The following is a 922746-nucleotide window of genomic DNA, read 5'->3' as shown; positions in this document are numbered from 1 at the left end:
CGCCGGGCGAAGAGACGCTGCGCCCGACGCAGCAGGGGCTGTTGCTGGCGCAGCAGGCGTTGCTGAACGCGGAAATCGAACAGCAGCGTAAGAGCCTGGAGGGCAATACCGTCCTGCAGGATACGCTGCAGAAACAGCGCGACTACGTCACCGCCCATAGCAACCGGCTGGAACATCAGCTGCAACTGTTGCAGGAAGCGGTGAACAGCAAGCGACTGACGCTCACCGAGAAAACCGCTCAGGAAGCGGTCTCGCCGGAGGAAACCTCGCGGATCCAAAATAACCCGCTGGTCAAGCAGGAGCTTGAAGTTAACCACCAGCTCAGCGAAAAGCTGATTCAGGCGACGGAAAACGGCAACCAGCTGGTGCAGCGTAATATCAGAGTGAAAAACTGGCTCGACCGCGCGCTGCAGTCCGAACGCGATATCAAAGAGCAGATTTCCGTATTGAAAGGCAGCCTGCTGCTGTCGCGTATCCTCTATCAGCAGCAGCAAACGTTGCCATCAGCAGACGAGCTGCAGGATATGACCAACCGCATTGCCGATCTGCGCCTGGAGCAGTTTGAGGTTAACCAGCAGCGCGATGCGTTATTCCAGAGCGATGCCTTTGTGGCAAAGCTGGAAGAAGGCCATAGCAGCGAAGTCACGCCGGAAGTTCACGACGCCCTGTTGGAAGTGGTGGACATGCGCCGTGAATTGCTCGACCAGTTTAACAAACAGCTGGGGAACCAGTTGATGATGGCCATCAACCTGCAGATTAACCAGCAGCAGTTGATGAGCGTCTCCAGCAATCTGAAATCGATCCTGACCCAGCAGATTTTCTGGGTGAACAGCAATAAGCCGATGGATTGGGAGTGGATTAAATCCTTCCCGGAAGCGCTGAAAGGCCAGTTCAAATCGATGAAAATCACCGTCAACTGGGAAAAAGCCTGGCCGGCGGTGTTTATCGCATTCCTTGCCGGGCTGCCGCTGCTACTGATTGCCGGTCTGATCCGCTGGCGCCTGCAGTGGCTGCGCGATTACCAGGCGAAGCTGGCCTCTCAGGTAGGTCAGTTACGCAACGATACCCAGCTCAACACGCCAAAAGCGATCCTGATTGATTTGATCAGAGCGCTGCCGGTGGTGCTGCTCATCCTCGCCGTCGGGCTTATCCTGCTGACCATGCAGCTGAATGTCAGCAACCTGCTGTGGGCTTACAGTAAGAAACTGGCAATGTTCTGGCTGGTGTTCGGCCTGTGCTGGAAGGTACTGGAAAAAGATGGCGTGGCGGTGAAGCATTTCAATATGCCCGCGCAGCTGACCAGCCACTGGCGGCGGCAGATCGTCCGCGTCAGCCTGGCGCTGCTGCCGCTGAATTTCTGGTCGGTCGTCTCTGAGCTCTCTCCGCTTAATTTGATGGACGACGTACTGGGGCAGTTCGTTATTTTCGTCAACCTGCTGCTGATTGCGGTGCTGGTGTGGCCGATGTGCCGCGAAAGCTGGCGTGACAAAGAGTCGCATAGCCTGCGCCTGCTAACGGTGACCGTGCTGTCGATTGTGCCCGTCGCGCTGATGGTCCTCACGGCGACCGGTTACTTCTATACCACGCTGCGTCTGGCTGGCCGCTGGATTGAGACCGTCTATCTGGTGATGATGTGGAACCTGCTGTACCAGACCGTGTTGCGCGGCCTGAGCGTGGCGGCGCGGCGTATTGCCTGGCGTCGGGCGCTGGCGCGTCGCCAGCATCTGGTGAAAGAAGGGGCGGAGGGCGCCGAACCGCAGGAAGAGCCGACGATCGCGCTCGAACAGGTTAACCAGCAAACGCTACGTATCACCATGCTGGTGATGGTGGCGCTGTTCGCGGTGATGTTCTGGGCGATTTGGTCCGATCTGATTACCGTGTTCGCCTATCTCGACAGCATTACGCTCTGGCACTACAACGGCACCGAGGCCGGGGCCAGCGTGGTGAAAAGCGTGACCATGGGCAGCCTGCTGTTTGCGATTGTCGCCTCGATGGTCGCCTGGGCACTGATTCGCAACTTGCCGGGCCTGCTGGAAGTGCTGGTGCTGTCGCGTCTTAATATGCGCCAGGGCGCCTCCTATGCCATAACGACGATCCTTAACTACGCGATTATCGCCATCGGCGCGATGACGGTATTCGGCTCGTTAGGCGTATCGTGGGATAAACTGCAGTGGCTGGCCGCAGCGCTGTCGGTTGGTTTAGGTTTCGGCTTACAGGAGATCTTCGGTAACTTCGTTTCCGGTCTGATCATTCTCTTCGAACGCCCGGTGCGTATCGGCGATACGGTGACTATCGGCACCTTCTCCGGCACCGTCAGTAAGATCCGCATTCGCGCGACGACCATCACCGACTTCGATCGCAAAGAGGTGATCATTCCGAACAAGGCCTTCGTGACCGAACGGCTGATCAACTGGTCGCTCTCCGATACCATCACCCGCGTGGTGATCCGCCTGGGTGTGGCCTACGGATCCGATCTCGATAAAGTGAAAGAGGTGCTGCTGCAGGCGGCGCATGAACATCCGAAAGTGATGCAGGAACCGGCGCCGTCGGTCTTCTTTACCACCTTCGGCGCCAGCACGCTGGATCATGAACTGCGCCTCTACGTGCGCGAACTGCGCGATCGCAGCTACGCGGTGGACGAACTGAACCGTTCGATCGATCGCCTGTGCCGTGAAAACAATATCGATATTGCCTTCAACCAGCTGGAAGTTCATCTGCGTAACGAGAAGGGAGATGAAGTGACGGAAGTGAAGCGCGATAATAAAGGGGATGATACGGCGCCAGACGTCGCATAATCGCTAATCGGGGCGGCATATGCCGCCCCGAATCGTTTTATTCTTCTGACAAAGGCGCGTCAGGTTGGGCGTTTTTCAGTTTGTTTTCATAGTCGCGCTTAATAATATCCAACGCTCCCAGCACCGTTTTTGCGCTGACCCGGTTTTCCTCCAGCAACATGATTAAATCGACGGCCAGTTTGACTTCGTCTGGTGCATTTTCCAGCGACATAATCCTCTCCTGTTAGCGCGTTAAACGCGCCAGTACGTTTTCAATATTTTCCAGCGCATCGCGACAGCGGGCCAGGCGCCCGGCATAGGCCTCGACCTCTTTGGTCAGCCGCTGCTGTTCGGCAAGGGTTGTTGCCGACGCCAGCTGACGTTGACGATCGTTGCGCATCGCCAGCAGGCGGCGCTCATACTCCTGGTGCTGCAGGCGGCGGCGTTGCCAGCGGTTTAGCGTCGGCGAGGCGCTATCCCAGTGGCGTAACGACCAGGTCGCCGTCTCGCGGCTAATGGCGGCAATCTGCGCTACCAGCCGTTCGGCAAGCCAGGCGACCTGGGGCAGATGTTGATGCTCGACGGCATGCTGGAGCTCGGTAAAATTATGCCGCGCTTCGTCAAGGTAAGCCTGCATCTGCGTGTCGCGGGTACGGAACAGCTGGCGGTCGAAACGCGGGCTCAGCGTGGCGTGATTGGCGAACGGCGCCACCTGAAGCGCCAGCTCGGCCAGCTGACTTTCCAGCGTTTGTAAAAGCCGGGTTGTTTTCAAATAACTCCTCCATTCCCTACTCAGCAACTGTGCTACAGTAGCGACATCTGCTTGATAACGATTCGCATTATGCCACGTATTATTTTAATCATCATTGGCTGGCTGGCGGTAGTGCTGGGGACGCTGGGCGTCTTCTTACCGCTGTTACCAACAACGCCATTTATTCTACTTGCAGCGTGGTGTTTTGCCCGCTCGTCGCCGCGCTTTCACCACTGGCTACTTTATCGCTCGTGGTTTGGCGGCTATCTTCGCCACTGGCAGCAGTACCGGGCGATGCCGCCGGGGGCCAAGCCGCGAGCCATTATCATGATTTTACTGACCTTTGCCATTTCTCTGTGGCTGGTTAAGCTTATGTGGGTGCGCATCCTGCTACTGGCGATCCTCGCCTGCCTGCTGATATTTATGTGGCGCATTCCGGTGGTTGACGCAAAGCAACAAAAGCACTGATGCGCAATAATGCCTGTTGCAATTGTTGGCGACAGCCAGTAAATTCTGGCGTTTTCGAGCGCGGGTAAGCCTGGTCAAAGGTTAAACAAATGTTTCTTTGGCCCATTTTGCACGCCCGTGGGTAACACCGTTTCAATCAGGCATAAACTTATGACCGCAACTGCACAGCAGCTTGAATATCTGAAGAACAGCATCCAAAGCGTCCAGGATTATCCGAAACCGGGCATCCTTTTCCGCGATGTCACCAGCTTGCTGGAAGACCCTAAAGCCTACGCGCTTAGCATTGAACTGCTAACCGAGCGTTATAAAGACGCCGGCATCACCAAAGTGGTGGGGACCGAAGCGCGTGGTTTTCTGTTCGGCGCCCCGGTTGCGTTGGCGCTGGGCGTTGGTTTTGTTCCGGTTCGTAAGCCGCGCAAGTTGCCGCGCGAAACCATCGCCGAAAGCTATGAGCTTGAATATGGCACCGATCAGCTGGAAATTCACGTTGATGCCATTAAAGAAGGCGATAAAGTGCTGGTCGTTGACGACCTGCTGGCGACCGGCGGCACCATTGACGCCACCGTGAAGCTGATTCGTCGCCTGGGCGGCGAAGTTCACGATGCCGCTTTTATTATCAATCTTTTCGATCTGGGCGGCGAACAGCGCCTGGAAAAACTGGGCATCAATTGCTTTAGCCTGGTGCCTTTCCCGGGCCACTAAGCAAATCCCGACACATAGCCTCGCCGATCCGGCGGGGCTGTGATAGCATTACCCCCTCGTGAATTCACCTTCCAGCGTTTCAGAGCCAGCCCATGAGTTATCAGGTCTTAGCCCGTAAATGGCGCCCACAAACCTTTGCTGACGTCGTCGGCCAGGAACATGTGCTGACCGCACTGGCGAACGGCTTATCGTTAGGGCGCATCCATCACGCATATCTCTTTTCCGGCACCCGCGGAGTAGGGAAAACCTCCATCGCCCGGCTGTTGGCGAAGGGGTTAAACTGCGAAAGCGGTATTACCGCGACGCCGTGCGGCGTCTGCGACAACTGTCGCGAAATAGAACAAGGCCGCTTTGTCGATCTGATCGAGATCGATGCCGCCTCGCGCACCAAAGTGGAAGACACCCGCGATCTGCTGGATAACGTTCAGTATGCGCCGGCCCGCGGCCGCTTCAAGGTCTACCTGATCGATGAAGTGCACATGCTGTCGCGCCACAGCTTCAACGCGTTATTAAAAACGCTGGAGGAGCCGCCCGCGCACGTCAAATTCCTGCTGGCGACTACCGATCCGCAAAAGCTGCCGGTGACGATTTTATCCCGCTGCCTGCAGTTCCACCTCAAGGCGCTGGATGTCGAACAGATCCGCCATCAGCTTGAACACATTCTTGGCGAAGAGCAGATCGCGTTTGAGCCGCGCGCGCTGCAGCTGCTGTCGCGCGCCGCGGATGGCAGCTTGCGCGATGCGTTAAGCCTGACCGATCAGGCGATCGCCAGCGGCGATGGCCGCTTAAGCGCACAGTCCGTCAGCGAAATGCTCGGCACCCTCGACGACGATCAGGCGCTATCCTTGATAGAAGCGCTGGTAGCCGCCGACGGCGAGCGCGTGATGGCAGGCGTCAGCGACGCCGCTGCGCGCGGCGTTGAGTGGGAAGCGCTGCTGGTGGAAATGCAAAGTCTGCTGCACCGTATCGCGATGGTCCAGCTCTCGCCATCGGCGCTGGGGGCGGATATGGCCGCCGTCGAGCTACGAATGCGCGAACTGGCGCGTACCGTGCCGCCGGCCGACGTTCAGCTTTACTATCAGACGCTGCTGATTGGCCGTAAAGAGCTGCCTTATGCGCCGGACCGGCGTATGGGCGTTGAGATGACGCTGCTGCGCGCGCTGGCGTTTCATCCTCGCCAGCCGCTGCCAGAGCCGGAAGTGAAGCCCGTTCAGGTTCCAACCTCTGCGCCGGTACAACAAGCGGCACCGCCCGTATCGTCGCCATCAGCGCCGCCGCAGAATCTGCCGCAAAGCACCAGCCAGGTGCTGGCGGCGCGCAGTCGGCTGCAGCGAACCCCGGGAGCGACCACCCCAAAAAAGAGTGAACCGGCAGCCGCATCCCGCGCGCGGCCGGTGAATAACGCTGCGCTGGAACGACTGAGTTCGATTACCGAGCGCGTACAGGCTCGTCCGGCGGCGGCCGCGCTTGAGCAGGCCCCGGCGAAGAAAGAAGCCTACCGCTGGAAATCGACGGCGCCGGTTGAAGAAACCTTAGTCGAGGTCGCCACGCCGAAAGCGCTGAAAAAGGCGCTGGAGCATGAAAAAACGCCAGAACTGGCGGCGAAACTGGCGGTTGAAGCGGTCGAGCGCGATAGCTGGGCGGCGGAAGTGAGCCAACTGGCGGTACCGAAATTGGTTGAGCAGGTCGCGCTGAACGCGTGGAAAGAGCAGGACGGCAATCGCATTTGCCTGCATCTGCGCCCCAGTCAGCGGCATCTTAATTCCGCCGGCGCACAGCAGAAACTGGCTGAAGCGCTGGGCGTGTTGTACGGCGCGCCGGTTGAATTGACCATCGTTGAAGACGATAATTTGGCGATGCGCACGCCGCTGGAGTGGCGGCAGGCAATTTATGAAGAGAAGCTCGCGCAGGCGCGCGAGGCGATTATTGCGGATAACAACATCCAGACCCTGCGGAGATTCTTCGATGCCGATCTGGATGAAGAGAGTATCCGACCCATTTGATCGCCAGTCGGACTGGCGATCGGTACCTTAACGATGACTTACTGAGAGAGAAGCCTATGTTTGGTGGAAAAGGCGGCCTGGGTAACCTGATGAAACAGGCCCAGCAGATGCAAGACAAAATGCAGAAAATGCAGGAAGAGATCGCGCAGCTGGAAGTGACCGGTGAGTCCGGCGCGGGTCTGGTAAAAGTGACCATCAACGGCGCGCACAACTGCCGTCGCGTGGAAATCGACCCAAGCCTGCTGGAAGACGACAAAGAGATGCTGGAAGATCTGGTGGCTGCCGCGTTCAATGATGCCGCGCGCCGCATTGAAGAGACCCAGAAAGAAAAAATGGCCTCCGTTTCTGCCGGCATGCAGCTGCCGCCAGGCTTCAAGATGCCGTTCTGATGCAAACCAGCCCGCTGTTAACTCAGCTTATGGAAGCGCTGCGCTGTCTGCCGGGCGTTGGCCCGAAGTCGGCGCAGCGCATGGCGTTTACGCTACTGCAGCGCGATCGCAGCGGCGGTATGCGTCTGGCGCAGGCGCTGACGCGCGCGATGTCGGAAATCGGCCACTGCGCCGATTGCCGCACCTTCACCGAGCAGGAGGTGTGCAATATTTGCAGCAATCCGCGTCGTCAGGAAAACGGTCAGATCTGCGTGGTGGAGAGTCCGGCGGACATTTACGCCATTGAGCAGACCGGGCAGTATTCCGGCCGCTACTTCGTGCTGATGGGCCACCTGTCGCCGCTTGACGGTATCGGGCCGGATGACATCGGGCTCGATCGCCTCGAACAGCGTCTTGAAGCGGAGTCGATAAGCGAGCTGATCCTCGCCACCAACCCAACCGTTGAAGGCGAGGCGACGGCCAACTACATCGCTGAGCTCTGCGCGCAGTATGGCGTTGACGCCAGCCGCATCGCCCACGGCGTACCGGTTGGCGGGGAGCTGGAAATGGTCGACGGCACCACGCTGTCGCACTCTCTCGCAGGCCGCCACAAGATTATTTTCTGAACAAATGGAGGCTGCGTTCGCCGCCTCCGCTTGAAAAATCCCACCTCTATCCCCATCTCCTCCCCAACACGTTATTTCCATTAATAATAAATGGCATTGTTGAGGTCGACTTACATGAAAGGACAAGAAACCCGTGGTTTCCAGTCAGAAGTGAAACAGCTTCTGCACCTGATGATCCATTCTCTTTATTCCAACAAAGAAATCTTCCTGCGCGAGCTCATTTCTAACGCCTCGGATGCGGCGGATAAGCTGCGTTTCCGCGCGCTGTCCCAGCCGGATCTGTATGAAGGTGACGGCGAGCTGCGCGTACGCGTATCGTTTGATAAAGACAACCGCACGCTGACCATCGCCGATAACGGTATTGGTATGAACCGCGATGAGGTTATTGACCATCTCGGCACCATCGCCAAATCCGGCACCAAGGCGTTCCTCGAATCGATGGGCTCCGATCAGGCGAAAGACAGCCAGCTGATCGGCCAGTTCGGCGTCGGCTTCTATTCGGCCTTTATCGTTGCCGACAAAGTCACCGTGCGCACCCGCGCCGCGGGCGACAAGCCGGAGAACGGCGTGTTCTGGGAATCCGCTGGCGAAGGCGAATATACCGTTGCCGATATCACCAAAGCCGATCGTGGAACTGAAATTACGCTGCATCTGCGTGAAGGCGAAGACGACTTCCTCAACGACTGGCGCGTGCGCTCGATCATCAGCAAATATTCTGATCATATCGCGCTGCCGGTTGAGATTGAAAAACGCGAAGAAGTGGACGGCGAAACCGTTATTTCGTGGGAGAAAATCAACAAGGCGCAGGCGCTGTGGACCCGCAGCAAGTCTGAAGTCAGCGATGACGAATACAAAGAATTCTATAAGCATATTGCCCATGATTTCAGCGATCCGCTGACCTGGAGCCACAACCGCGTCGAAGGTAAGCAGGAGTATACCAGCCTGCTGTATATTCCGTCGCAGGCGCCATGGGATATGTGGAACCGCGATCATAAGCACGGCCTGAAGCTGTACGTGCAGCGCGTCTTCATCATGGATGACGCCGAGCAGTTTATGCCGAACTACCTGCGTTTCGTGCGCGGCCTGATAGACTCCAACGACCTGCCGCTGAACGTGTCGCGTGAAATCCTGCAGGATAGCAACGTCACCCGCAACCTGCGTACCGCGCTGACCAAACGCGTGCTGCAGATGCTCGAAAAACTGGCGAAAGACGACGCCGAAAAATATCAGACCTTCTGGAAACAGTTCGGCCTGGTGCTGAAAGAAGGCCCGGCGGAAGATGCCTCCAACCAGCAAGCCATTGCTAAGCTGCTGCGCTTCGCCACTACTCATACCGATTCTTCCGCGCAGACCGTGTCGCTGGAAGAGTACGTCTCGCGCATGAAAGAAGGGCAGGAGAAGATCTACTACATCACTGCCGACAGCTATGCGGCGGCGAAGAGCAGCCCGCATCTCGAGCTGCTGCGTAAGAAAGGTATCGAAGTTCTGCTGCTGTCCGATCGCATTGACGAGTGGATGATGAGCTACCTGACCGAGTTCGACGGTAAAGCGTTCCAGTCGGTCGCTAAAGCCGACGAGTCGCTGGAGAAACTGGCGGACGAAGTTGACGAATCCGCCAAAGAAGCTGAAAAAGCGCTGGAGCCGTTCGTTGAGCGCGTGAAAGGCCTACTGGGCGAGCGCGTGAAAGAGGTGCGTCTGACGCATCGTCTGACCGACACTCCGGCGATTGTCACCACCGATGCCGACGAAATGAGCACCCAGATGGCGAAGCTGTTCGCCGCTGCCGGTCAGGCGGCGCCGGAAGTGAAATACATCTTCGAGCTGAACCCGGCGCATCCACTGGTCAAACGCGCCGCCGATACCCAGGACGACGCGCAGTTTGGCGAGTGGGTTGAGCTGCTGCTGGATCAGGCGCTGCTGGCGGAACGCGGCACGCTGGAGGATCCTAACCAGTTCATCCGTCGTATGAACCAGCTGCTGGCGTCCTAAGCTTTACCCTCACCCTAACCCTCTCCCTAAAGGGAGAGGGGACAGCTCGCAGCTGGGGGGCTTTTCTCCCTCTCCCTGCGGGAGAGGGCCGGGGTGAGGGCCTTAATCTTCCCCAACCGTAAAATATCTCACCATTAACCGTTTCAGCCGCACCGCCTTCCTTGAGCCATGGCCGTTCTGGTGGTATGGTTTAGCGTTTTTTGAAAAATTGAAACGACATTTGAGGGGATTTTCGTAATGCGTATTATTCTGCTTGGCGCTCCGGGCGCGGGTAAAGGAACTCAGGCTCAGTTCATCATGGAGAAATACGGTATTCCGCAAATCTCCACCGGCGACATGCTGCGCGCCGCGGTAAAATCCGGCTCCGAGCTCGGTAAACAAGCGAAAGACATTATGGATGCCGGCAAACTGGTGACCGATGAGCTGGTCATCGCGCTGGTGAAAGAGCGTATCGCCCAGGAAGATTGCCGTAACGGTTTCCTGCTGGACGGCTTCCCGCGCACTATCCCGCAGGCTGACGCTATGAAAGAAGCCGGCATCGCCGTTGACTACGTTCTGGAGTTCGCGGTACCGGACGAACTGATCGTCGATCGTATCGTGGGCCGCCGCGTACACGCCGCTTCCGGCCGCGTCTATCACATCAAATTCAACCCGCCGAAGGTTGAAGGTAAAGACGACGTGACCGGCGAAGAGCTGACCACCCGTAAAGACGATCAGGAAGAAACCGTACGCAAGCGTCTGGTGGAATACCATCAGATGACTGCGCCGCTGATCGGCTACTATCAGAAAGAAGCGCAGGCGGGTAACACCCAGTACGCGAAAGTCGACGGCACTAAAGCGGTGGCTGACGTGCGCGCCGATCTGGAAAAAATCCTCGGCTAATTAAGCCCTTTCTCATCCTGCTGCGGCAGGATGAGAACACCTCTCATTTCTACCTTTTGCTATGATTGGTTCCGTTTAACGCCATTTACGCTACAATTGTCAGCGATTCAAATGGTTAAGAGGCGGTAATGCATCAGACGAAAACAGGTATTTTGCTAGCCAATTTAGGCACTCCCGATGCGCCCACGCCCGATGCGGTGAAGCGCTATCTGCGACAATTTCTTAGCGACAAACGGGTAGTGGATACGCCTCGTCTGCTGTGGTGGCCGCTGCTGCGCGGCATCATACTGCCGATTCGCGCTCCCCGCGTGGCGAAGCTCTATCAGTCCGTATGGATGGCGGAAGGCTCGCCGTTGATGGTGTATAGCCGTCAGCAGCAGCAGGCGCTGGCGGCCAGATTACCGGATGTCCCGGTGGCCCTGGGGATGAGCTACGGCACGCCGTCACTGGCAAGCGCTGTCGATGAGCTACTGGCCCAGGATGTTGACCATATCGTGGTATTGCCGCTGTATCCGCAATATTCGTGTTCTACCGTGGCGGCGGTATGGGATGAGCTGGCGCGGATCCTCGCGAAAAAGCGCGCTATTCCGGGCGTTTCGTTTATCCGCGACTATGCCGATAACGCTGACTATATCCACGCCCTGGCGGCCAGCGTGCGCGCTTCGTTCGCCGTTCACGGCGAACCGGATGTGCTGCTGCTCTCCTATCACGGTATTCCGCAACGCTACGCCCATGAGGGCGATGATTACCCGCAGCGCTGCCGGGTAACCACTCGCGAGCTGGTCTCAGTGCTCGGGCTGCCGCCGGAGCGGGTGATGATGACCTTCCAGTCGCGCTTTGGCCGCGAACCCTGGTTGACGCCATACACCGACGAAACGCTAAAAATGCTTGGCGAAAAGGGCACACAGCACGTTCAGGTTATCTGTCCGGGCTTCTCCGCTGACTGTCTGGAAACGCTGGAAGAAATCGCGGTGCAGAACCGGGAAATTTTCCTTGAGGCTGGCGGTAAGCAATATGAGTATATTCCGGCGCTTAATGCCGATCCGGCGCATATTGAAATGATGGTGAACCTGACCGCGTCGTATCGCTGATCGCGCGCGTAGCGGGGAATATGCTACTATTCCCCGCTTGTTCCCTGTCATTAAATCGCCACTATGAAATTTCCCGGTAAACGCAAATCTAAACACTATTTCCCCGTTAGCGCTCGCGATCCGCTGCTGCAACAAATTCAGCCAGAAAATGAGTCCAACGTCTCCTGGGTGGTTGGCATCGACCAGACGTTGGTGGATATCGAAGCGAAAGTGGATGAGGCGTTTATCGTACGCTACGGCCTGAGCGCCGGTCATTCGCTGGTGATTGAAGATGATGTCGCTGAAGCGCTGTATCAGGAACTGGTGCGCGACGGCCTGATCACCCATCAATTTGCCGGAGGCACCATTGGCAATACCATGCACAATTATTCGGTGCTGGCGGACGACCGCTCGGTGCTGCTCGGCGTGATGTGCAGCAATATTGAGATCGGCGGCTACGCTTATCGCTACCTGTGCAATACCTCCAGCCGTACCGATCTCAACTACCTGCAGGGCGTCGATGGCGCTATTGGCCGCTGTTTTACGCTGATTAGCGATAGCGGCGAACGTACCTTTGCCATCAGCCCTGGCCACATGAACAAGCTGCGTCCGGAAAGCATTCCGGAAGAGGTGATTGCCGGCGCTTCCGCGCTGGTGCTGACCTCCTACCTGGTGCGCTGTAAACCGGGCGAGCCGATGCCGGACGCGACGATGAAAGCCATTGAGTATGCCAAAAAGCATGATGTGCCGGTGGTGCTGACGCTGGGCACGAAATACGTGATTGCCGACAACCCGCAATGGTGGCAGCAGTTCCTCAAGGAACACGTTTCGATTCTGGCGATGAATGAAGAGGAAGCGGAAGCGCTGACCGGTATCGCCGACCCGCTCACCGCGGCGGATAAAGCGCTGGACTGGGTCGACCTGGTGCTGTGCACCGCAGGTCCGGCGGGCCTGTATATGGCGAGCTTCACCGAAGAGGAAGCGAAGCGTAAAACGCAGCATCCGCTCCTGCCGGGGGCGATTGCCGAGTTCAACCAGTATGAATTCAGCCGTGCGATGCGCCACCAGGATTGCGTTAATCCGCTGCGTATCTATTCGCACATCGCGCCTTATATGGGCGGCCCGGAGAAGATCATGAACACCAATGGCGCAGGGGACGGCGCGCTGGCGGCGTTGTTACATGATATCACCGCCAATAACTACCATCGTAATAACGTGCCGAACTCCAGCAAACATAAGTGCAAATGGCTGACCTACTCATCGCTGGCGCAGGTGTGCAAATACGCCAACCGCGTCAGCTATCAGGTGCTGAATCAGCATTCGCCGCGTTTAACCCGCGGCCTGCCGGAGCGGGAAGATAGCCTGGAAGAGGCCTACTGGGACCGTTAATCCCGCGATAAGAGTACGCCCCGCGAGCGGGGCGTCGTATCAACCGGTAACAATCTCGCCAGCCGGCGGCGTTTCCAGCAGACGTAACATCGCCCGCGCGATTTCGCGTTCCCCCATCACCACCTGATTGGCTCCGCGTTCGGTAATATAATCGACCTCATCGTCGTAATGGGCGCGGGCGATAATCTCAATGTTCGGGCATTTTTCCCGCGCTGAGGCGACAATTTCACCGGCTTCATAGCCGTTAGGAATGGTCAGCAGCAGCCAGCGGGCGCAGTCGAGATGCGCCAGATTCATGATTTCTTCGTTGGCGGCATTGCCCAACACGGCGCTGATGCCGCGTTCGCGTAGCTCATCCACGCGGGTGCGGGAGGTTTCAATCACCACCAGCGGGATCCCCTGGGCCATTAGTTTCTCGCCAAGCAGGCTGCCGACGCGGCCAAAGCCGACCAGCAGCGCATGGTTGCAGATATCCACAGGCACCTGTTTTTCGTCTTCCAGCACCTCTTCCAGCGTCTGTTCGTCGAGGGTTTCGGTTTTATCGAGATATTTTTCCAGCAGGGTAAACAGCACCGGGTTGAGCATAATCGAAATTATCGCCCCGGCCAGCACCAGGTTCTGCCCGGCCTGCGGCAGCAGATCCAGCGCCATGCCGAGACCGGCAAGGATAAAGGCGAATTCCCCGATTTGCGCCAGGCTGGCGGCGATGGTCAGGGCGGTACGCGGCGAGTGGCCGAACATACGTACCAGGAAGAAGGCGGCGGCGGATTTACCAAAAATGATAATCGCCAGCGTTGCCAGCACCGCCAGCGGCTGTTCGACCAGAATCATCGGGTCAAACAGCATCCCGACGGAGACGAAGAATAGCACCGCGAAAGCGTCGCGTAGCGGCAGCGTATCGTGAGCGGCGCGGTGGCTGAGTTCGGATTCGTTAAGCACCATCCCGGCGAAGAATGCGCCGAGGGCGAAGGAGACGTCGAACAGCTCAACGGCGCCGAAGGCGATGCCGAGCGCCAGCGCCAGCACCGACAGGGTAAACAGTTCGCGGGAGCCGGTTGCCGCGCTGCGCGACATGATCCACGGCACCAGACGGCGTCCCACCAGCATCATAATGGCGATAAAGGCGACCACTTTACCGATGGTAATGCCCATGTCGAGCGCCAACGACGCCAGCCCGACATCGCCTTTTTCGACCATCCCGGCGATAGCGGGCAGCAGCACCAGCGTCAGTACCATCACTAAATCTTCAACGATCAGCCAGCCGATGGCGATTTGCCCACGCTGGCTATCAATAAGCTGCCGTTCCTCCAGCGCGCGCAGCAGCACCACGGTACTGGCGGTGGAAAGACACAGGCCAAAGACGATGCCGGTCATCAGCGACCAGCCGAGCAGGGAAGAGAGCGCCATCCCGAGCAGCGTCGCCACGGCTATCTGGGCGATGGCGCCGGGAATGGCTATCGACTTTACCGCCATGAGATCTTTCAGCGAAAAGTGCAGCCCGACGCCAAACATCAGCAAGATGACGCCGAGTTCGGCCAGTTCAGGCGCAAGTTTAGTATCAGCAACAAAACCAGGAGTAAATGGACCGGCCAGCACGCCCGCTAATAAATATCCTACCAGTGGTGAAATACGTAGCTTATTGGCAATCATGCCGAGGATAAAGGCGAGCACAAGGCCGCCGACAATGGTGGTGATTAGCGGTGTTGCGTGATGCATTCCGTCTCCTTGCGTGTGGTGAGCCGATCCATTTTCGCTACTTAAAGCAAAAAACCGATTAATAGTTTATGACACTTTTGCTCGTTTTGTTTATGAATAATTATTGAAATTTGCGAAAAATTGGAATTACGGCAGAAAAAAGCACAGACAGGAAAATGGCGGCAGGTCATGGTGAGGTAATGCTGATGAGATAAGGGATTGCGGCGGCCAAACTTTCACTTTGGCCGCCAGATACTCAGGCTTTTTGATGGTTATTAGGCAGGAATATCGTCAGAATGCCGAGAAGCGGCAGGAAAGCACAGATTTTATAGACCAGATCGATGCTGGTATGGTCGGCTAACAACCCCAACACCGCGGCGCCAAGGCCGCCCATGCCAAACGCGAATCCGAAGAACAGGCCGGAAACCATACCGATTCTCCCCGGCAACAGCTCCTGGGCATAGACCAGAATAGCGGAAAAGGCTGATGCGAGGATAAAACCAATTATCACGGTCAGGATCCCGGTCCATTCGAGCGATGCGTACGGTAAAATGAGGGTAAATGGCGCCACGCCGAGGATAGAGCCCCAAATTACATATTTACGACCAATTTTATCGCCAACTGGCCCGCCAATCACCGTTCCTGCGGCCACCGCGAACAGGAAGGCGAACAAGTGAAGCTGGGCGTTTTGCACCGATAATCCGAACTTGTGCATCAGATAAAAGGTGTAATAGCTGCTAATACTCGCCATGTAGAAGTATTTGGAGAAAATCAGCATTAACAGGATGCAGACGGCCAGGATAACCTTGTTACGCGGCAGAGGATTAACGATAACCGGCTTCGGCTTGCCTTTATTCATCCTATGTTGCGCGGCGTACCAGCGGCTGATTTGCGACAGCACGACGATCGCCAGCAGCGCGGCCAGCACGAACCAGGCGACGTTGCCTTTGCCGTAGGGGGCGATAATCACCGCCGCCAGCAGCGGCCCCAGCGAGCTGCCGAAGTTGCCGCCAACCTGGAATAGCGATTGCGCCAGACCGTGACGGCCGCCGGAGGCCATCCGCGCCACGCGCGAGGATTCCGGATGGAAGACCGAAGAGCCGGTGCCGACAAGCGCAGCGGCCAGCAGTACCATGCCGAAGCTACCGGCCAGCGCTAACAGAATTAAGCCGCAGAGGGTGAAACACATCCCTACCGGTAATGACCACGGCATCGAGCGTTTATCGGTGATGTAACCAATCACCGGCTGGAATAGCGATGACGTCAGCTGGAAGGTGAGGGTGATCATGCCGATCTGCACGAAGGTTAACGAGAACTCCGCCTGCAGTAGCGGATAAATCGCCAGGATGAGCGATTGGATCATATCGTTTAGCAGATGGGAGAGGCTGATTGCCCCCAGGATGCCAAATGAGGTGCGCGCTTTTTGCGGCGGCGCGCCGGTACCGGGTAAGGATTGAGCGGATTGGTTGGTTGTCATAGGTTCACTTCAGCGAGTTCTATTTGTTGTAGAGAATGCAGGTTGATACCCTAAATAATTCGAGTTGCAAGAAGGCGGCGACACAGAGAATCCCCAGGAGCTTACTCTAGTAAGTGACTGGGGTGAGCGAGGACAAATTCGTCAGGAACGAATTTGAACGCAGTTCACTGCGCCCGTAAGGGCGAGGCCCAGGGATGGGCCGAGTTATTGCCAACGCACATGCAACTTGAAGTATGACGGGTAGAATTATTATCAGACTAACATACCTGTCCCTAAGGTTTGAAGGAAGTCGCAATTCTGAAAACATATTTGTCAAAGCGGCTGACTCGCTATACTTTCGGCACTTGTTATTAAGTCAGGGAGTGAAACATGCATTATTTAAAACGCGGCGTGGCGCTGGCGTTATTCGCCGCCTTATCGCTGGGCAGCCTGTCAGCGCAGGCCTATGAGCAGGACAAAACCTATAAAATCACCATCCTGCACACCAACGACCACCACGGTCATTTCTGGCGCAACGACTACGGCGAATATGGCCTTGCGGCGCAGAAGACGCTGGTGGACGGTATTCGCAAAGAGGTGGCGGCCGAAGGCGGTAGCGTCCTGCTGCTGTCCGGCGGCGATATCAATACCGGGGTGCCAGAATCCGATTTACAGGATGCTGAACCCGATTTTCGCGGCATGAACCTGATTGGCTACGATGCCATGGCGGTGGGCAACCATGAGTTTGATAACCCGCTCAGCGTGCTGCGCCAGCAGGAGAAGTGGTCGAAGTTCCCGTTCCTGTCGGCCAATATCTATCAGAAAAGCACCGGCGAGCGCCTGTTTAAACCCTGGGCGCTGTTTAAGCGCGGCGGACTGAACATTGCGGTGATTGGCTTAACGACCGACGATACGGCGAAAATCGGCAACCCGGAATATTTCACCGATATCGAATTCCGTAATCCGGCGGCGGAAGCCAAGCTGGTGATTCAGGAACTGCAGCAAAATGAAAAGCCGGACGTGATTCTGGCGACCACCCACATGGGCCACTATGACAACGGTAATCACGGCTCTAACGCGCCGGGAGACGTTGAAATGGCGCGGAGTTTACCAGCGGGATCGCTGGCGATGATCGTCGGCGGCCATTCGCAGGATCCGGTCTGCATGGCGTCGGAGAATAAAAAGCAGGTCGATTATGTCCCCGGTACCCCGTGCGCGCCGGATCGCCAGAATGGCATCTGGATCGTGCAGGCGCACGAGTGGGGGAAATATGTCGGTCGTGCCGATTTTGAATTCCGCAACGGTGAGATGAAGCTGGTGCACTATCAGCTGATCCCGGTCAACCTGAAGAAGAAAGTCACCTGGGATAACGGTCAGAGCGAGCGCGTGTTGTATACGCCGCAGATTGCCGAAAACCCGCAGATGCTCTCGCTGTTAACGCCGTTCCAGAATAAAGGCAAGGCGCAGTTACAGGTGAAAATAGGCAGCGTCAACGGCCATCTTGAAGGCGATCGCAGCAAAGTTCGCTTCGTACAAACCAATATGGGGCGCCTGCTTCTGGCGGCGCAGATGGCGCGCAGCAATGCTGATTTCGCGGTGATGAGCGGCGGCGGTATTCGCGACTCCATCGAAGCGGGTGATATTACCTATAAAGACGTGATGAAAGTGCAGCCGTTCGGCAACGTGCTGACTTACGTCGATATGAGTGGTAAAGAGGTGATTGAGTACCTGACCGCCGTCGCGCAGATGAAGCCGGATTCCGGCGCTTATCCGCAGTTCGCCAACGTCAGTTTCGTTGCCAAAGATGGCAAGCTTAACGATCTGAAAATTAAAGGCGAACCGGTGGATCCGGCGAAAACTTACCGTATGGCGACGCTGAGCTTTAACGCCACCGGCGGTGACGGCTACCCGCACATCGATAATAAACCGGGATACGTAAATACCGGCTTTATCGATGCCGAGGTGCTGAAAGAGTACATCGAGAAGAACTCGCCTCTGGATGCGGCGGCCTACGAGCCAAAAGGCGAGGTCAGCTGGCAGTAAGCCTGGGCTTCAGGTTGGCTATTCATACCGTGGCTACCCGTTGGGTAGCCCGGATAAGGCGCGTGCGCCGCTATCCGGGATAGTGTGCTCAATCGCGGCGGGCGATATCGGCGAACTTCGCGTCCAGAAGCTTCGCCAGATCGCTTGCCGCCAGTTCGATATCGAGCCCGCGTTTACCGCCGGAAATATAGATGGTGGCAAACTCCTGCGCCGGGGCATCAATCACCGTCGGCAGGCGCTTTTTCTGCCCAAGCGGGCTGATGCCGCCGACCAGGTATCCGGTGATCCGCTGCGCGACCATTGGGTCGGCCATATCTACCTTCTTGGCGCCCAGTGCTTTGGCCACTTTCTTCAAATCCAACTGTCCGGCAACCGGGGTGACGGCGACCGCCAGATGTTTCATATCGCCGTTAACGGCCACTAATAGCGTCTTGTAAACCTGATCCGCATTGAGCCCCAGCTTGCGAACCACTTCATCGCCAAAATTGGTCTCTTGAGGATCGTGTTCGTAGCTGTGGATCTGAAAGGTAATTTTGTTTTTTTCGAGTAATTTAACGGCGGGAGTCATAGTAATCCTTCTTACCAACCGACCTAACGTATGACCAGCATACGCGTGAGGGTTGTATAAAAAATAGTACCATCTTGCGCAATAGTATTGGCAGTGATGGTCACTTTGAGCGACAATCAGACGATCCGGGATGTATATCCCGGGATAATAATAATGATGAAATTCCTCTTTGACGGGCCAATAGCAATATTGGCCATTTTTTTACGTCAACATATCCGGCAGGTTCCCTTCGCCATACAGATGCAGCGCGCCGACGGCGACCACGTAACGCCCCGGCGGCAGGGCAAGCAGCGTGTCGCGCCAGGCCACATTGCGCTGATGCATCAACACATCATATAAGGACTGGCTGAAGGTCGTCGGCAGCGTTTCCGCGCCGCGCGACGGCGGTTGCTCCAGCCACCAGCCAATCATGACCTGCAGTAAACGGGCGTTGGTGCGCCAGTGGGTCAGCGTATCTTCCAGCAGCGCCTTACCGCCGTCTGGCAGATTGCGCAGGAGCGCGATTTGGCTATCGGCGCCTTCCAGCTCCATCACCCTTATGTTGCTCTCGCGAGCGACCATCAGCAACTGGTAATCAATACCGTAATCGGGGCGTAACCCTAGCTTTTGCGCCTGAGTAGCTTGTAGCACCATCGCTACCTGCCATAGCGGCTGGCTATCGAAAAGATCGACCGATAAACCCAGCTCGCCGGCGCGTGAGCGTAATTCTGCTAATTGTGTTTCGCTCAGACGTTCAGCCAGCGGTGGATAAGAGGGGAGATTACTGAAAGGCGTTTCATTACCGGTGATGTCCGCTTCGACGATTAAGGCGTCGGCCTGACGTATTTTTTTCAGTAGCTTAGCCGGCGGCGGCGCCATGTCGCGGGTGCCCATATGGATGCTGCCTACGAGGTGTAAATAACGTTCGCCGGGCAGGACGATATCCATTGCAGGCCAGGAATAAGACGAGCCGACGGCGGCTCGCCACAGCATTTTTATTCGGTTTAACAGGCCCATACGCGCTCCGAAGTGTGAGGCATTCATGCTAGCGCATATGGTGGTGGCCGTCATCTTCCCCGCGGTTTTTTATTGTCGCCAGGAAATAAACGGGCGCTGAGTAACCTCAGCGCCCGTTTTCCGGTGACTGCGCTAATCTTTCGGTTTAAAGCGCAGCAGGCGGTTAGCGTTACTGACCACGGTGATTGACGACAGCGCCATTGCCGCGCCGGCGACTACCGGGTTCAGCAGGGTACCGGTCAGCGGCCAGAGGATCCCGGCGGCAATCGGGATGCCCAGTGAGTTGTAAACAAATGCGCCCAGCAGGTTCTGTTTCATGTTGCGTAACGTCGCTTTCGAAATCGCTAAAGCATCGGCCACGCCGTTAAGGCTATGGCGCATCAGGGTGATCGCCGCGGTCTCAATGGCGACATCGCTGCCGCCGCCCATGGCGATACCAACATCCGCCTGCGCCAGCGCCGGGGCGTCATTAATACCGTCGCCGACCATCGCCACTTTGTGTCCCTGACTCTGCAGGCGTTTAATGGCGTCGGCTTTACCGTCCGGCAGCACGCCGGCGATCACTTCATCAATGCCCGCTTCTTTGGCGATGGCATTGGCGGTGGTCGGGTTATCCCCGGTGAGCATTACCAGACGATAGCCCTGCCGATGCAGGCGCGCCAGCGCGTCGACGCTATCTTCACGTAGCGGGTCGCGGATGGCGAACAGCGCCGCGGCCTGACCATCGATCGCAAGCAGTACCGGCGTGGCGCCGCGCGAGGCCTGTGTCGTCATCTCGCTTTCCAGTTCCGCGGTGGCGATATGCTGCTCGTTAAGCAGCGCCTGGTTGCCGAGCAGCAGTCGATGACCTTCCGCTTCACCGCTGACGCCAAGCCCGCGCAGGGTACGGAAGCCGCTTACTTCCGGTAAAGTGCTGTCGGCGGCTTTATCGAGGATCGCCCGCGCCAGCGGATGGCTTGAGCCTTGCTCGAGCGCGGCGGCAAGACGCACCGCGGTTGTTTCATCAAACCCTGCGAAGGTTTTCACGGCCACCACCTGCGGCTTGCCTTCGGTCAGGGTACCGGTTTTATCGAACACCAGGGTGTCGAGTTCACTGGCGCGCTGCAGAGCATCGGCGTCACGCACCAGCACGCCGTATTCCGCCGCCCGGCCGACGCCGGAAATAATCGACATCGGCGTCGCCAGGCCCAATGCGCATGGACAGGCGATAATCAGTACCGTGGTGGCAATGACCAGGGTATAGACGATTTGCGGCGCCGGGCCGAAGAAGTACCAGATACCGGCGCTAATCAGCGCAATGGCTACCACTGCCGGAACAAATACCGCAGAGATTTTATCTGCTAGTTGGCCGATTTCCGGTTTGCTACTTTGCGCCTGGCGCACCATGCGAATAATCCGCGCCAGCGTGGTCTGGCTGCCGACGGCGCTGGCGGTAAACAGCACGCTGCCGTCCTGCACCACGGTACCGGCATGAATGGCGTCGCCATCGCCTTTTTGCTGCGGTACCGGTTCGCCGGTGAGCATGGCTTCATCAAACCAGGCTTCGCCCTGGCTTATCACGCCGTCAACCGGAACGCGATCGCCAGTGGTCAGACGCAGCGTCATCCCCGCCTCAACTTCCGCGAGCGGCAGATCTTTCTCGCCTTCAGCCGTCACGACGCGTGCCGAAGGCGGCGTCAGGTCGAGCAGTTTTTCCAGCGCTTTCGAGGATCGCTGGCGCGCGCGGGCTTCCAGCATATGGCCGAGGTTGATAAGACCAATGATCATCGCGCTGGCTTCGTAATACAGGTGGCGCGCTTCCATCGGGAACCACTGCGGCCACAGGTTGACGCTCATGGAGTACAGCCAGGCCACCCCGGTTCCCAGCGCCACCAGCGTATCCATGGTGGCGGTGCCGTTTTTCAGGCTTTTCCAGGCGCTGCGGTAGAAGTGACCGCCAGCGAAGACCATCACCGCGAGGGTGATGAGGCCGATGACCAGCCACAGCGATCGATTGTCGTCGCTGACCATCATGTTATCGCCAATCATGCCCCAGACCATGACCGGCACGCCGACCAGCAGGGCGACAATCGCCTGCCAGCGAAAACGTTTCATGGTGGCGATGGCGGTTTCCTGCTGCCGTTCGCGGCGTTTCAGATCGTCTTCGATAGCCTCCGCGCCGTAGCCGGCTTTTTCCACCGCCTGCACTAATTCTGCGGCGGACGCGCTGCCCATCACCAGCGCAGTGCGTTCCGCCAGGTTTACCCGCGCCTGTGAGACTCCCGGCACCGCGGCAAGCGCGTTTTGTACCCGGGAAACGCAGCTGGCGCAGCTCATGCCGTTGATCAGCAGCTGTTGACTGTCATCCTCGTCATGGGCTGCCGGAAGCTCGGGAGTGGCCGCTGTCAGTGCTTCCGACGGGATTGATGATTCTGCCAGCGGTTTAGCCTTTGGGTGGCTGAGCTCCGCGCCGTATCCGGCTTGTTTGATGGTCTCAATCAGGGCTTCAGCGCTGGCGCTGCCCGTGACGTGGGCTTCGGTAACAGTGACCTCCGCCTGTTCAACGTCGGGACGCTGTTCGAGGCTCTCTTTCACGCGTTTAACGCAGTGGCCGCAGGAGAGGCCATCAAGCGTCAGGTCGATAGTGTTAGACATAAATAACTCCTGAATAATTTCCGGTTAATGATTGACCGAACACACTCTTTCATCGAGTATTAAGAAGGTTAAACCTTCCAGCAAGGGGAAGGTCAAGGGGGAAAAATGAATATTAGCGATGTGGCGAAAAAAACCGGCTTAACCAGCAAAGCGATTCGTTTTTACGAAGAGAAAGGGCTGGTGACGGCGCCGCTGCGTAGCGATAACGGCTACCGTACCTATAGTCAAAAGCATCTGGATGAACTGACGCTGCTGCGCCAGGCGCGGCAGGTGGGATTTAATCTGGAGGAGTGCCGCGAGCTGGTGGCGTTATTCAACGATCCGTCGCGGCACAGCGCCGATGTGAAAAAAAGAACGCTGGAGAAAGTCGCGGATATTGAGAACCATATCCGCGAGTTGCAAAACATGCGCGCGCATCTGCTGGCGCTGGCGGACGCCTGCCCCGGCGATGAGAGCGCGGATTGCCCGATTATTGATAATCTTTCCGGCTGTTGTCACCGCAAAGCGCAGGCTTAGCGGACGGCGGCTCTTATCCGCAAGGTAATGCCTTCGACGGCGACCACTTCAACCTTGCTGCCCGCCGCAAGGTCTTCATCGGCAATCACCGGCCAGGAGCTATCGCCGACGCGGACGTGGCCGCGACCGTTTTCCAGCGCGTTGTCGAGTGTGAAACGACGGCCAACCAGCTGCTGGCCGCGCTGGTTAAGCTGCGCGTCGGCGGGGCGCTGCTGCCTCATGCGTTTACGCAGCCATTTTGACCACAGCCACGCCGCCAGCAGGGTAAGGACGGCAAACAGCGTCCCTTGCCATTCCCAACTAAATGGAATAACCCAGGTCAGCAGGCCGGTAACCACGCCAGCTACGCCGCTCCACAGCAGGTAGCCATTGCTGCCGAGCATCTCTGCCGCCAGCAACAGCCCGCCAAGGGTCAGCCAGAAAATATGCGGATGGGCGAGGATCAGGGCGATCATGATTTTTTCCGTTCGGCGCTGCTCTCTTTCAGCAGTTCGCCGATCCCGGCGATCGAGCCCATCAGACTGCTGGCATCCAGCGGCATCAGCACCACTTTACTGTTGTTGGCGGCGCCAATCTGCTGCAGCGCGTCGGTATATTTCTGCGCCACGAAGTAGTTAATCGCCTGAATGTCGCCTGACGCAATCGCCGATGAGACCATCTGGGTGGCGCGGGCTTCCGCTTCGGCGGAACGTTCGCGGGCTTCCGCCTGCAGGAAGGCCGACTGCCGTTCGCCTTCGGCTTTGAGGATCTGCGACTGCTTTTCACCTTCGGCTTTGAGGATTTCCGCCTGACGCACCCCTTCCGCCTCGAGGATATAAGCGCGTTTGGTTCGCTCAGCTTTCATCTGGGCGTTCATCGAGGAGATAAGCTCCGCCGGCGGGCGAACGTCGCGGATTTCGACACGGGTGATTTTCACCCCCCACGGATTGGTGGCATCGTCGACGATATGCAGCAGGCGAGTGTTAATGCTATCGCGCTGGGAGAGCATTTCATCCAGCTCCATCGAGCCGAGTACGGTACGAATGTTGGTCATCGTCAGATTGACGATCGCCAGCTCAAGATTACTGACTTCATAGGCGGCTTTTGGCGCATCGATCACCTGGATGAAGCAGACGGCGTCAATGGTGACGTTGGCGTTATCGCGGGAGATGACTTCCTGCGAAGGGATATCCAGTACCTGCTCCATCATGTTCACTTTGCGGCCGATGCGATCCATAAACGGTACCACTAAACTTAAGCCCGGCTGCAGCGTCTGCGTGTAGCGGCCAAAGCGTTCGACGGTCCATTGATAACCCTGCGGCACGATTTTTACTGCCGCCCCCACAATGACCAGTGCGACAAAAATAAGAACGGGGATAAAAATCAGCATCAAAAACCTCCTGTCTTGTTGCCTGATGGGCGCCGCAGCGAAATGGCGCAGATTTAAACAGAGTATAACTTTCTCCTTGTTCCGGTGAAAGAAAACTGGAGTAAACTGTCTGCGTTTTAGGAAATTAATTGGACATATAATGAAGGAAAATAACGCGATTTTGCGCCTCGAGGGTGTTGGTTTTAAAACCGACGACGCGGTCATCCTGAATAATATCGATCTCCGGATTAGGGCTGGAGAGTTTAAGTTAATTACCGGGCCATCCGGATGCGGCAAAAGTACGTTACTGAAAATCATCGCCTCTCTGCTGAGCCCGACCAGCGGAGAGATTTTTTTCAACGATACCGATATCACTACGCTGTCGCCGGAAAACTATCGCCAGCAGGTCTCTTATTGCGCGCAAACTCCGGCGCTATTCGGCGATTCGGTCTACGACAACCTGGTTTTCCCATGGCAGATCCGCAACAAACAGCCGGATCCTAAAGCGCTGATTGCCGATCTCGAACGCTTCGGGCTGGCGGATAATACGCTGGAGAAATCGATTAACGAATTGTCCGGCGGCGAAAAACAGCGGGTCTCGCTCATTCGTAATCTGCAGTTTCTGCCGCAGGTGCTGCTGCTGGATGAAATTACCAGCGCGCTGGATGAGAGCAATAAGCGCAACGTTAACGAGATTATTCATCGCTACGCGACGGAAAAAGGAATGGCCATTCTGTGGGTCACTCACGACCAGAACGAAATTGCCCACGCTGATGAAGTGATTACGCTACAGCCTGCTGGCGGGAAAATGCAGGAGGGGAAAAATGAACGGGCATAATATTACTAACGAATCGCTGGCGCTCTCGATGGTGCTGGTGCTGGTGGCGATCGTTGTGAGCTATCGGGAAAAGCTGGCGCTGGAAAAAGATATTATCTGGAGCATTTGCCGGGCGATAGTGCAACTCATCATCGTCGGCTACGTGCTGAAATATATCTTTAACGTTAACCATGCGGTGTTAACGCTATTGATGGTGCTGTTCATCTGCTTTAACGCGGCGTGGAATGCGAAGAAGCGCAGTAAATATATCGACAAAGCTTTTGTCTCATCGTTTATCGCTATTACCACCGGCGCCGGACTAACCCTGGCGGTGCTGGTCTTCTCGGGGTCGATCGCCTTTGTGCCGATGCAGGTTATTCCGATTGCCGGCATGGTGGCCGGTAACGCTATGGTGGCGGTAGGGCTGTGCTACAACAATATGGGCCAGCGTTTTAACAGTGAGCAGCAGCAGATTCAGGAGAAGCTAAGCCTCGGCGCGACGCCGAAGATGGCCTCCGCGCGGCTGATCCGCGACAGCATTCGCGCCTCGTTGATTCCCACGGTAGATTCAGCGAAAACGGTCGGACTGGTGAGTTTGCCGGGGATGATGTCGGGACTGATTTTCGCCGGGATTGACCCGGTGAAGGCGATTAAGTATCAGATTATGGTCACGTTTATGTTGCTGTCGACCGCCAGCCTGTCGACGATTATTGCCGGCTATCTGACTTACCGGAAGTTCTTCAATACCCGTCATCAACTGGTGGTGACGCAGTTGAAAAAGCGCCCGTAAGCATTCCCGGGTAGCGGCTTACGCCTTACCCGGGCTACCACGGCGTAATCTGTAGCCCGGATAAGCGTAGCGCTATCCGGGTCAGCGCCTCTGATTAGTACAGCAATGAATACAGCTGGCGGCGGTATTTCGCCGCCAGGGCGTCTCCGGTACCGAGCGCCGCGAGGATCTCCTGCAGCATTTTGCGAACCTGGCCATCGCCGGCGCCTAAATCTTTTTGCAGATGCGTGAACAGCAGCGCCAGCGCTTCTTCGTTGCGCCCGACCTGGTGCAACTGCAACGCCAGCTGAGACGCCAGCGCCGCGTCGTCCGGGTTCTGCTCGACCTGCTGCTGTAGTTGCTGGATTTCCGGGGTATCGGCGGCCTGCTTAAGCAGTTCAATCTGCGCCACCAGCCCCTGATAACGGGTGTCCTGATCCTGCAGCGGCACGGTTTTCAGCACGCTTTCAGCCTCATCGGAACGCTGCAGGGCAATTAGCGTTTCCGCCAGCAACAGGCCAATCTGGCTATCCTGGTTAGACAACTGCCAGGCGTCTTTCAGCAGCGGCAGCGCGTCGGCGTATTTTTCTTCCTGCATCAGCGCCAGCGCTTCTTGCGCTTTCAATTCTTCTTCGCGCGGCAGTACTTTATCCAGCAGGGCGCGGATGGCTTCTTCCGGCTGCGGGCCTTCAAAACCATCTACCGGCTGGCCGTTCTGGAACAGATACACCGTCGGAATCGCGCGCAGACCAAACTGCGAAGCCAGCATTTGCTCCGCGTCGCAATCTACCTTCGCCAGCGTAAACTGACCGTGGTATTGGGCGGCCAGGCGCTCAAGCACCGGCGTCAGCTGTTCGCAGTGCTGGCTGCGGGCGGACCAGAAATAAAACAGCACCGGCGCGTTCATGGATTGCTGCAGCGTCTGCTGCAGGTTGGCTTCGGTAATATTGACAATATTCTGTTCGGACATGGGCGTATCTCGTTAGTCGATTTCTGTTTTAGATGGGGGCGACATTCAGCGCTTCAACTCAGCCCTGGATAATTTTGTCCATCGCACGTGCCGGCAGCAGGCGTTTTAACCAGCCTACCGCGTGGGTGACCAGCGTCACCGGATAGCGCAGTTTCGGCTTGTCGCTGACGAAGGCGTGACGCACTTTTTCCACTACCGCCTCCGGGCCGAGCGTAAAGCGCGCGGCAATGCCTGGGTTCTCTACCGTCTTGTCGCCGGTCTGGTTAACGTTGTTGGTAAAGCGGGTACGGATTGGCCCAGGCTCAATCAGGCTGACTTTTATGCCGCTGTGGCGGAGCTCCATGCGCAGGGCATCGGACCACGCCTCCAGCGCGTATTTACTGGCGGCATAGGCGCCGCGGCCGGGGCTGGAAATCAGCCCCATCACCGAAGAGGTCATCACGATGCGGCCCTCGCCGTGCGGCTGCATAGCGGGCAGCAGCAGCATGGTGAGCTGGTGGGCGCCGAAAAAGTTGGCGGAAAACTGCTGTTCCATTTGCTGACGGCTGATGGTGGTGAGCGGACCGTAGACGCCGTAGCCAGCATTATTGAACAGGCCATACAGGCGGTTCCCGGTCAGCGCGATGACCTCGGCGGCGGCATTTTCGACGCTTTGCGGGTCATCGAGATCCAGCAAAATACCGGTCAGACCCAGTTCCTGCATACGGGCGACATCCTCCCCCTTACGGCAGGCGGCCAGTACCCGAAAGCCCTGGCGTTTTAAATCGAGCGCGCTTTCGAGGCCAATTCCGCTGGAACATCCTGTAACTAAAACCGATTTTTGCATAACTTTACCTGTGAATGACTCCCGGCGTTCAGGAGTCATGATTAACTAAGGGAGCCAACCGGGTTGCCATCCAGTCGGCAATAAACGGTTGCGCATCGCGATTAGGATGAATGCCGTCGTCCTGCATCCATTGTGGCTTGAGATAAACCTCTTCCATAAAAAAGGGCAGCAGAGGAATATCGAACTCTTTGGCCAGTTGCGGATATATCGCGCTAAAGGCTTCATTATAACGGCGCCCATAGTTGGCGGGCAGGCGTATTTGCATCAGCAGCGGCTGGGCCTTCGCCGCTTTGATATCCTGAATAACGGTACGCAGCGTCTGCTCCGTTTGCTGCGGCGGGAAACCACGCAGCCCGTCGTTGCCGCCCAGTTCCACCAGCACCCAGCGCGGCTGGTGCTGCTTCAGTAGCGCCGGCAGGCGCGCCAGTCCCTGCTGCGAGGTGTCGCCGCTGATACTGGCGTTGACCACCGTCGTTTTGGCCTGCCACTTCTCATTAAGCAGAGCAGGCCAGGCCGTATTGGCCGCCATTCGATAGCCGGCGCTCAGGCTATCGCCAAGCACTAACAGCGTATCCGCCGCCATTGCGCGGCAGGTAAACAGAACCATAAACAGGAAAGGCAAATGCCAGCGGAAAACATACTTGAAGTTCATCATCTTAAGAAATCCGTCGGTCAGGGAGAGCATCAGTTGTCCATCCTTACCGGAGTTGAGCTGGTTGTCAAACCGGGGCAAACCATCGCCCTGATTGGCGAGTCCGGTTCCGGGAAATCCACGCTGCTGGCCATTCTCGCCGGGCTCGACGACGGCAGCAGCGGCGAAGTGTCTCTTTTGGGGCAGCCGCTGCATCAGATGGATGAAGAGGCGAGGGCGACGTTACGCGCGAAGCACGTAGGCTTTGTCTTTCAATCGTTTATGTTGATTCCGACGCTAAATGCCCTGGAGAACGTCGAGCTGCCGGCCTTGCTGCGCGGCGCCAGCGATAGCCAAAGCCGCGGCGATGCGCGCGCGCTGCTTGAACAGCTAGGGCTTGGCAAACGCCTGCACCATTTACCGGCGCAGCTTTCCGGCGGCGAGCAGCAGCGAGTGGCGCTGGCTCGCGCCTTTAACGGCCGTCCGGCGCTGCTATTTGCCGATGAGCCGACCGGTAATCTCGACCGTCACACCGGCGATAAAATCGCCGATCTGCTGTTCTCACTCAACCGCGAACACGGCACCACCCTAATTCTGGTGACCCACGATCCGCTGCTGGCGGCGCGTTGCGATCGTCGCTTACGCCTGGTGGATGGCAAGTTGCAGGAGGAAGCATGATAGCCCGCTGGTTCTGGCGCGAATGGCGCTCGCCTTCACTGCTCATCGTCTGGCTGGCATTGAGCATGGCGGTGGCCTGCGTGCTGGCGCTGGGCTCAATCAGCGACCGTATGGAAAAAGGGTTGAGCCAGCAAAGCCGCGAATTTATGGCCGGGGATCGCACCTTGCGCAGTTCACGCGAAGTGCCCGCCGAGTGGATCGCCGAGGCGCGCGCGCTCGGGTTAACCGTGGGCGAACAGCTGAGCTTTGCCACCATGACTTTCGCTGTAGATACCCCGCAACTGGCGGATGTCAAAGCGGTTGATGATACTTATCCGCTGTACGGCACGCTGGAGACCTCTCCGGCGGGATTAAAACCGCAGCGCGGCAGCGTCCTGCTGGCGCCGAGGCTGATGGCGCTGCTGAATCTAAAAACCGGCGATAACATTGATGTTGGCGACGCTACCTTGCGCATCGCCGGCGAGGTCATTCAGGAGCCTGACGCCGGCTTCAACCCCTTCCAGATGGCGCCGCGGCTAATGATGAATATCGCCGATGTGGCGAAAACCGGCGCGGTACAGCCCGGCAGCCGCGTCTCCTGGCGCTATAAGTTTGCCGGTAGCGCGCAGCAGCTGGCGGCCTACGAGCGGTGGCTATTGCCGAAGCTTGGCGCGGAACATCGCTGGATTGGCCTGGAGCAGGATGATAGCGCGCTGGGTAAATCGCTGGAGCGCTCGCAGCAATTTTTACTGCTGTCCGCGTTATTAACGTTGCTGCTGGCAGTCGCCGCGGTGGCGGTCGCGATGGGGCATTACTGCCGCAGCCGCTACGATCTGGTCGCTATTCTCAAAACCTTAGGCGCCGGGCGGGCGCAGCTGCGTAAACTTATCGTCGGTCAGTGGCTAATGTTGCTGATGCTGGCGGTTGCGGCGGGGGGCGCGATGGGGCTGCTGCTGGAAAAAGCCCTGCTGCTGATGCTTAAACCGGTGCTGCCCGCCGCGCTGCCGCCCGCCAGCGGCTGGCCGTGGCTGTGGGCTATCGGCGCGATGGTGGTGATTTCGCTGCTGGTCGGCTGGCGGCCCTATCGGCTGCTGCTGGCGACTCTGCCGCTGCGGGTATTGCGGCAAGATGTGGTGGCTAACGTCTGGCCGTTAAAACACTATATTCCCGTGGTCTGCGCGGTGGTTGTCGGCGGACTGGCCTGGCTGATGGGCGGTAGCCCGCTACTGTGGTCGGTGCTGGTCGGGGCCTTGGTGCTGGCGCTGCTATGCGGGCTGGTAGGCTGGGCCTTGCTGTGGTTGCTCAAGCGCGTCACGCTAAAAGCGTTGCCGCTGCGCCTGGCGGTGAACCGTCTGTTGCGCCAGCCGTGGTCAACGCTGAGCCAACTGGCGGCGTTTTCACTGTCGTTTATGCTGCTGGCTCTGCTGTTGGTGTTACGCGGCGATTTGCTCGAACGCTGGCAGCAGCAGCTGCCGCCGGAAAGCCCGAACTACTTTCTGATTAATATCGCTCCCGAACAGGTAGTTCCGGTGAAGACATTCCTCGCCGAACACCAGACCCGGGCGGCGGAGTTTTATCCCATCGTGCGCGCGCGGCTGACGCAGATTAACGGTCAAACCACCGAGGGCAATAAAGACGAAGCGCTAAACCGCGAGCTTAATCTCACCTGGAGCGAGCAGCGCCCGGATCATAATCCGCTGGTGGCCGGCAGTTGGCCGCCGAAGTCTGGCGAGGTGTCGATTGAAGAGGGGCTGGCGCAGCGGTTAGGCGTCAGGATCGGTGATAGCGTCACCTTTACCGGCGATACCCAGCAATTTAGCGCTAAGGTGACCAGCGTGCGCAAAGTTGACTGGGAGAGCCTGCGGCCCAACTTCTTCTTTATTTTCCCGCCGGGGGCGCTGGATGGGCAGCCGCAAAGCTGGCTTACCAGCTTCCGTTGGGATAATGGCAACGCGATGCTGACCCAGCTTAACCGCGAGTTTCCTACCGTCAGCCTGCTGGATATCGGCGCCATCCTGCGCCAGGTCGGCCAGGTGTTGACGCAGGTCAGTCGGGCGCTGGAGGTCATGGTGGTGCTGGTCACCGCCTGTGGCGTGCTATTGCTGCTGGCCCAGGTGCAGGTCGGGATGCGCCAGCGGCATCAGGAGCTGGTCGTCTGGCGGACGCTGGGGGCCGGTAAAGTCTTGCTGCGCACCACGCTGTGGGCGGAGTTTGCCCTGCTTGGCGTGGTGTCGGGGCTGGTGGCGGCCATTGGCGCCGAGGTGGCGCTGGCGATGCTGCAAACCAAAGTGTTTGATTTTCCATGGACGCCGGACTGGCGGCTGTGGGTGATGCTGCCACTCTCAGGCGCTATTTTATTATCGTTGTGCGGCGGTTGGTTGGGATTACGCTTATTAAAAGGTAAAGCGTTATTCCGACAATTTAACCAGTAAATAGATTTCATTTTTATGAAGCGCCGCGCAATTTCGCGGCGCTTTTATTTTAACGGCACAAAATGATAATTCCTTGATTTTTAAGCGCACAAAACATTAAAAACCCAACAACACGTCGTGCTAATTCGCAGTTAATATTCAACTGGCAAATATAAGATTGCTTATTACTCAAGGAAAAAGCATGGCACATAAAATAAAAGCGCTGGCGATCTCGATCGGCGCAGCATTAGCGTTAACTTCTTTTGCATCCCAGGCTGAGATTACGCTGCTGAAACAAGATCCGCAGGCGGGCGATCCGTTAAGTCGCCTTAACTTTACCGTCGGCGGGAGTATTCGTCCGCAGTTCAATATGATGACCGGCGATGGCGATAAAGGTTCCTACAAGCGTAACGGTTTCGATGGCGGCACCCGTTTCCGTTTCGCGGCTGATTACTATCTCTTTGATGATATTAGCTGGATCAGCTACTACGAACTGGGCGTCAATATTCCGGCGCTGTTCGATTGGGACAATCACTACGCGGAAGGGGCGAATAATACCACCCGCCGTATGTTGTTCACCGGTCTGAAGAGCGATACCTGGGGTACCTTAACCTACGGTCAGCAAAACAGTATTTACTATGATGTCGTCGGCGTGAAAACCGATATCTGGGACTACGATATGATCGGTCAGGCTCCGGGTAACGGTATTAACGGCGATTACGATGGTTCTTATCGTTCACGCAATATGTTGAAATATAAGAAAACCGTCGGTGATGTCGATCTGTATGGCTCCTATCTGTTTGAAGATAGCGAATATCTGCCGGGCGATGGTCTGCGCTACAAGCGTAAAGGCGGCGGGTCTATCGGCGTGGATTACCACATCATGAAGGACCTGACCTGGGGTACCGCGTGGAACTACACCCGCGCCGAAATGCGCGACCCGTCAAGCTCCAATAGCAAAACCTACGACCAGAATATTGTCGGTACCGCGTTGAGCTGGACTCCGGATAACTGGACCTTCTCCTTCGGCGGCGGCTGGTATCAGAACTTCCTGACTACCAAGAAAACCGATGTTCATAACTATTTCGCCGGCGATGCCTGGGGTATTGAATACTTTGCCGGCTATAAATTCCCGATCAATCAATACGCTGTTAAATCTATTCAACCGTACTTTATGGGCGACCGCCTGGAGTACGTGAATGGCCGCAACTACCAGCGTATTGATAACGGTTTGGGTATTAGCTTCCAGCTGGATTACGGTTTCCGTGTTGATTACGAGCACGTGTTTACCTCCAGCACCGATGATCTGGGCGATATGAACCTGGTGCGTCTGCGCTACGACTTCTAACGATGAGTCGCCGCAAGCCGGGAATTTCCCCGGCTTGCGCTGCGCTAAGCCGGGCTACCAAATCGCACAGCGCTGTAGCCCCGGTAAGCGGCAGCGCCACCGGGGGTTTTGAGGCCATTGGTACCGGCAGTTTCAGCCAGCACGATGATTAAATTAAAGGCTGGCCGCACGGACCGTAGGTCGGGTAAGGCGCCAGCCGCTACCCGGGAAGCCGTCTGGTTGGGGAACTACTTCGCCAGCCAGGCGGCGACATCCTGCCAGTTACCGCGAAAGATAATCTTCCCGGCTTTTTTCCCCAACTGATAGCGATACATCGGATCGTAGTATTCATTTAACAGCGGAACCAGCCAGGCGAAGTGCGCCTCGGTACTGGCGGTACGCTGCTGCTGCGACAGCGCCGCGTCGAGCAGTTCGCTTAGCTGGGCAAAGCGCTGTAGCCCTAGCCGACGCCGGATGGCAAACAGCCCGTGATGCAGATACTCGCTATATTCCTGCCAGCCTTTCTCTTCGCCATAGGCGGCAATAAAGTCGCGATGCATACGATCGAAGTACTCTTCGCGCAGTCGCTCCAGACGAACGTCAAACGGATCTTCCACCACCGCCAGCGGCGATTGCGCCATGCGGATACGCAGGCACTCCGGCAGGTGGTTCGCGCCGATCATATGGCCTTCATCTTCCAGCACCCAGCGTGTCTGTTGTTCAGCTTTTTTAAGCAGGGTGACCGCCAGATGGTTTTCGAACGTCGCCTGCGGGTGTTGCTGCAGTAGCGTTCGGCCAAATGACGAACCGCGGTGGTGGGCGTGACCTTCAAGATCGATACCGTCCGGGCGCGAGCAAACCAGCTGGGTTTTGCCATTGCCGGTGCAGCCGCCAATCAGCACGATAGGGCGCTGTACCAGCTCCTCGGTAGTCTGTATTGCCGCCTGGCGTAGCGCTTTGTAGCCGCCGACAATCAGCGGATAATCGACGCCAGCTTCCCGCAGCCACTGCTGCACGATATGCGAGCGCTGGCCGCCGCGGGCGCAGCACAGATAGCCCTGCGGATAGCGGGCGCAGGCCTCCAGCCACGCCTTGAGACGGCTGGCTCGCAGGTCGCCATCGACCAGCTTATGGCCGAGGGCTAATGCCGCTTCCGGCCCCTGGCGCTTGTAACAGGTGCCGACGGCGGCGCGTTCGTCATCGTTCATCAGCGGTAGGTTAATCGCCGCGGGCATCGCGCTTTGCTGAAATTCCACCGGTGCGCGGACGTCGATAAGCGGCGTATCCGCGCTGAGGATGGCGCGATAGTGTCTCCCATTTTCCATGGGTCGTCCTTTTGAGTTAAAACCAGATGTGCTTACTGCGAGGTGGGGATTCTACGCGCCGAAGGGCGTGCCGGGGAAGGGGATAGATCAAATCCCCGGCACGAATGGCTTAATTAAGCTGCGATTGCGCCCAGAAAACACCGCTGGCGTATTCGGCTGGCAGGAGCGGTTTCAGCGCTTCCAGCGTGGCGCTCAGGCGATCGGTATCGCTGTCGGTCAGATTCAGGTGGCCGACTTTACGCCCCGGACGAACCTCTTTGTCGTACCAGTGCAGATGCACCAGCGGCAGTTTTAGCCAGTCGTAGTTCAGATCGCTGCCGATCAGATTGATCATCACCGACGGGCTGTTGACCACCGGTGGCGGCAGCGGTAGATCGGTAATGGCGCGCAGGTGCAGTTCAAACTGGCTAATGGAAGCGCCGTTCTGCGTCCAGTGGCCGCTATTATGTACGCGCGGCGCCAGCTCGTTGATCAGCAGTCCCTCGGCGGTGACGAAGCACTCCATGGCCATCACGCCCACGTAGTCGAGCTCGTTCATGATCGCCGTCAGCATGCTTTCCGCCTGCGCCTGCTGGCGGGCATTGGCCTGCGGGAAGGCGACGCTGGCGCGCAGAATGCCGTCCTGGTGCAGGTTGCGGGTCAGCGGATAAAACACCGTGCTGCCGTCGCGGCCGCGGGCGCCGACCAGCGACACCTCGCCGGAGAAGTTAATACCCTGCTCAACGATACACTCGCCGTAGTTATCATCGGGTAGTTGTGTGGTTTCGTTCTCGCGTAAACGCCACTGGCCGCGGCCATCGTAGCCGCCAACGCGGCGCTTGACGATAGCCAGTTCGCCCAGACGGGCAAACACGGCGGGCCACTCGCTTTTATCCGCCAGTAGCTGCCACGGCGCGGTGGCGAGGCCAAGTTTGTCGAACAACTGTTTCTGGGTCAGGCGGTCGGCGATGATCGGAAAAACGTCGCGGTTAACGAACGCCGAATGGCGCGCCAGCTCACGGGTTAAAGCGGTTTCCGGCCAGCGTTCGATTTCGGCGGTGATGACGCTTTGCTGGAACGGCACCGCTTCCGGGTCGGCTTCCAGGCCGACCGGCCAGACGGCGATGCCCAGCGGTTCACCGGCCTGACGCAGCATGCGGCCTAACTGTCCGTTACCGAGGACGCAAACCTGTTTCATGCCGCACCTCGCGGGTCCGGGTTATCCAGCACCTCATCGGTTTGCGCCTGACGCCAGGCGCTCAGGCGCTGATGCAGCTCAGCATCATGCTGGGCGAGAATTTGCGCGGCGAGCAGGGCGGCGTTAGCGGCGCCGGCTTTGCCGATGGCCAGCGTGCCGACCGGGATGCCGCGGGGCATTTGAACGATAGAGTAGAGGCTGTCAACGCCGCTTAACGCTGCGCTCTGAACCGGCACGCCAAGCACCGGCACCAGAGTTTTCGCTGCAATCATGCCCGGCAAATGCGCCGCGCCGCCCGCACCGGCGATGATCACCTGATAACCGTTGCTTTCGGCGCTTTCGGCGAAGCTAAACAGTTTATCGGGCGTACGGTGGGCGGAAACCACTTCAACATGGTGCGGAACGTTCAGGGTATCAAGGATTTCTGCGGCGAACTGCATGGTAGTCCAGTCGCTTTTGGACCCCATCACGATGGCGATACGCGCCGGATTATTGCGGGAAGACATGCGTCTGAAAACTCCTGTGGGTGTGCTTCACACTGCTTTAGAGGCCACAGAGAATAGCACGATATCCCGCCAAGGAAAACGGTTGCGTACGCGTGGTTAGCCGTCTTTTGTCTCGCTTGCCGACGATGAAGTACGTTGTTTATTTGCCTTTATCTCATTCATGATACAGGTGATAAGCAGCACTAACCCCCAAGGAAGCATCAGGGTACCCATGATCAGTAAATAGATTTGTACCAGCCGCCCATCGTGGGGCCGGGTACAGAGCAAATAAATAGCATAAAAATAAATTGCCCATGCCAGCATTGCACACCAGACAAATGCCAGTGTGTTGCCGATAGCGACGCCGATTAAGGCGATATAGCTTACCCCTAACGGATTGAGGATCGCGATGATCATTCCCCAGATTAGGGGCTGGTTCCATTTTTTCATACTCGTTCCTTGAGTGAGATTTAGCCAAAGGCTAGCATGCGGAGAACAGATAGCGTCAGTCATTCCCCCTTCAGAAGAAGGTTTTCGGAATTGTGCCTGGGAGATTAAAACGGGAAATAGATAAGTTCGACGCCGTCGGCGCTGACTTTCACCATTGACCCTTCGCTGTGCCACGCGCCGAGGACCACGCGCCACGCGGGCTGCCCGTTGGCCTGGAGTTCATGGACGGCCGGGCGATGGGTATGGCCGTGAATCAGCCACTGCACCTGATGCCGCTCCATCGCGTCGACGACCGCCTGCGGATTCACATCCATAATTTCCATCGATTTGCTGCTGTTGGCGGCTTGGCTATCGGCGCGCATTTTGGCGGCGATGCGGCGGCGGATAAACAGCGGCAGGGCGAGAAACAGACGTTGGATCCACGGGGTATGGACTTTAGCGCGAAACGCCAGGTAACCGGGGTCATCGGTACATAAGGTGTCGCCATGCATAATCAACACTTCACGGCCATAGAGGTCCAGCCGCTCTTCTTCAGCGAGCAGGATCATGCCGCTCTGGCGGGCGAAGCGCTGGCCGACGAGAAAATCGCGGTTGCCGTGGATGAAGTAGCAGGGAACGCCGGCGTCGACGACGGCTTTGATGGCCGAAGCGATTTGCTGATGCAGCGGGTTCGGATCGTCATCGCCGATCCAGGCCTCGAACAGGTCGCCGAGTATATACAGCGCGTCCGCTTCGCGGGCGCTGCCGGCTAAAAAGCGCAGAAAACCGGCGGTGATCGCCGGTTCTTCTGTTTGCAGATGCAGGTCTGCAATAAAAAGTGTCGCCACGAATTATTCGCTGACGGTGACGCTTTTGATTACAACATCTTCTTTCGGCACATCCTGGTGCATGCCGCTGCGGCCGGTGGCAACCGCTTTGATTTTGTCTACCACGTCCATACCTTCAACCACTTCGGCAAAGACGCAGTAGCCCCAACCCTGCAGGCTTTCGCCAGAGAAGTTCAGGAAGTCGTTGTCTACTACGTTGATGAAGAACTGCGCGGTGGCGGAGTGCGGGGCCTGAGTACGGGCCATCGCCAGCGTACCACGGGTGTTTTTCAGACCGTTGTTGGCTTCGTTCTGAATCGGAGATTTGGTCGCTTTCTGATTCATGCCCGGCTCAAAGCCGCCGCCCTGAATCATGAAGCCATTGATAACACGGTGGAAAATGGTGTTGTCGTAGAAACCTTCGCGGCAGTAGTCCAGGAAGTTTTTAACTGTTTCCGGCGCTTTGTCGTCAAACGTTTTGATTACGATATCGCCATGATTGGTGTGGAAAGTAACCATTTTTGCATCCTGTTCCGATGATTGTAGTGCTGAACCCAGGGTTGGGTATGACATAGGTGGCTGTTATAGCATAACCGCGGGGGTCGATGCACCTTGCAATGTGTGCTGCTTCCGGTTTGAATTAGGGTTAGAATAAGCGACTTATATCCACACACGTCTACACGGAATCTTCGATGTTAAAAATTTTTAATACACTGACGCGCCAAAAAGAAGAATTTAAACCTATTCATGCCGGGGAAGTTGGCATGTACGTGTGTGGAATTACCGTTTACGATCTCTGTCATATCGGCCATGGCCGCACCTTCGTCTCTTTCGACGTTGTCGCTCGTTACCTGCGCTTCCTTGGTTACAAGCTGAAGTACGTGCGCAACATTACCGATATCGACGATAAAATCATTAAGCGCGCTAATGAAAATGGCGAAAGCTTTGTCGCGCTGGTCGATCGCATGATCGCTGAAATGCACAAAGATTTTGACGCCCTGAACATTCTGCGCCCGGACAACGAGCCGCGCGCCACCCATCATATCGCCGAAATTATCGAAATCACCGAGCAGCTGATCGCCCGCGGTCACGCTTATGTGGCGGATAACGGCGACGTGATGTTCGACGTACCGACCGACCCGAACTACGGTCTGTTGTCGCGCCAGGATCTCGACCAGCTGCAGGCGGGCGCCCGCGTCGACGTGGTTGACGTTAAGCGTAACCCAATGGACTTCGTCCTGTGGAAGATGTCGAAAGAGGGCGAGCCGAGCTGGCCGTCGCCGTGGGGAGAAGGGCGTCCGGGCTGGCACATTGAGTGCTCGGCGATGAACTGCAAACAGCTGGGTAATCACTTTGATATTCACGGCGGCGGTTCGGATCTGATGTTCCCGCATCACGAAAACGAGATCGCGCAATCGACCTGCGCCCACGATGGCGAATACGTCAACTACTGGATGCACTCCGGAATGGTGATGGTCGATCGCGAGAAAATGTCGAAATCGCTGGGTAACTTCTTCACCGTCCGCGACGTGCTGAAGTACTACGATGCCGAAACCATCCGCTACTTCCTGATGTCCGGCCACTATCGCAGCCAGCTGAACTACAGCGAAGAGAACCTCAAGCAGGCGCGTTCGGCGCTGGAGCGTCTGTACACCGCGCTGCGCGGAACCGATAAATCCGCGCAGCCTGCCGGCGGCGAAGCCTTCGAAGCGCGCTTTATCGAAGCGATGGATGACGACTTCAATACCCCGGAAGCCTACTCGGTGCTGTTCGATATGGCGCGTGAAGTAAACCGTCTGAAAACGGAAGACGCGGCAGCCGCGAACGCGCTGGCGGCCCATATGCGTAAGCTCTCATCGGTGCTGGGTCTGCTTGAACAGGAACCGGATGCTTTCCTGCAGAGCGGCGCGCAGGCTGATGATGGCGAAGTAGCGGAAATCGAAGGGCTTATCCAACAGCGTCTGGATGCGCGTAAAGCGAAAGACTGGGCGGCGGCGGATGCGGCGCGCGATCGTCTTAACGAGATGGGTATCGTGCTGGAGGATGGTCCGCAGGGCACCACCTGGCGTCGTAAGTAAGCGCCATTGCTAATGAAAAGGCCACGCTTGCGTGGCCTTTTTGCGTTAGGGACTGACTTCCAGTGGTGTAGGCTGAAAAACGCATACGGATTCGGGCAGATTCAGATGCAGGCAGGAGGATATGTTGCGGCTGTAACGGGCAATAAACTGAATAACGCTATCGCCACTGTTTAAACCTACTTTGCCACTTGCCAATAGTTGTTCCGGCTGATCGTCGGTAAAAACATTGCTGGCAACTATTTTTGCCCCAAGGCGTTCGAAAATCGTGACCTTAACTAACGAGGGTTGATAACCCTGCTGTAAGAGCCAATGTCTGGCCTGCTCGCGTGACCAGATGTTGCTATCGCCCGCTCGGGCAAAGACTTCCAGCAGCCAGCCATTAGAGTTTTGATACGGCCCGGAGAAGGGCCAGGCGATCAGGTTATAGCGCGGGCTGTGAAACAGGTTCAGTTTGACAGGGTTGTGCAAAAGCGCTTGTAGCGCAGCGTTAAGTTCGCCGCGCGGACGTAAAATCGCAATCTGCTGGTTAACCAGTTCATCGGCGAGAAACTCATATAATCCCTGGACGTACAGCGCCGATCGCGCGGTGCCGCAGGTATTCAGATTATGATAAACCCGCCAGCTGTTATCGGCCTGCCGTAGGGCGTAGCCGGCATGTGACCAGGTTAACCCACGGCTGGACATATCTTGCCCCTGGCGGACCAAAATAACCACCGCTTCCGGTTCGCTATTTAATTGTTGTTTGAGCAACTGTGCCTGATGCATGGTTGCGGCAATGGTTTCCGCCGATGGCGACCCCGTGCCGCAATCGGTGCTGGCTGCAGTCGCGCTTACTGATGCCACGCTCAGGCACAAGGCGAGCGCCAGGCGCTTCATTTCGCCGACAGCGGTTGGTTAGCGGAGAGCGAGGCGTCCTCTTGATTCACCATATGGGTCAGGACCTTACCTTCTTTTTTCAGCAGTGCGCCGGTGCCTTCCGGGGCTTTCTCCAGCGTCAGCTTGTCCCCGGTTTTGAGATCCGCCTCTTCCACCACCTGCAGCGGCAGCACCATTTTGACGGTGTTCTGTTTAGGGTCTTTGGTGGTCAACAGCGCGGTTTTCTGCTCTTTATTTTTGTCGACAGAAGCGGTAATCAGTGCGGCGGGGAGCAGGACTGGCGAGAGAATGATGCCGCTCACCAGCGCCGAACTGCCGATACTGGTAATGGTCGAAGAGACGGCATAGGCGTTTGTATGATCCTCGGCGTGAATCGGGCACGAAACCGCCAGCAGTGCTGCAGCGGCAAGGATGGTCGTTTTATACATGTTAATCCCTAACGTTGAATAGATTGACGATATAGCCAGAGTAGTAGCGCCAGTGCGCTTCCCGGCAGCCAGACCCACTGCAGCTCGGAGAGGATCACCTGATGGCCATAAGGCGTGGCATAACGCGATAGCGCGAATGGCACCACTTTAATCACCTGCCAGGGCAGGAAGAAGCGTTGATCGGAGCAGGGCCACAGCCAGCCGACGCCTTTACCACCATCGGTGATGGCATCGAGCAGGCTATGGGATAAGAGGCAGATACTAAGAAATGCCCAACGCCACGCCAGCCAGCAGCAGGCGAGGGGGAATGATTTTGCATCCCAGCCCTAACCCCAGACACAGCGGAACGGCGGCATCAGTGATGATGGTTGGCATTGGCTTATATTCTACAAATAAAAGCCTATTATCAGTAGGGTATTTGAGGATTACATCCCCGCATTATTCTGATTTTCCTGCGGGAGAGCGCTGGCGCCGGGACCGGCGCCAGAAAGGATTAGGCGATAACGGTAATGCTTTGACCGTCAAAGGTCACCGTTTGCCCGGCGACGATTTTACAGCGTTTGCGGGTTTCCACCGCGCCGTCGACTTTCACCAGCCCTTCGGCGATGAAGATTTTGGCCTGCGCGCCGCTTTCGCTCCAGCCTTCCAGCTTCAGCAGGTCGCACAGTTCAACATGCGGGTGTTTGCCCAGAGAAAAATTCGCCATCTTAGGCCTCCTGAATGTCGTGATACTCTTCGCACGCCTGCAGCGTATTCTGAATGAGGGTCGCTACGGTCATCGGGCCGACGCCGCCCGGCACGGGCGTAATGTAGGAGGCGCGTTCCGCCGCGTCTTCAAACACCACGTCGCCGACCACTTTGCCGCTTTCCAGACGGTTAATGCCGACGTCCACCACGATGGCGCCTTCTTTAATCCATTCACCCGGAATAAAGCCCGGTTTACCGACCGCGACAATCAGCAGATCGGCATTTTCGACGTGGTGGCGCAGGTTTTTGGTAAAGCGGTGGGTGACGGTAGTAGTGCAGCCCGCCAGCAGCAGCTCCATGCTCATCGGACGGCCGACGATGTTAGAAGCGCCAATCACCACCGCGTTGAGGCCATAAGTATCGATATTGTAGCGCTCAAGCAGGGTAACAATGCCGCGCGGCGTACAAGGACGCAGACGCGGCGCACGTTGACACAGGCGACCAACGTTGTACGGATGGAAGCCGTCGACGTCTTTGTCCGGGGCAATGCGCTCAAGGACTTTAACATTGTCGATGCCGGCAGGCAGCGGCAGCTGCACCAGAATGCCGTCGATAGTGTTATCGGCATTAAGCGTGTCGATAAGTTCCAGCAGCTCAGCTTCGCTGGTGGTTTCCGGGAGATCGTAAGAGCGGGAGACGAAGCCCACCTCTTCACATGCCTTGCGTTTGCTGCCGACATAAATCTGCGATGCAGGGTTGCTGCCGACCAGCACAACGGCGAGCCCGGGGGCGCGTTTTCCGGCCGCTACGCGCGCCTTCACTTTTTCCGCGACCTCAGAGCGCACCTGCTGCGCAATCGTTTTACCGTCAATAATTTTTGCTGCCATCAGAGAGAGGATTCCATCTGTCACTTTACGAAAGGGGGATGTGGATATTTTGTCAGAAGCCAGCCCCGCTGTCAGTTATCGTTTGCGTTTTTATCGGTTTTCCGCCGCGGGGCGGAGGAAAACAGGCTATTTTCCCGCGCTATAGCGACGTAATGGACGAGTCGCCAACGAGTTGGGCGAACAATCCTTAACCAGACATCGCGTTAATAATCGACAAGCTCGCTATGCTACTGTCTTTTCCCGGCAAAATGCATTGACTCACCGGAGGTTGACCGTATAATTTCACGCGATTGCACCTCCCGAAGCTCCCGCTTCTCAGTGCGCCCTTAGCTCAGCTGGATAGAGCAACGGCCTTCTAAGCCGTAGGTCACAGGTTCGAATCCTGTAGGGCGTGCCATTATCGCTTCTCTTACGTTCTATTCCTCCATCCAACACAAGACTTTGGCGTAGATCCGCGCGGCTATTACCCGTTAATTAATAACGAAAAGTTTAATTTTATTTCCCAGCGCGCTGACTATAGTGATGACACATTCACTTGCTTAATAAGGTCATCGCTCATGAAGTTAATTATCGCTTCCGTTATTTCATTGTTGAGCTTCAGCGCGCTTGCGGCGCCGGAAGGGACACTAAGCGTACATATTCTCAATCAGCAGACCGGTCTGCCTTCTCAAGGGGTGCAGATTGAGCTCGATAAGCAGCAGGGCAGCGGCTGGCAGCATATCGCCAGCGGTAAAACGGATGCCGATGGCCGTATCAAGTCGCTCTATCCGCAGGCCGATAATATGGAACCTGGGGTGTATAAAGTGACCTTCAAAACCGGTGACTACTTTAAAAGTCATAATATGAGCACCTTCTTTCCCGTCATTCCGGTTATTTTCAGCGTAACCGAACAGAACCAAAAGCTACATATCCCGCTGTTGTTGAGCCAGTTTGGCTACTCAACCTACCGCGGTAGTTGATCCACGCACTTTTCCTGGCCGGGCAAAGCGAAGACCGTCGTGTCTTGCTTTGCCCGGCGCATGTCACCGAATTCACTAAAACATCTATCTAACATTTCATCCCGCCCTTGATTGCCGCAACGTCGTGGCTACACCTCCCTTTTGTTTTCAATAAACGATCCTTCGTTCGATTTCTTTTTGATATGTGATGACGGTAACTAAAACACTGTTTTGTTTTCGTTGAATCATTATTTCACATGATCAATGATAACGGCATGGTATCAGTGTGGTGCGCACAACCCTGAGACTCCTGACTTTTCTCATCTGTTCGTAATGCAATGAACAGAAAGAATTTTTTCAAACGCTATTGAAAGAATAAGTCACATCCTTGCCGTTCAGGTGGGGTGGAGATGAGGATAAAACATGAAAATCAAAGCAACCATTGAACGTATCCCTGGCGGCATGATGCTGGTCCCATTGCTGCTTGGCGCGGTGCTTAATACCCTGGCGCCGGATACCGGTAATTACTTTGGTTCATTCACTAAAGGCATGATTGGTGGGACGGTGCCAATCCTGGCGGTGTGGTTTTTCTGTATCGGCGCATCAATCGATTTGCGCGCCACCGGTACCGTATTACGTAAGTCCGGCACGTTAGTGATCACCAAAATTGCCGTCGCCTGGATTGTGGCCTTTATCGCCGCGATGGTCATTCCGGAAAATGGCGTCCAGACCGGTTTCTTTGCCGGACTGTCGGTGCTGGCTATTGTCTCGGCAATGGATATGACCAACGGCGGTCTGTATGCCAGCCTGATGAATCAGTACGGCAGTAAAGAAGAGTCCGGCGCGTTTGTGCTGATGTCGCTGGAGTCCGGGCCGTTGATGACCATGGTGATCCTTGGCTCCGCCGGGCTGGCTTCCTTCGAGCCGCACCATTTTATCGGCGCGGTGCTGCCATTCCTGGTGGGCTTTGCCTTAGGCAACCTCGACCACGACTTCCGGGCTTTCTTTAGCAAAGCCACCCCGGTGCTGATTCCGTTCTTTGGTTTTGCGCTGGGCAACACTATCAACCTGAGCGTGATTCTGGATACCGGACTGCTGGGAATCGTGCTTGGCGTGGCGGTCATCATCATTACCGGTATCCCACTGATTATTGCTGACCGGGTTATCGGCGGCGGCAACGGGACGGCTGGCGTCGCGGCCTCTTCCGCAGCGGGCGCGGCGGTCGCGAACCCGGTGATCATCGCGCAGATTAATCCGGCCTTTGAACCGGTGGCAGCTTCGGCGACGGCGCTGGTCGCGGCAAGCGTCATCGTCACCGCGATTTTAGTGCCCATTATTACCGCCCTGTACGCCAGACGTTTTGGCAACGCGCAGGTGGTGAAAACGCCTGGCGCCAGCGTGGCGCCATCGGCGAATCACTAATCTATTCTCGCCCTCCGCAGGAGGGCTCAGACTGCTGACAAAGAAGGAAAAAGCGTGGTTTTTCCTTCTTTGTGGTTATCAGCCGAAAATCAATAAATTGATTTTCCTTGTTATTTGCCTGATGCAATTTGCAAGCTCAATGATTGCATGAGGTTTGTCATTAATCTCTGCCCTCCGCAGGAGGGCTTTATCATTCAAGTATCTGCCTGGAGGCTAACGTGGACGTAAGACAAAGTATCCACAGCGCGCATGCGAAAACTCTGGATACCCAGGGGCTGCGTAATGAATTTTTAGTTGAAAAAGTGTTTGTGGCTGACGAATACACCATGGTGTACAGCCATATTGACCGCATTATTGTTGGCGGCGTCATGCCGGTGCAGCGCGGCGTGTCGGTGGGCGGCGAAGTCGGCAAACAGCTCGGGGTAAGCTATTTCCTCGAACGCCGTGAGTTAGGGGTGATTAATATCGGCGGCCCGGGCTGTATTACCGTTGATGGCCAATGCTATGAAATCGGCCACCGTGAGGCGCTGTACGTCGGTAAGGGGGCGAAAGAGGTGGTATTTACCAGCGTCGACCATGCAAAACCGGCGAAGTTTTACTACAACTGCGCCCCGGCGCATACCACTTATCCGACGAAAAAAGTCACCCCTGCCGATGTAGCGCCGGTGACGTTGGGTGACAACCTGACCAGCAACCGCCGCACCATCAATAAGTATTTCGTGCCGGATGTACTGGAAACCTGTCAGCTCAGCATGGGCCTGACCGAACTGGCGCCGGGCAACCTGTGGAACACCATGCCTTGCCATACCCATGAGCGGCGGATGGAGGTCTATTTCTATTTCAACATGGATGAGGACGCCTGCGTCTTCCACATGATGGGGCAGCCGCAGGAGACCCGTCATATTGTGATGCATAACGAGCAGGCGGTGATTTCGCCAAGCTGGTCGATTCACTCAGGGGTGGGTACCCGCGCTTATACCTTCATCTGGGGGATGGTCGGCGAGAACCAGGTCTTCGACGATATGGATCACGTCGCCGTACGCGATCTTCGTTAAAACTCCCCCTCAAGCCGGATTGCCTTGGGGGGAAATGCAGCGGAGTTCACACTATCAGCGTATAGAGGCGGGGCGGAGGGGGAGACCCATCGCCCCGTCATTGTTGATGTCGCTTAACTCGCAGGCTTTATTAATGTGTCAGACGCATCAATAGATGCGCAAAATGCGCTTATTCCTGGCTACAACTTCCCGCACTCTTACGGTTACCTAAATGTTAATGAGAGTTAACTATTCAGTTAATCAGGGAGAGTGTGATGTCCGCAACTGCCGCTACTTCAGTGTTTCGCGCCAGGGCCAAAGTGATCCTGCAGGTGACCTCAGGGAATTTTCTTGAGCAGTTTGACTTCTTTTTATTTGGTTTTTACGCCACCTATATCGCCCATACTTTTTTTCCTTCCGAAAATGAATTCGCCTCATTAATGATGACCTTCGCCGTTTTCGGCGCCGGGTTCTTGATGCGGCCCGTTGGCGCGGTGGTGTTAGGCGCCTGGATTGACAAGGTTGGCAGACGTAAAGGTTTAATCGGCACGCTGTCGATTATGGCGATGGGGACCATCCTGATCGTGCTGGTGCCAGGTTATCAGACTATCGGTTTGTGGGCGCCGGCGCTGGTGCTGTGCGGCCGACTGTTGCAGGGCTTTTCTGCCGGTGCGGAACTGGGCGGCGTCTCGGTTTACCTCGCTGAAATGGCGACGCCGGGGCGTAAAGGGTTTTATACCAGCTGGCAATCCGCCAGTCAGCAGGTGTCCATTATGGTGGCCGCTTCACTGGGCTATCTGCTCAATATGCTGCTCAGTGAGTCGAGTCTGCATCAGTGGGGATGGCGTATTCCGTTCGCGATTGGCTGCCTGATCGTGCCTTTTATCTTCTTTTTACGCCGCAACCTGAATGAAACCGCGGAGTATACGGAGCGTAAGGAACATCCGACCCTGGGACAATCGCTGACTATTCTGCTGGCAAACTGGCGGGTGGTGATTGCGGGGATGTTAATGGTGGCGATGACCACTACCGCGTTCTATTTGATCACGGTCTACGCGCCAACCTTTGGCAAAAACGTGCTGTTATTAAGCGCCTCGGATAGCCTGCTGGTCACGCTGTTGGTGGCGATCTCTAATTTCATCTGGCTGCCTATCGGCGGCATGCTTTCCGATAGGTTTGGTCGTAAACCGGTATTGGTCAGCATGACGCTGCTGGCCATTTTCACCAGTTGGCCTGCGTTATCGCTGCTGGCCCGCATGCCGGACTTCGCCATGATGTTGTCCGTGCTGCTGTGGCTCTCCTTCATTTACGGCATCTATAACGGCGCGATGATCCCGGCGCTGACGGAAATTATGCCTAAGTCGGTCAGGGTTGCTGGTTTTTCTCTGGCTTACAGCCTGGCTACCGCGCTGTTTGGCGGTTTCACGCCGGCGATGTCCACCGCGTTAATTAAAGTTACCGGGGATAAGGCGGCGCCCGGCTACTGGATGAGTTTTGCGGCAATCTGCGCGCTATTAGCGACGCTGTATCTCTATCAACGCGTTTCCCGGCAGGCATTGAAAACGCAAAATTCTTTGGGTTAAGAGGTGAATATGCAACGTAAATCATGGGTTTTCTCGTTACTGGTATTTACCTGCGGCTATGCGCAAGTTGCCGCCGCGCAGGAGATCACGGTGATGATCTCCGGCGGCTTCTCCGCGGCGTTGGATAAACTGGCGCCCGACTATCAGCAAAAAAGCGGCAATACCTTGCATATCATTCATGGGCCCTCGATGGGGAAATCCGCGGAGGCGATACCGAAGCGCCTGGCGGCAGGGCAAAAGGCGGATGTGGTGATCATGGTGGGATACGCCCTGGATGATTTGCAGAAGCAGGGCAAAGTGATGCCGGGGTCGCGTATTGAACTGGCGGACTCACGAATTGGCGCCGTTGTGCCAAAGGGCGCCCCGGTGCCGGATATCAGTAGCGTCGCCGCGTTGAAACAGACATTGCTGCAGGCGAAATCCATCGCCTATTCGGATAGCGCCAGCGGGCGCTATGTTGAAAAGGAGCTGTTCAGAAAACTGGATATTGCCGCGCAGGCAAGCCCCAAAGCAAAAATGATCGAAAAAATCCCCGTTGCTTCGCTGGTAGCGAAAGGGGACTATGCGATAGGGTTTCAGCAGGTTAGCGAGTTGTTGCCGGTCAGCGGCGTGACGTTCGTTGGTCGTCTGCCGGATGAAGTGCAATACGTTACTCGCTTCGCGGGCGCCGTGGTTGCCGATTCATCCGCGCAGTCCCAGGCGAAGCAACTGCTGTGCTATCTGGCTTCAGTCCCGGCGCAGGCGGAAATTCGTCGCACAGGCATGGATCCTTTACCCTCTAACGCCTGTGAATTACCGGAAGAGGGCTAATCATACGGTGGGATGGTAAAAATCGGTAATGGCTTTTTCGAGCTCGGCGGCCAGAGGGGGTAACGCTCTGCCCGCTTTTTTTATCAGTCCCACCTGCCTTTTCACTTCAGGTTCCACTAGCGGAATACTCACTAACGCGTGGTGCGCATAGGCCGGTAGCGCCATCGCCGGTATTGCCGCGATACCAAGGCCGGCATCCACCATGCCCAGCATCGTTGTGACATGGCGGGTTTCACAAACCGCAGTGCGTCGCGGCCCTACGTTGCTCAGGGCGCCGTCCAGCAGATGACGATTGCCGGAGATCTTATCGAGCCAGATGTAATCCCGATTAAAAAACTCCTGCCAGCTGAGGCTATGACGTTGTGCCAGCGGATCGTCGCGTCGGCAAACCGCCAGGTAGCGTTCATGAACCAGCGGCGTAAACACCACCTCGGACGCGATTTCGGAGAGAAAACTCAGGCCGAAGTCCGCCTGGTGATTCTGCACGGCGTTATAAACATTTCCGGCGCTGGTATCAATGACCTTGATCCGCGCCTTAGGAAAACGTTGACGGAATTGGGTGATAACCTGCGGCATAAAAAAGTTGGCGGCAGAGGGGACACAGGCAACCGTCACCATTCCGTTGCCGAAAGCGGCGCGGTCGCTAATACCGTCCAGAGCATCTTCAAATTCGGAAAGCAGATGCTGAGCCTTTGGGGCAAAGGCTCTCCCGGTTTGCGTGAGCGTCACCCGGCGAGTGGTTCTGTCAAACAATCTCACCCCCAAAGCGGTTTCCAGCTTTTCAATTCGCCTGCTTAACGCCGATTGCGAAATGCAAATCGCCTCGGCGGCGTAGCGAAAGCTGCCGTGCTCGCTGAGGGCTAAAAAGGCGTAGAGATCCTGCAGGTCAAAAAGGGGCAAGTGGCGCTTCTCCTGGATTTAACAAAAAAACAACAATCGATTGTACTTTTTATTTTGTTTTCCAGGAAGAAACAACGCTGACCAGCCGCAGGTTAAATAGATAGCCTGCGGCCCGGCATCAGGCGTGCGCCAGCAGCGGGAACATCAATTTGTTGTCGTGGAAAATGTTCTCTTTGTTGGAATAGATAAATAACATATCGTCGCCGTCTATTTTTTCGTACTCGCCAAGGCGCGCTTCCTTCGGCGTAAAACCAAGCACCGCCTGCTGCGATTGCGGCTGGGCGAGTTCATTGATAATGGTCGCCATGGATTGTCCGGCATCGCAAAAAATATCAAAGCAGATCAGCTCATGGGCGCTTTGCATCGCAATGGCGACGGCCTGGTTTTTCTCCGAGTAGTACACGAAATGCTTCATAAACGCCGAACAGTAAAACATCAGCAGACCGAAGTTATTCTCCACTCGTAGCTGTGAAAAGGGGTTGGATTTCTGGTAGTAGTGCTTAAGCAGGGCAATATCTTGCGCACTATCCATATCCAGTTTACGGAAGTCGCCGGGAGTCGGCGAAACGGGCGCAACATATTGATATTCGTCGGTCCGCGTAAAGCCAAATTTGGGGTAGAAATCGACGGTGGTGGAGTTGGCAAACAGGAAAAAAGCATCCGCTTTGTCACGCCAGTCATCAAGGATATGTTGTATCAACTGTCCGGCAAGCCCTTTATTACGGTAATCAATGTTGGTCATTACCGTACCTATTTGAATATAGCGTCGAGGTTGGCCTTGCCAGACCAGATCAATAATATTCGCGGAGGCGTTGGCGATAACTTTATTCTTATCAACGAAAGCGTAGGGGATATAGGATTCACTCCAGTACCCTTGCTGATACCAGGCGTCAAAGGATAGATCGAACGTTTTGATGGCTAAATCAATAAAGCTTTTTCTTAATGTATTATCATCTTTGAGTTGCTTAACCAATTTGTAGTGCATCGCAGTCATTCCTTTCTTATTCGTTTTGCTATCCGGGATTGCTACAGGCAAATTTTACCCCTTGAAAATCACAGGCTTTGCGCCTGAGTATGGCGGTTTTCTGTGGTTTGTACAGCATTGACAGAAGGGCATCGCTCAGGACGTTGCCTGGCTCACAATTAACGGCGAACATTCTGCGTGGATTAGGTCAGTGAGGAACAACCGCTTCGGTTTAAAAATGAGCACGTGGATCATTTGGTTTATTCTTTTTTCTCGGAGAATAATCTGAAGAAATCTATTTGAGAGAAATTTACAGCAGAGCGTAAGTATAAGATAAAAATATTTTAATTATTTATTTTTGGCATAACGCGCTGATATTTATCTATAAAATAAAAGATATCGAAAAGGCATATTTAATCAATAGGTAATATGAGCTAACTCTCAACGGCACAAGGCGTATTTTAGCTTCTGCGATGATATTAAATTGCTGAGGGATGAGCTAAATGAGCCATCATCTTCTACACTTTGTGGCACCGTTGCCATTGAGGTTTTTCGCAAACAAAGGGAAAACATCATATCAGCGCTGAATGTAACCAATTGAATGTTAATGAGAAGTTGTCATATTTTCAATAGAGGAGTTCGTGATATGGCATTCGTAACAACTAAAGATGGCGTTAATATTTATTTTAAAGACTGGGGGCCGAAAGAGGCTCAGCCTATTGTGTTCCACCATGGCTGGCCGTTAAGCGCTGATGACTGGGATAACCAGATGCTGTTTTTCCTCGCGCAAGGGTTTCGCGTCATCGCTATCGACCGCCGTGGCCATGGGCGTTCCGACCAGGTAAGCGAAGGCCATGATATGGATCACTATGCGGCCGATGCTTCTGCTGTGGTCGAAAGTCTGGATTTGCATAACGCTGTTCACGTTGGTCATTCAACCGGTGGCGGTCAGGTCGCGCGCTATGTGGCTAAATATGGCCAGCCGCAGGGCAGGGTAGCCAAAGCGGTATTAATCAGTTCCGTACCGCCGTTAATGGTGAAAACCGACAATAACCCAGGCGGTACGCCCATCGAAGTGTTTGACGGTTTCCGCAAGGCGCTTGCTGCTAATCGCTCACAGTTCTATCTCGATGTTGCCAGTGGACCGTTCTACGGTTTTAACCGCGATGGCGCAGAGGTTTCGCAAGGCACCATCCAGAACTGGTGGCGTCAGGGGATGACCGGTAGCGCGAAAGCCCATTATGAAGGGATTAAGGCCTTCTCTGAAACCGACCAGACAGAAGATCTGAAAGCGATTACGGTGCCGGTGTTGGTAATGCAGGGTGACGACGACCAGGTCGTTCCTTATAAAAATGCCGCCATTCTGCAGGATAAACTGCTAGCGAATAGCGAGCTTAAAATTTATCCGGGCTTACCGCATGGCATGCACACGTCACATGCGGATGTGATTAACGCCGATCTGCTGGCCTTCATTCGTTCATAACGATATTTAGCCTTCGGGGACGTGTCTTCGGAGGCTATTTATTTATTGTTGAAGATGAATAACGCAAACTTTAGCTTGCGTGCCACTGTACGAAAAAATTAATAATAAATTTGTTACACAGTTGGTTTAATACCAGGGCAGCGTACAGGTTATAGTCTACGCTTGAATGCGTATTACAGCACGAATAGGAAAAAACTAAATGTTGTGGATCGGGTACCTTATCCGCAAATTCGGACTGAGGCCTCCCGCAGGCATGTAAATCAAGGATCCTGAAGAGCAATAGTCAGATGTCGCATTTACCCAAATTCTCTCTTTCATTATTACACCCGCGTTACTGGCCGGCATGGCTGGGCATTGGCTTATTGTGGCTGGTGGTACAACTTCCTTATCCGCTGATCTATCGTCTGGGCCATGGTCTGGGGCGTTTATCTATGCATTTTTTGCGCGGAAGAGTACGTATTGCGCAGCGCAATCTTGAGCTCTGCTTTCCTCACCTCAGCCCGGCGCAGCGTCATGAAATGTTGGTTAAGAATTTTGAATCTTTGGGCATGGGGTTGATGGAAACCGGCATGGCATGGTTCTGGCCAACCCATCGCGTCGAGCGCTGGACCGAGACCAGCGGCGTCAATGAAGTCGTTGAACTGCAGGAACAGAAGCAGGGTATTTTGCTGATTGGCATTCACTTTCTGACCCTGGAACTCGGCGCGCGGATGTTTGGCATGTTCACGCCGGGGATTGGCGTTTACCGGCCAAACGATAATCCGCTGATCGACTGGCTGCAAACCTGGGGACGACTGCGTTCTAACAAGACGATGCTGGATCGTAAAAACTTGAAAGGCATGGTTAAGTCACTGAAAGAGGGCGAGATCATCTGGTACGCTCCGGATCATGATTATGGTCGCGCCAGCAGCGTATTTGTTCCCTTTTTCAATGTTGATAATGCTGCGACCACCACCGGCACCTGGATGCTGGCGAGAATGTCAAAAGCCACTATCGTTCCCTTTGTTCCGCGAAGAAAGCCCAACGGCGCCGGGTATGAGCTGATTGCGCTGCAGCCTGAGGCGACACCGCCGCTGGATTCTCCGGAAACCACCGCCAGATGGATGAACAAAATTATTGAGCAATGTATCCTGATGGCGCCGGAACAGTACATGTGGCTGCACCGTCGTTTTAAGACCCGTCCGGAAGGGGTACCGTCGCGTTACTAAGCGTGGCAGATGGTAAAAAAATAATCTGATAAATAGCGCGCTTATTAATCTTGTGTCTATACTGAAAGAGCCTCAATTAAGGCTCTAATCCAAGGAGAATGTAGGATGAAAAAGGTATTAGTCGCTTTAGCTCTTTCAGCAGTTGCCTTTGGCGCCTCGGCAGCGCAATTAATTACTAAAGAAGAAGCCTCGCATTTCAAACTGACTCACGTGGGCAGTATTTCTGTGGGACCGTCTGGCGGGCAATTCTCTTCACCTTCTGATCTTCACGATCAGCTTTCTAAGCTGGCAGATGAGAAGGGCGGTAAATATTATATTATTACCGCGGCGCGCGAACACGGGCCGAACTTTGAAGCAACGGCGGAAGTGTATAAATAATTAATCACATTGATTAATTATACATAAACGTCGAGAGTCTTATTTTTAACCCGGCACGCCACAGCGCTGCCGGGTTTTTTATTTAAGTTCCAGGAAGCGATTTGCTCCGTTTACTTCGCATCGACGGTGGGATAGTCGAGGTAGCCCTCTTTACCACCGCCGAAAAACTGCTCTCTGATTGGCTGGTTCAGCGGCAGGTTGTGCTGCAGGCGATAGGGCAGATCCGGGTTGGCGATAAACGGACGGCCAAAACCAATCAGGTCGGCCCAGCCTTTGGCCAGCGCCTCTTCGGCTCGTTCTACGGTGTATTTCCCTGAATAAATCATCGTGCCTCGGAACACCTGACGCAGCGCTTCTTTAAAGGCGGCGGGCATCACCGGCGCATCATCCCAGTCGGCTTCGGCGATATGAATATAGGCGATGCCGATATTATTAAGGACGCTGGCCGCCGCCAGATAAGTGGCTTCCGGCGTATCGTCTTTCGACCCCATTAAGGTGGTCAGCGGCGCCAGGCGGATACCCAGTTTCTCTTTACCAATCGCATCGGCAACGGCCTGCGCCACTTCTTTCAGGAAACGCAGGCGATTGGTTAACGAACCGCCATACTCATCGGTGCGCTGGTTTTCTCGAGAATCAATAAACTGATTAATCAGATAGCCATTTGCACCGTGGAGCTCAACGCCATCGAAGCCGGCGGCAATAGCGTTGCGCGCGGCCTGCGCATATTGTTCGATAATCGCCGGGATCTCTGCGCGAGTCAGGGCGCGCGGCATTGAGTGCTGCACCATTTCACCGACGCCATTTTCCGGACCGCGGCCTTCGACATCGACAAAGACCTTCACCCCTTCAGCCTGAATAGCAGATGAGGAAACCGGTGCGGCATTACCCGGCTGCAGGACGGTATGGGAGACACGCCCTACGTGCCAGAGCTGGGCAAAAATTTTGCCTCCCGCCTGGTGTACCGCAGCGGTGACTTTTTTCCAGCCGGCGATCTGCGCTTCATTATAGATGCCCGGCGTCCAGGCATAACCCTGTCCCTGTTGGCTAATCTGTGTGCCTTCGCTGATAATTAAACCGGCGCTGGCGCGTTGGGCGTAATACTCCGCCATCTGTTCGGTAGCGACATCGCCGGCCCCGGCGCGGGAACGCGTCATCGGCGGCATCACGATACGGTTGTTTAACGGCAGGGCCTGCAAGGAATAGTGGTCGAATAACATAATGCGTCTCCTTAACGACTTGATGGACGCAGCATAGACCCTGGCTATTTTGGATTAAATGACAACGATGTTCATAGACTGTTAACTAATTTGTATATAAAGGGAGTAGCTTATGCCAAACGTGTGGGGTATTGACCACCCGCATAATTAGGTAGGCGAAATGTGGTATTATCGCGCCTTTCCCTTTTCGTCCTGGGGTTTTTTTTATGCAACAACCTGTTGTTCGCGTTGGGGAATGGCTCGTTACTCCTTCTGTAAACCAAATTAGCCGGAACGGACGTCAGCTTACTCTCGAACCGCGTTTAATCGATCTTCTGGTCTACTTTGCTCAACATCCTGGCGAGGTACTCAGCCGGGACGAGCTTATCGATAACGTCTGGACGCGCAACGTGGTGACCAGCCATGTCGTCACCCAGAGTATTTCCGAATTGCGTAAATCGCTGAAAGACGGCGATGACGGCAGCATGGAATATATTGCGACGGTGCCAAAACGCGGTTACAAGCTAACGGTCCCGGTAATTTGGTGTACGGAAGAGGGCGAAGAGTTGGCGCCGGTCGTACCGCCAGCGGCCCCTGTCTCCGTTCCTGAAACGTCGCCACCGACTATCTCTTCTCCATCTGTCGCGCCAGCGGCGCCGGCAGTGCCGGAAAAACGTAAACGGATCACCACCTTCTGGGTGTGGACGCTGTTTCTGCTGGCGTTGGGCAGTTGCGTCGCGTTAGTCGCCTTGTCGTCGATAGAATCGCGGCCGCCGGAAACCAAAACTCGCCTGCTGCTAAACCCGCGCGATATCGACATACACCTGGTAAACGGCAGTTCATGCAACAACTGGGCGTCGCAGCATGCTTATGCCGTTGGGCTGGGCAGCCTGATTACTACTTCGCTCAATACCTTCTCGACCTTTATGGTCCATGATAAAACCAACTACAACATCAACGAACCCAGCAGTTCGGGTAAAACGTTGACCATCGAATTCGTTAATCAGCGCCACTATCGCGCCCAGCAGTGCTTTATGTCGGTGAAACTGGTCGATAACGCCGACGGCTCGACGATGCTCGATAAACGCTACTTTATTACCATGGATAACCAGCTCACCATCCAGAATGACCTGCTGGATAGTCTATCAACCGCGCTAATGCAGCCGTGGCCGGATCGCATGAAAGCGATGCTGAAACAGTATCAACCCGCGCAAAGCCCTTCGTTAACCCGTCTTTATCAGGCCCATCAGCTATTAATGAAAGGCGATGTCGATTCACTCGGTAAAGCCAGCGATATACTTGATGACGTCATTAAACAATCGCCGGACTTTATTTATGCTTACGCCGAAAAAGCGCTGGTGGATGTATTACGTCATTCGCAGCAGCCGTTGGATGAAAAACAATTAGCGACGCTGTATGCCGAGGTTGGGAAAGTAGGTGAAATGCCCGGCATTAAAGATATGGCGATCTTCTACCAGATAAAAACGGTAGATATGTTAGGCAAAGGGAAAATAGATGAAGCGTACAGCGCTATCAACACGGGCATTGATTTAGAAATGTCGTGGATGAATTATGTGCTGCTCGGTAAAGTCTATGAGATGAAAGGACAGAACCGCGAAGCTGCCGATGCCTACCTGACGGCGTTTAATTTACGCCCTGGCGAAAACACCTTGTACTGGATTGAAAACGGAGTATTCCAGACCTCCGTCACCCGCGTAGTACCGTATCTCGATAATTTCCTCGCTTCAGAATAAGTAAACCCTCATCATGCTCATGGTTTTGAGTATGATGAGGTTAAATTTATGTATCTCATGAGCACTCTGATTGTTACCTGAAATAAGCGTTATTTTCCTGCCTGGTAACACAATTTCAACACCGAAGTGTCTATCTAACTCTTTGTAAGTAGGGGGTGTTTATCTTTTTTTGATATCAACATGTCATGTTTATATGTTAATGGAAAAAGGTCAAAATATCATTTGTCTGATGTTTGTAGTTATTTCACTTTATCTTTAGGATTTATCTCGTACGAATCAGTAATCTTGTTGGCAGTTGGTCGGGTCAATAAATGGTTCTATATCATGATCTGTACCTCCCAAATAAACTTAGGAGAAAAACAACCATGAGTTCTGCCAAGAAGATCGGGCTATTTGCCTGTACCGGCGTAGTCGCCGGTAATATGATGGGGAGCGGTATTGCACTATTACCTGCGAACCTCGCCAGCATCGGTGGTATTGCCATTTGGGGTTGGGTGATTTCTATTATTGGCGCGATGTCTTTGGCTTATGTTTATGCCCGACTGGCGACCAAGAACCCGCAGCAGGGTGGTCCAATTGCTTATGCAGGGGAAATTTCTCCGGCCTTCGGTTTCCAGACCGGCGTCCTTTATTATCATGCAAACTGGATTGGTAACCTGGCAATCGGTATTACCGCCGTCTCTTATCTCTCTACGTTCTTCCCAATTTTAAATAACCCGGTGCCAGCAGGTATTGCCTGTATTGCCATCGTGTGGATCTTTACTTTCGTTAATATGCTCGGCGGGACCTGGGTAAGCCGTCTGACCACCATTGGTCTGGTACTGGTGCTTATTCCGGTGGTGATGACTGCGGTCGTCGGCTGGCATTGGTTTGACGCGGCAACCTATCAGGCGAACTGGAACACCTCCAGCACTACCGATAGCCACGCGGTCATTAAAAGTATCCTGCTCTGCCTGTGGGCCTTCGTTGGCGTAGAATCCGCCGCAGTGAGTACCGGGATGGTGAAAAACCCGAAACGTACCGTACCGCTGGCAACCATGCTGGGTACTGCGATGGCCGGTATCGTCTATATCGCCGCGACTCAGGTTATCGCCGGTATGTATCCTGCTTCTCAGATGGCCGCGTCCGGCGCGCCGTTCGCAATTAGCGCCTCTACCATTCTCGGCGGCTGGGCTGCTCCGATGGTTTCCGCTTTCACCGCCTTCGCTTGCCTGACTTCTCTGGGCTCGTGGATGATGCTGGTTGGCCAGGCCGGTGTACGTGCCGCCAACGACGGTAACTTCCCGAAAGTGTATGGCGAAGTCGATAGCAACGGTATCCCGAAAAAAGGCCTGCTGCTGGCGGCGGTGAAAATGACCGCGCTGATGGTACTGATTACCCTGATGAACTCCGCCGGTGGTAAAGCATCTGACCTGTTCGGCGAGCTGACCGGTATCGCGGTACTGCTGACCATGCTGCCTTACTTCTACTCCTGTGTTGACCTGATTCGTTTCGAAGGCATCAACATCCGCAACTTTGTTAGCCTGATTTGCTCGGTACTGGGTTGCGTGTTCTGCTTCATCGCGCTGATGGGCGCAAGCTCCTTCGAACTGGCCGGCACCTTCATCGTTAGCCTGATTATCCTGATGTTCTACGGTCGCAAAATGCACCAGCGCCAGCAGAACAACGCAGCGGATAACAACAGCCCCGCTAACGCGCACTAATCAGTAAACCGTTTTCCTGAGGCTCCTTCCATCACCTGTCACATCGTGACGGGAGGGGCTTTCTACATCTGGAGATTTGACTATGAACGTTATTGCAATCATGAATCACATGGGTGTTTACTTCAAAGAAGAACCCATCCGTGAACTGCATCGTGCTCTCGAACGCCTGGACTTCCGTATTGTCTACCCGAACGACCGTGACGACTTATTAAAACTTATCGAAAACAACTCTCGTCTGTGCGGCGTGATCTTCGACTGGGATAAATACAATCTCGAACTGTGCGAAGAAATCAGCAAAATGAACGAGTACATGCCGCTGTACGCTTTCGCTAACACCTACTCCACCCTGGACGTTAGCCTGAACGATCTGCGCATGCAGGTTCGCTTCTTCGAATATGCGCTGGGCGCCGCTGAAGATATCGCGAACAAAATCAAACAGAACACTGACGAATACATCGACACCATTCTGCCGCCGCTGACCAAAGCGCTGTTCAAATATGTACGTGAAGGCAAATACACCTTCTGTACCCCAGGCCACATGGGCGGTACCGCGTTCCAGAAAAGCCCGGTAGGCAGCATTTTCTATGATTTCTTTGGTTCCAACACCATGAAATCCGATATCTCCATTTCGGTTTCTGAACTGGGTTCACTGCTCGACCACAGCGGCCCGCACAAAGAAGCGGAAGAGTATATCGCTCGCGTTTTCAACGCCGAACGCAGCTACATGGTGACCAACGGTACATCTACCGCTAACAAAATCGTCGGTATGTACTCCGCGCCTGCCGGCAGCACCGTACTGATTGACCGTAACTGCCACAAATCGCTGACTCACCTGATGATGATGAGCGACATTACGCCGATCTACTTCCGTCCGACCCGTAACGCCTACGGTATCCTCGGCGGTATCCCGCAGAGCGAGTTCCAGCACGCGACTATCGCTAAGCGTGTGAAAGAGACGCCGAATGCGACCTGGCCGGTACACGCGGTTATCACCAACTCAACCTATGATGGTCTGCTGTATAACACCGACTTCATCAAGAAAACCCTGGATGTGAAATCCATCCACTTTGACTCCGCATGGGTCCCTTACACCAACTTCTCGCCGATCTATGAAGGCAAATGCGGGATGAGCGGCGGTCGCGTTGAAGGGAAAGTGATCTACGAAACCCAGTCCACGCATAAACTGCTGGCGGCATTCTCTCAGGCTTCGATGATCCACGTGAAAGGCGACGTTAACGAAGAAACCTTCAACGAAGCCTACATGATGCACACCACCACTTCTCCGCACTACGGTATCGTGGCTTCCACCGAAACCGCGGCAGCGATGATGCGCGGTAACGCCGGTAAACGCCTGATCGACGGTTCTATCGAACGTTCTATCAAGTTCCGTAAAGAGATCAAACGTCTGAAAGGCGAGTCTGAAGGCTGGTTCTTCGATGTATGGCAGCCGGAACATATCGATGGCGCTGAATGCTGGCCGCTGCGTTCCGATAGCGCATGGCACGGTTTCAAAAACATCGATAACGAGCACATGTACCTCGACCCGATCAAAGTCACGCTGCTGACTCCGGGGATGAAGAAAGACGGCACCATGGATGATTTCGGTATTCCGGCAAGCATCGTGGCGAAATATCTCGACGAACACGGCATCGTGGTTGAGAAAACCGGTCCGTACAACCTGCTGTTCCTGTTCAGCATCGGTATCGATAAGACAAAAGCGCTGAGCCTGCTGCGCGCGCTGACCGACTTCAAACGCGCGTTCGACCTGAACCTGCGGGTGAAAAACATGCTGCCGTCTCTGTACCGTGAAGATCCTGAATTCTATGAAAACATGCGTATTCAGGACCTGGCGCAGAACATTCATAAACTGGTTGAGCATCACAACCTGCCGGACCTGATGTTCCGCGCATTCGAAGTGCTGCCATCCATGGTGATGACCCCGTATGCCGCGTTCCAGAAAGAGCTGCATGGTCAGACTGAAGAGGTTTACCTCGAAGAGATGGTAGGCCGCGTCAACGCCAACATGATCCTGCCGTATCCTCCGGGAGTTCCGCTGGTCATGCCTGGTGAAATGATCACCGAAGAAAGCCGCCCGGTACTGGAGTTCCTGCAGATGCTGTGCGAAATCGGCGCTCACTACCCGGGCTTCGAAACCGATATCCACGGCGCATACCGTCAGGCGGATGGTCGTTACACCGTTAAAGTGCTGAAAGAAGAAAACAACAAGTAATAGACGCACACAAGGGAAGTGGCTTGCCACTTCCCTTTTTTCACGCTGCAAGGAGAACCTATGAAAACACCCTCACAGCCGCGCGCGATTTACTACATCGTAGCGATCCAGATCTGGGAGTACTTCAGCTTTTACGGCATGCGCGCCTTACTCATCCTTTATCTCACCCACCAACTTGGCTTTGACGATAGCCACGCCATCAGTCTGTTCAGCGCCTACGCATCTTTAGTTTACGTAACCCCCATTCTCGGCGGCTGGCTTGCCGACCGCCTGCTCGGCAACCGCACGGCGGTGATTGCCGGGGCGTTGTTAATGACCCTCGGCCACGTGGTGCTGGGCGTCGAATCTGATTCCACCTGGAGCCTCTATCTGGCGCTGGCGATCATTATCTGCGGCTATGGCCTGTTCAAATCCAATATCAGCTGCCTGCTCGGCGAACTGTACGCCGCTGACGACCATCGTCGCGATGGCGGTTTCTCGCTGCTGTATGCCGCCGGTAACGTCGGTTCGATCGCCGCGCCGATTGCCTGCGGGCTGGCGGCGCAGTGGTACGGCTGGCATATCGGCTTTGCGCTGGCGGGGATCGGCATGTTCATCGGCCTGATGATTTTCTTAAGCGGTAGCCGCTATTTCCGCGACACCCGCGGCGTCGATAAACAGGCGCTGTGCGCGGTGAAATTCGCGCTGCCGACCTGGGGCTGGCTGGTGGTGATGCTGTGCCTGGCGCCGGTGTTCTTCACCTTGCTGTTGGAAAACAACTGGTCCGGTTATCTGCTGGCGATTGTCTGCCTGTTCGCCGCGCAAATGGTGGCGCGGATCATGATCAAATCACCGCAGCATCGCCGCGCGCTGTGGCAAATCGTTCTGCTGATGTTGACCGGGACACTGTTCTGGGTGCTGGCGCAGCAGGGCGGAAGCTCAATTAGCCTGTTTATCGACCACTTTGTTGATCGTCGACTGTTCAATATTGAAGTGCCGACCGCGCTGTTCCAGTCGGTTAATGCGGTAGCGGTGATGGCGGCAGGCGTGATCCTGGCGTGGCTGATCCGCCCGGAAGGGCGAACCCGCTCGGTGTTAAAAGTGTGGCTGAAATTCGCATTCGGCCTGCTGCTGATGGGCGGCGGATTTATGCTGCTGGCGCTGAATGCCCGCCACGGCGCGGCTGACGGTCAGGCCTCGATGGGCATGATGGTCGCCGGGCTGGCGATGATGGGCTTTGCCGAGCTGTTTATTGATCCGGTGGCGATGGCGCAGATAACCCGTCTGAACATGCCCGGCGTCACCGGCGTATTGACCGGCATTTATATGCTGGCCACCGGCGCGGTCGCCAACTGGCTGGCCGGGGTGGTGGCGCAGCAAACTACCGAGTCGCAAATCAGCGACACGGCGATTGCCGCCTATCAGCATTTCTTCTCGCAGATGGGCGAATGGACCATCGGCTGCGTGGCGGTGATTGTCGTTATCGCCTTTGCCGCGGCCTGTAGCGTGGGCAAACGCCGTGCGGCTGCGGGTGAAGTTCCCGGCGGCGGCGCCTGATGCTCATCCTGGCTCGTGGCGTAAACGCCTTATCCGGGCCTCGATTCGTAGCCCCGGTAAGCGCAGCGCGACCGGGGGGATTACATCAACAGCGGAGCGCGAAGTCGTTCCTTGCAAAGCCAAGTGAACAGGAGGTGGATATTCTGGCAGGCGCGGAAGCCAACGATAAAAAATACCGTTAGTGAAGCCATAGCTGAGTGAGATCAGCTTGTAGTGAATCCAGAGTCGTTAAGATTGTTCTCTGGTGTGTTACCAGAGACAGGCCGCGCTGAATGGTGACCTGGTTCAATTTATCGAAGCTAGTTTGAAAGCAGGGTTATGAGGAACCAACATGTCTGAACAACAAGCACAAGGTGCCGATGAGGCAATTGACCTTAATAATGAACTGAAAACTCGTCGCGAAAAATTGGCTGCGCTGCGTGAGCAGGGCGTCGCTTTCCCGAACGATTTCCGTCGCGATCATACCTCTGACCAATTGCACGCTGAATTCGATGCGAAGGATAACGATGAACTCGCTTCCCTGAACGTTGAAGTCTCTGTTGCTGGCCGTATGATGACCCGCCGCATCATGGGTAAAGCCTCTTTCGTTACCCTTCAGGACGTCGGCGGCCGCATTCAGCTGTACGTCGCGCGCGATGACCTGCCGGAAGGCGTCTATAACGAACAGTTTAAAAAATGGGATCTCGGCGACATCATCGCCGCCCGCGGCAAGCTGTTCAAAACGCAAACCGGCGAACTCTCCATTCACTGCACCGAGCTGCGTCTGCTGACCAAAGCCCTGCGCCCGCTGCCGGATAAATTCCACGGCCTGCAGGATCAGGAAGTCCGCTATCGCCAGCGTTATCTGGATCTGATCGCCAACGAAGAGTCGCGTCATACGTTCCGTATCCGTTCGCAGATCCTTGCCACCATGCGTCAGTTCATGGTTGCCCGCGGCTTTATGGAAGTCGAAACCCCGATGATGCAGGTGATCCCAGGCGGCGCTTCCGCCCGTCCGTTCATCACCCATCACAACGCGCTGGATCTGGATATGTACCTGCGCATCGCGCCGGAACTGTATCTGAAACGTCTGGTAGTCGGCGGCTTCGAACGCGTGTTCGAAATCAACCGTAACTTCCGTAACGAAGGGATCTCCGTACGCCATAACCCAGAGTTCACCATGATGGAACTCTATATGGCGTATGCGGATTACAAAGACCTGATCGAACTGACCGAGTCGCTGTTCCGCACTCTGGCGCAGACGGTGCTGGGCAAAACCGAAGTGCCGTATGGCGACCAGGTGTTTGACTTCGGCAAGCCGTTTGAAAAACTGACCATGCGCGAAGCGATTAAGAAACACCGCCCGGAAACCAATATGGCGGATCTGGATAACTTCGACGCGGCGAAAGCGCTGGCGGAATCTATCGGCATTCAGGTAGAGAAAAGCTGGGGTCTGGGACGTATCGTCACGGAGATCTTCGATGAAGTGGCGGAAGCGCATCTGATTCAGCCAACCTTCATCACCGAATATCCGGCGGAAGTTTCTCCGCTGGCGCGCCGCAACGACGTGAACCCGGAAATTACCGACCGCTTCGAGTTCTTCATCGGCGGCCGTGAAATAGGTAACGGTTTCAGCGAGCTGAACGATGCGGAAGATCAGGCGCAGCGTTTCCAGGATCAGGTCAACGCCAAAGCGGCGGGCGACGACGAAGCGATGTTCTATGACGAAGACTACGTTACCGCGCTGGAGTACGGCCTGCCGCCGACCGCCGGTCTGGGTATCGGTATCGACCGCATGGTGATGCTGTTCACCAACAGCCACACCATCCGCGACGTTATTCTGTTCCCGGCCATGCGTCCGCAGAAGTAATCGCGTCTGGTAAATGACAAAACCCCGGCTTGCCGGGGTTTTTTACATGACGCTGGCTTCAGGCGCCGACGCTGCCCCAGACCATCTTACCGTTATGGAAGGTGGCGGTGCGCGGCGAAATTCGCGCCACGGCTTCGGCGGAGCAGGAGGCATCGACCAGCACAAAGCTGGCGTCGTCCTGCGCTTTTGGCCATACGCGCTCGCCTTTGTCATTCAGCGGCAGCACGTCGCCGGTGGCGATGGCCAGCGCGCGCGACAGGGTCTGCTCATTGGGGCGGATATACAGCTGCGCGTAGAGATTGGCTTTCTCCAGCATGTCGCCCAGACCGTAAGGCGACCAGTGGTCAATCACGCTATCGGTACCGGTCATCACGAAGACGCCATTTTCGCGCAGTTGCTTGAGCGGCATGTGCAGAGTGCCGATCGGCACGGTGGAGGCGATGGTGATCTGCTGCGCCGCCATGCGGCTCGCGATGGCATCTACCTGCTGTTCATTGAGCGTCGCCAGCGCGAAAGCATGGCTGATGGTCAGCTTGCCTTTCAGCGCCGGCGTCTTCTCCACGGTTTCCACCATATAGTTCACCGCCGCCACGCCCGCCGGGCTGGTTTCATGCAGATGAATATCCACCCCTTTTTCGTAATCCAGCGCAATCTGGAACATGGTATCGAGCGATTTCTCCATCGCGCCATCGACGTTAGTCGGGTCGAGGCCGCCTACGTAGTGGGCGCCGGCCTGCATCGCTTCGCGTACCAGCGATTCCGATTTCGACAGCAGCAGCCCGTGCTGCGGAAAAGCGACGATTTCGCAATCGAAGCCTGGTTTACGCCGCGCCAGCACTTCCTGCAGATTCTCCAGGTTCTTCAGCCCGGACACCGGCTCAATATTGCAGTGGCTTCGGGCGATAGTGGAGCCTTTGGACTGGATCAGGTCGATAAGCTTCTCGGCGTGCGCCTGCGTATAAGGCTGGAGTTCAGGCAGCAGTTTCTGCTCAAGCTTGATCATATCCTGAATGGTGGTGCCCGCCGGACGGTTTAGCGAGCGCCACGGGCCGCCATAAAACGTTTTGTCCAGATGGATATGCATGTCGCGCATGGCAGGCAACATCAGTTTACCGCCCGCATCGTAGCGCGGCAGCGTGGCGTCCGGGTGGCTCAGATTGCTGCGCAGGGCGACGATTTTGCCGTCTTTTATTTCCAGCGTTTGCAGCTCGGTCCGGGTGTGAACCACTACGCCGTTTTCATATTCGAAGCCGCTTTCCAGCAGGACGTTATCAAGGTAGTAGTGCTTATCGGCGACCCTGGCCGCGCCTTTATTATCGCAGGCGGCCGCGGACGGCTGGCCTCCGACGGCATACGCCGCAGGCGCGCCCGCCGCCAGCAGGGCGGCGGCTGTGACCATTTTGCCGCTTTGGGTAAGAAATTCGCGACGGCTGTTGTCTTTATTCATCCTTTTTTCCTTTTGTGTCAGTCATGCACAATATGGGTTCCCGTTTCGCCGCGTAGCGCGGCTGGCAGACATTCCGGCGTAGTGATGATCACCCGCTTGCCGCCGTGTTGCAGGAACGCGAGGCTGGCGACGATTTTTGGCAGCATGCTGCCAGCCGGGAAATGTCCTTCTTGCATATAGCGGCTCATCTCGCTGATGCCGACGCGACCCAATGCCTGCTGATCAGGCTTGCCGAAATTAACGCACACTTTCTCCACCCCGGTGGTGATAACCAGAATATCAGCATCAATTTCGCGGGCCAGCAGGGCGGTTGAGAGATCTTTGTCGATCACCGCATCCACGCTCTGGTAGTCGCCCTGCGGGCTGCGCACCACCGGGATCCCGCCGCCGCCGGCGCCGATCACCACAAAGCCTTGCCGGGTCAGCGCCTTGATGGCTTCTGCTTCGACAATGCGTTTCGGCTCCGGCGAGGCGACTACCCGGCGATAGCCACGGCCCGAATCTTCCACAAAGCGCCACTCAGGATGCGCCTGCTGCAGTTCATCGCGCTGGTTTTCGCTGAAGAACGCGCCTATAGGCTTAGTCGGATGGGTAAAGCCGGGATCGTTTTTATCGACTTCAACCTGCGTGACGACGGTAACCGCCTTTTGCTCGCCGCGCTGGGCGAGGCGGTTATTCAGCGCCTGCTGAATGAGGTAGCCGATGCCGCCCTGGGTATCGGCGACGCAGTTGGCCAGCGGCGTCAGCGGCAGACCTTCACGCTCGTGGGCTATCTCCGAGCGGCGTAAATCCAGCCCAACCTGCGGGCCGTTACCGTGGGTTAGTACCACGTTATAGTCCGATGCCAGCATCTCCAGCACCGTACTGGCCACCGCTTTGACCGCCTCGGCCTGATGCTCGATCGACTGGCTGGCGTTATCTTTGATAATGCTGTTGCCGCCAATGGCAACGACGATGAGTTCTTTCATATCTGACTTCCGCTACAGAAGGTGATGTAGTTATTGTTATTGTGTGGTCGTGGTAGTCGCCCGGCCAGGCGTAGGGCTGCCGGGGATTTCCCGGGGTCGGCGCAAACGCCTCGCCCGGGCTACAACGTTAAACGTCGTAACGATCGCACCAGCTGAGGACCGCTTTTTCGAAACAGGCGAACGGCGGGTGGACAATCCCGGCGCCGATCATGCCGATCCCGGCGTCTTTATGGGCGATAGCGGTGTTGATCACCGGTAAAATACCGCTGCTGCCGACGCGGGTGATGTCGATAGCGGTCGGGATCCCCATAAAGCCGAGCAGCGGAATGGTGACGTTCGGATTTTCGCCAAGGGTGATTTCACGCATCTGGCGCGAGAAATCGACCGCTTCTTCTACCGTTCCGCCGACCAGCGCGACGATAGCCGGCGCCGTCGCCATGGCGAAACCGCCGATGCCATAGGTTTCGGTAATTGCGCTGTCGCCGATATCAAGGCCGGAGTCTTCCGGTTTAAAACCGGCAAACATCGGACCTATCACCTGCTGCGCCGGGCCGGTAAACCACTGTCCCGGCAGGCCGCTGACCCGCAGTCCGAACTCGACGCCGTTGCGCGCCATGGTGGTGACCACGGTGCTGTATTCTATGCCGTGGGCCGCATCCATCGCCGCTTTACACATCGCCATCCACGTCGGGCCGGAGAAGTAATCGCTGCTGGCGACAAATTCGAACAACTCGCGCTGCTGCGCTACCGGATAACCGGCCTGAATAATCCCCGGCGTAAGCGCCTGAATCAGTAGGGTGGTACCGGCGTTGTTGCGGTTATGGCACTCATCGCCCATGTGCAGCGCCTGCGCCAGCATTAAGCGCAGATCGATTTCGCCGATGATCTTCATGGCGTCGCGCAGCATGGGGCCCTGGACGTCGCGCATCCAGTTCAGACGATCGATCACGCTCTTATCGTTAGCCCCCATGCGCAGGATCTTCGCCATCTGCTCGCTCATGTTGGTATAAGCGATATTGCCGTAGGTTTTGTTCTCGACGATATGCATGAACATCGACGCCGACGTCACGCCCGCCATTGAGCCCACGCAGTCGTGTTCGTGACAGGGTGAGAAGGTAATTTCACCGGAGGCGGCAAGCTCGGCCGCTTCATCCAGATCTTTCGCCAGCCCTTCAAAGACCAGCGCGCCGGTGACCGCGCCTTTCATGGCGCCGCACATGTTTTGCCATTCCACCGGCGGGCCGGCATGCAGAATGGTTTTTGGCGTCATGCCCGGCACGACGTTAATGGCCTGATCAAAACCGATCAGCACCGGGTGCGACTGAATAATACGCTCCAGCGCCTGCTGGTTGGCGGCGGCGATTTTATCCGCCAGCGGCGAGCCGGCGATGCGATCCAGCGCCTCAACCAGCTGCAAATTGCCCTGGCCTGGCGGCGTCCAGTCGAGCTGGGTGACGGCGGTATGCTGCTTTTTCAAATCGTCGCTGAACATGGCGATACCGACGTTAATCACGTTCAACGGCTGGTTAAATAGCGACTGGCTCATCAGGCTTGCTCCCCTTTGCAGATAAATTCACGCGCCAGCAAACCGGTATTGGTGCTGCTGCTGGCCAGAATGACGCCAGCGTCAAGCAGCATCTGGCGCTGTTGCTCCAGCGATGGCGTATCGAGATCGGTGCCTAACACGTAAGCGAGGATCGTCAATGGGCGGCCATCGGCGGCGGCAATGGCTTTGGCCTCTTCGATCGCCGCGATCGTCGAACCCACCGGATCTTCATGCGCCCCGAAGCCCAGCACGAAGTCCATGACGATGACCGCCACTTCGGGATCGCGCGCTTCCTGCAGCAGGCGGCTGATACGGTTGGTCGGGTCGATCATCGGGTGCGGCTTACCGTTGGTGAAATCGTCATCGCCGAAATCGAGGAAGGTGTGTTTGATGCTGCGATTGATATCGCTCAGGCGATAAGCCGGATCCGGCTGAATGTTGCTATAAACATCCGCGTGTTTTTCCAGTACCGCGAACATGGTTTCATCGCACAGGGTACCGCCGCAGAACAGGCCGCGAATGTATTTCTGCTGCGGCGTGAGCTGCGTGCGCACTTCGGCGATAAGCGCTTGATTTAGCGGATGCAGATCGAGGTTCTCTTGCTTAATACCGCTCAGCAGAACGGCCTTCAGCGCCGCTTCTTTGGTGCCGCGGGCGAACTGCAGACCTTGCTCATCGGCGGGGGGCTCGGCGCGGCCGAGGAAGCACGCCACCACCGGTTTACGGCAGGCGCGGGCGCGTTCGAGCACTTTTTTCGCCACCGTCGGTGCCGGCGGTTTGGAAACAAGGACGATAATTTCCGTTTGCGGATCCGCTTCCAGCATCTGAATGGCGTCGAGCATCATCAGGCCGCCGATTTTCTCACTCAGATCGCGACCGCCGGTACCGATTAGCTGCGAGATCCCGCCGCCGAAATCGTGGATACGGACGCTCAGCTCCTGGCTACCGGTGCCGGAGGCGCCGATAATGCCGATGTTGCCGCGGCGAACCGCGTTACCGAAGCACAGCGCCGCGCCGTTAATAATGGCGGTGCCGCAGTCTGGCCCCATCATCAACAATCCCTTTTCGTGGGCCAGCTGTTTCAGCGCCAGTTCGTCGTCAATAGAGACGTTATCGGAAAACAACATCACGTTAAGATCGTTTTGCAGCGCCTGACGCGCTTCGCGAGCGGCAAACAGACCGTTGACCGAAATAATCGCGAGGTTACTTTGCGGAAGATGTTTTTTGGCGCTGGCGAGGGTGGCGTAGCGCGCTTTGTGCTGGCCGCTTTCGGCCTTTTTGCTGAACAGCGCTTCTATTTCACTGAGTATCTGTTCGCTATCGGCGCCGTCTTTGCCCTTGATGACGATCATCAGGTCGCCGTTTTTCGCCGCTTCCAGCTCCGGCGTCAGCAGCCCCAGGTTATTCAGCACCCCTTTGTTCATTTCCGTCGCCATCGCCACAAATGCCTGCTCTACGCCATCGAGCTTATTAGCGCGGGTGGAAATCGACATTAATGAGACCGAATCAAAATAGGTATTCTTCTTCACCACTATTTTAACTGACATTATTCCCTCCATACGTTTGGCTCAGCGCGCAGGCATCCGCCATACCCAATAGCATGTCGCTGCCGGAACTTGAGCCAATATTTTTAATATTGGCAATAGCCTCAATAGAAAAGGTTGTCGGTTGATTAACCATCAGGTTAATCATCACGGCGATACTTTCTCGATAATGCTGGTTAATCGCCGCCTCCAGCGTAATCGCGCTGAGCGGCGTAGTATTTTGTCTGGCGCTCTGCAGCGCGGTTATAAAGGCTTCCCGGTAATGGTTAGCCGGGTGTCCCTTTATGAATAAAATAACGCTTAGACCTAGCAAATAATCATCCGCCGATGGCGTCAGGCCAATGCCTAATCCGATCATGTTCGCCACAGCGGCGCCGATATTTTTATTTTCGTGAAGTGCTTTAAATAATATTTCCCGTCGCTGCTGTAATTCACGACTCATTGCGTGATAAAAGGGATTGTCGCCGCGATAGAGAAATAACGTATCATCCTCATGTAACTGCGTAACGATAATGTTGTGCCATCGTCGCCAGGCTATCAGGTTAAATGTTGCCGCGTTTAATACCGCTCGCGGCGTTTGCCAGCGCTTACACCGGTGGATCTCTATCCATTTATTATCGCCAATGTAAATTCCTGAATCGGTAAACCGGACGCTTTCCCCTGGCCGGAACAGGTTGTCAAAGTGGGTGAGTGCTAACCTACAGCTATTGGGCGCATTGTCAGAGGTTTCGCACAGCAGCGTCAGAAGCCCTGGTTTGCCCGGGGTAAGCAGGTTTACCGCATGGGTGAAAACCTGCCCGACCCGTCCACCGCCGCGCTGTGCGAGAAAGCGGGTATCCGCAGTTAGCGCTTGCACACACCACCGCGAGGAGGTGTTAATGGCGATTCTCCTTCCTCAGGCTCCGGCGGCGACCAGCAGGTGGGCGATTTCACTGAATCCCTTATCCCATGCCAGCTCCAGCGGCGATTTACCATACTTATCGGTCATATGCGGGTTGGCGCCGTGATCCAACAGCAGTTTGACGATCTCCTGCTGCGTCGCGCCGCCGTCGTTTAAAACAATCGCTTCCAGCAGCGGCGTCCAGCCAACGAAATTGGTGTGATTGACATTAATATCCGTTTCCGTCAGCAATATTTTCACGATTTCAAGATGGCCTTTTTCACAGGCCGGCGTCAGACCAACGCCGCCGAAACGCGTTAATCGTTCGAGGTCGGGATTTGCCGGCAAAATTAAGCGCAGTAGTTCGACGTCGTTATTCAGACAGCTGATTAAAAACGGGTTAAAACAGGTCTGGTCCTGCTTATTAATATCTACGCCAGCGGCAATAAGAATAGAAACACAAGCATAATGTTTATTCAGGCTGGCGAGGGTAATGGCGGTTCGCCCCTGGCGATTACTGGCATTAATATCGATGCCGCTTGCTAAGCAGGCTTTTAATTTCGCGATATTTCCCTGCTCTGCAGCCAAAAGATAGTCAGCAATAATATTTTCCGTCGCCATCACCTTGCTCCTGTTGTTGCGGCTGAGACTTTCTTGATGGCTTGAGCATAGCAACCAGAAATAGATAAAAGAACCCGCTTAAATTTTATTCGCCATAATCCGGGGGATTATTGAATAAATTTCAATAATTGATGCAGACTGTGCGGCAGAGCAATGTTTACTTCTTTTATGCCTTTGTCCTTTAACGCAATCGGGTTTTCTTTCGATATAGTTGCCGTCAGAAAGCAATATCATCGATCTTTTTTCAGAGGGGAAAGAGATGAACGGACTCACCGCTACGGGGATCACCGTCGGTATTTGCGCAGGCGTTTGGCAGCTAATTTCCTCGCACGTCGGGCTGCAGCACGGTTGGGAATTATTGGGAACCATCGGCTTCGTCGCGTTCTGTAGTTTCTATGCGGCAGGGGGCGGTAAAAGCGGTTTTGTGAAAAGCCTGTGCGTTAACTATTCCGGGGCGGTGTGGGCGTGGCTGGCGGCGCTGGCCGCCGGCGCTCTCGCCTCGGCCAGCGGTATGTCGGGGTTCTGGGCAAGCGTCATTACCACGGTGCCATTTTCGGCAGTCATCGTCTGGCAGGGGCGTTTCACGCTAACCTCGTTTATTCCCGGCGGCTTCCTCGGCATGACGCTCTTTTTCGCCACCGGTCTGAACTGGACGGTGACTCTGTTGGGATTTCTGGCGGGCAACTGCGTCGGCTTTATTTCAGAATATAGCGGGCGCAAACTCAGCGAGGCGACCAGTAAGGAGCGAGCCTGAATTCACTACGGGTGTTAAGCATTGTTCAAAAATGATTGCCCCTCGCCACAGTAACCAATACATTCAGCTTACGTATGGTTTAGCGGAAGCGGGAAGGGCGCATGAACTCGATTTTTACTGAAGAAAATCTGCTGGCATTCACCACCGCGGCGCGTTTTGGCAGCTTCAGCAAGGCGGCCGACGAGCTGGGGTTAACCACCTCAGCCATCAGCTATACCATCAAACGGATGGAAGCCGGGCTGGACGTAGTGCTGTTTACCCGCAACACCCGCAGCATTGAACTGACGGAATCCGGCTACTATCTGTTTCGCAAGGCCACCGATCTGCTTAATGATTTCCACGCGATAAAGCGCAGCATAGATACTATCTCGCAAGGCATCGAAGCGCGGGTGCGGATCTGCATTAACCAACTGCTATACACGCCTCGCCATACCGCCCGCCTGCTGCAGGTGCTGAAAAAACAGTTTCCCACCTGTCAGATAACCGTCACCACCGAGGTGTACAACGGCGTCTGGGATTCGATCATCAATAACCAGGCGAATATTGCCATCGGCGCGCCGGACACGCTGCTCGACGGCGGCGGTATCGATTATACCGAGATCGGCGCGATCCGCTGGGTGTTTGCTATTGCCCCGGATCATCCGCTGGCGTTTATGCCCGAGCCTATCTCGGAAAGCCAGCTGCGCCTTTACCCCAATATCATGGTTGAGGACACCGCCAGCACGATCAATAAAAAGGTTGGTTGGCTGCTGCATGGCCAGGAAGCGATCCTGGTTCCTGACTTCAATACTAAATGCCAGTGTCAGATCCTCGGTGAGGGGATCGGTTTTTTACCGGACTATATGGTGAACGAAGCGATAGCCGAGAAACTGCTGGTGATTCGTCAGATCCACAACCCGCGTCAGGATTCCGGCATGTTGCTGGCCACCCAGCACGCGGCTACCGGCCAGGTGACGCAGTGGATTAAAAAGCAATTTCGCCCTGGCGGGATTTTAACGGCGATATATGCTGATTTATTGCATCGCGGAGAGGCGAAATAGTCTTGCTGCACAGATCGTTACGCCAAAACTCCAGCTGTGGACTTTTCCCCTCGCTTTGCCTTATATATATTTGATGACGTCGGTGATACGGGAAAGTACGGCAATGGATACGGGGAAGTTGAACAGCAGTTTTGGTCGTATTCATGCCTGCTACCAGAAGCTGCAGTTAAATGCGCATCTCCCGGATGTGACCGCCTGTAGCGAAAGCATCGAATTGGCCCCTGGCGAGCGTTTTCAGCCGCAGGCTGGGTTTATTTACTTTCTGCTTTCCGGGAAAATCACTCTCGCCGTAAGCGAGCCTGATAATCTGCTAGGGATCGTGATCGAACATATGCCGGTTGGCCTGCTTGAGCACTATTGCCCGGCGGTAGAACTGCTGTACCAATGCCTCGATCGCTGCCGTTTCGCCAGAATCAGCGTGGAGGATTTCGAGCGTATCTTCTTTTACTCTTCGCCGGAGTATATGAAAGAGCTGACGACCATTCTGGCCTACATGGGCATTTTTGCCCTCGATGCGCACAACGAGCGCGGTAACCTGTCCGGTTTTCAGACCATAAAATCGATGCTATCGCGTTATCTGTACCGTAACGAGATCGATTATGGAAAACGTGAAAGCCTGTCCGCTTTTATTATTAAACGGACCAATCTTTCGCGCAGCTATGTTTATCAGGTCTTAGCCGCGTTAAAAGAAGGCGGCTATATTACGGTGAAAAAAGGTCAACTGATTTCTATCAACCGAAAAATACCGGATAAATTCTGATTAATATGGTCAGTTGTCAGGGCGATCATGCCGGGCTTGCTGACGCCTGTATAAAGTGAATGTGAAATACGTCACACATTCTGGAGTTATTTTATGACCCTGGATTATATTGCTTTAGCCATCCTGATTGCGGTGGTGCTGATTTTATTTTATGGAATTATCGTGATCCACGATATTCCCTATGAAATTGCCAAAAAAAGAAATCATCCGCACCAGGATGCGATTCATTACGCCGGCTGGGTGAGCCTGTTTACACTGCATGTGCTGTGGCCGTTTTTGTGGATCTGGGCCACGCTGTGGCGGGAAGACCGTGGTTGGGGAATGCAACAGTTAAACGCCGAACAACACGATTTACATCAGCGTCTGGATGCGATGCAGGCGGAATTAAATCGTCTGAAAAATAGCGCCGTCAATCAGGAGGGTAAATAATGGAAACGTTATTACTGCTGTGTTATGCCGCCTTGTGTATCGTGATATTTAAAGTATTCCGTATTCCATTAAATAAATGGACGGTTCCCACTGCGGTATTAGGTGGCGTGATACTGATTGGCATGTTAATCCTCGGTATGAATTATAACTTCCCCTATAGCGAAGTCGGGAAGCAGGTTTATCGCACGGTGCCCATTGTTTCGCAAACCCGCGGTCGAGTCACCAGCGTGCCGGTGAAACCAAATCAGATGCTGCATGAAGGCGACATCTTGTTCACCATCGACCCAACCCCGTTCCAGGCGAAGGTGGACGACCTGACCGCACAGGTGAAAGCGGCCAGCCAGGATGCGTTGTCGCTGGATGCGGGGTTAACCAGCGCGCAGGCTGATTTAAGCAAAGCGGTCGCCGAGCGCGACCGGGCCCAGCGTGAATACGCCCGCTTCCAGGCAGGTCATGATAAAGGGGCCTTTTCCGATCAGATGGTCGATACCCGTCGCCAGAACTGGAAAGCCTCGCAGGCGGCGGTTGACGCCGCCCGGGCAAAGGTCGCACAGGCGCGTAACGATCTCAATTCGGTGGTGCACGGCGAGAACACTAGAGTCGCTTCGCTGCTGGCGCAGCTGCGCGAGGCGCAATTTAAGCTCGATAACACGGTGGTACGCGCGCCGTCTGACGGCTATGTCAGTACCGTCGGCCTGCGTCCTGGGACCATGTCCACCGCGTTGGGGCTGAAGCCGGTAATGACGTTTGTGCCAACGGATAATGCGAATTCACGTGAATACGTCGCCGCATTCCGTCAGAACGCGCTGCAGCGTTTGCAAAAAGGTGAACAGGCTGAATTACTGTTCCCCTCTATTCCGGGAACCGTATTTAAAGCGCAGGTCGCGGAAGTGCTGCCGGCGATTGGCGAAAGCCAGTTTCAGGGTCAGGGGACGTTGCTGACGGCCAACGATCTGGCGGCGCGCGGCCGAGCGCTGGTGGTATTAAAAGTGACCGACGATCGTCTGGCAAATTATCAGCTGCCGCAGGGCGCGGATGTCGAAGCCGCCGTCTATTCGGAACATTTTGAGCACCTGTCGCTGATAAGAAAGATCCTCATCCGTATGAAAAGCTGGGAAAGCTATCTCTATCTCGATCACTAAAACGACGGAATAGCGGTCAGGCAGTTTTAAGAACTTTTCCTAATGCCAAGCGCAGAAGCTTATGCCATGCTGAATGTGACTCGTAACATAAAGCACGCGTTAAGAGAGGAAAAATATGAAAAAAGCAATGATTGCACTATCCGCTATTCTGGTCGCTTCTCCGGTATTCGCGGCAACCACTACACATGCAACCGATGATACCGTGGCCGCAGCCCACGAAAATGCCAACACGGCAAAAGAAAAACTGCACCAGGCGCAGAATCAGGGCGAAGAGATGAAGCTCAAGTCCAAACATGCTGCTGAAGGGAAAAGCGATAGCGTCGGCAGCCAGATAAGCGAAGGCACGCAGAAAACCTGGAATAAAACCAAAGAAGGCGCCGAGAAGGGCTGGGATAAGACCAAAGAAGGTACTGAGAAAGGCTGGAACGCCACTAAAGAAGGCGCCAGCAAAGGTTGGGATAAAACCAAAGAAGTCAGCGAGAAAGGCTGGGATAAAACCAAGCAAGGCGCTGAAGAGTTAAAGAATAAAGTCTCTGAGTAATACTGACTCGCTGAGAACAAAAAAGGTCGCGTTAGCGGCCTTTTTTACGTCTGGCGCTCGCTGAAATTATTGTTTGCTGTCCTCCTGAATTAGCCAGGAATAGTCCTGGATAGGTTGCTAATCACTATTTCTCCACATTTGCAGGGTAAAAAAGAGATATATCAGGAGGTGTACTATGAAAAAGATGATTTCTCTGGCGGTTATTTTATCCTGTGTGCTGAGCGCTCAGGCTTTTGCCGATGGTCCAAATGACGGTCATCGTCCGGGGCAACAGCAGGTATGGCAGAATGGCCCGAAGCAGGGTGACCAGAATGGACACCACCAGCCGGGCGGTCCTGGCGATAACCATCAGGGCAACAATGATAGCCGCGGCCCGGACCGAAGAGGTCATGACGATCGTCGCCAGGAACGCCATGAACAGGACCATTTCGCCTGGAGGGGTAACGATTTCCGTAAAGGCCATCCGGCGCCGGAGCATTATCGCGGTGATGAATATCGCGTCAGTAACTGGAACGAACGTGGTCTGCCGCGCCCGCCGGAGGGGCATCACTGGTCTTATATCGATGGCAATTACGTGCTGATAGCCGCAGCGACCGGAATTATTACTTCAATTCTGGTAAGCGGCGCCCTCGGTCATTAAATAATGATACTTGCGGCATGGCATTCGCGCCGGGTCAGGCTAACGTCTGACCCGGCTTATTGATGCTAACTTGTACGGACCGCAGTGGATCACCTTTTATTCAGCTCGTCATCCGGCCAGTATTTATAACCGTTGACCATTGCCTGAGCCGCCAAACCTTTCTCGGTGATTTCATAAACGTTGACTTTTGACGGCAGCGAAGAGGTATCTTTCGCCACGCCGTTGGCTGACGCGCCTATCGGGGCGATGCCGTTGTCGTCATATTTCGCTGCCGCGTTGGCATCCGCGCCGACCATATAGCCTTTAGTAATGAAAGTATTCAAGGCGTCTTTATCGTGGAATACCAGTACGGTGCGCAGCTGTTTCACGCCCATACCCACACCGGCGCCGCCCTGGGCCATTTTCATATAAGTATCTTTGCCCGTGGCGCTATTTTTCACCACGCCGTAACCGCTGCCGAAGCCAAAGACTAATATCTTGCTACTGTTGCTGGCGAAGACCGCGTAGCCCTTTGAATGCTGGATATCGCTACGCGCTTCCGGGTACAGGCTATAGAGTTTACTGAGCGTGTTGGTACGCATCTTTTGGATGCTGGCGCGTTGCTGGCTGGCGGTGTCGCCCTCAGCGCTGCAGCCTGTTAGCGTCAGCGCGCAGGCAAGTAAAAGTAAATGATATTTCATGGCTGTTTATTTTTATTTAAAACTGAATTAAAGCGGGGATAGTAGAGTAAGTGTTGGTGTGTAACCCATAAAATAAACGTTTATATTTAAATTTTGCCAGTTTTAATGGTTATTGTTCTGCGATTTGTCTGTATTAAAAATATGATGGATGGTGTTCCAGCAATTAGAAATGCTACTTGCATAAACTTTGAGCCAGGATAACGTGTTAACTTCTTAATCTATTCCCGGAGAACGGCATGTCTGATTGTGTAATTCCAGAAATTAAAGCCACGGAACAAGAAATGATTTCTATCCGTCATTATTTACATGCCAATCCGGAATTAAGTCTGGAAGAGTTTAATACCAGCGAGCTGGTTGCCGGCAAACTGGCGGAATGGGGCTATCAGGTGACCCGCGGCCTCGGTAAAACCGGCGTCGTCGGCAGCCTGAGCAAAGGCGACTCGCCGCGCACTATTGGCCTGCGCGCCGATATGGACGCATTACCGATTTATGAAACCACCGATTTACCCTGGGCCAGTACGGTACCTGGAAAAATGCACGCCTGCGGCCACGATGGCCACACCACGATTTTACTGGCGGCGGCGAAGTATATCGCTTCGCCGGCCTGCCAGTTTAACGGCACGGTGCATCTGATTTTCCAGCCCGCGGAAGAAGCCATCGGCGGCGCGGATCTGATGATTAAAGATGGCCTGTTTGAGCAGTTCCCCTGCGAACGCATCTTCGGTCTGCACAATATGCCGGGATTACCGGTTGGCAAGCTGGGCTTCTATGCCGGCAATTTTATGGCCTCGGCGGACACGGTCAAAATCACGATTACCGGCTACGGCGGCCACGGCGCCCATCCGGAACGCACCGTCGATCCTATCGTCGCCGGCGCGGCGCTGGTGATGGCGTTGCAGAGCATCGTCGCGCGCAACGTGCCGCCGGGTGAAACGGCGGTCGTCAGCGTGGGGACTTTCCAGGCCGGCATCGCCTCGAACGTGATTCCGGAGAGCGTGGTGATGGAGCTCAGCGTGCGGGCGATGAAGCCGGAAATTCGCGACCTGCTGATCAAGCGTATTCAAGAGCTGACCGAATTTACCGCCAAAAGCTATGGCGCCAGCAGCGACGTCGAGATTTACGACTCCTATCCGGTATTAACCAACAGTAATGAAGAGACCGATTTCGCCCAGGCGCTGGCGCTGGAAGTCTTTGGCCGCGAAGGGGTGCTGGAGTCGGTATCGCCAATGAACGCCAGCGAAGATTTCGCTTTTATGCTGCGCGAGCGTCCGGGCTGCTACTTCCTGCTGGGCAACGGTGAAAAAGGCGAGAAGGGCGGCTGTATGGTGCATAACCCCGGTTATGACTTTAACGATGACATTATCAGCACCGGCGCGACGCTGTTCGCGCGTTTAGTGCAAGCGCACTGCCGTTAATCCCTGGAGAAAATCTCGAATGAAAAAATCACTGTTGTTATGTTTGGCATTAATGGCGTCGACGTCGGCGCTGGCCGCCGGGGCGAAAGAGATCCGTTTTGGCGTTGATCCGACCTTTGCGCCGTTTGAATGGAAAGATCCGCAGGGCAAGCTGGCGGGATTTGATATCGATTTAGGCAACGCGATTTGCCAGCAGCTGCAGGCGAAGTGCGTGTGGGTGGAAAGCAACTTTGACGGCATTATCCCGGCGCTAAAAGCGCGTAAGTTCGATGCGATTCTTTCGGGGATGTATATGACCGAGAAGCGTAAAGAGCAGATTGCCTTTAGCGATAAGCTCTACAACGGGCCGGTATTTCTGGTGGCGCGTAAAAATACCCTCAAAGGCAATACGCCGGAGCAGCTGAAGGGGAAAACCATCGGCGTCGAGCAGGGGTCGGCACAGGAAACTTATGTGAACCAGTACTGGCGACCGCAGGGTATCAACATTGTCGCCTATCAGGGCGCCGATAGCGTGGTGCGCGACCTTGAATCAGGCCGCCTCGATGGCGCGGTGCTCTCCGGCATGATGGCCGATTACAGTTTCCTGCAGCAGCCGCAGGGCAAGGATTTCGCCTTTGTTGGCGGACAGCTGCAGGATAATAAACTGTTCGGCGCCGGGGCGGCGATTGGCCTGCGTCAAGGCGACGATGCGCTGCGCGAAGAGATAAATGGCGCGATTGCGAAAATGCTTGCCGACGGCACCTACAAAAAACTGGCCGGGAAATATTTTAGCTTTGACGTTTATTCCGGGACATAATGTCAGAGTGTACCCTGCGGGCATGGACTGCCCGCCGCAAGATTCCTTTTCTGATTATCCACTCGACATCCTCTTCAGACCCCCTGCGGTTATCTGAGGGAAACAGAATATAAGCTAAGGAGTAATCGGCATGATGACACGTCCATTGGGCAAAAGCGGATTTTCCATCGCCCCATTAGTATTTGGCGGCAACGTCTTTGGCTGGACCATCGATGAGAAAACCAGTTTTGCCATTCTTGATGCTTTTGTTGACCACGGTTTTGATGCTATCGATACGGCGGATGTGTACTCCCGCTGGGCGGAAGGCAATCAGGGCGGTGAATCCGAAACCATTATTGGCCGCTGGCTACAGGCGCGCCCCGGCATACGCGATAAAGTCAAAATCTTTACCAAAGTCGGTTCTGATATGGGGCTACCCGGCCATAAAGGATTGAAAAAAGCCTGGATCCAGCAGGCGATTGACGACTCGTTGCGCCGCCTGAATACGGATTACGTCGACCTCTATTTCGCCCACTGGCCGGATCCTGAAACGCCGATCGATGAAACGTTAGAAGCTTTCCAGGCGCTGCAGCAGGCCGGCAAGGTGCGGGCGATTGGCGCTTCAAACCTCGACGCCGGACAGCTGTCATCGGCGCTGGAAGTGGCGCGTAAAGGCGGCCTTCCGGCCTGGCAGGTGCTGCAGCCGGAATACAACCTCTATCACCGCTCCGCCTTTGAAGGAGCGCTTCGCGATCTCTGCGTAAGCCGCGATATAGGCGTGGTGACCTACTACAGCCTGGCTTCCGGCTTCCTGAGCGGTAAGTATCGCCAGCCGTCCGATTTAGCGCAAAGCCAGCGCGGCAGCGGCATCGCTAAATATCTCAATCCACGCGGAATGCGGATTATTGACACGCTGGTCGCGGTGGCGGAAGAACAGGGCGCGAAGCCTGCCGAAGTGGCGTTGGCGTGGCTGATGAGCCGGGAAGGCGTTACCGCGCCGATTGCCAGCGCCACCAGCCTGGCGCAGGTGGAAAGTTTTGCCCACGCGGCGGCGCTGAGCCTCAGCAGCGAACAATTGGCGCGGCTCGACAGCGCCAGCGCCTGAGTCAGTCCCTCACCCCGGAGGCGGCGCGTTGCGCCTTGTCCGGGCTACCAAATCGCACAGTGCGTAGCCCCGGTAAGCGGTAGCGCCACCGGGGATTTTGCGGCACCCAACCTCGGCAGTTTCAGCCAGCGTGGTGAATAATTAACGGCGGGCCGCACGAACGGTAGGCCGGATAAGGCGCAGCCGCCATCCGGCGCAAAGGTGCTCCATATCCGCGGATGTTGCCCGGCGTAGCGACACATGACCCCCTTTACTCATCAGGCTCACCCGCCGTTTCTGCTCCTGAACATGCATTTCCGTCAGCGCCTGATGCCGAAGCACCCGCGCCCGCAGGGCCCGTTCAACCGGATGGGGCGCTTCCCATATCGCCGGGCGCTTCTCCCGGCCACGCAATATTATTCCTGATGGCGGGTGACGTTGAGGATCTTCGCGCTCGCGCCGACCGGGAAATTACTCAAGGCGCCAAAATCACTGCCCTGATAACCCATGATCTTACCATCGGTGCGCATCTGCTGAAGATCGATCAAGATAGCCCCCAGCGTGGGAATGATTTTCTCCCGCCAGACGAACAAATAGAGATCCTCCGCCACCTGTACGTAATGGCAGCGGTCGACATCCGCCAGCCCCTTTTCCACGCCGTCCAGACACTGCCAGGCGTAAAAATTATAATTGAGATAGATGTGTTCATAACGCTCGGTCGGGCTATAGGTGTACTGATTGCGCATGCCGACCAGCGCGGTGGTAAAGTCCGGCAGCGGCCCCGGCTGGGCATCCAGGCGGGCGAAGACAAATCGCGCCTCGACGGCGGTCAGCGGCAACCCTTGCTCTACCCGGCTGAAGGCGTCCAGCCGCGCGGCGGCTTCGTCCGGTAGCTGGCCGTATACCAGCGTGGCGTTGCGCTGCGTCAGGTTGCATACCGCGCTGATACTGGCGTTATCGCGCTCCGGGTCAAGAAAATCGATAAACAGAATATCGGGGCGCAGGGCGGTTGCCCGCCAGGGCGCGCGTTTGCCGTTCCAGAGCAGAGTCTGGTCATTTTCGATAATCAGCTGCTGCGGCTCGCTCCCGGCGGCATAAAAGGTAAAGCGTTCGCCTGCGGGCAGACTGGCGGTGGCCAGCAGGTTGCCGTGCGGGGCAAAACCATCGGCCAGCGCGCCGACCTGGATAAATACGGCTTCTGAAGTCATGTGAGCTCCTGAGTAGAGTGGGGCGTTAAGTAAACGCCAGCGTTGGAACATCGACGATGCTGGAACCGCCGTCGGCGACCAGCGTCGCACCGCTGATAATGGCGGCCTGCGGCGAGCAGAGAAATTGGCAGGCCTGCGCTATTTCATCGGGGCTGGCGGGGCGGCGTAGCGGAACGTCGCGGCACACCCGTTGATAGGCCTCGGTAAGCGACAACCCTTCCTCCCGCATCAGCGGAATCATCTCTTCATCCGCCATCGGGGTGGTGACCCAGCCGGGGCAGATGGCATTGGCGCGGACGCCCTGTGGGCCGTAATCGCGGGCGACGGAGCGCATCAGGCCGATTAACGCGTGTTTGGCGGTGACGTAGCCACAGGCCTGCGGCCCGGCGGCAAGGGAAGCGATGGAGGCGACGAACAGTACATTGCCGCGGCTGGCGATAAGCGAAGGCAGGCAGGCGCGCACGCTGACGAAAGCGCTGTTCAGGTTCGCTTCCAGCGCCTCGCGCCATTGGCGATCGCTGGTGTCGGCGGCGGCGCTATTGCCCATGCCGCCGGCGCTGCAGATGAGCACATCGATACCGCCGGTTTGGTCGAGAATTGCCGGTAGCAGCCGTTCCCGCCAGACATTGCCGTCGGCGGCATCGCCCACCAGCGCCGTCGCGCCGGTTTCATCGGCGATCTTCTGTAACGTTGCTTCGCGTCTGCCGGTAATAAACACCCGCTCGCCCGCTGCCGTCATCAGCCGCGCGCAGGCGGCGCCAATCCCGCTTCCGCCGCCGGTAATCACCACGACTCTCGCCATCCGCTCTCTCCTGTAATGGGTTCAGGATTACCTTAGAAAGCGAGTCAACTTCCGGCTATCGTCCAGAAGAACGATAGCCGGGTTTGTTTATTGGCCCTCGTTCACAGGAATCGCCTGCGGCGCAGGCACCGGCTTCATGGTTGCCGGATCGACCGCCAGATAACGCCCGGTTTTGTTATCGATACCGACATAATCGATCATCTTGCCCTGCGCTTTGGTAACCATGGTGCGCTTAGCAAATGCCTCGTAGGCGTCGCTCATGGCTTTGACCCGGTCGGCATGTTGGGCCGCGACGTCATGCGTCTCCAGCGGATCGTCATGCAGATTAAACAACTGCCATGGCGCGTCGCCGGCGCTGAGGTCGAGCTTCACTAAGCGCCGCAGCTTCCAGTCGCCATCGACCCAGGCGGCCTGATTATGCAATTCGACGCCGTACTTTGAGCGCGGTGGCGTCTGCGTTTCCCCGGTCAGATAGCGCTTAAAGCTGACGCCAATCATCGGCAATACGGGTTTCTTCGCCAGTGATTTGTTGGGATCGATGCCGGCAAATTCGTATAGCGTCGGCGCCACGTCGTACACCGCCATGGTTGAGGCGTCGATTTTACCGCGCCGGGTAATGCCGGGACCGGAGATCATAAAGTCGGTATTGATGCCGCCCTGGGCGCTGGTGGTTTTGTGATAATTGGCGTAGGGGGCGTTGCTGACGTTGGCCCAGTGGGGGCCGTAGGAGACAAAGGATCCTTTGCGGCCCACGTTGTCATAGCTGTTATCGAACTGCTTCCAGAATTCGGGGGTAGATTCGTAATAAAAACCCTGTGCCGGGTTGGCGCCGTTATCGGTTAAAAATACCAGCAGGGTATTTTTATCGCGCCCGGTTTGTTTCAGCGTCTCCATCAGCGTGCCGATTTGCGCGTCCATATTGGCGATCATCGCCGCATACACCTGCATGACTTTCGCCGTATATTTCTGCTGTTCTGGCGTTAGCGCTTCCCACTCTTTATCCAGCTCCAGATGTGGCAGCGGGGTGTCGTCATGAATGATTCCCAGCGCTTTCAGACGGGCGATGCGCTGGCGATAGACCTCGGCGTAACCCTGCTCATACTGGCCTTTAAAACGTTTGATCCACTCATCCGGCGCCTGCAGGGGGTCATGAGGGGCGGTGAAGGCGAGCCAGGCGAAGACCGGCTGCTCCTTCGGCGTCGCTTTAATCCAGCTATTCATCTGGCGGGCGTAAGCTTCGCTGGAGTAAAAATCATCCGGCAGGGAGATGCGCTCGCCATCGCGGGTATAGTAAGTGTGGAACGCCTCGACGGTTCCGAGCGGTATCGCATCGTTAAAGTGGCTGGTGCCGCCGCCCATAAAGGCGAAGGAGTGGTTAAAACCGCGGTCCTTCGGCGTGGCGCCGGGAACAAAACCGAGATGCCATTTGCCGGCCATCAGCGTGTTATAGCCGGCATCTTTAAAGCGTTCGGCCATGGTGGTGACGCGGTCGGTCAGCCGCAGTTCGTAACCCTCTTTGCCAATGGTGCTGTCGTACCACCACATGCCGCCCATCCCGGCCTGCTGGTTACTGTTGCCGGTCAACAGCATCGAACGCGCCGGGGCCGACATCGGTGAGGTGTAATACTGGCTCATGCGGATACTTTGCTCCGCCATGGCCTGCAGGTTGGGGGTGGGGATCTCACCGCCGAAGGGGCTAATATCGGAATAACCCATATCATCGGCGATAATCACGATGACGTTTGGATGCTCATTCTGTGCGCCGTGCGCGCCGCCGGCGAGGATCATGCTGACCGCCGCGGCCATGGCTTTTTTGTTCACGACTGACTCTCCTGTTCATAGTGGGACAACCATCAGGGCAAAGGGCTACGCGGGATGCGCGGCCCCAACAAACGCGGCCCGCCAGGCTTTCAGGCCGTTAAGGTCGCGGGAAAAGGGACGTAATGGCGCGAGGATTTCGCTAAAGAAACGGTAATAACCGCCGCATAGACGATTGTTGCCAGCGGCGTTGAGATGCGCGGGGCAGCCGCCCTGGCAGACCATTTTTACGGAGCAAGTCTGACATTCGCGGCGCAGGCTTTTTTGCTGGCCGAAAGGGAGCTGAACGGATGCGTCGACCGCGGCGGCGAGCGTCTGCTCGTCAAGGCGGCCCAGACGGTGTTCGGCGTTGATCAGATGATCGCAGGCGTAAAGCTGGCCGTCAGACTCCATCACCAGATTGCTGCCGCAGCGGGCGCTATGCACGCAGCTGCCGCTGGTATGGGTAAAGTACTGCGCCCACGCCTGTTCGATATTGATGACGAACACCCGCCCCATATCGCAGCGCTTTTGCCACTGTCGCCAGATACCGACCATAAAACGCCCCCAGTTATCGGCGCTGAGCTGATAACCCTCGCGCAGCGCCGCGCCTTCGCTCATTAGCGGCTGGAACTGCAGATAGCGCGCGCCAAGCGTGACCACCCGGTCATAAATCGCCGCCGCGTGGGCGGCCATCTCGTTATGCACCACCACCAGCAGATTAAACTCCACCTGATGCTGGTGGAGCAGGGCGATACCGCGTAGCGCCGCCGGCCAGGAAGCCTGCCCGCGTTTATCCGGTCGATGGTGGTTTTGAAGCGCTTCGCTACCTTCGAGGCTGACGCCGATAATAAAGCGATGTTCGCGAAACAGCCGGCACCAGGCGTCGTTGATAAGCGTCCCGTTGGTCTGCAGGCTATTGCTGATGGTTACGCCGTCAGGGGCGTAGCGCTGCTGCAGGGCGAGCGCTTTTTTATAAAAACTTAACCCGGCCAGTAGCGGCTCGCCGCCCTGCCAGACAAAGTTGATTTCCCGCGCGCTGGCGGGCTGGGCGGCAATATAGCGGCGGATAAACTGTTCCAGTCGCGCCTCGTCCATCTTCCTGACCGGCGTTTCATCCTGCGGGTAGTAGCAGTAGCGGCAGGCGAGGTTGCAGGCGGGGCCAATCGGTTTCATCAGAATATGAAACGGCAGCGATGAGCGCGGTTCGACGGCCAGCGGAATTTGCTGCTGGCGTAAGGCGGCGATATTCAGCATCGGCTTATCCTCTATTAATTGCTGGCCTGGGGCGGCATATTTGGGCAATAGCAAGTCAGGCGTAATCCGTTGATTAAGCCGCGGCGTTAAATTATCGACATCCTTTTTAGGGTATAAATGAAAAAATGCAAAAAACTATCGTTCTTAAGGATGAGATCGGACCTGCCAATATAAGGGTTTTTAATCCTCACGAGAAAATAACGCGTGATGTTAATAACTTTTGTTTATGTTTTAACGCCGCTACGTTAACAGATAGCAGGGCGATTTTTAAATGCTTTAAATAACAATGTATTGATGAAAAGTTTGTAATGGATATCACATTGTTAACATGTTAATGATTGTGTTACTTAAATGTGAAATGTATGCTTCATCTTACTCTGGTAATCCGCGTGTTACGCACCACCACCTTGACGGGGGGAAATATCATGTCTGCTTTATTAAAAGCCAGTCGTAATGATGCGATAATAGCCCGTTGTTTACAGACTATTTCACAGTTAATTCCACTGTCTTCAGCGGTTTTTTATCGAGTAAATAATCGTTTAAAACCTGAAAACTATATATTGCATAATATTTCGGATAATACACACCAACAATATCTGGAAAGCTTCCAGCCGTTGGATCCGCACCTGCCGGCGCACTTTAGTCACCAGAGTACGACCATGGCAGCGATGACGCCGCGACTCTGTGACCGCAACCGCCACTACTATCATGAATTTATGTTGCCGAATAACGTACGCGACATGACCGAAATCTTTATTCGCCGCGAACGGCGGATCGTTGCCGGTATCTCGCTGATGCGCGACGTGCCTTTTTCCAGCGAGGAACGCCTCCGGGCCCAGGCGGTACTGCCGCTGGTGGAGCTGGCTATTCGCGATTTCCTGCAGGAAGAGGATCAACTCCCTGCCATCCTGACGGCCAAAGAGCGCGAAATCGTCGGCATGGTGCGTGAAGGCGCCAGCAATAAGCTGATTGCCCGCCAGCTGGATATCTCGCTCTCGACGGTGAAAACCCATCTGCGCAATATTTTCGCCAAGACCGAAGTCGTCAACCGGACTGAACTCGTTTCCCGAACCTGGATGCCTGCCGCTCAGCGTACGCTGCATCTGTAATCTGACTATCGCATCCCGCGCGCGCCGTGGCAGCACGGCGTTTTCCTGATGCCTGAGGGTATCACTCCCTGGATAACCGTCCGGGGGGAGGCTTTTTTGACTGGAGCACGCCCTACGATGTCGAGTACACCTCTTTCTGAAAATAGCCTTTCCCGGCCTGGCGGGCTGGTGGTGTCGCTGCGTTTGCTGGCGGCGATTGTCATTTTCGCCGCCATTGCGCCGGGGATTTTAATGACCGCGCCGGCGGTGGCGGCGCAACTGGCCAGCGAATGGCACCTTAAACCCGGACAGATCGGCTGGCTATTTTCGGCGGAGCTCGGCGCGATGAGCCTGGCGACGCTCCCGGCGTGGTGGTGGATGAACCGCCTGGACTGGCGGCGGGTGGCACTCGTCGCCTGCGCGGTATTTCTGCTCGCTAACCTTGCTTCGGCGGTAGTCACCCAGTATGCGTCGCTGCTGGCGGTACGCTTTATTGCTTCCCTGGCGGGCGGAACGCTAATGATTTTGTGCATCAGCTGCGCGGCGGGAACGCCGAATCCATCGCGGGTGTACGCATTTTGGGTACTGGGGCAGCTGCTGTTAGGCATGCTTGGCCTGCTGGTGTTGCCCGGCCTGTTCGTGACCTTTGGCCTGAAGGTCGTTTATCTGCTCCTCGCCGCCATCATGCTCTGCTGTTTGCCGCTGGTTTCCGCCTTCCCGTCGCGTTTTCAAGCGCAATCGGCTTCCCATCGCCAGCCACCTGCGGCGTCGTGGCGTAAGGCGCTGGCGGTACTGGCGGTTCTCACCTTCTATATCAGCCTCAGCGCGGTATGGACCTTTATCGGCACCATCGGCAGCGGGGCAGGGTTGAGTCCGACAGAGGTCGGTCTGGTGCTAGCGGCGGCGACGGTGTTCGGCATTATCGGCGCCGGCGGCGCGGCTCTACGCGGTACCCAACGTCCGGACCGGCTGGCGGTGTGGCTGGGATACGCGCTGCTGATCGCCAGCGTGCTGTTACTGACGGGCCATCCGCTGCTGGTGCGTTACGCCATCGCGGCGTTGCTGTTTAAGTTCACCTGGACTTTCGTGCTGCCCTTTATCCTCGCTCGCGTGGCCGCGCTTGATAACAGCGGCCGGTTGATGAACAGCATCAATCTGGTGATCGGCGGCGGAATGGCAGCCGGCCCGGCGCTCGCGGGGGCCTTACTGCAACACTTCGCCAGCGCCAATCCGTTGCTGGCGGCGGCAGGCGCCTGCGCGCTGCTGTCTCTGATTTTGATTGCGGCGGCGTCGTCCGCCGGAAAAGGTTTAGCCAACGGGAGGATAGAGTGAAAAGAAAAACCGGTTTCTTCTTTGATGAACGTTGTTTCTGGCACAGTACCGGCCTGCATGCGGTAACGCTGCCGGTCGGTGGCTGGGTACAGCCGCCCGCCGGCGGCGGCCATGCCGAGTCGCCGGAGACCAAACGGCGGATGAAAAACCTGATGGACGTCTCCGGGCTGACGCCGCAGCTGGAACTACGCAGCGCGGCGGCGGCGAGCCTTGAGGACCTGCGGCGGATCCATCCTGATAGCTATCTTGAGCGTTTTAAGGCAATCAGCGATAACGGCGGCGGCATGCTCGGCAAAGAGGCGCCGCTGGGACCGGGGAGTTATGAAATCGCCTGCCTTTCCGCCGGACTGGCCTGTGCCGCCGTGGAAGCGGTGCTTAAAGGGGAACTGGATAACGCCTATTCGCTGTCGCGGCCGCCCGGACACCACTGCCTGCCGGACCAGTCGATGGGGTTTTGTTTCCTCGCCAATATTCCCATTGCCGTTGAACGGGCGAAAGCGTCGCTGGGGCTCGGCAAGGTGGCGATTATTGACTGGGACGTTCACCACGGTAACGGTACGCAGCATATCTATCTGCAGCGCGATGACGTGCTGACTATCTCATTGCATCAGGACGGCTGCTTCCCGCCGGGCTACTCCGGCGAGGACGATCGCGGCGTTGGCGCGGGCGAAGGTTACAACATCAATATTCCGTTGCTGGCCGGGGCGGGCGACGACAGCTGGCGCTATGCGCTGGAAACTATCGTCATTCCCGCGCTGGCGCGTTTTGAGCCGGAACTGATTATTATCGCCTGCGGCTATGATGCCAACGCGATGGATCCATTAGCGCGGATGCAGCTACATAGCGACAGCTTCCGGGCGATGACCGAACAGGTCCAGCAGGCGGCGGATCGCCTGTGCGGCGGGAAACTGGTGATGGTGCACGAAGGCGGCTACGCCGAGTCCTACGTGCCGTTCTGCGGCCTGGCGGTGATGGAAACGCTGAGCGGCGTGCGCACCGAGGTTCAGGATCCGCTGCTGGAATTTATTCAGCAGCAGCAGCCGCGCGCCGCATTCGCGCAGTTCCAGCGCCAGGCCATCGATCGGCTGGCGCAGCAGTTCGGTCTGCTATAAAACGCCTCAGCTTCCCCGCTGTGATGGCGGGGAAGGGCAAGACGCAATGTGACTCAAAAGTCCCGTTTTGGGACTTTTTTCTTTACCTGGTCCCGAATTGGGACTAATATCCGTCCATGAAGATAATCTCAGTGAAAGTACTCAGGGATTTCTGGGCGGAGAATCCCGACGCGGAACAACCGCTAAAGGCTTGGGTGGACGAGGCAATAAAGGCTGACTGGAAAACCCCGGCGGAGATTAAGGACCAATACCGCAGCGCAAGCATATTGAAAAATAAGCGGGTGGTATTCAACATAAAGGGAAATGATTATCGGTTAATTGTAGCTGTTGCTTATCTGCGGGGATGGATGTTCGTTAAGTTTATCGGAACGCATAAGGAATATGACGTGATAAACGCTGAGACGATAGAGAGGAAGTAAATGATGAATGTTAAGCCTATCCGCACTGAACAAGATTACGAAGCCGCGTTAAGCGCGGTTGAACCTTTTTTTGATAATGAACCAGCGCCTGATACGCCAGAGGGCGATTTTTTTGAGGTGATGTGCTTGCTCATTGAAGAGTATGAGAAAAGGCACTATCCCATCGAGCCGCCCACCCCCATTGAAGCCATAAAATTTCGCATGGAGCAGCAGGGGCTTACCGTAAAAGATCTGGAACCAGCGATTGGTAAATCTAATCGCGTTTATGAAATTCTCAATGGCACGCGTAACCTGACGCTCCCGATGATTCGCCGGCTTCATGCACAGTTCGGCATTCCTCTGGAGAGTCTGATCGGCGCGTGATGTCATGGCAATATGGTCTTAATCATTGGTTTTCTCAGCCATCCACTGACTTACCGCCTGGTTAATCATCGCCAGCACGCTGAGCAGCAGCATCCGCTGCTGCGCTTCGAGCTTCAGATAACGGCGCAGCGGCGGCATTTTACAGACCACTTCGCTGGCGGCCCAGGGTTCAATGCAACAGCGCCAGCCGCTATCGTCAAAGGTCAACGAAAAGCGGCGGTAGTCCAGCTCGCTTAAGGTGTGCTGGAGATTAGGAAAACCGTTGAGATAGCCGGCGAGCTCCGCGCTCTCTTTACTACCGATAAAGCGGATGGGCTGACGTTTCAGCCAGCCGGATTGGTGGGCGCGGATCTTGCCGCGAGCGGGCCGGGTAACCGGCCCCTCGACGACAAACTCGCAGCTGTGAATGCTGGCCATAAATAGCCGCTTCTGGCGCACGCTGAAGATGACGGCGGTGGCGTCGTTCAACCGCAACATCGCGCTGCGTTCGCTGAGTTTTTCGCTCGGCCAGCCCGCTAAGTCGCGCTGCACCGCGTTCATTAATGGCGTTTCAAACCAGGGGACGGAGGGCATCAGGCGTCATCTCCCCGCGGGTCTGTTTCTCATAATTGCCGATAGCGCGCTCGACCACCTCTTCCACCTCCAGCGGCTTGAACGGATTAACGCGCTGTACGCATAGCGTCCAGAACAGAGCATAGGCGGCGGTCAGGCCGAGCATAATCCCGAACGGCACCAGCACCTCGCGGCTGTCCATCCCCGGTGGGGTAATATTCACAATCGCGATGATAATCCCGACGCTGGAGATAATCTGCGGTAGCGGGAACCACGGCGAGCGGTAGGCGCGCGGCAGGTCAGGGCGGCGAATGCGCAGCATCACCACCGACAGCGTGACCAGCAGATAGGCCACGCCCCAGGCGCATACCGCGGCGAGGATCAGCGGTACGATACGGTCCAGATCGCCGTTCAGGTACCAGGCGTGCAGGCAGGGGATGGCCACCCCGATGGCAATCGCGATCACCGGTGTTTTGAAGCGCGGATGCAGCCAGGTAAGAAAACGCGGCAGCGCGCCGTCCAGCGCCATACCGTAAATAATACGCGGCACCGCGGCCATCAAAGTATTAATCGTGGCGCAGCCCGCCAGCAGCAGGCCGACCCCGAGCCAGTACTGGCCGGCGTGGCCCATCACCCGCTCGGCGAAGGCCGGGATCGCCATCGGCGTGTCCAGCAAATGGACGTTATTCGCCGCATCGATCACCACGTTTTCCACCTGGCGGTTAATCGCCGCGCCATAGATAAACATGCAGCTGGCGACCCCCAGCAGACCCAGCGCCATCGCCCGCGGAATGGTGCGGTGGGCTTTTTTGATTTCCGGCGCCATCGGCGTCACCAGTTCGCAGCCGACGAACATAAACATCGCCATGCCGATATAGCCGAACAGGCCGGAGATATCGCTAACGTTCAGCGGCGTGCCGAACCAGCCGGAAAGATGAGTCACCGGCGCCATAAAAATGCCGCACAGGCCGAAAATGGTCAGCGTTGTCCACATGCCAAAGGTAAGCACCACTTCGACCTTGCCGAAAATTTCCACGCCAATGGCGTTGAGCAGGCCGAAAATGACCACCATACCGACGCCCACCATCCAGGTGTTTTGATGGGCGGCCATCTGCGCGTTGACCGATTCGAAGTTCACCAGCGCCATAATGCCGGCGAGAATGGTCTCCGCGGTGCCGGCGAAGATATGGACGATAAGATAGGCGCACAGCGCGCCGGTAATGGCGAAGAAGCGGCCCATACCGCAGGATATATAGTCGTACACCGAGCCGGTGGTAGGGATTAACGTTGCGGCTTCGGCGAAGGTAGTGACCTGTGCTTGCATCATAATAAAAGCCAGCAGTACCGCCAGCGCGAAGGTGTCGCCGCCCATGCCGAATCCGCTGGTGACCGTCAGGATCACCGGGCTTGCCATAATCAGCCCAACCGAGCTGGCGAGGGTCGTCGGAAAGCCGACGACGCCGCGTTCAAGATGGCTGGCGAGTCTGTTACTAAACATAGTCAACCTCTGCACAATGTAGGGGAGGGCAGGGAATAGCCAGCGCCACTCCCGGATAGTCATAATTTAGGCGGGCATCCTGCTCAACGAATATCGTCCGGAAGGTGGAGAGCAACGGGTGAATCTGTGACGTAGTCCATGAATGTGGCGGTTGATAAACAAGATGGCCCCGGAAAGCGGGGCCATCTGTCTTGCCACGTTGCGCGTATTTCTACCGGGTGGCGGCTAGCGCCTTACCCGGCCTACGGTCCGTGCGGCTTGCCTTTAATTTGGCCTCAAAACCCCGGTAGCGCCGACGCTTATCGGGGCGACAGCGCTGTGCGATTTGGTAGCCCGGAGAAGGCGTAATGCGCCGCCGGGCATTATCAGCGTGTTAGCGCGTCTCGACGTTCGCCAGATAGTGTTTGACGAAACGTGGGGTGAGGATTTTCCACTCCACTTCGGTGCCCTGTTTGACAAACCAGCTGTCCCCCGGCGCGAAGCGCTGCGGCTCGCCGCCGGCGACGGTCAGTTCAACTTCGCCCTCCAGCACGGTGGCGTGTTCGGTAAACGGGTAGGTCATGGTGAAGCTCCCTTCGGTGGACGAAAACAGTCCGCAGGTAAAGGCGTCCTGCGGCTCGCCGTATATCATCGCGCCCGCTACCTGCGGGTCGCCGGCGGTCGGCGTCGCGCCGAGCAGGCTGACGCTGCCGATCGGCTGTAGTTCAGGTACCGGGTGTTTGAGTTTAAAAGCGTGCATAGCGTTCTCCTGATTAACTCCGGCCTTTCCAGAAACCGGCGGTTTGATGCATCAGTTTTCCGGCGGTGACTAATAGCAAGCGCAGGCTGTCACGGCCGTGGATGGTCGCGTGGGGAATGCTGCTTAGCAGACGATAGCGGTCGGAACCGCCATTGATCCCTTCGGCGAGGATTTTGCACACGATGTGCGAGGGGGTGACGCCGAAGCCGGAGTACCCCTGGACGTAAAAGACGTTGTTATGGTCGCGTAAGGTGCCAATCTGCGGGAACAGGTTGGCGCTACAGGCCATCGGCCCGCCCCAGGCGAAATCGATCTTCACATCTTTCAGGTATGGGAAGACCTCCGCCAGCAGCGTACGGTTCCAGGCGGCGAAATCGTTCGGCGTATACTCCACGAAGCGGGTAGCGCTGCCGAACAGCAGGCGGTTTTCACGAGTGACGCGGTAGTAGTTAATCACCGGGCGAATATCGCTGAAGGCGCCGCGCAGCGGGCTGATGCGCTCGATCAGTTCATCGGAGAGCGGCTCGGTCGACACCTGATAGGAGTAGGTGACCAGCGTTTTGTTGTAGATCTCCGGCTCCATATTGTTGAGGAAGCTGTCGCAGGCCCACAGTAGTTTGGCGGCTTTAACGCTGCCCATCGCGGTGCGCACCCGTACCTGTTTGCCGTAATTCACCTCCACCACCGGCGAGGATTCGAAAATCTTCACCCCCAGCGAATGCGCGGCCTGCGCCGAACCAAGCAGCATATTGAGTGAATGGATCTGCCCGCCGCCCATATGTTTCAGCGCGCCGCAGTAGACCTCGGAACCGACCACCTGCTGCACCTCTTTCCCGGTATACAGTTCGATTTCTTCATCGGGGGTGGCGGCTTTAAACTCCTTCTCCCACTGGCGTAGCGTTTTAAGCTGCCGCTGGTTATAGGCCAGGTAGCCGTAGCCGGGGACGAAATCGGCGTCGATATTATATTTGCGGATGCGTTCGCGAATGATACCCGCGCCGAGGTTGGCGATTTTAAATAGCGTCTCCAGCCCCTCTTTGCCGACGTGTTTTTTCACCGCTTCGATATCGTGGCCGATTCCAGCCATCACCTGACCGCCGTTGCGCCCGGTGCCGCCATAGCCAAGATGGCGCGCTTCCAGCACCACCACGTTGGTGATCCCCTGTTCCGCGAGTTCGAGCGCGGTGTTAATGCCGGAAAAGCCGCCGCCGATAATTACCACATCGGCTTCGATATCTTCCCGCAGCGCCGGAAAATGGAGCTGGTATTTCTTCGTCGCGCCGTAGTAGTTCAGCGCATCGATTTTAATATTCATCGCGTTACCCTGTCGTATTGCCTGGCTCAATGTCCTCATCACAGCACGCCGCGCGGGCGCTGAATATCGTCCGGAAGAATGACGTTCTTTAGAACGATGGGCGGTGCGGCGCAACCGTGCTGTGATGGGCTAACTTTGCTAAAAAACGGGTGCTGACGATGAGCGAGATAACCTTACTGGCGGAAGTGACCGCCTTTTTACGCCAGCCGCACGGGCAGTTTATTGCCGGTCATCGGGAGGCGGGCCACGGCGCGCCGTTCGCGGTGATAAACCCAGCGACCGGACAGGCGATTGCCGAGGTCACGGCGGCGGATGTCGGCCAGGCGGACCGCGCGATGGAGAGCGCCCGCCTGGCGTTTAATCAGTGGCGCGAGATACCGACGCTGGCGCGCGGCGCGCTGCTGCTGAAACTGGCGGACACGCTGGCAGAGCATCGCGAAGAGCTGGCGCAGCTGGAAAGCCTCTGCTCCGGTAAGACCATCACCCTGGCGCGGATGCTGGAACTGGATCAATCGGTAGCGTTTTTGCGCTACTTCGCCGGCTGGGCGGGAAAAATCACCGGGGAAACCCTGGATGTGTCGCTGCCGTCGATGGCCGGGGAGAAATATACCGCCTTTACCCGCCGCCAGCCGTTGGGCGTGGTGGTCGGCATCGTACCGTGGAACTTCTCGATTATGATTGCCATCTGGAAGATGGCGGCGGCGCTGGTCTGCGGCTGCACTATCGTCCTCAAGCCGAGCGAGTATACGCCGCTGACGCTGCTGCGGGTGGCGGAACTGGCGAAAGCGGCGGGTATCCCGGATGGCGTCATTAACGTGGTCAACGGCGCCGGCGGCGAAATCGCCCAACGGCTCATCACGCATCCGGCCTGCGCCAAAGTGAGCTTCACCGGCTCGGTGGCGACCGGGGAAAAAGTCCAGCAGTCGGCCAGCGGGTCAGGTAAACGGGTTACGCTGGAGCTGGGCGGTAAAAACGCCGCGCTGTTCCTCGATGATCTGACGGCGGAGGCCATGGTGAACGGCATCATTGAAGCCGGTTACCTCAACCAGGGGCAGATTTGCGCCGCCGCTGAGCGCTTTTATCTGCCGCAGGGCAAGCTGGATGCGGTACTGGCGCTGCTGAAAGACAAGTTCAGCGCTTTCGCGCCGGGGTCGCCGCTGGATGAACAAACGCTGATGGGGCCGCTGGCCAACCGCCAGCAGTATGACAAAGTCTTGCGGCTCATTCAGACCGCGCGCGATGAGGGCGATACCATCGTTTGCGGCGGCGAAGCGCTGCCCGGCGAGGGCTATTTCCTGCAGCCGACGGCGGTTAAAGTGCGCAGCGAAGAGAGCACCCTGATGCGCGAAGAGACCTTCGGCCCGGTATGCAGCTTTATTGGCTATCGCAGCGAAGAAGAGGCGCTGGCCCGAATTAATGCTTCGCCGTATGGGCTGGCGGCCAGCGTCTGGTCGGATAATATCCGCCAGGCGCTGCGCTACTCGCAGGCCATTGATGCCGGGATCGTGTGGGTCAACATGCATACCTTCCTCGACCCGGCGGTACCGTTCGGCGGCATGAAAGGATCGGGTATTGGCCGTGAGTTTGGTAGCGCGTTTATTGATGATTATACTGAACTTAAATCGGTGATGATGCGTTATTAAACCGCGGTAATACGTTGCTGCCGCTAATCACCCTTCATTAAATATAAGACTTAATAGTTATTATTATCTAATCCTTACCCTGGCCGCTAAATAATAATTTAGTGGCCTTTTTGTTTACCTCGAATATGCGTGCAAGGAAATTGCCTGAAAACTTGTACAATAATATCCCGATTAAAAATTGCCGCCAATTAAATTTGCGATTACCAATATGCATCCCGTAATCATCTAATGGATGACTGGCATTTTATTGTTTGAATTATTGTTAACTAAAAATTATCTGAGAGTTTTTAATTAACATTTAATTAATTATTTTGGAGTTCACCTTGACTACGCCATTAAAAGAGATCGTTATTGTCGGCGGCGGCGCCGGCGGACTGGAGTTGGCTACCCAACTGGGGCGTAAATTAGGACGCCGGCGTAAAGCGAATATCACGCTTGTCGATCGCAGCCAGAGCCATCTGTGGAAACCGCTATTGCATGAAGTGGCTACCGGTTCGCTGGATGAAGGCGTCGATGCGCTGAGCTTTCTCGCGCATGCCAGCAAGCATCATTTTTCCTTTCAGCACGGTTCGGTGATGGATATCGATCGGCAGAATAAAACCATTACTATCGCCGCACTGCTGGATGAGCAGGGTGAAGTGCTGGTGCCGGAGCGTAAGCTGAGCTGGGATACGCTGGTGATGGCGTTGGGCAGTACGTCGAACGATTTCAATACGCCGGGCGTTAAAGAGCACTGTATTTTCCTCGATAGCTCCGAGCAGGCAAAATTATTCCATCAGCAAATGCTTAACCAATTCCTGCGTTATTCAGCCGATCCAGATGCCACCGGTAAAGTTAATATTGCTATCGTCGGCGGCGGCGCGACCGGCGTTGAATTATCTGCCGAATTGCATAATGCGGTGAAAGAACTGCACAGCTATGGCTATAAAGATCTGACTAACGATGCGTTAAATGTCAGCCTGATTGAAGCCGGCGATGGTATTTTACCCGCGCTACCAAAACGAATTTCCAGCGCCGTCCACGATAAGTTGAGCAAGCTTGGCGTTAATGTAATGACCAACACCACGATCACCGGCGTTGAGGAGCGTGGATTGCATACTAAAGATGGCCAGTTTATCGAGGCGAGTTTAATTGTCTGGGCGGCGGGGATCAAAGCGCCGGACTTCATGAAGGATATTGCCGGGCTGGAGACCAACCGTATCAATCAGCTGGTGGTGACCCCGACGCTGCAAACCACGCGCGACGCTGATATTTTTGCTTTCGGCGACTGTGCGGCGTGCCCGCGTCCGGAAGGCGGATTTATCCCGCCGCGCGGCCAGGCGGCCCATCAGATGGCGCTGTTCACCGCCGATAATATTATCGCCCGCATGAAGGGGCATAAGCTGAAAGCGTTCTCCTATCGCGATCGCGGTTCGCTGGTTTCACTGTCCAGCTATACCACCTTCGGTAGCATTATGGGGCATCTGCCGATCGGCCCGCTGATGGTCGAAGGCCGTATTGCGCGCATGGTTTACGATTCGCTGTATCGGATGCATCAGGTGACGCTGCACGGTTATTTCAAAACCGGCCTGATGATGCTGTCCGGCGGGATTAACCGTATTATTCGCCCGCGCCTGAAATTGCATTAAACGTGCTAAGCCGCCCTTCGCCAGAAGCGTGCGGCTTAGCCTCCTGTCGCCCGGATAAGGCGTAATGCGCCGCTATCCGGGTATGTATCGATCCCGCAGTTCTTTTCTCCCCCTATCAATCCGCCATCCCACGTTAAAAAATCAGCAGATAATCTTTTTTGCCCGCCGAGGCTTGTTTGACATTCGATAATGAGTATAGTTCTCATTCTCTTTTTTGTTCGCAGACTAAGCAGGGATCGATCTGCGCCAGTGAGTCGTTCACAAGGAACAGCGAAGGCGTAGGGTGACGCAAAGACAGCAGGCCGGAAACACACAATATCGGCCGCTGCGCGACCACCGGGTCATTGATTTTTTATAGGGTTGTTCCAATGAAATACACTCTTCCGGCGTTGGCGCTGGCCATCAGCGCGACGTTAGGCGGCTGCGCGACCCACCATTCCGCTGCCGTTGCTCAACCGGTTGTTAACTCTCCTGCGGCTAACGTGGCGCAACCTCTGCAGCGCCAGCTAGCGGAAGGGTTGTACGAGATGGCGCTAAGCCCGCAGGGCGATGCGCTGTACGTCGCCAGCGCTGAGGGCTTTAAAGATGTGCAGGGCGGAGCGGTTTACAAGCTGGATCCGCAAACCCTTAATACCATCGGCCTGACGCATACCGATCTGAAAAACTTCGCTTTACAGCTCTCTGCGGATGGTAAAACGCTATACGTCAGCAATTCGCTCGACGGCGGCATCAGCGCTATTGACACCGCCACCGGCAAGGTAAAAAACCGCCTGCTGTTCAGCGAGCGCAATGAAAAAGGGCTCCCCTATGGGGCGCGTCAGTTGCTGCTGTTAAATAATACCCTCTACGTTGGCGCGGTCGCCGACCCGGCGCAAATCTGGGTGGTTGACGCCACTACCCTGAAGCTGAAAACGCGGATTAAAAACACCGGTAAATGGATGACCGGCCTGCACTATTCTGCACAAACCGGGCGCGTATACGCCGCCAACGGCAGCGGTGAAATTCTGGTGATCAACCCGCGCAACCAACGCATTGAACAGCGCTGGAAGCCGCTGGGCGACAAGCCGGCGCTGCTGCTTAATATGGCCGAAGATAGCGAAACCGGTCGTCTGTTCGTGACCGATAACTCGAAAGCGAAAACCACCCTGGTGTTGGATATCCACAGCGGCAAACTGCTTAAACAGCTCGATGTCGGCGATTCGCTGGCGGTGCAGTTCAATGGGAAACGCCACGAGATTTATATTTCACAGCGTGAATCCGGCAAGGTTATCAGCCTTGACGCCAGCCACTACACGCTGAAGAAAAGCTGGGCGCTGCCGGCCAATCCCAACAGCCTGCTGCTTTCCGCCGATGGTCAGACGCTGTTTGTCACCGTCAAACAGCCCTTCAATAAAGACCACTCCACTAAAGGCCCGGACAGCATCGTACGTATCGACCTGAACGCGCAATAAAAATAACTGGCCCGGCGACGGGCCCTTTGATCCATTTATCCTCATCCATGGGGCAAATTATGCACACCACGCACTATTCATCCTTCCCGCTGCGTAAAACGCTGCTGGCCTTAGCCATCAGCGCCGCCAGTCAAACGGCGATGGCCGCGGACGCTGCCGCCGCGAAGCAGCCTGGCGAAGAGACCATCATCGTCGAGGCTAACGAAAACAGCGATTTTAAATCCGGCGGCGACCTGGTAGTTCCGGCATTCCTCGACGGCCAGATCGCCCACGGCGGCCGTCTGGGAATGCTTGGCGAACAAAAAGCGATGGACGTCCCGTTTAACGTCATCGGCTATACCTCGAAGCTGATTCAGGACCAGCAGGCGAAAACTATCGCCGATGTCGTCAGCAACGACGCTGGCGTGCAGGCCGTACAGGGCTACGGCAACTTCGCCGAGACCTATCGAATCCGCGGGTTTAAGCTCGATGGCGATGACATGACCATGGGCGGACTGGCGGGCGTGGTGCCGCGTCAGGTGATGGATACCCAGATGCTGGAGCGCGTTGAAATTTTCAAAGGGGCTAACAGCCTGCTTAACGGCGCGGCCAGCAGCGGCGTCGGCGGGATGATTAACCTCGAGCCGAAGCGGGCGGAAGATCTGCCGACCGCACGCGTTGGCGTCGACTATACCTCTGATTCCCAGGTTGGCGGTACCCTCGACCTGGGGCGCCGTTTCGGCGATAACAACCAGTTCGGCGCCCGGGTCAACCTGGTGCATCGCGAGGGCGAAGGCGCTATCGATAACGATAAACGCCGTACCACGCTGGCTTCGCTGGGGCTTGATTACCGCGGCGATCGTTTCCGCTCCTCGCTCGATTTCGGCTATCAGAAGAAAACGTTCCACGGCGGTACGATGGGCGTCAATATCAGCGGCGTGGATTTCGTCCCGGCGCTGCCGGACAACAGCAAAAATTACAGCCAGAAGTGGGGCTATAGCGATATCGAAAGCGAGTTCGGCATGGCGAAGGCGGAATATGACCTGACCGATAGCTGGACGGTATACAGCGCCCTCGGCGGTCAGCATTCGCATGAAATCGGCACCTACAGCGCGCCGAAGCTGCTCAATAAAAACGGCGATGCGACGGTTGGCCGCCTTGATACTAACCGCATCATCGACGCGATCAGCGGCATGGGCGGGGTACGCGGCGATTTCAATACCGGCGCGATTTCGCATAAGGTGAATCTCGGCTATGCGGCGCAGGTGCATACCGATGCGACCGCCTGGCGGATGTCGGCGAAGAACCCGACCACCAATATCTATGACAACCGCGATGTGGCAATGCCGGATAACGCCTATTTAGGCGGCAACTACCACGATCCGCTGGTCACCTCGCGCAGCCGTACGCAGGGCTGGCTGCTGAGCGATACCCTCGGCTTCTTTAACGATAAGGTGCTGTTTACCGCGGCTGCTCGTCATCAGAAAGTGGTCGTGCGCAACTACAGCAACGCCACCGGGCTGGAAGATACCTCGTCGCGTTATACCCAAAGCCGCTGGATGCCGACGTTTGGCCTGGTGTACAAGCCGTGGGAGCAGCTGTCGCTGTATGCTAACCATACCGAAGCGCTGCAGCCGGGCTCTGTGGCGCCGACTACGGCGGCCAATGCCGGGCAGAGTACCGGGATCGCGCACTCGAAGCAGGACGAAGTGGGCGTCAAGATCGACTACGGTACGATCGGCGGATCGCTGGCGCTGTTTGAAATCAAAAAACCGAACGCCATTTCCGATACCGCTGGCAATTACGGCCTCGACGGCGAGCAGCGTAACCGCGGCGTAGAGATGAACGTCTTCGGCGAGCCGATGCTGGGGCTGCGTCTTAACGCCAGTACGGTGTGGCTGGATGCCAAACAGACTAAAACCGCTAAAGGCGCAACCGACGGTAAAGATGCCATCGGGGTGGCTAACTTCTACGCGGTGCTTGGCGCCGAGTATGATATCAAGCCGGTGGAAGGCCTGACCGCGACAGCGCGTGTCAATCATAGCGGCTCGCAGTATGCCGATGCGGCCAACACCAAGAAGCTGGATAGCTACACCACCCTGGATTTAGGCCTGCGCTATCGTATGCGCCTGAACGCCGACCAGAACGAAATGACCTGGCGCATCGGGGTGACCAACGTGACCAACGAGAAGTACTGGTCCGGCATTGACGATACCGGAACCTATCTGTTCGAAGGCGATCCGCGTACCGTTCGCGTCTCAATGAGCTACGACTTCTAACGCTAAAAAAGCGGGGCGGGCGGCTGATGCTTGCCCCGCGCAACTTGCGACAATCCCCCCTAAGTGATAAAAGGTGCCCCTTCACAAAAACACACAGGGGAACGACGTGAAAGACGCGTCAACGTCGTCGGATGCCGTGGAAGAGAGCGGCCCGACGCTTCATCGCGGTTTACAAAACCGACATATTCAACTTATCGCCCTTGGCGGCGCGATTGGTACCGGCCTGTTTCTCGGCATTGGTCCCGCGATTCAAATGGCTGGCCCGGCGGTATTACTGGGTTACGCCGTGGCCGGTATTGTCGCTTTTTTGATTATGCGCCAGCTTGGCGAGATGGTGGTGGAAGAGCCGGTATCCGGTTCCTTTGCCCACTTTGCCTATAAATACTGGGGCCCGTTCGCCGGCTTTCTCTCCGGCTGGAACTACTGGGTCATGTTCGTGCTGGTAGGGATGGCGGAACTGACCGCCGCCGGGATTTATATGCAGTACTGGCTCCCGGACGTGCCCACCTGGGTTTGGGCGGCGGCCTTCTTCATCATTATTAACGCCGTCAACCTGGTCAACGTACGCCTGTATGGAGAAGCAGAATTCTGGTTCGCGCTGATTAAAGTGCTGGCGATTATCGGCATGATCGCCTTTGGCCTGTGGATGCTGTTTGGCGGCCACGGCGGCAGCAAAGCCGGTTTTGATAACCTGTGGAAGCATGGCGGTTTCCTTGCCACCGGCTGGCATGGCCTGGTGCTGTCGCTGGCGGTGATTATGTTTTCTTTCGGCGGGCTGGAGCTTATCGGCATTACCGCCGCGGAAGCGCAAAATCCGGAAAAGAGCATTCCGAAAGCGGTCAACCAGGTGGTTTACCGTATCCTGCTGTTTTACATCGGCTCGCTGGTGGTGCTGCTGGCGCTCTATCCGTGGGTGGAGATCAAATCCGATAGCAGCCCGTTTGTGATGATTTTCCATAATCTTGACAGCAACGTGGTGGCTTCCGCGCTGAATTTCGTCATTCTGGTGGCATCGCTGTCGGTCTATAACAGCGGCGTCTATTCCAATAGCCGGATGCTGTTCGGCCTGTCGGTACAGGGCAATGCGCCGAAGTTTCTCGCCCGCGTCAGCAAACGCGGCGTGCCGGTGAATTCGCTGCTGCTGTCAGGCGTCATTACCTCGCTGGTGGTGGTGCTGAACTATCTCCTGCCGCATGAAGCGCTGGGGCTGCTGATGGCGCTGGTAGTGGCGACGCTGCTGCTGAACTGGATAATGATCTGTATGGCGCACCTGAAGTTTCGCGCCGCGCAGCGTCGTAAAGGCCGCGAATCGAAGTTCAAAGCGTTACTGGCGCCAGCCAGCAACTACTTCTGCATCGCTTTTCTCGGTTTGATTCTGGTACTGATGTGCACCATTGACGGGATGCGTCTGTCGGCGATATTGCTGCCGGTGTGGATTATCTTCCTGTTTGCCGCCTTCAAACTGCTGCGCCGCCCGGCGTAAGGCTTATCGCCCCGCGGACTGGCGGGGCGACACAACTTATTTTATCCCGTGGAAGCCGTCCAGATAGGCGCCAGCCAGCTCATTACCAAACAGACGAGCATCTTTCGCTTCCATCGTTTCGCTCCACCGATCGCTCGCATTACCGTTGAAGGAGTGTTGTGACTTCACCCCTTCCAGCGCCTGTTGCTTAATGGCGTCGGCAACCCGCTGCGCATCGCTTTCACTCACCCCTTTTTTCCGATCTTCTTGCCCGCGGGCATAAATATCGCGGAAGTTAGGCAGGTTCATCTGATAATTTTGCTGACGGTTAACGGTGAAATTACCGCCGACGAAATCTGAACGGTGAGACACGAAGCTATAAGCATGGCGTTCTGGCGAGGTCTTCGATGAGGTGCAACCGGAAAGGAGTGCTAAAGCGCAGCCAAGCGCGACAAACGTTGTGGTTAATTTCATTATGCAGAGCGTCCTTTGGCGATAATCCATGTTGGTGAAAAGATCATCTGCTTAAACTGTGTCGACGGCTAGCCCTGAGAAATGATAGTGGAGTGAGAGTACGCTGGCGCGCAATGCGCGCCAGCCGGGAATCAGGACGACAGCGCGCCCGACAGTGAACGAATGTCGTTGCCGGTTGGCGTCTGGTGTATACGCAGGCCGAACTCGTCAACCACGGCAAAGATATGGTCGAAGATATCCGCCTGAATGCCTTCATACTCCGCCCACACCACGGTATTGGTAAAGCAGTAGATCTCAATCGGCAGGCCGTTAGCGTCCGGCGCTAACTGGCGCACCATCATGGTCATATCCTTGCGTAGCCGCGGATGGTTACGCAGATACTCCTGCAGATAGGCGCGGAAGGTGCCGATATTGGTCATTTTGCGCAGGTTGAGCACCGATGGCGCATTGGCGTGCTGTTGGTTCCACTCGTTAATTTCCTGATGGCGCGAGTCCATATAGGGCTTCAGCAATTTGGCCTGAATCAGGCGCTGTTGCTCCTGCTCGTCAAGAAAATGGATGCTGGTGGTATCGATGTTCAGGCTGCGCTTAATGCGACGACCGCCGGAGGCCGACATCCCGCTCCAGTTTTTAAACGAATCCGAGACCAGCGACCAGGTGGGGATTGTAGTGATGGTGTTATCCCAGTTGCGCACTTTTACCGTGGTCAGACCGATATCAATAACCGCGCCATCGGCGCCATATTTCGGCATCTCCAGCCAGTCGCCGAGTTTGAGCATGTCGTTGGCGGAAAGCTGGATCCCGGCCACCAGGCCAAGAATCGGGTCTTTAAATACTAACATCAGCACGGCGGCCATCGCGCCAAGGCCGCTAATCAGAATCGCCGGCGACTGGCCAATTAGCAGCGATATGATCAGAATGCCGATAATAATCGCCGTAACCAGCTTAATGCCCTGGAAGATGCCTTTTAACGGCAGCTGCGAGGCGGTGGGGAATTTTTGCGCCAGATTGAAAATCACGTCCAGCAGTGAGAAGAAGGAAAGCATGGCGTAAACCATTACCCACAGCTGCGCGCAGGTGGATAAAATTTCCGCCGCTTCGCTGCCTTTCTGCAGCCAGAGCACGGCCTGAACGTTGACGATAATTCCCTGTAGGGTGAACGCCAGGCGGTGAAAGAGTTTATTTTGCGTGATGATTTGCAGCCATAAATGGCTGCTGGCCTGCGCCCGCTTTTCGAAGGTGCGCAGTACCACTTTGTGCAGAATGAGATGAACGACAATCGCCGTCAGAAAAATAATGCCAAAGGTAATGATGAGCGAGGTGGTAGGGGTGATTTTGATGCCTAATGCGGCGATTTGCGATATTAATTCCTGCATAACGTCTCCTGTACATCCAGCGGTTATGATGACCGCTGGATGACTATTATGCAAATCAGAGGTTACACAGTTGTGAATCAGGACGCCGTCGCCGCCGGCTGCAGGTTCAGGTGATGGCGCAGCCAGAGGGCTATAGCGCCCAGCAGCAGCATCATCGCCACCTCGACCAGCAGGAAGACGATCAGCGCCTGCGCATAGTCGCCACCGCCGCGCTGGGCCAGGGTCAAGAACAGCGAGCCAAGAATGGCCGGCCCCAGGCCCAGCGTCGCCTGCTGCAGGGTACTGAGGATGGCGCTACCGGCTCCGGCGTCGCAGGCGCGAATGTCCCGCATCCCGATACGATAGAAACTGTTGACGATTAACGCCTGACCATAGCCGACTAGCGCGGTGGAGGGCACCAGCGCCAGCGTCGTGGTCCGCAGGCCAAGTTGATAAAAGGTGGCGCTCAGCAGCAGCAGGCCGCTAATCTGTACCGCCAGGCCTATCAGCAAAATGCGCCCCATGCTGTAGCGGGCGATAAGCTTCGGCGCGTACAACGCGGAGATAAAATAGGCCACCCCGAGAGCGATAAAACTGTTGCCGGACTGCCACGGCGCCATCCCAAGCCCGGCCTGCATGGTCAGCGCCATACAGAACATAAAGCCGGACCAGGCGCTGAAGAACAGCAGCGCGATCGCCATCCCAAAGCGGATACTGGTGAGCTTTAACAGCCGCGGCGGTAGCAGCGGTTGCTCGCCGCGCTGCTGTTTACGCAGCGCGCTCAGGCGCATCCAGCCGAGCAGGGGGAGTACGGCCAGCAAAAGCAGCTGTAGCTCCCATGGCCAGTGCAGTTCCGGCCCCAGCGCCATCGGGAACAGCAGGCAGCAGAGGATTAACGCCAGGCTGAAAGTTCCCTGCCAGTCGATGCTGGAATGGCTTTCGCGGCGGGTTTCCGGCACATAGCGGCGGCTAAAGGCCAACACCAGCAGGCAGATAGGCACGTTGATAAAGAAGGCGTTGCGCCAGCCGAGCCCGGCGATATCGGCGGAGACCAGCCAGCCGCCGCCCATCTGGCCGACGATAAACGCGATGCCGCCGATACCGCCGTAGAGGCTGATCGCCCTGGCGTGAGCGGTGCCTTTCAGGGTGACGTGCAGGGTGGCGAGGATCTGCGGCACGATCAGCGCCGCGCCGGCGCCTTGCAACGTTCGTGCGGCGAGTAGGGCGTTAATGGAGTTAGCCATTCCGCATAGCAGCGAGGCGATGCCGAATACCGCCACGCCCCAAAGAAACAGGCGGCGGCGCCCATAGTTATCGCCCAGTTTGCTGCCCATCGCCAGGCAGACGGCAAAGGCCACGCCGTACAGCGCGACGATAAGCTCCAGTTGGGTGGCGCTGGCGTCGAGGGAGTGGGTGATCGAATCCAGCGCCACGTTGGTTATCGAGGTATCAATTAACGGCAGCATCTGGCCGGTCAGTAACAGCAGTAAGCCGGCGCGGCCGGGTGAAACAGCAGACGAATTCATCGGATCTCTCCATTGCGTCATTCAGCGGATGGCCGTAGCATCTCCGATTAATTAAACGGGTACCAGTTCCTGTCTATACTGGTATTGGTACTACCATGTTGGAGGAATAATGACGCTAATACTGCAACGTGAGGCGCTGAATCTCGCGCCCGATGATAGCCGTAAACAGCTGGGGGCATTTCTGCGCGCCCGCCGCGAAAGCCTTGACCCGCAGCGTCTCGGCCTGCCGCGCGTCGGGCGGCGGCGGACGCCGGGGCTGCGCCGGGAGGAAGTGGCGATGCTGGCGGACGTCGGAGTGACCTGGTACACCTGGCTTGAGCAGGGGCGGGAAGTGAATCCGTCGGCGGCGGTATTAAGCGGCGTGGCCAGCGCGCTTCAGTGCAGCCCGCTGGAGACCCGTCATCTGTTCGTTCTGGCAGGCTTAACGCCCCCAGAGAATACGCAGGCCACGGTCTGCGAGGGGATAAGCCCCGGAACCCGACGCATGCTTGATAGCCTGATGCCGCAGCCCGCCAGCATTCAGAAACCGAACTTTGATATCGTCGCCTGGAATGACAGCTTTTGCCGTCTGATGGGCGTTGATTTCGCGACGATTGCCGAAGAAGACCGCAATTGTATCTATCTCTATCTCACCTGCGAAGCCTGGCGTAGCCGCATTGAAAATCGCGACGTGTTGCCGACTTTTGTTTCCTATTTTCGCGCGGCGATGGCTGAGCATCGTGGTTCGCCAGAGTGGGAAGACAAGCTGGCGCGCTTTTTCGCCGCCTCAGCGGAGTTCGAAGCGCTATGGCACCAGCGCTATGAGGTGCGCGGTGTCGAAAATCAGGTGAAAAATTTCAACCATCCGCAGCTCGGACGCTTTAGCCTGCAGCAAATGTACTGGTATTCCGCGCCGCGCAACGGTTCGCGTCTGCTGGTCTATTTACCGCTGGATGAAACCGGAGAACAGGCGCTGGCCTGGCTGGATCAACAGGGCTAAGCCCGCAATGGACAAGAAACGCTTATGAACGTCACCCGCAAACAACAGCGGATTATTCAACGCGCAATCGAGCAATGGCAGCAGGAGGGGGTCCTGAACAGCAGCGACGGCCAACGGCTATCAGCGTCGCTATCTGTCCGTGCTTTCGACTGGCAGCGCCTGAGCCGCTACGCCTTCTGGACCGCGATAGCCTGCGTACTGATTGCGCTGGGGAGTCTGTTCGCCGATGCCGAATTGATTGCGGCGATTATCAATCTGTTCAGCGACTCCGCTATCGCGCGCATTATCCTGCCGACGCTGCTGGCCATCGCATTTTATTATTGGGGGTTCCGCCGTCAGCGTCGCGAAGCGCAGTGGCACTATAGCACCGAGGCGATTTTGTTCCTCGGCGTGATTTGCACCGCCATTGCCCTGTGGCAGCTAGGCGATCGGCTGGACGACGGCAGCGGCCACGTGGCGCCGCTGATACTGCTCGGCTGCGCGATTTACGGCCTGATAGGGTATTTCGCCCGTTCCGGGCTGGTGTGGCTTTTCTTTCTGCTGGCGCTGGGGAACTGGTTTGGCGCGGAAACCGGCTATGTATCAGGTTGGGGTGCCTACTGGCTGGGGATGAGCTTCCCGATTCGTTTCGTGCTTTTCGGCGGCGTGCTGCTGGCGCTGTGCTACTTGATGCAAAATGTATTACGCCAGCGGCAGTTGTTTACCGTCACTAAGGCGATGGGGCTGACCTGGCTGTTTGTCGCGTTGTGGATCCTGTCGATATTCGGCAACTACGATTCCGAGAGCTGGTATGGGGTCAGTCAGGCGCAACTGCTGCCGTGGGGGCTGCTGTTTGCGCTGGCGGCGGTGATCTGTATTTATATCAGCCTGAAAACCGACGATGGCATGCTGCGTGGGTTTGGCCTGACGTTTCTCGCCATCAACCTCTATACCCGCTTTTTCGAATTCTTCTGGTACAGCCTGCACAAGGTGGTGTTTTTCCTGATCCTGGCGGCATCGCTGGCGATGATTGGCCGCTACGCCGAGCGGATCTGGCACGCCGGCGAGGGGGAGAAAAAGTAACGGTTTTTCCCTGCTAAGCGTAAGCGATCGCCGCCGCCCTCCCCGGATGGCGGCGCGTTGCGCCTTATCCGGGCTACGATCCGGCACTCGGTTGGTAGCCCCGGTAAGCGTCAGCGCCACCGGGGAGGGCAGCGCGCGGAGATTAGATCTCGGTGATGGTAGTGGACTGCGGCAGGCGGGATTTCGGCAGCGTGGCGTTGAAGTCCTCCACGCTGTGATGACCGACCGGCACCACAACTACGCTGGTATAACCTTGCGCTTTCAGGCCAAACTCTTCGTCGAGGATGGCGAAATCGACGCCTTCGATCGGCACCGCATCCAGCCCCATTGCCGCCACGCCGAGCAGGAAGTTGCCCACGTTAAGATAAACCTGTTTCGCCATCCACTGATCGTCATCTTTCAGCTCTTTGCGGTGCATATCAGCAAAGAAGGTGCGGCCTTTGTGGTTGCCGGCTTTGGCTTCCGGAGTGGCAAAACGGCCATCAGCGTCTTCCTGATCAACGACTTTTTCCAGCCACGCATCGTCCATCGCGGTTTTCGCACAGAACACGACAACGTGGGAAGCGTCGAGGATTTTACGTTCGTTGAACACGTAGGTGCCGCTGGCCGCTTTCGCGACGCGGGCTTTGCCTTCATCGCTGCTGGCGACGATAAAGTGCCACGGCTGGGAGTTGGTGCTCGACGGGCTATATTGCAGCAGCGTTTTCAGGTTTTCCGCCTGTTCGGCCGTCAGCTTTTTCGCCGGATCAAAGGCCTTAGTGGAGTAACGTTTTAAGGCAACTGAGATAATATCCATGACTCTTCCTCACAATTTTCAGCCCCTTACGGGCACATTTCGTGGGAGGAAGAGTACAGCGATGCGCGGGAAATGATAAGAGTGAAAAATGCGATAACACTTATCGCATTTATTTGAAAATCAGCCGGGACGCAGCCGACGTTGGTCTTTTTTCGCCAGCTTATCCACCACCAGATTCCACGAGTCGTCAATAAGCTCGGCAAGTAAATCCTCGCTGATATCCTCGCCCGGCACCACGGTGATCCAGTGCTTTTTGTTCATGTGATAGCCCGGCTCGATACTGCGGTAAATTTGCTGATTGAGCAGCGATTTTTGCGGATCGGCCTTCAGGTTGACGATTGCCCGCCCGCGAAGGGTCATGGTTAGCATGAAGATACGCCCGCCGACTTTAAACACGTCATACTCCGGGCCAAACGGCCAGCAGTGCTCGGTGAAAGGGTAGGTCAGCGCGATACGCTGCGCGTGATGGTGTAGCGCTTCGTTATCCATTAATGCTCACTCTCATGCAGCGCATTCCACATCGCCTCAAAACCGAGGGCGATAAGCTCACGGGCGCGCTGCGGATCGTGGCTGGCGAACTCGATGGTGGTCTCGGCCAGCGACAGGAACAGGGCATCGCCGAAAGCGCGATAGGCGTCGCTAAGGAAAACCGCTTTCACCGATAGTTGGCACATCTCGTTAAGCTCGGGAAAACTCTCTTTGACCAGGCTGCGGGTTTCATCGGTGATGCGTTCGCTCAATGCCATACGGCGAATGGCGCGATATTCCATAGGGTTACGCATCCCCCAGTCGATATAGCTGTTCCAGATATTGCGCGCGTTTTCCTTTGGGCGTTTTTCGTCAGGGTTGAGCCCGGCGATCATGGTCTGCACCAGGCGCAGCTTAATAGCGAGGTATAACTCGTTGAGCAACTCATCTTTGGTGGCGAAATAGCGAAACAGCGTCCCCTCGGCAACCCCCGCGCTGCGGGCTATCGCCGATGTTGAAGCGGCAATGCCGGACTGGGCGAAAGCGGCCGTGGCGGCTTCCAGTAACGCTTGTTTTTTATCTTCACTCTTAGGACGAGCCACTACATTTTACCTCGCTGAAAGTTAAACCCCGATCTAATCACGGCGGACCGCGCAACTGCAACGGCAGATGTCAAAAATTGAAAATAGGCTTGACGATTTTCTACTCCTTCCTAATAATGAGTGCTTACTCACTCATAATCAAGTTATATCATAAAGTCCCCTGGATGGGGCTTTTGTCTGGTCAGGATATGAACCGTGTCACCTTTAGCGTGGTCGCCATTATGTTATTAGCAGCAACAACGACATTGCCGTTTGTTCTCAATGCCGGTTTTGGCAAAGCGCCAAAGGGTGCGCAGCTTAGTCTTGTCGAACAGTCGCCGAATTACCGTGACGGCCAGTTCCATAATCAACTGCCGACGCCAGGATTCACCGGCCAGAAAAACATGCTGGCCGCGTGGTGGGATTTCCTGGTGACTAAGCGAGAAAACGCACGCCCGCTGCAGCCGTTGCCGCTGGTGAATACCGATCTTGCCAGCCTGCCGTCTGGCGAAGACGTGATGGTCTGGCTTGGCCACTCATCGTGGTATCTGCAGCTGGCGGGGAAACGTATCCTGATCGATCCGGTATTTAGCGATTACGCCGCGCCGTTCTCTTTCATCAATAAGGCCTTCCCCGGCGACTACCCGTGGAACGCGCAGCGGATGCCTGAGATCGATGTGCTGATAATTTCCCACGATCACTATGACCATCTCGACTACGCCACCATCAAAGCGCTGATGCCGAAAGTTAAACGCGTGGTGACGCCGCTCGGCGTCGGCTCGCATCTGCGCTACTGGGGAATGGATGCGGCGATCATTGATGAAATGGACTGGAACCAGGCGGTAAAAATCAGCGATGAACTGACCGTACACGCGCTGCCGGCTCGCCATTTTTCCGGCCGCGGGCTGAAACGCAACCAGACCTTGTGGGCCAGCTTCCTGTTCGTCACCCCGCAGCAAAAGATTTATTACAGCGGCGATAGCGGCTATGGCCCGCATTTTAAGGCGATTGGCGAGCAGTTTGGTCCTATCGACCTGGCGATCATGGAAAACGGTCAATATGACCAGGACTGGAAGTACATCCACATGATGCCGGAAGAAACGGCGCAGGCCGCCGATGATTTACGCGCCCGGTCGGTATTACCGGGGCATGCCGGACGCTTTGTGCTGGCAAAACACAGCTGGGACGATCCGTACCAGCGGCTGGCGGCAGCCAGTGAAGGACGTGAGTGGCGTTTAGTCACGCCAATGCTGGGCGAACCGGTGTGGGTCGCTGATAAGACACAATCATTTAACGCCTGGTGGCGCTAACCGCCAGAGTGGTTCAGGAGGAGAGAAGAGATATGAATATATCCGCTCAGGTGATTGACACTATCGTGGAATGGATTGATGACAATCTGCATCAACCGCTGCGAATTGATGATATTGCGCGCCATGCCGGGTATTCGAAATGGCATCTGCAACGGCTGTTTTTACAGTACAAAGGGGAAAGTCTCGGGCGCTACATTCGCGAGCGTAAACTGCTGCTGGCGGCGCGCGACCTGCGAGATACCGACCAGCGGGTTTATGATATCTGCCTGAAATACGGCTTTGATTCGCAGCAAACCTTCACCCGTATCTTTACCCGTACCTTCAATCAGCCGCCGGGCGCGTATCGCAAAGAGAACCACAGCCGTGCGCACTGAGCGCCGGCCGCATACCAGTCCGCCTTTATCGGCGGGCTTTTTTTTCTCTCTTACTGCTTAATCTGCCAGTGAGAACCAGCGGCGCCATACCCAGCGTAATACCAGGTACTCGACGACTCCCAGCGCTAAGAACCACAGGCAGAAGATCAAGGTATAGAGCTGGTTGAGATCCATCAGGTGGAAGGATGTGACTAGCTTTTGCGCCAGCGTCAGGCCGAGCGAGGGCGCCGGCAATAGCAAGCAAGAAATCAGGGCTAACAGCAAAATGCCGGCGGCGGATAATAGCGTTTCCAGCGGGTGTTTCATTATGATGTTAATCTTCAGTTAAAAAACATATTGTCCGGTAAAAAGTCCGTTAACGCAATATGCTTTATCCGCTGATTAATTTACGTCATTCATATTATTTCTAATACTATTAATTAAAACCCCTCTGTTAATTTATTGAGTAATATTTGTGATTAAGTTAATTGCATCGTGATGTAAATTACCGTCATTTATTACCCCAGCATTTTTACAAAAGTATAAGTACTATATCCCACAATTGTGGCGATAATGATTGCCAGTACGACATACAGCGCCAGACGGCGCCCGCGGTAGATTCCAAACATGTTTTACCTCGTTTAGAAATGGTTTAGAAATACTCTGTAATATTTGTTTTTCAGAACCAACTTACCATGTATTTTTAAATTTGCGAGTAAATAAATGTTGTGGCTGGATAATTTGATCTTGCTCGCAAAACGCATTAATTCATTGGCCAGAAATGATTTCAGGCTTTCCGATTCACGGAATTTAAAAGGAAACTTTATTTTGACCAGCATGATTAATCCCCACAACATCACGCCCTCGGGCGACGTCGCGCCGCAGCAGGCTTATCAGCAAACAGTCGAGGCGGTACTGGCGCAAAAAAAGAGCCATGCCGACGGTCTCAGCACCGCTGAAGCCGCCGGTCGTCTGAAATTATACGGCCCTAACGCGCTGCCGGAAAAGAAAGGCAAACCGGCATGGCTGCGTTTTCTCGCCCACTTCAACGATGTCCTGATTTACGTCCTGCTGGCCGCTGCCGCGCTCACCGCGGTGATGGGCCACTGGGTCGATACTCTGGTTATTCTCGGCGTTACCGTCATTAATGCGTTGATCGGTCATATTCAGGAGAGCAATGCCGAAAAATCGCTGCAGGGGATCCGCAACATACTCTCCAACGATGCCCGCGTGCTGCGCAACGGCAAGCATGAAACCATCCCTACTTGTGACCTGGTGCCGGGCGATATTGTTATTTTGCGCGCCGGCGACCGCGTTCCGGCGGATCTGCGCCTGATTGAAAGCCACAATCTACGGGTTGAAGAGGCGATCCTCACCGGCGAGTCGACGGTGGTGGATAAAACCACCGTGACGCTACAGGGCGAACTGCCGTTGGGCGACCGCACCAATATGGTCTTCTCCGGCACCACTATCAGCGCCGGCAGCGGCGTCGGTGTGGTTACCGCTACTGGTCAAGAGACCGAGCTAGGCCACATCAATCAGATGATGGCGACTATTGAAAAGCACCGTACTCCGCTGCTGGTGCAAATGGATAAGCTGGGGAAAGCGATTTTTGTCATCATCCTCGCGATGATGGTGGCGCTGTTCTTCTTCAGCCTCGCGCTGCGCGATATCCCGCTGGGAGAGCTGCTGCTGTCGCTGATTAGCCTCGCGGTGGCGGCGGTACCGGAAGGACTGCCGGCAATTATCTCGATTATCCTGTCGCTCGGCGTACAGACGATGGCGCGTAAGCGGGCGATTATCCGCAAGCTGCCGACGGTTGAAACGCTTGGCGCGATGACCGTGGTGTGTTCGGATAAGACCGGCACCCTGACCATGAACGAGATGACGGTGAAAGCGATCATCACCGCCGACTGCTGCTACCGCGTTGAAGGCGACAGCTATGAGCCGCAGGGGCGCATTTTCCAGGAGGGCAGCGACGAGCCGGTGGTGGTCCAGCCGGGCAGCGTGCTGGAAACCTACCTGCGCACCATCGATCTGTGCAATGACAGCCAGATCGTTCAGGACGAACGTGGTCTGTGGAGCATCACCGGCGGCCCGACCGAAGGGGCGCTGAAGGTATTAGCGGCGAAAGCCCAGTTAGCGCCGGTCGTCACCCGGCTGGTGGCGAAAATTCCGTTCGACTCGCAGTACAAATACATGGCCACCCATCAGCAGATTGGCGATGAGGAGCGGGTACTGATTACCGGCGCGCCGGATGTCATCTTCGCCCTGTGCGGCCAGCAGATGAGCAAGCAGGGGCCAATGCCGTTTGACCGTCAGTACTGGGAAGACGAAATGGCGCGCTTTGCCCGCCAGGGGTTACGGATGGTTGCCGCCGCCTGCAAACCGGCAGCCGTCGGCAGCGCCGCGTTGACCCACGATGACCTGAGGGAAGGGCTGGTGTTCCTCGGCATCGCCGGAATGATGGATCCGCCGCGTCCGGAGGCGATTGACGCGATCCACGCCTGCCAGGCCGCCGGGATCCGCGTGAAGATGATCACCGGCGACCACCCGCAGACGGCGATGAGCATCGGTCAGATGCTGGGGATCGCCAACAGCCGCCAGGCGATGACCGGCTATCAGCTTGAGCATATGGATGATGCCGAGCTAGCGAAGGCGGCGGTGGAGTTTGATATTTTCGCCCGTACCAGTCCGGAGCATAAGCTGCGTCTGGTAAAGGCGCTGCAGGATAGCGGCGAAGTGGTCGGCATGACCGGTGACGGCGTTAACGACGCCCCGGCGCTGCGCCAGGCCGACGTGGGCATCGCCATGGGCATTAAAGGGACCGAGGTGACCAAAGAGGCCGCCGATATGGTGCTCACCGACGACAACTTCGCCACCATCGCCAGTTCGGTGAAGGAGGGGCGTCGCGTCTACGACAACTTGAAAAAGACCATCCTGTTCATCATGCCGACCAACCTCGCGCAGGGGCTGTTGATCATCATCGCGCTGCTGGCGGGCAATATTATTCCGCTGACGCCGGTGCTGATTTTGTGGATGAACATGGCGACCTCGGCCACGCTCTCCTTCGGCCTGGCCTTTGAAGCCGCCGAGCGCAACGTGATGAACCGTCCGCCGCGTAAGACCGGCCAGCACGTGATGGATGGGTTCGCCGTCTGGCGCGTCGCTTTTGTCGGTTCGATGATTGCCGTCGCTGTTTTTATTCTCGAAGCCTGGCTGGCGCCGCGCGGCCACAGCGCCGAGTTCATCCGCACCGTGCTGCTGCAGATGCTGGTGACCGCGCAGTGGGTCTATATGATTAACTGCCGCAGCAGCGACAGTTTCTCCCTGAACAAAGGGTTGCTGCGCAACAAAGGTATCTGGCTGGTGACCGGCGTCCTGTTGCTGATGCAGCTGGTTATCATCTATGTACCGCTGATGCAGAACATGTTCGGCACCGAAGCACTACCGCTGCGCTACTGGTTCGTGACCCTGGCGATTGGCGTGGCCATGTTCCTGGTGGTCGAAGTCGAGAAGCGGCTAACCCGCCGTTTCCGTAAACCTACCTGATACCGAATGGCGCCCCTTCAGGATTGAGCGGGCGCCATTTTCCTTTAGCCTGGTTTTTTGATTTCCACCGCGATCATGGTGACGAACGGATGGTACTGCCACGGTATGCTGCCGCCCTTTTGATACATTTTTGAGATGGTGCCGTCGAGGTAGAGCATCTGGCGCACGTGGAGTTTGGACTGCGCGTAACAGGCGAAATCGTAGAAATTGGTTTCACGCTCGCTAAGCATAAATACCACCCGTCCCTGCTTATCAATGCCGACGCCGTTGCGCAGTTTGCGCGAGCTGGCGGAGGGCTTCAGCCGCCAGTTGATGGCGCCGTTTTCAATCAGCATTGGCCCGGACTGCACGGCGTAGGTTATCTCAGGCGATGGCTTAAAGTTGTTGATAGGCGTTATTCCCGCCCGCTGGCCCTTCAGCCAGAATACGCCGCCGGGGCGGATGAAAAAGTTGCCGCCGCCGGAGGCGCGGTTGAGCGGCTTTAGCAGCTCGCCGTTTTCGATATACAAGCCCAGCGGTTCGTAGGCCTTATCGTATATCCCGCCGTTCATCGCCATCTGGACGCTGCCGTCTTTATCGATATCGGACAGCAGCGAGCGCAACGATCCCCAGGCTTTACCATTTTGCTTTTGCCAGTACATCACGATGCGCTCCTGCTGCGGATTAACCGTATAGCTTTGCAAGGTCAGCGTCGGGTCGGTGAGCGTACAGGCAGCATGGGTAAAGGCGGTGAAGGGAAGAAGCGCAAGAGGGATCAGGCGGCGTAATAACATGAACATTCCTTTTAAATATCCTGCGCCGAGTATACCCGTTTCGCTTCCTTATGCCGCCCAAATCTCGCAATGCTTTTGTACCAGACCAATCAGCGAACCGCCGTTGGCGATGAATTCGCGCATCTGCTGCGCTTCGCTGATGGGGGACCTGGCCTGGCGCACAACCGACTCCAGCGCCGCGCTGGCATGCACCTTGTGGGCAAAAGGCGCCAATCGGTCGGCCAGCTGCAGAATGTTCGCGCGGATGCTCTGCTGTTCGCCGGACCAGACATCGGTTATCACCCCGTCGAGGCCGTAGCGACAGGCCTGATAGCGGTTGAAAGGGTAGAGGAGGTAATCCTCCGGCTGATGTTTAAACGGCCGTTCGCTTAACAGCCAGCAGGCCAGCGTCTGGATAAATCCGGCGATATTCACCGCCTGGCCTATCGTCAGCGGCGTATCCATTACCCGCACCTCGACGGTACCGAACACCGGGCTCGGGCGGATATCCCAGTGCAGATCCTTCATGCTGTCGATCATGCTGGTGTAGCTCAGGCGGCGGAATAAACGCTGAAAGGCCTGCCAGTTCTCAACCCACGGCATTGGCCCGTTATCGGGATAGGAAGAGAAACGATTCAGACGCGAACAGGCAAAGCGGCTGTCGGTGCTGTCGAACCACGGCGAGGCGGCGTTGAGGGCAATAAAGTGAGGTACAAAGCGTGACAGCCCGTGCAGCAAATAGATGGCGTCATCGCCGTTCTGACAGCCGACGTGAACGTGCTGGCCAAATACCGTCGCCTGCTTTGCCAGATAGCCGAAGTGCTCGACGGTTTTCACATAGCGCGGATTATCGCTGATTTGCTGGCGCTGCCAGGCGTGGAAAGGGTGCGATCCGCCGCCGCAGATCTGCAGATGGTGACGGAGAGCGGCGCGCTGTACCGCCTGATGGATGGCGCCGAGCTGTGCGGTGGCATGGCTAATATCGCGACAGATGCCGGTGGCTATCTCCAGCATGCTTTCGGTGATGTCGTGTTTAGCCTCTCCCGTCGTTAGTTCACTTTGCACATCGGCAATCAGCGTGGAGGCATCCTGGCTGAGGTCGTATCCCGGCGGGTTGACGACCTGTAGCTCCAGCTCAATACCAAGCGTAAAAGGCGCTGAGACGTGAAAATCGGGTAGCGTCATCGTCTTTCTCCTGTCCCCGCTTAAACTGCAAGTATAGGTGAAGCGCAGAGAGTGCGGGCGGGATGAGAAAACCCCGGTGGCGCTGTCGCTTACCGGGGCTACAGCGCTGTGCGATTTGGTAGCCCGGATGAGCGTAGCGCAATCCGGGGAGGGCGAGTGGCGTATCGCTGACACCGGTGCTGGCGGCTTCAAAATCCCCGGTGGCGCAGTCGCTTACCGGGGCTACAGCGCTGTGCGATTTGGTAGCCAGGATGAGCGTAGCGCAATCCGGGAAGGCCGGGTGGCATATCGCTGACACCGGTGCGGGCGGCTTCAAAATCCCCGGTGGCGCTGTCGCTTACCGGGGCTACAGAGTTGTGCGATTTGGTAGCCCGGATGAGCGCAGCGCAATCCGGGGAGGGCGAGTGGCGTATCGCTGACACCGGTGCTGGTGGCTTCAAAATCCCCGGTGGCGCTGTCGCTTACCGGGGCTACAGCGCTGTGCGATTTGGTAGCCCGGATGAGCGTAGCGCAATCCGGGAAGGCCGGGTGGCATATCGCTGACACCGGCGCAGGCGGCTTCAAAATCCCCGGTGGCGCTGTCGCTTACCGGGGCTACAGAGTTGTGCGATTTGGTAGCCCGGATGAGCGTAGCGCAATCCGGGAAGGCCGGGTGGCATATCGCTGACACCGGTGCGGGCGGCTTCAAAAACTCCGGTGGCGCAGTCGCTTACCGGGGCTACAGCGCTGTGCGATTTGGTAGCCCGGATGAGCGTAGCGCAATCCGGGAAGGCCGGGTGGCATATTGCTGACACCGGTGCTGGCGGCTTCAAAATCCCCGGTGGCGCTGTCGCTTACCGGGGCTACAGCGCTGTGCGATTTGGTAGCCCGGATGAGCGTAGCGCAATCCGGGGACCTGCTCGTTTAGCGGCGAACCGGCGCGTCGCCGGCGACATAGTAGGCCGCGGTGCTGCGCGGTAACGGCTGACGCCCGCGAATGGCATCGGCCATCTTCTCGCCAATCATGATCGTGGTGGCGTTCAGGTTGCCGGTAATAATCTGCGGCATAATCGACGCATCGACCACCCGTAACCCTTCCAGACCGTGGACGCGGCCTTCTCCGTCGACCACCGCCATGTCGTCGTACCCCATCTTACAGGTGCCGCACGGGTGGAACGCGGTTTCGGCGTGATTACGCACAAACTCATCTAACTCCGCATCGCTCTGGCACTCAACGCCAGGGCTGATTTCGCGCCCGCGATACTTATCCAGCGCCGGCTGGTTCATGATTTCGCGGGTAATACGGATGGCGTCGCGGAACTCCTGCCAGTCCTGTTCGCTCGACATATAGTTAAACAGGATTGCCGGATGGGCATGCGGGTCGCGCGATTTCAGGCGCACATGGCCGCGGCTTGGTGAACGCATCGAGCCAACGTGGCACTGGAAACCATGCTCTTTAACGGCATTGGAGCCATTGTAATTAATCGCCACCGGCAGGAAGTGGTACTGAATATTCGGCCAGGCGAACTCCTCGCGGCTGCGGATAAATCCGCCTGCTTCGAATTGATTGCTGGCGCCGATCCCGGTGCCGCCGAACAGCCATTCCGCGCCGATTTTCGGCTGGTTCCACCACTGTAGCGCCGGATACAGCGACACTGGCTCTTTGCACTCGTACTGCAGATACATCTCAAGATGATCCTGCAGATTTTCACCCACGCCGGGCAGGGCGTGGACCAGCGGAATATCAAACTGGCGCAGTAGCTCCGGGTCGCCGACGCCGGAACGCTGCAGAATTTGCGGCGAGGCGATGGCGCCGGCGCACAGCAGCACTTCCTTATTGGCTGTCGCTTTTGACGGCGCGCTGCTATCGCCTTCCAGCCACTCGACGCCGACCGCGCGTTTGCCGTCAAAAATAATGTGATCGGTCATGGCGTGGGTGCGGATGGTCAGGTTTGCGCGGCTGCGGGCCTGATCGAGATAGCCGCGGGCGGTGCTGGCGCGACGCCCCTGCGGCGTCACGGTGCGATCCATCGGGCCAAACCCTTCCTGCTGATAACCGTTGAGATCGTCAGTGCGCGGATAGCCTGCCTGCACGCCGGCTTCCACCATCGCATGGAACAGCGGATTATTATTCTGTTTCGGCGTAGCGACGCTCACCGGGCCGTCGCCGCCGTGATAGTCGTTAGGGCCGATATCGCGGGTTTCCGCTTTTCGGTAATAGGGCAGGCAGTCGAGGTAGCTCCAGTGTTCCAGCCCCGGCGCGGCGGCCCAGTTATCAAGGTCCATGGCGTTGCCGCGGATATAACACATGCCGTTAATCAGCGAGGAGCCGCCGAGACCTTTACCGCGTCCGCACTCCATGCGGCGGTGGTTCATATAGGGTTCCGGTTCGGTCTCATAGGCCCAGTTGTAGCGTTTGCCCTGCAGCGGGAAAGCCAGCGCGGCGGGCATCTGGGTGCGGAAATCAAAGCGGTAATCCGGACCGCCCGCTTCCAGCAGCAGGACGGTGGTGTTGGGATCTTCCGTTAAACGCGTCGCGAGGACGTTGCCGGCGGAGCCGGCGCCAATAATGATGTAGTCAAACTGCAAAAATGACCTCCTGGTTAAAATATGGATTGAAACTGACCCATCTCAACCTGGATGGATTTCACTTGGGTATAGCTCTGTAGCGTCATCACGCCGTTTTCTCGGCCAATGCCGGAGTGCTTATAGCCGCCGACCGGCATTTCCGCCGGCGATTCGCCCCAGCTGTTGATCCAGCAAATGCCCGCTTCCAGCTGGTGGATGATGCGGTGAGCGCGGTTCAGATCCGGCGTGACGACGCCAGCGGCAAGGCCGTACTCGGTGGCGTTGGCGCGGCGAATCACTTCCGCTTCGTCGTCATAGCTGAGAATCGACATCACCGGTCCGAAGATCTCTTCGCGCACGATAGTCATGTCGTCGGTACAGTCGGTGAAGACCGTCGGAGCGACCCATGCGCCATTATCGAAGCCTTCGCCTTTGAGCACATCGCCGCCGCACAGCAGGCGAGCGCCTTCGCTTTTGCCGCTCTCGATATAGCGCAGGACATTCTGGCGATGCGGGAAGCTGACCAGCGGGCCGAAGTTGGTATCGTCAGCAAACAGGTCTCCGGCGCGGATACGGCCCACGCGCTCCAGGATCTTGTGCTCAAATTCGGCTTTAAATTTCGCGGGCACAAACACGCGGGTGCCGTTGGTGCAGACCTGACCGGAGCTGTAGAAATTGGCCATCATGGCGATATCGGCGGCGAGGTCGAGGTTGGCATCTTCCGCGATAATCAGCGGTGATTTACCGCCCAGCTCCATGGTCACCTCTTTTAAAGAAGAGGCGGCGGAGTTGGCCATGACTTTTTTGCCGCTGGCGACACCGCCGGTGAAGGAGATTTTGGCGATGTCCGGATGCTCGGTCAGGTACTGGCCGGTTTCGGCGCCGATCCCCGGCAGGACGTTGAAGACCCCATCCGGCAGACCCGCTTCGCGGTAGATTTCCGCCAGCTTCAGCGCGGTGAGCGGAGTGACTTCGCTTGGTTTAAAGATCATCGCGTTACCGGCGGCCAGCGCCGGGGCCGATTTCCACAGCGCTATCTGGATCGGGTAGTTCCAGGCGCCGATACCGGCGACCACGCCAAGCGGTTCACGGCGGGTGTAGACAAAAGAACTGTCGCGCAGCGGGATCTGGCTGCCTTCCAGCGCCGGGATCAATCCGGCGTAGTACTCCAGTACATCGGCGCCGGTCACGATATCGACGGCGGCGGTTTCGCTCAGCGGTTTGCCGGTATCAAGCGTCTCCAGACGCGCCAGCTCATCGTTACGTTCGCGCAGAATATCAACCGCTTTACGCAGGATCCGCGAGCGCGCCATCGCGCTCATCGCCGCCCAGACTTTTTGCCCCTGTTGGGCGCTTTTTACCGCACGGTCGACGTCTTCACGCCCGGCGGCCTGGACGGTTGCCAGCACTTCCCCAGTGGCAGGGTTGATGGTCTCGAAAGTTTTACCGCTGGTGGCGGCGACAAACTTGCCGTGAATATAAAGCTGCTGTTCGGCCATTCGGGACATGGTTTCCTCCATTATTGCGAAGTCGGTGGCAGATACTGCCTGATGAAATGGTCCGCGAGCGCCTCAGCGCGGGCTTTGTCGAGCGGTTTACCGCTTAACGCCGCACGCAGCCACAGGCCATCGATCAGCGCCGCCAGGCCATAGCCCGCTTCCTGCGCCTGCTCGCGCGGCAGCTGGCGCTGAAACTCATAGACGATATTCGATAACAAACGCTTACTGCTGACCTGCTGCAGGCGGTAGAGCATCGGCTGGTGCATACTGCTGGCCCAGAAGGCAAGCCAGGCCTTCATCGCCGCGCCGCTTATCTGGCTGTCGTCGAAATTGCCGGCGACGATGGCCCGCAGACGCCGTTCAGCGCTGGCGCCGGGTAGCGCCCGCAGCCGCTGTAACACCGCATGACGTAGCTGGCCGGTGATGTCGCGCATCGTCGCCTCCAGCAGGCCGTTTTTGTCCTTGAAATAGTGGCTGATGATGCCCGTCGATACGCCCGCCCGGCGGGCGATCTGCGCGATGGTGGCGTCATGCATGCCGACCTCATTAATCGCCGCCAGCGTAGCGTCAATCAGCTGTCGCTGACGTATCGATTGCATCCCCAGTTTTGGCATTTCCCGGACTCCATTCATCAGATTTGTTTATCTATTAAAGCGGTTTTTGATTGGACGTTCAATATAAAATGTGTCTTAATTGTTACCGATTTGCTTTTTAATAGTTGCAATAAATGTAAGGAGAATGGATGACAGACCTTTCGCCGAGCAGAGAAAAGGACAAAATCAATCCGGTGGTTTTTTACACTTCCGCAGGACTGATTTTGTTGTTTTCCCTGATGACTATCTTCTTCAGCGATTTTTCCGCGGCCTGGATTGGCCGTACCCTGAACTGGGTTTCTAAAACCTTCGGCTGGTATTATTTACTCGCCGCCACGCTGTATATCGTGTTCGTCGTCTGTATTGCCTGTTCCCGCTTTGGCTCGGTGAAACTGGGGCCGGAGCACTCGAAGCCGGAGTTTAGCGTGCTGAGCTGGGCGGCGATGCTGTTTGCCGCCGGGATCGGCATCGACCTGATGTTCTTCTCGGTCGCCGAACCGGTCACGCAGTATATGCAGCCGCCGGAAGGGGCGGGGCAGACCATGGAAGCCGCCCGCCAGGCGATGGTGTGGACGCTATTCCACTACGGGCTCACCGGCTGGTCGATGTACGCCCTGATGGGAATGGCGCTGGGATACTTTAGCTATCGTTATAATTTGCCGCTTACCATCCGCTCCGCGCTCTATCCTATCTTCGGGAAAAAGATTAATGGCCCCATCGGCCACAGCGTCGATATCGCCGCGGTGATCGGTACGATTTTCGGTATCGCCACCACCCTCGGTATCGGCGTGGTGCAGCTCAATTATGGCCTGAGCGTGCTGTTCCATATTCCTGATTCATTGGGGGCAAAGGCGGCGCTGATTGTATTGTCGGTGATTATCGCCACCATTTCGGTGACCTCCGGCGTGGATAAGGGCATTCGTATCCTTTCCGAGCTCAACGTGGTACTGGCGCTGGGGCTGATCTTATTCATTCTGTTTATGGGCGATACCGAGTTCCTGCTCAATGCGCTGGTGTTGAACGTCGGGGATTACGTCAATCGCTTTATGGGAATGACGCTGAACAGCTTCGCCTTCGACCGCCCGGTGGAATGGATGAATAACTGGACGTTATTCTTCTGGGCCTGGTGGGTGGCATGGTCGCCGTTTGTCGGCTTGTTCCTGGCGCGTATTTCGCGCGGGCGCACCATTCGCCAGTTTGTGGTAGGTACGCTGATTATTCCGTTCACTTTCACCCTGCTGTGGCTGTCGGTATTCGGCAATAGCGCGCTGTATGAAATTATTCACGGCAATGCAGATTTTGCCGCCGAAGCCATCGCTCACCCGGAGCGCGGTTTCTATAACCTGCTGGCGCAGTATCCGGCGTTTACCTTTAGCGCCTCGGTCGCCACCATTACCGGCCTGCTGTTTTATGTCACCTCAGCGGACTCCGGCGCGCTGGTGCTCGGCAACTTCACTTCGAAGCTGAAGGATATTAATAGCGATGCGCCGAACTGGCTGCGCATCTTCTGGTCGGTGGTGATTGGCCTGTTGACCCTCGGTATGCTGATGACTAACGGCATCTCCGCCCTACAGAACGCGACGGTGATCATGGGGCTACCGTTCAGCTTTGTGATTTTCTTCGTGATGGCGGGGTTATATAAGTCATTGAAGGTGGAGGATTATCGCCGTGAAAGCGCCAATCGTGATACCGCGCCGCGCCCGCTTGGCGTGCAGGATCGTCTGAGCTGGAAAAAGCGCCTGTCACGCCTGATGAACTATCCCGGCACGCGCTATACCCGCCAGATGATGGAGACGGTATGCTTCCCGGCGATGGAAGAGGTGGCGCAGGAGCTGAAGCTGCGCGGCGCTTACGTTGAGCTGAAAAGCCTGCCGCCGGAAGAGGGGGATAACCTTGGTCACCTCGATCTGCTGGTGCATATGGGCGACGAACAGAACTTCGTCTACCAGATTTGGCCGCAGCAGTACTCGATTCCCGGTTTTACCTACCGGGCGCGCAGCGGCAAATCGACCTACTACCGTCTTGAGACTTTCCTGCTGGAAGGAAGCCAGGGTAACGACCTGATGGATTACAGCAAAGAGCAGGTGATCACCGATATTCTCGACCAGTACGAGCGGCACCTGAACTTTATTCATCTACACAGGGAAGCGCCGGGGAATAGCGTCACCTTCCCTGGAATGTAAACCCGCTTTTACCAGGGCGTCATGTAATAAATGACGCCCTTTTCTTGCAATCTAATACATTGTCAATTTACAGCTTTAATTATTAAATAGCTATTTAATGTACTATTTGTGCTTAATTAAAATGTTTTATTTGTGTTATTACTGGTTGTCATATAGTCATGGGGGGATATCTACGCTTAAATATCATTATTTGCAAATAATGGAATGAAATAATGAGTCCTCCAGGATTGCTTCCAGGGGCGACAACGATATTTAACCGTATATCTGTTGAGCTTCCGATTGACGGACTTTCTTTCTGGAAATTGTCTGGAGATGCAGCAATTTCAACGCCATTTTCTTTTGAAGCCGTGTTGCTGGCGACGGATGCGCGTATCGATCGTAGCACCTTGCTGGGAGAGTCGGTTACGGTTGCTGTTCCAGTAAAAAACGCGTTAGAACCGCGATATTTTAATGGCAAAGTCACTGGGATTGGCGTGGGGGCGATAGAGCTGTCAGGGAAACGATATGCGGCTTATTCGCTGACGCTTGAATCAGATTTATGGCCGATGCAGCGCGATCGTAATTCGCGCATCTTTCAGGAAAAAACAGTTCCGCAGATTGTGGTCATGCTATTGGCTGAACACCAGGTAAATGTTGAAGATGCGCTGCTGGAACAATATCGTGTCTGGGATTACTGTGTTCAATATCAGGAAAGTAGTTTTGATTTTATCAGCCGCTTAATGGAGCACGAAGGTATTGCTTATTATTTTCGCCACGATCGTGATAAGCATACGCTGGTTCTGGTTGATGCCGCTGAAAGTTATCATTCGATTACTGGTTATGAAGACATTCCCTACCAGTACACATCATTGCGTGGAAGTACGCCGGCCGAGGGCATCTCACGCTGGGCGATGCAGGATAACGTCACTCCGGGGCTATATAGCCTTGATGATTATGATTTTCGTAAACCGAATGCCTGGTTGCTGCAGGCGCGACAAAATCCGCTCTCCCCACGGCCGGGAAAAATTGATGTTTATGACAGGCCTGGTCGCTTTGTGGAGCATGAACAGGGGGCAAACTACGCCCGTCTTCGTCAACAGCGCTGGCAGGTGGAACAGCATAAAATTAACGCTACCTCGACGGCGCCGGGCATTGTGCCTGGCGCGCGATTTCAATTAAGCAACGCGCCGTTCTTTGGCGACAATGGCGAATATCTTACCATCCAGGCGCATTATGAATTCGAGGAAAATCGTTACGCCAGTGGTGCTGATAATCAGGCCATTCAGCGCATTGATTTTGTCGTGATCCCGTCGTCTACCGTCTTCCGTCCGCCACTGGCGACACCCTGGCCGCGTACCTATGGTCCGCAGACAGCAAGAGTGGTGGGCCCTCGGGCTGAGAGTATCTGGACCGATAAATATGGGCGCGTCAAAATGAAATTCCACTGGGATCGAGAAGGAAATAACGACGATAGCAGTTCCTGTTGGGTACGCGTATCGAGCGTCTGGGCAGGACAGGGGTTTGGCGGGATACAGATCCCGAGGGTCAATGATGAAGTGATCGTTGACTTTATTAACGGCGATCCCGACCGCCCAATAATTATCGGGCGCGTTTATAACGAATCTAGTTTACCGCCGTGGGCGCTACCGAACGAGGCCACGCGGATGGGGTTTATGACCCGTAGCAAAGATGGGCATAAAGATAATGCGAGCTATCTTTTCTTCGAAGATCGGGCGGGCAGCGAATCGGTTGATTTACACGCTGAAAGAGATATGAATATTTCAGTAGAGAACGATAAAACTGCGGCTATTGATGGCCACTATCTCACAAAAATAGGCAAAACGCAGACCCATGAAGTGATGGATGACGCCGTTTTTACTTATCTGTCCAGGCGTACCACCAGGGTTGAAAAAGCAGAAGAATCCATTTTTAACCAGGGTGAAACCAAGACAATCGCGAAGGGGAGAAAACTGGCCATCACCGACGGTGGCGATTTTTCACAGATTAACGGTGATGTGACGACCACCATTAATGGTACTGCCTGCACGACAATAAACATCGGCGATCGGTACCTGACCCTGGAAGATGGCAGCATGTGGCTGAAGGTTTCCGCGGGAGGACGGCACGTTGAAATCCACGACGGCGATGAATTAATAGTCCGTAGCGGCGGGCGTAAAAATACCATCATCGGCGGATTAACAACAACCGTAGCTGGAGGTTGGGCCCAAAAAGTGACTACCGGTGATATCGAGATATCGACCCCTGATACCATGATATTGCGAGGAGAAAAGAAAATTGACCTCCAGTGCCCGGATTATTTTGAATATAAAGCGGCGGCGATGTCGGTCAAACTTAATGATACCGCGCTGGCCCTAACAGAAATTAGCGTCAAAGGATTAAAATACGAAACTAATCCCGTGGTGTTTAAGTTTCGCGGCGGCGGGGCGCATTTTGAGATCAATGGTAATAGGCTGGAGTATAATTTATTGTCTTTGCAGACCGCACTATTAACAATCATTACATGAGAAATATAATGGAAAAATATTCAGGGATCATCATTCGTGGGCCCTTCTATGCCTTGATGGCTGCGGTTGTCTTCTGCTTTGCCCGAGGTTTTTTCTTCTACTGGCTGATTAAAAGGGATCCCGTAGCGACTCGCGCTAGTATCGTCTCTTATTATCCTAAAACACCGAACGATCGTGGCGAGGTGAGTATTGTATTAACGTATAGCTTTAGTGTCGGAGGTAAAATTTATAGCAAGGCCAATCAGTTTATGACTATTAATTCGGTGGATCTCGATAAGGTTTATGTGGGAAAAGAGGTGCCCGTGATCTACTATCGGGCTAATCCGAAGTACAGTAAGTTAGATTATTATCATCAGGAGTTAAGACAGAGATGATAACCTTGTGGGGATAAATAACAGCAACCGGGTAGACCCGGCTACTATTTTAGTATCAGAGAGTAGAAATCGGTGAATACTATTTCGCCGCCAGCTCCCGGCGAATGATTTCCGCCCCGGCGCTTAGCGCATGCAGCTTACCGCTGGCGACCTGACGCGATAACGGCGCCATGCCGCAGTTGGTTGATGGATAGAGCTTGTCGGCGTCGACGAACTGCAGGGCTTTACGCAGCGTGCTGGCCACCTCTTCTGGCGTCTCAATGGCGTTGGTCGCCACATCGATTGCTCCGACCATCACTTTCTTACCGCGGATGAGCTCCAGCAGGTCCATCGGTACGCGGGAGTTGTGGCACTCCAGCGAAATAATATCGATAGAAGAGGTCTGCAGTTTCGGGAACGCCTCTTCATACTGGCGCCATTCGGAGCCGAGCGTTTTTTTCCAGTCGGTATTGGCCTTAATGCCGTAGCCATAGCAGATATGTACGGCGGTTTCGCATTTCAGCCCTTCAACGGCTTTTTCCAGCGCGGCGATCCCCCATTCATTGACTTCATCAAAGAAGACGTTAAAGGCGGGTTCATCAAACTGAATAATATCTACCCCGGCGGCTTCTAATTCCCGGGCTTCCTGGTTGAGAATTTTGGCAAATTCCCATGCCAGCTTTTCACGGCTTTTATAGTGATCGTCATACAGCGTATCGATCATGGTCATTGGCCCCGGCAGGGCCCATTTAATCGGTTTGTTGGTGAGTTGACGCAGATATTTCGCATCTTCGACAAACACCGGCTGCTGGCGCTCGACGGCGCTGACGACGGTCGGCACGCTGGCGTCATAGCGGTTGCGAATTCTCACCGTTTGCCGTTTCTCAAAATCGACGCCGCTGAGATGTTCAATAAAGGTGGTGACAAAGTGCTGACGCGTCTGCTCGCCATCGCTGACGATATCAATGCCTGCGCGCAGCTGATCGTCGAGCGATAAACGCAGCGCATCGCGTTTGCCCAATACTAACTCTTCATTCTGTAATTTCCACGGCGACCACAGCGTTTCGGGCTGCGCCAGCCAGGTCGGTTTCGGTAAACTGCCTGCGGTGGATGTCGGGAGCAATGTTTTCATACAGGTGACCTTTATTTTTTATGATTTAGAGAGCGTAATGAGCTGACCATTGCTCAAGAATATGCTGGTACGGCTTAATAAACTGTTGTTCGGTAAATTTGCCCTGTTCAATCGCCAGGCGGCTGCGCTCTTCGCGGTCATAGACAATCCGGGTAAACGAATGATCCTGATTATTCAGGTTCGGCTGATAGCACTGCCCGGCCGCGGAGTTGGCGTTGTAAATTTCCGGGCGATAAATCTTCTGGAACGTTTCCATGGTGCTAATGGTACTAGCAAGCTCAAGGTTGCTGTAATCGCTAAGCAGATCCCCCGCGCAGAAGAAGGCCAGCGGCGCTACGCTATTGGCCGGCATAAAGTAACGCACCTGCAGGCCCATCTTATTGAAATAGGCTTCGGTGAGGGCCACGCCATCCTGCTGGTATTCGACGCCGAGAATAGGGTGCTGATTACCGGTCCGGCGGTAAGTATGCTTATTGGATACGCTCAGGCAGATGACCGGCGATTTTTTAAAACATTCATGGTATTCGGCAGAGTGCGTGAAGTGCTTGAAGATATTGCCATGCAGAACGCCATAATCTTCCGGCACGCTGAAGGTTGCCTTGTCTTTATTATATTCCGGCAGTAATACGCTAAAATCATAATCGCGCACATAAGAGGAAAAGTTATTTCCTACAATGCCTTCGCTACGCGTATTGGTGGCTTTATCGATAATATTGGTTTGCAGAATCTCAATCACCGGGAATGCCGCATTCTGGCCGTTAGCGGTAATATTCATCTCGACTGAGATAATATCGAGTTCGACGGAATAACGGTCGCCGTGCGGATTATCCCACTGCACCAGGTTATTAAAGCGATTATCAATCATCGTCAGCGTGTTGCGCAGGTTCTGCTGACGGTTTTCGCCCCGCGCCAGGTTGGCAAAATTGGTGGTAATACGCGTATTTTTCGCCGGGTTATAGTGTTCATCAAAACGACTGCGTTTAATCGTAAAGGTAAAGTCTGTCATCGTCTCTTTCCACCCTGGGTTCTGATATAAAAATGCAGGTATTTCACATTCCCAGAATGACCTTGCGATTTATCTGGATTTATTATTCAGTAGCATTCATATTGTCTGCAGTTGCTGAAGACTATTTTTGCCAGAGTCATTGAGTGAGTGAAAGAGAGTTAATTTCAATACGGCATGAGCCATCTTCATGATCCGTCATGTGCTCTGCGTAGACGTGCAAGAGTGGAATGAAATAGCCCCGGCTTAGGCATCGTTAGCCGGGGCAAGACCGGTTTTACCAGCAGATAAACCCGCCATCGACCACCAGATCGACGCCGGTGCAGAATGAGGCGGCGTCGCTGGCGAGGAATAGCGCCGGGCCGGCCATCTCTTCAACCTTCGCCATGCGCTGCATCGGGGTCTGGCTTTCAAACTCGCGGGTCTGATGCACCATCTCCGGGCGGGTATTCATCGGCGTGGCGGTATAGCCGGGGCTGATGGCGTTGACGCGGATCCCTTTATCAACCCACTCCATGGCCAGGCTTTTCGACAGGTGGATAACGCCGGCTTTCGAACAGTTGTAATGCGCCTGATCGAGGCCACGGTTAACGATAATCCCCGACATCGAGGCGATATTAATAATCGACCCGCCGCCAGACTCGAGCATCAATTCCGCTTCTGCTTTGCAGGAGTTCCATACGCCGGTGAGGTTGATGTCGATAACCCGCTGCCACTGCTCGCTTTCCATCTCCAGGGCCGGATTGGCGTTGGCGATACCGGCGGCGTTAACGGCGATATCGAGGCGGCCAAAGCGGCTTTTGGCCAGCGCAACGGCGGCGCGCAGGTCGGCAAGCTGGCGGACATCGCCGGTATAAGAACAGGCCTGGCCGCCGATGGATTCAATATGGCCGACCGTTTCCGCCAGGCCGCCGTCGTCGCGAAGATCAAAACAGACCACCCGCGCGCCGGCGCTGGCGAGCGCGCAGGCGATGGTTTGGCCGATGCCGCTGCCGGCGCCGGTCACGAAAGCGACGCGCTCCTGCAGGTTAAACAGCTGTTGTGCAAAGTCTTTGCCGATCATAGTGATTACTCTCTTCAGTATAGTGTCGAACGTCAGGGTCCCGGTTTCCCGGATGGCGGAGCGTAGCGCCTTATCCGGGCTACCCTTCGGCGGTATTACGTAGCCCCGGTAAGCAAAGCGCCACCGGGGGCCGTCCCGGAGTGGTGGCGCCAATGCGGGATGCCTTATTCGGGCGATAGGGCCCGCTAACCTCGGGGGATTACGACATAATTAAACCGCCATCGATATTAATGGTCTGCCCGGTGAGGTAGCGTGCGTCGTCGGAGGCGAGGAAGGCCACCAGCCCGGCCACGTCTTCCGGCTTACCGGCACGCTTCATCGGGATCCCTTCGACCCATTCCGCCATCAGTTCGCCCTTGCCGTAGCGCTTCTGCTCGGTGCTGAGAATTTCTCCCCACACGCGATCGTTGTAATCCCACATTTCACTCTCAATGATGCCGGGGCAGAAGGCGTTGACGGTGATGTTCCACGGCGCCAGTTCGTGCGCCAGGCTTTGGGTAATACCGATCACGCCCATTTTGCTGGCGGCGTAGTGCGGCGTGTAGATAAAGCCCTGACGCCCCTGGCCGGAAGAGGTATTAATCAGGCTGCCGTGGTTCTGTTTCACCATATATTTAGCGGCCTCGCGGCAGCACAGCCACACGCCGGTGGTGTTAACCGCGAGCACTTTTTCAAAATCGGCCTTTGGCATCCGATCGTAGTAATCGATGGTGATCACCCCGGCGTTCTGAATGGAGACGTCAATGGCGCCGAAGCGCGCGGCGGCCTGCTCATACAGCGACTGTACCTGCGCTTCGTCGGTCACATCGACCTGCAGCGATAAAATATCCGCCTGATAGCGCTGACGCAGGGTTTCGGCGGTCTCGTGAACGCGCTCGGCGTTGGAGACCATCACCAGATTAGCGCCGTCGCGGGCAAAGCGCTCCGCAATACCTGCGCCGATGCCGCGGCAAGCGCCGGTGATAACTACCGTTTTATTATGGAAATCTCGTTGCATATTTTTTCCCTTTCGATAAGCCGGGCGCCGGGCCCGGCGGAATACGTGAATACGGTTGCGATTAGCTGGAGGTGGCGCCGTTCGGCGGGATCGCGGCCAGCTTCTCTTCGTGGCGGCGCATCAGAATGACTTTGTTCTGCAGCTTCTGCTGGAACTGGTCGACGACAACGGCGGTGACGATCACCAGGCCCTTAATGACCATCTGCCAGAAGTCGCTAACTCCCATCATCACCATGCCGTCGGCGAGGAAGACGATCACGAAGGCGCCGATAATCGAGCCGGTCACCCGACCGCGGCCTCCTGCCAGCGCGGTTCCGCCGAGCACGGTGGCGCCGATGGCGTCCATCTCAAACATGTTGCCGGTCATCGGGTGGGCGGTTTGTAGCTGAGAGGCGACGATCAAGCCGACGAAGGCGGCGCACAGGCCGGAGAAGGCGTAGACGAAAATTTTGGCTTTGACGATCGGTACGCCGGCGAGGCGAGCGGCGGATTCGTTGCCGCCGATAGCGTAGATGTAGCGACCAAGCGGCGTTTTGGTCGTCAGCCAGTAGCCCAGTACCAGGAAGCCGATCATCAACCAGATCGGCAGATAAACGCCAAGCAGCGTACCGGAGCCCAGCGTGGCGAAACCGGTATTGCCCAGCGCTTCCATGCCGTTGAGGTTCGGGTAGGTGCTGCCGTTGTTAAACAGCAGGGCCGAGCCGCGGGCGACGTACATCATCCCTAAGGTGCAGATGAACGGCGCGACGCCGAAGCGGGTAATCACCGCGCCGTTAACCAGCCCTACCAGCACGCCGAAGACCGCGACGCAAAGGATGACCTCCGGGACGTTAAAGAAGATGATATCGCCGTTCCATAGCGGTAGCCCGTTGGTCAGCAGCGCGCCCGCGACCATCCCGCAGATACCTGCCACCGCGCCGACGGACAGGTCAATGCCGCCGGTGAGGATCACCAGCGTCATACCGATGGCCAACAGGCCGGTAATCGCCACGTGCTGGGTCATGATCAGCAGGTTAGAGGCGGTCAGGAAGTTCGGTACCATCACGCTGAAGAATGCGATCACCAGCAGCAGGGCGATGAAGGTTCTGGCCTTCAGCAGGTACATATAAATCATATATTTCTGGTTCATGATGGATTCCAGCCTGATTAATCTTGAGGTGTTGAAGCCGCGATTAACTTTTCGCGGGTCACCGCATGGCGCGGTAAATCGGCGGTAATGCGGCCATCGGCCATCACCAGGATGCGGTCGGCCAGCGCCATCACTTCATCCAGCTCCGAAGAGGAGAACATGACCGCCAGCCCCTGCTGGGCCATTTTGCCGATCAGGTGATAGACGTCGGTTTTCGCGCCGACGTCGATGCCGCGCGTCGGTTCATCAAGGAACACCACCTGCGGCTGGGTCATCAGCGCCTTACCCAGCACCACTTTTTGTTGGTTGCCGCCGCTCAGCGAGGTGATGGGTAAATTGGCGTCGCTTACTTTGATCGCCAGTTGCTGAATCATCTCTTTTACGCAGGACTCTTCTTTCTGCGGATTCAGCCACCGCCAGGCGCGGCGGAAACCCTGCAGGCTAAAATCAGAGAGCGTCATGTTGGATTGAATCGACATCATCTGCACCACGCCTTCGCCCTGGCGGTCTTCCGGCACCAGCGCCAGCCCCTTTTTCAGGCGATGTTGAAAGCGAGATTTACCGATGCTTTCGCCGTTAAGATGTACCTCGCCGCTCTGGCAGGGCATCAGGCCGACCAGCCCTTTAAACAGCTCGGTGCGCCCGGCGCCCAGCAGGCCGTAAATACCGATCACTTCGCCCCTGCTGAGGGTGAAGGTGACATCATTGAGTTTGTAGCCGCCGCTCGGATGCAGCGCGGTCAGCCCCTTGACCTCAAGCACCGCGTTGCCTTTTGGCGCGGGCTGATAATCAAAGTGCTTTTTCTTGTCGCCGACCATCTGCTCGATGATCCACGGCACGCTGGCGTCGCTGACGTTACGCTCGCTGATAAAGCGGCCGTCGCGGAAAATGGTGATGTTGTCGCCAATCTCCATCAGCTCTTCGAGGCGATGCGAAATGTAGATAATGGTGACGCCGCGGCGCTTAAGCTGCTCGATAACCTTAAACAGCACTTTGACTTCTGACTGGCTCAGCGCCGAGGTGGGTTCATCCATAATCAGCACGCGGGTGTCTTTCGATAGCGCGCGGGCGATTTCAACCAGCTGTTGATGGCCAATCCCCAGTTCGCCCAGCTGCGTGTAGGGATCGACGTCGAGCTCCAGCCGCTCCAGTAGCGATTTGGCTAACGCATATTGATATTTTTCGTTGATGCGTCCTTTCTGAAAGAATTCATTAGCCATGAATATGTTGTCCATCACATTCATATTGGGGAATAAATTCAGTTCCTGGAAAATAATGCTGATGCCTAATTTCTCTGCCTGGTGGGTAGAGTTTAAAGTCACCGCTTCGCCATCGAGAATAATTTGACCGGAGGAGGGCGTTTCCACGCCGGCAAGCATTTTCATCATGGTGGATTTACCCGCACCATTTTCTCCGATCAGAACGTTAACCTTATTTCGATAGACCCGGTAATTCACGTTATCCAGCGCGGTCACGCCGGGATAAATGCGCGAAAGGCCGCGGGTTTCGATAATCACTTCAGATTCGACTGGTTGGGGAGCGACGATATCTTGCGGCGTCATATTATTGTCCCCCCGGATGAACGATTTTCGCCGGGGTGATTTCCGGAATAGTTTGTGGAATATCCCAGGCTGAGAAGACGCCATACACTTCTACGTTGTCGCCGGTTTTCAGGTTGGCCGCCTGAATCATTTTGACCGCCTGACTATTAATATTTTTGCTGTATTCGCCAAACAGCACCTGGTCGTTAAAGTCCTGGTAGCTGGCGCCGCGGTAACCGTCGCGCAGCAGGGTGCCGCGCAGAGTAGGGCCAATCTGCACCACTACATTACCGATGCTGCCATCGGCAAGGGTCATCTTGCCGCTGCGCGAGGCGCTATCCAGCTTGCTGACGGCGCCCGCCACCTTGACGTAAAAGATGCACGGGTTTTCGTCCTGGGCGCGGTAGCCCAGCGCTTTGCAGGCGCTATCGATATCTTTTTGCGCCTTCAGCGCGCTCATCAACTCCGCCGCCGGGCGGGCGTTGGCGACCACCTGCGGCACGATGCTCTGCTGCCAGGTTTTATCGATGTTCGCCATATGCGGATTGGGCGGGGATTTCAGGTCTGCCAGCTCCTGCTGCGAGACGATGCGGCAGCCGCCAAGCGCCAGAACGGCCAGCGCCAGACAGGTTTTCTTATACATAATGCTCTCCTCTGCGCCCCCGCAGGGGCGCAACCACCCGAACTCAGGACTTGATATTGAAGTCCTGAACTTTATCTGCGTTATCCTGGGTAATCAGAATGCCGCGGAACATCACGCGCTGCTTCGCCGGCTTTTCGCCTTTTTGCAGGTAGTTATCGAGATCGGTAACGCCCTGGGCGGCGATGGCCTGCGCCTGGAGCATCACGGTCGCCTGTAGCGTGCCTGCCTTCACCGCATCGCGTTCGTCGTTGCTACCGTCGATGCCGACGACAATCACATCGTTACGATTGGCCGCTTTCAGCGCCGCGATGGCGCCAAGAGCCACCGGGCCGTTACCGCAGATCACCCCTTTGACATCCGGGTGAGCCTGCAGAATGCTATCCATAATGCGTTTGCCGTCGATCAGGGTGCCTTTGGCATCCTGTTTTGCCACGCTGACCATATCCGGGTACTGGTCAATCACCTGGTGGAAGGATTTAGAACGGGTGACGCAGTTATTATCGGCGAGGTTGCAGGTCAGTTCGGCGTATTTGCCTTTTTCCGCCATTTTCTCAACAAATACGTTGGCGACTTCTGAACCGGCCTGGAAGTTATTGTGGGTAATTTGTTCCAGCGCGACATCATCAACCGGAATTTCACGGTTAATTAAGACCACCGGAATACCCGCTTTTTTGGCTTTTTCAATGGCGGCGACGCTGGCGGTGGAGTCGGCATTATCGAGAATAATTCCCTGCACCTTTTTACCAATGGCGGTATCAATCAGCTCATTTTGCTTTTTGACATCTTCGCCATGCGAAAGCACGGTCGTTTTATAGCCGAGGGCTTGCGCTTTTTCGCTGGCGCCTTTGGCTTCCGAGGCGTAATAAGGGTTATCCAGCGAGTTAACCATTATCATAATGGTGCCTTTTTCGGCGCTATGCGCGGCAAAGGAAAAGGCGGTCAGGGTCGCAGCGGTTAAAAGAGTTAAACGTAATTTCATGACTCTGTTCCTGTATTTTTATATTCGAACAAATGATCCCTGAGCGGGCAGGGTTTACGGTCTGAAATTTCCCCAGAATAAATTCGGGGGTTGCGATACATCGTTATGGGCCGGGGTTCTCCTGTAGTGGGTTAATAAGGTTCGTCGCCCAATCTGACGCCGATGGGCATCAGGCCGGCGAATCCGGTTTCCATAATGTTCTGTTTACCGCATGGCGCCACTCCTGCCAGCGCTGCTGTAGGCGCTGGTGGCGGGCCATGTCGGGTTGAAAAGCGCTGTGTTCGGTTAAGAAGGCTTGCAGGTCGGCGGTTTCACCCGGAGTGAGGGCTTTTCGCGCCAGCAGCGCCGCGCCGATGGCGGACAGTTCCGGGATATCGCTGCGCATCACCGGGCAGCCGAGCAGGTCGGCCTGGTATTGCATCAGCCAGTCGTTGTTGGTTGGACCGCCGTCGACCATTAATGCCGTCAGGGTGAATTCAGCGTGCTGGCGCATCGCCGCCACCACGTCGGCGATTTGATAGGTAATGGATTCCAGCGCCGCGCGGATCAGGTGCGCGCGCTTGACCCCGCGGCTAAGGCCGCAGATTACCCCGCGGGCGCTGTCGTCCCACCAGGGGGCGCCGAGCCCGGTCAGCGCCGGTACGAAGTAGACCCCTAAAGTCGAATCGACGGAGGCGGGCAGGGTATTCAGCTCATGGGCCAGGTCGGCTGCGGAGAGTTCGCTCAGTCCGGTGCTGTCCGCCATCCATGCTACCGCATCGCCGGTATGGGGGATGTTGCCTTCCAGTCCCCACACCAGCTGGTCGCCATCGTGCCAGGCGACGGTGGTCGCCAGGGCGGCAATATCGCACTGGGCCGATTGGACCGGCGCCATCACCGAGGAGCCGGTACCGTAGGTGGCTTTCACACAGCCAGCTTCGCCAAGGGCGTGGCCGAATAGCGCGGCGTGGGAGTCGCCAATCATCGCCATCACCGGGATACCGTCGGGGATCGCCGCCAGCCCTTTGGTGTAGCCGAACAGCCCGCTCGACGGTTTAATCTCCGGCAGCGCCGCGCGCGGAATACCAAACAGCGTCAGCATCTCCTCATCCCACTCGCCGCGGTGCAGATTCAGCAATTGGGTGCGGGCAGCGTTGGAGTAATCGCAGAAGAAAGATTGTCCGCCGGTTAAATTCCACAGCAGCCAGCTGTCGATAGTGCCGAGGCAAATCTCGCCGCGCGCGGCAAGCTGATAACCATCGGGAGTGGCATCCAGCAGCCAGCGCATTTTGGAGGCGGAAAACAGCGGTGCAATCGGCAGGCCGGTGGCGTGCTTAATGCGCTGCTCCTGACGATCGCGACGCAGCGTGTCGCAGAAAGCGGCGCTGCGGGTACATTGCCATGTGATGGCGGCGTTAATCGGTTCGCCGCTGGCGCGATACCAGCCGATAGCGGTTTCTCGTTGATTACTGATAGCCAGCGCCGCGACGTTTTCCGCGCCGACGTGCGCCACCGCTTTGGCGATCACCGCAATCGAGGCCGCCATCAGCGCCTCGCCGGATTGTTCCACCCAACCTTCGCGCGGGGTTTGGATCGCCAGCGGCTGCGAGAACTTGACGCTGACCTTGCCTTTGCCGTCCAGCACCACGGCTTTCGCGTTGGTGGTGCCTTCATCCAGCGCAATGATGAACTCTTTGGCTGTCGCCTGCATATGATGCTCTCCTCGGTCACACATTGTCCTGGAACGGCGGAAACAGAGATGGTCTCCGGCCATTGCATGCGTCTATGCAGGCCATGATGTGACATATCGTTATCGTTTTTTTAATCACTGAATATATATTCGATAGTGATTATTTATTTGATACCTTAAGCCACAAACCCGGTGATGGGCTACCTGAAAAATCATCAATTGTGCTGGCAATCACATTTCGCAGATTGGGAATATGACACGACGGTGGGGAAGTGAGTGGTTTAATTTGTTGAATTATAATGGGTTATTTTGCAATCCCTGTTGCTGAAAAAACAGCCTCAGGGATTGACGAGGCATAAAACTGCGGAGGATTAGTCGCTAACCAGCAGTCTGGCGGTGGGGTAATCGGTGATTAAAACATCGATATAGCCGCCGGTAAGCGCGCCTTTTATTGCCGCGACTTTGTCGGTGCCGCCGGCCAGCGCGACCACGTTCGGACATTTTTTGACTTTCTCCAGCGCCATGCCGATCACCGGATCTTCATCTTCGCGTAACACCGGCTGGCCGTATTTGTCGTAGTAGTGCAGGCAGATATCGCCAACCGCGCCCCGCGCCGCCAGCACCTGCAGCATATCTTCGTGATAATAGTTGCCCGACGTTTTCAGCAACTGGGAAGGTTCGAGAATGCCAATGCCGACAATGGCGATATCGACCTCGTCAAAGCGTGAAACCACGTCGGCGACATCTTTGCTGGCCAGCAGGCGGTTGCGCTCTTCCATGGAACCTTCGATGCTCTGCGACGGCAGCAGCCAGGCATCGCAATTAAGACGCTGGGCCAGCGTCTGGGTGAGGATCGTCGCCTGCACGTTGCCGTTGGGCCCGACGCCGCCAAGCAGTTGGATGACGCCGCTGGCCTTCAGGTTTTGCGCGTGAACCTCATCAACCATCGCGCGGATGGTGGAACTCCATGAAGAAACGCCAATCAGATCTTTTGGCCGCAGGCGGGTTTCCAGGTAGTGCGCGGCGGCTGAGCCAATCGCCCGCTTGATGGTATGGTCGCTGGCCTCTTCTTCGGTATCGACCACCACCGCCTGTTTAAGCCCGTAGCGATCCTCAAGCCCCTTTTCGAGATTGAGGAAGATATTTGATGGCTGTACGACGCTGATTTTGACAACGCCCTCTTTTTGGCAGCGGGTAATCGCGCGAGAGACAAATGACTGAGACAGCGAGAGAAGTTGGGCGATATCAGACTGCTTTCGTCCTTCCAGATAGTAAAGCGTGGCAATCTTCACCAATAGCCGTTGTTCATCCTGCTTAGCCATATTAATCCTCGAAAATCATTTATCGCCTTTCTTCAGGCGTTTAGCTGCAGCCATTATCGTAGTGACTTTTATCATACGCGAAAAAAAATCACACTTAAGTGTGATGATGGTCAAATTTTTACCACTCATCAAAATCGGCTATGGACAAAAACAAAACAGCCAGGCCATAATCGAATAAAGAATCATCATTGAATATATATTCAAGGCGGTTTTGAGTCAACGAGTTTATCCGGGCTTCGCCTGGAGCGGGAGGCAGAATGTTCCTGAGTATGGCGCTGGGGTGGAAGGCTAACCACCGGCATGGGGATATCTGGTTTTTTTAGTCCCTGACGGAATAAATATTCCATATTGAAAATAAATTCAGAGGTATTAAATGAATCCCTACAGATTTGATGTCCAGACGCTTGAGCGCAAAGCGCGCGCCGTGCGCCGCCACATTGTCCGCTTAAACGCCAATAGTCCGGCTGGCGGGCACACCGGGGCCGACCTGTCGCAGGTCGAGCTGTTAACCGCGCTCTACTTCCGTGTGCTCAATGCGGCGCCCGATCGCCTGGACGACCCGCAGCGCGATATCTATATCCAGTCGAAAGGCCATGCGGTGGGCTGCTACTACTGCGTCCTGGCGGAAGCCGGTTTCTTCCCGATCGATTGGCTGGAGACCTACCAGCATGCGAACTCGCATCTTCCCGGCCATCCGGTGCGGCAGAAAACGCCGGGCATTGAGCTCAACACCGGCGCGCTGGGCCACGGTTTGCCCGTTGCGGTGGGGCTGGCGCTGGCCGCGAAGAAAAGCAACAGCTCACGCCGCATCTTTTTAATCACCGGCGACGGCGAACTGGCGGAAGGCAGTAACTGGGAGGCGGCGCTGGCGGCGGCCCATTACGGCCTCGATAACCTGGTCATTATTAATGATAAGAACAATCTTCAGCTGGCCGGGCCAACCCGCGAAATTATGAATACCGATCCGCTGGCCGATAAATGGCGCGCCTTCGGCATGGAGGTCAGCGAATGCGAGGGCAACGATATGGCCTCGGTGGTCGCGACTCTCGAAGGGCTACAGCAGAACGGTAAACCTAACGTCATTATTGCCAACACCACGAAGGGCGCGGGCATCTCCTTTATCCAGGGGCGCCCGGAGTGGCACCACCGGGTGCCGAAAGGCGAGGAAATCGCACTGGCGCTGGAGGAACTGAAAGATGAGTAATGCAGAACACCTGGCGAACGTGATGGTCGAGGCGTTTATCGCCGCGGTGGAAAAGGGCGTCGATCTGGTGCCGGTGGTCGCGGACTCCACCTCAACGGCCAAGATCGCTCCCTTTATTAAGCAGTTCCCCGGACGGCTGGTTAACGTCGGTATCGCCGAGCAGAGCATGGTCGGCACCGCCGCGGGTCTGGCGCTCGGCGGTAAAGTGGCGGTGACCTGTAACGCCGCGCCGTTCCTTGTCTCTCGCGCCAACGAGCAGATTAAAGTTGATGTCTGCTACAACAACACCAACGTCAAGCTCTTTGGCCTCAACGCCGGCGCCAGCTATGGCCCATTGGCCAGTACCCACCATGCCATTGACGATCTGGCGGTAATGCGCGGTTTCGGCAATATCCAGATTTTCGCCCCCTCCACGCCGCGCGAATGTCGGCAGATTATCGACTACGCCCTGGCGTATCAGGGGCCGGTTTATATTCGTCTGGATGGCAAGGCGCTGCCGGAGTTGCATGACGAAGCGTACCGTTTTGTGCCCGGCGCGGTGCTGACCCTGCGCGAAGGCGCAGCGGTGGCGCTGGTGGCGACCGGCTCGACGGTGCACGAAGTGGTGGAGGCGGCGCAGCAGCTTGCCGACCTTGGTATTGAGGCTAAAGTGGTTAGCGTGCCGTCGATTCGACCCTGCGATACCGCGGCGCTGCTGGCGGCGCTGCGGTCATGTCGTTCAGTCATTACCGTCGAAGAGCATAATGTCAACGGCGGGTTGGGGAGCCTGGTCGCCGAAGTGCTGGCGGAAGCGGGGACAGGGATTGCCTTGCAGCGTCTGGGGATCCCGGATGGCGAATATGCGGCGGCCGCCGATCGCGGCTGGCTGCGTCAACATCACGGTTTTGACGCGGCGTCGATTGTCGCGCGAGTACAGAAGTCAGTACGGGGTTGAAGCACAACGCCCTCCATGGGGAGGGCGTCAGACTGCTGACAAACGTGCTTAAAAGTGAATGAGGGTTCTTTTTCTCCCTCTCCCTCCCAGGGAGAGGGCCGGGGTGAGGGGGATAACGAGCTGACTAATCAGCAGATTTACCCTCTTCCTAACCCCCACCCGAAGGGGCGAGGGGAGCGTCCGTGCTCTTTGAGGGGGGCATCAGAAGTGGGTGTTGACGCTCATATACCAGGTACGGCCGGATTCGTTATAGGTTTCAGCGCCAGCGCCGTACATACTCCCTTTGTCGCCGCCGGTGGTTTGGGCGTTCCCCGCGCGCCAGTGGCGCTTGTCGAAGACGTTATCCACGCCGCCGGTCAGGCTGACGTTTTTGGTCACGTCCCAGGTCGCGCTCAGGCCGAGAATGCTATACGGGCTGACCTCGTTCTTCTCGCTGCCGGTGACTGGCTGGCCTTTGTAGTTGTACTTCTTCGGTTCCTGCTTGCCGTACCAGGTGAAGGTCGATTGCACAGAAACGTCCTGATAAACCTGCCAGCTCAGCGTCGAGTTCAGCGTGTATTCCGGAATAATCGACAGGCGATCGCCGGTCTCTTTGTTCTTACTCTGCAGCATGTAGGTGATGTTGTTGGTCCAGTTCACCGTCTCGCTGACCGGCACGTTCAACGTGCCTTCCAGCCCTTCAACTACCGCTTTCGGCACGTTTTCCCATTTGTACAGATCGGTGCCTTTGCCGTTGGTATAGACCGGAGCATAGCCTGCTTCAATCTTGTTGCGGTAGTCGTTACGGAACCAGGTGACGCCCGCCAGCCAGCCGTCGCGTTTGAACTCGAGGCCAATCTCTTTGTTGATGCTGGTCTCGGCTTTTAAGTCGTCATTCCCTTGCAGATAGCAGCCTTCTTTACTGGCGTAGCAGCCCTGACCTTTACTGTAGAGAATATAGTTGGGGTTGGTCTGATACAGGCTCGGCGCTTTATAGGCGCGGGCGATACCCATTTTCAGGGTAAAGTCGTCGCCCAGACCCTGCGACAGGTTCAACGACGGGCTCCAGTTATTACCGACAATACTGTGGTGATCGAAACGCAGCGCCGGCGTCAGCATGGTGGTATCGGTCACTTCCATGTTGTTCTCGGCGAACAGGGAGAAGATTTCCGCTTTCGAATACGGGCTGCGGCCGGTGCTGTCGTAGCCCGGAATTTCGCCGCCAGACAGAGCCTGAGTATTGGAGGCGTTGTCCTTCATGCGCTGCTGGTTCCATTCGGTACCCAGCGTCAGGTTCTGGTTAACCCACAGGTCGAACGGAATATTGACTTCGCTGTGCAGCATCACGTCCGACAGGTCGATATCGGTAAACTGGTTGCTGCTGAAGATCCCCTCGGTGCCGCCCGCCAGACCTTCGCCTTTACGCGAGTTGCGGGTGTGTTCGTACTGCGCCCAGTTGCTGGTGGTCACGCCGTTATCCCAGCCGCCGTTCCAGGTCACGGAGTAAGTATTGCGATAGAGACGGTTGGTCTCTTTACCGTAGTTCTCTTTCACCAGATCGTTGCTGTTGGTGTTTTGCGTATCACCGGCATACAGGTTGCCCTGGCGGCTATAGCCGGCTTCAAACTCCAGCGACTGCATCGGCGCGAAGTCCCAGCGCACCACGCCGTTGATGTTTTTATTTTCGACGCCTTCACGCCCGGCGGGCAGGGTATCGGCGTAAATGCCGGTGCGTTCAGACTGATGGCCCTGGTTGATATCCCAGGCATCAGCCTGGGTTTTATCGAGGTTGCCGTACATGCGGAAGCTGAAATCGCCGCCCAGCGGGCCGCTGAGGCTAAAGTCGGTACGCTTGGTCGCGCCTTCGTCTTTATGCTCCGGCATGTTCATGTAGGCGTTCCACGAACCATGCCACTGGTTGTCGAATTTTTTAGTAATGATGTTGACCACGCCGCCTGCCGCGCCGTTGCCGTAGCGCGCTGCCGCCGGGCCGCGGATAACGTCAATACGTTCGATCATTTCCGGCGGTACCCAGCTGGTATCGCCGCGGGTGTCGCGCTCGCCGCGCCAGCCGAGACGAATGGAGTTACGGCTGGTCACGGGCTTACCGTCAATCAGGATTAAGGTGTTTTCCGGGCCCATACCGCGAATATCAATCTGGCGATTGTTGCCGCGCTGGCCGCTGGTGGAGTTGCCGGTCAGGTTGACGCCCGGCATGGTACGGATGATTTCAGAGACGTCGCGCGCCGGCGGACGTTTGCGAATTTCATCGGCGGTAATGGTCGAAACGCCCGGCGCCTGCAGGTTTTGCACCTCGGCGGTGACGACCATCGTTTCTTCACCGGCGGCTTGTTTACTGTCGGTGGTTTCTTCTGCCGCGCACAGCGGGAATGCCACCCCGTAGATACCCAGATTGACCATTAAGGCCAGGGACTTAATCCTGTTATTCATTGTAAGTCAGTTCCGCTTTTCTTTGCCGCTTTCCCCAGAAGCCCCTTCCCACCGGGAGGGGAGACGGCATAAATGTAGCCAGTAGAAGGTGAACGCTTTCCGTAGCCCACCGAGCCAAACGCTCAGAAAAGACCCTCTCTGACCTTGATTTAATGTAATGAGAAGACGCGCTACCCATAGGCGCGTTAATACGCTATTGCAAATGCAAATAGTTATCAATAATATTATCAATAAATATTACCTTTGTTGATAAAAATCACGGTAAACATAGGGTTACTGACGGAATGCAAATAACGGGAAGTGATGACTGGTGGCGGGGGATCGCCGGCCCGCAGACTGAGGCGCTGGGCGACGCATATCGGGTGACCTTCTGGTGGCGCGATCCGGCAGGCAGCGAAACCACGTCGCCGATTCGGCGGGTGTGGATTTACATTACCGGCGTCACCGATCATCACCACAACGCGGCGCCGCAAACCCTGCAGCGCATCCCCGGTACCGATGCCTGGCGCTGGCAAACCACGCTCCCCGCCAGCTGGCGCGGCAGCTACTGTTTTATTCCCTCCGAACGCGACGACGATTTTTCCCCGCAGCTTTTTAACGGTGAAGCGCCGGACCGCGCGCTGCTGCGCGAAGGCTGGCGCAAACTGCTGCCACGGGCGATTGCCGATCCCCGCAATCCGCAAAGCTGGAAGGGGGGACGCGGCCACGCGGTCTCGGCGCTGGAACTGCCGCAGGCGCCGGAACAGCCGGGTTGGCATTATCGCGCGCCGGTTTCGCCTGCGCCGCGCTGTATTGAATGGCGCAGCCAGCGATTAGGTAACCAGCGACGAGTGTGGATTTACACCACCGGCAGTGGGACGGAACGCCCGCTGGCGGTCCTGCTTGACGGCCAGTTCTGGGCCGAAAGCATGCCGATTTTTGCGCCGTTGGCGGGACTGACGCGGGAAGGCCGCCTACCGCCGGCGGTCTATGTGCTGATCGACGTTATCGACAATCAACACCGCAGCGTCGAGCTGCCCTGCAACCGTGATTTCTGGCTGGCGGTACAGGAAGAACTGCTGCCGCAGGTGCACGCCGTGGCGCCATTCAGCGATCGCGCCGACCGGACGGTGGTGGCGGGGCAGAGCTTTGGCGGTCTGGCGGCGATGTATGCCGCGCTCCACTGGCCGCAGCGTTTTGGCTGCGTCCTGAGCCAGTCGGGGTCGTACTGGTGGCCGCAGCGCGGCAGTAGCCAGCCGGGGGTGATACTTGAACAACTGCAGCGCGGCGAACTTCGGCCGCAGGGGCTGCGTATCTGGCTGGAAGCCGGCGTGCGCGAACCGATTATTTTTCGCGCCAACCAGGCGCTTTTCGCGCAGCTGCGGCAGACCACGCCGTCCATTTTCTGGCGCCAGGTTGACGGCGGGCATGACGCGCTATGCTGGCGCGGCGGGCTGACGTCCGGGCTTATCCAGCTGTGGCAGTCTTTGCGCCGCGGGCAACAACACGCGCTTAACGAGGAGTGAGAGATGCAATTCAGCAACCCCTTCGATAATCCCCAAGGGCAGTTTTACATTCTGCGCAACGCACAGGGGCAATTTAGCCTGTGGCCGCATCACTGCGCGCTGCCGACAGGCTGGACGGTGGAGTGTCCGCCGCAGTCATTAGAGGCCTGTAACGCCTGGCTTGCCGCCAACTGGTCAACCCTTATTCCAGCGCACTACGCCTCCTGAGGAGCTTTCGATGAGTACACGTTTACCGCTGGTTGCGGCGCAGCCGGGGATTTGGATGGCTGAACGCCTCTCTACGCTACCCGGCGCCTGGAGCGTTGCCCACTATGTTGAACTGCGCGGCAATCTCGATCCGGCGCTGTTGAGCAAGGCTATCGTCGCCGGGCTTAAGCAGGCCGATACCCTGAGCATGCGCTTTTGCGAAGATAACGGCGAAGCGTGGCATTGGGTTGATGACGCGCGCGAGTTTGCCGAACCGCAAAACGTCGACCTGCGCCAGCAGGCCGATCCGCACATGGCCGCGCTGGCCCTGATGCAAAGCGATCTCGGGCAGAATCTGCGTGTCGATAGCGGTAATCCGCTGGTCTGCCATCAGCTCATGCGCGTTGGCGACGATTGCTGGTACTGGTATCAGCGCTATCACCATTTGCTGGTTGATGGCTTTAGCTTCCCGGCCATTACCCGCCAGATCGCCACGATTTATCGCGCCTGGCAACGCGGGGAAGAGACGCCGGATTCACCGTTTACCCCGTTCGCCGAGGTGGTGGAAGAGTATCAGCGCTACTACGGCAGCGAGGCGTGGCAGCGCGATAAAGCCTTCTGGCAGGCGCAGCGTCAGGCGTTGCCGTCTCCGGCTTCGCTATCTGACGCGCCGCTGGCCGGGCGGGCGACCAGCAGTGATATCTGGCGCCTGAAACTGGAGGCCGATCCGGCTGTCTTCAGCCAGCTCGCCGCCAGCGCGCCGCAGTGCCAGCGCGCCGATTTGGCGCTGGCGCTGACGACGTTGTGGCTGGGGCGGTTGTGCGGCCGCATGGATTACGCGGCGGGCTTTATCTTTATGCGCCGCATGGGATCGGCGGCGCTGACCGCCACCGGCCCGGTACTCAACGTACTGCCGCTGGCGGTGAATATCGACGCGCAGGAGACGCTGGCGCAGCTGGCGACGCGTCTCTCCGGGCAGCTGAAAAAAATGCGCCGCCATCAGCGCTACGATGCTGAGCAAATTGTCCGCGATAGCGGCAAAGCGGCGGGCGACGAACCGCTGTTCGGTCCGGTGCTGAACATCAAAGTCTTTGATTACCAGTTGGATATCGACGGCGTGCAGGCGCAGACGCATACCCTCGCCACCGGCCCGGTGAATGACCTCGAGCTGGCACTGTTCCCGGACGAACGCGGCGGCCTGTCGCTGGAGATCCTCGCCAACAAAGCACGCTACGATGAGGCGACGCTGAACCGCCACGTATCGCGTCTGACATCGTTACTGGCGCAGTTTGCCGCCAATCCGGCGCTGCGCTGCGGCGAAGCGGAGATGCTGTCGGCGGAAGAAGGCGCGCAGCTGGCATTGATCAACAATACCGCGATGCCGCTGCCGACCACCACCCTCAGCGCGCTGGTGGCGGAACAGGCGCGGAAAACGCCGGATGCCCCGGCGCTGGCGGATGCCAACTGGCGCTTTAGCTACCGCGAAATGCGCCAGCAGGTGGTGGCGCTGGCCAACCTGCTGCGGCAACGCGGCGTGAAGCCGGGGGATAGCGTGGCGGTTGCCTTACCGCGTTCGGTGTTCCTGACGCTGGCGCTGCACGGCATTGTCGAAGCCGGCGCCGCCTGGCTGCCGCTGGACACCGGCTACCCGGATGACCGTCTGCGGATGATGCTGGAAGATGCGCGGCCTTCGCTGCTGATTACCTCTGACGATCAACTGGCCCGTTTTAGCGATATTCCTGGGCTGAGCAGCTTGTGTTATCAGCAGCCGCTGGCCGCTGAAGATGATACGCCGCTGGCGCTGTCAAAACCGGAACATACCGCCTATATCATCTTCACCTCCGGTTCCACCGGGCGGCCGAAAGGGGTGATGGTCGGCCAGACCGCCATCGTGAACCGCCTGCTGTGGATGCAAAATCACTATCCGTTAACCGCCGCCGATGTGGTGGCGCAGAAGACGCCGTGCAGCTTTGATGTCTCGGTATGGGAGTTCTGGTGGCCGTTTATGACCGGCGCGCAGCTGGTGATGGCGGCGCCGGAGGCGCATCGCGATCCGCAGGCGATGCAGCGGTTCTTCGCGCAGTACGGCGTGACCACCACCCACTTTGTTCCGTCGATGCTGGCGGCGTTTGTCGCCTCGCTGGATAGCGATAATGTGTCGTCCTGCCGGACGCTAAAACGCGTTTTCTGCAGCGGCGAAGCGTTGCCGACGGAACTGTGTCGCGAATGGGAACGCTTAACCGGCGCGCCGCTGCATAACCTGTACGGGCCGACGGAAGCGGCGGTGGATGTCAGCTGGTATCCCGCCTGTGGGCCAGAGCTGGCGGCGGTCACCGGCAACAGCGTGCCCATCGGTTGGCCGGTATGGAACACTGGATTACGTATTCTTGATGCCGCCATGCGCCCGGTGCCGCCGGGCGTGGCGGGTGATTTGTACTTAACGGGCATTCAGCTGGCGCAGGGTTATATGGGGCGCCCGGATCTGACCGCCAGCCGCTTTATTGCCGACCCGTTTGCTCCCGGCGAGCGCATGTACCGCACCGGCGATGTGGCGCGCTGGCTGGATAACGGGGCGGTAGAGTATCTTGGCCGCAGCGACGATCAGTTGAAAATTCGCGGCCAGCGCATTGAGCTTGGCGAGATCGACCGGGTGATGGCGGCGCTGCCGGACGTCGCGCAGGCGGTGTGCCACGCCTGCGTCTTCAATCAGGCCGCGGCCACCGGCGGCGATGCCCGTCAGCTCGTCGGTTATCTGGTGAGCGAGTCCGGCCAGCCGTTGGACGTGGCGGCGCTGAAGGCGCGTCTTAGCGAACAGCTGCCGCCGCACATGGTGCCGGTGGTGCTGATCCAACTGGAATCCTTCCCGCTCAGCGCCAACGGTAAGCTGGACCGTAAAGCGCTACCGCTCCCCTCCTTAAGCAGCGAGCGCAGCGGTCGCCCGCCGCAATCGGCTACCGAAATGACCGTTGCCGCGGCGTTCAGCCAACTGCTGGGCTGCGAGGTAAATGATATCGACGCCGATTTCTTCGCCCTCGGCGGCCATTCGCTGCTGGCGATGCGGCTGGCGGCGCAGCTTAGCCGCGAGCTGGCGCGGCAGGTGACGCCGGGGCAGGTGATGGTCGCTTCGACGGTCGGCAAGCTGAGCGCATTGCTGGCTTCCGACCTGAGCGACGAGCAGGCGCAGCGTCTTGGCTTTGATGCGCTGTTGCCGCTGCGCGAGAGCGATGGTCCGACGCTGTTCTGCTTCCATCCGGCTTCCGGTTTTGCCTGGCAGTTCAGCGTGCTGGCGCGTTATCTTAGCCCGCGCTGGTCGATTACCGGAATTCAGTCGCCGCGTCCGACGGGGCCCATGGCCTCCGCCGCCAACCTCGACGAGGTCTGCGAGCATCATCTGCGCACGCTTTTAGCGCAGCAGCCGCATGGGCCTTACTATCTGTTTGGCTATTCGCTCGGCGGAACGCTGGCGCAGGGGATTGCCGCCCGTTTACGCCAGCGCGGCGAAGAGGTGGCGTTCCTTGGCCTGCTCGATACCTGGCCGCCGGAGACGCAAAACTGGGCGGAGAAAGAGGCGAACGGCCTGGATCCCGAGGTGCTGGCGGAAATCGCCCGCGAGCGCGAAGCGTTTCTCGCCGCGCAGCAGGGGCAGGCTTCCGGCGAGCTGTTCAGCGAGATTGAAGGTAACTACGCCGATGCGGTGCGCCTGTTGACGACCGCGCACAGCGCGAAGTTTGACGGTAAGGCAACGCTATTTGTGGCGGAGAAAACGCGCCAGAAAGGGATGGATCCGCAGGTCGCATGGGGGCCGTGGGTTGGCGAGCTGGAGGTGTTCAGCCAGAACTGCGCCCACGTCGAGATTATCTCGCCGCAGGCCTTTGAAGCGATAGGCCCGGTAGTGCGGGAGATTCTGGGGTAACGGTAGAGCTCGGGCTACCCGTTTTTGGTAGCCCGGCTCAGCGCAGCGCAAGCCGGGGATGCGATGGTAAAGAAAAGATTATCGGCGTCCCAGCGGCACCACCAGCGGCGTATGCGCTACCGGATCCTCGATGATCGTGCAGCGCAGGCCATAGATACGCTCAATCAGATCCGCCGTGACGATCTCTTTCGGCGCGCCTTCGGCGACGATCTTACCGTCGCGCAGGGCGATCAGATGGGTGGCGTAACGACAGGCCTGATTGAGATCGTGCAGTACCGCCGCCAGCGTATATCCCTTCTCGCGATTCAGCTCGCTTAACAGCTCCAGCAGGTCGATCTGATGGCTGATATCAAGCCAGGTCGTCGGCTCATCAAGCAGCATAATCGCCGTCTCCTGCGCCAGTACCATTGCAATCCACGCCCGCTGGCGCTGGCCGCCGGAGAGGGTATCCACGCTCTGCAGCGCGAGGTCGACAATACCCGTCGCCCGCATCGCGTTATTTACCGCTGCTTCGTCCTCTTTACGCCAACGGGTAAACATCGGCTGATGCGGATAGCGCCCGCGCGCCACCAGCTCCTGTACGGTGATATCGCCGGGCGTGGTGGCATTCTGCGCCAGCAGGCCGATCCGCTTCGCCACCTCTTTGCTGGCGTAGTGCTGGATCTGCTCGCCATCGAGATAAACGTGTCCGCTGGACGGCGTCATCAGACGGCTAAGGGTACGCAGCAGGGTTGATTTACCACAGCCGTTGGGGCCGATAATCGCCGTAAAATGGCCGTCAGGAATTGTGACGTTCAGCGATTCGGCGATGGTCTTTTTACCGTAGGCCAGGGTCAACTGGTCGCCGCGCAAACGGGAGGTGACAGCGGTCATTTTTTGCGGGACTCCTGAATTAATAACGCGATGAGGTAGATACCGCCAAGGCTGACGGTGACCACCCCGACCGGTAACTGATAAGGCATGAACAGGCGCTGAGCGCAGTAATCGGCCAGCGCCAGCAGCAGCGCGCCGCACAGCGCCGACTGGGTTAATCCCCAGCGCGCGGTGCCGCTTATCCGCCGGGCGATATGCGGCGCGACCAGCGCGACGAAAGAAATAGGCCCGGCCAGCGCGGTGGCGGAAGCGGTCAGCAACACCGCCACCAGCATCAGCAGCAGGCGCGAACGTTCGACTCGAACCCCCAGCGCGCAGGCGGTATCGTCGCCCATCTCCAGCAGCCGCATCCGCCGCGCCAGTAGGGCGCTGCACGCCAACATCAACAGGATAAGCGGCGCCGAAGGCCAGGTTTTGCCCCACGTCAGGCCGTTGAGCGAACCGGCATTCCACAATCCGGCGGAAAGGGCGGTCTCAAGCGACGCGCGCAGCAGCAGCCAGGTATTGAATGCCACCAGCATGGCGCGCACGCCGATGCCGATAATGATCAGGCGGAAGGTTTCTATGCCGTTGCGCCACGCCAGTAGCCACACCACCAGCGAGGTCAGCACGCCGCCGAGCATCGCCGCCAGCGCGATGGCGGTTAGGTTCTGGCCGAACATCACCATTGCTACCAGCACGCCGCTCCAGGCGCCGGTGTTGAAACCCATTACGTCCGGGCTACCCAGCGGATTACGCATCAATGACTGAAAAATGGCGCCGCTGACGCCAAGCCCGGCGCCGATCAGCAGCGCCATCAGCACGCGCGGCAGTCGCCATTCGGTGACCACCATACTGACGCTGCGCGGTGCGTCGCCGAGTAGCGCGGAAACCACCTGTTCAGTGCTGAGCGGCACCAGGCCATTACCCAGACCGAACAGGGACACCAGCAAGCTGGCGGAAATCAGCAGCAGGCAGCAGAAAATCAGGCGGCGGGAGGGAGCTATCACAGCGCACCTCCTCGCGGCTGACGGCGAACCAGCCAGATCAGCACCGGCGCGCCGATAAAGGCGCTGACCACCGAAACGCGCAGTTCACCAGGCACCAACAGGCGGCCAATCACGTCGGCAAACAGCAACAGGGCAGGGGTGGCGAGCAGCGTAACCGGCAATGACCAGCGGTGATCCGCCCCCACCAGCCAGCGCGCCATATGCGGCATCATCAGGCCGATAAAGGCGATAGGGCCGACCAGCGCCGTCGCGCTGCCGCACAGGACGGTGATCGCCAGCAGGCCGATCAATTGGGTACGCGCGACCCGGCTACCGAGCGCGGTGGCGGTGTCGGCGCCGAGGCTCAGGCTGTTCAGCGCCCGGCTAAGAAACAGGGTTACCACGGCGGCAATCAGCACCGGCAGCAGGACGATTTTCAGCGTTTGCAGGGTGCGAATATCCAGCGAGCCGGCCTGCCAGAAGCGCAGCTGGTCATACACGTCCGGGTTGAGCAGGGCGATGCCGTTAGATAAACCTTCCAGTACCGCCGCCAGCGCCACGCCCGCGAGGGTCAGGCGCACCGGGCTAAGCTGGCCGCCGCCCTGGCTGCCGGTAAACGCGACCAGTAGCGACGCGGCGAAGGCGCCGCAGAAGGCCATCAGCAACTGCTCCTGCGGCGATGTTATGCCGAACAGCGCCGCGCCGAGCACGATGGCGAAGCTGGCGCCGGAGTTGACGCCGAGCAGGCCCGGGTCGGCCAACGGGTTACGGGTGAGGGTTTGCATTAGCGCGCCGGCGAGGCCAAGCGCGCAGCCGGCCAGCAATCCGGCCAGCGTACGCGGCAGGCGGGCATCCAGTACGATGGTACAGTCGGCGCTCTGACAACTGCCGGAAAAGGCATCGATAATCACCGAAGGCGGCAACGGTTTGGCGCCGATAAGCAGGCTGAGCGCAATCGCAAGAGCCAAAAGTAACAAGAGACCCGGCACGGCGACGGCGCGCACCGTGGTCGTAGAAAACGACATAGTTCAAATCCCTGATATGATAATGATAGTAATTATCGTTATCGATTTTATTCAGGTATGTTACCATGAGAAACCATAAAAATGGTATGAAAAATAACGACAAGGCCCTTGCATGAATCGACCTTCCCGGCTGCTTGATGTCAGCCTCCTGCGCACCCATCCGGCGTTCCGCGCCGTCTTTATCGCTCGCTTTATCTCGATCCTGTCGCTTGGCCTGCTAGGCGTGGCGATCCCGGTTCAAATCCAGACAATGACCCACTCGACCTGGCAGGTCGGACTGTCGGTAATGCTGACCGGTTGTTCGATGTTCGTTGGGCTGATGGTTGGCGGCGTGCTGGCCGACCGTTATGAGCGTAAACACCTGATCCTGCTGGCGCGTGGCACCTGCGGCGTGGGCTTCGTCGGCCTGTGCCTGAACGCCATGCTGCCGGAACCGTCGCTGGCGGCCATTTACCTGCTGGGGATTTGGGATGGCTTCTTCGCCTCCTTAGGGGTGACCGCGCTGCTGGCGGCGACGCCGGCGTTGGTGGGCCGCGAAAACCTGATGCAAGCCGGGGCGATCACCATGTTGACCGTGCGTCTCGGTTCGGTGATATCGCCGATGATCGGCGGGTTGCTGCTGGCGACCGGCGGCGTGGCCTGGAACTACGGCCTGGCGGCGGCGGGGACGTTCATTACCACCCTGACGCTGCTGCGTCTGCCGCTGCTGCCTCCGCCGCCGCAGCCGCGCGAGCATCCGCTGAAATCTCTGCTGGCGGGGCTTAAATTTCTCTTTAATAGCCCGCTTATTGGCGGTATTGCGCTGCTCGGCGGCCTGTTGACGATGGCCAGCGCGGTGCGGGTGCTTTATCCGGCGCTGGCGGAGGGCTGGCAGATGTCAAATTCGCAGATTGGCCTGTTGTACGCCGCCATTCCGCTTGGCGCGGCGCTGGGGGCGTTAACCAGCGGACAACTGGCGCATACCGCGAAGCCGGGGGCGCTGATGCTGATAACGACGGTAGGGTCGTTTGTGGCGATTGCGCTGTTCAGCGTGATGCCGTTCTGGGCGCTGGGCGCGCTCTGTCTGGCGCTGTTTGGTTGGCTGAGCGCGATAAGCTCGCTGCTACAGTACACGCTTATCCAGACGCAAACGCCGGAGAATATGCTGGGGCGCATTAATGGCCTGTGGACCGCGCAGAACGTGACCGGCGATGCTATTGGCGCGGCGCTGCTGGGGGGGTTAGGGGCGGTAATGACCCCGGTGGCTTCGGCCAGCGCCAGCGGCTGGGCGCTGGTGATTGTGGGAATATTACTGGTTGGCTTATTGCGCGAGCTACGCCGTTTTCAGCGTCCGGAGATGGTCAGCGAAAGTTAAATGCAACAATAGCAAAAAGGCCCCGGATTACTCCGGGGCCTGGCTTCACTTATAACACTTAGTACGCGCCGAGATCTTTCCAGACGTCGAACTGGCCGCAGTTCAGGTCCGGCTGGTTGCCCTGAGACCACCATTTCACCTGGTAGTTATGGCCTTTCCAGCTCACGGTTTCAAAGGTACCCCAGTTGCCGCCATAAACAGTATTGGCATTCCACTGCGGGTAAGGCGCGGCGGCATCGTCAGAAGGAACAACGTCATCATCCTTTGCCGGCACGTCATCGGCATCTTTTTCGTCGTCAGCCGGTTCATCAGCCGGCTCATCGGCTGGCTTGTCATCGCTCTGGCCATTCTGGGAAGCCACGACCACGGAGAGGATAAAGCGCTGCTGGGTTGACGGTTCGCCCCAGGTATCGCGAACGAACAGCGTGAAAGTAAATTCAGTGTCCGCGGTGACTTCCGGTACGTCGAACTCAATGACCGCGGCGGTTTTATCAGCGACATCAATCGCTGCCGGCACGCCCCAGCTGTAGCTCAGCTCGTCGCTATCTTCATCAGATGATTTTTCACCGGACAGGCGAACGCGAGAGCCGCCTACGACCATCATTTCAATCGCCGCTTCCGGCGCATGGTTTACCGTTGGTTCGGTTGGCTCATCTTCTGACTTATCGTCATCCTGTTCATCAGCAGGCACAACGTTGATGCCTTCGAAATAGAACGGGTCCATATCGATAACTTCAGAAGCGATTTCATACCCCAGACCTTCACGGGCGGCGTTAACCAGCACGCCGTTATCATGGTCAATAGTCCAGGTAAACAGACCGCCCAGCCCCAGGCTGGCAGCGTATTCGCCTTTGGCTTTGACGGTGCGCGGGGTATCCAGCGACATGAAGAGTTTGGATTCCGGGTTGTAGAGGAAGTCAGCATCAGCTACCTGGTCGGTGTAGACGTTGAAGCCGTTACGGCCTTTCTGGTTTTCCAGGTCCAGGTAGTTATAAATGACGTCATACCATTCGTTGGTGCCGGATTCAAATGTACCGACAGTGGTACCGTTACCCGGGTTATAGGTGCCTTTCAGCGGCGACAGCGATTCCAGCTCGGCATTGCGGCCGTTACGGGTATAGCCGGCGTAACCGATGTTGATGCGCTCAGCCGGGAAACCTTCCGCCAGCAGGTGTTCAACAATGGTATTAATCGCCCAGTCGCCTTGCTCAATGGCTTTCAGGTTGGTGTGGTGTGTGATGCTTTCCGCCCACGGGGTGCCGAAGAAGTCATAGGTCATGACGTTGATGCCGTACAGACCGGCATTCATCAGCGCTTTGACGTTGGAATAACCAAACGTTTTTACTACCGCGGAGCTGGCAATGGAGATTTTGACATCGCTCAGGCCGGCGGAATCGAGCTGTTTACGCAGTTCGCCAATCAGCAGGGCGTAATTATCGCCATCTTCCGGGCCGTATGGGTTACCGGCGCCTTCGGCGTTCGGGTATTCCCAGTCGATATCCACTTCGCTGAACATCGGGAACTGTTTGAACAGTTTCACCACGCCTTTGGCGAAGGTTTTACGGGCGGAATCCGACGCCGCGGTTTCATGGAAACCGTTGCTCATGGTCCAGCCGCCGATGCTCATTGACAGCACCAGGTTGTGGCCCTGCTGTTTGGCTTTCGCCTGCAGGTCACGCAGACCGCCGAGCAGGCCTTTGGTGTTTGTCTGGGTTACGGTTTTCGGATCAACATCCCAGCCGCTGACGCTGTGGCCAACGTTAACGTAAGACTGGAAATCGCCCCACGGATCAAGGAAGGTCGGTTCATATTTCACTTTGCCGCACTGCTCTGCCCCTTCTGCCACCACATCACGCCACTGACCATCCACTTTATGGAAGCCGGTTACGCCGACGAAGCCAACGATGATTTTATCGTAAGCGGTAGGGGAGACGTTAGTCAGGTCGTAGCCGCGGCCGCGGTTATCTTTCGCATCGCTGCCCTGCAGGCGGCCATCGTACTGAGACCAGTCGGTGTAATAACCGAATACTTTAGGTTTGTTGGTTGCGCTTTTGTATTTGTTATACACCGGTTTGGCGACGCGGTCCGAAGTATAGCTGTAGTTGCTGACTTCCGTTGCCGGGTTAAAACCATCTGCAGCGTTACTGGTTTCGGTCAGGGTATCGCCTTTAATCAATTTGCTTGTCGTCACGGTAATTTCCTTATGAGTTGAATGTCCACCTCAAGTGGTGTGAGGCAGATATTCGAGGAACGCGGCGGCGATGGCTAATCACAAAACAACACCTCAAACGATGATGATTCGCGTGAGGCGCCGATGAGGTATCAAGTGGGGAAGGCAATAAAAAATTCTTTTATAACAAAAGGATGATGTAGTTGATGATGTGAAATGAGATCCCGGCCCCAGGGCCGGGAAGAGAATCAGGCAAAGAGCGCCGATAAACGTTGTAGCACCAGCATGGCGCTGTAGTAGTCAAGACGGAAGGTTTCCGTCCCCAGCGGATAAACGCGCTTTGCAGCAACGGCTGGCAAATGCGCCAGTAGCGGATTGGCGTAAATTGCCCCGGCGTCTTTCTCGTCGCCGGCGAACAGGAACAGGCTTTCGCCGTTAATTCCGGCGGCCAGGTTTTCGCCGCCCAACTGCACGATATCGTGACGCTTACCCTGGCTCTGGCTGGCGTGCAGACCACCCGGCAGCGTCGCCAGCTTAAAGCCTAACTGTTCCAGCATCTGACCCTGCGCTGATTCCGGCGTCCAGATATTGGCGCTATGCGCCGCGGCGGTATAAACCAGCGCGGTGACCGGCTGCGGCGGCAACTTCAGTTTCTCTTTTAACGAAACGAGCTGTTTATTGAACTCGGCAATGCGCGCGTCCGCCTGCTTTTCATGACCGGTAATATGTCCCAATTGGGTTAGAAGCGTCTGCCAGCTTTTATCGTCGTAGTTGATGATAAGGGTCGGCGCGATAGTCGAAAGCTGGTCGTACAGCGCCAGCGCGGAATCGCCGCCGGTGGCGCTAATCAGGATCAGATCCGGCATCTGCGCCGCTACCGCTTCGGCGCTGGGTTCGCCAATATACAGTCGCGCTAGTTTGCGCTTTTTAGCGATATCGCCCCACTGGCGCAGAAAGCCCTGTGCATCGGCCACGCGGTTATTCGGCGTGGTCGCGCCGCTGGCGACCACCGGCGCATCAATAGCCAGCAACGAACCGGTGAGGGTGACGCTGGTTGAGACTATGCGCAGCGGCTGGCTTTCCAGCGTATGGGTACCGCGACTGTCGGTGATCTGACGCGGCCAGTCCGCCGCCAGCGCTGAGGTAATTCCTAAAAGGCACAGCCCGCTGGCGAGTAAAGTACGACGGCAAAAAGTGGCAAAATTCACGAATTCGCATCCTGAGTCAGTTGTAGTAAATACGTCTCATTTTCAACTTTGTGTAACCCGGATGCAAGTTTAAGTCGCATAACCTGCTGTTTGTGCGGTTGACAAGGAGAGCAATACCTTTTAGGTTAGCCAACAAAAATATAAATGATAATTATTCTTAATATCTTTATCGTTTTTGGAGGATGATATGGAAACGTCACTGGCTGAGGATGTACAGGAAAAAACGCAGACCCTGTCGCCGCAAAGCTTCTTCTTTATGTCGCCGTACCGCAGCTTCAGTACCACCGGCTGTTTTAGCCGTTTTTCCCAACCTGCAGTCGGTGGTGATTCGCTGAACGGCGAGTTTCAGCAGAAAATGGCGGCCGCATTTGCCGAAGCCCGCGCGGCGGGGATCCGCAAGCCGGTCATGGTCGGGGCGATCCCGTTCGACACCAATCAGCCTTCCGAACTCTATATCCCCGAACGCTGGGAATCTTTCTCCCGTACCGACAAACAACAGTCCGCGCGTTACGCGGCGCCGCTCAAGGCTATGGATGTTGTCGATCGTCAGGAGATCCCGGAGCAGGACGAGTTTCTGGCGATGGTAGAACGTGCCGCCGCGCTGACGGCGACTCCCGAAGTCGACAAAGTGGTGCTCTCCAGGCTGATTGATATCACTACCCGCGACCGGGTCGATAGCGGCGCGCTGCTGGAACGGCTGATCGCCCAGAACCCGGCGAGCTTTAACTTCCATGTCCCGTTGTCAGACGGCGGGGTACTGCTGGGCGCCAGTCCGGAACTGCTGTTGCGTAAAGAAGGGCTGCACTTCAGTTCTCTGCCGCTGGCCGGCTCCGCCCGCCGCCAGCCTGACGATGTGCTGGATCGGGAAGCGGGCAACAAGCTGCTGGCGTCAGGCAAAGATCGCCATGAGCATGATCTGGTCACGCAGGCGATGAAGAGCGTGCTTGGCCCGCGCAGCAGTCAGCTGTCGCTACCGGAATCGCCGCAGCTGATTACCACCCCGACGCTCTGGCATCTGGCGACGCCGATCGAAGGTACGGCGCTGGCGGAAGAAAACGCCATGTCGCTGGCCTGTCTGCTGCATCCGACTCCGGCGCTGAGCGGCTTCCCGCATCAGGTGGCAAAGCGGCTGATAGCCGAGCTCGAACCGTTCGATCGCCAGCTGTTTGGCGGCATCGTCGGCTGGTGCGATGACGAAGGCAACGGCGAATGGGTGGTGACCATCCGCTGCGCGCGCCTGCATCAACGCTCGCTGCGCCTGTTTGCCGGCGCGGGTATCGTTCCGGCCTCCTCGCCGCTGGGCGAATGGCGCGAAACCGGCGTCAAACTGACCACCATGCTCAACGTATTTGGCTTGAATTAAGAGGCAAGGATGATTGCATTTACCCGTTGGCCGGCAGAGTTTGCGGCCCGCTATCGTCAAAAAGGTTATTGGCAGGATCTGCCGTTAACCAATCTGATTACCCGTCATGCGGAAAATGATGCCGTGGCGATTATCGACGGCGAGCGGCAGATTAGCTACCGCCAGTTTAACCAACTGGTGGATAACCTCGCGTCCTCCCTGCAGCATCAGGGACTCAAGCGCGGAGAAACCGCGCTGGTGCAGCTTGGCAACGTCGCTGAGTTTTACATTACCTTCTTTGCGCTGCTGCGTATCGGCGTCGCTCCGGTTAACGCCTTGTTTAGCCACCAGCGCAGCGAACTCAACGCCTATGCCGCGCAGATTAAACCGGTGTTGCTGATTGCCGATCGCGAGCACGCGCTGTTTGCTGACGATAGTTTCCTTAATGGTTTTATCGCCGAGCATCCTTCGCTGCGCGTCGCGCTGCTGCGTAACGACGGCGGCGAGCGCGATCTGGCAACGGAAATTAACCGTACGGCGGATAACTTTGTCGCCAATCCGACGCCGGCTGACGAAGTCGCCTTTTTTCAGCTCTCCGGCGGCAGTACCGGGACGCCGAAGCTTATCCCGCGTACCCACAACGATTACGACTACAGTATCCGCCGCAGCAACGAGATCTGCGGTATTAACGCCGATACGCGCTATCTCAACGCATTGCCAGCGGCGCACAACTATGCGATGAGCTCGCCGGGCTCACTGGGCGTCTTCCTCGCCGGCGGCCGGGTGATCCTCGCCGCTGACCCGAGCGCCACGCTCTGTTTCCCGCTAATCGAAAAACACCAGATTAACGTCGCGTCGCTGGTGCCGCCGGCGGTCAGCCTGTGGCTGCAGGCTATTCATGAATGGGGCGGTAACGCGCAACTGCAATCGCTGCAGCTGTTGCAGGTTGGCGGAGCGCGCCTGTCCGCGACGCTCGCCGCGCGTATCCCGGCGGAAATCGGCTGCCAGCTGCAGCAGGTGTTCGGCATGGCCGAGGGACTGGTTAACTACACCCGCCTCAACGATAGCCCGCAGCGAATTATCAACACCCAGGGTTGCCCGATGTGCCCGGACGACGAAGTGTGGGTAGCGGATGCCGATGGCAACCCGCTGCCGCGCGGCGAAGTGGGCCGTCTGATGACCCGCGGTCCTTATACCTTCCGCGGCTACTACAACAGCCCGCAACATAACGCGGAAGCCTTTGATGCCGATGGATTTTACTGCTCAGGCGATCTGATTTCGATCGATGAAGATGGCTATATCACCGTCCAGGGGCGGGAAAAAGATCAGATCAACCGCGGCGGCGAGAAGATCGCCGCTGAAGAGATCGAAAACCTGCTGCTGCGCCATGAGGCGGTGATCCACGCCGCGCTGGTCAGCATTGAAGACAATCTGCTCGGCGAGAAGAGCTGCGCTTATCTGGTGGTGACCTCGCCGCTGCGCGCCGTCGCGGTACGTCGCTTTCTGCGCGAGCAGGGCGTGGCCGAATTTAAATTGCCGGATCGCGTGGAGTGCGTTGCCGCGCTGCCGCTGACGCCGGTGGGCAAAGTCGATAAAAAACAATTACGTCAGTGGCTGGCCGAAGGCAAGCTGGGCTGAAGGAGAACAGAAAATGGCAATCCCTAAATTACAGGCTTACGCGCTGCCGGAAGCCAGCGATATCCCGGCGAACAAAGTTAACTGGGCCTTTGAGCCGTCGCGTGCCGCGCTGCTGATCCACGATATGCAGGAGTATTTCCTCAACTTCTGGGGCGAAAACAGCGCGATGATGGAGAAAGTGGTGGCTAATATCGCCGCCCTGCGCGACTTCTGCAAACAAAACGGTATTCCGGTGTACTACACCGCCCAGCCGAAAGAGCAGAGCGATGAAGACCGCGCCCTGCTGAATGATATGTGGGGGCCGGGGTTGACCCGCTCGCCGGAACAGCAGCAGGTGATTGCCGCGCTGGCGCCGGATGAACAGGATACGGTGCTGGTGAAATGGCGCTACAGCGCGTTTCATCGCTCGCCGCTTGAAGAGATGCTGAAAGAGACCGGCCGCGACCAGCTGATCATCACCGGCGTTTACGCCCATATCGGCTGCATGACTACCGCCACAGATGCTTTTATGCGCGATATCAAACCGTTCTTTGTCGCCGACGCGCTGGCGGATTTCAGCCGCGAAGAACACCTGATGGCGCTGAAATACGTCGCCGGCCGTTCCGGACGCGTGGTAATGACCGAAGAGCTGCTGCCGCTGCCGGCCTCCAAAGCGGCGCTGCGCGCGCTGATCCTACCGCTGCTCGACGAATCCGACGAACCGCTGGATGATGAAAACCTGATCGACTACGGCCTGGATTCGGTGCGCATGATGGCGCTGGCCGCCCGCTGGCGCAAAGTGCACGGCGATATCGACTTCGTGATGCTGGCGAAGAATCCGTCCATCGACGCCTGGTGGGCGCTGCTCTCCCGCGAGGTGAAATAATGGCGGCGCTGGATTTTCGCGGTCAGACCGTGTGGGTGACCGGCGCAGGTAAAGGCATTGGCTATGCCACCGCGTTGGCTTTCGTCGAGGCCGGAGCCAACGTCACCGGTTTCGACCTTGCCTTTGCCGGCGAAGGTTACCCGTTTGCCACCGAAACGCTGGACGTCGCCGATGCCGACCAGGTACGCGACGTATGCGCGCGTTTGCTCAACGACATCGAACGACTGGATGTACTGGTGAATGCAGCTGGGATCCTGCGCATGGGCGCGACCGATCAACTGAGCGCGGAGGACTGGCAGCAAACCTTCGCGGTGAACGTTGGCGGCGCGTTTAATCTGTTTCAGCAGACGATGGCGCAGTTCCGTCGTCAGCGTGGCGGGGCGATCGTCACCGTCGCTTCCGATGCCGCGCATACGCCGCGTATCGGCATGAGCGCCTATGGCGCCTCGAAAGCGGCGCTGAAAAGCCTGGCGTTAACCGTCGGGCTTGAGCTGGCAGGGAGCGGCGTACGCTGCAACCTGGTGTCGCCGGGCTCTACCGATACCGACATGCAACGTACCCTGTGGATCAATGACGATGCGGAACAGCAGCGGATCCGCGGATTTGGCGAGCAGTTTAAGCTTGGCATCCCGCTGGGCAAAATCGCCCGCCCGCAGGAGATCGCCAATACCATTTTGTTCCTCGCCTCTTCTCACGCCAGCCATATCACGCTGCAGGATATTGTGGTCGATGGCGGCTCGACGCTGGGGGCGTAAATGGCCTGGAAACGAGAGCTCACGCTTGCGGCATTGAACGCCAGCAGCGAAAACACCATGGTGGCGCATCTTGGCATCGTCTACACCCGGCTGGAAGAGGGGCTGCTGGAGGCGGAGATGCCGGTGGATGCGCGCACGCATCAGCCGTTTGGCCTGCTGCACGGCGGCGCTTCCGCGGCGCTGGCGGAGACGCTGGGCTCGATGGCCGGTTGGCTGATGACCGAGGATGGGCAGTGCGTGGTGGGCACCGAGCTTAACGCTAGCCACCATCGTCCGGTCTCCAGCGGGAAAGTACGAGGCGAATGCCGACCGCTGCATCTTGGCCGCCAGAGTCAGAGCTGGGAAATTGTGGTGTATGACGAAAGGGGGCGGCGCTGCTGCACCTGTCGTCTGGGTACCGCGGTGCTAGGCTAAGAAGCCGCTATTTCCCCGGCTTGCGCTGCGCTGAGCCGGGCTACCAAATCGCACAGCGCTGTAGCCCCGGTAAGCGGTAGCGCCACCGGGGGTTTTGAGGCCGCCACCCGACAAAAAAACGACACCGTTCACGGTAATCCTTTCATTTATTTTCCTGTCTTAAGTGATCCCGCTAGCAATGTGAGATAAATCTCCGCCGCGGTGCATCATCCGCGCTGTTTCGAAGTTGTTAAATTCTGCGTTGTGTTCTAGAAACAAACTGTAACATCCTGATTACCCTACCGGTGGACCACAACAATGAATAATTCAGGGAAATACCTCATCTGGACACTGCTCTCCGTGATCGGAGCCTTTGCCCTCGGCTATATCGCCTTAAACCGGGGTGAGCAGATAAACGCGCTGTGGATTGTCGTCGCGGCGGTCTGCGTTTATCTGATCGCGTATCGTTTCTACGGCCTGTATATCGCCAAAACCGTCCTCGGCGTTGACCCAACGCGAATGACCCCGGCGGTGCGTCATAATGACGGCCTCGATTATGTACCGACCGATAAAAAAGTGCTGTTCGGTCACCATTTTGCCGCGATTGCCGGCGCAGGGCCGCTGGTGGGGCCGGTGCTTGCCGCGCAGATGGGCTACCTGCCGGGGATGATCTGGATCCTCGCCGGCGTGGTGCTGGCCGGCGCCGTGCAGGACTTTATGGTGCTGTTTGTTTCGACCCGTCGCGATGGCCGTTCGCTTGGCGAACTGGTTAAAGAGGAGATGGGGCCGACCGCTGGCGTACTGGCGCTGGTGGCCTGTTTTATGATCATGGTGATCATCCTCGCGGTACTGGCGATGATCGTGGTGAAAGCATTGACCCACAGTCCGTGGGGGACATACACCGTCGCCTTTACCATCCCGCTGGCGATTTTTATGGGTATCTATATTCGCTACCTGCGCCCGGGGCGCATCGGCGAGGTGTCGGTGATAGGCCTGGTGATGCTGGTGTTCGCGATCATTTCCGGCGGCTGGGTGGCTGAAAGCCCGACCTGGGCGCCGTGGTTTGATTACACCGGCGTACAGCTGACGTGGATTCTGGTGGGTTACGGCTTTGTTGCTGCGGTACTGCCGGTCTGGCTGCTGCTGGCGCCGCGCGACTATCTCTCCACGTTCCTGAAAATCGGCACCATCGTTGGTCTGGCGATTGGCATCCTGATTATGCGCCCGACGCTGACCATGCCGGCGCTGACGAAGTTCGTTGACGGCACCGGCCCGGTATGGACCGGCAACCTGTTCCCGTTCCTGTTTATCACCATCGCCTGCGGCGCGGTTTCCGGCTTCCACGCTCTGATCTCCTCAGGCACCACGCCGAAAATGTTGGCCAACGAAGGGCAGGCCTGCTTTATCGGTTATGGCGGCATGTTGATGGAATCCTTCGTCGCGATTATGGCGCTGGTGGCGGCCTGTATTATCGATCCGGGCGTCTACTTCGCGATGAACAGCCCGATGGCGGTGCTGGCGCCGGCGGGGACGACTGACGTCGTGGCCTCGGCGGCGCAGGTAGTGAGCGGCTGGGGCTTTAGCATTACCCCGGATACGCTGAATCAAATAGCCAGTGAGGTCGGCGAACAGTCGATCATTTCACGCGCCGGCGGCGCGCCGACGCTGGCGGTGGGGATGGCTTACATTCTGCACGGCTCGCTGGGCGGGCTGATGGATGTCTCTTTCTGGTACCACTTCGCCATTCTGTTTGAGGCGCTGTTTATCCTGACGGCGGTTGATGCCGGCACCCGCGCGGCGCGATTCATGCTGCAGGATCTGCTGGGCGTGATTAGCCCCGGGTTGAAAAAAACCAGCTCGCTTCCGGCTAACCTGCTGGCGACCGCGCTGTGCGTCCTGGCGTGGGGCTACTTCCTGCATCAGGGGGTGGTTGACCCGCTGGGCGGTATTAATACCCTGTGGCCGCTGTTCGGTATCGCCAACCAGATGCTGGCGGGGATGGCGCTAATGCTGTGCGCGGTGGTACTGTTCAAGATGAAACGCCAGCGCTATGCGTGGGTGGCGCTGCTGCCGACAAGCTGGCTGCTGATTTGTACGCTGACCGCCGGCTGGCAGAAATCGTTTAGTCCGGATACCAAAGTCGGCTTCCTGGCCATCGCCAATAAATTCCAGGCGATGATCGACAGCGGTACCATTCCGCCGCAGTATACGGAATCGCAGCTGGCGCAGCTGGTGTTTAATAACCGTCTCGATGCCGGGCTGACTATCTTCTTTATGATTGTGGTGGTGGTTCTGGCGCTGTTCTCGATCAAAACCGCGCTGGCGGCGCTGAAAGAGGATAAACCGACGGCGAAAGAGACGCCGTATGAAGCGATGCCCGCGGATGCGCAGACCTTAACGGCGCAGGCGAAGCGCGCGCATTAACCTGTTTGCCGGGAGGCGCTAGCGCTGACCCGGCCTACCTTTCTTCTCCTCCCTCTCCCTGTGGGAGAGGGCTGGGGTGAGGGAAATAAGCGAGAAACTCATTATGTTCGACACCCTTTCCAAAGCAGGAAAATATTTAGGCCAGGCGGCGAAGATGATGATCGGCGTGCCGGATTACGATAACTACGTCGAGCATATGCGGCTGACCCATCCGGATCGGACGCCGATGACCTATGAAGAGTTCTTTCGCGAACGCCAGGACGCGCGCTACGGCGGTAAGGGCGGGGCGAAGTGCTGCTAGCCTTCTTTCGGTAAGTAGAGGCTGATTTTCTTTATGCATCACGTCGCATACTTCACCTGACAGCATTACGTCATCATAGCAATCGTGTTCGATTTCAATATCTTCCAGATCGTCGTCGGTTTCGTCGTCGATCTCTGCCATCTATAAACGCAGGTAAGAGGCAAAGCGTAACCCGTCGAGGCTGCGCGGGAAGGCCTCTGCCGGGCGACAGAGGCTTGCAGAAAATAGGCGATCAGGCGTTCAAGCCGCCATCCACGTCGAGCCCCGTACCGGAGATCTGCCCGGCGGCCGGGCTGGCCAGGAAGGTGACCGCCGCGGCAATGTCTTGCGGCTGGCCGTAGTGACCGACCGCAATCATCTGGCGCTGGGCTTCCGCCTGTTCCCCATCCTCCGGGTTCATATCGCTGTTAGTCGGCCCTGGATGGACAAGGTTAACGGTGATCCCGCGAGGGCCTAAATCACGCGCCAGCCCACGGGTCAGGGAGTTGAGGGCGGACTTGGTCATGGCGTAAACCGCGATACCCGGCATGGCTACGCGGTTGGCCAGACAGCTGCCGATGTTGATGATCCGTCCGCCATCGGACATATGCACCAGTGCTTCCTGGATGGCGATAACCACCCCACGAATATTGACGTTGATAAGGGCGTCAATGTCCGCCAGCGTCATGGATTCCAGTGGACCGCCGCGGGCGATGCCAGCGTTGTTGACCAGAATATCCAGTCCGCCGAGGGCCCGGGCCGCATGGGTGACGGCATCCTGAATGGCCTGCGCGCTGGCGCTGTCGGCCTGCACCGCTTCGCCGTACCGACCCAGGGCCTTTATTTCATCGGCAACCGCCTGGGCTTTATCGGCCGATTTTTCATACGTAATAACCACATCGGCGCCGGCGCGCGCCAGCGACAGCGCAATAGCGCGACCCAACCCACGGCTGGCGCCGGTAACCAGCGCCTTCTTACCTGTTAAATCGATCTGCATGATGACCTCGTTGCGAGAGTGGTGAGAATCATCATTAGGTATAGACGGTCGGGGTGATTAACGGCTGAAGTATTCCACCTTCTCGAACGCCGCGCGCAGAACGTCAGGGTTAACGTCATCGGCAGGCTAAAGCGCTACCCCGGTGGGAAGCAGTCCTTATAGGTGTTGGGCTAACCTGATGTTATGTCTGGACATCCAGATGGCTAATATTATTTGGTTTTATCTTATGCTTTTTACGCAGTTGTCAGGCATCGGCGGCTGTGAAAAATTCGTTAAATCAGAATATTAATTGCCCCGGGGAGGGTGATGAGCGTGAATCGCCTTGAGATGCATAACATTAGCCTGGCTTTTTCCGGTTTTCAGGCGCTGAGCAAGGTGGCGTTTACCCTTAAGGGCGGAACGGTGCATGCGTTGACCGGCGCCAACGGCGCTGGCAAATCGACGTTGATGGCGGTGTTGTGCGGGACGCATGCCGATTACGAAGGCGAAGTGGTGATCAATAACCAGCCGGTTAGCATTCGTTCGCCGCGCGATGCAAAGCAACTGGGAATTCATCTGGTACAGCAAGAGGTGGATGTTGCGCTGGTTCCGGGGTTGAGCATTGCCGAAAATATCATGCTGGACAGGCTGGCTGAGCCGGGTGCGGTTTTTCGCTGGTCGCATGTGCGTCAGCAGGCGCGCGATGCGCTGGCGCAGCTTGATATTGCGCTGGATGTTCGACGTTCAATCGATAGCTGTACCCTTGCCGAAAAGCAGCAAATTCTGCTGGCTCGCGCACTGTCGCACCATTGCCGTTTTTTGATTCTTGATGAACCCACCGCGCCCTTGGATCAGCACGAAAGCGAACGCTTATTTACGGTGGTTCGTCGTCTGCAGCAGCAGGGGATCGGCGTGGTCTTTATTTCGCACCGTATTCATGAACTCAAAGCGATTTGCGACACCCTGACGGTGCTGCGCGATGGCCGTTTAATCGAAAGCGGCCCGATGGCCGAGCTCAGCGGCGAGCAGATCGTCGAAAAAATGCTCGGTCACGAGCTGAGCGATATTTTCCCGCCTGCGCGTCCGCCGCACGGCGCAGAGGTGCTGTTGCAGGTTGAGGGTTTGCATGACGAGGCGCTGTTGCAGGATATCTCGCTACGCCTGCATAAGGGGGAAATTCTCGGTATCGCCGGCTTAGCGGGCGCGGGAAAAACTGAACTCTGCAAAGCCTTATTCGGCGCCAGTAAAAGCCGCCTGCGCCACGGCGAACTTAACGGCCGGCCGTGGCGGCCGCGCGACCCGGCTGATTCCGTCCTCCAGGGCCTGGCGCTGGTACCGGAAGAGCGGCGCAAAGAGGGGATATTCATCGATGAGGCGATCGCCATGAATCTGGCGGTCAGCGCCGATAACAGCTTTTCGCGCTGGAGCCTGTTCGGCCATCGGCAGGCGTGGCGGTGGGCGCAGGAAGTTATTGCCCGTATCGGCGTGCGCGCCACCGGGCCGGGGCAGACGCTGCGTCGGCTCTCCGGCGGTAATCAGCAAAAAGTGGCCATCGGCAAATGGCTGCGCGGCAGTGCAAACGTGCTGATTTTCGACGAACCGACGAAAGGGGTGGACGTTAAAGCGAAAACCGATCTGTTTCAGTTGATTGATGGCCTGGCGCGGGAAGGCCGGGGCGTGATTTACGCCTCCGGCGAATTTTCCGAGCTGGTAGGCCTGTGCGATCGCATCTGCGTGCTGTGGGATGGGCGCATTGTGGCGGAAATTCCCGGCGCCGAGGCGCGGGAAGAGACGATTCTTTATTACTCCACCGGAGGAGCGGCAGCGTGAGCAAGGCCCTGGCAGTCAACGCGACGGTATCGGGCCGTCAGCGGTTTTTCGATTTTCTCTATAAATGGGGCATGTTGCTGACAGTGGTGCTGCTGGTTGGCGTCTTTGGTTTAGCCTCGGATAACTTTCTTGACCCGTTTAACATCATCAACATTCTGCGCTCCATCGCTATTGTGACGGTGATTGCCATTGGGGTGTCGATTTCGCTCACCATCGGCGGCTTTGATCTGTCGGTGGGGTCGACGGCGTCGCTGGCGAATGCGTTAGTGATTTCGTTGTTTGTCTGGCACGGCCTGAACACCACTGAAGCCATTCTGATCACCCTCGCGCTCTGTACGCTGGTGGGGTTATTCAACGCGTTTCTGATCGTAGTGCTGCGCATTCCTGACATGCTCGCCACGCTTGCCAGCCTGTTTGTGATTCAGGGCGTGGCGATGACCTACAGCTACGGCGGCTCGATCACCGAAAATATGGTGCTGCCGAGCGGCGAAATGGCCGAAGGCACGATCCCGGCAGCATTTGGCGCGCTGGGGCAGGTGCCGACCATCGTCATTATCATGCTGGTGGTGACGTTAATCGCGCAGCTGGCGCTGTCGTTCACCACCCACGGGCGGCGGATGTACGCCATCGGTGGTAATCCGGAGGCGGCGCGGCTTTCCGGGTTGCGGATCACGCGCTATAAAGTAGCGGCCTACGTGATTGCTTCGCTACTGGCCGGATTGGGCGGCATTTTACTGGCATCAAGGATTGGCTCTTCCCAGGTGAACGCCGGCGGCGGTTACCTGATGGATGCGGTCGCGGCGGCGTGGATCGGCTTTTCGCTGGCGGGCTCCGGCAAACCGAATGCGCTGGGGACGCTGGTGGGAGCGGTGATCCTCGGCGTGCTTTCCAATGGCCTGGTGATGCTCTCGGTGCCGTATTACGCGATGGACATTATTAAAGGGCTGGTGCTGGCTGGCGCGCTGGCACTGACCTATTTTCAGCGCCGTACCTAACATTTTACAGGGTAAACAAAATGAAAAAGATAGCACTTTCTCTCATGGCGCTGGGCCTGCTGCAGTCGATGGCAGCGCTGGCGCAGACCCCGACGCCGGTTCCGGCGGCGATCGCTGAGCATAACGGCCCGATCCGCATCGCGGTGATTCGCAATCTCGGTTCTGACGATAACACCACCCAGTTTGTCGCCGGGGCGATTCAGGAAGGTAAAAAACTCGGTTTTAAAGTTAGCACCTTCCTGAGCAACGGCGATGACGCGAAATTCCAGGATTTCGTCAATCAGGCTATTAGCCAGAAATACGACGGTATTATTCTTTCCCAGGGGCGCGATCCCTACTCGACCGCACTGGTGAAAAAAGCGGTCGATGCCGGGATAAAAGTGGCGGTATTCGATACCGCGGTGCAGGGAACTATCCCCGGCGTGACGGTTAGCCAGCAGGATGACGCCTCGTTGACCGAGCTCTCTTTTGGCCAACTGGTAAAAGACTTCAACGGCAAGGCCAACATTATCAAGCTATGGGTGGCAGGATTCCCGCCAATGGAGCGCCGTCAGGCGGCCTACCAGACGCTGCTTAAACAAAATCCGGGGATTAAAGAGCTGGAGTCGCTCGGTGCCGTGTCATCCGACGTGCAGGGCGACACCGCCAACAAAGTCGGCGCGATTCTGGCCAAGTATCCCAAAGGTAAAATTGACGCCATCTGGGGCACGTGGGATGCCTTTAGCCAGGGAGCCTATAAAGCACTGAAAGAAAACGGCCGTAGTGAAATCAAACTCTACAGCATCGATATTTCCAATCAGGATTTACAGCTGATGCGGGAAGCTGGTAGTCCGTGGAAGGTTAGCGTGGCGGTCGACCCGAAACTCATCGGCGCCACCAACGTCCGCTTGATCGCCAATAAAATTGCCGGGGAAAGCACCCCGGCTACCTACGATTTCAAGGCGGCGGCGATTCCGCAGGCGCTGCTGGCGGCACAGCCGGGGGCGGTCAACGTGGCATCGCTGGGGAAAGTTATCCCTGGCTGGGGGCAAACCGAAGACTTTATCGCCCCGTGGTTTGCCACGCTGGAAGCCCAACATAAATAATCAAGCGATTAACTGTACTGGCGTACGCGGGCGATAAGTTCGTCCACGCTATCGATACGCTCGGCGATGACGATCAGCGCTTTGCCGAGCGTTATCGCGTGGCGCAGACATTCGTGGCGCATGGCCGAGTCCTGAATCGAATCGATATCGGCGACGTGTGAAAGCCCGACGCTGCGGCGTATCAGTTCGGTACCACAGAATCCAATGGCATCGCACCATACTTTTTTCAGGAATACTGAGGCGTAACCGGGGCAGGCCAGCGCCGCATCGCGGGTTTTCTCCGCCGCCAGCGCCTGGAAACGCTCGCTGAAGGTGTGCCATAAGGTCTGAATATCGTTGAGCCGCTGTTCGCGCGCGGCGGCGGCATCGCGAATGCCGAGATGGCCCGGCAGACCACAGTAGTTAAGCAGCAAGTTGCCAATGGCGGTGCCGACGTCAAAACCGATAGGGCCGAAATAGCCAAATTCGGCATCGATGGCTTTAAGGCTATTTTCAGCGACGAAGATGGAGCCGCTATGAATATCGCCGTGCAGCAGGGCTTCGGCCTGTGAGAAAAAGCGGTGCTTCAGCGCCGCCACCGCCAGCTTAAGCTGAGCGTCCTCACGTAGGGCGGCAACCTCTTCTTCCAGCTCCGCCGGGTAGTTATTGCGCTCGTGGATCTGATACGGATCGTTAAAAAACAGATCCTCGGTGATCTCGCACATTTCGGGATTGATAAACTGCGCCACCTGCGCTTTTTTCTCATGCGGATGGAGATAGAAATCGCTGGTGTGGAACAGCGCCTGCGCCAGGTATTCGCCCAACTGGCGCGCCGCCTGCGGATAGTAGACGTTGCCGATAAGCTCGCCGCGCCAGATACGGTGGTCGGACAGGTCTTCCATTACCATGACCGCCAGGACGGGATCGAAATGGAGAATTTGTACCGTATGTTGCGGGCTGTGTTGGTAGTGCGCGACCAGGGTCTGCGCTTCGAGGCGCGCGCGGTCAAGGGTCAGCGGCCAGGATTCGCCGACGCAGCGCACATAGGGCAGCGCCTGCTTAACAATAATTCGGCTCACGCCCTGAGCATCGAAAATTTTGAACACCAGATTGAGGTTGCCGTCGCCTACCTCCTGCGCCGACACCAGCTCAGACGGATCGTCGAGCCCGCCAAATTGTTGTGCGTAAGCCACCGCATCGCTGGCCGTGAAGGTATGGTATTGCGACATTGCCTCGATCCTCAAAAGTGCTGAATTAAGCCGTTCAGACGTCTATACATCTGGATTTCATCCTGACACAATGTGATACAACAACGCAACAGGGATTTAACGATATGCAGACACTACAGACCACCAGCCTGCGGGTAAGCGAAAATCAGCTTTTTATTCTCGATCAACAGGCATTGCCGCAGGAAAAACGCTGGCTGGCGGCGGATAACGTTGCGCTGCTGGTGGACCATATTCATGCCCTGCGGGTGCGCGGCGCGCCGTTGATCGGTCTTTCCGCCAGCCTGCTGTTGGCGCTGTTAGCCCAGCGCGGTCTTTCCCGCGACGAGCTTGCTCAGGCGCTGGAAACATTGCGTGCGGCGCGGCCGACGGCGGTCAATCTGATGAACAATCTCGATCGGATGAAGCAGGCGCTGGCGCAGGAAAACTATCCGCAGGCGTTGGAGAGCGAAGCGCTGCGCCTGATTGCCGAAGATAAACAGCTGTGCGCCAGTATTGCCGAAGCCGGTAATACACTGGTGACGCCGGGTAGTCGCTTGTTGACCCACTGTAATACCGGCGGTCTGGCGACGGCCGGCGTTGGCACTGCGCTGGGGGTTATCGCCCTGGCCCATGAACAGGGCAAAGTGGCTAACGTCTGGGTCGACGAGACGCGGCCGCTGCTGCAGGGCGGGCGACTGACCGCCTGGGAGCTGGGTGAACTGGGCGTGCCGTATCAGCTGATTACCGACTCCATGGCTGCCAGCCTGATGGCGCAGGGGCAGGTTGATGCGGTATGGGTCGGTGCAGATCGTATCGCCGCCAATGGCGACGTGGCGAACAAAATCGGGACCTATTCGCTGGCGGTGCTGGCTCACTATCATCGCATTCCTTTCTACGTGGCGGCGCCGCAAACCACTCTCGATCGCCACTGCCCGAACGGCGCGGCGATCCCGATTGAACAGCGTGCGGCGCAAGAGGTGACTGGCGTAAAAGGCAGCTTTGGCGCGGTGCAGTGGGCGCCAGAAAACGCGCCGGTTTACAATCCGGCCTTTGACGTGACGCCAGCGTCGTTAATCAGCGGTTGGGTGCTGGATAGCGGCGTGGTTACGCCACAGCAGGTAGCAGACGGTATCTTCGCGCCGGTGGCGTAACGGTTAACCTCGATAAGGAACAATTATGTGGCAAGAGCGACTCGCACAACTGGTGACCACCTGTCACTGGATTGGCGCGAAAGGGTGGGCGCCGGCAACCGGCGGCAATATGTCAGTACGCGAGGATGCGCGCTGGTGTTGGTTAAGTGAATCGGGGCGCGATAAGGGCAGCCTGACCTGCGACGATTTTCTTCAGGTAGATATCCTAAACAATAATGCGCCGTCGGGGCGGAAACCGTCGGCGGAGACCGGGTTGCATACGCTGGTCTATCGTCTGTTTCCGGAAGCGAACGTCGTGCTGCACGTGCATACCGTGCACGCTACGGTGCTTTCACGCCTTGAAACCGGCAATGCTCTTCAGCTGCAGGGCTATGAAATGCAAAAAACGCTGAGCGGGCAGCATAGCCATCTCGATAGCGTAGCGGTGGCGATTTTTGATAACGATCAGGATATCGAGGCGCTGGCGGCGCGGATTGAAGCGTATGCCCGTAGTCATCCTTTACGTTATGGATTTTTGATCCGCGGCCACGGTTTAACCTGTTGGGGCAGGGATGTTAGCGAGGCGCGGCGTCAGCTGGAAGGGCTCGAATTCCTTTTCGAATGCGAGCTGCTGCGCCGCCGCTATGCGTAAAGGCGATTAGGGTAAGCGCGGGTAGGCATCGGCGATAGCATCGCCGGTGAACTGCGCTATCCAGCCTTCCGGGTTGTCAAAAATGCGAATGGCGGTGAAATTCGGCTCCGACCCCATATCGAACCAGTGTGGGGTATTCGCCGGAACGGAGATCAGATCGTTCTTTTCGCACAGCACCTGAAAAACTTCATCGCCGAGATGCAGGCAAAATAGCCCGGCGCCTTCGACAAAGAAGCGCACTTCATCTTCGCCATGGGTATGCTCATTGAGGAATTTTGCCCGCAGCGCCTCTTTCTGTGGATTATCCGCTCGCAGGCTAATGACATCCCAACTTTGGTAACCCTTTTCAGCGACCAGTTTATCTATCGCGTGTTGATAGGCCGCAATAACGGTTTCAGCGGTTGGCGCCGGGCCCAGGTAGCGATCGGCCTGCCAGCGCTCGAAGCGCACCCCTTTTGCGCTCAATTGCTGCTGGATTTCATCGGCGTTGCTGCTGTGCCAGCGTGGATGGCTGGCGTCGTTAACGGAAAAAATAGTTAATGCGCTCATGAGGGAAGTTGCTCCGGGTCGATGTCGTCAAAACGCTGAACCTGTGGATGATGGCTGGCCGGGTCGCGGTCGCCGCGTACCAGCTGCAGGGTGCGGAAACCTGCCGCTTCGGCGGCGTCCAGCTCCTGATGAATATCTGAGAGGAACAGAATGCGCGCCGGGTTATGCCCCAGTTGCTCAGCGATAGTGCGATAGGATTGAACTTCGCGTTTGGCGCCGACCAGGGTATCGAAATATCCACTGAATAGATGAGTAATATCACCTTCGTCGCTGTAGCCAAATAACAATTTCTGCGCGGCAACCGAGCCTGAGGAATATACATATAAATCAATGCCCATTGCCTTCCATTTCTCCAGCGCCGGGAGAACATCGGGGTAAAGATGGCCGGTAAAATCACCGTTCAGATAGCCCTCGCGCCAGATAATGCCCTGCAGCGCTTTCAGCGCCGTCGATTTACGATCCTCGTCCATGAAGCGGAATAGCGTATCGATAAGCTGGGCGGTGCTGGCTTCGGGGGAGGCAATTTCCGTACGCAGATTGTCGAGAATGGTACTGACCGGCTCGACGTACTGCTGCGCGTTGACAAACGCGGCCAGCCGCTCGCGGGCGTAGGGGAATAAGACGTTATGGACGAAGCGAATGTCGCTGGTTGTGCCTTCAATATCGGTCACGATAGCGCGGATCATGGTATCTCCAGAGTGGATAGTGCGCCGTGCTGCCGGTGGCGTCGGTTTGCCGCCTGCCTGCGGCAAGCGAAATAACGTTAGCATTTAGACGTCTAAGCGTCTTGATTGCCAAATATTAACATCGTGTTATAGTGGCTTCAACAACAGCATTACAATCGGAACAAAGAGAATGAGCAATAAGCCACTGATTCCTGAGAGTAAACTCCCTGCATTAGGCACCACCATTTTTACCCAGATGAGCGCGCTGGCGCAGCAGCATCAGGCCATCAATCTATCACAAGGTTTCCCGGATTTTGACGGTCCGCGTTACCTACAGGAACGGTTGGCCTGGCACGTCGCCCAGGGGGCTAACCAGTACGCTCCGATGACCGGCGTAACGGCGCTGCGCGAAGCCATTGCCGATAAAACCGCTGAGCTGTATGGCTATCGCCCGGATGCGAATAGCGATGTCACCGTCACCGCGGGGGCGACCGAAGCGCTGTATGCGGCGATTACCGCGCTGGTGAGGGCGGGTGATGAAGCGATCTGCTTTGACCCGAGCTACGACAGCTACGCGCCGGCGGTAGAGCTTTCCGGCGGGGTGCTGAAACGGATTGCTCTGCAGCCGCCGCATTTCCGCGTTGACTGGCAGCAGTTTGCCGCCACGTTAAGCGACCGCACCCGTTTGGTCATTCTTAATACGCCGCATAACCCGTCCGCCACCGTCTGGCAGCGGGAAGACTTCGCCGCGCTGTGGCAGGCTATCGCCGGACGGGAAATTTACGTTATCAGCGACGAAGTATACGAGCATATCTGTTTTGCTGAGCAGGGACATGCCAGCGTACTGGCCCATCCGCAGCTGCGGGAGCGGGCTGTGGCGGTTTCTTCTTTCGGTAAAACCTTCCACATGACCGGCTGGAAAGTGGGGTATTGCGTGGCGCCTGCCGCCATCAGCGCCGAGCTGCGTAAAGTGCATCAGTATTTAACCTTTGCCGTTAACACGCCGGCTCAGCTGGCGCTGGCGGATATGCTGCGCGCGCAGCCGGAGCACTACCGCGAGCTGCCAGCGTTTTATCGGCAGCGTCGGGATCTGTTTATCGATGCGCTACGCGATAGCCGGCTGGAGATTTTGCCTTGTGAAGGGACCTACTTCCTGCTGGCCGACTATAGCGCAATCTCTGATCTTGATGACGTCAGCTTCTGTCGCTGGCTGACCACTGAAGTCGGCGTGGCGGCGATCCCGCTGTCGGTATTCTGCGCCGATCCTTTCCCGCATAAGTTGATTCGTCTGTGCTTCGCCAAGCAGCCGGAGACCCTGCTGGCGGCGGCAGACCGTCTGCGTCGGCTGTAGCTATTTTACCGTCCACGCCTGAGAAAATTGACGGTCGCCGAATATCTCGGCCAGACCGTTAATTTGCTTCAGGCGCAGCACTTCATCGGCGTCCATCCCCAGCTCTTTACTGATTTTGCTATTGCTCCAGCCGAGATTGGCCAGCTCGCGGACAATTTCCGACATCGCGTGGATCTGATGGCGTCCGCGGGCCCGGTTGTGGCGGATAGTGGCGGCCATCAGGGCATCGCGCGGGTGGCTGTTCGCCGTCAGACAGGTTACCGGCAAATACCCCTTGAGCTGCTTTTTCAGCGACACTTTATTACTGGCCAGTTCGTGGCGGTGAAAACCGTCAACGATGGTATAACGCTTTGGCTGCTGATGCTGCACTACAATAGGTTGCGTAAAGCCGTTGGCCTCCAGCGAGGTTAGTAACAGCCGCTTTTCCGGTGGTGCAAGATTGTTAGGGTTGTAATCATTGGGAACCACTTCTCCCTCTTTAACCCATAGCACGCAGTCAACCGGCTGGTTGCGAAAAGGACTATGGCGATGCAAAGCCTGGCGAAAGCGGTTTAGTGCGTCGATTTTCTCCTCTTCCGGCAGAGCGGCCAGATACTCTTCTATCTGGGTTATTAGTCGTTGTTGCATAACAGTCCCCATTGTTGGCGTTTTTTACTTATACGCTCACAGTAGTTTTTATAGCGGGTGGCTTTAGTTGGGCTAAAAGAAAGCTGGCGACACCAGTAATCATTATTCAATAACACCTTGCAGACGCGTCGCCACGAAGGGATATCCCGGGTGCCGATGTCGCCCTCCTGGCAATCGGGAATATCGTCCATTCCCTGTTTTTGATACCAATGCAGGTAGACCGCGATTTTGTTGCGATAGTGCTCGGCAGTTGGTCGCGGCATGCTATCCAGCAGAAACAGGGCATAACTCTTCCAGCTGTGGTGCCCGGGTTTATCGAGTTTACGGTGACCATAAAATTTGTTGTCATATCCGGCATAAATACCGCCGCTGTGCACGCCGTTTACGCGCTGGCAAATGGCTGCCCAACGCTCAGGTTCCAGCACGTGATACAGCCAGAGCCCCTGGCGCTGCTCGGGGCCAAAAGGTTCGCAAATCCGCATATAGCGTGGCGGCACCCCGGCCTGATACATCAGATCGTAGAGGGGGTTATAGGTATGGCCGCTTTTGCTAAACCACGTCCAGATATCGGCGGTTTTCCAGTCATAGATCGGATAGATGTACCAGGTATGACCGCCCGGCGCCGAAGTTGTCCATGGCTTGTCGTCGGCAAAGCGCAGTTTGCGCTGCGATGAGATGGTCATAAAACGATTAAGCGATTCATCTGCTCGGATACCCACCATCATCGCCGCCGGGCGGTTTTGCGAAAACCAGTCGGCGAAATCGCGAACGAACTCTTCAAAGCTCATTCCGCTACGATAAAACGGGAAATAGCCGGGATTGGTAATGGCGTCAGCGGGGGGCTGGCGTACCCAGTTGACGCCAGGTTCCCAGCATTGCCACTCCGGCGAAAACTGAGTCAGTGAATTTTGCGTGGTGAGCGGTAGGGCAACCCAATAAAATTTTTCAATAACATCCCGGTATTCGGCGCGGATATTTTCGCAATGCTGGATGGTACAGGAAAATTGCGCCTCCCAATCGATAAACAGCACGCTGAATTTTTTACCCATTTGCCGGGCGCAAAGCGCCGCCAGGTGCAGCATGGTGGTGGAGTCTTTTCCGCCGGAGAAAGAGATGCAGATGCGTGAAAAATTTTCTAATACCCACTGTATCCGCTGCTGGCTAGCCTGAAGAACGGACTCGGGTAATGGAATTTTTATTAATGACATTACCATTAATCCTTTAATGTGATAGGTACGCTTTTTCAGGTAGTGTAGAACACATTAATGGTAAGGTTAATATGAAATAGTAATGTTTTAAGCGAGGTCAATGTAATTCACACAAACATATTCACTTTGTGAATATGTTTGAAATGACAAATTAATTAGCTGCGGTACTTAGCGTAATAAATTCGGCGAATTTGGGGTTGTTCAATGATGAACGATTATAAATCATATAGGTTGTTATGGTAGGAATAGGGTGGGGAAGTGAAAGCTCACGAAAATTAAATGAAGCGCTAAAATAATCTATCGCATGCTTAGGTACAAATCCTAGCAGATCGCTCTGATTGATCATGGTTAAAATAGCTATCAGAGAGTTACTGCGAAACTCAATTCTTCTTTCAGGCATTCGTTCGTCGTTATTCTGTTGAAAGGCCTTTAATTTAGGATCTGAAGAAGCGTAAAGCGTAAATCCCTCACGTGAAATAGCTTCATATGAGTTAAGGTGGTCCGCACGGGGGTGACCTTCGCGGCAAACGAGCACAATCTGTAATTCCAGAAAAGGCTGGCAAATCGTACTATGATTTGACAGTGGGGTAACGCTATAGATTAAGTCTGCTTTACGGTAGGCCAGAAGATCTTCGACGCTTTCTGGCGACAGAAGAAGATCGCGGTGATCGATTTGCAAGTTAGGATCCATATTTAATCTATTTATTAAATCCATTGTTCCTGGTGATATAAGAAGTTGTGGGCTATAAATAACAAATTTTTTACTTAATTCAGAATGATTGGCAATATTAATCGTTTTTTCTAATTGGTTGAGATTCTGTTCCAAATGATGATGTAAATTCACACCAACGGTCGTCGGAGTTATCCCCTTCCCGGAACGGACAAATAGCGGATCGTTTAATTGATTGCGTAACCTTTGTAGCGACTGACTTACTGCAGAAGGCGTAATAAACAGCGTTTCTGCCGCTTTACTGATGCTAAGATGTTGATAAATACACTCAAAAATAACCAACAGGTTTAGGTCGAATTTTTTTAAGTCATAAAGGTTAGCCATGCTTAACGTCCTGTTTATGTTGCGTCGAGGCGAACGGATTACTATTACTTATCGTAATAAATTTGAAGTGATATCGTGAATTATCATTACTATAGCTAAATATACAATTAACCCCTACTTAATGTATACCAAGCGATCGCTTTCCGCCAGATCCTTTTATGTCCTTAAGCTTCTGGCGGAAATGCGTTATTTTTTACTGCTGCTTTTCACCCATCATCACCTGCAGTTTCTCTTTATCGGGTAATCCCACCACCTGCTGCAGCATGCTGTCTTTATTCATATAGTAAATAGCCGGGGTGGCGTTAGCGCCGAGGTCATCCATCAACTGCTGATTGATATTTAGCGTCCTCATCAAGTCCGCAGGGATATCTGCCGGGACGTTGAGCTTCATTTTGCCGTTGGACTGTTCGTAATCATGCCAGGTTTGCGCCGGGTTTTTGCTTGCCAGAATCGCTGCCGCGGTGGCCGGGCTCTCAGGTTTTATCACGCCGACCAATAAGGTACGCAGTTGCACCTTACCGGATTCAACCCACGGCCGCGCCTGTTGCCAGAACTGTTTACAATAAGGACAGAAAGGGTCGGCAAACACATAAAGGACGATGGGGGCCTCTTTTTTGCCTTCCAGCAGCCAGTTAGCGGACTCGAGTTTTTTCCACATCGCCTGTCCCGCCGGGGTATAGAGCTCTTTCTGGAAAAGCTGTTCGCTCAGATTGTTGCCGTTTTCGTCGTACATGTAGCCGGAAATGGCGTGTTTACCGTCGGGAGTGAGATAAATAGCAACGCCCATATCCTGATACTTCCCGAGCCAGCCTTTGACGCCGCCCGGCGCCTCAAAGGGCTTAATGATAGTAATACCCTGTTTCTCTATTGCTTTTACGGGGGCGGGGAGGTCTTCGGCATAGCTACATAACGGCAGCAGGCTCAGGAAAAGTAGTCGTTTTAACATGAGTATTCCTTTTAAATCAGAAGATAATGCGAAGTAGTGGTCAAACCTATCGCAGTCATAGATAAGACCTGCCGGGCGTTTGGTTGCCCTTTAGTTCGGCGAATGATGTAATCCCTCATGCTGTTACATTAAGGTGTAGAGCGCAACATATTGCCAGCCATTCTGGCGCTGAAGCTACCTGCGGGTATTTCAGGTAACGGGGCCGCCTGAGAGGGCGGCCTTTTTACTTTCAGCGAAATGAGGCGAAAAACGGAGAAAAACCGCGATCGCGAAGGCAGGTTCACAAAGTTGTCTTGTTACGGTTGTTAGATAACGCTTATTGATTTGATAATGCAAACGCATTGGTCGAGTCAGGAAAAATTCGTTAACTTAGACCTCAACAAAAACACGGAGGAAGTATCGATGTCTTTAATTAATACCAAAATCAAACCTTTCAAAAACCAGGCATTCAAAAACGGTGAATTCATCGAAGTTACCGAAAAAGATACTGAAGGCCGCTGGAGCGTCTTCTTCTTCTACCCGGCTGACTTCACTTTCGTTTGCCCGACCGAGCTGGGCGACGTGGCTGACCATTACGAAGAGCTGCAGAAACTGGGCGTAGACGTGTACTCTGTTTCTACCGACACCCACTTCACCCACAAAGCGTGGCACAGCAGCTCTGACACCATCGCTAAAATCAAATACGCGATGATCGGCGACCCGACTGGCGCCCTGACCCGTAACTTCGACAACATGCGTGAAGATGAAGGTCTGGCTGACCGCGCGACCTTCGTCGTTGACCCGCAGGGTATCATCCAGGCAATCGAAGTTACCGCTGAAGGTATCGGCCGTGATGCGTCTGACCTGCTGCGTAAAATCAAGGCTGCTCAGTACGTTGCTTCCCACCCAGGCGAAGTGTGCCCGGCTAAGTGGAAAGAAGGTGAAGCGACCCTGGCTCCTTCTTTAGATCTGGTTGGTAAGATCTAATTCGTTTTATTCCCGCTAATCAACGGGCGTACCCGCGCCCGTTTTATTCCAACACCATGATGCAAGCGCATTCAGGCTGCCTGATAAAGGCCGCTTGCATGATGATGTTTTAAGCCCAGGAGATAAAAATGCTCGACACCAACATGAAAACCCAGCTCAAGGCCTATCTTGAGAAGCTGACCAAACCTGTTGAGCTGATTGCCACGCTGGATGACAGCGCTAAATCGGCAGAGATCAAGGAACTGTTGGCTGAAATCGCTGAACTGTCAGACAAAGTCACCTTTAAAGAAGACAACACGCTGGCGGTACGTAAGCCATCGTTCCTGATTACTAATCCAGGTTCTAACCAGGGGCCGCGTTTCGCAGGTTCTCCTCTGGGACATGAATTCACCTCATTAGTGCTGGCGCTGCTGTGGACCGGCGGTCATCCGTCGAAAGAAGCCCAGTCGCTGCTCGAGCAGATCCGCAATCTTGACGGTGATTTTGAATTTGAGACCTACTACTCGCTCTCTTGCCACAACTGTCCGGACGTGGTGCAGGCGTTGAACCTGATGGCGGTGCTTAACCCACGCATCAAACACACGGCGATTGATGGCGGAACCTTCCAGAATGAAATCACTGAACGCAACGTGATGGGTGTTCCGGCGGTGTTTGTGAATGGTCAGGAATTTGGTCAAGGCCGTATGACGCTGACTGAAATCGTTGCCAAAGTGGATACCGGCGCGGAAAAACGTGCGGCGGAAGAGCTGAACAAACGTGATGCTTATGACGTTTTGATTGTTGGTTCCGGCCCGTCTGGCGCCGCGGCGGCTGTTTACTCCGCGCGTAAAGGCATTCGTACCGGCCTGATGGGCGAACGTTTCGGCGGTCAGGTGCTGGATACCGTAGATATCGAAAACTATATTTCCGTACCGAAAACCGAAGGTCAAAAGTTGGCCGGCGCGCTGAAAGCGCACGTCAGTGAATATGATGTTGATGTGATTGATTCACAAAGCGCGGCAAAACTGATCCCGGCAGCTGTCGAAGGCGGCCTGCATCAGATTGAAACCGCCTCCGGCGCGGTGCTGAAAGCGCGCAGCGTGATCATCGCAACCGGCGCTAAATGGCGTAACATGAACGTCCCGGGTGAAGACCAATACCGGACTAAAGGCGTAACCTACTGCCCGCACTGTGACGGCCCGCTGTTTAAAGGTAAACGCGTGGCGGTGATTGGCGGCGGTAACTCCGGCGTTGAAGCGGCGATCGATCTGGCGGGCGTCGTTGAACACGTAACGCTACTGGAATTCGCACCAGAAATGAAAGCCGACCAGGTGCTGCAGGACAAAGTACGCAGCCTGAAAAATGTCGATATTATTCTCAACGCCCAGACCACCGAAGTGGTTGGCGATGGCAGTAAGGTGACGGGGCTGCAGTACCGCGACCGCGTCAGCGGCGATGAGCATCATGTCGCGTTAGCCGGTATTTTTGTCCAGATCGGTCTGTTGCCGAATACCAACTGGCTGGAAGGTACGGTTGAGCGTAACCGCATGGGTGAAATCATCATTGATGCCAAATGTGAAACCAACGTGAAAGGCGTGTTTGCGGCCGGCGACTGTACTACCGTGCCGTACAAACAAATTATTATCGCCACTGGCGAAGGCGCGAAAGCTTCTTTGAGCTCATTCGATTATCTGATTCGCACCAAAACCGCATAATCATAAAAAGTTGTAAGACATTCCCTGCACACAGCAAAGAGGCGACCTTGTGGTCGCCTCTTTTTTTTGCTTATTTCACCGTTCCGTTATCTCACGACCATTACCGGAATATGCGCATGACGGATGACGCTTGACGCGTTTGAACCCAGCAAATGGGTGCTGATCGACGGATTGCGTGAGCCAATCACCACTACGTCAGCTTTTATTTCATTGGCCAGTTCATTAACCATATCGCGGACGTTGCCGAAACGCACATGGCTCTTAATACGAGAGGGGTCGATGCTAAAATGGCCGACCATGGTCTGTAAGCGGGTCTCCGCTTCATGCTGCAGATGCTCTTCAAAGCGGCGCAGATCGGCAGTAAAACGGCTCATGGTGAAACTCGATGAACCGGGTAACACGTGAAGCAAATGAATAATGCCGTCCTGTTGGGCGAGAAACTCTGCATGGCGGACAGCCTTGTCGCTCAGCTCCATTTCAAAGACATCAACCGGCATAATGATAGTTTTATACATATGCATTTCTCCTTGTTTGTCTGTTTCTATATCAACATATTATACAAGGATAATGTGGCATTCAGGTCGCAAAACTGTATGCCCCGTCACGGGATGAGGTAAAAATTTGTCATAGCGGGAGGGAAACAGAAAGAGGATGGCGAGGCATCCTCTGAATAAAGCGTCAAACGCCTCAGGCAGCGGGAAACTTAGCGATGGAATTCGCCTGCGGCTTCCGGCTGGTACAACAATTCCAGTACTTCCAGGTGTGCCGATGCGCCACCGGGTAACTCCCAGTGAATGGAGGTGCCGACTTTCAGCCCAAGCAGCGCCGCGCCAACCGGCGCCAGAACGGAAAGCTGAGTGGCGCTATCGGTCGCCTGAGCCGGGAAGACCAGGGTCCGCACGCGCTCTTCACCGCTGGTTAAATCGCGGAAGCGGACTTTGCTGTTCATGCTCACGACATCGTGCGGCATCGCTTCCGGCGCCAACATTTGCGCGCGATCCAGTTCGTCGTTCAGGGCATCGGCGACCGGCGAATTCGCGTAAGCCGGTTGCTCAAGCAGTCTATCGATACGTTCAGCATCGAATTCATTAATAATGATTGCGGGTCTGGTCATTGCATACTCCATGTTATCCAGGAACCTTTTCCGTAAAAGAAAACCCTCGCCGAAAGGGGCAAGGGTTAATGTCCCTTCATCATACTGAGACTTGCCTGATGTTTGAAGTGATTAAGCGCACATTCAGCGCATCGTGAGCAAAAGCAGATGAAGTGGACGATAAGATGGCTGGTCCTGCTATCAAGAACCCACTTTATCCAGCACAAACTGCTTCCCACAGTTGCCCGGATGCGGCTGAGGCAGGAACGAATCTGCGCCCAACGGGGCATTGATAGCGCCAGCTTTAATGGAAATTTGCATTTCCGTTAAATAAGCCGGGTTGCCGTCGCAGGTTAATTTAAAGGCTTTGACGTTTTGCGCGCCATACGCTTTGGCGACGGCGGCATCAAAATCGCTACGGCTAACGGTTTGTCCGTAGTGCTTCGCCAGGAAATCACCGATTGCGCTTTGCTTCACTTCGCCATTCAGGCGCACCATCGTGCCGAAGTAGTTATCCGGATCGAAGCCGAAACAGACGCCATGCTTGGCATACTCATAGCGTTCCAGACAAGAGTTCCCGCCGGAACCCGGCATCACGCTGTTCAGCTTATTCGCCATTTCCAGCGACAGCCCGGTTTCCGCCGCCTGGCATTTACGCCCGGCTTTGACTTCCGGCATATTGGGGATAGGGCGCGTCGCGCAGCCATAGCGCATCCAGCGGCGCTCGTCGACGCCGCGCGAGGCGATCGACTTCGGCAGGCCCGGCCACAGGCCATGTACCGTCAGAAAATCGGCTTTATTACGTTCGTCCTGCTGTAGCCGACACTCCTCAGGCTCATTACGGTTACTATCCAGCATGCTTTGACAAAAACCGGTTTGCCAGGACAGTGCCAGCACGTAACGATCGAAATCACCGTATTTCGTCGCGGTAAGCGGTTCTGCGCCAACCTGCGTTGCGCCGAGTAAAAGGGCAATGGCGACGACATCCTTCCTGAACATTTTTATTCCTGATAGTGGGAGATGATTAATTGCTGGGATTTATTAAAGCATAAAAAAGGCGCCTGCTGGCGCCTTTTCAGTGTGGTTTGTGGTTTATTGAATCGCGGCGCCGGGGACCAGAATCTCGGTGGCGATGATCACCACCAACAGACCGACGATAACGGGAACCGAGGTGCGTTTAACGACTTCGAACGGAGAAATCTTCGCCATTCCCGCCACCGCGACCACCACGCCGGAAACCGGTGAAATAGTGCGGCCCAGATTCGACGCCTGCAGCATAGGGATCGACAGGTAGGCCGGGTTGATGCCGGAAGAGTGGGCAAGTTTCGGGATCATCTCAACGAAGGCGTAAAACGGCGCGTTGCCGGAACCGGTGGTCATCGCTGCCAGCATGGTCAGGATCACCAGCACCAGCATCAGAATGATACTGGCGGAACCGAACGAGGTGGCTATGGAGATAAGACCGTCGATAAAACCGATAGTGCTCAGCCCCTGGGCAAATACGCCCGCCGCGACCAATAGCATGACGACGCTGGCGAAGGCGTCAGCCATGCCGCGATAGGCGGCCTCCAGCCCGGCGAAGACCTTTTTTGTATCGAAACTGCGCAGAAATTCCAGTATCGAAGCCAGTACCATACAGAGCACCAGAATAGTGATGATGTGTAGCTCTGGCCCCCATTTGCCGTCAAAAATCAGCACCCCGATAATTGGCGTGAAAGGCAAAATGGCGTACAGCGCCGGGGCGGTGGTGGTTATCTCATTGACGTCGAGCATCTCGTGTGAGGCGTTCTCTTTTTTATCGAGATAGCGCTGCCAGAAGAAGTGAGCGATAGCCATACAGACGATAGCGGCAATCGAGATAGGTAAAGTGGTTTTGAAAGCGAAATCTATCAGCGGCATTTCGGCAGCTTTGGCCGCCAGCACGACGTCACCGGAGGTCGGAGACAGGATCAACGCGGCAGGGGAGGCGCAAATCGCCGCCGCGGCGCCGCGGCTAATGCCGACGTTGACCATTACCGGGAACAGCGTCGCCATCAGCAGCACGCCGAGGCCGGTCGCCGAGGAGACCGCCAGCGACATCAGACAGGCGAGGAAGTAGGCGGCAATCATCAACAGATAAGGCGAGTTAATATATCGCAGCGGTTTAGAGGCCAGTTTAACCACCATATCGTTAGCGCCGATATGGGTCATGTAGGTGGCGAAACCGCAGAGCATCATAATCATCATGCCGAGGTCGCCGCCGCGGCTCATGAGCAGTATTTTAATATACTCAAAGATATCGGTCGCGGTATAACCCGTGCTGGCGGCGCTAGCCGGGAGAACCTTATGCCCCATGATGGCGCTGGCAATAAGCAAGATTAAACCGCCGACAAACAGCACGCCTGTCGCAGAATAGCCTTTTATAATGTAGCGGGCGACGCCCACAATAACCACGACCCCGATAAGGATCTCAACAAGCGTAAGCATACTTTACCCCTAAGCCATTAACCCAAAGAATCTGCTGATATCTAAAGCACTACAAAAATTAAGTGAGGGAATGTGCCCAAAAAACGGGCAGAACTTGCTGACCCAAATCAATAAAATACTGAGAATTGACTAATCGGAACCCGTGGCGCGGCTAACATCACAAAAGTCGTCTACCAGAGTGAAGTTTTTGCCACGGCGCAATTCAGGATTTTACCTTATTCCGTTAACAGTCTATTAAGATTACATTTGTTACTTTACTTCGTTTTTAAAATTGAAATCGGTAATAGAGAAGTGTTGAAACTACGCCAATTTGCATTGTTTATTGTCGCGCTGTCCGGCCTGTTGCTGTCGTCCGGCTATGCTAACGCTTCGTTCTCGTCAACGATCCGTGATGGCTACAATACGCTGACGGACAATGTCGCACAAACCTGGAACGAGCCTGAGCACTACGATCTGTACGTTCCGGCGATCACCTGGCACGCCCGCTTTGCCTATGACAAAGAGAAAACCGACAAGTATAACGAACGTCCGTGGGGCGCGGGTTTTGGCATGTCGCGTTGGGACGATAAAGGTAACTGGCACGGCCTGTATCTGATGGCGTTTAAAGATTCCTTTAATAAGTGGGAGCCGATTGGCGGCTATGGCTGGGAGAAAACCTGGCGTCCGCTAGCCGATGACAACTTCCACCTTGGCCTTGGTTACACCCTTGGCGTAACGGCGCGCGACAACTGGAACTATATCCCGATCCCGGTGGTGCTGCCCCTGGCCTCGATTGGCTACGGTCCGGCGACGTTCCAGATGACCTACATCCCCGGTACTTATAACAACGGCAACGTTTATTTTGCCTGGGCGCGCATACAGTTTTAATCGTTATAACGTAGTGACAAAAGTGATAAGTTCTTTGTCTTGTTGAAAAACAATGACTAACGTAACTGTCGGCTATAAAGATAGAGACTTTTATCACTTTTTAAGAAAGTTACGCTGGACAAAAGGCATCACAATTGATGTACTGGTATCCGACACAGCATTAGTGTCGTTTTTTAATTTAAAGGTAATTTTGATGTCTAAGATTAAAGGTAACGTTAAGTGGTTTAATGAGTCCAAAGGATTCGGTTTCATTACTCCGGAAGATGGCAGCAAAGATGTATTCGTACACTTCTCTGCAATCCAGTCCAACGGTTTCAAAACTCTGGCTGAAGGTCAGCGCGTAGAGTTCGAAATCACTAACGGTGCCAAAGGCCCTTCTGCTGCAAACGTAATGGCTATCTAACCAACACGTCAGTAGAATATAAAAACCCGCTCATAGCGGGTTTTTTTTTGCCTGACGTTAACGGGCGGCTGACTGTGAAAACAGCCAGAATGCCGTCGCGGTCATGGCGAAAGAACCAAGCAGGTTGACGAGAACGTTTAGCAACGCCCAGCTGAAACGTCCCTGCTGGAGCAGAAACACGACCTCCGCGGAAAAGGTGGAGAAGGTCGTCAGGCCACCGCAGAAGCCGGTGGTAATAAGCAGTTTCCACATCGGATCAACATGCGTCAGGCGATTGAACCACGCCAACCCGGCGCCGATTATAAATGCGCCCAGCAGGTTAGCGACTAGCGTGCCAATGGGAATTGCATGATGCATTGGGTTAAATTTCATGCCCAGCCACCAGCGCAACACGCTGCCGGTTCCGCCGCCAACAAAAACGGCTAAAAGGAGTTGTAACACGGTCATTTCCTGCTATTTGGTTAGGTAGAGGGTCGAGTGTAGCGCGACAAAGGCGTTTTTGGCTATGGATTCGCAAGTGGGAGAAAGAGATGCGGGTAGCAGCAGGGCAATTCGCCGTCACGGCGCAGTGGCAAACTAATGCGCAGATCTGCGTTGAGCTGATGCGTCAGGCGGCAGACTGCGGCGCTTCGTTACTGGTCTTGCCTGAGGCGTTACTGGCGCGGGCCGATAACGATCCGGATATGTCGGTAAAATCAGCGCAGGCGCTGGACGGCGGTTTCATGCAGCAACTGCTGGCCGAAAGCCGGCGTAATGACTTAACCACGATATTAACGCTGCACGTGCCCTCTGCTGAAGGGCGCGCGAGCAATACGCTGGTGGCGATATGCCGAGGGGCAATTTGCGCACAATACCAGAAGCTCCATTTGTACGATGCGTTTAATATGCAGGAGTCACGGCTGGTGGATGCCGGTGAGCAAATCCCTCCTTTAATAGAGGTAAATGGGATGCGAATCGGCTTAATGACCTGCTACGATTTACGCTTTCCCGAATTAGCGCTATCGTTAGCGTTACAGGGGGCCGATGTCCTGGTGCTGCCGACCGCCTGGGTTCGCGGGCCTATGAAGGAACATCACTGGGCGACGCTGCTGGCGGCAAGGGCGCTGGATACTACCTGCTATATTATTGCGGCAGGCGAGTGCGGAACGCGTAATATCGGCCAGAGCCGGATTATCGATCCGCTCGGTACCACTATTGCTGGCGCCGCCGCTCAACCGCAGCTGATTTTTGCTGAGATATCCGCAGATTATATTCGTCAGGTGCGTGAGAGTTTGCCGGTGCTGCGTAATCGCAGATTTGCGCCACCGCAATTATTGTGACGTTTTTTTAAACAAGGCTTGATTCACCTTGTTACAGATTGCTATTGTGTCGGCGCGTCAAATAGCCGTTAATTGTATGCGTATATGTGTATGATGGCGTATTCGCAGCTTGAGCTTGTATAGAGAAGAAGGTTAGCTATGGGTGAGATTAGTATTACCAAACTGCTGGTAGTCGCAGCGCTGATTATTTTAGTGTTTGGTACCAAAAAATTACGCACGCTGGGTGGAGACCTGGGTTCGGCTATCAAAGGCTTCAAGAAAGCCATGAATGATGACGATGACAGTGCCAAAAAGACCAGCGCTGAGGAAGAAGCGCCGGCACAGAAACTCTCTCATAAAGAGTAATTAATCACGGGCTCCCGATGAACGGGGGCGCGTCGCGGCCGGGTGTGAAGCTCTGGCGGCAAAGAGGCGGCAGCGTATTCGTTGTCGCCTTTTTTATTGCCGGTACTCTGGCGATGAAAAGATGAAACGAAGTGTGACAACGGGAAGTTGGAAGTTGGAAGTTGGGGGGAACTGGAGAAATCAGGCCGCCGCGAACGACGGCCAGAGAAAGGCAGAGGTTATTTTACTTCCATACCTTTTGCCTGCAGATCGGCATGATAGGAAGAGCGGACGAACGGGCCGCAGGCGGCATGGGTAAAGCCCATCGCCATGGCTTCAGCTTTCATCTCTTCAAACTCTTCCGGGCTGACGTAGCGCTGTACCGGCAGGTGGTGGCGGCTCGGCTGCAGATACTGACCCAGCGTCAACATGGTAACGCCATGACGGCGCAGATCGCGCATCACTTCGATGATCTCTTCATTGGTTTCGCCAAGACCGACCATCAGACCCGATTTGGTCGGGATTTCCGGATGCGCTTCTTTAAAGCGCTCCAGTAGCTTCAGCGACCAGTTATAATCTGCGCCCGGACGTACCTGACGATACAGGCGCGGTACGTTTTCCAGGTTGTGGTTAAACACATCCGGCGGCGTCACTTTCAGGATATCCAGCGCGCGATCCATACGACCACGGAAATCCGGTACCAGCGTTTCAATTTTGATATTCGGGCTCTTCTCGCGGATAGCGCTGATGCAGTCGGCGAAATGCTGCGCGCCGCCGTCACGAAGATCGTCGCGGTCAACGGAAGTCACCACCACATAGCGCAGCCCCATATCGGCGATGGTTTGCGCCAGTTTTTGCGGCTCGTTGGCATCAGGCGTCACCGGACGACCGTGGGCCACATCGCAGAATGGGCAACGGCGAGTACAGATAGCGCCGAGGATCATAAAGGTCGCGGTGCCGTGGTTGAAGCACTCGGCAAGGTTCGGGCAAGAGGCTTCTTCGCACACGGAGTGCAGGCCATTCTTACGCATCGCTGCCTTGATCCCCTGAATACGGGACGAGTCAGCCGGAAGTTTGATTTTCATCCATTCCGGTTTTCTGAGCAGAGCTTCACGCTCAGTTGCCACGTTTTTCACCGGGATAAGGGCCATTTTATCGGCGTCGCGGTACTTAACACCGCGTTCCATCACAATGGGTTTACTCATAGCGTGCGTGTTCCAGTTGCGAGTCACGAAGGAAAGCGAATTAATTCAATCAAATGTTGTATTTATCAACTATTTTTGAACTAAGGACAGGCAGTATATCATTGATACGGGGTTGAAAGCAGCCTGGTTGCCCGGCAAATTGTAAAATAGTTGTTGTTTTATCCTTTTCCCTCGCGTGCGGTTAGCGGGAATAAGTTTGCAGAATAGTGTCGATAATCTCTTTCAGTAACGGCTCCTGGGCGCTTTGCCGGTTGTAATGTAGCGAGAAATCAATGCGCTGGTCTTGTAACGGCGGGAAAGGCATCGCCTGTAGAGGCCAGATCTTCGCCACCAGCGCGAACATACTCTCAGGCGTCAGCCCCAGCAAATCGCTATTATTCATCATCGCCGCCTGAGTCAACAGGTTATAGCTGCTAAAACCGCACCTCCGTTCCCCGATGAATTCATCAAGTTGCCGATGCAGGGCAGGGTAGCGCTGTCCTTCCGGCAGCAGCAGCGCAAACTCAAACTGCTGTAGATTTTCCCGCGTCAGCGGAAGAGGCAAAATTGGGTGATTTTCGCGGCAAAACATAACAACCGGCTCGGAAAACAGCACCTGATGCGCAATGGCCAGCCCGCTATGGTTATAGGTATCGATTAGCAAATCAACCTGCCGCTGGTTGAGCTGGCTGGCGGCATCGGTAATCGCAATATTGTGCAGCAATACTTGAGGAAACCGCGCTTTTAACGCGTTGGCGATGGTTGGCATCACCAATGCGCCGATGGTCGGCGCGGTAGCGATGGTGAGCACGCGCTGCTGCTGCGAGCTGCTGCCCAAATCCAGCGCATTGAGAAAGGCTTCCATCCCCTGGCTGATATATTGATGCAGGTGAGTCGCAAAAGCCGTCGGCGTCACCCCCTGTCCTTTTCGAATAAAGAGAGGGTCGGGGAACAGAGCCCGTAGTTTATTGATCGACTGGCTAATGGCCGAAGGCGTGATATTGAGCACCTTCGCCGCATTGACGATGCCTTTATGCACGTACACGGCTTCGAAGATAGTTAACAGATTAAGATCGATATTACGCAGAATACGAAAGATCTGCCGATCTTCTGGCTGTTCGTTGTTTTCCAATGGGGGATGATTGTCGGCCACTCGCGGATCCGGTCGTTGGGTCATAGGCTTATTATAGCGGGCGATGATGTGGCGTTGCGTGACAATTGATTGCAAATATGAAGTATTAATAAGGAGTTGCGCTCTGAAGGTTCAGAGCGCGGTGCGCATCAAGCGGCGACATATTCATGCGGTGGGTTGTTCAGCAGCGCCAGCAGGTTGGCGACCAGCCGCGGCGCGACGTTTTCTGTAGCGGCCTGCGGCTGCCACTGGCGCATTTGCGTCATCTCCATGCCGGCATAGCCACACGGATTAATACGCAGGAACGGCGTCAAATCCATTGCCACATTCAGCGCCAGCCCGTGGAAAGAACAACCTTTACGAATACGCAGTCCCAGCGAGCAGATTTTCTGTTCACCAACGTAAACTCCCGGCGCATCGGCGCGAGGATGAGATTCAATCTGATACTCCGCCAGCGTATTGACCACGGTCTGCTCCAGCAGCGTCACTAATTCGCGCACGCCGAGTTTACGCCGTTTAAGATTCAGCAAGACATACATCACCTGTTGGCCTGGCCCGTGATAGGTCACCTGGCCGCCGCGGTCGCTCTGAATGACCGGGATATCACCGGGTACCAGTACGTGTTCGGCTTTGCCGGCCTGACCCTGAGTAAACACCGGGTGATGTTCTACCAGCCAGATTTCATCCAGCGTCGTGTCGTCACGACTGTCGGTAAATTCATGCATTGCCTGCGAGATGGGTTCGTAAGGTTGCAGGCCGAGTTGTCGAATAAGAATGGTATTGTGCTGCAAAACAACGTCTCCGCCGAGAGGGATGACTTAAGTGGGGAGAGTATATCACAGCGAAAGAAGGAGAATTACCCGGCGCTTGAGGCCGGGTAAGGCGAGGGATTACAGCACCATCCGCACGATTTCGATATTGCCCAACTCTTCGTACAGGGCTTCGACCTGTTCGATGTGGGTGGCGTTGATGGTGATGGAGACCGAGTGGTAGTTACCTTTGCTGCTCGGTTTTACTGACGGAGAGTAATCACCAGGCGCATGGCGCTGTACCACTTCCACCACCTGATCAACCAGCTCAGGCAACGCCTGCCCCATTACTTTGTAAGTAAATGGCGTAGGGAATTCAAGCAGTTCGTTAAGTTTGGTTTTCATGTCAGCTCCGGTGTGACGACTAAAATAATAACTCCCACGTGATGTGGGAGTTATCAGGTTTCTTTGATGAATAGTATATGGGGATAGAAATCACACTTTCAAGTGTTCAATTTTTAACCAAACCAGTGATGGAACATTAACTTAATGTAATCAATGATTTTGCCGAAGAAATTCCCTTCCGGAATTTCCTGCAGCACCACTAACGGACGCTGATCGATAGTTTTGCCATCCAGCTGGAAGTTAATGGTACCGACCACCTGGTTTTTCTGCAGCGGCGCGTGCAGTTCGGTGTTGTTCAGTACATAGCTGGCTTTCAGGTCTTTCATGCGCCCGCGCGGGATAGTCAGATAGACGTCTTTATCTACGCCCAGAGAAGCGCGATCGCTATCGCCGAACCAGGCCGGTTCAGAGGCGAACTCTTTACCTGCTTTAATGGGGTTCACGGTTTCGAAGAAGCGGAAGCCCCAGGTCAGCAGTTTCTTGCTTTCGGACTCACGACCTTTGTAAGTACGCCCGCCCATCACCGCGGAGATCAGGCGCATCTGGCCTTCGGTAGCAGAGGCAACCAGGTTGTAGCCGGCTTTGTCGGTATGCCCGGTTTTAATGCCATCGACGTTGAGGCTGTTATCCCACAGCAGGCCGTTACGGTTCAGCTGGCGAATACCGTTGAAGGTGAACTCTTTTTCGCGGTAGATGGAATACTCATTCGGTACGTCGCGGATCAGCGCCTGGCCGATCAGCGCCATGTCACGCGCGGAACTGTACTGGCCGTCGGCGTCCAGGCCGTGAACGGTCTGGAAATGGGTATTTTTCAGGCCCAACGCGTTCACGTAGTTGTTCATCAGGCTGACAAATGCGTCCTGGCTGCCGGCGACGTAGTCGGCCATCGCCACGCAGGCATCGTTACCGGATTGCAGGTTGATGCCGCGGATCAGCTGCGAAACCGGCACCTGCATGCCCGGCTTCAGGAACATCAGGGAAGAACCTTTAAACACCGGGTTACCGGTTGCCCACGCGTCGTTACCCACGGTGACCAGATCGGATTCTTTGAATTTGCCCGCCTTCATGGCCTGGCCTATGACATAGCTGGTCATCATTTTGGTCAGGCTCGCCGGATCGCGGCGGGCGTCGGCGTTGTTTTCCGCCAGCACTTTACCTGAGTTGTAATCGATAAGAACCCAGGATTCAGCATCGATCTGCGGAGCGCCTGGGATCATGGTTTTCATATTCAGGTCATCGGCGCGGGCAGCGGTAGACAGTGCCGCAACGGAGAGGGCCGTAACGAGTAAACGAGCGGTGAAAGAGGTCTTCATGGTTAGAACAACGGCATCCGTGATGAAATTAAAAAAAGTGCCTTACTATAACAAATGCGTTTCGCAGCGGCATCCGACATTGCATATGACTTTGTTAACGACTTTTACATATGCTGTGGCGGGAGATACCGCGGCGTCACGTTTAGTTGGCGCGAGTAATAAATGATTGTAGCTGCGCTTCGTTTTGCAGACGCTGTTGTACCGTCGTCGCTTGCGACTTACTGGCAAATGGACCCAGTTGAATCCGCCATACGGCGCCGTTTTGCATCACACGGCCGGGAACGGCGAACTGTTGGCTCAGGCGCTGCTGATATTGCTGGGCGCGAGCCTGGTCGCTAACGGCGCCGACCTGCACGACGAACTCGCCGCTGGTGCCGGCGTTTGGCGCGGCCACAGCGGCGGTTGCTGCTGTTGCGGTCGCGGCAGGCGCGACGCTACCTTGAATCGAGCCAGGCGCGGTAACCGGCGCGCTGGGCGTTGCAGGTGTTGCGGCGACGGCGGCAGGCGCAGCAGTAGCGGGTTCGCTACCTTCCAGTACGCCATTATTAAGCGGCGTCGGCGCGCCGAGGAATCCACTACCGTTAACCGGCGCGCCCACGTTATCTTCAGGCTTAAGCGTTGAGTTGCTAATGGCATGAACGTTTGATTGGTCGGCCGGTGAGATGGCCGCGGAACCATCGCCATCAAGGTTTGGACGCGAAGGCAAGGCATAGGTCTGTTTGGCGACGGTGGTGCACGCCATACCAGGGCCGGATAACGCGCCGTCCTGAGAGACAATAATCGGATCGATACGAACTTTAGTATTGTTAGAAGTGTTCAGGCGGTCGGCTGAGGCGCGGGACAGGGAAATGACCCGGTCATTGCCGTACGGGCCACGATCGTTAATGCGCACTACGATCATCCGGCCATTGGCCAGGTTAGTGATACGCGCATAGCTTGGGATAGGCAACGTAGGATGCGCGGCGGTAAGCTGTGTCGGATCGAACGCTTCGCCAGAGGCGGTCAGGTTGCTGTTCGGTTCGGCATCATAAATTGCCGCCAGACCGGTCTGGGTGAAGTTAGCCGGATCCTGGACGATTTTATAGCTTTTGCCGTCGCGCTCATAATCCTGATTGGCCGTGGCATTCAGCGTTTCGAAATGCGGATCGGCGCCGCTGATTTCTACCGTCGGACCATTACAGACAGCCGGCTGCGGGACGCTAACCGTCTTCTGCTGAACGTCTTCACCTGAACATGCCGCCAGCAGCCCTGCTGCTATGCAGATCCCCAGCCATTGCTTACGCATTGCGAACCCCTTAAACGCTTTTCGACAACATTTTTCTGTGGGTATGGATCGACATAACGATACCAAACCCGGCCATCAATACGATTAGGGCTGAGCCCCCGTAGCTGACCAGCGGCAAAGGTACCCCCACCACCGGCAAAATACCACTTACCATACCAATATTTACGAAGACATAAACGAATAAAATCAACATTAAACCGCCTGCCATGACGCGGCCAAAGGTGGTTTGCGCCTGGGCGGCGATCCATAGTCCGCGCATGATAAGCAAAATGTACAATGCCAGCAGGATCAACACCCCGATGAGCCCCAGCTCTTCCGCCAGTACGGCGAAGATAAAGTCGGTATGGCGCTCCGGCAGGAATTCGAGCTGCGACTGAGTACCATGCAACCAGCCTTTACCGCGTAATCCGCCGGAACCAATAGCGATTTTGGACTGAATAATATGATAGCCCGCGCCCAGCGGATCGGTCTCCGGATCGAGCAGCATCATTACGCGCTGACGCTGGTAGTCGTGCATCAGGAAGAACCATAAAATCGGAATAAAGGCGGCGACAAGTACCACCGCGATGCCGATTAAGCGCCAGCTCAGGCCGGAGAGGAACAGAACAAACAGGCCGGAGAGGGCGATCAAAATAGAAGTGCCGAGGTCTGGCTGCGCCGCAACCAGCAGGGTCGGCAGGAAGATCAGGACCAGCGCGATGGCGGTATTCTTCAGTGAAGGCGGACAGACATCGCGGTTTATGAACCGCGCCACCATCAGCGGCACCGCTATTTTAGCAATCTCCGAGGGCTGAAAACGCACAATACCGAGATCGAGCCAGCGCTGTGCGCCTTTGGAGATAGCGCCGAAGGCGTCTACGGCAACCAGCAAAATAATACAGAAAATATACAGGTAGGGCGCCCAGCCCTCATATACCCGCGGCGGGATCTGCGCCATCACGATCATAATCACCACGCCCATGGCGATTTGGCCGATTTTGCGCTCCATCATGCCTACGTCCTGGCCGCTGGCGCTCCAGATAACCAGCGCGCTGTAGGTGAGCAGCGCCAGCAGAATGAGCAGCATCGTTGGGTCAAGATGGATTTTATCCCATAGCGATTTTTTGTTCGGATTATCGGTCATTATTGATCCTCCCCCGCCGTCACCGCCGGGTTCTCACTCGGCAGATTGGTGTTGTTATCACCCAGCATGATGTGATCGAGGATCTGGCGCATAATGGTACCGACCGCCGGGCCGGCGCCGCCATTCTCCAGGATCATCGCCACCGCGACCTGGGGGTTGTTGTAAGGCGCAAACGCCGTCATGAGCTTGTGGTCACGCAGACGCTCGGAAATTCGGTGCGCGTTATAGGTTTCGTTGGCTTTCAGGCCGAATACCTGCGCGGTACCGGACTTCGCCGCAATCTTATACGGCGCGCTGGCAAAGTATTTGTGCGCGGTACCGTTGCCGCGGTTGGCAACGCCATACATCCCGTCTTTAGCGATTTCCCAATAGCCGGAATGAATATCGCCGACCGGCGGTTCATGCGGCTGAACCCACGGTACCTGTTTACCGTCTTCAAGCGTGCTTTGCAGCAGGTGAGGGACTTTAACCACACCATCATTTATCAGGATCATCAGCGCTTTGTTCATCTGAATCGGCGTAGCGGTCCAGTAGCCCTGGCCGATACCGACCGGGATGGTGTCGCCCTGGTACCAGGGTTTCTTAAAGCGCTTGAGCTTCCATTCGCGAGTGGGCATGTTACCGGAGCGCTCTTCCGCCAGGTCGACGCCGGTGTAGTCGCCGTAGCCGAATTTACTCATCCATTCGGAAAGGCGGTCGATGCCCATATCATAGGCGACCTGATAGAAATAGGTATCCGCGGACTCTTCCAGCGCTTTAGTGACGTTCAGGTGACCGTGGCCCCATTTTTTCCAGTCGCGATAGCGTTTTTCCGATCCAGGCAGCTGCCACCAGCCGGGGTCGAACAGACTGGTATTGCGGGTAATGACGCCGGCGCTCAAGGCCGAGACGGCGACGTAGGGTTTTACCGTCGAGGCGGGTGGATAGACCCCCTGCGTGGCGCGGTTAACCAGCGGGGTATTCGGATCGTTGAGGAGTCCGGAATAATCTTTGCTGGAGATACCATCGACAAACAGGTTGGGATCGTAGCTCGGGGTTGAAACCAGCGCCAGAATCGCGCCGCTGCGCGGGTCGGTGACCACTACCGCCGCGCGGCTGCCCGCCAGCAGCGTTTCGATATACTGCTGCAGCTTCAAATCAAGGGTTAAGTAGATATCGCGTCCGGCCTGCGGAGGCACTTCTTTTAACTGGCGAATAACGCGGCCGCGGTTGTTGACTTCAACCTCTTCATAACCGGTTTGCCCGTGCAGCACGTCTTCATAATAGCGCTCGATTCCCAGCTTACCGATGTCGTGGGTCGACGCGTAGTTAGCCAGCTTGCCCTCTTTATCCAGGCGATCGACGTCTTTATCGTTAATTTTAGAGACGTAGCCGATAACGTGGGTCAGGGCGGAGTTATAGGGATAGTAGCGGCGCTTGTAGCCTTTGACTTCGACGCCGGGGAAGCGGTACTGGTTTACGGCGAAGCGCGCCACCTGGACTTCATTAAGATTGACCTTCACCGGAATCGAGGTGAAGCGGTGAGAGCGCGCGCGCTCTTTTTTAAAGCCGGCGATGTCGTCGTCGGTCAGGTCGACGACGTCGCGCAGCGCATCCAGCGTCTGCTGCACGTTATCGACTTTTTCCGGCATCATCTCTAATTGATAGATGGTGCGGTTCAGCGCCAGCGGTGTGCCGTTGCGATCGTAGATAATGCCGCGGCTGGGCGGAATGGGGACCAGCTTAATACGGTTTTCATTGGAACGCGTTTGATAGTCGTTGAAACGGACAATCTGTACGTTGTAGAGGTTGGCAATCAGCACGCCGGTAAGCAACAAAATGCCCGTAAAAGCGACCAGCGCCCGGCGTACAAACAGCGAGGATTCAGCCGTATAGTCGCGGAAAGAATTCTGTAATTTCATTCGCTGCTTAGTCTACCCAGGTCATCATTACTCACGGTGGTAAGGGTGGTTAGTCGTAATGCTCCACGCACGATACAGGCTCTCAGCCACCAGCACGCGAACTAACGGGTGAGGCAACGTGAGCGTGGAAAGGGACCAACTCTGTTCCGCTGCCGCTTTGCAGGCCGGAGAGAGACCTTCCGGGCCGCCAATGAGTAAACTGACGTCCCGGCCATCCTGCTTCCAGCGTTCCAGTTCTCGCGCCAGCTGCGGCGTATCCCAGGGCTTACCGGGAATATCCAGGGTCACGATACGGTTCTTGCCTGCGGCCGCCAGCATCATTTCGCCCTCTTTTTCGAGGATGCGTTTGATATCGGCATTTTTTCCGCGCTTACCGGCAGGGATCTCTACCAGTTCGAACGGCATATCTTTTGGAAAACGGCGCAGATATTCGCTAAAGCCGGTCTGAACCCAGTCCGGCATTTTGGTGCCAACGGCCACCAATTGTAGCTTCACGCATTAACTCCAGAGTTTTTCCAGCTCGTACAAACGACGGCTCTCTTCCTGCATGACGTGAACCATTACGTCGCCCAGATCGACCACGATCCAGTCGGCGGCGGCTTCACCTTCAACGCCCAGCGGCAGCATTCCGGCGGCGCGGGATTCCTGCACCACATGGTCGGCGATGGACATCACGTGGCGCGTAGACGTGCCGGTGCAAATAATCATGCAATCGGTGATGCTGGATTTGCCATGTACATCAATGGCGACGATGTCCTGACCTTTCAGGTCATCAATTTTGTCGATAACAAAATCCTGGAGTGCTTTACCCTGCAAGTGTTCCCCCTGGGTGCGTGAAGAGTGATAACAATAACGAGCCTGACAGTATACCCGAAGTCATGGCAATGTCGGGAGAAAAGTCAGCTTTCAGCCCTTGAAAGCGGGCTATCATCCCATCCCTTGCCGACGAATGCATCGCCATTTTTGTAAAACAATTTCTGCAAGATGCGTATAGCGGGTGTAGCCTGGCTGCGGAGAATAGCAGCCTGCTCGGGGCTGTCAATGGGCGGTCATGAATTCTTATTCCGCGCGCCACTGCGCCTGGCTATTTAATACCCGCAGGGTTGTAAAATCGTCGCGTCGTTCGATAAGGCTCCAGCAGCCGTGGGCGAGGGGAAAATGCCACATTGCTGAGGCAGGCATCTGCAATAAGAGTGCGATTAACAGGCTTAAAGCGCCCTGGTGGCCGACGATCAGCAGGTTATCCCGCGGCTGATATTGCCCGAGGGTGGCGACAAAAGCCGCGATACGCTGCGCGAAGGCCTGGAAGCTTTCGCCGTTGGTCGGTGCGGCGTGTTGCCAGTCTTTGCACCATGCGGCGTAGTTCTGCGGATCTTCTTTTTGCAGATCGCGATGGTGGCGCATTTCCCAATCGCCAAAAAACATCTCATTCAACGAAGGAATCACTTGCCGTGGGATTAGCCGACCAGCGAGCACCAGGTCGGCGGTATGCTGGGTTCTCTCCAGCTCGCTGCACAATACCAGCTCGAAAGGTACCTCCCGCAGACAGTCACCCAGCGAGCACGCCTGCTGGATACCGCGTTCGGTGAGCGGGGTGGGAGCGTGACCGCTATACAGCCCGTCGACGTTAGCCTGCGTTTCGCCGTGGCGAACCAGCCATAATTTCATGATGCACTCCGTGGAAATCGCGTAGCGTAACGATATCCCCGCAGCGGGTTCTCAGCAATAGAGCTTCTGCTGGTGAATGTAGTCCAGCACGGCCTCGGGCAGCATATCGGCGCAGGAGACCCCCTGCTGCAGACGCTGACGAATCAGCGTGGCGGAAATATCGAACCACGGCGTTTCCGCAAGATAGATAGCTCCGGCGGGGCGGTTATGTAACAGCTCGATATCGTGGGTGAGATGTTTATCAAGCCATTGCTGATCTTCTTCGCGCTTCATCGCCAGTGGATATCCCGGACGACGGCAGACGATCAGATGGGCGTTATCGAGGATCGTGGCGTAGTTATGCCAGGTGGGGAAGGTCAACAGCGAATCCTGACCAATAATAAACGCCAGCGGCCGGTCGGGACCCTGTTCCTGTCGCCACTCCTGCAACGTTTGCGCCGTCCAGGAGAGGGTATCGCGCCGCAGCTCGCGCTCATCGAGGACAAACAGCGGTTTATCCGCTATCGCCAGCTCGAGCATATGTACGCGCTGGGCGCTGGTGGCCTCAGGCTGCGGACGATGCGGCGGGACGTTATTGGGGACGATGATCACCCGGTTAAGACCGATCTGGTTCGCCAGAATTTCTACCGGCTTCAGGTGGCCATAATGCACCGGATCGAAGGTGCCGCCGTACATCGCCTGCAACTGAGTCATATCAACCATCAATGAAAACGTCCGCCAGCGCTTTATGGCAGAGCAGTAACGAAAGACTTTCCAGCTCGGGCCATATTGACTGGCCATAATCTTGTTTGAAGGTGAGCTCGGCGCGGGTTAATAACGTGACGGCCTGGCGCAGTTGCTCGGCGCTGAGGCGCGTGAGCGCGTCACCCACCAGTTGACGGCGGTTCTGCCAGACCCGGTGTTTATCAAACAGCGTACGCAGCGGCGTATGCGCCGACTGGCGCTTCAGGTTCACCAGCAGCAGCAGTTCGCGCTGCAGCGTGCGCAGCAAAATGGCGGGTTCGCAGCCTTCAAGGCGCAGTTGCTGCAGGACGTGCAGTACGCGCTTGCTCTTGCCGGCCAGCAGGGCATCGACCCAGTGATATGGCGTGAAGTGGGCGGCATCATTCACCGCCTGTTCAACGCGAGGCAACGTCAGCTTGCCGTCAGGCCACAGCAGCGAGAGCCGCTCCAGCGCCTGCGCTAACGCCAGCAGATTACCTTCATAGCAGTAGCACAGCAGTTGGCTGGCGGCTTCATCTAATTGCAGCTTGTTCTGCTTAGCGCGGGCGGCCAGCCAGCGCGGTAGCTGCGCGTATTCCGGCGTCTGACAGCTGACCTGTACGGCGCGGCTGGCAAGCGCGGTCACCCATGCTGCGTTTTCCTGGGCTTTGGTAAGCTTATTGCCGCGGACAATCAGCAGCAGATCTTCATGCAGCATACCGACCAGCGTGGCTAGCTGTTCGTTAATCGCCGCATTCGGACCGTTTTCCGGCAGAATAAGCAGAAGCGTCTGGCGGCTGGAAAAGAGGCTCAGCGCCTGACTTAAGGAGAAAAGGGCGGGCCAGTCGGTGCTGGCATCGATGGTCGCGGTGTGATGTTCGGTAAAGCCCTGGGCGGCCGCGGCTTCGCGGATGGCATCCTGGCTTTCCTGTAACAACAGCGGATCGTTACCAAGCAATAAATACGCCGCGCGCAGCCCTTCAGTGAGCTGCGCGCGGAGTTGTTCCGGGTACAACCGAATCATCAGTTACCCAGCGTAGTGGAAACGCGGTTGCCGGAGGTAGAGGCGGCCGGGGTTCCAGACACCGGTTGCTCAGCCTCTTTGGTGGCTTCGACATCCGCAACATGCACGCTCGGCAATTTGCGGATCAGCTGCTCCGCGGCCTTGTCGTACATCTCACGAATAATCATGTCCTGCTCGGCATCTTTCGCCAGCGCCGCCTGCGGGTTATCGAAGAATGAACGATAAACCTTGGTATTGATTGGGTAAATGTCATGACCCGGGATCAATACGGTGGCGTTAACGGTCAGCACCATCTGGTATTCAGCAGTACGACCATCCTGGAAAATGGATGCCGTATCTTTCTGAATGGATGAGTTACCCAGACGCAGGGACGGAACGTCCTTACGCAGCGTATCGGCATCGATCAGCTCAACGCCATTCAAACGCAGCTGATTACGTACCGCACGGCTTAACGGACCGTTCGGATCGCTTGACTGGAAAATCATAGTTTTCATTGTGGTTGGAACCTGCGTATTGCTACGCAGATGCCAGCCGCAACCGGCGGTGATTAACACCGCCAGAGATAACAGCATTGTTGCCAGATATCGCACGCTTCCTCCCGCGCTTAGCCAACGACCAGATTGAGCAGTTTGCCCGGAACGTAAATCACTTTACGTACGGTCACGCCTTCAAGGTATTTTGCGACCAGATGTTCCTGGCCTGCACGTTCACGAACCTGCTCCTCGGTTGCATCTACCGCAACGGTAATTTTACCACGAACTTTACCGTTTACCTGGACGACGACCAGAGTCGTGTTTTCAACCATTGCACTTTCGTCCGCTACCGGCCACGGCGCGTTGTCGATATCGCCTTCGCCGCCCAGTTCTTGCCACAGGGTGAAGCAGGCATGCGGGGTGAACGGGTTGAGCATACGTACGACTGCCAGCAGAGCCTCACGCATCAGCGCGCGATCCTGCTCGCCTTCCTGCGGCGCTTTCGCCAGTTTGTTCATCAGCTCCATCACCGCGGCAATGGCGGTATTGAAGGTCTGACGACGGCCGATATCATCGGTCACTTTGGCAATCGTTTTATGCACGTCGCGACGCAGCGCTTGCTGATCTTCGCTGAGGCTTGCCACATCCAGAGCGACAGCCGGGCCCTGAGAGGTATGCTCGTAAACCAGTTTCCAGACGCGTTTCAGGAAGCGGTTCGCGCCTTCTACGCCGGATTCCTGCCACTCCAGGGTCATTTCCGCCGGAGACGCGAACATCATGAACAGACGTACGGTATCCGCGCCGTAGCGTTCAACCATCACCTGCGGGTCGATACCGTTGTTCTTCGACTTGGACATTTTGCTCATGCCGGTGTACACCAGCTCGCGGCCCTGCGGATCGAAGGCTTTAACGATGCGGCCTTTTTCATCACGCTCAACGGTAGCGTCAATCGGTGATACCCAGTTACGCTCGCCGTTTTCGCCGACGTAGTAGAACGCATCGGCCAGTACCATGCCCTGGCACAGCAGCTGTTTGGCTGGCTCATCGGAGTTCACCATACCGGCATCGCGCATCAGCTTGTGGAAGAAGCGGAAATAGAGCAGGTGCATAATGGCGTGTTCGATACCGCCGATATAGATATCCACCGGCAGCCAGTAGTTCGCGGCATTCGGGTCCAGCATGCCTTTATCGTACTGCGGGCAGGTATAGCGCGCGTAGTACCAGGAAGACTCCATAAAGGTGTCAAAGGTGTCGGTTTCACGCAGCGCCGGCATGCCGTTAACGGTGGTTTTCGCCCACTCCGGGTCGGCTTTGATCGGACTGGTGATGCCGTCCATGACCACGTCTTCCGGCAGAATAACCGGCAGCTGATCTTCCGGCGTCGGCATCACGGTACCGTCTTCCAGGGTCACCATCGGAATTGGCGCGCCCCAGTAACGCTGGCGGGAAACCCCCCAGTCGCGCAGGCGGTAGTTAACTTTGCGCTCGCCAACGCCCATCGCGGCCAATTTATCGGCGATGGCGTTGAAGCCCGCTTCGTAATCCAGGCCGCTAAATTCGCCGGAATTAAACAGCACGCCTTTTTCAGTCAGCGCCTGCTCGGAGAGATCCGGCTCGGAACCGTCGGCGGCGAGGATAACCGGCTTGATGTTCAGGCCGTATTTGCTGGCAAACTCGTAGTCGCGTTGGTCGTGACCCGGGACGGCCATCACCGCGCCGGTACCGTATTCCATCAGCACGAAGTTCGCCGCCCATACCGGAATCGCTTCGCCGGTCAGCGGGTGAATAGCTTTAAAGCCGGTGTCGACGCCTTTTTTCTCCATTGTCGCCATGTCGGCTTCGGCAACTTTGGTGTTACGGCATTCGTCAATAAAGGCGGCCAGCGCCGGATTGTTAGCCGCAGCCTGCTGGGCCAACGGGTGACCGGCAGCGACCGCCAGGTAGGTGCAGCCCATAAAGGTATCCGGGCGGGTGGTGTAGACGGTCAGCTTATCGGCGTAGTCGTTGACGTCAAAGGAGATTTCCACCCCTTCAGAGCGGCCGATCCAGTTGCGCTGCATGGTCTTAACGGTGTCTGGCCAGTGGTCCAGATTGTCCAGATCGTTGAGCAGTTCATCGGCGTAGGCGGTGATTTTAATAAACCACTGCGGGATTTCTTTACGCTCAACCTTGGTGTCGCAGCGCCAGCAGCAGCCGTCGATAACCTGTTCGTTAGCCAGCACGGTCTGGTCATTCGGACACCAGTTGACCGCGGAGGTTTTCTTGTACACCAGGCCTTTTTTATACAGCTCGGTGAAGAATTTTTGCTCCCAGCGGTAGTATTCCGGGGTGCAGGTCGCAATTTCACGGCTCCAGTCATAGCCGAAGCCCAGCTTTTTCAGCTGGTTTTTCATGTATGCGATGTTGTCGTAGGTCCACGGCGCCGGGGCGGTATTGTTTTTCACCGCCGCGCCTTCCGCAGGCAGACCAAACGCATCCCAACCGATCGGCTGCAGGACGTTTTTGCCCAGCATGCGCTGATAGCGCGCGATGACGTCGCCGATGGTGTAGTTACGCACGTGACCCATGTGTAGTCGACCAGAAGGATAAGGAAGCATCGACAGGCAGTAATACTTCTCTTTGCTCTCGTCTTCAGTTACTTCAAATGTACGATTTTCGTCCCAGTGAAGCTGGACTTTCGATTCTATCTCTTCCGGGCGGTATTGCTCTTGCATGGCAGCCAGTGGTCCTGTTTTCAATACAGCTACAAAATGTAGCCAATGGATGTGTTATTTCAGATCGGCATAGCATAGCCCAAACGTCCACGTCAAAACAGCCTTTCGCACATTAACATCGGCAAAAGCGAAGCAGAATTTTTCACGACTCTGTGGCGCGGCTGGCAAAGCAAACCGCAGATAACGTCTATTATTAGAAGCAGTTAATCACACCGGAGGCGAAATGATGAACAAGGTTGCTCAATATTACCGGGAACTGGTCTCCTCGCTCAGTGAACGGCTGCGCAATGGAGAGCGTGACATTGACGCGCTGGTGAAGCAGGCGAGGGAGAAAATCACCCAGGCAGGCGATCTGACGCAGAGCGAGGTCGAGTCGCTGATCGCGGCGGTAAAGCGCGATTTAGAAGAATTTGCCCGCAGCTACGAAGAGAGCCATGAAGACGATAGCGACAGCGTCTTCATGCGGGTCATCAAAGAGAGCCTGTGGCAGGAACTTGCGGATATTACGGATAAAACGCAGCTTGAATGGCGCGAAGTATTCCAGGACTTGAACCACCACGGGGTTTATCACAGTGGAGAGGTGGTGGGGCTGGGTAATCTGGTATGCGAAAAGTGTCATTACCATCTGGCGGTGTACACACCGGATGTGCTGCCGCGCTGCCCAAAATGTGGGCATGACCAGTTCCAGCGTCGACCCTTTGAACCGTAATCGGTAAAGCAGCGATGCGCATTGTGCTGCGCATCGCTGAGTTATTACAGAACGGTATTGATTTCCGCAATCTTAAAGTACTGATAACCGCCCATTTCATTGGTATAGTTATGCGATGAGTTTAGTATCAGCTTGTTAGTACGAATGGTGCCGATATCACAGGTACTCCACTTTAACCAGCCGCAGCCGCGACCGCTATTAACGATTTTTTTCGCGGTCAGGGTCAGGGTGTCATCCGCCTGTAGTAAATAATAGTTGTAGATATTCGCTTTGTTTTGCGTGTCCAGCAGCAAATCACCGGTGCTGTAGATAGTGCCTTCGTTAACAATATCTCCGGTGCTGGTGATCGAAATTGTATTTGCTATTATGGTGCCGGTATTGTTTACCGGGCCGTGGTCGGTTGTAATACTGCCGGCGTTCATCGCGCCATTATTATTCAGCCAATAGCTGTGAGCGGTAATGGCGTTAGTGGCCGTCATTGTTCCATTGGCGCTTTGCGCCAGAGTCCCATTCGTTAGCATATCGATATTTTCACCGGTCATGCTGCCCTGATTATAAATCTCACCGGTGTTGGTGGTGTTGTCCTGATTTAACGACTTGACGGTAACCTTACCTGTCGCGCTGATAGCGCCGGTATTTTTAAAGTTGCTGCCGACAAAGTTCAATACGGTATTTTTACCGCTGATGGTGCCGGCATTGGTGAAATTACCTATTGATGTGGCGGTAATCTGGGCGCCCGAAGTGATTTTAGCCCCGGCGTTGTTGGTTATCGCTCCGTTGCTGGCGGCGATCAGATTGGACGTAGCGCTAATCGTTCCACTATTTTGTAAATTGCCTACGGCACTCAGAACTAATTGTTTAGTGGAGCTGATAGTGCCCTTACTGCCGTTAGTGAGTGCGCCGTAGGTGGTGATTTTCGTCAAGTTTTTAGTTGTCAGCGTACCGTTATTGGTGAAGTTACCGGAGGCGGCGATGCTGGTGAGAAGGCCATTACTGGTGATGGACCCATCGTTGGTCAGTAATCCATTGTTGGTCATGGAAAGTGAAGAGTTGGCGGTGATAGAGCCTTTATTACGTACGCCGAAGCCTAGATTGTTTCCGACCATACTGATGCTGTTGGCTTTAATGCCACCAAGGCTGCTGATATCAATGCTGTATACCGGATTGAGCATTTGCAGCATGGTGGCGGTTTTTCCTGCGGATGTCATAACGCCCGTGCTGTTATCGAAGGTGAAATTACCGCCGCCGACCACGGAACTACCGGCGTTGACCATACCATTGATGGCGACGGCGTCTGCCAGCAATGCGGCATAGCTGGTGGAAGCATCCATACCCTTTTCACCGATAGTGACTTTGCCCTTGGTAATGGTATAGCTGCCGATAGCGCCTTCATCGGTCAGATTGACCTGGCCGGTGGTTAATACCGCCTTGTTGGTGTTAACGAAACTACACCCGGAGCAGGTAATGCCATTGGGGTTGGCAATGACGACGTCGGCTTTTAGACCGGCGACTTCAATAAAACCATTCAGTGAACTGGCTTTATTGGAGGTGACTTCATTGAGGATCACCGACGCCCCGCCGTTGGTCAGATTGTTGTTTTTAGCGATATTGCCAAAAGTCGCGTGATCAATATCACTGCTGCTGTTATTGAGTATTAAACCGTTGCCGTCAACGTTAAATTCACGATACAGGTTGTGCGAAACGCCTGCAGCATTTGGCGCTTCAATATCCACTACCTTTGCGCCTGATAGATGGGTATAAGTCGTCGGGTCGGCATACACTACCGTCGAGCTTAACGCTGCTGCTAAAGCAACATAGGTTAATTTAAACTTAAACATGAATTCATTCCTTTAAATATGATTGGCAATATGTTGGTTTTAATACTTCCATTTCAATGCGAAGCCCATATTGATCGAGTCGCTCTGAAAGTTATCCGGCTTACTTAGCGGCGTACCGATAAAAAGATCATATTGCGTGGAAAGCAGCTTGCCACGTAATCCGCTAACCGCACCTGAAATCACTTTCCCTTGCCGATATTGTTCGCTGCCAATAATACGACCAATATCTAATCCTAAATAAAATTGCTGTTCCGGGCCGGCAATATCCCAGATAAAATCATTACTCCAGTACCAGCCCTGATTGCCTGAGAGAGTATATTCGCCATCAAATCCGCGGACCGTCCAGCGGTTGCCAATATTAAATTGGTTATCCGAAGAGAGAATATCCGGGCTGTATTGCGCATTAAAATGCGGTGCATAACTAAATTTGTCGCCGGTTAAATCGAATTTCATCAAAGCCTGCAAGTCGGCGTGCACGACGCGTGAACGCTTGCTGAACAGGCCTGCTTTTTCTTCTGGCGTGGCGACGGAGCTTAGCCATGGAAGGCGGCGTTGTAGCCCCAGACTGGCGGCGACGACTTTTTTATCGAAATAACGTTGCTGGCGTAGCGTCAGCTCCCATGTCGGGTTTTGTTTGCGCATCACCCCGAGCTCCTCACCGCCAAAGTAGTAGCGTGAAGCGCTTTTTGCGATGCGTAAATCCAGCGATGTCTGTTGCTGACGAGTATGCGACAGGAGTCGCGACAGCGTAGCGCTGTAGTAGCGGTTTTTACTTTTATAGTCCGTTTGCGACCAGGCGCCTTTGAACAGCTGTCTATATTGACTCTGCGAACCGTAAAGACTTAATGACCAGTAGCCGAAGGGGATCGAGTAATAAAGACTGCCATTCTGGTTGCCGTCATTATGCTGATTAAATTCAATATCGCCGCCGCCGGAGACATAGAAAATATCGTTGAGCGTGGTGACATCATACAAATAGAGCGCGCCGCCGGCCTGATAGCGGCCGCTGGCGCGGCTGCCAGCATCATCAACCCAGGCGCCGACCTGCCACTTTTTATCCAGACGACGCGTAAGCATCAGATTGCTTTCCGCCTCCCGCTGTCCCGGCAAGATTTGCATATTCGCTGAACTTCCCGGCAGGCGAAGCAGGTTTTCCATCCCCTGTTCCAGGTCAGAGAGGCGCAGAATATCTCCCTCACTCGCGGGGATATTGTTCCAGATACTGGTGGGTTGCTCACTTGTCGTTGACCAGAGTATTTCACCGATTCTGCCATACGCCAGCTCGAGCTTTAGTGTCCCTTGCGTCAATGACTGTTCCGGGATAGTCACTAATGAAGTGATATAACCGCGGGCGATTAACTCATTTTGTAATGCCATGGCGAGGTACTGAATGCCGTTAATCCCAAGGCAACGATGCAGAGCTTGAGACGTGAGATTATCCAGTAGCTTATGTGTGAGCCCCGGCTCGGCGGAATCGATACGAATGGTGTTGATTAACCGACAGTTTTTTTCCTCGGGAAACGTTAGCGTTTGTCTGTCGGTATTAATTTGCGAAGCTTGAGTGCCCTGGTGCTGTGGCGTTAGCGCCGCCTGACGCGCTTTATCCTGCTCATTTTGATTCGTTGTGGCCGAGGCAATGGTGCTGGCAATAGCCTGCTGTTGACATAAAAATAAAATTAGCAGGGCGTGAATCAGGTTGTGTTTATTAAACATGAAGCAAGATCCATTTGTTTCATTGAATGGGGGTGTCGTGTTTTTAAGCGCGCAGGTGCATCTTTAGAAAAATTATTTTTATTTAAGCGTAATGTTATGTAGAGAAATTTTCCCTGAAGCCGTTTTTAACGGGGGGTATGTTAGCTGTGGCGGTAACGCTTAGCTATGCGAAGGAAACTGAATTTTATATGAATTAAACTAATTTAGAATGTGAATTATTGGGCGCGGCGGCTGATTCATTTACTGACTTAATAGAGATAGTCTTAAAATAAACCACTAATATATGTGTGCAATATTGCAGGGGGAAAGAAGGCGCGCACATGAGGTGCGCGCTGGGATTTTAGTGCAGGATTTTGGCGAGGAAATCTTTCGCGCGTTCTGATTGCGGGTTGGCGAAGAAGGCTTCTTTATCGACATCTTCGACAATTTTACCTTCATCCATAAAGATGACCCGGTTGGCTACTTTACGGGCAAAGCCCATTTCGTGCGTCACTACCATCATGGTCATGCCTTCGTTAGCCAGTTCGACCATGACATCCAGCACTTCGTTGATCATCTCCGGGTCAAGCGCTGAGGTCGGCTCATCGAACAGCATCGCAATCGGATCCATACACAGCGCGCGGGCGATCGCGACACGCTGCTGCTGACCGCCGGAGAGCTGCGCCGGATATTTTTCCGCATGAGCCGCCAGGCCCACGCGCTCCAATAATTTGAGACCCTTTTTACGGGAAGATTCTTTATCGCGATTAAGAACCTTAATTTGCGCCAGCGTCAGATTGTCGATGATCGACAGATGCGGGAACAGTTCAAAGTGCTGGAATACCATGCCGACGCGGGAACGCAATTTAGCAAGATTGGTTTTCTTATCGTTAACCTGGGTGCCATCAACGATAATTTCGCCTTGCTGGACCGGCTCCAGGCCGTTAACGGTTTTAATCAGCGTCGATTTACCGGAGCCAGACGGCCCGCAGACCACGACGACTTCGCCTTTTTTCACTTCGGTGGAGCAATCGGTCAGCACCTGAAAGTGACCATACCATTTTGAAATATTTTTCAGGGTAATCATTACACAGTCCTTTTCTTCAACCAGCTGACCAACAGCGATGCGCTGAGACTAAATACAAAATAAACGGCGCCTGCGAACAGGATCATTTCCACCTGGGTTCCGTCGCGCTCGCCAATAGTAGAGGCGGTACGGAAGAAATCGGCCAGACTCAGGACATACACCAGTGAGGTATCCTGGAACAGCACAATCCCCTGGGTTAATAGCAGCGGGACCATCGCGCGGAAGGCCTGCGGCAGGATCACCAGCTTCATCGATTGCCAGTGGGTCATTCCCAGCGCCAGCGCGGCGCTTGATTGACCGCGGGAAATGCTCTGGATACCGGCGCGAATAATTTCCGAATAGTAGGCCGCTTCAAACATCGAAAATGCCACCATTGCCGAAATCAGGCGAATATCGGTTTTCGGCGACAGCCCCAGCACGTTTTGCAGGAATCCGGGAACGATCAGATAGAACCACAGCAGCACCATCACCAGCGGAATCGAGCGGAAAACGTTAACGTAAGTTTTGGCAAACCACGCCAGCGGCAGGAAGCTTGACAGGCGCATCACCGCCAGAATGGTGCCCCAAACGATACCGAAAATAATCGCCGTGACGGTGATTTTCAGCGTAATGACCAATCCTGCCAGCAGGTAGGGCATGGAAGGAACAATTGAACTCCAGTCAAAATCGTACATTATTTGCCTCCCATATTGCCCGGCAGACGAACTTTACGTTCAACCACGTACATCACCAGCATAATGACGGCGTTGATGAAGACATAGGCGAGGGTGATCGCGGTAAACGATTCCCAGGCGTGGGCAGAGTAATCCAGTAACTTGCCGGCCTGCGCCGCCATATCCGCCAGGCCGATGGTGGAAGCGATGGCCGAGTTTTTTACCAGGTTCATCATTTCCGAGGTCATCGGCGGCACGATAACGCGATAAGCGTTCGGCAGCAGCACGTAGCGATAGGTTTGCGGCAGGGTCAGGCCCATCGCCAGGCCGGCATTTTTCTGCCCGCGAGGAAGGGACTGTATTGCGGCGCGAACCTGCTCGCAGACGCGGGCGGCGGTAAACAGCCCGAGGCACAGCATTGAGGAGACAAAGAACTGAATATTGGGATCCAGCTCGGATTTAAACCACATACCGACGTTTTCCGGCAGAAATTCCGGAATAACAAGGTACCAGGTAAAGAACTGCACGATCAGTGGAACGTTACGAAACAGTTCGACGTAACAGGTACCAATCCCGGCTAACCAGCGGTTAGGGACGGTACGCAGAATGCCGAACAGCGAGCCGACAAGGAAAGCGATAATCCAGGCGCTAATCGACAGTGCGACGGTAACCTGAAAGCCGCTCCATAACCAGCCTAAGTAAGTGGTGTTGCCGAACGGGGCGGGTTGCAGGAATATTCCCCAGTTCCAGTCTATTGACATAAATAAACTCCAGAAAAAAAAGGGTAGCAGCGCTACCCTCGAAGATTGTTGCCCTGCTTGTTTCGGTATTCGCGGCGGCTGGGGAACGACCAGCCGCCGTATAGTCTGTCCGTGCGAAGGCAACAATCGGGAGGGCTACTTTGTCGAGCCCCTGTTTTTTTAATTAGTTAAGAGCTTTATCATTCGGTGATTTGAACAGCGCCTTCATGTCGTCGGACAGTTCGAAGTTCAGGTTCAGATTTTTCGGCGGAATCGGGTTCTTGAACCAGGTGTCGAACCATTTTGCCGCTTCGCCGGAGGTCTGCGCCTGGGCGACGGTGTCATCGACCAGCGTTTTGAACGACGCGTCGTCTTTACGCAGCATGCAGCCATAGGCCTCTTTCGATTGCGGCGTACCGACGATTTCCCAGTTATCCGGTTTCTTCGCTTTTGCGCGCTCGCCGGCCAGCAGGGCATCATCCATCATAAAGGCCACCGCGCGGCCGCTTTCCAGAGTACGGAAGGAGTCACCGTGATCTTTCGCGCTGATGATGCGCATGTTCATTTTCTTCTCGTCGTTGAGCTTATGCAGCAGGACTTCCGAGGTGGTACCGGAGGTGACGACCACCGCTTTGTCTTTCAGATCCGGGAAGTCTTTAATCGGGCCGCCTTTTTTCACCAGCAGACGGGTGCCGACGACGAAGATCGTGTCAGAGAAGGCGGCCTGTTTCTGGCGCTCCAGGTTGTTGGTGGTGGAGCCGCACTCGAAATCATAGGTGCCGTTCTGCAGCAGCGGGATACGGTTCTGCGAGGTGACCGGAATCAGCTTCACCTGCAGATCGGGTTTGTTCAGTTTTTTCTTGATGGCTTCAACGATAGCGTTGGAGTAATCCTGAGAGTAACCCACCACTTTCTGTTGGTTATCGTAGTAGGAGAATGGTACGGACGATTCGCGGTGGCCGACGACGATCACCCCGTTTTTGGCGATTTTATCCAGCGTGCTCTGACCTGCGGCCGGGGCGGCATCTTCAGCGTGCGCCAGACCGGCGGTCACTCCCATGACCAGCATTGCGGCGGCCAGTTTACGTAATTGCATATCCAACTCCTTATCCTTAACGCCAGGGACGCTAGTGATACCCATTGTGATTGTGTGTATGTGTTGTTATTCCAGTTAGCTCTGCCGTAAGGCGGCGCTTTCGGGAATCGTCTGCAATCTTAAAGTGCAGTATTTGTATGAGCTTGTTAGCATTTAGTTTGGCTTAATGTAAAGATTTTGATGCGTTATTGTTTATTTTTGCGAAGCACTCCGCACCATTTATGGGCAAAAATGGTTTGTTGCACCAACATGGCGCGAAGTGCGAACGCTTTCGGTGCAACCCCGGTGCAACCGCGGTCAAAATCGTCTACAGGGGGAAATTAAGCAATGGGCGTGCCAGATTGGCGCAAGGGAGCGTAAAGCAGGGAAGAGTCACCGGCGACAAACGCCGCCGGGAGTTGGCCGGCGGAGAAGGTTAGCGACGACGCTGGCGCAGGCTCATCACCAGCGCGGCAAAGCCGAAGAGGGCGGTTAACGCCCACAGCGGCCAGTTGCCGGTACGGGCATACGGCGTCAGGCCGGTGGTTGGCGTGACCTTAGTGGTCAACACCGCGCGGGTAAACTGCGGGATCATGTCCTGAATTTCACCACGCGGGCCGATAACGGCGGTAATACCGTTGTTGGTGCTGCGCAGCAGCGGGCGCGCCAGCTCCAGCGCGCGCATCCGCGCCATCTGGAAGTGCTGCCACGGGCCGATCGATTTACCAAACCATGCATCGTTGGAGATGGTCAGCAGGTAATCGGTATCCGGGCGGAAATTATCGCGGACCTGTTCGCCGAGAATAATTTCGTAGCAAATTGCCGCCGTGAGTTTCAGGTTATGCGCCACCAGCTGCGGCTGCACGTAAGGACCGCGGCTGAACGAGGACATCGGCAAATCGAAGAACGGCGCCAGCGGGCGTAAAATCGACTCCAGCGGCACAAATTCGCCGAACGGCACCAGATGGTTCTTGTTGTAGCGGTTGGTCGAGTCGTAGCTGTACGGATTATCTTTACCCAGCGTAATGATGGTGTTGTAGGTATCGTAGCGGTTTTGTTTATTGAGCCGCGCATCGACAATACCGGTAATCAGCGAGCTATTTTTGGCCCGCATCAGGTCATCAACCATGCTGAGGAAATGCTGCTGATTGATTTCCAGATCCGGGATCGCAGATTCCGGCCAGATAATCAGCTGCGATTTACCCATATGCGGCTGGGTGAGATCGAGGTAGGTTTTCAGGGTATTAACCAGCTGGTTTTCATCCCATTTCATCGCCTGCGGGATATCGCCCTGCACCAGCGAGACTTCCGTCGCGCGTGCCGGCAGCAACTGGTACCACTGAATGTAACGCAGCGGGAAGGGCAGGGCAAACAGCACCGCGGCGATCAGCAGCGGTTTCCAGCTGCGTTGCACAATAGCCAGCGCCAGCAGACCGCTGACCACCATTAACAGAAAGTTTATCGCCTCAACGCCCATCACCGGCGCCAGACCTTTTAGCGGGCCGTCAATCTGGCTATAGCCGAACTGCAGCCACGGGAAACCGGTCAATACCCAGCCGCGGAGAAATTCGGTAATTTGCCAGACCGCAGGCGCGGCGATGGCCAGACGGATCCAGTTGGTTTTCGGCCACAGTTTCGCGAGGAGCCCGGCGAAAAGGCCGGTATACAGCGATAGATAGGCCGCCAGGAGGGCAACGAGGAAAACGTTAACCGGGCCCGGCATGCCGCCGAACTGCGCGATGCTAACGTAAACCCAGTTAATACCGGTGCCGAATAGCCCAAGCCCCCAGAAGTAGCCAATCCAGGCGCTCTGTAGCGGGCGACGGTTAAGAGTGAGCGCCTGCAGACCAAACAGCGAGACGATGGCCGCCGGCCAGAAGTCGTAAGGTGAAAAAGCCAGCGTTCCGCTGGCTCCGAATAATAGCGCCAGCAGCAGACGTACGCGCTGGCGTTCAAGTAAAGAGGCAAATACCATTTAGGTTAATCGTCCCGTTAAATTAGTCTTCCAGCTTCGGCTGCGGCGCATCATCAGGAAGCTTTACATGGACCTGAATAATACGTCTGCTGTCAGCCATTGCGACCTTGAATTGGTAACCATCAATGTCAATCGACTCGCCGCGGGCCGGCAGATGACCAAAGGCCTGCATCACCAGCCCGCCGATGGTATCGACCTCTTCATCGCTGAAGTGGGTGCCGTAGGCTTTATTGAAGTCTTCAATCGATGCCAGCGCGCGTACCGTCCAGGTATGACGGCTTAGCTGACGGAAATCGATATCTTCCTCTTCGTCATACTCGTCTTCGATTTCGCCGACGATAAGCTCAAGGATGTCTTCAATCGTCACCAGGCCGGAGACGCCGCCGAACTCGTCGATGACGATCGCCATATGATAACGTTGCGAGCGGAACTCTTTCAGCATGCGGTCAACCCGCTTGCTTTCAGGCACGACAACCGCCGGGCGTAACACTTTTTCCATGCTGAAAGCTTCGGCGTCGCTGCGCATAAACGGCAGCAGATCCTTAGCCATCAGAATCCCTTCAATGTGATCTTTATCTTCGCTAATGACCGGGAAACGCGAGTGGGCGGATTCGATGATCACATCGAGGCACTCGTCCAGCGTCTGGTTGCGTTTCAGGGTAATCATTTGCGAGCGCGGGATCATAATATCGCGGACGCGCTGGTCGGCGATATCCATTACCCCTTCGAGCATGTCGCGCGTATCTTCATCGATAAGCTCGTTCTGCCCGGAGTCACGGATCAGCGCCAATAATTCATCACGGTTTTTCGGTTCACCGTGAAAAAGTTGGCTGAGTAAGAGGGAGAAAAATCCCTTTTTGCTGTTTACTGTGTCACTACTGTGTGAATTGTCGTCGCTCATGGCGTCGTATGGGTTCTCGTGTTGATTTAATTGTCGCTCGTCGCGCGTAAACTCAGCGTCGTACGGCATGTTTAGCCTGATGGCGCTACGCCTGTCAGGCCTTCGATACGCATGAATGTAGGCCGGATAAGGCGCTCGCGCCGTCATCCGGCAAGTTACTATTCAGCAATCTTCTCGGCAATGTACGGATCCTCATAGCCCAGAGCAAGCATTATCTCTGTTTCGAGACCTTCCATTTCTTCCGCTTCGTCGTCTTCGATATGATCGTAGCCCAGCAGGTGCAGGCTACCGTGCACGACCATGTGCGCCCAGTGGGCCTCCAGCGGTTTTTCCTGCTCTTTGGCTTCCTGTTCAACCACCTGGCGGCAGATGATCAGATCGCCGAGCAGCGGCATCTCAATGCCCGGCGGGGCTTCGAAAGGGAAGGAGAGGACGTTAGTCGGCTTATCCTTGCCGCGATAGGTCAGGTTCAGCTCGTGGCTTTCGGCGACATCCACCAGGCGAATCGTTAACTCTGACTCTTCCTGGAATTGCGGGATGACGGCATCCACCCAGCGTTGAAAGAGGGCTTCGTCCGGTAGACCGCTGGTGTCTTCGCAGGCCAGCTGTAAATCGAGAATCACCTGACTCATTTTTGCTCCTGTTCCTGGGCTTCGCGTTTGCGCTCGGCGGCCAGTTCTGCTTTACGTTTTTGTTCGGCTTCTTCCCATGCCTCATAGGCATTGACGATGCGGGCGACCACCGGATGGCGAACCACATCTTCGCTGTGGAAGAAGTTGAAGCTGATTTCATCGACTTCCGCCAGCACTTCAACGGCGTGACGCAGGCCTGATTTGGTATTACGCGGCAGGTCAATCTGGGTAACGTCGCCGGTGATAACCGCTTTCGAGTTAAAGCCGATACGGGTCAGGAACATCTTCATCTGTTCGATGGTGGTGTTCTGGCTTTCGTCGAGAATGATAAAGGCGTCATTCAGCGTACGCCCGCGCATATAGGCCAGCGGCGCGACTTCAATCACGTTGCGCTCAATCAGCTTCTCGACTTTCTCAAAGCCGAGCATCTCGAACAGCGCGTCATACAGCGGGCGCAAATAGGGGTCAACCTTCTGGCTTAAGTCGCCCGGCAGGAAGCCAAGCTTCTCGCCCGCTTCGACCGCAGGACGAGTCAGCAGAATACGCCGAATCTCCTGGCGTTCCAGAGCATCGACCGCCGCGGCAACCGCGAGGTAGGTTTTACCGGTACCCGCCGGCCCGACGCCAAAGGTAATGTCGTGGTCGAGGATGTTGGCGATGTACTGCGCCTGGTTTGGCGTACGCGGTTTGATAACCCCGCGTTTGGTTTTGATATTGATGGCCTTACCGTATTCCGGCACGCTCTCGGCGCTCTGTTCGAGCACCCGAGCTTCTTTAATAGCCAGATGGATTTGTTCCGGTTCAATATCCTGAATCTGGCCGCGCATTGGCGCGGTATCGACATACAGGCTTGTCAGAATATCGGCCGCGGCGTGCACGCAGATCGCGCGGCCGGTCAGTTTAAAATGATTGTCGCGGCGGTTGATCTCAATCCCCAACCGGCGCTCCAGCTGTTTGATGTTGTCGTCAAACGGGCCGCACAGCGCTAACAGGCGGGTATTGTCCGCTGGCTCCAGGGTAATTTCACGGGTTTCTATGTTCAAACTGTTCCTCTTATTACGCGTGTTGCCGGAGGGCGTTCGTCATCCGGCCAATAAGGAAATTATTCACGTCACGGGAATATGGCGCAAGCATTGCTGTAGATATAGGGGCGAGGAGGGGAAATGCAAGGCCTGCCGGAACCGACAGGCCTGCGGGGATTACGGCTGATAGATGCCGACGCCCAGATCGTTTTCTTTACGCGTACGCGCAATGACCGACTCCGGCGACTCCACGACGCGTAGCCCCATCTCGTCTTCGGTGCGGACGATTTTGCCGCGTAATGAGTTAGTGTAGACATCGACGATTTCCACGTCGACGAATTTACCGACCATATCCGGCGTGCCTTCGAAGTTCACCACGCGGTTGTTCTCGGTGCGCCCGGAGAGCTCCATCAGGCTCTTACGCGACGTGCCTTCTACCAGAATACGCTGGGTGGTGCCGAGCATGCGGCGGCTCCACGCCATCGCTTGCTGATTAATACGCTCCTGCAGAATGTACAGGCGCTGTTTTTTATCGGCTTCAGAGACATCGTCGACCATATCCGCCGCCGGGGTGCCCGGGCGGGCAGAGAAGATAAAGCTGTAGCTGACGTCAAAGTTAACCTCGGCAATCAGCTTCATGGTTTTTTCGAAGTCTTCCGTCGTTTCGCCAGGGAAGCCGACGATAAAATCGGAGCTAATCTGGATATCCGGGCGCGCTTCGCGCAGCTTGCGGATAATCGCTTTATATTCCAGCACGGTGTGGGTACGGCCCATCAGGTTCAGTACGCGATCGGAACCGGCCTGTACCGGTAAATGCAGGAAGCTCACCAGTTCAGGAGTATCGCGATAGACCTCGATGATATCGTCAGTGAACTCAATCGGGTGGCTGGTGGTGAAGCGAATACGATCGATACCGTCGATGGCGGCGACCAGACGCAGCAGATCGGCAAAGTTGCCGGTCGTGCCGTCGTAGTTTTCACCGCGCCAGGCGTTAACGTTCTGCCCCAGCAGGTTCACTTCACGCACCCCTTGCGCCGCCAGTTGGGCGATTTCAAACAGAATATCGTCGCACGGACGGCTCACTTCTTCACCGCGGGTATAGGGCACCACGCAGTAAGTACAATATTTGTTGCAGCCTTCCATGATGGAAACGAAGGCGGTCGGCCCCTCGGCGCGCGGTTCCGGCAGGCGATCGAATTTTTCGATTTCCGGGAAGCTCACGTCGATAACCGGTTTATGGTTGTTGCGCACCGCGTCGATCATCTCCGGCAGGCGGTGCAGCGTCTGCGGGCCAAAAATAATGTCAACGTAATGGGCGCGCTGGCGAATCAGCTTGCCTTCCTGGGAGGCGACACAGCCGCCGACGCCGATAATGACTCCGGGTTTTTTCTCTTTTAGCAGTTTCCAGCGGCCAAGCTGATGGAACACTTTTTCCTGCGCCTTCTCGCGAATTGAGCAGGTGTTGAGCAGCAGCACGTCCGCTTCTTCGGCCACTTCTGTGAGTTGATACCCATGGGTGGCATCCAGCAGATCGGCCATCTTGGATGAATCGTATTCGTTCATCTGACAGCCCCAGGTTTTAATATGGAGTTTTTTTGTCATCGACTTGCTCATGCTCAATTATAAAGACGGGTATAAGTTAAGAATTAGAATTCGTTTGCAGGGTACGCATTGTAATGCTTTGGTTGCCACCTGACCAGTGCGACCACGATCCCCGCAAGGCGCAAAAAATCCGGTAAACTTAAGGAAATCAGCTTTAAGGATAATTGCCATGACAATTCATGCAACAGATATCGCCATCGTCGGCGGCGGAATGGTCGGCGGCGCGCTGGCGCTGGGGCTGGCGCAACACGGGTTTTCGGTAGCGGTGATAGAAAAACACGCGCCTCCGGCCTTTGATGCCGCTGCGGCGCCGGATGTGCGTATTTCGGCGATCAGCGCGTCGTCGGTCGGCCTGCTCAAAAGCCTCGGCGTCTGGGAGGCGGTGCGCGCTATGCGCGCGCATGCTTATCGGCGTCTTGAAACCTGGGAGTGGGAAAGCGCGCACGTTGACTTTAATGCCGCCGAACTGAAGCTGCCTGAGCTTGGCTATATGGTGGAAAATAACGTGCTACAGCTGGCGCTGTGGCAGGCGCTCGAAGCCCATCCGCAGGTGACCTTGCGGGTTGGCGTGACGTTAAGCGAGCTTAATCGTGAGCCGCAGGGCGTTTCGCTGCGCCTGAGCGATGAGAGCGTTTGCGCGGCGCAACTGGCGATCGGCGCCGACGGCGCGAATTCGCAGGTGCGCGAGCTGGCCGGCATTGGCGTGCAGGCGTGGCAATATCAGCAATCCTGTATGTTAATTAGCGTGCAGTGCGCCGACGATCCCGGCGATAGTACCTGGCAACAGTTTACCCCCAGCGGGCCGCGCGCGTTCCTGCCGCTATTTGATAACTGGGCGTCGCTGGTGTGGTACGACACCCCGGCGCGCATCCGCCAGCTGCAGGCGATGTCGATGGCCCAACTGCAGCAGGAAATTACCGCGCATTTCCCAAAACGTCTGGGCAGCGTGACGCCAATGAGCGCCGGCGCCTTCCCGTTAACCCGCCGTCATGCGTTGCAGTACGTGCAACCGGGACTGGCGTTGGTTGGGGATGCGGCGCATACCATTCATCCGTTGGCGGGGCAGGGGGTCAACCTTGGCTATCGCGACGTGGACGCGCTGCTGGATATTTTGGCGGAAGCCCGCGGGCGCGGTGAGGCCTGGTCCAGTTTGCCGGTGCTGAAGCGCTATCAGGCGCGGCGCCGGGCGGATAACTTTATTATGCAATCCGGCATGGATCTGTTCTATGCGGGCTTCAGCAACGATTTAGCGCCGGTACGCGTGCTGCGTAATATTGGCCTGATGGCAGCCGAACGTGCCGGAGTATTGAAACGCCAGGCATTGAAGTATGCATTAGGATTGTAGTAAGTCTATACCCATGGGACTGCGGGCAGGTTTTGCAGTCCCCGGCGGGGAAATAGCCATCAGCAGAAAGCAAAAAAGCTCACCGAAGTGAGCTTTTTTACTAATAAGTGGCTGGGGTACGAGGATTCGAACCTCGGAATGCCGGAATCAGAATCCGGTGCCTTACCGCTTGGCGATACCCCAATTGTCTGCTGGTGTTTCGTGTGCCGGACTCAGCCCGGTGGCCTTACAGCCTGGCGATACCCCAACAGGTTGCGTTCACAGAGGAACGTCTTTTGAATTTGGCTGGGGTACGAGGATTCGAACCTCGGAATGCCGGAATCAGAATCCGGTGCCTTACCGCTTGGCGATACCCCAACAAATTTTTACGGATTTACCGATGTTAACCGATAGTCCTGAATATGGTGGCTACGACGGGATTCGAACCTGTGACCCCATCATTATGAGTGATGTGCTCTAACCAGCTGAGCTACGTAGCCAAATTGTCATGCTGTTTCTTCGATGGCTGGGGTACCTGGATTCGAACCAGGGAATGCCGGTATCAAAAACCGGTGCCTTACCGCTTGGCGATACCCCAATACCGTCGCGGCTAACCGCAAATATCGAAGAAATATGGCTGGGGTACCTGGATTCGAACCAGGGAATGCCGGTATCAAAAACCGGTGCCTTACCGCTTGGCGATACCCCATCCGTGCAACGCTTTTTAGTGAATGGTGCGGGAGGCGAGACTTGAACTCGCACACCTTGCGGCGCCAGAACCTAAATCTGGTGCGTCTACCAATTTCGCCACTCCCGCAAAAAAAGATGGTGGCTACGACGGGATTCGAACCTGTGACCCCATCATTATGAGTGATGTGCTCTAACCAGCTGAGCTACGTAGCCATCTTTTTTTCGCGTTACCTTATCGGCGTTGCGGGGCGCATTATGCGTATTGGGCCTGCGAGCGTCAACCACTTTTTCAAGGAAAATCGTCGTAATGTGACTGTTTGGTTAGGTTGCGAACAGCATGCTGCAATAATCGGCAAGAATTGATTATTTATCGTTTTTATTTGCCAAATTCGGCATAAAAAAACGGACCCCGTAGGATCCGTTATTCGCCAGAATGGCTTACTTATAAGCCGACTGGTGGACGCCGACCGCGCGTCCTGATGGATCGTTCATGGTTTTGAACGCTTCATCCCACTCGATGGCTTTCGCCGAAGAGCAGGCGACGGACGGGCCGCCGGGGACGCATTCCGCCGCGCTTGGCAGCGGGAACAGCTCTTCGAAGATTTCGCGGTACAGGTAGCCTTCTTTAGAGGTCGGCGTGTTGTACGGGAAGCGGAAGCTTGCCGTCTCCAGCTGCTGGTCGCTAATCTGTTTTGCCGCCACCTCTTTCAGCGTATCAATCCAGCTATAGCCTACGCCGTCGGAGAACTGTTCTTTCTGGCGCCAGGCGACGCTGGCCGGCAGATAGGACTCAAAGCATTCGCGCAAAATATGTTTTTCCATTTTGCCGTTGCCGCACATTTTATCCTGCGGGTTGATGCGCATCGCCACATCGAGGAATTTCTTATCAAGGAACGGTACGCGGGCCTCTACCCCCCAGGCGGACATCGCTTTGTTGGCGCGGGCGCAGTCAAACATGTGCAGCGCCTGCAGTTTACGCACCGTTTCTTCATGCAGTTCTTTGGCATTCGGCGCTTTGTGGAAGTAGAGATACCCGCCGAATACTTCATCGGAGCCTTCGCCGGAGAGCACCATTTTGATGCCCATGGCTTTAATTTTACGCGACATCAGGTACATCGGCGTCGAGGCGCGAATGGTGGTCACGTCATACGTTTCGATGTGATAGATAACATCGCGGATCGCATCCAGCCCTTCCTGCACCGTAAAGTGAATTTCGTGATGCACGGTGCCGAGGTGGTTTGCGACTTCCTGTGCCGCTTTGAGGTCAGGGGAGCCTTCGAGGCCGACCGCGAATGAGTGCAGCTGCGGCCACCAGGCTTCGCTGCGCTCCTGATCTTCAACGCGGCGTGCGGCGTATTTTTTGGTAATGGCCGAAATCACCGAAGAGTCCAGGCCGCCGGAAAGCAGCACGCCGTAAGGAACATCGGACATCAGGTGGCTTTTCACCGACTCTTCCAGCGCCTGACGCAGTTCGTTTTTATCCGTGACGTTGTCTTTTACCGCGTCGTAGTCGAACCAGTCGCGCTGATAGTACTGGCGAATTTCACCATCCTGGCTCCACAGGTAGCTACCTGCAGGGAACTCTTTAATCGTACGGCAAACCGGCACCAGCGCTTTCATTTCGGAGGCGACGTAGAAGTTGCCGTGCTCATCATGGCCCATGTACAGCGGGATAATACCGATATGGTCGCGGCCAATCAGGTAAGCGTCTTTCTCGCTGTCATACAGCGCGAAGGCAAACATTCCCTGCAGTTCATCGAGGAACTCCGGCCCTTTTTCCTGGTACAGCGCGAGGATCACTTCACAGTCGGAACCGGTCTGGAACTGGTAGCGGTCGCCATATTCGGCGCGCAGCGCCTGGTGGTTGTAGATTTCACCGTTGACCGCCAGGGCATGGGTTTTTTGTTGGTTATAGAGCGGCTGGGCCCCGGCGTTGACGTCGACTATCGACAGACGTTCGTGGGCGAGAATCGCTTTATCGCTGGCATAAACGCCGGACCAGTCCGGTCCGCGGTGGCGCATCAGGCGGGAAAGTTCCAGTGCCTTTTTACGCAGTTCGCCTGCGTCAGTTTTAATATCCAGTACGCCAAAAATAGAACACATAGCCTTCTCCGTTACCCTGTCATGTGGTGATGTTGTGCAGACCTCGTCTCTTGCAAGGTCTTAGTGCGTGTTAAAGAAAATGCCGTAAAGGAGAGTGGGGCGCAAGAGATTTACCGGCGGAAAAGTAAAAAGTGCAATACTGATTGTCGAATGTTGAAAAATGCGTATGTTTAGCGCAGCTTTATTGATGAATGTTTAGCAATAAGCCGTTTTCATTAGATGAATCTATTTTTAGCAGCGCTATAAATAAAAAACCACGTCCTGGGACGTGGTTTCGGCTCAAAAAACGTCGATTTCGGCGACCGACGGATAAATCCACGACGGGCGGAACGGCATGCTATCGATATCGTCCAGCATGGAGACTCCGGAGAGCACCAGAATGGTCTCAAGGCCCGCCTGGAAACCGGCGAGGATATCGGTACGCAGGTTATCGCCGACGATCACCGTTTGCTCGGAGTGGGCCTGCATTTTGTTGAGCGCGGAACGGATAATCCACGGGCTTGGCTTACCGACATAAAACGGTTTCCGGCCGGAGATTTTTTCAATCCCCGCACAGAGCGCGCCGCAAGCAGGGTAGTAGCCGCGGCCGTGAGTATCCGGGTTGGTGGCGATAAAGCGCGCGCCGTTGGCGACAAAGAAAGCCGCTTTATGCATCATTTCCCAGTTAAAGGAGCGGGTCTCGCCAACGATGACGAAATCAGGATTAACGTCGGTGATGGTGAAGCCAGCCTTATACAGTTCGTGGATGAGCGCGCCTTCGCCAACTACGTAGGCCTTCTTACCTTCCTGGCGACGCAGGAAATCGGCGGTGGCCATGGCGGAAGTGTAGAACGCGGTATCCGGCACTTCGATACCGGCGGTGGCGAAGCGGTTGGCCAGGTCCTGCCCGGTTTGCGAAGGATAGTTGGTCAGCATCACCAGCGGCATACCTTTATCCAGGATGCGCTTGATAAATTCAGCGGCGCCGGGAACAGCCACGTTATCGTGCATCAGCACGCCGTCGATATCACAAATTACGTTTTGAATGGTCATGAACAGTCCAACATCATTAACGAAAGGCGAAACTATAAAGCTGGATTAACTTTCCAGCAAATGCTGTAACAGGATGCCGTTGAGCATCGCGCGCTTGACCAGCGCAAAGGCGCCGATGGCTGAGCGGTGATCGAGCGTCGAGCGTACCACCGGCAGATTGTGGCGAAACGCTTTCAACGCCTGGCCGTTGATACAGCTTTCAATGGCCGGTAGCAGCACCTTTTCCGCCTCGACGATTTCACCGGCAATCACCACTTTTTGCGGGTTAAACAGGTTGATAGCGATGGCGATGGTTTTGCCCAGATGACGGCCAACGTATTCGACCACTTCGCAGGCCAGCGCATCGCCTTTATTTGCCGCTTTGCAGATAGTTTTGATATTGCAGTCATCAAGCGTGATACGGCTTTGATAGCCCTGCTCAAGCAGATGGCGGACACGGTGCTCAATAGCGGCGTTCGCGGCGACGGTTTCCAGACAGCCGAAGTTGCCGCAGTGACAGCGCTCGCCTAACGGGTCGACCTGGATATGGCCAATTTCGCCAACGTTGCCGTTACGGCCGATAAAAATACGCCCGTTGGAAATAATGCCCGCGCCGGTACCGCGGTGTACGCGCACCAGAATAGAGTCTTCGCAATCCTGGCTTGCGCCAAAATAGTGCTCGGCCAGCGCCAGGCTGCGGATATCGTGGCCGACAAAACAGGTGACGTTAAAGCGTTTTTCCAGCGCTTCGACCAGCCCCCAGTTCTCCACCTGAATATGCGGCATATAGCGGATAACGCCGCTTTCAGGGTCGACCAGCCCCGGCAAAATGACCGAAATGGCGATAAGCTCGCGGATTTTGCGCTGACAATTTTCAATAAAGGTGGCGATGATATTCAGCAGCGCGTGCTCGAGCGTTTCCTGGGTACGCTCCGGTAGCGGGAAGTGCTCTTCTTCCAGCGTTTTACTGCTTAAATCATAAAGGGTCAGGGTGGCGTCATAGCGGCCTAGCCGCACGCCGATAGCGTTGAAATTGCGGGTTTCCGCGATGATAGAGATGGCGCGGCGCCCCCCGGTGGAGGCCTGCTGATCGACTTCTTTGATCAGGCCGCGCTCAATAAGCTGACGCGTAATTTTGGTTACGCTGGCAGGGGCAAGCTGACTTTGTTCCGCTATCTGAATGCGCGAGATGGGACCATGTTGGTCAATCAGCCGATAGACGGCCGCGCTGTTCAGCTGTTTTACCAGATCGACGTTACCAATTTGAGCTTGTCCGCCTGCTGTCATACTTTTACTTACTCAGTGACGACCTCGTTACCATTAACGATGGTCTTGATGATTTTATAATCGCGGCTGAAAGCGGTCAGGTTAGCGACCATACCCGGCGCAATGCTACCGAGCTGCTTGTCCACGCCAATCGCGCGCGCCGGGTAGAGCGTCGCCATACGCAACACTTCATCCAGCGCCACGCCGCAATGTTCAACGAGGTTACGTACCCCTTCAATCATGGTCAGCGAAGAACCGCTGAGAGTGCCGTTTTCATCCACGCACAGACCATTACGGTAGTATATTGTTTTACCAGCAAAAATGAACTGGTCAATATTAGCCCCTGCCGGCGCGGTGGCGTCGGTCACCAGGCATAGTTTATCGCCTTTCAGCCGTTTCGCATTACGCACGTTGGCGTAGTCGACGTGCATGCCGTCAACGATGATACCGCAGTAGACATCCGGCTCGTCGAAAATGGCGCCGGCCAGGCCCGGTTCACGGCCGGTAATATACGGCATGGCATTATAAAGGTGCGTCGCAAAAGTGATACCGGCGCGGAAACCGATTTTCGCTTCTTTCAGCGTAGCGTTAGAGTGGCCTGCCGAAACCACGATGCCGGCGGCGACCAGTTTACGGATCACTTCCGGCTCGACGCGCTCAGGGGCCAGCGTCACTTTGGTGATAACGTCGGCGTTGTCGCACAGGAAATCAACCAGCGCGGCGTCCGGTTTACGCACGTAGTCCGGGTTATGGGTGCCTTTCTTGACGATATTCAGCCACGGTCCTTCCAGATGCAGACCCAGCGCCTGGTTGGGGTGTTTTTGCAGGTATTCGCGCATCACGCGGATGCCTTGCTTCATCAGATCATCGCTGGAAGTAATCAGCGTCGGCAGGAAGTTGGTGCAGCCGGAACGTTCGTTCGCTTTCTGCATAATTTCCAGCGTTTCGACGGTGACCGCATCCGGACTATCGTTGAACTGCACGCCGCCGCAGCCGTTCAGCTGGACGTCGATGAAACCGGGGGCAATAATCGCGCCGTTGACCGAGCGTTGCTCAATTTCAGACGGCAAATCAGCCAGCGGACAGAGACGTTCGATACGGCCATTGGCGATAACAACCGCATGGTCATCGAGAATTTCATGACCGGTGTAAACCCGGCCCTGGGTTAATGCATACATTACGACCCCCGGTATATACGCCCCACCAGCTCAACTCGCATTGTTCTGGCGTTGCATACAAAGAAAAAGATGGTCCCACGCCAGGGCGCGGGACGGACTACATTACAGACCTTTAATATTTTCAGCTTCTAATTCGTTGAAATATTTCAGGGTCTTCACTTTCAGTTCCATCGTGGACGGCTCGTCGCAGACCACAACCGCTTTCGGATGCAGCTGCAGACAGGTGATGGTCCACATGTGGTTGACGTTACCTTCTACCGCCGCCTGCAGCGCCAGCGCTTTCTGATGGCCCAGCACCAGAATCATCACTTCTTCCGCATCCAGCAGGGTACCCACGCCCACGGTCAGCGCATATTTCGGCACCAGATCCACGTCGCCATCGAAGAAACGAGAGTTGGCCACGCGGGTGTCATGGGTCAGGGTTTTAATACGGGTACGGGATGCCAGAGAAGAGGCCGGTTCGTTAAACGCGATATGACCATCGTTACCTACGCCGCCCATGAACAGGTGGATTTTACCGTAGGAGCGAATTTTTTCTTCATAACGACGGCATTCTGCATCGATATCCGGCGCATTACCATTCAGCAGGTTGATATTTTCAGCTGGAATATCAACATGGTCAAAGAAATTGCGGTGCATGAAGCTATGATAGCTTTCCGGATGCTCTTTCGGCAGGCCAACATACTCATCCATGTTGAAGGTAACAACGTGCTTGAAGCTAACCTGGCCTGCTTTATGCATTTCAACCAGCGCTTTGTAAGCGGTAAGAGGCGTACCACCGGTAGGCAGACCCAGTACGAACGGACGGTCCGCGGTCGGTTTGAACGCGTTAATGCGGTTAACGATATGACGGGCAGCCCATTTACCTACTTGTTCAGCTGTTACCAGGGGGATCAGTCTCATTCTTCACCTCTATAGTTAAATTAGAACCTGGCGGATTGGCGCCAGCATACTATGAAGAGTATTGCAGCAACTGCGCCGACCGGGGTCAATCCGTGTTGATTTTTTGAATGATAAAATAAGTTTTCGATGTTAGCCAGTCAAAGGGAGGGGTGAATACGATATTTGGTGATTATAGTCACAAAAAATACCCGTTTAATTTGCGATACGAATTAATTTTTCACACACTTTGCCGGTAAGTGATAAATCCGACCTTGTTACACAATAAAAAAGTGGCTTTGAAATGAGCCTCATCGGGGTCTCATAGGGGGAATAAGATGAATATTTTAGGTTTCTTTCAGCGGCTGGGTAGGGCTTTACAGCTCCCTATCGCAGTGCTGCCGGTCGCGGCATTGCTGCTGCGATTCGGGCAACCAGATCTGCTGAACGTACCCTTCATCGCGCAAGCGGGTGGGGCAATCTTTGACAACTTAGCGTTGATCTTCGCCATCGGCGTGGCATCAAGCTGGTCCAAGGATAACGCGGGTTCTGCGGCGCTGGCCGGCGCGGTAGGTTATTTCGTGATGACCAAAGCGATGGTCACCATTAACCCGGAAATTAACATGGGCGTGCTGGCGGGTATCATTACCGGTCTGGTCGCGGGTGCTGTTTATAACCGCTGGGCCGGCATTAAACTGCCAGACTTCCTGAGCTTCTTCGGCGGCAAACGCTTCGTACCGATCGCTACCGGCTTCTTCTGTCTGGTGCTGGCTGCTATCTTCGGCTATGTCTGGCCGCCGGTACAGCACGCTATTCATGCGGGCGGCGAATGGATCGTCTCTGCGGGCGCGCTGGGCTCCGGTATCTTCGGTTTCATCAACCGTCTGCTGATCCCAACCGGTCTGCATCAGGTGCTGAACACCATTGCCTGGTTCCAGATTGGCGAGTTCACCAACGCCGCGGGCGCGGTCTTCCACGGCGACATCAACCGCTTCTACGCCGGTGACGGCACCGCGGGGATGTTCATGTCCGGCTTCTTCCCGATCATGATGTTCGGTCTGCCGGGCGCGGCGCTGGCGATGTATCTGGCTGCGCCGAAAGAGCGTCGTCCGATGGTCGGCGGTATGCTGCTGTCCGTCGCCATCACCGCGTTCCTGACCGGTGTGACCGAGCCGCTGGAATTCCTGTTCATGTTCCTGGCGCCATTGCTGTACCTCCTGCACGCAATCCTGACCGGTATCAGCCTGTTCATCGCAACGGCGCTGGGTATCCATGCGGGCTTCTCCTTCTCCGCGGGCGCTATCGACTACGTGTTGATGTACAGCCTGCCGGCAGCCAGCAAAAACGTCTGGATGCTGTTGGTGATGGGCGTGGTGTTCTTCTTCGTTTACTTCCTGTTGTTCAGCGCGGTTATCCGCATGTTCAACCTGAAAACGCCGGGTCGTGAAGATAAAACCGACGACGTCGTGACTGAAGAAGCTAACAGCAACACCGAAGAAGGTCTGACTCAGCTGGCGACCAACTACATCGCAGCCGTAGGCGGTACCGATAACCTGAAAGCTATTGATGCCTGTATCACCCGTCTGCGTCTGACCGTCGGCGACTCGGCGAAAGTCAACGATGCCGCCTGTAAACGTCTCGGCGCCTCCGGCGTGGTGAAACTGAACAAACAGACCATCCAGGTCATCGTTGGCGCGAAAGCGGAATCCGTGGGCGACGCGATGAAGAAAGTGGTGGCGCGTGGCCCGGTTGCCGCAGCGGCTGCCTCGACTGACAGCGCGCCAGCCGCCGCGCCTGTGGCCAAACCGCAGGCGGTTGCCAACGCTAAAACCGTCGAAGCGCTGGTTTCCCCGATTACCGGCGAAGTGGTGGCGCTTGAGCAGGTACCGGATGAAGCCTTCGCCAGCAAAGCCGTCGGTGACGGTGTCGCGGTGAAACCGACCGATAACATCGTTGTCGCGCCGGCGGCCGGTACGGTGGTGAAAATCTTCAACACCAACCACGCGTTCTGCCTGGAAACCGATAACGGTGCGGAAATCGTCGTCCATATGGGCATCGATACCGTCGCGCTGGAAGGGAAAGGCTTTAAACGTCTGGTTGAAGAGGGCGCACAGGTGAAAGCCGGCGAGCCGATTCTGGAAATGGATCTGGCGTTCCTCAACGCCAACGCTCGCTCGATGATTAGTCCGGTCGTCTGCAGCAACAGCGATGATTACAGCGCGCTGGTGATTCAGGCAACGGGTAACGTTGTCGCCGGCCAAACGCCGTTGTTCGAGATTAAAGGCAAGTAAGGCTCCTGAGTTGAGTTTTGCCTCAGCGGCGCAGCGAAACCTGCGCCGCTTTTTTTTGCAGCAAATACCCCCATATCCAACAACAGATACGTATTTTGCGTAACTAATAGTTGTCTCTGCGTCCTGCTTGTAAGATCATGTGCCGTTATACGTTGTTTACGCTTTGAGGAACCCGTGATGAGTGAGGCAGAAGCCCGCCCGACTAACTTTATCCGTCAGATCATCGATGAAGATCTGGCTACCGGTAAGCACACCACCGTTCATACCCGCTTCCCGCCGGAACCGAACGGCTATCTGCACATTGGCCATGCAAAATCCATTTGCCTGAACTTCGGCATCGCCCAGGATTATCAAGGTCAATGTAATCTGCGTTTCGATGACACCAACCCGGTTAAAGAAGATATCGAATACGTAGAGTCGATTAAAAACGACGTGCAGTGGTTAGGTTTCCACTGGTCCGGCGATGTCTGCTACTCCTCTGATTACTTCGATCAGCTGCATCAGTATGCGGTTGAACTGATCAACAAAGGTTTGGCTTACGTTGACGAGCTGTCCGCCGACGAGATCCGCGAATACCGCGGTACTCTGAAAGAGCCGGGTAAAAACAGCCCATACCGCGATCGTAGCGTGGAAGAGAACCTCGCGCTGTTCGAAAAAATGCGCACCGGCGGCTTCGAAGAGGGCAAAGCCTGCCTGCGCGCCAAGATCGACATGGCGTCGCCGTTCATCGTGATGCGTGACCCGGTGCTGTATCGCATTAAATTTGCGGAACACCATCAGACCGGCAACAAGTGGTGCATCTACCCGATGTACGACTTCACCCACTGCATTAGCGATGCGCTGGAAGGTATCACCCACTCGCTGTGTACCCTGGAGTTCCAGGACAACCGTCGTCTGTACGACTGGGTGCTCGACAACATCAGTATTCCGGTGCATCCGCGTCAGTATGAATTCTCGCGCCTGAATCTCGAATACACCGTGATGTCCAAGCGTAAGCTGAATCAGCTGGTGACCGAGAAGCACGTTGAAGGCTGGGATGACCCGCGTATGCCGACTATTTCCGGTCTGCGCCGTCGTGGTTATACCGCTGAATCCATCCGCGAGTTCTGCAAACGTATCGGCGTGACCAAGCAGGACAACACCATTGAGATGGCGTCGCTGGAGTCGTGCATTCGTGAAGATCTGAACGAAAACGCCCCGCGCGCGATGGCGGTGATCGATCCGGTTAAACTGGTTATCGAAAACTATCCGCAGGGCGCAAGTGAAATGGTGGCGATGCCGAACCATCCGAACAAGCCGGAAATGGGCAGCCGCGAGGTTCCGTTCAGCGCTGAGATCTGGATCGATCGCGCGGACTTCCGTGAAGAAGCCAACAAACAGTACAAGCGTCTGGTGCTGGGTAAAGAAGTGCGTCTGCGCAACGCCTACGTGATCAAAGCTGAGCGCGTTGAGAAAGATGCAGAAGGTAATATCACTACCATCTTCTGTACTTACGATGCCGATACCCTGAGCAAAGACCCGGCCGATGGCCGCAAGGTTAAAGGCGTTATCCACTGGGTGAGCGCGGCGCACGCGCTGCCGGTTGAAATCCGCCTTTACGATCGTCTGTTCAGCGTACCGAACCCGGGCGCGGCGGATGACTTCCTGGCGGTAATGAACCCGGAATCGCTGGTCATTAAGCAAGGTTTTGCGGAACCGAGCCTGTCGAAAGCGCAGGCGGGTAAAGCATACCAGTTCGAGCGCGAAGGTTACTTCTGCCTCGACAGCCGCTATGCCACCGAAAGCCATCTGGTCTTCAACCGCACCGTTGGCCTGCGTGACACCTGGGCTAAAATCGGCGAGTAATTCTCGCCGTATTCATGAAACGCCGCGCCCTGCGGCGTTTTTTTATTGCAGAATCAGTGGATTAAAAACTGATATTTTTTCGATGCGAATTAATTTTATTAAAACACAGTAATAATTACCCATCTCTTCCTGCCTGCATATTTACATTTAACCGTTTCAGCTTTCATCAATTATCAGTTTTTTTCCGATATAACCATGACTTATCGTTAAAAATACTGAGAAGTAAGTCTGTAACAAAACGACATAAATTATGTGCGCTTTGTCATAATCTTAAGCTTTGCTCTGCGAAAGAGATTGATAATTCGCGTCACGAAAAATAGTCTATCCATAGTGGTTTCGCGGCCTTTTAACCGCACCGCTTTTCAAATTTTTTTATTTTTTTAGCGAGCTGCCTTTGGCAATCGCAATTTTAAAACGTCAAAGAGGATATGCACATGCGTACGTTTAGTGGCAAACGTAGTACGCTGGCGCTGGCTATTGCCGCCGTCACCGCGATGTCGGGTTGGGTTGTGGCCCCACAGGCCAGCGCAGCAGGTTTTATCGATGATTCTACCTTAACCGGCGGTATCTATTACTGGCAGCGTGAGCGCGACCGTAAAAACGTAGAAACCGACAAATACGAAACTAACCTTTCTCATTCTACCTGGAACGCCAACCTGGATTTCCAGTCCGGCTACGCGGCCGACATGTTTGGTCTGGATATTGCTGCCTTCACCGCGATTGAAATGGCGGAAAACGGCGACAGCGGCCACCCGAACGAAATTGCTTTCTCCTCCAGCAACCGTGCCTACAGCGAAGATTATACCGGCGATAAGAGCGGGATAAGCCTGTATAAAGCGGCGGCTAAATTTAAATTCGGCCCGGCGTGGGCGCGCGCGGGCTACATTCAGCCGACCGGACAAACGCTGCTGGCGCCGCACTGGAGCTTTATGCCGGGTACCTATCAGGGGGCTGAAGCCGGGGCGAACTTCGACTACGGCGATAACGGCGCGCTGAGTTTCTCCTATATGTGGACGAACGAATATAAAGCGCCGTGGCATATCGAGATGGATGATTTTTACCAGAACGATAAGAAAACCAAAGTTGACTATCTGCACTCTCTTGGCGCGAAGTACGATTTTAAAAACGATCTGGTGCTGGAAGCCGCATTTGGTCAGGCCCAGGGCTATATCGATCAGTACTTTGCTAAAGCCAGCTACAAATTTGATATCGCGGGTTCGCCGTTGAGCACCAGCTATCAGTTCTACGGTACCCGCGATAAAGTCAGCAACGGCGGCGTCAACGATATCTACGACGGTACCGCGTGGCTGCAGGCGATCACTTTCGGCTATAAAGCGGCCGATGTGCTGGATCTGCGTCTGGAAGGGACCTGGGTGAAAGCCGATGGCCAGCAGGGCTACTTCCTGCAGCGTATGACGCCAACCTATGCCTCCTCTAACGGTCGTCTCGATATCTGGTGGGATAACCGCTCTGACTTTAACGCCAACGGCGAGAAAGCGGTGTTCTTCGGCGCGATGTACGACATGAAGAACTGGGATATGCCGGGCTGGGCGTTTGGCGCGTCCTATGTTTACGCCTGGGATGCGAAGCCTGGCAGAATGGCATCCCCGGATGCTTACTACGATCCTAACTATCGTCTGAAAGAATCCGCCTACAGCCTGGATGCCATCTACACCCTGCAGGAAGGCCGCGCGAAAGGAACGATGTTCAAACTGCACTTCACGCAATACGACAACCACTCCGACATCCCAAGCTGGAGCGGCGGTTACGGCAACATCTTCCAGGATGAGCGTGACGTGAAGTTTATGGTTATCGCGCCGTTCACCATTTTCTGATGCCTGCGCGGCGGGCGTGAGCCTGCCGCCCCTCCGGGAGAATAACTATGAAAAAACTGCTGCTCATCGCCATCATGGCATCGGGTCTGGTCGCCTGCGCGCAGTCGCCAGCGCCGAAAGAAGATTCCAAATTGAAAGATGCCTATAGCGCCTGTATCAACACGGCGGAAGGTAATCCGGACAAGATCGAAGCCTGCCAGAGCGTACTGAACGTATTGAAACAAGAGAAACCGCATCAGCAGTTTGCGACGCAGGAGAGCGTCAGAGTGCTGGATTATCAGGCCTGTATTCAGGCGACGCGCACCGGTAATGACCAGGCGGTCAAAGCGCGCTGCGATAAAATCTGGCAGGAGATTCGCAGTAACAACACCACGAAGTAAAGCAGACGGTTAAGCGAAAACGGGCGGAGCGCACACTCCGCCCGTGGCTATTTTAACGCGGTATTTCCGCCGGCTGATAGCCGCGGCTTAGACGCATGAACAGCATGGCGGTGGCGGCGAATCCGCATAGCGCCGCGCACATCAGCCACCAGCCCGGCGCGCTTTTATCACCGGTGATTTCGACCAGCGCGGTGGAAATAGCCGGCGTCAGCCCGCCAAAGATAGCGGTGGCGAGGCTAAATGCCAGCGAAAAGCCCACGGTGCGGACGTAAACGGGCATCACTTCCGTTAGCGCCGCCACCATCGCGCCGTTATACATACCGAAAAAGAACGAGAACCACAGCAGCACCAGCGTCATGCGGGTGAAATCCGGCGCGGCGGTGAGCCATTGCATCACCGGCCAGGTGGTCAACAGCGCCAGGATGGTAATTCCCATCAGCACCGGGCGGCGGCCTATCTTGTCTGAGAGCGCCCCGCCAATCGGTAACCAGATAAAGTTAGAAATACCGACCAGCATCGTGACCAGCAAGCTGTCGCGCGCGCTCAGATGCAGTACCGCTCTGCCGTAGGTTGGGGTATAGACGGTAATAAAATAAAAGGTGGTGGTGGTCATCGCCACCAGTAAGGTGCCCGCGCTGATGATGCGCCAGTTTTTAACAATAGTGGTCAGTATCTCTTTCGTATCGGGACGATGCTTACGCTGCAGAAACGCTTCGGTCTCCTGCAGCGAACGCCGGAGTACGAAAATCAGCGGGATAATCAGGCAGCCGATAAAGAAGGGGATGCGCCAGCCCCATTCTGCAATCTCGTCGTGACCCAGCGTTTCGTTCAGCGCGTAGCCAATCAGCGCCGCCATGACGATGGCCACCTGTTGGCTGGCGGACTGCCAACTGGTATAGAACCCTTTTTTCCCCGGTTTGGCGATTTCCGACAGGTAGACCGACACACCGCCGAGCTCGACCCCGGCCGAGAATCCTTGCAGCAAACGGCCAATTAAGACCAGCACCGGCGCCAGCACGCCGATGGTTTGGTAGCCCGGCACCAGCGCAATCAGTAACGTGCCACAGCCCATAATCGCCAGGGTGACCATCAGCCCTTTGCGGCGACCGATCCTGTCAATATAAGCCCCTAATACCACCGCGCCGATGGGGCGCATCAGGAAGCCGGAGCCAAACACGGCAAAGGTGAGCATCAACGCCGCGAACTCGCTCTCTGCCGGAAAGAAGGTTCTGGCGATATAGGTGGCGTAGAAACCAAACAGAAAGAAGTCGAATTGCTCGAGAAAATTACCGCTGGTTACGCGGAGAATTGCGCCGAAGGTACCGGCGCGCGAGGTTGGTTGGGTCATAGGGTTTGCTCTCCATTGTCTTTATCTTGTTGTTATAGAGGTAAGAGGGAGCGGGTTAGTCGCCTGCGACTGCCGCCTGTTTTCCGCGCCGCTTCTCAATCGCCCACTTGAGTAACGCCGCACAGCGATAAAATCCGTGGGCAAATTTTCCGTAAGGCAGCGTTAAAAACAGCGCCATCACCACCCCGAGATGGATAGCGAGCAGAATGCCCATCCACGAGGTGTCCCGGCCCGCCAGTAGCGCGAGCCCGGTAAAACTGGTCAGTAGCAACAGCAGGATAAAAGCGCGATCCATCGGTTTTTGCCGCGCGTCGCCGTGCAGCGGCGAGCGGCGCAGATTCAGCCATAGCAAACCCGCAGGGCCTACCAGCAGCCCGATGCCGCCGAGCGTGCCCAGCAGTACCGGTACGCTAAAGAACGGGTAGGGCGCCTCCCAACCGGCGAGATAGTGATAGCCCGTGGCCACAACCGTGGCGGCGAAACAGAGCATGAAACCGTAGAAAGTGAAGTGGTGAAAACGGCGGCGCATCAGGGTGAAGGCGTCATCGGCCTCGTTACAGCCTTTACCGTGTCCGCCGTCGAGATATTTCAACGTCAGCGCATCATGTGAGGCCCTGGCGAGATCGCCAGCCTGCGGTTGGCCCGGCGAGATCTCGCGCCAGAAACGAATCACCCCGCTCATCAGTAAACCGATGGCCGCAATGAAAACCGAACCGAACATCCACGCCAGCAGGTTATGCGGGAAAATCTGGTAGAAATCACCGGCCAGCGGCGGGTGCAACAGAGAGCCTTTGAGCCCCATCGCCAACAGCAGAAACAGGACAAGACCCGCGACCAGCGCCAGCACCGTGGCGATCCCCGCACGGCGATATAAACTGCCGAAAGCGGCGGGCCGGGCGTAATGTTGATAGGTTTCCAGCCGCACTTCCGCCATCGCTTTGGGAACATTAATCGCAAACTCGTGCGGCGGGGCATACTGGCAGGCGTGCAGGCAGGCGCCGCAGTTGTGGCACAGGTTCGCCAGATAGTTAATATCCGCCTTGCCAAATTCCAGACGCTGGGTCATGGCCGGAAATACGGCGCAAAAGCCTTCGCAATAGCGGCAGGCGTTACAGACCTGCATCACCCGTTCGACTTCCGCTTCCGGCTCGGTGATGATTTGCGCCTCGATGATCAGCTTTTCAAGCGACTTCATGATGTTTCTCCTGCTGTGCCGCCATGGCGGCTTGCTGACCGGCAATGCGGCCGAATGTGGTGCCAATCGACATGCCTACGCCGGCGGTATAGCCTTTGCCCAGTACGTTGCCGGCCATCATTTCGCCGGCGACAAACAGGTTGCGGCTCGGCTTACCGGCAAAGTGGACGGCGGCGTGTTGATTGACGTACAGCCCGAGGTAGGTGAAGGTGATCCCTGGACGCAGGGCATAACCATAATAAGGCGGCGTATCGATAGGCCGCGCCCAGTGGGTCTTCGGCGGCGTCAGGCCGGAAGTGGTGCAGTTATCAAGACGGGTATGGTCGAACTGGCCTGGCGTACAGGCGGCATTGTAGCTGGCGATGGTCTGTGACAAACGTTCGCCGTCCAGCCCCAATTGGCGCGCCAGTTCCGCGATGGTATTGGCCTGGGCGCCCGGAAATACCGGCGGCATAAATTGTCCAACGGCTTTGCTGTCGATGATCGAATAGCCGATTTGCCCCGGCTGGTGGGCGACCAGACGGCCCCAGATGGCGTAACGTTTGGGCCAGAAATCTTCCCCTTCATCATAAAAGCGCTCGGCATCGCGGTTCACCACCACCCCCAGCGACACGCAGTCGACGCGGGTACAGATGCCGCCGTCATAGAGCGGCGCCCGGGCGTCAATGGCGACGCAGTGCGACTGTGAAGGATCGCCGATGATATCGGCCCCGGCATCGATCATAAATTTGAGCAGCACTCCCTGATTAAAACGGGTGCCGCGGATGAGAAAGTTGTCTGCAGGCCATTCGCCGCGCTCATTTTGCCCCCAGGCTTCGCGCAGCCACTCGCGGTTAGATTCAAAACCGCCGGCGGCGAGCACGCAGGTTTTAGCGGCGATCCGCTCAGTGCCTGCCAGCGCGGCGACGAATTCGCCATCACGTAATTCAAGCGCCTGTACCGGGGTGTTATAGCGGATCTGTACGCCCATCTGTTCGGCGCTGCGGTAATAGGCATTGACCAGGGCTTTGCCGCCGCCCATAAAAAAGGCGTTAGTGCGGGCGACGTGCAGGGCGCCGGATAACGGCGGTTGAAAGTTAACGCCATGGCGGCGCATCCAGTCCCGACAGTGCGACGAGGTGCGGATCACCAGACGGGCCAGCGCTTCGTTGGTATTGCCGTCGGTAACGCGCAGCAGATCCTGCCAGTATTCTTCTTCCGGATAGCTGTCGACTAAGACATCCTGCGGCGCATTGTGCATACAACGCAGATTACGCGTGTGCTGAGAGTTACCGCCCCGCCATTCCCGCGGCGCGGCTTCCAGCAGCAGTACGGATGCGCCTGCTTCCCGGGCGGTTAAGGCGGCGCATAACGCGGCGTTGCCGCCGCCAATCACCAGTACATCCACCATTATCGGCTCCATTACGCTTTGACTAATTGTTAAATTTGTAATGGAAATGTAAGGTGCAGGGGCGGCAGGCGCTATGGCGTAAAGCTAAAGGGGGGTTTAGTGTGTGTAAAGACTGGCGCCCGGCCAGTTGCCGGATTCAACTAGCTGGCGCATGACTTTTGCCAGCATTACCCGTGCCGCAAGGCCTGCCGGGGTGAGTTCGTCATCGGAAAGACTGACCAGAAAATTCGGTCGGCTAAGTACCGGATTATCGACGCCGATCACTCTTAGCGCCTGGCTGTCGAGATGAGAAATCGCTGCGCCCGGCTGCAGCGTGGCGCCGAGCCCGTCACGAACGGCGCGCATCAGCAGGGCCAGGCCATCGATTTCAGCCACCACGTCAACGTTGATGGCGTGCTCCTGGCAAATAGCGTCCAGCCTGCCGCGCAGGCCATGCCCCTGGCTTGGCATAATCAGCGGGATGGCGGCCAGTTGGTTCGGGGAGATGCTATCGCCGGGCAGCGGCGCCAGCACGTCATGGGCGCCAATCAGGAACAGACGTTCCTCAAGAATGGGTCGGGCGCTCCAGCGCAGGATCTTCTCTTTCTGGAAAACGATGGCTAAATCGAGCTGGCGGGTGTTGATCATCCGTTCCAGATTGCCGGAGAGGCTCTCCACCAGGTGCAGGCGGACGTCGGCGTAGCTTTCGCGCATGGCGTTGATAAAAGGTACGCCCAGTACAGAAGCGGTGCTCGGCGCCATACCGACGCTGACGTGACCGGAAAGGCGCGCCTCGCGCGCGGCGAGAATAGCATCGTCAGCATGGCGCAGCGCCAGTTGCGCCTGCGAGTAAAAGGCAAGGCCGGCGCTGGTGGGCATTACGCCGCGCGAAGTCCGTTGCAGCAGGCGGATAGCGAGTTCATTTTCCAGACGCGCCATTTGCTGGCTGAGCGCAGAAACGCCAATATTCAGATCGAGCGCGGCGCGGCCCATACTGCCGGTTTCCACAATGCGGACAAAATAGCGTAGCTGGCGCAGCTCCATATTGACTCTCCGTACAAGGCGTTATGCACTGACAGAATACGCATGCCGGTGGATTTCGCCCATAAAAAAGCCAACCTTGAGGTTGGCTTTTTACGACAAACGAGACGGGAAATTATTTATTCACCGCATCGTGGGCATGTTCATCTTCGCGGCAGTCGCCTTCCGCACAGTGGCCGTACAGGTACAGGCTGTGGTTGGTTAAGCGGATGCCGTGTTGGGCAGCAATTTCACGTTGGCGGGATTCGATAGAATCATCGCTGAACTCGATCACTTTGCCGCAATCGAGGCAAATCAGGTGATCGTGGTGGTGCTGCTGAGTCAGCTCGAATACGGATTTACCGCCTTCGAAGTTGTGACGAGTCACGATGCCTGCATCGTCGAACTGGTTCAGCACGCGGTAAACGGTAGCCAGACCAATCTCTTCACCCATATCGATCAGGCGTTTATATAAATCTTCCGCACTGACGTGATGGTTATCCGGTTCCTGCAACACTTCCAGAATTTTCAGTCGGGGAAGTGTGACTTTCAGGCCAGCCTTCTTTAATGCGATATTGTTGTCAGTCATGCGGAATCTGTCCTGTTGCTAAAGATCGGCTTCCTTCAAAGGGAAGCAATACAGAGAATCACCCGATGTAATGCGTCTCATTATAGAGCTGCAACTCTGAAATGAAAACTGCAACCATCGCGCCTTGTAAGCTGTCAAAAACGAATTACCAGCTACAAACTGTGTCACGTGACCTCGTGGAATCAGAGGACATTGTACAGATATGTGATGAAAAGTTAAAAACTTGTAGCTATTAGTTTGATTGCTTTTATCTATTAATTCAGCGCAGCTTAATAGCTGCGCTGTTTGATTCTTAGGCGTTTTTGATTTCTTCCAGATGCAGCTCTTCGGAAATCTGCTTCACCCACTTCTCAACGCGCTCGTTGGTCAGTTCCGGCTGACGGTCTTCATCAATCGCCAGACCTACGAAGTGATCGTCGTCTGCCAGGCCTTTAGAAGCTTCAAAGTGGTAGCCCGCGGTCGGCCAGTGGCCAACGATGGTTGCGCCGCGCGGTTCAATGATGTCACGAATGGTGCCCAGCGCATCGCAGAAGTATTCTGCGTAATCTTCCTGGTCGCCGCAGCCAAACACGGCTACCAGCTTACCGTTGAAGTCGATCTCTTCCAGCGTCGGGAAGAAGTCGTCCCAGTCGCACTGCGCTTCGCCGTAGTACCAGGTTGGGATGCCGAGCAGCAGAATATCGTGGCTTTCCAGATCTTCTTTGCTGCTCTTGGCAATGTCGTGAACTTCAGCAACGTCTTTACCGAGCTGCTTTTGGATCATTTTTGCAATATTTTCGGTGTTGCCGGTGTCGCTGCCAAAAAAGATGCCGATGATTGCCATGAGTAAAATAACCTCTTGAAACTTAATGATGTGGTAGTGGCATTATGCCTACAGTTAACGGCAATCATAGCAGAACAGGGAAGGGCGCGGAAACAGCAATAACGTCCTGGTGCACACTCTGCTACATGAAAGCGATTTTTTTGCGTTTTTCAGACTTCGCCCTGGTTACGCAGGCAGGCCAGTTGGTGCATCAGCATCTCTTCGATAAGATCGCTGCGGCTCATGTTGCGGGCTTCCGCCAGCTCATTAAGCGCGTCGACCGCATCGGCGTTGAGCTTCAACTCAACGCGCTTCAAGCCGCGAACTTTATCGCGTTTGAGCTGATTGCGTTTGTTGATGCGCAGTTGTTCATCGCGCGAAAGCGGATTGGTTTTCGGTCTACCCGGGCGACGCTCATTTGCGAACAAATCTAATGTCGTTCGGTCCGTTTGTTCTTTTGCCATGATTCAGAGTGACTTCGGGGAAACAAGCTGCCGGGCTATAGCCGGCGCAGATAGCGCGCCATAATACATCAGGCGAACCGCTGCGCCAACGACCGCGGGCATTATGCCGCGCGGTCGGGCGTTTTTTAGCCACTCAGGCTTCAATTGTGCTCAGATAACGGCGAATTGCGCGTAAAACCGCCTCGGGTTTTTCCGCATGCACCCAGTGTCCGGCGCCGGCAATGACGTGAGCGCGGGCCTGCGGGAACTGCGCCAGCAGCGCGTCGCGGTATTCATCGGTAACATAAGGGGAGTTGCCGCCGGGAATAAATTGCGCCGGGTGCGGCCAGGCTGGCACCGTTTCCCAGCCGACAATATGCGGGTATTGATCCCACAGCGCCGGCACGTTGAAGCGCCACGCGCCGTCGACAAAGGATTTCAGCAGAAACTGAATGACGCCTTCTTCATTTATATGCTCGCGCATCACCTGCGCCGCCTGCTGGCGGGTGCTGGCGGCGGATTCGCTGACGGCGTTAATCGCCGCGAAGATCTCATCATGACGGCGGACGTGATAAGCCACCGGCGCAATATCAATCGCCACCAGCCCGGCGATGCGATCCGGCGCCAGCGCGGTCAGCGCCATCACCGCTTTGCCGCCCATTGAATGGCCGATAAAGGTCGCTTTCTCTATCTGATGATCGTCAAGAGTATCCAACAGATCCTGCGCCATCGCGCGGTAGGTCATCTCCGGCGAACGCGGCGATAAGCCGTGGTTGCGCATATCGACCTGCAATATATCGTAGTCGGCGACCAGATCGCGGGCGAGGATCCCAAGGTTGTCCAGGCTGCCGAACAGGCCGTGTACCAGGACGATTGGGGATTTATTGTGCGGGTTTTGTGCAGATTGCGCTCGGCTATTTAATTTCATGGCAAAGTTCTTTTTTTCGCTCCGTCGGGTTAGGGTATTATGTTGGACATTCTGCCATTAGGCTGCAAGACCCGGAAGCATTCTGAGTTTTACCGCCATCCTGGTTTGACGCTATTCGCGGTTGGGATTTGTCCTCTATCTGATGCCTTTTGCGCAGTAGTGTGAAAGACAAAGGATAGTTAATCCCGACGACTTGTATTCAGAAACAAAGAAATCGCACTGGATTAAGATGAAAACAATCGAAGTTGATGATGAGCTCTACCGCTATATTGCCAGCCACACTCTGCATATCGGCGAGAGCGCATCCGACATTTTACGGCGCATGCTGAAATTTACCGCCGTTTCTCAGCCTGCATCTGGCGCGCCTGCGGCGAAAGCCGCGCCGGCGGCTGCTCCTGCGTCGGCGCCAGTCGTCGAAGCGAAGCCGGCCAACCCGGTTAAAGATAAAGTCCGCGCCATGCGCGAACTGCTGTTATCTGACGAATACGCTGAACAAAAGCGCGCGGTTAACCGCTTCATGCTGGTATTGACTACGCTTTACTCGTTAGACAGTAAGGCTTTTTCAGAAGCCACTGAATCTCTGCACGGGCGCACCCGCGTATACTTCGCCGAAGATTCACGGACGCTGCTGAAAAGCGGTAATCAGACCAAACCGAAACAGGTTCCTGGTACGCCGTGGTGGGTTATCACCAATACTAATACCGGCCGTAAATGCAGCATGATCGAACACATCATGCAATCAATGCAGTTCCCTGCGGAGCTGATTGAAAAGGTTTGCGGCACGATCTAGTTAATTAAACTTTGCACCAGAAGGATCAGGCAATGGCAATCGATAAACGTGCGGGTCAGCCGGCACAACAGAGTGATTTGATTAACGTCGCCCAGCTGACCGCTCAGTACTATGTGCTGAAGCCGGAAGCGGGTAATGCGGAGCATGCGGTTAAGTTCGGCACCTCCGGCCATCGCGGTAGCGCAGGGCGCCACAATTTCAATGAGCAGCATATTCTGGCGATTGCGCAGGCGATTGCGGAAAACCGCGCGAAAAACGGCATCACCGGCCCGTGCTACGTGGGTAAGGATACCCACGCTTTATCCGAACCGGCATTCATTTCCGTGCTGGAAGTGCTGGCGGCGAACGGTGTTGATGTGATCGTTCAGGAAAACAACGGTTTCACTCCGACGCCGGCGGTCTCCAACGCGATTCTGGTGCATAACAAAAAAGGCGGCCCGCTGGCGGATGGTATTGTGATCACGCCATCGCACAACCCGCCGGAAGATGGCGGTATCAAATACAACCCGCCAAATGGCGGCCCGGCTGATACCAACGTGACGAAAGTAGTGGAGAACCGCGCTAATGAACTGCTGGCCGCCGGTCTGCAGGGTGTGAAGCGTATCTCTCTCGACGCCGCGCTGGCGTCCGGCCACGTAAAAGAGCAGGACCTGGTGCAGCCGTTTATTGAAGGGCTGGCGGATATCGTCGATATGGCGGCTATCCAGAAAGCGGGCCTGAAACTGGGCGTCGATCCGCTGGGCGGCTCGGGTATCGAATACTGGAAACGTATCGGCGAACACTACAAGCTGGATCTGACCATCGTCAACGATCAGGTCGATCAGACGTTCCGCTTTATGCACCTTGATAAAGATGGCGCGATCCGTATGGACTGCTCCTCCGAGTGTGCAATGGCGGGTCTGTTGGCGCTGCGCGATAAGTTCGATCTGGCCTTCGCCAACGATCCGGATTACGACCGTCACGGTATCGTGACTCCGGCTGGGCTGATGAACCCGAACCACTATCTGGCGGTGGCTATCAACTACCTGTTCCAGCATCGCCCACAGTGGGGCAAAGATGTTGCGGTTGGTAAAACGCTGGTTTCTTCGGCGATGATTGACCGCGTGGTTAACGATCTGGGCCGTAAGCTGGTGGAAGTGCCGGTAGGCTTCAAGTGGTTTGTTGACGGTCTGTTCGACGGCAGCTTCGGCTTCGGTGGTGAAGAGAGCGCCGGGGCATCGTTCCTGCGTTTCGACGGCACGCCGTGGTCCACAGATAAAGACGGTATCATCATGTGCCTGCTGGCGGCTGAAATCACCGCGGTCACCGGTAAGAACCCGCAGGAGCACTATAACGAGCTGGCGCAACGCTTTGGCGCCCCGAGCTACAACCGTCTGCAGGCCTCCGCCACTTCCGCGCAGAAAGCGGCGCTGTCTAAGCTTTCGCCGGAAATGGTGAGCGCCGATACGCTGGCGGGCGATCCGATCACCGCGCGTCTGACCGCGGCGCCGGGCAACGGCGCTTCTATCGGCGGGCTGAAAGTGATGACCGACAACGGCTGGTTTGCGGCCCGTCCGTCAGGCACCGAAGACGCCTACAAAATCTACTGCGAGAGCTTCCTTGGCGAAGAGCATCGCAAGCTAATTGAAAAAGAAGCGGTAGAGATTGTCAGCGAAGTGCTGAAAAACGCCTGATTGTCCTATCAGCATCAGGCCCCCCTGCGGGCCTGATTTTTTTCGCAAGGAATGCGATGAAATTACAACGGAAGTCCCTTTTTTTGTTCTGGGCGTGGATGGATCTCTTTTTCGTCCTGCAATTCTTATGGTGGAATATTTCCCACCGCCGTCTTCCTTTCTACGACGATCTACTGGCGTATCTTCAGCTGCTGCACACTTACGGCGCAGCGGCGGCCTGGCTGTACCCGCTGAATGTTCTGCTGATTATCAGCATTCCGCTGTCGATGATCCTATTTTTCCGTCAGAGCCGCTATGCGCTGTGGTTGGCCTGGGGGCAGGCGCCGCTCAGGCTGGTATTTATGCAGCCTTCGCTGTCGCTGGGTCTGTGGCTGATTCAAGCCGCCGGCGTCAGGAATTTAGCGATCCTGGCAGGCTTCCTGCTGCTCTCTGAAGGGCTGAAAATCGCCACTCTCTGGTACTGCAGAGGCGAATTTCAGGGCATAAAGCGATAGCCAATCCCGGTTTCGGTCAGCAGGTGCTGCGGCCGCGCCGGGTCAACCTCCAGTTTTTGCCGTAAGTGCCCCATATAAATCCGCAAATAGTGACTGTGTTCGACGGCGTTAGGCCCCCATACCTGATTCAGAAGCTGGCGCTGGGTGAGCACTTTGCCCGGATTGTTCAGCAGCGCCGCCAGCAGGCGAAACTCGATGGGCGTCAGGTGAATTTCTTCACTGCCGCGCACGATACGGCGGGCGGGGATATCGACGCTAATATCGGCAAAACGCACCACCGGCTCATCGGCCTGCGCGCTGCCGTGACGGCGCAGCGCGACGCGTAGCCGCGCCTGCAGTTCACCAATGCCGAACGGTTTACTGAGGTAGTCATCGGCGCCGGCGTCAAGGGCGGCGATTTTGTCATGCTCTTCGCTGCGCGCCGACAGCACGATAATCGGCATTTGGCTCCACTGGCGGACTTCGCGGATAAAATCATTACCATCCCCGTCCGGCAGGCCGAGATCGAGGATCGCTAAATCCGGTTTGCGGGTGGCGGCTTCGATTAGCCCGCGCTGCAGGGTTTCGGCTTCAAATACGCGCATGCCGTCAGCTTCCAGCGCAGTGCGCAGAAAGCGGCGGATAGCGTGTTCGTCTTCGATGATTAAAACGTTAATCACAATTCCTCGGTTAACTCTTCCAGTTCTGGGGGCGCTTCTCGCGGCAGTGTAACACGGAAACAGGCGCCGCCCTCCGGACGGTTGCTGGCGGTAATGCTACCGTCGTGCACCTCGACAATGGCCTGGCAAATGGCCAGCCCCAGGCCGACGCCGGGGATAGCAGACTCTTTATTACCACGGGCGAATTTATCAAAGATAGCCTGTTCCTGGCCTGCCGGGATCCCAGGACCATTATCCCAGACTTCAATGATCAACTGCTGCCTATCCGCTTCGGCGTGAATGCCAATCTGCGCCTGCGCGCCGGCGTATTTATGCGCGTTCTCCAGCAGATTGATCAGCACCCGTTCAAACAGCGGGCCGTCAACGTGGACCAGCAGCAGCGGGTCCGGCAGCGACAGCTGGATGCGCTGGCCGCCAAGCCCAGGCTCCAGCATACGCAGGGCGCTGCCAACAACCTCTTCGAGGGTTAACCACTCTTTGTGCAGATTAAAACCGCCGGACTGGATACGCGCCATATCCAGTAGATTATTCACCAGCCGGGTGGTGTTGAGCACGTGCTGGCGAATTTCGTTGGCCTGCGGCGCGTGCTTCGAACCTTCGCTGGCCAGATCGAGAGTGAGGATCTCCGCCTGGCCGAACAGGACCGTCAGCGGCGTCCGCAGATCGTGAGAGAGGGCGGCCAGCAGTGAGTTGCGCAGGCTTTCGCGTTCGCTGGTCAAGCGCGCCTGCTCTTCGCTGGCGGTCAGGGTCAGGCGCTCAAGGGCGCTGGCCACCAGCAGGGTAAAGGTTTCCAGCAGTCGCTGTTGTTCCGGGATCATCAGCTGACGCAGATTTTCCGGTTCGACCAGCAGCAGCCCCCAGGTGCGGGAGGCGCTTTGTAGCGGCAGAATTTGATATGGTACGCCGGGGAGAGTGTCGGTGCCGGCCCCGGCTGGCTGGCCTTTATCAAAACTCCAGCGGGCAATCGCATCATCCCACGAGAAAACGCCGGATTGCTGGGTCATCGGCTGCAGCTGCCCGTTCTCATCCGGCAGCAGTAGTTGGCTGCGGGCCTGAAAAGTGGAAGTAATAAAGCGTTCGCTGGTGGCGGCGATATCTTCGCGGCTGCGTCCGACCGCCAGCGCTTTCGACATTTCATACAGATGCCGGGTACGTCGCTCGCGATAACGCGCCACCCGCGCCTGGTAACGCATCCCGGCGGTCAGATTGCCGATCACCAGACCAACGGTCAGCATCACGCCGAACGTCAGCAGATACTGGACGTCGGAAACCGCCAGCGTACCGCGCGGAGCGACAAAAAAGAGATCGAAGCTAATGACGTTGATAAAGGTCGCCAGCACCGATGGCCAGCGGCCATACAGCAGAGCGATTATCACCACACCCAGTAGATACAGCATCACCAGGTTGGCGGCCTCAAAGGCCATCAGCCACTGCATGGCAACCACGGTGATAATGGCGCACAGCGCCACGGCCAGCAGACAGCCCTTCAACTGCTGGCGCCACTTATCGATCGCCGTGCGGTTGTCGTTCGCGCGGGCGGGCAGAGAAGCCGGTTTTTCATCCAGCGCGATCACCACCAGATCGAGGTCCGGGGCGCGGCGCGCCAGACGGTCGGCAAATCCGGCTCGTTCCCACCAGCGTCGCTCCCCCTGGCGACCAATCACAATTTTGCCGAGGTTATGTTCGCGAGCGTAATGCAGTACCGCTTTTTCTTCCGATGGATCGGAGAGGGTGGCGGTTTCGGCGCCTAACTCTTGCGCCAGCTTCAGCGCCGCGAGGATCGCCCGCCGTTTGGCCTCCGGTAGACGGTGCAGCGAGGGGGTTTCCACGTATACCGCGTGCCAGACGCTGCCGAGCCTGGCCGCCAGCCGGGCGGCGGCGCGAACCAGTTTTTCGCTGCCGGTGTTGTGGCCGATGCACAGCAGAATGGCGTCGCGGGTGTGCCAGACTTTTTCCTGCCCCTGGCGGTCGCGCCAGGCGCGCATTTGTTCGTCTACCCGGTCGGCGGTACGGCGCAGCGCCAGCTCGCGCAGGGCGATCAAATTACCTTTGCGGAAGAAGTTTTCGATGGCGCGTTCGGCCTGGCCGCCAATGTACACCTTGCCCTCATTCAGGCGCTGGCGCAGATCGTCCGGCGGCAAATCCACCAGAACTACATCATCAGCGGCGTCAAAGAAGGGGTCGGGGACGGTTTCGCGCACCTGCACGCCGGTAATACCGCTGACCACATCATTGAGACTTTCAAGATGCTGGACGTTGACGGTGGTGAAGACGTCGATACCGGCTTCGAGCAGTTCTTCGACGTCCTGCCAGCGTTTCGGGTGGCGCGAACCCGGCGCGTTGCTGTGCGCCAGTTCGTCCACCAGGATCAGCGCCGGACGGCGGGCCAGCGCGGCATCAAGGTCAAATTCATGGACGTAGCGTCCGCGATGGGAAATGCGTTTTTGCGGGAGGGTGCTGAGCCCCTCCAGCATGGCGGCGGTATCTTTGCGGCCGTGGGTTTCCGCCACGCCGATCAGAATATCCAGCCCCTGAGCGCGCAGCCGCTGCGCTTCCGCCAGCATTGCCCAGGTTTTGCCCACCCCGGCGCAGGCGCCGAAAAACACCTTCAGCTTGCCGCGATGCGGCGCAGCGGTTTGTTGCAGCAGACGGTCGGGGTCCGGACGCAGCGGCTCGTCACTCATTGATTAATCCTTTAGGGCATCCAGCGCCATATTCAGTTGCAGTATATTTACCACAGGTTGACCGAGAAAACTGAGCAACGGTTTTTGCGTCGCCTGATCCACTAGCTGTTTCACCTGCGCGTCGCTGAGATTGCGCGCTTTAGCGACGCGCGGTACCTGCCACAGCGCCGCGGCAGGGGTCAGGTTGTTATCCAGTCCGCTGGCCGATGCGGTAACCAGCTCGACCGGCACCGTTGGGTTCGCTTGCGGGTTCGCGGCGCGTAACGCCTGTACCCGTTCGCTAATCGCTTTATCCAGCGCCGGATTGCTGACCGCCAGATTACTGCCGCCAGAGGCCAGCGGATTATCCGCCACCTCGGCCGTCGCGGAAGGGCGGCCGTGGAAATAACCGGCTGCGGTAAAGTTCTGCCCGATCAGCGCGGAGCCGCGCACTTCGCCGTCGATCTGGATCAGCGAGCCGTTAGCCTGCTGCGGGAACCACCACTGCCCTAAGGCGGTAGTCAGCAACGGATACAGGCCGCCAGTGAGCAGGGTTAACAGAATAAATAGCACAAATGCCGGACGAATCAATGACATGGTAGTTTCCTCACACCAGACCGGTCAGGGTCAGCAACAGGTCGATGGCTTTAATACCAACGAAAGGCACAATCAGGCCGCCGAGGCCGTAAACCCACAGGTTGCGGCGCAGCATCGCCGATGCCGACAGCGGACGATAGCTCACGCCCTTCAGCGCTAAAGGGATCAGGCAGACGATAATCAGGGCGTTGAAAATAACCGCGCTCATGATCGCCGAAGAGGGCGAGTGCAGATGCATCACGTTCAGCATCGCCAGCTGCGGATAGGCGGCGGCGAAGGCGGCCGGAATAATCGCGAAATACTTGGCGACGTCGTTGGCGATACTGAATGTAGTTAACGACCCACGGGTCATCAGCATCTGTTTACCGATATGCACCACTTCAATCAGCTTGGTCGGGTTTGAGTCGAGATCCACCATATTGCCCGCCTCTTTCGCCGCCTGGGTGCCGGAGTTCATCGCGACCGCTACATCAGCCTGCGCCAGCGCCGGGGCGTCGTTGGTGCCGTCGCCGGTCATCGCCACCAGCCGTCCTTCCGACTGATACTGGCGAATCAGCGCCAGCTTGGCTTCCGGCGTCGCTTCGGCCAGAAAATCATCAACCCCCGCTTCGGCGGCGATGGCGGCGGCGGTCAGGCGGTTATCACCGGTGATCATCACCGTTTTAATGCCCATTTTGCGCAGCTGGGCGAAACGCTCTTTAATGCCGCCTTTGACGATATCTTTAAGCGAAATAATCCCCAGTACGCGCTCGCCTTCCGCGACGACTAGCGGCGTGGCCCCCTGGCGGGCGACCTCTTCTACCTGCTTATCGACATCGGCCGGGAAGTGGCCGCCGTTAGCTTCGATATGGCGGCGAATCGCGTCTACCGACCCTTTGCGGATCATACGTTGGTCGATGTTGATACCGCTCATACGGGTCTGGGCGGTAAAGGGGACAAATGTGGCGTGCAGCGACTGCAGGTCGCGTTCGCGCAGATTAAAGCGCTGTTTCGCCAGCACCACGATGCTGCGGCCTTCCGGCGTTTCATCCGCCAGCGAAGACAGCTGGGCGGCATCGGCCAGCACGCGCTCTTCGACGCCGCGCGCCGGCAGGAATGCCGAGGCCTGACGGTTACCAAGGGTGATGGTGCCGGTTTTATCCAGCAACAGTACGTCGACATCGCCCGCGGCTTCCACCGCGCGACCGCTGGTGGCGATAACGTTGGCGCCGAGCATTCTGCTCATCCCGGCGACGCCAATGGCGGAGAGCAGGCCGCCGATAGTGGTCGGGATCAAGCACACCAGCAGCGCGACCAGCACGGTAACGCTAACCGCATTACCGCTCCACGCCGAGAAGGGCCAGATGGTGGCGGTAGCCAGCAGGAATACCAGCGTCAGGGCGATCAGCAGGATCGTCAATGCGATTTCGTTCGGCGTTTTACGGCGCTGCGCCCCTTCAACCATGGCGATCATCCGGTCGAGGAAGGTTTCACCAGGGTTGACGCTGCAGCGGATCACCAGCCAGTCAGAAAGGATCCGGGTACCGCCAGTTACCGAGGCGAAATCGCCGCCGGACTCGCGGATCACCGGCGCGGATTCCCCGGTGATGGCGCTTTCATCTACCGAAGCGCCGCCTTCGATCACTTCGCCGTCGCAGGGGATAATGTCGCCGGCTTCCACCAGCACGATATCGCCTTTGCGTAACTCTTCCGCCGGGACGTGATCCATCGGGGCATCGTGCTGGGGCGCGCGCAGCTTACGGGCGAAAGCGGTTTTCTTCACTCCTTTCAGGCTATTGGCCTGCGCTTTGCTACGTCCTTCGGCCATGGCTTCGGCGAAGTTGGCGAACAGTACGGTAAACCATAGCCACAGGCTGACGGCGGCGGTAAAACCGGCGTGACCTGCGAGATACCCCCCGGCCATGGCCATCGCCAGCAGGGTGGTCAGCACGCTGCCGATCCAGACGATAAACATTACCGGGTTACGCCACTGCACCGAGGGGCTGAGTTTTTTCACCGCATCCAGCAGCGCCTGACGCACCAGCGTCGGCTCCAGCAGGGCTAATTGTTTGCGACTCATAACAGGCTGCTCCGCATCGCTTAAAGTAAAGAGAAGTGTTCCGCCACCGGGCCGAGCGCCAGTGCGGGGATAAAGGTCAGGGCGCCGACCAGCAGGACGGTGCCGATCAGCAGGCCGATAAACAGCGCATCGTGGGTGGCGAGCGTCCCGGAGCTGGCGGGCTGAATTTTCTTATTCACCAGCGATCCGGCAATCGCCATCACCGGGACGATCACCCCGAAGCGGCCCACCAGCATGCAGAACGCCAGCAGCAGGTTCCAGAAGGTCGTGCCGGCGCTTAAGCCGCCGAAGGCGCTGCCGTTGTTGTTGGCCGCCGAGGTGACCGCGTACAACACTTCGCTAAAGCCGTGCGGCCCAGGATTCAGCATGGCGCTGCGTCCGGCTTCGGTCATCATCGCCAGCGCGGTGCCGAGCAGTACCAGCGTCGGGGTCACCAGAATCGCCAGCGCGATCATTTTCATTTCGCGCACGTCGATTTTCTTGCCGAGATATTCCGGCGTGCGGCCAATCATCAGCCCGGCGATAAATACCGCCAGCATGACGAACAGCAGCATGCCGTACAGCCCGGAGCCCACGCCGCCGAAGACCACCTCGCCAATCTGCATCAGCCACATCGGCACCATGCCGCCCAGCGCGGTGAAGGAATCATGCATCGCGTTGACCGCGCCGCAGGAGGCCGCAGTAGTGACTACCGCAAACAGGCTGCTGGCGAGAATGCCAAAGCGGCTCTCTTTCCCTTCCATATTCAGGCTGCTGTCGGCGCCAAGGCTGAGCAGATGCGGATTTCCGCGGGTTTCCGCCCACATCACCACCGCCACGCAGACCACGAAAATCAGCGCCATCGCCCACAGGATGGCGCGCCCCTGACGGCGATCGCCGACCGCTTCGCCAAAGGCAAAACACAGCGCCGCCGGGATCAGGAAGATCGCCAGCATCTGCACCAGGTTGGTTAACGCCGTCGGGTTCTCAAACGGATGCGATGAGTTGGCATTAAAGAAACCGCCGCCGTTGGTACCGAGCATTTTGATTGCTTCCTGCGAGGCGACTGGCCCCATCGGCAGCCACTGGCGAACGCCTTCCAGGCTGGTGAATGGCTGATAAGCCTGCAGGTTCTGCGGCACGCCCTGTTGCACAAAGAACAGCGCGATCAGCAGAGAAAGAGGCAGTAGCAGCCACAGCGTAATGCGGGTCAGGTCGACCCAGGCGTTGCCGAGGGTGCTGACTTTTTGTCGCGCCCAGGCGCGGGTCAGTACGAAGATCACCGCAATACCGGTCGCGGCCGACAGGAAGTTTTGCACCGCCAGGCCCGCCATCTGGCTGAGATAGCTCATGGTGGTTTCCCCGGCGTAGGCCTGCCAGTTAGTGTTGCTGACGAAGCTTACCGCGGTATTCAACGCTAAATCCCATGACAGGTTGGGGAAGTGCTGCGGATTGAACGGCAGCCACCCCTGACACATCAGCAGCGCCATCAGCGCCGCGAGACCAATAGCGTTAAACAGCACAATGGCTATCAGGTACTGCCGCCAGTCCATCTCCTGGCTGCGAATCCCCGCCAGCCGCCAGATACCGCGCTCAACGCCGGCAAGTCCAGGAAGCGGAACATCGTTGATCATTCGCGCCAGCAGCGAACCGAGTGGCCGCGCCAGCACCAGCAGTACCAGCAGGAAGCTGGCGATAAGTAAGAACCCTTGCGCGGCCATCAGAACGCCTCCGCATGTATCAGGGCATAGACCAGATACGCCAGCAGCAGGAACACCAGCGTTACGCCGGCAATGATGCCTGTAGTCACTTTCCACCTCCGGGTGTGTCTCTTATTGATATACCGAGAGGGTAGGAATTTCGGCGCAAAGATTTCGCAAAAATCGCCGCGGGCGGTGTAAAAAAAGTATAAAAATGGCTAAAGGCACAATTTAACTAATGATTAGTATTAATTTAACTTTTTTGTAACTCAATTACGCCATGAATGTAAATTAAGTATAAATAAGTGCTTTTTAGTGGTCGGATGAGTAGTAAAATTACAACCAGCGCGGTACTATTTGTGCAGACAAACATTGTGACATTTACCGGCGTTGCTTGCCGGCCTGACAAAGGGGAGAGAAATTATGGCGTTGTACAAAGCTTATCCTGCTCACATTATCCTGATGCGTCGCGCTTTCGCCGTCGTGGCCGGGGTTGCTGCGCTGCCGGTGATGCTGTTCTGGAAAGATCGTGCCCGTTACTACAGCTGGCTGCATCGCGTATGGGCGAAAACCAGTGAGCAGCCGGTATGGATGGCGCAGGCAGAAAAAGCCGCGCACGATTTCTACTAATCCGCGCTGCTGCGACGAATATAGAAACCGCCGGTTGACGACCGGCGGTTTTTTTTCGTCTGCTGTCTACACTTAGCTTTCACGCGCCGTGGCAGAATTGGCAGGTGCTTATTTTGCCGCAGCGCGCTATTTTGCCGGCCTGAGTGATGAGTTTTGCTTACGGAGAGTGAGGAGTTTTATGGCCACCCATCTGGTCTGGTTTCGCATGGATTTACGCCTTCACGATAATCTGGCGCTGGCCGCCGCCTGCCGAGACCCGCAGGCGCAGGTGCTGGCGCTGTATATCGCCACGCCAGAGCAGTGGCGCCAGCATCATATGGCGCCGCGCCAGGCGGCCTTTATCGCCAGCCATTTACGCAGCCTGCACGCGGCATTAGCGGAACGCGGTATTCCGCTGCTGGTAGAAGAAGCGGAAGATTTCGCCGCCAGCATCGAGCTGCTGACGCGCTTCTGTAAACAGCACCAGGTGAGCCATCTATTTTATAACTATCAGTATGAGTTTAATGAGCGCCGGCGCGACGCCGGTGTTGAGAAAAGCCTGACAGAAGTTACCTGTCAGGGGTTTGACGACAGCGTGCTGTTGCCGCCGGGCAGCGTGATGACCGGCAACCGCGAGATGTATAAAGTCTTTACGCCGTTTAAAAATGCCTTTATCCGCCGCCTGCGTGAAGGGCTGCCGGAGTGCGTGGCGGCGCCTAAACCACGCCCGTCAGCCGCCCGTCAGGCGCCGCCGCTGCCTGAAATCAACTATCCGCAAACGGCATTTGACACCGATCTGTTCGCGGCGGATGAAAAAACAGCGCTCGCTCGATTGCGCGCGTTTTGCCAGCAGCCGGCGGCGGATTACGATCAGCAGCGCGATTTCCCGGCAATAGAAGGAACCAGCAGGCTATCGCCGTGTCTCGCGGTAGGCGTACTGTCGCCGCGCCAGTGCCTGCATCGCTTGCTACGGGAGCAGCCCGGCGCGCTGGATGGCGAAGCGGGCGCAAGCTGGCTGAACGAGCTTATCTGGCGCGAGTTCTATCGTCATCTGATGGTTTACTACCCGAAACTGTGTAAAGGCCGGCCCTTTGTCGCCTGGACCGACAAGGTCGCCTGGCGCAGCAATGAGGATGAACTGCGGGCCTGGCAACAGGGGCAAACCGGTTTCCCCATCGTCGATGCCGCCATGCGGCAGCTTAACGCCACCGGCTGGATGCACAACCGCCTGCGGATGATTGTCGCCAGCTTCCTGGCGAAAGACCTGCGCCTCGACTGGCGGCAAGGCGAGCGCTATTTCATGAGCCAACTGATCGACGGCGATTTGGCGGCCAACAACGGCGGCTGGCAGTGGGCGGCCTCGACCGGTACCGACGCAGCCCCTTACTTTCGTATTTTCAATCCGACGACCCAGGGGGAGAAATTTGATAAGCAGGGCGAGTTTATTCGCCGCTGGCTGCCGGAACTGGCGGAAGTACCAGAGAAAGCGCTGCATCAGCCGTGGCTGTGGGCGGATAAACAGGGGGTAGCGCTGAAGTATCCGCGCCCGCTGGTTGACCATAAGCAGGCGCGGCTGGAGACGCTGGCGGCCTGGGAAGCCGCCAGATAGTTTTTATTCTACCGCCAGTTGGCGGGTTTTGACCTTCACGGAGTGATACAGCCAGATGACCAGCACCAGGCCGACGCAGGCCAGCGCGCCCCAGGTGATCTGGCTGAAGACGTCGATATAGGCTTCAATCGAATAGTTAACCGCGCCGGCGGCATCAAACGACGCCTGCGACGTCTGGTCGGCGATGACGCCGGCCAGATAGTTGGCGATCGCCCCGGAAAGCAGCATATAGATACCGGTCAGCACTCCGGTGACGCCGGGGATTTCGATACGGGTGATTTGCGACATCGCTACCGGATCGATAAACAGTTCGGCGAAACCCATCACCGCCAGCCCCAGTACCATTAGCGGCATGGAGGAGTGGCCATACGCGGCCGACCAGCGGGCGCTTAAGGTCAGAATGCAGAACCCGGCGCTCATTAGCCCCAGACCGAGGGCGAATTTCCCCCAGATACGCACGGTGCGGTTGCCCTTGATGTTCTCTTTAACCAGCCATGCCAGCACCATACCGCAGAGCATCACCGCAAAGGCGTTAACCGACTGGAACATCGCGGTTGGTACTTCATAGCTCATGACGTGGCGGTTCACGAAACGGTCGATATAGAGGCTGATGGAGCTGCCGCCCTGCTGGGCGAAGGCCCAGAACAGCAGGCTAAAACCGGTGAGGACGATAATCAGGCGCAGCTCTTTACGCTGTTTGTCGTTCTCCGCGCGCAGATAAATGCGCGCCAGTACCGCCAGGCCAATCACCGTCGCGACGATCAGCGCATACACCGACCACTCCTGCCAGAACAAGACGGTAATCAGCAGCGGCGTCGCCACCAGCAAAACCAGCAGCCAGCCCCAGTTTGGCAGGACAAAGGTCCGCGCGCGCAGCGCCTCGCGGTTAACGCCGGTGGTATGGCGGAAGTGGCGACCGCCGCAGAGGAAAATCACCAGTCCGGCAATCATGCCGACTGCCGCCAGCGCAAAGCCCATCGCCCAGCTGTACTCTTCCTGCACGTAGCCGCAGGCGATAGGCGCGATGATCGAACCAATATTCCCCGCGGCGTACATCAGCGAGAAGCCGCCATCGCGGCGCGGATCGGTCGGCTCGTACAGTTCGCCAAGCAGGCAGCTAACGTTGGATTTAAACAGTCCGTAACCGCAAACGATAATCGCCAGCGATAGATACAGGAAGGTGGGAGCGACTTCGCTGGCGCCGAGCACCAGGTGACCGATAGCCATGAGTAGCGCGCCGAGCATCACCGCCATGCGGTTGCCGAGCAGTTTGTCGGCGAGGAAGCCGCCGAGAATAGGGGTGACGTAGACCAGGGAGCAGTAGGCGCTAAACAGGGTGTAGGCGTGGTTATCGTCGTACTTGAGCTGGTTGGTGAGGTACAGGATTAACAGCGCCCGCATGCCGTAAAAACTGAAGTATTCCCAAATTTGCAGCGCAACGACGTAATAAATCGCCCGTGGCTGTGAAGTTTGTCTGTTCATGTAACGTTCATTTCCTGGCCGTAAAACGAAAGTCGATCTTTCTGCATGAATAGCGTTTGTCTGGTGTTATTCATGGCCTAAATGGCTTTCTGGTTATTTAATATGCTTTATAAGTGCATAAATATACACTAATGCGCGGTGAGGGGAAGAGGCAATTTGGGCGATTACGCGAATGGCTGAAATGGACCCTTTGGCGTCGCTATCGACGACTCGGGCGGATGTGGTTATGTTATAGGTTTGTGCAAACTGATTTTCTGATGGAGCGGCAATGAAAAATAGCGAACTGGAACAATTAATTAACGAAAAACTGAATAGCGCGGCCATCAGTGATTACGCCCCGAACGGCCTGCAGGTGGAAGGGCGGGAGACGGTGCGGAAAATCGTCACCGGCGTGACCGCCAGCCAGGCGCTACTTGATGAAGCCGTTCGTCTGCAGGCGGATGCGGTGATTGTGCATCACGGTTACTTCTGGAAAGGCGAGTCGCCGGTGATCCGCGGCATGAAGCGCAATCGGCTGAAAACGCTGCTGGCCAACGATATCAACCTTTATGGCTGGCATTTACCGCTGGATGCGCATCCGGAACTGGGCAATAACGCCCAGCTGGCGCAGCTGCTGGGGATTAATGTAATGGGGGAAATCGAGCCATTGGTGCCGTGGGGCGAGCTGTCTATGCCGGTATCCGGGCTGGAACTGGCATCGTGGATTGAAGCGCGATTAGGGCGTAAACCGCTGTGGTGCGGCGATACCGGGCCGGACAAAGTTACCCGCGTCGCCTGGTGTACCGGCGGCGGCCAGAGCTTTATCGATAGCGCGGCCCGCTTTGGCGTCGATGCCTTTATTACCGGCGAAGTGTCTGAGCAGACGATTCATTCCGCCCGTGAGCAGGGGTTGCATTTTTATGCCGCCGGCCATCATGCCACCGAGCGCGGCGGTATTCGCGCCCTGAGCGAGTGGCTGACGGAAAATACCGACCTGGACGTCACCTTTATTGATATCCCTAACCCGGCCTGATGAGAGAGAAAAAAGTGCAGCGAGCGCGTTGTTATCTATTAGGTGAAACGGCGGTGGTCCTGGAGCTTGAGCCTCCGGTGACCCTGGAGAGCCAAAAACGTATCTGGGGCCTGACGCAGCGGTTGACCGATCGCGAAGAGGTGGTTGAAGTGATCCCGGGGATGAACAACATCACCGTTGTGCTGCGTCGTCCGCAGGAGATGGCGTGGGAGGCGATTGACAAGCTGCAGCGCTGGTGGGAAGAGAGCGATGCGCTGGAGCCGGAATCCCGTGAGATAAGTATCCCGGTTATCTACGGCGGCGAGGCGGGGCCAGACCTTGGCGACGTCGCGCGCCATAGCGGGTTGAGCGAAAAGCAGGTGGTGGAGCTGCACTCTTCGGTGGAGTACATGGTGTGGTTTCTGGGTTTCCAGCCGGGGTTTCCGTACTTTGGCGGCCTGCCGGAGCAGCTGGCGATGCCGCGTCGCGCCGAGCCGCGCGTACTGGTACCGGCGGGATCGGTAGGTATCGGCGGATCGCAAACCGGTATTTATCCGCTGGCGACGCCGGGCGGCTGGCAGCTGCTGGGTCGCACGCCGCTGGCATTATTCGATCCAAAACGTGAAGAGCCGGTGCTGCTGCGTTCTGGCGATCGCGTGCGCTTTGTGCCGCAGAAGGAGGGGGTATGTTGAAATTTATCCGCGCCGGCATGTACACCTCGGTCCAGGATGGCGGCCGGGAAGGCCAGCGCCAGTGGGGAATTAGCCGCTGCGGCGCGCTGGATAAACCGGCAATGACTATTGCCAATCTGCTGGTGGGCAATGCGCCGGAGACGGCGGCGCTGGAAATTACGCTGGGTCAGGTCGATGTACAGTTTACCCGCCATTGCTGGTTCGCGTTGACCGGAGCCGCCTGTGAAGCGACGCTCGACGGCGCGCCGGTCTGGTTGGGCTGGCGAATGGAAGCGAAGGCCGGGCAGCGGCTGGTGTTGAAAACTCCGCAGCATGGGATCCGCAGCTACCTGGCGGTGGCGGGCGGTATCGACGTGCCTGAAGTTTTAGGTTCCCGCTCTACCGATCTGAAAGTCGGTATCGGCGGAATCGAAGGGCGCCGGTTGCAGGATGGCGATCAATTGAAGATTGGGAAATCCTCCCGCCGCTTTAGCGCCTCGCGCGGCGTTAAACAGCTACCGACCGGTAATATCATTCGCGCGCTGCCGGGGCCGGAGTATCACGAATTCGACAGCGTGTCGCAGGAGTCTTTCTGGCGTTCGCCGTGGCGCCTTAGCCCGCAGAGCAACCGTATGGGCTACCGCCTGCAGGGCCAGCCGCTCAAACGCACAACCGACCGGGAAATGCTCTCCCATGGCCTGCTGCCCGGGGTGGTACAGGTGCCGCATAACGGCCAGCCGATTGTGTTGATGAACGATGCGCAGACCACCGGCGGCTATCCGCGTATAGCCTGCATTATTGAAGCCGATATGTACCAACTGGCGCAAATTCCGCTGGGTCAGCCGATCCATTTCGTCCCCTGTTCGCTGGAAGACGCGCTGAAAGCGCGCGCCGACCAGCAGCGTTACCTTGAACAACTGGCCTGGAGATTAAGCGATGAAAATTGATTTAAATGCCGACCTCGGCGAAGGCTGCGCCAGCGATAGCGCGCTGCTGCAGCTGGTCTCTTCCGCCAATATCGCCTGCGGCTTTCACGCCGGTGATGCGCTGCTCATGCAGCAGTGCGTGCGCGAGGCGCTGAAAAACGGCGTTGCTATTGGCGCGCACCCAAGCTTCCCGGACCGGGAAAATTTCGGCCGCACCGCGATGCAGTTACCGCCAGAGACGGTCTACGCCCAGGTGCTGTACCAAATTGGCGCGCTGGCGGCGATTGTACATGCCCAGGGCGGCGAGCTGCGGCACGTCAAACCGCACGGCATGTTGTACAACCAGGCGGCGAAAGAGCCACCGCTGGCCGATGCCATCGCTCGCGCGGTGCGCGATGCCGACGCCGGGCTGGTGCTGGTCGGGCTGGCGGGGAGCGAGCTTATCCGCGCCGGACAGCGCTATCAGCTGACGACGCGCCAGGAAGTCTTCGCCGATCGCGGTTATCTCGCTGACGGTAGCCTGGTGCCGCGCAGCCAGCCGGGCGCGCTGATTGAGAGCGAAGAACAGGCGTTGGCGCAAACGCTGGAAATGGTGCAGCACAACCGGGTGCGCAGCCTGAGCGGCGAATGGGCGCATGTGAAGGCGGAAACGGTCTGCCTGCATGGCGATGGCGCTCATGCGCTCGATTTCGCCCGACGCTTGCGCGCTGCTTTCGCAGGGCGCAATATCGACGTCAGCGCGGACATTGATTAATAGTCCGCCTTAGTATTATTAATAATAATTAAATCAAATAACTAACAACACTCACAACTCAACAGGACGTTATTATGCAAGAGGTGATATCCCTCTGGCCGCTGATCGGCATTGCCGTGATTGTGGTCGGTTTTCTATTACGCTTTAACCCGGTGCTGGTGGTGATTATCTCCGGGATCGTCACCGGCGTGGCGGCGCATATGCCAATAGCCACTATTCTGGAGAAACTGGGCGAGGGCTTCCTCAATACCCGTAATCTGCCGTTTATTCTGCTGTTGCCGCTGGCGGTGATCGGGCTGCTGGAGCGCCATGGTCTGAAAGAGCGGGCGCAGGCGTGGATCGCGAAGATCCATAGCGCGACCGCCGGACGTCTGCTGATCGTCTATCTGTTTGTGCGCGAAGCCACCGCCGCCCTGGGCTTGACCAGCCTCGGCGGACATCCGCAAATGGTGCGCCCGCTGCTGGCGCCAATGGCGGAGGGGGCGGCGGAAAAGCGCTTTGGCCCGCTGCCGGGTCATGTGCGCTACCGCCTGCGCGCGATGTCGGCGGCGACCGATAACGTCGGCCTGTTTTTCGGTGAAGATATTTTTGTCGCCTTTGGCGCGATCATCTTCATGCACAACTTTATGCTGGAGTCGGGCGGGATCCAGACGGAACCGTTGCATATTGCCCTGTGGGGGATCCCGACGGCGATCTGCGCCTTCCTGATCCACGCCGCGCGCCTGTGGCGCCTCGATCGCCATCTCCAGCGCGAGCTGGACCGGGTTAACGCCGGGCAGGCGAAAGGCGGTGCGGCATGAACTTCCAACAAACGTATTTATATTGGCTGGCCGGCGCGGTACTGCTGGTCGTGGCTATCATGTCCTGGCGCGACAAAAGCAATCCGCGGCGCCTGACAACCGGCCTGTTCTGGGGCCTGTACGGGCTGGTGTTCTTGCTCGGCGACTGGACGTATCAACTGGTGGGCGATAAGCGTACGGTGAATATCGCCGTCGGCGGGGTGGTGGTGGTACTGGCGCTGATCGCTGGCTTTGGCGGTGTGCGCCTCGGCAGCTACCATCAGCGTACCCAGGAAGAGAAAACCGCCAGCGCGAAACGCCTCGGCAACAAACTTTTCTATCCGGCGCTGGCGATTCCGGTCGTCACCGTCATTGGCGTACTGCTGTTTAACAATCTGCCTTCATGGCAGGTGGCGCTCTTCGGGCCGGGCAACCACGCGACGCTGATTACCCTGTTCTCGATGACCGTCGGTACGCTGATTGGCCTGGCGATGGCGATTCGTATGACCCATGAAACGGTGGCGCAGCCGATGCAGGAAGCGCGCCGTTTGCTGGATTCCGTCGGCTGGGCCTTTATCCTGCCGCAAATCCTCGCGGTGCTGGGGCTGCTATTTACCGCGGCGGGCGTCGGAACCAGCATTTCATGGCTGACCGAGCACTATCTGGCGGTAGATAACCGCTTTATCGCCGTGGCCGTGTACGCCATCGGCATGGCGGTGTTGACGATGGTGATGGGCAACGCCTTTGCCGCTTTCCCGATCGTGACCGCCGGGGTTGGCATTCCGATTTTAGTCCTGCAGCATGGCGGCAATCCGGCGGTAATGGCGGCGATTGGTATGTTTTCCGGCTACTGCGGCACGCTGATGACGCCGATGGCGGCGAACTTTAATATCGTACCGGCGGCGCTGCTGGAACTGCCGGATAAAAACGCGGTGATTAAAGCCCAGGTACCGACCGGTATCCTGCTGCTGATCGTCAACGTATTCTTACTCTATTTCCTGATGTTCCTGTAAGGAGGGATGATGGCTGGCGTATTAATTACCGGTTTTGAGCCGTTCGGCGGCGAAACGGTTAATCCTTCATGGGAAGTGGTTAAGCAGCTTAATGGCGTGATTATTCGCGGGCAGCAGGTGGTGGCTAAACAGTTACCCTGCGTGTTCGGCGAGGCGCTAACGGTGCTGAACGCCGCGCTTGAAACCTATCAACCGCAGCTGACGATTGCCGTCGGGCAGGCCGGCGGCCGTGTCGATATTACCGTCGAACGTGTGGCTATCAACGTCGATGATGCGCGGATCCCCGACAATAAAGGCCAGCAGCCGATCGATGAGCCGATCGTCGCAAACGGCCCCGCGGCCTTCTTCAGCACGCTACCGATCAAAGCGATCGTTAACACGCTGCGCCAGCAGGGGATCCCGGCCTCGGTGTCGCAAACCGCGGGCACTTTTGTCTGCAATCACGTGATGTATGGTTTGCTGCATCAGCTGCAGGGAAAAAGCGGGCAGAAGGGCGGTTTTATCCATATTCCGTATCTGCCTGAACAGGCGGCGGCCCACCCTGGCGAGGCGAGTATGTCGGTCGCGACGGTACGCGCGGCGCTGGAAACGGCAATTGCCGTCGCTCTTGAACAGAATGACGATGTCAAAATTGGCGGCGGCGCCACGCACTAACAAAAGGACGAAACTATGCCTGAAGGCCCGGAGATCCGCCGCGCGGCGGATAACCTGGAGGCGGCTATCAAAGGCGAACCGTTAACCGAAGCCTGGTTCGCCTTTCCACAGTTGCAACCCTATCAAAGCCAGTTGATTGGCCAGCGGGTGACCCATATCACCACCCGCGGCAAGGCCCTGTTAACCCACTTCTCCGGCGGATTGACGCTGTATAGCCATAACCAGCTATATGGCGTCTGGCGCGTGGTGGATGCCGGCGTTGAGCCGCAATCGAACCGCGTGCTGCGCGTCAGACTGCAGACCGCACGCAAGGCGATTTTGCTCTATAGCGCCTCGGAGATTGAGATATTGACGGCGCAACAGCTGGCCCATCATCCGTTTTTACAACGGGTCGGGCCGGATGTGCTGGATATGACGTTAACCGCCGGGCAGGTCAGAGAGCGGCTGTTATCGGCGAAATTTCGCAATCGCCAGTTTTCCGGCCTGTTGCTGGACCAGGCGTTTCTCGCCGGGCTCGGGAACTATCTGCGGGTAGAGATCCTGTGGCAGGTGGGGCTGACCGGGCAGCATAAAGCCGCCGAGCTCAATGAAACGCAGCTAGATGCGCTGGCGCACGCGCTGCTGGATATCCCGCGCCTTTCTTACCGTACCCGCGGCCAGGTGGATGAAAACAAACATCATGGCGCGCTGTTCCGCTTTAAGGTCTTTCATCGCGAGGGTGAGGCCTGCGAACGCTGCGGCAGCATCATTGAGAAAACGATGCTGTCATCGCGACCCTTTTACTGGTGCCCCGGCTGCCAGCACTAATGCCAGTTGTTGATCGATTAAAATTTATTTGCACGTTTAAATAAAAAAATCGGGGAAGATCCCCGATTTTTTTATTGCTAACCCCGACAGGGTTAAAATTACTTCTTGAGATCGGACTTGAAATCGCGCTTCTGGTAGCCGGTATACAGCTGACGCGGACGGGCAATTTTCATACCGTCGCTGTGCATTTCGTTCCAGTGGGCAATCCAGCCGACGGTGCGCGCCATCGCGAAGATGACGGTAAACATCGAGGATGGAATACCCATCGCTTTCAGGATGATGCCGGAGTAGAAATCGACGTTCGGATACAGTTTCTTCTCGATGAAGTACGGGTCGTTGAGCGCGATATGCTCAAGTTCCATCGCCACTTCCAGCAGATCGTCCTTGGTGCCCAGTTCTTTCAGCACTTCGTGGCAGGTTTCACGCATAACGGTGGCGCGCGGATCGTAGTTCTTGTACACGCGATGGCCGAAGCCCATCAGGCGGAAAGAGTCATTCTTGTCTTTCGCGCGGCGCACGAATTCCGGAATGTGTTCAACGGAGCTGATCTCTTCCAGCATTTTCAGCGCGGCTTCGTTGGCGCCGCCGTGCGCCGGTCCCCACAGGGAGGCGATACCCGCAGCGATACAGGCGAACGGGTTAGCCCCGGAAGAGCCTGCGGTACGGACGGTAGAGGTTGATGCGTTCTGTTCGTGGTCAGCGTGCAGGATCAGGATACGGTCCATCGCGCGTTCCAGCACCGGGTTAACCTCATAGGTTTCACACGGCGTGGAGAACATCATATTCAGGAAGTTACCCGCGTAGGAGAGATCGTTGCGCGGATACACGAAAGGCTGGCCGATAGAATACTTGTAACACATCGCTGCCATGGTCGGCATTTTGGACAGCAGACGATAGGCGGCGATTTCCCGGTGGCGCGGATTATTCACGTCCAGGGAGTCGTGATAGAACGCCGCCAGCGCGCCGGTAATACCGCACATCACCGCCATCGGGTGAGAGTCGCGGCGGAACGCGTGGAACAGACGGGTAATCTGTTCGTGGATCATGGTGTGGCGGGTAACGGTAGTTTTGAATTCGTCGTACTGCTGTTGAGTCGGTTTTTCGCCGTTCAACAGGATGTAGCACACTTCAAGATAATTTGACTCGGTAGCCAGCTGATCGATCGGGAAACCGCGGTGCAGCAGGATCCCCTCATCGCCGTCGATAAAAGTAATTTTAGATTCACACGAGGCTGTTGAAGTGAAACCGGGGTCGAAGGTGAAGACACCTTTTGAACCAAGACTACGAATATCAATAACATCCTGACCGAGCGTGCCTTTTAGCACATCAAGTTCAATAGCAGTGTCACCACCCAGGGTGATTTTTGCTTTAGCATCAGACATTTATGGTCTCCTTAGCGCCTTTTATTGCTTAAGACTGCCGGGTGGTGGATTTGCATTCGGCCCGAACCTGACTACGTTACCAGATTGTTATGTTGCTCACAGCTCTGTGTCGCGAAAATTGCAGGGTACAGAGCGCAGGCGCTTGATGGTACGTCTTCAGCCCGGGAGTGAAACGGCAGCAAATCAGCGTTTTAGCAGCCCGAATATTAAAACCTGTATACCACTAATAACTGTCCTGATTACATCGGTCAATACCATCACACTGTTACATAACTTATTCTCAGGTGAAAGAGTGACCCCATAACTTTTGGGCATTATTGCATTAATCTAGTAATGGTTGTAACAAGAATGTTTAATATTTGTCAAATCAGGTGATTAAAATTTAAAATAATGTTGTAATCGTGACCTTGATCACTGTTCCGGACAAAACCCGACAAACTATATGTAGGTTAATTGTAATGATTTTGTGAACGGCCTATACTGCCGCCAGGTCTCCGGAACACCCTGCAATCCCGAGCCACCCAGCGTTGTTTGGTCACGCTTTTACTCCTGGAAAGGGGTTTTAACATGACTTCTGGTTATAGAAAGGACGCTGTCTGACCCGCAAGCAGACCGGAGGAAGGAAACAATAAGAACAGCATGTGGGCGTTATTCATGGTAAGAAATGTGAAAAAACAAAGACCTGTCAATCTGGATCTACAAACGATTCGATTCCCAATCACGGCGATAGCGTCCATTCTCCATCGCGTATCCGGTGTGATCACTTTTGTGGCGGTCGGTATTCTGCTTTGGTTGCTGGGCACCAGCCTTTCCTCTCCGGAGGGCTTCCTGACGGCCGCTTCCATCATGAATAGCTTCTTCGTGAAGTTCATCATGTGGGGCATCCTCACCGCGCTGGCTTACCACGCCGTTGTCGGTATCCGCCATCTGCTGATGGACTTTGGCTATCTGGAAGAAACCCTCGAAGCAGGGACACGCTCCGCCAAAATTTCTTTTGTTATTACTGTCGTGCTTTCACTTCTCGCAGGAGTCCTCGTATGGTAAGCAACGCCTCAGCACTGGGACGCAACGGCGTACATGACTTTATTCTGGTCCGTGCTACCGCCATCGTTCTGACCCTCTACATCATCTACATGGTTGGCTTCTTCGCCACCTCCGGTGAGATCTCCTGGGAAATCTGGACCGGATTCTTCTCCTCCGCGTTCACCAAAGTCTTTACCCTGCTGGCTCTCGTTTCCATCCTGATTCACGCCTGGATCGGTATGTGGCAGGTGTTGACGGACTACGTTAAACCACTGGCCGTGCGCTTAGTTCTGCAACTGATTATCGTTGTGGCGCTGGTGGCTTACGTTCTTTATGGATTTGTTGTGGTGTGGGGTGTGTAATGAAATTGCCAGTCAGAGAATTTGATGCAGTTGTAATTGGTGCCGGCGGCGCAGGTATGCGCGCGGCGCTGCAGATTTCCCAGAGCGGACAGACCTGTGCGCTGCTCTCTAAAGTTTTCCCTACCCGTTCCCATACCGTTTCCGCGCAGGGTGGCATCACCGTCGCGCTCGGTAATACCCATGAAGATAACTGGGAATGGCACATGTACGACACCGTAAAAGGGTCGGACTATATCGGCGACCAGGACGCCATCGAATATATGTGTAAGACCGGCCCGGAAGCGATTCTTGAGCTGGAACATATGGGCCTGCCGTTCTCCCGTCTTGATGACGGCCGTATTTATCAGCGTCCGTTTGGCGGCCAGTCGAAAAACTTCGGCGGCGAGCAGGCGGCACGCACCGCGGCGGCGGCCGACCGTACCGGTCACGCGCTGCTGCACACCCTGTATCAACAGAACCTGAAAAACCACACCACTATCTTCTCCGAATGGTATGCCCTCGATCTGGTGAAAAACCAGGACGGCGCGGTGGTTGGTTGTACCGCACTGTGCATCGAAACCGGTGAAGTGGTGTACTTCAAAGCCCGCGCTACCGTGCTGGCGACCGGCGGCGCAGGCCGTATTTATCAATCCACCACCAACGCCCACATCAACACCGGCGACGGCGTCGGTATGGCTCTGCGCGCGGGCGTTCCGGTGCAGGATATGGAAATGTGGCAGTTCCACCCGACCGGTATCGCCGGGGCAGGGGTGCTGGTCACCGAAGGTTGCCGCGGCGAAGGCGGTTACCTGCTGAACAAACACGGCGAGCGCTTTATGGAGCGTTATGCGCCGAACGCGAAAGACCTGGCGGGTCGTGACGTGGTGGCGCGTTCCATCATGATCGAAATCCGCGAAGGCCGCGGCTGCGATGGTCCGTGGGGCCCGCACGCTAAACTGAAACTGGATCACCTGGGTAAAGAAGTGCTGGAATCCCGTCTGCCGGGCATTCTTGAACTGTCTCGTACCTTTGCCCACGTTGACCCGGTTAAAGAACCGATTCCGGTTATCCCAACCTGCCACTACATGATGGGCGGTATTCCGACCAAAGTGACTGGCCAGGCGCTGACCGTGAACGAGAAGGGCGAAGATGTGGTGATTCCGGGCCTGTTCGCCGTTGGCGAGATCGCCTGCGTATCGGTACATGGCGCCAACCGTCTGGGCGGCAACTCGCTGCTGGACCTGGTGGTCTTCGGTCGCGCGGCGGGTCTGCATCTGCAGGAATCCATCGCCGAGCAGGGCGCGCTGCGCGCTGCCAGCGAGTCCGATGTCGAAGCTTCCCTGGACCGCCTCAACCGTTGGAACAACACCCGTTCCGGCGAAGACCCGGTCGCTATCCGCAAAGCGCTGCAGGAATGTATGCAGCATAACTTCTCGGTCTTCCGTGAAGGCGACGCGATGCATAAAGGTCTGGAACAGCTGAAAGAGATCCGTGAGCGTCTGAAAAATGCGCGCCTGGACGACACTTCAAGCGAGTTCAATACCCAGCGCGTCGAGTGTCTGGAGCTGGATAACCTGATGGAAACCGCGTATTCCACGGCGGTATCCGCTAACTTCCGTACCGAAAGCCGCGGCGCGCATAGCCGCTTCGACTTCCCGGAACGTGATGATGAAAACTGGCTGTGCCATTCCCTGTATCTGCCAGAGTCGGAATCCATGACGCGTCGAGCGGTCAACATGGAACCGAAACTGCGTCCGGCATTCCCGCCGAAGATTCGTACTTATTAATGCGGAGACAGGAATATGAAACTCGAGTTTTCAATTTATCGCTATAACCCGGATGTTGACGACGCTCCGCATATGCAGGATTACACCCTCGACGCGGAAGAAGGTCGCGACATGATGCTGCTGGATGCGCTTATCCAGCTGAAAGAAAAAGATCCGTCGCTGTCGTTCCGCCGCTCCTGTCGTGAAGGGGTGTGCGGTTCCGATGGTCTGAACATGAACGGTAAAAATGGTCTGGCGTGCATCACGCCGATCTCCGCGCTGAATCAGCCGGGTAAGAAAATTGTTATCCGTCCGCTACCTGGATTGCCGGTTATCCGCGATTTGGTGGTAGACATGGGGCAATTCTACGCACAATATGAGAAGATCAAGCCTTACTTATTGAATAATGGGCAAAATCCTCCGGCTCGCGAGCATCTGCAGATGCCTGAGCAGCGCGAGAAACTCGATGGTCTGTACGAGTGTATTCTGTGCGCATGTTGTTCGACCTCTTGCCCGTCGTTCTGGTGGAACCCGGACAAGTTCATCGGCCCGGCAGGCCTTCTGGCCGCGTATCGCTTCCTGATCGACAGCCGCGATACCGAAACCAGCGAGCGTCTGGAAGGTCTGAGCGATGCTTTCAGCGTATTCCGCTGTCACAGCATTATGAACTGCGTCAGTGTTTGTCCTAAGGGATTGAACCCAACGCGCGCCATCGGCCATATTAAGTCGATGCTGTTGCAGCGCAGCGCGTAAGCAACACGGTCTGTCCCGGATGGCGCTTGCGCTTATCCGGGCTACCAAAGCAGTAGCCCCGGCAAGCGTTAGCGCCGCCGGGGGACAGATAGCAGGAAATCTTTAAAAACCGCCAAATATGTACCAGTAATGCGTAGGCCTGATAAGCGAAGCGCCATCAGGCAATAGAGATAGCAGGAAACCTCTAAAAACTGCCCCTGATAGTTAGACAGTTTTTAAAGGTTCCTTAGCGGATAGAAACCACAACTCGTCCGCAACAAGTGAACCCCGGCACGTGCACTCGGTGTGCGTGGTAGTTTCTACGGCGAAATAAGCATAAAAATGCTTAAGGGATCACGATGCAGAACGGCGCAATGAAAGCCTGGCTGGACTCTTCTTACCTCTCTGGTTCGAACCAGAGCTGGATAGAACAGCTCTATGAAGACTTCTTAACCGATCCTGACTCTGTTGACGCCAACTGGCGTTCGATGTTCCAGCAGTTACCTGGCACCGGAGTTAAACCGGATCAATTTCATTCGAAAACACGTGATTATTTCCGTCGACTGGCGAAGGATGCCTCACGTTACACTTCTTCGATATCCGACCCTGATACCAATGTGAAGCAGGTTAAAGTCCTGCAGCTCATCAACGCATACCGCTTCCGCGGTCACCAGCAGGCGAATCTCGATCCGCTGGGACTGTGGCAGCAAGAGAGAGTGGCGGATCTCGATCCGGCTTACCACGATCTCACCGAGGCCGATTTCCAGGAAAGCTATAACGTAGGTTCTTTCGCCATCGGAAAAGACACGATGAAGCTGGGCGACCTGATCGCGGCGCTTAAGCAAACCTACTGCGGCTCCATCGGCGCGGAATACATGCACATCACCTCTACTGAAGAAAAACGCTGGATCCAGCAGCGTATTGAGTCAGTAGCGGGCAAAGCGAGCTTCACCGCGGAAGAGAAAAAGCGCTTCCTGAGCGAACTGACCGCCGCGGAAGGCCTGGAGCGCTACCTCGGCGCCAAATTCCCGGGCGCGAAACGCTTCTCGCTGGAAGGCGGCGATGCGTTAATCCCGATGCTCAAAGAGATCATCCGTCACGCCGGTAAGAGCGGCACTCGTGAAGTGGTGCTGGGCATGGCGCACCGTGGTCGTCTGAACGTACTGGTCAACGTGCTGGGTAAAAAACCGCAGGATCTGTTTGACGAATTCGCGGGCAAACATAAAGAACACCTCGGCACCGGCGACGTGAAGTACCACATGGGCTTCTCTTCCGATATGGAAACCGAAGGCGGTCTGGTTCACCTGGCGCTGGCGTTTAACCCGTCGCACCTGGAAATCGTCAGCCCGGTGGTTATCGGCTCCGTACGCGCCCGTCTGGATCGTCTGGACGAGCCGAGCAGCAACAAAGTTCTGCCAATCACCATCCACGGCGACGCCGCGGTAGCCGGCCAGGGCGTAGTTCAGGAAACCCTGAACATGTCCAAAGCGCGTGGTTACGAAGTGGGCGGTACCGTGCGCATCGTTATCAACAACCAGGTTGGCTTCACCACGTCCAACCCGCTGGATGCGCGTTCTACGCCGTACTGCACCGATATCGGTAAGATGGTTCAGGCACCGATTTTCCACGTTAACGCGGATGACCCGGAAGCGGTCGCTTTCGTTACCCGTCTGGCGCTGGATTTCCGTAATACCTTCAAACGCGATGTCTTCATCGACCTGGTGTGCTACCGCCGTCACGGCCACAACGAAGCCGACGAGCCGAGCGCAACCCAGCCGCTGATGTACCAGAAAATCAAAAAGCATCCGACTCCGCGCAAAATCTACGCTGACAAGCTGGAGCAGGACAAAGTCGCGACGCTGGAAGACGCTACCGAACAGGTTAACCTCTACCGCGATGCGCTGGATGCCGGCGATTGCGTGGTAGAAGAGTGGCGTCCGATGAACATGCACTCCTTTACCTGGTCTCCGTACCTCAACCATGAGTGGGATGAGAGCTACCCGGATAAAGTTGAGCCAAAACGCCTGCAAGAGCTGGCCAAACGCATCAGTACGGTGCCGGAAACCGTTGAGATGCAGTCTCGCGTAGCGAAAATCTACGGCGACCGCCAGCTGATGGCCGCCGGTGAGAAGCCGTTCGACTGGGGCGCGGCGGAAAACCTGGCGTACGCCACCCTGGTTGACGAAGGGATTCCGGTACGTCTGTCCGGCGAAGACTCCGGTCGCGGTACCTTCTTCCACCGTCATGCGGTTATCCATAACCAGAGCAACGGCTCTACCTATACGCCGCTGCAGAACGTACACAACGGCCAGGGCCAGTTCCGCGTCTGGGACTCCGTGCTGTCTGAAGAAGCGGTGCTGGCGTTCGAATACGGTTACGCCACCGCGGAACCACGCACCCTGACCATCTGGGAAGCGCAGTTCGGCGACTTCGCCAACGGCGCGCAGGTCGTTATTGACCAGTTCATCAGCTCCGGCGAGCAGAAATGGGGCCGGATGTGCGGCCTGGTGATGCTGCTGCCGCACGGCTATGAAGGGCAGGGCCCGGAGCACTCCTCCGCGCGTCTGGAACGCTATCTGCAGCTGTGCGCTGAGCAGAACATGCAGGTTTGCGTACCGTCCACTCCGGCACAGGTTTATCACATGCTGCGTCGTCAGGCGCTGCGCGGTATGCGCCGTCCGCTGGTGGTGATGTCGCCGAAATCTCTGCTGCGCCACCCGCTGGCGGTTTCCAGCATGGATGAACTGGCGAACGGCACCTTTATGCCGGCTATCGGCGAAATCGACGAGCTCGATCCGCAAGCCGTGAAACGCGTCGTACTGTGCTCTGGTAAGGTTTACTACGACCTGCTGGAACAGCGCCGTAAAAACGAGCAAAAAGATGTCGCCATCGTGCGTATCGAACAGCTCTATCCGTTCCCGCATCAGGCGGTGCAGGAAGCGCTGAAAGCTTATTCGCACGTCCACGATTTTGTCTGGTGCCAGGAAGAGCCGCTCAACCAGGGCGCATGGTACTGCAGCCAGCACCACCTTCGTGAAGTAGTTCCATTTGGGGCCTCTCTGCGTTATGCAGGCCGCCCGGCCTCCGCCTCTCCGGCGGTAGGGTATATGTCCGTTCACCAGAAACAGCAACAAGATCTGGTCAATGACGCGCTGAACGTCGATTAATTAAAGGATACACAATGAGTAGCGTAGATATTCTGGTTCCCGACCTTCCTGAGTCCGTAGCTGACGCAACCGTCGCCACCTGGCACAAAAAACCGGGCGACGCGGTAGTCCGCGACGAAGTTCTGGTCGAAATCGAAACTGACAAAGTGGTACTGGAAGTACCGGCATCAGCGGACGGCATTCTGGATGCAGTACTGGAAGACGAAGGCGCCACCGTGCTGTCTCGTCAGATTCTGGGCCGCCTGCGTGAAGGCAACAGCGCCGGTAAAGCCGCTGATGCGAAAGCTGATACTAAAGAGTCCACCCCGGCTCAGCGTCAGCAAGCGTCTCTGGAAGAGCAAAGCAACGACGCGCTTAGCCCGGCTATCCGTCGCCTGTTGGCTGAACACAGCCTCGACGCGGCGGCGATTAAAGGCACCGGCGTTGGCGGCCGTCTGACCCGCGAAGACGTTGAGAAGCATCTGGCGAGCGCGCCGGCGAAAGCTGAAGCGAAAGCGCCAGCCGCTGCTGCGGCGCCGGTTGCGCAACTGGGCCACCGCTCTGAAAAACGCGTACCGATGACCCGTCTGCGCAAACGCGTTGCCGAGCGTCTGCTGGAAGCGAAAAACTCTACCGCCATGCTGACGACGTTCAACGAAGTCAACATGAAGCCGATTATGGATCTGCGTAAGCAGTACGGCGAAGCGTTCGAAAAACGTCACGGTATCCGTCTGGGCTTCATGTCCTTCTACGTGAAAGCGGTGGTTGAAGCGCTGAAACGCTACCCGGAAGTGAACGCTTCCATCGATGGCGATGACGTGGTTTATCACAACTACTTCGACGTGAGCATGGCGGTTTCTACGCCGCGCGGCCTGGTGACTCCGGTTCTGCGTGACGTTGACCTGCTGGGCATGGCGGATATCGAAAAGAATATTAAAGAGCTGGCAGTGAAAGGCCGTGACGGCAAGCTGACCGTAGATGACCTGACCGGCGGTAACTTCACCATTACCAACGGCGGCGTATTCGGTTCTCTGATGTCCACGCCGATCATCAACCCACCGCAGAGCGCCATCCTGGGTATGCATGCCATTAAAGACCGTCCGATGGCGGTGAATGGCAAGGTAGAAATTCTGCCGATGATGTACCTGGCGCTCTCCTACGACCACCGTCTGATCGATGGACGTGAATCGGTAGGCTTCCTGGTAGCGATTAAAGAGCTGCTGGAAGATCCGACTCGTCTGCTGCTGGACGTGTAGTCAGTAAGAGTATTACCTACCGTAGGCCGGATAAGGCGTTCGCGCCGCCATCCGGCGTTGATGAGATGCCTGATGGCGACGCTTGCGCGTCTTATCAGGCCTACAGGTTTAAAGATAATTATTACCTGAAGGATGGACTGAACACATGAACTTACATGAATATCAGGCAAAACAACTTTTTGCCCGCTATGGCTTACCGGCGCCGGTGGGTTATGCCTGTACTACTCCGCGTGAAGCAGAAGAAGCCGCTTCAAAAATCGGCGCGGGTCCGTGGGTAGTGAAATGTCAGGTTCACGCTGGTGGCCGCGGTAAAGCGGGCGGTGTGAAAGTAGTTAAGAGCAAAGAAGAGATTCGCGCTTTTGCTGAGCATTGGCTGGGCAAACGCCTGGTGACTTACCAAACAGATGCTAACGGCCAGCCGGTAAACCAGATTCTGGTTGAAGCGGCGACCGACATTGATAAAGAGCTGTATCTGGGCGCGGTTGTTGACCGTAGCTCCCGTCGCGTGGTGTTCATGGCGTCTACCGAAGGCGGCGTGGAAATCGAAAAAGTGGCGGAAGAAACCCCGCACCTGATCCACAAGATCGCTATCGATCCGCTGGCGGGCCCGATGCCTTACCAGGGTCGTGAACTGGCGTTCAAACTGGGTCTGGAAGGCAAACAGGTTCAGCAGTTCACCAAGATCTTCATGGGTCTGGCGACCATCTTCCTGGAGCGCGATCTGGCGCTGATCGAAATCAACCCGCTGGTTATCACCAAGCAGGGCGACCTGATCTGCCTCGACGGCAAACTGGGCGCTGACGGCAACGCGCTGTTCCGCCAGCCGGATCTGCGTGAAATGCGCGACCAGTCTCAGGAAGATCCGCGCGAAGCTCAGGCGGCGCAGTGGGAACTGAACTACGTTGCTCTCGACGGCAACATCGGTTGCATGGTTAACGGCGCAGGCCTGGCGATGGGCACCATGGACATCGTTAAGCTGCACGGCGGCGAACCGGCTAACTTCCTCGACGTTGGCGGCGGCGCCACCAAAGAGCGCGTAACCGAAGCGTTCAAAATCATCCTCTCTGACGACAACGTTAAAGCGGTTCTGGTTAACATCTTCGGCGGTATCGTTCGTTGCGACCTGATCGCTGACGGCATCATCGGCGCGGTTGAAGAAGTGGGTGTTAACGTACCGGTTGTTGTACGTCTGGAAGGTAACAACGCCGAACTGGGCGCGAAAAAACTGGCTGACAGCGGCCTGAATATTATTGCAGCGAAAAGTCTGACGGACGCAGCACAGCAGGTTGTTGCCGCAGTGGAGGGGAAATAATGTCAGTTTTAATTAATAAAGACACCAAGGTTATCTGCCAGGGCTTTACCGGTAGCCAGGGTACATTCCACTCTGAACAAGCGATCGCTTACGGCACTCAGATGGTTGGCGGCGTAACGCCAGGTAAAGGCGGCACCACTCACCTGGGCCTGCCGGTATTTAACACCGTGCGTGAAGCCGTGGAAGCCACCGGCGCCACCGCGACCGTCATCTACGTTCCGGCACCGTTCTGCAAAGACTCCATTCTGGAAGCTATCGACGCGGGCATTAAGCTGATTATCACTATCACTGAAGGTATCCCGACCCTGGATATGCTGACCGTGAAAGTGAAGCTGGACGAAGCTGGCGTTCGCATGATCGGCCCGAACTGCCCGGGCGTTATCACTCCGGGCGAATGCAAAATCGGCATCATGCCGGGTCACATCCACAAGCCGGGTAAAGTGGGCATCGTTTCCCGTTCCGGTACCCTGACCTATGAAGCGGTTAAGCAGACCACCGACTATGGCTTTGGCCAGTCTACCTGCGTCGGTATCGGCGGCGACCCGATCCCGGGCTCCAACTTCATCGATATCCTGAAAATGTTCCAGGAAGACCCGCAGACCGAAGCGATCGTCATGATCGGTGAAATCGGCGGCAGCGCGGAAGAAGAAGCGGCAGCTTACATTAAAGAGCACGTGACTAAGCCGGTTGTCGGCTACATCGCGGGCGTTACCGCGCCGAAAGGCAAGCGTATGGGCCACGCAGGCGCCATCATCGCTGGCGGTAAAGGTACTGCTGATGAGAAATTTGCTGCGCTGGAAGCGGCCGGTGTGAAAACCGTTCGCAGCCTGGCGGATATCGGCGAAGCGCTGAAAGCTATCATCAAGTAAACCCTCACTGCTCTCAGGAGCAGACTAATGTCCGATTTCGACATGGTTGGCCACCGTCAGGTGGCCTTTTTTTTGCCTTGTCGTCTGCCGCAGGCGCTCTCTTACGTTAAAAAACGCTATTCTATTGATTTGATGAATATTATTGGGAATAATCACTCGCCGCTTGTCCGGGGGAGGGGAGGTGGTTAATTTTATGTGAAAATAAACAGGAAAACGCAGACGTTATTTTTTTGCATTTCGATTGGGAAAAATAGTGTGACCGGTCTAACATTATTAGGATCGCATCATTTCTTGCCTTAAATTGGTTAAAGTTAAAATTATATTACCTATAATTCTCATTTCCCCCTTTTTAGTAACCGCTAGCGGCAGACTTTAAACACATTTTTAACATCAATTTCACCGTTATTCTTTATTGCGCCACATAATTAACATAAGAAGAAAAAATTGATTTATATCAATGCTTAATCCTTGGAAAAAATCACCAAAAAACGTTAAATTGTCGCAAATCAAATTGGCCTATTCCGGGCATTTTCGCTATATATTGATCACCGTCGAAAAATGTAAAGCTGGAACAATAAAATCCTATTTATTGTAAGGTTATTGCGGCGTAATATATTAGAGAATCATTTGGTTTTTTCGTTAACGTATTTGTAACCTTTGCGAGGGCACTGTTTCATCGCCAGATGAGCAGTAACGTACCAGGGAGCAAATAATTTTGTATTGGGGCATGCGTATGAACCTGAATTATTGGGTTCGTTCTCGGAGTCTTCATGCGATGAGCAAGGAGTCATGATGTTAGATATAGTCGAACTGTCGCGCTTACAGTTTGCCTTGACCGCGATGTACCACTTCCTTTTTGTGCCGCTAACGCTCGGTATGGCGTTCCTGCTGGCCATCATGGAAACGGTCTACGTCCTTTCCGGCAAACAGATTTATAAAGATATGACCAAGTTCTGGGGCAAGTTGTTTGGTATCAACTTCGCTCTGGGTGTCGCAACCGGTTTGACCATGGAGTTCCAGTTCGGGACTAACTGGTCTTACTACTCTCACTATGTGGGCGATATCTTCGGTGCGCCGCTGGCCATTGAAGGTCTGATGGCCTTCTTCCTCGAATCTACCTTTGTAGGTCTGTTCTTCTTCGGTTGGGATCGTCTGGGCAAAGTTCAGCACATGGCGGTGACCTGGCTGGTCGCTCTGGGGTCTAACCTCTCCGCGCTGTGGATCCTGGTGGCCAACGGCTGGATGCAGAACCCGATCGCATCGGATTTCAACTTTGAAACCATGCGTATGGAGATGGTCAGCTTCTCCGAGCTGGTCCTGAACCCGGTTGCTCAGGTTAAATTCGTCCACACCGTGGCTTCCGGCTATGTGACTGGCGCGATGTTCATCCTTGCCATCAGCTCCTGGTACATGCTTAAAGGCCGTGATTTCGCCTTTGCTAAACGCTCCTTCGCGATTGCTGCAAGCTTTGGTATGGCCGCTATCCTCTCCGTTATCGTCCTCGGCGATGAGTCCGGTTACGAAATGGGTGACGTGCAGAAAACCAAACTGGCGGCGATTGAAGCGGAATGGGAAACCCAGCCGGCGCCGGCTGCCTTTACCCTGTTTGGTATTCCCGACCAGGAAGCGCAAACCAACCACTTCTCCATCCAGATCCCATACGCGCTGGGTATCATCGCTACCCGCTCGGTGGATAAGCCGGTTATCGGCCTGAAAGATCTGATGGCGCAGCATGAAGAGCGTATTCGTAACGGGATGAAAGCCTATGCGCTGCTGGAACAGCTGCGCGCCGGTTCGACTGACCAGGCGGTTCGCGATCAGTTCAATAACGTTAAGAAAGACCTCGGTTATGGTCTGCTGCTCAAGCGCTATACCCCGAACGTCGCTGACGCCACGGAAGAGCAGATCGCCAAAGCGACCAAAGACTCTATTCCGAGCGTAGCGCCGCTGTACTTCGCCTTCCGTATCATGGTGGCGTGCGGCGTACTGATGCTGTTGATTATCGGCGCCTCTTTCTGGACCGTGATTCGCAACCGTATTGGCGAGAAAAAATGGCTGCTGCGCGCCGCGTTCTTCGGCCTGCCGCTGCCGTGGATTGCCGTTGAAGCGGGCTGGTTTGTTGCCGAGTATGGCCGTCAGCCGTGGGCGATTGGTGAAGTGCTGCCAACCGCGGTGGCGAACTCGTCGCTGACCGCGGGCGATCTGATCTTCTCGATGTTGCTGATCTGCGGTCTGTATACGCTGTTCCTGGTGGCTGAACTGTTCCTCATGTTCAAGTTTGCCCGCAAAGGACCGAGCAGCCTGAAAACGGGTCGCTATCACTTTGAACAGTCCTCCGCGGCTATTCAGTCGGCACGCTAAGACAGGAGTCGTCAAATGATCGATTATGAAGTATTGCGTTTAATCTGGTGGCTACTGATCGGCGTTCTGCTGATTGGCTTCGCCGTCGCCGACGGTTTCGACATGGGGGTGGGCATGCTCACCCGTTTCCTCGGTCGTAATGACACCGAGCGTCGAATCATGATCAACTCCATCGCCCCGCACTGGGACGGAAACCAGGTGTGGCTCATCACCGCCGGCGGCGCGCTGTTTGCTGCCTGGCCGATGGTGTACGCCGCCGCGTTCTCCGGCTTCTATGTGGCGATGATTCTGGTGCTGGCATCTTTATTCTTCCGTCCGGTGGGCTTTGACTACCGTTCTAAGATTGAAGATACCCGCTGGCGTAACATGTGGGACTGGGGCATCTTCGTGGGGAGCTTTGTGCCGCCGCTGGTAATCGGCGTGGCTTTCGGCAACCTGCTGCAGGGTGTACCGTTCCATATCGATGAGTATCTGCGTCTGTACTACACCGGCAACTTCTTCCAGCTGCTGAACCCGTTTGGTCTGCTGGCCGGTATCGTCAGCGTGGCGATGATCCTGACGCAGGGCGCGACCTACCTGCAGATGCGTACCGTAGGCGAACTGCACCTGCGCACCCGCACCGTCTCCACGGTGGCGGCGCTGGTGACGCTGGTCTGCTTCGCGCTGGCGGGCGTTTGGGTCTACTACGGCATCGACGGCTACGTGGTGAAATCGGTGCTGGATCATACCGGCCCGTCTAACCCGCTGACCAAAGAAGTGGCGCGTGAAGCCGGCGCGTGGATGGTGAACTTTAACAACATGCCAGCGCTGTGGGCCATTCCAGCCCTGGGCGTGGTGCTGCCGCTGCTGACCGTCGCGTCAACAAAAGCAGATAAAGGCGCCATGGCGTTCCTGTTCTCCTCGCTGACGCTGGCCTGCATCATCCTGACCGCGGGTATCGCGATGTTCCCGTTCATCATGCCGTCCAGCACGATGCTGAATGCGAGCCTGACGATGTGGGATGCCACCTCCAGCCAGCTGACGCTGAATGTGATGACCTACGTGGCTATCGTGTTTGTGCCGATTATCCTCGGCTACACCACCTGGTGTTACTGGAAGATGTTTGGCCGCATTACCCGCGAAGACATCGAAAAGAACACCCACTCGCTGTACTAAGGTAAGGAGCTATATATGTGGTACTTCGCATGGATTTTGGGAACGCTGCTTGCCTGTGCCTTTGGGGTGATTACCGCGCTGGCGCTTGAGCACGTGGAAGCAACCAAAGCAGGTAAAGAAGAGCATTGATGAAAATTATCGCGACCCTTTACGCGATGATGGACAAGCGCCCGTTAAGGGCGCTTTCCTTATTAATGGCGCTGCTGCTGGCAGGCTGCATCTTCTGGGATCCGTCGCGCTTTGCGGCGAAGACCAGTGGGCTTGAAATCTGGCATGGTTTCTTGCTGATGTGGGCGGTGTGCGCCGGCGTCATTCACGGTGTGGGCTTCCGTCCGAAAGCCGTGCACTGGCAGGGGATTTTCTGTCCGCTTATCGCTGATATTGTTCTCTTTGCAGGCCTGATCTTTTTCTTCTTTTGAAAGATAAGAGTATAAGAGAAGTCTGTTAACCGCATGGGCTTGCATAAGCCCATAAAAATTTACTCGCCGTTTACTTTCTCCCATTCCAAACCACGATTCCCGCGCGTATAGTAGCGAAGTTTGAAAGCACTACTCTTTTTTTGCATTACCGGGATGTAAAGTGAATACAACGCTGTTTCGATGGCCGGTCCGGGTCTACTACGAAGATACCGATGCCGGTGGTGTGGTTTACCACGCCAGTTACGTCGCTTTTTATGAAAGAGCACGCACAGAGATGCTGCGCCACCATCACTTCAGTCAGCAGGTTCTGTTGGCTGAACGAGTTGCCTTTGTCGTTCGCAAAATGACGCTGGAGTATTTTGCGCCCGCCAGACTCGACGACATGCTCGAAATCCAGACGGAAATTACCTCGATGCGAGGCACCTCTTTGGTTTTCACGCAGCGAATCGTCAACGCCGAGAATACAGTTTTGAACGAAGCTGAAGTTCTCATTGTGTGCGTTGATCCACTCTTAATGAAGCCTCGTGCGCTTCCCAAGTCTATTGTCGCGGAGTTTAAGCAGTGACTGACATGAATATCCTTGATTTGTTCCTGAAGGCGAGCCTTCTGGTTAAACTTATCATGTTGATTTTGATTGGTTTTTCTATCGCTTCCTGGGCTATTATTATTCAGAGAACGCGTATCCTCAATTCCGCCAGCCGCGAAGCCGAAGCGTTTGAAGATAAGTTCTGGTCCGGCATTGAACTGTCTCGCCTGTACCAGGAGAGCCAGGGCCGTCGCGATAGCCTCGCCGGTTCCGAGCAGATTTTTTACAGCGGCTTTAAAGAGTTCGCGCGTCTGCATCGCGCCAACAGCCATGCGCCGGAAGCGATTGTCGAAGGGGCGTCGCGCGCGATGCGTATCTCGATGAACCGCGAACTGGAAACGCTGGAAACGCATATTCCGTTCCTTGGCACCGTGGGTTCCATCAGTCCGTATATCGGCCTGTTCGGTACCGTCTGGGGGATCATGCACGCCTTTATCGCCCTCGGCGCGGTGAAGCAGGCGACGCTGCAGATGGTTGCGCCGGGGATCGCGGAAGCGCTGATCGCCACGGCAATCGGTCTTTTCGCCGCCATCCCGGCGGTTATGGCCTACAACCGTTTGAACCAGCGCGTGAACAAACTTGAACTGAACTACGACAACTTTATGGAAGAGTTCACCGCCATTCTGCACCGTCAGGCGTTTACCAGCAGCGAAAGCAATAAGGGGTAAGCCATGGCCAGAGCACGTGGACGCGGACGTCGCGAACTGAAGTCCGAGATTAACATCGTTCCGCTGCTGGATGTCCTGTTGGTGCTGTTGCTGATCTTCATGGCGACAGCGCCGATCATTACGCAGAGCGTGGAAGTCGATCTGCCGGACGCCACGGAGTCGCAAGCGGTGAAAAGCAACGATGAACCACCGGTTATCGTTGAAGTCTCCGGAGTAGGGCAGTACAGCGTGAAAGTCGGTCAGGAAACGTTGTCCCAACTGCCGCCGGAGCAGGTCATTGCTGAAGCGAAGCGCCGACTCGAAGCGAATGAGAAGACGGTGTTCCTTATCGGCGGCGCGAAAGATGTGCCTTACGATGAAATTATTAAAGCGCTTAACCTGTTGCATAGCGCAGGGGTTAAATCGGTTGGCTTAATGACCAAGCCTATTTAATCGGCCCGCGAAGCGAGCGGCGGTGGATATCGTAGCATTCCGCCGCTGCTTTTAAGCGGCAACAGGCGAACAGTTTTTGGGAACCGATAGTGTCAAAGGCAACCGAACAAAACGATAAGCTTAAACGAGCGATCATAGTTTCAGTGGTGCTGCACATCATTCTGATTGCGCTACTGATCTGGAGTTCGTTCGATGAGCATCTGGATACTTCCGGCGGCGGCGGAGGTTCGTCCATTGATGCGGTGATGGTCGATCCTGGCGCGGTAGTCAACAACTACAACCGCCAGCAGCAACAGCAGTCCAGCGCGCGTCGCGCGGCCGAGCAGCGTGAAAAGCAGGCTCAGCAGCAGGCCGAGGAACTGCGGGAAAAACAGGCTGCCGAGCAGGAACGCCTGAAGCAAATGGAACAAGAACGTCTGCAGGCGCAGGAAGCGGCGAAAGAAGCGAAAGAACAGCAGAAACAGGCTGAAGAGGCCGCAGCCAAGGCTGCCGCCGCGGCAAAAGCGAAAGCGGATGCCCAGGCGAAAGAGGCGCAGGAAGCTGCCGCCAAAGCCGCCGCCGATGCCAAAGCGAAGGCCGATGCCCAGGCGAAAGTCGCGGAAGCGGCTGCCGCTAAGGCGGCTGCCAAAGCGGCAGCCGACGCCAAGAAGCAGGCGGAAGCCGAAGCGGCGAAAGCCGCCGCGGATGCGCAGAAGAAAGCCGAAGCGGAAGCGGCGAAAAAAGCTCAGCAGGATGCAGAGAAGAAAGCGCAGCAGCAGGCCGAGAAGAAAGCTCAGCAGGAAGCGGCGAAACAGGCTGCGGCAGAAAAGGCCGCCGCTGAAAAAGCCGCTGCCCAGAAAGCTGCCGCGGAAAAAGCTGCAGCCGAGAAGGCCGCTGCTGAAAAAGCCGCAGCTGCCGAAAAAGCCGCTGCCGCCAAAGCAGCCGCCGCAGAAAAAGCGGCGGCTGATAAAGCGGCCAAAGCCGCAGCCGCGAAGGCCGCCGCGGCCAAGAAAGCCGCTGCAGCTAAAGAAGCAAGCGGTGTTGACGATCTGCTCGGTGACCTGAGCTCAGGTAAGAATGCGCCGAAAACCGGCGGTGGAGCTAAAGGCAATGGCCAGCCATCGAAAGATAGCGGCGCCTCTGGCGCCAACGGTGGGGCTACGGGCGCTGATATCAGCGCATACGCAAAGCAAATACAAATGGCTATTCAAAGCCGCCTGTATGATGCCAGCCTCTATCAAGGCAAGCGTTGCGTGTTGCATATCAATCTTAGGCCTGACGGTACATTGAAGGATATCACCTCTGAAGGAGGCGACCCTGCGCTGTGTCAGGCGGCATTAACGGCAGCACGTACTGCGAGTATTCCTAAACCGCCAAGTCAGGCTGTTTATGAGAAAATAAAAAATGCCACACTAGACTTTAAACTGTAATCGTTTTTCCCCGTGCAAGCGGGGAAAAACAATCTATGGTAGTCACAGGGTTTTGGTAGTTTTGTGTATTTGGGTTTGTTAACATTCTGCTAAATTATCGTGGGCTTTCCGCCCGGATAAGGGAGATATGATGAAGCAGGCATTACGAGTAGCATTTGGTTTTTTGATGCTGTGGGCGGCGGTGCTGCACGCAGAAGTACGCATCGAGATCACCCAAGGGGTGGACTCGGCGCGCCCCATCGGTGTGGTGCCATTCCAGTGGGCTGGCCCGGGCGCTGCGCCTGAAGATATTGGCGGCGTGGTAGCGGCTGACCTGCGCAATAGCGGCAAGTTTAATCCGCTGGATCGCTCGCGCCTGCCTCAGCAGCCGGGTAGCGCTCAGGAAGTGCAGCCTGCGGCATGGTCCGCGCTGGGCGTTGACGCCGTGGTCGTAGGCCAGGTGACGCCAAACCCTGACGGTTCTTACCAGGTTGCCTATCAGCTGGTGGATACCGGCGGTGCGCCGGGTACCATCCTGTCGCAAGGCTCTTTCAAAGTGACCAAGCAGTACCTGCGTTATGCCGGACATACTGCCAGCGACGCGGTATTCGAAAAGCTGACCGGGATTAAAGGCGCTTTCCGTACCCGTATCGCTTACGTGGTTCGCACCAACGGCGGCCAGTTCCCGTATGAGCTGCGCGTCTCTGACTACGATGGCTACAACCAGTTCCTGGTTCACCGTTCATCGCAGCCGCTGATGTCGCCGGCATGGTCTCCGGACGGTTCTAAACTGGCCTATGTGACCTTCGAAAGCGGCCGTTCCGCGCTGGTAGTCCAGACGCTGGCGAATGGCGCAGTCCGTCAGATTGCCTCCTTCCCGCAGCACAACGGCGCGCCGGCCTTCTCGCCGGATGGCAGCAAACTGGCATTCGCACTGTCGAAAACCGGTAGCCTGAACCTGTACGTGATGGACCTCGGATCCGGCCAGATTCGTCAGGTGACTAACGGTCGCAGCAATAACACCGAACCGAGCTGGTTCCCGGATAGCCAGAACCTGGCGTTTACTTCCGACCAGGCTGGCCGTCCTCAGGTGTATAAAGTCAACATCAACGGCGGTACGCCGCAGCGTATTACCTGGGAAGGTTCGCAGAACCAGGATGCTGACGTCAGCGCTGATGGTAAAATTATGGTAATGGTAAGCTCGGCCAACGGTCAGCAACACATTGCTAAGCAAGATCTGGAAGCGGGTGGTGTACAGGTTCTGTCATCAACGTTTTTAGATGAAACGCCAAGTCTGGCACCTAACGGCACTATGGTAATCTACAGCTCTTCTCAGGGGATGGGATCCGTGCTGAATCTGGTTTCTACAGATGGGCGTTTCAAAGCGCGTCTTCCGGCAACTGATGGACAGGTAAAATTCCCTGCCTGGTCGCCGTATCTGTGATAATAAATAATTGATTATTAAAGGAATCAAAGAAATGCAACTGAACAAAGTGCTGAAAGGGCTGATGATCGCTCTGCCGGTTATGGCAATCGCGGCGTGTTCTTCCAACAAGAACGCCAGCAACGACCAGAGCGGTGAAGGCATGCTGGGTGCCGGCACTGGTATGGACGCTAACGGTAACGGCGGCAACATGTCTTCCGAAGAGCAAGCGCGTCTGCAGATGCAGCAGCTGCAGCAGAACAACATCGTTTACTTCGATCTGGACAAGTACGATATCCGTTCTGACTTCGCTGCAATGCTGGATGCGCACGCTAACTTCCTGCGTAGCAACCCGTCCTACAAAGTGACCGTAGAAGGTCACGCGGATGAGCGCGGTACTCCGGAATACAACATCGCTCTGGGTGAGCGTCGTGCTAACGCCGTTAAGATGTATCTGCAGGGCAAAGGTGTTTCTGCTGACCAGATTTCCATCGTTTCTTACGGTAAAGAAAAACCTGCAGTACTGGGTCATGACGAAGCGGCATATGCCAAAAACCGTCGCGCCGTACTGGTTTACTAAGAGAATTGCATGAGCAGTAACTTCAGACATCATTTATTGAGTCTGTCGTTACTGGTTGGCATAGCGGCCCCCTGGGCCGCTTTTGCTCAGGCGCCAATCAGTAGTGTCGGCTCAGGCTCGGTCGAAGACCGCGTCACTCAACTTGAGCGTATTTCCAATGCTCACAGCCAGCTTTTAACCCAACTCCAGCAACAGCTCTCCGATAACCAAAGCGATATTGATTCCCTGCGCGGTCAGATTCAGGAAAATCAGTATCAGCTCAATCAGATTGTCGAACGCCAGAAGCAGATTCTGCAACAGATCGACGGACTGACGAGCGGTGGCGGAGCAGCGGCAGCAGGCGCGCAGGCGCAGGCTCAGTCATCTTCCGGCGATCAGAGTTCGGCTACCGCCAGTACAGCGCCAGCGGCCTCTGGGGCGCCAGCGATGACCGGGGATGCCAACACCGATTACAACGCGGCTATTGCGCTGGTAAAAGATTCGTCCCGCCAGGATGACGCGATGGTCGCGTTTCAGAACTTCGTCAAGAAGTACCCGGATTCAACTTATCAACCGAACGCCAACTACTGGCTCGGACAGTTGAACTACAATAAGGGGAAAAAAGACGATGCGGCATACTATTTTGCCTCGGTGGTGAAAAACTATCCGAAATCCCCGAAAGCGCCGGATGCGATGTTTAAAGTCGGCGTCATCATGCAGGACAAAGGCGACACCGCGAAAGCGAAAGCGGTTTACCAGCAGGTGGTCAGCAAATTCCCTGGCACCGATGGTGCGAAACAAGCGCAAAAACGTCTTAACGCCCTGGGTTGATTATGGCATGACCAGAAATCGCGTTATTTCTGGTCTTGTCGCGCGAATCCCAAGCAGTTAAGTGATCTTTATCGAAATTTTAGTTGCGCTGAAATCTGAAATCAGTAATATATGCCGCCGTTGCCAAGGGATATCGAACAAGCCCAAAGCGACGCCAGAGTGGGTCGTTAGCTCAGTTGGTAGAGCAGTTGACTTTTAATCAATTGGTCGCAGGTTCGAATCCTGCACGACCCACCAATCGTTCTGGTGGAACGCGATAGTAAAACGTGAAGGATAACGTTGCGTCAGCAACGGCCCGTAGGGCGAGGCAAAGCCGAGTCATCCTGCACGACCCACCACTTAGTAGAAGTATCCAGCGCAGTATCGGGTGATTAGCTCAGCTGGGAGAGCACCTCCCTTACAAGGAGGGGGTCGGCGGTTCGATCCCGTCATCACCCACCACCGGGTCGTTAGCTCAGTTGGTAGAGCAGTTGACTTTTAATCAATTGGTCGCAGGTTCGAATCCTGCACGACCCACCATCTTTAGCATCGAACTTCGATGTTAAACGTGAAGGATAACGTTGCTTCAGCAACGGCCCGTAGGGCGAGCGAAGCGAGTCATCCTGCACGACCCACCATCTTAATGATGGGGTCGGTGGAAGCAGTATCGGTAGTATCCAGCGCAGTTTCGGGTGATTAGCTCAGCTGGGAGAGCACCTCCCTTACAAGGAGGGGGTCGGCGGTTCGATCCCGTCATCACCCACCACTCGGGTCGTTAGCTCAGTTGGTAGAGCAGTTGACTTTTAATCAATTGGTCGCAGGTTCGAATCCTGCACGACCCACCATCTAAAATGATGGTGCCGAGTACAAAATCTTTCAGGTAACACCCTTAGGGTCGTTAGCTCAGTTGGTAGAGCAGTTGACTTTTAATCAATTGGTCGCAGGTTCGAATCCTGCACGACCCACCAATCTTTAACGGTGGTTTCTGGTAGAACGTGAAGGATAACGTTGCGATAGCAACGGCCCGTAGGGCGAGGCAAAGCCGAGTCATCCTGCACGACCCACCATCCTGAATGATTACAGCAGTAAAATCCCGCAAGGGGTCGTTAGCTCAGTTGGTAGAGCAGTTGACTTTTAATCAATTGGTCGCAGGTTCGAATCCTGCACGACCCACCATTCAACATTGAACTTTGATGTTGAACGTGAAGGATAACGTTGCGTCAGCAACGGCCCGTAGGGCGAGGCGAAGCCGAGTCATCCTGCACGACCCACCAATGTAAAAAGGCGCCCTAAAGGCGCCTTTTTGCTATGCGTCATTCTCTACAATCGACTCCATGTTCGCACTACGCTTGCCGTGGCTCAATAAGGCACGAACCGGTAGCCCGGGAAGATGCGCAGCATCGTCCCCGGGGAATACAAAATTCATCACGACATTTCGCTTGCGATCGGCTATCTTGTTTAGCATATAAAACACAGAAACCGTATTAAGGCGATACATAGCGATATTTACGGTTTCAAAGTTAAGCCAGTAAAACGAGATTGCATGATGAGCGTAATGTTTGATCCTGAAACGGCGATTTATCCTTTCCCGCCAAAACCACAACCGTTGAACCGTGACGAAAAAGCGTTTTACCGCGAGAAAATTAAACGCCTGCTGCGTGAACGCGACGCCGTGATGGTGGCGCATTACTACACCGATCCTGAAATTCAGCAACTGGCCGAAGAGACCGGCGGCTGTATTGCCGACTCGCTGGAAATGGCGCGTTTTGGCGCGCGTCACCCGGCCTCCACGCTGCTGGTTGCCGGAGTGCGTTTTATGGGCGAAACGGCCAAAATTCTTAGTCCGGAAAAGACCATCCTTATGCCGACGCTGAATGCGGAGTGCTCGCTGGATCTCGGCTGTCCCATTGATGACTTTAATGCGTTTTGCGATGCTCACCCGGATCGCACCGTGGTGGTCTATGCCAATACGTCAGCGGCGGTAAAAGCGCGCGCCGACTGGGTGGTGACCTCCAGCATCGCGGTGGAGTTGATTGAACATCTCGATAGCCTCGGACAAAAGATACTTTGGGCGCCGGACCGCCATCTTGGTCGCTATGTACAGCGCCAGACCGGGGCCGACGTGTTGTGCTGGCAGGGCGCCTGCATCGTCCATGATGAATTCAAAACCCAGGCGCTGGCGCGCATGAAGGGGCTCTACCCCGATGCGGCGATCCTGGTGCATCCGGAATCACCGCAGGCGATTGTCGACATGGCGGATGCGGTAGGATCAACCAGCCAATTAATTGCCGCGGCGAAAAGCCTGCCGCAGCGCCAGCTTATCGTGGCTACCGATCGCGGGATCTTCTATAAAATGCAGCAGGCGGTACCGGAAAAAGAGCTGCTGGAAGCGCCTACGGCAGGTGAGGGCGCAACCTGTCGCAGCTGCGCCCATTGTCCATGGATGGCGATGAACGGCCTGAAAGCGATAGCGCAAGGGTTAGAGCAGGGCGGCATTGAACACGAAATTCACGTCGACGCCAAACTGCGTGCCGGGGCATTAATTCCGCTTAACCGTATGCTGGAATTTGCGGCTACACTACGGGGATAACTCATTACCGCGTCGCGTTACGCTTAGGGGATAAAATGGATTTTTTCAGTACGCAGAATATTTTAGTGCATATACCGATCGGCGCCGGCGGCTACGATCTGTCGTGGATTGAGGCGGTGGGGACCATCGCCGGCCTGCTGTGCATCTGGCTGGCGAGCCTGGAAAAAATCAGCAACTATGCCTTCGGCCTGGTGAACGTAACGCTTTTTGCGATCATCTTCTTCCAGATCCAGCTGTACGCCAGCCTGCTGCTGCAGCTGTTTTTCTTCGCGGCGAACGTTTACGGCTGGTACGCGTGGTCAAGGCAGACCAGCGATAACGAAGCGGAACTGAAAATTCGCTGGCTGCCGCTGCCAAAAGCGCTGGCCTGGCTGGCAGGCTGCGTAGTGGCTATCGGCCTGATGACGGTGTTTATTAACCCGGTATTTGCCTTCCTGACCCGCATCGCCGTCAACCTGATGCAAATGCTCGGGCTACAGGTGGCGATGCCGACGCTGGAACCCGATGCTTTCCCATTCTGGGATTCCTGCATGATGGTGCTGTCGATTGCTGCGATGGTGTTGATGACGCGTAAATACGTGGAGAACTGGCTGCTGTGGGTGATCATCAACGTCATCAGCGTGGTGATTTTCGCTCTGCAGGGCGTGTACGCGATGTCGCTGGAGTATTTGCTGCTCACGTTCATTGCCCTGAACGGCAGCCGGATGTGGATTAACAGCGCGCGTGAGCGAGGTTCTCACGCGCTTTCACGTTAATGGTGATGATGATGCTCATGTCCGGAATGCGCCAGATTCAGGTGGCATTCCGGGCCGCTGCAGGGGCGATACTCCATCTGTACCGTCACATGCTCAATTTCATATTTATGCTCAATAAAATGCTGGATGCTATCAAGTAGCGCATCATGATCGTGTGGCGGCACGACCTGTACATGTAGCGTCATCACCGGTTTTTCCCCTACCAGCCAGACGTGAACGTGGTGAACGTCGCGGACTTCAGGTATCGAGCGGCGTAGATCGCGGCCTAATGCTTCGACATCCAGCGAGCGCGGCGCCCCTTCCAGCAGCTCATTCATACTCTCCTGCAGCAGCCGCCAGGCGCTACGCAGCACTAAACACGACACCAGCACCGAGAGGATCGGGTCAATCGGCGTCCAGCCGGTCATCAGAATCACGATAGCGGCCACGATGGCGCCGACGGAACCCAACAAATCGCCCAGTACATGTAGCGCCGCCGCGCGAACGTTAAGATTACTTTCGGCGCTGCCGCGGTGCAGGATCCAGAAGGCGAGAATATTGGCCAACATTCCGGCGACGGCGATAACCATCATGGTTTTTCCCGCGACAGGCTGCGGATGGTTAAAACGCTGTACCGCTTCCCAGAAGATGAAAATGGTAATGACTACCAGGGCGATGGCGTTGACGAAGGCGGCGAGAGTGGTTAAACGCAGCCAGCCAAAGGTGTGGCGGCTATTTGGCGGCCGGCTGGCGAAGCGTACCGCCAGCAGAGCGAACAGGAGGGCGGCGGAGTCGGTGAGCATATGTCCGGCATCGGCCAGCAGGGCCAGCGAACCGGAAATGACGCCGCCGATGGCCTCAATAATCATAAAACCGGCGGTTACGATAAAAGCCCAAAGCAGCCGGTTGGCGTTACTGTTTTCGCCAGCAGGGGTCGGTGAATGTGCATGCGCCATGATGTCATCCTTTAATAGTTATCATTATTACACTATGACATCTTACCGAAATTCAGCGAACAAAGGGATCGAGGTGAACGTTGGTCACCTCGATCCCTTTTCTTACCCGTTTCAATTACTGCGTAGTGCCATCCGTTTTGCTGGCATCGTGGTTCATACCATTGCCGCTTTCCATTTTTTTATCCGTATCCGGACAGCGTCCATCTTTGCACATGCTGTTTTTATGGACCTCGTCGCTCGACATTCCGTCATGATTCATCGTCGAACCATCAGGGTGAAGCATGGTGCCACCGGAGTTAATTTTGTCGTTATCGACATTATTAGGCGCCACGTTTTCACGGGCATCGGGCGCAACCTGTCCGGCATCAGCGGCGGAATTGGCCTGGCCGTTGTTCGATTGCGCGCCGCTATCGGCGGCCAGTGCGGCGCCGCTGGCTAAGCTTAAGGTGGCGGTGATAAGTAGGGCTGTGAGTTTATTCATATTCATCGGATACTCCTGCTTAGTCGATTTGTTGGCTAAACGCGGCCAACAGAGATGTGCCAGGGATCTGCGGTGCTATGGTTTAACACTCCGCCTTAGCGTGAGGATTTAAAATATAATACTGAAAATAAACATTTAATTGGATGTTGCAGTTAAAAATTGTAGTTGGCTGGCGGGATTTCGCTACTTTATGGCGTATTTTTCCCTAATTCCAGGATTATTCCATCGTCAGTGTAAAATCACGTTTACACTTTTTGACCGAAGAGATAGATTGGAAGGATTGCATTTCATTGTATAAGTATGGCAACGCCTGGAAAGAAGATGAATTATCAGAACGACGATTTACGCATTAAAGAGATCAACGAATTATTACCTCCCGTTGCGCTCCTGGAAAAATTCCCCGCTACCGAAAATGCTGCCAATACCGTTGCACATGCTCGCAAAGCGATCCACAACATCCTCAAAGGCAACGACGATCGTCTGCTGGTGGTAATTGGTCCGTGCTCTATTCACGACCCTGCCGCGGCGAAAGAGTACGCCAGCCGCCTGCTGACGCTGCGTGAAGCGCTCAAAGGCGAGTTGGAAATCGTTATGCGCGTCTATTTTGAAAAACCGCGCACCACCGTCGGTTGGAAGGGGCTAATTAACGATCCGCATATGGATAACAGCTTCCGCATCAACGACGGGCTGCGTATCGCGCGTAAGCTGCTGCTGGAAATCAACGACAGCGGTTTGCCTGCGGCGGGCGAGTTCCTTGATATGATCACCCCGCAATATGTGGCGGACCTGATGAGCTGGGGCGCAATCGGCGCGCGTACCACTGAATCCCAGGTGCACCGTGAACTCTCTTCCGGCCTCTCGTGCCCGGTTGGCTTCAAAAATGGCACCGATGGCACCATCAAGGTCGCTATCGATGCGATCAACGCAGCTGGCGCGCCGCACTGTTTCTTATCGGTAACGAAGTGGGGCCATTCCGCTATTGTGAACACCAGCGGCAACAGCGATTGCCATATCATTCTGCGCGGCGGTAAAGAGCCGAACTATAGCGCTCAGCACGTTGCCGAAGTGAAAGTGGGTCTGGCAAAAGCCGGTCTGCCGGCGCAAATCATGATCGACTTCAGCCACGCTAACTCCAGCAAGCAGTTTAAAAAGCAGATGGAAGTCGGCGCCGACGTGTGCCAGCAGATTGCCGGCGGTGAAAACGCGATTATGGGCGTGATGATTGAAAGCCACCTGGTGGAAGGCAATCAGAGCCTGGAAAGCGGCGAACCGCTGACCTACGGCAAGAGCGTGACCGACGCCTGCATCGGCTGGGAAGATACCGAGACCATCCTGCGCCAGCTGGCGGATGCGGTTAAAGCGCGCCGCGGCTAGCCTGTGCTTTACCATCGCTGGCTGCCTTCGCGTTGCGCCAGCGATAGCTAAAAATAAAAAAGCGTGGAAAATTCCACGCTTTTTTGTTGCCGAAATAATTCAGTTGCGTATTACTTCGCTTTACCCTGGTTGGCGACGGCCGCGGCCTTCGCAGCGATTTCGTCAGCATTGCCCAGGTAGTAGTGTTTGATCGGCTTGAAGTTTTCATCGAACTCATACACCAGCGGTACGCCGGTCGGGATGTTCAGTTCGAGGATTTCGTCTTCGCCCATGTTGTCGAGGTATTTCACCAGCGCACGCAGGGAGTTACCGTGAGCGGCGATAATGACGCGCTCGCCGCTTTTCAGGCGCGGCAGAATAGTTTCGTTCCAGTAAGGTACGACGCGGTCGATGGTCAGCGCCAGGCTCTCGGTGGTCGGCAGTTCCGCATCGGTCAGCTTCGCGTAACGCGGATCGTGGCCCGGATAACGTTCGTCATCTTTGGTCAGTTCCGGCGGGGTGACGGCAAAGCCGCGACGCCACTGTTTAACCTGCTCGTCGCCATACTTCTCAGCGGTCTCCGCTTTGTTCAGGCCCTGCAGCGCGCCGTAATGACGTTCGTTCAGTTTCCAGGATTTCTCAACCGGCAGCCAGGCCTGATCCAGTTCGTCCAGCACGTTCCACAGGGTGTGGATGGCACGTTTCAGCACGGAGGTATAAGCAAAATCAAAGCTGAAGCCTTCTTCCTTCAGCAGTTTACCCGCCGCTTTCGCTTCGCTAACGCCTTTTTCAGACAGGTCAACGTCGTACCAACCGGTGAAACGGTTTTCGTTGTTCCATTGGCTCTCGCCGTGACGGACTAGTACCAGCTTAGTTACAGCCATTCTCTTACTCCTCCTACACGCAACCCGACTACTGTGGTGTATGTGTTTATTGATTGATAACTATTCTCATTATATTGCCGTGATTTACCTCACGGCAATGCTTATCCCTAACCATAGCGAAAATAGTGACGCAGTGTAAGATGCTTGTAAAACACAGGTTAGCTTTTTGTCTTTTAGCGGTGCAAATTACAGCAAAAAGGCGAAAAAAAACCCTCCGCAGGGAGGGTTATGGCGTTATCTGGCGATCAACTGATATTCCGTCAGGCTAACGTACTCGGCGCCGGGTCGTAATACGCAATCTGGCTGCGGCCAATGCGGATGATTGGGGGAGTCCGGCAGGAACTCGCTCTCCAGCGCCAGCCCTTGCCAGTCGCCGTAAGGTTGACTGCCGCGCGATGGCGTGCCGCCGAGATAGTTACCGGAATAAAACTGCAGCGCCGGGGCCGAGGTATACACCGTCAGCTGTAGCTTTTCATCCTGCGACCAGACATGCGCCGCCGGCTGGCGGGCGTCGCCTTTGGCCTGCAGCAGAAAGGCGTGATCGTAACCTTTCACTTTTTGCTGGTCAGCATCGGCAAGAAACTCTCCGGCAAGCACTTTTGGCGCGCGGAAATCAAAACTGGTGTACTCCACGTCGCGCAAATCGCCATACGGAATACCGTCGCTCTCTACCGGCAGATACCGATCGGCGAAGATCTGCAGGCGGTGGTGGCGCACATCGCCCTGCACGCCGTCGAGATTAAAATAGACATGGTTAGTCATATTGACCGGGCAGGGCTTATCAACGGTGGCGCGGTACTCAATGGCGATACGATTATCGTCAGTCAGGCGATAGCGCGCGGTTGCCTGCAGATGGCCCGGGAAGCCCTGATCGCCATCGGCGGAGTCGAGCGCAAATAGCGCCTGGCTGTCGTCGTGGCTGACAATTTGCCAGCGGCGCTTGTCGAAGCCGTCCGGCCCGCCGTGGAGCTGGTGGCCGGCCTCGTTCGACGGGGTTAAATTCACGATTTCGCCATCGAGCGTGAAGCGGCTGTTGGCGATACGGTTAGCGTAGCGGCCGACGGACGCGCCCAGAAATGCCGCCTGCTGGCGATATTGCTGCGGCGTGGCGCAGCCAAGTAACGCTTCGCGCAGGCTGCCATCGGCAAGGGGCACTTGCGCGGAGAGTAGCGTCGCGCCCCAGTCCATCACCGTTACGGTCATCCCGGCGTTATTACGCAGCGTTATCACGTTCCACGGCTGTCCGTCGGGCGCGAGTTCGCGGGTTGGCGTTAGCATTGGCCGGCTCCCTGGGATGGTTTGCAGACGTAAAAAGTCTCTTTAATGCCGGTTTTCGCTTCATACTGAGCGGCTACCGCCTGCTGTACTTTTTCAACCAATGCTTCCGGCATCAGGGCAACGATACAGCCGCCAAAGCCGCCGCCGGTCATCCGCACGCCGCCCTTGTCGCCGATAACCTCTTTGACAATCTCAACCAGCGTATCAATTTGCGGTACGGTGATTTCAAAATCATCGCGCATGGAAGCGTGAGACTCCGCCATCAGTTCGCCCATACGCTGCAGGTCGCCGTTTGCCAGCGCCTTCGCCGCTTCAACGGTACGAGCGTTTTCGGTTAATACATGACGCACGCGTTTCGCCACAATCGGGTCCAGCTCGTGGGCCACGGCATTAAACTGCGCAAGCTCAACGTCACGTAGAGCGGGCTGCTGGAAGAAACGCGCGCCGGTTTCACACTGTTCGCGGCGGGTGTTGTATTCGCTGCCGACCAGCGTGCGTTTAAAGTTGCTGTTGATAATCACCACCGCGACGCCTTTCGGCATCGACACCGCTTTGGTGCCAAGGGTACGGCAGTCGATCAGCAGCGCATGATCTTTTTTACCCAGCGCCGAAATAAGCTGGTCCATAATGCCGCAATTACAGCCGACGAACTGGTTTTCCGCTTCCTGGCCGTTAAGGGCGATTTGCGCGCCGTCGAGCGGCAGATGATACAGCTGCTGGAACACGGTGCCGACGGCGACTTCCAGCGACGCCGAGGAGCTTAACCCCGCGCCCTGCGGTACGTTGCCGCTGATGACCAGATCGGCGCCGCCGAAGTGGCTATTGCGCTTTTGCAGATGTTTGACCACGCCGCGGACGTAGTTTGACCACTGTTGGGTGTCGTGGCTAACGATGGGCGCATCGAGGGAAAACTCGTCGCGCTGGTTGTCATAATCGGCGGCAATGACCCGCACGATACGGTCGGAACGCGGCGCGCAGCTGACTACGGTTTGATAGTCAATGGCGCACGGCAGCACGAAACCATCGTTGTAATCGGTATGTTCGCCAATCAGGTTGACGCGGCCCGGCGCCTGAATGACGTGACTGGCAGGGTAGCCAAACTGTTCAGCAAACAGCGCCTGGGTGTTCTCTTTCAGACTCATTGTTCAACTCCTGATTCACGAAAATGGATATCGCTAACGGCACGTAACTTTTCGGCGGCTTGTTCCGCCGTGAGATCGCGCTGGGTTTCGGCTAGCATTTCGTAACCGACCATAAATTTGCGCACCGTGGCGGAGCGCAACAGCGGCGGGTAAAAGTGAGCGTGCAGCTGCCAGTGTTGATTATCTTCGTTATTAAACGGCGCGCCGTGCCAGCCCATGGAGTAGGGGAAGGAGGTCTGGAACAGGTTGTCGTAACGGCTGGTCAGCTTTTTCAGCGCCAGCGCCAGGTCGTGGCGCTGGGCTGCGGTTAAATCGGTCAGGCGCTGAATATGCGCTTTTGGTAGCAGCAGCGTCTCAAAGGGCCAGGCTGCCCAATAGGGGACCACGGCCAGCCAGTGTTCGGTTTCTACAACGGTACGGCTGCCGTCGGCCAGTTCGCGTTGCACATAATCCACCAGCATCGGTGAACCCTGCTCAGCGAAATATTTTTTTTGCAGACGGTCTTCACGTTCCGCTTCATTAGGCAGGAAGCTGTTGGCCCAAACCTGGCCGTGAGGGTGCGGGTTGGAGCAGCCCATCGCCGCCCCTTTATTTTCGAAGACCTGGACCCAGGGATAACTTTTCCCAAGGTCCGCGGTCTGCTCTTGCCACGTTTTAACCACGCCTTCCAGTGCTTCAATGCTCAGTTCCGGCAGCGTTTTGCTGTGGTCTGGCGAGAAGCAGATAACCCGACTGGTGCCGCGCGCGCTTTGGCAGCGCATCAGCGGATCGTCGCTCTCCGGGGCGTCCGGCGTATCGGTCATCAATGCCGCAAAATCGTTGGTAAACACGTAAGTGCCGGTGTAATTCGGGTTAGTGTCGCCGGTGACGCGGGTATTACCCGGGCACAAGAAACAATCCGCATCGTGCGCGGGCAACGTTTGTTTTGCCGGCGTCTCCTGCGCCCCTTGCCAGGGGCGCTTGGCACGATGCGGTGAAACCAGAATCCACTGCCCGGTTAACGGGTTATAACGACGGTGCGGATGGTCGACGGGGTTAAATTGCGTCATGGTATTTCCTTAGAGCCTTTCCTTTAGGCGATTAGTCCGGATAACCCTGCGGATGACGGGACTGCCAGTGCCAGGTGTCCTGCGCCATTTCGTCAAGGTTGCGCGTCACGCGCCAGTTCAGCTCGCGGTCGGCTTTGGCGGCATCAGCCCAGTAGGCTGGGAGATCGCCATCGCGGCGCGGCGCGAAGTGATAATTAATCGGTTTACCGCAGGCTTTGCTGAAGGCGTTGACCACGTCCAGCACGCTGCTGCCGACGCCTGCGCCAAGGTTGTAGATATGCACGCCGGCTTTATTCGCCAGTTTTTCCATGGCGGCGACGTGGCCGTCGGCGAGGTCCATCACGTGGATGTAGTCGCGCACGCCGGTGCCGTCTTCGGTCGGGTAGTCGTTACCGAAAATCGCCAGTGATTCGCGACGGCCAACGGCAACCTGCGCGATATACGGCATCAGGTTGTTCGGGATACCCTGCGGATCTTCGCCCATATCGCCTGATGGATGCGCGCCGACCGGGTTGAAGTAGCGCAGCAGCGCGATGCTCCAGTCCGGTTGGGCTTTCTGCAGGTCGGCGAGGATCTGCTCAACCATCAGTTTGCTTTTACCGTAGGGGCTTTGCGGGGTACCGGTCGGGAAACTTTCAACATAAGGGATCTTTGGCTGGTCGCCGTAGACGGTCGCGGAGGAGCTAAAAATAAAGTTTTTAACGCCAGCCGCGCGCATAGCGGAAACTAATTTCAGTGTACCGGTGACGTTATTGTCGTAATATTCCAGCGGCTTGGCGACGGACTCGCCGACGGCTTTCAGGCCGGCAAAATGGATCACCGCTTCAATGGCGTGATCGTGCAGAATTTCCGTCATCAGCGCTTCATTACGAATATCGCCTTCGACAAAGGTGGCTTTCTTGCCGCCGAGACGTTCAATGACCGGCAATACGCTGCGTTTACTGTTGCAGAGATTGTCGAGAATAATCACATCATGTCCCTGCAGCAGCAGCTGTACGCAAGTATGACTTCCAATGTAACCGCTACCACCTGTGACCAGTACTTTCATGATTCGCTCCAATAGGCTTATCGTGTGAGAAGAAGATAGCATACCAAAGAAGGCAAAAGTGTGACACAGGCTAAAATAGTGGAATCGTTTACACTTGGTGCAGCATTAAGACTGATTTTATATAATCTTTTATAAAACAGTTAGTTGTTGTGATTTTTGGTTATTTCTCTGAAAAAATACAGGGATCCGCAGACCCCTGTATAGCGCTATTCTGCCAGCGTGCCGAGGTGGTAAGTGTAACCGTCTCCACTACGAATAAACTCCAGACGGTGGGTAATGCAGTCAGGGGCATCTTCGGCATGATGCGATACAAACAGCAGCTGCGTGGCCCCTTCGCCAATCAAAACATCAACGAAACGACGTACCAGTTGACGATTCAGCGGATCTAAACCCTGTAAAGGTTCATCGAGTATCAGTAAGGTCGGGTGTTTAACCAGCGCGCGAACGATCAGCGCCAGCCGCTGCTGTCCCCACGACAAACTATGGAACGGGGCGTCGGCGGTGCGTTTATCAATGCCCAGAATATCCAGCCAGCGCTGAACCAGCTTGTGCTGTTTATCAGAGACCGCCTGATAAATGCCGATCGAATCAAAATAGCCGGAAAGGATCACGTTACGCACGTTAGTGCTGACGCGGTATTCCAGATGCAGGCTGCTACTGACATAGCCAATATGTTTTTTGATATCCCAGATGGTCTCGCCGCTGCCGCGGCGGCGGCCAAACAGCGTCAGGTCGTTGCTGTAACCCTGCGGATGGTCGCCGGTGATCAGGCTCAGCAATGTGGATTTGCCCGCGCCGTTGGGACCGACAATTTGCCAGTGTTCGCCGGGATTCACCGTCCAGCTTAGCTGATTAATGATCGCTTTATCGTTATACGACACCGTGCCGTCGTTAAGAATGATAAGCGGAGCGTTCTCCGCTAAGTCGTGCCGCGCGGCGGGAGCATCCGGTTCCGGGAGCGTCATGCCAGTAAGCTTCTCGCTGTGCGCCAGTTGGGCAATCAGCGCCTGTTGCAGTAAGGCCTGTTTCTCGCCGATTTCGCTCAGCGTGCAATCCGCCAGCACGCCGGCATATTCAATAAATTCCGGGATCTCATCAAAGCGGTTGAGAACCAGTACCAGGGTGATGCCATCCTGATGCAGGCTGGCCAGCAGGTCGGCCAACTGTTGGCGAGAAGCGACATCCAGGCCATCAAACGGTTCGTCGAGGATCAGCAGGTCGGGATCGCTCATCAGCGCCTGACAGAGGAGCGTTTTGCGGGTTTCGCCCGTCGACAGATATTTAAAGCGCCGCGTCAGCAGGTGGCTAATACCAAACTGCTCCGCCAGCCGGGCACAGCGTTCCGGGTCGCGTTTTTCATCTTCGATGATTTCTGCGGTAGTGCGTCCGGTGTCTTCTTCGCCGGGGCTAAGCATATCGGTGTTGTTGCGTTGCCACTCGTCGCTGACCAGTTTCTGCAGCTGTTCGAAGGAGAGGCGAGTCGTACGCTGAAATGTGCTTTCGCGCTGCCCGTTGAGTAGAGTCAGTTCGCCGGCCAGCGCTCTGGCCAGCGCCGATTTACCGCTACCGTTACTGCCGACGAAAGCCCAGCTTTCGCCAGCACGTAGCGTGAGGCGATCGATATATAAGGTTTTTATATCGCTAAGGCGAAACGTGCCTTGCGAAATTTGCAATGATGACATTGTGTATCCCACTTTTTGCAGCGTTGTACTTCAGGGATACGTCTTCACGGCAATAAAGTCAATGCCATTAGCATAAGGTTGCCAGAATGATGCGATCGGCATTGAAGTAAGCGATCGCCTGCGCGCCCTCCTGCAAACCGTCAATTTGCGCCGTTGACAGCGTGGCGCACAGGTTTTGCCCATCCGGCAACGCCATGATGACTTCACACCGATCCGGGCCGCGTTCAATGCGGCTAATGCGCCCGGTAAGCTGGTTGTCCGCCTGCTGCGCCACGGCGTTATCCAGCGTGATGCCGACCCACGGCGCTTTCAGCAACACCAGCACTTCCTGGCCTTCATCGAGCCCGAGACGGTCGGCGCTTTGTGCGGTAATGGCGACTTTAAAACGGGTTTGGCCGTCCGCCAGCAGCACGTCGACATGTTGCTGTACCTGCTGGTGGTCGCGACCGGTGATGGTGCCGAACCACTGGTTGCGGGCGCTGGTTTGTAACGAGAAGCGGGAAATCGCCGCCAGCAAACTGTCGAGGGGCAGGGCGTCATCGTCGCTTAGTACGTCGAAGGCTTTTTGTTGAATCTGCGCCAACAGATCGTACAACTGAATCAACCGCTGGCCATAGCGGGTCAGCACCGCGCCGCCGCCGCCTTTACCGCCGGTGGCGCGGTCGACCAGCGACTGTTCGCTGAGCTGGTTCATTTCGTTGATCGCATCCCATGCGCTTTTATAGCTGATACCGGCGTTCTTCGCCCCCTGGCTAATTGAGCCAGTCCGATCGATCTGCTTGAGTAGGGCGATCCGGCGAGGATCGGCGAACAGGCGCTGCTGAAGTTTAAGCGTAAGAAGGATTTCGGCCTGCATAATCAATTCCTGACGTAAAAAGCGTATTGTGAACGATAGCGCCTATCTTGCAACAGCCATCTGCCGCGGCGGCGAGGCACCGCACAAATGGGGCGTGTTTTTCCGGCCAAAATGGTTACAATGAAATATTCGTACTATCTGGAGCCAACCATGTTAGAGCTGTTGAAAAGTCTGGTATTTGCTGTCGTCATGGTACCTGTGGTGATGGCGGTCATCCTCGGTCTGATTTACGGTCTCGGTGAAGTGTTCAACCTTTTCTCCGGCGCCGGTCATAAAGACAGCAGCCAGCAAAACCACTGATTTCCCCAACGCCCGGCCCGCCGGGCGTTTTCTTTTGTCCCCATCCTGATTACCCCTAATTGGCGCTGTGAAATTCTCACCATAGTCGTTATATTATTCATTACATAACGAATAAACAGGAGTTTCCAATGGCAGGTCAATGGTCGCGTTTACTTACCGGGGCGGTATTAACGCTCTGCGTTTCTGGTCATGCGCTGGCGCAGGACGGCAAAATAACCGTTTTTGCCGCGGCGTCGTTAACTAACGCTATGCAGGATATCGCCCAGGCGTATAAAAAAGAGCGTCATGTCGAGGTGGTTTCTTCCTTTGCCTCTTCCTCCACGCTGGCGCGCCAGATTGAAGCCGGCGCGCCTGCCGATCTATTTATTTCTGCGGATCAGAAATGGATGGACTATGCCGTAGACAAAAAATCAATCGATACGGCTTCCCGCACCACGCTGCTGGGCAATAGCCTGGTGGTGGTGGCGCCGAAAGCCAGCGATCGCGGCGATATCGCCATTAATGATAAAACCGACTGGGTCAGCCTGCTGCAAGGCGGGCGTCTGGCGGTCGGCGATCCGGATCACGTGCCGGCGGGGATCTACGCGAAAGAAGCGCTGCAGAAACTGGGGGCCTGGGAGACGTTGTCGCCGAAGCTCGCGCCGGCAGAAGACGTGCGCGGCGCGCTGGCGCTGGTGGAGCGCAACGAAGCGCCGCTGGGCATCGTCTACGGCTCTGATGCCGTCGCCAGCAAGGGGGTTAAAGTGGTGGGCACCTTCCCGGAGGATTCGCACAAAAAAGTCGAGTATCCGCTGGCTATCGTTGATGGGCATAAAAATGCTACCGTAACCGCGTTTTACGACTACCTCAAAGGCCCGGAAGCCTCGGCTATCTTTAAACGTTACGGATTCACCACACAGCAATGATTTTAAGCGATCCCGAATGGCAGGCGGTACTGCTGAGCCTGAAAGTTTCATCCCTGGCGGTGGTTTGCAGCTTACCTTTTGGGATCTTTTTTGCCTGGCTGCTGGTGCGCCGCCATTTTCCCGGCAAAGCGTTACTCGATAGTATTATACATCTACCGCTGGTGCTGCCGCCGGTGGTGGTCGGCTATCTGCTGCTGATTTCCATGGGGCGGCGCGGCTTTATTGGCAGTTGGTTATACGACTGGTTTGGTCTGACTTTCGCCTTCAGCTGGCGGGGGGCGGTACTGGCGGCGGCGGTGATGTCATTCCCGCTGATGGTGCGGGCGATTCGCCTCGCCCTTGAAGGGGTGGACGTAAAGCTTGAACAGGCGGCGCGCACCCTCGGGGCTAATCGCTGGCGGGTATTTTTCACCATCACGCTGCCGTTGACTCTGCCGGGCATTATTGTCGGTACGGTGCTGGCTTTCGCCCGTTCGCTGGGGGAGTTTGGCGCGACGATCACCTTTGTCTCAAACATTCCTGGCGAAACGCGCACCATTCCTTCCGCGATGTATACCCTGATTCAAACGCCAGGCAGCGAAGGCGCCGCCGCGCGGTTGTGCATCATCTCTATTGTCCTGGCGCTGGTATCGCTGCTGGTCTCCGAATGGCTGGCGCGCCTTAGCCGTAAGCGGATGGGAAAATAACTATGCTGGAGCTCGATTTTAGCCAGACGCTGGGCAACCACTGTCTTGAAGTACATGAAACCTTGCCCGCCAGCGGCATTACCGCAATTTTCGGCGTCTCGGGCGCGGGCAAAACCTCGCTGATTAATGCGATCGGCGGGCTGACGCAGCCGCAGCAGGGGCGCATTGTGCTCAATGGTCGGGTACTCAATGACGCGCGACAGCGCATCTGCCTGGCGCCGGAGAAGCGGCGCATCGGCTATGTGTTTCAGGACGCGCGGCTGTTTCCTCACTATAAAGTGCGCGGCAACCTGAAATATGGGATGGCCAAAAGCATGGCCGCGCAATTTGATAAGCTGGTGGCGTTGTTGGGCATTGAGCACCTGCTTGAACGACTGCCCGGTAGTTTGTCTGGCGGGGAAAAACAGCGGGTGGCGATTGGCCGCGCCCTGTTGACCGCGCCGGAATTGCTGCTGCTGGATGAGCCGCTGGCCTCGCTGGATATTCCGCGCAAGCGCGAATTACTCCCCTATTTACAGAGACTGGCGCGCGAGATCCATATCCCGATGCTATATGTCAGCCACTCGCTCGATGAAATTCAGCACCTGGCCGATAACGTGCTGGTGCTGGAGGCGGGGAAAGTGAAGGCGTTTGGCGATCTCGAAACGGTCTGGAGCAGCAGCGTGATGCATCCTTGGCTGCCGCAGGAGCAGCAGAGCACAATTCTTAACGTCTCGGTGATCGCGCAGCATCCGCAATATGCGATGACCGCGCTGGCGCTGGGCGATCAGCAACTATGGGTTAATCAACTGGCGCGGGAGCCGGGCGAAGCGGCGCGTATTCGTATTCAGGCGTCGGATGTGTCGCTGGTGCTGGAGCATCCGCGACAGACCAGTATCCGGAATATTCTGCGCGCACAGGTTGTTGGCTGCGTGGAAACCAACGGTCAGATTGAGGTACAGCTTACGGTCAGCGGCAAAACGCTATGGGCGCGAATTAGCCCGTGGGCGCGGGATGACCTGGGTGTCAGCCCAGGCCAGTGGCTGTATGCGCAAATTAAGAGCGTGTCGATCGCGGCCTGATTACAGCAAGTTACGATTGATAAAGTCGGCGATGCTGGTGGTTTCGTTTTCGCCGATCACCACCTTGGCCCGCGCTTTTACTTCCTCAACCGCGTTACCCATCGCCACGCCGGTCCCGGCGGCTTCCAGCATGCTGAGGTCGTTGTAGTTATCGCCAAAAGCGATAACGTCCTGCATGGATAATCCTTGCGCGGCGACCCACTGCGCCAGGCGTTTGCCTTTACTATTGCCGGCGCGGGCGATATCAACCTGATCGTGCCACGACCATTCGCATTCCAGGCCCAGTTTCTGGCCGACGGTCTGCGCGAAGGCCTGCAGTTTCGGGATATTTTCGTCGGTAAGGGCGAATTTCCATACCGCTTGTACTTCACGCGCCGCCTGCGCCAGAGAATCCACCTGGGTGAAAACCGGGCGTTGTTCAACCGGCAACGACTGCGCCCAGTTAGTGGTGCGGATCACGTGGCCGGTCGGACGTTCATAAAGCATGGCGTTATCGACGTACATCAGACCGTGAATATCGTGTTCGGCGAGCATGTTGGTCAGGCTGAGGGCTTTATCCACCGGCATCGGATCGGCCTCGAGAACCTTTTTTGCATGATAATCATACAAATAAGTACCATTACAACAAATTGCAGGTGTATCGAGAGCCAGTGCCTGATAAAAAGGATGGATAGCGACGTGATGTCGGCCGGTTACGACGATCACCTGATATCCAGCCTCCCGGGCGCGAGCCAGCGCATCGAGCGACGCCGGAAGAATCGTTTTTTTCGAGGTCAGTAGGGTGCCGTCTAAATCGAGGGCGATCACGCGTGAGGTCATGTGTTGGTTCCGGTAAATGATGAAAAGTTGTCTTCCATGATGGTACACGGCTTCGTCTCAGGGGCAAATTTTTCAGCATCTACCGTTAAAAACGTCTATACCATTCATCGTTGCGTCGCGCGCCGGATGAAATGTATAACGATGTCCACGAGCAGTTTCACGAGCAGTGAGGAAAGGAGTAGTCATGAAACAAACCGTATATACCGCCAGCCCGGAGAGCCATCAGATTCACGTCTGGAGCCTCAATGCTGAGGGAAATCTGACATTGGTTCAGGTTGTTGATGCCCCGGGCCAGGTGCAGCCGATGGTGGTAAGTCCGAACAAAGAGTATCTCTATGTCGGCGTTCGTCCGGAGTTTCGCGTCCTGGCTTACCGCATTGCGCCAGATAATGGCGCGCTGACTTTCGCCGGTGAAGCTGCGCTGCCGGGGAGCCCGACGCATATCTCCACCGACCATCAGGGCCGTTTTGTTTTTAGCGCTTCCTACAATCAGGGTTGCGTGAGCGTGACGCCATTGATTGACGGCCTGCCGGGCGAAACGGTCACCGTCGTCGAGGGGCTGGAAGGCTGTCACTCGGCCAATATTTCGCCGGACAACCGCACGCTATGGGTACCGGCGCTGAAGCAGGATCGTATTTGCCTGTTTAACCTGAGCGACGACGGCTATCTGGCCGCACAGGAGCCGGCGGAAGTCACTACCGTTGAAGGCGCCGGTCCGCGGCATATGGTGTTCCATCCGAACCAGCAGTATGGCTACTGTGTGAATGAACTGAACAGCTCCGTTGACGTGTGGGAGCTTAAAGATCCGCACGGGAAAATTGAGTGCGTGCAGACGCTGGATATGATGCCGCCAGATTTCACCGGCGTGCGCTGGGCTGCGGATATTCATATTACGCCGGATGGCCGTCATCTTTATGCCTGCGATCGTACCGCCAGCATTATCACCATCTTCAGCGTTTCTGAAGACGGTAGCGTACTGTCTATTGAAGGCTATCAGCCGACCGAAGCGCAGCCGCGCGGCTTTAATCTCGATCACAGCGGTAAGTATTTGATTGCCGCCGGGCAGAAATCGCATCATATCGCAGTATATGAAATTGCCGGCGAGCAGGGGCTGTTAAAAGAGAAAGGGCGTTATGCCGTTGGTCAGGGACCGATGTGGGTAGTGGTTAACGCGCATTAATGTGCTACTGATAGAATAAAAAACCTCGCGCCGCGAGGTTTTTTTATTCGGACTGACAGGCTTAAATATCATCCATCGTATAGCCGACGACAATTTCCAGCGTCTTGCGAATCACATCCGCGGTGACCACGTTATCGGTGGTTTCCAGGGCATTGATCAACCATAAAATAAGCGCCTTATTGCTCAGATGCCCATCTGAGCTGAGGATGCTGTCGATTGCCAGCGACATTACCGCAGATTCATCGACTAATTTATCTCCGGCGGCGCGGAAATATTCTGAGAGCGCTCTATCCTGCAGTCCTGCGTAAATATCTGATTGCTGATGCATAGTCTGTCTCATCATATTCTCACTTGTTTATTAAACTTGATTGGGGATCAGTGTATTTTTTTACCCGTCGGTTCGACGTTACCATCCACAACAACGGCTCTGTTTTCCCACTGGCCGTTAATCTTTTTAATGACCGGAGCGTGATTGCCGCGCGTCGTGAGTCTGACGCTAATTTCATCAATAACGGCAATAATTGCATTCCTTCGCTGGTGGTTCGTTTCCGCTGCCTGCATTAACCGAAGTTTGACTAGCAGCGTCGGAATATTAATTGGCCGGTTTGTTTTAAGAAGGGATAAAACCGCCTCGCCAATAATCTCATCGCTAACCCGTTCTGATTGACTGCTTTTCATCATCGTCCCTCTGCATGCCTCGTTGTTCCTGTAAGCCAGGTCAGGTGCAGGCCGACAGTCAGCGTTTACTCCTGACGCTCAAACAGCAGGCCAATCAACGTTTGATAATGATTTTCTTCTTCCGGAGCTCGTGCGACGTCAAGACGGCTCAGTAACTTGGTGCAGAGCGCTTTGCGGTTTAAATGCCGCCCTTCGGTGAGTATGTCCATCACGATTTCGCCCAGCGTCTCCTGCTGGGAAGGTAACGATGCTTTGTTGAAATACTGGGCTATCGCGTTCGCTGTATCTGGAATGTAACCATTCTGCTGCATATGCGCTCCTTTAATTTCACTCATCTGTTAACTGTGAGTAAACTTATACAATAATCTGTAACTTGTACATAGAGTGTTGCGCAATAAATTGTGATTTGAGTATAGTTTATTGAAAACTAACGATAAATTTGTTGTTTTTTTATTTTGTGTAAAATTGCGATGAGGATTCTAAGCGTGACAGTTTGTACAAGATTATACGGCCTGGCGGCGTTGTGTGTTCAATTTTTGTTAATATAAATACTTGTTTCGCAAGACGTATCGAACAGTAACTGCTACTGTGAATGCTTATACCTCTCATCTGGAATCGCTATGCTCACCACCATCATTTATCGCAGCCATATCTGCGACGATGTCTCATTCAAATCGCTCGAGTCGATGGTTGCTGCGGCTAACGAGAGAAATGGTCAGGCGGATGTCACCGGTATTTTACTTTTTAACGGTACGCATTTCTTCCAACTCATTGAGGGACCGGAAGAAAACGTACAGCAAATCTATCGGCATATTTGCGCGGACCCGCGTCATTACAATCTGGTGGAGCTTTTGTGCGATTACGCGCCGTCTCGCCGCTTTGGTAAGGTCGGCATGGAGCTGTTTGATTTAAGGGAACACGATCGCGACGCGGTATTACAGAACGTGCTGGATAAGGGGACGACAAAATATCAGCTGACTTACGACGACCGGGCGCTACATTTTTTCCGTACCTTTGTCGAAGCGACGGAAAAAGAGAATTATTATGAAATTCCGTCAGCTGATAGCTGGGATTTTACTGCTGATGAGAGCTCGTTTTACCCGGCCGCGCCCTGTATCGACCGCGCTGAATCATGTTGTTTTGCTTTTCAGCCGGTGGTTGACCCTTTTGCCTGTGAAATAGTCTCCTGGGAAGCGCTGCTACGCACCGTTGACGGAGAGCCGCCTGCGGCCTATTTTGCCGGTTTGTCCAGCGATGAGGTTTACGTCGCGGATTTGCAATGTAAACGGGTTGCGTTGGCCATTGCCGGTAAATTAGGCCTGCGTGAACGTACGCTGACCATCAACCTGCTGCCGATGACGCTGGTGAAAGTGGCGGATGCGGTGCCATTTCTGCTAACGGAAATTCAGCGCAACGATCTGATCCCGGAACAGATTATTGTTGAATTCACCGAGCGTGAAGTGATCTCGCGGATGGATGAGTTTACCGATGCCGTACGCAAATTGAAGGGGGCGGGAATTCGCGTCGCTATCGATCACTTTGGCGCCGGTTTTGCCGGGCTATCGCTGCTGGCGCACTATCAACCGGATCGAATTAAAATTGATCAGCAGCTGATCCGCAACATCCATCGTGACGGGCCGCGTCAGGCTATCGTGCAGGCGATTATTAAATGCTGTCACTCGCTGGAAATTTCCGTATCGGTGGTTGGCGTTGAGCAGGCGGAGGAGTGGATGTGGCTGGAGGCGGCGGGTATTTCTCATTTTCAGGGAAATCTGTTTGCCAGTCCGCGACTGGGTGGCCTGCCGGCTATCGCCTGGCCGGGGAAAATATGATCCATTCTGAGATAGCGTAAACGCACTTTCATCCTTTTTCCCGCAAGCTGTGAGCTGCAACCTGATATCTTTATCTGTACAAGAAAAGAGAGTTGTACAGTATGCCTAAATTCGTTAGTTTAGGCGCTAAAGTATCAGGTTGAGAAAAGGCGGCTTATGGCTTTTTACAGTATCGGTGAAGTAGCCGAGCGTTGCGGAATCAATCCGGTCACCCTTCGAGCCTGGCAGCGGCGTTATGGTTTGCTGAAACCGCAGCGTAGCGAAGGCGGGCACCGTCAGTTTGATGAAGAAGATATTCAGCGAATCGAAGAAATTAAGCGCTGGATAGAGCGTGGCGTTTCAGTGGGCAAAGTGAAGGCGCTGCTTGAAGGCCAGCTACCTGCCGCCCGTGACGAATCCGCACAGTTGCAGGAAGAGATGATGAGTATCCTGCGCTATATGCAGCCGGCAAAAATCCGCGCCAAAATCACCGCATTAAGCCATCAGCATCCCGTCGACACCCTGCTTGATAGCCTGTTCGCGCCGGTGCGCCAGCGGCTGAAACTCGATCAAAATACCTCAATGGTCATTAGTAGCATGTTGGATGGCATATTGATTGATTGCGTGGCGCTGTTTTTAGCGGAATCGCGTAAAAAAAATGGTAAGGAGACGCTGCTGGTGGGGTGGGGGAATGAAGACCGCACCGGCCTATGGCTGGAAGCCTGGCGCCTTTCTCAGCGTGGCTGGCACGTCAACGTGCTGGCGGAACCGTTAGAATCTCCTCGCCCGGAGCTGTTTCCTGGGCAACATATCTTCGTCTGGACCGGGCGCCCCGCTTCGCCGCTGCAACTGGAGCTGCTGGGCCACTGGCAGGAACAGGGTTTCAGTATTCACTTCCACGGTAACGAATAAAAAAACCTGCCTTTTAAGTGAGGCAGGTTTCTGTTTGCTCACGCCACGCGCGCTTACAGATGGATTTGACTCCAGGACTTAAATGTTTCGCTACGGCTGATATTAAAGAAATCTGTCCTGCCGCTGCAGCCAAGTTTTTTTATCAGATTCAAGCGGATTTGATAAATTGTCTTAATATGCAAATTTAGCGAGCGACCAATACTGGCAATGGCTTCGCCATTACTGATGAGCTGAATGACTTTCTTTTCTCGCTCGGTAAACTGTATCAGTTCGCCAGGAGAAGTATGCGATTTATAATATCGGGTCGGTTGATTGAGAAATGTTTTTAATTCAGCAGGGGTCGATCTGGCGGGGATGCGTAACATTGGCAGTTCGCTAAGGAAATTAAGATCGTTGCCTTCAGTTAATAAAACAAAAACCGTCTCCCGGCGATTGTATTTATGCTGTAATACCGAAAAATAACTGTCGCTGGTAAAAAAGACATGTTTTTTACTGAAGCATCTTTCTGGCAGCGTACGCAGAATGAGGCTGATGCCGCTCAGAAGATAGTGGTTGTCAATCCACAGGTCATAGCGTTCGGAACAAATGTGCGTGTGTTTACTGAACATTTTGGTCTCCACGAAGCGGATGGACGGATTAATGATGAACACCACAGCGCAGAATATCCAGCGCCTGTAAATAGAGGTCGGCAAGGATTTCATTACTTTCTATTTGTAACCGTTGATTAATCTCGCTAATTAATTGAAGGTCATCCACGGTTTTATTTTCCTGCAATAAGCTATTTTCAATGTTTTTCAGCAATGCGCAGTTAGCTATAAACTGCACAGGGATCGTATTTTTAATATGCATAACCCTGAATCTCCCACGCGATAAATAAAAGCCGCTGGCGTAAACGATTTGCACATCGTTTACGCCAAAACATTGCGGACAGGCAACGGTAAAGCAGGAACCACCTCAAAATAACCGCGGCGTTGGCGCAGAGTGCTGACCCGAGCGCGCGCGTAAAATCGAGCTACCCGTCAACTATAGACGCTCAGGGAAAAGTTGTACAAATTTCTGCGAATTAATTTGTACAAATTAGCGATGGGTTAATGTGTTTTTGTTTATATTGTTGATATGTATGATTTTTATTTTCTTCTTTCTTGTACAGGCCAGGCGGTAAATCTCTCTGAAAAACGACGAATGCTCTCTGCGCGGGGTTATACTTGTCTGCCAGGAAAGAGAAAAAGGAGGGAATGCGATGAAACTATGGCCAATTCTGACCGGGGTTGCGGTATCGCTGGCGTTAGTCGCCTGTAAGACTCCCACGCCGCCTCACGGAGTAAAACCGATAAACCACTTTGACGCCAGCCGCTATCTGGGGCGCTGGTATGAAGTCGCGCGCCTGGAAAACCGTTTCGAACGAGGTCTGCAGCAGGTAACGGCAACTTACAGCATGCGTGATGACGGCGGCATTCGCGTACTTAATCGAGGATTTGACCCGCGAAACAACCGCTGGCGCGAAAGCGAAGGCAAAGCCTATTTCACCGGCGCTTCCACCACGGCAGCGCTGAAAGTCTCGTTCTTCGGTCCCTTCTATGGCGGATATAACGTGATCGCGCTCGACGAGGATTATCAATACGCGCTGGTGAGCGGGCCAAACCGCGACTATTTATGGCTGCTTTCGCGCACCCCGGATATTCCGTCCCACATCCGACAGCAGTACCTTGCCCTGGCCGCTGAGCTCGGTTTTGCGGTTAACAAACTGGTCTGGGTGCGGCAGGCGAAGGCTTAAACTATCGCCTGCCGCAGGGTGTGCGCCGCATCGTTGAGCGCGGGTGTTGGCATACGGCCGATTAACGTAAACTGGTAGCCGCCGTGGTGCCACCAGCGCAGGTTCATGCCCTGACGCTGCTCATTTTGCGGCGGCGAGGCGGTTTGCCTGGCGGCGGGTGAAATACACAGCGCGACCGGGCCGTAACCGGTATGCAGCCAGAGAATTTGCGTGATCGAGGTACTTTCGTAGCGCAGCATACGGACCATTTTCAGCTCCGCCTCAGGTAAGGCGAGCTGACGTCGTTCTAGCAACAGTCCTGTATCCTGCGCCGAACGACGCAGGCCACGGTCGAGCATCTCAGGTGAATTATCAACATCGGCCACGGTTTCCGCGCTATATAGCGACATGTACTGGGCTTCAAGACGGCGAATATTCTCGTCATCGTCCTCCTGCGGCGCAGGCCGCCAGAAGTAACTTGTTGCGCTACCGATAACCAACAGGCCCAGTGAGGCGGCGATCAGCGCGCGGCGGCTGAAGCGCGCCTGATTTTGCGCTTCAATTTCCGGCGCGGCGAGATAGGGCGCCAGTTTCGCCTGCATCCGCGCCACGGGCGCTTCATCAAGCAGGGCGGCGAAAGCATGTTGATAAGGCTGATGATTATTCATCAACGTGGCGGTGCGGTTGGCGAGCTGCGGGTCGCGGGCAAAGGTTTCGCTAAAACGGCGGGCGTCCTCCGCGCACATTTCGCCATCAAGCCAGGCGACAATGGCCTCGTCCTGCCAGGGTGGGGAAAAGCGAATAGGGTTCATGAGCGTTTCTCCTGCGCCGGGGGGGAAATCGCCGGCGTTTTGGCCAGCGTTTCCCGCGCGGCGGCCAGCCGACTCATAATGGTGCCAATAGGTACCGATAGCGTCTCGGCGGCTTCCTGATAACTAAACCCCTCGACATACACCAAAAAGACGGCATTACGCTGCGCCTCGGGCAGTTGATTAACCCGCAGCATAAGTTGCCGATAGCGCCACCGCGTATCGTCCTGTTCGCCCGGCTCGGGGGCGGCCAGCTCCTCACACTCGACAAACCCCTGGCCGAGGCGGACCTGGCGGGCGCGCAGCTCTGAAATCCAGATTGAGTGCAAAATGGAAAATAGCCACCTGTCGATGCGGGTGCCGGGGGTAAACTGCGCGCTCTTTTCGAGCGCGCGAAGGCAGGTGGCCTGCACCAGTTCCTCGGCGACGTCGCGGTTGTGCGAGAGTACGAGGCCGTAGCGCCACAGGCGAGGAAGATGGGCGGCCAGTTGGCTATCAACGATACGGTTAGCGATGTTCTTATCCTTATTGATTCTGGCGAATCACGACTATCAGGATTCAGGATGTCCGTTTATTGCCGACTGAAGATCGCGGTACTCTTCGCAGCTTTGGCCGCAAATGCCGGCAATCGCCGCCAGCTGCTGCTTAGCCAGATCGGGGCGTCCTTTAACCATCCATGCTTCGCCAAGGTATTCGCGGGCTTTCGCGTAGTCCGGTTTCAGCGCCAGCGCCCGCTGATAATAGCCAATTCCTTCATCGGTTCTGCCGAGCTTACGCGTGGCGTAGCCGCGATAGTTCCACGCCTCAGGCGTATTGGCGTTGTGCAGCGTATCCAGCAGGTTAAGCGCGGCCTGATATTCCCCTTTTTTCGCCAGATGCCAGGCATAATTGGTTTTATCTTCATCGCTAAGGCTGCTGGTTTTTTGCGGAACGCATTTTTGGCTCACGCTGTCGTAGGCTTGACCGCTCGGGCAATCCGGGGTTTGTTTGCTCGGGCTGTTATCGCCCATGGCCAACGCCGCCGGGGTATATAACAAAAATAGCAGCGCCGGAACGACTAAGCGCCTGATGGGAGAAATTTGTGCGTTCATGGTGACCTCCAGGAGGGCGAGAGACGCGATAAAGCATCGCGTTGTCGGTTCTGAGGAGTAAACGCGCGAGCGGGAGGATTTATTCGCCGTTGGCGAAAATTATTAATTGGGGTTGTGGTGAGAGTATGCGTTAACAAGAAAAACCCGCGCCTGGGGAGAGCGCGGGCCGATAATATTACTGTTTCGGAGCGGCAACCACAAAGCTGCCCACGCCGCGGTTGTTATATTCCCACATGCGGTTGAAGCCGTTGTCGTTAAGGTTACGCTGCGGGTTGCCTTTATCATCCTGCGCGCCAACGTTACCGCTGAAAGCGCGGTTAGAACCGACCGCCGCCGCCCATGGTTGAGCAATATTAAAGCCTTCATTGATGACGCTATCGCGAATCACCACCTGGCCATTGCTGTTGCCGTCGACGTCCAGCGCGCGGCCAAGCTGCGCGACGTTATCGCCGGACGCGGTGAAGCGGCTGTTGGTCGCCAGGAAGCCGTAGGTCATGCTTTTCAGCGTTGCCGGCGCGAAAACGTAGGCTTCTTTCTGCGTACGCGAGTTCACGACGCGGAAATCGGTATTATCGAATACCACCGCGCCGCGACCGGAAACGATATCCACATCGCCTTCAATATAGCTATTGGTCACCAGCGTGCGGGTCTGACGGTTGTCCTGCAGACGGTTCTGCACGCCGCTATTGGTCACAAAGAAGGTGTTCTGGCGGCCAAGAATGTTGACCTTGTTGATCTGCACCTGGTCGCCATCGCTGCGCAACGCCACCGCCTGGTGGGTACCGGCATCGACGCTATCGCCGAGATTGTTGGCGATAGTCAGGTTCTGCAGCTGCAGGCCATTGTTCTGCGACCAGAAGACCGCGGAACACATCACGCCCACGGTGGCGGCGGATTTGCTCTGGCAGCTGTCGAACATATACCACGCGGGCTTGCCCGGCATGTATTTGCCGCCCGGATTGACCAGGTGACGCCAGCTATTGCGGTCCATTTCGGAATCAATCGCTTCGCTGATTTTGACGTCGGCAGGGTTTTCACCGGTACCATAAATGGTCAGCGCGCCTGGCGCGGCAGGCACATAGACGGTACCCGCATATTCGCCCGGCATAACGGCGATGAACAGGCGACGCGCGGAGTGACGGGCAATCGCCGCATCGACCGCGGCCTGAATAGTCGTGTGGGTCACGCCCTGGGCGCCCGCCGGGCCGACGATGAAATCAGGCTGCGCCGGCAGGCTGATCGCGGATGGCGTCCACGCGGCGGCATTCGGCGTCAGCGACTGGAAATAAGCTGCCTGAGTGAAGTTTTTCGCTTCATCGGCGCTAAGAATTGGCCGTGCGGTATTGCCCGGTGCAGTCTGCGTTGAGGGCTTTTGATCGGCAGGCGTCGAGCTACAGGCGGACAGCGTCACGCCGAAGGCCAGCGCCAGCGCCAGACGGGAAACGGAATATGTGTTCATGTTGCTCCGGGCGATAATATGCAAAGTTACATACCCTTTGTGCGCGACAGGGTATAAGTCCTTTAAAACCTGCTGTTTTATACTAACTTGAACGAAACGGGAAGATGCCAGTTCAAAAACTTCACTTCTTTACGCAATACCTGGTGACAGTGGAACGTTTGTAGTCACAAAAAAATAACATTTACCCGCGCTTTTATTGACATTACCGGCGTTATGAAAATAAATGTCTATACAACCCATGACAAGTTGAACGCTATGACTGAAGCCACCTCTGAACTCGTTATCTGGCGAAACGCGCGTCTCGCCACCCTGAACCCTGATTATTCCCAACCGTACGGCCTGCTGGAGCGCCATGCGCTGCTGGTGCGTAACGGCCGCATTGAGGCGATCGTCGACGATGCTGATGCCCCGGCGGGGCGTCGTATCGACCTCCAAGGCCGGCTACTGACGCCGGGCCTCATTGACTGCCACACTCACCTGATTTTTGGCGGTAGCCGGGCTCAGGAGTGGGAGCAGCGGCTGAACGGCGTGTCGTATCAAACCATCAGCGCCAACGGCGGCGGCATTAACTCCACCGTGCGCGCCACGCGCGAAAGCAGCGAAGCAGAACTACTGGCGCTGGCGCAGCCGCGTCTTGCTCGCCTGCTGCGTGAAGGGGTGACAACGCTGGAGATTAAATCAGGCTACGGTCTCGATCTGCAAAACGAACGCAAAATGCTGCGGGTCGCCCGACAACTGGCCGACGACAATGGCGTAGAACTGTCGGCGACGCTGCTCTCCGCCCACGCCACGCCGCCGGAATATCATGGCGACGCCGATGGCTATATCTCGCTGGTCTGCGAGACCATACTGCCGACGCTGTGGCAAGAGGGACTGTTTGAAAGCGTTGACGTCTTCTGTGAAAACGTCGGCTTCAGCCCACAGCAAACCGAGCGCGTCTTTCAGGCCGCGCAGGCGCTGGGCATTCCGGTAAAAGGCCACGTTGAGCAGCTCTCGTCGTTGGGCGGCGCTCAGCTGGTGAGCCGCTATCACGGGCTTTCCGCCGACCATATCGAGTATCTGACGGAAGAGGGCGTGGCGGCGATGCGCGAAAGCGGCACCGTGGCAGCGCTGCTCCCCGGCGCGTTTTACTTCCTTAACGAAACCCGCAAACCGCCGGTGGAACTGCTGCGCAAGTACCAGGTGCCGATGGCGGTGGCGACTGATTTCAACCCGGGCACCAGCCCCTTCGCTAGCCTGCATCTGGCGATGAACATGGCCTGCGTCAAGTTTGGTTTAACGCCGGAGGAGGCCTGGGCCGGGGTGACTCGCCATGCCGCGCGGGCGCTGGGGCGACAGGAGAGTCATGGTCAGCTGGCGGCGGGCTTTGTCGCAAACTTCGCTATCTGGGATGCCGAGCACCCGGTCGAGATGGTGTATGAGCCGGGGCGCGCGCCGCTCTGGGGGCGCGTGGTACGAGGAGAACTGCAATGATGCTGTGGCAAGCTACGCCCGCCAACCTTTGGCAGGGGCGTGATGATAGCGCGGAAGCGCCCAATGCGCTGCGCCTGTTCCAGACCATCGCCCGCGCGGAACGCTTCGCGCCGCAGGAGATGCCCGGCGATATCGCGCTGCTCGGCTTCGCCTGCGACGAAGGCGTACGGCGTAATAAAGGTCGTACCGGCGCCGGACATGGTCCGGAAACGCTACGCCGGGCGTTGGCCAATATGGCCAGCCATCAGGGCCATGACCGCTGCGTGGATATGGGCACGATTAGCGTCGACGGTGAACAGTTAGAAGCCGCGCATCAGGCGCTGCGGGAGGCGGTGGCCGCCTGTCAACGCGCCGGCAAACGCACGCTGGTGCTGGGCGGCGGCCACGAGACGGCCTTCGGCCACGGCGCTGGGGTACTGGATGCCTTCCCGGGCGAAAACGTGGGCATTATTAATCTCGACGCGCATCTGGATTTACGCTTTGCCGAATGCGCCAGCTCCGGGACGCCGTTCCGCCAGCTGGCGCTGGAGTGTGAGGCGCAGCAGCGAGGTTTTCACTATACCTGCATCGGCGTGAGCCGGGCGGCGAACACCCAGGCGCTGTGGGATGAAGCGGCGCGCCGCCAGGTGGCTATCGTTGAGGATCTGGAGGTGCTGGAGGCCTTCGAAACTCGCGTGTTGCCGGAGCTTGAGCGCAATATCGCGCAATTCGACCGTCTGTATCTGACTATCGATCTCGACGTGCTGCCGGCGCGCGAAATGCCGGCGGTTTCCGCGCCAGCGGCGCTGGGCGTGCCGCTGGCGACCCTGCTGCGGATCGTAGAGCCGTTGTGCCGCAGCGGTAAGCTACAGGCGGTGGATTTGGTCGAGTTTAATCCGCAATTTGACATCGACGGACAGGGCGCCCGCGCGGCGGCCCGTCTGGCATGGCAAATCGCCCATTGGTGGCGCTAGCGATCCGCGCTATTATTTTCGTTTCGCCGCTCCGCTTATTACGCATAAGGAAAGCCAGGCCATGTTTGCACAACAACCTCGTTCCGCGCCCGCGCCTTTCTATGAAAAGGTGAAGCAGGCGATCAGCGAAAAGATCCACCGCGGCGAGTGGCGTCCGCACGACCGAATTCCCTCGGAGGCTGAACTGGTCGCCCAGTTCGGCTTCAGCCGCATGACCATCAACCGCGCGCTGCGCGAACTGACGGATGAAGGCTTGCTGGTGAGGCTACAGGGAGTCGGTACCTTCGTCGCCGAGCCGAAAGGGCAGTCGGCGCTGTTTGAAGTGCGCAGCATAGCCGATGAGATTGCCTCCCGTCGCCACCAACACCGCTGCGAGGTGCTGCTTTTAGAGGAGACCGAAGCGGATGTTATCCAGGCGGAGGCGCTCAACGTCGCCGAAGGCACGCGCATTTTCCATTCGCTGATGGTGCATTTTGAAAACGAGGTCCCGGTACAAATCGAAGATCGCTGCGTCAATGCCGCGGTGGTGCCGGACTATCTATTACAGGATTACACCGCCACCACGCCGCATGATTATCTGTCGCTCATTGCGCCGTTAACCGAAGGCGAACATATCGTCGAGGCGGTGCAGGCGACGTCAGAAGAGTGCGCGCTGCTGCGCATCATGCCGCACGATCCCTGCCTGCTTATTCGCCGCCGCACCTGGTCGACGACGCATATTGTCTCACACGCTCGCCTGCTGTTCCCCGGCGCGCGCTACCGCCTGCAGGGCCATTTCAGCTCGTAATTTACCCTGGCGTCAGCAAAACGTGATTGCTGACGCAATATAACAAAATTGTATCATTTCTGTTAAATCCTGGCTTGCGTAGAGTTGTATAGACAAGTATATGTATCTACGTACACAACGTTAATTGTCAGGAGAAACCCCGATGTCGCAAAGCAAATATCGCCAGCTGGACGTACGTGCCCCGAGAGGCACGACGCTTACCGCCAAGAGCTGGTTGACCGAAGCGCCGCTGCGTATGTTAATGAATAACCTCGATCCCGATGTCGCCGAAAACCCGCATGAGCTGGTGGTCTATGGCGGTATTGGTCGCGCTGCGCGCAACTGGGAATGCTATGACGCTATCGTGAAGGCGCTGAAAAACCTGGAAAGCGATGAGACCCTACTGGTGCAGTCCGGTAAACCGGTCGGCGTATTTAAAACGCATGAAAACTCGCCGCGCGTGCTGATCGCTAACTCCAACCTGGTTCCGCACTGGGCCACCTGGGAACACTTCAACGAACTGGATGCCAAAGGGCTGGCGATGTACGGCCAGATGACCGCCGGCAGCTGGATCTACATCGGTAGCCAGGGCATCGTACAGGGCACCTACGAAACCTTCGTCGAAGCCGGTCGCCAGCACTATCAGGGCAGCCTGAAAGGCCGCTGGGTGTTAACCGCCGGTCTGGGCGGCATGGGCGGCGCGCAGCCGCTGGCCGCGACGCTGGCGGGCGCCTGCTCGCTGAACATTGAATGTCAGCAGAGCCGCATCGATTTCCGTCTGCGTACCCGCTACGTGGATGAACAGGCCACTTCTCTGGATGACGCCCTGGCGCGCATCAAAAAATATACCGCCGAAGGCCGCGCTATCTCCATCGCGCTGTGCGGCAACGCCGCGGATATCGTTCCGGAACTGGTGAAACGCGGCGTGCGCCCGGATATGGTCACCGACCAGACCAGCGCCCACGACCCGCTGCACGGCTATCTGCCGAAAGGCTGGAGCTGGGAAGAGTATCAGCAGAAAGCCGAATCCGATCCGCAGGGCACTATTCTGGCGGCCAAACGCTCGATGGCCGACCACGTTCAGGCGATGCTGGCCTTTAATGAAATGGGCGTACCGACCTTCGACTACGGCAACAACATCCGCCAGATGGCGCAGGAAATGGGCGTCAGCAACGCCTTCGATTTCCCGGGCTTCGTGCCGGCGTATATCCGCCCGCTGTTCTGCCGTGGTATCGGCCCGTTCCGTTGGGTGGCGCTGTCCGGCGATCCGCAGGATATCTACAAAACCGACGCGAAAGTGAAAGAGATCATTAAAGATGATAAGCATCTGCACCACTGGCTGGATATGGCGCGCGAGCGCATCAGCTTCCAGGGACTGCCTGCGCGTATCTGCTGGGTAGGTCTGGAGTGGCGGCAGAAGCTGGGGCTGGCCTTTAACGAAATGGTGCGTAGCGGCGAAGTCTCCGCGCCGATCGTGATTGGCCGCGATCACCTTGATTCCGGCTCCGTCGCCAGCCCGAACCGCGAAACCGAAGCCATGCGCGACGGCTCGGATGCGGTATCCGACTGGCCGCTGCTCAACGCACTGCTTAACACCGCCAGCGGCGCGACCTGGGTGTCGTTGCACCACGGCGGCGGCGTAGGCATGGGCTTCTCGCAGCACTCCGGGATGGTTATCGTCTGTGATGGTACCGATGAAGCGGCGGCGCGTATCGCTCGCGTCCTGCATAACGACCCGGCGACCGGTGTGATGCGTCATGCCGATGCGGGTTACGATATCGCCATTGAATGTGCGGCGGAACAGGGTCTGAATCTTCCGATGGTTGCGGCAACGCAGGGGAACGCTAAATGAAATCTTTAACGCTAATTCCGGGGCAACTGAGCCTGTCGCAGCTCCGCGACGTTTACAGCCACCCGCTGAACATTACCCTCGATAGCAGCGCGTTTGCGGCAATCGATGAGAGCGTGGCCTGCGTTAACGCCATCCTTGCCGAAGGGCGGACCGCCTACGGTATTAACACCGGTTTTGGCCTGCTGGCGCAGACCCGTATCTCGACGGAAGATCTGGAGAATCTGCAGCGTTCGCTGGTGTTATCCCATGCGGCGGGCGTTGGCGAGCCGCTGGACGATGACCTGGCGCGCCTGATTATGGTGCTGAAGATTAACAGCCTGTCCCGCGGCTTCTCCGGGATCCGCCTGAGCGTGATCCAGGCGCTGATTGGCCTGGTCAATGCCGGCGTGACGCCGTGGATCCCGGCGAAAGGTTCCGTCGGCGCCTCCGGCGACCTCGCGCCGCTGGCGCATATGTCGCTGACGCTGCTTGGCGAAGGCAAAGCGCGGGTACGCGGCGGCGAATGGCTGCCGGCGACGGAAGCGTTACGTCAGGCGGGGCTGGAGCCGATTACCCTGGCGGCGAAAGAAGGTCTGGCGCTGCTGAACGGCACCCAGGCGTCGACGGCTTTTGCGCTGCGCGGCCTGTTCGAAGCCGAAGATCTGTTCGCCTCCGCGGTCGTTTGCGGAGCGTTAACCACCGAAGCGGCGCTGGGTTCGCGTCGACCGTTCGATGCACGTATTCACGAGGTGCGCGGCCAGCGTGGCCAGATTGATGCGGCGGCGCTCTATCGCCATCTGTTGACCGATGACAGCGCGATTTCGCAGTCGCACCATAACTGCGCCAAGGTGCAGGATCCGTACTCTCTGCGCTGTCAGCCGCAGGTGATGGGCGCCTGCCTGACGCAGATTCGTCAGGCGGCTGAGGTGTTGTTAGCCGAAGCGAACGCGGTCTCCGATAACCCGCTGGTCTTTGCCGCCGAAAATGACGTCATCTCCGGCGGTAACTTCCATGCCGAACCGGTAGCGATGGCGGCGGATAATATCGCGCTGGCGATCGCGGAAATCGGCTCGCTCTCCGAGCGCCGTATCGCGCTGATGATGGACAGCCATATGTCGCAGCTGCCGCCGTTCCTCGTCAAAAATGGCGGCGTCAACTCCGGCTTTATGATTGCTCAGGTCACGGCGGCGGCTTTGGCCAGTGAAAACAAAGCGCTGTCGCACCCGCATAGCGTTGACAGCCTGCCAACATCCGCGAACCAGGAAGACCATGTTTCCATGGCGCCGGCTGCCGGTCGTCGCCTGTGGGCGATGGCGGAAAACACCCGTGGGGTGCTGGCCGTCGAGTGGCTGGCGGCGGCGCAGGGGCTGGATATGCGCGAAGGGCTGACCACCAGTCCGCTGCTGGAAGAGGCGCGTCATCTGCTGCGCGAACGCGTGCCGCATTATACCCAAGACCGTTTCTTCGCTCCTGATATTGAAAATGCCACCGAGCTTTTGGCCGCACGTCACCTGACGCGTCTGCTGCCTGCCGTATTGCCTGGCCTGAATTAATCACCGTTGTTCTCTGTACCCGCGTCGGGGGGATGTCATCCCCCCGACCGTCCTACATCGCATATTTGTCGTCATATAAAAAAACCAGGACACCTGTATATGCAACAACAACACAAACCGCATCTGCTGCGCGGGCTGAATGCCCGACACATTCGTTTTATTGCGCTCGGTTCCGCTATCGGCACCGGGCTGTTCTACGGTTCGGCCTCCGCCATTAAGGCGGCGGGGCCGGCGGTACTGCTGGCCTATCTGATAGGCGGCGCGGCGGTCTTTATGGTGATGCGCGCGCTGGGTGAAATGGCGGTGCGCAATCCGGTTTCCGGCTCCTTCGGCAGCTACGCTCGCCAGTATCTTGGGCCGCTGGCCGGATTTATTACCGGCTGGACCTACACCTTTGAAATGGTGATCGTGGCGCTGGCCGACGTCACCGCATTCGGTATCTATATGGGGTTGTGGTATCCCGATGTGCCGCGCTGGATCTGGATCCTTAGCATCATCTTCTTTATTGGCGCGATGAACCTGTGCAACGTGCGGGTGTTCGGCGAGATGGAGTTCTGGCTGTCGCTGATTAAAGTGGTGGCGATTATCGCCATGATGGCGGCGGGCGCAGGGATCATCTTCTTTGGCTTTGGCCATAGTTTCCCGGCCACCGGGCTGGAAAATCTGTGGAGCCACGGCGGCTTTGCGCCAAATGGCTGGCAGGGGATCATCGCTTCGCTTGGCATCGTGATGTTCGCTTTCGGCGGCGTGGAAATTATCGGCGTCACGGCGGCGGAAGCGCAGAACCCGAAGAAGGTCATCCCGCAGGCCATCAACACCATTCCGCTGCGTATTATTCTGTTTTACGTCTGCACCCTGGCGGTGCTGATGGCGATCTTCCCGTGGAATAGTTTTGGCGAGCAGGGCAGTCCGTTTGTGCTGATCTTCGATGGTCTCGGGATCCCGGCGGCGGCGACCGTGCTGAATATCATCGTGATTAGCGCCAGTATCTCGGCGATTAACAGCGATATTTTTGGCGCCGGGCGCATGATGTACGGTATGTCGAAAGAGGGGCTGGCGCCGAAGTGCTTCCAGCGAATCGCCAGCAACGGCGTCCCCTGGATGACGGTCGTGGTGATGGGCGTGGCGCTGCTGGTGGCGGTGGTGCTTAACTATCTGATGCCGGAACAGGTATTTGTCCTGATTGCCTCGCTGGCGGCGTTCGCCACCGTCTGGGTGTGGCTGATGATCCTGCTCTCTCATTTCTCGATGCGCCGCGGTTTGTCGGCTGAAGAGCGCAGTAAGATCGAATTCCCGATCCCCTTCTGGCCGGTTGGCCCGCTGTTGACGCTACTGTTTATGGGGCTGGTAATCGCCGTGTTGGGAATGGTGGAAGAGACGCGCGTGGCGCTGTTAGCCGGGCTGGTGTGGCTGGGGCTGCTGACGGTGGTGTGGTACGCGCGCGTGCGTAAAACCGCGTTGCAGGTGGCCACTGAACAGTAAGGTCAATTTCCCCGGTGGCGCTGCGCTTACCGGGGCTACAAATGGCACTGACCATAGCGAGTAGCCCGGCTAAGGCGCAAGCCGCTATCCGGGGGGATAATTAACTGAACAGGGCGGTGATGGAAGCGCTGGCGAGCGAATGGAAATGGACATTAAAGCCGACCATCGCGCCGCTCGCCTCGGCGTCGATATCAATCTTATCGATATCCAACGCGTGTACGGTAAAAATGTAGCGGTGGGTTTCACCCTTCGGCGGCGCGGCGCCGCCGTAGCCGGCCTTACCAAAATCGGTGCGGGTCTGAATGGCCTCTTCCGGTAGCTCCGCCTGACCGGAACCGGCCCCTTGCGGTAAAACCCGGGTATCGGCAGGCAGGTTGGCTACCACCCAGTGCCACCAGCCGGAACCGGTCGGCGCATCCGGGTCGTAGCAGGTGACGACAAAGCTTTTGGTTCCTGCGGGAACGTCGTCCCACATCAGATGCGGCGAAAGATTATCGCCATCGTACCCCATACCGTTGAATACGTGACGATTAGGCAGCTTGCCGCCGTCTTGCAGATCGTGACTGGTCAGTTTCATGCTTCATCCTCATTGATAATGCGCTGATTAACAAAGAAGTGTAGCTTTCCCGACGGCGCAATTCCGCTGTTTATTCGCTAAAAAATGTTTCTTCTTGTACCGCCATATTGACCGCACGGGTCAGGCGAGTCAGCTGTTGTGGGCTGATGATGTACGGTGGCATCAGATAAATCAGGCGGCCAAACGGGCGGATCCATACCCCTTGCTCAACGAAAAAGCGCTGCAGAGCGGCCATGTTGACCGGATGACGGGTTTCAATCACGCCAATCGCGCCGAGTACGCGCACGTCGGCGACCCATTCTGACTCGCGCGCCGGAGCCAACTCGGCCTTCAGCTGGGCTTCAATCGCCGCTACCTGCTGTTGCCATTCGCCGCTCTCCAGCAGGCGCAGGCTTTCGCTTGCCACCGCGCAGGCCAGCGGATTGCCCATAAAGGTGGGGCCGTGCATAAAGCAGCCGGCTTCGCCATCGCTGATGGTTTCAGCTACCGTTCGGGTGGTGATGGCGGCGGAAAGGGTCATGGTACCGCCGGTCAGCGCTTTACCCAGACAAAGGATATCGGCGGAGATACCGGCATGCTCGCAGGCGAACAGTTTGCCGGTACGGCCAAAGCCGGTGGCAATCTCATCGGCGATCAGCAAAATCCCTTCCCGGTCGCACATTTTACGCACTCGCTTTAGCCACTCCGGATGGTACATGCGCATCCCGCCTGCGCCCTGGACTACCGGTTCGAGGATCACCGCGGCGATTTCGTGGCGATGCGCGGCCATCAGGCGGGCAAACGGCACCATATCCATCTCGTCCCACTCGCCGTCGAAGCGGCTTTGCGGCGCGGGGGCAAACAGGTTATCCGGTAGGTAGCCCTGCCACAGGCTGTGCATTGAATTCTGCGGATCGCAGACCGACATCGCGCCGAAGGTGTCGCCGTGATAGCCGTTGCGGAAGGTCAGGAAACGACGGCGCGGCTGGCCCTTAGCCTGCCAGTACTGCAGCGCCATTTTCATCGCCACTTCTACCGCCACCGAACCGGAATCGGCGAGGAAAACGCACTCCAGCGATTCCGGCGTCATCGCCACCAGCTGGCGACAGAGCGCCACCGCCGACGGATGGGTGATCCCGCCGAACATCACGTGCGACATCAGGTCGATCTGCGCTTTCATCGCCGCATTCAGGCGCGGGTGATTGTAGCCGTGGATCGCCGCCCACCAGGAGGACATGCCGTCAACCAGCTGTTCGCCGCCGGCGAGGGACAGCTCGCAACCGTGGGCGGAAACCACCGGGTAGACCGGCAGGGGGGAAGTCATAGAGGTGTAGGGGTGCCAGATGTGGCGCCGATCGAAGGCGAGATCGTCCAGTGTCATAAGCGACTTGTAAACCATTTTGAAAACATTTAGGTTTACGAGTATAAACCGAACCGTAAATTAACAAAACCCTTTGGAGAGGCTAATGGCTCACCACGCACGTTGGACAATGTCGCAAGTAACTGAGTTATTTAATAAACCGCTCATCGATCTGCTATTTGAAGCGCAGCAAATCCACCGTCAGCATTTTGACCCGCGTCAGGTGCAGGTCAGTACGTTGCTATCGATTAAAACCGGCGCTTGTCCGGAAGACTGTAAATATTGCCCGCAAAGCGCACGCTACAAAACCGGCCTTGAATCCGAGCGCCTGATGGAAGTCGAGCAGGTGCTGGAATCGGCGCGTCAGGCGAAAAACGCCGGCTCGACCCGTTTCTGCATGGGCGCGGCGTGGAAGAACCCCAACGACCGCGATATGCCGTACCTGGAACAGATGGTGAAAGGCGTCAAGGCGCTGGGGCTGGAGTCCTGTATGACGCTCGGTACCCTTACCGATAGTCAGGCGCAGCGTCTGGCCGGCGCGGGGCTGGATTACTACAACCATAACCTCGACACCTCGCCGGAATTTTACGGCAACATCATCACCACCCGTACCTATCAGGAACGTCTGGATACGCTGGATAAGGTACGCGATGCCGGGATTAAAGTGTGCTCCGGCGGCATTGTCGGGTTGGGGGAAACCGTGAACGATCGCGCCGGGCTGCTGCTGCAGCTGGCCAATTTGCCAACGCCGCCGGAAAGCGTGCCGATCAACATGCTGGTGAAGGTCAAAGGTACGCCGCTGGCGGATAACGACGATGTCGACGCCTTCGATTTCATCCGCACGATCGCTATTGCGCGCATCATGATGCCTACCTCCTACGTGCGTCTCTCCGCCGGGCGCGAGCAGATGAACGAGCAGACTCAGGCGATGTGCTTTATGGCCGGGGCGAACTCGATTTTCTATGGCTGCAAGCTACTGACGACGCCTAACCCGGAAGAAGATAAAGACCTGCAGCTGTTCCGCAAGCTGGGGATCAATCCGCAGCAGACGGCGGTGCTGGAAGGCGATAATGAGCAGCAGCAGCGCCTGGAGCAGGCCTTACTTACCCCCGACACAGAGGAATACTACAACGCGGCGGCGCTATGAGTTGGCAGCAACGAATCGATCGGGCACTGGATGAACGGCGGGCGGCGGAGGCTTTACGCCGCCGCCTGCCGGTAAGCCACGGCGCCGGACGCTGGCTGGAGCGTGAAGGGGAGCGCTGGCTCAACTTCTCCAGTAATGACTACCTCGGCCTGAGCCAGCATGGCGCGATTATCGCCGCCTGGCAGCAGGGGGCGGAACGTTATGGCGTCGGTTCCGGCGGGTCGGGCCACGTTAGCGGCTATAGCGAGGTGCATCGCGCGCTGGAAGAGGAACTTGCCGACTGGCTGGGCTATCCGCGCGCGTTGCTGTTTATCTCCGGCTTTGCCGCGAATCAGGCGTTGATTGCCGCGCTGGCGGAAAAAGACGATCGGATTGTGGCCGATCGCCTGAGCCATGCCTCCCTGCTGGAGGCGGCAAGCCTCAGCCCGGCGCAGCTGCGCCGCTTTACCCACAATGACCCGCAACAGCTCGCTCAACTGCTGGCGAAACCGCTGGACGGCCAGCAGTTAGTCGTTACCGAAGGGATTTTCAGCATGGACGGCGACAGCGCGCCGCTGGCTGACATTCAGGCGGCAGCCCTCAGCGCCGGAGCATTATTACTGGTTGATGATGCTCACGGAATCGGGGCGATTGGCGATGAAGGGCGCGGAAGCTGTCATACGCAGGCGGTTCGTCCGGAGCTGCTGGTGGTCACCTTCGGCAAGGCGTTTGGGGTGAGCGGCGCGGCGGTACTGTGCAATGAATCGATGGCCGACTATCTGCTGCAGTTTGCCCGTCATCTTATCTACAGCACCGCGATGCCGCCGGCGCAGGCGGTGGCGCTGAGCGCGGCCCTGCGGGTCATTCGTAGCGATGAGGGCCAGCAGCGGCGGGAAACCCTGACCGCCCGCATCCGTCAGTTCCGTGCAGGAATGGGCGATGTTGCGCTGGGGCTGACCGATTCCCGGAGCGCGATTCAGCCGCTGATTGTCGGCGACAACGCGCGAGCGCTGGCCCTGGCCTCCAGCCTACGCGGGGCCGGCTGTTGGGCTACCGCCATTCGTCCGCCGACGGTTCCCGCCGGCGGCGCGCGTCTGCGCCTGACTCTGACTGCCGCTCATCAGGCCGAGGACATTGCGCGTTTACTGGAGGTGCTGCATGGCCACGGTGAATAAGCAGGCTGTGGCCGCGGCGTTTGGTCGGGCGGCCAGCGGCTATACGCAACATGATGAGCTGCAGCGCCGCAGCGCTGAATTGCTGCTGCGCCAGTTGGCGAGGAGCGATTTTGCCCGAGTGCTCGATGCCGGCTGCGGCCCCGGCAGCATGAGCCGTTACTGGCGCGAAGCGGGAAGCGAAGTTACCGCGCTGGATCTCTCCGCCGGGATGCTGGCGCAGGCGCAACGCAACGACGCCGCGCAGCATTATCTGCAGGGCGATATCGAAGCGCTGCCGCTGCCGGATGCCTGCTTCGATCTGGCATGGAGTAACCTGGCGGTACAGTGGTGTGACGAACTAAGCGCGGCAATCGGCGAGCTGTACCGGGTGGTGCGGCCCGGCGGGCGAGTAGCGTTCACCACGCTGCTCGCCGGATCGCTACCGGAACTCAATCAAGCGTGGCGGGCGGTCGACGACCATCCCCATGCTAACCGTTTTCTCAGCGAACAGGCGGCAAGGGCGGCGCTGAGCGGCCTGCGCGCCGAAGGCGTGGTGCATCAGATTAGCTTACCGTTCGCCGACGCGTTAAGCGCCATGCGCTCGCTAAAGGGCATTGGCGCCACCCATTTACACCAGGGGCGGTCGTCTGCGCCGCTTAGCCGCGGCAAGCTGCGCGAACTGCAGCTGGCCTGGCCGCAACAGCAGGGCCAGTGCCCGCTGACGTATCATCTTTTTACAGGAGTCATTGAACGTGACTAAACGTTTCTTCGTTACCGGAACCGATACTGAAGTCGGTAAAACGGTCGCCAGCAGCGCGCTGCTGCAGGCGGCGAATCAGCTGGGATTTAACACCGCGGGCTATAAGCCGGTGGCTTCCGGTAGCGACCTGACCGCACACGGGTTACGCAATGAAGATGCGCTGGCCCTGCAGCGCAATAGCCGGGTAGCGCTGCGCTATGAACAGGTTAACCCTTATACCTTTGCCGAGCCGACCTCGCCGCATATTATTAGCGCCGATGAAGGACGACCAATCGCCGCGACCACGCTTTCCTGCGGCTTACGCGAGCTGGAACGCCTGGCCGATTGGGTGCTGGTGGAAGGGGCTGGCGGCTGGTTTACGCCGCTCTCGGAAACCCTGACCTTCGCCGACTGGGCGCAGCAGGAACAACTGCCGGTGATTTTAGTCGTCGGCGTTAAACTTGGCTGTATCAATCACGCGATGCTCACCGCCCAGGCGGTACGCAAGGCAGGGCTGCCGCTGGTGGGCTGGATCGCCAACGATATCCAGCCGCCGGGTAAACGCCATCGCGAATATCTGCAAACCTTAACGCGGGTATTGCCAGCGCCGCTGCTGGGGGAAATTCCCTGGCTTGCCGACGCATCGCAGCGTAAGGACCTCGCGCAGTACCTGGATCTGAGCCCACTGCAATAACCCCGCATAAGCCTGCGAGACGGCTCTATTTTTTGTTGACAGGACGATGAAATGTGGTCCAGAAAACGCAAAAAATCCAGCCGTCTTTAGCTGATAAATATCAAAAAAAATTCGATAATTTTTTTTAGCCGCGGGCTTTGGTCCGATGAGACTTTTCTGCCGGGTGGCAGACCTCGCGGCCTGCAGACAGTTATCCACTATTCCTGTGGATAACCTTGTGTATTAGAGTTAGAAAACTTGCGGTAAGCTAGAGAGTACGCGGCCTGCGAGCAAATTGGCGCGAAACCCGTCTTTTGGTAAATTATGTTTTATTTCAGCAAGTTAAATAAAAGCAATGGCTGTCAGAAAAGTGTCACCGGCTGCCATAAAAGATTCATTACCTTGCTTGACAAATGTTAAATGATAAATGTTTCTGGGGATAACCACACAGGCTGGTGGATTATTCCGCAAAGCGCGCATTTTACGCCCGCCGTCAGAGTACAACGCGTCCGTTTACCGCCATACAATAATGCGATACTGTTTTTATATCCAGTATTATTTATTGGCAAAAGTCAAACTGAAGGGTAGAATTAAACACCTGCTGGCCAATCCCATCTTCAGGTCCTGAAATATGAGCAAACCGTTCAAGCTGCACTCCGCATTCCGTCCTTCAGGCGATCAGCCCGAAGCCATCCGCCGCCTGGAAGAGGGGCTGGAAGATGGCCTTGCGCATCAGACCCTGCTTGGGGTAACCGGTTCGGGGAAAACCTTCACCATCGCCAACGTTATCGCTGATTTACAGCGCCCGACGATGGTGCTGGCGCCGAACAAAACCCTGGCGGCGCAGCTGTATGGCGAGATGAAAGAGTTCTTTCCCGAGAATGCGGTGGAGTATTTTGTCTCCTATTACGATTATTATCAGCCTGAAGCCTACGTTCCGAGCTCGGATACCTTTATCGAAAAAGACGCCTCGGTGAACGAACACATTGAGCAGATGCGTCTGTCGGCCACCAAAGCGCTGCTCGAACGGCGCGACGTGGTGGTGGTGGCTTCGGTTTCCGCCATCTACGGTCTTGGCGATCCGGATCTGTATCTGAAGATGATGCTGCACCTGACCACCGGCATGCTGATCGACCAGCGGGCGATCCTGCGCCGGCTGGCCGAACTGCAATACACCCGCAACGATCAGGCCTTCCAGCGCGGCACTTTCCGCGTGCGCGGCGAGGTTATCGATGTCTTCCCGGCGGAATCCGATGATATCGCGCTGCGTATTGAACTGTTTGACGAAGAGGTCGAGCGGCTATCGCTGTTTGACCCGCTGACCGGCCACGTTGAATCGTCCATTCCACGCTATACCATCTATCCGAAGACCCACTACGTTACGCCGCGCGAGCGTATCGTTCAGGCGATGGAAGAGATCAAAGACGAGCTGGCTGACCGCCGCAAGGTACTGCTGGCGAACAACAAACTGCTTGAAGAGCAGCGGCTGAGCCAGCGCACTCAATTCGACCTCGAGATGATGAACGAGCTGGGCTACTGCTCGGGAATTGAGAACTACTCGCGCTTTCTCTCCGGCCGCGGGCCGGGCGAGCCGCCGCCGACGCTGTTCGACTACCTGCCGGCGGATGGCCTGCTGGTTATCGATGAATCGCACGTGACTATCCCGCAAATCGGCGGTATGTACCGCGGCGACCGGGCGCGTAAAGAGACGCTGGTGGAGTATGGCTTCCGCCTGCCGTCGGCGTTGGATAACCGGCCGATGAAGTTCGAAGAGTTTGAAGCTCTGGCGCCGCAGACTATCTACGTTTCGGCGACGCCGGGCGCCTATGAGCTGGAAAAATCCGGCGATGAGGTGGTAGATCAGGTCGTCCGCCCAACCGGGCTGCTGGATCCGGTCATCGAGGTGCGTCCGGTGGCGACGCAGGTCGACGATCTGTTATCAGAAATCCGTACCCGTGCGGCGATTAATGAGCGCGTACTGGTGACGACGCTGACCAAACGCATGGCGGAAGATTTAACCGAATACCTGGAAGAGCACGGCGAGCGGGTGCGCTATCTGCACTCCGATATCGATACCGTCGAGCGCATGGAAATTATTCGCGATCTGCGTCTTGGCGAGTTCGACGTGCTGGTGGGTATCAACCTGCTGCGCGAAGGGCTGGATATGCCGGAAGTATCGCTGGTGGCGATACTTGATGCCGATAAAGAGGGCTTCCTGCGTTCCGAGCGATCGCTTATCCAGACCATCGGCCGCGCGGCGCGTAACGTTAACGGCAAGGCGATCCTTTACGGCGATAAAATCACGCCATCGATGGCGAAGGCGATCGGTGAAACCGAACGCCGCCGCGAGAAGCAGCAGCGTTATAACGAAGAGCACGGTATTGTGCCGCAGGGGCTTAATAAGAAAGTGGTCGATATTCTGGCGCTGGGTCAGAACATCGCGAAGACCAAAGCCAAAGGCCGCGGTAAAGCCCGTTCTCCGGTGGAAGCCGATAGCGTCGAACTGACGCCGAAAGCGCTGCAGCAGAAGATCCACGAGCTGGAAGGGCAAATGATGCAGCACGCGCAGAACCTTGAGTTTGAGGAAGCGGCACAGATTCGCGATCAATTGCATCAGCTACGCGAACTGTTTATTGCGGCATCGTAAGGGCGATACGAGGAACGGTTAAAAAATGACGGCAATGCGTAATTTGCAATTGCCGTCACGCTATTATCTTAGGGTCTTAATGTTGGCTTAATTTTCTTCAGCCAAACTATCCTCAGTTTAATGAGGATAGCGCCATGCAAAAACTGACCAACCGTGAATATCTGGCCATTGCGACCGCCTTTGTGATTGTGATCGCCTTCTTACATCAATGGGTATTAACCTTCTGACGCGAACTGCGTGGGAACAGCACCCAGGCGCGGACGCCCGGCCCGGGCTGGCGGTTATGTAAAAAGAATTGCGCATCGTGAAGTTGAGCGATGCGGGTGACAATGCTTAAACCGAGGCCTATTCCGCCATAGCGGCTGTCCATGCGGACAAACGCTTTACTCAGTTCGCCGCTCTTGGCCTCATCAATGCCCGGCCCTTCATCTTCTACTGCCAGAATCGGCGTATTTCCCGGTTTTACCGAAATCTTAATCTTCGACCCCGCGGGGCTATAACGGTGCGCATTCTCCACCAGATTGCGTAAAATCACCCGCGCCAGCGTCGCATCTCCGGAAATGAGATCCTCGCCTGCGCCGCTTTCTATCTCCAGCGTCTGCTGGCGCGCTTCGAGCATTGTTTTCAGCTCATCCTGTAGAGGCTCCACCACATCTTCGTGCAAATGAACCTGCTGGTAACTGCCGGCGGAAAACGACTGCCCAACGCGCGCCAGTTGTAGCAGCTGAGAAATGCTGTTGGTCATCTGATCGAGACGTTGAATTAAGGGATCAACGCTGACGCCGTGAACCTTCGCCAGCAGTTCCAGATGCAGGCGCAGCCCGGCAAGAGGGGTACGCAGTTCGTGGGCGACGTCGGCGGTAAACAGACGCTCGCGATCGAGCGTCATGGTCAGCCGCGACACCAGTTGGTTAATCGCCATAGTCACTGCGGTCACTTCCGGCACCGACTCCTGCAGAATAATGGGTTGCAGATTATCCGGCGTCCGGCTTTCCAGCTCGCTCTGCAGATTTGATAGCGGACGGGTGATTTTCTTCACCGCCACCAGGCTGATATACAGCGCCAGCCCGATGATCAGCAGGCTGGGTACCAGCAGGCTGGCGACCGCCTCGCGTACCTCATGCTCGACGTGCCTTTGATTGTTATGACCCTCAATGGCGCTGGCAACCAGCAGCTGGATTTGCTCTTTGCTTTCATGCCATAGCCAAAATACGCTGATCAGCTGGCAGACCACCAGAATCGCGCCGATGGTCAGCAGCAGGCGGTGGCGCATGGTCCAGGTTTCGGTCGCAAACAGTGCCATAGCGTTATTCTGACTCCGTATTATTCACCAGCATGTAGCCAAAGCCGCGGACGGTGCGGATCCGCGCTTTACCAATCTTGTCGCGCAGATTATGGATATGCACTTCAAGGGTATTGGTGGCCGGTTCGTTATCCCAGCTGTAGATATCATTGTAGAGAATTTCGCGATGCACCGGGCTGCCGGCCTTCATCATCAGGCGCGAGAGCAGGGCATACTCTTTTGGCGTCAGCTCCAGAGATTCGCCGGCCAGCCACACCTGACGACGGGTAACATTAAGGCGCAGGTTGCCGACGGTCAGCTCATTATCGCCCTGATTATTATGACGACGCAGCAGCGCGCGAATGCGGGCGTTGAGCTCTTCCAGCGCGAAAGGTTTCACCAGGTAATCATCTGCGCCGGTATCCAGCCCGCTGATGCGGTCGCCCACGGTATCGCGGGCGGTGAGGATGAGCACCGGCTGGGTGAATTTCTCCCGGCGCATACGCGCCAGGAAATGCAGACCGTCTTCATCCGGCAGGCCCAGGTCGAGCACCACCAGACTGTAATGGTTGCTGGCTAGCGACAGCGCGGCTTCGTGCGCGGTGGCGACGCCATCGCAGACATAGCCTTCGCTTTGCATGGCCAGGATTAACCCTTGTAACAGGAGCGCATCGTCTTCAATGACTAAGATTTTCATCTGCCGGTCTCTCTACATGGCGTTAAAAGGTCGTCTTTTGCCTGATACTCGCGGGTGTCTACCCCGAGCAGGCCAAGCAGGGTAGAAAACAGATTATCTTGTGAATAATCGTTCGTCTTCGCCTGTTGTTGCAAACACTGGCTGGATACGCCATAGCGTTGCTGGTAATCCGGCGACAGCCACAGCAGCATCGGCACGTGTTTTTGCGTGTCCGGCGCAATTGAGTAAGGCAGGCCATGCAGATACACGCCATCTTCACCCAGCGATTCGCCGTGGTCAGATAAATACACCAGACTGGTGGTAAATCTATCTTGTTTTGATTGCAGCAATTTTATCGCTTTATCAACCACATAGTCGACATACAAAATGGTGTTGTCATAGGTATTGGTCAACTGTTGTTGCGTACAACTTTGGATTTCATTGGTATTGCAGGTTGGGGTGAATTTTTTGAATTCAGCCGGGTAGCGGTTGTAATAGGTCGGGCCATGACTACCAATGGTGTGCAGAACAATAATGCCATCCTGCTGTAAATTATCGATATAGCTATCAAGATTATGGAACAGCACGTCATCGTAGCACTCGCCATCAATGCACTGGCCGCTAAGGTTCAGGTTGGTGACGTTTTGGTGCGGTACGCGGTCACAGGCGCCCTTACAGCCGCCATCGTTGTCGTTCCACAGCACCTGTACACCGGCGCGCTGAAGAATATCCAGAACGCCTTCCTGATGGTGCGCCAGTTCTTCATCGTAATGCGCGCGCGGCATATTGGAGAACATGCAGGGGACGGAAACCGCGGTCGCGGTGCCGCAGGAGGTGGTTTTCGGGAAGTACACCACGTCGTCCTGCTTCAGGCGTGGGTTAGTTTCGCGATCGTAACCGCCCAGCGAGAAATTCTCGGCGCGCGAGGTTTCTCCCAGCACCACGATGGTCAGATTTTTACGCGCGCCGTTATGCATCACCGCTTTCTGTTTGGCATCTTCGCCGATCTTCACCAGCGGCAGGTTGTCCATCCGGTTATGCGCATACCATGAGTTCAGCGCCACAATGCTGTTGGAGGGACTTAACGATTTCACCAGCTCTTTATTGTTACGGAACACCGAGGCGTAATCTTTGTAGAACAGCGCCGCCACCAGCACAATCAGCAGTGCTGAAACGGCGATATTGAGCAGGCGCATCGCCGCGCCGCGCCAGAAAGAGGCCGGTTTACGAACTTTAATCCACCAGGCGACCAGAACCATCAATAGCCCGGAGAGGCCCAGTATGATGACCATTTTCGTCGACAGCAGAGCAAAGCTTTCCGCAGGTGTCGTATCGAAGATATTGGCGATCATCGAACGATCGATCACCACGCCGAAGGTCCAGATAAAGTACTGCGCCGAGGCGCTCAGCAGAATAAACAGGCTGATGACCACCCGGTCGAGTTTTAAGAACGAGGCGAGGGTGGTGATGATGTTCATCACGCTAATCGCCACGATCGGCATACTGAGGAAAACCAGCCAGTTATGGAGATTGTTTACCGGCAGTAGCGGGAAAACCTGGCGATAAAAGGCCAGGTTAAGAAAGATACCGATATAACAGGCAAAGAGAATCAAATAAGCCGTGCGGCCGAGTACCGGCCGACGTAAAGAAATAAACGACATAACGAATACCCGTAGTAGGAGATGCTCGTTATGTTGACAGCGATATTTTAAGACAACCTTAAGATTTTAATCTGAGGCGTAGTCTTGTTTAAAATAGTGCCGCTTGAGGATTAACCTAATGCCTGAATAGCCTGCTCCAGCGCCTGGCGAAGCAGTACGCGGTCATGCCGATAGGTGACATCGCTGGCATCCAGCGCGGTTTGAATCACCAGTCGTTCTTCCATACCCTTAACATCGGCTTTCGGCCCGACGATGGCGGCATCAATCACTTTTTTGCCGACGTAATGTTCCAGAATAGTAATTCTGTCCGCCAGCGTCAGATTGGCGGCTGGGCTATGTTCCTTACCCAGGTTATCGATAAACACCATGGGCGCCGGGGTCCGCCGCAGCGCCTGGGCCATTTCGTCGAGCAGTAAAATGGGCAGCAGGCTGGTGTAGAAGCTTCCGGGCCCAATCAGGATCAGATCGGCCTCGGCGATGGCCTCAACCGCTTCGCGAGTCGCCGGCACCGGTGGGCTGAGCATCAGTTCCTGAGGCACGTGATCCAACTGATCGATATTCACTTCACCATAAACTTCATGGCCTTCATGATCGAGCGCCACCAGATCGACCGGTTGTTCCGACATCGGGATCAGGAAAGCATCTACTTTAAGCAGATTTCTGATCAAATTGATGGCCTCTAAAGGCCGTACGCTCAGGTGATCCAGCGCCTTTAACATCAAATTTCCGAGGTTATGTCCGGAAAGCTCGCCATTGCCGCCAAAACGGTACTCAAACATTGCTGAAGCGACGCTGGGTTCGGCGATTAATTGATTAATGCAGTTGCGCATATCGCCCCAGGCGATCCCCCCTTCCGAGCGGCGAATTCGCCCCGTTGATCCGCCGTTATCGGTGGTGGTCACGATGCCGGTCAGGCGCGAGCCGAGCGACGAGAGCGACGACATCACCCGCCCCAGACCATGGCCTCCGCCAAGGGCGACGACGCGGTCCAGATCGGCGAAAGTGCGATTGCGCATACGAATTCCTTCTGTTCAATGTTCGGGTTTAGCGTATCCGATCTACCCCTAAAAGATAATGCCCGGTTTCCGTCAAACTGACCGATATCAATGTTAAAGTGTGATTTTTGGCTATTCTGTACTGAAAATGCAAGATATTAGCGATATATAGATGATTATATAGCGAAAATGAAAATGGCGAAACCATCGTGAAAGCGCTACTATCGGCATAACCAACTAACACTCTAGCCTTAGTACCTGTGTCGCAAGATATGGTGCTCTGGCCGCGGCAGCCGCGCTGTCGCCAGGGCGTGGAAAGAAATGACCACGCCTCCCGTACTTGGAAAGGTGTATATGGCCTCACAGCTTACTGATGCATTTGCGCGTAAGTTTTATTACTTGCGCCTGTCGATTACCGACGTGTGTAACTTTCGTTGCACCTACTGCCTGCCGGATGGCTACAAGCCCGGCGCCGTGACCAACAAGGGCTTTCTTAGCGTAGACGAAGTGCGCCGCGTGACGCGCGCTTTTTCCGCCCTTGGCACGGAAAAAGTCCGCCTTACCGGCGGCGAACCCTCTTTACGTCGCGACTTTACCGAGATTATTGCCGCCGTGCGTGAAAACAGCGCGATTCGTCAGATCGCGGTGACCACCAATGGTTACCGTCTGGCTCGCGATGTCGAACGCTGGCGCGATGCCGGGCTGACGGCGATAAACGTCAGCGTCGATAGCCTCGACGCTCGCCAGTTCCATGCCATTACCGGTCAGGATAAATTCCAGCAGGTGATGGACGGTATTGACGCCGCCTTTGCCGCCGGTTTTGAAAAGGTTAAGGTCAACACCGTGCTGATGCGTGATGTCAACCATCACCAGCTCGACACCTTCCTCGCGTGGATCAAACCACGTCGTATTCAGCTGCGTTTTATTGAGTTAATGGAAACCGGCGAGGGCAGCGACCTGTTCCGCCGTCACCACATTTCCGGCATGGTGCTGCGCGATGAACTGCTGCGTCGCGGCTGGATCCACCAGATCCGTCAGCGAAGCGATGGCCCGGCCCAGGTCTTTTGCCATCCGGATTACGCCGGCGAAATCGGCTTGATCATGCCGTATGAAAAAGACTTCTGCGCCACCTGTAACCGTCTTCGCGTCTCATCCGTTGGCAAACTGCACCTGTGTCTGTTTGGCGAAGGCGGCGTAGATCTGCGCGACCTGATGGCCGAGGATGAGCAGCAGGCCGAGCTGGAAGCGCGGATAGCCGAAGCCTTAACCCATAAAAAGCAGACCCATTTCCTGCACCAGGGCAACACCGGTATTACGCAGAACCTGTCGTATATTGGCGGATAATCGTTTTCGAAAGGAGCATTCAGATGAGCCAGGCTAGCGCTGAGTTTATCCCGACCCGTATTGCTATTCTTACCGTTTCCAACCGCCGCGGCGAAGAGGACGATACCTCTGGCCACTGGCTGCGCGATGCGCTGCACGAAGCGGGACATACCCTCGTCGATAAGGCGATTGTGAAAGAGAACCGCTACGCGATTCGCGCCCAGGTTTCGGCGTGGATTGCCAGCGATGAGGTGCAGGTGGTGCTGATCACCGGTGGTACCGGTTTTACCGACGGCGATCAGGCGCCGGAAGCGCTGCTGCCGCTGTTTGACCGCGAGGTCGAAGGTTTTGGCGAAGTGTTCCGTATGCTTTCGTTTGAAGAGATTGGCACCTCGACGCTGCAGTCCCGCGCCGTTGCCGGCGTTGCCAACCGCACGCTGATTTTCGCCATGCCGGGCTCGACTAAGGCCTGCGCCACCGCGTGGGACAATATTATCGCGCCGCAGCTGGATGCGCGCACTCGCCCGTGCAACTTCATTCCTCATTTAAAGAAATAGTTTATGTCACAACTGACCCACATTAACGCCGCGGGCGAAGCCCACATGGTTGACGTTTCCGCCAAAGCGGAAACGGTACGCGAGGCGCGCGCTGAGGCTTACGTTGAAATGCAGGCCGCAACGCTTGCGATGATTATTGACGGCAGCCACCATAAAGGTGATGTGTTCGCCACCGCGCGTATCGCCGGGATCCAGGCTGCGAAACGTACCTGGGAGCTGATCCCGCTGTGTCATCCGCTGATGCTCAGCAAAGTAGAAGTGAACCTGCAGGCGCAGCCGGAACATAACCGCGTGCGCATTGAGTCACTCTGCCGCCTGACCGGTAAAACCGGCGTAGAAATGGAAGCGCTGACCGCGGCCTCGGTTGCCGCGCTGACGATTTACGATATGTGTAAAGCGGTACAGAAAGATATGGTGATTGGCCCGGTACGTCTGCTGGCGAAAAGCGGCGGTAAGTCCGGCGATTTTAAGGTGGAGGAAGCCCATGATTAACGTCCTGTTTTTTGCCCAGGTGCGCGAACTGGTTGGCACCGATACCCTGACTCTCGACGCCAGCGAATTGCCGACCGTTGAAGCCGTGCGTCAGCAGCTTGCCGCGCGCGGAGACCGCTGGGCGCTGGCGCTGGAAGAAGGAAAATTGCTGGCGGCGGTCAACCAGACGCTGACCTCGTTTGACCATCCGGTCGCGAGCGGCGACGAAGTGGCGTTTTTCCCGCCGGTCACCGGGGGCTAAGATGACGCAAACTCGTATCGTGGTTAGCCCGGCGCGCTTTTGTGTCGGCGATGAGTATCCGTGGCTGGCCGAGCGCGATGAAGACGGCGCGGTGGTCACCTTCACCGGCAAAGTGCGTAATCACAATCTCGGCGACAGCGTGAAAGCGCTGACGCTGGAGCACTATCCGGGCATGACCGAGAAATCGCTGGCGGAAATCGTCGAACAGGCGCGGGAGCGTTGGCCGCTTGGCCGGGTGACGGTTATCCATCGCATTGGCGAAATGTGGCCGGGCGAAGAGATTGTTTTCGTTGGCGTGACCAGCGCCCACCGCGGCAGCGCCTTCGCCGCCGGCGAGTTCATTATGGATTACCTGAAAACCCGCGCGCCGTTCTGGAAACGCGAGGCGACGCCGGAAGGCGAACGCTGGGTCGATGCCCGCGACAGCGATCATCAGGCGGCAGAGCGCTGGTAGTGTGATACGCTTACTGAGAGAAACTTGTTAATCAGGAGATAGTCATGGACAGATTCCCTCGTTCCGATTCAATTGTTCAGAGCCGCAGCGGCCTGCAGACCTATATGGCGCAGGTTTACGGCTGGATGACGGTCGGGTTGTTGTTAACCGCGTTTATCGCGTGGTTTGCGGCGAATACCCCGGCGGTCATGATGTTCGTCTTTTCAAGCAAAATCACTTTCTTCGGGCTGATTATCGCCCAACTGGCGCTGGTGTTTGTGCTCTCGGGGATGGTGCAGCGCTTAAGCGCGGGCATGGCGACAACGCTATTTATGCTTTATTCGGCGCTGACCGGACTAACGTTAGCGAGCATCTTTATCGTTTATACCTATTCGTCTATCGCCAGCACTTTTGTGGTCACCGGCGGGATGTTCGGCGCGATGAGCCTGTATGGTTACACCACCAAGCGCGATCTGAGCGGCTTCGGCAGCATGCTGTTTATGGGGCTGATTGGTATCGTGCTGGCGTCGTTGGTTAACCTGTGGCTGAAGAGCGAAGCGCTGATGTGGGCGGTGACTTACATTGGTGTGGTGGTGTTTGTCGGCCTGACCGCCTACGATACCCAGAAGCTGAAAAACATCGGCGAGCAGATTGATACCCGCGATAGCGCCACGCTGCGTAAATATTCGATTCTCGGCGCTTTAACGCTGTATCTGGACTTCATCAACCTGTTCCTGATGCTGCTGCGTATCTTCGGCAACCGCCGTTAATATCATCCCGGATAGCGGCGCGATGCGCCTTATCCGGGCTACCAATCCAGGCAATCCGCAAAAATGTCGCCCGGTAAGCGCAACCGGGCCGTTTCATCCGCGGGCCAGCTTGCGTTCGTTCTTCTGCCGCAGCTTTTTCGCCCGACTCTCCAGCACCAGATAGGCGACGGTCGCCAGCAGCAACGGCAGAAAATAGTACAGCGCGCGCCACGCCAGCAGAGCGGCGATTATCGCCCCCTTCGAAATCGACTCGCCGGAGAGCATGGCGATAAACACCGCCTCCAGCACGCCAATTCCGGCGGGAATATGAACGATAACGCCGGCGATACTGCTCACCAGAAGCACGCCCAGCACCAGAAAATAGTTAATCTCGCTGCCCAGGAGCAGCCAGATAATCGCCCCCATCACCATCCAGTTCGCCGCCGAAATCCCTATCTGTAGTAGAGCGAAACGAAAAGAGGGCAGCACCAGCCGCTGCCCCTTAATCGTCATGTGGCGGCGTTTAGCGAAGGCGCAAGCGAAAAGATAGAGCAGGGTAAAAAGCAGCAGAACGCCGCCAATAATACGTAGCGTGGTTTGGCTAATGTACCAGTGCGGCGGCAGCGTCACCAGATTCGCGGTGAATATGACGCCGCCCAGCAGAATATAGCCCAGCCAGTTGGTGGTAATGCTAAGCGAGAAAATACGGGTAATGGTGCTGCCGTTCAGCCCCAGCCGCGAGTATAGCCGATAGCGCATTCCGATCCCGCCAACCCAGGTACTCAGCGTCAGGTTAAAGGCGTAGCAGATAAACGATACCAGCATCACCTGTTTTTTTGCCAGCTTATGGCCGCACCAGGCTCGCCCGAGCAGATCGTAGCAGCCATAAATCAGGTAGCTGACGATAACCAATCCAACGGCGCTAAATAGCGCCAGACGATCGTAGCCGCGGATGACCTTCCATACATCCTGCCAGTCGACCTTTTGCGCGTAAATCACCAGCAATACGATGACGGCGATAAAAAAGAGCACGGTCAGCACTCTTTTCGCCATCCGCCAGCGGGGATGCGATTTGCTCATAGCGGATTGTCTCTGGTTTGCGTTTCTACCCGGTCCTGGGTTTCAATTTCCGGCTGCACCGGCGGGCTGACCCTGGCCAACTGCGGGGTATGCGCCGGCAGCCAACCGACCCAGGCGGGGAAGTGGCGCAGAAAGTGGAAGGCCAGCACGCTGACGCCGAGCCGCCACCAGTTGCGTTTTGGCAGCATAGACTTATCTATCTGCTGGCAATCTCTGGCGATAAGGGCGTTGAGGTTATCGCGCAGGGTCTGGTTGAACTCGCGGTCGTGGATAATCAGGTTGGCCTCCAGATTCAACGACAGGCTCAGCGGGTCGAGGTTACTGGAACCGACGGTGGCCCAGTGGTCGTCCGCCAGCGCTACCTTGCCATGCAGCGGACGGCGGCGGTATTCATACACCTGAACGCCGCCTTTAATCAGGTAGTGGTACAGCAGATGGGCGCCAAACTTAACAATCGGAATATCCGGCTCGCCCTGGACAATCAGCTTGACCCGTACGCCGCGCCGGGCGGCATTGCGCATGGCGTGCAGCAGACGGTAGCCGGGAAAGAAATAGGCGTTGGCGATGATGACCTCGCGGCGGGCGCTGGTCAGCATCTTCAGATAGTGACGTTCAATATCGTCACGATGTTCGTGATTATCGCGCCAGATAAATAGCGCCTGCGCTTCGCCAGGGGTTTGGTTAATTTCCGGCTGATGGCGACGGCGACGCCACCAGCGGCGGGCTGCCTCGCTGGTGGGCAGGTTCTCCAGCTCGAATTGTAGAATATCGAGCACCACCGGCCCCTCAACCTGCACGGCATAATCTTGTTTCGCCTCCGGACCGTAATCGCTCATGTGCTCGGCAGAGTAGTTGATGCCGCCGACAAACGCCGTTGTGTCGTCAATCACCACGATTTTTCGATGCATGCGGCGGAATAAATTGGTACGCATACCCATTAGCCGGGGGCGCGGATCGTAGTAGCGGAAGACCACGCCAGCGGCGGTGAGTTCGCCAACAAACTCATCGCTGAGATCAGGCGAGCCGTAGCCGTCGAGCAGCACTTCCACCTGAATACCGCGGCGGGCGGCTTTCAGCAGCACCGCATGCAGGCGCCAGCCCACCTCATCTTCAAACCAGATAAAGGATTCGAGGATCACCTTGCGCTGCGCGCGGCCAATGGCGGCGAATAACGCCGGATAATACTGGTCGCCATTCTCCAGTAGGGTAATACGATTGCCTTCCTGCCAGCGACATTTCACAGATGTATCTCCACGCTCAGGGGCGCATGATCGGACAGATGCCGCCAGTGTTTAAGAGCCAGCGCCTTCGGATGGCTGGCATGAGCATTCTTAACGTAAATACGATCGAGGCGCAGCAGCGGAAAAGCGACCGGAAAGGTGCGCACCGGCCGCCCGCGGGCGCGAGTAAAAATCTCTTCAAGCCCCGCCTGCGCTTTTAAGGGCTGATTAGCCTGCTGGCGCCAGTCGTTGAAATCACCAGCTACTACCACCGGATCGTCTGCCGGTAGCGTATTGACCCACTCCGCCAGCATCGTTAGCTGTGCCTGCCGCTGGTGCGCGCGAAGACCGAGATGCACGCAGATGACGTGGATCGTCACGCCGCTGCGCGGAGGTACGATGCGACAGTAAAGCAGGCCGCGTTTTTCGCCATTGCCGACTGAGATATCGCGATTTTCATAGTATTCAATGGGAAAGCGCGACAGTACCGCATTGCCGTGATGGCCTTCGGGGTAGACCGCGTTGCGCCCGTAGGCGTAATCGCTCCACATGGTGTCGGCAAGAAACTCGTAATGGGTGGTGTCAGGCCAGTTTTCGATATGCAAAGGGTGCACTTCGTGCGCGCCCATCACTTCCTGTAGGCAAACTATGTCGGCGCTGACGCTGCGAACGGCCTCGCGCAGTTCGGGCAAAATAAAACGCCGATTAAACGCCGTAAAGCCTTTATGAGTGTTAATTGTCAGCACGTTCACCGAAATTCGCGACGTTGGCTCAGCCATAATTCTCCAGTTAATGTCACTTTCCTGAATAAAATAGTGTAGTAGACGTCACAAAAAGATGCGGTGATACGGAATTTTCCGTAAAGTGCGGTACTCTGAGTAGCAGAGAAAAATCCTTCAGGAGAGAAGCCATGAAGTGGCAACAACGTGTACGCGTCGCAACAGGTCTTAGTTGCTGGCAGATTATGTTGCATCTACTGGTCGTGGCAGTACTGGTGATGGGTTGGATGAGCGGCGCGCTGGTGCGCGTCGGATTAGGGCTGTGCGTACTGTACGGCGTCACGCTGCTGGCGATGCTGTTTTTACAGCGTCACCATGAAGCACGCTGGCGCGATGTGGGGGACTTCCTTGAGGAGCTCACCACAACCTGGTACTTCGGCGCCGCCATGATAGTGCTCTGGTTGTTGTCGCGCGTGCTGCACAACAACCTGCTGCTGGCCCTCGCCGGGCTGGTCATACTGGCAGGCCCGGCGGTGGTATCGCTGCTGGCGAAAGATAAAAAACTAGGCAATCTTTCTTCGGAACATCGCATACGCCGCTGAGCCGGTAGTGGCCGCTATGACTAATAGCGGCCACAAACTTCCCCACACAATCTTCAGACTCGCATCCTTCAGATAAATTTGTTTGGTGATATCGGTAAAGTGCCGGATAGGGTTGATCCAGGTGATGTCCTGCAGCCACTGCGGCATGTTTTCTACCGGTGAAACGTAGCCGGAAAGCAGAATCGCCGGCATCATAAAGACGAACACGCCGATAAATGCCTGCTGCTGGGTTGAACACAGCGAAGAAATCAATAAGCCAAAGCCCACCAGAGAGAGTCCGTAAATCAGCATGGTGAAATAGAACAGCAGCAGCGAGCCGGCAAATGGGATCTGATAGGCCCAGATGCCGATTGCCAGCACGATAGTCGCCTGCATCGTGGCGACTATCAGCGCCGGTACCGCTTTGCCAACGAATATTTGCCAGGTGGCGAGCGGTGAAACCAGCAGCTGATCGAGGGTGCCCTGTTCGCGCTCGCGAGCCACCGACAGCGAGGTGACGATCATCACCCCGATGGTGGTGATCATGGCGATAAGCGACGGCACCACGAACCATTTATAGTCGAGATTCGGGTTGTACCAGTTGCGCACCACCAGTTCGCTGTTGTTCGGTTTCGCTTTGTCCTGCAGCAGATCCTGCTGATAGTTTTTAACAATCTGCTGTAGATAGTTAGCGGCGATTTGCGCGCTGTTGGAGTTACGCCCGTCGAGCAGTAGCTGTAGCGGGGCGGTTTGATAGTTGTCGAGATTACGCGAGAAATCCGCCGGGAAGCGCACCACGAGCAGGGCTTTTTGTTCATCGATGGTCGGCTGGATCGCCTGCGGGCTTTTCAGAAGCAGGACGTGGGTAAAGGCCTTTGCGCGGGCAAAGCGCTGGGTGAGCTCCACCGCGTGGCGGCCGCTATCTTCGTTATAGATAGCGATGGTAGCGTTGGTCACCTCAAGCGTGGCAGCAAAGGGAAACAGCAGTACCTGAATCAGCACCGGCATGATTAAAATCATCCGCGTTTGCGGTTCGCGCAGCAGCGACTGCAGCTCTTTGCGGATTAATGTCCATAAACGATGAAACATAGAACCTTCCTCATGTCGGACCCGGGCGACCGAAACCTATCGTAGGCCCGTTAAGCGTAGCGCCACCGGGCAAAATTCGAGCGCCAGGGTTAATCCAGACGCCGTTTGGTTTTAAGCCACGTCAGGCCGATAAACATCACCGCCGAAGCAATCAAAAACAGCACGTTCACCAGCAGCACCACGGGAATATTGCCCGCCAGAAACAGGCTTTGCAGGGTGTTAACGAAATAACGCGCCGGGATCACGTAGGTCACCGCGCGGATCACCGCCGGCATACTGTCTATCTGGAAAATAAACCCCGACAACATAATCGACGGTAAAAAAGCGGCGTTCAACGCGACCTGCGCGGCGTTAAATTGGTTGCGGGTAATGGTCGAGATCAGTAGCCCCATTCCCAGCGTACTGAGCAAAAACAGGCTGGTGATGACAAACAAAATTAGCAGCGAGCCGCGATAGGGCACGCCGAGAATAAATACCGATACCAGCATACACAGCAACATCGCCAGCATGCCAAGGAAATAGTAGGGAATTATCTTGCACAGCAGCAGTTCGGCGCGGGTGATTTCGGTGGATAGCAGCGCTTCCATGGTGCCGCGTTCCCATTCGCGCGCTACCACCAGCGAGGTCAATATCGCGCCGACCACGGTCATGATGATGGTAATTGCGCCGGGGATAATAAAGTGCTGACTGATGGCCGCTGGGTTAAACCAGTAGCGCATCTGCACGTCAATAAGCGGTTCAAAGGTTTCACCGCGGTCTTCCGCCCGCTGCTGTTGCCAGATCTGCCAGATACCTTCGACGTAGCCCTGCGCGAAGTTAGCGGTGTTAGGCTCGCTGCCGTCGGTAATCAACTGAATCGGCGCATTGGCGCCGGCGCGGGCCATCTGACGGTCAAAATCGACGGGAATGACGACCATCGCGCGAATGCGCCCGGCCTGCATCAGCTCAATCAACTGCTGGCGATTATCGCTGACGGTGGCGTCGATGTAGGGCGAGCCGGTCATGGTATGGACAAAGTCCAGCGCCTCTTCGCTCTGCTGTTCCAGCAATACGCCGACCCGCAGTTTACTGGAGTCGAGGTTAATGCCGTAGCCGAAGATAAACAGCAGGAGTAGCGGGATCACCACCGCAATCAGCCAACTGCTGGGATCGCGGACGATCTGCCGGGTCTCTTTGACGCACAGCGCGCGAACCCGTCGCCAGGAGAGAATGCTATTGCTCATGACCGTTTTCCTTGTCCCATTGGTTAATCAGGGTAATAAACGCCTGTTCCATGGTGGGATCCGCCTGACTGTCATTCGCCGCCTGCGCCTTCAGCGCGTCCGGCGTGCCGCTGGCGATAAGCTTACCGTGGTAGACCAGCCCGATGCGGTCGCAGTATTCCGCCTCATCCATAAAGTGGGTTGTCACCATCACCGTAACCCCTTTATCGACCATGCTGTTGATATGCAGCCAGAATTCGCGGCGAGTAAGCGGGTCGACGCCGGAGGTGGGTTCATCGAGAAACAGGATGTCGGGTTCATGCATTAGCGAGCAGGCCAGCGCCAGCCGCTGCTTGTAGCCGAGCGGTAGCTCATCGGCGGCGTGGCTGGCGATACTTTTCAGGCCGAAGGCATCGCTCATGCGCGCGATTTTTTCATTTTGCGCCCGGCCGCGTAGGCCGTAAACGCCGGAGAAAAAACGCAGGTTCTGCTCGACGCTGAGGTTGCCATACAGCGAGAATTTTTGCGCCATGTAGCCCAGATGCTGGCGCGCTTTACCGGAGCTAACCTTGAGATCCATCCCCAGCACCAGCGCTTTTCCGTCGGTCGGCACCAGCAGGCCGCACATCATTTTGAAGGTCGTGGATTTACCGGCGCCGTTGGGCCCGAGCAGGCCGAAAATCTCACCGCGCTTAACCTGGAAATCGACGTGATCGGTGGCGGCGAAATCACCAAACTTTTTCGTTAACGACCGTGCTTCAATGACCGTTTCGTCTTTGCTGCCGTCCACGTGATGAATAATCTCTCCCAGCGGCGACTCGGCGGTTCCGGCGCCGCCTAACAGGTCGATAAAGGCGTCTTCAAAACGCGGCGCGGTTTCGGCCACCTGTAGCGGCGGCATGTCGTTATGTTGCTGAACTTCATCAATGCGGGCTTCCTTTTTCAGAATCAAACGCACCGATTTGCCCTGAATCACGCCATCGCTAATTTGCGGGAGTTTCAGCGCTCGCTGCAGCAGACGGCGGTTGTTTTCCTGCGGGCTGGAGACCAGAAAGCTGCGCCCGGCCATGGTTTGCGTCAGCGCCTTCGGTTCGCCCTGGTAAAGCAATTTACCTTCGTTCATCAGCAGCACATCGCGGCACTGCTCGGCTTCATCGAGATAAGAGGTGCTCCACAAAATAAGCATGCCGTCGCCGGCCAGTTCGTGGACCATCTGCCACAGCTCGCGGCGCGAGATAGGATCGACTCCGACGCCGGGCTCATCTAACAGTAGCACTTTCGGATCGCCTACCAGCGTACAGGCGAGCCCCAGTTTTTGCTTCATGCCGCCGGAGAGTTTGCCGGCTAATCGCCCGGTGAAAGGGCCAAGAGAAGTGAATTCCAGCAGGCGCTCGAATATTTTCTTCCGCGCCTCGCCGGTGACGCTGCGCAGATCGGCGTACAGGTTCAGGTTTTCCATCACCGTCAGATCTTCATACAGGCCGAATTTCTGCGGCATATAGCCGAGCGCCGCGTGCAGCGCGCTGTCGTCCTTGAGCGGATCGAAGCCGATAACGCTGGCGCTGCCCTCATCAGGCTTAAGTAAACCGGCCAGCATTCGCATCAGGGTGGTTTTACCCGCGCCATCGGGGCCGACGAGCCCTGTGACGTAGCCTGAGTGAATCGTACAGTTCAGCGGCGCGACCGCGGGTCGGTCCATACCGGGAAAACCGCGTGTCAGTCCGGTTAAAGTTATCGCGTCCTTACTCATGCCCGTTTCCGTTGCTGAAGGAGACGGTGACCGGCATGCCCTGACGCAGCGCGCCGTCGGCGTCGTTCACCACGATGCGCAGGCGGTAGACGAGATCGGTACGCAAATCCGGTGTTTCCACGGTCTTCGGCGTGAATTCGGCGCTGGGGGAGACAAAGCCGATTTTACCATGATAGGGCTTGTTCGGCCGGCTATCGGTATACAGCAGTACTTCGCGCCCCGGCTGCGCCTGGCCAAGGTTTTTCTCGTCAACGTAGGCGCGTACCCAAACCGGATGGGTTAACGATAGCGTCAACACCGTGCCGCCGGCGTTCAACATGGTGCCGGGCTCTACGGCTCGGGTCATCAGGGTACCGTCGGATGGCGCGGTCAGTACGGTATCGTGCAGGTCCAGTTTGGCCTGCGCCAGGGCCGCCTGCGCCTGTTCAAGGCTGGCTTTGGCCTGGGCAATTTCCTGCGGGCGGTTACCGGCGCGATATTGACGCAGTTTGTCCTGCGCCGATTTTAGGGTCGCCTGCGCCTGATCGCGTGAAGAACGGGCGTTTTCGAGGTCGTTGGCTGAAATCGCGCTGCTGGCGCGCAGGCCGAGCTGACGTTGATAAAAATTCTGCGCATAGACCCAGGCGGCCTGCGCCTGATTAACCGCGGCCGCCGCCTGCGCAATCTCTTCGGCACGGTAGCCCGCCATCATCAAATCGTACTGCGCCTGGGCGGTGGAGACGTTGGCCTGCGCCTGCTGCAGCGCGTTCTCATACGGCGCGCGGTCAAGTTCGCCGAGGGTTTGCCCGCGGCGAATTTCATCGCCTTCATCGACGTTCAGGGTTGCCAGCCGTCCGCCGACGCGGAAGCTCATATTCACAGTGCGAATATCGACATTGCCATAGAGAGTGAGATCTTTCGCCTGGCTGCTTTGATACCACCACCAGGCGCCGCCGATCGCGGCGAGCACGATGACGACCAGTAGAACGACGACGGGTTTTTTCATGATCCCAGGCTCCTTTGCGCTAACCCTTGCAGAATGAAATCGATATGACAGGTAATCACCTGAAAAATTTGTTCAGCCTTTTGTTGATCGAACTGCGCCCAGCCGGTACGCAGTAAAATGGTTTCCCGCCCGAGGCGGAAGGCCAGCACCTCGCCAAGCAGGGCGTGGGTGTGCAGAATCATTTGCGTATCGTTGGCATCGCGCCCGGTCCAGGCGGCGATAAGCCGCGTCAAATAGCTATGTAGCGGGGCGATAACCTGCTGGTGGATAAGCTGGTAAGCCGCCGTAGGGGAGAGCTGCTCGCGAGAGATAAATTTGCTGAGGTTGACCGTGTCGTCCTGGGTCAGCAGCAGACTCATATCGCGGCAGCTGCGCAGAATCAATTCCCGCAGCGCCGGTTTGTCGGGGGGCGTCTGGGCGAGCAGGGCTTCGGCCGCTTCGGCATGCGGGCGGAAATTCTCGCCGATACAGTCGGCGATCCACTGCGCGCAGGCGAGATACAGGTCGTCTTTCGAACCGAAATAATAGGTGATAGCAGCGATATTTTGCCCGGCCTGCGCGGCGATATCGCGGGTCGTCGCATGGAGGCCATACTCGCCGAATTGCGCGATGGCGGCGGCGATAAGTTGGCTTTTGGCTTGTTCGCCTTTACTGGTGACGGAAGTACTGTTCATCGCACTCTAAAAAATTAATCAATCGATTGATTAAGAATAGAGGCGATTCGCATATCTGTCCAGAATGATGAATACTGAAGATAACGCCGCGCGGGCGAGCATTATTTTGCCGCTAAATCCTCCGGGGATATTTTATGCGGTTCGTCACAAAATCTGCTAAACTGCGCCCCTTCATGGCATTGTGGTTTTTGCCATCTCTATCGCAATAATCTCCCTGAAAACTACGCCCTTAAACGGGCCGGGGCGGTTCGGAGTTGTTATGTCTTTTGATTCCCTTGGCCTGAATCCCGATATCCTGCGCGCCGTCGCCGAGCAGGGCTACGTTGAGCCGACCCCTATCCAGCAGCAGGCGATCCCGGCTGTACTGCAGGGTCGCGACCTGATGGCCAGCGCCCAGACCGGTACCGGTAAGACCGCTGGTTTTACGCTGCCGCTGCTGCAACGTCTGATTCAGAACGAGCCGCACGCGAAGGGCCGTCGCCCGGTTCGCGCGCTGATCCTGACGCCGACCCGCGAGCTGGCGGCGCAGGTGGGCGAGAACGTCCGCGACTACAGCAAGTATCTGAATATCCGCTCGCTGGTTGTTTTCGGCGGCGTAAGCATTAATCCGCAGATGATGAAACTGCGCGGCGGCGTCGATATCCTCGTCGCCACCCCGGGCCGTCTGCTGGATCTCGAGCATCAGAATGCGGTTAGCCTCGATAAAGTTGAAGTGCTGATTCTGGATGAAGCCGACCGCATGCTGGACATGGGCTTTATCCACGACATCCGCCGCGTGCTGGCTAAACTGCCGCCGCGTCGTCAAAACCTGCTGTTCTCCGCTACCTTCTCCGACGAGATCAAAGCGCTGGCGGAAAAGCTGCTGCACAACCCGCTGGAAGTTGAAGTGGCGCGTCGTAATACCGCTTCCGAGCAGATCACCCAACACGTCCACTTTGTGGATAAGAAACGCAAGCGCGAGCTGCTGTCGCAGATGATCGGCGAAGGCAACTGGCAGCAGGTGCTGGTCTTTACTCGTACCAAGCACGGCGCGAACCATTTAGCCGAGCAACTGAATAAAGACGGTATCCGCAGCGCCGCTATCCACGGAAATAAGAGCCAGGGGGCGCGTACCCGCGCGCTGGCCGACTTTAAATCCGGCGGCATTCGCGTGCTGGTAGCGACCGATATCGCCGCCCGCGGCCTTGATATTGAAGAGCTGCCGCACGTGGTGAACTACGAGCTGCCGAACGTGCCGGAAGATTATGTCCACCGTATCGGTCGTACCGGCCGCGCGGCGGCGACCGGCGAAGCGCTGTCGCTGGTATGCGTTGATGAGCACAAGCTGCTGCGCGATATTGAACGCTTGCTGAAAAAAGAGATCCCACGGATTGCTATTGCCGGCTACGAGCCGGATCCGTCAATTAAAGCGGAGCCGATTCAAAACGGCCGTCAGCAGCGTAGCGGCGGTGGCCGTGGTCAGGGTCAGGGTCAGGGCCGCAGCGGTCAGGGCCAAAACCAGGGTCGTAGCCAGCAGGCTGCGCCGCGCCGTCAGGATGGCGAAGCGCCGAAGGCGCGCGCCCAGGACGGTAAACCGCCGCGCCGTCGTCGCCCGCGTAAACCTGCCGGCGAGTAATACGCTGATACCTGGGCTGCGGCAGCGCGTCCAGGCTCAAAACGGCCCGTCTGTCCGCTTGCGCGGCGGCGGGCCGTTCTTTTTGCTTTTTGCATCGCGTTTTATCGAGCACGCTTCCACACTCAGTAGAAAGCAATACCTCCGGGCCGCTAAAAATGGCACAATAGTGGCTGTTTATACAGTATTCAGGTTTTCTCATGGCTTTGACCGCTGCGCTAAAAGCGCAAATCGCCGCCTGGTATAAGGCGCTTCAGGAACAGATCCCGGACTTTATCCCCCGAGCCCCGCAGCGGCAGATGATTGCCGATGTGGCGAAAACGCTCGCGGGGGAAGAGGGGCGGCATCTGGCTATCGAAGCCCCGACCGGCGTCGGTAAAACGCTGTCATACCTTATCCCCGGGATCGCCATCGCTCGAGAAGAACAAAAAACGCTGGTGGTCAGCACCGCCAACGTCGCTTTGCAGGATCAAATCTACAGTAAAGATCTGCCGCTGCTGCGTAAGATCATTCCCGACCTGCGCTTTACCGCCGCCTTTGGCCGCGGGCGCTACGTTTGCCCGCGTAATCTGACGGCGCTGGCCAGCACCGAGGCGACGCAGCAGGACCTGCTGGCGTTCCTCGATGACGATCTGACGCCAAAAAACCAGGCCGAACAAAAGCTGTGCGCGACGCTGAAAACCGATCTCGACGGCTATAAATGGGATGGCCTGCGCGACCATACCGATAAGCCCATTGATGATGCCCTATGGGGGCGTTTGAGCACCGATAAAGCCAGCTGTCTTAACCGTAACTGCCACTATTATCGTGAATGCCCATTCTTCGTCGCGCGACGGGAAATTCAGGAGGCGGAAGTGGTGGTGGCCAACCATGCGTTGGTGATGGCGGCGATGGAGAGCGAAGCGGTGCTGCCGGAGCCGAAAAACCTGCTGCTGGTGCTCGACGAAGGCCATCATCTGCCGGATGTCGCCCGCGACGCCTTAGAGATGAGCGCTGAGATAACCGCTCCCTGGTACCGGCTGCAGCTGGATCTGTTCAGCAAACTGGTGGCGACCTGCATGGAGCAGTTTCGTCCGAAGACGACGCCGCCGCTGGCTAACCCCGAGCGTCTCAACGAACACTGTGAAGAGCTCTATGAGCTTATCGCCTCGCTGAACAATATTCTCAATCTCTATATGCCTGCAGCTCAGGAGGCGGAACATCGTTTCCCGATGGGCGAACTACCGCAGGAGGTGATGGAAATTTGCCAGCGGCTGGCGAAGCTCACCGAAATGCTACGCGGGCTGGCGGAGCTGTTCCTGAACGACCTCAGCGAAAAGACCGGCAGCCACGATGTGGTGCGTTTGCATCGTATTCTGCTGCAGATGAACCGGGCGCTCGGTATGTTTGAAAGCCAGAGCAAGCTGTGGCGGCTGGCGTCGCTGGCGCAGTCCTCCGGCGCGCCGGTAACCAAATGGGCGACCCGCGATGTCCGCGACGGCCAGATACATGTCTGGTTCCACTGCGTCGGTATCCGCGTCAGCGATCAGCTCGAACGCCTGCTGTGGCGCAGCGTGCCGCATATTGTCGTTACCTCGGCGACCCTGCGTTCGTTGAACAGCTTCTCGCGTCTGCAGGAGATGAGCGGTCTGAAAGAGAAAGCGGGCGATCGTTTCGTGGCGCTGGACTCGCCGTTCAATCACGTCGAGCAGGGAAAAATTATTATTCCGCAGATGCGCTATGAGCCGCTTATTGATAACGAAGAGCAGCACATCGCCGAAATGGCGGCCTTTTTCCGTGAGCAGGTCGAGAGCAAAAAGCATCTTGGTATGCTGGTGCTGTTCGCCAGCGGGCGGGCCATGAATCGCTTTCTGGAACATGTTACCGATCTGCGCCTGATGCTGCTGGTGCAGGGCGACCAGCCGCGCTATCGGCTGGTCGAGCTACATCGTAAACGCGTTGAAGGCGGCGAGCGTAGCGTGCTGGTTGGCCTGCAATCTTTTGCCGAAGGGCTGGATTTAAAGGGCGAGCTGTTAAGCCAGGTGCATATCCATAAAATCGCCTTCCCGCCGATCGACAGCCCGGTGGTGATCACCGAAGGCGAGTGGTTGAAAAGCCTCAACCGCTATCCCTTTGAGGTGCAAAGCCTGCCGAGCGCCTCATTCAACCTGATTCAACAGGTCGGGCGCCTGATCCGTAGCCATCAGTGCTGGGGCGAAGTCATTATTTACGATAAGCGCCTGCTGACCAAAAATTACGGCGCGCGATTGTTAAATGCGTTACCGGTATTTCCCATAGAGCAGCCGGGCGTTCCCGAGGTTATAGTAAAAAGCAAAGCAAAACAGACGCGTCGCCGACGCCGCTAAGCGCATAAGCGGTCCGGTCGGCGGAGCCTACCGCTGGAGGGAGCAAGTCGATGGATTACACCAAAATCATCAAAGAAGTCGGGCGCGGCAAAAATCACGCTCGCGACCTGGATTTAACCACGGCCCGTGCGCTGTATACGCGGATGTTAAACGGCGAAGTGGACGATCTGGAGCTGGGGGCGATCCTCATCGCGCTGCGCATCAAGGGCGAAGGCGAAGCGGAAATGCAGGGCTTCTATGAGGCGATGCAGCTACAGACTATCCGCCTGACGCCGCCGGTTGCTAAACCGATGCCTATCGTCATTCCCAGCTATAACGGCGCGCGCAAACAGGCCAACCTGACGCCGCTGCTGGCGGTGCTGTTGCATAAAATGGGCTTTCCGGTAGTGGTGCACGGCGTCAGCCATGACCCTACTCGCGTCCTGACGGAAACCATCTTTGAGCTCATGGGGATCCCGGCGACGACCCATGCCGGGCAGGCTCAGGCGCGTCTTGACGGCCATGAACCCGTCTATATCCCGATTGGCGCACTGTGTCCGCCGCTGGAAAAGCAGCTGGCGCTGCGCTGGCGGATGGGGGTGCGTAACAGCGCACATACCCTGGCTAAGCTGGCGACGCCATTTGCCGAAGATGCCGCGCTGCGTCTGTCGAGCGTCTCGCATCCGGAATACGTCGATAAGGTCGCGAAGTTCTTTACTGAAATCGGCGGACGCGCGCTATTGATGCACGGTACCGAAGGTGAGGTTTACGCCAATCCGCAGCGTTGTCCGCAAATCAATCTCATTGATGCGGCGGGGACGCGAGCGCTGCATGAGCGAGCCGATGAAAGCCAGCAGGACAAGGTGGCGCTGCCGGAATCTAAAGATCCCGAAGTTACCGCGCGCTGGATTGAGCGCTGCGTGAGCGGTAGCGAGCCGGTTCCGCAGTCGCTGAAAATTCAGCTCGCCTGCTGCCTGGTCGCCACCGGTCAGGCGACTTCGCTCGCCCATGGTCTGGCGCAGGTTGCCGAACGCTGGTAAACGGACAAAAAAAAGCCCGTCCGGTGGCTCGGACGGGCAAACAAGGGTATTTAAAAGGTCTTTTCAGGGTTAATTCAGTGGCATTTCAGAGTGTTGCTGCGATTATTTGTAGATAACCGCGGTACCGCTAACTTTGTTGTTGGTGTTAGCGGAGGTGATGCTGTAGCCGGTTGCGCCAGCGGCATCTGCTTTAGCAGCCAGTTTGGCTTCCAGACCATCCAGCGTCGTTGCGCCTTCAGCGGAAACAACACCGATTTTATTCATGCTTTCTGCCTGTGACGGGGTTACCGGCTGAGCGGCGAATGCGCCGAAGGACAGAGCGGAAAGGGCGATAGCAGCGGCAGCGTATTTGATATTTTTCATGATTAATTTCTCGCATTATGTTCTGTAGAGGACGATGTTCCGTCGATGTGATAAGTATCACGTTTTTTGCCGCGAGATAAAATCGAAGGAAATTCACAGTCTTCATCGAATTTTTTGAATAATGAATAATTTATTGAATATTAATAAATTATTTTCCGCTATTGCCGCGGGCGAGGGGTAAACTAATTGCCATGGCAACTAAAGGCACATTTTGCCACTTTTTTCGCCAAAAAACGTGCGCGAAAAGATAACGCGATCGGCGGTAATGAACGGTAAAGGAAGGTCAGCGTAGCTGGCTATCTTTGGAACCACGGCGATTATATCCTGAATATGTATTGTTATGTAAATCTTTATCCTGTTGGCACTTCACGCAGTATCTGACCCCGGGAATTGCCTTGCGCCGGGCCTCGGGAATCGGCTCTGCGCATTCTTCACAAAATTTGTTGCTCTCACCGCTTGGCAGCTCGCTACGGGCGCGGGCAACGGCATCGTTTACCGTGCTGTCGATTTGATCCTGTACGGCCCCATCGTTTGCCCAACCTGACGCCATGATGTGCTCCTCATCTCAATATCTGTTTAAAGTATAGAAAAGATGGGGGCAAAAAATGACCAGACAAGGTTTAGGTTGCTTAGATTTCCGACCATTCCCGCAGCAGGTTGTGGTACAGGTTGAGAAGCGACAGCACCTCATCGCTCTCGCCGTGGCGGCTCTTTAACTTCTGAATATTACCATCGAGCTCGAACAGCATTGCGCGACGCTTATCGTCGCGGATCATCGACTGGATCCATAGAAAAGAGGCGATGCGTTCGCCGGAGGTGACTGGAGTTACGCAGTGCAGGCTGCTTGAAGGATAGAGCACCAGATCGCCGGCCGGCAATTTTACCTTGTGCTGGCCATAGGTATCATTGACCACCAGTTCGCCGCCGTCGTAGCTTTGCGGATCGTTAAGGAACAGGGTGGCGGAGAGGTCGGTGCGCATCCAGCCGCCCTGACCGTGGCTGCGTACCGCGCCATCGACGTGAAAACCGTAGGTTTCTTGCTGCTGGTAGCGGTTAAACAGCGGGGTGGAGAGCGTTTTGGGTAACGCCGCGGCGAAGAACAGCGAACTGCGGTTCAGCGCCGCCTGGACCTTAGCCTGTAGCTCGCCGTATAAAGCGCTGCGCGTATCGACCTGCTGATTGTTTTTTACCTGCGCCCCCTGGGCGCCGGTGGTCACGCGGCCGTCAACCCACTCGGCCTGCTGTAGCTGAGCGGCGAATTCGGCGACTTCCTGAGGCGTCAGGACGGCGGGGATATGGTACATCATGGCTCAAGCTCCTGAGAAAACGGGGCGTTTCCGCCCCGCATCGATTAGAAATGCACGTTAGCAGTTAACAGGAAAGTGCGTGGCTCGCCCGGGTGATAACGATAGCCGCTCTTGTTAATAGACGCGACGTAATTGGTATCAAACAGGTTATACACGTTCAGTTGCAGGTCGAGATTGCGATTAACCCGATAGCCCATTTTCGCATCCGCTACCCAATAGCCTTCGGTGTAGGACGGCGTGCCAACCGCGCCATCTTTGCCACGGTGCATGCTGCCAATGTAGCGGGCGCCGGCGCCGACGGAGAGGGCATCGGTGGCCTGGTACTGGCTCCAGACGGTAAAGGCGTGTTCCGGCGTATACGGCATTGAGCTGGTGCCATCCTGAGCGGCATCGGCGCCTTCACGGATCGTCGCATGCTGCTGGGTGTAACCGCCAATAACCTGCCAGTCCGGGGTAATATTACCGGCCAGTGAAATCTCATAGCCTTCGACCCGCTTCTTACCATACTGCGAGTAAGTACCGTCGTCGTTTTGTTCGACCTCGTTTTCTATATCGGTGCGGAACAGCGCCGCGGTCAGCAGCAGGCGCTTATCCATCAGTTCCCACTTGGTGCCCAGTTCGCTGGTCTTCGCTTTTTGCGGCTGGAAGTCGGTGCGGTTGGCGCTATTGCCGCTGCCGCTTTGGGCGAGGGTGAAGTTGCTACCGCCCGGCGGTTGTTGCGAGATTGCGTAGTTAACGTACACATTGCCGTTATCAGTCAGATGATACAGCGCGCCGGCTTTCCAGTTGACCAGGTTGCCGCTGGTAGAGGTGTCCACGGTGGTGACCGGCGTATCTTTAGCGACGCCGGTCGGGCAGGCGATGGCTCCACGACCGCTGCCGCCGCACAGGCTGGCGCTATCGTATTTGGTTTGATAGGTATCGAGGCGGATACCGCCGTTCAGCTCAAAATCGCGGGTGATCTGCAGAGTATCGAAAGCGTACAGGCCGAAGGTATCGGTCTGACCGTTGGCGTTAGCGCCGCTGCGGTTCAGGCCGCCGATCGAAATATCGCTATTCGGATGATAGATATTCACCGCCGGCGGGGTGATCGGATAGACGCCGTAGTTAGTCTGCGTTTCGCGGGTAAATTCTACCCCGGCGCTGACGTCATGGCCGACGGATCCGGTGAAAAATTTGCTCGTCAGATTGGTCTGGTTGGTTAGGATCTTGTTGCTGGTGTCTTTGGTGTTTGCCAGACGTGACCAGGTCCAGGTATTGACGTTATTGGGATCCGGTTGAGTAATGTTTGACGCGCCGCCCATGACCGCGGTCATCAGGTAATCCTGTTTCACCCGCGACCAGCGCGTGATGTTGCGGATCGTCGTGTTGTCATTGATATCGTGTTCGAAACGCATGGTCACGGTATCGGTGGTCGAGTCGTCGTAATCAGAGTCCGTACCGTAGAAGTTGCTGGTTGCGACTTTACCAGAGTGGTTCAGCGCATCGGTGGCGGCGTTTGGCGCCGAGTAGCCCGGCAGGCCGATGGTTGGAATACCGCCGTCCGGCGTATTGTGCTGGGTGACGTGCAGATAGTTCAGGTACAGGCGATTCTCAGTGCCGAGACCAAAGGCGACGGATGGCGCGATGCCGTAACGTTCATTTTTAACTTTATCGCGGCCGGCATCGTGGGTTTTCTCTCCCATCAGGTTCAGGCGCACGGCGCTGGTATCGCCAATGGCTTCATTGATATCGAGGGTGCCGCGGCGCATCCACGCGCTGCCGACGCTGGCGGAAGCATCGATCCCGGAATCCAGACGCGGCTGTTTGCTGATCATGTTGATCGATCCGGTTGGCGCGCTGCGGCCGTAGTCGGAACCCGATGGCCCTTTAATCACTTCAACCTGCTCGGTATTAAAGGTATCGCGAGTGACGCTGCCGATATCGCGAATGCCGTCGACATAGATACTGTTGGAGGTATCGGCGCCGCGCATATAGATGGTGTCGCCGGTGGTGGAGTTACCGTTTTCGCCGGCGAAGAAGGCGCCCACGCCCGGCACGTTTTTCAACGCATCGGTCAGGTTAGTGACGCCCTGGTCCTTCATGACCTGCTCTGATACCACCGTGACGGTGCGGGTGGTGTCGGCGATGGGGCGGGAGAATTTTGGGTCAGCGGAATGCGTTGGCGCATACAGCGATGGCGTTTGCGCTTCAACGACCAGGGTTTCGCCGCCTTTCTGTTCATTGCTGTCTGCCGCCAGTACCTGACCCGTCGGGGAGAGGCTCAGGCATAAACCGGTGAAAATCGTCAGTGAACGGAAACTGCTAAAAGGGAGATTGTTATTTTTTTCCATATCCATGAGCAACTTATAGTTTTAATTTGGCCCTGTTTCCCAACATCGTTGTATTGGCGGAAATGAGATGCGCCAATTAACGTCTGCCAGGGTGGGGCGCTTTGCCGATGCGACCGTAAACGGAGTCTGTCTCGTTTCGACCACTGCAGGTGTTCTTAACAATAGCAATGCGTTTGATAATGATTTTGATAACCATTATCAAACAACGGCGGATTTTTATCACTCATTTATAAAAAAATAAATACATTTGTTTACATGGGCTGCATTATTTATACATAAAGGGCAGAAAGCATGATATTCCACGGGTCGAAGTGGGTGTTTTTCGCCCCGTCAGGCTTAGTGCATCAAGCGCGCTATTTATAAATTATCGCGCTTCCCGCCAATTTATTACCGCCGCCGGCGGCGTTAATTCTCCAGGCGAGCGCGCCCTGCTGGTGGGCTTTTTGCGCCAACTGGGCCTGCAAATCGTCAAGGGTGCTGGCGCCGGAGGCGGATACGGTGCCGGACGGGCGAAGCGGACCGGTCTGGGTAAGCGCAGATTCAGGCGTGTCGGCCAGGGCATAGGAGGAGGGGGCGGCAAGCGCGATAAAGAGCAGCGAGAGCAGAGATGTTTTCATGGGTATATCCTCATTAACAGCATGGGACATACCTCAAGTATAGGCCGTTTCGCGAAGAGAATCAGGGTATAACCGGCGGGCAAACAATGGCTTTTTGTCTCACCGCACCTGTTGATGCGAACCCGGTGCGGTGAGGTACGGCGCGTCGGGATTCGCGGTCAGCGAGCGTCCGGACGGGTTAGATCGAAGCGCTGGCTTTCATCAATGCTGTAGTAGGCGGTTGGCCCGCCGGCGCGTAAAATCGGCTGCGCTTTCGCGGTTTGATAGATCCCGTCTTCCAGCAGCGACTCATCAATATGTACGGCGACCACTTCTCCCAGTACCAGCCAGCTATCAATGGCTTCGCCGCTGGCGCGCGTCAACTGAATACACTGCGACAGGCGGCATTCGAAGTGAACCGGGCTTTCCGCCACGCGCGGGGCGCGGACGATCCGGCTCGGCGCGGCGGTTAATCCGGCGCGCAGGAATTCGTCTTCATGACGCGGAATAGAGGCGGAGGTTTCATTCATCGCTTCGGCGAGTGGCCGGGTAGCCAGATTCCAGACAAACTCTTTTGTTTCAATAATGTTCTGCACGCTGTCTTTCCAGCCGCCGCTGGCGAAACCGATGATCGGCGGCCGATAGTTAAAGCAGTTGAAGAAACTGTAGGGCGCCAGGTTGCGCTGCCCTGCGCTATCGAGCGAAGCGATCCAGCCGATGGGGCGCGGCCCGACGATGGCATTCAGCGGGTCGTGCGGCAGGCCGTGGCCTTCGGCAGGTTGATAGAAGTACATAGAGCACCAGAAAGCGAAATAAGAAGATATCCAGACTCCCTTATTTACCGCGCCGCCGTCAACGGGTATCTTACGCGGCTGTTGAAAGGAGATTGCCATGAAAGCCGAAAAGCCGGGGTTGCACCCGCGTAACCGCCATCACCAACGCTATGATTTGCCAGCGTTGTGCCAGACTCATCCCGAGCTACAAAGCTATATCACCCTGAATCCGGCCGGTGAACAAACCATTGATTTTGCTAACCCATTGGCGGTGAAGGCGCTGAATAAGGCGCTGCTGGCGCACTTTTACGCGGTAAAACACTGGGATATTCCTGACGGCTTCTTGTGCCCGCCGGTGCCGGGACGCGCGGACTACATCCACCATCTGGCCGACCTGCTGGCGCAGGATAGCGGCGAGATCCCGAAAAACGCCACCATTCTCGATATCGGTACCGGCGCGAACTGCATCTATCCGCTGATTGGCGCGCATGAATACGGCTGGCGCTTCACCGGTAGTGAAGTGAATCCGCAGGCCTTTGCCAGCGCCCAGGCGATTATTAACGGCAACCCAGGACTGACGCGGCAAATTCGTCTGCGTCGTCAGAAAGAGGGTCAGGCAATCTTTACCGGGATCATTCATAAGAATGAAACCTATGATGCGACCCTCTGCAACCCGCCATTCCACGACTCCGCCGCCAGCGCGCGTGCCGGCGGCGAGCGTAAACGCCGTAATCTGGGGCTGGGGGAAGATAGCGTACTGAACTTTGGCGGCCAGCAGCAGGAACTATGGTGTGAAGGCGGCGAAGTGGCCTTTATTTCGCAAATGATCCGCGAAAGCCAGCAGTTCGGCCGCCAGGTTAAATGGTTTACCTCGCTGGTCTCCCGCGGCGATAATTTGCCGCCGCTGTATCGCCTGCTGACCGAAGTCGGCGCGGTGAAAGTGGTGAAAAAAGAGATGGCGCAGGGGCAGAAACAGAGCCGCTTTATCGCCTGGAGTTTTATGGACGACGCAAAGCGCCGCCGTCCATTTTAAGTCTCTGCCGCCGGGTTTGCGTTGCCCGGCAGCGGCAATAACTGCCAGGTTTGTACCGGCGCGCGCACGCCGGCGCGGTCGAAATGCTGCTTCACCTGGGTATCGAGGGCAAAGCGTACCGTCCACTGCTTCAGCGGCAGCGTCGTAAAGCTGACGCGTAAGGTAAACGCGGTATTGCTCAGCCCTACCAGCCCGGCGAACGACGGTTCGCCAATAATCAGCCCGCGGATCTCCTCCTGCGCCATCAGATCGTCTACCGCCGCCTTCAGCGCCTGATTGGCTTTATCCAGGTCCTCCTGCCTGTCGACATCATAGTTGGCGACCACCGAACCGATCCCGCGCACAAAGTTGGCGAAGGTGGTTATCGAAGACCAGGGAATAATATGGTACGCCCCGGTATCCTGGCGCACGCCCACCGAGCGGATCGACATCCGTTCCACCGTGCCGGTTAATGGCCCGATGGTCACCAGATCGCCGGTGTTCATCCCGTTCTCAAACTGGATAAAGATGCCGGTAATAATATCTTTGACCAGCGTTTGGGCGCCGAAAGAGATGGCCAACCCTAACGCCCCGGCGCCCGCCAGCAGCGGCGCGATGTTCACCCCGACTTCCGACAATAAGATCATTATCGTTATGGTGGTAATGACCACCGCCAGCGCGTTGCGAAACAGCGTCAGCAGCGTTCTGGCGCGAGCGCTGGGCAGCGGGCGTCCATGAATGTCCGATGACAGGCGGTTCTCAATCAGGCTTGCCAGTAGGGTCCAGCCGACGGCGGAGAAGAACAGGATTAGCGCGATACGAATCAGGACATCTACCGTTTTTTGCCCGGCATCATTGTGTAGCCATTGCTGAAAATCAAACAGTCCCCAGGCGCTCAGCAACAGCATCACCGCCACGCATACCGTCAGGATCCGCGCGGCTTTCAGCGAGGCGGAGATCCAGCCGTTGAGCCGCTTTTGCAGCTCCGGGTAGTGGCGTTGCGTTTCTGGCGACAGGGTGATGGTTTTGGCTATCCAGCGTGACAAAATACCGGATACCAGCGCCGCGGCGCCGACGATAGCCAGGCTACGTAGCGTCGCGCCCATCATAAATTTGAGGCTGTTGCCGGGGTCAAAGAGCGAAAAGAAGAACAGCACGATAAAGTAAGCACAGGCCAGCCAGTGCCAGACCAGCGCAAAAGCGCGAATAAACAGGCTGAAGAAAGGCAGCGAGCGGTCGGCAAGATGGATAAGCCCCTGAGTGATGGCGCGTTTGTTGTGGAAAATCAGATACAGCGCCCACACCGTAATGCACAACATTATGATGACGTTGGCCAGCGCGCCAATCTGCACGTTAACCTGATTGGAGATAATCGGCACCGCTACGATCAGCCCGTAACCAATCAGGCTACTCAAGGCGCTGAGGCGTAAGTTCCAGTACGTTGCGTGTTCGTTGCTGATATTGAAGGGGCGTAAATCGGCGATTCGCGGGCAAAAAATCACTCGCAGGATGGCTTTAAAAAACTCGATCAGCGCGAAGGCGTTAAGAAACAGGCTTTGTTGAAAAGCAATGGTGCGGTTGCCGCCGTTTAAACGATCGCTTAACAGCTGCCCGATAAACAGCGTTAGCGCCAGCAGCAGCAGGTCGATGATGAAAGCGCCAGCAATGGTGGCCGGTAACTGCAGCCAGTTATTGCGCTCACGGTTTTTGTGCCTTCCCCAATGGCCCATTTTGCGATAAAGCGGCAGCGCCGCCAGGCGTACTAACCACCAGAAGGCAAATACCAGCCCGGCCAGCAGCAGGAAGTCGCCAGCGGCATTGCGAAACGCATCGGCATGGAAAGGCTTATGCGGTGAGCCGGTGATATTGCGCCATAGCTGAGAAAACCGCGACGACAGGCGCTCGCTATACTGACGACTTACTTCCGTCACGCTTTCCAGAACGGTTTGCTCGTCTTTAACTTCTGGCGGGGTCAGCGTGGGGGCGGCGGCAGGCGGCTGGGTGGCGGCGGCTTTACGCAGCTCATCGATTAACTCCTGCCGCGACTGCGGATTATCCAGCACGTCAGCTAATGCCGCCCAGGCGGCTTTTTTCTGTTCGAGGTCAGGCTCGCTGGCTGTGCTTTTGTCGGTTGTCGCCGCCGGTATGCCGGGCAATGACGCCGCCGACAGCGGAGAAATCCACAGCGCAGCGAGCAACAGTAGGATCCACGGCATGGGCGCCTCCATTGCATCTCAAACTGCTAAGTATAGAAGGGGTCAGACGAGGAGGAGCGTTGGGATGAATCTGGAAAGCGGCTCTCCCCTTGCCGGGGAGAGCCGGGCGCATCAGGCTACGTGCTGTAAAAACTCGCGCAGACGCGGGCTTGGCGGGTTCTTAACCAGAACCTGCGGGTCGCCGTCTTCGGCGATGCGGCCTTTATCGATGAAGATCAGCCGCGACGCCACTTTTTCAGCAAAGCCGATTTCGTGGGTTACGATGACCATCGTCATGCCTTCTTCGGCCAGGTCCTGCATGACTTTCAGCACTTCATGGCGCAGTTCCGGGTCAAGCGCCGACGTCGGCTCATCAAACAGCATCATTTTCGGTTTCACCGCCAGCGCGCGGGCAATGGCGACGCGCTGCTGCTGACCGCCGGAAAGTTCGGATGGATAGTGGTGCGCGCGTTCCGCGAGACCCACCTTCGCCAGCAGCTCTTTCGCCAGCGTTTCCGCCGCCGCCTTCGACGCGCCGCGCACGCGCTGCGGGCCGAACATCACGTTCTCCAGCGCCGTCAGGTGCGGGAACAGATAGAACTGCTGGAATACCATTCCGGCTTCCTGGCGAATTAAGCGCTCGTCAACTTTCGGGTCGTTCACCTTCAGGCCATCGACGATAAGATCGCCGCTGGTGATCTCTTCCAGTTTGTTGATGCAGCGCAGCAGCGTGGATTTACCGGATCCGGACGGCCCGATGATCACGACCACTTCACCTTTGTCGATCTTCAGATCGATATCGTGCAGCACTTTAGTCGGGCCAAAGTGTTTGGAAACGTTTTTAAATTCAATCACAGGATTTTCATCCTTCTTTCAAGACGACGCAGAATGAAGCTCAACACCAGGGTGATGATCAGATAAATGACGGCGACGGCGCTCCAGATTTCCAGCGCGCGGAAGTTGCCGGCAATAATTTCCTGGCCCTGACGGGTCAGTTCGGCGACGCCGATAACGATGAACAACGACGTATCTTTGATACTGATAATCCATTGGTTACCGAGCGGCGGCAGCATACGACGCAGCGCCAGCGGCAGGATCACGTGGCGGATAGTTTCGCGACGGGAGAGCCCCAGCGCCAGACCCGCTTCGCGGAAACCTTTGTGAATGGACAGCACCGCGCCGCGGGTGATTTCCGCGATATAGGCGCCGGAGTTGATCATGATGGTCACCACCGCGGCGGTGAATGGGTCGATGCGTAAGTCGCTAAACGCCATCGGTAGCGCGAAGTAGATGAACATCACCTGCACCACAATTGGCGTGCCGCGGATGATTTCAATAAATACCAGCGCGACGTGGTTGGCTATCCAACCGCCGAAACAGCGGGCGAAACCGGCCACCAGACCGATGATAAGGCCGCCAACCAGGCCGAGGACCGAAATCCACAGCGTCATTTTGGCGCCTTCCAGCAAAATAGGAATGGCGGGCCAGATGGCACTCCAGTCAAACTGCATAATGTGTTCCTGTTACTGTTACCGTGTCGAAAGCAGAGAAAGCCTCTGCGAATACGGCGCCGGGGAATGAAACCCTGGCGCCGTGGAGCCCGCGGCGGATTGGCCGCGAGAAGTAGGCCTAATTATTATTTTGGTTCAGTACCGAACCATTTTTTGTAAATTTCGTTGTAGGTGCCGTTTTCACGCAGCGTTTTCAGCGCGCCGTTCACTTTTTCGCGCAGTTCGTCGCTGCCTTTCGGGAAGGCGATACCGTAGCTTTGCGCTTCCAGCGATTCGCCTACCGCTTTGAACTTGCCCTGACCGGCGGTTTTAATGAAGTACAGGATGTTTGGCGTGTCGTGCAGTACCGCGTCAGCGCGGCCGGTGCCCAGCTCCATATAGGCGTTATCAATGTTCGGGAACTGGCGCAGATCTTTGGTTTTGATGTTGGCTTTCGCATAATCAACGGAGCCGGTGCCGCTCTTCACGGCGACCACTTTGCCGTTCAGATCTTTCACGTCTTTGATGTCATTGTTTTTCGCGTTAACCATCACCAGCAGGCCGCTTTTGTAGTAGCCGTCGGAGAAGTCGATTGCTTTTTTACGCTCGTCGGTGATGGTGATCCCCGCCAGCGCCAGATCGATGTTTTTGGTCTGCAGCGCGGGAATGATGCCGCTGAAGTCCATTGGTTTCAGGGTGTAGTCCAGTTTCAGCTCTTTGGCGACCGCGGCCCACAGGTCAATATCGAAGCCGACGTATTTATCACCTTGCTTAAATTCAAACGGAACAAACGCCGTATCGGTGGCGACTACCAGTTTTTTATCTGCGGCGTGAGACGAAACCGCAAAAGCCAGGGTCAGTGCAGCCAGTGACACTTTTAATACAGACTTCATAGTATTTCCTTTTTTATCCACGGGACGAGCCCCTGCGAGAACGTGTAGCCTAATGAAAAAATCGTGCCAGTTTTACAAGCCATTGTTTTTCAACAGGAGCTTTCATATCGTTTGCACAATTTCGGTTATCCGATAAAGCAAATGCACCGTAACAGGGCGTCATTTTGGTGCAATATAAACGTAGCGAATAACCAGAGCATTTTTAACGCAAACCCTGATGGGAAAACAATCTTGCTGTAACGATTGTGTGAGGTGATTATTACAATTGTTTTACTTTAGTACGTATTGTGTACAAGCGCCTGCACCAAAAGAGGGCGAGCTAAGCGATTACGGGGGGAAGCGTGGGAGAAATGAAAAATGCCGCCAGCGGGCGCTGACGGCTGCGGACATTTATTCGATATTCGCTTCGATGAACCACAGGAATTTATCCAGGTCACGGGAAGCCGCGGTAAAGATATCGGCGGTGTCTTCATCCTTCGCTTCGCTGATCGCTTTACGCACATCATTGGCCACGATGGCATAACGGTCGGCCAGCTCTTTCAGATGTTCCTGAACGGTGTGAATATCCAGCGGGTAGCTTTTCAGCGGGCTTTTGCTGTTGATGACCTGAGTGGTGCCCAGAGCGACGCCGCCCAGTTGAACGGCACGTTCAGCCATCGTATCAAGGTGATCGGTGAGCGCAGTGCGGAAACCATCCAGCATTTCATGAACGGCAATAAAGTTGGCACCGCGCATATTCCAGTGGGCCTGCTTGGTAATCAGCGACAGGTCGATGAACTGGATCACCTGGCGATTCAGCAGCTCAACGGTAGCTTTCTTCTCGTTGTCTGCGACATCGTTACGGGTATAGAGCAGGTTAGACGCTTTAGTTTTAACCAGTTTTGCGGTACTCATAGTTTCATATCCTCTTGATATTGATACTCGTCATACTTCAAATTTGAATTATGTAGAGCGTTTGTCCCAAATGACTTCGGGACTAATTATAGCAAGGGATATTGGATATGAGGCATCGGCTGTCCATATCAGTCCGATAGCGCAGAGTTGTTGGCTATTTAAAAAGATTTATAAAATCAGATAATTAAAAGTAAATAGCTGGCTCGCTATGAACGCGAGCCAGTGCGGTAACAAAATCTTAATTTATATCGACTTTCTCGATTTTGCTTTGCCGCTGCATGGTCAGCGTCGAACCCATTGAGGCGATGATAATCGCCCCTAACGCCAGAGTTTGCGTCAGGGTCAGCGTCTCGCCGAGGAACACCATTCCCGACAGCGCCGCCAGCGCCGGCTCCATGCTCATCAGCGTGCCGAAGGTGCGGGTGGGCATCCGCGTCAGGGCGATCATTTCCAGCGAGTAGGGCAGGGCGGTGGAGAGAATGGCGATGCCAAGCCCCAGCGGCAGCAGCGACCATTGCAGCAGCGTATCGCTGGCCTGGACGATACCGATGGGCACAAAAATCACCGCCGCGATGAGCGAGCCCATGGCCACCGTCGCCGGGCCGTGTTCTTCACCCGCGCGCTGGCCGGTAAGAATATAGACCGCCCAGAATGCGCCGGCGCCGAGCGCGAACAGCGCGCCGACTAAATCCACTTCCCCTACGTTTTGCCCAAGCGGCAGCAGGAACCACAGCCCGAGCACCGCCAGCGCCACCCAGACGAAATCAAGCGGGCGGCGTGAACCGAAGAGCGCCACCGCCAGCGGCCCGGTGAACTCCAGCGCGACCGCGACGCCGAGCGGGATCCGCTGCAGCGATAAATAGAAGAGATAGTTCATCGCCCCTAGCGCCACGCCGTAAAAGAACAGCGGCAGCCGCTGCTGCGGGGCAAAACGTAGTCGCCACGGCTTAAAAATAACGACTAAAATTAAAGTGCCGAGCGTCAGGCGCAAAGCGGTGACGCCCGGTGCGCCAATCAACGGGAAGAGCGATTTCGCCAGCGAAGCGCCGCTCTGAATCGAGACCATGGCGATCAAAATAACCAGTATCGGCAACCACGCCGGAACTTTACGGGACGAGCCGGGCATCCTTTCTCCTGTCAGGGTTTGTCAAAAGAGGTAAAGGTTCCAGTGTACTGGAATAACCGCTTAACGGTTTAGCGATTGTTGAAAAAAGAGGGTGGAAAAACAGTACAATGGCGTAAAATACGTAGGGGAATGCCCTCACGGCTAAGAATAATCTGGATGCGCAGCGTTTGCTGCTGGCAATCGTTAAGCACTTTTTGCGCGAAAAGTGTTTGATTTCCAGATTGTTACGAAATCGTGGAAACTTTTGCTTACATGAAAAAGTATGTTAGACAATGTAAAGTCAAAAGAGTTTCCCAAAAGTTTTTGATATATTTAAGACTTAGGACTTATTAGAAACACATTTGAGGTGGTTATGAATAAAATTGCACGTCTTTCAGCACTGGCCGTTGTTCTGGCTGCATCCGTAGGTACTACTGCTTTCGCTGCAACTTCTACCGTTACCGGTGGTTACGCTCAGAGCGACATGCAGGGTAAAGCCAACAAAGCAGGCGGTTTCAACCTTAAGTACCGTTACGAGCAAGATAACAACCCGCTGGGCGTTATCGGTTCCTTCACCTACACCGAAAAAGACAACACCAGCAACGGTACTTACAACAAAGGTCAGTACTACGGCATCACCGCTGGTCCGGCTTACCGTCTGAACGACTGGGCGAGCATCTACGGCGTAATCGGTGTTGGCTACGGTAAATTCCAGAACAACAACTTCCCGAACCAGAAATCCGACATGAGCGACTACGGTTTCTCTTACGGCGCTGGTATGCAGTTCAACCCGATCGAAAACGTTGCCCTGGACTTCTCCTACGAGCAGTCTCGTATTCGTAACGTTGACGTCGGCACCTGGATTGCCGGTGTAGGTTACCGCTTCTAATCACTTCGGTGATATAAAAAATCCGCCTCAAGGGGCGGATTTTTTTTGCCTGTGATTCGGCGATGCCGTTTAGTTGACGGTAAACTCGTCGCTGCCCAGATGGTTGTAGTCCACCTTCTGTAACTGGAAATTGGTGATATACACCGGTCCGGCTTTCTGTTCTGAGATAAAGCGATAGAGCGGGGTAATTTCCTGCGCGCTGATCCCGGTCCACTGCGCGAAGAAGCTGAGAAAATCATTCGCCGAGCGGCGGGCTTTAATCATCTTATGCGCTTTATCGTCGCTGGAGAGCACCATAAACGGCACCTGGAAGTTCTGTTGATATTTGTCATCATGGGCGAGATATTGCACCGCTTTACCGCGCTCTTTAAACGCCAGACCGTGATCGGAAAAATAGGTGAGCGAGAAAGTGCTGCCGGAATTCTGCAGCTGACCGTAGAGCTTCGCCAACAGCGCGTCGGTTTGCGTCACGCTGTAGAGATAGCATGAGGTCTCCTTTGACTGCACAAAGGTGGTGTATTTGCCTTTGGTACGATCGCAGGCCTGCGGGTGCGAGCCCATGATATGCAATACGATCAGCTGCGGCTGGCTGCGCTCGACTGATAAGACTTGCTCGGTCAGTTTCAGCAGTTGCTCATCCTGAGTATTTTTATTGGCTTCAAAATCACCGTTTTTCAGGAACTGCACCTCATCGGCACGTTTGGCGATGCTAGCGATAGCGGTGTCGTATTCACCAATTTGTCCCTGATTGGAGAACCACCAGGTCTGGAAGCCCGCGCGGTTGGCGAGGGTGACGAAGTTGTCCTGATACTGGGGTTTACCGTCAACCACCCGGTTGAGGGTCAGGCCAAGCGATTTCTGCGTGGAGCCGCTGGCGGCCACGTAGTTTTTAAACAGATAGCCGTTGACCGAGCTGGCGAACGGCGTGTTGTCCCAGTGGCCACCGAACGCGCCAAGCGCATCGCGGCGCGCGCTCTCGCCAATCACCACGACATAGAGATGGTACTTCGGCTTCACCGCCAGCACGTGCCAGCTATCTTTCATGTTAGCCAACTGCGCCATCCGCGCCTGTTCATCCAGCACTTCGTTGTTATTAACGATCACGTCTTTTACGAAGCGCACGGCGGGATAACCGCTATCAATGACTTTAAAGACGCCGCCCCAGGCCAGATTCTGCACAGGCTGCAGGAAAAAGATGCCGATGCTAAACAGCAGTCCCAGATATTCCACTTTGCCAAGGCGCGCGGGCGGCTGCGGTTTGCGCCGTACGGCAATGACGCCGAGAGCGAAGATGAATACCGCCAGCAAATAGTTGTACCACGGGAAAATAGTGAGAATTTCCGTCGACTCTTCAACATTCGTGGCGTGCAGCGCCAGCAGCGTATTGAAGTTTGGCGCGCCGTAAGCCTGGCCGAAGGGATAGTACATCGCGGCCAGCAGGGAAAAGAGGCCAACTACCCCTTTTTGAACGCGCGGGAAGGTGCGCCAAAGCAGATGGAGTACGCAGGTAAACGCAACGGTATAGAGCAAGCTAAATTCATACCCAAGCGCCAGATTAATCAACAGCGACTGTAAAAAGTAGAATCCTGTCCACGGGTTCAGGGCCAGTCTGCGGGCGGCCAGCGTTTCTTTCAGAGTGACATTCATAATTCGTAATCAACAAGACGCCATGTTCGTCCCCTGGCATCAAGGGGGTAAAACCTGCTGGACAGTGCGTGAAGAGGGTCTCTGCGAGCCGCAGTAGTGGCAGGGCTGACAAACGATAGGGCCTGCGAATGGTAAGGTCAACTGTTCATAACAGATTGTTTTGCGAGAAAGCTTACAAAACTTGAAAAAAGCGCTGAAAGGCGAGGTAACCAGATAGGTTAGCGGGGAAAGATGACAAAAAAATGAAGCGGCGTACCGCGACGCCGCGTTAATGTTTAGGTTTGTCCTGCTGCGGTTTGCCGTTGATCATATCGCACAGCATGCCGATCAGCATTAAGCGTACTTTGAAGGGTGAATGGCTAAACACGTTTAAGCACCTCTTGAATTCGTTCATGGTTATTCCTCCTGCCTTTTCGCGCCGTCAAATCCGTGATGGCTGTTTGCATTACATACAGATATAGCACAGGCTATATTTTATAGCTATGGCTAAAACGTTAATTTTTTGTGCTATGGGCGCAATCCATTACAATGTGGATCCTTTTATATGATGCTTGATGCGTCACACCAACGAGGAAGCACAATGAACCGTCGCGCAGGTAAGCCCATAACTAAAAAAGTGACGCAGCTGGTTAATGTCGAAGAACACGTAGAGGGGTTCCGTCAGGTGCGCGAAGCGCATCGCCGCGAGCTGATTGATGACTATGTGGAGCTGATTTCCGATCTGATTAACGAAGTGGGCGAGGCGCGCCAGGTGGATATGGCTGCGCGTCTTGGCGTTTCGCAGCCGACGGTGGCGAAAATGCTTAAACGTCTGGCGAGCGTCGGCTTGATCGAACAGATCCCCTGGCGCGGGATCTTCTTAACCCCGGAGGGGGAGAAGCTGGCCCATGAAAGCCGCGAGCGTCATCAGATTGTGGAAAACTTTCTGCTGGCGATTGGCGTGAGTCCGGAGATTGCCCGCCGCGATGCGGAAGGAATGGAACACCACGTTAGCGAAGAAACGCTGGCGCAATTCAAGCTGTTTACCCAGAGATTACACGCAGAATGAATCTCCCTTTTGTGCAGTCGCTTGCCCGTGACCGTTTCCTGCATCTTTTGTTACTTATCGCCGTTATCCTTAGCCTGTTCGTTCCTTTCGCGCCTCAGCGCTGGGGACAGGCTATCGACTGGCACACTATTATTACTCTCAGCGGACTAATGCTGCTGACCAAAGGGATTGAACTGAGCGGTTATTTTGATGTGCTGGGGCGCAAAATGGCGCGCCGTTTCGTCACCGAACGCCAGCTGGCCATCTTTATGGTGCTGGCTGCCGCGCTACTTTCCACCTTTCTGACCAACGACGTCGCCCTGTTCATTGTCGTTCCGCTCACCTTGACGCTAAAAAAATGGTGCGCCATCCCGGTCAACCGGCTGATAATTTTTGAAGCGCTGGCGGTTAACGCCGGCTCTTTATTAACACCCATCGGCAATCCGCAGAATATCTTACTGTGGGGGCGCTCCGGGCTGTCTTTCCTCGCTTTTATCGGCCAGATGCTGCCGCTGGCGGCGGCGATGATGCTTACCCTGCTGGTGCTATGCTGGTGCTGTTTCCCCGCCGCGCGGCTCAATTATCAAAGTAGCGACAAAGCGCCGGAGTGGCGGCCGAAGCTGGTGTGGAGCTGTCTTGCTTTCTACCTTGTCTTTCTGGCGGCGCTGGAGATGAAACAGGAGCTGTGGGGGCTGGCGCTCATTGCCGTCGGATTCCTGTTGCTGGCGCGAGCGGTGATTATCAACGTCGATTGGTCGCTGTTGCTGGTGTTTATGGCGATGTTTATCGACGTTCACCTGCTGACGCAGCTGCCGGTGCTGCAGCAGTGGCTGAACGGCGTCGGCCAGCTCTCTCCCGGCGGGCTGTGGCTGACGGCAATCGGACTGTCGCAGTTTATCAGCAACGTGCCGTCGACTATTTTGCTGCTCAACTACGTGCCGCCAACGATGTTATTAGCCTGGGCGGTGAACGTCGGCGGCTTTGGCCTGCTGCCCGGATCGCTGGCGAATCTGATTGCGCTGCGGATGGCCGGCGACCGCCGGATCTGGTGGCGCTTTCATCTTTATTCCATTCCGCTGCTGATCTGGGCGGCGCTCACCGGTTACGCCTTGCTCGCGCTGTGGCGCTGATTTTCAGAGGATTGGGCAAGAAACGGGCAGGAACACCCCATTCGCGATGACGACGCTCGGGCTATAACTATCTGGCTGACGTTAATCATCCGAATGAGGACACTGCTATGCGTTATCAAAAACTGGGAAATACCGGCCTGTTTGTCTCTGAGCTGTGCCTTGGCACCATGACCTTCGGCGGCGAAGAGGGGATGTGGGGAAAAATCGGCCAGTTGCGCCAGGCGGAAGCCGAACAGCTGGTGGGGAGCGCGCTGGATGCGGGCATCAACTTCATCGATACCGCCAACGTCTATTCAGAAGGACGCTCGGAGGAGATCACCGGCCAGGCGTTAAAGAACCTGAAGATATCGCGTGAAAACGTGGTGGTGGCGACCAAAGTGTTCGGCGAAACCGGCACCGCCGGGGTGAACTCGCGCGGCAGCTCCCGCTATCACATCATGGGCAGCGTGAAAGAGAGCCTGCGCCGCCTGCAGCTCGATCATATCGATCTCTACCAATTGCACGGCTTCGATCCGGCGACGCCTATCGAAGAGACGCTGTCGGCGCTGGATACGCTGGTGCAGCAGGGGCACGTGCGCTACATCGGCGTTTCTAACTGGGCGGCCTGGCAAATCGCCAAAGCGCTGGGCATCGCGGAACGCCTTGGGCTCTCGCGCTTTGCTTCTCTGCAGGCTTACTACACGATTGCCGGGCGTGACCTGGAGCGCGAACTGGTGCCGATGATGCAAAGCGAAGGTCTCGGCCTGATGGTCTGGAGCCCGCTGGCGGGCGGTCTGCTGAGCGGTAAATATCGCCGCGATGGGCAGGCGGAAGCGGGCGGTCGTCGCCTGGAGTTTGACTTCCCGCCGGTGAATAAAGATCGCGCCTTTGACTGCATTGATGTCATGCAGGTGATAGCCGAAGCGAAAGGGGTGTCGGTGGCGCAGATTGCGCTGGCGTGGCTGCTGCATCAGCCGGCGGTTACCAGCGTTATTATTGGCGCCAAACGGGCCGAACAGTTGCAGGATAATATTGCGGCCACCGCTATTCGCCTGAGTGAAGATGAGTTACGCCAGCTTGACGCGGTCAGCGCGCTGCCGCGCGAGTATCCGGGTTGGATGCTGGAGCGCCAGGGGGAATATCGCCGTAAGCAGCTTGACGCGCAGTAACGCCGTTTTTTCCGTGCTTATAAAGATCGCCGCTTGCGGCGATCTTTTTTGTTTGTATGGCTCACAGAAAACGATCCTGCTTTTGCTTCGGCGGTGGTTTTTCTGTATATGACTAGTCATAACTTTTAAATGACTAGTCATATACAGAGGCGAACCATGAAAGACAAACTACCGGCCGATTTTTTATGGGGCAATTCGGTCTCCAGCATGCAGACCGAAGGAGCGTGGAATGAAGGGGGGAAAGGGATGTCGGTGTACGATATCCGTGAACCGTCGGAGTTCGCCTCGGACTGGAAGGTGGCGACCGACTCTTACCATCGCTTCCGCGAAGATTTCGATTTAATGCAGGATCTGGGCATGAACTGCTATCGCTTCCAGATAGCCTGGAGCCGCGTCTGCCCGCAGGGTGATGGCGAGTTCAATGAAGAGGGGATTGCGTTCTACCATCAGTTTATTGATGAGCTCATTGCCCGCGGTATTGAACCAATGATCTGCCTCTATCACTTCGATATGCCCTTGTCGCTGGCGGAGCGCTACAACGGTTTTACCGACCGCCGGGTAATGGACGCCTTTATCCGCTACGGTCAGAAGATGATCGACTGCTACGGCGATAAGGTGAAGTACTGGCTGACCTTCAACGAACAGAATCTTTACCATTCGCCGGAGGCTTTTCTGATCACCGGCTATCTGCGTGGCGATAAAACGCTGCGCGAGCTTTACCAGATCCAGCACCACGTGATGATGGCCCACGTCCATCTCACCGACTATCTCCATCAGGCCAAACCGCAGTGTCTGATGGGCGGAATGCTGGCCCATGCGCTGGTCTATCCGGCGACCTGTAAGCCGCGCGATATTCTGTGCGCCCAGCAACTGGACGAGTTTTTAAACCAGAACCTGCTGCGCGCCTACGCGGGCGAGGGTTATAGCCCGGAAGTGATGCATTTTGTCGCCCGTGAAGGCTTTGACGATATCTATCGCCCTGAAGATATCGCGCTGATGGCGACGGTGAAGGTCGACTATCTGGCATTCAGCTACTACGCCAGCCGCGCGCTCAATAGCGACGCGATTCCGCCGGGTACGGCGGTGAACAACTACATGTTATTCGGCAACCAGGACAATCCGTACCTGAAAGCGACGGAATGGAACTGGCAGATCGATCCGCTGGGATTCCGCATGATCATTACCCGCTATTACAATGACTGGCGGCTACCGGTCTTCCCGATTGAAAACGGTATCGGGGTAATCGAATCCTGGGACGGCGAAAACCCGGTCGCCGATGATTATCGTATTGCCTATCACCGTGATCATATTAACGCCATGAAAGCGGCAATGTTTGAAGACGGGGCGCAGGTAATAGGCTATCTCGGCTGGGGATTAATCGATATTCTTAGCTCGCAGGGCGACATGCGTAAACGCTACGGCGTGGTGTACGTCAATCGTGAAAACCACGATCTTAAGGATCTCAAGCGGGTACCTAAGAAAAGCTATGCGTGGCTGAAGCGGGTTATCCACAGTAATGGCGAAGAGATGTAACGGCGAGCGGGCGGTGTATGCCGCCCGCCAGCCATTCACAAAATGTTAAAGGATCGGAGAATGACGGCGAAGTATCTTAATATCGCGCGGGAAATAAAAAAGCGGATCATTAGCCAGCAGTATCCTGCCAGCGCGCCGTTACCCGACCAGTTTGCGCTGGCGGCAGAGTTCAATACCAGCCGGATGACCATCCAGCAGGCAATGCGTCAGCTGATTGTCGAGGGTCTTATCTACACCCGCAAAGGTCAGGGTACCTTTGTACGGAAAAATTTCCTCCAGCTATCGCAGTGGGAACTGCCCGGCAGCGACTATTTTGGCGCCACTAAAACCTGGGAGCATCTTGGCGAGGTGCAAAGCGAAGTGCTGCGCTTTGAGCTGCGTTTTCCCAGCGAGAAGGAGCAAAGTTCGCTGCTGATCGACGCCGATGCGCCGGTGTATGACTTCGTCCGCCTGCGGTTGCTTAACGGCGAGCCGGTCTCGCTGGATCTTACGGTAATGCCGGTGGCGCTGGTGCCGGGGCTCAATAAAAGCCATCTGCAGAGTTCGGTGTTTCGTTACGTGCAGGAGACGCTGGGGCTGAAGCTGATGGGGTCTTATCGGGTGGTGCGGGCGAAGAAGCCGGATGATCTGGATAAATTACATCTTAACTGCGAGCCGACCGATCCGGTGCTGGAGGTTGAGCAGGTGATTTATCTGGAAGATGGTACGCCGCTGGAGTACGCGCACTGCCACTACCGCTACGATCATGGCGGGGTCATTCTGGTCAATAACGGCTAGCGGGAAGATTTGCCCTGCTGGCGCTGCACTTAGCAAGGTTACGGTTGAGCAGATAAAAAAACGGCGGGCACCTGGCCCGCCGTTTTCATGTGCTAGCTGAAATTAGTTCAGGCGCACCGGCATCCCTGAACGGTTCTGGATCGCCTGATCCATTACGCTCTGGTCAACGTCAGGCTGGCTGGTCACCGACTGCACGGCCTGAGTCAGGCTGATAGGCACGATTTCGCCGCCTTTGAACTGCGCTTCGGTGGTCGACAGCGGGTTGTGTACTTCGACGTAGCGGCTGCCATCCGGTTCGGTCGTGGCTTTCACTGGCTCATCGATAAACTGCACGCGGGTGCCGACCGGCACGTTCTCAAACAGGAATTTGATGTCTTCGTTACGCAGACGCACGCAGCCGTGGCTCACGCGCAGGCCGATACCAAAGTTGGCGTTGGTACCGTGGATAGCGTACAGACGACCGATATACAGCGCGTACAGGCCCATCGGGTTATCCGGGCCTGCTGGCACGACTGCCGGCAGCGGGTTGCCTTCCGCGGCGTATTCGGCGTGCATTTTCGCCGTCGGGGTCCAGGTCGGGCCCGCTTTCTTACGTTCAACTTTGGTCGTCCAGTTGATCGGCGTATCTTTGCCCAACTGGCCGATACCGATCGGCAGTACGATCACGGTATTGGTGCCTTTCGGGTAGTAGTACAGACGCATCTCGGCGCTGTTGATGACGATACCTTCATGCACGGTGTCCGGCAGAATCAGCTGTTGCGGAATATTCAGCACGGTGCCGCCTTTCGGCAGGTAGGTATCCACGCCCGGGTTCGCTTCCAGCATGTTGGACAGACCCATCTGGTATTTGGCAGCGAAATATTCCAACGGCTGTTTATTATCGTCTGGAATAGTAATGACCTGGTTCTGGCCAATCAGACGGCTGCCGTCGGTCGGCAGAGGATAGGTAACAGCTGAAGCTGTGTTGCAAAAGCCCACGATGGCGAAGGCTGCCGCTAAGAGTGTCGATAATTTCATATTCTTCATGTCGTGCGCGGTGTCAACGCCACACGGGCCTTGTTAGATATTCAGATAGTAGATGGGAGCGCATTATATGTGCTTTCCGATAAACAGGTAAATCAGATGTGTACGAAATCACAATTTTTTCCTGTTGCTACTAGTGTAGTGCGCTACGCGCCGCTTTCACGGCGAATTGTCTGGTTATCGAAACGCGGATTAATCTTCCAGCAGCCGCGACTGTAACGCTTCGCGCGCCTGCGGCGTCAGGCGATATTCCTGCTCCAGCCAGCGGTCGACATGACCGTAACGTTGTTCAATGCTGGACAACGCGGTCGCCAGATACGACTCCTGGACGGTCATGATGGCGGCGAGATTTTTACGTCCGTTATCATTAAGGCCTTCGCCGAAGGTGTCGAGCAGGAATCCTTCGACCTGCGCCAGCATCCCCTGGGTCAGCAGATACTCTTCCATGACCGTATTGCTATCGCAGCCGAGCGCGAACAGCGTCAGGGCGCAGCCGACGCCGGTACGGTCTTTACCAACCGCGCAGTGCTGCAGTAGCGCGCCGTCGAAAGGTTCCATCAACCACTGAGTCAACTGGCGATAGGCGGCGTTATCAAACGGCAACTGACGGTAGAGCTGTAGCATAAACTGCTCGCCGTCCATGGTGTTGAGGGTCGCGGCGTTAAACTCGGTGACTTTCGCATTGACGCTGCTGGAAAGCGGATTGGCCGGAGCGTTGAGGTAGAAGGCTTCGCTATTTAGCCGGTCAGGGCTGCGATTGACCTCTGTCGGATCGCGATAATCCAGCACCCGGCTCAGCGGAATAGCGCTGAGATGATTGAGATCCTCCGGCGTCATGTTGTGCAGCGAACCCGAGCGCAGCAGTTTGCCAGAACGTACGCGCCGGCCATCGGCCGCGCGTTGACCGCCGAGGTCGCGAAAGTTGATGCCGCCTTGAAGCGAGATAAATGCAGGATGGCTGGTGCGGGTGGTCATAAATTCCCTCTGAATTGCGGATAATTATTATGTCTTAGCAATCGGTCATTTTGCGGTAAAACCCTGACCATAGCATAGTTATTGGCGGGCTTTTTACCGCAGTCCGTGAAAAGTGAACCATTTGCTGGCATAATGTCTGGTTCATCACATCCCTAATTCTCTATTTTCAGGATATCCTCGTGCTAGTATCCAGCAACGTCACCATGCAGTTTGGCAGTAAGCCGCTGTTTGAAAACATCTCCGTCAAATTTGGCGGCGGCAACCGCTACGGCCTGATTGGCGCCAACGGCAGCGGCAAATCCACGTTTATGAAGATCCTCGGCGGCGATCTTGAGCCGACGCTGGGCAACGTGTCTCTCGACCCGAACGAGCGCATCGGTAAGCTGCGCCAGGATCAGTTCGCCTTCGAAGAGTTCACCGTGCTGGATACGGTTATCATGGGCCACGGCGAGCTGTGGGAAGTGAAGCAAGAGCGCGATCGCATCTACGCGCTGCCGGAAATGAGCGAGGAAGACGGCTATAAAGTGGCCGACCTGGAAGTAAAATACGGCGAGATGGACGGTTACTCCGCCGAAGCGCGCGCCGGCGAACTGCTGCTCGGCGTCGGTATTCCGGTGGAGCAACATTACGGCCCGATGAGCGAAGTCGCGCCGGGCTGGAAATTGCGTGTCCTGCTGGCGCAGGCGCTGTTTTCCAATCCGGATATCCTGCTGCTCGATGAACCGACGAACAACCTCGACATCGATACTATTCGCTGGCTGGAGCAGGTGCTGAACGAACGTGACAGCACCATGATCATCATTTCGCACGACCGTCACTTCTTGAACATGGTCTGCACCCATATGGCGGATCTCGATTACGGCGAACTGCGCGTGTATCCGGGCAACTATGACGAATATATGACTGCGGCGACCCAGGCGCGTGAGCGTCTGCTGGCCGATAACGCCAAGAAGAAAGCGCAAATTGCCGACCTGCAGGCCTTTGTTAGCCGCTTTAGCGCCAACGCTTCAAAATCGCGTCAGGCGACCTCTCGCGCTCGTCAGATTGATAAAATTAAGCTGGATGAAGTGAAAGCCTCCAGCCGTCAGAACCCGTTCATTCGCTTCGAACAGGATAAGAAACTGTTCCGTAACGCGCTGGAAGTGGAAGCGCTGGCGAAAGGTTTTGATAACGGCCCGCTGTTCAAAGGGGTTAATCTGCTGCTGGAAGTCGGCGAAAAGCTGGCGGTACTGGGGACCAACGGCGTCGGTAAATCAACGATGCTGAAAACGCTGGTTGGCGAACTGGAAGCGGACAACGGTACCGTTAAGTGGTCCGAAAACGCCCGTATCGGCTACTACGCGCAGGATCATGCCGAAGATTTCGAGAATGACCTGACGGTCTTTGACTGGATGAGCCAGTGGAAACAGGAAGGCGATGACGAGCAGGCGGTACGCAGTATCCTCGGTCGTCTGCTGTTTAGCCAGGACGATATCAAAAAGCCGGCGAAAGTCCTCTCCGGTGGCGAGAAAGGTCGCATGCTGTTCGGTAAGCTGATGATGCAGAAACCGAATATCCTGGTGATGGATGAACCGACTAACCACCTGGATATGGAATCGATCGAATCGCTGAACATGGCGCTGGAAATGTATCAGGGCACCCTGATTTTCGTTTCTCACGACCGTGAGTTCGTGAGTTCTCTGGCGACTCGCGTACTGGAGATCACTCCGGAACGCGTAATCGATTTCAGCGGCAACTACGAAGATTACCTGCGCAGTAAAGGTATCGAGTAATCCCTCTCCGTTACCCGGGTAGCGGCTGCGCCTTACCCGGGTAATCCGAGGTACCGTTTTTTTGTCGGGTGGCGGCTAACGCCTTACCCGACCTACGGTCCTTGCGACCTGCCTTTAATGTCTTCACCGCGCTGGCTGAAACTGCCGGTGTTGGTGGCCTCAAAATCGCTGAGACGTTCCCGGAAGGCCGGGGCAGCCCGCATGGATGCGGGCTGAGGGCCGTGTTTTGCACGGACGCTGCCTCGGCCCGACCCGAAGCCTGAAGGGATAAGTCGAAGGAACCACGAAGTGGCGATTTTGGCGGCCAGAGCCCGGGAGTACAGAGGGCGGCGGCGACTGGCCGCCCTCTGTGCGCTTCCTGCGCCATGCGAGCCATAACGCAGAAGACATTTCGGGAGCGCAATAGGCTCTGAATTAATACAAAACAACTGTTTTTCCCGGACCAAAACCGTTGCAAACCGATAGCAGTATCTACCCGCGGTGCCGTTTTTTGTCGGGTGGCGGCTAACGCCTTACCCGACCTACGGGGTGACCAAACCGCACAGTGTTGTAGCCCCGGTAAGCGGTAGCGCCACCGGGGATTTCGAGGTCACCAATACCGGCGGTTTCAGCGGGCCTTGGTCAGAGCATCCACTCCGTTCCTTCGACGCCATTCACCAGCAGTTGCCGTTTTTCTCCCGCCGGTAATGACAGCTTCAGCGCTTTCCAAGCCGGGCGATAGTTGCCGCGAGCATTGATATTCAGGTTTATGCTGTTGGCGCTGCAGGTCATTTCCCACTCCAGCCATAGCGCATCACCTTCTTTATAGCCCCAGCTTTCACCGTCGTCTTCAAACAACAGACCGCGGGTTGAGCCGGTACCTTTCAGCGGGAACAACTGCAGTTCGCGACGATCGTCTTTTTGCGCATCGACGTGGCTGATACGTTCACTGAGCGGCAGACCGGCGCCGGCGCGGACCAGCAGCGGCAGTTTTTCCAGCGGCGCGTCCAGCGTTACCCACTGACCGCCGGCAAACCACTGGTGGCTGTAAAAATCGTACCAGCCGTCCTGATTATCGGGCAGCCACAGCTGGCGCTGACGGGCGCCGGGCTCGACCACGCTTGCTACCAGTAGATCGCGCCCCAACATGAAGTCATCACACTCGGCGAAGGTCTGGGTATCGTGCTGGTGATCGAGGAAGGTCGGGCGCAGCATGGGTTCGTCATCGGCATGCGCCTGCCATAACAGGGTGTACAAATAGGGCAGTAGACGGTAGCGCAGCTCGATGGCTGAGCGGATCGCCGGGGTGATTTCCGGATACATCCAGGGTTCATTGACCGTCTGGTCGTCATTCCACGAGTGAATGGTAAAGCGCGGATGCATCACGCCGTTTTGCACCCAGCGAACGAACAGTTCTGGCTCGGGTTTATCGCCGGAGAAACCGCCGACGTCATGGCCGACGTTAAACAACCCGGAGAGACTCATCCCTAATCCCATTCGGGTGTTATAGCGCAGCGTATCCCAGTTGGTGCGGTTGTCGCCGCTCCAGGTCTGTACGTAGCGCTGCATCCCGGCGCAGCCGGAGCGGGAGATCAGATACGGGCGCTTTTGCGGCGCAAAGCGCTGCTGCGCTTCCAGCGAGGCGCGCATCATCAATAGCGGCATCACCGGACGAATATGCTTAATGGCGATTTCGCGGCCAAAGCCGTAGCAGCGGGCTTCGCCGTCCCATACCTCATATTCGTTGTTATCGTTCCAGGTCGAATCGATACCCATCTCCAGTAGCTGGGTGGTTACGCCTTCCTGCCACCAGGCCACGGTGTGCGGGTTGGTGAAGTCGAGATGCGAACCTTCATCGTCCCAGAAGCTGGAGCGCTCCGGCGCATCGGTTTGCGAATCGCGAATAAACAGGCCGCGTTCCGCCACTTCGCCATAGCGCGGGTGATCCTGCAGCAGGCACGGTTTGATATTGGCAGCCAGTTTCAGCCCGGCATCGTGGAACGACTGGCTCATCACTTTTGGCTGCGGCACCTTGTCGTAGTTCCAGTTAAAGACGTAGCGCTTGCCGTTGATTGAGGTATAGCCGGAAGAGAGCTGGAACGAATCACAGGGGATCGCATGCTGCTCGCACAGGCGGATAAAATTCATCAGCTGATTTTGCGCATCCGGCGCGTCAGTATAGTGCATCGTCGAGCCGCTGTAGCCGAGGCTCCATTTTGGCCCAAAGAGGGTTTTACCGGTCAGACGGACGAACGCCTTGGTCACATCCAGCACTTGCTTACCGGTAAACAAGTAATAATCGATGTCGCCGGCTTCCGCCTGCCAGCGGCGATAGGCGGTGTGGTAGTTGTCGATTTCGTTACCCAGATCCAGCCAGCAGCTGCTCAGGTTGTCATAGAACAGGCCGTAGCTGATATCGCTGCGCTGCGTGATGGTAAACGGAATATGTTTATACAGCGGGTCTGTGCTGACGGCGTTGTAGCCCATGGCATCGAGGTTACGCATTTCGTAGCGCTTACCGTTACGCTGCAGGTCGCCGGCCTTTTCACCCAGACCATAGAAACGCTCATCTTTACGACGGCTGAGATAATGGGCGACGCCATCCCCGTGGGCATTTGCCAGATAGGCGCTGGTTGGGCGGTCATTGGCGAGCGTCTGCCACTCGCCGGCGTCGTCGCGATAGCTCCACTCCAGCCAAAGCGGCTGGTGGACGGTGACGCGCAGCTGGCTGGTGGCGATGGTCAGCGCGTCATCTTCTTTGGTCATCTGCCAGGCCGGGAGGCTAAAACCGCTGAGGTCATCCCGCGCGCGGCCTTCCCACGGTACATCCTGCTGCGGGGCGATACTCCAGGTGCGATCCAGCGCCAGTTGGCCCTGGCGCTTCAGCAGGACGCGGAATAAATTCTCTTCCAGCACGTACAGACACAAAGTGTGCTGACCATCAACGGTCAATTCAACGTGATGCTCCAGCTGTTGGTGCAAACTCCAGTGTTTCAACGTCTTCATATTTTACATCCACTCTCAGGCGCGCTTGGCGCGACGTTCAGCAATAAATGCCACCAGGAAAACGGCGCCAATCAGGTCAAAGAACCCCATGGCGATAAACAGCGGGTTGAAGCCGATTTTGTCGGCGGTCACCCCGATTAATAATGAGAACAGGAAGCTGGCGATCCATGCCGCGGAACCGCGCATACCGTTGACCGTCGCCATTTGTCCCTTGTCGAAAGACTCCACCACCAGCGCGCTGAGCATGCAGGAGATGATCTGGTGGCCGAAACCGCCAATGGAGATCAGGATGATGGTGATATAGGGATCGCGGGTAATAGCGACCAGCGCCAGCGAGATCATCAGAAACGCGCCGGTAACGGAACTGGCGATGACCGAGTTGACTCGCGTACAGCCGAACCAACGGACGTACAGGCGGGTGAGGTAGCCGCTGACCACGCTGCCAAGATCGGCGGCGAGGAACGGCAGCCAGGCGAACATCGCTATCTGCTTAAGATCCATACCGTGCTCTTTCGCCAGGTACAGCGGCACCCAGAAGCTCAGCACCGCCCAGGCGGGCTCGGCCATAAAAGCGGGGATGGCGATACCGTAGAAACGTTTGTTCTTCGAGACGGTTTTTAGCGCGGTAAAAAAGGGCAGCTTCACCGGCGGCGCTTCGTTGTCCTGCTTGATGTACTCCAGCTCGCTTTGGCTGAGATTCGGGTGTTTTTCCGGGCTCTGGTAGAACGCCCACCACAGCACGACCCACAGCAGCGCCAGCACGCCGGTAAACATAAACGCGCCCTGCCAGCCGAAGGAAGCGTGGGCGAAGTAGATGATAGGCGGCGCCAGCATTGCGCCGATAGAGAAGCCGACGCCAGCCCAGCCGGCGGCGATCGGCCGTTCGGATTTCGGGAACCACTCGCCGATGGTTTTAGCGTTAGCCGGGGTGGCGGCCGCCTCCGCGCCGCCCATAAAGAAGCGTAAAATAGCCAGATGCAGCCAGCTGCCTGCTCCGGCGTGCGCGATACAGGCTACCGCCCACAATGTGGCGCAAACCATAAAGCCCAGCTTAAGCCCGATGACGTCGATAAGCCAGCCGCACAGCGGTTGAAAGATGGTATAAGCCAGCTGAAATGCGCCGACGATCCACGAATATTGCTCGGTGGTAATACCGAGAGTGGCTTTCAGTTCCGGGGCAATAATCCCCAGCGAGTTGCGTGTGATGTAGTTGACGGTGACGCCAAGTAAAAACAGCACCAGCACCCACCAGCGCAGGTTTTTCACCACCCGACGCGTTTTGCTGACTGCCATATCATTGTTGAGGCCTTGACTCATAGAACTCTCCACAAGACGTTGTAGGGGGAAGTGACGCTTCAGCCGCTGAGTCGTCACGTAATAGTTCTAACCATTTGAATTATTTGTTTTTATTTCAATATCTATTGGTATAACTAGTATGGAAGATATTGGACCAATTCAAAATAAGGGAGAAAGGCGGCGGGCAGTAGCGCTATTTATGCAAAATTTTTCATGAGATGACGGAGTTCTCATAATTTGCCGGAGTATTTGCTTGTTGGTCAGGGTTTGGCGACTATGAAAATTCTTTCATTTTTGAATTGGAGCTGGATCACAGAATGGATAAAAAGCTGCGAGTCGCCGAAATTGCCGCCCGCACCGGGCTGTCAGCCAGTACGGTTTCGCGCGTCTTAGCCGGAAAAGCGAATACCAGCGAAAAGGCCCGTCAGGCGGTATTGGCCTGCGCCCGCGAGCTGGGGGTTATGCAGGGATTGGCCGCCGGGCGGCTACTGTTGAATAATCTGCTGATTTTTGCGCCGCAGCGGGCCTTCGACGAACGCTCAGATATCTTCTACTACCGCGTCATCCAGAGTATCAATAACGCGCTGGCGCCGCATGAAGTGCGTCTGCGCTATTGCGCGCTGGAAGAAAACGACAGCGACGCCAATCTGTTTCTGGCCCGCATGAACGAGACCGATACCCAGGCGGCGGTATTACTGGGGATCGACGATCGGCATATCCACGCGCTGGCGGCGGATCTTGGCAAACCTTGTGTATTAATTAACTGCCGGGATGAAGGGATGCGTCTCCCCTCCATTGCGCCTGACCATCGGCTGATTGGCCAGTGCGCCGCTCGTTATCTGTTTGATATGGGCCATCAGGCGGTAATGAACGTGATGTGCCTGCGCCGCTATACCATGGAGCTACGGCTGGTGGGTATTAAAGAGGCATGGCGCGCGCGCAACCTGCGGTTTACCGGTAGCCGCGACCTGATTAGCGTCGCCAACTTTAGCGCCCGAGAAACGGAAGAGCAGGTCGGGGCCTGGCTCGACGCTTTACAGGGGCGCCCGATACCGACGGCGTTCCTGGTGGGCGGCGATTTTATGGCCGCCGGTACCGTCAGCGCGCTGCAAAAACGAGGCCTGCGGGTGCCGCAGGATGTCTCGGTGATGAGTATCGACGGTTTTAATCTGGCGGCGATTCAGGACGTGCCGCTAACGGCGATTCATGTGCCGCGGGATGAGCTCGGCAGCGAGGCGGTGCATCTTTTGCAGCAGCGTCTGCTGCGCCCGGAAGCGCCGCACGGCTCGCTGCTGCTGCACGGCGCCCTGGTGGTACGCGATTCGGTGCGGCGGATCCGGCCTGGCAAGAGCCATACCGCCGTAGAACAGCAAGGTCTGTATGATGATTAGACCTTCATGCCCAATGCGCGTTTGCCGTGATCGTTAAGATCGGCAACGGTGAAGCGCGCCTGCCAGTCGCATTCGTAATCTTCACGCGGGAAATCCCCCGGCGAGGCGCCTTTTTCCAGGGCGATTTTTACCTTCTGCGCATAGGCGAGATTCTTCTCGCACATCGGCGCGGCTGGGATGTACATGACGTTGCCCCAGCCCTGTTGATTTTCCACCGGCGCGACCGAGTGAATGACATCGCAGTGCCACCAGACGGAATCACCGGCATTTAGAGCGGGAATCGAGCTTAGCGCTTTGATGAGCAAAGGATGCCATTGCTCAGAGATAGGCAACACCTTGCCCGGCGCGACGCCGCACAGTTCATCTTCCGGCACATCATCCAGCAGCGGACGCAGCAGTACGTAAGCCATTGCCTCCGGGATCGGCACCACGTGCAGTAGCCCTTGACCGGGGATCATGTCCGACAGCGCCGTCCAGCCCTGGAAGGTGCGGAACACCGAACATTTGGTGGTGTTATCGACGGTGTACTCTTCCACTTCGGTACGGTGCGCCGCGTCCCACGGATCGTAGGCGTCGATATTGCCATTAAAGACGTTGGCGAAAACCTGCTGATAGGCGGGAAGCAACCAGCGCTCGAGCGCCCCGGAATCGGTATGCGCACCCAGCCCCTTTGACGTGGTTCCCGGCGGGCGGCGGCGGATGCGGTCAGGGTAAATCACGCTGACATCCGGATCGAACCAGCGTTTGCCGTCCTGTTCGAAGCGCCACAGGCGGTTAAGGAAGGATTGTACCGCCGCCATTTCATCGCTCTGGCGCGCCTGCATTTGCGAGGGTGACCAGTAGATCGGATAGATCTCCGGGCGCGAAGCCTCCAGCGAGCCGAAGAAGCTGTCGCCAGGCCCTTTGTAAACGTCGTCGAAATGGTTCAGATCCAGGTATTCCAGCATCGCGTTATCCCAGGCCAGCGCCTGTTCGCGCGGGTAGTGGCCTTTGATAACCGCGCAACCGCGGCGCTTAATCGCCTCACGCTGCGCATCGCTCACTTTACCCTGGTCGATATCGCTAAACGGGATCGTCGGCCAGACCTCCTGGCCTGCGGCTTTCAGGGCGTTAATCTCGTCCAGGCGCTCGCTGATACGCGCCGAGAGTTTATCGAACACTGCCTGGACATCGCCGATTTGCGCCCGTAGAGCCTGTTTCATCTGGCGAATCGCCGCTTTATGGTCGGCAGGTAATGTTTCGTGGGTAGGGAGAGCAGCCATAATCACCTCGCTGTATCTTTCATTCGAAAGTATTAAATCTTACAAACGTTAATTTAAGTTAAATTAGAGTTAATGCAAGTTTAAAATTATGCAGCGGCGCACAAAATGGAAAAGCCGGGGCTTGATGCCCCGGCACAGGATCAGTCGTTGAAAGGGGAGGTCTTATCGAGAACGGCCTGAATCACCTTCAACGCGCCGTCGTGGTTATTGTCATCGGTGGTGAAACCGGCGATGGCTTTGATGCTGTCGGCAGCGTTGGCCATAGCAAAAGCATATTTCACCAGTTTTAACATTTCGGCGTCATTGCCGCTGTCGCCAATTGCTACGCACTGCTGCGGCGAAAGGTTCCAGCGTTTGAGCAGGCGGCTGATGCCGTTGGCTTTATGCAGGCCGGGGATAATCAAATCGACAAAGCCAAAGCCGCTGGTGACCGGCTTCATGATCCCATCCAGCGAGACGTGCAATTTATCGATAAGCTGTGGGATATCGCTATCAGGCAGGTTGAGGGAGAATTTGAATAGCGTATCGTCGATGCGATGGTAATCGCTTACCCGCTGCAGACGATGGTAGTGCTTCGACATCAGCTCAACAAAGGCGTCCGGGGCTTTATCGCTCACGTATGCGCTTTGCAGGCCGCAGGCGACAAAGTTGAGCTGCGGATCTTTCAGCAGTTCGCCAATCACCACCTGTGATTCGTGACGGGTCAGTTCGCCGTGGAACAACTGTTTGCCATGCTCGTAAACCAGAGCGCCGTTTTCTGCGACGAATGAAATCTGCTCGCGAATTTCCGGGAAAAATGAGATCAGCTGGTAGTACTGGTTGCCGCTGGCGACAACAAATTCAATACCTTGCTGTTTAAGCTGCGCAAACTGCGCAAGGAAACGCGGGCGGTCATACTGCTTGGCGTCATTGAGAAAAGTTCCGTCCATATCGGTGACGATAACTTTAACGGTCATAAGAGGTGCTCCTGGCTTAACTTCGACCAGTAACATTCTAATTACAATGTGATGGGGAGCACAAATTTATTTCGAATGAAAGTTACCTATTCATCAACATGCCCGTCAGCGTAGCTACCGGGCATGGAAGCAGTAACCCGGCTCAGCGCAGCGCCGGCCGGGTATTTTCCTTACAGCGTATGCTCGGTACGGGCGATGATGTCGTCCTGGGTATCCGGCGACAGGGCGGTGAAGAACGCCGAGTATCCGGCGACGCGGACCACTAAATCGCGGTACTGGTCAGGGTGTTTCTTGGCTTCCAGCAGCGTTTCGCGTGACACGATGTTGTACTGGATATGCCAGCCTTTATGCACCTCGAAGAAGGTGCGCAGCAGCACCATCAGCTTTTGCTTATCAGACTCGTTCTCCAGCGTGGAAGGATTCAGCTTCTGGTTGAGCAGCACGCCGCCGAGGATCGCGCCGGTCGGCAATTTACCTACCGAACTGATAACCGCCGTTGGCCCCAGGTGATCGGTACCGGAGGCCGGGCTGGCCCCTTCCGCTAGCGGCGCGTGCGCTTTACGGCCATCCGGCGTTGCCATGGTCTGCGCGCCAAACGGGACGTTCGCGGAGATAGACGACGTACCGGCGTAATAGTTACCGCCAATCGGGCCGCGGCCGTAACGCGGGTTATGGTACTGCTTCAGCTCGTCGATATAGGTCTGATAGGCGCGGGCCAGCAGAATGTCGACGCTGTCGTCATCGTTACCGTACTTCGGCGCGCCGTTGATCAAGCGCTGACGTAACTGCTCGTGGGTCAGGCCGGCAAAATCTTCCGCCAGCGCCTTCGCCAGCTCCTGCTGGCCGATGACGCCCTGATCGAAGACCAGTTTTTTCACCGCCGCCAGGCTGTTGCCGAGGTTGGCAATCCCGACCTGCAGGCCGGAAACCCAGTCATATTTCGCGCCGCCTTGCTTGATGCTTTTCGCCCGTTCGATGCAGTCATCGACTAATGCTGAGCAAAGAATATCGTGGACGTTCTCTTCCAGCATGGTATCGACAACGTACTCAATCTCGATGGATTTACGGGTGTAGTAGCGGATCTGGGTGTCCCAGTCTTCCAGTACCTGGTCGAAGTTAGCGAAGTTACCTTTCGATAGCGCATGTTGCTGGGCAAGGAACACCTGGCCGCTGGTGGCATCGCGGCCGCCTTCCAGCGTCGCCAGCATCACCCGCGCGAAGTTAATAAAGCTCATGCCGGTGCAGCGATAGCCCCATTTGCCGCCGACCGCGGTTTCGATACAGCCGATAGCGGCGTAATCGTAGGCGTCCTGCGGCTCAATGCCGAGCTTGATAAATTCCGGGATGACGATTTCATCGTTATTAAACGCCGGCATGCCGAAACCGCAGCGGATCACCTGAACGCAGGCGTCGAGGAAGTCGTTGCTCATCCCGGCGTGGTAACGCACGCTGAGGTTCGGCTGGGTAGAGCGCAGGCGGCCGCAGGATTCGAGGATCGCGTACGACAGCGGGTTGACGGCGTCCTGCGGTTGACCGTCGACCAGATTTTGTCCGCCGATGGTGACGTTCTGGTACAGCGGGCTACCGGCGGAAGCTTTGGAATGCGATCCGGAGCGAATTTTGTTGACCTCCAGCAGCTTCAGCCAGCAGCAATGCAGCAGCTCAATGGCCTGTTCGCGATCCAACGATTGCTGCAGTTCAACGTCGCGGCGGTAGTATGGATAGAGGTACTGGTCCATGCGGCCAAAAGAGACCGAGTGGCCGTTGGATTCAATCTGCAGGATCAACTGAATGAAGTAGCAGAGCTGCAGCGCCTGCCAGAAGGTTTTCGGCGGCTCGTGGGCGATAATTTCACAGTTTTCGGCGATCGCCAGCAGCTCGTCGCGGCGCAATTCACGCGGCTCCTGCGCCGCCATGTCGCGCGCCAGCGTAGCGAAGCGTTTGCAGTGTTCGCTCACTGCCGCGAGCACGATATCGATCGCCTTCAGGAACTGTTCGCCGTGCAGATCTTCCAGCACCGTCAGATTAATACGCGAGCGGCGTTCAGCGACCTTCGCGCGCATGCCGTCGAGCCCTTTTTCCAGCAGCAGCGGATAGTTGACCGCCAGGTGGGCGTCGCCGGAAGTCATGTTGCCTTCGGCTTTGATAATGCCGGTAGCGAGCAGCGCTTTTTGTTCATCGGTAAACATGCCGTAGCAGCGGTCCTGAACGGTCTGCCCGCGCCACCATGGGCACACTTCATGTAATACGCGCTTATTCTCTTCGCTGACCGAGAAGCCGGCGCCCGGACGGTCGGCGAGATCGTCGATCTCTTTCTCAATCCAGCTGACGGTATATTCCGGGAAAATCGGCGCGGCGCGAACTTCGCTGGCCTGGTTGCCGACGATCAGCTCATCGTGCTTGATCCAGATAGTGCGTTCCGCCAGGTGATGGGCCAGCGCCAGCGCGCGACGTACCGGGATCGGTTTATCGAGATGTTGCTGATAGGCGGCGGTATAGTGTTGGGCGCGCTCGGTACAAACCGGCGGCTTAACGATATGCACCAGCGCCATTTTATGCGCCTGAATGCGGGCGCTCAGAGTATCCAGTTTTAAGGTGGTCATAAGTTATCCTCGTAGGGTCGCCGTTAAACCTTTGCTTTGCGCGTACTGCTGCGCAAAGGCCAGCAGCTCTGGAGCGGCCAGCGGTTTGTCCGGTGCGGTATAGGGCTGACTGAGTAGTTGGTATTTATTCATTCCCAGCGTGTGGTACGGCAGGAAATGGATTTCGCTGACCTGAAGACGGTCGGCGGCAAAATCGGTAATCGCGGTAATGTCGGCTTCGCTGGCGTTAAATCCCTGAATTAATGGGACGCGAATGATGATTTTTTTCCCTGCCTGCGCCAGGCGCTGCAGGTTATCCAGCACCCGGCGGGCGCTGCCGTCGGTCCACTGCTGGAAGACGGCGTCATCGACGTGCTTCAGGTCGGCCAGAAACAGATCGACAAACGGTAAAGAGGGTTCAATGTACTTCCACGGTACGTGCAGGCAGGTTTCCACGGCGGTGTGAATGCCCGCCTGATGGCTGGCTTCGAACAGCGCCTGCGCCAGCGTCGGGTTCATAAAGGGCTCGCCGCCGGAAAGGGTGATGCCGCCACCGCTGCGATCGTAAAATGGTTTATCACGCAGCACCGTCGCCATAATTTCCGCCACGCTTTTTTCCTCGCCGCAGACCGTCAGCGCGGTAGTGGGGCAGCAGTCGCGTAGCGCGGCGATATGGTCGTCGTTGACGTTTTGCCGATGGATAATCAGGCCGTCCAGAGTACGGGTAATCACCTCCGGCGCCGCCTGCTGACACAGCTCGCAGCCGTCAAGACACAGCCGCGCGTCGTACAGCAGGTCTTCGCTGCGGGCGCGGCTTTCCGGGTTCTGACACCAACGGCAGCCCAGCGAACAGCCTTTAAGGAATACGACGGTACGGATCCCCGGGCCGTCATGGGTGGAGTAGCGCTGGATGTTGAAGATCATGATTTACCCTCTTATTTGCATATGAAGATTAAATAACTTTCGAATGAAAGTTATATTGACGCAAATCAACAATCAGAGTGGGTAGTAGAGAGGGGGAGAAAAAGAACGGCGTGGTTCACAAAATAACCGGCGACCTGCCTCGCCGGCGGCTGGAATTAGCGTGAACCACACACCTCGCATTGGGGGTGGCGCATCAGCTTCATTTCGCGAAACTGGCAGGTCATCGCGTCATACATCACGATTTTTCCCCTGGCGGGGGTGCCGTAACCGGTCAACAGTTTAATCGCCTCCATGGCCTGCAGCGAACCGATAGTGCCGACCAGCGGCGCCATCACCCCGGCTTCGACGCAGGTGAGGGCGTTTTCGCCGAACAGGCGGCTCAGGCAGCGATAGCATGGCTCGCCGTCCTGATAGGTAAAGACGCTGATTTGCCCTTCCATACGAATCGCCGCGCCGGAGACCAGCGGGGTTTTGTGCTGGAAGCAGCCGGCGTTAAGCTGATTGCGAATAGCAACGTTGTCGGTACAGTCCAGTACCAGATGGTGATCGGCAATCTGCGTTGCCAGCGCCGCGTCATCCAGCATTGCATTGATGGCGACCAGCCGAACGTGCGGGTTAATGCGCGCCAGCGCATCGCGGGCGGAATCGACCTTCGGCTGGCCGATGGTCGCGTCGCTGTGCAGCGTCTGGCGTTGTAGATTGGATAACGAAACGGTATCGAAATCGACGAGCGTGAGCTGACCCACCCCGGCCGCCGCCAGATATTGAGCGGCGGCACAGCCGAGCCCGCCGAGGCCGACGACCAGTACGCGAGCGGCTTTTAGCCGCTCCTGACCGTCGAAATCAAACCCCCGCAGCACGATCTGCCGGTTATAGCGCAGCATCTCCTCGTCGCTCAGCTCAACGGCCATTACAGCCCCCCAAACAGATGATTAAAGGGCTCGACTTCGACCCATTCGCCCGCTTCGACGTTGCCGCGTTCGCGCTCCAGTACGATAAAGCAGTTACCGAGGCTGAATGAGCTGAAAATGTGCGAACCCTGATGCCCGGTGGTGCTCACCACCAGTTCGCCTTCCGGATTGCGCTGCAGCACGCCGCGCTGGAAGTCGAGGCGGCCCGGCGATTTTTTCAACCGGCTGGCGGCGCGCACGCGCAGACGCATCGGCTGGGTTTGGCCGCGATTGCCGGAGAGCTTGGCCAGCAGCGGCTGAACCAGTTGATAGAAGGTTAAGGTGGCGGAAACCGGGTTGCCCGGCAGGCCGCAGAACCAGCTGTTGCTGAGCTTGCCGAAGGCGAACGGTTTACCCGGCTTAATCGCCAGCTTCCAGAAGCCGATCTCGCCCAGTTCTTCGAGGATGGTTTTGGTGTAATCGGCTTCGCCCACGGAGACGCCGCCGGAACTGATCACTACATCTGCCTGCTGGTCGGCGGCGATAAAGGCGTCGCGCAGCTTCGCCGGATCGTCAGGAATAATACCGAGGTTGATCACCTCGCAGCCCAGCTGTTCGAGCATCAAATGTACCGCCAGGCGGTTGGTATCATAGATCTGGCCGTCGCCGAGCGGTTGGCCTGGCAGCTGGAGCTCATCGCCGGTCGAGAAGACCGCGACGCGCACTTTACGCAGCACCTCAACTTCAGCTATGCCCAGCGACGCCAGCACCGGCAGTTCCGCAACGGTAAGACGAGTCCCTGCCGGGAATACTACCGCGCCGTTGGCGATATCTTCGCCGCGACGGCGTATATTTTGCCCGGCTTTCACCGGCGCGATGAAGCGCACGCCCGCATCGCTTTGTTCCGTTTCTTCCTGCATAACCACGGCGTCGCAGCCTTCAGGCACCGGCGCGCCGGTCATGATGCGGATACAGGTGCCCGCCGGCCAGGCATCGTGGAACGGTTGGCCGGCAAAGGCCTTACCGGCAACCGGCAGCGCCGCGCCGTCGGCGACATCGGCCAGGCGCACGGCATAGCCGTCCATCGCCGAATTATCAAAACCGGGTACGTCCAGCGGCGAAACGACATCATGGGCGGTCACGCGCGAAAAGGCCTGCAGCAGCGGCAGGGTCTCCGTGGCCTGCAGCGGCGAAATACGGTCGAGCATCTGAGTCAGGGCTGTGTCGAGCGGCATCAGTCCGGCGGTAAAATCCATGGGTTACTCCTGCTGGCAAAACGTCGAAAACGCCTATTATGGCAGAAAAGCGCCGGCGACTGTATGCCGCTGCGGTACGAGGCTTTACATCACCGGATGCTCTTTCTATATTCAAAAAATGTATAAAAGGTTAGTCAGTATAATGATATCTATAGAGTTTATGGCAAAGGAAAGATCGAATGGGTAAGGCGGTAATAGCAATCCACGGCGGCGCCGGCGCAATTAGCCGAGCGCAGATGTCGCCGGAGCGCGAACGCGAGTATGTAGCCGCGCTGTCGGCCATCGTCGATAGCGGACAAAAAATGCTGGCAGCAGGCGCCAGCGCACTGGATGCGGTGACCGAAGCGGTACGTCTGCTGGAAGAGTGCCCGCTATTTAACGCTGGAATAGGTTCCGTGTTTACCCACGATCAAACGCACGAACTGGATGCCTGCGTGATGGATGGCTATAGCCTGCAGGCCGGCGCGGTTGCGGGCGTAAAGCATCTGCGTAACCCGGTGCTGGCGGCGCGTATGGTGCTGGAAGAAAGTCCGCACGTGCTGCTTATCGGCGAAGGGGCGGAAAAGTTTGCCGCCTCGCGCGGGATGGCGCTGGTTGAAAACGAGTTATTTTCTACCACCGAGCGGCTTCTGCAGTTGCAGCAGGCGAAAGAGGGCGGCGAGATTATTCTCGACCACCATGCCGCGCCGCTCGACGAACGCCACAAAATGGGGACCGTTGGCGCGGTGGCGCTGGACCTGGCCGGTAATCTGGCGGCGGCGACCTCCACCGGCGGAATGACCAATAAACTGCCCGGTCGCGTCGGCGACAGCCCGCTGCCGGGCGCGGGCTGCTACGCCAATAACGCCAGCGTCGCGGTCTCCTGCACCGGCACCGGAGAAGTCTTCATGCGCACACTCGCCGCTTACGACATTTCAGCGTTGATGGAGTACGGCAACCTCAGCCTGTTTGAGGCCTGCGAGCGGGTGGTGCAGGAAAAACTGCCGGCGCTGGGCGGCAGCGGGGGCCTTATCGCCATCGACCGCGAGGGGAATGTCGTGCTGCCTTTCAATAGCGAAGGTATGTACCGGGCGTGGTGTTATGCGGGCGATACGCCGACGATTGGAATTTATCGCGAATAAAAGGAGAAGCGAGCTTGCCGCAAAGTCATGAAATTGATGAAGACGATGTGCTGGTGGTACGCGATCTTAACGTCGCTTTTAGCCAGCAGCGGCAGCGCGTTTCCGCGGTGCGTAACCTGTCGTTCAGCCTTCGCCGCGGCGAGACGCTGGCTATCGTCGGCGAGTCCGGTTCCGGAAAATCAGTGACCGCCCTGGCGCTGATGCGCCTGCTCGACGAGGCGGTCAGCGAGGTCAGCAGCGAGGCGTTGCTGCTACGTCGACGCAACCGTCAGGTGATTGATATTAATGCACAAACGGCGGGGCAGATGCGTCAGGTTCGCGGCGCGGACGTGGCGATGATTTTTCAGGAGCCGATGACCTCGCTGAACCCGGTATTCACCATCGGCGAACAGATTGCCGAATCTATCCGTCTCCATCAGGGGCTACGGCGTGACGAGGCGCTGCGGGAAGCCAAAAAGATGCTCGAGCGGGTGCGCATTCCGGAAGCGGCAGCGATGCTTTCACGCTATCCGCATCAGCTTTCCGGCGGCATGCGCCAGCGGGTGATGATCGCCATGGCGTTATCGTGTCGCCCGGCGGTACTGATTGCCGATGAACCCACCACCGCGCTGGACGTCACGATTCAGGCGCAGATCCTACAGCTTATCGCCGCGCTGCAAAAAGAGATGGCGATGGGGGTGATGTTTATCACTCACGATATGGGCGTGGTGGCGGAGATCGCCGATCGCGTGCTGGTGATGTATCGCGGCGAAGCCGTAGAAAGCGGGCGCGTCGACGATATTTTTCGCGCCCCGCAGCACCCTTATACCCGGGCGCTACTGGCGGCGGTGCCGAAGCTCGGCTCAATGCGCGGCAGCGATTTACCGCGGCGCTTCCCGCTGCTCAACGACGGTGTGACCCAGCAGCCGGAACAGAATACCGTGGTCGCCGGCAAACCGATTTTACAGGTGCGCGATTTGGTCGCGCGTTTCCCGATCCGCGGCGGTATTCTCAACCGCGTCACCCGCGAAGTACACGCGGTGGAAAAAGTGAGTTTCGATCTGTGGCCGGGCGAAACGCTGTCGCTGGTCGGCGAATCAGGCTGCGGTAAATCGACTACCGGGCGGGCGCTGCTGCGGCTGGTGGAAGCGCAGGGCGGCAGCATCACCTTTAACGGCCAGCGTATTGATGCGCTGTCCGGCGGCAAACTGCAGACGCTGCGTCGCGATATTCAGTTTATTTTTCAGGATCCTTACGCCTCGCTCGATCCGCGGCAGACGGTCGGGTATTCCATTATGGAGCCGCTGCGCGTGCATGGTCTGCTGGAGGGAGACGCGGCTCGCGAACGCGTCGGCTGGCTGTTGCAGCGCGTGGGGCTGGAGGCGGAACACGCGTGGCGTTATCCGCATGAGTTTTCCGGCGGCCAGCGGCAGCGTATCTGTATCGCCCGTGCGCTGGCGCTCAATCCGAAAGTGGTGATCGCCGATGAGTCGGTGTCGGCGCTGGACGTGTCGATTCGCGCGCAGATTATTAATCTGCTGCTCGATTTACAGCGTGAAATGGGCATCGCATTTCTGTTTATTTCCCATGACATGGCGGTGGTGGAGCGCATCAGCCACCGCGTAGCGGTGATGTATCGCGGGCGGATTGTGGAGATTGGCCCGCGTCGCGCCGTGTTTGAGAACCCGCAGCATCCTTACACCCGTAAACTGATGGCGGCGGTGCCGGTCGCCGACCCGGCGCATCGTCAACCGCAGCGCGTATTGCTCTCTGACGAGTTGCCGGGGAATATCTATAAACCGGGAGAAGAAATCGACAGCGCGCCGTTACAGCTGGTAGCGCCGGGACATTATGTCGCCCGCGAGCCCGCCGATGTACTGAGCCGATAACAACCTAACGCACTCTTGCAGGAGCATAACAACATGACTCAACCTGTTACACGCAAATGGCTACTGGCGCTTGGCATCGCCTCGGCGCTGGCGGCGACGCCGGCCTTCGCCGCGAAAGATGTGGTAGTGGCAGTCGGTTCCAACTTCACGACCCTCGATCCCTATGACGCGAACGATACCTTATCGCAGGCGGTGGCGAAGTCGTTTTATCAAGGCCTGTTCGGCCTTGATAAAGAGATGAAGCTGCAAAACGTGCTGGCGGAAAGTTATACCGTTTCGGCGGATGGGCTGGTGTATACCATCAAGCTGCACAGCGGGGTGAAATTCCAGGATGGCACCGATTTTAACGCCGAGGCGGTGAAAGCGAATCTCGACCGCGCCAGCAATCCGGATAACCATCTCAAACGCTATAACCTGTACAAGAATATCGCCAGCACCGAGGCGGTGGATCCGACGACGGTCAAAATCACGCTCAAACAACCGTTCTCGGCGTTTATCAATATCCTTGCCCATCCGGCGACGGCGATGATTTCGCCAGCGGCGCTGAAAAAATATGGCAAGGAGATCGGCTTCCACCCGGTAGGTACCGGGCCGTATAAGCTCGACACCTGGAATCAGACCGATTTCGTCAAGGTCAGCAAGTTTGACGGTTACTGGCAGCCGGGGCTGCCGAAGCTGGATTCCATTACCTGGCGCCCGGTAGTCGATAATAACACCCGTGCGGCGATGCTGCAGACCGGCGAGGCGCAGTTCGCCTTCCCGATCCCTTACGAGCAGGCGCCGCTGCTGGCGAAAAACAGCAAGCTGGAGCTGGTGGCCAGCCCGTCGATTATGCAGCGCTATATCAGCATGAACGTAACGCAGAAGCCGTTCGATAATCCGAAGGTGCGGGAAGCCATTAACTATGCGATTAACCGTCAGGCGCTGGTTAAGGTCGCGTTTGCCGGATACGCCACCCCGGCGACCGGCGTCGTGCCGCCTGCTATTGCCTACGCTCAGACTTACACCGCATGGCCTTACGACCCGGCGAAAGCCCGTCAGTTGCTGAAAGAAGCCGGTTTCCCTAACGGCTTCAGCACCACGCTGTGGTCATCGCATAATCACAGCACCGCGCAGAAGGTACTGCAGTTTACCCAGCAGCAGCTGGCGCAGGTGGGTATTAAAGCGCAGGTGACGGCGATGGATGCCGGACAGCGTGCGGCGCAGGTTGAAGGCAAGGGGCAGAAAGAGAGCGGGGTGCGGATGTTCTACACCGGCTGGTCAGCGTCGACTGGCGAAGCCGACTGGGCGCTGTCGCCGCTTTTCGCCTCACAAAACTGGCCGCCGACCCTGTTTAACACCGCGTTTTACAGCAATCCGCAGGTCGATAAAGACCTGAGCGAGGCGCTGAAAACGACCGATGCGCAACAGAAGACCAAACTCTATAAAGATGCGCAGGACATTATCTGGAAAGAGTCGCCGTGGGTGCCGCTGGTGGTGGAAAAGCTGGTGTCGGCGCATAGCAAAAACCTGACCGGGTTTTATATTCAGCCGGATACCGGTTTTAGCTTCGAGCAGGCGGATCTGACGCAGTGATAGTGCTTATGCTCACGCGTTCCCTCTGCCGAAATGGGAGGGGACGATGCTGAATTACGTTCTGAAGCGCCTGCTGGGGCTCATTCCGACGCTGTTTATCGTCGCCGTGCTGGTGTTCCTGTTTGTGCATATGCTGCCGGGCGATCCGGCGCGGCTGATCGCCGGGCCGGAAGCCGATGCGCAGGTGGTGGCGATGGTACGCCAACAGCTGGGGCTCGATCAGCCGTTGCACGTGCAGTTCTGGCACTACATCACCAATGTATTGCAGGGTGATTTCGGTATCTCGATGGCTTCGCGCCGCCCGGTGACCAGCGAAATCGCCAGCCGCTTCATGCCGACGCTGTGGCTGACGCTTGCCAGCATGAGCTGGGCGGTGCTGTTCGGCATGGCGGCGGGCATCGCCGCGGCGGTGTGGCGCAATCGCTGGCCGGATCGGCTGGGGATGGCGCTGGCGGTAACCGGTATCTCCTTCCCGGCGTTCGCTCTCGGCATGCTGCTGATGCAGGTCTTTTCCGTTGAGCTGGGCTGGTTGCCGACGGTCGGCGCCGACAGCTGGCGGCACTATATTCTACCGTCGTTGACCCTGGGCGCCGCGGTGGCATCGGTGATGGCGCGCTTTACCCGCGCGTCGTTCGTTGACGTGCTGCATGAGGATTACATGCGTACCGCACGGGCTAAAGGGGTGAGCGAAACGCTGGTGGTGTTGAAGCATGGTCTGCGCAACGCGATGATCCCGGTAGTGACCATGATGGGTCTGCAGTTCGGTTTTCTGCTCGGCGGCTCCATTGTGGTGGAGAAGGTCTTCAACTGGCCGGGGCTTGGGCGACTGCTGGTCGATTCCGTGGAGATGCGCGACTACCCGGTGATTCAAGCGGAAGTGCTGCTATTTTCGCTGGAGTTCATTCTTATCAACTTAGTGGTGGACGTGTTGTATGCCGCCATTAACCCGGCTATCAGGTACAAGTAAGGTGCGATTGCTCAACTGGAGAAGGGAAGCGGTTATCAACGCCATGCCGGGCGTTAAGCCCGGACAGATCCGCACGCCGTGGCATGAGTTCTGGCGGCGTTTTCGTCACCAGCCGGTGGCGATGACGGCGGGGATATTTGTGTTGCTGCTGATTGTCGTCGCGATTATCGCGCCGTGGATAGCGCCGTATGACGCGGAAAACTATTTCGATTACGACCGCCTGAACGAAGGGCCATCAATGGTGCACTGGTTCGGCGTCGATTCGCTGGGGCGCGATATTTTCAGCCGGGTGCTGGTCGGCGCGCAGATTTCGCTGGCCGCCGGGGTACTGGCGGTGCTGATTGGCGCGCTGATTGGCACCGTGCTCGGCCTGCTGGCCGGGTACTACGAAGGCTGGTGGGACCGCATCACCATGCGCATCTGCGACGTGCTGTTTGCCTTCCCCGGCATTCTGCTGGCGATTGCGGTGGTGGCGGTGATGGGCAGTGGGATGGCCAACGTGATTATCGCGGTGGCGATATTCTCAATTCCGGCGTTCGCCCGCCTGGTGCGCGGCAATACGCTGGTGCTGAAGCAGCAGACGTTTATTGAGTCGGCGCGCAGTATTGGCGCCAGCGACACGACTATTCTGTTCAACCATATTTTGCCCGGTACGGTATCGTCGATCGTGGTCTATTTTACCATGCGCATCGGCGTGTCGATTATCTCCGCCGCCAGCCTGTCGTTCCTTGGCCTTGGCGCGCAGCCGCCGACGCCGGAGTGGGGGGCGATGCTGAATGAAGCGCGCGCGGATATGGTGATGGCGCCGCATGTGGCATTATTCCCGGCAATCGCCATTTTCCTGACGGTGCTGGCGTTTAATCTATTGGGCGACGGACTGCGCGATGCGTTGGATCCGAAGATAAAGGGGTAGGGGACGAGCACGGCGGTAGCAAAGTTGGTAATCCGGATAAGGCGCAAGCCGCTATCCGGATTATCCCAGCCTGCGCTACGCTTGGCAGGGCTACGGGTTTGAGCGGTTTGGTAGCCCGGATAAGGCGCAAGCCGCTATCCGGGTTATCCCAGCCTGCGCTACGCCTGGCAGGGCTACAGGTCTGAGCGGTTTGGTAGCCCGGATAAGGCGCAAGCCGCTATCCGGGTTATCCCAGCCTGCGCTACGCCTGGCAGGGCTACGGGTTTGAGCGGTAGGTAGCCCGGATAAGGCGCAAGCCGCTATCCGGGAAGCGGGATTAGACCCGGGTACCCCACAGGTCGTATTCGTCGGCGTGCTCGACTTTCACCCGCAGTACGTCGCCCGGTTTAACGTTGGTTTCACCGTTCAGATAGACCGCGCCGTCGATTTCCGGGGCATCGGCCATGCTGCGGCCAATCGCGCCTTCTTCATCGACTTCATCGACCAGCACCATAATTTCGCGGCCCACTTTTTCCTGCAGACGCTCGGCGGAAATCTGCTGTTGCAGCTGCATAAAGCGGTTCCAGCGCTCTTCTTTCACCTCTTCCGGTACCTGATCCGCCAGTTCGTTGGCGGTGGCGCCTTCAACCGGGCTGTACTTGAAGCAGCCCACGCGATCGAGGCGAGCTTCTTTCAGGAAGTCGAGCAGCATCTGGAAATCTTCTTCCGTTTCGCCCGGGAAACCGACGATAAAGGTGGAACGCAGGGTCAGATCCGGGCAGATCTCGCGCCACTGTTTAATACGCGCCAGCTGACGATCTGCGGAACCCGGGCGCTTCATCAGTTTCAGAATGCGCGGGCTGGCGTGCTGCAGCGGAATGTCGAGATACGGCAGGATCTTGCCTTCCGCCATCAGCGGGATCACATCGTCAACGTGCGGGTACGGATAGACGTAGTGCAGACGCACCCAAATGCCGAGTTTCGCCAGCTCTTCACACAGGCTGACCATACTGGTTTTCACCGGCATGCCGTTGTGGAAACCGGTACGGTGCTTGACATCAACGCCATAGGCGGAGGTGTCCTGCGAAATGACCAGCAGCTCTTTCACCCCGGCGTCCGCCAGGCGTTTGGCTTCCGCCAGCACTTCGCCAATCGGACGGCTCACCAGATCGCCGCGCATTGACGGGATAATGCAGAAGGTGCAGCGATGGTTGCAGCCTTCCGAGATTTTCAAGTACGCGTAGTGGCGCGGCGTCAGCTTGACGCCCTGTTCCGGCACCAGGCTGAGGAACGGGTTATGCTTCGGCTTCGGCGTATAGTGGTGAACGTGCTCCAGCACCTGCTCGTAGCTATGCGGACCGGTAATTTCCAGCACCTTCGGATGCACTTCGCGGATTTGATCTTCTTTCGCGCCGAGGCAGCCGGTAACGATCACTTTGCCGTTTTCTTTTAAGGCTTCGCCGATCGCTTCAAGCGACTCCTGCACGGCGCTGTCGATAAAGCCGCAGGTGTTGACGATAACCATATCGGCGTTGTCGTAGCTGGGAACCACGTCATACCCTTCGGTACGTAGTTCGGTGAGGATACGTTCTGAGTCTACCAGGTTTTTCGGGCAGCCCAGGGAGACGAAGCCGATTTTCGGCTGGTGCGTGACATTGCTCATAGCTTAAAAAATGTTCATTTATTGGAATGGTCAGGGCAGGAATTCTACAGATCTTTGCGAAAAAGAGTATAGCCAGGGGGCGATGAATGATGAAAAAGCTTTACGGCAAAAAAACTCGGCCATGGTATTCAAAACCATTATCTCATTTACATTGACCTTACGTTTAATAACATTCTGTTAACCTTGCCGATGGCCGGAGCCAAAACTGATAAAACCCATGCGGCAAGGAGCATAACAATGACCACGAGCAGTCCGCTGGCCCTCACGACATTACCCTTTACCCATCTGGATATTCCGCCGCAGCCATCGTCAATTCAGCATTCGCTGGAAGAGGGCAACGTCCTCTATTTACCGAATCTGGATTTTTCGCTGACTGCCGAAGAGCGCGAATTACTCAATACCGATTTAGTATCGCCGAAGCGTAAGAACATTAGCTACCAGCCGCAAAAGCGTGAAATTAAAGGCGTAGCGGACGCGGCGAAAGCCCCGGCGGTACTGCAGCTGACCGAACGTTACTATCAATCCACGTTGCGCCTGATTGATGCGCTACTGCCCGGATATCGCGAAGCGCTTTATCGCCCGCAAACCAGCCTGCGGCTGCATCCGATAACCGCCTGGCGCGACACGACCTCGTGGCGTAAAGATGATACCCGCCTGCACGTCGACGCTTTCCCGTCGCGCCCGGTTTATGGCGATCGCATTCTGCGCGTATTTTGCAACATCAATCCGCACGGTGAGCCGCGTTTGTGGCGCACCGGCGAACATTTTGAAACGCTCGCTGCGCGCTTCCTGCCGACGCTGAAACCGTGGTCGCCGTTCGCCAGCTGGCTGCAGTCGGCGGTGGGGATCACCAAAAGCAAACGTAGCCATTACGATCATCTGATGCTGGCGTTGCACGACAAAATGAAAAGTACGCCGGAATATCAACAGCACGGCGTACAGCAGGCGGTAGAGTTTGCCGCCGGGAGTACCTGGATCTGCTTTTCCGATCAAACGCCGCACGCGGCGATGGGCGGCCAGTTTATGCTGGAACAGACTTTCCAACTGCCGGTGAGCGCGATGCATAATCCGCAGTATTCACCGCTGAAGGTGCTGGAAAAATTGATGAACCAGCCGCTGGTGAGATGAACAACGCGGCGTGGCCTCTGAAGTTGTAACATTGTAAATAATGTTAATTGCTGTGGAATTATTGACCTTGCTCATAATTCCGCGCAAAAAATGACCATACTATGATTATGGTAATGGACGACAGAGGAGGACCGTGATGAGCGTTGACAGACGTTACACTAACCTTTTGAATAAGCTGATTAATGCCAATATCGATCTGGCGGCTTATCTCCAGCTTCGTAAAGCGAAAGGCTATATGTCAGTCAGCGAAAATGACCATCTGCGTGATAACTTGTTTGAGCTATGCCATGAACTGCGCGTACACGCGCCGCGTTTGCAGCACGCCATCGCGCCGGAAGAGATGGAAGCCTTCCGCCTTGCCGGCGAGTCCGTCGCTTCGGCGGCGGTTTGCCTGATGAGCGGGCATCATGATTGCCCGGCTTATATTGCCGTTAACGTAGAGAAGCTAGAACGCTGTCTGTCGGGATTGACGATGAATATTCACATACTGAATAAATCCGCGCCAATTGCCCACGCCTGAATCCAGGGGGAGGCGACTCCCCCTGTTAAAGTTTATGTAAAAATCCCTGCCTGACCGCCCACGCTGGCTACCCTTATCAGCAATGCTGACGAAAGGAGTGCGCCATGCGCCGATATCTCAAAATAACTCTCATGACTGTGCTGCTGCCTATGGCGGCGATGGCCGCCCCGCGCGTTGAGGTGCTGCAGGATAACCTCGACCACCCCTGGTCACTGGCATTTCTGCCGGACAATGAAGGCGTGCTGATTACCCTGCGCGGCGGCGAACTTAAACGCTGGCATCTCGATAAAGGATTATCGGCGCCCATTCGCGGCGTGCCGAAGGTGTGGGCCAACGGTCAGGGCGGCCTGCTGGATGTGGTGCTGGCGCCGGACTTTGCTCAGTCGCGCCGGGTATGGCTGAGCTATGCCGAAGCGGGCGAGGACGGCAAAGCGGGTACCGCGGTGGGGTACGGCCGCCTCAGCGCCGACCTGCAAAACCTGGAAGATTTTAAAACCGTTTTCCGCCAGCAGCCGAAGCTCTCCACTGGCAATCATTTTGGCGGGCGGATGGTCTTTGATGGCAAAGGGCATCTGTTTATTGGTTTAGGTGAAAACAATCAGCGCCCGACGGCGCAGGATCTCGATAAACTGCAGGGAAAAGTCGTGCGCCTGACTGACCAGGGGACAATACCCAAAGATAATCCTTTCGTCGGCCGTACTGGCATCAGACCGGAGATTTGGGCTTACGGTATTCGCAACCCGCAGGGAATGGCGATGAATCCGTGGAGCGATACGCTGTGGCTGAACGAGCACGGCCCGCGCGGCGGCGATGAGATCAATATTCCTCAGGCCGGGAAAAACTACGGCTGGCCGCTGGCGACGCACGGCATTAACTATAGCGGCCAACCTATCCCGGAAGCTAAAGGAAAGAGCGCGCCGAATACCGAGGCGCCGCTGCATGTCTGGCCCGTTTCCCCGGCGCTGAGCGGCATGGCGTTTTACAACGCGCCGACTTTCCCGCAGTGGCGACATAAGTTGTTTATCGGCGCGCTGAAGGACGAGTCTTTGATTGTGCTCTCGGTGGACGGCAATACCCTTAGCGAGGAGACGCGGTTGTTAAAAGATCGCGGCAAACGCATTCGTGATGTGCGCGTCGGGCCCGACGGTTACCTGTACCTGTTAACCGACGAGCCTGACGGTGAACTGCTCAAGGTCAGCCCGGAGTGAGCCTTCAGGTAACCGGGATCATGACCACGTCGCGGAAGGCCTGACGCTGCTGGATTTGCTGGTACCAGCGCTGTAGATGGGGCCGCGGCTGCCAGCTGTCGACGATGGACAGCAGGTTATAAACGAACGGCGCCACCGCTACATCGCCAAGGCCGAACTCATCGCCGGAGAGCCAGGCATGCTTCGCCAGTTCATCGTCGAGCATGGCGAACAGTCCTTCGCAGGCGTTAATCCCCGCGTCGATTGCTGCCGGATCGCGCTGGGCCGGCGGCGTTCTAACCAGCCCCATTAATACCGGACGGTGCGCCGGCGACAGCGTGGCATTCGCCCAGTCCATCCATTTTTCACCCTGCGCGCGCTGCGCAGGCGACTCTACCCACAGCCGGTTTTGCCCGTATTGAGCGGCAAGATAGCGAATAATGGCGTTGGATTCCCACAGCACCAGCCCATTGGTATCGTCTTTGAGTAGCGGCACCAGGCCGTTCGGGTTCATCGCCAGATACTCCGGGTCGTGATTGAGACCATACTCCAGCCCCGCCAGAATCTGCTGATAAGGAAGATCCAGTTCCGCCAACACCCAGCGTACTTTCTTCACGTTGGTCGAGTTATTTCTGCCCCATAACGTAATCATATCCGCTCCTGCATGTTATTTAATCGCCGTTGCAACATGGTGAGCAATCATGTTGGAATAAAGTTAATATTAAGGCAATCACGATCAAAAAAATTGCCTTGTTTTCAGCAGGCAGCGGCGTTATTGCGTAAACTTTAAAAACTTTACCAACTCGCTGTTTCTTTAAGGTCATTTGTACGCTTTACTCACCGCCTTGTGCTGTGCGGCAAGAGTGTTGCGGCATATTTTGTTTGGAAAGGATACTTGGGTGGCTCTTATGACGCATGATGCTTTTTCCCTTCGCGGCCTCGCGGCAGGCTGCGCGCTTTTACTTCTCGTGGCCCCTGCAGTGCAGGCGGCGGATCAACTTCCGGATGCGCCATCGATTGATGCGCGAGCCTGGATCCTGATGGACTATGCCAGCGGCAAAGTATTGAGTGAAGGCAACGCCGACGAGAAACTCGACCCGGCCAGCCTGACCAAAATCATGACCAGCTACGTGGTAGGCCAGGCGCTGAAAGCAGGCAAAATCAAACTGACCGATACAGTCACCGTCGGTCGCGATGCGTGGGCCACGGGCAACCCGGCGCTGCGCGGCTCCTCGGTGATGTTCCTGAAGCCAGGCATGCAGGTATCGGTTGAAGACCTCAATAAGGGCGTGATAATCCAGTCTGGTAACGATGCCAGCATCGCCATTGCGGATTATGTCGCCGGCAGCCAGGATTCGTTTGTCAACCTGATGAACGGCTACGCGCAGAAAATCGGCCTGACTAACACCACCTTTAAAACCGTCCACGGCCTGGATGCGCCGGGGCAGTTCAGCACCGCTCGCGACATGGCGCTGCTGACCAAAGCAATGATTCATGATGTGCCGGAAGAGTACGCGGTACACAAAGAAAAAGAGTTCACCTTCAATAAAATCCGCCAGCCCAACCGCAACCGTCTGCTGTGGAGCACCAACCTCAATGCCGATGGCGTGAAAACCGGCACCACCGCCGGCGCGGGTTACAACCTGGTCTCTTCCGCAACGCAGGGCGATATGCGCCTTATCGCGGTGGTGCTGGGCACTAAAACCGACCGTATCCGCTTTAACGAGTCCGAAAAACTGCTGACCTGGGGCTTCCGTTTCTATGAAACCGTCACCCCAATCAAACCGGATGCCACCTTTATTTCCCAGCGCGTATGGTTCGGCGACAGTAATGAAGTCAAACTGGGCGCCGGCGAAGCCGGTTCGGTGACCATTCCTCGCGGACAGTTGAAAAACCTGAAAGCGAGCTACAGCCTGACGGAACCGCAGCTCACCGCGCCGCTGGCGAAAGGGCAGGTGGTGGGCACCATCGACTTTAAGCTCAATGACAAAACCATCGAACAGCGCCCGCTGATCGTTATGGAAGAAGTGAAAGAGGGCGGCTTCTTCAGCCGCATGGTCGACTTCGTGCTGATGAAACTGCACGGCTGGTTCGGCAGCTGGTTCTCTTAACAGACAGACCGCGCCCGACGGGGCGCGGTTAGTACAGCAGTGATATTTGCTTATCTTTCGCCAGCGCCAACAGATCGTCATCCGGACGAACGTCGCTGGCGATGACGTCAAAACGCGATAACTCCCCCATCCGCGCCGGCCGCACTTTGCCAAACTTGCTATGATCGACCACCAGCACATGGTAGCGAGCATTATTCATGGCCCAGTGTTTCACCGGCAGCTCTTCCAGGTTATAGCAGGTCGCTCCCTGCTCGCAGTCGATACCGGCGGCAGAATAGTAGGCGATATCCGGGCTGAGGTGGCTCAGGGTATCCTGCAGACTGAGCGGCAAAAAGATGGCATTGCTGGCGTGGAATTCGCCGCCGCACAGAATAGCGCGGCACAGCGGTTTTTCCTGCAGGGCGAGAAAGGTATTTAACGAGTAGCACACGCCGGTAAACGGCAGCTCGTTATCGATGGCGTCGATTATCCATGGCGTGGTGGTGCCGCAGTCAAAAAAGGCCATCTGATGCGCTTCAAGCAGCCCGGCGGCATGGCGCGCAGCGCGGCGCTTTTCATCCACCAGACGGGTTTTCTGATCGCTCAGCAGGTAGTGCGTGGCGCTACGCGGTTCCAGCACGATGTAACCGCCCAACAGCACCACAGGGCCGCTGTGGCCGTTCAAATCGCGACGAATGGTCATTTCTGATACGCCAAGCAGCGAAGCTGCTTCTTTCAGGTGAAGTTTATCGCTGCGCTTGAGTGCCTGAATGAGCTGGTTAATGCGTTCGTCACGACGAGTTTCCATATACCCTCTGAGCTAAAATCGCCCTGCAAGGGCAGGGCGTCAGCTTGATTTTACCCGGCGGCGAGGGGTTCGTCACCTGTCAGACGTTAGCCGCGTACCCAGCCTTTACGAATCGGCAGCGAGAAGCAGAGACGATACAGGCGCTGCAGCCATTGGTAGAGGCCATGACCGCCGCTCTGCCACAGCAGTTGCGCGCCAAGGCAGCCGCACATGCCGGCCAGCAGCCCGCCCAACATATCCAGCGGCCAGTGTACTCCCAGATAGACGCGTGACCATGCAATCGCCGAAGCGATGACCAGCAGCAGCACGCCGGACCACACGCGGTGCCAGAACAAAAACGCCAGCGCGAAGGTAAAGATGACGGTGCCGTGATCGCTTGGGAATGAGTCATCCGCCGCATGATGCAGGAAATTGTAGCCGACGCCGTCAACAAACGGCCGGTCATGCGGAAACAGATGACCGATAACCCACGAAATAGACAGGCTCAGGGCCAGGGCCAGCATGACCTTGAATACCAGTTGACGCTGGTTTGGCCCCCACAGCCACAGCGCCACCACCAGCAGCGGCACAATGATAATTAAGTCTTTGGCAATAAACGTGGCGACCTCAATTGCCCACCACGAGGAGGCCGGGGTGGCGTTAATCAGGGCAAACAGCGCGTAGTTGATATTTTCCAGCATGCTTCCAGTCTCTGGTTACGATAGCAATAAGCCGCTCACCTTATTGAAAGGTAACGATGGGGTAAAGCAGCATTGTCTTAATTATCAGTTTGTTACGAAATATAGCCGTGAGATGCCCTTGCCGGTATTTCGCCATAGCAAGTATATCGGCTGTAATCTCATTGAAACATAAACGAAATATAAATATTCGTTTCATGCCGGACTGCGGGCTGGCGATATTTTTCATTGTCACTCACAATTCACTATCTCCACGGGTCGACTTTCATTAAACTTTGCGCGATTTTTTTTTAATTAAGAGATTGCATGCAGAATTATTCGCTATCAGGTAAACGCCTCGGTCGTCAGGCGTTGCTGTTCCCGCTGTGCCTTGTGTTATATGAATTCTCCACCTATATCGGCAACGATATGATCCAACCGGGTATGCTCGCGGTGGTGCAGGAGTTTCAGGTCGGCAATGAGTGGGTCCCCACCTCTATGACCGCCTATCTGGCGGGGGGGATGTTTTTGCAGTGGCTGCTGGGGCCGCTGTCGGATCGTATTGGCCGCCGCCCGGTGATGCTGACCGGGGTGGTGTGGTTTATCGTCACCTGTCTGGCGACGCTGCTGGCGCAGACCATTGAACAATTTACCCTGCTGCGTTTCCTGCAGGGTATCAGCCTGTGCTTTATCGGCGCGGTGGGCTATGCGGCTATCCAGGAGTCGTTTGAGGAGGCGGTGTGTATCAAAATTACCGCCCTGATGGCTAACGTCGCGCTGATTGCGCCGCTGCTCGGGCCGCTGGTCGGCGCCGCCTGGGTGCATATGCTGCCGTGGGAGATGATGTTCGTGCTGTTCGCCGTGCTGGCGGCCATCTCCTTTGTCGGGCTACAGCGGGCGATGCCGGAAACGGCGACGCGGATGGGGGAAAAACTGTCGGTAAAAGAGCTGGGGCGCGACTATCGTCTGGTGTTGAAAAACCTGCGCTTTGTCGCCGGGGCGCTGGCGACCGGTTTTGTTAGCCTGCCGCTGCTGGCGTGGATTGCGCAATCGCCGGTCATTATTATTAGCGGCGAGCAGGCCACCAGCTATGAGTACGGTATGCTGCAGGTGCCGATTTTCGGCGCGCTGATCGCCGGCAACCTGGTACTGGCGCGTCTGACTTCACGCCGTTCGGTACGCTCGCTGATTATTATGGGCGGCTGGCCGATAATGTTTGGCCTGCTTCTGTCGGCGGCGGCCACGGTCGTCTCGTCCCATGCTTATCTGTGGATGACCGCCGGTCTGAGCTTCTACGCTTTCGGGATTGGTCTGGCTAACGCCGGGCTGGTGCGCTTAACGCTGTTCGCCAGCGAGATGAGTAAAGGAACGGTTTCGGCGGCGATGGGCATGCTGCAGATGCTGATCTTTACCGTGGGCATAGAGCTTAGCAAGCATGCTTATGAGCTTGGCGGTAACGGCCTGTTCAGCCTGTTTAACCTGTTGGGCGGGGTGCTATGGCTGGGGCTGATTATTTATTTCCTGAAAGATAAAAGCGTCGGCAGTTCGCAGCAGGCGTGATACGTAGTAAACCCGGATGCCCAAAGGCATCCGGGTTCTCATCAGGCGAACGGCGCTTCGCGATTCAATACCTTATCAATAATCTGCAATACGCCTTCTTCGTTATTATGCGGCGCATGATGGCTGGCGACGGCTTTGACCTCCGCTTTGGCATTCGCCATGGCGAAGCCAAAGCCGGCATGCTGCAACATTTCAATATCATTGCCGCTATCGCCGAAGGCCACCACTTCATGATTATCAATACCCCAGCGCTCCTGCAAAATGCGCAGGCCGTTGGCTTTATGCACGCCAGGGATGATTAAATCGATACTGCCGTAACCGGTGGCGACGGCGGTAACCATATCGCCCAGCGCCGCGTGTAGCTTCGGCTGAATTTGCGGAATCAGATGATCCGGCACGTTCAGGCCGAATTTGAGGATCGCGTCATCGAGATGGTTAAAATCATCCACCAGTTCGAGACGGTGATAGTACTTCGCCGCCACCGCTTTTAGCTCGTCATTATAGCTATTGAGCGTATAGGCGCTGCGTTTGCCGCAGGCGATAATTTCGATATGCGGCAGCGTTTGCAGGTGGTCGACGACGGCGTTGAAATGCGTCGTCGGCAGCTGGCAGTTAAAGATATCCTCTTTACCGCTTACTACCCAACCGCCGTTTTCGGCGACGAAGGCGATTTCATCGACCAGCTCCGGGAAGAACGATATCAGCTGGTAATACTGGTTGCCGCTGGCGACCACGAAGCGAATGCCCTGTTCGCGCATGCGCTGATACTGCGCCAGAAAACGTGGGCGATTATAGGTTTTGGCATCGCTTAAAAAGGTGCCGTCCATGTCTACCGCAATCAGTTTGATGCTCATTAGCTATTCTCCATCACAGGTTCGGGCTGCGGTTTAGCTACCGCGCGGGCTACCAGCGCCGCCACCATGACTAGTCCCAGTACTACCATCATGGCGCTACGCAGGCCAAAGTGTTCGCCAAGGAAGCCCAGCAGCGGCGGCCCGACGAGGAAAGCCAGATAGCCGGTAATCGCCACGACGCTTACACGTTTAGGCGCATCCGGGCCGGTATCGCTGGCGGCGGAAATGGTGAGCGGGAAACCAAGCGACGCGCCGAGCCCCCACAGCAGTACCGATACCCCGGCGACCCAGGTGCTGTCGACAAAAATTATCAGCCCGATGCCCAGCGCGCCCATTACCGCGCTGGCGCGTACCACGGCGACGCGGCTGTAGCGGTCGATAAACCAGCCGCCGGTGAAGCGGCCGAGGGTCATGCCGAGGGTGAAACCGGCGTAAATCAGCGAACCGGAAGTGGGGCTAAAGCCATGGCCGTCGACCATCAGCAGCGGCAGCCAGTCGTTGGCGGAACCTTCGGCAAAGGCCATCGCCAGCACGATTACGCCGATCAGCAATAGCTGCGCGTCGCGCCAGACCGGTAGGCCTTTGGCCTCGCTATGGGCGGATTCGGCGGCGTTTTTGCCGGTACCGTCGGGGATGGCGCGAATGGCGATAAGGATAGGGGCAATCGCCACCAGCGCAGCGATCAGAATATGCGGCGCGGCGGGCAGGCCAAAACCGGTCACCGCCATACCGATGCCGGCGCCCACCAGGGTGCCGAAGCTATAAAAACCGTGCATCATCGGCAGCACGGTTTTATTCATTTCCCGTTCAACGGCGGCGCCTTCGACGTTAATCGCCACTTCCGCCGAGCCGAAGCTGGCGCCGAAGATAGCCAGCCCGAAGGCGAACAGCGGCGCGGAGGCGAGCCACAGCGCGAGGCTTAGCACCAGCATGCCCGCCACGGCGCATAGCATGGTGGTGCGGATGACTTTACGGGTGCCGAAGCGCTTAACCAGCCATGCAGAACAGAGAATGCCGCTCATCGAACCGATCGACAGGCCAAACAGCACCATCCCCATCTCAGCAGTGGAAAGGGTTAGTAAATCGCGAATCGCGGGCGTACGGGTGGCCCAGGAGGCCATCAATAAGCCGGGAATAAAAAAGAACATAAATAGCGCCCACAGCCGAAGCTGGAGGGCTTTGCGAGAAGTTTGCGCCGTCATCCATAAACGCCCGAGAAAGAAGAGTTGCAGACAACAGTAGCAAGGTTGTGTACATTTGTACACATTCCGCTATCGCTTGATTTGCATAGCGCACAGAGGGGAAAAACACACCGATGACCCGCAGACCGAACGATCCGCAGCGGCGCGAGCGCATCCTGCAGGCGACGCTGGATACCATCGCCGCGCACGGTATTCACGCGGTGACGCACCGTAAAATCGCCAGCTGCGCCGGGGTACCGTTGGGCTCGCTGACCTATTATTTTAGCGGTATTGAGGCGCTGATTGAGGAAGCGTTTCGTAACTTCACCGTCGAAATGTCGGCGCAGTATCAGCAATTCTTCAACGGCGTCGGGAGCCGCGAGCAGGCCTGCGACGCTATCGCCGAGCTTATCTTCAGCGCCCAGGTGACCACCGCGCGCAATATGGAGTTAATGTACCAGCTATACGCGTTTTGCAGCAGCCGACCGGCGCTGAAAGCGGTCATGCAGAGCTGGATGCTACGCAGCCAGCAGACGCTGGAGCAGTGGTTTGAACCGGCGACGGCGCGCGGGCTGGATGCGTTTATCGAGGGGATGACGCTACACTTCGTGACCGATAGCGCGCCGCTGTCGAAAGCGGCCATTCGCCTGATGGTCGGGCGGCTGGCGGGGGAGAATAGCGCTAGCTAAGCGTCGCCCCCGCGGTGACGTTAACCACCGTGGCGGTCATCGCCGCCGCCGACGGTGAGGCGAGAAAGGTGATGACCCCGGCTATCTGCGCGAGCGTCGGCAACCGCTGTAGCATCGTGCCGTGCGCCGCACCGCCAAGCCACTGTTCAACGCTCAAGCCCAGCGCCTGCGCTTTAGGCGCAAACACCTCGGCAGTATAAGAACCCGCCAGCACCGCATCCGCTATCGCGTGTGACCGCACGCCGAGCACGCGGATATTTTTCGCCCCCAGTTCGCTGGCCAGCGCTTTGATAAAGGCTTCCATTGCGGCGCAGCCGACGATATGGCCAAGGTGTCCAGGAACGGCCATCGTCGCAGAAGGAGGAATAGTGGTAATTATGACGCCCTCGCGTTCGCCACCCATCCACGGCGCTACAGCCTTAGCAATAGTAAATTGGGCATCAAGAAAGGGGACAAAACCCTGGCGATACTCGGCAAGGGATAATTGTTCCAGCGTTTTCCCCTGATCGTGGAGAAAACCGGTGGCATTAACCACAATATCAATCCCGCCGGTTCTCCCGGCCAGGTTGGCCACCTGCCCGGCGGTTTGCCCGCCATCCAGCACATCCAGTTGCAGAGTCTCGACGATACCTCCAGCGGCGCGAACCTCAGCCGCTGCCTTTTCCAGCTTATCCGCCTGCCGGGCGGCCAGAAAGATCTGTGCGCCTTCTTTCGCCATGGCAAGCGCCGTCGCGCGGCCAATCGCGCCGCTGCCGCCGAAAATCACCACGGTCTTATCTTTAAGCAACATGAAGAGCGCCTTATGTGGGAGTGGATCAGCAAAGTATGGGTGAAAAAATAGACTGTGCAAGGAGGGGGAGTATTAAAATTAGTGCAGTAATTTTTGAGTTCTGGCCGTAAAGCAAACCTGTTACTTAATCATTTAACATATTGTTTTAATTGGAAAAAATAAATATTTTTTTCTGGTTCTTGAGCGTGAAAGTGATTAGCCTTTTATCATCTTATGGTTATTGAGATGGGTTTCATGGATGCAAAGCTAATTGCAAGGGGAATTGTTGATGGTTTAACTTCCCTTTCCGAAGGATTTTATTTATCAGCAATAAGAACGGTAGAAGGTTCAGGAGTCTTGGGGCGTGATCTTAAAAGGCGTAATGAATATGAAACGGAGCGTTTTATTAGGGCGTTTAGAGCATTGATATCGAACGATCAACCAATCAGGCAGCTAATCACCATTGTGAGTACGGATTTTTATGCAAAACTCGATGACGAAGGGAAGAAAGCGATTAATGACAGGATTGGTTATTCTGACGCAAAACTGGGAACACGTACGGGGGCTCAGTTTTGCCTGTCCCTGACTTTATCCGAAAAAATAATTGCGCAATTGAAAACTACCAGAATTGGGAACTATGTTCTGCGGGGCTCGGCGTCGTTTGCTTTAAGTGCCGTTATTATGCAGGGGATAATCGAAGAGGCAGCGAGAGCTTCTCGTAGGATGAAGGACAGGTATTCATCAACCTATATGAAAGTTTCACCAACGAATCTTGATATGGTCTACTTTCTGGTCGAAGAACCACTAGAACTGTATCTCAAGTACATAGAGAGCCATCCAGTGCAATGTAAAGGAATAGAAAATGAAATCTGTAAAATTCTCGGCCAGCCATTCTTATAAAAGAATTGGCGTGCATTGCATCAATATGATTGATGCAATGGGGAGGGGGATTTGCTCAATTATGGCTTTTGTTAGTCTTATTGCGCTGGATGGATGGCTATTTAAGCTGGGTGGTTTTGCGATTTGTTTTGTACTGATTTGCCTAATTATTTTTCTGGCCGACTGGTTAAAGGCAAAAATTCAGTAAGTGATGACGATCAGTACGCAACTGATACCTTCAGAGCGGTTTTGGTTTCAGGCTAGCTCGAAAAGTGCCAACTTCAGGCAACAAAAAACCCATCAACCTTGAACCTAAACGGCGGGGTTGATGGGCTCCACAAAATGGGGACATCAAAGAAAAGCAGTGGCACTAGTTATGACTGACGTCCTGGGAAAAAGTTCTGTTCATCACCGATTTTTTTGCGAAAAAGTTAAAAATTTTCGGCCGGGGCTAGCCAAGGCCCGGCCAGATGATGACGATCAACGTACCGGCAAGGGTGAGCAGCACGTTGGCGATAGCGTAGGTGCCAGCGTAGCCGAGCGCGGGAATATTGCTCCGTGCGGTATCGCTGATAATTTCCATCGCCGGGGCGCAGGTACGCGCGCCCATCATCGCGCCGAACAGCATCGCGCGGTTCATGCGTAGCACATAGGCGCCGAACAGGAAGCAGATCACCACCGGCACCAGGCTGACGATAAGGCCGGCGGCCAGCATTTGCCCGCCAATGGCGCCCAGACCGTTATTGATACCCGCGCCGGCGCTCAGGCCGACCCCGGCCATAAACACCATCAGGCCGAACTCCTTCACCATATTCAACGCCCCCTGCGGGATATAGCCGAAGGTCGGATGGTTAGCTCGCAGGAAACCGAGCATAATGCCGGCGAACAGCAGGCCGGCAGCGTTACCGATGCCGAAGCTGAACGAGCTGAACTGGAAGGTGATCATGCCGATCATCAGGCCGACGATAAAGAAGGCGCAGAAAGCCAGCAGGTCGGTCACCTGGCTGTGAATCGAAATAAAGCCGATACGGTCAGCGACGGTTTTTACGCGGCGGGCGTCGCCGCTCACCTGCAGCACGTCGCCTTTGTTAAGCACCACATTATCGTCGATTGGCATTTCAATCTGGCTGCGGATCACCCGGTTTAAGAAACAGCCGTGATCGGTCAGCTTCAGCTGCGCCAGGCGGCGGCCGACGGCGTTATGATTCTTAACCACAATCTCTTCGGTGACGATACGCATGTCGAGCAGGTCGCGGTCAAACACCTCTTTACCGTTGCGGAAGCTTGGATCGAGACGGGCATGCGCGTCCGGGTAGCCAACCAGCGCGATATCATCGCCCATCTGTAGTACCGCGTCGCCATCCGGGTTCGCCAGGATACCGTTACGACGAATACGCTCGATATAGCAGCCGGTCTGGCGGTAAATCCCCAGCTCACGAAGATTTTTGCCGTCCGCCCACGCGACCAATTCCGGGCCGACGCGGTAGGCGCGGATAACCGGCAGATAGACTTTACGCTTGGAGTCGGTATCCAGACCGCGCTCGCGGGCGATCTGCTGGGCGCTGGTCTGCAGATCCTGATGCTGCAGCTTCGGCATATAGCGCGCGCCGACGATCAGGCTCACCAGGCCAACCAGGTAGGTCAGGGCGTAGCCGAGGCTCAGGTGGTCAAGCGACTGCGCCAGCTGATCGCTGGGCAGGCCAAAGTGGCGTAGGGTATCGCCAGCGCCCACCAGCACCGGGGTGGAGGTCATGGCGCCCGCCAGCATCCCGGCGGTCAGGCCGATGTCCCAGCCAAACAATTTGCCCAGCCCCATAGCGATTAACATCGCGCTGGCCACCATCACCAGCGCCAGCATCAGATAGTTTTTGCCGTCGCGGAAAAAAATCGAAAAAAAGTTGGGGCCCGCTTCGACGCCGACGCAGAAAATAAACAGCATAAAGCCAAGATTTAGCGCATCAGTGTTAATGGCGAAGTGCTGCTGACCTAATAATAAAGAAACGACTAAAACGCCAATGGAATTACCAAGTTGTACTGACCCGAGGCGAAGTTTCCCCAGGCAAAGACCCAGTGCGAGTACAACAAACAATAACAGGATGTAATTCCCGTTTAACAAATCTGCGACGTTTATATTCACGAAAGCCAACTTCTCGTTTACTAGTAAGTTGTTGAAGGAAATGGTTTTTTGGTCTAAGGTTGCTCAAGCGTTCGCACTATGCCGAACGTTATTCTGGCATCCCGTTAATACCGATAAAACAGTGCCGCTAGTTTAATCTTTCCTGGTTGCTGCGGCTAGTCACAATCGTTTTACTCTGACGGGAGCGTTATAAGCATGGACTGCCAGAATGCTATTTCTGACTGGATGAAGTGAAAGATAGTTAGAGGCGAAATCAGGAGGATGTCGTGAAATCTGAGCGCGCGTGGGCCGGTATAATTTGTGGGTTCTTTCTGTTTATTGTGGTCTGTTTATCGCTGTTGCTGCATATGAAAGGGGCTTTTCGGCAAACGGGCAACCCCGAGCTTGGGCTGCTTTTCTTTGTGCTGCCTGGGGCGGTGGCGAGCTGCTTATCCCCCGGCCGGCGCGTCATACGTCCGCTGATTGGCGCCATGCTGGCGGCACCGGTTTGTTTGGTGGTGATGCGGATGTTCTTTATTACTCATCGATCGTTCTGGCAAGAACTGGCGTGGTTATTTAGCGCGGTGTTCTGGTGCGCGCTTGGGGCGCTATGCTTTTTATTTATTTGCGTCTGGCTGGACGCCAGACGCAGGCACTCAACGGAAGAGTAAAAATTCTCAAGCGAACAGGCCGAGATTCTCTTTCGCCCAGGCTTCGAAATCCGTGCAGCCGCCGATGTGTTTCTGATCGACGAAAATCTGCGGTACGGTTTCTACCGGCTTACCGACGGTTTTTTCCAGATCGGCTTTGCTGATGCCTTCCGCGTGGATATCAATGTAGCGATAGCTGAAGTCATCGCGCTCGTTGCTCAGTTTCTCGGCCAGCTCTTTGGCGCGAACGCAATACGGGCAACCTGGGCGACCAAAAATAACGGTAAACATGCTTCTCTCCTTAAATCTCAGCCGGATGGCGAATGTGGCTATGATGCCGCGTTCCGTTAACAAGGGAAAGCAGGTTTTACCTTTTATAGCGATGGTTGCGGGTTATGCTTGATAAATATCATCTGCTGCAAGACCCTACACAGACGCGCCAGCGATGCGCGTGGCATGAGTATATTGAGGAGCGTTATGCGATCGCCTGCCGCATTACCCAAAAGCATTCTGATTGTTGAGCTCGTCGGCATGGCGCTGCTGACGCTGGCCTGGCTGTCGTTGAACCACTATGTTCAGCTGCCGGCGCCGTTTGCCAGCCCGACGGCGGCGCTTATCATGATCTTTGCCGGGATCCTGCTGATGATCCCGGCGGCGATAGCCTTAATGTGGCGAATAGCGAAAATTGTCGCGCCGCAGTTGACCGATAATAAGACCTCATCTTCTACCCCGTCCGAAAGAGAAAAACGCCATGACGCCGACCATTGATCTGCTGCGCCACCACCGTTCCATCCGCCATTTTACCGACGCGCCGATTAGCGACCAGCAGCGTGAGGCGATCATCGCCGGGGCGCAAGGGGCGTCCAGCTCCAGCTTTTTACAATGTACCTCGATTATTCGCATTACCGACCCGCAGCTGCGTGAGCAGCTGGTTCCGTTGACCGGCGGCCAGCAGCACGTGGCGCAGGCGGCGGAGTTTTGGGTGTTCTGCGCCGATTTCAACCGCCACCTGCAAATTTGCCCACAAGCGCAGTTGGGGCTGGCTGAACAGCTGCTGCTGGGCGTCGTCGACACCGCGCTAATGGCGCAGAATGCCTTAATCGCCGCGGAATCCCTGGGATTAGGCGGCGTTTATATTGGCGGCCTGCGTAATAACATTGACGCGGTAACCGAGCTGCTGCAGCTGCCGAAACACGTTTTACCGCTGTTTGGCCTGTGCCTTGGCTGGCCTGCTGACGACCCGCAGGTTAAGCCGCGTATTCCGCCTGCGATGCTGGTGCATGAGAATCACTACCAGCCGCTTGATCAACAGGTGCTGGCGCAGTATGACGAACAGCTGGCGGATTATTATCTGTCGCGCGGCAGTAATACCCGCCGCGATACCTGGAGCGACCATATCCGCCGCACCATCATCAAAGAGAGCCGGCCGTTTATTCTCGACTATTTGCATAAACAGGGCTGGGCAACGCGCTGATTCCCTATACACTTCACCCTGCAAACGCAGTGTGCTGGCTGCCAGTTATTTTCTAAGAGGTGTTGGGTGAAAATCGCTATATTATCCCGGGATGGAACGCTTTATTCTTGCCGCCGCTTGCGTGAAGCCGCGCAAAAACGCGGGCATCAGGTCGAGATCCTCGATCCGCTCTCCTGCTATATGAGCGTCAGCCCGGTTGCCTCCTCAATTCACTATAAAGGGCGACAGTTGCCCCATTTTGATGCAGTCATTCCGCGTATCGGCACGGCCATCACCTACTACGGCACCGCCGCGCTGCGGCAGTTCGAGCTGCTGGGCAGCTATCCGCTAAACGAGTCGGTGGCGATTACCCGCGCCCGCGATAAGCTGCGCTCGTTGCAGCTGCTGGCGCGTCAGGGAATCGATCTACCGGTCACCGGTATTGCCCACTCGCCGGACGACACCAGCGATCTGATCGCGATGGTCGGCGGCGCGCCGCTGGTGGTGAAGTTAGTCGAGGGGACGCAGGGGATCGGCGTGGTGCTGGCGGAAACGCGGCAGGCGGCGGAAAGCGTGATTGACGCCTTCCGGGGTCTCAATGCGCACATTCTGGTGCAAGAATATATCGCTGAGGCAAAAGGGTGCGATATCCGCTGCCTGGTGGTTGGCGATGAAGTGGTGGCGGCGATTGAGCGGCGGGCGAAAGAGGGCGATTTCCGCTCTAACCTGCACCGCGGCGGCGTCGCCACTACGGCCACGCTTAGCGATCAGGAGCGGGAGATGGCGATTAAAGCGGCGCAAACGCTGGGTCTGGACGTGGCAGGCGTGGATATCCTACGCGCCAACCGCGGTCCGCTGGTGATGGAAGTTAACGCCTCGCCGGGGCTGGAAGGGATTGAAACCACCACTCACGTCGATATTGCCGGGCGAATGATCGCGTGGATCGAGCGCCAGGCCACGCCTGGATATTGTCTAAAAATGGGAGGGTAGCGTCACTTCGTTATCCTTTCATGGAATGCGACGCATTTTTTGCGTAAGCTATGCGTCGTTTTTTATCCAGCAAGAGGTCACAGGCACTATGGATTCACTGGTCGTTCCGGGTCTTGATACGTTACGTCATTGGCTCGACGAGTTAGGCATCAGTTTTTTTGAGTGCGACTCCTGCCAGGCGTTGCACCTGCCGCATATGCAGAATTTCGACGGTATTTTCGATGCCAAAATCGACCTGCTGGACAACGTGGTGCTGTTTTCGGCGCTGGCGGAAGTGAAGCCTTCTGCGCTGCTGCCGCTGTCGGCGGACCTGTCGGCGATCAACGCCAGTTCGCTGACCGTAAAAGCGTTCCTTGATATTCAGGATGATAACCTGCCGAAGCTGGTGGTCTGCCAGGCGCTGCCCGTTGGCGCGGGCGTCACTCTCGAACAGTTTGCCTGGTTCTTCCGCCAGAGCGAAGAGCAGGTCTCGATGGTCATTCTGGAAGCCGGCGCCAATCAGCTGCTATATAAAGCGGAAGAGCAGGAAGAAGAGGCCGCAGCCGAAGAAGTGCAATACCATTTTCTGCACTAACTAATAAAAGCAGCCGCTGCGACGGCGGTTGCTTATTTATTCTGTCACAAACCCTCATTTAAAGAATTATTCACTGCTGTTTTAGCGCTTCGCTTTTATCTCGTAGACCTTTATTGGCTGGAAATATGATCCAGGGCGTTTTTTTGCCTGGGCTATATCCTCTTATTCTGGCTACAGTTATTCTGGCGAGGCGTCCATTTGCGGGCAGCCAATCAGGGAGAGGTTTCCTCTCCTTATCTCAGGCAATGAAAAATATGCATGATTCTTGCATGCGTTCAGGTTCGTCTATTGCGTCCGTGAATTAACGGGCCTTGAGAAGGAAATACAGATATGACCGCCTTGGGTAAAAAATGGTTAACAGGTGTGATTACGGGTGCGCTGATGGCCGTTTCTGCCGGCTCGCTCGCAGCGGAACAAAAAACGCTGCACGTCTATAACTGGTCTGATTATATTGCGCCGGACACGGTTGCCAATTTTGAAAAAGAGACCGGTATTAAAGTGGTGTATGACGTATTTGATTCCAACGAGGTGCTGGAAGGTAAATTAATGGCCGGCAGCACCGGGTTCGATCTGGTGGTGCCGTCGGCAAGCTTCCTTGAACGCCAGCTGGCGGCCGGAGTGTTCCAGCCGCTGGATAAAAGTAAACTCCCGAACTGGAAAAACCTCGACCCGAAAGTTTTACAACTGGTGGCGCGTCACGATCCCGATAACAAATATGCGATGCCGTACATGTGGGCGACTACCGGCATCGGCTATAACGTCGATAAAGTGAAAGCGGCGCTGGGTAAAGACGTACCGTTGAACAGCTGGGATCTGGTGCTCAAACCGGAAAACCTTGAGAAGCTGAAAAGCTGCGGCGTCTCCTTCCTTGATGCCCCCGAAGAGATTTTCTCGACGGTGCTGAACTATCTCGGCAAAGATCCAAACAGCACCAAAGCCGATGATTACACCGGACCGGCAACCGATCTGCTGTTGAAGCTGCGCCCCAATATCCGTTACTTCCACTCTTCGCAATATATTAATGACCTGGCAAACGGCGATATCTGCGTCGCTATCGGCTGGGCGGGCGATGTCTGGCAGGCGGCAAACCGGGCGAAAGAGGCGAAGAACGGCGTCAATATCTCCTACTTTATTCCGAAAGAGGGGGCGCTGGCCTTCTTTGATGTCTTCGCCATGCCGGCGGATGCCAAAAATAAAGACGAAGCCTATCAGTTCCTGAACTATCTGCTGCGCCCGGAGGTCATCGCCCACATCAGCGATCACGTCTACTACGCTAACGGCAACAAAGAGGCGACGCCGCTGGTCAGCGCCGACATCCGCAACAATCCGGCGATTTACCCGCCGGAGGATGTCTTCGCCAAGCTGTTCACCCTCAAGGTGCAGGATCCGAAGATTGACCGCGTGCGCACCCGCGCGTGGACCAAAGTGAAAAGCGGAAAATAACGCCGTCAGGCCCGGTACGCCGGGCCTGTAAAGGCCTGACCGACTGTTCGCTGGTGAACATAGAACTGAAGAATGTATGGCAACCGGGCCATACGGTGATTGTATTTGCCGGAGAGCACCCGAGTGAATGACGCAATGCCCCGCCCACAGGCGAAAGCCCCCAAAGCGCTGACCCCGCTGCTGGAAATTCGTAATTTAACCAAATCCTTCGATGGGCAACACGCCGTCGATGATGTCAATCTCACTATTTATAAAGGCGAAATATTCGCCTTACTGGGCGCGTCCGGCTGCGGGAAATCGACGTTGCTACGCATGCTGGCAGGTTTTGAGTTGCCCACCGCCGGGCAGATTGTGCTGGATGGCGTCGACCTGGCGCGCGTGCCGCCGTATCAGCGGCCGATCAATATGATGTTCCAGTCTTACGCGCTGTTTCCCCACATGACTGTTGAGCAAAATATCGCCTTTGGTCTCAAGCAGGACAAGCTGCCGAAGGCGGAGATTAACGCCCGCGTCCAGGAGATGCTGGCGTTGGTGCATATGCAGGAGTTCGCCAAACGCAAGCCGCACCAGCTTTCCGGCGGCCAGCGCCAGCGCGTGGCGCGGGCGCGAAGCCTGGCGAAGCGGCCGAAACTGCTGCTGCTTGATGAACCGATGGGCGCGTTGGATAAAAAACTGCGCGACCGGATGCAGCTTGAGGTGGTGGATATTCTTGAGCGCGTCGGCGTCACCTGCGTGATGGTCACCCATGACCAGGAAGAGGCGATGACCATGGCGGGCCGTATCGCCATCATGAACCGCGGAAAGTTCGTGCAGATAGGCGAGCCGGAGGAGATCTATGAACATCCGACGACCCGCTATAGCGCCGAGTTTATCGGTTCGGTAAACGTCTTCGAAGGGCTGGTCAAAGAGCGACTGGAAGATGGTCTGGTACTGAATGCGCCGGGGCTGGTGCATCCGCTGAAAGTCGATCCGGATGCCTCGGTGGTGGATAACGTGCCGGTCTGGGTGGCGCTGCGTCCGGAGAAAATCATGCTCTGCGACGAACCGCCAGCGGACGGCTTTAACTTTGCGGTAGGCGAGGTTATCCATATTGCCTACCTCGGCGATCTGTCTATCTATCATGTCCGTCTGAAAAGCGGGCAGATGATTAGCGCCCAGCTGCAAAACGAACATCGCCATCGCAAAGGCATGCCGACCTGGGGTGATGAAGTTCGCTTGTGCTGGGACGCCGATAGCTGCGTTGTTCTGACGGTGTAAGGAGAGGGCGATGAGCACATTAGAACCTCCAGCCGGCGGCAAAAAGCCCGGCGGTTTTGCCCTGTGGCTGGCGCGCCAGCAGATGGCCCACGGGCGTAAGCTGGTGATTGCGCTGCCGTATCTGTGGTTAATCCTGCTGTTTTTACTGCCATTCTTGATCGTTTTTAAAATCAGCCTGGCCGAAATGGCGCGGGCGATCCCGCCTTATACCGAGTTACTGTCGTGGGCCGACGGTCAACTGACGTTGACGCTTAATCTCGGCAACTTCCTGCAGCTGACCGACGATCCGCTGTACTTTGAGGCTTATCTGCAGTCGCTGCAGGTGGCGGCAATTTCCACCTTTTGCTGTCTGCTATTGGGCTATCCGCTGGCGTGGGCGGTGGCGCATAGCAAGCCGTCGACGCGCAATATCCTGCTGCTATTGGTGATATTACCTTCGTGGACCTCATTCCTCATTCGCGTTTACGCCTGGATGGGGCTGCTGAAAAGCAACGGGGTGCTCAATAACTTCCTGTTATGGCTTGGAGTTATCGATCAACCGCTGGAGATTTTGCATACCAACCTGGCGGTGTACATCGGTATCGTTTACGCCTACCTGCCGTTCATGGTGCTGCCGATTTATACCGCGCTGACGCGTATCGACTATTCGCTGGTGGAAGCGTCGCTGGATCTCGGCGCCCGGCCGTTAAAGACCTTCTTCCAGGTGATTGTTCCGTTAACGAAAGGCGGCATTATCGCCGGCTCGATGCTGGTGTTTATTCCGGCGGTGGGCGAGTTCGTCATCCCGGAGCTGCTCGGCGGACCTGACAGCATTATGATTGGCCGCGTGCTGTGGCAGGAGTTCTTTAATAACCGCGACTGGCCGGTAGCATCGGCGGTGGCGATTGTGATGCTGCTGCTGTTGATCGTGCCGATCATGTGGTTCCACAAACATCAGCAAAAACAGATGGGGGATCATGGATGAATGACTTACCGGTAGTACGTTCGCCATGGCGAATTCTGATCCTCGTGCTCGGTTTTACCTTTCTGTATGCGCCGATGCTGATGCTGGTTATCTATTCATTTAACAGCTCGAAGCTGGTGACGGTATGGGCGGGGTGGTCGACGCGCTGGTATAGCGAGCTGTTTCATGATGACGCGATGATGAGCGCGGTGGGGCTAAGCCTGACCATTGCCGCCTGTGCGGCGACGGCGGCGGCGATCCTCGGTACGATTGCCGCGGTGGTGCTGGTGCGTTTTGGCCGTTTTCGCGGTTCCAACGGTTTTGCTTTTATGATCACCGCGCCGCTGGTGATGCCCGATGTGATTACCGGGCTGTCGCTACTGCTGCTGTTCGTCGCGTTGGGGCATTCCATCGGCTGGCCATCGGATCGCGGCATGTTGACGATATGGCTGGCGCACGTCACCTTCTGTACCGCCTACGTGGCGGTGGTGATCTCTTCACGTCTGCGCGAGCTGGACAGGTCAATCGAAGAGGCGGCGATGGATCTCGGCGCCGCGCCGCTGAAGGTGTTCTTCGTGATAACCTTGCCGATGATTATGCCGGCGGTCATTTCCGGCTGGTTGCTGGCCTTTACCTTGTCGCTTGATGATCTGGTGATTGCCAGCTTCGTTTCCGGGCCGGGGGCGACGACGCTGCCGATGCTGGTCTTCTCCAGCGTGCGGATGGGCGTTAACCCGGAAATTAACGCCCTGGCGACCTTAATCCTCGGCGTGGTGGGAATTGTCGGTTTTATCGCCTGGTATTTAATGGCTCGCGCAGAAAAGCAGCGCGTGCGCGATATCCAGCGTGCAAGAAGGGGCTGAACCCACTAAAATCGCTAACAGAGCCTATTATCGGCGCCGCACACGTGGCGCCGTTTTCATGGATGACTTTACGTTGGGATTGTTTACAAAAACTCGATCGTCTCATGCTCGTCTTAACGTCCCTGTGCTGGTACAGGTGGCGGCCTTTGCTATTATCTTAATTCGCGGTCTCGACCTGTTAATGATCCTCAATCAGCTTGGCGTGCAGGGAATTGCCGATTTTATCCATCGTAGCGTGCAAACCTGGGCCCTGACGCTGGTGTTTCTGGCGAGTCTGGCGTTGGTGTTTATCGAGATCTGGTGCGCCTTTTCGCTGGTGAAAGGCCGTAACTGGGCGCGCTGGCTCTACCTGCTGACGCAAATTATCGTCATCTCTTATCTGTGGGCGGCCTCGATTGGCTATGGCTATCCGGAACTGTTCAGCGTTGCCGGGGAGTCAAAGCGGGAAATTCTCCATGCGCTGTTTCTGCAGAAGCTGCCGGATCTGCTGGTGCTGGCGCTATTGTTTATCCCGGCGTCGTGCCGACGGTTTTTCCGCTTGCAATAACGGTGATACAATCCCCGCCCCGGTTTTTTTGAAGGTCTTCTTATGCACTGCGCACTTTACGACGCGGGCCGCTGCCGTTCCTGTCAGTGGCTGGAATTGCCATTGACGCAACAGCTCGCCGATAAAATGGCGAACCTGCGCGAACTGCTGGCGGGTCAGCCGGTGATGACATGGCTTGCTCCGGTCTCAGGTCCGGAGACGGCGTTTCGCAACAAAGCGAAAATGGTCGTAAGCGGTAGCGTAGAGCGCCCGCTGCTCGGCATGCTGCATCGCGATGGCACGCCGGAAGATCTCACCGATTGCCCGCTGTACCCGCCGAGTTTCGCGCCGGTTTTCGCCGCGCTGAAGCCGTTTATCGCCCGCGCCGGACTCACCCCCTATAACGTTGCCCGCAAGCGCGGCGAGCTGAAGTATTTGCTGCTGACCGAAAGCCAGCAGGGCGGCATGATGTTGCGTTTCGTCCTGCGCTCTGCGGATAAGCTTGCACAACTGCGCGCCGCGCTGCCGTGGCTGCAGCAGCAGTTGCCGCAGCTTAAGGTGATTACCGCCAATATTCAGCCCGTGCACATGGCTATCATGGAAGGGGAGCAGGAGATTTTCCTCAGCGATCAACCGGCGCTGGCGGAGAACTTTAACGGCGTACCGCTGTGGATCCGCCCGCAAAGCTTTTTCCAGACCAACCCGACGGTGGCGAGCCAGCTCTACGCTACCGCCCGCGACTGGGTGCGCGCGCTGCCGGTCAACCACATGTGGGATCTGTTTTGCGGCGTCGGCGGTTTTGGTCTGCACTGCGCCACCCCGCAGATGCGCCTTACCGGTATCGAAATCGCTCCGGAAGCCATCGCCTGCGCGAAGCAATCCGCGGCCCAGTTGGGGTTAAGCAATCTCCATTTTCAGGCGCTGGATTCCACGCAATTCGCGACGCATGAAGACGATATTCCACAGCTGGTGCTGGTCAACCCGCCGCGGCGCGGCATCGGCGCCGAACTGTGCGATTATCTAAGCCGCATGGCGCCGCCGTATATCATTTACTCGAGCTGTAACGCCCGGACAATGGCCGCAGATATTGACCGTCTGCAGGGCTATCGCGTTGAGCGTGTACAGTTGTTCGATATGTTCCCACATACCGCGCATTATGAAGTGCTGACGCTGCTGGTTCGTGAAGTTTAAACAAAATGTGAACTCTTTAAGCGGCTGAAATCGGGTAAGCTTTATGAAACGAGCGTGAAATTCGTGGAGCGAATCTGATGAGTAAAAAAATCCTGCTGGTGGAAGATGATGATGATATCGCGGCTTTGTTGCGCCTGAATCTGCAGGATGAAGGGTATCAAATCGTGCATGAAGCGGACGGCGCGCAGGCGCTGCGCCAGTTGGATAACGGCGTCTGGGACGCGGTGATTCTTGACCTGATGTTGCCTAACGTCGACGGGCTGGAGATTTGCCGCCGCATCCGCCAGCAAACGCGCTATCTGCCGGTGATTATTATTAGCGCCCGTTCCAGCGAAATCCAACGCGTGCAGGGGCTGGAGATGGGCGCCGATGATTATCTGGCGAAACCTTTTTCCCTACTGGAGCTGATTGCCCGGGTGAAGGCGGTGTTCCGCCGTCAGGAAGCGATGGGACAAAATCTCTTGATGGATGCCGGACGTATCGCCTGCCACGGCCTGAATATCGACCCGCTGTCCAGGGAAGTCAGGCTACGCGGTGAACTGGTGGATCTCACGCCGCGCGAATTCGATCTGCTCTATTACTTTGCCCGCCATCCCGGCGAAGTTTTTTCGCGCCTGGCGCTGCTGGATAGCGTCTGGGGCTATCAGCATGAAGGCTATGAACATACGGTCAACACGCATATTAATCGTCTGCGCACGAAAATAGAGCGCGACCCGGCAGAGCCGGACATTATTCTTACCGTCTGGGGGAAGGGCTATAAATTTGCCCCCTACAGCGCCGGGGCGCAGTCATGATCCGCCGACTCAGCCTCAGCCAACGGCTGTCGTTGGTGTTTATCGGCTTGCTGCTGCTGTGCGCGCTCTCCGTCTGCCTGCTCCAGCTCTATAGCAGCGCGCAGTACGGTAACGTCATGGTGCAGCGGCTTTCCGCCGGGCTGGCGCAGCAGATTGCTGCTCGCGAGCCGCTGCTCAACGCCCGCGGCGAGGTCGATCGCGCGGCATTGAAACCACTATTTGACCGTCTGATGGTGTTTAACCCAAGCGTCGAGCTGTACCTCGTTTCGCCGGATGGCGAGCTGCTGGCGGATGCCGCGCCGCCGGGGCACATTAAACGCCAGCGCATTGCCATGGCGCCGGTGCAGGCGTTTCTCTCCGGCGGCGCGTGGCCGATTTATGGCGACGATCCGCGCAGCATGGACCAGCAAAAAGTGTTTAGCGCCGCGCCGCTACGCCTTGACGGCCAGCTACGTGGCTATCTTTATATTATTCTGCAGGGCGAAACGTTTAATGAACTGGCGCAGAGCGCCTGGCAGAAGACGCTGTGGAGCTTGCTGCTATGGACCCTGCTGCTGGTGGCGCTATTTGGCCTGTTGGCCGGCGGCCTGGCGTGGTACTGGGTAACGCGCCCGGTACGCCAGCTGACGGCGCTGGTGGCGGCGGGGGATAGCGACAGCATTCGCGCAATCAAAGCGCTGGCGGCGCAGGCGCCGGACCCGTATCCCGGAAATGAAGTGGCGCTGCTGCATAACCGTTTTATCGAACTGGCGCAGCAGATCGCCGGGCAGTGGGATCGGCTGGCTGATAGCGATCGTCAGCGCCGGGAGTTTATTGCCAATATTTCGCATGACCTGCGTACGCCGCTGACTTCGCTGCTGGGGTATCTGGAGACGCTATCGCTTAAGGATGATCGCCTGACGGCGCAGGAGCGCAAGCAGTATCTGAATATCGCGCTACGCCAGGGAAATAAAGTTCGTCATCTCTCACAACAGCTATTTGAGCTGGCGCGCCTTGAACATGGCGGTATTAAGCCGCAGCCGGAAAAGTTTATCCTTGCCGAGCTGATTCAGGACGTGGCGCAAAAATTCGATCTGGCGATTGCCACCCGCGAAATCCGTCTGCGCCTGGAATTGGCGTCAGGCTTGCCGTTAGTTGAGGCGGATCTTTCGATGATGGAGCGGGTATTAACTAATCTGCTGGATAACGCCATTCGCCATACTCCGCACGGGGGCGAAATTCGTCTGTCGTCGCGCCAGCAGGGGGCACAGGTGGTGGTCGAGGTGGCCGATAGCGGCCCGGGCGTCGCCGGTGAATTACGGGCCAATCTGTTTGAGCGGCCATCGGTACTGGAACCGGGGCAGCAGAGCGCCTCACGAGGCGGGCTGGGGTTGATGATTGTTCGGCGGATGCTGCAACTGCACGGGGGCGATATTCGCCTGCTGGAAGTACCGGCAGGGGCCTGTTTCCAGTTTACCCTGCCGCTGTAAGGGGGAGCGTTGCCGTTTGACCCGGCTCAGGCGGTTGCGCCCTAAGCCGGGAAGCGCAGGTCTTACTCCGGGAACCACTGGTTGCTAATTTTCTGGTAGGTTCCGTCAGCTTTAATCGCTTTCAGCGCGGCGTTGAGTTTTTCCAGCAGCGCTTTATTATCCGGGCGCACCGCAATGCCGAGACCGGTACCGAAGTACTGCGGGTCGGTCACTTTCGGCGTCGCCGCGCCTAACTGCGGGTTGGTCTTCAGCCATTCGTTGACCACCGCGGTATCGCCGAAGACGCCATCGATACGGCCGTTTTTCAGGTCGATAATGGCATTCTGATAGCTATCGTAAGCGACGGTTTTGACTTCCGGGTGCTTATCCTGCAGGTATTTCTGGTGCGTGGTGCCGTTTTCCATGCCGATACGCTTACCCTTCAGGTCATCAAAAGAGTGGTACGCGTCTTTTTTGGCGATCACCAGCGCCGAGTTGGCATAGTACGGGTCGGTAAACGCAACCTGTTTGCTACGCTCAGGCGTGATGTCCATGCCGGAAATTACCGCATCATACTTTTTAAATTTTAGCGCCGGGATCAGGCTGTCGAAAGCGTGGTTGGTAAAAGTACAGTCGGCCTGCATTTGCTTACACAGCGCTTTAGCCAGATCGAGATCGAAACCGACAATCTGGTTATTCGCATCCATGGATTCAAATGGCGGATAGGTCGCGGAAACGCCAAAGCTGATTTTTTCCGCGGCAGCGGCGCCAAAGGCGAAAGAGCTAAGCAGAGCGGCCAGAACTAACTTTTTCATAGTGGGACTCCCGTCGGTCAATCTTATGATGTTGTGCCGGTTTACGGCTGAAGTTCACAATGCCATTAAATGAATTTATATGCAATAAAGTTGTATGTTTATTTTATTGGTTATAAAAAAAATGGGTAAGCATTGGCACTTACCCGTTTCATTATTTACTGTTTATGCATTTCGTAATGTTAGTTACGACGCTCGAAGGCCAGCGCTTTTCTTTCCACCAGACGCATCAGCAGCGTCAGCAGGCCGTTCACCACCAGATAAATGATACCGGCTGCGCCGAAGACCATCACGTCATAGGTACGCCCGTACAGCAGCTGGCCATGGCCCATCACTTCCATCAGGGTGATGGTGTAAGCCAGCGAGGTGCTTTTAAAGACCAGTACCACTTCGTTAGAGTACGAGGAGAGGGCGCGTTTAAAAGCATACGGTAGCAGAATCGCCAGCGTATCCTTCTTGCTCATCCCCAGCGCGCTGCAGGACTGCCACTGGCCGTCCGGAATGGCGCGGATGGCGCCGTAGAACAGCTGGGTAGTATAAGCCGCGCTGTTTAACGATAAGGCGATCAGCGCGCACAGCCAGGGCTCAGAAATCAGATGCCACAGCACCGGGTAATTCTGCAATGACGGGAACTGTCCTGGCCCGTAGTAGATCAGGAAGATCTGCACCAGCAGCGGCGTCCCGGTAAACAGGGTGATATAGCCGCGGACGATCCACACCACCACCGGCGTTTTTAACGTCAGGACGATGGTAAAGATCAGCGCCAGGATCAGCGCCACGACGATCGATGCCGCGGTCAGCGTCAGGCTGGTATGCAGCCCTTTCAGCAGTTCGGGTAAGTAATCGAGCATCAACCTGGTCTCCGTTCGAAGCGCGTCGCACGCTGGTCAATACGCTTGAGGATGTATTGACTCAACAGGGTGATGACGAGATAAATCGCTGCCGCAATGATGTACCAGTTAAACGGCTCCTGAGTACGGGTAGCAATACTTTTGGTTTGCAGCATCAGGTCGTTGACGCTGATAAGGCTGACCAGCGCGGTATCCTTCAGCAGCACCAGCCACTGGTTGCCCAGACCCGGCAGAGCATGGCGCCACATCTGCGGCATCACCAGGCGAAAGAATATCGCCGCCTTCGACAAACCCAGCGCTTGTCCGGATTCCCACTGCCCCTGCGGCACCGCTTTCAAGGCGCCGCGCAGGGTCTGCGAGGCATAGGCTGCATACAGTAGGGAAAGCGCAATGGCGCCGCAGAGGAACGGGCTGACGTCGAAATTCTCAATTTGCATCTGTACCGGAATCTGCACAAACCCAAGATTGAGAGTAAAACCGTCAGACAGCGTCAGCAGCAGCTGTGAGGAACCAAAGTAGATAAACAGCACCACCAGAATTTCCGGTAGGCCGCGTAAAATCGTGACGATGCCGGTCGCCAGCCATGCCACAGGACGCCATTTCACCGACTCCAGCACGGCGAAAAGCATCGCCAGCACCAGGCCGATGACCAGCGCGCAAACGGCAAGGCCGACGGTCATCCCGGCGGCGCTTGCTAATGGAAAAAATTCGTTCATTCAGCGTTACTTCTGGAACCATTTGCTATAGATGGTCTGGTACGTCCCATCTTTCTTCACTTTTTCCAGCGCAGCATTAAATTTCTGCTGCAGCTCGGTATTGCCCTGACGAACCGCAATGCCGAGGCCGGTACCGAAGTAGTCTTTATCCGTCACTTTATCACCCACTGGCGCCAGCTTCGGATTGCTCTTCAGCCATTCGGTCACTACCGCCGTGTCGCCGAAGACGGCGTCAATGCGGCCGTTTTGCAGATCCAGTTTGGCATTCTGGTAGCTGTCGTAAGGAACGGTGGTGATTTCCGGATGCTTATCAGTGATGAATTTCTGGTGGGTAGTGCCGTTCTGCACGCCAACTTTTTTGCCTTTAAGCTGGTCAATGCCGGTGAACTTGCCCTGCTGGCCGACGAACAGCGCCGAGTTTTCATAATACGGGGTGCTGAACAGTACCTGTTTTTCACGCTCAGGGGTGATATCCATACCGGCCATGACGGCGTCGAAGCGGCGGAATTTCAGCCCTGGGATCAGACTATCGAAAGCCTGGTTAGTAAAGGTGCAGGTCGCGTCCATCTCTTTGCACAGCGCGTTAGCCAGATCGACGTCAAAGCCGACGATTTTGTTGTTGGCGTCTACCAGCTCAAACGGAGGGTAGGAGGCCTCGGTGGCGAAACGGATGGTCTGGGCTGCGGTAGCGGAAAGGCTCATGCCCGCGAGCAGAGCGGCAATCAGTACTTTTTTCATCGTTATTTCCCCGAAAACATCAATGTGAAAGATAGTTTTTAAAGGCGTCGGTTTGCGGATGCGCGAAGCAGTTAGCATCCCCTTGCTCAACGATATGCCCGTTTTCCATATACACCACGCGGCTGGCGGTTTTACGCGCCACTTCCACTTCGTGGGTAACGATAACCTGGGTGATTCCGGTCTCCGCCAGTTCGCGAATGATGCTGACGATCTGGGCAGTGATTTCCGGATCCAACGCGGCGGTGGGTTCATCAAATAGCAGCACCTGAGGCTCCATCATCAGTGCGCGGGCAATCGCTACGCGCTGCTGTTGACCGCCTGACAGATGCAGCGGATAGCGGTCGCTGTAAGGTTTAAGGCGTAAACGCTCGAGCAGTTTTTCGGCGCGCGCCAGCGCCTGATCTTTGGTTAAGCCCAGCACGCGGCACGGGGCTTCGATCAGGTTTTGCACCACCGTCAGATGTGGCCACAGATTGTACTGTTGGAAGACCATCCCGACATTCTGGCGCAGCTCGCGAATAGCTTTGTCAGACGGCGCTTTGGTGAAGTCGAATTGATTACCGGCGATGTTTAAGGTACCGGAACGCGGCATCTCCAGCAGGTTGAGTACGCGAAGCAGCGAGCTTTTACCGGCGCCGCTTGGGCCGAGGAGCACCAGCGTTTCCCCCTGCGGGCAATCCAGCGTGATGTCGAACAGCGCCTGGTGCGCGCCGTAGAAGCAATTAATGCCGTTTAGTTTAATACTCATCTGGGCAGTCTGATACGAATAGCTATTGAGGCCGCAAATAGTACCTTTGACAGAATAGTTATGCAATATTTATGCGTTAAAAGTTAAATGTAAACCACATTTATCACTAAAGTTAGCACAAAATATGGGTTCGTGTGGTAGGGGGGAACAAATGTCGGCATTACCGCACGGAATACCGACATTTTACCGGGGTTATCGTTTCAGCGGGGTGGCTTTAACGCCGAAATCAGCGTTTCTCAAGACTCTGACGCAGCGTACCCGCCGGAGCGTGGCTGTTTATGCCAAGGTAGCGGACATCGTCAACCGCCCAGCACTGGCCTTCCTGAATCATCAGCACTTCATCTTTCCAGCTCTGCGTACCCTGTTTCAATTCGACGCGCAGCGGAATATTGCGCGCATCGCGGTTCGGGATGGTCGAGGCGCTGGCGACGTCGGCGCTATCCGCCGGGGTGGAACTGCTGGAGAATGGATTTGATTGCAGCAGCGCGTTACGCGATGGATCCTGACGGGCGTCGTTCAGCAGTTTAGCCAAATCGTCGCTCAGATACGGGCGCAGAGCGGTGAGATCGTTATTTCGGTGCTGGATTTGATAATCATAGAACTGCTGCGCTACCTCGTCCGGGCCGCCCTCGATGCAGGAACCGCTGCGGGTGCCGTTGTCTTTATAAGCCGGGGTCACGGTGGTACAGGCGCTCAGCGCCAGTGCGCAAGGCAAAACAAGTGCAAGAATGTTGTAGCGCATGATGATTTCCTTATGAACTCACTACGTTGTTAGATTCTGCTAAAGCATAGCGTAAGCGCGCCAATTGTACTTGACGCAAAGAGCTAAGACCTTGATGTGACAACGACCATCGGCTGCCCGCGCTTCTTGTGCGGGCAGCCGGCGTATCAGAACTGATAACTATAGTTGACGCTGGCGAACCACAGGTAAGGGTGATCGTAGCTGCCGGCGATGAGTTCCGGTGATTTTACGTGGGAAGATTGCATGTGCAGATAAGAGACTGCGACGCCGATATTGCTGGCCGGGGTTATCTGGTATTGCGCGCCGGTGGCGAAGCGCCACTCATCGCCGGTCGGCAGCGAGAGCGCCGTGTCGCTTTGTGAATCATAAACCGTGCTGTCGAACCCGACGCCGGCGTTCAGACGCCACTGCTCGGTCGGCCGGTACTGTACGCCGACGGCGGTATGCCAGGAGTCCTTCAGGCGGTTATTTTTACTACTTTCGTGACCGGCAACGGTGATTTGCGGGCTGCCGAACTGGCTCCAGTCCTGCCAGCCGAGATCGCCCATGACCGACCACTGTTTATTGATGTCATGCACCAGGCTGAGCATAATCTGCTGCGGCGCGCGGACCTGGGCGGAAATCGGTAGATCATATGAGACGTTCGGTAAATTAGGGAAACGCGCTTTCCCCTTAACGTTAAAGTCATAATCGGTTTTACTGTTCCAGGTGATGCCGGCGCGGGTCTGGTCGGTCAACTGCATCAGCAAACCCAGGCGGTAACTCATCGCCCAATCATGATCTTTATCTTTCTCGTCATTACCGTCGACGTTACGCGTCAGCGATAAATAACCATAGTTCAGGTTGGCGGAGGCGCCGACAGAGAGACGATCGTTAAGTTTCCACGCCAGCGATGGGCTCAGCGTCATCGCCACCATGGTACTTTTTTTGATCAGCCGGTCGCCGGCCCAGTTGCCAAAATCAATGCCTAAACCGTAGTTGCCGTACAGACCGATCCCGGCATACACCTCATCATTGATTTTCTGCGCATAAAAGCCGCTGGCGTTAGGGAACAGATTCATCACGTTACCAGGACTATTACCGCCGTGGTCATTATTCATCTGGTACGGGACATCGCCGCCCATGACCTGTGCGCCGCCGGTAAACATATGGTCAGGCAATCGGGTCATGCCGGCAGGGTTGGTGACGATGGTGGAGGCGTCCTGCGCGCGGGCGGCCTGGCCTGCGCCTGCCAGGCCGACGTCTTCGGTGCCGATTTCATAAAAATAGAGCGCGCTGGCATGGGTAAAGCCAGAGCAGAGCAACCCAGAAATAAGAAATGCGATTTTTTTCATTTGCCACCTGCGGTAATTTAAACGCGAGCATCTTCTTATGCCCAAAAGTATAGAGGACATCTCTTTTTGGCGTCGAATTTATACTGATAGTCCAGGGGGATATATTGCGAGTCCGATAACGGAGTGGATTAACTATTTTAGTCGTTATCCGGATTAGCATCCTGATGAAGGCGCATATTTGATATGACTAGTCGCGGATGGTAAATGAGAAAGGCGTATAAAAATAAATGTTCGCAGGGAAATTAAAAAGAAGCATTATCATCCTCAGATGATAATGCTCTTATAATGGGAAAAACTAATTATTTCTTCTTATAGATATTCGCGGATACGTGCAGTTTCTTATCGGTATTGCCGGAAGAGAGAACCACAACGTCAGCGCCTTTTTCATCGGCTTTTTTGATCAGTTCTTCGCGCGCATCGCTTGGCGCAGTTTGACCGGTAGAGGAGATGGTACCAATTTTGTGGTATTGACCCTGTACTTTAGCGAAATCTTCTTTGCTCAGAATTTCTGCAGAAAATGCGTTCGCGGTTAAAAACAATGCTGCACCTGCCACTAAAGCTGCATATTTCATATTATTAATCTCCATTGTTTATCTTGCTATCATCATGCCCTTGTTTTAACTAACCAATGAGCGCCATCAGATTGAATCAAGCCCGTCTTTTTTTCAAGCGAAATGCTGCATTTTTATGACCTTTAATTAACGATTTTTTAAAGAAAAGATGACGTGGTTCTCATTGATAACGCTTGCTTTTTATTGCGCAATAGACTGTATCGGGGCGTAAGATCTTTTTCATCTGTCGTTAGCTGAAAATGACGTTAAGCGGCGAATGGCTGAAGCGGCCGGCAACAGACATTCCCGGATTGATGGTTTATCATATAGAAAAGTTACCGCGGGCAGCTTAACGCATTGTCCAGATGCTGAAAAAGGAGTAGCTATGCCGACAGAACAACGGCTGGATCCGCGCGAAAATCGAACGATGCTGTGGGCCAGTCGCGAAAATGTGCAAAAACACGCGCTGTCGCGCAGCATGCCGTGGCTGGCGTTCGTCAATATTGCCTTTGCCTTGATGGTCATCTTCCGCAACGTTCTGTTCACCGAGTTCAATCATCAAAGATTGACTAATCCAGATATTATCCCTTATCTGGAGATGGCGCTTGGGGTCATTATCGTTTTCTCGCTGGCGCTTTGCGTGATGGTTATCTCCGGGCGAATATTAAGTGGTATTTATGCCACTAAAGTGATTTCTGCTATCTTATTGATCCTCAGCTTATGTTGGGCGATGAGTAGTTACTGTTTCATCATTTTATGGTCGCTGCCGTTCGCCTGGCCGCTGCTGGTTATTTTAATGACCACCGGTCTTGCCGCGCTCTATTATTTCCCGGTGGGCCTTGTAGCTTACCTTGTTCCTTTATGGGGTACTTCATTACTCGCTGGGGTGCAAATACATCACGGCGTCGATTTACGTTTTTTAATTCTTTGGGTAATTTGTACCGCTATTATGGTATACGGCCGTCAGATATTACAGCGCTGGTATGATGAAGCCTGGAATACCCATCAGGAGAATATGCAACTGATTAACCGGCTGGAAAACATGGCTAATCAGGATGCGTTGACGGCGACGGCTAACCGTCGGGCGCTGGACAATTTTTTGGCTCAGGCCTGGGAACGGAAAGAGCCGCTGGCGCTGATCATTCTCGATGTCGACTTTTTTAAACGTTATAACGACCACTACGGTCACCAGGCCGGTGATTACTGCCTCTCCTGCATCGCCTCAGTGCTGAAGATGTCGGTGCGCGCGCAGGATGATATGGTGGCGCGCTATGGCGGCGAGGAGTTTGTGATTGTCCTGCCGCTGCAATCATTAGATAGCGCTACGGCGGTGGCGCAGCGGATCCAACAGAAAATTCGCGAAGCGGCGCTGCCGCATGCCAAATCCGATGTTGGGCCGCTGGTGACGGTCAGTATGGGGATTGTCGCTTCAGAGGGAGGCACCCCGCCTTCAGAGTTGATCGCGCAGGCGGATGCGGCGCTGTATAAAGCCAAGCAAGAAGGGCGTAATCGATGGTCTTATTAGGAAAGCGCATTATCCAGCTTGCGCTTGCCGCGTTGCTGCTGGCAGGCTGTGCGCAGGAGCAGGGCATTGTCGACAAACAGGGTTATCAGCTGGATACCCGTCATCCGGCGCAGGCGGCTTATCCTCGTATTAAGGTCCTGGTCATTCACTATACCGCCGATAACTTTGATGTCTCGTTGGCGACCCTGACCGATAAAGAGGTCAGTTCGCACTATTTAATTCCCGAGCAGCCGCCGCTGCGCCACGGTAAACCGCGTATCTGGCAACTGGTGCCGGAGGAAGATTTAGCCTGGCACGCCGGCATCAGCTTCTGGCGCGGCAGCACGCGGATCAACGATACGTCGATTGGTATTGAGCTGGAAAATCGCGGCTGGCAAAAAAACGGCGATATAAAAAGTTTTACCCCATTTAATCCAGCGCAAATTGCAGCGCTTATCCCGCTGGCGAAAGATATCATCGCCCGCTATCACATTCAGCCGCAGAACGTCGTCGCCCATGCCGATATCGCGCCGCAGCGTAAGGACGACCCCGGCCCGCTGTTCCCGTGGCGAGCGCTGGCGCAGCAGGGGATTGGCGCCTGGCCCGATGATGCGCGTGTCGCCTTTTATCTGCAAGGGCGCCCGAGCTGGCAGCCGGTCGATCGCGGCGAATTGTTAGACCTGCTGTCGCGCTACGGCTATCAGGTCACTCCGGAGATGACCCCGGCGCAGCAAAAACGGGTGATCATGGCTTTCCAGATGCACTTCAGGCCATCACGCTGGGACGGCGTGGCCGATGCGCAAACGCAGGCCATCGCCGAGGCGTTGCTGGAAAAATATGGGCAGGGGTGAACATTTGGCAGCAAACAGGATGGTTTGCTGCCGTAATCGACGGTTTTAATCGTGCAGTTTACCGTGGTCTTTTAACCACGCTGCGGTGCGCGAAACGCCCTCATCCAGGGTAACGATCGGCTGATAACCAAGTTCCTGCTGGGCGCGGGAGATATCGAGGGTAAAGTCGAAATTGAGCTTTGAGACGCCGTAATGGGTGAAGGCCGGTTCTTTTGCCGATTTATTACCGAAATGCTCCATGCTACGGGCGATAATATCCAGCATCGGATAGGGCACCGAACGGATTCTGCACTTGATGCTCAGCTCGTCAATAAGCTTCTGCACAATGCTACGCAGCGTCCGCGGCTCGCCGTTGCTGATATTCCACGCCCGCGCGGAAGGTAAGTGATCGCACTGCGGCTGACTGGCCAGCCACATCGCATGCACCGCATTTTCGTAGTAGGTCATATCCACCAGCGCGTTACCGCCGCGCGGCAGGAGCACGCTGCCGTAGTGGCGCATCATCTGCACCATTCGCGGAATAAAGACCTTATCATGCGGCCCGAACAGGCTTTGCGGGCGCAATATCGTAAAGCGGGTATGCGGGTTCGCCTGCGCCAACAGATTGATAACCTCTTCGCTGGCCGCCTTGCTGCGGGCGAATTCATTGGCGAAGCGGTGCGGGCGGAAATCTTCCTGAATATCGCGATGGTGGTGATAATCGAAATAGAGCGAAGGTGATGAAATATGGACGAAATTGCGTACGCCCCAGGCCACGGACCATTCGCCAAGGCGGCGCGTTGCGCGAACGTTGGCTAAATCGAAGGCTTGCTGGGTTCCCCACGGCGAGGTAAAGCTGGAACAGTGCCATAGCGTATCGATACCGGCGAGCATCACTTTAGCCTGCGAAGAGACCAGTTCGGTTAGATCGGCAGGAATAAATTCCGCGCCCATTTTGCTCAGAAGCTTACCCATCGCTTCGTTGCGCCCGGTTGCTCGCACGCTGATGCCCTTGTTGCGCAGATATTCCACCGCATTACGGCCTAATCCGCTGGTCGCACCGGTAACCAGTACCTTCATATCAATCTACTGTCCCAGAAAAGAATTTCGTGCGCATTTTTCCGTGATTCTCCCGAGTATGCAATGAGAATCATGAAAGAATAACGCTTAATCTTCGTTTTTGCCTGTGATTTGCTCGGCCTGGCGGGCGATGCGTCGCGCCATGCCGCGAAAAATAAACAGATGCGCCGGGATCATCAGCAGCCAGTAGAACAGGCCAGGCATGCCGTGTGGATGCCACCAGGCGCGAACGTCGAGCTCGCGATGGTCGCCTTTATCGCGAATGGTAAAGCTTAAACGACCAAGACCGGGAGCTTTCATGCCAAACAATAGGGTTAACTGTTGTTCTTCTTCCACAATAATCACTTTCCAACTGTCGACCGTATCGCCGGTTTGCAGATAGTCATGCCGCGGTCGCCCCTTGGCCAGGCGGTGGCCGACCAGCAGATCCATGGCGCCGCGGATTTTCCACAGGATATTGCCGAAGAAGTACCCCTCTTTGCCGCCGATTTGGTTCACCACTCGCCACAGCGCCTTACGGCTCGCCCGGGTGCTAACGGTGCAGCCTGCCTGCTTGGGGTAATAGCCATACTCCGGCCGCCAGCGGGCGAAAGCCTGGGCGTCGTAGCCCCAGTCGCTGGAGTTCACCAGCTGTTCTTCCTCTTTCAGGGTACGACGCACCGCCTGATCGAAGGGAATCAAGGTTTGCGGGATCAGCGCGCGTAGCGAACGATCGTCGGCGATCAGATCGTGCTTGAGCCCCTGAATTAGTGCTTTAGCGATGGTGGGGGGCACCGAGGTGATAACGTTCAGGAACCACACCGAAATCCAGCGGGTCGGAAAGGGGATAGGGATCAACAGGCGATGCCTACCGCTGACCGCCATAAAATGGGTGAACTGCTGCTGATAGCTGAGAACATCCGGGCCGGCGGCCTCGAAAACGCGGTGTTCACGGGCCGGATGGTTGAGTAACTCCACCAGATAGTAGAGCAGGTTTTCCAGCGCGATGGGCGTGGTGCGCGATCGAACCCAGCGCGGCGGCGTCAGCACCGGCAGGTTGTAAACCATGTCGCGCATCACTTCAAAAGCGGCGGATCCGGCGCCGACGATGATACCCGCCCGTAACTCGGTGACGGGGATCCCTGACTCGCGTAGAACATCGGCCGTCACCTGGCGGGCGCGCAGATGGTCGGACTGCTCCTGCGCCGGAGCCTGCAGCGAGCTGAGAAATATCACCTGGCGCACCGGCGTCTGACGCAAAGCATCGCGCACGTTAACGGCGACCCGGCGTTCATGAGCGATGAAATCACCGCCTTCGCCCATGCCATGCACCAGGTAGTAAAGGGTATCGACCCCGCGAAGCAGAGCAGGGAGATCCTGCGGCTGATTGAGGTCGATAGCGTGGCAGGTGACGCCGGGAAGATCGAGCTTCTGCAGCCTGTCGATATGGCGTGCCGCCGCCAACACCGGATAACCTCGCGCGCTTAATTCGCGCACCAGATGCTGGCCAATATAGCCGCTGGCGCCAAGCACCAGAATAGATTGCGACACGCCTGACTCCTTAGCGTTGTAAAAAGGCTTGCCAGTGACCGACCACTTCCGTCAACTGCTGGCGGTTAACATCGAGATGCATGACCAGACGCACGACAGGCGAGGCGTTGATCAACACGCCGCGGGCCTGCATGAATTCGCCGAGCGCCCGAGCCTGCTCCTCACCGACGCGCACGAACAGCATGTTGGTGTCGTGGCGCATCACGTCAGCGCCGACGGCGCGAAGCTGTTCCGCCATCCACGCGGCGTTGTCGTGATCCTCCTGCAGACGGGAAACGTTATTCTGCAGAGCATACAGACCGGCGGCGGCCAGAATGCCTGCCTGACGCATCCCGCCGCCGACCATTTTACGCCAGCGAATGGCGCGGCGGATGTACGCTTCGTTGCCCAGCAGCAGAGAACCGACCGGCGTACCGAGCCCTTTTGACAGGCAAATGGTGAACGAATCGCAGTACTGCGCGATATCGCGCAGCTCGCAGCCGTACTCTACAACGGCGTTGAAGATACGCGCGCCATCGACGTGTAGCGCCAGATTGCGCTGGCGGGTGAACGCCCAGGCCTCTTGCAGATAGCCGCGTGGCAGCACCTTACCGTTGTGCGTGTTCTCCAGGCTTAACAGGCGGGTGGGGGCGAAATGGATATCGTCGGGCTTTATTTTGGCCGCCACTTTATCCAGCGGTAGCGAACCGTCCGCCGCGGCATCGATCGGCTGCGGCTGAATGCTGCCCAGCACCGCAGCGCCGCCGGCTTCATACAGATAGTTATGCGCGCCCTGGCCGACGATGTACTCTTCGCCGCGCTGACAGTGGCTAAGCAGGCCAACGAGGTTGGCCTGGGTGCCGGTAGGCAGAAACAGCGCCGCCTCTTTACCTGCGAGCTCAGCGGCATAGCGCTGGAGTTCATTGACGGTCGGGTCGTCGCCATACACATCGTCCCCGACCGGGGCGGCCATCATGGCCTCCAGCATGGCGCGCCCGGGGCGGGTTACGGTATCACTGCGAAGATCTATCACGGCATATCCTTGTTCTGATTCAGGGTGATAGCATTGTTTTACCTGAGCCAGTTGGTTTTCGCTAGTTCAATGACTTCGTCTCCGCGTCCGCTGATGATCGCGCGCAGCATATACAGGCTAAAGCCTTTAGCCTGCTCCAGCTTAATTTGCGGCGGGATCGCCAGCTCTTCCTTAGCGACAACTACATCGACTAATACCGGACCGTCGGTGCTAAAGGCGGTCTGCAGCGCCTCATCAACCTCAGAGGCTTTCTCGACGCGTATCCCTTTGATCCCGCAGGCTTCGGCAATGCGGGCGAAGTTGGTGTCGTGCAGTTCGGTTCCATCGGTCAGATAGCCGCCGGCTTTCATCTCCATCGCCACGAAGCCGAGAATGCTGTTATTAAAAATGACGATTTTTACCGGCAGCTTCATCTGCGCCAGCGATAAAAAGTCACCCATCAGCATGCTGAAGCCGCCATCACCGCACATCGCGATGACCTGGCGATGCGGCGCGGTCGCTTTGGCGCCAATAGCCTGCGGCATGGCGTTGGCCATCGAGCCGTGGTTAAACGAACCCAGCAGGCGGCGTTTGCCGTTCATTTTCAGATAGCGCGCCGCCCAGACGGTAGGGGTACCGACGTCGCAGGTAAAGATCGCGTCGTCGTCGGCAAAGCGGCTAATCTGCTGCGCCAGATACTGGGGATGGAGCGCTTTCTCGCTGGGTTTGGCGAGATCGTCAAGCCCTTTACGCGCTTCGCGATAGTCCTCCAGCGCTTTATCGAGAAAGCGGCGATCGGTTTTCTCTTCCAGCAGCGGCAGCAGCGCTTTCAGGGTCGATTTGATATCGCCCACCAGCGCCATATCCACCTTACTGTGCGCGCCGATGCTACCGGGGTTGATGTCGATCTGGATAATTTTGGCGTCGGTGGGATAGAACGCGCGATAGGGGAACTGGGTGCCGAGCAGGATCAGCGTGTCGGCGTTCATCATGGTATGGAAACCGGAAGAGAAGCCGATAAGCCCGGTCATGCCAACATCGTAAGGATTATCGTATTCGACGTGCTCTTTGCCGCGCAGAGCATGGACGATAGGGGCCTTAATTTTCGCCGCAAACTCCACCAGCTCCTGGTGCGCGCCGGCGCAGCCGCTGCCGCACATCAGGGCAATATTACTCGAGTAACGGATAAGCTGCGCCAGCTTGTGCAGCTCTTCGTCCGCCGGGGTGACCGTGGGCTGCGGCGCATGATACCAGTGGCTGCTGGCGCTTTCCGGAGCCGGTTTCAGCGCTACGTCGCCGGGCAACACAACTACCGAAACGCCGCGGTTAATGACCGCCTTACGCATGGCGATAGCCAACACCTGCGGAATTTGCTCCGGAGTGGAGACCAGCTCGCAGTAGTGGCTGCATTCGCGGAACAGCTCTTGTGGATGGGTTTCCTGGAAATAACCGCTGCCGATTTCACTCGAGGGAATATGGGCGGCGATGGCCAGCACCGGTACGTGGTTGCGATGGCAATCGAACAAACCGTTAATCAGATGAAGGTTGCCCGGCCCGCAGGAACCGGCGCAGACCGCCAGCTCGCCGGTGAGTTGGGCTTCGGCACCGGCGGCAAAGGCGGCAACCTCTTCATGCCGGGTCGGCATCCATTCGATGGTCCCCATGCGGTTTAAACTGTCGCTCAAGCCGTTGAGGGAATCCCCGGTTACGCCCCAAATACGTTTAACGCCAGCTTGTTCAAGGGTTTTTGCAATATATGACGCCACGGTCTGTTTCATGGTTTTCCATCTCCTTTTTGTGATAACGCTATCAAGCTTAGATGAAACTACAGGTCGCGTTGCCGATTGCCCCTTATTTTTCGCTGGTTTTATTGGCGGAATATTGCGCATACTCTGGGAACACATAGGGTGTAAAACAGGAAGCACATCAAATGGTTAAGGGATTGTTAAACACAGTAAATAAAACGCTATCGCATGAAGATGCCGGTAAACTCTTGTTACGACTTGCCGTTGGCGGCTTAATGTTGTTTCACGGTCTGCATAAGCTAATCGACGGCGTGGATGGCATTAGCGGGATGCTGGTCGCGAAAGGGCTACCGGGGTTCATTGCCTACGGCGTGCTGGTGGGGGAAGTCGTCGCGCCTTGTTTACTTATTCTTGGCGTCTTGACGCGCCCGGCGGCGCTGGTGCTGGCGTTCACCATGGCGGTCGCCTGGTTGATGGTCGGGACGGGTAAAACTTTCGCGCTGGATGCCGTCGGCGCATGGGCGATTGAAAGCCTGGTCTATTTCTTTATCGGCGCGTTGGCGATTGCGCTATTAGGGGCCGGGCGGTATTCGTTGGCCAGTCAGTCGGCCTGGCGGTAAAAAAGTGCCGGATGGCGGCATTAATGCCGCCATCCGGCCTACGGTCCGTGCGGCCTGCCTTTAATTTATTCACCACGCTGGCTGACACTATTGGTGCTGGTGATCTCAAAATCCCCCGGTGGCGCTACCGCTTACCGGGGCTACAGCACGATGCGATTTGGTAGCCCGGAGAAGGCGCAACGCGCCGCGTCCGGGAAAACCCTTAAAAAAGTTGCAAACCGATAACAGTGCGGCCTGCCTTTAATTTATTCACCATGCTGGCTGAAACTGTCGGTGTTGGCGGCCTCAAAATCGCTGAGACGTTCCCGGAAGGCCGGGGCAGCCCGCATGGATGCGGGCTGAGGGCCGTGTTTTGCAAGGACGCTGCCTCGGCCCGACCCGAAGCCTGCAGGGATAAGTCGAAGGTACCACGAAGTGGCGATTTTGGCGGCCAGAGCCCGGGGGTACAGGGGGCGGCGGCGACTGGCCGCCCCCTGTACGCTCCCTGCGCCATGAGGGGCATAACGCAGAAGAAATATCGGAGCGCAATGTGCTCAGAATTAACACAAAGCACATGTTTTCCCCGACCAAAACCGTTGCAAACCGATAACAGTATCTACGGCCCTGTAGCCCCGGCAAGCGGTAGCGCCACCGGGGATTTTGACCTCAGGCGAGAACCAGATCGCTCTGCGGGTGGCAGGAACAGGCCAGCACGTAGCCGTCGGCGATTTCCGCATCGGTCAGCGTCATGGTGCTGGTAACGCTGTATTCGCCGGCAACCACTTTGGTTTTGCAGCAGCCGCAGACGCCAGCGCGGCAGGCGACGGTCACCGGTACCTTATTGCTTTCCAGCGCTTCCAGCAACGTGGTGCCGACCGGCGCGTAGAACGTTTTCGCCGGCTGCAGCTTAGTGAATTTCAATCCGTCGGAAGCGGCTTCCGCCACCGGGGTAAAGAACTTCTCTTTAAAGAAACGCGTCACGCCAAGCGCCGTCACTTCCTGTTCCACCATCTCCATATAAGGCGCCGGGCCGCAGGTCATCACGGTACGGCTGGCTAAATCCGGCACGCTTTGCAACAGCTCGCGAGTGAGGCGCCCGGCGATAAAGCCCGGCGTCGCGTCGTTTTCCGCCACCAGCGTGACCGGGTATTGACGCCACTCTTCGGCAAAAATCACATCCTTCGGCGAACGCACGTTAAAGATAACCTGCACATCCGCCTGCGGGCGGTACTTCGCCAACCAGCGGCGCATCGACATAATCGGCGTCACGCCGCAGCCGGCGGCCAGCATCAGAAAACGATCGCTTGTTTTATCTTCACAGGTAAATTCGCCCATCGCATCCGACAGCCAGATATAGTCGCCGCGTTTCACATCGCGGGTTAACCACTGTGAGCCTGCGCCATCGTCAATACGACGAACGGTCAGCGTAATGTATTCACTGACCCCGGGCGTTGAGGAGAGCGTATAGGCGCGCAGCGTATCCGCCGAATGGCGCACGCTAACCAGCGCGTACTGCCCGGCACGATAGGGATAATAGTCGTGGCACAGCAACGAAATCGTCCATACGTCCGGCGTTTCCTGCTGAATATGATGAACCTGCATTCGCCACGGGCACTGTTGAGTTGGCATTGTCATGCGGTGACTCCTTATGCGCTCAGCAACTGCTGCATATCTTGTTCTACGGTAGTGACGGAACGCAGACCGAACTTCTCGTTGAGGACAGCCAGCAGGTCCGGGGTGAAGAAGCCAGGCGCGGTTGGGCCGGTGACGATGTTTTTCACCCCGAGCGACAGCAGCGTCAGCAGGATGACGATGGCTTTTTGTTCGAACCAGGAGAGCACCAACGACAGCGGCAGATCGTTTACGCCACAGCCCAGTTTTTCCGCCAGCGTTACCGCGAGAATAATCGCCGAGTAGGCATCGTTACACTGACCGGCATCGACCAGACGTGGCAAGCCTTCGATATCGCCGAAATCCAGTTTGTTGAAGCGATATTTACCGCATGCGAGGGTTAAAATCAGGCAGTCGTCCGGTACGCTGGTGGCGAAATCAGTGAAGTAGTTACGTTCGCCGCGCGCGCCGTCGCAGCCGCCGACGAGGAAGATGTGGCGCAGTTTTTCACGGCTGACCAGATCAATCAGCGTATCCGCCGCGCCGAGCAGCGTCTGGCGGCCGAAGCCGACGGTGATCAGATGCGGGATTTCGCTATACGGGAAGCCGGCCATTTGCTGCGCCTGGGTGATAACCGGGGAGAAATCTTCGCCTTCCAGATGGTTGACGCCCGGCCAGCCGACGATGCTGCGGGTCCAGATGCGATCGTCGTAAGCGCCGACGGTCGGGTCGATGATGCAGTTGGAGGTCATTACGATGGGGCCCGGGAAGCGGGCGAATTCAACCTGCTGGTTCTGCCAGCCGCTGCCGTAGTTGCCGATCAGGTGTTTGAACTTACGCAGTTCCGGATAACCGTGCGCCGGCAACATTTCGCCGTGGGTATAGACGTTAACGCCGGTACCTTCGGTCTGCTCCAGCAGGTTATAAAGATCTTTCAGATCGTGGCCGGAGATCAGGATGCACTTACCTTCGGTGGCTTTAACGTTGACCTGAGTCGGCGTCGGGTGGCCATATTTCGTGGTTTCACCGGCGTCGAGGATGCTCATCACTTTGAAGTTCATCTGGCCGATTTCCATCGAACATTCCAGCAGAGCGTTCATATCGGCAGGCCAGGTCCCCAGCCACGCCATGATTTTATGGTACTGGGCGTAAATGTCGTTGTCGTACTGGCCGAGCACGTGCGCGTGTTCCATATAGGCCGCAGCGCCTTTCAGGCCGTACAGGCACAGCAGGCGCAGGCCGAGGATATTTTCACCGATCGCGGCCTTGTCTTTATTTGGCGTATAGTCCGCCGCCTGACGTTGCAGATCGCCCAGATCATCGCTAACCAGCTGCAGATCGGCGACCGGGCTGTCGACGGCGGCGTTGGCGTCAATATTCAGGCATTGCGCTTTCAACGCCTCGCGCATCGCGATCGCCTGACGGGCGTAGCCGACGATACGCGGCGAGTCGAAGTTCACGTTGGTCAGAGTAGAGAAGAACGCGCGCGGGGCGAAATTATCCACCTCATGATCGATGATGCCATATTCACGTGCCTTAACGGCCCATGCGGAGAGCCCCTGCAGCGAAGCAATCAGCAGATCCTGCAAATCGGAGGTTTCAGCGGTTTTACCGCACATACCCTGCGCGTAAGAACAGCCATTTCCTGCCGGCGTACGGATAGTTTGTTCACATTGCACACAAAACATGATCACACCCTTTAAAGTTATATTTTAGATACATGTTTAAGGTTATGCCTGTGTCTGTACGGAGAAAAGGTATTTCTGATACAACTTAAAGGGAGATTGATTTAGCGCAATTTTGGCGGTAGGGATCTACCGCCACAGGGGGATCAGGCTGAGAAGAACGCCATCAGCACCGGCACCAGCAGGCTGAGGATAAAACCGTGTACGATGGCTGCAGGCACGATTTCCACGCCGCCGGAGCGCTGTAGCACCGGCAGAGTAAAGTCCATCGAGGTTGCGCCGCACAGCCCAAGCGCGCTGGAGCGGCTACGCATTACCATGCCCGGGATCAGCATAATAGCCAGCAGCTCACGGGCCAGATCGTTAAAGAATGTGGCGCTGCCTATGACCGGGCCGTAGGATTCGGTCATCAGGATCCCCGAAAGGGAGTACCAGCCGAATCCGGACGCCATCGCCAGACCGGTTTTAATGGGCAGACCAAGAATAAGGGCATTAATCACTCCGCCAAATAATGAACTGGCTGCGACCACTACCGCGACAATCATGCCACGACGATTAAGGACTATTTGCCGTAATGTCATTCCATTATTACGTAGCTGAATACCGATAAGGAATAATAAGAAAATTAAAGTATATTCGCTGGCTTCGGTCGCATGTTGTAAAAAAGAGAGGCCGCTTAACCCCAACAGAAAACCAATTAGCACGACGCCAAGCAGCTGCAGCGACTCGAGAGCCATCGCCAGGCGCGAGGGTAATTTTTCCGGACGATGCTTAACCCGCCACGGCATTTTTTTATCCAGCCATAGCAGTGCTGCAATATTGCACAGAATAATTACCACAATGCTGACCGCGGAGTAATGCAGTATTGATAACAGATTGCTGCTGAGGTTATCGAGGAAGGCAAGGCTAATCCCCATGAAAAAGAGGATGACGTAAACAATCCAGCTAAGCAGCCGGGTAATCAGTTTCAGTGCGGAAGGGTGACGCAGAGGAATCAGATAGCCGACAATCAACGGCAGCAGAATGATTAATAGTCCCGAAAACATGAACGGCAAGGTCCTTGCAAATTAAGAATAGCGCCAATGACACTACCCAATTCGCCAGGCCGAGTAAAGCTGTCGGCAAAAAGAAAAAGCCCGGCATCGCCGGGCTTCTTGCGAGGATTAGTCGCGTTTTTCGAGCAGGGTGCGGTACAGCACGCCGCCGAGGATACCGCCGATGATTGGCATCACCCAGAACAGCCACAGCTGCTGCAGCGCCCAGCCGCCCTGGAAGATAGCGACCGCGGTGCTACGCGCCGGGTTTACGGACGTGTTGGTGACCGGAATGCTAATCAGGTGAATGAGGGTCAGCGCCAGGCCGATAGCGATCGGCGCAAAGCCCGCCGGGGCGTTTTTATCGGTCGCACCGTGGATAACCAGCAGGAATCCGCAGGTCAGCACGATTTCGATAACGATAGCGGACAGCATCGAGTAGCCGCCCGGGGAGTGTTCGCCGAAACCGTTTGAAGCGAAGCCGCTCGCGGCAGCGTCAAAACCGGCTTTACCGCTGGCGACAACGTACAGCACCGCGGCGGCAATAATACCGCCGACCACCTGGGCGATAATATAACCGATGACGTCTTTAGCCGGGAAACGACCGCCGGCCCACAGACCTAAAGTGACCGCCGGGTTAAAGTGACCGCCGGAAATATGACCCACGGCAAAAGCCATGGTTAATACGGTTAAACCGAAGGCCAGGGCGACGCCGGCAAAACCAATTCCCAATTCCGGGAACGCTGCTGCCAGCACTGCGCTGCCGCAGCCGCCGAATACGAGCCAGAATGTGCCGAAGCACTCTGCTGCTAATTTTCTGAACATAACCACCTCAAATAATAATGTAAACGAACACGTTATGACGTGCCGGTCTTTATTTATCGACGCAAAGGATGACGATAAAAATAAAGCGTCGCTATTTTAGGGACGAACGCCACCCTCGGACTAGTTAAATAAATTGATGTAATTTGATTTAGAGCAATGAGATGATTTTCCTTTCACCATGCATGATTTATGCAAGTGTAGAACACAACGCTGAAAAATAAACTACTACCGAAGATGAATTAATTTATTAATTATATGAAATCAAGAGCCGATACCTTACAAACTCATTTGCTTCTGGATTCCATTGTCGGCGTGGGAAGCAGGGGGTGCCATGTCGTCTGCGCCTCGCTATACTGCTGATTACTGAAGGAGAATGTGGGCCAGGCGGAGGGGATATGCATCTTGAGCGTGTAGAGATCGTCGGATTTCGCGGTATCAACCGTTTATCGTTGATGCTCGAGCAAAACAATGTGCTAATCGGCGAAAACGCATGGGGTAAATCCAGCCTGCTGGACGCTCTGACGCTGCTTTTATCGCCTGAGTTTGACCTGTACCATTTCGTGCGCGATGACTTCTGGTTTCCCCCCGGCGATATTCAGGGGCGGGAGCATCATCTACATATCATTTTAACTTTCCGCGAGAATGAACCCGGGCGCCATCGCGTGCGCCGTTTTCGTCCGCTTAGCGATTGCTGGGTGCCGTGCGATGACGGCTACCAGCGTATTTTCTATCGCCTTGAGGGCGAGCTGGCGGATGACGGCAGCGTCATGACCCTGCGTAGTTTTATTAACTGCCAGGGAGAGGCGCTGGAGCTGCATGATATTGACGATCTGGCGCGCCACCTGGTACGCCTGATGCCGGTGCTGCGCCTGCGCGACGCCCGCTTTATGCGCCGAATTCACAACGGTACCGTGCCGCATTCGCCGCAAATTGAAATTACCGCCCGGCAGCTGGATTTTCTTTCCCGCGAGCTGGTCAATCACCCGCAAAATCTCACCGATGGGCAAATCCGCGAAGGGCTGTCGGCGATGGTGCAACTGCTAGAACATTATTTCGCCGAGCAGAGCAGCGCGCAAAGCCGCAATCGCCTGATGCGCCGACGTTCTCATGATGAACAACGCAGTTGGCGCTATCTCGATATTATTAACCGAATGATTGATAAACCCGGTGGTCGTAGTCACCGGGTGATCCTGCTTGGGTTGTTCTCCACTTTATTGCAGGCGAAGGGGACCGTCCGCCTCGATCGCGATGCGCGGCCGCTGCTGCTGATTGAGGACCCGGAAACGCGTCTGCATCCGATCATGCTTTCGGTCGCCTGGCATTTACTGAATCTGTTGCCGTTGCAGCGAGTCACCACAACCAATTCCGGCGAACTTTTGTCGTTAACGCCGGTTGAACAGGTGTGTCGGCTGGTACGTGAATCGTCCCGCGTCTCGGCGTGGCGGCTCGGTCCCGGCGGGATGAATGCGGAAGATAGTCGCCGCATTGCGTTTCACATTCGCTTCAACCGCGCGTCATCGCTGTTCGCCCGCTGCTGGTTGCTGGTGGAAGGCGAAACGGAAACCTGGGTTATCAACGAACTGGCGCGCCAGTGCGGGCATCATTTCGACGCTGAAGGGGTGAAGGTTATCGAGTTTGCCCAGTCCGGGCTTAAGCCGCTGATTAAATTCGCCCGCCGGATGGGGATTGAATGGCATGTGCTGGTTGACGGCGATGAGGCCGGTAAGAAGTATGCCGCTACGGTGCGCGGGCTACTCAACAACGATAACGAACTGGAACGCGTGCACTTAACCATGCTTCCGGCGATGGATATGGAACACTTTATGTATCGTCAGGGGTTCGACGATGTTTATCATCGGGTGGCGCAGATCCCGGATAATATGCCGATGAACATGCGCCGGGTGATCACTAAAGCTATACATCGTTCATCGAAACCCGATCTGGCGATAGAGGTCGCGATGGAGGCTGGGCGGCGGGGAATTGACGCCGTCCCGACGTTGCTGAAAAAGATGTTTTCCCGCGTGCTGTGGCTGGCGCGCGGGCGCGCTGATTAGCCCAGCGGCGAAAACCGTGCCATGTTACGCCGCAAGACAAAGCCGCAGCCCAACATCAATAAACATTAAGCATTGCTAAAATTCTGGCTTCTGTTCGCCGCCGCTTCCGTTAGAATCATCCTCCGGGCTGCGGGGAATAGATCAGGAATTTTTTATGACATTGAATGGAAAACGCAGGAAAGTCTGGTGGCTGTTGGCGCTGGTGGTGGTTATTGCGGCTATCTGGGGGTGGCGGATTCTGAACGCGCCGTTGCCGCAGTATCAAACGCTGGTGGCGCGTAAAAGCGATCTGCAGCAGAGCGTACTGGCGACGGGCAAGTTAGATGCGCTGCGTAAAGTCGACGTCGGCGCGCAGGTCAGCGGCCAGTTGAAGACGCTGCGCGTCAATATTGGCGATAAAGTACAGAAGGACCAGTTACTGGGGGTTATCGACCCGGAGCAGGCTGAAAACCAGATTAAAGAAGTCGAAGCGACGCTCATGGAGCTGCGGGCGCAGCTTAAACAGGCGCAGGCCGAACGTAAGCTTGCGCAGGTAACCTTAGCGCGCCAGCAACAGTTGGCGCAGCGCCAGCTGGTATCACGCCAGGATCTGGATACCGCCGCCACCGATGTGGCGGTGAAAGAGGCGCAAATCGGCACCATCGAGGCGCAGATCAAGCGCAACCAGGCGACCCTCGACACCGCGAAAACCAACCTCGACTATACGCGCATCCTGGCGCCGATGTCCGGCGAAGTGACACAAATTACCACCCTGCAGGGGCAAACGGTGATTGCCGCCCAGCAGGCGCCGAATATTCTGACCCTGGCTGATCTCAGTACCATGCTGGTGAAGGCCCAGGTTTCGGAAGCGGACGTAATCCATCTTAAGCCGGGGCAAAAGGCGTGGTTTACGGTACTCGGCGACCCCCTGACCCGCTACGAAGGTACGCTGAAGGATATTCTGCCGACGCCGGAAAAGGTCAATGATGCCATATTTTATTATGCGCGTTTTGAAGTCCCTAACCCGCAGGGGATCCTGCGTCTTGAGATGACCGCGCAGGTGCATATCCAACTGGCGGAAGTGAAAAATGTGATTACTATTCCGCTCAGCGCGCTGGGCGATGCCATCGGCGATAACCGCTACAACGTGCGTCTGCTGCGCAACGGGGAAGTGAAAGAGCGTGAAATTGTTATCGGCGCGCGTAACGATACCGATGTGGCGGTGGCGAAAGGGCTGGAAGAGGGCGATGAGGTCATTATCAGCGAAAGCACGCCCGGAGCGGCAAAATGACGGCGCTGCTCGAACTGCGTGATATTCGCCGCAGTTACCCCTCGGGCGACGGCGAAGTTGAAGTGCTAAAGGGCATCACCCTCAGTATTGCCGCAGGGGAAATGGTGGCAATCGTTGGGGCTTCCGGTTCCGGTAAATCAACGCTGATGAACATCCTTGGCTGCCTTGATAAGCCCACCAGCGGCACCTATCAGGTTGCCGGGGTCGACGTGGCGCATCTGAGCGGCGATGAACTGGCCAGGCTACGCCGTGAGCACTTCGGTTTTATTTTCCAGCGTTACCATCTGTTGTCGCATCTGACGGCGGCGCAAAACGTCGAGGTTCCTGCCATCTATGCCGGTAAAGAACGACGGGTTCGCCTTGAACGCGCGCGCGATTTGCTCTCTCGTTTGGGGCTGGGCGAGCGGGCGGAATACTTCCCTTCGCAGCTTTCCGGTGGCCAGCAGCAGCGCGTGAGTATCGCCCGCGCCCTGATGAACGGCGGCGAGGTGATCCTCGCCGATGAACCGACCGGGGCGCTGGATAGCCGCTCAGGCGAAGAGGTCATGGCCATCCTGCATCAGCTTAAGGCGCAAGGGCATACGGTGATTATCGTCACCCACGACCCGCAGGTCGCGGCGCAGGCGGAAAGAATCATCGAACTGCGTGACGGTGAAATTGTGCGTAACCCACCGCCGTTATCGCTGGAGAAAGGCGGCGTGCTTCGCGCCGAAAACCGTGCGGAGCCTTCCATCTGGCGTCAGTTCAGCGGTGGTTTTCGCGAGGCGCTGGTGATGGCCTGGCGGGCGATGGCGGCGAATAAAATGCGTACGCTGCTCACCATGCTTGGCATCATCATTGGTATCGCTTCGGTAGTCTCTATCGTAGTCGTCGGCGATGCCGCGAAACAGTTGGTCTTAGCCGATATTCGCGCCATTGGCACCAATACCATCGATGTTTATCCCGGCAAAGATTTCGGCGACGACGATCCGCGTTATCAGCAGGCGTTAAAATATGACGATCTGCTGGCGATTCAAAAACAGCCGTGGGTGAGCTCCGCAACGCCGGCAGTATCGAAAAGCCTGCGCCTGCGCGCCAATAACATCGACGTGGCTGCCAGCGCCGAAGGCGTTGGCGCGCAATATTTCAACGTTTACGGCATGACGTTCAGCGAGGGAAATACGTTCAATGAGCTGCAGCTGAATAGCCGGGCGCAGGTGGTGGTGCTGGATAGCAACGCCCGTCGCCAGTTATTCCCCCATAAAGCAAAAGTGGTCGGCGAGGTGATTTTGGTCGGTAATATGCCGGCGACGATTGTCGGCGTGGCCGATGAGAAACAATCGATGTTCGGCAGCAGCAAAATTCTCCGCGTCTGGCTGCCTTATTCCACTATGGCCGGACGGGTGATGGGGCAATCGTGGCTTAACTCGATAACCGTCCGCGTGCAGGAGGGCTACGATAGCGCCGCCGCTGAGCAGCAGCTGGTGCGGTTGCTGGAACTCCGCCATGGCAAAAAAGATGTTTTCACCTGGAATATGGACAGCATCTTGAAAACGGCGGAAAGGACCACACATACTTTACAGCTGTTCCTGACCCTGGTGGCGGTGATCGCGCTGGTCGTCGGCGGGATTGGGGTAATGAATATCATGCTGGTGTCAGTCACGGAACGCACCCGTGAAATCGGTATCCGCATGGCGGTTGGCGCCCGGGCCCGGGATGTACTGCAGCAGTTTCTTATTGAAGCGGTACTGGTTTGCCTGGTGGGCGGCGCCATCGGAGTGAGTTTGTCGTTGATGATCGCGTTCATTCTGCAACTGTTCTTACCCGGTTGGGAAATCGGTTTTTCGCCGCTGGCGCTGTTGACCGCATTTTTGTGTTCGACGTTAACCGGGGTGCTGTTTGGCTGGTTGCCGGCGCGTAATGCGGCGCGATTAGACCCGGTGGATGCGTTGGCGCGGGAGTAATGAGATAAAAATGCCAGTCAGAAGGACTGGCATTTTATTAGCAGGATGTACACAATGAAGCAAAAGAGTTATGCAGCCGTTTCTGCTTCCACAGGAACAATCACGCTGGCGTGATTGCCTTTCGGCCCCTGGTGAACATCAAACCGAACGGATTGCCCGGCTTTTAGCGTTCTGTAACCATCCATCTGGATGGTGGAGTAATGGGCGAAAATGTCTTCGCCGCCGCCCTCAGGGCAAATAAAACCGAACCCTTTGGCATTGTTGAACCACTTAACAGTACCCATTTCCATACTTCGACATCCTTCGTAAATCTTTATAAGTAAGATGGAATGAACCGGTAGGGGAGTCACGAGTTGTACAATTGCTCGCCAACTCTCGCCAGTACAATTTAGAGAAATACGGAAATGCGTCAAGCAATTGACGAGGGTGAACGGTGAAAAATGCGTCAAAATTTGAAGCAGTTAACGCTATTGCTGGGGAATGTGACAGGCGTCGCGGATGGAAGCAATAGATGATAGTTATCTATGATCTATTGTAGATTTGTAACGTGCATAACCTCAGATCATCGACAGGCCGCGGCCTGTTGGCAACAGCAACCGATGACGAACATTGACGATGAGTAAGAGAGATTGGCTGGACTTCGATCAACTGGTAGAAGATGAAGTTCGTGATGCGCTTAAACCACCATCTATGTATAAAGTGATATTAGTCAATGATGACTACACTCCAATGGAGTTTGTTATTGACGTGTTACAAAAATTCTTTTCTTATGATGTAGAACGTGCAACGCAACTGATGCTCACGGTTCACTATGAAGGTAAGGCGATTTGCGGCGTTTTCACCGCCGAAGTTGCGGAAACCAAAGTCGCTATGGTGAACCAGTACGCGAAGGAGAACGAGCATCCATTGCTGTGTACGCTAGAGAAAGCCTGATTACAGGCATGAAAATTGGGGGAGGTGCCTATGCTCAATCAAGAACTGGAACTCAGTTTAAACATGGCTTTCGCCAGAGCGCGCGAGCACCGTCATGAATTTATGACCGTCGAGCACTTGTTGCTGGCTTTACTCAGCAACCCCTCGGCACGCGAAGCGCTGGAAGCCTGTTCCGTGGACCTGGTCGCTTTGCGTCAGGAACTTGAAGCCTTCATCGAACAGACCACTCCCGTCCTTCCGGCAACGGAAGAAGAGCGAGACACCCAGCCGACGCTAAGCTTCCAGCGCGTGCTGCAGCGTGCGGTTTTTCACGTCCAATCCTCCGGTCGCAGCGAAGTGACCGGCGCCAACGTACTGGTCGCGATTTTCAGCGAGCAGGAGTCGCAGGCCGCCTATCTGCTGCGTAAACATGAAGTCAGCCGCCTTGATGTGGTGAATTTCATCTCTCACGGCACGCGCAAAGACGAGCCCAGCCAGCCTTCGGAAAACAACGCGAGTCAGCCGGGTAACGAAGAGCAAGCAGGCGGGGAGGATCGTATGGAAAACTTCACCACCAATCTTAACCAGCTTGCGCGCGTGGGCGGCATCGATCCGCTGATTGGCCGCGATAAAGAGCTGGAGCGTGCCATACAGGTATTGTGCCGCCGCCGTAAGAACAACCCGCTACTGGTGGGTGAATCCGGCGTCGGCAAGACCGCGATTGCGGAAGGGCTCGCCTGGCGTATCGTCCAGGGTGACGTACCGGAAGTGATGGCGGATTGCACCATTTACTCGTTGGATATCGGTTCGCTGCTGGCTGGGACCAAATATCGCGGCGATTTTGAAAAACGCTTTAAAGCGCTGCTGAAACAGCTTGAGCAGGATACCAATAGCATCCTGTTTATCGATGAGATCCATACCATCATCGGCGCAGGCGCAGCCTCAGGCGGTCAGGTTGATGCGGCTAACCTTATCAAACCGTTGCTGTCCGGCGGCAAGATCAGGGTGATTGGCTCCACGACTTACCAGGAATTCAGCAACATCTTTGAAAAAGATCGCGCGCTGGCGCGTCGTTTCCAGAAAATCGACGTGACCGAACCTTCTGTCGAAGAGACGGTGCAGATCATCAACGGCTTGAAACCGAAGTACGAAGCGCACCACGATGTGCGTTATACCGCCAAAGCGGTACGTGCGGCGGTCGAGCTGGCGGTGAAATACATCAACGATCGTCATTTGCCGGATAAGGCAATTGACGTGATCGACGAAGCGGGCGCGCGGGCGCGGCTGATGCCGGTCAGCAAACGCAAGAAAACGGTCAATGTGGCGGATATCGAGTCCGTGGTTGCGCGCATCGCGCGTATTCCGGAGAAGAGCGTCTCCCGCAGCGATCGCGATACGCTGAAGAACCTTGGCGATCGCCTGAAAATGCTGGTCTTTGGTCAGGATAAGGCGATTGAAGCGCTGACTGAAGCGATCAAGATGGCGCGTGCCGGGCTTGGCCATGAGCATAAACCGGTTGGTTCTTTCTTGTTCGCCGGGCCGACCGGGGTAGGGAAAACCGAAGTCACCGTGCAGCTGGCGAAAGCGCTGGGCATTGAGCTGTTGCGGTTTGATATGTCTGAGTATATGGAACGTCATACCGTTAGCCGCTTGATTGGCGCGCCTCCGGGATACGTCGGTTTCGATCAGGGCGGGCTGTTGACCGATGCGGTGATCAAACATCCGCACGCGGTGCTGCTGCTTGATGAGATCGAAAAAGCGCATCCGGATGTCTTCAATATCCTGCTGCAGGTGATGGATAACGGTACGCTGACCGATAACAACGGCCGTAAAGCGGACTTCCGCAACGTGGTGCTGGTGATGACCACCAACGCCGGGGTGCGTGAAACCGAGCGTAAATCGATTGGTCTTATCCAGCAGGATAACAGTACCGATGCGATGGAAGAGATCAAAAAGATCTTTACGCCGGAGTTCCGTAACCGTCTCGACAACATCATCTGGTTCGATCACCTCTCTACGACCGTGATCCATCAGGTGGTAGATAAGTTTATCGTCGAGCTGCAGGTACAGCTGGATCAGAAAGGCGTGTCGCTGGAAGTGAGTCAGGAAGCGCGTGACTGGCTGGCTGAGAAAGGCTATGACCGGGCAATGGGTGCGCGTCCAATGGCGCGGGTGATTCAGGACAACCTGAAGAAACCATTGGCGAATGAGCTGCTGTTTGGTTCGCTGGTGGACGGCGGTCAGGTCACCGTTGAGCTGGATAAAGCTAATAACGTGCTGACTTACGGTTTCCACAGCGCGCAAAAGCACAAACCGGAAGCGGCGCATTAAATAAATTCTGAATTGTTCAGTGATAAAGACCGGGCTGGTGACAGCCCGGTCTTTTTTTATTAGCGTTAAAACGGATGGATGTAACCACAAGGACGAAATGATGAAATGTGCAAAAATGTCGTGCTGCGCCTCGCTGGTGCTGCTTTCTTTTAATGCTCTGGCGCAATGTCCGGATATGACGGGTAGCTACCGCTTTAGCGGTGCTGATAGCCCGTTTTACCTGGTCAAAATCTCGGGGCAGTCAACCTATCACGCTTATTTTCCCGCCGGTTCGGATAAATATGTGCACTCTCGCAGCGTCGATGTGCCTGCGGAAAAACGCAAAGAGGAGCAAATTCCCGCGTGCGCCCTGTTGCTCAAAGGGGCAGGAATGCTGGTAAAAATGGAGAAGGGAAAGAAAATTAACACCATGAGCCAGTCACAAAACTATATGACGGAGAAAACTATTACTACCGATTATGGCTTAATGGTTTTTTCCGGCTTTGCCTCAGACTTTATCGGTGTCGATAAACTGAGCGCCCATGTGCCGAAAGAAGCGCTAAACAATACTCTACCGATAGCTAAAGAGATGGCTGAGTAAATCGGCGCGGTAGGCAGAAATGAAAAGACCGGGCATTGCCCGGCCTTCAGCATCTGACGCCTTAGCGGCGGAAACAATTAGCGACTACGGAAGACAATGCGGCCTTTGCTCAGGTCGTACGGGGTCAGCTCAACAGTCACTTTGTCGCCCGTCAGAATGCGGATGTAGTTTTTACGCATTTTACCGGAAATATGCGCAGTTACCACGTGACCGTTTTCCAGTTCTACGCGGAACATAGTGTTAGGCAACGTTTCAAGTACGGTGCCCTGCATTTCAATATTGTCTTCTTTGGCCATCTAGTCCTCTGGGGTATCACTACCGTAGTTTTGAACCGGCAAGATAATGCCGAAGTTCATCAAGTATGTAAAGTTTTACGTATACCCAAAACAGTTCGCGTCGCAGGCTGGCGATAAATAATTACGCGCAGCCAGCGCCTGTAGCTTAAAACATGACGGGTATAAATCGCCGAAGTAGTTTTGGCGCATTGCCCGGAATACACGCGGTGAAACCACATGACAGGCGCAAACGTAAAGGGCAGTGACAGAACGATGGGCGTTATCTGACTCTTATTATTCCCAAACGGCGGCGGGGCAACAGGCAGAAGCTACTCTACCGCGCAATTATACCACCACGCTAAGAAATGTGCTGAAAACATTTATCCATTACCGGTAAATAGCACCCGTGGTACCCAAAATCGCTCCGGTAAGCGGTAGGTGCGTAATACGGAAAGGTAATCGAGATAATCGCGGCGCGGAATTTCAATCGCCCCTAAAGAGGCGGTGTGCGCGTTAAGTACCTGACAGTCAATTAATCTACCGCCATCCTGGGCAAAAGCCTGACAGAAGATCATCAGCGCGGTTTTAGAGGCATTTTCCGCCCGGCTGAACATCGATTCGCCGCAAAACAGCGCCCCCTGCGCCACGCCGTACATGCCGCCGACCAGCGTCTCCTCATCCCACACTTCTATTGAATGAGCATGACCGAGTTCATGTAACTGGTGATAGGCCTGAACGATGCTGGGAGTGATCCAGGTGCCTTCATCACGATGGCTGGCGCAGCCCTCGATAACCTGGCCGAAGGCGTGGTTAAGCGTCACCCGATAGGGAGAGCGTTGATGAAAGCGCTTCATGCTGCGGCTAAAGTGGAATTGCTCCGGCCACAGCACGGCACGTGGGTCGGGCGACCACCATAAAATAGGGTCGCCGGGAGAAAACCATGGAAAAATACCGCGCTGATAGGCCATGAGCAGGCGAGCGGGGCTCAGATCGCCGCCCAGCGCCAGCAGGCCATTTGGTTCACGCAGGGCGCCTTCCGGGGAAGGGAAGGCGATAGAGTCACGAGAGAGCTGAACCAGACGCATTTTTGACCTCAATACGCACCAGCAATTGTTGACAATAATAGCTTACAGACGTTGCTTAAACTGGTAATAGCGGCCCTGTTTCGCCAGCAGCTCTGCGTGACTACCTTGCTCAATAATTTGTCCGTTGTCCATGACTATTATCTGATTAAACCGCGCCAGTCCACGCAGGCGGTGGGTGACCATCAACACGGTTTTATCGCGCATCACTTCGCTAAGTAAATCAAGGATCTGGCTTTCCGTTGTCGCATCGAGGCCTTCGGTAGGTTCATCAAGCAGCATTAGCGGCGCATTGTGCAATAGCGCGCGGGCGATAGCCAGTCGACGTAGCTCGCCGCCGGAAAGCTGACGACCGCCCTCGCCGAGCCAGCTATTCAGGCCGCCATCTTCCAGCAGTTTGTCGAGACCGACGCGCTTGAGCGTATCGCTGAGCTCGCCGTCGCTGGCCTGCGGCGCGGCAAGCAGCAGATTATCGCGCAGCGTCGCGCTGAACAGATGTACTCGCTGCGGTACGACGCTCATCGCCTGGCGCAGAGTCGTTTCCGACAGATCGCTAAGAGGCTGACCATTTAGCTGAATCTGGCCGCTGGCCGGATCCCAGGCGCGGGTCAATAACTGTAGCAGAGTCGATTTACCGCAGCCGGTACGGCCAAGAATGGCGATATGCTCACCCGCCGCGACCTGTAGCGAAATATCGTTCAGCGCCGGTGTCGACTGTTGCGGATAGCGGAAGGTTACCTCGTCCAGGGTAAGCGCTACCCGGGAGATGCTTTGCGGCGCCTGCTGGCTGAACGTCACTTCGGGCTGCTGCTCGGTGATCTGCGTAATGCGACGCGCTGACGCGATGACCTGGCCGAGATGCTGGAAGGCGCCGGTGACCGGTGCCAGCGCTTCAAATGCCGCTAAGGCGCAGAAAACGAAGAGGGCGATGAGCGCCCCCGGCTGGCTATTACCGCCAACGCCGTCGGATGCCATCCACAGCATGGCGATCACCGCGATGCCGCCAATCAGCAGCATCAGCGCCTGCGATAGGGCGGTGAGCTCAGCCTGGCGGCGCTGCGCCTCTTGCCAGCGCTGTTCCGTTTTTTCCATCTGTTTACGGTAGCGATCGCTGGCATTAAACAGCGTTAACTCGGCTTGCCCCTGTAGCCAGGAGGTGAGTTGCTGGCGATACTGCCCGCGGAGCTGGGTGATCTGCTCCCCGGTCGGTTTACCGGCACGGTAAAACAGCGGCGGCAGCAGGAGTAGCGTCGCCAGCATAATGCCGCCAAGCGTCAGCGCCAGGGTGACGTCAAGTACGCTTAAGCCGATGGTTACCACCAGGATGACCACCAGCGCGCCAACCAGCGGCGAAATCACGCGCAGATAGAGGTGATCCAGCGTGTCGACATCAGCCACGATGCGGTTGAGTAACTCGCCCTGGCGAAAACGCGCCAGCCCGGCGGGAGAGAGCGGCAGTAGTTTGCTAAACGTGGCGACGCGCAGATGCTGCAATACCCGGAAAGTGGCGTCATGGCTTACCAGACGCTCAAAGTAGCGGCCGGCGGTACGAATAATCGCCGCGCCGCGAACGCCCGCGGCGGGCAGCATGTAGTTAAAACTGTAAATGCCGGCGACCCCGACCACGGCGGAGGCAGACAGGAACCAGCCGGAAAGCGTCAACAGCCCGATACTTGCCAAAAGAGTGACGATAGCCAGCACCACGCCGAGAGTCAGCAGCCATTTGTGGCGTTTGTATAGCGCCAGATAGGGTAATAGTGCGCGCATTTAAATTTCCTCCTGGCGATGTGCTAACAGTGAGGCAAACGCGCCGCCGGCGGCAGAAAGCTGCGCATAGTCGCCTTGCTCGACAATCTGACCATTCTGCATTACCCAGATAGCATCCCAGTCGACCAGCCCTGCCAGTTGGTGAGTGACCATCAGCGTGGTCTGCTCGGTCGACGCGTTAGATAGCGCCTGCATGACACGCTGTTCGCTATGGGCATCAAGGCTGGCTGCTGGTTCATCCAGTAGCAACAGGCGGCACGGTACCAGCAGCGCGCGTGCAACGGCAACTCGCTGGGCCTGGCCGACCGAAAGGCCACCAGCCTGATCGCCAACCGGGGTATTAATACCTTGCGGCAGTTGGGAGATAAACTCGCTAACCCAGGCCTTATCCAGGGCCAGCTGTAGCTGCGCTTCCGTGGCTTCTGGCCACGCCAGCAGCACGTTTTCCCGCAGAGTGGCGGCGGGCAGCTGCGGGTTCTGTCCGACCCAGCTAATTAGCCGACGCCAGCGTTCAGCATCGAGATCGCGCAACTCGACGCCGTTGACCTGTAGCGAACCTTCATAGGGAAGAAAGCCGGTCAGCGTATTCAGCAGCGAGCTTTTACCGGAGCCGCTCTGGCCAACCAGTACCACACGTTCTCCGGCGTTCAGGGTGAAAGTAAGCGGGCCTGCCAGCGTTTTGCCATCCGGTGATTTGACTATCAGATCGCGGGCTTCAAGGCGAATCAGTTCATGATCGCTCAGCGTTTTCTCGCCCCTTTGAGCCTGCGCCAGCGGAGTTTCCATAAAGGTCTTCAGGCTATCCGCGGCGCCAATGGCCTGCGCCTTGGCATGGTAAAATGTACCTAAATCACGCAGCGGCTGGAAAAACTCCGGCGCCAGAATCAGGGTTAAAAAACCGGACATCAGCGTGACGCCGACGCCGTAGTGTCCGAAGTCGAGCTCGCCGAGGTAGGAAAAACCGAAATAGACTGCCACCAGCGCGATGGAAAGCGAGGTAAAGAACTCCAGCACGCCGGAGGAAAGGAAGGCCAGACGCAGGACTTCCATCGTCCGCTGGCGGAAATCCTGCGATGCGTCGCGAATATTATTGATTTCCGCTTCGCCGCGGTTGAACAGGCGCAGCGTTTCCATGCCGCGCAGGCGGTCAAGGAAGTGGCCGCTAAGGCGACCGAGGGCGAGGAAGTTACGCCGGTTAGCATCGGCGGCGCCCATCCCTACCAGCGCCATAAAGAGCGGGATCAGCGGGGCGGTGCCGAGCAAAATTAGCGCGGCAGCCCAGTTGCTGGGGAAGATAGTGATAACAATTAGCAGCGGCACGCAGGCGGCCAGCGTCATCTGCGGCAGATAGCGCGCGTAGTAATCATGCATATCATCGATTTGCTCAAGGATGAGCGTCGCCCAACTGCCGGCGGGTTTTCCCTGAATCCAGGCCGGGCCCGCCTGCTGAAGGCGGTCCAGCACCTGGCGGCGAATTTCATAACGGATATGCTGGCCGGCGTGGAAGCCGACGCGTTCGCGTAGCCACACCACCCAGGCGCGCAGGATCAGCACCAGCGCCAGCAAGGTAAACGGCAGCAGCAGCGCCGTCGCCGGGATATTTTCCATAATCATTCGGTGAAGTATTCGCGCCAGGAACCACGCCTGAGCGACGATCAACAGACCGCTCACGACGCCCAGCAGGCGAGAAATCATCAACCAGCGACGGGAGATAATGCTTTTTTCTTTTAACCAGCGGGTTAACTCTTGTTGACGGGTTTTATTCATTGCGCGCTTAGCAGGTGTCGTTATGAGATTTTTGGGCACGGCAATGTTACAACGAGGCAAAAATAAAGGCGACTTTTCGTCGCCTTCTTTACTTTTGTTACTGACTTGTAAAGATTATTTGCAAGCGTCAGCTAAACCATCCAGGTAGCGTTCCGCGTCCAGTGCGGCCATACAGCCGGTACCGGCGGAGGTAATCGCCTGACGGTAGATATGGTCCATCACGTCGCCTGCTGCGAAGACGCCAGGGATACTGGTCTGCGTGGCGTTGCCGTGGATGCCGGACTGTACTTTGATATAACCGTTTTCCAGCGCTAACTGACCTTCAAAGATAGCGGTGTTCGGGCTGTGTCCAATGGCGACGAACAGGCCGGCAACTTCCAGAGTCTCAACGTTATCGCTGTTTTTGGTATCGCGCAGACGCAGGCCGCTGACGCCCATCTGGTCGCCGGTGACCTCTTCCAGTGTGCGATCGGTGTGCAGGACAATGTTGCCGCTTTCCACTTTATCCATCAGGCGTTTGATGAGGATTTTTTCCGCGCGGAAGGAGTCGCGACGGTGGATCAGATGCACTTCAGCAGCAATGTTGGACAGATACAGCGCTTCTTCAACCGCCGTGTTGCCGCCGCCGATAACCGCGACTTTCTGGTTGCGATAGAAGAAACCGTCGCAGGTGGCGCAGGCAGAGACGCCGCGGCCTTTAAAAGCTTCTTCAGAAGGCAGACCCAGATAGCGGGCGGAAGCGCCGGTAGCGATAATCAGCGCGTCACAGGTGTACTCGCCGCTGTCGCCGACCAGGCGGAACGGACGGTTCTGCAGATCGACGCTGCTGATGTGATCGAAAATAATTTCAGTTTCGAACTTGGTGGCATGCTCGTGCATACGTTCCATGAGCAGCGGACCGGTCAGATCGTTTGGGTCGCCTGGCCAGTTTTCCACTTCAGTGGTGGTGGTCAGCTGACCGCCTTTTTCCATGCCGGTGATCAGCACCGGCTGCAGGTTTGCGCGCGCAGCATAGACCGCCGCGGTATATCCTGCAGGTCCAGAACCTAGAATAAGCAGTTTACTGTGTTTGGCTGTGCCCATGAGATCCCCATATTTTATTGGCATACATTGCGCTGGATTGTAGGGAATTTGCGGGCGTAAAAAAAGAGCGTAGCGATTTTGTTAACGATATGTGCAATAGAACCCGCCGATGAATTGGCGATTTAACGAGCGGAAAATATAATTAATTCTACTGTTAGCGCCCTGATTATAAGATGAAAACATGAGATTCAGAGGGGGTTGATGATGAATATCTGGCATCTTGTACTAAAAATCGATGTTTTGCTTTGACAATCCCCTGTGCTTTTGCGAAAACATTCATGGAAGAAGAAAAGCAGTGTTTAGCGTGTGGCGAATGTTCATGCACGCAAATGCCATTTTTATCCGGGTCAGCGAAATCTACGCATGGTGTGGACAGACGCCATGCGTGATGTCGGTGACTGCCATCAGGCAACGGGCTTCTCACGTACCCCTGGGTTACTCAACGTCGTACGGGTAATAACGGGATGGGCTCTGGCAGTGAAGGCGCAGAGTCAGAACAGGAGTAGGGAAGGAATACAGAGAGACAATAATAATGGTAGATAGCAAGAAACGCCCTGGCAAAGATCTCGACCGCATCGATCGTAACATTCTGAATGAACTGCAAAAAGACGGGCGTATTTCCAACGTCGAGCTTTCCAAACGGGTGGGACTTTCTCCGACGCCTTGCCTTGAGCGCGTGCGTCGACTGGAAAGACAGGGTTTTATTCAGGGCTATACGGCGCTGCTCAACCCGCATTATCTGGATGCATCACTTCTGGTATTTGTTGAGATTACTCTGAATCGTGGTGCGCCGGATGTGTTTGAGCAATTTAACGCCGCAGTGCAAAAACTTGAAGAAATTCAAGAGTGTCATCTGGTATCCGGTGATTTTGACTATCTGTTGAAAACCCGCGTACCGGACATGTCAGCGTATCGTAAATTGCTGGGCGAAACCCTGCTGCGCCTGCCGGGCGTAAACGACACCCGTACCTACGTGGTTATGGAAGAAGTCAAGCAGAGTAATCGTCTGGTAATCAAGACGCGCTAACACGGAACAGGTGCAAAATCGACGTAGTTTGATTACACTCCTGTTAATCCATACAGCAACAGTGCCGGGGAGACCCGGCGCTGTTGTCCGTTTTAGCAGCAGGCAGGAAATTGCCTGATACCTGGAGAGCCTTTCTTGAGCCAGGAATACACCGAAGACAAAGAAGTCAAACTAACGAAGCTAAGCAGCGGGCGCCGCGTTCTTGAGGCGTTACTCATCCTTTGCTCTCTTTTTGCCATCTGGCTGATGGCGGCATTACTGAGCTTTAATCCATCCGATCCCAGTTGGTCACAGACCGCCTGGCATGAGCCTATCCATAATCTGGGCGGCATGCCCGGAGCGTGGCTGGCGGACACGCTATTTTTCATCTTTGGCGTAATGGCGTACACCATCCCCGTGATTATCATCGGCGGCTGCTGGTTTGCATGGCGTCATCAGGAAAATGACGAATACGTCGATTACTTTGCTGTTTCGCTGCGCCTGATCGGCGCGCTGGCGCTCATTCTCACCTCCTGCGGTCTGGCGGCGATCAACGCCGATGATATCTGGTACTTTGCCTCCGGCGGCGTCATTGGCAGCCTGCTTAGCACCACATTGCAACCTTTGCTGCACAGCAGCGGCGGTACAATCGCTCTGCTATGCATCTGGGCCGCCGGTTTAACGCTGTTCACCGGCTGGTCATGGGTCAGCATTGCCGAGAAACTCGGCGGCGCCATCCTTTCTATTTTGACCTTTGCCAGTAATCGTACCCGTCGGGACGATACCTGGGTTGATGAAGGCGAATATGAAGATGAGGAATATGAAGATGAAGACGACGACGATACCGCGCAGCCGCGGGAATCGCGTCGAGCCCGCATTTTGCGCAGCGCGTTAGCGCGTCGTAAGCGTCTGGCGGAAAAATTCGCCAACCCGATGGGGCGTAAAACGGATGCCGCACTGTTCTCCGGTAAACGTATGGATGATGCGGAAGCCGTACAATATAGCGCCAGCGGCGCGCCTGTCGCGGCCGATGATGTCCTGTTCTCAGGCGCCAGCGCCGCGCGTCCTGGCGATTTAGACCCTTACGATCCGCTACTGAATGGCCATACGGTTGCCGACCCGATCGGCGCGGCTTCCGCCGCTGCAGCTGTGCCGCAGGCATGGGCGGAGCAGGGGACAGGGCAGGTATATCAACCGGAGGCTGCCCACCTGCAACCACCAGTGTATCAGCCGGAATACGCGCCGCAGCAGCCACCGGTTTATCAACCGGAAGCCGCGCATCCGCAGCAGCCGGTGTATCAACCTGAATACGCGCCGCAGCAGCCGCCGGTTTACCCGCCGGAAGCCGCGCATCCGCAGCAGCCGGTGTACCAGCCGGAATACGCGCCGCAGCAGCCGCCGGTTTACCCGCCGGAAGCCGCGCATCCGCAGCAACCGGTGTATCAGCCGGAATACGCGCCGCAGCAGCCGCCGGTTTATCAGCCTGAACCGGCTGTTCAACAGCCTGTTTACCATCAGGAACCGGCGCCTGCCGCTGAGCCTGAAGCGCCTCAGGAAGAAACTAAACGCCCGCCGATGTACTACTTCGAGGAAGTCGAAGAGAAACGTGCGCGCGAGCGTGAGTTGCTGGAGTCCTGGTATCAGCCAATCCCTGAACCGGCGAGCCCGGTAGCAACCAAACCGATAACCGCCCCGGCTGCCCCATCCATGCCGTCCGTCGATGCCGCCGCTGCGACCGCCGTCGCCGCTGGCGTTCATCAGGCCACGACGTCTGGCAGCGCAGCCGCAGCCGCTTCAGCGGCGTCAGCCGCCGCCGACGCAGCGCCAGTTTTCAGCCCGGCATCCAGCGGCCCGCGGGTACAGGTTAAAGAAGGCATCGGTCCGAAATTGCCGCGCCCGAATCGCGTCCGCGTGCCGACGCGTCGGGAGCTTGCTTCCTATGGCATTAAGCTGCCGTCTCAGCGTATTGCTGAAGAGCGCGCGCGTCGGGCCGAGCTGGAACAGCATTACGATAACGAGCCGTTGAGCGACGAAGAAGCCGATGCGCTGGAACAAGACGAGCTGGCGCGCCAGTTTGCCGCAACCCAGCAACAGCGCTATGGCGAGTCCTGGGAGTCAGAAAGCGATGAGCAGGACGAAGACGCAGCCGCTGAAGCGGAACTGGCTCGCCAGTTTGCCGCGACCCAGCAGCAGCGCTATGCCAGCGAGCAGCCGCCGGGAGCCAATCCTTTCTCACCGGCGGACTATGAGTTCTCGCCGATGAAAACGCTGGTCAATGATGGTCCGAGCGAGCCGCTGTTTATGCCGACGCCGGAAGTGCAGCCCCAGCAACCGGCTCAGCACTACCAACAACCGGCAGCCGCGCCGCAGCAGGGTTATCAACCTGCGCAGCCGCCCGTACACCATCAGCCGGTAGCGCCGCAGCCGCAGGCTTATCAGACTGCTCAACAGCCAGTGCAGCAGCAACAGCCGGTTGCTCCGCAGGGTTATCAGCCGCCCGCGCCGCAGCCGCAGGATAGCCTTATTCATCCATTGCTGATGCGTAATGGCGACAGCCGTCCGCTGCAAAGACCGACGACTCCGCTGCCGTCGCTGGATCTCCTGACGCCGCCGCCGAGCGAAGTTGAACCTGTTGATACCTTTGCGCTTGAGCAGATGGCGCGCCTGGTCGAAGCGCGTCTCGCCGATTTCCGCATCAAAGCGGATGTGGTGAACTACTCGCCTGGCCCGGTGATCACCCGCTTCGAGCTGAACCTCGCGCCTGGGGTGAAGGCCGCGCGAATCTCTAACCTGTCGCGCGACCTTGCGCGTTCGCTGTCGACCGTGGCGGTGCGCGTGGTGGAAGTCATTCCGGGTAAACCTTACGTCGGCCTGGAATTACCGAACAAAAAACGCCAGACCGTATACCTGCGCGAAGTGCTCGATTGTCCGAAATTCCGCGAGAACCCATCGCCGCTTACCGTGGTGCTGGGTAAAGATATCGCCGGCGATCCGGTGGTGGCCGATCTGGCGAAAATGCCGCATCTGCTGGTTGCCGGTACCACCGGTTCTGGTAAATCGGTTGGCGTGAACGCCATGATCCTCAGCATGCTCTACAAGGCGCAGCCGGAAGACGTGCGTTTCATCATGATCGACCCGAAAATGCTTGAGCTGTCGGTGTACGAAGGTATCCCGCATCTGCTGACGGAAGTGGTCACCGACATGAAAGACGCCGCTAATGCGCTGCGCTGGAGCGTCAACGAAATGGAGCGCCGTTATAAGCTGATGTCGGCGCTGGGCGTGCGTAATCTGGCGGGCTACAACGAGAAGATCGCTGAAGCCGCGCGTATGGGACGTCCGATCCCGGATCCGTACTGGAAACCGGGCGACAGCATGGATGCCGTACATCCGGTGCTGGAAAAACTGCCGTATATCGTGGTACTGGTGGATGAATTCGCCGATCTGATGATGACCGTCGGTAAGAAGGTAGAAGAGCTTATTGCGCGTCTGGCGCAGAAAGCGCGCGCGGCGGGTATTCACCTGGTGCTGGCGACCCAGCGTCCGTCAGTTGACGTGATTACCGGTCTTATCAAGGCCAACATCCCGACGCGTATCGCCTTTACCGTATCAAGCAAGATTGACTCGCGCACCATCCTTGACCAGGGCGGCGCAGAATCGCTGCTGGGCATGGGTGATATGCTCTATTCCGGGCCTAACTCCACGATGCCGGTTCGCGTGCATGGCGCGTTTGTCCGTGACCAGGAAGTACACGCCGTGGTTCAGGACTGGAAAGCGCGCGGTCGTCCGCAGTATGTTGACGGCATTACCTCCGACAGTGAAAGCGAAGGCGGTAGTGGCGGCTTTGATGGCGGCGAAGAGCTGGATCCGCTGTTCGACCAGGCGGTCAACTTCGTGACCGAGAAACGCAAAGCCTCGATCTCCGGAGTACAGCGTCAGTTCCGCATCGGCTATAACCGCGCGGCGCGTATCATTGAGCAGATGGAAGCCCAGGGGATCGTCAGTGAGCAGGGCCATAATGGTAACCGTGAAGTCCTGGCGCCGCCGCCCTTCGAGTAAGTGCAAAGTTCGGTAAATAAGCGCAAAATCAGCCTGTTCTGCTATTCCGTTGTTATCAACGACTCTACAGTAGAGACAGAACAGGCTCCCGCGTCGGGAGTGACGCACAATAAGGATCAACAATGAAGAAACTTGCCATCACCTGTGCATTATTGTCTGGCTTCGTGGTAAGCCAGGTTTGGGCAGACGCTGCCGGCGACTTAAAAAGCCGTCTGGATAAAGTTAGCAGCTTCCATGCCAGCTTCACTCAGAAAGTAACCGACGCAAGCGGCAATGCCGTGCAGGACGGGCAGGGCGATTTGTGGGTGAAACGCCCGAATCTGTTCAACTGGCACATGACCCAGCCGGATGAAAGTATTCTGGTGTCGGATGGGAAAACGCTGTGGTTCTACAACCCGTTTGTCGAGCAGGCAACCGCGACCTGGCTGAAAAACGCGACCAGCAATACGCCGTTCATGCTGATCGCCCGCAACCAGTCAGCGGACTGGCAGCAATACAACATCAAGCAAAACGGCGATGATTTTGTGCTGACGCCGAAAAGCGGTAACGGCAACCTGAAGCAGTTCACAATCAATGTGGGCCGTGACGGCACTATCCATCAGTTCAGCGCCGTTGAGCAAGACGATCAGCGCAGCAGCTACCAGCTGAAGTCGCAGCAGAATGGCGCCGTCGACGCATCTAAGTTCACTTTTACACCGCCGCAAGGGGTGACGGTGGACGATCAACGTAAGTAGAGGCGAATGTGAGCAACTTTTCGCTCGATTTTTCCGATAACGCGTTTCAACCTCTGGCCGCCCGTATGCGGCCAGAAAATTTAGCGCAGTACATTGGCCAGCAGCACCTGCTGGCGCCGGGTAAACCGCTACCGCGGGCGATTGAGGCCGGGCATCTGCACTCGATGATCCTGTGGGGGCCGCCGGGCACCGGTAAAACTACCCTTGCGGAAGTGATTGCACGCTACGCCAATGCCGATGTCGAACGTATCTCAGCTGTCACCTCTGGCGTCAAAGAGATCCGCGAAGCTATCGAGCGCGCGCGGCAAAACCGCAATGCCGGTCGACGCACTATCCTGTTTGTAGACGAAGTGCATCGTTTCAATAAAAGTCAGCAGGACGCCTTTCTGCCGCACATCGAAGATGGCACCATTACTTTTATTGGCGCGACGACCGAAAACCCGTCATTCGAACTTAATTCCGCTTTGCTTTCCCGCGCCCGCGTCTATTTACTTAAGTCGCTGACCACGGATGATATCGAGCAGGTGCTTAACCAGGCGATGGGCGATAAAGCGCGCGGCTACGGCGGGCAAGATATTGTCCTGCCAGATGAAACTCGCAAGGCGATTGCCGAACTGGTCAACGGCGACGCGCGTCGGGCGTTGAACACGTTAGAAATGATGGCCGATATGGCTGAAAGCGACGATTCGGGCAAGCGAGTGCTGAAAGCCGAACTGCTTACTGAAATTGCCGGCGAGCGTAGCGCGCGTTTTGATAATAAAGGCGACCGTTTTTACGATCTTATTTCCGCGTTACATAAGTCGGTGCGCGGTAGCGCCCCGGATGCGGCATTATACTGGTACGCACGGATCATTACCGCGGGCGGCGACCCGCTGTATGTTGCGCGCCGTTGTCTGGCTATCGCGTCTGAGGATGTCGGCAACGCCGATCCCCGGGCTATGCAGGTGGCCATTTCCGCGTGGGATTGTTTTACCCGCGTCGGGCCGGCAGAAGGCGAACGGGCTATTGCTCAGGCTATTGTTTATCTGGCCTGCGCGCCGAAGAGTAATGCGGTGTACACCGCCTTTAAGGCCGCGCTGGCCGACGCCCGCGATCGCCCTGATTACGACGTGCCGGTTCATTTACGCAATGCGCCGACCAAACTCATGAAAGAGATGGGCTATGGTCAGGAATACCGCTATGCGCACGATGAACCTAACGCCTACGCCGCCGGCGAGCAGTATTTCCCGCAGGAAATGGCGCAAACGCGCTATTATCAGCCAACAAACAGGGGGCTCGAGGGCAAAATCGCTGAAAAGCTCGCCTGGCTTGCCGAACTGGATCAAAATAGCCAGATAAAACGCTACCGCTAATTGTGGCGTTGCGGTAAGGTTATTACCTATATTTCCGTGGCCGTAGTTTGCGGCCATTTTTCCTATTTAAATTCGATAAGCACAGGATAAGCATGCTCGATCCCAATCTGCTGCGTACCGAGCCAGACGCAGTCGCAGAAAAACTGGCACGCCGGGGCTTTAAGCTGGATGTAGATAAACTGCGCGCTCTTGAAGAGCGTCGTAAAGTTCTGCAGGTTCAAACCGAAAACCTGCAGGCGGAGCGTAACTCCCGATCGAAATCCATTGGCCAGGCGAAAGCGCGCGGGGAAGATATCGAGCCATTACGCCTGGAAGTGAACAAGCTTGGCGAACAGCTGGATGCCGCAAAGTCCGAGCTGGAAACGCTGCTGGCGGAAATTCGCGATATCGCGCTGGCGATCCCGAACATTCCTCACGATGACGTGCCGGTTGGCCGCGACGAAAACGACAACGTTGAAGTCAGCCGCTGGGGTACGCCGCGCCAGTTCGATTTCGAGGTGCGCGACCATGTTACGCTGGGTGAAATGCACGGGGGCCTGGACTTCGCCGCCGCCGTTAAGCTGACCGGTTCCCGTTTCGTAGTGATGAAAGGCCAACTGGCCCGCCTGCACCGCGCGCTGGCGCAGTTTATGCTGGATCTGCACACCGAACAGCACGGTTATAGCGAGAACTATGTTCCTTATCTGGTGAACCAGGACACGCTGTATGGTACTGGCCAGTTGCCGAAATTCGCCGGCGACCTGTTCCATACTCGTCCGCTGGAAGAAGAAGCCGATAGCAGCAACTATGCGTTGATTCCGACCGCCGAAGTGCCGCTGACCAACCTGGTCCGCGACGAAATCATCGACGAAGACGATCTGCCGATTAAAATGACCGCCCATACGCCGTGCTTCCGTTCTGAAGCGGGTTCGTATGGTCGTGATACCCGCGGTCTGATCCGTATGCACCAGTTCGACAAAGTTGAAATGGTGCAGATCGTACGTCCGGAAGACTCTATGACGGCGCTGGAAGAGATGACCGGCCACGCTGAGAAGGTTCTGCAACTGCTGGGTCTGCCGTACCGTAAGGTAGCGCTGTGTTCCGGCGATATGGGCTTTAGCGCCTGTAAAACCTATGACCTCGAAGTGTGGGTTCCGGCGCAGGATACCTATCGCGAAATTTCTTCCTGCTCCAACGTCTGGGATTTCCAGGCGCGTCGTATGCAGGCGCGTTGCCGCAGCAAGTCCGACAAAAAGACTCGTCTCGTTCACACTCTGAATGGTTCTGGTCTGGCGGTTGGCCGTACGCTGGTTGCGGTGATGGAAAACTATCAGCAGGCCGATGGCCGTATCGAGATCCCGGAAGTCCTGCGCCCGTATATGCGCGGCCTCGAGTATATCGGGTAATCTTTTCTGCTCTTTCCTTAAAAGCGCCTGCGGGCGCTTTTTTTATATCCTTATTGATACCGGGCAATAATCCCCTCAGTAAATCCGGTGATACTCCCTTTGGATTAATACAGCATAAAAAGCCAATAAAATCCGATATATATAAAATTATATAACGATTGTCAGCTTATTGTGAGCAACCAAAGCGAGTATCTATGAAAATCAAAGCCCCCGATGCTTTACTGGCTGCCGAAGTTAGCCGACGTGGTTTGATGAAAACCACGGCGATAGGCGGTCTGGCGATGGCCAGCAACGCATTGACCTTACCCTTCACGCGTATTGCGCACGCCGCTGATACGCTGGCGCCAGTCAGTGAGAAAGTGGTCTGGAGCGCCTGTACCGTTAACTGCGGCAGCCGTTGCCCGCTGCGTATGCACGTGGTTGATGGCGCGATTAAGTATGTAGAAACCGATAATACCGGCGACGATAACTATGACGGTCTGCATCAGGTTCGCGCCTGTCTGCGCGGCCGCTCTATGCGCCGCCGCGTCTATAACCCCGACCGGCTGAAATATCCGATGAAGCGCGTCGGCAAACGCGGTGAAGGAAAATTCGAACAAATTAGCTGGGAAGAGGCGTTCGACACTATCGCCAGCAATATGCAGCGCCTGATTAAAGATTATGGCAACGAATCTATCTATCTGAACTACGGAACCGGTACGCTCGGCGGGACTCTGACTCGCTCCTGGCCGCCGGGTAAAACCCTGATTGCTCGTCTGATGAACTGCTGCGGCGGCTATCTCAATCATTATGGCGACTATTCATCGGCGCAGATTGCGGCTGGTTTGAATTACACCTATGGTGGTTGGGCCGATGGCAATAGCCCGTCGGATATCGAAAATAGTCAGTTAGTGGTGCTGTTCGGCAATAACCCTGGCGAAACGCGCATGAGCGGCGGCGGGGTCACTTACTACCTTGAGCAGGCGCGGCAGAAATCCAATGCCCGCATGATCATTATCGATCCGCGCTATACCGACACCGGAGCCGGGCGTGAAGATGAATGGATCCCAATTCGTCCGGGAACCGACGCGGCGCTCATTTCAGCGCTGGCGTGGGTGATGATTACTGAAAATCTGGTCGATCAGCCCTTCCTCGATAAATACTGCGTTGGCTACGACGAGAAAACGTTGCCTGCCGATGCGCCGTCTAATGGACATTATAAAGCTTACATCCTTGGTCAGGGCTCCGACGGTATCGCTAAAACGCCGGAGTGGGCATCCACCATTACCGGGATCCCGCGTGAGCGCATTGTGAAACTGGCTCGCGAGATTGCGACGGCGAAGCCGGCGTATATCAGCCAGGGATGGGGACCGCAGCGTCACGCCAACGGCGAAATCGCCACCCGCGCCATCTCCATGCTCGCCATTCTGACCGGTAACGTTGGGATCAATGGCGGTAATAGCGGCGCGCGTGAAGGATCATATAGCCTGCCTTTCGAGCGCATGCCGACGCTGGATAACCCGGTAGAGACCAGCATCTCCATGTTTATGTGGACCGACGCGATTGAACGTGGTCCGGAAATGACCGCGCTGCGTGATGGCGTACGCGGCAAAGATAAGCTCGATGTACCGATCAAGATGATCTGGAACTACGCGGGTAACTGCCTGATCAACCAACACTCCGAGATCAACCGCACCCACGAAATCCTGCAGGACGATAAGAAGTGCGAAATGATTGTGGTAATCGACTGCCACATGACGTCGTCTGCGAAATACGCCGATATTCTGCTGCCGGACTGTACCGCCTCGGAGCAGATGGACTTCGCGCTGGATGCCTCCTGCGGCAATATGTCTTACGTCATCTTTGCCGACCAGGCGATTAAACCGCGTTTCGAATGCAAAACCATCTATGAGATGACCACCGAGTTGGCGAAACGCATGGGGGTGGCGGAGAAGTTTACCGAAGGCCGCACTCAGGAAGGCTGGATGCGCTATTTGTATGAGCAGTCGCGTAAAGCGATTCCCGAACTGCCGGATTTCGATACTTTCCGCCAGCAGGGGATCTTCAAGCAGCGTGACCCGCAGGGGCATCATGTGGCGTATAAAGCCTTCCGTGAAGATCCGCAGGCCAATCCGCTGACTACGCCATCGGGCAAAATCGAAATCTATTCCCAGGAGCTTGCCAAAATTGCCGCGACCTGGGAACTGCCGGAAGGCGATGTGATCGATCCGCTGCCGATCTACACCCCGGGGTTTGAAAACTACAACGATCCGTTGTCCGCCAAATATCCGCTACAGCTGACGGGCTTCCACTACAAGTCTCGCGTCCACTCAACTTATGGCAACGTTGATGTCCTGCAGGCAGCCTGCCGCCAGGAGATGTGGATTAACCCGATCGATGCGCACACACGCGGCATCGCCAACGGCGATCGCATTCGCATTTTCAACGACCGCGGCGAAGTGCATATCGAAGCGAAAGTGACGCCGCGTATGATGCCGGGCGTTGTCGCGCTGGGCGAGGGCGCCTGGTATAACCCGGACGCTTCACGCGTGGATCAGGCCGGCAGCATTAACGTGCTGACGACTCAACGTCCGTCGCCGTTGGCGAAAGGCAACCCATCGCATACCAACCTCGTCCAGGTTGAAAAGCTGTAAGGAGTAACCGATGACAACTCAGTATGGATTTTTTATCGATTCCGCCCGTTGCACCGGTTGCAAAACCTGCGAGCTGGCCTGTAAAGACTACAAGAACCTGACGCCGGACGTCAGCTTCCGTCGTATCTATGAGTATGCCGGCGGCGACTGGCAGGAGGACAACGGCGTCTGGAATCAGAACGTTTTCGCCTATTACCTCTCTATCGCCTGTAACCACTGCGAAGACCCGGCGTGCACCAAGGTCTGCCCGAGCGGGGCGATGCACAAGCGCGAAGACGGTTTTGTGGTGGTCAATGAAGAGGTGTGCATCGGCTGTCGCTACTGCCATATGGCCTGCCCGTATGGCGCGCCGCAGTACAACGCCGCCAAAGGGCATATGACCAAATGCGACGGCTGTCACGAGCGTGTCGCACAAGGCAAGAAACCGATTTGCGTCGAGTCCTGCCCGCTGCGCGCGCTGGACTTCGGGCCGATTGCCGAACTGCGGGAAAAACACGGCCAGCTGGCCGCCGTGGCGCCGCTGCCTTCAGCGCACTTCACCAGGCCGAGCATTGTGATAAAACCTAACGCCAACAGCCGTCCGTGTGGGGATTCCACCGGCTATCTGGCCAATCCGAAGGAGGTCTGAAATGGGAAATGGATGGCATGAATGGCCGTTGATGATTTTCACGGTCTTTGGTCAATGCGTCGCCGGGGGCTTTATCGTTCTCGCGCTGGCGTTGATGAAGGGCGAACTTTTGCGCGAGCAGCAGCAGCGGGTGATAATGAGCATGTTTGGGCTATGGGTGCTGATGGGGATCGGCTTTATCGCCTCCACCATGCACCTTGGTTCACCTATGCGCGCGTTCAATTCGCTGAACCGCGTTGGCGCATCATCGTTAAGCAATGAAATCGCCAGCGGCGCGCTTTTCTTTGCCGTCGGTGGTATTGGCTGGCTGCTGGCGGTGGTAAATAAACTGTCGTCTGGGCTGCGTAGTCTGTGGCTGGTCGTCACCATGATCCTCGGCGTCATCTTCGTCTGGATGATGATCCGCGTATATAACACCATCGATACCGTGCCCACCTGGTACACCATCTGGACGCCGCTCAACTTCTTCCTGACCCTGTTTATCGGCGGGCCGCTGTTGGGTTATCTGCTGCTGCGTGTCGCGGGCGTAGATGGTTGGGCGATGCGTTTATTGCCGGTGATTATGCTGGTGGCGTTGGTGATTAGCGTGACCGTCGCGCTGATCCAGGGCAGCGAGTTGGCGACTATTCATAGTTCGATTCAGCAGGCTTCCGCGCTGGTGCCGGATTATGGTTCATTGATGGCATGGCGGACGGTCGCATTAGTGCTGGCGCTGGTCTGCTGGATTGTACCGCAGCTTAAAGGTTATCAGCCCGCATTGCCGCTGTTGGGCCTGGCGTTTGCGCTGGTGCTGGTTGGTGAGATGATTGGTCGCGGCGTATTCTATGGTCTGCATATGACCGTCGGTATGGCAATCGCCAGTTAATCGCGAGTAATCACGCCGGAAGTTTATTCCGGCGTGATTAAAAAATGCGGTTGATTGATGAAATTTTTCTACTGATATTTCCTTCTTCGTTTTCCAATAAATTAATAAAAACAATGGAATAATATAAAGAATAATTCCGTTACCGTTCCGCTGGATAAAAAACTTCTATCGTTGCCCTGAAAACCGCGTCAGGCCTGAATTCTGGCGGATTGACAATGTTTACAGCGGTGTCATGATGCGCACGAAATCTGAACTTCCTCACGGTTAACACCCATGACCATCTACACTCGCCCAGTGCAAATGTTGCTCTGTGGCCTGCTTCTGTTGACGCTGGCAATCGCGGTTTTAAATACGCTTGTCCCGCTCTGGCTCGCCCATGAAAATATGCCAACCTGGCAGGTTGGGATGGTCGGCTCCTCTTATTTTACCGGCAATCTGGTGGGCACGTTATTTGCCGGTTGGGTCATTAAACGTCTGGGGTTTAACCGTAGCTATTACCTGGCGTCATTAATTTTTGCCGTTGGCTGCGTTGGCCTGGGTATTACGCTCGGCTTCTGGACATGGCTGAGCTGGCGTTTTATTGCCGGGGTGGGCTGCGCGATGATCTGGGTGGTGGTGGAAAGCGCGCTGGTGTGCAGCGGTACTTCCCGCAGCCGCGGTCGACTGCTGGCGGCGTACATGATGGTCTATTACATCGGTACCGTATTGGGCCAACTGATGGTCAGCAAATTACCGACCGATTTAATGAGCGTGCTGCCGTGGGTTACCGGCCTGGCGCTGGCGGCGATCCTGCCGCTAATGTTTACACGTATTATGAGCCAGGCCGACGAGCCGCATGAAACGGTACGTATCTGGCCGATGCTGAAACTGCGTCAGGCGCGCCACGGTGTGAATGGCTGCATCATTTCCGGCATCGTGCTTGGTTCACTGTACGGCCTGATGCCGCTGTGGCTAAATCATCAGGGCGTCAGCGATTCGGGTATTGGTTTCTGGATGGCGGTGATGGTTAGCGCAGGCATTCTCGGGCAGTGGCCGGTCGGGCGTCTGGCTGACCGCTATGGCCGCCTGCTGGTGCTGCGCGTACAGGTCTTTGTGGTGATTCTGGGCTGTCTGGCGATGCTCAGCCAGGCGGCAATGGCGCCAGCGCTTTTTGTGCTCGGCGCATCCGGTTTTACTCTGTATCCGGTGGCGATGGCCTGGGCCTGCGAGAAGGTTGAACACCATCAACTGGTGGCGATGAACCAGGCGCTGCTGATGAGCTATACCATCGGCAGCCTGCTGGGGCCGACCCTGACGGCGATGTTGATGCAGAACTTCTCGGATAATCTGCTGTTTATCATGATCGCCAGCGTATCGTTTATCTATCTGCTGACCCTGCTGCGCAAAGCCGGACATCACCCGACGCCGGTGGCACACGCGTAACCAATCTGGCGCGCGGCGAAGGCCGCGCGTAGTCCGTTTTGATTAATGAATATTTCTGCGGGCAGACGGTATCGCGTTCATAGTGTGGCGTTATCGACGGGATTGGTTCTATTATAGTTGCGGGCCGTCGTGAGAGCACCTCCGGCCCGCTGTCGGTTTAGTACATCACCTTATGACCATACTGCTCAAGGATACCCTTCACCCGCTCCATGGTCTCTTTCTTCGGCGGATGTACGCCGTCAAGCTTGTACTCTTCGCCCATCGCGACCCATTTGTGTTTACCCAGCTCGTGGTAGGGCAGGAGTTCGATTTTCTCGACGTTGCCCATATCGCGGGTAAATTCACCCAGGCGATGCGCGGAATCGTCATCATCAGACCAGCCGGGAACCACCACGTAGCGGATCCACACGTTAATCCCTTTCTTCGACAGATACTGCGCGAACTCCAGCGTACGATGGTTAGAGACGCCCACCAGGTTCTGGTGGATTTCATCGTTCATCTGCTTAAGGTCAAGCATCACCAGATCGGTGACTTCCAGCAGCTCGTCAATCACGGGATCGTAGCGACGTACGAAGCCGTTGGTATCCAGACAGGTGTGGATACCTTCTTTTTTACAGGCGCGGAACCAGTCGCGGACAAATTCAGCCTGCAGGATCGCCTCGCCGCCGGAGGCGGTGACGCCGCCGCCGGAAGCATTCATAAAGTGGCGATAGGTCACCACTTCTTTCATCAATTCTTCAACGGTGATTTCTTTACCGCCATGGGTATCCCAGGTGTCGCGGTTATGGCAGTAAAGGCAGCGCATCAGGCAGCCCTGGAAGAAGGTAATAAAGCGGATGCCTGGGCCATCGACGGTGCCACAGGATTCAAAGGAGTGAATACGACCAATAGTTGACATTGCGGTGATATCTCCGGATTCGGCCCTCCAGGGCCTATGATGCACAGCTCAAACCGGCTGTGTTAAGTCTGTTTTGACAGGTACCCAAAGTATAGATAACTGGCAAAGCAGGCTGGGGCAGGGAATCACTTGTTAAAAAGGCCCCACTGATGTGGGGCCTTTATTGTACGCTTTTTCAGTCAGACAGGGAATTACATGGTCTGAGTGAAGGTACGGGTAATAACGTCCTGCTGCTGTTCTTTAGTCAGGGAGTTAAAACGTACCGCGTAGCCAGATACGCGAATGGTCAGCTGCGGATATTTTTCCGGGTTTTCCATCGCGTCGAGCAGCATTTCGCGGTTCATGACGTTCACGTTCAGGTGCTGACCACCTTCGATGGACGCTTCGTGGTGGAAGTAACCATCCATCAGACCAGCCAGGTTAGTCTTACGAACTTCGTCATCTTTACCCAGCGCGTTCGGTACGATAGAGAAGGTGTAAGAGATACCATCTTTAGCGTAAGCAAACGGCAGTTTAGCAACGGAGGTCAGAGAAGCAACAGCACCTTTCTGGTCGCGGCCGTGCATCGGGTTAGCACCTGGTCCGAACGGCGCGCCAGCGCGACGACCGTCTGGGGTGTTACCGGTTTTCTTACCATACACGACGTTAGAAGTGATGGTCAGAACAGACTGAGTCGGGATAGCGTTGCGGTAGGTATGCAGTTTCTGAATTTTCTTCATGAAACGTTCAACCAGGTCAACGGCCATGTCATCGACGCGAGCATCGTTGTTACCAAACTGCGGGTATTCGCCTTCGATTTCGAAGTCGATAGCCAGACCGTCTTCGTCACGAATCGGTTTAACTTTCGCGTATTTGATAGCAGACAGGGAGTCAGCAGCAACGGACAGACCTGCGATACCACACGCCATGGTGCGGATAACGTCACGGTCGTGCAGCGCCATCAGAGAGGCTTCGTAGCTGTACTTGTCGTGCATGTAATGAATGATGTTCAGCGCGGTGACGTACTGTTTAGCCAGCCAGTCCATGAAGTGATCCATGCGTTCCATGACTTCGTCATAGTTCAGCACGTCGCCTTTGATCGGCTCAGATTTCGGACCAACCTGCATTTTCAGTTTTTCATCAACGCCGCCGTTGATAGCATACAGCATGGTTTTCGCGAGGTTAGCGCGAGCGCCGAAGAACTGCATTTGCTTACCAACAACCATCGGGCTTACGCAGCATGCGATAGCGTAGTCGTCGTTGTTGAAGTCCGGACGCATCAGGTCATCGTTCTCGTACTGCAGAGAAGAGGTATCGATGGATACTTTAGCGGCGAATTTCTTGAAGCTCAGCGGCAGTTTTTCAGACCACAGGATGGTGATGTTCGGCTCCGGAGACGGCCCCATGGTGTACAGGGTGTTCAGGAAGCGGAAGCTGTTTTTGGTTACCAGAGTACGGCCGTCAACGCCCATACCGCCGATAGATTCTGTTGCCCAAATCGGGTCGCCGGAGAACAGTTCATCATATTCCGGGGTACGCAGGAAGCGAACCATACGCAGTTTCATGACCAGGTGGTCAACCATTTCCTGCGCGTCTTGCTCGGTGATTTTACCCGCCTGCAGGTCACGTTCGATGTAGATATCCAGGAAGCTGGATGTACGACCGAAGGACATTGCCGCGCCGTTCTGAGATTTAACGGCGGCCAGGTAACCGAAGTAGGTCCACTGGATAGCTTCCTGAGCGGTAGTCGCCGGACCAGAGATATCGCAGCCGTATTTCGCTGCCATTTCTTTGATCTGACCCAGAGCGCGATGCTGTTCAGCAATTTCTTCACGCAGACGGATGGTTGCTTCCAGATCTTCGCCGCTTTCCAGTTTCTCTTGCAGAGACTGGAACTGAGCGTATTTGTCTTTCATCAGGAAGTCGATACCGTACAGCGCAACGCGACGGTAGTCACCGATGATACGGCCACGGCCGTAAGCATCCGGCAGACCGGTCAGCACGCCGGATTTACGGCAGTTCAGGATGTCTTTGGTGTAAACATCAAATACGCCCTGGTTGTGAGTCTTACGGTACTCGGTGAAGATTTTTTTCAGCATCGGGTCCAGTTCGCGATTGTACGCTTTGCAGGAACCTTCAACCATTTTGATACCGCCGAACGGGATAATCGCACGTTTCAGCGGAGCTTCAGTTTGCAGACCAACGATTTTCTCGAGCGCTTTCTCGATGTAGCCCGCGTCGTGAGAAGTGATGGTGGATGCGAGGGAAGTGTCGAAATCAACAGGCGCGTGAGTGCGGTTTTCCTGTTTAACGCCTTCCATTACGCTGTCCCACAGCTTGGTGGTCGCATCAGTTGCGCCAGCCAGGAAGGATTCGTCACCTTCATATGGGGTGTAGTTTTTCTGGATAAAGTCACGTACGTTGACTTCGTTCTGCCAGTCACCTTTCGCAAAACCTTCCCAGGCTGTGGCTAACTTTTCATTAAGCTCGGACATGTAACACCTACCTTCTTAAGTGGATTTTTTATTTACTGCCTGAGACAACCATTAATGATGATCGTCGCCACGCAGGTAAATGACCCAGTACGTCAACCCAACCAACAAACCACCGCCGATGATGTTTCCGATAGTGACTGGAATCAGGTTATCAGTGATGAAGTTCATAATGGTTAAGTGAGAAAAACTCTCCGGAGTTGAACCGATAGCGGTCCAGAATTCCGGGCTCGCAAAGTTGCGAATTACGATACCCATCGGGATCATAAACATATTCGCGATGCTGTGTTCAAAGCCGCTGGCGACAAACATCGCAACCGGCAACACCATGATCATCGCTTTGTCCATCAGGCTGCGGCCGGAGTAGCTCATCCAGACTGCCAGACACACCATCAGGTTAGCCAGGATACCCAGGCAGACGGCTTCAATAAACGTGTGGTGCATTTTGTGGTCTGCAGTTTGCAGAACATTTAAGCCCCAGCCGCCGTTGGCAGTCATATATTCGCCTGATAACCACATTAACAGTACAAACAGCAGCGCGCCGATCAGGTTTCCAACATAGACGTTAAGCCAGTTTTTTGCCAGCTGACCCCAGGTAATACGCCCGCTGGCTTTCGCCACGACGATCAGTACGGTCGAGGTGAAAAGGTCAGCACCGCAGATGACGCAAAGAATCAGACCTAGTGAGAAGCATACCCCGCCGATAAGTTTGGCAATCCCGAAAGGCATTGCGGCAGTACCGGTGGTCGCCGTGATATAAAACACAAAAGCGATGGAGATGAAGACACCTGCGGTAATCGCCAGATAAAACGTCTTCAGCGGATGTTTCGTCGCTTTATAGACACCTGCTTCTTCGGCGACTTTCGCCATCGCGGCAGGGAGTAAAAGATCAAAAGGGTTGTCAGCTTTCACACTAACTCTCTCTTTATATAAGTTGGCGGTGTGATACTAACAAAGCATTATAGAAGGGAATTTGATGTAGATCATATCCTACCGGAGTCATAGGCCCATTTTGCGTGTGGAATTAGCCTGTTGTGACTTTATCTTTTTGATTTTTAATGAAAAACTAAATTTTAATATTTGCAAATAATGTTGAAAATTTCCATGAGTGACCATTGTTTACGGTTAATTAAAATGGAGTATTTTTATTAAAATTAACAATCTAAATATCATCAATGTTTGGATTTTACTTATAGTTAACTTTGCACCTACAAAATGGCGTGGTTTTGGAGCAAATCATAAAAAAACGGAGCCGCTGGCGGCCCCGTAACGTTATGGTTTACCCCTAATGGGTTATTTGGCCCAGAAGGCCGCTTTTGCCCGCTGCAGCTTTTCGTAGGCCTTCAGTAAAGACTGATGTGCCGGGAAAGCGCGCAGATCGTTATCGACCGCCTGAAGGCCATAGAATGGCGCCTCTCCGCTCAGGGCGGCGCTAGCGGCTTCCACAGCATCCGCGCCATACATACGGATGAAGGCATTCAGGTACTGCAGCGGCTGGCGCTCTTCTTCCTGGCTAAGCAACAGCAGCGTTTGCAGGCAGCGATAATAGTTGGCGCGCTCAGGGCTGAAGATGGAGGCATTGAATTCCATGGTCCACTCTGTCCAAATCAACGCCTGTTCAAGGTCGCCGCCGGCCAAGGCCAGCATCGCTTTCAGCTCGCCGATACGCAGGGTATACCAGCCATTGTCTTTGCCGGTTGCCAGGCCTAATAGTTCGCGGACGCGCGTGAAATCATCAAGTCCTTCATCGTCCATTTGCTCGATGAGCGCCAGATAATCTTCTTTTTCCCACTCGCTACCCGGCAGGGAGAGAATAGTGTCGCGCAGGTGTGCGCCCATGCTGTTATTAGCGAGCCACAGGTCTTCCGCCGGATAAATATCGGACATCCCCGGAACGATGATCCGGCAGGCGTAGACGCTCAGATGTTCGTAGTCGGCGATATAGACTTCTTTATCTTCAGCTTTGAAGATAGCCATCAGGGTGGCGAACTCTTCTTCAGTGCTGCCGGAGAAATTCCAGTCAACGAACGGATAGTCGGCATCCTGTTTAAACATATCCCAGGAGATCAGGCCGCTGGAATCAATGAAGTGAGTTTCCAGGTTGGCGTGCTCGGCAACTTCTTCGTCATCAAAGGTCGGAGGGGTAAAGACGTCGAGATCTTTCAGACTGCGGCCTTGTAGCAGTTCGGTAACAGTACGCTCCAGCGCCACGCCGAAATCCGGATGGGCGCCGAAAGAGGCGAAGCAGGTGCCGTTAGCCGGGTTAAACAGGACTACGCAGATAACCGGATATTTACCACCAAGAGAGCCATCGTAGGCGAAGATCGGGAAACCTTCGGCTTCCAGTTTGGCGATAGATTCAACGACGCCCGGATAGCGCGCCATCACTTCAGCCGGGATCTCCGGCAGGCTGATGCTCTCTGCGATGATACGGTTTTTGATATGACGCTCAAAGACTTCAGACAAGCCCTGCACGCGCGCTTCATTCGGGGTATTACCCGCTGACATGCCGTTGGAAACGTACAAGTTGCCGACAATGTTCATCGGAATATAGACGGTTTCGCCGTCTGATTGACGGGTAAACGGCAGGCCGCAGACGCCGCGCTCGTCGTTGCCGGATTGCAGATCCACGAGCATGCTGGCGGTCAGTTGATCGTCCGGATCGTAAAAGGCGCGCAGGCGGGCATCCAGCAGGCCTTCCGGTACTTCATCATCTTCCGTCAGCGGGAACCACTTTTCGTTCGGATAATGAACGAAGGGACCGTTGGCGATGGTATCGCCTAACCAGAAGTCCGCGAAGAAGTAGTTGGTAGACAGACGTTCGAAATATTCGCCCAGCGCGGAAGCCAGCGCCGCCTTTTTAGTTGCGCCTTTACCATTGGTAAAACACAGCGCGCACTCTTTATCGCGAATGTGAACGGACCACACGTGTGGTACCGGATTCAGCCACGAGGCCTCTTCGATATCAAATCCGAGGTCGAGCAGTTTCTGCTGGAAGCGAGCGATGGAATCTTCCAGGGCGGCATCTTTGCCGGGGATAAATGTCTGGGTCATAGCAATTCGTTTATTGTTGGCAGGATGCGCAATGATACGGGTTTTACCGGTAAGTGGCTATGTCGTTAGCCGCGGCAATGCATAAAAAGAGAAGAGCGGTAAATGGCATGCGGAGAAACTCCACATGCCGTAGCAAGTTACAGAATCGGCGTACAAATGCTAACGATCATTGCCGCGCCGGCGAGACTGGTACCGACGATGCCTGCCGCCATTACCGCGAAGCCTGCGCCCAGCGTAAAGGGCCCGGTTATCGCTCCGATGACAATCGTCGGAATGCTGACCAGTAAACCAACTGCCGCAGGAATGGACAACAGGCCAAAGCCGCCGCTCACATCAGACATTTCGTTATAGGTTAATTCACGCATAAATATTCCTTTAAAAGTGATTAATACCAGTCTTCATCGGCTGGTTCGAAAATTTTAATGATCTGGAAATACGACGGTAAATGACGGTGCTCTCGCGGAAACATAATTCATGAAGAATTAAGATAATATTCAAGTATTAAATGAGTTGACGGGGGGAGCTACGGCGAGATCGTTTCCTGTGAACGTAGATGATAATTATTTATGCCGTCAGTCCAAATCCGGAATGGACGGCGGAAGAGAGAGGAAAAAGCGATCTGCTCGCAGCGATTATGTCGGTTTAATGACGTCAAGCTGGTTGATTCTTTTGTGTGACGGTGGCCTCGTTTGTGGGCCGCTTAGTTTTACTCGTTGCGGTGTGTGTCACTGAATGATAAAACCGATAGCCACAGGAATAACTTATGCCCGCGACGGTTCGCGTGCAGACAATATAACAACGTGGTGAGGGGAAATGGCTCAGGTCTATAACTTTAGTTCGGGCCCGGCAATGCTGCCGGCAGAAGTTCTCAAACTGGCGCAACAGGAACTGTGCGACTGGCACGGTCTGGGGACGTCGGTAATGGAAATCAGCCACCGTGGTAAGGAGTTTATCCAGGTGGCTGAAACGGCAGAACAGGATTTCCGCGATCTGCTTAATATCCCTTCCAACTATAAAGTGTTGTTCTGTCATGGCGGCGGTCGCGGACAGTTTGCCGGGATCCCGTTAAATCTGCTGGGTGATAAAACGACAGCAGATTATGTGGACGCCGGTTACTGGGCGGCAAGTGCGGTGAAAGAAGCGCAAAAATACTGCACGCCGAACGTTATCGATGCGAAAACTACCGTTGACGGCCTGCGAGCCGTTAAACCGATGAGTGAATGGCAGTTGACGCCGGGCGCGGCCTATTTGCACTTCTGCCCAAATGAAACCATCGATGGTATCGCTATTCACGAAACGCCGAATTTTGACAAAGATGTCGTCGTCACCGCGGATTACTCCTCCAGTATTCTGTCCCATGAAATCGACGTCAGCCGTTATGGCGTGATTTACGCTGGCGCGCAGAAGAATATCGGCCCGGCAGGGTTGACGCTGGTTATCGTGCGTGAAGACCTGCTGGGTAAAGCCAGCGTCGCCTGCCCATCAATTCTTGATTACACCGTGCTGAACGCCAATGACTCAATGTTTAACACGCCTCCGACCTTCGCCTGGTATCTGGCGGGGCTGGTATTCAAATGGCTGAAAGAGCAGGGTGGCGTGGCCGCGATGGATAAAATCAACCGCCAAAAAGCGGACCTGCTGTATGGCGTGATTGATAACAGTGATTTTTATCGTAACGATGTTGCCGCTGCCAACCGCTCGCGGATGAACGTGCCGTTCCAGCTGGCGGATAGCGCGCTGGACAAACTGTTCCTTGAAGAGTCTTTTGCGGCCGGTTTGCATGCGCTGAAAGGCCACCGCGTGGTGGGCGGTATGCGTGCTTCTATCTACAATGCGATGCCGCTGGCCGGCGTCAAGGCGCTCACCGACTTCATGCAGGACTTCGAACGTCGTCGCGGCTAATTGCTGAGCGCTTATTTTCATCCCCGCGGCCGGTCTGCGGGGTTTTTATTCTGTTTTTTTGAGAGTCGAGTTTCATGGAATCCCTGACGTTACAACCCATTGCGCGCGTTGATGGCACAGTAAACCTACCCGGGTCAAAAAGTGTCTCTAACCGCGCTTTGCTGCTGGCGGCATTAGCCCACGGCACCACCGTGCTGACCAACTTGCTGGACAGCGATGATGTTCGCCATATGCTCAATGCGCTTAACGCCCTGGGAGTTCACTACACCTTGTCTGCCGATCGCACTCGTTGTGAAGTCACCGGCAACGGTGGTCCGCTTCAGGCCAGCGGCGCGCTGGAGTTGTTTCTCGGTAATGCTGGTACGGCGATGCGCCCGCTGGCAGCGGCGTTGTGCCTCGGCCACAACGATATTGTGCTGACCGGCGAACCGCGAATGAAAGAGCGACCGATAGGGCACCTGGTCGATGCGTTACGCCAGGGGGGCGCGCAAATTGAGTATCTGGAGCAGGAAAACTATCCGCCCCTGCGCCTGCGCGGTGGTTTCAACGGCGGCCAGGTGGAAGTCGATGGCAGCGTCTCCAGCCAGTTCCTTACCGCTTTACTGATGACTGCGCCGCTGGCGCCGCAGGACACGACGATCGCGATTAAAGGCGAGCTGGTATCTAAACCTTATATCGACATCACGCTGCACCTGATGAAAACCTTTGGCGTTAACGTTGAAAACCACAACTATCAGCGCTTTGTCGTGCGCGGTGGGCAACAATATCAGTCGCCGGGCGATTATCTGGTGGAAGGCGATGCCTCCTCAGCCTCTTATTTCCTCGCTGCCGGCGCTATTAAGGGCGGTACGGTGAAAGTGACCGGTATTGGCCGCAATAGCGTACAGGGCGATATTCGATTCGCCGACGTGCTGGAAAAAATGGGTGCGACGGTTGTCTGGGGCGACGATTTTATCGCCTGTACACGCGGCGAGTTGAACGCCGTTGATATGGATATGAACCATATTCCGGATGCGGCCATGACCATCGCTACCGCGGCGTTGTTTGCGAAAGGTACCACGGTGCTGCGCAATATTTACAACTGGCGGGTGAAAGAGACCGATCGTCTGTTTGCGATGGCAACTGAACTGCGTAAAGTCGGCGCCGAAGTGGAAGAGGGTGAAGACTATATTCGCATCACGCCGCCTGAGACGCTGAAATTTGCTGAAATCGGTACCTACAACGATCACCGCATGGCGATGTGCTTCTCGCTGGTGGCGCTGTCGGCAACGCCGGTCACTATCCTTGACCCGAAATGTACGGCGAAAACGTTCCCGGACTATTTCGAGCAGCTAGCGCGAATTAGTACCCTGGCGTAAATTCTGTCTCGTCCGATAAGGTAAAGCTTTGTCATCTTCCGGGCTGGTATTCCGCCAGCCCGCTATAATTGCGCAATTCTTCTACATTTAATTTCTACTATTCCGTAATTTGCACACAATGCTCACTTTCTGGCGCATTGATGCGTATAATGCGCGGCGTTTATATTCATGCGCCTTGCTAAAGGAGAATAAAGATGACGGCAAATGTTCCGGTAATCACCATTGATGGACCTGGCGGTGCGGGTAAGGGCACGTTGTGCAAGGCAATGGCGGAAGCGCTTGGCTGGCATCTGTTGGATTCCGGCGCTATCTATCGCGTTTTGGCGCTGGCGGCCTTACATCATCATGTTGACGTCGAGTCAGAAGAGGCGCTGGTTCCGCTGGCCGCTCATCTCGATGTACGTTTTATTTCTGCTGACGGCAACCTGGAAGTGGTGCTGGAAGGTGAGGATGTGAGTGCGGAGATCCGCACTCAGGAAGTGGCCAATACCGCCTCGAAAGTCGCTGCCTTCCCGCGCGTTCGCGAAGCGCTGCTGCGCCGTCAACGCGCCTTTCGCGAGCAGCCCGGCCTGATTGCCGACGGCCGCGATATGGGCACCGTTGTTTTCCCTGATGCGCCGGTTAAAATTTTCCTCGATGCGTCGGCGGAAGAACGCGCGCAGCGCCGCCTGCTACAGTTGCAGGAAAAGGGTTTTAGTGTTAACTTTGAACGTCTTTTGTCCGAGATAAAAGAGCGTGACGATCGCGATCGTAATCGTGCCGTGGCGCCGCTTGTCCCGGCCGCTGATGCATTAGTTCTCGATTCAACTGAACTAAGCATTGAGCAAGTAATTGAAAAAGCGCTACAATATGCGCGCGAAAAACTGGCTATCGCTTAACCGTTAAGCGGCAAAGCGTTGCGAGCCTCCGAATTATAGCAGTACCCCCGCAGCAACGGAGTGTTAGCGGGTATGTTAAACAACCCCATCCGGCACGGAGCCAGGTGGACGTTAAATATGAAACCTGAAGATTAAACATGACTGAATCTTTTGCTCAACTATTTGAAGAATCCTTAAAAGAAATCGAAACCCGCCCGGGTTCCATCGTTCGTGGTGTTGTTGTTGCTATCGACAAAGATATCGTACTGGTTGACGCTGGTCTGAAATCTGAGTCCGCCATCCCGGCTGAGCAGTTCAAAAACGCCCAGGGCGAGCTGGAAATCCAGGTTGGTGACGAAGTTGACGTTGCTCTGGATGCAGTAGAAGACGGCTTCGGTGAAACCCTGCTGTCCCGTGAGAAAGCTAAACGTCACGAAGCTTGGATCACGCTGGAAAAAGCTTACGAAGACGCTGAAACTGTAGTCGGTGTTATCAACGGCAAAGTTAAAGGTGGCTTCACTGTTGAGCTGAATGGTATTCGTGCGTTCCTGCCGGGCTCCCTGGTAGACGTTCGTCCGGTGCGCGACACGCTGCACCTGGAAGGCAAAGAGCTTGAATTCAAAGTCATCAAGCTGGACCAGAAACGTAACAACGTCGTTGTTTCTCGTCGTGCCGTTATCGAATCCGAAAACAGCGCAGAGCGCGATCAGCTGCTGGAAAACCTGCAGGAAGGCATGGAAGTCAAAGGTATCGTTAAGAACCTCACTGACTACGGTGCATTCGTTGATCTGGGCGGCGTTGACGGCCTGCTGCACATCACCGATATGGCCTGGAAACGCGTTAAGCATCCGAGCGAAATCGTAAACGTTGGCGACGAAATCACTGTTAAAGTGCTGAAGTTCGACCGCGAGCGTACCCGTGTATCTCTGGGCCTGAAACAGCTGGGCGAAGATCCGTGGGTAGCTATCGCTAAGCGTTATCCGGAAGGTACCAAACTGACCGGTCGCGTGACCAACCTGACCGACTACGGCTGCTTCGTTGAAATCGAAGAAGGCGTTGAAGGCCTGGTTCACGTTTCCGAAATGGATTGGACCAACAAAAACATCCACCCGTCCAAAGTTGTTAACGTTGGCGATGTAGTGGAAGTTATGGTTCTGGATATCGACGAAGAACGTCGTCGTATCTCCCTGGGTCTGAAGCAGTGCAAATCTAACCCATGGCAGCAGTTCGCGGAAACCCACAACAAGGGCGACCGTGTTGAAGGTAAAATCAAGTCTATCACTGACTTCGGTATCTTCATCGGCCTGGACGGCGGCATCGACGGCCTGGTTCACCTGTCTGACATCTCCTGGAACGTTGCAGGCGAAGAAGCAGTTCGTGAATACAAAAAAGGCGACGAAATCGCTGCAGTTGTACTGCAGGTTGACGCAGAACGTGAGCGTATCTCCCTGGGCGTTAAACAGCTGGCGGAAGATCCGTTCAACAACTACGTTGCTCTGAACAAGAAAGGCGCTATCGTAACCGGTAAAGTAACTGCAGTTGACGCTAAAGGCGCAACCGTAGAACTGGCTGACGGCGTTGAAGGTTACCTGCGTGCTTCTGAAGCATCCCGTGACCGCGTTGAAGATGCAACTCTGGTTCTGAGCGTTGGCGACGAAGTTGAAGCTAAATTCACCGGCGTTGATCGTAAAAACCGCGCAATCAGCCTGTCTGTTCGTGCGAAAGACGAAGCTGACGAGAAAGATGCAATCGCAACTGTTAACAAACAGGAAGATGCAAACTTCTCTAACAACGCAATGGCTGAAGCTTTCAAAGCAGCTAAAGGCGAGTAATCTTAGTTATTCAGGCCACAACGGTCTGAATAATGACGAGTTTACTTGACAGATTGCAGGATTCGTCCTGTAATCAAGCACAAAGGGCGGCTACGGCCGCCCTTGTTTAAGCTGTAAGCTAACTTTGCCTTGAAGGAAACCGGAGGAAAAATGACCAAGTCAGAATTGATAGAAAGACTTGCCAGCCAGCAATCTCATATCCCGGCGAAAGCGGTGGAAGATGCTGTTAAAGAAATGCTGGAACATATGGCCTCAACGCTTGCTCAAGGTGAGCGCATTGAAATCCGCGGTTTCGGCAGCTTCTCTCTGCACTATCGAGCACCTCGCACCGGGCGTAACCCGAAGACTGGCGATAAAGTGGAACTGGAAGGTAAATACGTTCCGCACTTTAAGCCTGGGAAAGAACTACGCGACCGCGCCAATATTTACGAAGAGTAAGTTTTTCCTCATCAGGCAAAGACTTACTTAATAAAAAAGCACCTGAGGGTGCTTTTTTTATGCCTGTTTTCCGTGTCCGCTCGCAAAACTTTTGTTACCTGATAGCAAGAGACAATATTTCCCGGACAGCGCGACGCAATGCCATTCTTTTCAACATGATCGCGGCGGCGAATTGTCTGACACTCCCCGATAACAGGGAGGTGTTATGCGATTACCACATCTGGCAGGCTGCGCCATAATCGGAATTTCGCCGCTGCTTTGGCTACCGGCACTACCGAATATGCTAAGCGTTTGGTGTCTTATTGGCGTTGCGATAATCATGGCAACGCTGCGCAAACCTTACACAACGTATGCCGCATTGACGTTGCTATTTCTCGTGTGGGGAATATTACATGCCCGGCAGGCGTTGTGGCCCACTGAGCATATTCCCGGTCGCAACCGGCAGGCCGTTATTAAGCTGGTAGGCGGTGATGGCCTGACGAGCTGGCAAGGTAAGATAATCCGTCTTGATGGGCGGCGTTTATATCCCGCGGTTGGGATCACCCTTTACGGCGGCGAACTGCCTGAAGCAGGCTGCGTTGGGCAGCGCTGGCTGATGACCATCCGCGCTCGTCCGGTGCATGGGCAGTTAAATGAGGGCGGCTTCGATAGCCAGCGCTACGCCCTTGCTCAACATCGTCCGCTTAGCGGACGTTTTCTGAATGCCTCATCGCTTGATTCACGTTGTAGTTCCCGGGCTCGCTATCTGGACTCGTTGAACCGCGCACTTGCTAATTATCCGTGGAGAACGGTGATGCTGGGGCTGGGAATGGGGGAGCGCCTTGCGGTTGCGGATGAGATAAAAAGGTTAATGCAGGAGACGGGGACGTCTCATTTAATGGCTATCTCCGGCCTGCATATTGCGCTGGGGGCGTCGCTTGGCTGGTTGCTGGTTCGCGGAATACAGTTCTTTCTCCCGTGCCGCTGGATAGGCTGGCGGATACCGCTGCTTGTCGGGTTAGGTTGCGCGCTGTTTTACGCCTGGCTTACCGGCATGCAACCCCCGGCGCTACGTACCTGTGCGGCCTTAACCGCAGGATGTCTGTTGCGGCTACAGGCCAGGCGCTGGTCGCCCTGGCAAATATTTTGCTGTTGTATTGCGGCAATACTGCTGGCCGATCCACTGGCGATAATTTCAGAAAGCCTGTGGTTATCGGTCTTTGCGGTTGCTGCGTTGATTTTCTGGTATCAGCTTGCGCCGCTTCGCCCTTACCGCTGTCATTCACCGTGGCGGCACCTGCTGGCGCTGAGCCACCTGCAGTGTGGCCTGATGCTATTATTGGCGCCGCTGCAGATAGCACTGTTCCATGGTATTAGTCTGACATCACTGATAGCGAACCTGATTGCCGTTCCGCTGGTGACATTTCTAATAGTCCCGCTGATTTTAGCGGCCATGCTACTGCATCTCAGCGGTCCGGCATTGCTTGAAATGGCGTTATGGCAACTCGCCGATCGGTTGCTGGCAATCTTATTCTGGTTCTTACGCCATTTGCCTGCGGGATGGGTATCGCTTGACGAACGCTGGCTGGCGGTCAGTTTACTGCCGTGGCTGGCGCTTCTGGTATGGCGTTTTCAGGCCTGGCGTCAGATGCCGTTACTCTGTATTAGCGGCGTGGCGCTACTCAGTTGGCCTTTCTGGCGCGCCGCCTCACCGGGCGAGTGGCGGGTGACGATGCTGGATGTCGGACAAGGGCTGGCGGTGGTCATCGAGCGTCAGGGCGCGGCAATTTTGTACGATACCGGCCCAGCCTGGCCGGGAGGCGATAGCGGTGAGCGGCTTATCGTACCCTGGCTACGCTGGCGCGGTCTTCATCCGGAAGGCATAATATTGAGCCACGAACATCTTGATCATCGCGGTGGCCTGAATGCGATTATTCAGGCGTGGCCCAATCTCGTTATTCGTAGTCCGCTTAAAGCGCGCGGGCATCTACCCTGTCGCAGAGGGGAAACCTGGCGCTGGCGAGGGCTCCGATTTCAGGCGCTTTGGCCATTGCCTGCGGGTGAACATAAAGGGAACAATGGTTCCTGTGTGGTTAGGGTCGATGACGGCAAGCGTAGCGTTTTACTTACCGGCGATATCGAAATCCCGGCCGAAGAGCAGATGATAAGCCATTACTGGCAGCATCTTATGTCTACACTTATTCAGGTTCCGCACCACGGCAGCAACACTTCATCCGGCGTGACATTGTTGCAGCGGGTAGGGGGAGAGGCGGCTATCGCCTCGGCAGCGCGATACAATGCATGGAAGATGCCTTCCCAAAAAGTCGCGCAGCGCTATCGTGAGCAGGGATATCGGTGGTTTGATACGCCGCACTCGGGGCAAATAACGATTATTTTTTCTCCAGAAGGTTGGCAAATCCATAGCTTACGAGATCAACTTTTACCGCGTTGGTATCATCAGTGGTTTGGCGGGGACGCGCAGAACGGGTAGAATATGCGGCTATTTCAACATAAGCTGGTTTATTGAATGCAGAACGATAAAGATCTCTCCACGTGGCAGACCTTCCGCCGACTTTGGCCGATGATAGCGCCGTTTAAAGCCGGGCTAATCGTAGCGGCCGTGGCGTTGGTGCTTAACGCGGCAAGTGATACCTTCATGTTATCGCTTCTTAAACCGTTATTGGATGATGGTTTTGGTAAAACGGATCGCTCAGTGCTGTTATGGATGCCGCTGGTGGTGATCGGTTTGATGGTGCTGCGTGGCATCAGTAGCTATATCTCGAGTTACTGTATCTCCTGGGTTTCCGGCAAAGTGGTGATGACCATGCGTCGCCGCCTGTTCGGTCATATGATGGGCATGCCTGTCGCTTTCTTCGACAAACAGTCCACCGGGACATTGCTGTCGCGTATCACCTACGACTCCGAACAGGTCGCTTCATCTTCCTCCAGCGCGTTGATAACCGTAGTGCGTGAAGGGGCCTCAATTATCGGCCTGTTCGCCATGATGTTCTATTACAGCTGGCAATTGTCGCTAATTCTTATCGTGCTTGCGCCTATCGTCTCTGTGGCGATTCGGGTGGTTTCGAAGCGTTTTCGTAATATCAGTAAGAATATGCAGAACACCATGGGGCAGGTGACCACCAGCGCGGAACAGATGCTCAAAGGGCATAAAGAAGTGCTGATGTTCGGCGGTCAGGCGGTTGAAACCAAGCGTTTTGACAAAGTCAGTAATAAGATGCGCCTGCAGGGCATGAAAATGGTCTCCGCGTCCTCCATCTCCGACCCGGTCATTCAACTCATTGCCTCTCTGGCGCTGGCCTTTGTGCTCTACGCGGCGAGCTTCCCAAGCGTCATGGAAACGCTGACCGCCGGTACCATTACCGTGGTCTTTTCTTCGATGATCGCGCTGATGCGCCCGCTGAAATCCCTGACTAACGTCAACGCGCAGTTCCAGCGCGGTATGGCCGCATGTCAGACGCTTTTCTCCATTCTGGATTCCGAGCAGGAGAAAGATGAAGGCACTCGCGTGATTGAGCGCGCCAAAGGTAACCTGGAGTTCCACAACGTCACCTTTAGCTATCCTGGCCGCGAAGTTGCCGCGCTGCGTAACATCAATCTGAGCATCCCGGAAGGGAAAACCGTTGCGCTGGTAGGGCGTTCAGGCTCAGGTAAATCCACCATCGCCAGCCTGATTACCCGGTTCTACGACGTTGACGAGGGGCAGATTCTGCTGGATGGCCACGATTTACGCGAGTACAAACTGAGCTCCCTGCGCGATCAGGTGGCGCTGGTTTCGCAGAACGTGCATCTGTTCAATGACACCGTCGCCAATAACATCGCCTATGCGCGTACCGAAGAGTACACCCGCGAGCAAATTGAAGAAGCGGCGCGTATGGCCTATGCGATGGACTTTATCAACAAGATGGATAATGGACTGGACACGATTATCGGCGAGAATGGCGTGATGCTCTCCGGTGGTCAACGTCAGCGTATCGCTATTGCGCGTGCGCTGCTGCGCAATAGCCCTATTCTGATCCTCGATGAAGCCACCTCGGCGCTGGATACCGAGTCGGAACGTGCAATTCAAGCGGCGCTGGATGAACTGCAGAAAAACCGCACCTCGCTGGTTATCGCCCACCGTCTGTCGACTATCGAACAGGCTGACGAAATCGTGGTGGTAGAAGATGGTCGCATCGTTGAACGCGGCAGCCATCTGGATCTGCTGGAACATAAAGGCGTTTACGCGCAGTTACACAAGATGCAATTCGGTCAATGATAGCGCGCATCTGGTCCGGCGAATCGCCGCTATGGCGGCTATTGCTGCCGCTTTCCTGGCTGTATGGCCTGGTGAGCGCTTGCATCCGCCTCAGCTATAAACTGGGGTGGAAAAAAGCCTGGCGCGCGCCGGTGCCGGTGGTCGTGGTCGGTAATCTGACCGCCGGCGGCAACGGTAAAACGCCGGTGGTGGTTTGGCTGGTGGAACAACTGCAGCAGCGGGGCATACGCGTCGGCGTGGTATCTCGCGGCTACGGCGGCAAAGCCGACCGCTATCCGCTGCTGCTGGATAATGCCACCAGTACAGCGCAGGCGGGCGATGAACCGGTGTTAATTCATCAGCGTACCGGCGCGCCGGTGGCGGTTGCGCCACTGCGTAGCGAGGCGGTAAAAGCCTTATTAGCCGCTCACGATTTACAAATTATCGTCACCGATGATGGTCTTCAGCATTATAAGCTGGCGCGGGATACAGAAATCGTTGTGATTGACGGCGTACGCCGCTTTGGCAATGGTTGGTGGTTGCCGGCCGGGCCGATGCGCGAGCGAGCATCCCGTTTGCAAAGCGTCGATGCCGTTATCGTCAACGGCGGCGTCGCACGTCCGGGGGAAATCCCGATGCAGTTGCGTCCCGGCATGGCGGTGAACCTGCTTACCGGCGAGCGTCGCGATGTTGCGACCCTCGACAACGTAGTGGCGATGGCCGGCATTGGCCATCCGCCGCGCTTTTTCGCGACGCTTGAAAACTGCGGCGTGCATCCGGTGAAAACTGTGGCGCTGGCGGATCATCAGGCACTTAGTCAAAGCGCGGTCGCTGTACTGGCAAGCTCGGAGCAGACGCTGCTAATGACCGAAAAAGACGCGGTTAAATGCCGTGAATTTGCCGCCGCTAACTGGTGGTATCTACCGGTTGACGCCATAATGACCGATGAACGCGCACAGCGGTTGCTCGCGGACTTAGTGACGCTGGCGCAACGTTAACCTGCGTGCTGGTTTTGCTCGCCGCTGTGCTTGAATCCCCTACGGAGAACCTGCATGTCGGTATTGCAATTGTCGCTAAAAGAGGCTCGCCATCTTCATCTCGCGGCGCAAGGGCTACTGAAAAAGCCCCGGCGTCGCGCTCGCCAGACTGACATCCTTTCCACTATTCAGCAGATGTCGCTGCTGCAAATCGATACGATCAACGTGGTCGCCCGTAGCCCTTATCTGGTGCTGTTTAGTCGTCTTGGCAGTTATCCTCAGCACTGGTTGGATGATTCTCTGCGTAGCGGCGAGCTGATGGAGTACTGGGCGCATGAGGCCTGTTTTTTGCCGCGTAACGATTTCGCCCTCGTGCGCCACCGGATGTTGAATCCTGACAAGATGGGTTGGAAATACCATAAAGAGTGGATGCACGAACACGCCGCCAGCATAGAAGAGTTGCTGGCGCATATCGCGCAAAATGGCCCGGTTCGCTCAGCGGATTTCTCCCATCCGCGTAAAGGAGCCAGCGGCTGGTGGGAATGGAAACCGCATAAACGTCATCTTGAAGGGTTGTTCACCGCCGGCAAACTGATGGTCGTTGAGCGGCGTAACTTTCATCGCGTCTATGATTTAACCCATCGGGCGATGCCGCACTGGGATGACGAGCGCGACGCGCTCTCCCGCCAGGAGGCCGAGTCTATTATGCTGCGTAACAGCGCGCGCAGCCTGGGCGTTTTTCGTCCGCAGTGGCTGGCCGATTATTATCGTCTACGCCAGCCTGCATTACCGGCACTGCTGAAGGGCTGGCAGGATGAGGGGCTGGTGGTGCCGGTTATGGTTGAAGAACTGGGGGAAATGTGGCTGCATCGCGATCTGCAAGCGTCGCTGGAATCGGCATCCGGCGGTAAGTTAACCGCCAGCCACAGCGCCGTGCTCTCGCCGTTTGACCCGGTGGTGTGGGACCGTAAACGGGCCGAGCAGTTATTCAACTTCAGCTATCGACTGGAATGTTATACCCCTGCGCCGAAACGGCAATACGGCTACTTTGTGCTACCGTTGCTGCATCAGGGAAAACTGGTTGGCAGGATGGACAGCAAGTTGCACCGAAAGGACGGCATGCTTGAGATCTTTTCGCTGTGGCTGGAAGAGGGCGTGAAAGTGACCGCCGGGCTGGAAAGCGGACTCCAGCGGGCAATTAACGATTTTGCGCGCTGGCAAGGTGCAGAAGAGGTTGTGCTGCGCCAGCTACCCGCGACGCTATTTGCTAACCAGCGGCAAGGTTGGGGCGTTGAAGCCGCGTGATACGCCGGCTACCATCCTGTGATATGCTGCTGATAAATCTATTCGGTCCATCAGGAGGAATCATGGATCACCGTTTACTTGAAATTATCGCCTGCCCGGTTTGTAACGGTAAGCTGTATTACAGTCAGGATAAGCAAGAGCTTATCTGCAAAGCCGACAGTCTGGCCTTCCCGCTGCGCGAAGGGATCCCGGTACTACTTGAAAACGAAGCGCGCTCACTCGCGGTAGAAGAGAGCCAGCCATGAGTTTCGTCGTCATTATTCCTGCCCGATTTGCCTCCACGCGTCTGCCGGGGAAACCTCTGCAGGATATCAACGGTAAACCGATGATCGTCCACGTGCTGGAACGCGCCCGTGAATCCGGCGCGGACCGCATTATCGTCGCCACCGATCATGAAGATGTCGCGCGTGCGGTTGAAGCCGCGGGCGGCGAGGTTTGCATGACCCGCGCTGACCATCAATCCGGCACCGAGCGTCTGGCGGAAGTCGTTGAAAAATGCGCTTTCAGCGATGACACCATCATCGTCAATATTCAGGGTGATGAACCGATGATCCCGTCGGCGATCGTGCGCCAGGTGGCGGAAAACCTCGCGGCCAGCACCAGCGGGATGGCAACGCTGGCGGTGCCTATCCACGATGCCGAAGAAGCGTTTAACCCGAATGCGGTCAAAGTGGTCATGGATGCCGACGGCTACGCGCTCTATTTCTCACGAGCGACGATTCCGTGGGATCGCGATCGCTTTGCAAAATCGCGTGAGCAAATTGGCGATTCCCTGCTGCGCCATATTGGTATTTACGGCTACCGCGCTGGTTTTATTCGCCGCTACGTCAGCTGGGCGCCAAGCCCGCTCGAACAAATTGAGATGCTCGAACAGCTGCGCGTATTGTGGTATGGCGAAAAAATTCACGTTGCGGTGGCGGAAGTGGTTCCTGGCACTGGCGTGGATACCCCGGAAGATCTGGAACGCGTCCGCGCCGAACTGCGTTAATTCTTGCCGTCCCCTTCGCCTGGAGGGGACATATTTCTGCCGCTAATTAGCCCATTTTTGATCTTATCCGCTGACAAGTCGCCCCCAGACGCTCATTATGAAAACAGTAGTCTTCATGAGGGTATCTATGATGGAACAGTTGCGAGCCGAACTGAGCCACCTGCTTGGCGAGAAGCTAAGCCGCGTGGAATGCGTTAGCGAGAAACCCTCGTCAGCGCTGTGGTCGCTGTATGATGCGCAGGGAAACCCGATGCCGCTGTTGGCGAAAAGCTTCACTACGCCGGGCGTGGCGCGCCAGCTGGCGTGGAAAATCTCAATGCTTGCCCGTAGCGGCACCGTTCGTATGCCGGTGGTGTACGGCGTCATGACACATGAAGAGCATCCAGGGCCTGACGTATTGCTGATTGAACGGTTACGCGGCGTTTCAGTAGAAGCGCCGGCGCGCACGCCCGAGCGGTGGGAGCAACTGCAGGATCAGATTGTCGAAGGATTACTGGCATGGCACCGCCACGACAGCGGCGGTTGTGTGGGAATGGTCGATAGCACCCAGGAAAACGTCTGGCCGCACTGGTATCGCCAGCGGGTAGAAATGCTGTGGAGCACGCTTAACCTCTATCATGACACCGGGCTGACAATGCAGGATAAGCGCATTTTATTCCGCAGTCGTGAAAGCCTGCCGCAATTGTTTAGTGATTTCAACGACAACTGCGTGCTGGTCCATGGCTGCTTTACGCTACGTAGCATGCTCAAAGACGCGCGCACCGATCAGCTGTTGGCGATGGTCGGGCCGGGGATGATGCTGTGGGCGCCGCGCGAGTATGAATTGTTCCGCCTCGCCGACGGCGGGTTAGGGGAGCAGCTGCTATGGCGTTATTTGCAGCGGGCGCCGGTCGCGGAGTCTTTCGTCTGGCGGCGCTGGTTATATCAGTTATGGGATGAAGTCGAAAGCCTGGTAAATACCGGGCGCTTCGATCGCGCCCGTTTCTCATTTGCCGCGAAATCAATCCTGCCCTGGATCGCCTGACGCTCCCTTTAGCCACTGCCAGCCCCGCCCCAGAGTCTCGTAAATCGCGCGTTCGCTGTGCATCAGCCAATACGGTGACGGTAGCGCGCGCTCCCAGGGGTTAAGCGCCGACTCTACCGCCAGCTGGTTGGCTGGCGCCGGTAACGGATTTAGCCCTGCATGGCGGAAAAATATCATCGCTCGCGGCAGGTGCGAGGCGGAGGTCACCAGCAGGAATGGCGCGCCGCCGATGGCTTTTTTGACTTCAGCCGCTTCCTGTTCGGTATCTTTTGGTCGGTCAAGGACGATAATGGCGCTGCGCGGCACGCCGAGGCTTTCGGCGACGCGCGCTCCCGCCTCGGCGGTGCTGACCGGGTTACTCCTGGCCGCCGCGCCGGTAAAAATCATTTTCGCGCCAGGGTTTTCCCGCCACAGGCGGATCCCCTCTGCCAGCCGCGGCAGACTGTTGTTGATCAGATTGGAGCTAGGCGCCCACTGCGGGTTCCAGGTATAGCCGCCACCCAGCACCACGACATACTCAACGGATTTGCCGCCGCGCCAGGTCGGGTAGCTTTTTTCTATCGGTTTTAATAACCCATCAGCCACCGGCTGCAGGCTTAATAGCGCCAGCAACAGCCAGCTTAAGGTGACCACCGTCTTGCCGGTTTTTTGAAAACGGCTGCGCCACAGCAGGGCGATGCCGACCGCCATCAGCAATAACAGCAGAGGAAGCGGCAACAGCATACCGCCAAAAACCTTTTTCAGCGTAAAAAGCATCCCGGATGGTTCCTTTTTTAACCATATAAGCAAAGTTCTGCGTGGATCTTATAACAGATCGCTTCATTATCGCCGTGGGTATGACAAAATAGCGGTTTTGTGTTGGCTTGTGGAGTCGTCCGTGCAGGATCGCAATTTTGATGACATCGCTGAAAAGTTTTCGCGCAATATTTATGGCACCACCAAGGGCCAACTGCGTCAGGCGATCCTTTGGCAGGATCTGGAACCGCTGCTTAAGCAGATGGGGCCAGGGCCGTTGCGGGTGCTTGATGCCGGCGGCGGCGAAGGGCAAACGGCGATCCGCGTCGCGGAATTAGGCCATCACGTCACGCTATGCGATCTTTCCGCCGAAATGGTGGCTCGCGCTCAGCAGGCCGCCCGCGATAAAGGTGTGATCGACAACATGCATTTTGTACAATGCGCGGCGCAGGATATTGCTCAGCATTTGGAAAGCCCCGTCGATCTGATACTGTTTCATGCGGTGCTTGAGTGGGTCGCGGAACCGCAGGAAATGTTGCGCACGCTGTGGTCGGTGTTGCGCCCGGGCGGCGCGCTGTCGTTAATGTTCTACAATGCTAACGGCCTGCTGATGCACAATATGGTCGCCGGAAACTTCGACTACGTACAAATCGGCATGCCGAAAAAGAAAAAACGCACGCTGTCGCCGGATTATCCGCGCGATCCGCAGCAGGTTTACGGCTGGCTGGAAGATCTCGGTTGGCAGATAACCGGTAAAACCGGCGTGCGGGTGTTTCATGATTATCTGCGTGAGAAACGTAAACAGCATGACAGTTTTGCGGTGCTGCTGGAGCTGGAAACGCGCTACTGTCGTCAGGAGCCGTATATCAGCCTGGGCCGCTATATTCATGTCACTGCGCTTAAGAAAGATCCAGGCGCACAGCCGCAGATGCAAGGATAAACTATGAGTGAATTTTCCCAGACAGTCCCCGAACTGGTTGCCTGGGCCAGGAAAAATGATTTTTCCATCTCGCTGCCGGTCGACAGACTCTCTTTTCTGCTGGCTGTCGCCACGCTGAACGGCGAGCGGCTGGAAGGGGAAATGACCGAGGGAGAACTGGTGGACGCGTTCCGCCACGTTAGTGATGCGTTTGAGCAGACCAGCGAAACCATCAGCCAGCGCGCCAATAACGCCATCAACGATATGGTGCGCCAGCGTCTGCTGAACCGCTTTACCAGCGAAATAACGGAAGGGAATGCTATCTATCGCCTGACGCCGTTAGGTATCGGCATTACCGATTACTACATTCGCCAGCGTGAATTTTCCACCCTGCGTTTGTCGATGCAGCTGTCGATTGTGGCCGGCGAACTGAAGCGGGCTGCAGATTCCGCGGATGAGGGTGGCGATGAATTCCACTGGCATCGCAACGTTTTTGCGCCGCTGAAATATTCGGTGGCGGAAATCTTCGATAGTATCGATCTGACTCAACGCATCATGGATGAGCAGCAGCAGCAGGTGAAAGACGATATCGCCCAACTGCTGAACAAAGACTGGCGCGCGGCGATTTCTAGCTGCGAACTGCTGCTGTCCGAAACCTCCGGCACCCTGCGCGAATTGCAGGATACCCTGGATGCGGCGGGCGATAAGCTGCAGGCCAACCTGTTGCGTATCCAGGACGCTACCATCGCGCGCGACGATCTGCATTTTGTCGACCGTCTGGTGTTCGACCTGCAAAGCAAGCTCGACCGTATCGTCAGCTGGGGCCAACAGGCTATCGACCTGTGGATCGGTTACGATCGTCACGTACATAAATTTATCCGTACCGCCATCGATATGGATAAAAACCGCGTTTTCGCCCAGCGTTTGCGTCAGTCGGTGCAGACCTACTTCGATGCTCCGTGGGCGCTGACCTACGCCAGCGCCGATCGCTTGCTGGATATGCGCGATGAAGAGATGGCGCTGCGCGATGAAGAAGTCACCGGCGAGCTGCCGGCAGACCTCGAATTCGAAGAGTTCAACGAAATTCGCGAGCAGCTGGCCGCGCTGATTGAAGCGCAGCTGGCGGTCTACAAAGAGAAAGGTATGCCGCTGGATCTCGGCCTGGTGGCGCGAGAGTTCCTGGCGCAATATCCGCGTGCGCGCCATTTTGACGTCGCGCGAATCGTCGTTGACCAGGCGGTACAGCTGGGCGTCGCCCAGGCAGATTTCACCGGACTGCCGGCAAAATGGCAGCCGATTAATGATTACGGAGCCAAGGTACAGGCGCATGTCATTGACAAATATTGAACAAGTGATGCCAGCTAAGCTGGCGCAGGCGTTGGCCAATCCGTTATTTCCGGCGCTGGATAGCGCCCTGCGCGCAGGCCGTCACATTGGCCTCGATGAGCTGGATAATCACGCATTTTTGATGGATTTTCAGGATTACCTGGAAGAGTTTTATGCGCGCTACAACGTTGAGCTGATCCGCGCGCCGGAGGGGTTCTTCTACCTGCGCCCGCGCTCTACGACGTTGATCCCGCGCTCGGTATTATCAGAGCTGGATATGATGGTCGGCAAAATTCTTTGCTACCTCTACCTCAGCCCCGAACGTCTGGCTAATGAAGGCATCTTCACCCAGCAGGAGCTCTACGATGAGCTCCTGACGCTGGCGGACGAAAGCAAATTGCTGAAGCTGGTGAACAACCGTTCCACCGGCTCCGACCTCGACCGCCAGAAGCTGCAGGAGAAAATGCGCGCGTCCCTCAACCGCCTGCGTCGCCTCGGCATGGTGTGGTTTATGGGCCACGACAGCAGTAAATTCCGCATCACCGAATCGGTGTTCCGCTTTGGCGCTGATGTGCGCGTCGGCGACGATCCGCGCGAAGCGCAGCTGCGCATGATCCGCGATGGCGAAGCAATGGCGCTGGAGAATCACCTGCAGCTCAATGACGAGAATGAAGAGAATCAGCCGGATAGCGGGGAGGAAGAATAATGATTGAACGCGGTAAGTTTCGCTCGCTGACGCTGGTTAACTGGAACGGTTTTTTTGCCCGGACCTTCGATCTTGATGAGCTGGTAACGACGCTCTCCGGGGGTAACGGCGCCGGTAAATCGACAACCATGGCGGCTTTCGTCACGGCGCTGATCCCCGATTTAACCCTGCTGCACTTCCGTAACACCACCGAAGCGGGCGCCACCAGCGGTTCGCGCGATAAAGGCCTGCACGGTAAACTGCGTGCCGGCGTCTGTTACTCGGTGCTCGACGTGATCAACTCGCGCCACCAGCGCGTGGTTGTCGGCGTACGTCTGCAGCAGGTTGCCGGGCGCGATCGTAAAGTCGATATTAAGCCATTTGCCATCCAGGGATTGCCAACCTCGATCCAGCCGACCCAACTGTTGACCGAAACGCTCAACGAGCGCCAGGCGCGTGTCGTGAGCCTCAACGAGCTGAAAGACAAGCTCGACGCGATGGAAGGGGTGCAGTTCAAACAGTTCAACTCGATCACCGAATATCACTCGCTGATGTTTGATTTGGGCGTGGTGGCCCGTCGTCTGCGTTCAGCATCCGATCGTAGCAAATACTACCGCCTGATTGAGGCCTCGCTGTACGGCGGGATTTCCAGCACCATTACCCGCTCGCTGCGCGATTACCTGCTGCCGGAAAACAGCGGCGTGCGTAAGGCGTTCCAGGATATGGAAGCGGCGCTGCGTGAAAACCGTATGACCCTGGAAGCGATTCGCGTAACTCAGTCCGATCGCGATCTGTTTAAGCACCTTATCAGCGAAGCCACCAACTACGTGGCGGCGGACTACATGCGCCACGCCAACGAGCGGCGAATCCATCTGGATAAAGCGCTAGAGTACCGTCGCGAGCTCTTTACCTCGCGTTCGCAGCTGGCGGCAGAGCAGTACAAACATGTCGATATGGCGCGCGAGCTGCAGGAACACAACGGCGCAGAAGGCGATCTGGAAGCCGACTACCAGGCCGCCAGCGATCACCTGAACCTGGTACAAACGGCGCTGCGTCAGCAGGAAAAAATCGAGCGCTACGAAGCGGATCTCGACGAACTGCAGATTCGTCTGGAAGAGCAAAATGAAGTGGTGGCGGAAGCCGCAGACCAGCAGGAAGAGAACGAAGCCCGCGCCGAGGCCGCCGAACTGGAAGTGGATGAGCTGAAAAGCCAGCTCGCCGATTACCAGCAGGCGCTCGACGTGCAGCAGACTCGCGCCATTCAGTACAATCAGGCGCTACAGGCGCTGGAGCGCGCGCGCGCGCTGTGTCACCTGCCGGATTTAACCGCCGACAGCGCCGACGAATGGCTGGAAACTTTCCAGGCGAAAGAGCTGGAAGCGACGGAAAAAATGCTGTCGCTGGAACAAAAAATGAGCGTGGCGCAAACCGCGCACAGCCAGTTTGAACAAGCGTATCAGCTGGTTGCGGCGATCAACGGCCCGCTGGCGCGTAATGAAGCCTGGGATGTGGCGCGTGAATTACTACGCGATGGCGTCAACCAGCGTCATCTGGCTGAGCAGGCTCATGGGTTGCGTAGCCGTCTCAACGAGCTGGAGCAGCGCCTGCGTGAACAACAGGACGCCGAGCGCCAGCTGGCCGAGTTCTGTAAGCGCCAGGGCAAACGCTACGATATCGACGATTTGGAAACGCTGCATCAGGAGCTGGAAGCGCGCATCGCGTCATTGGCCGATAGCGTTTCTAACGCTCAGGAACAGCGCATGGCTCTGCGTCAGGAGCTGGAACAGCTGCAGTCGCGTACCCAGACGTTGATGCGCCGGGCGCCGATTTGGCTGGCGGCGCAAAACAGCCTCAACCAGCTGTGCGAGCAGAGCGGCGAGCAGTTTGAATCAAGCCAGGACGTTACCGAGTACCTGCAGCAGCTGCTGGAGCGCGAGCGCGAAGCAATCGTTGAGCGCGATGAAGTCGGCGCCCGTAAGCGCGCCATCGACGAAGAAATCGAGCGTCTCAGCCAGCCGGGCGGTTCTGAAGACCCGCGTCTGAACGCGCTGGCGGAGCGCTTTGGCGGCGTGCTGTTGTCGGAAATCTACGACGACGTTAGCCTCGAAGATGCCCCGTACTTCTCCGCGCTGTATGGCCCATCGCGCCATGCGATCGTGGTTCCGGATCTGTCACAGGTGGCGGAGCAGCTCGAAGGGCTGGAAGATTGCCCGGAAGACCTGTATCTGATCGAAGGCGATCCGCAGTCCTTCGATGACAGCGTTTTCAGCGTCGATGAGCTGGAAAAAGCGGTGGTCGTGAAAATTGCAGACCGCCAGTGGCGCTATTCGCGCTTCCCGACGCTGCCGCTGTTTGGCCGCGCCGCGCGTGAAAACCGCATCGAAACGCTGCACGCCGAGCGTGAAAGCCTCTCCGAGCGTTTTGCTACGCTGTCGTTTGACGTGCAGAAAACGCAGCGCCTGCATCAGGCCTTCAGCCGCTTCATCGGTAGCCATCTGGCGGTTGCCTTTGATGACGATCCGGAAGAAGAGATCCGCAAACTCAATAGCCGCCGCGGCGAACTGGAGCGCGCGCTGAATGCGCATGAAAGCGATAACCAGCAGAACCGCGTCCAGTATGAGCAGGCGAAAGAGGGCGTGTCGGCGCTTAACCGCCTGCTGCCGCGCCTGAATCTGCTGGCCGATGAGACGCTGGCCGATCGCGTAGATGAAATCCAGGAGCGTCTGGATGAAGCGCAGGAAGCGGCGCGCTTTATCCAGCAGCATGGCAATCAGCTGGCGAAACTGGAACCGATTGTCTCGGTACTGCAGAGCGATCCGGAACAGTTCGAACAGCTGAAAGAAGACTACGCCTATTCGCAGCAAATCCAGCGCGATGCGCGCCAGCAGGCTTTCGCGCTGGCGGAAGTCGTGCAGCGCCGCGCCCACTTCAGCTACTCTGACTCGGCGGAGATGCTCAGCGGCAACAGCGATCTTAACGAGAAGCTGCGCCAGCGCCTGCAACAAGCTGAATCCGAGCGTAGCCGCGCTCGCGAAGCGATGCGTAGCCACGTTGCGCAGTTGAACCAGTACAACCAGGTGCTGGCGTCGCTGAAAAGTTCGTATGACACCAAGAAAGAGCTGCTCAACGATCTGTATAAAGAGCTGCAGGATATCGGCGTGCGTGCCGATGCCGGCGCGGAAGAGCGCGCGCGCGCGCGTCGTGATGAGCTGCATATGCAGCTGAGCAACAACCGCTCCCGCCGTAATCAGCTGGAAAAAGCGTTGACCTTCTGCGAAGCGGAGATGGACAACCTGACCCGCAAACTGCGCAAGCTGGAGCGCGATTACTGCGAAATGCGCGAGCAGGTGGTGAGCGCTAAAGCGGGCTGGTGCGCGGTGATGCGTCTGGTGAAAGACAACGGCGTGGAACGTCGTCTGCACCGCCGCGAGCTGGCCTATCTCTCCGCCGACGAACTGCGTTCGATGTCGGATAAGGCGCTGGGCGCGCTGCGTCTGGCGGTCGCTGATAACGAGCACCTGCGCGACGTTCTGCGTATTTCGGAAGATCCAAAACGTCCGGAGCGCAAAATTCAGTTCTTCGTTGCCGTTTATCAGCATCTGCGCGAGCGTATCCGTCAGGATATTATTCGCACCGATGATCCGGTAGAAGCGATCGAGCAGATGGAAATCGAGCTCAGTCGTCTGACCGAAGAGCTGACCAACCGCGAGCAGAAGTTGGCGATCAGCTCACGCAGCGTGGCGAATATCATTCGCAAGACCATTCAGCGTGAGCAGAACCGTATTCGCATGCTCAACCAGGGGCTGCAGAGCGTATCGTTTGGTCAGGTCAACAGCGTGCGTCTGAACGTCAACGTGCGTGAAACCCACTCGACGCTGCTTGATGTCCTCTCCGAACAGCATGAGCAGCATCAGGATCTGTTTAACAGTAATCGCCTGACCTTCTCGGAAGCGCTGGCGAAACTGTATCAGCGCCTGAATCCGCAGATTGATATGGGGCAACGTACGCCGCAAACCATCGGCGAGGAGCTGCTCGACTACCGCAACTATCTGGAGATGGAAGTGGAAGTTAACCGTGGTTCCGACGGCTGGCTGCGCGCGGAGTCCGGCGCGCTGTCGACCGGTGAAGCGATCGGTACCGGGATGTCGATTCTGGTGATGGTGGTGCAGAGCTGGGAAGATGAATCCCGTCGTCTGCGTGGTAAGGATATCTCGCCTTGCCGTCTGCTGTTCCTCGATGAAGCAGCGCGTCTTGATGCTCGCTCTATCGCCACGCTGTTCGAACTGTGCGAACGTCTGGAGATGCAGTTGATTATCGCGGCGCCTGAAAATATCAGCCCGGAAAAAGGCACAACTTATAAACTGGTGCGTAAAGTGTTTAATAATCACGAACACGTACACGTTGTCGGCCTGCGCGGTTTTGCCGCGCCGGTGCCGGAAGCGCTGCCTGGAACCGCTGACGCCTCCTGAAAGGGTGCCGATTAATAGGAAAAAGGGTGACAATTTGTCGCCCTTTTTGTTTTTCTGTACAGTACGCTAACAAGGTATAGTCTTTAAACTTCTTTACATTTGGTAAGGCAAAAGCGTTTTCGCCTTTATATACTGAGAATAAGCCCCATTAGGCGGGCAGCAATGTGTTAACAGGGGGCAAGGGATGTTGCTAAAGAAACGGTATGGTCGACAATTGTCGGTGCTCAGCCTGAGCCTGGCTTTTGCATTTGCTCCGCTGTTCAATGTCCAGGCCGCAGAGCCTGAAGTTATACCCACAGATAGTTCCGCGACGGTGGGCGATCTGTCGTCGGCATTAGCCCAAAGCGACGGCCAGTCCGCTGCGGTCGCGCAAATGGCCGGCGAGAAGCCGCTGGCGGCGGATGCGGTGGCGAAAAGCCGTGCTGAAATCGAGGGCTTACTGCCGTCTGGTTATCATCCGGTTTATATCAATCCGCTGGTAGCGCTGTACGCTGCCCGCGACATGAAACCCATGTGGGAGAACCGCGAAGCGGTACAGGCCTTCCAGCAGCAGCTGGCGGAGGTCGCTATCGCTGGCTTCCAGCCGCAGTTCACCACCTGGGTGAGCCTACTGACTGACCCGTCAGTCAGCGGCCTGGCCCGCGATGTCGTGCTCTCCGACGCCATGATGGGATATCTGCATTTTATTAGCGGTATTCCGATGCAGGGGAACCGTTGGCTGTACGGCTCAACGCCTTACAAAATGACGACGCCGCCGCTCTCGGTCATCAATCAGTGGCAGCTGGCGCTGGATAACGGTTCGTTAACGCAATTTATTGCCGGACTGGCGCCGCAACATTCACAATATGAAGCAATGCATCAGGCGCTGCTGACGCTGGTGGCGGATAACCGTCCGTGGCCGCAACTGACCAGCAACGCCTCGCTACGTCCGGGAGAGTGGAGCAACGATATTGGCGCGCTGCGTGAAATCCTGCAGCGTACCGGCATGCTGGATGATTCGGCGAAAATCGCCCTCCCGGGCGATGTGGTAAGCCCATCGGCGAAACCGAAATCGAAAACAAAACCTGCCGCGCGTGGCGTGTACGATCGCCAACTGGTCGAGGGCGTTAAACGCTTTCAGGCCTGGCAGGGGCTGGGCGCTGACGGCGTCATCGGCCAGTCTACCCGCGACTGGCTGAACGTCTCTTCGGCGCAGCGTGCCGGGGTGCTGGCGCTGAATATCCAGCGTCTGCGTTTGCTACCGAGTAAATTGTCCACCGGTATCATGGTCAATATTCCGGCGTTCTCGCTGGTCTACTATCAGGACGGCAGTCAGGTGCTGGCATCGCGGGTCATTGTCGGTCGTCCGGATCGTAAAACGCCGATGATGAGCAGCGCGTTGAACAACGTGGTGGTCAACCCGCCGTGGAACGTGCCGCCGACGCTGGCGCGCAAAGATATCCTGCCGAAGGTGCGCAACAATCCAGGCTATCTGGAGCAGCATGGTTATACGTTGATGCGCGGCTGGAACAGCAAAGAAGCTATCGATCCGTATGGTGTCGATTGGTCTACCATCACCGAGAAGAATCTACCGTTCCGTTTCCAGCAGGCGCCGGGCGCGCGCAACTCGCTGGGGCGGTATAAGTTCAATATGCCAAGCTCGGATGCTATTTATCTCCACGATACGCCGAACCACAATCTGTTCCAGAAAGATGTTCGCGCGTTGAGCTCGGGCTGCGTTCGCGTCAATAAAGCATCTGAACTGGCGAATATGCTATTGCAGGATGCGGGCTGGAATGATTCACGCATTTCCGACGCGCTGAAACAAGGGGATACGCGCTACGTCAATATTCGGCAAAATATTCCGGTTAATTTATATTATTTGACTGCCTTTGTTGGCGCTGATGGACGTACACAATATCGAACAGATATTTACAATTACGATCTCACCGCGCGATCCAGCGCACAAATTCTGCCAAAAGCGGAACAATTAATCAGGTAAATGAAGTAGTTCTGCGAAAAATGTTGTCCTAGCACTGAACGAAATCGGGCCATGGTCGTCTACAAGGCCCGTATTTCCTGGGGTGAGGCTGCCTTGACGTTGGCAATAATGCCCGGTAAGGTGCCTTTCGTGCGCCAGAAGTGCATATACATATAATCCGCAAAAATGTATTGCGGCGGTCAGAACGAAAACGCTCTCCTGCTGAGCTTTATTAGCGGTAAGGGAGCGTTAGCGCGTCGTCAGCCAAATACGTTGTAGCGGAATAGTATATTACGATTCATTTACCTGTAGACCTGATTATCATGGACAAATTTGACGCTAATCGCCGCAGATTGCTGGCGTTGGGTGGCGCTGCCCTCGGTGCTGCCGCCATTCTCCCTGCGCCGGCATTTGCCACCCTCTCGACCCCCCGACCGCGTATTTTGACGCTGAATAACCTGCACACCGGTGAATCACTCAAGGCGGAGTTTTTCGATGGTAGAGGCTATATTCAGGATGAATTAGCAAGACTTAACCATTTTTTCCGTGATTTCCGCGCGAATAAAATTAAGTCTATTGACCCAGGATTATTCGATCAGCTTTATCGCCTACAGGGACTACTCGGCACCAATAAGCCTGTCCAGCTCATCTCCGGTTATCGCTCCGTCGATACCAACGATGAACTTCGCGCACGAAGCCGTGGTGTAGCGAAACATAGCTATCACACCAAAGGCCAGGCGATGGATTTCCACATTGAAGGCGTTGCCTTAAGCAATATTCGCAAAGCGGCGTTATCTATGCGCTCAGGTGGTGTAGGATACTACCCACGTAGCAACTTTGTGCATATTGATACCGGTCCGGTACGGCACTGGTAACGAAAGGAGCATCATGAACTATCGTATTATTCCGGTCACGGCGTTCGCCCAGAACTGTTCTTTAATTTGGTGTGAACAAACCCGGCTTGCCGCTCTGGTCGATCCTGGCGGCGATGCCGAGCGCATCAAGGAAGAAGTCGCGGCGGCAGGCGTCAGCCTGATGCAGATCCTGTTGACGCATGGGCACCTGGATCACGTCGGTGCGGCAGCCGAGCTGGCGCAACATTACGGTGTGCCAATTATTGGACCGGAAAAAGAAGATGAGTTCTGGCTGGAAGGATTGCCGGCGCAAAGCCGCATGTTCGGGCTGGATGAATGTCAGCCTTTGCAGCCGGACCGCTGGCTGAATGAAGGGGATGTGGTAACCGTCGGCAATATCGCTTTGCAGGTATTGCACTGTCCTGGCCATACGCCGGGGCACGTGGTTTTCTTTGACGATGCCTCGCGTCTGCTGATTTCCGGCGATGTGATTTTCAAAGGCGGAGTAGGGCGCAGCGACTTCCCGCGCGGCGACCACGGCCAGCTGATTGATGCGATTAAACGTAAACTGTTGCCTTTGGGCGACGACGTGACATTTATCCCCGGTCATGGCCCGTTATCGACGCTGGGATATGAGCGCCTGCATAATCCGTTCCTGCAGGATGAAATGCCGGTCTGGTAATGCCTGACCTCAAGGAAGTAAAAAAGGCCGCGATTGCGGCCTTTTCTTATGTGTCAGGGCTGGGAATTACAGCACCGCGACGATGGCTTCGCACAGCGGCGCCATATTATCAGGCGTCATGCCGGCAACGTTGATACGCCCGGACGCGACCGCATAAATAGCGAACTCTTCACGCAGACGCAGTACCTGCTCTTTGGTCAGGCCGCTAAACGAGAACATCCCATTCTGTTTGGTGATGAAGGTAAAGTCGCGGCTGGCGCCTTTTTCCTGCAGAGTATTCACAAACAGTAAGCGCATGCGCTGAATACGCTGGCGCATATCGGTGAGTTCTTGTTCCCAGATGGCGCGCAGCGCGTCGTTGCTGAGAATCGTCGCCACCACCGAGGCACCGTGCGCCGGCGGGTTTGAGTAGTTGGCGCGGATAACCGCTTTCATCTGGCTGAACGCGCGATCGACGGTGTCCTGATCGGCGGCAACCAGCGTACAGGCGCCAACGCGCTCGTTATACAGGCCGAAGTTTTTAGAGTAAGAGCTGGCGACCAGTAGCTCTTTATGCAGCGCGGCAAACGCGCGCAGGCCTTCAGCGTCTTCTTCCAGACCGCGGGCGAAGCCCTGGTAGGCGAAGTCAAACAGCGGCAGCCAGCCTTTTTCGGCGGACATCTGCGCCAGCTGTTGCCACTGTTCCAGCGTTGGATCGATGCCGGTTGGGTTGTGGCAGCAGCCGTGGAACAGCACAACGTCGCCCGCCTGCGCTTCGTTCAGGCTGGCTAGCAGACCGTCGAAATCAAGCTGGTGGTTAGCGGCATCGTAGTAAGCGTACTCACGCACTTCCAGCCCGGCAGCGCCGAAAACGCTTTTATGGTTCGGCCAGCTTGGGTTGCTTACCCATACCCGTTTAACGTCGGTGTTTTTGGCAAGGAAATCAGCCGCTACGCGCAGGCCGCCGGTGCCGCCTGGGGTTTGGGCGGTACGGGCGCGCTTATTGCTGATAATTGCGCTTCCTTTACCGAACAGCAGCTCCTGAGTGCAACGACCAAACTCCGGAATACCATCAATACCTAGGTAGTTTTTGGTGGTTTCATTTTCCAGCAGATATTGCTCGGCTTTTTTTACGCTGGTCAGAACAGGCGTTTTACCTGTCTCATCTTTGTAAACACCAATTCCGAGGTTAATTTTGCCTGGGCGGTCATCGGCACGAAACAGATCGGCCAGGCCCAGAATAGGGTCGGCAGGGGCGGCTGTAATGTTCTCAAACATGACGAGGTTCCATTGTGATTACTGAGGGAAATCCGCTATCAGGGTAACGGTAGATTTACAAATTGCCAACCGTTTGCGACAAAAAGCGAGAAGGTTTTTGCAAGTTACGATCTTCGTCTTAGTAACGCAGAAAAGCAGGACCGAAGTCCTGCTTTTTAGGCATATCACGAAGGGGTGTACTACAGATTAGAACTGGTAAACGATACCAACCGCAGCCTGGTCGTCGGTGGCAACGCCTGCTTCACGAGTATAGGAGTTGTCGTCCAGCTGGTTGAACTTGTACGCCGCGTACACGTTCATGTTTTTGTTGAAGTAGTACCAGGTACCCAGTTCAATGTATTTAACCAGGTCCGCATCGCCGCCGCCGAAGCCGCCGCGAGCCTGCAGATTTTTACCTTTAGTCTGCACGTAGCCGAGGGACGGACGCAGACCGAAATCGAACTGATACTGAACCACAGCTTCGAAGTTCTGAGTTTTGCCCGCGAAGTAGTTATCTTCTTCCGGGGTCATGTTGTAAGTCTGGGAGTACATAACAGCGGCGTAGATGTTGTTAGCATCGTACTTAGCAGAGGTTGCCCATGCTTCAGCTTTGTTACCGTTGCCGTCGCGCTTCTGGTCAACGCTACGGTTGGAGTTAGCGTAACCTGCGGACAGCGCGATACCGTTATCAAACGCGTAGGTTGCCGCGGTGCTGAAGCCGTCGCCGTTCTGTTTACGAATCACACGGTCGTGATCGTTTTTACCCTGGTACTGCAGCGCGAAGCTCAGACCGTCAACCAGACCGAAGAAGTCTGAGTTACGGTAGGTGGCCACGCCGTTAGTACGGCCGGTCATGTAGTTATCGGTGTAGTTCCAGCCGTCGCCGCCCCACTCAACCAGCATATCGGTTGCGGATTCGACGTCGTAGATGGCGCCGTAGTTACGGCCATAGTCGAATGAACCATATTCGCCCGCTTTCAGACCGGCGAAGGCCAGACGGGTTTTAGTGGTCTGGGAACCTTCAACGTTGGACGCATCCATGTTGTATTCCCACTGGCCGTAACCGATCAACTGGTCGTTGATTTGGGTTTCGCCTTTCAGGCCGATACGGGCATAGGTGGTGTCGTCGCTGCTGGTGTCACCATTGGTGGTCCAGACATGTTCGCCAACCATTTTTCCGTAGAAATCCAGCTTGTTACCATTTTTGTTATAGATTTCCGCAGCGTTGGCCGCACCGGCTACCAGCAGGGCAGGGATCACCACTGCCAGAATATTGCGCTTCATCATTATTTATTACCCTCATTAATATTTTTTATATGACACTTGCCACCGCCGCCAATAAATTCCGTCAATGAAAATTTACAGAACTATTGAAGATAGTTTGGTGTCTGAAGGCATCTTTCCATCGGTAGTGCCGTTTCGCTAGCCGGAAAATGCTACCAATATCGTAAAGTAGTAACAAAAAGAAAAAACATGTAACCAAATATTTATTTTTGGGAACTTTGTGAACTCAATCAAAATTCCGTTCCACTTTGCGAAGATTGTCACCTTCTTATATATATCTATATGAATTAGTTATGAATATTTTCGCTAAAGACAGATTTGATTATTTTTTGTCTCAGTTTGGCTCCTTTTTCGTTCAGGCGCCTTTTTTGCATAACGTGCGCGTAATGATTAAAAAATAGCCAATTCAATCAGTGTATTCATTTATGTCTTAACATAAGGTGCGAAATCTACGTACTAAGGGTAAGGAAATAGTGAGTAACATAATTACGAATTGTGAAGGTTGATGTTTAAGTTTGTTGAAATTCGCTCACAAAAATTGACATAAAAAAAGGCCGGCTTGCGCCGACCTTGTCAGTGTTTTAACGAAACGCGATTAGAATGTGGCGTTACGTGGCGTACGTGGGAAAGGAATCACGTCGCGAACGTTCTGTACCCCTGTTACGTAGGCGATAAGACGCTCGAAGCCCAGACCGAAGCCAGAATGCGGTACGGTGCCGTAACGGCGCAGGTCGCGATACCACCAGTAGTCTTCTTTATTCAGACCCATTTCGGCCATACGCGCGTCCAGCACGTCGAGACGTTCTTCACGCTGGGAGCCGCCGATGATTTCACCGATGCCCGGCGCCAGAACGTCCATTGCGGCGACGGTTTTACCGTCTTCGTTAAGGCGCATGTAGAACGCCTTAATGTCTTTCGGATAATTTTTCACGACCACCGGCGCTTTGAAGTGCTCTTCGGCCAGATAACGCTCATGCTCTGAGGAGAGATCCACGCCCCAGTACACCGGGTTTTCAAACTGCTTGCCGCAGTTTTCCAGGATAGTGACGGCGTCGGTGTAATCAACCTGAGCGAAATCAGCAGAGACAAAACGCTGCAGACGGTCGATGGCGTCTTTATCTACGCGCTCGGCAAAGAACTTCATGTCATCCGCACGCTCTTCCAGTACCGCCTTGAAGACGTACTTCAGCATGGCTTCCGCCAGACCGGCAACATCGTTGAGGCTGGCGAAGGCAACTTCTGGCTCCAGCATCCAGAACTCCGCCAGGTGGCGGCTGGTGTTGGAGTTTTCGGCGCGGAAGGTTGGGCCGAAGGTATAGATTTTGGACAATGCGCAGGCATAGGTCTCACCGTTCAACTGGCCGGAAACGGTCAGGAACGACTCTTTACCGAAGAAGTCTTTATCGAAATCGACTTTACCCTGGTCGTTACGCGGCAGGTTTTCCAGATCTAGCGTCGATACGCGGAACATTTCACCGGCGCCTTCGGTATCGGAAGCGGTGATAAGCGGGGTGGATACCCAGAAGAAACCCTGTTCGTCGAAGAAGCGATGCAGCGCCTGCGCCAGGGTGTGGCGTACGCGCGCTACCGCGCCAATCAGGTTGGTGCGCGGACGCAGGTGCGCCACTTCACGCAGATACTCGATGCTGTGGCGTTTCGCCGCCATCGGGTAGGTGTCCGGATCTTCAACCCAGCCGGTGACTTCCACGCTGGAGGCCTGGATTTCAAAGCTCTGGCCCTGACCCTGGGAGGCCACGACTTTACCGGTGACGATAACCGAACAGCCGGTGGTCAGGCGCAACACTTCCTGATTGTAATTGGGCAGAGAATTATTAATAACGGCCTGTACAGGATCAAAGCAGGAACCGTCATAGACGGCGAGGAAAGAAAAGCCAGCTTTAGAATCTCGGCGGGTACGCACCCATCCGCGCACGGTGACTTCGCTGTCAACGGCAACGCGGCCCTGGAGTACGTCGGCTACAGGCACAACGCTCATAATATTCTCTCTATATAGTCCAATAAAAAAGTCTCTTCCCCTTCAACGGGGGGATATCTATGTTACCTGTCATCTTCCATCAGACAAGCAGAATTCGCATCATAAAGGGATAATTTGACAATAAATAATAAAGAAAAAGGAGCCTGAGAGGCTCCTTGTTGAAATTAACTCGCCTTTTTAATCGGCGGCAGGTCGAAGGCCTCGCGCAGGGCGCGGACGAACGCCTTATCGTGGCAGATGGTTTTACCCGGGCTATCGGAGAGTTTCGCCACCGGTTTGCCGTTACATTCTACTAGTTTTATCACGATATTTAGCGGTTTCACCTGTGGGATGTCGCAGGTTAACCGGGTGCCGATACCGAAGCTGAGCTTCACCCGCGAGGAGAAGTGGCGATACAGTTCGACCGCTTTGCCGAGGTCGAGGTTATCGGAGAACACCAGCACTTTACTCATCGGGTCGATACCCAATTTCTGATAATGGGCGATAGCTTTCTCGCCCCACTCCAGCGGATCCCCGGAGTCATGGCGCAGTCCCTGATAGCGGGTAGCGAATTCAGGGCCGAAATCACGCAGGAAAGCGTCCATGGTGATGCAGTCGGTCAGGGCAATACCCAGCTGATCCGGATATTCCGCCAGCCAGGCGGCTAGCGCCGCGCGCTGGCTGCTGGCCAGGTTTGGACTGATTTGCTGGTGGGCCTGGAACCATTCGTGCGCCTGGGTACCCATCGGGGTTAAATTGAGTCGGCGGGCCAGATCGTAGTTGCTGGTGCCGACAAACCACGGCTCCTGCTGCAAGCGCTGCACGATAGCCTGTTGTACTTCGCGGGAGAAGCGGCGGCGGGTGCCGAAATCCATCAGGCGGAATGCCGACATATCGATGGCGGCGGTCATGTCGGCGAAGTCGGCAAGCTTATGTTCGAGCGTCTCCAGCGCCAGATCGACGCCGATTTCCGGCGAACGGTAGTGGTGCACCAGTTCGCTGATGACCGCCAGCAGCGGCACTTCCCACATGATCACTTCGCGCCACGGCCCGGCGAGGCGAATATTCAGCTTGCCATGATCGTTGATGACGGTGACCTGGCTCGGGTCGTAGCGGAAGTCGCGCAGCCAGTCGAGATAGTCCTGCGAGAAGAACGGCAGGGTGGACAGCCAGTGATACTCATCGTCCTGCAGCTTCAGGTCGCGCATGGTTTCAACCTGCTCGCGAATCGCGTCGGCATAGATGCCGAGCAGATCGTCTCCGCGGCAGCGGAACTCTGCCGCCACCTCCACATCATAGTAGCGGTGGAAGACGGCCTGCTGCATATGCAGCTTATAGGCATCCGTATCAAGCAGCGAGTGCAGTACAGGAGAAGTGAATTGTGTCATGGTGCGCAGTAGCATCCTCTCACTGGGGCGTTCCATTCAAACCAAAGCAGAAAAAAGGAGGCGGAGTATACCTTTAATACCCGGTGCTGTCCTGCTGCGATGGCTCGACGGTAACGCTGACGGTCATTTGCGAGGCCTAGTTTAATATATTGAACACGGATCACACCACAAGCTTTGCGCCGGGTCGAGCGCATTTCGTGCCTCATGTGTTATCAATATGTAGCGATTTTCGTGTTGAACGTTGAAAAGATGAAGATTCTGCGTAGCGCGATCTGCGCAACAGGAATAGACTGGAGCCGATACTTTACAGACACGCTAAAGGTTTTTTATGACACAACAGCCCCAAGCCAAATACCGCCACGACTACCGTGCGCCGGATTATCTGATTAGCGATATTGATTTGACCTTTGACCTGGATGCCGCGAAAACCGTTGTCACGGCCGAGAGTAAGGTTTCCCGTCACGCGGCTGCGTCTGATGTGCCATTGCGTCTGGATGGCGAAGACCTGACCCTGATTTCACTGCAGGTGAACGGCCAGCCGTGGAACGACTATAAAGAAGAAAACAATCAGCTGGTGATTAGCGGTTTGCCGGACAGTTTCACTCTGACTATCGTCAATGAAATTAGCCCGGCGGCGAACACCGCGCTGGAAGGCCTGTATCAATCAGGCGAAGCGCTATGTACCCAGTGCGAAGCAGAAGGCTTCCGCCATATTACCTGGTACCTCGACCGCCCGGACGTGCTGGCGCGCTTCACCACCAAAATCATCGCCGATAAAGCGAAATACCCCTACCTGCTTTCTAACGGCAACCGCGTAGCGCAGGGCGAGCTGGACAAGGGCCGTCACTGGATCCAGTGGCAGGATCCGTTCCCAAAACCCTGTTACCTGTTCGCGCTGGTGGCCGGCGATTTCGACGTGCTGCGTGATACCTTCACCACCCGTTCCGGGCGTGAAGTCGCGCTCGAACTGTACGTTGACCGCGGCAATCTCGACCGCGCGCCGTGGGCGATGACCTCGCTGAAAAACTCAATGAAGTGGGACGAAACCCGTTTCGGTCTCGAATATGACCTCGACATCTATATGATCGTCGCCGTCGACTTCTTCAACATGGGCGCGATGGAGAACAAAGGCCTCAACGTCTTTAACTCTAAATATGTGCTGGCCCGTACCGATACCGCGACCGATAAAGACTATCTCGATATCGAGCGCGTCATTGGTCACGAATATTTCCATAACTGGACCGGCAACCGTGTGACCTGTCGCGACTGGTTCCAGCTCAGCCTGAAAGAAGGGCTGACCGTATTTCGCGATCAGGAGTTCAGTTCCGATCTCGGCTCGCGTGCGGTAAACCGTATCAACAACGTGCGTACCATGCGCGGGCTGCAGTTTGCCGAAGACGCCAGCCCGATGGCGCACCCGATCCGTCCGGATATGGTTATTGAAATGAACAACTTCTACACCCTGACGGTCTACGAAAAGGGCGCGGAAGTGATCCGTATGCTGCACACCCTGTTAGGCGAAGCCAATTTCCAGAAAGGGATGCAGTTGTACTTTGAACGCCACGACGGCAGCGCCGCCACCTGCGATGATTTCGTGCAGGCGATGGAAGATGCTTCGAACGTAGATCTGTCGCATTTCCGTCGCTGGTACAGCCAGTCCGGCACGCCGGTCGTGACCGTGCATGACGACTATAACCCGGAAACCGAGCAGTACACGCTGACTATCAGCCAGCGTACGCCGCCGACCGCGGAACAGGCCGACAAGCAGCCGCTGCACATCCCGTTCAGTATCGAGCTGTACGATAACGAAGGCAAAGCGATCCCGCTGCAGAAGGGCGGCCATCCCGTGCACCACGTGCTGAACGTGACCCAGGCGGAGCAGACATTCGTCTTTGATAACGTTTACTTCCAGCCGGTACCGGCGCTGCTGTGTGAATTCTCCGCGCCGGTCAAGCTTGAATATAAATGGAGCGACCAGCAGCTGACGTTCCTGATGCGCCACGCGCGTAACGACTTCTCGCGCTGGGATGCCGCGCAGAGTCTGCTGGCGACCTACATCAAGCTCAACGTTAATCGTCATCAGCAGGGACAGCCGCTGTCGCTGCCGATCCACGTCGCTGACGCCTTCCGCGCGATCCTGCTCGACGAAAAAATCGATCCGGCGCTGGCGGCGGAAATTTTAACGCTGCCGTCGGCCAACGAAATCGCTGAACTGTTCACCATCATCGATCCGATTGCCATCGCGGCGGTGCGCGAAGCGCTGACCCGTACGCTGGCGAAAGAGCTGGCCGATGAGCTGCTGGTGGTTTACAACGCCAACAAGCTCGACAGCTATCGCGTAGACCATGCCGATATCGGTAAACGTTCTCTGCGCAATACCTGCCTGCGCTATCTGGCTTTTGGCGATGTTGAGTTGGCAGATAAGCTGGTGCAAGCCCAGTATCATCATGCTGACAACATGACCGACGCGCTGGCTGCGCTGTCGTCGGCGGTGGCGGCGGAGTTGCCGTGCCGTGATGTATTAATGCAGGAGTATGACGATAAGTGGCACCAGGACGGTCTGGTGATGGACAAGTGGTTCATCCTGCAGTCCACCAGCCCGGCGGCCAATGTGGTTGAGACGGTACGCGGATTGCTCAAGCACCGTTCATTCACGATGAGCAACCCGAACCGTGTACGTTCGCTGATCGGCGCCTTCGCGAGTAGCAACCCGGCGGCGTTCCATGCCGAAGACGGCAGCGGTTACCAGTTCCTGGTGGAAATGCTGACCGAGCTCAATAGCCGCAACCCGCAGGTGGCGTCGCGTCTGATTGAGCCGCTGATTCGTCTGAAACGTTACGATGAGAAACGTCAGGCCAAGATGCGTGCGGCGCTGGAACAGCTGAAAGGGCTGGAGAATCTCTCCGGCGATCTGTTCGAGAAGATCGCCAAGGCGCTGGCGTAACGGCGGTGCAAATCCCGGATAGCGGCGCAAGCGCCTTATCCGGGTTCACTACGCTGGCTGAAACTGCCGGTGTTGGTGGCCGCAAAATCCCCGGTGGCGCACTCGCTTACCGGGGCTACAGCGCTTTGCGATTTGGTAGTCCGGCCGAGCGAAGCGCGGGCCGGGGACGTTAGTTAGCCATGACTAAACAAACGCGGCGCGCGCTCGCTGTCGCCGCGCTTCATCACCCGATCGAGCACCTGTGCTTCCAGTTCCGCCAGCTTCGCCGAGCCGAACCGCCGCGGACGTGGAATATCCACGTTCAAATCGAGGCCGATTTTCTTTTCTTCTATTAACAGCACCCGGTCGGCCATCGCCACCGCTTCACTCACATCATGAGTTACCAGCAACACGGTAAAGCCGTGCTCCTGCCAGAGCGAAACAATCAATTCCTGCATTTCCAGGCGGGTGAGGGCGTCGAGGGCTCCCAGCGGTTCATCCAGCAATAACAGGCGCGGGCGATGGATCAGCGCGCGGGCCAGCGCAACGCGCTGTTTTTGCCCGCCGGAAAGCGCGGCCGGCCACTCATCGGCTCTCTCTTCCAGCCCGACGCTGGCCAGCGCCTGGCGGGCGGCATCGCGCCACTGGCCCTTCAGCCCAAGCCCAACGTTGTCGATAACCGTCTTCCAGGGCAGCAACCGCGCGTCCTGGAACATCATGCGCGTATCCTCCTGAATCTGCGCAAGCGGCGTCGCGCCTGCCAGTAGTTCGCCGCCGTTGGGTTTTTCCAACCCGGCCAGCAGGCGCAACAGGGTGCTTTTACCGCCGCCGCTACGGCCGACCACCGCGACAAATTGCCCGGTAGGAATATGTAAATCCAGCTCATTGAGAATGACATTGTCGCCGTAGCGTTTGCTGACCCCATTGAGTAACAGCGGGATCCCGGGATTAAGACGAGCAGTATTCATGCGTTAGCCTCCTGAAGACGGTACGCCGGGTTCCAGCGCAGCCAGACGCGTTCCAGCAGTTGCGCGCTGAAATCGGCGAGCTTGCCGAGTATGGCGTAAAGAATAATGGCGACCACCACCACATCGGTTTGCAGAAATTCGCGGGCGTTCATCGCCAGATAGCCAATCCCGGCATTAGCCGAGATGGTCTCAGCGACGATAAGCGTCAGCCACATCAATCCGAGGGCGAAGCGAATGCCGACCATAATCGAGGGCAGGGCGCCGGGGAGGATCACGTGGCGGAAAAGAGCGAATCCGGATAAGCCATAGCTACGCGCCATTTCCACCAGACCGCGATCGATATTGCGAATGCCGTGCCAGGTATTGATATAAATCGGAAACATCGTCCCCAGCGCGACAAGAAATATTTTGGCGCTTTCATCAATACCGAACCACAAAATCACCAGGGGGATCAGCGCGAGATGCGGCACATTGCGCAACATCTGGATGGAGGTATCCAGCAGGCGTTCGCCCCAACGCGAGAGCCCGCTAATGAGCCCGAGCGTCAGGCCGATGGAGCCGCCGATGGCGAAGCCAAGCAAGGCGCGCCAGGAACTGATCGCCAGATGTTGCCACAGTTCGCCGCTGGCGGAGAGCGTCCAGAAGGCTTTCAGTACCCCCTCCGGAGAGGGGAGAATACGGGTTGAGAGCCAGCCTACCGAGGACGCCAATTGCCAGATCAACACGGTGCCTACCGGTAAAAACCAGGGGGCGAGGCGTAACAGAAGTTTTTGCGAAGAGGCTGCCATAGTTCGCTCCCTAACTTTGCGCCGCTTTACGCGGGATAAATTCATTCGCTACCGCTTCCCCCTGCAGGCGCAGGTTTTGCGGCTGAGGGATCGTCGGAACGTTGACATCGAGCAGCGGGAACAGCAGTTCGCCGACTCGCCAGGCTTCCTCAAGGTGCGGGTAGCCGGAGAAGATAAAACTGTCGATGCCAAGTTCGGCGTATTCATTAATACGTTCAGCGACGGTGGCCGCATCGCCAACCAGCGCAGTACCTGCGCCGCCGCGCGCCAGACCGACCCCGGCCCACAGGTTCGGGCTGATCTCCAGTTTGTCGCGACGGCCGTTGTGCAGCGCCGCCATGCGGTGCTGGCCAACAGAATCGGTTTGCGCGAAGGCTGCCTGCGCGCGGGCGATGGTCTCGTCATCCAGATGGGAGATTAAGCTCTCCGCCGCTTGCCATGCCTCTTCATTGGTTTCGCGAACGATGACGTGCAAACGAATACCAAAGCGGACGCTGCGGCCGAGGCGCGCGGCTTTCTCACGCACCTGGGCGATTTTTTCCGCCACCTGCGCCGGCGGTTCGCCCCAGGTCAGATAGAGGTCTACCTGTTCGGCGGCCAGATCCTGGGCAACGTCCGAGGAGCCGCCAAAGTAGAGCGGCGGTCGCGGCTGTTGCTGCGGCGGGAAGAGCAGTTTCGCCCCGCGTACGTGCTGATGTTTGCCGTGAAAGGTCACGGTTTCGCCTTCCATCAGCTTGCGCCAGATATGGGTGAACTCGGCGGAGGCTTCGTAGCGTTCGGTGTGGTCGAGGAATACGCCATCGCCGGCTAATTCATTTGGATCGCTGCCGGTGACCAGGTTGAACAAGGCCCGGCCATTAGAGAGTCGATCAAGCGTAGCTGCCTGGCGCGCGGCGACGGTAGGCGATACGACGCTTGGGCGCAGCGCGACGAGGAACTTCAGTCGCTGGGTGACGGGGATCATTGAAGCGGCAACCAGCCAGGCATCTTCACAGGAGCGTCCGGTGGGAATAAGTACGCCGGTAAAGCCGAGTCGGTCGGCGGTCTGGGCGATTTGCTGCAGATAGCTGTAGTCTACCGGGCGCGCCCCTTCGTCGGTGCCCAGATAGCGGCCGTCACCGTGGGTGGGTAAGAACCAGAACATATTCAGACTCATGATTTCGCTCCTTGTGCGGGGGCAGGCTGCCAGATACGGTTTTGAATAGTGATTTTTTTCGGTACCAGCTTGTTCTCATAGAACAGATCGGCGGTTTGCTGTTGGCGAGCGGCCGTTTCAGCGCTTACCGGGGATATCGCGGTTGGCGGACGATGGTCGAGATAGCTGGCGATTACCGCTTCGGGTAGCCCCATCGTTTTGGCCAGCAGGGCAATACTTTCCTGGCGATGGCTGATGGTCAGGGCATCCGCCTGGCTAAAGGTCGCCAACACGCCTTCGATAAAGGCGCCGTTCTTTTCTGCATAAGGACGGGCGGCAAGATAGAACGAACCGGTCTGCTTCAGGTCGCTACCATCTTTCAGTACCCGTACCCCGCCTTGCAGCAGCGCCGCAGAGTAATAGGGATCCCAGATAGCCCAGGCGTCGACATTACCTTGCTGAAATGCGGCGCGGGCATCGGCGGGGGCAAGATATACCGGCTGGATATCGCTGAATTTCAGGCCTGCCTGCTGCAGAGCGCGCAGCAGCAGATTGTGCGAGCTGGAGCCCTTCTGGAACGCCACCTTACGTCCTTTCAGTTCTGCCACGCTTTTGATTGGGCTGTTATCGGCGACCAGAATCACTTCCGCTTTCGGTTTCGCGGGTTCCGCGCCGATATAGACCAGATCGGCGCCGGCAGCCTGAGCGAAAATTGGTGGAATATCGCCAGTACTGCCGATATCAATACTGCCGACGTTCAGCGCTTCCAGCATTTGCGGCCCGGCGGGAAACTCGACCCATGAGATCTTAGTTTGCGGATAGCGCTGCTCCAGCAACTGATGGCTCTTCGCCAGCACCATACTGACGCTGCCTTTCTGGTAGCCGATGCGTAACGCTTCCGGCGCTTGCTGGGCCGCATGCGTAATAAAGGAAAGCATGAGTAGCCCGCCGAGAGTCAGGGCGCGCAGAGGATTAAGCATGCTCAACCCCCTGTAATGTCTTTAGTCCGGAGATACGGCTGTTGCGGCGATTCAGCGCCTGCCAGAAGGTCTCCAGCGCCTGGTCGAGACGGTTTTGCAGATTCGGTGTGAACTGCGGCTTGTGTTGATAATCGGTGACCTGGCTATCATCGGCGAAAACGCCATGTAAGATTTCCTGCGCTTTCAGGGCATTAAGCACCGGTTTCAGAGCGTAATCGACCGCCAGCATATGGGCGATGGTGCCGCCTGTCGCCAGCGGCAGGACAATTTTGCCTTCCAGAGCGCGTTCCGGTAGCAGGTCGAGCAGCGTCTTCAGCGCGCCGGAAAAAGAGGCTTTATAGACGGGGGTGGCGATAATCAGGCCATCGGCGCCGGCCAGTTGTTCATTTAAGGTATGCAGAGCGGGGTTATCGAAGCGGGCGTAAAGCAGATCTTCGGGATCAAAATTCTGTAAATGCCAGTGATAGACTTCGATGTCGGCTGCGGCAAGTTTCTCTCTGGTGTACTCCAGCAATGCGCTTGAGCGAGAAGGGTAGCGGGGACTGCCCGCGAGTGTAATAACGCGCATACTCTCTCCTTATAACCAAATGTTTGCATTTATCTATAATTGATAACATTTTATGGCAGTGTGACAGAGGGCGTTTATTTCCCTAAATGATTTTTCCGGCGTTAAATTGCCAAAATGCGCATAACAGGCGGTAGAGAAGTAAACGTTTGCGTTGGACACGTGATTTTTTGTCGCAGGTCAATTCCCTTTCGGGCGCGGATCGAACATAATACGCCCCCGGTTTGCACACCGGGAATCCAGGAGAGTTCATGTACTATCCCTTCGTTCGTAAAGCTCTTTTTCAGCTCGATCCTGAGCGCGCTCATGAAGTAACCTTCCAACAATTACGCCGCGTAACCGGCACGCCGCTGGAAATACTGGTTCGGCAAAAAGTACCGTCGAAACCCGTTACCTGCATGGGGCTCACTTTCAAGAATCCGCTGGGGCTGGCGGCCGGGCTTGATAAAAACGGCGAGTGCATTGATGCGCTCGGTGCGATGGGCTTCGGCTCAATTGAAATTGGTACCGTAACCCCGCGTCCACAGCCGGGCAATGACAAGCCGAGGATCTTCCGTCTCGTCGATGCCGAAGGTTTGATCAACCGCATGGGCTTTAATAACCACGGTGTTGATAACCTGGTCGAGAATGTGAAAAAAGCGCATTTTGACGGCGTACTGGGGATTAATATCGGTAAAAATAAAGATACCCCGGTTGAGCAGGGTAAAGATGATTATCTGATTTGTATGGAAAAAGTCTATCCATACGCTGGATATATCGCCATTAATATCTCCTCGCCGAATACCCCAGGGCTACGTACTCTACAATATGGTGAAGCGCTGGATGATTTACTCGGCGGTATTAAAAATAAGCAGCTCGAACTTCAACAGAAACATCAAAAATATGTTCCTGTGGCGGTGAAGATCGCCCCGGATCTTTCCGTCGAGGAATTGATCCAGGTGGCCGACAGCTTAGTTCGCCATAATATTGATGGCGTCATTGCTACCAATACCACCCTCGATCGTTCACTGGTCCAGGGGATGAAGCATTGTGATGAAACCGGTGGGTTGAGTGGTCGTCCATTACAATTAAAAAGCACCGAAATTATTCGTATGCTGGCGACGGAATTAAATGGTCGTTTGCCAATTATCGGAGTTGGCGGTATTGACTCGGTGATTGCCGCTCGTGAAAAGCTGGCTGCTGGCGCCACGCTGGTGCAGATTTATTCCGGGTTTATTTTTAAAGGCCCGCCGCTGATTAAAGAAATTGTTACACACATCTAATCTTTTCCGTCTCTGAATCTTCCCCAGGGCTTTATTTCCGGCCCTGGTTGTTTTATATTCCTTCATTGTTGCTTATTTAGACATTTTAGTCTTTTCTTAATTTTAGAAATTATTCTGTAGCAGGATGCCATTGCTTTGCAGAAGGAAGTGGAAGAGGACGGGGGTAGAAATGCGGATTAAACCTGACGATAACTGGCGTTGGTATTACGACGAAGAGCATGACCGCATGATGCTCGATCTGGCCAATGGTATGTTATTTCGCTCACGTTTTGCCCGGCGCATGTTAACGCCTGACGCTTTCGCACCGTCGGGATTCTGCGTCGATGACGCGGCGCTTTATTTTTCTTTTGAAGAAAAATGCCGCGAAATTGAATTAAACAAAGAGCAGCGTGCCGAATTAGTATTAAATGCCTTAACCGCGATCCGTTTTCTAAAACCGCAGATGCCGAAGAGCTGGCATTTCACCACGCATCAGCAGAACTGGCAACCCGCCAGCGGCGACGCTGCCAGCGTGTGGATCAGCGATACCGGCGAGCAGGTCAATTTGCTGGTGGTCGAACCGGGTGAAAACGCCACGCTTTGCCTGCTGGCGCAGCCTGGACTAACTCTGGCTGGCCGGGTGATGCAGTTAGGCGATGTGATAAAAATTATGAATGACAGGCTGCAGCCGGCGCAGAGCGCGGCCAGCTACAGCCTCGGGCAGGCGGTTTAAGGCGCCAGGCGCAGCGCGGTTTTCGGTACGCAGCTGCAGCATAAAATGGTGCCATCCGCGGCGACCGCATTTTTCTTTAACGGACTCACTTCTCCCTCTTCGAGGCGGATACGACAGCTGCCGCAGATCCCGGCGCGGCAGGAATAAGGGATACGAATACCCTGTTGTTCCAGTTGCTCCAGCAGTACCTGCTGGTTATTGCCGGTAAACTGTTGCCCTTGCCACTCAATCTCAACCGTCGCTTTTGGCTGCGTATCCGCCGCCAGGGTATCGTCGCTATCGCTGGCGCCATAGGCTTTAGCCGGACCACGGGTCAGCACTTCCACTTCATCACCCACGCGGATCACGCCGCTGTTGCGGGCGATCAGATTCTGGCCAAAATCGACATCGCCATTATCCTGCGCGGTACGAAAACGCTTTAACGTCTCCAGCGGCTCGCCGGACGGATGCTTTTGCCCACGTTCCGGGCTGACGGTGGTAAAAATGCAGCGGCTGCAGGGTTTGGCGACGTCAAATACTACCTCGCCGATGCGAATGACTTTCCAGCTATCTTCATCCCACGCCGCCGCGCCGGTGACCACCAGATTAGGGCGAAATTGTTCTATGCTTACGCTGGCAGGGCACCGCTGCTGCAGGTCGCGAAGTGAGGCCTCGTTGGCGAGCAGGTAGGGATAACCGTCGGCGAAGGAGAGCGGCACCGCGTCGTGACGTTTTACTCGCCGGGTTAGCTGCGGCCCGAGCCAGCGCAGTTGGACGTCGCGGTTGAAGAAGCCGCTGAGCCACTGGTTGATGGCGGCCGGCGCGATCAAGGCGGTGAAATGGTTGCCCCACACCTCCGTCGGCTCGCCCTGGGGAGCGAAATCATCAAAGCGCACCAGCGCGCTGCTGCCATCCGGCGCGGTCAAGTGCAGGCCGTCATGAAGCGGCGAAGGCAGGAATTTTACCATCTGCGGAAACTGCCGTGCGGTAATAAACGTACCGTCGGTTTCAGTCAGCATAAAGATGCGGTCGAAGGCCATGCCGCTAATATCGGCAAAGGCATGGGTGACGCCAATTCCGCGCATGGATTTGACGGGATGAATAAAAAGTTTCGATAGCGTTACCATACGCTGCCCCTGGGTTCAAAAATAAGCCTTTAACTTTATGACATAGGGCACATATTGGCTATAATGCGCACCAATTTTCTTTAAGTAAAAGTGACGATATGAAATCTCTGTTTGCCAGCACGGCTCGTGGTCTTGAAGAGCTGTTAAAAACTGAACTGGAAGGATTTGGCGCCACGGAGTGCCAGGTTGTCCAGGGCGGGGTTCATTTTCAGGGAGATACGCGACTGCTGTATCAAAGCCTGATGTGGAGCCGGCTGGCCTCGCGCATCATGCTGCCGCTGGGTGAGTGCAGCGTGTATAGCGATCTGGATCTCTACCTGGGGGTTCAATCGATTCCGTGGACGGAGATCTTTACCACTGACGCCACCTTTGCGGTGCATTTTAGCGGCCTCAACGAGGAGATCCGCAACAGTCAGTATGGCGCATTGAAAGTCAAAGACGCTATCGTCGATAGCTTCACGCGTAAAAACCTGCCGCGTCCGAATGTCGATCGTGAAAACCCCGATCTGCGTATCAACGTCTGGCTGAACAAAGAGACGGCGCATATCTCGCTGGATCTGAGCGGCGAAGGCCTGCATCTGCGCGGCTACCGTGACGGTACCGGCATGGCGCCTATCAAAGAAAACCTCGCGGCGGCAATCGTTATGCGCTCCGGCTGGGTAGCGGGAACACCGCTGCTCGATCCGATGTGCGGCTCCGGCACACTGCTGATTGAAGCGGCGATGCTGGCGACCGATCGCGCGCCGGGCCTGCACCGCGGCCACTGGGGCTTTGGCGGTTGGGCACAGCATGATGACGTCATCTGGAAAGAGGTGAAAGCCGAGGCACAAACGCGCGCGCGCCAGGGGCTGGCCGCTTATGAATCGCGCTTCTATGGTTCTGACGTCGACGAGCGCGTGATTGAACGCGCGCGCCGCAACGCCCGCCGCGCCGGAATTGGCGAGCTCATCAACTTTGAAGTGAAAGACGTCGCACAGCTCAATAATCCGCTGCCGAAAGGCCCGTACGGCACCGTTATCAGCAACCCGCCGTACGGCGAGCGCCTGGAAAGCGAACCGGCGCTGATTGCCCTGCACAGCCTGCTGGGGCGGATTATGAAAAACCAGTTTGGCGGCTGGAACCTATCGGTCTTCAGCGCCTCGCCGGAATTGCTGAGCTGCCTGCAGCTGCGTGCCGATAAACAGTTTAAAGCCAAAAACGGCCCGCTGGACTGCGTACAGAAGAACTATCATCTGGCGGAAAGCGAAGGCGGCAAGCCGGCGATGCTGGCGGAAGATTTCGCCAACCGCTTACGTAAAAACCTGAAGAAGTTTGAAAAGTGGGCGCGTCAGGAAGGCATTGAATGCTATCGCCTGTACGATGCCGATTTGCCGGAATACAACGTGGCTATCGACCGCTACGGCGAGTGGGTGGTGGTGCAGGAGTATGCGCCGCCGAAAACCGTCGATGCGCACAAAGCGCGCCAGCGTCTGTTCGATATTATCGCCGCGACTATCGCGGTGTTAGGGATCGCGCCGAATAAGCTGGTGCTGAAGACCCGCGAGCGGCAGAAGGGTAAAAATCAGTACCAGAAGATGGCGGAGAAGGGCGACTTTATCGAGGTACAGGAGTATAACGCGCGTCTGTGGGTTAACCTTACCGACTATCTCGACACCGGTCTGTTCCTCGACCACCGTATCGCCCGTCGTATGCTGGGCCAGATGAGCAAGGGTAAGGATTTCCTCAACCTGTTCTCCTATACCGGCAGCGCCAGCGTCCACGCCGGTCTCGGCGGCGCGCGCTCCACCACGACCGTCGATATGTCGCGCACCTATCTGGAGTGGGCGGAACGCAACCTGCGTCTGAACGGCTTAACCGGCCGCGCGCATCGCCTGATGCAGGCGGACGTACTGGGTTGGCTGCGGGAAAGCACCGAGCAGTTCGATCTGATCTTTATCGATCCGCCGACCTTCTCCAACTCCAAACGTATGGAAGATGCCTTTGACGTGCAGCGCGACCATATCCGTCTGATGACCGATTTAAAACGTCTGCTGCGTAAAGGCGGCACGATTATGTTCTCGAATAACAAACGCGGTTTCCGTATGGATCATGACGGGCTGGCGGCGCTTGGCCTGAAGGCGCAAGAAATTTCGCAAAAAACGCTGTCGCAGGATTTTGCCCGCAACCGTCAGATCCACAACTGCTGGCTGATTACCGCGGCCTGAAAGGAATAAAGAATGTCACTGATTAGTATGCACGGCGCCTGGCTTTCGTTCAGCGATGCGCCGCTGCTGGATAACGCTGAACTGCATATCGAAGATAACGAACGCGTCTGCCTGGTAGGGCGTAACGGCGCCGGCAAATCGACCCTGATGAAAATCCTCAACCGCGAGCAGGGGCTGGACGATGGGCGTATTATTTATGAACAGGATCTGATCGTCGCGCGTCTGCAGCAGGATCCTCCGCGTAATGTCGCCGGTACGGTGTACGATTTTGTCGCGGAAGGTATTGCCGAGCAGGCGGCGTACCTGAAGGCCTACCATGATGTTTCGCATCAGGTGATGACCGATCCGAGCGACAAAAATTTAAATGAACTGGCCCGCCTGCAGGAACAGCTGGATAACCTGGGGCTGTGGCAGTTAGATAGCCGTATTAATGAAGTGATCGAGCAGCTTGGCCTTAACGCCGACGCGCAGCTGGCGTCGCTCTCCGGCGGCTGGCTGCGTAAAGCGGCGCTGGGTCGCGCGCTGGTCAGCGGGCCGCGCGTGCTGTTGCTGGATGAACCGACTAACCACCTCGATATCGAAACTATCGACTGGCTGGAAGGGTTCCTCAAATCCTTTAAAGGCACCATCATCTTTATTTCGCACGACCGTTCTTTCATCCGCAATATGGCTACGCGCATCGTCGACCTCGATCGCGGCAAGCTGGTGACCTATCCGGGCAATTACGATCAGTATCTGCTGGATAAAGAAGAAGCGCTGCGCGTCGAAGAGTTACAGAATGCTGAATTCGACCGCAAGCTGGCGCAGGAAGAGGTGTGGATCCGTCAGGGGATTAAAGCGCGCCGTACCCGCAACGAAGGCCGCGTCCGCGCGCTGAAGGCGATGCGTCGCGAACGCGGAGAGCGCCGTGAAGTGATGGGCAGCGCGAAGATGCAGGTCGAGGAGGCTTCTCGCTCCGGCAAAATCGTCTTTGAGATGGAAAACGTCAACTATCAGGTTGACGGCAAAGTGCTGGTCAAAGATTTCTCCGCGCAAATCCAGCGTGGCGACAAGATTGCGCTGATTGGCCCGAACGGCTGCGGTAAAACCACGTTGCTGAAGCTGATGCTCGGCCAGCTACAGGCCGATAGCGGGCGTATTCACGTCGGTACCAAGCTGGAAGTCGCCTACTTCGACCAGCACCGCGCGGAGCTGGATCCGGATCGGACGGTGATGGATAACCTTGCGGAAGGTAAGCAAGAGGTGATGGTTAACGGTAAGCCGCGTCACGTGTTGGGCTATCTGCAGGACTTCCTGTTCCATCCAAAACGGGCGATGACTCCGGTACGCGCGTTGTCCGGCGGGGAGCGTAACCGCCTGCTGCTCGCGCGCTTGTTCCTGAAACCCAGTAACTTATTGATCCTCGATGAACCGACTAACGACCTTGATGTCGAAACGCTGGAGCTGCTGGAAGAGCTGATCGATGGCTACCAGGGCACCGTGATGCTGGTGAGCCACGATCGTCAGTTTGTCGACAACACCGTGACCGAGTGCTGGATCTTCGAGGGCGGCGGCCGTATCGGCCAATATATCGGCGGTTATCACGACGCGCGCGGACAGCAAGCGCAGTCGCTGGCGAATAAACAGACGATTGTAAAAAAACCGGCGGAAGTCGCTCAACCGAAAGCAGAAAGTGTCAAACGCGCCGCCAGCAAACTAAGCTATAACCTGCAGCGCGAACTGGAACAGCTGCCGCAGAAGCTGGAAGATCTGGAAACTCAACTGCAGACGCTGCAGGAAAAAGTTGCCGATCCTTCGTTCTTCGGCCAGCCGCATGACCAGACCCAGCAGGTGCTGGCGCAGTTAGCGGAAGCGGAACAGGCCCTGGAAGCGGCCTTTGAACGCTGGGAATATCTCGAAGGACTCAAAAACGGCGCTTAAGCTGAGGAGTGTTCATGTGCGATCATCATCATGCTGCGCGGCACATATTGTGCCCACAATGTGATCTGCTGGTGGCTTTGCCGCCGCTGGAGCATCGCCAGAAAGCCGCATGCCCACGCTGCGGCACCACGCTCACCACATCGTGGGACGCGCCGCGGCAGCGTCCCACGGCCTATGCGCTGGTGGCGCTGTTCATGCTGCTACTGGCAAACCTGTTCCCTTTTGTGTATATGAAAGTCGGCGGGATCAGCAGCGAAATTGAGCTGCTGGAAATACCAAACGTGCTGTTCACCGAGGATTACGCCAGCCTTGGTACGTTCTTTTTACTGTTTGTCCAACTGGTCCCGGCGTTTTGTCTGGTGACCATCTTATTGTTGGTCAATCGCGTTCATATGCCTTCACGCTTGAAGGCGTTTCTGGCGCGGATTTTGTTTCACCTCAAAAGCTGGGGGATGGCCGAGATTTTTCTCGCCGGGGTGCTGGTCAGCTTCGTTAAACTCATGGCCTACGGTGATATCGGCGTTGGACTGAGCTTTGTTCCCTGGTGTCTGTTCTGCCTGCTGCAGTTGCGGGCGTTTCAGTGCGTCGATCGCCGCTGGCTGTGGGACGATATTGCGCCAATGCCGGTCATCAAGCAGCCGCTGCGCCCTGGCGTACCGGGGCTGCGTCAGGGTCTGCGCTCCTGCTCGTGCTGCACGGCGGTGCTGCCAGCGGATGAGAAAGAGTGTCCGCGCTGTCACACCAAAGGTACCCCGCGGCGTAAAAACAGCCTGCAGTGGACGCTGGCGCTGCTGATGACGTCGTTTGTGCTCTATTTACCCGCCAATATTCTGCCGATTATGATTACCGATCTGCTGGGCGATAAAATGCCGTCGACAATCATGGCGGGCGTCGTTCTGCTGTGGAGTGAGGGCTCTTACCCGGTCGCGCTGGTTATCTTTATCGCCAGTATCATGGTGCCGACGTTAAAAATGATCGCTATCGGCTGGCTGTGCTGGAGCGCGAACGGAAACGGCGCGCGTGATTCAGAGCGTATGCACCTGATTTATGAAGTGGTTGAATTTGTTGGCCGTTGGTCAATGATCGACGTTTTTGTCATCGCGGTACTCTCGGCGCTGGTGCGCATGGGAGGCTTGATGAATATCTATCCGGCGATAGGCGCGGTGATGTTCGCGCTGGTCGTTGTCATGACCATGTTCTCGGCCATGATGTTTGACCCACGTCTATTGTGGGACCGTGAACCAGATCCAAGCCATGAGGAAATGCAACAGCATGGAAAATAAGAGCGGAGAAGCGAAAGTGCAGAAGGTGAAGAACTGGTCACCGGTCTGGATCTTTCCGATTGTGACTGTGCTCATCGGCGCATGGATACTGTTTTACCACTACAGCCATCAGGGGCCGGAGGTGACGCTTATTACCACCAACGCCGAAGGCATTGAAGGGGGTAAAACGCGTATCAAGAGCCGCAGCGTTGATGTCGGGGTGGTGGAAAGCGCTATCCTGACTGATGACCTGAAACACGTAGAAATTAAAGCGCGTCTGAACTCGGGGATGCAGAAGCTACTGCATAAAGATTCGGTGTTCTGGGTGGTGAAACCGCAGGTGGGGCGCGAGGGGATCAGCGGCCTCGGCACTTTGCTTTCCGGCGCCTATATCGAATTACAGCCGGGTAAAGAAGGCTCTGTCGCGCCGCAGTATCCGCTGTTGGATTCGCCGCCACTGGCTTCACCGGATGCCAAAGGTATCCGTGTTTTGCTGGAAAGTAGCAAAGCCGGGCAACTCTCGCCCGGCGATCCGGTGCTGTTCCGCGGCTATCGCGTTGGTTCGGTTGAAACCAGCACCTTTGATACGCAGAAGCGCCGCATCACTTATCAGCTGTTTATCAACGCGCCGAACGACCGTCTGGTGACCACTAACGTTCGCTTCTGGAAAGATAGTGGTATTGCGGTTGATCTTACCTCTGCGGGAATGCGCGTTGAGATGGGATCGCTGTCGACGCTGTTTGGCGGCGGTGTAAGCTTTGATATTCCGGAAGGATTGGATCTCGGCGAGCCGGTGGCGAATAAAACGGAATACCACCTGTTTGACGATCAGAAGAGTATCCAGGATTCGGTGTTCACCCAGCATATCGATTACGTCCTGTTCTTTAAAGATTCGGTGCGTGGTCTGCAGCCGGGAGCGCCGGTTGAATTCCGCGGTATTCGCCTTGGTACCGTCGGCAAAGTACCGTTCTTTATCCCCGGTTTGAAACAGAGCCTGAACGATGATTATCGTATTCCGGTAGAAGTGCGTATTGAGCCGGAACGTCTAATCAACCAGCTGGGCGGCGACCCTAACATTCGCGCGCATATTGACGATCTGATCAACCGCGGCCTGCGCGGTTCGCTGAAAACCGGCAACCTGGTCACCGGGGCGCTGTATATCGATCTCGACTTCTATCCGAAAGCGCCTCCGCGCGGCAAGATTCAGGAGTTCGGCGGCTATCCGATCATTCCAACCGTCAGCGGCGGTCTGGCGCAGATCCAGCAGCGTCTGATGGATGCGCTCGATAAGATTAACAACCTGCCGATTAACCCACTGCTGGAGCAGGCGACCAGTACCCTGGCGCAGAGCCAGAAAACCATGCAGCGTGTCCAGACTACGCTCGACAACTTGAATAAGATCACTTCAAGCCAGTCGATGCAGCAGCTTCCTGCCGATATGCAGAGCACGTTGCGCGAGTTGAATCGCAGTATGCAGGGCTTCCAGCCGGGCTCGGCGGCCTACAATAAGATGGTTGCGGATATGCAGCGGCTGGATCAGGTGCTTCGTGAACTGCAGCCGGTACTGAAAACCCTCAACGACAAGAGCAATGCGCTGGTATTTGAGGCCAAGGATAAAAAAGATCCGCAGCCGAAGGGAGCGAAACAATGAAAAAGTGGTTAGTGGCGGCAGCGGTATGCGTACTGACGGCCTGCAGCAGCGGTGGTGAGAGTAAAACTTACTATCAGTTACCGGTAGCAAAGAGCGGCGCGCAAAGCGCCGTCAACCAGAGCAAGAATTTGCTGTGGGTTGAGCAGGTCAGTATCCCTGATTATCTGGCCGGCAATGGCGTGGTTTATCAGACGACCGATGTGCAGTATGTGATTGCTAATAACAATCTGTGGGCCAGCCCGCTGGACCAGCAGTTACGTACCACGCTGGTGGCGAATCTGAGTAACCAACTGCCGGGCTGGGTGGTGGCATCGCAGCCGTTAGGCAGCGAGCAGGATACGCTTAACGTCTCCGTAAGCGGTTTCCACGGTCGCTACGACGGCCGGGTTATCGTTAGCGGTGAATGGCTGCTTAAGCATCAGGGGCAGTTAATTAAGCGTCCGTTCAATATTGAACTTAAGCAACAGCAGGATGGCTACGACGCGATGGTTAAGACCCTGGCGCAGGCCTGGAGCCAGGAAGCCACCGCGATTGCGAGTGAGCTGAACCGCCTGCCATAAGTAAAATTAATACAATACAAGCCGCCGCGACCTGAAAAATCGCCGCGGCTTTTTTATTTGCCGCGTCAGGTTGATAGTTGTGCTGGCTCACGATTTTTGTACAAATGAACTTTCATATAGCTCACAAATATGACACTGGCGTGAATTTTGCGCATTGACGCTGCCTGCGTTTCGCGGTAAAGGTTATACGTGGTTGCATATTTAGTGACCACTGTTTTCTTTTCCACCAGATCAAATAATGAGGGAAACGAGGCATGAAGAGACAAAAACGAGATCGCCTGGAACGGGCACATCAGCGTGGATATCAGGCCGGCATTACCGGCAGATCGAAAGAAATGTGTCCCTACCAGACCCTTAATCAGAGGTCCCATTGGCTAGGAGGTTGGCGAGAAGCCATGGAGGACAGGGTGCAAACTGCCTGACTGTCTCTTTAAAAAAGAAGCCTTCGCTCTGCGAAGGCTTCGCCTTTTGTACTTCAGGACCTTTTGTACTTCAGGATAAGTACGGAAGGTAAATCAGAACGCGGAAGTATCCTGGAACAGACCGACTTTCAGGTCAGTTGCAGAGTAGATCAGACGACCATCAACCAGCACTTCGCCATCCGCCAGGCCCATGATCAGGCGACGGTTTACAATGCGTTTGAAGTGGATACGATAGGTGACTTTTTTCGCCGTCGGCAGAATCTGACCGGTAAATTTCACTTCGCCTACGCCCAGCGCGCGGCCTTTCCCTTCGCCGCCCAGCCAGCCCAGATAGAAGCCAACCAGTTGCCACATTGCGTCCAGACCCAGGCAGCCAGGCATTACCGGGTCGCCGATGAAGTGACAACCGAAGAACCACAGGTCCGGGTTGATGTCGAGCTCAGCTTCAACGTAACCTTTGTCGTAGTTGCCGCCGGTTTCGGTCATCTTGACGACGCGGTCCATCATCAGCATGCTTGGCGCCGGCAGTTGCGGGCCTTTCGCGCCAAACAGTTCACCACGACCAGAGGCAAGAAGATCTTCTTTTGTATAGGATTCGCGTTTATCTACCATGTTTTCAGTAAGCCTTATTTTGAGTTCGGGACGCAGGATAGCTAACACGTGTAAGCTGAACAAGTCCGATCAGTTCGAATTTGATCCGCCTAACCAGCGTAGCGGCCATGGAAAACGATGGCGAGTCTCTTGTTGCATCGCCTGCGCAATCCGTTCCTGAATAGTTTGTCGTAGCGTTTGTCCTTCGCCATCCCATTGCAGCTGGGTGAGAAGCGGCAGGGCTTCGGTAACGTCGTCAATGGCCCAGATAAAGAACTGCTCGTCAGCCACTGCCTGGCGAAGTTCCTGGGCGAGGCTCAGATGACGGACGTTGGCAGACGGGATAATGACGCCTTGCTTGCCTGTTAATCCGCGCTGCTGGCAGATAGTGAAGAAACCTTCAATCTTTTCGTTCAGACCGCCGACCGGCTGGACGCGACCGAACTGATCGACCGAACCGGTAATCGCAATACTCTGGTTAATCGGCACATTGGCCAGCGCGCTGATGAGAGCGCACAGCTCGGCCATTGAGGCGCTATCGCCATCCACTTCGCTGTAGGACTGTTCGAAGGTCAGCGATGCGCTAAACGGCAGCTGCTGTTCAAGTTCAAGCTCGGACATGATAAACGCCTGCATGATCATCATGCCTTTGGCGTGAATATTGCCGCCGAGTTCAGCTTTGCGTTCTACATCAATGAATTCGCCGTCGCCGATATGCACTACGCAGCTGATGCGCGAAGGTTCGCCAAAGGCGCGTGGGTGGCCTGGAAATTCGATTACCGACAGGGCGTTGATCTGACCGATGCATTCGCCTTCGGTATCAATCATGATCTGATCGAGAAGAATTTCATCGCGCATCCGCTCGGCAAGATAGCCTTCACGCCATTCACGGCGCTCAAGCATGGTTTGCATCTCCGCGCCGCTAATCCATTCGCCTTCGCAGAAGACTGCCGCTTCACGCAGCTGGCGGCTAATCCAGAGAGGGGAAAGCGGAAGCGTCTCCTGATCGCCGGTGTCTCGAGCGCCTTCTGCAATCAGCAGCGGCCATGCGTCTGCCGCCGGCCCCGGTAGCGAAAGCTGGCGAGCATTTTGCCAGACCCACTGACACCAGAGTTTCAGGGTGTCAGCATCGGCTATCTGCAGGTTGTCTTCATACTCGCTATAAATGGCCTGCGAGGCGAGTTCCGGTTCCATCTCCTGGAAATCAGCCAGCGCATCGCGCTCGCCGATCAGAATGATCCTCAGGTTCAGCGGCATGGAGGGAATGCTAACGGGAAGAGGGCGGGATTCGTCAATAGACAGCCAGTCAAAGCGCTGACGGGTCACCATGTTCTTCAGGCGCATCCACAGCAGCGGCTGGGCCAGCAGCGCGCGCAGGGAGAGCAACAGGACGCCGCCGTTCGCGCGATGCACCAGGCCCGGTTGCAGCGAAATTTCGCCGTTAAACTGGCGTACGCAGCCAAAGAGCTGTTCCGCTTCAATCCAGTCTGCGGATTCAACCGGACCGCTGCTGGCAAAATTGTCTTCCGCGCTTTGGGCTGGCGACAGGGTTACGTTGCCGCCGTTGACCTGATAGCGTACACCGAAGAGCGCTGTTGTGGGTTGCTGCAGGCTGCGGGCGGCTTCGGCTACCCAATGCAGATATTCCGGTTCTTCCGGCGCCTTTACCAGCATAAAAGATGAAATGGCTGGCGTGATCAGAAGCTGTTCCAGCGCATAAAATAAACGGGGCTGTAGATCGCCGGCGAGGGATGCCTCTGCCTCGGCGAGATTGACCTGGGTAAACAGCGCCTGATAACTTTCCGTATCAGGAGCGAGGTCGTTTCGGGTAAGTTTCGTAATGGTCAAAGTCGCTGTTTTTTAGTCAGATGTAAAACGAGCGATTATACCCGATGCCGCGTCTGAGCACACGGAGGATTGCGTTTATCACGTTGATAATGGAATCGTCCACATCACGAAAGATGATTTATTCTCAGCACATCCAGAAAAAACTGATATCCTGAAATGAGTTACACGGTCACATTGAGATCGCAATGAAATATCAACAACTGGAAAACCTTGAAAGCGGCTGGAAATGGAAATATCTGGTAAAGAAGCACCGGGAAGGTGAGCTGATTACCCGCTACATTGAAGCCAGCGCTGCGCAAGCCGCGGTCGATGTCTTGCTGACGCTCGAAAATGAACCTGTTCTGGTGAATACCTGGATCGATCAGCATATGAATCCGGAGCTGGCTAACCGGATGAAGCAGACTATTCGCGCACGACGCAAGCGTCATTTTAACGCCGAGCATCAGCATACGCGGAAAAAGTCCATCGATCTGGAGTTCGTTGTCTGGCAACGCCTGGCCGGGCTTGCCCAACGGCGAGGAAAGACATTATCAGAAACCATCGTACAGCTGATTGAAGACGCCGAGCATAAAGAAAAATATGCCAGCAAGATGTCGAGCCTGAAGCACGATCTGCAGGTGCTCTTAGGAAAAGAGTAAGTATTGTCGCGACGTTGCTTGTGATTTTTCTTTTTGAGCTCAAAATCAGGCCAAAAAAAACCCCGCATCAGCGGGGTTTTTTATCGTAGAAAACTTAAGCCTGCGGCTGAGTTACTACGTCTTTGTAACCTTTAACTTCGATCGCTACGCGACGATCCGGAGCCAGGCAGTCGATCAGTGCAGCGCGAGCTTTCACGTTGTCACAGGTGTTGCCGGTAACCGGATCAGATTCGCCCATACCGCGAGCAGAGATCTTGTTAGCCGGGATGCCTTTAGCTACGAGGTAGTCAACAACGGACTGAGCACGTTTCTCAGACAGTTTCTGGTTGTACTGCTCGGAACCGATGCGGTCGGTGTAACCCAGAACAACTGCAGAACCGTCTTTCGGGTCCATGTTGCTCAGCTGGGTGTACAGCTGATCCAGAGCCTGCTGACCTTCTGGTTTCAGAGTTGCTTTGTTGAAGTTGAACAGTACGTCAGACTTCAGGGTGAAGGTCTTGGTGGTGACTTCTGGAGCCGGAGCCGGAGCCGGAGCTACAACCGGTGCATTGTCTTCCTGACCGAAACGGTAGGAAACACCAACGCTCAGCATGCCGTTGTCCGGACGAACGCCTACAGTGCCTGCGTCGCCGATGTTGTTAACCCACTGGTATTCCAGACGGGTAGCGATGTCACGGGTCATTGCCCACTCAACGCCGCCAGCGAATACTGGGGAAACGCCGGTGTCGTGGTTGTCGCCAGCGATGCTGTTGCTGGAGTCAGCGCGCCATACCATGCCGCCCAGACGGGTGTAGATGTCCAGATCGTCAGTGATCGGGTAACCCAGTTTAGCGGTCAGCTGAACGCCCTGAGCTTTGAATGCGCCGTTAACTTTGTCGCCTTTGTAAGGCATACGGCCCAGCCAGTCGTAACCCATTTCGAAACCGAGGTACGGGTTAACCTGATAACCACCGAACGCACCAGCGCCCAGCTGGCTTTCGTGGGTCGGGCCATTGTTGTTCAGGTTGCTGTTGTACCAGCCGGTGTCATGGAACTGGGACCAACCCAGTTTACCACCTGCATACCAGGTGTTATCTTTCGGAGCGGCCTGCGCTACGGTAGCGAAGCCAGCCAGTGCCACTGCAATCGCGATAGCTGTCTTTTTCATTTTTTGCGCCTCATTATCATCCAAAATTCGCCATGATGGTACATAAGACCTCACGGTTAAATCCTTCACCGGGGGCGTGACTCGTTGTTAACTATGCTGATACATGCAGCGTAAGCCGATCACCCCTGGCGATGTAAAGTCTACAACTTAGTTAGAAACTTACAAGTGTGAACTCGGTCAGGCATATGAAAAAAAAGGGTTGTATACACAATATTTAACAAATATGGTTAATTTGTGAACACGGTAAAAAGTCGCGAAACCGCACCACACCGGGATCTCTGTGAAATTAACCACTTTACGAGAATGGTTTTTGATGAGGCAAAAAAAATTCCAGGATTAATCCTAATTTCACTCAATGATATAAATTTGAGTGAATTTTTAGCCCACTTAATTGTCTCCCAGGCTGGCTTGTATTTCTCACCGGGCGCATGATAAAGCCCATCGCATGACCTTCTTCTGCGGCGAGCGCCAGGCGTTCATGCTCTTGTTCAGTAAGTTCATCCGTCAGCCAGCCAATAACCACGCTATAATTCCCGGTACGTAAAGCGCGAATCATCGATTCCAGAGTGTTGCAGGGCGACATCTGGTTAATTTGCATCACTTTTGATAGCGGCAGGCCGGATGATTGTACCCATTCTTTACTCAGCTTCTGCTGCGGCGTGAGCCACAGTTGCCAGCGCGACTGCTGGCCCAACTGTTGTAATAAAGGTAGCAACAAAAGCTGCGTCATCATGGGTTGATCTTCGCGATAGACGATTTCACTAATCAGCCCAGTGGCTGAATGTTCGACGACGCTGTGCGAAGGGCGACGTACTGAAGCCGAAGTCAGTGGTGAACGATTTGCGTGAGCTGAAGTAAACATAGTCTATCTCGCCTGTGAGTTACTGTATGCATATACAGTATATCCGCCAGGGGTTAACGTCAACCTCATTTTCCCACTTTTGCATATATTTTATGCACTCTACCCGGCTATGAATCAGAGCCGCGGCGACTTGTTTATATGAATTCACTGTCTCCATGCTGAAGCCGCAGGAGATATTTCCCTCTATTTATCTTTGCTTCACGGCTACCGGGCATGATGTCGATGGGGCCGATATGCTGTTTATCAATTAACATTGCTTAAGTATTCAGCGAGTCTCTGCAACACGATTTGCAGAATAACTTTTTCCTGAAAGCGCCTCGCAAAACGGCGAGCTGGTTGAAATGAAGCCAAAATTCATCTTGCTGCACAAAACGAACTCACTTATTTTCTTCAATAACGGATCCGTTAATAAAAATTACTTTTATATGCATGATTACCAAAGGAATGATCATGAAGAAACTATCAAAATTACGGTTCCTCCAGTTTCAGGAGTGCCTTTCTCCCTTAGGCAAAATCAGTAGCCGGCCTCTATTTGGCGGTTACAGCCTGGCGATAGAGAATACCGTGTTTGCCATGGTGGCCGAAGGCGAAATCTATCTTAGAGTGTGTGAGCAAAGCGCAGAATATCGCGTCGAGCATCATAGCCCAATGTTAACCATGCGCAAAAATGGTCGGCCGGTAGCGCTAAAATATTACCGTATAGATGAAGCATTATGGCAGGACAGTAAAATGCTGTTTCACCTCTCGGAGCTGTCTTTGCATACGGCGCGTAGCGAAAAGCAGCATCAGCGTGATTCCGGCAGGCTAAAAGATTTGCCTAATATTAGTTTCCACATGGAATTGATGTTGATTCATGCCGGAATAACCGATGTGAAAATGCTGCGTACAATTGGTGCGGAAAAAAGCTGGTTAAAATTGAGGGAGCATAATAAAGGGATATCAATCAATGTCCTTGAGTCCCTGGCGGGCGCGATTGCCGGCACCCATTCCGCCGCGCTCCCGGCGCAGCGGCGCCAGGAGCTACGGGAGTGGGCTAATACGCAAGGGTACGGCGTGGAGGATTATTCTGGTTGACCGGCAATCCGGCGCTGCAGGCGACATATTTCCGGCAGCAGTGCGAGCAGTAGCCCAATCTGCTGCAGGACCAATGGTTCTTTGCTGTCGGCTCGCGGTTCCAGGTGTTGAATACGTGATTGCAGGTTGCTGAGCGCCTGCTGAACGCGCTGTTCGTCCGCGGGAGAATGATGCAGCGCATCATCGACGTAGCAGACGGCATCATCGAGTAACGCCAGTATTTCCGGCGTCGTCAGTTTCTCCCTGTGCGCCCCCAACGCGGAAATATAGCTGGTAAACGTATGGTTAAGGCACAGCAGGCGGAATGCGGTTTCACGCATTGTGTTGTCGGCTTTTGGCTCTGTGGATAAATTGGATACCACTGATGCCAGCTCGCTATCCCGGTTATGTGCATTACGTCGGGCGACGCGATACTCAAGACGGTTGTCGCGCCCCTGATGGTACTGCTCAAGAATAGCGTCCAGATAACGGCAGTTAGCGTTGATAGCCTGATCAAGTACCCGAGGTAAATTACGGAAGTTCCAGTCTGGCCAGATAAAGGTCACTGCCGCCCAGGCGATAGCGCAGCCGATTAATGTATCGAGGATACGCGGTAAAGCGACTTCGAATCCCTCGCCCAACAGGTTAAAGCACAGCAGTACCAGCAGCGTGATAAACATAGTGGCATGCGCATACTGGACGTTGCGAAAGGCGAAAAACAGCACACCGGTTAGTACAATGAGCAATAGCTGGCCTTCGACCGAGGGAACCAGCAGCAGCACCGGTAGCCCGATAGCGACCCCTACCAATGTCCCGATGATCCTTAACGCCAGGCGATGCCGGGTAGCGTTATAGTTCGGCTGGCAAACAAACAGGCTGGTCAGCAGAATCCAGTAACCGTGGTTGAGGCCGGTAAACTGAATGAAGGCATAGCCCGCGCACAGCACCAGTGACATGCGCACCGCATGGCGGAAAAGCGCCGATTCCGGCGTCATATTGCTGCGCAGCCGTAGCCAGATATCGCTAAAGCCGCTGGGGCGATCGTCTGCAAGCAGGTTTTCGGGATGGTTGCTGGCCAGCACGCTGGTTTGCACCGATTCGATGGTTGCCAATTGCGCATCAATGGCGCGTAGGTTATTGAGTAGAAAACCCAGCGCTTTGACCTGATCTTGCGGCGCGCCGCTGGCGCGAACGCGATCCAGCGCCGCGTCAAGATGCATAAAGGCGCGTTCAAAATGCGCATCATGCTGATACGGAACGCGTAAGAGGATGGCGCGGGAGAGTTTCTGACACGCCTGCGCCTGCATCGACAGCATCCGCTGGAAACGGAACATCACATCGCTGTAGCGGAAATGGTCGCGAAGCGTCTGATACTGAATATGCGACGAGCTGGCACGCTCATGAATGTCCTGAGCGACGAAATAGTACTGTAGGGTACGACGAGTACCGCGCTGCCCGCGGTCGCCGCGCAGGCGCGTCAGTAAAGACGCTTTCGTTTGGTTCAGCATCGCAACCAGTTTGCCGTTGGCGAGCGCCAGATCGTACAACGGCGCCTGACTTTCATCTTCGATATCCGGATCGAACAACCGTGATTTAAGTTCAAGATACTGCGCCAACTGTTCATAGCTGCGCGCAAGGTTATCCTGCAGCGGACGAATGGGGAAAATAAGATGACCGGCGAGTGTTAATACGTTGTACCAGATGGCGCCAGCCAGCAAAAAGAGCGGCTGCAGGTACCAACTGTTATACAGAGTGACCCCTAACATGGTGTAGATAGCGATCAGTAAGGCGCCGAAAGCAATGGTGGCATAGCGTTGACCCAGACCGCCGAGCAAGATAAAGCCCGTCGTGGACAGGGTTAAGCCTATAGCAAACAGCCACGGCCACGGAAACAGTAATTCCACCGATGCGGAAGCAATAAAGAAGCAGACCAGCGTAATGGCGAGATTACGTAGCCGCCCGGTGAGGCGATCGTCGAGGTCGGTCAACGCCGCGGCTACCACCCCGAGCGTTAACGGGATCGTGAGTTTGACTTCGCCAATCCACCACGGCGCGACCGTGGTGCCACAAAGCGCAATAAATATCCTGGCGTTATATAACCAGGCGCTATTCCATGTATAACGGCGGAGCAGGGGGCTTAACATAACAGTGATCCGTACAATTACTGAAAGCGGCGGCGGGCGTTGGCTTCGCGTGCGGCGCGAGCCGTTTCAACGGAGACCACGCGGCGTCCTACTGGCCAAAGCGCAATAGCGGCAATTTTAAAGTTGGCGATCCCGACAGGGATACCAATGATGGTCAGGCACTGGGCGATACCGCTGAAGATATGCATCAGGCACAGCCACCAGCCAAAGAACATGAACCACAAAATATTCAAAATAGTGCCGCCCGCGTTCAGTAAGCTGTTTTTTGCTTCAGGTTCCAGTTCATCAACATGAATAGCTTCATTACCGTAGGGGAAAAGCGATAACCTGGTGATTTCCCAACATGAACGGGTCAGCGGTAACGTGAAAATCAAAACAATACTGACCAGCGTCGCCAGTAGCCAACCGAGCGTGGTGGCGAACCCGCCAAGAACAAAGTTTAAAATATTCAGAATGGTACGCATAAACCCTCTGGTTAACCCTATGGATAATAAGACCCGACAATTGTAACGTTTTTTTGCGCTGGAGCACCTGCTCGCGGGCGGTTAAACTTAAAAACATTCAAACTGATTGAAATTTGGCGATATATGGAACTTAAAGCGACAACATTGGGCAAACGCATGGCGCAGCATCCTTATGATCGGGTGCAGTTGCTGAATGCCGGGGTTAAAGTCTCCGGCGATCGTCATGAGTATCTTATACCTTTCAATCAGTTATTGTCAGTTCAATGTAAGCGTGGCCTGGTGTGGGGCGAGCTGGAGTTCGCACTGCCTGAAAGCAAAGTTGTGCGTTTGCATGGTACCGAGTGGGCTGAGACGCAACATTTCTATCATCATCTCAATAATCTCTGGCAGCAGTGGAGCGCGGAGATGAGTGAAATTGCCGCGCAATTACTGCGCCAACAGTTAAGTGAAATTGAACGCGCCAGCGCCGAAGGTAAGTGGCTGACCCGCCAGCAGGTCGCCGATGTTCAGGCGAAGATACGCCGCGCCTTAACCGGACTACCTTTCCCTGAGAGCCGTCTGGATGAATTTGATAACTGCCGCGAACTGTGGCGCCAGTGTCAATGCTGGCTTAGCGATATCGACGAGGCTCGCCTGGCACATAATCAAGCCTATACCGAAGCCATGCTGGAACAGTATCGCGCTTTCTTCGATAAGGTCGAGTCTTCACCGCTCAACCCGGCGCAGGCGCGGGCGGTGGTTAACGGCGAGCGTTCGTTGCTGGTGCTTGCCGGCGCCGGTAGCGGAAAAACCTCGGTGCTGGTCGCCCGTGCAGGGTGGTTGTTAAATCGCGGCGAGGCGGCAGCCGATCAGATCCTGCTCCTGGCGTTTGGCCGTCAGGCTGCTCAGGAAATGGATGAACGTATTCAGGAGCGATTGGGAACCGACGAGATTGCTGCGCGGACCTTTCATTCACTGGCGTTACATATTATTCAGCAGGGTAGTAAGAAGGTTCCGGCGATCAGTAAGCTGGAAAACGATACCGCCGCCCGGCAAAAGCTTTTGTTGAAGGCCTGGCAGCAGCAGTGTCAGGAGAAAAAAGCGCAGGCTAAAGGCTGGCGTCAGTGGTTGATGGATGAGATGGAGTGGCAGATTGACGAAGGCGATTTCTGGCAGGATCGCGCGCTGCTGCGTCGCCTGGCTGGCCGTCTTGACCGCTGGGTTAGTTTGATGCGTATGCATGGCGGCTCGCAGGCGGAGATGATCGCCAGCGCGCCTGAAGAAGTACGCGACCTCTTTAATAAGCGTGTGAAACTGATGGCCCCGCTACTGAAAGCCTGGAAAACGGCGTTGAAAGAGGAGAATGCCGTTGATTTCTCCGGGCTTATTCACCAGGCCGTTAACATACTGGATAAAGGCCGTTTTGTGAGCCCCTGGAAACATATTCTGGTGGATGAATTTCAGGATATCTCTCCACAGCGCGCTGAATTGCTGGCGGCGCTGCGCCGGCAAAATAAACAGACCACGTTATTTGCGGTGGGTGACGACTGGCAGGCTATCTATCGCTTTAGCGGCGCGCAGCTCTCTTTAACCACGGCATTTAACCACTACTTTGGCGAAGGGGACTGTTGCGCGCTGGATACCACCTATCGATTTAATGGTCGTATCGGCGAAATCGCCAACGGTTTTATTCAGCAAAACCCGCATCAGTTGGCTAAACCGCTGAATAGTCTGACCGCTGGCGATAAGAAAGCGGTGACCCTGCTGCCCGACGATAAACTCGACGATCTGCTCGACAAGTTGAGCGGCTACGTTAAACCGCAACAGCGGATTTTGCTGCTGGCGCGCTATCACCATCTGAAACCCGCCGCGCTGGAAAAAGCCGCGACCCGCTGGCCGCATCTGCAGCTAGATTTTATGACAATTCATGCCAGCAAAGGCCAGCAGGCTGACTTTGTTATTGTGTTGGGCTTGCAGGAGGGTGATGACGCCTTCCCGGCGCCGGCAAGAGAGTCGGTGATGGAACAGGCATTGCTCCCACAGCCGGAAGATTTCCCTGATGCTGAAGAGCGTAGGCTACTGTATGTGGCGATAACCCGCGCCCGCCTGCGGGTCTGGCTGCTGTTCAATAAAGAACGACCATCGCCGTTTGTTGAGGTTTTGCAGGAGTTGGGCGTGCCGGTGGCGCGAAAGCCCTGATCATCGGCGGCCGTATGGCCGCCGTGGGAATTACTTCAGGCGCTCGGCAAGGTAACGCTGGTAATCAGGGATGAGAATATCGATAGGCTGGTTGAAATCCGGCGACTGAATAATAAAGTCAGCGGTGGCGGCATTCGTGGCAACCGGGATATTCCATACCGTCGCCAGACGCAGGAGCGCTTTGACGTCAGGATCGTGGGGCACCGCATTCAGCGGATCCCAGAAGAAGATCAGCACATCAATTTTCCCTTCAGAAATCAGCGCGCCCACCTGCTGGTCGCCGCCCATCGGGCCGCTCAGCATCGCTTTCACTTCCAGCCCGGTGGCGCGTGAGACCAGGTTGCCGGTGGTCCCGGTTGCATAGAGCTGGTGCTGAGCCAGTAGCGCCTGGTGACGTTCGACCCATTTCATCAGCAGATCTTTGCAGTGATCGTGTGCTACCAGCGCGATATGTTTGCGTGCGGGCAAGGTGCGTGTTGTCAGTTCCATAATGGGGTTCCACTTATATTAACTTGCAGACAGATTACTGGAAGTGACTGATGCTGCAAGCGTTGGGGAGAAAATTTTTGCTGTATCTGTGAGTTAGTCTGGATGGCTGCTTTACCCGTATTAGCTTACACTAGGGCTAAAGAGCAGGAGGATTATGATGAAAGAGAACGATATTGCCGGCATTCTAACCGCGACGCGGACGATTGCGCTGGTAGGCGCCAGCGACAAGCCCGATCGCCCGAGCTATCGGGTAATGAGATATCTGTTGGAACAGGGCTATCATGTCATTCCTGTTTCGCCCAAGGTGGCGGGCAAAACGCTGCTCGGTCAACAAGGCTATGCCACCCTGGCGGAGGTACCTGAAAAGGTCGATATGGTCGATGTGTTCCGCAATTCCGAAGCGGCGTGGGGCGTGGCGCAAGAGGCCGTCGCCATCGGAGCGAAGACGTTGTGGATGCAGCTTGGCGTTATTAATGAACAGGCAGCGGTTATGGCGCGTGAAGCGGGGTTAAATGTGGTCATGGACCGCTGCCCTGCGATTGAAATTCCGCGGCTTGGGCTAGCGAAGTAAAATAAAAAACCCCGTGTTAACGGGGTTTTTAACAAAGCATCGGGAACAAAGGCCAGTCAGTTCCGCAGCCGCGGCGCCTGCAGCTGTTTACGGATAGTCTGCGCCAGTTCGTCCATCGATGGCTGTTCGGGATGCTCATCGCTGGCTTCACTACTGAGCTGCGCTTCCGCGAGGTAGGTGTGGACCGGCTGGCCGTCCTCATCTTCCATCACAACATGATACCAGGGGGCCGCGCGCAGTTCATCGTTGGCGCCGATTTCATCCGCGGCGGGCTCGTCAAGCGAATACTCTGGATCGATATCAACGATTACGCCAAGGTAGCCGAGTAGCGTATGGCGAACCTGTTGGCCGATACCGAATTTGCTGGCAATCATAGTCACCTCCCGGGAAACGCTGGCGCCCACTGTATCCATCATCTTCAAATGTTCTTGAGTCATGAGAATAACGTGTGGGCGATGTTCCGCTTTTCAAGTTACATGACGCGACAGGCAAACCCTTTCAGATACAGTCCTTCCGGGTAGGTTGCGATCACCGGGTGATCGGCAGCCTGACGGAACTGCTCTATAAATTGTACATCACGCCCGGCGTCTATTGCGGCATCGGCGATGATTTTCTGAAATAAATCGGTGGTCATCAGGCCGGAACAGGAGAAAGTCAACAGCACGCCGCCGGGGTTCAACAGCTGGATCGCCAGCATGTTGATGTCTTTATAGCCGCGGCAGGCGCCCATCAGTTGGCTTTTGTTTTCGACGAATTTTGGCGGATCCATGACGATGACATCGAATTTTTCCCCCTGATCGCGATATTTACGCAGCAGTTTGAATACGTCATCGCGCACGAATTCGGCTTTGGACAGATCCAGCTTATTGAGCTCAACGTTCTGCCGGGCGACGTCCAGCGCTTCCTGTGAAGTATCAACGCTGGTGACCTGACGGCAGCCGCCCATCAGCGCAGAAACCGCGAATCCACCGGTATAAGAGAAGCAGTTGAGGACGCGCTTATCGGCGACGTAGCGGCGGGTCGCCAGACGGCTATCGCGCTGATCGAGATAGTAGCCGGTTTTATGGCCACCCTGGATATCTACCAGCAACTGCATACCGTGCTCGGTAATGGGCAGCAGCGCCGGTGGCAGTTCGCCTACCACCGGGCCCTGCGCCAGATCCAACCCTTCTTTTTTACGCACCGCCACATCGCTGCGATCGTAAATAGAGCATTGCGGGAACAGGGTCTGCAGGGCGCTGACAATGGCCGCACGCTGATATTCGGCGCCGGCGCTCAACAACTGCAGGACGAAGAAATCGCCAAAGCGATCGATCGTTACGCCAGGCAGGCCGTCGGATTCCCCGGCGATTAAACGATAGCTGTCAAGACCATCGCGCTCTGCCAGCCATTGGCGCCAGGTTTGCGCCTGCTGCAGGCGACGCTCGAAAAAAGCATTATCGATAGCTTCATGACGATCGAAACTCCAGACACGGGCGCGGATCTGCGAGGAGGGCGAATAGGCGCCGCGAGCGAGCCATTTCCCTTGGGAATCAACGATATCAATCGTCTCGCCGGAACGAGCTTTACCTTCCATCCGGGCGACGGCGCCGGAGAAAATCCATGGATGGCGACGCAGCAGGGATTTCTCGCGTCCTTTGGCTAATACTAAGCGTGGGATAATGGAATCTGTCATGGGGCTACCTTTAAGCGACGGAGCGTCGGCACCGAAAAATGGCGCGTAGATTAGCATAACTGGCTGGGGCAAGCACCATTCCTGCCGCCGCCGGGCGGATGTTTTAGCGTCAGGCAAAAGTGAGTATGCTGGAGAGAATTTGCTATTCTCTGCAACAGGATAGCGTAGTAGAGGGGGTAATATGGCGAAGGTATGCACGATGGCATGGGTTCACGGAGTCGTTCAGGGCGTGGGATTCCGCTATTCAACGCAGCGTGAAGCGCTGCAGCTGGGGCTTACAGGTTATGCGCGAAATCTGGATGATGGCAGCGTGGAAGTGCTGGCCTGTGGGGAGGCGGAGCAGGTGGAGAAACTGATTGCCTGGCTTAAGGCCGGCGGGCCGCGTAGCGCAAGGGTCGACAGGGTATTAACCGAGCCCCATCAACCCACCAGAGAGTGGCAAAAATTCGCTATTCTCTATTAAATGCATTTTACGGGCTTCGGCAGACCGGCGATTTTAGTCGCCTGTTTAGCCGGGCCTTTGGGGAATAATCGATACAGGTAGCGGCTGTTGCCTTTCTCTTCACCGAATTTATTCGCCATTGCTTTGACCAGCATACGGATGGCTGGCGAAGTGTTGAACTCCAGATAAAAATCGCGCACGAAGCGCACCACTTCCCAGTGTTCGACGGACAGGGTGATCCCTTCCTGAGCGGCGATAACTTCCGCCATCGCTTCACTCCACTGAGTCGTTTCTTTCAGATAGCCTTCGCTATCGGTCTCTATTTCACTGCCTTCAAAGATAAACATGATTTTTCACATAATGCGGAAACTGCGCGCAGTGTAGCAAAAAATAAGGCCCCGCATAAGCAAGGCCTGGTGTTGCAGGAGAGAAGGTTAGTCTCTGCTGGCGAAGCCGAGGATGCTCAGCAGGCTGACGAAGATATTGTACAGCGAAACATACAGGCTAACGGTGGCGCGAATGTAGTTGGTCTCGCCGCCGCGGATGATGTTACTGGTTTCAAACAAAATCGCGCCGGAAGAGATAAGGATGAACACCGCGCTGATGGCCAGGTGCAGAGCCGGCAGCTGCAGGAAGATGTTCGCCACCATACCAATCAGGACGACCACCACGCCCGCCATCAGCATGCCGCCGAGGAAAGACATGTCTTTGCGCGTCGTTAATACGTAAGCCGAGCAGCAGAAGAAGACCAGCGCGGTGCCGCCCAGCGCCAGACCGATCAAATCGCCCATGCCTGCGGACAGGTAAGCGTTCAGCATTGGCCCCAGGATGTAGCCGAGGAAGCCGGTAAAGGCGAAGGCCGCCAGAATACCGCTTGGTTTATTAGCCAGTTTGTAGGTCAGGAACATCAGACCATACATGCCCACCAGGGTGAGGATGAGCCCCGGAGACGGCAGCATCAGCACGGTGCTGGCGGTGGCGGTGATCGCCGAAAACGCCAGCGTCAGGCTGAGCAGAAAATAGGTGTTACGCAGAACTTTGTGCGTGCTGAGCAGCGATGAACGGTCACGCGATGAGGTAATTATACGATCCATGAGTCACTCTCTTATGACAGATGTAATTAGTTATGAAGCATAAGAAAAGCGAGCCGAAAGCCATAATGCTTTTACCCATCTTTACTCAGATCCCGGTGGCGGTGGGGTAGCGTTTTATTCTGGTAAAATAGATTAAGACAGTATGTTTATGCGTTCAACGACGGAAAGCAGATCTGAATCTTATAGGTCACTGAAAAATATTGCCTTAATGCCAGCCAGCGACTAAGTGTGGAAGGGGTATCAACGAAGCATAAAGGCAAGGGAAATGAAACGAAAACAATATAACCACATCACACACGCATTATTGGTCCTGGGTTTACTCGGCAGCGCGGCCACGGCAATGGCCGCCCAGGTCCCGCAGGGTACCGAACTTGCAGCAAAACAGGATCTCGTCAGGAACAACGGTAATGAACCCGCTTCGCTCGACCCGCATAAGGTCGAAAGCGACGTCGAGTTTAATATCATCAGCGATCTGTTCGAAGGGTTGGTGAACGTTTCACCGCAGGGTGAGATTCAGCCGCGGCTGGCGCTGAAGTGGGAGAATAAAGATAACCTCGTCTGGACTTTCCATCTGCGTCCTGGCATCACCTGGTCCGATGGGACAGCGATTACCGCGCAGGATATCGTCTGGAGCTGGCAGCGGCTGGTCACGCCGACCACCGCTTCGCCGTACGCCAGCTATCCGGGTAATATGCATATCGTTAACGCCCGCGATATTTCGGAGGGGAAACAGTCGCCGGAAACTCTCGGCGTAAAAGCGCTGGACGATACCACGCTGCAGATCACGTTGGATCAGCCTAACGCCGCCTTCCTCGCAATGCTTGCTCACCCGTCGCTGGTGCCTATTGATAAGGTGCTGGTGGAGCGCTTTGGTGACAAATGGACTAAACCGGAACATATCGTCACCAGCGGCCCTTATACGCTTTCGAAGTGGGTCGTCAACGAGCGCATCGTGGCGCAACGCAACCCTAAGTACTGGGATAATGAACATACGGTAATTAATAAAGTGACCTATCTGCCGATTACCTCCGAAGCGGCGGATGTGAATCGTTATAAAGCCGGTGAGATAGATATTGTTTATACGGTGCCGGTGAACCAGTTTGCGTTACTCAAGAAAACGATGGGCTCGCAGCTGAATGTTTCTCCGCAGCTGGCGACCTACTATTACGAACTCAATACCACTAAACCGCCCTTTAATGACCCCAGAGTGCGCCGGGCGCTCAACATGGGGCTGGATAAAGATATCATCGCCGATAAGGTGATGGGGCAGGGACAGCGTCCGGCATGGCTAATTAGCCAGCCCGATATTGGCGGCGTCACGCTGAAACAACCGGATTACGCCAGCTGGCCGCGCGACAAACGCATTGCCGAGGCAAAAAAACTGCTTAACGAGGCGGGCTTTAACGAAAGTCATCCTTTAGTCTTTAACCTGCTTTATAACACCTCGGAGACGCACCAGCGCATTGCCATCGCCGCCAGTTCAATGTGGAAGAAAAATCTCGGCGTAGAGGCGAAGCTGCAGAACCAGGAGTGGAAGACGATGCTGGATACCATGCATACGCATAATTTTGATGCCGTGCGTTATGCCTGGATCGCCGATTATGACGATGCGGCGTCATTCCTGAATAACTTCCGCACCGGCGATAGCGAAAACACCAGCCAATACAGTAACCCGGCCTATGATAAAGCGCTGCATGATGCGGCGAAGGCGGCGGATACCGCCGCGCGAGGCAAATTCTATCAGCAAGCGGAGGATCTGTTGGCTGAGGATGTGCCCGCGATTCCTGTTTATCACTATGTGCGTACCCATTTAGTGAAGCCGTGGGTCGGCGGGTTCGAGCCGGATAAGCTGGGCTATTACTACACCAAAGATATGTACATCATAAAACATTGAGTCAAAGGGCGTTCTTAACGCCGAATTTCTGCGCAAACTGCCTGAAATTCAGACGAATAACGCAGATTTGTTTGTTTTTAAGGCAGTTGAACAAAATGATGCTTTACAGCATCGGCAGAGGTGTTTATAGTGCGCCCCATACCGGAAGCGTGGCCGAGCGGTTGAAGGCACCGGTCTTGAAAACCGGCGACCCGAAAGGGTTCTAGAGTTCGAATCTCTACGCTTCCGCCAAATTAAACAAGGGGTTACCGAAAGGTAGCCCCTTGTTGCTTTGGGCTGTTGGTATAGTGTTGGTATATTCACTTGGTCTATTTTCACTTGCCGGTTGCTTTTTTTGTTAAATTTTTTGGCTTTAGGCTAGCGCAGCTAGGGTTAGTTGGCAGCGTACCTACCTGTCTTTTTTGGCTACTCGTCCTCACCGTTTTATACGTGTTTTATTGCATCAAAAACAATCTTGCGCTAACAAACATCGAGGAAAAGGAGAAGCATATGAATAAAAATCTACATATCATGGTTTTATCATTTTTTGACACAGTATCAACCGCTATCATGGGGCTAGTGGTCAACTCAGTCAGCGGTGCAACCCCGCTAACCTAAAGCCAAAATTTGCATTCCCCATGTCAGTGGGATTGAGTTTCTTTGCATTACGTTACTTTTTAATCTTCCTTATCTAATGGTGGGACGTCTAAAGTCGGTGATAGCTTCACTATCCTATCGTAAGTTACTACCTGGCTTTCTGTTTTGTGTCCACTAAACATCTGCTTCTCTTTGCTACTACCTTCATAGACTGAAATTGCTTTGGCTTTAATATCGTGGAACGTACCCGGAACAGGGCGACCCAGTTTCACCGCGGCTTGCTTTTTCGCATTATTCCACCATGTATTGAATGTTTTTTTATTCATCCGCCCATACATGCGCAACGGTGAGAGGGTGAACGACGATCGCCTGCAGCTGGATAACAACGTAATCATGATGGACTCGCTGGCAGCGGTAAAGGTGCTGATTAAGCGAGTAGACGAACTGGAGGAGAAATTATCTGCATTAGAAATCCAGTAATCGTGTTTATTTGTCCAGACCCCAACTGACAATTTGTGCATGCAGAATGCAATCAAATCTGACAGTCCGCTTTGAGCGAGGAGCGGACGTTGGCAGTGACCATAAATCACAGCAGCCAAAAATGACGGTTAGTTAAGCAGTGGGGATTCCTTTCGCATTCAGCCGGTTGCTATAAACTGATCTGGTCAGCTTTATAAGGACTATGCAATCTCACGGTCATTTAACTAAGGTAACTCAGAATGCCAATTTCTATTAAAACGACGAAAAATACCCGCACAGGCATCAGGGGGGTACAACGATATGGAGCAATGTATCGCTGGCGTGTTGATGCTACTCGATTTAGAAGTCTTACAGGACAAGACCCAACACCGCCATTCATTGCCTGTCTTAATAAGAGTAAATCCGGGTGTGTAGACTCTGTTCGTTTTCATACGATTGAGGATGCTGGTGATGACCTTTGCCGGTTCTTAAAAGCTATGACTGGGGTCTCATTCGAGTATCAATGACCTTTGCATCGACCCGTTGAACTCACAGTGGAGGAGCAGACATTGCTAACAGCGTATGTGAAACACGGGGGAGCAGATTAATAGAACATAGGGGGTAAAATCTGTACTAAAATCACTCTAAATCAAGCAGTGGTGTTTTATCCGTATGAGGATAAATGATGAGAACAATCGTTGCTTTTGTCTGCCTGACATCTGTTTCCTGCACCTCGCCTTACCCTAATGCTATTCCTGAGATGAATTACGTCAGTTCATTAGATTGCAGTAATAAAAAAACGGCTTCTCAATGCATAAACACAGCTAAAAATGATTATGAAAAAATGGCTACTGAAGTTAAAAGATATGAAATGCAATTACGAGAAAAAGAACAGCAACTAGCCACGCAAAAATATCTTCTAAGTGATACCAGTGCCGCTGGTGCTGTGACATCAGTGATTGCGGCTGCGAGTGGAGCACTGACCACGGCACTTTATGCCGGTGGAACTTCTGTGGTAGGTGGTGCCGCAAGCCAGCGATATAATTATGATATTCAACTTCTGAATTATCGCTCTACCCGGAAAAAATTAAACTGTATATATCGCTCCATGATGGATATAACATCCGACCAAATGGATATTGCAATAAGTACCGACCCCAATCCTTCAGTAAGTGGGCTGATACAACCATATTTAAACAGTGTAATGTCTGATCTGGAGTTTGAACTCCAGTCGGAGCAGGCCGCCGTCAGTCTGGTTGCACCCGATGTCACAGAGATTGCTGAGACCTTAAATCAGCAAAAGGCGGCGCAGAGTAGCTTAATGTCTTTTTCGGCCGCCGATAAAAATTCAGCAATAGCTCTCGCTGAGCTTATCCGTACCAACATAAAAATGTGTAAAGCAACGCCTGCCACTGCGCCGGTAGTTGCATATCAGGTAACCAAACCGGCAGGCGGAAATAGTGCTCAAAGTAAAGGTGATGGAAAATGAGGAATATCAATATGATAAATAGTATCCAGAACTTTAAAATTGCAAGGCTTACTTGGCGCACATTTCTGTCGCTGGGAGGGGGAGCGCTCGTCAGTTCCTGTATGCAACCTGCACAAATTATCAATCAGGAATATCGCATACTGACACCTGATTTTCAGGACACTTTTGATATCCCGCCTCCCCCCGACAGTTCGACCGGGAGAAAAATAAAGCTATGGTCGACTAACTTTTATACCACGCAACCCGTCGAGGATAAAAACGGCGTCCCATTCCGGGATAAAGATGGTATCCCGATATCGGATAATGTCAGTAAGCGTAGCTGGTGCCTGGGTGCTCAGGAAGGTTCTGTCAAAACAACATTTCATGGGGAGGAAATCAGGCTCACGCATGCAGGAGTATTTAAGAAAAAACCTCCTTATTATATCGACTGTGATGTGGAATATGAAACCCATACTCATGATCTGTCTGCCTATGGGTTAAGTTATCATGTAAAAACCAACGCACCGTTTGGCTTAGGAATTAACAATTACTTTTTGGTTCCGTACCGGACTATGGCTGTAAAGGTTAATGATAATTCAGGTTTAAAATTAAAGGCAGGAGACGTACTTTATATTAATGATGTGACTAACAACATGATCACAGATCCCTACACTGGCAGGAAATTCAAGCATGACGGATATTTCTTTGTCGGAGATGTTGGTGGAAAAGTTAAAGATATCCATGCTGACACCTTTTGTGGTTTCCAAAAAAATTGCCTTCCTCCGTTTACAAGCAGTGATGACGATCATCATTATATGTTTACAGCCGTGGTTATCACTGACCCCGCAATCAAAGAAAAACTGCTACGAATGCACTTAAAATCCAGCTACAGGTAGTTGCGGGTATAACATGCGCTGCAATCTGTGCTTTTAGGCGTAGTCAAAAGTTTCCGGCTATTGCAGAAGGCGCCGCCAGGCTCTGCCTGGTGGCGGCAACCGTGGCTAGCTATCGTTGCGATAAGCCGGTCGGGGAATTCTGTGAACTGCACCCCGTAGATCCAAAAAAATGTAGTTAGCTACTTCCGCTTCTGGCACGGAGCGGACTTTCAGATTATGTTTGGCTCTGTGGCTTAAGAGTGTCAGGTCAGATCTAAGATACAACAAATAATGTCATTAAATGGCATGCTATCACCCAGTAACCGTGTGCAGGGGTTACCGGGTGGGGATAGTCTTCGATACCGGGTATTTGGGGGCAGATTTTGGGGCAAAACGCGCCGTATTCAGCCCCGAAAATGACAGAGGTATACTATCTGCAGAGAAGTGGATAACTTACTGAAAAATATGGGCGTGATAATGTCTAAATATACCAGTGATTTACACTAATTCATTGATTTTAAATTATATTTCTCCGGTCTTGAAAACCGGCGACCCGAAAGGGTTCTAGAGTTCGAATCTCTACGCTTCCGCCAAATTAAACAAGGGGTTACCGAAAGGTAGCCCCTTGTTGCTTTGGGCTGTTGGTATAGTGTTGGTATATTCACTTGGTATATTTTGCTGCCCAACTGCCGCTTTCACTTCTCCTTGCTCATCATCGGAACGTCCAGCGTCGGCGATATTTTGACCTTACGATCATACGTCACAACCTGGCTTTCTGTTTTGTGTCCACTAAACATCTGCTTCTCTTTGCTACTACCTTCATAGTCTGAAATCGCCTTGGCTTTAATATCGTGGAACGTACCCGGAACAGGTCGACCCAGTTTCACCGCGGCTTGCTTTTTCGCGTTATTCCACCATGTATTGAATGTTTTTTTATTCATCCGTCCACCTGATGGTGAAGGGATTACATAACCGGCTGCTGATTTTCCGATAAGATGTTTTTTAGCCAAATCAATCGCCGCACGTAGACGGGGTGTCCATTTCTTGATCTGTTTTTTACCCGTCTTGTTTTGCTCAATAAAAATCCCATCTTCCATTAGCTCGGAAACTATCAAATCAAAAACGTCGCCTTCGCGGGCTGCACAGAGATAAGATATTTCCATCGCAACTTTTACTTCTATTCGTGCGCATTCGTAAACAGCCAGATAATCTTCATCTGGAATATAAACGTCACGATCTGCGAGAGTGAACTTACGGATCCCGCGACAGGGATTTCCCTTCACATAGCCACGTTCAAAGCCCCAACCAAAAACCCGCGACATGCTGGATACTTCCTGATTTGCCTGGTTCTTACTGGAAACGCCGCGCTTATCCATATAAATACGAACCTGCTCAATTTTAATGTCGTCTGCTTTCATCTTGCCGAATACCGCCAGTAGCTTCTTCTGGTGTTGGCGATAATCACTCTGGGTACGAGTCGCCAGCTCAGTGAATGTCGGGCTGTCGAGGAACATTCCCCATAGCTTGGCAAATGTCATTACGTCATGGCGCTCAGCTTTTGCTTTTTCGTAATTGGCCCAGAGTTTTGACATACTTGTTTCGCGTATCTTCCCCAAACTAATACTTTTCTTTGTACCTTTTGGTTTCCAGACATAGCTATATTTATTTTTTGTGACCCGAGGCGGAAGTTGTATATCCTTCGGATCTTTACGTGGTCTTCCCATAGATGGCGTCAAAGTTGGGTTCTGTTGCAACATACTCGTCAACCTTTGGCAATTCAGTAATATTAGGTGCCAGACTTCTACGCAGGACAATTGGGCGATTTCTTCGATCCGTAGTAAACGGAATGCCGTGACATCGAAGTTGACGCTGCTGTTCTGTGTACCGTCTGTATCCAGTAATTTCAGCAATTTCCACTGGTGACAGTGTGAGTTCGTACATAGCTATCACCTCAGATAGCCAGCCAGTAAAAGATAACTGGCTGGTGGGCGTAATTCTGAAAATAAAAAATCAGTTTTGAGTCAGTTTTTGCAGCACTCTATTACCCTCAATGAGACGCTGCCAGATTGCAGAAACATACCGTGTCTGGTGTATAGCATCGGCAAGGGCGTTGTGCCGTTCTCCCTCAAATGGGATGGTTTTCTTCGGGTCGATTCCAATTGCTTTACCGAGCTCTACAATTGTTCGAACATCGCGATCATTCCAGTATTCCCATGGGTATTCTTCAGCGATGAAATCAAATGAAGAACGCAGAATACAATTATCGAAAGATGCGCCATTTCCCCAGACCTGTGCTTTTTTGCGACCGCCCGGGATATTTTCAAAAATGAATTCACCGAACTGGAGCAGGGCATCATGTAGCGGGATAGCATCATCATTCACGATTGCCGAGCGCGCTTCAGAGGACTGCTTAAGCCACCAGATGACGGTTGATGGATCCATTTTGGCGCCCCAATTCACTGAGGATTCCAGGCTTACGACTTTGTAGAAACTTTCTCCGATTGAGCCTGTTGCCGGATCAAATACGACAGCGCCGATAGCGACGATAGGGGCGTCTTGTTTATTCCCCATGGTTTCAAGGTCAACCATGACGTGAACATTATCTGCTGGTAATTCTTCAACATCATTATGATGACCGGATTCAATATTTACGGTAGTTGTTTCGCTACCAATGTCAGAATTACTTGTACCTGTCTCAGCTGCTGTTTCGCTTTCAGAAATTTCATTAACAACTTCGATTTCATTACCGAAATTCTCTTCCATCGGCACATCGCTGGTGGCCTCTGCGGTAGAATTAGTTCTGGTTAGATCTTCTGTAACCCATTTGCCGTCGTTAGGATCGCTGATGCCTTCGATATATTCACCACGGTTAGCGGCTAATATCTGATTTGTTTTGTCCTGCAGATCACCTTGCTCCGGGTTTTCAGGCATTGCGTTTGATGTGCGGATGTTCGCCAGTGCTTCTTCAAGCATTCGCACACGTCTGGCCGGAACCTTAATCCACTTATGCAGTGCCTGTAATGTGAGGTGATGAATTTCGTCATCTGAAATGGAGAGACCACCTACCTCCATAAAATAAAGGTCGAATGAAAGGGATTTGATAAAATTATCCCGTTCGATTTCTAAAAGGTTAAGCAGTTCACATGCTTCTGACAGATCCATTACTGCAGTTTTACCGGAAATAGCCAGTTCTAATTGAGGCCTAATTTCAAGTTCGCGCGCCGGCGTATCATCGGCCTGATCATTCGCGCCGGTCATCTTATCTGCATCACTATTGTCAGGCTCTTCAACTTTACGCATTGGCATAGGCATCGAGGAACGGCCGCAGGCGATATCAACAATAAGCTCGTCCGGGTGAGCGTGGTCGGCTTCAGTCATGACACGGTTCAGATATTCGCGATGTTTCACCGGATCTTTCCACAAACCCTCTGGCGTTGTTTTAACCGTCGCGACATTACAGGCCCGTGAGTAATCGCGACCACCAGGCATGGACATGAAAAGCTCGCGAGTTGCTAGGAACTCAGCGTTTTCCATCTTATTCATCATGCTGTTTGCCTTAATATCGACGTCCAGCGGTGGGCTGTAGATGTCGAACTCCTGGGTACGGGCTATCAATCCCAGGCAGATCTCGAATTCAAGGCCGAGGGGCGTTAACGGAGTCAGGCGATCTGTTGCGTTACCGCCGCCGGCATTCGCGCCAGAGGGAGTGCGATTTACGGCTGAAATACTATTACCTGCTGCCCACTCTTTAGTCAGGATCCCGCGGTCAATGTGCGCCGTCTCAAACCATAATTTGGCAAATTGAACCTGCTTACCAAGCTCATAGCGTTTCCCTTCAGGGAAAACGGTTTTGAATGCACTGGTGAATTTCCACAGACCGGGAATATCGTATTTCTTAATTTCCGGTACATTTTCAGCAGCCAGGATCAGATTCTGTATAGCGTGATTCTCTGTATCCATTTCCATTAAGTAAAGGCGGTCCCGGTGTGGAATGCTAATGTGATACACATGGCGTTCGTCGGCCATGTACTGAGCCAGCAGCTGTGTGCGGAATGGCATTTCGGCCAGCTTGAACAGGGCATCTTCATTGTTTGAATAGTCCTCTTCATCATTCTTGCTGGCAGGGGGATTAGCTGCCGGTTCATTGCTTACTTCTGGCTCTGCAGGGGCTGGAGCAGCAATTTTTTGCCAGCTCAATCCATCCTCGCCAAGTTCGTAGCGATCACACCAGGTGTCATCCAGCACACCTTCTTCTGGTAGATCATCCACGATGAGCCAGTTAGTGCGGATAGGGAGCTGGTGGTTGGCGCCACGGCCAACATTAATCTCAGCGTCTTCCAGAATGTCCAGGATACGACGTTCGGCGCGGGAATCTGATTTAGCAGAAAACCAACAGAAGAGGTTTTTCGCTTCGGTGGCTTTTGCCTTTGCTTTAATGAGATACGCGTAGTTGTTCATTGCGTTTGGGTTCCTTAAGGCTGTAAGATACCCGGGACTGTGAAAGCTCCCTCTGGGTAGTGGTCATTGTCAAAACTCGAATCCGGAAAGCTTTGGTCGGCTAACCGGGGTACTTAACCCGCCTTGCGCGGGTTTTGTGCTTTATGGGCCTTTTTCAGGCTGGTGGTGTTCAGTAGTCATTCTCAAAACCCGAATCAGAAACTTACTGCAGGCTGTTGGTCGTCAGCCGTCTTCAATGCCTTTTTGTATGGCTGGCATGTACCTTTTACCTTCTGGGCCTCAGCATCGCTGTTACAACTGGTCTCAGATGGATACACGCCTATCAGGACATCAGAGCACTCGCCGGTCAGGGCGCACACGCTGATGACAAGGGCAAACAGCGTATTCATGCTTTAGCCTCAGGGTTCCCTTTCTGGGCTAACAGGTAGCAAAGCTGACGTAGCCTTGCTTCAAACCAGTTCAGTCGTGTTGCCTGGTGGCCAGTCGGTACTCGGGCAAAATCTGTCATATTCATCTCCCGTTTATTGATGGATAGGGGCTTTGCAGCACGGCGCCGGGTGCCTCCCGGTGACTGCAGCCAGTTAACAACTGCTGCCGACCTGCTTTTTCCCGCAACATGGAAACCGCCCATGTTTACCTTTTAACTGTGTCGCGTGCGCTTAGCCGCATTCACCGTGGTGCAAAGCAAAATTTGCGATTAGAACTCTGGTGCAGTCGTATCAATTCGCTTAACTGAAAGCGCCTCTTTGAACTCTGCAAAACTTAAAACTTCGTCGCCTTCTGACAGGCTTTCAAAATATGCTTCATATTCCTTTTCCATCACTGTTTCCTTCCCTTAAGGCCGGGTCGCCGAACGTTGAAACCTGCTGCGAGTGTTATTGCTGTCATCTCATCCGGTGTTTCGTATGCCGCCGGCAGCTACTACGTGGGCTTCCTGCCTCGATGACTTGCTGCGATGGAATGATTAAAGCATTGGTTTATGTTTGATGTCAACATTGGATTTACACTGATGCAAACTTTTGCTTTAATCGAGACAGGGGAGCTGTTGGATTGATTGAGGCTGTGCGGCAGGCAAAAAAAAACCGGCATTTGCCGGTTTCATGGGGTGAGATCAGAGATGTTAGTTAGTGTCGCTAGCCTTAAATCGACCACGAAGATATTTCTCAACATAATCATCGATTTCTTTTAGGCGGACTTCAAAAGTATCGATCATTCTCTCTTGTTCTGCCTCAGGTAACTGCCTAAACAGGCGTAACATTTTGCTCTCATTTGGCTTGAGGCCTGAATCTTCAGATACCTTCTCTCCAAGCAACCAAGTTACAGACACATTGGCAGCTTCCGCGAGGGCAATTGCGGACTTTTTACTGATTACTCCTTTCTTAAACCACCCATTCACCGCTTGAGGTGTAACTCCAGCAATGCGAGCCATATCCGCCTTGCTGATCCCTCTTTGAGTAATTTCTTCCAAACGAGCAATCAGTTGGTTGTTGAGTTCTTCAGTGTTTTTCATAAGCCCATTGTAAAGGTTTAGTTTATAGCCACAATAAATTAAAAATTTGCATTGAATATAAACCTATGCTTTATTATGCCTAACTTAACGAGGAGATAGATATGACAGCCCTTGATAACGCAATTCGAGTAGCTGGCTCAGCCAATAAATTAGCATCAACGCTTGGAGTAAGCGGCATGGCAGTAAGTCAGTGGAAAACAAAAGGTATTGTGCCTTCATCGCGAGTTTTACAGGTTTTTAATGCAACGGGCGTTACGCCTCATGAATTACGTCCTGATCTATATCCGAATCCAACGGATGGAATACCTAAGGAGTGACCATGCAAACCATCTCTTTTGAAAATCATACTCCGGTGATGAGTATGCAACTGAAAACGGAAAATCAGTATTTGCCCCGTCGGCGTGACGGCAAGAAATGCCGAGCCATTTTGGCCGCCGTTCAGGAATGGGAGTCCTCATTACCTGGGCGTGCGCAAGACCACGTCGCGCAGCTGGTGGCCGAACAGTGGGAGAAACAAAACGGGCGCGATATCAGCGTCAATAAACAAAATCTGTATCGCTACCTGAAAAACGAGGGCGGTTCAGAGAAGTACACCAGTTATGTCATCCAGCTTTCGGCGGCGATCGCTGATGCAATGCCGATAGAGATCGCGCGCAAACATGGCCTAAAACGTGGCTTAACTGAAACCGAGCTGGTGGCCAATGCAATCAAAGAATGCAGCGAAGCGCACCAGGCCAAGTTACTTGGCGCACCTCTGCAGAAGCTAGAGCGTGAAATACGGGAAGCTGCAATTGCACTTTTTAACATGCTCCCTGCAGATGCGGCGGGACCACTACTGGCGAGTATCAGCGCCGTAGCGCCGCAGTTTTTCTAATCGAGTTTTGACAATGACCACCAGCACCAGCTGGTTAATAAGAGGTTTCAGATGGCCCGCATCAGAACAGTTAAACCTGAATTCTGGACAGATGAGAAGGTGGTGGAATGTTCAATTCCAGCGCGTCTCCTGTTTATCGGGTTGTTCAACTTCGCCAACGACATGGGATGCCTTGAGCGTTCGCCAAAACGGTTGAAGATGCAAATCTTCCCTGCGGACGCGCTCGATTGCGAACCACTAATACAGGAACTGATTACTCATGGATTACTCACTGAGTATTCAGTGAATGATGTCTGCTATTTGCAGATTAAAGGTTTCCTTAAGCATCAAAAAATAAACAGGCCTTCGGCCTCAAAAATACCTCTTCCGGCAGAATTCACTGAGGCTAAGGCTGGAAAGGAAGAAAAGAGAGCGCCTAATCAAGGAGTCCTCCATGAGGACTCAGTGAATCCTCATGGAGGACTCACTGACGGAAAAGGAATGGAAGGGAAGGGAAAAGGATCAAACCCCACTCTCTACGCGCACAAGGGAAATGTTTTTCAGGAACCTCAGTATTTGCAAGGTCTGGATATTCCGATCGGGAAATTCACTATGCACGACCTTTGGCTGCCATCACAGGACTGGCCGAGACTGGCTGCTACCTGGGGAATAGCGCTTCCCGAACCGGCATACCTGCCGACAGAGCTGGCAGAGTTCACCGCGTACTGGAAATCCGAGGGGAAAGTGTTCACTCAGGTTCAGTGGGAGCAGAAATTTGCCCGCAGCGTGATAAATGCCAGAGCCAAATCCAAACCACACCCAGCAACCGGAGGTAACGGCAATGCAAGAATTCAATCAGTTAACACCGCATCCCGGGCAGTCCAGCAAATTCAGGAAGCCAGAGAGCTCTGGGAGAAGCAACGCGGACTTGCTGGCGGCGGATACGGCATGGCGGCTATGGACGGTCATGGGAGAGATATTCTCGAACCGGTGGACCCAGAAGAACGGGGCGGCGCCATCGGATATGTGGATTGCCCAGATTGGATCGATGAGTGATGCCCAGATTACCCTGGTCTGCCGTCAGTGCATGGAGCGCTGCGCCGCGGGTAACACATGGCCACCGGATCTGGCTGAATTCGTAGCGCTGGTTTCGGCGAGTGGAGCCAACCCATTCAACCTGACATCCGAAGCTGTGATGGCTGAATACAAGCGCTGGCGCAATGAGTCTTATCGCTATTCGGGTAGCGACAGATACCCCTGGAAACAGGACGTGCTGTATCACATCTGCGTTGAGATGCGCAGAACTGGAGTTGAGCGAAACCTCACAGAGGGGGAACTAAAAAAACTGGCAGAAAAATTACTCACGAAGTGGACGAAGCATCTGGCTAATGGATTCTCGATCCCACCGATTCGCCGACAGCTTGAAGCGCCGCGACATCCGGCAGGGCCAACACCAGCACAGCTTCTGATGGAAGAGTACAAACGCCGCAAAGCGGCAGGTTTAACCAGGTAAACGAGTTTTGACCATGACCAAAAAAATCAAATCCAAATATCGCAATGAAATAACCGCCTTTGAATTCCTCAGGGCTAATCCGGATATGACGTCCGGCGAAATAGCTAGAGCAATGGGGCGTAGTGGCAGCTCTGTCAGTGGGCAGGTTAGACAACTGGCGGGTACCGGACGGATTGTCCAGACGGGCACTAAAAACGGTTCCCCAATGTGGAGAGTAAACGATATGCCGTTTGGTTGCGGTAACCCGATCAGAATGAGGTTCGAACAACTGCTGCAGGCACAACGTTCGAAAGGTAGGGAGTTCGCAGCATGACTGATATTACCCGGTTATTAGCCAGCCTCAAGCGCCGCTCAGCCCATGCAAAAGAGTTCGGCCACGACGTTCTGTTCGTAAAGCTCGAAGACCTAGACGCTCTGGGAGAGGCTCTGGAGAAGGCGCAGCAGCGCATCGGCGAACTCGAGCGCGAAGAGGAATCTTTTCGCCCGGTCGGCGTAATGAGTGAGAAAGCGTAAGTATGCGAAGGATAAGCAAGTTGCGCGCTGCGGCAACGCTGTGCCGCCTCCGTTCGCCGAGGCTTTGGTGAGGGCTAATCTTCCAGAAATGTGCCAGTCAAAAAATATTGCAGCTTAATTGATACCTCCCTCATAATGAGGGGGGCAATGTTATGTCGAAAAACGGATGTAAAATGATAAATCAGAAAGTTATAGATGATCTCATGTGGTTATATTCTATTTTTGATATTAAGCTTTTGACTGTAATTGCTACTGGGTTTACTATTTATTTTGGATATCAAAAAGTAACTAAGAAAATTTGCGTTTCATATGGTGTTGGTGCTAGTTGTTTATATGATTCACATATTGCGAACTTGGTTGTCTCTAACAAGAGGGATAATTCAATTGCAATATCATCTATAATTCTTGGCGTCAGAGAGAAAGGTTCTTTTGAATTGGTAAAATTTACTGAGCCATTGGTTTTGAAAGGTTACGATACTAAGCTAATTGATGTGCCTAAATATAGTTCCATTTATGATAGGGATGGGCCGGTCAGGTTCGATATTTTAGAATCATTCTCCTTTTCTATTGTGACTATTTCTGGTGAGGTCGTCGTATGTGAAGTGGAAAGCCCAGTAACAATTAAGACATTAGAGGGGCAATTATCTAAGAATACTGTTACTTTTAATGATATTGTTCTTACAAACAGAATGTCATTCATTTTTTCTTATTATGTCGGTGGGAAGTCTGAGGATGTGATCATTGATAAGTTTGGATTTATCCCAGAAAATTCACCTTTTAATTTTAATATGCTTTCGGATGTGTCGAAAGATTTTTTTGAGTCTTTTTTGGTTTCACAAGGCTATCATGATTATTTTGACAATTATGCTCTGTACAAAGTGCATGATAATCTCCAAACTGAGCTAGTTTTAAGCAAGGCATCGATGAATGCTAAAATAGGAAAGAAATAAATTGGACAGGCGCAAGTTGTCTATGTCGACCTGCGTGGCCTTCCTCTAGTGAGTTATAATCTCCTTGCACTAGCCTGGGATGTTTAAAGAAGTGATGAGTCCAACTGAGAAATACAAAGTGTCGATATTCCAGTATAAAGGTCTTTGACCTCAGTCAGATATAGCTGATGTCAAACGCTTCAATGAGAAGAGATGGATTCTGTTGCTGGATAATGACATGCAAGAGGCGTGCTGTGGTAACGCTATGCCGACTCCATTCGCTGATGCTCTTGTGATGGCAAGCTTACCTGAAATGTGCCAAAAACGAGTTGCGGCTTAGTTGACTAAAACCTCACATGATAATACTGTATATATATACAGTATTTCGTGTGAGGTTTTTTACTATGGGCTTCCCATCACCAGCTAAAGACTACGCAGAACAAACACTTACTATAAACAGACTGTGTCAGATTGGCGCAAATTGCCGCGTGTTAGAGACGAGCGCGGGTTTCGCCGTTGTTGATGTTTCCCGCCGCCCTAAGCAGGGAGATCACGTACTGATTTCTTTCTGCGGGATAATTCAGTTTGGCATTGTTCGCGGTCGCGCACTCATTACTTCAGATGGTGAAGCGATAGAGGGTGACGCCCTGGACGATGTGGACGTGAAGGGTGTTTTAACTTTCCTGATAAACCGGGCAAATTACGTTGAGGAAGACCCGAACCCTGTGATTTAACCCCGACCCGCTACGGCGGGTTTTGTTTTTTTTGGGGAAAACTTCAAGTTAAACATGAGCATGTGATTAGCAAAAAGTGACATCAAGGGCTTGAACATTTCATCTAACAAGTATACTGTTTATTTATACAGTATTTGCGTAAGGAGCTAATTATGAAAGTGGAAATCACAATTGATCGTCGCAAAAAGCTACCAGAGGGCGCTGTCCCGGCATTAGAGAAAGAGCTGCTGCGGAGGCTTGACCAAAACTTTAACAACTGCAGTTTGATCATTCGCCGAACCGGTACTGATGGTCTGAGTGTGTTTGGTGGGATGGATGGGGACAAAAAACGGGTGGAGCAAATCCTTCAGGATACCTGGGAAAGTGCTGACGACTGGTTCTATTGAGTAGAGGTCCAGTGGCTGACCTGGTTTATTTTGAGGATTTTGCTGTGGCTAAAAAACAACAAATGCCGAACACCGGCTATGTAGTAATCAGATGCGATGACGGGGTAATTGTTGCCCGTCTCACCTCTTTTCCCGTATGTGAGCGCGCTTTAATGTACCGTCGCGGTGATACTGTTTCGTTTATGCCTCTGCAGCCCGATGAGATCGTGGGGACTCTCTCGCTGTTTTCGCAGATGATTGAAAGAGCAAAGGCCGGAGGGGGTTACCAGATTCCACCGGACTCTGTTACACTCCCGTCATAGGCCTGAACAACCTATACCTGCTGCGTCACGGAGAGAAACCATGGCGCAAACAAAATTAATATCTGATGCGGAACAGGCTGGCGATCATGTTGATGGTGCCGGTCTTTCTTCATTCCACAACCTGACACCACGACAGCAGGAAGTTTTTGATCTGCTGGTGGCATATATCAATCAGCATGGCTACCCGCCGACCGTTCAGGAACTGGCCGGGCTTCTCGGCGTTAGCTCACCGAATGCTGTCGCTTTGCACCTTCGTGCGTTACATAAAAAAAACTTCATAAAACTATCTCGCGGTGTTTCCCGTGGGATTTCTGTCGTCGGAAGAAAGGAACCATTACTTGCCGTGCAGCTGCTGCAGGAAATGATCGCTGACGCACCTGGGGCGCGTGATCGGGCGCTGGAGTTCCTGCGAGTGTACGAGGCCCGCCCATGAAGAAAAGCTGGTTTCTCCATGAACAACTTTCAGAGTCTCAGGCTCTGGAACTGGCGGAACGCTACCGGAAAAAGAATTGTCCGGTTGAGAAAAGCCTGTCGAGCGACTTTATCTCCTGGGAACTCCGTGTGCTGTTGCCGAAATCCAGGAAATCACCGCGCGGTAACAGAACCTACACACAAAAAATGTGGAGGGACTGATGCGCGCATTACTAAATGTCGATGTTGCCCGCCACCTGGGAATTGTGTTGCTTAAACCCGGTAGAGAGTTGATGTCATTATTCAGCGGTGGGCGCGTGCTGGTGGAGACTCTGCCAGAAAAAATGAAAACTCTCCCAAGCGGGCGCCTTCCTGACGCCGGGCAACCCTTACGAGATGATCCCGACATTCGCCCATTCTTTATGAAAGAGCGAGTGGTGAGGGCTGCTGGTGGGGTGAGTGGTCTCGAATCCTGGTTGCTTCAGAGGGTCAAGCATTGCCAGTGGCCACATTCTGATTATCACCATTCAGAGCTGGTAACGTTCCGGCATTCAACCGGGGCAATCGTCGCATGCTGGCATTGTGATAACGAGCTGAAGTACCAGACCGATCAAACCCTTGATAGGCTGGTAGGTATCAATAACGCAGATCTGATAATCGATGCTGCCCGTATCGCACTGGGATTTGACCCTGAACGCTCCCTGTCACTTGCTGAATTGTGCTGGTGGGCTGTCAGGGTTGGAATAGGGGACGAAATCACAGAAGAGATGGCGCGCCGTTCCCTACGGCTTAAAGAAGAGGTTTTCCAGTCAGTCTACAAAGAAAGCGAAATCGTCCCATCGGTGCCAACCACCAGCATTCTTTCCCCGCTTGTTGCTAAGGTTGCCGGGCATCCTGAACCACCAGTCCCGGTAAAACCAGAGGTGCCAGTGGTTGTTGATCCCGTTGCACCAGCCACTTTATTCACCAGACCTAAGCGGATCCGCTGGGTGTCAGATGGTTTTATTTCCTGGGTAAAAACTCAGCCATGTATGTGCTGCGGTCAGTCGGCAGACGATGCGCATCATCTTATCGGATGGGGGCAGGGCGGCGTTGGTACCAAGGCACACGATATTTTTACGATCCCTCTTTGCCGCAAGCATCACCGGACGCTTCATCACGATCCAGTTGCTTTCGAGCGTGAGTACGGCAGTCAGCCGGAATTGATTATTAAATTGCTGGACCGGGCCTATGCACTCGGCGTTCTATCCTGAGGAACTTTAAAAATGAGAGATATGTACGAAGTAATGGACCGTTGGGGAGCATGGGCGGCATCCGACAATAGTGGTGTGGACTGGCAACCAATTGCTGCTGGGTTTAAAGGTCTGCTGCCTCACGGAAAGAAATCTCGGCTTCAATGCGACGACGATGAAGGGATTATGATCGATGGTTGTGTGGCTCGTTTACGAAAGTACAAGCCTGAAGAGCATGAGTTGATTATTGCTCACTTTGTGATTGGTATTTCATTGAGAACAATTGCGAAGAAACGGAAGTGTTCAGACGGAACCATTAGGAAGGAGTTGCAGACTGCTATGGGGTTTATTGATGGCCTTATGTATATGATCAAAGACACTATACATTTTTAAATCACATGAGTTTCGTTATTTCCTTGAGACGTAGCCATGTGATGTAAAATTTTTTAAAGGTGATGAGTAAGACAAATATGCCCAGTTGAAGCAACACCTGGGCATACGTGTACTCCACATCTTTTGTTATGTAGGGTATTTTAAATTTTAATGTGTCAGGGAAAAACAATAAAATGATGAATATAATGCAAACTGAAAGCAACCACCCCATAGTCGAGTGCATTTCGTCAGTAAACTTTCTTAAATATCCTGTCTTTCCAATGTTTTTAATAAGTGTGTTATCTTTAGCGGAGGCCATCAAGGTTATTGAACCCAACACGAAACCAAATAATATTCCGGCGAATGTAGAAATTGCAGATGCAATAGGTTGAATCTGGGCAAAAGTCAACCTCACTGAAAGTGGCAAAGCGATGATACAAAAGGTAGCGGAGGCTAAAATATAAGCATAGTTAGCCAGCTTTTTAACATTCTCCTTTCTCATACCATCGCTCCTGTTTACTCAACCCTTTGCCCACCTACTCCAAAGTATGCTGCTAATTCGTCATTTTTACTATCTTTTGCTTGAGTTAATGCATCCCAAATGTTCGCGGCAAGAGGATAACGGCCTCCTAGTTCTACATCGGTGTAGTAAACTAACTTATCTGCGACAAGATCAATAGGGTGTTGCACGCCAGTCTCGATGTCTTGTGTTTCAAGCTTTAACTTTTCAACTTCAAAGGTCTCGAGCGTTTCTGTTAACGCTCTTTTCAATCGAGAACCCAGATACCTATTTTCAGGATCATCGGAACGACCATCACCTCTTAGTGTAAGATTTACTTTAGCGGAATTCGTTCCGTTTAATGTCGCAATCAATGCGTTGTTAAAATCATGTTCAACATTTTCAAAGAGTTGTGCATTTGTTGGGCGTGCTATCCCAATCTCTAGAGTTTTGATATGGACTTGGTTGCGAAGTAACCATTCTAGGCTATTTGCCTGAATAATTGGGTTAACAGTAGTATTTTGTGTACCGTCTGAGAGATATTTGCTTAACAACAACCAACTATAACAGAAACGATTGCGTTGAATGATGAGAACTGAGTCTTGGATGTAAAAATGAAAGTACGCTTTTTCCAGTAAGTTCTCATTCGCCGCTAGTAAAATCTCTCTCTCTTGACCACCTGCGACAGCGACATGAGGAAGGTCATTTGAGCGATGCTTCCCGATAACCCCCCTATAACCATATGCGGTTCTTTCCATAAACCGAATTTCTACTAGTTTGGTACCAACTTTTCTCACTGTTCTTTGAGGTGCCTCATTGTACTCATCGAATAAATTATTAAATACATCCTCAGGGGATTGTATTGCGGCATGAGCATCGGTGCTGATTGTGTTACATTGATAAAAATCAAAGAAAAAACGTTTACTTGGCATTATTAGAAATCCCCATATCAAGCTACTGATTCAATCAGCATAAGATAACTAAAAAACTAACGCGTACGCAAAAAGTATCGTAATCTGTTAAGAGTGGTCACTTCGACATACAGCTTACATCATCGAAACCCTGTCGACTGGCGGGGTTTTTGCTTTCCGGCGATACGACAGGGGTATTTGCGAGATGCATTGCATCAGTATCCCAGTCATATCGTCGTATATCGCATAATTGATTTGCATCGCCTCACTGTGGCGTAGAGATCTTGGGCAAGAGCTCCCCCTGTCATTTTTATAAACAAAAATGTTTATTTTTTGCTTGATGGCATAAACAAAAATGTTTATACTTATCTCAAGTTAAACAGACAGGAGGAGGAAGTGAAGCAAAGCGAGTTGAGGCGTTGGCTTGCAGCTCAAGGGGCAGAGTTTAAAGATGGTACTAACCACCTGAAAATCTACCTCAACGGCAAGCAAACGGTAATGCCGAGACATCCGGGGAAGGAAATACCGGAACCGCTGAGGAAGGCAATTCTGAAGCAACTTGGCATCAAATAAAATCCAGCCCTTCGGGGCTGGTACTCGCGGAGATTCACTTAATCGATATGCGATACCCGGTAATTTTTGAACATGATGAAACCGGCTGGGCGGTATTCTTTCCGGATATCCCAGAGGCAATGACGGGCGGAGAGACCAGGGAGGAAGCGTTAGAAATGGCGCAAGATGCCCTGGTAACGGCGTTTGATTTCTACTTCGACGATCGCCGGGAGATTCCCGCGCCATCAGCTGACGGTGAGGCATTTGTTGAGGTTCCGTCCAGCGTAGCGGCGAAGGTATTGCTGCTAAATCGTCTGGTAAGCACCAACACCAGCAATGCTGAACTTGCCCGCATGATTAATACGCGTCCGCAGGAAGTACAGCGCATCGTGTCGCTTGGTCACAGCACCAAAATTGATACGATTCAAAAAGCGCTGGCAGCGCTGGGACAGCATATGGAAATTGTCGTTCGTTAATCACCATCTCCCCTAACCAAAAGGTCGCCGCGTTGGCGGCCTTTTTTATTGCCTTCGATATTCATTCTTTCTTACACGTATAGCACCTCAACAGGAGGTGTCGGATGAACAGAACCATGCCTGACAAAATTGCCTCTGCAGTAGGGTATTGCACTTCGGGCGGCCTCATCTGCTGGGGCGGCATTGCCAGATGGGTACATGAGCTCGACTGGAATTTGATTGCGGTCGTCGGCGGCTTCGTGATCGGCTTACTGACTTTCTTCGTGAACTTTTATTTTAAGCGGCGCCAAACCAGAGCATATGAAAAGGCTCTGGCACGAGGCTATATAACGCCACCACCACAGGATCACTGATATGGCCAACCTGAAAACGAAACTCAGCGCAGCCATGCTGGGATTAATAGCGGCTGGTGCATCCGCCCCAACTTTGATGGATCAGTTCCTGGATGAGAAAGAAGGTAACAGCCTTACCGCTTATCGCGATGGTAGCCAGGGGATCTGGACTATTTGCCGAGGCGCCACGCGAATTGATGGTAAACCCGTCACGCAGGGAATGAAGTTGACCCAGGCCAAATGCGATGAGGTGAATGCTATCGAACGTGATAAGGCGCTGGCGTGGGTTGATCGGAATATCCGCGTACCATTGACGCCTCCGCAGAAAGTCGGCATTGCTTCATTCTGTCCGTACAACATCGGCCCCGGTAAATGCTTCCCGTCTACGTTCTACCAGCGCATCAACGCCGGCGACCGTAAAGGCGCATGTGAAACGATTCGCTGGTGGATTAAGGACGGTGGGAAGGATTGCCGCATACGCTCTAATAACTGCTACGGGCAGGTAACTCGCCGGGATCAGGAAAGTGCGCTGACGTGCTGGGGGATTGACCAGTGAATGCAACTTACTTAAAGCCAGCTATCGCCGCGGTGATTATTGCTGGTGCCTTTGTTGCTGGTTTAGCCTGGAGCGATCGGGCATGGGAAAAGCGGTGGGCTGAACGTGATAGCGCCGAATCGGCTCAGGAAGTTAACGCGCAAACCGCCGCCCGGATGATTGAACAGGGGCGCTTGATCGCCCGCGATGAGGCCGTACAAGATGCTCAAGCCCAAACCGCTGCAGCGCGCGCTGCTGCCGCTAATCTCTCTGGCACTGTTAACCAGCTGCGCCAGCAGGCAAAACACCTTGCCACCCGCCTGGACGCCGCAAAGCACACCGCGAGTCTCGCCGCTACCGTCAGAAGCAAAACAACCGGCGCCACCGCCGGAATGCTCGCCGACATGCTTGGAGACCTTGCAGAAGAGGCTCGACGATATGCTGCAATCGCTGACGAACGCTACACAGCAGGGATGACCTGCGAGCGGATTTACGAATCGGTGAGAACGTCTGTCCCCGATAAGGGTTAAACAGTGAATCAGCCTCGAGTTATCGGGGCTTTGTTATTTGTGAAGGTACACGATGCAAAATATCAAGATTGAATACGTTAATGGCGCGCTGGTGGCGCTGGAGCGTGACGGTGTGTCTTACGTGCATCTGCCTGTCTCTGCTATCCATTTTGACCATACCGCTAAGATTTTCCCGCACCTCAAGATTGAGATTGAAGCTGGTGGTGCACCATTCGTACCGGCAGCACCAGCGCAACCACAACCGGCAGAGCCAGAACAGCCACCAGCTGCTGTAGAAGAAGTGCAGCCTGCAAAAGAAGGTGAGCTCTTGCCGCCAGGTGATACTTCGCCACGACCGGCGCGCCGTCCCCGTCATCGCAACCGTAACCGCAACCGGAGCCAGTAATGTTTAATCGTAATGATCTGACCCTTTCGCTTTTCTATGCTTCCAGCACGAATGACGAAGGCGAAAAAGTCGCGACATTGACCGTTCAGGTGAACAATTCCGACATGGTGGCCATGCAGAGCAACAAGCTGCAGTGCATCACTGATAAGGCTGGTAAGAAGGCTTATTCCGTCGGCGAGCAGATGGTCTCCAATGGCTCTGATCCGCTGCTGGTTGCTCTGGAGAGCTACTGGCGCCAGAACACTGAGGCGGTCGTGACCGGGTTACTGGTCGATGTTGGCGACTTCATTGCTGGCAATATCAGCCAGTCCTCAACGTTCCTCGGCTTCAATGGGCTGAAGGTCTTCGAGAATGAACCCCTTGTGGCGCGCATCCCTGAGGATGTGCTGCAGGCCGACGGTGGCGCGTCCGAAGGCTGAACATTCACAGAGGTCGTTCAGTGAGCGGCCTCGATGATTGGTCAGCTATTGCAAATGACAATCATTATTGCATGGGTCCTCCCGGCGGGGTGGCCTTCCACGGGGCGGCGCGCTCGCGGGAATCGGCTAGTTTTCTGGATCCATGGTCATCATCATCATTTGCGCAGGTTTTTGATTTTATTGATGCCTGTTTTGCAATGATGTCGAAACGGTTAAAAAGTGTTCACCATCATGGATCAGGAAATCGCTTCTCTGAAGCTGAATATTAATCAGCTGGCGGGCATAACCAATGTCCACCGCCAGACGGTGGCCGCCAGGCTGAAAAATGTCGAACCAGCACCGGGCAGCAACAGCAAATTAAAACTGTTTTTAGTGACCGACGTTCTGGCTGAATTAATGATCCCCACAGTTGCAACCAGTCTGGAGGATATGCCACCGGCGGACAGGCTGGCGCACTGGAAGGCGGAGAACGAGCGGATCAAGTTTGAGCAGGATACGGGGCAGCTTATACCGGCAGATGAAGTGGCCAGAGAGTTTTCAGTCATGGCTAAAGCCGTTGTGATGGTGCTCGAAACGCTTCCCGATGTACTCGAGCGAGATTGCGCGCTTTCCCCTGCAGCGGTTGCCCGGGTGCAGAGTGTGATTGACGATTTGCGCGACCAGATGGCCCAAAAGGTCATGGAAGCCGAAGCAGAGGAGGATGAGCCAGAGGAGGACTGATGGCAAAGCGGGCATCCGCCAGGGGGATCCGACGGGATGTCTCCGGAATTTTACGCGCGCCACGCCGCATGCTGGTTGCCGACGCGGTAGCCGAGTATATGCGTGTGCCGATGGGCGCCGGTAACTCGGTCCCATGGGATCCTAATCTGGCCCCATATGTTATAGAGCCGATGAACTGCCTGGCATCGCGTGAGTACGATGCTGTGGTATTCGTTGGCCCCGCACGAACGGGTAAGACGATTGGCCTGATTGATGGATGGATCGTATACAGCATTGTTTGTGATCCTGCTGATATGCTGGTTATTCAGGTATCAGAAGAAAAAGCGCGTGAACACTCGAAAAAACGTCTGGACCGTACATTCCGATGTAGCCCTGAAGTAAAAACCAGATTGAGTCCGCGTCGTAACGATAACAACGTTCACGATCGTACTTTCCGCGCTGGTAACTATCTGAAACTTGGCTGGCCCTCAGTCAATATTATGTCCTCGTCGGACTATAAATTTGTTGCGCTAACCGACTACGACCGCTTCCCGGAAGACATTGACGGGGAGGGGGACGGATTCTCGCTTGCCTCCAAACGTACTACTACGTTTATGTCTTCGGGTATGACCCTGGTCGAAAGCTCACCGGGCCGCGACATTCTCGATACGAAATGGCGGCAGAGTTCACCCCATGAAGCACCTCCCACGACGGGCGTGTTGTCGCTGTATAACCGCGGCGACCGCCGGCGGCTTTACTGGCCTTGCCCGCATTGTGGGGAATATTTTCAGCCTGAAGTTGCCAACATGACGGGCTACCGTGACACGACGGACCTGGTCACAGCCAGCGAAGCGGCCTATCTGCAATGCCCGGCCTGCAAAGGTAAAGTGCTTCCTGCGATGAAGCGCGAGCTGAACATGAAAAGCGTCTGGCTACGTGACGGGCAGTCAATTGATCGGGAAGGAAACATTACAGGGGAGGGCCGGCGGTCACGCATTGCTTCTTTCTGGATGGAAGGGCCAGCAGCTGCTTATCAGACCTGGTCACAGCTAATTTATAAATATCTGGCGGCTGAGCAGGAATACGAAAAAACCCAAAGCGAAGAGACACTAAAAACGGTCGTTAACACTGACTTTGGTCGCCCTTATCTTCCGCGCGCCAGTACCGAACAGCGTAAAAGCGAATTGCTCGAACAGCGGGCTGAGGATGTCCCGAAACGTTGTGTGCCTGATGGTGTTTGTTTCCTGGTGGCGACTGTCGACGTGCAGGGGGGACGTAATCGCCGTTTTGTCGTTCAGGTTACTGGCTACGGAAGCATGGGCGAACGGTGGCTGGTGGACCGTTACAACATTCGCCAGTCACTCCGGTGCGACGCGAACGGTGAAAGCCTGCCTATCGACCCTGCCAGTTATCCTGAGGACTGGGATCTGCTGCTGACTGATGTCTTTTACAAGACGTGGCGAATGGCATCCGATCCCCGCCGGTGTATGCGCCTGATGGCAATGGCAGTCGATTCCGGCGGTGAAGATGGTGTCACCGATAATGCCTATCGATTCTGGCGTAAATGCCGTCGGGAGGGAATTGGCCGGAATGTTTACCTGTTTAAAGGTGATGGTCATCGACGCGAAAAGCTGATCACCCAATCCCTGCCAGATAACACCGGCCGTTCAGCGCGCCGGGCGAAAGCCGCCGGGGATGTTCCTCTTTATCTGCTGCAAACCAATGACCTCAAAGACCGGGTAAACAACGCCTTGTGGCGCGATACCCCCGGGCCGAACTACATCCATTTCCCGAAGTGGCTGGGAAGCTGGTTTTACGACGAACTGACTTATGAGGAGCGTGATTCTGATGGCAAATGGAGTAAGCCAGGGCGCGGCGCCAACGAAGCTTTTGACCTGCTGGTTTACGCTGATGCGCTGGTTATCCTTCGCGGATACGAAAAAATTAAATGGCCTGATGCGCCTGAATGGGCGAGGCGGGAAACGTGGATGGAGAACGTGCCACAGGAAACTGGCGAAGAAGCACCCCCGGCGCCAGCGCCTGTCCAGACCAAAAAGCGCAAACGCAAAAAAACCGTAACAGATGACGCTAACCCATGGGCCACCTCAGGAGGCTGGTTGTGAATAAAAGTGATATTGAGGCCATGATCCAGCGCTATGCCGAAGCGGAAATGGCGGTACTGGATGGCAAATCCATTAAATTTAACGGTCAGGAAATGACCATGGAAAACCTGTCGGAAATCCGCAAAGGACGACAGGAATGGGAGCGGCGCCTTTCTTCCCTGAATAATAAGCGCCGGGGACGGCCTGGCTACAAACTGGCGAGGTTGTAATGTCTCTACTTGATGATGCGATTGGTGTCATTTCCCCTGGCTGGAAGGCCGCAAGGCTACGCTCACGCGCCATGATACAGGCATATGAGGCCGTTAAGCCCACGCGCACCCACAAAGCCCGCCGGGAAAATCGTTCGGCTGATCAACTCAGCCAGATGGGGGCTGCCTCGCTGCGGGAGCAGGCGCGGTGGCTGGATAATAACCACGATTTAGTGATTGGCATTTTCGATAAGCTTGAAGAGCGGGTGGTTGGTAAAAGCGGGATTATTGTGGAGCCGCATCCGAAGCTCAAGAACGGCAAGATCGCTAAAAAGCTTGCGGCAGATATCCGTCAGAAATGGGGTGAATGGTCTATTCGACCAGAAGTGACCCATCAGTTTACCCGCCCCATGCTGGAGCGCCTGATGTTACGCAGCTGGTTGCGCGACGGGGAGGTTTTTGCACAGATAGTCAGCGGCACAGGCAATGGCCTGACGCCTACCGCCGGGGTGCCGTTCTGGCTGGAAGCGCTGGAAGCTGATTTTGTTCCCCAGACCAGCAGCGAGTCGGACAAGCTAAATCAGGGGGTATATACCGATAACTGGGGCAGGCCAAAGGGCTATCTGGTCTATAAAAGCCTGCCGGTGTCTGGCCGTCAGATGGATACCAAACGGATTGATGCAGAAAATATGCTGCACCTGAAGTTTGTCAGGCGGCTGCATCAAACGCGAGGCACCTCCTTGCTATCGGGTGTTCTGATGCGTCTCAGTGCGCTGAAAGAGTATGAAGATGCTGAACTGACAGCAGCACGTATCGCCGCCGCCCTTGGGATGTATATCAAAAAAGGGGATGGGCAAAGCTGGGATGAAAACGCCGGTAAGGATGATGATCGTGAGCTGAATATTCAGCCCGGCATTATCTACGACGACCTGCTGCCTGGCGAGGATATCGGCATGGTCAAATCCGATCGCCCGAATCCCAATCTTGAAACCTTCCGCAACGGCCAGCTGCGTGCCGTTTCCGCCGGCAGCCGCCTGAGTTTTTCCAGTACGGCCAGAAACTATAACGGGACCTATAGTGCTCAACGGCAGGAGCTGGTGGAGTCGACAGACGGTTATCTCATTCTGCAGGACTGGTTTATTGGTGCCGTGACGCGTCCGATGTATCGCGCTTGGTTGAAAATGGCGGTCGCCAGCGGCGAGATCACCTTACCGCGTGGGCTGGATGTTGAGTCCTTATACACCGCGGTGTATTCCGGCCCCGTGATGCCATGGATTGATCCCGTTAAGGAGGCTAATGCCTGGAAGGCTCAGATCCGTGGTGGCGCGGCGACGGAGTCAGACTGGGTTCGCGCCAGTGGGCGCCATCCGGATGATGTTAAAGCGCGCCGCAAGGCCGAAATAGACGAAAACCGTGAGCAGGGGCTGGTATTTGATACTGATCCTGCCAATGACAGAGGAGGCACCAGTGCCGATGCCAAAGATACGGGCGTACCAACGTCCGAAAGCCAGCGTAAAAAGTAATTCATGGTTCCGCATGAAGTCCAGCGCCAACAATGAAGCGGATATCTATATCTATGATGAAATTGGTTATTGGGGAGTAACAGCCAAACAGTTTGTTAACGATCTTAAAGCGCTGGGTGATGTCAGCCACATTAACCTTCACATTAATTCGCCTGGTGGCGATGTCTTTGATGGCATCGCCATTTTTAATGCCCTGAAACATCACGGTGCCGCGATCACCGTTCACATCGATGGCCTGGCTGCCTCGATGGCTTCTGTCATCGCAATGGTGGGTAACCCGGTCATCATGCCGGAAAACACCATGATGATGATCCATAAGCCATGGGGATTTGCCGGCGGCGATGCCAACGACATGCGCGACTACGCTGATTTGCTGGATAAAGTTGAATCGGTCTTAATCCCCGCCTATGCAGCAAAAACCGGAAAAACCTCTGATGAGATTGCCGCAATGCTGGAAGACGAAACCTGGCTGGATGGCGCTGAATGCCTTGCCATGGGTTTTGCTGACCAGGTGATCCCATCCCTTCAGGCAATGGCCTGTATTCATTCAAAACGTATTGAGGAATTTGAAAAAATGCCAAACAGCATTCGTAATATGGTCACCCCGCCGCGTAATTCCACCCAGCGCGAACCGCAGCAGCCTGTACCACAACCTCAGGCACACCAACCTACCGCCCCTCAGCCTGCCGCTGTGGATGAGAATGCTATCCGGGCGCAGGTTTATGCCGAACAGCGTAACCGTGTGAACGGGATTAATGATCTGTTTGCTATGTTCGGCGGTAAGCACCAGGAGCTGCAAAACCAGTGTATTGCGGACCCCGATTGCACTGTGGAGCAGGCGAAAGATGTTCTGTTGGCTGCTCTGGGCAAGGCTGCTACTCCATCGAACAAAAGCGAACAGCCGCACATTTATGCCGGGAACGGGAATTTTGTTGGCGATGGCATCCGTCAGGCGCTGATGGCCCGTGCAGGGTATGAAAATCAGGAACGAGATAACGTGTACAACGGGATGACGCTACGTGAGTATGCGCGTATGGCACTGACGGAACGCGGTATCGGGGTCGCCAGTTACAATCCGATGCAGATGGTTGGCCTGGCATTGACTCACAGCACCTCTGATTTTGGCAATATTCTGCTCGACGTAGCGAATAAGGCGCTTCTTCAGGGCTGGGATGAGGCAGCAGAGACCTTTGATCTGTGGACGAAGAAAGGCCAGCTGTCTGATTTTAAAACGGCTCACCGCGTGGGAATGGGCGGTTTTAACTCCCTGCGTAAGGTTCGCGAAGGGGCTGAATATAAATATGTGACCACGGGCGATAAAGGGGAAACGATCGCACTGGCTACCTATGGGGAAATTTTCTCCATCACCCGCCAGGCGATTATCAACGATGATCTGAACGCATTAACCGACGTCCCGGCGAAAATGGGGCGCGCCGCGAAAGCCACCATTGGTGATTTGGTGTATGCGATTCTGCTGGATAACCCGAAACTGTCCGACGGAAAACCACTGTTCCATGCCGATCATAAAAACCTTTCTTCTGGCGCCATTTCTGTTTCGAGCATCGATGATGCCCGCAAACTGATGCGCCTGCAGAAAGAGGGCGAGCGCTCTCTGAACATTCGTCCGGCCTACATGCTGGTGCCGGTGGGGCTCGAAACACTGGCTAATCAGACGATTAAATCAGCAAGTGTTAAGGGTGCTGATATTAACTCAGGGATCAACAACCCTATCCAGAACTTTGCGGAGGTTATTTCTGAACCGCGACTGGATGACAAGGATCCGAACGCCTGGTATCTGGCCGCAGCAAAAGGCACCGATACCATCGAAGTGGCTTACCTGAATGGTGTTGATACGCCTTACATTGACCAGCAGGAAGGTTTCAATACCGATGGTATTGCTACGAAGGTACGCATCGATGCAGGCGTGGCGCCGTTAGACTTCCGCGGTCTGACGAAATCCTCTGGTAAGTAATTTCCACCCACTCGAACCTCTTAGCCCATATGGGCTTTTTTTATACCTGAAATCAGCCCTTCCGGGCTGATAGGAGATGTTATGGCTAAAAACTATGTGCAGGAAGGAAAGACTATCCCTCTGGAGAATGCCGGACAGGAAATCATCCTGAGCGGGGCGCCGGTTGTTATCGGTCAAATGATTGCGGTTGCGATCACGGATATTCCGGGCGGCGATACAGGTGATGGCCTTACCGAAGGTGTATTCCAGTTGCCGAAGCTGGCCGCCGATGAAATCAGCGCGGGGGAAAAGGTGTATATCAAGGCGGGTAAAGTACAACTGGAAGCCACTGATGCCGTCCTGGCGGGTGTTGCCTGGGAAAATGCTGCGGCTAACAGTACCGTCATTGACGTCAAAATCAATGCCTAACCCTTTCGACAAGATGGCGGCCCGGATGGATGCCGCCACCCTCAAAAAAATGGGCAGGGAAGCGGTCATTAACGGCATAAGCGTTGACGTCGTGCCTGCTGAATTGCTGGAGGAGATGGGCGTGTTGTCCGGTACCGCAACGGTGCTGGTTGTTTTTGCTGCTGACTATCGGCCCGCCAGAAACGATGCTGTCGAATATGACGGTAAAGACTGGATCGTTACCCGTTATCAGCTTTTTAACGGGAAGCCTCAAATCTGGCTGGAGTGAATGATGTCACTGAAAGGTCTTGAGCGTGCGATCCAGAACCTGAACAGTCTGAGCCGCCTGATGGTCCCAACGGCTGCCGCCCAGGCGCTCAACCGGGTCGCCGGGCGGGCGATTACGCAGGGCAGCAGGAAAGTCGCAAAAGAAGCGACAGTGGGCGATAACCACAAAAAGGGGTTGCCGGTGAAGCTGGTCCGCCAGCGTTCGCGTCTTAAGCGCGCGAAGCCTGAAAGGCTGGTGGCGGCAATTCGTATTAACCGGGGAAACCTGCCCGCAATCAAGCTGGGTGCAGCGCGCGTGCAACTCTCCAGGCGAAAAGGAGAAAAGCGCGGGCGCGGTAGCGTGTTACGTATTGGCCCGTACATTTTCAGAAATGCGTTTATTCAGCAGCTGGCGAACGGGCGATGGCAGGTTATGCGCCGGCTGGGTAAACCCCGTTACCCGATAGATGTTGTCAAAGTTCCCCTCGAAATCCCATTAACCCAATCCTTCACCGCGATATCAAAGCAGCTTATCGACAGCGATATGCCGAAGGAGCTGTCTGCCGCGCTGAAAAATCAACTGAGGATCCACCTGAAGCGATGAGCAAACACACCGCTATTCGTCTTGCGGTACTGGAACAACTAAAGGCGTCCATTCCGGATCGTGTGACATGGTTTGACGGGCGCCCTGTTTTTCTGGAAGAGCAGGACCTGCCGGCGCTGGCAGTCTATCTGTCTGATGCCGAATACACGGGAGACAGCCTTGATGAGGACAGCTGGCAATCAGTCCTCCATATCGAGGTATTTCTGAAATCAACCACGCCGGATAGCGCGCTGGATGCGTGGATGGAGGAAAAGGTGTACCCGGCCCTTGAGACTATCCCGGCGCTATCTCCCTTAATCGAAACGATGATCCCCATGGGCTACGACTACCAGCGCGATGACGAACTGGCCACATGGGGATCTGTCGATCTGACTTACACCCTCACTTACCTGAGATAAGGAATTTTATGGCTACTCCAAATCCAATGGCCCCGGTTAAAGGGGCGGGCACCACGCTCTGGTTATATACCGGAACGGGAAATCCCTACGCTAACCCACTTTCCGATGCCGACTGGCAGCGCCTGGCAAAAATTAAGGAGCTGACGCCGGGTGAGATGACGGCTGAGTCCTACGATGATACCTATCTTGATGATGAAGATGCGGACTGGACCGCTACCGCCCAGGGGGCAAAATCGGCAGGTGATACATCATTAACGCTGGCCTGGAAACCAGGAGAGGAGGGTCAAAAATCGCTGGTGGCCTGGTTTGTCGATGGCTCTGTACGGGCGTACAAAATTAAGTATCCGAATGGCACCGTGGATGTGTTCAAAGGTTGGTGCAGTAGCCTGGGTAAAGCCATCCCCGCGAAGGAAGTGATCACGCGTACCGCAAAAATCACCAATACCGGGAAACCGGAACTGGCTGAAGAAAGCGGCAACCCGCCGATCGCAGTGACCGGCATCAAACTCGACAAGGCAACGGCCAGCGTAGCCGTCGGCGCCACCACAACGCTAAACGTCACCTTCCTGCCTGCCAGTGCATCGGAACAGTCTTTCCGTGCGGCGACCTCGGATAGCGCAAAGGCGACTGTGGCCGTGAGTGGTAAATCTCTGATTGTCACCGGCGTGGCGGCTGGCGCGGCAGACATTATTGTCATGAGCAATGACGGTAATTTTGTGGCGACCTGCAAGACCACCGTGACTGCGTCCTGAGGATAAAGGCATGAGCATGTTTTTGAAGAAAGACGAATTTACCCATAACGGCGCTTCGGTGCCAATCACCGAATTGTCGGCATTGCAGCGCATTACTTATCTCGAATATCTGGCCGCAGAAGAAAAAGCCTTATCCGCCATTTCTGATGACGTGGATGACCAGACAATGTCCGCCGGGCTGGTCAGCATGAGTATTCGCGCAGGCGCGCGCCTGATTGCGCTCTCGCTCTGGCATAACGATCCGAAGGGGCCATCTGAAGAGGAACTCCACCAGCAGGTGATGAGTACCTGGCCGGCGGAAGCGATTGGCAAAGCGGAAATGCAGATCAAGCTGCTCTCCGGCATGCTGGCGCCTGTTGCCGAAGAAGAGCAATCCACGGATGAAGATATTGATGCCACCGCGCTGGGTGATGAACCTGTTACTGCGGAAAAGCCCTAGCCAGCGAGCTTGATTTTGTCCTGAAACTGGCGCGTGAGTTCGGGCGGCCCGACTGGCGCGCCATGCTTGCTGGCATGACGTCCTCCGAGCTGGGCGACTGGCATCACTTTTACCGGGAGCGTTATTTCCAGGACGCGCAACTCGATGCCCATTTCTCCGGGCTGCTATACACCATTTCAACCTTCTTATACCGGGATCCGGATCTCACCCCTGCACACTTCAGCTTGCTGTCCCCGTCTGCTGAGGTAGCAGCGGATAATGTGCAGGACGATGACGCCATGATGCTGGCCGCAGAGGGAATAACAGGAGGCACCAGATATGGCCCAGCAGATTAGCGACCTTGTCATTAACCTGGATGTCGACAGCGCCACATTTACCGAACAGATCGCCAGGATTAAGGGGCAACTGTCCGGTATGGCGGATGAATCGGACAAAGTTCAAACGCGCATGCGTAGTGCGGCAGAGGCGCAAATCAGCGCGCTGAAAACCAACAGCGCCGCCAGCGCAGGCGCCGTGTCCGATATGCAGAAGCGACAGGCGGATGCCGCCGCCGGGCTTCAGAGCGAACTGCAACGGGTCTCCAAATCGGTCGATGAGACTTACCAGCGCGTCACCGGGCTAAACCAGCGTTATCGGGAGAACGACGCTCAGGCAGAGGCGCTGGCGCGGCGGCAGGATGCGCTGGCGGAATCGTTCTTTCGGCAGATAGATGGCGTTCGATCCCTCAGTGGTGAAACACGGTCGCTGGCCAGTGTCCAGGAACAATTCCGCAAGGCCCGCGCACAGGGAAACATCACTCAGGGTGATTATCTCTCCCTGATTTCCCGCACCACGGCGCGGCAGAAAGAACTTCAGCAGGTTGAGGAAAAAGCGAACCAGGCGCGCGAGAAATTTCTTCGCCAGCTGAAGGCGCAGGTTGTCGAGCAAAAGCTATCTGGTACAGAGCTCCTGAGAATGAAAGCGGCGCAGGTGGGCGCCGGCGATGCCGCTGAAGTTTATATCCGCAAACTGGAAGCGGCAAAGGTCGCCACGCACAGCCTTGGTCTCGAGAGCGCTGGCGCACGTCGGGAACTTGGCGTGCTGGCGGGGGAATTATTGCGTGGTAATTTCGGCGCGTTGCGTGGCTCCGGGATAACCCTGGCGAACCAGGCCGGGTGGCTCGAAAAAATGATGACACTACGCGGACTGGGGATCGCCGGCGTGGTCGGTGGCATAGCGGCCTCCGTCGTTCTGCTGGGAAAGGCATGGTACGAGGGCGGGAAGGAAGCCGAAGAGTTTAACAAACAGCTTATTCTCACCGGGAACTATGCCGGGAAAACATCGGGACAACTGCAGGCGCTGGCGCGGAACATCTCAGGAAATGGAGTCACTCAGCACGCCGCGGCAGCCGTATTAGCGCAGGTTGTCGGAAGTGGGGCATTCGGTGGAGCCGACGTCGAGCGTGTTGCCAACGTGGCTGCAAGGCTCCAGCAGGCGACCGGCCAGGCGGTGGATGAAACTATTAACCAGTTCAAACGGCTGAAAGAGGATCCGGTTAATGCGGTTGCAACGCTGAATGAGTCGCTGCATTTTCTGACCGCCAGCCAGTTTGAACAGATTTCAGCTGCTCAGGCGTTGGGGGATTCACAGCGCGCTGCAGAGCTCGCGATGCGGGCCTATTCCGACAGCGTTATCCAGCGCGCAAATGCGGTGAAGGAAAATCTGGGGACACTGGAAACTGCGTGGAACTGGGTGAAAAATGCCGCCAGCGGCGCCTGGGATGCCATGATGGGCATTGGTCGGAATCCTGATACTGCCATGAAGCGGCAGGGGGCTTTTGCGGACTGGCAGTCAGCCGAAAAGGAATACCGCGCGCTGTCGTCCAACCTTAAAGTCGATCCTGACTATGCGGGAAACAATCCGCTGGTGAAAGCTGATGCAGAGCGTCTTCGCAACGCCCGTGAGCAGTTATCTCTCAAAAAACAGGCCTATGATGAGGCTGATAAAGCATATGCTCAGGAGGGGTTAGCCGCGGCGCGCGAGAAGCTGCGCAATGACCAGCAGCAGCAGGCAATAAGGAATCAGCAGCAGTTTAACCAGCTTCTTGATGCTGGCCTGAAACCTGCCGAGCGGCGGGCCCGTGCTCAGGAAGAATTTAATAAGCTGGTTGCGAAAAATAAACAGGATGCCATCGATGGGATTGCTACCCGCTGGACGGACAGCGATATCGCGAAAATCCGCGCGGGCATCGATAGCAAATACAAAGATCCGAAAACGCCGAAAGGCAGGCAATATACCACGCCCGCTGGCAGTAAAGCTGAGGAAGGGGCGCAGGCGGAGCTGCTGACGCTACAGGCGCAGCTTAAAACCCTGCAGCAGCATACCGACGTTAACGATGTGATCAGTAAGCAGCGCCGTGACCTCTGGCAGACGGAAAACCAGTATGCCGTTTTACAGGAGGCCGCCGGCCGCCGCCAGTTGTCCACGCAGGAAAAATCCCTGCTGGCCCACAAAAACGAAACGCTGGAATACAAACGCCAGCTGGCCGATCTCGGTGATAAGGTCGCCCGGCAGCAGAAGCTGAATAATCTGGCTGATCAGGCCAATAAATTCGCCCAACAGCAAAGCGCGCTGAGGGCGGGGATCAATGCTCAGGCCGACGGGCTTTCTGGTAGGGAGTCGAACAGAAGGACCACGCTTGAAAAACTGAGTGAAACGTATGCCTTCAACCCTGATGCGCAGCGGAAGGTGCTGGCGGAACAGCAAGCCACCTATGAAGCCGAGGACGCACTGCGCGGTAACTGGCTCGCCGGTGCGAAGCAGGGCTGGGCGGAGTATCAGGATTCGGCCACAGATGTTTTCTCATCTGTGAAAGATATTTCTCAGGCCACATTCAGTGGTCTTGCCAACCAGCTGACAGCGCTGACCACAACCGGAAAGGCGAGTTTTAAAGAATTCACCACATCCATTCTGAAGATGATTGTTCAGGTCATCAATCAGCTGATCGTGGCCTATACCATTCAGGCGGCTATGGGGTGGATCAGCGGCGGCTCCAGTTCCCCGAAGTCAGGGCCGTCGTATGCCGTTCCTTCCTATCGTCCTTCCGGTTTTGATGGGGGCGGTTTTACCGGGCATGGGGGGAAATACGAGCCCGCCGGGGTTGTCCACCGCGGCGAGTTCGTTTTCACCAAAGAGGCAACCAGCCGCATCGGCGTGAGTAACCTTTATCGGATGATGAAAGGCTATGCTTCCGGCGGATATGTCGGCGCTGGTGGTGCGCCTGCAGGCGCATTCGCTGGTGGCGTGAATGTCTATGCACCAGTCAGTGTGACAACTCAGCAGACAGGTAATGATCAGCGGCAGGGTAATACTGATGCTGTTGGAAAGGCCTATCAGCAGGTTGTTAACCGCTCCGTGCAGGATGGGATTGCCAAAGCGCTGCGTCCCGGTGGGCTTATCTGGAACGCTAATAACCGCAGGTAATTTATGGCAATTGAAACATTCTCATGGCGCATTCAGGCTGCCAGCCAACCGACGCTAAAAAGCAAAGATAATATTCGTAAGGTTCAGTTTGGTGACGGTTATGCCCAGGTATCCGGGAATGGCATAAATGATGAAGCATTAAGTTATGAATTTTCATTTTCCGGCGACCCTGATACTGCGCTGGATATTTATAAATTTTTGCGTCGCCATAAAACTAAATCGTTTTCCTTTAAACCACCATCAGGTGAATTAGCACTTTGGCGGGTTGAAGCGGACAGTCTGCAAAAAGTTATTCAGGGAAAGAAAATCATCACCATCACCGCAACATTTGAACAGGCATTTGCACCATGATTAATTCTGATTATCAAAAGCTGGAACCTGGTAATGAAATCAGGCTATTTGAAATTGATGGCAGTAGTTTTGGACTAGATAATGTTCTGTATTTCCACTCGCATAATATTGCCCATACAGAAGATGAAATAATTGCTGCAGGAGGGGATGAGGATAAGTTACCTGCAAAAAGTATCTGGTGGCAGGGTACTGAATATAAAGCCTGGCCGTGTGAGATAGAGGGGATTGAGGCTTCCACTAGTGGGACGGATGCCCAGCCTACGTTACGGGTTGCTAACCTTGATGCGTCTGTAACTGCTCTGTGCCTGTATTATGATGATCTGATGCAGGCAAAAGTCACTATCCACGATACGCTGGCAAAGTACCTCGATCCCCGTAATTTTCCCTCCGGCAATGCTACCGCCGATCCCACCCAGGAAAAATTGCAAACCTGGTATATCGATGCGAAAACCGATGAAACGGATGAGGTGGTGGAGTTCACCCTTGCCAGCCCGATGGACCTACAGGGCATGATGATCCCCACCCGCCAGTTGCATTCGTTGTGTACCTGGTGCATACGGAATAAGTATCGTTCTGGTGATGGCTGTGATTACGCAGGCTCGCGGTATTTTGACCAAAACAATAAGCCGGTCGATGACCCCTCGAAGGACGTCTGCAACGGTACCCTCACAGCATGTAAGTTGAGGCACGGTGACACCAGTGAATTGCCGTTCGGTGGGTTTCCGGGGACTTCATTAATCAGGAGCTGATATGCGTCAAAAAGTCATTCAGGCGATACAGGCACATGCGGCGGCGGAATACCCGAGAGAGGCCTGTGGGCTAGTCGCCCAGAAAGGCCGGGTAGTGCGCTATTTCCCGTGCCGTAACATTGCCGGTGAACCAACTGAGCATTTTATTCTGGCGCCTGAGGATTATGCTGCCGCTGAGGACTGGGGGGTAGTGACTGGGATCGTACACAGTCACCCGGACGCCACGACCCAGCCGAGCGAACTGGACAAGGCACAATGTGACGCGACCCTGATGCCCTGGCATATCATCAGTTGGCCGGAAGGGGATTTTCGTACTATCCATCCTCGAGGGGAACTACCGTTACTTGAGCGACCGTTTGTGCTTGGCCATTATGATTGCTGGGGGTTGGTAATGAGCTACTTCCGGCAGACTCATGGTATAGAATTGCATGACTACCGCGTCGATTATCCCTGGTGGGAAAAACAGTATCCCGATAATTTTTACCACGATTGTTGGTATGAATGTGGGTTCCGTGAATTTGATGGGCCCCCACAATCCGGGGATATGGTCATCATGCAGGTTCAGTCGGATAAGTGGAATCATGCCGGGATCCTGCTGGAGGGGAATATGCTGCTGCACCATCTTTATGGTCACCTCAGTAAACGGGTGCCATATGGCGGTTACTGGTTAGAGAGGACTATGAAGGTTCTGCGTTATCATTCATTGTGCTAACCTTTCTCCAAAATCAAAGGGAGTGGTACTAAATTGAAAAAGATAATTTTATTATTATGCGTAACTAGTTTATTTGCCTGTTCAAGTAATCCTTTTGAGGAGACGAAAACACTATATTCTACTGAATATAAAAAACCTTCCTCAAACTCTACGCAAATTCGTGTTCATCGTGTTTCTCAGCTATCCGGTGCCGCATTAGGTGAAGATTGCCCCTTAGTGCTTAAGGTCGATGATAAAGAGATTGCAGGATTACAAAAAAATCAATATGTTGATTTATACGTTCCTAATGGTCATCATAACTTATCTGTTAAATTTAAATGTGCATTGACTTCATGGAGAAAATCTTTAGAGCTTAATGCAGTTGGTGACTATCAGGAGTATAAAACTGAAATTGGAGCAGTCGGTCAATATCGAATGTGGCGAGTTAAATAATATCCTGATATTTAACCTATAAGGCCGTTAACTCGGCCTTTTTGTTGGGGTTTTTTATGCCAGAAGTAATGACAAAAATTGTGATTAGTGGAGTGCTGGGGAAGCACTTTGGGAAAGTCCACTATCGACTTGTAAGAAATACAAAAGAGGCCATTAGAGCGCTTTGCTGTACAATAGATGGTTTCGAAAGATATTTAAATGAAAGTGAGCAAAAAGGTCTCACATATGCTGTATTTAAAAATGATAAAAATATCGGAGAGGATGATTTAGCATTTCCAATATCCGGAGAAGAAATTCGTATTATCCCTGTATTAATCGGTAGTAAAAAAGCAGGAATGCTTCAAACAATATTTGGAGCTGTGTTAGCTGCTGTTGGGGTTGTAGTAGGGGTGATGACTTCCTGGACAGGTGTGGGCGGGGCAATAGGTACTGCTATGGTAAGCGCGGGTGTGGGAATGATGGCTAGTGGTGTTATTCAGATGCTTTCTCCACAACCTGCAGGATTAGCCAGTAAACAATCCGACGATAACAAAGCCTCTTACGCATTCGGCAGCGTGACCAATACAGCCTCACAGGGTTATCCAGTTCCCCTTCTCTACGGAAAACGACGAATTGGCGGAGCCATTATCTCTGCTGGGATCTACGTGGAAGATCAGCAGTAATTCAACGCATTGTAGTTAACCTTTCAGGCTGCCAACAGGCGGCTTTTTTTATGGGTAAAATATGGCGAACATCATTAAAGGGCGCAAAGGCGGCAGCTCTAAACAGCGCACACCCACAGAACAGCCGGATGATTTACAGTCCATTGCGAAAGCGAAAATTCTTGTTGCTTTAGGTGAGGGAGAGTTTGCCGGTAGCCTGACGGGTAAAGATATTTATCTCGATGGTACCCCGATCGAGAATGCCGACGGCTCACAAAACTTTAGCGGCGTGGCCTGGGAGTTTCGTCCGGGCACTCAGGCGCAAAACTATATTCAGGGTATTCCAGGTACCGAGAATGAAATTAGCGTGGGCACGGACATTTCAAGCCAGACGGCATGGACCCACACGTTTACGAATACCCAGCTGTCCGCTATCCGGCTGCGTTTGAAATGGTCGGCTCTTTTTACTCAGGAAGATGATGGCGATCTCGTCGGCAACACCGTGAAATACGCCATCGATTTACAGACCGATGGCGGTAGCTGGCAGACAGTGGTTGATACGGCGGTGACCGGGAAAACCACTTCAGGGTATGAGCGAAGCCACCGTATCGATTTGCCGCGGGCCGGCGCAACATGGACCGTTCGTCTGCGCAAATTAACTCCTGATGCTAACAGCGCAAAGATTGGCGACAATATGGCGCTGCTGAGTTATACGGAAGTTATCGACGCGAAGCTGCGTTATCCAAACACGGCTTTGCTATATATCGAGTTTGATTCGAGTCAGTTTAATGGCTCCATTCCACAGATTTCATGTGAGCCCCGCGGTCGGGTTATTCGTGTCCCTGATACCTATGATCCTGAAACCCGCTCTTATACCGGAACCTGGACGGGCTCGTTTAAATGGGCATGGACTGACAACCCCGCATGGATTTTTTACGATCTGGTGGTTAGCGACCGCTTCGGTCTTGGCAATCGGCTGACTGCTGCCAATATCGATAAATGGATGCTGTACCAGGTTGCGCAATACTGCGACCAGCTTGTTCCTGATGGTAAGGGCGGTGATGGCCTGGAGCCGCGTTATATCTGTAACGTATACATTCAGGATCGCAATGCAGCCTATACGGTGCTGCGCGACTTTGCCGCCATATTCCGTGGAATGACATGCTGGAACGGTCAACAGATTATCGCGCTGGCGGATATGCCGCGCGATATCGATTTCACCTATACCCGCGCCAACGTCATTGATGGCAAATTCCGTTATTCCAGCAGTACCAGTAAAACCCGCTATACCAATGCTCTTGTATCGTGGTCAGATCCGGCCAACGCCTTTTCTGATGCAATGGAGCCGTCATTTGTAAAAGAGCTTGTCGCGCGCTACGGATTTAATCAGCTCGAGCTAACGGCGATCGGTTGCACTCGACAATCAGAGGCTCACAGGAAAGGGTTGTGGGGGATCCTAACCAATAACAAAGATCGCATGGTGACGTTTGATGTCGGCCTGGATGGTAAAATTCCTCAGCCTGGTTACGTTATCGGCGTAGCCGATGAAATGCTGGCCGGGAAAGTCAACGGCGGCCGCATCAGTAAAGTAGACGGGCGGGTTATCATCCTGGACAGGGATATTGATGCTAATGCCGGAGATCGCCTGCAGGTTAACCTGCCTTCCGGTACTTCCCAGAGCCGGACTATTCAGTCAATAAATGGCCGCCGGCAGGTGACTGTTACCACGGCATTCAGCGAGACTCCCGAGGCCGAATCAGTATGGGCTATTGAGTCTGATGATCTTTTCCTGCAGCAGTATCGTGTAGTTGGCGTTAAGGATAACAACAACGGGACTTACACGATTACAGGTACGTCGCATGATCCGGACAAATACGCGCGCATCGATACGGGCGCCATAATTGATCAGCGTCCGGTCAGTGTTGTTCCCCCTGGTAACCAGGCGCCGCCTGATGGCATCCTCCTGACGTCCTTCTCCGTGGTGAATCAGGGGATCAGCGTCGAAACCCTGCAGGCCAATTGGGACTCGGTACAAAACGCTATCGCCTATGAGGCGCAGTGGCGCCGCAATGACGGCAACTGGATTAATGTGCCGCGCAGCTCGACCACGTCATTTGAGGTCAGCGGCATTTATGCCGGTCGCTATCTGGTGCGAGTCCGTGCGATCAACGCGGCGGAAATTTCCAGTGGCTGGGCGTACTCGGAAGAGAAGACCCTGACCGGGAAAGTCGGCGAGCCGCTGCCGCCGATGGCGCTGACGACCGTTTCACTGACCGCAGGTATCGAAATTCGCTGGGAATTCCCTGCAGGCGCAGAGGATAGCCAGCGAACCGAACTGCAGTACAGCCCGGACCAGAGCGGGAACGGCGCGATGCCATTGACCGATTTAGCGTATCCGGGCAAACATTATCAGCAGATGGGCCTGCAGATTGCCACGCAGTTCTGGTACCGCGCGCGCCTGGTTGACCGCCTGGGCAATGCCTCGCCGTGGACCGGCTGGGTGCATGGAATGTCCAGCGATAACGTTTCTGATTATTACCAGCAGCTCGACGACGCGCTTAAAGGCTCGGATACATACGAGGAACTGAACAAGGGCATCCAGGACAACAGCGCTGCCGCCGACGCCGCGCAACAGGCTGCGGACGCCGCCCGGGGCACCGCTAACCAGGCGGCGAAGGATGTCGCCGCGCAGGGGGCCATCGTCACGCAGCAGGGCAAGGACCTGGCTGCCAACATCGCCAAAACCAACGACACGACCAACAAGCTGGCGCAGGAAGTGAAAGACCGCGCTGCAGGCGACACTGCCACGGCGCAGAAAGCGGCCAGCGACACTGCTGCAGCGGTGGCGAAAGCCGAAACGGACGATGCCGCCGTGGCGAAGCAGGCCGCCGATAATCTGCTGAGTGCCAAACGCGAAGTTGAAGCGGCGATTGAGACGACGAACGTCACCATGCAGGATGGATTTGACAGCATGGCGCAGCAGATGGCGTCGATTTCAGCCGGTACCGGCGAGCAGTTCGACAGTCTCAAAATCTGGTATTTCGACAAGGACAACGAGGGGTGGAGTTCTGACGACGGCGGCACGAAACCGCTCCCGACAACCGACGACGGGTGGATCCTTCCTGCGGATGCCATTTCGACCATGCGCAGCCCGTCTGGCGCTGGCACGCTGATTGACGGCAGCGCCTATAAGTACCTCCGCCTGCGCATCAAAAAAGTCGGCAACCCGGCCTGGGGCGGTCGGCTTTACTGGATTGGCGCTGATGAAACCGGCTGGACCGAGGGACGCCGTCTGGTACTGCCCGTACCAGATTTTGACCCGGCCACCGGCATCAGCACTATCGCGATCCCGGATATCCCGTGGCAGGCTTCCGGCACTATCCGTCGCCTGCGTCTCGACTTCTCACAGGGTGGAGCGGCTGACGCAGATAACTATTATGCCGTTGACTGGCTGGCCGTTGGGCGCCCGACCCCTGGTGCATCGCAGGCGCAGATTCAGGACCTGAAAACGGCGATGACTGCTGCCGACTCAGCTGAGGCAATGGAGCGTAACCAGCTGGCTGTGCAGCTGCGCGGCAACGAGGAAGGGACAGACCCGAATAACCTGGTTTCTGGCCTGCTTTTCGAAGAGCGGAAAATCCGCGTGACGGCGGAGAAGGCCATCGGCTCCCGCGTTGATACGTTGCGCGTCGATTATGATAAATCCACTGCAGCGGCGACCCAGCGCATGGATACGCTGGCGAGCGACCTGCAGTCGACAGCCTCGAAAACGGATCAGGTCGCCGCGGACCTTGTTTCAGCGAACGGCGTCATTGCTGGCCATACGCTGGCCATCCAGAAAATCGAGGGTGACGTCCAGACCATCGACGGCAAAGTTCAGGCTAACGCCAGCCAGATTGCCGGGGTGGAATCTAAGGTCGATAACATCCGAATCGGCGGCGTAAACCTGATACCCAACTCCGGGGAACTGACCGGCAAATCGCCATCAGCAACCGAACGCTACCGGGGGAACGCGGTTCGCATCCTGACGCGTGCCGCCGGAGCGACTGATTTCGCCGTCCTCGACTACACGCTGGCCGCGCCGGTTGACGGTACCGAGTATGTTCTGTCGTTCTATGCAAAAGCGAAGACGGACAAAACGCCGGTTCGTTGTTTCCTGAATACGCCGGATGCCACTATCCGCGCTGAAACCAGCCAGGGCGTTATTGTGGAGCGTCCAGCCGGGTATAACGGCGATGTGACCGTAACGCTCTCCACGTCCTGGAGACGCTATTGGGTTAAATACAAACGCAAACCTGGCTTGTCCGGGGCGGCGTACCTCGTTGTGGCCAGACTCGACGGCGCAGCTGCAGCGCGCGAAGCGTGGATCAGCTCTCCGATGTTTGAATCCGGAAATATTGTGAGCGACTGGAGCCAGGCACCGGCAGACAGCGCCAGCTCGGATGCCGTCCAGCAACTGACGACCCGCGTCACGACTGCCGAGAATACGCTGGCCACCACGGCGCAGCAGACGACGGCGCTCAAGTCACAGATTACGACCGGCAACCTCCTGCTGAATGGCGACCTGATTAATAAAGCGGATAACTGGCAGCTGTCCGGCACCGGCGCGGGGGCTCCGGTCTATGACGCGGTGATGAAAGGTCTCACCACGACCGAGCCGGCGATGCGGATCGCCAACGGAACAAAAATCCCGGTTGAAGCCGGTCAGAAACTGACGCTCACCTTCGGATTCAAGACGGACGACGCGACGATCAGCATCGGGACCCAGAATTTTACGATGGGCCTGATTGAGAATTGGGGGAATCCGACTAACTGGCTTGTCCAGGACAATAACTGGTTTGCGGGTATCACCACCGGCTACCAGACCCGCACGCTGACGTTCACGATCCCGGATAACTTCAAAGGGAGGTGGTGTTACCTGCGCATGGCCTGCGGAGGATGGACGCCGTCGACCGCTCGCGTTTACCTGCAGGGCTTCATGCTGACCGCCTCAAACGGTATCGCTGGTAAAGCCGATGCATCAGCAGTGCAGGACCTGCAGTCGCAGGTCACGAAGAACGGTGACGACATTGCCACCAACGCCAGCGCGATCACCAGCCTGGGTGGGCGTATTGATGCCACCAATGCCGAGGTGGCGAAGAAAGCCACCACCGCCGCGCTGGATAGCCTGAAGGCCACCGTCACGCAGCAGGGTAAGGATATTACCGCACAGGCGGAGCGGACGACGGCGTTAACCAATACCGTTAAACAGAATAAGCAGAATGCTGATTCTGCGATTGCCGCGAACGGCCAGGCGATCTCTGGTTTATCGCAAACTGTTTCACAGCAGGGCGACCGCATCACCAGTCAGGGCCAGCAGATTACGCAGGTCAGCAATAAAGTCGATACGGTGAATACTGACCTCGGCAAGCGGATTGACCAGAAGGCCGATAACAAGACAGTACAGGACCTTAGCGCCACCGTGACCCAGCAGGGCAAGGATATTACGGCGGCGAACCAGGCCATCACCAGCCTGAAAGGGCGTGTTTCGACGGTTGAGGAAGGGCTGGCCAAAGCGGCCACCGCCGATGCCGTGAGTAAACTGGATACACGCGTTACAAACGCTGAGGGGAAAATTGAATCGCAGGGAACGGCGATCACCGGGATTAATGTTGCTCTGAATTCGCAGACGGCAGCGGGTGGCGACTACATCCTGAACCCGACATTTGACCCCGCATATCCGTCTATGGGCTTTACCCGCCGGGATACGGTAGACAGCAACGACGATGATGGTATTCCGTATGATGCTGACATCCCGGCTGGGGCTCCGCGTCGCTATGTAGCACGACTGGCCTCACGCGATCACCAGCTCAATACGCCACCGTGGCCGGTAAAAGCGGGACAGGTATTCGAGATTTCGGTCTGGGTAGCGGCAAAGGCAGGTTCCAACGCCGCATTTAACATGTACATCGGCTCGGCTACGGGACCGAATACGGGTGCCGTGGCGTACGCTGCGTTACCGGGTAGCGTTGCGCCCACTCAGACCTGGACGGAGAAAAAATACCGCTGGACGGTCCCGGCTAACTTCCCGCGCGGATATATGCGCCCGTTCCTGCAGGTGAACCAGAACGCGCCGTATGGCTCCGTATGGTATGCAACTGATTTCCACTGCCGGGAGATCACCGCCGCGCAGGGTGCGCAGACTGCTGCCGACGCTGCCGCCGGTGCTGTGACCCAGCTGGATGCGAAAGTGACACAGCAGGGCAACACCATTACCAGCCAGGGCCAGGCGATTACGGCCATCACTGGTCGGGTGTCGAACCTTGAATCCGGGCAGAGCGCGAACAGCAGCGCAATTCAATCCCTGACGCAACGAACCACGGCAGCGGAAGGGAAAATTGAAACGAACAGCCAGGCGATCACCTCCGTCACCGGCGCGGTGAATGCGATGCTCAATCGCGGCGAGAACCTGGCAAACGATTTTAATTTTATGAGCGGATCGGCGCTGTGGGGTGTCCAGGGGAATACGCGTAACAAGGTGGAGTTTGGCGACTTTGGCGACGGTAAACCCGGCGTCCAGATGACGCAGCTCGACAGCACGTTGTATACCGGCCTCTTTGCTAACCAGAAAGCGCCGCTGCCACACAATACCCCACGCCGCTACCAGGTCATCGTTAAGGCGAAGGGCGTATCCGGCGCGATGAATTTCATGGTTCGCCGGTTTAACTACCTGGGGAATGTGGCCGGGACGTATGAAAACCGCCAGTTCTCCGCCACGGATACCTGGGCGACGTACGCCGCTGAGTTTAGCGCGCCATCGTCGGCGACAGTGGATGGTTCTGTTTTTGCGCTCTATTGCTACCCGAACGCGTCGGTCATTCAGATTGATTACATCGCCATCTATGACATCACCGATGCGGTGGCCATCGATGCGAATACGTCTGCGGTCACGCAGCTGCAGCAGACGGTCACACAGCAGGGCAAGGATATTGCTGCGAATGCCAGCGCCACGACCGCCGTTTCTGCAAACCTGAATGCAGCGATGGCTGACGTGGATAACAAAATCACGGGCAACCTGATTTTAAACGGGGGATTCGAGCGTGACTTCACCAACTGGACCGCGCCAGCACAGGCGACAGTGATGTCGGCGCAGAATCCACACAGCGGCAAAAAAATCGTGAAATATGTCGCTGCTACCAACGCGACTCTTTTGTCGAGCGACACTGTTATTACTGCCGTTAAGGGCAGGACGTACAAGTTTGGTGCGTGGTTGCGGGCTAAGGCCGGGTCGACTATGCAACCGAATACGCAGCCGAATAACAAGGTTCGATTTGCTTACCTCGATAGCTCTGTAATCGCTGAGGCGCGCTTCGACCCGGCCACAATGCCTACTGGCAGCGTATGGCAGGAGTACAGCAACACGTATACCGCCACTAAAGACGGCACCATGTCGGTCAGCATCAACGCGTTTTTGAATGCAGGCGAAATTTATATCGACGATGTGTACGTTATCGATATTACTGACCGGGTCGATCTCGATGCCACGGCTGGCGCTGTATCTAACCTGCAGTCGACCGTGACACAGCAGGGAAAAGATATTGCCTCTAATGCCAGCGCGATCACGTCGGTCAACGCCTCAATCGGTGCGCTGCAGAGTCAGGGATTAAACCCCTGGTGTGATGGCTCATTTGAGTCGTACACCGCAAACCAGCAGCTGGGCAGCAGCTCGCTGGCGCGCGTCTCGACCGATGTTTACCGCAATGGCCAGAAGTCGCTCAAAATCACGCGTAACAACGGCGAGAACGGCAACAGCGACAAGATGATTGGGAACTGGCTTGCTGTTCGTGGTGGCGGTAAGTATCGGTTTTCTCTCTGGGCTTACATGGCCAGTGATATGTCGACACCGAACGGATGGAACGTGTCTGTCGGCCTCTTTGCTCGCGGAGAGAATGGCGGCGCAAACCAGTGGCCGGAAGCCGTCCGTATCTCCGAGACAAACATCTCGCGCGGCAAATGGGTTCTCCTGACGGGAGTAGCGACCGTCGGTACCGACCGGAGCATTGCGCAGATGTGGATCTCCACCAGGGGGCCGAATGGTGGAGCCGGTTATTCGCTGTATCTGGACGATATCAGCATTGTCGATGTGACCGACGCACAGGAGGCGCAGGATACCGCCACTGGCGCCGCGAACGCCGTTACCCAGCTGACTGCTACCGTGACCCATCAAGGTAAGGATATCACCGCGCAGGCAGGGCAAATCACCAGCCTCGGCTCGCGTGTGGGTGATGCAGAGTCGCGTATCACGAAGCAGGACGAAACCATTGCATCTAACGGCCTGGCGATGGCGAACGGCTTTAACCAGATGCGCAGCATGATTGGCGACAATAGCGCGGCAATCACCACGACGAACAAAACCGTTGCCGACCTGGAAAAATCAACCACGGAGCAAATCACCACGCTGACCTCGCAGGTCGGGGATATGTCTGCAACCGTTCAGCAGACGGCATCCACCGTGGCGGATTTAAACGGCCAGTTGGGAGCGCAGTGGGGCGTGAAGGTCAGCACGTCTTCAGGTGGAAATAACTACGTGGCTGGTCTTCAGCTGGGGATTAATGGCAGCGGCCAGTCACAGTTCCTGGTCCAGGCTGATACGTTTGGCGTTTATGTGCCTAACGGCGATCAAAAAAATATGGTCTTCGGTATCGACGGGAACGGCGCTTATTTTCAGCAGGCGATGGCTCGTAACCTGGTTATCGATTTCGCGCAAATCTCCGACAACATCCGCTCGACGAACTACCAGCCAGGCCAGGCGGGTAAAGGGTGGAGCATCTCGAAAGGCGGCGGCGCGGAGTTCAACGACGTAACGGTCCGCGGTAGGGTATTCGCGACGGACGGCGTATTTACCGGCACCGTACGTGCCAATGATGGTTACTTTAACGGCACCGTGTACGCGTCGCGGATCGAGGGTGACGTTGGCTCGTTCGCAATCAACTGTTACAAGGCCACGTACAACCGTGTGCCAAAAGCAACATGGCAGTGGTGGGATCTTCTGCGTATTCGTAAGCAGGGATTTGATCAAGTAGTCGATATCAAAGGCGCATTACGTCAGGCGGATAAGTACGGCGACCTTCGTGCTGGTATGTCTTATCAGTCCGGCGCGGATGGCGGACTCAATCCGGGCTACGTAGGGTACGCAATACTTATGCGCCCAGGTGGCGATACTTCCGGCGGTGGGCCGATGACAACGGCGATATCTATTGACGGACAAATATTTTGGTCGTCAAAGGAAGGGTACGCGACGATAGAAAGTCTCCGCTTTATTGTACCGGCTGGAACTGGTGATGCGATTGTCCGCTTCGGATGTTATCTCGACCGTAACGGTTCAATGGAACTTCGTACTTTGATGCGCTTCGACGCTTTTGTCGCGCGCAACAGTAACGCGATAAGCCTACTTTAACAGGAGGGGTCCTTCGGGACCCTTAACAATATGGCGATAATTAGTGACGAATTAGCGGCCAGCATCCAGAAATGTTTCGACCGCACTTATGTGGATTTAGCAAATCAACAGCAGTTTTTATTTGGAGCCGGGAACGTGACGGTCACGAAGCCGGACGGTACAACGGGGACGGTAAAATCGTGGGCGCAGTTCCTGAGCGAATACGCCACGCGACAGCAGAACATCGACACAGCGCTGAAGGACGTAGCGAAGACGACGGCGACCAACACGTGGACGCAGGCGCAGACGTGGAATGTAAGCAGCACCTTTAAAAACAACCTCACGGTCGACAAGAACCTAACGGTTAACGGAAATTTAAACGGCGTACAGATTGCCGGGTCTCATATCGAGCTAACCGCACCAACGCCTTACATTGATTTTCACTATGGCAATAGTACGGCTGACTACACGCATCGCATCATCGCCGAAGACGGCGCGCTTGCCGTATCACCTGGCTGGCGTGTATACGGTAATCAGCGGACGTTTGGGGCTAACACTGTCGACGGCAATATTTGGTGGGGGTTCGTAGCTACGCGATTTGACGAACCTGGCGCACCGGCTATCGGTACTCTTATCAACTCCCCTAACATGACTTGGCGGTTCAAACAGCGAGGCGCAGACAGTAAAGGCGCAGAGGCCGGAATGGCGGCGGCGTATTTTGAGGAACAGGTGGGAACAAACCACCGATTAGCGATCACCGTTCAGGGGTTCAACGCTAGCCAGCAGTGGTGGCAGTTCCTGAGCGACGGCAGGATCTACAGCAGCCAGAACGGTAACGTCCAGTTCCAGGGAACGTCCGACGCGCGCATGAAGCATGACATTAATCCGACGGACGGACAGCTATCTGTCGACCGCATCCGGGCGCTTGAGCTGGTGACGTTCGTCTATAACGACGACGAGCAGGGAAGGACGCGCCGGGGAATTATCGCGCAGCAGGCGCGGGACGTTGATCCGCAGTATGTGAAGCAGGTTAACACGGCATACATGCGCAACGGTGAACGGGTGGATGACGACCGCCTTCAGTTAGATAATAACGTGATAATGATGGACACACTGGCTGCGGTACAAGTATTGATTAAGCGAGTAGACGAACTGGAGGAGCAATTATCTGCATTAGCAATCCAGTAATCATGTTTACTTGTTCAGACACCAACTGACAATTTGTGTATGCAGAATGCAATCAAATCTGACAGTCCGCATTGAGCGATAAGCGGAAATTAACGTCATGCAAAGGAAGCAAAACACAATCCAACAGTCACCGCATACCAGGTTCACCATTTAAATCAATACACTGTGAGAATGACCGTGTTGCGAACATTTCCTCAGGGTAAATTTGTTCAGATTACACTCAAATTTAAACATGAAGGGATGGAAAAATAATGGCGTATGCAAATCTTAGGGCAAAAAAAGTCCAGACTTTATATCTGGACTTAGATATCAATTTAGGCGTCAAATCAGTTATGGCGTAACGATGTCGAACCAGAATTCGAACTTGTCCATATAGCCCAGCATTTCATTGAGCTTATCGGCGTTACCGGTGATTTTCGCGTCGCCTTTATCGACGGCCTGTTTCAGCGTCTCCTCTTTGAGGATGATCTTATTCAGGGTGGCACGGTTGAGAGCGATCGTGGTATCGGCGTCTTTCGCTTCCGCGTTGGCGGTATGGTTCAGTACGCCGTTTTCCAGCTCCAGCTTATACTTGCCGCCGTCGCCGCCGAGATCGATATTAAAGACCGATTTCGCGTTACCCGCTTTCTCGCCATTGATATGTACCGCCAGATAGTCGAAGAACATTTCCGGGGTCATCGCGCGCACGGTATCCGGGCTGGCGGTGTTCGGGGTTGGCCCTTTCACCACGCCGTTACGCAGTTCCTGCGCGCCGGTGAGGTAGAAGTTACGCCACGGGCCGGATTCCGCCTGGTAGCCTAACTGTTCAAGGGCATCCGCTTCCAGATTACGCGCCTCCTGGTTTTTCGGATCGGCGAAGACGATTTTGCTAACCACCTGAGCAACCCAACGATAGTTACCCTGGTCGTAATCCTCTTTCGCTTTCTTCATGATGGCATCGGCGCCGCCCATGTAATCGACGAATTTCTTCGCCGCTTCTTCCGGCGGAAGTTCGTCGAGGGTGGCCGGGTTGCCGTCGAACCAGCCGAGATACAGCACGTAGGTGGCTTTCACGTCGTGGCTGACAGAACCGTAATAACCGCGGTTAGCCCAGGTGTTGGCAAGGCTATCCGGCAGTTTGAATTTAGCGGCGATTTCATCGCGGGTCAGCCCTTCGTTAGCCATACGCAGGGTCTGGTCGTTAATGTAACGATACAGGTCACGCTGGCTCTTCAGCAGGTTAACGACATTTTCATTGCCCCAGGTCGGCCAGTGGTGCTGAGCCATAATAATTTCGGCTTTGTCGCCCCAGCGCACAATTGCTTCGTTGATGTACTTCGACCACGGCAGTGGTTCGCGAATTTTCGCACCGCGCAGCGAATAGGTGTTGTGCAGGGTGTGTGTCACGTCTTCCGCGGATTCAATCAGTTTTTTCTCTTCGATGAACCACAGCATTTCCGACGGCGCTTCCGAACCCGGCGCCAGCATGAAGTCATAGGTCAGACCGTCAATGACTTCTTTCTGCCCGTCTTTTTCAATGATATTGGTTGGGGCGATCAGGGTCACGGTACCCGACGAGGTGGTGGTGCCAAGGCCGGCGCCCACCTGTCCGGTGGCCGATGGTTTCAGCAGGTTGCCGTACATGTAGCTGGCGCGGCGGCTCATGACATTACCGGCCATGATGTTTTCAGCCACCGCCGCTTCCATAAAGCCGGAAGGCGCGTAAATTTTCACTTTGCCGGATTTCACATCCGCTTCATCTACTACGCCGCGCACGCCGCCGTAGTGGTCAACGTGGCTGTGGGTATAGATAACGGCCACGACCGGTTTCTTACCGCGGTTTTTGTAGTACAGGTCCATACCCACTTTGGCAGTCTCAGCGGACACCAGAGGGTCAACGACGGTAATGCCTTCTTTACCTTCGATGATGGTCATGTTGGAGAGATCCAGATTGCGGATCTGGTATACGCCGTCGGTCACCTCAAACAGGCCGCTGATATTGATCAATTGAGACTGACGCCACAGACTCGGGTTGACGGTGTCCGGGGCTTTTTCACCTTCTTTGATGAAGGAATACTGCTGCGGGTCCCACACGACGTTACCCTGTTCGCCTTTAATCACTTCGGTGGGCAGGGCGGCTATAAAACCTTTATGGGCGTTAGTGAAATCGGTGTTATCTGAGAAGGGGAGTTGGTTATAGAGGGCGTCGTTGGCTTGTTTAGTGGCAGCGGTCGCTTCTTTTGCGGCGACTTCCGCCCATGCTGACAAGCTGATCGATGACAGCAAGCCGGCAATGGCTAAACCTTTCACTATGGGGGTCAATTTCATAAATTCCTCATCTGATGCGACATCAAAATCATGTGATGGGTTAAGTGCATTTACATCTACAAATGAATATAACAAAAAATTTACATCCAGCAAGAGAAAGACTTGAACTTCTTGATAATTATCACTTTTAGGAAAATACAGATATACATTTGTTAGTTATGTGAATACTGATTTAATTCCATTTCAGACTGCTTGAGGCAGTAAGACACAACATTTCACTGATTAAATGTAGTCATAAACTCGTTTAATTCGAGGTTGGGTGAATATTGAATAGTTGCATTTTTAGATGAACAAATAATGCTATTCCAAAAATAAGGATGCGGATTTGAGTCCAACAAGGTTCGGTTTTAGCCCATGGGTGCTGTTGCAGCCCTGACAACCTTAGACGTCAATCGATTCAGATGGTAAACAAAAAGTGTTGGTATACTATCTGCGGAGAAGTGGATAACTTACTGATAAATATGGGCGTGATAATGTCTCACTATACCAGTAGTTTGCTTTATTTCCTTGATGTTAAATGATATTTTACCGGTCTTGAAAACCGGCGACCCGAAAGGGTTCTAGAGTTCGAATCTCTACGCTTCCGCCAAATTAAACAAGGGGTTACCGAAAGGTAACCCCTTTTTGCTTTGGGTTCCTCCGGCACATCCCTGCTTCAACCTCTCTCGTCATTAATGAATCGCCTCCTCCCAGTAGGGCGGCATCCCAATCTTTTCAACCATAAAGTCGATAAAGGCCCGGACTTTATGCGGCACTCTCCTGTTTTGCGGGTACAGCATCCAGATGGCGGTTTCGCTGGGGAACATACTAAATTCCCACTCCGGGAAGACGCGTTGAATAAGCCCTTGTTCTTCAGCCTGCTGCGATAGCCAGTTCGGTAAAATCGCAATCCCGGTGTGATTGACGCAGGCATAAAGCATGGCGGCGCTATCGCTAACGCTCAGTCGGTAGTTAATCGGGATGCGCTGCCATTCATCTTCTGAACCCGTCTTACGTGTATACCAACCGGCGCCATGCAGACGAGAAAACATCACGATATTGATCTGCTGCTGGTCGGCGCCCGGCGTGGCAGAAGGGCGGTTTTCCGCAATCCACTGCGGGCTGGCCCAGGCTGAGCGCGTCTGCGAAGCCAGTTTACGGGCATGAATCGAGGAGTCAGGCAAAATGCCAATGCGAATACTCAGGTCGATGCGCGCTTCAATCAGGTCCTGCACTTCATCGTTAAAGCTAATATCCAGCGAAATGTTGGGGTGCAGGCGAAGAAATTCATCAACAAAAGGCATAACGTGCAGACGGCCGAAGGTACTGGGTACGCTTAACCGCAGCAGGCCGGAAGGTTGTTTATCCAGTGCGGAAGTTAACTGGCGGGTTTCCTCCCATTGTAATAACAGTTGTTGGGCGTGCGAGTAAAAAAAAGCTCCGGTTTCGGTTAATGCTAATCCGCGGGTAGAGCGGTTAAACAACGTCACCTGTAAATACGCTTCCAGCTCGGAAATATGGCGAGAGACGGTGGATACTTCGATATTTAAGGCTTTGGCGGCGGCACTGAAACTTTGATGATCGGCGGCGCTGACGAAGGTTCTGATTGCGGATAAATGGTTCATCTGTTTTACGTCTCATTGATGATGAATGTTTCTCAGCAACCTGTTCTGGTGTAGCCAACTACAATAGCGGTCCTGATGTCACAGCTTATCACTTTGTTTCTCGAATTATTCCCGGCAATATCTATGGATAATGATTCTCAGGATATAAAAAAGGCTTCCCTGACTGCGGGAAGCCGGATAGTTGATAGTGATATTTTATTTTGCGCTGACGCGCCAGACGGTATTACCGACATCGTCGGCAATGATTAACGCTCCTTCGTTATCCTGCGCGAGTCCGACCGGCGCGCCGTACAGTTCTTTCTCATCACGGGAGACAAAGCCGGTGACCACGCTCTCAGGTTTACCGACCGGCTTGCCGTTTTTAAAGGCGACAAAGCTGACTTTGTAGCCATTCAGCGGCGAACGGTCCCAGCTGCCGTGTTCGCTGATAAACACGCCGCCCTGATAGGTCTGCGGCAACATTTTTCCGGTATAAAACAGCATTCCCAGCGGCGCAACGTGGGAACTCAGGGCATAATCCGGTTTGATCGCTTTAGCGACCATGTCCGGGCGCGGCGGCTGTACGCGGCGATCCACATGCTGTCCGAAATAGCTCCACGGCCAGCCATAAAATCCGCCATCCTGCACCGAAGTTAAATAATCAGGCACCAGGTCGGCGCCGATCTCATCGCGCTCATTGGCAATGGCCCAAAGCTTGCCCGTCTGCGGTTCCCAGCCGAGTCCGGTAGGATTCCTGATACCGCTGGCGAAGATACGGCTTGCGCCGGTTGCCGTATCAACCTCCAGAACGGTGGCGCGACGATATTCGATATCCAGCCCATTCTCGGTGATATTACTGTTCGAGCCGACGCCCACATACAGCTTCTTACCATCCGGGCTTGCCAGTAACGCTTTGGTCCAGTGGTGATTGACGGTGCTGGGCAGGTCAGCCAGTTCGCTCCCCGCATCGCTGATATGTGTCGCCCCTGGCTGGTAGTGATAACGCATGATGTTGCCGGTATTGGCGACGTATAGATTATCGCCAATCAGCTGGACACCGAAAGGCGAGTGCAGGTGTTCAAGGAAAATATGTTTTTCCCAGCCGCTGGCGTTTTTACGCAATAGCGTAATGCGATTCCCGCCTTTTCCACCTTTGCCTGACTGATTTTTCACTATCCCGGCAATCAGCTGCTTCGGCGTAGTCAGCGGCTCCTCGCCAGGACCGTTGCTTTCAACGACCAGTACATCGTCGTTTGGCAGGACATAGACCATTCTGGGATGCAGGAATCCATCGGCTATTTTTTCTATTTTCAGCCCCTGGGCAACCGCCGGTTGCCCATCTGTCTTCCAGCCCACGCCGCGGGGAACCTGCATCGGCGGCATCAGGAAATCCTGGGCCTTCGGCATTACGGGATCGGGCCCTACCTGCTGATCCGGGCTAAGTTTCGCTTTCTCATCGCATCCGGACAGGGCAAGCGCCGTGGCGAGCATAACGGGCAGGGGCAGTAGTAATTTATTCATGGCGAATCCCCTTATTATTAGCCAGGCAAGTGGAGCTGATAATATTGGCGACCAGCAGGCAGATAACGGTAATCGATGAATAGATTACGTTCTGCGGCGCAATCGCCCAGGCGTCGCGGCTATGAACAAAACAGTTTACCAACGCGGCAATAATAGCGATAAGGTTTAGCCAGAAATCAATTTTTGCCGCCGGGCGTCGAGGAGTAAAAAACCACACCTGCGCCAGATTAATCAATCGCGGAATGATGGCAAAAATAAGGCCAAGGGCAATAAGCCAGCTGGCGCTTTTTCCCCACATCACGTTCGTACTGTAGAGATAAATAATATCGAAGATGAGACCGGCGATAAAAAAGCCGTAAGGCACCGGATTGAGTAGATTATATATGACCATCGCAAGGCTATTACCTCGGTCATGAGAGCGTTCACTCATTGTCAATTCCTTGTCAGGGGGAATAAGGTAGGATGAAAATAATGCTGACGTTCAAGCCGGAATAATGAATACCGCTTAGCAGATAAAATTATACATATTGTTAACAATTTCAGTATGCCAATCGCGGGAAATCTGTTTTGCGCAAATGGTCATACTGGCTACGGTAAGATTGTTGCAGAAGGGAGGAGGCGGGCCAGATACTGGCCGCGCCATCGTACGCTTAACTTTCTATTCGGGCAGCCAGCTGCTGGGCCATTTCGGCGAAAATCCGCGCTGCAGCTTTTGGCCGGGCGCCTTTGCGCTGCATTAACACCGCGGTTCTCTCAAGCGCGGCTTCTTTAAGCAATCGGGTCATCAGGCCGGTACGCTGGGCGGCGACATTCAGCGGCAGAATGGAGACTAATTGGGTTCGCTGGATGATATCGAGGATGGCGTTGATCGAATGCATTTCAATGGTCACCTGCGGGTGGAAACCGGCTTGCTGTAAGCAGTGGTCAATTTGCAACCGGGTGGCGAAATGATGATTAAGCAGAATAAACTCCTCCGCGGCCAGCTGGCTCAACGAAAGGGAGTCTTCGTGGGCCAGCGGGTGATGGTTCGCGACAACTAGCGCCAGCACCTCCTGTAGCAATGGGGTGGAAACGATGTCCGGCGCACTTCCGCCAGCAAAGGCAATACCAATATCCAGCTCATTTTCCAGCAGCATACCTTCCATTTTCTCCTGCGACATCTCCTGTATATCCAGCGTGATATGCGGATAACGCGCATGAAATTCCGCTACTAATGGGACGACGAAATAGGAAGTAAAGGTGGGCGTTACGGCAATGCGTAGAGAACCGCGACTGAGGTCTTCGACATCATGAATGGCGCGTTGGCCCTCATCCAGCAGTTGAAATGCCTGGCGCGCATACTGCAAAAACACCTCACCTGCATCTGTCAGGTGAATATGCCGGCCGCTGCGGTCAAAAAGCTGCGCATCCAGGCTCTCTTCTAACATCCTGATTTGCTGTGAGAGCGCAGGCTGCGAAATGTGCAGGGCTTCCGCCGCGCGGGTAAAGCCCTGATGTTCGGCGACGGCGAGGAAATATCTGACATAGCGAATATTCACACGTTCAACTCATAAGTTTTTTGAATGAATTTGATTATAAACAAGACTTTTATTTTATGCCACGCGGCGCGTAACCTCCCTGACATTCCACAGCGAGGTAGACATTATCATGAAAGAAATCATTGATGGTTTTCTTAAATTTCAACGTGATGCATTTCCTGCACGCGCTGAACTGTTTAAAAGTTTAGCCTCCCGGCAGAGCCCCCGTACGCTGTTTATTTCATGCTCCGATAGCCGGATGGTTCCTGAGTTGGTTACCCAGCGAGAACCCGGCGATCTATTTGTCATCCGTAATGCCGGCAATATCGTCCCTTCTTACGGTCCGGAGCCCGGCGGCGTGTCGGCATCGGTGGAATATGCCGTTGCCGTCCTGAAGGTCACGGATATTGTGATTTGCGGTCACTCCGATTGCGGGGCGATGACGGCGATTGCGCAGTGTAGCTGTCTGGATCATGTCCCCGCCGTTAAGCACTGGTTGCAATATGCGGATTCGGCAAAAGTGGTGAACGATGCCCGCGAGCATCGCGACCCGCAGGCCAAAACCGCGGCGATGGTGCATGAAAACGTGATTGCCCAGTTGGCGAATATTCAAACCCATCCGGCGGTGCGTCTGGCGCTTGAGGAAGGACGTCTGGCGCTACACGGCTGGGTGTATGACATTGAAACGGGAGAGATTGCCGCCTATGACGGCAATGCCAGAGCTTTTATTTCGCTGGCCGGTCATCCGGATACCCGAGCGGTGCCGGTTTACGGTTAGTCATTTCATTTCACTACGATATAACGAGGTAACACCATGATTCAGTCTCAAGTTAGCCGCGAAGTTCGTCTGGAGTTAGCGAACAAAATATTGCTGATTAAAGCCAAAAAGGATCTCTCCTTTGCACAGCTTGTTGAAGGCACCGGTTTATCAGAAGCCTTCGTGACGGCCGCGCTATTGGGCCAGCATCCGCTGCCTGCCGAAGTCGCGAAAATGGTAGGCGCAAAACTGGAGCTCAGCGACGATGATATTTTGCTGCTGCAAACCATCCCGGTCAGAGGTTCTATTGAAGACCGCGTACCAACGGACCCGACGATGTATCGCTTCTATGAAATGCTGCAGGTCTACGACACCACCCTGAAAGCGCTCATTCATGAAAAATTTGGCGACGGGATCATCAGCGCGATTAATTTTAAGCTGGATGTGAAAAAGGTCAGCGATCCGGAAGGCGGACATCGCGCGGTGATCACCTTCGATGGAAAATATCTGCCAACGAAACCTTTCTGATGACAATTAACCGTTAACGGCACGGGCCTGAACCACGATCCAGGCCCGTTATTATCTGGCGGGCTGATAACGCATTTGCAATGTGGCGGGCAGATAACGCTGCAGCGGCTGTGGCGTTTTACCATCGATCAGCTGACTGATGAGATCGTAGCAGTGCCAGGCCAACTGGCGGTTGTCCTGCTGGATGGTGTCGATGCGCAGCGACAGCGAATCATACAGATAGTGGTCATCGAAGCTGGCTAAATGGATCCCGGAATCCAGCAGGTTATGCTGGCTCATATAGCGTAGTACCCCTTCCAGCAAGCCGCAGGCGGCGGTAAACAACGCCTTAGGCGGCCGCCCGAGGCGGGCGCACAGCGCGGCAAACATCTCATAGCCTGAGCTTGGGTGATAGTTGCCGTTGATGATCCATTCCGGGCGTAACTCAACCCCTGCCTGGGCTAATCCCTGACTAAATCCGGCCAGCCGATCGCGCGAAGGCGAGAGCCGCGGCTGACCGCCGAGAAACCAGAACTCATCCGGGTGTTGGCCGGCGATACGGGCGATAAGTTCCGCCGTCGGCGCCAGTGAATCGGTCATCACCAACGGCAGGGCGCTATCGTTTGGATTGCGATCGAACAGCACCACCGGCAGCTGTTCGCTGAGCTTCAGATAGTCGGCGTCGCTGTGCATACAAGAGGCGACAATCAGGCCATCGACCTGACGGGCAATCATATTATTGACCACCATGCTCTCCTGGCCGGGATTCTCATCGGTGCAAGAGATAAGCAGCTGTACGCCGGCTTCGCGGCACAGGGTTTCCAGCTCGTGAGAAAAAACGGCAAAACCATAGTTAGTGATCTCGGGTACCACCAGACCAATGGTATGGCTGCGGCTATCGCGCAGTGAACGGGCGTGAATGCTCGGCTGGTAGTGCTGCTCGCGGGCGATAGCCAGCACCCGTTCACGCGTCTCCTGCGCCACGCGCAGCTCTTTGCCGCGACCGTTCAAGACCAGGCTGGCGGTGGCTTTGGAGACGCCAGCCAGTTCGGCGATATCTTTTATGGTAATGCGTTTGGGTTTCATCACGAGCCAGGCGCCTGAAAGCAAAACGCTTATTCTACCATGCATGGCCGCAGCGGCCAGCAGCAGAATGCCCCCGGCGTCGCGCCGCTGAATACCAGTTTTCCAGGATAATCCGCAAAGAAGCGGCTGCTCATCACCCCGGCGCCATCATTAATAAAAATTTCGACGCTGGAACGATCGATGAGGATCTGCAGTTTATGCGCCGAGCCGCGCCAGTAACGGTAATCGACAGTATCAGCTACCAGGCTTCGACGGGCCAGGCGTACGCCGCGACTGTCCAGCGAAAGCTGCAGCGCGCCTGCGAAATCCAGCCTCAGCGCATCGCCTGGCATGACCTCGAAGGCCAGTTCCATCGGCTGCAGCACCAGCGGTTCGGTCTGCCAGCCTTGCGCCTCGCCGCGCAGCGCCGCCAGTTCGCGTACGGGATTTTGATATAGCGTGCCGTGGCGCCAGCTGAGTTCCCGCAGGCAGGTCATCTGGTGGATCCAGCCGTGGGCTCGCGTAGGTTGCTGCATCTCTTCTCCGTCGGGAACGCCCATCCAGCCAACCAATAGGCGCCGACCATCTTCCGCCAGGGTGGTTTGCGGCGCATAGAATTCGAAGCCGCTATCCAGCTCTTCGAGCGCGCCGTGGCTAAAAGTCGCGTCAGCATTGTCGAAATGCCCGTGCATCCAGACCGCCGGATAGGTGTTCAGGAAGCGCTGGGCTTCTCGCGGTAGCCCCTGTGGGCAACTGAGTAAAATATGCTGGTCGCCGAGCGGGAACAGATCCGGGCATTCCCACATATAGCCGCCATCGTTCAGGCCGTTAAGTCCGCTACCGGCAATTTCGCCATGGCTGCTCCACTGCATCAAATCAGCGGAGCTGAATAGCAGTACCTTACCGCGGTCGGCCAGATCGCGCGCGCCCAGCACCATCAACCAGCGATCGCCATCGCGCCAGACTTTGGGATCGCGCACGTGTCCGCTATAGCCGGCTGGCAGCGCCAGCACCGGGCCCTGCTTGCGAAAAGTACCGTCGGGATTTTGCGTCGCCAGACACTGCCAGGCGGTACGGCTGCCATCGTTAAATTTCACATTACCGGTGTAGCACAGCGTCAGGACGCCGTCGTCATCTACCGCGCTGCCGGAGTAACAGCCGTTACGGTCGTACTCCGCATCCGGCAGCAGGGCAATCGGTTCGTGCCGCCAGTGCAGTAGATCCGCTGAACTCCAGTGTCCCCAGCCTTTATAGCGATGATCGCAGGCGAGGGGATTCCACTGATAAAACAGATGATAACGGCCATTGAAGTGGATAAAGCCGTTTGGATCGTTCAGTAGCCCACATACCGGCGCCAGATGCCACTGCGGATAGTGGTCATCCCGCCGCGCGCGCGGCTGGTGGTTCATGACGGCCTGCAGGACCGCCGGTAACAAAGAAGGCTGCGTCATTATTCAGCATCCGTTTTGTATTTGAGCGTCAGCGAAACGATAAAGGCGACCACAAACGCGATAGCCAGCCCGATGATGTAGTTAAGCAGGGAACTGGCCTGCACGATAGCCATGCCGGGGATGGCGGTCAGGCCGACGGCGGTCATATAGACGTGCATGGAGACCACCCAGGCGCCACCCGCCGCGCCGCCAATCAATGCGGCGATAAATGGCTTAACGAAGCGCAGGTTGATGCCGAATATCGCCGCTTCGGTGATGCCAAGCATCGCCGAAAAGGCTGAGGGGAGGGCAATGGCTTTCACTTTTACATCTTTGGATTTAAACCACACCGCCAGACAGGCGCCGCCCTGGGCAATATTAGCCATTGCCCAGATAGGCAGCAGGAAATTGACGCCGATCGACGGGTTGCCGAGCAGCCCGGCTTCGATAGCATGGAAGCTGTGGTGGATACCGGTGATAACAATAACCGAGTACAGCCCGCCAAACAGGAGTCCCGCCAGCCAACCGGCGTGGGCAATGAGCGTGCTGAGAATAAAGGAGATGCCGTCGCCGAGGGCACGACCGGCCGGACCGATTATCAACAGGGCGATAAAACCGGAGATAATAACCGTCAGGAACGGCGTGAGGATCAGATCCAGCGCGTCGGGAATCAGGCGTCGCAGTTGCTTCTCAAGCAGGCTCATAAACCACACCGCCAGCAGCACCGGGAACACCGTCCCCTGATAACCGATCATCGCCACCTCGAGGCCGAAGAAATTCATGGTGTGGAAGCCCGAAGCCACTCCCCAGGCGTTGGTCAGCGCCGGGTGGGTAAGAATACCGCCGAGGGTTGCGCCAAGATAAGGGTTGCCGCCGAATTCACGCGCGGCGGTAAACCCGATCAGGATTGGTAGAATAATAAAAGCGGCCGAACTACACATATCGAGGATCAGGTAGATGGCGTTGCCCGGGTCGACCCAGCCGTAGGTTTTCACCATCCCCAACAATCCCATCAGCAGGCCGGAGGCGACGATAGCCGGGATAATGGGCACAAAGATGTTCGATAGCAGGCGGGCGATCCGTTGGAACGGATTCAGTTTTTTCGCCGCCAGATCTGCGGCTTCGGATTTGCTCGACTCGCTAATACCGGCTGCCTGAATAAAGGCGGCATACACTTTATTGACCACGCCGGTACCGAAGATGATTTGCATCTGGCCGGCGTTGCGAAAGCAGCCTTTTACCCCCTCAATTTTGCCGATGGCCTGCTGGTCGGCGAGCGCGTCATCGACCAGTACCAGACGCAAGCGGGTGGCGCAGTGCGCGGCGCTGGCGATATTTTCTTTGCCGCCAAGCAGCGGCAGCAGCGTGCGAGAAATCTGTTGAAAATCCATAGTACCCTCTACAAAGTCTGTCATCATCATGGGCAATTGGGGATGTCCGAATCCCCGAACCGCCGCTTTGCTAATTTTGCTAAAACGTTTTAATTATTTTGTCTGCCTGCATCGTTAAAACTGGCGGTTCACATCGGCCTGGTACGGTAAGGCGGTCATCGCGCCTTTGGCGGTGGTTGCCAGCGCGCCGCAGGTTTGCGCCAGCGCGACGATTGGCTCCAGCGCGGCGACAGCGTCAGGGAAGCCGTGAGCGGCGAGGCTGGCGAGTAGCCCGGCAACAAAGGCATCACCGGCTCCGGTGGTATCAACGCTGACCACCGGACGGGCCGGGAAGTGAATATGCTGTTGCTGGAACAGCGCTTGCACCCCGGCTTTTCCTTGCGTGACCAACAGCAGTTTTGGCTGAAAGCGCTCGCGGAATCGCGCAATACCGCTGGCGATATCGTCGCCACCGCTAATAAAGGCCAGTTCCTCTTCCGATAGTTTCACTACGTCAGCCAATGCCAGCGCCTGTTCGAGACAACGCCGTAACAACAGGGGATCCTGCCACAGATCGCTGCGGATATTCGGGTCGAAGCTGACGCTACCGCCGGCGCGTTTAATCTGTTCCATTGCCATAAAGGCGCTGCTGCGGCTGGGCTCGGCGCTGAGAGCGATAGAGCAGACGTGCAGCCACTGGCCGGCCGCGAAAGGGGGGAGATCGTCTGGTTGTAGAAAAAGATCGGCGCTCGGACGGACCATAAAGGTAAAGGTGCGTTCGCCGTGTTCATCCAACGCGACCACGACGGTTGAGGTGCGCTGTGCGGGGTCTAAAGAAAGGTGGCGGATATCCACGTTCTCTTGTCGTAGCGTCTGGCGCATAAAGCGGCCAAAAGGATCATCGCCAACCCGGCCGATGAACCCGCTATTGCCGCCAAGCCGCGCGACGCCGACAGCGACGTTAGCCGGTGCGCCGCCCGGACATTGTAATAAGCGGCCATCACCCTCAGGCAGCAGGTCGACGACCGCATCGCCGAGTACCCATACTTTACTTGTCATACTGAAATTCCTTCTTGCTAAACTTTATTAAACCGGTTTAGCTAATTTAAACATAACCCATAATCCAACGGAACGCGGAAGTGATGAAAATGCGATCGGCTACGATAAAATGTGATCCAGCCGCGATATTACGCGCTTAGCGCTAGCTATTTTTCCTTTACTACAGATAGGCAAATGAACTTGTCATTTTCCCTACCAATAATAAGGGGGAGGGAAGTCGGGTCGATAGAGCGCTTATTGTCGGATGAAAAACCCTCATATATCTATTTATTAATATTAACTTGCTGTCAGGGTGCGGCTAAAAAATATATTCCTGATGGCTTTATGCCAGGGTTTGACACCGTTAATTACTTCTCATTTTTTATTATTACAACGTGATAATAAGCCCGTTTCGTTAAAATAATGTTAGAAAAATAACCCCGGGAAAATACCCCTTTGGGGTAATACGTCAGGCCGTAAATGTTATAAAAAATTTATCCATATCTGGAGGCGTTCAGCCACGAGCAGGAGCGCAAAAATAGCGTCAGGCGTCGCGATATAGGGTGAATTGAACGCACCTTGCTCAATTGGTTGAGCTGAAAAAACAGGCTAACCCAGGTTGTTTTTGTTCAATTTTTATACTCCTTCCGTCACTGTCATCCGAGTATTAGATCTAATATCCTTGTATTACACCATGGTTATTTTTTGCGGTGAAAACTAATGATTTACGTTGAATTTAACGCTTGTTCAGATTTTTATTCTTCAATTTTTATAATGTTATTTTTTTGTTCTAAATGTGCCAGAAAAAACTAATTGCAATGGTTGATAACACTTTTTTTAAGATAATTCATTTACTTGTGATCGTTAAATGATCGAATGTTGGTTATAAAGTGATCGAAATGGGGTGTTGTTACCGGTATTATTTTTTGTTTTTGTGATCTATATCTCATTATATTCAAAATTTCCCCATACTTAATTGTGTGTGCTAATGATTCGGGAGTAGAGTTGCGCCGCCTTAAGAATATTCTTATAGAATTTCTAAAAATAGTTTCATGGCAATTCAACTCTCTCGAAGCAAATTCTTTACATCCTCCACTCCAGTTTGCACCTGTAACAAACTATTAACAGTGGGGCGAATTTGATGATTAGCTGAATTTTTAGCTATCGCGAGTGAGCGTTTTAATTGCCGTCTTGGGGAAATAACTGAGGTCACGGGCGATTAAGTATCACGCCCCGTGTATGTTTTCTAACATGGCTTATCGGGATAGGGATTATGGGTACCTCCGAATTACTTAAGCATATTTATGACTTCAACCTGTCGTATTTATTTTTAGCACAGCGGCTGATCAACGATGAAAAAGTATCCGCAATGTTTCGTTTGGGAATTGACGAAACCATGGTTGATACCCTGGCGCAGCTGACGTTACCGCAGATGGTGAAACTGGCTGAAACTAATCAGCTGGTGTGCAATCTGCGCTTCAGCGACCATCAGACTATCGAGCAATTGACCAAAGAGTCGCGCGTTGATGACCTCCAGCAGATCCATACCGGTATCCTGCTTTCCAGTCACCTGCTGCAAGAGCTCCGCGCCAAAGAAGGCGCTGCGGCGAAGAAAAGTGTTTGATAATGGCTGAGAAAAGTATTGTTCAGGAAGCGAAGGATATTCAGCTCGCCATGGAGCTGATATCTCTCGGCGCGCGTCTGCAGATGCTGGAGAGTGAAACTCAGCTCAGCCGCGGGCGCTTAATTAAACTCTACAAAGAGCTGCGCGGAAGCCCGCCGCCGAAAGGGATGCTGCCGTTCTCGACCGATTGGTTTATGACCTGGGAGCAGAATATTCATTCGTCGATGTTCTACAACGCCTATTTGTTCCTGCTGAAGAGCGGCAAATGCAGCGGAGTGGAAGCGGTGATCAAAGCCTATCGCCTGTACCTCGAACAGTGTCCGCAAGAAGCGGGCGAAGCGCCGCTACTGGCGTTGACCCGCGCCTGGACGCTGGTGCGCTTTGTTGATAGCGGTATGCTGCAGCTCTCCGCCTGCAATAGCTGCGGCGGCTCATTCATCACCCACGCGCACCATCCGCAGCACGATTTCGTCTGCACGTTATGCCAACCGCCGTCACGCGCCGTAAAAAGACGTAAACTTTCTCCGCAACTGGCCGATATAACCTCTCAACTGCTGGACGAGCAGGCTAAACGCGTCATGTAAGTCGCCGTTCCGACGACTTACGGCAATCCATTTTCGACGTGTAATACGCAGGGGCGGCATGCCGCCCCCATTCCCCGCCTGGTTTACGCCAGGGCGCGTTAGCCTCGCTTGCCATCCACATTGTTAATTTGAGGTATGCGTGTGCTAGTGATATTGGGTTATCTCGTGGTCCTGGGAGCGGTATTTGGCGGCTATTTACTGGTGGGGGGCCACCTGGGCGCGCTGTACCAACCGGCGGAATTTCTGATTATCGGCGGCGCCGGCATCGGCGCGTTTATCGTCGGCAACAACGGAAAGGCCATCAAATCCACGCTGCGGGCGTTGCCCAAAATGGTACGTCGCTCCAAATACAGCAAGGCGCTGTATATGGATCTGATGGCGCTGCTGTTCCTACTGCTCGCTAAATCCCGTCAACAGGGAATGCTGTCGCTTGAATTCGATATCGATAATCCTCAGGAAAGTGAAATTTTCGCTAATTATCCGCGCATCCTTGCCGATAACCATCTGGTGGAGTTCATAACCGATTATTTACGCCTGATGGTGAGCGGCAACATGAATGCTTTTGAAATTGAAGCGCTGATGGACGAAGAGATCGAAACCTTCGAACAGGAGAGCGAAGTGCCCGCCGGCAGCCTGGCGATGGTCGGCGACTCTCTGCCGGCATTTGGTATTGTCGCGGCGGTAATGGGGGTGGTGCACGCGCTGGCCTCGGCGGACCGTCCGGCGGCAGAGCTCGGGGCGCTTATCGCCAACGCGATGGTGGGGACTTTCCTCGGCATTCTGCTGGCCTATGGATTTATCTCGCCGCTGTCGACGCTGCTGCGGCAAAAAAGCGCCGAGACGGTCAAGATGATGCAGTGCATCAAGGTGACATTGCTCTCCAGCCTCAACGGCTACGCGCCACAAATCGCCGTCGAATTCGGCCGCAAAACGCTGTATACCACCGAGCGCCCGTCGTTTGTTGAGCTCGAAGAGCACGTGCGCCAGGTGAAAGCGCCCGCCGCGCAGGCGACGGAAAGCGAAGAAGCATGAAACATAATCACCCGGTGGTACTGGTCAGAAAACGCAAATCGCACCAGCCCGCCCATCACGGCGGTTCATGGAAGATTGCCTATGCCGATTTTATGACGGCGATGATGGCTTTCTTCCTGGTCATGTGGCTGCTGGCGATCGCCAGCCCGCAGGAGCTGACGCAGATTGCCGAATATTTTCGCACGCCGCTGAAAGTGGCGCTGACCAGCGGAGATAAAAGCAGCTCGGAAAGCAGCCCGATCCCCGGCGGCGGCGAAGACCCGACCCGTGAAGTCGGGCTGGTCAGCAAACAGATCAATACCGCGGATAAACGCGCCGAAGAGCTACGGCTTAACAAACTGCGTGACAAGCTCGATCAGTTGATTGAGTCAGACCCGCGTCTGAAGGCGCTACGTCCGCATCTGCTGATCAACATGATGGACGAAGGACTGCGCATTCAGATTATCGATAGCCAGAATCGCCCGATGTTTAAAACCGGTAGCGCCCAGGTGGAAAGCTATATGCGCGATATCCTGCGGGCGATAGCGCCAATCCTCAATGATTTGCCGAACAAGATAAGCCTCTCCGGCCACACCGATGACATCCCCTATGCCAGCGGCGAACGCGGTTACAGTAACTGGGAACTGTCGGCGGATCGCGCCAACGCCTCGCGCCGCGAACTGATTGCCGGCGGCCTGGCGGAAGGGAAGGTGCTGCGGGTGGTCGGTATGGCGGCGACCATGAGTCTGAAACAGCACGGCGCTGATGATGCCATCAACCGCCGCATTACCGTACTGGTGCTTAACAAAGAGACCCAGCAGAGCATTGAGCATGAAAATGGCGAAAGCAATGCGCTGGAGATTAGCCAGCCGGATGCGCTGCCAAAGCTGGTCGCGCCCGCGCCGGTTAACCGTGATTCACACCCAGAGGTGACCCCATGAGCATGGATATTAGCGCTTTTTATCAGACTTTTTTTGATGAAGCAGACGAGCTGCTGGCAGACATGGAGCAACACCTGCTGGAGCTGGATCCGCAGGCCCCCGATATCGAACCGCTGAACGCGATTTTTCGCGCGGCGCACTCGATCAAAGGCGGCGCGGCGACGTTTGGCTTTTCCGTATTGCAGGAAACCACCCATCTGCTGGAGAACCTGCTCGACGGCGCCCGGCGCGAAGAGATGCGCTTGAGCACCGAAATTATCAATCTGTTTCTGGAAACCAAAGATATTATGCAGGAGCAACTGGACGCCTATAAAACCTCGCAGCAGCCTGACGCTGATAGCTTTGACTATATCTGCCAGGCGCTGCGGCAGCTGGCGCTGGAAGCACAGCAGCAGGACGCGCCAGCCGCGCCGCCCGTCGTGGCCCAGCCTGCGCCGACGGCCGTCGCCGGCGGTATGCGCGTAAGCTTAACCGGGCTAAAAGCCAATGAAATTCCGCTGATGCTGGAAGAGCTTGGCAATCTCGGCGAGGTACAGGATCCGCTGCAAACTGACAATAGCCTTGAGGTGACCCTGCTGACCACCGCCAGCGAAGAAGACATCTGCGCGGTGCTCTGTTTCGTCCTTGAGCCGGAACAAATCAGCTTTACCACGCCGCCAACGACTGCCGCTAAGCCATTGGCGTCGGCCGAAGTTGTGCCGCCGCCTGTCGCCCAGCCGCAACCTGCTGCCGTCGAGCCGCCCAAAGCGCCGAGAGCGAAGGCCAGCGAATCGACCAGCATTCGCGTGGCGGTAGAGAAAGTTGACCAGTTGATTAACCTCGTCGGCGAACTGGTGATCACCCAGTCAATGCTGGCGCAGCGTTCTGGCAATCTGGATCCGGTAACCCATGGCGATCTGCTCAACAGCATGAGCCAGCTGGAACGTAATGCCCGCGACCTGCAGGAATCGGTGATGTCGATTCGCATGATGCCGATGGAATATGTATTCAGCCGCTACCCGCGGCTGGTACGCGACCTGGCCGGCAAGCTCAATAAGCAGGTGGAACTGACGCTACAGGGCAGCTCTACCGAACTTGATAAGAGCCTGATCGAGCGCATTATCGACCCGTTGACCCACCTGGTGCGTAATAGCCTCGACCACGGTATTGAAGATCCGCAAACCCGTCTGGCGGCAGGTAAGTCTGAGGTGGGCAATCTGATTCTTTCCGCTGAACATCAGGGCGGCAATATCTGCATCGAAGTGATCGATGACGGCGCCGGGCTTAATCGTGAAAAAATACTCGCCAAAGCGGCGGCGCAGGGGCTGGCGGTCAGCGACAGCATGAGTGATGAAGAGGTCGGAATGCTCATTTTCGCGCCGGGCTTTTCGACCGCGGAACAGGTGACCGACGTCTCTGGCCGCGGCGTCGGCATGGACGTCGTGAAACGGAATATCCAGGAGATGGGCGGTCACGTTGAAATCCATTCCCGTGCGGGCAAAGGGACCTCGATTCGTATTTTGCTGCCGCTGACGCTCGCCATCCTCGACGGCATGTCGGTCAAGGTCAATGAAGAGGTCTTTATTCTGCCGCTCAATGCGGTCATGGAATCGCTGCAGCCGCAGGCTGAAGACCTGTATCCGATGGCCGGCGGCGAGCGGATGCTGCAGGTCCGCGGCGAGTATCTGCCGCTGGTGGAGCTATACCGGGTGTTTGATGTCGCCGGGGCGAAAACCGAGGCCACCCAGGGCATTGTGGTGATTCTGCAAAGCGCCGGCCGCCGCTATGCGCTACTGGTGGATCAGCTGATCGGCCAGCATCAGGTAGTGGTAAAAAACCTGGAAAGCAATTATCGCAAAGTGCCGGGAATTTCCGCGGCGACGATCCTCGGCGACGGCAGCGTGGCGCTGATCGTCGACGTGTCGGCGCTGCAAATGCTCAACCGGGAAAAGCTGCTGAGCGCAGCGGCCGCGTAACGACTCATCTCATAAAATTAACAGGTGCAGACCATGGCAGGATTAGCAACCGTCAGCAAACTGGCTGGCGAAACGGTAGGTCAGGAGTTTTTAATTTTTACCCTCGGCAATGAAGAATACGGCATCGATATTCTCAAGGTGCAGGAGATCCGCGGCTATGACCAGGTGACGCGTATCGCCAACACCCCGGATTTCATCAAAGGCGTCACCAATCTGCGCGGGGTGATCGTGCCGATTATCGACCTGCGGGTAAAATTCGCCCAGCAGGGCGTCTCTTATGATGAAAACACGGTGGTTATCGTGCTTAACTTCGGCCAGCGGGTGGTGGGGATCGTGGTCGACGGCGTCTCCGACGTGCTGTCGCTCACCGCTGAACAGATCCGCCCGGCGCCGGAATTCGCGGTAACGCTGGCGACCGAGTATCTCACCGGTCTTGGCGCGCTCGGCGAACGCATGTTGATTCTCGTCGATATCGAAAAGCTGCTCAGCAGCGAAGAGATGGCGCTGGTCGATAACGTCGCCAAAAGCCACTAAGCAACGGGGCGCGCTCGGTCGCGCCCGGTAAAAATAGTCCCCGCCTGGCATAAAGTTCCCCTCCCGCGCGCCGATAACCCTTTCAGTCACATACGTAAAGCCTGGCCGTTCAGGCTTCCAGGAAGGGGAAACATGTTTAATCGTATTAAGGTCGTCACCAGTCTCTTGTTAGTGCTGGTGCTATTTGGCGCATTGCAGCTGATTTCGGGCGGTCTGTTTTTTTCGTCGCTGAAAAGCGATAAAGAGAACTTCACCGTCCTGCAAACCATCCGTCAGCAGCAGTTGCTGCTAAGTGAAAGCCGGGTCGATCTGCTGCAGGCGCGTAACTCCCTGAACCGCGCAGGGATCCGCTACATGATGGATACCAACAAAATCGGCAGCGGCGCGACTATCGACGAGCTGCTGGCGAAAGCGAAAGAAGAGCTGGCCCGCGCCGAGCGCAACTATGCCGCCTATGAAAAAATCCCGCAGGACCCGCGTCAGAATCCGCAGGCGACGGAAAAGCTTAAGCAGCAGTATGGCATCCTGTACGGCGCGCTGTCGGAGCTGATCCAGCTGCTGGGCGAGGGTAAAATCAACGCCTTCTTCGACCAGCCGACGCAAAAATACCAGGACGATTTCGAGCAGACTTATAACGCCTATCTGCAGCAAAACGGCAAGCTGTACCAAATCGCCGTTGACGGTAGCAACAGCTCTTATAGCTCGGCGATCTGGACCTTAATTGTGGTCATCATTGTGGTGCTGGCGGCGATCGTCGGCGTGTGGATGGGCATCCACCATATCCTGGTGCGCCCGCTGAACCGCATGATTGAACACATCAAACGGATCGCGTCCGGCGACCTGACCCAGCCTATCCCGGTGACCAGCCGCAATGAAATCGGCGTGCTGGCCGCCAGCCTCAAGCACATGCAGAACGAGCTTATCGAAACGGTGAGCGGCGTGCGTCAGGGGGCGGATGCCATCTATAGCGGCGCGTCGGAAATCGCCGCCGGGAATAACGATCTCTCATCGCGCACCGAACAGCAGGCGGCATCGCTGGAAGAGACCGCCGCCAGTATGGAACAGCTGACGGCGACGGTGAAACAGAACGCCGAAAACGCGCGTCAGGCCAGCCAGCTGGCGCTGAGCGCCTCCGAAACCGCGCAGAAGGGCGGCAAAGTGGTGGCCAACGTGGTGGAAACCATGCACGACATCGCCAGCAGCTCGCAGAAAATTGCCGATATCACCGGCGTTATCGACGGCATCGCCTTCCAGACCAACATCCTGGCGCTTAACGCCGCGGTAGAAGCGGCGCGCGCCGGTGAACAGGGCCGCGGCTTCGCGGTCGTGGCGGGCGAAGTCCGCAACCTGGCGCAGCGCAGCGCCCAGGCGGCCAAAGAGATCAAAGCGCTGATCGAGGACTCGGTCAACCGCGTGGATATGGGCTCGGTGCTGGTGGAAAGCGCCGGCGACACCATGGGCGATATCGTCAATGCGGTCACCCGCGTGACCGACATCATGGGCGAAATCGCCTCTGCTTCCGATGAGCAGAGCCGCGGCATCGACCAGGTCGGCCAGGCGGTAGCGGAAATGGATCGCGTCACCCAGCAGAACGCCTCGCTGGTGGAAGAGTCGGCCTCCGCCGCCGCCGCGCTGGAAGAGCAGGCCAGCCTGCTGACGCAGTCGGTTGCCGTCTTCCGTCTGAAGTCGGAAGGGCAGGAAGAGTATAAAGCGCCGGTCAGCAATAAAACCGCGCCTGCCGCCATCGCTACGCATAAAAAAACCAGCGCCAGCGACTACCAGGATAACTGGGAGACGTTCTAACGGGTACCGGCCGCCGCATCCCTACACGCGGCGGCCTCTCTTGCGTTGTAAGCCGGCCAAGACCGGCTACCAAGGAGATTGCTATGTTTAACCGAATCCGTATCTCTACCAGTCTTTTCCTGCTGCTGATCTCCTTTTGCATCATGCAACTGATCAGCACCGGGCTCTCTTACGTCGCGCTGCGCGCCGACAACCACAATCTTGAACGTATTACCGTCAGTAGCCAGCAGCGCGATGCGCTTAGCCTGAGCTGGGTATCGCTGCTGCAGGCGCGAAATACCCTTAACCGCGCCGGTACCCGCGCGGCGCTGAAGGTGCCGCAGGAGCAGGTGGATGCGCTGATGGGCGGCGCCCGCAGCTCGCTGCAAAAAGCCGATCTCTACTTTAACCAGTTCCTCGACACGCCTCGCGCGGATGAGCAGGAGCAGCAGTTGGCCGATGCCACGCGCGACAGCTACGAAAAGCTGCGCGGCGCGCTGCGCGAGCTGATCGTGTTCCTCGAAAATCGCAACCTGCAGGCCTTTATGGACCAGCCGACGCAGAAAATACAGGACCGCTTCGAGGCTGACTTTGTGCAATATCTGCAGCTGGCGAAGGCGACGACCGATGAAGCCAGCGCCTCCAGCCAGCGGGCCTACGGCTGGTCAATCTGGTTGGTTGCCGGGGCGGTGCTGATGCTCTTGGTGGTCACCCTCAGCGCGATGTGGTGGCTGCGAACCATGCTGGTGCAGCCGCTGAATATTATTCGTGGCCACTTTGAACGTATCGCCAGCGGCGATCTTTCGGCGCCGATTGCGGTCTATGGCCGCAACGAAATCAGCCAGCTATTTGCCAGCCTGCAGCGCATGCAACAGTCGCTGATTGGTACCGTCGGCGCGGTGCGCGACGGTGCGGAGTCGATTCTTATCGGCCTGCAGGAGATTTCAGAAGGCAACAACGATCTCTCCTCGCGCACCGAACAGCAGGCGGCTTCGCTGGAAGAAACCGCCGCCAGTATGGAGCAGCTAACGGCGACGGTAAAACAGAATGCCGATAACGCCCGCCAGGCATCGCAGCTGGCGCGTGATGCTTCTTCAACCGCCGCCAAAGGCGGCGAGCTGGCGGATGATGTGGTCACCACGATGCACGACATCGCCAACAGTTCGCAAAAAATCGGCGCGATTACCAGCGTCATCGACGGCATCGCCTTCCAGACCAATATTCTGGCGCTCAACGCGGCGGTGGAGGCGGCGCGCGCCGGTGAGCAGGGGCGCGGCTTTGCGGTGGTAGCCGGTGAGGTGCGCAACCTGGCCAGCCGCAGCGCCCAGGCGGCAAAAGAAATTAAGCTGCTGATCGACGAATCCGTTAGCCGCGTCAAACACGGCTCGGTGCTGGTGGAAAATTCCGGCGCCACTATGCAGGACATCGTGCGCTCGGTAACCCGGGTCACCGACATCATGGGCGAAATCGCCTCCGCCTCCGATGAGCAGAGCCGCGGCATTGAGCAGGTGACGCAGGCGGTAACCCAGATGGATCAGGTGACGCAACAGAACGCCGCCCTGGTGGTGGAATCCGCTTCCGCCGCCGCTGCGCTGGAAGAGCAGGCGATTACCCTCGCCGATGCAGTGGCGGTATTCCGTCTGGCGGATGACAACTTCGTCGCGCCGGAAACCTCATCCACGGTAAAGGAGACCCTGGATTGTCAAACCGCATAAACCGCTCGTTTTTTGCCGGTGAGCCGGCATGAAGCAGACAACATCAACCGCGCCGCGCGAAAGCGGCTCGGCGCTGGCGCAGATGGCCCAGCGTCTGCCGCTCTCCGACGCGCATTTTCGCCGCATCAGCCAGCTTATCTATCAGCGCGCCGGGATCGTGCTGGCGGCGCATAAGCGCGAGATGGTGTACAACCGGCTGGTGCGCCGCTTACGTCTGCTGGGCATTCATGATTTCGGCGACTACCTGGCGCTGCTGGAAAGCGACCCGCACAGCGCCGAGTGGCAGGCGTTTATCAATGCGCTGACCACCAACCTGACGGCCTTTTTTCGCGAGGCGCACCACTTTCCGATTCTGGCGGAGCATGCGCGCTCGCGTCCGGGCGGCTATAGCGTGTGGAGTACCGCCGCTTCGACCGGCGAAGAACCTTATTCCATCGCCATCACGCTCGGCGATGCGCTGGGGGAGCGCGCCAGCGGTTGCCAGGTCTGGGCCAGCGACATTGATACCCAGGTGCTGGAGAAAGCCGAAGCGGGGATTTATCGCCATGAAGATCTGCGTACCCTGACGGCCGGGCAGATGCAGCGCTATTTTCTGCGTGGCACCGGGCCGCATCAGGGGCTGGTGCGCGTGCGTCAGGAGCTAGCGGCGCGGGTCAACTTCCAGCCGCTGAATCTGCTGGCGCCAGAGTGGGCGCTGCCGGGGCCGTTCGACGCGATTTTTTGCCGCAACGTGATGATCTATTTCGATAAGCCGACGCAGGAGCGCATCCTGCGCCGCTTTGTCCCCTTGCTTAAACCGGGGGGGCTGCTGTTTGCCGGTCACTCCGAGAATTTCAGCCAGATCAGCCGGGATTTCTACCTGCGTGGACAGACCGTGTATGGGCTGACCAAGGAGAAGTGATGAGTAAAATCAGAGTGTTATGTGTTGATGATTCGGCCCTGATGCGCCAGCTGATGACCGAGATCGTCAACGGCCACGCCGATATGGAGATGGTGGCGGTGGCCCCGGACCCGCTGGTCGCACGGGATCTGATCAAAAAATTTAACCCACAGGTGCTGACGCTGGACGTCGAAATGCCGCGCATGGACGGCCTCGATTTCCTCGAAAAGCTGATGCGCCTGCGGCCGATGCCGGTGGTGATGGTTTCGTCGCTGACCGGTAAAGGTTCGGAAATTACCCTGCGCGCGCTGGAGCTGGGGGCGGTGGATTTCGTCACCAAACCGCAGCTCGGGATCCGCGAAGGCATGCTGGCCTACAGCGAACTGATAGGCGAAAAGATCCGCACCGCAGCGCGGGCGCGGCTGCCGCAGCGTGCCAATGGCCAGCCGCCGGCGATTTTAAGCCACGGACCGCTGCTGAGCAGCGAGAAGCTGATCGCCATTGGCGCTTCCACCGGCGGCACCGAAGCGATTCGTCAGGTGCTTCAACCGTTGCCGGCCACCAGCCCGGCGCTGCTGATCACCCAGCATATGCCGCCGGGATTTACCCGCTCGTTCGCCGAACGGCTGAATAAGCTGTGCCAGATCACGGTGAAAGAGGCGGAAGAGGGGGAACGCGTGCTGCCGGGACACGCCTATATCGCGCCTGGGGATCGCCATCTGGAGCTGGTGCGTAGCGGCGCTAACTATCAGGTCAAGCTGCACGACGGCCCGGCGGTGAATCGTCATCGTCCCTCGGTGGATGTGCTGTTTCGCTCGGTGGCCCGCCACGCCGGGCGCAATGCGGTGGGGGTGATCCTCACCGGCATGGGCAACGACGGCGCTCAGGGGATGCTGGAGATGCATCGCGCCGGGGCCTATACCCTGGCGCAGAGCGAAGCGAGCTGCGTGGTGTTCGGCATGCCGCGCGAGGCCATCGCCAGCGGCGGGGTCAGCGAAGTGGTTGAACTGGAGCGCATGAGCCAACGCATGCTAGCGCAGATAGCCGGCGGCCAGGCGCTGCGAATTTAAATTCACGCCGCCAGGAGTCCCGGCGGCGTGGTGTGAAGTGAGTTAAAAATGACACTGTTCAGGGGTAGTAATGGCAGATAAGAATCTCCGTTTTCTGGTCGTCGACGACTTTTCCACCATGCGTCGTATCATCAGAAATTTGCTTAAAGAGCTCGGCTTCAACAACGTCGAAGAGGCGGAAGATGGCGCGGACGCGCTAAATAAGCTGCGGGCCAGCAGCTTTGATTTCGTGGTCTCCGACTGGAACATGCCCAACGTCGACGGTCTGGAGCTGCTGCAGACCATTCGTGCCGATGCCGCGCTGGCGGCGATGCCGGTACTAATGGTGACGGCGGAAGCGAAAAAAGAAAATATTATTGCCGCCGCGCAGGCAGGCGCCAGCGGTTATGTGGTGAAACCTTTTACGGCGGCGACGCTGGAAGAAAAGCTCAACAAGATTTTCGAAAAATTGGGCATGTAAGGAGAGGGCGATGAGAGAGATTCCAATGCCTGCCAGCGATGCAGCGACCGCGGGAGAGATAATCTCCCGTATCGGCCAGCTCACCCGCATGCTGCGCGACAGCATGCGCGAGCTGGGGCTCGATCAGGCGATTGCCCAGGCGGCCGAGGCGATCCCGGATGCCCGCGACCGCCTTGATTACGTTGTCACCATGACGGCGCAGGCGGCGGAACGGGCGTTGAGCTGCGTGGAGGCGGCGCAGCCGCGCCAGGCCGAACTGGAGTCCGGCGCCAGCGCGCTAAAATCGCGCTGGGATGAGTGGTTCGCCAATCCGATCGAACTGGATGACGCGCGCGCGCTGGTGACCGACACCCGTGAGTATCTGGATCAGGTGCCGGGCCATACATCCTTTACCAACGCCCAACTGATGGAAATCATGATGGCGCAGGATTTCCAGGACCTGACCGGTCAGGTTATCAAGCGCATGATGGACGTGGTGCAGGAAATTGAAAAGCAGCTGCTGATGGTGCTGATGGAAAACATGTCGGAGCCGCCGGTGAAAGAGAAACGGACCAACGACAGCCTGCTTAACGGCCCGCAGCTTGACCAGAACGGCGTCGGCGTTATCGCCAACCAGGCGCAGGTTGACGATCTGCTCGATAGTCTCGGTTTCTGAATATGACGGGGCGCAGTTGCTGCGCCCCTGCCGCCTTTCCCTCATCCGTGAAATAACCCCTCTTTTTCGCCGTTGTTCCGCCAATGACTTCGCCAATTTTTTGGCATGCTGACCGCCATTCTTTACCCTCCCGACACAGGAACTGCAGGCTTGGCGGAAGACAGCGATCTGGAAAAAAGCGAGGCCCCCACCGCTCACCGGTTGGAGAAGGCGCGTGAAGAAGGCCAGATCCCGCGATCGCGCGAGCTGACCTCGGTACTCATGCTGGTGGCCGGGCTCGCCATTATCCTGATGTCCGGCAGCAATATCACTCGCCAACTGGCGGAGATGCTGACGCAGGGCCTGCACTTTGACCACGGGATGGTCAGCAATGACAAACAAATGCTGCGCCAGCTGGGAATGCTGCTGCGTCAGGCGGTGCTGGCATTGCTGCCGGTAATGGCCGGGCTGGTGCTGGTGGCGCTGGCCGCGCCGATGCTGCTTGGCGGCATTTTATTCAGCACCAAGTCGCTCAAATTCGATCTTAAACGGCTGAATCCGCTTTCCGGCCTAAAACGTATGTTCTCCACTCAGGTGCTGGCGGAGCTGTTAAAAGGGATCCTCAAAGCCACGCTGGTCGGTTGGGTAACCGGGCTGTACCTGTGGCACAACTGGGCGGCGATGCTGCATCTGATGACCCAACAGCCGCTCGACGCGTTGGCCAATGCGCTGCAGATGATCCTCTATTGCGGATTTCTGGTGGTGCTCGGGTTGACGCCGATGGTGGCGTTTGACGTTTTTTATCAGCTGTGGAGCCACTTCAAAAAGCTGAAGATGACCAAACAGGATATCCGCGACGAATTCAAAGATCAGGAAGGCGACCCGCATGTTAAAGGGCGGATCCGTCAACAGCAGCGGGCAATTGCCCAGCGGCGAATGATGGCCGATGTGCCGAAAGCGGATGTGATAGTCACTAACCCGACCCACTATGCCGTGGCGTTGCAGTACAACGATAAAAAAATGAGCGCGCCGAAGGTGTTGGCTAAAGGGGCGGGGGAGATTGCGCTGCGCATTCGCGAACTGGGAGCGCAACACCGTATTCCGATGCTTGAAGCGCCGCCGCTGGCCCGCGCGCTCTATCGCCATAGCGAGATTGGCCAGCATATTCCCGCCACCCTCTATGCCGCGGTCGCCGAAGTGCTGGCCTGGGTTTATCAGCTGCGCCGCTGGCGGCGCGAGGGCGGCCTGATCCCGAAAAAACCTCAACGTTTACCGGTGCCGGAAGCACTGGATTTTGCAAAAGAGAGTGACTCTGATGGCTAATTTGGCCTCCCTGCTGCGTTTGCCGGGGAATGTTAAAGATACGCAATGGCAGGTGTTGGCAGGCCCAATCTTGATCCTGCTGATTTTGTCGATGATGGTGCTGCCGCTGCCGGCGTTTATCCTCGACCTGCTTTTTACTTTCAATATCGCATTGTCGATCATGGTGCTGCTGGTGGCGATGTTTACCCAGCGCACGCTGGACTTCGCCGCGTTTCCAACCATTCTACTGTTCTCGACGCTGCTGCGCCTGTCGCTCAACGTCGCCTCGACGCGCATCATTTTGATGGAAGGGCACACCGGGGCCGCCGCCGCGGGACGGGTCGTAGAGGCCTTCGGCCACTTCCTGGTCGGCGGTAATTTCGCCATCGGTATCGTGGTGTTTATTATCCTCGTGTTGATCAACTTCATGGTTATCACCAAAGGCGCCGGGCGTATCGCCGAAGTGGGGGCGCGTTTCGTGCTCGACGGCATGCCGGGTAAGCAAATGGCGATCGATGCCGACATGAACGCCGGGCTTATCGGCGAAGACGAGGCGAAAAAACGTCGCGCTGAAGTCACGCAGGAAGCCGATTTCTACGGTTCGATGGACGGCGCCAGCAAGTTTGTCCGCGGTGATGCCATCGCCGGGCTAATGATTATGGTGATTAACGTGGTCGGCGGACTGCTGGTCGGCGTGGTGCAGCACGGTATGGAGCTGGGCGCGGCGGCGGAAAGCTACACCTTGCTGACCATCGGCGACGGGCTGGTGGCGCAAATCCCGGCGCTGGTGATCTCTACCGCCGCCGGGGTCATCGTGACCCGGGTGGCGACCGATCAGGATGTCGGCGAACAGATGGTCGGCCAGCTATTCAATAACCCAAAGGTCATGCTGCTGTGTGCCGCGGTACTTGGGCTGCTGGGGCTGGTACCGGGAATGCCGAACCTGGTCTTCCTGCTATTTACCGCCGCGCTGCTCGGGCTGGCCTGGTGGCTGCGCGGGCGCGAAAAACAGACGCCGAAAGCCGCCGACGAACCCATCGTGCAGGAGAATACCCAGGCCGCGGAAGCCAGCTGGGCCGATGTCCAGTTGGAAGATCCGCTGGGTATGGAAGTGGGCTACCGGCTGATCCCGATGGTCGATTTTCAGCAAAATGGCGAGCTGCTTGGGCGTATCCGCGGGATCCGCAAGAAATTCGCCCAGGAGATGGGCTATCTGCCGCCGGTGGTACATATTCGCGATAACCTTGAACTGGCGCCCGCCCGCTACCGCATTCTGATGAAAGGAGTGGAAATCGGCAGCGGCGAAGCGCAGCCGGGGCGCTGGCTGGCGATTAACCCCGGCAACGCCATCGGCGAGCTGGCGGGGGATAAAACCATCGATCCGGCCTTCGGTCTGGAGGCGGTGTGGATCGATAGCGCATTGCGCGAGCAGGCGCAAATCCAGGGCTATACGGTAGTGGAGGCCAGTACGGTGGTGGCGACCCATCTCAACCATCTCATCGGTCAGTTCGCCAGCGAACTGTTTGGCCGCCAGGAGACGCAGCAACTGCTCGATCGCGTGTCGCAGGAGATGCCGAAGCTGACCGAAGATTTCGTACCGGGCGTGGTGTCGCTGACCACGTTGCATAAGGTGTTGCAGAATCTGCTGGCCGAGCGGGTATCGATCCGCGATATGCGTACCATTATCGAGACGCTGGCGGAGCATGCGCCGACGCAAAGCGATCCCTACGAGCTGACCACCGTCGTGCGCGTGGCGCTGGGGCGGGCGATTGCCCAGCAGTGGTTCCCCGGCAATGGCGAAATTCAGGTTATCGGCCTGGATACCCAACTGGAACGACTGCTGCTACAGGCGCTGCAGGGAGGCGGCGGTCTCGAACCGGGCCTTGCCGACCGCCTGCTGGAGCAGGCGCGGCAGGCGCTGCAGCGCCAGGAGATGCTTAGCGCGCCGCCGGTGCTGCTGGTTAACCACGCGCTGCGCCCGCTGCTGGCGCGTTTCCTGCGTCGTAGCCTGCCGCAGATGGCGGTGCTTTCCAACCTGGAGATCAACGACGATCGCCAGATTCGCATGACCTCAACCATTGGAGCGGCCTGATGACGCGCTTTCTTCCTTTATTGTGCCTTTTATTGCCGGTTGCCGCCGGCGCGGCGTCGGGCTCATGGATTGCCGAAGGGCCCGGCGTCACTCTTGAACAGGGCGGGATGAGTGATTCTTCCGCCGCGCTGCTGCCGCCCAATACGCTGCCTGGCGGCAATGCGCGCATCGAGACCGTTAGCTGGCGCTATCGTCTGCTGTCAGCGGAGCCGGCGGGGCTGCAGGTGCATTTATGTAGCCTGAATCGCTGTATTCCGCTGACCAGCGCCAGCGGCACCAGCCACGCGTTGGCCGGCGAGGCGGCAGAAGGGCCGCTGCGTTTTGTCTATTCCGTACAGACCCGCGGGCCGTTAAACCCGCCGCTGCGGGCGATTGCCAATCAGGTTATCGTTAATTATCAGTAGTTGTGGGGAAAAATTTTGTATTAATACAGAGCACATTGCGCTCCCGAAATGTCTTCCGCGTTATGTCTCTCCTGGCGCAGGGAGCGCACAGGGGGATTCTGAGATCACCAGCACCAGTAGTGTCAGCCAGCATGGTGAATAAATTAAAGGCAGGCCGCTCGGACCGTAGGTCAGGTAAGCGTAGCGCCACCTGACAAAAAACGGCGCTACGGGTAATCGTCACCAGCGGGGAAAATACAGAGAAAGGCGTTCAGACGCCGATTTTACGGCCCAGCAGACTCGCGGCGCGCGACTGGCCATCCGGCCCGTACAGCGATTTATTATTCTGGCTAAGAATTGCCAGCGCCTGCTGGTTATGGGCGATCTGTTGATTGAGCAACAGACCGTTATGCTGATTCTTTTCACGTAGGCTCTGGCTTAACTGCTGGATCTGCCGCCAGCGTTCGCCGAAGCTTTCATGTTTGGGGTAAGGCGCGTGTAGCGCAAGGTTGGCTTCCAGCGCCGGCCGCTGTTGCTCAAGCCAGGCCACCGTCGCCAGCAGCTGGCTCTTGCTATCGGTGATGCGCTGCAGAGCCACGCCAGGCAGCTCATCCGCACACAGCAACTGTTGCTCTTGCGCCAGCACGTCATCCAGCGTCCGCAGGGTTTCCGCCAGTTTATCCAGCAGAGTGCGTAATCTGTCCATCATCAGGCCTTATCTGTTTTGCTACCGGCAAGGCGCTGGATATCGTTGTGCGCATCCTGCAGCAGGGCGTCGGCGATTTTGCCCGCGTCCATTTTCAGTTCGCCGCTGCGAATCGCCTGTTTGATGGCCTCAACCCGGTTCATATCAATATCCTGGGTGCCTGGCTGCATCAGCCGCGCCTGCGCATCGCTCAGTTTCACTTTGGTGGCGCTAACGGCGGTTTCCGCCACGGCGGCCTTACGCGGCTGAAGCGGGTTGTCGGCCGGGGTTTCACGCGGCTGCACCGTGGAAACCGGCTGTAACCGCTGGGTGCGATCGATACTCATGGTCCATCTCCAAAATGGGTTTCTAATGGGGTTATCGGCAGGGGCTGGCAAACCTTTACTTTTTTATAACGTAATACGAATGGATCCATCCTCCCCGGCGATACCGCTGACGATTTTGCCGGAAACCATGCGCACGCGCACGCTATCTTCGGCCGCCGCGTTATTCATCGCCTTACCGGAACCGCTGATACTAAAGCCGTCGCCCTCGGCCATGACCTGCACCGGCTGACCGGCTTTAATCACCCACGCGCGACGCAGCATCGACAGCGTCAGCGGTTGCCCTGGGCTGATATTACGCAGCGTTACGGCGCCCAGCGCTTTCTTGCTGTCGGTCAGCGTACGCGGCGGCAGGGTATCGAGCCTGCCTGATTTTAGCACCACATCCGCCGGGGTCAGCGGCATTCCGCCGCTAATACCGCGCGCCGCCGTCAGATAACGGCCAAATACCTGCACCTGGGTCTGAATAAACCGCCGCTCCTGTCCGCAGCGGGCGGAAACGCTGATATTGCCGCCGATTCGCGCATTGGGCGCCAGCGACAGCTGCGGTAATTCACACGGCGGCCACTGGGCGGGCGGCGTGCGCACCAGCACTTTCACCTGCACGGCATTATCGTTGAATTTACTTTTAATGAAGCTTTCGATTTGCGTCGCCAGCGTGTCGGCGCGGGCGTTCAGGCTGCACAGCAGACCGACCAGCAGGATTTTACTTTTCATCGCGTTCCCCTCACGCCACCCGGAAAGGGGTTAAGTGTAACGGCTGCCCTGAGGGACTAAACAGATAAATAGCGCTCCATTTTGCCCCTATTCCCGCGATAGGTTGGCGCAGGGGGCGTTTATGCTGTCGGCTCCAAATTCTAACCTTGCGGAGGGAGCATGCTCGACAAACTGGACGCTGCTCTGCGTTTTGGCCAGGAGGCGCTGAACCTGCGCGCCCAGCGCCAGGAAATACTGGCCGCCAATATCGCCAACGCAGACACGCCGGGCTATCAGGCGCGGGATATCGATTTCGCCAGCCAACTGAATAAAGTCCTGCAACAGGGGCGGGTAAACGGCAACGGCATGGCGCTGAACCTGACGGCGGCGCGTCATATTCCGGCGCAAACCATGCAGCCACCGGAGCTGGATCTGCTGTTTCGGGTGCCGGACCAGCCGTCGATGGACGGCAACACGGTGGACATGGATCGCGAACGCACCAACTTCGCTGACAACAGCCTGAAATATCAGACCGACCTGACGCTGCTCAACGGTCAGATCAAAGGGATGATGTCGGTGCTGCAACAAGGATAAGGCGAATGTCTTTACTCAATATTTTTGATATCTCCGGCTCGGCGCTCTCGGCCCAGTCGCAGCGGATGAACGTCAGCGCCAGCAATATGGCCAACGCCGATAGCGTCACCGGCCCGGATGGCGAACCCTATCGCGCGAAGCAGGTGGTGTTCGAAGTGGCCGCGGCGCCGGGGCAGCAGACCGGCGGCGTGCGCGTCTCACAGGTGGTTGACGATCCGGCGCCCGCGCGGATGGTTTATCAACCGGGTAATCCGCTGGCCGATGCTAAGGGCTACGTGCGGATGCCGAATGTCGATGTGGTGAGCGAAATGGTTAACACCATCTCCGCCTCCCGCAGCTATCAGGCCAACGTCGAAGTGCTCAACACCACTAAGTCGATGATGATGAAAACCCTGACGCTGGGTCAGTAACCGGAGATCCCGATGGCTATCGCCGCAACCACCAATGAATCGACCAATAACGCGGTTCTTGATTCCGCCAGCAAAAGCAGCACCAGCCAGGATTTGCATAACAGCTTCCTGACGCTGCTGGTGGCGCAGTTGAAAAATCAAGACCCGACCAACCCGATGCAGAACAACGAGCTGACCTCGCAGCTGGCGCAGATTAATACCGTACAGGGCATCGAAAAACTCAACACCACCCTTGGCGCGATCTCCGGGCAGATCAACAGCAACCAGTCGCTGCAGGCCAGCGCGCTGATCGGCCACGGCGTGATGGTACCGGGTAATAACATTCTGGTCGGCAGCAAAGAAGGCCAGGTCAGCACCACGCCGTTTGGCGTCGAACTGGAGCGTGCCGCCGATCAGGTCACGGCAACCATTACCAACGCCAACGGCCAGGTGGTGCGGACCATTGAGATTGGCGGCCTCACCGCCGGGGTGCACGCCTTTACCTGGGACGGCTCGCTGGATGATGGTACCGCCGCGCCGGACGGCGCCTATAAAGTGGCGATTAACGCCAAGGGCAACGGCGAGCAACTGGTGGCGCGCAGCCTGCACTTCGGCATGGTTAACGGCGTGATTAACGACAGCAACGGCGCGAAGCTGGATCTCGGCCTTGCCGGTAACGCCAGTCTCGAAGAAGTGCGGCAGATCCTGTAATTCGCATCTGATTTTATCGATATCCTCAATATTTGGAGAGTAACATGGCCTTTTCTCAGGCAGTCAGCGGCTTAAATGCGGCGGCCACCAATCTCGACGTGATTGGCAACAATATCGCTAACTCCGCGACCGCGGGTTTCAAATCCGGCAGCGTGTCGTTCGCCGATATGTTCGCCGGTTCGCAGGTCGGACTGGGGGTTAAAGTCTCCGGAATCACCCAGAACTTTAAAGGCGGCACCACTACCGGCACCAGCCGCGCGCTGGATGTGGCGATTAACGGCAACGGCTTCTTCCGCATGCAGGATAAAGACGGCGGTATTTTCTATACCCGCAACGGCCAGTTTAGGCTGGACGAAAACCGTAATCTGACCAATATGCAGGGGCTGCAGCTGACCGGATATCCGGCCGCCGGCACGCCGCCGACCATTCAGCAGGGCGCCAACCCGGTACCGCTGAGCATTCCCGAAGGGATGATGAACGCCAAAGCATCGACTTCCGGCGAAATGGTCGCCAACCTCAAGTCGACGCATAAAGTGCCGGAGAACAAGACCTTCGACCCGGCGAAGCAGGACAGCTACAACTACGTCAATACCATCACCGCCTACGATTCGCTGGGTAACGCCCACAACATCAACGCCTATTTCGTGAAAACCGACGATAACAAATGGCAGGTCTATACCCAGGACGGCAGCGCGGCTGCGGTCAGCGCGGGCACCATGGAGTTCAATACCAGCGGCAACCTGGTGAGCGTTAACGGTCAGGCGGGCGAGTTCAGCATGACCATTCCGATGAGCGCCAAAGACGGCGCCCCGGCGCAGAACTTCACGCTTAGCTTCGCCGGTAGTATGCAGCAGAACGTCGGTAGCGATTCGGTGAGTAAAGTGGCGCAGGATGGTTATGCCGCCGGCGAATACACCAACTTCCAGATTAACGATGACGGTACCGTCGTCGGTATCTACTCCAACCAGCAGACCCAGGTCCTGGGGCAGATTGTGATGGCCAACTTCTCCAACCCGGAAGGGCTGGCGTCGCAGGGCGATAACGTCTGGCAGGAGACCGGCGCGTCCGGCCAGCCACGCGTAGGACTCTCCGGCGGCGGCGGTTTTGGCAAGCTGACCAGCGGCGCGCTGGAGTCGTCCAACGTCGACCTGAGCCAGGAGCTGGTGAACATGATCGTCGCCCAGCGTAACTATCAGTCCAACGCCCAGACCATCAAGACGCAGGATTCGATCCTGCAGACGCTGGTCAGCCTGCGCTAACGGAACTGAGTTATGGATCACGCGATTTATACCGCGATGGGCGCCGCGCGCCAGACGCTGGAGCAGCAGTCGATTACCGCCAACAATCTCGCCAACGCCTCGACGCCGGGCTTTCGCGCCCAGCTCGCCGCGCTGCGCGCGGTGCCGGTAGACGGGCCGAGCCTCGCCACCCGCACGCTGGTGGCGGCCTCGACGCCGGGCGCCGATATGAGCCAGGGGGCGCTGAACTACACCGGGCGCCCGCTGGACGTGGCGCTGCAGCAGGACGGTTTTCTGGCGCTCAGCCTGCCGGGCGGCGGCGAAGCCTATACCCGCAACGGTAGCATTCAGGTTTCGGCCAACGGTCAACTAACGGTGCAGGGGATGCCGCTGCAGGGCGACGGCGGGCCGATTGAGGTGCCGCCGTCGGCGGAAATCACTATCGCCGCTGACGGCACGATTTCGGCGCTGAATCCCGGCGACCCGCCGAACACCATCGCGCAGATTGGCCGCCTGAAGCTGGTGAAAGCCGATGCGCGCGAAGTGATGCGCGGCGATGACGGCCTGTTCCGCCTGACCCCGGAAACCCAGCAGCGCCGCGGCAACCAGTTGGCCAACGACCCGCAGGTGCGGGTCATGCCGGGCGTGCTGGAGGGCAGTAACGTCAAGCCGATGGAGACCATGGTCGATATGATCGCCAACGCCCGTCGCTTTGAAATGCAAATGAAGGTCATCCACAGCGTGGATGAGAACGAACAGCGGGCGAACTCTCTGCTGTCAGTAAGCTGATAGCCAGTCGGCCCGCGGCCAAAGGAAATAACCAATGATTCCCTCTTTATGGATTGCGAAAACCGGTCTTGATGCGCAGCAGACCAATATGGACGTGATCGCCAACAACCTGGCGAACGTCAGCACCAACGGTTTTAAACGCCAGCGCGCGGTGTTTGAAGACCTGCTGTATCAGACCATGCGTCAGCCGGGGGCACAGTCCTCCGAACAGACCACGCTGCCTTCCGGCCTGCAGATCGGTACCGGCGTGCGCCCGGTCGCCACCGAGCGTCTGCATAGCCAGGGCAACCTGTCGCAGACCAACAACAGCAAAGACGTGGCGATTAAAGGCCAGGGCTTCTTCCAGGTGCTGCTGCCGGACGGCAGCCAGGCCTACACCCGTGACGGCTCGTTCCAGATAGATCAGAACGGCCAACTGGTGACCGCCAGTGGCTTCCAGGTGCAGCCGGCGATCACTATTCCGGCCAACGCGTTGACCATTACCATCGCCCGCGATGGCATCGTGAGCGTCACCCAGCAGGGGCAGACCGCCGCCCAGCAGGTCGGGCAACTGACGTTAACCACCTTTATTAACGACAGCGGCCTCGAAAGCGTGGGCGAGAACCTGTACCAGGAAACGGAGAGCTCCGGCGCGCCGAATGAGAGCACGCCGGGCCTGAACGGCGCCGGCATGCTCTACCAGGGTTATGTCGAGACCTCTAACGTCAACGTGGCGGAAGAGTTGGTCAACATGATCCAGACCCAGCGCGCCTATGAGATCAACAGCAAAGCGGTCTCGACGTCGGATCAGATGCTGCAGAAGCTGACCCAGCTGTAATGTTTGATGACGGGCGTCGCCTGCCGCGCCCGTCGCTTTTTTGGTGTAACAAAGGCGATACCCCGTGGTAACCACACATTCGATGGCCACCCTGCCGCGCCAGGGACAACGCTTGCTGGCGGGCATGGTGATGCTGACGCTGAGCGGCTGCGCGTACATTCCGCATAAACCGTTGGTCGATGGCTCGACCTCGGCGCAGCCCGCGCCGCCGACCGCGCCGGTACCGAACGGCTCTATTTTTCAGGCCGCGCAGCCGATGAACTACGGCTATCAGCCGCTGTTTGAAGACCGCCGCCCGCGCAACGTTGGCGACACGCTAACCATCGTGCTGCAGGAAAACGTCAGCGCCAGCAAGAGTTCTTCCGCCAATGCCAGCCGTAACGGTTCCAGCAAGTTTGGCGTCGCCACCGCGCCGCGCTACTTAGACGGCCTGTTGGGCAACGCCCGCGCCGATATGGATATTTCCGGCGATAACAGTTTCGGCGGCAAAGGCGGGGCGAATGCCAATAACACCTTCAACGGCACCATTACCGTCACCGTTAATCAGGTACTGAGCAACGGCAACCTGCACGTGGTGGGGGAAAAACAGATCGCCATTAACCAGGGCACCGAATTCATTCGCTTCTCCGGGGTGGTTAACCCGCGCACCATCAGCGGTAGCAACTCGGTCACCTCAACGCAGGTGGCGGACGCGCGCATCGAGTATGTCGGCAACGGCTACATCAATGAAGCGCAGACGATGGGCTGGCTGCAGCGGTTCTTCCTCAACGTCTCCCCGTACTAATGGGCGGGCCATTTGCGGTGTTACTGAAAAGAGATTCACATGGTTAAAAAACTCATCATTGCGCTATTAATCGGCGCGGCCAGCTTACCGGCGACGGCGGAGCGTATTCGCGATCTGGTGACGGTACAGGGCGTGCGCGATAACGCCTTAATCGGCTACGGCCTGGTGGTGGGGCTCGACGGCTCCGGCGACCAGACCATGCAAACGCCGTTTACCACCCAAAGCCTGAGCAACATGCTATCGCAGCTCGGCATTACCGTGCCGCCGGGCACTAACATGCAGCTGAAAAACGTCGCCGCGGTGATGGTCACGGCGAAGCTGCCGCCCTTCGCGCGCGCGGGGCAGAATATCGATGTGGTGGTCTCATCAATGGGCAACGCTAAAAGCCTGCGCGGCGGGACCTTGCTGATGACGCCGCTCAAAGGGGTGGATAACCAGGTTTATGCGCTGGCCCAGGGCAACGTGCTGGTGGGCGGCGCCGGCGCGGCGGCGGGCGGCAGCAGCGTACAGGTCAATCAGTTGGCTGGCGGACGCATCAGCAACGGCGCCACCATCGAGCGCGAACTGCCGACTACTTTCGGCAGCGGCGGGGTGCTCAACCTGCAGCTCAATGATGAAGATTTCACCCTCGCGCAGCAGATTAGCGATGCGATTAACCGCCAGCGCGGCGGCTGCACCGCATCGCCGCTCGATGCGCGTACCATTCAGGTATTGGTGCCGCAGGGCAATAGCTCGCAGGTGCGATTCCTCGCCGAGATCCAGAATATCAACGTTAACGTTGGCGCCATGGATGCCAAAGTGATTATCAACTCGCGTACCGGTTCGGTGGTGATGAATCGCGAGGTGATTCTTGATTCCTGCGCGGTGGCTCAGGGTAACCTGTCGGTGGTGGTCGACCGACAAACCAGCGTCAGCCAGCCGACGACGCCGTTCGGCGGCGGCCAGACGGTGGTCACGCCGAATACCCAGATTTCAATGCAGCAGCAGGGCGGTTCGCTGCAGAAAATCAACGCCAGCGCCAACCTCAACAACGTGGTGCGCGCGCTGAACGCGCTGGGGGCGACGCCAATCGACCTGATGTCGATTCTGCAAGCCATGCAAAGCGCCGGCTGCCTGCGCGCCAAACTGGAAATTATCTAATGGCCAGCGATGTTATGGCGATGTCGGGCGCCGCCTATGACGCCCAGGCGCTGAACGGCCTGAAGCGCGATGCCGCCGCCGATCCGCAGGGCAACCTCAAGCAGGTGGCGCAGCAGGTCGAAGGCATGTTTGTACAGATGATGCTAAAGAGCATGCGCGCCGCGCTACCGCAGGATGGCGTACTCAGCAGCGACCAGACCCGGCTCTATACCTCGATGTACGATCAGCAGATTGCCCAGCAGATGTCGCAAAAGGGATTAGGGCTGGCCGACATGATGGTCAAGCAGATGAGCAATGCCAACGCGGTCCCCAGCGAAACGGCGGGCACCGCGCCGATGGCGCTGGATAATGAGGTGCTGCAGACGCTGCCGAATCAGGCGCTGGAGCAGATGATCCGCCGGGCGGTACCGAAAGCGCCGCCAGCCGCCGCGCCGCTATCGCTCAACAACGGCAACTTCGTTGCCCGTCTGTCAATGCCGGCGCGTGCCGCCAGTGAGCGCAGCGGGATCCCGCATCAGCTGATAGTCGCCCAGGCGGCGCTGGAATCCGGCTGGGGGCAGCGCGAAATCCCGACCGCTGACGGTACCCCGAGCTACAACCTGTTTGGTATTAAGGCCGGGGGCAACTGGAAGGGGCCGGTTACCGAGATCACCACCACCGAATTTGAACAGGGGGTGGCGAAGAAGGTGAAGGCCAAATTCCGCGTCTACGATTCGTATTTCTCGGCGATTGCTGACTACGTCAAGCTGCTGACCAACAACCCGCGTTATGCCTCGGTTGCCGAAGCGTCCACTCCGGAGCAGGCGGCGCACGAGCTGCAGCGCGCGGGCTACGCCACCGACCCGCAATACGCCAGCAAGCTGGTCAGCGTGATTCAGCAGATGAAGCACGCCGGGGCGCAGGCGGTGAAAGCCTATGCCGCGGATATTAACGATCTGTTCTAGGTTCGAAGGTCGCGCCTTCTCCCGGCTCGCGCTCCCGGTTAATTCTGCTGCGATATGTTTTCCCGGAGGCGGCGCATTGCGCCTTGTCCGGGCTACCACATCGCACAGTGCTGTAGCCCGGTAAGCGGTAGCGACATCCGGCATAAAAGCGGCTGCGGAATTTTGCAGGCAGATTTACTCAAGTTTTTACTTCTCTGACCGATAACAAGGGCAAGCTGAGCGAATTGACTTGGCAGCATAAGGAACCCTGATGTCCAATAGCTTAATCAATACGGCGATGAGCGGACTGAATGCGGCGCAGGTGGCGCTCAGTACCGTCAGCAACAATATCTCTAACTACAACGTGGCGGGTTATAACCGGCAGACGGCGATTCTGGCCCAAAACGGCGGCCTGGCCACTATGAACGGTTTTATCGGTAACGGCGTGACCGTGACCAGCGTCAACCGCGAATATAACCAGTTCATCACTAATCAGCTGCGCGGCGCGCAGAGCGCGGCCGGTTCGCAGAACGCCTACTACGAAAAGATTTCGCAGATCGATAATCTGCTGGCCAGCAAAACTAATACCCTGTCGGGGAGCCTGCAGGATTTTTTCACCAATTTGCAGAACCTGGTGAGCAACGCCGGCGACGACGCGGCGCGCCAGACGGTGCTGGGTAAGGCTAACGGCCTGGTCAACCAGTTTAATAATACCGATAAATATCTGCGCGACATGGACAGCGGCGTTAATCAGCAAATTAACGACACCGCCCAGCAGATTAACAGCTATAGCCAGCAGATTGCCCGTCTTAACGATGAGATTACCCGCCTGCGCGGCAGCGCCAGCGGCGAACCGAACGCGCTGCTCGATCAGCGCGATCAGTTGGTCAGCGAACTCAACCAACTGGTGGGCGTTCAGGTAACCCAGCAGGACGGCGACGCTTATACCGTCTCCTTCGCCAACGGCCTGACCCTGGTGCAGGGCAACAACAGCTATCAGGTGGAAGCGATCCCTTCCAGCAGCGACCCTTCGCGCCTGACTCTCGGCTATAACCGCGGCAGCGGCGCCAGCGAAGTACCGGAAGGGCAGATCACCAGCGGCAGCCTGAGCGGCGTGCTGCGTTTTCGCAGCGAGACGCTGGACGGCGTGCGCAATCAGCTCGGGCAACTGGCGCTGGCGATGGCCGATAGCTTTAACCAGCAGCACCGCGAGGGCTTCGATCTCAACGGTGAGCAGGGGGGCGATTTCTTCAGTTTCAGCGGCGCGCGGGTGGTTGATAACACGCGCAATACCGGCGATGCCTCGCTGTCGGTCTCCTATACCGATACCAGCAAGGTAAAAGCCAACGACTACCGCGTGGAGTATGACGGCGCCAACTGGCAGGTCAGCCGTCTGCCGGACAACGTCAAAGTCAACGCCACCGCCGGTAAAGATGCAGACGGTAACCCGACGCTGAGCTTTGATGGTCTCGAAGTCAGCATTGATGGCAACCCGCAGCAGAAAGATAGCTTTACGGTAAAGCCGGTCAGCGACGTGGCGGGCAACCTGAAAGTGGCGATTACCGATTCAGCGAAAATCGCCGCCGCCGGTAAAGATGACAGCGGCCGCGGCGATAACGATAACGCTAAAAAACTGCTCGATCTGCAGACCAAAAACCTGGTGGATGGCAAAGCGACGCTCAGCGGCGCCTACGCCGGGATCGTCAGCGGCGTGGGCAACCAGACCGCCGCCGCGAAGGTGAGCAGCGAATCGCAGTCCAGTATCGTCACCCAACTGGCCCGTCAACAGCAGTCGCTCTCCGGGGTAAACCTCGACGAAGAGTATGGCGAGCTCCTGCGTTTCCAGCAGTACTACATGGCGAACGCCCAGGTGATCCAGACCGCCAGCTCGCTGTTCGACGCGCTGCTGAATATTCGTTGATTGTATTGAGGAACTGACAGCATGCGCATGAGCACCAGCATGATGTACCAACAGAACATGACCGGCATCACCGGCAATCAGTCGCTGTTTATGAAGGCCGCCGAGCAGCTTTCAACCGGCAAGAAGGTGATTAATCCCTCCGACGATCCGCTGGCGGCATCGCGGGCGGTGATGCTGTCGCAATCGCAGGCCGAGAACAATCAGTACACCCTGGCGCGTACTTTCGCCCGCCAGAGCGTATCGATGGAAGAGACCGTGCTTTCCGGAGCCACCTCGACGATTTCTGATATCAAGGCGCTGATCGTTAACGCCGGCGGCACCGAGAGCGATAACGACCGCGATTCGCTGGCGACCCAGCTACAGGGGCTGAAGGATCAACTGCTCAACCAGGCCAACAGTACCGATGGCAACGGACGCTACCTGTTTGGCGGCTATGAGAATGATAAGCCGCCGTTTGTCGATACTAACGGCAAGATTAGCTATCAGGGCGGCAATAAAACCGTGGAACAGAAGGTTGACGCCAACCGTACGATGACCATCGGCCATACCGGTAATTCGGTATTTATGGCGCTGACCAGCAATCCGAAGCCGGAGCCGGACGGCAGCGCGCCGGTCGCCGATGTGTTCGCCAGTATCGATATTGCGCTGGAGGCGTTGAAAACGCCGCTGCAGGGGGCCGATGACGCCACCAAACAGCAGGTGAACGATGCGCTGGCGAAGGCCAACCGCGGCCTCGATAACTCCTACAACAAGGTATTAAGCGTGCGCGCCGAGCTGGGCAACCAGCTACAGGAGATGGATCAGCTCGATAGCATCGGTAAAGAGCGTGATATGACCAACCAGCTGCAGATGAGCGCCCTGACCGATGCTGACCTGGCGGAATCTATCTCTTCTTATTTTATGCAGCAGGCGGCGCTGCAGGCATCTTATAAAACCTTCAGCGATATGCAGGGCATGTCGCTGTTTCAGATGAATCGCTAATCACGAATATCCACTTTTTCATTTAGCACCTTGGCACCACATCCCGTTCTCTCTGTGTACGCGGGGTGAGGTGCCCTTTTTTTCGGGGGCCTGATTAGAGAAGAGAGCGGGTGGGCTCTCAGCGACAAATTCACCACATCGTAGCGTGTAAACTCAAACCGGATCCCAACCTTCACACCGTATCCTCTTCAGGAGAATCCAGGATGTTTACTCATATGCGTATCGCCAAACCCGTCACCGATCTTGCACGGTCCTGTTTGATGTACTGCCAGGGACTGGGCTTACACAAAATTGCTGAATTCAACGATCACGATGGTTTTAATGGAATAATGTTAGGGCGACAGGGGCTCGGCTGGCATATAGAATTTACCTGGTGCCAGTATCATCCCGTGCAACCCTTGCAGACGGAGGAAGATTTACTCGTGCTGTATTACCCGGATAAGAAGGAGTGGCTAGATGCTTGCGCCAGAATGCGCGAAGCGGGCTTTAACTTGACGAATTCTTTTAACCCTTACTGGGATGTCAATGGCCAAACGTTCGTTGATCCAGATGGCTACAGGGTGGTACTCCAGAATAAAGCGTGGGGATAAAGACTCGCGCCTCAATGCGCTAATTCTTCCTCAGCAAGCCCCAATACAGGGATGTTCATTTAAACAGTCTAATGCCCTTCGCCACAATTTTTATAAATTCAGGGCATTGCATATGTTCCGGCGCAGTACAGCGGGCGGCGTGTTTTAGCCCCTGGCTTAACAGCTGTAACCGACGAATGGTGTTATCAATTTCCTGCGCGCGCTGCTCAAGCCGTTGGTTATCAATGGCTATCTTGCCGTCAGCGTTAAATATCCCGGCTATTTCAGAAAGCGAAAAGCCGGCGGCCTGTCCCAGCACGATCAGTTCCAGCTTGTTCAGCACATTTTCATGGTACTGCCTTCGCAGACCATGACGACCAATCGGTTTGATCAAACCTTTCTTTTCATAAAAACGCAGCGCTGAAGGCGTAATGCCGGACAGCGTCGCGACCTCGCGGATATCCAGTTCTTTCATGATTGACTTAAACCTCACTTTAAGTTGCACACTGGTCAACAGAGTAGCATTGGCTCATAAAAAGGAAGAATAAATTGAAGATGATTGTTGCTGTGCAAATTTTGCTGACGGGCCTCGGCGCCACGTTAGTCATGGATTTATGGTCGCTCTTTCAGAAGCATATACTCAAGATTGCGCCGCTGAACTATGCGCTGGTCGGTCGCTGGGCGTTATGGCTTTCGCGGGGGAAAGTGCGGCATAACACCATCGCCGCAACCCCTCCGCTAGAGGGTGAGCGTTTTATCGGCTGGTTATGCCATTATCTGATCGGTATCGCTTTTGCGGCGGTGCCGCTTGTGTTGAGCGGCGCCGATTGGTTTTATGCCCCCACTCTGGCGACAGCGCTGCTGTCAGGGGTCGTAACCTTATTCGCGCCGTTCTTGATCCTGCAGCCCGCATTTGGTTTTGGCGTCGCGGCCTCACGGACTCCCCGACCGTGGCTGGCGCGTTCGCTGAGCCTGGTGGCGCACCTGGCCTACGGCATCGGGCTGTATCTGGCGGCGAGCGCTTACAGAGTTATGGCGATGTCAGCTGATCTTTAATCTCATCAAACAGGGCAATTAAATGATCGGCCACCACTCTGACGCGCCGCGAGTGGGCTAAATCGGAATGCATCACCAGCCATAGGGTTTGGTCGACGCCGATATCCGCATTCACGCACTGCAGGCCATTTTTCCGCGCCATAAAGTGTGGCAACACGCCCAACCCCAGGCCGGCTGAAACCGCCGACAGCTGCGCCAGCAGCGTGTTGGCTTCCACCCGGCACGGCCTGCCGCGAAGCGTCCGAGTTATCCAGCGCGCGGCGGGCAGATGCTGGTGTGATTCTGGCCAGCCTATGTAGTGAGCGTGATTGAACGCGACGTCGGTAGAGCCTGCTTGTCCGGTATCGGCGCTGTACAGACCAAACCCCACCTTCCCGAGACGCTTCAGCGTCAGGTTGCCGCTTTCCGGTTTGACCATTCGAATGGCTAAATCGGCATCCCGTCGATGCAGGTTGACGGATTGCACGCCGCTGAGCACCTCGACCCGCAGGTCGGGATATTTTTCCATCAAGCCGTTGAGTGAAGGCAGAATAAAATGCGCCGCCAGATTGTCCGAGGTAGCCAGCCGGACCAGCCCGGCAACATTCCCCTGCAGCCTCGCCGTCTCGCCAAAAGCGAGCCCTGCATGCTCGAGCGCCTCTGCTCGCGCCAGCAGCGCCTCGCCATCATCCGTTAGCCGGTAGCCGCTTTGATGCCGGCTGAAAAGGGGGACGGCCAATGATTTTTCCAGCCGGTCGAGTCTTCTTGACAGGGTTGCGATGCCCATATCCATAGTTTCTGCCGCGCCGCTTAGCGTACCTGAGCGGGCCACAGCCAGAAAAATCCGCGTATCGTCCCAGTTAAAATCTGCTTTCATTATTTTCCATTTTTGGAAAACGGCTCTCCGTTTTCATGGCTATTTTATCACTTCTCCTGGAATGATACTGCACTGCACCTCAAGAGAAGGCAATAAGCAACGACGCGGAAACTCTAGCGTATCAGGCAAGCCAACTCCTTTTCAGCCATTTTCACCGGGATACAGAAGACATGAACGACCTTGTTTTACAGGCTAACCCAACGCCAATGCGCGCATGGCTCGCCGTAGCTGCGCTGGGCGTCAGCGCATTTTCGATTGTGACCAGCGAGCTGGCGCCGGTCGGTATGCTCAGCGCGCTGGCGAACGATTTGCATCAGTCGCAGGCGGGAGCGGGTCTTGCCGTCACCGCTTATGGCTGGGTAGCCGCGCTGGCCGCTTTACTGGCCGGCGCGATCCCCGCCAGGATTTCACGTAAGGCGTTGTTGATTGTGTTGATGTTAATCCTCGCATTTTCTTGTCTGGCGGCGACCCAGTCGCACACTATGCAGACATTTATGACGGCGCGGATGACAGGGGCGCTGGCGCATGGCGCATTCTGGGCGCTAATAGGCACCGTGGCGGTACAACTGGTACCGGTTGATAAACTGGGGCTGGCCACCTCGGTGATTTTCGCCGGTGTTTCGGCGGCCAGCGTGTTGGGCGTGCCGCTATCGAGCTTTATTGCCGACATGGTCGGCTGGCGACAGGCATTCAGCGCGATTTCACTGCTCTCACTAGCCACCGCCGTGGCTTTGCTCTGGACGCTTCCCACGCTGGCGGCTCCGCAGCCGTTGAGGCTGAAGGTTTACGTTGGGATAGTTAAGAATCCGCTACTGCTTTCATTGTTCGGCGCTACAGCCTGCGTTATTTCCGCGCATTTTGCAGCCTTCACCTATCTTGAGCCGTTGCTCACGCAAACCCGAGGTATACCGACATCGGCGATTTCCGCGCTGCTGCTGATGTCAGGACTTTCCGGGCTGCTGGGAAATATCATCGCCGGCAAACTCATCGATCGACATATCAGGTTGCTGATTATGACATCACTGCTGCTCAGCGCAGGCGCGCTGGGGATGCTGGGGATGAAGAGCCTGTCCTCGCTTCCTCTTTGGTTCACCGCGGTATTGCTCGGCATATGGGGCGCGGGCATGGCTATCGTGTTCGTTGGCTTGCAAACCTGGCTGCTACAAAGCGCAGGGGAGGCGACGCAGCCCGCATCCGCCTTATATGTCGCTATTTTCAATGCTGCCATCGGCACTGGCGCGCTTGTCGGCGGCCTGGTATCGGCAAGGTTTGGTCTTTCGTCACTGGCATTACTGGCGGCGGTGGCGATGATCTGCGGCATGGCGCTGGTCTGGAAGCTGAAAAGCCCAAGAGCGATATAACGCTTTACTCATCGAATAGTCATCGGTAAATGGACAACGTGAGCGGGTCTGGCAGACGTAAGGTTTGCCAGATATCTGGCTGCGACGGGTGGTGTTATTTTATAACTTATTGAAATTTAATTTGTTTTTGTTTTTTCTCAACGTTCTCCTTCTTTACCGACTTTAAACATCTGTGATTCACCTCTTATTTACATCATTTAAACCAATCGTTAACTGGATAAAAACGCGACAGCCTCGTTATAGTAGTTTTGTAAAATAAAACACGGTTGTACATAGTACAACAAAAGCGAGGTGTTCATGGAGATCGTTACCGCACCGCATCTTGCGGTCAGAAACGAGTGGCTTGCGTTACATCGTGAGGCGCCACTACAACCCGAGCTGCCCATCATTGATGCGCATCATCATCTCTGGGATAGGCAAACCGGACGCTATCTCACCCATGAGTTCAGCGACGATATCCAGACCTCAGGGCATCGCGTTTACTCATCGGTCTACGTGCAATGCCGCTCTATGCTGCGCCGCCACGGGCCGGAAACGCTGAAACCGCTTGGTGAAATCGAGTTTGCCAGCGGGATAGCCGCGATGTTCGCCAGCGGACATTATGCAAACGCTCTCGGATGTGGAGCCATCATCGGCGGCCTTAGCTTGCTGGCGGGCGATGCGATGCAGCCTGCCATCGAGAGCGCGCTGGCTTTATCAGGCGGGCGGTTGCGCGGAATGCGTAATCCACTGGCCTGGCATCCGGATCCGCGGGTCACGTCCAGCCCGGTTACGCCACCAGCAGGACTGGCGCTGAGCGACCCGTTCCGTCGGGGCGCTCTCTGCCTTGCGAAAAATGGATTGTCGCTTGATGTGTGGGTTTACCACACGCAACTGGATGAAATTGCCGAGCTGGCGCGGCACATACCAACGCTTCAGATTGTGCTCGATCACTGTGGCGGGCCAGTCGGCGTTGGACCCTATTCAGAAAGGGATCCAGACATGTTTCAGCAGTGGCGAAACAGTATGCGACATCTGGCGGAACTACCGAACGTATGCGTAAAAATTAGCGGATTTGGTATGACGGTCAGGGGATTTCCCTTCGCAGCGGCAGAAACACCGCCGGATTCGCAAATGCTGGCACAGGCCTGGCAACCGTGGTTTGAGACCATTGTTTCGCTTTTCGGTGCGGAACGCTGCATGTTCGCCAGCAACTTTCCGGTCGATAAAGGCATGTTCAGCTACGGCGTTTTCTGGAACGCCTGCAAACGCCTGGCGCAACAGATGTCCCCTGGCGAACAGGCGCAGTTGTGCTGGCGCACTGCCGCAACCTGTTATCGGTTAACCTCTGTGGAGAATATCAATGACCAGTAAAAGCGAGCTGAATCAATTTACTGCGACTAAATCGACGCCTGACACATTGCCACAACGCGTTGCTGAGAGGCGGACGCTGGCGTTGGGCGGCCTTGGCTGGACATTTGAAAGCTACGACTCCTTCCTGCTTTCGCTGCTATTGCCGGTACTGGGCGTGGTGTTCGGTATTAATAAAACCGAGCTTGGGCTGTTTATCAGCGTCACGGCCGGGGGGCAGATTATTGGCGGGATCCTGTTTGGTTTTATCGCCGACAAAATTGGCCGTGTAAAAACGGCGCTGACCTGTATCGCCATCTATTCACTCTTTTCCGGCCTGTTAGCCTTTACGCACGATCAACAACATTTCGCGCTTTTACGTTTTTGCGGCGCGCTGGGTATGGGCGGAATGTGGACATCGGGCGCGGCGCTGATTGCGGAAACCTGGCGGCCAGAGCGGCGCGCGCGCGGCGGGGCGCTGATGCAAATGGGGTTGCCCGTTGGCGCGATTCTGGCCATCAGCCTGACGGCAATCGTGAGCTCGGTTAATGGCGGCCTGGAGCAGGGCGCATGGCGCTATCTGTTTATGATCGGCGCGCTACCGGTGTTCATTATGAGCGTGGTGGCCTGGTTCACGCCGGAATCGCAGGTTTGGCTTGCTCGTCAACAGGCGAAGGCGACGAGTAGTCAACCTGTCGCGAAGCTGGGTAAACACAATCTGAAAGGTCTGCTGCTGGCCTTTGTCTTTATCTTTTTTATTCAGTATCTGTTCTGGGGCGTATTTACCTGGACACCCACCTATCTGCGAGAAGTAAAACACCTGGATTTTCTGCACAGTCTGAAATTTGTACTTGCGCTGCAGGCTGGGGCCATCGCGGGTTTTCTGGTGTTTTCGGTGCTGGCAGATAAATGGGGACGCCGTCCGATGTTCCTGATTTATCTGTTAACGGGCGCCATTGCCGTCGCGCTTTACCTTGTGACCACGCAACCCTTCATTCTGATGGTGGCGATTTTCATGGCCGGTTTTGGTGTTAATGGTATTTTTGCGGGCTCGGGACCCTTCCTTGCAGAAATCATTGGAGACACGTCATCGCGCGGTTTCCTGATGGGGCTTGCCTACAATGGCGGCCGGCTGGGCGGATTTATCGCGCCGCTACTGATTGGCGCCGTCGCCAACGCCGGCGGTTTCACCGCGGGACTGGCGACGACCGTGGTCGCCTTCCTTGCGGCGATGCTGGTGGTGTGGCGAGCGCCGGAAACCAGGGGCATCAAGCTGAAGTAACGTATTTCATCTCTACATCGTTTTCCTGATAAACATAATGAAACCCTGCGAGGAAACAATGACCGATCAATTACCGAATAGCGCTATCGACAACGACGCGCTGGAAAAAGAGACCATGCGGCGGGTTATCTGGCGCATCCTGCCCTTTTTGATTGTCAGCTACCTGGTCTCGATTATTGACCGGGGCAATATTGGTATGGCGGCGCTACAGATGAATGAGGATCTGGGCTTGAGCAAGGCGGCTTTTGGCTTCGCCAGCAGCTTGTATTTTGTCGCCTACTTTATATTTGAAGTTCCCAGCAACCTGGCGATGCAGAAGGTGGGCGCGCGATTGTGGCTCCCGCGGATAATGATCAGTTGGGGAGTGGTATCGATGTGCATGGCGCTGGTGCAAAATACTACCTCCCTTTATATCGTGCGTTTTCTGCTGGGAGCGGCGGAAGCGGGCTTTTTCCCGGGCGTGGTGCTCTATCTTACCTGGTGGATCCCTTCGCGTTACCGTGCGCGCATTATTGCCTCTTTTATGGTGGCCATTCCGCTGGCTAACTTTATCGGTTCACCGCTTTCAGGATTGATCCTGACGCTGGATGGCTGGTTCGGGTTACGCGGCTGGCATCTGTTATTCATCATTGAGGGGCTGCCTGCGGTGCTGCTGGGGGTAGCCGCATTTTTTATCCTGCGTGACCGCCCACAGCAGGCTGGCTGGTTGAACGAGCGGCAGAAAGCGTGGCTGGAAAACACGCTTCAGGCAGAGCGCCAACAGCAGAAACAGATCGGTCACATCAGCACATGGCAACTGTTAAAGCATCGCCAAATCTGGCTGATGGCGCTGATATACGCGGGCGCGTCGTCTGCTGGCACCACGCTTAGCGTCTGGTCTCCACAGCTACTGAAGTCTTTCCATCTTGATAACCTGACTACCGGGCTGCTCAATGCCATCCCCTATGGTCTGGCCTCGGTGCTGATGATTGTCTGGGGGCGGAGTTCGGATCGCACCAATGAACGCCGCTGGCACACGGCTCTCACCCTCTTTATGATTGCGGCTGGCGTGTTCGCGGCGTTCATCAATCTGTCGCTGCCGATTACCATTGTTATTCTCAGTACCATATTAATTGGCGCTTATTCGGCGAAGGGGCCATTCTGGGCGTTGGCCTCAGGCTGGATGAGCAGCACGTCAGCCGCTGCGGGGCTGGCGGCAATCGGCGCGATAGCCAACCTGATTGGCGGAGTGGTGATGGTGAATGCCTATGGTGTGATTAGCGAACAGACAGGAAGCCATACGCTGGCGATGCTACCGCTGGCTGGCTTGTGCCTGGCAGGCGGCATCGCGGTGCTGATCATGGGACGCCGTTACTCGCAGCCTGCCGGTCAGGAAAAACCGGTCACCCATTAATAAGCACAGGCGGGATTTTTCCCGCCTTTTCAACATACGTTATTCTTGTATACCGTAAAACGTTTCGCAGAAGGATTTACTGGCCCCTAACTTGATCGACAGGCGGTTGGCCGTCTCGCGCATTAGCTGGCTGAGGCCGCTCTCTTTGCGGTCCGCAGTCAGACGCGATGACGGTCCTGTCAGCGCCAGTGCCGCGATGGGGTTATCGTGGACGCCAAAAACCGGCATCGCGAAGGCGGAGGTGTGCGGATCGCGCGCGCCAGAGGTATAGAACGGCAGCGTTTCTTCGTCTTCCGGCAGCGCCTCACCCAGTCCCCAATGACGTAAAACTTTGCTGATCGCGGAACCATCCAGTGGGAACTGGCTGCCGGGCAGGTTGCTATGGCGTAATCCCTCTGAAGCTTCGGCGCGGAACAGACACAGTCGTTGGCCGCCCTCTATCACATACCAGCTCGCGCTCTCACTGGAGGCCTGAGACAGCGCCTGCAATTCCGGCTGTACAATTCTCGCAAGCTGAAATGATTGCTCATAAAGCTTGCCGAGATAGAGCAGACGGTGGCCGAGCGTATAGGTGCCATCGTCATGCCGGATAATGTAGCTCATACGCTCAAGCGAATTCATTAAGCGATAAACGGTGGTTTTGTGGTATCCCGAAAGCTGGGCCAGCTCAGTTAACGTCAGGCTGTCATTACCCGGACGGAAGCAATCCAGTAAAGCGAGCGCCTTTTCAACGGCAATTACGCCTTCATTCCCCATCATTTTCTCCTTTTGGCCGAACAAAATTGTACCTGAATTTTGTGATTAACATCGTGTTTACATCACAAACACGCTCTCAGCGCTGGCGAAAAGAGAAGCAATGCTCGTATAGTTGTTTTATATAGTACATCTGTGTTGTACATAGTAAAACAAATGGAGACTAACCATGCCTGCATCACAACAGAAATTAATAAATGTGGATATTGAGCGCGTTAGCGCGGAGGAGGTCCGTCAGGCCGCTGAATATCAGGCGGCGATTCTCGCTGACGTGGCCGGACGCCGCGGCACATTACATGGCCGTATCAAGCCACTGGCGCCACACATGGCTGTGGCCGGCCCGGCGATTACCGTAGAGGTCCGCCCGGGAGATAACCTGGCGATTCACGCTGCGATGGCCGTCGCTAAACCTGGCGATGTGCTGGTGATAGACGGCAAAGGCGATCTCTCCTGCGCTTTACTCGGTGAGATCATGGCCACGCAGGCGCAGGCCAGCGGCATCGCAGGTATCATCATTGACGGCGCAGTTCGCGATGCTGAAACCTTAAGTAAACAAAACTTTCCTGTTTTCGCCGCCGGTCTTAATCCGTGTGGTCCCACCAAGTTCATTCCCGGCCGGGTCAATCATGCTATCTCGGTCGCGGGCGCCGCGGTGCAGGCGGGTGACCTGGTGGTAGGGGATATTGACGGCGTGGTGGTTATCCCCCGCGATGAAGTACGCGCCATCATTGAGTTGGCGAAAGGTAAACTGGAAGGGGAAGTCAAACGTCTGTCGGCCATCCACGACGGCGATCTTCGCCCGCACTGGCTGGAGAACGCGTTGCGTCAGGCGGGTATGCTGAGCGAAGGGGAGGCATTGCCATGAGCGATAAAAAAGTCGTACTGGTAACCGGCAGCGATTTGGCTGAAGCCGCGTTCGGCATGCTGGAAGATTATGAACTCGTATTTGCTGGCCGCCAACCAACAGAAAACCAATTGATAGCATTATGTCAGCAGCATAATCCGGTCGCCATATTAGTGCGCTATGGCAAGATTACGGCATCTGTGATGGATGCCGCTCCGGCGTTGAAGGTCATTTCCAAGCATGGCAGCGGCATTGATGTCATTGACGTCGAAGCGGCGGCGGCGCGCGGCATTATGGTTCGCGCGGCGACAGGCGCTAACGCCGCGGCGGTTTCAGAACACGCCTGGGCATTAATTCTGGCCTGCGCCAAGTCAATCATTCCGCTTGACCGCCGCCTGCGCGAAGGGCACTGGGATAAATCGACGCATAGATCGCTCGAACTGGAGGGCAAAACGCTGGGGCTGATTGGTCTGGGCGCGATTGGCAGCCGCGTGGCGAAAATTGCCGGCGCCTTCGGTATGAAGGTGCTGGCTTACGATCCGTATGCCGCCACGGTTCCTCCCGGATGCGAACGTGTTGATGTACTCAAAGACCTTCTCACGCAGGCTGATGTTGTCTCCCTTCATTGTCCCTTAACGCAGCAAAATCGGGGAATGATAAATGCCGTTACCCTGGCACAGTGTAAACCCGGCGCCATCCTGGTCAATACCGCGCGGGGCGGATTAATCGACGATGCAGCGCTGGCAGCGGCACTAAAAGGAGGGGCGTTGCGCTGGGCGGCGCTCGATAGCTTTAACAGCGAACCACTCACCACGCCGCACATCTGGGAGCGGGTCGAAAATGTCATTCTATCTCCGCACGTTGGCGGCGTAAGCGACGCCTCTTACGTCAAAATGGGTACCGCCGCCGCGGCCAATATTCTACAGGTAGTGCAGGATTCATCGCAGACTGAAACAGCGTACTAACTTGTCTTTCAGCAGCTCCGCTCTTTCGGGGCTGCTGTGCTTTTTGCAAAGAGCAAGCTGAGTGATGCTGTGAGCAATGTTATTGCTCCGCAAAATTAACCAGCGCTTCGCCATCGAGGCGATAGCGGACCCATTCGCTTTGCGCCGCGGCGCCAATACTGAGGTAAAAATCAATGGCCGGCTGGTTCCAGTCCAGCACGCTCCACTCAAGGCGTCCGCAGCGGCGCGCAACCGCATACCGGGCAATGGTTTTTAGCAGCGCTCGACCCGCGCCCTGGCCGCGATAGTCCGGCGAGATATACAAATCTTCCATATAAATACCGTTGCGTCCGAGCCAGGTTGAATAGCTGGTGAAGAACACGGCATAGCCCGCCGTTTTACCGTCAATTTCGCAGATCAGCGCTTCGGTTTTACTGTCGTCGCCAAACAGGGTTTCGCGGATCTCTTCGGGGGTGGTGACCACTTCCTGCGGGGCTTTTTCGTACACCGCCAGTTCATAAATCATGTTGTAGATGGCGGAAGCGTCATCCGCACGGGCCTGTCTAATCGTAATACTCATAATTTTTCCTGTCGTTTTCACATGTTAACGATATTGATGACGCTAAGCATAGGGGGTATTGTCAGAAGAATTAAGTGCAATGAAATCACCCAATGATGAATATTATGCATCCGGCGCTCAGACGCCTCGATCTCAATCTGCTGCTCGTTTTTGATGCTATCTATCGCCACTGTTCCGTTCGTCTTGCCGCCGATGAGCTGGCGATGAGTACCTCCGCGTTGAGCCACGCGCTGTCGCGGCTGCGCGTGGCGCTGAACGATCCGTTATTTTTTCGCGAAGGGCATCGGATGTGCCCGAGCGTCTATGCCACTCAGCTCGCGCCCTCCATCGCTTCAGTATTGAAATTACTTAATCAGGAACTCACGCGACAGCCAGAGTTTAGTGCCGCCGACAGCACCGAGCGGATCCAGATAGCCATTACCGATTTCACCGCGTTATGCATTTTCCCTGCGCTGATGCAAAAGCTGCAGCATGAAGCGCCGGGACTGCGTTTTGAGCTCCGTTATTTGCCGCATAGCCCGGCGCTGACGGAGCTGCTGGCGGGAGAGGTGGATCTGGCGCTGGGCTTCAGCACCGCTGAAGATATCCGTCATCATGAACTCGAGGAAATTGACTGGTTTGAGGATGAGTATGTGGTGATCAGCCATACCCGTCGCACGGCGCTGACGTTGGCGGATTATCTCGCCGCGCGGCATCTGGTGGTCACGCCGTGGAATGAAAAGCAGGGAGTGTTGGATTTACGCCTGCAGGAATTAGGCTATACGCGGCAGATAGCGCTCAAAACCCCTTCGATGCTCAGCGCGCCGTTTATTGTGGCGCAAAGCGATCTGTTAATGGCGATTCCTCGTTATGCCGCAGAGAAGTTCCTTCATGCCGCCCCGATCGCGATTTTTCCTTTGCCGTTCGCCATAAGCCCGTTCACCGTGAAGATCTATTCCCATAAACGCGGCGGGCAGCGAGGAGCAACCAAATGGCTTAAGACGGCGCTACAAAGCCTGGCGTTGGCAGAGAATGCCGGGAGTTTTTAACCTCAAAAAACCGAACTTAAAATAACTATCGCTATGGTAACCGTCGCGACAAAACCGGTCTGAAAGGCGAGCGTTCGGATAACGGGGATCCCGGCGGTATGCGCAATATAATGGACAATGCGCGCGAGCAAATAAACTTTAGCCGCAATTAACGTTATGGCGTTATTGACGTTAAGCAACGCGGCGACCACAACCAGTGGGGCAAAAATAACGAGGTTTTCTACCGCGTTGGCATGCGCCTTTTGCGCACGCTGCGCCCAGGGCGCCAGCCCGGTTGATGGCGAATGGCCGTTTCCCGCCGCGGGCGCGACGTTAATGCGCGTGGCTCTGGCAATAATATAGGGGATCCACATCATAACCGTTAGCAGACAAATTAACGCAAGGATAATCAGTTCAGGATTATTTTTCATGGCAATTGACTCTGGTAATTAATAACGATAGAGGAAAGTCTATGGCTAAGGTTAAAATAGAACCATATGCAAAAATGACAATTTCAATACCATTAACGACATGAAGATAAATATTCTGACTCTGGATGGCGTTTTCGACACCGGCTTAGCGACGTTGCTGGATACGTTCGCCGCGGCCAATGATATGGCGCGACGTCAGAGCATGAATATTTCTCGCTTTGAGGTGCAGATGATTGCCGTGACCGGGCAGGTTAAATCAGCCCATGGGTTGAGTATTCCTGCTCATCAGGCATCGGGTTTGGATTATCCCGACTGGATTGTGGTGCCGGCGATCAACGTTCACGCACGACAATCGCCACCGGATGGCTGGCTCGATATTGCTGACGCTAAGCGGTTTTTGCAAAACATGGCGAAGCACGGCGTTAAAATTGCCGCCGCCTGTTTAAATACCTTCATCCTGGCGGATAGCCGTTTGCTCAATGAGCAGACCGCCGCTGCGTCATGGCTCAATGCGGCTGCGCCGATCCTTCCCGGCGCAATGATGGGCCATGTGGAGCTGGCGCTGTGGCTGATTCGCCAGAGCAGCCCGCCGCTTGCCGATTTGCTGGCAAAAGCGATGGCGGCTGATATCCGCCATCCTCAGGTTTCACGCCTGCCGGCAGGTTATCCTCAGCATGCCGATGATCTGATCAACCGCTTTGCGCACTGGTCGCGATCGCATCTGGCGCAGGGATTTTCCCTGCAGGCGGCTGCCGGCGCGCTTAACGTGCATCCACGCACCTTACAGCGCAGAATGGAGGCCGCGCTGGGGAAATCACCGTTGGCTTTTTTTCAGCAATTGCGGGTCGAACGAGTAAAGCAGCTGCTTGCCGAGGGGAAAGATATTGAGACGATTACCGCTGACGTGGGTTATTCGGAAGTGTCGACGCTGCGGGCGTTGCTGCGCCGTCAGACTGGAAAGGGAATACGGGCGCTGCGTCATGCTGTGTGAGCGTATTCGTTTAAAGAAAGTAATCATAGAGTAAAGAGGAGTTATTTCTCCTTGACTGTTTTATTAATTCTTTTGTTTTTCCGAACCAGGCAATATCTATATCTTCTATGGTCAAATGTAGAATGGAAACCGACAGGAATATTTTTGTCGGGTGGCGGCTAACGCCTTACCCGACCTACGGAACGTACCATTGCGAACTGAAACTGCCGGTGTTAGTGGCATCAAAATCCCCCGGTGGGTGGCTACTGCGCTTTGCGATTTGGTAGCCCGGAGAAGGCGCAACGCGCCGCGTCCGGGAAAAACCATTAAAAAAGTTGCAAACCGATAACAGTATCTACCACGGCATGTGATCTGTAGGCCCGCGCAAGCGTAGCGCCGCCGGGCAATAACCGCGGGTAAAGAGCTACTTTCGCGCCGGATGGCGGCTGCGCCTAATCCGGCCTACGGTCTACGACTCGTACCATTGCGAACTGAAACTGCCGGTGTTGGTGGCCTCAAAATCCCCGGCGGCGCGAGCGCTTACCGGGGCTACGATACTGTGCAATTTGGAATTATGTTGCGCAAAGAACAATTGCCAGTCAGGATTATTTCTTTTTCTTCACCACTTTCCATTTTCCGCCAGCGGCAGTGTCGGCCAGCACGATTTTAAATCGGTTACTTTCCCAGTGGGGCAGGCCTAATACACGCCGCGCTATACGGTTACCTTTCGCCTTAATCATGATGTCGCTCCTTATTTTATTAAAGATGCACTAAACCCACGCATAAAAATATTCTGCGTTTCCCGAGGTTTTAATTTTTCTAAAAAATAAAATTCACTAACAATCAAATTCAGGTTTTATTGTAGGGTGGCTATTTTTTAATTCAAGCCGCTATGAACATTCGGACCTTAGTAGCAATAAAAACGTTTTTCCAGGCTTTTATCCCAGTAAACGTTTTTTATTGCCATTTTGTCCGGCGAAAAAGAGGGAAATAACGGCAGGGTTAAAACGTCATACCGCCGATAACGGCCGCCAGGCGATCGAACATCTCGCCAAACAGGTGTTCGCAGAAGGGGGCCAGCATCGGCATCATCATGCCGAGGGTCATAATGCCAAAGGTCATGGTCACCGGGAAACCGATCACGAATACCGACAGCTGCGGCGTCATGCGGTTGAGCAGACCCAAAGCGATATTGAGCGTGAGCAACAGACAAATCAGCGGTAACGCCAGCATCATGCCGTTGATAAAGATTAACGAACCCAGTTGGGCGAGCGCCAGGAAACCGTTGCCGTTTAGCGGCTGGCTCTGGATCGGCAGGGTATGGAAGCTGTCGGCCAGCAGCGAGATAAGCCACAGGTGGCCGTCAAAGCTTAAAAACAGCAGCATTGCCAGCAGGTTCAGCAGCCGTGCCAGCACCGGCATATTGGGGCCGCCGCTGGGGTCGAAGAAGGTGGCGAACGATAGCCCCATCTGCATGCCGATGACTTCGCCGGCGAGGCGTACCGCGGCGAAAGCCAGCTGCATCGTCAGCCCCAGCGCCGCGCCGATCAGGATCTGCTGAATCGCCAGCCATAAACCGGCAGCAGAGATAATGGGGATCGCGTTGGCGGGCAGCGTTGGGGCGATCAGTATCGCAATCAGGCCGCCGAGGCCGATTTTCACCTTTTTGCTGATCTGCTTTTCACTCAGTACCGGCGCGGTGCTGATGAGAGCCAGAATACGCAGCAGCGGCCAGAAATACTGGCTGAGCCATTCGCTAAGCTGGGCGCTGTCAAAGGGGATCACGGCTAGCCGATAATATTAGGCAGGTTGCTGAATAACGTGCGCATATAGTCCAGCAGCAGGTTCAGCATCCACGGCCCGGCGATAATAATCGTCGCCACGACCGCGAGAATTTTGGGGATGAACGACAGGGTCATCTCGTTAATCTGGGTGGCGGCCTGCAGCAGGCTGACCACCAGCCCGCTGATTAGCGCCGCCAGCAGCAGCGGGGCGGCCAGCGCCAGGGCGACCTTCATCGCTTCGGTGCCAATGGCCATCACGGATTCTGGCGTCATGATTGTTCTCCGGCGGTTCAGGAATAGAAGCTCTGCGCCAGCGAGCCGAGCAGCAGCTGCCAGCCATCCACCAGCACAAACAGCATTAGCTTAAACGGCAGCGAGATCGTCGCCGGCGGCACCATCATCATCCCTAGCGCCATCAGCACGCTGGCGACCACTAGATCGATAATCAGGAACGGAATAAACACCGTAAAACCAATCTGGAAAGCGGTTTTCAGTTCGCTGGTGACGTAGGCGGGCAGCAGAATACGCATCGGTACCGCCTCCGGCCCGGCCAGCGGCGGCTGGTTGGCCAGACGAGCGTACAGCGCCAGGTCGCTTTCGCGGGTCTGGCGCAGCATAAATTCGCGCAGCGGCTGCGCGCCTTTATCCAGCGCCGCATCAAGGCCGATCTTGTCCTGACTAAAGGGCAGGTACGCCTCCTGATAGACCTTGTCGAACACCGGCGACATGATAAAGAAGGTCAGGAACAGCGCCAGCCCGAGCATCACCTGGTTCGGCGGCGCGGAAGGCGTGCCCAGCGCGTTACGCAGCAGACCCAGTACGATGATAATGCGGGTAAAACTGGTCATCATCAGCAGCATCGCCGGCAGGAAGGTCAGCGAGGTCAACAGCACCAGCGTCTGCACCGGCAGCGACCAGCTCTGGCCGCCGTTGGCCAGCGGCTGACTGATAAGCCCCGGAAGCTGGGCGAAGGCGGCAGGACTCAGCAGCAGTAACGCGGCGGCGAGCCACGGCGCCCGACGGCGGAGACAAGCGAACAGAGTAGGGAACATGGCTATTTTTCCGGGCGGTTGAGGACGTTGCGCATCAGCTGGCGGAAGTCGTTCGCAGGCGTGACCGCCGGAGTATCTTCATCGCGCGGTGGCGCCGGGTACTGATGAAGCGGGGTGATCTGCTGGGCGGTGACGCCCAGCACCAGCAGGGTATTATCGACTTCCACCACCACCACGCGCTCGCGCTGGCCAACCTGGCAGCTGGCGCGCAGGTTAAGCAACCGACCGTTGCGCGCCTGCGGCGCAAAGCCGAGGCGGCGGAACAACCAACCGGCCAGCAGGATCAGGAGCAGAATCGCGCCGAGCGCGCTGCTTACCTGCATGAGCGCCGAGCCGCCGGATATTGCCGGTTCGGTAGCCGGTTGGCTGGTCTGCACGATAACGGGGGCGGTCATTAGCGGCTCAACCGACGCATACGTTCGGACGGAGTAATGATATCGGTAATGCGCACGCCGAATTTATCGGCCACCACCACCACTTCGCCCTGGGCTATCAGATAGCCGTTGATCAGGATATCCAGCGGTTCGCCCGCCAGGCCATCCAGCGCGACAACCGATCCCTGCGACAGGCGCAGCAGCTCTTTAATCGTCATTTTGGTGCGCCCCAGTTCAACGGTCAGCTTCACCGGAATATCGAGGATCAGATCGATATCCTGCAGGCTGCCGAGCGCATCCTGGGCCTCCAGCGATTTGAACACCCCATCGGTGGTGGCGCTGGATTTCTCAGACGACTGTTGTTCATTAAGCGCATCAGCCCACAGATCGTCTACGGATTCCTTTCCTGCGCCAGACGGTTGCTTAGGATCACTCATTGGGCTGTTCCTCACTCAGAGCATTCAAAATAGGGTTTATCAAGTGTTCAACACGAAGGGCGTACTGCCCGTTTAAGGTGCCATATTGGCTGGTCAGCACCGGCACGCCGTCGACATGGGCGATAATGCGATCCGGTTTATCTATCGGTAAAACGTCGCCAGGCTGCAGCTTAAGAATTTTCGACAAGCGCATCGGGATATCGACGAAGTTGGCAATCAGCTCAAGCTCGGAGTGCTGCACCTGCTTGACCAACGTTTCGCGCCACTGGCTATCTTCCTGGCGGGAATTCTCCAGCGGCGGATTGGTCAGCAGTTCACGCAGCGGTTCAATCATGGCGAAAGGAATACAGATATTAAATTCACCGCTTAGCGCGCCAATCTCCACCTGGAACGGCGTGGTCACCACGATATCGTTCGGCGAGGTGGTGATGTTGGTGAATTTGACCTGCATTTCCGCACGCACGTATTCGACGTCAATCTTATAGATTGCGCTCCACGCGTCGCCGTAGGCGTCCAGCGCCAGGCGCAGCATACGTTTGATGACCCGCTGCTCGGTGGGCGTGAACTCGCGGCCTTCGACCTTGGTCGGGAAACGCCCGTCGCCGCCGAACAGGTTATCGACGGCGATAAATACCAGGCTCGGGGCGAAGACGAACAGCGCGGTGCCGCGCAGCGGGTTCAGGTGTACCAGATTAAGGTTGGTCGGCACCGGCAGATTGCGGGCAAACTCGTGGTACGGCTGAATTTTAATCGGCCCGACGGTGATGTCCGGGCTGCGGCGCAGCAGGTTGAACAATCCCATGCGGAACTGCCGGGCAAAACGCTCGTTGATAATTTCCAGCGCCTGCAGGCGTTCACGCACCACGCGGCGCTGGGTATTCGGATCGTATGGCTTAACCTCGCTCTCTTTACCGCCGACAACCGTCTCGGGCTCATCGCCCGTGTTGTCACCGTTGAGCAAGGCGTCGATCTCTGCCTGTGAAAGAATGCTATCGCCCATGGTGATTACCGCAGTATGAAGGCGGTGAACAGCACATCGCTGACCACCTGCTTCGGTTGTCCCTTAACCAGCGGCGCGCTCAGCGTCTCTTTGATCTGCGCGACCAGCTGCTGCTTGCCCTGCTCATTCGCCAGGTGACCGGCCTCCTGACGCGAAAGCAGCATCAGCAGACGGCTACGCACCTCCGGCAGGAAATCATTAAGCTGGCGGCGGGTTGCTTCATCCGGCAGGCGCAGCGTCAGGCCGATATACAGTACGCGGTCCGGATCGTTGTCCGGGGTCACCAGATTGACGGTAAAGGTATCGAGCGGCATAAATACCGGCGGCGCGGGCGGTTTTTCCTTTTCGATGGCGGTTTGCGCGCCGCCGTCGCGCTGTTGCAGCAGCCACCAGCTGTAACCTGCGGCCGCACAGGCGGCCACGGCCACGATCGTCAGCAGGATGATCAATAAGGGGCGTTTGGGCGCGGTTGCCGGAAGGGAGTTTTGAGACATAGCCAAATCAAATTCCTGTTGTTCCGCCCGCCGCGTTGCTGACGGGCATCACGCGCGGCGGCGCCGCACGTATGACATATAAAGGTATTATCGCGGCTAACGCGCGAGGCAATAGCCGGAATAAACGGGCAAATGGGGGCCAGATTGGCCGTTTAGCGCCCCTCAGGCGAAAATATCGACGCCGTTGACCTGGCTGACCATTCGCTGCAGGGCTGCCGGGGCGCTGACTGGCTCAATCGGCACGGCATCGCTGCCGCCGCCATGGCGTTCAGCGTAGCTGGCGCGGCCTTCATCGTTACCGTTTTGCTGCTGCCACTGCGGCGTCGCCTCGCCGCCAACGCTGCTCTGACCGAGGTTGATTCCGCTCTCAGCCAGCGCGTGACGTAGCTGCGGCATAGCCGCCTCGACCGCCGCGCGTACCTGACCGTGTGCGGAAGCGATGTGCAGCTGCGCCTGTTTATCGTCGAGCTGCAGGGTGATCTGCAGCGCACCCAGCTCCTGCGGATGCAGGCGCAGTTCGGCGCTCTGCTGGCCGTTGCGGTGGAACATCAGCACCTGCTGGCTCAGCGCCTGCTGCCATTCCGGGCTGCCGAGCTGGGCATTAAGCTGCGGCGTCGGCGGCGCGGTTACCAGCGCACTGGCGGGCGTGGCGCTCTGGCTGGGGCTGGCGGCGGAGAAAGCGACGGCGGCAGGTTGCGATGGGGTATTCTCCGCCGGACGTTCGGCCATATCGTGCTGCGGCGTGGTCGCGGTCTGCACAACAGGAGAAGGCAGATTTTGCCCGCTAAGGGGATCCGTGCCCGGCTGCGGCTTCGCCGCCGGTTCGCCTTCCGGCAGGTTCGCGACATGCTGAGTCGCCGCGTTGCCGATGTGGAGCGCGGTTTTATCGCCGCTGGTCGCAGCTGGTTGAGCCTGCGGTAGCGCGGTCTGCGGCGGCGGGGCGACGATTGCCGCCGGCAGCATGGCGTACAGTGCCTGCAGCGTCGCCGGATCTAAGGTTTTCGCCTCGCTGAGCGGCGGCGTATCCGGGCGCGTATCCTCTTTTTTCGCTGTTGCGTCGACGGCGTTTTCCGCCGATGCCGGTAGCGCATTGACCAGCAGCGCGCCGCGTTCGCCAAGCGCGGCCAGCAGCTGGTTAAGCTGGTTACGGCTTAGCGGCGGGGCGCTTTCATCGTCGGCGCTCAGCGCCGCCGGCGGCAGCGTGCCGCTTTGCGCGGGCGTGAAGCGCGCGCCAAGCAGTTGCGCAAAGGCAGATGACAGCTGAGCGTCATCGAGCGCCAGATCCGGCATGGCGCTGGCGTCGCCGGGTAGGCTAAGGGCGGGCAAAGCATTGAGATTCATGAAGCGGTATTCCTTTGTGTACTGCGTTGCGCGAACTCATCCATCAATTTTTGATTGCGTTTGTTTTCCAACTGCAGCTCGGCGTTTTGCGCGCGCGTGTGCAGGGTATCGTAGGCGTTCAGCCGCTGCTGATGGTCCTGCCACTGCTTCACGGCGTGATCCACCTTTTGCCCCCACTGCAGAAGCTGCTGGCGCTGTTGTTCGATAGCCTGTTCGAGGGTGGCAATGAACTGCTGGTAGTTCTGCCAGCGCGAGCTTTCCATGCCGCCAGAAAGGGTGCTGTTGAGCTTTTGCCGGTACTCGTCCTGATAGTTAAGCAACATCGTCAGCTGTTGCTCGGCGGCCTGTTGCGCCTGGCGCGCCTGGCCCAAACGCTGCGCCGCCTGTTCGACGGCCTCCTGGGCCAGATTGCGCAGGGTAATCAAAGGGGACTGTGCTTTCATCGCGTGGCGTCTCCGATGGCGTTAAACAATCAGCTGCTGTAGCTGCAGACAGGCTTCGTCATAACCGCAGCGCTCGAAAATTCCCTGCTGCAGATAGGTCTCCATTTGCGGATACAGGGTAATGGCTTTATCCAGCAGCGGGTCGCTACCGGCGGCATAGGCGCCGACGCTTATTAAATCGCGGTTGCGCTGGAAGCTGGCCAGCATCTGTTTAAAGGTGCGTACCCGGCGATAATGTTCGTCATCGATAAGTGACGTCATCGCGCGGCTGATCGAGGCTTCAATATCGATGGCCGGGTAGTGACCGGCCTCCGCCAGACGTCGGGACAGCACCACGTGACCATCGAGGATCGCGCGCGCCGAATCGGCGATCGGATCCTGCTGATCGTCCCCTTCGGTGAGTACGGTATAGAAGGCGGTGATCGAACCGCCGCCGCTGATACCGTTGCCCGCGCGTTCAACCAGCGCCGGCAGTTTGGCGAATACCGATGGCGGATAGCCTTTGGTTGCAGGCGGTTCGCCGATCGCCAGCGCGATTTCTCGCTGCGCCATCGCATAGCGGGTGAGCGAATCCATGATCAGCAGCACGTGCTGGCCGCGATCGCGAAAATCTTCGGCGATGCGGGTGGCGTAAGCGGCGCCCTGCATGCGCAGCAGCGGCGATACGTCCGCCGGGGCGGCGATCACCACTGAACGCGCGCGGCCTTCGGCGCCGAGAATATTCTCGATAAAGTCTTTGACTTCCCGGCCGCGTTCGCCGATCAGGCCGACGACGATAACGTCGGCCTGGGTGTAGCGCGCCATCATGCCCAGCAGCACGCTTTTACCGACGCCGGAGCCGGCGAACAGTCCCATACGTTGGCCGCGCCCAACGGTCAGCAGGCCGTTAATGGTGCGCACGCCGACGTCCAGCACCTGCTCGATAGGGGTACGCTGCAGCGGGTTAAACGGCGCGGTAATCAGCGGCGCGCGATAGCCGGTTTCCGGCGCGGGCAGGCCGTCAAGCGGTCTGGCGCCGCCGTCGAGCACGCGTCCCAGCAGCGCCGGGCCCACCGGCAGTTGTTTACCGGCGTGCTGGCCGTCCGCCGCGCTGCGGGCGTAAACTCTCGCCCCTGGCACGATCCCTTCGACCTCTTCCAGCGGCATCAGATACAGCCGCTGATCGTTAAAGCCGACCACTTCGCTTTCCACTTCCTGCACGCCGCCCCCGCCGTCGCGCTCGATAAGGCAGGTTGCGCCGAGCGGCAGCTGCAGGCCGGTGGCCTCCAGCACCAGACCGGTGGCGCGGGTCAGACGACCATAGCGTCGTACGGTCGGCGTTCGGGCGATACGCTGCTCCAGCGCTTCAAGCGAATTCAGCCAGCGGCCGAGACGGGCGGTCATCACAGATCTCCCGGCGCGGCGAGGCGACACAATTCGTGCCAGCGGGTGGCGAGACTGGCGTCGAGATCGCCCTCCTCGGCGCTGACCTTACAGCCGCCGGGATGCAGATCGCCATCCGCCAGCAACCGCCAGCCGTGCAGGCTGAGGGTGGTGCCTAACTGCTGCTCAACGCGCTCATAATCTTGCGGGTGTACGCGCAGCTGCGGCTTGCCGTTGAACATCGGTTCTTGCTGGATCAACTGTTGAATTTGCGTCAGCAGGGCAGTGCCGTCGCAGACCGGCGGCTGGCCAAGCACCTGTTTCGCGGCGGTTAGCGCCAGCTGCATCAGGCGTGAGGCGATGACCGAATCGAGCGCATCAAGGGTGTGCTGAAACTCGCTCACCAGCTGCTGCCAGTGGTCGGTCAGCGGCTGTTGCTGCTGCTGTGCTTCCAGCAGCCCCTGCTGGCGGCCCTCCTCAAGTCCCTGCTGAAATCCGGCTTCATAGCCTTTTTGCTGGCCATCGGCATAACCGGATTGCTGACCTTGCTGCTCGGCCTGCAGGCGCAGGGCGGCAAGCTGCTGCTGCAGTTCCGCCTGAGCGTCAGGCTGCAAGGCTTCGTTATCCAACGTCGGTAGCGGCGGTTCAAAAGCTGGCGCCGCGTCGCCGAGGTCGTTGAGTGACCAGGGCTGCCAGGGCATGGAATTAATGCGATCAGACATAGGTGTCCTCGCCGCCGCCAATAATCATTTCGCCGCTCTCCGCCAGCCGTCTGACTATCAGCAGAATCGCTTTCTGTTCGTTTTCCACCTGCGACATGCGCACCGGCCCACGGTTGGCGAGATCGTCGCGCAGAATATCGGCCGCGCGCTGGGACATGTTTTTGAGGAACTTCTCGCGCAGCGGCTGCTCGGCGCCCTTCAGAGCAATCAGCAGCGATTCGCTGTCCACGTCCTGCAGCAGGCGCTGGATACTGCGATCGTCGACCTCCACCAGGTTTTCGAACAGGAACATCTCGTCGATGATCTTCTGCGCCAGCTCGCCATCGTATTCGCGCATCGCGTCGATAACGGCTTCTTCCTGCTGGGTTTTCATCAGGTTGATAATCTCGGCGGCGGTACGCACTCCGCCCATTTTGCTGCGCTTGAGGTTCTGGCCGTCGAGCAGGTTGTTGAGTACTTCGGTCAACTCCGCCAGCGCCGCCGGCTGCACGCCGCCGAAGGTGGCGATACGCAGCATTACGTCGTTGCGCAGGCGCTCATCGAACTGCGCCAGAATATCCGCCGCCTGGCCGCGCTTGAGATGGACCAGGATGGTGGCGATGATCTGCGGGTGTTCATCGCGGATCAGGTCGGCGGCGCTCTGCGGCTCCATAAAGTTGAGCGTTTCCATCCCGGAGGTGGTTTCGCGGGATTCGAGAATATCCTCCAGCAGGCTGGCGGCACGCTCTTCGCCCAGCGCTTTCACCAGCACCGAACGCAAATAGTCGCTGGCGTTGACGCTCAGGGCGGCGAACTGTTCGGCATCGTCTTCAAATTCAGACAGGATCTCGCCGAGCTGTTTATGCGAGACCTGGCTCATGCCGGCCATGGTGCCGCTCAAAAGCTGGACTTCGCGGGAGGAGAGGTGCTTGAGCACCTCCGCCGCGCGGTCTTCGCCCAGCGTCATCAGTAAAATGGCGCTTTTATCGGTTCCGGTCAGGCTCATAGTTCGTTACTCATCCATTGGCGGATTACCAGAGCGACGACCCGCGGATCTTTATCCGCCAGTTCGCGGATGCGCTGGCTCTGGACTTCTGCGCTGACGCGCTGCTGCGATTTACGGCGCAGCGCCAGCTCCTCATTGCTTGGTTTATGGCTGTCGTTCGCCTTAGCGACCGGCGCGCTGGCGGCGGCGACCGCGGCTTGCTGTGCGGCCTGACGCTGCTGCAGCTGTGGCTTAATTAGCTTGCGCCACAATACCCAGCCGACCAGCAGCACCAGCAGATAACGTCCCAGTTCGAGCAGCAAATCGATAAACGCCTGGCTCTGCCAGAACGGCAGCTCGCCGCCGGTCATCTGATTGTCGGTAAATGGCGTATTGACCACCTGTAGGCTATCGCCGCGGCTGCTGGAGTAGCCCATCGCTTCGCGCACCAGCGCTTCAATCTGCGCCAGTTGTTCTTTACTCATCGGCTGCGCTTTGCCGTCGGTGTTGAGGCTGTAGTTCACCACCACGGCGACCGACAGACGCTCCACCGTCCCGGCTTTTTGTTGGGTATGGCGGATGGTGCGATCGAGTTCGTAGTTGGTGGTGGCGTCGCGTCGGGTGCTTAACGGGCCGCTGTTGGCCGTGGCGCTACGGGTGTTGGTCGCGTTGTTGGCGTTATTGGCCGCCGGTTTAGCCGTTTCAATCGGCGCGGTGGCCGGCGCGCTCGGCTGGTTGGATAACGCCCCAGGAACACCGCCCACCTGCGGTCCGCCGATTTGCTCGTTGCTGCTGGTTTGCTGCGAACGGATCGCCGCTTTATCGGGCTGCTGGTTCGGCTGGTACTGTTCGTCGGTCTGCTCGCGGGAGGCGAAATCGATCTGTGCGGTCACCTGAGCACGAACGTTGGCGCTGCCGACCACCGGCGCCAGGATCGTTTCAATGCGTCGCTGATAGCCGCTTTCCACTTCGCTGGCATATTTCAACTGCGAGGCGTTGAGGTCGCGCCCGGTGCCGTCAGACTGCGTCAGCAGGCGTCCGGCCTGATCGACCACGGTGACGTTGCCAGCCGGCAGGCCGGCGACGCTACTCGATACCATATAGACGATAGCGTTGATTTGGCCATCATCCAGCGCACGGCCCGGCTGCAGCGTCAGGGTGACAGAAGCGGAAGGGGACTTTTGCTCGCGGACGAACAGCGAGGGCTTCGGCAGCGCCAGGTGCACCCGCGCATTCTGCACCGGCCCCAGCGATTCGATAGTGCGTGAGAGTTCGCCTTCAAGAGCGCGCTGATAGTTAATCTGTTCGCTGAACTGGCTGATGCCGAATTTTTCCTGATCCAGCAGTTCGAAGCCAACTGCGCCGCCCTTCGGTAGCCCCTGCTGCGCCAGACGCAGACGGGTTTCATGCACTTTCTCCGCCGGGATCATCAGCGCCGCGCCATTCTCGGCGAAGCGGTAGGGGATGTTCATCTGCGTCAGTTGGGTGACGATAGCGCCGCCGTCGCGATCGTTCAGATTGCTGTACAGCACGCGATAATCCGGGCTTTTCGCCCACAGCAGCAGCGCGACGATAATGGCGATAGCGGCGGAGGCGGCCACCAGCAGCGGTATTTTTGGATTGGCGCGCAGACGGCTCCAGATGGCCTGCAGGCCGTTGTCGCGGCTTTCGCCGGCGGATAACGAGGCACTCATGGTTGGCGGTATCCTTCGCTGGCGTTCAGGCGGCGACGCGCGCTGGCGTGCTGACGAACGGTATGGATAGCGTTATGTGACAAAACAGACTCCCTGATACACATCTTTTCTCAATAGCGGCGCTCCCATTTCTGGGCAGGCCATTATTCGTCTTATCAGATGATTCTGATTGCCCGATAAGCCGGGTTTTTTGCGGCTAATTAACCGCTTTAAGCAAAAATCGCTGTGTTAGGGTGTGCAGCATTGGAGAAGTACAGGGTGAAATAGCGCCTGGCGATCACGACAGTATTGAGGAAAAGATGGCGATTCAGGGTATTGAAGGCGTACTGCAACAGATGCAGGCGATGGCGATTCAGGCGGGAAATAACGGGCAGAATAGCGTACCGCAGGGAGTCAGTTTTGCCAGTGAATTGACCGCCGCGCTGGGTAAAATCAGCGATACCCAGCAGGCCGCGCGTCAACAGGCGCAAAACTTCGAGCTGGGCGTGCCGGGTATCAGCCTGAATGATGTGATGGTCGATTTACAGAAATCTTCAGTTTCGTTGCAGATGGGCGTGCAGGTGCGCAATAAGCTGGTGGCGGCCTATCAGGACATTATGAATATGCCGGTTTAGGTGTGGTAACTCTATGTGATATTTATATTTTTTTAGTTTGAGCCTAATGCGTGGTGCATGGGGCTAAGGCATTTAGTATTTCTATCAGGCGTTTCCATAGAGTGACTTCAATAATGGGTAGTTCAATACACATTACCTTGCTGGTAGGATTACTCTGAAAGGAGTAATTATGAGCATATTGAAGAAAATTAAAGATTCTATGTCCCCTCCCGTCCCCGAGGAATGTAGGGAAGAGAGCTATAAGGTAGTACTTAAAAACCTTGATATTTTGTCCAGGGAATCACCTGAATTGAAATCACTGATGGCGGAGTTTAGGGAAGGGAAGATTACGCAGGAACAGTGTATTGCCACTGGCGTAGCGATAATCACCAAAGAATTACTGGAATTCCGCTACGTACAAAACAAGATTGATTCTCAGGCCTGGTAACGAAGCTTGAGGGGTTATTACCTGCGGTGCCAAACACTATTCAAGAAACATATGGGATGTAAATGAATAAGGTTTTTGCTCTACCTATGATGGTGCTGCTGGTGGGATGCGCAACCAAAAGCAAATCCGTCAATCCGACGGCTGTGAATAAGTACACTCAAAGTGTGCAGGATGCCGTCCGCAAAAATTATTTTGGGTTTGTGGGATATCAAGAGCATGGTTGTACGCTAAAAGTCACTCAGACTCCTGGGGGAAATGTTAAACGAGTCGAGGTTGTCTCTGTTGACAGTTTCTTGTGTCAACGTTCAGTAGAGGCGGTTAATGATACTGTCTCCGCCGGCACGTTCCCTGAGAAGCCCTCAGGGCTACCTGATTCAATTCTCTTTGATTTCAAGCCGTGATATCAATCTGGCGTTATCGCTCGGGCCTCTTAATAGAGGCTTGTTCAATATATAGACGTACAAGTGGATAAACCGACTCTCAATAGTCAATATCTACCAAACATAACCTTCTTAAAGACGACATGAGCCTGAGGCTAGTAACCGCTATGCTTAACGCTGGCGGTTTTGTCTATTTACAGCGACAACGGCAAAAAATTGCGCGCCTCTGCATTGATTTTAACCCATCAACCGGTGAATGAATGAGTCTGAAATATCACTACAATCGATAGGGGATACAGATCAATAGCCGCTCATCGATCGATACAAACGATCTGACTACAACCACTACAAACTGTATGGTCTTGCCAAAATAATTCTAATTTGGAATAGCAGATGTCCGAAAAAGTAGACCATCAATTGCGGCGTAAGGTATGGATAGGGATTTTTCTCGGTTTGTTGGTCTTTTGGGGAGCGATAGCAACGATGGTGGCCTACGCGTTGGCGTAGTCCGAACAGCTTAGACTGTTATTTAGTATCGGCTTGTCAGCCAGAAGACAGGCATTGTTGTGTGAGCGGGGTAAGGCGAAAATTTAAATTTGGATGGCAATTCACTATCGTTTTTCGGCTCTGTAGCAAATAATCTGCGCAAATTTTGCTCCGCGGAGGCGTTATGCTGTGGCTTCAGACCGTTGTATTTTTTGTCGTTTTAGCTTTTGTTGCGATAGCGATGTTTCATGAAACCTGGCGACAGGATAGCGAATAACCGCCGCTTTTACTCTTCTTGATATGCCCCCTCCTTACCAACAACTAAACTTAGATCGTGTCTAACAATCATCTGGAGGTTGTTGTGAATATATTCCACGATGAATACGACGAGCGGGAACTGTACCATATGGTCTGCCGTTGGGAGGATGAAGGCGGGGCGGTAGCGTAACGCATCTCCTTTAAACTGACAGCATTCTGGCGGCTCAGGCGTGAAACCGTTGTAGGGTATGAACGCGCGCGCTTGACCCCTGGCAACTTCAGGGGCAATATTCCACGGACTGTGGTAACCCCGGCAGTGGCATTACATCTGAGCATTTGGCTGAGCAACGCAATGGGTATCTTCAGTCGGAAATATTGGAAAAATATATAACCAGCATGGAGGAGCCGGGCGTGGGAAAGCAGCTAACAGAAGATGATCTTCGTGAACATGGCTTCACCGAAAAAGAGATTGCGCGCCTGCGTGAAATCCTGGCGCGACAAGAAAGCCAAAACAAAAGCTATTTTGATTTAATCGATGAACTTCGCAAAAGACTTTGGGCTGGAGTCTTAGGTTTTTTTATTGTTTTTATAGTGCTCATTCATTGGTGTTATAATTATGATTCAATTAATCATTTTGCCTATTTTTTCATTTTATTATTCGGTTTCTCGGTAGTTTACAAACTAACTCCGTTTCCAATGGCGCTCAAAGCATACAAATTGTATCTAAAAATAAGATAGTTATTTATCTTTAACTTCATACATCGTGTTACCTATCTGTATCCCTTTTACCGTTTTGGCTGAGCGATATAACGGGTATCTTCAGTCGGAAACGTTGGAGAAATATATAACCAGCATGGAGGAACCTGGCGTGGGAAAGCAGCTAACAGAAGATGATCTTCGTGAACATGGCTTCACCGATAAAGAGATTGCCCGCCTGCGCGAAATCCTGACGCGACAAGAAAGTAACAATGAAACCTATGCTACTTTGATCGACAGTTTACGAAAACGTTTTTGGGGCGGCGTTATTATTGTTTGTATTGCCTTTGCCATAGTCGTTTCGTGGATTTTTAACTTCGAAAGTAATGATTTTACTTATCCGCTAATCATTATTTTTATCCTGATTGCTGTTTGGAAATTAACACCTTTCCCGATGGCTTTTAAAGCATATCTTATCTACTTGAAAATCGAGTGATTACTTATTATCAATTTCATATATGGTATTGCCTGTTTGTATTCCTTTTACTGTTGATGAAACACCTTAAAGAGCCAACGCAGGGGCACTCATTTCCCGAAGAATACATCCATGTTTTATCCCGTGAGTAATATCATATTAATCCGGTCAAGATAACATAGTCTATTTTACAGGCATATTTCCCTAAGCCCGTGAGTGGCTTATTTTAGCTGGCGCGATGTTTGGAATATTTAATTGATGAATGTATGAAGCGTAAATGAAATAATTGATTATATATTATTGCTTATTCACTCCTGTAAAATCCGCCGATGGCTTACCAGGCAACACTCTGCATTGCCCTGGTGAGACCCATCATGCGCTTCCTGACCGGATATCAGGCTGTGACGCTGTTGTTGTTATTGTAATTCTTCGCTTTTGCTCTTGATGGCGACCACATTATCGGACTGCAGTTCGCCAAGCAGGAGCGAGCGATCGTCGAACTGGCCGTAAGCGTTGTTGACCGCGTTCTGGCGGGTGGATTGATCGATCAGCGTTTTTAATTGTTCCATCCGCTGTTGCAATAGCCCTTTCAGTACTCCCTCATTGTCGATAATCTGCTTCAACTTAGCGTTGAGCATCTCTTGCAGAGCCAGCGATGGCCCCGCTTTGCCGGTAAATTCGGCGGTTTTCTCGACCGCCGTCACGTAGGCAAACTGCATTTCCACCAGCGCTTCCCATTGCCCGGCGCGCGCCAGGGCAATCATCTGACTGCTCAGGGTATGGATCTGCTGATAGGCGGCTAAAAGCTGCTGTTGGCGTTCCATCACAATGTACCCTGAGCAGGTTGATAGTTTGGCCCAATTTGCCGCCAGGCATCGGCGATATTCTCCAGCAGCTTGACCACTTCGACGATCGCCGCTTCGTCATTATGCAGGTTGGCCTGCATCAGGCGTCGCTTCATATAATCGTACAGCGCCGCCAGATTATCGGCGATTTCGCCGCCTTGCTGGTGGTCGAGGCCGCTTTTCAACCCGTTGTCGATGATGTTGATTGCCTTCGACAGCGCCAGGCCTTTACCGGCGATGTCCCCCTGATTCATCAGGATGCGTGCGCGAAGCAGGGCGTTAAGCGCCCCGTCGAACAACATTACGATTAACTGGTGCGGACTGGCGCTCATCGCGCTGCTTTCCAGACTGACCTGTGCGTAGGCTTGCGTGCCGCTACGGTTATACATGCTGTTTCATTACCTGATTAAGGGTTACTGGGACGAGAACTGCTGTTGTAAGTAGTTACCCGTGCTGCTCAGCTTGGACATCATGGTATCCAACTGAACAAACTGTTGTTTATAGCGATCGATAGTGTTCTGGATGCTGTCGGAAACGGTGTCGATCTGGATATTCAGGCGATCGAGATTGGTGTTGATGCTTTTGGTCGAGTTCTCGATGATGCCGCCCGCTTTAATATAGTTCTGGATTTCATTATGGATTTCGGTGGCCATCCCGGTGTCTTTACCGTTGCCGGCGAAGAAGTTGGCGACCTGATCCGGTTTCTCGTCGAGCGCTTTATTGAGCTTCGTGCTGTCGACTTCAAGCTTGCCGGTTTTGGGATTGGTAGAGATCCCGAGGTTACCAAGGCCTTTCAGCTCCGGGTTGTCCTGAGCGGCGCTGAGCGCGCTTTTAATCGAGGACTGAATGCCGCGCAGGGTGTTATCGCCGAGCAGCGCGCCGTTCTTGGCGCTTTGCGCTTCACCGCTTTTCACCGGGGTATATTTGGTCAGCGAGCCGAAGGTGTCGAGCAGCGAATTGTAGTTATCGACCCACTCTTTGATTTTGTCGGCGGTGCCGCTTTTATCAATGCCGATCACCAGGTTTTGCGGTTCGCCGGCTTTGGTGGTGGTTTTCAGGTCGATGGTGACGCCCTGCAGCGCATCGGCAATCGAGTTGGTGCTGCGCTTAATTTTGGTGCCGTTGACGACGATCTCCGCATCCTGCCCGGCGACGGTCTGCTTCATCGCGCCGCTTTTGCTGCTGCTGTCGTAGTTGAGGATGGCGCCGAGTTTATCGTCGTTATTCACCTGCACCGAAACGGTGTTTTTCTCGCCGGTGGTGGAGGAGCTCAGCGCCAGCTGATAGTCATTGTCGCCGACGCGCATGATGCTGGCGGTGACGCCGGCTTTAGCGCCATTGATGGCATCGCGCATCTCCAGCAGCGAGGTCTGGTCGTCGCTCAGCGGAATCGTGGTCTCTTTCGGCGGATTACCGGCGGTGATCGTAATGGAGCGATTGCTATTGCCGGCGGTTCCTAGTTTCTCTTGTTGGTCGGTAATTGTCGCCTGGGTGGTCAGGGTTTGCGGCTGCGCCAGCTTCTGCACTTCAACGCTATAGTTGCCCGGCACCGCCTTATTGGTGGTGGTGATGGTGAACTGGTCGTGCTTGGTGGCGGTAGTGCTGTTGAAAAACTCCGGCTTAGCCAGCTCCTTGCTCAGGTTATCGAATTTTTCCAGCGAGCTTTTTAACGTGCCGTAAGCCGTTAGCTGCGCGTTATAGCTGGTTTGCTGAGTGGTATACGGCGTCAGGCGCTGTTGTTCCGCCTTGCTGAGTTTGTCCAGTAAACCGTTGAGGTCGAGTCCTGAGCCGATGCCTAAGGAACTGATCGATGCCATTGGTGTTTCTCCTTACTAATGACGTTATTCGCTTATTGCGTTATCGGCCCAGTGGAGAAAAAGTTTACCGAAAAAGTGAAAAAGGCGATGGCGTAATAGAAGAGGGAAAAAGCGCGTTATTTTCGCCATTGGCGGAGGGGCAAAAATTTTTCAAAAAATGGCTAAAGGTTGCAAAGGATACGTCGATACCAGAAGGGACGGTGGTTGACGCCGTGGGCAAGCAAGCCCGAACCTTTTAACCACGTTGCACTGAACGCAACTGACTCGTAAGGAATGCATATAATGGCACAAGTAATTAATACCAACAGCCTGTCGCTGATGGCGCAAAACAACCTGAACAAATCCCAGTCTTCCCTGGGCACGGCGATTGAGCGTCTGTCTTCCGGTCTGCGCATCAACAGCGCCAAGGACGATGCCGCGGGTCAGGCGATCTCCAACCGTTTCACCGCTAACATCAAAGGCCTGACTCAGGCTTCCCGTAACGCTAACGACGGTATCTCCCTGGCGCAGACCACCGAAGGCGCGCTGAACGAAGTCAACGATAACCTGCAGAACATCCGCCGTCTGACCGTACAGTCGCAGAACGGTTCTAACTCCGCAAGCGACCTGCAGTCCATCCAGGATGAAATCTCCCAGCGTCTGTCTGAAATCAACCGTATCTCCGAACAGACCGATTTCAACGGCGTTAAAGTCCTGAGCGGCAACCAGAAGCTGACCATCCAGGTCGGCGCCAACGACGGCGAAACCATCGATATCGATCTGAAAGATATCAACGCGAAGACCCTGGGTCTGGAAAAATTCAGCGTGGCTGACGGTATTGATACCAGTAAAATTGATGGTGATACCACAACTGTTGCTACCGGTAAGTCGTTGGCTATCGATGCCAACAGTAAGCAAATTGGTGCAACTCCAGCCGACCCGGACCATTTTGTACAGGCTGATAACGGTAAGATCTATGGTACTAATGCTGCAGGCACCGAAACGTATGAAGCCACCATCGATAAAACTACAGGTAAAGTAACTGGCTTTAGCTCCACGGATTCTGGCGCCGTCACTGGCTTGACCGGAGCGAAAACAGTGACCACCGTTGGCGAAGAAGTAACTGCAACCGGCGACACCACTGGCCTGAAATCCTACGATGGTGGTAAATCCTACATCATCCAGGAAGGTACTGGCGCGGATGCGAAATACTTCAAAGCGACCGCTGACAGCACCGGTAAAGTGACCAAAGGCGCTGAAATGAGCACCACGCCGAAAACTGCCGATCCGCTGGCTACCCTCGACAAAGCCCTGTCCCAGGTTGACCAACTGCGCTCCTCCCTGGGTGCGGTACAGAACCGTTTCGATTCTGTAATCAACAACCTGAACAGCACCGTTAACAACCTGTCCGCTTCCCAGTCCCGTATTCAGGATGCTGACTACGCGACCGAAGTGTCCAACATGAGCCGCGCGAACATCCTGCAGCAGGCGGGTACCTCCGTGCTGGCGCAGGCTAACCAGTCGACTCAGAACGTCCTGTCTCTGCTGCGTTAATCGCACGTCTGATTACTGTCGCATCGCAACCCCGCTTCGGCGGGGTTTTTGTTTTTTGCCCGTAGCCACCCGGTACAAAACGGCGCAACGGCAAAGCATGTCGTAAATAGAGACGCTTTTATGCGGTTTTTCCGGCGATTGGCATTTTTGCCCCTGCGCATAATAGCGCTGACTCTCTTATCCGCAGGTTTCAGAAATAGTGAGCGATTTGTATACCGCCGAAGGTGTGATGGACAAAAATTCCCTCTGGCTGCGCTACGTTCCGTTAGTGCGGCACGAGGCGTTACGCCTGCAGGTCAGGCTGCCCGCCAGCGTCGAGCTTGACGATCTGCTGCAGGCCGGGGGAATCGGGTTGTTGAACGCCATCGAGCGTTATGACTCGCTACAGGGCACGGCCTTTACCACCTATGCGGTGCAACGTATCCGCGGCGCAATGCTCGATGAACTGCGTAGCCGCGATTGGGTGCCGCGCAGCGTGCGGCGTAACGCCCGCGAAGTCGCTCAGGCGATGCAGAAGCTGGAGCAGCATCTGGGCCGCCCGGCCACGGAAAGCGAACTCGCGCAGACGCTGGGTATCACCCTTGCCGAGTACCGACAAATCCTGCTGGATACCAATAACAGCCAGCTGTTCTCCTATGACGAATGGCGGGAAGAGCAGGGCGAGAATGCCGAACGACTACTGGAAGGGCACGAAGAGGCCAATCCGTTGCATCATCTGCTGGAAGGCAGCCTGCGCCAGCGGGTCATTGAGGCGATTGAAGCCTTGCCGGAACGCGAAAAAATGGTCCTCACCCTCTACTACCAGGAAGAGCTCAACCTTAAAGAGATCGGCGCGGTGCTGGAGGTGGGGGAATCCCGCGTTAGCCAGCTACACAGCCAGGCGATTAAGCGCCTGCGCGCGAAGCTGGCCAACGAAGGCTGATAACCACCTGCCGGGCAGGTGGTTAGCGGATTACGATTTACGCAAATCAATGCGCAGAATGCGCTCCTTCGCCCCTTCGACAAATACCTCAGGATCCCACTCGCGATTGAACCCTTCTTTAATGCCGACGTACAGGGTATCCATGTCCGGCGACAGCACCATTTGATTCGGATAAACCGGGGTGCGGAATTCATGGGTTACCCGCCAGGTTTTGCCATCCACGACGCTGATGGTGCCGCTGGTGAAATTGCTGACGTACAGCTCGTTGTATTTCGGATTGTAGCGTACCGCGTTGGCGCCCACTCCGGTACGCACGTAACCCCGCGATTTGCCGTCTTTCAGATCGAAAATATACAGGCCGTCGTGAGGGCCGCTGCGATCGTCGTGATCGAAGGCGACGACGAAAATACGCCCTGAGTCGGAATCGACGATCAGGTTTTGCGCGCTGGCCAACTGCGGCGCGTTAAGCGGGATAGTGCGGACAACCTGCTGGGTTCTGGCATCGATCTCGTTGATATAGTCGCGGCCGCCAACGTAGATCTTCTGCGTCTTTTCATCCAGCGTCAGGCCGTAGGCGGTGCCACGATAGGCGCCTTTGACTTCCCCTTTTAGCTGTAACGTCGTGCCGTCGAGCATCAGTAATTTATGTAGCGGACGCATTCCGTCCCTGGTTTTCAACATATGGCTGTAGCTGACGAATAACAGGTTAGCGGCGCGGCTGTATACCATATGCCGCAGATGCTCGAAGCGCGCATCGGGGGCGCCGTCGGTGGTGAAGCTCAGGCGCGGACTGGTGCGGGTGATTTTACCGCTGGCGGCGTCGAACTGGCTGATACGCAGCGAAGCCGCCTGGGTATGGCCGACGTAAAGCACGCGCGCCGGCTGGTTCATCGCCAGCGAGAAGGCGCGCCAGGGCATATCATAGCGCTGGATAACCTGCAGGGTGGCCGGATTAAAGGCGTAAAGATAACCTTTATTGGCCGCGCGGTTAACCCGGTCGGTGGCCGCGGCGAATAGCAGGTTGTCGCCGTTGTCGAACGCCAGCTCATAAACCCCTTCGTTGGCTTCCTGCAGGTAATTGGTTTTCATCGCAAAGCGCGACGCTTCCCGCGGCGGCGGATCGATGGCGAAAGCCGGGTGGGGGAGCAGGGCGGCGAGCAGTAGCGCAGCCAGCGGTTTTATCAAGTTGCGATTAGGCATGATGGTTATCCTTGTTGACAAATAGGGCTCAGAACTGGATTTCGCCGCCGAAAATATAGGTGCGGCCGCGGGCGGTGGTGTTAACAGACGCGCCCTCTTTGGCGTTATCGAGACTCTGGTTCATACGGTTTAACGCTTCGGAGTAGTCACGATTCGTTACGTTCTGTACGCTAAAGCGCAGCAGCACGTTCTCGGTCATCTGCCAGCTGCTATAGAGGTCGATAATGGTCGGGATATTCGGCATGCTCTCTTTAGGCACCGTATTGGTGTCGAGGCTAATGCCTTCGGTACTCAGGCGTTTTGATTTACCGGTGAATTTCACCAGGCTGCCGACGGTGAGTTTGCGATCGAACAGGCGCCCGCCGACATCCACCGTGGCGTAGCTGCTGGGGAGATCGCTCAGGTCGCTATAGGCGAAGCTATAGACCGTGCTGGCAATAGAGGTGGGCTGATCGGTGCGCTGCTTGCTCCACGACACATTGGCGTAGGCAAAACCGATGTCGTATCCGGCTTCAATCTCATAGCCCTCGGTGGTCACCGGCGAGGTGACGTTAACCGAGATATTGGCGTTGAAATCCGGCGAAGCATTGGCGACATCTTTACACAGCCCGCCGTTGCTGCACAGCAGGAAGGATTCGCTGGTGATGTAATCTTTAATCCGCGAGCGGTAGGTAAGCGCTTTCAGATGAAGGCTATCCTGCTCGCTCAATAATCCTTGTTTGATAACGTTAAAACCGGCCTCCCAGGTCTCGGCTTTTTCCGGCTTCAGGAACGGATTCATCGATGCGCCGCCCTCGTTGGCGAAGAACACTTCCTGGACGTTCGGCGCCCGCGAGGAACGGCTCCAACTGACAAACGGCTGCAGCCATGGCGTTACCTGAGCGGAGAAGGTCGCCGAGGGATTAAAACCGTTATCTTTGACGTTGAGCTGGGTTGCCCCTTGCGGGAAGCATTTTTCGTTATCTGCACAGGCCGGTTTATAGCCCTGTACCCGGCTACGGGTATAGTTGAGATTAAGATCGAGCTGATAAATATCCTTGTTTAATGTCAGCCCGCTATAGAGCGAGGCGATCTTCTGTTTGCCCGCCGGGGCAAAGGCGTTATGGTCGGTCTCGTTATCCTGCACGAAGCGGCGGGAATAGCGGGTGTCCATTAACTTGCCGCCTAGCTGGAAAGCGGCATACAGATCGTCGGTAATACGAAAACGGCTGGTGTTGTTCACGTCCAGCGCGTTGGACTTATTGGTGGTCGAGGAGTCGTTAAAATTATACAGCGACTCCGGTTTATATGCCTGATTGCCGCGGCTGGTGCTGGCCAGGACATTAAACTCGACCAGTTCATTGAGCGGCGCATAGTTATAGCGCAGATAGTAGTCGTCGCTGCTAATATCGCGACGGGTAAAACTATTGCGATAATTACGCCCGGAAAACTCGAAGCGGTTAAATTGATCGACGTTGAAATTGATTTTGTACAGCTGCGAGCGCGGCTCCTGGCGCAGATATTTATTATCTTCGCCGATAAACTCTTCGCTGCTGCGTCCGCCGCCGTTTTTATAGGTCGCATAGGTGCGGGTGCCGCTGATGCCGAGCAGCGCGCCAAGGCCGCCGCCGTTATCGAAGGTGTCGGTTTTGCCGGCTACCGTTACCATACCGGTACGGCCGAGTCCGTTATCGCCCACGGAAAAACGCGACAGCAGGCCGACTTGATGCCCCGGTTTTAACACATCATCGATACCGATCGTACGCAGGTTGGCGCTGCCCGCCAGCGCGTTGACGCCTTGCGAACCGGCGCTATTGCCGCGGGTGATATCCACTTCGGCCAGAAAGTTAGGGTCCAGCGGCACTCCGGCGGCGGTATTCGCCCCGCCGTGATAGTTAGCCGGCGCCATGCCGAAGAAGGTCTGGGTGACGCCATCCACCATGGTGTTGACCCGGCCCAGCCCGTTCATACCGCGAATATTGACGCTGATGGTGCCCTGCAGCGGGTCGATTTGCGTATAGGTGCCCGCCATGCTGCGCAGCGAGGCGTCGAGGCTTTGCAGATTCTTATTGAGCGTTCGCGAGCTGTAGGCGCCGGGACGGGTATAGCTCTCCTCTGAGGAGCCGACCTGGCCGGCATTCTCCGCCAGCGGGTTATCGGTAATGGTGATAGGAGAGAAAACCGATTCTCCTTCGCTTTCGGCGGCGAAAGCCTGGCCGTTGACGATAAGGAGCCCGGTGACGAGCCCCTTAATGAGCTGTGATTTTTCCATAATCAAATCCTGAGGTAATAAATATTTAACGCACAAAAAGGGCAGCAGCGTGCATCGCGCTTATTGCTAAGTGCGATGACACATTGCCCAAAATAAAAAAACATCAGCGGTCAGTGACCGTTATAAATAACGTCCGGGTTGCCTGAATAAATAACAGGGAACCTGGGGTTTATATTTTTAATAAGCCGAATTCCACCGGCAGCGTGACCTTATTTATACCGTTACGCAGCAGCTCTTTTGGCGGCGGCGGAAGCGGACGCGCATTTTCCAGCGCCATCAGCGCGGCGCGATCCAGAGAATGGGTCCCTGAAGAGTTCACCAACTGCGATTGCAACACCTCGCCGCGTTCGTTGACGCTGAAGGTAATAATGGCGGTACCGGTACGTTTACGGCGGCGCGCATCTTCCGGGTAGTGGCGCATTTTGTTGATTTTGCCTTTCACCAGCGATTCCCAACTGATCTTGTTGTCGCTCAGGCGTGCGGCATCGCTATCGAGCGGCGCGGTGGTACGCTGAGTGAGGGCGGCTGGCGCCGGGGGCGCGGCGAAGCTGGTGATGGTTGAGTTACCCTTTTCCTCTTGCTGCTGGCGGCGGGACTGTTTTTTAACCTCGATTTTCTTTTTCCGCTGCGGTTCGGGTTTGCTGGCGGAGAGCTTTATTTGCGCATTGTCATGAATGAGCAGCTTCGGCGCCTCTTTCACCGCGGCGGTTTCCTGCTCGGTCATCGCCTCGACTTTGCGCTGCTGGGTGACGCCCGGCGGCAGCTCGGGGTGAATAAATGACACTTCCAGTTCCGGCGCGAACTCTACCATCACCGCGGCAGGGGGGGCGACATCCGGCGGCGAGGCGAAGTGAATGATAAAAGGCGCCGCCAGCGCCAGATGGCCCAGCACGCTGGCCGTTGTCCCCGCGAACCAGCGGGGACGCGACGCTATTAATGGCGTGGAGAGAGGGATATTCATTTTTCTGCCGCTACCGACCAGACATAATCAGCCTGCTTCGCCGTCGGCGTGGCGCCGTCGGTGGTCAGCAGCAACACCAGCGGTTTTTCCGCCCTGAGGTCGGCCAGATGCAGCGGTACGCCAATATCTTTGGCCGCATGATAGCCGCCGGCAATCAGCAGCGCCGGGCGCGGCGCGGCTTTCATTTGCGTCGCCATCAGGCGATCGCGCTGCTGCTGGATGGCGAGCATGGAAGTGACCTGCTCGCCATCGATTTGCCCGTTATGCATCAGATAGATAATGGCCGATAGCGATTCATGTACCTGCGGGCTGTTGGAGAGCGTTCCGCGGGGAAACGTGGGATGCTGATAGATGTCGCTCACCTGCTGGCGGCTGAGATTGGCTGCCAGCAGCGGATAAGGCGCTTGCAGCGCGGTCATCACGACGTCGCGATAAAGCGCCCACGGCCAGCCGGGATTCCAGCGCAGCGTTTCCGCCGCGCGAGTGGCGGAAACGGTCGTCCCGCTGAGGCTGGCCTGCTTGACCCGATTAACCGCTTCCTGCTGGCTTAGGTCGATCATCTCCATCAGCACGCTACCCTGCGGGCGAAGGGTGTGAAGGTTCTGCAGCAACCAGCGCTCAATCTGGTGATGCTGGGTGTTGGTATGTTCTTCGCCAACAATAACCAGCGGCGCCTGGGCGAGTTGGTTCAGCAATTGTTGCGGCGTCAGGGAGCGCCCGCTGGCGGTATCACGAATATCCGCCTGCTCTACCAGCGCGCCCTCCCCGGCAGGGGAGAGGGGATAAACCGGGCTGTGACAGGCGCTCATGAGCAACGCGCAGCCTATAACCAGAGTGTTTAAAAGGGTTTCCTTAAACATAAAATATCCATTTTCGGCTTTTTAGTCGTCTTTTCTTCGTATCTTGCTGCTGGAACAGGATGATATGTGATATTGAGAATGATTATCAAGATCATTCTCATTTAAAGTTATTGGCAAGAGTGATGGTTTCATCCGGCAAACAGCGGTCCGTTGCCGTGTCGCGGGGAGAATCTGTGAAGACGATCAAGATTTTAAACAGCGATAATATTTAAACCTGTTGGCTTAATGTTGTCTTAAGGTTTGTTTCAGTCGCGCGTCGAAATAAGCATTTTGTCATCAGGAAATTCTAATTGGCGGTGTTTTTCACTTTTTTAAAATGATGGTAATTGTTTTCATTATCATTCACATTCCTCTGTGATTTAATCCGTGCCAGCCCGGTTTCTCCACGGCTTTTCGACTACCCATACTAAGGATTAGCTTATGAATTTCCGCTTATCGGCATATTGCGCGGCGATGCTCGCTGCGACGGCTCTGTTTACCGCTCCGCAGGTTATGGCTGCTGACAATGGCGACGGCATTGTGGTGTATAACGCCCAGCACGAAAACCTGGTGAAATCCTGGGTTGACGGCTTTACCAAAGAAACCGGTATTAAGGTCACGCTGCGCAACGGCGACGATAGCGAATTGGGTAATCAACTGGTGCAGGAGGGGGCAGCCTCGCCGGCGGATGTCTTCCTGACCGAAAACTCGCCTTCCATGGTGCTGGTCGATAACGCCAAACTGTTTGCGCCGCTGGATGCCGCAACGCTGAATCAGGTCGCCCCGCAGTATCGTCCCGAGCACGGCCGCTGGATTGGCATTGCCGCCCGCAGCACCGTTTTCGTTTATAACCCGGCGAAAATCAGCGAATCTCAGCTGCCGCATTCGCTGATGGATCTGGCGAAACCTGAGTGGAAAGGGCGCTGGGCCGCCTCCCCATCGGGTGCCGACTTCCAGGCTATCGTCAGCGCCATGCTGGCGTTGAAGGGTGAAAAAGCGACCCTCGACTGGCTGAAGGCGATGAAAACGAACTTCGTGGCCTACAAAGGCAACAGCACGGTAATGAAAGCGGTCAACGCCGGTCAAATCGACGGTGGGGTGATCTACCACTATTACCGCTTTGTCGACCAGGCGAAAACCGGCGAGAACAGCAAAAACACCAAACTTTATTATTTCAAAAATCAGGATCCGGGCGCTTTCGTGAGTATCTCCGGCGGCGGCGTACTGGCTTCCAGCAAACATAAAGAGCAGGCGCAGGCCTTTATCAAATGGATCACCGGCAAGCAGGGTCAGGATGAGCTGCGCACCAATAACGCCTTCGAATATGCGGTGGGCGTGAATGCCGCCTCTAACCCGAAACTGACGCCGCTGAAAGAGCTGGATGCGCCGAAGGTTGAACCGTCAACGCTCAATAGCAAGAAAGTGATCGACCTGATGACCCAGGCGGGCCTGCTGTAATTTGATGCTGAAGTGATTTATCTATGTCTGCTCTGAGTCTGGTACTCGGAAAGAAAACAGGACGCCTGCCCGAGCGCAGGCGTCCTGCATTTCCGATGGTTGCCTTAGCTGTACTGTTTTCGCTAATGGCGTTACTGCCGTTAGGTTTTGTGGCCGCCGTAGGAATTGAGACCGGCTGGCCGACCATAAAAGCACTGGTGTTTCGCCCGCGGGTGGCTGAACTGCTCAGCAATACGCTATGGCTGACGCTGCTGGCGGTGCCTATTTGCATCGCATTGGGCGTGGCGGTGGCCTGGCTTACTGAACGCACCGCGCTTGCCGGGCGTCAGCTGTGGTCGGCGCTGGCTGTCGCGCCGCTGGCTATCCCGGCATTTGTCCAGAGCTATGCCTGGGTCAGCGCGGTTCCCTCGCTCCACGGTCTGTCCGCCGGGGTGTTCCTCTCCGTGCTGGCCTACTATCCCTTTATCTACATGCCGGTGGCGGCGGTGCTCCGTCGTCTCGACCCGACGCTGGAAGATGTTGCCACCTCGTTGGGCACGCCGCCGTGGAAGGTTTTCTTCCGCGTGGTGCTGCCGCAACTGCGGTTGGCTATCTGCGGCGGCGCGCTGCTGGTGGCGCTGCATCTGCTGGCGGAATATGGCCTGTATGTGATGATTCGCTTCGACACCTTCACCACCGCTATTTATGACCAGTTCCAGTCCACCTTTAGCGGCCCGGCGGCGAATATGCTGGCGGGAGTGCTGGCGCTGTGCTGCCTGGCGATCCTGCTACTGGAGAGCGTTTCGCGCGGTAAAGCGCGCTACGCGCGCATCGGCGCCGGCGCGGCGCGCGAACAGAAGCGACGTCCGTTGGGGAACGTGGCCGCATGGGCCGCGCAACTGCTGCTGCTGACGCTGGTGATGCTGGCGATGGGCGTCCCGCTGCTGGTGCTGTGCCGCTGGCTATGGCTCGGCGGGGTGGAGAACTGGCTGCATGCCGATCTCTGGCATTCGCTACGCCAGACCCTGATGCTGGGCGCGGGCGGCGCGCTGCTGACCACCGCCTGCGCGATTCCTGTCGCCTGGCTCGGCGTGCGTTATCCGCGCCGGCTGTTCCGCCTGCTGGAGGGCTGTAATTACATCACCAGCTCACTGCCGGGTATCGTTACCGCGCTGGCGCTGGTGACGGTGACTATCCACTATGCCCGCCCGGTGTATCAGACCGAAGTGACGCTGTTTCTGGCTTACCTGCTGATGTTCATGCCGCGAGCGTTAATTAACCTGCGCGCCGGTATCGCCCAGGCGCCAGTTGAGCTGGAAAACGTCGCCCGTAGCCTTGGGCGCAGTCCGGCCCGCGCCTTATGGAGCGTCACCATGCGTCTTGCCGCCCCGGGAGCGGCCGCTGGCGCCGCGTTGGTGTTTCTTGGCGTGAGCAACGAGCTTACCGCGACGTTGCTGCTGTCGCCGCTAGGCACCCGCACGCTGTCGACCGGTTTTTGGGCGTTAACCAGCGAGATCGACTACGTCGCCGCGGCGCCTTATGCGATGCTGATGATCGTGATTTCGCTACCGCTGACGGCGGTTCTTTATGTGCAGTCGAAAAAAATTGCAGGGTTGTAACATGCTGGAATTGTCTTCTATCTCGAAATCTTTCGCCGACGCGCTGGTGCTCGATAACCTTAATCTGACCGTGGCGCCGGGAAGCCGTACCGCCATTGTCGGCCCGTCGGGTTCCGGTAAAACCACGCTGCTGCGAATTCTTGCCGGTTTTGAAACCCCGGATCACGGGCGAATCGTTCTGCAGGGCAACACCCTGTTTGCCGACGGCGTGTTTGTGCCGGCGCATCAGCGTGGGATCGGTTTCGTGCCGCAGGAAGGGGCGCTGTTCCCCCATCTTAACGTCGCGGACAATATCGCCTGGGGGCTCGATTGCGGTCGCGAAGAGAAACGCCGCCGGGTCGCCGCGCTGATGGAAATGGTGGCGTTAGATTCGACATTAGCGAGCCACTGGCCGCATGAAATTTCCGGCGGCCAGCAGCAGCGGGTTGCGCTGGCGCGCGCGCTGGCCCAGCGGCCATCGCTGATGCTGCTGGATGAACCTTTCTCGGCGCTGGATACCGGGCTGCGTGCGGCGACGCGCAAAGCCACCGCCGACCTGCTGGCCGAGGCTGGGGTGGCGTCGATTCTGGTTACTCACGATCAGACGGAGGCGCTGTCGTTTGCAAGCCAGGTCGCGGTGATGCGGCAGGGGCGTTTTACTCAGGTAGGAACCCCGTTCGAGGTCTATTCGCGCCCGGTTGACGAGGCCACCGCGCTGTTTCTTGGCGATGCGCTGGTGCTCGACGCCGAGCTCACGGAGGGGCGCGCGCGTTGCGCCATCGGCGAGTTACCGACTGACAATCCTCACGCCAGCGGCCGCGGACGCGTAATGCTGCGCCCGGAGCAACTGCGGGTGTCGCCGTGCGGGCCGCAGGAGAGCGCCTTTCGCATCGTAGATGTCGATTTCGCCGGCCATATCTCGACGCTGACGGTGACGGTAGCGGGGCAATCAATGCCGCTGGTGCTGAAAACCGTCAGCCAGGCCGCCTGGCAAACAGGCGCTCCGGTTCGCCTGGAGATTATTGGCCCGGCGCGGATATTTTGCGCATAGCGGCTAAAAGCTGACCGCTCAGCTGGGATAAAAATTGATTTGGCGCGGAGATGCGTTAATTAGCTGCTGATGTAGCACATTGTGCTAATTACACTACCCGCGAACGCATTAGTATCCGCGCCACTGATCTCGTCGCCATGGAGTGGTAGGTCGTTGGAATATTTCCGCGGGGTCAGTCCATTCTTATTTCCCCTGAGATGATTAACGCTGCTGCGCGCTACGGCAGTGGCGACGATATTCCGAAGGTGAACGTTCGGTATTACGTTTAAACACCCGGCAAAAATAGTTGCTATCGATAAAGCCGCAATTATGCGCAATTTCTTTTACTTTTAAATCGTAACCGCGTAATAGTTGCTTCGCTTTTTCCAGCCGCACGGCGGTTAGATATTCATTAAAGCCCACTGACCCCGATTTCTGAAATATATGCGAAAGATAGTTCGGAGTAATATGAAAGCGTCTGGCAACCGATTCGCGGGTCAGCGGCTGGCTAAGATTTTCTTGCAGATAATCCTGAACCGCTAAAAACAGATCGCGGCTGCGGCTAACGCGCATTTCCAGACCGACAAGTTGTTCAAGGCAGTGGCTTAATAGCGCGGAAACCACCAGCCGGGCGGTTATTGGGTCAGGCTGCAGGCAGACTTCATTCAACGCCAGCAGCAGATAGGAGCCAACGCGGGGGCCCAGCCGGGCGACGTTTTGCTTTTCAGTATGTAGTTTTTTTCCGTCCCAGCGCTGAATGCAAAAGCCGAGCTTTTGGCGGCCAAATAAAATGCTGAGCGTGACCGCCGGACCGTTCCACTCGGGTAGCGTCCACTTTCCCGCCTGTACGTAGAGTACCTGCGAAGTGGCTAAAACCGCCGCGGATAGCGGTAGACCCTGATCATGGAGCTCGCCTTCAAGGACGATTTCCAGACGCGGGAAGGGCACCTTCAACGCCAGCGCCGGAACGGGAATATCCGGCTCCGGAAAGCGGACCTGCAGCCTATCTTTTTGATTAACTAAACGATTTAGTATGCCCGCCAGATCATCAATCATCCTGTCGACCCCGAGTTAAAATTATCTCTTTGATTATAATCTTTTTTATCCTGATGTTCCGCCTTACGGCGCGCGGCGGATGCATTATTAAATGGGTGAATATTTACAACGAATTTACCCATCGGCAATTATTGATAAGGCTCACATTTTTGTGTCTGGCGTACGGATATCCAGTTTTTCGTAGTTTTCCCTTCCTGCCTGGTCGTTGGCCGCATCGTAGAGTTTGATTGTGTTATCTAAAAGTTAAAAGGAAGGCAATATGGACTCACAATCGATGATTCATCTGGAGGCGCTTGGCGCGACCCGGACGCTAAGCGACCAAATGAAACATGAACTTGATACGCTTGGCTATACCGTGGTGCACAACGTCGTTGATCCTCAGTGGCTGAGCGAGATACGTGAGCGCATTGACGCGCTGGTGGAGCGTGAAGGCGAGAATCTGGCGATGGAACACCATCAGGAGGCGACGGCGACGCGTATTGCCAACCTCATCAACAAGGGCGTTATCTGGGAGAAGGTGTGGTCGCATCCGCTCATTCTTTCCGCCTGTCGTTATATTTTTAATGGCGCGTTTAAAGTTTCCAGCCTCAATGCCCGCGAGGCGCTGTATAACGGTGGTCATCAACCGCTGCACGCCGACTGGAAAAAGCCACGGGTAGACTTCCCGAAAGTGCATCTGGTCAATACGATATGGGCTATTGATGATTTGAGCGCCGCCAACGGCGCGCCGCGGATTATTCCCGCTACCCATCTGCTCCCGGAGCTGCCGGAAGAGGTTTTGGCGGATCCGGAAAAGACACATCCTGATGAAATTGTTTTTGCCGCGCCGGCCGGCAGCGTAATGATTTATAACGCGCATGCCTGGCACGGCGGCACCCGCAATCTTGAAGGCAGCAGAAGGCGCGTGCTTCATGGCTTATATATTGATCGTGCTGATACCGCGCAGCAGGACCAGCAGCGCTGGCTGACGCCAGAAACGGCGAGCCGCCTGACACCCGCGCAAAAGTGGCTGCTCGACGTGCAATAAACGCCGTGGCCGGTCAGGGAACTTCCAGGTAAACGACCGGCTTTTTCATAATGCTATTAACGGCTTTGACAATCTGCTGTGGCTGCAACAGGAATGTGGCGATACTGGTTTTAATGGTACGGAGTCCGTCAAAGCGTTGAGCGCCATCGATTTCGATATCGGTTACCAGTAACACCACCGTGGCGCGGGCAATATCCTCTTCGCTAATTCGGTTTTCCACGCCGAGCGCGCCCTGGGTTTCCACTTTCAGAGACCATTTTTCATGATGACCGACTTTTTCCAGTAGCTCGGCTGCCATATAGGTATGTGCAACCCCGCTCACGCAGGCGGTCACCGCGACAATGTTGAAGTCCATAACATCCTCCAGGCGTTAACCGCCGATAGTGACGTGATATCCTGCTGCTTCAGCCAGCGCTTGATAAGGATGAATATCCGCCTCTCGGGGAGCGTTGACGTTGGCCAGCGGCCAGGTTTTACCCAGCAGACGGTATTTCGCCTCGCCATATTGATGAAACGGCAACAGATGAATCTCCGTCAGACCGAACGGCGCGAGGAACTTTAAGATCTGCTTAAAATTCTCCGTGTTCATCGTGTAGCCAGGGATCAGCGGCACGCGCGGGATAAGATTCATTTTGCGGATGGCCAACTGACGGAAGTTGTCCAGCACTCGCGGCTGATTCATCTGCAGTAGTGAATGGGCCTGCTCGCTATTCATGATTTTCAAATCAAACAGTATTTCGTCACAGGCTTCGGCCACCGGGAGAAAACGGGTAAAGGCGCAGTCGCCCGCGGTCTCGATAGCGGTGCGCACCCCCCAGTGGCGCAGGTGCTGGAGGAAGCGGGCGGCAAACACGGCCTGCATCAGCACTTCGCCCCCAGACAGGGTGACGCCGCCGCCGGAGGCGCGGAAGAAGACCTCGTCCTTAAGCACCTCGCGCAGCAGGGCATCGAGCGTAACATCCCGGCCAATCTGCTCCCATGCCCCGGAGGGACACTCGGCGACGTCCTGCAGGCAGCGCGTGCAGCGCAGGCATTTACTCTCCCGGCGCACGGTCTGGATCTTTGGCGAGATCGATTCAGGATTGGCGCACCACGGGCAGGTGTGGGGGCAGCCTTTGAAAAACACCACCGTGCGGATCCCTTGCCCGTCATTAAGCGAGTAGCGTTGGAGGTTAAAAATGCGCGCCGTATCGGCGCGCGTTTCGATGACCTCACAGCTGATGCGCGGTGCGGCGGATAATGTCATCCTGTATCTCCTTTGACAGCTCAACAAAGAAGGCGCTGTAACCTGCGACCCGCACCACCAGACCGGCAAAATCCTGCGGCCGCTGCTGCGCTTCACGCAGCGTGTCGGCGTTGACCACGTTAAACTGGATATGCTGCAGTTTGAGCTTGCAGAAGGCCTGTAAAAAGTCTGCCAGTTTGTTCAGGCCGCTGTCGCCGGCAAGCGTTGCCGGGGTGAATTTGACGTTCAGCAGCGTACCGTTCGATAGCAGATAATTATCCAGTTTGCTGACCGATTTCAGCACCGCCGTCGGCCCCTGGGCATCCTGCCCAACCATTGGCGACAGGCCGCCGTCCGCCAGCTGTTCGCCGGCCAACCGGCCGTCCGGCGTCGCGCCGACCACCGAGCCCAGCGGCACATGCGCGGATACGGTATAGGAGCCAGGGGTGAAATGGCCGCCGCGTGGGTTTAGATACCGTTCTACCTCTTTACAGTAAAAACGCAGCAGATCGGCGCTAATATTATCCACTTCGTCGATATCGTTGCCGTATTTCTCGTAACGGTTGATCAAACGGGCGCGGATTTTTTCTCCTTCCGGCGTGCGGAAGTTGGCTTTCAGTACCGCCATCAGTTCGGCAAAGCTGAGGCGCTGTTGCTCGAAGACCATGCCCTTCAGCGCGTGCAGCGAATCGCTCAGGTTAGCGATTCCGATACCCTGAACGCCGGAGAAGTTATAGCGCGCGCCGCCTGCGGTGATATCTTTGCCGTGCTGCACGCAATCTTCGATAAAGGATGACAGCAGGGGGACCGGAGCCCAGTCGCGGTGTCCGATATCGCAAATGTTGCTGCCCTCGACCATCAGCTTGATGTAATAGCGGATTTTGTCGCGGATTTGGCTGATGAGACCGTCCCAGCTGACTTCAGGCTGATGTTCATTTTCCTGCAGCACAATTTCCATCACCTTCAGCAGATTAAACATCGCGATATCGTGCAGGCCGTAGGTGCGCCCTGGAATAGAGAGCTCTACGCAGCCGACCACCGCGTAATCGCGGGCATCTTCCAGCGACACGCCGCGGTTAAGGAAGGCCGGGACGACCACTTCATCGTTGAAAATCTGCGGGATCCCGGTACCCAGGCGAATGGTCTCAGCGGTTTTGCGCAGGAACGGGCGGTCAATCAGCTCATTGACCCGCACGCCCAGATTTGGCTGCGGTAGCTGCACATTCTGGTAAGCATCGAGAGAAAGAAAGGACAGTACGTTTACCGCACTACGCCCGGTTTCCGTCAGTCCGCCAAGCAGGGCGGTGTAACCGGTGGGAAAACCGGCGAAATAGCGCGCGCTGCTGGACGAACGCAGCAGAACGATATCGTTACACTTCACCCATAGCGACTCCAGTAGCTCCTTAAGATACGCGGGATCCTGACCCTGATTCAGCGATGCCTGATAAAAAGGCAACATGTACTGGTCAAAGCGTCCGAGCGAAATCGAGCTGGCGTTGGACTCGTACTGCAAAATAATATTCATATACCAGAACAGCTGGCAGGCCTGGGCAAAATCCTGCGGCCGATGCTGCGCGTTATGGCGTGAGATGGCGGCGATGGTTGCCAGCTCCTGCTGACGCCGGGCATTCGTACAGTTGGCGGCCATCTCTTCCGCCAGCGTGGCGTAGCGCAAAATATGACGCTGCGAAGCTTCAAGCAAGATCAGGACCGCCTGATAAAAGTGGTTATCAGGCTGCCGGGCGCAGTGTGATTTCAGCTCGGCGATCAGCGCATCAAGGCCATTATTCAGCAGCCGCGGATAGTCGATAATAATATGGCCCTGGCCTTTATCCGTCTGATTAACGCTGAAAATCTGCGTGCCGATCGCGGCCTTGACCTCCTCGGTTATTTGACCGTTAATGAAATCTTTCATCGAACGCTTTTCCCAGTAAGGGAACAGCGTTTCGCGGTAAATCCGCTTATCTTCTTCACTTATCGCGAAGCGGTCCTGCGGGCGGGTCGGGAAGGCGTCGAGCTCGTTGAGCAGCCAGTAGGGGTCCATCTCCGGCGACATGATCCCCGCACGTGGTTTGACGGTGCGGTTGCCGGCAATCAGTTCATCATCACGAATCGAAATGGCCACCTTATCGAGGATCCACGCCGTGGCTTTCGCCCGGCGGATAATCACCGGCTCCCCCTCCGTCAGCCGATGGCTGGCGGTATAGAGCAATGCGCGTTCAAGGGAGATTTCGCGCGGCTGGGCGAACAGGCTGGCTTTCAGGCGTTGAGTACGATTCGTCATGACAAACTCCATGTTGTGGCTAAGAGGCGCGTAGCGCCTCTGAGATTAATGACAAACCTCATGCAATCATTGAGCTTGCAAATTGCACCAGGCAAATAACAAGGAAAATCAATTTATTGATTTTCGGCTGATAACCACAAAGAAGGAAAAACCACGCTTTTTCCTTCTTTGTCAGCAGTCTGAGAGGCGCGTAGCGCCTCTTTTGGGCTTCAGGCGTTCTGGGAAAGGTGGCTGTCTATCTTGTTCATGATGGCGTCTGCGCGTTTTACCGCATCGCTGATGTTGACGCGCACAATGGTTTTCCCGGCAAAGCGTTCTTCAAACTTAATGCCGATGTCTTTGGTCAGGATGACCATATCGGCAGCGGCGATCTCTTCCGCCGTAAGTTCGTTCTCAATACCAATGGAACCCTGGGTCTCTACCTTAACCTGCCAACCTTTGGCTTTGGCGGCGCTTTCCAGCGACTCGGCGGCCATATAGGTATGAGCGACGCCCGATGGGCAGGCGGTAACGGCGATAATGTGGGTCATAAGGTGTTCCTTCCAGTCTGTTAGTTAATTTCGAAATCAAGATCTAATTCATCGTCGTCCTGGGCGTCGGACGGTTTCTTTTTGGTGAATGCTTTCAGAGTGATGACACAGGCCGCGCTGACGCAGGCGCCGACAAAGAGTGCGGTGACAAAGGCGAGTTTGCCCTGGACCACCGGCAGCACGATAAGCCCGCCCCAGCCGGCATAGCACTGCGCGCCCATCAGCGCGGCGGTAACGCAGCCGCAGGCGGCGCCAATCATGTTGGCGGGAATAACGCGCAGCGGGTCGGCGGCGGCAAAGGGGATGGCGCCTTCGGTCACGCCGACGCAGCCCATCACCAGCGCGGCCTTGCCGGTTTCACGCTCTTCGGCGGTAAAATATTGACGGCCAATCAACGTCGCCAGCCCCATGCCCAGCGGCGGTACGGCGATGCCGACCGCGGCGATTGCCACGACGCTGTAGACGCCCTGAGAGACGCAAATCAGCATAAAGGCGTAGGCCACTTTGTTGACCGGGCCGCCCATATCAAAAGCCAGCATCAGGCCCATAATGATGGCCAGCACCACGATGCTGCCTTCGCGCATCCCTTGCAGCCAACTGGTCAGGTTTGCGGTCAGCGCGCCTACCGGCTCGCCGAGCCCCCACATCATGATCCCGGCGGTGATAAAGGTGCCGACGATGGGAATGATGAAAATCGGCATCACCGAGCGCAGAACTTTATGTACGGGGATTTTTTTCAGGTAATAGACCACCAGACCGCCAATCATGCCGGCTATCAACGCGCCGAAGAAGCCGGCGCCGAAGCTGTTGCCCACCCAGGCGCCAATGGCGCAAGGGGCCAGCGCGGCGCGGTCAGAAATGGAGTAGCCGATATAGGCGGCAAGAAAAGGCACCATCAGCGTCAGCCCGGCGACGCCGATATCAAAGAGCTTCTTCAGATTAGGGTCGGTGGCGGCATCGGGCACCGCGCCTTTGCCATACAACATGACGGACACCGCCAGTAGGATCCCGCCCGAGACGACGAAGGGGATCATGTGTGAGACGCCGGTCATCAGATGCTGGCGAGTATTTTTTAGTATTTGCACCAGTTCGTTCATTGCTTGCTCCTGAGCGCTGTGTGGCCCGTGACAGTATTGATGCTTCAACATTAGAAAAAGGGCGGGGTATAAAATAGTAGAGAAAAAGTGCATTTACTGGATATTTGTAAGGTGAGAAAGGAATTGCGATCAACCTCAAATCTTAGCTGTGAAGAGGGTTATGTATGTCCTGGCTGATGAATTGTGATGGTGAGCATAAAAAAGATGTATGTGTACAATAGTCCAGTAATTGCCAGTTTTATCACGTAGTTCATTGCGCCTTCTTTCATTACCTTTGGCTGAAATAACGCATTGCTCAGGAGGAAGGCGATGGCACTGGTAATTGAATTCATATGTGATTTGCCAAATGGCGTGCATGCGCGCCCGGCAAGCCTGGTCGAAACGCTGTGTAACCGCTTTTCATCGGCGGTTGAGTGGCGGAATCTGCGTAGCGACGGTCGCGGGAATGCGAAAAGCGCGCTGGCGATCATTGGTAGTAACACCCTCAAGGGCGACGCCTGTCAGCTGATTATCAGCGGTGAGGATGAAGCCGAAGCATTTGCCGCGTTAACCGCGTTTATCGAAAATGAGTTTCCGCACTGCGATGCGCCGCTACCTGCCGCGCAAGCGTTGGATATCGAGCCGGTACCGGAATCGCTGTCGCGGCTGAATCCAACGCTGTTTCCTGCGCGCCCGGTCTGCGCCGGCAGTGCGGGCGGTAAGCTGGTTCATCTCAAATCACGCGATCTTCACGACCTTGGCGAACTGCCCGTCGCCGCCGGCCTTGAACAGGAGCAGACGGCGCTGGATAACGGTTTGCGTCTGCTGGTGCAGGATATCGATCTGCGGTTGCTGGACAATGACGGCACCGCCAGCGCGATTCTGCAAGCTCACCGTTCGCTGGCGACCGATGCTTCCCTGCGCCAGCACCTGCTTGGCGGTATTCTTACCGGCCTTAGCTGCGCGCAGGCTATTGTCGCCACCGGCGACCACTTCTGCGCCCAGTTCCGCGATTCCGGCAACAGCTATCTGCAGGAACGAGTGCTGGATGTCCGCGACGTCTGTTTCCAGCTATTGCAGCATATTTACGGTGAAGACCGCTTTCCGGCACCGGGACAACTGCGGGAAGCGGCTATTTGTCTTGCCGATGAACTGACCCCAAGCCAGTTTCTGGAACTGGATAAGTCGCAGTTGAAAGGGCTACTGCTGCGCAGCGGTGGCACCACTTCACATACTGTCATTCTGGCCCGTTCGTTCAATATTCCTACCCTGGTGGGGGTTGACCTGCCGGCGCTGCTGCCGTGGGTCGATACCCAGGTACAGATAGACGGTAATGCCGGGCTGCTGGTGGTGGACCCCAGCCCAGCGGTGGCGCGTTATTATCAGCAGGAGGCCTGGCTACAGGAGCAAATTCAGCAACAGCAGCAGGTATGGCTCGATAAAGCCGGGCAGACGCAAGACGGTATCCGCGTCGAGATTGCCGCCAATATCGCGCATTCGGTGGAAGCGGTGGCGGCATTCAATAACGGCGCGCAGTCGGTTGGGCTGTTCCGCACCGAAATGTTGTATATGGACCGCCCTGGCGCGCCGTCGGAAAATGAGCTCTACAACATCTTTTGTCAGGCGCTGGAGCCGGCCAACGGCCGCAGCATTATCGTGCGGACCATGGATATCGGCGGCGATAAGCCGGTGGCATATCTCAATATTCCGGCGGAAAACAATCCGTTCCTCGGCTACCGCGCGGTGCGCATTTATGAAGAGTATCAGGCGCTGTTTCATACTCAACTGCGGGCGATTTTACGCGCCTCGGCGCATGGCTCGCTGAAAATTATGATCCCGATGATTTCATCAATGGAGGAGATTCTGTGGGTGAAAGAGCGGCTGGCGGAGGCCAAGCAGTCGCTGCGCGCCGAACAGATCCCGTTTGATGAAAAGATCCCGCTCGGTATCATGCTGGAGGTACCGTCGGTGATGTTTATCATCGATCAGTGCTGTGAAGAGATCGATTTCTTTAGCATCGGCAGTAACGACTTAACGCAGTATCTGCTGGCGGTCGATCGCGATAACGCTAAAGTAACGCGCCACTACAACAGCCTGAATCCGGCCTTCCTGCGCGCGCTGGACTATGCCGTGCAGGCGGTGCATCGTCAGGGGAAATGGATTGGCCTGTGCGGCGAGCTGGGGGCGAAAGGGTCGGTGCTGCCGCTGCTGGTTGGCCTCGGTTTAGATGAATTGAGTATGAGCGCGCCGGCAATCCCGGCGACCAAGGCGCGCCTGGCGCAACTGGATAGCCGCGCCTGCCGCCAGCTGCTGAATCAGGCGATGCAGTGCCGTACTTCGCTGGAAGTGGAACATCTGCTGGCCCAGTTCCGCATGCGTCAGCAGGATGTTCCGCTGGTGAGTACCCAGTGCATTACGCTTAATAGCGACTGGCGCAGTAAAGAAGAAGTTCTGAAAGGGATGACCGACAATCTGCTGTTGGCCGGGCGTTGCCGCTATCCGCGTAAGCTGGAAGCCGATCTGTGGGCCCGCGAGGCGGTGTTCTCCACCGGTCTGGGCTTTAGCTTCGCCATTCCGCACAGTAAATCCGAGCATATTGAACAGTCGACCATCAGCGTCGCGCGGCTGGCGCAACCGGTGATGTGGGGCGATGAAGAAGCGCAGTTTGTCATTATGCTGACGCTGAACAAACACTCGGCGGGTGACCAGCATATGCGGATCTTCTCACGCCTGGCACGGCGGATTATGCATGAGGGTTTTCGTACCGCTCTGGTGAATGCGGCAAGCCCCGAGGATATCGCCGAACTGCTGCGCCGCGAGCTGGAACTGTGATTGTCTCTCCGGCCAGCGCCGCTGGCCGGAGAGCGTGCTATAAATCCAGCACTAACCGGCCGCCTTTAGCGCGTGAGCAGCAGATCAGCATACTCTGCTGACTGGCTTTCTCTTCATCGCTGTAGTACTGATCGCGGTGGTCGGCTTCACCCTCGAGAATCATCGTTTCGCAGGTGCCGCATACTCCTTCGCGGCACAGGCATTCCACCTTCGCCGCTTTGTTATTCTCAATAACCTGCAGAATGGTCATGTCCTGCGGCACGGTAAATTCGCGTCCGGAACGCGCCAGCACCAGCGTAAATGCCTCTCCGCCTTTATCCTCAAGGATAAATTGCTCAAAGTGCAGCTGGCTGGCGGGAACCTGATGCCGTTCGGCGGCGGCTTTCACCGCCTCGTTAAGTGCAGCCGGGCCGCAGGTATAGACGTGGGTTCCGGGCTCGATGTCGGCGAACAGGCGCGACAGATCGAGACGGCTGCCGAGCGCTGAGATGTGAATATTGACCCGGTCGCGCCACGGCGCGGCGCGAAGCGTATCGACGAAAGCATTACTGTCGGCGTCGTGAAAACAGTAATGCAGCTGCCAGTCGGCCTGGCGCTGTTCCAGTTCCGGAATATGCGATAAGAAGGGCGTAATGCCGATGCCGCCGGCAATCAGCAGATGCTTGCGCGCCTGTGGCTCGATGGCGAACAGGTTGTTGGGGGTGGACACCGTCAGGGTATCGCCCGGGCGCACCTGCTGGTGCATAAAACGCGAGCCGCCTTTGGAAGGCGACTCGAGACGCACCGCAATCTGCCAGCTGGCGGTATCCAGCGGCGAGCTCATTAGCGAATAGGCATTGCTGTAGCGCTGCTCGCCATCCTGCATCTGGACGATTATATGGCTGCCGCCGCTGAACTCCGGCAGCGGGGCGCCGGTCGACGAGACCAGCGTAAAACGCTTAACCTGGGCGGTGATCTGTTCAACATCGCGAACGATCGTCTCAAACATTTGATAATCAGACATCGCTGAACTCCATCAAAAATCCCGGCGTGGCCAGAGCCGCCGCCGGGAGAATACAGTTACAACCCCTGGCAGAGATACTTCATCTCCAGGTAATCTTCGATACCGTGTTCCGACCCTTCGCGGCCAAGACCCGACTGTTTCACTCCGCCAAATGGCGCGACTTCATTAGAAATCAGCCCGGTATTGATGCCGACCATGCCGTATTCCAGCTGTTCGGAGACGCGCCAGATACGGGCGGCATCGTTGCTGTAAAAATAGGAGGCGAGGCCGTAGATGGTGTTATTGGCCTGCTCAATGACCTCTTGCTCATCCTCAAATTTCACCAGCGCGGCCACCGGGCCGAAAATCTCTTCCTGCAGCAGCAGTGACCCCGGCTGTACGTCGCCGATAACCGTAGGGGTGAAGAAATTACCGCCCAGCGGATGCGCTTTACCGCCGGTTAACAGCGTGGCGCCGCGGGTGAGCGCGTCGTCGAGCAGGGACTGGACTTTGCGTCCGGCATCGGCGTTGATAAGCGGGCCAATCTGGACATCGGACTCGCTACCATCGCCGACTTTCAAGGCGGCGACGCGGGCGACGAACTTATCGCAGAATTGGTCGTAGACGGCGCGATGAATATAGAAACGGTTTACGCAGACGCAGGTTTGCCCGGCGTTGCGGAACTTGGCGATCAGCGCCCCCTCGACCGCTTTATCGATATCGGCGTCGTCAAAGACGATAAACGGCGCGTTACCGCCGAGCTCTAAAGAGAGCTTTTTGATGGATTCCGCGCACTGGCGCATCAGCACGCGGCCGACTTCGGTCGAACCGGTAAAGGAGAGCTTACGCACCCGCTCATCGCCGGTGAACACCGCGCCAATCTCACGCGACTGCCCGGTTACGACGTTAATGACGCCCTGCGGGATCCCGGCCTGATTCGCCAGTTCCGCCATCGCCAGCGCGGTAAACGGCGTTTCATTGGCAGGCTTAATTACCATCGTACAACCCGCGGCCAGCGCCGGGCCGGCCTTACGGGTGATCATCGCCGCCGGGAAGTTCCACGGAGTGATCGCCGCGCAGACGCCCACGCCCTGGCGGATCACCATCAGGCGTTTATCGGCGCCGGGGGAGGGGATTATCTCGCCGTTGGCGCGTTTCCCTTGTTCGGCAAACCACTCGATAAACGAGGCGGCATAGGCGATTTCGCCTTCCGCTTCCGCCAGCGGCTTGCCCTGCTCGGCGGTCATAATCTGCGCCAGCGCGGACTTGTTTTCGAGGATCAGGCGGTGCCAGTTCTTCAATAGCGCGGCGCGCTGGGCGGCGGTAAGCGCGCGCCATGCCGGCAGCGCGGCAGCGGCGGCATCCACCGCCTGCTGCGCTTCCGTCCGGCCCATATTGGGGATCTGGCCGAGCGCCTCGCCGGTGGAGGGATTGCTGACGGCAAGCGTCGTACCGTCGGCGGCGTCGCGCCAGCTTCCGGCAATCAGCGCCTGCTGGCGAAACAGATTTGAGTGAAATACGGACATAGCCAACTCCTTCAACGATTACGGCTGGAACACCTGGGCGACCAGATTGTGGAAATGCGCGATCCCATGCTCGGAGATACCGCTGCCGCTGTTATCCGCCATAATGCGTCCCTGGCCGCGATAGCCGCGGGACTTCAGCCCCTTCTGCACGCTTTCCACCAGGCGTAAATCTTCCGGGCGGAACACGTCGCGATACCACTCAATCAGCGCCTTCTGATCGTCGGTCAGCTCTTCATTGGTGAAATAGATGTCGTAGTTCTGCAGGGTGGTCTCTTCATCCACCGGGAATTCATAAATGACGGTCATCATGCCTTTGATCGGCGTGACGTTGAGCATGGTGCACGGCCACAGCCAGAAACCGTGGAACGCGGCGTCGGTACCTTCTTCGAATTTAAAGGACTGCTCGGACGGTTTGGCGAAGCCATACTGCAGCGTCCATTTGCCGTGCATGGTGTGCCAGTAACGGTCAACTTGCACGGAATCCGAGAATCCCGGGTGCGCCGGGCCGCAGTGATAACATTCCAGATAGTTATCGACGATATTTTTCCAGTTCGCCGGGGTAAGGGTGGTAAAGCGCGCCGCCAGTTTCAGCTCATGAACATCCGGGCAGGCTGCCAGCACTTTGTCCTGCAGTCCCGGTAGCTGCGTTTCCACGCTCTCCGCTTGCGGGTTCATATTGATAAACACAAAGCCGGCATACTCTTCAAGGCGCACCGGCACAAGCTTTGCCTTTTCGCTATCGAAGTTCGCTACGTTTTCGCAGTTGCGGGCGTGGGCGAGATTGCCGTCCAGCTTGAAGGCCCAGGCGTGATAGGGGCAGGTAATCACGTTTTTGGCTTTACCTTCACCGCTCAGCAACTGGTGGCCGCGGTGCGGGCAGACGTTATAGAAGGCGCGCAGAATGTTGTCGCGGCCGCGGACGATAACGATATTTTCGCCGATGATCTCCCGGGTGATGTAATCGTTCGGCCTGGCGACTTCGCTGCCGTGGGCGACGCAAATCCAGCTATTGGCGAAGATACGCTCTTTCTCGTGCTCAAACGCCTGGCTGTCGGTGTAAAAACGGGCCGGAATGGTCCAGGCGTCCTGCGGATTGGCGCAAAAGTTAATCGGCAGGGTAAAGTCAGGGCTTAAATTGCTCATGTAGGGTCACCTTGTGATTATTGTCAGTAAGCGTTTTTTACAGCGACTGGCCGTCGCCTTTAAGTACCGCGCCAACCGGCAGCGTCTCGGCTTTAACGATCGGCTCGGGCGTATGGGTTTCTATCTGATGCACAGGCACGTGGGCGTAGTCCTGTTTTAGCCAGCGTACAAAGCCGCCGGTCTTGATCAGTAAAATGGCAAGGAACGGTAAGGCGGTCAGCACCACGGTGGTTTTCATGGTTTCCAGCGAGGCGCCGGTAAACAGAATCGATAGCGGGATGAGGGTGATCACCACGCACCAGAACAGGCGCATGCCGCGATCCGGATCTTCGCCTTCGCGCAGGTTACGGGTACTGGTTGCCGCCATGGTGTAGGCCACCGCATCCATATGCGAGGCGAGGAAAACGATCATCACGAACAGATAGGCGGCGAGGAACAGCTTGCCCGCCGGCAGCGACATCAGCACCTGCTGGACGGCGGTTTCGCCGCCGAGGGACTGCATCACCTGCGGCACGTTAATCACGCCGTTGACGAACTGATGCATGGCATAGCTTTCCATCACCCCGAAGAAGAACCAGCAGCCGGCGGTGCTGCCGAGAATAAGCCCCCAGATCACCTCTTTAATCTTACGTCCGCGGGAGACGCGGGTGACGAACATCGCCACGCCTGGGGTATAGGAGATCCACCACAGCCAGTAGAAGACGGTCCAGTTGCGGGTAAAGGCGCCATCGCCGAGCGGGTCGGTAAACAGGCTCATCTGCAGAAAGTTTTGGCTCGTCAGACCGATGGCGTTGATGATGTTATTGGTGATGAATTCGGTCGGACCAACCAGTAATACCACTAACGGCAGCAGGAACGCTCCCCAGCCGACCATTTTGCTCAGTCGCTGCAGGCCGTTATTGATGCCAATCCACGAGCTCATGCAGAAAATACCGCCGGAGAGCAGGATCACAAACGCCTGGACGGTGAAGTTATCCGGCAGTCCGGTGAGAGCTGACAGGCCGCGGGTGAAGGTGGCGGCTGTGACCACCAACGAAATGGTTAACGCGCCGACGGTGGCGATCAGAAACATCAGGTCAGCCAGGCGACCCCAGAAACCCTGCGGATTGACGCCGGTGATTGCCGAAATGATCCCGGAGAGGCTGAGGCCTTTATTTTTCCGCACGTGAAAGTGATAGGCCATGATCAGCGAGGCGAGGGTGTAGGTCGCCCACGCGCTAATGCCCCAGTGGAAGAAAGAGTAGGGGATGCTGTATTCCAGCGCTTTTGCTGAATGCGGCGCAATATTCAGGCCAGGGGTCTGGTAGTAATAAGCCCACTCGGCAACACCCCAGTACAGCGTAGAGGAGCCGAGTCCGGCGCAAATAAACATAAACAGCCATGAGAGAGTGCTGTACTCGGCTTTGCCTTCACCGAGCCGGATATTGCCGTATTTGCTGGTGGCCAGATACAACACCAGTCCCAGCGCCAGTAGCACCAGCACCTGTACCGCGGAACCCAGCAGGCGGGTGACGCCGTTAAAAATCGAATTAGCCGCCTGCGCGGTTTGTTGGGGGAAGAGACTTAATGTAGCGGCGATGAAAACAATGGCCGCCAGGCTGATGACAATCAGCGGCACATCTTTTTTCTTTACGTTGCTCAACATGAGTGATCTCCTGGGCACGGTTGCCCGTCGGTGGCTTTAGCCTGTCGTTGTTATCACGCTGTAGGGTCAGGGTTCGTAGCAAAATGCTATTAACAATTGGATTATTTCTTTGTTACATGAATTAAACAATTGGCCGATTCGTGAAGCAATAAAACACGGAACGGAAATAATAAAAGGTGAATTGGCGCAGGTTCTTTCCTTTCAGGAATCAATAAAGTTCGCCGCTGTGATGCGGTTCACTTGTCAATCGTGGGGGATTCTGCATTGAGAGGAGAGAGGAGAGAGGGGAGTTGGCAGGCCAGGCGTGCGGGTTTTCCCGGGTAGCGGCTACGCCTTACCCGGGCTACGGTCCGAGCGACCTGCCTTTTATTTATTCACCACGCTGGCTGAAACTGCTGGTGTTGGTGGCCTCAAAATCGCTGAGACGTTCCCGGAAGGCCGGGGCAGCCCGCATGGATGCGGGCTGAGGGCCGTGTTTTGCAAGGACGCTGCCTCGGCCCGACCCGAAGCCTGCAGGGATAAGTCGAAGGTACCACGAAGTGGCGATTTTGGCGGCCAGAGCCCGGGAGTACAGAGGGCGGCGGCGAATGGCCGCCCTCTGTGCGCTCCCTGCTCCATGAGAGCCATAACGCAGAAGAAATATCGGGAGCGCAATGTGCTCTGAATTAACACAAAGCACATGTTTTTCCCGGACCAAAACCGTTGCAAACCGATGCGATATCTACATGAGCGTGCCATTGTAGCCCCGGTAAGCGCAGCGCCACCGGGGAGCGGCGCGGTAATTACGCCAAAATGGCCTTGCAGATAGCGTCGCTGACCTGCTGCGTTGAGGCGGTGCCTTTCATGTCCGGGGTTTTCGGCCCGCTGGCGATCACCTGCTCTATCGCCGCCAGAATGCCGTTATGCGCGGCGTGGTAGCGCTCATCGCCGTTACCAAGGAAATCGAGCATCATCGCCCCGGCCCAAACGGTGGCGATCGGGTTGGCGATATTTTTACCGTAAATATCCGGCGCCGACCCGTGAACCGGTTCGAACAGCGACGGGAAGGTCCGCTCTGGGTTCAGGTTAGCCGACGGCGCAATACCGATAGTGCCGGTACAGGCCGGGCCGAGATCCGACAGAATATCGCCAAACAGGTTCGAGCCGACGACCACGTCGAAACGTTCCGGCTGCAGCACGAAGCGGGCGCAGAGAATATCGATATGCTGCTTGTCCCAGCGAATTTCGGGATAGCTTTTGGCCATCTCTTCCACGCGTTCATCCCAGTAGGGCATGCTGATCGCCAGACCGTTAGATTTGGTCGCGGAGGTCAGCGTTTTGCGCGGGCGGCTTTGCGCCAGCTCAAAGGCGTAGCGCAGGATCCGGTCAACGCCGCGGCGGGTGAAGACCGACTCCTGAATCACCACTTCATGCTCCGTGCCTTCATTGGCGCGACCGCCGAGGGCGGAATATTCGCCTTCGGTATTTTCGCGCACCACGTAAAAATCGATGTCGCCGGCCTTTTTACCTGCCAGCGGACAGGGGACGCCGGGGAACAGGCGCACCGGACGCAGATTGACGTACTGATCGAACTCACGGCGGAACTTCAGTAGCGAACCCCATAGGGAGATATGGTCGGGGACGGTATCCGGCCAGCCGACGGCGCCGAAATAGATAGCATCGAAGCCCTGCAACTGCTCGCGCCAGTCGTCCGGCATCATCTTGCCGTGGTGGGCGTAATATTCGCAGCTTGCCCACTCCATCTGCTCGAAGCTCAGCGACAGATCCCAACGCTGCGCGGCGGCTTGCAGCACGCGAATACCTTCAGGCAGAACTTCTTTACCAATTCCGTCACCGGGGATGGCGGCAATACGACAGGTTTTTTTCATTCCGGTTCTCACTTTTTAGCGATGATGTTTGACCACCTGCCTATCCTATAATTGACTGGTTCATAATTAATCACGCTAACTGGTGAAACATAAAACACAGATCATGAATAATCTGCCGCTGCTAAATGATTTACGCGTGTTCATGCTGGTCGCTCGCCGGGCCGGTTTTGCCGCCGCCGCCGAGGAGCTTGGCGTCTCACCGGCGTTCGTCAGCAAGCGGGTTTCGCTGCTGGAGCAAACCCTGCATGTGATGTTGCTGCACCGTACCACCCGCCGGGTCACCATTACCGAAGAGGGAGAGCGGATCTACGAATGGGCGCAGCGCATTCTGCAGGATGTGGATGAGATGATGGACGAGCTTTCCGACGTGCGTCAGGTACCGCAGGGAACGCTACGAATTATCAGCAGCTTCGGCTTTGGTCGCCGGGTGGTCGCCCCCGCGCTGTCGGCGCTGGCCCGCCAGTACCCGCAACTTGAGCTGCGCTTCGATGTCCAGGACCGGCTGGTGGATTTGGTCAATGAAGGGGTGGATCTCGATATTCGCGTCGGCGACGATATCGCGCCGAATCTGATTGCCCGCAAGCTGGCGACCAACCACCGTATTCTCTGCGCGTCGCCGCAGTTCCTTGCCCGCCACTCGCCGCCGAAACAGCTAAGCGACCTGGCAGCCTTACCCTGTCTGGTGATTAAAGAGCGCGATCATCCGTTTGGCGTCTGGCAACTGCACAGCAAAGAGGGCCAACACGCGATCAAGGTGACCGGGCCGCTCTCCTCCAACCATGGTGAGATTGTGCATCAGTGGTGTCTGGATGGGCAGGGGATTGCATTACGTTCATGGTGGGATGTCAGTGAAAATATCGCCAGCGGCCATCTGGTACACGTGCTGCCGGACTATTATCAGCCCGCCAACGTCTGGGCGGTCTACGTGTCGCGGCTGGCGACCTCAGCCAAAATTCGCACCACCGTGGAGTTTCTGCGCCACTATTTTCAGCAGCACTATCCCCAGCAGTGTATCGTCAGCAGTGAGGAAAACAGCCGGCGACCAGCGCCGCCGGCGGAGGGCGTTACAGACGAGTGACGCTCTGCAGGATCGTCAGCGCGCGTGAGAATTGAGCATCCGGGATGGTCAACGGATAGAGGAAGCGAATGACGTTGCCATACTGGCCGCAGGTCAACAGCAGCAGGCCCTGCTCCAGCGCCTGCTGCTGGATTTTCTGCGCAATCGCCGCCGACGGTTCGCCGGTCGCCGGATCGAAGAACTCGGCGGCGATCATCGAACCCACGCCGCGCGCTTCCACCAGCGCCGGACACCAGCCCTTAACTTCCTGTAGCGTCGCCAGCAGGCGCTCGCCGAGGAACTGCGCGCGCTCGCACAGCGCTTCGTTATCAATGATATCCAGCACCGCATGCGCGGCCGCCACCGCCAGCGGGTTACCGGCGTAGGTGCCGCCTAAGCCGCCCGGCGCCGGGGCATCCATGATCTGCGCGTTGCCGACCACGCCGGAAAGCGGCATGCCGCCCGCCAGGCTTTTAGCCATCGTCATCAGATCCGGTTTATCGGCATAGTGATCCATGGCGAACAATTTACCGGTGCGGGCGAAGCCGCTCTGTACTTCATCGGCAATCATTACGATGCCGTGCTCATCGCAGAGGCGGCGTACTGCGGCAACCAGCTCTTTCGGCGCGACGTTAAAGCCGCCTTCGCCCTGTACCGGTTCGAAAATAATCGCCGCCACCTGTTTGGCTTCGATATCGGCTTTGAACAGGCGTTCAAGGGCGGTAATCGAATCGGCGGTGCTGATACCGTGCAGCGCTGACGGGTACGGCACGTGGTATACCGAGCCGGGGAACGGCCCGAAGCCCAGTTTGTACGGCGCGACCTTACCGGTTAGCGCCATCGTCATATAGGTACGGCCATGGAAACCGCCGCCGAAGGCGATAACGCCGGGGCGTCCGGTATGGGCACGGGCGATTTTCACCGCGTTTTCTACCGCTTCCGCGCCGGTAGAGAAGAAGGCGGTTTTTGCCGGGCCTTTGACCGGTGCCAGTTCGTTGAGCTTCTCCGCCAGCGACACATAGCTTTCATAAGGCACGATCTGATAGGCGGTATGGGTAAATTGCTGCAACTGCTGTTCAACCGCGGCGACCATCCGCGGATGGCGATGGCCGGTATTCAGCACCGCGATGCCGGCGGCGAAATCGATATATTCATTGCCTTCGACATCGGTCAAGGTGGCGTTTTGCGCGCTCTGGGCAAAGAAGTTGCACATAACGCCCACGCCGCGCGGGGTAGCGGAAAGACGACGCTGATGGAATTCATTGTTGCTCATAATAAACACCCTTTAGCAAAAGTTAATCACGGAACCGAACGGCAAATCAGACCCCAAGGCGATCGCGCAGGCTGTAGTAGGCGGCGCCCATGGCGGTAAAAGGAATTCGCAGGCTGCGCCCGCCCGGGAACGGGTAGTGAGGCAGTTTGGCGAAGGCATCGAAGCGCTCGGCATCGCCGCGCAGCAGTTCTGAAATCAAGCGTCCGGCCAGATGAGTACAGGTCACGCCGTGACCGCTGTAGCCCTGCATGTAGTAAATATTGTTATCCAGACGGCCGAACTGCGGCATACGCGACAGGGTCAGCAGGAAGTTGCCGGTCCAGCGGTAGTCAATTTTCACCCCCTGCAGCTGCGGGAAGGTTTTCAGCAGCTTCGGCATAATCAGACGCTCTACGTCGTCCGGGTCACGGGCGCCGTAGACCACGCCGCCGCCGTACAGCAGGCGGTTGTCGCCGGTAAGACGGTAGTAGTCCAGCAGGTAGTTACAGTCTTCCACGCAGTAGTTTTTCGGGATAAGCGAGCGGGCGAGCTCTTCCGATAACGGGGCGGTCGTCACGACCTGAGTGCCGCACGGCATGCTGCGTTTTGCCAGCTCCGGTTCAAGCTTGTCGCCGAGATAGGCATTACCGGCGACGATCACGTAGCGCGCGGTTACCTGGCCGCGCGCGGTACTGACTACCGCCGGGCTGGTGTGCTGAATTCGGGTCACCGGCGACTGCTCATACACCCGGCCGCCGTTAAGACGAATGGCGTCCGCTTCGCCGATGGCGAGGTTCAGCGGGTGAATATGGCCGCCGCTGTGGTCGAGCAGGGCGCCGACGTAGCGGTCGCTGTCTACTTCGCGACGAATGGCATGGCTGTCGAGCAGTTCCAGTTGGGTATTACCGTAGCGCTCCCAGTTGGCTTTTTGCTCTTCCAGCGTTTCCATTTGCTTATGGTTCATGGCCACAAACAGGCCGCCTGGGCGGTAATCGCACTGGATCTGGTAGCGCTGAATGCGCTCGCGAATAATATCGCCGCCTTCGAACATCATGCTGCCGAGCATTTTGGCCGCATCCGGGCCGTAGTTCTTCTCAATAACGTCGATATCGCGGCTATAGGAGTTAACCAGCTGTCCGCCGTTACGGCCGCTGGCGCCGAAGCCGATACGCGCGCCTTCCAGCACCACCACGTCGTAGCCCATTTCGGCCAGATGCAGGGCCGAGGAGAGGCCGGTGTAGCCGCCGCCGACGACGCAGACGTCACAGTTGATTGACTCCTCCAGCGTTGGGAACGGTTCATACTTGTTGGCGCTGGCGGCGTAGTAGCTAGTGGTATGTTCAGTCATGATCAAGACTCCAGAGCAATCCAGATGGTTTTCAGTTCGGTGAATTTTTCCAGCGCGTGCAGCGATTTATCGCGCCCGTTGCCGCTCTGCTTATAGCCGCCGAACGGGACAGTCATATCACCATCGTTGTAGTTGTTGACGAAGACCGAGCCGGCCTTCAGGCGGCGACTCATGCGGTGGGCGCGCGACAGATCGCGGGTCCACACCGCGGCGCCGAGACCGTAGTCGCTGTCGTTGGCCAGCTGCAGCGCCTGTTCTTCGCTTTTGAAGCGCGTGACCACCAGCACCGGGCCGAAGATCTCTTCGCGGCTGAGGGTTGATGCCGGGTCGACATCGACGAAAATGGTCGGGCCGACGGCGGCTGGCCACGGATTTTTCCGCCCGTCGAGGAATAGCGTGCTTTTGGTCTCACCGCCGCGGATAAAGCTGTGTACGCTGTCGGCATGGGCGTTATCAATTAACATCCCCATGGTGGTATCGGGATCGAGCGGATTGCCCGGCTGCCAGTTTTGCGCCTGGGCTTTCAGTAGTGCCAGGAACTCGTCGGCGATGCTCTCTTCCAGCAGCAGGCGGGTTCCGGCGATGCAGACCTGCCCCTGGTTATAGAAGATACCGCCGGCGGTGGCGTTGACCGCTTTTTGCAGATCCGGACAGTCGGCGAAGACGATATTGGCGCTCTTGCCGCCCGCTTCCAGCCATACGCGCTTCATGTTGCTGTCGCCGGCATCTTTCAGCAGCTGTTTGCCGGTACGGGTGGATCCGGTGAAGGTGATGACTTCAACGTCAGGATGCAGCGCCAGCGCCTGCCCGGCCTCGTGGCCAAAGCCGCTGACCACGTTTAACACCCCGTCCGGAAGTCCGGCTTCTTTTGCAAGCCCTGCCAGACGCAGGGCGGTGAGCGGCGATTTTTCCGAGGGTTTGAGGATTACGCTATTGCCTGCCGCCAGCGCCGGGCCGAGTTTCCAGCAGGCCAGCAGCAGCGGGAAGTTCCACGGCACCACCGCGGCCACCACGCCAATCGGTTCACGAACGATCATTGCCAGCTCGTTGCCGCCGGTGGGCGCCACTTCGCCATAGACTTTATCCAGCGCTTCGGCGTACCAGCGAATTGCGCGGGCGGCGCCGGGAATATCGTCGCGCAGGCTGTGGCGAATCGGTTTGCCGGTATCGAGCGTTTCCAGCAGCGCCAGCTCTTCACGATGGGTTTCCATCAGGTCGGCAAATTTCGTGAGAACCGCTTTACGCCGGGCCGGAGAGGCCTGCGACCAGTCGCCGTTATCAAAGGCCTGGCGCGCGGCTTTCACTGCCCGTTCGACGTCGGCTTTTTTACCGCGGGCGACCTGCGCTAATGTCTGCTGTGCGGCAGGGTCGATAGTCTCGAAGGTGGTATTATCGGCCGCGGCGCAATATTCGCCGTTAATAAATAAGCGCGTTTCAATGGCCAGGTTTTTCGCTTTTTCCTGCCAGTAAGCCAGGTGCTGAAAATTCATCATGACTCCTTAAAAACATCATCGGCAAAATATCGGGTTCGGCGTTTTCAGGGGCTCAGGGCGCAGGGCGTCCCCGGGGTAGAAAACCGTCTCTTCGCCATTCACTGGCGTTAATTATCTTTGGGCCAGCAGGAAATAAGATTTCCGCGCTGCGCAGGTATTATTACTGCGAGTTCTTCGCCGCGGCGGAAATATTACATCCGCCGCGACAGGCCTGAAGAAAGCCTGAAACCTGCTCAGGCTAAGAAATTAGAATGTGGTGGGGGTGTGGGCACTGATAATGCGGCAGATACCTGCCGAGGTGTTGCTGAAGCTATGAGGGATGCCGGTATTAATGGCATAGCTCTGTCCAGCCACCAGGTGGTACGACTGACCGTTAATCGTCAGCACGATTTCACCTTCCAGTATGGTGCCTATCTCCTCACCCTGATGCTTTATTCTCTCCCCGGTTGTGGTCCCAGGCTGGTAAGTTTCAAAAATCATCGCCAGCGTACGGTTCGGATTTCCGTTATGAACCAGTTTCATTGAAACGCCCTGACTCCCCATTTCGATAAGGTCGTCCTGATTAATGACGACCTGCGGTTCATCCGGCTTTTCGGGTTCAGAAAAGAATTCCGAGAGCGACAGCCCATATACTTTCAGCAGCTTTTGCAGCGTACTGATGGCAGGACTGACTTTGTCCTGCTCTATGGTGCTGATGGCACTATGTGTTAACCCAGACAGTTCGGCGGCACGACGCTGTGAAAGACCCAGCTGTTGGCGGATCTCTGACAGACGTTTCCCTGGCGCCAGTCCGTCATCGCTCATATTTGCATTTCCTTAACTGTAGTGGTCAGAGCCGCCGCTTTTCGGCGACATGGCTCTGACAGGCGGTGATAAAACCATCAAACAACATACGCGACAGGGCGTATTCGCTACTGTTCCATTCAGGATGCCATTGTACGCCCAGCGCGAAAGGGTGGTCGTTGACGCTGACCGCCTCAACCAGCCCATCCGGTGAACGGGCCTCCACGCGCAGACGCGTACCCAGCGTTTTTGCGCCCTGGCCGTGTAGCGAGTTTACCCAAAACGTGTTGCAGCCCGGTATTAACTGAGAAAGTAAACCTCCTTCCTGCACCTCCACCTGGTGGGACGGCGCATACTGCTGCTCCACCGGTAGTTCAGGATCTTCGCGATGCTCCAGCAGTTCCGGCTGTTCAAACAGACGACGATACAGAGTCCCGCCGGTGGCGACAACCAGTTCCTGCAGCCCTCGGCAGATGGCGAAAATGGGGATGCGCCTTTCGAGCGCGGCGTTAATTAGCGCCATGCTCAGAAGATCACGCCCGGGGTCGGCGTCAGGCTCATCGCCGTTTTCACCATAAAGGTGCGGCTGCACGTTGCTGGGGCTGCCTGGCAGGTAGATCCCGTCCAGTTTATCGACTAACGCATCCAGTAGTTCCGGCTCGGCCAGCGCGTGCGGCAGGGCAATCGGCAGTCCGCCAGCGTTAACAATGGCATTCAGGTACTTTTCTTGCAGAGTCTGGGTCTGGTGACCCTTAAGCCTGTTTCTACACATCACGACGCCAATAACTGGCTTGTACATTATATTTTCCATGATCGCCCTCACAAAGTGGACTAAATTATGACCGCCAGTGGCTGATAAACGGCCATATCGTTCAATATTTTCTCAATCTAGCAGTGGAAATAGCCGTTTGCAAACTTAATTTAACATTTGACAAACATTTTGTTTGCATACACATTCGAAGGGTGGACATTATATTTGACGTTTTCAGTCAGGGTCCGAAAACTAAAACAACGGCGGTGAATCATGGAAACCAATATCGTAGAAGTTGAGAATTTTGTTCAGCAGACGGAAGAGAGACGGGTAAGCGCGTTCGCTAAAGAAGTGAAGCGCTACCTCGAAACCTACCCCAACACTCAGTACGTCGATGTACTCCTCACAGACCTTAACGGCTGCTTCCGCGGCAAACGCATTCCGGTCGCCAGCCTCAGTAAGCTGGAGAAAGGCTGCTACTTCCCGGCGTCCGTTTTCGCGATGGATATTCTCGGCAACGTGGTGGAAGAGGCCGGGCTTGGCCAGGATATGGGCGAACCGGACCGCAGCTGCGTCCCGGTATTGGGTACTTTGACCCCTTCGGCCGCCGATCCGGAATACATCGGCCAGGTCTTGTTGACCATGGTTGATGAAGATGGCGCTCCCTTTGACGTTGAGCCGCGGAACGTACTCAACCGCCTCTGGCAGCAGCTCCGCCAGCGCGGATTGTTCCCCGTGGTAGCGGTAGAGCTGGAGTTCTATTTACTCGATCGCAAACGCGATGCCGAAGGCTACCTGCAGCCGCCGTGCGCGCCCGGCACCGACGACCGCAATACCCAAAGCCAGGTCTATTCCGTTGATAACCTCAACCATTTTGCCGATGTACTGAATGATATTGATGAACTGGCCCAGTTACAGCTGATCCCGGCGGATGGCGCGGTGGCCGAAGCCTCTCCGGGGCAATTCGAAATCAACCTCCACCACACCGATAACGTGCTGGATGCGTGCGATGATGCGCTGGCATTAAAACGTCTCGTGCGTTTAATGGCGGAGAAGCATAAGATGCACGCCACTTTTATGGCGAAACCTTATGAAGAGCATGCGGGTAGCGGGATGCATATCCATATCAGCATGCAAAACAATAAGGGTGAAAATGTGCTGGCGGATGCGGACGGCGAGGATTCAGCCCTGCTGAAACGCGTGCTGGCCGGGATGATTGACCTGATGCCGGCGTCGATGGCGCTGCTGGCGCCGAACGTGAACTCGTATCGTCGCTTCCAGGCGGGCATGTATGTGCCGACGCAGGCGTCATGGGGGCATAACAACCGTACGGTAGCGCTGCGTATCCCGTGCGGCGATCGACATAACCACCGCGTTGAATACCGCGTAGCCGGGGCGGACGCCAACCCGTATCTGGTGATGGCGGCGATTTTCGCCGGCATCCTGCACGGCCTGGATAATCCGCTGCCGCTGCAGGAAGAGGTGGAAGGTAACGGTCTGGAACAAGAAGGCTTGCCGTTCCCGATCCGCCAGAGCGACGCGCTGTGGGAGTTTATGCAAAACGATCATCTGCGGGAGCGTCTTGGCGAGCGTTTCTGCCACGTTTACCACGCCTGTAAGAATGATGAGTTACTGCAGTTTGAGCGTCTTATCACAGAAACCGAAATTGAGTGGATGTTGAAAAACGCCTGATGTTCGCCCCGTAAGGGGCGCATTAGTTTAATCAGTAGCATCATACGGCCTGAGCGGAGCCTGGTCGTCCTTTTTGCTGGGAGCCCAGCCATTTCCCGGATGTCGCGTTAAGGAGCGCAGGCGGCAACGGGGCTTCAGTTAACGACACAGTGTGTGACGAGGAAATGAGATGATGCAGATGTTCAAATATCCGCAGGGAGAAGGGGGCCTCTTTGGCCGCATTGGATGCCAACTTACCGCCGTTCATCGGTCCGTCTTACCCTTTTATTTACGTCTTACCCCCTTGCTAAGCAGGTTTGTTACCCGGTCTTTGTGCCCGCAAACTGTCGTCGGCATGGGGGGAATGCGTCATGGCTGCTAATCTTCCTGCAGAAAACGCCGCTCAGGCGGGAAAACCGCGTCTGCGTAAATCGCTCAAACTGTGGCAAGTGGTGATGATGGGGCTGGCTTATCTGACCCCCATGACGGTGTTTGATACCTTCGGCATCGTTTCCGGCATCAGTAATGGCCACGTTCCAGCCTCTTATCTGCTGGCGCTGGCTGGGGTGCTATTCACCGCCATCAGCTACGGCAAGCTGGTGCGCCAGTTCCCGGAAGCGGGTTCGGCCTACACCTATGCGCAAAAATCAATTAGCCCGCATATCGGTTTTATGGTCGGCTGGTCCTCACTGCTGGACTACCTGTTCCTGCCGATGATTAACGTCCTGCTGGCGAAGATCTACCTCTCCGCGCTGTTTCCGGAAGTGCCGCCGTGGGTGTGGGTGGTGACCTTTGTCGCCATTCTGACCGCGGCGAATCTGAAAAGCGTCAACCTGGTGGCCAACTTCAATACCTTGTTCGTGCTGGTGCAGATCTCCATCATGGTGGTGTTTGTGATTCTGGTGGTACAAGGGCTGCATAAAGGCGAGGGCGTTGGTACCGTTTGGTCGCTGCAGCCGTTTATCAGTGAGAATGCGCATTTGATCCCGATTATTACCGGCGCGACGATTGTCTGCTTCTCGTTCCTCGGCTTTGACGCCGTTACCACGCTTTCAGAAGAAACCCCGAATGCCGCGCGGGTGATCCCGAAGGCCATCTTCCTTACCGCAATGTACGGCGGCATTATTTTTATCGTCGCCTCGTTCTTTATGCAGTTGTTCTTCCCGGATATCCATCGTTTTAAAGATCCGGACGCCGCGCTGCCGGAAATTGCGCTGTACGTCGGCGGCAAGCTGTTCCAGTCGATTTTTCTGTGCACCACTTTTGTTAATACCCTGGCATCGGGCCTGGCGTCGCACGCCAGCGTGTCGCGCTTGCTGTACGTGATGGGCCGCGATAACGTCTTCCCGGAGCGCATTTTCGGCTATGTGCATCCGAAATGGCGTACCCCGGCGCTGAACGTGATTATGGTGGGCATCGTCGCGCTGTCGGCGCTGTTCTTCGACCTGGTGACCGCGACGGCGCTTATCAACTTCGGCGCGCTGGTGGCTTTTACCTTCGTTAATCTCTCGGTATACAACCACTTCTGGCGGCGTAAGGGGTATAACAAAACCTGGAAAGACCGCTTCCACTACCTGCTGTTGCCGATGGTCGGCGCGCTGACCGTGGGGGTACTGTGGTTGAACCTTGAGGCGACCTCGCTGACGTTGGGTCTGGTGTGGGCCGCGCTGGGATTGCTTTATCTGACCTACCTGACCCGCCGTTTCCGTAAACCGCCGCCGCAGTTTGACGCGACGAAAGCGGAGCAGGCCTGGGAGTCGTAATTCGCCGTTACTATGACAACAAGGCAGGCAAGCCTGATGTCGAATAAGGGCTCCATGTTTATCATGGAGCCCTTTTTAATGACTTGTATATCTGCTTTACCCCATTTTTTGTTTTTTTGTCGGCTTTAAATGAATGTTTTTTATTTCCGCTCTGAATGTAATGGGCTGGTAATATTATATATTATGGAATAATAAACTTATATTTTAATTTTGTGTTGCCGGGCGTATTATTTTTGAGTGACCCTGTTTTATCAAAAGGATATTTGGTTGTGACAGAACAAACGAAAATAATTCAATTACAGGATACGTTAAACCGTTATTTGCTTTACTTTCCGCGAAGCAAAAATATGGCTGCCGATGTGTATTCTTTTATAGGCGAAGAGACGCTCAGTAAGCCGTGTATTTGACTATAAAGTAGGTAAATTCTGGGAAGATCTACTGCATCGTGCAGACTGGCGCGATCCTTTGAGTTTGAACCAACAGGCAATTGAATATTATCGTTCCGGTAAATTGCCTGCAGCTGTAACCAAATTCTTTATGAACAAACCGAATGAAGTTTTACCCACGGGCAAGTTTGGAGTGTTAAACGAATTTAACAATGCGACCAGGGTGAGGCCATCCCGCGACCTGGCTGCCGGTAATCAGGAAGTGGCAATCCTGCAGTGGGAGATGCCGAAACCCAAAAGTGACAGGGAACTGGATATAGGAAACCAACGGTCAGCTCTCGATATTAAGGGAATATTTATGAAGCAGACATACACATCAGGGACCGTTCTGGCGGCCATGCTTATGGTCGTTGGATGTCAGGCGCAACAACCGCCGACGCAGGTTATTTATCGTTTCGATGACCACCGTTATCTGGAGCTGAAAGGTTGGGACTGTGAGGGCGAACTCTGGTATACGGATACCCAGAGGGGGATTCATACTGAGCCGGTAAGTCAGTTCTACCGAATTTTTACCAAAAAATTTATCCACCCTTCTGATCGCTATACATTACCGCGGAACTGAATTTATCGTCTGGTTACGTGGGGGAGATAACTTCTGTGTGGATGCATTGAGGAGGGTACTGGAGCATCTGAACATCCCTAACGCCAACGCCTGTGAAGTGGAATACCTTACCGAGTGTCCTGAATACGGCATTGTGGGTAAATGGATCGCTGCGCCCGATGACAACGTCATTAACCGAATCGTCATTACTGTCGATATGCATGAAGAAGACAGTGATTCAAAAAGTATGGAAAGCGCCTGTGCATTTTTGTTCACTAATCACTATGTCAGAGGATCAGGCGAAAAGCCGGTATATCTTTACCAGCCGATGTCCGGCATTGCTGATGTAGAAGAAAAGATCCCAGTCTATCTGGAGGTTAAGTCCGTTACTGCGCCTAAAACACTGTGGTATACAGGATTGCCCAGAGTGGATAAATACCCATTATTGCTTTTGGCGCCGGTGTGTCATTGACTGTTTTAGCCGTCAATAAGGCATATCAACATATGGGGTATTGAGCTGAATCATATTGTATTTACGGGAAGAAGCCGACCGTGAGATCGACTCCTGTCCCTGGTAATACGCAGCCCGGGTGTAAAGATTGGCAAAGTGAAATTATTTCTTTTTTTTATCGGTTGGCAACTGAGCGGCGCGGCGTTCTTTGATATAGGACACCAGACTGTAAACGGCGACTCCCAGCAGAGCAATCGCCACGATAAAGAGCACAAAACCCGACATAAATTAACCTAATGAGTTGTTTAAACAGAAGAAAAAATAACGCCTCACGAAGACGATATCATCGGGATGTTTCCGAAAGATGACCTAAAAGTGCCAAAGGCATCCGGCATGGCTCGTTATGTTAAAGTATTGATGGTGTTAATGTGTTTATGACGCTCTGTGGGCGTCCTGGCGTTGGATGTAACACTCCGTTAAGTCAATTTACAGACGAACGGGATGGCGGCTGTTACGCTAATCGTTGAATGAGAATTTTCTGAGAGTAATGCATGTTTAAAAAATGTCTCGCCGGCCTGCTTGCTTCGGCGCTTATGCTGACGGCTTTTGCCAGTTGGGCGCAGTCGGAAAGCCAACAGGTTCGCGAACGAATTGTCGAGCAGGTGTTAAAACCCTGCGAAGGTAAAAAAGCCGGGGATAAAGTGGTTATGGTCGATCGCCGGGGCGGCGAACATGAAGCGATTTGTACGCTGGCGGCGGTGCCATTACCGGAATAGACGCCGCTTTCGCCACTCCCTCTGCGACACTCATCCTGACTCTGTTTTATGCCTTCGGTAGCGGTTAAGTTCATACCAACTGAGGTACTCCCGGGTTATGGCTTGCGCTTTATCCGGGCGACCGGCGGTGCCGTTTTTTGTCGGGTGCGGCTAACGCCTTACCCGATCTACGGTCCGTGCGGCCTGTCGTTAATTTCTTCACCACGCTGGCTGACACTACTGGTGCTGGTGATCTCAAAACCCCCGGTGGCGCTGCCGCTTACCGGGGCTACAGCGCTGGGCGATTTGGTAGCCCGGAGAAGGCGCAACGCGCCGCCTCCGGGAAAACCCCCTGGCAGCGATTAGCCGCCCACTGTGCGCTCCCTGCGCCGCGGAAAACATATGGCAGAAAAATTAACCGGGAGCGCAATATACTCTGGAGCGACACGAGATAAACGCTTTTCTCAAGCTAAAAAGTTGTAAACCGATAACAGTATCTACGGTCCTGAATCTGCCGCTCCCGGCCATCTCTGAAGTGTTAAAAAAGCGACCGACGCCTCAGTTTGTGAGCCATTGCCCGCAAAAATGTCATAAATCCGTCACAATGATGGCGATGATAATAAATGACTGAGGATGAAGGGATGAAAAAAAGTCTACTCGCTGCCGCGGTGGCCGGGGCCGTATTGTTATCCGCCGGCGTGCAGGCGCAGGACGCCGTTGCGCCAGAGGGCTATCAGCTGCAACAGGTGCTGATCATGAGCCGCCATAACCTGCGCGCGCCGCTGGCCAATAATGGCAGCGTACTTGAGCAGTCGACGCCGAAATCCTGGCCGCAGTGGGATGTACCAGGCGGTCAGTTGACCACCAAAGGCGGCGTGCTGGAAGTCTACATGGGTCACTATATGCGTGAGTGGCTGGCGCAGCAGAAGCTGGTGAACAGCGGCGAGTGCCCGCCGGAAAATGCGGTTTACGCCTACGCCAATAGCCTGCAGCGCACCGTTGCAACCGCGCAGTTCTTTATCACCGGCGCTTTCCCGGGCTGCGGGGTGCCTGTGCATCATCAGCCGCAGATGGGAACCATGGATCCTACTTTCAATCCGGTCATTACCGATGATTCAGCCGAATTCGCGCAAAAAGCGGTGCAGGCGATGGAGAAAGAGCGTCAGGGGATGCAGCTCGCTGAGAGCTACAAGCTGCTGGAAGAGATGACCGACTATCGCAATTCACCATCCTGTAAAGAAAAGCATGTCTGCTCGCTTAGCGACGGTAAAGATACCTTTAGCGCCAAATATCAGCAGGAGCCGGGCGTCTCCGGGCCGCTGAAGGTCGGCAACTCGCTGGTCGACGCCTTCACCCTGCAGTACTACGAAGGTTTTCCGAAGGATCAGGTGGCGTGGGGCGAAATTGCCAGCGATAAGCAGTGGCAGGTGTTGTCGAAGCTGAAAAATGGCTATCAGGACAGCCTGTTTACTTCCGCGGAAGTGGCGCGCAACGTCGCTAAGCCGCTGGTCAAATATATCGATAATGCGCTGGTAGGCGATGGCGCCGCGAAGGCGAAAGTAACGCTGCTGGTCGGGCATGATTCCAATATCGCTTCGCTGCTGACGGCGCTGGACTTTAAACCCTACCAGTTACCGGGCCAGTATGAGCGCACCCCCATCGGCGGCAAGCTGCTGTTCCAGCGCTGGCACGATAGCGGCAGCAATCGCGATTTAATGAAAATTGAGTATGTCTATCAAAGCACTGAACAGCTGCGCAATGCCGACGCATTGAGCCTGCAATCCCCGCCGCAGCGGGTCACGCTGGCGCTTAACGGTTGTCCGGTAGATGATCAGGGATTCTGCCCGCTGGAGACGTTCAAAAAGGTCATGAACGAGGCGGCAAAATAAAACAAAAAACCCGGAGCAATCCGGGTGAAGAATTAGCGCGGGCGCAATGCCCGCGTAATTGAGCTATCAGACGTTTTTACGTTCAATGGTCTGTTCGCCCCAGAAGAGGCTGTCTTTGTCGGTTTTGGCGAAAGCTCGCGACAGCACCTCATCGCTGCCTTCTTCCCAAATTTTCTCCGCCAGCTTTTCATCGTAATTCGCGAGTTCGAAAATGGCTTCGGCGATTTCCAAAGAGGTATTACGTAAGCTTGCCCATTCGCCCACGTGGTGGGCCTTCGCTTCTTGGTTCGGCATGCAACTCCTCCTGTTAAAGGTTAGCCGTGTAATTTCACAGCCACATTGGCGACGTGTTCACCCTGATAGCGAGCGATAGCCAGCTCTTCCTGGCTTGGTTGACGGGAGCCGTCGCCGCCTGCGATGGTGGTTGCGCCATACGGCGTGCCGCCGCGCACCTGGGAGACATCAAACAGCTCCTGCGCGCCGTAGCCAATCGGCACAATGATCATCCCATGATGGGCAAGGGTAGTCCAGGTTGAGGTAATTGTCTGCTCCTGGCCGCCGCCGGTACCGGTTGAACTGAAGACGCTGGCGACTTTGCCATACAGCGCGCCAGACGCCCACAGACCGCCGGTCTGATCCAGGAAGGTGCGCATTTGTCCCGACATATTGCCGAAACGGGTAGGGGTACCAAAGATGATGGCATCATACTCCGCCAGTTCCTGCGGTGTGGCGACGGGCGCATTTTGTGTTTTCCCGCCTGCTTTGGCAAACGCTTCAGCCTGCATAGTTTCCGGCACGCGCTTCACAACCACCTCAACGCCGTCAACTTTATTTGCCCCTTCGGCAACGGCATGGGCCATGGTTTCGATGTGTCCATACATGGAATAATAAAGCACCAGAATTTTAGCCATTTGCATCACTCCTCGGTTGCGTAATTGTCCAGCCAAACGACTGGCTATCTATAAAGATAAGGCCTGTGGCGCAGAGTGCAAATCCAACAAACATTTGTTTGATTTATAACAAAATGGCAAAGATTAATTTGCAACGTATCTCGTAGCAAATAGATACATTTTGCGCAGGGCTGATTTCAGCTGAGAGAAGAAATGCTTAGCGGTTGCGCTCGCGGCTGGCGTCTGGTTTTGACGATTAAATGTTGCGGAATGTGACTATTTGCCCAGGGAATGAGTTTCATTTACTACGCTTATAAGCACGCGATGCATAATGGCCATGCCATATGCCGCGGGGGCTTAGGCCCTGAACTCACCTAATGCAATATGATGTCAAATCCAATGGAGGTCAGTAATGGCAAACCATCGTGGCGGTTCCGGCAACTTTGCCGAAGATCGTGCCAGAGCATCAGAAGCAGGTCGTAAAGGTGGCCAGCACAGCGGGGGGAACTTTAAAAACGATCCTCAACGCGCCTCGGAAGCTGGCAAAAAAGGGGGTAAAAATAGTCACGGTAATCGCAATAGCTAGCCGGGACTGTCTTTAATGATGCGGTGTTAATCTCCCCCGACCCTGCCGCATCACCCTCGCCGCCGACGTATGTCGGCGGTTTTTTTGTCAATGGGTGTTGCTTTCGGCCTGAAGCGCCTGCGAAACTGGTTAGCTATTTTTTGCTATTGGTCGCCGCATGTCTTCGCTCAAACTCTCAATAACGCCGCAGGAACTGATCCTGATTGTGATCACCATGTTCTGGGGCGGTACCTTTCTTGCCGTACAATACGCCGTGAGCTTTAGCGGGCCGTTTTTCTTCGTCGGCCTGCGCTTCGCCACCGCCGCGCTGGCGGTGGCGCTACTGTCGCTGCGTACGCTACGCGGCCTGACCTGGCTTGAGGTTAAGGCCGGTGTCGCGATCGGCGTGGCGATTGCGCTCGGTTACAGCCTGCAAACCTGGGGCTTACAGTCCATCTCCAGCAGTAAATCGGCGTTTATTACCGCCATGTATGTACCGCTGGTACCGCTGTTGCAGTGGCTCTGTCTGGGGCGCATGCCCGGCGTCATGTCCTGTGTGGGCATCGTGTTGGCGTTTATCGGGCTGATCCTGCTGGCGGGGCCGGAAAATAATCTGCTGGCGTTGGGAATTGGCGAAATGATTACCCTGGCAAGCGCCGTGGCTATCGCTGCCGAAATCATTTTAATCAGCGCGTGGGCGCGTCAGGTCGATGTGCGCCGGGTGACGGTGGTACAGCTGGCGACCGCTTCGCTGGTGGCATTTGCCGCGATGGGCCCGGCAGGGGAGTCTATCCCGCCGATGCGCCCGGAACTGCTGGCCGTCGCGCTGGGGTTGGGGATTTTCAGCGCCATTATTCAGGTCACCATGAACTGGGCGCAGCGTAGCGTATCGCCAACGCGGGCGACGCTGATTTACACCGGCGAGCCGGTTTGGGCTGGCGTGTTTGGTCGTATCGCCGGCGAGCGTTTGCCGCTGCTGGCGCTGGTGGGCTGTCTGTTTATTCTCGCCGGGGTACTGGTCAGCGAGCTGAAGTGGAAGAAAAAATCACGGTCGCAGATCGCGGCGGAGGAAGCACCAGAGCTTGCGGATCGGCACGAGCCCTAATTTTCGCCCCGGCAGCCGCACCGCCGGGGCGAACCCATCCCTGGTTATATCGTAGTGGCTTTCGCCACCTTTTCCTGATGCTGGCGGCGGTTAAGCAACGCATGCAGCGCAATAGCGCCGAAAGTCGCCGTCCCAATCCCGCCCAGGCGGAAGCCACCCAGCGACAAGGTAAAATCGCCTGCGCCCAGAACCAAAGTCACCGCCACCATGATTAAATTCGCATTCTGGCTGAGATCGACCCGATTTTGCACCCATATCCTCGCCCCGGTGACCGCAATCAAACCAAAAACCACGATTGACGCGCCGCCAATGACCGGGCCTGGAATCGTATGAATCAGGGCGCCGAACTTGGGTGAAAAACCGAGCAGGATGGCGATCAGCGCCGCGGCGACAAACACCAGCGTTGAATAGACTTTGGTCACCGCCATAACGCCGATGTTCTCCGCATAGGTGGTGACGCCGCTACCGCCGCAGGCGCCGGAAAGCAGGGTCGCTAGCCCGTCGCCGACAAACGCGCGCCCCATCCAGGGATCCAGATTGCGTCCGGTCATTCCCGCGACGGCCTTCAAATGCCCCAGGTTTTCCGCCACCAGAATGATGGCCACTGGCGCTATCAGCAGCATCGCCTGGCTGTCAAAGGTGGGCGAAGTAAAGTGCGGGACCCCAAACCATGCCGCCTGAGCGACCGGGGCAAAATCCAGCGGTTTGCCAAGACCGAATCCGTTGGCCAGCAGCGCATAGAGCGCACAGGCGATAATGAGCCCCACCAGGATCAGCAGACGCTGCAGCAGTCCTCGGGTAAATACCGCGACGGCGCCGATACAAAGCACCGTCAGCATCGCCATCCAGCTGTCGAAGGCGTTGGCGGAAACGCTGTGCACGGCAATCGGCGCCAGGTTAAGACCGATCGCCATCACCACCGCGCCGGTTACCGCGGGCGGCATCAGACGCTCTATCCAGCCGGTGCCGATTTTCATCACCACCAGCCCAATCAGGGTATAGAGCAGCCCGCAGGCGATGATGCCGCCGAGGGCGACGCTGAGATGAGGATTCAACCCCTGACCGGTAAAGCCGGTAACGGTGATGACCACGCCGACGAAGGCGGCGCTGGATCCAAGATAGCTCGGTACCCGACCGCCGGTGACGACGAAGAACAGCAGAGTGCCCACTCCCGACATCAGGATAGCCAGGTTTGGATCAAGCCCCATCAATAAAGGCATTAATACGGTCGCGCCAAACATCGCCACGGCGTGCTGCACGCCCATGATCAGCGTTTGTGCGGCGGATAAACGTTCATCCGGGGCGACAACGCCGGCATCCGCGGCGGGGGAGGTTAACTGCCAGCGAGGAAAACTGAAGAGTGCCATGATGATATCCCGGGTGAGAGGTTAACAAACGGGCCGCATAAGCGTGTGGTAGCCGCGGTCAAACCACATCAGACCGCGCGGTTCCGGCTGGCGGCTGATAGCCACGACCTGGCAAAACAGAATGTCATGGGTGCCGACCTGCAGCCGCTGGTCGATGCGGCAGTCGAAACTGACCAGCGCCTCTTTCAGCCGCGGGCAGCCGGTCGCGCCGGTTTGCCAGACGGCGGCGGCGAAACGTTCCGCCATCGGGGTTTTGCCGCCAAAGATAGTCGATAATTCCTCCTGCCCTGCCGCGAGGGTATTGACGCAAAGGGTCTGATGCTCGCTGAATATCGGCCAGACCGAGGCCGAACGGTTGAGGCACACCAGCAGCGTAGGCGGGGTGTCCGTTACGCTGCAGACCGCGCTGGCGGTAAAACCGGCGCGCCCGGCAGGTCCTTCGGTGGTGATAATGTTCACCGCCGCGCCGACGTGGGCCATGGCGTCGCGAAAACTTTGTCGATCCGCTAGGTTCATTATCGTCTCCTTATACCAGCAGGCAGGCTTCATCAAAGGTCAGGCGCGGCAGTCGGTCGTACAGTTTGCCGGGGTCGCCATAGCCGATATTCACCAGCAGATTGCTTTTCCAGCCGCTGTCGGCGAAAAACGCCGCATCGACTTTCTCGCGCTCGAACCCCGACATCGGGCCGGTGTCGAGGCCCAGCGAGCGGCAGGCGAAAATCAGATACGCCGCCTGCAGCGAGCTGTTGCGAAAGGCGGTTTCCTCAGCCAGCTGCGGGCTGGAAGTAAACCAGCTCCGGGCGTCGCCGTGGGGAAACAGCGCGGGCAGGCGGTCGTAAAACGCGCTATCCCAGGCCACGATGGCGGTGACCGGCGCCTGCATGGTTTTTTCCACATTGCCGCTGGAGAGCGTTGGGCGGAGTTTCGCTTTGCCCTCGACGCTGCGCACAAAAACGATTCGCGCCGGTGAACAGTTGGCCGAGGTCGGCCCCATTTTCATCAGGTCGTAAATTGCCCGCAGTTGCTGGTCACTAACCGCGAGATCTCGCCAGCCATTGTAGGTCCGGGCACGGGTGAAAAGGGTTTCGCAAGCCTTTTGGTTGATTGCTTCGCTCATATATTCTCCTCGGCGACCGGCAGCAGGGCCGCCAGACCGTCGCGTAAGATAGGGTTAAAAGTGTCGCTGTCGGTAACGTTACAGGCATGGCCGCCCCAGGCCATTTCCACGAGTCGGCTACCGGGTATCGCCGCCTGCAGCATTCGCGAGCAGGAGGCGGGGACCAGCAGGTCGTCGGCGGCGCTGATGATGAGCGTCGGGCAGGCGATAGCCGCCGCGCGGCGCGAAAAATCCGCCTGTTTCAGGGCCTGCAGCCGTTTCAATAGATTCTCCTTGCCCTGGAAATGGCTAATGGCCAACGCGTCTTCAGCTTCGAGACGCGGCAGGCGGGCTGCCATCCACTCTGCCGGATAGAGAAACAGCGGTTGAGCCTCGACCCACGCCTGAACGCCGCCGGCATGCAGCAGGCGTTCGCGGACCTGAAAGCAGCGGCGGGTATGCGGCGACAGCGTCAGCCAGCCGTTGACCAGCACCAGGGCGCTGACCGCGCGTGGATAGTCGAGCGCCAGCTGCAGGCCAATCAGCGCCCCCAGCGCGTGGCCTACCAGCGCGAAGCGCGTGAGACCGGCCGCTTGCAGAGCGAGGAAAAGCTCCTGCGCCATGGTCGCCATACTGTAATTTTCCGCCAACGGGCCGCTATTCTCCCCGGTACCGTTATGGTCATAGAGCACCAGTTGATAATGTTGTTCCAGCGCCGCCCGCTGCGCCAGCCAGTACGCGCCAGCGCCGCCAAGCCCGGCGCTCAGCACCACCACCGGCGCGCCGGGCCACGGCGGCGGGGCAATATTGAGCCTCATCATGTTGGAGTACCGATATGGGCGACGCTGGCAATCTCCACCAGCGCATCGGGTTTCACCAGCCCGCACTGAATACAGAAACGCGCCGGTTTATCACCGGGGAAAAACTCGGCGTAGACCTCGTTAATCGCGGCGTAATTTTGCCAGTCTGTAATAAAGATACTGTTGAAGGTCACATCCGCCATACTGCCCCCCGCCGTTTCGATAACGCATTTGATGGTCTCCAGCACGTGACGGGTTTGCGCCTTTGGGTCGCCGGGGTAGAGCACATTGTTTTGCTTATCAAACGGTAGAGTGCCGGAGACATACACCACCCCGTCGGCGAGCGTCCCAGGAACAAAGGGGGCAATCGGCGTAGCGGTGCCGGGGGGAATAATCACCTGTTTAGGCATAGCGTTTCTCCTCGCAAAAAGCGAGCGGGGCGGCGCCTTCTATGGCGCGACAGAAGCTGCCGACATCGCTGACCCAGCCGAAAAAGGTTTCAATGTTGAACAACGCCGCCTGTTGCGCGAAGGCGGGGCCTGCCTGATGGGTGGCATCCTCCAGCACCACGCCGAAGTATTCGAGGAAGAAGCCATCGCGCAGCGTCGATTCGACGCAGACGTTGGTGGCGATGCCGGTGAACACCAGGTGGCGAATACCGCGGCTGCGTAAAATGCTGTCGAGCGGGGTATTGAAGAAACCGCTGTAGCGCGGTTTCGGCAGGACGATATCGCCCTCCTGCGGCCGCAATTCGTCAACCAGTTGATAATCCCAACCGCCTTTTGCCAGCAGCTTGCCCTGCAGTTCCGGGCGTTGGCGCATGGTCTTCAGCGCGTTGGATTTATGGTAATTCGGCGAGCCGGGGCCGCCGGCTTCCACATACTGTTCGTCCCAGCCATTCTGGAACCAGATAATTAACATGCCTGCGGCGCGGGCGGCGGCCACCGCGAGATTAATATTATCGATAACCGGCCGGGTGGCGGAGACGTCAAAACCGGCGAGATCCAGATATCCGCCCTGGCTTGCATAGGCGTTTTGCATATCGACCACGATCAGCGCGCTGTGCTGGGGCGCGAAGGTCAGCGATTCCGGGCGAGCGGGAAGGGTAATCATCAGGCCACCTCGCGGGTAATGGGAGCAATATGGTCACGGCAGCGCATCAACGGCTGAATACGTTCGCCGAAGGCGTCAATGCCCTGCAGGAAATCATCGAAGGTCAGCAGTACGCCGTCGGTACCGGGGACCGCCGCCACCTCATCGAGCATACGGGCGACGTTGGCATAAGAGCCGACGAGGGTGCCCATATTGATGTTGACCGCGGAGGTGGGGTCGGCCATCTGGCGGACGTTGGTATCGCTGCCGGAGCGGGTATCTTTCTGGCTCTGTTCGGTCAGCCATGCCAGCGCCTCTTCATCCGCGCCGGCCTTGTAGTGTTCCCATTTAGCGCGGGCCGCTTCGTCAGTTTCGTCGGCGATCACCATAAACAGCACGTAGGAGCCAACGTCGCGGCCGGTTTTTTCCGCCGCCTGCATCATCCGTGCGGCGGTGGGCGCGAAGGCGGCGGGGGTATTAACCCCTTTGCCAAAGCAAAAGTTGTAGTCGGCGTGTTGGGCGGAGAACGCCATGCCGGCGTCGCTTTGCCCGGCGCAGATAACCTTCATCGGCTGCGAGGGCCGCGGGCTGACCCGGCAGTCGTTCATGGTGAAGTAATCACCTTTAAAATCGCTGCGCCCGGTGCCCCACAGGTCGCGCAGAACCGTAACGTATTCAGTCAGGTAGTCATAGCGACTGGCGAAGTATTCATCGCCGGGCCAGATCCCCATCTGGTCATATTCCGGTTTTTGCCAGCCGGTCACCAGATTCACGCCAAAACGTCCGCCGGAGATAGAGTCGATAGTGGACGCCATGCGGGCGACGATGGCCGGAGGGAGCGTCAGCGTCGCGGCGGTGGCATAAATCTCTATCTTCGACGTCACCGCCGCCAGACCGGCCATCAGGGTGAACGATTCCAGGTTATGATCCCAGAATTCCGTTTTTCCTCCAAAGCCGCGCAGTTTGATCATGGAGAGCGCGAAGTCGAAATGGTAGCGCTCGGCCTTCTGCACAATCGCCTTATTCAGTTCGAAGGACGGCATATACTGCGGCGCATGCGTGGAAATTAACCAGCCGTTATTACCAATGGGAACGAAAACACCGATTTTCATAACTACCTCTCTGTCGTCATGGAAGATGAAATCGCGCGGTGCGGCATCCTGCCTCTCCCCGAACCACCTCGCAGTGGAAATAAAGCAAAGGTAATGCCAGTTTTAAAAAAGGTTTTGTTATTAATGTGTTGTGTAATGGTTGCCGGATTTGATGATGAAAATGTGGACCGAATGGTCAAAATCAGTGCACGAAAAAACGGCAGTCATGCGCGATCGGAGTGCGCAGGGTCGTGTCGGCGAGGGGCTTTTGCTATGCTGAAGACGACTACTGAAGGAGAAGACGTATGGCACAGGGCGCCGTGAAAAAAACCGGCAAGCGTTCACAGGCGGTGAGCGCCAAAAAAGAGGCCATTCTGGCCGCTGCGCTGGAGACCTTCTCGCAGTTCGGCATTCACGGTACGCGGCTGGAACAGGTCGCTGAACTGGCCGGGGTATCGAAAACCAATTTACTCTATTACTACCCGTCAAAAGAGGCGCTGTACGTTGCCGTGCTGCAGCGGATCCTCGCCATCTGGCTGGCGCCGTTGCGGGCATTTCGCGAAGATATCAGCCCGCTGGTGGCGATCCGCGAATATATTCGCCTTAAGCTTGAAGTATCGCGCGATCATCCTCAGGCCTCCAGACTGTTCTGTCTGGAGATGCTACAGGGGGCGCCGCTGCTCATGGGCGAACTGACCGGCGATCTGAAGGCGTTGATAGATGAAAAGTCGGCGATAATCTCGTCATGGATTGATAGCGGCAAGCTGGCGGCGGTCGATCCGCAGCACCTTATCTTTATGATCTGGGCGACGACGCAGCATTACGCCGATTTCGCCACTCAGGTGGAGGCGGTAACCGGCGCAACGCTGCAGGATGAGCAGTTTTTCCAGCAAACTGTGGATAACGTGCAGCGGATGATTATCGAAGGGATCCGCGTACGTTAATTAGCTGGCGGCAGCGGGCAGTTTTGGTCGCCGTCTTCGCACTGAAGCAGCGAGGCGAGGAAGGCTTCGCGCTCGACGCTCTTATCGGTCATGCACTGGCTTATCAGCATCGGTTGCATACTGCCGCCTTCCGCGCCGGAAGCGAGAAACGCGCAGTCGGCGTCACGCAGGGAAATCCACGCCTGCTGGGCTTTTTTCAGCAATTCAAGCTGTTTGCCGGAGGCGCGTTTCAGCGCCTGCTCCCAGGTCTCATTCAGCTTTTTATCGGCCGCCTGATATTGTGCGGCGGCGCACTGGTTCATTTCGGTTTGCGTGTTGGCATTGCTGCAGTCATCCGCCCACGCCGCGCCGCTGGCTAATAGGGCAGCCACGGCAATTAAAGTGCGTTTCATCGTTCTACTCCCATAAAAAAAAGCTCCCGTCCGGGAGCCTTAATTAAGCACAGCTAACGTCGGCTGTCATTAGTTGAACACACCGTAGATGTCCCGGATGGCGGCCGGGCTACCCTTTGGCGGGGTTATGTAGCCCCGGTAAGCGTAGCGCCACCGGGGAGCCCGTTTTAGCCGATGGTCATCAGGCTGGCGTTACCGCCTGCCGCGGCGGTGTTGACGCTCAATGAACGCTCGATATACAGGCGCTCCAGCAGCAGATTGGTTTCGCCGCGGGCAAAGCCCTGCACCGATACAATTGCCCCGTCGTGCGCCGCCACCTGCTCACACAGCTCGCGCAGCTGATCGGAATCACCATGATAAATGACCGCGTCGAAGGCCTGACTGGTCAACTGATCCGCTTTCGCAAAATGAATCCGCTCGCTGACCTCACGCGGCAGTTTCTTCGCCAGTTCGCGCTGCAGGGCGCTATCCGGCCACAGCACTTCACAACCAACCGCCATCGCCGCCGCCAGCTGAATCAGCGCGTCCTGCTCGTTATCCGCCACGCACAATACGCGCTCGCGCGGCATCAGCGTCAGGGTATTGCGCTCGCCGGTTGGCCCTGGCAGCAGGCGTTGGGTGCCGCTTTGCGCCAGCTCGCTGTATTGCTGACACAGCGCCTGCAGTTCAGGACGGCCAGCCGCCCACTGCTGCAGCGCCTGCAGCGGTTTCTCCAGCAGCGTTTTCAACTGGGCGTCCAGCGGACGCTCCGCATCCTGGCGGGCGAAAGTGACGCCGACCGCGCCCTGCGGGCGACTGGACAGCAGACGATACAGGTACAGCGGGCCGCCGGCTTTCGGGCCGGTGCCCGATAACCCTTCGCCGCCGAACGGCTGTACGCCGACCACCGCGCCAACCATATTGCGGTTGACGTACAGGTTACCGACTTTCGCGCTGCCGGTGACCTGCGCAATGGTCTCGTCGATACGGGTATGCACGCCGAGGGTCAAGCCGTAGCCGGAGGCGTTAATCTGCTCAACCAGCTTATCCAGTTCGTTACGGTTATAGCGCACCACGTGCAGAACCGGGCCGAAGACCTCTTTTTTCAGTTCGTCGAAGCTCTCGAGTTCGATAAGCGTCGGCGCCACGAAAGTACCATGATTCCACTCGCGGGCATCTTCGCTATTTTCACGTACCGCCTGGAAGACATTGCGGCCTTTCGCGCGCAGCGCCTGAATATGGCGTTCGATATTCTCTTTGGCTTCCGCGTCGATTACCGGGCCGATATCGGTGGTCAGGCGACCCGGATTACCCATCCGGCATTCGCTCATCGCGCCGCGCAGCATGGTTAACGTATGGTCGGCGACTTCTTCCTGCAGGCAAAGCACGCGCAGGGCGGAACAGCGCTGGCCGGCGCTGTCGAAAGCCGAGGCCAGTACGTCGATCACCACCTGCTCGGTGAGCGCCGACGAGTCGACGATCATCGCGTTCATGCCGCCGGTTTCCGCGATAAGCGGTGTCGGACGGCCCTGCGCATCAAGGCGGTTAGCGATGTTGCGCTGCAGCAGCGTCGCTACTTCGGTCGAACCGGTAAACATTACGCCGCGAACGCGTTCGTCTGAGGTTAGCGCGGCGCCGACGGTTTCCCCGCGGCCCGGCAGCAGTTGAATCACCCCCGGCGGTACGCCGGCTTCCAGCAGAATCGCTACGCCTTGCGCGGCGATAAGCGGCGTCTGCTCGGCCGGTTTGGCCAGCACGCTGTTGCCTGCCGCCAGCGCCGCGGCAATCTGGCCGGTGAAGATCGCCAGCGGGAAGTTCCACGGGCTGATACAGACGACCGGGCCCAATGGACGGTGGGTTTCATTATCGAAATCGTCGCGCACCTGACCGGCATAATAGTGAAGGAAGTCGACCGCTTCGCGCACTTCAGCAATGGCGTTGCTGAAGGTTTTGCCAGCTTCGCGCACCAGGATCCCCATCAGGGTCGGCATCTGGCTTTCCATCAGTACGGCAGCGCGCTCAAGAATGGCGGCGCGTTCCTGCGGCGGAGTGGCGAACCAAATTGGCGCGTTATTGATAGCGCTTGTCAGCGCCTGCTGCACTTCGGCATCGCTGGCTTCGCGGACGTAGCCGACGATATCTTTCGGTTCCGCCGGGTTAATGACCGGCTGCATCTCGCCTTCTACCACCGGCTGCTCCAGCATCGGTAGCGCCTGCCATTTATGCAGCGCGCTGTTAAGCAACGAAGAGGAGAGGGAGGCCAGTCGGTGTTCGTTAGCCAGATCCAGACCGGCGGAGTTGCTGCGGCCGTTACCGTAGAGATCGCGCGGCAGCGGAATTTTCGGATGCGGCAGGCCGGCCTGGCCTTCCTGCTGCGCCAGTTTTTCGACCGCGCTGACCGGATCGGCCACCAGTTCGTCCAGCGGCAGGGTATTATCCGCGATACGGTTAACGAAGGAGGTATTGGCGCCGTTTTCCAGTAGACGACGCACCAGATACGCCAGCAGCGTTTCATGGGTACCGACCGGCGCGTAGATACGACACGGACGGTTTAGTTTGCCGTCGGCGACTTTGCCCACGACCTGCTCATACAGCGGTTCGCCCATGCCGTGCAGGCACTGGAACTCGTACTGGCCAGGGTAGTAGTTTTGCCCCGCCAGCTGGTAGATAGCCGCCAGCGTATGGGCGTTATGGGTGGCAAACTGCGGATAAATCAGGTTCGGTACCGCCAGCAGCTTTTTGGCGCAGGCGAGATACGAAACGTCGGTGTAGACCTTACGGGTATAAACCGGATAGCCTTCGAGGCCTTCCATCTGCGCGCGTTTGATTTCGCTATCCCAATAGGCGCCTTTCACCAGGCGAATCATCAGGCGACGGCGGCTGCGGGTCGCCATGTCGATCAGCGAATCAATCACAAACGGGCAGCGTTTCTGATAGGCCTGAATAACAAAGCCGATACCGTTCCAGCCGGCCAGCTCCGGTTCGAAGCATAGTTTTTCCAGCAGGTCGAGGGAGATCTCCAGGCGGTCGGCCTCTTCGGCATCGATGTTAATGCCGATGTCGTACTGGCGCGCCAGCAGCGTCAGCGATTTAAGGCGCGGATAGAGCTCTTCCATGACCCGGTCATACTGCGCGCGGCTGTAGCGCGGGTGCAGCGCGGAAAGTTTAATTGAGATCCCCGGCCCTTCATAAATGCCGCGGCCGTTGGAGGCTTTACCGATGGCGTGGATCGCCTGCTGATAAGAGACCATATAGGCCTGCGCATCGGCGGCGGTCAGCGCGGCTTCGCCGAGCATATCGTAGGAGTAACGGAACCCTTTCTCTTCCAGCTTGCGGGCGTTGGCCAGCGCTTCGGCGATGGTTTCGCCAGTGACGAACTGCTCGCCCATCAGGCGCATCGCCATATCCACGCCTTTGCGGATCAGCGGTTCGCCGCTCTTGCCAATAATGCGGTTCAGCGAGCGGGAGAGGCTGGTCTCATTATGCGTCGACACCAGTTTCCCGGTAAACAACAGCCCCCAGGTGGCGGCGTTAACGAACAGCGACGGGCTGCGGCCGATATGCGATTGCCAGTTGCCGTTGCTGATTTTGTCGCGGATTAGCGCATCGCGGGTGGCTTTATCCGGAATGCGCAGCAGCGCTTCGGCCAGGCACATCAGCGCCACGCCTTCCTGCGAGGAAAGCGAGAACTCCTGCAGCAGGCTCTGCACCATGCCAGCGCGGCCGCTGGCGGTTTTCTGGTTGCGCAGCTTTTCCGCCAGCTGGTAGGCCAGCTTGTGCGCCTGTTCGCCTAACGGCTGCGGCAGACGGGCCTGCTCCAGCAACATCGGTACCGCATCGGTTTCCGGGCGTCGCCAGGCCGCAGTGATCGCCGCGCGGCTGACCGATTGCGGTAGAATTTGTTCGGCGAACTCCAGGAACGGCTGATACGGCTCGTCCGCCGGAGCGCCTGCTTCATCGCTTTCATTGGCGGCGCCGGAAAGGAGCGCCGGCAGTTCCGGTAGCGTCTCGTCGTTTTCCAGCTTTTCCAGATAGTTGAAGATAGCTTGCTTAATCAGCCAGTGCGGCGTGCGGTCAATACGGCTCGCGGCGGACTTAATGCGTTCGCGCGTGGCGTCGTCAAGTTTTACACCCATGGTGGTGGTGCCCATTGCGGGAACTCCTGTTAGCTATGTAATGCCCTTTTATTGGTTGCGTAGAAATATCACCTATGTTGCAACTTTGTGCAACCTTGTTAATTGTGACCTGGCTAGCAAGCTGAGAAATGAATGAATTGTTAATAGCCTTGATAAGATTTTCCAATAAATAGCCTCATTCAAATAACGTATTTATCTGCGTTGCTTAACAGTTTTTTCAGGTGCAACCCGTAAAAACGTGAGGGAGTGCAACCTATAGAAAATTGCTATTTTTCCTGAGACAACTTTCGTGTAAATGCTGTGTTAAATCGTTTGTGAAATACCGACGCATCCGTCAGGATACGCTCGCCCAATACAACCAATACGCCATTACCCCGTTCCGGTAGTGGATAAAACGACAAAGTTGGACGTTGTCGAAATAAATTCTGGAGATTTGCATGGCTATTAGCACACCCATGTTGGTGACGTTTATTGTTTATATTTTTGGCATGGTACTGATAGGTTTTATTGCCTGGCGCTCAACCAAGAACTTTGACGATTATATTCTCGGCGGCCGCAGCCTTGGGCCATTTGTGACCGCGCTCTCTGCCGGTGCATCAGATATGAGCGGCTGGCTGCTGATGGGGTTACCGGGGGCGATTTTTCTCTCCGGGATTTCCGAAAGCTGGATCGCCATCGGCCTGACCCTGGGGGCGTGGATTAACTGGAAACTGGTGGCCGGGCGCCTGCGCGTGCATACCGAAGTCAACAACAACGCCCTGACGCTGCCGGACTATTTTACCGGACGCTTCGAAGATAAAAGCCGTGTGCTGCGTATTATCTCCGCGCTGGTTATCTTACTGTTCTTCACTATTTATTGTGCTTCCGGGATTGTTGCCGGCGCGCGTCTGTTCGAAAGCACCTTCGGTATGAGCTATGAAACCGCGCTGTGGGCCGGTGCCGCCGCGACAATCATCTATACCTTCGTGGGCGGTTTCCTGGCGGTGAGCTGGACCGATACCGTGCAGGCCAGCCTGATGATCTTCGCGCTGATTTTAACGCCGGTGATGGTGATTATCTCGGTCGGCGGTTTCGGCGATTCGCTGGAAGTGATTAAGCAAAAAAGCATCGAAAATATCGACATGCTCAAGGGACTGAACTTCGTGGCGATTATTTCGCTGATGGGTTGGGGTCTCGGTTATTTCGGCCAGCCGCATATTCTGGCGCGCTTTATGGCGGCGGATTCTCACCACAGCATTGTTCATGCGCGTCGTATTAGTATGACCTGGATGATCCTCTGTCTGGCGGGCGCGGTATCGGTCGGTTTCTTCGGTATCGCCTACTTTAATAACAACCCGAGCCTGGCGGGCGCGGTTAATCAGAACGCCGAACGGGTATTTATCGAACTGGCGCAAATCCTGTTTAACCCGTGGATTGCCGGGATCCTGCTGTCGGCCATTCTGGCGGCGGTCATGTCGACCCTGAGCTGCCAGCTGCTGGTCTGCTCCAGCGCGATTACCGAAGATCTGTATAAAGCCTTCCTGCGTAAAAACGCCGGTCAGAAAGAGTTGGTCTGGATCGGCCGCTTCATGGTGCTGGTGGTAGCGCTGATTGCGATTGCGCTGGCCGCTAACCCGGAAAACCGCGTACTGGGTCTGGTCAGCTACGCATGGGCAGGCTTCGGCGCCGCATTTGGCCCGGTGGTGCTGTTCTCGGTGATGTGGTCGCGTATGACTCGTAACGGCGCGCTGGCCGGGATGATTATTGGCGCGGTTACGGTTATCGTCTGGAAACAGTTCGGCTGGCTGGGACTGTATGAAATCATCCCTGGCTTCCTGTTCGGCAGTATCGGGATTGTGGTCTTCAGCCTGCTGGGCAAAGCGCCATCGGCGGCCATGCAGCAGCGTTTTGCCGAAGCGGACGCGCATTACCATTCTGCGCCGCCGGTACGCGCTACCGCTGAATAAAAGTAGCGAGCACCAGAAACCGCAACGGCTCCCATCAGGGAGCCGTTTTTTTTGCCGCCTGTACGGCCCGGCGGAAAGCTGCTGGCGGTCAGGCGGTTACTTCGCCGCGCCTTCGTTTACCCAGTTCATGAAGATCAGATACCCGATGGAGAGCAGAGTGGCGCCAATAAACATCCCGAGAATGCCATCGGTGGCCATGCCGCCCAACGCGCCGAGCAGAACGATCGGCATCGGCGCGTCTACGCCGCGCCCCAGCATTAGCGGTTTGAGGACGTTATCGACCATCCCGGCGACAATCAGCAGGACGGTAAACACGATATTCACCGCGGTGCCGTGGTCGCCGGTCATCCACATAATGGCAATCGCCGGGGCGGTGACCAGTATCACCGGGATTTGCGCGATACCGAGCACCAGCGCCAGCACGAAGAAGATACCGGCGGCCGGGATCCCCGCCAATGCAATGATAATTCCCGTCAGCAAGGCCTGAATCAGCGCCACGCCGATCACCCCCTGCGCGACGGCGCGGATGGTGCCGGTGCACAGGCGGCTCAGGGCAACACCTTTAGTTTCGTCGGTGATACGAACGGCGATACGTTTAGCGCTGTTGGCACCTGCCGCGCCCCAGGTCATGATGGCGCCGGCGACAATAAAGGAGAGGACAAAGCCCAGCAGCCCGCCGCCCATACTTGCCAGCACGCCGAGCACCAGTTTCGCCGCCTCGCCAATTTGCGTGTGATAACTGCTCAGTACCGCCGGCAGGTCCGCCGAGGCCTTCAGCCAGAACGCATACAGCTTACCGCCGACGAGGGGAATAGAGGCGACGTTGGCCGAAGGGGGCGGCAGCGTGAGATCGCTGCCGCTGACCTTATCAATCAGGCTACCGGCGCTTTCGCCAAGCGAGGTCACCATGAAAATGGTCGGGATGACGATAATCAGCAGGCCGAATAATACCAATATGGTTGATGCCAGCCCCTGTCGCCCGCCGATACGTCGCGCGATGTGTTGATGTAAAGGGTAGAGGGTGACGGCCAGGATCAGCGCCCATAGCATCATGTTCAGGAACGGCGAGAAGACGGTAAAGCAGAAGGAGGCCAGCGCCAGTATCAAGCCGAACTTAATAAACATATCGAGAAAGCGGGTGACAATTCTTTTCTCAATATTAGCTAACTCATTATTTTCTATCATGAATTATTCCAGTTGTTATTTTACGCGGCCGCCAGGCCAGTTAAAAACGCTCAACTATAGAGAAGTCTTTGAAATAAAAAACGCAGGAAATAATTTAAAAAAGAATTTCGCCCAGGCTGTGTTTATCAGTGTAGAACAAAAGAAAATACGCCGTATCGCCAGAGAGTAATGTTCGCGCCTCTCTTGCTAATTCACTGAAAATACGCTGATATCTGGGTACAAAAAACAATGAGGATAGCAAATGAAATTACCCCAGGCCGCCGCGGCGCTGATCGTTGCCGCACTGTTGACAGGATGCGTGGCGCCATCCGAGAAAAGCGCCGTGCGCGTTGATAATAACGCCTGTCCGGCGGACAACGCGATGGTGCAAACCACCCTTTATTTCGGCCTTAGCCGGCCAGCGGGGAAAGATATTACCGCCCAGGAGTGGCAGCAGTTTGTCGACCGCGATGTGACGCCGCGTTTTCGCGATGGCTTGACGGTTTTTGATGCCCGCGGCCAGTGGTTAGGTAACAATGGCGCAGTGGCCCGCGAGTCCAGCAAGGCGCTGATGCTGATTCACAGCAATGATGCGAAAAGTGAGCAGGGGATTGAAGCGCTGCGTAATACGTATAAGACGCGATTCGCCCAGGAGTCCGTTATGCGCGTTGATCAGCCGGTGTGCGTACATTTCTGACGAACAGGGCGGGGAGAGCCCCCGCCCGACGAGTTACAGCACCAGCCCGGCAAAACTGGCGGACAGCAGGCTAACCAGCGTCGCGCCATAGACCAGACGCAGGCCGAAGCGGGAAACGGTGTTGCCCTGTTGCTCGTTAAGCCCTTTAATCGCCCCGGCAATGATGCCAATGGAGGCGAAGTTGGCGAACGAGACGAGAAACACGGAAAGGATCCCTAGCCCGCGCGGCGTCATGCTGGCGGCAATTTTCTGCAGCTCGATCATCGCCACGAATTCGTTAGCGACCAGCTTGGTGGCCATAATACTCCCGGCATTTAGCGCGTCGCTTAATGGAATACCCACCAGCCACGCCAGCGGATAAAAGACGTAACCGAGGATTTGCTGGAAGCTTAGGCCGAAAACGGTCGCAAATAACGCATTAACGGCGCTAATCAGGGCGATAAAGCCGATTAGCATCGCCAGAATAATCATCGCCACCTTAAAGCCCGCCAGGATATATTCGCCCAGCATTTCAAAGAAACTCTGCGATTCATGCATCTTTTCAAGCTTTATTTCAGCTTCGCTGCCGGGGCGCGTAGGGTTAATAATCGACAGCACAATAAAGGTGCTGAACATATTAAGAATCAACGCCGCCACCACGTATTTCGCATCAAGCATGGTCATATAGGCGCCGACGATCGACAGCGATACCGTTGACATGGCGGTCGCCGCCATCGTGAACAGGCGACGCGGAGAGAGGTCCCCGAGTACGCCTTTGTAAGCAATAAAGTTTTCCGACTGGCCGAGGATCAGCGAGCTGACGGCATTGAATGATTCCAGCTTGCCCATGCCGTTCACCTTCGACAGCAGGGTGCCGATCAGACGAATAAAGATCGGCAGAATACGCCAGTGTTGCAGAATACCTATCAGCGCGGAAATAAAGACGATTGGACACAGTACGCCGAGGAAAATAAAGGCCAGCCCTTTTTCACCCATCCCGCCAAATACGAAGTTGGTCCCTTCAGCGGCGAACCCGAGTAACGAAGCAAAAAAGCCTGAAATATTTTTCACTACCCATAACCCGCTTTCGGCGTGAAGGAAAAAGAAAGCCAGGGCGATTTCAATAATAATTAACTGCAGAATGTAGCGAATGCGGATTTTTTGACGGTCATAGCTGGCAAGCCAGGCGAGGGCGAGAATAACCGCCAGCGCCAGCAGGAAGTGCAAAATTTGAGTCATGTTATTTATTTCGCAGATAAATCAGGACCGCCATTTAGCCACAGCGCTACGGTCCGGTAAATATGCGACATAAAAAATCATGCTATTTGCCATTTTAATGCTTAGCTGGTGAGATATTTTCGTAAGTGACTATTTTGTAGCGATTAATTTACAGCTTGTCATCATTCCCTGAACATTTCGCTTGTGTTTCTCATTGTTGTAATGATAATCACTATCATAAATATTTACCTATCTTTGCATCCGTTGACGGCGGTTCACATTTAAGGGTTTCGGCATGTTTGTTCCATTTCTCATCATGTTACGCGAAGGGCTGGAAGCCGCGCTGATTGTCAGCCTGATTGCCAGCTATTTAAAACGAACCCAGCGCGGCAGCTGGATCGGCGTCATGTGGATTGGCGTATTCCTCGCGGCGGCGCTCTGTCTCGGGTTGGGGATTTTTATCAACGAGACCACCGGAGAATTTCCGCAGCGCGAGCAGGAACTGTTTGAAGGCATCGTGGCGGTGATAGCGGTATTTATCCTCACCTGGATGGTGTTCTGGATGCGTAAAGTGTCGCGCAACGTCAAACAACAGCTGGAGCAGGCGGTGGATAACGCGCTGCAGCGCGGGAATAACCACGGCTGGGCGCTGGTGATGATGGTGTTTTTTGCGGTTGCCCGCGAAGGCCTGGAGTCGGTCTTTTTCCTGCTGGCAGCATTCCAGCAGGATGTGGGCATCTGGCCGCCGCTGGGGGCGATGCTCGGGCTGGCGACGGCGGTAGTATTAGGTTTCCTGCTTTACTGGGGCGGTATCCGTCTTAATCTCGGCGTGTTCTTCAAATGGACCAGTCTGTTTATCCTGCTGGTGGCGGCTGGTCTGGCCGCCGGGGCGATTCGCGCCTTCCACGAGGCGGGATTGTGGAATTACTTCCAGAATGTCGCCTTTGACCTTAGCAACGTGGTATCGACGCATACGCTGTTCGGCACGCTGCTGGAAGGCATCTTTGGTTATCAGGAGACGCCCACCGTCAGTGAAGTGGCGGTTTATCTCCTCTATTTGATCCCGGCGCTGGTGTGCTTTGCCTTGCCGCCGGGCAGCAAAACGACAGCATCGCGAGCCGCGTAATTCAGGCGCCGCTGATTAATATAGTTACAACATACTTTTCGAAAGGGATGGTCATGATAATTCATTTTCGCCGTACTGCGCTGCAGTTAACCGTCGCCGCGCTGTTTAGTTCCGCCTTTTACGCTCAGGCTGCGGATATCCCGCAGGTGAAGGTCACCGTCAACGACAAGCAGTGCGAGCCGATGCAGGTAACGGTGAAGGCGGGTAAAACCCAGTTCATCATTCAGAACCACAGCCAGAAAGCGCTGGAGTGGGAGATCCTGAAAGGGGTAATGGTGGTCGAGGAGCGGGAAAACATCGCGCCAGGATTCACGCAAAAATTGACGGCTAACCTGCAGCCGGGCGAATACGATATGACCTGTGGCCTGCTGACTAACCCGAAAGGTAAGCTGATTGTCACCGGTGAAACCAGCAAAGATGCGGCGAAAGCCGATGCGGTGCTGAGTCTTGGCGAGGCGATTACTGCCTATAAAGCCTACGTTACCGCGGAGACCGCGCAGCTGGTTAGCGGCACTAAAGCCTTTACCGATGCGGTAAAAGCCGGTGATATCGAGAAAGCGAAGGCGCTGTATGCCCCGACCCGTCAGCACTACGAGCGCATCGAACCGATTGCCGAACTGTTCTCCGACCTCGACGGCAGCATTGACGCCCGTGAAGATGATTTCGAGAAAAAAGCCGAAGACCCGAAATTTACCGGCTTCCACCGTCTGGAAAAAGCGCTGTTTGGCGATAACAGCGTGAAGGGAATGGAAAACTATGCCGAACAGTTGAACAGCGATGTGCTGGAACTGCAAAAACGCATTAGCGAGCTGGCCTTCCCACCGTCGAAAGTGGTAGGCGGCGCGGCGGGGCTGATTGAAGAAGTGGCGGCCAGCAAAATTAGCGGCGAAGAAGATCGTTACAGCCATACCGACCTGTGGGACTTCCAGGCCAATATCGACGGCGCACAGAAAATCGTCGACCTGCTGCGCCCGCAGCTGCAAAAGGATAATAGCGCGCTGCTGGCCAAAGTTGACGCCAACTTCAAAAAAGTTGATGCCATCCTTGCTAAATACCGCACGAAAGACGGTTTCGAGACCTATGACAAGCTCACCACCGCTGACCGTAATGCGCTGAAAGGGCCGATCACGACGCTGGCAGAAGATCTGGCTCAACTGCGTGGAATTTTGGGCCTGGATTAATTCGATGACACAACAGAAACCACGCGACGTGAATGAACCGTCACGTCGCCGCTTACTGAAGGGGATCGGCGCGCTTGGCGGCGCGCTGGCCATCAGCGGCGGTTGCCCGATGGCGCAGGCGGCGAAAGCGGAAAGCTCCCCCGGCACGCTCGCACCCGATGCGCGTCAGGAAAAACAGCCATTTTATGGCCCGCATCAGGCGGGCATACTGACGCCGCAGCAGGCCTCGATGATGCTGGTGGCGTTTGATGTACTGGCGGCGGATAAAGCCGACCTCGAACGCCTGTTCCGCTTGCTGACCCAGCGGATCGCCTTTTTAACCGCAGGCGGTCCGGCGCCGGATACCCCGAATCCCCGATTGCCGCCGATGGATTCCGGGATTTTAGGGCCGTGGATTGCGCCGGATAACCTGACTATCACCGTCTCCGTCGGCCATTCGCTGTTCGATGAGCGCTTTGGCTTAGCGGATAAAGCGCCAAAAAAACTGCAGGCAATGACGCGTTTCCCGAATGATTCGCTGGATGCCGCACTGTGCCATGGCGATTTACTACTGCAGATTTGCGCCAATACCCAGGATACGGTCATTCACGCGCTACGTGACATTATCAAACACACGCCCGATCTACTGAGCGTGCGCTGGAAGCGGGAAGGGTTTATCTCTGATAGCGCGGCCCGTAGCAAAGGCAAAGAGACGCCAATTAACCTGCTGGGCTTTAAAGACGGTACCGCTAATCCGTCGAGCCAGGATAAAGCGCTAATGGATAACGTGGTGTGGGTTACTGCCGACCAGGGCGAACCGGCCTGGGCGATCGGCGGTAGTTATCAGGCTGCGCGTATCATTCAGTTCCACGTTGAGTTCTGGGATCGTACGCCGCTGAAAGAGCAGCAGACGATTTTTGGCCGCGATAAACATTCTGGCGCGCCGTTGGGGATGAAGCATGAACATGATGTTCCGGACTACAGTGGCGATCCGAACGGTGAAGTGATTGCCCTTGATAGCCATATTCGTCTTGCGAACCCGCGTACGCCGGAAACGCAGTCCAGCCTGATGATGCGCCGCGGTTACAGCTATTCGTTAGGCGTCACCAACTCAGGGCAACTGGATATGGGGTTATTGTTCGTTTGCTATCAGCACGATTTGGAAAAGGGATTCCTGACGGTGCAGAAACGGCTGAACGGCGAGGCCCTGGAGGAGTACGTTAAACCGATTGGCGGCGGATACTTCTTTGTGTTGCCCGGCGTGATGAATGACCAGCATTATCTTGGACAATCGCTGTTACAAGCCTGATAGGCGTCCTGCCGGCGAAGGCAGGGCGTTTTCTGCTGTTTTTCTCGGATTCAATATATTTCCTGCCATGTGTTATATTTCTGTAATACAAATGACGGATAGTTTTCTACAATGATTTTAGAAATCATTGTTGCGTCAATGTAAAAAATAAGTTGCATTAAGAATAATTTTTGATGTACTTATTACATACGCGGTAGTTCCCGGCAGTGATGTCGCTCACTATGGAGATCGCGAATGGTAAGGTCCTGTAGCGGACAACGTAAAACCACATACCGTACTTTCCAGCACGGGGGCCCAGCTTCCGGCAGCGATTTTCACTCTGTAACCCCAATCTCTTCCACTACTAATCAGGCTAACTCTGGCAGGGTACGCGGTGCGCGTAGCCGCGACTCGTTGTCCATTCAACCGGCAAGCAATGGCTTACAAGGAAGCCAAACCTCAATCGTTCGTGCGCATAATCGCGTTGCTCTTGACGCGCGTGATGTAAACCAACAACGCAAGGTGCTATCCATGGGAAGACAAAAAGCAGTGATCAAAGCTCGTCGTGAGGCAAAACGTGTGCTGAGACGGGATTCGCGTAGCCATAAACAACGTGAAGAAGAATCGGTCACATCGCTTGTGCAAATGAGTGGCGTAGAAGCAATCGGCATGGCGCGGGATAGCCGCGATCTTTCGCCAATTGAGGCGCGTAATGAAGCTCAGGCGCATTATTTGAATGCCATCGACAATAAACAGCTGATTTTCGCCACCGGCGAAGCCGGGTGCGGGAAGACCTGGATCAGCGCGGCTAAAGCAGCTGAAGCCCTGATCCATAAGGATGTGGACAGAATTATTGTTACCCGTCCCGTTCTGCAGGCCGACGAAGATCTCGGCTTCTTACCGGGAGATATCGCCGAAAAATTCGCTCCCTATTTCCGACCGGTATATGACGTGCTGGTGAAGAGGTTGGGCGCTTCCTTTATGCAATATTGCCTGCGCCCGGAAATCGGCAAGGTAGAAATCGCGCCGTTCGCCTATATGCGCGGACGCACCTTTGAAAACGCGGTGGTGATTCTGGACGAGGCCCAGAACGTGACCGCGGCGCAAATGAAGATGTTTTTAACCCGCCTCGGGGAGAACGTCACGGTTATCGTCAACGGCGATATTACCCAGTGTGATTTGCCCTCTGGCGTAAAATCAGGCCTGAGTGACGCGCTGTCGCGTTTTGAAGAAGACGAGATGATTGGCATCGTGCGCTTTACCACCGATGACTGCGTGCGTTCAACGCTTTGCCAGCGAACGTTGAAAGCCTATTACTAAACGCTTGTGAGTGTGCAAAGCCCGGGATATCCCGGGCTTTGTTGTTTTTGCAGCATTTTCCCGGCGGCGCTGCGCCTGGACTGGCTACTGATGGTGCGGCCTTCGGGATTCCCGGCGGCGCTGCGCCTGGCCGGGCTACTGGTGGTGCGGGCTGTGGGGTTTCCCGGCGGCGCTGCGCCTGGACGGGCTACTGATGGTGGGGCCTGTGGGATTCCCGGCGGCGCTGCGCTTGGCCGGGCTACTGATGGTGCGGCCTTCGGGATTCCCGGCGGTGCTGCGCCTGGCCGGGCTACTGGTGGTGCGGGCTGTGGGGTTTCCCGGCGGCGCTGCGCCTGGCCGGGCTACTGATGGTGCGGCCTTCGGGATTCCCGGCGGTGCTGCGCCTGGCCGGGCTACTGGTGGTGCGGGCTGTGGGGTTTCCCGGCGGCGCTGCGCCTGGCCGGGCTACTGGTTGGTGGTGCGGCCTGTGGGATGGGTAGCCCGGGCGAGGCATTTATGCCGCCCCCGGGAAGGGCGGCGGTGCCACATGCGAAAAAAGAGCCCGTACTTTCGTACGGGCTCTTATCTCGAATATGGCGGTGAGGGGGGGATTGACTCGCTTCGCTCGCCGTTACTCGGCCCATCCATGGGCCTCGCCCCTTCGGGGCCAACGCCGGCGTTGTTCAAAAACGCTCCCGGCGTTTTTGTCGGGGCAGCCCGCTTACTGCGTTCGCGGTCTGTCCAACTGGCTGCGCCAGTTGTCGAACCCCGGTCGGGGGTTCTCGTCCCCCCCCCAACGGAGAATATAAAAGAAAAGAGCCCGTACTTTCGTACGAGCTCTCATCTCGAATATGGCGGTGAGGGGGGGATTGACTCGCTTCGCTCGCCCCTGCGGGGCAGCCCGCTTACTGCGTTCGCGGTCTGTCCAACTGGCTGCGCCAGTTGTCGAACCCCGGTCGGGGGTTCTCATCCCCCCCAACGGAGAATATAAAAGAAAAGAGCCCGTACTTTCGTACGAGCTCTCATCTCGAATATGGCGGTGAGGGGGGGATTCGAACCCCCGATACGTTGCCGTATACACACTTTCCAGGCGTGCTCCTTCAGCCACTCGGACACCTCACCATATTGTCTTGCTGCTCACCTTGGGTGGGCAACGGGGCGCTACTATAGGGAGTTGCGCTAAAACGGTCAAGCATATTTTTTTTCTTTCTTTACCGTTCGGTTAAGCAATGAACACTGCCCCGTCTATTCATCGACGGGGCAGCTATTTTAACGCTGGGAATCCAGCTTTTCGTTGTTCTTCACGACATCCTGCGCCTTGCTGTAGCTTTCAATCAGCAACTGGTACGCCGGGAAGACTTTGGTATACACCTCAGCCCACTCGGCGGCATCCGGACGGTTCCAGGTGCGCTGCAGTTCAGAGGCTACCGCGGCGGTATCCATTGGCACTACACCGGCCTGGACTACGCGGGCCAGGGTGATCTCCTGCGCCATTTTGCTATAGGTACCCGAGGCGTCGATAACGGCAAACACTTTATAACCGTCGGCGACGGCGGCAATTGCCGGGAAAGCCATGCAGACGCTGGTAATGGTACCGGCGATGATTAAGGTTTTGCGCCCGGTCGCTTTCACCGCGGCGACAAACTCCGGGTTGTCCCAGGCATTGATTTCGCCTTTACGCGCAATATATTTCGCATGCGGCGCGTTCTCATGAATTTCCGGAATCAACGGGCCGTTCGGGCCTTGCGGTACGGAAGCGGTGGTGATCACCGGGATCCCGGCAAGGGATGCCATTTTCGCCAGCGCGGCGGCGCGAGCGCGCAGTTCCGGCATCGGCATATCGCCAACGGTCTGGAACAGGCCGCTTTGGTGGTCAATCAACAGCATCGCGGTATCGTTAACATCAATCACCGGACGAGAACCGTTAAAGTTAGCTGGAGTAGACATATTCTTCACCTCAATTTTGTTAGATTTGGCCAAAACGGCCGCTGTTAAAATCGCGAATTGCCTCGGCAATTTGCGTTTTGGTATTCATCACAAACGGGCCGTAGCCCACGATCGGCTCCTGCAGCGGCTCGCCGGCCATCAGCAGAACTTTCGCGTCGGAGCCCGCTTCCAGATGGAAGGCTTCGCCTTTCTGGCTCAGCACCACCAGCTGTCCTTCCCGGGCGTTTTCCGTACCGTTAACGGTGACTTCACCTTCCAGTACGACCAACGCGGTGCTCCAGCCTTCCGGCTGACGCAATGTCACATCGTGACTTTGTTTGAGCTGCATATCCCACACGTTTAACGGTGAGAATGTGTGCGCTGGGCCGGCAACATCGCCGTAACGCCCGGCAATCACTCTGAAGGTCCCGGCATTGTCTTCCAGCGTCGCTTGCGGAATGACGTCTGCGGTAATGCTCTGATAGCCCGGAGTCGTCATTTTGTCTTTCGCCGGCAGGTTGACCCACAGCTGCATCATTTTCAGTTCACCGCCAGAGCGGGTGAACGCTTCGGAGTGGAACTCTTCATGCAGTATCCCGGCGCCAGCCGTCATCCACTGCACGTCGCCTGGGCCGATAACGCCGCCTCTGCCGGTTGAGTCGCGATGCTCTACTTCACCGGAGTAGACAATGGTGACGGTTTCGAATCCGCGATGCGGATGCTCGCCGACGCCGCGTTTACCGCTTCCCGCCGGAAAAGTGTGCGGACCGGCATAGTCGAGCAGTAAAAATGGGCTCAGTTGTTCGCCGTGGGTCTGGTAAGAAAACATTGAGCGAACCGGGAAACCGTCGCCCACCCAGTGCTGCGAAGGGGCGGTGTAAACGCCAGTAATCTGTTTCATGGTTATCTCCTGCATGTCTGTATCTGATGTGAATAAGCTTATATCTGGAGCTAATATTCCGGTAGATAGCGAAAATGACCTATACTGTTCTAAAAATGGAACGATGGAGAGAAGGATGCATGACCTCAACGATCTGGCCTGGTTTGTTCAGGTGGTAGACCATGGCGGTTTTGCCGCTGCCGGTCGGGCGCTCGACCAGCCTAAATCCAAACTCAGCCGCCGCATTGCGCAACTGGAAGAACGCCTGGGCGTGCGCCTGATTCAACGAACCACCCGACAGTTCGCCGTAACGGAAGTCGGCCAAACTTTCTATCAACACTGCAAGGCGATGTTGATAGAAGCCGAAGCGGCGCATCAGGCGGTAGAAACGCTGCAGTCTGAACCGCGCGGCAGCGTTAAGCTCACCTGTCCGGTAACCCTGTTGCATGCCCATGTTGGCCCGATGCTGGCGCGCTTTATGGTGCGATACCCAGGGGTGACGCTACATCTTGAAGCCACTAACCGGCGGGTGGACGTGGTGGGCGAGGGGGTTGATGTGGCCATCCGCGTGCGGCCAAGGCCATTTGAAGATAGCGACCTGGTCATGCGGGTGTTGGCCGATCGCGGCCATCGCCTGGTGGCGAGTCCGGCGCTGATCGCTCGGCTTGGGCGCCCACAGGCGCCGGCGGAATTGAGTACCTGGCCGGGGCTAAGTATTGGCGCCGGAAAACATCAGCATAAATGGCAATTGACCGGCCCGGAGGGGGCGCGAGCCGAGGTTTATTTCACCCCGCGAATGGTGACCAGCGATATGCTGGCGCTGCGCGAGGCGGCTATGGCGGGCGTTGGCGTGGTACAGCTTCCTTTATTAATGGTGCGCGATCAGCTGGCATCAGGGGAGCTTGAAATCGTGCTTGATGAGTGGCAACCGCGACGGGAAGTCATTCACGCGGTGTTTGCCTCGCGGCGCGGTTTATTACCTTCTGTCAGAGCGCTGGTGGATTATCTCAGCGAAGAGTATCAGCGGATGGAAGAGGATTAGCTTAGACTCTTTTTCCCCGGCGGCGCTGCGCCTGGACGGGCTACTGGTGGTGCGGCCTGCGGGATTTCCGGCGACGCTGCGCCTGGTCTGGCTACTGGTGGTGCGGCTGTGGGATTCCCGGCGGCGCTGCGCTTGGCCGGGCTACTGGCTGGTGGTGCGGCCTGTGGGATGGGTAGCCCGGGCGAGGCATTTATACCGACCCCGGGAAGGGCGGCGGTGCCACATGCGAAAAAAAGCCCGTACTTTCGTACGAGCTCTCATCTCGAATATGGCGGTGAGGGGGGGATTGACTCGCTTCGCTCGCCCCTGCGGGGCAGCCCGCTTACTGCGTGCGCGGTCTGTCCAACTGGCTGCGCCAGTTGTCGAACCCCGGTCGGGGGTTCTCGTCCCCCCCCAACGGAGAATATAAAAGAAAAGAGCCCGTACTTTCGTACGAGCTCTCATCTCGAATATGGCGGTGAGGGGGGGATTCGAACCCCCGATACGTTGCCGTATACACACTTTCCAGGCGTGCTCCTTCAGCCACTCGGACACCTCACCATATTGTCTTTCCCGTTGTTGCTGGGAACGGGCGCTAATGTAGGGAAATACGTATCTCCCGTCAATCAACTTTTTTAAAAAAAGATGCGTTTAGCCAAACTTCAAACAACTTGCTTCTTAAACGCGCGGGAATCGTTTTTTTTGTCACCATTCTCTTTATTCCTCGATAGCGATACGAAATTTGTTATGCTGGCAAACCAATACAAAACAAAGAGTAAAACACGACGCAAACCTCAACCTACTCACGCGTCAGTAATCAGGAGTCATTATGGAGATTATTTTTTACCACCCGACGTTCGATACCCCGTACTGGATAGCAGAGTTGGAAAAACATCTGCCGGGAGCGCGCGTTCGTGAGTGGAAACCTGGCGACAATCAACCAGCCGACTATGCACTGGTCTGGCATCCACCGGTAGAAATGCTTCAGGGACGCGAGCTGAAAGCGGTTTTTGCTCTCGGCGCCGGCGTGGATTCCATTCTTAGCAAGCTGCGGGAGCATCCGGAAATGCTGCCGCTTTCTGTCCCATTGTTCCGCCTCGAAGATACCGGCATGGGCCTGCAGATGCAGGAATATGCGGTAAGCCAGGTACTGCACTGGTTCCGTCGCTTTGATGATTATCATGCGCTGAAGCAGGAATCCCGCTGGCAACCCTTGCCGGAATACCGCCGCGAGGATTTCACTATTGGCATCATGGGGGCAGGGGTGTTGGGCGGCAAAGTTGCGGAAAGCCTGTTGCGCTGGGGATTCCCGCTGCGCTGCTGGAGCCGTAGCCATAAATCCTGGCCGCAGGTCGAGAGTTTTGCCGGTCAGGAAGAGTTGGGCGCGTTTCTCCGAGAAACCCGCGTGCTGATCAACCTGTTGCCAAATACGGCCGAAACTGTCGGTATCATCAATAAAACGCTACTGTCCCAGTTGCCGGATAACAGCTATGTTCTGAACCTTGCCCGCGGCGTGCATATCGTCGAGCCGGATTTACTGGCGGCGCTTGATAGCGGCAAACTGAAAGGGGCGATGCTGGATGTCTTTAGCCGCGAACCGCTGCCAAAAGAGAGCCCACTGTGGGCGCATCCGCGCGTGGCCATGACGCCGCATATTGCCGCCGTTACCCGTCCGCAGGAAGCAATTGCCTATATTGCCAGCACCATTAGCCGCCTGGAGCGTGGTGAAACGGTCAGTGGGCAGGTCGATCGCCAGCGCGGCTACTAATCGATAGCCCCGCTACGGCGGGGTTTTTACTGATCATGACTCCTGATTCCTGCTATTCTTGCCACAAACAGAGGAGGAGATTGTGATGTATCCTGTTGACCTGCACATGCATACCGTCGCCAGCACCCACGCCTACAGTACCTTGCATGACTATATTGCCGAGGCCAAACGTAAAGGCATCAAACTTTTTGCCATCACCGATCACGGCCCGGATATGGCCGATGCCCCGCACTACTGGCATTTCGTCAATATGCGTATCTGGCCGCGTCTGGTTGATGGCGTCGGCATCCTGCGCGGCATTGAAGCGAATATCAAAAATACCCAGGGTGAAATTGACTGTACCGGACCAATGCTGACCTCGCTGGATCTGATCATTGCCGGTTTTCATGAGCCGGTATTCCCGCCTCAGGATAAAGCCACCCACACTGAAGCGATGATTGCCGCGATTGCCAGTGGCGCAGTCCACATGATTAGCCATCCTGGTAATCCGAAGTTCCCAATCGATATTCCCGCGGTGGCCGAAGCGGCGGCAAAGCATCATGTGGCGCTGGAAATTAATAATTCCTCTTTCCTTTCGTCGCGTATTGGTAGTGAGGATAATTGCCGGGCGATCGCCGCCGCCGTGCGTGATGCGGGTGGTTGGGTGGCGCTGGGTTCGGACTCCCATACCGCCTTTACCCTTGGCGAATTTACCGAATGCCGCAAAATCCTCGACGCGGTGAATTTCCCGGAAGAGCGGATCCTTAACGTCAGCCCGCGTCGACTACTGAATTTCCTCGAATCGCGTGGGATGACGGCGATTGCGGAATTTGCAGACCTTTAATTTGAACCACTGGAACATATTGTATGAATGAATTTTCAATCCTCTGTCGCGTGCTGGGCTCGCTGTATTATCGTCAACCGCAGGACCCGCTGTTGGTGCCGCTGTTCACGCTGATTCGCGATGGCAAGCTGGCCGCCAGTTGGCCGCTGGAACAGGATGAATTACTGGAGCGTCTGCAGAAGAGTTGTGATACCCAGCCGTTAACCGCTGATTATAACGCCCTGTTCGTTGGGGAAGAATGTGCGGTCTCGCCTTATCGCAGCGCGTGGGTTGAAGGGGCAACTGAAGCGGAAGTTCGTGGTTTTCTGACGCAACACGGCATTCCTACTGGCGAAGGCCCAACCGATCATATTGGATCCTTACTGCTGGCCGCATCATGGCTTGAAGATCACGCCACGGAAGATGAAAGCGAAACGCTGGAAACGTTATTTGCCGATTATCTATTACCGTGGTGCGGTACCTTCCTTGGAAAAGTGGAGGCGCATGCGCAAACCGCATTCTGGCGCACCATGGCGCTATTAACGCGTGAAGCGATTTCCGCCATGTGGGATGAACTGCAGGAAGAAAACGACGAATAAATGTGACTAAAGTCACTTTTATTGTGAAACAGCAAACTCACGCTTTCATATTGTGTGTTCTGGATCGCATTTGGTTACCGCGTATCTGCTATGATACGCGGCATGAACATACTCTTCGCAATCGCACTCACGACGGGCATTCTCTCCGGTATCTGGGGATGGGTGGCGGTCTCACTTGGCCTGCTGAGCTGGGCCGGATTCCTCGGCTGTACGGCCTATTTCGCGTGCCCACAAGGCGGCCTGAAAGGGCTGTTGATTTCTGCCTGCACGGTCATGAGCGGCGTGATATGGGCGCTGGTGATTATTTACGGTAGCGCGCTGGCGCCGCAGTTAGAAATCCTCAGCTACGTGATGACCGGAATAGTCGCCTTCCTGATGTGTATTCAGGCGCGCCAGCTGCTACTTTCTTTTGTTCCCGGAACCTTTATCGGCGCATGCGCGACGTTTGCCGCGAGCGGCGACTGGCGCATTGTCGTGCCGTCTCTGGCGCTGGGATTGGTCTTCGGCTATGCCATGAAAAACAGCGGACTGTGGCTGGCGGCACGAGCGGCAAAGAGCAAGTCTCTGGCTAACGATAACGTCTGATTTTCTTCACATTTCCTCGATGACAGGAGCAAGGCTCCTGTCACGCACTACATGAAAGCTTTTTTGCATCAACCCCTCTTCGATTGTTTTTTCCTCTTAATGCAGACATTTTGAGCAAACAAACCATAATAATTTGATACCGTTTGCAAAAACGGAGAGAAAAAAGTATCAACAGGTACTTCATATATATACTGATTTTGTATGTAGTTGCTTGTATTCAACTGCGCTCATGGATGATTTGTAAGGTTTTTTTGACCGTTACGCAGAGGGGTTTTGCCGTGAAAAAAATGACTGGCGTACTACTTGCTACAGTTTGTTTCCTTCCCGCTTTATTGACGTTTTCAACTACCTCTAACGCCGCAAGCGGCGTGATTCGTTTCCACGGCGGCGTTGTCGAGCCGCCTTGTAAAATTCGTTCTTCAGAAGATCAGGTCTCGATGGCCTGCGCTAAGCAGAAGTCAGTCACTTTTTCTGCTCAGCAGGTAGCCCGAGGGGATCTGCAACATGCCAATATCAAATCTACGCAATTAACCTACATTAATCCTCAGCACACTAACGCTATCCTCGAAGTGAATTATCGTTAACAGTACAGCCCCTGCCGGACCTGCAGGGGTTTTCCCGTCTCTCACCTGATATTCCCCCGCAGATTTTTTGTAGCAAAATCAAGATGAATCGGTTTTGTTATCAAAAAGAAAACAAAAAGTAATATATTTGTGTTTTGTAACGCAATCATTGCCTTGCCGTAGTCGGGCGGCGCAGTGCGCTCAGGGATGGCCTGTTGCTTCTTTGCTATTCATACAGAGGAGTCTGCCGTGATAAAAAAAATCCACGCCTTAGCTGTGCCATGTCTGATGTTGTCATGCTTATTTGGCTCAGTGAATGCCGCGCCGACCGGCAGCGTTGTCGCCATTTACGGGCAGGTCGTTGACCCTTCCTGCGAGGCCAATAGTATGAATGGTAAGATTGAAATGGCCTGCCCGCGGCTGGGTAGCCAGGCGATTTCGCCGCAGGTGCTGACGACGGGGAATTACAGTAATGACGCCGTCGGTTCGACACAATTAAAGTATATTGATCCGCAACATACCCGCGCTATCCTCGAAGTGAATTATCGCTAATTACTGACCCTCAGGCTTTCGCCTTGGGGTCTATCATGCCATAGTAGACATCACTCTGAGTATGAAGACGTTTGCCGACAGGAGGGGGAAATGGTGGTTCAACCTGAAGTGGTTCTCGGCGATATTACGACGTTGCAGGTAGATGTTATTGTCAATGCGGCAAACCCATCATTACTGGGCGGCGGCGGCGTTGATGGCGCCATTCATCGCGCAGCCGGCCCGGAACTACTGGCGGCGTGCAAAATAGTTCGTCAGCAGCAGGGCGAATGTCCTCCGGGGCATGCGGTTATCACCAGCGCCGGTAATCTACCGGCCAGCGCGGTGATTCATGCGGTCGGCCCCGTCTGGCACGGCGGCGGCGAGCAAGAAGCCGAATTACTGGCGGATGCCTATCGCAATAGTCTGTTGCTGGCGGCAGCCAATAATTATCGTTCTATTGCTTTTCCGGCTATCAGCACCGGCGTATATGGCTATCCGAAACAGGCGGCGGCGGAAATTGCGGTGAAAACGGTGAATGCTTTCCTCACCCGATATAATCCGCTGGAACGGGTGTGCTTCGTCTGCTTTGATAACGAAACGGCGGAGATCTATCAGCGATTATTGCGGGCGGAATGAATCGTTACACCGGCAGCACGCGGGCGCGCTGCCGGTTGAGGCGTTTAGTTAACCGACACCGGCGTTTTAGCCGGCTTTTGCTGCGGTTTACCCGAGAACAGGAAGCGGAGCAGCGGAATACGTAGATGGATTTCGTACAATATCAGCGCAATCCCCACCACAAATACCAGCCCGGTGATAAAACCTAACAGGTTCGATTTTATTATCGGCGTAATCCATGCCCCATACAGCAGAGTCAGCGGATGGTGCACCAGGTAGATAAACAGCGAGGCGTTGACGAAGTAAGTCACCCGTGCGGACTGGAAGTTGAGTAGGCGGTGGCCCAGTGAGAACACCACGTTTACCATCCACAGCCCCAGTACCATCGTAATCACTGATTCGGTTTCATACATCCAACCATCGCCAGAACCATACTGCTGGTTAAGACGATAGGCGATAAAGCCCAGCAGTGCGCCAACAAAACACCACGGTGATGAGGTGGTGAACATCGCTTTCAGCCGCGGATTGATGAACGTCTGCGCGCCGAGAATAAAAAACGGCAGATAGAACAGGGTCTGCATCACGATGAAGTTAAACAATCCGTTACTGAGAATAGGCGGGTAAATAATAAAAATGGTGCGACGGATCACCGCGTACAATACGCCAAGCCCCAGAAAAATCAGCGATAATTGACTGAATGTGACGGTGTCACCAAAACTGTTGTCCTGCTTTTTCCGCCGATTGGCCAGCCACTTAAACAGCACTACCCCAGCGGTGGTCAGCACCACGAGCACCAGCAAAAACCACAGATGGGAGATAAGCTCCCAGGCCAGGGTGTTGAATTTGTCATAGCCGGAGAGCGTATGCCAGTCCTGGGCTTTACCATTGACGTATTGCAGCATCAGAAACTGCGGCAGCGTAAGCAGCGGGATCGCGGTGAGCATCGGGATGCCAACTCGCTCTACGCGCACTTTCCACCATTTCTTCAGCGGATAGCGGAGAAACAGCATGTATGAGAAATAGCCGGAAATAACAAAGAAGACCTGCATACGGAAGGCATGGATAAAATCGTTGAACAGCGTTAGCCCCCAGGAGGGCTCCAGGCTATTCACATGCCAGCTGTGGCTGGAGTAGATAAGTGAGATGTGAAACGGGATCCCCAACAGCATCAGCCAGGCGCGGATACTGTCGAAGAAATATTCACGTTCTACTGGTGTTTTATTCATAAATTCACAACAATCTCAGACAATTCGTCTTATCACTCAGGGCGATAACGGGTACATTGCCAGCAACCCTACATGAACTCAGGGAATCTGTCTCCAGGATAAGTACGCAAAGTGCAATATGGGACAGAGAACTGTTTATTCCCTGGTCCGCTAAGCTGAACAATGCAGGGATTATGTTGTCGGATTGCCTGAGTTTCCATTAAAATAGATCGGATCGATTTAAGCACACAAAGGGGGAAGTGCTTACTTACTATGAAACATAAACCACAGATGATGAAAATGCGTTGGTTAAGCGCAGCCGTAATGTTGTCCCTGTGTACTTCATCTGCATGGGCATTCAGCATTGATGACGTAGCAAAACAGGCGAAAACGTTAGCCGGGAAAGGCTATGAAGCGCCGAAAAGTAACTTACCCTCCGCCTTCCGCGATATGAAATACGCGGATTACCAGCAAATCCAGTTCAATCACGATAAAGCCTACTGGAATAACCTGAAGACCCCGTTCAAGCTGGAATTTTACCACCAGGGTATGTATTTCGACACGCCGGTTACTATTAATGAAGTGACCAGCACCAGCGTACGTAAAATTAAATATAGCCCGGATTATTTTAATTTTGGCAATGTTCAGCACGATAAAGACACGGTGAAAGACCTTGGTTTCGCCGGTTTCAAAGTACTGTATCCGATCAATAGCAAAGACAAGAATGACGAAATCGTCAGCATGCTCGGTGCCAGCTACTTCCGCGTTCTGGGCCAGGGTCAGGTATATGGGCTTTCCGCCCGCGGCCTGGCTATCGATACCGCGCTGCCGTCCGGCGAAGAGTTCCCTCGCTTCCGCGAGTTCTGGATTGAGCGTCCGAAAGCGACCGATAAACGCTTAACCATCTATGCGCTGCTGGATTCCCCGCGTGCGACCGGCGCCTATCGTTTTGTGATTATGCCAGGCCGCGACACCGTGGTTGATGTGCAGTCGAAGGTCTATCTGCGCGACAAAGTCGGCAAGCTTGGTGTGGCGCCGTTGACCAGTATGTTCCTGTTTGGGCCGAACCAACCGTCGCCGACCACCAACTATCGTCCGGAATTACATGACTCCAACGGTCTGTCGATTCTTGCCGGTAACGGCGAGTGGATCTGGCGTCCGCTGAATAACCCGAAACATCTGGCCGTTAGCAGTTATGCGATGGAAAACCCGCAAGGGTTTGGCCTGCTGCAGCGTGGCCGCCAGTTCTCCCGCTTTGAAGATCTCGACGATCGTTACGACCAGCGCCCGAGCGCGTGGATCACCCCGAAAGGCGACTGGGGTAAGGGTAAAGTCGAATTGGTTGAAATCCCGACTAACGATGAAACCAACGATAATATCGTCACCTACTGGACCCCGGATCAGCTGCCGGAACCAGGCAAAGAGATGAACTTCAAGTACTCCATTACCTTTAGCCGTGATGAAGACAAACTGCATGCCCCAGACAACGCTTATGTGGTGCAGACTCGCCGCTCAACCGGTGATGTGAAGCAGTCTAATCTCATTCGCCAGCCAGATGGCACTATCGCTTTCATCGTTGATTTCACCGGCGCTGACATGAAAAAAATGGCGGCGGATACTCCGGTAACGGCGCAGGCGAGCATCGGCGATAACGCCGAAATCGTGGAAAACTCGGTGCGCTATAACCCGGTTATTAAAGGTTGGCGTATGACCCTGCGCGTGAAAGTGAAAGATCCGAAGAAAACCACGGAAATGCGCGCGGCGCTGGTCAATGGCGATCAGACGCTAAGCGAAACCTGGAGCTATCAGCTGCCTGCCAATGAATAAGATAACGAATTATATCGACGCATTGCCGCTGTCGGATGCAGAAAAAGCCGCTTTACCTGATGCGAGCCTGCAAGCCGTACATGAAGCGCTTGACGCAGAGCATCATCATTTTCCGCGCGATGAAGATTCCCCGTTAGGATCGGTAAAAGCGCGGCTGGAGCATAGCTGGCCGGACTCTCTGGCCGGCGAGCAACTGGTGAAAGATGATGAAGGGCGCACGCAGCTTCATGCGATGCCGAAAGCCAAACGCTCTTCTATGATCCCGGATCCGTGGCGTACCAACCCGGTAGGCCGCTTCTGGGATCGTCTGCGCGGCCGCGACGTGACCCCGCGCTATCTCTCTCGTCTTACGCAAGAAGAGCGCGAAAGCGAACAGAAATGGCGTACCGTCGGCACCATTCGCCGCTACATTTTGCTGCTGCTGACGCTGGCGCAAACGGTAGTGGCTACCTGGTATATGAAGACCATCCTCCCTTATCAGGGCTGGGCGCTGATCAATCCATCCGATATGGTTGGCCAGGATCTGTGGGTCTCCTTCATGCAATTACTGCCGTACGTATTGCAGAGCGGCATCCTGATCCTCTTCGCGGTACTGTTCTGCTGGGTCTCGGCCGGTTTCTGGACCGCCCTGATGGGATTCCTGCAACTGCTGATCGGGCGTGATAAATACAGTATTTCGGCATCCACCGTTGGCGACGAGCCGCTGAACCCGGAACACCGGACCGCGCTTATCATGCCTATCTGTAACGAAGATGTTGACCGCGTGTTTGCCGGCCTGCGCGCCACCTGGGAATCGGTGAAAGCGACGGGTAACGCTGCGCACTTTGACGTTTACGTGCTAAGCGACAGCTACGACCCGGACATCTGCGTTGCCGAGCAGAAAGCGTGGATGGAGTTGATTGCTGAAGTGCAGGGCGAAGGCCAGATCTTCTATCGTCGTCGTCGTCGTCGCGTGAAACGTAAAAGCGGCAACATCGATGATTTCTGCCGTCGCTGGGGTAGCCAGTATAGCTATATGGTGGTGCTCGACGCTGACTCAGTGATGACCGGCGAGTGCCTGAGCGGGCTGGTGCGCCTGATGGAAGCGAATCCGAATGCCGGGATCATCCAGTCTTCGCCGCGCGCCTCCGGTATGGATACCCTGTATGCGCGCTGCCAGCAGTTCGCCACCCGCGTGTACGGTCCGCTGTTTACCGCCGGGCTGCACTTCTGGCAGTTGGGGGAATCGCACTATTGGGGCCACAACGCCATTATCCGCGTGAAGCCGTTCATTGAGCACTGTGCGCTGGCGCCGCTGCCGGGCGAAGGTAACTTTGCCGGCTCGATTCTGTCGCACGACTTCGTGGAAGCCGCGCTGATGCGCCGTGCGGGGTGGGGCGTTTGGATCGCCTACGATCTGCCGGGCTCCTATGAAGAGCTGCCGCCGAACCTGCTGGATGAGCTGAAACGCGACCGCCGCTGGTGTCAGGGTAACCTGATGAACTTCCGCTTGTTCCTGGTAAAAGGGATGCACCCGGTACACCGTGCGGTGTTCCTGACCGGCGTCATGTCCTATCTGTCGGCGCCGCTGTGGTTTATGTTCCTCGCGCTGTCGACGGCGCTGCAGGTCGTGCACGCCCTGACCGAGCCGCAGTACTTCCTGCAGCCGCGTCAGCTGTTCCCGGTATGGCCGCAGTGGCGTCCGGAGCTGGCTATCGCGCTGTTTGCCTCGACCATGGTGCTGCTGTTCCTGCCAAAACTGCTGAGTATCATTCTGGTGTGGTGCAAGGGGCCGAAAGAGTACGGCGGCTTCTTCCGCGTGACGCTTTCCCTGCTGCTGGAGGTGCTGTTCTCGGTGCTGCTGGCGCCGGTACGCATGCTGTTCCATACCGTGTTCGTGGTCAGCGCGTTCCTTGGTTGGGAGGTGGTGTGGAATTCACCGCAGCGCGATGATGACTCAACGCCGTGGGGCGAGGCCTTTATGCGTCATGGTTCACAGCTGCTGCTGGGGCTGGTATGGGCGGTGGGCATGGCGTGGCTGGATCTGCGTTTCCTGTTCTGGCTGGCGCCGATCGTCGTGTCGCTGATCCTCTCTCCGTTTGTCTCGGCGATTTCCAGCCGCGCGACGGTAGGTCTGCGCACTAAGCGTTGGAAATTGTTCCTGATCCCCGAAGAGTATTCGCCGCCGCAGGTATTGAAAGATACCGATGCTTATCTGACCCTGAACCGTCAGCGTTCGCTGGGCGATGGCTTTATGCACGCGGTATTTAACCCATCGTTTAACGCTCTGGCGACGGCAATGGCAACGGCGCGTCACCGCCACGGGCATATCCTGGATATCGCCCGCGAACGCCACGTCGAGCAGGCGCTAAATGAAACGCCTGATAAGCTTAACCGCGATCGTCGGCTGGTGCTGTTAAGCGATCCGGTAACGATGTCGCGCCTGCACTATCGCGTGTGGAACTCCCCGGAGAAATACTCCTCCTGGGTGGGTGAGTATCAGAAACTCACGCTGAACCCGCTGGCGTTGAAAACGAAGTAAGCCGTACGTTAAGGAAAATACCGGCAATTATGCCGGTATTTTTTTGCCTGAGAGGAAGTGAATGAGAATATTTCTGCTTATCGCCATGACGCTGGTCCTCAGCGGCTGCGGCAGCATTATTAGCCGTACGGTGCCGGGGCAGGGCCATGGCAACCAGTATTACCCCGGTGTACAGTGGGATGTTCGCGATTCAGGCTGGCGCTATCTGACTATTCTCGATCTGCCATTCTCGCTGGTATTCGATACGCTGTTGCTGCCGCTAGACGCCAGCCATGGTCCCTACGAGTAATTAACGCTCATCCCACTCATCGGCTGCGGTCTGCCCCTCTTCGGTATCCAGGGAGGGCTCCAGCTGAAACTCGCCTTCGTCCCATTCGTGTAGCGTATTCTCTTCCACCCACTCCTGGCGTAGCTCGATTTCGTCATAATCGCCGTCAAATACGCTCTGTGCCGCCTCACCACTGAGCATGGGCAAACACTCGCCTTCTTCATCTTCGCTGGCGAAGAATTCGGCCCGCCAGGCGATATCGCCGTCCTGGAGAATGTATTTCTGCATATTGAACTGTTCGATATCGGCACTTTCTTCATCGCTGTCGGGATTATCGGCCAAAAACTCTTCCCGGGCGGCGTCGATTGCCTCTTCGAGCGTGGCGTAGAAAACTGATTCCGTTGACATAGCTAACCCCCTAAGAAGAATGAAAAAGGACACGTTTCAATCTATAGAAGGCGGTTAGCCTGGCGTCAAGGCGGAGTAGCGCTGAAGCGCTTAATTTACCGAACGTTTACCCGAGCCTCCGTCATCCGCCGAAGCGTTGTGCCGTGGGCGGCGCAGACTGATGGTTGAGTAAAAGGCGTTAAACAGGACGACGCAGGCGGTGACGAGGAACACGGCGCGGAAGCCGTAGTTGGCCGAGACCGAGGCGCCGATTAACGGCCCGGTGACGTTACCAATATCGCGAAACGACTGGTTATAACTGAAGATGCGCCCTGATATCTGGCTGGTGGAGTTGTAGACCAGCAGAGTTTGTACAGCGGGTAACAGCGCGCCGTCGGCGGCGCCGAGCAAAAAGCGCAGAATGCCTAGCTGCAGCGGCGTCTGTACGAAGGACATCGGGATTAACAGCAGCACGGAAATAACCAGGGCTACGATCAGGCTCTTTTCCGGCCCGATACGATCGCCGAGCTTGCCTAAACGTGGCGCGCTCAGCAGGGCGGCAATGCCGGGTACGGAGGCAATCATACCGCTGATAAAGGCGATATTACTGACGTTACCCGCCAGGTCGCGCACGTAGAGCGTCAGGATCGGCGCAATGGATCCGGTAGCGACCTGGATAATCAATGAGGTGACGAACAAGCTGAGCACCAGTTTCGGGTTCTTAAGCGAACCGAAAACGTCCCTGGCATTGAGCATCTCTTTTTTGTTCACCGGAACAAAGTTTTCGCGGATTAAAAACAGGGTGAACAGGAAGCAGATAAACAGCACCGTGGCGGTCATGAAGAAGACGGTGCGCAATCCCCAGTGGTCGGCAAGGAAACCGCCCGCCAGCGGGCCCAGCAGCGCGCCGCTTACCGCGCCGGTTGAAAGCGTTCCTAGCGCCCAGCCGCTTTTCTGACGCGGGATTTGGGTCGCGATCAGCGCATTGGCATTGGGGATAAATCCGCCCAGTAAACCCAGCAGCGCGCGCAGGATCAGGAATTGCCATATGTTCTGCGCCATGCCCATCAGCATCATGACGATGGCCATCCCCAGCGCCGAGCGTAGCAGCATAATCTTACGCCCTTTACGGTCGGCCAATCCGCCCCAGAACGGCGAGGCGATGGCGGAAAACAAGAAGGTAATGCTAAAGACCAGCCCTGACCACATATTCAGCGCGCTATGGCCGGTCACGCCCAACTGTTCGACGTAGAGCGGCAAAAAAGGCATCACGAGGCTAAAGGCGGCGCCGGTTAAAAAGCAGCCAAGCCAGGTGACGGTAAGATTTCGTTTCCAGTTGATAGGCGTATCAGCAGACGGCATAAGGTCTCACTGGCCCGCGGCGCGGGTCAAAATAAAGGAAAATATGAGCCTGCTAATTATGCGCCTGAGAAATGGTTGCCGCAATGGAGCGTAGCTTTTAAAGCTAAAGGAGTATTAAAAAGGACTGGCGGTAGAATTTATCCGGGCGAGGACCACCCGGATAGAGAGTCAATCAGTAGCGCGAAGGTACGCCTTCCGGACGAGTTTTAAAGCGGCGATGCAGCCACATATATTGCTCTGGCGCCATCATGATGCATTTTTCGACGATTTTGTTCATCCACGCGGCGGTGGTTTCTGCGTTTTCCAGAGGCGGATCGCATTCCGGCGGCAGCATAATGAGCTCATAGCCTTTGCCGTTTGGTTTACGTCGTGGGACAAACGGTACAATGCAGGCTTTGGACATTTTCGCCAGCATCCAGGTGCCGGAAGTGGTGGCGGCCTGGTCGACGGCGAACAGCGGCGCGAAGACGCTGGCGGTCGGGCCGTAGTCGTGATCCGGGGCGTACCAGACCACTTCGCCTTTTTTTAGCGCGCGGATCATGCCTTTGAGATCTTTACGGTCAATCATATCTTTGTTGGAACGCAGGCGGCCCCAGGTCTGCAGCCAGTCGATAACCGGGTTGTCATTTGGCCGATAAACCCCGATACCGGGCTCGTTCATGCCGAACATGCGCGCGCCCATTTCCAGCGTCAGGAAATGGATACCAATCAGCAGAATGCCGCGATTTTGCGCCTGCACGTCACGGACATATTCAAAGCCAATGGTATCGGTCCAGCGCGCAATGCGGCGGGTAGGCCAGAACCATGCCATGCCGGTTTCCATCAGGCCCATGCCGACGGACTCAAAGTTTTGCACTACCAGTTGATGACGCTCTTGTTCGCTCTTCTCAGGAAAGCAGAGCTCAAGATTGCGATAAGCGATTTTTGCGCGGCGCTTCATAAAACGCATTGCCAGGCGACCGATGGCATTACCGAGACGGTAGATAATCGGATAAGGGAGCTGGACGACTAACCACAACAGGCCAATGCCCAGCCACAGCAGCCAGTAGCGCGGATGGAGCAGCGCGGCGGAAAATTTCGGTAAATGGGTCATTTCATACCTGTCTGATTTAACAACGCGTTCTATTATCGCATTTTTTTCCGCTGTCGCCAAAAGCCGTCTCCTGCCGCAGATGATTGTTAATGACTGAAAATTGCGTGGATGAAATGTAGCGTAAAATGTAGGGATGTAAATTAACGGTGTTTGCTATATGATGCCCGCCGTTTATTTTACTCATTTCCTATGTCGAGCAGGTACACCATGCCAGTGTTACACAACCGCATTTCAAATGAGACGTTAAAGGCGCAGATGTTGGCTGAAACCGAGCCGCGCACGACGATCTCGTTCTATAAATATTTCACTATCGTTGACCCGAAAGCGACCCGTGATGCCCTGTGGCTGGCGCTGACTAAGCTGAATGTCTTTGGTCGCATCTATCTGGCGCATGAAGGTATTAATGCGCAGATCAGCGTGCCGGAAAGCAAGGTCGGGGCGCTGCGTGAATTTCTTGATGGCTTTGACCCGGCGCTGAAGGGGTTACGTCTGAATATCGCGCTGGATGACGACGGTAAATCCTTCTGGGTCCTGCGTCTCAAGGTCCGCGACCGTATTGTGGCCGACGGTATTGATGACCCGACCTTTAACCCCTCTGACGTTGGCGAGTACCTGAAAGCGGCGGAAGTGAACGCGATGCTGGACGATCCGGACGCGGTATTCATCGATATGCGCAACCATTATGAGTACGAAGTCGGCCACTTCGAGAACGCGATGGAAATTCCGGCGGATACCTTCCGCGATCAATTGCCGAAAGCGGTTGAGATGATGCAGGAGTATAAAGACAAGAAGATTGTCATGTACTGCACCGGCGGCATTCGCTGTGAGAAGGCCAGCGCCTGGATGAAACATAGCGGTTTCAATAAGGTGTGGCACATTGAAGGCGGGATTATCGAGTACGCGCGACGCGCCCGTGAACAGGGCTTACCGGTACGCTTTATCGGTAAGAACTTTGTCTTTGACGAGAGAATGGGCGAGCGTATTTCTGATGATGTGATTGCCCACTGCCATCAATGCGGCGCACCGTGCGACAGCCACACCAATTGCCTTAATGACGGCTGCCATTTGCTGTTTATTCAGTGCCCAGCTTGTGCCGAGAAATTTGCCGGTTGCTGCAGCGAAGCCTGCATGGAAGAGCATAAACTGCCGGAAGAGGAGCAGCGCAAACTGCGGGCGGGACGAGAGAATGGCAATAAGATTTTTAATAAATCCCGCGGCCGTCTGAATACCAAGTTAGGTATCCCGGATCCCGACCCGTCAGTAAAACCATAACCAGATGAGGTCGATTGCCGCTAGCAGCAGCCACAGCGCGAGATAAATCATAAAGTGCTCGCGCACGTTGTTGACTAACCAGTGATACAGGCGACGCATACACACTCTCTGATATGAAACGGCCTCGATTGAGGCCGTTTGAGATAAATGATAGACCATACGCAATCGCCGGGCTTGCGGATTGCACCTGACAAAATACAAGGAAAATCAATTTATTGATTTTCGGCTGATCGCCATAAAGAAGGAAAAACCACGCTTTTTCCTTCTTTGTCAGCAGCCTTAAACGGCCTCGATTGAGGCCGTTTTGTTTTATGGCCGGCTATTATTGCGAAAAGCGCGCCAGCGAGAAGGGAGCCAGATCAAACTCCGTCGTTTCGCCTTGCGCAAATTGCGTCGCAATTTCGCCTAGTACCGGGGCAAACTTGAAACCGTGACCGCTTAACCCGGTAATGAGTAATGTATTGTCGTGACCGGGAAGCGTATCGATGATGAAGTCTTCATCTACCGTATTATCGTAAGTGCAGGAGGCGCCGTGCAGGCAGCCGCCAATCCCGGGTAGCACGTTGCGCAGGAAGTTGAACGACTCCGAGCCATCGCTGGCCACCGCGCCAAACGGTTTACGCTCTTCCGGTTCGGAAATCAGCTGGCCGCCATTATGCTTACCGATCTTCAATTCGTTGTCTTCTGCCGGGAAGCCATAATACTGATCGCCATTCGGCAGTTCGCCGGTGAAAGCAGGGAAGTTGTTTTTCGCGCTATAGCGACCATCGGCCTGGAACCAGGCGAAGACTTTACGTACCGGTTGAATGGGCAGTTCCGGCAATAATTTTGTTACCCAGGTTCCGGCGCTGATCAGCAGTTTTTTGCCGCTGTAGCTACCATCGGCGGTATCGATGGTCACGCCGTCGGTGTGATGGTGAATTGCGGTAACCGGGCAGTTGAACAGTTGGGCGCAGCCCGCTTCGCGCGCCAGGCGAATCCAGGTTTCTACCGCCAGCTCGCTGCGTAACACGCCGGAAGCCGGTTCAAAAATAGCCCGGTAATCTTGCGGAATACGAATCTCCGGCCAACGTTTCATGACCGCCTCAGCATCCAACTCTTCCACGTTAAGCTCGAACTGACGCGCGCTGTGAGCCACGTTATTGAGAAAATCGGAGCTAGCGGGGCCAAGGTTAATAACCCCAGTTTTTTCGAATACGGCCTCGCCGCTACTTTGCGCAAATTCGTCCCATAGCTGCTGGGCGCGTAGCACCAACGGCACGTATCTTTCGCCCTCGCCATAGGCGTGACGAATCAGCCGCGTACTGCCATGGTGGCTGCCTTCCTGGTGCGGCGGTTTGTGGGCATCGGTCATCAGGACATTCAGACCGGCGCGACGGGCGTAATAGCCGGCGGCAGCGCCAACGGAGCCACTACCGATAATGATGAGGTCGTATTGCATGGTGAGTTCCGGGTTATTGTTTTATTAGCAGGGTAATTAACATCAGCCGGATGTACAAGCGCGAAAAATAATTCAGGCACCCGCAGGTGCCTGTTCAGTGAATATTTAGACATCATCGGTGATGCTAATGTCTGCGATACTCATTTTCCTGGTAATCGCCAGATTCTATCTTCGCTATTCCTGCTTCCAGAATAGAAATAAACTGACGTGCGACATCCGTCGTTAGCCATAGCGTCTGGCCAATTTCTGCTTCTTTATTGCTTTCTTGCGTGGGGTTTTGGTAGTGCAGGCGCAACATCAGCGCATCGTAGCTATCAACGGTGCTGATGTCCCATCCGACGAGGGGATGGGTCTGGATGACTTCATTATTCTTTTCCATCATAACCCCTTATTCATATGTTAAAAGACAACAATTCTCGAGGTTTAATGCTTGTTTTCTGAAGCACGTTAATTATATCAGCAGTTAAGTACAAACTCGAGAAAATAAATAATTAGAGACAAATTTTGCTCTGATTGGCGGTTTTTTGCGCGAGTTTCGTCCTGGGTCTCATTATTTTTTAAGGAATTTATCAGGATATTAAGGAAAGTCTTAGTTATAAGCGGAGATAAAAAAGCCGGGGCGACCCGGCAAAAAAAAGCACAATGAGGGAGCAAATTGATTTTGCGTAAGCAAACCCGGAGGCTTAGTCGTGGATAAACCAGTCGTCGGCGCTTTCCCAGGTTTCCTGCAGGATTTCGCTAATCCGGTCTTTGTCTTCTTTCAAACCACCGATGACCGACAAATTATTGCCGGCGGCATAACGTACCGTGACCTGGTTTTCACGTTCCGGGTAGTGTTGAGCGATACGTTTAGAGAGTTCGTTATTCAGCGCTTCCAGCGCGCCGCTGGGTAAGGCTGTGGTTTTGGCAATTGACACTTCGATGCGCATAATGGCCCCCTGGGTAATATACTGTTTATTTATACAGTAACGCTTGCGCATTTACAACAGGGGGCAAAAAACTTTATTTTTTCATCGTCCAACGCACGGTTTCACCGGCCAGGAACGGCACCAACGTATCGCCTGGAAGGGCGATGCTTTCGGCAACGGTGCTTTCTTCGCGTACCAGTTCAACGTAGCTTTCATTCACCGGCAGGCCGTAGAAACGCGGGCCATTCAGCGAGCAGAAAGCCTCAAAATGCGCCAGCGCGTTCATCTCTTCAAAGACGGTGGCGTAGCTGCCGAGCGCGGTTGGGGCATTGAAACAGCCCGCACAGCCGCAGCTGGCCTCTTTACGGTGGCGCGCGTGCGGGGCGGAGTCGGTGCCGAGGAAGGCGCGGCTGAACCCGCTGGCGACCAGTTCACGCAGCGCCTGCTGGTGGACATTGCGCTTGAGGATCGGCAGGCAGTATAGATGCGGACGAATACCGCCAACCAGCATATGATTGCGGTTAAACATCAGATGCTGCGGCGTGATGGTGGCGGCCAGCAGTTCGTTGCCGTCGCGCACGTATTCAGCGGCATCTTTGGTGGTGATATGTTCGAAGACCACTTTTAACCCCGGCAGCCGTTTGCGCAGCGGTTCCATCACCGTCTCGATAAAGCGCGCTTCGCGATCGAAGATATCAATATCAGCGTGGGTAACTTCGCCGTGCACCAGTAGCGGCATGCCCAGTTTTTCCATCCGTTCCAGCACCGGCATAATGGCATCGGTGCTGGTCACGCCGTGACTGGAGTTGGTGGTGGCGTTTGCCGGGTAGAGTTTGGCTGCGGTAAATACGCCTTCATGGAATCCGCGTTCCAGTTCGTCCGGGTCGAGCGTGTCGGTCAGGTAGCAGGTCATCAGCGGAGTGAAATCATGCCCGGCGGGAATCGCATCGATGATGCGCTGGCGATAAGCAATGGCAGCAGCGACGGTCGTTACCGGCGGTACCAGATTCGGCATCACGATCGCCCGGCCATAAAACTCACTGGTGTAAGGCACGACGGTTTTTAACATATCATCATCGCGAAGATGGATATGCCAGTCGTCAGGGCGGCGGATTTTCAATACCTGGGGTTGTGCTGTCATGGAAGGCTCCGGCTAATTGGTTCAGTCATCAGGGCTGTTTTTTGCCGGGCACTAAGGATAAGCGTAAACGTTTTCCTTTGCACTCATTTCCGTAAAAAATTAAGGGCGCTATATTCAGCGCCCTTATCGTTTAGTCAGTGAAGGGGATGATTATCTCGCCCGGTTTCACTTCAATGCCTTTAGCGTATTTCTTCGCTAAGGCCTCGCCGGTGCTGGCATCTTCACGCAGAACGTAGGCCGGTTGCTGGTTGAAATAGCTGCGCAGCGACTGATTCAGATAGGGGATCAGCGTCTGTACCACGGAGGTGAGCTTTTCCGGCTTAACTTTCGCATCGACGACTTCCATTTCACGCAGATAAATCGCGCCTTGCTCTTTATTGAACACCGGCAGCGCTTTAAGCTTCAGGTCGATGGTCGCTTTCTGATTGCCAAACAGCGAATTCAGATCCAGATTAGCGGTTCCGCTCAGCGCCACTTTGTTAGGCTCTTCACGACCGATGGCGCTGGTCAGGTTTTGCAGTTCAATATGCGCATCCGCTACGCCAGGCAGGCCGATATCTTTGGCGAAGTGATTACGTTTCTGCAGCGCCTGGTTAATCTCCTGCTCGCTCACCGAGTATTGCGTAAGCTGGTTACATCCGCTCAGAAGGCCGCTGACAATCAGCGCGGCCGCGATCAACATCTTTTTCATTGGGTTCCTTAACGTCATGCCATGGCTAATCCTGACACAAAGCAGCATGGTCTGCTAGCCCCGCTTGTACTAGCGGAAAATGCTGAAAAAAAGGATTACCACTTTGGCCGCGCGTCAGATGCGCGGTTCCAGCATACCGGAAGCCGACCGTTTCTGGCTGAACTGCCACCACAATGCAATGAATGTCGCAAAGCCGATAATGCCCAACATCAACCACGGGAGTTCAGGCTGACTGAGCACTTTACCGGCATCAAACAGCCAGCCGCCGCCGGCGTACCCCAGCGCGCCGCCGAAGGCCAGGCCAAGGCGGCTAAAACCCATATAGCTGCCTCGGGCGCGGGCATCGGCTAGCGAAGCGCCCAACGTTTCGCGCGCAGGCTCGGCAATGATCGAGCCGATATAGAAAATACAGATTAAGGTAAACAGCTGCTGTAGCGTACTGGTTAAGCCAATCGGCAGCATCGCCGCCGTCATCACCAGTAAACCTGCCATCAGGCGATGCTCAAGACGAAAACGTTTTTCGCTCCAGCGGGCGATGGGGTACAGCAGGGTCAGGGAAATTGTCGCTTCAATGGCATACATCCATTTGACCGCCGCCGGAGAACCCGCAATATCGTTAACCATAATCGGCAGCATGAGCATCACCTGTACGGCCAGCATGTAGTAACCGGTCAGGGTCAGCACGTAAGTGACAAAGCGCTTATCGCGTAACACCAGCCCCAACCCTTCGCGGACCGGCGTTTTGACCGTCGAGAGTTTCCAGGCCGGTAGGTACCAGGCGTTAAACGCGGCGCAGGCAATAAAAAGCGCCGCCCCCGCGCTACACACCAGACGGAAATCGTACTGTAATAGCCAGCTGCCTAGCAGGGCGCCGATTACCGCGCCGGCGCTATCCTGCATCATCAGGATAGAGAAGAAGCGACCGCGTTGATGCGGGCGCACCAGCTTGACCACCAGCGCCGCTCGCGGCGGGTCGAACAGTGTGCCGCCGAGACCGGACAAAATGCACGAGAGCCAGAGTACCCAGGGCTCATGGGCGACGGCCATCGCCGCGAAACCGCCGGCGCGCATCAGCATCCCGGTGACGATCATCGGTTTAGCGCCAAAACGATCGGCGATCGCCCCACCGAAGATGCCTAAACCTTGTTGCACCAGCTGACGCAGACCGAGGGCAATACCGACCATCAGCGCTGCCCAGCCCATCTGGTCGACAAAACGGATCGATATCAGGGGGAATACGACAAAAAAGCCGAGAACAACCAGCATGTTATCGACTAACAGGAAATATTTACCCAGGCTCCTTGCCTGCGATACGCGGGACATTTCCCCTCCAGGGAAAAAGAAAGATAAGCTTAGATATTCTGCGGGTGCGCCGGTTATTTTCCCAGCATACTGGCGACAATATTTTTTTATCAAAAAGCAAGATCGATTGAGGCTATTCATCGAAAAATGGAGATGGTGCAGAAAATGGTATGTTGCTGTTTTCACACCTTCACTCAGGGAAGGTATAGTGAAAGATATCAGTTTGGGGCAGGGAACAGGAGTGAGGAATGTTTGGCTATCGCAGTAACGTACCCAAGGTGCGTTTGACGACGGACCGGCTGGTGGTGCGGCTGGTTCACGATCGTGACGCCTGGCGTCTGGCCGATTACTACGCGGAAAACAAAGGGTTCCTGAAACCCTGGGAGCCGGTGCGCGATGAAAGCCACTGTTATCCCTCCGGCTGGCAGGCGCGATTGTCGATGATTACGGAATTTCATAAACAAGGTTCGGCATTCTATTTCGCGCTGCTCGATCCTGATGAGAAAGAGATTATTGGGGTAGCGAACTTCTCCAACGTAGTGCGTGGTTCATTCCACGCCTGCTATCTCGGCTATTCCATTGGTGAAAAGTGGCAAGGGCAGGGGCTGATGTTTGAAGCGCTGACCGCGGCGATTCGCTATATGCAGCGTACGCAGCATATCCATCGCATCATGGCCAACTATATGCCGCACAATAAACGCAGCGGTGACTTGCTCGCCCGACTGGGTTTCGAGAAAGAGGGTTACGCTAAGGACTACCTCCTCATTGATGGGCAATGGCGAGATCACGTATTGACGGCATTAACGACCACTGACTGGACCCCGGGGCGCTAAGGAGACAACATGAAATATCAGCTAACCGCGCATGAAGCGCGCATTATTGGTTGCCTGCTGGAGAAGCAAGTGACCACACCCGAACAATATCCGCTGTCGGTGAATGCGGTGGTCACCGCCTGTAACCAGAAAACCAACCGCGAGCCGGTGATGTCGCTGGCGGAAAGCGATGTTCAGGATTTGCTGGATGAACTGGTTAAACGCCACTATCTGCGTACGGTAAGCGGTTTTGGCAATCGAGTGACCAAATATGAACAGCGCTTCTGTAATTCCGAATTTGGCGACCTCAAGTTAACGGCGGCGGAAGTCGCCATCGTCACGACGCTGCTGCTGCGCGGCGCGCAAACGCCAGGCGAGCTGCGCAGCCGCGCGCAGCGGATGTATGAATTCCGCGATATGGCCGAGGTGGAAAGCACGCTCGACAATTTGGCCAGTCGCGAAGACGGCCCGTACGTCGCGCGCCTTCCGCGCGAACCGGGTAAACGCGAAAGCCGCTATATGCACCTGTTCTGTGATGACATGGATTCACTCATTACCGTCGTGGAAGCCGTGTCGCCGCCGAATGACGATCTGCAGGCGCGCGTTGAGGCGCTGGAGGCGGAAGTGGCTGAGCTCAAAGTACGTCTTGATTCACTGCTGGCTCACTTAGGAGAGTAACCGTGACGGCGAAATTACGCGTTGGCGTGGTGGGACTCGGCGGCATTGCGCAAAAGGCTTGGCTGCCGGTGCTTGGCGCCGCCGATGGCTGGACGCTGCAGGCCGCCTGGTCGCCGGGGAAAGAGAAAGCGTTACGCATCTGTGAAACCTGGCGTCTGCCTTATGCCGAGTCTCTGGATGCGCTGGCAGCGCAATGTGATGCGGTATTTGTCCATACCTCAACCGCTTCACATTATGAAGTGGTGCATCATCTGCTAAATGCAGGAGTTCATGTTTGCGTGGACAAGCCGCTGGCGGACAAGCTCAGCGAAGCCGAATCACTGGTTGAACTGGCGGCGCGTCGGCGTTTAACGTTAATGGTGGGTTTCAATCGCCGTTTTGCGCCGCTGTATCGTGAATTAAAAGCGCATCTCAACGATGCGGCGTCATTGCGCATGGATAAGCATCGTAGCGATAGCGTCGGCAAAGAGCTGCGTTTCACCCTGCTGGATGATTATCTGCATGTTGTCGATACCGCGCTGTGGCTGGCGGGAAATAAAGCGCGGGTGAATGGCGGGGTCCTGCAAACCACTTCTCAAGGGGAAATGCTCTACGCCGAGCATCACTTCAGCGCGGGGCAGCTGCAGATCACGACCAGCATGCATCGTCGCGCCGGAAGCCAGCGTGAGTGGGTACAGGCGGTGACCGATGGCGGGCTGTATGAGGTGAGCGATATGCGCGAGTGGCGTGAAGAGCGGGGCAGCGGAATCTTGCAGCGCCCGGCGCCCGGCTGGCAAACGACGCTTGAGCAGCGCGGATTCGACGGCTGCGCGCGGCACTTCATTGAATGCGTGCAAAATCAGACGGTTCCGGAAACCGCCGGTGAGCAGGCGCTCTTAGCCCAGCGGATCGTGGAAAAGCTCTGGCGTGAAGCGATGAGCGAATAACTGGTTGTAACAACTGACAGTAGTAATTCATTGCGAACCCGGTAGACTATCGCCACTTTCCAGCGCCCGCTTTTGCGGGCGTTTTACTCCATGGGTTGTGGAATAAGACAGTAATGAATCTATTAAAATCATTAGCGGCAGTCAGCTCGATGACCATGTTCTCGCGCGTACTGGGGTTCGCCCGCGATGCTATCGTCGCGCGTATTTTTGGCGCCGGGATGGCGACCGACGCCTTTTTTGTGGCCTTCAAACTGCCAAACCTTTTGCGGCGTATTTTTGCCGAAGGCGCCTTTTCTCAGGCCTTTGTGCCGATCCTCGCTGAATATAAAAGCAAACAGGGCGAAGACGCGACGCGGGTGTTCGTCTCCTATGTTTCCGGGCTGTTGACCCTGGTTCTGGCGCTGGTCACGGTGGCGGGGATGCTGGCTGCGCCGTGGGTGATTACCGTTACCGCACCGGGCTTTGCCGATACGCCGGATAAGTTTGCCTTAACCACCCAGCTGCTGCGTATCACCTTCCCCTATATTTTGTTGATCTCGCTGGCATCGCTGGTGGGGGCGATCCTTAACACCTGGAACCGCTTCTCGGTTCCCGCCTTTGCGCCGACCTTCCTCAACGTCAGCATGATTGGTTTTGCCCTGTTTGCCGCACCTTATTTTCATCCGCCAATGCTGGCGATGGCCTGGGCGGTTACGGTTGGCGGTATCCTGCAACTGGCGTATCAACTGCCGCATCTGAAAAAAATCGGTATGCTGGTGCTGCCGCGGGTTAATCTGAAAGATGCCGGGGCGATTCGCGTGGTTAAGCAGATGGGGCCGGCGATCCTCGGCGTCTCCGTCAGCCAGATTTCGCTGATTATCAACACCATTTTCGCCTCCTTCCTGGTCTCAGGTTCGGTCTCCTGGATGTATTATGCCGACCGTCTGATGGAGTTCCCCTCCGGCGTGTTGGGCGTGGCGCTGGGGACTATCCTGTTGCCATCGCTATCAAAAAGTTTCGCCAGCGGCAACCATGATGAGTATTGCCGACTGATGGATTGGGGGCTGCGCCTGTGCTTCCTGCTGGCCTTGCCGAGCGCGGTAGCCTTAGGCATTCTCGCTAAGCCGCTGACGGTATCGCTATTCCAGTACGGTAAGTTCAACGCTTTCGATGCGGCGATGACTCAACGCGCGCTGGTGGCTTATTCGGTTGGGCTGATGGGGCTTATCGTGGTGAAGGTGCTGGCGCCGGGCTTTTACTCGCGCCAGGATATCAAGACGCCGGTTAAAATCGCCATTGTTACTCTGATAATGACCCAGGTGATGAACCTGGCGTTTATTGGTCCGTTGAAGCATGCCGGCTTGTCACTGTCTATTGGTCTGGCCGCTTGTCTGAACGCCGCGCTGCTTTACTGGCAACTGCGTAAGCAGAAAATCTTCACCCCGCAGCCGGGCTGGTTCGTCTTCCTGCTGCGTCTGGTCATCGCGGTGCTGGTCATGGCGGCAGCGCTCGTCGGCGTGATGTATCTGATGCCGGAGTGGTCGCAGGGGACGATGCCGTTCCGCCTGATGCGCCTGATGGTAGTGGTGGTGGCCGGCGTAGTCGCCTATTTCGCAACCTTGCTGCTGCTTGGTTTCCGCCTGAAAGAGTTTGCCCGCCGCACGATTTAAGTTCATCGCTACGTCGGGCCTGATTAACCCGTTTCGCTATGCGGAGCGGGTTTTTTTATCTCACGGCGCGGTCAGCGGCCTGTAGACGGGCATTTTCCAGCAGGCGGATAATCAGAGCAATCGCGCCGCTGCTCACCGCCAGAATCACCACGCCATTCCAGCCAGCCAGCACGTACAGTTTACTTCCCAGCACCGAACCCAGAGCCATACCAATGAAGACCACGGTAAACAGCAAAGCGTTAAGCCTGCCGCGGGCCTGGGGCTCCAGGCTGTAAACCAGATTTTGATGCGCCACCAGACTTGATTGCAGACCAAGGTCAAAACCGATAGCCGATAGTGCAATCAGCGCCAGTTGGCCATGTACCGGCAGGGCGGGCAGCAGCAACATCAGGGCAAAGGAGACGGTGACGAATGCCGCGCCGAGCTGGGTGACTCTCCCCGCGCCAACTTTATCCGCCAGACCGCCTGCCAGCGGTGCCGCCAGGGCGCCTGCCGCGCCCGCGATACCGAAGCCGCCGGCGACCGCGCTACCCATCTGGTAATGTTCGGCGAGCATCACCGCCAGCGTCGACCAGAACGCGCTAAAGGCGATAGATAAAAAGCCCTGGGCGAATGCCGCGCGGCGCAGCGCAGGATAGCGCTGCCACAGATGGGCCATCGACCTCATCAACTGCGGATAGCTGAGGGTAGAGTGGATCTCAAAACGCGGCAGAACACGCCACATTAACAGGCCGATGAAAGCGATACTGACTGCCGCAGCCTGGTACATGACTCGCCAGCCAAATAGCGCGCCGACCAGCCCGCTGACGGTACGCGAAAGTAGGATCCCCAGTAGCAGGCCGGTCATCACCGTACCGACCATTTTCCCCTGTTTGCCCGCCGGCGCAAGAATGGCCGCTGCCGGGACAATATCCTGCGCCATGGTCGCCGCCATGCCGATCAGCAGGCTGACGACCAGCAGCGAGGTCAGTTGTCCGGTCAGGCTGCAGAGCAGTAACAGCGCCGCCAGTACGGCGCTTTTCAGCAGGATAAGCGTTCTGCGATCGTGGCGATCGCCGAGCGGCAGCAGGAATAATATTCCCAATGCATAGCCTGCCTGGGTCAACGTGGGCACTAGCCCCATTCCTTCAACGCTGAGATGCAGGTTGGCGCCGATTAATGGCAGCAGCGGCTGGGCGTAGTAGATGGATGCGACGCTAAAGCCTGCGCCGAGCGCGAGAATAAATATAACCCAGCCGGCCTGGCGGGTGGATAAAGGAAGCGGTGTCATAGTAATGCCCTCGTAAATGCGTTGGCGCTATTGTTCCCCGAAGCGGACTGGCGCGGAAGATAGGGTAGTGGTAAAACGGTTATACGTAGCACGTATAGGCAAAATATAAATGAAGAAACAAGAGCGTATAGATCGGATTGAGCTGATGCGGACGTTTATTCGCATCGTCGAAGCGGGTTCGCTCTCGGCGGCTGCTCTGCAGATGAGTACGACTCAGGCGACCGTTAGCCGACGCTTGCAGTCGCTGGAGACGTTACTCGGCGCAAGGCTTATTCTGCGCACGACCCATGCAATGAAACTAACCGATGACGGCGAGCGCTGCTATCAACATGCGCGGCGGCTGGTGGACAGCTGGCTGGCGCTGGAAGATGATCTACGCATCGAGGAAGACCGGCCGGTTGGCGTGCTGCGGGTGCGGGCGCCGCACGCTTTTGGCCAACAGCAGCTGCTGGGCCCGCTGGTTAGCTTTCTGCAGCGTTATCCTGAGCTTTCCGTTGAGTGGATGCTGAATGATAAAACCGTCGATTTTCTTAGCGATAATATTGATTGCGCGATCCGCGTTGGTGCAGAAGTGGATCCGTCAACCGTCTCGGTACTGTTGGCTGTCGTTCCCCGCAGCCTGGTGGTTGCGCCTGAGCTATTGGCGCGCCATCCGGAACTCGGCGAACCGAAGGCGCTCTCCGCGCTGCCCTGGGTCGCTATCAGCACCTTTTACCAGCATGAAGTCACGCTACAGCATCAGGTGGGCGGGCAGTTGATGAGTTTCCCGATCGTCCCTTGTCTGAGTACCGATAGCGTCTACGTTGCGCGTAATACCGCTCTGGCGGGGTTGGGAGCGGCAATTGTTTCCAGCTGGGCGGTGGAGGAGGATATTGCGGCAGGCAGGCTGATTGAGCCGTTTGCGCAGTGGCGGGCTTCGCCGCTGCCGGTGCATCTGGTTTATCCCTGGGCGCGCTATTACCCAACGCGGCTGCGCAAGTTTCTCGATTTGATGCGCGAAGTGATGCCGCAGGTGGCGGGGATGCAGCGCCCGGACGAGAACAAATAAAAAACCGGCCAGTTGGCCGGTTTTTTAGTCGTGCACCGTTACTCTACAGGTTGCGGGCGAGTCGCTTCCGCCGTGGCCTGATGAGTAGCGCTATGGCCGCCTGCGGACCCTTTACCCTCAAAGGCAAACGGTGGGCGAACCCAATCGCTTTGGCGCGGCGCTTCCGGCACGTATTCCGGCGCCGGGGCGCGGGTCATCGGCGCGGTCGCGTGGCGAGTTGCGGTGGTTGCCGGTTGCGCTTTTACCACTGGCGCGGCGCTGACGACCGGCGTCGGTTCAACAACCGGCGCGGTTTCTTCAGCTGCGGTAACGGTCGTTTCTTCGACAACAGCGGTTTCTTCTGCGGCAATTGTTGGCTGCGCAGTGTCGGTTTCTTCAGTCACCGGAGCTGGCGTGGTCTCAGTTTCTTCGACAACGGCCTCTGCTGGCGCACTGACCTCTGCCTGCGGCGCAACGGTTTCTGCTACAACTGCAGTCTCTTCAACCACTGCCGTTTCTTCGGCAACCGGGGCTTCAGCTACGCTTGCTTCTGCGGTCGGTTCGCTGGTCACTGTCGGTGCGACAGTTTCAGCTGCGACGGTTTCCGCAACGTCAACCGGAGCGATAGTCTCCGCGACGACTGGCGTGATGATAGGCTCAACGCTGCTGGTTTCCTGCACCGGTAACTCTTCCTGCAGCTGATCCTGCACGCGAGCAATCGGATAACGGATCCACGCTTTACCTGATGCCAGCTCAGGCGACGCGCAGGCGATAGCCAGCGGCATCGGCGACTGGGTCGGATAACGCTCATCGCGGTAACGACGGCGACGTTGGCCGCTTACGCGCAGGTGGCGCGGAGAGCGACGTGAACGACGCGGCATACCGTTAGATTCACGAGCGTCGCCGTTTTCATCCTGCTCAGCGGCAGTTTCAACGACGGCCGGCAGATCGACTTTTGCCAGTTCGGTACGCGGCGTAGTGGATTCCGCCTGCTGCTCGGCAACGGCTTCGACAACCTGCTCGGTTTCTACGGATTCAAAGCGGACTTTCTGCGCCAGCTGACGCGGCTTACGACGCGGCATGCTCTGAACGCGTTCTTCCTGCTCGGTCTCCTGCTGAACTACCGGTTCTTCGCGGGACTGAGATTTTGCTTCCTGCTGTGCCTGGCGCTTGTCATCATTCCGACGACGGTTGCGTTCACGGCGCGGTTGCTGCTGCTCATCGCGAGATTTACTGTTATCAGCCTCATTGCCAGCGGTTTGACGTGATTCGCGCTGTTCAGCGTTCTGCGGCTGTTTCTCACGGCGATTACGGCGGTTTTCCTCACGAGATTCGCGACCTTCCGCGTTTTCTCCGCGATTATCGCGATTGTCACGGTTATCGCGATTGTCACGGTTATCGCGATTATCGCGGTTATCACGACGTTCATTACGATCGCGGCGATTATTAGAACGCGGTTTACGACGCTCTTGCTGACGTTCCGGTTTCTCTTCTGTTTTTTGCTCAGCCTTGACTTCCGCCGGTTTGGCTTCTTCTGCGCCAGCAAAAATGTTTTTCAAAGCGCCAAAGAAACGGGACAGCAGGCCAGGCTGGGCAGGCGTTGCTACTTTTGCGGCTGGAGCGGCGGCGGCTTTCGCTGCGACCGGTGCGGCTGCGGTTTCTTCCTGTACCGGTACTGGCGGCGCATCCGGCATCACGAAAGCGGCAAGAGCTGGCTCTTCACGGCGCTTGCGTTCAGCTGGTTCATCGTCGGACGGCATCGCCATCTCTTCTTCGTGTAGTTTCGGCAGCAAGTAGCTCAGGGTTGAGGTCTCTTCGCCTTTACGCACGCGCAGCACGGAGTAGTGCGGGGTTTGCATCTCATCGTTCGGGACGATGATGACGCGAATGTCGCTCTGACGGGTTTCAATCGCGCTGACTGCGGCACGTTTTTCGTTAAGCAGATAGGAAGCGATAGGTACCGGAACGATCGCATGGACTTCTTTGGTGTTCTCTTTCAGTGCTTCTTCTTCAATCAGACGCAGGATAGAGAGCGACAGCGATTCGTTGTCACGCACGGTACCGGTGCCGCTACAGCGTGGGCACACGTGGTGGCTGGACTCGCCCAGCGACGGGCTCAGACGCTGGCGGGACATCTCCAGCAGGCCGAAGCGAGATATGTGGCTGATCTGGATACGCGCGCGGTCCTGACGAACGGCCTCACGCAGGCGGTTTTCAACCGCACGCTGGTGGCGCACCGGAGTCATATCGATGAAGTCGATAACGATCAGGCCGCCAAGGTCGCGCAGACGCAGCTGGCGCGCAATTTCGTCAGCCGCTTCGAGGTTAGTATTGAACGCCGTTTCTTCGATATCGCCGCCGCGGGTCGCGCGAGCGGAGTTGATGTCGATAGCGGTCAGCGCTTCGGTGCTATCGATAACGATAGAGCCGCCGGAAGGCAGGCGAACTTCACGCTGGAACGCGGATTCAATCTGGGATTCGATCTGGTAATGGCTGAACAGCGGGATTTCACCGGTGTACAGTTTGATTTTGCTGCTGAAATCCGGACGACCGAGGGCGGCGATATGCTGGCGCGCCAGCTCAAGCACTTTCGGGTTATCGATCAGGATTTCGCCGATGTCCTGGCGCAGATAGTCGCGGAAGGCACGTACGATAACGTTACTTTCCTGGTGGATCAGGAACGGAGCAGGGCGACTCTCAGCGGCTTTCTGAATCGCTTCCCAGTGCTTCAGGCGGAAGCTCAGATCCCACTGCAGCGCTTCAGCGGATTTGCCGACGCCCGCGGTACGTACGATAAGACCCATGCCGTCCGGCAACTGAAGGCTCGCCAGCGCTTCTTTCAGCTCGGTACGATCGTCACCTTCGATACGGCGCGAAATACCGCCGGCGCGAGGGTTATTCGGCATCAGTACCAGGTAGCTGCCGGCCAGGCTGATGAAGGTCGTCAGCGCAGCGCCTTTATTACCACGCTCTTCTTTATCAATCTGAACAATGACTTCCTGACCTTCACGCAGAACATCCTTAATGTTAGGACGACCATGAGAGCTGTAATTGGCAGGGAAGTATTCGCGGGCAATTTCTTTGAGGGGGAGGAAACCATGACGCTCAGCGCCGTAATCGACAAACGCGGCTTCAAGGCTAGGTTCAATACGAGTGATTTTGCCTTTGTAGATGTTCGCTTTTTTCTGCTCGTGCCCGGGGCTTTCGATATCCAGGTCGTACAGGCGCTGCCCATCAACAAGAGCGACGCGCAACTCTTCCTGCTGAGTTGCGTTGATTAACATTCTTTTCATCGTAACTTACTCATTATTCTTACATTGACGACTAAGCTACGGGCAGAGTAACGCCTTACCGGGTGAAAACCGATGGCCTCGAGTCTGGTTCACGTCGCCAACCTCACGGTTGTCGCGCGCTTAAGAGGCGCAGAGTGTCGGTCGCCTGTGTTTCAAACGGAAACACAGCGCAATTATTCAGGGGAACAGCCTGGGATGTATCACCAGAGAATATTCCATTTATACACTTCATCCTTTAAGTGATTTCGCGTTGGCCGCGCTTGTTCACTTCAATCGATTGCGTGTACAACCGACTGAAGATTCTCTCTTTTGCAGCCTTGACGCACCTCAAACGATGTTGCGTATATTCTCATCGTCTCTCACGTCGCAGGGGTAATGGCTTAACCTGTTCACCTCAATCGGAGGATTCAGATGAACTCCCGGTAGTCCCGGAGTCGTCGCCGTCCTGCCACGCAAAAATCTTATAGAGCCTGTGCCGGTAAGGACTGCAACCCGCAGCCCGCTAACTGTCTGAAAGATCAATACGTCTTACGCCATTGCTGCGTGGATGATCGGTCAGACAAAATTGGTCATTCCGCTAATTTCTTGTTCTAACAAGTGTCAACACGGAAAACGGCTTCATTATTCCATTGCTAACCTTGTTATAGCAAGTTCACTTTTACCTTTTATCACCGGGTTACTCACAGTTTTTTCACCAGCGTCTACAGATTGTTCTAATAACAAACAAAACGCCGATGAAGCATGCGATGAAATCCGGATACTGATAAATATAAGCATATAAAAATGAGTGGCGCTAATGCCCTCGGCTATTTAGAATCGCCGACCATGAAAACTGAGACTCCAACCGTAAAAATGGTTGCCATTTCCGCCGATGAAGCGGGGCAACGTATCGACAACTTTTTGCGTACGCAACTTAAGGGCGTACCGAAGAGCATGATTTATCGCATCCTGCGTAAAGGCGAGGTGCGGGTGAACAAAAAGCGCGTCAAGCCGGAATATAAACTGGAAGACGGCGATGAAGTGCGTATCCCGCCGGTGCGGGTCGCCGAGCGCGAAGAAGAGGCCGTTTCGCCGCATCTACAAAAGGTGGCGGCGTTGTCGGATGTGATCCTCTATGAAGACGATCATATCCTGGTGCTCAACAAGCCTTCCGGCACCGCGGTACACGGCGGCAGCGGTCTGAGCTTCGGCGTGATTGAAGGGCTGCGGGCGCTACGCCCCGAGGCCCGCTTCCTGGAGCTGGTTCACCGTCTTGACCGGGATACCTCCGGCGTTCTGTTGGTGGCGAAAAAACGCTCGGCGCTTCGCTCGCTTCACGAGCAGCTGCGTGAGAAAGGGATGCAGAAGGATTATCTGGCGCTGGTCCGCGGTCAGTGGCAGTCGCACACCAAGGCGGTACAAGCGCCGCTGCTGAAAAATATCCTGCAGAGCGGCGAGCGCATCGTGCGCGTGAGTCAGGAAGGTAAGCCGTCCGAAACGCGCTTTAAAGTGGAAGAGCGTTACGCGTTTGCCACCCTGGTGCGTTGTAGCCCGGTTACCGGGCGTACGCACCAGATTCGCGTTCACACGCAGTATGCGGGACATCCCATCGCTTTTGACGATCGCTATGGCGATCGCGAATTTGACAAGCAGCTTTCAGGGACGGGGTTAAACCGCCTGTTTTTGCATGCCGCAGCGCTGAAGTTCACTCATCCAGGCACCGGTGAAGTAATGCGTATTGAAGCGCCGTTGGATAATCAACTGAAGCACTGCTTGCAGGTTTTGCGCAATAGCAAATAACCACAGCGGCGGATTCATACTCCGCCGCTTTCTTTAATAGCTAGCTAAGCAGGGGGTTAAAGCCTTCCCGGCGCAGCATCTGGCATAGCGCGATCAGCGGTAGCCCCACCAGTGAATTAGGGTCGCGTCCTTCCAGTCGTTCAAATAGCGTGATGCCTAAGCCTTCGCTTTTAAAACTGCCGGCACACTGCAGAGGGTTCTCTTTACGGATATAGGCCTCGATCTCCTGATCGCTTAAATGACGAAAATGGACGTCGAAAGGTTCGCATTCCGTTTGCAGGTGTCCGTTGGCCGAATTATAGAGCGCAAGCCCGGTATAAAAAGTGACAATCGTGCCGCTGGCCTTGCGTAGCTGACGGTAGGCATTTTCTTCAGTGTGCGGTTTACCGGTGATGTCGCCGTCTAAGACACAAACCTGATCGGAACCTATAATAAGGTGTTGAGGGAAGCGGGATGCCAGCGCCTGGGCTTTGGCTTGCGCCAGACGCGTAACCAACTGGCGGGCGGATTCGCCGGGCAGAGGCGTTTCGTTAACCTCCGGCGCCGCGCATTCGAATGGCAGCGAGAGTTTTTCCAGCAGCATTCGCCGCCACGGCGAGGTTGAGGCCAGGAGAAGATTAGACATATTTTTTCATCCACATATAGCGCTTCGCAGAGCATCATTTTAAACTATGCGCCGCAATGTGTGCGAATAAATGGCAAAAGGCAACCTGAGGCTGCCTTTTTCTTTGACTCTATGACATTACAAAGTTAATATGCGCGCCCTATGCAAAAGGTAAAATTACCCCTGACTCTCGATCCGGTTCGCACGGCTCAAAAACGCCTTGATTACGAGGGTATCTACGCCCGTGATCAGGTTGGCCGTGTCGCCGATTCAGTCGTCAGCGTGGACAGTGATGTGGAATGCAGCATGTCGTTCGCTATCGATAACCAGCGTCTCGCCGTTATTACCGGTGATGCGAAGGTGTCGGTAACCCTCGAATGTCAGCGTTGCGGGAAACCGTTCCCTCATCATGTCCACACAACGTATTGTTTCAGCCCTGTCAGAAATGACGAACAGGCAGAAGCACTACCGGAAGCGTATGAGCCGATTGAGGTTAACGAATTCGGTGAAATCGATCTGCAGGCGATGGTTGAGGATGAAATCATTCTTTCCTTGCCGGTAGTTCCGGTGCATGATTCTGAACACTGTGAAGTGTCCGACGCGGACATGGTCTTTGGCGAACTGCCTGAAGAGGCACAAAAACCAAACCCATTTGCCGTATTAGCCAGCTTAAAGCATAAGTAATTGAGGAGTAAGGTCCATGGCCGTACAACAGAATAAACCAACCCGTTCCAAACGTGGCATGCGTCGTTCCCATGACGCTCTGACCGCAGTCACCAGCCTGTCTGTAGACAAAACTTCTGGTGAGAAACACCTGCGTCACCACATCACTGCCGACGGTTTCTACCGCGGTCGCAAGGTAATCGCTAAGTAATCACGCCTTACTCCGTGGATTTCACGTTGCAAGAAAACGTACCTAACGTCCTTGCAACGTGAAAGACAAGAGTAAAAGCGTGGTGAAGCTTAGTGAGGATCTCCCCGGGTAACTGGGGAATAACCGAACCGGGCAGCGACGAGACCTTGACACGTCTAACCCTGGCGTTAGATGTCATGGGGGGCGATTTTGGCCCATCCGTGACAGTGCCTGCAGCACTGCAGGCACTGAACTCTAATTCGCAACTCACTCTTCTTTTAGTCGGCGACCCCGACGCCATCACGCCATTACTTGCCAAAGCTGATTTCGAACAACGTTCGCGATTGCAGATTATTCCTGCACAGTCAGTTATTGCCAGTGATGCGCGACCCGCACAGGCTATCCGCAGTAGTCGCGGAAGCTCGATGCGCCTGGCGCTGGAGCTGGTAAAAGAGGGCCGAGCCGAGGCCTGCGTTAGCGCGGGAAATACCGGCGCGCTGATGGGGCTCGCGAAATTATTGCTCAAGCCCATTGAGGGGATTGAGCGCCCGGCGCTGGTGACGGTACTGCCGCATCAGCAAAAGGGCAAAACGGTGGTGCTGGATTTAGGCGCCAACGTCGATTGCGATAGCACGATGCTGGTGCAGTTCGCGGTGATGGGCGCGGTGTTAGCCGAAGAAGTCGTGGGGATTAAAAATCCGCGCATTGCGCTGTTGAATATCGGCGAAGAAGAGATGAAAGGCCTCAACAGCATCCGTGATGCGTCGGCGATTCTCAAAAAGCTGCCGTCGTTCAACTATATTGGTTACCTTGAAGCTAACGAGTTGCTGACGGGGAAAACGGATGTTCTGGTTTGTGATGGATTCACCGGCAACGTCACATTAAAGACGATGGAAGGTGTTGTCAGAATGTTCCTTTCGCTGCTGAAATCACAGGGAGAGGGAAAAAAAAGGTCGTGGTGGCTGATTTTATTAAAGCGTTGGTTACAAAAAAGCCTAAGCAGGCGATTCAGTCACCTCAACCCCGACCAGTATAATGGCGCCTGTCTGTTAGGATTGCGCGGTTCTGTGATCAAAAGTCATGGCGCTGCCAACCAGCGCGCATTTTGCGTCGCAATAGAGCAGGCAGTGCAGGCGGTGCAGCGGCAAGTTCCACAGCGGATCGCCGCTCGCCTGGAATCGTTATACCCAGCAGGTTTTGAACTGCCAGGGAGCAGCAGCGGTAACGGGAATGCCCGACAGCACACCGGGACCAACGGATACGACTGACGCCCTGCGGTTTTAACAACGCGGGTATATTACCCAAGAGTGACTGAGCGTACATGTATACAAAGATTATTGGCACCGGCAGCTACCTGCCTGAGCAAGTGCGTACTAACGCCGACCTGGAAAAAATGGTTGAAACGACTGACGAGTGGATTGTCACGCGTACAGGTATTCGTGAACGCCGTATTGCCGCAGCGAACGAAACAGTTGCTACGATGGGCTTCGAAGCCGCAAAGAAAGCGCTGGAAATGGCGAATGTCAACCCGGAGCAAATTGGTCTAATCGTTGTTGCGACCACCTCGGGTACGCATGCCTTCCCGAGCTCTGCGTGCCAGATTCAATCTATGCTGGGGGTAAAAGGGTGCCCGGCGTTTGACGTCGCAGCCGCCTGCGCGGGCTTTACCTATGCCTTGAGCATCGCCGATCAGTACGTGAAAAACGGCGCCGTCGATTATGCGCTGGTGATCGGCGCTGATGTGCTGGCGCGTACCTGCGATCCAACCGATCGCGGCACGATCATTATCTTCGGCGATGGCGCGGGCGCGGTGGTGCTTGGCGCTTCCGAAGAGCCGGGCATTATCTCTACGCATCTGCACGCCGATGGCCGCTACGGCGACCTGTTAACGCTGCCGAATGCCGATCGCGTTGAGCCGGAAAACCCGATTTATCTGACGATGGCCGGCAACGAAGTGTTTAAAGTCGCGGTCACCGAACTGGCGCATATCGTTGACGAGACGCTGGCGGCCAACAACCTTGAGCGCTCGGCGCTGGATTGGCTGGTCCCGCACCAGGCTAACCTGCGTATCATCAGCGCGACGGCGAAAAAGCTGGGGATGTCGATGGATAACGTGGTGGTCACGCTCGATCGTCACGGTAATACCTCTGCTGCTTCGGTTCCTTGCGCGCTCGACGAAGCCGTGCGCGATGGCCGTATTCAACGCGGCCAGTTGATTCTGCTGGAAGCCTTCGGTGGTGGTTTCACCTGGGGTTCCGCGCTGGTTCGTTTTTAGTATAAGGATTTAAACATGACGCAATTTGCTTTTGTGTTCCCCGGACAGGGCTCTCAGGCTGTCGGTATGCTGGCAGATATGGCCGCGACCTGGCCTGTGATTGAAGAGACCTTCGGCGAAGCTTCCGCAGCGTTGGGTTACGATCTGTGGGCGCTTGCCCAACAGGGCCCGGCAGAAGAACTGAATAAAACCTGGCAAACGCAACCGGCGCTGCTGACCGCCTCCGTCGCGCTATATCGCGTATGGCAGCAGCAGGGCGGTAAAGCGCCAGCGCTGTTAGCCGGTCATAGCCTTGGCGAATACTCTGCGCTGGTCTGCGCAGGCGTTATCAATTTCGCTGATGCCGTTCGTCTGGTTGAACTGCGTGGTAAATTCATGCAGGAAGCGGTACCGGAAGGCACCGGCGCGATGTCTGCAATTATTGGTCTCGACGATGCGTCCATTGCGAAAGCCTGTGAGGAATCTGCGCAAGGGCAGGTGGTTTCGCCGGTGAACTACAATTCTCCGGGCCAGGTGGTTATCGCCGGGCACAAAGAAGCCGTTGAACGTGCAGGCGCCGCGTGTAAAGCCGCAGGCGCCAAACGCGCGTTGCCGCTGCCGGTCAGCGTACCGTCCCACTGCGCGCTGATGAAACCTGCCGCAGAAAAACTGGCGGTTGAACTGCAGAAAATCACTTTTAACGCGCCGACGATTCCGGTCGTGAATAACGTCGACGTGAAGTGTGAAACCGCGCCGGATGCTATCCGCGATGCGCTGATTCGTCAGCTGTACAGCCCGGTTCAGTGGACTAAGACCGTTGAGTTTATGGCATCTCAGGGCGTCGAGCACCTGTATGAAATGGGTCCGGGTAAAGTCCTCACCGGCCTGACCAAACGTATTGTTGACACCCTGACTGCTTCTGCGCTCAACGAGCCGGCTGCGATGTCTTCGGCGCTTGAGCAATAAAAGAGGAATACCATGAGTTTTGAAGGAAAAATCGCGCTGGTTACCGGTGCAAGCCGCGGTATCGGCCGTGCAATCGCTGAAACCCTCGCCGCGCGCGGCGCGAAAGTTATCGGTACTGCCACCAGCGAAAGCGGTGCGCAGGCGATCAGCGACTATCTAGGCGCCAACGGTAAAGGTCTGATGTTGAATGTGACCGACCCGGCATCTATTGAATCTGTTCTGGAAAATGTTCGCGCAGAGTTTGGCGAAGTTGACATCCTGGTCAATAATGCCGGGATTACTCGTGATAACCTGTTAATGCGAATGAAAGATGATGAGTGGAACGATATTATCGAAACCAACCTGTCATCTGTATTCCGTCTGTCAAAAGCGGTAATGCGCGCTATGATGAAAAAGCGTCATGGGCGTATTATCACTATCGGTTCTGTGGTTGGTACCATGGGAAATGCTGGTCAGGCTAACTACGCTGCGGCGAAAGCGGGTCTGATTGGTTTCAGTAAGTCACTGGCACGTGAAGTTGCGTCTCGCGGTATTACTGTAAACGTTGTTGCTCCGGGCTTTATTGAAACGGACATGACGCGTGCGCTGACCGATGAGCAGCGTGCGGGTACGCTGGCTGCAGTTCCTGCGGGGCGCCTTGGCTCCCCAAATGAAATCGCCAGCGCGGTTGCATTCTTAGCCTCTGACGAAGCGGGTTACATCACTGGTGAAACCCTGCACGTCAATGGCGGGATGTATATGGTCTGACCGAGATTTGCGCAAAATGTTCAGGAAGCGCGCAGTCTGCACGCTTGCGGGTACTGTTTTGTGCGAAATCATTTGCGTTATTAGGGCAAACAGCCGCAAAATAGCGTAAAATCGTGGTAAGACCTGCCGGGATTTAGTTGCAAATTTTTCAACATTTTATACACTACGAAAACCATCGCGAAAGCGAGTTTTGATAGGAAATTTAAGAGTATGAGCACTATCGAAGAACGCGTTAAGAAAATTATCGGCGAACAGCTGGGCGTTAAGCAGGAAGAAGTTACCAACAATGCTTCCTTCGTTGAAGACCTGGGCGCTGATTCTCTTGACACCGTTGAGCTGGTAATGGCTCTGGAAGAAGAGTTTGATACTGAGATTCCGGACGAAGAAGCTGAGAAAATCACCACCGTTCAGGCTGCCATTGATTACATCAACGGTCACCAGGCGTAAGTGAACATCTCCAGGCGGTCATTCGACCGCCTGAGTTTTATCTTTTTTTGTCCCACAAGAATCTATTTTCCCTCCCTGGAGGACAACCGTGTCTAAGCGTCGTGTAGTTGTGACCGGACTGGGCATGTTGTCTCCTGTCGGCAATACCGTAGAGTCTACCTGGAAAGCTCTCCTTGCCGGTCAGAGTGGCATCAGCCTGATCGACCATTTCGATACTAGCGCCTATGCAACGAAATTTGCTGGCTTAGTAAAGGATTTTAACTGTGATGATATCATCTCGCGCAAAGAACAGCGCAAGATGGATGCCTTCATTCAATATGGAATTGTCGCTGGCGTTCAGGCCATGCAGGATTCTGGCCTTGAAGTGACGGAAGAAAACGCAACCCGCATCGGCGCCGCTATCGGTTCCGGTATTGGTGGCCTCGGCTTGATCGAAGAAAACCACAGTTCGCTGGTAAATGGCGGACCGCGGAAGATCAGCCCGTTCTTCGTACCGTCCACAATTGTTAACATGGTGGCCGGTCATCTGACCATCATGTTTGGTCTGCGTGGACCGAGTATCTCCATCGCGACCGCGTGTACTTCAGGCGTACATAACATCGGCCACGCGGCGCGTATTATCGCTTACGGCGATGCCGACGCGATGGTTGCCGGTGGTGCAGAGAAGGCGAGTACGCCGCTGGGCGTAGGCGGCTTTGGCGCTGCGCGCGCGCTGTCTACCCGCAATGATAACCCGCAGGCGGCAAGCCGTCCGTGGGATAAAGAGCGTGATGGCTTTGTGCTGGGCGACGGCGCCGGTATGGTCGTGCTGGAAGAGTACGAGCATGCGAAAAAACGCGGCGCGAAAATCTACGCTGAGATCGTCGGTTTTGGTATGAGCAGCGATGCGTACCATATGACGTCTCCACCGGAAGATGGCGCTGGCGCTGCGCTGGCGATGGTTAACGCCATTCGCGATGCGGCGATTGAACCGGGCCAGATTGGCTATGTCAACGCCCACGGTACTTCGACGCCAGCCGGTGATAAAGCAGAAGCCCAGGCGGTGAAATCCGTGTTTGGCGATGCGGCAAGCCGCGTGATGGTGAGCTCCACCAAATCCATGACCGGCCACCTGTTAGGCGCGGCTGGCGCAGTAGAGTCTATCTACTCTATTCTGGCGCTGCGCGATCAGGCGGTTCCGCCGACCATCAACCTGGATAACCCGGATGAAGGTTGCGACCTCGACTTCGTTCCTCATGAAGCGCGTCAGGTTTCCGGTATGGAATACACCCTGTGTAACTCCTTCGGCTTTGGCGGTACTAACGGTTCGATTATCTTCAAAAAAGTATAATCAACCGCTAATGCTGGTTCAGCGTTGACGAAAAGACCCGCCTGGCGGGTCTTTTTTTATTCGGTTTTCTCCGCTTGTTCTCTGCCTTTTATCCTGAGACACTGTGCCACCGGTGAGAGGAGCCCCCTATGTTCTTGATAAATGGTGTCGAGCAGAGTGTACTGGCAGCTAACGACCGTGCTATTCAATTCGGTGATGGCTGTTTTACCACCTCACGAATCATCAACGGTCAGATAGCCTTCTTCAATGCCCATTTGGCCCGTTTGCAGGATACGTGCGAAAAACTCTTTATTCCTTTTACTGCGTGGCAAATGCTGGCCGCAGAGATGCAAGAACTCGCAAAGTCGCATCGTGAAGGCGTCCTCAAGGTGATCATTACGCGTGGTTCAGGAGGTCGGGGATATAGCGCGAGCGGATGCATTCAACCTACCCGCATGATGAGTGTGTCGTCTTTTCCCGCGCATTATGCGCGTTGGCGAGAAGAGGGAATAACTCTGGCGTTAAGCCCGATCCGCCTGGGGCGCAATCCTTCGCTGGCGGGGCTCAAACATCTTAATCGCCTCGAACAAGTCTTAATTCGTTCTCATCTTGAGCAGACGGACGCCGATGAGGCGCTGGTTCTTGACAGCGACGGGTGGCTTACGGAATGCTGTGCCGCGAATGTGTTCTGGCGTAAAGGAAGCCAGGTGTTCACGCCGCGCCTCGATCAGGCGGGCGTTAATGGCATTATGCGCCAGCACTCTATGGCTATGTTGGCACGTTCTTCTTTTGAGGTTGTCGAAGTATCCATGCGCCCTGATGTACTGCGCGATGCCGATGAAGTGCTGATTTGCAATGCGCTTATGCCGCTGGTACCGGTTTGTCGTTGGGATGACGTCTGTTGGTCTGAACGCGATCTTTACCATTTTTTAGCCCCATTGTGTGAGCTGCCTGGTTAGTCATGAAGAAAATGTTACGTTTTGTCCTGCTGTTAGTCGTGGTGTTCGGTATTGCCGCAGCGGCAGGTATGTGGAAAGTCCGCCAACTGGCAGATAGTAAGTTGCTTATTAAAGAAGAGACCATCTTTACCCTTGAGCCAGGAACCGGGCGAGTGGTGCTTGGTCAGCAGCTGTATGGCGATAAAATCATTAATCGTCCACGCGTATTCCAGTGGCTGCTGCGCGTCGAACCTGAACTTTCTCATTTCAAAGCGGGTACCTATCGCTTCACACCGCAAATGACGGTGCGCGAGATGCTGCAGCTTTTAGCGAGCGGTAAAGAAGCGCAATTCCCGCTACGGTTTGTTGAAGGGATGCGCGTTAGCGACTATTTGCGTCAGCTGCGCGATGCGCCGTATGTGAAGCACACTTTAGAAGACGACAGTTACGAAACGGTGGCCAAAGCGCTGGGTCTTGAGCACGCCGATTGGGTTGAAGGTTGGTTATGGCCGGATACCTGGATGTACACCGCCAATACCAGCGATATCGCCATTCTTAAACGCGCGCACCAGAAAATGGTCGCTGCGGTAGCGAAAGCCTGGGAAGGGCGGGCGGATAATCTACCGTATAAAGATCAAAACCAGTTACTGACCATGGCCTCTATCGTTGAGAAAGAGACCGCGGTTCCTGCCGAGCGCGATCGCGTGGCGTCGGTCTTTATCAACCGTCTACGCATTGGCATGCGTTTGCAGACCGACCCTACCGTAATTTACGGCATGGGAGAGCGCTATAATGGTAAACTGTCGCGTAAAGATCTGGAGACGCCGACCGCTTATAACACCTATGTGATTAGCGGTATGCCGCCAGGGCCAATCGCCGTGCCGGGCGAAGCGTCTCTCAATGCGGCCGCGCATCCGGCGAAAACGCCGTACCTCTATTTTGTTGCCGACGGAAAAGGCGGCCATACGTTCAATACTAATCTGGCCAGCCATAACCGTTCGGTTCAGGACTATTTAAAAGTACTTAAGGAAAAACATGCGCAGTAACTATATCGTCATCGAAGGCCTGGAAGGGGCGGGGAAAACGACCGCACGCAATCTGGTCGTTGAGACACTCGAACAGCTGGGTATCCGCGATATGGTGTTTACCCGTGAGCCGGGCGGTACCATCCTGGCTGAAAAACTGCGCAGCCTGGTGCTGGATATCCAGTCTACCGGCGATGAAGTCATTAACGATAAAGCGGAAGTGCTGATGTTTTACGCCGCCCGCGTACAGCTGGTCGAAACCGTTATCAAGCCGGCGCTGGCCCGCGGTCAATGGGTCATTGGCGACCGTCACGATCTCTCAACTCAGGCCTACCAGGGCGGCGGACGCGGTATCGATCAGCGAATGCTGGCGACGCTACGCGATGCGGTGCTCGGCGATTTCCGCCCTGATTTAACGCTCTACCTTGACGTGACGCCGGAGGTCGGCCTCAAGCGCGCGCGCGCGCGCGGCGATCTGGATCGTATCGAGCAGGAGTCGATGAATTTCTTTAATCGTACCCGCGCGCGCTACCTTGAGCTGGCGGCGCAGGATCCGACTATCCGCACCGTGGATGCGACGCAGCCGCTGGAAGCGGTTGAGCGCGACATTCGCGCGGTTGTCACGCAATGGGTTGCGGAGCAGCGCGCATGAAATGGTATCCGTGGTTACGCCCGTCCTTCGAGCAGCTAGTCGCTGGTTATCAGGCAGGACGGGGTCACCATGCGTTATTACTGCAGGCGTTGCCGGGAATGGGGGGCGATGCGCTTATCTACGCATTATGCCGATTCCTGATGTGCCGCCAGCCGGAGGGGCATAAAAGCTGCGGCCATTGCCATAGCTGTCAGCTTATGCAGGCCGGCACCCATCCTGATTACTACACGCTTGTCCCGGAGAAAGGCAAGAGCGCGCTAGGCATCGATGCGGTGCGCGGCATCACTGAAAAACTCTATGAGCGCGCGCGTCTTGGCGGCGCGAAGGTGGTGTGGATCAACGATGCGACGTTGTTAACCGATGCTGCCGCGAATGCTTTGCTGAAGACGCTGGAAGAGCCGCCGGAAAACACCTGGTTTTTCCTGGCCTGTCAGGAGCCGGCGCGTCTACTCGCCACCTTGCGTAGCCGGTGCTTCTCATATCACCTTGCTCCGCCTTCTGAAGCCTGGGCATTAGGGTGGTTAGAGCGCGAAGTGACAATGTCACAAGATACTTTACTGGCAGCGCTGCGCCTCAGCGCTAACGCACCCGCGGCAGCGCTGGCGTTACTGCAAGAAGCCAACTGGGCGCCGCGACAACAGCTTTGCCAGGCGCTAGCGAGCGCGTTAACCAGCGGCGACTGGCTGTCATTATTACCGGTTCTGAATCATGAACAGGCTCCGGTGCGCCTGCACTGGCTGGCTTCGCTGCTGTTGGATGCGCAAAAAAGGCAGCAGGGCATTTCGCTTCTGAGTAATCCGGATGCCTGGACGCTGGTTAACCAGCTGGCGCAAACACTTTCGGGCCCACGTCTTGAGGCTATCACGCGCGATGTTAGCGCCTGTCGCGAACAGTTGCTGAGCGTGGTCGGCGTCAATCGCGAACTGCTGCTCACCGAGCGCCTTCTGCGCTGGGAACATTACCTGCAACCCGGGGCGGTTCTGCCCGTCTCGCATCTCTGAGAATAAGAATATGTTTTTAGTCGATTCCCACTGCCATCTTGATGGCCTGGATTATCAAACGTTGCATAAAGACGTCGATGATGTTCTGGCGAAAGCCGCCGCGCGTGATGTCAGGTTTTTCCTGGCTGTCGCCACGACGCTGCCGGGATACCGCGGGATGCGTGAATTAATCGGCCAGCGCGATGACGTTGTCTTTTCTTGCGGCGTGCATCCCCTGAACCAGGATGAAGCGTATGACTATGAGGAGCTGCGTACGCTGGCGGCGGAAGAGGGCGTAGTGGCGATGGGGGAAACCGGGCTCGATTACTTCTATACCCCGGAAACCAAACTGCGCCAGCAGGAGTCTTTCCGTCAGCATATTCGCATTGGCCGCGAATTAAATAAACCGGTGATTGTGCATACCCGTGATGCGCGCGCCGACACGCTGGCAATTTTGCAGGAAGAAAACGTGACGGATTGCGGTGGCGTACTACACTGTTTCACAGAGGATAGAGAGACCGCGGGTAAACTGCTCGATATGGGGTTCTATATTTCGTTTTCCGGTATCGTCACGTTCCGTAATGCCGAACAGCTGCGAGATGCAGCGCGTTATGTGCCGCTCGATCGCCTGCTGGTAGAGACCGACTCGCCCTATCTGGCGCCGGTACCGCATCGCGGTAAAGAGAATCAGCCGGCGATGGTGCGTGATGTCGCCGAATACATGGCGGTCTTGAAGGGCGTGTCGCTGGAGCAACTTGCGCAACAAACCACCGAAAACTTTGCCAGCTTGTTCCACATCGACCCTGCCAGACTGCAACCTGCCTGATCTTTCTATTATTTTAAGGCTCGTAATTAATACTCAAAGCGAGTAAAGTTCACCGCCGCGACAGAGGCGGTGAACGCATTTCTGCAACATACAGATACACATTGTGTAAATCAGTGTAAATTTTTATATGTTGACTGAATGAAACGTGATAGCCGTCAAACAATCTCCGCGTTAATTATTTTACTCTGTGTAATAAATAAAGGGCGCTTAGATGTCCTGTCCACGGCACGGTTCTCCCCCCGGGCCAATGCGTGAAAACGTAAAAAAGTACCAAATACTCAGGAGCACTCTCAATTATGTTTAAGAATGCATTTGCTAACCTGCAGAAGGTCGGTAAATCGCTGATGCTGCCAGTATCCGTACTGCCTATCGCAGGTATTCTGCTGGGCGTCGGTTCTGCCAACTTCAGCTGGCTGCCTGCCGTGGTTTCCCACGTCATGGCAGAAGCAGGCGGTTCAGTTTTCGCCAATATGCCGCTGATCTTCGCAATCGGTGTTGCGCTTGGCTTCACCAATAACGACGGTGTATCCGCACTGGCTGCAGTCGTAGCTTACGGCATCATGGTGAAAACCATGGCGGTAGTCGCGCCGCTGGTTCTGCATTTACCTGCTGAGGAAATCGCAGCGAAACACCTGGCTGATACCGGCGTGCTTGGCGGTATTATTTCCGGTGCGATTGCAGCCTACATGTTCAACCGCTTCTACCGTATCAAGCTGCCTGAATATCTCGGCTTCTTCGCGGGCAAGCGCTTTGTGCCGATTATCTCTGGTCTCGCCGCTATCTTCACCGGCGTGATCCTGTCCTTCATCTGGCCGCCGATCGGTTCCGCCATCCAGACCTTCTCTCAATGGGCGGCTTACCAGAACCCGGTTGTGGCGTTCGGTATCTACGGCTTCATTGAGCGCTGCCTGGTACCGTTTGGTCTGCACCATATCTGGAACGTACCTTTCCAGATGCAGATTGGTGAATACACCAACGCTGCAGGTCAGGTGTTCCACGGCGACATCCCGCGTTACATGGCCGGCGACCCGACTGCGGGTAAACTGTCTGGCGGCTTCCTGTTCAAAATGTACGGCCTGCCGGCTGCAGCTATCGCGATTTGGCACTCTGCTAAACCAGAGAACCGCGCCAAAGTCGGTGGTATCATGATCTCCGCTGCGCTGACCTCGTTCCTGACTGGTATTACCGAGCCGATCGAGTTCTCCTTCATGTTCGTTGCGCCGATCCTGTATATCATTCACGCGATTCTTGCAGGCCTGGCATTCCCGATCTGTATCCTGCTGGGTATGCGTGACGGTACTTCATTCTCTCACGGTCTGATCGACTTTATCGTTCTGTCCGGCAACAGCAGCAAGCTGTGGCTGTTCCCGATTGTCGGTATTTGCTACGCGATCGTGTACTACGTGGTCTTCCGTGTGCTGATTAAAGCGCTGGACCTGAAAACTCCGGGTCGTGAAGATGCCACTGAAGACAGCAAAGGCGCCGCTACCAGTGAAATGGCTCCAGCTCTGATTGCTGCTTTCGGCGGTAAAGAGAACATCACTAACCTCGACGCATGTATTACTCGTCTGCGCGTGAGCGTGGCTGACGTAGCGAAAGTTGATCAGGCTGGTCTGAAAAAACTGGGTGCTGCTGGCGTAGTTGTTGCAGGTTCTGGCGTTCAGGCCATTTTCGGTACCAAGTCCGATAACCTGAAAACCGAAATGGATGAATACATCCGCAACAGCTAAGACGTAGTGTGGGGAGACTAAGGCAGCCAAATGGCTGCCTTTTTTACGTCGGTATTCTGCTCATTGTTGGCAATGGCAGGAAAATGGGGAGAAATGCTTATTCCCTCAGCAGCTAAGTCTATAGTTGAATAAGAAAAACTGCATTCAGGTTGAAAGAGAGGGAGGAAGTCGCTCATACTCTTAGCTGATCCTGTGCATTCGTGTTTATCTGCAGAGGCAGGCCGGAGCACGGTATAAAACTAATAAGGAATCAGTCATGGCAGAAGAAACGATTTTCAGCAAAATCATTCGCCGGGAAATCCCGTCGGATATTGTTTATCAGGATGAGCTGGTCACCGCTTTTCGCGATATCTCTCCGCAGGCGCCGACCCATATTCTGATTATCCCGAATATCCTGATTCCGACCGTGAACGACGTTACGAGCGAGCACGAACTGGCGCTGGGCCGTATGATGACCGTCGCGGCCAGGATTGCCCGTGATGAAGGCCTGGCTGATGACGGCTACCGCCTTATCGTTAACTGCAACCGCCACGGCGGCCAGGAAGTCTACCATATTCATATGCACCTGCTGGGCGGCCGTCCGTTAGGCCCGATGCTGGCGCATAAAGGCTAAACCGATGCGCGCTGCTTATTCAGGCGTTTTGATTCTGGCGGCGCTGCTGGCCGGATGTAGTTCGCGCCCGGAAATTCCGGTTGGCGAACAGCAGACTTTGGTGATGGAATCCAGCGTTCTGGCGGCGGGTATCAGCGCCGATCCACCGTCGGTCACCGCCTCGGAAATTCAGGCCACCGCTACCTCAAGATTATTTAACGAACGGCAACAGCCCATTACCGTGCACTACCGTTTTTTCTGGTATGACGCTCATGGGCTGGAGATGCATCCGTTGGAACCTGCGCGAAGCGTGACGGTTCCCGCCCACTCGTCCGTTGTGCTCTACGGCAGTGCAAATATTCTCGGGGCGCACAAAGCCCGCCTTTATCTTTATCTCTAAGAGGTCATCATAATGATTAAAATGTGTCGCTATGCGTTAATCACTGCACTGGCGATATTCCTGGCAGGCTGTGTGGGACAACGTAATGAACCTGCGCCAGTCGAGGAGGCCAAGCCGAAGCCGGAACAACCTGCGCAGCCGCAGCCGACGGTGCCTGCCGTGCCGACGGTGCCAACGCAGCCGGGTCCAATCGAACACGGCAGCGAGCAGCCTTCACAGCCCTCTCAGCCTGCGCCGCGCGTGCGCCACTACAACTGGGACGGCGCTGTGCAACCGATGATCGGCCAGATGCTGCAGGCGGGCGGCGTGAACGCGGGCAGTATTCTGCTGGTGGATAGCGTCAATAACCGTACCAACGGATCGCTGAACGCGTCTGAAGCGACCTCCGCGCTGCGCAATGCGCTGGCGGGCAACGGCAAGTTTACGCTGGTCTCCCCGCAGCAGCTCTCCGTAGCGAAACAACAATTAGGTCTTTCGCCGCAGGATAGTCTCGGCAGCCGCAGCAAAGCGATGGGAATTGCGCGCACCGTTGGCGCTCAGTACGTGCTGTACTCGAATGCCACCGGTAACGTCAACTCGCCGGAGCTGAAAATGCAACTGATGCTGGTGCAGTCCGGCGAGATTATCTGGTCAGGCAAAGGTGCGGTTCAGCAACAATAAGCTTACGCGCGACGAGCTCTTGTCGCGCTTTTTCCCCCGCTATTCACCTGTCGCCGCGCTGACTGAAAATGGTCTTAGCGGCGGCAGCTGTATTATCAGCGATGGCGTCCGCCGGCTGGTGCTGCGCCAGCCGCACGATCCGCAGGCGCCGCTCAGCCATTTTTTACGCCAGTACCGCGCGCTTCAGCGCCTCCCCGCGACGCTGTCGCCGGCACCGGTATTCTTTTCGCCGTGCTGGATGGTGGTGGAGTATTGCGCAGGGGAGGTGAAAAGCGCGCTGCCGGAGTGCCCTTCACTTGCCGGCTTATTGTATCATCTGCATCAACAGCCGCGTTTTGGCTGGCGTGTCGAGCTGGCGCCATTACTTGAATTGTACTGGCAGCAGTGCGATCCGGCCCGGCGTACGATTTTGTGGTTACGCTGGCAGAAACGGTTATTACGCCGGCGAGAACCACAGCCGTTGCGTTTGGCGCCTCTGCATATGGACGTCCACGCCGGCAATATCATTCACCGCGACGACGGCCTGTGCTTGATTGACTGGGAGTATGCCGGAGACGGCGATATCGCGCTTGAACTGGCAGCGGTATGGTGCGATGCCCCTACGCGTTGCCAGCTGCTTAAAGACTATTCACGGCTCGCGCAGCTTGATGAGCGACAGCTGCGGCGGCAAATACAACGCTGGCGACCGTGGGTGCTCATGCTGATGGCGGGATGGTATGAACGGCGCTGGCAGCAGAGCGGCGACCGGCAATTTATTACGCTGGCGGATGCGACATGGCGTCAGTTAGAAACAGAAAACAAAGGATAAGAGAGGTCTGTGTGGGTCCGGTAATGTTGGATGTCGAAGGTTTTGAACTGGATGCGGAAGAGCGTGAGATTCTGGCTCATCCTTTGGTTGGCGGCTTAATTTTGTTTACCCGCAACTACCACGATCCGGCGCAATTGCGTGAACTGGTACGCCAAATCCGCGCGGCCTCGCGGAATCATCTCGTGGTGGCGGTTGATCAAGAAGGCGGGCGCGTGCAGCGTTTCCGCGAAGGTTTTACTCGCCTGCCCGCCGCGCAGTCTTTTGCGGCGCTGTTGGGGATGGAAGAGGGCGGTAAGCTTGCCGTAGAAGCCGGTTGGCTGATGGCCAGTGAAATGATCGCTATGGATATTGATATCAGCTTTGCGCCGGTGCTGGATGTCGGCCATATCAGCGCCGCGATCGGCGAACGCTCCTGGCATGAAGACCCGCAAAAGGCGCTGGCGATGGCTCGCCATTTCATTGACGGTATGCATGCTGCGGGCATGAAAACCACCGGTAAACACTTCCCTGGCCACGGCGCGGTGACGGCGGATTCACACAAAGAGACGCCGATTGATCCGCGTCCGGCGGCGGAAATTCGCGCCAAAGATATGGCGGTGTTCAAAAGTCTGATCGATGAACAACGGCTGGATGCGATTATGCCGGCGCACGTGATTTATCCTGATATCGATCCGCATCCGGCCAGTGGTTCCGAATACTGGCTGAAGACGGTGTTGCGCGGCGAGCTGGGCTTTGACGGCGTCATCTTCTCTGACGATCTGTCGATGGAAGGAGCGGCGATCATGGGCAGCTATGCTGAACGTGGGCAGGCATCGCTCGATGCCGGTTGCGATATGATCCTGGTCTGCAATAATCGTAAAGGCGCGGTGAGCGTATTGGATAACCTGTCCCCGATCAAAGCAGAGCGTGTTACAAAATTGTATCATAAAGGTTCATTTACCCGTCAGGAACTGCGAGATTCCGCGCGTTGGCAGACGGTCAACGCACAGCTGGAGGCGCTCCATGCGCGCTGGCAAGAAGCGAAGTCTGCGTAATTAACCTGAAGGGCGTTGTTGTCTGGTGAGGATACGATGATTATCTATTTACACGGTTTTGACTCTAACAGCCCCGGTAACCATGAAAAGGTGCTGCAGCTGCAGTTTATCGACCCTGACGTACGGTTGATTAGCTACAGTACGCTCCATCCAAAACATGATATGCAGCATTTGTTGAAGGAAGTCGACAAAATGCTGCAGCTCACTGCCGACGATCGGCCGCTGATATGCGGTGTCGGGTTAGGTGGCTACTGGGCGGAAAGGATTGGTTTTCTCTGTGATATTCGCCAGGCCGTGTTCAACCCGAATCTGTTCCCTCACGAGAACATGGAAGGGAAAATCGACAGGCCGGAAGAGTATCAGGATATCGCCACCAAGTGCGTGAACAACTTCCGTGAAAAAAATCGCGACCGCTGCCTGGTGGTGCTATCACGCCATGATGAGGCGCTGGATAGCCAACGCTCGGCTGACTTGCTGCATCATTATTACGAAATCATTTGGGATGAAGAACAGACGCATAAATTTAAAAGTCTTTCGCCGCACCTGCAGCGAATAAAGGCTTTTAAGACCCTCGGTTAATCCTGTTTTCACTTATTCAGCCCGCGGCGTGCAAATGCCGCGGGCTTTTTCTTGTCCATAATTGACGTTGTTCGTTTAAAAAATATGCGGTAAAACTTGATGCACATCAATTTTGGTATGACCAATGTTCCGTTCATGCTATTCTCGGTGCTGCTGAATGGTTTCATCGCTGCAACCTATTGTTAACTAAGAGCTATTTGGATAACTTTTAATTAACAATTGGTTAATAATTTTAGGGGGTCTTGTGACTACGCCATTGAAAAGAATCGTTATTGTAGGTGGTGGTGCCGGCGGACTGGAACTGGCTACTCAGTTGGGTAGAAAGCTGGGCCGCAACAAAAAAGCGAAAATTACGCTGGTGGACCGCAACCATAGCCACCTGTGGAAGCCGTTGCTGCACGAAGTGGCGACCGGTTCTCTGGATGAAGGCGTTGACGCGCTGAGCTATCTGGCGCACGCGCGCAACCACGGTTTCCAGTTCCAGCTAGGCTCGGTGGTGGATATCAATCGCGAAGGGAAAACCATTACCCTCGCGGAACTGCGTAACGAGAAAGGCGAGCTGTTGGTTGCCGAGCGTAAGCTGCCGTACGACACGCTGGTGATGGCGCTGGGCAGCACCTCCAATGACTTTAATACTCCAGGGGTGAAGGAAAACTGCATTTTCCTTGATAACCCGCACCAGGCGCGCCGTTTCCATCAGGAAATGCTTAACCTGTTCCTCAAGTATTCTGCAAACCTCGGCGCGAACGGTAAGGTCAATATCGCTATCGTCGGCGGCGGGGCCACCGGGGTTGAGCTGTCCGCTGAGCTACATAATGCGGTGAAACAGCTGCATAGCTATGGCTACAAAGGATTGACCAACGAAGCGCTGAACGTGACGCTGGTCGAAGCCGGCGAACGTATTCTTCCGGCGCTGCCGCCGCGTATTTCCGGCGCCGCGCACAATGAACTGACCAAGCTCGGCGTACGTGTCCTGACCCAGACTATGGTGACCAGCGCAGACGTTAACGGCCTGCATACTAAAGACGGGCAGTTTATTGATGCCGACCTGATGGTGTGGGCAGCGGGCATCAAAGCGCCTGATTTTATGAAAGAGATTGGCGGCCTGGAGACCAACCGCATTAACCAACTGGTGGTTGAGCCAACGCTGCAGACCACCCGTGATCCGGATATTTACGCTATCGGCGATTGCGCCTCCTGCGCTCGTCCGGAAGGCGGCTTTGTACCTCCACGCGCCCAGGCGGCGCACCAGATGGCAACCTGCGCGCTGAATAACATTCTGGCGCAGATGAAAGGCAAAGCGCTGAAACCGTATGTCTACAAAGATCACGGTTCACTGGTGTCGCTTTCTAACTACTCCACCGTTGGCAGCCTGATGGGCAACCTGATGCGCGGCTCGATGATGGTTGAAGGGCGAATTGCGCGCTTCGTGTATATCTCGCTGTATCGCATGCATCAGATTGCGTTACACGGCTATTTCAAAACCGGCCTGATGATGCTGGTGGGGCGTATTAACCGTATTATTCGTCCGCGTCTCAAGCTGCACTAAGCGGCAAGTAATCAGGATAGCGTCATCGCGACGCTATCCTGAAAACACAGCATATCCTTCTGCCTGAATCGCAACTTCCCGTTAGGAATCCTCTGAATCCCCTTGATTTGCCGTAGGTTCCCGCATTTTTCATCCGCTTTCTGATTTGCATACCCCCTGAGCAGAACGCAGAATTGCTAGTAACAGCAATGAAGGAGGAACTCCCGTGAATAAATCAATGTTGGCGGGTATTGGGATTGGCGTTGCCGCCGCGTTGGGCGTCGCCGCCGTTGCCGGTCTCAATGTATTAGATCGTGGCCCGCAATATGCGCAAGTGGTGTCCAGTACGCCAATAAAAGAAAGCATAAAAACGCCGCGTCAGGAGTGCCGTAACGTCACCGTTACCCATCGTCGCCCGGTTCAGGATGAAAACCGTATTGCCGGTTCCGTTCTCGGCGCGGTCGCCGGCGGCGTGATTGGCCATCAGTTTGGCGGCGGTCGCGGTCGTAGCGTGGCAACCGTCGTCGGCGCGCTGGGCGGCGGCTATGCTGGTAACCAAATTCAGGGCTCAATGCAGGAAAACGACACCTATACCACCACCCAGCAGCGCTGTAAGACGGTCTACGACAAGTCGGAAAAAATGCTTGGTTATGACGTCACCTATAAAATCGGCGACCAGCAGGGCAAGATTCGCATGGACCATCAACCGGGGGCGCAAATACCTCTCGATAGCAACGGTCAGCTGATTCTGAATAACAAAGCGTAAAATAGCAGTTTTAAGCGATTAGCCCCTCAATCACTCAGGCTGAGGGGCTTTTTTTATCAGAACGTTAACGCGTAGTTCAGGCCGAAGGTCCGGCCGCGTCCTTTATATTCGTACAGTCCGGCGCTGCCATAGGTTGGACTATACAACAGCGGCGCACGCTGTCCCCAGATGGTGACGTAATCTTCGTTCAGCAAGTTTTCGATGCTAAAGGTCAGTTTACCCACCGGGAGCAGATAGCTACCGATAAAATCGACGGTGTTGTACCCATCAAGCTTATTGCCACTGGCGTCGCTTAAATCAAATACCTGCTGGCTCTGCACACGCAGCGACCACGGGTCCGGCGCCCAGCCGACCCAGGCGGTGGCTTTCGACGGCGAGGCCAGGGTGACGTCCCACTTCTGCCAACTGCCATCGGTTTTAACTTGCGATTTCAGCACGTTGAAGTTAGCGCCCAGACTCCAGTCGCTATCAGGCACGAAGTAGTCCACCGCGCCTTCCACGCCGTAAATGCGACGTTTATCCGATTGCACATCAATGGTCATGTCGCTGCGGTTAACTACGATGGTTTTGTCTGATGTCGAGTAATAAGCGGCAAGCTGCGTGCGCAGGTTGTCGCCGGTGTAGCGCCAGCCCAGTTCCCAGGAGTTAACTTTGATCCCCTGTAGCGGCGAGTCACCGACGTTAACGCTCGAGACCAGCGGCAGATGGCCGTTGACCGCGGCGCCGTAGCTGCCGATACCGTAATATTTGCCCGGATCCGGTAGTTCGACGCCCTGAGAGAAGTTAAACCAGGTCTGCTGGCGTTCGGTAATGTGGGCGACGATCCCGGCATTAAAGAGGAAGTTATCATAATCGGTCTTACCGCCAGGAATGGCATCCGCCGACTGATATTTGCCTTTAGCGACATCCTGCTGCTGCGCGTAGCCGACAAAATCATCGACGCGGTTTTCCGTCCATTGATAGCGCACGCCGCCGCTAAGGGTGAAGATGTCGTTCAGGTCGTAACTGCTTTGCAGGAACGGCGCAAGATTGGTGATGCTGTAGCCAGGATAACGGCCGGTGGTATAGGCAGACTGATTATTCAGGCCGCCGGAAGCCATCGCCTTATCCAGGTCGAAGAACATCTGGTTGGAATTAAAGGTTTCATGGTCGGCGTCAACGCCCCAGGTCAGATCCCATCCCGTTAGCGGCTGGCTGTTGAAGGTGATCTTAGCGCCGTACTGATCGGTATCCTGCTGTGAGGCGGAAAAACTGCTGATTTTACCTTTGCTCAAGGCCGGGAAGGGGTAGAAGGTCAGCGACTCATCGCGGTAGTAAATCTGGCTGACCAGATTCTGGCCGAGGAAGTCGGCGTCGGAATATTGCAGGCTGATCAAATGACGCTCGGTGCCGGGCACGCGATCGGAGTTAAGCCCGTTAGAGGTCCAGGCTTTACTTTCGCCAAGCACCGCCGACATATCTTTGCCCAGATTCAGACCATAATCATCGCCCTGGCTTTTATAGTACTGCGTGACCAGCTGGAGCTGGCGCTGGTCATCGATTTCTATGGTTCCGGTGCCCATCACGTCGAGTCGGTCCGAATGTTGTAAGCCGGTTTGCGTATTATCGAGGATCAGCGCGTCATTGTTGGCGTCATACCAGCCGCCGAAGCGTTGATACGCCACTGATAGACGGCCGGAAGCATGATCGGTACCGCCACTGATGGCCGCCGCCACCCGTTCATCATGATCGTTGCTATTGGCAAAGCCGGTTTTACCACCCAGCTCCAGATCCACCTGGCGTTCCTGCTGGCCCTTTTTCGTGACGATATTAATCAGACCGCCGGTACTGCCGCCGCCGTATAACGATGTGGCGCCGGAAATAACTTCAATATGTTCGATGTTAAACGGATCGATGGCATCAAGCTGGCGGCTATCGGTGCGCGATGAATTGAGGCGCACGCCGTCGATCAGTACCACGATGGCGCGTCCGCGCATGTTCATGCCGTAGTTGGTACGCCCCTGGCTGCTGACATCTATCCCGGGGATCAACTGCGCGAGGACGTCTTTAAACTCTTTACCACCCTGAACCTGTTGCTCAATTTCCTGGCCTTCAATCACCCAGGTGGTTTGCGCCATCTCGGCGACGGTACGGTGGTTACGGTTGGCGCTGACGATGATATCGTCTTCATCGGCGGCCTGCGCGGCAAAGGCAGGCAGGGCGGTGGCCAGCAGCAGGGGATTGAGCAGCCAGAGGCGCTTGTTCATTCGCATTCCTTGATATGAGTTAGTCATTACTGTTGTTATTTTTTTCAGCCACAGGCGCGGCTGTTACAGCGTGAAACATATAGAAAGACAAATGCGAATTTTGCACATATTGATTATCGTTATCAATATCATTTACAACAAATCAACATAATGAAAATATTGAGAAAAGTAAGGGTATTTAGCAGAAGGGGAAAAAACCGGCGAGCGAGGGCCGCCGGTAGGGGATTAAGGTTGCAGGATTTGCGGCCACAGGCGCAGCGTAGTGTCGCTAATTTGTTTCAGGGTGGCGAAATCAGCGCCTTCGCGCGCGCTGATTGACATTCCTTGCAGCACGCAGTTTAAAAACTGCGCCAACTGCAAGACATTGCCCTGCGCAGGGAGTTCGCCGCGCTGCTGGCGCTGCTGTAAAAATTGCGTCAACGTTTGTTCCTGCACCGCGTGCCGCGACTTAATAGTGTTGGCGATATCGGTTGAAGAGGCGGCCAGCGCCGCGGAGGTGTTAATCATAAAACAGCCTGCCGGGGTATCTTTGCTGGTAAAGCAGGTAGCGACAGCGGTGAAATAGTCGCGCAGCGCCTGATCGACGGTTTTTTGGTCATCGAATAGCAGTGCTTCATGTTTCGCGGCAAAGCGGGAGATGTAGCGATCCAGCACCGCGCGGAATAAGCCTTCTTTGTTCACGAACTCGGCGTACAGCGTCGGGGCTTTCGCGCCGGTCGCTTCGACGAGATCGGCAAGCGAAGTTGCTTCATAGCCGTGCTGCCAGAAAAGTGTCATGGCCTTGTCCAGCGCCGCGTCCCTGTCGAACACTTTAGGTCGGCCACGGCTTTTTTTTGCGCAACTTTGAACGTCAGTTGTCATGATGCCGTTGTACCTATGTTGGGTTGTTGAACGGCCATTATAAAAATAAACGTGTCATGCTGCCAGCGGCAGAAGTCCAAAAATAAATAATTCATATATGTATGAAAATTAAGCATTTTATAAATAGTTAAATGATCGTTATAAAAATGAGTTGACCTGTGACATGGATCACATTATCATTTACCTATCGATCGTTAAGTTAATTCTTACGACCCTACTATAAAAATCATCTGCATAGGTATAATAATCATGAAAAACGTCCAAAAACTGGCACTTGCTGCCGTACTGAGCTCACTCTCATTTGCAAGTTTCGCCGCTGTTGAGGTGCAATCCACCCCAGCAGGCCAACATAAAATCGGTACCGTTTCCGCATCCGCCGGCACCAATCTGGGTTCGCTCGAAGATCAGCTGGCTCAGAAAGCCGACGAAATGGGGGCGACCTCTTACCGCATTACTTCGGTAACCGGTCCTAATACCCTGCACGGTACCGCAGTTATCTATAAATAAATGTTGTAACCCCTGTCATGCCACTGACAAAACGCGTTCCTGACCCCCTTCAGCAGAACGCGTGTAGTAAGCAGTAAACGTAGTTCCCTTTGTTATGCCACTCTCGCGACGCGGTCCACACCCCTTCATGGGACCGCGCCCCGCGAAACCTCGTCAGCGAAGCTGGCGATTGCCACAAAAAAACCCGCCGTGCCTGGCGGGTTTTTACTTTCTGCAATTCGCAAATGTATTACAAGGCTTGCTCGGCGGAAAGCTGGTGGTGGGTCACATCGACCGGCATTCCGGAACGCAGCGCCATCGCGCTTTCCATTACCTGCTGATTGGTCTGCGGCGCCTGCTTAAAGTTTTTCATGCTGGCGTTCAGGACGATTGGCAGCGTTTGCGGATCGTCATTGATATGTTCGGAGAGCGGCTGGTGGACTTCCACCAGACGGGTACCGTTTGGTTCTACCGAAACTTTGATAGGTTCGTTGATGATATTCACCCTGGTGCCCGGCGTGATTTTGTTATACAGAGACTTTATATCAGCATCGCGCAGGCGGATACAGCCTGAACTGACGCGCATCCCGATGCCAAAATCGGCGTTGGTGCCGTGCAGTAGATAGACGCCGCCGTAGGCTGCAAGACGAATCGCGTGATGTCCCATCGGGTTATTCGGCCCGGCAGGGACTACGGCCGGCAAATCGATCCCCATCGCTTTATAACGCGCGCGAATGTTGGCGGTTGGCGTCCAGGTCGGGTTGGCGCGCTTATCTGAAACGGTAGTGACCATCGTCGGAGTCAGGGTATCGCCGCCAAGCTGGCCGATACCGATCGGGTAAACGGTCACGCTATTCTGTCCCGGTGGATAATAGTACAGACGCAGCTCGGCGATATTGAGCACCAGACCTTCACGGGGGGCGTCAGGCAGCAGTGTCTGCAGCGGGATGGTCAGCACGCTCCCGGCGCGCGGCACATAAGGATCGACACCGGGATTAGCCTGCAGCAGCGCGAGAAAACCAACGTTGTATTTTTTGGCAATCGCTTCCAGCGACCCGCCGTTATCCTGCACTACATGAAACTGATTCTGCCCGACCAGTCGGCTACCGCTCGGCGGTAACGGCCAGGTATTGGCGCGGGCGGGAAGGGCCAGCGTCGCCGCGAGAGCGAATGCCGTCAGCCAGGTTGAAACACGCGAGATATTTATCATTACCATAATTCCACAATAAACAAACGGTTATTTTTATAAGATAATCAATGTCAATTATGGCGCGGGAGAGTGTTGGGAAATCCAGGTGGATTGCAAAATGTTTGTAAAGTTTGCTAACTGTGACAGGTAAAGAGATGCGGTTTTGACAACCGCATCTCTTCGTTCTCAAGCGGTAGCGTTTTCTTCCAGCTGACGCATAAACTGGCGTACCCAGTCCATGCGCGTTTTACGCTCATCAAGCTCCTGGAAGAATTTGAGCCTTGTCGGCCCATCCAGCCGGTAATGCTGCGGCTGCTTCTGCAATAGACCGATAAGCCAGACCGGATTAACGTTATTTTTCTCGTTAAACTCGATCACGCCGCCTTTTTCATTGCACTCCAGCTTGCGGATCCCCAGCTTTTGCGCCTGCTGGCGTAGGCGCGTGATATCCAGCAAATTACGCGCCGCATCCGGCAATGTACCAAAGCGATCGATCAGCTCGACTTTGATCTCATCGAGATCGTGTTCGTTTTTGGTGCTGGCGATACGCTTATAGAACGACAGACGGGTGTTAACGTCGGGAATAAAGTCATCCGGCAGCAGCGCCGGCATGCGCAGCTCCACTTCCGTCTGCTGGCTGGTGAGATCTTCCAGCGACGGCTCGCGACCCTCTTTCAGGGCATCGACGGCGTTCTCCAGCAGTTCCATATACAGCGAGAAGCCGATGGTTTCCATCTGTCCGCTCTGACCTTCTCCCAGCAGTTCGCCGGCGCCGCGAATTTCAAGATCGTGGGTCGCGAGGGCAAAACCGGCGCCGAGGTCTTCCAGCGACGCGATAGCTTCCAGGCGTTTCTGCGCGTCGGTAGTCATCGCTTTTGGATGTGGGGTGAGCAGCCAGGCGTAGGCCTGATGGTGCGAACGACCCACGCGGCCGCGCAGCTGGTGCAACTGGGCAAGGCCGAAGTGATCGGCGCGCTCAATGATGATGGTATTGGCGGTCGGGATATCGATGCCGGTTTCAATGATTGTCGTACAGACCAGCACGTTAAAACGCTGGTGATGGAAATCATTCATCACCCGTTCCAGTTCGCGTTCGCGCATCTGGCCGTGACCGATGGCAATTCGCGCCTCCGGTACCAGTTCAGCCAGACGATCCGCCGCTTTCTGAATATTTTCAACATCGTTATACAGATAGTAAACCTGACCGCCGCGCAGGACTTCACGCAGGATCGCCTCGCGAACCACCAGCGCGTCATATTCGCGGACAAAGGTTTTTACCGCCAGACGGCGAGCTGGCGGGGTGGCGATAATGGACAGATCGCGCATTCCGCTCATCGCCATATTCAGCGTACGCGGAATAGGCGTGGCGGTCAGCGTCAGGATATCGACGTCCGCGCGCATCGCCTTGATGCGTTCTTTATGACGCACCCCGAAGCGGTGTTCTTCATCGACGATAAGCAGACCCAGGTCGCGCAGCTTGACTTCATTTTGCAGCAGCTTATGGGTACCGATCAGAATATCGATTTTACCTTCTGCCGCCTGTTCAAGTATCTGCGCCTGCTCTTTGGCGCTGCGGAAACGGGATAGCATCTCAATACGTACCGGCCAGTTGGCGAAGCGGTCGCGGAAGTTATCGTAGTGCTGCTGGGCGAGCAGGGTGGTAGGCACCAGCACGGCCACCTGTTTGTGGTTTTCGACGGCGAGGAAGGCGGCGCGCATCGCCACTTCGGTTTTCCCGAAGCCAACGTCGCCGCAGACCAGGCGGTCCATTGCCAGCGGCTGGCACATATCGCTGAGAACGGCGTTAATTGCCTGCGCCTGATCCGGCGTGGTTTCGAACGGGAAACCGTCGCAGAATAATTGATACTGCTCGCGGTCATGCTTAAAGGCGAAGCCTTCTTTGGCCGCGCGCTGGGCGTAGATATCCAGCAGTTCGGCGGCCACGTCGCGCACTTTCTCCGCCGCTTTTTGCCTTGCCCGCGCCCAGGCGTCGCCGCCCAGTTTGTGTAGCGGCGCATTTTCTTCCGCGCCGCCGGCGTAGCGGCTAATCAAATGCAGTGACGATACCGGGACGTACAGTTTGGCGTCGTTGGCGTAGGTCAGCATCAGATATTCGCCTTTGATGCCCCCGGCTTCGAGGGTGGTCATCCCTGCATAACGACCCACCCCGTGTTCAAGATGCACCACCGGCTGTCCGATATGCAGTTCCGCCAGGTTGCGAATGAGCGTGTCGGGGTTAATGGTACGGCGGGAATCCTGACGGCGGCGGGCGACGCGTTCGCCCAGCAGATCGCTTTCGCAAATCAGCGCCAGATTTGCCTGGCTGTCGATAAATCCGTGCTCGGCGGCGCCGATCATCAGGAAGCGACCATTTCCGGTTGCTTCCTGCAGGCGCAATATATGTTTTGGCGCAACTTTGATGCGTGCCAGCATTTCGCACAGCGCCTCGCGGCGGCCTTCGCTTTCCACTGAGAAAATCACCGGGCCGCTGAAGGATTCAAGGAAGCGACGCAGGTTGTCCAGCGGCGCTTTATTTTGCGCCTGAATCGCCAGCTCGGGCAGGGGTTGATAGCCGAGGTTAGTATGAGCGGCTTTCTCCGCCAGACGTTCAGTTTTTAACTGGACCCGCGGCCATTTTTTCAGCTCGCTAAAAAGCTCGTCGCTGCGCAGCCACAGCTGCTCCGGCGGTAGCAGCGGGCGCATCGGATCGACGCCGCGGTTTTCAAAGCGGGCGCGGGTCTCATTCTGGAAACGCTCGGCGCTGTGCTCCAGATCGCCGGTATTCACAATCAGCGTACTGGGCGGGAAATAGCTAAACAGCGGCGGCAGCGGCTCGTTGAAGAACAGCGGTTGCCAGTATTCGATCCCGGCGGGTAGGGTACCTTTGCTCACCTGCTGGTAGATATGTTCCGGGTCGCGCTTCACGTCAAAGCGATCGCGCCACTGGCTGCGGAACAGTTCGATCGCCGCCTGGTCGGTCGGGAACTCATGCGCCGGCAGCAGATTGATGGCCTCGACTTCTTCCAGAGTACGCTGGCTATCAACATCGAATAACCGCAGGCTGTCTATTTCGTCATCAAAGAAATCGAGGCGATAGGGCTGCTCGCTGCCCATCGGGAAGAGATCGAGCAGGGCGCCGCGGGTCGCGTATTCGCCGTGTTCCATTACCTGATCGACATGGCGGTAACCGGCGCTGTCCAACTGCGTGCGTAGCGCATCGCGCGACAGACGCTGCCCTTTTTTCATTACCAGCGCGTGACCGTGCAGATAATTATGCGGGCAGACCTTCTGCATCAGAGTGCTTACGGGAACGATAAGCACTCCGCGCTGCATGGTCGGCAACTGATATAAAGTCGCAAGGCGCGAAGAGATAATATCCTGATGTGGCGAAAAGCTATCGTAGGGCAGGGTTTCCCAGTCAGCGAGGCCGATCACCATGCTATCGGTAAATTGCCTGATTTCATCATTCAAACGCAGGGCGTTTTGCATGTCGGGCGCAACCAGCACCACCGGGCCATGATGGCGTTCGGCCATTTCGGCTACCAGCGTGGCGCAGGCGGCGCCGGTGAGTTCGCCAAGCTGGCGCTGATCGCCGGCTTTGACCGGCAGAGTATAGCGATATTGTTCAGGCATAACGGTTGTCAGGATCCCTTAGCGCCTATCCCATCAGGCGATTGTTTGTACTGTTTGGCCGCAGTCGGCCAACTCGCTCTACGATGTAGGGGCAAATTGCTGATATTCAATGTCTCTGATTATCCGCAATTGGTCTGATTTCGCCAACCCGATTGGCCTCCTGCGCCATGTTTTCTACAGCGCAAGGCGATTGATAAATATATACACTCTAAATTAACCCTCTGATTTAAAACTATTACTTTGTTATTTTGGCGAAAAAATCTACCGTATCAGCGATTTACGCGTTGGGCTATGCCATATATACTCGAACATCGGCTATCAGCAACCAGATGGATTACATGTACCAACCTGCCGCACTATTTATCGGCCTTCGCTACATGCGCGGGCGCGCAGCCGACCGCTTCGGCCGTTTCGTCTCCTGGCTTTCGACCATCGGCATTACGCTTGGCGTGATGGCGCTGGTGACCGTCCTGTCGGTGATGAACGGTTTTGAGCGTGAGCTGCAAAACAACATCCTGGGGCTGATGCCGCAGGCTATCATTAGCGCCCAGCAGGGCTCTATCAACCCGCAAAAAATGCCGGAAAGCGCCGTTAAGCTGCAGGGCGTGACGCGCGTCGCGCCGCTCACCACCGGTGATGTGGTGCTGCAAAGCGCCCGCAGCGTCGCCGTCGGCGTGATGCTGGGTATCGACCCGGCGCAAAAAGATCCGCTGACGCCTTACCTGGTGAACGTGAAACAAAGCGATCTGCAGGCCGGCAAATATAACGTCATTCTCGGTGAACAGCTGGCCGGCCAGTTGGGGGTTAACCGTGGCGATCAAATTCGCGTGATGGTGCCTTCCGCCAGCCAGTTTACGCCGATGGGCCGTGTCCCGAGCCAGCGTTTGTTTAACGTCATCGGCACCTTTGCCGCCAACAGCGAAGTCGATGGCTATCAAATGCTGACCAACATTGATGACGCCTCCCGCCTGATGCGCTATCCGCTGGGCAATATTACCGGCTGGCGTCTGTGGCTCAGCCAACCGCTGCAGGTTGATACGCTCAGTCAACAGAAGCTGCCCGACGGCACCAAATGGCAGGACTGGCGCGAGCGCAAAGGCGAGTTGTTCCAGGCTGTGCGAATGGAGAAAAATATGATGGGGCTGCTGCTGAGCCTGATCGTCGCCGTCGCCGCTTTCAACATCATTACCTCGCTTGGCATGATGGTGATGGAGAAGCAGGGCGAGGTGGCTATTCTGCAGACCCAGGGGCTGACGCCGCGGCAGATCATGGCCGTCTTTATGGTACAGGGCGCCAGCGCTGGTATTGTCGGCGCGCTGCTTGGCGCGCTGCTCGGCGTGCTGTTGGCCAGCCAGCTGAATAATTTGATGCCGATTATCGGCGCGTTTTTGGACGGCGCGGCCCTGCCGGTGGCGATTGAGCCGCTGCAGGTGATTATTATCGCTCTGGTGGCGATGGCGCTGGCCCTGTTGTCTACGTTGTATCCTTCCTGGCGCGCTGCCGCCACCCAACCCGCTGAGGCTTTACGTTATGAATAAGATCCTGCTGCAATGCGACAACCTGTGCAAACGCTATCAGGAAGGCAACGTGCAAACCGATGTGCTGCACGATGTCAGCTTCAGCATTCAAGAGGGTGAAATGATGGCGATTGTCGGCTCTTCAGGTTCCGGCAAAAGTACGCTACTGCACCTGCTTGGCGGGCTGGATACGCCGACCTCCGGCGATGTTATTTTCTCCGGTCAGCCGATGAGCTCGCTCTCCGCCGCGGCTCGCGCCGATCTGCGTAATCGCGAGCTCGGGTTTATCTATCAGTTCCACCACCTGCTGCCGGACTTTACCGCGCTGGAAAATGTGGCGATGCCGCTGCTGATTGGCAAGAAAAAAGCGGCGGATATCGAACGCCAGGCGAAAGCGATGCTGCAGGCGGTGGGCCTGGAACACCGTAGCCACCATCGTCCGTCTGAGCTTTCCGGCGGCGAGCGCCAGCGCGTGGCGATTGCTCGCGCGCTGGTGAACAAACCGCGGCTGGTACTGGCTGATGAACCGACCGGCAACCTCGACGCCCGCAACGCCGACAGCATTTTTGAGCTGCTGGGCGAGCTCAACGTGGCGCAGCGTACCGCTTTCCTGGTGGTGACTCATGACCTGCAGCTGGCGAAACGGATGAACCGCCAGCTGGAGATGCGCGATGGCCGCCTGACGGCCGACCTGACCCTGATGGGGGCCCAGTAATGGCTTCACCGTTATCGTTACTGATTGCGCTGCGTTTTAGCCGCGGCAGACGCCGCGGCGGTATGGTCTCGCTGATTTCCGTCATCTCTACTATCGGCATCGCATTAGGCGTGGCGGTACTGATCGTCGGCCTGAGCGCGATGAACGGTTTTGAGCGCGAGCTCAACAATCGCATTCTGGCGGTGGTGCCGCACGGCGAAATCGAGCCGGTTAACCAGCCGTGGAATAACTGGAACGAGGCGCTGTCGAAGGTTGAAAAAGTGAAAGGCATCGTCGCCGCTGCGCCCTATATCAACTTTACCGGGCTGGTGGAGAGCGGCAGCAATATGCGCGCCATTCAGGTCAAGGGCGTCGATCCGCAGCAGGAGAGCCGCCTGAGTTCGCTACCAAACTTTGTGCAGAACAACGCCTGGGCTGGTTTTAGGGCCGGCGAGCAGCAGGTGATTCTGGGCAAAGGCGTCGCCGATGCGCTGCATGTGAAGCAGGGCGATTGGGTGTCGATCATGATCCCCAATTCAGATTCCGAGCACCAGCTGTTGCAGCCGAAACGCGTCAGGCTACACGTGACCGGGATTCTGCAACTGAGCGGCCAACTGGACCATAGCTTCGCGATGATCCCGATGGCGGACGCCCAGCAGTATCTGGATATGGGCAGCAGCGTGACCGGCATCGCCATTAAAGTCACCGACGTCTTCCACGCCAATACGTTGGTACGCGACGCCGGCGAGGTGACCAACAGCTACGTCTATATCAAGAGCTGGATCGGCACCTACGGCTATATGTACCGTGATATTCAGATGATTCGCGCCATTATGTATCTCGCCATGGTACTGGTTATCGGCGTCGCCTGTTTTAACATCGTCTCGACGCTGGTGATGGCGGTAAAAGATAAAAGCGGCGATATTGCGGTGCTGCGCACGCTTGGCGCGAAAGACGGCTTAATCCGCGCGATTTTCGTATGGTATGGTTTATTGGCCGGTTCGGTCGGGAGCCTGATCGGGGTGGTTATCGGCGTGGTAGCCGCGCTGAAGCTGACATCGATTATCAACGGTATCGAAACGTTGATCGGGCATAAATTCCTTTCCGGCGACATCTATTTTATTGACTTCCTGCCGTCTGAATTGCACTGGCTGGACGTCGTTTATGTGCTGGTGACAGCACTGTTGCTGAGTTTGCTGGCCAGCTGGTATCCCGCCCGCCGCGCCAGTCGTATTGACCCGGCGAGGGTGCTGAGTGGCCAGTAATTTATCGTCGTGGCCCGTCAAACGCCGCATCCCTTAGGCCAGTGCTGTGAAAGCAGATACAGCCCAAAGGATGAGGGGTTGGGGCCAATAAGAGGAATGGCTGAAATGTACTACGGATTTGACATTGGCGGCAGCAAGATAGCGTTGGGCGTATTTGATAACGCCCGACAACTGCAGTGGGAAAAACGCGTCCCCACTCCGACGGAAAGCTATGAGGCTTTCCTGCAGGAGATTGAAGCGCTGGTTCGCGAAGCCGATCGGCGCTTTGGCGTGGAGGGCGCGGTCGGTATCGGTATCCCCGGTATGCCGGAAACCGCGGACGGCAAGCTGTATGCCGCCAACGTTCCCGCCGCCAGCGGCCAACCGCTGCGCGTTGATCTCAGCGCACGCCTGGGGCGTGAAGTTCGTCTTGATAATGACGCCAACTGCTTTGCGTTATCTGAAGCGTGGGATGATGAATTTACCCAATATCCGCTGGTGATGGGGTTAATCCTCGGCACCGGCGTCGGCGGCGGGATCGTGCTTAACGGCAAATCGATAACCGGTCACAGCTACATCACCGGCGAGTTCGGCCATATTCGTCTGCCGGTGGACGCCCTGGAAGTAGTGGGGCGCGATTTTCCGCTAACCCGCTGCGGCTGCGGCCAGCTCGGCTGCATCGAGAACTATCTTTCCGGCCGCGGATTCGCCTGGCTGTATCAGCATTTTTATCATCAATCCTTAACTTCTCCAGAGATCGTCGATCTGTGGCAGCAGGGTGATGCGCAGGCGCGGGAGCACGTCGAACGTTACCTCGATCTACTGGCCGTTTGTCTGGGCAATATCCTCACCATTGTCGATCCGGATCTGCTGGTGTTAGGTGGCGGATTATCTAATTTTACTGCTATAACCGAAGGGCTGGCGCAGCGCCTGCCGCGTCATTTGCTTCCGGTCGCCCGGGTGCCGCGCATTGAGCGCGCGCGTCACGGCGACGCCGGAGGTATGCGCGGTGCGGCCTTCCTTCATTTGACTCATTAATTACAGGGGTAGCTATGCTGTCGCGCCGCTTACATCGCTTAAGCCGTTTCCGCCGTAAAAAACGCCAGTTGCGCGATCGCTTACGGCAACGTGTCTTCTTCGGCGAAGACAAAACGCCGCCGCAGGCAATAGACAAACCGCGGGTGGTGGTGTTAACCGGCGCCGGTATTTCGGCGGAGTCGGGGATTAAAACCTTCCGCGCCGCCGATGGCCTGTGGGAAGAGCACCGGGTGGAAGATGTGGCGACGCCGGAAGGTTTTGCCCGTGACCCGGCGCTGGTGCAGGCGTTTTATAACGCCCGCCGCCGCCAGTTGCAGAGCGCGGAAATCGCGCCCAATGCCGCGCATCTGGCGCTGGCGAGGCTGGAAGAGGCGCTGGGCGATCGTTTTCTGCTGGTGACGCAGAACATCGATAATCTGCACGAGCGCGCGGGTAACCGCCGGGTTATCCATATGCACGGCGAGTTACTGAAAGTACGCTGCTCGTGGAGCGGACAGGTGCTGGAGTGGACCGGCGACGTGACGGCGGATGACAAATGCCACTGCTGCCAGTTCCCGGCGGCGCTGCGCCCGCACGTGGTATGGTTCGGCGAGATGCCGCTGGGCATGGATGAGATCTACAGCGGGCTGGCCGAGGCCGATATCTTTATCGCGATTGGGACTTCCGGGCACGTCTACCCGGCCGCGGGTTTTGTCCATGAAGCTCGTCTGCACGGCGCGCATACCGTCGAGCTTAACCTCGAACCCAGCCAGGTCGGCAGCGAATTCGCTGAGAAACATTACGGGCTGGCAAGCGAAGTGGTGCCCGAGTTCATTGATAAGCTGCTGCAGGAAAACAGATTATAGAAGGAACGTAGTGTAAAAGCGTGCAGAGGCGTTAGTTTAACCACTTCGCCTTGGTACGCTCTTTTTTTTTCGCCATATGGAATGGCTGATGATGACAGGAGTCAAAAATGAACAATCCGCTAGTTGTCGAGACGAGTATGCTGATCGCGGCCGTTGCCGTTGGTGTTATTAGCCAAAATGGCTTGTCCAAACAATCTGATGCAAGAAATATTCTCTTTCTCGTCTGTCTTTTAGTCGGCGTGGCTAGCGCCTTGAGCCTATTATTTGATGGCCTTCTTCTGCTTTTTACTGGCGATTTAGCTACAGGCGGCATGCGAATTATAGGGCCATTCGTGTTACTTATTATTCTGTGGAAACCCGTCAACGTCCTGGTGGGAAAAATCGATGATTTTTTGCAGCGCAAAGAAGCCAACAGCAAGCGCGACCATTAAAACTGGAATGGGAAACACATGAGCGGTCGGAGGCACCCGACCGTCATGAGCGCTTAAGGACACGACTTGCGTTTAACTTTCTGAGGTTGATTCAGCTTGTGCGGAATGAGACCAGACCGTATCCGGAAGTCTTCGCATAATCCAGTACAGCGCCAGAGCGTCTGCTAAAATGAGCGGAACGATGAAAAATGATATCACCCAGAATAATGGGTTGCAGATGGGAAAAATGGTGGTCCAGCGATCGCTCTCATCGGCGCGTGACAACATTCTATTGCTCAGCGTAGTTACGCAATATTTAAAGGAGTAGCGGTGTGTTGGCAAGATATAAACGGGAGAATTAATACCGCGCATATAGTCGTTACACCATTGCCAGGATATGGCATAGTTTAGAATCGTATCTTCAAGGTTAATGGAATAGCGAGAGGCGTTATAAAACAAAGGTATATTATCATCGCTGATGACAACTTTGACCCTTGGGCTAGCTGGTGGGCTGATATGCCAGGTATACCAGGTTCGTGAACTTGCAGAACCGGAACCGTTTCTAAAACTGGGGTGAATAACCTCATGCCAGTTGAAAACTAACGTTTCGACGGGCCATTGAGAAAAAATATTATAGTTGATGCAATGCTTCTGGACATAAATTTTCTGCTCCTGGCGATTTAGTCGAACCATCAACGATTTTGGCTTGATGATGAATAGTCTTACTGCATGTATGCCGCTATATAATAATAAGAGAAGTATAGGCACAAGAAATATAAGCTCCTGGAGATAACCGATCAACGGAGTGAGAATAAACAGGGCTGTCAGAGAAACCAGTACCATAGTAAAAGGCAGCGTGATGCCTAACCATTCACTTCGTGGTATATTCCTGCTGATATCACAGTAAATATCATTAACTTCAGTAACACCGAAGAGTGGTGGGGCTTTAGTTTTTGCGCGGGCCATCATTCCATTTCCTTATGGGGAACCTACGGTGAATCTTTTAAATATTGCTAACGGGTTGTATTGGGGATGTTAAGTAATTCAGGGTATCTCTTTCGTGATTAGCCTCTTTTATTTACCCCAGACGAGACCGGCAGCAAAGCGGCAGTATCGATGCAAAACATCGACGACGGCGAGACAGCTGCAAAACATATAATTATTGAATAAATTCGGATAAAGTGAATAACCCGCAGCGCTTAATTAACGCATGCATTTAAGCAGATATTGACAGTGAATATATTATTTTTTATATGCTGGATAGCATCGACGCTATCCAGCATATTATTACAATTAACGACCGGCTTTCAACTTCTGGTAATACTCTTCATAAATAGCGCTGGCGCTGCCGACATCATTTTGCCATTCGCCTTTTTCGATAGTGGCGGCATCCGGATACAGCGATTTATCGTTGGCGACTTCCGGGCTGAGCATTTTGCGCGCGGCCAGGTTCGGCGTCGGATAACCGATAGTTTCAGCTACCTGTTTCGCGACATCAGGGCGCAGCAGGAAGTTAATTAGCTTCAGCGCACCGTCAACGTTTTTGGCATTCGCCGGAATCGACAGGCTATCCATCCAGAAGATGCCGCCTTCTTTTGGCCAAATCACTTCCAACGGGGTACCTGCCTGACGCGCGACATAAGCGGAACCGTTCCATACCATGCCGAGGTTCACTTCGCCTTCCATATACGGGTTTGCCGGGTTATCGGAGTTGAACGCCGCGACGTTTGGCATCAGTTTTTTCAGCTCGTTATAAGCCGCTTCAATCTCTTTTGGATCGGTGGTGTTACCGGAATAGCCCAGTTTACGCAGCGCCATCTGGAACACCTCGCGCGCGTCGTCGGTCAGCAGCAGGCTGCTTTTATATTCCGGTTTCCACAGGTCGGCCCAACTGGTCACGGTTTTCGGGTCGATAGCATCGCTATTGACGCCGATTGCCGTCGCGCCCCAGATGTAGGGAATCGAGTAGTCGTTATTCGGGTCGAAAGGTTTATTCAGCATCTGCGGATCGAGGTTGCTGAAGTTACTCAGCTTGCTCTTATCAATCTTTTGCAGCATGCCTTCTTTACGCATTTTGTCGACGAAATAGGTCGATGGCACCACCAGATCGTAAGCGCCGTCTTTATAGGTTTTGAGCTTGGCGTACATGGTTTCATTCGACTCGTAGGTCGAATAGATCACCTTGATGCCGGTCTCTTTGGTGAACTGTTCCAGCAGGCCTGGCGGCACGTATTCGGTCCAGTTATAGAAGTAGAGCGTTTTGCTATCGTCTGCCTGCGCGGCGCCCATGCCTAAAGCCAGAGCGCCCGCAGCGAGCAGGTGGCGTGACCATTTTTTCATTTTGACGTCCCCTGAGTTTTATCACGTGCAATTAACTGACTGGCGATGACCATCACCAGCGAAAGAACCAACAGAATTGTCGCCAGCGCGTTCACTTCTGGCGAAACGCCGACCTTTACCATCGAATAGATCTTCAGCGGCAGAATTTCATATCCTGGACCCGTAACGAACGAAGAGACCACCACGTCATCCATCGACAGGGTAAAGCTCAACAGCCACCCGGCGGCCACTGCCGGCAACGCCAGCGGCAGAATGATTTTGCGCAGGATGGTCATCTCGCTGGCGCCGAGGTCTTTCGCCGCTTCCAGCATGCGTACATCAAAGCCTTTCAGGCGTGAGAACACGGTTACCACCACGAAGGGCAGGCAGAAGGTGATATGCGAAAACAGCAGCGACCAGAAGCCCAGCTGAATACCGATCAGCATAAACAGCACCAGCAGGGAGATAGCCATCACGATATCCGGCGACATCATCACGACGAATAGCATTCCGCTGACGAACGGCTTACCGCGAAAACGGTAGCGATACAGCGCCACGGCGGTGAGCGAGCCGATAAGCGTGGCGAAGGTCGCCGACAGGACCGCCATGGTCAGCGAGTGCTGGGCGGCCTGCAGCAGGCTATCGTTATTCATCAGTAGGCTATACCAGTCGGTGGTGAAGCCTTGCCAGTTGATGCCAAAGCGCGAGCGGTTAAACGAGTTAACGATCAGAATAATAATAGGGATGTAGAGATACGCGTAAATGGCGGTCATAAAGCCGCCGCGCAGCAGTCGACCGATCATTCCAGTTCCACCTTTTTATTCAGCAGGCGCGCCGCGCGCCAGTAAATCAACAACATCAGCCCCATCACCAGCGTTAAGGTGATACTGGTCGCCGCGCCGAACGGCCAGTCGCGGATATTCAGGAACTGACTCTTGATAACGTTGCCGATCAGCAGGTTTTTGGCGCCGCCCATCAGGTCTGAAACATAAAAGAGCCCCATTGCCGGCAGCATCACCAGCAGACAGCCGGCGATAATTCCCGGCATGGTGAGCGGTATAATGATGCGGATAAAGGTCTGCAGCTTGCTGGCGCCGAGGTCTTTTGCCGCCTCCAGCAGCGGACGATCCAGTTTTTCAATGCTGGAGTAGAGTGGCATCACCATAAACGGCAGCAAAATGTAGACCAGGCCGATGATCACTGCTGACGGCGTGTACATAATGCGTACCGGCGTATCGATAACCCCTGACCACAGCAGGAACTCGTTCAGATAGCCTTTGGTACTGAGGAAAATCTTCAGCCCATAGATACGAATAAGCGAGTTAGTCCAGAACGGAACGATCAGCAGGAATAGCAGCAGCGGGCGTACTTTTTGCGGCAAGCGCGCCAGAAACCACGCGAACGGATAGCCCAACGCCAGGCAGGCGAGGGTCGCCAGCAGCGCCATATTCAACGAATGCAGCAGCACATCGTAATAGAGCGGATCCAGCAGCCGCGAGTAGTTATCGAGCGTGAAGACCATTTTGACGAAGTTCGCATCGTCGCGGGTCAGGAAGCTGGTGGCGATGATCATCAGGTTGGGCAGAAAGACGAACAGTACAAGCCAGCCCACGATGGTGGCGATCACCACATTCTGGAATTTACTGGTGTTCTTCATCGGCCAGCACAACCTCCCAGCTTTCTACCCAATTAATGGCCATTTTCTGGTCGAGCGAGTGGTCAAAGTCCGGATCGTCTTCATTGAAGAATTCGCTGACCATGACCATCTTGCCGTTTTCCAGCTCAACAACCGACTCAAGGGTCATTCCCTTGTAGTTGCGCTCGCGCACGTAGCCGATAAGGCCGTCCGCTTCGCTACCGTGATGAATTTCATCAACGCGTAGATCTTCCGGACGGAGCAGTACGTTCAGCTGTTGCCCTTTCTCAACGGCGAAGTTGACGTAGATATTGCACTCGCGGCCTTCGACGCAGGCGCGTACGCGCTGTTCATCCAGGCGTTCAATAACGGTTGCGTTGAAGATGTTGATTTCGCCAATAAAACTGGCGACGAACAGATTCTTCGGCTCTTCGTAGATTTCACGCGGGGTACCGTCCTGCTCGATTTTGCCATCGCGCATTACCACAATGCGGTCGGACATGGTCAGGGCTTCTTCCTGGTCATGGGTGACGAAAACAAAAGTGATGCCGAGCTTGCGCTGTAGCGCTTTGAGTTCGTTCTGCATCTGCTTACGCAGCTTGTAGTCGAGCGCCGAGAGCGACTCATCAAGCAGCAGCAGACGCGGTTTGTTGACCACCGCCCGGGCGATGGCGACGCGCTGCTGCTGGCCGCCGGAGAGCTGGTGGGGTTTGCGCTGGGCAAATGCCTCCAGCTGTACCATTTTCAATGCGTCCACCACCCGCGGGGTGATTTCTGCCGCCGGGGTTTTTTGCATCCGCAGGCCGAAGGCGACGTTTTCAAACACCGTCATGTGCGGGAATAGCGCGTAGCTTTGGAATACGGTATTGACGTGGCGGTTTTCCGCCGGGACATGGGTGATATCCTGGTCTTCCAGGTGGATACGTCCGACATCGACGCTTTCCAGACCAGCGATTAGACGAAGAACGGTTGTTTTACCGCAGCCAGAGGGGCCAAGCAGGGTGAGAAATTCACCATTATTGATGGTTAAGTTGAGATCGGAGATAACGGTCTTACCATCAAAGCTTTTGCGAATTCCCGCGAGTTGTACCAGCGGAGAAAGCGAACGCGGTTGTATATTCAATTTTTGACTCTGTCCCATGTAGACGCAACGGAAAAGGGATCGCTGCGGGGTTTGTGATTAACCACCTTTGGGGTTGCACATAATTAATAAGGGCCAGCATTTTACGGCAAACGATTGTAATCGCCAATCATTGTTGTTCTGCGGTGTATCACCTTTACACAGAATGCACGCAAATGTATTAAATTTTGGTTTACGGGCTAAAAATGACCTGACGCAATATTTGTCTTTTCGCCCTTATTGATAATGTTGTCACAAAAAAAGAGGGTGGCCACATGGATAAATTGCTTGAGCGTTTTCTGCAGTATGTTTCTTTAGATACGCAATCGAAGCCTGGCGTACGTCAGGTTCCCAGTACCGAAGGGCAGTGGAAGCTGCTGCGTTTGCTGCAGAGCCAGCTGGAAGAAATGGGGCTGGTCAACGTGACGCTAAGTGAGAAGGGTACGGTGATGGGGACGCTGCCGGCCAATGTCGCAGGGGAAATCCCGGCCATCGGTTTTATTTCCCACGTCGATACCTCGCCGGATTTCAGCGGTAAGAACGTGAATCCGCAAATTGTTGAAAACTACCGCGGCGGCGATATCGCCCTCGGCATCGGCGATGAAGTGTTGTCGCCGGTGATGTTCCCGGTTCTGCATCAGCTGTTAGGCCAGACGCTTATTACCACCGACGGTAAAACGCTGCTCGGCGCCGACGACAAAGCGGGCATCGCTGAGATCATGACGGCGTTGGCGACGCTGCAGGCGAAAAAAATCCCTCACGGTGATATTCGTGTTGCTTTTACGCCGGATGAAGAGGTCGGGAAGGGCGCGAAGCACTTTGACGTTGCCGCGTTTGATGCCCGCTGGGCGTACACCGTTGATGGCGGCGGGGTCGGTGAGCTGGAATTTGAAAACTTCAATGCCGCGTCGGTCACTATCAAAATCGTTGGCAATAATGTGCATCCAGGTACCGCGAAAGGGGTGATGGTCAATGCCTTATCGCTGGCTGCGCGAATTCATGCCGAAGTGCCCGCCAATGAAGCGCCGGAAACCACCGACGGTTATGAAGGCTTTTATCACCTGACCAGCATCAAAGGCAGCGTTGACCGGGCGGAGATGCACTATATTTTGCGTGATTTCGATCGCAAGCAGTTTGAAGCGCGTAAACGCAAAATGATGGAGATCGCCAAAAAGGTCGGTAAAGGGCTGCACCCTGACTGCTACATTGAACTGGTGATCGAAGATAGTTATTACAACATGCATGAGAAGGTGATTGCCCATCCGCACGTAGTTGACATCGCGCGTCAGGCGATGGTGGACTGCGATATCGAGCCGCAGATAAAGCCAATACGCGGCGGTACCGACGGCGCCCAGCTCTCGTTTATGGGATTACCGTGCCCGAATCTGTTTACCGGCGGCTACAACTATCACGGTAAGCACGAGTTTGTCACGCTGGAAGGTATGGAGAAAGCCGTGCAGGTGATTGTGCGGATTGCGGAGCTGACGGCGAAACGCTAAACCAGAGCCCGGTCCTGTAGGCCCGGTAAGGCGTGAGTCGCCACCGGGCAAAAAGAGTCCATATAAGCTGAAGAGGAGGGAACCTCTGATGTCAAATTATCGCCGTAGTTATCTCCCCGGCGGCTGCTGGTTTTTCACCGTAAACCTGCAAAATCGCCACAGCGATCTGCTGACACGACATATTGATCATCTTCGTGCCGCGATAGCCTGTGCTAAACGTAAAAGACCTTTCCAGATTAACAGTTGGGTTGTGTTACCTGAACATATGCACTGTATTTGGACGTTGCCGGAAGGCGATTCCGATTATTCTGGTCGTTGGCGGGAAATTAAAAAGTCTTTTACGCGTGCGTTAGCGCAAAGCCAGATCTGGCAGCCGCGTTTTTGGGAACATGCTATCCGTAATGATGAAGATTATCGGCGTCATATGGATTACGTTTATATCAATCCAGTGAAACACCGGCTTGTCGGACGTGTGAGTGATTGGCCATATTCAACGTTCCATCGTGATGTGAGGCAGGGGTTATATCCTGAGGATTGGGCAGGGCACATCGCCGAAATGGATGCCGGAGAGCGGCGGTAATATGCCGGATGGCGGCTACGCCTTATCCGGCCTACGGTGCCGATGCCATTTGTAGGCCCGGCAAGCGTAGCGCCACCGGGCAGGGTGTGGTTGATGCCGTTGTAGGCCCGGTAAGCGCAGCGCCACCGGGCAGGTTTTAGGTTGATGCCATTTGTCGGCCCGGTAAGCGCAGCGCCACCGGGCAGGTTTTAGGTTGATGCCATTTGTAGGCCCGGTAAGCGCAGCGCCACCGGGCAGGATGTAGGTTGATGCCGTTTGTAGGCCCGGTAAGCGCAGCGCCACCGGGCAGGATGTGGGTTGATGTGGTTTGTAGGCCCGGTAAGCGCAGCGCCACCGGGCAGGATGTGGGTTGATGCCATTTGTAGGCCCGGTAAGCGTAGCGCCACCGGGCAGGCTGTCGACTCAGTCCTCGAAGAACCAATAGCCGCTGTTGACCAGCGCCGCCAGCATGGCGAGGAAAGATGGGTCTTCCAACGCATCGCCGAAATGTTCGGCGCGCAGCGATAGATGCGTTGCCAGCGCGTCAAGCGCCGGGCGGTGCGGAGAATTGATTTTCTCGCCGTTGACGAACACTTCGCCATCGATTCGCAGCACGCGCAGGCCGCCGAGGCGGGCGAGCTTATCGCCCTGCTGCAGCGCATCGTAAATTTCATCTGGCTGATATGGCGGCTCCGGCGGCGCCACGTCAAGCTCGTGGCGGGATTGGGTAATGAACTCGCCAAACCACTGCTTAAAGTGCTCAGGCTGGTTAATCAGCCCCAGCATCATCTCGCGCAGACGATCCAGCTCAACCGGCAGAATATCGGCCGGATGGTCGCGGGATGGCACGTCCGGGTCGGCATAGCGCTGACTACCCAGTTCTCGTTGCAAAATATAGTCAGCAAAGCCGCTGAACAGCTCGCGAGCGTTCGGCGCACGATAGCCGACCGAATAGTTAAGCGAATTTTCCAGCGAATAGCCTTCATGCGGGAATCCTGGCGGAATGTAGAGAATATCGCCAGGTTCCATCTCTTCATCGATGATGGCTTCAAACGGATCAACCTGCAGCAGATCCGGATGCGGGCAGTGCTGTTTCATCGGCACCTTTTCGCCCACGCGCCAGCGCCGGCGGCCGGTACCCTGAATGATAAACACATCGTATTGATCAAGGTGCGGGCCCACGCCCCCGCCGGGGACGGAGAAGGAGATCATCAGGTCATCGATACGCCAGTCCGGTAGGGCGCGAAAGGGATGCATCAACGCCGCCGTCGGCTCGTGCCAATTGTTCACCGCTTGCACCAGCAGCGACCAGTTGTTTTCGCTAAGATGATCGTAGCTTTCAAATGGACCATGGCTGACCTGCCATTTTCCGTCCTGATGACTCACCAGACGGCTGTCGACCTCGCTCTCCATGGCCAGGCCGGCCAGTTCATCCGGGCTGATTGGGTCGATGAAATTGGCGAAGCCGCGCTTTAACACTACCGGGCGTTTTTGCCAGTAGCGTTCGATAAAGTCGGGCCAGTTAAGCGTTAATTGATAGTCCATATTTATATTCCACAGCAGGTGTCTGTCTGGGATTATAACGGATGCGACGCCGCGGCGATGCAGGCGCCGTTAAAAAACTGCTGCGTTAGCTCTCTTTATCATCAGGAAGTTGTCGGCCAAAGATAACTTCCATGCAGGCGCCGCCGAGCAGGCTGTCGCCGGTCAGGATATCGCCATCGTACTGTTCGACGATATCGCGGGCGACAGACAAGCCTACCCCCTGACCCGGACGCAACGTATCGGCGCGCTGGCCGCGATCGAACACCGCCGTGCGCTGGTTACGGGGAATTCCGGGGCCGTCATCCTCCACCAGAATATGCAGCTGGTTGTCGTTGGTCTGGCGTACCGAGACTTCGACAAATTCCAGACAGTACTTGCAGGCGTTATCAAGCACGTTGCCCATCACTTCCATAAAGTCGTTCTGCTCGCCGACAAAGCTTATCTCCGGCGAAATATCCAGCGTGATGTTAACCCCTTTACGCTGGTAGACCTTATTCAAAGCCGAGGTCAGGCTATCCAGCAGCGGGGCGATCGGGTGCAGTTCGCGGCTGAGAAGCGCATTGCCGCTGCGCATGCTGGCGCGGTGCAGATAATAGCCGATTTGCTGTGAGATGCGGCTAATCTGCTCCAGCATCACCGGCTCTGCTTCGCTGACGCTAATTTTCTCGCCGCGCAGCGAGCGTAGGGTGCTTTGCAGCACCGCCAGCGGCGTTTTCAGGCTGTGGGTTAAGTCAGTGAGGGTGGTTCGGTATTTGTCGTAGCGGTCGCGTTCGCTTTTCAGCAGGCGATTAAGGTTGCTGACCAGACCGGTAAGTTCACGAGTGGTGTGAGAATCGAGCCTCTCACGATGATGTTCTTCCAGTTCGCGGACCTCTTTCGCCAGTGATTCGATAGGGCGTAAACTCCACCAGGCGGCAAGCCACAGCAGCGGGATGACCAGCAGCAGGTTAGCCGCCAGCACGTAGATAAACCAGCTCCACACCATATAAGAGCGTTTAAGCTCCACAGGAATGGTGTCGACCACCACAATGCTTAATTGCGGCATCTTCGCGGTGGCCGGATAGAGATTAATCGCCACCGAGTGCGTCATCTCCGAGGAGTCATCTTCCTCGCGGATGGCGTCAAGCTGCTCGCGAATTTCATCATTATTGCGCAGCAGCATACTACTGCTGCCAACATCGGCTTCGATTTCATGAAAACCGTTGCTTTTCAGCCATTCAGGTTGGATCCGCTTCACCAGCCAGGGGACGTCATGCTGTGCCCACAGCAGTTTACCTTTGGCGTCGTAAATCAGCGTCACCGTCGGGCTCTGCATATTCAGGTGTTCTGGAATATCGACATCGATGTGGTTATTTTCCCACTTCGCCAGCATGTAGAACAGGTTGCTCTCGCCGCGCAGCAGGCGGAAAGTGGTTTTATCGAAACTGACGCTGTAGCCTACCAGCGCAACCATGCCGTAGGCCAGCGACAGGATCAGCACCACGGCGGCTGTCGCCAGCAGGAAGCGGACGCGCAGTGAAAGCGGGAGAATATGTCGCAACACGCCTTTCATCCGCGCAGTTCGAATAAGTAGCCCTGACCGCGCACGGTGGTGATCACCTCTTGCGGATATTGCGTCTGGATTTTCTTACGCAGCCGCCCCATCAGCACATCAATAGTGTGGCTTTCGCGGAGTTCGGCATCCGGATAGAGCTGCAGCATCAGCGAATCTTTGCTCACCACTTTGCCGCGGTTGCGGATCAGCGTTTCCATAATGGTGTACTCAAAGGCGGTGAGCTTAATCGGCTGGTCATTGACCGATAATTCGCGGCGCGATAAGTCAACCTGGAAAGGCGGAATCGAAATTACCTGTGACGCCAGGCCGCTATTGCGACGCAGCAACGCCTGCATGCGGGCGGCGACCTCTTCGATGTGGAAGGGTTTGGTGACGTAGTCATCGGCGCCGGCGCTCAGCACCTCGACTTTATCCTGCCAGCCTTCACGGGCGGTCAGTACCAGTACCGGTACCGATACGTCGTGACTACGCCAGCGGCGGATCAGCGACAGGCCGTCTTCATCCGGCAGGCCAAGGTCAACGATGGCGACATCCGGGATATGCTCGCCCAGGTAGTAATCTGCTTCCTTTGCATCTTCCGCGGCATCCACCTGATGCCCCAGTTCCTGTAGCTGGACCTTGAGGTGATGGCGCAGCAGAGCATTATCCTCAACGACGAGTACGCGCATGCCCATTCTCCATTTCATTTTCGATTTGAATAGTTTAACGCGATTATGTGGCGCTGGGGGTAAACATTATTTAAACCAGGCGGGAGAGAGATTTTTTTGCGTGGAAAGTGGAGGGTTGCCAGGTAGCATGTGCGAAGAGATTGCCCATGCTACCTGAGGCAGGCTGGTTACTTCAGCTCGTCGACCATGGTGATCGCGCGGCCGATGTAGTTAGCCGGGGTCATCGCCTTCAGGCGGATTTTTTCTGCTTCTGGCAGCGGCAGGCCGTCGATGAACTGCTGCATACCTTCGGCGTCAACGCGCTTACCGCGGGTCAGCTCTTTCAGCTTCTCGTACGGCTTTTCGATACCGTAGCGGCGCATCACCGTCTGGATCGGCTCAGCCAGCACTTCCCAGTTGTGATCCAGTTCGTCCAGCAGACGATCCTGGTTCAGCTCCAGTTTGCTCACGCCTTTCAGGGTGGATTGGTACGCGATCAGCGCATAGCCGATGCCCACGCCGAGGTTACGCAGCACGGTGGAGTCGGTCAGGTCGCGCTGCCAGCGAGAAACCGGGAGCTTGCTGGCCAGGTGCTGCATCACGGCGTTCGCCAGGCCCAGATTGCCTTCGGAGTTTTCGAAGTCAATCGGGTTCACTTTATGCGGCATGGTTGAAGAGCCGATTTCACCCGCGATGGTTTTCTGTTTGAAGTGGTTGAGCGCGATGTAGCCCCACACATCGCGATCGAAATCGATCAGGATGGTATTGAAGCGCGCGATGCAATCAAACAGTTCGGCGATGTAGTCGTGCGGTTCAATCTGGGTGGTGTACGGGTTCCACTGAATACCCAGTGAGGTAACGAACTCTTCGCTGAACTGATGCCAGTCAACTTCCGGATAGGCGGCGATGTGGGCGTTGTAGTTACCGACCGCGCCGTTGATTTTACCGAGGATTTCCACCTGGTTCAGCTGACGGTACTGGCGCTCCATACGATAGGCGACGTTAGCCATCTCTTTGCCCATGGTGGACGGGGTCGCCGGTTGACCGTGGGTACGAGAAAGCAGCGGCACGTCACGGTATTGGGTCGCCAAATCTTTAATCGCGTCAATCAGTTTACGCCAGTACGGCAGCACCACTTCGTCACGTGCGGTTTTCAGCATCAGCGCGTGCGACAGGTTGTTGATGTCTTCAGAAGTACAGGCGAAGTGAATGAATTCTGACACCGCGTGCAGCTCGGCGATATCGGCGACTTTTTCCTTGAGGAAATATTCTACCGCTTTCACGTCGTGGTTAGTGGTGCGTTCGATGGTTTTGATACGCTCCGCGTCCTCTACGCTGAAGTCGGCAACGATTTTATCAAGGAAACCGTTTGCGTCGGCAGCAAAAGCAGGAACTTCCTTGATCGCTGCGTGCGCGGCCAGTTTTTGCAGCCAGCGGACTTCTACCTGTACACGGAATTTCAGCAAACCGAATTCGCTGAAGATACCGCGCAGCGCGCTGACTTTATCGCCGTAGCGGCCGTCTACGGGGGAAACGGCGGTCAGTGAGGATAATTCCATAAATCATAACTCCGGGGTTAAATGAGCAAGAATTTGTTTTGCCTGGTTAACCAGACGATTGCGAGAAAACATGAGCTGCAGACGTCCGCCGCCAACCTGATGCCAGAGCACGGCGGAACGAATGCCGGCGAGCAGGGTAGAGCGTACCTTCGCCTGAACCTGCGGGCTTTGCAGCACGGCAGGAGAACCGGTGACCTGAATGCGCGGCCCCAACGGGCTGATGACGTCAACGTAAATGCCAGCCATCGCGCTGAGCAGCGTTTCAGATTGTAGATCAAAATGTTCCAACTGACGGCGCAGGCCGCCGATGCGGTTGCCGAGAGTATCCATCGCCCCTTTGCTGGCGGCGAGTTTACGTTCCAGCACCATCAGGCTCAATGTGTATCGGGTGAGTTCCGCGTTGAGGCCCTGACGGCTGCTGGTATTCAGCACGCCGAGCAGAGTCTCAAGCCCGAGACGAAGATTGGCTTCACTACCACCGAATACCGCCAACGTTGAATCCGGGTCGAGATCGATGATGCTGTTCAGCGAAACGTGCAGGGCGTCGCTGTCGCAATGCCCCTGATGCGCCAGTTGCTGAACCAGCCGCGCTGCCTGGCATACGCCCGCCAACGCCAGAGTGATGTCATAATAATTCTTCGCCACGCTTACTCCTTGTAACCCGCCGGGCGTTAATCAGGCGTCCGGCGGAAAATGGTCGATCAGGATACCAGCGGCAGGCGCTGTTCGATAATTCCGCCGCCGAGGCACACTTCGCCGCTATAGAATACAGCCGACTGTCCCGGCGTCACGGCGGCGACGGGTTCATCAAAGATAACTTCGATGCGGTCGTCATCCAGCGCCTTCACGGTGCAGGGGATGTCGGTCTGGCGGTAGCGGGTTTTTACCGTACAGCGAAGGGTGCCCTGCAGCGGCTGACGATCGACCCAGTGTAACTGCTGGGCAATCAGGCCGACGGACATCAGACGCGGGTGATCGTGACCCTGGGCGACAATCAGCACGTTGTTTTCCACGTCTTTATCGACCACGTACCATGGATCTTCGCTACCTTCTTTGGTGCCGCCGATGCCGAGCCCTTTACGCTGTCCGAGGGTGTGATACATCAGCCCCTGGTGTTCGCCTATCTCATCGCCATCGACGGTGATGATTTTGCCCGGCTGCGCAGGCAGATAGCGGCCCAGGAAGTCGCGGAATTTACGCTCGCCGATAAAGCAGATGCCGGTAGAGTCTTTTTTCTTCGCAGTGATCAGATCCAGTTCTTCGGCGATTTTGCGCACCTGCGGCTTTTCCAGCTCACCGACCGGGAACAAGCTTTGCGCGATTTGTTCGTGGCTGAGAGTGTAGAGGAAATAGCTCTGGTCTTTATTGCCGTCGAGCCCGCGCAGCAGTTGGCTTTTGCCGTTGACATCGGCGCGGCGCACGTAGTGACCGGTGGCGATGTAGTCAGCGCCGAGATCCTCTGCGGCGAACTCAAGGAAGGCTTTGAATTTGATCTCTTTGTTGCACAGGATATCCGGGTTCGGCGTACGGCCGGCTTTATACTCTTCGAGGAACAGCTCAAAGACGTTATCCCAGTATTCTGCGGCAAAGTTGACGGTATGCAGTTCAATACCGAGCTTATCGCAGACGGCTTGCGCGTCGGCGAGGTCGGCAGCGGCGGTGCAGTATTCCTCACCGTCGTCTTCCTCCCAGTTCTTCATGAACAGGCCTTCCACCTTATACCCTTGCTGTTGCAGAAGGTAGGCGGAAACAGAGGAATCGACGCCGCCGGACATGCCGACGATCACTTTTTTTGGACTTTCTGACATTGGAATACTCACCACATTGAACTTCAAGGCGGCGTATTCTAGCACGCGCTAACCGTTCAGGCACCCCCTGTGAACGGCCAGTTAAATTCCGCAATCAGCGACAGCGGATGCCGCGGATCCTGCTGATAGCTGCGAATGCTTTCCGCCACCAGCGGCGAACGCAGGTTTTTCGCGTTAAGAATTTCCTCAGCACCGAGCCACAGACAGCGATCGATGTCGCTGTCGTGCGGTTCAGTAGCGCACGTATCGTTAAGCTCAATGGCAAACAGGAAGCGCAGGAACGGCGTGTTATCCGGGGCCTGCCACTGGTGCATGCGGATGAAGTGCTGCGGCGCGGCGCGAATACCGGTCTCCTCCCACAGTTCGCGCTCGGCGGCTTGCGTCAGGGTCTCATTGGCTTCGAGATGACCGGCTGGCTGGTTCCATAGCGCTTTGCCGTTAATTGTCTCTTCAACAATCAGGAATTTGCCTTTGGCGTGAACCACGCAGGCGACGGTGACGTGCGGTTTAAACATCGAGCTTCCTTATGAATGCTGTTATTCGGTTTGACGCCACTCGCCGTTGGCTAAACCATCAAGCGTATAGCCGCCCATGGCGTAGCGAATCAGCCTTAGCGTCGGAAAACCGACGTGGGCGGTCATCCGGCGAACCTGACGGTTGCGTCCCTCATAGAGGGTGATTTTTAGCCAGCGAGTGGGAATCGATTTACGCTCGCGAATCGGCGGATTGCGCGGCCAAAGCCAGGCGGGTTCATCCACCAGCTCCACGCCGGCGGGTAGGGTGGGTCCATCGTTTAGCGTCACTCCGTCGCGCAGCGCGCGGATCGCTTCTTCTGTAGGTTCGCCTTCCACCTGAACGTAGTAAATTTTGCCGGTGCGCTTACCGGGCTGGGTCAGTTTTGCCTGTAGCGCGCCGTCGTTGGTCAGCACCAGCAGACCTTCGCTGTCGCGGTCAAGACGACCGGCGGCGTAAACACCGGCGACAGGAATAAAATCCTTCAGCGTGCTGCGCCCGGACTCGTCGGTAAATTGCGGCAACACATCGTAGGGTTTATTGAACAAGATCACAGTTTTAAGCTGGCGTTCTTTACGTTGTCTGGTCACTTGTTGTGTGCTGAATCGCTCAACGCGATGTTTTCTAAATGAAGTTTTCTGCATGGTATTTTCAGGCTCTCTCAATTGCCGCATTATAGCCTAATTACGAATGCCTTTCATGGACGCAAACATTCAGGTAGTATTGACATGCTCATTACAAATTATTAACAAAAAATTGCTCAAACCGATTCGCAATACAGGCAGGAAGGCAACACGGACGCGAATCTCCGGTTAGCGGGGCGACCCGGTACTCAGGAGTAGGCCGACTAAGCCAACACCAGGCTCGCGTGAAGAGGGAAGAGCAGAACCAGAAGCGCTCGAAGGAGAGGTTAATGGAAAGCAAAGTAGTAGTTCCGGCGGAAGGTCAGAAAATCACCCTGCAAAACGGCAAACTGAACGTCCCTCATAACCCGATTATCCCGTTCATTGAAGGCGACGGTATCGGTGTCGACGTTACCCCAGCGATGCTGAAAGTGGTTGATGCCGCCGTTGAGAAAGCCTATAAAGGCGAGCGTAAAATTTCCTGGATGGAAGTTTACACCGGTGAAAAATCTACCCACGTTTACGGCCAGGATGTCTGGCTGCCTGCTGAAACCCTCGATCTGATTCGTGATTACCGCGTTGCTATTAAAGGTCCTCTGACGACGCCAGTTGGCGGCGGCATCCGTTCTCTGAACGTGGCGCTGCGTCAGGAGCTGGATCTCTACGTTTGCCTGCGTCCGGTACGTTACTATCAGGGTACCCCGAGCCCGGTTAAACACCCGGAACTGACCGATATGGTTATCTTCCGCGAAAACTCCGAAGATATTTATGCGGGTATCGAGTGGAAAGCAGATTCTGCCGAAGCTGACAAAGTTATCAAATTCCTGCGCGATGAGATGGGCGTGAAGAAAATTCGCTTCCCGGAACATTGCGGTATCGGCATCAAGCCGTGCTCTGAAGAAGGTACCAAACGCCTGGTACGCGCCGCTATCGAATACGCGATCACCAACGATCGTGATTCCGTGACCCTGGTGCACAAAGGCAACATCATGAAGTTCACCGAAGGCGCGTTCAAAGACTGGGGTTACCAGCTGGCTCGCGAAGAGTTCGGCGGTGAGCTGATCGACGGCGGCCCGTGGGTGAAAATCAAGAACCCGAACACCGGCAAAGAGATCGTGGTTAAAGACGTGATCGCCGATGCGTTCCTGCAGCAAATCCTGCTGCGTCCGGCTGAATACGATGTTATCGCCTGTATGAACCTGAACGGCGACTACATTTCTGACGCCCTGGCGGCGCAGGTTGGCGGTATCGGTATCGCGCCGGGCGCCAACATCGGCGACGAGTGCGCGCTGTTCGAAGCCACCCACGGTACTGCGCCGAAGTATGCCGGCCAGGACAAAGTGAACCCAGGTTCCATCATCCTGTCCGCAGAAATGATGCTGCGCCACATGCAGTGGTTTGAAGCCGCAGACCTGATCGTTAAAGGCATGGAAGGCGCCATCGCCGCCAAGACCGTGACCTATGACTTCGAACGTCTGATGGAAGGCGCTAAGCTGCTGAAATGCTCTGAGTTCGGCGACGCGATCATCAAAAACATGTAATCCAGCTTTCTGGATTAATGCGAAACGGGAGCCCAGGGCTCCCGTTTTTATTTGCTGTGTACCGGGTTATCCATAATTAAATAACAGTGAGCTATTCATGTTCGCTGCCGCTTGCTACGGTAATTCATCAATTGGCTTTATTGATTGCCATATTTTACCTGGTTATTCAGGTTATTATTATTAGAGGTGATATTATGAGAAAGATTATTTTGACCCTGGTATTAGCATCAGCAAGTATTTCTGCGTTTGCGGGTTATCATCCGGTCGCAAGGACCGCAGCCGTAGCCTCGGCCGATCATCCGGTGGCGGTAGCGGCGGCAACCAGCGATAACGGCAACCATCCGGTGGCGCGCACCGCGGCTGTCGCTTCGGCAGACCATCCGGTGGCGGTGGCGGCGGCAACCAGCGATAACGGTCGCCACCCAGTTGCGCGTACCACGGTTGTCGCTTCAGCGGATCATCCGATAGCGGCGGCGACAGTCACCAGCCATTAATAATCGTCTTCCCGGCGCCACGCCGGGATTTAGCTACCGCTCACGTCTGCGCATCGATTTCCTTTCCTGCTCCGTTTTACGCTATATTGGCGCTATTATCGTAAATTATCTCTTTATCACAGGTAATACCTACCATGGCTTTGATCCCCAAAAACTATGCCCGCCTGGAAAGTGGCTATCGCGAGAAGGCGCTTAAAATTTATCCATGGGTCTGCGGACGCTGCTCGCGCGAGTTTGTCTACTCCAACCTGCGTGAACTGACGGTACATCACATCGATCACGATCATACCAATAACCCGGAAGATGGCAGCAACTGGGAGCTATTGTGCCTCTATTGTCACGATCACGAGCACTCCAAGTATACCGAGGCCGATCAGTACGGCACCAGAGTGGTGGCCGGTGAAGATGCGCAAAAGGATGTCGGTGAAGCCACCTACAATCCTTTTGCTGATTTAAAAGCCATGATGAATAAGAAGAAGTAGTCACGCTTCGTCGTAATAGAGCACAGCCTGGCTGCTAATTGACGCCCAGGCGCAGGGCTAAATCCTGCGGGTAGGGATCAAAATAGTTTTGCGCCTGCAGATAGCGGTCGGGATACTCGGCCAGGTAGTGCTTAAGCAGCGTCAGGGGCGCCAGAATAGGGAGCAGCCCCGCGCGATAATCCAGTATTACGTCACGCAGTTCGCCGCGCTGACGGCTATTCAACCTTTCGCGGAAATAGCCCTGAATGTGCATCAGCACGTTGGTATGGTTTTTCCTGGAGGCGGTGTTTTTCAGGATCGCCATCAGCTTATCGCGGTAGGCGACGAAAAAGGCATCCAGGTCTTGCCATTGATGCATTGAGGCGACGAAAGGGCCGATTTCGCGATATCCGGCCTGATGATGCGCCAGCAGCTGCAGTTTATAGCGGCTATGAAAATCCAGTAACCCCCGACGGGTCAGGCCATTGGCCCGCAGCGTATTCAGTTCATGCAGGGCGAAAAGACGCTCGACAAAATTCTCTCTTAGCTGCGGGTCATGCAGTCGTCCATCCTCTTCTACCGGTAACCAGGGATAGGCGTCCATCAACGCGCGGGTAAACAGGCCGGTTCCTTCTTTGCGCCCGCGGTTGCCTTTTTCATCATACAGGCGCACACGTTCCATGCCGCAGCTCGGTGATTTGGCGCAGACGATAAAGCCAGCTACTTCGCCGAGCCCAGGCAGGTAACCGGCGGTAAAGTCCGCCATTTTGCGCGTGACATCGTCGTGCGGTTCGCTGCTAAAACGCATCTGAATATCACCTGCACCGGTCTGCACCAGGCGCAGGGCCGGACGAGGGGAACTCAGACCGATGGCCATTTCCGGACAAATGGGTTTGAAGGTTACCCACGGCGCCAGTTCATCCATCGCAAATGGCAATCGTTTATGTCCGCCATCAAAGCGCACGGACGAGCCGGTTAAACAGCCGCTGATGCCAATCACAGGTTGCTTATTCATGGCGTTCTCCTCGCTTTGTTCTCACTGTTTGGGTCGTCCCGCAAAAACGGTTAGCCCGATATATTAAACTTACACAATCACGAATTTTTGTCCAAGTTTTTGGCGCGATTTTTTAGCGGAGAACATGGCGCAGGGGAGCAAAGCTATTTTTTACAGGGAGATAACGTCCAGAGAGACAACGTGCTGGCGCCAGAGGTCTATCTGTCTCTGGCGTGCGGCGGTGAGCTGGCCCGTGGTCACCAGCAACCAGTGGCGTTGAGGAAATATTTCCGGGGCCAGCGCGGTGGACGGCATCGGCAGCACATCAATGCGATGAGCTTGTCCGGTACGTATGAGCGCTTCCAGCCAGATTTCACATGGGTCGCTCAGGTGCCAGCCGGTAATCAGATAGTTATCGCCCGGCGCGCGTTTATCGCCTTCAAGACAAAAAGAGGTGTAGGAGATGATAATGCCGTCGAGGATCTCACGCAGGGTCTGCATCGCCGGCACATTAGCCGATACTTTACTGCGTAACGGGCGCAATACGTTGGTAACCAGCTCAGGGCGGGGATTTTCCCGACCGGCGTCGTAGATCAGCTGGCGTAGGGATTCGATTTTTCCCTCTTTCAGCCGCTGCAGCATGTTGTCCTGCAGGACAAGCCAGTTATTGCCTGGGCCGCCGTCAGGGCGGGTCAACAGCGGTTTGACCTGGCTTACGGGAACCCCTTTTTTTACCCAGTCGAGAATTTTCAGCGCCAGCTGGACATCGTTATCGTTATAGAGGCGGTGGCCTCCATCGGTGCGCTCGGGTTTAAGCAGGCCGTACCGGCGTTGCCAGGCCCGCAGCGTGGTCGCATTGATGCCGCAAAGACGGGAAAATTCGCCGATGGAGTAAGACATTGCAATTACCTGATAACCGAGACTGCTTCTAATATACTACGGATGACGGCCGGTTGAATGCCGTATTGCTGGTAATAAAGCGCTGGTCTTATGCTTTAAAATCAATACTGGTATTTTTAAACGTCTGATAAGCGTCATCATCCGGCGCGGCAGGAATGTCAGCTTGCTTAAATGCTGATATCACCGCATGACACAGTTGTTCATCACCTTTTTCCGCACTGATGGAACTCACGGCGCCATCACGCTGCAGCGACAAACGAACCCGACAGCTTTGCCCGGAATATTCCGCGGAATCAGGCATTTTTGCCTTGATGGCGGTCATTATCTGCCGGGCGTAGGTAACCCGACTCGATGGTTTCGACGAAGGGGGGCTGGCGAACAGATCGTCTACTTCAGTGGCGCTCGCTGCCGCGTGCGACGTGGGCTGAGGATGATGACAGCCTGCCAGCAGTAAAGGGAACAATAACAACACCACCGGTGATTTGTTCAGCATGGTAACGCGTCCTTGTTTGTTTGGTATGGACCAATCATAACGGTAGGTCCAACGCCCTGATAGCTGCTAAACATAGGTGCTTCTACCGTTCGCTCACCGATTCCCTGAGGACGATTATCACGACGGTAAGCGCAGTGGTGGCGTTTGGGAGCCGGAGACGCTTCGTCGCCAGGCGCCGGGCGCCTGACCATACTGGCGTTTGAAGCTGCGGTTAAAGGATTGCTGGGAGTCGAAACCCAGTGCGATTGCCACGTTTAAAATGGGCTCGTCGCTGTTGGCTAAGCGTTCGACCGACCTTTGCAGCTTATGCATGCGAATATACTCAGCGAGAGGGTAACCGGTGTGCTCCTTGAAGATCCGCTGCAGGTGCCATTTCGAATAGCCCGCTCGCCTGGCAACGGTCTCAATATCCAGACGGCTCTCGAGATTGTTGTCGATCCAATCCAGTAGGTCGTGAATAACCGCAGCAGTGTTCATTTTGTTGCCCCCATGCAGAAAATAAAAGTACCTTTTACAATTGCATTTAAAGGTGGCCCGTTTGGGGATTAATTGCAAGTTTTATTGTTGCATTTAATGCCGTGTCGGGAATAGGCCTTTTTTTCGACCTAAGAATAGCACATAAAGTGCAACAATTATTCTTGCACTTAGTTAAGCGCCTTCCTACAATCGCCGCGATAGTGTATTCGCAACTGTTACAGTTTTGTGGCGATGAACGACACAAATGGCCTCAAGCCTGCCCGGACAAAGGAAGTGGCGCGGCGTCTCCCGCAGCGTCTTGTCCGGCGGCGATAATTACCGGAATAAAAATAATGAGCCTGCAAAAAACCTGGGGAAAACGTCATCTGACAGCAGTAGGTATGGTGCTACTCTCGGCGCTGCTCGTCGGCTGCGATGAAGGCGTCGCGCAAAACGCCGCGCCGCAAGCTCCCGCCGTCAGCGCCGCTGACGTGGTGGTGAAATCTATTAGCCAGTGGGATAGTTTTAATGGTCGGATTGAAGCGGTGGAAAGCGTGCAGCTACGACCACGCGTCTCTGGCTATATTGATAAAGTGAATTACACCGACGGTCAGGAGGTGAAGAAGGGGGAGGTGTTATTCACCATTGACGATCGAACCTATCGTGCCGCGCTGGAACAGGCGCAGGCGAATCTGGCAAGAGCCAAAACACAAGCTAACCTGGCGCGCAGTGAAGCAAACCGCACCGATAAATTAATCAATACCAATCTGGTTTCCCGTGAAGAGTGGGAGCAGCGCCGCTCCGCCGCCGTTCAGGCGCAAGCGGATATTCGCGCCGCCCAGGCGGCGGTTGATGCCGCGCAGCTTAATCTGGATTTCACCAAAGTGACCGCGCCCATCGACGGCCGTGCCAGCCGCGCGTTGATCACCAGCGGTAATCTGGTCACCGCTGGCGATACCGCCAGCGTGCTCACCACGCTGGTGTCGCAAAAAACGGTTTATGTCTACTTTGACGTGGATGAGTCGACCTATCTTCACTACCAAAATCTTGCCCGTAGCGGGCAAGGGGCCTCCAGCAGTCACCAGGCATTACCGGTTGAGATCGGCCTTGTGGGCGAAGAGGGCTACCCTCATCAGGGTAAAGTGGATTTTCTGGATAATCAGTTAACGCCGAGCACCGGTACGATCCGCATGCGCGCGCTGCTGGACAATTCGCAGCGTCTGTTCACGCCAGGGCTCTTTGCCCGCGTCCGCTTGCCGGGCAGCGCTGAATTCAAAGCCACGCTTATCGACGACAAAGCGGTACTGACCGATCAGGACCGTAAATATGTCTATATCGTTGATAAAGAAGGAAAAGCTCAGCGTCGTGATATTACGCCAGGGCGGCTGGCTGCCGGTTTACGTATCGTCAAACAGGGGCTAAACCCAGGCGACAAAGTTATCGTCGATGGCTTACAAAAAGTGTTTATGCCGGGAATGCCGGTTAACGCGAAGACCGTCGCCATGACCACCAGCGCCGCACTTAACTGATCCCTTTTCTGAGAATCCGATCTATGGACTTTTCCCGTTTTTTTATCGACAGACCGATTTTTGCCGCCGTGCTGTCGATTTTGATTTTTATTACCGGCTTGATCGCCATTCCGCTATTGCCGGTCAGCGAATATCCTGACGTCGTACCGCCCAGCGTGCAGGTGCGGGCGGAATATCCCGGCGCCAACCCGAAAGTGATTGCGGAGACCGTGGCGACGCCATTGGAAGAAGCCATCAACGGCGTCGAAAATATGATGTACATGAAATCCGTCGCAGGCTCTGACGGCGTACTGGTAACTACCGTCACTTTCCGTCCGGGAACCGACCCCGATCAGGCGCAGGTTCAGGTGCAAAACCGGGTATCACAGGCCGAGGCGCGTCTGCCGGAAGATGTGCGGCGTTTAGGTATCACCACCCAGAAGCAATCGCCAACGCTGACGCTGGTGGTGCATCTGTTTTCGCCCGGCGGTAAGTACGATTCCCTGTATATGCGTAACTACGCCACGTTGAAAGTCAAAGATGAACTCGCGCGTCTGCCCGGCGTCGGCCAGATCCAGATATTTGGCTCGGGCGAATATGCGATGCGCATCTGGCTGGATCCCAATAAGGTTGCGGCGCGCGGGTTAACCGCATCGGATGTGGTGACGGCGATGCAGGAGCAAAACGTGCAGGTTTCCGCCGGTCAGCTGGGCGCCGAGCCGCTGCCGAAAGAGAGCGATTTTTTGATCTCTATTAACGCTCAGGGGCGTCTGCATACGGAAGACGAGTTTGGCAATATTATTCTGAAAACGGCGCAAGACGGTTCGCTGGTGCGCCTGCGCGACGTGGCGCGTATCGAAATGGGCTCGGGTAGTTATGCGTTACGTTCCCAGCTTAACAATAAAGATGCGGTGGGGATTGGTATTTTCCAGTCGCCGGGGGCGAATGCTATCGATTTGTCTAACGCCGTACGCGCGAAAATGAACGAACTCTCCACCCGTTTCCCGGAAGATATGAAATGGGCGGCGCCTTACGATCCGACCGTGTTTGTGCGCGATTCCATTCGTGCGGTGGTGCAAACACTGTTGGAAGCGGTGGTGTTGGTGGTGCTGGTGGTGATTTTGTTCCTGCAGACGTGGCGTGCGTCGATTATTCCGCTGATCGCGGTGCCGGTATCGGTGGTGGGCACCTTCAGCATTCTTTATCTGCTGGGCTTTTCGCTGAATACCCTCAGTCTGTTCGGGCTGGTACTGGCGATCGGTATCGTCGTGGATGATGCCATCGTGGTGGTGGAAAACGTCGAACGAAACATCGAAGAGGGGCTGGCTCCGCTAGCGGCGGCGCACCAGGCGATGCGCGAAGTCTCCGGGCCGATTATCGCTATCGCGCTGGTGTTGTGCGCGGTATTTGTGCCGATGGCATTCCTCTCCGGAGTGACGGGGCAGTTTTACAAGCAGTTTGCGGTGACGATTGCGATATCGACGGTGATCTCCGCCATCAACTCGCTGACGCTCTCGCCGGCGCTGGCGGCGCTGCTGTTAAAACCGCACGGCGCGGCGAAAGACTTCCCGACCCGGCTTATCGATCGCTTGTTCGGCTGGATTTTCCGTCCGTTTAACCGTTTTTTCCATCGTAGCTCAAATGGCTATCAGGGGCTGGTGGGCAAAACGCTCGGCCGACGCGGCGCGGTGTTTGTGGTCTACGTCCTGCTGCTCTGCGCCGCTGGCGTGATGTTTAAAGTCGTACCCGGCGGGTTTATTCCGACGCAGGATAAACTGTATTTAATTGGCGGCGTGAAAATGCCGGAAGGTTCTTCGCTTGCGCGTACCGACGCCGTGATTCGTAAAATGAGCGAAATCGGGATGAATACCGAAGGCGTAGATTATGCGGTCGCTTTTCCCGGTCTTAATGCGCTGCAGTTCACCAATACGCCGAATACCGGTACGGTCTTTTTTGGTCTGAAACCGTTCGACCAGCGTAAACACACCGCTGCGGAAATTAACGCCGAGATTAACGCCAAAATCGCGCAAATTCAGCAGGGCTTTGGTTTCTCGATTCTGCCGCCGCCGATTTTAGGACTGGGTCAGGGTTCCGGCTATTCGTTGTATATTCAGGATCGCGCCGGTCTGGGTTATGGCGCGTTGCAAAACGCGGTGAACGCGATGTCGGGTTCAATTATGCAGACGCCGGGAATGCATTTCCCGATCTCTACCTACCAGGCGAACGTGCCGCAGTTGGATGTGCAGGTCGATCGTGATAAAGCGAAAGCGCAGGGCGTGTCGTTGACCGACCTTTTCGGTACGCTGCAAACCTATCTGGGGTCATCGTATGTGAATGACTTTAACCAGTTTGGGCGTACCTGGCGCGTAATGGCGCAGGCCGATGGGCCGTTCCGCGACAGCGTGGAAGATATTGCTAATTTACGCACCCGCAATAATCAGGGCGAAATGGTGCCGATTGGCAGTATGGTGAATATTAATACCACCTACGGGCCGGATCCGGTGATTCGCTACAATGGCTATCCGGCGGCGGATTTGATTGGCGATGCCGATCCCCGCGTGCTCTCGTCCACGCAGGCGATGACGCAGCTGGCAGACATGTCTAAGCAGATACTGCCGAACGGCATGAATATTGAGTGGACGGATCTCAGCTTCCAGCAGGCTACGCAGGGCAATACGGCGCTGATCGTCTTCCCGGTCGCGGTTCTGCTGGCGTTCCTGGTGCTGGCGGCGCTGTATGAAAGCTGGACGCTACCGCTGGCGGTGATCCTTATCGTCCCGATGACCATGCTCTCCGCGCTGTTTGGCGTCTGGCTGACCGGTGGCGACAATAACGTATTTGTGCAGGTGGGGCTGGTGGTGCTGATGGGGCTGGCGTGTAAAAACGCGATTCTGATTGTCGAGTTCGCCCGCGAACTGGAAATTCAGGGGAAAGGGATCATGGAAGCGGCGCTGGAAGCCTGTCGCCTGCGTTTACGCCCGATTATCATGACCTCGATTGCCTTTATTGCCGGGACGATCCCGCTGATTCTTGGCCACGGCGCGGGGGCGGAAGTGCGCGGCGTCACCGGGATCACGGTGTTCTCCGGTATGCTCGGCGTGACGCTGTTTGGTTTGTTCCTGACGCCGGTGTTTTACGTGACGCTGCGAAAACTGGTGACGCGTGGCAAACAGGCAAGGGACGTCTTGCCCGCGTAGGTCGCTGCTAATAACAAAAAACCGCCTTTTCGTTTAAGGCGGTTTTTTTTCGCAACAAGAAAAGTTAATGCGCTTCTTTATAGCGGGCAGTCAGCTCAGGCAGCGGATCGCAGCCGCTGGTATCGGCTTTTTTGACCTCTTCCAGGGCGCTTGCCACGGTGTGGCGAGCTAACACCGCGAGCGACGCCTGCTCGGCTTCATCGGCTACGGACTTAAAGTACCAGCAGGCGTTGGCGCTGACCACGCAGCGAGCCGGGACCTCAGGGCGGGACGCCCACAGTTTTTTATCTTCAATAACGGAAAGATAGATATCACGCAGCGTGATTTGGTCGGCAGGGCGGCCAAGATGAATAGAGCCGTTGCGGCCAAGCGTGGAGACGATGATGCCGTCGCGGGTGAGCGGAACCATGAGTTTACGGATAAAGCTCGGGTTGGCTTCCAGGCCGTAGGCCAGAATCGCGCTCGTCGAACGTTCACCCAATTGCTCCGCCATCGCTACGCTGAGAACCATCTGCAAAGCTGTCGGGAAGCGGTAATCTAACATTTTCTTATCCTGGGTTGCGGTGAATCTTGTTCTTTTTGGCACCGCAGAGGTAAATAATCAGTGAGTAACACTATAACAAATACGGTAATTTTTTTGAAGCAATCTTAGCCAGGTCCCTCGCTTGCGGCCGCCAGCAGAGGCACGACGACATCGCTGATGGGGGTGGCAACGCCCAACCTTCGGCCATAGCGTTGGATGACGCCGTTGCGGATGTCCCATTCCAGCGGACGATTAGCCTGACGGTCGGCAAGTATCGAGGTGCTTAAATCCGCCGGCGCCTGATGAAACCCATTAACAATTTCCTGCGGCACGCTATCGGCGAGTTTCGCCCCTGCGGCGCGCGCCACCGCCAGACACTCGTGCAAATAGGCCAGCGCCAGCCCGGTGATGTCCTGGCGCGAAAACATCCCGGCGCGGCGATTCGCCAGCACCATCAGGCCAGCGACGGCATTTTGCAGCAGTTTCCGCCACGCGACCGATGTGAAATCTGCCGTCAACTCAACCGCGCAACGGGTTCCGTCGAGAACCTCGACTATTTTCTTCGCTTGCGGCGTATCGGGTAGCGTCAGGCGCAGTTTGGCGCGTAACCATACCGACGCATCCGCCTCTCGTTGTGCCGGAAACCAGACAACTGAAGGCAACACCTTTGCGCCGTTAACATAGGGGTCAAGCAGGCTTTCCTGTTCAACGCCGTTCTGTAGCGCGCAGACCACCGTGTTTTCATCGCACAGCGCGTTAAGCCAGCCCGCGCAATCCGCTACCTGGGTGGTTTTCACCGCCACAAATAGCAGCTCAACCGGGCGTTCCAGCGTATGCGGATCGGTCAATACCGGCCCAGGAATGATCGTTTCGCCGTCATCCCGGCGTAAAATCAACCGCTGATGCGCGGTGCGCCCGCAGAGCACCGGTTTGCGGCCCGCTTCATGCAGTACGGCGGCAATGGTCGTGCCGATAGCGCCAGGACCTAGCAACGCGACTGAGGCAAGATTAGACATCATGCATTCTCCTGATTGAACCGTACTCATTAATGAATCAAATTTTCGGCAAAAGCTAGGATCAATTGTCGATATCGGGCAACACTTAGAGCAAAGGCATGGTCTACGCTGGCATTGTGCTTTAAACTGCGCGCAGCAAAATTGAGTAGATAAACGATTAATCAGGCGGTAATGGCGATGAACGGTACGATCACAACGTGGTTTAAAGATAAAGGTTTCGGATTTATCAAAGATGAAAATGGCGATAACCGCTATTTTCACGTGATTAAGGTTGCCAATCCGGATCTGATTAAGAAAGACGCGGCGGTCACGTTTGAACCCACGACCAATAATAAAGGTTTATCGGCTTACGCGGTGAAAGTCATCCCGGAAAGCAAACATCTGTATATTGCCGGTGAGCGCCTGAAGCTGACCTCAATTAAGTCTTACCTGGTCTACAGTGAGGAAGTGCCGGCCGATACGCGTATCGACAAGGAAAATGCGGTGCTCTCCGTGGGACTGCTGATGAACAGCATCAAGCCGAAAGCGAGCGTGAAGCCGGGCGAAATGCGCACGCTGAAAAAGCTGGCGATCACTACCTTTCAGGGCACGACGCTCATCTTCTCTGAAGATGAAATCGACATCGACGCCACGGTGAAGCTCCTTAAAGTCTGACCCTGATTTACCTTATCCGAAGCAGAATTCCAACGATTGTAGAAACGACGATGACAAAACTTACCTTACAAGAACAGATGCTGAAAGCGGGTCTGGTCACCAGTAAAAAGATGGCTAAGGTTCAGAGAACGGCGAAAAAGTCACGTGTTCAGGCGCGTGAAGCCCGCGAGGCCGTGGAAGAAAACAAAAAAGCCCAGCTTGAGCGCGACAAGCAGCTCAGCGAACAGCAAAAGCAAGCGGCTTTAGCAAAAGAGTATAAAGCGCAGGTTAAGCAACTGATCGAAATGAACCGAATCACGATTGCGAAAGGCCATATCGCTTTTAACTTTACGGATAATAATCTCATCAAAAACATTGATGTGGATAAAATCACCCAGGCGCAGCTCATTAGCGGCCGTCTGGCGATTGCCCGCCTTGCTGTTGATAATAACGGTAAATATGAATACGCGATTATTCCCGCCAGCGTGGCGGATAAAATCGCCCAGCGCGACGCCGAAAGTATTGTGTTGAACAGCGCCCTGAGCCAGGAAGCCGAGGACGAAGACGATCCGTATGCTGACTTTAAAGTACCTGATGATTTGATGTGGTAATCAGGGCCAGTAGGCTGATGCTATTTATTGTGCGCCTATCGTCATGGGGCGGGGGCGCAATTTCAGATATCGATCACAATTTTCCCGTTTATAAATATCCTTTCTGTCACTGGATGTTATCATCCGGCTGGTAAATACCTTTCAACTCTACCGAGGCTTTGATGCTGGAGAATGTAATCATCTGATAATCAGTTTGCCGACCTTTCAGGCCGGGCTGGTTATCAATGCGCTGAAATCGAATGCGGGCACCGCTGCGTGTTTGCACGTTTTGCACATGATGATTAAACAGGTTTTCCAGTATGAATTTATCCCGTCAGGAACAACGTACCTTACACGTTCTCGCGAAAGGCGGACGTATTGCGCACATTCGCGACACCTCAGGCCGCGTCATCGCCGTAGAGTGCTATAGCCGCGAAGGCCTACTGCTCAGCGACTGTACGCTCGCCGTCTTCAAAAAACTCCGCACTAAAAAACTGATTAAATCCGTTAACGGCCAGCCGTACCGCATCAACACCAGCGGGCTGAATAACGTTCGCGCCCAGCCGGATAACCGCTAAGGAGAGTGATATGACCACAACTATCGATATCCCACGTATCTTTACCATCAGCGAAAGTGAACATCGTATCCATAACCCCTTCACGGCGGAAAAATATGCCACGCTTGGCCGCGTACTTCGCCTGCAGGCGGGGGCGCAAATTCTCGACCTTGGCAGCGGTTCTGGTGAAATGCTCTGCACCTGGGCGCGGGACCATGCTATCGGTGGTCTGGGCATTGATATGAGCCCATTGTTTACCGCCCAGGCTAAACAACGCGCCGAAGCGCTTGGCGTCAGCGATCGCGTCACTTTTATCCATAGCGATGCGGCAGGTTACGTCGCCGAACGGCAATACGATGTGGCGGCCTGTATTGGCGCGACGTGGATCGCCGGCGGCGTCGCCGGAACCGTGGCGCAGTTAGCCCGCAGCCTTAAGCCTGGCGGTATGCTACTTATCGGGGAGCCCTGGTGGCGTAAGGTCCCCGCGACAGAAGAAGAAGCGCGTGCCTGCGGTGTTTCTGCGGTGGCTGATTTGTTGCCGCTTCCGGCGCTGGTCACCTCTTTTGGCGAACTGGGCTATGACATCGTTGAAATGGTGCTGGCTGACCGCGAGGGGTGGGACCGTTATGAAGCCGCTAAATGGCTGACCATGCGCCGTTGGCTGCAGGCCCACCCCGAGGATGAATTTGCGTTTGAGGCCCGTGCGCAGCTCAAAGCCGCGCCGCTTCGCCATGTTACCTATACCCGGGAATATTTTGGCTGGGGCGTATTTGCGCTAATGCAGAAATAGCGATCGTTATATTTGGTCAATTTATTTGAACTATTCTGTTAAATAAACGCCATTTATACATTTTGGCTAAGGGGTAGAGTAGGAGAACTACATGCAGACGCGGAATCGTATCTCCGCGTCTGCTGAATGTTTTGCCAAATCAGGGGCTATCCTCATGAAAAAGATCGGATTTTTGTCATTTGGCCACTGGACGCCATCGCCGCAGTCGGCGACCCGTTCTGCTGCCGACACGCTCTTACAATCCATCGATCTGGCCGTTGCCGCCGAAGAGTTAGGCGCGGATGGCGCCTATTTTCGGGTTCACCATTTTGCCCGTCAGCTCAGTTCACCGTTCCCGCTGCTGGCCGCTATCGGCGCGAAAACTAAAAAGATTGAGATTGGCACCGGCGTTATCGATATGCGCTATGAAAACCCGCTATATATGGCGGAGGATGCTGGCGCTGCGGATTTGATCTCGGGAGGGCGTTTGCAGCTTGGCATCAGCCGCGGTTCACCGGAACAGGTGATTGATGGCTGGCGTCATTTTGGTTTTCAACCACAGGATGGCGAGTCCGACGCTGACATGGCGCGGCGCCATACTGAGGTGCTGTTGGACGTGCTGCGCGGCGAAGGTTTCGCGAAACCCAATCCGCAACCCATGTTTCCCAACCCGCCGGGATTGCTACGTCTTGAGCCGTACTCCGCCGGATTACGCGAACGTATCTGGTGGGGCGCGGGCTCTAATGCTACGGCGATGTGGGCGGCGAAGCTCGGCATGAACTTGCAAAGCTCGACGCTGAAAGATGATGAGACGGGCGAACCATTCCATATCCAACAGGCGAAACAGATCCGCGCCTATCGTCAGGCCTGGACGGAAGCGGGGCACACGCGTACGCCGCGGGTATCGGTCAGTCGAAGTATCTTTGCCCTGATGGACGATCGCGACCGGATGTATTTCGGCTCCAGCCGGGATAACAGCGACAGTATTGGTTTTCTTGATGAGAAAACCCGCGCTATTTTCGGCCGCAGCTATGCCGCTGAACCCGATAAGCTCGTCGAGCAACTGAAACAGGATGAAGCGATCGCGGAAGCCGATACCTTATTGCTGACCGTGCCGAATCAGCTGGGCGTGGATTATAACGTTCATGTGATTGAGTCTATTCTGAAGCACGTTGCGCCGGCAATGGGATGGCGTGATTAAAAGAATGCCTCGCGGGGCATTAATTGATGCTCCGCGATGATATAAAAGTATTAGCTTTGTTTATCTTTTGAACAAAAAGTGTGATCTTGATCAAGCCATGCCCGCGCAGACTTAAAGAATATTGCAATGCTGTAACAATATTATTCATGGCGAGGGATTTATGGCAATTAAGGATTTTTTTGTACAGACTGCACCTGGTCGGCGTCGCTATGGCGTCGCCTTATTGGTTGGGGTTATTGCCGGAATTATGTCGGCATTCGTTAAGTGGGGGGCGGAAGTGCCTCTGCCGCCGCGAACATTTTCCGGCGGGCGTGATGAATTCAACCCTCCTTATCTCTTTCTACGCGACTATCTTGGTATTGACCCAACGCATACCGTTTACACCTTTTCTGAGCATATCATCAACCCGGTGATGGTCACGCATATCATCTTCTCGTTGGTGTTTGCGATTGGCTATTGCGTGGTGGCGGAGATATTCCCAAAAGTTAAATTATGGCAGGGCGTGTGGGCCGGCATTGTCGCCACCATTGCGGTTCACTGGATATCTTTCCCGCTATTAGGACTTACGCCGTCGTTATTCAATATTCCGGCTGATGAATATATTTCCGAACTGCTTGGCCATATTTTTTGGTTCTGGGCAATTGAGATGATTCGTCGCGATCTGCGTAACCGAATCACCCATGAGCCTGACGCAGAAATTCCTTTAGATGCGCCGTTCAGATAATTTAAAGCCTCGCGAGTGATAAAACTCGCGAGGCTTTAAAATGAAAAATCCGCGCCGGGGCGCGGATTTTATCGGCAGGAATTAGACGTTGAACCGTGATTTAACAGTTATCTTATTGATATAAATGTTTTATTTTATTCATATTTTTGTATGTACTTATCATTGTACTCATTTTGGAGTTTGCTCGCATTAGTAACGCGAAGGCCGTAGGTTCGACTCCTATTATCGACACCATTTCAAACGCTTCTCAAGTCTATCGAAATCAACACAAAGCCCGTATACAGTGGTTTATGGCCTGTGTCTTATCTCCTGTTATCAACTGGACTTAACCGGAATCAAGTCGCAGTTGGGGGTATAAATGGGGGCATTATGTGTTCGGTCCAGGGAGATGCCCCCAATGAAGCTTAATGCGTGACAGGTAGACACTGCTAAACCCAGAGAGAAAGCCTACAAGTGGGTAGACGGTGCTGGTTTGTATATTGAAGTCGTTTCCTCTGGTTCCAAGTACTGGCGGATGAAATATTGCTTCAATGGAAAAGAGAAGCGTATGGCTTTTGGTGTTTACATCTTTTGCCAAGAAAGAAGAAAAACTGGTTCGCGATGTGCAGCTCAACAACACGCTTCAGGCTGTGGCGCTTGAATGGCACGGAACAAAGGTGAGCCAATGGGTAGAAGGCTATGGTGGTTTACATATTATGGGACTGGAGTTTACGGCTAGGGAGGCGATAATGTGGATTGCACCGCGGGTGTTGTTGGCACTGCTTGTGACAGTGATGCGGATAAGGCAAGCAAAGCATGCTAAGTTTTTAAATTGCTTTGCGCAGATTACTATAAGGAATTAACGATTAACTATGCTTAACATTCCAGTGTTCCGCCCATGGCGCTCGATTTGGGACACTCAACTCAGCGATAAGATGACTAAGCTTGATGCTATTGCCGCGCGGAGGCAGCGAGGGCGCCAAAGACCTCCAGCACTTGAGGGTCTGAGTGATCACACCCTGGTTCTTGCTGCTCTTAATTTATCACGGGCGCGATTGGACTCCCCTGAGATATTGCACCAAAAAATCGAACCTTTGCTTTTGGCATGTGTCTGGCCACGCTGGTTGCTCCTGGAAGAGGCGTTAGACCAAGCCTCCACCACAGGTGACCTACATTTGGCTGCTCTAGTGCTTCGAACCCAGATAGAAGAACTCGATGCATTAAATGTCGTTGCGGAACTCTTTGAATTTGGCAAAAAGACTCCATTTGACAGTGAGGCTGTGGCGGATAAAATTCGTTTTCTCCAAAGTCGGGTCTTACCTAGGCTGGAATTAAAAAATAGGGAGGAGCTGACTAATCAGGCTTCAGATAAAGAGATAGCCGATAAACGTCATGAAAGTCTGAAGCTGGCTTTCAACCAACTTAGTGAATATGTCCATCCTAACTATGGTAGCCACATTTTATCTGTGAGGCCTCACTCTACTGAGGCCGCAACTATTGTAGCTGACGCTTTTATCGTGATTTATGAAGCGTTTTTTCAATTGCCATGGGTTGAAAATGACAATTGCGATCATATTGTTTTTTTACCTTTGAATCAGACATCCTCAAATGATCCTTTCCGTATCTTGGCGGATGTCACTTTACCCATCCTCAAAAAGACTTACTCTGTGGAAATGGGGCATAGAGAAGCAGATTGGAAGGACGCAGAGGGGACTTTTCACCATTTTGCTAACTGCGAGTCTAACTGGGAAAGCGCTTTTGGTACTCCGCCGACTTGGCCAACAGATATTGAGGCAATCAAGGCTTTGAGAGAGAGCCAGCTTTCACCAAGTCTTTGGCCTGACTCACTTAAGACAATTTCAGGGCAGAATCGATATTCGTTCTTAATTCAACAAGAACTTCGACTTGCTCAAGCTGCTAATTCTTTACCTATACCGAATGGGTCGTATGAGAGTAATGAGCAGCTCTCGATCCTAGTTCCGAGTTTGAGCTTCAGCATCGAGGTAATTGAGTACAAGATGTGGTCTATGGCTCGTCAAGCGGCGAGACTTGTTAACGCAGATAGCGTTCTCGGGGTGACGCTACTCGTGCGCTCAATGCTTGAGCATCATGCATTGGCATTCGAGTTAGGGGAAAAATTAACCAAAGCTAAAAATGAGGTGGAAAAGTCTGCCCCTAACTCCGGAAAAATTTCGGAATTATTGGCGAACGCTGAGAAACAATTGGCACGAGTTCTTGCGGGAAGCTCGAACTTGTCTGGTGCAACGTCCGAGTGGCGGCACTTGTGGCGAGAGTCTATCAAAAAGCCGTATAACATACTAACTCCACTAGGGACAATGAATTCAAAACAACCAGGGGTGCTCAGCTTGTACGGTTTCTTGTCCCATGTTGCGCACGGTACAATTGCTACCGGAGGTGATCTTTTGGGGGGCGGGGGAGAAGGGTGGAAGTCAGGTCATAAGATAATTCTGGCGCAATTGACACTTATGCTTTCAACGCTATGTGGGATTGAGGCGATGATGGATCGCCAAGTAGCCTCTATGCTGACCGGATCTTGGCTCGACTCGTTGCGAGAAAAATCAACTGACCTCGGAAAAAGTATCAAGGCGAAGCGAATACTTGAAGGTCAAAAATTGAAATTTGGAAGGGATATTTTTGGAGTTGGAACCAAAGATGATCCTTACCGCTTTCGCGAAGGATTGGACTATCATCCGTCATTTTATCACTACTTGTCACAAGAAGGTTTAAAGGTGGACAGTCGCAGTGTTGCCCTTTTTAAGGGAGCATTTGGAGATGAGGTCAAGCTCGATGATGGAAGTGTGCTGTACTTTATGAATTCCCAGTTGAACATCTGACTCTAAGATGAATATGTTCGTCTGAGTTGATTACCGTCCAAGGTGGCAAATTGGATCCGTTCTGGAATTATATTCTAAAGCGTTATGATTGCCGCCTTTTTCTCGCTAGTTTATTTCAGACCGGCTGAGGCTGAGGAGTCGAGTACTTTAGACCATCCCTCGCTTGTCGTTAGAAAAAGATAGCTTTGGGTGGTGAGTTTGTAAGTATCCCGGCAAACCGAACCATTCACTTTTAGAGATCTTCCGACATACTGATTATGTCCCCTGAGGAGATCGCTATGCGTAATATCCGATTCACCGAGCACCAGATAATCGCCGTCCTGAAGTCTGTCGAAGCCGGACGAACTGTCAAAGATGTCTGCCGTGAGGCCGCAATATCTGAAGCCAGTTACTACAACTGGAAGGCGAAATATGGCGGGATGGAAGCGGCTGATATTAAAAAAATCAAAGACCTTGAAGATGAGAACCGACGCCTCAAACAGATATTTGCTGACCTGAGTCTGGAAAATCGAGCGTTAAAAGACGTCATTGTCATCGAAAAAAAGCTTTAAAACCAGCGATAAAGCGTGAACTCGTCAGCTATCTGACGGCGTAATTTGCCATGAGTTTATCCGCTGAAAATGCGGATGGATAACGGGCCAGAACTGGTGTCGCTGGCACTGGCGCAGTGGGCGGAAGAACACGGGGTGATACTGGAGTTTATCAAACCGGGTAAGCCGACACAGAATGCCTTTATTGAACGGTTTAACCGGACGTACCGGACAGAAGTACTGGATTTTTATCTGTTCAGAACCCTGAATGAAGCACGGGAAATTACGGAGCGCTGGCTGGCTGAATATAACAGCGAGCGGCCTCATGAATCCCTGAATAACCTGACGCTGGAAGGGTACCGGCTGATGGCTGAAAACCCGGAGATCTCAAAAAGTGCGTGGAACTAAAACGGGTATGCTTACACCCATCAACAACAAAGAAATAAGAGAAACTGGTTTGCGATGTACAACTCAACAACAGGTTCCAGACCGTGGCGCTTGAGGGCATGCGACAAAAGTTGGTCGACGGCCTGAAGGTTATGCCTCTGACATTCTGGAGGCTTTAAATAAATACATTTTCCCCTTCATACAGGGCATATTCTTACCTCGTTCTGTTGTGGAGTAGATTCTATGGATAACTGGCTAAAACAGTGTGCGATGAAGAACCAGCTTTCCGTCGCATCCAGCATGTTTGTCTGCTTCGACGATGCTAATGTGATGGCTTCCTACTCGCTGGCTTCCAGCGCTGTTACAACAAATACTGCCCCCGTGCGCTTTTGTCGCAATATGTCTCATCCAACCCCCTTCTGATGCTGGGACGCCTGGAGGGGGATAAATCGCTACATAGGCAAGGTATGGGGCTGACACTGATACGTGATGCCGAGTTGCGGGTAATACAGGTGGCGGAAACCATCGGTATTCGCGGGACGCTGGTTGATGCGTTGTCTGACGAAGCGCGGGAATTTTATCTGCAGGTAGGGTTTGAGCCGTTGCCGATGGATCCGATGTTGCTGATGGGGGATTTGGTGAGAAGCGCTATCTGAAGAACGGCCATTTAGTAATACCTTAACAACAAAAACACCACTTCCCCCTCAAAAGCTAAGTATATTGATGTAAGATTCTTTACAGAGGGGTATAATCTTTCTCTATGATTTTATGGCAAATTAACAACCATTTACGGTTTGTTAGAAGAAGATATTTGGTATGGGCGTATGAGCAGTGTTTTTGAGAGAGAGAACGATAATATTCGGGTCCTTTCACTTTTCTCCGGTTGTGGTGGTATGGATTTTGGAATTACCTCAGCTGGTGGAGACATCGTCTTTGCCAACGATGTTGCAGAGAATGCCTGCAAAACATTAGGGAACTATTTCCCCGATAGTGATATCAGGCATAGTGATATCTCTCAAATTCTGTCTTTTCCGGATGTTGATATTGTTGTTGGAGGCTATCCCTGCCAGTCATTTTCAATGGCAGGTAACAGAAAACCTAACAATGACGACAGAACAAACCTTTATAAACACTTTCTACGGGTATTAGAGACTGTTCAGCCGAAGTATTTTGTTGCTGAAAATGTTTCTGGCTTGAAACATTTAGGGGCAGGTAGCTTTCTGGAACAACAGCTCACGGCATATAAAGCTGCCGGGTACCAAGTCAGCTATCATATGGTAAACGCGAGGGCTTACGGCGTGCCTCAGTCGCGCAAGCGTTTGTTTATTATTGGCGTCAGAAACGATCTGGGGCAATACTTTGAATTTCCTGCTGAAACACATGGCAAAGCGACAAAAAAGAATCCTCATTTAAAACCCTATGTTTCACATGGTGAGGCTATTAGGGATTTACCACTATGGCCTGAAGGTGAGTTTTACGAACGACCACATGATCCTGATGGGCATTTCTCATGGTATTTCATGTCCCGAAATCGTAAAGCTCTATGGGACAGCCCTGCTTACACCGTCGTAGCTAACTGGCGTCATGTTACATTACATCCTGCCAGCCCGGTGATGAAGTTAACATGGTCAAACCTAGAGGATGGCTGGAAGCAGCGCTGGGACTTTTCTGATGAATATGAGCATCTAGTTGTTGATACTTCTCGTCCCAAACTGGAACAGGCAAGGCGGTTATCATGGCGGGAATGTGCACGAATACAAACTTTTCCACACGGTTTTGAACCTGTAGGAGACGTCGAGTCAAAATTTACCCAAATTGGTAATGCTGTTCCTCCACTGCTGGCTGAGGTACTTTTTCGGCATTTATTTTCTGGTGCTGGTTTGAAAAAGATGACAGCGAACGGTAATTAGGCGGTGAGTATGGATGATTTTTTCCCGGTTACTTTAGAAGAATGGAATGCTGAACTAGTAAAGATCGTCTTTCTTGAGTCTTCGCATACGGGCTCGACTTTAAGCCGAATTGATACTACGGGACGCATTTTTGAGCAACTTGCAGGTCCACGTAGCAAAGAGGATGCTAAGCGAAGTTTCCTGATTTCGTTTGGAAAAAAAGCGTCTAAAATCCAGGATGCTCTCAGGGATGAGTCTCGATTAGACATTTTAGCGCAAATAAAAGGATACCCTACTTATTTTGCCGTTTTATATTTAACATTACTTGCTGCCAGTGCTGATGATGAAACACATGACGAAGGGGATTTTCGGGTTCGATTTTCTGTGCTGCTTGGCTTTGATAAAAATAAAAAATTTGTTTTTACTGAATTACCCAACTTATGGGAAAGGTTAGAAAGATGGAGTAGTAAAAGACAAAACTGTACCCGTTTAATCTTGCCAAGGCCATCAAAACATGAAAGATTGATTGGCTACTCCAAGAGAATTGCTTTTCCATGCTACAAAGATGAGGTCTTTTTACGGAATGTTCTCATCGATAATAAGTTAGATAACTATTCAACTTTTGAATCAGTTAATAAGGTAGTACATCAATATATATCTTGTTTTAGCGAAGTTTTTAACCAAGAGTTTATTGAGTTCAGAACATTACTTTCAAAGGCTGCCATGCAGCAGGCTTATGACTCTCCTTTTTGGGGGGCTGTTCGTGATATCACTGTACATACAGAGAGAGAACAACTCAAAGAGAATGGTAAGTATTGTATTCACATGGAGTTTAATGATTCAGATAATCCTGAGATTTATCTTCTTATGGATGACGCTGCTGCTACAGACTCAGAAATCCAGCGTTATTACTCCTTGCCTAATGAAATAGAGAGCTATAATAATATATATTACGAACGAGACATAGGCACCACATTAAATTTCTTGGATTTTTTATTAAAAAAACGGAAGGGTCATTTCTATAAATCACGAGTGGGAGTCGCACTGCGGTCTGGGTGTTTGCCGCTTTTTCGTGATGATTTTTGTCATATTAGTTCAGAGGGAGAATATTATGAAAATTCTCCAATCTATTTAATACTTCATCATACATATGCAGACAGTATTTTCACTGTCTTGAAGAAGGTTGGTGAAAGAGTACAACGTCGGGATATTAAATCTACCAAATGGTCAATAGTTTCTTCCGATAAAGTTGGCAGGCAAACGCTGGATAAGATAGCCCGTTTGTTACCAGAAGAAGCCCGTCGTTTTCTAATACAGGGATGGCAGCCTGCTCGACCTCGTATGTCAGGCGCAGCGCGATTTGGACAGGCTATACTGCTTAACCCTGCCAGTACACCGATAATTCATATGCCTGAAGTACTAAGAGGATGCTATGTCATCAGCAATAAAGACGGAGAAGAATTAATTCATGGCTCGCTATCTCAGGGAGCTGAAGGATTATTCATTCCACCAGAGGAGTTGATGGAAATATCTGGTCAGGCATTTTGTCGCTACGAACTTACGTTAGCGCATTCAGATATCCCAGTAAATTTTGATGTACACGTGTTAGATCACGCGCCTTACGCCACTTATTGTAAAATTACAGAGCCACATGATTGGCTTATTGATGGACCATCGGGAGTATTAATGGCGTTAGGGGATACGGCAGTGATCCGCCCACTAAAACGCGAAAAAATAACACCATTGAGTGGTGCTCAGATGTTATGGCAGTATGAAAATTGCCTTCCTGTAACATGCCAATATACCGAGTTACATAATATACCCGCAGCATTTGACTGGCTCGCTGAGGCGCTGGCATTGCGTTTTCAACGTCGTAGCACATTGTCTTTTGGTGAATTAAAACAACATATTGACCCCGTATCACAGGTAACGAGGATACCAGAGTGGCAATTGCGTCGCATGCTCTTTGCTGCTGGCTGGCTTTGTGTAGTACAACGACGTCATGCGCCATATTCGTTAGTCTCATTAGCTGAAAGAACTATTTCCGTTGATGTCACTGAGCAGGGAATTGTTGCCCGAATTCTGGGGATGTTTACAAGAAGTGAACGTAATCTTCTCCAAGAAGCACTGAATGACGGTGAGCGAATAGGGCGTCGGTTGGTTGAGGATAAAGGTTGTTCAATGGGTTGTATTGAATTGCATCTATCAGCCAGAGAGCGTATTCATGCTTTCATTGAACAGTTTGGGTTACGTTTGGTTAGTCACGACGATTTCCCCGTAAATGCTTTGAGCGGAGTATTGCTACCACTGTCTCAAATGCAGTTTATCCCGGCTTTACCCCCGGAACTCTATGTGTCGCTATGGCAAGCTGAAAAATACCAATGGTCAGAAGAACAGCGGCTTACTCAAACGGCTAATAATCTATTGATACGGTGTCAGGAAAAGCAGAGTTATCGTTATTTTATTCGGCAGAACACCGGATACTGGCAAACTGATAGCTTCTCCTGGGCATTAATGGCTCAGATGATATGTACAGGAGAAACGGTTGGCGTGCAAAAAGGCGATACTGACTGGTGCTGGTCAAAGAAAATCTTTGCGTTACCGCCCTCCGTTTTACAGTGGTGGATCCATGTTGCCCATGGATGCTTGTCGATAACAGATAATGGTGGCTACTTATTTGCAGGGGGGAAATTTCCACTCTGGGACAATGTAATGGTTTCCCCTTCGTGCCAACGCGCGTTGGAACGACGGAACAGAGCGCTAACAACATGCAAGCTGCGTAGAACCTTACAGTAATTTTACAGAATCAGGTGGTAAGGAGAACGTTTAACATGGCTAAAAAGCAAAGTATTATCAGCGACCGGCTGGGCCAAATGTACAGCTTCGGTACAGAATCTCATGAATTGATCAGATGCTTGCAAGAGTGCAAGCAAAGGCTCACCAGAAATGGCGCTAAAGCAGATAATTTACCGAAAGGACCAGAGAAAAGGTTACATTTTCTCCGTACGTTACCACCTAAGGCCAAACTTGTTGTGTCTGATTGGCTTCGTGAAAATTTAACGTTTTCTGAACAAAATGACCCAGAAAATGTTCTTAGAGATCTGTTAGAAGCAGAAAGTAATGCGGAAAATATTGAACTCTGCAAACCGTTATGGCGCACTATTCTGGGATTCTATATTTCTTCTGACTGCCCTGAAATTATAACGAAATTTCTGAATGGTGAAGAAATAGATTTACCCCAACATGGTGTTTCTGACTCTTCGACAATTAATTTCATGGATGAAGACATTGAACATTGTGCCTTAATTAGTCAGGGTAGAGAAATTCCTAAGCCAGAGCGCACTATACCGCTGTTTGTTGGGGGATTGGTTGATGCACTCAGGGGAACGCGAACAGCCGATAATCGATGGCGGACAAAGCTATCAGAACATTCTTTACCGATGGCGCGAAAATTGGGTGAGCTTATCGATCAGTTTGAAGCCAGTTACGACCTTAAAACAATAGATGGTACTAGTGTAATACAGGCTCCTCCCGTTGTTTCCAAAGAAATCGACAGTTCGATGGACGAAGTTATGTTCATTGGAAAAGTGTTAGCGTTAACCGCGACCGGCGCTTTTTTTGTTATGCCGATTAGTCTGTTAATTAATGGCAACCTACGAGACCTCCCGGAGGAACTGGTAAAAGATTTTTTTCCCCATGGAGGTGAAGCCATTGGTTTTGAAAGCTATTTCAGCAAAAAATTTACTCGGGGTGAAATAGCAATATGGAAAGCCCGATATCAGCCGTCTGATAAACCCGCGCAGTATGTTATTACTGACTACATGTCGCGCGTTTATCCTGTCGTTGCGCTGCCTCATGCCTCTGATGAGCCAGATGCTGTCAGAGAGTGGTTACTTACCCGCTACCAGCCGCAAAACGATACGGCGGTCATTTTTCACCTAAGTGATGGCGTATCCCTAAGAATACCGGGTGACTTGTCTGATCCTAAAAAATATGACTTTGATATGCCGCTAGAGAGTTATCGTCAGGTTTCTCAGACACTACTTGGTTCTCATGCCCTCAGGGTGATCACTGAACTCCCTCAGGTGAGTAAAAAATATGATTGCGCTGAAGCCAGCACGTGGATCAAACGCCTGCTTAAACGCACTGATTCAGCAAAAGATTTCCCTCAGTTCAGTAAAGGACAGCTACAAAATTTAACCCACTTTATTGCTGAACATGAGTCTGATAATCAGGCATCCTATCTTCGTGCTGTATCTCACCTGGAACAGATAGCAGATACAAGATCCTTTCTTAACGATACGACTCAACAGTTATTGGCTTTACCTGAGGTTGAAGCGCAAATTAATATTGAGAAACAAGAAATACTGACTCGTTACGAAGAAGAACAGTACCAGATTAAACAATCAATAAAGGTATTATCTGAAAAGAAAATACAGCTTGAAAATGAAATCGACGACCAGAAGAAAAAACTGAAAAAAGAGACCGATCGTATTAATAAAGCGCTACGTCAGCAAGAAAATGAACTTGAACAACGGATTAAAAAGACCTTCGAAGCTGCGTCTCAAGCGGGAATTGAAACGCTGGCCCAGACAGCGTTACTGCGTGCGATAATTAAAAATGAAACAGTACAGGAACAATCTGCCCAACGACAAATAGCACCAGAACCTGTAGCCGAATCAGTAAATTCTAATTTTCCATTAGCAGAGGCGAATGCCCTGACTCGCAAACATCAACTATCATCGGCTATCGAAAAACAGGCTCTGGCGACGGGACTAAGTGAATCTTTATTATCCAGCATGATTGCCGCTGCGAGTGTTACACCCGCAGTCGGATTGATGGGAAAACAGACGAAAGAGACTATCGCCTCACTAGCGAACCTCTTAGCCGGGAATGTTTGGGGAGAAGTATCGGTACATAGCGATCATTTTAGCTTCAGTGATTTAATGAACTCCCCCACATTGATCCGTTTATCCGGCGATACTAATACCATGACGCTAGGCGATTTTTTGACCCATCAACAAGAGGCAGGGCTGGTGAGCATCGTTGAATTGCGTGGTTTTAACCGCACTCCTCCAGAAACGCTGCTCCCTGAACTCCAAGAGTGCTTATTCAGAACTCGCCATCCTGCCGCATGCAGTTGGACGGATCGGCGGCAGGCTCTGCGACATTTGCCCATCCGACACCCGATTCTTTTTTTACTCACATTCACCACCGGGAAAAGCACGTTTCCATTACAGGCTCCTCTTGCTTACCAGTTACCCCTGTTTCTTGCAGAAAATATATGGTCGGATGAACGGCCATTTGAGCAAAATACTGACATCACGCCTTCTCGTATTACCCTTGAACTATGGCAGACAATCTATGTGGACAACCCCCAGCCAGAGTACCAAGCTTGTGCGCCAAGGGAAGTGCTAGAAGCAGCGCTACTCTCTTTACTTCCTGATGAACAAGCACAAGCTGTTGCCCGTCTGGCTTATAGCCTAGGCCGTAGTACGGCACAAGATATTGCGACCACGATTGACGCTCTTGCCCCGCAGTTAGGGCCATATGTTCAGGAAATGACTACCGGTGAATCTGCAAGCGTACTTGAGACCCTTTTCCAGTTATAAGCAAAGGATTAATAATGAATAACCCACTGGAAACATTTGAATCAATAAGAGATTTTTATATTTCATACCTTGAAACGGCCTTCCGTATTGGTTCATCAGACATACAGACTGAACGGCGAGCATTACTGGAACAGCAAGGGACATTATGTGCCGATCTATTTCTTGAGCCGATGTCCCGATATCAGAACTATGGCTTAACTATCAGTGCATTACGAAATGATGCTCATGGTCAGACATGGTTGCCAGGGTTTAATGCGCAACAAAGGGCGGCATTCATCGACCTCTGTTTAGGTGGACTTCTGCCCCGCAATAAAACGGATTCAACTAAGGGACGTTTTAATCTTTATACCCATCAACTGGACATGCTGAAAAGAGGGGTACAGCCAGGGAAACCGGGCATTGTCACCTCCGGGACCGGTTCCGGTAAAACCGAATCATTTTTATTGCCGGTTCTGGCACAGATCGCAAAAGAAGCTACCGGCTGGCCGCAAAGCTCGGCGTTGAAGCGCTGGCAACCGTGGTGGCATAAGGTAGCGGATAAACAGCCCAGCTTCATGCGCGAGCATGAAGCCGCTGCTCGTCCGAAAGCGGTACGGGCGCTGATCCTCTACCCGATGAATGCCTTGGTAGAAGATCAACTGGTACGTATGCGACGGGCGCTGGATTCCAGCGAAGCTCATGATGTCATGGATACGTATTTCGGCGGCAACCGGATCTTCTTTGGCCGTTATACCAGCGCAACTAAAGTAACTGGCTGGCTTAAACATCCCCGACTCAGTGAAGAAAAAAATGAGAAAAAGCGCGTGGCTAAAAAAATCACTGAGCTGCGTGAATATATGCAATTAACGGAAGAGACCCATCAGGAGGCGGTACGACAAGCGCAGCAGGACAAGGATAACGAATTATCGTTTAATTTCCCCCGAACCGCTGGCGGAGAGGTTCTCAGCCGCTGGGAAATGCAAAAGACACCGCCCGATATTCTGATCACCAACACCAGCATGCTCTCAACGATGCTGGTTCGCGAGGTGGACGATCCTATTTTTGAGCAAACCCGACAGTGGATTGAGCGCGATCCTGATGCCTATTTTTATCTTATTCTTGACGAGCTTCATCTACAGCGAGGAACCGCGGGTACTGAAGTCAGCTACTTGCTTAAACATTTGATCAACCGTTTGGGGCTGGATCAGGAAAAACACCGGCACAAATTGCGTATTCTGGCCTCCAGCGCCTCTTTACCCGTTGAAGGGGCTGAAGGTGACCAAAGCGTCGAATATTTATGGGGAATGTTCGGTCAGCGGGGATTACCCGCCGGTGCCTCTTCCAACGACTGGAGAGAATGTATTATTAAAGGTGCCACTCTTCCCCCGGGCAATATGTCTCTTTTCCAGGGGGATCTGGAGGCGTTTTATCACGCAGTGCTTCAGTTACAGCAAGCACCACTTACCTCATTACAACACTGGCAGAATGTCGCCCGCAGCATGGGAATGATAGTCAGTGAAGCCTCAACAGAACAACTAGCGCAACGGGTCGTTTTACAGGCGGGCAACCTGCTTGAAAGTGGCTGCTATACGGAAGATCATTCTCCGAGAGCTACGTCAATCAAAATGCTTAGTTCACGCCTTTTCAACGCCCAACCCCTTAGTGACAAAGCGCTCCAGGCATTAATCTGGTTACGTTCGACTGAGGGAGACTGGCCGCAATGGTTTTCACAAGCCTTTCCTGATGATATCGGTGCGCCACGTTTCCGCGCTCATGCTTTTTTGCGCGCTCTTGAGGGGTTATATGTCGCGCCATTGCCCGTCCCTAGCGCTGCATCTGCGCAAGACATTAATCACAGATATTTTGGCGATCTTACCGTGGAGTCCGGCTTACGTTACGGCAAAGATAAAAAATCGCGGCGTGTCGAATTACTCTATTGTGAATGTTGCGGTAATCTCTTTTGGGGGGGTAAACCTTCGGTCTTTTCCGGTTCAGAAAGTCGAATTGAACTTTTACCCAACGACCCTGATACGGAACAACTGCCCGAACACGCAAAATCAGTCATGGTAGAACGCCGATCTGCTGAAGAATACGCGCTATTTATGCCCGTTGTCGAACGTTTCTGGCCGAAAGGAAATGAGGAGCTAAACAGCGATAATGACAATACTTTTGGTACTTGGGTAAAAGCCAGCTACGATCCATTTACCGCCACTATTCAACACCCAGTATCGCTCTTAAAACCGCTACCGGAAAACCATATAGCGGGTTGGTTCTATTACGTTAAACCCGGTGAATTTGCCTCCTCGGAAAGAGGCCAGTCATCCAGCCAGTCACCGGGAACGGCGCTACCTTTTCAGTGTCCGGCGTGCGGTACGTCCTATAAATACGGCAAAGGTAAGCTCTCCCCAATCCGTAGCTTTCGCGTCGGTTTTTCAAAAACGACACAACTACTGGCCAGCTCGCTAATGGCGGAACTACAGCGATCGGGTAACCGTGAGCAACTGGTAACGTTTTCAGACAGTCGTCAAGATGCCGCAAGGGCGGCGCTCGATCTGGAATCGGGTCACCATGACGACGTCCGACGAGAAATTGTTGTCCATTCGCTACAGACTATTGCGGCTGATAAACCGTCCCATAACCAACTAAAAATACGCCAAGCAGAGATAGAGAACCGGAACAAAACACTAGTTAACCTCAGCGTAAGGTCGGATGAGGAAGAGGATGAATTGGATCAACTTGCTGATGAACGAAAGAAAATCAGAGGGTTATTATCAAAGCCTGAATCTGACAGCATACCTCTGCGTGAAATCCTCGAACCTGAATCACCGGATGCAGGTCAACCACTTGGCCCGCTGTTAAGGGCGCAGGTAGATGCAGGTATTCACCCTTCCGATCGTACTGGCATCGCGCCTGTTCCCGATCCAGAAAAACATGAAGAAGGCACGCTGACCTTTGCATGGCAACAACTCTTTGAAAAGAACACGCAGGGGGAGTGGTGCTGGAAGGCGCTTCCATCCTATGAAGACAACCTGCTTGTGGCACGACAGGAGATTTCACGCGATCTGAAACGGCTGGTAGGGGAAAGCGTATTCAGTAAAACCTACTTCGCGCTGGAAGAGTCCGGTTGGGGTTATCCCTGCCTTCCCATTACCGGAAACGACTCACGGGAACATCTCGCGATTTATGACGCAATGTTTCGTGTGTTGGCGGACGCATACCGGGTTACCCCTTCACAATATACAAAGCCAGAAACTCCATGGAGTTCAGCGCGCGATGTCAATCGTAGAAACCGCCTGTACCGTTTTACACAGGAGATATGCCAGTGTTCAGGAGGCGAGCCTTTATCTTTAATTGATAGTTTTCTCCGGCGACTAGAGCTGGCGGGTCATCAGGGCGGTATTATTGATATTGGTAAAATGCACTTTCGCCTGGCGGAACCTACAGATCGCGTCTGGCGCTGCTCCCGCTGTGGGCGTATACACATGCACACCGGCGCGGGAATCTGTACTCGCTGCTACTCTCCTTTACCAGAAACGCCGTGCAGTGAGGCAAAAACGCTCCAGATGCAACACTATCTCGGCAAACGTCTCTCACATTCTTCTGGTATTCACAGGATGCGCTCAGAGGAACTGACTGGAATGACCGAAAATCCGGCGGCAAGGCTACGCCGGTTTAAAGGTATTTTGATTGCCGACGACGATGATATTTTACCAGAAGGAATGAAAAATTTTGAGCCCGATCGAGATCTTGACCGGGCAGCTCGGGTGGTTGATGTGCTTTCCGTAACCACCACCATGGAAGTGGGCGTGGATATCGGTGATTTACGTGCGGTCTTTCAGGCCAACATGCCGCCACAGCGCTTTAATTATCAACAACGTGTCGGACGTGCCGGACGACGTGGACAAGCGTTTTCATTCGTATTAACCGCGTGTCGCAGTAAGAGTCACGATCTGTTTTACTTCCGCTATCCGGAAAAAATTACAGGCGACCTCCCTCCGCCACCGTTTCTGACTACAAAGCTGGAAATGATCTGCCAGAGACTGGTACGAAAAATCTGGCTGGTGTCGGCATTCAAATGGTTAAGACAGCAAACGGAAAAAGCCGATCACCCATGGCCGGTTGACGACTACGCACACGTCCCTGATAACCATGGTGAGTTTTTCCCGGTACACTGGCTGAAAGAAAACCAAACGGACTGGCTGCCAAAAATCCGGCAGGCCATCGAAGCAACCATCCTGGCGCGCGATGAATTTGCCCAGACTAGCACACAGCAAAACCCCCATTTGTTCCAGAAAATTATTCAGCCTTTGACGCCGGAACAGCTGATTCAGGATATCAACGCCGTACTGAACGACAGCGCGATGGAGGCGAAAGGATTGGCTGAAGCGTTGGCGGAACACGGTAAATTCCCAATGTATGGCATGCCGACCCGATCACGCCTTTTGCTGACAAGGCCTGTAAGCACAGGTGGAAAAGAAATCGAATTCGCCAGCATGGATCGCGATCTGGATATTGCGATACAGGAATTTGCCCCCGGAAAAATTCTGGTTCAGGATAAACGACGCTACTTTACAGCAGGTTATAGTGGACTGCTTAAACAGAGCAGAAAAAATCCACGATCATTTTATTCAAATGCCTGCGAACCGGGTGAACTCAGAACAATGACCGCCTGTCCGGTGTGCAACATTTGGGCTCCAGCAAACTCTCTGGCTACCGAATGTACTATCTGCGGTGCCGTTATGGATAAGGCAGAGCGCTATCAATGCTATGTTCCTTATGGATTTATCACTACGCTGGAACCAAAATCGGCCAAAGAGGATTTTGATCAGATCTTGACCACGGCCAGTCGTGTATCAATTGCAGAAGCCTACGCTTTTTCTGCAACGCCCGAGCCTGACGTTAATGTGGCGATACAGCTTCAGCCACAGACATGTTTGCACCGCCTGAATCGGGGAATTTATACCAATAAAACATGGCGTGGTTTCAGCGCAACACAGGGGAGCCTATCGGTCCCTTTCAGAAAGCAGGGGACCTACCAGCCGCTTTGGGCGAACCGGGTTTGGATGGATAGTCAAATAATTGAGGCCGACTTGTTAGTTAAAAACCGCTTTACCGATCGGGGAGAAACGCGAAACACATTTTATCTTGCCGCGCCTAAAGTGACTGATCTACTTGCGCTGATGGTTGCCCAAATCCCGCCGGGTCTCCGGCTACAGTATTCCACTCTAACTCCGGCATTCAGAGCTGCTGCGCTCTCGGCGTCTTCTATCATTGTGAATTATGCATCAAAAGAGCTACTGGATATTGATCCTGAAGAAATCGAAATTCTGGAACCCCGTGTTCAAATGCTGAAAAACGGTAAGTCGGTACCGGTTCTGCAAATGGCCGATCGTCTGGTTAATGGTTCAGGGTTATGTGAACGGCTACAGCAGAAGGGTGCATCCGGTTCTCTCATTATCCTTGAGGTCATGAAGAATATTTTAAATAACAAAACGGCCTACCCGCTGGCTGAGTTCCTGCAACCCGATCATCGCGAACGCTGCTTTCAGGGGTGTTATCACTGCCTGCACCGGTACGGAAACCAGCCGTATCACGGATTGCTGGACTGGCGTCTGGGACTGGATGTTATTCAACTTCTGCTGGATCAAACCTATAACGCCGGGCTGAACGGTGATTTTACCTCTCCGGGCGTAGCTGACTGGTCAGAAAATGCCTTACGATTAGCCAAAGAGGCCGCTTCGCTATACAGCGACAGTGCCGCAGAAATGATGGGGAATATACCCGTGATTCGCACCGGGGCCGGGCGTTGGGCTGCCGTACTACATCCATTCTGGGATCCCGATGCTGCATTTGCTGCAAACCCGGAACTTGAGGCATTTTCATATGAGGTGGACGTAGACGCGACGAATACTTTTGCATTATCCCGCCGCATGGGGACTGAAATGGCAAAATTACGGACTCAGGCGTCCTCGGCTCAGGAGTGATAATGCAATGAATGAAATGACGCTATCGCGTACTCGTCCGGTGCTTCCTTCTCTGTTGGGGAGCTTCGTCATTTGCCCGGCGAAATACCTGCTGGAAAGTGAAGCTCATTCTTACGCACGTTTACCGCTGCACCCGGGAGTGATTCTGGGCCAGGTAATACATCAACGAGTCAATTCAGTGATACGCAGGGAGGCCGCTTTTGGGAATTATACTCTCAGGCAACTGGAAAATGATTTTTCGATCGAGCTGAAAGCCAATCGACGTGCCGGGCCGGTAGCAAACTGGATATATGACCGTCACGGCGTTGCCGGGCTGGTGTCACGCCAAATGCTTGTTACCCAGATCCGCTACGTCAGATCGCTTATGCCACCTGTTTTCGTAAAAGGGGGCCCTGCACACGAAAAAACATTACCCGTTGGCCGGGAGGTTATGCTGACCAGCAATGATTTCGATATGCATGGGCGGGCCGACCTCATATATCAGGAGCGACCCGATCGGCTAAACGTAGTTGATTTGAAAACTGGAAAGGTAACAGACGAACTAAACCAGCCGAAAGAAACTAACCTGTTACAGATTGCGGCCTATGGCATAATGGTAAGAGAGCGAGCACCTGATATGAACATTGGGTTAGTTCTGACGGGGAGCCGTGATAGTTGGGAAGGGGCACTGAATACAGACCTGATTGAACGGGTCACTACGATTATCAAAAATATTAATCGACTTTTGCCACGGAATATCCCACTTTCAGTATATGAGTTGGCTTGTCCAGGCACGTACTGCTCCCATTGTTCCTGCCGTTGCTCGTGCCCGGCCTGGACAGAAAAGCTTCGCAAGCAGATGCAACCGTCTCTTTCTGATCATCAGCATGGCGGAATCGATATCAGTGGAAAATTACTTGATGCGGAAAGTGACGATCATCTTCTTACGCTGAAGATCCTGCTACCCGATAATTCAGTTGTTAAGGTCTTTTGTGTGCCTTCTTGCACCATCCCAGACCCAACGGAAATAACAGGAAAACAAATTGCATTGTACGGATTAAACACCTTCAGTGAGACACCAACAGAGTATTTTCCCCGCAACTTCTACGTCATCAATATGCAGGATACAAGAAGATCGGCGTTTCAGTTTCACTGGCAGAGTGAAGGAGAGAATTAGACCAGGGGAAAACGCTTACCTTAAACAACGCTCGATGATCTTACCCGTAATATATTGACGCTCAGCCAGCGGTGATTACTCATGACAAAACCAGCATCGACCAGCAAAATGGCCCGTAAGCAGTACACACCCTAATTCCTCGATGAAGCCCTGAAACTGGCTGAGCGTATTGGTATCGCTGCCGCTGCCCGTGAGCTCAGCCTGTGACCTGCTCCCTTTTGATTAATACATGCGATTCTTTTTAATGTCTGCATATGGCACGGAGCGCACATATAGAGTCAATTAAGTTAGCGCGTCGGAACAACGGCGGCGGTCATTGATTGGTCACAGTCCCTAACATTACTAATGTGTAGCATGAATGTCTTCGGCTGTTGTGCCAATCTGAATCAATCCCATCCACCGGTCAAATTCTAAAAAAATCCTCTTCTTGTCGACTGGCATCCTTTGCCGTTTAACTATCATAAACCATACACATTTATATAAAATTGTCCCTTGCCATCCTCTGTTTTCTGTATAGAGAGCCTCTGGCAATCTGCTGCCGCTGCTGGCCCGAGGCCGCCGATTGGTCGCTACTGGGGGACTGCTGCGAGCCCGAACCTGCTGAGTGACGAGTACACACGAATTAGAGCCACACGCGGCCACTGCCAAAGAATTTTGCAGATCATCGCGAAGATTCACGCATAGCTTAGGACAACTATTAACAAACCTTGGTAGTTCGGTGTGTGGTGGACACTGCTCTCGAACCATAATAGAATTTGCTTCGAATGGAACAGCGTCAGATTGCCTGTTTTACTTGTCGCAAGCAACACCAAATAAGGAGTTCTTTTTGACTATAGATTTTAAATGCTCAGCTGGAAAGGTTGAGCTATTTTATAGCGGTACTTACCTGATGGATAGTCCACAATATAGTAAGCTACAAGTAAGCGGGACTGATTTTCTGTCAAAACTGAACGGGACAAGAGTTGAAGATATTCCGCCTGGCATTAGTTTTTATATAGGAGGGGTTCAAGAAGTTTATCCTTCCTTGTCAGCTCTCTCTCTTGATAACTCAGAAAGAGGGATGACGATAACTATGCAGACGAAATATATGAATATCGGCGCTTGGGTTAAGCCGTTTTCTTTTGATGAATATCTTTTGAAAATACAGTCACTAATGAGTGATATTCTCCCGCCAATAAAAAAATATTATCAGCATGACGATGTAACACTTATTAATTACACCGTATTGGGAGTGTTTTTTTCAATTAGAAACGGAGATCTGTTAGATGCTATTTCAAGTCGTTTGGAGAGCTTCGCTCGCGCACAGCGTGAAGCTGAGAGAATGCTATACAATCAAACCTTATCAAATTATACATATCTGGCCCGAGAGTTGAATTTTGTTGAGGGAGAAAAATTTTGCTTGGAAGAAGACTTGACAGTGGAGTTCAAGGAGGTCAAGGGGAATAATCCAGTAAAGTCAATTCAGAACTTAGTAGATGAATATATTCTAGCTTTTTTTAATAGCCAAGGTGGTAGCGTTTTTTGGGGGGTAAATGATGATGGCATAGTCACAAGCTTGAAATTGACATCTAAAATGAAGGATGATATCAGGAAGTCTGTTAGCGATAAAATTAACGTGATTGAGCCGCCTATAGATCCCACGCAGATAGGTGTGTTTTTTCACAAAGTATCAAACACTGATAGTGGCTACGTGCTGGAAGTGAACGTACCAAGCTCTCAATCAGAACTGCTTTACTTTAACTCATCTGGAGAAACTTGGGTTAGGTTAAATGGCTCGAAAAAAAAGATTCAGGGTTCTGCATTGCAAGACTATATTATCAAGCGAACTCATAAGAGTTCCTGAGGTTATTTTGCAAATCTTGAAAATCTACCATTGGTTTCGGCCACTAACGAACTGCATGCCAGATTGATATTTTCCCAAGGGTCAACGATCTACCTTCTGCCATGAGCAAACCGAAGGTAAATCGCCGAATATAAATGGCAGCATTGTGGAGAACAAGCTTTCGTTAATGGCGGCTATTGGCACAAAGTGGACCCTGAAGAATGAGTTCTATCCTCGTGGTTCAGTAAGTGCTGTAAGTTCTGCTCGAATTCTGTTATCCATTTGTCCAACATATCAGCCCATTCCTGCATCATCACTTTACGCTCATCAAGATAAGTTGCATGGTTGTATGTGCGGCAAACATTGTTAGTATCAGCGTGCGCAAGTTGGGCCTCAATAGCAGCAGGTCGATAGCCCATCTCGTTTAAGCGGGTACTTCCTGTGGTTCTGGTTGCATGTGGGCTATAAGTACCGCTCCAGCCTAGGCTTTTAAGTAGCTGGCGCAGGGAGTGCGATGTCATTGGACCTTTCGGATTATCCCTGCCCGGAAAAAGGTGCTGTCGATGCCCGGTTAATCCCTGTAGCGTTCTGAGCATGTTGACAGCCTGGGAGGGAAGGGGAATAACGTGTTCTCTGCGGGCTTTCATTCGCGTTGACGGAATGGTCCATAGTGCGTTATCGAGATCGAATTCTATCCATTCAGCCTCAGTTACTTCGGCTGGTCGCGCCAGCGTCCACCATATGAGCCACATGCAATAGTTAACCTGGTATGAGCCACCACTGTTATCAAAACAGCTTAATAGCTTCCCGATTTTTTGTGGGTTTAATGCCTGTTTGTGCTGTGTCTTATTCGCCGGAATCGCCTTACGCACTGACCAGACAGGATCGCTATCTGCTCTGAGCGTCGCCACCGCCAGTTCAAAAACGGATGAAATGGTGCGGCGGGCTTCAGCGGCAACGGTCGGAGCGCCGCGCTTAGCCGTTTCCTGAAGAATTTTAAGAATGTGATGTGGAGTGATCTCTCTGACTGGGAGTTTACCAATTGCAGGGAAAACCACTCGTTCGAGCATATCCAGTCGCCGCGTTTTGGTAATTTCGGCCCAGACTTTCATCTGCAACCACTCTTTAGCGATCAGCTCAAAGGTGTTGGATGCGTCGTTGACCTTGCGAATCTTATCTAAGTGGCGAGCCTGTGTCGGGCTAACTCCATCCGCGACTTGTTTACGCGCTTGCTCACATTTCTCCCGAGCTTCGGCAAGTTTGGCCGTTGGGTACTCACCCAACGCGAACATGCTGGATTTGCCGTTGAGTTTAAACCGATAGCGCCATGCCTTTTTGCCGTTGGGTTTCACTTCGAGGTAGAGACCATTGAAGTCATTGAGTCGATAGAGTTTTTCTTTCGGCTTGGCAGTGCGGCATTGCGTATCGGTGAGCATAACGGGGCTATTATACCGTTATTGAACTCACTTAAAATGAAGATGGAAGAATGTTGTACTCATCCATGTACTCATTTTTGACAGCGTTGTTACGAGATGAGCTGAGACATTGTGAAATGAAAAATCCACGCAATTGCGTGGATTTTATAGAGTTTTACCGTTTCTATGGGATTCAGCGAAACCTCATGAGACAACAGAAGTGATTTAGACGTTGAACAAGAAGTTCATCACGTCGCCATCTTTAACGATGTAGTCTTTGCCTTCCGCACGCATTTTACCGGCTTCTTTCGCGCCTTGTTCACCTTTGTAAGCAATGAAGTCTTCATAGGCGATGGTCTGGGCGCGGATAAAGCCTTTTTCGAAGTCGGTGTGGATTTTACCGGCGGCCTGCGGCGCGGTCGCGCCAACCGGAATAGTCCATGCGCGAACTTCTTTCACGCCAGCGGTGAAGTAGGTCTGCAGGTTCAGCAGAGCGTAGCCTGCGCGGATCACGCGGTTCAGGCCTGGCTCTTCCAGGCCCAGCTCGGCCATAAACTCGTCGCGCTCTTCGTCGTCCAGTTCGGCGATGTCGGATTCAACGGCGGCGCAAACCGGAACCACTACGGAACCTTCTTGCTCAGCGATAGCGCGAACCTGGTCGAGATACGGGTTGTTTTCAAAACCGTCTTCGTTAACGTTGGCGATATACATGGTTGGCTTCAGGGTCAGGAAGCTCAGATAGCGGATGGCGTCTTTCTCTTCTTTGCTCAGATCCAGCGCGCGCAGCATGCCCGCTTTTTCCAGCTGCGGCAGGCATTTTTCCAGCGCGGCCAGCTCAATCTTAGCGTCTTTATCGCCGCCTTTGGCTTTCTTGGACACGCGGTGGATAGCGCGTTCGCAGGTATCGAGGTCAGACAGCGCCAGCTCGGTGTTGATAACGTCAATATCTTCCGCCGGATCGACTTTACCCGCGACGTGGATAATGTTGTCGTTTTCAAAGCAACGCACTACGTGGCCGATGGCTTCGGTTTCACGGATATTGGTCAGGAACTGGTTGCCCAGCCCTTCGCCTTTGGACGCGCCTTTAACCAGACCGGCGATATCTACGAATTCCATGGTCGTCGGCAGGATACGCTGCGGCTTGACGATCTCAGCCAGTTTGTCCAGACGCGGATCGGGCATCGGTACGACACCGGTGTTCGGCTCAATGGTACAGAACGGGAAGTTGGCCGCTTCAATACCTGCTTTGGTGAGCGCATTGAACAGGGTGGATTTGCCGACGTTGGGCAAACCGACGATACCGCATTTGAATCCCATGATTTAAATCACCTTAATCTTTGGATAATCAGTCAGTTATGAATAACAGACTGTAGAAAAGTAAATAGCTTTGCCTATTATACACGGTGTGCGGCAAAAATTCCGCACGTCGACCGTTTATTGCGCTTTAAAGGCGTGTAAACGGTTAGTCGCTTTGGTTAAACCGTCTTTCAGCCACACCTCGGTACAGCGCGCCGCTTCATCAACCGCTTCGTCAATTAGCTTCTGTTCGCTGACCGGCGGTTTACCCAGCACAAAACCGACAACTTTGTTTTTGTCGCCCGGATGACCGATTCCGACGCGTAAGCGGTGAAAGTTCGGGTTATTGCCCAGCTTACTGATAATGTCCTTCAGGCCATTATGGCCGCCGTGTCCGCCGCCGAGTTTAAATTTAGCGACGCCGGGTGGTAAATCGAGCTCGTCGTGAGCGACCAGAATTTCATCCGGATTAATACGGTAAAAGGTAGCCATCGCGGCCACCGCTTTACCGCTAAGATTCATAAAGGTGGTCGGCACCAGCAGGCGCACGTCTTCCCCCGCCAGGTTGAGGCGCGAGGTATAGCCGAAGAATTTGCTCTCTTCGCGCAGCGGCGCGCGGTGGCGCTCCGCCAGTAAATCTACGTACCAGGCGCCAGCGTTATGGCGCGTTGCCGCGTATTCCGCGCCGGGGTTAGCCAGGCCGACAATCAGTTTTATCGTCACTTTTTATTCCTGCATGGGTCGTTCTTTGCCGCGTAGTGTACTGCCTGCGTCGGCGCTTGACAAAATTCTGCCGACGAAACGGTATCATTGTTGATAATTTCTTCTTTGAACCATTAGAATTTGATGTTGTTCAGTGGCTTATTTGTAAACTTTTGTTGATCAGATGTTCCCGAATGTGATCACTCACGCAATCAGGCTTATCCCCATTGTCTATACTTAACCTATAAATTTTGGGGATATTCCCATGCAGCCCAAGGTCCGGAGGTGACATATGAAACGCAGAAACGCTTCGTTACTCGGTAACATACTGATGGGTTTAGGGTTGGTTGTGATGGTGGTCGGCGTTGGTTACTCTATTTTAAACCAGCTTCCACAGCTTAACCTGCCGCAATTTTTTGCTCATGGCGCGGTGTTGAGTATCTTCGTCGGCGCCGTTTTGTGGCTGGCGGGCGCTCGCGTAGGCGGTCATGAAAGAGTCACCGACCGCTATTGGTGGGTTCGCCATTACGATAAACGCTGCCGTCGCGATCCGCACCGTCACAGCTAACGGAATTCAGCTCGCCGGATAGCCCTTCCGGCGAGCCTCTCATTTATTGCCCTAATTCTATATCCGCCAGCGCCGCATTGCGGTCCGGATAGAAGCTTAGTCGACCTGGAATCGGCTGGACGCCTGCGCGCGCCAGGGTACGCAGCGGCTGGAATTCGAGATTCGATACCCGCAGCTCGCAGCCTTCCGGCAGGCGTTTCACGAAGCGCAGGAACGCGTCAAGACCACCGGCATCCAGCACCGGTACCGCATCCCACTTCAGCACCACTACGCGTTTGCCTTCGATCCGGCTTTCCAAATCGGTAAATAGTCCTTCCGCCGCGGCGAAAAACAGCGGGCCGATAACTCGCAGCACCAGAACATCATCCGGTACTTCAACGTTCACCGGCGCAAGGCGCGTCATGCGCGCGATGCGGCGCATAAACAGCAGCGAAGCCAGCACGATCCCGACGCTAATGGCGATGACCATATCGAACAGTACGGTCAACGACATGCACATTAACAGCACGACGATGTCGTCTTTGGGCCCGTGGCGTAGCAGGTTAATCACCTTATGCGCTTCGCTCATGTTCCACGCGACCATCAGCAGCAGGGCGGCCATCGCCGACAGCGGCAGCCATGAGAGCAGCGGGGCGAGGATTAACAGTGCGAGGATCACCAGCAGGGCATGGATCACCGCGGAAATCGGCGAGGTCGCGCCGGCGCGCACGTTAGCCGCGGAACGGGCAATCGCCGCGGTGGCGGTTATCCCGCCAAAGAACGGAGCGACGATATTGCCAAGGCCCTGGCCTACCAGCTCGCTGTTAGCTTTGTGTTTGGTGCCGGTCATACCGTCGAGCACCACTGCGCAGAGCAGTGATTCAATGGCGCCAAGCATCGCCATAGAGAAGGCGGCAGGCAGCAGCGCGCGCAGCGACGACCAGCTCAGGGTAAACTCCGAGCCCGGCATATCCCACGGCAGCACCAGTTGCGGCAGCAGCTGCGGGATACCGTTGCCCTGGCTGCCGTCGGCGAGTACATAGTGGAACTGCGAGCCGATGGTCGCTACATGCCCGCCGAGTAAATTAACGATGCCCATCACCGCACAGCCCGCCAGCAGCGCCGGCAGATGCCCCGGCAGGCGGATCCCCAGGCGCGGCCAGAAAATCAGGATACCCAGCGTCACGATACCGATGGCGGCATCGCCAACGTTAATTGTCGGCAGCGCCATCACCAGCGCGCCGACTTTCTGCAGATAGTGCTCCGGGACGTGCGCCATCTGCAGACCAAGGAAATCTTTAATTTGCATGGTACCGATGGTGATGCCTATACCGGAGGTAAAGCCAAGGGTGACCGAAAGCGGGATATATTCAATCAGGCGGCCAAAGCGGGCGAGGCCGAAAAGGATTAAGAAGATACCCGACATTAGCGTCGCCACCAGCAGGCCGGCCAGGCCAAACTGCTGTGACACTGGATATAGGATCACCACGAAGGCCGCGGTTGGGCCGGAAACGCTAAAGCGTGAACCGCCGGTCAGGGCAATGACTATTCCCGCCACCGCCGAGGTGTATAGCCCATATTGCGGCGCGACGCCGCTGCCAATTGCTAACGCCATCGCCAGTGGGATTGCGATAATCCCGACGGTTATCCCGGCAATCAGATCGCGGGTAAAGCGCGATGCGGTATATTTTTCTTTCCAGCAAGCGTCGATGAGGGCGCGGAAAGGCATCACATGTGAGGAAAATAATCTATTCACAATAATGTTTCATCCATGAGCGCATCATCTGTCAACTGAATGGCAGGTGAAGGAGGCATTAGTCATACAAATATGAACCAGAGACAAAAAAACCCGCCGCAGCGGGTTTTTCGGCTGGGCTCGATTAGTGCTCGAACATAGCAGAAATGGATTCTTCGTTGCTGATACGACGAATCGCTTCGGCCAGCATACCAGACAGGGTCAGGGTACGGACTTTGTCCAGCGCTTTGATTTCCGGCGTCAGCGGAATGGTATCGCAGACGACGAATTCATCAATCACAGAGTTTTTAATGTTCTGGATAGCATTGCCGGAGAAGATCGGGTGAGTCGCGTAGGCGAAGACACGTTTCGCACCGCGCTCTTTCAGCGCTTCCGCTGCTTTACACAGGGTGCCGCCGGTATCGATCATGTCATCAACCATCACGCAGTCACGGCCAGCGACGTCGCCGATGATATGCATCACCTGAGAGACGTTAGCGCGCGGGCGGCGTTTATCGATGATCGCCATGTCGGTGTCGTTCAGCAGCTTCGCGATAGCGCGAGCGCGAACCACGCCGCCGATGTCCGGAGAAACCACGATCGGGTTGTCCAGATTCAGCTGCAGCATATCTTCGAGCAGAATTGGGCTACCGAATACGTTATCAACAGGCACATCAAAGAAGCCCTGAATCTGTTCAGCGTGCAGGTCAACGGTCAGTACGCGGTCAACGCCGACACTGGACAGGAAGTCAGCGACGACTTTAGCGGTGATTGGCACACGAGCGGAACGTACGCGACGGTCCTGGCGGGCATAGCCGAAGTAAGGGATAACAGCGGTGATACGGCCTGCAGAAGCGCGACGCAGGGCATCAACCATAACAACCAATTCCATCAGGTTGTCATTGGTGGGAGCACAAGTGGACTGGATGATGAAAATATCACCACCGCGTACGTTTTCGTTGATTTGTACGCTGACTTCGCCGTCGCTAAAACGACCTACAGCGGCGTCGCCAAGAGAAGTGTACAGGCGGTTGGCAATACGTTGTGCTAGTTCCGGGGTGGCGTTACCAGCAAAAAGCTTCATATCAGGCACGAGAAGAACCTCAGGCATGCGTCCAGTGGTGGATGAAACGGGCCATTAAACTGTGCGGGCCGGCGCCATCTCATCCAGGCGGTGTATTAAAGAGCACGATGCAACGTCTGGAACAGGGTGACGTTGTCACCGATACTCTGTTTGCCCGGCAAACTTGCCGTTATTCATGCAAAATGCAGAATTACTTCAGTAGGGCTTGCTTCAGCGGCGAGACATTAATTCCTCGCGCAACAAAGCCTTGCAGCCATTCCGGGGCTTTTTCCAGCACCTGACGAGCGGCGGATTCGGTGTCAAATTCAGCAAAGACACAGGCTCCTGTGCCAGTCAGGCGCGACGGCGCGTATTCTAACAGCCAGGAAAGCGTTGCATCAACCTCACGAAAACGTTTTCTTGCGATAACCTCGCAATCGTTGCCGAATTCACAGTTTAGTAAGGTATTAATTGACCTGCTCGGGGTATTTCGTGGTAACTCCGGATCGCGAAAAATGATCGGCGTCGGGATACTCACGCCCGGGTGGGCGACCAGATACCATTTTTCCGGCGGATTCACCGGGGTGAGGATTTCGCCAACCCCTTCGGCAAACGCCGCGTGACCGCGAACGAAAACCGGGACATCGGCGCCGAGCTGTAGCCCAAGCGTCGCCAGTTGGTCTTCGCTAAGCCCGCAGCCCCACAGATGATTGAGGGCTACCAGCACCGTCGCGGCGTTAGAAGAGCCGCCGCCTAAGCCGCCGCCCATCGGCAGGCGTTTGTCGATGCTGATATCCGCGCCGCTGCCAGCGGGAAGTTGACCGTGAGACTCCGCAGCTGCCATCAGCAGCCTGGCGGCGCGAATAATCAGGTTCTCTTCATCCGGCACGCCGGCGACCGGCGTTAACAGCCGCAGTTTCCCGTCGCGGCGTGGTTCAATGGTCAGCGTGTCGCCATAGTCGAGAAACTGAAACAGCGTCTGCAGCGTGTGATATCCATCGGCGCGCTGGCCGGTGATATACAAAAACAGATTCAATTTTGCAGGTGCGGGCCAGCGACTCATCATTTCACAATCCAGTTATCCATTTTCAGCTTGATGCGCTGGCTGCCATTGTTGAGTTCCATATTAGACGGCAGGGTGGGTTTGGTGTCGCTGGTATAGCCGCTGTAGGTCACGTGCCAGGTTTTGCCGTTCTGCGTGTAGTTGAGTTCGCGCAGGCGGTACTGGTCATCCAGCGCATAGTCGGTGGCATCGCCCGGCAGGCCGATAATCCACTGACGCAGGCTGTTAAGCGGGATCGGCATGCCGGTCAGGCGGCCAATCATCTCTTCGGCATCGGTAGCGTTATAGGTCTGGCCTTTGTTATCGATCAACTGGACGCCGCCCGGCTGCGCGGTCAAAGACAGTTCGGTGCTGCCAAGCGGGTTGGTCAGCAGCAGGCGGTAGCGGTCCTGGCCGGTTTGTTGCCAGAAGAAACGGGCATACACTTTCTGCTCATCGGACAGATAGGCGAACGCCCCGCGGGTCTGGAACTGGTTAAGGTTGCGGACATCCTGCTGGTGCTGGCGCCACTGCGGGGAGTCCGGGCTTTTACCTGGCCCTTGCGGCGGAGTATTGATTGCACAGGCGGTCAGAACGAGGCTTGCCAACGGCAGCAGGCGGAACAGTCGATTCATAATGATGACAAATCCTTGATGTCTACAGTGAAATGCGGCGACTGATAGTTCGCACACCGATTTGTGTAGCGGGTTGCAATAATAACCCTTAATGCTAGCGTCGCTGGCCGATAGCGTCTACGTTCAAGTTGTCTGAAATCAAAAAATTACCGTTAGTGGCTTTTAAGCCCTGACTATTACTCCAAAAGGGGGGCGTCTCTTTTATTGAGTACGCGCATCCTGTATGATGCGCTCAGACTAACCTTAGCAACGCTGGTACTATTCCCTCACCATGACCCTTTTAGCTCTTGGCATCAACCACAAAACAGCTCCGGTAGCGCTGCGAGAACGCGTAACGTTTTCGCCGGATACGCTCGACAAGGCGCTGGAGAGCTTGCTGGCTCAGCCGATGGTGCAGGGCGGGGTGGTGCTATCAACCTGTAATCGCACGGAGCTGTATCTCAGCGTTGAAGAGCAGGACAACCTGCAGGAAGCGCTTATTCGCTGGCTATGCGACTTCCACGGCCTGAATGAAGAAGACCTACGTAAAAGTCTTTATTGGCATCAGGATAACGACGCCGTCAGCCATCTGATGCGCGTCGCCAGTGGCCTGGATTCGCTGGTGCTTGGCGAGCCGCAAATCCTCGGACAGGTGAAAAAAGCATTTGCTGATTCCAGCCGCGGTCATCTGAACGTCAGCGAACTGGAGCGCATGTTCCAGAAATCGTTCTCGGTGGCTAAGCGCGTGCGTACCGAAACCGATATCGGCGCCAGCGCCGTTTCCGTTGCCTTCGCCGCCTGTACGCTGGCGCGACAAATTTTTGAATCGCTCTCCAGCGTCACGGTGTTACTGGTTGGCGCGGGGGAAACTATCGAACTGGTCGCCCGCCATCTGCGCGAACACAACGTTCGCAAAATGGTGATTGCCAACCGCACCCGTGAACGCGCCCAGGCGCTGGCGGATGAAGTCGGCGCGGAAGTTATCGCCCTCAGCGATATCGACGAGCGCTTAAAAGACGCCGATATCATTATCAGCTCTACCGCCAGCCCGCTGCCGATCATCGGCAAAGGGATGGTCGAGCGCGCGCTGAAGGCGCGCCGCAATCAGCCGATGCTGCTGGTGGATATCGCGGTGCCCCGCGACGTCGAGCCGGAAGTCGGCAAGCTGGCCAACGCCTATCTGTACAGCGTTGATGACCTGCAAAATATCATTCAGCACAATCTGGCGCAGCGTAAGGCCGCGGCGGTGCAGGCGGAATCGATCGTCGAGCAGGAAACCAGCGAATTTATGGCCTGGCTGCGCGCCCAAAGCGCCAGCGAGACTATCCGCGAATATCGTTCCCAATCCGAGCAGGTTCGCGAGGAGCTGACGGCGAAAGCGCTTGCCGCGCTGGAGCAGGGCGGCGATGCGCAGGAAATCATGCAAGATCTGGCCCGTAAGCTGACCAATCGCCTGATCCACGCTCCAACCAAATCTCTTCAGCAGGCTGCCCGTGACGGGGATGATGAACGCCTGCATATTCTGCGCAACAGCCTCGGGCTGGAATAGCGCACATTTCTCTATTTAAAGACAGGGTGAATTCACGCCTATGAAGCCTTCTATTGTTGCTAAACTGGAAGCTCTGTACGAACGCCATGAAGAAGTTCAGGCGCTGCTTGGCGACGCCGCCACCATTGCCGACCAGGACCGTTTCCGCGCGCTGTCGCGCGAATATGCGCAGCTTGGCGATGTCGCCCGCTGCTATACCGACTGGCGCCAGGTGCAGGACGATATCGAAACCGCGCAGATGATGCTCGACGATCCGGAAATGCGCGAAATGGCGCAGGAAGAGCTGCGCGATGCCAAAGAAAAAAGCGAAGCGCTGGAGCAGCAGCTGCAAGTTCTGCTATTGCCGAAAGATCCTGACGATGAACGTAACGCTTTTGTCGAAGTTCGCGCCGGTACCGGCGGCGATGAAGCGGCGCTGTTCGCCGGCGATTTGTTCCGCATGTATACCCGCTACGCTGAAGCCCGCCGCTGGCGGGTAGAAATCATGAGCGCCAACGAAGGCGAGCATGGCGGATTTAAAGAAGTGATTGCCAAAATCAGCGGCGATGGCGTCTATGGGCGGCTGAAATTTGAATCCGGCGGCCATCGCGTCCAGCGCGTTCCGGCGACCGAATCCCAGGGGCGTATCCACACCTCCGCCTGTACCGTGGCGGTGATGCCGGAGCTGCCGGAAGCCGAAATGCCGGATATCAACCCGGCTGACCTGCGCATCGATACCTTCCGCTCCTCAGGCGCGGGCGGCCAGCACGTCAACACCACCGACTCCGCTATCCGTATTACCCACTTGCCGACCGGTATTGTCGTGGAGTGTCAGGACGAGCGTTCACAGCATAAAAACAAAGCCAAGGCGCTGTCGGTGCTGGGCGCGCGTATTCGCGCCGCCGAAGTCGCCAAGCGTCAGCAGGCGGAAGCGTCTACCCGCCGTAACCTGCTGGGCAGCGGCGATCGCAGCGATCGCAACCGGACCTACAACTTCCCGCAGGGGCGCGTGACCGACCACCGTATCAACCTGACCCTTTACCGTCTGGATGAAACCATGGAAGGCAAACTGGATATGCTGATCGAACCGATTGTGCAGGAATTCCAGGCTGACCAGCTGGCGGCGCTTTCCGAGCAGGAATGATGACCTTTCGACAGTGGCTCACTCAGGCGATAGCCCGGCTCGGCGCGAGCGACAGCCCGCGTCGCGACGCCGAGATCTTACTGGGGCACGTCACCGGCAAAGCGCGAACCTGGATCCTCGCTTTTGACGAAACCCTATTGACGGCGGAACAGTTGGCGGAACTGGAAGCATTGCTGGCGCGCCGCGCCAACGGCGAGCCGGTGGCTCATCTGGTGGGGCAGCGTGAGTTCTGGTCGCTGCCGCTGTTTGTCTCGCCGGCGACGTTGATCCCGCGCCCCGACACCGAATGCCTGGTCGAGCAGGCGCTGGTACGCCTGCCGCAGACGGCCTGCCGCATCCTGGATCTTGGCACCGGCACCGGCGCTATCGCTCTGGCGCTGGCCAGCGAGCGGGCGGACTGTCAGGTCACTGCCGTTGATTTTATGCCTGACGCCGCGGCGCTCGCCGCGCGCAATGCCGCCCATCTCGCTCTCAACAACGTGACCATCCTGCAGAGCGACTGGTTTAGCGCGCTCAAAGGGCAGCGGTTCGCGATGATTGTCAGTAACCCCCCTTATATCGATGAAACCGATCCGCATCTTGCTGAGGGCGATGTTCGCTTTGAACCGAGAACGGCATTGGTCGCCGCCGATCAGGGGCTGGCCGATTTGGCGCATATTATCCGTGAGGGACGACAGTATTTGTTGCCTGGAGGTTTTATGCTACTGGAACATGGCTGGAAGCAGGGTGAGGCGGTACGCGCATTATTTATTGAAGCAGGATACAGCGATGTCGAGACCTGCCGCGATTATGGCGATAACGAACGTCTGACACTCGGGCGTTGGCCGCACAAGGAGCAAACCGGCGAATGAATTTATTTACTGCAGTACTCTATTTACATATTGCCTGCGTGGTGACATCCGTCGGGCTTTTCGTGCTGCGTTACTGGTGGACCTACAGCGGCAGCGCGATGCTGAATCAGCGCTGGGTGCGTATTGCGCCGCATTGTAGCGATACGCTGCTGTTCCTCAGCGGCGCGGGATTAATGGCGATAACGCATTATCTGCCGTTTACTGAAGATGGCGCATGGCTGACTGAAAAGCTGTTTGGCGTTATCATTTACATCGCATTAGGATTTATCGCGCTGGGCCGACGTCGCCCGCGCCGCCAGCAGACCCGGTTCATCGCCTTTCTGCTGGCGCTGGTGGTGTTGTTCTTTATCGTTCAACTCGCCATCACAAGAATACCGTTACTGGGGTAAGGCATGAGGTCATTAGCTGATTTCGAATTTAACAAAGCGCCATTATGCGAAGGCATGGTCCTCATTTCTGAATTGATCCGCGACGACTTTCCGACGCACTTTGTGCAGGATGAGCTGCAGCGGTTGTTAACACTGGCGCAGGAAGAGATTGCCACCTCCTGGGATCAGGAGCGTCAGCTCGACCGACTGCTGGAATTGTTCTATCACGAGTGGGGCTTCGGCGCATCGCAGGGCATCTACCGCCTGTCCGATGCGCTATGGCTGGATAAAGTGCTGGTGAATCGCCAGGGGAGCGCCGTGTCGCTGGGAGCGATTCTGTTGTGGATTGCTCAGCGTCTGGATCTGCCGGTGGTGCCGGTTATCTTCCCGACGCAGATGCTGCTGCGCGCTGACCCGGATACCAGCGAAGAGATGTGGCTAATTAACCCATTCAACGGCGAGACGCTCGATGAACACACCCTGGAAGTGTGGCTGAAGGGGAACATTAGCCCGGTGGCTGAGCTGTTTAATGAAGATCTCGATGAGGCCGACAACGCCGAAGTGATCCGCAAACTGCTCGATACGCTGAAATCGGCGCTGATGGAAGAGCGGCAGATGGAGCTGGCCCTACGCGCCAGCGAAGCGCTGCTGCAGTTTAATCCAGAAGACCCGTATGAAATTCGCGACCGCGGGCTCATCTACGCCCAACTGGAGTGCGATCACGTGGCGCTGCTGGATCTCAATTATTTCGTTGAGCAGTGTCCGGAGGATCCGATTAGCGAGATGATCCGCGCGCAGATCAACACGATTTCACATAAACAAATTACATTGCATTAGTCTGGAACCATTCCGGTTACACCCTGATAAGGCGATCTTATGAAACAAAAAGTGGTTAGCATTGGTGATATCAACGTAGCAAACGACCTGCCGTTCGTGCTGTTTGGCGGAATGAACGTGCTGGAGTCCCGCGATCTTGCGATGCGTATCTGCGAACATTATGTGACCGTCACGCAAAAGCTGGGCATTCCGTATGTGTTCAAAGCCTCTTTTGATAAAGCCAACCGTTCTTCCATCCACTCCTATCGTGGGCCGGGTCTGGAAGAAGGGATGAAGATTTTCCAGGAGCTGAAGCAGACTTTCGGCGTGAAAATCATCACTGACGTCCACGAAGCCAGCCAGGCGCAGCCGGTGGCCGACGTGGTTGATGTGATCCAGCTGCCGGCGTTCCTCGCGCGTCAGACTGATCTGGTGGAAGCGATGGCCAAAACCGGCGCTGTTATCAACGTCAAGAAACCGCAATTCGTCAGCCCGGGCCAGATGGGCAACATCGTCGATAAGTTCATTGAAGGCGGTAACGACAAAGTGATCCTCTGCGATCGCGGCGCCAACTTCGGCTACGACAACCTGGTCGTAGATATGCTCGGCTTCGGCGTAATGAAGAAAGCGTCCAACAACTCGCCGGTTATCTTTGACGTGACCCACGCCCTGCAGTGCCGCGACCCGTTTGGCGCTGCCTCAGGCGGCCGCCGCGCTCAGGTGACGGAACTGGCCCGCGCCGGGATGGCGGTGGGTATCGCCGGTCTGTTCATTGAAGCGCACCCGGATCCGGACCACGCGAAATGTGACGGCCCGTCCGCGCTGCCGCTGGCTAAACTGGAACCGTTCCTGAAGCAAATGAAAGCAATCGACGATCTGGTGAAAAGCTTCGACGAGCTGGATACCAGCAACTAAGTTTCGTTGAGCAGTAAAAAAGCCTGCCGGTTTCGTCACCGACAGGCTTTTTTTTGGCATTATTGCTGATTACCCGGTCAGGCAAATATCGTCATCAGGTAGGCGGCGAACAGCGCCAGATGCGCCGCGCCGTTAAGGACATTGGTGCGCCCGGTTGAGAACGAAATATGGCACAGCACCAGCGACGCTACCATCACCACCATTTCCGGCGCGCCAAGGCCGAAGCGGAGTTCATTGCCGGTAAGGAAGGCGATAAGTGTAACGACAGGCACCGTCAGGGAAATCGTCGCCAGTACCGAACCAAAGAAGAGGTTCATCGCGCGCTGCACCTGGTTATTCAGTACCGCTTTCAAGGCGCCGAGTCCTTCCGGTGAGAGGATCAGCAGCGCCACCAGGAAGCCGGTAAAGGCGACAGGCGCGTTCATACTGGTCAACAGCGTTTCCAGCGGATTTGCGTTCATTTTGGTAACGGCGATAACCGCAACCAGGTGTACCAGTAACCAGGCCGTGTGCCAGCCGCTGCTGTGCGCCGATGGCTTACCGTGATGCGGGTCGTCATCGTCGCTGTCATCTTCATGCTCGTAGACAAACAGGCTCTGGTGTGTTTTGGTCTGAATGAGCAGAAATACGCCGTACATGGCGGCGGAAATCAGCGCCACCAGCAGCGCCTGGCCGGTGCTGAAGTTGGCGCCCGGCAACGCCATCGGGAATACCAGCACGATAATCGCCAGCGGGAAGAGGGCGATCAGGTACTGCTTGATACCAAACAAATTCATATACTGCGTGGCGAATTTACGCCCGCCCAGCAGTAATGAGAAACCGACCAGACCGCCGGTGACGATCATAATGATTGAATATAACGTATCGCGCATTAGCGTTGGCGCGGCGTCGCCGGTCGCCATTAATGCGGAAATCAGGCTCACTTCAAGAATGACCACTGACAGGCTCAAAATTAATGAACCATAGGGCTCGCCGAGGCGGTGAGCAAGGACGTCGGCGTGGCGAACCACGCTAAATGCGCTACTCAGAATCCCGACCAGCGCCAGAATATTAATCGCAACGACCACTGGTAGTGATTGACTGCTTCCCCAGAGAAACAGCACCACCAGTGCTAAAACCGGAAAAACGAGGGAGGTCTCCTTGTGGCGGGTCTTAACCGCCTCATGTGCATGTGTCATGAACCATCTCCATTTATGCAGGTGTTATAATTATAGATAACGTAAGTTAATAAAATAACAGACATTGATAGGTTTAATTTGTATTTTTACTTAAATTTACCACTCTTGCATAAGAAATGCGTTGGTCTGTCAAAAAAGGCTGTTACGTATGTTTTGTACATATTTTTCAGATAATTACTAAAATTCATTTCTCAATATTCCTGTGATTTGCCAACCCGGGAATTGTGTTCCAGACTTAGTTTTTATCCTGATTCTGGAGGTCATTATGCCTTACCGCAGTAAACAAGAGCTTCCCGATAGCGTTCAGCACGTCCTGCCGGAACACGCGCAGGAAATTTATAAAGAAGCTTTCAATAGCGCCTGGGATCAATATAAAGACAAAGCCGACCGTCGCGATGATGCCAGCCGTGAGGAGACGGCGCATAAAGTCGCCTGGGCGGCGGTTAAAAATGATTATCAAAAGGGCGATGACGACAAATGGCATAAGAAAAAGTAATCACTTTTGCGATCTAATTTTTTTTCAGACCCCTTGTCAACGCTCCGTTAATTGCTTATTGAGTAATAAAGCTGGATAATAATTCAGCAATATTCACGGATGGCACAGATTATCGCCGGGAAGCAGGCAGTGGCGGAGGTAGTAGAAAGTGTTAACTCGTGATTTCTTAATGAATGCGGATTGTAAGACGGCGTTTGGCGCGATTGAGGAATCGCTGCTGTGGTCGGCAGAGCAACGGGCAGCCTCGCTGGCGGCGACCCTGGCCTGTCGTCCGGACAACGGTTCGGTGTGGATTTTCGGCTATGGTTCGCTGATGTGGAACCCGGCGCTGGAATACAGCGAATCCTGCACCGGTACGCTGCCAGGTTGGCATCGCGCGTTTTGCCTGCGCCTGACCGCCGGTCGCGGTAGCGCACATCAGCCGGGCAGGATGCTGGCGCTGAAGGAAGGCGGGCGCACCACCGGAGTAGCCTATCGTCTGCCGGATGAGACGCTGGAGCAAGAGCTGACGCTACTGTGGAAGCGAGAAATGATCACCGGCTGCTATTTGCCCACCTGGTGCCGTCTTGAGCTTGATGACGGGCGTACGGTGAATGCGCTGGTGTTTATCATGGATCCGCGCCACCCGCTGTATGAATCCGATACCAGCGCGCAAACCATCGCGCCGCTAATTGCCCGCGCCAGCGGGCCGCTCGGCACCAATGCCCAGTATCTCTTTTCGTTGGATCAGGAATTACGCAAGCTCGGTATGCGTGACGCCAGTCTTGACGATCTGATTATCCAGGTGCGGCATCTGGTCGGCGAGGCGAGCCAACCCGGGCTTGCATAAAAAACGCCCGGTCAGCCGGGCGTTGAGGTTCAGGCAGGAACGTAGCTAATGGAGTGCTCCAGCGACTGGCTATGGCTGTCGATCAGCACGTTCCAGGTGCCGCTATAGGGCACGGTGAGATAAGCGCTGTCCCTGTCCTGCACGCTAAAAATATCGGCGTGGCTGTCGCCGGCGGCCTTGGCGCTCATTAAGTGAATATGACAGCGCTCCGAACAGCGTACCACCAGCGTATCACCGCCGAATAACGTCAAACTTGCTTTTACCATTGCCATTTTCATACCCCGTTTCTGTCTCTGAATACATCAACCCGCGCGTGATATTGTTCACACTTTGCTCGTTGCATAACACCAAAGGGGGAGCGTGTGGATGATGATTTCGATCAACAAAATGAATAACGATTAAACAAAAATGACAATCTTCCTGAAAGCGTTCAGCTGGCGTACTTTTGCATCAGCAATAGCCACCAGCCTGACATTTAATCCTGTTAATGGCGATTAATTCAGAAGGTCAGCACTTTATCCGCCGCCAGCGTCCACTGCGCCAGCTCGACCAGGGTTCCCACTTCCACGCCATCGACTAATGGCAAATGGGTGATCCCGCGTCCGTCCGTGCAGGTTTTGCAGAGTTTTACCGGCACATTCTGCGCGGTGAGGATCTCCAGCATCTGCTGAATGTTATAGCCTTCCGCCGGTTTCTGTCCGCGCAGCCCGGCGGTCACCGCATCGGACATTAAAAACAGCTTCAGATCGAGGTCTGAATTCTGCTCGCGCAGGGCGATAGCCAGACGCAGGCTATTAAACAGGGATTCGCTGCCGTAGGCGGCGCCGTTGGCGACAATCACAATACGTTGCATAAAGACTCCTTTTATCAGGCACGGTTATTGCTTAGCTTTACCTAAAGACGTAATTCGGGAGGGGGTATGAATAATACGACCGGCATGACGCCTGAAGCAATCGGCTGGTTTCATTATGCGCGCCAACTACAAAAACAGCAGCTCCGCCAGCTAACGCAGCAAGGGACGCTGGCGAGCGAAATAAGTGGGTTGGTTCATATGCTGCAGTGCGAGCGCGGTGCCTCCAATATGTGGCTCTCTTCCGATGGCCGCTTGTATGACGCCGAGCGTCGGGCTGGCGGGGCGCTGGTGGACGCGCGCTTAAGCGCTTTTTATGCTGCGCTGCAACCGGCGCGGGAATCCGCCAGCAGCGCGCTGTGTTGGCGAATAGCCAGCGCGGTGTGGTATCTGGCGCAGCTTCCGGCGCTGCGGACGGCGGTGCAAGGCCGCGCGGTGGACGCTCAGGAGGCCACTCAGCGTTTTAGCCGTATTATTCGCCATATATTGAATATTGTGCCGCAGTTGAATGACAGCATTGACGATCCGCAGATCGCCGGGCGTATGGTCGCCCTGTACAGCTTTATGCAGGGTAAAGAGCTGGCGGGCCAGGAGCGCGCGCTGGGAGCGTTGGGCTTCGCGCGCGGCCAATTTAACGGCGAGCTCCGTCAGCTACTGGTTGACCGCATTGACGGTCAGCAGCCCTGTTTTGACAGCTTTCAGGCACTTTCCGGTCTGCCACGGACGCTTGAGCTGATGCAGGGTTGCGAAGCCGGGCGCGAGATAGAGCAACTGCGGCGCATCGCCTGTACCCGCCAGCCCTCGGCGGACGAAGGGGCCGCGGCGCACCGCTGGTTTAGTCTGCAAACTGAACGGATTGAGCAGATGCGCGGTCTGGAGGAGGCGTTGATTGCCGATCTGCTCAGCGCGACCCGGCAGTTGCTAGAACGTGGAGAAGACGATATGCCGCCGCTGCAATGGCCTGAAGAAGAGTGCGGCGATAGCCTGACTTTGCGCCTAGATAAGCAGCTTCTGCCGCTGGTCCGCCAGCAGGCGTGGGAACTTGAGCAACTTTCCGGCCAACTGGCTTCACTGAAAGCGACGCTTGAGGAGCGCAAGATTATTGATAAGGCGAAAGCGCTGCTGATAAGCCATCAAGGGATGCAAGAAGAACAAGCCTGGCAGGCGCTGCGTAAAATGGCGATGGATAAGAACCAGCGGATGGTTGAAATCGCCCGCGCGTTGCTGACGGTGAAAGCTCTGCTGCCGGACTCATCGTCAAATTGAATGCACAATCAGCGAGCAGGGTTGCCTGACGATGGTGCAATCGTTTACGCGGCGGAGCGGTAAAACGACGCCTGGCGGGCAATGATAAATTGGCATCTGCTTTGCATTACTGAACTTGAGTGAATCAACAATTTGAGATAACGGGCCAACGGCGGTCTGAAGATCTCTGGATAAAGGCGTCCTGCGGTGCGAAAGCACTGCCGGGCGCTTTTTTTTGCGCGTTCTGGAGCGGCTATGGGCGATAAAGTTTTCATTTCACGACGGCGTTTTTTGCAGGTCGGGGCAGCGCTGAGCGGCGCTATGCTGCTGCCCGGCGTGATGCAGGCGGCGTGGGCGGCGGGTTCCGATAAACCGGAGTTGGCCACCGTGCGGGTCGGATTCATCCCGCTAACCGACTGCGCGCCGCTGGCGATTGCGGCATTGAAAGGATTCGATAAAAAGTATGGCATCAGCCTGCAGCCAAGTAAGGAGGCCAGTTGGGCGGCGGTGCGCGATAAGCTGGTTGCCGGCGAACTCGATGCGGCGCATATCCTCTACGGCATGCTGTATGGCCTTGAGCTTGGTATTGCCGGCAAACCGCAGCAGATGGCCAACCTGATGACCCTGAACCGCAACGGTCAGGCGATCACCCTCTCAAGTGACCTGCAGGCGCAAGGCGTTAGCGATAGTCATGGGCTCAAGCGGCTGATCGGCCAAAAAGCGCCGGGCAGCTACACCTTCGCCCACACCTTTCCTACCGGCACCCATGCGATGTGGCTCTATTACTGGCTGGCCAATGCCGGTATCGATCCTTTCGCCGATGTGCGCATGGTGGTCGTGCCGCCGCCGCAAATGGTAATGAACATGCGCATCGGCAATATGGTTGGCTTCTGCGTTGGCGAACCGTGGAACGCGCGTGCGATCAACGATCGCATTGGTTTTACGGCGGCAACCAGCCAGCAAATCTGGCCAGATCATCCAGAAAAAATTCTCGGCGCGCGCAGCGATTGGGTGGTGCGCTACCCAAATACCGCAAGGGCGCTGGTGGCGGCGCTGCTGGAGGCACAGCGCTGGATTGAAGCGTCTGCCGACAACACCCGCGAAACCGCGCGGATCCTCGCCAGACGCGCGTGGCTCAACACGAAAGAACAGTACCTTAGCGGTCGAATGCTTGGCGAATACGACAACGGCATCGGCAAACGCTGGCGCGACGATCACCCCATGCGCTTCTTCCAGCAGGGCGAAGCCAGTTATCCGTGGCTTTCAGACGGCATGTGGTTCTTAACCCAATTCCGCCGCTGGGGCCTGCTGAAAAGCGCGCCTGATTATCAGGCGGTAGCGCAGCGTATCAACCGCATCGACCTGTGGAAAGAGGCGGCGCAGGCCGTGGGCGGTATCACTGCGCCAACGCAAACGCTACGCAGCAGCACGCTGCTGGACGGCAAAGTGTGGAACGGCATCGACCCGGAAGGGTACGCCGCCAGTTTCGCCATTCAACATAAGGGGACATGAGATGAAACCAGCCATTAACACGCAGCCGCGCGCGCAGACGTCAACCGCGCCGGGCGAAATCATTGTCCTGCCGCCGCTGCAGGTGCGCAAAGCTACACCGTTCGCCAGGCGCTGGCTTAATGCCGCGCTGCAGCGTCTGCTGCCACCGCTGCTGGGCCTGGGTCTGCTGCTGCTCGGCTGGCAGCTGGCGGCGATTGGTACGAAAGGCTTCCCGACGCCGCTGAGCACCCTGGATTCGGCGCTGACGCTGTTTTCCGACCCGTTCTACCGCGACGGACCGAACGATATGGGCATCGGCTGGAACGTGCTGGCTTCGCTGCAACGGGTTGCGGTGGGCTTTGGTTTGGCGGCGCTGGCCGGTATTCCGCTGGGCTTTCTTATCGGCCGCTCGCTGTTCTTTGCGCGAATGTTTAATCCGCTCATCGCGCTGCTGCGCCCGGTGAGTCCGCTGGCGTGGTTACCGATTGGCCTGCTGTTGTTCCAGAAGGCGGAACCGGCTTCCAGCTGGACCATTTTTATCTGCTCTATCTGGCCGATGGTCATTAACACCGCGGAAGGCGTCAGGCGTATCCCGCAGGACTATCTCAATGTGGCTCGCGTGCTGCAGCTGTCGGAATGGACGGTGATGCGCAAAATCCTCTTTCCGGCAGTGCTGCCTGCGGTATTAACCGGCGTGCGGCTATCGATAGGCATTGCCTGGCTGGTGATCGTCGCCGCCGAGATGCTGACCGGCGGGTTGGGTATCGGGTTTTGGATCTGGAATGAATGGAACAACCTCAATGTGGAAAACATCATCATCGCCATCGTCATTATCGGCGTTGTCGGCCTGCTGCTAGAACAGGGGCTCATATTGCTCGCCCGCCGCTTCAGCTGGCAGGAAAAATAAGGAGTCGCTATGAAACCATTAATTCAGGTACAGGCCGTCAGTCAACGCTTTAACACCGCCAGCGGCGAGTTCCTGGCGCTGCAAAACGTCTCTTTTGATATTCACGAAGGGGAAACCATTAGCCTGATTGGCCACTCCGGATGCGGAAAATCCACGCTATTGAACCTGATCGCCGGGATTACCCAGCCTACTGAGGGCGGACTGTTATGCGATAACCGTGAAATTTCCGGGCCGGGGCCTGAACGGGCTGTGGTGTTTCAGAACCATTCGCTGCTGCCATGGCTGAGCTGTTTTGACAACGTGGCGCTGGCGGTGGATCAGGTGTTTCGCCGCACCATGAGCAAGGCAGAGCGCCGGGAGTGGATCGAACACAATTTACAGCGAGTACAGATGGGGCACGCGCTGCACAAACGGCCGGGAGAGATCTCCGGCGGTATGAAGCAACGCGTTGGCATCGCGCGCGCGCTGGCGATGAAGCCAAAAGTGTTACTGCTTGATGAGCCTTTTGGCGCGCTGGACGCGCTCACCCGAGCCCATCTGCAGGACGCGGTAATGCACATCCAGCAGGAACTGAACACCACCATTGTCGTGATCACCCACGACGTCGATGAAGCGGTGCTGCTTTCCGACCGGGTGTTAATGATGACCAATGGCCCGGCCGCGACGATCGGCGAGATCCTTGACGTTAATCTGCCGCGTCCGCGTAGCCGGGTCCAACTGGCGGAAGATAACCGCTACCACCACCTGCGTCAGCAGATCCTCCATTTCCTCTACGAAAAGCAGCCGAAAGCGGCGTAAGGCGGAATGATGCGGCGACTGGTGATTATCGGCAACGGTATGGCGGCAACCCGGCTGGCTGAGAAGCTGGCGGCGCGCGCGCAGGGGCGTTTCATCATCACGCTAATCGGCGATGAACCACAGCCGGCCTACAACCGCATTCAGCTCTCGCCGGTACTCGGCGGGGAAAAAACGGCGGCGCAAATCCAACTGCTGCCGACGGAGTGGTACGCACAGCATGGTGTCCGCGTGCGGCTTGGCGAAGCGGTCAGCGAAGTGGATGTCGCGGGGCGGAGGCTGCGCGTCGGCGGCGACTGGCTGGGATGGGATGAACTGGTGTTCGCCACCGGATCGCAGCCATTTATCCCGTCGCTGCCGGGCATTGAGCGCCCGCAGGTATTCGCCTTTCGCACCCAGGCGGATGTCGAAGGCATCCTGGCAATCCCCGGCCCGGCGGTGGTAATCGGCGGTGGCGTACTGGGCGTGGAGGTCGCGGCGGCGCTGCGCCGTCACGGTGGGGAAGTGACGCTACTCCATCGCGGTAGCGGTTTGATGGAGCCGCTTACCGATGCTTTTGCCGCGGAACAGTTAAAACAACAGCTTGAGGCACGCGGCATCCACTGCGAGCTGGAGAGCCGAATTGCCGCTATTGACGAGCAGCATGTGCGGCTGGAGGACGGGCGCGCTTTTGCCGCCAGCCGGGTGGTGTTAGCCACCGGTGTACGGCCGGATATCCGTCTGGCGGCGCGCAGCGGCGTAGCCTGCCAGCGGGGGATTATCGTCGACCGCCGGATGGCGACCTCGCTGCCGGGGATCAGCGCTATCGGCGAGTGTTGTGAGATTGACGGCCAAACCTGGGGGCTGGTGGCTCCCTGCTTGCGCCAGGCCGATGTGTTAGTTGAACGCCTGTGCGGGGCTCCCGGCGAAGAATTCAGCTGGCAGGACGGCGGCACCCGGCTGAAGGTCTCCGGTATCGAGTTTTTTAGCGCCGGCGAACAGCGGGCCGGCGAGCAGGACCAGATCTACAGCAGTTGGGACCCCATCGATCGCCACTACCGTCGCCTGTTGGTCCGCGATGGCCGGCTGCACGGCGTGCTGCTGCTGGGCGACTGTCAGCATGCGGCGCCGCTTACCGCGCTGCTCGGCAGCGATAAGTCTCCTTCGGCGGAGTGGCTTTTTGACCCTTCTATAACGCAGCCGCGAGCTGCAGGAAAAATGACGATGACTAAACCTGTATTAGTGCTGGTCGGACACGGCATGGTCGGCCACCATTTTCTTGAGCAATGCGTGAGCCGGAACCTGCACCAGCAGTACCGTATCGTGGTTTTTGGCGAAGAGCGCTATGCCGCCTATGACCGGGTTCATCTCTCGGAATATTTCGCCGGGCGCAGCGCAGAGTCGCTATCGCTGGTAGAGGGAGACTTTTTTAGCCAGTACGGGATTGAGCTGCGGCTAGGAGAGACGATCGCGGAAATCGATCGTCCGGCGCGAATCGTGCGCGATGCCCGCGGCCATGAAACCCATTGGGATAAGCTGGTGCTGGCGACCGGCTCCTATCCCTTTGTGCCGCCAATCCCCGGTAACGATGAAGAAGGCTGCTTCGTCTATCGTACGCTTGACGATCTTGACCGCATTGCCGACCGCGCCGCCACTGCGCAGAGCGGGGTGGTCATCGGAGGCGGGCTGTTGGGGCTGGAAGCCGCCAACGCGTTAAAACAGTTGGGGCTTAAGACCCATGTGGTGGAGTTCGCCGCCAACCTGATGGCGGTGCAGTTGGATAACGGCGGCGCGGCGATGCTGCGGGAGAAAATTCTCGATCTGGAGGTTGGCGTGCATACCAGCAAAGCGACGACCTCGATAGTGCGCACCGCCGACGGGCTGCAGCTTAACTTTGCCGATGGCGGCACGCTGCAGACCGATATGGTGGTCTTTTCCGCCGGGATCCGCCCGCAGGATGCGCTGGCGCGCGGCGCAGGCCTGGCAATCGGCGAACGCGGCGGTATCGGTATCGATGACCACTGCCGGACCTCGGACGCAGATATATTGGCGATTGGCGAATGCGCGCTGTGGAACAACAAAATTTATGGCCTGGTGGCGCCGGGCTACCACATGGCGCGCACCGCAGCGGCGCAGTTGGCTGGCGAAGCGGCCCGTTTTAGCGGCGCCGATATGAGCACCAAACTCAAACTGCTCGGCGTGGATGTGGCGTCGTTTGGCGATGCTCACGGACGTACAGCTGGTTGCCAGAGCTATCAATGGACCGATGGTCCGCAGCAGATCTACAAAAAGATCGTTGTCAGCGCTGATGGCAAAATGCTGCTGGGCGGCGTATTGGTGGGCGATGCCGGTGACTACGCGACGCTGTTGCAGATGATGCTGAACGGCATGGCGCTACCGTCTCGTCCGGAAAGTCTGATCCTCCCGGCCATGGATGGGGCCACGACGAAAGCGCTGGGGGTGTCGGCGCTGCCGGATAGCGCGCAGATTTGCTCTTGCCATAATGTCAGTAAGGGAGACATTTGCCAGGCGGTCAGCGCCGGAGCGGGCGATATGGCGGCAATCAAAAGCTGTACTAAAGCAGCGACCGGCTGCGGCGGCTGTAGCGCGCTGGTCAAACAGGTGATGGAACACCAGCTTGCCGGGCAGGGCGTCGAGGTTAAAAAAGATATCTGCGAGCATTTTCCGTGGTCGCGGCAGGAGATCTATCATCTGGTACGAGTTAACCACATCCATACCTTCGATCAGCTCATTAGCCGTTACGGGCAGGGCCACGGCTGTGAAGTGTGTAAACCGTTGGTGGCGTCGGTACTGGCCTCCTGCTGGAATGAGTATCTGCTGAAACCGGCGCATCTGCCGCTGCAGGACACCAACGATCGCTACTTCGCCAATATTCAGAAAGACGGCACTTACTCGGTGGTGCCGCGGATGGCCGCAGGCGAAGTGACACCGGATGGGCTTATCGCTATCGGCCATATCGCCAAACGTTACCAACTGTACAGTAAAGTGACAGGAGGGCAGCGTATCGACCTGTTTGGCGCGCGGTTGGAGCAACTGCCGGACATCTGGCGTGAACTGGCGGCGGCGGGATTTGAAACCGGACACGCCTACGGCAAATCATTACGCACGGTAAAATCCTGCGTCGGCTCGACCTGGTGCCGCTATGGGGTTCAGGATTCAACGGGGCTGGCGGTAAGGCTTGAACATCGTTACAAGGGGCTGCGCGCGCCGCACAAAATCAAAATGGCGGTCTCGGGCTGTACCCGCGAATGTGCCGAAGCGCAAGGTAAAGACATCGGGGTTATTGCGACTGAAAAGGGCTGGAATCTTTACGTCTGCGGCAACGGCGGGATGAAACCGCGCCATGCGGACCTCTTTGCGAGTGACCTTGATGACGCCACCCTAATTCGTACTGTCGATCGGTTGTTGATGTTTTATATTCGCACCGCCGACCGCCTGCAGCGCACCAGTAGCTGGATGGATAACCTTGAAGGCGGCGTGGCGTATCTACGCGAGGTGATCTTGCACGATAGTCTCGGTATCGGCGATGAGCTGGAGCAGGAGATGGCGCGGGTGGTGGATAGCTACCAGTGTGAATGGCAGACCACCCTGAACGACCCACAGAGGCTGGCGCTATTCCGTTCCTACGTTAACAGCGATGAGGCCGATGAGGCGGTGCAGCGGCAAATCCTGCGCGGTCAGCCGCAGCTGGTGGCGCCTCAAGGGCTTGGGCAACCGGCCCTGCCGTCGCGGCCGTGGCAGGCGATCTGCGACCTGGACGCGATTCCGCCGCAGGCGGGGATCGGCGCGCGCCTCGGCGAACGGCAGATTGCGCTGTTCCGCTTCGGCGAGCAAGTTTATGCGCTGGATAACCAGGAACCCGGCAGCGAGGCCAACGTGTTATCGCGCGGCATTTTAGGCGACGCGGGCGGCGAGCCGATCGTCATTTCGCCACTCTATAAACAGCGGATTCGCTTGCGAGACGGTCGCTTGTACGACAGCGGCGAGCCGTCGGTGCGCGCGTGGCCGGTGAAGATCGAACAGGGCAAAGTGTGGGTCGGCAACCAGGTATTACTGCTGCGCGCGGAGGCTAGCTGATGAGCGAAACCCGAACCACCTGTCCATACTGCGGCGTCGGTTGCGGAGTTAGCGCCCGCGTTGAACCAGGCGGAACCGTCACGGTTCGCGGCGATGAAAACCACCCCGCTAACTTTGGCCGCTTGTGCGTAAAAGGGGCTGCGCTTGGGGAAACGACCTCGCTTACCGGGCGGTTATTACACCCTGAAGTCGATGGCCGGGCGGTCGGCTGGCCGCAGGCGCTGGCGGAGGCGGGTTCACGTCTGCGCGACATTATTGAGCGCTACGGCCCGCAGGCGGTCGCGTTTTACGCTTCCGGTCAGCTGTTAACTGAGGATTATTACGCCGCCAACAAGTTGATGAAGGGCTTTATCGGCGCCGCCAATATTGATACGAATTCGCGGTTATGTATGTCATCGGCGGTCACCGGCTATAAACGGGCGCTCGGCGCGGACGTCGTGCCGTGCAGCTATGAAGATGTTGAGCAAAGCGATCTGGTGGTGCTGGTGGGCTCCAACGCCGCCTGGGCGCATCCGGTTCTCTATCAGCGGTTGGCGCAGGCGAAACGCGATAATCCGCGGTTGCGGATCGTGGTGGTGGATCCGCGACGCACCGCGACCTGCGATATTGCCGACGATCATCTGGCCTTGGCGCCCGGTAGCGATGGCGGGCTATTTGTCGGCCTGCTTAATGCCATTGCCGCCAGCGGTGAAATGGCGGCGGGTTTTCGCGACCAGCGGCAGGCGCTGACTATCGCCGCGGAATGGAGCGTGGAAAAAGCGGCCGCATTCTGCGGCCTGGCGCCGGAGCAGGTGGCCCGCTTTTATCGTGATTTTATCGCTGCACCGCGCGCCATCACGCTGTACACCATGGGAATTAATCAGTCCGCCAGCGGCAGCGATAAGTGCAACGCGATTATCAATGTCCATCTTGCCAGCGGGAAATTTGCCCGCCGCGGCTGCGGGCCGTTTTCGCTGACCGGTCAACCAAACGCCATGGGCGGGCGTGAAGTGGGGGGACTGGCGACGATGCTGGCGGCGCATATGAATTTTGAGCCGCAGGACCTGCAGCGATTAGCGCGTTTTTGGGGCAGCGAGCGACTGGCGCAGACGCCGGGACTAACCGCCGTCGAACTATTCGCCGCGATTGGACGCGGTGAGGTCAAAGCGGTGTGGATTATGGGGACCAATCCGGTGGTCTCACTGCCCGATAGCCACGCGGTGAGTCAGGCGCTGTCCAGGTGTCCGCTGGTGATGGTCTCCGATGTCGCCGCCAATACTGATACGGGTCGCTTTGCCCATATCCGCTTTCCGGCGCTGGCATGGGGCGAAAAAAACGGTACCGTGACCAACTCGGAGCGGCGAATTTCGCGTCAACGGGCTTTTTTGCCGCCGCCGGGGGAGGCGAAAGCCGACTGGTGGATCATTTCCCGTCTCGCCGCCGAATTAGGTTATGCCCGGGCTTTTTCATGGCAACATCCGCATGAGGTGTTTTGTGAACACGCGGCGCTCTCAGGATTTGAAAATGACGGTCAGCGGGCGTTTGATATCGGGGGGCTGGCGGACCTCAGCCGGGAGTCGTGGGATGCCCTGGCGCCGGTGCGCTGGCCGGTGAGCCGCAGCGCCGCGCCCTGGCGGTTAACGGAGGGCTGGCACGTCGACGGCAGGTTGCGGATGGTGCCGGTGTCGCCGCAGCCGACCCGGGCGCAGACCGAGGCATTTTATCCATTGATCCTCAATAGCGGACGTATTCGCGATCAGTGGCATACCATGACCCGCACCGGCGACATACCGCGGTTGATGCAGCATATTGCCGAACCGGTCGTCGAGGTGGCACCTGCCGACGCTCGTCGTTTTGAATTACGAGAGGGAGAACTGGCTCGCGTCTGGTCGCGCCACGGCGTGATGATTGCGAAGGTGATAGTCAGCGAAGGGCAGCGCGGCGGTTCACTCTTTGTGCCGATGCACTGGAATAATCAGTTTGCCCGCCAGGGGCGGGTCAATAACTTACTGGCGGCGGTCACCGATCCGCATTCGGGGCAGCCGGAGAGCAAGCAGTCGGCGGTAGCGATAGCGCCGTGGCGGCCGGCGTGGCAAGGGGAGCTATTATCTCGCGAGCCCTTGCCGTTGCCTTCCTCGCTGCACTGGCGGCGGCGGGCGGCGGTAGAGCTCAGCCATTTGTCGCTAGCCGCGGACACCGGCCCGCAAAGCTGGCTGACCGAGTGGTGTCGCAAGCAGGGATGGCAGTTGCAAATTGCCGAGGGCGGTGGGCTGTGGAACCTACTGGCCTGGCACGACGGACAATTGATGCTCGGCTGCTGGAGCGATATTAAGCCGCCGCAAATCGATGCTGAATGGCTGTATACGGCGTTCCGGACGCAGCCGCAGACCGCCGGGCTACGCCATGCGCTGCTCAGCGGCCGTAAGGGCGGCGACAGCATGCCGCGTGGGCAGACTATTTGCAGTTGCTTTAGTATCGGTGAGCGGCAGATCGGCGAGGCTATTGCCGGCGGTTGCGTCAGCGTAGAGGCGCTTGGCGCGAAGCTCAAGTGCGGCACCAACTGTGGTTCCTGTATTCCGGAACTCAAAGCGCTGCTGGCGGCAAATCAAACCCGAACGCTGGTTTGATGATAGGGGAAAACAAACGCCAACCGGTTTCAGTTTATTCCTGGAATGGCCCACAGGGCTGCGGGGAAGGGCAAAAAACGATAAACTAACGTGATGTTGTTATTCCCCGTGAGCTTACGTTAATCCGTTTGATGCCTTTGCCGTACCGCTTAACCCCATCACTGACGCTTCTCCTGCTGCTGACAGGCACTCCCGCTTGGGCGCTGATTGCCAACGATAACAGTATGCCGCCGCAAACTACGCTGCCCGATTTAGGAATAGCGCCGCAGGTTGACGACGATGCCAAACATTTCGCCGAGATGGCAAAAAAATTCGGCGAAGCCAGCATGAGCGATAACGGACTGACCACCGGCGAGCAGGCGCGGATGTTCGCCATCAGCAAAATCGGCAATGAGTTCAGCCATCAGCTGGAAAACTGGCTGTCGCCGTGGGGTAATGCCAATATCGACCTGTTGGTGGATAAAGAGGGTAACTTCACCGGCAGCAAGGGTAGCTGGTTTGTGCCGCTGCAGGACAATGAGCGTTACCTCACCTGGAATCAATATTCGGTTACCCGGCGCGAGAACGATCTGGTGGGCAATATTGGGCTCGGTCAGCGCTGGCGTGTCGGTAGCTGGCTGTTGGGTTATAACTCGTTTTACGACAAAGTGCTCAGCGAGAGCCTGGCGCGCGGCAGCATCGGCGCGGAAGCCTGGGGCGAGTACTTGCGCTTATCGGCCAACTATTACCACCCACTCGGCGATTGGCAGTTGCGGGAAAATCAGACTCAGGAGCAGCGGATGGCCGTTGGCTATGACGTGACTGCCCAGGCGCGATTGCCGTTTTATCAGCACATTAATACCAGCGTCAGCGTTGAACAGTACTTCGGCGATAGCGTCGATCTGTTTCATTCCGGTACCGGATACCACAATCCGGTAGCGGTTTCGGTGGGACTGAATTACACCCCGGTACCGTTGGTGACGGTCACCGCAAAACACAAACAGGGTGAAAATGGCGTCAGCCAGAATAATGTCGGCCTGAAGCTGAATTATCGTTTTGGGGTACCGCTGAAACAGCAACTGGCGGCGGATGAAGTGGCTATCAGCAACTCGCTACGCGGCAGCCGATACGATAGCCCGGAACGCGATAATCTGCCGGTAGTGGAGTATCGCCAGCGTAAGAATCTGACGGTCTATCTGGCGACGCCGCCGTGGGATCTGCACTCCGGCGAAACGGTACAGCTGAAGCTGCAAATTAATAGCCTGCACGGTATTAAATCGCTGCACTGGCAGGGGGATACTCAGGCGCTAAGCCTGACGCCGCCGGTTAATGCCAACAGTGCGGATGGCTGGAGCATCATTATGCCGGTATGGAACAGCGAGCCGGGCGCGGTGAATCGCTGGCGTCTGTCGGTGGTGGTTGAAGACAAATCGGGTCAGCGCGTCTCGTCCAATGAGATCGCACTGGCGCTGACCGAGCCGCTGGTGACGTTTACGGCTCCCGACGTTTCCTGGACGGAATCGCCTTAGAAGATCCGTTCCTGGTGAACCCAGACGGCGGCTTCAACGCGTGATTTCAGCTTCATTTTCTTCAGCATATGCTTCACATGCACTTTAACCGTGCTTTCGGTGATATCCAGGCGGCGGGCGATCATTTTGTTCGGCAGGCCCTGGGCAATCAGCTTCAGGATATCGCGCTCGCGCGGGGTCAACTGGCTGATGTCGCGGTCGGACGTGGCGCGATTAGCGCGCAGGCTGGCGGCCAGTACCGGGGTTAACGCTTCGCTTAATACCATTTCGCCCGCCGCGGCCTGCTGCAGCGCTTTCAGCAAATCTTCCGGTTCCATATCTTTCAGCAGGTAGCCGTCGGCGCCGCGTTTCAGGGCGGTCACCACGTCCTCTTCATGATTGGAGACGCTGAATACGACCACGCGGCCGGAGAGCGATTTTTCCCGCAGCTTGTCAAGGGTTTCGAGGCCGTTCATCCCCGGCATATTAAGGTCCAGCAGAATAAGATCCGGATCCAGCGATTCCGCCAGTTCAATACCTTGTTCGCCATTGCTGGCTTCGCCGATAACCTGAATGTCCGGCGCCATGCTAATCAGTTGCTTAACGCCAGTGCGCAGCATGGGATGATCATCAATGAGAAGGATGGTTGCCCGTTCCTGTTGACTCATAGGGGTCTCCTTATTGGATTGAGAAGGCTTTTTCCGGGATAAATGTCACCACGACTTCGGTACCGCCGGTCTCCCGGCGGCGGACCTGACAGTCGCCGCGCAAGCTTTGCGCGCGATCCCGCATAATAATTAAACCGTAATGGTTACTTCGCTCCGCGTTTTCCGGTACGCCGCGGCCGTTATCGGCAACGACTAAACGTACCTGATTATCGCGTTGTGACACGGTCACGGTGACTTCCGTCGCGTTGGCGTGCTTCAACGCATTGCTTAACGCCTCGCGGGCGATCTGCAACAGGTGAATCGCCTGATGCGACGGGACAAATCGCGGCGGCAACTGGTAATCGAGTTGCACCGTGAAACCAAAATGGGCGCTGTACTCCTGACAGCTGGCCTCCAGCGCCGGACGCAGTCCTGCTTCGGTAAGCTGCAGACGGAAGGTGGTTAATAACTCCCTCAACTGCGCCCACGAAGTATTCAGTTCGTTGCGTATTTGCCCCAGCAGCAGGCGGCTTTCATCCGGCAGGCTGTCGCCCTGCATCTGCAGACAGCTGACCTGCATCTTCATGCACGAAAGCGACTGGGCGATGGAGTCATGCAGCTCGCGGGCAATGGTGGCGCGCTCTTCCATCACAATAAGCTGCTGCTGCTTCTCCTGATGGCGGTCCAGCGCGAGCGTGCTGGTCAGCTGTTCCACCAGCGTATCCACCAGTTGCTGTTGATCGTGGCTCAGATGGCGGCCAACCGGCAGCGTGGCCAGCAGGATGCCATACTGGTTATGCGCGTCCGATAGCCGCCATTTCAGCGTCGTACCGCCATCCGGCAGCGGGGGAAGATCGCGCGGACACAGATAACAGCCTTTATCATCGCATTCGATATCGGAGTGGCAGGCAAATTCCTGATGATTGTCTTCATCCTCGAGATCATATACCCGCACTTCAATATCACGCAGCAGCGTCAGCCCCTGCAGGCCATTCAACACCGGTGAAATGCGCTCGCACAGCGGGGCGCTGGAGTGTAGCCGACGGTTGGCCTGCCATAAAAAGGCCAGAATCTCGTTTTTCTGCTCGAGGCCGGCGGTCTTTTCCTGTACTCGCCGTTCAAGCACGGCGTAGCTTTCCGCCAGCTCTTCCGACATATTATTCAACGCCATACCGAGCGTCGCCATTTCGTTACGCCCGCTAATGTGCGCGCGCTGGGTAAAATCGCGCTGGCTGACCGCCCGCGCCATACCCAGTAACTGTTTCCATGGCCGTAGCAGACGCGCACGCAGCCAGATGATGGTAAAGATCAGCAGCACCGCCATGCCGATGGCGAGAATGCGATGGATCCAGACCACGCGCTCGATACGCTGTTCTGTCGTGTGGTCGAAAGCGGTAACCAACCGGTCAATACGGTCGACAAAATCGGCGACATCTTGCGCCACGTCGCTTTGCCTGACCGCCTGTTTCATGCCCGGTCCCAGCGACAACTGCCAATATTGCTGCAGCGCTTTCAGCTGTACTTCCTGGCCGTCACGACGCGCGGAGTATTGCAACTCCGGGCTAAATACGGTTGCAGTCATATCGTTAAACAACTTTTGATCGTTGTCCGTCAGCGGAATAGCCGCCAGCAGGCGATAGCTCTGCATACGCAGCGAGCCGGCCTTGTTAATGGCGTGGGCGCTGCCCTGCACCCCATGCACCAGGCGGGCGGATATCGCCATGCCGGCCACGCCGATGATGGTGGCGAGCAGTACGATTAACGCAAGCTGATTAACCAACGTCAGCGGCGTAAAAAGACGTTTTAACATGGAATGGGTGGCTCCTGATGGGTCATCTCTCCGGGAGTGGCGCTTATTCTCGGCTATCCCCTGGAGTATACCCATACCCCTAAGGTATTACTCCTTAATTGTCGGTGGTAGGCGCCGTGGTGGGAGGGATAACCAGAAACCCGGCAGTCGCGTGAAAAACCACACTTTTTCTCTCACAATTATCTACTCACTTCGGAGCATGATTTATTTTTGTACAAAATGGCCCGCGCTTTTCCTTTGATTTATATCAACTTACAGCCTTGAGCAACCCCTAAGGTAGCATCAGGAAATATGAATAATCAGAGGTATCTATGAGTCACTCTTCAATCCCGGAGAAGGCTAACAGCTCAGTCATCACCGACTGGCGTCCTGAAGATCCTGAGTTTTGGCAACAGCGCGGCCATCGTGTGGCGAGCCGTAATTTGTGGATCTCCGTTCCCTGCCTTTTACTGGCGTTCTGCGTCTGGATGTTGTTCAGCGCCGTCGCCGTGAACCTTAATAAAGTTGGCTTTCAGTTTACTACCGATCAGCTGTTTATGCTGACCGCCCTCCCGGCGCTTTCCGGCGCATTATTACGCGTACCTTATGCCTTTATGGTTCCGCTGTTCGGCGGCCGCCGCTGGACGGCGTTCAGTACCGGTATCATGATTATTCCGTGCGTATGGCTGGGCTTCGCGGTACAGGATACCTCCACGCCGTTTAGCGTGTTCGTGATTATCTCTCTGCTGTGCGGCTTTGCCGGCGCTAACTTTGCATCCAGCATGGCGAACATCAGCTTCTTCTTCCCGAAAGAGAAACAGGGCGGGGCGCTAGGGGTTAACGGCGGTCTGGGTAACATGGGCGTTAGCGTAATGCAGCTGGTTGCGCCGCTGGTGGTCTCGCTCTCTATCTTTGCCGTGTTCGGCGGTAGCGGTAGCGAGCAGCCGGATGGCTCGATGCTGTATCTGGAAAACGCCGCGTGGATCTGGGTGCCTTTCCTGATTATCTTTACCCTGGCCGCGTGGTTCTTTATGAACGACCTGTCGGCCTCAAAAGCGTCGCTGAGCGAACAGTTACCGGTACTTAAACGCCTGCATCTGTGGATCATGGCGCTGCTGTATCTCGCAACCTTCGGCTCTTTCATCGGTTTCTCCGCCGGGTTTGCGATGCTGTCAAAAACCCAGTTCCCGGACGTGCAGATCCTGCACTATGCCTTCTTCGGTCCGTTTATTGGCGCGCTGGCGCGCTCAATGGGCGGCGCGATTTCCGACCGACTCGGCGGGACCCGCGTGACGCTGGTCAACTTCGTGGTGATGGCTATTTTCTGCGCGTTACTGTTCCTGACTCTGCCGACCAATGGTCAGGGCGGCAACTTCATCGCCTTCTTCGCGGTATTTATGGTGCTGTTCCTGACCGCGGGATTGGGCAGCGCCTCCACCTTCCAGATGATTTCCGTTATCTTCCGTAAGCTTACGATGGATCGCGTCAAAGCGCAGGGCGGCAGTGAAGCGCAGGCGATGCGTGAAGCGGCGACGGATACCGCCGCGGCGCTGGGCTTTATTTCGGCGATTGGCGCGATCGGTGGTTTCTTTATTCCGAAAGCGTTCGGTATTTCGCTGGATCTGACCGGATCGCCGGCCGGAGCAATGAAAGTCTTCCTCGTGTTCTATATTGCCTGCGTGGTGATCACCTGGGCGGTATACGGCCGTAAACAGAAATAAGTCTTTTCTTAACGGTAAGTGACAGGGCGCGCCACAGGGTGCGCCTTTTTTATGAGTGGCTATTAGTTACAACATACTTTTGATCTGTGCAAGGTGGTTAAATTCAGGGAGATAACATCTGGTAAGCCATCTACCACTTAATACCTAAGCGTGGCATAAATCCCGGTTAACATTCTGTCATATTTAAAATAATCCTTATAAAACAAAGTGATAATCAATGAATATTGTTACTACTTTGGTGGTAATTGTAGTTTGAGGGCGGATTTATAAGGTATTTCGCATTGATCGTCATCAATTCTCCTCCTTCGGCATGGCGCTATTTTCGCTGCAAATCCAGCAATGTCGATTTATCAGAGAGCCGTCAGGCTCCATATCAGGAGAAACCCGATGAGTAAATTTCTGGACCGGTTTCGCTACTTCAAACAGAAGGGTGAAACCTTTGCCGATGGGCACGGCCAGCTTCTTAAAACCAACCGGGATTGGGAGGATGGATACCGCCAGCGTTGGCAGCATGACAAAATCGTGCGTTCCACTCACGGTGTGAACTGCACCGGCTCATGCAGCTGGAAAATTTATGTCAAAAATGGTCTGGTCACCTGGGAAACCCAGCAGACCGATTACCCGCGCACCCGCCCCGATCTGCCGAACCATGAGCCACGCGGCTGTCCGCGCGGCGCCAGCTACTCCTGGTATCTGTACAGCGCTAACCGCCTGAAATATCCGCTGATGCGTAAACGTCTGATGAAAATGTGGCGTGAAGCGAAAGTTCAGCATAGCGATCCGGTTGAGGCATGGGCTTCTATTATTGAAGATGCCGATAAAGCGAAAAGCTTTAAACAGGCCCGCGGCCGCGGCGGTTTTGTTCGTTCTTCATGGAAAGAAGTGAACGAACTGATTGCCGCTTCAAACGTTTATACCGTCAAAACTTATGGTCCAGACCGCGTGGCAGGGTTCTCGCCAATCCCGGCGATGTCGATGGTTTCCTACGCGTCCGGCGCCCGTTACCTGTCGCTGATTGGCGGTACCTGCCTGAGCTTCTACGACTGGTACTGTGACCTGCCGCCGGCCTCGCCGATGACCTGGGGCGAACAGACCGACGTGCCGGAATCCGCTGACTGGTATAACTCCAGCTATATCATCGCCTGGGGCTCCAACGTCCCGCAGACCCGTACCCCGGACGCGCACTTCTTTACCGAAGTTCGCTATAAAGGGACTAAAACCGTGGCAATTACTCCGGACTATGCCGAAATCGCCAAGCTGTGCGATCTGTGGCTGGCGCCGAAGCAGGGTACCGATGCCGCGATGGCGCTGGCGATGGGCCACGTTATGCTGCGTGAGTTCCACCTCGATAAACCGAGCCAGTACTTCACCGATTACGTACGCCGCTACACCGACATGCCGATGCTGGTTATGCTCGAAGAGCGCGATGGCTACTATGCCGCTGGCCGTATGCTGCGCGCTGCCGACCTGGTTGACTCCCTGGGCCAGGAGCAGAATCCGGAATGGAAAACCGTCGCCTTTGACGAGAAGGGCGAAATGACCGTACCTAACGGTTCTCTGGGCTTCCGCTGGGGCGACAAAGGCAAGTGGAACCTCGAGCAGCGCGATGGTAAAACCGGCGAAGAGATTGAACTGCGTCTGAGCCTGCTTGGCAGCCACGACGATATCGCCAACGTCGGCTTCCCATACTTTGGCGGTGAAGGTTCCGAGCATTTCAACAAAGTCGACCTCGAAAACATTCTGTTGCACAAACTGCCGGTGAAACGCCTGCAGATGGCCGACGGCTCCACCGCGTTGGTGACCACCGTTTATGACCTGACCATGGCTAACTATGGCCTGGAACGTGGGCTGAACGATGAAAACTGCGCGACCAGCTACGATGACGTCAAAGCGTACACTCCGGCCTGGGCTGAAAAAATTACCGGCGTATCCCGCGCGCACATCATCCGTACCGCCCGCGAATTTGCCGATAACGCCGATAAGACCCACGGCCGTTCGATGATTATCGTCGGCGCGGGCCTGAACCACTGGTTCCATCTGGACATGAACTACCGCGGACTGATCAACATGCTGATCTTCTGCGGCTGCGTTGGCCAGAGCGGCGGCGGTTGGGCGCACTACGTTGGTCAGGAAAAACTGCGTCCGCAGACCGGCTGGCAGCCGCTGGCGTTCGCCCTTGACTGGCAGCGTCCGGCACGCCACATGAACAGTACATCGTACTTCTATAACCACTCCAGCCAGTGGCGCTATGAAACGGTCACCGCGCAGGAACTGCTGTCGCCGATGGCGGATAAATCCCGCTACAGCGGACATCTGATCGACTTCAACGTGCGCGCTGAGCGTATGGGCTGGCTGCCGTCGGCGCCACAGCTGGGCGTGAACCCGCTGCGTATTGCTGACGAAGCGAAGAAAGCCGGCATGACGCCGGTCGATTACACCGTGAAATCGCTGAAAGAGGGGTCTATTCGCTTTGCGGCCGAACAGCCGGAGAACGGTAAAAACCATCCGCGTAACCTGTTTATTTGGCGTTCCAACCTGCTGGGTTCCTCCGGTAAAGGTCATGAATACATGCTCAAGTACCTGCTGGGTACCGAGAATGGCATTCAGGGCAAAGACCTTGGCAAGCAGGGCGGCGTGAAGCCGGAAGAAGTCGAGTGGCGGGATAACGGCCTCGACGGCAAACTGGATCTGGTCGTCACGCTCGACTTCCGTCTGTCGAGCACCTGTCTCTATTCCGACATCGTACTGCCGACCGCAACCTGGTACGAAAAAGACGACATGAATACTTCGGATATGCATCCGTTTATTCACCCGCTGTCGGCCGCCGTTGACCCGGCCTGGGAATCGAAGAGCGACTGGGATATCTATAAAGGTATCGCTAAGAAATTCTCTGAAGTGTGCGTGGGTCACCTCGGAAAAGAAACCGACGTCGTGACGCTGCCGATTCAGCACGATTCCGCCGCGGAAATGGCGCAGCCGTTTGACGTTAAAGACTGGAAAAAAGGCGAATGTGACCTGATTCCAGGGAAAACCGCGCCGCATATTATTCCGGTCGAGCGCGATTATCCGGCGACCTACGAGCGCTTCACCTCTATCGGCCCGCTGCTGGAAACCATCGGCAACGGCGGTAAAGGGATCGCCTGGAATACCCAGAGCGAGATGGATCTGCTGCGTAAGCTCAACTACACCAAGGCGGAAGGCCCGGCGAAAGGCCAGCCGAAGCTGGAGACCGCTATCGACGCCGCTGAAATGATCCTCACTCTGGCGCCGGAAACCAACGGTCAGGTGGCCGTGAAGGCGTGGAAAGCGCTGAGCGAATTTACCGGTCGCGAGCATGCGCACCTGGCGCTGAATAAAGAAGACGAGAAGATCCGCTTCCGCGATATTCAGGCGCAGCCGCGTAAGATCATCTCCAGCCCGACCTGGTCTGGCCTGGAAGACGAACATGTCTCCTATAACGCTGGCTATACCAACGTTCACGAGCTCATCCCTTGGCGTACGCTGTCCGGCCGTCAGTCGCTGTATCAGGATCACCAGTGGATGCGCGACTTTGGCGAAAGCCTGCTGGTCTATCGTCCGCCGATCGACACCCGTTCGGTGAAAGCGGTGATGGGCGAGAAGTCCAACGGCAATCCAGAGAAGGCCTTGAACTTCCTGACGCCGCACCAGAAGTGGGGGATTCACTCCACTTACAGCGATAACCTGCTGATGCTGACCCTGTCGCGCGGCGGGCCGATCGTCTGGATGAGCGAAGCGGATGCGAAAGATCTCGGTATCGAAGATAACGACTGGATCGAAGTATTTAACGCCAACGGCGCCCTGACGGCGCGTGCGGTAGTGAGCCAGCGCGTACCGGCCGGAATGACCATGATGTATCACGCGCAGGAACGTATCGTGAACCTGCCAGGCTCTGAAGTTACCGGTCAGCGCGGCGGGATCCACAACTCGGTCACCCGTATTACGCCAAAACCGACCCATATGATCGGCGGCTACGGCCACCTGGCATACGGCTTTAACTACTATGGCACCGTCGGTTCCAACCGCGATGAGTTTGTTGTGGTACGTAAGATGAAGAACATTAACTGGTTAGACGGCGAAGGTAATGACCAGGTACAGGAGAGCGTAAAATGAAAATTCGTTCACAAGTCGGCATGGTGCTGAATCTCGATAAATGCATCGGCTGCCACACCTGCTCCGTAACCTGCAAAAACGTCTGGACCAGTCGTGAAGGGATGGAGTACGCCTGGTTCAACAACGTAGAAAGTAAGCCAGGCGTCGGTTTCCCCAACGACTGGGAAAACCAGGAAAAATGGAAAGGCGGCTGGATCCGCAAAATCAACGGTAAGCTGCAGCCGCGCATGGGCAACCGCGCGATGCTGCTGGGTAAAATCTTCGCCAACCCGCATCTGCCGGGGATCGATGATTACTACGAGCCGTTTGATTATGACTACCAGAATCTGCATAACGCGCCGGAAAGTAAACATCAGCCGATCGCCCGTCCGCGCTCGCTGATTACCGGCCAGCGGATGGACAAAATTACCAGCGGCCCGAACTGGGAAGAGATCCTCGGCGGCGAGTTTGAAAAACGCGCCAAAGACCAGAACTTCGAAAACATGCAGAAGGCGATGTACGGCCAGTTCGAAAACACCTTCATGATGTATCTGCCGCGCTTGTGCGAGCACTGCCTGAACCCGGCGTGCGTCGCGACCTGCCCGAGCGGCGCCATCTATAAGCGTGAAGAGGACGGTATCGTCCTGATCGACCAGGATAAGTGCCGCGGCTGGCGGATGTGTATCACCGGCTGCCCGTACAAGAAAATCTACTTCAACTGGAAGAGCGGGAAATCCGAGAAATGCATCTTCTGCTACCCGCGTATTGAATCCGGGATGCCGACGGTGTGTTCCGAAACCTGTGTGGGCCGTATCCGCTACCTTGGCGTACTGCTGTATGACGCGGACGCAATTGAAAACGCCGCCAGCACCGAGAACGAGAAAGATCTGTATCAGCGCCAGCTGGACGTCTTCCTCGATCCAAACGATCCAAAAGTGATTGAGCAGGCGCTAAAAGATGGCGTACCGCAGGGCGTAATTGAAGCCGCGCAGCAGTCTCCGGTATACAAAATGGCGATGGACTGGAAGCTGGCGCTGCCGCTGCACCCGGAATATCGTACCCTGCCAATGGTCTGGTACGTGCCGCCTCTGTCGCCGATTCAGTCCGCCGCCGATGCGGGTGAACTGGGTAGTAACGGGATCCTGCCTGACGTAGAAAGCCTGCGAATTCCGGTCCAGTATCTGGCGAATCTGCTAACCGCGGGCGATACCCAGCCGGTACTGCTGGCGCTGAAACGTATGCTGGCGATGCGCCACTTCAAACGAGCGGAAACCGTCGACGGCGTCGTCGATACCCGCGCGCTGGAAGAGGTGGGGCTGAGCGAAGCGCAGGCGCAGGAAATGTATCGCTATCTGGCCATCGCCAACTACGAAGATCGTTTCGTGGTACCGAGCAGCCATCGCGAACAGGCCCGCGATGCCTTCCCGGAGAAGAGCGGTTGCGGCTTTACCTTCGGCGATGGTTGTCACGGTTCTGACAGCGAATTCAACCTGTTCAACAGCCGTCGCATCGACGCCATTGACGTTACCAGCAAAACGGAGCCGCACTCATGATTGAACTCGTGATTGTGTCGCGTCTGCTCGAATACCCTGACGCTGCCTTGTGGCAGCATCAGCAGGAGATGTTCGAGGCTCTCGCGTCATCGGAAAAACTCGCCAAAGAAGATGCCCATGCGCTGGGCGTTTTCCTGCGCGATTTGGTGGCTCAGGATCCGCTGGACGCCCAGTCGGCGTACAGCGAGCTGTTCGACCGCGGCCGCGCCACCTCGCTGCTGCTATTTGAACATGTTCACGGCGAATCCCGCGATCGCGGGCAGGCGATGGTCGACCTGATGGCGCAGTACGAGCGCCATGGTCTACTGCTTGATAGCCATGAGCTGCCGGATCACCTACCGCTGTATCTGGAGTATCTGGCGCAGTTGCCGGAAGAGGAAGCGCTTGGCGGCCTGCGGGACGTTGCGCCGATCCTCGGCCTGCTCAGCGCGCGTCTGCAACAGCGCGAAAGCCGCTATGCGGTGCTGTTCGAGCTGCTGTTGAAGCTGGCCAATACTCAGGTCGATAGCCAGAAAGTGGCGGAGAAGATCGCCGACGAGGCCCGCGACGATACGCCGCAGGCGCTGGATGCCGTCTGGGAAGAAGAGCAGGTCAAATTCTTTGCCGACCAGGGCTGCGGCGAGTCGGAGATTTCCGCTCACCAGCGTCGTTTTGCCGGAGCCGTGGCCCCGCAATATTTGAATATCTCTAACGGAGGACAGCACTAATGCACTTCCTGAATATGTTCTTCTTTGACATTTATCCGTACATTGCGGGTTCGGTGTTCCTTATTGGCAGCTGGCTGCGCTACGACTACGGTCAGTACACCTGGCGCGCCGCCTCCAGTCAGATGCTGGATCGTAAAGGGATGAACCTGGCGTCAAACCTGTTCCATATCGGGATCCTGGGTATTTTCGCCGGCCATTTCCTCGGCATGCTGACTCCGCACTGGATGTATGAATCCTTCCTGCCGATCGACGTGAAGCAGAAAATGGCGATGTTCGCCGGCGGCGCGTGCGGCGTGATGACGTTGGTGGGCGGTTTACTGCTGCTTAAGCGCCGTCTGCTGAGCCCACGCGTTCGCGCTACCACCACGACAGCGGATATTCTGATCCTCTCGTTACTGATGGTGCAATGCGCGCTGGGACTGCTGACCATTCCATTCTCCGCCCAGCATATGGACGGTAGCGAAATGATGAAACTGGTCGGCTGGGCGCAGTCGGTGGTGACCTTCCACGGCGGCGCTTCGCAGCATCTTGATGGCGTGGCGTTTGTCTTCCGCGTGCACCTGGTGCTGGGGATGACGCTGTTCCTGTTGTTCCCGTTCTCACGTCTGGTTCATATCTGGAGCGCGCCGGTCGAATACCTGACGCGCAAATACCAGATTGTACGCGCACGTCGCTAGTTCATCCGCGACGGCTGACTCACCCCGCCATGGCGGGGTTTTTTTTCGCCCCAACCAAGGTTGTTGCCCGCAGCGGCAAGCAAAATCAGCACCCCTCCTGCCAACTGCAGCGGCGCCAGCGCATGATGGAAAACCAGATAGTCCACCAGAATAGCCACCAGCGGATAGATAAACGACAGCGAACCGGTGACCGGCGTCGGTAGCTTTTGAATCGCACTATATAAAAGCTGGTACATAATCCCGGTATGGACAACGCCGAGGATCAGCAGATAGCGCCAGGGGAAGTGGCTGTTAAACTCAGGAGCATGAACCAGCGGCAAAAGCATTACCGTGCCGACGATAACCTGAATAAAAGCGATATGCTGCGCCGGGAGCGGCTGCAGTTTGCGGGCAATAATAGCGGTCAGGGCATAAAAAAATGCCGCGCCTAATGCCAGGATAATACCGGTGACGAGATTATCGCTGTGGGCGGGAGTCAGCTCGCTCGACAGCAGAATCACCACGCCGGTAAAGGCCAGGAGTAACCATGCCCATTTTACCGCGCTTACCTTTTCACCCAGCATCATGCTCAGTAATACCAGCATAAAAGGCTGGGTATTGTAGACCACGGTGGCCATCCCAATAGAAACGCGTGAGTAGGCGGCAAAAAGCAGCAGCCAGTTAATGACCAGCGCGACGCCGCCAAGGATTGCCAGCGCCAGGGTGAGACGCGTCAGGCGGCTGAAGGGCTGTCGGCTTAACAAAATAAACAGCAATAATGTGACTGCGCCGATAAGACAGCGCCAGAAAACCACGTCGATTACCGGCAACCCTGAGAGCAGCACGAACGCGCCAATCGAGCCGGAAATTATCATCGCCAGACTCATTTGCCAGACTCCACGAGAAAGCTGCATATTTCACCTCCAGAAGTTTTCCATTATTGTCGTGAAAAGCCTGACAGCTTGATATATCTGAATTAAGGTAAAAACAGATAAATACCTTTATTAATTAGGTGAAATAAATGGAATACATTATTGATGAAATAGACCGGGCGATTCTGGCCTGCCTGACGCAAGATGCCAGAGTTTCGCTTAAGGTATTGAGTGCGCAGGTGGGATTGACCTCCCCGAGTACCGCCGAGCGGGTAAAACGCCTTGAGGAAAAAGGAGTGATTCAGGGTTATAGCGCACGGGTTAATCTGGCGGCATTGGGATATAGCCTGCAGGCATTAGTACGGGTGAGGCCGCTACCGGGATTGCTGCAAAAAGTGGATAAATATATTCAGGCTATACCGGAGTGTATTGAAAGCGACAAGGTCACCGGAGAGGATTGTTTTGTTATGCGTCTCGTGGTGCGCGATATTGCGCAGCTGGATACGATATTGGATGGTCTGGCAGAATATGCGCAATGCAATACGTCGGTGGTGAAAAGCTCGCCGGTAAAAAGGCGCTTGCCCCCGCTGTGAGTTTTCCCGGAGGCGGTGCTGCGCACCTGTCCGGGCTACCAGACGTCACCACCTGTAGCCTCGCTAAGCGAAGCGCGAGCGAGGGGATAGCAGAACAGGTGGCTGAGAGAGTGTAAGAGTATGTAGCCTCGCTAAGCGAAGCGCGAGCGAGGAGATAGCAGAACCGGTGGCTGAAGGGAGATGGTGGTGGGGGAAGGATTACTCGGCGCTAAAGCGCCTCGCCCTTCGGGCCGTTGCCTGCGGCAACGTGCTCTCGCTGACGCTCGAGTCGAACCTTAGTCGAAGCTTCTCATCCTTCCCCATTGGGCAGAATATAGAATATCGCAGGTAGATTAAGCTGGGTATGACTTGGGGAGATGGTGGTGGGGGAAGGATTACTCGGCGCTAAAGCGCCTCGCCCTTCGGGCCGTTGCCTGCGGCAACGTTCTCTCGCTGACGCTCGAGTCGAACCTTAGTCGAAGCTTCTCATCCTTCCCCATTGGGCAGAATATAGAATATCGCAGGTAAATTAAGCTGGGTATGACTTGGGGAGATGGTGGTGGGGGAAGGATTCGAACCTTCGAAGTCGATGACGGCAGATTTACAGTCTGCTCCCTTTGGCCGCTCGGGAACCCCACCAGGGGTAAAATCAAATTGTAGGCTATTCAGCAAAATGAATGGTGGTGGGGAAAGGATAACTTGTCGCTATCGCTCCTCGCCCTTTGGGCCGTTGCCTATGGCAACGTTCTCTCGCTGGCGCTCGAGTCGAACCTTAGTCGAAGGTTCTTACCCTTCCCGCTAAGTGCAAACATCGTTTACGCTTGTCGGGGAAACCATATCACTGTAGTGAATAATGGTGGTGGGGGAAGGATTCGAACCTTCGAAGTCGATGACGGCAGATTTACAGTCTGCTCCCTTTGGCCGCTCGGGAACCCCACCACGGGGTAATGCTTTGTACTGGCCTGCTCCCTTCTCGGGAAGCGGGGCGCATCATACCAAATGACGCGCCCCTGTAAAGCATTCCTTTGACAAAATTAAACTGGTTGCCTGATTTTTACGCGTAACGCCGTAAAGCTAACCAATTCATTTCGCTGTCGATTAAAGAATAATCGTCCGGTTACCGTAAACAAAGACGCGCTGCGCCAGCACTTGATAAAGCGCTCGGCTTAAGACGTTTTTTTCAACGTCGCGCCCCGCGCGCATCATATCTTCGGCGGTATAGGTATGATCGACGTGAATCACGTCCTGCATGATGATTGGGCCTTCATCCAGATTATCATTCACGTAGTGGGCGGTGGCGCCGATGATCTTCACTCCGCGCTCATAGGCCTGATGATAAGGACGCGCACCGATAAACGCCGGCAGGAACGAGTGGTGAATATTAATGATTTTGTTCGGGAAACGAGCGACAAACGCCGGAGTAAGTACGCGCATGTACTTTGCCAGTACCACGTAGTCCGGATCGTGGGCGGCTATCGCATCGCCCATTCGCTGGTCGTGCTCTTCACGGCTCAGTCCTTCATGGCTCACCAGCTCAAAAGGAATACCGAAACGTTCCACCAGCGTGCGCAGCGTTTCATGGTTGCCGATTACCGCGGCGATGTCGACATCCAGCCCACCGTAGTTGGCTTTCATCAGTAGATCGCCGAGACAGTGCGCTTCTTTGGTGACCAGAATCACCACCCGGCGACGGCCGGCCGGGTTGAGTTCGCGAATTGAACCTTCCGGCAGCGCGCTATCGAGGTCGGCCAGCAGTGTGGCGTCGTTAAAAATACCTTCGAGCTCGGTACGCATGAAGAAGCGACCGGTACGGTGGTCGACAAACTCATTGTTCTGCACGATGTTTAACTCGTGCTTGTAGCAGATATTCGTGATACGCGCGATGAGGCCTTTCTGATCAGGGCAAATGGTGCGTAGTACTTTACGTTGTAATGAATGCATCGCGGGGGAAATCCTGTTGTGTTTGCAATTGCTGATGCCGGGCCTTACTGGCCGCAGCATTTTTTAAATTTTTTACCTGAACCGCAAGGGCAGGGGTCATTACGACCAATTAATGGCCGAGTGCCGTCAATATAGTACCACTGTCCGTTTTCTTTTAAGAATCTGGAACGTTCAATAATCGCGCCGGGGCGGTTATCTTCAGTAAAACGTGCGATAAAACTGACGAAGCCTTCGTCGGGATTACGTCCGTTATCGGTGGCGAAAACGGTTAAGCCGAGCCATTGCGTATTGGCAAAGCCTTTTTCAATATCGGTGCGAAAACGTGACGCTTCACAGGTCGGATGCCAGGTTTTGATTAAATAATCGACATCTTTCATCACGAATGCGCTATAGCGGGAACGCATCAGCTGTGACGGGCTCGGCGCTAGCTGACCGCCGTCCAGATATCGCTGGCAACATGAGCTATACTCGAGAGCGCTGCCACAGGGGCATAATTGCGACAAAATCGCCTCCATGGAAAAGAATGACGGCGCCTGAGCGCCAACCTGCATTATGTTAACTGAGCGATGGCGCTGATGTCATGCTCGGAGTGGAAGGATATGTATCAGTACTAATGAGAAAGTTGAAGATTGGTTTAGCGCTAGGGGCTGGCGCCGCGCGCGGTTGGTCGCATATCGGCGTGATAAAAGCGCTGCATCGGGCGGGAATTGATGTCGATGTAGTGGCGGGATGTTCTATTGGTGCCTTAGTCGGTGCGGCTTACGCCTGCAATCGTCTCCCTGCGTTGGAAAAGTGGGTTAGCTCCTTTAGCAACTGGGATGTGCTGCGATTGATGGATCTCTCCTGGCGGCGCGGCGGTTTGTTACGCGGCGAGCGGGTGTTCAATCAATACCGGCAAATTATGCCTGTTGCGCAAATCGAAGAGTGCGAACGTCGTTTTGCCGCCGTGGCGACAAACCTGAGCACCGGGCGTGAATTATGGTTTACGGAAGGTGACCTGCACATGGCGGTCCGCGCTTCTTGTAGTATGCCGGGCCTGATGTCGCCGGTGATGCATAACGGCTACTGGCTGGTAGATGGTGCGGTGGTCAATCCGGTCCCGGTCTCGCTAACGCGAGCCTTGGGGGCGGATATTGTGATTGCCGTTGACCTCCAGCATGACGCCCATCTTATGCAGCAGGACCTATTATCAATCGAATCGCCGCGTCCGGAGCCGATAGAAGAGCTAAGTTGGCATTCCCGCCTGCGATCCCGGTTGGGGAGAATGAGCTCTCGTCGTGCGACAATAACCCCCACGGCGATGGAGATTATGTCCACCTCGATTCAGGTGCTGGAAAATCGCCTGAAACGTAATCGTATGGCAGGCGATCCGCCAGATATCCTGCTACAGCCGTTTTGTCCGCAAATCTCCACTCTCGATTTTCATCGTGCTGGCGAAGCGATGGCCGCAGGACAGCTGGCCGTTGAGAAAAAAATGGATGAATTATTACCCTTGGTGCGCACTTCCGCGTAGCGCACTTGTCCAACACTTAAGTAAATTCTGACAGGCGATAGCGTGAATAGCGTGCCACTATTTAATTATCGTCAGCCAGGGGAGAGAACATGACGCAGCCATTGGCGGGAAAACAGATTCTGATAGTTGAAGACGAACCCGTTTTCCGCTCTCTTCTGGATAGCTGGCTCACTTCACTGGGGGCGACCATCCGCCAGGCGGAAGACGGCATTGAGGCGCTGCAGCAAATCGCGATTTCGAAACCGGATCTGATGATTTGTGATATCTCGATGCCGAGAATGAACGGCCTGGAGCTGGTTGAACAGGTTCGCAACCAGGGTGAACAACTTCCTATTTTGATGATTTCCGCGACCGAAAACATGGCGGACATTGCCAAAGCGCTGCGTCTTGGCGTGCAGGATGTCTTACTGAAGCCGGTAAAAGATTTTAATCGCCTGCGTGAAACGGTGTATGCATGTCTCTACCCGACAATGTTTAGTTCTCGAGTAGAAGAGGAAGAGCGATTATTTGAAGACTGGGATGCGTTAGTTAGCGATCCTCTGGCCGCGTCAAGGTTATTGCAGGAGCTTCAGCCGCCGGTACAGCAGGAGATATCTCATTGTCGCATTCATTACCGTCAGCTTATCTCTGCGGATAAACCGGGGCTGGTGCTGGATATTGCGCCGTTATCAGAAAACGATCTGGCGTTTTATTGCCTGGATGTTACCCGTGCCGGTGATAATGGCGTTCTGGCCGCATTATTATTACGCGCTTTGTTTAATGGTTTGTTGCAAGAACAGCTTGCTCATCAGGGGCAGCGACTGCCGGAAATGGGCGCATTGTTAAAACAAGTTAACCAATTACTCCGCCAGGCCAATTTACCAGGCCAATTCCCATTGTTGGTTGGTTATTATCACAGCGGATTAAAAAATTTGATTCTGGTTTCTGCTGGCCTTAACGGCACGCTGAATACCGGAGAGCATAAAATTCAAATTAGTAACGGCGTTCCGTTAGGAACGTTGGGCAACGCATACCTCAACCAAATTAGCCAGCGCTGCACATCATGGCAGTGTCAAATTTGGGGAGCCGGGGGACGTTTACGCCTGATGTTGTCTGCAGATTGAACAATTCTATCTATTTTTAGTAGGTGGGATTACCGGGCCTACATTTCCGGTGGTACTATCACTGCGTTTTATGCGTAAAAGTCCTAATTCGAGGGTATCCAAACCTTTTCAGACCAGGTTTATCTGATCAGACTGATATACTCGATGCGTTATTTATTGACGATTAAGTTCAAAAAACGAACAGTCCAGGAGATTTCAATGGCTGCCCTTAATTCTAAAGTAAGAAAAGCTGTTATCCCGGTAGCGGGATTAGGCACCAGGATGCTACCCGCCACCAAGGCTATTCCGAAAGAAATGCTGCCACTGGTAGATAAACCATTAATCCAATATGTTGTTAACGAATGTATCGCCGCAGGGATTACTGAAATTGTTCTGGTGACACACTCTTCGAAAAACTCTATTGAAAACCATTTCGATACCAGCTTCGAACTCGAAGCGATGCTGGAAAAACGTGTAAAACGTCAGCTTCTGGAAGAAGTTCAGTCTATTTGTCCGCCGCACGTGACCATCATGCAGGTACGTCAGGGGCTGGCTAAAGGTCTGGGCCACGCGGTGCTGTGCGCGCATCCGGTTGTCGGCGACGAACCGGTTGCGGTTATTCTGCCGGACGTGATTCTGGACGAATATGAATCCGATCTGACCCGCGATAACCTGGCGGAAATGATTGCTCGCTTTGACGAAACGGGCGCCAGCCAGATCATGGTTGAGCCGGTTGATGACGTTACGGCCTATGGTGTTGTTGACTGCAAAGGCGAAAGCCTGCAGCCTGGCGAAAGCGTGCCGATGGTTGGCGTTGTTGAGAAACCGAAGGCAGACGTCGCGCCGTCTAATCTGGCGGTAGTCGGTCGTTATGTGCTGAGCGCCGATATTTGGCCGCTGCTGGCGAAAACCCCTCCGGGAGCTGGCGATGAAATTCAGCTGACTGATGCTATTGATATGCTGATCGAGAAAGAAACCGTTGAAGCCTACCACATGAAAGGCAAAAGCCATGACTGCGGTAATAAGCTCGGTTATATGCAGGCCTTCGTAGAATATGGCGTTCGCCATAAAACTCTGGGCGAAGACTTTAAAGCCTGGCTTGAGCAGGCTGTCGCGAAGTAATATTCGCCAGCAGAACAACCGGATCGTCTGATGATGATCCGGTTTTTTTATGCCTGTTACTTTAAGCGTGTAGCGATAAAAAAAATCCCGCCGAAGCGGGATTTTTATATCAAGCATAAAGCTAATTAGAGCAGGAAATCGTCCAGTGTTTTACCTTGCTCGTCCATTGCTTTCTTGATGACTGCCGGAGTACGACCCTGGCCAGTCCAGGTTTTAGTTTCGCCGTTTTCATCAACGTAGCTGTATTTAGCCGGACGTGCAGCACGTTTAGTTTTGGTGCCAGCTTTAACTGCCGCCATGGTGCTCAGCAGTTCATTCGGATCAATACCGTCAGCGATCAGCATTTCGCGGTACTGTTGCAGTTTACGAGTGCGCTCTTCAATTTCTGCAGCAGCGGCGCTTTCTTCTTCGCGACGTTCGTTAACGACAACTTCTAATTTTTCCAGCATCTCTTCAAGCGTTTCAAGGGTGCATTCTCTTGCCTGCGCACGAAGAGTACGGATGTTGTTCAAAATTTTAAGTGCTTCGCTCATTGTAGTAATCTCAAACTTATATTGTGGGGTGGTTTGTTGAAGTAATAATAGAGCGATAAAATCAGATGTGCAATAGGGGAGAATGTAAGGAATTCAAAATTACTTGTTATTTGTCTGGTTGATTAAATAATTTAAGTTAAATTTTCGCGCGACTTCACATCTTCTCGCTTATAGCTTAAGCATACGCACAGGCGCTAAAACCATGAGTCAGGATGGTTTTCCTGCGTTTCGAGAGTAAATTTATACTTTACGTGGATAAATATCACTCTTCAGTTTTAGCGCATTAGTTACGGTGATGCTTAATATAAATTGGCGGCCAAAACCCATTATAGTTGTCCGGAGAATGGAGGTTTAAGCACAAAACGACAATGATTTGTATCTGCTGGCGCGGCAACGGTCTTGCCTGAAGCTATTCATTCACCGTCCGTTTCATTTTTTGTAAAGCATTATCGTTAAGTCGGCAATACCCCCTGTGAAAGCACGGTCGGCTCGGTAATATATGATACAATTGCGCAGTAAAACACATTGATTGGGGTTACGCAGCCGATGGCACAACTTTATTTTTACTATTCTGCAATGAATGCCGGTAAGTCTACCGCACTGTTGCAGTCTTCGTACAATTACCAGGAACGAGGGATGCGTACCGTCGTTTATACCGCTGAAATTGACGACCGCTTTGGTTCTGGCAAAGTGAGCTCGCGAATCGGGCTGTCTTCTCCGGCGCGGCTGTATAATCCTCAGACGTCGTTATATGCCGATATAGCGTCAGAGCATGCCCGCCAGCCTATTCATTGCGTGCTGGTGGACGAAAGCCAGTTCCTGACCCGTGAACAGGTCCACGAGCTCTCAGAAGTGGTGGATGAGCTCGATATCCCTGTATTGTGCTACGGCTTGCGTACGGACTTTCGCGGTGAGTTATTTAGCGGTAGCCAGTATTTGTTGGCATGGTCGGATAAGCTGGTTGAATTAAAAACTATTTGCTTCTGTGGGCGAAAGGCAAGCATGGTTTTGCGTCTTGACCAGGAGGGGCGACCGTACAATGAGGGCGAGCAGGTGGTGATTGGCGGTAATGAGCGCTACGTTTCCGTATGCCGTAAGCATTATAAAGAGGCGTTGAATATCGGTTCGTTAACCCAGGTGCAAAGTAAGCTGCGCCACTGCGAATAATTCTTTAATTTCATTATCTTCAGGCGCCTGTATGGCGCCTGTTGTCTTTTATGGAATCGGTTCCTGTATTCAGATATTACCCAGTGTATTGCTTCTTGTACTTCTGTATGTGAACACTAATAAAGTACGAATATAAAAAAAGCCCCATCAATAGATGGGGCTTCGTTCATATCAATGCCGTGAATTAAGCGGATTTTTTCGCTTTTTTCTCAGCTTTGACTGGAGCCGCTTCTTTTTTCACAGCCGCTGCTTCGCCTTCGACAAAGTCACGACCGTAGTAGGTGTCCAGCAGAATCTGTTTCAGCTCGGCGATCAGCGGGTAGCGCGGGTTAGCGCCGGTGCACTGGTCATCGAAGGCGTCTTCAGACAGCTTATCAACATGAGCCAGGAAATCAGCTTCCTGAACACCGGCTTCACGGATAGATTTCGGAATTCCCAGCTCCGCTTTGAGGCTTTCCAGCCATGCCAGCAGTTTCTCGATTTTCGCAGCAGTGCGGTCGCCCGGAGCGCTCAGACCCAGGTGGTCCGCGATCTCGGCGTAACGACGGCGTGCCTGCGGACGGTCATACTGACTGAATGCGGTCTGCTTGGTCGGGTTGTCATTCGCGTTATAGCGGATAACGTTGCAGATCAGCAGGGCGTTCGCCAGACCGTGAGGAATGTGGAACTGTGAGCCCAGTTTGTGCGCCATAGAGTGGCACACGCCCAGGAAGGCGTTAGCAAACGCGATACCGGCGATAGTGGCGGCACTGTGCACACGTTCGCGGGCTACCGGGTTCTTAGAACCTTCGTGGTAAGAGGCCGGCAGATACTCTTTCAGCAGTTTCAGCGCTTGCAGAGCCTGACCATCGGAGAACTCGGAAGCCAGTACGGAGACGTAAGCTTCCAGGGCATGAGTCACGGCGTCCAGACCACCGAAGGCGCACAGGGACTTCGGCATATCCATGACCAGGTTGGCATCGACAATCGCCATATCCGGAGTCAGCGCGTAATCGGCCAGCGGATATTTCTGTCCAGTTGCATCGTCGGTTACCACGGCGAACGGAGTCACTTCAGAGCCGGTACCGGAAGTCGTGGTGATGGCAACCATCTTCGCTTTAACGCCCATTTTCGGGAACTTGTAGATACGTTTACGGATATCCATAAAGCGCAGCGCCAGTTCTTCGAAGTGGGTTTCCGGATGCTCATACATAACCCACATGATTTTGGCTGCATCCATCGGGGAACCGCCGCCCAGCGCAATGATTACGTCTGGTTTGAAGGAGTTGGCCAGGTCCGCGCCTTTACGCACGATGGTCAGAGTTGGGTCAGCTTCAACTTCAAAGAACACTTCGGTTTCTACGCCAGCCGCTTTCAGTACGGAAGTGATCTGGTCTGCATAACCGTTGTTGAACAGGAAGCGGTCAGTCACAATCAGCGCGCGTTTGTGACCATCAGTAATCACTTCATCCAGTGCGATTGGCAGAGAGCCACGACGGAAGTAGATAGATTTCGGAAGTTTATGCCACAACATGTTTTCAGCTCGCTTAGCAACGGTTTTCTTGTTGATCAGGTGTTTCGGACCAACGTTTTCAGAGATGGAGTTACCACCCCAGGAACCACAACCCAGAGTCAGGGAAGGTGCGAGTTTGAAGTTATACAGGTCGCCGATACCACCCTGAGAAGCCGGGGTGTTGATCAGGATACGCGCGGTTTTCATCATCTGGCCGAAGTAGGCCACGCGAGCCGGCTGGTTGTCCTGGTCGGTGTACAGGCAAGAGGTGTGACCGATACCGCCCATGGCGACCAGTTTTTCTGCTTTATCGACCGCGTCTTCGAAATCTTTCGCCCGGTACATTGCCAGAGTCGGGGACAGTTTTTCGTGAGCGAACGGTTCGCTTTCGTCAACGTCGGTAACTTCGCCGATCAGAATCTTAGTGGTGGCCGGCACGGTGAAGCCTGCCAGTTCAGCGATTTTTGCCGCCGGTTGACCAACGATCGCCGCATTCAGCGCGCCATTTTTCAGGATGATGTCCTGAACGGCTTTCAATTCTTTGCCCTGCAGCAGGTAGCCGCCGTGGCTGGCAAAACGTTCGCGAACGGCATCGTAGACCGAGTCGACAACAACAACAGACTGTTCAGAAGCACAGATAACGCCGTTATCGAAGGTTTTTGACATCAGTACGGACGCTACTGCGCGTTTAATATCGGCAGTTTCATCGATAACAACCGGCGTGTTACCTGCACCAACGCCGATAGCTGGTTTACCAGAACTGTAAGCAGCTTTAACCATACCTGGGCCACCGGTGGCGAGGATCAGGTTGATGTCAGGGTGGTGCATCAGCGCATTAGACAGTTCTACTGAAGGTTGGTCGATCCAACCAATCAGATCTTTCGGCGCACCGGCAGCAATCGCCGCCTGCAATACGATGTCAGCCGCTTTGTTGGTAGCGTCTTTAGCACGCGGGTGCGGGGAGAAGATAATGGCGTTACGCGTCTTCAGGCTGATCAGCGATTTGAAGATAGCCGTTGAGGTCGGGTTGGTAGTCGGAACGATACCGCAAATAATACCGATTGGTTCAGCAATGGTGATGGTACCGAAAGTGTCGTCTTCAGACAGGACGCCACAGGTTTTTTCATCTTTATAGGCGTTGTAGATATATTCGGAGGCGAAGTGGTTTTTGATCACTTTATCTTCAATAATACCCATGCCGGATTCGGCAACGGCCATTTTTGCGAGAGGGATTCGAGCATCTGCAGCGGCCAGAGCGGCGGCACGGAAGATCTTATCAACTTGTTCTTGAGTGAAACTGGCATATTCACGCTGGGCTTTTTTTACGCGCTCTACAAGTGCGTTAAGTTCAGCGACATTAGTAACAGCCATAATGCTCTCCTGATAATGTTAAACTTTTTTAGTAAAACAGTAGCTCGATTCGACATTATAGACAGGCTGTTAACAGCTTGCATGTAAATGTTAACGTAAAGATTTCTAACGCTTTGAACACACTGATTTACTAAAAAAGCTTTGTCTCACTACGCACTCAGGTACTTCGGCCTTTCACTCTCTTGATGTAGCCAAGATTACTCACTTCTGAGTATGAATTACGTGATTTAGATCAATATTTGGCGATGCTGATACCTTTCAGCAGGGCAATAATTGACCAGTTAGATGATGGGGAGTGATAATGTATGCATATTTAATGAATAAAGCCCATCCGCTAAACAAATATATAACAAATAAAAGCAAACAGCCGCGGCTGCATATTTGAGATGAATTGTGGCTATGAAAAGGGTATCTTCTGCCAAATTAATTTGTACTGACACTGTCAACAGCCTTTTTTAATGGTGCTGCGGAGTTCACTGTGACCCTACCGTTGTTTGATTTCGCTGTTTATTTTAAATTTTTTATCGGCCTTTTCGCGCTGGTCAACCCGGTCGGCATCATCCCGGTTTTCATTAGCATGACCAGCTACCAGACGGCGCTGGTGCGGAATAAGACGAATCTGACGGCTAATCTGTCGGTGGCTATCATTCTCCTTACCTCGCTCTTCCTTGGCGATGGCATCTTGCAAATTTTCGGCATCTCTATTGATTCTTTCCGTATTGCGGGTGGGATCCTGGTGGTGACTATCGCCATGTCGATGATTAGCGGCAAACTCGGTGAAGATAAACAAAACAAACAGGAGAAGTCGGAGACGGCTATTCGGGAAAGTATCGGGGTCGTACCGTTAGCGTTACCTTTAATGGCGGGGCCGGGGGCGATAAGCTCCACGATCGTTTGGGGGACTCGCTATCACTCCATTGCCCACCTGATCGGTTTTTCAATCGCCATTGCGCTGTTTGCCGCCTGTTGTTGGGGAATTTTCCGCATGGCGCCGTGGTTGGTCAGATTGTTAGGGCAGACCGGGATTAACGTCATTACTCGTATCATGGGTCTGTTGCTGATGGCTTTAGGGATTGAGTTTATCGTCACCGGGATTAAAGCGCTGTTTCCTGGATTGACAGGGTAACTTACTTGGCAGGCGCGGGGCGTGGGGCCTCGCGTTTGAAAGATTATTAGCAAAACTTATTTCTGCAGCTGATATAAAAGACAAACTATAACTTTTACCAATTATGATTTAATTTTATATTTATCATATGGTTAGTCGTTTTTATTCTATCTCGCCGTACTGTCTTTCTCCCCTCATCACTGTTATTTTCGTCACATCATTCTCTGGCGCTTGCTGTCGGATCATTGAAATGATATTAGTAATTTCTGCGAGACAGCAGATTAATGTGCTAAAAATTAGACAATTGTTAAATTATTGTGCAAAAAAGCAACTTTGCGCGCAGAGCGGGAACGCAAAATGACAGGGTGTTCCTATCTTGCTGATTAAAAGCAATATTTTTGCTTTTTTAACATGATAAGTCTTACGTTAAGTGCGGCTAAAAAAACAATAAAAGAGAATCCGGTAACATATTTGCAAATTGCATTGGCGGACATGAAACCGTTTTGGTACTTTCCGGCCTGATCGCTAACTAAATAATGTGCACAAATGAGAATTATTATTACATAACTCATTGTGCCGGAATTCCCCTCTGGACAGGGGGATAAAGAATCGACGTCAAGGCTGCCGTTTGAGCGGTCGTAATAAATAAGTCGGTGATAGCAAGCAGTAGAATCTGACAGCGGCAAAGACTCCTGCACTGTACAGAATCCCTTTAAGGGAAAAATAACAGGCTGGTTAAATAACCAGTAATTATAATGAGTGGAGTAACAACACATGACCATCATCACTAAAAAAAGTCTGGTAGCGGCGGGAATTTTATCTGCGCTAATCACCGCAAATGTTGCTATGGCAGCAGATGTTCCTGCTGGGGTGCAACTGGCGGATAAACAAACGCTGGTGCGTAATAACGGGGCAGAGGTGCAATCTCTGGATCCGCATAAAATTGAAGGCGTCCCGGAGTCCAACGTTAACCGCGATCTGTTTGAAGGGTTAGTGATTGGCGATCTTAACGGCCATCCTGTGCCGGGCGTTGCCGAATCGTGGGATAACAAGGATTTTAAAGTCTGGACCTTCCATATCCGCAAGGATGCCAAATGGTCCGACGGTTCACCGGTTACCGCGCAAGATTTCGTTTATAGCTGGCAGCGTCTGGCCGATCCGAAAACGGCATCTCCTTACGCCAGCTATCTCCAGTACGGCCATGTCGCCAACGTCGATGAGATTATCGCTGGCAAAAAACCTGCAACAGACCTTGGCGTCAAAGCGATTGACGACAAAACGTTTGAAGTCACGCTGAGCGAACCGGTTCCTTATTTCTATAAACTCCTCGTCCATCCATCCGTTTCTCCAGTACCCAAAGCCGCCATTGAAAAATATGGTGAGAAATGGACTCAGCCGGCGAATATTGTCACCAACGGCGCTTATAAATTAAAAGACTGGGTGGTCAACGAGCGTATTGTGCTCGAGCGTAATACGAATTACTGGGACAACGCCAAAACCGTTATTAACCAGGTAACTTACCTGCCAATTTCTTCTGAAGTTACCGATGTGAACCGCTATCGCAGCGGCGAGATCGACATGACCTATAACAACATGCCGATTGAACTGTTCCAGAAGCTGAAAAAAGAGATCCCGAAAGAAGTTCACGTCGATCCTTATCTGTGTACTTATTATTACGAAATCAATAACCAGAAAGCGCCATTTACCGACGTACGCGTCCGTACCGCGCTTAAGCTGGCGCTGGATCGCGATATTATCGTCAATAAAGTGAAAAACCAGGGCGATCTGCCGGCTTACAGTTATACCCCGCCATACACCGACGGCATGAAACTCGTTGAGCCGGAGTGGTTCAAATGGTCTCAGGACAAGCGTAATGAAGAAGCGAAAAAATTGCTGGCGGAAGCCGGTTATACCGCTGATAAACCGCTGACCTTTAATCTGCTCTACAACACTTCCGATTTACATAAAAAACTGGCTATCGCCGTGGCGTCCATCTGGAAGAAAAACCTTGGCGCTAACGTTAAGCTGGAAAATCAGGAGTGGAAAACCTTCCTCGATAGCCGTCATCAGGGCACCTTTGACGTCGCTCGCGCCGGCTGGTGCGCTGATTACAACGAGCCGACATCGTTCCTGAACACCATGCTCAGCGACAGCTCTAACAACACGGCGCATTATAAGAGCCCGGCATTCGATAAGATCATCGGCGATACCCTGCAGGTCACCGATGAAGCGAAACGCGCCGAGCTGTACGCGCAGTCGGAACAACAGCTGGATAAAGATTCCGCGATTGTGCCTGTTTACTACTATGTGAACGCGCGCCTGGTTAAACCGTGGGTTGGCGGTTATACCGGTAAAGACCCGTTGGATAATATTTACGTGAAGAACCTTTATATTATCAAACATTAATGGCAAGACGTGGGGCAGGCTGAGCTTGCCCCACCGTGTCTGAATTCATCGCACTCGATAGGCACAGGCCAGAAGGTACGGGCAATGTTAAAATTCATATTACGTCGCTGTCTGGAAGCGATTCCGACGCTATTCATTCTTATTACTATCTCTTTCTTCATGATGCGCCTCGCGCCGGGCAGTCCTTTTACCGGTGAACGCACGCTGCCGCCGGAAGTCATGGCGAATATTGAAGCGAAATATCATTTAAACGACCCCATCATGACCCAGTACTTCAATTATCTGAAGCAACTGGCGCACGGTGATTTCGGTCCTTCCTTCAAATATAAAGATTATTCGGTCAACGATCTGGTCGCATCAAGCTTCCCGGTTTCCGCCAAATTGGGCCTTGCAGCCTTCTTGTTAGCCGTGATTCTTGGCGTCAGCGCCGGGGTTATTGCCGCGTTAAAACAGAATACCAAATGGGACTACGCGGTGATGGGGGTGGCAATGACCGGCGTCGTCATACCGAGTTTCGTAGTGGCGCCGCTGCTGGTGATGATTTTCGCCATCACGCTGCACTGGCTGCCTGGCGGTGGCTGGAACGGCGGGGCGCTGAAATTTATGATCCTGCCGATGGTGGCGTTATCGCTGGCCTATATTGCCAGTATCGCCCGTATCACCCGCGGTTCGATGATTGAAGTTTTGCACTCTAACTTCATTCGCACCGCAAGGGCGAAAGGTCTGCCGATGCGCAGAATTATCTTCCGCCACGCGCTGAAGCCTGCGCTGCTGCCGGTGCTTTCCTATATGGGGCCGGCGTTCGTCGGCATTATCACCGGCTCAATGGTTATCGAAACGATTTACGGCCTGCCAGGTATTGGCCAGTTATTCGTCAACGGCGCGCTTAACCGCGACTACTCGCTGGTGCTTAGCCTGACGATTCTCGTCGGCGCGCTGACCATTCTGTTTAACGCGATCGTCGACGTGCTGTACGCCGTTATCGATCCGAAAATTCGCTACTGAAGCCGGAGTTCGCCATGATGTTAAGTAAGAAAAACAGCGAGGCGCTGGAGCACTTCAGTGAGAAGCTGGAGGTTGAGGGCCGTAGCCTGTGGCAGGATGCGCGTCGCCGCTTTATGCATAACCGCGCGGCGGTAGCCAGCCTGATTGTGCTGGTGATTATTGCGCTGTTTGTGACTATCGCTCCAATGTTGTCGCAGTTCTCCTATTTCGATACCGACTGGGGGATGATGTCCAACGCTCCGGATATGGAGTCTGGTCACTATTTTGGTACCGATTCATCCGGTCGCGACCTGCTGGTGCGCGTAGCGATTGGCGGACGTATTTCGCTGATGGTTGGCGTGGCCGCAGCGCTGGTGGCGGTGATCCTCGGCACCCTCTATGGTTCACTTTCCGGTTATCTCGGCGGCAAAGTGGACTCGGTGATGATGCGTTTGCTGGAAATCCTCAACTCCTTCCCGTTCATGTTCTTCGTGATCCTGCTGGTTACCTTCTTTGGTCAGAACATCCTGCTGATCTTTGTGGCGATCGGGATGGTATCTTGGCTGGATATGGCGCGTATCGTACGCGGTCAGACCCTGAGTCTGAAACGTAAAGAGTTCATCGAAGCCGCGCAGGTCGGCGGGGTCTCCACCGCGAATATCGTTATTCGTCATATCGTGCCGAACGTCCTGGGCGTGGTGGTGGTTTACGCTTCACTGCTGGTACCCAGCATGATTCTGTTCGAATCCTTCCTGAGCTTCCTCGGCCTTGGTACCCAGGAGCCGCTGAGCAGTTGGGGCGCGTTACTCAGTGATGGCGCCAACTCAATGGAAGTCTCGCCGTGGCTGTTATTGTTCCCTGCCGGGTTCCTGGTGGTAACGCTGTTCTGTTTCAACTTTATCGGCGATGGCCTGCGTGATGCCCTCGACCCGAAAGACCGCTAAGGAGCGCCGTCATGAGCACAATTGAAATGACTAAAGCGCCGCAGGCCGCGCAGCAAAGCGGTCTGCTGCTGGATGTGAAGGATCTTCGGGTGACGTTTAAAACGCCGGATGGCGATGTCACCGCGGTTAACGATCTGAATTTTAACCTGCGGGCTGGTGAAACCTTAGGTATCGTCGGTGAGTCAGGTTCCGGTAAATCGCAAACGGCATTCGCTTTAATGGGGCTGCTGGCGGCGAATGGCCATATCGGTGGTTCCGCCACTTTTAACGGTCGTGAAATCCTCAATTTGCCGGAGCGCGATCTGAATAAGCTGCGTGCCGAACAGATTTCGATGATTTTCCAGGATCCGATGACGTCGTTGAACCCTTATATGCGGGTCGGCGAGCAGCTGATGGAAGTGCTGATGCTGCATAAAGGGCTGAGCAAAGCCGCGGCTTTTGAAGAGTCGGTACGGATGCTCGATGCGGTGAAGATGCCGGAAGCGCGTAAGCGCATGAAGATGTTCCCGCACGAGTTCTCCGGCGGGATGCGCCAGCGCGTGATGATCGCCATGGCGCTGTTATGTCGGCCAAAACTGCTGATTGCCGATGAACCGACCACCGCGTTGGACGTCACCGTGCAGGCACAGATCATGACCCTGCTTAACGAGCTGAAGCGCGAGTTTAACACCGCGATTATTATGATTACCCACGACCTCGGCGTGGTGGCGGGGATCTGCGATAAGGTACTGGTGATGTATGCCGGGCGTACCATGGAATACGGTCAGGCGCGCGATGTGTTCTACCAACCGTCGCACCCGTACTCGATCGGTTTGCTCAATGCGGTACCGCGTCTCGATGGCGAAGGCGATTCCTTGCTGACGATTCCCGGCAACCCGCCGAACCTGCTGCGTCTGCCGAAAGGATGTCCGTTCCAGCCGCGCTGTCCGCATGCTATGGAAATCTGTAATAGCGCTCCGCCTCTGGAGTCGTTTGCGCCAGGTCGCCTGCGCGCCTGCTTTAAACCGGTAGGGGATCTGCTATGAACGCCGTGATCGAACAAAGAAAAGTGTTGCTCGAAATTGCTGACCTGAAAGTACATTTTGATATTAAAGATGGTAAGCAATGGTTCTGGCAGCCGTCAAAAACGCTCAAAGCGGTGGATGGCGTTACTCTGCGCCTGTATGAAGGCGAAACGCTCGGGGTGGTTGGTGAATCCGGCTGCGGTAAATCGACCTTCGCCCGCGCCATCATCGGCCTGGTGAAAGCTACCGACGGTAAAGTGGCCTGGCTTGGAAAAGATCTGTTAGGCATGAAGCCGGAAGAGTGGCGCGACGTGCGCAGCGATATCCAGATGATCTTCCAGGATCCTTTAGCATCGCTGAATCCGCGTATGACCATTGGCGAAATCATCGCTGAACCGCTGCGGACCTATCACCCGAAGATGCCGCGTCAGGAAGTGCGCGATCGCGTGAAGGCGATGATGATGAAGGTCGGACTGCTGCCGAACCTGATTAACCGCTATCCGCACGAATTCTCCGGCGGCCAGTGTCAGCGCATTGGTATCGCTCGCGCGCTGATCCTTGAGCCTAAGTTGATTATTTGCGATGAGCCGGTATCGGCGCTGGATGTTTCCATCCAGGCGCAGGTGGTGAACTTACTACAACAACTGCAGCGGGAGATGGGGCTGTCGTTGATTTTTATTGCCCATGACCTGGCGGTAGTAAAACATATTTCCGACCGCGTGCTGGTCATGTATTTGGGTCATGCGGTGGAGTTAGGTACCTATGATGAGGTGTACCATAATCCGCTGCATCCTTATACCAAAGCGCTGATGTCGGCCGTACCGGTGCCGGATCCTGATCTTGAGAAGAATAAAACCATCCAACTGCTGGAAGGGGAGTTGCCTTCGCCGATTAATCCGCCTTCGGGTTGCGTGTTCCGCACCCGATGTCCATTGGCCGGGCCCGAATGCGCCAAAACGCGTCCGGTGCTGGAAGGCAGTTTCCGCCATGCGGTTTCCTGCCTGAAGGTAGACCCGTTATAATCACTTGGGCTGACTGATGTCAGCCCTTTTTTATTGTGAGGTTAACGTGGCAGTTTCGCTTTCCGCCGCCCGTTTGCGGCTTTACCATTTACTTTTCGATCAAACTCGTCGCTCCGGCCGCCGTTTTGAAGGGCTTTGCGGTTTATTCGCCCTGTTGAGCGTGGTCATTATTTTTGTTGAGTCCGGGCTCGGTTCGCAGTATCACCTGTCGCTAGATGAATGGCATATTTTTGTCTGGCTGGAGTTGGGGGTCACCGCGGTCTTCACCGCGGAATATATTTTACGCGTTATAAGCTGGCCGAATCCGCTGCGCTATATCTTCAGCTTCTGGGGATTTATCGATCTGGCGACCGTTTTGCCGCTGTATGTGATGTGGCTATGGCCGGAAATGAGCCTCGAGTATGTTTTTGCCTGGCGGGCCATGCGGGTTATCCGCGCGCTGCGTATTCTTAAACTGCTGCGCTTTATGCCGTCGCTGAATATTTTTTGGCGGGCTATCGTCAGCGCCCGTCATCAGCTCATTCTGTTCTACTCGTTTATTGCTATTGTGATGGTGATTTTCGGCTCGCTGATGTATTTAATTGAAGGGCCGCAATACGGGTTTACCACCTTAAATGCTTCGGTCTATTGGGCAATCGTCACCATTACTACCGTGGGATACGGCGACATTACGCCGCATACTCCATTAGGGCGGATACTCGCCTCGGTGTTAATTCTCATCGGTTATTCTATCATCGCCATCCCAACCGGGCTGATAACGACCCATATGACTACGGCGCTGCAAAATCGACGCGCTCGCCGCGTTTGCCCAAACTGTAACAACGCCGAGCATGATAAAAATGCTCGTTTCTGCCACGCCTGCGGAACAGAATTACCGCAATAACGTATAAAACAAAAAGCCTGCCGATGTTACCGTCGGCAGGCTTTTTTACAGGCGCATTAGCTTAATGCTTATTCACGCCACAGAATGTGGCACAGCTTGTGATCTTTTTCGCGGCACAGCAGAACGCGAGCGAAGATATCGTTGATCTCGCCGCCATCGGTATCGGCCAGGCCAATGACAACTTCGGCGAAGAAATCTGGATTGAGGTCGTAATCGACATGCTCCTGCCAGTCTTCCGCCGGGTCAAACAGCTCGGCGCCGCCGCGCTCTTCAAACTGCAGATTGAAAAGAATGATATCCGCCGGGTCGAGGTTATCTGCCGCCAGCTCAAGAAAGATATCGTAGGCCTGTTCGAGCGTTTCGTCTTCGGTCAGGCGATTGTTTAAATCCATATCCATGATTGCTACCCGTTAAGCATCTGATGGGCACGTTTTACAGCAACGGGCTGAAGAAGTAAAACAGTCGCTCTGCGATCCGCTGCCATAGCGGACGTTTGGCCCACAGTTTTGCATCCAGCAGGCGCGATCGGGAGATGTAATCGTCCTGTACCGCCGCCAGGTCTCCGCCGAAGCCCACGTCGTCGATCGCCAGCGTGATCTCGAAATTAAGCCACAGGCTGCGCATATCGAGATTAACGGTACCGACCAGGCTCAATTCGCCATCCACCAGCACGCTTTTGGTATGTAGCAGACCGCCTTCGAATTGGTAAATTTTCACGCCAGCGGCAAGCAGTTCAGTGAAGAAGGCGCGACTGGCCCAGCCTACCAGCAAGGAGTCGTTTTTACGCGGCATGATAATACTCACCTCGACACCGCGTTGGGCGGCGGTACAGATGGCGTGCAGTAAATCATCGCTGGGGACGAAGTAGGGGGTGGTCATGATCAGATGTTCTTTCGCCGCATAGGCTGCGGTTAACAACGCCTGATGAATCAAATCTTCCGGGAAGCCGGGACCAGAAGCAATGGTATGGATGGTATGTCCATTGGCTTCCTCAAACGGCATGATGTTGACGTCCGGCGGCGGCGGCAAAATTCGCTTGCCGGTCTCAATTTCCCAGTCGCAGGAGTAGACGATACCCATCGCCGTCGCCACCGGACCTTCCATTCGCGCCATCAGATCGACCCATTGGCCGACGCCGGAATCCTGTTTGAAGTAGCGCGGGTCAACCATATTCATGCTACCGGTGTAGGCAATATAGTTGTCAATCATCACCATTTTACGGTGCTGACGCAGATCCATACGGCGTAAAAATACACGCATTAGATTCACTTTTAGCGCTTCGACCACCTCGATACCGGCGTTACGCATCATTGCCGCCCACGGGCTGCGGAAAAAGGCGACGCTACCGGCCGAATCGAGCATCAGCCGGCAATGCACGCCGCGTCGTGCGGCTGCCATCAGCGATTCCGCCACCTGGTCGGCCATCCCGCCGGGCTGCCAGATGTAGAACACCATTTCGATGTTATGCCGCGCCAGCTGGATGTCTCGAATCAGCGCCTGCATGACATCATCAGATTCGGTCAGCAGCTGTAGCTGGTTACCTTTTACGCCAGCGATTCCCTGGCGACGTTCGCACAGTTTGAACAGTGATTCGGCAACCGGGCTATTTTCTTCAGCAAAAATATGTTTGCAGCTTTTCAGGTCCGTTAGCCATTTGGCGGTGGAGGGCCACATGGCGCGAGCGCGCTCGGCTCGACGCTTACCAAGATGCAGTTCGCCGAAAGAGAGGTAAGCGATAATTCCCACCAGCGGCAGGATGTAAATAATCAGTAACCATGCCATGGCGGAAGGCACTGCGCGACGTTTCATTAAAATGCGTAATGTAACGCCGGCAATCAGTAGCCAGTAACCAAGAATGACTAGCCAGTTTACGACCGTGTAAAAGGTTGTCATAGATGAAAAATCCTTTTGAATAGCCCGATGCCATGAGTTTACGCATCATCATCCATCTGGCAAATAAAAACGCAGCGAAAGCGATGGTCAGACAGATTCATCGGTTTATAATGAGGGCTGTTTTTCACTCGTAGAGTAGTAGCAATGAAGCGTAGTAGAACGGAAGTAGGGCGCTGGCGCATGCTTAGACAAGTAAGTCGCCGTAAATCGCGCTGGCTGGAAGCCCAATCTCGCCGCAACATGCGGATTCTTTCAATCAGGAAGTGCCTGGTCAAACGGCAGCGTCATGCTTTGCTGTTCACCTTCTCTGAATTCTGAGAGTTAAAACGAAAGGCACCGCTTGCGGTGCCTCTGTGTTTTAAGTGGGTGATTAAAATACTTTTTTGTAAGGTTTCACCGAGACGTGCTGATAGACGCCTGCGGCGATATAGGGGTCATCGTTGGCCCAGGATTGCGCCGCTTCCAGCGATTCAAATTCTGCGATAACCGTTGAGCCGCTAAATCCTGCCGCGCCAGGTTCATTGCTATCTACCGCGGGCATCGGGCCTGCGGTCAGTAAACGGCCTTCATCATGTAATAGTTGTAGGCGCGCCAGATGGGCAGGGCGCACCGCCTGGCGTTTTTCCAGAGAATCGGCGATATCTTCTGCGTAGATGACGTAAAGCACGGCAAGGCTCCTTAATCAAAAAATAGGCAAATCACGTGACGTGAAAGCGTTATGAGCAGCAATGTAAGATGCGCACGCCTTTAGCATGCCACGGCACGCCGGTTTTTTTCCACAAAACGAGGCAAAATTTGATGCAGGATAACACGTCTTATTGAATATGATTGCTATTTGCATTTAAAATCAGGGCATCATTTTTCAACAGAAACGACTATGAGCGCAATGACCCTTGAATATAGGCTATTCGGGTTTTGAAAGTATCTGGTTTTCATTCACATTACAAGCACTAAGCCCGCTCTATCAGGTGAGCCAATGCCAGCAATCTCACGCGCTGCTCTGATAATCCGCCCAATTTGTAATGTCCCGCAAGTTCATAACCTACTCTGTCCAGCTTCTGTAGCATTGGGACAGGAATATTCAGGGCGAGATTTTGAGTTAACGGAATTGCATCCCCTTGAGACTTCAGAGGATTACACGGATAAAGCGTCATTCAAACCTCCTGAGCATCTCCCCGATTGCCAGTGTTAAACGTTGGTCTTCTGATACCACACCTTGACCAATCTGTTCAGAAAGCTTTTCCAGCTTTGTGATAAGCGATGGATGCAGCGTCATCAAAAGATTACAACTTACTTTCTGACCATATTCATTAAAGAGTTGATTCATTTACAGCCCTCCCATCGACTGAGCAACTTCAGCCGCTTCTGAGGCTGCTGTTATGGCTTTGTTTCGTTTTGTCTGTGCTTCGAGAATTCGTACAGTTGCATCACGCTGCAAGCGGGTGACCTTTGAAGAAGCTGCTTTCAGAATCCCGTCACAGAACGCTTTATGCTGGTTGCTCATGGCGCTGGTGGCCTTAACGTAATCAGCGGGATTGATAGCTATAGCTTCACAGAAAGGCTGTACAGCGTCGATGGCAGTCACTGTATGACGTTGCATTAACTGAGCCTGTAAAGTGGCAATCTGAGCCTTGTAAGCGGCTTCAGTGACTTTGTTAGTCATTACCCACCTCACCAGCGACAATCACAGATAGATACGATTCAAGCGGTTTAATTCCCGATAACGCTTCTTCAGCCTGTTTCACCAATACGTTGTGAGCATGGATGGCCTTATTTACCTTTTTTGATTTCTCAGTGATTCCTGCATCAACAAATTTCTCAGCGGCTTTCTTACATGCCTTTTCAATCTCAGCAAGCGGGTTATGTTTTGGTGACTGCTGTAAGGGTACAAACTTGATAAATCCAGCTCCCATTTCATACACAATATAACCCTCATTCATCATTTTCTGAATAATGGTCTGTACCATCGCCGGGTGTGTAACCTGTCGGATTCTGAATCCATAATCTTCGACTGGCTGAGACATTAGTTGCTTAGTCTTGATAGCAATAAGAGTATCTTTATTCAGGCTGTCTGCGTTGTAAATATCCTTTGCATCTTCGATATTTTCCAGTGCGGCTTTAATTTTGGGGATGAAATGTGATTCGATTTCAATTCGTTTCTGTGTAGGACTATTCATTATTAACGCTCTCGTGAAATTCAGATACAAAAATACACCACACAGGCCGTCTTTTACGTAACCCGTGTAGTGTCATCTGGAATGTGTAAGGGGGTTGGCTAACCTGTCCCCGAGGAAGGGATGCCACAGGAAAGCCATTAATTTGTTAGGAAATCAATCCAATATACAAATGTTAACATGTTGTTAAATTCTGTCAAGGGGTTTCAGTTTCTGACAGATAGCCTTAATGATTTTGTACCGTCTGGTTTTAGTCATCATACGAGGCGGGGTGTAATCAGAGGGAGGTGTAATTCCTGTTAATTCGGAAAGGCTCTTATATTGCATGTAGAACCGATGTGTCTTTTCAGCTACAACGATAAAGTATTTCTTTTTCATTCATATTAATAACCCTTAAACAGGAAAGGTCACCCCCCATAATAAAACCTGAGAAAGTGACCTTCCAGCTATTCTCATCTATCTAAGACCCTGTTGACCGATTTTGATAAATGAGTATTACTGTATTATTATCATACGGAACTGTGTTTTTGTCCAGTGGTATTTTGTTATTACAGAAATTGATGAATGGTTATTATTGGCGGGATGGCGTGATGGCGGAAATGCATATTTAGCACTTTTTGTTAAGAAAAATTGATGAAAATATGATATAAATAGAGTTATCTGTTAAGTTAACTGATTGAGTCTTTTTGTTTCACTTCAATAAACATGGCTAACGCAAAAAGCCATGAAAATTTGATTGATTCACTTACAAAGAATATCAATAACACTTAACAGAAAGTTAAATTCCCGAATCACCAATCAAGGAAATTATCCTTTCAACTTTCGCATGGCTTCGCGTTGTCATGCTTCTTGCTTTCGCCTTGTAATCTATTCAGATAGCCTATCAGAATCCCTCAGCGAGTGCTAAACCAGCTCAGATTGCAATTGCATCAAACCATCATCTTTGATAGAATAATCAGTCTATTAGGAGATGAATGTGAAACATCGGAAACGATGTGGTAATTCTGCTGTAACGGCTCATTTAGTTGAGTTTGTAACAGATTCCAGTAAGCCCACCCGATTAGCAAATCATCAAATAACAGACCGATGAACGGTGAAGGATTCACACCCCAAATGTGACCAACCTACAGCTATCACTTATTATCGGTTCCAATCGCTGCCTACACCCTGAAACAGCAGCACATAACGCTTACACAGCAAGGGTTTTTCTTTCACTGGTGATTTCTGCTAGTGGGGTTGATTAACTTTTGAACATGGACAAACAGTGTTATGAGCGTTCTACCTTTCGATTTACCTGATAAGGCTATTCAGCCAACTAATCAATTCATCTTTCTGACTGGTACAGAAGACTTCACCACCCGTAAAACTGCTGCTGCAAAGATTGCCAGAGCACGCGGTCAGCGTTTCTTTGTTCACATGTGCAAGAGACATGGTGCCAGTGAACATTATTCAAGTTGCATGGCTTGTGTTGAATGCCAGAAACAATGGTACAGGGATAACGGTAAGCATAAGCCGGATCCAGACATCAAACCTTTTAGCTCTGCCTATACAATTGCAGCGGTATTTTTCAAAGGTATTAGGCTGTGAGTAGATGATACATCCCTCCCTGTGAAAACAAAGAGGGAGGGCAAGATTACTTAATCACAACTTTAACTTCTTTTTCCTGCCAGCTTGATTTGTTAAATGACTGACCGTAAATGAGTTTTAGTGTGCTTTCCCCTTTCTTTTCACCAATGAAGTGAAGCACTTCTTCACCACCGCACCCTACGGCACCTTTCGGACAGTCTTTTGACTGCTCATATCCTCCAGAAACGAAAATCAATCCGTCAGGAAGGTCTTTAATCATCCAGCCGTAACCCGTAGTCGGATTGGACTCAAGGGATAGTTTGACATCTTTACCGACTTCACCTGTTACAGTAGTGGTTTCATTTGCAGCATTGGCTGTTATAGCAGCAGACATCATAACTCCGAAAACAACAGCTTTAACTTTGTTCATGTTACTCTTCCTTTTCACATATAAATCGACCAAAAAACCAGTGATACAACAATATCTGTTTTGCCATCTGCATGAATGAATCATGGCAGACTATGAATCCATCTCGAATGGCATTAATCTTATTTTTCCCAAAATTGGGTAAGGTCGTTTGATAGTCCAATATTCATACACTATGGAACATATCTATGAGGGTCTGGAAGATTTGATGAGCAGATGAATACCTGCTTAGAAGGCGAACCTGAGAAAGTAGCGGTTAACAAGCAATTCCTCAACATATATCTAATGAAATCAATCAGAAAGCCCCACGCAAGCAGGGCGTGAGTCTTCACCAGTTAAATTAAGCTAATTCTTTGAGGCTCTTACTGACCTTTGCCACAGTTGCCCGCGAACAAGCCACTGTTTCCATTACGTCACTGTAAGACATACCAGCCTGTAACAGCTTGGCTATTCTCTCATTGCGCTGTGTGTCCTCTGGACGGCCTTTGTACTTACCGTCTGATTTAGCCTTTACAATACCCTGAGCCTGTCTTCTCTTACGGTCTGTGTAATCCTTTCTGGCAATAGCGGCGAGCATGTCCAGCATCATCCCGTTCAACGCCTCAAGCATCCTGCTGGTGAACTCATCTCCTGACTGAATAAGCTGGTGGCTTGTTGGCAGGTCTAAGGCAACCACTCTCACACCTTTCTCATTAATCAGTGACCGTAACTTGTTCCAGTCTTCACCGCTCAAACGTGACAGGCGGTCTACCTGCTCGACTAAGAGAACATCTCCCTTCTGTGCAATCTCAAGTAATCTGAACAACTCAGGACGCTTTAGAGATGCACCTGATTCATTCTCTGCGAAGTAGCTTGAAATAGTCATACCGTTGGCTGTAGCGAATTCATCCAACTGACCTTTGGCGCGTGTTGCGTCTTGCTGAGTGGTGGAAGCTCTGAGGTAAGCGTAGACACGTGAAGTCATGATAGTTAGCCGTAGCAGTCTGTTTAAGATGGTTCAATTATATCAGTCTGTTTTGCATGGTTCAATAAATCATTTTTGAGGTGAACTGGTTCAGTAAATCGGTGCCTCTTGAGGTATACCTAAAGTGAACCAGACCATGATGGGAAGTCAGAGAAGGGGTTAACAGAGAGGCGATGAAAATCAACGCCCCCGATGAGTTAGCCTTTTTGTGCGTTAGCTGCTGCAACCCTCACAGCACAAATAAAATCACCCATACCAGCGCCAACACTGTTTCCATCGGCTACGTAGTCGCCCTGAAAATCTAATCTCCCATCCATACCGAAGAAACTCAGCTTTCCGAAGCCATTGTCACAATCCGCATTTTTGATGCTGACTTTGTAGTATTTGATTGTCTTATCGCTTTTGTTATCGAACATCATAAGGATAGATGACTCGCCTTTGATGTTTTTGAAAGTACCTTTTTTAGCTGAATATTCAGTGGTGTCATTAGATGCAACGGAAATCCAGTTGCTCGAATTATCAGCAAAAGCAACGTGTGAAACAAAAAGAGCAGACAAGCCCAGTAATGTGATTTTCTTAACCATTAACCCCATTCCACTTATAAGAATTTTCTTGATTTTAGCCATGCTTTCAGCAACGTTCAATGATGCATCATATGAGCTGCTATTTATCAGGGGTTAGATAGTCTGATTCCCTCTGTACCCCGTGGTGAAACAGTAAAACGCCCTCAACCGTTGGTATCACTGGGCTGATGGTGAAAATTCAGATGTCTTGATACACTGATAAACCCTGTTAATAAAGTGATTGCTTATGCATTTTTCGCAGTATTGTCAGGGTTTTGGCGTTTATTTATGCACATTTCAAAAATGAAAACGTAAAGCCGTCAGGTCATAGCGTAAAATCTCTTGCTAAGAACGTTTTGTAACCTGCTTACCAGACTTCCTGAACTCTTCATCAGATGTAATGACGCTGAACATGTCGATGTCTGTAGGTGACGGGGATGATACAACTTGCTTCATTAAATCCTGTGATAACACAGGAGATAAGTCTCTTGATTTTCCAATTACAGTACCGTTTCGAAGCGTGATTATTATCATTTCACGTTGCAGCTCGATGGATTGTACGAATTTTGACAGTATGAGTTGTGCTTCTACTCTTCCTGCTTTGGTCGTCAAGTCAATCTCCGACAGGTGATGCAACGGCTTATCACTCAATGTTTCACGCTGATTGAGTTCGTCTAATTCACTTTGCAAGTTACTGCGTTGAATGTTCAGTTCTTTGACCTGTTCTTTAAGCTCTGTAACATCATCCAGTTCGAGAAGCAGGGTGGTTGCCTTTTTTAACTTGCTGGTTACCAACGAAATTTGATACTCAATCTCAGCTTTTCGTTTGTCAGTGTTGTTACCATCATCCCTCTCAAGGAAGCCAACGATGTTATCAAGCATCCATTTATCAAAGGGTTTACGTTTAATGGTAGGAACATTGCAACGTCCATCAGGGACATTGTTACAACGGTAAACACCTTGATAGGTTGCCTTGACACCTGTGGGATGTACTGAGGCACCGCATTGACAGCGAATGATTCCCTTAAATAGGTTGATAGTAATTGGATTGTCACTGGCTGGCGCTCTGCCAACACGATTTTTTGACAGAATCTCCTGAGCCTTATTAAAGGTGGCAACATCAATCGCTGGTTCATAGTAGTTGGGGATAGCGGGGCGGTCATTACGCTTGGATGCTGCCAGTGTTCCAACGGTTGACTCAGAGCGTAAGATAGTACGGACAGAGTGAACACTAAAGCCATTCGCTTTTTCACGTCGAGAGAATGACTTAATGTTGTTTGCCTGAAGGTAACGAGCAATGTTGTGAAGAGATTCACCAGAAAGGAGCAAATCGAAAATTGTCACAACGGTTGATGAGTGCTCGTTAAGTTTACGAGTATCAGGGTCTATCCAGCCTGGGACATTTTTAGTCAGTTGCTGTTTGCCTTCTAATGCAAGCTGTGCTCTATGCTCCCATGCAGCACTTACCTTGATTGATTTCTCTTTTGATTGCTGATGTGCGATGTGTGCGGCAATCTTCAATTGAATAGATGTATCAAGGTCATCAATATTGGTGCTGGTGTAGATTTTGCCTGATTCGAGACAAATCACATCAACACCTTTACCCGTAATGAGGTCTACAAGGTTTTCGGTATTACGTGCTTTCTGTCGGTTAAGACGGGTTTCTGATTCGACAAGTAAGACAGTTTGCCCTGACAGGTACTTACCATCCTGTATGTTTTGAAGCATTCGTCCAAAATCGCCTTTCAGATGGTGACCGTGATATGCCGATGCACCTTCATCTGAGAATTCATCGACAACTTTTGCATCAGGGTTATCTTTCAGCCATCTCTCAAATAGACCTTTCTGGCGGCGTATTGAGTCACCACGTTCTTGTGGCTTACTGCTGAAACGAAGGTATGTAATTACTTGACGCATAGTGATAGACTCGACGTAAATGATTATCAATTAGCAAAGAACCTTGAAAAACTATGGCTTATGCTACCTCGCCGAATAGCTCAAATACAATGACCCTTGATTTAC

The 922746-nt window shown here is 55.3% G+C and carries 848 protein-coding genes, 20 tRNA genes, 4 other RNA genes, 10 pseudogenes, 1 riboswitch and 1 other annotated feature (2 of these 884 running past the window's edge); of the genes and pseudogenes, 475 read left to right on the top strand and 407 right to left on the bottom strand.

Annotation, left to right across the window (positions count from 1 at the left end; all coding sequences use genetic code 11):
* Positions 1–2795, top strand: the 3' portion of a protein-coding gene (mscK, locus tag ABLV78_RS19275) for a mechanosensitive channel MscK (RefSeq protein ID WP_045393525.1). The gene continues 550 nt to the left of window position 1, outside the view; only the last 2795 of its 3345 coding nucleotides appear in the window; its start codon lies off the left edge, out of view; the stop codon is at positions 2793–2795.
* Between the two features lie 37 nt (positions 2796–2832).
* Here mscK and rsmS read toward each other — a convergent pair whose 3' ends face one another.
* Together rsmS and priC are read right to left on the bottom strand one after the other, a co-directional pair.
* Positions 2833–3006: a pleiotropic regulatory protein RsmS gene (gene rsmS, locus ABLV78_RS19270; RefSeq protein ID WP_015704613.1), complete on the bottom strand. Its 174-nt coding sequence runs from the start codon at positions 3004–3006 to the stop codon at positions 2833–2835.
* Between the two features lie 12 nt (positions 3007–3018).
* Positions 3019–3546: a primosomal replication protein N'' gene (gene priC, locus ABLV78_RS19265; RefSeq protein WP_045393522.1), complete on the bottom strand. Its 528-nt coding sequence runs from the start codon at positions 3544–3546 to the stop codon at positions 3019–3021.
* Positions 3547–3615: 69 nt separating this feature from the next.
* Between priC and ABLV78_RS19260 the strand changes: the two genes are divergently transcribed.
* From ABLV78_RS19260 to ABLV78_RS19220, 9 genes are all read left to right on the top strand, one after another.
* Positions 3616–3993, top strand: coding sequence for a DUF454 family protein (locus tag ABLV78_RS19260; RefSeq protein ID WP_015704615.1), 378 nt, complete (start codon positions 3616–3618; stop codon positions 3991–3993).
* A 150-nt stretch (positions 3994–4143) separates the two neighbouring features.
* Positions 4144–4695, top strand: a complete 552-nt coding sequence (apt, locus tag ABLV78_RS19255) for an adenine phosphoribosyltransferase (protein ID WP_015367908.1) — start codon at positions 4144–4146, stop codon at positions 4693–4695.
* Positions 4696–4787: 92 nt separating this feature from the next.
* Positions 4788–6698, top strand: coding sequence for a DNA polymerase III subunit gamma/tau (gene dnaX, locus ABLV78_RS19250; RefSeq protein ID WP_045393520.1), 1911 nt, complete (start codon positions 4788–4790; stop codon positions 6696–6698).
* Positions 6031–6095 (top strand) — a sequence feature (DnaX frameshifting element). It overlaps the preceding gene by 65 nt.
* A gap of 56 nt (positions 6699–6754) precedes the next feature.
* Positions 6755–7087 (top strand): YbaB/EbfC family nucleoid-associated protein, encoded by a 333-nt coding sequence (locus ABLV78_RS19245; protein ID WP_008805448.1) that lies wholly within the window; start codon positions 6755–6757, stop codon positions 7085–7087.
* Positions 7087–7692, top strand: a complete 606-nt coding sequence (gene recR / locus ABLV78_RS19240) for a recombination mediator RecR (protein ID WP_015367906.1) — start codon at positions 7087–7089, stop codon at positions 7690–7692. Before ABLV78_RS19245 ends, recR begins: the two co-directional genes overlap by 1 nt.
* Positions 7693–7806: 114 nt before the next feature.
* A complete protein-coding gene (gene htpG, locus ABLV78_RS19235; RefSeq protein WP_045393519.1) occupies positions 7807–9681 on the top strand; it encodes a molecular chaperone HtpG in 1875 nt (624 codons plus the stop codon).
* 237 nt (positions 9682–9918) lie between these two features.
* The gene (gene adk / locus ABLV78_RS19230) at positions 9919–10563 is read left to right on the top strand and encodes an adenylate kinase (protein WP_015367904.1); all 645 of its coding nucleotides are present in this window, start codon (positions 9919–9921) and stop codon (positions 10561–10563) included.
* 128 nt (positions 10564–10691) lie between these two features.
* A complete protein-coding gene (gene hemH / locus ABLV78_RS19225; protein ID WP_047049499.1) occupies positions 10692–11654 on the top strand; it encodes a ferrochelatase in 963 nt (320 codons plus the stop codon).
* 63 nt (positions 11655–11717) lie between these two features.
* The gene (locus ABLV78_RS19220) at positions 11718–13022 is read left to right on the top strand and encodes an inosine/guanosine kinase (RefSeq protein WP_015367902.1); all 1305 of its coding nucleotides are present in this window, start codon (positions 11718–11720) and stop codon (positions 13020–13022) included.
* A gap of 39 nt (positions 13023–13061) precedes the next feature.
* Here the strand turns inward: ABLV78_RS19220 and ybaL are convergent, their stop codons facing one another.
* Both ybaL and ABLV78_RS19210 read right to left on the bottom strand, forming a co-directional pair.
* Positions 13062–14738: a YbaL family putative K(+) efflux transporter gene (gene ybaL, locus ABLV78_RS19215; RefSeq protein ID WP_015367901.1), complete on the bottom strand. Its 1677-nt coding sequence runs from the start codon at positions 14736–14738 to the stop codon at positions 13062–13064.
* 235 nt (positions 14739–14973) lie between these two features.
* Positions 14974–16194 carry an MFS transporter gene (locus ABLV78_RS19210; protein ID WP_045393513.1) on the bottom strand — a complete coding sequence of 407 codons (1221 nt, stop codon included), beginning with the start codon at positions 16192–16194 and terminating at the stop codon, positions 14974–14976.
* A 369-nt stretch (positions 16195–16563) separates the two neighbouring features.
* Here ABLV78_RS19210 and ushA point away from each other — a divergent pair, with 369 nt between their 5' ends.
* Positions 16564–18216, top strand: coding sequence for a bifunctional UDP-sugar hydrolase/5'-nucleotidase UshA (gene ushA, locus ABLV78_RS19205; RefSeq protein ID WP_045393510.1), 1653 nt, complete (start codon positions 16564–16566; stop codon positions 18214–18216).
* 88 nt (positions 18217–18304) lie between these two features.
* Here the strand turns inward: ushA and ybaK are convergent, their stop codons facing one another.
* The 3 genes from ybaK to copA form a co-directional block, all read right to left on the bottom strand.
* Positions 18305–18784 (bottom strand): Cys-tRNA(Pro)/Cys-tRNA(Cys) deacylase YbaK, encoded by a 480-nt coding sequence (gene ybaK / locus ABLV78_RS19200; RefSeq protein WP_015367897.1) that lies wholly within the window; start codon positions 18782–18784, stop codon positions 18305–18307.
* A gap of 201 nt (positions 18785–18985) precedes the next feature.
* Positions 18986–19780: a TraB/GumN family protein gene (locus ABLV78_RS19195; protein ID WP_045393507.1), complete on the bottom strand. Its 795-nt coding sequence runs from the start codon at positions 19778–19780 to the stop codon at positions 18986–18988.
* Between the two features lie 132 nt (positions 19781–19912).
* The gene (gene copA, locus ABLV78_RS19190) at positions 19913–22414 is read right to left on the bottom strand and encodes a copper-exporting P-type ATPase CopA (protein WP_047049497.1); all 2502 of its coding nucleotides are present in this window, start codon (positions 22412–22414) and stop codon (positions 19913–19915) included.
* 105 nt (positions 22415–22519) lie between these two features.
* Between copA and cueR the strand changes: the two genes are divergently transcribed.
* Complete coding sequence (gene cueR / locus ABLV78_RS19185; protein ID WP_045393501.1) at positions 22520–22930, top strand: Cu(I)-responsive transcriptional regulator; 411 nt, start codon at positions 22520–22522, stop codon at positions 22928–22930.
* Here the strand turns inward: cueR and ABLV78_RS19180 are convergent.
* On the bottom strand, positions 22927–23385 hold the full coding sequence (locus tag ABLV78_RS19180; protein WP_045393498.1) for an NfeD family protein: 459 nt from the start codon (positions 23383–23385) through the stop codon (positions 22927–22929). The two genes, cueR and ABLV78_RS19180, sit on opposite strands and share 4 nt — an antisense overlap.
* Positions 23382–24299, bottom strand: coding sequence for an SPFH domain-containing protein (locus ABLV78_RS19175; protein WP_020079443.1), 918 nt, complete (start codon positions 24297–24299; stop codon positions 23382–23384). The genes ABLV78_RS19180 and ABLV78_RS19175 overlap by 4 nt, the downstream gene beginning before the upstream one ends.
* Positions 24300–24438: 139 nt before the next feature.
* Here ABLV78_RS19175 and fetA point away from each other — a divergent pair, with 139 nt between their 5' ends.
* Together fetA and fetB are read left to right on the top strand one after the other, a co-directional pair.
* Positions 24439–25116, top strand: a complete 678-nt coding sequence (fetA, locus tag ABLV78_RS19170) for an iron efflux ABC transporter ATP-binding subunit FetA (protein ID WP_045393492.1) — start codon at positions 24439–24441, stop codon at positions 25114–25116.
* A complete protein-coding gene (gene fetB / locus ABLV78_RS19165; protein WP_045393489.1) occupies positions 25103–25885 on the top strand; it encodes an iron efflux ABC transporter permease subunit FetB in 783 nt (260 codons plus the stop codon). Before fetA ends, fetB begins: the two co-directional genes overlap by 14 nt.
* A 94-nt stretch (positions 25886–25979) precedes the next feature.
* Here fetB and ABLV78_RS19160 read toward each other — a convergent pair whose 3' ends face one another.
* Genes ABLV78_RS19160 through tesA form a run of 3 tightly spaced genes read right to left on the bottom strand, consistent with a single transcriptional unit; the run spans position 25980 to position 28312 of the window.
* Entirely contained in the window at positions 25980–26834 is an 855-nt protein-coding gene (locus ABLV78_RS19160) for a co-chaperone YbbN (protein WP_015367889.1), read from the bottom strand.
* Positions 26835–26892: 58 nt separating this feature from the next.
* The gene (locus tag ABLV78_RS19155) at positions 26893–27699 is read right to left on the bottom strand and encodes an SDR family oxidoreductase (protein WP_161801889.1); all 807 of its coding nucleotides are present in this window, start codon (positions 27697–27699) and stop codon (positions 26893–26895) included.
* A complete protein-coding gene (gene tesA / locus ABLV78_RS19150) occupies positions 27689–28312 on the bottom strand; it encodes a multifunctional acyl-CoA thioesterase I/protease I/lysophospholipase L1 (RefSeq protein ID WP_047049514.1) in 624 nt (207 codons plus the stop codon). The genes ABLV78_RS19155 and tesA overlap by 11 nt, the downstream gene beginning before the upstream one ends.
* Here tesA and ybbA point away from each other — a divergent pair.
* From ybbA to ABLV78_RS19135, 3 genes are all read left to right on the top strand, one after another.
* Entirely contained in the window at positions 28283–28969 is a 687-nt protein-coding gene (gene ybbA, locus ABLV78_RS19145) for a putative ABC transporter ATP-binding protein YbbA (protein ID WP_047049495.1), read from the top strand. The genes tesA and ybbA overlap by 30 nt on opposite strands.
* The gene (gene ybbP / locus ABLV78_RS19140) at positions 28966–31380 is read left to right on the top strand and encodes a putative ABC transporter permease subunit YbbP (protein ID WP_047049493.1); all 2415 of its coding nucleotides are present in this window, start codon (positions 28966–28968) and stop codon (positions 31378–31380) included. Before ybbA ends, ybbP begins: the two co-directional genes overlap by 4 nt.
* 181 nt (positions 31381–31561) lie before the next feature.
* Positions 31562–32707, top strand: a complete 1146-nt coding sequence (locus ABLV78_RS19135) for a porin (RefSeq protein WP_047049491.1) — start codon at positions 31562–31564, stop codon at positions 32705–32707.
* 227 nt (positions 32708–32934) lie between these two features.
* On the opposite strand, the gene mnmH is transcribed toward ABLV78_RS19135, so the two are convergent.
* From mnmH to ppiB, 6 genes are all read right to left on the bottom strand, one after another.
* Entirely contained in the window at positions 32935–34011 is a 1077-nt protein-coding gene (mnmH, locus tag ABLV78_RS19130) for a tRNA 2-selenouridine(34) synthase MnmH (protein WP_047049489.1), read from the bottom strand.
* A 109-nt stretch (positions 34012–34120) separates the two neighbouring features.
* Positions 34121–35188: a 5-(carboxyamino)imidazole ribonucleotide synthase gene (gene purK / locus ABLV78_RS19125; protein ID WP_045393471.1), complete on the bottom strand. Its 1068-nt coding sequence runs from the start codon at positions 35186–35188 to the stop codon at positions 34121–34123.
* Positions 35185–35694, bottom strand: coding sequence for a 5-(carboxyamino)imidazole ribonucleotide mutase (purE, locus tag ABLV78_RS19120; RefSeq protein WP_047049486.1), 510 nt, complete (start codon positions 35692–35694; stop codon positions 35185–35187). The genes purK and purE overlap by 4 nt, the downstream gene beginning before the upstream one ends.
* A 96-nt stretch (positions 35695–35790) precedes the next feature.
* On the bottom strand, positions 35791–36123 hold the full coding sequence (locus ABLV78_RS19115; protein ID WP_045393468.1) for a hypothetical protein: 333 nt from the start codon (positions 36121–36123) through the stop codon (positions 35791–35793).
* 104 nt (positions 36124–36227) lie between these two features.
* A complete protein-coding gene (gene lpxH / locus ABLV78_RS19110) occupies positions 36228–36950 on the bottom strand; it encodes a UDP-2,3-diacylglucosamine diphosphatase (RefSeq protein WP_047049484.1) in 723 nt (240 codons plus the stop codon).
* Between the two features lie 3 nt (positions 36951–36953).
* Positions 36954–37448, bottom strand: coding sequence for a peptidylprolyl isomerase B (ppiB, locus tag ABLV78_RS19105; protein WP_015367878.1), 495 nt, complete (start codon positions 37446–37448; stop codon positions 36954–36956).
* A 173-nt stretch (positions 37449–37621) separates the two neighbouring features.
* Here ppiB and cysS point away from each other — a divergent pair, with 173 nt between their 5' ends.
* Positions 37622–39007 (top strand): cysteine--tRNA ligase, encoded by a 1386-nt coding sequence (gene cysS, locus ABLV78_RS19100; RefSeq protein WP_045393462.1) that lies wholly within the window; start codon positions 37622–37624, stop codon positions 39005–39007.
* Positions 39008–39052: 45 nt separating this feature from the next.
* On the opposite strand, the gene ABLV78_RS19095 is transcribed toward cysS, so the two are convergent.
* From ABLV78_RS19095 to folD, 5 genes and pseudogenes are all read right to left on the bottom strand, one after another.
* Positions 39053–39883, bottom strand: coding sequence for a DUF2145 domain-containing protein (locus ABLV78_RS19095; protein ID WP_047049481.1), 831 nt, complete (start codon positions 39881–39883; stop codon positions 39053–39055).
* Entirely contained in the window at positions 39880–40311 is a 432-nt protein-coding gene (locus ABLV78_RS19090; protein WP_047049479.1) for an STM0539 family protein, read from the bottom strand. The genes ABLV78_RS19095 and ABLV78_RS19090 overlap by 4 nt, the downstream gene beginning before the upstream one ends.
* A gap of 8 nt (positions 40312–40319) precedes the next feature.
* Positions 40320–40686: pseudogene (locus tag ABLV78_RS19085) on the bottom strand (metal-dependent hydrolase).
* 118 nt (positions 40687–40804) lie between these two features.
* Entirely contained in the window at positions 40805–41017 is a 213-nt protein-coding gene (gene ybcJ, locus ABLV78_RS19080; RefSeq protein WP_015367876.1) for a ribosome-associated protein YbcJ, read from the bottom strand.
* Position 41018: 1 nt separating this feature from the next.
* Entirely contained in the window at positions 41019–41885 is an 867-nt protein-coding gene (gene folD, locus ABLV78_RS19075; RefSeq protein ID WP_015367875.1) for a bifunctional methylenetetrahydrofolate dehydrogenase/methenyltetrahydrofolate cyclohydrolase FolD, read from the bottom strand.
* Positions 41886–42205: 320 nt separating this feature from the next.
* On the opposite strand from folD, the gene ABLV78_RS19070 reads away from it, so the two are divergent.
* From ABLV78_RS19070 to ABLV78_RS19045, 6 genes are all read left to right on the top strand, one after another.
* A tRNA-Arg gene (locus tag ABLV78_RS19070) sits at positions 42206–42282 on the top strand.
* A 160-nt stretch (positions 42283–42442) separates the two neighbouring features.
* A complete protein-coding gene (gene uraH, locus ABLV78_RS19065; RefSeq protein ID WP_047049475.1) occupies positions 42443–42844 on the top strand; it encodes a hydroxyisourate hydrolase in 402 nt (133 codons plus the stop codon).
* Positions 42845–43246: 402 nt separating this feature from the next.
* Complete coding sequence (gene kdgT, locus ABLV78_RS19060) at positions 43247–44245, top strand: 2-keto-3-deoxygluconate transporter (RefSeq protein WP_047049473.1); 999 nt, start codon at positions 43247–43249, stop codon at positions 44243–44245.
* A gap of 218 nt (positions 44246–44463) precedes the next feature.
* Entirely contained in the window at positions 44464–45300 is an 837-nt protein-coding gene (gene kduI / locus ABLV78_RS19055) for a 5-dehydro-4-deoxy-D-glucuronate isomerase (protein WP_045393454.1), read from the top strand.
* Positions 45301–45554: 254 nt separating this feature from the next.
* Entirely contained in the window at positions 45555–46862 is a 1308-nt protein-coding gene (locus ABLV78_RS19050) for an MFS transporter (protein ID WP_047049470.1), read from the top strand.
* Positions 46863–46871: 9 nt separating this feature from the next.
* Positions 46872–47672, top strand: a complete 801-nt coding sequence (locus ABLV78_RS19045; protein WP_045393448.1) for a substrate-binding domain-containing protein — start codon at positions 46872–46874, stop codon at positions 47670–47672.
* On the opposite strand, the gene ABLV78_RS19040 is transcribed toward ABLV78_RS19045, so the two are convergent.
* Complete coding sequence (locus ABLV78_RS19040) at positions 47673–48572, bottom strand: LysR family transcriptional regulator (protein ID WP_047049466.1); 900 nt, start codon at positions 48570–48572, stop codon at positions 47673–47675.
* Positions 48573–48690: 118 nt separating this feature from the next.
* Positions 48691–49557 (bottom strand): GNAT family N-acetyltransferase, encoded by an 867-nt coding sequence (locus tag ABLV78_RS19035; RefSeq protein ID WP_045393442.1) that lies wholly within the window; start codon positions 49555–49557, stop codon positions 48691–48693.
* A gap of 625 nt (positions 49558–50182) precedes the next feature.
* Between ABLV78_RS19035 and ABLV78_RS19030 the strand changes: the two genes are divergently transcribed.
* From ABLV78_RS19030 to ABLV78_RS19020, 3 genes are all read left to right on the top strand, one after another.
* Entirely contained in the window at positions 50183–51019 is an 837-nt protein-coding gene (locus ABLV78_RS19030) for an alpha/beta fold hydrolase (protein WP_045393439.1), read from the top strand.
* Between the two features lie 287 nt (positions 51020–51306).
* A complete protein-coding gene (locus ABLV78_RS19025; RefSeq protein ID WP_045393436.1) occupies positions 51307–52227 on the top strand; it encodes a Kdo(2)-lipid IV(A) acyltransferase in 921 nt (306 codons plus the stop codon).
* A 105-nt stretch (positions 52228–52332) separates the two neighbouring features.
* Positions 52333–52605: a YdgH/BhsA/McbA family protein gene (locus tag ABLV78_RS19020; protein WP_015367862.1), complete on the top strand. Its 273-nt coding sequence runs from the start codon at positions 52333–52335 to the stop codon at positions 52603–52605.
* Between the two features lie 110 nt (positions 52606–52715).
* Here the strand turns inward: ABLV78_RS19020 and ABLV78_RS19015 are convergent, their stop codons facing one another.
* Entirely contained in the window at positions 52716–53822 is a 1107-nt protein-coding gene (locus ABLV78_RS19015) for an alkene reductase (protein ID WP_047049464.1), read from the bottom strand.
* Positions 53823–54028: 206 nt separating this feature from the next.
* Here ABLV78_RS19015 and cadC point away from each other — a divergent pair, with 206 nt between their 5' ends.
* The 5 genes from cadC (at position 54029) to lysS (ending at position 62873) form a co-directional block, all read left to right on the top strand.
* Positions 54029–55555, top strand: coding sequence for a lysine decarboxylation/transport transcriptional activator CadC (gene cadC, locus ABLV78_RS19010; protein ID WP_047049462.1), 1527 nt, complete (start codon positions 54029–54031; stop codon positions 55553–55555).
* 365 nt (positions 55556–55920) lie between these two features.
* On the top strand, positions 55921–57258 hold the full coding sequence (cadB, locus tag ABLV78_RS19005) for a cadaverine/lysine antiporter (RefSeq protein ID WP_045393427.1): 1338 nt from the start codon (positions 55921–55923) through the stop codon (positions 57256–57258).
* A gap of 82 nt (positions 57259–57340) precedes the next feature.
* Positions 57341–59488: a lysine decarboxylase CadA gene (cadA, locus tag ABLV78_RS19000; RefSeq protein WP_015367858.1), complete on the top strand. Its 2148-nt coding sequence runs from the start codon at positions 57341–57343 to the stop codon at positions 59486–59488.
* 60 nt (positions 59489–59548) lie between these two features.
* Entirely contained in the window at positions 59549–61024 is a 1476-nt protein-coding gene (gene dtpD, locus ABLV78_RS18995) for a dipeptide permease DtpD (RefSeq protein WP_045393424.1), read from the top strand.
* A gap of 331 nt (positions 61025–61355) precedes the next feature.
* Complete coding sequence (lysS, locus tag ABLV78_RS18990) at positions 61356–62873, top strand: lysine--tRNA ligase (protein ID WP_015704650.1); 1518 nt, start codon at positions 61356–61358, stop codon at positions 62871–62873.
* A gap of 58 nt (positions 62874–62931) precedes the next feature.
* Here the strand turns inward: lysS and ABLV78_RS18985 are convergent, their stop codons facing one another.
* The 6 genes from ABLV78_RS18985 to ABLV78_RS18960 form a co-directional block, all read right to left on the bottom strand.
* A complete protein-coding gene (locus ABLV78_RS18985; protein ID WP_047049458.1) occupies positions 62932–64320 on the bottom strand; it encodes an amidohydrolase family protein in 1389 nt (462 codons plus the stop codon).
* A gap of 17 nt (positions 64321–64337) precedes the next feature.
* Entirely contained in the window at positions 64338–65288 is a 951-nt protein-coding gene (locus tag ABLV78_RS18980) for a carbamate kinase family protein (protein ID WP_045393418.1), read from the bottom strand.
* 127 nt (positions 65289–65415) lie between these two features.
* On the bottom strand, positions 65416–66834 hold the full coding sequence (locus ABLV78_RS18975) for a YlbE family protein (protein ID WP_047049456.1): 1419 nt from the start codon (positions 66832–66834) through the stop codon (positions 65416–65418).
* Positions 66834–68381 carry an acyl-CoA synthetase FdrA gene (gene fdrA, locus ABLV78_RS18970; protein ID WP_047049454.1) on the bottom strand — a complete coding sequence of 516 codons (1548 nt, stop codon included), beginning with the start codon at positions 68379–68381 and terminating at the stop codon, positions 66834–66836. Before fdrA ends, ABLV78_RS18975 begins: the two co-directional genes overlap by 1 nt.
* Entirely contained in the window at positions 68371–69234 is an 864-nt protein-coding gene (locus ABLV78_RS18965; RefSeq protein ID WP_047049452.1) for an oxamate carbamoyltransferase subunit AllH family protein, read from the bottom strand. The genes fdrA and ABLV78_RS18965 overlap by 11 nt, the downstream gene beginning before the upstream one ends.
* Before the next feature lie 39 nt (positions 69235–69273).
* Positions 69274–69879 carry an ankyrin repeat domain-containing protein gene (locus tag ABLV78_RS18960; RefSeq protein WP_047049451.1) on the bottom strand — a complete coding sequence of 202 codons (606 nt, stop codon included), beginning with the start codon at positions 69877–69879 and terminating at the stop codon, positions 69274–69276.
* Positions 69880–70138: 259 nt separating this feature from the next.
* Here ABLV78_RS18960 and ABLV78_RS18955 point away from each other — a divergent pair, with 259 nt between their 5' ends.
* The 7 genes from ABLV78_RS18955 to ABLV78_RS18925 all read left to right on the top strand — a co-directional run bounded on the left by ABLV78_RS18955 (position 70139) and on the right by ABLV78_RS18925 (position 75185).
* Positions 70139–70633 carry a DUF1097 domain-containing protein gene (locus tag ABLV78_RS18955; protein ID WP_047049449.1) on the top strand — a complete coding sequence of 165 codons (495 nt, stop codon included), beginning with the start codon at positions 70139–70141 and terminating at the stop codon, positions 70631–70633.
* Between the two features lie 101 nt (positions 70634–70734).
* Positions 70735–71673, top strand: coding sequence for a LysR substrate-binding domain-containing protein (locus ABLV78_RS18950; RefSeq protein WP_047049447.1), 939 nt, complete (start codon positions 70735–70737; stop codon positions 71671–71673).
* Positions 71674–71791: 118 nt separating this feature from the next.
* Positions 71792–72433 (top strand): helix-turn-helix domain-containing protein, encoded by a 642-nt coding sequence (locus ABLV78_RS18945; RefSeq protein WP_047049512.1) that lies wholly within the window; start codon positions 71792–71794, stop codon positions 72431–72433.
* 93 nt (positions 72434–72526) lie between these two features.
* Complete coding sequence (locus ABLV78_RS18940; protein ID WP_045361908.1) at positions 72527–72862, top strand: DUF3302 domain-containing protein; 336 nt, start codon at positions 72527–72529, stop codon at positions 72860–72862.
* A complete protein-coding gene (locus ABLV78_RS18935) occupies positions 72862–74004 on the top strand; it encodes an HlyD family secretion protein (RefSeq protein ID WP_032714019.1) in 1143 nt (380 codons plus the stop codon). Before ABLV78_RS18940 ends, ABLV78_RS18935 begins: the two co-directional genes overlap by 1 nt.
* A gap of 115 nt (positions 74005–74119) precedes the next feature.
* Positions 74120–74545 (top strand): KPN_00521 family repetitive protein, encoded by a 426-nt coding sequence (locus tag ABLV78_RS18930; RefSeq protein ID WP_015367842.1) that lies wholly within the window; start codon positions 74120–74122, stop codon positions 74543–74545.
* A gap of 175 nt (positions 74546–74720) precedes the next feature.
* A complete protein-coding gene (locus ABLV78_RS18925) occupies positions 74721–75185 on the top strand; it encodes an RcnB family protein (protein ID WP_015704660.1) in 465 nt (154 codons plus the stop codon).
* An 89-nt stretch (positions 75186–75274) separates the two neighbouring features.
* Here the strand turns inward: ABLV78_RS18925 and ABLV78_RS18920 are convergent, their stop codons facing one another.
* Entirely contained in the window at positions 75275–75865 is a 591-nt protein-coding gene (locus ABLV78_RS18920; RefSeq protein ID WP_015704661.1) for a lipid-binding SYLF domain-containing protein, read from the bottom strand.
* Between the two features lie 236 nt (positions 75866–76101).
* On the opposite strand from ABLV78_RS18920, the gene ABLV78_RS18915 reads away from it, so the two are divergent.
* From ABLV78_RS18915 to ABLV78_RS18905, 3 genes are all read left to right on the top strand, one after another.
* Complete coding sequence (locus ABLV78_RS18915) at positions 76102–77280, top strand: M20 aminoacylase family protein (protein WP_045393387.1); 1179 nt, start codon at positions 76102–76104, stop codon at positions 77278–77280.
* A 19-nt stretch (positions 77281–77299) separates the two neighbouring features.
* Positions 77300–78076 (top strand): ABC transporter substrate-binding protein, encoded by a 777-nt coding sequence (locus tag ABLV78_RS18910; protein ID WP_015367838.1) that lies wholly within the window; start codon positions 77300–77302, stop codon positions 78074–78076.
* Between the two features lie 130 nt (positions 78077–78206).
* A complete protein-coding gene (locus ABLV78_RS18905) occupies positions 78207–79160 on the top strand; it encodes an aldo/keto reductase (RefSeq protein ID WP_047049442.1) in 954 nt (317 codons plus the stop codon).
* Between the two features lie 270 nt (positions 79161–79430).
* Here ABLV78_RS18905 and ABLV78_RS18900 read toward each other — a convergent pair.
* From ABLV78_RS18900 to ABLV78_RS18880, 5 genes and pseudogenes are all read right to left on the bottom strand, one after another.
* Positions 79431–79544, bottom strand: a pseudogene (locus ABLV78_RS18900) (IS110 family transposase); the annotation flags it as partial.
* An 11-nt stretch (positions 79545–79555) separates the two neighbouring features.
* Complete coding sequence (locus ABLV78_RS18895; RefSeq protein ID WP_047049438.1) at positions 79556–80347, bottom strand: MoaF C-terminal domain-containing protein; 792 nt, start codon at positions 80345–80347, stop codon at positions 79556–79558.
* A gap of 25 nt (positions 80348–80372) precedes the next feature.
* Complete coding sequence (locus ABLV78_RS18890) at positions 80373–81149, bottom strand: SDR family NAD(P)-dependent oxidoreductase (RefSeq protein WP_047049436.1); 777 nt, start codon at positions 81147–81149, stop codon at positions 80373–80375.
* Positions 81150–81236: 87 nt separating this feature from the next.
* On the bottom strand, positions 81237–82970 hold the full coding sequence (locus ABLV78_RS18885) for an arylsulfatase (RefSeq protein WP_047049435.1): 1734 nt from the start codon (positions 82968–82970) through the stop codon (positions 81237–81239).
* A gap of 45 nt (positions 82971–83015) precedes the next feature.
* Complete coding sequence (locus ABLV78_RS18880) at positions 83016–84203, bottom strand: anaerobic sulfatase maturase (RefSeq protein ID WP_047049434.1); 1188 nt, start codon at positions 84201–84203, stop codon at positions 83016–83018.
* A gap of 425 nt (positions 84204–84628) precedes the next feature.
* Here ABLV78_RS18880 and ABLV78_RS18875 point away from each other — a divergent pair, with 425 nt between their 5' ends.
* The 5 genes from ABLV78_RS18875 (at position 84629) to ABLV78_RS18855 (ending at position 88517) form a co-directional block, all read left to right on the top strand.
* Positions 84629–85312 (top strand): helix-turn-helix transcriptional regulator, encoded by a 684-nt coding sequence (locus ABLV78_RS18875; RefSeq protein WP_045393597.1) that lies wholly within the window; start codon positions 84629–84631, stop codon positions 85310–85312.
* A gap of 117 nt (positions 85313–85429) precedes the next feature.
* Positions 85430–86623 carry an MFS transporter gene (locus tag ABLV78_RS18870; RefSeq protein WP_045393369.1) on the top strand — a complete coding sequence of 398 codons (1194 nt, stop codon included), beginning with the start codon at positions 85430–85432 and terminating at the stop codon, positions 86621–86623.
* Complete coding sequence (locus tag ABLV78_RS18865) at positions 86620–87735, top strand: histone deacetylase-like amidohydrolase (RefSeq protein WP_047049433.1); 1116 nt, start codon at positions 86620–86622, stop codon at positions 87733–87735. Before ABLV78_RS18870 ends, ABLV78_RS18865 begins: the two co-directional genes overlap by 4 nt.
* A 116-nt stretch (positions 87736–87851) precedes the next feature.
* Positions 87852–88154 (top strand): type II toxin-antitoxin system HigB family toxin, encoded by a 303-nt coding sequence (locus tag ABLV78_RS18860; RefSeq protein ID WP_045393363.1) that lies wholly within the window; start codon positions 87852–87854, stop codon positions 88152–88154.
* Positions 88155–88517 (top strand): helix-turn-helix domain-containing protein, encoded by a 363-nt coding sequence (locus tag ABLV78_RS18855; RefSeq protein ID WP_172408062.1) that lies wholly within the window; start codon positions 88155–88157, stop codon positions 88515–88517. It abuts the gene before it with no gap.
* 18 nt (positions 88518–88535) lie between these two features.
* Here the strand turns inward: ABLV78_RS18855 and ABLV78_RS18850 are convergent, their stop codons facing one another.
* The 4 genes from ABLV78_RS18850 to ABLV78_RS18835 form a co-directional block, all read right to left on the bottom strand.
* Entirely contained in the window at positions 88536–89090 is a 555-nt protein-coding gene (locus tag ABLV78_RS18850; protein WP_047049432.1) for a DUF3156 family protein, read from the bottom strand.
* Positions 89068–90567, bottom strand: coding sequence for an APC family permease (locus tag ABLV78_RS18845; protein ID WP_047049430.1), 1500 nt, complete (start codon positions 90565–90567; stop codon positions 89068–89070). The genes ABLV78_RS18850 and ABLV78_RS18845 overlap by 23 nt, the downstream gene beginning before the upstream one ends.
* Before the next feature lie 373 nt (positions 90568–90940).
* Positions 90941–91306: a cupin domain-containing protein gene (locus ABLV78_RS18840; protein ID WP_025714914.1), complete on the bottom strand. Its 366-nt coding sequence runs from the start codon at positions 91304–91306 to the stop codon at positions 90941–90943.
* A gap of 13 nt (positions 91307–91319) precedes the next feature.
* The gene (locus tag ABLV78_RS18835; protein WP_015367823.1) at positions 91320–92621 is read right to left on the bottom strand and encodes an NAD(P)/FAD-dependent oxidoreductase; all 1302 of its coding nucleotides are present in this window, start codon (positions 92619–92621) and stop codon (positions 91320–91322) included.
* Between the two features lie 158 nt (positions 92622–92779).
* Between ABLV78_RS18835 and ABLV78_RS18830 the strand changes: the two genes are divergently transcribed.
* The 5 genes from ABLV78_RS18830 to pheP all read left to right on the top strand — a co-directional run bounded on the left by ABLV78_RS18830 (position 92780) and on the right by pheP (position 101084).
* On the top strand, positions 92780–94264 hold the full coding sequence (locus ABLV78_RS18830; RefSeq protein ID WP_047049427.1) for an aldehyde dehydrogenase family protein: 1485 nt from the start codon (positions 92780–92782) through the stop codon (positions 94262–94264).
* A 323-nt stretch (positions 94265–94587) separates the two neighbouring features.
* A complete protein-coding gene (locus tag ABLV78_RS18825) occupies positions 94588–95892 on the top strand; it encodes an NAD(P)/FAD-dependent oxidoreductase (protein ID WP_047049425.1) in 1305 nt (434 codons plus the stop codon).
* Between the two features lie 368 nt (positions 95893–96260).
* Complete coding sequence (locus tag ABLV78_RS18820; RefSeq protein ID WP_047049423.1) at positions 96261–97343, top strand: YncE family protein; 1083 nt, start codon at positions 96261–96263, stop codon at positions 97341–97343.
* A gap of 59 nt (positions 97344–97402) precedes the next feature.
* Positions 97403–99601 (top strand): TonB-dependent receptor, encoded by a 2199-nt coding sequence (locus tag ABLV78_RS18815; RefSeq protein WP_047049420.1) that lies wholly within the window; start codon positions 97403–97405, stop codon positions 99599–99601.
* 106 nt (positions 99602–99707) lie between these two features.
* On the top strand, positions 99708–101084 hold the full coding sequence (gene pheP / locus ABLV78_RS18810) for a phenylalanine transporter (protein ID WP_015367815.1): 1377 nt from the start codon (positions 99708–99710) through the stop codon (positions 101082–101084).
* A gap of 36 nt (positions 101085–101120) precedes the next feature.
* Here pheP and ABLV78_RS18805 read toward each other — a convergent pair whose 3' ends face one another.
* From ABLV78_RS18805 to ABLV78_RS18795, 3 genes are all read right to left on the bottom strand, one after another.
* Positions 101121–101537: an Exc2 family lipoprotein gene (locus ABLV78_RS18805; RefSeq protein ID WP_045381305.1), complete on the bottom strand. Its 417-nt coding sequence runs from the start codon at positions 101535–101537 to the stop codon at positions 101121–101123.
* Between the two features lie 131 nt (positions 101538–101668).
* A complete protein-coding gene (locus ABLV78_RS18800; protein ID WP_047049418.1) occupies positions 101669–102913 on the bottom strand; it encodes a mechanosensitive ion channel family protein in 1245 nt (414 codons plus the stop codon).
* Between the two features lie 77 nt (positions 102914–102990).
* Complete coding sequence (locus ABLV78_RS18795; protein ID WP_045393346.1) at positions 102991–104418, bottom strand: MFS transporter; 1428 nt, start codon at positions 104416–104418, stop codon at positions 102991–102993.
* 109 nt (positions 104419–104527) lie between these two features.
* Here ABLV78_RS18795 and ABLV78_RS18790 point away from each other — a divergent pair, with 109 nt between their 5' ends.
* Positions 104528–105397, top strand: coding sequence for a helix-turn-helix transcriptional regulator (locus tag ABLV78_RS18790; RefSeq protein WP_047049416.1), 870 nt, complete (start codon positions 104528–104530; stop codon positions 105395–105397).
* Between the two features lie 24 nt (positions 105398–105421).
* The gene (locus ABLV78_RS18785; RefSeq protein WP_047049414.1) at positions 105422–106459 is read left to right on the top strand and encodes a DUF2339 domain-containing protein; all 1038 of its coding nucleotides are present in this window, start codon (positions 105422–105424) and stop codon (positions 106457–106459) included.
* Between the two features lie 142 nt (positions 106460–106601).
* On the opposite strand, the gene nfsB is transcribed toward ABLV78_RS18785, so the two are convergent.
* The 3 genes from nfsB to ABLV78_RS18770 all read right to left on the bottom strand — a co-directional run bounded on the left by nfsB (position 106602) and on the right by ABLV78_RS18770 (position 108325).
* Entirely contained in the window at positions 106602–107255 is a 654-nt protein-coding gene (gene nfsB, locus ABLV78_RS18780) for an oxygen-insensitive NAD(P)H nitroreductase (protein ID WP_047049412.1), read from the bottom strand.
* 120 nt (positions 107256–107375) lie between these two features.
* Positions 107376–107744 (bottom strand): MmcQ/YjbR family DNA-binding protein, encoded by a 369-nt coding sequence (locus ABLV78_RS18775; RefSeq protein ID WP_015367809.1) that lies wholly within the window; start codon positions 107742–107744, stop codon positions 107376–107378.
* Positions 107744–108325, bottom strand: coding sequence for a TetR/AcrR family transcriptional regulator (locus ABLV78_RS18770; RefSeq protein ID WP_047049409.1), 582 nt, complete (start codon positions 108323–108325; stop codon positions 107744–107746). Before ABLV78_RS18770 ends, ABLV78_RS18775 begins: the two co-directional genes overlap by 1 nt.
* Before the next feature lie 173 nt (positions 108326–108498).
* Here ABLV78_RS18770 and ABLV78_RS18765 point away from each other — a divergent pair, with 173 nt between their 5' ends.
* Both ABLV78_RS18765 and ABLV78_RS18760 read left to right on the top strand, forming a co-directional pair.
* Positions 108499–109614, top strand: coding sequence for an MBL fold metallo-hydrolase (locus tag ABLV78_RS18765; RefSeq protein WP_165430629.1), 1116 nt, complete (start codon positions 108499–108501; stop codon positions 109612–109614).
* A gap of 32 nt (positions 109615–109646) precedes the next feature.
* Complete coding sequence (locus tag ABLV78_RS18760; RefSeq protein ID WP_015367806.1) at positions 109647–109988, top strand: RamA family antibiotic efflux transcriptional regulator; 342 nt, start codon at positions 109647–109649, stop codon at positions 109986–109988.
* Between the two features lie 57 nt (positions 109989–110045).
* Here the strand turns inward: ABLV78_RS18760 and ABLV78_RS18755 are convergent, their stop codons facing one another.
* Entirely contained in the window at positions 110046–110294 is a 249-nt protein-coding gene (locus tag ABLV78_RS18755; protein ID WP_015704686.1) for a DUF1158 domain-containing protein, read from the bottom strand.
* 501 nt (positions 110295–110795) lie between these two features.
* On the opposite strand from ABLV78_RS18755, the gene ABLV78_RS18750 reads away from it, so the two are divergent.
* Positions 110796–113519: a cation-transporting P-type ATPase gene (locus ABLV78_RS18750; RefSeq protein ID WP_165430630.1), complete on the top strand. Its 2724-nt coding sequence runs from the start codon at positions 110796–110798 to the stop codon at positions 113517–113519.
* 44 nt (positions 113520–113563) lie between these two features.
* On the opposite strand, the gene ABLV78_RS18745 is transcribed toward ABLV78_RS18750, so the two are convergent.
* Positions 113564–114292: a phosphodiester glycosidase family protein gene (locus tag ABLV78_RS18745; protein ID WP_047049403.1), complete on the bottom strand. Its 729-nt coding sequence runs from the start codon at positions 114290–114292 to the stop codon at positions 113564–113566.
* Between the two features lie 48 nt (positions 114293–114340).
* Complete coding sequence (locus tag ABLV78_RS18740) at positions 114341–115456, bottom strand: YbdK family carboxylate-amine ligase (RefSeq protein WP_047049401.1); 1116 nt, start codon at positions 115454–115456, stop codon at positions 114341–114343.
* A gap of 37 nt (positions 115457–115493) precedes the next feature.
* Here ABLV78_RS18740 and ABLV78_RS18735 point away from each other — a divergent pair, with 37 nt between their 5' ends.
* Positions 115494–115751, top strand: a complete 258-nt coding sequence (locus ABLV78_RS18735) for a hypothetical protein (RefSeq protein WP_228279834.1) — start codon at positions 115494–115496, stop codon at positions 115749–115751.
* A 608-nt stretch (positions 115752–116359) separates the two neighbouring features.
* Here ABLV78_RS18735 and betA read toward each other — a convergent pair.
* From betA to betI, 3 genes are read right to left on the bottom strand one after another with little or no spacing between them, the layout of a single operon-like run.
* Entirely contained in the window at positions 116360–118024 is a 1665-nt protein-coding gene (gene betA, locus ABLV78_RS18730) for a choline dehydrogenase (RefSeq protein WP_047049399.1), read from the bottom strand.
* 14 nt (positions 118025–118038) lie between these two features.
* A complete protein-coding gene (gene betB / locus ABLV78_RS18725; protein ID WP_042893339.1) occupies positions 118039–119511 on the bottom strand; it encodes a betaine-aldehyde dehydrogenase in 1473 nt (490 codons plus the stop codon).
* A gap of 11 nt (positions 119512–119522) precedes the next feature.
* Entirely contained in the window at positions 119523–120116 is a 594-nt protein-coding gene (gene betI / locus ABLV78_RS18720) for a transcriptional regulator BetI (protein WP_045392822.1), read from the bottom strand.
* 128 nt (positions 120117–120244) lie between these two features.
* Here betI and betT point away from each other — a divergent pair, with 128 nt between their 5' ends.
* The 3 genes from betT (at position 120245) to ABLV78_RS18705 (ending at position 125156) form a co-directional block, all read left to right on the top strand.
* Complete coding sequence (gene betT, locus ABLV78_RS18715; RefSeq protein ID WP_015704693.1) at positions 120245–122278, top strand: choline BCCT transporter BetT; 2034 nt, start codon at positions 120245–120247, stop codon at positions 122276–122278.
* A 212-nt stretch (positions 122279–122490) separates the two neighbouring features.
* Positions 122491–124782 (top strand): type VI secretion system Vgr family protein, encoded by a 2292-nt coding sequence (locus ABLV78_RS18710; protein WP_348865305.1) that lies wholly within the window; start codon positions 122491–122493, stop codon positions 124780–124782.
* Between the two features lie 8 nt (positions 124783–124790).
* Positions 124791–125156, top strand: coding sequence for a hypothetical protein (locus ABLV78_RS18705; protein WP_047049397.1), 366 nt, complete (start codon positions 124791–124793; stop codon positions 125154–125156).
* A 79-nt stretch (positions 125157–125235) separates the two neighbouring features.
* On the opposite strand, the gene ABLV78_RS18700 is transcribed toward ABLV78_RS18705, so the two are convergent.
* The 10 genes from ABLV78_RS18700 to ABLV78_RS18655 all read right to left on the bottom strand — a co-directional run bounded on the left by ABLV78_RS18700 (position 125236) and on the right by ABLV78_RS18655 (position 136613).
* Positions 125236–126267 carry a methionine synthase gene (locus ABLV78_RS18700; RefSeq protein ID WP_047049395.1) on the bottom strand — a complete coding sequence of 344 codons (1032 nt, stop codon included), beginning with the start codon at positions 126265–126267 and terminating at the stop codon, positions 125236–125238.
* 25 nt (positions 126268–126292) lie between these two features.
* On the bottom strand, positions 126293–127273 hold the full coding sequence (locus ABLV78_RS18695; protein ID WP_047049391.1) for a DUF1852 domain-containing protein: 981 nt from the start codon (positions 127271–127273) through the stop codon (positions 126293–126295).
* Between the two features lie 274 nt (positions 127274–127547).
* Positions 127548–128333: an SDR family oxidoreductase gene (locus tag ABLV78_RS18690; protein ID WP_047049390.1), complete on the bottom strand. Its 786-nt coding sequence runs from the start codon at positions 128331–128333 to the stop codon at positions 127548–127550.
* Between the two features lie 199 nt (positions 128334–128532).
* Complete coding sequence (locus ABLV78_RS18685; RefSeq protein WP_020079384.1) at positions 128533–129330, bottom strand: SDR family oxidoreductase; 798 nt, start codon at positions 129328–129330, stop codon at positions 128533–128535.
* A 61-nt stretch (positions 129331–129391) separates the two neighbouring features.
* The gene (locus tag ABLV78_RS18680) at positions 129392–130459 is read right to left on the bottom strand and encodes an ABC transporter permease (RefSeq protein ID WP_015367789.1); all 1068 of its coding nucleotides are present in this window, start codon (positions 130457–130459) and stop codon (positions 129392–129394) included.
* Positions 130460–130476: 17 nt separating this feature from the next.
* Positions 130477–132021 carry a sugar ABC transporter ATP-binding protein gene (locus ABLV78_RS18675; protein WP_047049387.1) on the bottom strand — a complete coding sequence of 515 codons (1545 nt, stop codon included), beginning with the start codon at positions 132019–132021 and terminating at the stop codon, positions 130477–130479.
* Position 132022: 1 nt separating this feature from the next.
* Entirely contained in the window at positions 132023–132643 is a 621-nt protein-coding gene (locus ABLV78_RS18670) for a DUF2291 family protein (RefSeq protein WP_047049385.1), read from the bottom strand.
* A 43-nt stretch (positions 132644–132686) separates the two neighbouring features.
* Entirely contained in the window at positions 132687–133622 is a 936-nt protein-coding gene (locus ABLV78_RS18665) for a D-ribose ABC transporter substrate-binding protein (protein WP_015367786.1), read from the bottom strand.
* Positions 133623–133791: 169 nt separating this feature from the next.
* Positions 133792–135312 carry an FGGY family carbohydrate kinase gene (locus tag ABLV78_RS18660; RefSeq protein WP_047049384.1) on the bottom strand — a complete coding sequence of 507 codons (1521 nt, stop codon included), beginning with the start codon at positions 135310–135312 and terminating at the stop codon, positions 133792–133794.
* A 350-nt stretch (positions 135313–135662) separates the two neighbouring features.
* On the bottom strand, positions 135663–136613 hold the full coding sequence (locus ABLV78_RS18655) for a sugar-binding transcriptional regulator (protein ID WP_015367784.1): 951 nt from the start codon (positions 136611–136613) through the stop codon (positions 135663–135665).
* Between the two features lie 373 nt (positions 136614–136986).
* Here ABLV78_RS18655 and ABLV78_RS18650 point away from each other — a divergent pair, with 373 nt between their 5' ends.
* Both ABLV78_RS18650 and ABLV78_RS18645 read left to right on the top strand, forming a co-directional pair.
* Positions 136987–137817, top strand: a complete 831-nt coding sequence (locus ABLV78_RS18650) for a transketolase (protein WP_047049382.1) — start codon at positions 136987–136989, stop codon at positions 137815–137817.
* Positions 137810–138751 (top strand): transketolase family protein, encoded by a 942-nt coding sequence (locus ABLV78_RS18645; RefSeq protein WP_047049380.1) that lies wholly within the window; start codon positions 137810–137812, stop codon positions 138749–138751. Before ABLV78_RS18650 ends, ABLV78_RS18645 begins: the two co-directional genes overlap by 8 nt.
* 201 nt (positions 138752–138952) lie before the next feature.
* Here ABLV78_RS18645 and fepA read toward each other — a convergent pair whose 3' ends face one another.
* Positions 138953–141181 carry a siderophore enterobactin receptor FepA gene (gene fepA, locus ABLV78_RS18640; protein ID WP_047049378.1) on the bottom strand — a complete coding sequence of 743 codons (2229 nt, stop codon included), beginning with the start codon at positions 141179–141181 and terminating at the stop codon, positions 138953–138955.
* A gap of 284 nt (positions 141182–141465) precedes the next feature.
* Here fepA and fes point away from each other — a divergent pair, with 284 nt between their 5' ends.
* From fes to entF, 3 genes are read left to right on the top strand one after another with little or no spacing between them, the layout of a single operon-like run.
* Entirely contained in the window at positions 141466–142686 is a 1221-nt protein-coding gene (gene fes / locus ABLV78_RS18635; RefSeq protein WP_047049376.1) for an enterochelin esterase, read from the top strand.
* A gap of 3 nt (positions 142687–142689) precedes the next feature.
* Positions 142690–142893 (top strand): MbtH family protein, encoded by a 204-nt coding sequence (locus ABLV78_RS18630; protein ID WP_045392859.1) that lies wholly within the window; start codon positions 142690–142692, stop codon positions 142891–142893.
* 10 nt (positions 142894–142903) lie between these two features.
* On the top strand, positions 142904–146785 hold the full coding sequence (gene entF, locus ABLV78_RS18625) for an enterobactin non-ribosomal peptide synthetase EntF (RefSeq protein WP_348865304.1): 3882 nt from the start codon (positions 142904–142906) through the stop codon (positions 146783–146785).
* A gap of 78 nt (positions 146786–146863) precedes the next feature.
* Here the strand turns inward: entF and fepC are convergent, their stop codons facing one another.
* Genes fepC through fepD form a run of 3 tightly spaced genes read right to left on the bottom strand, consistent with a single transcriptional unit; the run spans position 146864 to position 149651 of the window.
* Positions 146864–147658 carry an iron-enterobactin ABC transporter ATP-binding protein gene (gene fepC, locus ABLV78_RS18620; RefSeq protein WP_047049372.1) on the bottom strand — a complete coding sequence of 265 codons (795 nt, stop codon included), beginning with the start codon at positions 147656–147658 and terminating at the stop codon, positions 146864–146866.
* Positions 147655–148647 carry an iron-enterobactin ABC transporter permease gene (gene fepG / locus ABLV78_RS18615; RefSeq protein WP_047049371.1) on the bottom strand — a complete coding sequence of 331 codons (993 nt, stop codon included), beginning with the start codon at positions 148645–148647 and terminating at the stop codon, positions 147655–147657. Before fepG ends, fepC begins: the two co-directional genes overlap by 4 nt.
* A complete protein-coding gene (gene fepD / locus ABLV78_RS18610) occupies positions 148644–149651 on the bottom strand; it encodes a Fe(3+)-siderophore ABC transporter permease (protein ID WP_047049369.1) in 1008 nt (335 codons plus the stop codon). The genes fepG and fepD overlap by 4 nt, the downstream gene beginning before the upstream one ends.
* Before the next feature lie 112 nt (positions 149652–149763).
* Between fepD and entS the strand changes: the two genes are divergently transcribed.
* Positions 149764–151005 (top strand): enterobactin transporter EntS, encoded by a 1242-nt coding sequence (gene entS, locus ABLV78_RS18605; protein ID WP_047049366.1) that lies wholly within the window; start codon positions 149764–149766, stop codon positions 151003–151005.
* A 58-nt stretch (positions 151006–151063) separates the two neighbouring features.
* On the opposite strand, the gene ABLV78_RS18600 is transcribed toward entS, so the two are convergent.
* Entirely contained in the window at positions 151064–153196 is a 2133-nt protein-coding gene (locus ABLV78_RS18600) for a glycoside hydrolase family 18 protein (RefSeq protein ID WP_047049363.1), read from the bottom strand.
* 227 nt (positions 153197–153423) lie between these two features.
* Positions 153424–154383, bottom strand: a complete 960-nt coding sequence (gene fepB / locus ABLV78_RS18595; RefSeq protein WP_047049361.1) for a Fe2+-enterobactin ABC transporter substrate-binding protein — start codon at positions 154381–154383, stop codon at positions 153424–153426.
* Positions 154384–154570: 187 nt separating this feature from the next.
* On the opposite strand from fepB, the gene entC reads away from it, so the two are divergent.
* The 7 genes from entC to ABLV78_RS18560 all read left to right on the top strand — a co-directional run bounded on the left by entC (position 154571) and on the right by ABLV78_RS18560 (position 162101).
* Positions 154571–155746: an isochorismate synthase EntC gene (entC, locus tag ABLV78_RS18590; protein WP_047049358.1), complete on the top strand. Its 1176-nt coding sequence runs from the start codon at positions 154571–154573 to the stop codon at positions 155744–155746.
* A gap of 9 nt (positions 155747–155755) precedes the next feature.
* Positions 155756–157363 (top strand): (2,3-dihydroxybenzoyl)adenylate synthase EntE, encoded by a 1608-nt coding sequence (entE, locus tag ABLV78_RS18585; RefSeq protein ID WP_047049356.1) that lies wholly within the window; start codon positions 155756–155758, stop codon positions 157361–157363.
* A gap of 13 nt (positions 157364–157376) precedes the next feature.
* Positions 157377–158228 (top strand): enterobactin biosynthesis bifunctional isochorismatase/aryl carrier protein EntB, encoded by an 852-nt coding sequence (gene entB / locus ABLV78_RS18580; RefSeq protein WP_047049353.1) that lies wholly within the window; start codon positions 157377–157379, stop codon positions 158226–158228.
* Entirely contained in the window at positions 158228–158983 is a 756-nt protein-coding gene (entA, locus tag ABLV78_RS18575) for a 2,3-dihydro-2,3-dihydroxybenzoate dehydrogenase EntA (protein WP_047049350.1), read from the top strand. The genes entB and entA overlap by 1 nt, the downstream gene beginning before the upstream one ends.
* Positions 158984–159397 carry a proofreading thioesterase EntH gene (entH, locus tag ABLV78_RS18570; RefSeq protein WP_047049345.1) on the top strand — a complete coding sequence of 138 codons (414 nt, stop codon included), beginning with the start codon at positions 158984–158986 and terminating at the stop codon, positions 159395–159397.
* Positions 159398–159694: 297 nt separating this feature from the next.
* Positions 159695–161800, top strand: a complete 2106-nt coding sequence (gene cstA, locus ABLV78_RS18565; RefSeq protein ID WP_047049343.1) for a pyruvate/proton symporter CstA — start codon at positions 159695–159697, stop codon at positions 161798–161800.
* 103 nt (positions 161801–161903) lie between these two features.
* Entirely contained in the window at positions 161904–162101 is a 198-nt protein-coding gene (locus tag ABLV78_RS18560) for a YbdD/YjiX family protein (RefSeq protein ID WP_045392899.1), read from the top strand.
* A 232-nt stretch (positions 162102–162333) separates the two neighbouring features.
* Here the strand turns inward: ABLV78_RS18560 and ABLV78_RS18555 are convergent, their stop codons facing one another.
* Positions 162334–163077, bottom strand: a complete 744-nt coding sequence (locus ABLV78_RS18555; RefSeq protein WP_045392902.1) for an SDR family NAD(P)-dependent oxidoreductase — start codon at positions 163075–163077, stop codon at positions 162334–162336.
* Positions 163078–163383: 306 nt separating this feature from the next.
* On the opposite strand from ABLV78_RS18555, the gene ABLV78_RS18550 reads away from it, so the two are divergent.
* The 3 genes from ABLV78_RS18550 to ABLV78_RS18540 are packed head-to-tail and all read left to right on the top strand — an operon-like array spanning position 163384 to position 166966.
* A complete protein-coding gene (locus ABLV78_RS18550) occupies positions 163384–164886 on the top strand; it encodes a sugar ABC transporter ATP-binding protein (RefSeq protein ID WP_047049341.1) in 1503 nt (500 codons plus the stop codon).
* Complete coding sequence (locus tag ABLV78_RS18545; protein ID WP_032714059.1) at positions 164883–165881, top strand: ABC transporter permease; 999 nt, start codon at positions 164883–164885, stop codon at positions 165879–165881. The genes ABLV78_RS18550 and ABLV78_RS18545 overlap by 4 nt, the downstream gene beginning before the upstream one ends.
* A gap of 20 nt (positions 165882–165901) precedes the next feature.
* Positions 165902–166966 carry a sugar ABC transporter substrate-binding protein gene (locus tag ABLV78_RS18540; protein WP_047049337.1) on the top strand — a complete coding sequence of 355 codons (1065 nt, stop codon included), beginning with the start codon at positions 165902–165904 and terminating at the stop codon, positions 166964–166966.
* A gap of 8 nt (positions 166967–166974) precedes the next feature.
* Here the strand turns inward: ABLV78_RS18540 and mtnK are convergent, their stop codons facing one another.
* Complete coding sequence (gene mtnK / locus ABLV78_RS18535; RefSeq protein ID WP_047049335.1) at positions 166975–168174, bottom strand: S-methyl-5-thioribose kinase; 1200 nt, start codon at positions 168172–168174, stop codon at positions 166975–166977.
* 104 nt (positions 168175–168278) lie between these two features.
* Here mtnK and mtnA point away from each other — a divergent pair, with 104 nt between their 5' ends.
* Both mtnA and ABLV78_RS18525 read left to right on the top strand, forming a co-directional pair.
* On the top strand, positions 168279–169304 hold the full coding sequence (mtnA, locus tag ABLV78_RS18530; protein ID WP_047049332.1) for an S-methyl-5-thioribose-1-phosphate isomerase: 1026 nt from the start codon (positions 168279–168281) through the stop codon (positions 169302–169304).
* 25 nt (positions 169305–169329) lie between these two features.
* Complete coding sequence (locus ABLV78_RS18525; protein WP_047049329.1) at positions 169330–169935, top strand: methylthioribulose 1-phosphate dehydratase; 606 nt, start codon at positions 169330–169332, stop codon at positions 169933–169935.
* 6 nt (positions 169936–169941) lie between these two features.
* Here ABLV78_RS18525 and ABLV78_RS18520 read toward each other — a convergent pair whose 3' ends face one another.
* Together ABLV78_RS18520 and mtnC are read right to left on the bottom strand one after the other, a co-directional pair.
* A complete protein-coding gene (locus ABLV78_RS18520; protein WP_047049327.1) occupies positions 169942–170484 on the bottom strand; it encodes a 1,2-dihydroxy-3-keto-5-methylthiopentene dioxygenase in 543 nt (180 codons plus the stop codon).
* Positions 170481–171170, bottom strand: a complete 690-nt coding sequence (gene mtnC / locus ABLV78_RS18515) for an acireductone synthase (protein WP_047049324.1) — start codon at positions 171168–171170, stop codon at positions 170481–170483. The genes ABLV78_RS18520 and mtnC overlap by 4 nt, the downstream gene beginning before the upstream one ends.
* A 184-nt stretch (positions 171171–171354) precedes the next feature.
* On the opposite strand from mtnC, the gene ABLV78_RS18510 reads away from it, so the two are divergent.
* The gene (locus ABLV78_RS18510) at positions 171355–172500 is read left to right on the top strand and encodes a pyridoxal phosphate-dependent aminotransferase (RefSeq protein ID WP_165430692.1); all 1146 of its coding nucleotides are present in this window, start codon (positions 171355–171357) and stop codon (positions 172498–172500) included.
* On the opposite strand, the gene ABLV78_RS18505 is transcribed toward ABLV78_RS18510, so the two are convergent.
* From ABLV78_RS18505 to dsbG, 4 genes are all read right to left on the bottom strand, one after another.
* A complete protein-coding gene (locus ABLV78_RS18505) occupies positions 172501–173127 on the bottom strand; it encodes an IbrB-like domain-containing protein (RefSeq protein ID WP_045392928.1) in 627 nt (208 codons plus the stop codon).
* Entirely contained in the window at positions 173112–174335 is a 1224-nt protein-coding gene (locus ABLV78_RS18500) for a phosphoadenosine phosphosulfate reductase (RefSeq protein WP_047049317.1), read from the bottom strand. Before ABLV78_RS18500 ends, ABLV78_RS18505 begins: the two co-directional genes overlap by 16 nt.
* Before the next feature lie 151 nt (positions 174336–174486).
* Positions 174487–175389 carry a DNA-binding transcriptional repressor CitR gene (citR, locus tag ABLV78_RS18495; protein WP_047049314.1) on the bottom strand — a complete coding sequence of 301 codons (903 nt, stop codon included), beginning with the start codon at positions 175387–175389 and terminating at the stop codon, positions 174487–174489.
* A 193-nt stretch (positions 175390–175582) separates the two neighbouring features.
* On the bottom strand, positions 175583–176335 hold the full coding sequence (gene dsbG / locus ABLV78_RS18490) for a thiol:disulfide interchange protein DsbG (RefSeq protein ID WP_045392937.1): 753 nt from the start codon (positions 176333–176335) through the stop codon (positions 175583–175585).
* Between the two features lie 402 nt (positions 176336–176737).
* On the opposite strand from dsbG, the gene ahpC reads away from it, so the two are divergent.
* On the top strand, positions 176738–177301 hold the full coding sequence (gene ahpC, locus ABLV78_RS18485; protein WP_004859485.1) for an alkyl hydroperoxide reductase subunit C: 564 nt from the start codon (positions 176738–176740) through the stop codon (positions 177299–177301).
* A gap of 128 nt (positions 177302–177429) precedes the next feature.
* Positions 177430–178995: an alkyl hydroperoxide reductase subunit F gene (gene ahpF, locus ABLV78_RS18480; RefSeq protein ID WP_045392939.1), complete on the top strand. Its 1566-nt coding sequence runs from the start codon at positions 177430–177432 to the stop codon at positions 178993–178995.
* Between the two features lie 86 nt (positions 178996–179081).
* On the opposite strand, the gene uspG is transcribed toward ahpF, so the two are convergent.
* The 4 genes from uspG to dcuC form a co-directional block, all read right to left on the bottom strand.
* Positions 179082–179510, bottom strand: a complete 429-nt coding sequence (gene uspG, locus ABLV78_RS18475) for a universal stress protein UspG (RefSeq protein WP_015367746.1) — start codon at positions 179508–179510, stop codon at positions 179082–179084.
* A 188-nt stretch (positions 179511–179698) separates the two neighbouring features.
* Positions 179699–180109, bottom strand: a complete 411-nt coding sequence (gene rnk / locus ABLV78_RS18470; protein ID WP_015367745.1) for a nucleoside diphosphate kinase regulator — start codon at positions 180107–180109, stop codon at positions 179699–179701.
* 180 nt (positions 180110–180289) lie between these two features.
* Positions 180290–181087, bottom strand: coding sequence for a ribonuclease I (gene rna, locus ABLV78_RS18465; protein ID WP_047049309.1), 798 nt, complete (start codon positions 181085–181087; stop codon positions 180290–180292).
* A 93-nt stretch (positions 181088–181180) separates the two neighbouring features.
* Positions 181181–182554 (bottom strand): anaerobic C4-dicarboxylate transporter DcuC, encoded by a 1374-nt coding sequence (gene dcuC, locus ABLV78_RS18460; protein ID WP_045392945.1) that lies wholly within the window; start codon positions 182552–182554, stop codon positions 181181–181183.
* 291 nt (positions 182555–182845) lie between these two features.
* Here dcuC and pagP point away from each other — a divergent pair, with 291 nt between their 5' ends.
* Both pagP and cspE read left to right on the top strand, forming a co-directional pair.
* Positions 182846–183421, top strand: coding sequence for a lipid IV(A) palmitoyltransferase PagP (gene pagP, locus ABLV78_RS18455; RefSeq protein WP_161799856.1), 576 nt, complete (start codon positions 182846–182848; stop codon positions 183419–183421).
* 193 nt (positions 183422–183614) lie between these two features.
* Entirely contained in the window at positions 183615–183824 is a 210-nt protein-coding gene (cspE, locus tag ABLV78_RS18450) for a transcription antiterminator/RNA stability regulator CspE (protein WP_012542460.1), read from the top strand.
* A gap of 57 nt (positions 183825–183881) precedes the next feature.
* On the opposite strand, the gene crcB is transcribed toward cspE, so the two are convergent.
* On the bottom strand, positions 183882–184265 hold the full coding sequence (crcB, locus tag ABLV78_RS18445; protein WP_045381622.1) for a fluoride efflux transporter CrcB: 384 nt from the start codon (positions 184263–184265) through the stop codon (positions 183882–183884).
* Positions 184266–184354: 89 nt separating this feature from the next.
* Between crcB and ABLV78_RS18440 the strand changes: the two genes are divergently transcribed.
* Both ABLV78_RS18440 and tatE read left to right on the top strand, forming a co-directional pair.
* The gene (locus tag ABLV78_RS18440; RefSeq protein ID WP_047049305.1) at positions 184355–185143 is read left to right on the top strand and encodes a deaminated glutathione amidase; all 789 of its coding nucleotides are present in this window, start codon (positions 184355–184357) and stop codon (positions 185141–185143) included.
* Positions 185144–185281: 138 nt separating this feature from the next.
* On the top strand, positions 185282–185488 hold the full coding sequence (gene tatE / locus ABLV78_RS18435; RefSeq protein ID WP_045381457.1) for a twin-arginine translocase subunit TatE: 207 nt from the start codon (positions 185282–185284) through the stop codon (positions 185486–185488).
* A 218-nt stretch (positions 185489–185706) separates the two neighbouring features.
* Here the strand turns inward: tatE and lipA are convergent, their stop codons facing one another.
* From lipA to leuS, 15 genes are all read right to left on the bottom strand, one after another.
* Positions 185707–186672: a lipoyl synthase gene (gene lipA / locus ABLV78_RS18430; protein ID WP_015367739.1), complete on the bottom strand. Its 966-nt coding sequence runs from the start codon at positions 186670–186672 to the stop codon at positions 185707–185709.
* A 181-nt stretch (positions 186673–186853) separates the two neighbouring features.
* The gene (locus tag ABLV78_RS18425; RefSeq protein ID WP_242436980.1) at positions 186854–187750 is read right to left on the bottom strand and encodes a YbeF family transcriptional regulator; all 897 of its coding nucleotides are present in this window, start codon (positions 187748–187750) and stop codon (positions 186854–186856) included.
* Positions 187751–187932: 182 nt separating this feature from the next.
* A complete protein-coding gene (lipB, locus tag ABLV78_RS18420) occupies positions 187933–188574 on the bottom strand; it encodes a lipoyl(octanoyl) transferase LipB (RefSeq protein WP_047049299.1) in 642 nt (213 codons plus the stop codon).
* 99 nt (positions 188575–188673) lie between these two features.
* A complete protein-coding gene (gene ybeD / locus ABLV78_RS18415; protein WP_015367736.1) occupies positions 188674–188937 on the bottom strand; it encodes a DUF493 family protein YbeD in 264 nt (87 codons plus the stop codon).
* A gap of 113 nt (positions 188938–189050) precedes the next feature.
* Positions 189051–190250, bottom strand: coding sequence for a D-alanyl-D-alanine carboxypeptidase DacA (gene dacA, locus ABLV78_RS18410; RefSeq protein ID WP_015367735.1), 1200 nt, complete (start codon positions 190248–190250; stop codon positions 189051–189053).
* A gap of 142 nt (positions 190251–190392) precedes the next feature.
* The gene (rlpA, locus tag ABLV78_RS18405) at positions 190393–191535 is read right to left on the bottom strand and encodes an endolytic peptidoglycan transglycosylase RlpA (RefSeq protein ID WP_047049296.1); all 1143 of its coding nucleotides are present in this window, start codon (positions 191533–191535) and stop codon (positions 190393–190395) included.
* Between the two features lie 10 nt (positions 191536–191545).
* Positions 191546–192658 carry a peptidoglycan glycosyltransferase MrdB gene (gene mrdB, locus ABLV78_RS18400; protein ID WP_008805635.1) on the bottom strand — a complete coding sequence of 371 codons (1113 nt, stop codon included), beginning with the start codon at positions 192656–192658 and terminating at the stop codon, positions 191546–191548.
* On the bottom strand, positions 192658–194559 hold the full coding sequence (gene mrdA / locus ABLV78_RS18395) for a peptidoglycan DD-transpeptidase MrdA (protein WP_045381467.1): 1902 nt from the start codon (positions 194557–194559) through the stop codon (positions 192658–192660). Before mrdA ends, mrdB begins: the two co-directional genes overlap by 1 nt.
* Positions 194560–194586: 27 nt before the next feature.
* A complete protein-coding gene (gene rlmH / locus ABLV78_RS18390) occupies positions 194587–195054 on the bottom strand; it encodes a 23S rRNA (pseudouridine(1915)-N(3))-methyltransferase RlmH (RefSeq protein ID WP_015367732.1) in 468 nt (155 codons plus the stop codon).
* 3 nt (positions 195055–195057) lie between these two features.
* Entirely contained in the window at positions 195058–195375 is a 318-nt protein-coding gene (gene rsfS, locus ABLV78_RS18385) for a ribosome silencing factor (RefSeq protein ID WP_002894623.1), read from the bottom strand.
* A 243-nt stretch (positions 195376–195618) separates the two neighbouring features.
* Entirely contained in the window at positions 195619–196227 is a 609-nt protein-coding gene (locus ABLV78_RS18380) for an adenosylcobalamin/alpha-ribazole phosphatase (RefSeq protein WP_047049293.1), read from the bottom strand.
* 51 nt (positions 196228–196278) lie between these two features.
* Positions 196279–196929, bottom strand: a complete 651-nt coding sequence (gene nadD / locus ABLV78_RS18375) for a nicotinate-nucleotide adenylyltransferase (protein ID WP_047049289.1) — start codon at positions 196927–196929, stop codon at positions 196279–196281.
* A complete protein-coding gene (gene holA / locus ABLV78_RS18370) occupies positions 196922–197953 on the bottom strand; it encodes a DNA polymerase III subunit delta (RefSeq protein ID WP_047049285.1) in 1032 nt (343 codons plus the stop codon). The genes nadD and holA overlap by 8 nt, the downstream gene beginning before the upstream one ends.
* Positions 197953–198543, bottom strand: a complete 591-nt coding sequence (gene lptE, locus ABLV78_RS18365) for an LPS assembly lipoprotein LptE (RefSeq protein ID WP_047049282.1) — start codon at positions 198541–198543, stop codon at positions 197953–197955. The genes holA and lptE overlap by 1 nt, the downstream gene beginning before the upstream one ends.
* Before the next feature lie 14 nt (positions 198544–198557).
* Positions 198558–201140: a leucine--tRNA ligase gene (gene leuS, locus ABLV78_RS18360; RefSeq protein WP_015704739.1), complete on the bottom strand. Its 2583-nt coding sequence runs from the start codon at positions 201138–201140 to the stop codon at positions 198558–198560.
* Positions 201141–201366: 226 nt separating this feature from the next.
* Between leuS and ABLV78_RS18355 the strand changes: the two genes are divergently transcribed.
* Positions 201367–201849: a zinc ribbon-containing protein gene (locus ABLV78_RS18355; protein WP_045393055.1), complete on the top strand. Its 483-nt coding sequence runs from the start codon at positions 201367–201369 to the stop codon at positions 201847–201849.
* A gap of 44 nt (positions 201850–201893) precedes the next feature.
* On the opposite strand, the gene ABLV78_RS18350 is transcribed toward ABLV78_RS18355, so the two are convergent.
* The 11 genes from ABLV78_RS18350 to miaB all read right to left on the bottom strand — a co-directional run bounded on the left by ABLV78_RS18350 (position 201894) and on the right by miaB (position 215066).
* Positions 201894–203687, bottom strand: coding sequence for a filamentous hemagglutinin N-terminal domain-containing protein (locus ABLV78_RS18350; RefSeq protein ID WP_047049278.1), 1794 nt, complete (start codon positions 203685–203687; stop codon positions 201894–201896).
* Positions 203688–203726: 39 nt separating this feature from the next.
* Entirely contained in the window at positions 203727–205400 is a 1674-nt protein-coding gene (locus ABLV78_RS18345; protein ID WP_047049275.1) for a ShlB/FhaC/HecB family hemolysin secretion/activation protein, read from the bottom strand.
* A gap of 340 nt (positions 205401–205740) precedes the next feature.
* Complete coding sequence (locus ABLV78_RS18340; RefSeq protein WP_015367722.1) at positions 205741–206466, bottom strand: amino acid ABC transporter ATP-binding protein; 726 nt, start codon at positions 206464–206466, stop codon at positions 205741–205743.
* A complete protein-coding gene (gltK, locus tag ABLV78_RS18335) occupies positions 206466–207140 on the bottom strand; it encodes a glutamate/aspartate ABC transporter permease GltK (RefSeq protein ID WP_045381494.1) in 675 nt (224 codons plus the stop codon). The genes ABLV78_RS18340 and gltK overlap by 1 nt, the downstream gene beginning before the upstream one ends.
* Entirely contained in the window at positions 207140–207880 is a 741-nt protein-coding gene (locus tag ABLV78_RS18330) for an amino acid ABC transporter permease (protein WP_045392974.1), read from the bottom strand. Before ABLV78_RS18330 ends, gltK begins: the two co-directional genes overlap by 1 nt.
* Positions 207881–208043: 163 nt before the next feature.
* A complete protein-coding gene (locus tag ABLV78_RS18325; protein ID WP_015367719.1) occupies positions 208044–208955 on the bottom strand; it encodes an amino acid ABC transporter substrate-binding protein in 912 nt (303 codons plus the stop codon).
* A 415-nt stretch (positions 208956–209370) separates the two neighbouring features.
* The gene (lnt, locus tag ABLV78_RS18320) at positions 209371–210909 is read right to left on the bottom strand and encodes an apolipoprotein N-acyltransferase (RefSeq protein ID WP_047049272.1); all 1539 of its coding nucleotides are present in this window, start codon (positions 210907–210909) and stop codon (positions 209371–209373) included.
* Between the two features lie 22 nt (positions 210910–210931).
* The gene (gene corC, locus ABLV78_RS18315; protein WP_015704743.1) at positions 210932–211810 is read right to left on the bottom strand and encodes a CNNM family magnesium/cobalt transport protein CorC; all 879 of its coding nucleotides are present in this window, start codon (positions 211808–211810) and stop codon (positions 210932–210934) included.
* Between the two features lie 158 nt (positions 211811–211968).
* The gene (gene ybeY, locus ABLV78_RS18310; RefSeq protein WP_042893289.1) at positions 211969–212442 is read right to left on the bottom strand and encodes an rRNA maturation RNase YbeY; all 474 of its coding nucleotides are present in this window, start codon (positions 212440–212442) and stop codon (positions 211969–211971) included.
* Complete coding sequence (locus tag ABLV78_RS18305; protein ID WP_045392978.1) at positions 212439–213485, bottom strand: PhoH family protein; 1047 nt, start codon at positions 213483–213485, stop codon at positions 212439–212441. The genes ybeY and ABLV78_RS18305 overlap by 4 nt, the downstream gene beginning before the upstream one ends.
* A 156-nt stretch (positions 213486–213641) precedes the next feature.
* Positions 213642–215066 (bottom strand): tRNA (N6-isopentenyl adenosine(37)-C2)-methylthiotransferase MiaB, encoded by a 1425-nt coding sequence (miaB, locus tag ABLV78_RS18300; RefSeq protein WP_045381508.1) that lies wholly within the window; start codon positions 215064–215066, stop codon positions 213642–213644.
* Between the two features lie 169 nt (positions 215067–215235).
* Between miaB and ubiF the strand changes: the two genes are divergently transcribed.
* Positions 215236–216411 (top strand): 3-demethoxyubiquinol 3-hydroxylase, encoded by a 1176-nt coding sequence (ubiF, locus tag ABLV78_RS18295; protein WP_047049269.1) that lies wholly within the window; start codon positions 215236–215238, stop codon positions 216409–216411.
* Between the two features lie 108 nt (positions 216412–216519).
* Here the strand turns inward: ubiF and ABLV78_RS18290 are convergent.
* The 12 genes from ABLV78_RS18290 to nagB all read right to left on the bottom strand — a co-directional run bounded on the left by ABLV78_RS18290 (position 216520) and on the right by nagB (position 223541).
* Positions 216520–216594: transfer RNA gene (locus ABLV78_RS18290), tRNA-Gln, on the bottom strand.
* A gap of 99 nt (positions 216595–216693) precedes the next feature.
* A tRNA-Gln gene (locus ABLV78_RS18285) sits at positions 216694–216768 on the bottom strand.
* 45 nt (positions 216769–216813) lie between these two features.
* Positions 216814–216890, bottom strand: a tRNA-Met gene (locus ABLV78_RS18280).
* Positions 216891–216913: 23 nt separating this feature from the next.
* Positions 216914–216988 (bottom strand) — tRNA-Gln (locus ABLV78_RS18275).
* Between the two features lie 36 nt (positions 216989–217024).
* Positions 217025–217099, bottom strand: a tRNA-Gln gene (locus ABLV78_RS18270).
* Between the two features lie 23 nt (positions 217100–217122).
* A tRNA-Leu gene (locus tag ABLV78_RS18265) sits at positions 217123–217207 on the bottom strand.
* Between the two features lie 9 nt (positions 217208–217216).
* A tRNA-Met gene (locus ABLV78_RS18260) sits at positions 217217–217293 on the bottom strand.
* A 225-nt stretch (positions 217294–217518) separates the two neighbouring features.
* Positions 217519–219183, bottom strand: coding sequence for an asparagine synthase B (gene asnB / locus ABLV78_RS18255; protein WP_015367711.1), 1665 nt, complete (start codon positions 219181–219183; stop codon positions 217519–217521).
* A gap of 279 nt (positions 219184–219462) precedes the next feature.
* A complete protein-coding gene (locus ABLV78_RS18250; protein ID WP_047049267.1) occupies positions 219463–220215 on the bottom strand; it encodes an HAD-IIA family hydrolase in 753 nt (250 codons plus the stop codon).
* A gap of 45 nt (positions 220216–220260) precedes the next feature.
* Positions 220261–221481: a DNA-binding transcriptional regulator NagC gene (gene nagC / locus ABLV78_RS18245; protein WP_015367709.1), complete on the bottom strand. Its 1221-nt coding sequence runs from the start codon at positions 221479–221481 to the stop codon at positions 220261–220263.
* A gap of 8 nt (positions 221482–221489) precedes the next feature.
* Positions 221490–222638 (bottom strand): N-acetylglucosamine-6-phosphate deacetylase, encoded by a 1149-nt coding sequence (gene nagA / locus ABLV78_RS18240; RefSeq protein ID WP_015367708.1) that lies wholly within the window; start codon positions 222636–222638, stop codon positions 221490–221492.
* Positions 222639–222740: 102 nt separating this feature from the next.
* Positions 222741–223541, bottom strand: a complete 801-nt coding sequence (gene nagB, locus ABLV78_RS18235; protein WP_015367707.1) for a glucosamine-6-phosphate deaminase — start codon at positions 223539–223541, stop codon at positions 222741–222743.
* A 314-nt stretch (positions 223542–223855) separates the two neighbouring features.
* Here nagB and nagE point away from each other — a divergent pair, with 314 nt between their 5' ends.
* From nagE to ABLV78_RS18215, 4 genes are all read left to right on the top strand, one after another.
* Entirely contained in the window at positions 223856–225808 is a 1953-nt protein-coding gene (nagE, locus tag ABLV78_RS18230) for a PTS N-acetyl glucosamine transporter subunit IIABC (protein ID WP_047049264.1), read from the top strand.
* Between the two features lie 177 nt (positions 225809–225985).
* Positions 225986–227653 carry a glutamine--tRNA ligase gene (glnS, locus tag ABLV78_RS18225; RefSeq protein ID WP_045381516.1) on the top strand — a complete coding sequence of 556 codons (1668 nt, stop codon included), beginning with the start codon at positions 225986–225988 and terminating at the stop codon, positions 227651–227653.
* 434 nt (positions 227654–228087) lie between these two features.
* Positions 228088–229488: a chitoporin ChiP gene (gene chiP, locus ABLV78_RS18220; RefSeq protein WP_045392987.1), complete on the top strand. Its 1401-nt coding sequence runs from the start codon at positions 228088–228090 to the stop codon at positions 229486–229488.
* Positions 229489–229535: 47 nt separating this feature from the next.
* On the top strand, positions 229536–229868 hold the full coding sequence (locus ABLV78_RS18215; protein WP_045392989.1) for a ChiQ/YbfN family lipoprotein: 333 nt from the start codon (positions 229536–229538) through the stop codon (positions 229866–229868).
* Between the two features lie 52 nt (positions 229869–229920).
* On the opposite strand, the gene ABLV78_RS18210 is transcribed toward ABLV78_RS18215, so the two are convergent.
* The 8 genes from ABLV78_RS18210 to ybfF all read right to left on the bottom strand — a co-directional run bounded on the left by ABLV78_RS18210 (position 229921) and on the right by ybfF (position 237562).
* Positions 229921–231216 carry an MFS transporter gene (locus ABLV78_RS18210; RefSeq protein ID WP_047049261.1) on the bottom strand — a complete coding sequence of 432 codons (1296 nt, stop codon included), beginning with the start codon at positions 231214–231216 and terminating at the stop codon, positions 229921–229923.
* Positions 231217–231271: 55 nt separating this feature from the next.
* Positions 231272–232411, bottom strand: coding sequence for a tricarballylate utilization 4Fe-4S protein TcuB (tcuB, locus tag ABLV78_RS18205; protein WP_047049259.1), 1140 nt, complete (start codon positions 232409–232411; stop codon positions 231272–231274).
* Entirely contained in the window at positions 232398–233801 is a 1404-nt protein-coding gene (gene tcuA / locus ABLV78_RS18200) for an FAD-dependent tricarballylate dehydrogenase TcuA (protein ID WP_047049255.1), read from the bottom strand. The genes tcuB and tcuA overlap by 14 nt, the downstream gene beginning before the upstream one ends.
* A gap of 96 nt (positions 233802–233897) precedes the next feature.
* Positions 233898–234824, bottom strand: coding sequence for a tricarballylate utilization LysR family transcriptional regulator TcuR (tcuR, locus tag ABLV78_RS18195; RefSeq protein WP_045393001.1), 927 nt, complete (start codon positions 234822–234824; stop codon positions 233898–233900).
* Positions 234825–234936: 112 nt separating this feature from the next.
* Positions 234937–235389, bottom strand: coding sequence for a ferric iron uptake transcriptional regulator (gene fur, locus ABLV78_RS18190; protein ID WP_015367698.1), 453 nt, complete (start codon positions 235387–235389; stop codon positions 234937–234939).
* 292 nt (positions 235390–235681) lie between these two features.
* Positions 235682–236212 (bottom strand): flavodoxin FldA, encoded by a 531-nt coding sequence (gene fldA, locus ABLV78_RS18185; RefSeq protein WP_015367697.1) that lies wholly within the window; start codon positions 236210–236212, stop codon positions 235682–235684.
* A 149-nt stretch (positions 236213–236361) separates the two neighbouring features.
* A complete protein-coding gene (gene ybfE, locus ABLV78_RS18180) occupies positions 236362–236655 on the bottom strand; it encodes a LexA regulated protein (protein WP_015367696.1) in 294 nt (97 codons plus the stop codon).
* A gap of 133 nt (positions 236656–236788) precedes the next feature.
* Positions 236789–237562: an esterase gene (gene ybfF / locus ABLV78_RS18175; protein WP_045393004.1), complete on the bottom strand. Its 774-nt coding sequence runs from the start codon at positions 237560–237562 to the stop codon at positions 236789–236791.
* Positions 237563–237791: 229 nt separating this feature from the next.
* Between ybfF and seqA the strand changes: the two genes are divergently transcribed.
* From seqA to ABLV78_RS18160, 3 genes are read left to right on the top strand one after another with little or no spacing between them, the layout of a single operon-like run.
* A complete protein-coding gene (gene seqA, locus ABLV78_RS18170) occupies positions 237792–238352 on the top strand; it encodes a replication initiation negative regulator SeqA (RefSeq protein ID WP_047049252.1) in 561 nt (186 codons plus the stop codon).
* 32 nt (positions 238353–238384) lie between these two features.
* Positions 238385–240025, top strand: coding sequence for a phosphoglucomutase (alpha-D-glucose-1,6-bisphosphate-dependent) (pgm, locus tag ABLV78_RS18165; protein WP_047049249.1), 1641 nt, complete (start codon positions 238385–238387; stop codon positions 240023–240025).
* Between the two features lie 56 nt (positions 240026–240081).
* On the top strand, positions 240082–240519 hold the full coding sequence (locus ABLV78_RS18160) for a hypothetical protein (RefSeq protein ID WP_045393008.1): 438 nt from the start codon (positions 240082–240084) through the stop codon (positions 240517–240519).
* Here ABLV78_RS18160 and kdpE read toward each other — a convergent pair.
* Genes kdpE through kdpF form a run of 6 tightly spaced genes read right to left on the bottom strand, consistent with a single transcriptional unit; the run spans position 240501 to position 248286 of the window.
* A complete protein-coding gene (gene kdpE / locus ABLV78_RS18155) occupies positions 240501–241178 on the bottom strand; it encodes a two-component system response regulator KdpE (RefSeq protein ID WP_047049246.1) in 678 nt (225 codons plus the stop codon). The two genes, ABLV78_RS18160 and kdpE, sit on opposite strands and share 19 nt — an antisense overlap.
* Entirely contained in the window at positions 241175–243862 is a 2688-nt protein-coding gene (gene kdpD, locus ABLV78_RS18150; RefSeq protein ID WP_047049243.1) for a two-component system sensor histidine kinase KdpD, read from the bottom strand. The genes kdpE and kdpD overlap by 4 nt, the downstream gene beginning before the upstream one ends.
* A gap of 3 nt (positions 243863–243865) precedes the next feature.
* Positions 243866–244438 (bottom strand): potassium-transporting ATPase subunit KdpC, encoded by a 573-nt coding sequence (gene kdpC / locus ABLV78_RS18145; RefSeq protein ID WP_045393015.1) that lies wholly within the window; start codon positions 244436–244438, stop codon positions 243866–243868.
* 10 nt (positions 244439–244448) lie between these two features.
* Entirely contained in the window at positions 244449–246497 is a 2049-nt protein-coding gene (kdpB, locus tag ABLV78_RS18140) for a potassium-transporting ATPase subunit KdpB (RefSeq protein WP_045381543.1), read from the bottom strand.
* A gap of 20 nt (positions 246498–246517) precedes the next feature.
* Positions 246518–248197 (bottom strand): potassium-transporting ATPase subunit KdpA, encoded by a 1680-nt coding sequence (kdpA, locus tag ABLV78_RS18135; RefSeq protein WP_045393021.1) that lies wholly within the window; start codon positions 248195–248197, stop codon positions 246518–246520.
* Positions 248197–248286 carry a K(+)-transporting ATPase subunit F gene (kdpF, locus tag ABLV78_RS18130; RefSeq protein WP_020079348.1) on the bottom strand — a complete coding sequence of 30 codons (90 nt, stop codon included), beginning with the start codon at positions 248284–248286 and terminating at the stop codon, positions 248197–248199. The genes kdpA and kdpF overlap by 1 nt, the downstream gene beginning before the upstream one ends.
* A gap of 313 nt (positions 248287–248599) precedes the next feature.
* Here kdpF and ABLV78_RS18125 point away from each other — a divergent pair, with 313 nt between their 5' ends.
* Both ABLV78_RS18125 and phrB read left to right on the top strand, forming a co-directional pair.
* On the top strand, positions 248600–248806 hold the full coding sequence (locus ABLV78_RS18125; RefSeq protein WP_015367687.1) for a DUF2517 family protein: 207 nt from the start codon (positions 248600–248602) through the stop codon (positions 248804–248806).
* A gap of 178 nt (positions 248807–248984) precedes the next feature.
* The gene (gene phrB, locus ABLV78_RS18120) at positions 248985–250394 is read left to right on the top strand and encodes a deoxyribodipyrimidine photo-lyase (RefSeq protein ID WP_047049240.1); all 1410 of its coding nucleotides are present in this window, start codon (positions 248985–248987) and stop codon (positions 250392–250394) included.
* A 3-nt stretch (positions 250395–250397) separates the two neighbouring features.
* Here phrB and dtpD (ABLV78_RS18115) read toward each other — a convergent pair whose 3' ends face one another.
* On the bottom strand, positions 250398–251876 hold the full coding sequence (gene dtpD / locus ABLV78_RS18115) for a dipeptide permease DtpD (RefSeq protein ID WP_047049237.1): 1479 nt from the start codon (positions 251874–251876) through the stop codon (positions 250398–250400).
* A 268-nt stretch (positions 251877–252144) separates the two neighbouring features.
* Between dtpD (ABLV78_RS18115) and ybgI the strand changes: the two genes are divergently transcribed.
* The 8 genes from ybgI to nei all read left to right on the top strand — a co-directional run bounded on the left by ybgI (position 252145) and on the right by nei (position 258471).
* On the top strand, positions 252145–252888 hold the full coding sequence (gene ybgI / locus ABLV78_RS18110) for a radiation resistance protein YbgI (RefSeq protein ID WP_032707631.1): 744 nt from the start codon (positions 252145–252147) through the stop codon (positions 252886–252888).
* Positions 252889–252902: 14 nt separating this feature from the next.
* The gene (pxpB, locus tag ABLV78_RS18105) at positions 252903–253559 is read left to right on the top strand and encodes a 5-oxoprolinase subunit PxpB (RefSeq protein ID WP_004176857.1); all 657 of its coding nucleotides are present in this window, start codon (positions 252903–252905) and stop codon (positions 253557–253559) included.
* Positions 253553–254485, top strand: coding sequence for a 5-oxoprolinase subunit PxpC (gene pxpC / locus ABLV78_RS18100; RefSeq protein ID WP_047049233.1), 933 nt, complete (start codon positions 253553–253555; stop codon positions 254483–254485). The genes pxpB and pxpC overlap by 7 nt, the downstream gene beginning before the upstream one ends.
* On the top strand, positions 254475–255218 hold the full coding sequence (gene pxpA / locus ABLV78_RS18095; protein ID WP_015367681.1) for a 5-oxoprolinase subunit PxpA: 744 nt from the start codon (positions 254475–254477) through the stop codon (positions 255216–255218). The genes pxpC and pxpA overlap by 11 nt, the downstream gene beginning before the upstream one ends.
* 74 nt (positions 255219–255292) lie before the next feature.
* Complete coding sequence (locus ABLV78_RS18090; RefSeq protein ID WP_047049229.1) at positions 255293–256018, top strand: DUF969 domain-containing protein; 726 nt, start codon at positions 255293–255295, stop codon at positions 256016–256018.
* The gene (locus tag ABLV78_RS18085) at positions 256015–257010 is read left to right on the top strand and encodes a DUF979 domain-containing protein (protein WP_047049226.1); all 996 of its coding nucleotides are present in this window, start codon (positions 256015–256017) and stop codon (positions 257008–257010) included. Before ABLV78_RS18090 ends, ABLV78_RS18085 begins: the two co-directional genes overlap by 4 nt.
* Before the next feature lie 9 nt (positions 257011–257019).
* Positions 257020–257664 carry a pyroglutamyl-peptidase I gene (pcp, locus tag ABLV78_RS18080; RefSeq protein WP_047049223.1) on the top strand — a complete coding sequence of 215 codons (645 nt, stop codon included), beginning with the start codon at positions 257020–257022 and terminating at the stop codon, positions 257662–257664.
* Positions 257665–257679: 15 nt separating this feature from the next.
* Positions 257680–258471, top strand: a complete 792-nt coding sequence (nei, locus tag ABLV78_RS18075) for an endonuclease VIII (RefSeq protein ID WP_047049221.1) — start codon at positions 257680–257682, stop codon at positions 258469–258471.
* Positions 258472–258569: 98 nt separating this feature from the next.
* Here the strand turns inward: nei and gltA are convergent, their stop codons facing one another.
* Both gltA and ABLV78_RS18065 read right to left on the bottom strand, forming a co-directional pair.
* Positions 258570–259853, bottom strand: a complete 1284-nt coding sequence (gene gltA, locus ABLV78_RS18070) for a citrate synthase (protein ID WP_015367676.1) — start codon at positions 259851–259853, stop codon at positions 258570–258572.
* A gap of 183 nt (positions 259854–260036) precedes the next feature.
* Positions 260037–260168, bottom strand: coding sequence for a hypothetical protein (locus ABLV78_RS18065; protein ID WP_418268990.1), 132 nt, complete (start codon positions 260166–260168; stop codon positions 260037–260039).
* 324 nt (positions 260169–260492) lie between these two features.
* On the opposite strand from ABLV78_RS18065, the gene sdhC reads away from it, so the two are divergent.
* The 27 genes from sdhC (at position 260493) to ABLV78_RS17930 (ending at position 281275) form a co-directional block, all read left to right on the top strand.
* Complete coding sequence (sdhC, locus tag ABLV78_RS18060) at positions 260493–260897, top strand: succinate dehydrogenase cytochrome b556 subunit (protein ID WP_020079340.1); 405 nt, start codon at positions 260493–260495, stop codon at positions 260895–260897.
* Entirely contained in the window at positions 260891–261238 is a 348-nt protein-coding gene (gene sdhD / locus ABLV78_RS18055; protein WP_015367674.1) for a succinate dehydrogenase membrane anchor subunit, read from the top strand. Before sdhC ends, sdhD begins: the two co-directional genes overlap by 7 nt.
* A complete protein-coding gene (gene sdhA, locus ABLV78_RS18050) occupies positions 261238–263004 on the top strand; it encodes a succinate dehydrogenase flavoprotein subunit (protein ID WP_032707635.1) in 1767 nt (588 codons plus the stop codon). Before sdhD ends, sdhA begins: the two co-directional genes overlap by 1 nt.
* 15 nt (positions 263005–263019) lie before the next feature.
* On the top strand, positions 263020–263736 hold the full coding sequence (gene sdhB, locus ABLV78_RS18045) for a succinate dehydrogenase iron-sulfur subunit SdhB (RefSeq protein WP_020079339.1): 717 nt from the start codon (positions 263020–263022) through the stop codon (positions 263734–263736).
* A gap of 338 nt (positions 263737–264074) precedes the next feature.
* Complete coding sequence (gene sucA / locus ABLV78_RS18040; protein ID WP_047049217.1) at positions 264075–266882, top strand: 2-oxoglutarate dehydrogenase E1 component; 2808 nt, start codon at positions 264075–264077, stop codon at positions 266880–266882.
* 14 nt (positions 266883–266896) lie between these two features.
* Positions 266897–268117: a 2-oxoglutarate dehydrogenase complex dihydrolipoyllysine-residue succinyltransferase gene (gene odhB / locus ABLV78_RS18035; RefSeq protein ID WP_020079338.1), complete on the top strand. Its 1221-nt coding sequence runs from the start codon at positions 266897–266899 to the stop codon at positions 268115–268117.
* 145 nt (positions 268118–268262) lie between these two features.
* Entirely contained in the window at positions 268263–269429 is a 1167-nt protein-coding gene (gene sucC / locus ABLV78_RS18030; RefSeq protein WP_015367670.1) for an ADP-forming succinate--CoA ligase subunit beta, read from the top strand.
* Positions 269429–270298, top strand: a complete 870-nt coding sequence (gene sucD / locus ABLV78_RS18025) for a succinate--CoA ligase subunit alpha (protein WP_015367669.1) — start codon at positions 269429–269431, stop codon at positions 270296–270298. The genes sucC and sucD overlap by 1 nt, the downstream gene beginning before the upstream one ends.
* Positions 270299–270325: 27 nt before the next feature.
* Complete coding sequence (locus ABLV78_RS18020) at positions 270326–270487, top strand: hypothetical protein (protein WP_072251433.1); 162 nt, start codon at positions 270326–270328, stop codon at positions 270485–270487.
* A gap of 603 nt (positions 270488–271090) precedes the next feature.
* Complete coding sequence (gene cydA, locus ABLV78_RS18015; RefSeq protein WP_047049214.1) at positions 271091–272659, top strand: cytochrome ubiquinol oxidase subunit I; 1569 nt, start codon at positions 271091–271093, stop codon at positions 272657–272659.
* A gap of 15 nt (positions 272660–272674) precedes the next feature.
* Positions 272675–273814 carry a cytochrome d ubiquinol oxidase subunit II gene (cydB, locus tag ABLV78_RS18010; protein ID WP_047049210.1) on the top strand — a complete coding sequence of 380 codons (1140 nt, stop codon included), beginning with the start codon at positions 272675–272677 and terminating at the stop codon, positions 273812–273814.
* A gap of 15 nt (positions 273815–273829) precedes the next feature.
* Positions 273830–273943: a cytochrome bd-I oxidase subunit CydX gene (cydX, locus tag ABLV78_RS18005; protein ID WP_004100325.1), complete on the top strand. Its 114-nt coding sequence runs from the start codon at positions 273830–273832 to the stop codon at positions 273941–273943.
* Complete coding sequence (ybgE, locus tag ABLV78_RS18000; protein WP_015367664.1) at positions 273943–274233, top strand: cyd operon protein YbgE; 291 nt, start codon at positions 273943–273945, stop codon at positions 274231–274233. The genes cydX and ybgE overlap by 1 nt, the downstream gene beginning before the upstream one ends.
* Positions 274234–274393: 160 nt before the next feature.
* The gene (gene ybgC, locus ABLV78_RS17995; RefSeq protein WP_004859689.1) at positions 274394–274798 is read left to right on the top strand and encodes a tol-pal system-associated acyl-CoA thioesterase; all 405 of its coding nucleotides are present in this window, start codon (positions 274394–274396) and stop codon (positions 274796–274798) included.
* Positions 274795–275487 (top strand): Tol-Pal system protein TolQ, encoded by a 693-nt coding sequence (tolQ, locus tag ABLV78_RS17990; RefSeq protein ID WP_015704769.1) that lies wholly within the window; start codon positions 274795–274797, stop codon positions 275485–275487. The genes ybgC and tolQ overlap by 4 nt, the downstream gene beginning before the upstream one ends.
* A gap of 3 nt (positions 275488–275490) precedes the next feature.
* A complete protein-coding gene (tolR, locus tag ABLV78_RS17985) occupies positions 275491–275919 on the top strand; it encodes a colicin uptake protein TolR (RefSeq protein ID WP_015367661.1) in 429 nt (142 codons plus the stop codon).
* Positions 275920–276008: 89 nt separating this feature from the next.
* A complete protein-coding gene (gene tolA, locus ABLV78_RS17980; RefSeq protein WP_047049207.1) occupies positions 276009–277328 on the top strand; it encodes a cell envelope integrity protein TolA in 1320 nt (439 codons plus the stop codon).
* 130 nt (positions 277329–277458) lie between these two features.
* A complete protein-coding gene (gene tolB, locus ABLV78_RS17975; protein WP_015367659.1) occupies positions 277459–278751 on the top strand; it encodes a Tol-Pal system beta propeller repeat protein TolB in 1293 nt (430 codons plus the stop codon).
* A 34-nt stretch (positions 278752–278785) separates the two neighbouring features.
* Entirely contained in the window at positions 278786–279310 is a 525-nt protein-coding gene (gene pal / locus ABLV78_RS17970) for a peptidoglycan-associated lipoprotein Pal (RefSeq protein ID WP_002895068.1), read from the top strand.
* A gap of 9 nt (positions 279311–279319) precedes the next feature.
* Complete coding sequence (gene cpoB / locus ABLV78_RS17965) at positions 279320–280120, top strand: cell division protein CpoB (protein ID WP_047049205.1); 801 nt, start codon at positions 279320–279322, stop codon at positions 280118–280120.
* Positions 280121–280281: 161 nt separating this feature from the next.
* A tRNA-Lys gene (locus ABLV78_RS17960) sits at positions 280282–280357 on the top strand.
* Positions 280358–280485: 128 nt separating this feature from the next.
* Positions 280486–280561: transfer RNA gene (locus ABLV78_RS17955), tRNA-Val, on the top strand.
* A 2-nt stretch (positions 280562–280563) separates the two neighbouring features.
* Positions 280564–280639 (top strand) — tRNA-Lys (locus ABLV78_RS17950).
* Positions 280640–280789: 150 nt separating this feature from the next.
* Positions 280790–280865: transfer RNA gene (locus tag ABLV78_RS17945), tRNA-Val, on the top strand.
* A gap of 3 nt (positions 280866–280868) precedes the next feature.
* A tRNA-Lys gene (locus ABLV78_RS17940) sits at positions 280869–280944 on the top strand.
* A 47-nt stretch (positions 280945–280991) separates the two neighbouring features.
* Positions 280992–281067: transfer RNA gene (locus tag ABLV78_RS17935), tRNA-Lys, on the top strand.
* Between the two features lie 132 nt (positions 281068–281199).
* A tRNA-Lys gene (locus ABLV78_RS17930) sits at positions 281200–281275 on the top strand.
* A gap of 183 nt (positions 281276–281458) precedes the next feature.
* On the opposite strand, the pseudogene ABLV78_RS17925 reads toward ABLV78_RS17930, so the two are convergent.
* Positions 281459–281597, bottom strand: a pseudogene (locus ABLV78_RS17925) (hypothetical protein).
* A 48-nt stretch (positions 281598–281645) separates the two neighbouring features.
* On the opposite strand from ABLV78_RS17925, the gene nadA reads away from it, so the two are divergent.
* The gene (gene nadA / locus ABLV78_RS17920) at positions 281646–282689 is read left to right on the top strand and encodes a quinolinate synthase NadA (protein WP_047049507.1); all 1044 of its coding nucleotides are present in this window, start codon (positions 281646–281648) and stop codon (positions 282687–282689) included.
* Positions 282690–282724: 35 nt separating this feature from the next.
* Complete coding sequence (gene pnuC / locus ABLV78_RS17915) at positions 282725–283444, top strand: nicotinamide riboside transporter PnuC (protein ID WP_015367656.1); 720 nt, start codon at positions 282725–282727, stop codon at positions 283442–283444.
* On the opposite strand, the gene zitB is transcribed toward pnuC, so the two are convergent.
* Positions 283441–284379, bottom strand: coding sequence for a CDF family zinc transporter ZitB (gene zitB / locus ABLV78_RS17910; protein WP_047049203.1), 939 nt, complete (start codon positions 284377–284379; stop codon positions 283441–283443). The two genes, pnuC and zitB, sit on opposite strands and share 4 nt — an antisense overlap.
* 115 nt (positions 284380–284494) lie before the next feature.
* Complete coding sequence (locus ABLV78_RS17905; RefSeq protein WP_047049202.1) at positions 284495–284866, bottom strand: YbgS-like family protein; 372 nt, start codon at positions 284864–284866, stop codon at positions 284495–284497.
* A 315-nt stretch (positions 284867–285181) separates the two neighbouring features.
* Here ABLV78_RS17905 and aroG point away from each other — a divergent pair, with 315 nt between their 5' ends.
* Positions 285182–286234 carry a 3-deoxy-7-phosphoheptulonate synthase AroG gene (aroG, locus tag ABLV78_RS17900; RefSeq protein ID WP_015367653.1) on the top strand — a complete coding sequence of 351 codons (1053 nt, stop codon included), beginning with the start codon at positions 285182–285184 and terminating at the stop codon, positions 286232–286234.
* Between the two features lie 110 nt (positions 286235–286344).
* Here the strand turns inward: aroG and gpmA are convergent, their stop codons facing one another.
* The 7 genes from gpmA to modE all read right to left on the bottom strand — a co-directional run bounded on the left by gpmA (position 286345) and on the right by modE (position 294152).
* A complete protein-coding gene (gene gpmA, locus ABLV78_RS17895; protein WP_015367652.1) occupies positions 286345–287097 on the bottom strand; it encodes a 2,3-diphosphoglycerate-dependent phosphoglycerate mutase in 753 nt (250 codons plus the stop codon).
* A 234-nt stretch (positions 287098–287331) separates the two neighbouring features.
* Positions 287332–288375: a galactose-1-epimerase gene (gene galM / locus ABLV78_RS17890; RefSeq protein WP_045395086.1), complete on the bottom strand. Its 1044-nt coding sequence runs from the start codon at positions 288373–288375 to the stop codon at positions 287332–287334.
* Positions 288369–289517 carry a galactokinase gene (gene galK, locus ABLV78_RS17885; RefSeq protein ID WP_045395085.1) on the bottom strand — a complete coding sequence of 383 codons (1149 nt, stop codon included), beginning with the start codon at positions 289515–289517 and terminating at the stop codon, positions 288369–288371. Before galK ends, galM begins: the two co-directional genes overlap by 7 nt.
* Positions 289514–290566 (bottom strand): galactose-1-phosphate uridylyltransferase, encoded by a 1053-nt coding sequence (galT, locus tag ABLV78_RS17880; protein ID WP_047049199.1) that lies wholly within the window; start codon positions 290564–290566, stop codon positions 289514–289516. The genes galK and galT overlap by 4 nt, the downstream gene beginning before the upstream one ends.
* Positions 290567–290597: 31 nt before the next feature.
* Complete coding sequence (gene galE, locus ABLV78_RS17875) at positions 290598–291614, bottom strand: UDP-glucose 4-epimerase GalE (protein ID WP_045364697.1); 1017 nt, start codon at positions 291612–291614, stop codon at positions 290598–290600.
* A gap of 206 nt (positions 291615–291820) precedes the next feature.
* The gene (gene modF, locus ABLV78_RS17870) at positions 291821–293296 is read right to left on the bottom strand and encodes a molybdate ABC transporter ATP-binding protein ModF (RefSeq protein WP_047049197.1); all 1476 of its coding nucleotides are present in this window, start codon (positions 293294–293296) and stop codon (positions 291821–291823) included.
* Between the two features lie 67 nt (positions 293297–293363).
* On the bottom strand, positions 293364–294152 hold the full coding sequence (modE, locus tag ABLV78_RS17865) for a molybdenum-dependent transcriptional regulator ModE (protein ID WP_047049194.1): 789 nt from the start codon (positions 294150–294152) through the stop codon (positions 293364–293366).
* A 150-nt stretch (positions 294153–294302) separates the two neighbouring features.
* Here modE and ABLV78_RS17860 point away from each other — a divergent pair, with 150 nt between their 5' ends.
* The 4 genes from ABLV78_RS17860 (at position 294303) to modC (ending at position 297104) form a co-directional block, all read left to right on the top strand.
* Positions 294303–294452: an AcrZ family multidrug efflux pump-associated protein gene (locus ABLV78_RS17860; RefSeq protein ID WP_045395091.1), complete on the top strand. Its 150-nt coding sequence runs from the start codon at positions 294303–294305 to the stop codon at positions 294450–294452.
* 128 nt (positions 294453–294580) lie between these two features.
* On the top strand, positions 294581–295357 hold the full coding sequence (gene modA, locus ABLV78_RS17855; RefSeq protein ID WP_045395081.1) for a molybdate ABC transporter substrate-binding protein: 777 nt from the start codon (positions 294581–294583) through the stop codon (positions 295355–295357).
* Positions 295354–296043 (top strand): molybdate ABC transporter permease subunit, encoded by a 690-nt coding sequence (modB, locus tag ABLV78_RS17850; protein ID WP_015367643.1) that lies wholly within the window; start codon positions 295354–295356, stop codon positions 296041–296043. The genes modA and modB overlap by 4 nt, the downstream gene beginning before the upstream one ends.
* Before the next feature lie 2 nt (positions 296044–296045).
* Entirely contained in the window at positions 296046–297104 is a 1059-nt protein-coding gene (gene modC, locus ABLV78_RS17845) for a molybdenum ABC transporter ATP-binding protein ModC (protein WP_045395080.1), read from the top strand.
* Here the strand turns inward: modC and ABLV78_RS17840 are convergent, their stop codons facing one another.
* A complete protein-coding gene (locus ABLV78_RS17840) occupies positions 297105–297923 on the bottom strand; it encodes a pyridoxal phosphatase (RefSeq protein WP_047049191.1) in 819 nt (272 codons plus the stop codon).
* A 184-nt stretch (positions 297924–298107) separates the two neighbouring features.
* Between ABLV78_RS17840 and pgl the strand changes: the two genes are divergently transcribed.
* Positions 298108–299103 (top strand): 6-phosphogluconolactonase, encoded by a 996-nt coding sequence (gene pgl / locus ABLV78_RS17835; protein WP_015367640.1) that lies wholly within the window; start codon positions 298108–298110, stop codon positions 299101–299103.
* Between the two features lie 61 nt (positions 299104–299164).
* On the opposite strand, the gene ABLV78_RS17830 is transcribed toward pgl, so the two are convergent.
* From ABLV78_RS17830 to ycgZ, 3 genes are all read right to left on the bottom strand, one after another.
* Positions 299165–299431 (bottom strand): biofilm development regulator YmgB/AriR family protein, encoded by a 267-nt coding sequence (locus ABLV78_RS17830; protein ID WP_045395077.1) that lies wholly within the window; start codon positions 299429–299431, stop codon positions 299165–299167.
* A gap of 47 nt (positions 299432–299478) precedes the next feature.
* A complete protein-coding gene (locus tag ABLV78_RS17825; protein WP_045395090.1) occupies positions 299479–299781 on the bottom strand; it encodes a YnaE/YdfK family cold shock protein in 303 nt (100 codons plus the stop codon).
* 65 nt (positions 299782–299846) lie between these two features.
* On the bottom strand, positions 299847–300092 hold the full coding sequence (gene ycgZ / locus ABLV78_RS17820; RefSeq protein ID WP_015367637.1) for a regulatory protein YcgZ: 246 nt from the start codon (positions 300090–300092) through the stop codon (positions 299847–299849).
* A gap of 309 nt (positions 300093–300401) precedes the next feature.
* On the opposite strand from ycgZ, the gene ABLV78_RS17815 reads away from it, so the two are divergent.
* Entirely contained in the window at positions 300402–301613 is a 1212-nt protein-coding gene (locus tag ABLV78_RS17815; RefSeq protein WP_047049188.1) for a diguanylate phosphodiesterase, read from the top strand.
* A 156-nt stretch (positions 301614–301769) separates the two neighbouring features.
* Entirely contained in the window at positions 301770–302504 is a 735-nt protein-coding gene (locus ABLV78_RS17810; RefSeq protein ID WP_015704784.1) for a MerR family transcriptional regulator, read from the top strand.
* A gap of 53 nt (positions 302505–302557) precedes the next feature.
* Here the strand turns inward: ABLV78_RS17810 and ABLV78_RS17805 are convergent, their stop codons facing one another.
* Together ABLV78_RS17805 and ABLV78_RS17800 are read right to left on the bottom strand one after the other, a co-directional pair.
* Positions 302558–303112, bottom strand: coding sequence for a helix-turn-helix transcriptional regulator (locus tag ABLV78_RS17805; RefSeq protein ID WP_045395089.1), 555 nt, complete (start codon positions 303110–303112; stop codon positions 302558–302560).
* Between the two features lie 28 nt (positions 303113–303140).
* The gene (locus ABLV78_RS17800) at positions 303141–303353 is read right to left on the bottom strand and encodes a biofilm development regulator YmgB/AriR family protein (protein ID WP_045395075.1); all 213 of its coding nucleotides are present in this window, start codon (positions 303351–303353) and stop codon (positions 303141–303143) included.
* A gap of 391 nt (positions 303354–303744) precedes the next feature.
* Between ABLV78_RS17800 and blc the strand changes: the two genes are divergently transcribed.
* A complete protein-coding gene (blc, locus tag ABLV78_RS17795; protein ID WP_047049185.1) occupies positions 303745–304278 on the top strand; it encodes an outer membrane lipoprotein Blc in 534 nt (177 codons plus the stop codon).
* Here the strand turns inward: blc and ABLV78_RS17790 are convergent.
* From ABLV78_RS17790 to ABLV78_RS17775, 4 genes are all read right to left on the bottom strand, one after another.
* Positions 304275–305069 carry an anti-sigma factor family protein gene (locus ABLV78_RS17790; protein WP_047049182.1) on the bottom strand — a complete coding sequence of 265 codons (795 nt, stop codon included), beginning with the start codon at positions 305067–305069 and terminating at the stop codon, positions 304275–304277. The two genes, blc and ABLV78_RS17790, sit on opposite strands and share 4 nt — an antisense overlap.
* The gene (locus ABLV78_RS17785; protein ID WP_045395072.1) at positions 305066–305599 is read right to left on the bottom strand and encodes an RNA polymerase sigma factor; all 534 of its coding nucleotides are present in this window, start codon (positions 305597–305599) and stop codon (positions 305066–305068) included. Before ABLV78_RS17785 ends, ABLV78_RS17790 begins: the two co-directional genes overlap by 4 nt.
* A gap of 18 nt (positions 305600–305617) precedes the next feature.
* The gene (locus ABLV78_RS17780; RefSeq protein ID WP_047049178.1) at positions 305618–306157 is read right to left on the bottom strand and encodes a tetratricopeptide repeat protein; all 540 of its coding nucleotides are present in this window, start codon (positions 306155–306157) and stop codon (positions 305618–305620) included.
* A gap of 175 nt (positions 306158–306332) precedes the next feature.
* Positions 306333–307616, bottom strand: coding sequence for a putative acyl-CoA thioester hydrolase (locus ABLV78_RS17775; RefSeq protein ID WP_045395070.1), 1284 nt, complete (start codon positions 307614–307616; stop codon positions 306333–306335).
* Positions 307617–307829: 213 nt separating this feature from the next.
* Between ABLV78_RS17775 and hutI the strand changes: the two genes are divergently transcribed.
* The 6 genes from hutI to ABLV78_RS17745 all read left to right on the top strand — a co-directional run bounded on the left by hutI (position 307830) and on the right by ABLV78_RS17745 (position 315674).
* Positions 307830–309089: an imidazolonepropionase gene (gene hutI, locus ABLV78_RS17770; protein WP_165430633.1), complete on the top strand. Its 1260-nt coding sequence runs from the start codon at positions 307830–307832 to the stop codon at positions 309087–309089.
* Positions 309086–310042: a formimidoylglutamase gene (gene hutG / locus ABLV78_RS17765; RefSeq protein WP_047049171.1), complete on the top strand. Its 957-nt coding sequence runs from the start codon at positions 309086–309088 to the stop codon at positions 310040–310042. Before hutI ends, hutG begins: the two co-directional genes overlap by 4 nt.
* Before the next feature lie 61 nt (positions 310043–310103).
* The gene (locus tag ABLV78_RS17760) at positions 310104–310829 is read left to right on the top strand and encodes a histidine utilization repressor (protein WP_045395067.1); all 726 of its coding nucleotides are present in this window, start codon (positions 310104–310106) and stop codon (positions 310827–310829) included.
* Positions 310830–310971: 142 nt separating this feature from the next.
* On the top strand, positions 310972–312660 hold the full coding sequence (hutU, locus tag ABLV78_RS17755) for a urocanate hydratase (protein ID WP_015367623.1): 1689 nt from the start codon (positions 310972–310974) through the stop codon (positions 312658–312660).
* Complete coding sequence (gene hutH, locus ABLV78_RS17750; protein WP_015367622.1) at positions 312657–314192, top strand: histidine ammonia-lyase; 1536 nt, start codon at positions 312657–312659, stop codon at positions 314190–314192. The genes hutU and hutH overlap by 4 nt, the downstream gene beginning before the upstream one ends.
* A gap of 99 nt (positions 314193–314291) precedes the next feature.
* A complete protein-coding gene (locus tag ABLV78_RS17745) occupies positions 314292–315674 on the top strand; it encodes an amino acid permease (RefSeq protein WP_015367620.1) in 1383 nt (460 codons plus the stop codon).
* 100 nt (positions 315675–315774) lie between these two features.
* On the opposite strand, the gene ABLV78_RS17740 is transcribed toward ABLV78_RS17745, so the two are convergent.
* On the bottom strand, positions 315775–316251 hold the full coding sequence (locus ABLV78_RS17740) for a kinase inhibitor (protein ID WP_015367619.1): 477 nt from the start codon (positions 316249–316251) through the stop codon (positions 315775–315777).
* A 70-nt stretch (positions 316252–316321) separates the two neighbouring features.
* A complete protein-coding gene (bioA, locus tag ABLV78_RS17735; RefSeq protein WP_047049505.1) occupies positions 316322–317611 on the bottom strand; it encodes an adenosylmethionine--8-amino-7-oxononanoate transaminase in 1290 nt (429 codons plus the stop codon).
* 85 nt (positions 317612–317696) lie between these two features.
* Here bioA and bioB point away from each other — a divergent pair, with 85 nt between their 5' ends.
* The 5 genes from bioB to uvrB all read left to right on the top strand — a co-directional run bounded on the left by bioB (position 317697) and on the right by uvrB (position 323929).
* Positions 317697–318737 (top strand): biotin synthase BioB, encoded by a 1041-nt coding sequence (gene bioB, locus ABLV78_RS17730; RefSeq protein ID WP_032714117.1) that lies wholly within the window; start codon positions 317697–317699, stop codon positions 318735–318737.
* A complete protein-coding gene (bioF, locus tag ABLV78_RS17725) occupies positions 318734–319891 on the top strand; it encodes an 8-amino-7-oxononanoate synthase (protein ID WP_047049167.1) in 1158 nt (385 codons plus the stop codon). Before bioB ends, bioF begins: the two co-directional genes overlap by 4 nt.
* A complete protein-coding gene (gene bioC, locus ABLV78_RS17720) occupies positions 319875–320630 on the top strand; it encodes a malonyl-ACP O-methyltransferase BioC (protein WP_047049165.1) in 756 nt (251 codons plus the stop codon). Before bioF ends, bioC begins: the two co-directional genes overlap by 17 nt.
* Positions 320623–321303: a dethiobiotin synthase gene (gene bioD / locus ABLV78_RS17715; RefSeq protein WP_045395061.1), complete on the top strand. Its 681-nt coding sequence runs from the start codon at positions 320623–320625 to the stop codon at positions 321301–321303. Before bioC ends, bioD begins: the two co-directional genes overlap by 8 nt.
* A 610-nt stretch (positions 321304–321913) precedes the next feature.
* Positions 321914–323929, top strand: a complete 2016-nt coding sequence (gene uvrB / locus ABLV78_RS17710; RefSeq protein WP_045395058.1) for an excinuclease ABC subunit UvrB — start codon at positions 321914–321916, stop codon at positions 323927–323929.
* Between the two features lie 205 nt (positions 323930–324134).
* Here uvrB and pmrB read toward each other — a convergent pair whose 3' ends face one another.
* The 4 genes from pmrB to yvcK form a co-directional block, all read right to left on the bottom strand.
* Positions 324135–325232, bottom strand: coding sequence for a two-component system sensor histidine kinase PmrB (gene pmrB / locus ABLV78_RS17705; RefSeq protein WP_047049161.1), 1098 nt, complete (start codon positions 325230–325232; stop codon positions 324135–324137).
* A 4-nt stretch (positions 325233–325236) separates the two neighbouring features.
* Positions 325237–325908: a two-component system response regulator PmrA gene (pmrA, locus tag ABLV78_RS17700; RefSeq protein ID WP_032705592.1), complete on the bottom strand. Its 672-nt coding sequence runs from the start codon at positions 325906–325908 to the stop codon at positions 325237–325239.
* Positions 325905–327548, bottom strand: a complete 1644-nt coding sequence (gene eptA, locus ABLV78_RS17695) for a phosphoethanolamine transferase EptA (protein WP_047049158.1) — start codon at positions 327546–327548, stop codon at positions 325905–325907. Before eptA ends, pmrA begins: the two co-directional genes overlap by 4 nt.
* A 110-nt stretch (positions 327549–327658) precedes the next feature.
* Complete coding sequence (gene yvcK, locus ABLV78_RS17690) at positions 327659–328564, bottom strand: uridine diphosphate-N-acetylglucosamine-binding protein YvcK (protein WP_045395054.1); 906 nt, start codon at positions 328562–328564, stop codon at positions 327659–327661.
* A 208-nt stretch (positions 328565–328772) separates the two neighbouring features.
* Positions 328773–328910, top strand: a riboswitch (molybdenum cofactor riboswitch).
* Here yvcK and moaA point away from each other — a divergent pair.
* From moaA to ABLV78_RS17660, 6 genes are all read left to right on the top strand, one after another.
* Positions 328898–329887, top strand: coding sequence for a GTP 3',8-cyclase MoaA (gene moaA, locus ABLV78_RS17685; RefSeq protein WP_059304916.1), 990 nt, complete (start codon positions 328898–328900; stop codon positions 329885–329887). (Overlaps the previous riboswitch by 13 nt.)
* Before the next feature lie 23 nt (positions 329888–329910).
* Complete coding sequence (moaB, locus tag ABLV78_RS17680) at positions 329911–330423, top strand: molybdenum cofactor biosynthesis protein B (protein ID WP_045395052.1); 513 nt, start codon at positions 329911–329913, stop codon at positions 330421–330423.
* Positions 330424–330426: 3 nt separating this feature from the next.
* Positions 330427–330915 (top strand): cyclic pyranopterin monophosphate synthase MoaC, encoded by a 489-nt coding sequence (gene moaC, locus ABLV78_RS17675; RefSeq protein WP_047049152.1) that lies wholly within the window; start codon positions 330427–330429, stop codon positions 330913–330915.
* Complete coding sequence (gene moaD / locus ABLV78_RS17670; RefSeq protein WP_015367604.1) at positions 330908–331156, top strand: molybdopterin synthase sulfur carrier subunit; 249 nt, start codon at positions 330908–330910, stop codon at positions 331154–331156. Before moaC ends, moaD begins: the two co-directional genes overlap by 8 nt.
* A gap of 1 nt (position 331157) precedes the next feature.
* Positions 331158–331610 carry a molybdopterin synthase catalytic subunit MoaE gene (gene moaE / locus ABLV78_RS17665; RefSeq protein WP_032707649.1) on the top strand — a complete coding sequence of 151 codons (453 nt, stop codon included), beginning with the start codon at positions 331158–331160 and terminating at the stop codon, positions 331608–331610.
* Positions 331611–331654: 44 nt separating this feature from the next.
* A complete protein-coding gene (locus tag ABLV78_RS17660; RefSeq protein WP_045395050.1) occupies positions 331655–332359 on the top strand; it encodes a Bax inhibitor-1/YccA family protein in 705 nt (234 codons plus the stop codon).
* Positions 332360–332452: 93 nt separating this feature from the next.
* On the opposite strand, the gene ABLV78_RS17655 is transcribed toward ABLV78_RS17660, so the two are convergent.
* From ABLV78_RS17655 to ABLV78_RS17645, 3 genes are read right to left on the bottom strand one after another with little or no spacing between them, the layout of a single operon-like run.
* Complete coding sequence (locus ABLV78_RS17655) at positions 332453–333418, bottom strand: lysylphosphatidylglycerol synthase domain-containing protein (protein ID WP_047049149.1); 966 nt, start codon at positions 333416–333418, stop codon at positions 332453–332455.
* Positions 333415–334659: a cardiolipin synthase ClsB gene (gene clsB, locus ABLV78_RS17650; RefSeq protein WP_047049146.1), complete on the bottom strand. Its 1245-nt coding sequence runs from the start codon at positions 334657–334659 to the stop codon at positions 333415–333417. The genes ABLV78_RS17655 and clsB overlap by 4 nt, the downstream gene beginning before the upstream one ends.
* Positions 334656–335417 (bottom strand): endonuclease/exonuclease/phosphatase family protein, encoded by a 762-nt coding sequence (locus ABLV78_RS17645; RefSeq protein ID WP_047049144.1) that lies wholly within the window; start codon positions 335415–335417, stop codon positions 334656–334658. The genes clsB and ABLV78_RS17645 overlap by 4 nt, the downstream gene beginning before the upstream one ends.
* Positions 335418–335548: 131 nt before the next feature.
* On the opposite strand from ABLV78_RS17645, the gene ABLV78_RS17640 reads away from it, so the two are divergent.
* Positions 335549–335959, top strand: a complete 411-nt coding sequence (locus ABLV78_RS17640) for a YbhQ family protein (protein ID WP_047049141.1) — start codon at positions 335549–335551, stop codon at positions 335957–335959.
* Here the strand turns inward: ABLV78_RS17640 and ABLV78_RS17635 are convergent.
* The 5 genes from ABLV78_RS17635 to cecR form a co-directional block, all read right to left on the bottom strand.
* Entirely contained in the window at positions 335921–337027 is a 1107-nt protein-coding gene (locus ABLV78_RS17635; RefSeq protein ID WP_045395047.1) for an ABC transporter permease, read from the bottom strand. The two genes, ABLV78_RS17640 and ABLV78_RS17635, sit on opposite strands and share 39 nt — an antisense overlap.
* Positions 337028–337116: 89 nt before the next feature.
* Positions 337117–338250, bottom strand: coding sequence for an ABC transporter permease (locus tag ABLV78_RS17630; protein WP_042895141.1), 1134 nt, complete (start codon positions 338248–338250; stop codon positions 337117–337119).
* Positions 338240–339979, bottom strand: coding sequence for an ATP-binding cassette domain-containing protein (locus ABLV78_RS17625; protein WP_045395046.1), 1740 nt, complete (start codon positions 339977–339979; stop codon positions 338240–338242). Before ABLV78_RS17625 ends, ABLV78_RS17630 begins: the two co-directional genes overlap by 11 nt.
* Positions 339972–340964 carry a secretion protein HlyD gene (hlyD, locus tag ABLV78_RS17620; RefSeq protein WP_045395045.1) on the bottom strand — a complete coding sequence of 331 codons (993 nt, stop codon included), beginning with the start codon at positions 340962–340964 and terminating at the stop codon, positions 339972–339974. The genes ABLV78_RS17625 and hlyD overlap by 8 nt, the downstream gene beginning before the upstream one ends.
* On the bottom strand, positions 340961–341638 hold the full coding sequence (gene cecR, locus ABLV78_RS17615) for a transcriptional regulator CecR (protein WP_045395044.1): 678 nt from the start codon (positions 341636–341638) through the stop codon (positions 340961–340963). Before cecR ends, hlyD begins: the two co-directional genes overlap by 4 nt.
* A gap of 259 nt (positions 341639–341897) precedes the next feature.
* On the opposite strand from cecR, the gene rhlE reads away from it, so the two are divergent.
* The 3 genes from rhlE to ybiB all read left to right on the top strand — a co-directional run bounded on the left by rhlE (position 341898) and on the right by ybiB (position 346614).
* Positions 341898–343253 carry an ATP-dependent RNA helicase RhlE gene (gene rhlE, locus ABLV78_RS17610; protein WP_047049137.1) on the top strand — a complete coding sequence of 452 codons (1356 nt, stop codon included), beginning with the start codon at positions 341898–341900 and terminating at the stop codon, positions 343251–343253.
* A gap of 197 nt (positions 343254–343450) precedes the next feature.
* Complete coding sequence (gene dinG / locus ABLV78_RS17605; RefSeq protein WP_047049134.1) at positions 343451–345595, top strand: ATP-dependent DNA helicase DinG; 2145 nt, start codon at positions 343451–343453, stop codon at positions 345593–345595.
* A 50-nt stretch (positions 345596–345645) separates the two neighbouring features.
* On the top strand, positions 345646–346614 hold the full coding sequence (gene ybiB / locus ABLV78_RS17600; protein WP_047049130.1) for a DNA-binding protein YbiB: 969 nt from the start codon (positions 345646–345648) through the stop codon (positions 346612–346614).
* Between the two features lie 102 nt (positions 346615–346716).
* Here the strand turns inward: ybiB and ybiJ are convergent, their stop codons facing one another.
* From ybiJ to ABLV78_RS17580, 4 genes are all read right to left on the bottom strand, one after another.
* Positions 346717–346977, bottom strand: coding sequence for a DUF1471 family protein YbiJ (gene ybiJ, locus ABLV78_RS17595; RefSeq protein ID WP_047049127.1), 261 nt, complete (start codon positions 346975–346977; stop codon positions 346717–346719).
* Positions 346978–347260: 283 nt separating this feature from the next.
* Positions 347261–347527, bottom strand: coding sequence for a DksA/TraR family C4-type zinc finger protein (locus tag ABLV78_RS17590; protein ID WP_047049124.1), 267 nt, complete (start codon positions 347525–347527; stop codon positions 347261–347263).
* A gap of 79 nt (positions 347528–347606) precedes the next feature.
* Entirely contained in the window at positions 347607–348284 is a 678-nt protein-coding gene (ybiX, locus tag ABLV78_RS17585; RefSeq protein WP_047049122.1) for a PKHD-type hydroxylase YbiX, read from the bottom strand.
* A gap of 44 nt (positions 348285–348328) precedes the next feature.
* Positions 348329–350617, bottom strand: coding sequence for a catecholate siderophore receptor Fiu (locus tag ABLV78_RS17580; protein WP_047049503.1), 2289 nt, complete (start codon positions 350615–350617; stop codon positions 348329–348331).
* Between the two features lie 67 nt (positions 350618–350684).
* Here ABLV78_RS17580 and ABLV78_RS17575 point away from each other — a divergent pair, with 67 nt between their 5' ends.
* On the top strand, positions 350685–350858 hold the full coding sequence (locus ABLV78_RS17575; protein ID WP_155958909.1) for a hypothetical protein: 174 nt from the start codon (positions 350685–350687) through the stop codon (positions 350856–350858).
* A 112-nt stretch (positions 350859–350970) separates the two neighbouring features.
* Here ABLV78_RS17575 and ABLV78_RS17570 read toward each other — a convergent pair whose 3' ends face one another.
* Both ABLV78_RS17570 and ABLV78_RS17565 read right to left on the bottom strand, forming a co-directional pair.
* Positions 350971–351234, bottom strand: coding sequence for a YdgH/BhsA/McbA family protein (locus ABLV78_RS17570; protein ID WP_072251435.1), 264 nt, complete (start codon positions 351232–351234; stop codon positions 350971–350973).
* 158 nt (positions 351235–351392) lie between these two features.
* Positions 351393–352007: a flavin reductase family protein gene (locus ABLV78_RS17565; protein ID WP_047049116.1), complete on the bottom strand. Its 615-nt coding sequence runs from the start codon at positions 352005–352007 to the stop codon at positions 351393–351395.
* Positions 352008–352104: 97 nt separating this feature from the next.
* Here ABLV78_RS17565 and rlmF point away from each other — a divergent pair, with 97 nt between their 5' ends.
* Positions 352105–353019 (top strand): 23S rRNA (adenine(1618)-N(6))-methyltransferase RlmF, encoded by a 915-nt coding sequence (rlmF, locus tag ABLV78_RS17560; protein WP_015704819.1) that lies wholly within the window; start codon positions 352105–352107, stop codon positions 353017–353019.
* Here the strand turns inward: rlmF and ybiO are convergent.
* The 6 genes from ybiO to rhtA all read right to left on the bottom strand — a co-directional run bounded on the left by ybiO (position 353016) and on the right by rhtA (position 359596).
* Positions 353016–355214, bottom strand: a complete 2199-nt coding sequence (ybiO, locus tag ABLV78_RS17555; RefSeq protein WP_047049112.1) for a mechanosensitive channel protein — start codon at positions 355212–355214, stop codon at positions 353016–353018. The genes rlmF and ybiO overlap by 4 nt on opposite strands.
* A 111-nt stretch (positions 355215–355325) precedes the next feature.
* A complete protein-coding gene (gene glnQ, locus ABLV78_RS17550; RefSeq protein ID WP_045395036.1) occupies positions 355326–356048 on the bottom strand; it encodes a glutamine ABC transporter ATP-binding protein GlnQ in 723 nt (240 codons plus the stop codon).
* The gene (gene glnP / locus ABLV78_RS17545; protein WP_045364618.1) at positions 356045–356704 is read right to left on the bottom strand and encodes a glutamine ABC transporter permease GlnP; all 660 of its coding nucleotides are present in this window, start codon (positions 356702–356704) and stop codon (positions 356045–356047) included. Before glnP ends, glnQ begins: the two co-directional genes overlap by 4 nt.
* Before the next feature lie 125 nt (positions 356705–356829).
* Positions 356830–357576 carry a glutamine ABC transporter substrate-binding protein GlnH gene (gene glnH / locus ABLV78_RS17540; protein ID WP_015367580.1) on the bottom strand — a complete coding sequence of 249 codons (747 nt, stop codon included), beginning with the start codon at positions 357574–357576 and terminating at the stop codon, positions 356830–356832.
* 390 nt (positions 357577–357966) lie between these two features.
* Entirely contained in the window at positions 357967–358470 is a 504-nt protein-coding gene (dps, locus tag ABLV78_RS17535; protein WP_015367579.1) for a DNA starvation/stationary phase protection protein Dps, read from the bottom strand.
* Between the two features lie 238 nt (positions 358471–358708).
* Positions 358709–359596 (bottom strand): threonine/homoserine exporter RhtA, encoded by an 888-nt coding sequence (rhtA, locus tag ABLV78_RS17530; RefSeq protein WP_045364611.1) that lies wholly within the window; start codon positions 359594–359596, stop codon positions 358709–358711.
* Between the two features lie 352 nt (positions 359597–359948).
* Here rhtA and ompX point away from each other — a divergent pair, with 352 nt between their 5' ends.
* Positions 359949–360464: an outer membrane protein OmpX gene (gene ompX, locus ABLV78_RS17525; protein WP_015367577.1), complete on the top strand. Its 516-nt coding sequence runs from the start codon at positions 359949–359951 to the stop codon at positions 360462–360464.
* 69 nt (positions 360465–360533) lie between these two features.
* Here ompX and ABLV78_RS17520 read toward each other — a convergent pair whose 3' ends face one another.
* Together ABLV78_RS17520 and mntS are read right to left on the bottom strand one after the other, a co-directional pair.
* A complete protein-coding gene (locus ABLV78_RS17520) occupies positions 360534–362111 on the bottom strand; it encodes a phosphoethanolamine transferase (protein WP_348865201.1) in 1578 nt (525 codons plus the stop codon).
* A gap of 268 nt (positions 362112–362379) precedes the next feature.
* Complete coding sequence (gene mntS, locus ABLV78_RS17515) at positions 362380–362505, bottom strand: manganase accumulation protein MntS (RefSeq protein ID WP_045395034.1); 126 nt, start codon at positions 362503–362505, stop codon at positions 362380–362382.
* 186 nt (positions 362506–362691) lie between these two features.
* On the opposite strand from mntS, the gene mntR reads away from it, so the two are divergent.
* From mntR to ABLV78_RS17490, 5 genes are all read left to right on the top strand, one after another.
* Positions 362692–363159 (top strand): manganese-binding transcriptional regulator MntR, encoded by a 468-nt coding sequence (gene mntR, locus ABLV78_RS17510; protein ID WP_015367574.1) that lies wholly within the window; start codon positions 362692–362694, stop codon positions 363157–363159.
* Positions 363156–364268, top strand: a complete 1113-nt coding sequence (locus tag ABLV78_RS17505; protein ID WP_045395033.1) for an anion transporter — start codon at positions 363156–363158, stop codon at positions 364266–364268. Before mntR ends, ABLV78_RS17505 begins: the two co-directional genes overlap by 4 nt.
* A gap of 107 nt (positions 364269–364375) precedes the next feature.
* On the top strand, positions 364376–365416 hold the full coding sequence (locus ABLV78_RS17500; RefSeq protein ID WP_047049106.1) for an aldo/keto reductase: 1041 nt from the start codon (positions 364376–364378) through the stop codon (positions 365414–365416).
* A gap of 156 nt (positions 365417–365572) precedes the next feature.
* Positions 365573–366949 (top strand): glycoside hydrolase family 1 protein, encoded by a 1377-nt coding sequence (locus ABLV78_RS17495; protein WP_047049103.1) that lies wholly within the window; start codon positions 365573–365575, stop codon positions 366947–366949.
* A 60-nt stretch (positions 366950–367009) separates the two neighbouring features.
* Positions 367010–367726 (top strand): GntR family transcriptional regulator, encoded by a 717-nt coding sequence (locus ABLV78_RS17490; RefSeq protein WP_045395027.1) that lies wholly within the window; start codon positions 367010–367012, stop codon positions 367724–367726.
* A 102-nt stretch (positions 367727–367828) separates the two neighbouring features.
* Here the strand turns inward: ABLV78_RS17490 and ldtB are convergent, their stop codons facing one another.
* The gene (gene ldtB, locus ABLV78_RS17485) at positions 367829–368743 is read right to left on the bottom strand and encodes a L,D-transpeptidase LdtB (protein WP_015367569.1); all 915 of its coding nucleotides are present in this window, start codon (positions 368741–368743) and stop codon (positions 367829–367831) included.
* A gap of 198 nt (positions 368744–368941) precedes the next feature.
* Positions 368942–369724: a tyrosine-protein phosphatase gene (locus tag ABLV78_RS17480; RefSeq protein WP_047049100.1), complete on the bottom strand. Its 783-nt coding sequence runs from the start codon at positions 369722–369724 to the stop codon at positions 368942–368944.
* Between the two features lie 179 nt (positions 369725–369903).
* On the opposite strand from ABLV78_RS17480, the gene ABLV78_RS17475 reads away from it, so the two are divergent.
* Complete coding sequence (locus ABLV78_RS17475) at positions 369904–371496, top strand: ABC-F family ATPase (protein WP_015367567.1); 1593 nt, start codon at positions 369904–369906, stop codon at positions 371494–371496.
* A gap of 621 nt (positions 371497–372117) precedes the next feature.
* Here the strand turns inward: ABLV78_RS17475 and ABLV78_RS17470 are convergent.
* Positions 372118–374481 carry a glycoside hydrolase family 31 protein gene (locus ABLV78_RS17470; protein WP_047049098.1) on the bottom strand — a complete coding sequence of 788 codons (2364 nt, stop codon included), beginning with the start codon at positions 374479–374481 and terminating at the stop codon, positions 372118–372120.
* Between the two features lie 15 nt (positions 374482–374496).
* Entirely contained in the window at positions 374497–375798 is a 1302-nt protein-coding gene (locus ABLV78_RS17465; protein ID WP_045374148.1) for an MFS transporter, read from the bottom strand.
* A 296-nt stretch (positions 375799–376094) separates the two neighbouring features.
* Between ABLV78_RS17465 and ABLV78_RS17460 the strand changes: the two genes are divergently transcribed.
* A complete protein-coding gene (locus ABLV78_RS17460; protein ID WP_047049095.1) occupies positions 376095–377168 on the top strand; it encodes a LacI family DNA-binding transcriptional regulator in 1074 nt (357 codons plus the stop codon).
* Here the strand turns inward: ABLV78_RS17460 and ABLV78_RS17455 are convergent.
* The 6 genes from ABLV78_RS17455 to moeA form a co-directional block, all read right to left on the bottom strand.
* On the bottom strand, positions 377165–378430 hold the full coding sequence (locus tag ABLV78_RS17455; protein ID WP_047049092.1) for a DUF1479 domain-containing protein: 1266 nt from the start codon (positions 378428–378430) through the stop codon (positions 377165–377167). The two genes, ABLV78_RS17460 and ABLV78_RS17455, sit on opposite strands and share 4 nt — an antisense overlap.
* A 140-nt stretch (positions 378431–378570) precedes the next feature.
* Positions 378571–379386 (bottom strand): Cof-type HAD-IIB family hydrolase, encoded by an 816-nt coding sequence (locus ABLV78_RS17450; protein ID WP_045395017.1) that lies wholly within the window; start codon positions 379384–379386, stop codon positions 378571–378573.
* Between the two features lie 170 nt (positions 379387–379556).
* The gene (locus ABLV78_RS17445; RefSeq protein ID WP_047049089.1) at positions 379557–381989 is read right to left on the bottom strand and encodes a formate C-acetyltransferase/glycerol dehydratase family glycyl radical enzyme; all 2433 of its coding nucleotides are present in this window, start codon (positions 381987–381989) and stop codon (positions 379557–379559) included.
* 3 nt (positions 381990–381992) lie between these two features.
* Positions 381993–382892 carry a glycyl-radical enzyme activating protein gene (locus ABLV78_RS17440; RefSeq protein ID WP_032711275.1) on the bottom strand — a complete coding sequence of 300 codons (900 nt, stop codon included), beginning with the start codon at positions 382890–382892 and terminating at the stop codon, positions 381993–381995.
* Positions 382893–383047: 155 nt separating this feature from the next.
* Entirely contained in the window at positions 383048–383803 is a 756-nt protein-coding gene (moeB, locus tag ABLV78_RS17435; RefSeq protein ID WP_047049086.1) for a molybdopterin-synthase adenylyltransferase MoeB, read from the bottom strand.
* Positions 383803–385038, bottom strand: a complete 1236-nt coding sequence (gene moeA / locus ABLV78_RS17430) for a molybdopterin molybdotransferase MoeA (protein ID WP_047049084.1) — start codon at positions 385036–385038, stop codon at positions 383803–383805. Before moeA ends, moeB begins: the two co-directional genes overlap by 1 nt.
* A gap of 179 nt (positions 385039–385217) precedes the next feature.
* Here moeA and iaaA point away from each other — a divergent pair, with 179 nt between their 5' ends.
* Genes iaaA through gsiD form a run of 5 tightly spaced genes read left to right on the top strand, consistent with a single transcriptional unit; the run spans position 385218 to position 391482 of the window.
* Complete coding sequence (iaaA, locus tag ABLV78_RS17425) at positions 385218–386159, top strand: beta-aspartyl-peptidase (RefSeq protein ID WP_047049081.1); 942 nt, start codon at positions 385218–385220, stop codon at positions 386157–386159.
* 14 nt (positions 386160–386173) lie between these two features.
* A complete protein-coding gene (gene gsiA / locus ABLV78_RS17420; RefSeq protein WP_045395007.1) occupies positions 386174–388027 on the top strand; it encodes a glutathione ABC transporter ATP-binding protein GsiA in 1854 nt (617 codons plus the stop codon).
* A gap of 33 nt (positions 388028–388060) precedes the next feature.
* Positions 388061–389602 (top strand): glutathione ABC transporter substrate-binding protein GsiB, encoded by a 1542-nt coding sequence (gene gsiB, locus ABLV78_RS17415; protein WP_047049079.1) that lies wholly within the window; start codon positions 388061–388063, stop codon positions 389600–389602.
* Between the two features lie 46 nt (positions 389603–389648).
* Entirely contained in the window at positions 389649–390569 is a 921-nt protein-coding gene (gene gsiC, locus ABLV78_RS17410) for a glutathione ABC transporter permease GsiC (RefSeq protein WP_020079290.1), read from the top strand.
* Position 390570: 1 nt separating this feature from the next.
* Positions 390571–391482, top strand: a complete 912-nt coding sequence (gene gsiD, locus ABLV78_RS17405) for a glutathione ABC transporter permease GsiD (RefSeq protein WP_047049077.1) — start codon at positions 390571–390573, stop codon at positions 391480–391482.
* 316 nt (positions 391483–391798) lie between these two features.
* Here gsiD and rimO read toward each other — a convergent pair whose 3' ends face one another.
* Entirely contained in the window at positions 391799–393124 is a 1326-nt protein-coding gene (gene rimO / locus ABLV78_RS17400) for a 30S ribosomal protein S12 methylthiotransferase RimO (RefSeq protein ID WP_047049075.1), read from the bottom strand.
* 237 nt (positions 393125–393361) lie between these two features.
* Between rimO and kdoO the strand changes: the two genes are divergently transcribed.
* The 3 genes from kdoO to ABLV78_RS17385 all read left to right on the top strand — a co-directional run bounded on the left by kdoO (position 393362) and on the right by ABLV78_RS17385 (position 395980).
* Entirely contained in the window at positions 393362–394252 is an 891-nt protein-coding gene (gene kdoO, locus ABLV78_RS17395; RefSeq protein WP_045396376.1) for a Kdo hydroxylase KdoO, read from the top strand.
* 136 nt (positions 394253–394388) lie between these two features.
* Positions 394389–394772 carry a biofilm formation regulator BssR gene (gene bssR, locus ABLV78_RS17390; protein WP_045364588.1) on the top strand — a complete coding sequence of 128 codons (384 nt, stop codon included), beginning with the start codon at positions 394389–394391 and terminating at the stop codon, positions 394770–394772.
* Between the two features lie 104 nt (positions 394773–394876).
* Positions 394877–395980: a PQQ-dependent sugar dehydrogenase gene (locus tag ABLV78_RS17385; protein WP_047049074.1), complete on the top strand. Its 1104-nt coding sequence runs from the start codon at positions 394877–394879 to the stop codon at positions 395978–395980.
* Positions 395981–395984: 4 nt separating this feature from the next.
* Here the strand turns inward: ABLV78_RS17385 and ABLV78_RS17380 are convergent, their stop codons facing one another.
* Positions 395985–396611, bottom strand: a complete 627-nt coding sequence (locus tag ABLV78_RS17380; protein WP_045396367.1) for a glutathione S-transferase family protein — start codon at positions 396609–396611, stop codon at positions 395985–395987.
* Positions 396612–396867: 256 nt separating this feature from the next.
* Here ABLV78_RS17380 and dacC point away from each other — a divergent pair, with 256 nt between their 5' ends.
* On the top strand, positions 396868–398070 hold the full coding sequence (dacC, locus tag ABLV78_RS17375; protein WP_045396363.1) for a serine-type D-Ala-D-Ala carboxypeptidase: 1203 nt from the start codon (positions 396868–396870) through the stop codon (positions 398068–398070).
* 28 nt (positions 398071–398098) lie between these two features.
* Here the strand turns inward: dacC and deoR are convergent, their stop codons facing one another.
* Together deoR and ybjG are read right to left on the bottom strand one after the other, a co-directional pair.
* Positions 398099–398857, bottom strand: a complete 759-nt coding sequence (gene deoR, locus ABLV78_RS17370) for a DNA-binding transcriptional repressor DeoR (RefSeq protein ID WP_047049071.1) — start codon at positions 398855–398857, stop codon at positions 398099–398101.
* Between the two features lie 86 nt (positions 398858–398943).
* A complete protein-coding gene (gene ybjG / locus ABLV78_RS17365; protein ID WP_045396360.1) occupies positions 398944–399537 on the bottom strand; it encodes an undecaprenyl-diphosphate phosphatase in 594 nt (197 codons plus the stop codon).
* 303 nt (positions 399538–399840) lie between these two features.
* On the opposite strand from ybjG, the gene kdeA reads away from it, so the two are divergent.
* Positions 399841–401073, top strand: a complete 1233-nt coding sequence (gene kdeA, locus ABLV78_RS17360; protein ID WP_015367543.1) for a multidrug efflux MFS transporter KdeA — start codon at positions 399841–399843, stop codon at positions 401071–401073.
* A 41-nt stretch (positions 401074–401114) separates the two neighbouring features.
* Here the strand turns inward: kdeA and ABLV78_RS17355 are convergent, their stop codons facing one another.
* Positions 401115–401927 (bottom strand): Cof-type HAD-IIB family hydrolase, encoded by an 813-nt coding sequence (locus ABLV78_RS17355; RefSeq protein WP_045396350.1) that lies wholly within the window; start codon positions 401925–401927, stop codon positions 401115–401117.
* Positions 401927–403129 carry an MFS transporter gene (locus ABLV78_RS17350; RefSeq protein ID WP_045396346.1) on the bottom strand — a complete coding sequence of 401 codons (1203 nt, stop codon included), beginning with the start codon at positions 403127–403129 and terminating at the stop codon, positions 401927–401929. Before ABLV78_RS17350 ends, ABLV78_RS17355 begins: the two co-directional genes overlap by 1 nt.
* Before the next feature lie 113 nt (positions 403130–403242).
* Between ABLV78_RS17350 and ABLV78_RS17345 the strand changes: the two genes are divergently transcribed.
* Positions 403243–403797, top strand: coding sequence for a TetR/AcrR family transcriptional regulator (locus tag ABLV78_RS17345; protein WP_045396344.1), 555 nt, complete (start codon positions 403243–403245; stop codon positions 403795–403797).
* On the opposite strand, the gene ABLV78_RS17340 is transcribed toward ABLV78_RS17345, so the two are convergent.
* A complete protein-coding gene (locus ABLV78_RS17340; protein WP_047049068.1) occupies positions 403790–404587 on the bottom strand; it encodes an SDR family NAD(P)-dependent oxidoreductase in 798 nt (265 codons plus the stop codon). The genes ABLV78_RS17345 and ABLV78_RS17340 overlap by 8 nt on opposite strands.
* 234 nt (positions 404588–404821) lie before the next feature.
* On the opposite strand from ABLV78_RS17340, the gene ABLV78_RS17335 reads away from it, so the two are divergent.
* Positions 404822–405466 carry an Ssp6 family T6SS pore-forming effector gene (locus tag ABLV78_RS17335; protein WP_047049501.1) on the top strand — a complete coding sequence of 215 codons (645 nt, stop codon included), beginning with the start codon at positions 404822–404824 and terminating at the stop codon, positions 405464–405466.
* Positions 405429–405653 carry a hypothetical protein gene (locus ABLV78_RS17330; RefSeq protein ID WP_072201277.1) on the top strand — a complete coding sequence of 75 codons (225 nt, stop codon included), beginning with the start codon at positions 405429–405431 and terminating at the stop codon, positions 405651–405653. The genes ABLV78_RS17335 and ABLV78_RS17330 overlap by 38 nt, the downstream gene beginning before the upstream one ends.
* Positions 405654–405896: 243 nt before the next feature.
* Here the strand turns inward: ABLV78_RS17330 and ABLV78_RS17325 are convergent, their stop codons facing one another.
* Positions 405897–407582 (bottom strand): aspartate:alanine antiporter, encoded by a 1686-nt coding sequence (locus ABLV78_RS17325; RefSeq protein WP_015704851.1) that lies wholly within the window; start codon positions 407580–407582, stop codon positions 405897–405899.
* A 266-nt stretch (positions 407583–407848) separates the two neighbouring features.
* On the opposite strand from ABLV78_RS17325, the gene ABLV78_RS17320 reads away from it, so the two are divergent.
* Positions 407849–408232, top strand: a complete 384-nt coding sequence (locus tag ABLV78_RS17320; protein ID WP_015367534.1) for an inner membrane protein YbjM — start codon at positions 407849–407851, stop codon at positions 408230–408232.
* Positions 408233–408238: 6 nt separating this feature from the next.
* On the opposite strand, the gene ABLV78_RS17315 is transcribed toward ABLV78_RS17320, so the two are convergent.
* Positions 408239–408502 carry a GrxA family glutaredoxin gene (locus ABLV78_RS17315; protein ID WP_045396328.1) on the bottom strand — a complete coding sequence of 88 codons (264 nt, stop codon included), beginning with the start codon at positions 408500–408502 and terminating at the stop codon, positions 408239–408241.
* 186 nt (positions 408503–408688) lie between these two features.
* Between ABLV78_RS17315 and ABLV78_RS17310 the strand changes: the two genes are divergently transcribed.
* From ABLV78_RS17310 to ABLV78_RS17255, 12 genes are all read left to right on the top strand, one after another.
* Positions 408689–408979: a YbjC family protein gene (locus tag ABLV78_RS17310; protein WP_045396326.1), complete on the top strand. Its 291-nt coding sequence runs from the start codon at positions 408689–408691 to the stop codon at positions 408977–408979.
* Positions 408963–409685 (top strand): nitroreductase NfsA, encoded by a 723-nt coding sequence (gene nfsA / locus ABLV78_RS17305; protein WP_047049066.1) that lies wholly within the window; start codon positions 408963–408965, stop codon positions 409683–409685. The genes ABLV78_RS17310 and nfsA overlap by 17 nt, the downstream gene beginning before the upstream one ends.
* Before the next feature lie 66 nt (positions 409686–409751).
* Positions 409752–410654: a 30S ribosomal protein S6--L-glutamate ligase gene (gene rimK / locus ABLV78_RS17300; protein ID WP_032714148.1), complete on the top strand. Its 903-nt coding sequence runs from the start codon at positions 409752–409754 to the stop codon at positions 410652–410654.
* 88 nt (positions 410655–410742) lie between these two features.
* Positions 410743–411228, top strand: a complete 486-nt coding sequence (locus ABLV78_RS17295) for a type III secretion system chaperone family protein (protein ID WP_015367528.1) — start codon at positions 410743–410745, stop codon at positions 411226–411228.
* A 330-nt stretch (positions 411229–411558) separates the two neighbouring features.
* Positions 411559–412671: a spermidine/putrescine ABC transporter substrate-binding protein PotF gene (gene potF / locus ABLV78_RS17290; RefSeq protein ID WP_032711260.1), complete on the top strand. Its 1113-nt coding sequence runs from the start codon at positions 411559–411561 to the stop codon at positions 412669–412671.
* A 123-nt stretch (positions 412672–412794) separates the two neighbouring features.
* A complete protein-coding gene (potG, locus tag ABLV78_RS17285; protein ID WP_348865200.1) occupies positions 412795–413928 on the top strand; it encodes a putrescine ABC transporter ATP-binding subunit PotG in 1134 nt (377 codons plus the stop codon).
* A 10-nt stretch (positions 413929–413938) separates the two neighbouring features.
* The gene (gene potH, locus ABLV78_RS17280) at positions 413939–414892 is read left to right on the top strand and encodes a putrescine ABC transporter permease PotH (RefSeq protein WP_015367525.1); all 954 of its coding nucleotides are present in this window, start codon (positions 413939–413941) and stop codon (positions 414890–414892) included.
* Positions 414889–415734, top strand: a complete 846-nt coding sequence (potI, locus tag ABLV78_RS17275) for a putrescine ABC transporter permease PotI (protein ID WP_015367524.1) — start codon at positions 414889–414891, stop codon at positions 415732–415734. Before potH ends, potI begins: the two co-directional genes overlap by 4 nt.
* Before the next feature lie 58 nt (positions 415735–415792).
* A complete protein-coding gene (locus ABLV78_RS17270; protein WP_045396319.1) occupies positions 415793–416281 on the top strand; it encodes a YbjO family protein in 489 nt (162 codons plus the stop codon).
* A 42-nt stretch (positions 416282–416323) separates the two neighbouring features.
* Positions 416324–417451 (top strand): 23S rRNA (uracil(747)-C(5))-methyltransferase RlmC, encoded by a 1128-nt coding sequence (rlmC, locus tag ABLV78_RS17265; RefSeq protein WP_047049062.1) that lies wholly within the window; start codon positions 416324–416326, stop codon positions 417449–417451.
* Between the two features lie 77 nt (positions 417452–417528).
* Positions 417529–418245 (top strand): response regulator transcription factor, encoded by a 717-nt coding sequence (locus ABLV78_RS17260; RefSeq protein WP_047049060.1) that lies wholly within the window; start codon positions 417529–417531, stop codon positions 418243–418245.
* The gene (locus ABLV78_RS17255) at positions 418242–419714 is read left to right on the top strand and encodes a sensor histidine kinase (RefSeq protein WP_045396315.1); all 1473 of its coding nucleotides are present in this window, start codon (positions 418242–418244) and stop codon (positions 419712–419714) included. Before ABLV78_RS17260 ends, ABLV78_RS17255 begins: the two co-directional genes overlap by 4 nt.
* 62 nt (positions 419715–419776) lie before the next feature.
* On the opposite strand, the gene artJ is transcribed toward ABLV78_RS17255, so the two are convergent.
* From artJ to yahO, 8 genes are all read right to left on the bottom strand, one after another.
* Positions 419777–420508 carry an arginine ABC transporter substrate-binding protein ArtJ gene (gene artJ, locus ABLV78_RS17250; RefSeq protein ID WP_015367519.1) on the bottom strand — a complete coding sequence of 244 codons (732 nt, stop codon included), beginning with the start codon at positions 420506–420508 and terminating at the stop codon, positions 419777–419779.
* A 179-nt stretch (positions 420509–420687) separates the two neighbouring features.
* Positions 420688–421356 (bottom strand): arginine ABC transporter permease ArtM, encoded by a 669-nt coding sequence (gene artM, locus ABLV78_RS17245; RefSeq protein ID WP_015704859.1) that lies wholly within the window; start codon positions 421354–421356, stop codon positions 420688–420690.
* Positions 421356–422072 carry an arginine ABC transporter permease ArtQ gene (artQ, locus tag ABLV78_RS17240; protein ID WP_015367517.1) on the bottom strand — a complete coding sequence of 239 codons (717 nt, stop codon included), beginning with the start codon at positions 422070–422072 and terminating at the stop codon, positions 421356–421358. Before artQ ends, artM begins: the two co-directional genes overlap by 1 nt.
* Positions 422073–422078: 6 nt before the next feature.
* Positions 422079–422810, bottom strand: a complete 732-nt coding sequence (artI, locus tag ABLV78_RS17235; RefSeq protein WP_015367516.1) for an arginine ABC transporter substrate-binding protein ArtI — start codon at positions 422808–422810, stop codon at positions 422079–422081.
* Positions 422811–422829: 19 nt separating this feature from the next.
* A complete protein-coding gene (gene artP / locus ABLV78_RS17230; protein WP_015367515.1) occupies positions 422830–423558 on the bottom strand; it encodes an arginine ABC transporter ATP-binding protein ArtP in 729 nt (242 codons plus the stop codon).
* Between the two features lie 226 nt (positions 423559–423784).
* Entirely contained in the window at positions 423785–424300 is a 516-nt protein-coding gene (locus tag ABLV78_RS17225) for a lipoprotein (protein ID WP_045396309.1), read from the bottom strand.
* A gap of 146 nt (positions 424301–424446) precedes the next feature.
* A complete protein-coding gene (locus ABLV78_RS17220; protein ID WP_047049056.1) occupies positions 424447–425634 on the bottom strand; it encodes an OmpP1/FadL family transporter in 1188 nt (395 codons plus the stop codon).
* A gap of 299 nt (positions 425635–425933) precedes the next feature.
* The gene (gene yahO, locus ABLV78_RS17215) at positions 425934–426206 is read right to left on the bottom strand and encodes a DUF1471 family periplasmic protein YahO (protein ID WP_045396302.1); all 273 of its coding nucleotides are present in this window, start codon (positions 426204–426206) and stop codon (positions 425934–425936) included.
* 364 nt (positions 426207–426570) lie between these two features.
* On the opposite strand from yahO, the gene ABLV78_RS17210 reads away from it, so the two are divergent.
* Together ABLV78_RS17210 and ABLV78_RS17205 are read left to right on the top strand one after the other, a co-directional pair.
* The gene (locus ABLV78_RS17210) at positions 426571–427710 is read left to right on the top strand and encodes a GGDEF domain-containing protein (protein ID WP_045396296.1); all 1140 of its coding nucleotides are present in this window, start codon (positions 426571–426573) and stop codon (positions 427708–427710) included.
* On the top strand, positions 427698–428540 hold the full coding sequence (locus ABLV78_RS17205; protein WP_045396293.1) for an N-acetylmuramoyl-L-alanine amidase: 843 nt from the start codon (positions 427698–427700) through the stop codon (positions 428538–428540). The genes ABLV78_RS17210 and ABLV78_RS17205 overlap by 13 nt, the downstream gene beginning before the upstream one ends.
* 45 nt (positions 428541–428585) lie before the next feature.
* Here ABLV78_RS17205 and ABLV78_RS17200 read toward each other — a convergent pair whose 3' ends face one another.
* The 4 genes from ABLV78_RS17200 to poxB all read right to left on the bottom strand — a co-directional run bounded on the left by ABLV78_RS17200 (position 428586) and on the right by poxB (position 433898).
* The gene (locus ABLV78_RS17200; RefSeq protein ID WP_047049052.1) at positions 428586–429599 is read right to left on the bottom strand and encodes a 3-beta-hydroxysteroid dehydrogenase; all 1014 of its coding nucleotides are present in this window, start codon (positions 429597–429599) and stop codon (positions 428586–428588) included.
* Between the two features lie 87 nt (positions 429600–429686).
* A complete protein-coding gene (locus tag ABLV78_RS17195) occupies positions 429687–431129 on the bottom strand; it encodes an SDR family oxidoreductase (protein WP_047049050.1) in 1443 nt (480 codons plus the stop codon).
* Between the two features lie 10 nt (positions 431130–431139).
* Positions 431140–432141: a low-specificity L-threonine aldolase gene (ltaE, locus tag ABLV78_RS17190; protein ID WP_045396282.1), complete on the bottom strand. Its 1002-nt coding sequence runs from the start codon at positions 432139–432141 to the stop codon at positions 431140–431142.
* A 38-nt stretch (positions 432142–432179) separates the two neighbouring features.
* Positions 432180–433898 carry a ubiquinone-dependent pyruvate dehydrogenase gene (gene poxB, locus ABLV78_RS17185; protein WP_045396281.1) on the bottom strand — a complete coding sequence of 573 codons (1719 nt, stop codon included), beginning with the start codon at positions 433896–433898 and terminating at the stop codon, positions 432180–432182.
* A gap of 152 nt (positions 433899–434050) precedes the next feature.
* On the opposite strand from poxB, the gene ABLV78_RS17180 reads away from it, so the two are divergent.
* Positions 434051–434485 carry a DoxX family protein gene (locus ABLV78_RS17180; protein ID WP_047049046.1) on the top strand — a complete coding sequence of 145 codons (435 nt, stop codon included), beginning with the start codon at positions 434051–434053 and terminating at the stop codon, positions 434483–434485.
* Between the two features lie 645 nt (positions 434486–435130).
* Here the strand turns inward: ABLV78_RS17180 and hcr are convergent.
* The 4 genes from hcr to aqpZ form a co-directional block, all read right to left on the bottom strand.
* Positions 435131–436099: an NADH oxidoreductase gene (hcr, locus tag ABLV78_RS17175; RefSeq protein ID WP_047049043.1), complete on the bottom strand. Its 969-nt coding sequence runs from the start codon at positions 436097–436099 to the stop codon at positions 435131–435133.
* Positions 436100–436110: 11 nt separating this feature from the next.
* Positions 436111–437763 (bottom strand): hydroxylamine reductase, encoded by a 1653-nt coding sequence (hcp, locus tag ABLV78_RS17170; protein WP_045396269.1) that lies wholly within the window; start codon positions 437761–437763, stop codon positions 436111–436113.
* 143 nt (positions 437764–437906) lie between these two features.
* The gene (locus ABLV78_RS17165) at positions 437907–438806 is read right to left on the bottom strand and encodes a LysO family transporter (RefSeq protein WP_047049040.1); all 900 of its coding nucleotides are present in this window, start codon (positions 438804–438806) and stop codon (positions 437907–437909) included.
* Between the two features lie 117 nt (positions 438807–438923).
* Complete coding sequence (gene aqpZ / locus ABLV78_RS17160; RefSeq protein ID WP_015367500.1) at positions 438924–439619, bottom strand: aquaporin Z; 696 nt, start codon at positions 439617–439619, stop codon at positions 438924–438926.
* A 395-nt stretch (positions 439620–440014) separates the two neighbouring features.
* Here aqpZ and ABLV78_RS17155 point away from each other — a divergent pair, with 395 nt between their 5' ends.
* The 3 genes from ABLV78_RS17155 (at position 440015) to macB (ending at position 444886) form a co-directional block, all read left to right on the top strand.
* Complete coding sequence (locus tag ABLV78_RS17155; RefSeq protein WP_045396265.1) at positions 440015–441673, top strand: ATP-dependent endonuclease; 1659 nt, start codon at positions 440015–440017, stop codon at positions 441671–441673.
* 154 nt (positions 441674–441827) lie between these two features.
* Entirely contained in the window at positions 441828–442943 is a 1116-nt protein-coding gene (gene macA / locus ABLV78_RS17150) for a macrolide transporter subunit MacA (protein ID WP_045396263.1), read from the top strand.
* Complete coding sequence (gene macB / locus ABLV78_RS17145) at positions 442940–444886, top strand: macrolide ABC transporter ATP-binding protein/permease MacB (protein ID WP_047049037.1); 1947 nt, start codon at positions 442940–442942, stop codon at positions 444884–444886. The genes macA and macB overlap by 4 nt, the downstream gene beginning before the upstream one ends.
* Positions 444887–444954: 68 nt before the next feature.
* Here the strand turns inward: macB and cspD are convergent, their stop codons facing one another.
* Positions 444955–445176 (bottom strand): cold shock-like protein CspD, encoded by a 222-nt coding sequence (gene cspD / locus ABLV78_RS17140; protein WP_015367495.1) that lies wholly within the window; start codon positions 445174–445176, stop codon positions 444955–444957.
* 325 nt (positions 445177–445501) lie between these two features.
* On the opposite strand from cspD, the gene clpS reads away from it, so the two are divergent.
* From clpS to ABLV78_RS17125, 3 genes are read left to right on the top strand one after another with little or no spacing between them, the layout of a single operon-like run.
* Entirely contained in the window at positions 445502–445819 is a 318-nt protein-coding gene (gene clpS / locus ABLV78_RS17135; protein WP_015367494.1) for an ATP-dependent Clp protease adapter ClpS, read from the top strand.
* A gap of 30 nt (positions 445820–445849) precedes the next feature.
* Positions 445850–448129, top strand: coding sequence for an ATP-dependent Clp protease ATP-binding subunit ClpA (gene clpA, locus ABLV78_RS17130; RefSeq protein ID WP_015367493.1), 2280 nt, complete (start codon positions 445850–445852; stop codon positions 448127–448129).
* A 19-nt stretch (positions 448130–448148) separates the two neighbouring features.
* Positions 448149–448709 carry a hypothetical protein gene (locus ABLV78_RS17125; RefSeq protein WP_141097056.1) on the top strand — a complete coding sequence of 187 codons (561 nt, stop codon included), beginning with the start codon at positions 448149–448151 and terminating at the stop codon, positions 448707–448709.
* Between the two features lie 77 nt (positions 448710–448786).
* Here ABLV78_RS17125 and infA read toward each other — a convergent pair whose 3' ends face one another.
* From infA to trxB, 5 genes are all read right to left on the bottom strand, one after another.
* The gene (infA, locus tag ABLV78_RS17120; protein ID WP_001040187.1) at positions 448787–449005 is read right to left on the bottom strand and encodes a translation initiation factor IF-1; all 219 of its coding nucleotides are present in this window, start codon (positions 449003–449005) and stop codon (positions 448787–448789) included.
* Between the two features lie 359 nt (positions 449006–449364).
* Positions 449365–450069, bottom strand: coding sequence for a leucyl/phenylalanyl-tRNA--protein transferase (gene aat / locus ABLV78_RS17115; RefSeq protein ID WP_045396250.1), 705 nt, complete (start codon positions 450067–450069; stop codon positions 449365–449367).
* A 42-nt stretch (positions 450070–450111) separates the two neighbouring features.
* Positions 450112–451833 carry a heme ABC transporter ATP-binding protein/permease CydC gene (cydC, locus tag ABLV78_RS17110; RefSeq protein ID WP_047049032.1) on the bottom strand — a complete coding sequence of 574 codons (1722 nt, stop codon included), beginning with the start codon at positions 451831–451833 and terminating at the stop codon, positions 450112–450114.
* Entirely contained in the window at positions 451834–453600 is a 1767-nt protein-coding gene (cydD, locus tag ABLV78_RS17105) for a heme ABC transporter permease/ATP-binding protein CydD (RefSeq protein ID WP_047049029.1), read from the bottom strand.
* Positions 453601–453714: 114 nt separating this feature from the next.
* The gene (gene trxB, locus ABLV78_RS17100) at positions 453715–454683 is read right to left on the bottom strand and encodes a thioredoxin-disulfide reductase (protein ID WP_045396241.1); all 969 of its coding nucleotides are present in this window, start codon (positions 454681–454683) and stop codon (positions 453715–453717) included.
* 532 nt (positions 454684–455215) lie between these two features.
* Here trxB and lrp point away from each other — a divergent pair.
* From lrp to ABLV78_RS17055, 9 genes are all read left to right on the top strand, one after another.
* Positions 455216–455710 carry a leucine-responsive transcriptional regulator Lrp gene (gene lrp, locus ABLV78_RS17095; protein ID WP_000228469.1) on the top strand — a complete coding sequence of 165 codons (495 nt, stop codon included), beginning with the start codon at positions 455216–455218 and terminating at the stop codon, positions 455708–455710.
* A 135-nt stretch (positions 455711–455845) separates the two neighbouring features.
* Positions 455846–459745 (top strand): DNA translocase FtsK, encoded by a 3900-nt coding sequence (ftsK, locus tag ABLV78_RS17090; RefSeq protein WP_059342033.1) that lies wholly within the window; start codon positions 455846–455848, stop codon positions 459743–459745.
* A 122-nt stretch (positions 459746–459867) separates the two neighbouring features.
* Positions 459868–460479 (top strand): outer membrane lipoprotein periplasmic chaperone LolA, encoded by a 612-nt coding sequence (gene lolA, locus ABLV78_RS17085; protein ID WP_015367486.1) that lies wholly within the window; start codon positions 459868–459870, stop codon positions 460477–460479.
* Positions 460480–460487: 8 nt separating this feature from the next.
* A complete protein-coding gene (gene rarA / locus ABLV78_RS17080) occupies positions 460488–461831 on the top strand; it encodes a replication-associated recombination protein RarA (protein ID WP_045396235.1) in 1344 nt (447 codons plus the stop codon).
* A 92-nt stretch (positions 461832–461923) separates the two neighbouring features.
* Positions 461924–463216 (top strand): serine--tRNA ligase, encoded by a 1293-nt coding sequence (gene serS, locus ABLV78_RS17075; protein WP_047049024.1) that lies wholly within the window; start codon positions 461924–461926, stop codon positions 463214–463216.
* Between the two features lie 194 nt (positions 463217–463410).
* The gene (dmsA, locus tag ABLV78_RS17070) at positions 463411–465849 is read left to right on the top strand and encodes a dimethylsulfoxide reductase subunit A (RefSeq protein WP_047049022.1); all 2439 of its coding nucleotides are present in this window, start codon (positions 463411–463413) and stop codon (positions 465847–465849) included.
* Positions 465850–465859: 10 nt separating this feature from the next.
* Complete coding sequence (locus ABLV78_RS17065) at positions 465860–466477, top strand: DMSO/selenate family reductase complex B subunit (RefSeq protein ID WP_142688894.1); 618 nt, start codon at positions 465860–465862, stop codon at positions 466475–466477.
* A 1-nt stretch (position 466478) separates the two neighbouring features.
* Positions 466479–467342 (top strand): dimethyl sulfoxide reductase anchor subunit family protein, encoded by an 864-nt coding sequence (locus ABLV78_RS17060; RefSeq protein WP_047045580.1) that lies wholly within the window; start codon positions 466479–466481, stop codon positions 467340–467342.
* Between the two features lie 273 nt (positions 467343–467615).
* Positions 467616–468764 carry an MFS transporter gene (locus tag ABLV78_RS17055; protein WP_015367480.1) on the top strand — a complete coding sequence of 383 codons (1149 nt, stop codon included), beginning with the start codon at positions 467616–467618 and terminating at the stop codon, positions 468762–468764.
* Between the two features lie 157 nt (positions 468765–468921).
* Here the strand turns inward: ABLV78_RS17055 and pflA are convergent, their stop codons facing one another.
* From pflA to ABLV78_RS17030, 5 genes are all read right to left on the bottom strand, one after another.
* Positions 468922–469662, bottom strand: coding sequence for a pyruvate formate lyase 1-activating protein (pflA, locus tag ABLV78_RS17050; protein ID WP_015367479.1), 741 nt, complete (start codon positions 469660–469662; stop codon positions 468922–468924).
* Between the two features lie 191 nt (positions 469663–469853).
* Positions 469854–472136, bottom strand: coding sequence for a formate C-acetyltransferase (gene pflB, locus ABLV78_RS17045; protein WP_047045583.1), 2283 nt, complete (start codon positions 472134–472136; stop codon positions 469854–469856).
* A gap of 51 nt (positions 472137–472187) precedes the next feature.
* On the bottom strand, positions 472188–473045 hold the full coding sequence (focA, locus tag ABLV78_RS17040; protein ID WP_047045585.1) for a formate transporter FocA: 858 nt from the start codon (positions 473043–473045) through the stop codon (positions 472188–472190).
* 381 nt (positions 473046–473426) lie between these two features.
* Positions 473427–475187, bottom strand: a complete 1761-nt coding sequence (gene ycaO / locus ABLV78_RS17035; RefSeq protein ID WP_047045589.1) for a 30S ribosomal protein S12 methylthiotransferase accessory factor YcaO — start codon at positions 475185–475187, stop codon at positions 473427–473429.
* Between the two features lie 137 nt (positions 475188–475324).
* Positions 475325–475552 (bottom strand): hypothetical protein, encoded by a 228-nt coding sequence (locus tag ABLV78_RS17030; RefSeq protein ID WP_045395746.1) that lies wholly within the window; start codon positions 475550–475552, stop codon positions 475325–475327.
* 448 nt (positions 475553–476000) lie between these two features.
* Between ABLV78_RS17030 and serC the strand changes: the two genes are divergently transcribed.
* The 12 genes from serC to ABLV78_RS16970 all read left to right on the top strand — a co-directional run bounded on the left by serC (position 476001) and on the right by ABLV78_RS16970 (position 490102).
* Positions 476001–477089, top strand: coding sequence for a 3-phosphoserine/phosphohydroxythreonine transaminase (gene serC / locus ABLV78_RS17025; protein ID WP_045395743.1), 1089 nt, complete (start codon positions 476001–476003; stop codon positions 477087–477089).
* Between the two features lie 74 nt (positions 477090–477163).
* A complete protein-coding gene (gene aroA, locus ABLV78_RS17020) occupies positions 477164–478447 on the top strand; it encodes a 3-phosphoshikimate 1-carboxyvinyltransferase (protein WP_047045592.1) in 1284 nt (427 codons plus the stop codon).
* Between the two features lie 194 nt (positions 478448–478641).
* Entirely contained in the window at positions 478642–479325 is a 684-nt protein-coding gene (gene cmk / locus ABLV78_RS17015; RefSeq protein ID WP_045395738.1) for a (d)CMP kinase, read from the top strand.
* Positions 479326–479462: 137 nt separating this feature from the next.
* Entirely contained in the window at positions 479463–481136 is a 1674-nt protein-coding gene (rpsA, locus tag ABLV78_RS17010; RefSeq protein ID WP_015367470.1) for a 30S ribosomal protein S1, read from the top strand.
* Positions 481137–481286: 150 nt separating this feature from the next.
* Positions 481287–481574: an integration host factor subunit beta gene (gene ihfB, locus ABLV78_RS17005; RefSeq protein WP_004100704.1), complete on the top strand. Its 288-nt coding sequence runs from the start codon at positions 481287–481289 to the stop codon at positions 481572–481574.
* A gap of 205 nt (positions 481575–481779) precedes the next feature.
* Positions 481780–484044, top strand: coding sequence for a ComEC family protein (locus ABLV78_RS17000; RefSeq protein ID WP_047045594.1), 2265 nt, complete (start codon positions 481780–481782; stop codon positions 484042–484044).
* A gap of 36 nt (positions 484045–484080) precedes the next feature.
* The gene (gene msbA / locus ABLV78_RS16995; RefSeq protein WP_032707692.1) at positions 484081–485829 is read left to right on the top strand and encodes a lipid A ABC transporter ATP-binding protein/permease MsbA; all 1749 of its coding nucleotides are present in this window, start codon (positions 484081–484083) and stop codon (positions 485827–485829) included.
* Positions 485826–486806 (top strand): tetraacyldisaccharide 4'-kinase, encoded by a 981-nt coding sequence (gene lpxK, locus ABLV78_RS16990; RefSeq protein WP_047045600.1) that lies wholly within the window; start codon positions 485826–485828, stop codon positions 486804–486806. The genes msbA and lpxK overlap by 4 nt, the downstream gene beginning before the upstream one ends.
* 54 nt (positions 486807–486860) lie before the next feature.
* Positions 486861–488090 (top strand): winged helix-turn-helix domain-containing protein, encoded by a 1230-nt coding sequence (locus ABLV78_RS16985; RefSeq protein ID WP_047045603.1) that lies wholly within the window; start codon positions 486861–486863, stop codon positions 488088–488090.
* Positions 488091–488152: 62 nt separating this feature from the next.
* Positions 488153–488335: a protein YcaR gene (ycaR, locus tag ABLV78_RS16980; RefSeq protein ID WP_042892909.1), complete on the top strand. Its 183-nt coding sequence runs from the start codon at positions 488153–488155 to the stop codon at positions 488333–488335.
* On the top strand, positions 488332–489078 hold the full coding sequence (gene kdsB, locus ABLV78_RS16975; protein WP_045395726.1) for a 3-deoxy-manno-octulosonate cytidylyltransferase: 747 nt from the start codon (positions 488332–488334) through the stop codon (positions 489076–489078). Before ycaR ends, kdsB begins: the two co-directional genes overlap by 4 nt.
* Before the next feature lie 130 nt (positions 489079–489208).
* Positions 489209–490102: a YcbJ family phosphotransferase gene (locus ABLV78_RS16970; protein ID WP_045395760.1), complete on the top strand. Its 894-nt coding sequence runs from the start codon at positions 489209–489211 to the stop codon at positions 490100–490102.
* On the opposite strand, the gene elyC is transcribed toward ABLV78_RS16970, so the two are convergent.
* Positions 490079–490858 carry an envelope biogenesis factor ElyC gene (gene elyC, locus ABLV78_RS16965; RefSeq protein WP_047045607.1) on the bottom strand — a complete coding sequence of 260 codons (780 nt, stop codon included), beginning with the start codon at positions 490856–490858 and terminating at the stop codon, positions 490079–490081. The two genes, ABLV78_RS16970 and elyC, sit on opposite strands and share 24 nt — an antisense overlap.
* Positions 490859–490979: 121 nt before the next feature.
* Between elyC and cmoM the strand changes: the two are divergent.
* From cmoM to ABLV78_RS16930, 7 genes and pseudogenes are all read left to right on the top strand, one after another.
* Positions 490980–491784 (top strand): annotated as a pseudogene (gene cmoM / locus ABLV78_RS16960) (tRNA uridine 5-oxyacetic acid(34) methyltransferase CmoM).
* Positions 491781–493103, top strand: a complete 1323-nt coding sequence (gene mukF, locus ABLV78_RS16955) for a chromosome partition protein MukF (protein WP_015367460.1) — start codon at positions 491781–491783, stop codon at positions 493101–493103. Before cmoM ends, mukF begins: the two are co-directional and overlap by 4 nt.
* Positions 493084–493788: a chromosome partition protein MukE gene (mukE, locus tag ABLV78_RS16950; RefSeq protein WP_015367459.1), complete on the top strand. Its 705-nt coding sequence runs from the start codon at positions 493084–493086 to the stop codon at positions 493786–493788. Before mukF ends, mukE begins: the two co-directional genes overlap by 20 nt.
* Positions 493788–498236 (top strand): chromosome partition protein MukB, encoded by a 4449-nt coding sequence (gene mukB, locus ABLV78_RS16945; RefSeq protein ID WP_047045610.1) that lies wholly within the window; start codon positions 493788–493790, stop codon positions 498234–498236. Before mukE ends, mukB begins: the two co-directional genes overlap by 1 nt.
* A gap of 184 nt (positions 498237–498420) precedes the next feature.
* Positions 498421–500217, top strand: coding sequence for a L,D-transpeptidase LdtD (gene ldtD, locus ABLV78_RS16940; protein WP_047045613.1), 1797 nt, complete (start codon positions 498421–498423; stop codon positions 500215–500217).
* Positions 500218–500519: 302 nt separating this feature from the next.
* Entirely contained in the window at positions 500520–501071 is a 552-nt protein-coding gene (mepK, locus tag ABLV78_RS16935; RefSeq protein ID WP_015367456.1) for a peptidoglycan L,D-endopeptidase MepK, read from the top strand.
* Between the two features lie 13 nt (positions 501072–501084).
* On the top strand, positions 501085–501732 hold the full coding sequence (locus ABLV78_RS16930) for an MBL fold metallo-hydrolase (protein WP_015367455.1): 648 nt from the start codon (positions 501085–501087) through the stop codon (positions 501730–501732).
* Between the two features lie 66 nt (positions 501733–501798).
* On the opposite strand, the gene ABLV78_RS16925 is transcribed toward ABLV78_RS16930, so the two are convergent.
* The 4 genes from ABLV78_RS16925 to pncB form a co-directional block, all read right to left on the bottom strand.
* Positions 501799–502989 carry an amino acid aminotransferase gene (locus ABLV78_RS16925; protein ID WP_047045615.1) on the bottom strand — a complete coding sequence of 397 codons (1191 nt, stop codon included), beginning with the start codon at positions 502987–502989 and terminating at the stop codon, positions 501799–501801.
* A 186-nt stretch (positions 502990–503175) separates the two neighbouring features.
* The gene (gene ompK35 / locus ABLV78_RS16920; protein WP_047045617.1) at positions 503176–504255 is read right to left on the bottom strand and encodes a porin OmpK35; all 1080 of its coding nucleotides are present in this window, start codon (positions 504253–504255) and stop codon (positions 503176–503178) included.
* A gap of 592 nt (positions 504256–504847) precedes the next feature.
* The gene (gene asnS / locus ABLV78_RS16915) at positions 504848–506248 is read right to left on the bottom strand and encodes an asparagine--tRNA ligase (protein ID WP_047045619.1); all 1401 of its coding nucleotides are present in this window, start codon (positions 506246–506248) and stop codon (positions 504848–504850) included.
* 164 nt (positions 506249–506412) lie between these two features.
* Entirely contained in the window at positions 506413–507615 is a 1203-nt protein-coding gene (gene pncB / locus ABLV78_RS16910; RefSeq protein WP_047045657.1) for a nicotinate phosphoribosyltransferase, read from the bottom strand.
* 328 nt (positions 507616–507943) lie between these two features.
* On the opposite strand from pncB, the gene pepN reads away from it, so the two are divergent.
* Positions 507944–510559 carry an aminopeptidase N gene (gene pepN / locus ABLV78_RS16905; RefSeq protein ID WP_047045620.1) on the top strand — a complete coding sequence of 872 codons (2616 nt, stop codon included), beginning with the start codon at positions 507944–507946 and terminating at the stop codon, positions 510557–510559.
* Positions 510560–510732: 173 nt separating this feature from the next.
* On the opposite strand, the gene ssuB is transcribed toward pepN, so the two are convergent.
* From ssuB to ssuE, 5 genes are read right to left on the bottom strand one after another with little or no spacing between them, the layout of a single operon-like run.
* Positions 510733–511506: an aliphatic sulfonates ABC transporter ATP-binding protein gene (ssuB, locus tag ABLV78_RS16900; protein WP_047045623.1), complete on the bottom strand. Its 774-nt coding sequence runs from the start codon at positions 511504–511506 to the stop codon at positions 510733–510735.
* Positions 511503–512294 carry an aliphatic sulfonate ABC transporter permease SsuC gene (ssuC, locus tag ABLV78_RS16895; RefSeq protein ID WP_015367447.1) on the bottom strand — a complete coding sequence of 264 codons (792 nt, stop codon included), beginning with the start codon at positions 512292–512294 and terminating at the stop codon, positions 511503–511505. The genes ssuB and ssuC overlap by 4 nt, the downstream gene beginning before the upstream one ends.
* Positions 512295–512304: 10 nt before the next feature.
* Positions 512305–513450 carry an FMNH2-dependent alkanesulfonate monooxygenase gene (gene ssuD / locus ABLV78_RS16890; protein ID WP_045395668.1) on the bottom strand — a complete coding sequence of 382 codons (1146 nt, stop codon included), beginning with the start codon at positions 513448–513450 and terminating at the stop codon, positions 512305–512307.
* The gene (locus tag ABLV78_RS16885) at positions 513447–514409 is read right to left on the bottom strand and encodes a sulfonate ABC transporter substrate-binding protein (RefSeq protein ID WP_047045628.1); all 963 of its coding nucleotides are present in this window, start codon (positions 514407–514409) and stop codon (positions 513447–513449) included. The genes ssuD and ABLV78_RS16885 overlap by 4 nt, the downstream gene beginning before the upstream one ends.
* A complete protein-coding gene (gene ssuE / locus ABLV78_RS16880) occupies positions 514402–514977 on the bottom strand; it encodes an NADPH-dependent FMN reductase (RefSeq protein WP_045395662.1) in 576 nt (191 codons plus the stop codon). The genes ABLV78_RS16885 and ssuE overlap by 8 nt, the downstream gene beginning before the upstream one ends.
* A 248-nt stretch (positions 514978–515225) precedes the next feature.
* Between ssuE and pyrD the strand changes: the two genes are divergently transcribed.
* Together pyrD and zapC are read left to right on the top strand one after the other, a co-directional pair.
* A complete protein-coding gene (gene pyrD / locus ABLV78_RS16875; protein WP_020079247.1) occupies positions 515226–516236 on the top strand; it encodes a quinone-dependent dihydroorotate dehydrogenase in 1011 nt (336 codons plus the stop codon).
* A 169-nt stretch (positions 516237–516405) separates the two neighbouring features.
* Positions 516406–516948 carry a cell division protein ZapC gene (zapC, locus tag ABLV78_RS16870; protein WP_045395659.1) on the top strand — a complete coding sequence of 181 codons (543 nt, stop codon included), beginning with the start codon at positions 516406–516408 and terminating at the stop codon, positions 516946–516948.
* On the opposite strand, the gene ABLV78_RS16865 is transcribed toward zapC, so the two are convergent.
* Entirely contained in the window at positions 516945–518054 is a 1110-nt protein-coding gene (locus tag ABLV78_RS16865) for a YcbX family protein (protein ID WP_047045632.1), read from the bottom strand. The two genes, zapC and ABLV78_RS16865, sit on opposite strands and share 4 nt — an antisense overlap.
* Before the next feature lie 98 nt (positions 518055–518152).
* Here ABLV78_RS16865 and rlmKL point away from each other — a divergent pair, with 98 nt between their 5' ends.
* The 6 genes from rlmKL to rmf all read left to right on the top strand — a co-directional run bounded on the left by rlmKL (position 518153) and on the right by rmf (position 526073).
* Entirely contained in the window at positions 518153–520258 is a 2106-nt protein-coding gene (gene rlmKL / locus ABLV78_RS16860; protein WP_047045635.1) for a bifunctional 23S rRNA (guanine(2069)-N(7))-methyltransferase RlmK/23S rRNA (guanine(2445)-N(2))-methyltransferase RlmL, read from the top strand.
* A gap of 12 nt (positions 520259–520270) precedes the next feature.
* The gene (locus tag ABLV78_RS16855; RefSeq protein ID WP_045395648.1) at positions 520271–522178 is read left to right on the top strand and encodes an ABC transporter ATP-binding protein; all 1908 of its coding nucleotides are present in this window, start codon (positions 520271–520273) and stop codon (positions 522176–522178) included.
* A 14-nt stretch (positions 522179–522192) separates the two neighbouring features.
* Positions 522193–523461 carry a membrane integrity-associated transporter subunit PqiA gene (gene pqiA / locus ABLV78_RS16850; RefSeq protein ID WP_032711301.1) on the top strand — a complete coding sequence of 423 codons (1269 nt, stop codon included), beginning with the start codon at positions 522193–522195 and terminating at the stop codon, positions 523459–523461.
* Positions 523451–525091, top strand: coding sequence for an intermembrane transport protein PqiB (gene pqiB / locus ABLV78_RS16845; protein WP_042892880.1), 1641 nt, complete (start codon positions 523451–523453; stop codon positions 525089–525091). The genes pqiA and pqiB overlap by 11 nt, the downstream gene beginning before the upstream one ends.
* On the top strand, positions 525088–525651 hold the full coding sequence (gene pqiC / locus ABLV78_RS16840) for a membrane integrity-associated transporter subunit PqiC (protein WP_015367436.1): 564 nt from the start codon (positions 525088–525090) through the stop codon (positions 525649–525651). The genes pqiB and pqiC overlap by 4 nt, the downstream gene beginning before the upstream one ends.
* 254 nt (positions 525652–525905) lie before the next feature.
* The gene (gene rmf / locus ABLV78_RS16835; protein WP_015704906.1) at positions 525906–526073 is read left to right on the top strand and encodes a ribosome modulation factor; all 168 of its coding nucleotides are present in this window, start codon (positions 525906–525908) and stop codon (positions 526071–526073) included.
* 93 nt (positions 526074–526166) lie between these two features.
* Here the strand turns inward: rmf and fabA are convergent, their stop codons facing one another.
* A complete protein-coding gene (gene fabA, locus ABLV78_RS16830) occupies positions 526167–526685 on the bottom strand; it encodes a bifunctional 3-hydroxydecanoyl-ACP dehydratase/trans-2-decenoyl-ACP isomerase (RefSeq protein WP_015704907.1) in 519 nt (172 codons plus the stop codon).
* Between the two features lie 69 nt (positions 526686–526754).
* On the bottom strand, positions 526755–528512 hold the full coding sequence (locus ABLV78_RS16825) for an AAA family ATPase (protein WP_047045638.1): 1758 nt from the start codon (positions 528510–528512) through the stop codon (positions 526755–526757).
* 185 nt (positions 528513–528697) lie between these two features.
* Between ABLV78_RS16825 and matP the strand changes: the two genes are divergently transcribed.
* Positions 528698–529150: a macrodomain Ter protein MatP gene (matP, locus tag ABLV78_RS16820; protein WP_015367432.1), complete on the top strand. Its 453-nt coding sequence runs from the start codon at positions 528698–528700 to the stop codon at positions 529148–529150.
* A 94-nt stretch (positions 529151–529244) separates the two neighbouring features.
* Here the strand turns inward: matP and ompA are convergent, their stop codons facing one another.
* Together ompA and sulA are read right to left on the bottom strand one after the other, a co-directional pair.
* Entirely contained in the window at positions 529245–530297 is a 1053-nt protein-coding gene (gene ompA / locus ABLV78_RS16815; protein WP_080473199.1) for a porin OmpA, read from the bottom strand.
* 352 nt (positions 530298–530649) lie between these two features.
* Entirely contained in the window at positions 530650–531159 is a 510-nt protein-coding gene (gene sulA / locus ABLV78_RS16810) for an SOS-induced cell division inhibitor SulA (RefSeq protein WP_020079240.1), read from the bottom strand.
* 450 nt (positions 531160–531609) lie between these two features.
* Here sulA and ABLV78_RS16805 point away from each other — a divergent pair, with 450 nt between their 5' ends.
* Entirely contained in the window at positions 531610–532233 is a 624-nt protein-coding gene (locus tag ABLV78_RS16805; RefSeq protein ID WP_047045642.1) for a TfoX/Sxy family DNA transformation protein, read from the top strand.
* On the opposite strand, the gene yccS is transcribed toward ABLV78_RS16805, so the two are convergent.
* Together yccS and ABLV78_RS16795 are read right to left on the bottom strand one after the other, a co-directional pair.
* Entirely contained in the window at positions 532221–534356 is a 2136-nt protein-coding gene (yccS, locus tag ABLV78_RS16800; RefSeq protein WP_047045644.1) for a YccS family putative transporter, read from the bottom strand. The two genes, ABLV78_RS16805 and yccS, sit on opposite strands and share 13 nt — an antisense overlap.
* A 17-nt stretch (positions 534357–534373) precedes the next feature.
* Entirely contained in the window at positions 534374–534820 is a 447-nt protein-coding gene (locus tag ABLV78_RS16795; RefSeq protein WP_045395640.1) for a YccF domain-containing protein, read from the bottom strand.
* Positions 534821–534943: 123 nt separating this feature from the next.
* Here ABLV78_RS16795 and helD point away from each other — a divergent pair, with 123 nt between their 5' ends.
* Positions 534944–536998, top strand: a complete 2055-nt coding sequence (gene helD, locus ABLV78_RS16790; RefSeq protein WP_047045647.1) for a DNA helicase IV — start codon at positions 534944–534946, stop codon at positions 536996–536998.
* Between the two features lie 30 nt (positions 536999–537028).
* On the opposite strand, the gene mgsA is transcribed toward helD, so the two are convergent.
* Entirely contained in the window at positions 537029–537487 is a 459-nt protein-coding gene (mgsA, locus tag ABLV78_RS16785) for a methylglyoxal synthase (protein ID WP_047045649.1), read from the bottom strand.
* Positions 537488–537644: 157 nt separating this feature from the next.
* Here mgsA and ABLV78_RS16780 point away from each other — a divergent pair, with 157 nt between their 5' ends.
* Positions 537645–538058: a CoA-binding protein gene (locus ABLV78_RS16780; RefSeq protein WP_032714178.1), complete on the top strand. Its 414-nt coding sequence runs from the start codon at positions 537645–537647 to the stop codon at positions 538056–538058.
* A gap of 56 nt (positions 538059–538114) precedes the next feature.
* On the opposite strand, the gene hspQ is transcribed toward ABLV78_RS16780, so the two are convergent.
* Both hspQ and rlmI read right to left on the bottom strand, forming a co-directional pair.
* Positions 538115–538432, bottom strand: coding sequence for a heat shock protein HspQ (hspQ, locus tag ABLV78_RS16775; RefSeq protein WP_015367415.1), 318 nt, complete (start codon positions 538430–538432; stop codon positions 538115–538117).
* Between the two features lie 98 nt (positions 538433–538530).
* Entirely contained in the window at positions 538531–539733 is a 1203-nt protein-coding gene (gene rlmI, locus ABLV78_RS16770; protein WP_015367414.1) for a 23S rRNA (cytosine(1962)-C(5))-methyltransferase RlmI, read from the bottom strand.
* 181 nt (positions 539734–539914) lie between these two features.
* On the opposite strand from rlmI, the gene yccX reads away from it, so the two are divergent.
* Complete coding sequence (gene yccX / locus ABLV78_RS16765; RefSeq protein WP_015704915.1) at positions 539915–540196, top strand: acylphosphatase; 282 nt, start codon at positions 539915–539917, stop codon at positions 540194–540196.
* Here the strand turns inward: yccX and tusE are convergent.
* Positions 540193–540522 (bottom strand): sulfurtransferase TusE, encoded by a 330-nt coding sequence (gene tusE, locus ABLV78_RS16760; protein ID WP_045360166.1) that lies wholly within the window; start codon positions 540520–540522, stop codon positions 540193–540195. The genes yccX and tusE overlap by 4 nt on opposite strands.
* An 87-nt stretch (positions 540523–540609) precedes the next feature.
* The gene (gene yccA / locus ABLV78_RS16755; protein WP_015704916.1) at positions 540610–541269 is read right to left on the bottom strand and encodes an FtsH protease modulator YccA; all 660 of its coding nucleotides are present in this window, start codon (positions 541267–541269) and stop codon (positions 540610–540612) included.
* 265 nt (positions 541270–541534) lie between these two features.
* Between yccA and ABLV78_RS16750 the strand changes: the two genes are divergently transcribed.
* Positions 541535–543163, top strand: coding sequence for an ABC transporter substrate-binding protein (locus ABLV78_RS16750; protein ID WP_047045655.1), 1629 nt, complete (start codon positions 541535–541537; stop codon positions 543161–543163).
* A gap of 143 nt (positions 543164–543306) precedes the next feature.
* A tRNA-Ser gene (locus tag ABLV78_RS16745) sits at positions 543307–543394 on the top strand.
* A gap of 425 nt (positions 543395–543819) precedes the next feature.
* Here the strand turns inward: ABLV78_RS16745 and ABLV78_RS16740 are convergent.
* Entirely contained in the window at positions 543820–544065 is a 246-nt protein-coding gene (locus tag ABLV78_RS16740; protein ID WP_080941167.1) for a site-specific integrase, read from the bottom strand.
* A gap of 28 nt (positions 544066–544093) precedes the next feature.
* Here ABLV78_RS16740 and ABLV78_RS16735 point away from each other — a divergent pair, with 28 nt between their 5' ends.
* From ABLV78_RS16735 to ABLV78_RS16725, 3 genes are all read left to right on the top strand, one after another.
* The gene (locus ABLV78_RS16735; RefSeq protein WP_259678439.1) at positions 544094–544219 is read left to right on the top strand and encodes a hypothetical protein; all 126 of its coding nucleotides are present in this window, start codon (positions 544094–544096) and stop codon (positions 544217–544219) included.
* 661 nt (positions 544220–544880) lie between these two features.
* On the top strand, positions 544881–545687 hold the full coding sequence (locus ABLV78_RS16730) for a hypothetical protein (RefSeq protein WP_130942411.1): 807 nt from the start codon (positions 544881–544883) through the stop codon (positions 545685–545687).
* Between the two features lie 11 nt (positions 545688–545698).
* Positions 545699–546562 (top strand): RlpA-like double-psi beta-barrel domain-containing protein, encoded by an 864-nt coding sequence (locus ABLV78_RS16725; RefSeq protein WP_130945907.1) that lies wholly within the window; start codon positions 545699–545701, stop codon positions 546560–546562.
* A gap of 674 nt (positions 546563–547236) precedes the next feature.
* On the opposite strand, the gene ABLV78_RS16720 is transcribed toward ABLV78_RS16725, so the two are convergent.
* From ABLV78_RS16720 to ABLV78_RS16695, 6 genes are all read right to left on the bottom strand, one after another.
* Positions 547237–548265, bottom strand: coding sequence for a tyrosine-type recombinase/integrase (locus ABLV78_RS16720; protein WP_049052264.1), 1029 nt, complete (start codon positions 548263–548265; stop codon positions 547237–547239).
* Positions 548249–548482 (bottom strand): DUF4224 domain-containing protein, encoded by a 234-nt coding sequence (locus tag ABLV78_RS16715; RefSeq protein WP_071609812.1) that lies wholly within the window; start codon positions 548480–548482, stop codon positions 548249–548251. Before ABLV78_RS16715 ends, ABLV78_RS16720 begins: the two co-directional genes overlap by 17 nt.
* A 69-nt stretch (positions 548483–548551) precedes the next feature.
* Positions 548552–550999: a 3'-5' exonuclease gene (locus ABLV78_RS16710; protein WP_348865285.1), complete on the bottom strand. Its 2448-nt coding sequence runs from the start codon at positions 550997–550999 to the stop codon at positions 548552–548554.
* A 194-nt stretch (positions 551000–551193) separates the two neighbouring features.
* Positions 551194–551388, bottom strand: coding sequence for a DUF1482 family protein (locus ABLV78_RS16705; RefSeq protein WP_032705620.1), 195 nt, complete (start codon positions 551386–551388; stop codon positions 551194–551196).
* Between the two features lie 308 nt (positions 551389–551696).
* Positions 551697–551819: a hypothetical protein gene (locus ABLV78_RS16700; protein WP_257850952.1), complete on the bottom strand. Its 123-nt coding sequence runs from the start codon at positions 551817–551819 to the stop codon at positions 551697–551699.
* A 300-nt stretch (positions 551820–552119) separates the two neighbouring features.
* Positions 552120–552509, bottom strand: coding sequence for a helix-turn-helix domain-containing protein (locus ABLV78_RS16695; protein WP_012542200.1), 390 nt, complete (start codon positions 552507–552509; stop codon positions 552120–552122).
* 101 nt (positions 552510–552610) lie between these two features.
* Between ABLV78_RS16695 and ABLV78_RS16690 the strand changes: the two genes are divergently transcribed.
* The 13 genes from ABLV78_RS16690 (at position 552611) to ABLV78_RS16630 (ending at position 559775) form a co-directional block, all read left to right on the top strand.
* On the top strand, positions 552611–552826 hold the full coding sequence (locus tag ABLV78_RS16690; RefSeq protein WP_012542199.1) for a transcriptional regulator: 216 nt from the start codon (positions 552611–552613) through the stop codon (positions 552824–552826).
* 2 nt (positions 552827–552828) lie between these two features.
* Positions 552829–553383: a toxin YdaT family protein gene (locus ABLV78_RS16685; protein WP_348865284.1), complete on the top strand. Its 555-nt coding sequence runs from the start codon at positions 552829–552831 to the stop codon at positions 553381–553383.
* 51 nt (positions 553384–553434) lie between these two features.
* On the top strand, positions 553435–554418 hold the full coding sequence (locus ABLV78_RS16680; RefSeq protein WP_348865283.1) for a DnaT-like ssDNA-binding domain-containing protein: 984 nt from the start codon (positions 553435–553437) through the stop codon (positions 554416–554418).
* Positions 554330–554875 carry a replication protein P gene (locus ABLV78_RS16675; protein WP_225970906.1) on the top strand — a complete coding sequence of 182 codons (546 nt, stop codon included), beginning with the start codon at positions 554330–554332 and terminating at the stop codon, positions 554873–554875. The genes ABLV78_RS16680 and ABLV78_RS16675 overlap by 89 nt, the downstream gene beginning before the upstream one ends.
* A 13-nt stretch (positions 554876–554888) precedes the next feature.
* Positions 554889–555188 carry a MarR family transcriptional regulator gene (locus ABLV78_RS16670; protein WP_049052243.1) on the top strand — a complete coding sequence of 100 codons (300 nt, stop codon included), beginning with the start codon at positions 554889–554891 and terminating at the stop codon, positions 555186–555188.
* Positions 555185–555388, top strand: coding sequence for a hypothetical protein (locus tag ABLV78_RS16665; protein WP_348865282.1), 204 nt, complete (start codon positions 555185–555187; stop codon positions 555386–555388). Before ABLV78_RS16670 ends, ABLV78_RS16665 begins: the two co-directional genes overlap by 4 nt.
* Positions 555389–555561: 173 nt before the next feature.
* Entirely contained in the window at positions 555562–556338 is a 777-nt protein-coding gene (locus ABLV78_RS16660) for a hypothetical protein (RefSeq protein ID WP_348865281.1), read from the top strand.
* A gap of 383 nt (positions 556339–556721) precedes the next feature.
* Positions 556722–557051 (top strand): S24/S26 family peptidase, encoded by a 330-nt coding sequence (locus ABLV78_RS16655; RefSeq protein WP_348865279.1) that lies wholly within the window; start codon positions 556722–556724, stop codon positions 557049–557051.
* Positions 557052–557203: 152 nt separating this feature from the next.
* Positions 557204–557437 (top strand): DinI family protein, encoded by a 234-nt coding sequence (locus ABLV78_RS16650; RefSeq protein ID WP_015367395.1) that lies wholly within the window; start codon positions 557204–557206, stop codon positions 557435–557437.
* A gap of 342 nt (positions 557438–557779) precedes the next feature.
* Positions 557780–558172 carry a LexA family protein gene (locus ABLV78_RS16645; RefSeq protein ID WP_058649374.1) on the top strand — a complete coding sequence of 131 codons (393 nt, stop codon included), beginning with the start codon at positions 557780–557782 and terminating at the stop codon, positions 558170–558172.
* On the top strand, positions 558169–558372 hold the full coding sequence (locus ABLV78_RS16640) for a hypothetical protein (RefSeq protein ID WP_348865278.1): 204 nt from the start codon (positions 558169–558171) through the stop codon (positions 558370–558372). The genes ABLV78_RS16645 and ABLV78_RS16640 overlap by 4 nt, the downstream gene beginning before the upstream one ends.
* Positions 558372–559403 carry a DUF968 domain-containing protein gene (locus tag ABLV78_RS16635; RefSeq protein WP_348865277.1) on the top strand — a complete coding sequence of 344 codons (1032 nt, stop codon included), beginning with the start codon at positions 558372–558374 and terminating at the stop codon, positions 559401–559403. Before ABLV78_RS16640 ends, ABLV78_RS16635 begins: the two co-directional genes overlap by 1 nt.
* 12 nt (positions 559404–559415) lie before the next feature.
* Complete coding sequence (locus ABLV78_RS16630; protein WP_348865275.1) at positions 559416–559775, top strand: antiterminator Q family protein; 360 nt, start codon at positions 559416–559418, stop codon at positions 559773–559775.
* Position 559776: 1 nt separating this feature from the next.
* On the opposite strand, the gene ABLV78_RS16625 is transcribed toward ABLV78_RS16630, so the two are convergent.
* The gene (locus tag ABLV78_RS16625) at positions 559777–560256 is read right to left on the bottom strand and encodes a hypothetical protein (protein WP_348865274.1); all 480 of its coding nucleotides are present in this window, start codon (positions 560254–560256) and stop codon (positions 559777–559779) included.
* 14 nt (positions 560257–560270) lie between these two features.
* Positions 560271–561185, bottom strand: a complete 915-nt coding sequence (locus ABLV78_RS16620; RefSeq protein WP_348865273.1) for a DUF6731 family protein — start codon at positions 561183–561185, stop codon at positions 560271–560273.
* A gap of 375 nt (positions 561186–561560) precedes the next feature.
* Here ABLV78_RS16620 and ABLV78_RS16615 point away from each other — a divergent pair, with 375 nt between their 5' ends.
* The 28 genes from ABLV78_RS16615 to ABLV78_RS16480 all read left to right on the top strand — a co-directional run bounded on the left by ABLV78_RS16615 (position 561561) and on the right by ABLV78_RS16480 (position 590695).
* A complete protein-coding gene (locus ABLV78_RS16615) occupies positions 561561–561737 on the top strand; it encodes a type II toxin-antitoxin system HicA family toxin (protein WP_012542177.1) in 177 nt (58 codons plus the stop codon).
* Between the two features lie 47 nt (positions 561738–561784).
* The gene (locus tag ABLV78_RS16610) at positions 561785–562192 is read left to right on the top strand and encodes a type II toxin-antitoxin system HicB family antitoxin (RefSeq protein WP_041165571.1); all 408 of its coding nucleotides are present in this window, start codon (positions 561785–561787) and stop codon (positions 562190–562192) included.
* Positions 562193–562296: 104 nt separating this feature from the next.
* Positions 562297–562545 (top strand): class II holin family protein, encoded by a 249-nt coding sequence (locus ABLV78_RS16605; protein WP_348865271.1) that lies wholly within the window; start codon positions 562297–562299, stop codon positions 562543–562545.
* A gap of 1 nt (position 562546) precedes the next feature.
* Positions 562547–563080 carry a lysozyme gene (locus ABLV78_RS16600; RefSeq protein ID WP_348865270.1) on the top strand — a complete coding sequence of 178 codons (534 nt, stop codon included), beginning with the start codon at positions 562547–562549 and terminating at the stop codon, positions 563078–563080.
* Positions 563077–563589 carry a DUF2514 domain-containing protein gene (locus ABLV78_RS16595; protein WP_348865269.1) on the top strand — a complete coding sequence of 171 codons (513 nt, stop codon included), beginning with the start codon at positions 563077–563079 and terminating at the stop codon, positions 563587–563589. Before ABLV78_RS16600 ends, ABLV78_RS16595 begins: the two co-directional genes overlap by 4 nt.
* A 52-nt stretch (positions 563590–563641) precedes the next feature.
* On the top strand, positions 563642–563974 hold the full coding sequence (locus ABLV78_RS16590; RefSeq protein ID WP_047043751.1) for a hypothetical protein: 333 nt from the start codon (positions 563642–563644) through the stop codon (positions 563972–563974).
* Entirely contained in the window at positions 563974–564393 is a 420-nt protein-coding gene (locus tag ABLV78_RS16585) for a hypothetical protein (protein WP_316499398.1), read from the top strand. The genes ABLV78_RS16590 and ABLV78_RS16585 overlap by 1 nt, the downstream gene beginning before the upstream one ends.
* A gap of 20 nt (positions 564394–564413) precedes the next feature.
* A complete protein-coding gene (locus ABLV78_RS16580; RefSeq protein ID WP_155958735.1) occupies positions 564414–564662 on the top strand; it encodes a hypothetical protein in 249 nt (82 codons plus the stop codon).
* Positions 564625–565113, top strand: coding sequence for a DUF1441 family protein (locus ABLV78_RS16575; RefSeq protein WP_032448881.1), 489 nt, complete (start codon positions 564625–564627; stop codon positions 565111–565113). Before ABLV78_RS16580 ends, ABLV78_RS16575 begins: the two co-directional genes overlap by 38 nt.
* Entirely contained in the window at positions 565113–567215 is a 2103-nt protein-coding gene (locus ABLV78_RS16570; protein ID WP_047077472.1) for a phage terminase large subunit family protein, read from the top strand. Before ABLV78_RS16575 ends, ABLV78_RS16570 begins: the two co-directional genes overlap by 1 nt.
* Entirely contained in the window at positions 567212–567424 is a 213-nt protein-coding gene (locus ABLV78_RS16565; protein ID WP_004111762.1) for a DUF6148 family protein, read from the top strand. Before ABLV78_RS16570 ends, ABLV78_RS16565 begins: the two co-directional genes overlap by 4 nt.
* Positions 567424–568926: a phage portal protein gene (locus tag ABLV78_RS16560; protein ID WP_143830366.1), complete on the top strand. Its 1503-nt coding sequence runs from the start codon at positions 567424–567426 to the stop codon at positions 568924–568926. The genes ABLV78_RS16565 and ABLV78_RS16560 overlap by 1 nt, the downstream gene beginning before the upstream one ends.
* The gene (locus ABLV78_RS16555) at positions 568877–570898 is read left to right on the top strand and encodes a ClpP-like prohead protease/major capsid protein fusion protein (RefSeq protein ID WP_100126733.1); all 2022 of its coding nucleotides are present in this window, start codon (positions 568877–568879) and stop codon (positions 570896–570898) included. The genes ABLV78_RS16560 and ABLV78_RS16555 overlap by 50 nt, the downstream gene beginning before the upstream one ends.
* 81 nt (positions 570899–570979) lie before the next feature.
* The gene (locus ABLV78_RS16550; RefSeq protein ID WP_047077475.1) at positions 570980–571306 is read left to right on the top strand and encodes a DUF2190 family protein; all 327 of its coding nucleotides are present in this window, start codon (positions 570980–570982) and stop codon (positions 571304–571306) included.
* A 25-nt stretch (positions 571307–571331) separates the two neighbouring features.
* Entirely contained in the window at positions 571332–571574 is a 243-nt protein-coding gene (locus ABLV78_RS16545) for a DNA breaking-rejoining protein (protein ID WP_238645133.1), read from the top strand.
* Between the two features lie 3 nt (positions 571575–571577).
* Complete coding sequence (locus tag ABLV78_RS16540; protein ID WP_020315398.1) at positions 571578–572156, top strand: phage tail protein; 579 nt, start codon at positions 571578–571580, stop codon at positions 572154–572156.
* Positions 572153–572554, top strand: coding sequence for a phage minor tail U family protein (locus tag ABLV78_RS16535; protein WP_047050088.1), 402 nt, complete (start codon positions 572153–572155; stop codon positions 572552–572554). The genes ABLV78_RS16540 and ABLV78_RS16535 overlap by 4 nt, the downstream gene beginning before the upstream one ends.
* Before the next feature lie 8 nt (positions 572555–572562).
* Positions 572563–573306, top strand: a complete 744-nt coding sequence (locus ABLV78_RS16530) for a phage tail protein (protein WP_348865268.1) — start codon at positions 572563–572565, stop codon at positions 573304–573306.
* A 10-nt stretch (positions 573307–573316) separates the two neighbouring features.
* Complete coding sequence (gene gpG / locus ABLV78_RS16525; protein WP_080959414.1) at positions 573317–573745, top strand: phage tail assembly chaperone G; 429 nt, start codon at positions 573317–573319, stop codon at positions 573743–573745.
* Positions 573746–573807: 62 nt separating this feature from the next.
* Positions 573808–574080, top strand: coding sequence for a phage tail assembly protein T (locus tag ABLV78_RS16520; protein WP_015367370.1), 273 nt, complete (start codon positions 573808–573810; stop codon positions 574078–574080).
* Positions 574064–577207 carry a phage tail tape measure protein gene (locus ABLV78_RS16515; protein WP_348865267.1) on the top strand — a complete coding sequence of 1048 codons (3144 nt, stop codon included), beginning with the start codon at positions 574064–574066 and terminating at the stop codon, positions 577205–577207. The genes ABLV78_RS16520 and ABLV78_RS16515 overlap by 17 nt, the downstream gene beginning before the upstream one ends.
* A gap of 3 nt (positions 577208–577210) precedes the next feature.
* Positions 577211–577558, top strand: a complete 348-nt coding sequence (locus ABLV78_RS16510; protein ID WP_131066628.1) for a phage tail protein — start codon at positions 577211–577213, stop codon at positions 577556–577558.
* On the top strand, positions 577555–578307 hold the full coding sequence (locus ABLV78_RS16505; RefSeq protein WP_348865266.1) for a phage minor tail protein L: 753 nt from the start codon (positions 577555–577557) through the stop codon (positions 578305–578307). The genes ABLV78_RS16510 and ABLV78_RS16505 overlap by 4 nt, the downstream gene beginning before the upstream one ends.
* A 1-nt stretch (position 578308) precedes the next feature.
* Positions 578309–579019 (top strand): C40 family peptidase, encoded by a 711-nt coding sequence (locus tag ABLV78_RS16500; protein ID WP_047043727.1) that lies wholly within the window; start codon positions 578309–578311, stop codon positions 579017–579019.
* Between the two features lie 33 nt (positions 579020–579052).
* The gene (locus ABLV78_RS16495; RefSeq protein WP_072269120.1) at positions 579053–579451 is read left to right on the top strand and encodes a hypothetical protein; all 399 of its coding nucleotides are present in this window, start codon (positions 579053–579055) and stop codon (positions 579449–579451) included.
* Positions 579452–579507: 56 nt separating this feature from the next.
* A complete protein-coding gene (locus ABLV78_RS16490) occupies positions 579508–580113 on the top strand; it encodes a tail assembly protein (RefSeq protein ID WP_348865265.1) in 606 nt (201 codons plus the stop codon).
* Positions 580114–580174: 61 nt separating this feature from the next.
* Complete coding sequence (gpJ, locus tag ABLV78_RS16485; protein WP_348865264.1) at positions 580175–589528, top strand: TipJ family phage tail tip protein; 9354 nt, start codon at positions 580175–580177, stop codon at positions 589526–589528.
* A 30-nt stretch (positions 589529–589558) separates the two neighbouring features.
* Positions 589559–590695, top strand: coding sequence for a tail fiber domain-containing protein (locus ABLV78_RS16480; RefSeq protein WP_348865263.1), 1137 nt, complete (start codon positions 589559–589561; stop codon positions 590693–590695).
* Positions 590696–591025: 330 nt separating this feature from the next.
* On the opposite strand, the gene ABLV78_RS16475 is transcribed toward ABLV78_RS16480, so the two are convergent.
* The 5 genes from ABLV78_RS16475 to cynR form a co-directional block, all read right to left on the bottom strand.
* On the bottom strand, positions 591026–593002 hold the full coding sequence (locus tag ABLV78_RS16475) for an alkyl/aryl-sulfatase (RefSeq protein WP_348865262.1): 1977 nt from the start codon (positions 593000–593002) through the stop codon (positions 591026–591028).
* Positions 593003–593673: 671 nt separating this feature from the next.
* Positions 593674–594606, bottom strand: a complete 933-nt coding sequence (locus ABLV78_RS16470; protein ID WP_047043717.1) for a LysR family transcriptional regulator — start codon at positions 594604–594606, stop codon at positions 593674–593676.
* Between the two features lie 195 nt (positions 594607–594801).
* A complete protein-coding gene (locus ABLV78_RS16465) occupies positions 594802–596106 on the bottom strand; it encodes a PQQ-dependent sugar dehydrogenase (protein WP_047043714.1) in 1305 nt (434 codons plus the stop codon).
* Positions 596099–596536, bottom strand: coding sequence for a DUF2231 domain-containing protein (locus ABLV78_RS16460; protein ID WP_045397745.1), 438 nt, complete (start codon positions 596534–596536; stop codon positions 596099–596101). Before ABLV78_RS16460 ends, ABLV78_RS16465 begins: the two co-directional genes overlap by 8 nt.
* A 220-nt stretch (positions 596537–596756) precedes the next feature.
* Positions 596757–597644, bottom strand: a complete 888-nt coding sequence (gene cynR, locus ABLV78_RS16455; protein WP_047043712.1) for a transcriptional regulator CynR — start codon at positions 597642–597644, stop codon at positions 596757–596759.
* 109 nt (positions 597645–597753) lie between these two features.
* Between cynR and ABLV78_RS16450 the strand changes: the two genes are divergently transcribed.
* Together ABLV78_RS16450 and cynS are read left to right on the top strand one after the other, a co-directional pair.
* Positions 597754–598401: a carbonic anhydrase gene (locus ABLV78_RS16450; RefSeq protein WP_047043710.1), complete on the top strand. Its 648-nt coding sequence runs from the start codon at positions 597754–597756 to the stop codon at positions 598399–598401.
* A 36-nt stretch (positions 598402–598437) separates the two neighbouring features.
* The gene (gene cynS, locus ABLV78_RS16445) at positions 598438–598908 is read left to right on the top strand and encodes a cyanase (protein ID WP_045397751.1); all 471 of its coding nucleotides are present in this window, start codon (positions 598438–598440) and stop codon (positions 598906–598908) included.
* Between the two features lie 51 nt (positions 598909–598959).
* On the opposite strand, the gene ABLV78_RS16440 is transcribed toward cynS, so the two are convergent.
* From ABLV78_RS16440 to cscK, 4 genes are all read right to left on the bottom strand, one after another.
* Complete coding sequence (locus ABLV78_RS16440) at positions 598960–599973, bottom strand: LacI family DNA-binding transcriptional regulator (RefSeq protein WP_045397754.1); 1014 nt, start codon at positions 599971–599973, stop codon at positions 598960–598962.
* 29 nt (positions 599974–600002) lie between these two features.
* Entirely contained in the window at positions 600003–601403 is a 1401-nt protein-coding gene (locus tag ABLV78_RS16435) for a sucrose-6-phosphate hydrolase (protein ID WP_047043708.1), read from the bottom strand.
* Positions 601403–602773: a sucrose-specific PTS transporter subunit IIBC gene (locus tag ABLV78_RS16430; protein ID WP_059355841.1), complete on the bottom strand. Its 1371-nt coding sequence runs from the start codon at positions 602771–602773 to the stop codon at positions 601403–601405. The genes ABLV78_RS16435 and ABLV78_RS16430 overlap by 1 nt, the downstream gene beginning before the upstream one ends.
* A gap of 114 nt (positions 602774–602887) precedes the next feature.
* Positions 602888–603811, bottom strand: coding sequence for a fructokinase (cscK, locus tag ABLV78_RS16425; RefSeq protein WP_047043704.1), 924 nt, complete (start codon positions 603809–603811; stop codon positions 602888–602890).
* A 1252-nt stretch (positions 603812–605063) separates the two neighbouring features.
* Here cscK and flhD point away from each other — a divergent pair.
* The 15 genes from flhD (at position 605064) to ABLV78_RS16350 (ending at position 620778) form a co-directional block, all read left to right on the top strand.
* Entirely contained in the window at positions 605064–605414 is a 351-nt protein-coding gene (gene flhD / locus ABLV78_RS16420; protein WP_015367348.1) for a flagellar transcriptional regulator FlhD, read from the top strand.
* A gap of 2 nt (positions 605415–605416) precedes the next feature.
* Positions 605417–605998, top strand: coding sequence for a flagellar transcriptional regulator FlhC (gene flhC / locus ABLV78_RS16415; RefSeq protein ID WP_045397765.1), 582 nt, complete (start codon positions 605417–605419; stop codon positions 605996–605998).
* Positions 605999–606139: 141 nt separating this feature from the next.
* A complete protein-coding gene (gene motA / locus ABLV78_RS16410; protein WP_015704927.1) occupies positions 606140–607030 on the top strand; it encodes a flagellar motor stator protein MotA in 891 nt (296 codons plus the stop codon).
* Positions 607027–607950, top strand: coding sequence for a flagellar motor protein MotB (motB, locus tag ABLV78_RS16405; RefSeq protein WP_042892855.1), 924 nt, complete (start codon positions 607027–607029; stop codon positions 607948–607950). The genes motA and motB overlap by 4 nt, the downstream gene beginning before the upstream one ends.
* Entirely contained in the window at positions 607947–609905 is a 1959-nt protein-coding gene (gene cheA / locus ABLV78_RS16400) for a chemotaxis protein CheA (RefSeq protein ID WP_348865261.1), read from the top strand. The genes motB and cheA overlap by 4 nt, the downstream gene beginning before the upstream one ends.
* A 33-nt stretch (positions 609906–609938) precedes the next feature.
* The gene (gene cheW / locus ABLV78_RS16395; protein ID WP_015367343.1) at positions 609939–610439 is read left to right on the top strand and encodes a chemotaxis protein CheW; all 501 of its coding nucleotides are present in this window, start codon (positions 609939–609941) and stop codon (positions 610437–610439) included.
* A 132-nt stretch (positions 610440–610571) separates the two neighbouring features.
* The gene (locus ABLV78_RS16390; RefSeq protein WP_047043701.1) at positions 610572–612242 is read left to right on the top strand and encodes a methyl-accepting chemotaxis protein; all 1671 of its coding nucleotides are present in this window, start codon (positions 610572–610574) and stop codon (positions 612240–612242) included.
* 83 nt (positions 612243–612325) lie between these two features.
* A complete protein-coding gene (locus ABLV78_RS16385) occupies positions 612326–613936 on the top strand; it encodes a methyl-accepting chemotaxis protein (RefSeq protein WP_047043699.1) in 1611 nt (536 codons plus the stop codon).
* 28 nt (positions 613937–613964) lie between these two features.
* Positions 613965–614837 (top strand): protein-glutamate O-methyltransferase CheR, encoded by an 873-nt coding sequence (cheR, locus tag ABLV78_RS16380; RefSeq protein WP_047043697.1) that lies wholly within the window; start codon positions 613965–613967, stop codon positions 614835–614837.
* Positions 614837–615886 carry a protein-glutamate methylesterase/protein-glutamine glutaminase gene (locus ABLV78_RS16375; RefSeq protein WP_047043695.1) on the top strand — a complete coding sequence of 350 codons (1050 nt, stop codon included), beginning with the start codon at positions 614837–614839 and terminating at the stop codon, positions 615884–615886. The genes cheR and ABLV78_RS16375 overlap by 1 nt, the downstream gene beginning before the upstream one ends.
* A 70-nt stretch (positions 615887–615956) precedes the next feature.
* Positions 615957–616346 carry a chemotaxis response regulator CheY gene (gene cheY / locus ABLV78_RS16370; protein WP_015367338.1) on the top strand — a complete coding sequence of 130 codons (390 nt, stop codon included), beginning with the start codon at positions 615957–615959 and terminating at the stop codon, positions 616344–616346.
* A 10-nt stretch (positions 616347–616356) separates the two neighbouring features.
* On the top strand, positions 616357–617001 hold the full coding sequence (gene cheZ / locus ABLV78_RS16365; RefSeq protein WP_047043693.1) for a protein phosphatase CheZ: 645 nt from the start codon (positions 616357–616359) through the stop codon (positions 616999–617001).
* Between the two features lie 150 nt (positions 617002–617151).
* Complete coding sequence (flhB, locus tag ABLV78_RS16360) at positions 617152–618303, top strand: flagellar biosynthesis protein FlhB (protein WP_015367336.1); 1152 nt, start codon at positions 617152–617154, stop codon at positions 618301–618303.
* A complete protein-coding gene (gene flhA / locus ABLV78_RS16355) occupies positions 618296–620374 on the top strand; it encodes a flagellar biosynthesis protein FlhA (RefSeq protein WP_047043691.1) in 2079 nt (692 codons plus the stop codon). The genes flhB and flhA overlap by 8 nt, the downstream gene beginning before the upstream one ends.
* On the top strand, positions 620374–620778 hold the full coding sequence (locus ABLV78_RS16350; protein WP_045397788.1) for a flagellar protein FlhE: 405 nt from the start codon (positions 620374–620376) through the stop codon (positions 620776–620778). Before flhA ends, ABLV78_RS16350 begins: the two co-directional genes overlap by 1 nt.
* A 250-nt stretch (positions 620779–621028) precedes the next feature.
* Here ABLV78_RS16350 and ABLV78_RS16345 read toward each other — a convergent pair whose 3' ends face one another.
* From ABLV78_RS16345 to flgA, 3 genes are all read right to left on the bottom strand, one after another.
* Positions 621029–621463: a flagellar protein FlgN gene (locus ABLV78_RS16345; RefSeq protein ID WP_047043689.1), complete on the bottom strand. Its 435-nt coding sequence runs from the start codon at positions 621461–621463 to the stop codon at positions 621029–621031.
* A gap of 2 nt (positions 621464–621465) precedes the next feature.
* Positions 621466–621789 carry a flagellar biosynthesis anti-sigma factor FlgM gene (gene flgM / locus ABLV78_RS16340; protein WP_045397841.1) on the bottom strand — a complete coding sequence of 108 codons (324 nt, stop codon included), beginning with the start codon at positions 621787–621789 and terminating at the stop codon, positions 621466–621468.
* 63 nt (positions 621790–621852) lie between these two features.
* Positions 621853–622503, bottom strand: coding sequence for a flagellar basal body P-ring formation chaperone FlgA (flgA, locus tag ABLV78_RS16335; protein ID WP_047043687.1), 651 nt, complete (start codon positions 622501–622503; stop codon positions 621853–621855).
* Between the two features lie 159 nt (positions 622504–622662).
* Between flgA and flgB the strand changes: the two genes are divergently transcribed.
* The 12 genes from flgB (at position 622663) to ABLV78_RS16275 (ending at position 633359) form a co-directional block, all read left to right on the top strand.
* A complete protein-coding gene (flgB, locus tag ABLV78_RS16330) occupies positions 622663–623076 on the top strand; it encodes a flagellar basal body rod protein FlgB (protein ID WP_015367330.1) in 414 nt (137 codons plus the stop codon).
* Between the two features lie 5 nt (positions 623077–623081).
* The gene (flgC, locus tag ABLV78_RS16325; protein ID WP_015367329.1) at positions 623082–623486 is read left to right on the top strand and encodes a flagellar basal body rod protein FlgC; all 405 of its coding nucleotides are present in this window, start codon (positions 623082–623084) and stop codon (positions 623484–623486) included.
* Between the two features lie 12 nt (positions 623487–623498).
* Positions 623499–624176, top strand: coding sequence for a flagellar hook assembly protein FlgD (gene flgD / locus ABLV78_RS16320; protein WP_015367328.1), 678 nt, complete (start codon positions 623499–623501; stop codon positions 624174–624176).
* 44 nt (positions 624177–624220) lie between these two features.
* A complete protein-coding gene (flgE, locus tag ABLV78_RS16315) occupies positions 624221–625435 on the top strand; it encodes a flagellar hook protein FlgE (protein WP_047043685.1) in 1215 nt (404 codons plus the stop codon).
* A 12-nt stretch (positions 625436–625447) separates the two neighbouring features.
* Positions 625448–626203 carry a flagellar basal-body rod protein FlgF gene (locus tag ABLV78_RS16310; protein ID WP_047043683.1) on the top strand — a complete coding sequence of 252 codons (756 nt, stop codon included), beginning with the start codon at positions 625448–625450 and terminating at the stop codon, positions 626201–626203.
* A 34-nt stretch (positions 626204–626237) separates the two neighbouring features.
* The gene (gene flgG / locus ABLV78_RS16305; protein ID WP_015367325.1) at positions 626238–627020 is read left to right on the top strand and encodes a flagellar basal-body rod protein FlgG; all 783 of its coding nucleotides are present in this window, start codon (positions 626238–626240) and stop codon (positions 627018–627020) included.
* 82 nt (positions 627021–627102) lie between these two features.
* Positions 627103–627804, top strand: coding sequence for a flagellar basal body L-ring protein FlgH (gene flgH, locus ABLV78_RS16300; RefSeq protein WP_015367324.1), 702 nt, complete (start codon positions 627103–627105; stop codon positions 627802–627804).
* Positions 627805–627843: 39 nt separating this feature from the next.
* On the top strand, positions 627844–628944 hold the full coding sequence (locus ABLV78_RS16295) for a flagellar basal body P-ring protein FlgI (protein WP_348865259.1): 1101 nt from the start codon (positions 627844–627846) through the stop codon (positions 628942–628944).
* On the top strand, positions 628944–629888 hold the full coding sequence (gene flgJ / locus ABLV78_RS16290) for a flagellar assembly peptidoglycan hydrolase FlgJ (RefSeq protein ID WP_046884163.1): 945 nt from the start codon (positions 628944–628946) through the stop codon (positions 629886–629888). The genes ABLV78_RS16295 and flgJ overlap by 1 nt, the downstream gene beginning before the upstream one ends.
* A gap of 250 nt (positions 629889–630138) precedes the next feature.
* The gene (flgK, locus tag ABLV78_RS16285; RefSeq protein WP_015704937.1) at positions 630139–631788 is read left to right on the top strand and encodes a flagellar hook-associated protein FlgK; all 1650 of its coding nucleotides are present in this window, start codon (positions 630139–630141) and stop codon (positions 631786–631788) included.
* A gap of 21 nt (positions 631789–631809) precedes the next feature.
* Positions 631810–632769 carry a flagellar hook-associated protein FlgL gene (gene flgL, locus ABLV78_RS16280; RefSeq protein ID WP_015704938.1) on the top strand — a complete coding sequence of 320 codons (960 nt, stop codon included), beginning with the start codon at positions 631810–631812 and terminating at the stop codon, positions 632767–632769.
* A 203-nt stretch (positions 632770–632972) separates the two neighbouring features.
* Positions 632973–633359 (top strand): VOC family protein, encoded by a 387-nt coding sequence (locus tag ABLV78_RS16275; protein WP_047043681.1) that lies wholly within the window; start codon positions 632973–632975, stop codon positions 633357–633359.
* Between the two features lie 55 nt (positions 633360–633414).
* Here ABLV78_RS16275 and ABLV78_RS16270 read toward each other — a convergent pair whose 3' ends face one another.
* Complete coding sequence (locus ABLV78_RS16270; RefSeq protein ID WP_047043679.1) at positions 633415–633813, bottom strand: helix-turn-helix domain-containing protein; 399 nt, start codon at positions 633811–633813, stop codon at positions 633415–633417.
* Between the two features lie 80 nt (positions 633814–633893).
* Here ABLV78_RS16270 and ABLV78_RS16265 point away from each other — a divergent pair, with 80 nt between their 5' ends.
* Positions 633894–634394, top strand: a complete 501-nt coding sequence (locus ABLV78_RS16265; RefSeq protein WP_047043677.1) for a DUF2938 domain-containing protein — start codon at positions 633894–633896, stop codon at positions 634392–634394.
* Here the strand turns inward: ABLV78_RS16265 and ABLV78_RS16260 are convergent.
* The gene (locus ABLV78_RS16260; RefSeq protein ID WP_045397858.1) at positions 634369–635250 is read right to left on the bottom strand and encodes a LysR family transcriptional regulator; all 882 of its coding nucleotides are present in this window, start codon (positions 635248–635250) and stop codon (positions 634369–634371) included. The genes ABLV78_RS16265 and ABLV78_RS16260 overlap by 26 nt on opposite strands.
* A 170-nt stretch (positions 635251–635420) precedes the next feature.
* Between ABLV78_RS16260 and ABLV78_RS16255 the strand changes: the two genes are divergently transcribed.
* From ABLV78_RS16255 to ABLV78_RS16240, 4 genes are all read left to right on the top strand, one after another.
* Positions 635421–636611: an MFS transporter gene (locus ABLV78_RS16255; RefSeq protein WP_047043673.1), complete on the top strand. Its 1191-nt coding sequence runs from the start codon at positions 635421–635423 to the stop codon at positions 636609–636611.
* Positions 636612–636908: 297 nt separating this feature from the next.
* On the top strand, positions 636909–637964 hold the full coding sequence (locus tag ABLV78_RS16250) for an amidohydrolase family protein (RefSeq protein ID WP_047043671.1): 1056 nt from the start codon (positions 636909–636911) through the stop codon (positions 637962–637964).
* Entirely contained in the window at positions 637954–639222 is a 1269-nt protein-coding gene (locus tag ABLV78_RS16245) for an MFS transporter (RefSeq protein WP_047043669.1), read from the top strand. Before ABLV78_RS16250 ends, ABLV78_RS16245 begins: the two co-directional genes overlap by 11 nt.
* Before the next feature lie 58 nt (positions 639223–639280).
* Positions 639281–640615 carry an MFS transporter gene (locus tag ABLV78_RS16240; protein WP_047043667.1) on the top strand — a complete coding sequence of 445 codons (1335 nt, stop codon included), beginning with the start codon at positions 639281–639283 and terminating at the stop codon, positions 640613–640615.
* Positions 640616–640654: 39 nt separating this feature from the next.
* Here the strand turns inward: ABLV78_RS16240 and ABLV78_RS16235 are convergent, their stop codons facing one another.
* The gene (locus ABLV78_RS16235; RefSeq protein WP_045397874.1) at positions 640655–641371 is read right to left on the bottom strand and encodes an IclR family transcriptional regulator; all 717 of its coding nucleotides are present in this window, start codon (positions 641369–641371) and stop codon (positions 640655–640657) included.
* A 166-nt stretch (positions 641372–641537) separates the two neighbouring features.
* Here ABLV78_RS16235 and ABLV78_RS16230 point away from each other — a divergent pair, with 166 nt between their 5' ends.
* Positions 641538–642233: an RraA family protein gene (locus ABLV78_RS16230; protein ID WP_047043665.1), complete on the top strand. Its 696-nt coding sequence runs from the start codon at positions 641538–641540 to the stop codon at positions 642231–642233.
* Entirely contained in the window at positions 642230–643177 is a 948-nt protein-coding gene (locus ABLV78_RS16225; RefSeq protein ID WP_047043663.1) for a hydroxyacid dehydrogenase, read from the top strand. The genes ABLV78_RS16230 and ABLV78_RS16225 overlap by 4 nt, the downstream gene beginning before the upstream one ends.
* Before the next feature lie 79 nt (positions 643178–643256).
* On the opposite strand, the gene ABLV78_RS16220 is transcribed toward ABLV78_RS16225, so the two are convergent.
* On the bottom strand, positions 643257–643736 hold the full coding sequence (locus ABLV78_RS16220) for a GNAT family N-acetyltransferase (RefSeq protein ID WP_045397879.1): 480 nt from the start codon (positions 643734–643736) through the stop codon (positions 643257–643259).
* Positions 643737–643828: 92 nt separating this feature from the next.
* Between ABLV78_RS16220 and ABLV78_RS16215 the strand changes: the two genes are divergently transcribed.
* Positions 643829–644764 carry a LysR family transcriptional regulator gene (locus ABLV78_RS16215; RefSeq protein ID WP_047043660.1) on the top strand — a complete coding sequence of 312 codons (936 nt, stop codon included), beginning with the start codon at positions 643829–643831 and terminating at the stop codon, positions 644762–644764.
* A 2-nt stretch (positions 644765–644766) separates the two neighbouring features.
* On the opposite strand, the gene ABLV78_RS16210 is transcribed toward ABLV78_RS16215, so the two are convergent.
* On the bottom strand, positions 644767–645174 hold the full coding sequence (locus tag ABLV78_RS16210) for an MAPEG family protein (protein WP_047043658.1): 408 nt from the start codon (positions 645172–645174) through the stop codon (positions 644767–644769).
* Between the two features lie 100 nt (positions 645175–645274).
* On the opposite strand from ABLV78_RS16210, the gene ABLV78_RS16205 reads away from it, so the two are divergent.
* Positions 645275–646165, top strand: a complete 891-nt coding sequence (locus tag ABLV78_RS16205) for a helix-turn-helix domain-containing protein (protein WP_047043657.1) — start codon at positions 645275–645277, stop codon at positions 646163–646165.
* A gap of 584 nt (positions 646166–646749) precedes the next feature.
* Here ABLV78_RS16205 and sra read toward each other — a convergent pair.
* From sra to fliF, 14 genes are all read right to left on the bottom strand, one after another.
* Entirely contained in the window at positions 646750–646884 is a 135-nt protein-coding gene (sra, locus tag ABLV78_RS16200) for a stationary-phase-induced ribosome-associated protein (protein ID WP_072251507.1), read from the bottom strand.
* Between the two features lie 262 nt (positions 646885–647146).
* Complete coding sequence (fliR, locus tag ABLV78_RS16195) at positions 647147–647929, bottom strand: flagellar biosynthetic protein FliR (protein WP_047043654.1); 783 nt, start codon at positions 647927–647929, stop codon at positions 647147–647149.
* Between the two features lie 2 nt (positions 647930–647931).
* On the bottom strand, positions 647932–648201 hold the full coding sequence (gene fliQ / locus ABLV78_RS16190) for a flagellar biosynthesis protein FliQ (RefSeq protein ID WP_015367302.1): 270 nt from the start codon (positions 648199–648201) through the stop codon (positions 647932–647934).
* Between the two features lie 17 nt (positions 648202–648218).
* The gene (gene fliP, locus ABLV78_RS16185; protein ID WP_045397378.1) at positions 648219–648980 is read right to left on the bottom strand and encodes a flagellar type III secretion system pore protein FliP; all 762 of its coding nucleotides are present in this window, start codon (positions 648978–648980) and stop codon (positions 648219–648221) included.
* 2 nt (positions 648981–648982) lie between these two features.
* A complete protein-coding gene (fliO, locus tag ABLV78_RS16180) occupies positions 648983–649375 on the bottom strand; it encodes a flagellar biosynthetic protein FliO (protein ID WP_047043652.1) in 393 nt (130 codons plus the stop codon).
* Positions 649375–649791 carry a flagellar motor switch protein FliN gene (gene fliN, locus ABLV78_RS16175; protein ID WP_015367299.1) on the bottom strand — a complete coding sequence of 139 codons (417 nt, stop codon included), beginning with the start codon at positions 649789–649791 and terminating at the stop codon, positions 649375–649377. The genes fliO and fliN overlap by 1 nt, the downstream gene beginning before the upstream one ends.
* A complete protein-coding gene (fliM, locus tag ABLV78_RS16170) occupies positions 649784–650791 on the bottom strand; it encodes a flagellar motor switch protein FliM (protein ID WP_015367298.1) in 1008 nt (335 codons plus the stop codon). Before fliM ends, fliN begins: the two co-directional genes overlap by 8 nt.
* A 5-nt stretch (positions 650792–650796) precedes the next feature.
* Entirely contained in the window at positions 650797–651285 is a 489-nt protein-coding gene (gene fliL, locus ABLV78_RS16165; RefSeq protein WP_015367297.1) for a flagellar basal body-associated protein FliL, read from the bottom strand.
* A gap of 162 nt (positions 651286–651447) precedes the next feature.
* Positions 651448–652626, bottom strand: coding sequence for a flagellar hook-length control protein FliK (locus tag ABLV78_RS16160; RefSeq protein WP_047043650.1), 1179 nt, complete (start codon positions 652624–652626; stop codon positions 651448–651450).
* On the bottom strand, positions 652623–653069 hold the full coding sequence (gene fliJ / locus ABLV78_RS16155; RefSeq protein ID WP_015367295.1) for a flagellar export protein FliJ: 447 nt from the start codon (positions 653067–653069) through the stop codon (positions 652623–652625). The genes ABLV78_RS16160 and fliJ overlap by 4 nt, the downstream gene beginning before the upstream one ends.
* Before the next feature lie 21 nt (positions 653070–653090).
* Positions 653091–654452, bottom strand: coding sequence for a flagellar protein export ATPase FliI (gene fliI, locus ABLV78_RS16150; protein WP_047043648.1), 1362 nt, complete (start codon positions 654450–654452; stop codon positions 653091–653093).
* Positions 654452–655153: a flagellar assembly protein FliH gene (gene fliH / locus ABLV78_RS16145; RefSeq protein ID WP_015704954.1), complete on the bottom strand. Its 702-nt coding sequence runs from the start codon at positions 655151–655153 to the stop codon at positions 654452–654454. The genes fliI and fliH overlap by 1 nt, the downstream gene beginning before the upstream one ends.
* Positions 655146–656138 carry a flagellar motor switch protein FliG gene (gene fliG, locus ABLV78_RS16140; RefSeq protein WP_015367292.1) on the bottom strand — a complete coding sequence of 331 codons (993 nt, stop codon included), beginning with the start codon at positions 656136–656138 and terminating at the stop codon, positions 655146–655148. The genes fliH and fliG overlap by 8 nt, the downstream gene beginning before the upstream one ends.
* Positions 656135–657811, bottom strand: coding sequence for a flagellar basal-body MS-ring/collar protein FliF (gene fliF, locus ABLV78_RS16135; protein WP_047043646.1), 1677 nt, complete (start codon positions 657809–657811; stop codon positions 656135–656137). Before fliF ends, fliG begins: the two co-directional genes overlap by 4 nt.
* Positions 657812–658110: 299 nt before the next feature.
* Here fliF and fliE point away from each other — a divergent pair, with 299 nt between their 5' ends.
* The 6 genes from fliE (at position 658111) to ABLV78_RS16105 (ending at position 661168) form a co-directional block, all read left to right on the top strand.
* A complete protein-coding gene (gene fliE / locus ABLV78_RS16130) occupies positions 658111–658425 on the top strand; it encodes a flagellar hook-basal body complex protein FliE (RefSeq protein WP_015367290.1) in 315 nt (104 codons plus the stop codon).
* Between the two features lie 169 nt (positions 658426–658594).
* On the top strand, positions 658595–658852 hold the full coding sequence (locus ABLV78_RS16125) for a hypothetical protein (RefSeq protein ID WP_047043644.1): 258 nt from the start codon (positions 658595–658597) through the stop codon (positions 658850–658852).
* Positions 658853–658914: 62 nt separating this feature from the next.
* On the top strand, positions 658915–659253 hold the full coding sequence (locus ABLV78_RS16120; protein ID WP_047043643.1) for a cell envelope integrity TolA family protein: 339 nt from the start codon (positions 658915–658917) through the stop codon (positions 659251–659253).
* A 372-nt stretch (positions 659254–659625) separates the two neighbouring features.
* Entirely contained in the window at positions 659626–659739 is a 114-nt protein-coding gene (locus tag ABLV78_RS16115; RefSeq protein ID WP_072048039.1) for a YmiA family putative membrane protein, read from the top strand.
* Positions 659740–660387: 648 nt separating this feature from the next.
* A complete protein-coding gene (locus ABLV78_RS16110) occupies positions 660388–660714 on the top strand; it encodes a hypothetical protein (RefSeq protein ID WP_045397403.1) in 327 nt (108 codons plus the stop codon).
* Between the two features lie 130 nt (positions 660715–660844).
* Positions 660845–661168 carry a hypothetical protein gene (locus tag ABLV78_RS16105; RefSeq protein ID WP_223683770.1) on the top strand — a complete coding sequence of 108 codons (324 nt, stop codon included), beginning with the start codon at positions 660845–660847 and terminating at the stop codon, positions 661166–661168.
* A gap of 395 nt (positions 661169–661563) precedes the next feature.
* On the opposite strand, the gene fliT is transcribed toward ABLV78_RS16105, so the two are convergent.
* Genes fliT through fliD form a run of 3 tightly spaced genes read right to left on the bottom strand, consistent with a single transcriptional unit; the run spans position 661564 to position 663809 of the window.
* Complete coding sequence (fliT, locus tag ABLV78_RS16100; protein WP_045397410.1) at positions 661564–661971, bottom strand: flagella biosynthesis regulatory protein FliT; 408 nt, start codon at positions 661969–661971, stop codon at positions 661564–661566.
* Positions 661971–662381: a flagellar export chaperone FliS gene (fliS, locus tag ABLV78_RS16095; RefSeq protein ID WP_015704959.1), complete on the bottom strand. Its 411-nt coding sequence runs from the start codon at positions 662379–662381 to the stop codon at positions 661971–661973. The genes fliT and fliS overlap by 1 nt, the downstream gene beginning before the upstream one ends.
* Before the next feature lie 24 nt (positions 662382–662405).
* Positions 662406–663809 (bottom strand): flagellar filament capping protein FliD, encoded by a 1404-nt coding sequence (fliD, locus tag ABLV78_RS16090; protein WP_047043640.1) that lies wholly within the window; start codon positions 663807–663809, stop codon positions 662406–662408.
* On the opposite strand from fliD, the gene ABLV78_RS16085 reads away from it, so the two are divergent.
* The 3 genes from ABLV78_RS16085 to ABLV78_RS16075 all read left to right on the top strand — a co-directional run bounded on the left by ABLV78_RS16085 (position 663803) and on the right by ABLV78_RS16075 (position 666264).
* Positions 663803–664048 carry a hypothetical protein gene (locus ABLV78_RS16085; protein WP_020079192.1) on the top strand — a complete coding sequence of 82 codons (246 nt, stop codon included), beginning with the start codon at positions 663803–663805 and terminating at the stop codon, positions 664046–664048. The two genes, fliD and ABLV78_RS16085, sit on opposite strands and share 7 nt — an antisense overlap.
* A 43-nt stretch (positions 664049–664091) precedes the next feature.
* On the top strand, positions 664092–665342 hold the full coding sequence (locus ABLV78_RS16080; RefSeq protein WP_047043638.1) for a flagellin FliC: 1251 nt from the start codon (positions 664092–664094) through the stop codon (positions 665340–665342).
* Positions 665343–665541: 199 nt separating this feature from the next.
* On the top strand, positions 665542–666264 hold the full coding sequence (locus ABLV78_RS16075; protein ID WP_015704963.1) for an RNA polymerase sigma factor FliA: 723 nt from the start codon (positions 665542–665544) through the stop codon (positions 666262–666264).
* A gap of 30 nt (positions 666265–666294) precedes the next feature.
* Here the strand turns inward: ABLV78_RS16075 and ABLV78_RS16070 are convergent, their stop codons facing one another.
* From ABLV78_RS16070 to ABLV78_RS16055, 4 genes are all read right to left on the bottom strand, one after another.
* Positions 666295–667464 carry a YncE family protein gene (locus tag ABLV78_RS16070; RefSeq protein WP_047043636.1) on the bottom strand — a complete coding sequence of 390 codons (1170 nt, stop codon included), beginning with the start codon at positions 667462–667464 and terminating at the stop codon, positions 666295–666297.
* Between the two features lie 28 nt (positions 667465–667492).
* Positions 667493–669715, bottom strand: coding sequence for a TonB-dependent receptor domain-containing protein (locus ABLV78_RS16065; protein ID WP_047043634.1), 2223 nt, complete (start codon positions 669713–669715; stop codon positions 667493–667495).
* Positions 669716–669884: 169 nt separating this feature from the next.
* Positions 669885–670676 (bottom strand): energy transducer TonB, encoded by a 792-nt coding sequence (locus tag ABLV78_RS16060; protein ID WP_226473616.1) that lies wholly within the window; start codon positions 670674–670676, stop codon positions 669885–669887.
* The gene (locus tag ABLV78_RS16055; RefSeq protein WP_047043632.1) at positions 670673–671536 is read right to left on the bottom strand and encodes a ChaN family lipoprotein; all 864 of its coding nucleotides are present in this window, start codon (positions 671534–671536) and stop codon (positions 670673–670675) included. Before ABLV78_RS16055 ends, ABLV78_RS16060 begins: the two co-directional genes overlap by 4 nt.
* Positions 671537–671956: 420 nt before the next feature.
* Here ABLV78_RS16055 and ABLV78_RS16050 point away from each other — a divergent pair, with 420 nt between their 5' ends.
* The 3 genes from ABLV78_RS16050 to ABLV78_RS16040 are packed head-to-tail and all read left to right on the top strand — an operon-like array spanning position 671957 to position 675601.
* A complete protein-coding gene (locus ABLV78_RS16050) occupies positions 671957–672973 on the top strand; it encodes an iron ABC transporter substrate-binding protein (protein ID WP_047043629.1) in 1017 nt (338 codons plus the stop codon).
* Positions 672974–672996: 23 nt separating this feature from the next.
* Positions 672997–674571: an ABC transporter permease gene (locus ABLV78_RS16045; RefSeq protein WP_047043627.1), complete on the top strand. Its 1575-nt coding sequence runs from the start codon at positions 672997–672999 to the stop codon at positions 674569–674571.
* A gap of 1 nt (position 674572) precedes the next feature.
* Positions 674573–675601: an ABC transporter ATP-binding protein gene (locus tag ABLV78_RS16040; RefSeq protein ID WP_047043625.1), complete on the top strand. Its 1029-nt coding sequence runs from the start codon at positions 674573–674575 to the stop codon at positions 675599–675601.
* Between the two features lie 201 nt (positions 675602–675802).
* On the opposite strand, the gene ABLV78_RS16035 is transcribed toward ABLV78_RS16040, so the two are convergent.
* On the bottom strand, positions 675803–676636 hold the full coding sequence (locus ABLV78_RS16035) for a helix-turn-helix transcriptional regulator (protein ID WP_047043623.1): 834 nt from the start codon (positions 676634–676636) through the stop codon (positions 675803–675805).
* Positions 676637–676895: 259 nt separating this feature from the next.
* Between ABLV78_RS16035 and ABLV78_RS16030 the strand changes: the two genes are divergently transcribed.
* A complete protein-coding gene (locus ABLV78_RS16030) occupies positions 676896–677663 on the top strand; it encodes a phytanoyl-CoA dioxygenase family protein (protein ID WP_047043621.1) in 768 nt (255 codons plus the stop codon).
* A gap of 13 nt (positions 677664–677676) precedes the next feature.
* Here ABLV78_RS16030 and ABLV78_RS16025 read toward each other — a convergent pair whose 3' ends face one another.
* The 5 genes from ABLV78_RS16025 to ABLV78_RS16005 form a co-directional block, all read right to left on the bottom strand.
* Positions 677677–678018, bottom strand: a complete 342-nt coding sequence (locus ABLV78_RS16025; protein WP_047043619.1) for a PTS fructose-like transporter subunit IIB — start codon at positions 678016–678018, stop codon at positions 677677–677679.
* Positions 678019–678033: 15 nt separating this feature from the next.
* The gene (locus ABLV78_RS16020) at positions 678034–678909 is read right to left on the bottom strand and encodes a [formate-C-acetyltransferase]-activating enzyme (RefSeq protein ID WP_047043617.1); all 876 of its coding nucleotides are present in this window, start codon (positions 678907–678909) and stop codon (positions 678034–678036) included.
* Positions 678875–681172, bottom strand: coding sequence for a formate C-acetyltransferase (locus tag ABLV78_RS16015; RefSeq protein WP_047065408.1), 2298 nt, complete (start codon positions 681170–681172; stop codon positions 678875–678877). The genes ABLV78_RS16020 and ABLV78_RS16015 overlap by 35 nt, the downstream gene beginning before the upstream one ends.
* Before the next feature lie 209 nt (positions 681173–681381).
* Entirely contained in the window at positions 681382–681702 is a 321-nt protein-coding gene (locus tag ABLV78_RS16010) for a PTS fructose-like transporter subunit IIB (RefSeq protein ID WP_032711368.1), read from the bottom strand.
* Positions 681703–681722: 20 nt separating this feature from the next.
* Complete coding sequence (locus ABLV78_RS16005) at positions 681723–682799, bottom strand: PTS fructose transporter subunit EIIC (protein WP_047043613.1); 1077 nt, start codon at positions 682797–682799, stop codon at positions 681723–681725.
* Positions 682800–683108: 309 nt separating this feature from the next.
* Here ABLV78_RS16005 and ptsP point away from each other — a divergent pair, with 309 nt between their 5' ends.
* A complete protein-coding gene (gene ptsP, locus ABLV78_RS16000; RefSeq protein WP_047065405.1) occupies positions 683109–685610 on the top strand; it encodes a phosphoenolpyruvate--protein phosphotransferase in 2502 nt (833 codons plus the stop codon).
* 37 nt (positions 685611–685647) lie between these two features.
* Here ptsP and ABLV78_RS15995 read toward each other — a convergent pair whose 3' ends face one another.
* From ABLV78_RS15995 to ABLV78_RS15975, 5 genes are all read right to left on the bottom strand, one after another.
* Entirely contained in the window at positions 685648–686613 is a 966-nt protein-coding gene (locus ABLV78_RS15995; RefSeq protein ID WP_032714222.1) for a PDR/VanB family oxidoreductase, read from the bottom strand.
* 56 nt (positions 686614–686669) lie between these two features.
* Positions 686670–688118 (bottom strand): NAD-dependent succinate-semialdehyde dehydrogenase, encoded by a 1449-nt coding sequence (locus ABLV78_RS15990; RefSeq protein WP_047043609.1) that lies wholly within the window; start codon positions 688116–688118, stop codon positions 686670–686672.
* An 18-nt stretch (positions 688119–688136) separates the two neighbouring features.
* Positions 688137–689261 (bottom strand): carnitine monooxygenase, oxygenase subunit YeaW, encoded by a 1125-nt coding sequence (gene yeaW / locus ABLV78_RS15985; protein WP_047043607.1) that lies wholly within the window; start codon positions 689259–689261, stop codon positions 688137–688139.
* A 37-nt stretch (positions 689262–689298) separates the two neighbouring features.
* Positions 689299–690906: a BCCT family transporter gene (locus ABLV78_RS15980; protein WP_047043604.1), complete on the bottom strand. Its 1608-nt coding sequence runs from the start codon at positions 690904–690906 to the stop codon at positions 689299–689301.
* A 782-nt stretch (positions 690907–691688) separates the two neighbouring features.
* Complete coding sequence (locus ABLV78_RS15975; RefSeq protein ID WP_047043597.1) at positions 691689–692774, bottom strand: tartrate dehydrogenase; 1086 nt, start codon at positions 692772–692774, stop codon at positions 691689–691691.
* Between the two features lie 82 nt (positions 692775–692856).
* Between ABLV78_RS15975 and ABLV78_RS15970 the strand changes: the two genes are divergently transcribed.
* Entirely contained in the window at positions 692857–693852 is a 996-nt protein-coding gene (locus ABLV78_RS15970) for a LysR family transcriptional regulator (RefSeq protein WP_161801883.1), read from the top strand.
* Here ABLV78_RS15970 and puuE read toward each other — a convergent pair.
* The 5 genes from puuE to puuD all read right to left on the bottom strand — a co-directional run bounded on the left by puuE (position 693839) and on the right by puuD (position 699506).
* Positions 693839–695104 carry a 4-aminobutyrate transaminase gene (gene puuE, locus ABLV78_RS15965; RefSeq protein ID WP_045386357.1) on the bottom strand — a complete coding sequence of 422 codons (1266 nt, stop codon included), beginning with the start codon at positions 695102–695104 and terminating at the stop codon, positions 693839–693841. The genes ABLV78_RS15970 and puuE overlap by 14 nt on opposite strands.
* A gap of 46 nt (positions 695105–695150) precedes the next feature.
* Complete coding sequence (locus tag ABLV78_RS15960) at positions 695151–696431, bottom strand: NAD(P)/FAD-dependent oxidoreductase (RefSeq protein ID WP_047043594.1); 1281 nt, start codon at positions 696429–696431, stop codon at positions 695151–695153.
* Between the two features lie 2 nt (positions 696432–696433).
* Positions 696434–697921, bottom strand: a complete 1488-nt coding sequence (puuC, locus tag ABLV78_RS15955) for an aldehyde dehydrogenase PuuC (RefSeq protein WP_047043592.1) — start codon at positions 697919–697921, stop codon at positions 696434–696436.
* 249 nt (positions 697922–698170) lie between these two features.
* Positions 698171–698728 (bottom strand): HTH-type transcriptional regulator PuuR, encoded by a 558-nt coding sequence (gene puuR / locus ABLV78_RS15950; protein ID WP_002898590.1) that lies wholly within the window; start codon positions 698726–698728, stop codon positions 698171–698173.
* Between the two features lie 25 nt (positions 698729–698753).
* On the bottom strand, positions 698754–699506 hold the full coding sequence (gene puuD / locus ABLV78_RS15945; protein ID WP_163351407.1) for a gamma-glutamyl-gamma-aminobutyrate hydrolase: 753 nt from the start codon (positions 699504–699506) through the stop codon (positions 698754–698756).
* A 225-nt stretch (positions 699507–699731) separates the two neighbouring features.
* On the opposite strand from puuD, the gene ABLV78_RS15940 reads away from it, so the two are divergent.
* From ABLV78_RS15940 to ABLV78_RS15925, 4 genes and pseudogenes are all read left to right on the top strand, one after another.
* Positions 699732–701150, top strand: a complete 1419-nt coding sequence (locus ABLV78_RS15940; protein ID WP_045396993.1) for a glutamine synthetase family protein — start codon at positions 699732–699734, stop codon at positions 701148–701150.
* A 350-nt stretch (positions 701151–701500) separates the two neighbouring features.
* Positions 701501–702892: an APC family permease gene (locus ABLV78_RS15935; RefSeq protein ID WP_015367261.1), complete on the top strand. Its 1392-nt coding sequence runs from the start codon at positions 701501–701503 to the stop codon at positions 702890–702892.
* 744 nt (positions 702893–703636) lie between these two features.
* Positions 703637–703882 (top strand): annotated as a pseudogene (locus ABLV78_RS15930) (T6SS immunity protein Tli3 family protein); the annotation flags it as partial.
* A gap of 55 nt (positions 703883–703937) precedes the next feature.
* Positions 703938–704351, top strand: a complete 414-nt coding sequence (locus ABLV78_RS15925) for a hypothetical protein (RefSeq protein WP_226473710.1) — start codon at positions 703938–703940, stop codon at positions 704349–704351.
* Between the two features lie 141 nt (positions 704352–704492).
* Here ABLV78_RS15925 and ABLV78_RS15920 read toward each other — a convergent pair whose 3' ends face one another.
* Positions 704493–704615: a small membrane protein gene (locus tag ABLV78_RS15920; RefSeq protein WP_072251592.1), complete on the bottom strand. Its 123-nt coding sequence runs from the start codon at positions 704613–704615 to the stop codon at positions 704493–704495.
* Positions 704616–704881: 266 nt separating this feature from the next.
* On the opposite strand from ABLV78_RS15920, the gene ABLV78_RS15915 reads away from it, so the two are divergent.
* Both ABLV78_RS15915 and agp read left to right on the top strand, forming a co-directional pair.
* Positions 704882–705106, top strand: coding sequence for a hypothetical protein (locus tag ABLV78_RS15915; RefSeq protein WP_047043587.1), 225 nt, complete (start codon positions 704882–704884; stop codon positions 705104–705106).
* Between the two features lie 620 nt (positions 705107–705726).
* Complete coding sequence (gene agp / locus ABLV78_RS15910) at positions 705727–706974, top strand: bifunctional glucose-1-phosphatase/inositol phosphatase (RefSeq protein ID WP_047043585.1); 1248 nt, start codon at positions 705727–705729, stop codon at positions 706972–706974.
* Between the two features lie 66 nt (positions 706975–707040).
* On the opposite strand, the gene ABLV78_RS15905 is transcribed toward agp, so the two are convergent.
* The gene (locus ABLV78_RS15905) at positions 707041–707268 is read right to left on the bottom strand and encodes a YccJ family protein (protein ID WP_015367252.1); all 228 of its coding nucleotides are present in this window, start codon (positions 707266–707268) and stop codon (positions 707041–707043) included.
* Between the two features lie 20 nt (positions 707269–707288).
* Positions 707289–707885 (bottom strand): NAD(P)H:quinone oxidoreductase, encoded by a 597-nt coding sequence (gene wrbA, locus ABLV78_RS15900; RefSeq protein ID WP_015367251.1) that lies wholly within the window; start codon positions 707883–707885, stop codon positions 707289–707291.
* A gap of 391 nt (positions 707886–708276) precedes the next feature.
* On the opposite strand from wrbA, the gene ABLV78_RS15895 reads away from it, so the two are divergent.
* Together ABLV78_RS15895 and ABLV78_RS15890 are read left to right on the top strand one after the other, a co-directional pair.
* Entirely contained in the window at positions 708277–708450 is a 174-nt protein-coding gene (locus tag ABLV78_RS15895) for a con-10 family general stress protein (protein WP_015367250.1), read from the top strand.
* A 157-nt stretch (positions 708451–708607) separates the two neighbouring features.
* On the top strand, positions 708608–709534 hold the full coding sequence (locus ABLV78_RS15890) for a DMT family transporter (RefSeq protein ID WP_045396980.1): 927 nt from the start codon (positions 708608–708610) through the stop codon (positions 709532–709534).
* A gap of 44 nt (positions 709535–709578) precedes the next feature.
* Here ABLV78_RS15890 and rutG read toward each other — a convergent pair whose 3' ends face one another.
* Genes rutG through rutA form a run of 7 tightly spaced genes read right to left on the bottom strand, consistent with a single transcriptional unit; the run spans position 709579 to position 715001 of the window.
* Entirely contained in the window at positions 709579–710901 is a 1323-nt protein-coding gene (rutG, locus tag ABLV78_RS15885) for a pyrimidine utilization transport protein G (protein ID WP_047043581.1), read from the bottom strand.
* Positions 710902–710922: 21 nt separating this feature from the next.
* The gene (rutF, locus tag ABLV78_RS15880) at positions 710923–711417 is read right to left on the bottom strand and encodes an NADH-dependent FMN reductase RutF (protein ID WP_047043578.1); all 495 of its coding nucleotides are present in this window, start codon (positions 711415–711417) and stop codon (positions 710923–710925) included.
* 10 nt (positions 711418–711427) lie between these two features.
* Entirely contained in the window at positions 711428–712018 is a 591-nt protein-coding gene (locus ABLV78_RS15875; RefSeq protein ID WP_047043575.1) for a malonic semialdehyde reductase, read from the bottom strand.
* Positions 712015–712818 carry a pyrimidine utilization protein D gene (gene rutD, locus ABLV78_RS15870; RefSeq protein WP_047043572.1) on the bottom strand — a complete coding sequence of 268 codons (804 nt, stop codon included), beginning with the start codon at positions 712816–712818 and terminating at the stop codon, positions 712015–712017. The genes ABLV78_RS15875 and rutD overlap by 4 nt, the downstream gene beginning before the upstream one ends.
* Positions 712815–713207: a pyrimidine utilization protein C gene (rutC, locus tag ABLV78_RS15865; protein ID WP_047043569.1), complete on the bottom strand. Its 393-nt coding sequence runs from the start codon at positions 713205–713207 to the stop codon at positions 712815–712817. Before rutC ends, rutD begins: the two co-directional genes overlap by 4 nt.
* A complete protein-coding gene (gene rutB, locus ABLV78_RS15860) occupies positions 713200–713910 on the bottom strand; it encodes a pyrimidine utilization protein B (protein ID WP_047043566.1) in 711 nt (236 codons plus the stop codon). Before rutB ends, rutC begins: the two co-directional genes overlap by 8 nt.
* A complete protein-coding gene (gene rutA, locus ABLV78_RS15855; protein WP_045396962.1) occupies positions 713910–715001 on the bottom strand; it encodes a pyrimidine utilization protein A in 1092 nt (363 codons plus the stop codon). Before rutA ends, rutB begins: the two co-directional genes overlap by 1 nt.
* A gap of 284 nt (positions 715002–715285) precedes the next feature.
* Between rutA and rutR the strand changes: the two genes are divergently transcribed.
* On the top strand, positions 715286–715924 hold the full coding sequence (gene rutR, locus ABLV78_RS15850) for an HTH-type transcriptional regulator RutR (protein WP_045396960.1): 639 nt from the start codon (positions 715286–715288) through the stop codon (positions 715922–715924).
* On the opposite strand, the gene ABLV78_RS15845 is transcribed toward rutR, so the two are convergent.
* Together ABLV78_RS15845 and putA are read right to left on the bottom strand one after the other, a co-directional pair.
* Positions 715921–716316 (bottom strand): lysozyme inhibitor LprI family protein, encoded by a 396-nt coding sequence (locus tag ABLV78_RS15845; RefSeq protein WP_045396958.1) that lies wholly within the window; start codon positions 716314–716316, stop codon positions 715921–715923. The genes rutR and ABLV78_RS15845 overlap by 4 nt on opposite strands.
* A 167-nt stretch (positions 716317–716483) precedes the next feature.
* On the bottom strand, positions 716484–720446 hold the full coding sequence (putA, locus tag ABLV78_RS15840; RefSeq protein ID WP_047043562.1) for a trifunctional transcriptional regulator/proline dehydrogenase/L-glutamate gamma-semialdehyde dehydrogenase: 3963 nt from the start codon (positions 720444–720446) through the stop codon (positions 716484–716486).
* A 422-nt stretch (positions 720447–720868) separates the two neighbouring features.
* On the opposite strand from putA, the gene putP reads away from it, so the two are divergent.
* The gene (putP, locus tag ABLV78_RS15835) at positions 720869–722377 is read left to right on the top strand and encodes a sodium/proline symporter PutP (RefSeq protein ID WP_045365591.1); all 1509 of its coding nucleotides are present in this window, start codon (positions 720869–720871) and stop codon (positions 722375–722377) included.
* Positions 722378–722473: 96 nt separating this feature from the next.
* On the opposite strand, the gene ABLV78_RS15830 is transcribed toward putP, so the two are convergent.
* The gene (locus tag ABLV78_RS15830; RefSeq protein WP_072251571.1) at positions 722474–723562 is read right to left on the bottom strand and encodes an AI-2E family transporter; all 1089 of its coding nucleotides are present in this window, start codon (positions 723560–723562) and stop codon (positions 722474–722476) included.
* 241 nt (positions 723563–723803) lie between these two features.
* Here ABLV78_RS15830 and ABLV78_RS15825 point away from each other — a divergent pair, with 241 nt between their 5' ends.
* Complete coding sequence (locus tag ABLV78_RS15825; protein WP_047043559.1) at positions 723804–724238, top strand: DUF3574 domain-containing protein; 435 nt, start codon at positions 723804–723806, stop codon at positions 724236–724238.
* Between the two features lie 33 nt (positions 724239–724271).
* On the opposite strand, the gene ABLV78_RS15820 is transcribed toward ABLV78_RS15825, so the two are convergent.
* On the bottom strand, positions 724272–725456 hold the full coding sequence (locus ABLV78_RS15820) for a NupC/NupG family nucleoside CNT transporter (protein ID WP_047043556.1): 1185 nt from the start codon (positions 725454–725456) through the stop codon (positions 724272–724274).
* A 274-nt stretch (positions 725457–725730) separates the two neighbouring features.
* Here ABLV78_RS15820 and efeU point away from each other — a divergent pair, with 274 nt between their 5' ends.
* From efeU to ABLV78_RS15790, 6 genes are all read left to right on the top strand, one after another.
* Positions 725731–726561: an iron uptake transporter permease EfeU gene (gene efeU, locus ABLV78_RS15815; RefSeq protein ID WP_047043553.1), complete on the top strand. Its 831-nt coding sequence runs from the start codon at positions 725731–725733 to the stop codon at positions 726559–726561.
* A gap of 53 nt (positions 726562–726614) precedes the next feature.
* Complete coding sequence (gene efeO / locus ABLV78_RS15810) at positions 726615–727742, top strand: iron uptake system protein EfeO (RefSeq protein ID WP_045396943.1); 1128 nt, start codon at positions 726615–726617, stop codon at positions 727740–727742.
* 4 nt (positions 727743–727746) lie between these two features.
* A complete protein-coding gene (gene efeB, locus ABLV78_RS15805) occupies positions 727747–729030 on the top strand; it encodes an iron uptake transporter deferrochelatase/peroxidase subunit (RefSeq protein ID WP_047043548.1) in 1284 nt (427 codons plus the stop codon).
* A 510-nt stretch (positions 729031–729540) separates the two neighbouring features.
* A complete protein-coding gene (phoH, locus tag ABLV78_RS15800) occupies positions 729541–730329 on the top strand; it encodes a phosphate starvation-inducible protein PhoH (RefSeq protein WP_045396936.1) in 789 nt (262 codons plus the stop codon).
* A 12-nt stretch (positions 730330–730341) separates the two neighbouring features.
* Entirely contained in the window at positions 730342–730677 is a 336-nt protein-coding gene (locus ABLV78_RS15795; protein WP_141097061.1) for a hypothetical protein, read from the top strand.
* Positions 730677–730808 (top strand): hypothetical protein, encoded by a 132-nt coding sequence (locus tag ABLV78_RS15790; RefSeq protein WP_264181662.1) that lies wholly within the window; start codon positions 730677–730679, stop codon positions 730806–730808. The genes ABLV78_RS15795 and ABLV78_RS15790 overlap by 1 nt, the downstream gene beginning before the upstream one ends.
* A 352-nt stretch (positions 730809–731160) precedes the next feature.
* On the opposite strand, the gene ABLV78_RS15785 is transcribed toward ABLV78_RS15790, so the two are convergent.
* From ABLV78_RS15785 to ABLV78_RS15770, 4 genes are all read right to left on the bottom strand, one after another.
* A non-coding RNA gene (locus tag ABLV78_RS15785) (RtT sRNA) lies at positions 731161–731299 on the bottom strand.
* A 43-nt stretch (positions 731300–731342) separates the two neighbouring features.
* A tRNA-Ser gene (locus ABLV78_RS15780) sits at positions 731343–731430 on the bottom strand.
* 147 nt (positions 731431–731577) lie between these two features.
* Entirely contained in the window at positions 731578–732255 is a 678-nt protein-coding gene (locus ABLV78_RS15775; protein ID WP_015367229.1) for an isochorismatase family protein, read from the bottom strand.
* A gap of 19 nt (positions 732256–732274) precedes the next feature.
* Positions 732275–733135, bottom strand: coding sequence for a pirin family protein (locus ABLV78_RS15770; RefSeq protein WP_047046929.1), 861 nt, complete (start codon positions 733133–733135; stop codon positions 732275–732277).
* 115 nt (positions 733136–733250) lie between these two features.
* On the opposite strand from ABLV78_RS15770, the gene ABLV78_RS15765 reads away from it, so the two are divergent.
* On the top strand, positions 733251–734156 hold the full coding sequence (locus tag ABLV78_RS15765; RefSeq protein ID WP_047046926.1) for a LysR family transcriptional regulator: 906 nt from the start codon (positions 733251–733253) through the stop codon (positions 734154–734156).
* Between the two features lie 452 nt (positions 734157–734608).
* Here the strand turns inward: ABLV78_RS15765 and ABLV78_RS15760 are convergent.
* Positions 734609–734696, bottom strand: a tRNA-Ser gene (locus ABLV78_RS15760).
* A 268-nt stretch (positions 734697–734964) separates the two neighbouring features.
* On the opposite strand from ABLV78_RS15760, the gene ghrA reads away from it, so the two are divergent.
* From ghrA to ymdB, 7 genes are all read left to right on the top strand, one after another.
* The gene (ghrA, locus tag ABLV78_RS15755) at positions 734965–735903 is read left to right on the top strand and encodes a glyoxylate/hydroxypyruvate reductase GhrA (RefSeq protein WP_045393613.1); all 939 of its coding nucleotides are present in this window, start codon (positions 734965–734967) and stop codon (positions 735901–735903) included.
* Between the two features lie 85 nt (positions 735904–735988).
* A complete protein-coding gene (locus ABLV78_RS15750; RefSeq protein ID WP_047046923.1) occupies positions 735989–736726 on the top strand; it encodes a phosphatase in 738 nt (245 codons plus the stop codon).
* 23 nt (positions 736727–736749) lie between these two features.
* Positions 736750–737304 carry a TorD/DmsD family molecular chaperone gene (locus tag ABLV78_RS15745; RefSeq protein ID WP_045393616.1) on the top strand — a complete coding sequence of 185 codons (555 nt, stop codon included), beginning with the start codon at positions 736750–736752 and terminating at the stop codon, positions 737302–737304.
* A gap of 102 nt (positions 737305–737406) precedes the next feature.
* Entirely contained in the window at positions 737407–737889 is a 483-nt protein-coding gene (locus ABLV78_RS15740; protein ID WP_045386447.1) for a DUF1097 domain-containing protein, read from the top strand.
* 287 nt (positions 737890–738176) lie between these two features.
* Positions 738177–738473, top strand: a complete 297-nt coding sequence (locus ABLV78_RS15735; RefSeq protein WP_226473727.1) for a YmdA family protein — start codon at positions 738177–738179, stop codon at positions 738471–738473.
* A gap of 228 nt (positions 738474–738701) precedes the next feature.
* Positions 738702–739004 carry a YmdA family protein gene (locus ABLV78_RS15730; protein ID WP_052766969.1) on the top strand — a complete coding sequence of 101 codons (303 nt, stop codon included), beginning with the start codon at positions 738702–738704 and terminating at the stop codon, positions 739002–739004.
* A gap of 90 nt (positions 739005–739094) precedes the next feature.
* Positions 739095–739619 (top strand): O-acetyl-ADP-ribose deacetylase, encoded by a 525-nt coding sequence (gene ymdB / locus ABLV78_RS15725; protein WP_045393619.1) that lies wholly within the window; start codon positions 739095–739097, stop codon positions 739617–739619.
* Positions 739620–739663: 44 nt separating this feature from the next.
* Here the strand turns inward: ymdB and mdoC are convergent, their stop codons facing one another.
* Positions 739664–740824 (bottom strand): glucans biosynthesis protein MdoC, encoded by a 1161-nt coding sequence (gene mdoC, locus ABLV78_RS15720; protein ID WP_045393621.1) that lies wholly within the window; start codon positions 740822–740824, stop codon positions 739664–739666.
* Positions 740825–741076: 252 nt separating this feature from the next.
* On the opposite strand from mdoC, the gene mdoG reads away from it, so the two are divergent.
* From mdoG to ABLV78_RS15705, 3 genes are all read left to right on the top strand, one after another.
* On the top strand, positions 741077–742630 hold the full coding sequence (mdoG, locus tag ABLV78_RS15715; protein ID WP_047046915.1) for a glucans biosynthesis protein MdoG: 1554 nt from the start codon (positions 741077–741079) through the stop codon (positions 742628–742630).
* Positions 742623–745151, top strand: a complete 2529-nt coding sequence (mdoH, locus tag ABLV78_RS15710) for a glucans biosynthesis glucosyltransferase MdoH (RefSeq protein WP_047046912.1) — start codon at positions 742623–742625, stop codon at positions 745149–745151. The genes mdoG and mdoH overlap by 8 nt, the downstream gene beginning before the upstream one ends.
* Positions 745152–745212: 61 nt before the next feature.
* Entirely contained in the window at positions 745213–745440 is a 228-nt protein-coding gene (locus ABLV78_RS15705) for a YceK/YidQ family lipoprotein (RefSeq protein ID WP_045393628.1), read from the top strand.
* Here the strand turns inward: ABLV78_RS15705 and ABLV78_RS15700 are convergent, their stop codons facing one another.
* The 3 genes from ABLV78_RS15700 to ABLV78_RS15690 form a co-directional block, all read right to left on the bottom strand.
* Positions 745441–745827 (bottom strand): MysB family protein, encoded by a 387-nt coding sequence (locus ABLV78_RS15700; RefSeq protein ID WP_045393629.1) that lies wholly within the window; start codon positions 745825–745827, stop codon positions 745441–745443.
* 90 nt (positions 745828–745917) lie between these two features.
* The gene (gene mdtG / locus ABLV78_RS15695) at positions 745918–747168 is read right to left on the bottom strand and encodes a multidrug efflux MFS transporter MdtG (RefSeq protein WP_047046908.1); all 1251 of its coding nucleotides are present in this window, start codon (positions 747166–747168) and stop codon (positions 745918–745920) included.
* A gap of 172 nt (positions 747169–747340) precedes the next feature.
* Positions 747341–748261 (bottom strand): Kdo(2)-lipid IV(A) acyltransferase, encoded by a 921-nt coding sequence (locus tag ABLV78_RS15690; protein ID WP_047046907.1) that lies wholly within the window; start codon positions 748259–748261, stop codon positions 747341–747343.
* A 207-nt stretch (positions 748262–748468) separates the two neighbouring features.
* Between ABLV78_RS15690 and trhO the strand changes: the two genes are divergently transcribed.
* The gene (gene trhO / locus ABLV78_RS15685) at positions 748469–749533 is read left to right on the top strand and encodes an oxygen-dependent tRNA uridine(34) hydroxylase TrhO (RefSeq protein WP_047046904.1); all 1065 of its coding nucleotides are present in this window, start codon (positions 748469–748471) and stop codon (positions 749531–749533) included.
* On the opposite strand, the gene ABLV78_RS15680 is transcribed toward trhO, so the two are convergent.
* The 7 genes from ABLV78_RS15680 to mdtH form a co-directional block, all read right to left on the bottom strand.
* Complete coding sequence (locus ABLV78_RS15680) at positions 749519–749632, bottom strand: DUF2770 family protein (RefSeq protein ID WP_064571551.1); 114 nt, start codon at positions 749630–749632, stop codon at positions 749519–749521. The two genes, trhO and ABLV78_RS15680, sit on opposite strands and share 15 nt — an antisense overlap.
* Before the next feature lie 223 nt (positions 749633–749855).
* Positions 749856–750974 (bottom strand): N-methyl-L-tryptophan oxidase, encoded by a 1119-nt coding sequence (gene solA, locus ABLV78_RS15675; protein WP_045393642.1) that lies wholly within the window; start codon positions 750972–750974, stop codon positions 749856–749858.
* A gap of 124 nt (positions 750975–751098) precedes the next feature.
* Positions 751099–751353 carry a biofilm formation regulator BssS gene (gene bssS / locus ABLV78_RS15670; RefSeq protein WP_045393644.1) on the bottom strand — a complete coding sequence of 85 codons (255 nt, stop codon included), beginning with the start codon at positions 751351–751353 and terminating at the stop codon, positions 751099–751101.
* Between the two features lie 304 nt (positions 751354–751657).
* Positions 751658–751903, bottom strand: a complete 246-nt coding sequence (gene dinI / locus ABLV78_RS15665; protein WP_045393647.1) for a DNA damage-inducible protein I — start codon at positions 751901–751903, stop codon at positions 751658–751660.
* A 73-nt stretch (positions 751904–751976) separates the two neighbouring features.
* The gene (pyrC, locus tag ABLV78_RS15660; RefSeq protein WP_045393650.1) at positions 751977–753023 is read right to left on the bottom strand and encodes a dihydroorotase; all 1047 of its coding nucleotides are present in this window, start codon (positions 753021–753023) and stop codon (positions 751977–751979) included.
* Positions 753024–753153: 130 nt separating this feature from the next.
* Positions 753154–753714, bottom strand: a complete 561-nt coding sequence (locus ABLV78_RS15655) for a lipoprotein (protein WP_015367205.1) — start codon at positions 753712–753714, stop codon at positions 753154–753156.
* A 114-nt stretch (positions 753715–753828) separates the two neighbouring features.
* A complete protein-coding gene (mdtH, locus tag ABLV78_RS15650) occupies positions 753829–755037 on the bottom strand; it encodes a multidrug efflux MFS transporter MdtH (RefSeq protein WP_045393652.1) in 1209 nt (402 codons plus the stop codon).
* 227 nt (positions 755038–755264) lie between these two features.
* On the opposite strand from mdtH, the gene rimJ reads away from it, so the two are divergent.
* The 4 genes from rimJ to murJ all read left to right on the top strand — a co-directional run bounded on the left by rimJ (position 755265) and on the right by murJ (position 759081).
* Positions 755265–755849, top strand: a complete 585-nt coding sequence (gene rimJ, locus ABLV78_RS15645; protein WP_045393654.1) for a ribosomal protein S5-alanine N-acetyltransferase — start codon at positions 755265–755267, stop codon at positions 755847–755849.
* Positions 755850–755858: 9 nt separating this feature from the next.
* Positions 755859–756506, top strand: coding sequence for a YceH family protein (locus ABLV78_RS15640; protein ID WP_045393656.1), 648 nt, complete (start codon positions 755859–755861; stop codon positions 756504–756506).
* Positions 756507–756508: 2 nt separating this feature from the next.
* Positions 756509–757432 carry a Gfo/Idh/MocA family protein gene (locus ABLV78_RS15635; RefSeq protein WP_047046898.1) on the top strand — a complete coding sequence of 308 codons (924 nt, stop codon included), beginning with the start codon at positions 756509–756511 and terminating at the stop codon, positions 757430–757432.
* A gap of 113 nt (positions 757433–757545) precedes the next feature.
* Entirely contained in the window at positions 757546–759081 is a 1536-nt protein-coding gene (gene murJ / locus ABLV78_RS15630) for a murein biosynthesis integral membrane protein MurJ (protein WP_015367200.1), read from the top strand.
* Between the two features lie 55 nt (positions 759082–759136).
* Here murJ and ABLV78_RS15625 read toward each other — a convergent pair whose 3' ends face one another.
* Complete coding sequence (locus ABLV78_RS15625; protein ID WP_047046896.1) at positions 759137–760351, bottom strand: MFS transporter; 1215 nt, start codon at positions 760349–760351, stop codon at positions 759137–759139.
* Positions 760352–760460: 109 nt separating this feature from the next.
* On the opposite strand from ABLV78_RS15625, the gene ABLV78_RS15620 reads away from it, so the two are divergent.
* Positions 760461–761399 (top strand): LysR family transcriptional regulator, encoded by a 939-nt coding sequence (locus tag ABLV78_RS15620; protein ID WP_047046892.1) that lies wholly within the window; start codon positions 760461–760463, stop codon positions 761397–761399.
* A 38-nt stretch (positions 761400–761437) separates the two neighbouring features.
* Here the strand turns inward: ABLV78_RS15620 and rne are convergent, their stop codons facing one another.
* Entirely contained in the window at positions 761438–764671 is a 3234-nt protein-coding gene (rne, locus tag ABLV78_RS15615) for a ribonuclease E (RefSeq protein WP_047046890.1), read from the bottom strand.
* Between the two features lie 825 nt (positions 764672–765496).
* Here rne and rluC point away from each other — a divergent pair.
* Positions 765497–766450 (top strand): 23S rRNA pseudouridine(955/2504/2580) synthase RluC, encoded by a 954-nt coding sequence (gene rluC, locus ABLV78_RS15610; RefSeq protein WP_072251500.1) that lies wholly within the window; start codon positions 765497–765499, stop codon positions 766448–766450.
* A 40-nt stretch (positions 766451–766490) separates the two neighbouring features.
* Here the strand turns inward: rluC and ABLV78_RS15605 are convergent, their stop codons facing one another.
* Entirely contained in the window at positions 766491–767075 is a 585-nt protein-coding gene (locus ABLV78_RS15605; RefSeq protein WP_047046888.1) for a Maf family protein, read from the bottom strand.
* 141 nt (positions 767076–767216) lie between these two features.
* Here ABLV78_RS15605 and yceD point away from each other — a divergent pair, with 141 nt between their 5' ends.
* The 22 genes from yceD (at position 767217) to ABLV78_RS15495 (ending at position 786148) form a co-directional block, all read left to right on the top strand.
* Positions 767217–767738 (top strand): 23S rRNA accumulation protein YceD, encoded by a 522-nt coding sequence (gene yceD, locus ABLV78_RS15600; RefSeq protein WP_015705036.1) that lies wholly within the window; start codon positions 767217–767219, stop codon positions 767736–767738.
* A 16-nt stretch (positions 767739–767754) separates the two neighbouring features.
* Entirely contained in the window at positions 767755–767928 is a 174-nt protein-coding gene (rpmF, locus tag ABLV78_RS15595) for a 50S ribosomal protein L32 (protein ID WP_000290724.1), read from the top strand.
* Between the two features lie 146 nt (positions 767929–768074).
* Complete coding sequence (gene plsX, locus ABLV78_RS15590; RefSeq protein ID WP_088389843.1) at positions 768075–769175, top strand: phosphate acyltransferase PlsX; 1101 nt, start codon at positions 768075–768077, stop codon at positions 769173–769175.
* A gap of 53 nt (positions 769176–769228) precedes the next feature.
* Positions 769229–770182: a beta-ketoacyl-ACP synthase III gene (locus tag ABLV78_RS15585; protein ID WP_045393676.1), complete on the top strand. Its 954-nt coding sequence runs from the start codon at positions 769229–769231 to the stop codon at positions 770180–770182.
* A gap of 15 nt (positions 770183–770197) precedes the next feature.
* On the top strand, positions 770198–771127 hold the full coding sequence (gene fabD, locus ABLV78_RS15580) for an ACP S-malonyltransferase (RefSeq protein WP_045393679.1): 930 nt from the start codon (positions 770198–770200) through the stop codon (positions 771125–771127).
* 12 nt (positions 771128–771139) lie between these two features.
* The gene (gene fabG, locus ABLV78_RS15575; protein ID WP_015367190.1) at positions 771140–771874 is read left to right on the top strand and encodes a 3-oxoacyl-ACP reductase FabG; all 735 of its coding nucleotides are present in this window, start codon (positions 771140–771142) and stop codon (positions 771872–771874) included.
* 210 nt (positions 771875–772084) lie between these two features.
* Positions 772085–772321, top strand: a complete 237-nt coding sequence (gene acpP, locus ABLV78_RS15570) for an acyl carrier protein (protein WP_000103754.1) — start codon at positions 772085–772087, stop codon at positions 772319–772321.
* Between the two features lie 88 nt (positions 772322–772409).
* The gene (gene fabF, locus ABLV78_RS15565; RefSeq protein WP_015705037.1) at positions 772410–773651 is read left to right on the top strand and encodes a beta-ketoacyl-ACP synthase II; all 1242 of its coding nucleotides are present in this window, start codon (positions 772410–772412) and stop codon (positions 773649–773651) included.
* Positions 773652–773779: 128 nt separating this feature from the next.
* Positions 773780–774589 (top strand): aminodeoxychorismate lyase, encoded by an 810-nt coding sequence (gene pabC, locus ABLV78_RS15560; protein ID WP_047046884.1) that lies wholly within the window; start codon positions 773780–773782, stop codon positions 774587–774589.
* Positions 774590–774591: 2 nt separating this feature from the next.
* Positions 774592–775614 carry a cell division protein YceG gene (yceG, locus tag ABLV78_RS15555; protein ID WP_047046881.1) on the top strand — a complete coding sequence of 341 codons (1023 nt, stop codon included), beginning with the start codon at positions 774592–774594 and terminating at the stop codon, positions 775612–775614.
* Positions 775604–776245, top strand: a complete 642-nt coding sequence (gene tmk / locus ABLV78_RS15550; RefSeq protein ID WP_045393687.1) for a dTMP kinase — start codon at positions 775604–775606, stop codon at positions 776243–776245. Before yceG ends, tmk begins: the two co-directional genes overlap by 11 nt.
* Positions 776242–777246: a DNA polymerase III subunit delta' gene (gene holB / locus ABLV78_RS15545; RefSeq protein ID WP_047046878.1), complete on the top strand. Its 1005-nt coding sequence runs from the start codon at positions 776242–776244 to the stop codon at positions 777244–777246. Before tmk ends, holB begins: the two co-directional genes overlap by 4 nt.
* 10 nt (positions 777247–777256) lie before the next feature.
* Positions 777257–778051: a metal-dependent hydrolase gene (locus ABLV78_RS15540; protein WP_047046875.1), complete on the top strand. Its 795-nt coding sequence runs from the start codon at positions 777257–777259 to the stop codon at positions 778049–778051.
* A 296-nt stretch (positions 778052–778347) separates the two neighbouring features.
* Positions 778348–779781, top strand: a complete 1434-nt coding sequence (gene ptsG, locus ABLV78_RS15535; RefSeq protein WP_045393695.1) for a PTS glucose transporter subunit IIBC — start codon at positions 778348–778350, stop codon at positions 779779–779781.
* Positions 779782–780037: 256 nt separating this feature from the next.
* The gene (hinT, locus tag ABLV78_RS15530) at positions 780038–780394 is read left to right on the top strand and encodes a purine nucleoside phosphoramidase (RefSeq protein WP_047046872.1); all 357 of its coding nucleotides are present in this window, start codon (positions 780038–780040) and stop codon (positions 780392–780394) included.
* Positions 780395–780398: 4 nt separating this feature from the next.
* Complete coding sequence (locus ABLV78_RS15525) at positions 780399–780773, top strand: YcfL family putative periplasmic lipoprotein (RefSeq protein ID WP_045393699.1); 375 nt, start codon at positions 780399–780401, stop codon at positions 780771–780773.
* A 21-nt stretch (positions 780774–780794) separates the two neighbouring features.
* Positions 780795–781433 (top strand): penicillin-binding protein activator LpoB, encoded by a 639-nt coding sequence (gene lpoB, locus ABLV78_RS15520; RefSeq protein WP_161801944.1) that lies wholly within the window; start codon positions 780795–780797, stop codon positions 781431–781433.
* Complete coding sequence (gene thiK / locus ABLV78_RS15515; protein ID WP_047046866.1) at positions 781414–782241, top strand: thiamine kinase; 828 nt, start codon at positions 781414–781416, stop codon at positions 782239–782241. The genes lpoB and thiK overlap by 20 nt, the downstream gene beginning before the upstream one ends.
* Before the next feature lie 23 nt (positions 782242–782264).
* Positions 782265–783275, top strand: a complete 1011-nt coding sequence (gene nagZ / locus ABLV78_RS15510; RefSeq protein WP_165430639.1) for a beta-N-acetylhexosaminidase — start codon at positions 782265–782267, stop codon at positions 783273–783275.
* Between the two features lie 36 nt (positions 783276–783311).
* Positions 783312–783854: an alpha/beta hydrolase YcfP gene (ycfP, locus tag ABLV78_RS15505; protein ID WP_047046860.1), complete on the top strand. Its 543-nt coding sequence runs from the start codon at positions 783312–783314 to the stop codon at positions 783852–783854.
* 244 nt (positions 783855–784098) lie between these two features.
* A complete protein-coding gene (locus ABLV78_RS15500) occupies positions 784099–785403 on the top strand; it encodes an NAD(P)/FAD-dependent oxidoreductase (protein ID WP_015367177.1) in 1305 nt (434 codons plus the stop codon).
* A 205-nt stretch (positions 785404–785608) separates the two neighbouring features.
* A complete protein-coding gene (locus ABLV78_RS15495) occupies positions 785609–786148 on the top strand; it encodes a glycine zipper 2TM domain-containing protein (protein WP_052671546.1) in 540 nt (179 codons plus the stop codon).
* Between the two features lie 56 nt (positions 786149–786204).
* Here the strand turns inward: ABLV78_RS15495 and ABLV78_RS15490 are convergent, their stop codons facing one another.
* The 3 genes from ABLV78_RS15490 to ABLV78_RS15480 form a co-directional block, all read right to left on the bottom strand.
* Positions 786205–788394, bottom strand: coding sequence for a TonB-dependent siderophore receptor (locus tag ABLV78_RS15490; protein WP_047046857.1), 2190 nt, complete (start codon positions 788392–788394; stop codon positions 786205–786207).
* A gap of 225 nt (positions 788395–788619) precedes the next feature.
* Complete coding sequence (locus ABLV78_RS15485) at positions 788620–789255, bottom strand: TetR/AcrR family transcriptional regulator (protein ID WP_045393711.1); 636 nt, start codon at positions 789253–789255, stop codon at positions 788620–788622.
* Positions 789252–789371 carry a hypothetical protein gene (locus ABLV78_RS15480; protein WP_161801890.1) on the bottom strand — a complete coding sequence of 40 codons (120 nt, stop codon included), beginning with the start codon at positions 789369–789371 and terminating at the stop codon, positions 789252–789254. Before ABLV78_RS15480 ends, ABLV78_RS15485 begins: the two co-directional genes overlap by 4 nt.
* Positions 789372–789504: 133 nt before the next feature.
* Here ABLV78_RS15480 and bhsA point away from each other — a divergent pair, with 133 nt between their 5' ends.
* On the top strand, positions 789505–789762 hold the full coding sequence (gene bhsA / locus ABLV78_RS15475) for a multiple stress resistance protein BhsA (RefSeq protein ID WP_045375056.1): 258 nt from the start codon (positions 789505–789507) through the stop codon (positions 789760–789762).
* A 229-nt stretch (positions 789763–789991) separates the two neighbouring features.
* Here the strand turns inward: bhsA and ldtC are convergent, their stop codons facing one another.
* A complete protein-coding gene (gene ldtC / locus ABLV78_RS15470) occupies positions 789992–790951 on the bottom strand; it encodes a L,D-transpeptidase LdtC (protein WP_045393713.1) in 960 nt (319 codons plus the stop codon).
* Positions 790952–791116: 165 nt separating this feature from the next.
* Positions 791117–794563, bottom strand: a complete 3447-nt coding sequence (gene mfd / locus ABLV78_RS15465; RefSeq protein WP_047046853.1) for a transcription-repair coupling factor — start codon at positions 794561–794563, stop codon at positions 791117–791119.
* Positions 794564–794901: 338 nt separating this feature from the next.
* Here mfd and lolC point away from each other — a divergent pair, with 338 nt between their 5' ends.
* The 6 genes from lolC to ABLV78_RS15435 all read left to right on the top strand — a co-directional run bounded on the left by lolC (position 794902) and on the right by ABLV78_RS15435 (position 800332).
* Positions 794902–796101 carry a lipoprotein-releasing ABC transporter permease subunit LolC gene (lolC, locus tag ABLV78_RS15460; protein ID WP_072251518.1) on the top strand — a complete coding sequence of 400 codons (1200 nt, stop codon included), beginning with the start codon at positions 794902–794904 and terminating at the stop codon, positions 796099–796101.
* On the top strand, positions 796094–796795 hold the full coding sequence (gene lolD / locus ABLV78_RS15455; RefSeq protein ID WP_015367168.1) for a lipoprotein-releasing ABC transporter ATP-binding protein LolD: 702 nt from the start codon (positions 796094–796096) through the stop codon (positions 796793–796795). Before lolC ends, lolD begins: the two co-directional genes overlap by 8 nt.
* Entirely contained in the window at positions 796795–798039 is a 1245-nt protein-coding gene (gene lolE, locus ABLV78_RS15450; protein WP_047046850.1) for a lipoprotein-releasing ABC transporter permease subunit LolE, read from the top strand. Before lolD ends, lolE begins: the two co-directional genes overlap by 1 nt.
* Positions 798040–798144: 105 nt before the next feature.
* Positions 798145–799056, top strand: coding sequence for an N-acetylglucosamine kinase (gene nagK, locus ABLV78_RS15445; RefSeq protein ID WP_047046847.1), 912 nt, complete (start codon positions 798145–798147; stop codon positions 799054–799056).
* Between the two features lie 14 nt (positions 799057–799070).
* On the top strand, positions 799071–799901 hold the full coding sequence (gene cobB, locus ABLV78_RS15440) for a Sir2 family NAD+-dependent deacetylase (RefSeq protein WP_047046845.1): 831 nt from the start codon (positions 799071–799073) through the stop codon (positions 799899–799901).
* A gap of 107 nt (positions 799902–800008) precedes the next feature.
* Positions 800009–800332, top strand: a complete 324-nt coding sequence (locus ABLV78_RS15435; RefSeq protein WP_047046842.1) for a hypothetical protein — start codon at positions 800009–800011, stop codon at positions 800330–800332.
* 72 nt (positions 800333–800404) lie between these two features.
* Here ABLV78_RS15435 and ABLV78_RS15430 read toward each other — a convergent pair whose 3' ends face one another.
* The 5 genes from ABLV78_RS15430 to potA form a co-directional block, all read right to left on the bottom strand.
* Positions 800405–801280, bottom strand: coding sequence for a DUF6708 domain-containing protein (locus tag ABLV78_RS15430; RefSeq protein ID WP_047046838.1), 876 nt, complete (start codon positions 801278–801280; stop codon positions 800405–800407).
* 324 nt (positions 801281–801604) lie between these two features.
* Positions 801605–802651, bottom strand: coding sequence for a spermidine/putrescine ABC transporter substrate-binding protein PotD (gene potD, locus ABLV78_RS15425; RefSeq protein WP_020079135.1), 1047 nt, complete (start codon positions 802649–802651; stop codon positions 801605–801607).
* Positions 802648–803433, bottom strand: a complete 786-nt coding sequence (gene potC, locus ABLV78_RS15420) for a spermidine/putrescine ABC transporter permease PotC (RefSeq protein WP_045393735.1) — start codon at positions 803431–803433, stop codon at positions 802648–802650. The genes potD and potC overlap by 4 nt, the downstream gene beginning before the upstream one ends.
* Positions 803430–804287 carry a spermidine/putrescine ABC transporter permease PotB gene (gene potB, locus ABLV78_RS15415; protein ID WP_041908286.1) on the bottom strand — a complete coding sequence of 286 codons (858 nt, stop codon included), beginning with the start codon at positions 804285–804287 and terminating at the stop codon, positions 803430–803432. The genes potC and potB overlap by 4 nt, the downstream gene beginning before the upstream one ends.
* Positions 804271–805407 (bottom strand): spermidine/putrescine ABC transporter ATP-binding protein PotA, encoded by a 1137-nt coding sequence (gene potA / locus ABLV78_RS15410; protein WP_042892246.1) that lies wholly within the window; start codon positions 805405–805407, stop codon positions 804271–804273. Before potA ends, potB begins: the two co-directional genes overlap by 17 nt.
* Positions 805408–805661: 254 nt before the next feature.
* Here potA and pepT point away from each other — a divergent pair, with 254 nt between their 5' ends.
* Complete coding sequence (gene pepT / locus ABLV78_RS15405; RefSeq protein ID WP_045361297.1) at positions 805662–806885, top strand: peptidase T; 1224 nt, start codon at positions 805662–805664, stop codon at positions 806883–806885.
* Between the two features lie 88 nt (positions 806886–806973).
* Positions 806974–807465 carry an REP-associated tyrosine transposase gene (locus ABLV78_RS15400; RefSeq protein ID WP_047046833.1) on the top strand — a complete coding sequence of 164 codons (492 nt, stop codon included), beginning with the start codon at positions 806974–806976 and terminating at the stop codon, positions 807463–807465.
* A 402-nt stretch (positions 807466–807867) separates the two neighbouring features.
* Here ABLV78_RS15400 and ABLV78_RS15395 read toward each other — a convergent pair whose 3' ends face one another.
* The 8 genes from ABLV78_RS15395 to rluE all read right to left on the bottom strand — a co-directional run bounded on the left by ABLV78_RS15395 (position 807868) and on the right by rluE (position 815745).
* The gene (locus ABLV78_RS15395) at positions 807868–808989 is read right to left on the bottom strand and encodes a ribosomal protein uL16 3-hydroxylase (protein ID WP_045375085.1); all 1122 of its coding nucleotides are present in this window, start codon (positions 808987–808989) and stop codon (positions 807868–807870) included.
* An 85-nt stretch (positions 808990–809074) separates the two neighbouring features.
* Entirely contained in the window at positions 809075–810541 is a 1467-nt protein-coding gene (phoQ, locus tag ABLV78_RS15390; protein WP_045393745.1) for a two-component system sensor histidine kinase PhoQ, read from the bottom strand.
* Entirely contained in the window at positions 810538–811212 is a 675-nt protein-coding gene (gene phoP, locus ABLV78_RS15385) for a two-component system response regulator PhoP (RefSeq protein ID WP_047046826.1), read from the bottom strand. The genes phoQ and phoP overlap by 4 nt, the downstream gene beginning before the upstream one ends.
* Before the next feature lie 167 nt (positions 811213–811379).
* Positions 811380–812750 carry an adenylosuccinate lyase gene (gene purB, locus ABLV78_RS15380; RefSeq protein WP_045393751.1) on the bottom strand — a complete coding sequence of 457 codons (1371 nt, stop codon included), beginning with the start codon at positions 812748–812750 and terminating at the stop codon, positions 811380–811382.
* 3 nt (positions 812751–812753) lie between these two features.
* Positions 812754–813395, bottom strand: coding sequence for a high frequency lysogenization protein HflD (hflD, locus tag ABLV78_RS15375; RefSeq protein ID WP_015367144.1), 642 nt, complete (start codon positions 813393–813395; stop codon positions 812754–812756).
* 56 nt (positions 813396–813451) lie between these two features.
* Positions 813452–814558: a tRNA 2-thiouridine(34) synthase MnmA gene (gene mnmA / locus ABLV78_RS15370; protein WP_045393753.1), complete on the bottom strand. Its 1107-nt coding sequence runs from the start codon at positions 814556–814558 to the stop codon at positions 813452–813454.
* A gap of 56 nt (positions 814559–814614) precedes the next feature.
* Positions 814615–815073 (bottom strand): NUDIX hydrolase, encoded by a 459-nt coding sequence (locus ABLV78_RS15365; protein WP_047046823.1) that lies wholly within the window; start codon positions 815071–815073, stop codon positions 814615–814617.
* A 21-nt stretch (positions 815074–815094) separates the two neighbouring features.
* Entirely contained in the window at positions 815095–815745 is a 651-nt protein-coding gene (rluE, locus tag ABLV78_RS15360) for a 23S rRNA pseudouridine(2457) synthase RluE (protein WP_045393759.1), read from the bottom strand.
* A gap of 239 nt (positions 815746–815984) precedes the next feature.
* Between rluE and icd the strand changes: the two genes are divergently transcribed.
* The 3 genes from icd (at position 815985) to yajD (ending at position 818211) form a co-directional block, all read left to right on the top strand.
* A complete protein-coding gene (icd, locus tag ABLV78_RS15355) occupies positions 815985–817235 on the top strand; it encodes an NADP-dependent isocitrate dehydrogenase (protein WP_015705065.1) in 1251 nt (416 codons plus the stop codon).
* Positions 817236–817429: 194 nt separating this feature from the next.
* Complete coding sequence (locus ABLV78_RS15350) at positions 817430–817729, top strand: hypothetical protein (RefSeq protein WP_047046967.1); 300 nt, start codon at positions 817430–817432, stop codon at positions 817727–817729.
* 134 nt (positions 817730–817863) lie between these two features.
* Positions 817864–818211, top strand: a complete 348-nt coding sequence (gene yajD, locus ABLV78_RS15345) for an HNH nuclease YajD (RefSeq protein ID WP_015367133.1) — start codon at positions 817864–817866, stop codon at positions 818209–818211.
* Positions 818212–818245: 34 nt separating this feature from the next.
* Here the strand turns inward: yajD and ABLV78_RS15340 are convergent, their stop codons facing one another.
* From ABLV78_RS15340 to ABLV78_RS15325, 4 genes are all read right to left on the bottom strand, one after another.
* Positions 818246–819205 (bottom strand): YbgA family protein, encoded by a 960-nt coding sequence (locus tag ABLV78_RS15340; RefSeq protein WP_047046820.1) that lies wholly within the window; start codon positions 819203–819205, stop codon positions 818246–818248.
* A gap of 150 nt (positions 819206–819355) precedes the next feature.
* Positions 819356–820084, bottom strand: a complete 729-nt coding sequence (locus ABLV78_RS15335) for a MerR family transcriptional regulator (protein ID WP_047046819.1) — start codon at positions 820082–820084, stop codon at positions 819356–819358.
* An 88-nt stretch (positions 820085–820172) separates the two neighbouring features.
* Positions 820173–820577 (bottom strand): cell envelope integrity protein TolA, encoded by a 405-nt coding sequence (gene tolA / locus ABLV78_RS15330; RefSeq protein ID WP_047046818.1) that lies wholly within the window; start codon positions 820575–820577, stop codon positions 820173–820175.
* 117 nt (positions 820578–820694) lie between these two features.
* On the bottom strand, positions 820695–821054 hold the full coding sequence (locus tag ABLV78_RS15325; RefSeq protein WP_045393772.1) for a helix-turn-helix domain-containing protein: 360 nt from the start codon (positions 821052–821054) through the stop codon (positions 820695–820697).
* Positions 821055–821386: 332 nt separating this feature from the next.
* On the opposite strand from ABLV78_RS15325, the gene oqxA reads away from it, so the two are divergent.
* Together oqxA and oqxB are read left to right on the top strand one after the other, a co-directional pair.
* Positions 821387–822562, top strand: a complete 1176-nt coding sequence (oqxA, locus tag ABLV78_RS15320; RefSeq protein ID WP_047046812.1) for a multidrug efflux RND transporter periplasmic adaptor subunit OqxA — start codon at positions 821387–821389, stop codon at positions 822560–822562.
* A gap of 23 nt (positions 822563–822585) precedes the next feature.
* Complete coding sequence (gene oqxB, locus ABLV78_RS15315) at positions 822586–825738, top strand: multidrug efflux RND transporter permease subunit OqxB (protein WP_045393776.1); 3153 nt, start codon at positions 822586–822588, stop codon at positions 825736–825738.
* Between the two features lie 64 nt (positions 825739–825802).
* Here oqxB and oqxR read toward each other — a convergent pair whose 3' ends face one another.
* Positions 825803–826282 carry an efflux pump transcriptional repressor OqxR gene (gene oqxR / locus ABLV78_RS15310; protein ID WP_045393779.1) on the bottom strand — a complete coding sequence of 160 codons (480 nt, stop codon included), beginning with the start codon at positions 826280–826282 and terminating at the stop codon, positions 825803–825805.
* Between the two features lie 104 nt (positions 826283–826386).
* Positions 826387–827280 (bottom strand): oxidoreductase, encoded by an 894-nt coding sequence (locus tag ABLV78_RS15305; protein ID WP_512170552.1) that lies wholly within the window; start codon positions 827278–827280, stop codon positions 826387–826389.
* Positions 827281–827448: 168 nt separating this feature from the next.
* Here ABLV78_RS15305 and ABLV78_RS15300 point away from each other — a divergent pair, with 168 nt between their 5' ends.
* From ABLV78_RS15300 to ABLV78_RS15215, 18 genes and pseudogenes are all read left to right on the top strand, one after another.
* A complete protein-coding gene (locus ABLV78_RS15300) occupies positions 827449–827931 on the top strand; it encodes a cold-shock protein (RefSeq protein ID WP_045375123.1) in 483 nt (160 codons plus the stop codon).
* A gap of 50 nt (positions 827932–827981) precedes the next feature.
* Complete coding sequence (locus tag ABLV78_RS15295) at positions 827982–828521, top strand: DUF2058 domain-containing protein (protein ID WP_047046807.1); 540 nt, start codon at positions 827982–827984, stop codon at positions 828519–828521.
* A 299-nt stretch (positions 828522–828820) separates the two neighbouring features.
* On the top strand, positions 828821–829078 hold the full coding sequence (locus ABLV78_RS15290; RefSeq protein WP_015705074.1) for a YjhX family toxin: 258 nt from the start codon (positions 828821–828823) through the stop codon (positions 829076–829078).
* Between the two features lie 10 nt (positions 829079–829088).
* The gene (locus tag ABLV78_RS15285) at positions 829089–829847 is read left to right on the top strand and encodes an SAM-dependent methyltransferase (RefSeq protein ID WP_072251516.1); all 759 of its coding nucleotides are present in this window, start codon (positions 829089–829091) and stop codon (positions 829845–829847) included.
* A gap of 154 nt (positions 829848–830001) precedes the next feature.
* Positions 830002–831027: an LLM class flavin-dependent oxidoreductase gene (locus ABLV78_RS15280; protein WP_045393782.1), complete on the top strand. Its 1026-nt coding sequence runs from the start codon at positions 830002–830004 to the stop codon at positions 831025–831027.
* Positions 831028–831187: 160 nt separating this feature from the next.
* Positions 831188–831751 (top strand): YagU family protein, encoded by a 564-nt coding sequence (locus ABLV78_RS15275; RefSeq protein WP_045393784.1) that lies wholly within the window; start codon positions 831188–831190, stop codon positions 831749–831751.
* Between the two features lie 397 nt (positions 831752–832148).
* Positions 832149–832431: pseudogene (locus tag ABLV78_RS15270) on the top strand (Arm DNA-binding domain-containing protein); the annotation flags it as partial.
* Between the two features lie 171 nt (positions 832432–832602).
* Positions 832603–834585, top strand: coding sequence for a hypothetical protein (locus tag ABLV78_RS15265; RefSeq protein WP_047046800.1), 1983 nt, complete (start codon positions 832603–832605; stop codon positions 834583–834585).
* 278 nt (positions 834586–834863) lie between these two features.
* Positions 834864–835523, top strand: a pseudogene (locus tag ABLV78_RS15260) (integrase core domain-containing protein).
* A 38-nt stretch (positions 835524–835561) separates the two neighbouring features.
* A pseudogene (locus tag ABLV78_RS15255) lies at positions 835562–835704 on the top strand (integrase); the annotation flags it as partial.
* Positions 835686–836158: pseudogene (locus ABLV78_RS15250) on the top strand (GNAT family N-acetyltransferase). The pseudogenes ABLV78_RS15255 and ABLV78_RS15250, both read left to right, overlap by 19 nt.
* Positions 836159–836326: 168 nt before the next feature.
* Positions 836327–837412, top strand: a complete 1086-nt coding sequence (locus ABLV78_RS15245; protein WP_047046791.1) for a DNA cytosine methyltransferase — start codon at positions 836327–836329, stop codon at positions 837410–837412.
* Between the two features lie 9 nt (positions 837413–837421).
* Complete coding sequence (locus ABLV78_RS15240; protein ID WP_047046789.1) at positions 837422–840187, top strand: hypothetical protein; 2766 nt, start codon at positions 837422–837424, stop codon at positions 840185–840187.
* A 35-nt stretch (positions 840188–840222) separates the two neighbouring features.
* Positions 840223–843003: a kinetochore protein gene (locus ABLV78_RS15235; RefSeq protein WP_047046787.1), complete on the top strand. Its 2781-nt coding sequence runs from the start codon at positions 840223–840225 to the stop codon at positions 843001–843003.
* 14 nt (positions 843004–843017) lie between these two features.
* Complete coding sequence (locus ABLV78_RS15230) at positions 843018–848966, top strand: DEAD/DEAH box helicase (RefSeq protein WP_047046776.1); 5949 nt, start codon at positions 843018–843020, stop codon at positions 848964–848966.
* Positions 848967–848973: 7 nt separating this feature from the next.
* Complete coding sequence (locus ABLV78_RS15225) at positions 848974–850122, top strand: PD-(D/E)XK nuclease family protein (protein WP_047046774.1); 1149 nt, start codon at positions 848974–848976, stop codon at positions 850120–850122.
* An 81-nt stretch (positions 850123–850203) separates the two neighbouring features.
* Positions 850204–850326 (top strand): annotated as a pseudogene (locus ABLV78_RS15220) (IS3 family transposase); the annotation flags it as partial.
* A 622-nt stretch (positions 850327–850948) separates the two neighbouring features.
* A complete protein-coding gene (locus ABLV78_RS15215; RefSeq protein WP_064572228.1) occupies positions 850949–851965 on the top strand; it encodes an ATP-binding protein in 1017 nt (338 codons plus the stop codon).
* A gap of 173 nt (positions 851966–852138) precedes the next feature.
* Here the strand turns inward: ABLV78_RS15215 and ABLV78_RS15210 are convergent, their stop codons facing one another.
* From ABLV78_RS15210 to pth, 3 genes are all read right to left on the bottom strand, one after another.
* Positions 852139–853380 (bottom strand): tyrosine-type recombinase/integrase, encoded by a 1242-nt coding sequence (locus tag ABLV78_RS15210; protein ID WP_226473686.1) that lies wholly within the window; start codon positions 853378–853380, stop codon positions 852139–852141.
* Between the two features lie 204 nt (positions 853381–853584).
* Positions 853585–854676, bottom strand: coding sequence for a redox-regulated ATPase YchF (gene ychF, locus ABLV78_RS15205; RefSeq protein WP_015367117.1), 1092 nt, complete (start codon positions 854674–854676; stop codon positions 853585–853587).
* Positions 854677–854793: 117 nt separating this feature from the next.
* Positions 854794–855378, bottom strand: a complete 585-nt coding sequence (pth, locus tag ABLV78_RS15200; protein WP_047046770.1) for an aminoacyl-tRNA hydrolase — start codon at positions 855376–855378, stop codon at positions 854794–854796.
* 271 nt (positions 855379–855649) lie between these two features.
* Between pth and ychH the strand changes: the two genes are divergently transcribed.
* The gene (gene ychH, locus ABLV78_RS15195) at positions 855650–855925 is read left to right on the top strand and encodes a stress-induced protein YchH (RefSeq protein WP_045393789.1); all 276 of its coding nucleotides are present in this window, start codon (positions 855650–855652) and stop codon (positions 855923–855925) included.
* Between the two features lie 43 nt (positions 855926–855968).
* Here ychH and dauA read toward each other — a convergent pair whose 3' ends face one another.
* The 4 genes from dauA to lolB form a co-directional block, all read right to left on the bottom strand.
* Positions 855969–857660 carry a C4-dicarboxylic acid transporter DauA gene (gene dauA, locus ABLV78_RS15190; RefSeq protein ID WP_072047995.1) on the bottom strand — a complete coding sequence of 564 codons (1692 nt, stop codon included), beginning with the start codon at positions 857658–857660 and terminating at the stop codon, positions 855969–855971.
* A 124-nt stretch (positions 857661–857784) separates the two neighbouring features.
* The gene (gene prs, locus ABLV78_RS15185) at positions 857785–858732 is read right to left on the bottom strand and encodes a ribose-phosphate diphosphokinase (protein WP_015367113.1); all 948 of its coding nucleotides are present in this window, start codon (positions 858730–858732) and stop codon (positions 857785–857787) included.
* A 181-nt stretch (positions 858733–858913) separates the two neighbouring features.
* Entirely contained in the window at positions 858914–859765 is an 852-nt protein-coding gene (gene ispE / locus ABLV78_RS15180; protein WP_165430693.1) for a 4-(cytidine 5'-diphospho)-2-C-methyl-D-erythritol kinase, read from the bottom strand.
* Positions 859765–860379: a lipoprotein insertase outer membrane protein LolB gene (gene lolB / locus ABLV78_RS15175; RefSeq protein ID WP_045393797.1), complete on the bottom strand. Its 615-nt coding sequence runs from the start codon at positions 860377–860379 to the stop codon at positions 859765–859767. The genes ispE and lolB overlap by 1 nt, the downstream gene beginning before the upstream one ends.
* 271 nt (positions 860380–860650) lie before the next feature.
* Here lolB and hemA point away from each other — a divergent pair, with 271 nt between their 5' ends.
* Genes hemA through kdsA form a run of 6 tightly spaced genes read left to right on the top strand, consistent with a single transcriptional unit; the run spans position 860651 to position 865980 of the window.
* Positions 860651–861907, top strand: coding sequence for a glutamyl-tRNA reductase (hemA, locus tag ABLV78_RS15170; RefSeq protein ID WP_015367110.1), 1257 nt, complete (start codon positions 860651–860653; stop codon positions 861905–861907).
* 40 nt (positions 861908–861947) lie between these two features.
* Complete coding sequence (prfA, locus tag ABLV78_RS15165) at positions 861948–863030, top strand: peptide chain release factor 1 (RefSeq protein ID WP_015367109.1); 1083 nt, start codon at positions 861948–861950, stop codon at positions 863028–863030.
* Positions 863030–863881 (top strand): peptide chain release factor N(5)-glutamine methyltransferase, encoded by an 852-nt coding sequence (prmC, locus tag ABLV78_RS15160; RefSeq protein WP_047046764.1) that lies wholly within the window; start codon positions 863030–863032, stop codon positions 863879–863881. The genes prfA and prmC overlap by 1 nt, the downstream gene beginning before the upstream one ends.
* On the top strand, positions 863878–864270 hold the full coding sequence (gene sirB2, locus ABLV78_RS15155) for an invasion regulator SirB2 (RefSeq protein ID WP_015367107.1): 393 nt from the start codon (positions 863878–863880) through the stop codon (positions 864268–864270). The genes prmC and sirB2 overlap by 4 nt, the downstream gene beginning before the upstream one ends.
* Positions 864271–864273: 3 nt before the next feature.
* Complete coding sequence (gene sirB1 / locus ABLV78_RS15150) at positions 864274–865086, top strand: invasion regulator SirB1 (protein WP_045393803.1); 813 nt, start codon at positions 864274–864276, stop codon at positions 865084–865086.
* A 39-nt stretch (positions 865087–865125) separates the two neighbouring features.
* Positions 865126–865980 carry a 3-deoxy-8-phosphooctulonate synthase gene (gene kdsA / locus ABLV78_RS15145; RefSeq protein WP_015367105.1) on the top strand — a complete coding sequence of 285 codons (855 nt, stop codon included), beginning with the start codon at positions 865126–865128 and terminating at the stop codon, positions 865978–865980.
* A gap of 77 nt (positions 865981–866057) precedes the next feature.
* Here kdsA and chaA read toward each other — a convergent pair whose 3' ends face one another.
* On the bottom strand, positions 866058–867158 hold the full coding sequence (chaA, locus tag ABLV78_RS15140; RefSeq protein WP_015367104.1) for a sodium-potassium/proton antiporter ChaA: 1101 nt from the start codon (positions 867156–867158) through the stop codon (positions 866058–866060).
* A 265-nt stretch (positions 867159–867423) separates the two neighbouring features.
* On the opposite strand from chaA, the gene chaB reads away from it, so the two are divergent.
* Positions 867424–867654, top strand: a complete 231-nt coding sequence (gene chaB / locus ABLV78_RS15135) for a putative cation transport regulator ChaB (protein ID WP_015367102.1) — start codon at positions 867424–867426, stop codon at positions 867652–867654.
* 148 nt (positions 867655–867802) lie between these two features.
* Positions 867803–868483, top strand: coding sequence for a gamma-glutamylcyclotransferase (locus ABLV78_RS15130; RefSeq protein ID WP_015705085.1), 681 nt, complete (start codon positions 867803–867805; stop codon positions 868481–868483).
* A gap of 29 nt (positions 868484–868512) precedes the next feature.
* On the opposite strand, the gene ABLV78_RS15125 is transcribed toward ABLV78_RS15130, so the two are convergent.
* Positions 868513–868755 (bottom strand): DUF1883 domain-containing protein, encoded by a 243-nt coding sequence (locus ABLV78_RS15125; RefSeq protein WP_015705086.1) that lies wholly within the window; start codon positions 868753–868755, stop codon positions 868513–868515.
* A gap of 227 nt (positions 868756–868982) precedes the next feature.
* Complete coding sequence (locus ABLV78_RS15120) at positions 868983–869336, bottom strand: DsrE/DsrF/TusD sulfur relay family protein (RefSeq protein WP_047046759.1); 354 nt, start codon at positions 869334–869336, stop codon at positions 868983–868985.
* Between the two features lie 66 nt (positions 869337–869402).
* Between ABLV78_RS15120 and nasR the strand changes: the two genes are divergently transcribed.
* The 7 genes from nasR to ABLV78_RS15085 all read left to right on the top strand — a co-directional run bounded on the left by nasR (position 869403) and on the right by ABLV78_RS15085 (position 881962).
* On the top strand, positions 869403–870599 hold the full coding sequence (gene nasR, locus ABLV78_RS15115) for a nitrate regulatory protein NasR (RefSeq protein WP_047046757.1): 1197 nt from the start codon (positions 869403–869405) through the stop codon (positions 870597–870599).
* A 234-nt stretch (positions 870600–870833) separates the two neighbouring features.
* Complete coding sequence (locus ABLV78_RS15110) at positions 870834–872090, top strand: CmpA/NrtA family ABC transporter substrate-binding protein (RefSeq protein WP_047046756.1); 1257 nt, start codon at positions 870834–870836, stop codon at positions 872088–872090.
* A gap of 1 nt (position 872091) precedes the next feature.
* On the top strand, positions 872092–872976 hold the full coding sequence (ntrB, locus tag ABLV78_RS15105) for a nitrate ABC transporter permease (protein ID WP_045361320.1): 885 nt from the start codon (positions 872092–872094) through the stop codon (positions 872974–872976).
* A gap of 9 nt (positions 872977–872985) precedes the next feature.
* Positions 872986–873774 carry an ABC transporter ATP-binding protein gene (locus tag ABLV78_RS15100; protein WP_047078765.1) on the top strand — a complete coding sequence of 263 codons (789 nt, stop codon included), beginning with the start codon at positions 872986–872988 and terminating at the stop codon, positions 873772–873774.
* 6 nt (positions 873775–873780) lie between these two features.
* Positions 873781–877848, top strand: a complete 4068-nt coding sequence (gene nirB, locus ABLV78_RS15095; RefSeq protein ID WP_165430640.1) for a nitrite reductase large subunit NirB — start codon at positions 873781–873783, stop codon at positions 877846–877848.
* Positions 877848–880454: a nitrate reductase gene (locus ABLV78_RS15090; RefSeq protein WP_047046746.1), complete on the top strand. Its 2607-nt coding sequence runs from the start codon at positions 877848–877850 to the stop codon at positions 880452–880454. Before nirB ends, ABLV78_RS15090 begins: the two co-directional genes overlap by 1 nt.
* 131 nt (positions 880455–880585) lie before the next feature.
* On the top strand, positions 880586–881962 hold the full coding sequence (locus tag ABLV78_RS15085) for a YchO/YchP family invasin (protein WP_046883774.1): 1377 nt from the start codon (positions 880586–880588) through the stop codon (positions 881960–881962).
* Here ABLV78_RS15085 and narL read toward each other — a convergent pair.
* Both narL and narX read right to left on the bottom strand, forming a co-directional pair.
* Positions 881959–882609 (bottom strand): two-component system response regulator NarL, encoded by a 651-nt coding sequence (narL, locus tag ABLV78_RS15080; protein WP_045375156.1) that lies wholly within the window; start codon positions 882607–882609, stop codon positions 881959–881961. The genes ABLV78_RS15085 and narL overlap by 4 nt on opposite strands.
* Positions 882610–882619: 10 nt before the next feature.
* Entirely contained in the window at positions 882620–884398 is a 1779-nt protein-coding gene (gene narX, locus ABLV78_RS15075; RefSeq protein ID WP_045393808.1) for a nitrate/nitrite two-component system sensor histidine kinase NarX, read from the bottom strand.
* A 311-nt stretch (positions 884399–884709) separates the two neighbouring features.
* Here narX and ABLV78_RS15070 point away from each other — a divergent pair, with 311 nt between their 5' ends.
* From ABLV78_RS15070 to narI, 5 genes are all read left to right on the top strand, one after another.
* Complete coding sequence (locus tag ABLV78_RS15070; protein ID WP_045393811.1) at positions 884710–886098, top strand: NarK family nitrate/nitrite MFS transporter; 1389 nt, start codon at positions 884710–884712, stop codon at positions 886096–886098.
* 387 nt (positions 886099–886485) lie between these two features.
* Positions 886486–890229 carry a nitrate reductase subunit alpha gene (locus ABLV78_RS15065; RefSeq protein ID WP_047046742.1) on the top strand — a complete coding sequence of 1248 codons (3744 nt, stop codon included), beginning with the start codon at positions 886486–886488 and terminating at the stop codon, positions 890227–890229.
* Entirely contained in the window at positions 890226–891761 is a 1536-nt protein-coding gene (gene narH, locus ABLV78_RS15060; protein ID WP_045393813.1) for a nitrate reductase subunit beta, read from the top strand. Before ABLV78_RS15065 ends, narH begins: the two co-directional genes overlap by 4 nt.
* Positions 891758–892468 (top strand): nitrate reductase molybdenum cofactor assembly chaperone, encoded by a 711-nt coding sequence (gene narJ / locus ABLV78_RS15055; RefSeq protein WP_045393815.1) that lies wholly within the window; start codon positions 891758–891760, stop codon positions 892466–892468. The genes narH and narJ overlap by 4 nt, the downstream gene beginning before the upstream one ends.
* The gene (narI, locus tag ABLV78_RS15050; RefSeq protein WP_015367083.1) at positions 892468–893145 is read left to right on the top strand and encodes a respiratory nitrate reductase subunit gamma; all 678 of its coding nucleotides are present in this window, start codon (positions 892468–892470) and stop codon (positions 893143–893145) included. Before narJ ends, narI begins: the two co-directional genes overlap by 1 nt.
* Here narI and ABLV78_RS15045 read toward each other — a convergent pair.
* Entirely contained in the window at positions 893142–894038 is an 897-nt protein-coding gene (locus ABLV78_RS15045; RefSeq protein WP_047046738.1) for a DMT family transporter, read from the bottom strand. The genes narI and ABLV78_RS15045 overlap by 4 nt on opposite strands.
* A gap of 107 nt (positions 894039–894145) precedes the next feature.
* On the opposite strand from ABLV78_RS15045, the gene ABLV78_RS15040 reads away from it, so the two are divergent.
* On the top strand, positions 894146–894589 hold the full coding sequence (locus ABLV78_RS15040) for an Lrp/AsnC family transcriptional regulator (RefSeq protein ID WP_045393819.1): 444 nt from the start codon (positions 894146–894148) through the stop codon (positions 894587–894589).
* A 181-nt stretch (positions 894590–894770) separates the two neighbouring features.
* On the opposite strand, the gene ABLV78_RS15035 is transcribed toward ABLV78_RS15040, so the two are convergent.
* The 7 genes from ABLV78_RS15035 to ABLV78_RS15005 all read right to left on the bottom strand — a co-directional run bounded on the left by ABLV78_RS15035 (position 894771) and on the right by ABLV78_RS15005 (position 897012).
* A non-coding RNA gene (locus ABLV78_RS15035) (RtT sRNA) lies at positions 894771–894903 on the bottom strand.
* A gap of 43 nt (positions 894904–894946) precedes the next feature.
* Positions 894947–895079, bottom strand: a non-coding RNA gene (locus ABLV78_RS15030) — RtT sRNA.
* Positions 895080–895122: 43 nt separating this feature from the next.
* Positions 895123–895207, bottom strand: a tRNA-Tyr gene (locus ABLV78_RS15025).
* Between the two features lie 39 nt (positions 895208–895246).
* Positions 895247–895379: non-coding RNA, RtT sRNA (locus tag ABLV78_RS15020), on the bottom strand.
* A gap of 43 nt (positions 895380–895422) precedes the next feature.
* Positions 895423–895507: transfer RNA gene (locus ABLV78_RS15015), tRNA-Tyr, on the bottom strand.
* Between the two features lie 159 nt (positions 895508–895666).
* Positions 895667–896509 carry a formyltetrahydrofolate deformylase gene (gene purU, locus ABLV78_RS15010; protein WP_045397565.1) on the bottom strand — a complete coding sequence of 281 codons (843 nt, stop codon included), beginning with the start codon at positions 896507–896509 and terminating at the stop codon, positions 895667–895669.
* A gap of 44 nt (positions 896510–896553) precedes the next feature.
* Positions 896554–897012 (bottom strand): YchJ family protein, encoded by a 459-nt coding sequence (locus ABLV78_RS15005; protein ID WP_045397568.1) that lies wholly within the window; start codon positions 897010–897012, stop codon positions 896554–896556.
* 110 nt (positions 897013–897122) lie between these two features.
* Between ABLV78_RS15005 and rssA the strand changes: the two genes are divergently transcribed.
* The 3 genes from rssA to galU all read left to right on the top strand — a co-directional run bounded on the left by rssA (position 897123) and on the right by galU (position 900226).
* Positions 897123–898022 carry a patatin-like phospholipase RssA gene (gene rssA / locus ABLV78_RS15000; RefSeq protein WP_045397562.1) on the top strand — a complete coding sequence of 300 codons (900 nt, stop codon included), beginning with the start codon at positions 897123–897125 and terminating at the stop codon, positions 898020–898022.
* Positions 898023–898111: 89 nt separating this feature from the next.
* The gene (rssB, locus tag ABLV78_RS14995; protein ID WP_045397559.1) at positions 898112–899125 is read left to right on the top strand and encodes a two-component system response regulator RssB; all 1014 of its coding nucleotides are present in this window, start codon (positions 898112–898114) and stop codon (positions 899123–899125) included.
* 198 nt (positions 899126–899323) lie between these two features.
* A complete protein-coding gene (galU, locus tag ABLV78_RS14990; protein ID WP_045397556.1) occupies positions 899324–900226 on the top strand; it encodes a UTP--glucose-1-phosphate uridylyltransferase GalU in 903 nt (300 codons plus the stop codon).
* 125 nt (positions 900227–900351) lie between these two features.
* Here galU and hns read toward each other — a convergent pair whose 3' ends face one another.
* Positions 900352–900759 carry a histone-like nucleoid-structuring protein H-NS gene (gene hns / locus ABLV78_RS14985; RefSeq protein WP_004103116.1) on the bottom strand — a complete coding sequence of 136 codons (408 nt, stop codon included), beginning with the start codon at positions 900757–900759 and terminating at the stop codon, positions 900352–900354.
* A gap of 546 nt (positions 900760–901305) precedes the next feature.
* Here hns and tdk point away from each other — a divergent pair.
* Positions 901306–901926, top strand: a complete 621-nt coding sequence (gene tdk, locus ABLV78_RS14980) for a thymidine kinase (RefSeq protein ID WP_045397553.1) — start codon at positions 901306–901308, stop codon at positions 901924–901926.
* Positions 901927–902110: 184 nt separating this feature from the next.
* Here tdk and adhE read toward each other — a convergent pair whose 3' ends face one another.
* Positions 902111–904789 carry a bifunctional acetaldehyde-CoA/alcohol dehydrogenase gene (adhE, locus tag ABLV78_RS14975; protein WP_045397551.1) on the bottom strand — a complete coding sequence of 893 codons (2679 nt, stop codon included), beginning with the start codon at positions 904787–904789 and terminating at the stop codon, positions 902111–902113.
* A gap of 478 nt (positions 904790–905267) precedes the next feature.
* On the opposite strand from adhE, the gene ABLV78_RS14970 reads away from it, so the two are divergent.
* From ABLV78_RS14970 to ABLV78_RS14940, 7 genes are all read left to right on the top strand, one after another.
* Positions 905268–905915 carry a YchE family NAAT transporter gene (locus tag ABLV78_RS14970; RefSeq protein ID WP_045397549.1) on the top strand — a complete coding sequence of 216 codons (648 nt, stop codon included), beginning with the start codon at positions 905268–905270 and terminating at the stop codon, positions 905913–905915.
* A 753-nt stretch (positions 905916–906668) separates the two neighbouring features.
* Positions 906669–908300, top strand: a complete 1632-nt coding sequence (oppA, locus tag ABLV78_RS14965; RefSeq protein ID WP_045397547.1) for an oligopeptide ABC transporter substrate-binding protein OppA — start codon at positions 906669–906671, stop codon at positions 908298–908300.
* Between the two features lie 84 nt (positions 908301–908384).
* Positions 908385–909305 (top strand): oligopeptide ABC transporter permease OppB, encoded by a 921-nt coding sequence (gene oppB, locus ABLV78_RS14960; RefSeq protein WP_015367069.1) that lies wholly within the window; start codon positions 908385–908387, stop codon positions 909303–909305.
* 14 nt (positions 909306–909319) lie between these two features.
* A complete protein-coding gene (gene oppC / locus ABLV78_RS14955) occupies positions 909320–910228 on the top strand; it encodes an oligopeptide ABC transporter permease OppC (RefSeq protein WP_015367068.1) in 909 nt (302 codons plus the stop codon).
* A gap of 11 nt (positions 910229–910239) precedes the next feature.
* Complete coding sequence (locus tag ABLV78_RS14950) at positions 910240–911253, top strand: ABC transporter ATP-binding protein (protein ID WP_047046733.1); 1014 nt, start codon at positions 910240–910242, stop codon at positions 911251–911253.
* Entirely contained in the window at positions 911250–912254 is a 1005-nt protein-coding gene (oppF, locus tag ABLV78_RS14945) for a murein tripeptide/oligopeptide ABC transporter ATP-binding protein OppF (RefSeq protein WP_015367066.1), read from the top strand. Before ABLV78_RS14950 ends, oppF begins: the two co-directional genes overlap by 4 nt.
* Before the next feature lie 16 nt (positions 912255–912270).
* Positions 912271–913137, top strand: coding sequence for an ion transporter (locus tag ABLV78_RS14940; RefSeq protein WP_045368707.1), 867 nt, complete (start codon positions 912271–912273; stop codon positions 913135–913137).
* 68 nt (positions 913138–913205) lie between these two features.
* Here the strand turns inward: ABLV78_RS14940 and ABLV78_RS14935 are convergent, their stop codons facing one another.
* A complete protein-coding gene (locus ABLV78_RS14935; RefSeq protein WP_015367064.1) occupies positions 913206–913535 on the bottom strand; it encodes an HI1450 family dsDNA-mimic protein in 330 nt (109 codons plus the stop codon).
* 34 nt (positions 913536–913569) lie between these two features.
* Entirely contained in the window at positions 913570–915030 is a 1461-nt protein-coding gene (gene cls, locus ABLV78_RS14930) for a cardiolipin synthase (protein ID WP_045397543.1), read from the bottom strand.
* Positions 915031–915174: 144 nt separating this feature from the next.
* Here cls and ABLV78_RS14925 point away from each other — a divergent pair, with 144 nt between their 5' ends.
* On the top strand, positions 915175–915348 hold the full coding sequence (locus ABLV78_RS14925; RefSeq protein WP_086538044.1) for a YciY family protein: 174 nt from the start codon (positions 915175–915177) through the stop codon (positions 915346–915348).
* A 52-nt stretch (positions 915349–915400) separates the two neighbouring features.
* On the opposite strand, the gene ABLV78_RS14920 is transcribed toward ABLV78_RS14925, so the two are convergent.
* From ABLV78_RS14920 to ABLV78_RS14900, 5 genes are all read right to left on the bottom strand, one after another.
* Positions 915401–915697, bottom strand: coding sequence for a YciI family protein (locus ABLV78_RS14920; RefSeq protein ID WP_015367051.1), 297 nt, complete (start codon positions 915695–915697; stop codon positions 915401–915403).
* 283 nt (positions 915698–915980) lie between these two features.
* Positions 915981–916184 carry a hypothetical protein gene (locus ABLV78_RS14915; RefSeq protein WP_012967824.1) on the bottom strand — a complete coding sequence of 68 codons (204 nt, stop codon included), beginning with the start codon at positions 916182–916184 and terminating at the stop codon, positions 915981–915983.
* Complete coding sequence (locus ABLV78_RS14910) at positions 916181–916357, bottom strand: hypothetical protein (protein ID WP_008804422.1); 177 nt, start codon at positions 916355–916357, stop codon at positions 916181–916183. Before ABLV78_RS14910 ends, ABLV78_RS14915 begins: the two co-directional genes overlap by 4 nt.
* Positions 916358–916693, bottom strand: a complete 336-nt coding sequence (locus ABLV78_RS14905; protein WP_040206111.1) for a hypothetical protein — start codon at positions 916691–916693, stop codon at positions 916358–916360.
* On the bottom strand, positions 916686–917207 hold the full coding sequence (locus ABLV78_RS14900) for a hypothetical protein (RefSeq protein ID WP_040206109.1): 522 nt from the start codon (positions 917205–917207) through the stop codon (positions 916686–916688). The genes ABLV78_RS14905 and ABLV78_RS14900 overlap by 8 nt, the downstream gene beginning before the upstream one ends.
* A gap of 1266 nt (positions 917208–918473) precedes the next feature.
* Here ABLV78_RS14900 and ABLV78_RS14895 point away from each other — a divergent pair.
* Positions 918474–918791 carry a hypothetical protein gene (locus ABLV78_RS14895; protein WP_012542749.1) on the top strand — a complete coding sequence of 106 codons (318 nt, stop codon included), beginning with the start codon at positions 918474–918476 and terminating at the stop codon, positions 918789–918791.
* A 46-nt stretch (positions 918792–918837) separates the two neighbouring features.
* On the opposite strand, the gene ABLV78_RS14890 is transcribed toward ABLV78_RS14895, so the two are convergent.
* The 4 genes from ABLV78_RS14890 to ABLV78_RS14875 form a co-directional block, all read right to left on the bottom strand.
* Positions 918838–919200, bottom strand: coding sequence for a protease inhibitor I42 family protein (locus ABLV78_RS14890; protein ID WP_012967828.1), 363 nt, complete (start codon positions 919198–919200; stop codon positions 918838–918840).
* Between the two features lie 337 nt (positions 919201–919537).
* A complete protein-coding gene (locus ABLV78_RS14885; protein ID WP_004898927.1) occupies positions 919538–920161 on the bottom strand; it encodes a recombinase family protein in 624 nt (207 codons plus the stop codon).
* 197 nt (positions 920162–920358) lie between these two features.
* Positions 920359–920787 (bottom strand): hypothetical protein, encoded by a 429-nt coding sequence (locus ABLV78_RS14880; RefSeq protein ID WP_225373792.1) that lies wholly within the window; start codon positions 920785–920787, stop codon positions 920359–920361.
* Between the two features lie 282 nt (positions 920788–921069).
* Complete coding sequence (locus ABLV78_RS14875) at positions 921070–922641, bottom strand: recombinase family protein (protein ID WP_033128584.1); 1572 nt, start codon at positions 922639–922641, stop codon at positions 921070–921072.
* An 89-nt stretch (positions 922642–922730) separates the two neighbouring features.
* Between ABLV78_RS14875 and tonB the strand changes: the two genes are divergently transcribed.
* Positions 922731–922746 carry the start of a TonB system transport protein TonB gene (gene tonB, locus ABLV78_RS14870; RefSeq protein ID WP_348865258.1) on the top strand. Its footprint extends 710 nt past the window's final position, so only the first 16 of its 726 coding nucleotides appear in the window; the start codon lies at positions 922731–922733; the stop codon falls past the right edge of the window.

Origin of the sequence: Klebsiella sp. CN_Kp075 (genome assembly GCF_040065055.2) — a bacterium.
Classification (GTDB): Bacteria; Pseudomonadota; Gammaproteobacteria; order Enterobacterales; family Enterobacteriaceae; genus Klebsiella; species Klebsiella aerogenes.
Note: the sequence above shows the minus strand (reverse complement) of the source record. Positions and strands in the feature narration are given on the sequence as shown.

Bases quoted from the DNA above. Each gene is read 5' to 3' on its own strand.
- blc (WP_047049185.1), top strand. From the start codon at position 303,745: ATGAAACTATGGCCAATTCTGACCGGGGTTGCGGTATCGCTGGCGTTA.
- bioC (WP_047049165.1), top strand. From the start codon at position 319,875: ATGGCCACGGTGAATAAGCAGGCTGTGGCCGCGGCGTTTGGTCGGGCG.
- ABLV78_RS18875 (WP_045393597.1), top strand. From the start codon at position 84,629: ATGTCTGCTTTATTAAAAGCCAGTCGTAATGATGCGATAATAGCCCGT.
- ldtB (WP_015367569.1), bottom strand. From the start codon at position 368,743: ATGAAATTATCGACACTCTTAGCGGCAGCCTTCGCCATCGTGGGCTTT.
- ABLV78_RS15305 (WP_512170552.1), bottom strand. From the start codon at position 827,280: ATGATGTCTAATCTTGCCTCAGTCGCGTTGCTAGGTCCTGGCGCTATC.
- fliH (WP_015704954.1), bottom strand. From the start codon at position 655,153: ATGTCTGATCGCATTAATTCCATGCCCTGGCAGCCCTGGTCACTCAAC.
- ybiX (WP_047049122.1), bottom strand. From the start codon at position 348,284: ATGATGTACCATATCCCCGCCGTCCTGACGCCTCAGGAAGTCGCCGAA.
- ptsG (WP_045393695.1), top strand. From the start codon at position 778,348: ATGTTTAAGAATGCATTTGCTAACCTGCAGAAGGTCGGTAAATCGCTG.
- ntrB (WP_045361320.1), top strand. From the start codon at position 872,092: ATGAAACCAGCCATTAACACGCAGCCGCGCGCGCAGACGTCAACCGCG.
- helD (WP_047045647.1), top strand. From the start codon at position 534,944: ATGGAACTTAAAGCGACAACATTGGGCAAACGCATGGCGCAGCATCCT.
- moaC (WP_047049152.1), top strand. From the start codon at position 330,427: ATGTCACAACTGACCCACATTAACGCCGCGGGCGAAGCCCACATGGTT.
- ABLV78_RS15240 (WP_047046789.1), top strand. From the start codon at position 837,422: ATGGATGATTTTTTCCCGGTTACTTTAGAAGAATGGAATGCTGAACTA.
- ABLV78_RS15620 (WP_047046892.1), top strand. From the start codon at position 760,461: ATGAAGAAACAAGAGCGTATAGATCGGATTGAGCTGATGCGGACGTTT.
- ABLV78_RS16070 (WP_047043636.1), bottom strand. From the start codon at position 667,464: ATGCCTAATCGCAACTTGATAAAACCGCTGGCTGCGCTACTGCTCGCC.
- modB (WP_015367643.1), top strand. From the start codon at position 295,354: ATGATTTTAAGCGATCCCGAATGGCAGGCGGTACTGCTGAGCCTGAAA.
- ABLV78_RS16390 (WP_047043701.1), top strand. From the start codon at position 610,572: ATGTTTAATCGTATTAAGGTCGTCACCAGTCTCTTGTTAGTGCTGGTG.
- ABLV78_RS15125 (WP_015705086.1), bottom strand. From the start codon at position 868,755: ATGGCAATGGTAAAAGCAAGTTTGACGTTATTCGGCGGTGATACGCTG.
- ABLV78_RS15790 (WP_264181662.1), top strand. From the start codon at position 730,677: ATGGTGCGGCCTTCGGGATTCCCGGCGGTGCTGCGCCTGGCCGGGCTA.
- ABLV78_RS15770 (WP_047046929.1), bottom strand. From the start codon at position 733,135: ATGAAACAGATTACTGGCGTTTACACCGCCCCTTCGCAGCACTGGGTG.
- ABLV78_RS16065 (WP_047043634.1), bottom strand. From the start codon at position 669,715: ATGGAAAAATCACAGCTCATTAAGGGGCTCGTCACCGGGCTCCTTATC.
- ABLV78_RS18985 (WP_047049458.1), bottom strand. From the start codon at position 64,320: ATGAATAAAGACAACAGCCGTCGCGAATTTCTTACCCAAAGCGGCAAA.
- ABLV78_RS17655 (WP_047049149.1), bottom strand. From the start codon at position 333,418: ATGAGCAAATCGCATCCCCGCTGGCGGATGGCGAAAAGAGTGCTGACC.
- ABLV78_RS17340 (WP_047049068.1), bottom strand. From the start codon at position 404,587: ATGTTGCTTAAAGATAAGACCGTGGTGATTTTCGGCGGCAGCGGCGCG.
- pyrD (WP_020079247.1), top strand. From the start codon at position 515,226: ATGTACTATCCCTTCGTTCGTAAAGCTCTTTTTCAGCTCGATCCTGAG.
- ahpF (WP_045392939.1), top strand. From the start codon at position 177,430: ATGCTCGACACCAACATGAAAACCCAGCTCAAGGCCTATCTTGAGAAG.
- ybcJ (WP_015367876.1), bottom strand. From the start codon at position 41,017: ATGGCGAATTTTTCTCTGGGCAAACACCCGCATGTTGAACTGTGCGAC.
- ABLV78_RS17345 (WP_045396344.1), top strand. From the start codon at position 403,243: ATGACCCGCAGACCGAACGATCCGCAGCGGCGCGAGCGCATCCTGCAG.
- ABLV78_RS16640 (WP_348865278.1), top strand. From the start codon at position 558,169: ATGAAGAAAAGCTGGTTTCTCCATGAACAACTTTCAGAGTCTCAGGCT.
- matP (WP_015367432.1), top strand. From the start codon at position 528,698: ATGAAATATCAACAACTGGAAAACCTTGAAAGCGGCTGGAAATGGAAA.
- ABLV78_RS14905 (WP_040206111.1), bottom strand. From the start codon at position 916,693: ATGACTAACAAAGTCACTGAAGCCGCTTACAAGGCTCAGATTGCCACT.
- fetB (WP_045393489.1), top strand. From the start codon at position 25,103: ATGAACGGGCATAATATTACTAACGAATCGCTGGCGCTCTCGATGGTG.
- ABLV78_RS14885 (WP_004898927.1), bottom strand. From the start codon at position 920,161: ATGACTTCACGTGTCTACGCTTACCTCAGAGCTTCCACCACTCAGCAA.
- ABLV78_RS16430 (WP_059355841.1), bottom strand. From the start codon at position 602,773: ATGGATTTTCAACAGATTTCTCGCACGCTGCTGCCGCTGCTTGGCGGC.
- fdrA (WP_047049454.1), bottom strand. From the start codon at position 68,381: ATGTCAGTTAAAATAGTGGTGAAGAAGAATACCTATTTTGATTCGGTC.
- cecR (WP_045395044.1), bottom strand. From the start codon at position 341,638: ATGAACAGTACTTCCGTCACCAGTAAAGGCGAACAAGCCAAAAGCCAA.
- ABLV78_RS17225 (WP_045396309.1), bottom strand. From the start codon at position 424,300: ATGCGCTACAACATTCTTGCACTTGTTTTGCCTTGCGCACTGGCGCTG.
- oqxA (WP_047046812.1), top strand. From the start codon at position 821,387: ATGAGCCTGCAAAAAACCTGGGGAAAACGTCATCTGACAGCAGTAGGT.
- adk (WP_015367904.1), top strand. From the start codon at position 9,919: ATGCGTATTATTCTGCTTGGCGCTCCGGGCGCGGGTAAAGGAACTCAG.
- flgC (WP_015367329.1), top strand. From the start codon at position 623,082: ATGTCTTTACTCAATATTTTTGATATCTCCGGCTCGGCGCTCTCGGCC.
- entB (WP_047049353.1), top strand. From the start codon at position 157,377: ATGGCAATCCCTAAATTACAGGCTTACGCGCTGCCGGAAGCCAGCGAT.
- hspQ (WP_015367415.1), bottom strand. From the start codon at position 538,432: ATGATTGCCAGCAAATTCGGTATCGGCCAACAGGTTCGCCATACGCTA.
- ABLV78_RS16375 (WP_047043695.1), top strand. From the start codon at position 614,837: ATGAGTAAAATCAGAGTGTTATGTGTTGATGATTCGGCCCTGATGCGC.
- trxB (WP_045396241.1), bottom strand. From the start codon at position 454,683: ATGGGCACAGCCAAACACAGTAAACTGCTTATTCTAGGTTCTGGACCT.
- ABLV78_RS18800 (WP_047049418.1), bottom strand. From the start codon at position 102,913: ATGCAGGAATTAATATCGCAAATCGCCGCATTAGGCATCAAAATCACC.
- kdoO (WP_045396376.1), top strand. From the start codon at position 393,362: ATGACCACGAGCAGTCCGCTGGCCCTCACGACATTACCCTTTACCCAT.
- oppC (WP_015367068.1), top strand. From the start codon at position 909,320: ATGATGTTAAGTAAGAAAAACAGCGAGGCGCTGGAGCACTTCAGTGAG.
- ABLV78_RS15980 (WP_047043604.1), bottom strand. From the start codon at position 690,906: ATGTTGAGCAACGTAAAGAAAAAAGATGTGCCGCTGATTGTCATCAGC.
- rmf (WP_015704906.1), top strand. From the start codon at position 525,906: ATGAAGAGACAAAAACGAGATCGCCTGGAACGGGCACATCAGCGTGGA.
- flgE (WP_047043685.1), top strand. From the start codon at position 624,221: ATGGCCTTTTCTCAGGCAGTCAGCGGCTTAAATGCGGCGGCCACCAAT.
- ABLV78_RS16045 (WP_047043627.1), top strand. From the start codon at position 672,997: ATGTCTGCTCTGAGTCTGGTACTCGGAAAGAAAACAGGACGCCTGCCC.
- ABLV78_RS18645 (WP_047049380.1), top strand. From the start codon at position 137,810: ATGAGTAATGCAGAACACCTGGCGAACGTGATGGTCGAGGCGTTTATC.
- ABLV78_RS16730 (WP_130942411.1), top strand. From the start codon at position 544,881: ATGATGAGAACAATCGTTGCTTTTGTCTGCCTGACATCTGTTTCCTGC.
- ABLV78_RS16020 (WP_047043617.1), bottom strand. From the start codon at position 678,909: ATGACATTATCCGCCGCACCGCGCATCAGCTGTGAGGTCATCGAAACG.
- bhsA (WP_045375056.1), top strand. From the start codon at position 789,505: ATGAAAAACGTCCAAAAACTGGCACTTGCTGCCGTACTGAGCTCACTC.
- ycgZ (WP_015367637.1), bottom strand. From the start codon at position 300,092: ATGCAGCAGAATGGTTACATTCCAGATACAGCGAACGCGATAGCCCAG.
- puuD (WP_163351407.1), bottom strand. From the start codon at position 699,506: ATGTACAAGCCAGTTATTGGCGTCGTGATGTGTAGAAACAGGCTTAAG.
- oppF (WP_015367066.1), top strand. From the start codon at position 911,250: ATGAACGCCGTGATCGAACAAAGAAAAGTGTTGCTCGAAATTGCTGAC.
- ABLV78_RS16570 (WP_047077472.1), top strand. From the start codon at position 565,113: ATGGCAAAGCGGGCATCCGCCAGGGGGATCCGACGGGATGTCTCCGGA.
- tusE (WP_045360166.1), bottom strand. From the start codon at position 540,522: ATGTTTATCTTTGAAGGCAGTGAAATAGAGACCGATAGCGAAGGCTAT.
- ABLV78_RS18785 (WP_047049414.1), top strand. From the start codon at position 105,422: ATGAACGTCACCCGCAAACAACAGCGGATTATTCAACGCGCAATCGAG.
- ABLV78_RS16310 (WP_047043683.1), top strand. From the start codon at position 625,448: ATGGATCACGCGATTTATACCGCGATGGGCGCCGCGCGCCAGACGCTG.
- tolA (WP_047046818.1), bottom strand. From the start codon at position 820,577: ATGCTGAACAAATCACCGGTGGTGTTGTTATTGTTCCCTTTACTGCTG.
- yccX (WP_015704915.1), top strand. From the start codon at position 539,915: ATGGCGAAGGTATGCACGATGGCATGGGTTCACGGAGTCGTTCAGGGC.
- ABLV78_RS18925 (WP_015704660.1), top strand. From the start codon at position 74,721: ATGAAAAAGATGATTTCTCTGGCGGTTATTTTATCCTGTGTGCTGAGC.
- pflB (WP_047045583.1), bottom strand. From the start codon at position 472,136: ATGTCCGAGCTTAATGAAAAGTTAGCCACAGCCTGGGAAGGTTTTGCG.
- ssuD (WP_045395668.1), bottom strand. From the start codon at position 513,450: ATGAGTCTGAATATGTTCTGGTTCTTACCCACCCACGGTGACGGCCGC.
- ABLV78_RS15820 (WP_047043556.1), bottom strand. From the start codon at position 725,456: ATGACTCAAATTTTGCACTTCCTGCTGGCGCTGGCGGTTATTCTCGCC.
- ABLV78_RS15435 (WP_047046842.1), top strand. From the start codon at position 800,009: ATGAACAATCCGCTAGTTGTCGAGACGAGTATGCTGATCGCGGCCGTT.
- bioA (WP_047049505.1), bottom strand. From the start codon at position 317,611: ATGACACTGGACGATCTCGCCTTCGATCGGCGCCACATCTGGCACCCC.
- ABLV78_RS16505 (WP_348865266.1), top strand. From the start codon at position 577,555: ATGATTAATTCTGATTATCAAAAGCTGGAACCTGGTAATGAAATCAGG.
- ABLV78_RS17270 (WP_045396319.1), top strand. From the start codon at position 415,793: ATGGATGACTTTACGTTGGGATTGTTTACAAAAACTCGATCGTCTCAT.
- rluE (WP_045393759.1), bottom strand. From the start codon at position 815,745: ATGCGGCAATTGAGAGAGCCTGAAAATACCATGCAGAAAACTTCATTT.
- mtnC (WP_047049324.1), bottom strand. From the start codon at position 171,170: ATGATCCGCGCTATCGTGACCGATATTGAAGGCACAACCAGCGACATT.
- bssR (WP_045364588.1), top strand. From the start codon at position 394,389: ATGAGCGTTGACAGACGTTACACTAACCTTTTGAATAAGCTGATTAAT.
- ihfB (WP_004100704.1), top strand. From the start codon at position 481,287: ATGACCAAGTCAGAATTGATAGAAAGACTTGCCAGCCAGCAATCTCAT.
- ABLV78_RS16665 (WP_348865282.1), top strand. From the start codon at position 555,185: ATGACTGATATTACCCGGTTATTAGCCAGCCTCAAGCGCCGCTCAGCC.
- entA (WP_047049350.1), top strand. From the start codon at position 158,228: ATGGCGGCGCTGGATTTTCGCGGTCAGACCGTGTGGGTGACCGGCGCA.
- copA (WP_047049497.1), bottom strand. From the start codon at position 22,414: ATGTCTAACACTATCGACCTGACGCTTGATGGCCTCTCCTGCGGCCAC.
- dinG (WP_047049134.1), top strand. From the start codon at position 343,451: ATGGCTTTGACCGCTGCGCTAAAAGCGCAAATCGCCGCCTGGTATAAG.
- ABLV78_RS16470 (WP_047043717.1), bottom strand. From the start codon at position 594,606: ATGAACCATTTATCCGCAATCAGAACCTTCGTCAGCGCCGCCGATCAT.
- ABLV78_RS18670 (WP_047049385.1), bottom strand. From the start codon at position 132,643: ATGTATAAGAAAACCTGTCTGGCGCTGGCCGTTCTGGCGCTTGGCGGC.
- ABLV78_RS15750 (WP_047046923.1), top strand. From the start codon at position 735,989: ATGTATCCTGTTGACCTGCACATGCATACCGTCGCCAGCACCCACGCC.
- nagZ (WP_165430639.1), top strand. From the start codon at position 782,265: ATGTTGGATGTCGAAGGTTTTGAACTGGATGCGGAAGAGCGTGAGATT.
- aat (WP_045396250.1), bottom strand. From the start codon at position 450,069: ATGCGTCTGGTTCAGCTCTCTCGTGACTCTATCGCCTTCCCTTCCCCG.
- dinI (WP_045393647.1), bottom strand. From the start codon at position 751,903: ATGCGCATCGAAGTGTCAATTGCCAAAACCACAGCCTTACCCAGCGGC.
- lrp (WP_000228469.1), top strand. From the start codon at position 455,216: ATGGTAGATAGCAAGAAACGCCCTGGCAAAGATCTCGACCGCATCGAT.
- oqxB (WP_045393776.1), top strand. From the start codon at position 822,586: ATGGACTTTTCCCGTTTTTTTATCGACAGACCGATTTTTGCCGCCGTG.
- ABLV78_RS17200 (WP_047049052.1), bottom strand. From the start codon at position 429,599: ATGAAGGTACTGGTTACCGGTGCGACCAGCGGATTAGGCCGTAATGCG.
- cheA (WP_348865261.1), top strand. From the start codon at position 607,947: ATGAGCATGGATATTAGCGCTTTTTATCAGACTTTTTTTGATGAAGCA.
- ABLV78_RS17745 (WP_015367620.1), top strand. From the start codon at position 314,292: ATGCAACAACAACACAAACCGCATCTGCTGCGCGGGCTGAATGCCCGA.
- ymdB (WP_045393619.1), top strand. From the start codon at position 739,095: ATGGTGGTTCAACCTGAAGTGGTTCTCGGCGATATTACGACGTTGCAG.
- lolD (WP_015367168.1), top strand. From the start codon at position 796,094: ATGAATAAGATCCTGCTGCAATGCGACAACCTGTGCAAACGCTATCAG.
- ldtD (WP_047045613.1), top strand. From the start codon at position 498,421: ATGTTGCTAAAGAAACGGTATGGTCGACAATTGTCGGTGCTCAGCCTG.
- ABLV78_RS15485 (WP_045393711.1), bottom strand. From the start codon at position 789,255: ATGACAACTGACGTTCAAAGTTGCGCAAAAAAAAGCCGTGGCCGACCT.
- rluC (WP_072251500.1), top strand. From the start codon at position 765,497: ATGAAAACTGAGACTCCAACCGTAAAAATGGTTGCCATTTCCGCCGAT.
- ABLV78_RS16270 (WP_047043679.1), bottom strand. From the start codon at position 633,813: ATGAAAGAACTGGATATCCGCGAGGTCGCGACGCTGTCCGGCATTACG.
- ABLV78_RS18980 (WP_045393418.1), bottom strand. From the start codon at position 65,288: ATGAAAGAACTCATCGTCGTTGCCATTGGCGGCAACAGCATTATCAAA.
- mdoG (WP_047046915.1), top strand. From the start codon at position 741,077: ATGAAACATAAACCACAGATGATGAAAATGCGTTGGTTAAGCGCAGCC.
- uvrB (WP_045395058.1), top strand. From the start codon at position 321,914: ATGAGCAAACCGTTCAAGCTGCACTCCGCATTCCGTCCTTCAGGCGAT.
- ABLV78_RS17775 (WP_045395070.1), bottom strand. From the start codon at position 307,616: ATGAACACATATTCCGTTTCCCGTCTGGCGCTGGCGCTGGCCTTCGGC.
- ABLV78_RS16205 (WP_047043657.1), top strand. From the start codon at position 645,275: ATGAAGATAAATATTCTGACTCTGGATGGCGTTTTCGACACCGGCTTA.
- yceG (WP_047046881.1), top strand. From the start codon at position 774,592: ATGAAGAAAATGTTACGTTTTGTCCTGCTGTTAGTCGTGGTGTTCGGT.
- ABLV78_RS14935 (WP_015367064.1), bottom strand. From the start codon at position 913,535: ATGGATATGGATTTAAACAATCGCCTGACCGAAGACGAAACGCTCGAA.
- pqiC (WP_015367436.1), top strand. From the start codon at position 525,088: ATGAAAAAGTGGTTAGTGGCGGCAGCGGTATGCGTACTGACGGCCTGC.
- fliD (WP_047043640.1), bottom strand. From the start codon at position 663,809: ATGGCATCGATCAGTTCCTTAGGCATCGGCTCAGGACTCGACCTCAAC.
- ABLV78_RS15395 (WP_045375085.1), bottom strand. From the start codon at position 808,989: ATGGACTATCAATTAACGCTTAACTGGCCCGACTTTATCGAACGCTAC.
- sdhB (WP_020079339.1), top strand. From the start codon at position 263,020: ATGAAACTCGAGTTTTCAATTTATCGCTATAACCCGGATGTTGACGAC.
- ABLV78_RS16030 (WP_047043621.1), top strand. From the start codon at position 676,896: ATGGACTCACAATCGATGATTCATCTGGAGGCGCTTGGCGCGACCCGG.
- lipA (WP_015367739.1), bottom strand. From the start codon at position 186,672: ATGAGTAAACCCATTGTGATGGAACGCGGTGTTAAGTACCGCGACGCC.
- ABLV78_RS16510 (WP_131066628.1), top strand. From the start codon at position 577,211: ATGGCAATTGAAACATTCTCATGGCGCATTCAGGCTGCCAGCCAACCG.
- corC (WP_015704743.1), bottom strand. From the start codon at position 211,810: ATGAGCGACGACAATTCACACAGTAGTGACACAGTAAACAGCAAAAAG.
- ABLV78_RS18915 (WP_045393387.1), top strand. From the start codon at position 76,102: ATGTCTGATTGTGTAATTCCAGAAATTAAAGCCACGGAACAAGAAATG.
- fliF (WP_047043646.1), bottom strand. From the start codon at position 657,811: ATGAGTGCCTCGTTATCCGCCGGCGAAAGCCGCGACAACGGCCTGCAG.
- ABLV78_RS17205 (WP_045396293.1), top strand. From the start codon at position 427,698: ATGGTCTTATTAGGAAAGCGCATTATCCAGCTTGCGCTTGCCGCGTTG.
- flgK (WP_015704937.1), top strand. From the start codon at position 630,139: ATGTCCAATAGCTTAATCAATACGGCGATGAGCGGACTGAATGCGGCG.
- pqiB (WP_042892880.1), top strand. From the start codon at position 523,451: ATGGAAAATAAGAGCGGAGAAGCGAAAGTGCAGAAGGTGAAGAACTGG.
- solA (WP_045393642.1), bottom strand. From the start codon at position 750,974: ATGCAATACGACCTCATCATTATCGGTAGTGGCTCCGTTGGCGCTGCC.
- ABLV78_RS16080 (WP_047043638.1), top strand. From the start codon at position 664,092: ATGGCACAAGTAATTAATACCAACAGCCTGTCGCTGATGGCGCAAAAC.
- rlmF (WP_015704819.1), top strand. From the start codon at position 352,105: ATGAAAGCCGAAAAGCCGGGGTTGCACCCGCGTAACCGCCATCACCAA.
- cheY (WP_015367338.1), top strand. From the start codon at position 615,957: ATGGCAGATAAGAATCTCCGTTTTCTGGTCGTCGACGACTTTTCCACC.
- rutB (WP_047043566.1), bottom strand. From the start codon at position 713,910: ATGATTACCCTTCCCGCTCGCCCGGAATCGCTGACCTTCGCGCCCCAG.
- rimO (WP_047049075.1), bottom strand. From the start codon at position 393,124: ATGAGCAATGTCACGCACCAGCCGAAAATCGGCTTCGTCTCCCTGGGC.
- nirB (WP_165430640.1), top strand. From the start codon at position 873,781: ATGATGCGGCGACTGGTGATTATCGGCAACGGTATGGCGGCAACCCGG.
- mdoC (WP_045393621.1), bottom strand. From the start codon at position 740,824: ATGAATAAAACACCAGTAGAACGTGAATATTTCTTCGACAGTATCCGC.
- modA (WP_045395081.1), top strand. From the start codon at position 294,581: ATGGCAGGTCAATGGTCGCGTTTACTTACCGGGGCGGTATTAACGCTC.
- ABLV78_RS18700 (WP_047049395.1), bottom strand. From the start codon at position 126,267: ATGAAAACATTGCTCCCGACATCCACCGCAGGCAGTTTACCGAAACCG.
- cydA (WP_047049214.1), top strand. From the start codon at position 271,091: ATGTTAGATATAGTCGAACTGTCGCGCTTACAGTTTGCCTTGACCGCG.
- ABLV78_RS18350 (WP_047049278.1), bottom strand. From the start codon at position 203,687: ATGTTTAAGTTTAAATTAACCTATGTTGCTTTAGCAGCAGCGTTAAGC.
- ABLV78_RS16715 (WP_071609812.1), bottom strand. From the start codon at position 548,482: ATGTACGAACTCACACTGTCACCAGTGGAAATTGCTGAAATTACTGGA.
- ABLV78_RS18860 (WP_045393363.1), top strand. From the start codon at position 87,852: ATGAAGATAATCTCAGTGAAAGTACTCAGGGATTTCTGGGCGGAGAAT.
- entE (WP_047049356.1), top strand. From the start codon at position 155,756: ATGATTGCATTTACCCGTTGGCCGGCAGAGTTTGCGGCCCGCTATCGT.
- ABLV78_RS17630 (WP_042895141.1), bottom strand. From the start codon at position 338,250: ATGAGCAATAGCATTCTCTCCTGGCGACGGGTTCGCGCGCTGTGCGTC.
- glnH (WP_015367580.1), bottom strand. From the start codon at position 357,576: ATGAAGTCTGTATTAAAAGTGTCACTGGCTGCACTGACCCTGGCTTTT.
- ABLV78_RS19035 (WP_045393442.1), bottom strand. From the start codon at position 49,557: ATGCACTACAAATTGGTTAAGCAACTCAAAGATGATAATACATTAAGA.
- phoP (WP_047046826.1), bottom strand. From the start codon at position 811,212: ATGCGCGTACTCGTCGTTGAGGATAATGCTCTGCTGCGCCATCACCTC.
- mnmH (WP_047049489.1), bottom strand. From the start codon at position 34,011: ATGGAAAATGGGAGACACTATCGCGCCATCCTCAGCGCGGATACGCCG.
- dacC (WP_045396363.1), top strand. From the start codon at position 396,868: ATGACGCATGATGCTTTTTCCCTTCGCGGCCTCGCGGCAGGCTGCGCG.
- ABLV78_RS16695 (WP_012542200.1), bottom strand. From the start codon at position 552,509: ATGAAAAACACTGAAGAACTCAACAACCAACTGATTGCTCGTTTGGAA.
- ssuB (WP_047045623.1), bottom strand. From the start codon at position 511,506: ATGAATACTGCTCGTCTTAATCCCGGGATCCCGCTGTTACTCAATGGG.
- ycaO (WP_047045589.1), bottom strand. From the start codon at position 475,187: ATGACCCAGACATTTATCCCCGGCAAAGATGCCGCCCTGGAAGATTCC.
- ABLV78_RS18555 (WP_045392902.1), bottom strand. From the start codon at position 163,077: ATGCAGATCGATTTAACAGGTAAGAAGGCGCTGGTTACCGGCGCCAGC.
- sucC (WP_015367670.1), top strand. From the start codon at position 268,263: ATGAACTTACATGAATATCAGGCAAAACAACTTTTTGCCCGCTATGGC.
- ABLV78_RS17335 (WP_047049501.1), top strand. From the start codon at position 404,822: ATGGATGCAAAGCTAATTGCAAGGGGAATTGTTGATGGTTTAACTTCC.
- puuC (WP_047043592.1), bottom strand. From the start codon at position 697,921: ATGAATTTTCAGCACCTGGCTTACTGGCAGGAAAAAGCGAAAAACCTG.
- ABLV78_RS18345 (WP_047049275.1), bottom strand. From the start codon at position 205,400: ATGTTTAATAAACACAACCTGATTCACGCCCTGCTAATTTTATTTTTA.
- ABLV78_RS16655 (WP_348865279.1), top strand. From the start codon at position 556,722: ATGGGCTTCCCATCACCAGCTAAAGACTACGCAGAACAAACACTTACT.
- rutC (WP_047043569.1), bottom strand. From the start codon at position 713,207: ATGCCTAAACAGGTGATTATTCCCCCCGGCACCGCTACGCCGATTGCC.
- tolR (WP_015367661.1), top strand. From the start codon at position 275,491: ATGGCCAGAGCACGTGGACGCGGACGTCGCGAACTGAAGTCCGAGATT.
- lolC (WP_072251518.1), top strand. From the start codon at position 794,902: ATGTACCAACCTGCCGCACTATTTATCGGCCTTCGCTACATGCGCGGG.
- ABLV78_RS18665 (WP_015367786.1), bottom strand. From the start codon at position 133,622: ATGAAATTACGTTTAACTCTTTTAACCGCTGCGACCCTGACCGCCTTT.
- gpmA (WP_015367652.1), bottom strand. From the start codon at position 287,097: ATGGCTGTAACTAAGCTGGTACTAGTCCGTCACGGCGAGAGCCAATGG.
- ABLV78_RS15700 (WP_045393629.1), bottom strand. From the start codon at position 745,827: ATGTCAACGGAATCAGTTTTCTACGCCACGCTCGAAGAGGCAATCGAC.
- galT (WP_047049199.1), bottom strand. From the start codon at position 290,566: ATGACGCAATTTAACCCCGTCGACCATCCGCACCGTCGTTATAACCCG.
- aqpZ (WP_015367500.1), bottom strand. From the start codon at position 439,619: ATGTTCAGAAAATTAGCAGCAGAGTGCTTCGGCACATTCTGGCTCGTA.
- ABLV78_RS16435 (WP_047043708.1), bottom strand. From the start codon at position 601,403: ATGACGCAGCCTTCTTTGTTACCGGCGGTCCTGCAGGCCGTCATGAAC.
- moeA (WP_047049084.1), bottom strand. From the start codon at position 385,038: ATGGATTTTACCGCCGGACTGATGCCGCTCGACACAGCCCTGACTCAG.
- ABLV78_RS17220 (WP_047049056.1), bottom strand. From the start codon at position 425,634: ATGAAAAAAATCGCATTTCTTATTTCTGGGTTGCTCTGCTCTGGCTTT.
- ABLV78_RS17315 (WP_045396328.1), bottom strand. From the start codon at position 408,502: ATGTTTACCGTTATTTTTGGTCGCCCAGGTTGCCCGTATTGCGTTCGC.
- ycaR (WP_042892909.1), top strand. From the start codon at position 488,153: ATGGATCACCGTTTACTTGAAATTATCGCCTGCCCGGTTTGTAACGGT.
- ABLV78_RS18685 (WP_020079384.1), bottom strand. From the start codon at position 129,330: ATGCAACGAGATTTCCATAATAAAACGGTAGTTATCACCGGCGCTTGC.
- ABLV78_RS17465 (WP_045374148.1), bottom strand. From the start codon at position 375,798: ATGAGTCAAGGCCTCAACAATGATATGGCAGTCAGCAAAACGCGTCGG.
- ABLV78_RS18870 (WP_045393369.1), top strand. From the start codon at position 85,430: ATGTCGAGTACACCTCTTTCTGAAAATAGCCTTTCCCGGCCTGGCGGG.
- modC (WP_045395080.1), top strand. From the start codon at position 296,046: ATGCTGGAGCTCGATTTTAGCCAGACGCTGGGCAACCACTGTCTTGAA.
- ABLV78_RS16885 (WP_047045628.1), bottom strand. From the start codon at position 514,409: ATGCTTAATCCTCTGCGCGCCCTGACTCTCGGCGGGCTACTCATGCTT.
- ABLV78_RS15905 (WP_015367252.1), bottom strand. From the start codon at position 707,268: ATGCCGAACCAAGAAGCGAAGGCCCACCACGTGGGCGAATGGGCAAGC.
- entF (WP_348865304.1), top strand. From the start codon at position 142,904: ATGAGTACACGTTTACCGCTGGTTGCGGCGCAGCCGGGGATTTGGATG.
- yahO (WP_045396302.1), bottom strand. From the start codon at position 426,206: ATGAAATATGCAGCTTTAGTGGCAGGTGCAGCATTGTTTTTAACCGCG.
- ABLV78_RS18710 (WP_348865305.1), top strand. From the start codon at position 122,491: ATGAGTCCTCCAGGATTGCTTCCAGGGGCGACAACGATATTTAACCGT.
- dsbG (WP_045392937.1), bottom strand. From the start codon at position 176,335: ATGTTAAAACGACTACTTTTCCTGAGCCTGCTGCCGTTATGTAGCTAT.
- ABLV78_RS15680 (WP_064571551.1), bottom strand. From the start codon at position 749,632: ATGCGTCGCCTGTATCACTGGTTAGTCAACAACGTGCGCGAGCACTTT.
- ABLV78_RS17740 (WP_015367619.1), bottom strand. From the start codon at position 316,251: ATGAAACTGACCAGTCACGATCTGCAAGACGGCGGCAAGCTGCCTAAT.
- odhB (WP_020079338.1), top strand. From the start codon at position 266,897: ATGAGTAGCGTAGATATTCTGGTTCCCGACCTTCCTGAGTCCGTAGCT.
- ABLV78_RS16295 (WP_348865259.1), top strand. From the start codon at position 627,844: ATGGTTAAAAAACTCATCATTGCGCTATTAATCGGCGCGGCCAGCTTA.
- fliQ (WP_015367302.1), bottom strand. From the start codon at position 648,201: ATGACGCCAGAATCCGTGATGGCCATTGGCACCGAAGCGATGAAGGTC.
- purE (WP_047049486.1), bottom strand. From the start codon at position 35,694: ATGTCTTCCCGCAATAATCCGGCGCGTATCGCCATCGTGATGGGGTCC.
- fabG (WP_015367190.1), top strand. From the start codon at position 771,140: ATGAGTTTTGAAGGAAAAATCGCGCTGGTTACCGGTGCAAGCCGCGGT.
- ABLV78_RS17790 (WP_047049182.1), bottom strand. From the start codon at position 305,069: ATGAACCCTATTCGCTTTTCCCCACCCTGGCAGGACGAGGCCATTGTC.
- ABLV78_RS18650 (WP_047049382.1), top strand. From the start codon at position 136,987: ATGAATCCCTACAGATTTGATGTCCAGACGCTTGAGCGCAAAGCGCGC.
- ABLV78_RS19175 (WP_020079443.1), bottom strand. From the start codon at position 24,299: ATGCTGATTTTTATCCCCGTTCTTATTTTTGTCGCACTGGTCATTGTG.
- ABLV78_RS15735 (WP_226473727.1), top strand. From the start codon at position 738,177: ATGACTGGCGTACTACTTGCTACAGTTTGTTTCCTTCCCGCTTTATTG.
- ABLV78_RS16215 (WP_047043660.1), top strand. From the start codon at position 643,829: ATGATGAATATTATGCATCCGGCGCTCAGACGCCTCGATCTCAATCTG.
- ABLV78_RS17060 (WP_047045580.1), top strand. From the start codon at position 466,479: ATGGGAAATGGATGGCATGAATGGCCGTTGATGATTTTCACGGTCTTT.
- ABLV78_RS15350 (WP_047046967.1), top strand. From the start codon at position 817,430: ATGAGAAAGATTATTTTGACCCTGGTATTAGCATCAGCAAGTATTTCT.
- ABLV78_RS14925 (WP_086538044.1), top strand. From the start codon at position 915,175: ATGAAGCGTAGTAGAACGGAAGTAGGGCGCTGGCGCATGCTTAGACAA.
- mgsA (WP_047045649.1), bottom strand. From the start codon at position 537,487: ATGGAACTGACAACACGCACCTTGCCCGCACGCAAACATATCGCGCTG.
- hemA (WP_015367110.1), top strand. From the start codon at position 860,651: ATGACCCTTTTAGCTCTTGGCATCAACCACAAAACAGCTCCGGTAGCG.
- yajD (WP_015367133.1), top strand. From the start codon at position 817,864: ATGGCTTTGATCCCCAAAAACTATGCCCGCCTGGAAAGTGGCTATCGC.
- ABLV78_RS19220 (WP_015367902.1), top strand. From the start codon at position 11,718: ATGAAATTTCCCGGTAAACGCAAATCTAAACACTATTTCCCCGTTAGC.
- ABLV78_RS17495 (WP_047049103.1), top strand. From the start codon at position 365,573: ATGAAAGACAAACTACCGGCCGATTTTTTATGGGGCAATTCGGTCTCC.
- betI (WP_045392822.1), bottom strand. From the start codon at position 120,116: ATGCCAAAACTGGGGATGCAATCGATACGTCAGCGACAGCTGATTGAC.
- ABLV78_RS15525 (WP_045393699.1), top strand. From the start codon at position 780,399: ATGCGCGCTGCTTATTCAGGCGTTTTGATTCTGGCGGCGCTGCTGGCC.
- ABLV78_RS19015 (WP_047049464.1), bottom strand. From the start codon at position 53,822: ATGTTATTCGACCACTATTCCTTGCAGGCCCTGCCGTTAAACAACCGT.
- ABLV78_RS15480 (WP_161801890.1), bottom strand. From the start codon at position 789,371: ATGCTTAATTTTCATACATATATGAATTATTTATTTTTGGACTTCTGC.
- ABLV78_RS15285 (WP_072251516.1), top strand. From the start codon at position 829,089: ATGACCACAACTATCGATATCCCACGTATCTTTACCATCAGCGAAAGT.
- ABLV78_RS16350 (WP_045397788.1), top strand. From the start codon at position 620,374: ATGACGCGCTTTCTTCCTTTATTGTGCCTTTTATTGCCGGTTGCCGCC.
- cydC (WP_047049032.1), bottom strand. From the start codon at position 451,833: ATGCGCGCACTATTACCCTATCTGGCGCTATACAAACGCCACAAATGG.
- artQ (WP_015367517.1), bottom strand. From the start codon at position 422,072: ATGAACGAATTTTTTCCATTAGCAAGCGCCGCCGGGATGACCGTCGGC.
- cobB (WP_047046845.1), top strand. From the start codon at position 799,071: ATGCTGTCGCGCCGCTTACATCGCTTAAGCCGTTTCCGCCGTAAAAAA.
- ABLV78_RS18550 (WP_047049341.1), top strand. From the start codon at position 163,384: ATGAGCGTGAATCGCCTTGAGATGCATAACATTAGCCTGGCTTTTTCC.
- hutH (WP_015367622.1), top strand. From the start codon at position 312,657: ATGAAATCTTTAACGCTAATTCCGGGGCAACTGAGCCTGTCGCAGCTC.
- uspG (WP_015367746.1), bottom strand. From the start codon at position 179,510: ATGTATAAAACTATCATTATGCCGGTTGATGTCTTTGAAATGGAGCTG.
- fepC (WP_047049372.1), bottom strand. From the start codon at position 147,658: ATGACCGCTGTCACCTCCCGTTTGCGCGGCGACCAGTTGACCCTGGCC.
- ABLV78_RS14915 (WP_012967824.1), bottom strand. From the start codon at position 916,184: ATGACGCTTTATCCGTGTAATCCTCTGAAGTCTCAAGGGGATGCAATT.
- cls (WP_045397543.1), bottom strand. From the start codon at position 915,030: ATGACAACCTTTTACACGGTCGTAAACTGGCTAGTCATTCTTGGTTAC.
- ABLV78_RS18525 (WP_047049329.1), top strand. From the start codon at position 169,330: ATGTGGCAAGAGCGACTCGCACAACTGGTGACCACCTGTCACTGGATT.
- rutG (WP_047043581.1), bottom strand. From the start codon at position 710,901: ATGGCACTCTTCAGTTTTCCTCGCTGGCAGTTAACCTCCCCCGCCGCG.
- ABLV78_RS18955 (WP_047049449.1), top strand. From the start codon at position 70,139: ATGAACGGACTCACCGCTACGGGGATCACCGTCGGTATTTGCGCAGGC.
- rutA (WP_045396962.1), bottom strand. From the start codon at position 715,001: ATGAAAATCGGTGTTTTCGTTCCCATTGGTAATAACGGCTGGTTAATT.
- ABLV78_RS16685 (WP_348865284.1), top strand. From the start codon at position 552,829: ATGCAAACCATCTCTTTTGAAAATCATACTCCGGTGATGAGTATGCAA.
- ispE (WP_165430693.1), bottom strand. From the start codon at position 859,765: ATGAGTCGCTGGCCCGCACCTGCAAAATTGAATCTGTTTTTGTATATC.
- rlmI (WP_015367414.1), bottom strand. From the start codon at position 539,733: ATGACAGATTCCATTATCCCACGCTTAGTATTAGCCAAAGGACGCGAG.
- ABLV78_RS18960 (WP_047049451.1), bottom strand. From the start codon at position 69,879: ATGGCGACGGAAAATATTATTGCTGACTATCTTTTGGCTGCAGAGCAG.
- flhA (WP_047043691.1), top strand. From the start codon at position 618,296: ATGGCTAATTTGGCCTCCCTGCTGCGTTTGCCGGGGAATGTTAAAGAT.
- entC (WP_047049358.1), top strand. From the start codon at position 154,571: ATGGAAACGTCACTGGCTGAGGATGTACAGGAAAAAACGCAGACCCTG.
- clpA (WP_015367493.1), top strand. From the start codon at position 445,850: ATGCTCAATCAAGAACTGGAACTCAGTTTAAACATGGCTTTCGCCAGA.
- ABLV78_RS17805 (WP_045395089.1), bottom strand. From the start codon at position 303,112: ATGTTCAGTAAACACACGCACATTTGTTCCGAACGCTATGACCTGTGG.
- sirB1 (WP_045393803.1), top strand. From the start codon at position 864,274: ATGAGGTCATTAGCTGATTTCGAATTTAACAAAGCGCCATTATGCGAA.
- pncB (WP_047045657.1), bottom strand. From the start codon at position 507,615: ATGACACAATTCACTTCTCCTGTACTGCACTCGCTGCTTGATACGGAT.
- ABLV78_RS17810 (WP_015704784.1), top strand. From the start codon at position 301,770: ATGGCTTTTTACAGTATCGGTGAAGTAGCCGAGCGTTGCGGAATCAAT.
- lysS (WP_015704650.1), top strand. From the start codon at position 61,356: ATGTCTGAACAACAAGCACAAGGTGCCGATGAGGCAATTGACCTTAAT.
- ABLV78_RS14910 (WP_008804422.1), bottom strand. From the start codon at position 916,357: ATGAATCAACTCTTTAATGAATATGGTCAGAAAGTAAGTTGTAATCTT.
- ABLV78_RS17455 (WP_047049092.1), bottom strand. From the start codon at position 378,430: ATGGCTGCTCTCCCTACCCACGAAACATTACCTGCCGACCATAAAGCG.
- ABLV78_RS16725 (WP_130945907.1), top strand. From the start codon at position 545,699: ATGATAAATAGTATCCAGAACTTTAAAATTGCAAGGCTTACTTGGCGC.
- ABLV78_RS19195 (WP_045393507.1), bottom strand. From the start codon at position 19,780: ATGGGCCTGTTAAACCGAATAAAAATGCTGTGGCGAGCCGCCGTCGGC.
- ABLV78_RS15625 (WP_047046896.1), bottom strand. From the start codon at position 760,351: ATGACACCGCTTCCTTTATCCACCCGCCAGGCCGGCTGGGTTATATTT.
- folD (WP_015367875.1), bottom strand. From the start codon at position 41,885: ATGGCAGCAAAAATTATTGACGGTAAAACGATTGCGCAGCAGGTGCGC.
- hutU (WP_015367623.1), top strand. From the start codon at position 310,972: ATGTCGCAAAGCAAATATCGCCAGCTGGACGTACGTGCCCCGAGAGGC.
- ABLV78_RS16015 (WP_047065408.1), bottom strand. From the start codon at position 681,172: ATGACGAATCGTACTCAACGCCTGAAAGCCAGCCTGTTCGCCCAGCCG.
- lolB (WP_045393797.1), bottom strand. From the start codon at position 860,379: ATGAATCGACTGTTCCGCCTGCTGCCGTTGGCAAGCCTCGTTCTGACC.
- ptsP (WP_047065405.1), top strand. From the start codon at position 683,109: ATGGCACTGGTAATTGAATTCATATGTGATTTGCCAAATGGCGTGCAT.
- potA (WP_042892246.1), bottom strand. From the start codon at position 805,407: ATGGGACAGAGTCAAAAATTGAATATACAACCGCGTTCGCTTTCTCCG.
- murJ (WP_015367200.1), top strand. From the start codon at position 757,546: ATGAATCTATTAAAATCATTAGCGGCAGTCAGCTCGATGACCATGTTC.
- rlmC (WP_047049062.1), top strand. From the start codon at position 416,324: ATGCACTGCGCACTTTACGACGCGGGCCGCTGCCGTTCCTGTCAGTGG.
- ABLV78_RS18940 (WP_045361908.1), top strand. From the start codon at position 72,527: ATGACCCTGGATTATATTGCTTTAGCCATCCTGATTGCGGTGGTGCTG.
- ABLV78_RS17860 (WP_045395091.1), top strand. From the start codon at position 294,303: ATGTTAGAGCTGTTGAAAAGTCTGGTATTTGCTGTCGTCATGGTACCT.
- ABLV78_RS19180 (WP_045393498.1), bottom strand. From the start codon at position 23,385: ATGATCGCCCTGATCCTCGCCCATCCGCATATTTTCTGGCTGACCCTT.
- ABLV78_RS14940 (WP_045368707.1), top strand. From the start codon at position 912,271: ATGTCAGCCCTTTTTTATTGTGAGGTTAACGTGGCAGTTTCGCTTTCC.
- ybiO (WP_047049112.1), bottom strand. From the start codon at position 355,214: ATGCCGTGGATCCTACTGTTGCTCGCTGCGCTGTGGATTTCTCCGCTG.
- lolA (WP_015367486.1), top strand. From the start codon at position 459,868: ATGAAGAAACTTGCCATCACCTGTGCATTATTGTCTGGCTTCGTGGTA.
- fliL (WP_015367297.1), bottom strand. From the start codon at position 651,285: ATGTCTCAAAACTCCCTTCCGGCAACCGCGCCCAAACGCCCCTTATTG.
- pflA (WP_015367479.1), bottom strand. From the start codon at position 469,662: ATGTCAACTATTGGTCGTATTCACTCCTTTGAATCCTGTGGCACCGTC.
- ABLV78_RS16985 (WP_047045603.1), top strand. From the start codon at position 486,861: ATGTCGGTATTGCAATTGTCGCTAAAAGAGGCTCGCCATCTTCATCTC.
- potH (WP_015367525.1), top strand. From the start codon at position 413,939: ATGAGCACATTAGAACCTCCAGCCGGCGGCAAAAAGCCCGGCGGTTTT.
- ABLV78_RS18505 (WP_045392928.1), bottom strand. From the start codon at position 173,127: ATGCAACAACGACTAATAACCCAGATAGAAGAGTATCTGGCCGCTCTG.
- tmk (WP_045393687.1), top strand. From the start codon at position 775,604: ATGCGCAGTAACTATATCGTCATCGAAGGCCTGGAAGGGGCGGGGAAA.
- nagA (WP_015367708.1), bottom strand. From the start codon at position 222,638: ATGTATGCATTAACCCAGGGCCGGGTTTACACCGGTCATGAAATTCTC.
- ABLV78_RS17295 (WP_015367528.1), top strand. From the start codon at position 410,743: ATGGATTCACTGGTCGTTCCGGGTCTTGATACGTTACGTCATTGGCTC.
- rlmKL (WP_047045635.1), top strand. From the start codon at position 518,153: ATGAAATCTCTGTTTGCCAGCACGGCTCGTGGTCTTGAAGAGCTGTTA.
- ABLV78_RS15070 (WP_045393811.1), top strand. From the start codon at position 884,710: ATGAGTCACTCTTCAATCCCGGAGAAGGCTAACAGCTCAGTCATCACC.
- cysS (WP_045393462.1), top strand. From the start codon at position 37,622: ATGTTAAAAATTTTTAATACACTGACGCGCCAAAAAGAAGAATTTAAA.
- ABLV78_RS16385 (WP_047043699.1), top strand. From the start codon at position 612,326: ATGTTTAACCGAATCCGTATCTCTACCAGTCTTTTCCTGCTGCTGATC.
- pmrA (WP_032705592.1), bottom strand. From the start codon at position 325,908: ATGAAAATCTTAGTCATTGAAGACGATGCGCTCCTGTTACAAGGGTTA.
- ABLV78_RS18705 (WP_047049397.1), top strand. From the start codon at position 124,791: ATGGAAAAATATTCAGGGATCATCATTCGTGGGCCCTTCTATGCCTTG.
- putA (WP_047043562.1), bottom strand. From the start codon at position 720,446: ATGGGCACCACCACCATGGGTGTAAAACTTGACGACGCCACGCGCGAA.
- ABLV78_RS18325 (WP_015367719.1), bottom strand. From the start codon at position 208,955: ATGCAATTACGTAAACTGGCCGCCGCAATGCTGGTCATGGGAGTGACC.
- ABLV78_RS16710 (WP_348865285.1), bottom strand. From the start codon at position 550,999: ATGAACAACTACGCGTATCTCATTAAAGCAAAGGCAAAAGCCACCGAA.
- serS (WP_047049024.1), top strand. From the start codon at position 461,924: ATGCTCGATCCCAATCTGCTGCGTACCGAGCCAGACGCAGTCGCAGAA.
- ABLV78_RS16780 (WP_032714178.1), top strand. From the start codon at position 537,645: ATGAAAGAGAACGATATTGCCGGCATTCTAACCGCGACGCGGACGATT.
- wrbA (WP_015367251.1), bottom strand. From the start codon at position 707,885: ATGGCTAAAATTCTGGTGCTTTATTATTCCATGTATGGACACATCGAA.
- ABLV78_RS15225 (WP_047046774.1), top strand. From the start codon at position 848,974: ATGAATGAAATGACGCTATCGCGTACTCGTCCGGTGCTTCCTTCTCTG.
- ABLV78_RS18840 (WP_025714914.1), bottom strand. From the start codon at position 91,306: ATGCACGCTTTTAAACTCAAACACCCGGTACCTGAACTACAGCCGATC.
- betB (WP_042893339.1), bottom strand. From the start codon at position 119,511: ATGTCCCGAATGGCCGAACAGCAGCTTTATATTCACGGCAAGTTTGTC.
- yceD (WP_015705036.1), top strand. From the start codon at position 767,217: ATGCAAAAGGTAAAATTACCCCTGACTCTCGATCCGGTTCGCACGGCT.
- dtpD (WP_045393424.1), top strand. From the start codon at position 59,549: ATGAAAACACCCTCACAGCCGCGCGCGATTTACTACATCGTAGCGATC.
- ushA (WP_045393510.1), top strand. From the start codon at position 16,564: ATGCATTATTTAAAACGCGGCGTGGCGCTGGCGTTATTCGCCGCCTTA.
- glnP (WP_045364618.1), bottom strand. From the start codon at position 356,704: ATGCAGTTTGACTGGAGTGCCATCTGGCCCGCCATTCCTATTTTGCTG.
- ABLV78_RS15915 (WP_047043587.1), top strand. From the start codon at position 704,882: ATGTTTAAAAAATGTCTCGCCGGCCTGCTTGCTTCGGCGCTTATGCTG.
- ABLV78_RS15890 (WP_045396980.1), top strand. From the start codon at position 708,608: ATGTCTTCGCTCAAACTCTCAATAACGCCGCAGGAACTGATCCTGATT.
- lpxK (WP_047045600.1), top strand. From the start codon at position 485,826: ATGATAGCGCGCATCTGGTCCGGCGAATCGCCGCTATGGCGGCTATTG.
- ABLV78_RS18020 (WP_072251433.1), top strand. From the start codon at position 270,326: ATGTCCGATTTCGACATGGTTGGCCACCGTCAGGTGGCCTTTTTTTTG.
- rutD (WP_047043572.1), bottom strand. From the start codon at position 712,818: ATGATGAGGCTCAATATTGCCCCGCCGCCGTGGCCCGGCGCGCCGGTG.
- leuS (WP_015704739.1), bottom strand. From the start codon at position 201,140: ATGCAAGAGCAATACCGCCCGGAAGAGATAGAATCGAAAGTCCAGCTT.
- motB (WP_042892855.1), top strand. From the start codon at position 607,027: ATGAAACATAATCACCCGGTGGTACTGGTCAGAAAACGCAAATCGCAC.
- ABLV78_RS17055 (WP_015367480.1), top strand. From the start codon at position 467,616: ATGACCATCTACACTCGCCCAGTGCAAATGTTGCTCTGTGGCCTGCTT.
- cueR (WP_045393501.1), top strand. From the start codon at position 22,520: ATGAATATTAGCGATGTGGCGAAAAAAACCGGCTTAACCAGCAAAGCG.
- oppB (WP_015367069.1), top strand. From the start codon at position 908,385: ATGTTAAAATTCATATTACGTCGCTGTCTGGAAGCGATTCCGACGCTA.
- ybeD (WP_015367736.1), bottom strand. From the start codon at position 188,937: ATGAAAACCAAACTTAACGAACTGCTTGAATTCCCTACGCCATTTACT.
- ABLV78_RS17640 (WP_047049141.1), top strand. From the start codon at position 335,549: ATGAAGTGGCAACAACGTGTACGCGTCGCAACAGGTCTTAGTTGCTGG.
- ABLV78_RS15920 (WP_072251592.1), bottom strand. From the start codon at position 704,615: ATGTCGGGTTTTGTGCTCTTTATCGTGGCGATTGCTCTGCTGGGAGTC.
- ABLV78_RS16120 (WP_047043643.1), top strand. From the start codon at position 658,915: ATGAATAAGGTTTTTGCTCTACCTATGATGGTGCTGCTGGTGGGATGC.
- yvcK (WP_045395054.1), bottom strand. From the start codon at position 328,564: ATGCGCAATCGCACTTTCGCCGATCTGGACCGCGTCGTCGCCCTTGGC.
- ABLV78_RS17355 (WP_045396350.1), bottom strand. From the start codon at position 401,927: ATGAGCATCAAACTGATTGCGGTAGACATGGACGGCACCTTTTTAAGC.
- ABLV78_RS18775 (WP_015367809.1), bottom strand. From the start codon at position 107,744: ATGGATAACGAAGCGCTACACCATCACGCGCAGCGTATCGCGCTGACC.
- ABLV78_RS18210 (WP_047049261.1), bottom strand. From the start codon at position 231,216: ATGACCCAACCAACCTCGCGCGCCGGTACCTTCGGCGCAATTCTCCGC.
- ABLV78_RS17505 (WP_045395033.1), top strand. From the start codon at position 363,156: ATGAATCTCCCTTTTGTGCAGTCGCTTGCCCGTGACCGTTTCCTGCAT.
- flhD (WP_015367348.1), top strand. From the start codon at position 605,064: ATGGGTACCTCCGAATTACTTAAGCATATTTATGACTTCAACCTGTCG.
- ABLV78_RS16650 (WP_015367395.1), top strand. From the start codon at position 557,204: ATGAAAGTGGAAATCACAATTGATCGTCGCAAAAAGCTACCAGAGGGC.
- ABLV78_RS17480 (WP_047049100.1), bottom strand. From the start codon at position 369,724: ATGACCACCCGCACCAGCCATCCTGCATTTATCTCGCTTCAAGGCGGC.
- mukE (WP_015367459.1), top strand. From the start codon at position 493,084: ATGTCATTGACAAATATTGAACAAGTGATGCCAGCTAAGCTGGCGCAG.
- iaaA (WP_047049081.1), top strand. From the start codon at position 385,218: ATGGGTAAGGCGGTAATAGCAATCCACGGCGGCGCCGGCGCAATTAGC.
- ABLV78_RS16555 (WP_100126733.1), top strand. From the start codon at position 568,877: ATGCCAAAGATACGGGCGTACCAACGTCCGAAAGCCAGCGTAAAAAGT.
- pxpC (WP_047049233.1), top strand. From the start codon at position 253,553: ATGTTGAAATTTATCCGCGCCGGCATGTACACCTCGGTCCAGGATGGC.
- prmC (WP_047046764.1), top strand. From the start codon at position 863,030: ATGACCTTTCGACAGTGGCTCACTCAGGCGATAGCCCGGCTCGGCGCG.
- ssuC (WP_015367447.1), bottom strand. From the start codon at position 512,294: ATGGCAGCCTCTTCGCAAAAACTTCTGTTACGCCTCGCCCCCTGGTTT.
- mfd (WP_047046853.1), bottom strand. From the start codon at position 794,563: ATGCCTGAACAATATCGCTATACTCTGCCGGTCAAAGCCGGCGATCAG.
- ABLV78_RS16610 (WP_041165571.1), top strand. From the start codon at position 561,785: ATGCGATACCCGGTAATTTTTGAACATGATGAAACCGGCTGGGCGGTA.
- fur (WP_015367698.1), bottom strand. From the start codon at position 235,389: ATGACTGACAACAATATCGCATTAAAGAAGGCTGGCCTGAAAGTCACA.
- pgl (WP_015367640.1), top strand. From the start codon at position 298,108: ATGAAACAAACCGTATATACCGCCAGCCCGGAGAGCCATCAGATTCAC.
- ABLV78_RS19245 (WP_008805448.1), top strand. From the start codon at position 6,755: ATGTTTGGTGGAAAAGGCGGCCTGGGTAACCTGATGAAACAGGCCCAG.
- ABLV78_RS16855 (WP_045395648.1), top strand. From the start codon at position 520,271: ATGTCACTGATTAGTATGCACGGCGCCTGGCTTTCGTTCAGCGATGCG.
- ahpC (WP_004859485.1), top strand. From the start codon at position 176,738: ATGTCTTTAATTAATACCAAAATCAAACCTTTCAAAAACCAGGCATTC.
- ybbA (WP_047049495.1), top strand. From the start codon at position 28,283: ATGCCAGCGGAAAACATACTTGAAGTTCATCATCTTAAGAAATCCGTC.
- ABLV78_RS18930 (WP_015367842.1), top strand. From the start codon at position 74,120: ATGAAAAAAGCAATGATTGCACTATCCGCTATTCTGGTCGCTTCTCCG.
- rpmF (WP_000290724.1), top strand. From the start codon at position 767,755: ATGGCCGTACAACAGAATAAACCAACCCGTTCCAAACGTGGCATGCGT.
- ABLV78_RS18850 (WP_047049432.1), bottom strand. From the start codon at position 89,090: ATGCCCTCCGTCCCCTGGTTTGAAACGCCATTAATGAACGCGGTGCAG.
- cpoB (WP_047049205.1), top strand. From the start codon at position 279,320: ATGAGCAGTAACTTCAGACATCATTTATTGAGTCTGTCGTTACTGGTT.
- acpP (WP_000103754.1), top strand. From the start codon at position 772,085: ATGAGCACTATCGAAGAACGCGTTAAGAAAATTATCGGCGAACAGCTG.
- fliT (WP_045397410.1), bottom strand. From the start codon at position 661,971: ATGGAACGCCAACAGCAGCTTTTAGCCGCCTATCAGCAGATCCATACC.
- ABLV78_RS16740 (WP_080941167.1), bottom strand. From the start codon at position 544,065: ATGAATAAAAAAACATTCAATACATGGTGGAATAATGCGAAAAAGCAA.
- eptA (WP_047049158.1), bottom strand. From the start codon at position 327,548: ATGTCGTTTATTTCTTTACGTCGGCCGGTACTCGGCCGCACGGCTTAT.
- flgH (WP_015367324.1), top strand. From the start codon at position 627,103: ATGGCCACCCTGCCGCGCCAGGGACAACGCTTGCTGGCGGGCATGGTG.
- tesA (WP_047049514.1), bottom strand. From the start codon at position 28,312: ATGAACTTCAAGTATGTTTTCCGCTGGCATTTGCCTTTCCTGTTTATG.
- ABLV78_RS18340 (WP_015367722.1), bottom strand. From the start codon at position 206,466: ATGATTACCCTGAAAAATATTTCAAAATGGTATGGTCACTTTCAGGTG.
- ABLV78_RS16515 (WP_348865267.1), top strand. From the start codon at position 574,064: ATGGCCCAGCAGATTAGCGACCTTGTCATTAACCTGGATGTCGACAGC.
- gpG (WP_080959414.1), top strand. From the start codon at position 573,317: ATGAGCATGTTTTTGAAGAAAGACGAATTTACCCATAACGGCGCTTCG.
- ABLV78_RS16545 (WP_238645133.1), top strand. From the start codon at position 571,332: ATGGATGCCGCCACCCTCAAAAAAATGGGCAGGGAAGCGGTCATTAAC.
- ABLV78_RS16590 (WP_047043751.1), top strand. From the start codon at position 563,642: ATGCAAAATATCAAGATTGAATACGTTAATGGCGCGCTGGTGGCGCTG.
- dtpD (WP_047049237.1), bottom strand. From the start codon at position 251,876: ATGAACAGACAAACTTCACAGCCACGGGCGATTTATTACGTCGTTGCG.
- rna (WP_047049309.1), bottom strand. From the start codon at position 181,087: ATGTTCAGGAAGGATGTCGTCGCCATTGCCCTTTTACTCGGCGCAACG.
- ABLV78_RS17635 (WP_045395047.1), bottom strand. From the start codon at position 337,027: ATGTTTCATCGTTTATGGACATTAATCCGCAAAGAGCTGCAGTCGCTG.
- pqiA (WP_032711301.1), top strand. From the start codon at position 522,193: ATGTGCGATCATCATCATGCTGCGCGGCACATATTGTGCCCACAATGT.
- ABLV78_RS16160 (WP_047043650.1), bottom strand. From the start codon at position 652,626: ATGAATCTCAATGCTTTGCCCGCCCTTAGCCTACCCGGCGACGCCAGC.
- kdpB (WP_045381543.1), bottom strand. From the start codon at position 246,497: ATGAGTCGCAAACAATTAGCCCTGCTGGAGCCGACGCTGGTGCGTCAG.
- ybiB (WP_047049130.1), top strand. From the start codon at position 345,646: ATGGATTACACCAAAATCATCAAAGAAGTCGGGCGCGGCAAAAATCAC.
- hlyD (WP_045395045.1), bottom strand. From the start codon at position 340,964: ATGAAAAAACCCGTCGTCGTTCTACTGGTCGTCATCGTGCTCGCCGCG.
- ABLV78_RS17815 (WP_047049188.1), top strand. From the start codon at position 300,402: ATGCTCACCACCATCATTTATCGCAGCCATATCTGCGACGATGTCTCA.
- ABLV78_RS16240 (WP_047043667.1), top strand. From the start codon at position 639,281: ATGACCGATCAATTACCGAATAGCGCTATCGACAACGACGCGCTGGAA.
- ABLV78_RS16060 (WP_226473616.1), bottom strand. From the start codon at position 670,676: ATGAATATCCCTCTCTCCACGCCATTAATAGCGTCGCGTCCCCGCTGG.
- potB (WP_041908286.1), bottom strand. From the start codon at position 804,287: ATGAAGAACACCAGTAAATTCCAGAATGTGGTGATCGCCACCATCGTG.
- ABLV78_RS15705 (WP_045393628.1), top strand. From the start codon at position 745,213: ATGAGAATATTTCTGCTTATCGCCATGACGCTGGTCCTCAGCGGCTGC.
- flhC (WP_045397765.1), top strand. From the start codon at position 605,417: ATGGCTGAGAAAAGTATTGTTCAGGAAGCGAAGGATATTCAGCTCGCC.
- nagC (WP_015367709.1), bottom strand. From the start codon at position 221,481: ATGACAGCAGGCGGACAAGCTCAAATTGGTAACGTCGATCTGGTAAAA.
- fabA (WP_015704907.1), bottom strand. From the start codon at position 526,685: ATGGTAGATAAACGCGAATCCTATACAAAAGAAGATCTTCTTGCCTCT.
- ABLV78_RS15960 (WP_047043594.1), bottom strand. From the start codon at position 696,431: ATGACTGAACATACCACTAGCTACTACGCCGCCAGCGCCAACAAGTAT.
- ABLV78_RS16225 (WP_047043663.1), top strand. From the start codon at position 642,230: ATGAGCGATAAAAAAGTCGTACTGGTAACCGGCAGCGATTTGGCTGAA.
- sucD (WP_015367669.1), top strand. From the start codon at position 269,429: ATGTCAGTTTTAATTAATAAAGACACCAAGGTTATCTGCCAGGGCTTT.
- ABLV78_RS15765 (WP_047046926.1), top strand. From the start codon at position 733,251: ATGCATGACCTCAACGATCTGGCCTGGTTTGTTCAGGTGGTAGACCAT.
- narJ (WP_045393815.1), top strand. From the start codon at position 891,758: ATGATTGAACTCGTGATTGTGTCGCGTCTGCTCGAATACCCTGACGCT.
- ABLV78_RS16245 (WP_047043669.1), top strand. From the start codon at position 637,954: ATGACCAGTAAAAGCGAGCTGAATCAATTTACTGCGACTAAATCGACG.
- ybgI (WP_032707631.1), top strand. From the start codon at position 252,145: ATGAAAAATAGCGAACTGGAACAATTAATTAACGAAAAACTGAATAGC.
- tcuR (WP_045393001.1), bottom strand. From the start codon at position 234,824: ATGGAGCTGCGCCAGCTACGCTATTTTGTCCGCATTGTGGAAACCGGC.
- ABLV78_RS17210 (WP_045396296.1), top strand. From the start codon at position 426,571: ATGCCGACAGAACAACGGCTGGATCCGCGCGAAAATCGAACGATGCTG.
- ABLV78_RS16680 (WP_348865283.1), top strand. From the start codon at position 553,435: ATGGCCCGCATCAGAACAGTTAAACCTGAATTCTGGACAGATGAGAAG.
- ABLV78_RS14950 (WP_047046733.1), top strand. From the start codon at position 910,240: ATGAGCACAATTGAAATGACTAAAGCGCCGCAGGCCGCGCAGCAAAGC.
- ABLV78_RS16600 (WP_348865270.1), top strand. From the start codon at position 562,547: ATGGCCAACCTGAAAACGAAACTCAGCGCAGCCATGCTGGGATTAATA.
- ABLV78_RS15745 (WP_045393616.1), top strand. From the start codon at position 736,750: ATGAATGAATTTTCAATCCTCTGTCGCGTGCTGGGCTCGCTGTATTAT.
- icd (WP_015705065.1), top strand. From the start codon at position 815,985: ATGGAAAGCAAAGTAGTAGTTCCGGCGGAAGGTCAGAAAATCACCCTG.
- fliI (WP_047043648.1), bottom strand. From the start codon at position 654,452: ATGACCGCCCGTCTCGGCCGCTGGCTGAATTCGCTTGAAGCGCTGGAG.
- hcp (WP_045396269.1), bottom strand. From the start codon at position 437,763: ATGTTTTGTGTGCAATGTGAACAAACTATCCGTACGCCGGCAGGAAAT.
- ABLV78_RS18795 (WP_045393346.1), bottom strand. From the start codon at position 104,418: ATGAATTCGTCTGCTGTTTCACCCGGCCGCGCCGGCTTACTGCTGTTA.
- pmrB (WP_047049161.1), bottom strand. From the start codon at position 325,232: ATGGCACTGTTTGCGACCGAAACCTGGACCATGCGCCACCGCCTGCTG.
- mrdB (WP_008805635.1), bottom strand. From the start codon at position 192,658: ATGACCGATAATCCGAACAAAAAATCGCTATGGGATAAAATCCATCTT.
- ABLV78_RS18680 (WP_015367789.1), bottom strand. From the start codon at position 130,459: ATGAACCAGAAATATATGATTTATATGTACCTGCTGAAGGCCAGAACC.
- ABLV78_RS18805 (WP_045381305.1), bottom strand. From the start codon at position 101,537: ATGAAATTAACCACAACGTTTGTCGCGCTTGGCTGCGCTTTAGCACTC.
- holA (WP_047049285.1), bottom strand. From the start codon at position 197,953: ATGATTCGGTTGTACCCGGAACAACTCCGCGCGCAGCTCACTGAAGGG.
- ABLV78_RS16490 (WP_348865265.1), top strand. From the start codon at position 579,508: ATGCCAGAAGTAATGACAAAAATTGTGATTAGTGGAGTGCTGGGGAAG.
- ABLV78_RS16620 (WP_348865273.1), bottom strand. From the start codon at position 561,185: ATGCCAAGTAAACGTTTTTTCTTTGATTTTTATCAATGTAACACAATC.
- ABLV78_RS19160 (WP_015367889.1), bottom strand. From the start codon at position 26,834: ATGTCCGAACAGAATATTGTCAATATTACCGAAGCCAACCTGCAGCAG.
- ABLV78_RS15540 (WP_047046875.1), top strand. From the start codon at position 777,257: ATGTTTTTAGTCGATTCCCACTGCCATCTTGATGGCCTGGATTATCAA.
- efeB (WP_047043548.1), top strand. From the start codon at position 727,747: ATGACACAACAGAAACCACGCGACGTGAATGAACCGTCACGTCGCCGC.
- rhlE (WP_047049137.1), top strand. From the start codon at position 341,898: ATGTCTTTTGATTCCCTTGGCCTGAATCCCGATATCCTGCGCGCCGTC.
- cmk (WP_045395738.1), top strand. From the start codon at position 478,642: ATGACGGCAAATGTTCCGGTAATCACCATTGATGGACCTGGCGGTGCG.
- tcuA (WP_047049255.1), bottom strand. From the start codon at position 233,801: ATGGTGGATGTACTGGTGATTGGCGGCGGCAACGCCGCGTTATGCGCC.
- bioF (WP_047049167.1), top strand. From the start codon at position 318,734: ATGAGTTGGCAGCAACGAATCGATCGGGCACTGGATGAACGGCGGGCG.
- fliP (WP_045397378.1), bottom strand. From the start codon at position 648,980: ATGTTCCCTACTCTGTTCGCTTGTCTCCGCCGTCGGGCGCCGTGGCTC.
- ABLV78_RS19030 (WP_045393439.1), top strand. From the start codon at position 50,183: ATGGCATTCGTAACAACTAAAGATGGCGTTAATATTTATTTTAAAGAC.
- potC (WP_045393735.1), bottom strand. From the start codon at position 803,433: ATGATCGGTCGACTGCTGCGCGGCGGCTTTATGACCGCCATTTACGCG.
- gsiB (WP_047049079.1), top strand. From the start codon at position 388,061: ATGACTCAACCTGTTACACGCAAATGGCTACTGGCGCTTGGCATCGCC.
- ABLV78_RS16220 (WP_045397879.1), bottom strand. From the start codon at position 643,736: ATGAGTATTACGATTAGACAGGCCCGTGCGGATGACGCTTCCGCCATC.
- fliS (WP_015704959.1), bottom strand. From the start codon at position 662,381: ATGTATAACCGTAGCGGCACGCAAGCCTACGCACAGGTCAGTCTGGAA.
- ABLV78_RS16540 (WP_020315398.1), top strand. From the start codon at position 571,578: ATGTCACTGAAAGGTCTTGAGCGTGCGATCCAGAACCTGAACAGTCTG.
- ABLV78_RS17645 (WP_047049144.1), bottom strand. From the start codon at position 335,417: ATGGCTGAGCCAACGTCGCGAATTTCGGTGAACGTGCTGACAATTAAC.
- ABLV78_RS16530 (WP_348865268.1), top strand. From the start codon at position 572,563: ATGGCTACTCCAAATCCAATGGCCCCGGTTAAAGGGGCGGGCACCACG.
- chaB (WP_015367102.1), top strand. From the start codon at position 867,424: ATGCCTTACCGCAGTAAACAAGAGCTTCCCGATAGCGTTCAGCACGTC.
- ABLV78_RS16055 (WP_047043632.1), bottom strand. From the start codon at position 671,536: ATGTTTAAGGAAACCCTTTTAAACACTCTGGTTATAGGCTGCGCGTTG.
- aroG (WP_015367653.1), top strand. From the start codon at position 285,182: ATGAATTATCAGAACGACGATTTACGCATTAAAGAGATCAACGAATTA.
- ABLV78_RS17780 (WP_047049178.1), bottom strand. From the start codon at position 306,157: ATGAACGCACAAATTTCTCCCATCAGGCGCTTAGTCGTTCCGGCGCTG.
- bioB (WP_032714117.1), top strand. From the start codon at position 317,697: ATGGCTCACCACGCACGTTGGACAATGTCGCAAGTAACTGAGTTATTT.
- citR (WP_047049314.1), bottom strand. From the start codon at position 175,389: ATGGCTAACCTTTATGACTTAAAAAAATTCGACCTAAACCTGTTGGTT.
- pepN (WP_047045620.1), top strand. From the start codon at position 507,944: ATGACACAACAGCCCCAAGCCAAATACCGCCACGACTACCGTGCGCCG.
- ghrA (WP_045393613.1), top strand. From the start codon at position 734,965: ATGGAGATTATTTTTTACCACCCGACGTTCGATACCCCGTACTGGATA.
- kdsA (WP_015367105.1), top strand. From the start codon at position 865,126: ATGAAACAAAAAGTGGTTAGCATTGGTGATATCAACGTAGCAAACGAC.
- yccS (WP_047045644.1), bottom strand. From the start codon at position 534,356: ATGTTAAGCCCCCTGCTCCGCCGTTATACATGGAATAGCGCCTGGTTA.
- ABLV78_RS15990 (WP_047043609.1), bottom strand. From the start codon at position 688,118: ATGTCCGTATTTCACTCAAATCTGTTTCGCCAGCAGGCGCTGATTGCC.
- ABLV78_RS15775 (WP_015367229.1), bottom strand. From the start codon at position 732,255: ATGTCTACTCCAGCTAACTTTAACGGTTCTCGTCCGGTGATTGATGTT.
- moaB (WP_045395052.1), top strand. From the start codon at position 329,911: ATGAGCCAGGCTAGCGCTGAGTTTATCCCGACCCGTATTGCTATTCTT.
- ABLV78_RS15090 (WP_047046746.1), top strand. From the start codon at position 877,848: ATGAGCGAAACCCGAACCACCTGTCCATACTGCGGCGTCGGTTGCGGA.
- tdk (WP_045397553.1), top strand. From the start codon at position 901,306: ATGGCACAACTTTATTTTTACTATTCTGCAATGAATGCCGGTAAGTCT.
- ABLV78_RS16345 (WP_047043689.1), bottom strand. From the start codon at position 621,463: ATGGACAGATTACGCACTCTGCTGGATAAACTGGCGGAAACCCTGCGG.
- yccA (WP_015704916.1), bottom strand. From the start codon at position 541,269: ATGGATCGTATAATTACCTCATCGCGTGACCGTTCATCGCTGCTCAGC.
- clpS (WP_015367494.1), top strand. From the start codon at position 445,502: ATGAGTAAGAGAGATTGGCTGGACTTCGATCAACTGGTAGAAGATGAA.
- sdhD (WP_015367674.1), top strand. From the start codon at position 260,891: ATGGTAAGCAACGCCTCAGCACTGGGACGCAACGGCGTACATGACTTT.
- ybfF (WP_045393004.1), bottom strand. From the start codon at position 237,562: ATGAAATTAAATAGCCGAGCGCAATCTGCACAAAACCCGCACAATAAA.
- ABLV78_RS19260 (WP_015704615.1), top strand. From the start codon at position 3,616: ATGCCACGTATTATTTTAATCATCATTGGCTGGCTGGCGGTAGTGCTG.
- ldtC (WP_045393713.1), bottom strand. From the start codon at position 790,951: ATGATAAATATCTCGCGTGTTTCAACCTGGCTGACGGCATTCGCTCTC.
- ABLV78_RS15040 (WP_045393819.1), top strand. From the start codon at position 894,146: ATGGAATACATTATTGATGAAATAGACCGGGCGATTCTGGCCTGCCTG.
- ABLV78_RS17440 (WP_032711275.1), bottom strand. From the start codon at position 382,892: ATGATCTTCAACATCCAGCGCTACTCCACCCATGACGGCCCGGGGATC.
- chiP (WP_045392987.1), top strand. From the start codon at position 228,088: ATGCGTACGTTTAGTGGCAAACGTAGTACGCTGGCGCTGGCTATTGCC.
- moaE (WP_032707649.1), top strand. From the start codon at position 331,158: ATGACGCAAACTCGTATCGTGGTTAGCCCGGCGCGCTTTTGTGTCGGC.
- narI (WP_015367083.1), top strand. From the start codon at position 892,468: ATGCACTTCCTGAATATGTTCTTCTTTGACATTTATCCGTACATTGCG.
- ABLV78_RS15585 (WP_045393676.1), top strand. From the start codon at position 769,229: ATGTATACAAAGATTATTGGCACCGGCAGCTACCTGCCTGAGCAAGTG.
- rlpA (WP_047049296.1), bottom strand. From the start codon at position 191,535: ATGCGTAAGCAATGGCTGGGGATCTGCATAGCAGCAGGGCTGCTGGCG.
- fliJ (WP_015367295.1), bottom strand. From the start codon at position 653,069: ATGAAAGCACAGTCCCCTTTGATTACCCTGCGCAATCTGGCCCAGGAG.
- ABLV78_RS15830 (WP_072251571.1), bottom strand. From the start codon at position 723,562: ATGATAGAAAATAATGAGTTAGCTAATATTGAGAAAAGAATTGTCACC.
- narX (WP_045393808.1), bottom strand. From the start codon at position 884,398: ATGTTAAAACGTCTTTTTACGCCGCTGACGTTGGTTAATCAGCTTGCG.
- adhE (WP_045397551.1), bottom strand. From the start codon at position 904,789: ATGGCTGTTACTAATGTCGCTGAACTTAACGCACTTGTAGAGCGCGTA.
- ABLV78_RS17065 (WP_142688894.1), top strand. From the start codon at position 465,860: ATGACAACTCAGTATGGATTTTTTATCGATTCCGCCCGTTGCACCGGT.
- flgL (WP_015704938.1), top strand. From the start codon at position 631,810: ATGCGCATGAGCACCAGCATGATGTACCAACAGAACATGACCGGCATC.
- ABLV78_RS15280 (WP_045393782.1), top strand. From the start codon at position 830,002: ATGAAAAAGATCGGATTTTTGTCATTTGGCCACTGGACGCCATCGCCG.
- ABLV78_RS15230 (WP_047046776.1), top strand. From the start codon at position 843,018: ATGAATAACCCACTGGAAACATTTGAATCAATAAGAGATTTTTATATT.
- ompX (WP_015367577.1), top strand. From the start codon at position 359,949: ATGAATAAAATTGCACGTCTTTCAGCACTGGCCGTTGTTCTGGCTGCA.
- hutG (WP_047049171.1), top strand. From the start codon at position 309,086: ATGATGCTGTGGCAAGCTACGCCCGCCAACCTTTGGCAGGGGCGTGAT.
- ABLV78_RS18935 (WP_032714019.1), top strand. From the start codon at position 72,862: ATGGAAACGTTATTACTGCTGTGTTATGCCGCCTTGTGTATCGTGATA.
- ABLV78_RS16035 (WP_047043623.1), bottom strand. From the start codon at position 676,636: ATGATTGATGATCTGGCGGGCATACTAAATCGTTTAGTTAATCAAAAA.
- ABLV78_RS19095 (WP_047049481.1), bottom strand. From the start codon at position 39,883: ATGAAGCGCCTGGCGCTCGCCTTGTGCCTGAGCGTGGCATCAGTAAGC.
- infA (WP_001040187.1), bottom strand. From the start codon at position 449,005: ATGGCCAAAGAAGACAATATTGAAATGCAGGGCACCGTACTTGAAACG.
- ABLV78_RS15740 (WP_045386447.1), top strand. From the start codon at position 737,407: ATGAACATACTCTTCGCAATCGCACTCACGACGGGCATTCTCTCCGGT.
- dnaX (WP_045393520.1), top strand. From the start codon at position 4,788: ATGAGTTATCAGGTCTTAGCCCGTAAATGGCGCCCACAAACCTTTGCT.
- ABLV78_RS17470 (WP_047049098.1), bottom strand. From the start codon at position 374,481: ATGAAGACGTTGAAACACTGGAGTTTGCACCAACAGCTGGAGCATCAC.
- phrB (WP_047049240.1), top strand. From the start codon at position 248,985: ATGGCCACCCATCTGGTCTGGTTTCGCATGGATTTACGCCTTCACGAT.
- flgJ (WP_046884163.1), top strand. From the start codon at position 628,944: ATGGCCAGCGATGTTATGGCGATGTCGGGCGCCGCCTATGACGCCCAG.
- sdhC (WP_020079340.1), top strand. From the start codon at position 260,493: ATGTGGGCGTTATTCATGGTAAGAAATGTGAAAAAACAAAGACCTGTC.
- cydX (WP_004100325.1), top strand. From the start codon at position 273,830: ATGTGGTACTTCGCATGGATTTTGGGAACGCTGCTTGCCTGTGCCTTT.
- ABLV78_RS17575 (WP_155958909.1), top strand. From the start codon at position 350,685: ATGCGCCAATTAACGTCTGCCAGGGTGGGGCGCTTTGCCGATGCGACC.
- ppiB (WP_015367878.1), bottom strand. From the start codon at position 37,448: ATGGTTACTTTCCACACCAATCATGGCGATATCGTAATCAAAACGTTT.
- cadB (WP_045393427.1), top strand. From the start codon at position 55,921: ATGAGTTCTGCCAAGAAGATCGGGCTATTTGCCTGTACCGGCGTAGTC.
- ABLV78_RS19135 (WP_047049491.1), top strand. From the start codon at position 31,562: ATGGCACATAAAATAAAAGCGCTGGCGATCTCGATCGGCGCAGCATTA.
- ABLV78_RS19155 (WP_161801889.1), bottom strand. From the start codon at position 27,699: ATGACTCCTGAACGCCGGGAGTCATTCACAGGTAAAGTTATGCAAAAA.
- ABLV78_RS17570 (WP_072251435.1), bottom strand. From the start codon at position 351,234: ATGAAAACATCTCTGCTCTCGCTGCTCTTTATCGCGCTTGCCGCCCCC.
- entH (WP_047049345.1), top strand. From the start codon at position 158,984: ATGGCCTGGAAACGAGAGCTCACGCTTGCGGCATTGAACGCCAGCAGC.
- ABLV78_RS18830 (WP_047049427.1), top strand. From the start codon at position 92,780: ATGAGCGAGATAACCTTACTGGCGGAAGTGACCGCCTTTTTACGCCAG.
- ompA (WP_080473199.1), bottom strand. From the start codon at position 530,297: ATGAAAAAGACAGCTATCGCGATTGCAGTGGCACTGGCTGGCTTCGCT.
- dps (WP_015367579.1), bottom strand. From the start codon at position 358,470: ATGAGTACCGCAAAACTGGTTAAAACTAAAGCGTCTAACCTGCTCTAT.
- ABLV78_RS16250 (WP_047043671.1), top strand. From the start codon at position 636,909: ATGGAGATCGTTACCGCACCGCATCTTGCGGTCAGAAACGAGTGGCTT.
- putP (WP_045365591.1), top strand. From the start codon at position 720,869: ATGGCTATTAGCACACCCATGTTGGTGACGTTTATTGTTTATATTTTT.
- cstA (WP_047049343.1), top strand. From the start codon at position 159,695: ATGAATAATTCAGGGAAATACCTCATCTGGACACTGCTCTCCGTGATC.
- ABLV78_RS17330 (WP_072201277.1), top strand. From the start codon at position 405,429: ATGAAATCTGTAAAATTCTCGGCCAGCCATTCTTATAAAAGAATTGGC.
- tolB (WP_015367659.1), top strand. From the start codon at position 277,459: ATGAAGCAGGCATTACGAGTAGCATTTGGTTTTTTGATGCTGTGGGCG.
- ABLV78_RS16265 (WP_047043677.1), top strand. From the start codon at position 633,894: ATGATTGTTGCTGTGCAAATTTTGCTGACGGGCCTCGGCGCCACGTTA.
- rutF (WP_047043578.1), bottom strand. From the start codon at position 711,417: ATGAACCTAGCGGATCGACAAAGTTTTCGCGACGCCATGGCCCACGTC.
- ABLV78_RS18540 (WP_047049337.1), top strand. From the start codon at position 165,902: ATGAAAAAGATAGCACTTTCTCTCATGGCGCTGGGCCTGCTGCAGTCG.
- fliN (WP_015367299.1), bottom strand. From the start codon at position 649,791: ATGAGTGATCCTAAGCAACCGTCTGGCGCAGGAAAGGAATCCGTAGAC.
- lnt (WP_047049272.1), bottom strand. From the start codon at position 210,909: ATGGTATTTGCCTCTTTACTTGAACGCCAGCGCGTACGTCTGCTGCTG.
- ABLV78_RS18065 (WP_418268990.1), bottom strand. From the start codon at position 260,168: ATGCCCAAAAGTTATGGGGTCACTCTTTCACCTGAGAATAAGTTATGT.
- ABLV78_RS18880 (WP_047049434.1), bottom strand. From the start codon at position 84,203: ATGCTGAATATCGCCGCCTTACGCCAGCAGCAAATTCCGCTGGCCGTC.
- ABLV78_RS16625 (WP_348865274.1), bottom strand. From the start codon at position 560,256: ATGAGAAAGGAGAATGTTAAAAAGCTGGCTAACTATGCTTATATTTTA.
- asnB (WP_015367711.1), bottom strand. From the start codon at position 219,183: ATGTGTTCTATTTTTGGCGTACTGGATATTAAAACTGACGCAGGCGAA.
- ABLV78_RS18845 (WP_047049430.1), bottom strand. From the start codon at position 90,567: ATGTTTAGTAACAGACTCGCCAGCCATCTTGAACGCGGCGTCGTCGGC.
- mdtH (WP_045393652.1), bottom strand. From the start codon at position 755,037: ATGTCCCGCGTATCGCAGGCAAGGAGCCTGGGTAAATATTTCCTGTTA.
- ABLV78_RS15245 (WP_047046791.1), top strand. From the start codon at position 836,327: ATGAGCAGTGTTTTTGAGAGAGAGAACGATAATATTCGGGTCCTTTCA.
- kdsB (WP_045395726.1), top strand. From the start codon at position 488,332: ATGAGTTTCGTCGTCATTATTCCTGCCCGATTTGCCTCCACGCGTCTG.
- galK (WP_045395085.1), bottom strand. From the start codon at position 289,517: ATGAGTCTGAAAGAGAACACCCAGGCGCTGTTTGCTGAACAGTTTGGC.
- ABLV78_RS15275 (WP_045393784.1), top strand. From the start codon at position 831,188: ATGGCAATTAAGGATTTTTTTGTACAGACTGCACCTGGTCGGCGTCGC.
- ABLV78_RS17310 (WP_045396326.1), top strand. From the start codon at position 408,689: ATGCGATCGCCTGCCGCATTACCCAAAAGCATTCTGATTGTTGAGCTC.
- ABLV78_RS17520 (WP_348865201.1), bottom strand. From the start codon at position 362,111: ATGAATGTCACTCTGAAAGAAACGCTGGCCGCCCGCAGACTGGCCCTG.
- ABLV78_RS17180 (WP_047049046.1), top strand. From the start codon at position 434,051: ATGGTTAAGGGATTGTTAAACACAGTAAATAAAACGCTATCGCATGAA.
- hemH (WP_047049499.1), top strand. From the start codon at position 10,692: ATGCATCAGACGAAAACAGGTATTTTGCTAGCCAATTTAGGCACTCCC.
- ABLV78_RS19050 (WP_047049470.1), top strand. From the start codon at position 45,555: ATGTCCGCAACTGCCGCTACTTCAGTGTTTCGCGCCAGGGCCAAAGTG.
- nagE (WP_047049264.1), top strand. From the start codon at position 223,856: ATGAATATTTTAGGTTTCTTTCAGCGGCTGGGTAGGGCTTTACAGCTC.
- uraH (WP_047049475.1), top strand. From the start codon at position 42,443: ATGAAGTTAATTATCGCTTCCGTTATTTCATTGTTGAGCTTCAGCGCG.
- ABLV78_RS16475 (WP_348865262.1), bottom strand. From the start codon at position 593,002: ATGAAATTGACCCCCATAGTGAAAGGTTTAGCCATTGCCGGCTTGCTG.
- ABLV78_RS16535 (WP_047050088.1), top strand. From the start codon at position 572,153: ATGAGCAAACACACCGCTATTCGTCTTGCGGTACTGGAACAACTAAAG.
- rsmS (WP_015704613.1), bottom strand. From the start codon at position 3,006: ATGTCGCTGGAAAATGCACCAGACGAAGTCAAACTGGCCGTCGATTTA.
- potD (WP_020079135.1), bottom strand. From the start codon at position 802,651: ATGAAAAAATGGTCACGCCACCTGCTCGCTGCGGGCGCTCTGGCTTTA.
- ABLV78_RS15400 (WP_047046833.1), top strand. From the start codon at position 806,974: ATGTCAAATTATCGCCGTAGTTATCTCCCCGGCGGCTGCTGGTTTTTC.
- purK (WP_045393471.1), bottom strand. From the start codon at position 35,188: ATGAAACAGGTTTGCGTCCTCGGTAACGGACAGTTAGGCCGCATGCTG.
- ABLV78_RS16520 (WP_015367370.1), top strand. From the start codon at position 573,808: ATGCTTGCTGGCATGACGTCCTCCGAGCTGGGCGACTGGCATCACTTT.
- pnuC (WP_015367656.1), top strand. From the start codon at position 282,725: ATGGATTTTTTCAGTACGCAGAATATTTTAGTGCATATACCGATCGGC.
- pal (WP_002895068.1), top strand. From the start codon at position 278,786: ATGCAACTGAACAAAGTGCTGAAAGGGCTGATGATCGCTCTGCCGGTT.
- mnmA (WP_045393753.1), bottom strand. From the start codon at position 814,558: ATGTCAGAAAGTCCAAAAAAAGTGATCGTCGGCATGTCCGGCGGCGTC.
- ABLV78_RS17030 (WP_045395746.1), bottom strand. From the start codon at position 475,552: ATGCGTGAATTAACCTATAACGAAATGTCTGATGTGAGCGGCGGCTTT.
- dacA (WP_015367735.1), bottom strand. From the start codon at position 190,250: ATGAAGACCTCTTTCACCGCTCGTTTACTCGTTACGGCCCTCTCCGTT.
- cheR (WP_047043697.1), top strand. From the start codon at position 613,965: ATGAAGCAGACAACATCAACCGCGCCGCGCGAAAGCGGCTCGGCGCTG.
- ABLV78_RS17450 (WP_045395017.1), bottom strand. From the start codon at position 379,386: ATGACCGTTAAAGTTATCGTCACCGATATGGACGGAACTTTTCTCAAT.
- ABLV78_RS16970 (WP_045395760.1), top strand. From the start codon at position 489,209: ATGGAACAGTTGCGAGCCGAACTGAGCCACCTGCTTGGCGAGAAGCTA.
- ubiF (WP_047049269.1), top strand. From the start codon at position 215,236: ATGACAATTCATGCAACAGATATCGCCATCGTCGGCGGCGGAATGGTC.
- entS (WP_047049366.1), top strand. From the start codon at position 149,764: ATGAATCGACCTTCCCGGCTGCTTGATGTCAGCCTCCTGCGCACCCAT.
- ABLV78_RS14890 (WP_012967828.1), bottom strand. From the start codon at position 919,200: ATGAACAAAGTTAAAGCTGTTGTTTTCGGAGTTATGATGTCTGCTGCT.
- moeB (WP_047049086.1), bottom strand. From the start codon at position 383,803: ATGGCCGTTGAGCTGAGCGACGAGGAGATGCTGCGCTATAACCGGCAG.
- ABLV78_RS14880 (WP_225373792.1), bottom strand. From the start codon at position 920,787: ATGGCTAAAATCAAGAAAATTCTTATAAGTGGAATGGGGTTAATGGTT.
- nfsB (WP_047049412.1), bottom strand. From the start codon at position 107,255: ATGGATATTATCTCAGTTGCCTTAAAACGTTACTCCACTAAGGCCTTT.
- macB (WP_047049037.1), top strand. From the start codon at position 442,940: ATGACGGCGCTGCTCGAACTGCGTGATATTCGCCGCAGTTACCCCTCG.
- pepT (WP_045361297.1), top strand. From the start codon at position 805,662: ATGGATAAATTGCTTGAGCGTTTTCTGCAGTATGTTTCTTTAGATACG.
- ABLV78_RS16635 (WP_348865277.1), top strand. From the start codon at position 558,372: ATGCGCGCATTACTAAATGTCGATGTTGCCCGCCACCTGGGAATTGTG.
- ABLV78_RS17350 (WP_045396346.1), bottom strand. From the start codon at position 403,129: ATGACGGCGCAAACTTCTCGCAAAGCCCTCCAGCTTCGGCTGTGGGCG.
- ABLV78_RS15655 (WP_015367205.1), bottom strand. From the start codon at position 753,714: ATGAAAAAGATGTTGATCGCGGCCGCGCTGATTGTCAGCGGCCTTCTG.
- dcuC (WP_045392945.1), bottom strand. From the start codon at position 182,554: ATGCTTACGCTTGTTGAGATCCTTATCGGGGTCGTGGTTATTGTGGGC.
- ABLV78_RS17825 (WP_045395090.1), bottom strand. From the start codon at position 299,781: ATGAAAAGCAGTCAATCAGAACGGGTTAGCGATGAGATTATTGGCGAG.
- pgm (WP_047049249.1), top strand. From the start codon at position 238,385: ATGGCAATCGATAAACGTGCGGGTCAGCCGGCACAACAGAGTGATTTG.
- ABLV78_RS16805 (WP_047045642.1), top strand. From the start codon at position 531,610: ATGAAGAAACTATCAAAATTACGGTTCCTCCAGTTTCAGGAGTGCCTT.
- ABLV78_RS17565 (WP_047049116.1), bottom strand. From the start codon at position 352,007: ATGTACTTCTATCAACCTGCCGAAGGCCACGGCCTGCCGCACGACCCG.
- ABLV78_RS18855 (WP_172408062.1), top strand. From the start codon at position 88,155: ATGATGAATGTTAAGCCTATCCGCACTGAACAAGATTACGAAGCCGCG.
- hutI (WP_165430633.1), top strand. From the start codon at position 307,830: ATGAAAATAAATGTCTATACAACCCATGACAAGTTGAACGCTATGACT.
- ABLV78_RS18760 (WP_015367806.1), top strand. From the start codon at position 109,647: ATGAATATATCCGCTCAGGTGATTGACACTATCGTGGAATGGATTGAT.
- ybfE (WP_015367696.1), bottom strand. From the start codon at position 236,655: ATGGCAAAAGAACAAACGGACCGAACGACATTAGATTTGTTCGCAAAT.
- ABLV78_RS15430 (WP_047046838.1), bottom strand. From the start codon at position 801,280: ATGATGGCCCGCGCAAAAACTAAAGCCCCACCACTCTTCGGTGTTACT.
- cheW (WP_015367343.1), top strand. From the start codon at position 609,939: ATGGCAGGATTAGCAACCGTCAGCAAACTGGCTGGCGAAACGGTAGGT.
- betT (WP_015704693.1), top strand. From the start codon at position 120,245: ATGACAGACCTTTCGCCGAGCAGAGAAAAGGACAAAATCAATCCGGTG.
- ABLV78_RS15065 (WP_047046742.1), top strand. From the start codon at position 886,486: ATGAGTAAATTTCTGGACCGGTTTCGCTACTTCAAACAGAAGGGTGAA.
- ycfP (WP_047046860.1), top strand. From the start codon at position 783,312: ATGATTATCTATTTACACGGTTTTGACTCTAACAGCCCCGGTAACCAT.
- ABLV78_RS15935 (WP_015367261.1), top strand. From the start codon at position 701,501: ATGGCTGCTAATCTTCCTGCAGAAAACGCCGCTCAGGCGGGAAAACCG.
- ABLV78_RS18745 (WP_047049403.1), bottom strand. From the start codon at position 114,292: ATGTTATTACGCCGCCTGATCCCTCTTGCGCTTCTTCCCTTCACCGCC.
- nagK (WP_047046847.1), top strand. From the start codon at position 798,145: ATGTACTACGGATTTGACATTGGCGGCAGCAAGATAGCGTTGGGCGTA.
- ABLV78_RS19210 (WP_045393513.1), bottom strand. From the start codon at position 16,194: ATGACAACCAACCAATCCGCTCAATCCTTACCCGGTACCGGCGCGCCG.
- ABLV78_RS19090 (WP_047049479.1), bottom strand. From the start codon at position 40,311: ATGTATAAAACGACCATCCTTGCCGCTGCAGCACTGCTGGCGGTTTCG.
- ABLV78_RS15940 (WP_045396993.1), top strand. From the start codon at position 699,732: ATGGAAACCAATATCGTAGAAGTTGAGAATTTTGTTCAGCAGACGGAA.
- glnS (WP_045381516.1), top strand. From the start codon at position 225,986: ATGAGTGAGGCAGAAGCCCGCCCGACTAACTTTATCCGTCAGATCATC.
- ABLV78_RS16500 (WP_047043727.1), top strand. From the start codon at position 578,309: ATGCGTCAAAAAGTCATTCAGGCGATACAGGCACATGCGGCGGCGGAA.
- narH (WP_045393813.1), top strand. From the start codon at position 890,226: ATGAAAATTCGTTCACAAGTCGGCATGGTGCTGAATCTCGATAAATGC.
- kdgT (WP_047049473.1), top strand. From the start codon at position 43,247: ATGAAAATCAAAGCAACCATTGAACGTATCCCTGGCGGCATGATGCTG.
- galE (WP_045364697.1), bottom strand. From the start codon at position 291,614: ATGAAAGTACTGGTCACAGGTGGTAGCGGTTACATTGGAAGTCATACT.
- ABLV78_RS17385 (WP_047049074.1), top strand. From the start codon at position 394,877: ATGCGCCGATATCTCAAAATAACTCTCATGACTGTGCTGCTGCCTATG.
- ABLV78_RS18815 (WP_047049420.1), top strand. From the start codon at position 97,403: ATGCACACCACGCACTATTCATCCTTCCCGCTGCGTAAAACGCTGCTG.
- efeU (WP_047043553.1), top strand. From the start codon at position 725,731: ATGTTTGTTCCATTTCTCATCATGTTACGCGAAGGGCTGGAAGCCGCG.
- ABLV78_RS15875 (WP_047043575.1), bottom strand. From the start codon at position 712,018: ATGAGCGAAGCAATCAACCAAAAGGCTTGCGAAACCCTTTTCACCCGT.
- ABLV78_RS16750 (WP_047045655.1), top strand. From the start codon at position 541,535: ATGAAACGAAAACAATATAACCACATCACACACGCATTATTGGTCCTG.
- pxpA (WP_015367681.1), top strand. From the start codon at position 254,475: ATGAAAATTGATTTAAATGCCGACCTCGGCGAAGGCTGCGCCAGCGAT.
- oqxR (WP_045393779.1), bottom strand. From the start codon at position 826,282: ATGTTAGATTACCGCTTCCCGACAGCTTTGCAGATGGTTCTCAGCGTA.
- tcuB (WP_047049259.1), bottom strand. From the start codon at position 232,411: ATGAAGTCGCTTGAAAAGCTGATCATCGAGGCGCAAATCATCACCGAG.
- ABLV78_RS18920 (WP_015704661.1), bottom strand. From the start codon at position 75,865: ATGAAATATCATTTACTTTTACTTGCCTGCGCGCTGACGCTAACAGGC.
- prfA (WP_015367109.1), top strand. From the start codon at position 861,948: ATGAAGCCTTCTATTGTTGCTAAACTGGAAGCTCTGTACGAACGCCAT.
- ABLV78_RS15210 (WP_226473686.1), bottom strand. From the start codon at position 853,380: ATGCTCACCGATACGCAATGCCGCACTGCCAAGCCGAAAGAAAAACTC.
- ABLV78_RS16005 (WP_047043613.1), bottom strand. From the start codon at position 682,799: ATGAACGAACTGGTGCAAATACTAAAAAATACTCGCCAGCATCTGATG.
- tatE (WP_045381457.1), top strand. From the start codon at position 185,282: ATGGGTGAGATTAGTATTACCAAACTGCTGGTAGTCGCAGCGCTGATT.
- ABLV78_RS18835 (WP_015367823.1), bottom strand. From the start codon at position 92,621: ATGAATATTAAAATCGATGCGCTGAACTACTACGGCGCGACGAAGAAA.
- ABLV78_RS15825 (WP_047043559.1), top strand. From the start codon at position 723,804: ATGAAATTACCCCAGGCCGCCGCGGCGCTGATCGTTGCCGCACTGTTG.
- ABLV78_RS16630 (WP_348865275.1), top strand. From the start codon at position 559,416: ATGAGAGATATGTACGAAGTAATGGACCGTTGGGGAGCATGGGCGGCA.
- mntS (WP_045395034.1), bottom strand. From the start codon at position 362,505: ATGAACGAATTCAAGAGGTGCTTAAACGTGTTTAGCCATTCACCCTTC.
- elyC (WP_047045607.1), bottom strand. From the start codon at position 490,858: ATGCTTTTTACGCTGAAAAAGGTTTTTGGCGGTATGCTGTTGCCGCTT.
- ABLV78_RS15845 (WP_045396958.1), bottom strand. From the start codon at position 716,316: ATGAAACGCACTTTAATTGCCGTGGCTGCCCTATTAGCCAGCGGCGCG.
- chaA (WP_015367104.1), bottom strand. From the start codon at position 867,158: ATGACACATGCACATGAGGCGGTTAAGACCCGCCACAAGGAGACCTCC.
- ABLV78_RS15490 (WP_047046857.1), bottom strand. From the start codon at position 788,394: ATGAACAAGCGCCTCTGGCTGCTCAATCCCCTGCTGCTGGCCACCGCC.
- poxB (WP_045396281.1), bottom strand. From the start codon at position 433,898: ATGAAACAGACCGTGGCGTCATATATTGCAAAAACCCTTGAACAAGCT.
- ABLV78_RS17255 (WP_045396315.1), top strand. From the start codon at position 418,242: ATGATCCGCCGACTCAGCCTCAGCCAACGGCTGTCGTTGGTGTTTATC.
- phoQ (WP_045393745.1), bottom strand. From the start codon at position 810,541: ATGAAAGGCGTGTTGCGACATATTCTCCCGCTTTCACTGCGCGTCCGC.
- ABLV78_RS18950 (WP_047049447.1), top strand. From the start codon at position 70,735: ATGAACTCGATTTTTACTGAAGAAAATCTGCTGGCATTCACCACCGCG.
- mukB (WP_047045610.1), top strand. From the start codon at position 493,788: ATGATTGAACGCGGTAAGTTTCGCTCGCTGACGCTGGTTAACTGGAAC.
- ABLV78_RS18740 (WP_047049401.1), bottom strand. From the start codon at position 115,456: ATGACGCTACCCGATTTTCACGTCTCAGCGCCTTTTACGCTTGGTATT.
- artM (WP_015704859.1), bottom strand. From the start codon at position 421,356: ATGCTCGATTACTTACCCGAACTGCTGAAAGGGCTGCATACCAGCCTG.
- moaD (WP_015367604.1), top strand. From the start codon at position 330,908: ATGATTAACGTCCTGTTTTTTGCCCAGGTGCGCGAACTGGTTGGCACC.
- ABLV78_RS17165 (WP_047049040.1), bottom strand. From the start codon at position 438,806: ATGTTTTCGGGACTATTAATCATTCTGCTGCCGTTGATTGTCGGCTAT.
- ABLV78_RS14895 (WP_012542749.1), top strand. From the start codon at position 918,474: ATGAGCGTTCTACCTTTCGATTTACCTGATAAGGCTATTCAGCCAACT.
- kdeA (WP_015367543.1), top strand. From the start codon at position 399,841: ATGCAGAATTATTCGCTATCAGGTAAACGCCTCGGTCGTCAGGCGTTG.
- puuR (WP_002898590.1), bottom strand. From the start codon at position 698,728: ATGAGCGATGACGGACTGGCGCCAGGGAAACGTCTGTCAGAGATCCGC.
- ychH (WP_045393789.1), top strand. From the start codon at position 855,650: ATGAAACGCAGAAACGCTTCGTTACTCGGTAACATACTGATGGGTTTA.
- ABLV78_RS16050 (WP_047043629.1), top strand. From the start codon at position 671,957: ATGAATTTCCGCTTATCGGCATATTGCGCGGCGATGCTCGCTGCGACG.
- ABLV78_RS17760 (WP_045395067.1), top strand. From the start codon at position 310,104: ATGTTTGCACAACAACCTCGTTCCGCGCCCGCGCCTTTCTATGAAAAG.
- ABLV78_RS15265 (WP_047046800.1), top strand. From the start codon at position 832,603: ATGCTTAACATTCCAGTGTTCCGCCCATGGCGCTCGATTTGGGACACT.
- ABLV78_RS16585 (WP_316499398.1), top strand. From the start codon at position 563,974: ATGTTTAATCGTAATGATCTGACCCTTTCGCTTTTCTATGCTTCCAGC.
- nei (WP_047049221.1), top strand. From the start codon at position 257,680: ATGCCTGAAGGCCCGGAGATCCGCCGCGCGGCGGATAACCTGGAGGCG.
- puuE (WP_045386357.1), bottom strand. From the start codon at position 695,104: ATGAGCAACAATGAATTCCATCAGCGTCGTCTTTCCGCTACCCCGCGC.
- cynS (WP_045397751.1), top strand. From the start codon at position 598,438: ATGATTCAGTCTCAAGTTAGCCGCGAAGTTCGTCTGGAGTTAGCGAAC.
- ABLV78_RS18440 (WP_047049305.1), top strand. From the start codon at position 184,355: ATGCGGGTAGCAGCAGGGCAATTCGCCGTCACGGCGCAGTGGCAAACT.
- nfsA (WP_047049066.1), top strand. From the start codon at position 408,963: ATGACGCCGACCATTGATCTGCTGCGCCACCACCGTTCCATCCGCCAT.
- ABLV78_RS17625 (WP_045395046.1), bottom strand. From the start codon at position 339,979: ATGAGTAAGGACGCGATAACTTTAACCGGACTGACACGCGGTTTTCCC.
- ABLV78_RS17380 (WP_045396367.1), bottom strand. From the start codon at position 396,611: ATGATTACGTTATGGGGCAGAAATAACTCGACCAACGTGAAGAAAGTA.
- ABLV78_RS16255 (WP_047043673.1), top strand. From the start codon at position 635,421: ATGAACGACCTTGTTTTACAGGCTAACCCAACGCCAATGCGCGCATGG.
- ABLV78_RS18690 (WP_047049390.1), bottom strand. From the start codon at position 128,333: ATGATCGGCAAAGACTTTGCACAACAGCTGTTTAACCTGCAGGAGCGC.
- galM (WP_045395086.1), bottom strand. From the start codon at position 288,375: ATGCTAACGCCAACCCGCGAACTCGCGCCCGACGGACAGCCGTGGAAC.
- hns (WP_004103116.1), bottom strand. From the start codon at position 900,759: ATGAGCGAAGCACTTAAAATTTTGAACAACATCCGTACTCTTCGTGCG.
- ABLV78_RS16575 (WP_032448881.1), top strand. From the start codon at position 564,625: ATGGATCAGGAAATCGCTTCTCTGAAGCTGAATATTAATCAGCTGGCG.
- ABLV78_RS16260 (WP_045397858.1), bottom strand. From the start codon at position 635,250: ATGAAAGCAGATTTTAACTGGGACGATACGCGGATTTTTCTGGCTGTG.
- ABLV78_RS15325 (WP_045393772.1), bottom strand. From the start codon at position 821,054: ATGAACACTGCTGCGGTTATTCACGACCTACTGGATTGGATCGACAAC.
- nagB (WP_015367707.1), bottom strand. From the start codon at position 223,541: ATGAGACTGATCCCCCTGGTAACAGCTGAACAAGTAGGTAAATGGGCT.
- rssB (WP_045397559.1), top strand. From the start codon at position 898,112: ATGACGCAGCCATTGGCGGGAAAACAGATTCTGATAGTTGAAGACGAA.
- ABLV78_RS19020 (WP_015367862.1), top strand. From the start codon at position 52,333: ATGAAAAAGGTATTAGTCGCTTTAGCTCTTTCAGCAGTTGCCTTTGGC.
- purB (WP_045393751.1), bottom strand. From the start codon at position 812,750: ATGGAATTATCCTCACTGACCGCCGTTTCCCCCGTAGACGGCCGCTAC.
- ybbP (WP_047049493.1), top strand. From the start codon at position 28,966: ATGATAGCCCGCTGGTTCTGGCGCGAATGGCGCTCGCCTTCACTGCTC.
- ABLV78_RS19115 (WP_045393468.1), bottom strand. From the start codon at position 36,123: ATGAAAAAATGGAACCAGCCCCTAATCTGGGGAATGATCATCGCGATC.
- ABLV78_RS16440 (WP_045397754.1), bottom strand. From the start codon at position 599,973: ATGAAACCCAAACGCATTACCATAAAAGATATCGCCGAACTGGCTGGC.
- ychF (WP_015367117.1), bottom strand. From the start codon at position 854,676: ATGGGATTCAAATGCGGTATCGTCGGTTTGCCCAACGTCGGCAAATCC.
- potF (WP_032711260.1), top strand. From the start codon at position 411,559: ATGACCGCCTTGGGTAAAAAATGGTTAACAGGTGTGATTACGGGTGCG.
- ABLV78_RS18355 (WP_045393055.1), top strand. From the start codon at position 201,367: ATGAACAAGGTTGCTCAATATTACCGGGAACTGGTCTCCTCGCTCAGT.
- gltK (WP_045381494.1), bottom strand. From the start codon at position 207,140: ATGTACGATTTTGACTGGAGTTCAATTGTTCCTTCCATGCCCTACCTG.
- bssS (WP_045393644.1), bottom strand. From the start codon at position 751,353: ATGGAAAAGAATAATGAAGTCATCCAGACCCATCCCCTCGTCGGATGG.
- flgM (WP_045397841.1), bottom strand. From the start codon at position 621,789: ATGAGTATCGATCGCACCCAGCGGTTACAGCCGGTTTCCACGGTGCAG.
- ABLV78_RS15085 (WP_046883774.1), top strand. From the start codon at position 880,586: ATGCCTTTGCCGTACCGCTTAACCCCATCACTGACGCTTCTCCTGCTG.
- ABLV78_RS16670 (WP_049052243.1), top strand. From the start codon at position 554,889: ATGACCAAAAAAATCAAATCCAAATATCGCAATGAAATAACCGCCTTT.
- hinT (WP_047046872.1), top strand. From the start codon at position 780,038: ATGGCAGAAGAAACGATTTTCAGCAAAATCATTCGCCGGGAAATCCCG.
- asnS (WP_047045619.1), bottom strand. From the start codon at position 506,248: ATGAGCGTTGTGCCTGTAGCCGACGTACTCCAGGGCCGCGTTGCCGTT.
- ABLV78_RS16010 (WP_032711368.1), bottom strand. From the start codon at position 681,702: ATGACCCACATTATCGCCGTTACCGCCTGCCCATCGGGCGTCGCTCAT.
- ABLV78_RS17800 (WP_045395075.1), bottom strand. From the start codon at position 303,353: ATGCATATTAAAAATACGATCCCTGTGCAGTTTATAGCTAACTGCGCA.
- ABLV78_RS18380 (WP_047049293.1), bottom strand. From the start codon at position 196,227: ATGAAATTATGGCTGGTTCGCCACGGCGAAACGCAGGCTAACGTCGAC.
- cspD (WP_015367495.1), bottom strand. From the start codon at position 445,176: ATGGAAATGGGTACTGTTAAGTGGTTCAACAATGCCAAAGGGTTCGGT.
- mdoH (WP_047046912.1), top strand. From the start codon at position 742,623: ATGAATAAGATAACGAATTATATCGACGCATTGCCGCTGTCGGATGCA.
- cscK (WP_047043704.1), bottom strand. From the start codon at position 603,811: ATGACAAGTAAAGTATGGGTACTCGGCGATGCGGTCGTCGACCTGCTG.
- ABLV78_RS16930 (WP_015367455.1), top strand. From the start codon at position 501,085: ATGAACTATCGTATTATTCCGGTCACGGCGTTCGCCCAGAACTGTTCT.
- ybjG (WP_045396360.1), bottom strand. From the start codon at position 399,537: ATGCTGGAAAATATCAACTACGCGCTGTTTGCCCTGATTAACGCCACC.
- ABLV78_RS15235 (WP_047046787.1), top strand. From the start codon at position 840,223: ATGGCTAAAAAGCAAAGTATTATCAGCGACCGGCTGGGCCAAATGTAC.
- ABLV78_RS15290 (WP_015705074.1), top strand. From the start codon at position 828,821: ATGAATTTATCCCGTCAGGAACAACGTACCTTACACGTTCTCGCGAAA.
- ABLV78_RS18820 (WP_047049423.1), top strand. From the start codon at position 96,261: ATGAAATACACTCTTCCGGCGTTGGCGCTGGCCATCAGCGCGACGTTA.
- ABLV78_RS16795 (WP_045395640.1), bottom strand. From the start codon at position 534,820: ATGCGTACCATTCTGAATATTTTAAACTTTGTTCTTGGCGGGTTCGCC.
- ABLV78_RS16235 (WP_045397874.1), bottom strand. From the start codon at position 641,371: ATGGGGAATGAAGGCGTAATTGCCGTTGAAAAGGCGCTCGCTTTACTG.
- cydD (WP_047049029.1), bottom strand. From the start codon at position 453,600: ATGAATAAAACCCGTCAACAAGAGTTAACCCGCTGGTTAAAAGAAAAA.
- ABLV78_RS15100 (WP_047078765.1), top strand. From the start codon at position 872,986: ATGAAACCATTAATTCAGGTACAGGCCGTCAGTCAACGCTTTAACACC.
- nadD (WP_047049289.1), bottom strand. From the start codon at position 196,929: ATGGTTGATATGACTCAGTTGCAGGCGATGTACGGCGGCACCTTCGAT.
- ABLV78_RS18125 (WP_015367687.1), top strand. From the start codon at position 248,600: ATGGCGTTGTACAAAGCTTATCCTGCTCACATTATCCTGATGCGTCGC.
- flgA (WP_047043687.1), bottom strand. From the start codon at position 622,503: ATGAAAAGTAAAATCCTGCTGGTCGGTCTGCTGTGCAGCCTGAACGCC.
- mrdA (WP_045381467.1), bottom strand. From the start codon at position 194,559: ATGAAATTACAGAATTCTTTCCGCGACTATACGGCTGAATCCTCGCTG.
- zapC (WP_045395659.1), top strand. From the start codon at position 516,406: ATGCGGATTAAACCTGACGATAACTGGCGTTGGTATTACGACGAAGAG.
- ABLV78_RS18500 (WP_047049317.1), bottom strand. From the start codon at position 174,335: ATGTCATTAATAAAAATTCCATTACCCGAGTCCGTTCTTCAGGCTAGC.
- ABLV78_RS16210 (WP_047043658.1), bottom strand. From the start codon at position 645,174: ATGAAAAATAATCCTGAACTGATTATCCTTGCGTTAATTTGTCTGCTA.
- ABLV78_RS14900 (WP_040206109.1), bottom strand. From the start codon at position 917,207: ATGAATAGTCCTACACAGAAACGAATTGAAATCGAATCACATTTCATC.
- flgG (WP_015367325.1), top strand. From the start codon at position 626,238: ATGATTCCCTCTTTATGGATTGCGAAAACCGGTCTTGATGCGCAGCAG.
- cadA (WP_015367858.1), top strand. From the start codon at position 57,341: ATGAACGTTATTGCAATCATGAATCACATGGGTGTTTACTTCAAAGAA.
- ybgE (WP_015367664.1), top strand. From the start codon at position 273,943: ATGAAAATTATCGCGACCCTTTACGCGATGATGGACAAGCGCCCGTTA.
- ybaL (WP_015367901.1), bottom strand. From the start codon at position 14,738: ATGCATCACGCAACACCGCTAATCACCACCATTGTCGGCGGCCTTGTG.
- ABLV78_RS16275 (WP_047043681.1), top strand. From the start codon at position 632,973: ATGTTTACTCATATGCGTATCGCCAAACCCGTCACCGATCTTGCACGG.
- ABLV78_RS16465 (WP_047043714.1), bottom strand. From the start codon at position 596,106: ATGAATAAATTACTACTGCCCCTGCCCGTTATGCTCGCCACGGCGCTT.
- ABLV78_RS16660 (WP_348865281.1), top strand. From the start codon at position 555,562: ATGATAAATCAGAAAGTTATAGATGATCTCATGTGGTTATATTCTATT.
- ABLV78_RS17460 (WP_047049095.1), top strand. From the start codon at position 376,095: ATGGATAAAAAGCTGCGAGTCGCCGAAATTGCCGCCCGCACCGGGCTG.
- mdtG (WP_047046908.1), bottom strand. From the start codon at position 747,168: ATGCCGTCTGCTGATACGCCTATCAACTGGAAACGAAATCTTACCGTC.
- rhtA (WP_045364611.1), bottom strand. From the start codon at position 359,596: ATGCCCGGCTCGTCCCGTAAAGTTCCGGCGTGGTTGCCGATACTGGTT.
- rimJ (WP_045393654.1), top strand. From the start codon at position 755,265: ATGTTTGGCTATCGCAGTAACGTACCCAAGGTGCGTTTGACGACGGAC.
- ABLV78_RS17155 (WP_045396265.1), top strand. From the start codon at position 440,015: ATGCATCTTGAGCGTGTAGAGATCGTCGGATTTCGCGGTATCAACCGT.
- ABLV78_RS18215 (WP_045392989.1), top strand. From the start codon at position 229,536: ATGAAAAAACTGCTGCTCATCGCCATCATGGCATCGGGTCTGGTCGCC.
- rssA (WP_045397562.1), top strand. From the start codon at position 897,123: ATGAGAAAGTTGAAGATTGGTTTAGCGCTAGGGGCTGGCGCCGCGCGC.
- ssuE (WP_045395662.1), bottom strand. From the start codon at position 514,977: ATGCGCGTTATTACACTCGCGGGCAGTCCCCGCTACCCTTCTCGCTCA.
- sulA (WP_020079240.1), bottom strand. From the start codon at position 531,159: ATGTTTACTTCAGCTCACGCAAATCGTTCACCACTGACTTCGGCTTCA.
- ABLV78_RS15340 (WP_047046820.1), bottom strand. From the start codon at position 819,205: ATGAATAAGCAACCTGTGATTGGCATCAGCGGCTGTTTAACCGGCTCG.
- trhO (WP_047046904.1), top strand. From the start codon at position 748,469: ATGCCAGTGTTACACAACCGCATTTCAAATGAGACGTTAAAGGCGCAG.
- mntR (WP_015367574.1), top strand. From the start codon at position 362,692: ATGAACCGTCGCGCAGGTAAGCCCATAACTAAAAAAGTGACGCAGCTG.
- ABLV78_RS18630 (WP_045392859.1), top strand. From the start codon at position 142,690: ATGCAATTCAGCAACCCCTTCGATAATCCCCAAGGGCAGTTTTACATT.
- pcp (WP_047049223.1), top strand. From the start codon at position 257,020: ATGGCTGGCGTATTAATTACCGGTTTTGAGCCGTTCGGCGGCGAAACG.
- ABLV78_RS15295 (WP_047046807.1), top strand. From the start codon at position 827,982: ATGACAAAACTTACCTTACAAGAACAGATGCTGAAAGCGGGTCTGGTC.
- kdpD (WP_047049243.1), bottom strand. From the start codon at position 243,862: ATGAGTGACGAGCCGCTGCGTCCGGACCCCGACCGTCTGCTGCAACAA.
- efeO (WP_045396943.1), top strand. From the start codon at position 726,615: ATGATAATTCATTTTCGCCGTACTGCGCTGCAGTTAACCGTCGCCGCG.
- pyrC (WP_045393650.1), bottom strand. From the start codon at position 753,023: ATGACAGCACAACCCCAGGTATTGAAAATCCGCCGCCCTGACGACTGG.
- mukF (WP_015367460.1), top strand. From the start codon at position 491,781: ATGAGTGAATTTTCCCAGACAGTCCCCGAACTGGTTGCCTGGGCCAGG.
- ABLV78_RS15640 (WP_045393656.1), top strand. From the start codon at position 755,859: ATGAAATATCAGCTAACCGCGCATGAAGCGCGCATTATTGGTTGCCTG.
- potI (WP_015367524.1), top strand. From the start codon at position 414,889: ATGAATGACTTACCGGTAGTACGTTCGCCATGGCGAATTCTGATCCTC.
- ABLV78_RS16675 (WP_225970906.1), top strand. From the start codon at position 554,330: ATGGGAGAGATATTCTCGAACCGGTGGACCCAGAAGAACGGGGCGGCG.
- ABLV78_RS16460 (WP_045397745.1), bottom strand. From the start codon at position 596,536: ATGAGTGAACGCTCTCATGACCGAGGTAATAGCCTTGCGATGGTCATA.
- nadA (WP_047049507.1), top strand. From the start codon at position 281,646: ATGAGCGTAATGTTTGATCCTGAAACGGCGATTTATCCTTTCCCGCCA.
- ABLV78_RS15690 (WP_047046907.1), bottom strand. From the start codon at position 748,261: ATGACCCATTTACCGAAATTTTCCGCCGCGCTGCTCCATCCGCGCTAC.
- mepK (WP_015367456.1), top strand. From the start codon at position 500,520: ATGGACAAATTTGACGCTAATCGCCGCAGATTGCTGGCGTTGGGTGGC.
- ABLV78_RS18910 (WP_015367838.1), top strand. From the start codon at position 77,300: ATGAAAAAATCACTGTTGTTATGTTTGGCATTAATGGCGTCGACGTCG.
- mtnK (WP_047049335.1), bottom strand. From the start codon at position 168,174: ATGTCGCAATACCATACCTTCACGGCCAGCGATGCGGTGGCTTACGCA.
- ABLV78_RS17840 (WP_047049191.1), bottom strand. From the start codon at position 297,923: ATGACCTCACGCGTGATCGCCCTCGATTTAGACGGCACCCTACTGACC.
- ABLV78_RS16230 (WP_047043665.1), top strand. From the start codon at position 641,538: ATGCCTGCATCACAACAGAAATTAATAAATGTGGATATTGAGCGCGTT.
- artP (WP_015367515.1), bottom strand. From the start codon at position 423,558: ATGAGTATTAAACTAAACGGCATTAATTGCTTCTACGGCGCGCACCAG.
- phoH (WP_045396936.1), top strand. From the start codon at position 729,541: ATGGGAAGACAAAAAGCAGTGATCAAAGCTCGTCGTGAGGCAAAACGT.
- dmsA (WP_047049022.1), top strand. From the start codon at position 463,411: ATGAAAATCAAAGCCCCCGATGCTTTACTGGCTGCCGAAGTTAGCCGA.
- nasR (WP_047046757.1), top strand. From the start codon at position 869,403: ATGAATAATACGACCGGCATGACGCCTGAAGCAATCGGCTGGTTTCAT.
- fabD (WP_045393679.1), top strand. From the start codon at position 770,198: ATGACGCAATTTGCTTTTGTGTTCCCCGGACAGGGCTCTCAGGCTGTC.
- miaB (WP_045381508.1), bottom strand. From the start codon at position 215,066: ATGACAAAAAAACTCCATATTAAAACCTGGGGCTGTCAGATGAACGAA.
- gsiC (WP_020079290.1), top strand. From the start codon at position 389,649: ATGCTGAATTACGTTCTGAAGCGCCTGCTGGGGCTCATTCCGACGCTG.
- rnk (WP_015367745.1), bottom strand. From the start codon at position 180,109: ATGACCAGACCCGCAATCATTATTAATGAATTCGATGCTGAACGTATC.
- ABLV78_RS18895 (WP_047049438.1), bottom strand. From the start codon at position 80,347: ATGACTTCAGAAGCCGTATTTATCCAGGTCGGCGCGCTGGCCGATGGT.
- artI (WP_015367516.1), bottom strand. From the start codon at position 422,810: ATGAAAAAAGTACTGATTGCCGCTCTGCTCGCGGGCATGAGCCTTTCC.
- ABLV78_RS16925 (WP_047045615.1), bottom strand. From the start codon at position 502,989: ATGTTTGAGAACATTACAGCCGCCCCTGCCGACCCTATTCTGGGCCTG.
- ABLV78_RS15975 (WP_047043597.1), bottom strand. From the start codon at position 692,774: ATGAAAAAAACCTGTCGTATTGCCGCCATCCCCGGTGACGGAATTGGT.
- rpsA (WP_015367470.1), top strand. From the start codon at position 479,463: ATGACTGAATCTTTTGCTCAACTATTTGAAGAATCCTTAAAAGAAATC.
- ABLV78_RS15605 (WP_047046888.1), bottom strand. From the start codon at position 767,075: ATGTCTAATCTTCTCCTGGCCTCAACCTCGCCGTGGCGGCGAATGCTG.
- sucA (WP_047049217.1), top strand. From the start codon at position 264,075: ATGCAGAACGGCGCAATGAAAGCCTGGCTGGACTCTTCTTACCTCTCT.
- fliE (WP_015367290.1), top strand. From the start codon at position 658,111: ATGGCGATTCAGGGTATTGAAGGCGTACTGCAACAGATGCAGGCGATG.
- mtnA (WP_047049332.1), top strand. From the start codon at position 168,279: ATGCAGACACTACAGACCACCAGCCTGCGGGTAAGCGAAAATCAGCTT.
- htpG (WP_045393519.1), top strand. From the start codon at position 7,807: ATGAAAGGACAAGAAACCCGTGGTTTCCAGTCAGAAGTGAAACAGCTT.
- ABLV78_RS17830 (WP_045395077.1), bottom strand. From the start codon at position 299,431: ATGCATCAGCAATCAGATATTTACGCAGGACTGCAGGATAGAGCGCTC.
- ABLV78_RS16560 (WP_143830366.1), top strand. From the start codon at position 567,424: ATGTCTCTACTTGATGATGCGATTGGTGTCATTTCCCCTGGCTGGAAG.
- ABLV78_RS15995 (WP_032714222.1), bottom strand. From the start codon at position 686,613: ATGTCTGATTATCAAATGTTTGAGACGATCGTTCGCGATGTTGAACAG.
- recR (WP_015367906.1), top strand. From the start codon at position 7,087: ATGCAAACCAGCCCGCTGTTAACTCAGCTTATGGAAGCGCTGCGCTGT.
- ABLV78_RS16705 (WP_032705620.1), bottom strand. From the start codon at position 551,388: ATGAATACGCTGTTTGCCCTTGTCATCAGCGTGTGCGCCCTGACCGGC.
- ABLV78_RS17590 (WP_047049124.1), bottom strand. From the start codon at position 347,527: ATGGCGTCAGGTTGGGCAAACGATGGGGCCGTACAGGATCAAATCGAC.
- moaA (WP_059304916.1), top strand. From the start codon at position 328,898: ATGGCCTCACAGCTTACTGATGCATTTGCGCGTAAGTTTTATTACTTG.
- ABLV78_RS18890 (WP_047049436.1), bottom strand. From the start codon at position 81,149: ATGGCGAGAGTCGTGGTGATTACCGGCGGCGGAAGCGGGATTGGCGCC.
- purU (WP_045397565.1), bottom strand. From the start codon at position 896,509: ATGCATTCATTACAACGTAAAGTACTACGCACCATTTGCCCTGATCAG.
- ybeY (WP_042893289.1), bottom strand. From the start codon at position 212,442: ATGAGTCAGGTGATTCTCGATTTACAGCTGGCCTGCGAAGACACCAGC.
- yeaW (WP_047043607.1), bottom strand. From the start codon at position 689,261: ATGAGCAATTTAAGCCCTGACTTTACCCTGCCGATTAACTTTTGCGCC.
- ABLV78_RS18905 (WP_047049442.1), top strand. From the start codon at position 78,207: ATGATGACACGTCCATTGGGCAAAAGCGGATTTTCCATCGCCCCATTA.
- ABLV78_RS16865 (WP_047045632.1), bottom strand. From the start codon at position 518,054: ATGGTAACGCTATCGAAACTTTTTATTCATCCCGTCAAATCCATGCGC.
- serC (WP_045395743.1), top strand. From the start codon at position 476,001: ATGGCTCAGGTCTATAACTTTAGTTCGGGCCCGGCAATGCTGCCGGCA.
- ABLV78_RS17500 (WP_047049106.1), top strand. From the start codon at position 364,376: ATGCGTTATCAAAAACTGGGAAATACCGGCCTGTTTGTCTCTGAGCTG.
- sra (WP_072251507.1), bottom strand. From the start codon at position 646,884: ATGATTAAGGCGAAAGGTAACCGTATAGCGCGGCGTGTATTAGGCCTG.
- cydB (WP_047049210.1), top strand. From the start codon at position 272,675: ATGATCGATTATGAAGTATTGCGTTTAATCTGGTGGCTACTGATCGGC.
- ABLV78_RS14875 (WP_033128584.1), bottom strand. From the start codon at position 922,641: ATGCGTCAAGTAATTACATACCTTCGTTTCAGCAGTAAGCCACAAGAA.
- ABLV78_RS15335 (WP_047046819.1), bottom strand. From the start codon at position 820,084: ATGTCTTACTCCATCGGCGAATTTTCCCGTCTTTGCGGCATCAATGCG.
- apt (WP_015367908.1), top strand. From the start codon at position 4,144: ATGACCGCAACTGCACAGCAGCTTGAATATCTGAAGAACAGCATCCAA.
- ABLV78_RS17905 (WP_047049202.1), bottom strand. From the start codon at position 284,866: ATGAATATGAATAAACTCACAGCCCTACTTATCACCGCCACCTTAAGC.
- ABLV78_RS18675 (WP_047049387.1), bottom strand. From the start codon at position 132,021: ATGACGCCGCAAGATATCGTCGCTCCCCAACCAGTCGAATCTGAAGTG.
- rutR (WP_045396960.1), top strand. From the start codon at position 715,286: ATGGCACAGGGCGCCGTGAAAAAAACCGGCAAGCGTTCACAGGCGGTG.
- fliM (WP_015367298.1), bottom strand. From the start codon at position 650,791: ATGGGCGATAGCATTCTTTCACAGGCAGAGATCGACGCCTTGCTCAAC.
- lolE (WP_047046850.1), top strand. From the start codon at position 796,795: ATGGCTTCACCGTTATCGTTACTGATTGCGCTGCGTTTTAGCCGCGGC.
- ABLV78_RS19045 (WP_045393448.1), top strand. From the start codon at position 46,872: ATGCAACGTAAATCATGGGTTTTCTCGTTACTGGTATTTACCTGCGGC.
- ybaK (WP_015367897.1), bottom strand. From the start codon at position 18,784: ATGACTCCCGCCGTTAAATTACTCGAAAAAAACAAAATTACCTTTCAG.
- ABLV78_RS15895 (WP_015367250.1), top strand. From the start codon at position 708,277: ATGGCAAACCATCGTGGCGGTTCCGGCAACTTTGCCGAAGATCGTGCC.
- ABLV78_RS18660 (WP_047049384.1), bottom strand. From the start codon at position 135,312: ATGCAGGCGACAGCCAAAGAGTTCATCATTGCGCTGGATGAAGGCACC.
- artJ (WP_015367519.1), bottom strand. From the start codon at position 420,508: ATGAAAAAGTTAGTTCTGGCCGCTCTGCTTAGCTCTTTCGCCTTTGGC.
- oppA (WP_045397547.1), top strand. From the start codon at position 906,669: ATGACCATCATCACTAAAAAAAGTCTGGTAGCGGCGGGAATTTTATCT.
- seqA (WP_047049252.1), top strand. From the start codon at position 237,792: ATGAAAACAATCGAAGTTGATGATGAGCTCTACCGCTATATTGCCAGC.
- ABLV78_RS15120 (WP_047046759.1), bottom strand. From the start codon at position 869,336: ATGCAACGTATTGTGATTGTCGCCAACGGCGCCGCCTACGGCAGCGAA.
- hcr (WP_047049043.1), bottom strand. From the start codon at position 436,099: ATGACAATGCCAACTCAACAGTGCCCGTGGCGAATGCAGGTTCATCAT.
- ABLV78_RS18790 (WP_047049416.1), top strand. From the start codon at position 104,528: ATGACGCTAATACTGCAACGTGAGGCGCTGAATCTCGCGCCCGATGAT.
- cadC (WP_047049462.1), top strand. From the start codon at position 54,029: ATGCAACAACCTGTTGTTCGCGTTGGGGAATGGCTCGTTACTCCTTCT.
- ompK35 (WP_047045617.1), bottom strand. From the start codon at position 504,255: ATGATGAAGCGCAATATTCTGGCAGTGGTGATCCCTGCCCTGCTGGTA.
- fldA (WP_015367697.1), bottom strand. From the start codon at position 236,212: ATGGCAATCATCGGCATCTTTTTTGGCAGCGACACCGGCAACACCGAA.
- ABLV78_RS15365 (WP_047046823.1), bottom strand. From the start codon at position 815,073: ATGTTTAAACCGCACGTCACCGTCGCCTGCGTGGTTCACGCCAAAGGC.
- ABLV78_RS18250 (WP_047049267.1), bottom strand. From the start codon at position 220,215: ATGACCATTCAAAACGTAATTTGTGATATCGACGGCGTGCTGATGCAC.
- ABLV78_RS15045 (WP_047046738.1), bottom strand. From the start codon at position 894,038: ATGCAGCTTTCTCGTGGAGTCTGGCAAATGAGTCTGGCGATGATAATT.
- ABLV78_RS17260 (WP_047049060.1), top strand. From the start codon at position 417,529: ATGAGTAAAAAAATCCTGCTGGTGGAAGATGATGATGATATCGCGGCT.
- ABLV78_RS16690 (WP_012542199.1), top strand. From the start codon at position 552,611: ATGACAGCCCTTGATAACGCAATTCGAGTAGCTGGCTCAGCCAATAAA.
- deoR (WP_047049071.1), bottom strand. From the start codon at position 398,857: ATGGAAACTCGTCGTGACGAACGCATTAACCAGCTCATTCAGGCACTC.
- holB (WP_047046878.1), top strand. From the start codon at position 776,242: ATGAAATGGTATCCGTGGTTACGCCCGTCCTTCGAGCAGCTAGTCGCT.
- ABLV78_RS18090 (WP_047049229.1), top strand. From the start codon at position 255,293: ATGCAAGAGGTGATATCCCTCTGGCCGCTGATCGGCATTGCCGTGATT.
- kdpA (WP_045393021.1), bottom strand. From the start codon at position 248,197: ATGGCCGCGCAAGGGTTCTTACTTATCGCCAGCTTCCTGCTGGTACTG.
- zitB (WP_047049203.1), bottom strand. From the start codon at position 284,379: ATGGCGCATGCACATTCACCGACCCCTGCTGGCGAAAACAGTAACGCC.
- sdhA (WP_032707635.1), top strand. From the start codon at position 261,238: ATGAAATTGCCAGTCAGAGAATTTGATGCAGTTGTAATTGGTGCCGGC.
- ABLV78_RS18655 (WP_015367784.1), bottom strand. From the start codon at position 136,613: ATGGCTAAGCAGGATGAACAACGGCTATTGGTGAAGATTGCCACGCTT.
- cspE (WP_012542460.1), top strand. From the start codon at position 183,615: ATGTCTAAGATTAAAGGTAACGTTAAGTGGTTTAATGAGTCCAAAGGA.
- ABLV78_RS16645 (WP_058649374.1), top strand. From the start codon at position 557,780: ATGGCGCAAACAAAATTAATATCTGATGCGGAACAGGCTGGCGATCAT.
- ABLV78_RS18560 (WP_045392899.1), top strand. From the start codon at position 161,904: ATGTTCGACACCCTTTCCAAAGCAGGAAAATATTTAGGCCAGGCGGCG.
- macA (WP_045396263.1), top strand. From the start codon at position 441,828: ATGACATTGAATGGAAAACGCAGGAAAGTCTGGTGGCTGTTGGCGCTG.
- ABLV78_RS16700 (WP_257850952.1), bottom strand. From the start codon at position 551,819: ATGGAAAAGGAATATGAAGCATATTTTGAAAGCCTGTCAGAAGGCGAC.
- ABLV78_RS17445 (WP_047049089.1), bottom strand. From the start codon at position 381,989: ATGACCACCTTAAAACTGGATACTCTGAGCGCCCGCATTCAGGCGCAT.
- ABLV78_RS15110 (WP_047046756.1), top strand. From the start codon at position 870,834: ATGGGCGATAAAGTTTTCATTTCACGACGGCGTTTTTTGCAGGTCGGG.
- gpJ (WP_348865264.1), top strand. From the start codon at position 580,175: ATGGCGAACATCATTAAAGGGCGCAAAGGCGGCAGCTCTAAACAGCGC.
- pabC (WP_047046884.1), top strand. From the start codon at position 773,780: ATGTTCTTGATAAATGGTGTCGAGCAGAGTGTACTGGCAGCTAACGAC.
- cheZ (WP_047043693.1), top strand. From the start codon at position 616,357: ATGAGAGAGATTCCAATGCCTGCCAGCGATGCAGCGACCGCGGGAGAG.
- ABLV78_RS17660 (WP_045395050.1), top strand. From the start codon at position 331,655: ATGGACAGATTCCCTCGTTCCGATTCAATTGTTCAGAGCCGCAGCGGC.
- ABLV78_RS16085 (WP_020079192.1), top strand. From the start codon at position 663,803: ATGCCATTGGTGTTTCTCCTTACTAATGACGTTATTCGCTTATTGCGT.
- ABLV78_RS18160 (WP_045393008.1), top strand. From the start codon at position 240,082: ATGAAATTACAACGGAAGTCCCTTTTTTTGTTCTGGGCGTGGATGGAT.
- sirB2 (WP_015367107.1), top strand. From the start codon at position 863,878: ATGAATTTATTTACTGCAGTACTCTATTTACATATTGCCTGCGTGGTG.
- kdpC (WP_045393015.1), bottom strand. From the start codon at position 244,438: ATGTCATTGATTCGTCCGGCATTTGTGCTATTTATTCTGTTAACCCTG.
- ABLV78_RS16125 (WP_047043644.1), top strand. From the start codon at position 658,595: ATGAGCATATTGAAGAAAATTAAAGATTCTATGTCCCCTCCCGTCCCC.
- ABLV78_RS17580 (WP_047049503.1), bottom strand. From the start codon at position 350,617: ATGGAAAAAAATAACAATCTCCCTTTTAGCAGTTTCCGTTCACTGACG.
- flgB (WP_015367330.1), top strand. From the start codon at position 622,663: ATGCTCGACAAACTGGACGCTGCTCTGCGTTTTGGCCAGGAGGCGCTG.
- rne (WP_047046890.1), bottom strand. From the start codon at position 764,671: ATGAAAAGAATGTTAATCAACGCAACTCAGCAGGAAGAGTTGCGCGTC.
- ABLV78_RS18755 (WP_015704686.1), bottom strand. From the start codon at position 110,294: ATGAAACACCCGCTGGAAACGCTATTATCCGCCGCCGGCATTTTGCTG.
- ABLV78_RS17490 (WP_045395027.1), top strand. From the start codon at position 367,010: ATGACGGCGAAGTATCTTAATATCGCGCGGGAAATAAAAAAGCGGATC.
- ABLV78_RS18975 (WP_047049456.1), bottom strand. From the start codon at position 66,834: ATGAGCCAGTCGCTATTTAACCAGCCGTTGAACGTGATTAACGTCGGT.
- ABLV78_RS18085 (WP_047049226.1), top strand. From the start codon at position 256,015: ATGAACTTCCAACAAACGTATTTATATTGGCTGGCCGGCGCGGTACTG.
- ABLV78_RS16025 (WP_047043619.1), bottom strand. From the start codon at position 678,018: ATGGACTTCAACATTGTCGCGGTGACCGCCTGCGTGAGCGGGGTTGCA.
- modE (WP_047049194.1), bottom strand. From the start codon at position 294,152: ATGCAGGCCGAAATCCTTCTTACGCTTAAACTTCAGCAGCGCCTGTTC.
- fetA (WP_045393492.1), top strand. From the start codon at position 24,439: ATGAAGGAAAATAACGCGATTTTGCGCCTCGAGGGTGTTGGTTTTAAA.
- ABLV78_RS19025 (WP_045393436.1), top strand. From the start codon at position 51,307: ATGTCGCATTTACCCAAATTCTCTCTTTCATTATTACACCCGCGTTAC.
- msbA (WP_032707692.1), top strand. From the start codon at position 484,081: ATGCAGAACGATAAAGATCTCTCCACGTGGCAGACCTTCCGCCGACTT.
- ABLV78_RS16720 (WP_049052264.1), bottom strand. From the start codon at position 548,265: ATGGGAAGACCACGTAAAGATCCGAAGGATATACAACTTCCGCCTCGG.
- modF (WP_047049197.1), bottom strand. From the start codon at position 293,296: ATGTCATCATTGCAAATTTCGCAAGGCACGTTTCGCCTTAGCGATATA.
- agp (WP_047043585.1), top strand. From the start codon at position 705,727: ATGAAAAAAAGTCTACTCGCTGCCGCGGTGGCCGGGGCCGTATTGTTA.
- lpoB (WP_161801944.1), top strand. From the start codon at position 780,795: ATGTGTCGCTATGCGTTAATCACTGCACTGGCGATATTCCTGGCAGGC.
- fliG (WP_015367292.1), bottom strand. From the start codon at position 656,138: ATGAGCCTGACCGGAACCGATAAAAGCGCCATTTTACTGATGACGCTG.
- fliO (WP_047043652.1), bottom strand. From the start codon at position 649,375: ATGACCGCCCCCGTTATCGTGCAGACCAGCCAACCGGCTACCGAACCG.
- galU (WP_045397556.1), top strand. From the start codon at position 899,324: ATGGCTGCCCTTAATTCTAAAGTAAGAAAAGCTGTTATCCCGGTAGCG.
- gltA (WP_015367676.1), bottom strand. From the start codon at position 259,853: ATGTCTGATGCTAAAGCAAAAATCACCCTGGGTGGTGACACTGCTATT.
- fepD (WP_047049369.1), bottom strand. From the start codon at position 149,651: ATGTCGTTTTCTACGACCACGGTGCGCGCCGTCGCCGTGCCGGGTCTC.
- ABLV78_RS18330 (WP_045392974.1), bottom strand. From the start codon at position 207,880: ATGTCAATAGACTGGAACTGGGGAATATTCCTGCAACCCGCCCCGTTC.
- flgD (WP_015367328.1), top strand. From the start codon at position 623,499: ATGGCTATCGCCGCAACCACCAATGAATCGACCAATAACGCGGTTCTT.
- ABLV78_RS16450 (WP_047043710.1), top strand. From the start codon at position 597,754: ATGAAAGAAATCATTGATGGTTTTCTTAAATTTCAACGTGATGCATTT.
- aroA (WP_047045592.1), top strand. From the start codon at position 477,164: ATGGAATCCCTGACGTTACAACCCATTGCGCGCGTTGATGGCACAGTA.
- ABLV78_RS16480 (WP_348865263.1), top strand. From the start codon at position 589,559: ATGGCGATAATTAGTGACGAATTAGCGGCCAGCATCCAGAAATGTTTC.
- fepA (WP_047049378.1), bottom strand. From the start codon at position 141,181: ATGAATAACAGGATTAAGTCCCTGGCCTTAATGGTCAATCTGGGTATC.
- ABLV78_RS16550 (WP_047077475.1), top strand. From the start codon at position 570,980: ATGGCTAAAAACTATGTGCAGGAAGGAAAGACTATCCCTCTGGAGAAT.
- ABLV78_RS16605 (WP_348865271.1), top strand. From the start codon at position 562,297: ATGAACAGAACCATGCCTGACAAAATTGCCTCTGCAGTAGGGTATTGC.
- ABLV78_RS18695 (WP_047049391.1), bottom strand. From the start codon at position 127,273: ATGACAGACTTTACCTTTACGATTAAACGCAGTCGTTTTGATGAACAC.
- fes (WP_047049376.1), top strand. From the start codon at position 141,466: ATGCAAATAACGGGAAGTGATGACTGGTGGCGGGGGATCGCCGGCCCG.
- ABLV78_RS18520 (WP_047049327.1), bottom strand. From the start codon at position 170,484: ATGAGCGCATTAACTATTTTTTCCGTTAACGACGCCAGCCATCCACGC.
- ABLV78_RS15300 (WP_045375123.1), top strand. From the start codon at position 827,449: ATGGCGATGAACGGTACGATCACAACGTGGTTTAAAGATAAAGGTTTC.
- ABLV78_RS17000 (WP_047045594.1), top strand. From the start codon at position 481,780: ATGCGATTACCACATCTGGCAGGCTGCGCCATAATCGGAATTTCGCCG.
- narL (WP_045375156.1), bottom strand. From the start codon at position 882,609: ATGAGTCAACAGGAACGGGCAACCATCCTTCTCATTGATGATCATCCC.
- ybiJ (WP_047049127.1), bottom strand. From the start codon at position 346,977: ATGAAAAATATCAAATACGCTGCCGCTGCTATCGCCCTTTCCGCTCTG.
- ABLV78_RS16115 (WP_072048039.1), top strand. From the start codon at position 659,626: ATGTCCGAAAAAGTAGACCATCAATTGCGGCGTAAGGTATGGATAGGG.
- ABLV78_RS16040 (WP_047043625.1), top strand. From the start codon at position 674,573: ATGCTGGAATTGTCTTCTATCTCGAAATCTTTCGCCGACGCGCTGGTG.